The following is a 915,000-nucleotide window of genomic DNA, read 5'->3' on the forward strand; positions in this document are numbered from 1 at the left end:
AGCAGCACCGGCGGCAAGCGGGCGGAAGAACGCGCGGCCGCGGCCGCCGAGGGACGGGCCGCGGTGAACACACCGCGCTGGACCTTCGCCATGGTCACCCACTCGGGCGACGGCGACACGTTCTGGGACATCGTCCAGAAGGGCGCCGAGCAGGCGGCCCTGAAGGACAACATCAACTTCCTCTACTCGCACAACGACGAGGCCAACCAGCAGGCCCAGCTCGTCCAGACCGCGATCGACAAGAAGGTCGACGGGCTGATCGTCTCGCTGGCCAAGCCGGACGCCATGAAGGCCGTGGTCGCCAAGGCCGTCAAGGCGGGCATCCCGGTCGTCACCGTGAACTCCGGCTCCGCCGAGTCCAAGGAGTTCGGGGCGCTCACCCACATCGGCCAGGACGAGACCATCGCCGGTGAGGCCGTCGGCGACGAGCTGAACGAGCGGGGCCGCAAGAAGGCGCTCTGCGTCCTGCACGAGCAGGGCAACGTGGGCCACGAGCAGCGCTGCGCCGGAGCGAAGAAGACCTTCGACGGCACGATGCAGAACCTGTACGTCGACGGCACCAACATGCCCGACGTCACCGCGTCCATCGAGGCCAAGCTCCAGTCCGACAAGAGCATCGACGCGGTCGTCACCCTCGGCGCCCCCTTCGCCGACGCCGCCGTCCAGGCCAAGCAGACGGCGGGCAGCAAGGCCGAGGTCGACACCTTCGACCTCAACGCCAAGGTCGCCAGCGGCCTGCAGACCGACAAGCTCGGCTTCGCCGTCGACCAGCAGCCCTACCTCCAGGGCTACGAGGCCGTCGACCTGCTCTGGCTCTACCGCTACAACCGCAACGTCCTCGGCGGCGGCCAGCCCGTCCTCACAGGCCCGCAGATCATCACCAAGGACGACGCCGACGCCCTGGCCGACTACACCAAGCGGGGCACCCGATGAGCGGCTCCACCGCCGCGCCGGAGACGCCGGCGAAGGTGGACGAGCGCCTCGTGCGCACCTCACCGCTGCGCAAGCTGCTCGGCCGCCCCGAACTCGGCTCGGTCGTCGGCGCGGCAGCCGTCTTCCTGTTCTTCGCGATCGTCGCCGACAGCTTCCTCCAGGCCTCCAGCTTCGGCACCGTGCTGTACGCGGCCTCGGTCCTCGGCATCATGGCCGCCCCGGTCGCGCTGCTGATGATCGGCGGCGAGTTCGACCTCTCCGCCGGGGTCCTGGTGACCAGCTCCGCGCTGATCTCCTCGATGTTCAGCTACCAGATGACGGCCAACGTCTGGGTCGGCGTCCTCGTCTCGCTGCTGGTCACCCTCGCCATCGGCGCGTTCAACGGCTTCATGCTGACCCGCACCAAGCTGCCGAGCTTCATCATCACGCTCGGCACCTTCCTGATGCTGACCGGTCTGAACCTCGGCTTCACCAAGCTGATCAGCGGCACGGTCTCCACCAAGGCGATCGGCGACATGGAGGGCTTCGAGTCCGCCCGGGCCCTGTTCGCCTCGACGCTCACCCTCGGCGGCGTCGAGTACAAGGTGACGATCCTGTGGTGGGCGGCGCTCGTCGGTATCGCCACCTGGATCCTGCTCCGTACCCGCTTCGGCAACTGGATCTTCGCGGTCGGCGGCGAGGCCGACGCCGCGCGAGCGGTCGGCGTGCCCGTGATCCGTACCAAGATCGGGCTCTACCTCGGCGTCGCCTTCGCCGCCTGGATCTCCGGCCAGCACCTGCTGTTCAGCTACGACGTCGTCCAGTCCGGCGAGGGCGTCGGCAACGAGCTGACGTACATCATCGCGGCCGTCATCGGCGGCTGCCTGATCACCGGCGGCTACGGCTCCGCGATCGGCTCGGCGGTCGGCGCCTTCATCTTCGGCATGACCAGCAAGGGCATCGTGTACGCCGAGTGGAACCCGGACTGGTTCAAATTCTTCCTGGGAGCGATGCTGCTCCTGGCCACCCTGCTCAACGCGTGGGTGCGCAAGCGCGCGGAGGCGACGTCATGACGGCCACCCCTGAAGAGACCGCGGGAACGACCGGGGAAGCGACCGCCGGACCGCTGGTCGAGCTGGACGACGTCAGCAAGTTCTACGGGAATATCAAGGCCCTGGAACATGTCTCGCTGGAGGTCCACGCGGGCGAGATCACCTGCGTCCTCGGCGACAACGGCGCCGGCAAGTCCACCCTCATCAAGATCATCGCGGGGCTGCACCGGCACGACGCCGGACGCTTCCTGATCGACGGAGAGGAGACCACCCTCGCCAATCCGCGCGACGCCCTGGACCGGGGCATCGCCACGGTCTACCAGGACCTCGCCGTCGTCCCGCTGATGCCGGTCTGGCGGAACTTCTTCCTCGGCTCCGAGCCCACGCTCGGCGCCGGCCCCTTCAAGCGCCTCGACGTCCGGAAGATGCGCGAGACGACCCGTACCGAACTGCTCCGCATGGGCATCGACCTGCGCGACGTCGACCAGCCCATCGGCACCCTGTCCGGCGGCGAGCGGCAGTGCGTGGCCATCGCCCGCGCCGTCTATTTCGGCGCCAAGGTCCTGGTCCTGGACGAGCCCACCGCCGCGCTCGGCGTCAAGCAGTCCGGCGTGGTCCTGAAGTACGTGGCGGCCGCCCGCGACGCCGGTCTCGGCGTGGTCCTCATCACGCACAACCCGCACCACGCCCACCTCGTCGGCGACCGGTTCGTCCTGCTCAAGCGGGGTGCGATGTCCGGCAGCCACACCAAGGACGACGTCACGCTGGACGAACTGACCCGGCAGATGGCGGGCGGCAGTGAGCTGGAGGAGCTCAGCCACGAGCTGGAACGCACCCCGACGCCCACCCTCCCGGGCAGCTCCGCCGCCACCGAAGAAGGCTCCTGACCGCCGACCCGCCCCGGCGCGGCCGACCCCGGCCGACGGCCGCCGGGGCCCGGCAGTGGCAGAATCGAGCGCGGCGGGCGCCGTCCGCCGCCGGCCGTGACAACGGCCCGGACCCCCAGACCCCGCAGGGACGATGAGCACGTACCGCGACTTCGCACACCGCGGCTCCGCCCGCGCCACCGTCCTCAAGACCGTCGGCACCAAGGAACGCCGCTCGCACCTCACCGCGCCCCGGGTCCCCACGGTCGGGATCGACATCGGCGGTACGAAGGTGATGGCGGGTGTCGTCGACGCCGACGGCAACATCCTGGAACAGCTGCGGACCGAGACGCCCGACAAGTCCAAGAGCCCCAAGGTCGTCGAGGACACCATCGTCGAGCTGGTCCTGGACCTCTCCGACCGGCACGACGTCCACGCGGTGGGCATCGGCGCGGCGGGCTGGGTGGACGCCGACCGCTCCAAGGTCCTGTTCGCCCCGCACCTCGCCTGGCGCGACGAGCCCCTGCGCGACGCCATCGCCTCCCGCCTCGTCGTCCCCGTCATGGTCGACAACGACGCCAACACCGCCGCCTGGGCGGAATGGCGTTTCGGCGCGGGCCGCGGCGAGGACCATCTCGTCATGATCACCCTCGGTACGGGCATCGGCGGCGCGATCCTGGAGGACGGCCAGGTCAAGCGCGGCAAGTACGGGGTGGCCGGTGAGTTCGGCCACATGCAGGTCGTGCCCTCGGGCCACCGCTGCCCGTGCGGAAACCGGGGCTGCTGGGAGCAGTACAGCTCCGGCAACGCCCTGGTCCGCGAGGCCAGGGAGCTGGCCGCCGCCGACTCCCCGGTCGCGCACTATCTGCTGGACCGGGTCAAGGGAAACATCCCCGACATCACCGGGCCGCTCATCACCGAACTGGCCCGCGAGGGCGATGCGATGTGCATCGAGCTCCTCCAGGACATCGGCCAGTGGCTCGGCGTCGGCATCGCCAATCTGGCCGCCGCGCTCGACCCCTCCTGCTTCGTCATCGGAGGCGGTGTCAGCGCCGCCGACGACCTCCTGATCAACCCCGCCCGGGACGCCTTCAAGCGCCACCTCACCGGCCGCGGCTACCGCCCCGAGGCCAAGATCGCCAAGGCACAGCTCGGCCCCGAGGCGGGTATGGTCGGCGCGGCGGACCTGGCCCGGCTGGTCGCCCGCCGATTCCGCCGGGCCAACCGGCGGCGCGTCGAGCGGTACGAGCGGTACGCCCAGATCTACGACCAGGCGGCGAGCACCATCCGCAACACGCGGTCCACCCGTACCGCCGACTGAACCGCGACCGCCCTTTCCGGCGTCCACCCTTCCGTACGTCTCGTCACGTCGCCCCAGCACCAAGGGACCACCTGATCATGATCGCAGCCGAGCACCCCGTGGTGCCGCACCAGTCGGAGTCTCCGGGCGACGGCGAGGGCAAACCGCCCGAGGGCCGCCGGCGGGTGTTCAAGCGGCGCTTCATCACCGCCACGATCATCGTGCTGCTGATCGGCATCCCGGCCGGCTACCTGCTGATCTCGGCCGGCCAGAGCCGCCGCTCGGGCAAGGACAAGGAGACCGAGGCGGCCGCCCAGGGCCTCCGCGAGGGCTGGCCCTCCAAGATGCAGCGCCGGATCTTCGAGATCCCGATCCCCGGCAACGGCCAGGGCGTCCAGTACTACGAGACGAACAACTGGAAAGCCAGCCGGATGTACGCGAAGTTCCGGACGACCTCCGCCGGCCTCGACCGCTTCCTGACCGGGGTGGGCACGGGGCGCGCGGCGCTGGAGCCGGGCGAGATCGACATCAGCCAGCGCGACATCAAGATCACCGGCTGGTCCTTCGGCCCGGGCGAGTACTGGGCCAGCACCACGCACAGCAACAAGAAGCCGCGCCCCACGCTGAACATCACGGTCAATATGACCGACCCGGCCAGCCCTGTCGTCTATGTCGTGTCGGCGGCGACCCCCTGACCCTCCGCCCGACGGAGGGTGGCCGGGGTGAGGGCCGCCGGCAGGCCGAGAATCGGCCGCGCGTTTTCTGCTCGTCTCAAAGATGTCCTGCGAAGGAGCGTCCTGGGCGACGATGATGATCGCCATGCCGGAAGTTCTGGAGATCCTCGCCCTCGCCTGTACCGGCCTGTACGCCGGATACATGGTCGCCTTCATGTCGGGCGTCATGCCCGCGCTCAAAGAAGTGGACGACGCGTCGTTCACCCTGGTCATGCGGACGGTGAACCGCAAGGTTCCCGGCCCGCTCTTCCTGCTCCTGTTCCTCGGATCGCTCGCCTTCCCCGTGGCCTCGTTCTTCGTCGCGCCGGACGGCCGGGCGGGCGGCGACACCACCCTGATGGGCATCGCCGCCGGGTGCGCCCTGGTCGGGCATCTGATCACCTCGGGCGGCAACGTCCCGCTGAACAACGCGCTGGAGTCGTCGAAGGGGCGGGGCGACGAGCGGAGCGCCCGTACGGCCTTCGAGGGCCGGTGGACCGCCCTGCACGCGCTGCGCACCCTGTTCGCGGCCGCGGCCTTCGGCCTGGTCGTCGTGGCCGTCACCGGCTGAGCGGCCACCGGTGGCCGCAGTGCCGATGTAGTACCTACGTGAAGCTTCGCCAGGATGAGACGATGAAGCATGAAACTGAGTCTGTGAGCTATTCACCGTCTGCGCACCGGAGACTTTAATGGAGTCATGAGCACTCACGGACAGAACACAGCGCCCATCCTCGTCATCGGCGGCACCGGCAAGACCGGGCGGCGCGTCGTCGAGCGTCTGGAGGCGCTCGGCCGCCCGACCCGGGTCGGCTCGCGCTCCAGCGAGACGCCCTTCGTATGGGAGGACGAGAACACCTGGCAGGCCGCTCTCGACGGAGTCTCCGCGGCCTACGTCACGTACTACCCGGACCTGGCGTTCCCCGGCGCCAAGGAAGCCATCGGACGGTTCGCCGCCGTCGCGGTGGAGCGGGGCGTCAAGCGCCTCGTGCTGCTCTCCGGCCGGGGCGAGGAAGGAGCGGTCGCGAGCGAGGACGCGCTCAAGGCGTCCGGCTGCGACTGGACCGTCGTCCGCTGCAACTGGTTCAACCAGAACTTCAGCGAGAGCTTCTTCCTCGACCCCGTCCTCGCCGGTGAGCTGGCGCTGCCGACCGGTGACGCCGTCGAGCCCTTCGTGGACGCCGACGACATCGCCGACGTCGCGGTCGCCGCGCTCACCGACGACCGCCACATCGGCAAGACGTACGAGCTGTCCGGCCCGCGGCTGCTGAGCTTCCACGACGTGGTCCGCGAGCTGTCGGCCGCCACCGGCCGGACCATCACCTACATCCCGGTCACCGTCGACGACTACCGTGCGGCGCTGCGGGAGCTGGGCGAGCCGGAGGAGTTCGCCGACCTCTTCACCCTGATCGTCGACGGCCGCAACGCCAGTGTGGTGCACGGCGTCCGCGAGGCGCTCGGGCGGGAGCCCAAGGACTTCGCGGACTACGCCAAGGAGGCGGCCGCGGGCGGCGCCTGGAACACCTGACCGCTCCCGTACGAGCAGCGGTGGTCCGCGGAACCGGGAAACCGGACCGCGGACCACCCTGCGACCGTGTGTTGCCCCATACCGACAAGTCGGGAGCCCGGCAGCGCAGCGCCGGAGCGCCCGAAGAAAAGAGGGACGCGATGGACGGGCCGGCGTGGGAGGGCAGAGGTGTGGGCGCGCTGCCCCGCCACCTCCGCGGATTCGCGCAGACGCATCTCGCGCTGCGACGTGACTCCCGCCGACTGGTCGCCGCGGTACCGCTGCTGACATCGAGCGGCCTGCCGGCGGTCGCGGAGTGGTGGCGGCAGTTCCGGGACATCGTCGACTGGCACCACCGTACCGAGGACGAGATCCTCTGGCCGGGTCTGATCGAGCACGCCCCCGAGATCGCCGCCGGATCGCACCTCATGGTCCAGGACCACGTGGCCCTCGACGACTCCATGCTCCGGGTGACCCGGGCCCTGGAGGCGGGCCGGGCCGAGGCGCTGGACGGCCCCGTCGGCATGTTCGACTCCGTCCTCCACCAGCACCTGCACGAGGAGGAGGAGCTGACGTTCCCGGTCTTCGCCAGGGTGCCGCCGGACGTCTTCACCGCTCTGGAACGCCGGGTCCTGGCCGCTGCTCCCTTCGGCGTCAAGCGGATCCTGCCGCCCTGGCTGCTGGACGGACTCCCCGACCCGGACGGGGTGATGCCGGCGCCGGTGCGGCTGATCGGCCGCACGCTGCTCACCAAGCGCTACCGCCGCTCCGTCACCGGGCTGCTGGAACCCACCTGACCCGGATCCCCCGCCGGTGCCGGCGGCCCGCACCACCCGAACGACCGGAGAGACATCATGAGCCCCACCTCCACCCGACCCGACCCCGCGCTCCTCGCGGCCACCGTCGGCACCGGTCTGATGGCCGGTCTGTATCTCGCCTTCGACGTCGGTGTGATGCCCGCGCTGGCGCGCCGAGACGACGAGGCGTTTGTGAGCGCGATGCGCCGGGTCAACGACGCCCTCGACGACAGCGCCTCCTTCGGGGCGCTCTTTCTCGGAGTGTTCGTGGCCACCGGTGTCGCGGCCCGCCGGCTCCGGCGCGCGGAGCGGGGCGCGGCCGCCCGGCGCGCCGGAGCCGCCGCGGTGCTCTACGGCCTGAGCATCGCGGTGACGATCGGCGCCAACCTGCCGCTGAACCGCCGGCTCCGCGGCGCCCCGGTGGCCGCGTCGGCGGCCGCGACGGCTGCCAGGACCGCCTACGAGCGGCCGTGGCGGACGGCGAACGCCGTCCGTACGGCCGCCTGCCTGGGGGCTCTCGTCCTGCTCGGCGACGCGGCCCGGCGGCGGGCGGTTTCCCGCGCGTGGTGACGGGAAGTGTCGAGCGGGGAGCCGGGAACCGCCGCAGGTTCCGGGCCGTTGGCAGAAGGCCCGGGGCATGACCGAGCTTCACGGACCGCTCCGTGCGGTGGTCGGCGGCCGGGTCCGCACCCACGCGCGGGACCACGATGGCGAAACGGTATGAGGTGACTGTGGTGGATGCGTTCAGCGGCCTGCTGGGAAGCCCCAAGGCACGGGGGGCCTTCCTGCTGAAATCCGTGTTCAACCCCCCGTGGGGACTGCGGGTCGAGGACCGCGCCCCGCTGTCGCTCGTCACCCTGCTGCACGGGTCGGCGTGGGTGCTCCGCGAAGGCGGCGAGCCGGTCAAGCTGGCCGCCGGCGACGTCGCGGTCCTGCGCGGCCCCGAGCCGTACACCCTCGCCGACGACCCGGCCACCCCGCCCGGCGTCACGGTCGCCGCCGAACAGCGGTGCAGCACCACCGACGGTGAGGACGTCACGGAGACGATGTCGCTGGGCGTACGGACCTGGGGCGAGCCGCACCGCTCCGGCTCCACCGTGATGCTGAGCGGCACCTACCAGGCGCCCAACGAGGTCGGCCGCCGGCTGCTCGCCAGCCTGCCGGCCCTGCTGGTGCAGCCCGCATCGGCCGCCCGGACGCCGCTGATCGGCATGCTGGCCGCCGAGATGGACCAGGAGGACATCGGCCAGGAGGTGGTCCTGGACCGGCTGCTCGACCTGCTGCTGATCAATGTGCTGCGCTCCTGGCTGGCCGAGCCCGGCACCGGTGCGCCGCTCTGGTTCCGGGCCCAGAGCGACCCCGTCGTCGGCCGGGCGCTGGTGCTGCTGCACGACCGGCCGAGCGAACCGTGGACGGTCGCCTCGCTCGCCTCCGCCGTGGAGGTGTCCCGGGCGAAGCTGGCGCGTCACTTCACCGAGCTGGTCGGCGAGCCGCCGATGTCCTACCTGACCGGATGGCGGCTCACGCTCGCCTCCGACCTGCTGCGCGACCCGGATCTCTCGGTCGCCAAGATCGCCGAACAGGTCGGCTATTCGGGGCCGTTCGCGCTGAGTGCCGCGTTCAAACGCGAGCGCGGCGTCAGCCCGCAGGAGTACCGCCGGGGCAAACGCTCGGAGCAGGTCCCGGCCACCGGTTCCGACGGCCGGACGGTGATGCTCAGACGCTGAGCCGCGCCGCCGGCCGGGAGACATCCGGCCGACGGGCGGCGAAGCCCGGCACGGCCACGGCCGTGAGCAGTAGTCCGCCCCCGACGTGCCAGCGGCCCGGATAGGGGTACGCGCCACCCACCGGCCGCGGCACCCCCCTCCCGGTCGCGGCGGGCCGCCGCCGCGCCGGGGGCGGTTGCGTACGCTCCGGACGCACCCGGGCCGTGAACAGGCCGTCGGAGGTGAACGCCACCTCGACGGCGAGCGTCCCGATCCAGCGGCCCGTGGCCGGGTGCCAGGCCTTGTAGACCGACTCCTTCGCGCTGAACAGCAGCCGGTCCCAGGGGACTTCGGGGCTGCTCCGGGACAGCTCGGCGACCATGCGCCGCTCCGGGTCCGTCGCCACCAGACCCAGCAGCCCCGTCGGCAGCGGCAGGGCCGGTTCGGCGTCCACCCCGAGCGCCGCCCACACCTCGGCGCGCGCGGCCACCGCGCCCCGGTACCCGGCGCAGTGCGTGATGCTCCCGACGACACCGGCCGGCCACGCCGGGCCGCCCTCCGTCGTACGCAGCAACGGGCCCGGTACGACGCCGAGCCGGTCCAGACAGCGGTGGGCGCAGGCCCGCGCGGCGGCGAACCGCCGGACGGTCGCCTCGGGCCGTCCGCGCAGCAACGCCAGCTCCCGGGGATCGGGCAGGCCGGGCAACGCGTCGTCGAAGGCCTCCGCCCGTGCGACTCCTTCCGGAACGACCCGCTCGATCACGGCCTGCCGCCCGCCCGGAGCACCCCGGGGCCGTGCCCGCGAGCCCGCGCACCGGGCGCGGCCTTCCGGACCCGGCCCCGGGGTGCGGAGCGCGGTGGGCCACCGGTCACCGGGAGCCCGTCCGTTTCACGGCCCCGTCGCTCCGGGACCGGCCGGCCGACGCCCCGTGGACCCGCAGCACCGCCGCGACCACCGCGTCCGGGCTCTCCAGCGGCAGGACGTGTCCGGCACCGGGCAGCAGGGTGAACGTGGCGTCCGGCAGCGCGGCGGCCAGCTCCCGCCCCAGCTCCGGCCGGATGACCTTGTCCTTCTCCCCGGCCAGGACCGCGGCCGGAACCCGCACGGAGGCCTGTGCCGCCCGCAGGTCCATGCCCCGGGAGGACCGGAAGCAGGCGCCGCGCACCGTCGGCGCGGTCCCCGCGAACACCTGGCGGTTCACCTCGCGGAGCCGGGGATCCAGCGCCGTACCCGTCATCTGGCCGAGCAGGAGCCGCCCGAGCGCGGGCCGCCGCAGCGCCCAGGAGAAGAGGGGGGCCTCCATCATGGCGGCCTCCTTCTCCGGCGTGTCCTGGTCGTGCGCGGCCGAGGCGACCAGCACCAGGCCCGCCGGGCCGTCGTCCGGCCCGGACCCGGCCGCCAGCGACAGCGCCGCGAACCCGCCCCCGGAGTGGCCGACGACGATCGGCGCGTCACCGGCGTACGAGAGGACCGTCGCCAGGTCGGCCGTCATCGCGTCCGCGCTCACCCCGGACGACCCGACGGTCGACGCGCCGTGGCCGCGCAGATCGTAGGCGACGACCGGGAAGCCGCCGCGCAGCAGGCGGTCGGTCACCAGGCTCCAGATCCGGCGGCTGCCGCCCCAGCCGTGCGCCAGCACGACCACGGGACGCTCGTCGCCTCCGCGCTCCAGCGGGCGCAGCACGGAGACCGCGATCCGCCCGCCGTCCCCGGAGGTGAGGAAGACCTCACCGGCGTCGGGCGCGGTCACCGTGTCCCTCCGGCGGCCGGAGCGGCGGACGCGGCCGAGGGGGCGGCGGTGAGCAGCAGGTTCAGCCGGCCGAACGCCGCGCGGGTGGCCCGGGTGTGCATCGCCCCGACGTCCACCAGGTTCGCCAGGAGGGCGAGTTGGCCCTGCGGGCTGGCCCGGAACGCCATCGCGAGCCGGGTTCCGCCGTCCGCCAGCGGGGTGAGCGTGAACTCCGCGGTACCGCGGAACGCCCCCTCCACGTACTCCAGCGCCAGCCGCTCCGCCCGCTGTACGGCGGTGGTGCGCGCGGTGAACCGCAGCTTCTTGCCGCCCTTGTCGACGCCCTTGGTGTGGACGGTGATCCGGGTCAGCGCGCCGACCCGGTCGGGGGAGCCGTCCACCGGCTCGAAGGTGTTGTCCGGCACCCACCACCGCGCGTCGCCCGCGAGCTCGCCCAGCAGGGCCTCCCAGACCGCGTCCGGACCGGCGGCGAGCAATGCCTCGTCGACCAGCTCGTACTTCTTCAACTGCTCCTCCTCCTGGGGGATGAACGGGAAGGGCCGCTCCCGCAGGAGCGGCCCGGGGCCGTGCTCGGTCAGCCGAAGAAGCCCTGGCCGGGGGTGAGGACGTTGCCGGGGTCGAAGCGGCGCTTCGCGTCGCACAGCGCCCCGTAGCTGCTGCCGAAGTGGCGCCGCCAGTCCGCGGCGGTCAGGTCCGGCACCGCCCCGACGAGGTAGCGCTTGGCGCCCAGCTCCACGGCCCGGTCGTACAGCCAGCGGTTCTGCTTGACCATCCGCGCGATCTCTGCGTCGCTGGTCCCCGGGTTCGGGAAGCGCAGCAGGTCGAAGAGGTATCCGGTCCGGTCCTTCGGCTGCACCGCCATCGGCACGGTGACCTTGGACGTCGGGTACGGGTAGGTGAGCAGCACCCCGGCGCCCAGGCTGTCCGTGGTGAGCTGGCTCTCCACCAGGCGCAGGAAGCGGGCGGCCTGGGAGCTCGGCAGGAAGAGGCTCAGCCACGGCTTGGCCTCGAACCAGTGCCCCGCCTCCTTGAGGAAGGCCTCGTAGCCGTCCAGCCGGAAGAGGTAGTCGCGCAGCGCGAAGTCCTCGATGTGCGCCTCGGCGCGCAGGTCCTTGAGGCCCGACAGCAGCCGCGCCCGGTCGGGGACGCGCCCGCCGGAGTACGTGGCGACCGCCTCGATCTTGTAGCGCCAGCCGGAGTCGTCCGGCTTGCGGACCATCTCACCGCCCTGCATCTGGAAGCGGCGGTCGGCGAGCAGGATCTCCGAGTCCTTCATGAAGGCCGTGACGTCGCTGTAGAACAGGCTGAAGACGGTGGCCCGTTCGGCGGCCGGCACGGTCCGCAGCGTCACGCTGACGATGACGCCGACCTGACCGCCGCCGGCCAGCGCGGCGCGGAAGAGGTCGGATCGCCGGTTCTTGGAGGTGGTGACCACCTCGCCGGTCCCGGTCACCACGGTCATCGAGGTCACGGTGTCCGCGATGAGGCCCTCGGAGCCCATGGTCAGGCCGATGCCGCCGACGCTGAGCGTTCCGCCCACCGAGAGCGGCAGGTAGTCGGGCAGCGCGGGCAGGGTGCGGCCGCGGGGCAGCAGGTGGTCGGTGATCTCCGCCCAGGTCGCCCCGGCCTCCACGGTGATGGAGTCGCCGCCGGTCGACAGGATCCGCGCCATGCCGCGGGCGTTGACCGATATGCCCCCGGGCACGGCGGCCTGGCCGTAGCAGGAGTGGGACTCCAGGTCGCCGCCGGTGCCGCTGCGGCCGTTGACCGCGAGCTTCAGCCGGTTGGACCGTGCGTAGCCGATCATCTTGGCGATGTCCTGGACCGAGCCGGGCGTCAGGACCGCCCAGGGCACGGTGCCGTTGACCAGCCGGCCGAAGTCGTGGCTGTAGGAGCCGAACTGGCTGGTGTCCGTGGTGAGCGTGCCGTCCAGCGGCGGTACGGCCACGACGCGGTCGCCGGGGCGGCGCGCCGTGTCGGCCGCGTGCGCCCAGCTGCCGGTGGTGGCGTTCCAGCCGATCACCGTGGCGGCGGCGCCGACCGTGCCGAGCACTGCTCTTCGGGAAGGGGTGTGCAGGTTCACGGGGAGGGACTCCATGTCTCGTCGGTCACGCGTACGGCGGTCAGGACGCGGCGGGCACGGTGGCCCGCAGGTCCTCGCTGGTGCTCAGCAGGTGCTCGGCCGGGTCGAACCGGCTGGTGGCCCGCCGGAAGCGCCAGGTGTAGGTCGGCCAGATGGACGGGTTGCGCCCGTGCTCGTCGAGGTACCAGCTGCGGCAGTTGCCGGCGTTCCAGACGGTGCCGTCCAGCCGCTGGTCGAGCTTGTCGTTGTAGGCGCGCTGGGCCTCGGGCAGCGGCTCCACGGCGGCCAGACCGCGCTCGTCCATCGTCTTCAGGGCGTCGAGGAGATAGGCGATCTGCGCCTCGATCATGATCACCTGCGAGGAGTGGCCCAGGGTGGTGTTCGGCCCGAGCAGCATGAACAGGTTCGGGAACCCGGCCACGCCCGTACCGCGCAGCGCGCTCATGCCCTCGTTCCAGGTGTCCTTGAGGCCGGTGCCGTCCCGGCCGAAGACACGCTCGGCGATCGGGCGGCGCACCGCCTCGAACCCGGTGCCGAGCACGATGGTGTCCACCGGGCGCTCCCGGCCGTCGGCCGTGACCACCGCGTCCGCGGTGACCTTGGCGATGCCGTCGGTGACCAGCTCCACGTTGGGCTGCTGGATCGCGGGGTAGTACGTGTTCGAGAAGAGCAGCCGCTTGCAGGCCAGCACGTAGTCCGGGGTGAGCCGGGCCCGCAGCGACTCGTCCGGCACGCTCTTCTTGAGGTGGTCGGACGCCATCTTCTGCATCTTCCCGGCGACGGCCGGACGGGCCATCACGAAGGCCAGGATCTCCCGGCCCCACATGTTGAAGTTCCGGCGGAAGCGCTGGTAGCCGGGGACGGAGGTCAGCAGCTTCGTCTGGAGGGCGCTGTTGGCCTTGTCGTTCTTCGGGCCGATCCAGGGCGGGGTGCGCTGGTAGAGGTCGAGCTGTCCGACCTCCGGCTGGATGGCGGGGACGAACTGGATCGCGGACGCGCCGGTGCCGATGACGGCGACCCGGCGGCCGGTGAGGTCCAGGTCGTGCCGCCACCGCGAGGAGTGGAACACCTCGCCCTGGAACTCGGAGAGACCGGGGATGTCGGGGACGGCCGGCTCGCTGAGGTAGCCGGTGCCGGTGACCAGGACCCGGGCGGTGTAGTCGCCGCCCGTGGTGGAGATCAGCCACCGCTTGCGCAGATCGTCCCAGCGGGCCTCGGTCAGCTCGTGCCGGAAGCGGATGCGCGAGCGCACCCCGAACCGGTCGGCACAGTCGCGCAGGTAGTCGAGGAGCTCGCGCTGCTTGCCGAAGGTGCTCTTCCAGTTCGGGTTCGGCGCGAACGAGAACGAGTACAGGTGCGACATCACGTCACAGGCGCAGCCCGGGTAGGTGTTGTCGCGCCAGGTGCCACCGACCTCGTCGGCCCGCTCGAACACGAGGAAGTCGTCGATGCCCTGCTGCATGAGCCGGATCGCGGTGCCGAGCCCGGAGAAGCCGCTGCCGATCACCGCCACCCGCAGATCGCGGGCCGGGTCCAGGGGTGCCTGAGCCATCCCGGTCACCCCTTGCGGGCGAGCGTCAGCCGGAAGTTGTTGAAGAAGCGGTCCTCCAGCGTGTACGCGAAGATGTCCAGATAGCGTTCGAAGCGGGCCACCACCTCCTCGCTCTCCAGCGCCACGGCCTCCTCGCGCCGCTCGGCGAGCAGCACCAGCCAGGCACGGCAGGCCCGGGCGAACGCCTCACGCTCGTTGACCAGTTCCACCACCTCGAACAGGCCCTCGGCGGCGGCGGCCAGCTCGTGCAGGTGCGGGATGTGCATGCCGGCGAACTCGGAGCGCTGGAGGAACTTGAGGTCCGCCAGGATCTTCCGGCCGATCGGCTGGGCCTCGGCGGTCATCGTGTGCAGGACGAACCGGCCGTCCGGCACCAGCGCCTCGTGGACCTGCTGGAAGAAGAACCGGTAGCGCTTGGTGCGCTCCTTGGGCGACAGGCTGGACGGCACGAAGTGCTCCAGCGCGTTGACGCAGAACGCCGCGTCGTACGAGCCCGGGGCGCTGTGCTCCGACCAGCTCTCCACCCGGGTGGTGAGGGCCGGGTTGTCCAGGCCCGCGATGAAGTCGGCCTGGGTACGGCTCAGCGTCAGGCCGACCGCCTCGCGTACGCCGTGCTTCCGCGTCAGCCGGTCCATCAGGGTGCCCCAGCCGCAGCCGATGTCCAGCACCCGGTCCTTGCCCGCCGCGTCGGCCAGCTCGGCGAACGCGTCGAGCTTGCGCTCCTGGGCCAGGTCCAGGGCCTCGGTGAGGCCCTCGCCCTCCTGCCAGTAGCCGCCGCTGTACATCATGCTGGGCCCCAGCAGCAGACGGTAGAACTCGTTTCCCACCTCGTAGTGGTGGCGGACTGCGTCCACCTCCGGCTCCGCGGTGTGGGAGGCAATCGTCGCCATCCTCGCCCTCTCCTCGCAGCTTGCGCCGACCGGGCGCAGAGCGCGCCCTGCGGCTGTCCGGTCCTGAACCGTGCTGAGAGGGAGCCAAGCGGACCTGTGCAATCCGTCCGCAACAGCGGCGTGTGACCGCTCTGTTGCGGTCCGATTGCGAGGAGCGGCTTGCATGCCGACACGACCGTACGTCGCGTTGAGAGAGGAACAAATCATGGCACTGCCGACTGTCGAGGTTCTCTCGGAGCAGCTCGCCGCCGTCTCCGGAGCCACCGAGGTGACGCCCGACGCGCCGATCCGGCACATCCCGGGGGTGGACTCGCTGGACCTGATGGAGTGGCTGTACAACTTCCAGAACGAGCACCCCGACATCCCCGCCGACGAGTCTCTCTTCGCGGACCTGGACGACAGCACGACCATGCGGGACGTGTACGCGAAGCTGGTCGACCTGGCGCCGCAGCCGGCCGAGGCCTGAGGCGGGCACATGAGTGGATTCGCCATCGCGGGGTGGGGCAAGGCCCTGCCCGAGCGGGTCGTCACCAGCACCGAACTGGCCGGACGCTTCGGGGTCGACGAGGACTGGATCGTCAGCCGCTGCGGCATCCATGAGCGGCGGGCCGTCGACCCGGGGCAGACCACCGCGTCCCTGGCCGTCGACGCGGGACGCGCGGCCCTGGCCAGGGCGGGGCTGACCGGCGCCGACATCGCCCATCTCATCGTGGCCACGGCCACACCCGAGCAGCCGTCTCCCGCCACCTCCGCCTTCGTCCACCATGACCTGGGCATCGGCGGCGGGGCGATGGACGTCAACTCCGAGTGCGCGGGCTTCGTCTACGGGCTGGTCGCGGCCATGGGCCTCCTGCGCATGGACCGCCGGCCGATCCTGCTGATCGGCTCGGACACGCACACCCTGACCGCCAACCCCGCCGACCGGGATCTCTCCATCCTCGTCGGTGACGGAGCGGCCGCCGTGGTGCTCGTGCCGGGCCCGGAAGATCCCGTTCTGGCCTGGAACCTGGGCGCGGACGGATCGTGTGCGGACGCGCTCAAGGTGCCGGCGGGCGGAAGTCGGATGCCCACAACCGCCGAAACGGTCGCGCAGGGGCTCCACTTCGCCCAGATCAAGGGCAACGAGATCTACCTGAACGCCGTCCGGTACACGGTGCGGACGGTGCGCGAGACGCTGGAGAGCGCGAAAATCGCTCCGGCGGAGGTTGATCACGTCATCCCGCACCAGGCGAACATCCGCATCATCAACTCCGTGGTGCAGCACTCGGGTCTGCGCCCGGAGTCCCTGATCACCAACCTGGACCGGTACGGCAACACCGCGTCGGCCTCGATCCCGCTGGCCCTCACCGAGGCCCTGGAGGCGGACCGGATCAAGGCCGGGGAACTGGTCCTGCTCGCCGGGTTCGGGGCGGGCATGACCTGGGGATCGATCCTGATGCGCTGGGGAGGCGCCACGTGAGCGGAGCGAAGCAGGCGGGCAAGCGGCCCGAGGCGCCGGTGGCCCTGGTCACCGGCGCCTCGGGCGGCCTCGGACAGGCGCTGGCGGTCGAACTGGACGCGCTGGGCTGTCGGGTGGCCGTCCACTACCGCAGCTCGGCCGACCAGGCCCGGGCGGTGAGCGGGAAACTGACGAACGACTCGGTCGTCGTCGGCGCGGACGTCGGCTCGTGGGAGGAGACCCAGCGTCTCTACCGGGAGGTCGAGGCGGCGCTCGGTCCGATCGACGTGGTGGTCAACAACGGCGCCGTCCGCAAGGACGCCCTGATGGCCATGCAGTCCCCGGACGACTGGCACGAGGTCATCCGTACCAACCTGCTGGGGTCGTTCCACACCAGCCGGGTGGCGCTGCCCTTCATGCTGCGGCAGCGCTGGGGCCGGATCGTCAACGTGGTGTCGCCGTCGGGCTTCATCGCCACGGCGGGGCAGACCGCGTACTCGGCCTCCAAGGCGGGTGTCATGGGGATGACCCGGGCGCTGGCGGCGGAGTGCGGCCGGCGCGGGGTCACGGTGAACGCTCTGTCACCCGGGTTCATGATCACGGGTATGACGGATCAGCTGCCGGAGAGCATCGTGTCGGACATGGCGCGCAAGGCGCCGGTCCCGCGGTTCGTCACGGTCGAGGAGGTAGCCCGCAGCGTCTCCCTCTTCCTCGACCAGGACTGCATGACCGGACAGGTGGTCAGCATCGACAGCGGTGTCTCCATCATGTGATCCGGTACACGGCAGTGGGGAGGGACGCGCTCTCGCGTCCCTCCCCACTGCCGTGCCGGGGATCAGCTCAGCCGGTGTGTTGACATCGTTTCCCACTCGGTCCGGAGCGAAGCCCCCGGCAGCCGGGTCCGGTCCAGCAGACCGAGGTAGGCGGCCTCGCTCTCCGGACTGGGGTCGCAGCCCAGCTCCTCGGCGAGGACGACGCGCAACTGCTGGTATATCCGCAGGGCTTCGGCCCGGTTGCCGGCCAGCCGGTGCGCGGTCATCTGGCAGCGGTAGGCGCTCTCCCGGAACGGGGCCTGGCGCACCGCCTCCGCGGCGTACCGCAGGGCGTGGTGGGTGTCGCCGAGAGCGGACGAGGAACTGCTCGCGGTCTCCAGGGCCGAGACCCGCAGATCCTTGAGGTGACGCCGGACGGACTCCACCCACTCGCCCTCGTGGGAGGCGAGGAAGGGACCCCGCAGCAAGGACACCGAGGTGGTCGCGAGCCGCTGCGCGGTGCTGTGGTCGCCCTCGCGGTGGGCGACCGCGGCGGTGAACGCGGCCTGCTCCGCGCGCTCCACGTCCACCTGGGCTTCCTCCGGCAGTCGCAGCAGATAGCGTCCGCCGTGTGCGATCACCGCGGGCTCGGCGCTCGCCCCCTCCGAGAGGGAGGCTCTGAGGCGGCTGACGACACTGCGTAATGCCGAGGCCCAGGTGCTGGGCAGGCCGTCCGGCCATATGGTGTCGGCGAGTTGCTCCCGGCCTATGCCGGAGGGACGTTCCAGGCAGAGCCGGGCCAGGGCGATCTGTGCCTGATGGCTGGCCAGTACCCGTGGGGCTTCGGATTCATGTTCGATGGAGACGAGGCCGACAAGCCTGATGAGCACGATCGATCCCCCCAAGAAGAGGTTGCGGCGACTTCCTCGGCGGCATGGATGACGGAAGTCGACTGTCTGGCGTGCGTGCGGTTCCGTGCGTGGACGTCAGCGTGTGGTCCGTGGGCCGAGTGGCGCACGTGAGGATCCCGTGGGAGGGCTGCGGTGATCCGGAAGGAGCTTGGTCAATTCTTCTCCACGGCTGAGTAAACAGCATTCTCGTTCAAAAAGAGTGTGTGTCAACTGCGCCATTAAGTTGCATCAGTTAACGCCCGATGAATCAGAGTCTCCGGCACAGGCAAATCCTCCGATGACTGTTTGATCTTGCTCCCGTGTTGCGCCTCGATTGCGAGAGGTCCGTTGAATTCGAGACGCATCAGATTCGTTGCACCTATGTGCAATGGCAGTCACCAATGAGAGGACGGCCGATGGCATCCGCAGCGTGGGGGAGAATCGCGCACAAACTGGAGGCGACGGGGCGGCGCGTGGCCTCGCTGGAGTCGGATCCCGAGCGCCGCAACAGCTTCGTCCCCTACACCGCCGAGCGCGACACCGCCTACGTCGACCTCGACGGCCGCCGCCTGCTGATGATGTCCGGCTACAGCTACCTGGGGCTGGCCGGCGACGAGCGCGTGGTCGCCGCCGCCCAGGCCGCCGCCGCCCGCTACGGCACCGGCAACCACGGAGTACGCGCCCTCGCCGGGTCCATCCCGCTCCACGAGGAGCTGGAGGCCGAGGTCGCCACCGTCGCCGAGCGGGAGTCCGCCATCGTCTTCGGCTCCGGCTACGCCGCCAACGTGGGCACGATCGGAGCCCTGGTCGGCCCCGGCGACACCGTCTTCGTCGACAAGTACGCCCACGCCAGCATCGTGGACGGCTGCCGCCTCAGCGGAGCGACCGTGGTCCGGTTCCGGCACAACGACACCGAGCACCTGGCCCGCCGCATGGAGGCCGCCGCCCCCGGCGGAGTCCGCCTGGTCATCGTCGACAGCGTCTACTCCATGGACGGCGACATCGCGCCGCTGCCCCGGCTGCGCGAGGTCTGCGACGCCCACGAGGCGCTCCTGATGGCCGACGAGGCCCACGCACTCGGCGTCATCGGCCGCACCGGACTGGGCGTGGAGGAGCACTTCGACCGGCGGGTACGGGTGGACGTCAAGCTCGGCACCCTGTCCAAGGCCATCCCCTCCATGGGCGGCTGGGTCGCGGGATCGTCCGAGCTGATCGGCCATCTCCGGTACGCCGCACGGCCGTTCCTCTTCTCCGCCGCCCTCGCGCCCGCCTCGGCCGGCGCCGCCCTGGAGGCGCTGCGCGTGCTGCGCGCCGAACCGGAGCGCGTCGCCCTCATCCAGGGGTACGGAGCCCGGTTCCGGGAGCTGGTGACCGCGGGCGGCATGCGGACCGGCGACAGCGAGACCGCCGTCGTGCCGCTCATCGCGGGCAGCGACGAGTCGGCCTACGACCTGGCCACCACCGCCCGTCGCCTGGGCGTGATCGGACTGCCCGTGGTCACCCCCGCCGTACCGCGCGACCTGGCCCGGCTGCGGATCGCCGTCACCGCACGGCACACGGACACCGACGTGGAGCTCGCCGCCGAGGCGTTCCTCAAGGCCGCCGGAGAGTGCGGCCTGCTGACGGGCTGACACCGCCCGCGCCGCCCGCGCACCCACGCGAGCGCGGCGACCTCGTCCACGGCCGACGGCCGGTCACCGGAACGGGAAGGAACCACACGGACCATGCGCACCGAAGCGGAACGCTCCGCCCGGCCGGACATCGCCATCAGCGGGATCGGCGCCGTCACCCCGGCCGGACTCACCACCGAGGAACTGTGGACCGCGGTGTCCGCGGGCCGGTCCCTCGCGGTCGACCTCACCCACTTCGACACCACCGGCCACCGCATCAAGATCGGCTGCCGGGTGCCCGAGCTCACCGGCCACGGCCTGCCCTGGCAGGAGGCGCTGGCCGGCAAGGCGGCCCGGCGGCTCGACCCCTTCGCCCGCTACGGGCTCGCCGCGGCGCTGGCCGCCCACGCCGACGCCGGGCTGCCGCAGGCGCCCGCCGCCCGCTGCGCCATCGTCGTCGGCAACGCCGTCGGCGGGCGCGCCACCAGCGACGCCGAGTCCGTCAACTTCGCGGCGAAGGGCCCCGGCGGGGTCCGCCCGCTGATGCCCCTGATGACGATGCCGAACGCGGCCGCCGCCCAGATCGCCCTCCAACTGGGCTGGCACGGACCGGCGCTCACCGTCTCCACCACCTGCGCCAGCGGGGCCGACGCCATCGGGATCGGCGCGGCCATGCTCCGCGACCACCGCGCCGACGTGGTGATCGCGGGCGGCTGCGAGGCGACCCTCACACCGATCACCCTCGCCGGGTTCGGCAACCTCAACGCCGCCTCCCTCCGCACCGAAGCGGCCACCGCGTGCCGGCCGTTCGACGAGAGCAGGGACGGCTTCGTGATGGGCGAGGGCGCCGCCTTCGTGGTCCTGGAGCGGGCAGCCGACGTGCGCGCCCGGGGCGGCCGGGCACACGGCCTGGTCGCCGGATACGCCGCCACCTCGGACGCCCACCACCTCTCGGCCCCGCACCCCGACGGGGCGTACGCCGCCGAAGCCATGACCGGCGCGCTCGCCGACGCCGGTCTCGTCCCCTCGGACATCGCCCACGTCAACGCCCACGGCACCGCCACCGTGCACAACGACCGCGCCGAAGCCACCGCCCTGGCCAAGGTGTTCGGGCCGGACGGCCCGCCGGTCACCGCCAGCAAGGGCGTGCTGGGCCACCTCATCGGAGCGGCCGGAGCCGTCGAACTCGTGGTCGCCGTGCTGTCGATGAACGCCGGTGCGGTGCCGCCCACCGCCAACCACACACGAACGGAACCCGAGATGGAGATCGACGTGGTCCACGGCACCCCGCGGCCTGTCCCCACCGGCCCCGCGCTGACCAACTCCTTCGGCTTCGGCGGCCACAACAGCAGTCTGGTGGTGGCCCCCGCATGACGACCCCGCCCGCTTCCGCGCTCGACCCGTCCGCACCGCTCCTCGACGCGGACGCCGCCCGCCGCTACCGCACCGTCACCCGCCGGGCGCTGGACCGCCCGGCACCCGTCCGGCCCGGGGCGGGGCCGCTCGCCGCCTTCGTCCTCACCCATCCGCTCGCCGAGCGCACGGTCGCCGACCTCGCCGCCGGCCACGGCCCGTACTCCCTGGTCCACCTCGCCCAGGAGATCGAGCTGCACCACCCGCCGCGCCCCGGCGCCCCGCTCGACGCGTCCGCCGCACTGGACGCCGTACGCGTCGAAGCCAAGGGCACCCGGCTCGTCCTGACCACCACGCTCACCGACCGGGCGACCGGCGCCGAACAGGCCCGGCTCACCGCCCACATCCTGCTCGCCGGCATCCGGGCCGCCGAACCGCGCGGCACGCTCGTCCCCACGGCCTCGCTGCGTCAGGAGGCGCCGGGCGACACGGTCGGCCGCGACCTCGGGATCGACCGGGAGTGGATAGCCGACTACGGGCACGCGGCCGGCGACCTCAACCCCGTCCATCTCGACCCGGAGGCCGCCCGCTCGGCCGGGTTCACCGATGTCATCGCCCACGGCATGAGCCTCGTGGCACTCGCCGTGGAGGAGGCCGCCGAGCGGTACGCGGACGGGGACGTCGACCGGATCCGGGCGATCGGCGCGCGCTTCGCCCGCCCGGTCCTGCCCGGCGAAGGGGCGACCCTCGACCTCACACCCGCCGCAACCGGGGACACCGTCGCCTTCACCGTACGGTCCGGGGGCGCCGCGGCCGTCAAGGGCGGCTGGCTCCGGCTGGGCCCCGGGACGGGAGCGGGCCGATGACCCGGACCGGCCACCACGGCGAGACCGCCGAATCCGTGCTCCGCTGGGCCGACAAGACCCCGGACGCCCCCGCCCTGTGGTGGAACGGCAGCCCCACCAGCTACCGGGAACTGGCCGACGCGACCGCCGCCGCCCGCGCCCGGCTCGCCGAACACGTCCCCGCCGGGGCCACGGTCGCCGTGCTCGACGACAAGTCGCCCGGCACCGTCGCCACCGTCCTGGCCTGCCTGGCCACGGGCCGCCCCGCGCTGCTGCCCTCGCCCACCCTGCCGCCCGACCACGTCGCGGCGGTGATGGCGGAGGCGGGCTGCCGGTACGCGCTCGCCGGTCCCGCCGTCACGGCGAGGGAGCCGGAGCGCGGCGGGGGAGCGGTGCCGCCGGGCACCGCCCTCGTCCTCACCACCTCCGGCTCCACCGGCATCCCCAAGGCGGTCCCGCTGCCGCACCGGGCCGTGGAGGCCTTCACCGGCTGGGCCGCGGACGCCTTCGGCATCGCCGAGTCCACCCCGGTGCTCAACTACGCCCCGCTCAACTTCGACCTCTGCCTGCTGGACGTCTGGACCACCCTCGCCCACGGCGGCCAGGTGGTTCTGGTGGACCCGGCGACAGCGGCCAGCGGCCGGGGGCTGCTCCGCCTGCTGCGCACCCACCGCATCGAGGTGGTCCAGGCGGTCCCGCTCTTCTACGCCCTGGTCGGCGCCCAGGCCCGCGTGGAGGGCGGCGGCCCGCTGGAGGCCGTCCGGCACGCGGCGTTCACCGGCGACGTGATGCCCGATCAGGCGCTCGCCGACCTCGTGGACCTCGCCCCCGGCGCCCGGCTGCACAACATCTACGGCTGCACCGAGACCAACGACAGCCTGATCCACGAGGTCGACCGGAGCCTCCCGCAGTCCGCCCCGATGCCGCTGGGCCGCCCGCTCCCCGGCGTACGCCTGAGGCTGCGGAACTCCGAGGGCCGGCCGCTGAGCGGACCGGGACGCGGCGAACTGGAGGTCTCCACGCCCTTCCAGAGCACCGGGTACGCCGATCCGCGCCGGGCCGCCGAGAAGTTCGTCCTGGACCCGGCGGCGGACGGCGGCCCGGGCACCCGGTGGTTCCGCACCGGCGACCTGGTCGAGAGGGACGCCGACGGCACTCTCCGGCTCGTCGGCCGACTGGACCACCAGGTCAAGATCCGGGGCGTCGCCGTCAACACCGGCGAGGTCGAACAGGTGCTGCTGGAACACCCCGAGGTGCTGGAGGCCGGGGTGACCACCGTCCCCGACCCGGTCGAGGGCCGCCGCCTGATCGCCGTCGTACGGCTGAAGGACGGCTCCACCGCCAACAGCCTCGACCTCAAGAGGCACTGCACCGCCCGGCTGGCCCGCGGCTGGGTACCGGGACTCCTCGTCCCCGTGACCGAGCCCCTGCCGCGTACCAGCACCGGAAAGGTGGACCGCCGCGCGATCGCGCGGACCGTGGCCGCACCCGCCGCCACCGCGTCCTGACCCGGCCCGACCGCCCTCCGCGGACCGCCCGGCAGCCGCCGGCCGGCCCCGCACCACCCGAGAACCCCGTACGAGCGAACCGCCAAGGAGCACTCCGTGAGCAACGCCGACCAGATCAGCGAGTACATCGTCCGGGAGTTCCTTCCCGACCTCACCCCCTCCCAACTCCCTCCCGACATGGACCTTCTGGCCGACGGCGCGCTCGACAGCCTCGGCGTCCTCAAGCTGATCGCCTGGGTCGAGCACCACTTCCGGCTGGCGGTCGGCGACACCGACCTCGACCCCGAGAACTTCCGCAGCGTCAACGCCATCGACGCCTACATCGCGCGCTCCCGGAGCACCGCCGCCACGGGAGGCTGAGCCGTGCACCCGGCCCTCGTCCCGATGGTCGACCGGCGCGCCCCGGCCGGCCCCGAGCAGTGGGACGCACTCTGGCAGGCGCTGGCCGACGGAGCGCTGGACCGCGGTGACGCGCTGGCGCTCCTCGCCTCCCTCACCGCGGCCCTGCCCGAGGAGGACAGCCTGCTCGCCCTGCTCGACGCGCTGGACCGGCGGCGTCCCGCGCGGCCCGCGACGCCCTGGCCCGGCACCGTCAACGTGGTGGGCACCGGCGGCGGTCCGCCCACCGTGAACCTGTCCACGGCCGCCGCACTGGTCGCCGCCGCCTGCGGGGTCCGGGTCGTCAAGTCCGGCTCCCGCGCCCACACCGCGCGCACCGGTTCGGTCGACCTCCTGGACCGGCTGGGCGTCCCGTTCGCCACCTCCCTCGACCAGGCGTCCGGCCATCTGGACGCCCACGGCATCGCCTTCACCGGGCCGTTCGTCTACCCCGCGCAGCTGGCCCGGCTCGCCCTGCTGGCCGTGCCGACGTCCATGCGGGTGTTCGGCCGGTTCCTCAACACCTTGGGCCCGTTCCTCGCGGCCGTCCCGGTGGCCGCCCAGGTCACCGGCGTCAGCGGGGGCCGGATCCCGCCCTCCCTGCGGGCCGTGGCGTCCCGGCCGGGCGCCCCGGCGACCTGGCTGGTCACCAACCCGCTCGGCGCCGACGAACTCCTCAGCGTCTGCGACAACACGATCCACCTCCCCGACGGAGACACGCTGACGCTCCGCGCCGGCGACCTCGTCCCCGCCGACGGGTCACCCGACGATCTCGCCCCCGTCCCCCGGGACGCCGCCGCCGAGCACTTCCGCACCGTTCTCGCCGGCCGGGCGGGCGGTCCGCTGCGCGCCACCCTCCAGCTCAACGCGGCCGCGCTCGCCCTGGCGTCCGGCCACCGCGACGACTGGGCGAAGGCGGTAGCCGAGGCGGGCGCCGCGCTCGACGACGGGGCGGCGCTCGACCTGCTGGACCGGCTGAAGGGGAAGGGGGCGGACCGTGCCGGCTGACTTCTTCGCCGAGGCCCGCGCCCGCGAGGAACTGGGCCTGGCGGTCTTCCTCAACGCGGGCGACCCGCCGCTGCCCGTCCTCAGCGACCTCGTCGCGCTGCTGGACGAGTCGGGCGTCGACTGCCTCGAACTGGCCGTCCCCTTCCCCGACTCGCCCACCGACGGGCCCGTCGTGCGCCGGTCCGCCGACCGGGCGCTGGCGCTGGGCGTCGGGCTCCGCGAGACCCTGGCCTTCGTCGCCGCCGTACGGCCGGGGCTGAAGCGGCTGCGGATCGCGGTGCTCGCCGACTGGAGCCACAGCCTGCGCACCGCCGCGCCCGCCGACTACGCCCGCGCCGTCGCGGACAGCGGCGCCGACGCCCTGCTGGCCCACGGTCTGCCGCCCCGGCTGCGGCCGGCCCACCACGAGGCGCTGCGCGCGGCGGGCCTGCCCGAGGTCACCACCTGCTACCCGGCCAGCGCACCGGCCACCGTCGCCGAGGCGGCGGCCCACGCCACCGGATACCTCTACCTGGTCGCGCGCTACGGGCGCAGCGGCGCCGGAACGCCCGACGGCGGCCACGCCGGTCTGGCGCCGTCCGTCGCCGCCCTGCGCGACCTCACCGCCTCCCCGATAGCCGTCGGCTTCGGGGTGTCCACCGCCGAGGATCTCGTCTCCGTCGCCCGCAGCGGTGCGGACGCGGCGATCGTCGGCTCCGCCGGAGTGGCCGCGCTGGAACGGAGTCTGGAGGCCGGGTCCGACCCGGTCGACGGCTACCGCTCCTTCGTCGCCGCCCTCGGCCGTCCCCACACCGCCCGTCCGAAGGAGGACCCCCGTGCTCATCCGTAACATCGAGACCGTCAAGACCGTCGACTGGGGCAACGGACTCAGCCGCAGATTCATCCTGGACGCCGACGGCCTGGGCTACAGCGTCACCGACACCACCGTGCGTGCCGGGACCAAGTCCCGCCTGGAGTACCGCAACCACCTGGAGACCTGCTACTGCATCGAGGGCTCCGGCGAGGTGGTGGAACTCGACGGCACCAGTCATCCGCTGACGCCGGGCGTCCTCTACTCGCTCGACAACAACGACCCGCACTTCCTGATCGCCTCGCCGCACGAGGACCTGCGTCTGGTCTGCGTCTTCGCCCCGGCGCTCCAGGGCGACGAAGTGCACAGCCTGGCCGAGGGCGTCTCCTCCGCCTACTAGGCAGCACAGCCGCTCACCCGACGGGCGCCTGAACCACGGGCGCCCGCCGATCCGACGACGGGACACCGCCGTCACCTCTCCGCCCGTCATCGACCGAGGCCACCCGCACGGCCCGTACGGAAGGCTCCGCCATGAGAAACCGCGACGCGGATCAGCAGGCGCTCTGCGCCGGCATGGCCCAGTGGGGCAAGATCCTGAGCGAAGGACACGTCGAGGCGGACGCCCGGTCCGCGTTCGAACCGGACCGCTGGCGGTCCCTCGCCGACAGCGGCGTCCTCGGCCTGCCGTTCCCTCAGCGGTGGGGCGGCGCGGGCCAGTCCCTCCTGACCACCCTGCACGTCCTGGAGACCCTCGGCGAGACCTGCCGGGAGTCCGGGCTGAACTTCTGCGCCACCACGTCGATGGCCAGCACCGGCGTGCCCCTCACCGCCTTCGGCAGCGACGCCCTGCGCGAGCGCTATCTGCCCGGCATCTGCTCGGGCGAACTGATCGGCGCGCACGCCATCACCGAACCCGACAGCGGATCCGACGCCATGGCGATGACCACCCGCGCCGAGCGCGACGGCACGCACTACGTCCTCACCGGCGGCAAGGCCTTCGTCAGCAACGGCCCCATCGCCGACGTCTTCGTCGTCTACGCGCGTACCCGCCCGGAGGGCGGACCGCTCGGCACCACCGCCTTCCTCGTCGACCGGGACACCCCCGGCCTCTCCGTCGGCGGGGCGACCGCCAAGATGGGCCTGCGCACCGCCCCGTTGTCCACCCTCCACCTCGACGGCTGCCGGATACCCGCCGACCGGGTGCTGGGCCGGGTCGGCGGCGGACTGCTCGTGCTGGACCACGTGATGAAGCGCGAGATCCTGTTCGGCTTCACCGTCCAGCTCGGCGAGATGCGCCACCGGCTGGAGCGCACCGTCGCCTACGCCCGCGAACGCCGGGCCTTCGGCCACCCCATCGGCGACTACCAGGCGGTCTCGCACCGCGTGGTCGACATGCAGATCCGCACCGAGACCGCCGCCAAGTGGCTCTACGACACCGCCGAGCGGCTCGCCGCGGGCGAGGACGTCACCGCCGACCTCGCCATCACCAAGATCCTCGCCAGCGAGGCCGCCCTCTCCACCAGCCTCTCGGCGGTCCGCGTCTTCGGCGGCGCGGGCTACCTCACCGAGGTCGGCCTGGAGAAGGAGGTACGGGCCGCGGTCGCGGGCACCCTCTACTCCGGGACCAACGACATCCAGTACAACCACGTCGCCTCGGCCCTGGGGCTCGGCGGATGAGCGCCCCGGCCGGACCGCCCCGGCCGCTGCTCAAGGTGTGCGGAGCCACCGCCCCCGAGGAGGCCGCCGCCGTGGCGCCACGGGCCGATCTCGTCGGCCTCTGGTACGGGGTGGAGAACGGGGCCCGCGACCTGACCGGCGCTCGACTGACCGAACTGGCCGACGCCGTCCGCACGGCGGGCCGGGCCGAGCCGGTGCTCGTCACCTTCCTGCACGACGCCGAACGGATCGCCGCGGCCGCCCGCGCCGCCCGGGTGCGCTGGATCCAGCTCCACGCCTACCAGCCGCCCGCGGCCGTGGCCGCCCTGCGCGCGGCCCTGCCCGACGCGGTGCTGGTCAAGGCCGTGCACGTGCTCGACGGGGCGTGCGTCGAGCGGCCGTTCCTCACGGCGTACGCCCGTGCCGGAGCGGACCTGTTCCTCGTCGACGCGGCGACCCGGGGCGGAGCGGTCGGCAGCACCGGCCACCGCGTCCCGGCCGAGGCGCTGGAGGCCCTGCTGCCCGTCCTGCCCCGGCCGTTCATCCTCGCGGGCGGACTCGGCGAGGCCGACGCACCGGGAGACGCCTTCGCCGCGCACCCCGGGTTCCGGGGCGTCGACATCGACCACGCCGCCCGGGGAGACGCCGGCCGGCTCGACCCGGCCCGGGTCGCCGCGCTGGACCGCGCCTGGACCGGCACGCCCGCCCCTGCGCCGTGACGTCCCCCGCCCCGCAAGAGAAGCCCGCCACTCCGTGAGGAAAGCCCGATGACGCAGTCCTTCCTCTCCGCGCTCCTCGGCGCGGAGCGCCCCGTGATCATGGAGGTGAAGTCCCGCGACGCGCACGGCGCCGACCTGTTGCGGGGCCGCACCCCCGGCGACATCGCCGCCGCCTACCAGCGGGCCGGAGCCCCGTGCGTGTCCGTCGTGACCGGCCGCTGGTTCGGCGGGTCGGCCGCCATGCTGCACGAGGTGACCGCCCGCGTGGACGTCCCGGTTCTGCTCAAGGACTTCGTGACCCGGCACGACCAGATCACCGCCGCCGCCCGCGCGGGCGTCTCGGCGGTCCTGCTGACCGCGGCGCTGCTGCCCCGGGAGTCCCTGCACGACCTGGCCCGCGCATGCCGGGCACACGGGCTGACCCCGTTCGTGGAGATCACCGACGCCGAGGAGGCGACCGGGCTGCCGAACCCCCAGGACTGCGTCGTCGCGGTCAACAACAAGGACATCACCGCACGCGAACGGGACGCCGGGGACCTGGACCGCAGCCGCGCGCTGCTGCCCGCCGTACGGGCCGCGGGCACGCTCTGCCCCGTCAGCGCCAGCGCGGTGGGCGACCCCGCCACCGCCGCCGGTCTGCTGGCCGAGGGCTACCGGGGCCTGCTCATCGGGACCGCGCTGCTGCGGGCGCCGAGCGTGGACGCCTGGCTGGCCGCGTTCGACGCACACCGAGCCGCGGGCCCCGAGGAGACCGGGCGGACCGTGGTGCCGCTGACCGTCGAAGCGCCCCCGGTCCTGCCGCACCCCGCCCCCGTGGCCGACGCGGCGGCCGCGCGGCCGGACACCTCGGCCGCTCCCGCCGGCGAGGCCGAGGACGTGCCCGCGTGAGCGCCGCGCCGACGGAGTCGGTGGCCACCGCGGACGTCACCGCGGCCGGGCACGACGTCGCCCCGAGCGGCGTGGAGCAGATCGTGCTGGGCCACGGCCGCCACCGCCTCGGCGCCTGGCGGGCCGAACCGGCCACCGGTACGCCCAGATCCGTGCTCGTCGCCGTCCACGGCCGGGCCATGTCACCCGGCTACTTCGCCGGACCGGTCGCCCCGCACACCTCCCTGCTCGCCCTCGCCACCTCGCTCGGCCACACGGTCCTCGCGGTGGAACGGCCCGGCTACGGCCTCTCCCGCGCCGCCCTCCCGCACGGTCTGCCGCTCGCCGAACAGGCCCGGCTGCTGCGCCGATCGCTCGCCGACTACGCCGAACTCCACCCGGTCGGGGCCGGGTTCTTCCTGCTCGGACACTCCGACGGCGGCAAGACCGCCCTGCACCTGGCAGGAGAGCCCTGGACCGGGGCGACCCCCGCCGACCGCCTGCTCGGGCTCGACCTCAACGGCTGCGGCTGGCACTACGCACCGGCTGCCGCCCACTTCCCGGACACCCTGGCCGGTGGGGCGGGAGAGCTCAACTGGGGTCCGCTGCGCCTCTATCCGGGCGGCACCTTCCGGGCCAGCCGCGCCCTGCTCCGCGAGGTTCCGGCCGCGGAGGAGGCGGAGACGGGGCGGTGGCCCGCCCGGTTCCCGGCGGCCGCCGCCCGGGTGCGCTGCCCGGTGCGGCTCACCTTCGGCGCGTACGAGGGCTGGTGGCGCCTGGACCGGGACGAACTGGCCGCGGTGGCCGCGAGCTTCACGGGCACGCGCCGCCCCGCCGTCGAACGCCTGCCGGAGGCCGGACACAACCTCAGCCTCGGGCTGGCCGCCCCGCTCTACCACGCACGGGCGCTGGCGTTCCTCGAGGAGTGCCTGGCGGCCTCCTCCGACAGCCGGGGGTGACGTACGCGTATGCGCGTGAGCGCGTGAGGTATGGACCTTTGGGCCCTGAACCTGCTGGGATGATCGCGCGCACCGCGTACACGCTCCGTTCTGCCGCGTGCACCGTACGCCACCGCCCGGGAGAGTCCATCCGATCGACAGGACTGCGACATGAGCCACTACCCTCCCCATGCCACCCCGTACCAGGCCGGCCCGGCCCGGCCCGGCGGGCATCCGCCCGCCGCCGACCGGATCACCGCGCCGCTTCTCGTGGCGGCCGTGCTCTGCACGGGTCTGATGGCGGGGCTGTTCTTCGCCTACGACATCTCCGTGATGCCCGGCCTGGCCGAGCTGGACGACTCCGCCTACGCGGCGGCCATGCAGCGGTTCAACGCGGCGATCGACGGCAGCGCGCTGTTCGGCCTGGTCTTCCTCGCCACGCTGGGGCTCACGGTCGCCGCCGCGATCGTGGCCTTCCGCCGCAAGCGCCGCGCGGTGGCCCTGCCGCTGGCCGCCGCGGCACTCTGCTATCTGCTGGTGCTCGTCGTCACCGTCGCGGTCAACCTTCCGCTCAACGCGGATCTCGCGGCGCTCGGCGACCCCGCGTCCGCCCGGGACGTGCATGCGGTGATCGACGACTTCAAATCGGTCTGGGTGCCGGTGAATATCGTCCGGACCCTTTTCTGTGTTCTGAGTCTCGGTGCTCTGTGTGCCGCTCTGCTCCGGTACGGGAAGCCGGAATCCCCTGCGCTCCGATAATTCTCTCGTATTTGCGTTTGCATAAGGTGAGCCCCCTTTCTGTTTCGGTCGGTGAAAGGGGGCACCTGCGCGTGCCGTGCTCCGCCTCCGTACCGCTCGACGCGGCGGAGCCCCTCTCCCGCCCCCCGCCGGTCTGCGGCCCGGAGAGATGTGGGAGCGTGGGAACGGTGAGTGACAAGCCGACGGAATCCATGCAGTACCGCTTCGACGGGCCCGAGGACGCCCCGGTCCTCGTGATCGGTCCCTCGCTCGGGACGACGTGGCACATGTGGGATCGCCAGATTCCCGAGCTGTCCCAGCACTGGCGGATCTTCCGCTACGACCTGCCCGGCCACGGCGGCGCGCCCGCCCACGCCGCCGCCTCCGTCGCCGAGCTGGGCGACCGGCTGCTCGCCACGCTGGACGGTCTCGGCGTCCAGCGCTTCGGCTACGCGGGCTGCTCGATCGGCGGCGCGATCGGCGCGGACCTGGCCCTGCGCCACCCGCACCGGGTGGCCTCGCTGGCGCTCGTCGCCTCCTCGCCCCGGTTCGGCACGGCCGACGAGTTCCGTCAGCGCGGTGTGATCGTCCGTACCAACGGCCTGGAGCCGATGGCCCGCACCGCGCCGGAGCGCTGGTTCACCCCCGGCTTCGCCGCCGCGCAGCCCGCCATCGTCGAGTGGGCCGTGCAGATGGTCCGCACCACCGACCCCGGCTGCTACATCGCCGCCTGCGAGGCGCTCGCGGCGTTCGACATCCGTGGCGCGCTGGGCCGGATCGGCGTTCCCACGCTGGTCCTGGTCGGGGCCGAGGACCAGGTCACCGGGCCCGCCGAGGCCCGCACGCTGGTCGCCGGGATACCGGACGCCCGCCTGGCGCTCGTCCCCGGCGCCTCGCACCTCGCCCCGGTCGAGCAGCCCGCCGCCGTCAGCGACCTGCTGCTGATGCACTTCTCCACCGCCTGGCAGCAGGACACCTCGGCCGCCATCCCGATGCTGCCGCTGGTCCCCGGCCCCGCGACGCCCGCGACCCCGTTCGCCCCGGTGGCCGAGATCGCCCCGGCCGCGGCCGGGGCAGAAGCCCCCGCACCGACCCCGGACGACCGGCGCGAGCAGGGCACGAAGGTACGCCGCGAGGTGCTGGGCGACGCCCATGTCGACGCGGTGAACGCCTCGGCCGACGCCTTCACCGAGGACTTCCAGGAGCTGGTCACCCGGTACGCCTGGGGCGAGGTCTGGAGCCGGGACGGCCTCGACCGCCGTACCCGCAGCGTCATCACGCTCACCGCGCTCGTCGCCTCCGGCCACCTGGAGGGCCTGGCCGCGCACACCCGGGCCGCCCTGCGCAACGGTCTGACGCCCGCCGAGATCAAGGAAGTTCTGCTCCAGGCCGCCGTCTACTGCGGCATCCCGGCCGCCGGGGCCGCCTTCGCCGTCGCGCAGAAGGTGATCCAGGAGGAAACCACGCCGCCCGCGTAGCAGGATGGGGCCATGAACGCATCGCCTCGGGCACTCACCCTGACCAAGAAGACCCACTCCTGCGTCCGGATCGAGAAGGAGGGGCGGGTCCTGGTCATCGACCCCGGAGGCTTCTCCGAGGACGACGCGGCGCTCGGCGCGGACGTCATGCTGGTGACGCACGAGCACCCGGACCACTTCAACGAGGCGCGGCTGCGGGCGGGCCTGGAGGCGAACCCGGCGGCCGAGGTGTGGACGCTGCGCAGCGTCGCCGAGCAGCTCTCGGCCGCCTTCCCGGGGCGGGTGCACACCGTGGGCGACGGGGACGCGTTCTCCGCCGCCGGATTCGACGTCACCGTGCACGGCGAGCTGCACGCGGTGATCCACCCGGACATCCCGAGGATCACCAACGTCGGCTTCCTCGTCGACGGTTCGGTCTTCCACCCCGGCGACGCGCTCACCGTGCCCGAGCGCCCCGTGGACACCCTCCTGCTGCCGGTGATGGCCCCCTGGAGCAAGATCTCCGAGGTCATCGACTACGTACGCGAGGTCGAGCCGCGCCGCGCCATCGACGTCCACGACGCCCTGCTGACCGATCTGGCGCGGCCGATCTACGACAACCAGATCGGCGCCCTGGGCGGCGCGGACCACGGCCGGCTGGCCCCGGGCGGCACCACCGAGCTGTGAGCCCGGCGGCCGCTGTCGGTGGGAGCCGCTAGGTTGGCTGCCATGCGCATCGCCACCTATAACGTCAATTCGATCACCGCCCGGCTGCCGAGGCTTCTGACCTGGCTGGAGAGCAGCGGCACCGATGTGCTGTGCATCCAGGAGACCAAGTGCACGGCGGAGCAGTTCCCCGCCGAAGCCCTGCGCGAGGCGGGCTACGAGTCCGCGGTCAACGCCACCGGCCGGTGGAACGGGGTCGCGCTGCTCTCCCGGGTCGGCCTCGCCGACGTCGTCTCCGGGCTGCCCGGCGGCCCGGAGTACGACGGGGTGCAGGAGCCCCGCGCGATCTCGGCGACCTGCGGCCCGCTGCGCCTGTGGTCGGTGTACGTGCCCAACGGCCGCGAGGTCGAGCACGAGCACTACGCGTACAAGCTGCGCTGGCTGGAGGCCCTGCGGAAGGCGGTGGCGGCGGACGCCGCGGGGAGCCTGCCGTTCGCGGTCCTGGGCGACTTCAACGTGGCCCCGACCGACGAGGACGTCTGGGACCCGGCGCTGTTCGCGGGCGCCACCCATGTGACGCCCGCCGAGCGCGCCGCCCTCGCGGCCCTGGAGGCGGAGGGCCTGAGCGAGGTCCACCCCCGCCCCCTCAAGTACGACCGCGCCTACACCTTCTGGGACTACCGCGAGCTGCGGTTCCCCAAGAACAAGGGCATGCGGATCGACCTCACCTTCGGCAACGCCCCGTTCACCGCCGCCGTCAAGGACAGTTACGTCGACCGCGAGGAGCGCAAGGGCAAGGGCGCCTCCGACCACGCCCCGGTCGTCGTCGACCTGGATCTCTGAGCGGGGCGGGAGGAGGCGGGCGCGAGGCCGCGCAGCACGTGACAACCTGAGGTTGACACTCCCTGGGTGTCAACCTACGGTTGTCACATGACGCAGCCTCTTCCCGTCACCCCTTCCGTACGCCTCGACGATCTGATCGAGGCCATCAAGAAGACCAACGACGACGCCCTGGAGCAGCTTTCGGGCGCGGTCCTCGCCGCCGACCACCTCGGGGACGTGGCCGACCATCTCATCGGCCACTTCGTGGACCAGGCCCGCCGCTCCGGCGCCTCCTGGACCGACATCGGCCGGAGCATGGGGGTCACCCGCCAGGCCGCCCAGAAGCGTTTCGTGCCCAAGAAGGGCGAAGGATCCTCGGACCTGGACCCCAACGAGGGCTTCAACCGCTTCACCCCGCGCGCCCGCAACGTGGTGGTCGCCTCCCACAACGAGGCCCAGACCGCCCGGCACGCCGAGATCGTCCCCGCCCATCTCCTTCTCGGCCTGCTCGCCGAGCCCGAGGCCATCGCCGCCCGCGTCCTCGTCGGCCAGGAGGTGACGCCCGACGCGCTGCGGGCTGCGGCGACCGCGGTACTGCCCGCGCCCGTCGACGGGGCGCCCGAGCTGATCCCGTACGACGCGGACGCCAAGAAGGTCCTGGAGCTGACCTTCCGCGAGGCCCTGCGCCTCGGCCACAACTACATCGGCACCGAGCACATCCTGCTGGCCCTGCTGGAGTTCGAGGACGGCTCCGGCGTGCTCACCGGACTCGGCCTGGAGAAGGAGGCCGTGTCCGCCGCGGTGGAGCGGGCGGTGGGCGAGGCGGCCCGGGCCGCCCGGCAGCAGAACCCCTGAGCCCCACGGCGACCCCTTGTCGCGTGGACGGCGGCCTCAGTGCACCGAGAACCCGCCGTCCACGCACACCGACTGCCCCGTGACGTACGCCGAGGAGCGCCCCGCCAGGAACACCGCGGCCCCCGCGAAGTCCTCCGCGAGACCGTTGCGGCCCACCATCGTGCGGGCGGCCAGCGACGCCACCTTCTCCGGGTCCGACTGGAGCCGCGCGTTCAGCGGGGTCAGCACGAACCCGGGCACCAGGCTGTTGACGGTCACGCCGTGCGGCGACCACGCCTCGGCCTGTGAGCGGGTCAGCGACTCCAGGCCGCCCTTGGACACCCCGTAGGCGCCGCTGCTCACGAAGGCCCGGTGCGCCTGCTGCGAGGTGACGTGGATGATCCGCCCGTACCCCCGCTCGGCCATGCCCGGCCCGAAGCGCTGCCCCAGCAGGAACGGCGCCTTCAGATTCACCGCCATCGTGGTGTCCCAGACGTCCTCGCCGAGCTCGGTCATCGGCGGGCGCAGATTGATCCCGGCACAGTTCACCAGGATGTCCGGCTCGCCGAACGGCACCACGGCCTCCTCCGCCCCCGTACGGACCCCCTCGGTGGTGCTCAGGTCCGCACTCACCCAGGCCGCCCGGCAGCCCCCGGCGGTCAGCTCGTCCACGGTCTTCCTCAGCTCCGCCTCCCGGCGGGCCACGACCACGACGCTCGCCCCGGCCCGGGCCAGGGCGCCGGTGATCGCCCGGCCGATGCCGGAGCTGCCGCCGGTGACCACCGCCACCCGGCCTTCCAGCGAGAACAGTTCCGCGACGTACGTCTGTGCACTCATGTACGTACTTTAGATATCCGCTCGGTTACCGGGCCGGGGCGGGTGGGGGAACGGTGAACGCCGCGCGCCCTGTGGTGCGGAACCTGGCCGGGATGGGACCCTAGTGGTATGAACATCCCTTTCTTGGACAACTGGCGTAAGCGTCAGGGTGGTACGCATTCAGGCACACTCGCCGCCGCCGTCGAGACGGACCCCGACGGTGTGGCCGAGCTGCTCGCCGAATGCGAACTGCTGCGCGTCCGGGCGGGGCAGCACGGACTCGAACTCGACGACACCCCCGCCTCGTTGGCCGCGCTCGACCAGCTGCCGCCCCGCTGGCGCGACGACCCCGAAGAGCTTCCCTGGCTCGGCAACGACGCCGGTCTCTATCTCGGCACGGTGATCGTGCGGACCGTCCCGGGCGCCGCGTGGGACATCTGGCCGAGCGGTCGGCCCGTGGTGCGGCTGGAGTCCGGGCGGGAGATCGACGTCGTCGCGGCCGGTCTCGACTGGGCGATGGCGGGCAGCCCGGAGCTCTCCCAGGTCTACGCGGAGTCCGCGGAGAACTGACCCGGGAGCCGGCCGGCCCCTGTCCGCCCCTGCCCTCCTCGACTAATCCAGTTAAAAAGCCTTTTGCGCCATTTACGCGTGTCGGGTGCGAAGTCCCTTTTCGCGATGGATAGTTTGCGCTGACCTCGACACAGCGACAAGTGGGTAGGGCAGCGCATGGCCGTCGATCCGTTGATCGAACTGAGGGACGTCAACAAACACTTCGGGGAGTTGCACGTACTTCAGGACATCAATCTCACCGTCGGCCGCGGGGAGGTGGTGGTGGTCATCGGCCCCTCCGGCTCCGGGAAATCCACCCTCTGCCGGGCGATCAACCGGCTGGAGACGATCGAGTCCGGCAGCATCACGATCGACGGCAGACCCCTTCCCGAGGAGGGCAAGGGGCTGGCCCAACTCCGTGCCGAAGTCGGCATGGTCTTCCAGTCGTTCAACCTCTTCGCCCACAAGACCGTGCTGGACAACGTCTCGCTGGCGCAGCTGAAGGTCCGCAAGCGCAAGAAGGACGAGGCCGACCGGCGCTCCCGCGAGCTGCTGGAGCGGGTCGGTCTGGCCGCGCACGCCGACAAGTTCCCCGCCCAGCTCTCCGGCGGCCAGCAGCAGCGCGTGGCCATCGCCCGCGCCCTGGCCATGGACCCCAAGGCGCTCCTCTTCGACGAGCCGACCTCGGCGCTCGACCCGGAGATGATCAACGAGGTGCTGGAGGTCATGCAGCAGCTCGCCCGGGACGGCATGACCATGGTCGTGGTCACCCATGAGATGGGCTTCGCCCGCTCCGCAGCCAACCGCGTCGTGTTCATGTCCGACGGCTGCGTCGTCGAGGACCGCACCCCGGAGGACTTCTTCACGAACCCCGAGAGCGACCGCGCCAAGGACTTCCTGTCCAAGATCCTCAAGCACTGAGGGGAGGCATTCCATGTTGCGCACGAGGAACACGCGTACGGGCAGGGCGGCCGCCCTCGTGGCCGGTCTCCTGCTCGCCGCACTCGCCGCGGGCTGCGGCAAGGACGGCAGCCCGCCGGTCAAGGGCCCCAAGGCCGAGGCCCTGCCGACGTACCAGGTCGACACCGGCTTCGAACTGCCCGACTCCCGCACCTGGACCAAGGCGAAGCGGCGCGGCTATCTGGTCGTCGGCGCCAAGGAGGACCAGCCGTACCTGGGGGAGAAGGACCCGGCGACCGGGATCTACTCCGGGTTCGACATCGAGATCGCCCGGATGGTGGCGGCCTCGCTCGGCTTCGAACCGAAGACGATCCGCTTCCGCACGATCGCCTCCGCCAACCGCGAGACGGCCCTGCAGAACGGCCAGATCGACTACTACGTCGGCACTTACACCATCAACGACATGCGCAAGAAGCTCGTCGGCTTCGCCGGCCCGTACTACATGGCGGGCCAGGGCCTGCTGGTGCGCACCGACGAGAACGACATCAACGGGCCGCAGGACCTGGCGGGCAAGACCGTCTGTTCGGCGGCCGGCTCCACCCCCTACCAGCGCATCGCCGCCGACTACCCCAAGGCGACGCTCGTCGCGTACGACACGTACTCGATCTGCGTCGACAACCTCCTCACCTACCAGGTCGACGCCGTCACCACCGACGACGCGATCCTGCTGGGCTTCGCGGCCAAGGCGCCCGACGAGATGAAGGTCGTCGGCAAGCCCTTCTCCCAGGAGCCGTACGGCATCGGCGTACCGCGCGGCGACAACGCCCTGCGCAACGCGATCAACGACGCGCTGGAGGCCAACGAGAGAAACGGCAACTGGAAGAAGGCGTACGAAGCGACGCTCGGCCTCTCCGGAGCGCCCGCGCCGACCCCGCCGCCCATCGACCGCTACCCGGCGAACTGAGGGGACGCGCCTCACCCATGGACGTACTGACAGAGAACTTCTCCCTCTACGGCAAGGGCTTCCTCGGGACCGTCGAGCTGACCGTCTACGCCTCCGCGCTGGCGCTCGTCCTCGGCTTCCTGATGGCGTCCTTCCGGGTCGCGCCGGTCGGCTCCTTCCGGGTGCTGGGCACGGTCTGGGTCACCGTGCTCCGCAACACCCCGCTGACGCTGCTGTTCTTCGCGGTCCTGCTCGGCCTGCCCCGCTTCGGGCTGGTCCTGCCGTTCCAGGTCTTCGCCGTCATCGCGCTCGGCTGCTACACCTCGGCCTTCATCTGCGAGGTGCTGCGCTCCGGCATCAACACCGTGCCCAAGGGCCAGGGCGAGGCGGCCCGCAGCCTCGGCATGAACTTCGGCCAGACCCTCGGCACCGTGGTGCTGCCGCAGGCGTTCCGGTCGGTGATCCCACCGGTCGGCTCGACCCTGATCGCGCTGGCGAAGAACTCCGCGATCGCCGGGGCGTTCAGCGTCACCGAACTCCTCGGCACCTACAAGACGCTCAACGAGCTCGGGTACAGCATCATCTGGTCCTTCATCTGGATCGCCGTCGGCTACCTGATCATCACCCTGACCATCAGCGCGGTGTTCAACGTGATGGAGAAGCGCTGGGGAGTGGCACGATGACCAAGACCCTCACCCGCAGGCCGTCGTTGCCCGCGGCCACCGCGCTCTACGACATCCCCGGACCGGTGACCCGCAAGCGGCACCTGATGTACGGGATCGCCTCGACGGTGCTGATCGTGGCACTGTTCGGCTGGATCGTCTATCTGCTCTTCGACACCGACCAGTTCACCGCGCAGAAGTGGACGCCCTTCGAGTACAAGGGCATTCAGGAGCTGCTGCTGCGCGGCCTCGGCAACACCCTCAAGGCGTTCGCGTACGCCGCGGTCCTCTCGCTCGCGCTCGGCGCGGTCCTCGCGGTCGGCCGGCTCTCCGAACACCGGGTGCTGCGCTGGATCTCCACCCTGCTGGTCGAGTTCTTCCGGGCCATGCCGGTGCTGGTGATGATCTTCTTCATCTTCGTGGCGCTGAAGGTCCAGCCGCTGCCCGCCCTGGTCGCCGGTCTCACGCTCTACAACGGCTCGGTCCTCGCGGAGGTGTTCCGTACCGGGATCAACTCCGTGGACCGCGGCCAGCGCGAGGCCGCGTACGCGCTCGGCATGCGCAAGACGCAGGTCACCACGTTCGTCCTGGCGCCCCAGGCCGTACGCGCGATGCTGCCGACCATCATCAGTCAGCTGGTGGTCGCGCTCAAGGACACCTCACTGGGCTATCTGATCACCTACGAGGAATTCCTCCACGCCGGAAAGCTGATCGCGTCGAATCTCGACTACGATCTTCCCTTCATCCCCGTCGTGATGGTGATCTCTCCGATCTACATCGGGATGTGCATGCTGCTCTCGTGGTTCGCCACCTGGGTGGCCCGCCGTCAACGGCGCAATCCGAAGACGGAGGCGGTGGGGGTGGCCCCGGCCGAACCGGGGACGCTGCTGCCAGGAGGGCAGTAGCCGGGCAGTGCCCGCCCGGCAGCAGTCGGTGATCACTTCTCGCGCAGCGGGACCGAGAGATGACTCGGGTCCGTGCCGGGCGAGGAGAAGGTCAGCTGCGCGCCGGTCGGGTTGTGCTCGATGTACAGCGGATCGACGGTGTCGATCACCAGGGCGAGCCGGTGACCGGCCGGGACGTCGTAGGCCGTGGAGTACAGCTCCAGGTCCACGGGGAACGGCCGGCCCGGCGTCTGCCCGTGGAAGGTGTACGGAGCATTGCTGACCAGTTTGCCGACGCCGAGCGGCCCCACGTCGTAGAGATGTGCGACGAGGGGCCGCTCGGCGGACGTCAGGCCCTGGGCCGTCGTGTCAGCAGCCGCTCACTTCAGGGCGCTCTTGGCCTGCCAGTCGGCCCACGACACGTTCCACGCGCCGTACCCGTTGCCCTCGGCGACCGGGCCCTTGGCGTCCGCGCCGGTCATCTCGAACGGGTCGCCCACCCGCACCTGCCCGTACAGCGCGGCGGCGTCGGCGTCGCTCATGCCGACACAGCCCGAACTCCGGTTGGCCCGGCCGAAATAGCCCGCGTTCCACGGGGCCGCGTGCGCGTACATCCCCGACCAGGTCAGCCGCATCGAATAGTCGACCATCTTGTCGTAGGCGTCGCCGAGGCCCACCGTCTCGGAGCGCATGTTGATCGTGCCCTCCTTCGACATCAGGACCGCCGTGCCCCGCCAGGAGGCCTTCTCGCCGCCCGGGGTGCCCGCCGACATCGGGATGTCCAGGACCTGCTTCCCGTCCCGGTGCAGGGCGAGCCGGTGCCCGTCGAGGTCGACCTTGACCACCTGGGCCGCGCCGATCGTGAACGTCGTCGTGTAGTCGCGGACGAACCAGCCGCCGTCCGCGCCCGTGTTCACGCCGTTCAGCCGTGCGTCCAGGGTGACCTTCGTGCCGGGCTTCCAGTACTCCTCGGGCCGCCAGTCGACGCGGTCCTTGCCCGAGTAGTCCTGGAGCCAGCCCCAGGAGCCCTCGGTGTCGTTGGACGTCGAGACCTTCAGGGCCTTCTCGACGGCCGCCTTGTCCTTCACCGGGTGGTCGAAGACGACGGAGAGCGGCTGTGCGATGCCCACGGTCGTGTTCTTCCCCGGCGCCAGCGACAGCTTGTTGACCTTCTCGGCCGCGGCGGTGGTGAACGCCGCCCGGTCGCTGCCGCCGTCCGTGTCCTTCGCCTCGACCGTGTACGCGGTGCCCGGTGCGGCGACCCGCTCCGATGTCCAGGTCCGGCCGTCGGCGGATATCTTCCCCGCCAGCGCACCGCCCTTGCCCGCCGTCACCGACACGGTCTTGAGCTTTCCGCGCGCCAGCGTCACCTTCACCGGACCGCCGGGCGCCGCGGCCTTGCCCGTGAGGTTCACCGAGACGCTGGTGTCGGGCGCCTTGTCGTCCCCGCCCGCCCCGGCGGAGCCCGAGGGGCCGCCCGAGCACGCGGTGAGCGCGGCGGCGAGCAGCGCCGCGGGCCCGGTCAGGGCGAGCCGGGTCCTCCGGCCGGCCGGGGCGGTACGACGGATGCGCGGGCGTGCGGAACTCAACGGAAAAACCTCCAGGGCGGCGACACTCAGCAAGGGAGAGGCATTTCCCTCATGTCGGGTTCCGTCCGCTCCCGGAAAACCCTGAGGTCGAGGCGCCTTCTCGGTCCGGAGTACGCTCCACCGTCGGCCGACACCTCGGAACACGGGAGACCATCAGTGAGCGCGACCGTCGACAGCACCACCGGGCCTTCGGCCAAGCCGGCCTCGGTGCTGCGCAGCGGGGCCGTGATGGCGGCCGGCTCCGTCGTCTCGCGCGCCACCGGCTTCGTGCGCTCGGCCGTCGTCGTCGCGGCACTCGGCACCGGCCTGACCGCGGACGGCTACACGGTCGCCAACACCGTGCCCAACATCCTCTACATCCTGCTCATCGGCGGCGCGCTCAACGCGGTCTTCGTCCCCGAGCTGGTCCGGGCCGCCAAGGAGCACGCCGACGGGGGAGCGGCGTACACCGACCGGCTGCTCACCCTGTGCACCGTCGGCCTCCTCGCGCTCACCGCGCTCGCCGTCGCGGCCGCGCCCCTCATCGTCGGGCTCTACACCGACTACGACGACCGCCAGGCCGAACTGACCGTCGCCCTCGCCCGTTACTGCCTGCCGCAGATCCTCTTCTACGGGCTCTTCACCCTGCTCGGCCAGGTCCTCAACGCCCGCGGCCGGTTCGGCGCGATGATGTGGACCCCGGTCCTCAACAACGTAGTGATCATCGGGGTGTTCGGCCTCTACATCGCCGTCGCCGCGAGCTCGGACGGCGCCCTCTCCGACACCGACGCCCACCTCCTGGGCTGGGGCACCACCGCCGGGATAGCCGTCCAGACCCTCGCTCTGATACCCGCCCTGCGCGCCGCGAAGTTCCGCTGGCGGCCCCGGTTCGACTGGCGCGGCAGCGGACTGACCCGGCCGATGCGCGCGGCCGGCTGGCTCGTGCTGCTGGTCCTCACCAACCAGCTCGCGTACTGGGTCGTCACCCGGTACTCCACCATCGCCGGTCAGGAGGCGTTCGAGCAGCAGGTGGCGGGCGGCGCGGGCTACACCGCGTACAGCTACGCCTACCAGCTCTGGGTCGTCCCGCAGGGCATCATCACCGTCTCGCTCGTCACCGCGCTGATGCCCCGGATGAGCCGGGCCGCCGCCGACGGCGACCTCGCCGGGCTGCGGCGCGACGTCGCGTACGCCCTGCGTACCAGCGCCGCCGTCGTTGTGCCTGCCGCCACCGCCCTGCTGGTGCTGGCGCCCTGGGTGATCGGCTCCGTCTTCGGGTACGGGCGCACCACCGACGCCGACATCACGGTGATGGCCGGAATCATGATGGCGTTCGCCCCCGGGCTGCTCGCCTTCTCCGGGCAGTACGTCCTCTCCCGCGGCTTCTACGCGATGAGCGACACCCGCACCCCGTTCCTTCTCAACCTGGTGATCGCCGCCGTGCAGGCGGGCCTCTCGGTCGTCGCGTATCTGCTGCTGCCGGCGCGCTGGGCGGTGACCGGGATGGCCGGGGCGAGCACGGTGGCCTTCTTCGCCGGGTTCGCCGTCACCGGATACGTCCTGTCGAGGCGGCTCTCGGGGCCCGGGACCGCCTCCCTGCTGCGGTCGCCGACCCTCGGCGCGCACGCCCGCCTGATCGCCGCCTGTCTGCCCGCCGGTGCGCTGGCGTACGGCGCGGCCCGTGCGGCGGAGGGCGTCGGGGACGTGGCCGCCGCCGCTGCCGGAACCCTCGTGCTGCTGTTCGTCGTGGTGCTGCTGGCCCGGCCGTTCGGGATCGGCGAGATCACCACGGCGGTCGCGGCCGGCCGGGCACGGCTGCGCCGCCGATAGCGGGCCCGGTCAGCTGCCCGCCCGGTGCGAGGCGGGTGTGCCGGTGGGCGCCGGGGCCTGCGCCTCGCGGGTCACATCGCCGACGAGTTCGACCACATCGGGGCCGTACGCCTGGGAGTTGACGACCTTCAGCAGCAGGCAGAACGACTTGTTGCCGTGCTTGCGGAGCAGCTTCTCGTAGTTCCGCGCCACATAACGGGTCGCCGCCTGGTTGGTGATGGCCCGCTGGCCGCAGAACAGGAAGACCGGGCGCGCCTCCTGACCGCCCGTCAGCCGGGCGAGCAGTACGTACTCGGAGGTGCCGGGCTCCAGCCGGTAGCGTTCCGATCCGACCTGGAACGCCACCCGGTCCGGGCCCGGATCCTGCTCGATGTTGATCCGCACGCCGGGCAGCAGGGTCCGCAGGTGGGCCGCCATCCGCTGATTGGACATCGGACCGCCGACGCAGAATTCCGTACGCTCCCCGAACCCCTGCTGGGCCCTGTCGTGCGTGACGATCTGCGCGTGCGCCGCGCAGTCCTTGATCAGCGCGGAGAGTTCGAGCAGCGCGAAGGCGTCGTAGCGGTGCACCGACCCGTCGGCGCCCGCGTACCGGTTCACCACCAGCAGGCATTCGGAGTTGGCCGGCAGTCCGAAGAAGACCTGCTTGCGGCGGAGTTTGCGCCGCCAGAGATAGGTCCGGGCCAGCCAGCCCAGCGAGGCGCTGATACCGGCGGCTATCACGCCCAGCACGATGTTGCGTACGTCGTCCGTCATGGGCGCGCATGGTATCGGTCATTCGGGTAACCGTTCGAGGCGGTCCTGACGATCCGGGTCCGCCGGGGCTACCCTGCGGCGGAGATCCGTTGACTGGAGGTACGTATGCGCCGTTCCGTCGGTCGGAACACGTCGCTGTTGGCCGTCCTCGCCGTGGTCGCCTCGGTCGGAGCCGCCGCCCCGGTGGCCTCCGCGGGGTCCACCGCGCCGAGGCCCGCGCCGCCCAAGTCCCCGGTGGCGGTGGGACATGGGGGAGCGGTGGCGAGCGTCGACGCGGACGCGTCGGCCGCCGGGATCGAGGTGCTGCGCAAGGGCGGCAACGCGGTGGACGCGGCCGTGGCCACCGCGGCCGCGCTCGGCGTGACGGAGCCCTATTCGGCGGGCATCGGCGGCGGAGGCTACTTCGTCCACTACGACGCGAAGACGCGCCAGGTGCGCACCATCGACGGCCGCGAGACCGCCCCGCGCAGCGCGGACGCCTCCCTCTTCCTGGAGAACGGCAAGCCGATCCCCTTCGAGGAGGGGGTGACCAGCGGCCTCGGCGTGGGCACACCCGGCACCCCGGCCACCTGGGAGCGGGCACTGGACGCATGGGGCTCCAAGTCCCTGCGTACGCTGCTGAAACCGGCCGAACGCCTGGCCCGGGACGGCTTCGTCGTGGACGACACCTTCCGCTCGCAGACCGCCGCCAACCAGGCCCGGTTCGCCGACTTCCCCGCCTCGTCGAAGCTGTTTCTGCCAGGCGGCGAACTCCCCGTCGTCGGCTCGGTGTTCAAGAACCCGGACCTGGCCCGTACGTACGAGAAGCTCGGCCGCAAGGGCGTCGGCGAGCTGTACCGGGGCGAGTTGGCCGACGACATCGTGCGTACCGTACGCAAGCCGCCCGTCGACCCGGACGCCACCCGGGTCGTCCGCCCCGGCGATCTGACCCGCAAGGACCTGGCCTCCTACCGGACCCTGCGCCAGGACCCGACCAAGGTGAACTACCGGGGCCTGGACGTCTACGGCATCGCCCCCTCCTCGTCCGGCGGCACCAGCGTCGGCGAGGCCCTCAACATCCTGGAGTCCACCGACCTCTCCCGGGCCGACCGGACCCAGTATCTGCACCGGCTCATCGAGGCGAGCCGGATCGCGTTCGCCGACCGGGGCCGCTGGGTCGGCGACCCCGCCTTCGAGGACGTACCGACCGAGGGGCTGCTGAGCCAGCGGTTCGCGGACTCCCGGGAGTGCCTGATCCGCGACGACAAGGCGCTGACCAGCCCGCTGCCGCCGGGCGACCCGCGCAACCCCGAGCGGTGCGGCAGCGGCGGCACCGCCGCGCCCACCACGTTCGAGGGCGAGAACACCACGCACCTCACCGCGGCCGACAAGTGGGGCAACGTCGTCGCCTACACCCTGACGATCGAGTCCACCGGCGGCAGCGCCATCACCGTGCCCGGGCGCGGCTTCCTGCTCAACAACGAACTGACCGACTTCTCCTTCGCCCCCGCCAACCCGGCGGTCCACGACCCGAATCTGCCGGGCCCGGGCAAGCGGCCGCGCTCGTCGATCTCGCCGACCATCGTGCTGAAGCACGGCAAGCCGGTGCTCGCGCTCGGCTCACCGGGCGGGGCCACGATCATCACCACCGTCCTCCAGTCGCTCACCGGACACCTGGACCGGGGGCTCCCGCTGGTCGACGCCATCGCCGCGCCGCGCGCCAGCCAGCGCAACGCGCCGACGACGGAGATCGAGCCGGACCTGTGGAACAGCCCGGTCCGCGCGGAGCTGGAGAAGCTCGGCCACGCCTTCAAGCAGAACCCGGAGATCGGGGCCGCCACCGGGGTGCAGCGGCTGCCCGACGGCCGCTGGCTGGCGGCGGCGGAAAAGGTGCGCCGGGGCGGCGGCTCGGCCATGGTGGTGCATCCGGGCGGCGGTCACTGAGCCGGCCGGACGAAGCAGGGGCGGCGGGGCCGGTATCACGCGACACAGCGCGCGGTACCGGCCCCGCGGCCTTGGCGCACCGCCAAGGGAACCCGTACGGGCGTCCCCAGGTCCGAGGGAAGGGTTCTTCCGCACGATGCGCACCCGCATGCTCGCCCTGACATCCGCCGCCTGCGGCGCCGCGCTCCTCGGAGCGGCGGCCCTGCCCGCGTCCGCCACCGGCCCCGGACCCGCCCCCGGCCAGGAGCCGGAAACGGCCACCGCGGCGACCGCCGCCGAACTGCTGGCCGAGGTCCGCGCCTGCGCCCGGATCTCGAAGGGCGAGTACCGCACGGACAGCGGCAGCGCGAAGGCCACGGTCCCCGTCTGCGGCACCGAGGACGCCGTCTTCTGGAAGGCGGACATGGACATCGACTGCGACGGCCGGAAGACGAAGGCCTGCAACAGGAAGACCGATCCGTACTTCCTGCCGGAGACCGCGTTCCAGAGCTCCCGCGGCGAACCGCTGGACTCGGCCGCGCTCCCCTATGTGGTGGTACCGGGCCCGAGCAAGGTGTGGGACTACCGGAAGTCGGGGCTCACCGGCGGCAGCGTGGTGGCCGTCGTGTACCGCGACCGGGTGCGCTACGGCGTGATCGGCGACACCGGCCCCACGAACATCATCGGCGAGGCGTCGTACGCCATGGCGAAGGCCCTGGGCATCGACCCCGACCCCTCGACCGGAGGCGCGGCGTCCGGTGTCACGTACATCGCGTTCAAGAACTCCCGCGTCTCCCCGATCGAGAGCCGCGCACGGGCGCAGAGCCGGGGAGCGGCACTGGCCAGGGAGTTCGTCGGACGCTCCTAGAGCGTGTCCGGCTGTACGGCGTGTTCACAGCGCGGTCAGGACGCGCGGGCCGTCGTTCGTGATCGCCACCGTGTGCTCGGCGTGCGAGGCCCGGCTGCCGTCGGTCGTGCGCAGCGTCCAGCCGTCCGTGTCGTGGCGGAACTCGTCGCCGCCGCCGGCGATGAGCATGGGCTCGATCGCCAGGACCATGCCGTGCCGCAGCGGCATACCGCGCCCGGGGCGTCCCTCGTTCGGCACGGACGGGTCCTCGTGCATGGTCCGGCCGATGCCGTGCCCGCCGTAGCCCTCCATGATCCCGTAGCCCGCCTCGCGGCAGACCGTGCCGATCGCGTGCGCGATGTCCCCGATCCGGTTGCCCACCACGGCCGCGCCGATCCCGGCCTCCAGGGCCCGGTTCGCGGCGGCGATGAGGCGGGTGTCGGCGGGGCGGGCCTCGCCCACGGTGAAGCTGATCGCCGAGTCACCGGCCCAGCCGTCGAGGAGCGCGCCCGCGTCCACGCTGACCAGGTCACCGTCGCGCAGCGGCTCGGCCGAGGGGATGCCGTGCACGATCGCGTCGTTGACCGAGACGCAGACGACGGCCGGGAAGGGGGTGGGCGCGAAGTGCGGCTTGTAGTTCAGGAAGGGCGAGGAGGCTCCGGCCTTGCTCAGCACCTCGCGGGCCGCCTCGTCCAGTTGGCGGGGGGTCACGCCGACCGCCGCCACCTCCCGCGCCCGGGTCAGGATCTGCGCGACGACCCGTCCGGCCTCGCGCATCGCTTCGAGCTGTGTGTCCGTCTTGATGTGCACCATGCCCATTACTATACCGGTCGAAGCGGTATAGTAATGACGGTATAGAAATGGCATTCCGTAGTACGATGGGCCCATGGTCCGCACCCCTCTGACACCCGAAGAGCGCCTGCGCGGCGAACGGCTCGGCGCGTTGCTCCGTGCCGCGCGCGGGGAGCGCAGCATGGCCGCCGTCGCGGCGAGCGCCGGAATCTCCGCGGAGACCCTCCGGAAGATCGAGACCGGCCGCGCCCCCACGCCCGCCTTCTTCACCGTGGCCGCCCTCGCCGGTGCGCTGGGCCTCTCCATGGACGAGATCCTCGGCCGCTGCGGGCCGGAGCCGGCCGCGGTGCCGCTGATCGCGTAACCGTACGGAGGCCCGTACGGCGGGCGGCACCGCGCGGGCGGCCCCGGGCGGCGCAACAGATCCTGCGGAGCGCTCCGCCCCGGTCCACCGTGGAGGCGTGCCCGTACGGAAACGTGTTCTCGCCGCCCTGATCGCCCCGCTGATCCTGCTGCCCGCCTGCGCCCCCGCCGCCCACGACTCCGCCGCGCCCAAGGACACCACCGGCCCCACCGCCTTCCGGCATCCCGGCGTGGTGGTCAGCGCCGACGGTCTCGCCGCCGTACGGGAGAAGGTCGCCGAGGGCCGGGAGCCCTGGAAGTCCGCGTTCGACGCGATGACGGCCAGCCGGTACGCCTCGCTCGCCTACACCCCGCACCCGGCCGAGGACGTGGCCTGCCCACCCAACTCCGGTCCGCCGGCCTGTCTGGCGGAGCGCGAGGACGCCATCGCCGCCTACACCCACGCCCTGCTCTGGCAGCTCACCGGAGAGCCCCGGCACGCCGCCGAGGCCGTACGGATCATGGACGCCTGGTCCGCCGCCCTCAAGAAGCACAGCGACGGCAACGCCGGCCTCCAGGCCGCCTGGGCGGGCTCCACCTGGGCCAGGGCCGCCGACCTCGTCCACGCCACCTACCCGGCCTGGCAGGGCCCCGCGGTCCAGCGCTTCAAGTGGATGCTGCGCAAGGCCTACCTCCCCGACGTCACCGCGCCGGTGCCCGACTACAACGGCAACTGGGAACTGACGATGACCGACGCCGCCATCGGCATCGCCGTCTTCCTGGAGGACCACACCGTCTTCGCCGACGCGCTGCGCCGCTACCGCGACCGGGTGCCCGCCTACTTCTACCTGACCTCCGACGGGCCGCTGCCCGAGCCGCCGCCCGGCAGCACCATCGACACCCCGGAGGAGATCCGCGCGTACTGGTTCGGGCAGCGCAGGTACGTGGACGGGCTCGGCCAGGAGACCTGCCGCAACCTCATGCACATCGGCTACGCGCTCGCCGCCACCGCGCACATCGCCGAGACCGCCTGGCACCAGGGCGTCGACCTCTACGCCGAACAGGCCCAGCGGCTGCGCTCCGCCCTGGAGTTCCACGCCCGCTACCAGCTCGGCGCGAAACCGCCGAAGTGGCTCTGCGGCGGCACGGTGGTGCGGACCATGGGCCCGGACGTCGAGATCGCCCTGAACCATCTGAGCCGCCGTCTGCACCTGGCGCTCCCGGAGACCGAGAAGCTGGCCGCCGCCACACGTCCCGCCGGCACGGACGATCTGTTCGTCGCCTGGGAGACCCTCACCCATGCGGACGGCCCCGACCGGCAGGACGCCCACCGGGGCGCGTAGGGTCGCGCCGTGACTCTCCAGGACTTCGCGCGCAGCGAATACGTCAGTCTGACCACGTACCGGAAGAACGGCACAGCCGTCGCCACGCCCGTCTGGGCCGCCGCCGAGGGCGATGTGCTGTACATCTGGACCCGCTCCGACTCGTGGAAGGTCAAGCGGCTGCGCAACAACGGCAAGGTCGTCGTGACCGTCTGCGACGTGCGCGGCAGGATCGCCGACGGAGCCCCCAGCGCGGAGGGCACGGCGACGCTCCTCGACGAGGACGGCACCCGCGCGGCGCGCAAACTGCTGGCCCGCAAGTACACCTGGAAGTTCTGGCTCGTCGACTGGCCGGCGACGATCGCCCGCTTCGGCAAGCGCCCGCACACCGGGATCGCCGTCACCTTCTGAGCCCGGCCGCGCCCGCCGCCACCGGAACGGGTGGAGTGCGCCCGGGGCGCGCGGCCGGGCGCCGTGCTCCCGCCGCAGCGTGCCCGAAAGCCGCGCGTAGCCGTCCCGTAACACGTCTGCGGTCGAATGCCTCCGGACTGGAAGGCTCCAGTCGACAGTCGGCGAGGGCGACGATGACGGTGCATCAACAGGCTGACGAAGTAGGGGCGTTCGCGGAGTACCTGCGGGACCTGGTGGCCCGTCTCGACCCCGGACGCGGTTGGTACGGGGTCTTCGGCCGGCGCGATCCGGCCGGTATGCGGTCCTGCCTCGACGGAGTCGAGATCCCGCCCTGGGACGTGGTGGAGTCGCTGCTCGCGGACCTCGCCGCACTCCACGGCGCCCGGTTCGCCGAGCAGGTCTCGGTGCGGGCCGCCGCGCTCTACTCCGCGTCCGCCGCCGCCCACGACCGGCGGCCCGGCGGACGCCAGGCGCTGGTCCACCGGCTGGAGTTGATGGTCCGCGAGCAGCACCGGGCGGCGGAACGGCTGCGCGGCGCCGGACCCGGCGGCCCGGACCCGGCCGGACCGGAGGCGCTGGCCTGGGCCCGCGACGACCATGAACGGGCCACCGCGCGGTGCGCGGAACTGCGCAAGCGGCTGGCGGCGGTGACGGTGCCCGAGGGCTGGTTCCGGGCGGAGCACCCCGAGGAACCGCCCGCCGGGACGGCCGCGACGGGCCGGATTCCGCAGCCGCGCGCCGAGGTCCGGGACCCGGCGGCCGGACACCCGGGCGCCCGGTGGCCCGCGAGCGACGACGGAACCGGGGCCGGGGCCCCGGACGCCCCCGCCCAGGGCGCGCCCGCTCCCGGCCTGTCGACCGAACCCGCCGCTCAAGCCGCCCCGGCCGCCCCGGCGCCCCGGCGGAAGAAGCCGCGGGGCGCCCGGTTCGCCGGACTGGAGGTCGACGAGGAGGAGACCGGCTACGCCCCGATGCCGCTGCCCGGTCCGCCCGCCCCCGCACGCTCGGGCGCGCCCGCCCCGCGCGGCGCCCGCTTCGGCGGCGCGGGGGAGGAGAGCCGGGAGGGGCACGGGGGCCGGGGCGGGGCCGGGCGGGACCGGGCGCCGGACGCCCTGCCGGATCCGGCCGCCGGGCAGGCCGTCGCCGGAGCCGTGGCCCAGCTGGTCCGGCTGCGCGCCGAGGGCCGCAGCGGTGAGGCGCACGTGGTGCTCTGCGAGGTCGCGGCCTGGCCCGCGCCCCGGCTGCCGGTGCTCGCGGTCGCCCTGTACCGCGCCGGGCTGTCCGCCGACTGGACGACCCTGCTCTGGGAGGTGTCCTCGCTGCCGCCCGCCGGGTTCGCCGCGGCCGCCGGGGCGCTGGCCGCCGCCGGGCGCGAGGCGGACTGCGGGCTGCTGCTGCGCCAGGGCGTGGCCCGGCCCGCCGCCGAAGTCGCCGCGTCCGTGCTCGCCCTGGACGACGCGGGCCGGGAACGGGAGGCGCGGGACCTGCTCGGGGCCTTCGTCCGCGTACGCACACCGCAGGAGTCCGCCGCACTGGCCGGAACCGGCCCCCGGCTGCTGCCGCTGCTGCTGGCGGCGGCCCGGGAGGTCTCCGTCGAGCAGGAGTGGGACCTGGTGCACGCGCTGCGGGTGGCGGGCGTGCCGGGGGTCTGAGCTCCCGCGTGCGGCGCCGCCGGATCGTTACGGTGTCCGATGTGGACCGCTCGGGTGCGAAACATGATCGACTCAGCCGGTTCACGGCGATGGTCTTGCCCCGCCGGACGGAGGGGCTTACGTTCTCCATCCATGCACCGATCTACGTGCGTAGAGAACGCGTGCAGGCTCTCTGACGCCGCGTCGAAGGAGCAGCTCATGTCCCACGTCGTACGCGCCGCACTCGTCCAGGCGACCTGGACCGGCGACACCGAATCCATGATTGCCAAGCACGAGGAACACGCGCGCGAGGCCGCCCGGCAGGGGGCAAAGATCATCGGCTTCCAGGAGGTGTTCAACGCCCCCTACTTCTGCCAGGTCCAGGAGCCCGAGCACTACCGCTGGGCCGAGCCGGTCCCCGACGGGCCGACCGTGCAGCGGATGCAGGACCTGGCCCGCGAGACCGGCATGGTGATCGTCGTCCCGGTCTTCGAGATCGAGCAGTCCGGGTTCTACTACAACACCGCGGCCGTGATCGACGCCGACGGCTCGTACCTCGGCAAGTACCGCAAGCACCACATCCCGCAGGTCAAGGGGTTCTGGGAGAAGTACTACTTCAAGCCCGGCAACGCCGGCTGGCCGGTCTTCGACACCGCCGTCGGCAAGGTCGGCGTGTACATCTGCTACGACCGGCACTTCCCCGAGGGCTGGCGCCAACTCGGTCTGGGCGGCGCCCAGTTGGTGTACAACCCGTCGGCCACCTCCCGTGGGCTCTCCAGCCACCTCTGGCAGCTGGAACAGCCGGCCTCCGCCGTCGCCAACGAGTACTTCGTCGCCGCGATCAACCGGGTCGGCCGCGAGGAGTACGGCGACAACGACTTCTACGGCACCAGCTACTTCGTCGACCCGCGCGGCCAGTTCGTCGGGGAGGTCGCCAGCGACAAGGAGGAGGAACTCGTCGTCCGGGACCTGGACTTCGACCTGATCGAAGAGGTCCGGCAGCAGTGGGCGTTCTACCGGGACCGACGGCCCGACGCGTACGACGGGCTGGTGGAGCCGTGACCGGACTGTACGAGCGCCATCTCGCCGTCAGCCCCGAGTGGCTGGCCCTCTACTACCGCCACCCCATCGAACTCACCCACGGCGAGGGCCGGCATGTCTGGGACGCGGACGGCAACCGCTACCTGGACTTCTTCGGCGGCATCCTCACCACGATGACCGCCCACGCGCTGCCCGAGGTCACCAAGGCGGTCGCCGAACAGGCCGGGCGGATCATCCACTCCTCCACGCTCTACCTCAACCGCCCCATGGTGGAGATGGCCGAGCGGATCGCCACCCTCTCCGGCATCCCGGACGCCCGGGTCTTCTTCACCACCTCCGGCACCGAGGCCAACGACACCGCGCTGCTGCTCGCCACCGCGTACCGCAGGTCCAACCAGATCCTCGCGATGCGCAACAGCTACCACGGCCGGTCCTTCTCGACGGTCTCGATCACCGGCAACCAGGCCTGGTCGCCCACGAGTCTGTCGCCGCTCCAGACCCTGTACGTCCATGGCGGCGTCCGCACCCGGGGCCCGTACGCCGAGCTGAGCGACGAGGCGTTCATCCGGGCATGCGTCGCCGACCTGGAGGACCTCCTCGGACACACGCGCAACCCCGCCGCCCTGATCGCCGAACCCATCCAGGGCGTCGGCGGCTTCACCTCCCCGCCCGACGGGCTGTTCGCCGCGTTCCGGGAGGTCCTGGACCGGCACGGGGTGCTGTGGATCTCGGACGAGGTGCAGACCGGCTGGGGCCGTACCGGCGAGCACTTCTGGGGCTGGCAGGCGCACGCCGGGAACGGGCCGCCGGACATCCTCACCTTCGCCAAGGGCATCGGCAACGGCATGTCGGTCGGCGGGGTGGTGGCCCGCGCCGAGGTGATGAACTGCCTCGACGCCAACTCCATCTCCACGTTCGGCGGTTCGCCGATCACCATGGCCGCGTCGCTCGCCAACCTCTCCTACGTCCTGGAGCACGATCTCCAGGGCAACGCGCGGCGCGTCGGCGGGCTCCTCATCGAACGGCTGCGCTCCGTCGCCGCCGGTTCGCCCGCCGTGCGCGAGGTGCGCGGCCGGGGCCTGATGATCGGCATCGAGCTGGTGAAACCCGGCACCGACGAGGCCGACCCGGACGCCGCCGCGGCCGTCCTCGAAGCGGCCCGCGCCGGCGGGCTGCTCATCGGCAAGGGCGGCGGCCACAACACCAGCGTGCTCCGCATCGCCCCGCCGCTGACCCTGACCGTCGCCGAGGCCGAGGAGGGCGCGGCGATCCTCGCGGACGCCCTGCACGCGGCGGGCTGACCCCGCGCCGGGCGGACCCCGTACGTATACGAACCGCACGGGGCCGCCCCGGCCGTACGCCCAAGGGCCGGTGAGCCGCCCCGAGTTGAGGAGGTACCCATGAGCCGTACCGTCATCCACGGTGGTCTGGTCATCACCGCGTCCGACGAGATCCACGCCGATGTGCTCGTCGAGGGCGGCCGGATCGTCGCCCTCGCCGCCCACGGAACCGACGCCGCCGAGAGCTGGAACGCCGACCGGAGGATCGACGCGACGGGCAAGTACGTCATCCCGGGCGGGGTCGACGGGCACACCCACATGGAGATGCCGTTCGGCGGGACGTACGCCGCCGACACCTTCGAGACCGGCACCCGGGCCGCCGCCTGGGGCGGCACCACCACCATCGTCGACTTCGCCATCCAGAGCGTGGGCAAGTCCCTGCGCGAAGGGCTCGACGCCTGGTACGCCAAGGCCGACGGCAACTGCGCGATCGACTACGCCTTCCACATGATCCTCGCGGACGTGAACCCCTCCTCGCTCAAGGAGATGGACCACCTCGTCTCCGAGGGCGTCACCTCCTTCAAGCTGTTCATGGCCTACCCCGGCGTCTTCTACAGCGACGACGGCCAGATCCTGCGCGCCATGCAGAAGGCCGCCGGCAACGGCGGGCTGATCATGATGCACGCCGAGAACGGCATCGCCATCGACGTCCTGGTCGAACAGGCGCTCGCTGCCGGGCACACCGACCCCCGCTACCACGGGGACGTCCGCAAGGTCGCCCTGGAGGCCGAGGCCACCCACCGCGCCGTCCAGCTCGCCCGGGTCGCCGGATCCCCCCTCTACGTCGTCCACGTCTCCGCCGACGAGGCCGTGGCGGAGATCGCCGCCGCCCGCCACAAGGGCCTCCCGGTCTTCGGCGAGACCTGCCCGCAGTACCTCTTCCTCTCCACCGACAACCTCGCCGAGCCCGACTTCGAGGGCGCGAAATACGTCTGCTCCACCCCGCTGCGGCCCAAGGAGCACCAGGAAGCCCTGTGGCGGGGCCTGCGGAACAACGAACTCCAGGTCGTCTCCACCGACCACTGCCCCTTCTGCTTCTCGGGCCAGAAGGAGATGGGCCGCGGCGACTTCTCCAAGATCCCCAACGGCATGCCGGGCGTCGAGCACCGCATGGACCTGCTGCACCAGGCCGTCGTGGACGGCCACATCACCCGCCGCCGCTGGATCGAGATCGCCTGCGCCTCCCCGGCCCGGATGTTCGGCCTCTACCCGAAGAAGGGCACCATCGCCCCGGGCGCCGACGCCGACATCGTCATCTACGACCCGGCCGCCGAACAGACCCTCTCCGCCGAGACCCACCACATGAACGTCGACTACTCGGCGTACGAGGGCAAACGCATCACCGGCCAGGTCGAGTCCGTGCTCTCGCGCGGCGAACTCGTCATCGACGGACGGAAGTTCACCGGCCGCGCCGGACACGGCATGTACACCCCCCGCGCCACCTGTCAGTACCTGGACTAGGAGATCCCGCCATGGACTTCGGACTCGTCCTCCAGACCGACCCGCCCGCATCCGCCGTCGTCGGCCTGATGCGGCGCGCCGAACGCAACGGCTTCCGCTACGGCTGGACCTTCGACTCGGCGGTGCTCTGGCAGGAACCGTTCGTCATCTACAGCCGCATCCTGGAGCACACGGAGAAGCTGACCGTGGGCCCGATGGTCACCAACCCGGGCACCCGCACCTGGGAGGTCACCGCCTCCACCTTCGCCACCCTCAACGACATGTACGGCAACCGCACCGTCTGCGGCATCGGACGCGGCGACTCCGCGATGCGCGTCGCGGGCCGCAAGCCCAACACCCTGGCCCGGCTCGGCGAGGCCATCGACGTCATCCGGGACCTCGCCGAGGGCCGGGAGGCGACGGTCGACGGGCAGCCGCTGCAGCTCCCCTGGGTGAAGGACGGGCGGCTGCCGGTGTGGATGGCGGCGTACGGGCCCAAGGCCCTGGCGCTGGCCGGGCAGAAGGCCGACGGCTTCATCCTCCAGCTCGCCGACCCCTTCCTCACCGAGTGGATGATCAAGGCGGTACGGGACGCGGCGTCCGACGCCGGGCGGGACCCGGACTCCGTCACCATCTGCGTCGCGGCCCCCGCCTACGTCGGCGACGACCTCGACCACGCCCGGGAGCAGTGCCGCTGGTTCGGCGGGATGGTCGGCAACCACGTCGCGGACCTGGTCGCCCGCTACGGAGAGCACTCCGGCCTGGTCCCCGAGGCGCTGACCGCGTACATCGCCGGCCGCTCCGGCTACGACTACAGCCACCACGGCCGCACCGGCAACCCGGACACCGCCTTCGTCCCGGACGAGATCGTCGACCGGTTCTGCCTGCTGGGCCCCGCCGAGGCGCACATCGAGAAGCTCCAGGCGCTGCGGGACATGGGTGTCGACCAGTTCGCGCTGTACAACATGCACGACGCCCGCGAGCAGACCATCGACGCGTACGGGGCCGAGATCATCCCGGCCCTGACCGCCTGACCGCCTGGCCTCGCCCGACCTCCCCCTCCCGCTGTTCGCACCCGCACCGCCCGCACGGCCCGCACCGCCCCGCACGGCACCGCTCCCGAGCGAAGGGCCCCACCGTCATGACCGCCACCGTCCCGCCCACCCCACCGCCCCCGGACGCGATACCCGCGCCCGCCGCCTCCGACCGGGTCGAACTCGCCCAGGGCTACGTCCCCGACGACCCCCGCTTCGCCAACGAGGACCTGCTGCCCGTTCCCGTGGAGCGGCGCACCTGGACGACGTACAACTTCGCGGCCCTGTGGATCGGCATGGCCCACAACATCCCGTCCTGGCTGCTCGCCTCCGGTCTGGTGGCGCTCGGCATGGACTGGAAACAGGCCGTGTTCACCATCGCGCTCGCCAATGTGATCGTGCTGGCCCCGATGCTGCTCACCGGGCACGCCGGGCCCAAGTACGGCATTCCCTTCCCCGTTCTGGCCCGCGCCTCCTTCGGGCTGCGCGGCGCCAATCTGCCCGCCCTGATCCGGGCCGCCGTCGCCTGCGCGTGGTTCGGCATCCAGACCTGGATCGGCGGCGTCGGCATCTTCACGCTGCTCGGCAAGATCTTCGGCGGCTGGGCCGGCGCGGCGGAGATCGGCGGGCAGCCCTGGACGCTGTGGCTCTGCTTCGCCCTCTTCTGGGTGCTCGAACTGGCCATCATCTACCGGGGGATGGACACCCTGCGCCGCTTCGAGAACTGGGCGGCGCCCTTCGTCCTGGTCGGGGCGGTCGTGCTGCTCGTCTGGGTGGCGGTCAAGGCGGGCGGCTTCGGGCCGCTGCTGGACCAGCCGTCCGCGCTCGGCTGGGGCGCCGATTTCTGGCCGGTCTTCTTCCCGTCCCTGATGGGCATGATCGCCTTCTGGTCGACGCTCTCCCTCAACATCCCCGACTTCACCCGCTTCGGCGCCGGCCAACGCGCCCAGATCCGGGGGCAGTCGCTAGGTCTTCCGACCACGATGACCTTCTTCGCCCTGCTCTCGGTCTTCGTCACCTCCGGCTCGCAGGCGGTGTACGGGGTGGCCATCTGGGACCCGGTCCAGCTCGTGGCCCGTACCGACAACGTCTTCGGGCTGGTCTTCGGTCTGGTCACGGTGCTGATCGCGACGGTCTCGGTGAACATCGCGGCGAACGTGGTCTCACCGGCGTACGACCTGGCGAACCTCGCGCCGAAGTTGATCAGCTTCCGCACCGGGGCGCTGATCACGGGCGTGATCGGGGTGGTGATCATGCCGTGGAAGCTCACCGAGACCCCGGAGCTGTACATCTTCACCTGGCTGGGGCTGGTGGGCGGGCTGCTCGGCACCGTCGCGGGCATCCTGATCGCCGACTACTGGATCGTCCGCCGCACGGTCCTCGACCTGGCCGACCTCTACCGGCCCGGCGGCCGCTACTGGTACCGGAGCGGCTGGAACTGGCGGGCGGTGGCGGCCTTCGTGGTCGGCGGTGTTCTCGCGGTGGGCGGTTCGCACTCGGCTCCCGGCAAGGGGCCCTTCCCCGCCGACGGTCTGATCCCGTTCCTGAAGCCGCTCGCCGACTACGGCTGGGCGGTCGGGCTCGCCTCCTCGCTGGTGCTGTACGTGGCGCTGACCCGCCGGGGGAGCGGGGCGGCGACGGGCTGAGCGGACGTCGCACCGGTGCCGAGCCACTTCAGCCCGTCCAGGAGGAAGGTGTTCTGGGTGGCGGAGTCGAAGGTCGACGACAGCGGCGTATCGGTGGCGTAGTCCATCGCGTTGTGGCCGAAGTTGGCGTACAGCATGCGGTAGTCGTGGTTGGTCCATACGATCGGGTAGTCGCCGCTGTACCAGCTCTGGTCGGGGTCCGTGCCCAGCGGGAAGCTCACCGGGTCGACCGAGGCCAGTACGTCGATGGCGGGGTCGGTGCGCAGATCGCGGCTCCAGCTGTACCACTCGCTCACCGACGAGGTGAACGTGCCCGGCAGATGCTCCGTCGACGGGTGGGTGCGGTGGTCGGTGTGCAGCGTCGCGGTGGTGGGGCCCCAGGTGTTGGTGGCGAAGTCTCCGCTGCCCAGGAACTGCTCGTAGTACCAGGGCCAGCTACCGGCGTCGGTGGTGAACGCCGCGACATGGAAGCCCATCCAGGCCCCGCCACCGCGCATGTACGCCTCGAATCCCGCGCGTTGGGCGGCCGACTGCGGGGCGTCGTCGAGGAACAGCACCACCTGGTACTGCTCCAGCGCCGCGCTGTCGGCGAGCAGGTTCCAGTTGTTCGTCGCGGTGTAGGTGAAGCCGTGCTCCGCGCCCTGCCTCGGGAACCACTCGTTGGCCTCCCGGACGAAGCTGATGTGGGCCGCGTCCCAGGTGCCGTTGTAGAACGCGACGACCTTGAACGGCGCTGCGGCGGAGGACAATCGAGGAGCCGCGCCGGTCGGTGACACGAGAAGGCCGAGCAGCAGGGCGAGGAGGGCGAGGAGCGACAGGGCGGCGCGCGGGCGGCCGTGGGGGGCCTGAGGCATGGGTGGGGTCCTTTGTTCGTCCATGTGACGACCGTTCCACCATGTGATTAAGAAGTGAACGGAACAACGTGTCAAGAGGTTGGTCCGGACCAGCGTGGAACTGCTTGATTTTCGTCGACACGCGCCGTCGTGGCGGGATTTGATGCCGATCATGACCGGTGCCGGTGGATTCACCTTCCGTACGCGCAGTCTTGACGTGTCCACGGAACGGGCCTAACTTCACGGCCTGAAGTAAGCCCCCCCCCGCGCCCGCAGGAGACACATATGAGAATGTCGGTCACCCCCACGGCCCGCGGCTCGCGCCGCGGCGGACACAGACCCCGGCGCCGCTCCGTGCCGCTGCTGGCCCTCGGCGGGCTGGTGGCCTCCCTGCTCACCGTCGTCGCCGGAGCCCCCGCCGCCGGTGCCGCCGAACTCCCCACCGGCTGGGTCACCGTGACGGCAGGTCACAGCGGCAAGTGCGTGGACGCGGCCGCCGCCGGAACCGCCGACGGCACCGCGGTGCAGCAGTACACCTGCAACGGATCGGCCGCACAGCAGTGGCAGTTCCGGTCCGTCGGCGGGGGGTACGTCCGGGTCGACAACCGCAACGACGCGACGAAGAGCTGGGACGTGACCGACGTGTCCACGGCCGACGCGGCACCCGTGCAGCTCTGGTCGTACTCCGGCGGCGGCAACCAGCAGTGGCTGCCCGTGGAGGAGCCCGGCGGCGGCTTCCATTTCGTGAACCGCAACAGCGGCAAGTGCCTGGACGTCCCGTCCGCCTCCACCGCCGACAGCGCCCGCATCCAGCAGTACACCTGCAACGGATCGGCCGCGCAGTCCTTCACCGTGGGCGCCACCGACGTACCGAACCCGCCCGGCACCCCCGACTTCGGCCCCAACGTCACCGTCTTCGACCCCACCACACCCCGGGCCACCATCCAGAACAAGCTGAACCAGGTCTTCGCCCAGCAGGAGACCAACCAGTTCGGCTCCCAGCGCCAGGCCCTCCTCTTCAAGCCCGGCAGCTACGACGTGGACGCCAACGTGGGCTTCTACACCCAGGTCGCCGGTCTCGGCCTGTCGCCCGACGACGTCACCATCAACGGCGGCGTGCACGCCGAGGCCGACTGGTTCCAGGGCAACGCCACCCACAACTTCTGGCGCTCCGCCGAGAGCCTCTCGGTCAACCCGCCCTCCGGCACCGACCGCTGGGCCGTGTCGCAGGCCGCCCCGTACCGCCGCATGCATGTGCGCGGCAACCTCCAGCTGGACGACGGCGGCTGGTCCAGCGGCGGCTTCATGGCCGACTCCAGGATCGACGGCCAGGTCCGCTCCGGCACCCAGCAGCAGTGGCTCTCCCGCAACAGCCAGTGGAACAGCTGGACCGGCTCCAACTGGAACATGGTCTTCGTCGGCGACGTCAACGCCCCCGCCAACAGCTTCCCCAACCCGCCCTACACCACGGTCGCCCAGACCCCCGTGAGCCGTGAGAAGCCCTTCCTGTACGTGGACGGGGCCGGCGCCTACCGGGTCTTCGTCCCGGCCCTGCGCACCAACTCCCAAGGCACCACCTGGGGTTCGGGAACACCCGCCGGACAGTCCCTGCCCATCAGCCAGTTCTTCATCGTGAAGCCCGGCGCCACCGCGACCCAGATCAACGCGGCGCTCGCGGAGGGCAAGAACCTGCTCTTCACCCCGGGCGTCCACCGCCTCGACCGGACGATCGACGTCACCCGCGCCGACACCGTCGTCCTCGGCCTGGGGCTCGCCACCGTCATCCCCGAGAACGGCGTCACCGCCCTCAGCGTCGCCGACGTCGACGGCGTCAAGATCGCCGGACTGCTGATCGACGCGGGCACCGTCAACTCCCCGACCCTGATGCAGGTCGGACAGCCCGGAGCCACCGCCCGGCACACCGCCAACCCCACCTCGCTGCACGACGTCTTCTTCCGCATCGGCGGAGCAGCCGTCGGCAAGGCCACCCAGAGCCTGGTCGTCAACAGCTCCGACGTCATCGGCGACCACCTGTGGCTCTGGCGCGGCGACCACGGCAGCGGCATCGGGTGGAACACCAACACCGCGGCCACCGGACTCGTCGTCAACGGCACGGACGTCACGATGTACGGGCTGTTCGTCGAGCACTACCAGCAGCACCAGGTCATCTGGAACGGCAACGGCGGACGCACCTACTTCTTCCAGAACGAGATGCCGTACGACCCGCCCAACCAGGCCGCCTGGATGAACGGTTCCACGCGCGGCTACGACGCCTACAAGGTGTCCCCGTCCGTCACCCGCCACGAGGCGTGGGGCCTGGGAAGCTACTGCTTCTTCAACGCCAACCCGTCCGTGGTGGCCGAGCGCGCCTTCGAGGCCCCGAACACGGCCGGGGTGCGGTTCCACAACATGGTCACCGTCTCGCTCGGCGGGACCGGCACGATCAACCACGTCATCAACAACACCGGAGGACCGTCCGACTCCGGCAGCAACGTGGCCAACCTGGTGGCCTATCCGTAGCGGTACGTGAGCTGTGGGCGGGCTACACGGGTTTGATGCTGCGGCCCAGCAGGGCCGTCACGTCCACCGTCTCGTCCGCCGAGGGAGTGGCCGTGGGCACCGGCCGGTCGAAGCCGGAGAAGTCCACGGTCCCTTCCTCGTCGGCGTCGCGCACGGTGATCCGCACCGGGTACGGCGTGCCCTCGGCGGCCACATGGGCCGTCAGCCGCTCGCCGCCCGAGGCGAAGGTCACCGGAACGGCGGGCGCGCCGTTCACCTCGGTCTTCGCGCCCTTCGTCAGGTCGCCCCGGCCGGCGGTGACGTCGTTGTCCGTGATCAGCTCGCGGAAGGTGTCGAGGTCGCAGACCTCGGTGACACTGAGCAGCCGGGGGTCGTCGGCCTTCGCCTTCATGTACCGGCCGTCGAGGATCGCGTCGAAGGTGGAGCCGCCGATCGGCACATGGGTGTTCCAGAAGGCGGCGTCCGGCTTCAGCCAGACGTCGTCGCCGCGCTTCACGATCTCCACCGAACCGTCGTCGCCCATGTCGACCCCGCCGGCGCAGTTCCCCTCGCGGTCCAGGGTGAGGTCCAGGCTCTGGTCCGAGCCGGCTCCGTCGATGCTGCCGCGCGCGCTCAGGTGCAGGGACTTCACATCGAGCAGGGCGTCGCGCGAGCGTTCGACGATCTCCTCGGCGCTCAGTGAGTCGATGTCGTCATCGGCCTGCGCGACCACACCACTCGTCAGGGTGAGGGCTACGGCCGCGGCCCCGGTCGCCGCACGCGCGGCCCAACGGTGTCCGCTCACGTCGCCTCCTCGAAAACGCCCCGGTCAGGGGGTGCGCTCCATGAGAACCGGCACTTTCGAGCGTACGCCGGGAGCGGGGGAGCCGCCCGGCGCGCACACGGAGCGTCAGGAGTGAAGGCGTTTCTCGTTACGGAGGGTGGGCAGAGCTGCGGTGATCCCGCCCGGGATCACCGCGGACACGCACCACGAAGGAGAACCATGAAGCTGTTCACGGGGAAGAGCCCGGCCACGCGGGGCGAGCGGTTCCGGTCGGTTCGGCGGACCGTCGCCGCCACCGCCATGGCGGCCGCGCTGACGGTCCCGGTCACCGCCGTGACCGCGACCGCCGCCCCGGCCGCGATTCCGCCCGGCCTCTCCTGCGACACCGGCAAGCACGCCATCGACGAGTACACGGGCTTCGCGCTCTGTCGTAACAACGGGAGTCAGACGCAGACCTTCTGGGTCCATCTGGTCTGCGGCTGGGCCCCGGACGTCGACGGCAACCACGTCACCCTGAGGCCCGGCGAGTCCGGCCAGTCCACCGCCCACTGCGGGAAGATCGGCACCGGAATCGGCGAGATCCACGTACGCCCGTGACACCGGGGCCGTAGCGCCGTAGCGGCCCACGGCCGCCGCAGCCCGAACGGCCGGAACGGCCGCACCGGTTGAGCGTGCCGCCTCCTCTCGTTACCCTCCAGTAAGTAGCCGTGGGCGCAGCCGGGACGACCGGCCGGCCCCGCGACACGAGGGAGGCGGCACGCCCATGTCCTCAGCGGAGCCCACCGAGCAGACCGGCCCGGCCGTACGGGAAACCGGTCGCGCACCCCGCACGGCCGCCCCCGCCGGGCCGCCGCTGCCCGGGCTCGCGGAGAGCGTCCGCCGGCTCGCCGACGCCACCACCACCTCCACCGCGCTCGTCGCCGACGCCCTCGCCCGCATCGAGGCCACCCGGCCCACCCTCAACGCCTTCCGCCACCTGCGGACCGAAGCCGCCCTCGCCGAGGCGGCGGAGGCCGACCGCAGGCTCGCGGCGGGGGAGCGGCTGCCCCTGCTCGGCGTGCCGGTCGCCGTCAAGGACGACACCGATGTGGCGGGCCTGCCCACCCACTTCGGCTGCGACGGCGAACTGCCCCCGGCCGTGTCGGACAGCGAGGCGGTCCGTCGGCTGCGCGCCGCCGGAGCCGTCGTCGTCGGCAAGACCAACTCCTGCGAACTGGGCCAGTGGCCCTTCACCGAAGGACCCGCCTTCGGCGCCACCCGCAACCCGTGGAACACCGCGCACACCCCGGGCGGCTCCTCCGGCGGCTCCGCCGCGGCCGTCGCCGCCGGACTCGTCCCCGCCGCCCTCGGCTCGGACGGCGCCGGATCCGTGCGCATCCCCGCCGCCTGGACGCACCTCGTCGGCATCAAACCGCAGCGTGGCCGGATCTCCGTCCACCCGCACAGCGACGCCTTCCAGGGGCTCACCGTGAACGGCCCCCTCGCCCGTACGGTCGCCGACGCGGCCCTGCTGCTGGACGCCGTCGCCGGAGCCCATCCCGAGGACTTCCACCGCCCGCCCGCCGTACGCGCCGCCGACGCCGCCCGCCGCGACCCGGGCCGCCTCCGCATCGCCCTGGCCTGGCGTCCCCCGCTCACCCTCACCGGCGCCGGCCCGGACCCCGAGGTGCGCCGGGCCGTCGCCGCGCTCGCCGAGACCCTCGCCCGGCTCGGCCACCACGTCGAGGAGGCCCGCCCCCGGTACGGGCTGATCGGCCTCGCCTTCGTGCCCCGCGCCACCGTCGGCATCGCCGAATTCGCCGCCCGCCACCCCGAACCGGCCCTCCTCGACCCGCGCACCCGCAGCGCACTGCGGACCGGGACGCGGCTGGGCGGGCGGGTGGTCCGGGCGGCCAGGGCCCGCGAAGTGCGCCAGCACCGCAGGATCGGCGCCCTCTTCGACTCGTACGACGTCCTCCTCACCCCGACCACCGCCGCGCCGCCGCCCCGGATCGGCACCTTCGACCGCCTCGGCGCCTGGCGCACCGACGTCACGATGGCGGCCGCCTGCCCGTACGCCTGGCCGTGGAACGTCCTCGGCTGGCCCGGCGTGAACGTCCCGGCCGGCTTCACCCGCTCCGGCCTCCCGGTCGGCGCCCAGCTGCTCGGCCCCTCCCGCAGCGAGGAGCGGCTGATCGCACTCGCCGCCCAGCTGGAGGACGACCTGCGCTGGTACGAGCACCGGCCGCCGGTCTGACGGACGGGCGTCCACCCCCTTGGGGGCGCTCAGACCTGGTAGCGCGTCGGCGCGAAGAGGTGCAGATGGTCCGCCACCCAGGCCGAGGTCCGCTCCAGGCCCTCCTCCAGGCCGACTTCGGGCTCCCAGCCCGCCCAGGTGCGGGCGCGGGTGTTGTCGGAGAGCAGGCGGTGCACCTCGCTGCCGGAGGGCCGCAGCCGCGCCGGGTCCACGACGATCTCGGCGTCCCGGCCGGAGGCGGCGATGAGGGCCTTCGCGAGGTCACCGACCGAAATCTCCCGGCCGGTACCGAGGTTGACGCTCTCTCCCAGCGCCCGGTCGCAGTCCGCCAGGGCCAGGAACCCGGCGGCGGTGTCGGTGACATAGGTGAAGTCGCGGGTCGGGGTCAGCGAGCCGAGGCGGATCTCCCGTGCTCCGGAGTGCAGTTGGGCGAGGATCGCGGGGATCACCGCCCGGGCCGACTGGCGGGGCCCATAGGTGTTGAACGGCCGCACGACCGTCACCGGCAGCTCGAAGGCGTGCCAGTGGGACAGGGCCATCATGTCCGCGCCGATCTTCGACGCGGAGTACGGCGACTGCGGCTGGAGGGGGTGGTCCTCGCCGATCGGGGCCGTCAGCGCGGTCCCGTACACCTCACTGGTCGAAGTGTGCAGGAGGCGGCGCACGGAGTGGCGGCGGCAGGCCTCGGCGATGTTCTCCGTACCGACGACGTTGGTCCGGACGTACGCGCCGGGGGAGTCGTAGCTGTAGGGGATGCCGATGAGCGCGGCGAGGTGGAAGACGGTGTCGCAGCCCGCCACCGCGTCCATCACGCGGCCCGCGTCGCCGACGTCCCCGGCGATGAACTCGACCGGGCCGTGCGGGTCGTCGAGGTAGCGGGCGAGGTGGCCCTTGTCGGCGTACGGCTTGTAGTGGACGAACGCCCGGACGCGCGCGCCGCGTTCGACGAGCAGGTCCACGAGGGTGGAGCCGATGAAGCCCTCGGCCCCGGTGACGAGGACGGTACGGCCGGTCCAGTCGACGGCGGTGCTGTTCATGAGGTGAACTCCCTTGTGGTGGTGGGGTGTCCGGCGAGGCGGATGACGGTTTCGGCGAGCAGGTCGGCGGCGCGGGCGTGGTGGCCCGGGTCGGCGGCGCGTCCCATCACGGCGAGCCGCGCGGGGTCGGCGAGCAGGGGGTCGATGAGTCCGGCGAGGCGGTCGGGGGTGGTCTCGGCGTCGGGGACGAGGTGGGCCGCGCCCGCGTCGGAGAGGACCCGCGCGTTGTGGGTCTGGTGGTCGCCGGGGGCGTGCGGGTACGGCACGAGGACGGCCGGCACCCCGGTCGTGGCGAGCTCGGCGATCGTGGCCGAGCCCGCCCGGCAGACCACCAGGTCGGCGACCGCGTAGGCGAGGTCCATCCGGTCGAGGTAGGGCACCGCCCGGGCGACGGGCCCCGCCCCCGCGTCGATGAGCTTGTGCCGGGTCTCCGCGAGTGCGGCCGGGCCCGTCTTGATCAGGAGGTGGACGTCCCCGCGGTCCCGCCACCGGGCCGCGAGGCCCACCGCGGCGGCGGTGAGCCGGGCCGCGCCGAGGCTGCCCCCGTTGAAGAGGACGACCCGCGCCCCCTCGGGTATGCCGAAGGAGCGCCGCGCCTCCTCCCGCAGGGCGGGCCGGTCCAGGGCGGCCAGGGACGCGGCGATCGGCATGCCGACGGTCCGCGCCCGCTCGCCGCCCGACAGATGGGCGCGGCTGCCGTCGAAGGCGACGGTGAGGTGCTCGGTGAGCCGGGCGGCGAACTGGTTGGCCCGGCCCGGCACCGCGTTGGACTCGTGGATCACGCTGGGCAGCCCGGCCAGCTTCGCCCCGACGATGGCCGGGGCGCTCGGGTAGCCGCCCATGCCGACGACGACCTGCGCCTTCTGGGTGCGCAGGACCGAGCGGGCCTGGGCCCCGGAGCGCAGGAGCGCGGCCGGGAGGAGGAAGCGTTTCGCGCCGAGCGCGGGGTCGAAGGGGATCATGTCGACGGTGTGCAGCCGGTATCCGGCCGCCGGGATCAGGGTCGTCTCCAGCCCGCGTTCGGTGCCGATGAAGGAGATGACCGCGTCCGGGTCGGCGCGGCGCAGGGCCTCGGCGAGGGCGAGACCGGGGTAGATATGGCCGCCGGTGCCGCCCGCACCGATCACGACGGAGAGTGGTGTGCGCATGGCCGCCACTCTGGGCGGGAGGCTTAAGAGGGTTCTAAGAGTCCGGTTTGGCAGGCTTCGAGGTATGAGCGGTAGAAGCGGTGTGAGTGGCGTGAGCGGCCCGCGGAGTACGGGCAGGATCCTGGTGGCCGAGGACGAGCCGGACGTGCGGGCCGCCGTCGAGGACGGGCTGAGCGTCGAGGGGTACGAGGTCCGGGGCGTCGGCGACGGCCTGGCGGCGCTGTCGGCGGTGGCCGCCTGGGAGCCGGACGCCCTGGTCCTGGACGTGATGATGCCGGTGCTCGACGGACTCGCGGTGTGCCGGAGGCTGCGGGCGATGGAGGACCGGACGCCGGTGCTGGTGCTGACCGCGCTGTCGTCGGTGAGCGAGCGGGTGGACGGTCTTGAGGCGGGGGCCGACGACTATCTGGTGAAACCGTTCGCGCTGGACGAACTGGTCGCACGCGTACGGGCGTTGCTGCGGCGGGCGGCGCCGACCGCCCCGGACGGGGAGCTGGCCTTCGCGGATCTGACGCTGGACCCGGTGACGCGGACCGGACGGCGCGGCGGCCGCCCGGTGGAGTTCTCCCGCACCGAGGCCGCGCTGCTGGAGCTGCTGCTGCGCCACCCGGGGCAGGCGCTGCCGCGCGAGGTGATCCTGGAGCGGGTCTGGGGCCAGGACTTCGGGCCCGACTCCAATTCGCTGGCGGTGTACGTGGGTTATCTGCGGCGGAAGCTGGAGGCGGGCGGCGAGCCGCGCCTCGTCCACACCGTGCACGGGCTCGGCTACCGGCTGGACGTGGCGTGAGCGGGGTGCGGCGGCTGGGCGCCCGCTGGCGGCGCAGGCGGCCGCTGCGGACCCGGCTCGCGGTGGCGGCCTCGGCGGCGGTGGCGCTGGTCGCGGTCGGCGTGTGCGCGGCGGCCTTCTTCGTCATCCGCTACGAGCTGCTGCACCAGCTCGACCTGTCCCTCACCCAGTCCGCGACCCGGGTGATCCAGGAGAACCGGGGCGAGGGTCCGCAGACCGTGGCGGGCGAGTGCCGCTACCTCTCCGCGCCCGCCTGCGCCCAGATCGTCCCGGCCGACCCGGCGGCGGACCCGGACACGGCCCGTCCGCTGCCCGTCTCCACCCCCGTACGGGAGGTCGCGGCCGGGAAGCGGGCCCCGTACTACAGCAACGTCAGCCGCTTCGGGCAGCCGCTGCGGATGCTGACGACCCCCTTCGGGGACGGCCGGGCGCTCCAGGTGGCGCTGCGGGCGGACCCGGTGGAGAAGGGCGTGCGGCAGGCGGCCGTGCTGCTCGCGGCGGTCGGCGGGGCGGGGGTGCTGCTGGCGGGGCTGCTCGGATACGCCGTCTCGCGCACGGGCCTGGCCCCGGTGGCCCGGCTGACCTCGACCGCCGAGCGGATCGCGGCGACCCGGGACCCGCGCCACCGCATCGAGCTGCCGCCGGGCCCGCCGGGCCGCCAGGACGAGGTGACCCGGCTGGCGGCCAGCTTCAACACGATGCTCGGGGAGCTGGAGCAGTCGGTGAGCTCCCAGCGCCGGCTGGTCGCGGACGCCTCCCACGAGCTGCGGACCCCGCTGACCGCGCTGCGCACCAACGCGGAGCTGCTGGCCCGCGGCGACCGGCTGACGCCCGAGCAGCGCGAACGGGCGTCGGGGGCGCTGGGGCGGGGGATCCGGGAGGTGACCGGGCTGGTGAACGACCTGATCGAGCTGGCCCGGGACGAGGAGCCGCTGCCGCTCCTGGAAGAGGTGCGGATCGCGGGGGTGGCGGAGCACACGGTGGCCACCGCCCGCACGCACTGGCCGCGGACCCCGTTCCTGCTGGAGGTGGGGGCGGGTGCGGCGCAGGCGGTCCGACCCGGGGTCCCGGCACGGCTGGCCCGGCTGCTGACGAACCTGCTGGACAACGCGGCCAAGTTCGGCCCGCCGGGCACCCCGGTGGAAGTGGCGCTGAGCGCGTACGGGAGCGGGGGCGAGGGCGGCGACGGGCCCGGGAGCGGCGGCGGGCTGGAGCTGACGGTCCGGGACCACGGTCCGGGGATCCCGGCCGCGGACCTCCCGTACGTCTTCGACCGCTTCTACCGGGCCGAGACGGCGCGCGCCCTGCCCGGCTCGGGCCTCGGCCTGGCGATGGCCCGGCAGATCGCCCGCGCGCACGGGGCGGAGCTGACGGCGGGGGCTGCGCCGGGCGGCGGGGCGCTGTTCACGCTGACATTCGGCCCCGAGGGCCCACCGGGCGGCTCTCACTCGCCGTGAGCGCACAGTCACGGCCCGCTCGCCCGCCCGGCGGCCCGGCCACGAAGCCGTGCGGGGCCCTTGTGGAGCCCGGCACGGCGAAGAGATATCTTGATGTCAAGCAATGTTGCAGACGTGGAGCGGAGCACCCGGTGACTGACTCGACCATCATCTATACGCACACCGACGAGGCCCCTGCCCTGGCGACCTACTCGTTCCTGCCCGTCGTCGAGGCCTACGCCTCGACCGCAGGCGTCACGGTCGAGCGCCGTGACATCTCCCTCGCGGGCCGGATCATCGCCAGTTTCCCGGAGCACCTCAAGGCCGAGCAGCGTATCGATGACGCGCTCGCCGAGCTCGGCGAGCTGGCCAGGACGCCCGGCGCGAACATCATCAAGCTGCCGAACATCTCGGCGTCGATCCCGCAGCTCAAGGCCGCCATCGCCGAGCTCCAGGAGCAGGGCTACGCGCTTCCGGACTACCCGGACGACCCGCAGACCGACGCCGACAAGGACGTCCGCGCCCGGTACGACAAGATCAAGGGCAGCGCCGTGAACCCGGTCCTGCGCGAGGGCAACTCCGACCGCCGCGCCCCCGCCTCCGTCAAGAACTACGCCAAGGCCCACCCGCACCGCATGGGCGCCTGGTCGGCCGACTCGAAGACGAACGTCGCCACCATGGGTGTCGACGACTTCCGCTCCACCGAGAAGTCCGCGGTCATCGCCGAGGACGGCTCGCTCCGCATCGAGCTGCACGGCGACGACGGCACCACCACCGTGCTCCGCGAGTCCGTACCCGTCCTCAAGGGCGAGGTCGTCGACGCGGCCGTCCTGCGCGTCGCCGCGCTGCGCGAGTTCTTCACCGCGCAGGTCGCCCGCGCCAAGGCCGAGGGCGTGCTGTTCTCCGTGCACCTCAAGGCCACCATGATGAAGGTCTCCGACCCGATCATCTTCGGCCACGCGGTCCGCGCCTTCTTCCCGAACACCTTCGCCAAGTACGGCGAGCAGCTCGCCGCCGCCGGCCTCACCCCGAACGACGGTCTGGGCGGCATCCTCAAGGGCCTGAACTCGCTGCCGGACGTCGGCGCCGAGATCCAGGCGTCCTTCGAGGCCGAGCTCGCCGAGGGCCCCGCCCTCGCGATGGTCGACTCCGACAAGGGCATCACCAACCTGCACGTCCCCAGCGACGTCATCGTCGACGCCTCGATGCCCGCCATGATCCGCACCTCGGGTCACATGTGGGGCCCCGACGGCAACGAGGCCGACACCATCGCCGTCCTCCCGGACAGCAGCTACGCCGGTGTCTACCAGGTCGTCATCGACGACTGCCGCGCCAACGGCGCCTTCGACCCGGCCACCATGGGCTCGGTGCCCAACGTCGGTCTGATGGCGCAGAAGGCCGAGGAGTACGGCAGCCACGACAAGACCTTCGAGATCCCCGCCACCGGCACCGTGCGCGTCGTCGACACGAACGGCGCCGTCGTGCTGGAGCAGGCCGTGGGAGCCGGCGACATCTTCCGGATGTGCCAGACCAAGGACGCCCCGATCCAGGACTGGGTCAAGCTCGCCGTCACCCGCGCCCGCGCCACCGGCAACCCGGCCGTGTTCTGGCTGGACGAGGGCCGCGCGCACGACGCCAACCTGATCGCCAAGGTCACCACGTACCTCGCCGACCACGACACCGACGGCCTGGACATCTCGATCAAGACCCCGGAGGAGGCCACCGCCTTCTCCCTGGAGCGCATCCGCCGCGGCGAGGACACCATCTCCGTCACCGGCAACGTGCTCCGTGACTACCTCACCGACCTCTTCCCGATCCTGGAGCTCGGCACCAGCGCCAAGATGCTCTCCGTCGTTCCGCTGATGAACGGCGGCGGTCTGTTCGAGACGGGCGCGGGCGGCTCGGCCCCCAAGCACGTCCAGCAGCTCGTCAAGGAGAACTACCTGCGCTGGGACAGCCTGGGCGAGTTCCTGGCCCTCGCGGTCAGCTTCGAGCACCTGGCCACCACCACGGACAACGCGCGGGCCCAGGTCCTCGCCGACACCCTGGACCGGGCGACGGGCACCTTCCTCAACGAGGACAAGTCCCCGAGCCGTCGCCTCGGCGGCATCGACAACCGCGGCAGCCACTTCTACCTGGCCCTCTACTGGGCCCAGGAGCTGGCGCAGCAGACCGACGACGCCAAGCTCGCCGAGGCGTTCGCGCCGCTCGCCAAGACGCTGGCCGAGCAGGAGGAGACCATCGTCGCCGAGCTGATCGCGGTGCAGGGCTCCCCGGCCGAGATCGGCGGCTACTTCCAGCCCGACCCGGCCAAGGCCGAGGCGGTCATGCGTCCGTCCGCCACGTTCAACCAGGCCATCGCGACCCTCGGCTGACCTGATGGGGGCGGACCCGTCCGCCCCACCGTTCCGCCCCGGCGGGCCCCGTGCCCGCCGGGGCGGTCCGCGTTCACGGGGCCGTACGGGTGAAGGACCAATCCGCCGCTCCCACGGCTCCGAATGACGACCGTGAGGATCACCCGGACAGCACTGACCCGCGGCACGCTCGCCGCCCTGAGCGGACTGCTCGCGGGATTCGCCTCGCTGGCCTTCGCCGAGCTCGTATCGGCGGCCGTCAGGCCCGAGGCGAGTCCCGTGACAGCGGTCGGCGGAGCGGCCATCGACCGGACGCCCGCCGGTGTGAAGGACTGGGCGATCCGGACCTTCGGCGAGGACGACAAGCTCGTCCTGCAACTCGGCATCGTCGCCACACTCGCCCTTCTCGCCCTGGCCGTCGGCCTGTTGGCGCTGCGGCACCGGCGGACCGGCGCCGCCGCCGTCCTGCTCTTCGGCGTGGTCGGCACGGCGGCCGCCGTCAGCAGGCCGGACTCCACCGGCCTCGTGGACGGGCTGCCGTCGCTGCTGGGCGCGGTCGTCGGGGCCGTCCTGCTGTACGTCATCATCGGCCGCCTCAACGTCCCGCACCGCGACGCCGGTCAGGAGCCCGGGCAGGACAACGAGCAGGCGGACGAGGCCGGTTGGGACCGGCGCGGCTTCCTGGTCGCCGCCACCGCCGCGGCCGCCGCGTCCACGGCGGCGGGCGCGATCGGCCGGACGCTGAACGGCCGCAGCAGCCGCGACGCCGTCGCCTCCCGTGAGTCCGTGAAGCTGCCCGCCGCCGCCTCGCCCGCGAAGCCGACCCCGGCCGGCGCACGGCTGCGGATCCCCGGCATCAGCGCGTTCACCACCCCGAACGACACGTTCTACCGGGTGGACACCGCCCTGGTGGTCCCGAAGGTCGACGCGAACGCCTGGCGGCTCCGCATCCACGGCAAGGGCGTACGGCGCGACCTGGAACTCAGCTACCAGGACCTGCTGAACCGCCCGCTGATCGAACGGGAGATCACCCTCACCTGCGTCTCCAACGAGGTCGGCGGCCCCTACATCGGCCACGCCCGGTGGATCGGGGTCCGGCTCGCCGACCTGCTCAAGGAGGCCGGGGTGAAGCCGCCGTCCCGGGGCGGACCGGCCGACCAGATCATCGCCCGGTCCGTCGACGGGATGACGCTCGGCACCCCCGTCGAGGACGTCATGGACGGCCGGGACGCGATGCTCGCGGTCGGGATGAACGGCGAACCGCTGCCCTTCGTCCACGGATTCCCGGTGCGCATGCTCGTCCCCGGCCTGTACGGATACGTCTCGGCCTGCAAGTGGATCGAGGACATCGAACTCACCACGTTCGACGCCTACGACCCGTACTGGGTGAAGCGCAAGTGGGCCCGCAAGGCCCCGATCAAGACCCAGTCCCGGATCGACACCCCCAAGCCCTTCGGACGCCCCGAGGCCGGCACGGTCATGGTGGCCGGAGTGGCCTGGGCCCAGCACCGGGGCATCGAGAAGGTCGAGATCCGGGTGGACGAGGGCCCCTGGCGGCCGGCGCAGCTCGCCGAACAGGACACCGTCGACACCTGGCGCCAGTGGTCCTACCCCTGGCGGGCGACCCCCGGCGGCCACACCCTGACCGTCCGCGCCACCGACCGCACCGGCGAGGTCCAGACCGAGCAGCGCACCAAGACCGTTCCCGACGGGGCCAGCGGCTGGCACTCGGTCGTGGTGACCGTCGACTGAACCGGCCGGTCCGTCCGACGGGATCCTCGCCGAACGCCTCGGCGTACGGCACCCGGGGCGGAGGCCCGGCTACGGCACCCGGGCCGTCCACTCCCGGGTGCCGAACTTGGTGCGTACGAGCTCCTCGGCGCGCGCCAGCTCCGCCTCCGTCACGCTTCCCGGGGTGAGGCCGTGGCGCTTGCGGAAGGAGTCGATCATCCGCTCGATGACGATCTGCCGGGGCAGCCCCGTCTGCCGGCGCAGCGGGTCGACGCGCTTCTTCGCGGACCGGGTGCCCTTGTCGGACATCTTCTCCTTCCCGATCCGCAGGACCTCCAGCATCTTGTCGGCGTCGATGTCGTACGCCATCGTCACGTGGTGCAGCACGGCGCCCGGACCGCCGTCCGGCCCGACCATCCGCTTCTGCGCGGCCCCGGCGATCTTGCCGACCTCGGTGGCGATGTCGTTGAGCGGCTGGTACCACGCCTTGATGCCCATGTCGGCGAGGGCTTCGAGGACCCAGTCGTCCAGATAGGCGTAACTGTCGGCGAAGGAGAGGCCCGACACCAGCGACTGCGGAACGGCCAGCGAGTAGGTGATGGTGGAGCTCGGCTCGGCGAACATCGCGCCGCCGCCGGAGATCCGGCGTACGACGTTCACGCCGTGCCGTTCGACGCCCGCCGGGTCGACCTCGTTGCGCAGCGACTGGAAGCTGCCGATGATCACGGCGGGGGCGTCCCACTCCCAGACCCGCAGCGTCGGCGGCCGGAGCCCCGCCGCGACCTCGGCGGTGATCACCTCGTCCAGCGCCATGTGCAGCGCGGGCGACTGCGGGGCCTCGTGGATCAGCTGCCAGTCGTAGTCGCTCCACTCCGTGGCCTGCGCGAGCGCCCGGCGTACGGCGACGGCGACGCCCTCCGCACTCAGCCCCAGCATCACCGTGGAGTCGGGCAGCGCCGCCTCGATCCGGGCCGCGAGCCCGGCCGTGTCGGTGTGGGCCGGGGCGCCCTCCAGCGCCGCGTCGATCGCCAGGATCGCCTCGTCCGGTTCGAGGAAGAAGTCCCCGGCGACCCGGACGTTCCGCAACGCCCCGCCCGCCACCTCCAGGTCCACCACGACCAGCTTGCCGCCGGGAACCTTGTACTCACCGTGCACAGCGCCGCCTCCAGCTCCAGTTCCGTGGCCCGGTTCGACGATGAGCCGGACACACCTGGAGGTAACGCGCGTCAGGGGGCGGATCATCCCCGCCGCGCGGCGCCCGTCCTCCCGGGCCAGCGGTGGTGATGCCGGTCGATGACGTAGTGGTGGCGGTGCTGCCAGCCGTGCGGGCCGCGGAGCGCCTCGGCGAGGTGCGGGTGCCCGGCCGGCAGGTCCCGGTGGACGTGGTCGAGCCGGGTGGGGTCGTGGACGGGCCAGCTCGTGGTGGCGGCCGCCGCCGCGGCCAGGGCGACGGAGCCGAGGACCACGGCGGTGACCGGGAGCCCGGCCCCGGCGGCGAGCAGTCCGGCGAGCGGGTAGGTCAGCAGCCAGCAGCCGTGCGAGAGGGAGAACTGCGCGGCGAAGGCGGCCGGCAGGTCCGCGTCGGTGGCGGAGCGCCGGATGACCCGGCCGGCCGGGGTGAGGACGGCGGAGGAGGCCGCGCCGACAGCGGCCCAGGCCGCCAGCGTCGCGGCCCAGGACCCGGTACTCGGAGCGCGGGCGGTCAGCGCGGCGACCGCGGCCAGGACCAGCGGGAGGGCGAAGGCCGCGGGGAGCATGACGGTGCGGTCGTCGAAGCGGCGCAGCAGGCGCGGCAGGAGCAGTGCGCTCAGCACGGATCCCGCGCCGTACGCGGCCAGCGCGAGGGAGACGGCTCCGGCGGGGCGGTCGAAGTGGTCGCGGACCACGACGACGGTGTTGACGAAGACGATCGCCCCGGCGGAGGCGACCGCGAGATCGAGGGCCAGCAGCGCCCGCAGCCGGGGGGTGACCCAGAACAGCCGGGTGCCGAAGAGCGCCTTGGCGTGGACGCCGCCGGTGCGTTCCACGGGGACGGGCCGGGGGAGGACCACGGACAGGACGAGGGCGGCGGAGGCCAGGAAGCCGACGGTGGTTCCGGCGAACAGCCAGGTGTAGGAGACCAGGGTGAGCAGGCCCGCGGCCAGAGCCGGGCTGAACAGGCTCTCCAGGTCGTAGGCGAGCCGGGAGAGCGACAGCGCCCGGGTGTAGTCGCGCTCGGCGGGCAGGACCTCGGGGACGGTGGCCTGGAAGGTGGGTGTGAAGGCCGCCGAGGCCGCCTGGAGCAGGAAGATCAGTACGTAGATCTGCCAGACCTCGGTGACGAACGGCAGCGCCAGGGCGACCCCCGCGCGCACGAGGTCCATCGAGATCAGCAGCGCCCGGCGGGGTACGCGGTCCGCGACCGCGCCGATCACCGGGGCGATGCCGACATAGGCGGTCATCTTGATCGCCAGCGCCGTGCCCAGGACCGTCGACGCGCCCGCGCCGGCGAGGTCGTACGCGAGCAGACTCAGCGCCACGGTGGCGAGCCCGGTCCCCGTCAGGGCGACGACCTGGGCGGTGAACAGACGTCGGTAGGTGCGGTTGCGCAGTACGGACAGCATCGGTCCCGTCCCGGCCGGCGGCATGGTGCGACCGAACCATCGTAGACAACGCGTGCGTACCTATGCACATGTTTTCGTCACTCCGCTGCGCTCGGCGGGAGGGCGGGGATCAGTCGTGCGGGGGCAGCGCGCCGATCTGGTGGTCGGCGACGTTCAGCGCCTCTTCCACCAGTCGGCGCAGATGCCCGTGGCGCAGGCTGTACACGACCCGGCGGCCGTCCTTGCGGGTGGTCACCAGGCCGGCCAGGCGGAGCTTGGCCAGATGCTGGCTGACCGAGGGCCGCGCCGCGCCGCACGCCTGGGTGAGGGTGCTGACGTCGGCCTCCCCGCGCCCGAGCTGCTCCAGCAGCGCCAGCCGGGTGCCGTCCGCGAGCAGGGTGAGGACCGAGACGGCCGTCGCCAGCCGCTCGGCCCGCTCCTGCGCACCATGTGCACCTGCTTGATGCGTGCTTGCGCTCATGCCGCACATCGTAGGCCGCCGATGGCCGGATACGTGCGTACGTGCGCTCACACGCAAGCACGGGGGCCGCGCCCCGGACGTCGGCACGTCACGGGCCGCGTTCCCGGCGCCCCGGATATCAGCGGTGCGTGAACTCCGCGGGCCGCTTCTCGGTGAACGCCTTCATGCCCTCCTTCTGGTCGGCCGTCGCGAACACCGCGTGGAACAGGCGGCGTTCGAAGCGGACGCCCTCGGCGAGGGTCGTCTCGAAGGCCCGGTTCACCGCCTCCTTCGCCATCATCGCCACGGGCGCCGACATTCCGGAGACCGTGTCCGCGACCGCCAGCGCCTCCGTCAGCAGATCCGCGTCCGGGACGATCCGGGAGACGAGACCGGCCCGCTCCGCCTCCTCGGCGCCCATGTTCCGGCCGGTCAGACACAGGTCCATCGCCTTGGCCTTGCCGATCGCCCGGGTCAGCCGCTGGGAGCCGCCGATGCCCGGGATCACCCCGAGCCGGATCTCCGGCTGCCCGAAGACCGCCGACTCCGCGGCGATGACCAGGTCGCACATCATGGCCAGCTCGCAGCCGCCGCCCAGGGCGTAGCCCCGTACGGCGGCGACCGTGGGCGTGCGGAGCTGCCCGAGCCGGTCCCAGGCGGTGAACCAGTCGCTGAGATACATGTCCGTGTAGCTCTGCGGCTGCATCTCCTTGATGTCCGCCCCGGCCGCGAACGCCTTCGTCCCGCTGCCGGTGACGACGATGCAGCCGACCTCCGGATCCCGGTCCAGCGCCTCGGCCGCCTCGACCGTCTCCCGCATGACCTCCAGGCTGAGCGCGTTGAGGGCCTTGGGGCGGTTCAGGGTGAGCAGGGCGGTACGGCCCCGGCGCTCGACCAGGATGGTGCCGTGCGGGCCCGGGGTGGGCGCGGTCTCGCTGTGCTCGCTCACGTGGTGCTGCCCTTCAGTGCGTCGGTGGTGTTCGACGAGGCGGCCCGGATGGCCCGGACGATCCCGGAGAAGTCCTGGTCGGCCCCCGGCCCTTCGGCGAACCGTGCGTACAACTCGGCCGCCCGCAGGCCCAGTTCGGCGTCGATGCCGCCCGCGCGCAGGGCATTGGCGGCCAGCTGGAGGTCCTTCGCCATGAGCGGCGCGGCGAACCCGGGGCGGTAGTCGCGGTTGGCCGGGCTGGCCGGGACCGGGCCGGGGACCGGGCAGTTGACGGTGAGCGCCCAGCACTGGCCGGAGGCCGCCGACGCCACGTCGTACAGCGCCTGATCGGAGAGACCGAGGCTCTCGGCGAGCACGAACGCCTCGCTGACCGCGATCATCGAGACGCCGAGGATCATGTTGTTGCAGATCTTCGCCGCCTGCCCGGCGCCCGCGTCGCCGCAGTGCACCGCCTTCTTGCCCATCACCGCCAGCAGCGGCTCGGCTTGTGCGAACGCGCTCTCCTCGCCGCCGGCCATGAAGGTGAGCGTGCCCGCCTCGGCCCCCACCACGCCGCCGGAGACCGGCGCGTCCAGCGACCGGTGACCGGCCGCCTCCGCCGCCGCGTGGGCGGCCCGGGAGTCCGCCACGTCGATGGTCGAGCAGTCGACGAACAGGGTGCCGGGGCGGGCGGCGGCGAGCAGGCCCTCCGGCCCGTACAGGGAGAGGACATGGCGTCCGGCGGGCAGCATGGTGATCACCACGTCCGCGACGGCCGCCGCCTCGGCGGCCGACCGGGCCGCCTCGATCCCGGCCGCCACGGCGGCCGACAGACAGGACTCGACGAGATCGTGACCGAGCACCCGGTACCCGGCACTGACGAGGTTGGCGGCCATCGGGCCGCCCATGTGGCCGAGGCCGATGAACGCGACGGTGGTGGTCACCAGGGCACCTCCTGCGGTGAGTCGGACGCGGCGAGGGAGAGTTCCTCGCCGCCGGTCGGAGCGAAGTACCGGGCCACGTCCGCGTCCGTGACCTCCACGAGCGTGCCGGGCGACCAGCGCGGGTTCCGGTCCTTGTCGATCACCTGGGCCCGGATGCCCTCCACCAGGTCGGGGGAGGCGAGGGCCGCGCAGGAGACGCGGTACTCCTGCTCCAGCACCCGTTCCAGCGGCCCGAGTTCGCGCGCCCGGCGCAACGCGGCCAGGGTCACCTTCAGCGCGGTCGGCGACCGGCCGAGGATCGTGGCGGCCGCCTCGCCGGCCGCCGGGGCGTCGGAGGCGAGCAGCCGCTCCACGATCTCCTCGACCGTGTCGGCGGCGTAACAGCGGTCGATCCAGGCCCGGTCGGCGTCCAGCACACCGTCGGGCGCGTCCCGGACATGGCGGGGGAGCACCTGGGCCGGGGCCCCGGTCCGCAGCTCGGCGAGGAACGCGGGCAGGCCCTCCTGCGGTACGAAGTGGTCCGCGAGCCCGCACAGCAGGGCGTCCCGGGCCCCCACCACCGCACCGGTCAGGGCGAGATGGGTGCCCAGCTCGCCGGGGGCCAGCGCCAGCAGATAGGTGCCGCCGACGTCCGGCACGAAGCCGATCCCGGTCTCCGGCATGGCCACCTTGGACCGCTCGGTGACGATCCGGACGTTGCCGTGCGCCGAGACGCCGACCCCGCCGCCCATCACGATGCCGTCCATGACCGCCACATACGGCTTCGGGTAGCGGGCGATACGGGCGTTGAGCCGGTACTCGTCGCGCCAGAACGCGGCCGAGGCCCTGCCGCCCACCCGGGCGTCCTCGTGGATGGACCGGATGTCGCCGCCCGCGCACAGGCCGCGCTCCCCGGCCCCGGTGATGACGACCGCCCCCACCTCGGGGTCGTGTTCCCACCGGTCCAGGGCCGCCGCGATCGTCTCCACCATCGCGTGGGTGAGGGCGTTGAGCGCCTTCGGCCGGTTCAGCGTCAGCACCCCGGTACGCCCCTCGGTGCGGGCGAGCACGAGTTCCTCGGTCATCGCAGGGCTCCCGTCAGGCTCCGGGCCACCATGACGCGCATGATCTCGTTGGTCCCTTCCAGGATCTGGTGGACCCGCAGGTCCCGGACGATCTTCTCGATGCCGTACTCGGCCAGATAGCCGTAGCCGCCGTGCAGTTGGAGCGCCCGGTCGGCCACCGAGTAGCCGGTGTCGGTCGCGAAGTGCTTGGCCATCGCGCACAGTTGCGGAGCACCGGCCACATTTCGGTCGAGCGCCTCGGCCGCCTGCCGTACCAGGGCGCGGGCCGCCGCCAGCTCGGTCGCCATGTCGGCCAGCCGGAACTGCAGCGCCTGCGAGTCCAGCAGCCGGGCGCCGAACGCCTCCCGGTCCGCGAGATGGGCGAGGCTCCGGTCCAGCGCGCTCTGCGCACCGCCCAACGAGCAGGCGGCGATGCCCAGTCGGCCGCCGTTCAGGCCGTTCATCGCGATACGGAAGCCGCCGCCCTCCTCGCCGAGCAGCCGGTCGGCCGGGATCCGCACCTCGTCCAGCAGGACCTGCCGGGTCGGCTGGGCGTTCCAGCCCATCTTCTTCTCGTTGACCCCGAACGACAGCCCGGGATCGTCGCGTTCGACGAGGAACGCGGAGATGCCCCGGGGCCCGTCGTCGCCGGTGCGGGCCAGCACGATGTAGATATGCGAGGCGCCTGCCCCGGAGATGAACTGCTTCGTCCCCGTCAGCACCCAGTGGCCGCCGTCGCGGACCGCGCGGGTGCGCAGCGCGGCGGCGTCGGACCCGGCGCCCGGCTCGGTCAGGCAGTAGCTGCCGAGCTGCTCCATGGTGCAGAGCGCGGGCAGATAGCGGCCGCGCTGGGCCTCGCCGCCGTACCGGTCGATCATCCAGCCGACCATGTTGTGGATGGAGAGATAGCCCGCGATGGACGGGCAGCCGGTGGCCAGGGCCTCGAAGACCAGGACCCCGTCGGAGCGGGAGAGCCCGGAGCCGCCGAGTTCGTCGCGTACGTAGACGCCGCCGAGGCCGAGTTCCGCCGCCTTGCGCAGGACGTCGACGGGGAAGTGCTTGTCCTGGTCCCAGGCGACGGCGTGCGGGGCCAGGTGTTCCTGGGCGAAGTCCAGGGTCGTCTCGACGACCGCGAGCTGGTCGTCGGTGAGGAGCGTGGTCACGGCACTCATCCCATGGTCGGAATCGTGAAGCTCGCGCCGTCCCGGATTCCCGAGGCGGGCCAGCGCGAAGTGACGGTCTTCGTACGGGTGTAGAAGCGGATGGCGTCCGGACCGTGCTGGTTCAGATCGCCGAAGCCGGACCGCTTCCAGCCGCCGAACGTGTGGTACGCGACCGGCACCGGGATCGGCACGTTGACGCCGACCATGCCGGTGTCGACGCGGCGGGTGAAGTCGCGCGCGGTGTCGCCGTCGCGGGTGAAGAGCGCCACGCCGTTGCCGTACGGGTGCTCCGAGGGCAGCCGCAGCGCCTCCTCGTAGTCGGCCGCGCGGACCACGGACACCACCGGGCCGAAGATCTCCTCCTGGTAGATCCGCATGTCCGGAGTGACCCGGTCGAAGAGCGAGGCGCCCGCGAAGAAGCCGTCCTCGTGACCCTCCAGGGTGAAGTCACGGCCGTCGACGACCAGTTCGGCGCCTTCCTCGACGCCGAGATCGACATAGCCGCGGACCCGCTCCACCGCGTCGCGGCCCACCAGCGGCCCGAAGTCGGCGTCCGGGTCGTCCGAGCGGCCGATCCGCAGCTCGGCGATCCGCTCGGTGAGCCTGGCGACCAGCGCGTCGGCGGTGGCCTCGCCCACGGGCACCGCCACCGAGATCGCCATGCACCGCTCGCCCGCCGATCCGTAACCCGCCCCGATCAGCGCGTCCACCGCCTGGTCCAGGTCGGCGTCCGGCATCACGATCATGTGGTTCTTCGCCCCGCCGAAGCACTGCGCGCGCTTGCCGTGGGCGGCGGCGGTGGCGTAGATGTGCGCGGCGATCGGGGTCGAGCCGACGAAGCCGAGCGCCTTGACGCGCGGGTCCTCCAGCAGGGTGTCGACCGTCTCCTTGCCGCCGTTGACGACGTTGAGCACCCCGGGCGGCAGCCCCGCCTCCAGGAACAGTTCGGCCAGGCGCAACGGCACCGACGGGTCCCGCTCGGAGGGCTTCAGGATGAAGGCGTTTCCGCAGGCCAGAGCGGGGGCCGCCTTCCACAGCGGAATCATCGCGGGGAAGTTGAACGGGGTGATGCCCGCGACGACGCCGAGCGGCCGGCGCAGCGAGTGGACGTCGATGCCGGACCCGGCGTTGTCGCTGAACTCGCCCTTCACCAGGTGCGGGACACCGGCGGCGAACTCCACCACGTCCAGTCCGCGCGCGATGTCGCCGTGCGCGTCCGCCACGGTCTTGCCGTGCTCGGAGGAGAGCAGCCGGGCCAGCGCGTCCTTCTCCTGCTCGACGAGCTGGAGGAAGCGCAGCAGCACCCGGGCGCGGCGCTGCGGGTTCCACTCGCCCCACTCGTGCTGGGCCTCGGCCGCGTCGGCGATGGCCGCCTCGGTCTCGGCGCGGTCGGCCAGCGGTACCCGGGCCTGGACCCGGCCGGTGTTGGGGTCGTACACATCGCCGTAGGCGCCCGAGGTGCCGGGCGTCTGCTTGCCGCCGATGAAATGGGTGAGTTCGCGGACCATGGAAAGCCTGCTCTCGTCGGTGAGATCGTCAGGTGAGATCCGGGGATGGCACGCGGCGGCTCCGGCGCACGGCGCACCGTCGGTGCGCGGGCGCGAAGGGGCCTGCCGTGGGTGGGACGCGAAGGGCGTGGGCCGTCAGGGGGCGGGAAGAACCGCTCGCCGGGACGGGCCTGCGGGGCCGGGCATGCGGACCGGTGCCATGCGTGTCTGCTCCATCCTCGTGGAAACACGGAACATCCCGCGGCCGGTATCCTGACTCCCGGATCGACGCCCGTCCTCATGCCTTCCCGACGGCGGCTTCGCCGTCAGTGGCGTGTCCTGCGAGGACGAACTCCCCGGTCACAGTGGCGGGACCGCGCCGGATTCGCACCGGCTTCCCTGACACCACGGGCCTTGAGGGCGTCCGGCTGCGCACCGGCCACCCCGCTGCCCCGAAGATATAGTTGGACGTCCTAGTAAGTCCACCCCGGCTCGCCCCTGGCATGATCGGCCGACATGAGCTACGCACCGCGCCACGTCCTCGTCATCGGCATGGGCGCCGGAGACCCCGACCATCTGACCCTCGCCGCGGTGAAGGCCATGCGCCGGGCCGACGTCTTCTTCGTGCTCGGCAAGGGCAAGGAGAAGGAGTCCCTGACCCGGCTGCGGCGGGACATCCTGGACGAACACCTCACCGGCCCCTACCGCGTCGTGGAGGCCGAGGACCCGTGGCGGGACCGCACCCAGCAGGACGGCGGGCGCTACGCCTCGGCGGTGCACGACTGGCGGCAGCGCCGCGCCGACATCTGCGAACGCCTGATCATCGAGGAGCTCGCGCCGGGGCAGTGCGGAGCCTTCCTGGTGTGGGGCGACCCCTCGCTGTACGACAGCACCCTCGCGATCCTCGACGACATCCGGGGCCGTGGCACGGTGGAATTCGGCCATGAGGTGATCCCCGGCATCAGCAGCGTCTCCGCCCTCGCCGCCCGGCACCGCGTCACCCTGAACGGGGTCGGCCGCCCCATCCACATCACCCCCGGCCGGCGGCTGGCCCAGGGCTTTCCCGGGGACGACGTCGACATCGTCGTGATGCTCGACGGCCATGAGACCTTCACCCATCTGACGGGCAGGGGGCTGTGGATCCACTGGGGCGCGTACATCGGCACCCCGGACGAGATCCTCGTCTCCGGCCCGCTCGACGAGGTGGCCGAACGGATCAGCCGGCTGCGCGCGGAGGCCCGCGAGCGGCACGGCTGGATCATGGACACCTATCTGCTGCGCCCGGCGCCGGACGCCACGGACGCCTGAGGCCACGGACGGGCGACGGGTCCACGTCGAGGCGCGGGCGGCAGCGGCCTCCGCACCTCGTCGTCGGACCGGCGGGGTGTCAGCGCCGGGTCTCGTGCGCCCGGATCACGCCGAGCCCGTGTCCCAGGCTCGGGCACTCGGCGGTCAGGTCGTCGCCCCGCACCAGATAGTTGTGCACCCGGCCGTCCGTCGGCCGCTCGATCGCGCGATACAGCGTGCCGTTCACCGTGATCGTCCAGTCGTCGCCGTCCTGGGCCCATCCGACGGTCTTCTTCATAGGGCGTTTTCCTTTCCTCTGGTCGAACGTCGCCGGGGTCCGGCGGCCGTGTAGTGGGAAGAAGAACGGCTTGTGACGCTCCGTGGTTCCGCGTTCTCTACGCCATTCGGTTACATCTGGGTCACTGCCTCCGCACAGTCGAGGTCCACGACCTGACCGGTGGTCAGGGAGCGCGTGACGAACGGCGGAACGGATGCGGAACGCCCGTGGCGCTCCCCGCCCATCGAGTAGACACTGTCTACTCGATGGTGCTAGAAGTTCTTCATGGAAGACGAAATCCCGCTGCGGGAACGACTGGTGGACATCGGCGTCGAGATGGTGGCGGCCGAGGGGATCGCGGCGCTGGGGCTGCGGGAGATCGCCCGTCGTGCCGGTGTCTCGCACGGCGCGCCGCGCCGCCACTTCCCGACCCACCGCTCGCTGCTCTCCGCCATCGCGGGGCGCGGATTCGACGCCCTGAAGGACCGGCTCGACACCTCGCTCCGGCCGGACGGCGACCCGCGCGCCCAGCTGTGCCTCCTGGTCGAGGGCTATGTCGGATTCGCCGTCGAGCAGCGCCCGATGTTCGAGCTGATGTTCCGCCACGACCTGCTGGACGGCGGCGACGAGGCCGACGGGCGGCCCAGGCTGCGCGAGAAGACCCTCCCGCTGTTCGCCTCGCTCGTCGCCCTGGTCGCCCGGCACCGGCAGGACCCCGCCCGGCCGTCGTCCGCCGGGCCCGAGCCCGCCCCGGACGTCGTGGCCGCCGCCCTCTGGGCGAACGTCCACGGCATCGCCCAACTGTGGAGCTGGGGAAGCCTCTCCCTCACCCTCGACGCCCCCTCACCGGGCGACCCGCGCGCCCGCGAGAGCCTCGCGCCGCTGATCGCCCGGACCGTCGACGCCCACCTCGGACCGGCGAAACCGTGACCGTACCCGCGCCCCCGCCCGTACCCCCGTCGACCGGCCCCGCGACCGCCCCCGCCCGGCCCCGCCTCGCCCTCGCGGGCAGTGTCGCCGGGGCGATGATCGTCGCGCTCGACGGCTCCGTCCTCTTCGTGGCCCAGCCCAGCCTTCAGCGCGACCTCTCCGCGCCCCTCGCCCAGGTGCAGTGGACGAGTACGGCGTACCTCCTCGCGGTGGCGAGTCTTCTCGTCCTCGCCGGACGGCTGGGGGACCGGTACGGCCACACCCGACTGCTCCTGACCGGATCGCTCGGCTTCGGGGCCGCGTCCATGGGCATCGCCGTGGCGCCCTCGGTCGGCTGGGTCATCGCGCTGCGCGCCGTACAAGGAGTGTTCGGAGCCCTGCTGCAGCCGGCGACGCTGGCCCTGCTGCGCCAGGTCTACCCGCCGGACCGGCTCGGCCTGCCGGTCGCCCTGCGGACCAGCGCCATCGGAGTGGCGGCCGCCGCGGGTCCGCTGCTCGGCGGCTTCCTGGTGGCGCGGTTCGGCTGGCGGTCCGTCTTCGTCGTCAACGTGCCCATCGCGCTCCTGATCGGCCTGTTCTGCCTGGCGGCCCGCGTCCCGAAGGACACCGCCGTACGGACATCGGGCCGCCGCCCGGAGATCGGCGGAGGCCTCCTGCTCGCGGCCGCGCTCGCCCTCCTGGTGAACGCCCTCGCCGAAGTGGAACTCCACGGCTGGGCCGACCGCCGCACGGTGGCGGGACTGCTCTGCTCGGCCGCCGTCGCGGCGGTCCTCGTCCGCCACGAACGCCGCAGCCGCGATCCGCTGGTACCGGCGGCGGTCGCACGGTCCGTACCGGTCACCGCCTCCATGGCGATGTTGCTGTTCACCGCGAGCGGCCTGTTCGGCGCCCTGTTCGTCAGCACGTACTTCCTGCAGTACGCGCTGGGCCTCGCCCCGCTCGACAGCGCCCTGCGCGCCCTGCCCATGACGGCCCTGATGATCGTCGGCGCGCCGGTCGCCGGGCGGCTGCTGCGCGTACTCGGCGCGCGGACCACCGCGCTCGGCGGCACCCTGCTGGTCGTCCTCGGCATCGGCTGGCTGGCCGGCACCGACAGCACCACCGGACCCGTGGCGACGGGCGCGGCCTTCGCCGTGCTGGGCGCCGGGTACGCCACGGTGATGGTCACCGCCACCGGCACGGTGGTGGGCGACGCGCCGCCCGGGTACGCCGGAGTGGTGGGCGGCCTCAAACAGACCGCCGTGAACATCGGACCCGTCCTCGGCATCGCCGTCGCCGCCGGTCTGCTGCCCGCCGCCGGGGCCGGACAGGCGGAACGGTGGGAGGGGGCGATGGGCACGGCGCTCCTGGTGCTCGCCGCGACGGCCGCGCTCGCGCTGGTCCCCGCGGCGCTGCTGCCGGGCACGCGCCGGCGCACCGGACCGCCCCCGGGCGACGCGGACCGTGGACGGCCGGAAACCGCCGCCCCGTGTCTCACATCACCGTCCGAAGTGTGAACAACGGTGTGCGCCCGGCGGTCGCCCCCTTAGGGTGACCGGTGCAGCTGGTTCGCCCTGTCCGCCAGATGGGGTGTCGTAAGAGGGAACCCGGTGGGAATCCGGGACTGCCCCGCAGCGGTGAGTGGGAACGACCGCCGTCATACGCACTGGGCCCGGCCGGGTCTGGGAAGCGACGGCCATTAGGTGTCTGCCTCCGGCAGACGTGCCCGCGAGTCCGAAGACCTGCCCGCTGCCCGCACGCGACCGTTCGCGTGCGGAGATCTCGGTGACCTCGTGGGCGGGTCGGCGTAACCATCAGGTGGACGGACACGGTTCCAGGTGTCCCGGCGTCCGCCCGATGCGTCATCCCTTCGTGTTCGCGTCCCGTCCCGGGATCTGCACAGCAGACACGCTCGCGAAGGAGAGTCACGTGACAGCGAAGCCCGCAGCCGCGGCAGCACGGGCCACCGTGTACGGCTACCCCCGCCAGGGTCAGAACCGTGAACTGAAGAAGGCCATCGAGGGCTACTGGAAGGGCCGCGTCACCGCGGACACCCTCCGGCAGACCGCCGCCGAACTGCGCCGGGGAACCTGGCAGCAGCTCGCCGAGGCCGGCGTCCACGAAGTGCCGACCGGTGATTTCTCGTACTACGACCATGTCCTGGACACCAGCGTCATGGTCGGCGCTGTCCCCGAGCGGCACCGCGAAGCGGTCCGCGCCGACGCCCTCGACGGCTACTTCGCCATGGCCCGCGGCACGCAGGATGTCGCGCCGCTGGAGATGACGAAGTGGTTCGACACCAACTACCACTACCTGGTGCCCGAGTTGGGCCCGGACACGGTGTTCGCCGCCGACTCCGCCAAGCAGGTCGCGGAGTTCAAGGAGGCCCTCGCGCTCGGCCACACCCCGCGCCCGGTGCTCGTCGGCCCCGTCACCTACCTCCTGCTCGCCAAGGCGGCCCCCGGTGTGGCCGCGGACTTCGAGCCGCTGACCCTGCTGGACCGGCTGCTCCCCGTGTACGCCGAGGTCCTCGCCGACCTCCGGGCGGCCGGCGCGGAATGGGTGCAGCTCGACGAGCCCGCCCTCGTCCAGGACCGCACCCCGGCCGAGCTGAACGCCGCGGCCCGCGCCTACCGCGAGCTCGGCGGACTCGCCGACCGGCCGAAGCTGCTGGTCGCCTCCTACTTCGGGCGGCTCGGCGAGGCGCTGCCGGTCCTGGCCAAGGCCCCCGTCGACGGTCTCGCGCTCGACTTCACCGAGTCCGGCGCCGGAAACCTCGACGACCTCGCGGCGGCGGGCGGACTGCCCGGCAAGCGCCTGGTCGCCGGAGTCGTCAACGGCCGCAACATCTGGATCAACGACTACGAGAAGTCGCTCGCCACCCTCGGCACGCTCCTCGGCCTCGCGGACCACGTCGACGTCTCCGCCTCCAGCTCCCTCCTCCACGTCCCGCTGGACGCCGGGGCGGAGAGCGACATCGACCCGCAGATCGCCCGCTGGCTCGCCTTCGCCAAGCAGAAGACCCAGGAGATCGTGGTCCTGGCGCGCGGTCTGTCCGACGGCACCGAGGCCATCGCCGCCGAACTCGCCGCCAACCGGGCCGACCTGGCCTCCCGCGCCGACGCCGCCATCACCCGCGACCCGGCCGTCCGGGCGCGTACGGCGGCCATCACCGACGCCGACGGCCGCCGCTCGCAGCCGTACGCCGAACGCACCGCAGCCCAGCGCGCCCACCTCGGGCTGCCGCTGCTGCCGACCACCACCATCGGCTCCTTCCCGCAGACCACCGAACTGCGCACCGCGCGGGCCGACCTGCGGGCCGGCCGTATCGACGAGGCCGGTTACGAGGACCGGATCAAGGACGAGATCCGCGAGGTCCTCTCCTTCCAGGAGAAGGCCGGACTCGACGTCCTGGTGCACGGCGAGCCCGAACGCAACGACATGGTGCAGTACTTCGCCGAGCAGCTCACCGGCTACCTCGCCACCCAGCACGGCTGGGTGCAGTCCTACGGCACCCGCTACGTCCGCCCGCCGGTCCTCGCGGGCGACATCTCGCGCCCCGAGCCGATGACCGTGCGCTGGACCACGTACGCGCAGTCGCTCACCGAGCGCCCCGTCAAGGGCATGCTCACCGGCCCGGTCACCATGCTCGCCTGGTCCTTCGTCCGGGACGACCAGCCGCTCGGCGACACCGCCCGCCAGGTGGCCCTCGCCCTGCGCGACGAGGTCAACGACCTGGAGGCGAGCGGCACTTCGGTCATCCAGGTCGACGAGCCCGCACTGCGCGAGACGCTTCCGCTGCGGACCGCCGAGCACGCCGCGTACCTGGAGTGGGCGACCGAGTCCTTCCGGCTCGCCACCGCCGGGGTGCGGCCGGACACCCAGATCCACACCCACATGTGCTACGCGGAGTTCGGCGACATCGTCCAGGCCATCGACGACCTCGACGCCGACGTCATCAGCCTGGAGGCGGCCCGCTCCCACATGCAGGTCGCCCGCGAACTGGCCGCCCACGGCTACCCCCGTGAGGCCGGACCCGGCGTCTACGACATCCACTCCCCGCGCATCCCGAGCGCCGAAGAGGCGGCGGCCCTGCTCCGCAAGGGACTTGAGGCCATTCCGGCCGGGCGCCTGTGGGTGAACCCCGACTGCGGCCTGAAGACCCGTGGCTGGCCCGAGACCCGGGCCTCCCTGGAGAACCTGGTCGCCGCCGCGCGGGAGATCCGCGCGGAGCTGCCCACCGAAGCGGCGTGATCGCGGCCCGGTGCGGGAGCGGCCACCGCCGCTCCCGCACCGGGCCGTACCCGTCGGGCCCGGGCCATGTCCGAGCCCGCTGATAGCGTGCCGCTTCCGGATCGAAGATCACGAAAGGGCGGGGTGCGTGCGGGAAGTGACGTGTCATGAGGTGGACGCCCGGCGGCTGGACGAGGCGTCGGAAGGCATCGTCGGGCGCACCGCGGGCCGGTGGCACGGAATGCGCTACGACGACCCGGCCCCGCGGCGCATGCGCGAACTGGCCGGGGAACTGCTCGACCATGTCGCCGCCCGCACCGGGCGGGGGGCCGCACTCGACGATGTGGCACGCGCCGCGCTGCGCACGGCGGCGGAGTGCCACCTGGGGGAGATGAGCGTCGGCTGCTTCCCCGAGGGCGGACAGGAGATCCTCTTCCCGCTGATCGGCGAGGAACTCAGCACCAAGGACATGCCCTACAGATCCTTCAGCGCCGCCGTCACCTCCGACGGAGCGCCGGCCCCTTCCGCCCGCACCTGGATGGACACGTTCGCCGTCGCCCTGGTCAGCGGGCTGGTATGGGACTGGCAGCGGGTCATCGGACTGGAGCTGCTCCACGACTACGCGCCCGAGATCCACGAAGGCGTTCCGCACTCCTGGTTCGACTCGGTGTCGGACCCGGCGGACCTCGCCGCGATGGACGCCCTGTGCCTGTACCTGGCCGAGGCGGAGGGACCCCAGCCCCGCCACCGGCCCACCGTGACGCTGCGCAAGCCCGATGCGGCCGAGCGGGCACAGGCCGCCGCCGCGCTCGACGCGGTGGGCGAACCGACCCCCGATCAGCGACTGTTGCGCATCCTCCTCGACGACGAACAGCACGCGTTCGAAGCGGCGTTGGCGGACCGGCTCGACACCTACCGGGAGAACCAGGGGCCCGCTCCCGCGCCCCGCAGCCTGCTGCCGCTCGACGCCCTCGCCCTGGCCGCGCTCGCGGTGCAGGTGCACGGATGGGAACTCGGCGTCCGCTCCCGCTACCTGCCGCCCGAACTGCTGGGAACCACCGACGCGTTGCGCCGGGCGGCGTAGGTGGGACCCGGCAACCCGGGCCCCTGGTAAGCGAAGTAGCCTCCATGGCCCGGCGGGCCGCCGTCCTGCGCACCCTCGAAGTTAGGTTAGCCTAACCAGCGGATATCCGGTGGTGGATCTTCTTTCCCGCCCCCGGTACCGCCCTGCGTGCGGACACCGCTCCCGCCCGACCCCGCCGCGCACTTTGACCGAAGGGCTTCGCCATGCCACCTGCTCACCTCCCGCCGTCCGGTGAACCGCCCCTGGAGCGTGGGGTGTGAGCGCCGGTACGCCGTCGGCGCCCGGCGCACAGGGCGTACGGGCGGGCCTCCTCGCGGGCGGTGCGGACGGGCCCGGGCGGCTGCGGGACCTCACCGCGATCGTCCTGGACGCACTGGAGGACGCACCCCGGGCCCGGGGCGGCCCGCTGCCCGCCGGAGGGCCCGGGGCGGTGGCCCTGAGCACCCGCGCCCTCTGCTCCCCGGTGCTGCCGGAGGAGGGCGTCGGCCCCGAGGTGGCGCTCGCGGACGTGGTCCGGGCGGTCGCGGAAGGGGCCGCCGATCCGGCCGACCCCGCCTGCGTCGCCCATCTGCACTGCCCGCCGCTCGCCGTGGCCGTCGCGGCGGACCTGGCGGGGGCGGCACTCAACCCCTCGATGGACTCCTGGGACCAGGCACCCGCGGCCGGGGTGATCGAGGAGCTGACCACGGCCGCCCTCGCCCGGCTCGTCCACCCGACGGCCCCCGCCCCCGACGCGCTCATCACCAGCGGCGGCACCGAGTCCAACCTCGTCGCCCTGCTCCTCGCCCGGGAACGGGCGACGCCCGGTCCGCTGCGGGTGGTGACCGGCGCCAACGCCCACCACAGCGTCCACCGCGCCGCCTGGATGCTCGGACTGCCCGCCCCCACGGTCGTGGCCTGCCGCGACGGCGTGATCGACCTGGACGCCCTCGACCGTGCCCTGACCGGCCTCGCCGGAACGCCGCTCCTGGTCGTCGCCACCGCGGGGACCACCGACGAGGGGCGCATCGACCCGCTCCCGGAGATCGCCCGGATCGCCGAACGGCACACGGCCCAGCTCCATGTCGACGCCGCGTACGGGGGTCCGCTGCTGTTCAGCGAGCGGCTGGCCCCACTGCTCGCGGGCCTGGAGCACGCCGCCTCCGTAACGTTCGACCTGCACAAACTCGGCTGGCAGCCGGTCGCCGCCGGGGTGCTGGCCGTCGCGGACGCCGGGATGCTCACGCCGCTGTCCCTGCGCGCCGACTACCTCAACGCCGACGACGACACCGAGGCCGGACTCCCGGACCTGCTGGGCCGCTCGATCCGCACCACCCGACGCCCCGACGCCCTGAAGATGGCGGTCACCTTCCGGGCGCTCGGCCGCCGGGGACTCGGCGATCTGGTGGAGCACTGCGTGCGGACGGCCCATGAGTTCGGCGAAGCCGTCGACGCGCGACCCGCACTGCGCCGTCGGCCCGGCGGGATCGGCATCAGCACCGTGCTGTTCCGGCCGACGGTGGCCGACACGCTGCCCGAGGAGGCGGGCGACGCCGTGGTCGCCGCCGTCCGGCGGATCCTGCTCGCCGAGGGACGCGCCGTGCTCGGCCGGGCGGTGGCGGAGGACGGCGACGGCCGGCGTCGCCTGTGGCTGAAGGCCACCCTGCTGCACCCGAACGCCGCGACGGCCGACCTGCTTCCGCTGCTCGACCTGGTCGCAGCGGCGGCGGACCGTGCCGTGAGCGAAGCCCCGGCGGCCGAAGGTACCCAAGCCCCCGGGGCGGAAAGGCTGTCGCCATGATGTCGACGATGCGCACGACTCGCCCGGGACGACCCACCGCCGCCCCCGTGACCCCCGCCGGAGGAACCCGATGACGCCCGGACCGCGCACGCCGCCCCTCGATCTTCTGGGAGTGGGGGCGGGGCCCTTCAACCTCTCGCTCGCCGCGCTCGCCGACGGTGTACCGGGCCTGCGCACCGTCTTCCACGAACAGCGCGCCGCCTTCCACTGGCACCCCGGGCTGCTCATCGAGGGAGCGACCCTCCAAGTACCGTTCCTGGCCGACCTGGTGAGCCTGGTCGAGCCCACCAGCCCCTGGTCCTACCTCAACTACATCAAGATCCGCCGCAGGCTCTTCCCCTTCTACTTCGCCGAGCGCTTCCACATCCACCGCTCCGAGTTCGACAGCTATCTGCGCTGGGTGAGCACCGAACTCCCCGCCACCCGCTTCGGCCACCGCGTCGACACGGTGGCCTGGGACCCCGGACAGGGCGCGTTCGCCGTGGAGTTCACCCGGCTGGACCCGGACGGGAAGCCCCTGTCGACCGGGCTCACCCACGCCCGCAACCTCGCCCTGGGCGTCGGCACGGCACCGCATGTACCGGAGCCACTGCGGGAGTTGGTCCAGGATCCGGCTGCCGTCGTGCTGCACTCCGCGGACTACCTCGCCCAGCGGGACCGGCTGCTGGCCGCCCGTCACATCACCGTCGTCGGCTCGGGCCAGTCGGGCGCCGAAGTCCTGCTGGACCTGCTGCGGGCCCGGCCCGAGGGGGCGGAGGGGCTGACCTGGCTGGCCCGTACGCCCGCGTTCGCGCCCATGGAGTACAGCAAGATCGGCCTGGAGCAGTTCACCCCCGACTACACCCGCTACTTCCACGGACTTCCGCAGGCCACCCGGGACCGGCTCCTGCCCCGGCAGTGGCAGCTGTACAAGGGCGTCAGCGGGGACACGCTCGGAGACATCCACGACGAGCTGTACCGGCGCAGCCTCGGCGGCGGCTGGCCCGACGTCACACTGACCCCCGGCATCGAGGTCACCGGCGCGGCCACCACCGGGGAGGGGCGCATCGAACTGAGCGTGGAGCACGGCCAGCAGGAGACGCGGGGCCGGCTCGTCACCGACGCCGTCGTCCTCGCCACCGGCTACCGGGAGCGCCCCGTCGACACCCTGCTCGCCGCTCTCGACCCGTACATCGTCCGCGACGGGGCCGGGCGTCCGCAGGTCGACGCGGCCCAACGGCTCGTCCTCGCACCGGAGATCGCCGGTTCCGTCTTCGTGCAGAACGCCGAACGGCACACGCACGGCGTCGGCGCACCGGACCTGGGCCTGGCCGCCTGGCGCTCCGCCGTGATCGTCAACGCGCTGACGGGCAAGGAGTTCTATCCGCTGCCCGAGCGCACGGCCTTCACCACGTTCGGCCTCGGAGCCCAGGACCGCGAGGACGTCGACACGGCGTCATGTGCGACCGAAGAAGAACGACGCTGAGAACGCGGACGGGCCGCACGGTGGGTTCACCGTGCGGCCCGGAGCGGTTCTGTTCGCCGAAGGTCAGCCCTTGCGGGTGTTGATCTCTTCGGTGAGCTGGGGAACGACGGCGAAGAGGTCGCCGACGACGCCGTAGTCGACGAGTTCGAAGATCGGCGCCTCGGCGTCCTTGTTGATCGCGACGATCGTCTTCGAGGTCTGCATACCCGCCCGGTGCTGGATCGCCCCCGAGATACCCGAAGCGATGTACAGCTGCGGCGAGACCGACTTACCCGTCTGCCCGACCTGCGAGGTGTGCGGATACCAGCCCGCGTCCACCGCCGCACGCGACGCACCCACCGCGGCACCCAGGGAGTCCGCGAGCGCCTCGATCACGGGGAAGTTCTCCGCCCCGTTGACCCCACGCCCACCCGAGACCACGATCGCCGCCTCGGTCAGCTCAGGGCGCCCCGTCGACTCACGCGGCGTGCGCGCGGTCACCTTCGTGCCCGTCGCCCCCTCACCGAACGACACCGACAAGGTCTCGACGGTACCGGCGGCAGCGGCGGGCTCCACGGGGGCGGAGTTCGGCTTGACGGTGATCACCGGTACACCCTTGGAGACCCGGGACTTCGTGGTGTACGAAGCGGCGAACGCGGCCTGCGTCGCCACGACACCCTCCCCACCGGCCTCCAGATCGGTGGCGTCGGTGATGATCCCCGACCCGACCCGCAGCGCGAGACGCGCGGCGATCTCCTTGCCCTCCGCGGAGGACACCACCAAAACCGCCACCGGCGAGACCGCCTCGAACGCGGCCTGCAGCGCATCGACCTTCGGAACCACCAGATAGTCCGCGAACTCCGACGCCTCCGAGACCAGCACCTTCACCGCACCGTGCTCACCCAGCACACCAGCGGTCGCCTGAGCACCCGCACCCAGCGCCACCGCGACCGGGTCACCGATCCGACGCGCCAGCGTCAGCAACTCCAGCGTGGGCTTACGGACCGCACCGTCCACATGATCGACCAGAACAAGAACTTCAGCCATGACAACGCACTCCAGACGAGAAGAACACACAGAGAGGAACAGCAGGAAGGAACATGCGGGCTAGATGAACTTCTGGCCCGCGAGGAACTCGGCGAGCTGCTTGCCGCCCTCACCCTCGTCCTTCACGATCGTGCCCGCCGTACGCGCCGGACGCTCCGTGGCGGAGTCGACCGCGGTCCACGCACCCGCCAGACCCACCTCGTCCGCCTCCAGACCCAGATCCTCCAGATCCAGCGACTCGACCGGCTTCTTCTTCGCCGCCATGATCCCCTTGAACGACGGGTAGCGCGCCTCACCCGACTGGTCGGTCACCGACACCACCGCGGGCAACGACGCTTCCAGCTGCTCCGAGGCGGTGTCACCGTCACGACGCCCCGTCACCACACCCTCCGCGACCGCAACCTCGGAGAGCAGCGTCACCTGCGGCACACCCAGACGCTCCGCCAGGAGGGCGGGGAGCACACCCATCACACCGTCCGTGGAGGCCATACCGCAGATCACCAGGTCATAGCCGGTCTTCTCCACAGCCTTCGCCAGCACCAGCGACGTGCCGATCACGTCCGTGCCGTGCAGATCGTCGTCCTCGACGTGAACCGCCTTGTCCGCACCCATCGACAACGCCTTGCGCAACGCGTCCTTGGCATCCTCCGGACCCACCGTCACCACGGTGATCTCCGCATCATCAGCCTCGTCAGCGATCTGCAACGCCTGCTCGACCGCGTACTCGTCCAGCTCCGACAACAGACCGTCGACATCCTCACGGTCCAGCGTCAGGTCATCGGCGAAATGCCGGTCACCGGTCGCGTCGGGCACGTACTTCACACAGACAACGATCCTCAAGCTCACGCCGGCTCTCCTGCCTACCTGGGTGTGGTCCCACCTGGGTGTCGTTCGTAGTGGTGACGACAATATGGCACTCAGTACCCTCTGTAAAGGTACCCAGTGCCAAAAGTGCCGTTCCGGTGCTACGTTTCGCCGCATGAGCGAGGCGCGAGGACCCGAGAAGAAGGCACCCATGCGGGAGGTGCTCGCCCAGGCGGCCTTCCAGCTGTTCCTGGAGCGGGGCTTCGAGCGGACGACCGTGGACGACATCGTGGCCCGGGCGGGGGTGGGGCGGCGCTCGTTCTTCCGCTACTTCCCGTCGAAGGAGGACGCGGTCTTCCCGGACCACGAGCGCTGCCTCGCCGAGATGACCGAGTTCCTGGCGGCCGTCGACGACAGCGACCCGGTCGGCGCGGTGTGCGACGCCGCGCGCATCGTGCTGCGGATGTACGCGGCCAACCCCGAGTTCTCCGTGCAGCGCTACCGCCTCACCCGGGAGGTGCCGGGGCTGCGGACGTACGAGCTGTCCGTGGTGCGCCGTTACGAGCAGACCCTCGCCGGGCATCTGCGGGGCCGGTTCGGCGAGGGCGGCGACGGGGAGCTGCGGGCCGAGGTGATCGCCGCGTCCGTGGTCGCCGCGCACAACAACGGGCTGCGGCTGTGGCTGCGTTCGGGTGGCGAGGGCGACCCCGAGGAGGCCGTCGACCATGCGCTCGACCTGGTGCGCGAGGTGTGGGCGCGACCCGTCGACGAGGTGGTCCCGGTCTCGGCGCGGCCGGAGCGGGAGGCGGTGGAGGCGGCCGGGGCGGCCGCTTCGCTGCCCGTCTCCGCCGACGGTGAGGTGGTCGTGATGGTGGCGCGGAAAGGGACTCCGATGTGGCGCGTCGTGCAGCAGATCGAGGCCGCCGTCGGCGAGAACTGAGCGCCGCGGCGGCGAGAACCGTGTACCAATGGGCACTCAGTGCCTTTACTGTCCGGCACTGAGTGCCATATGGTGCGGACGCGCCGGCAGTGCAGGTGCGGCGCGTCCGAGTCGAGCGCAGGGGGTCGAGCCGTGTCCCAGACAGGAATGGGCACCGTCCAGAAGGCGCACGAGGAGTGCGGCCTCTCCTACCACCGCTGCCGTTGGTGCGGCACCGCCTCGTTCCGGCGGTTGCTGTGCCCGGTGTGCGCGTCGAGCGAACTGGAGCCTGAACGCACCACCGGCCACGGCGTGGTCGTCCGCACCGCCGTGGTCCACCGCTACACCGAGGCCGCGCGCAACGAGTCGCTGGTGCGGTTCTCCGAAGGGTTCGTCTTCCGCTGTCAGATCGTGGGGGCGGCACCGCATCTGGTGACGGTCGGAGCGCGCGTGCGGCCCGTCTCCGGGGATGAGCCGGAGACGGGCGCGGTCGTGCTGGAACTCTGCGAGCCGCCCGCACGGCGGGACTGGGTCTGAACGGGCGGGGCCTGCAGCCTCGCGGCTTCCGTCAGCCGAGCCGGTTGAGCAGTTCGGCGGCCAACGGGGCGGAGGAGGCCGGGTTCTGACCGGTGATCAGGTTCCGGTCGGTGATGATGAACGGGGCCCAGGGCTCGCCCTCCTGGAAGTCCGCGCCCAGCTCCACCAGCCGGTCCTGGAGCAGCCACTTGGCCTTCTCCGCGAGGCCCGCCTGGGTCTCCTCGGTGTTGGTGAAGCCGGTCAGCCGGTACCCGGCGAACGCGTTCGCGCCGTCGGGGCCGGTCGCGGCCAGCAGGGCCGCCGGACCGTGGCAGACCACGCCGAGCGGCTTGCCCGAGGCCAGCGTGTCGGCGAGCAGCCGGCCGGAGGCCTCGTTCACCGCGAGGTCCTCCATCGGGCCGTGGCCGCCGGGGTAGAAGACCGCGTCGTACGCGTCCAGGTCCACGTCCTCCAGTGCGACGGGCCGCCGCAGCTCCTCGAACCCGTCCAGTGCGGCGGCGACCCGGTCGGCCCCTTCCCGGCCGCCGTTGAACTCGGGAGCCAGGCTGCCTCGGTCCACGGTCGGGACGACGCCGCCCGGGGTGGCGACGACCACCTCGTGACCGGCCGCCGTGAGGGTCTCGTACGGGGTCACGGCCTCCTCGGCCCAGAAACCCGTGGGGTGTTTCGTGCCGTCCGCCAGGGTCCAGTGGTCCGCGCCGGTCACCACGAAAAGGATCTTTGCCATGTCGTACGTCTCCGTAGGTCGAGAGAAGTGTGTGCGGGATCGAGCGTGTGCGGGGGAGTCCCGGTGAGGGCTGACTCATGCGACCGTAGGACGGATCACCCATAGGTTTCCAATAGGCTGGCAGCTATGAGAAATAAGGATCCTGATGGGTTCGCCGGGCTGGGCCGTCCGGCGGACGCTCCGCCGGGTCCGGCCGATCTGAATCTGCTGCGCACCTTCCTCGCCGTGCACCGGTCGGGGTCCTTCACCGCCGCCGCCCGGCTGCTCGGCCTGTCCCAGCCCACGGTCACCGCCCAGATGCGCGCCCTGGAGCGGCAGGTGGGCCGGGAGCTGTTCGAGCGGCTGCCGCGCGGGGTCGCCCCGTCGCCGTACGCGGACGAGCTGGCGGCCCGGATCGTCGCCCCGCTGGACGCCCTCGCCGAGGTCACGGGCGATACGGTCCCGGCCGGTGAGCGCCCGGCCGCCCCCGTCCATCTGGCGGGCCCCGCCGAGCTGATGTGCCTGCGGGTGCTGCCCGCGCTGGCCCCGCTGGTCGCGGACGGGCTGCTGCTGCGCGCCGCGACCGGGCTCACCGATCCGCTCCTGGACGAGCTGCGCGCGGGCCGCCACGACCTGGTCATCGCGACCACCCGGCCGCGCGGCCGGACGCTGTCCGCGGTGCCGCTGATGGACGAGGAGTTCGTTCTGACGGCCGCCCCGCACTGGGCCGCCCGGACCGGAGGACCGGAGCGCATCGCGGCCGAGGGCCCGGGCGCGCTGCACGGCCTGCCGCTGGTGACGTACGCCGAGGATCTGCCCATCGCCCGCCGCTACTGGCGCCACGTCTTCGGCCGCCGCCTCGACTGCCGGGCCGCCGTCACCGTCCCCGACCTGCGCGGGGTGCTCGCCGCCGTGGTGGCGGGGGCCGGCTTCACGGTGCTGCCGCGCTACCTCTGCGCGGACGAACTCGCCTCGGGCGCCCTCGTCGAGCTGTACGCCCCCGAGGACCCGCCGATCAACACCGCGTACCTGGTGCAGCGCCCCGGCTCCGCCGTCAACCCCCAGGTGGCGCGGGTGCGGGATCTGCTGACCGGGGCCGCCCGCGCCTGGTGAGGGGACCGCCACCGGTTCTTCTTGCCGAACGTCCCCCGGAATCAGGGCTGTTCGGCCCCCGGTGCGGGACCTCGGGCTCTCCGCCCACGCCCTCCATCGCCGCCACGGTGGTTGCCGTACACGCAACGGCGTGACGGAGCTGAGGGGTTGAGGGCGATGGCACTGCACCACGAGACGCCGGAACGAACGGGCGTGACGACCGGCGAGAGCGGTGGCGCCGGGGGGACCCGCGCGGCCGGGGGAGACGGTACGGCGTTCGGGCGAGCCACCGCCGTGCTGCGCTTCCTGACCGCGTTCACCTTCCTGTGGGCCTTCTTCGACAAGGCCTTCGGCTGGGGGTACGCCACTCCGGCGGAGCGGGCCTGGGTCGAGGGCGGATCGCCCACCCAGGGCTTCCTGAGCGGAGTGGCGGTCGGCCCGCTGGAGTCCACGTTCCATGCCTGGGCGGGTCAGACCTGGGCCGACTGGGCCTTCATGCTCGGGCTGCTCGGCATCGGCCTCGCACTGGCGGCGGGCGTCGCCCTGCGCCCCACGGCCGTCGCGGGCACCGTGATGATGGCCCTGATGTGGGCCGCGGAATGGCCGCCCGCCCGGCACCTGTCCGACGGCACCCCCAGCATGTCGACGAATCCGCTCATCGACTATCACGTGCTCTACGCCGCTGTCCTCGTCCTGCTGGCCGTCGCGTCGGCGGGCCGCACCTGGGGGCTGGGCCGGACCTGGGAGCGCCTGCCCCTCGTCCGCGGACGGCGCTGGCTCCTCTGACCGCCCCGCCGTGCCCAACGGGCCCTGGTGCAGGGCCGAACGGCCCTGCACCAGGGCGGTGATCCCCCGAGAAGCTGACATCAGCGGCCGGCCGAAGCGCCGGACCGCACCCACACACACGGAGGTAGACCATGATCCGGCCCGTAGTCGCAGGAGTGGACGGTTCGCCGGAGAGCCTGGCGGCGGCCGACTGGGCGGCGCGCGAGGCGACGCTGCGAGGGCTTCCGCTGCGCATCGTGCACGCCTGGCTCTGGCAGCCGCTGGACGTCCCGCTCGTGCAGGACCGGGACGCGGAGGAGCAGGCGGCCCGTGCGGTTCTGCACGCGGCCGAGGAGCACGTGACCAGCAGGTATCCGCAGCTCACCGTCACCACGAAGGTGCTGCCCGAGACGCCCGTCGTGGCGCTGACGGCCGAGGCCGAACGCGCCGCCGTCCTGTGCCTGGGAACCCGGGGCCACGGCGCGCTGCTCGGCTTCCTGCTCGGCTCCTACGGTCAGCAGGTGCTCGGCTCCGCCAAGGGGCCGGTCGTCTCCGTACGGGCCGACGAGGGCGAGGGCACGCCCCGGGAGAGCGGTGAGGTGGTCGTCGGCCAGCAGGGGTCCCCGGAGGACAGCGCGGACGTACTCGGCTTCGCCTTCGAGGCCGCGGCGCTGCGCGGGGCGCCGCTGCGGGCCGTACGGGCCTGGAGCCTGCCGCCCGTCTACACCTGGAGCGCCTCGCTGGCCCTCGCCGACGCCTCGGGCGGGCTGGAGCCCTTCGAGCGTGAGGCGCTGCGCGCGGCCCTGGCCCCCTGGCGGGAGCGGTACCCCGATGTGAAGGTCCTGGAGGACGTCCAGTTGGGCAGCGCGGGACAGGTACTGGTCGAGGCGTCCCCGCAGGCGCGGCTGATGGTGGTCGGCCGGCGGGCCCGGCGGTCGCCGATCGGCACCCGTATCGGTTCGGCCGCCCACGCGGTGCTGCACCACGCGCGCTGCCCCGTCGCCGTCGTCCCGCACGCCTGACGGCCCGCCGCCGATGCCCGCCCCCGACACCGGGGGCGGGCATCGGCGCGTGGTGGGGCGTTCGAGGCGCTTCGGCGCCGCAGTGGTCAACCCGTCGACGGACCGAGCCTGTTGAGCACCCCCGTGACTCCGTCGACACGCCAGAGGCGGGCGACGAGAGCGGGCAGCCGCGCCGGGTCCGCCGAACCGGTGAGTGTGACCAGGCCGTCGCGTACCGACACGCACACCCCGCCGGGGCCCGGCCCGGGGAGCGCGGCACGCACCGTCCCGATGACGTCGGTCCGCACCTCCTCGTCCGTACGGAGGAAGACCCGCAGGAGATCGCGGCGGGTGGTGATGCCGATCAGCCGGTCCTCCGGGTCCACCACGGGGAGCCGGTCGACGCGCCGCCGCTCCATCACCCGTGCCGCGTCCTTCACCCGCTGCTCCGGGTGGATCGTGATCGCGGGAGTCGTCATCAGGTGCCGGGCGGCGACCACGCCCCCCGGCCCGTCGGCGGCCGCACCCCCGGGGCCGCCCGTCACGTCCCCGCGGGAGACCACGCCCACGACCCGGTCCTCCGCGTCCAGCACGGGCACCGCGCCGATCCGGTGGCGGTCGAGGAGCCGGGCCACCTGCCGGGCCGGGGTGCCGGGGCCGACCGTGACGACCGTACGGGTCATCACCTCGCCCACTGTGTGCTCGCGCATGTCCTGCCCCCGGGGTCGGTCCGCCTGGTCGGTCCCAGCCTCGCGCCGTCCCCGCCGCCGCGCGAGGCCCGGCCGGGTCCCGGCCCGGGGACTGAACGTCCCTGCCCGCCCCTCCCGGCGGTACGGGTCCGGTCCTTCGCGCCGGGTCCGGTCCTTCCCGGCCCCGGGGCGACGGGCGGGGCACCCTCTAGAGTTGCGCCAGGAAGGCGCCGGGGCGTCGGGGGGAAGCGGAGGGGAATGCGCTGTGGGAGTGGAGCCGCCGCTGTCGCGGATGCCGCAGATGCGACTGGACGAACTGCTGGAGGAGCTCCAGGCGAGGATCCACACGGCCAGGGGAACCAGGGACCGGGTGCACAGCCTGCTGGAGGCCGTCGTCTCCGTGGGCCGGGAGCTCGACCTGTCCCAGGTGCTGCGCCGTATCGTCGAGGCCGGGGCGCAGCTGGTCGACGCGGAGTACGGCGCGCTGGGCGTGGTCGGTCCGGACGGGCGGAGCCTGTCGCAGTTCCTCACCTCGGGTCTGACGGAGGAACAGCGGGCGCGGATCGGCCCGCTGCCGTCCGGCCACGGGCTGCTGGGCGAACTGATCCGGCACCCGGAGCCGCTGCGCCTGAGCGAACTGGGCTCGCACCGGGCGTCGTTCGGGTTCCCTGAGCATCACCCGCCGATGCGCACGTTCCTCGGCGTGCCCATCCGGGTGCGGGACGAGGTGTTCGGGAACCTCTACCTCACGGACAAACGCGGTGGGCTGGACTTCGACGAGGAGGACGAGTCCGTCATCACCACCCTGGCGGTGGCCGCGGGCGTGGCGATCGACAACGCCCGCCTGTACGAGAGTTCGCAGCGCCAGCAGCACTGGCTGCGGGCCGGGGCCGAGGTCACCCACCGGCTCTTCCAGGGCGACGTCCCGCAGGACGTGACGGAGCTGATCGCCCGGCGCGCGGGCGAGATCACCGGGGCCTGCCTCGTGACCGTGACCGTGTCCGTCGAGGGCACGGGCGACCTGGTCGTGGAGCTGTCCGCGGGCGACGAGGCCCTCCAGGGGCTGGTCATTCCGGCCGAGGGGACGCTGCCCGGCGCGGTCGCGGCATCCGGGAAGCCCGAGGTGTCCGTCTGCCTGGGCAAGGACCCCCGTTTCCGCGACGACCCGCATCGCGCCGCCGGTCCGGGGCCGGCGGTCGCCGTGCCGCTGGGGACGGCCGGTGCGGGGGTCCTGCTGCTGGCCCGCGCAGCCGGCGAACCCGTCTTCTCGGAGGCCGAGCTGGAGCCGCTGCTCGCTTTCGCGGGGCAGGCGGCGCTCGCCCTGGAACTGGGCGAACGGCGGCGGGACGCCGAGGAGGTGGCCCTCCTGGAGGACCGCGACCGGATCGCCCGCGACCTCCACGACCTGGCGATCCAGCGGCTGTTCGCGACCGGCATGACGCTCCAGAGCGCGGCCCGGCTGATCGAGCACACCGGGGCCGCCGAGCGGGTGAGCCGGGCCGTCGACGACCTGGACGAGACCATCAAGATCATCAGGTCCACCATCTTCGGCCTGCGGGCCCGGGACGCGGGCCCCGCGACCAGCCTGCGGGCCCGCGCCTCCCGCGCCGTGGGGGACGCGGTGACCTCGCTGGGCTTTCCGCCCCGGCTGAGCATGGAGGGCCTGCTCGACACCGACGTACCGCTCGACACGGCGGAACACGTGGTGGCGGCGCTCGGGGAACTCCTCAGCAACGCGGCCCGGCACGCCCACGCCACCCGGGTCGAGGTCAGCCTGAAGGCCACCGCGGACGACGTGTGTCTGACGGTCACCGACAACGGGCGGGGCATCCCGGAGCAGGGCCGCCGCAGCGGGCTGGACAACCTGGCCGAACGCGCCCGCCGGGCCGGCGGCTCCCTGGAGATCTCCACTCCGGACGGCGGAGGCAGCCGGCTCCTCTGGCGCGCCCCGCTCGACGGACCCGCTCCCCGTTGAGCGGACCCGCGGAATATGCGGTCTCGATGAGGGCCGACCGGCCCTGTTCGAGCGGTCCGCCGGTACGGCACCATCGGGGGCATCCGCCGCGGCGGATGCCCTTCACCGATGACGGAGCGTGAGATGACCGACAACGCAGCGGATCCGGCCGGGAAGACGCCGGTGACGGTGTTCCTCCTCGACGACCACGAAGTGGTGCGCCGCGGCGTGCACGATCTGCTGGACGCCGAGCCGGACCTGACCGTCGTCGGCGAGGCGGGCACCGTGGAACAGGCGCTCGCGCGCATCCCCGCCCTGCGGCCCCAGGTCGCCGTGCTGGACGTGCGGCTGCCCGACGGGGACGGCGTCAGCGTCTGCCGCGAACTGCGCTCCCGGATGCCCGGCCTCGCCTGTCTGATGCTCACCTCCTTCGACGACGAGGAGGCGCTGCTCGACGCCATCGTGGCGGGCGCGTCCGGCTATGTGCTGAAGCAGATCACGGGCACGGACCTGGTCCAGGCCGTACGCACGGTCGCCTCGGGCCGATCGATGCTCGACCCCGGGGCCACCGCCCGCGTGATGGCCCGGCTCCGGGACGGCGCGGCCCAGGAGGAACGCCCCTCGGGCGTCGGGGCGCTGACGCCCCGGGAGCAGGAGATCCTCGTGCTCATCGGCGAGGGACTCACCAACCGGGAGATCGGACTGAGGCTCTACCTCGCGGAGAAGACGGTCAAGAACAACATCTCCCGGATCCTGGCGAAGCTCGGCGTCGAGCGCCGCGTCCAGGCCGCCGTCATCGCCGCCCAGCCCCGCAGGACCGGCTGACGCCAGGACCGGGCGCCGGCCCCGGCCCCCGGTCCGCCGTACGGCCCGCGTCAGCTGTCCCCGGCCTCCGGCGCCGCCGTCACACCGGAGGCCGTCCCCGTCGGGGAGCCGGTGGTGGCGCGCGGCCGGTCGGCGACGGCGAAGAGGGCGTGCAGCAGGACGGCCGCCAGTGTTCCCGCGACGACCCCGGACCCCAGGAGCGTACGGATCCAGCCGGGGAAGCCGTCGTAGAGGTGCGGGGCGACGATCGGCAGCAGCCCCACGGCCAGGGCGAGCGCCGCGATCATCGAGTGGCTCCGCTCGGCCAGTTCGGACCGGGCGAGCATCTGGACGCCCATCACGGCGATGACCGCGTACACGACGAGCGCGGAACCCCCGACCACGGCGGGCGGCAGTCCGGCGACCGCACGGGAGAGCGGGGAGAGGAGCCCCACGGCGACGAGGAGACCGCCGGCCGCCGCCGTCACGAAGCGGCTGCGGACCCCGGTCAGCCGGCTGATGCCGATGTTCTCGGAGCTGGTCACCATCAGCGACGCGCCCAGCGTTCCGGCGAAGAGCGACATCAGCGCGTCGGCGCGGGCGACCCTCGGCACATCACGGCCGGGATCCGGTTTCCGCCCCGAGGTCTCGCTGTTGAGGACGGTCTGGCCGGTGATCTCGGCGAGCGTACTGAGGCTGAAGACGAGGAGCGGCAGCGCGGCGAGGACGTCGAACCGCGGTGTCCCGTACGGGAAGAGCGCCGGGAGCGAGAAGCCGCTGCCCGGGGCCGGGCTGAACGTGCCGAGCCCGCTGACCACCGCGATGGCGGTGCCCGCCGCCATGCCGATGAGCACCGCGCTCTGCCGCCACACACCGCGCAGGAAGAGGTACGCCGTCAGCGTGACCGCCACCGTGACGCCCGCCAGGACGACCGCGCCGCGCGCCGCCTCCCCGGTCGGTCCGGTGATCAGCTGCGCGGCCACCCGCACCATGGCGATCCCGATCAGCAGCACTGTCACGCCCATCACCAGCGGCGGGAAGAGCCGCACGATCCGGCCGTACAGCGGAACCACGGCCAGCAGCAGGACGGCCGCGAGGAGCACCGAGCCGCTGGCCACGGCCGGGCCGTGATCGGCGGAGATCTGGATGAACAGCGCGGTGGCGGCCCCGCCCGGCAGCATGATGAACGGCAGCCGGGCCCCGACGTTCCCGACGCCGAGCGACTGGAGCAGCGATCCGGCCCCGCACAGGACGAGGACCGCGCTGAGCACCGAAGCCGTCTCCGCCGGGCTCAGCCGCAGGGCGGTGGCCGTGAGGAAGACGGTCGACACGGGAGCGGCGGCCATCGCCAGCACGTGCTGGAGGGCGAGCGGAACCAGCCGCCCGACAGGGACCCGTTCGTCGGCGGGTGCGATCGTCGCCGTCACCGTCCGGCCTCCAGCCAGGGCAGTTCGTCGGCCGCGTAACGGTAGGACCGGAAGACCGCGTTCGGCTCGGCCGGGAACAGACCGCGCACCTCGGCCTCCTCGTAGCCGCCGAAGTACGGGACGACGTACTCCCACACCACCAGCCCTTCGGCGGTGACCTCGAACAGCCGGCCCGCCGGGGAGTCGGTCACCAGGGTGTTCCCGTTCGGGAGGCGTTGGGCCGATCCCATGAACGGTGCGAAGAAGGACTCGCGGGCGGGGTCGTGGTACTCCCACGCGATCTCTCCGGTGCGGTCGATCTCGATCACCCGCGAGTACGGCACGTCGTGCCCCGGGCGGAAGACGCCGTTGTCGAAGACGAGGACGTTGCCGCCTGGCAGTTCGGTGGGATGGTGCTGCTGCGAGACGGTGCCGGGCGCGGTGCGCCACAGGATCTCCCCGGTCGCGCGGCTGATCACGACGACCGCCGACACGCTGCGCAGGCTCGCCAGGATGTTGCCGTCCGCCAGCGGTGTGACCGAGTTGACGAGCGGCCAGTGCTCGCGCGCGTAGTCCGGATGCAGGGCGAACGTCTCCCGGTCGAGATGCTCGCGGGCGCTCCACGACCACACCTCCCGCCCCTCGGCGTCCACCTGCTTGATGGTGTCCGCCCACACGACGCCGCCCGCCGCCTCCGAGCCGGGCACCCCGCCGCGCACCCCGTCGGCCTCCGCGCCGGTGAGGGGTTCGAGCGCGGTGTAGAGGATTCCGCCGTCGTCCAGGTGGTGCGCGTCGTGGTGCTGGAGCGGATCGCGGTACTCGCGCAGGGGCGTACCGTCGGGGGCGTACACGCCGAGGACGCCGCCCCGGTACTTGTGCCACATCGGGAAGAGCGCCTTCTCGCCGGGCAGCACGCCGTTGTACGCGAGATTCCCGCCGGGCAGGATCCGGGCGTGCCGGCCGGGCCGGTACGGCAGCCGCCAGGTGTGCGCGTCCTCGCCGCGCAGATCGATCAGATGCACCGCGCCGCCGCCGGTGAGCGGGGCGAAGAGCGTATAGCCATCGAAGGCCTTCTCGGCGTCGAGAGCGATGAGACCGGTGCCGCGGCGGCGGCGCTGATTCTGGTCGACGGTGGACACAACAACCTCGCTTCAGAGGATCAAAGTTTCTTTGATGGAGTCGAACTCCTTTGAAGCTAGGGGCGGAGTGTGTCAGCGGTGTGACGGGCGTACGAAACCTCCCGCGCCCCTGCGTAAGGTGGCTGCCCCCGGGGAGGAGACAAGATCATGAGCGATACGCGGCCGGACGGCGGCGGGCGGACGGCGCCCGGTGAGCCGGGCGCCGGACTCGGCAACGCCGTGCGCCAGCGTCGAAGGGCCCTCGATCTGACGCTGGCCGTGGTCGCCGAGCGCAGCGGCCTCTCGGTCCCCTTCCTCAGCCAGATCGAGAACGAGCGCGCGCGGCCCAGCATGCGGTCCCTGCAGCGCATCGCCGACGGACTGCGGACCACCGCCGTCGAACTCCTGGCCGCCTCCAGCGCCACGGACCGGTCCGTCGACGTCGTCCGCGCCAAGGACGACTCGGGCCTCGCCGCCGATACGGGGGTGCGCCCGCTGGTCCGCGGCAACCACCAGATGCACGCCCTGGAGTTCACCGGCGCCCAGCATGCCGACCGTGAATTCCTGCACGGCAACGACGAGTTGATGTACGTGGCCGACGGCACGGCCGAGGTCGAGGCGGACGGCCGCAGCTACCGGCTGGAGCGCGGTGACACGCTCTACCTCACCGGCGGAGTGCGGCACCGCTGGCGCGCGACCAGTCCCGGCACCCGCGTCCTGCTGGTCTCGGTCTCCGGCCACGGCCCCGGAAGCTGAGGACCGGGCCCTTTCAGCCCGTCCGGCGTTTGAGGACGGAACCTTTACGGGGGTGTTCGGCGCGCTCGTAGGGGTCCTGTGCCTCGGGGCCCTGCCGACTGCGGGCCCGCCCACCCCAGGCTTCCGTCCTCAAACGCCGGACGGGCTGGAATGCCGGACTGGCTGGGTGGGTGGTCGCCCCGCCGGCCGATCGTGATTGGGTGGGGCCATGATCGATGACTTCCTGTACGGGACCGCCGGGCACACCGGGCCGCCGGCCGACGTCGAGGCGGCCGTACGCGCCGCCGCCGCGGCCGAGATCATGCCCCGCCACCGGAAGCTCGCCGCCCACGAGATCATCGAGAAGAGCGGCCCGCACGACCTGGTCACCGCCGCCGACCGGCTGGCCGAGGAGCACCTCACCGCCGCCCTCACCAAGCTGCTGCCCGGCTCGGTCGTCGTCGGCGAGGAGGCCGTCCACGCCGACCCGGCCGTCTACGACGCGCTCGGCGGCGACGCCCCGGTCTGGATCGTCGACCCGGTCGACGGCACCCGCCAGTTCGTCCGCGGCGAGTCCGGCTTCTGCACCCTGGTCGCCCTCGCCCTGCACGGCGAGGTCCACGCCTCCTGGACGTACGCACCCGTCCTCGGCGAGATGGCCGTCGCCCTACGCGGCCGGGGCGCCACGCTCAACGGCGTGCCGATACGCTCCGGGTCGCCCGCCCCCGGCGCCGTGCTCGACGTGGCGACCTCGCACCCCGACTACACCACCGAGGCGCAGAAGCGGGCCCTGCTCGGCCTGCGCACCGAGGGCATCGCCCCCCGCCCCTGCGGCTCGGCCGGGCTCGAATACCTCGCCGTCGCCCGCGGCGCGCAGGACGCCGTCGCCTTCAACTGGGAGCTGGCCTGGGACCACGCCGCGGGCCTGCTCCTGGTCACCGAGGCGGGCGGCGTCCAGTCCACCCTGTCCGGCGCCCCGTTCCGGATCGCGGGCGGCAACGACCTGCCGTTCACCGCGGCCCGCGACGAGGCCACCGCCCAGCGCGTCCTGGCCGCGCTGCGGTCCGGCGGCTGACCCGCCGAGCCGGCCCCGGGGTACCCGCGTCCGCGCTGTCGGTGCGCCCGAATATCCTGGGTCTCCGCCCGCCGGCCGACGAAGGAGTCCCCAGGTGCCCTCGATGCTCGATGCGGTCGTCGTGGGGGCCGGGCCCAACGGGCTGACCGCCGCCGCCGAACTGGCCCGCAGGGGCTTCGCCGTGGAGGTCCACGAGGCGCACGACACCGTCGGCGGTGGCGCCCGCACCGAGGAGCTGACGCTGCCGGGGTTCCGGCACGACCCCTGCTCCGCCGTGCACCCCCTCGGGATCGGCTCGCCCGCCTTCCGGGCGATGCCGCTGGCCCGGCACGGACTGGAGTGGCTGCACCCCGAGGTCGACCTCGCCCACCCCTTCCCGGACGGCACCGCCGCCGCGCTCACCCGCTCCGTCGGCGAGAGCGCGATGTCGCTGGGGCCCGTCGACGCCGGGGCCTACCGCCGCCTCCTGGCCCCCTTCCTCGGCCGCTGGGACACCCTGGCCGCCGACTTCCTGCGCACCCCCTGGGACGGCCTGCCCCGCGACCCGTACCGGCTGGCCCGCTTCGGTCTGCTCGGCCTCCAGCCCGCCACCTGGGTCTCGCGCCGCTTCCGGGGCGAGAAGGCACGCGGCCTCTTCGCCGGGCTCGCCGCCCACGCCATAGCTCCCACCAGTGGCTTCGCCACCTCCGCCATCGCCCTCGTCTTCGCGCTCGCCGCCCACGAGAACGGCTGGCCGGTGCCGCGCGGCGGCTCCCAGGCGATCTCGGACGCCCTCGCCTCCTACCTCCGCGAGCAGGGCGGCACCATCCGCACCGGCAGCGAGGTCAAGCGGCTGGACGAACTCCCGCCCGCCCGCGCCTACATCTTCGACACCTCGCCCTCCGCGCTCGCCCGGATCGCGGGCCTCGGCTCCGCCTACAGCCACTACCGCTACGGCGCCGCCGCCTTCAAGATCGACTACGCGCTGTCCGGCCCCGTCCCCTGGACCGCCGAGGAGGCGCGCCGCGCCGGCACCGTCCACATCGGCCCCACCGCCGGAGCCATCGACACCGCGCTGCGGGCCGCCGTCGAGGGCCGCGACCCCGACGTCCCCTTCCTCATCACCGCCCAGCCGAGCCTCACCGACCCCTCCCGGGCCCCCGAAGGACGCCAGGTCTTCTGGGTGTACGGACATGTCCCGGCCGACTGGGAGGGCGACGCCACCGACGTCATCGAACGCCAACTGGAGCGCTTCGCCCCCGGGTTCCGCGATCTGGTGCTCGCCCGCGCGATCTCCGGCCCGCCGCAGCTCGCCGAGCGCAACGCCAACTACATCGGCGGCGACATCGCGTGCGGAGCCTTCTCGGGCCTGCAGACCCTCATCCGCCCCAAGCTCGCCCGCGTCCCGTACGCGACCGCGCACCCGGCGGTCTTCCTCTGCTCCTCGGCCACCCCGCCGGGACCCGGCGTCCACGGCATGTCCGGCCACCACGCCGCCAAGGCCGTATGGCGACGGCTGCGCGCCTCCTGAACGCCTCCGGCCGGTGCGGCGCCCGACGCCGTCACGGTTCGCGCCGCCCGGTCCGCCGGACCGGGCGGCGAAGGCCCCCGGCGCGCGGCATGATGTCCGCATGAGCACCTCTGTCTCTCCCGCCGTACGTCTGGTTCGCGGCGACATCACCGACCAGTCCGTGGACGTCATCGTCAACGCGGCGAACTCCTCGCTCCTCGGCGGCGGCGGAGTCGACGGCGCCATCCACCGGCGCGGCGGACCCGACATCCTCGCCGCCTGCCGTGAACTGCGCGCCTCGCACTACGGAAAGGGCCTGCCCACCGGGCAGGCCGTCGCCACGACCGCCGGACGCCTCGACGCGCAGTGGATCGTGCACACGGTCGGCCCGGTCTTCTCCGGCGCCCAGGACCGCTCCGCCCTGCTCGCCTCCTGTTACCGCGAATCCCTGCGCCTGGCGGCGGAGTTGGGGGCCAAGTCCATCGCGTTCCCGGCGATCTCCACCGGCATCTACGGCTGGCCGATGGACGACGGGGCCCGGATCGCGGTACGCACCGTCCTGGCGGAGACCCTGGAGCCCGTCGAGGAGGTGCGCTTCGTGCTCTTCGACGCGCACGCGTACGTGGAGTTCGAGGAAGTCCTCGCGATGCGCGGCTGAGCAGGCTCCCGGGGCGGCTCCGGCGCCGCGAGGCCCATGTCGGATTTCCGCCAGCCAGGCCGCTGACCGGTGCACCATCCTGGAACCATGCACACCGACACCGAGCGCTGCGTGCGGGCCGTCCAGTCCAAGGACGCCCGCTTCGACGGCTGGTTCTTCACCGCGGTCCTGACCACCCGGATCTACTGCCGGCCCAGCTGCCCCGTCGTGCCGCCCAAGGTCGCCAACATGACCTTCTACCCGAGCGCCGCCGCCTGCCAGCAGGCGGGCTTCCGGGCCTGCAAGCGGTGCCGCCCCGACACCAGCCCCGGTTCCCCCGAGTGGAACGCCCGCGCCGACTCGGTGGCCCGCGCCATGCGCCTGATCCGGGACGGGGTCGTCGACCGCGAGGGCGTGCCCGGGCTCGCCTCCCGGCTCGGCTACTCCGCCCGCCAGATCGAACGCCAGCTGCTGGCCGAGCTGGGCGCGGGCCCGCTGGCCCTGGCCCGCGCCCAGCGCGCGCAGACGGCCCGCCTCCTCATCGAGACGACCGAACTGCCCATGGCCCAGGTGGCGTTCGCCGCAGGCTTCTCCTCGATCCGCACCTTCAACGAGACGGTCCGCGAGGTCTTCGGCCTGGCCCCCGGCGAGCTGCGCACCAGAGCCGCCCGGGGCCCGCGGGCCACCGCCGTACCGGGCGTCATCGCCCTCCGCCTGCCGTACCGGGCCCCGCTCAACCCCAGCAACCTCTTCGGTCACCTCGCCGCGACCGCGGTCCCCGGCGTGGAGGAGTGGCGCGACGGCGCGTACCGCCGCACCCTCACCCTCCCGTACGGACACGGCGTCGTCGCCCTCACCCCGGCCCCCGACCACATCGCCTGCCGGCTCTCCCTCACCGACCCGCGCGACCTCACCCGGGCCATCAGCCGGTGCCGCTGGCTCCTCGACCTGGACGCGGACCCGGTCGCTGTGGACGCCCAGCTGCGCACCGACCCGCTGCTCGCCCCGCTGGTCGACGCGGGCCCGGGCCGCCGGGTGCCCCGCACGGTGGACGGCGCGGAGTTCGCCGTACGCGCGGTGCTCGGCCAGCAGGTCTCCACCGCCGCCGCCCGCACCCACGCGGCCCGCCTGGTCACCGCCCACGGCGTCCCGGTCGAGGACCCCGAGGGCGGCCTGACCCACCTCTTCCCGACGCCGGAGGCGCTGGCGGGCCTGGACCCGGAGGCCCTGGCCCTGCCGCGCACCCGCCGCACCACCCTCACCACGCTCGTCGCCGCCCTCGCGGAGGACCGGCTGCGGCTCGACACCGACTCCGACTGGGAGCGGGCCCGCGCCGAGCTGGCCGCACTGCCCGGCTTCGGCCCCTGGACGGTCGAGTCCATCGCCATGCGGGCCCTCGGCGACCCCGACGCCTTCCTCCCCACCGACCTGGGCATCCGCCGGGCCGCCGAGCGCCTCGGGCTACCGGCCACCCCCGCCGCCCTCACCGCACGGGCCGCCGACTGGCGCCCCTGGCGGGCGTACGCCGTGCAGTACCTCTGGACGGTGGACGACCACCCCATCAACCACCTGCCCGCCTGAAGGAGACCCCGTGACACCCATGGCCCCCGCGCCCCTCACCAAGCAGCACACGGTTCTCGACAGCCCCTACGGCCCGCTGACGCTCGTCGCCACCGACGGCGTCCTCTGCGCCCTCTACATGACCGACCAGCGCCACCGCCCGCCCGAGGAGACCTTCGGCGTACCGGACCCGGAGCCCTTCGGCGAGGTGATCCGGCAGCTCAGGGAGTACTTCGCCGGAGACCGCACCGCCTTCGACCTCCCGCTGGATCTGCACGGCACCCCGTTCCAGCGGAGCGTCTGGGCGGAGCTGCTGAAGATCCCGTACGGCGAGACCCGTACGTACGGCGAACTCGCCGAGGAACTCGGCAAACCGGGCGCCTCACGAGCCGTCGGCCTGGCCAACGGCAAGAACCCGGTCGGGATCATCGTGCCGTGCCACCGGGTGATCGGCGCCTCCGGAAGCCTCACCGGATACGGCGGCGGCCTGGACCGCAAGCAGCGGCTGCTCGCGTTCGAGAGCGGCGGTACGGGGGAGGAGGCGCAGGCTCTGTTCTGAGCGAGCGCGGGCGGGGGAGCGGCCCGGGGCGCGGGCGGGGGCGTACCGACACCGGAACGCCCCGCCCCGCCGCGCGCCACGCACCGGCCTCAGCCGGTGAAGATCTCCACGGCCGTCCAGATGGCGAGGCCCAGCATGCAGAGCCCGCCGATGCGCTGCACGGTCTTCAGCGGTACGCGCTTGGCGATGAACTTCCCCGCGAGCAGCGCCAGCGCCGAGACGGACATCAGGGCGGCGGCCGAGCCCAGCGCCGTGGACCAGGCGCCGTTGCTCGCCGCGAGGTTGGCGGTGGTGATCTGGGTCAGATCGCCCCACTCGCTGATGAAGACCGCCATGAACGCGGTCGAGTAGACCGGCCAGAAGCCGGTCACGGTCTTCACCTCGGTCTCCTCGTCGTCGTCCCCGCCGCTGCCGCGCAGCAGGAGGAACGCGCCGAGCGCGAAGAGCGAGGCCGAGACCAGCTTGACGATCCAGTCGGGCAGCAGGCCGATGAGTCCGCCCGCACCCACGGCGATGGCGACATGGACGATGAACGCGGACGACGTGCCGAACCACACATAGAGCGGCCGCATCCGCGTGCCCATGGCCAGCGACGCGAACATCGTCTTGTCGGGGAGCTCCGCGAGGAAGATCAGCCCGAAGGCGGTGATGATCGCCAGAGGGTCGAGGTGCATTCCGGGTGGCTTTCTGTTCGAGCCGGGCCCCGGATCTTCGCGAAGCGCCGCTCGGGCTTTTTCGGAGGACCACTCGGCCCGGCATGACGGCAGCGCCCACAGGACGTGGACGTGTCATACAGGACCGAAGGTCTCGCCCGCCCGTGGAGATCCCTTCGACAGGACTCACGAGCCCGGCCACCGGGAACCCGAAGGCTCCAGTATGTCGACGACCGGTTTGCGGGGCTACTCCCCTTCGCAGCCGTCAACGATACCCCACCCGGCCGGACGAGGGCGCCGGTGTCCGGGCCGCGGGCGCCTCGGTAGAGTCGTGATGATCACCCGTGCCACCGGTGGTCCCCTCCACATCACCCACCGCGACGGGAAGTGCCCCCATGAGCCGCCGCTCCCGCAAGGACGTGCCCGCCCAGAGCGTCCCCCGGCCCACCGTCAGCGTCTGCCGGGGCTGCTGCTGCGGCACCGAGAAGATCCCCGGCGTCGACCACGCGGCCCAGCTGGCCCGGCTCCGCTCCGGCCTGGAGGGCGCCGCCACCGTACGGGCGGTCGAGTGCCTGGACGCCTGCGAGCAGGGCAACGTGATCGTCGTGCAGCCCTCCGCCGACGGCCGCCGTGCCGGGGGCCGGCCGGTCTGGCTGGGCCTGGTCAACGACGAGCACGCCGAGCAGGACATCGTGACCTGGGCGGCGGCGGGCGGGCCGGGCCTCGCGGACGCCCCGGACATCCTCGACCTGTACGTCTTCAAGCCCTCGCGCCGGGTCTCGGCGGGCCTGGACGGCTGAGAGCCCTCCCGGCCGGAGGGACGCGGCCCCTCACAGGCCCTGGGTCAGCCGGTGGAGGCGCAGGGCCAGCTGGATCTCCAGCGTGCGGGCAGGCGTGTTCCAGTCCTGGCCGAGCAGCCGGCCGATGCGCTCCAGCCGCTGCACCACCGTGTTCACATGGACATGGAGCAGGGCCCTGGTCCGGGTGAGGCTCGCGCCCTCGGCGAAATAGGCGTCCAGCGTGGTGACCAGATCGGTGCCGCGCCGGCTGTCGTAGTCGAGCACGGGCCCCAGCGTCCGCCGGACATAGCCTCCCAGGTCCGCCTGGTCGCCCAGGAGCACGCCGATGAACCCGAGATCCGCGACGGCCCCGCCGCTCCCGGTGTGACCGAGGGCGCGCAGCGCGGAGAGGCAGCGGTCGGCCTCGTTGTGCGCGTGCGGCAGGTCGGCCGGACCGGTGGCGGGCCCCGCCGCGCCGACCGTGACGGGGCAGCCGACCGCCTGGCCCAGCTCGGCGGCGAGCGCCTGCGCGGCCGGTCCCGGCTCCTCGGACGGCGCCACCAGGACGACATGGTCGTGGTGCAGCCCGGCCAGACCGTTACGGGCCTGCGCGCTCCGGGCGGTCGCGGCCAGCAGCCGGTGCCGGGGGGCCACCTCGCTGTGCGCGACGAACACACTGTGCCGACGGGTCAGGTTGACGCCGAGGCGCCGGGCGCGGGCCGCCAGGGTGCCCGGGTCGCCGGTGCGCGAGAGCAGATCGCCCAACAGCTCGCCCCGTACCCGGTCCTCCGTCTCGGCGACCGAGCGGCGCAGCAGCATGAGCAGAGCGGTGACGACGCTGGCCCGTTCGAACAGCAGCCGGTCCGCGTCCGCGAGCCCCGCCCGGCCGGTCAGCGCGATCGAGCCGAGGAGTTCGGGCCCGGCCAGGACGGCGCAGACCCAGGTGCCGCCCAGGGGAACGGCCCGGCCCCTGGCCCGGGAGGCGGACACCGCCGGGATCGGCTGCGGCAGCGGCTCGGTGCGGGCCCGGGCCAGTTCGGCGCCGTCCGCGTCATGGATGAGGATCCCGCCGTCCAGGATGTCGGCGAGGGCCGCCGCCACGTCGTCGGCGCCGCCGCCCTGGAGCACGAGATCGGTGAGCTGGTCGTGGGCCTCCTCGGCGCGGCGCATCGCCTCGCTGTGCGTCCGGATGGTCTCCGACGCGGCGTTGAGGTCGACCAGCGCGGCCCGGGTCTCCTCCAGCAGCCGGGCCCCGTCGATGGCGATGGCGGCGTGGTCGGCCAGCGAGGAGAGCAGCGCCACCTCGCCCGCGGTGAACTCGCGGGGGGCCCGGTCGGCCGCGTACAGCACGCCGATGATGTGCGAGCCCAGCCGCAGCGGCACACCGAGGATCGCCCGCAGCCCCTCGTCCAGGACCGCGCTGTCGATGGTGGTGGTGTGGTGGAACCGGGTGTCGGCCTGGTAGTCGCCGGTCGCGTACGGGCGGGCGGTCTGGGCGACCAGTCCGCCCAGGCCCTCGCCCATGCCGAGCCGCACCCGCTGGAACGCCTCGGCCACCGACCCGTCGGTGACCCGCATATAGGTGTCGCCCGCGGTGTCGTCGTTGAGCGACAGATAGGTGACGTCGGTGCCGAGCAGCAGCTTCGCCCGGTGGACGATGGCCCGCAGCACGGCGTCCAGGTCACGCAGGGCCGCCAGGTCGCTGGCGGTGTCGAACAGGGCGGTGAGCTGCGCCTCGCGCACCCGGTGCTGGCTGAGCGTGCGCCGGATGCGCAGCGCCACGGCGGCGGCCTCCGCGATCTCGGCCAGCTCGGCCGCAGAGGCTCCCGCCTGCCGGGCGGCGGTGGCGGGCCGGTCGAACTCCTCGGCCGCCGCGCCCTGCGCCAACAGGTCGAGGAGCCCGCGCAGGGCTGCCGCGGAGTGCTGGGGGCCGGGGGCTGTCACGCCGGTGAGCATACGGTGGTCGCCTCCCGGGAGGGGCCGAGCGGGCAGCGGGGGTGGGCGCGTCTCCCGCGCGCCGTGAGAGCGGTGCGGCGCGCGGGAGGGCGTGGGGTCAGCGGCCGAGCGGGACCGAGTCCTCGCGGGTGGCGGCCGGCGCGGCCGGGACCGAGGAGTCCAGGCCGTCCTTGGCCAGATCGCGGCCCCGGGTCTCCTTCGCGATCCACACCGTCACAGCGGTGACCAGGGAGGCGAAGCAGAGGTAGAGGGAGATCGGGACGGACGAGCGGTAGTCCTTGAGCAGCTCGACCGCGATCAGCGGGGCGAGCGCCCCACCGATGATCGAGGCGAGCTGGGAGCCCATCGAGGCGCCGGAGTAGCGGACCTTCGTGTCGAACATCTCGGAGATGAAGGCCGCCTGCGGCCCGTACATCGCCCCGTGCAGCAGCAGCCCGACGGTGACCGACAGGACGATCACCGGGAAGGACCTGGTGTCCAGGAGCGCGAAGAAGCCGAACGCCCAGACGGCCATGCCGAGCGCGCCGATCAGGGTGACGGGCCGGCGGCCGAGCCGGTCCGAGAGGGCGCCCCACAGCGGGATGGTGACGAAGTGGACCGCCGAGCCGATCAGTACGGCGTTGAGCGCGTCGCTCTTGGACAGCTCCAGGTGCACGGTCACGTAGACCAGGAGGAACGCGGTGAGGATGTAGTACGAGATGTTCTCGCCGAAGCGGGTGCCGATGGCGAGGAGCACCTCGCGCCAGCTCCTGCGGAACACCTCGACGACCGGCGGCTGTTCCTTGACGCCCGCGGCGGCCTGCTCCCGCGCCTTCTTCTGCGCCTCCAGGAAGACCGGGGACTCCTCCACGGAGATCCGGATCCACAGGCCGAGCATCACGAGGACGCCGGAGAGCAGGAACGGGATGCGCCAGCCCCAGGCGAGGAAGGCCTCGTCGGACTGGACGGCGGCCAGCAGCGCCAGGACACCGGTCGCGAGCAGGTTGCCGCCGGGGGCTCCGGCCTGCGGCCAGGAGGCCCAGAAGCCGCGCCGCTCGTCGCCGCCGTGTTCGGAGACGAGGAGGACCGCGCCGCCCCACTCGCCGCCGAGCGCGAAGCCCTGGACCAGCCGCAGCACCGTCAGCAGGATCGGCGCCCAGACGCCGATGCTGGCGTGGGTGGGCAGCAGCCCCATCGCGAAGGTGGCGCCGCCCATCATCAGCAGGCTGATCACGAGGAGCTTCTTGCGGCCGATCTTGTCGCCGTAGTGGCCGAAGACGACGCCGCCGAGCGGACGGGCGGCGAAGCCGACCGCGTACGTCAGGAAGGCCAGCAGGGTGCCGACGAGCGGGTCGCTGCTGGGGAAGAACAGCGTGTTGAACACGAGCGCGGCGGCCGAGCCGTAGAGGAAGAAGTCGTACCACTCGATGGTGGTGCCGACGAGGCTGGCCGCGACGATCCGGCCGATCCGGCCGTTGCCGGGCGGGGCGGAGCTGGGGGAACCCATGGTGAGTCACCGCGTTTCGTTGGCAGGTGGGTCAGGGACGGGGGTGCGGGTGGTGCGCCCGGCTCCGGTGGGGACCGGAGGCGGGTGTGGGGTCAGTGGGCGCCCCAGCCCCCGTCGACGGGGAGCGAGGCGCCGGTGATGTACGAGGTGTGGGGGCCGCAGAGCCAGAGACAGACGGCGGCGACCTCTTCGGGTTCGATCAGCCGCTTGATCGCGGAGCGGTCCAGCAGGATGCCGGCGACGACCTCCTCCGGGGCGATCCCGTGCGCGGCGGCCTGGCCCGCGATCTGGCCCTCGACCAGGGGCGTACGTACGTAACCGGGGTTGACGCAGTTGCTGGTCACCCCGTGCGGGGCGCCCTCCAGCGCGGCCACCTTGCTCAGCCCCTCCAGGCCGTGCTTGGCGGCGACATAGGCGGACTTGAAGGCGCTGGCCCGCAGCCCGTGCATGCTGGAGACGTTGACGATCCGGCCCCACCCTCCGGCGTACATGTGCGGAAGGCAGTGCCGCATCAGCAGGAACGGGGCGCTCACCATCACCTTCTGGATCAGCTCGAAGCGGTCCGGCGGGAAGTCCTCGATGGCGGCCACGTGCTGCAGCCCCGCGTTGTTGACCAGGACGTCCACACCGGCCGGCAGCGTCCTGATCGCCTCGGGGTCGGCCAGGTCCACGACATGGGCCACGCCGCCGATCGCGGCGGCGACGGACTTGGCGCTCCCGGCCTCGCGGTCGACCACATGGACCAGGGCCCCGGCCCCGGCGAGCGCCTCGGCGGTGGCCCGTCCGATGCCGCTGCCGCCGCCGGTGACGAGGGCGGTACGCCCCCTGAGGTCCACGGCCCCGGCATCCGGCGCCGGGGGACCGGGCGCTGCGTGAAATTGGCTCGTCATGGCCGGAAACGCTAGAGACACTCCGCCGGGCAGCCCATGGCGTGGATCTCCACAGTGGGCGGGCGGGAAGTGGCGGACATCGCCACCCGTCGAACCCTGTGTGACGCACGGGGCACCAGGGGCCACGGGACGGACACCACGACGGAACCGGCGAAACGCACGGGACGGGGCCCTCCGGAGTGGAGGGCCCCGTCAGGGGCGGGCCGGAGCCGGCTGCCGGCCGCTACCCGTCCAGGCGGCACCGGGCGAGCAGCTCGGCGGGGGAGGCCCCCTCCGGCAGCTTCAGGGTCCGGCTCGACGGGGGCCGCCGGCCCTCGTCCAGCCAGCGTTCCAGCGCGGCGGCCGCCGAACGGTGGCACGGCACGAGCGGCCGCAGCCGGTCGGGGAAGGCGTCGACGAGCGAGTCCACATGGGTGCCGCCCTCGACCCGGTAGTAGCGGTGGAGCGCGCCACGGCCCTCCCGCCGCACCATCGAGGCGTACGTGTCCGAGGACGCGGAGATCGGCAGCAGGACGTCCAGGGTGCCGTGGAAGCTGATCAGCGGCTTCCCGATCCGGCCCGTCAGGGCGATCTTCGCGACGGCGTCGCGGACCTCGGCCGGCCGTTCGGCGTAGACGTAGTCGGCGTCGCAGGCGGGCGTTCCCGGCGCGCAGAACGGCGTGCCTGCCTCGGTCGCGCCGTCGAACTCCGGGTCCAGCTCCTCCCGGTAGATCCGCTGGGTCAGATCCCAGTAGTACTGGTGGTGGTACGGCCAGAGGAACTCCGAACCCGCCGGGTATCCGGCGGCGGTCATGGCCCGGTGGGCGTCCTCGGCGTCGGCGCCCCCGGCCGCGTACCGCGGATAGGCGCGGAGGGCGGGCGGCAGGAAGGTGAGGAGGTTCGGCCCCCCGGCGGTCCAGAGCGTGCCTTCCCAGTCCACTCCGCCGTCGTACAGCCCGGGGTGGTTCTCCAGCTGCCAGCGCACCAGATAGCCGCCGTTGGACATGCCCATCGCCAACGTGCGGGAAGGGGGCCGCAGATAGCGCTGGGCGACCACCAGCCGGGCCGCGCGGGTGAGCTGGGTGAAGCGGGTGTTCCACTCGGCGATGGCGTCACCGGGGGCGGTGCCGTCCCGGTGGAAGGCGGCCGAGGTGTTGCCCTTGTCGGTGGCGGCGAACGCGTAGCCCCGGGCGAGCGCCCAGTCGCCGAAGGCCCGGTCGTTGGCGTACTGCTCGCGCACCCCCGGCGATCCGGCGACGACGAGGCCGCCGTTCCAGCGGTCGGGGAGCCGGATGACGAACTGGGAGTCGTGGTTCCAGCCGTGGTTGGTGTTGCCGGTCGAGGTGTCGGGGAAGTAGCCGTCGATCTGGATGCCCGGTACGCCGCTGGGGGTGGCCAGGCCCTCCGGTGTGAGCCCCGCCCAGTCGGCCGGGTCGGTGTGCCCGGAGGCCACTGTGCCCGCCGTCGTCAACTCCCGCAGGCATGCGGCCTGTTGGTGGGCGGCTCCGGGCACCCTGATCAGGTCGGGGCGCGAGCAGCGACCGGCTCCGGCGGTGTCCGGCGACAGCGGGGCGGCGGCGGACGGGGTCGCCGTCCACGCCGTCAGCAGGGCCGCGGCGACGGCCGCCCCGCGCAGCCACCGGCCGCGGGCCGGACCACGCGGACGGTCGTGTCGTGATCCGGTGCGCCGGACTGCCGGTGGGGCGACTGGCATGGGCTGGGCCTCCGTCGATGAGCGGGTGAGCGGGTGCGTCGGTGCGTTGGAGAGACGTAGGTGTGTTGGAGAGAAGAGGTGTCAGGGGCAGGCGCCGTCGGCCCGTACGTAGTGGCCCGGCGGTGACTCCTTGAGGGTGTGGGTCACGAAGGTGTTGTAGAGCCCCAGGTCCTGGCCGGAGCCCTTCGCGTACACCAGGCCGCCGGTGGTGGTGGCCCGCCCGGCACGTACGTGCTCGTAGTTGCTGGCCGTCCAGCAGGCGGCGGGCTCGGTGGGCGGGTCCACGGGCGGCTCGGGGATGGTGGTGCCGTCGAGACCGAAGAACCGGACGATCCAGGAGGAGGAGCAGATCGAGTCGATGAAGTGCTGGGTACCGGTGGCGCCGCACTGCTCCGCGCCACTGCCCGGATCGACCGGAGTGCCGTGCCCGATGCCGGGCACCCGGTTGACCTCGACGACGCTCGCGCCGCCGGCCGCCAGATACTCGCTCCTGCGGGTGCTGTTGGGGCCGATGGTGGAGGTCCGGTCCGGGGTCTGGCCGAGGCCGTGCACCGCGGTCCACTGGTCCCGCAGCTCATCGGCGTTCTTCGGGGCGACGGTCGTGTCGCCGTCCCCGTGCCAGATCGCCACCCGGGGCCAGGGGCCCGCGAAACCGGGGTGGGCGTCCCGGACGGCCTGCGCCCACGCCGCCGGGGTCCGGTCCGCACCGGGGCTCATACAGCCGAACGCCGACACCACGTCGACCCCGCAGCCGTACGGGATGCCCGCGACGACCGCGCCCGCGGCGAACACGTCCGGGTAGGCGGCCAGCATGACCGACGTCATCGCCCCGCCCGCCGACAGACCCGTCACCTGGACCCGGCCGGTGTCCACCCCGTAGGCGGTCGCGGCGTGGGCGACCATCTGCCGGATCGACGCGGCCTCGCCCTGGCCCCGCCGGGTGTCGCTCGGCTGGAACCAGTTGAAGCACTTGTTGGCGTTGTTGGCGGTGGTGGTCTCGGCGTAGACGACCAGGAAGCCGTGCCGGTCGGCGAAGGTGTTCAGCCCGGAGTTGTCGGAGTAGATCTGCGCGCTCTGGGTGCAGCCGTGCAGGGCGACGACCACGGGCGCGTCCGCGGGCAGGGCCGCGGGCCGGTACACGTACATGTTCAGGCCGCCGGGGTTGGCCCCGAAGGAGGTCACGCGCTCCAGCGAGGCGGCCGCCCGGGCCTCGGCGGCCACCGATCCCGCCGGTGCCGCCCCGGCGGGTCCCGGTCCTGCCAGTGCCGCCCCGGTGGCCAGGGCGACGACGGCGGCGAACCGGCGCACGGCACGGCTCCACCGCCCGCCGCGCCGTGCCCCGGGAGGCGGGGCGGGCGGCGGAGCCCCGAACGGAGCCGGGTGCGACGGCATGACGTACGACATGGTGACCTCCCGTGGGACGGTGCACGGGATCGCCCGTGATCCCGTGACCCCGGCCGGGGCGCGCCGCACGGCGGCGGTACGGCCGAGGTGCGGTCACCGTAGGAAGCGGGCGGGAGGGCGGGTAATGGCGATGCCCTCCACAACCGGCCCGGGAGCCGGGGGCCACGACCTGTTGCCGGGAGTGCGCCCGGCTGCTACGCGCGTACCGACACCGGCTCGTGCGCCACGGTCAGCTCCGCCCCGGTCGCGGCCCGCACCTGATCGACCGTCACCCCGTCGGCCACCTCCCGCAGCAGAAAGCCCTCGGGGGTGACGTCGAGGACCGCGAGATCGGTGATGATCCGGTGCACCACGCCCCGGCCGGTGAGCGGCAGGGTGCAGGTGTCGAGCAGCTTGGGGGAGCCGTCGCGTGCCGTGTGTTCCGTCAACACGATGACGCGCCGGGCCCCGTGGACGAGATCCATGGCGCCGCCCATGCCCTTGATCATCCTGCCGGGAATCACCCAGTTCGCCAGATCGCCGGAGGCGGACACCTGCATCGCCCCCAGCACCGCGACGTCGATGTGCCCGCCCCGGATCATCGCGAAGGAGAGCGCGGAGTCGACGCAGGACGCCCCGGACAGCAGCGTCACCGTCTCCTTGCCCGCGTTGATCAGATCGGGCCTGACCTCGGACGCGTCGGGGTAGGGGCCGACGCCGAGCAGGCCGTTCTCCGACTGGAACACCACCTCGACCCCGTCCGGCAGGTGGTCCGGGATGAGCGTCGGCAGACCGATGCCGAGGTTGACGTAGGAGCCGTCGGCCAGCTCCTCGGCGGCGCGGGCCGCCATCTGCGTACGCGTCAGCGGCATCTCAGGTGGTCCCTTCGTGGGCAGCGGCAGCGGCGGCGAGGGCGGGGGCGGGGGCGGTGCGGACGGTACGGCGCTCGACGCGCTTCTCGGCGCGCGGGTCGTCGGGGCCGATGGGGACGACCCGCTGGACGAAGACGCCGGGCAGATGGATGTCGTCGGGGGCGAGTTCGCCGGGCTCGACGAGTTCCTCCACCTCCGCCACGGTGATGCGCCCGGCCATCGCGGCGAGCGGGTTGAAGTTGCGGGCGGAGGAGTCGAAGCGGAGATTTCCGTGCCGGTCGCCCACGGCGGCGCGCACCAGCGCGAAGTCGGTGGTGATGCCCTCCTCCAGCAGATGCTCCCGCCCGCCGAAGACCCGGGTCTCCCTGGGCGGCGAGGCGACCGCGACGGAGCCGTCCGCGCCGTACCGCCAGGCCAGACCGCCCTCGGCGATCACCGTGCCCGCACCGGCCGGGGTGTAGAACGCCGGGATGCCCGAGCCGCCGGCCCGCAACCGTTCCGCCAGGGTGCCCTGGGGGACGAGCTCCACCTCCAGCTCGCCCTGGAGGTACTGGCGCGCGAACTCCTTGTTCTCGCCCACGTAGGAGCTGGTCATCCGCGCGATCAGCCCCGCCCGCAGCAGGAGGCCCAGGCCCCAGTCGTCCACGCCGCAGTTGTTGGACACCACCCTCAGCTCACCGGCGCCCCGCTCCAGCAGCGCGTGGATCAGCACCCCGGGTATGCCGCACAGCCCGAAACCGCCCACCGCCAGCGACGCCCCGCGCGCCACGTCCGCGACCGCGTCCGCCGCGTCGGCGACCACCTTGTCCCTGCTCATCCGCACACCTCTCGTCGCATCGGCTGCGACGAGACTAGGAACCCGCGGCGGCCCACGACGATGGCGTCCGGCCACACATCGGGGCCGGGCCGGATGGTGGTCCCGCCCGTGCGGGCGCTGCCCTTCGGGGAAAGCGGCGCGTGTGCGGAACGGGCCGGGGTAGGGTCCGCGCATGGCCAAGGTGACCGTCAGTCTGGATGCCGAACTCGTCGTCGAAGTCATGGTGCTCGCGGGGGTCGGGAATCCCCAGGACGCCGTCGAACTCGTGGTGCGCGACTACATCGCGCGCGGCCACCGCACCGAGGCCGTGGTCGCCGAGCGCGAGGGCGCGGCGCGCGAGGTGGAGATCAAACCCGAGGCGCAGCAGGGCTGACCGCCGTCGGGCGCGCTGGGCAGGCCCTTCTACGCGGACGCGACCGGCTCGCCGTCCTCCAGCTCCGCCGGTCCGCCGCCGGAGGCCAGGACCGCCAGCGCCGCCCGTACCCGGTGGCGGAGCGCGCCCAGCAGAAAGCCGTCCAGATCGGCGGGCGCCACCAGCCGCCAGGACAGCAGCTCATCCTCCTGGAGCCGGATCGCCGCCAGCTGGGCGGCGGTCAGCACCCCGCCGTCGTACACGTACGCCACGATCGGCGGCCGGCCCACGCCCCGCACCCAGTCCACGGCGAGCAGCCGTCCCGGGGCCACGTCGAGCCCGATCTCCTCCGCCGTCTCGCGCCGGGCGCCCTGCCGGGGACCCTCGCCCGTCTCCGACTCGACGGTCCCGCCGGGCAGCGCCCAGCCCTCGCGGTAGTTCGGCTCGACGAGCAGGACCCGCCCGTCCACGTCACGGAAGAGCGCGGCGGCACCGGCCAGAACCCGGGGGAGCCCGGCGATGTACGCGGCGTAGTCGGCATCGGGAGTCGTCACGGCCGACAGCGTAGTGGCACGGGTCCGGACCGTACGGCCGTGGACGGCCATGGGCAGATCAGGGGTCGTGCGGATAGGGTCGGGGCGGCGCGACTGCCTGTTCGAAAGCAAGGGATGCAAGGTGACGGACGGAGCAGATGTGGAGACCGCGCGCGTGCTCGTCGCGGCGGACAAGTTCAAGGGCTCGCTCACGGCCGTACAGGTCGCGGAGCGGGTGACGGCCGGGCTGCGGCGCGTCGTGCCCGGCGTGCGGGTGGAGACCCTGCCGGTCGCGGACGGCGGCGACGGTACGGTCGCGGCGGCCGTGGCCGCCGGATTCGAGCGCCGTGAGGCGCGGGTGACCGGCCCCCTCGGGGAGCCGGTGACGGCGGCGTACGCGCTGCGCGGGTCCACCGCCGTGGTGGAGATGGCCGAGGCCTCGGGCCTCCAGCTCCTGCCCGACGGGGTGTTCGCCCCGCTCACGGCCACCACGTACGGCTCGGGCGAACTGCTGCGGGCCGCCCTGGAGGCGGGGGCCACGACGATCGTGTTCGGGGTCGGCGGCAGCGCCACCACGGACGGCGGCGCGGGCATGCTCGCCGCCCTCGGCGCCCGCTTCCTGGACGCGGACGGCAAGCCCGTCGGCCCCGGCGGCGGACCGCTCGCCGAGCTGGCCGAGGCCGACCTGTCCGGGCTCGACCCGCGGCTGGCGGACGTCGACCTGGTCCTGGCCAGCGATGTGGACAACCCGCTGACCGGGCCCAAGGGCGCCCCCGAGGTGTACGGGCGGCAGAAGGGCGCGAGCGAGGAGGACATCGCGGTCCTCGACGCGGCCCTGACGCACTTCGCCTCGGTCCTGGGCCCGGAGACGGCCGCCCTGCCCGGCGCGGGCGCGGCCGGAGGCATCGGTTACGGGGCGCTCGTCGCCCTCGGCGCCCGCTTCCGGCCCGGCATCGAGGTCATGCTCGACGTGCTGGGCTTCGCCCCGGCGCTCGCCCGGGCCACGCTGGTCATCACGGGCGAGGGTTCGCTCGACGAGCAGACGCTGCACGGCAAGGCCCCGGCCGGGGTCGCCGCCGCCGCCCGCGCGGCCGGGATCGAGGTCGTCGCGGTCTGCGGCCGCCTCGCCCTGCCCCCGGAGGCCCTGGAGAAGGCGGGCATCCGCCGCGCCTACGCCCTGGCCGAGCTGGAACCGGACCCGGCGGTGTCCATGGCCCAGGCCGGGCCGCTGCTGGAACGGGCGGCGGAGTCGATCGCCCGGGACTTCCTGGCGGGCTGACGTCGATACGTCCCCGAGGGGGAGCCGGCCCGGGCCGGCTCCCCCTCACCCCCCGCCCCCGGGGCCCGCCGGGGCGGACGACAGCCGCAGCACGTCCAGCGCCAGCACCAGGTCGACCAGTTCGCGCGGCCGGGACAGCGAGCGCGCGGTCAGGCGCTCCAGCCGCCGCAGCCGGTTGAACACCGTGTTGCGATGACACCCCAGCCGGGCCGCCGCCCGCCCCACCGAACCCCCGCACTCCAGCCACGCCTCCAGCGTCTCCACCAGCAGTGACCGCTCCGCCGGTACGAGGGTCAGCAGCGGGCCGAACACCTCCGCCAGCAACCGGGTGGACAGCTCCGGGCGGCTCACCAGCAGGGCCGCCGGAAGCCGCTCGTCCAGCCGGATGATCTCCCGGCTGCCCGGCTCGCACGTCAGCAGCGCCGTACCCGCCAGCCGGTGCGCGGCGGCCACCTCCGACGGCGAGCCCACCACCGGGCTCACACCCCCCGGCCCGGCGCCCAGCTCCCTGAGCCGCGCCACCACCCGGTCCGGGCCCGCCGGGCCCAGCAGCACCACCGCGACCTCCCGGACCTCCTCACGGCCCTCCCCCCGGCCCTCCGCCCCGCCCGGAGAACCGTCGGCCCCGCCCCACCACCAGCGCGCGCCGTCCACGTCCGGGCCCTCGACCACCGCACCCTCCGGCACGGGCGCGCCCAGCACCACCACCGCGTAACGCCCCCGTTCCGGCAGCCCGAGTCCGCGCGCCGCGCGCTCCACCAGGTCCGGCCGCGCCCCGCCCGCCAGCAGCGGGCCGAGCAGCGCCCCGTACCGCGTTCCACGCCGCATCCGCCGCTCCGTCCCCGGGTCCGGGCGCACCTGATGACCGATGAGGATGCCACCGGCCGGACGGGCGGGCGGCCGCCCGTCACCGCGTCTGTGCGCGTGCACAACGAGGCCCCGCCTTCGCTGGTCGCCCGCATCGAGTCGGTCCCGCCCCGTGGACGCACGTCCCGCCCGGTGCTGGTCTGTGGCACCACCCCCACGGACCAGCACGACACACGACACACGACACACGACAAGGCGGAAGGAGGAGGACGCATGGCAACGCTAGAGATCCGCGGGCTGTCCGTCGGCTACGGCCCGGTCCGGGCGCTGCGCGACATCTCCGTCGATGTGCCGGACGGCGGGATCACCGCCGTGCTCGGCGGCAACGGCGCGGGCAAGACCACGCTGCTGCGGGCCGTGTCGCGGACCCTCGGCTTCCACCGCGGGACGGGCACCGGAACCATCCGGTTCGACGGCCGCCCCCTGGAAGGGCTGCGGCCCGCCCAGGTGGTGGCCGCCGGAGTGGTCCAGGTACCGGAGGGCCGGCAGGTCTTCGCCCGGATGACGGTGGCCGACAACCTGCGGGCGGGCGCCCTCGGGGCGCGCGGCGGACGCAAGGAGACGAGTGCCGCACTGGCCCGTGTCCACGAGCTGTTCCCGGTGCTCGCCGACCGCGCGCACCAGCGGGCCGGACTGCTCTCCGGCGGCGAGCAGCAGATGCTGGCGATGGGCCGCGCCCTGATGGCGGGGCCCCGGCTGCTCCTGCTGGACGAGCCCTCGCTCGGCCTCGCCCCGCTGATGGCGGCCAGGATCGCCGAGACCGTGCAGGAGATCAACGCGAGCGGCACCTCCGTCATGCTCGTCGAGCAGAACGCGGCGATCGCGCTGCGGCTCGCCTCCACGGCGTACGTTCTCGACGTCGGCGAGGTCGCCCTGTCCGGGCCCGCCGACGAACTCGCCGCCTCCGACGAGGTGCGCCGCCGCTATCTGGGCGTCGTGGACGAGGACGCGGCGGCGGACGCCGACCCGGCCGCCCGGACCCGGCGCACCCTGAGCAGGTGGTCCGCGTGACCACCACCGCCACGGCCTCCGCGCACAGCACCACGGCCGCCCTCGCCGTCGAGGACGTCACCGTCCGCTTCTCCGGGCTCACCGCCCTGGACGGCGTCTCCTTCACCGTCGAACCCGGCAGCGTGCACGCCGTCATCGGACCCAACGGCGCGGGCAAGTCCACCTGCTTCAACGTCCTGTCCGGCGTCTACCGCGCCACCTCCGGACACGTCCGCCTCGGCGACACCGAACTCACCGGACTCCCGCCGCACGCCATCGCGGACCTCGGGGTCGCCCGCACCTTCCAGAACCTGGCGCTGCCCCCGCACGCGACCGTCGCCGACAGCCTCCTCCTCGGCCGCCACCGGCTGACCCGCTCCGGGTTCCTCGCCACCGGCCTGCGACTGCCCTCGGCCGCCCGGGAGGAACGACGCCACCGCGACCGGGTCCGCGAGATCGCCGAATTCATCGGACTGGCCGGGGAGTTGGAGCGGCCCGCCGGATCGCTCCCGTACGGACAGCAGAAGCTCGTCGAGCTCGGCCGGGCCCTGTGCATGGAGCCGAAGGTCCTGCTGCTGGACGAGCCGATCGCCGGGATGACCGCGGACGAGCGCCGCCGCACCGCCGCCGTCGTGGCCGATGTACGCGACAGCCTCGGCATCTCCATCGTGCTGGTCGAGCACGACATGGGGGTGGTGATGCGGCTCGCGGACGCGGTGACCGTACTCGACTTCGGACGCAGGATCGCGGGCGGCACCCCCGCCGAGGTCCAGAACGACCCGGCGGTCGTCCAGGCCTACTTGGGGGCACCTCAATGACCACATTCGTCGAACTCCTCCTCGGCGGCCTGTCGATCGGCTCGGTGTACGCACTCATCGCGCTCGGGTTCGTCGTCATCTTCAAGGCGACCGAGGTGGTCAACTTCGCCCACGCGTCCCTGCTGTTGGCGGGCGGCTATGTCACCGCCGTGCTCCACGACGACATCGGGTTCTGGCCCGCGCTGCTCGTCGGGATCGCCGGGGCCGCGACCGTCGGGGCGGCCATCGAGTTCCTCGTGATGCGCCGCTACCGGGGCAGCGACCACAGCGTCCTGGCCATCGTCACCATCGGCGTCGACATCCTCCTGATCACCGAACTCACCCGCCGGATGGGCACGGACGTCCTCGCCCTCGGCGACCCCTGGGGCAACGAGGTCGTCCACATCGGCTCCATCACCCTCGCCCAGACCAGGATCGCCGCGTTCCTCGCCGCCGGGCTGCTGATCACCGTGTTCCTGCTCGCCTTCCGCTACACCTCGTGGGGGGTGTCGATGCGGGCCGCCGCCGAGAACCCGCAGACGGCGGCGCTCATGGGCATCAAGCTGGGGCGGGTCTCGCTCGCCGCCTGGGCGGTCGCCGGAGCCCTCGCCGCCGTCGCCGCGCTCTTCCTCACCGTGTTCCCGACCCCGGGCCTGGAGCGCGCCACCTCGCTCGCCGCGCTCAAGGCGTTCCCCGCCGCGATCCTCGGCGGACTCGACTCCACCACCGGGGCGCTGGCCGGCGGACTCATCGTCGGCGTCACCGAGTCGCTCGCCACCGGCTACCAGAGCGACCTGTCCTTCCTCGGCCGGGGCATCGGCGATCTGGCGCCCTACCTGGTGATGGTGGCCGTCCTGCTGATCCGGCCCGCGGGACTCTTCGGCACGAAGGAGCTGGCCCGTGTCTGACGCCACCGCCGAAGCCCCCGCCGTGGCCGCTCCCGTACGTGGTGGAACGGCGGGCGTCACCGACCGGCTGCGCAGCCCCCGTACGTACGCCGTCCTCATCGGCTCCCTGCTGCTCCTCGTCCTGCCGTTCTACCTGGACCGCTTCTGGCTCCAGGCCGGACTGTTCGCGATGGCGGCGGCGATCGGCGCCATCGGGCTCAACATGCTCACCGGCGCCACCGGCCAACTCTCCATGGGCCATGCGTTCTTCCTCGCCGTCGGCGCGTACGGCTACTGCGTCCTGGCGGGGGAGAGCAGCACCGAGAACGGGCACACGCTGACCGGACTCGGGCTGCCCACCTGGCTGGCCGCGATCCTCGCCGTGCTGCTCGCCGGAGCGGCGGGCGGGCTCTTCAGCCCCATCGCCGGCCGGCTGCGCGGCGCGTACCTCGGCATCGCGACGCTCGCGCTGATCTTCATCGGGCAGCACGTCCTGTTCAACGCGGGCTCGCTGACCGGTGGTTACAACGGCCGGGCCGTACCGCCGCTGTCGCTCTTCGGCTTCACCTTCGACGACAGCGAACTCATCGTCGCCGCCGTGCCGTTCGGCTCCTCGGAGAAGCTCTGGTACGCGGGTCTGGCCGCGCTCCTGCTGAGCGCGCTGTTCGCCCGGGGGGTGCTGCGCGGCCGGCCCGGACGGGCCATGAACGCCATCCGCGACCACCGGATCGCCGCCGGGGTGATGGGCGTGCCGGTGGCCCGCTACCGGGCCGGCGTCTTCGTCCTGTCCTCGATGTACGCGGGCCTCGCGGGCGTTCTGCTCGCCCTGGTCTTCCAGCGGACCGTGCCCGAGTACTTCGGCATGATCCTGTCCCTCGAATGCCTCGCCATGATCGTCATCGGCGGGCTCGGCAGCGTCGCGGGCGCCGTGATCGGCGCCGCCTTCGTCTCGCTGCTCCCGCAGGTGTTCACGCACTACAGCGACTCCCTGCCGCTGGTCTCCGCCCCCGGTACGGGCGGTCTGGCACCCGGTGAGGCGTCCCGCTATCTGTACGGCGCCGCGGTGGTCGCGGTGGTCCTGTTCCTGCCCGGCGGCCTCGCCCGCCTCGGCCTCGCCCGTACGAAGAAGCCGAAGGCTCCGAAGAATCCAGGGGAGAAGTCATGAAACTGAGAGTGCTCACGGCCGTGGTCGCGACCCTCGCCGTCACCCTCGTCGGGTGCAGCGGGAAGGCGACCGACTCCAAGGCGAACGAGGAGGGCGAGGGCGGCGTCAAGACCGGCCCCGGGGTCTCCTCCTCGACGATCTCCCTCGGTGTGCTGACCGACATGACCGGCGTCTACGCCTCGCTCGGCAAGAGCGTCACCCAGGCGCAGCAGCTGTGGGTCAAGCAGACCAACGACGCGGGCGGCATCTGCGACCGGAAGATCGAACTGACCGTTCGCGACCACGGATACGACCCGCAGAAGGCGATCGCCGCGTACACCGAACTGGAACCGAAGGTGCTCGGCTTCGCCCAGTTCATCGGCTCCCCGTTCGTCGCCGCCGTCGAGCAGCGCATCGACGGCCAGGACAAGGGCCTGGTGCTGCCGCAGGCCTGGTCGGCGAATCTGCTGGGCTCCCCGTACATCCGGGTCATCGGCGCCACCTACGACGTCGAGACGATCAACCTGATCGACTACCTCCTCGCCGAGAAGCGCATCGCGAAGGGCGACAAGATCGGTCACGTCTACTTCGAGGGCGACTACGGCGAGAACGCGCTCGTCGGCTCGAAGCACGCGGCGAAGGAGGCCGGTCTCACGGTCGTCGAGCAGAAGATCAAGCCGACCGACAACGACATGACGGCCCAGGTCGCCGCCCTCAAGCAGGCCGGGGTCAAGGCCGTGATCGTCAGCGCGGGGCCGCGCCAGGCGGCCTCGCTGGTCGGCGTCGCGGCGGCCACCGGCTTCGATGTCCCGGTCGTCGGCAACAACTCGGCCTTCGCGCCACAGCTGTTGAAGACCCAGGCGGGCCCCGCCCTGCTCAAGGACTACTACGTCGCCGCCTCCACCCTGCCCATCGGCGACCCGGGCGACGGCCCCGCCAAGCTCGCCAAGGAGTACGCCGCCCAGTACCCGAAGGACGTCCTCGACAACGGCGTCGTCGCCGGTTACACGGCGGCCTCCCTGTTCGGCGAGGCGCTGTCGAAGGCGTGCGACGACAAGGACCTCACCCGCGAGGGCATCGACAAGGCGCTGCTCACGATCAAGGGGTACGGGAGCGAGTTCGGGGTGACGCACGACTTCTCGGACCCGAAGGCGCCGTCCACCCGCGAGAGCGTCATCATGAAGCCCGACGCGGGCGCCTCCGGCGGTCTGAAGGTGGTCCGGCCGGCCGAGGTCGCCGCGGCGGCCGAGTCCTTCACCGTCGGTTCCTGAGCCCGGACGTGCCTGACGGAGGTCTGACCGGGGCAGCCCGGTCAGACCTCCGTGCCGTCCATCCCGATGTACCGGAAGCGCCCCCGCTCCACGCGATAGATGAAGACCCCGGTCCCGGTGTACATCCCGTTGGCCGACTCGAAGGCGTAGCTCTTGGACACGCCCTTGTACGAGGTCGTCCGCAGCGCGGGCAGCAGATCCTGGCGGCTGACCGTCTCCCGGCCCAGCCCCTCGGCGCAGGCGGCGATCAGCCCGACCGCGTCGTACGCCTCCGCGGCGAACAGCGGCGGAGCGCCGTCGAAACGCCCCCGGTAGGCGGCGGCGAACGGGTGCACCGAGGGTACGGAAGCGGGGTCCGCGGCCGTCGAGACGACCAGCCAGCCCGCCGCGGCCTCGCCCGCCTCCGCCAGGAACCGCGGGTCGTGCACGGCCTGGGTGCCGATCTTCGGGCCCAGGAACCCGGCCCTGGTCAGCGCCTTCGCGAACCGTCCGGCGTCCCGCCAGCCGCCCCCGTACACCACCGCCCCCGGCCGCTTCGCGGCGATCCGCTCGGCCTCGGCGTCCAGGTCGCGGGTGCCTTCCCGTACGGTCTCCGCCAACACGGTGCGGCCGTTGCCGCGCAGCCCCGTGTCCAGGAATCGGGTGGTCTGCCGGCCGTACTCGGTGCCGTCGTCGACCAGCGCGACCCGGTCGATCTCGTACGCCCCGAGGAACTGGGCCACCGGCAGCATCTGCATGTCGTTGCGCGGCCGCGCGCACAGGAAGATCCGGTTCAGGTGCCGGATGTCGCCGTCGACCACGCTGAGTAGCGGCAGCGCCGCCTCGTCGTACGCCACCAGCGCCTCCCGGGCCGCGTCCGTGCCGGTCGCGCCGATCGCGGCCACCAGGAGCGGGTCCTCGGCGAACCGGCGCACCGCCGCCTTCGCCCGCTCCTCGTCGCCCCCGTCGTCGACCGTGGTCAGCCGCAGCGTGAACGGCGCGTTCCCCCGGGCGTTGTGCTCCGCCACCGCGAGCCGCGCCGCCCGGTCCTGCCCCTTGCCCACGGCCGCCGACGGGCCGCTGAGGTCGGCCTGGAGCCCGATGTGCAGCTCCGGGCGGGCCGCCTTCCCGTCGTCCCCCTCGCCCTTCCCGCCCGGGTCCTTGTCGTCGCCCGAGGAGACCAGCCACGCGGCGGTGCCGCCCGTCGCCGCGAGGGCCGCGCCCCCGGTGACGTACGCGAGGAAGCGGCGACGGCCGACCGGGGCCGGCACGGCGGTCGTGTCCCGCCCACCGGGCCCCGTACCGGTGCCCGTGTCCGGGCCGCCGTCCGGGCCGCCGGCGGATCCGGCGTCCAGGCTCGTCGCGTCGATGTCGGGCAGCGCGAGCATCCGCGCCGAACGCTCGGCGATCAGATGGGTGACCGGACCGGGCAGCCAGCTGCCGCCCGACAGATCCTCGGCGAACGCCCGCCGGATGTCCGCCGTCGTCGGGCGGTCCTCGGGGGCCTTGGCCAGGCACGCCTCGACGACCGGACGCAGCCCGGGCGGCAGCGCGCCCAGCTCCGCCGGGTCGTGCACCGTACGGAACAGCATCGCCTCCACCGGACCGGTGCCGAACGGCCGCCCGCCGGTGGCCGCGTACACCAGGACGCAGCCCAGCGAGAAGACATCGCTCGCCGGGCCGATCCGCCGGCCCTGCGCCTGCTCGGGCGAGAGGAAGCCGGGGGAGCCGACGATCACGTCCGTCGCCGTGAGGACGGTGTCGTCCAGGGCCCGCGCGATCCCGAAGTCGATCAGCCGGGGCCCGTCCAGCCCCAGCAGCACATTGCCGGGCTTGACGTCCCGGTGCACGAGCCCCGCCGCGTGGACGGCCTCCAGCGCCTCCGCGAGCATCGAGCCCAGCGCCCGCACCCCGCGTTCCGGCAGCGGCCCACCGCCGCCGACCGCCTCGCTCAGGGCGGGTCCCGGCACGAACTCGGTGGCCAGCCACGGGGCCGGCGCCTCGGTGTCGGCGTCGACCACCGGCACCGCCCACCGGTTGCGCACCTGCCGGGCGATCGCCACCTCCCGCCGGAAGCGGGCCCGGAAGCCGGGGTCGTCGGCGTACTCCGCGCGGATCAGCTTGATCGCCACCAGCGCGCCGCCGGGCGACCGGCCGAGCAGCACCACACCCATGCCGCCGGCGCCGAGCCGGCCCAGGATGCGGTATCCGGCGATCCGTGCCGGGTCGGCGGAACGGAGCGGTTCCATCAGGGGTCAGTGCCTTTCGTCCGGGCCCGCGGTCACTTCAGTTCCAGCTCGACGCGGTAGAGCACCTTGGCGCCGCCCTCGGCGGCGATCCGCAGCAGGTCGCTGTTCTGGTAGCCCTTCGCGCCCTTGACCGACACGGCCGTCGTCACCGGGCCGATCCGGGACTTGGTCCACACATAGTCCTGGGTCCCGCCGGAGCCGGGCCCGGTGTACTTCCCGGCCTCGAAGAGCGAGGCGTCCGCGTTGCGCACGTCCTTCTGGTCGAACTGGAGCGACATCAGGCCGCTCAGCCGCTGCCCGCCGCCCAGCTCCTGCTGCGGGCAGCGGAAGCTCTCCTGCACGGTGTCCTTGATCTCCTTGTCGGCGCCCGCCTCGCTCCGGTGCACGGTCACGGTCACCGCCCCCTGGACCCGGCCCTTGCCGTCCTGCGCCGGGATGTCGAGCCGCCGCGTGAAGCTGTCCAGCACGCCGGAGGGCAGCGCGGAGCGGGTCCAGACGCAGGATTCCGGGAGCACGGTCCAGCTGCCGGCGCTCTCGTACGGTGTGTGCCGGACCATCCCGGCCGTCCAGTCGGCCTCACCGAGCGCGGCGTTCCGCGTCAGCTTCCGGGCCTGGGCCGCGGTCTTCGGCACCCGCTCCGGGTCCGGCGTGAAGTCGTAGGCGCTGGGCAGCGCCCCCGGCAGCGTGGACTGCTCCGGGTCCGGCTTCCCGGTCGCCCCGGTCTTCTCGCCGTCGGTCGCCGGTCCGCCCTGCTTCGCCGATCCGCTCGGCTTCGGGTCGGGCCGGTTCTCGCCCTTCGACCCCGACCCACCACATCCGGCCAGCAACACCCCCGCCGCCGCGACCGCCACCACGCGTGTCCCCACCAGCATCAGCTTCATCTCGGACCCCCCTGGTCCCCCGGACCGCACCCTGGCCGAAAGGGCCCGGGCGTCGGTTGCGAGGTGATTCTAAGAGCGGATCGCGCCACGGTGACGGGAACCCGGTACTCACCTCGCTGCCGAAACTTCTCAGCCATCGGGAGGGCTTCGCCTCTGGCGGCCCACGGCGCGCGGTGGTATGCGGCGCCGAGCGGGCCCGGCGGGCTCGGTACCGGGAACGCACGAGGGCCCGGATGCCGGGGAGCATCCGGGCCCTCGCCCTGGTCCACACACGTACCGCTACGGCAGCTGTGCCGCCCGCGCCTCGCGCCGGTTGTCACGGAACGTGTTCACCCGTCGCGCCGTGGCGAACAGCGGGATCACCGCGCCGAGCACCACCTGGAGCGCGCAGCCCGTCTGGAGCAGCAGCTGACCGCCGGGCGCGTCGAACGCCCATGCGGCGAGCAGCCCCATCGCGGCCACGATCCAGCCGAGCATCGCCACCGCGAGGATGCCCCGCGGCTTGGGGTACTCCACCCGGCTCACCATCAGCCAGGCGACGCCGACGATCGCGAGCAGCGTCGGGATGAAGGGCAGCTCCAGGAGCACGATCGAGACGACCGTCAGCGCTCCGAAGGGGCTCGGCATGCCCTGGAACATGCCGTCCTTCAACGTCACACAGGAGAATCTGGCAAGCCTGAGCACCACCGCCAGCAACACGACGATCGCCGCCAGCGCCGACACCCGCTGATGGGCGTCGTCGGCGACCATGCCGTACACGAGCACGAAGTAGGCCGGCGCGAGCCCGAAGCTGATGAGGTCCGAGAGGTTGTCCAGCTCGGCGCCCATCGGCGAGGAGCGCAGCTTGCGCGCCACGAGTCCGTCGAACAGGTCGAAGATCGCGGCCATCAGCATCAGGATCACCGCGGTGGCGGCCGAGTGCCGGGCCATGCCCGTCTCGTCGCTGCCCGTGAGGTGCGGGATCAGAATGCCCGTGGTGGTGAAGTACACCGCCATGAACCCGCACGTCGCGTTACCGAGCGTGAGCGTGTCCGCTATCGACAGCCGCATCGACAGCGGCATGTCCTCCGCGCCGTCGGCGTCGTTCGCCTCGTCCGCCTCCGGCACCCAGCCAGCCTTGGTATCAGGATCAATCACGGTCAATTCGAGTCACCCCCGCGGTGGTGGCCTGACCGACCTCGACCGCGACATCGATACCCTCCGGGAGGTAGATGTCCACGCGCGAGCCGAAGCGGATCAGGCCGATGCGCTCGCCCTGCTCCACCTTCGTGCCCTGGGGGAGGTACGGCACGATCCGACGGGCGACCGCTCCCGCGATCTGCACCATCTCGATGTCGCCGAGCTCGGTGTCGAAGTGCCAGACAACGCGCTCGTTGTTCTCGCTCTCCTTGTTGAAAGCCGGAACGAACCCGCCCGGGATGTGCTCGACCGACGTCACGGTGCCCGCCAGCGGCGCGCGGTTGACGTGGACGTTGAGCGGGCTCATGAAGATCGCGACGCGGGTGCGCCCGTCCTTCCACGGCATGATGCTCTGCACCACACCGTCGGCCGGGGAGATGACCCGGCCGTCAGTGATCTCGCGCTCGGGGTCACGGAAGAACCACAGCATGCCCGCCGCGAGCGCGGTGGTGGGCACAGCCGCTGCTGCCCAGCGCCCCGACTTGCGGGCGCGGACCAGGCTGAGGGCTGCGGTGGCGACGGTCGGCAGGAGCCACGGCGATGCTCCGCGGGCGATGCGGACCCCGCCGCGGGGTGCGGAGGAAGTGCTGTCGGGCATGGATGACCTTCGTAGCGGATGATGCCGCGCTGGCAACGGGGGACGGCGGCTTTCCGAAGATGCTATCGGTTGCCGGGCGCAACTGGGCAAGCCAGCAGCCGAGTCGGACGGCGGAAAGGCACCCGCCGAGGCTGACCTGGTGTGATGTTCTTCGCCACCAAATCACCTCGAAAGGGACATTCAGCCCTGGAATCGGTACTCCTCCAAGAGGCGCCGGCCAATGATCATTTTCTGGATCTCGGCGGTACCTTCACCGATCAGCAGCATCGGCGCCTCGCGGTAGAGGCGCTCGATCTCGTACTCCTTGGAGAAGCCGTAACCGCCGTGGATACGGAAGGCGTCCTCGACGACTTCCTTGCAGTACTCGGAGGCGAGGTACTTCGCCATCCCTGCCTCCAGGTCGTTTCGTTCCCCGGAGTCCTTTTTGCGTGCCGCATTCACCATCATCGCATGAGCGGCTTCGACCTTGGTGGCCATTTCGGCCAGTTTGAACTGGATCGCCTGGTGCTGGGCGATCGGTTTGCCGAAGGTGTGGCGCTGCTGGGCGTACGAAACGCCCAGCTCGAATGCACGCTGCGCGACTCCGCAGCCACGCGCGGCGACATTCACCCGCCCGACCTCGACGCCGTCCATCATTTGGTAAAACCCTCGGCCGGTCGTGCCGCCGAGGACGCGATTGGCCGGAATGCGCAGGTCGTCCATGATGAGCTCGGTCGTGTCGACGCCCTTGTAGCCCATCTTGTCGATCTTCCCGGGGATGGTCAGGCCGGGCCGGACCTCTCCGAATCCGGGCTCCTTCTCCACCAGGAAGGTCGTCATCGACTTGTGCGGCGCGGTCCCCTCGGGGTGGCCTTCGTCACTTCGGCAGAGAACGGCCACCAAAGTGGACGTTCCGCCGTTCGTCAGCCACATCTTCTGGCCGTTGAGAACGTACTCCTCGCCGTCCTTCACGCCCTTCGACGAAATCGCCGAGACGTCCGAGCCGAGCGCCGGCTCCGACATCGAGAACGCGCCCCGCACCTCGCCGAGCGCCATCCGCGGCAGGAACGTGTCCTTCTGCTCCTGGGTGCCGTGCTGCTTGAGCATGTAGGCCACGATGAAATGCGTGTTGATGATGCCCGACACGCTCATCCAGCCGCGCGCGATCTCCTCCACGCACAGCGCGTAGGTGAGCAGCGACTCACCCAGACCCCCGTACTCCTCGGGGATCATCAGCCCGAACAGGCCGAGTTCCTTGAGCCCCTCGACGATTTCCGTGGGGTACTCGTCGCGGTGCTCCAGCTGGGTCGCGACCGGAATGATCTCCTTGTCGACGAAATCCCGGACCGTGGAAAGGATTTCCCGCTGGATGTCGTTCAGACCGGCGGTCTGGGCGAGTCGCGTCATGGCTGCTTCTCCTGTGGCTTCACGCGGATGGCCTTAAGGCTTCACACAGTTACTTGGCGGGCGTCGGGCGGCCGGGCTGCTCCCCGCCGCGCTCCTTGATGTACGTCTCGGTGGGGACCATCACCTTGCGCCGGAACACGCAGACCACGGTGCCGTCCTGCTTGTAGCCCTTGGTCTCCACGTACACGATCCCGCGGTCGTTCTTGGACTTCGACGGGGTCTTGTCCAGCACGGTCGTCTCGCCGTAGATCGTGTCGCCGTGGAAGGTCGGCGCGATGTGCTTGAGCGATTCGACCTCCAGATTGGCGATGGCCTTTCCGGAGACGTCCGGCACCGACATGCCGAGCAGCAGCGAGTAGATGTAGTTGCCGACGACCACGTTCTTGCCGAAGTCGGTCGTCTTCTCCGCGTAATTGCTGTCCATGTGCAGCGGGTGGTGATTCATGGTCAGCAGGCAGAAGAGGTGGTCGTCGTACTCCGTGACCGTCTTTCCGGGCCAGTGCTTGTAGACGGCACCGACCTCGAACTCCTCAAAGGTGCGTCCGAACTGCATGATCAGGCCTCCGGGGCTTCGAACTTGGAGGTGCGCTGCATTCCGGCGGCCCGGCCCTTGCCCGCGATGACCAGGGCCATCTTGCGGCTGGCCTCGTCGATCATCTCGTCGCCGAGCATCGCCGAGCCCTTCTTGCCGCCCTCCTCGGAGGTGCACCAGTCATAGGCGTCGAGGATCAGCTCGGCGTGGTCGTAGTCCTCCTGCGAGGGCGAGAACACCTCGTTGGCCGCGTCGACCTGACCCGGGTGCAGCACCCACTTGCCGTCGAAGCCGAGGGCGGCGGCACGGCCGGCCACCTCGCGGTAGGCGTCCACGTCACGGATCTGGAGGAACGGGCCGTCGATCGCCTGGAGGTCGTGCGTACGGGCCGCCATCAGGATGCGCATCAGGATGTAGTGGTAGGCGTCGGCCGGGTAGCCGGGCGGCTGCTGGCCGACGACCAGGGTCTTCATGTTGATCGAGGCCATGAAGTCGGCCGGGCCGAAGATCAGCGTCTCCAGCCGGGGCGAGGCGGCGGCGATCTCGTCGATGTTCACCAGGCCCTTGGCGTTCTCGATCTGCGCCTCGATGCCGATCTTCCCGACCTCGAAGCCCATCGTCTTCTCGATCTGGGTCAGCAGCAGGTCCAGCGCCACGACCTGCTGGGCGTCCTGGACCTTCGGCAGCATGATGCAGTCGAGGTTCGGCCCCGCGCCCTCGACGACCGCGATGACGTCCCGGTACGTCCAGTGCGTCGTCCAGTCGTTGACCCGCACGACCCGGGTCTTGCCGCTCCAGTCACCGTTGTTGAGCGCGTCCACGATGTGGTGGCGGGCGCCCTCCTTGGCGAGCGGCGCGACGGCGTCCTCCAGGTCCAGGAAGACCTGGTCGGCCGGGAGGCCCTGGGCCTTCTCCAGGAAGCGCGGGTTCGAGCCCGGCACGGCCAGACACGAACGGCGCGGGCGCAGACGGTTGACCGAGGGGGTGGGCGTGGTCATGCGGGGACCTCCAGAGGGTCGAGCTTGTTCGCTTTCCGGATCTCGTCGACGATACGGCCGATGATCTCGGTGATGCCGAAGTCCTTCGGGGTGAAGACGGCGGCCACTCCGGCTTCGATGAGCGCCGCTGCGTCGGCCGGCGGGATGATGCCGCCCGCGATCACCGGGATGTCCGGCGCCCCGGCCTCGCGCAGCCGGTGCAGCACGTCGGGCACCAGCTCCGCGTGCGAGCCGGAGAGGATGGACAGCCCCACGCAGTGCACGTCCTCGGCGATCGCCGCGTCGGTGATCTGCTCGGGGGTCAGCCGGATGCCCTGGTAGACCACCTCGAACCCGGCGTCCCTGGCCCGTACGGCGATCTGCTCGGCGCCGTTGGAGTGTCCGTCCAGGCCCGGCTTGCCGACCAGCAGGCGCAGCCGTCCCACGCCCAGGTCGGCGGCGGTCCGGGTGACCTTCTCGCGGACCAGGGCGAGCGTGCTGCCCGGCTCGGCGGTGACCGCGACCGGGGCCGAGGAGACCCCGGTGGGCGCGCGGAACTCGCCGAAGACGTCCCGCAGCGCCCAGGACCACTCGCCGGTGGTGACGCCCGCGCGGGCGCACTCGACGGTGGCCTCCATCATGTTCTCGGTGCCCGCCGCGGCCTTCTTCAGCGCGGCCAGCGCCTCGGACGCCCGTGCCTCGTCGCGGTTGTCGCGCCACTCGTGCAGGGCCGCGACGACCCGGGCCTCGTTCTCCGGGTCGACGGTCATGATCGCGCCGTCGAGGTCGGAGGTGAGCGGGTTGGGCTCGGTCGTCTCGTAGATGTTGACGCCGACGATCTTCTCCTCGCCGCCCTCGATCCGGGCCCGGCGTGCCGCGTGCGAGGAGACCAGCTCGGACTTGAGGTAACCGGACTCGACGGCCGCCATCGCGCCGCCCATCTGCTGGATCCGGTCGATCTCCGCCAGCGACTCCTCGACCAGCGAGTCCACCTTGGCCTCGATGACATGGGAACCGGCGAAGATGTCCTCGTACTCCAGCAGATCGCTCTCGTGCGCCAGCACCTGCTGGATCCGCAGCGACCACTGCTGGTCCCAGGGCCGGGGCAGCCCCAGCGCCTCGTTCCAGGCCGGCAGCTGTACGGCGCGGGCGCGGGCGTCCTTGGAGAGGGTGACGGCCAGCATCTCCAGGACGATGCGCTGGACGTTGTTCTCCGGCTGCGCCTCGGTCAGCCCGAGGGAGTTGACCTGGACGCCGTAGCGGAAGCGGCGCTGCTTGGCGTCGGCGATGCCGTACCGCTCGCGGGTGACGCGGTCCCAGATGCGGCCGAAGGCGCGCATCTTGCACATCTCCTCGATGAAGCGGACGCCCGCGTTCACGAAGAACGAGATCCGGGCGACCACGTCACCGAACTTCTCCTCGGGCACCTGGCCCGAGTCGCGGACCGCGTCGAGCACCGCGATGGCGGTCGACATGGCGTACGCGATCTCCTGGACCGGGGTGGCCCCCGCCTCCTGGAGGTGGTAGCTGCAGATGTTGATCGGGTTCCACTTGGGGATGCGGTTGACCGTGTACGTGATCATGTCCGTGGTCAGCCGCAGCGAGGGCACCGGCGGGAAGACGTGCGTCCCGCGCGAGAGGTACTCCTTCACGATGTCGTTCTGCGTGGTGCCCTGGAGCTTGGTGGGGTCGGCCCCCTGCTCCTCCGCGACCACCTGGTAGAGCGCCAGCAGCCACATGGCGGTCGCGTTGATCGTCATCGAGGTGTTCATCTGCTCCAGGGGGATGTCCTGGAACAGCCGCCGCATGTCACCGAGGTGCGAGACGGGAACACCGACACGGCCCACCTCGCCGCGGGCGAGAATGTGGTCCGGGTCGTATCCGGTCTGCGTCGGCAGATCGAAGGCGACCGAGAGACCCGTCTGGCCCTTGGCGAGGTTGCGGCGGTACAGCTCGTTGGACGCCTCGGCGGTCGAGTGACCGGCGTACGTCCGCATGAGCCAGGGCCGGTCCTTCTGACGTTCGTTCATCGGAGAACCTCAGACGTTGCGGAAGCGGTTGATGGCGTCGATGTGCTGCTCGCGCATTTCCTGGTCGCGCACGCCCAGACCCTCGCGGGGGGCCAGGGCGAGGACGCCGACCTTGCCCTGGTGCAGGTTGCGGTGGACGTCGTAGGCGGCCTGCCCGGTGTCCTCCAGGGAGTACGTCCTGGAGAGCGTCGGGTGGATTTTGCCCTTGGCGATGAGGCGGTTGGCCTCCCACGCCTCGCGGTAGTTGGCGAAGTGCGAGCCGATGATGCGCTTGAGGGACATCCACAGGTAGCGGTTGTCGTACTCGTGCATGTAGCCCGAGGTGGAGGCGCAGGTGGTGATCGTGCCGCCCTTGCGGGTGACGTAGACCGAGGCGCCGAAGGTCTCGCGGCCCGGGTGCTCGAAGACGATGTCGATGTCCTCGCCGCCGGTGTGCTCGCGGATGCGCTTGCCGAAGCGCTTCCACTCCTTCGGGTCCTGGGTGTGCTCGTCCTTCCAGAACCTGTAGCCCTCGGCGTTGCGGTCGATGACCGCCTCGGCGCCCATGGCGCGGCAGATGTCGGCCTTCTCCGGGCTGGAGACGACACAGATCGGGTTGGCGCCGCCGGCCAGCGCGAACTGGGTGGCGTAGGAGCCGAGCCCGCCGCTGGCGCCCCAGATCAGCACGTTGTCGCCCTGCTTCATGCCCGCGCCGTTGCGCGAGACGAGCTGGCGGTACGCGGTCGAGTTGACCAGGCCCGGGGACGCGGCCTCCTCCCAGCTGAGGTGCTGGGGCTTGGGCATCAGCTGGTTGGACTTGACGAGCGCGATCTCGGCGAGCCCGCCGAAGTTCGTCTCGAAGCCCCAGATCCGCTGCTCGGGGTCGAGCATCGTGTCGTTGTGGCCGTCGGAGGACTCCAGTTCGACCGACAGGCAGTGCGCGACGACCTCGTCGCCCGGGTTCCAGGCGTTCACGCCGGGCCCGGTGCGCAGGACGACGCCCGCCAGGTCGGAGCCGATGACGTGGTACGGCAGGTCGTGGCGCTTGGAGAGCTCGCTGAGCTTCCCGTAGCGCTCCAGGAAGTTGAACGTCGACACCGGCTCGAAGATCGACGTCCAGACGGAGTTGTAGTTCACCGAACTGGCCATCACGGCGACGAGGGCCTCGCCGGGGCCGAGTTCGGGGACCGGGACGTCGTCGAGGTGGATCGACTTGCGGGGGTCCTTGTCACGGGTTTCGAGGCCCGCGAACATCTCCGCCTCGTCCTTGTGCACGGTGATCGCGCGGTAGGACTCGGGGAGGGACAGGGCCGCGAAGTCCGCGGCCGTGCTGTCCTGCGACTGAATCGCGTCCAGGATTTCCTTCACGGTGTTGCCTCCGGTGATGCGGCGTCGAGGGAACGCTTGAGGGGCCCTGCTGGCAGGGGGAGCGGTGCGGTGTGGAGGTGTTGCCGTCGGTTCGGCAGGTGGAGCTCGGCTTTGCTCGGTGGAGCAGAAGGGTGCCTGTGACGCAGGCGTCCGGGCGCGCAGCACGGTGGTTGCGGGGACAGCCGGCGTACGTGTGAGGTCTCAGCACGCCGGCCGCCCGGACACCTTCAACGTATGGCACTCCGTGACACCTGACAAGGCACCCAGTGCCAACAATTTCTCTCACTTGTCATCCCGTGGGCACGCATGAGCAACACGATGGGTGTTACGGGACGTTCTGTCCTGCTGGCAGGCGGTTATCCGGCCGCGCGGTACACATACGGCGTCGTCGTGCCGAGCGCCGTGAAGCCGAGCCGGGCCAGGATCGGGGCCGACATGTCGCTCGCGTCGACCTGCAGATAGCGGTAGCCGCGCTCGGCGGCGATCCGTGCCCGGTACGCGACCAGCGCCCGGTAGACGCCCCTGCCCCGCCACTCCGCGACCGTGCCGCCGCCCCAGAGCCCCGCGAAGCCCGTGCCCGGGTACAGCTCCATCCGGGCCGAGCTGACCGGCTCCCCTTCGGCCAGCGCCATGACCGCCACGAAGTCGTCGGGGGCCTCCGCCAGCCGCTTCACGACCTGGTGCAGGAGGCGGGTCCCGTCCGTGCCGAACGCCCGCTCATGGGCCCGCGCCATCTGCTCCGCGCCCGCCGCGTCCGTCACCGGGCGCAGCGTGACGCCGTCGGGCAGGACGACCGGCCCGGTCAGCAGCTCCGTGGGCGCCACCAGCAGGGTTTCCGGCGGCTCCGGTATGAATCCGGCCGCGCGCAGCCGCTCGCCCAGGTCGGCCGGCCGGTCGGGGGAGTGGAGCTTCCACTCGAACTCCTCGTGGCCGAGTGCGGCCCAGTGCTCGATCTGGGCCCTGATCGCCGCGTCGGCCCCGGCGGCGTCCAGCTCCGGGTCCGACCAGACGACGCCGTTCCAGTCGTCCGGCCCGCCCACCTGGCGTACCACGGGCCCGGCGCGCTCGACCCGCACGCCCGGCCCGTCGGGGCGGGCGTGCTCGCGCATCATGCGGTCGTACAGGTCGCGTACCTCTTCGGTTCTCATGGGCGAACCGAACCACGGGCCCCGGACCGCCGCGAACGGGTTTACGGCGCGGCTCGCAGGGCCCTCAGCGCTCCTTGAGCGCCTGCTGGATCGTCCGCATGACCTCGTCCAGCGGGGCGTCGGTACGCGCCACCGCGACAAGCACCTCGCCCTCCTTCGCGACCGTCGCCGCCGGGGCCCGCTCGGGCTCGGCGGCCGCGGTCCGGCCGGCTCCGATGCCGGTGCCGAAGGTGTCCCGCACGATCGCGAAGGCGCGGTCGAGCTGGGCCTCCACATCGCCCTGGCCGCCCGCCCGCAGCCAGCGGCGCAGCACATGGTTGTGCGCGGTGACCACGGCGGACGCGGCGACCTCCGCGAGCAGCGGGTCGTCGTTGCCCACATGGTGGTCGCGCTCGTCGAAGTGGCCCAGGAGATAGCGGGTGAACAGCCGCTCGTAGCGGGCCACCGACGCGATCTCGGCCTCCCGGAGGGTCGGTACCTCACGGGTCAGTTTGTAGCGGGCCACGGAGACGGCGGGCTTGGCCGCGTACATCTTCATGACTTCCTTGATGCCGCGGCAGACGGTGTCGAGCGGATGCTCGTGCGCGGGGGCGGCGTTCAGGACGGCCTCGGCCCTGACGAGAGTGTCGTCGTGGTCCGGGAAGATGGCCTCTTCCTTGGAGCGGAAGTGGCGGAAGAACGTCCGCCGGGCCACTCCCGCGGCGCCCGCGATCTCGTCGACGGTGGTCGCCTCGTAGCCCTTCGTGGCGAAGAGCTCCATCGCGGCGGCGGCCAGTTCGCGGCGCATCTTGAGCCGTTGGGCGGCCGCGCGCGTCCCCGCGGTGGTCTCCGGGGCGTCGGTCGCGGCGGTGGCACGGGGTGACTTGGCGGGCTGGGACATGGCATGAACGTAACGCATCGGTGCAGGAGAGCGCGCCTGCGGGGGCGGGCCGCCGGAGGGTCCCAGCAGCCCGCCCCACCCGGCTCCCGGGTCAGCGACGGGCATATTCGCGGAAGCCGCGCCCCGTCTTGCGGCCGAGGCAGCCCGCGGCGACCAGGTGCTCCAGCAGCGGCGCGGGCGCCAGGCCCGGGTCGCGGAACTCCTTGTGCAGCACCTTCTCGATGGCCAGCGAGACGTCCAGGCCGACCACGTCGAGCAGTTCGAACGGGCCCATCGGGTAGCCGCCGCCCAGCTTCATCGCCGCGTCGATGTCGTCCAGCGAGGCGTAGTGCTCCTCGACCATCTTGATCGCGTTGTTGAGGTACGGGAACAGCAGCGCGTTCACGATGAACCCGGCCCGGTCCCCGCAGTCCACCGGGTGCTTGCGGATCCTCGCGCAGACGGCGCGGACCGTGGCGTGCACATCGTCGGCGGTCAGGACCGTGCGGACCACCTCGACCAGCTTCATCGCGGGCGCCGGGTTGAAGAAGTGCATCCCGATGACGTCCTCGGGGCGGGCGGTCGCCCGGGCGATGGCGACGACCGGCAGCGAGGAGGTGGTGGTGGCGAGCACCGAGCCCGGCCGGCAGACCTTGTCCAGCGTGGCGAACAGCTGCCGCTTGATCTCCAGGTCCTCGGCGACCGCCTCGACGGCGAGGTCGACCTCGGCGAACGCGTCCAGCGAACCGGCCGCCGTGATCCGGGCCAGCGTCTCGTCCCGGGCCTCGGCGGTCAGCCGCCCCTTGGTCACCGAGCGCTCCAGCGACTTCGCGATCCGGCCCTTGGCGACATCGGCCTTCTCCTGGGTCCTGGCCGCCAGCACCACGGCGTAACCGGCCTTCGCGAAGACCTCCGCGATCCCGGACGCCATCGTCCCGGAGCCCGCGACGCCCACCGACGCCACCTCCCGGCTCGCACCGGCCTCGGCGCCGGCCGCCGGGGTCAGCGCGTCGGGCACCACGGTCTGGCCGCCCGGGGCGTCGTACGTGTAGAAGCCGCGCCCGGCCTTGCGACCGGTGAGGCCCGCGCTGCTGAGCTGCCCGAGGACGGGGGCCGGGGCGTGCAGCCGGTCGTGGGACTCGGCGTACATGGCCTCCAGGACCGTGCGCGCGGTGTCGATGCCGATCAGGTCCAGCAGGGCGAGCGGGCCCATCGGCAGCCCGCAGCCCAGCTTCATCGCGGCGTCGATGTCCTCGCGGGACGCGTAGTTCGCCTCGTACATCGCGGCGGCCTGGTTGAGATACCCGAAGAGCAGCCCGTCCGCGACGAACCCGGGCCGGTCGCCGACCGCGACGGGCTCCTTGCCCAGGTCCCGGGCCAGCTGGGTGACGGCCTCGACGGCGGGCGGCGCGGTCAGCACCGAGGAGACCACCTCGACCAGCTTCATCGCGGGCGCCGGGTTGAAGAAGTGCAGGCCGAGCACGCGCTCGGGGTGCTGGGACTCGGCGGCCAGCCGGGTCACCGACAGGGCGTTGGTGCCGGTCGCCAGGATCGCGGTCGGGGAGACGATCGCGTCGAGCTCCCGGAACACCTGCTGCTTGATCTCGTACGTCTCCGGCACCACCTCGACGACCAGCTCGGCCTCGGCGGCGGTGCGCAGATCGTCGGAGGTACGGAACCGGGCGAGGGCGTCGCTCCGCTCCTGCTCGGTGATCCGTCCACGGCCCACGGCCCGTGCGGTGGACGCTTCGAGGGAGGCGACGGCCGCCAGGGCGGCCGTCTCGCTGATGTCGATGCCGATGACCTCGCGGCCCGCCAGGGCCAGGACCTCGGCGATGCCGGTGCCCATGGTGCCGAGGCCGACGACGGCGATGGTGGAGAGAGGGGTGTCCATCACGGGACTCCAGGGTGAGTGACGACTGTGGGAGCACGGCGCGCGCGGCGATGAGGGAGCGGCGCGTGGCGTACGGAAGCTGCGTGTCGTGGAGCGCGGGGCCGAGGCGCGAAGAGCGCGCGCCCGGCCGTGAGGGGTGACGGACTCTGTCCCGGAGTCACGTCGCACGGAAAGCCGAACCGACAAGCACTCCGGATGGCTGCGTCACCAGGCCACCGGAGCCTGCGGGGAGTGTGCCCCGCTCAGATGAGACTAACCGGCGAGTAACGAGCGCGCCACCCCTGGATCCTTGTGCCCTGGGCCACAGGAACTCCTCGATGCCCGCCCGTACGGAGCGTGTCCGTCGATACGCTGAGCGTCATGGATGACGTCATGGACGAGGAGTTCCGTTCACTCGTGGACCGGCTGGAACCCGAGGCGGCCGGATCGCCGCAGTACGCCCGGCTCGTCGCCGTCGAGGACCCCGAGGAGCTGGCCCGCGTCCTCGTGGAGCCGCACCGCCCGCTGTGGGCCCGCGAGCTGGCCGCCTTCCGGCTCGGCTGCGCGGGCGACCGGCGGGCCTTCGAGGCGCTGGTGCTCCTGCTCAACCACCGCGACCCCGAACGCTGCGTCTCCGCCGCCCACGCCCTGGCCCGCCTGAACGACCCCCGAACGCCCCGGGCCGCCGCCGCCCTCGCCACCAACGCGCTGCGCACCGCCTATGCCCTGCACCCGGTGCGCCTGCTGACCGACCTGCGGGCCCCCGAGTCGGTCCCCGCCCTGGTCGCCACCCTCCAACGCCTGCTGGCCCCCGGCGAACCGCACTGGCGCGTCGCCCTGGCCTGCGTCGAGGGCCTCGGCCGCCTCGCCGACGACCGCGCCCGGCCGGTCCTCACGGCGGCCCTGCCGCACCCGCGCCTGGGCACGGCGGCGGCGGACGCGCTCAGCCGGCTGCCGGGGGAGTGAGCGGGCGGACGTAGCGCACCTCGGTCACCAGGGCCCCGCCCGCCGTGAACGTGTCCTCGGCCCCGTCCGGCCGGAACCCGGCCCGCTCGTAGAACCGGCGCGCCGGACCGTTGTCGCGGAGCACCCACAGCGCCATGTCCGGGTGGCCCGCGGCGGCGGCCCGGGCCGTCAGCTCGGCCAGCAGGGCGCGCCCGGTGCCGGTCCCGATGTGCTCGGGCAGGACGTAGATCGCGTACAGCTCGCAGCCGGGGCGCCCGTGGTCCTCGGCGCGGTGCGGGCCGACGCAGGCCCAGCCGGTGACGGTCCCGTCGGGCAGTTCGGCGACCACGTTCACGGTCTCGCCGCGTTCCTCGAAGTACCTGCGCCGCAGCCCGGTCTCCTCGGCGATGTCCATCCGGTCCAGATACGGCTGCGGCAGCAGGCCCCGGTAGGCGTGCTGCCAGCCGCGCACCCGGACCGTGGCGACCGCCTCGCAGTCGTCGATCCGCATGTCGCGGACGGTGGTGCCGGGCGGGTGCGGGGGAGTGGCGGAGTGGCTCATGCCGGGCCATCCTCGTCCACTCTCCCGCGCCCCGCCCGTGATTTTCCGCGTGCCGTCAACCGGCCCGCCGGAGGCGGCTCAGCGGCGGAAGCCCAGCAGACCGTGCAGCCGGCTGCCCTTGCTGTTGTCCACCGACTGGGCCGCCGCCTTCTCGGCGGGCAGCGGCTTCGGGTCCGGCAGGGCGGCACAGACCGCGTCCGCCTCGCCCCGGCCGCGCGGCACCGTGCCGTCGGTCAGATAGGCCGTCAGATGCTCGTCCAGGCAGTCGTTGCCGCTCAGCGTGATGCCGTGGTTGCCGCCGCCCTCCTCCACGACGAGGCTGGAGCCCTTGAGCTTGCGGTGCATGCTGACCGCGCCGCCGTACGGGGTCGCCGCGTCGTCCGTGGCCTGGAGGATGAGCGCCGGGGGCAGCTGGTGGTTGTTCACCCGGATCGGCTGCAGCGGCGCCACCGGCCAGTTCGCGCACGGCGCGTTGTACCAGGTGTTGTTCCAGGTCATGAACGGCGCCTTCTTGTGGATCCGGCGGCTGTCGTTGCGCCAGGTGCTCCAGTGCTCCGGCCAGCCGGCGTCGCGGCACTGGACGGCCGTGTAGACCGAGTAGCCGTTGTCGCCGCTCGCGTCGACCGCGCCGAAGTTCTCGTACACCTCGACCAGCGCCTCGGCGTCGCGGTTCTTCACGTACGCGGCGAACGCCTCGGCGAGATAGGGCCAGTAGCCGTTGTAGTACCCGCCGGGCAGGAAGGTGTCCTCCAGCTCGCTCGCGCCGACCGTGCCGCCCGCCGGCTCCCGCGCCACGTCCGCCCGCATCCGGTACCAGGCGGCCTCGACCGCCGCCGGGTCGGTGCCCAGGCCGTACGCCGCGTCGTGCTTCGCGACCCAGGCGGCGAAGGCCTTGTGGCGGTCGTCGAAGGCGTAGTCCTGGCCGAGGTTGCCCTCGTACCAGACGTCGTCCGGGTCGACGACCGAGTCCAGGACCAGCCGGCGTACGCGCTCCGGGTGGAGCTTGGCGTAGACCGCGCCGAGATAGGTGCCGTAGGAGTAGCCGAAGTAGTTGATCTGCCGGGAGCCCAGCGCCCGGCGGATCACGTCCAGATCCTTGGCCGCGCTGACCGTGTCCATGTACGGCAGCACATCGCCGTGCTTCTCGCCGCAGGCCCGGGCGAAGGACTCCGCCCGGTCGCGGTTGATCCGCTCCGCGCGGTAGGACGTCGGCACCGAGTCCGGGCGCACCGGATCGAAGTGCCCGGGCAGGCAGTTCAGGGCCGGGGTGCTCTTGCCGACGCCGCGCGGGTCGAAGCCGATCACGTCGTACTGCGCGGCGACCTTCTTCGGCAGCGAGGACGCCACGAACCCGGCCATCGACAGACCGCTGCCGCCCGGACCGCCCGGGTTGACCAGCAGCGGGCCCTGGAACTTCTTCGCGGTGTGCGGGACGCGGGACAGCGCGAGCGTGACCTGACGGCCCGACGGGCGGCGGTGGTCCAGCGGGGCACGGACCTTCGCGCACTGGAGCGTCGGATAGCTCTCGGTCGGACAGTCGGTCCACTTCAGCTTCGGGGCGGGCGGCGTGCTCGCCGAGGTGGCGGCGGCCGGGCCGGGCGCGGCGGTCAGCAGACCGGCCACGGTCGCACCGACGGCGACCAGAATTCCTGCACGTTTCGTCATGGGGCCTCCCGGAGTGGCGGGACGCGGCGCCGGATCACCGGTCCCCGCCGCATGCTCCCCGAATTCCCCGGCGGAAGGGCCCGTTCCGCGCGGACCGGGCCCGTACGGTCACGCCATCGGCCCCACCGGAGGCCCCCCGGTCCTCACAGCAGGGTCAGCTGGGTCGGGCCGGGCTCCGGTGCGGCGGCGGGCGCCGGGGCGATCCGCCGGGGCGCGCCCCGGTGAGCCGGGCCGATCCCGAACTCGTCCGCCAGCTCGTGCACCTGACGGGTGATCCGGCGCTGGTACCAGGTGGGGGCGTACGCCCCGTCCGCGTACATCCGCTCGTAGCGCTCCACCAGATGCGGATGGTGCTGCCCCAGCCAGTGCATGTACCACTCGCGCGCGCCGGGGCGCAGATGCAGCACCAGCGGGGTCACCGAGGCCGCGCCCGCGTCCGCGACGGCGGCGACGGTGGCGCGCAACTGCTCGGGGCGGTCGCCGAGGAACGGGATGACCGGGGCCATCAGGACCGAGCAGCCGATCCCGGCGTCGGTGAGCGCCCGCACCACGTCCAGCCGGCGTTCGGGCGAGGGCGTGCCCGGCTCGACCGTCCGCCACAGCTCCCGGTCGGTGAAGCCCACGGAGACCGAGACACCGATCTCGGCGACCTCCGCGGCCTGCCGCAGCAGCTCCAGGTCCCGCAGGATCAGCGTGCCCTTGGTCAGGATGGAGAAGGGGTTGGCCCGGTCGCGCAGGGCGGTGATGATGCCCGGCATGAGCCGGTAGCGGCCCTCCGCCCGCTGGTAGCAGTCGACGTTGGTGCCCATCGCGATGTGCTCGCCTCGCCAGTGCCGGGAGGCCAGTTCGCGCTGGAGCAGCTCGGCGGCGTTGATCTTGACGACGATCTGCGAGTCGAAGCCGATCCCGGTGTCCAGGTCCAGATAGCTGTGGGTCTTGCGGGCGAAGCAGTACACGCAGGCGTGTGTGCAGCCCCGGTACGGATTCACCGTCCATTCGAACGGCATCCGTGAGGCTCCGGGCACCCGGTTCAGGATCGAACGGGCCCGGATCTCGTGGAAGGTGATTCCCCGGAATTCAGGTGTGTCGAACGTGCGCGTGGTCACCGCGTCCGCGGCGAAGAGCGCGCTGTTCCCGGTCGTCGAGCTGTTCTCGACCAGATTGTCCCAGCGCATGGACTCCTCCTCGGTAGCACTGACCGCAGAATAGAACACTTGTTCCCTTGATCGTGCGAGGCGGACCCCGCGACTACCGTGTGGCCCCTGGAGGAACCGCTACGTGACCGGGAGGTCCCGACCATGGCCAGCAAGTTCACCGAGCTCGCGATCGACTGCGCCGACCCCGCCGGCCTCGCCCGCTTCTGGTGCGCGGTCCTCGGCTACGAGGTGCAGGACGTGGACGAGGACGAGGGCGTCGTCATGATCGGCTCGCCCGAGGTGCCCGAGGGCAAGAGCCGCCCGGGGCCGGTGCCCCCGGCGCTGACCTTCGCGCGGGTCCCCGAGGGCAAGACCGTCAAGAACCGGCTCCACATCGACGTGAACCCCACCGACCGCGAGCAGGGCGAGGAGGTCGAGCGGCTGCTCGCGCTCGGCGCCCGCCGCGCCGACGTCGGTCAGGGCGACGCGCACTGGGTCGTTCTCACCGACCCGGAGGGCAACGAGTTCTGCGTCCTCGGGACCCGCTGCCCCTGACCCCGTACGGCCCCGATTTTGAGCGGCCGCACCCCAGGTGGTTGGCTCAGCCCACCCCCCGATTCACCGATTGCTGGAGGAACAGCCATGGCGCAGGTCGAGGCCACCACGGAGCGGATCATCGCGGCGGACGCAGAGGCGGTGTTCGACGCGCTGGCCGACTACAAGGACGTCCGCGGCAAGGTGCTGACCGGGCACTTCAGCGAGTACGAGGTCCGGGAGGGCGGCGACGGCGAGGGCACCCTCGTGCACTGGAAGCTCCAGGCGACCAGCAAGCGCGTCCGCGACTGCCTGCTGGAGGTCAGCGAGCCGACCGACGGGCAGCTCGTCGAGAAGGACCGCAACTCCTCCATGGTCACCACCTGGACCGTCACCCCGGCCGGTGAGGGCAGGTCCAAGGCCGTCGTGACCACGGTCTGGGACGGCGCGGGCGGCATCGGCGGATTCTTCGAGCGGACCTTCGCGCCCAAGGGCCTCGGCCGGATCTACGACGAGCTCCTCCAGAACCTCGCCACCGAGGTCGAGAAGTAGGAGCGCACGCAGCACCGGCCTCACCGGAACGGGTGGTTTTCCGGGGCGGCCGGTTGTGCGCCGTAGTGGCTCCCACCGGCGCATAAGCCCTCTGTGCGCGCCGTGCACGCCCCTCGTCACGTTTGCCCCGCCTTGCCGCGCGATGCGACAAATGGGCGGCGCAGGTGCGACGAGGGGAGCGTTACGTGGTGGGCGGTATCACGCTGGTGAAGGACGAGCCGGACGGCACGGGACCGGGCGGCCCGGATCCGGACGGCACGGTGGCGACCGTCGAAACCGCCGCACCGCCGCCGCCCCCGGCGGCCGGACCCGGCCCGGACACCGCGGAGATCAGCCCCCGCACGGTCCGCATGGTCTTCCTCGGGCTGATGCTCACCCTGCTGCTCGCGGCGCTCGACCAGATGATCGTCGCCACCGCCCTGCCGAAGATCGTCGGTGAGCTGCACGGCCTGGAGAAGATGTCCTGGGCGGTCACCGCCTACCTCCTCGCCTCCACCATCGTCCTGCCGCTCTACGGCAAGCTCGGCGACCTCTTCGGCCGCAAGGGCGTCTTCCAGTTCGCCATCGTGGTCTTCATCATCGGCTCCGCACTGGCGGGCTGGTCGCGCACCATGGACGAGCTGATCGCCTTCCGCGCCCTCCAGGGCGTCGGCGGCGGCGGCCTCATGATCGGCGTCCAGGCGATCATCGCGGACATCGTCCCGGCCCGGGAGCGCGGCCGCTACATGGGCCTCATCGGCGCGGTCTTCGGCCTCGCCTCGGTCGCCGGACCGCTGCTCGGCGGGTTCTTCACCGACCACGCCTCCTGGCGCTGGTGCTTCTACATCAACGTCCCCTTCGGCCTGGTCACCCTGGCCGTCATCGCGGTCGTCCTCAAGCTGCCCCGGCCCGCCGTCCGGCCCCGCCTCGACGTCCTGGGCGCGGTGCTCCTCGCGGTCGCCTCCACCTGCCTGGTGCTGGTCACCAGCTGGGGCGGCACCGAGTACGCCTGGGGCTCGCGCACCATCCTGGCCCTCTCGGCGGGCGCGGTTCTCACGACGGCGCTCTTCGTCCTCGCCGAACGCCGGGCCGCAGAACCGATCATTCCGCTGCGGCTGTTCCGCGACTCCGTCTTCAACGTCACCGGCCTGGTCGGCGCGGTCGTCGGCGTCGCGCTCTTCGGGGCCGCCAGCTACCTTCCCACCTACCTCCAGATGGTCGACGGGGTCAGCGCCACCGAGTCCGGGCTGCTGATGCTCCCGATGATGATGGGCATCGTCGGCGGCTCCGTCGTCTCCGGCCAGCTCATCACCCGCACCGGCCGCTACCGGATCTACCCGATCGTCGGCAGCGCCGTCTCGGTGGTCGGCATGGGGCTGCTGTCGCTGCTGGAGGCGGACACCTCCCCGCTGGCGTACAGCTTCTACCAGGCCGTTCTCGGCATCGGCATCGGACTGGTCATGTCCGTCCTGGTGCTCGCCGTGCAGAACTCCGTACGCCCGTCCGACCTCGGCACCGCCACCAGCGCCAACAACTACTTCCGGCAGATCGGCGGCAGCGTCGGCGCGGCGATCTTCGGCACGCTGTTCGCCGGGCGGCTCTCCGACGCCCTCGGCGTACGCCTGCCCACCGGCGCGGAGCTGCCCGACCCCGAGTCGATCACCCCGCAGATCGTCCACGCGATGGAACCCGCGCTGCGCGACGCCTACATCCAGGCGTACGTCGACGCGATGCCGCGCATCTTCCTCTACCTCGTGCCGGTGCTCGTGCTCGGCCTGATCCTCGCCTTCTTCCTCAAGGAGAAACCGCTGGTGTCCCACCACAGCCCCGAAGCCGCCGCCGAGCCCACGACCACCCAGATCCCCGCCGCCCGCGCCGACTCCGGCCGCCCGGCCGCCGGTTACCTCTCCGGCGTCCCGGTCCACGGCAGCGTCCAGCACCCCGACGGCACCACCGTCTCCCGGGCCGCCCTCACCCTCATCGACGTCCAGGGGCAGCAGGTCGGGCGCGGGGCCAGCGGCGAGGACGGGCGGTACGCGCTGAGCGTGCCCGGCGCCGGCTCGTACGTCCTGATCGCGGCGGCGGGCGGACACCAGCCGCAGGCCGTCAGCGTCACCGTGGGCGAGCGTCCCGTCGAACTGGACGTAGTGCTCGGCGGCGCCGGACGCCTCGCCGGATCCGTCCTCACCCCCGACGGCGCCCCCGTGCCCGACGCGGCCGTCACCCTCACCGACGTACGCGGCGAGGTCGTCGCCTCCACCCGCACCGGGCGCGAGGGCGGCTATGTCATCGGCGAGCTGATCGCGGGCGAGTACACGCTCGCCGCCAGCGCCCCCGCCTTCCGCCCCGCCGCCCTCCCGGTCAGCGTGCAGGCCGCCCGCGAGACCCGGCAGGACATCGAGCTGGCGGGCGGAGCGGTCCTGCGCGGCGTCGTCCGGGCCACCGGCGGACGCCCCGTCGAGGACGCCCGGGTCACCCTGCTCGACGCGGCGGGCAATGTGGTGGACACGCTCACCACCGGGTCCGACGGCTCGTTCCGGTTCGTCGATCTGTCGTCCGGTGAGTACACGGTGATCGCGGCCGGCTACCCGCCGGTCGCCACCGTCCTCCAGGTCGCGGGCGGCGGCCGCACCGAACGCGACCTCCAGCTCGGCCACGAGGACTGAGGGGTACGGCACGGAGGCGTACGGGGGCGGGCCGGGCGCCCGGGGCCGGTGAGGCTCCGGGTTCAGCCCGCCGCCGGCTCCCGTACGGCCTCGCCGGCCGACTCCCGCACCGGGTCCTCCGCCACCAGCCGCATCAGCGCCCGCGCCCCCGGGCTCAGACTCCGCGCCGCCGGCAGCACCGCCACGCTCTCGTACACCGGCCGGTGCGCGCCCGCCAGCTCCACCGTGACCAGCCGGGCCGCCTCCGGCTTCCGGGAGAAGTGGTGCGGCACCACCGCGATCCCCAGCCCCTCCTGCACCAGCTCCAGCAGACTGTGCACATCGTTGACCTCGAGCCCCACGGTCCGCCGCACCCCGGCCGCCGCGAACGCCTCGTCGGCGGCCCGGCGCGGCCCCCAGTCCGGGTGGAAGTCGATGAACGACGCCCCCGTCAGCTCCGCCCACCCCACCTCCGGCCGCCCGGCGAACCGGTGCCCCGCCGCACACAGCAGCACCATCGGCTCCCGGGCCAGCGGCACCAGCTCCCCGCGCCACTCCGCCGGGCCGACCGTCGCCGCGAACGCCAGGTCGAGGCGGCCGCCCGCCACCCCGTCCAGCAGACTGCTGGTGCCCTCCTGCCGCAGCCTCAGCTCCATCTGCGGATGCTCCCGGTGGAACGCCGCCAGCAGCCGCGCCGGGCTCACCCCCGCCACGCACTGCTCGACCCCCACCGTCAGCGTCCCGCGCAGCAGCCCCCGTACGGCATCGACCGCGTCCCGCGCCGCCCGCGCGCCCGCCAGCGTGCGCTCCGCCTCCACCAGCAGCGCCCGCCCGGCCTCGGTGAGCCGGACCGTGCGCGTGGTGCGGCTGAACAACGGGGTCCGCAGCTCCTGCTCCAGCGCCCGTACGGAGGCGGAGAGCCCGGACTGCGAGACGGCGAGGCGCTCGGCGGCGCGGGTGAAGTGCTGCTCCTCCGCCACGGCGACGAAGTGCTCCAGCTGACGCAATTCCATGATTGAGCAATGTAGGCGATGAATCCGAGCGGAATCTCCTGTTGGACTGCTGGATCGATCTGCGGAAGCCTGGAGCCGTCCCCCCAAGGGATGCCTTGTACGCCCCGGATCTCTCCAGCGGAGCCTGCCCATGTACCTGCCGTCCGCCGACCGCTACTCCGCCATGCCCTACCGGCGCACCGGCCGCAGCGGTCTGAAGCTGCCCGCGCTCTCGCTCGGCCTCTGGCACAACTTCGGGGGAGACCGGACGCCCGAGACGCAGGGCGCGATCCTGCGCCGCGCCTTCGACCTCGGCATCACCCACTTCGACCTGGCCAACAACTACGGCCCGCCGCCCGGCTCCGCCGAAGAGACCCTGGGCCGCGCCCTGGCCACCGACTTCGCCCGGCTTCGCGACGAACTCGTCATCTCCACCAAGGCGGGCTACCACATGTGGGAAGGGCCGTACGGGGAGTGGGGCTCGCGGAAGTACCTGCGCTCCTCGCTCGACCAGAGCCTCAAGCGCCTGGGCGTGGAGTACGTCGACATCTTCTACTCCCACCGCCCCGACCCGGACACGCCCCTCGAAGAGACGATGGGCGCGCTCGACTCCGCCGTACGGCAGGGCAAGGCCCTCTACGTCGGCCTCTCCAACTACTCCGCCGCGCAGACCCGCGAGGCCGCCGCGATCCTCAAGGACCTCGGCACCCCGCTCCTCATCCACCAGCCCCGCTACTCGATGCTCGACCGCCGCATCGAGGACGACGGGCTGCCGGACGTCCTGGACGAGCTGGGCGCCGGGTCCATCGCCTACTCGCCGCTGGAGCAGGGCATCCTCACCGACCGCTATCTGAACGGCATTCCGGCCGGGTCCCGGGCGGCGGGCGCGAGCCCCTTCCTGTCCGCCGACGCCGTCACCCCGCAGCTGGTGGAGCGGCTGCGCGCGCTGGACGCACTGGCGAAGGAGCGCGGCCAGTCGCTCGCGCAGCTGGCCCTGGCATGGGTGCTGCGCGGCGGCCGGCTCACCTCCGCCGTCGTCGGCGCGAGCAGCGTGGCCCAGCTGGAGAACAGCGTCGAGGCCGCCCGGAACCTGGACTTCACCGAGGACGAGCTGTCCCGGATCGAGGAACTGCTGCGGGACGCGAAGGCCGCCTGACGCAGGTCAGGTACGGGAGAGCGGTACGGGCGGGGCGGCCGGCAGCACATGGTCGCCCGCCTTGTCCGTGCTCAGGCACAGCGAGCAGACCATGGCCCCGTGCGCGGCGCAGGCGGCCAGGTCCGGGCGTTCGAAGGACTGCCCGCAGACATGGCAGTCGTACGCGTCCGCGCTCGGGTTGCCCTCGGCGTCCAGCAGCGGCACCGGCATGCCGTCGTCGCTCCGGCGCAGGTAGTACCGGCCCCGGGTGACGATCGCCATGACCGGGGTGAGGACGAAGGCGATCACCACGGCGGCGACCGGGGAGTACGGCTGGACCGTGTCGCCGAAGGCGTGGAAGTACATCGCGATGGACAGCCCGGAGGCGGCGGTGAACGCGGTCACACCGACCGGGTTGACCGCGTAGAGCATGCCGCGGCGGAACTCCGGGGCGTGCGGGGACAGCTTCAGCAGGTACTTGTTGACCCCGATGTCGGTGGCGACGGTCACCACCCAGGCGATGGCGCAGTTGGAGTAGAAGCCCAGGATGCTGTTGAGGAAGCTGAACATGTCGGCCTCCATCAGGATCAGCGCGAAGGCCAGATTGACCAGGACGAAGATCATGCGGCCCGGGTAGTGCTTGGTGACGCGAGTGAAGGAGTTCGTCCACGCCAGCGAGCCGGAGTAGGCGTTCGTCACATTGATCTTGATCTGGCTGATCACCACCAGGACCACGGCCAGCGGGACCACCAGCCAGGACGGCATCATCGCGTCGAACGCCCCGCGGAACTGCTGGATCGGCTCGGTCGCCGCGGCCGGTCCCACCTCGGAGAGGATATAGACGGCGAGGAAGACACCGATGGCCTGCTTGATCGCGCCGAGCACCACCCAGCCGGGACCGGCCATGACCATCGCCGTCCACCAACCGCGCCGGTTCGCCGCGGTCTTCGGCGGCATGAACCGCAGGTAGTCGATCTGCTCACCGATCTGCGCGATGAGCGAGAGGCAGACGCCCGCGCCGAGCAGCACGGACGCCGTGTTCAGACCGCCCTCGCCGTCGGTGCCCGCGTAGGCGAGGAAGGTGTCGACCGTGCCGGGGTCGGTGGCGACCAGATAGACCAGCGGGCCGACCATCAGCAGGAGCCAGACCGGGGTGGTCCACACCTGGAGCTTGCTGAGCGCCTTCATCCCGTAGATGACGAGCGGGATGACCATGAGCGTGGAGACGGCGTAGCCCAGCCACAGCGGCAGCCCGAAGCCGAGCTTCAGGCCCTGAGCCATGATCGCGCCTTCCAGGGCGAAGAAGATCACGGTGAAGCTGGCGAAGATGACGGCGGTGAGGACCGAGCCGTAGTAGCCGAAGCCGGAGCCCCGGGTGATCAGGTCCAGGTCGATGTTGTAGCGGGCCGCGTAGTAGGCGAGCGGGAAGCCGGTGATGAAGATGAGAGCCGCCGCGACCGTGATCGCGACCAGGGCGTTGCCGGTGCCGTGGGCCATGGCGATCCCGGCGCCGATGGAGAAGTCGGCCATGTACGCGATACCGCCCAGCGCGGTGGTCGCCACGACCATCGGGGTCCAGCGCCGGTAACTGCGCGGCGCGAAACGGAGCGTGTAGTCCTCCAGCGTCTCCCGCACCGCCTGGGGTTCGTCCGGGGCGGCGGGCGGTGCGGGGTCCGGTGGGGCCGGTTCGGCGAGCTGTGTGCGGGTGTCCATGGCGGGCGACGCTAGGCAGTCGCCATTACCCTCGCGTACGGCCGGTGTGAAGGCGGAGTTTCGACCGGCTCACGGTGTGCCGACGGGGCGTCAGGGAGCGATGCCCACCCCGTCGATCCGGCCCCAGATCCGCTCCTGGGCCGCGGTCATGGCGGGCCAGCCGAGCCCGCCCGGCCGGGGCAGCACCCGGGAGGCGTACGAGGACGGGCGGAACGCCGGATCGTAGAAGCAGCCCGTGCCGTACGTCCGGTCGAAGGCGGCGCACGAATCGGCCAGCGAGCGCGCGGTGGGCTTGCGGCCGGTGCGGGCCCAACGGTCCAGCGCGGTGATGGAGTTGGCGTACTCCGCGCTGCTCAGCCCGGAGTGCTCGCTCTCCCGGGTGAAGCTCTGCACAAGACGCTGCTCCCGGCCCGCGCCGCGCAGCGTGGCCCGGTAGGCGGACTCGTGCTCGACGAACGCGGTGGGGTCGTCGATCGCGTGCAGGGTGAGGACGGGCAGCGACACCCGCCCGGTCAGGTAGCTGTCCCACGAGAGGTCGCGGCGCGCGGCGGGGTCCGCCGAGAAACGCTCCACGCCCGCGTTCAGCGCCCGGTCGTCGTGCGAACCGGCGTACCGCACACCCCGGTTGGAGAAGGGGTTACGGCCCTCCAGCCGGGTCGAGACGATGTCGCGGAAGGTGAACGTCGCGAACCGCAGATGCGACTCCAGCGACCGCTCCGGAACCCCGGTGACCGCCAGGATGTCGTCGAGGTTGCGCTGCTGGAGCGCGGTCCGGGCGGCCGGGTCGGCGTCGAAGCCGGTGCACTCGCGCAGCCGGGCGCGCAGTCCGGTGGCCGTCATCGTGGAGTCCGGGCGCAGCCCCTGCCACAGCGGGTACCGCGGCTCGGTGGGGCGGGGGTGGTTGCCGCAGTAGTACTGGTAGACCACGCGCAGGTCCACGCGGTAGTCGTAGCCGCGCGAACCGCCGCCCAGCACGCCGTTGGTCAGCAGCACCCCGTCGTACGCCCCCGGCTTCGTGCCGTACGTCTCCGCCACCTTGGCGGCCACGTTCCCGCCCCAGGACTGGCCGTGCACAAAGGTCCGCTCCGGCTTCCCGAACCGGTCGAGGAACACCCGGCGCACGCTCTCGGTGTCGGCCGCCGCCATCCGGGTCCCGTAGCCGCCGCGCCGGTAGGAGGAGCCGGCCCAGGCGTACCCCTCCTCGACCATGACCGCCCAGCGCTCCAGGTCCTCGGTGGAGCGTGCCGGGTCCGAGGCGTCGCCCAGGTCGGGCCCGCCGTGCGCGTGCACCACCAGCGAGCCGTTCCAGCGGGTGGGCACGGCGAGCGCGTAGTGCGCCCCGTTCCCGTCCTGCCCCGTGTAACACCGTGCCTTTCCGGCCAGCGCCGCCGGGCAGTCGGCGGCGACCGGGGCCCCGGCGGGGCCGCCCGCCGGGTCGGACGCGGCCGGAGCCTTGCCTGCGGTGCCGAGGAGCAGAGCCGTGATCGTGGCGGCCAGCGCGGCGGAGCGGAACCGGTGGCGGCGGTACATCGGCCGGACACGGGCGGGCGGGTGGGGGGAGTTCACGGGCGCGGCTCCTGGCTGTCTGCCCGGCGCGGAGTGCGCGGGGATTGCCGGGATGCTAGGAAGCGCCGAGGCCGGGGGAGAACCCCCGCGCACATTGCGTTCATAGTGTTCGCCCGGAGGCCCCCGGGAGGACGAAGGCAGGGCCACCGGAGGGACCTTCCGCGGACTGGACCACTGGCGGACCGCCCCTCCCTGGCCCGCGCCGCTCACGGCGCGTACGGTGTGGCGGCATGAAGATCCTCATCAGCGCGGACATGGAAGGCGCCACCGGAGTGACCTGGCCGGCCGACGTGCTGCCGGGGACTCCGCAGTGGGAGCGCTGCCGGTCGATGTTCACCTCGGACGTGAACGCGGCGGTGCTCGGCTTCTACGACGGCGGCGCGGATGAGGTGCTGGTCAACGAGGCCCACTGGTCGATGCGCAATCTGCTGCTGGAACACATGGACGAACGCGTCCAGATGCTGACCGGCAAGCACAAGTCGCTGTCCATGGTGGAGGGCATCCAGCACGGCGACGTGGACGCGGTGGCCTTCGTCGGCTACCACACCGGGGCCGGCACGGAGGGCGTCCTCGCCCACACCTACCTCGCCAACTCCATCACCGGCGTCTGGCTCAACGGCGTCCGTGCCAGCGAGGGCCTGCTCAACGCGCATGTCGCCGCCGAGTACGGCGTGCCCGTCGTCCTCGTCACCGGCGACGACCTGACCTGCGTGGACGCCGAGGGGTACGCCCCCGACGCCCGGAAGGTCGCCGTCAAGGACTACGTCTCCCGTTACGCGGCGGTCTGCCGCACCCCCGCCCGTACCGCCGCCGACATCAGGGCGGCGGCGCAGGCGGCCACCGTGCTCGCGGGCCGGCGGGAGCCCGTCACCGGCACCGCGTTCACCGTGGAGCTGGAGTTCGACGCCGAGCATCTGGCGGCCGCGGCGACCGTCGTCCCCGGCGTGGCGCCGAGCGGTGAGAGGCGTGTCGCGTACACCAGCGCGACGATGTACGAAGGAATTCGCACGTTCAAGGCGGTGACGACGATCGTGTCGGCCGCCGTGGAGGAACAGTATGGCTGACGCCCCCGACCTGCTCGGACCCGTCGACCGGCAGGCGCTCGACGAAGTGGTGACGTTCACCTCCGAACTCATCCGCATCGACACCACCAACCGGGGCGGCGGCGACTGCCGGGAGCGCCCGGCCGCCGAGTACGTCGCCCAGCGGCTCGCCGACGCCGGAATCGAACCGACGCTGCTGGAGCGGACCCCCGGCCGGACCAATGTGGTCGCCCGGATCCCCGGCACCGACCCGTCGGCCGACGCGCTGCTCGTCCACGGCCACCTCGACGTGGTGCCCGCCGAGCCCGCCGACTGGACCGTGCACCCCTTCTCCGGCGAGGTCAGCGACGGAGTCGTGTGGGGGAGGGGCGCCGTCGACATGAAGAACATGGACGCGATGGTCCTCTCCGTCGTACGGGGCTGGGCCCGCGAGGGCTTCCGGCCCCGGCGCGACATCGTCATCGCCTACACCGCCGACGAGGAGGACAGCGCCGCCGACGGTTCCGGCTTCCTCGCCGAGCAGCACGCCGGCCTGTTCGAGGGCTGTACGGAGGGCATCAGCGAGTCCGGGGCCTTCACCTTCCACGCGGGCGACGGCCTCTCGCTGTACCCGATCGCGGCGGGCGAGCGCGGCACCGGCTGGCTGAAGCTGACCGCCGAGGGCCGGGCCGGTCACGGCTCCAAGGTCAACCGGGAGAACGCGGTCAGCGCGCTGGCCGCCGCCGTCGCCCGGATCGGCGAGCACGAGTGGCCCATCCGTCTCACCCCGACCGTCCGGGCCGCGATCACCGAGATCGCCGCCCTGCACGGCATCACCGCCGACCTCGACGACCCCGGCTTCGACATCGCCCAGCTCCTCGGCAAGCTCGGCCCGGCCGCCTCACTGGTCGAGAACACCGTCCGCAACAGCAGCAACCCGACGATGCTGGACGCCGGTTACAAGGTCAACGTCATCCCCGGGCACGCCGCCGCCTTCATCGACGGGCGCACGGTCCCCGGCGGCGACGACGAGTTCCACGAAACCCTCGACCGGCTCACCGGCCCTTCCGTCTCCTGGGAGTTCTACCACCGCGAGACGGCCCTGACGGCCCCCGTCGACTCACCGACGTACGCCAAGCTGCGCGCCGCCGTCGAGCGGTTCGACCCGGACGCGCACACCGTCCCGTACTGCATGTCGGGCGGCACCGACGCCAAGCAGTTCTCCCGCCTCGGCATCACCGGCTACGGCTTCACCCCGCTGAAGCTGCCCGTCGGCTTCGACTACCAGCGGCTCTTCCACGGCGTCGACGAGCGCGTCCCCGTCGACGCCCTCCACTTCGGCGTCCGCGTCCTCGACCACTACCTGCGCACCGCCTGACCGCCTGACCGCCCGTCCGACCATCTGCCCGTCCGACCTCTGCCGACCGATCCGCGCCCCGGGGGGACCGACCCACGTGAACACCGTGCCAGCAGCGCCGTACGGAAGTTGGCCGTCGCCGATCGACGCGGCGCTCGCCGCCTCGCACGACGGCCGACCCGACCACCTCGGCACCGTCGGGGACGAGGTGTGGTGGACCGAGCCGCGCCCCGCCGAGGGCGGCCGGCGCGCCCTGATGCGCCGCCGCGCCGACGGCACCACCGCCCCGGTGCTGCCCGCCCCCTGGAACGCCCGCAGCCGGGTGATCGAGTACGGCGGACAGCCCTGGGCCGGCACGGTGCGCGCGGACGGCGAACTCCTCGTGGTGTTCGTCCACTTCACCGATCAGCGGCTGTACGCGTACACCCCCGACGGGCCGGGCGAGCCGTGGCCGCTCACCCCTGTGTCGGACCTCGGCGGCGGGCTGCGCTGGGTGGACCCGCAGATGCGCCCGGAGCATGGTGCGGCGGGCGAAGTGTGGTGCGTGCTGGAGGAGTTCACCGGGCCCGCGCCCACCGACGTACGGCGGGTCGTCGCCGCCGTACCGCTGGACGGCTCGGCCGCCGACGACCGTTCGGCGATCCGTGAACTCTCCGACGACCGGCACCGGTTCGTCACCGGACCCAAGGTCTCCCACGACGGGCGGCGGGCGGCCTGGATCGCCTGGGACCACCCCCGGATGCCGTGGGACGGCACGGTGGTCATGCTGGCCGACATCACCGACTCGGGCGCGTTCACCGGCGTACGGCCCCTCGTCGGCGACCTCGACGAATCGGTCTGCCAGGTGGAGTGGGACCGCGACGGCAGCCTGCTGTTCGTGTCCGACCTCGCCGACTGGTGGGAGCTGCAGCGCATCCGGCCCGACGCGGTCGCCGGCGGCGTGGTCCCCAGCAGCCGCCTGCTGCCGCCCCGGGGCGAGGAGTTCGGCGGGCCCCTGTGGAAGCTCGGGCTGCGCTGGTTCCACCCGCTGGACAACGGACTGATCGCCGTGCTGCACGGCAAGGGCGGCAAACGGCTCGGCATCCTCGACCCGGAGACCGGTGAACTCGCCGACGCCCCGGGCCCCTGGACCTCCTGGTCCGACACGCTCGCCGTGCACGGCAGCCGGGTCGTCGGCGTCGCCGCGAGCCCCCGCGGCGGCCCCGAGGTCGTCGAGCTGGACACCACGACCGGGCGCACCCGCACCATCGGCGCACCCCACCACGACGCGGTCGACCCCGCCTACTACCCGGTGCCCGAGGAGCGCGCCTTCACCGGTCCCGACGGCCGTGAGATCCACGCCCACATCTACCCGCCGCACAGCCCCGACCGCACCGGCCCCGAGGGCGAGAAGCCGCCGTACGTCGTCCGGGCGCACGGCGGTCCCACCGGCCACGCGCCGCTCGTCCTCGACCTGGAGATCGCCTACTTCACCTCGCGCGGCATCGGCGTGGCCGAGGTCAACTACGGCGGCTCCACCGGTTACGGGCGCGGCTACCGCGAACGGCTGCGCGGCCAGTGGGGCGTGGTCGACGTGGCCGACTGCGCGGCCGTGGCCTCGGCCCTGGTCGAGGAGGGCTCCGCCGACCCGGACCGGCTCGCGATCCGGGGCGGCAGCGCGGGCGGCTGGACCACGGCCGCCTCGCTGACCTCCACCGACCTGTACGCCTGCGGCACGATCCTCTACCCGATCCTGGACCTCGAAGGGTGGGCCACCGACGAGACCCACGACTTCGAGTCGCGGTATCTGGAGTCCCTCGTCGGCCCGTTCGCCGAGGTGCCCGAACGCTACCGGGAACGCTCCCCGATGAACCGCACCGACCGGCTGAACACCCCGTTCCTGCTGCTCCAGGGCCTGGACGACGTGATCTGCCCGCCCGCGCAGAGTGAGCGGTTCCTGACCGCCGTCTCCGGCCGGGGCGTCGCCCACGCCTATATCGCCTTCGCGGGGGAGAGCCACGGATTCCGGCGCGCGGAGACCCTGGTCCGCGCACTGGAGGCCGAACTCTCCCTCTACGCGCAGACGTTCGGTATCGACCGGCCCGACGTGGAGCCCCTGGAGCTGACCACATGACCGGTGCGGACCGGGCACCCGCGGCCGGAGGCCACGGCCCGGCCGCGCCGCTCGCCCGGCCCACCCGGCTGCGCCCCGGCTCCCGGGTCGCCGTCGTCGCGCCCAGCGGCCCCGTGCCCGCCGACCGGCTGGAGGAAGGTCTCGCCGTGCTGCGCGGCTGGGGCCTCGAACCCGTCGTCGGCGCCCATGTCCGCGACATCCACCCGGAGTTGGACTACCTCGCCGGGTCGGACGCGGACCGTGCGGAGGACCTCCGGCAGGCGTGGTGCGACCCGTCCGTGGACGCCGTCCTGTGCGCCCGGGGCGGCTACGGCGCGCACCGGATGGTCGACCTCGTCGACTGGGCGGCGATCCGGGCCGCCGGGCCCAAGGCGTTCGTCGGCTACAGCGACATCACCGTGCTGCACGAGGCGTTCGCCCTGCGGGCCGGGTTCTCGACCCTGCACGGGCCGATGGTCGCCACCGAGACGTTCCTCAAGGACGCGCCGACCCGCGAGCACCTGCGCGCCACACTCTTCGAGCCGGAGACCGTCCGCACCTTGGGCCTGGAATCGGCCGGTGCCCTGGTCCCCGGCCGGGCGCGGGGCGTCCTGTACGGCGGTTGTGTCAGCCTGCTCGCCGCCGACCACGGCACCCCGGGAGGCCGGACGAACGGCCGGGGCGGGCTGCTGGTGATCGAGGACACCGGGGAGGAGCCCTACCGGCTCGACGGCATCCTCACCCGGCTGCTGCGCTCCGGGGCCCTGGACGCGGTCGCCGGAGTGGCCTGCGGCTCCTGGCAGGAGTGCGGACCGTACGAGAAGATCCGCGCCGTCCTCGCCGACCGGCTGGGCCCGCTGGGCATACCCGTGGTCGAGGAGCTGGGCTTCGGCCACGGCCCGACCGCCCTGACGATCCCGCTGGGCGTGTCCGCGGTGCTCGACGCGCCGGCGGACGGCGGGCGTTGCACCCTCACCGTCGAAACCCCCGCCCTGCGCTGAGCCTCTCCTCGGATCTCCCGCCCGAAGATGTGTGCATGGGTGCGCGGAACGTGAACGTCCGTCAAGAACCGCTGACCGATGCGTTGACACGGCTATGAGCTGTGTCACAGCATGAGCGCGGCCCAATACTTACCGGCCGGTAAGGTGTCCTCGGTGTGGAGGTCTTCGTGTCAGGTGCTGTTTCCAGAGTGCGCGGCCCGCTCGTGGCGGTCGCCGGGGCGGCCCTCGTCGCCCCCCTCGTCCTCGCCGGCCCGGCCCATGCCGAGGCCGACCCGTACACCGTCACCCCGCTGACGTTCACCGTCGAGGCGGGCGACCGCACCTGCACGGTGGACGCCGATCTCTACCGGCCCGCCGGAGTCGACGCGGACCGCCCCGCCCCCGCCGTCCTCGCCACCAACGGCTTCGGCGGCAGCAAGTCCGACGGCTCCACCGACGCCATCGGCAAGGCCTTCGCCGAACGCGGCTACGTCGGGCTCGTCTACTCCGGCCTCGGCTTCGGCAAGTCCGGCTGTCTGATCACCCTCGACGACCCCGGGATCGACGGCCAGGCCGCGACCGAACTCCTCGACTTCCTCGGGGGAGTCCGCGCGGCCAACGACGGGACCAGGGCCGACTACGTCACCCAGGACGCCGACGGCGACCCGCGCGTCGGCATGATCGGCGGCTCCTACGGCGGCGCGATCCAGCTGGCCACCGCCGCCGTCGACCCCCGCGTCGACGCCCTCGTCCCGCTGATCACCTGGAACGACCTCGGCTACGCGCTCGCCCCCAACAACACCGGGGCGCGCACCGGCGTCACCTCCGACACCCCGGGCGTCTTCAAGTGGCAGTGGACCAACGGCTTCTACCTGATCGGCGAAGGCCAGCCGCTCCTCAACCCGAGCCTGGACCCGTCCCGCATCAACCGGCTGGACTGCCTGCACTTCGCCACCCGCGCCTGCGAGACCATCCGGCTGCTCAACTCCGGCCGCTACCCCGCCGACCAGGCCGAGGACATGCTCGCCTACGCGCGCAGCGTCTCGCCCGTCTCCTACCTCGACCGGGTCAAGGCCCCCACCCTCATCGTCCAGGGCCAGGCCGACAGCCTGTTCAACCTCAACGAGGCCACGGCGACCTACCGGACGCTCAAGGCGCAGGGCACCGAGACGAAGATGATCTGGCAGTCCTGGGGGCACAGCGGCGGCCAGGTGCCCGGCGAACTCGACCTGAGCCAGGGCAATCTGGAGACCAGCCACGTCGGCCAGCGGGTCCTGGCCTGGTTCGACCGCTACCTCCAGAAGAAGGCGGACACCGACACCGGACCCGCCTTCTCCTACTACCGCGACTGGCAGAGCGGTTACGGCTCGGCGGCCGACGTCCCCGCCCTCTCGCAGTCCCTCTACCTCTCCGGCGACGGCAAACTCGTCGACAACCGGTCCAAGGTGGCACGCGGCAGCCGCCAGTACACCAACTGGCTCGTGCCCACCAGCCACTCCGAGAGCTCCATCGCCCCGCTGATCGGACTGCCCGACCCGAAGCCGTACGACATCAAGGGCACCTACCTCGGCTGGCGCAGCGAACCGCTCACCGCGCCCCTCGACGTCGTCGGCGCGCCGAAGGCCACCCTGAAGGTCCTCTCCCCGAAGACGGAACGGGTCCAGAACAGCGGCGACGCCGCCGACAAGCTGGTCCTCTTCGCCAAGGTGTACGACGTCGCGCCCGACGGCACCCGGACACTGGTGAACCGGCTCGTCTCGCCCGTCCGGGTCCCCGACGTCACCCGGCCCTTCACCGTCGAGCTACCCGGCATCGTCCACCGGTACGAGAAGGGGCACCGTCTGGAGTTCGCGATCGCCGCCAGCGACACCGCGTACTTCGGCAACCGGGGCGTCAAGCCCGTCACCGTCGTCCACGCCCCCGAGGACACCGGCGTCCTGGAGCTCCCGGTGGTCCCCGCCGGCTGACACCCGCCACCCTCACGTTCACCCGAACGGCGCAACATCACCGCCCCCCGGACCCGGCATCCGCCCATGCTGGGAACCCGGGGGGCGGTCGCGTGCACGACGGCGGGCCGACGGGCCAGGAACGAGCGAAAGGGCCGGACCATGAGCCCCAAGGACGTATCGAGCGACAGCGGGCGCGCCCAGGGGTGGCTCACTCCGGGGCGTATCGCGGTCTGTGTGGTGGTCGTGCTCGTCATCGTGTTCATCTGCGTGAACACGAACGACGTCACCATCCGGGTGCTGATCCCCGAGGTGACGATGCCACTGTGGTCCGCGCTGGCCGCCATGTTCCTCATCGGGCTCGGCTGCGGCGGCTACCTCTTCCGCCGCCGGAAGAAGTGACGGCCGGCCCCGGACCGGTCCGGACGGGACCGCGCACGCTGTCGGCGAAACCGCTTGAGGGCTGTGCGCCGCCGCGGCGAGGATGATCCGCATGCGTACGATCGTGGTCCTCGACGCCCCGTCCAACCTCGGGCTGCGGCCCCCGGCGCCCGGCACCGTCCCGGGCTGCTACAAGCTCGCCGGAGCGCTGCGCGAGCAACGCGTCGTGGCCCGCCTCGGCGCACTCGAAGGCGGCGTCGTCGTCCCGCCGCGCTACGACCTCGGCGACTGGCAGGAGGGCGACGGGGTGTTCAACGCCGCCGCCATCGCCCGGTACACCCGCACCCTCGCCGACCGCATCGAAGGACACGTACGGGCCGGGGAGTTCGCCCTCGTCCTAGGCGGCGACTGCTCCATCCAGCTCGGCGCCGCCCTCGCCCTCCGCCGTATCGGCCGGTACGGTCTCGCCGCCGTCGACGGTTCCGCCGACTTCCGGCACACCGGCAACAGCGACCGGATCGGTGCGGCCGGTGGCGAGGAACTGGCCATCGCCACCGGCCGGGGGCAGGCCGACCTCAGCGACCTCGAAGGGCTCCGCCCCTACCTCAAGGACGAGGACGTCCGCCTCTTCGGCATGCGGGACGAGGACGAGGACCAGGCGGAGCTGACCGCCCTGAAGATCCCCCACGCGACCGTCGGCCAGATCCGCGAGTGGGGCCCGGACGTCCTCGCGCGGGCCACCGTGGAGAGCCTGGAGACCCCCGCTCTCGACGGCTACTGGGTCCATCTGGACGCCGACGTCCTCGACCCGGGCGTCATGCCCGCCGTCGACAGCCCCGACGACGGCGGCCTCCTCCCGCACGAACTCGCCCCGCTGCTGCGCACACTCCTCTCCTCGCCGCGCTGTGTCGGGCTCAACGTCACCATCTACGACCCCGATCTCGACCCGGACGGCACCGCGGGCGCACTGCTCGCCGACCTCGTCGTCGGCGCGCTCACGGACCGCTGACGGGCGGTCCGCGGCCGTACGGGGTTCCCGCCGGGCCCGGGCGCGCGAAATCCGGCCGACGGGGCTCTGGCCCCCGCGGCCACCTGCGTGTTCCATGGTCACCGGGGGCGCCCGGACCTGCGGCGGCCCGCCGCGAGGGAACGAGGGTGCCTTGGCCACGACCGTACGACGTGCCGTACTGAACCTGCCCGCAGCGCCGCTCGGACCGGAGAACCCGCTCCCACCGCTGCGCACGCCCGCCGCGCCGCCCACCCTCGACCCCGCGAACGGGCGGGCCTGCCCCGCGACATGGCCCGGCAACTGGGCCACCGGCCGCTGCGCACCGTCCTGCCCACCCGGCTGCTCGACGGCTACGGGCGCGAGCGCACCCCCACCGACCTCGACGCCGTGGTCATCGAGAACGACCGGCTGCGGGTCACCGTGCTGCCCGGACTCGGCGGCCGGATCCACTCCCTGCACCACAAGCCCACCGGCCGTGAACTGCTCCACCGCAACCCGGTCCTCCAGCCCGCCGCCTTCGCCCTCAACGGGGCCTGGTTCTCCGGCGGGATCGAGTGGAACATCGGCGCCACCGGCCACACCACCCTGTCCTGCGCACCCCTGCACGCCGCGCTCGTGCCCGCACCCGACGGGGGCACGATGGTCCGGCTCTGGGAGTGGGAGCGGCTGCGCGACCTGCCCTTCCAGGTGGACCTCTGGCTCCCCGGCGACTCCGACTTCCTGCACGTCGGCGTACGGATACGCAACCCGCACGAGCAGCCCGCACCGGTCTACTGGTGGTCCAACATCGCCGTCCCCCAGACCCCGGACACCCGGGTGCTGGTCCCGGCCGATGAGGCCTGGCACTTCGGCTACGACCACACCCTCACCCGGGTCGGCGTCCCGGAGACGGATGGCCTCGACCACACCTACCCGCTGCGTTCCGAGTACCCCGCCGACCACTTCTACGAGCTGCCCGAGGACGCCCGCCGGTGGATCGCCGCGCTCGACGCGGACGGCCACGGACTCGCCCAGACCTCCACCGACCTGCTGCGCGGCCGCAAACTGTTCCGCTGGGGCCACGGCAAGGGCGGCCGCCGCTGGCAGGAGTGGCTGAACGGCCCCGAGGGCGGCGGCTACGCGGAGATCCAGGCCGGTCTCGCCCGCACCCAGCTGGAGCACGTCCCCCTGGACGCCGGCGCGGCGTTCAGCTGGCTGGAGTCCTACGGCCCGCTGTCCGCCGACCCGGCCACCGTGCACGGCGGCGACTGGGCAGCCGCCACCGAGGAGACCGGCGCGCGGCTGGCGGAGGCGCTCCCGCGCGGCACGGTGGAGGAGGCTTACGCGGCCTGGCTGCCGTACGCGGACGCCGAACCGGGCGAGGTCCTCGCCACCGGATCCGGCTGGGGCGCGCTGGAGGTGCTGCGGGGCGGCCACCGGCTGCCCGGCACGCCGTTCCGGCTCTCCACCATCGGTACACCGCAGGCCCCTTGGCGTGAGCTGCTGGAGCACGGCACCCTGCCGCAGCCGGGCCCGGACGGCATACCGGGGCCGACACCGGTCGCGCCGCCCTGGCGCGACATGCTGGAGACCGCCGACGCCGACCCGCACACCGAATACCACCTGGGCATCGCGCAGTGGCACGCCGACGACCGGGCCCAGGCCGTCCGCAGCTGGGAACGCGGCCTGGAGTGCGATCCGGCGCCCCGCTGGCCGCTGCTGCGCTGCCTCGCCGTCGCCGCCGAGGAGAGCGGCAGGCCGGACCACGCCGCCGAGCCGTACGCCGAGGCCTTCGCGGACCTCGGCGCTCCGGGAACGGGCGACCTCACCACATCGCCGGAGGGTGGCGCGCTGCTCGCCGCCCTGGCCCGCGAGACCATCGAGGCACAGCTGTCCGCCGGCCGGTCCGGCGCGGCCCGGACGCTGCTCACCGGACTGCCGGGCGCGATCCGCGAGCGCGGACGCTTCCGGCTGCTCGACGCCCGGATCCTGGTCGCCGAGGGCGACACCGCGGCCGCCCGTGCGATCTTCGACGCCGGATTCGAGGTCGCCGACCTGCGCGAAGGGGCCGGAATTGTCGGTGAGTTGTGGGCATCCGTCAGCGACGAGCCGCTGCCGGACGCCTACGACTTCCGGATGCGCCCGCCCCAGGAGTGATCGACGCGCCCCGGGCGGCCGGTCAGACGGTGACGTTGCGGTCCACGTACTCGAAGACCGAGCCGTCCGGGTGCAGCGCGATGAGGTTGCGGCCGGCCGGGGTCGGCACCGGCCCCGCGATGACCCGCGCGCCCGCCCGGGTCAGCGCCTCGTTCGCCTCGTCGACGTCCTTGACGGCGATGGTGGCGCCCACCTTGCGCAGCACCTCCAGCTCCGACTCCGGCCCGCTCATCAACAGGAAGCAGCCGATCGCGGCCACCGACACCCCACCGCGCTCGAAGCGCAGAGCCGGGGTGCCCGTCAGCCCCTCGTAGAAGGCCACCGCGGCCTCCAGGTCGTCGACGCAGATACGCAGCGTGGTTCCGAGGATCTCCATGCGTACGAGGGTAGTTGGCGGCCGCCACCGGTGTGATCGATTCCGGTCGGGCCGGGCCTCCGCTTCCACTCCGACGCGCCCCTTCGCGTCACCTCACGCCCGGCACAGCAACTCGCCGTGCGGGACCAGGAACCAGCCGTCGCCCTCCTCGCCCCAGGAGCGCCACGCCCCGGCGATGGCCGTGAGCTGCTCGGTGCTCGCATGGCCACCGCGTACGGCCAGTTCGGCGTAGACCGAGTCCGTCGTACGGTCCGCCCACAGGCCGCTCCACCAGGCACGGGTCTCCGGGGTGGCGAAACACCAGGCACCCGCGGTCGGAGTGATGTCGGTGAACCCGGCCCGCCGCGCCCACGACAGGAGTCTGCGGCCGGCGTCGGGCTCGCCGCCGTTGCCGCGGGCCACCCGGCCGTACACGTCCAGCCACTCGTCGAGCCCGGGGGTCTCCGGATACCAGGTCATCGCCGCGTAGTCGCTGTCGCGCACCGCGACCGCACCGCCGGGGCGGCAGACCCGCCGCATCTCGCGCAGCGCCTGGACCGGGTCGCCCACGTGCTGGAGCACCTGATGGGCGTGGACCACGTCGAACGAGTCGTCCGGGAAGTCCAGCGCATGGACGTCGGCCACCGCGAACTCGACGTTGTCCAGACCTCGTTCGGCCGCCACCGCGGCCGCCTGGCCGAGGATGTCGGTGCTGGTGTCCACCGCGGTGACCCGGCCGGGCGCGACCAGCGCGGCCAGATCGGCGGTGATGGTCCCGGGACCGCAGCCGACGTCCAGCACCGTCAGGCCGGGCCCGAGTTCACCGAGGAGATACGCCGCCGAATTGGCGGCGGTCCGCCAGCGGTGCGAGCGCAGGACCGACTCGTGGTGGCCGTGCGTGTACACGGCGGTCTCCTTCGGCATGGCGTTACGTCCTCTCCCGAAACCTCGCGCCGACGGGCACGGCGACAGGGACCACCGTACGTCGCCATGTCGGATGATGAGATAGGCGTCTTGCCATGCGGACCGGTGGTGCGGTGCGTCAGACCGGCATCGGGCAGTAGACGGTCAGCGCCTCCGGCAGCTTGTCGATCAGCAACTCCGTTCCGGAGTGCGCCACTTCGCCGTCGTACGCGTACGGCGTCCCCGGCGCGAGGCCGCCGATCCGCACCCGGCGCCGCCGCACCGCCGCATGGGCGGGGGAGCGGGTCAGCGGTCCCGCAACCGCCGCCGCCAGCAGCCGCAGCGCGGGCCCCCGGCCGCCGTGCACCACCCGGACGTCCAGCAGCCCGTCCGCCAGATTGTGGCGGCGGCCCGGAGCGGGGCCCACCCGCTGGAAGAGCCCGTTCCCGACGAACAGTAGCCACAACGGACGCCTGCGGCCCTGCAGTTCGGCCTCCAGCGGCCGCTCGCCGCGCAGCACGTGGAACGCCGCGAGCACCCCCGCGGGCCAGCCGCCGATCCGGGGCGACCAGTGCTCCCGGGTGCGCACGAGCTCCGGATAGACGCCCAGCGAGAAGGCGTTGAGGAAATAGCCGTCCGCCCCGTCCGCGCCCTTGGGGCCCGGCCGGAAGCGGCCGAGGTCCACCCGGATCGCATCGCCCGCGGTGAGGGCGGCGGCGGTGTCGTGGACGGTCTCGATGCCCAGGTCGTAGGCGAAGTGGTTGAGCGTGCCGCCGGGGAAGACCGCCAGCGGCATCCCGTGCGTCGCGGCGACGGACGCCGCCAGGTTCACCGTGCCGTCGCCGCCGCACACGCCCAGCGCCCGCCCCTGGCCCGCCGCCTTCTCCAGCGCGGCCGACAGCTCCTGGGGCGGCACCTCCACGACCTGCGCCGCGGGCAGCGCCTCGCGCACCAGCGACGCGGTCGCGGTGGCCGTGCCCGACTCCTGGTTCACCACCACGACGAGGTCCTTCCCGGCGGGCAGCGCCGGGGCCTCACCGGGCGGCCGGCCGGGCGCGGGCAGCTGGCCCCGGGTGGGCACCACCCCGCGCAGGGCGAACGCGGCGCCCACACCGAGCGCCGCACCCGCCAGCACATCGCTCGGATAGTGGACGCCGGTGTAGACCCGGGAGGCGGCCACGGCCACCGCGACCGGGGCCACGACCGCGCCCCAGCCCCTGGACTCCAGCGCCACCCCGGTGGCGAAGGCGGCGGCCGACGCGGCGTGGCCGGAGGGGAAGGAGGTGGTGACCGGCTGCCGCTTGAGCTGCCGCACCACCGGCACCAGGTCGACTATCGGCCGCTCGCGGCGCACCGCGCCCTTACCGACCGTGTTGATCGCCGCCGAGGCCACGGCGAGGGACGCCACCCCGCGCAGGGCGGCCCGCCGGGAGCGCGCACTGCTGCCGAGGGCCGCGATCCCGGCCGCCGCCCCGAACCAGAGCAGCCCGTGGTTGGCGCTCCGGCTCAGCCTGGGCAGCAGCGGATCGGCGCCCGGCCAGTGCCGGTCCGCGACGCTCCGGAAGACGGCCAGGTCCCGCCCTTGCAGCCAGCCGCGCAACCGGGCGGCGGCGGGGGCGGCGGATGAGGTTCTCGGTGTGGACATGGCTCAGCGAATACCCGGCCGGGCCGGCCTGAACCAGCAGGCGCGCTGAGACCCTGGCCACGTGGAGCCACCGGCCGGCGGAACAGCCCACGCGGTGACGGCCCCGGCGCCGGGTGCGCGACGTGAGCGGGCGGGCCGCCCGGAACCTCCGTATAAAGAAGCCAGAGGCCGTCATGGAGAAGCCGCGGACGCCATCGGCCCGGACCGGAGCCGGATGCGGCCCCGGGCCCGGTGGCCGGGCGGGCGGCCGGGGGCGCGGACACGGAGCGACGAGCGGCGGAGGAGGCCCGGATGCACGGGACCGAGGACACCGGCGGGCCCGGCAACCGGGCCCCGGCGCAGGACCCGGCTCCCGGGCAGGACTCGGTCCGTCGGCCGGGCGAGGAGGCCGCCCACGCGCAGGACCCGGCTCACGGGCGGGACCGGGCCCGTCGGCCGGGTGAGGAGGCCGCCCACGCGCAGGATCCGGCCCGTCGGCCGGGTGACCGGGTCGGCCACCCGCACGAGGACCACGGGCCCGTCCGCTACGGGCCGCCCGCGCCCGACCCCGGTCTCCCGGTCGTCCCCGAGCTGGCCGCCGTTCTCGCCGCCGCCTCCGCCCGGACCCGCCCCGAACCTCCCGGCGGCGGCCCGGTCCTGCGGGAGGCGGCCCGCGGGTACTGGGACCGGCGCGGGCTGCACGGTACGGCGGGCAGCATCGCCGCCGCCCCCGGCGCCCAGCCGCTCCTCCTGGCGCTGATCGGCGCGCACGGCGGCGACGTCCTCATGCCGCGGCCCTGCCCGGCCACCTGGATGCCGCAGGCCCGGCTGCTGGGGCGGCCCGCCTACCATGTGCCGACCCCGGCCGAGTGCGGCGGTGTGCCCGACCCGTACGCCCTGCTGGAGACCGTCCGCCGGGTCCGTGCCGAGGGAGGCAGGCCGAAACTGCTGCTGCTGTCCGTCGTGGACGACCCCACCGCCACCGTCGCCCCGCCCGAGCTGGTCCGTGAGGCCTGCGAGGCGGCGGTCGGCGAAGGGCTGCACATCATCAGCGACGAGACCTGGCGCGACACCGTGCACCGGCCCCGCGACACCGTCCTGCTCAGCCCCGCCGAGATGTGCCCGGACGATGTCACGGTCATCGCCGACCTGGCCGGAGCCCTCGCGCCCGCCGCCTGGCCGGTCGCCGTCGCCCGCTTCCCGGACACCGCCCGGGCCGCCGTCCGGCACGCCCGCACCCTGGACATCCTCACCGCGCTCGGCGCGCTCGTCGCCGGTCCGATCGCCCACGCGGCCGCCCACGCGCTGGCGGAACCGGATTCCGTACGCGACCGGATCCGGCGGGCCGCGGCGCTCCAGAGCGAGGTCGCCGCCGCCGCCCACCGCACGGTCCTCGGCTCCGGCGCGCTGGCCCGCCCACCGCAGGCGGGCCGCCACCTCTACGCCGACCTCGGCCCGCTGCGCTCCCGGCTGGCCGGCCTGGGCGTCACGGACTCCATGGAGCTGGAGGAGTACCTCACCGACCGGCTCGGCGCACCGGCCCCGGGCGGCCACCGCTTCGGGGACGAGCTCGGCGCCCTGCGCGTACGCCTGGGCACGGGTCCGCTGCTGGGCGCCACACCGCAGCAGCAGACGGAGTCCCTCACCGCCGCGAAACCCCTGGAGCTCCCGCACGTGGCGCAGGCGCTGGACGCCTTCGCTGCGGTCTTCGCCGCACTGCGCCGATGACGGCCAGGACCGCGCGCGGTCACGAGGACGCCGGGCCGAACCGCGACCGCAGCCTGCGCCACACCGCCGGAGCCCCGCTGATTAGCAGCGTCAGGGCCACCGCCGCGACCACCCCCTGCCACGGCTCCGGGAACAGCGAACCGCCCAGGATCCCGATCAGCTGATACGTCGCCGCCCAGGCCAGACACGCCGGAACGTCGCCCCGGGCGAACCGGCGCAACGGCATCCGGCCCAGCAGACAGGCCAGCATCACCGGGATCCGCCCGGCCGGCACCAGCCGGGACAGCACCAGCACCGTTCCGCCGCGCTCGTCCAGCTTCGCCTGCGCCTGGGCCAGCCGCTCCGGCGCGGCCCGGCGGGTGATCGCCTCCAGCCACTTCGAGCCGTTCTTCGACCGCACCCCGCGCTGCCCCAGCCAGTACAGACAGACGTCGCCGAGGAACGCGGCGGCCGACGCCACCACGAACACGAAGAGCAGGGCGAACGGCGACGTCTGGTGAAACGCCACCACCGCCGCCGTACTCACTAGCGCCCCCGTCGGCACCACGGGCACCAAGGACCCCAGCGCCACCAGGGCGAACAGCGTCGGGTACCCGACCGCCTGCTGGGTCGACTCGGTGGGCAGCTCCCGCACCACCTGCTGGATCTCCTGGATCACCGGCCCACCTCCGGACCCACCCGTTCGCCGTGCCCCAGCAGGTGCACCGTCACCTCGGGCGCGCGCTTCGCCGCGTGCCGGACGAACTCGTCGCCCGGCGCGTGGAACTCGTGCGGACGCACCCCGTCCAGACCGATCGGCCAGTACGTGCCGTAGTGCACCGGCACCGCGGAGCGCGGCGCGAGCCGGGTCAGGGCCTCGGCGGCACGGGCCGGGTCGAGATGGCCGTGCCCCAGATAGGGCCCCCAGCCGCCCACGGGCAGCAGCGCCACGTCCACCGGCCCCACCGCGTCCGCCATGTCGTCGAAGAGCCCGGTGTCCCCGGCGAAGTACGTCCGGGCCTCGCCCTCGACCACGTAACCGAGCGCGGGCGCGCGGTGCGGCCCGACCGGCAGCCGTCGCCCGTCGTGCAGCGCGAACACCGCCCGCACCCGCACCTCGCCGACCCGGACCGTGTCGCCCGGCCTCACCTCGGTGATCTGCAGCTGCCGCCTCCGCCGGAGCATCCGCAGCCCCGGCACGGCCGCCACCGCGCCGCTCGGCACGATCAGCCGGCTGCCGGGAGCCAGCCGGGCCAGCGACGGCAGATGCAGATGGTCGGAGTGGAGATGGGAGACCAGCACCACCTCCGCGACCGCGGCCTGCGGCGGCGGCACCTCGCCCCGGCGGCGGCGCAGATGCGCGAAGCGCCGTACGAACAGGGGGTCGGTCAGCACCCGCACCCCCGAGTCCTCGATCGTGCAGGTGGCATGACCCCACCAGGTGACCTCCACCGGCACGTCCGCCTCCTCGCTCGACCCCGTGACCCCGTGTCCCGGCGCGGCCCGCGCCACCCGTGCCCGGGTGCGCTGCCGCTACGAGCCTATGCGCCCCCCGTACCGTCCCGCCGCCCCCCGGCCGGTCCGCCCGGAGCCGCTGACCGGGACCGACGCTGTGAAAAGCTGAAGAGCGGGACCCGGACGAGCGGGGCCGGGGGCGGAGAGGGCGTGAGGTGGACCGGCGTGGGTGACGGGAAGTGGCGTACGGCGGGCAGAGCCCTGATGCGGGTGACCGCGGTCTGGGCGGTGTCCACCCTCACCATGCTCGCGCTCGCCGGCATCCTGCCCGACTTCCAGCTCCAGTCCGACGACGGCGACACCATCACCAAGACGGCCTTCACCGCCGCCTGGGGCGCGGGCGCCTTCGGTCTGCTCTCCGCCCTGGTCTGGCCCGTCCTCGTACGGTCCCTGCTCATCGTGCCGGCGCTCGTCCTCGGCGCGCTGGTCTTCTTCCTCAACGGTTCGCTGCTGCTGATAGCGCTGCGCCTCATCCCGGACGGACGCGGCGACGCCGCGCCGGAGACCGCCGTCGTCGTGGCCGCCGTGATGTCCGCCGTCGCCTCCGCCACCTCCACCGCCCTCGCCGTCCGCGACGACGAGGCCTACCGCCGCCGGCTGTCCCGGCTCGCCGACCGGCGCCGCAGACGCGGCCGCTCCCCGCGCCCGCCGGAGCCCGGCCGCGAAGGACCGCCCGGCACCGTCTTCCTCCAGCTCGACGGCGTAGGCCACGACGTCCTGGTGAAGGCCGCCGCCGACGGGCTGATGCCGACCGTCGCCGGCTGGCTCGCCGACTCCTCCGGACACCGGCTCACCCCCTGGCGCACCGACTGGTCCAGCCAGACCGGCGCCAGCCAGCTCGGCATCCTGCACGGCAGCAACCACGACGTGCCCGCGTTCCGCTGGTACGAGAAGGAGACCCGCACGCTCATGGTCTCCAGCCGGCCCGCGAGCGCCCTCGAAATGCAGCGCCGGGCCATCGCGCACACCCACGACGGAGGGCTGCTCACCGTCGACGGCGCGAGCCGCGGCAACCTCTTCAGCGGCGGCGCCGGACAGCTCGCCCTGGTCCTCTCCATGGCCGCCCGGCGCGGCAAGGGCCGCCGCTCCCGCGCCGGATACTTCGCCTACTTCTCCGACCCCGCCAACGCGACCCGCACCGCGCTGTCCTTCGTCGCCGAGGTCTTCCGCGAGATCGGCCAGTCGACCCGCGCCCGCGCCCGGAAGGTCACCCCCCGGATCAAGCGCGGCGGTCTCTACCCCTTCATCCGCGCCTTCGCCACCGTCGTGGAGCGCGACGTGGTCGCCGCCGCCGTCCTCGGCGACATGTTCGCCGGACGCACCGCCGTCTACGCCGACCTGGTCGCCTACGACGAGGTCGCCCACCACTCCGGCCCGCACAGCCGCGACGCGGAGAAGGTCCTCGTACGCCTCGACCGCTCGCTCGCCCTGATCGCCAAGATCGCCGACCACACCCCGCGCGCCTACCGGATCGTCCTCCTGTCCGACCACGGCCAGAGCCCCGGCGAGACCTTCGCGGGGAAGTACGGGCTCACGCTCAAGGACCTCGTCCGGGCGGGCTGCGGGCTGCCCGTGCCGCGCCGCGCCCAGCGCACCCGCAGCGCCTCCGAGGCCCGCGACGCGGTGCGGATCGCCCTGCACCGCCCGGTCGAGGACCAGGAGGCCGAGCACCCGGCCAAGCTCTCCGACCCGATCGTGCTGGCCTCCGGCAACCTCGGGCTCATCTCCTTCCCCGACATCGAGGGCCGCGCCTCCCGCGAACAGATCGAGCGCCGCCATCCGGCGCTGCTCTCCACGCTCGCCAACCACCCGGGGATCGGCTTCCTCCTCGTACGCAGCGAGGCACACGGCTCCGTGGTGCTCGGGCCCGGCGGGGCCGAGGTCCCCGTCGCCGCACTGGCGGACGGCGAGGGCCCGCTCGCGGACTTCGGCGTCGGGGCGGCCGCCGCCGTACGGCGCACCGACACCTTCCCGCACGTCGCCGACGTCATGGTCAACTCCATGTACGACCCCGCCACCGGTACCGTGCACGCCTTCGAGGAGCAGATCGGTTCGCACGGCGGCCTCGGCGGCGAACAGTCCCGGCCGTTCCTGCTCTGGCCGCGCGGACTGACGGATCCGCTCGACATCGTGGCCGCCGAGACCGCGGAGGGCGCGCCCGTGCCGCCGGGCGGCGGGCTGGTGGGCGCCGAGGCCGTGCACCGGGTGCTGACCCGCTGGCTCCAGGAGTCCTCAGGCCCTCAGGTGCCGGTCCGGGCCGAGGGCTTCGCCGGGGCCGACCTGGCGGACGAGCCGTTCCCGGCCGCGGCTCCGGTGCCGAAGACTCCCGTTCCGGAGGCCCCTGTTCCGGGCGTGTCGGAGCCGGAGGCCTGACTCAGGCCGACTGACGCCGTACGAGCGTCGGCGGGAAGAGCACGGAGGGCGAGGGGCCGCTCGGCTCACCGATCTGCTTCAGCAGCAGCCGGGCCATCTCCGCGGCCATCTCCTCCACCGGCTGCCGGACCGTGGTCAGCGGCGGGTCGCAGGCGGCCGCCGCGCTGCTGTCGTCGAAACCGACCACCGCCACATCGGACGGCACATCGCGCCCGGCCCGGAGCAGCACCGGCAGCGCGCCCAGCGCCATCAGGTCGGAGGCGATGAACACCCCGTCCAGGTTGGGGCGGTCCGCCAGCAGCCTGCGCATGGCCGCGGCCCCGCCCAGATGCGTGAAGTCCCCCTCGGCGCAGGCCACGTCCTCGATGCCGTGCGCGGCGACGGCCTCCAGGAAACCGGTCAGCCGGACCTGCCCGGCGGGCATGTCCTGCGGCCCCGAGACGGTGCCGATGCGCCGCCGCCCCAGCGCGGCCAGATGGTCGGCCGCCAGCCGCGCCCCGGCGTGCTGGTCGACCTCCACATAGGCCAGCGGCGACGGCTTGTGCGGACGGCCCGCGAGGACGGCGGGCATCCGGGTCTCCTGGAGCAGCCCGGGAAGCGGATCGTCGGCGTGCGTGGTGATCAGCACAACCCCGTCGACATGGCCGTGGCGCAGATAGGAGAGCAGCTGGGTCCGGGAGGCCTCGTCGTCGGCCAGCATCACGACCATCTGGATACCGGCTGGGCGCAACACCTCCAGCAGCCCGCTGACGACCCGGCCGAAGTACGGGTCGGAGAACATCCGGCCGACGAACGGCTCGGACATCGGCCGCCGTTCCCGCTCGGAGACCACCAGGGCCACCGAGTCGGTCCGCCGGGTCACCAGCGAGCGCGCCGCCCGGTTCGGCACATAGCCGGTGGTCGCCACCGCCTCCTCGACCACGGTGCGCAGGGCGGGGTCCACCGTGGTCGCCCCGTTGATCACCCGGGACACCGTCGCCCGTGACACACCGGCCACGGCCGCCACGTCCTCCAAGGTCGTGGGGCGTACGGGCGGCGGCACTTCGGCTGTCATGCAGCCCTTTATACCCGCAGGCAGGCCGCCCCGTTCAGCCGAGGGCCCGCTCCGCGCCCGGCAGTCGTGCCAGCTCGGCGAGGAAGGTCTCGCGCGCCGTGACAAGGGCGCGGGCCAGCTCGCGGGCGTCCGCCCGGCCGCCCGCGGTGATCTCGGAACGCGACACCTGCGCGGACTGGCGCAGATGGTCCCGGATCCCGGCGAGGACGAGCCGGTCGAACGCGGGCCCCTCGGCGGCGCGGGCCGCCGTCAGGTCCCGCTCGGTCACCATGCCGGGCATGTCGTGCCCCGCGTGCACATCGGTCAGGGGCAGCCCCATCCGGGTCAACAGAGGCCGCAGACGGTCGAGTTCGGCCTCCTGGCCGGCCCGCAGCCGGACCGCGAAGGCGCGGAGCCGCGGTTCGTCCGCACGCTCGGCGGCGAGCGTCAGCAGCTTCACCGCCTGCTGGTTCATCGGGGTCATCAGCTGGACCCAGCCGACGTCGGTGGCGGAGGCGGATTTGGCGGCGGACGGCGGGGTGGACGTCCGTGCCTCTGCGGCACGGGGCGCGGAGTCCGCCGCCGTACGGGGTCCGGAGTCCGCCGCCGACGAGCAGCCGGCCGCGCCGGTGAGGACCAGCACGCCCAGCAGGCCGAGGACGGCGGCCCGGTGGGGGAGCGGCGGGAGGTTCATGCGGTTCATGAGGTGTCCTCGTACGGTGGGGGAGGGCGCCCGCTCCGGAGCCGGGGCCCCGGAGCGGACGCGGTGCGCACGGAGTTGACGGACGATCAGGGCTTGCCGTCGAAACCGCACTTGACGATCGCGTTGATGCAGTCGCGGACGCGCTGCGCCATCTCCTCCTCCGGCCATACGTTGAAGAAGTCGCCGTGCATGGTGTAGCCGGGCCCGGACGCCAGCCGGAAGCGGGCCGGGTCGCCGTTCACCGGATAGCGCAGCACCTGCCGGAGCTTGGGCACCGGCACCGGGTGGGTGGCCGGGCAGCCCCCGGCCACCGGGTAGGCCATGTGGCTCTTGTGGTCGGCGGAGTCGAGATCCGTGCCGTTCCAGCACTGCGGGAAGTCCAGGTAGGACTCCATCATCGTGCCGGGCGGACAGTTCACGAAGTCCGTCGAGGGGTTGACCTCACCGGCGTGCAGGCACGACCAGCGGGCGATCGTGTTGTCCTGCGGGCCGGTCGCCTTCGCGTTGCCGGCCACGATGCGCAGGCCCCGGGGGAAGGGCTGGATCTGCCGGATGACATCGTCGCTGACCCCTTCGCCGAGGTAGTAGAAGGTGGTGCCGGTGGGCTCCACCTCCTGGTCGCCGTCGTAGAGGGTGGGCACCCAGTACGACGACAGGTCGGTGTCGGGGGAGCACGAGGTGCGGCCCTGCTCCAGCGAAGCCAGGTCGGAGCCGGCGTGCGTGGTGTCGTTGCCGAAGAAGCTGTGCATGTGGGAGGCGCCCGGCAGCCCGGGGAAGACGATCGGGTCGTCGGGGGCCCGGTGGGTGTACGGGCATTCCGCGAGGAACTCGGCCACCCGCACCACATCCGCGGCGGCCTTCGGAGCGGTGTCCGCTGCGGCCCGGTCGGCCGCCGCGTTGCCCACGTTGGCCTGGAGGAAGGAGAGGGCGAGGGCCGCCGTGGCGAGCCCGGCGATTCTGTACCGCCAGGGCGGCAGAGAACGTTGGCGGCGGTGGTCCGGATTGCGTCGATGACGAAAGAGCACGGCACTCCTGTTCGGGACGTGGGGGGATGGGGGGATTCCTTGATCATGAGAGAGAGCGCTCTCTCGGAGGAACGTAGGATTGCCTTCTGCGCATGTCAAGAGAGTGCGCAGACCCAAGAAATAAGCCTGATCGAAGACGAGTTGCGGATGTGCGTGTTGGAGAGCGCTCTCTCAAGATCGGGGTGGAGGAGGGTTCAGCGGCGTTGTCAGTGGTGGGCGGAAGAATGGTGGCCATGACGAACTCAGCTGCTGTGCTCGCCGATGCCGCCGCCTACGCCGCCGCGGTCGAAGAGGCCTCGCTCGCCGCCGCCGCGTACTACGCCACGGGCGAGAGCGCGCTGGACGACGACGCCTACGACCGGCTGGCGCGCGGGATAGCCGCGTACGAGGCGGACCACCCGGACGAGGTGCTCGCCGCCTCGCCGACGGGCAAGGTCGCGGGCGGGGCCGCCGTCGGCGACGTGCCGCACACGGTGCCCATGCTGTCGCTGGACAACGTGTTCTCGGCCGAGCAGTTCGCGACCTGGACCGCGTCGCTGGAGCGCCGGATCGGCAGGCCGGTGACGGCGTGGAGCGTCGAGCCGAAGCTGGACGGCCTGGCGGTCGCCGCGCGCTATCGGAACGGCCGGTTCGAGCGTCTCATCACCCGGGGCGACGGCACGGCGGGCGAGGACGTCTCGCACGCGGCCGGTGCGGTCGTCGGGCTGCCGGAGCGGCTGGCCGAACCGGTCACCATCGAGGTGCGCGGCGAGATCCTCATGACCAACGAGCAGTTCGAGCAGGGCAACGCGATCCGTACGGAGCACGGCGGCGCCCCCTTCGCCAATCCGCGCAACGGGGCGGCGGGCACCCTGCGCGCCAAGGACCGGGCCTACCGCGTGGAGACGACCTTCTTCGCCTACGGCGCACTGCCGCTGCACGACTCCGGGGAGCTCGCCGAGACCCTCCCCGAACTGCCCCACAGCGAGGTCCTGGCGTACGTCGCCGGCCTCGGCGTGCACACCGCCGCGGGCACCGACGTGGCGCCGGTCCGGGTCGCCACGGTCGAGGAGGTCCAGGCACGGGTGGCCGAGACGGCCTCCCTGCGCGCCTCGCTGCCGTTCGGCATCGACGGGATCGTGATCAAGGCCGATCTGGCGGCCGACCAGCGCGAGGCCGGCTCCGGCACCCGCGCGCCCCGCTGGGCCATCGCCCACAAGCTGCCCGCCGTGGAGAAGATCACCCGCCTGCTGTCCGTCGAGTGGAACGTCGGGCGCACAGGCATCATCGCGCCGCGCGCCGTCCTGGAGCCCGTGGAGATCGACGGCTCCACCGTCGGTTACGCCACCCTGCACAACCCGGCCGACATCACCCGCCGCGACCTGCGGCTGGGGGACCAGGTGATGGTCTACAAGGCCGGCGACATCATCCCGCGCATCGAGGCCCCCGTGGTGCACCTGCGCACCGGCGACGAGACGCCCATCGCCTTCCCCGAGAGCTGCCCGCAGTGCGGTTCCGCCATCGACACGAGCGAGCAGCGCTGGCGCTGCACCCGGGGCCGCGACTGCCGCCTGGTCGCCTCCGTCTCGTACGCGGCGGGCCGCGATCAGCTCGACATCGAGGGCCTCGGCTCCACCCGGGTCGTCCAGCTCGTCGACGCGGGCCTCGTCGCCGACTTCGCGGATCTGTTCACCCTGGAGCGCGAGCAGCTGCTCTCCCTCGACCGGATGGGCGAGACCTCCACGGACAACCTCCTGGCGGCCATCGACACCGCCCGCGCCCGGCCGCTCTCCCGGGTCTTCTGCGCCCTGGGGGTGCGCGGCACGGGGCGTTCCATGTCGCGCCGCATCGCGCGGTATTTCGCCACGATGGACCGGATCGTCGCCGCCGACGTGGAGATCCTCCAGCGGGTCGACGGCATCGGCAAGGAGAAGGCGGCCGCGGTCGTCGCCGAGCTGGCGGAGCTGGCCCCGCTGATCGGCAAGCTCGTCGCGGCCGGGGTGAACATGACGGAGCCGGGCGCCACCCCGCCCCCGGAGCCCGGGACGGAGGAGCCGGCCGGCACGGACGCGCGGACGGATGGCGGAGAGGCCGGGGCGGAGGCCGATGGCGACGGCGGAACCGGCTCCGCGCTGCCCCTGTCGGGGATGACCGTGGTGGTCACGGGCGCCATGTCCGGAGTGCTGGAGAAGCTGACGCGCAACGAGATGAACGAGCTGATCGAGCGGGCCGGCGGCAAGTCGTCCTCCAGCGTCTCCAAGCGCACGAGCCTGCTGGTCGCCGGGGAGAAGGCCGGATCCAAGCGCACCAAGGCGGAGGACCTGGGCGTCCGGATCGCGGTGCCGGAGGAGTTCGCGGAGCTGGTCGGCGCCTTCCTCGCGGCGGGGGAGGAGAGCTGACCTGATGACGCCCGCTGTGCGAAGGCGAGGTTCAGGCCTGTGAATCTGCGGGGAAGTGGCGTTCCACCACCCCGTATTGCATAGTGAGGGATCGGTCGCGCCTCGCTATCAGCGGGCCGACGGGGTGCGTGAACGGCTGCGACGGGCGGCCGGGGGTGAGGGACGATGCGTTCTGTGCACAACGGACAGCGACCGGGTCGCGCCGTCCCCCCGTCGTCGGGCCCCGCCCCGGCCACCGTCCTTCCGACCACACCGCCACCGGCTGTCCGTGTCCCGATCGCTTCCGCGCCCGGCGAGTGGCGAGGGCCGCTCCGCCCGGGTGCGGACCCATGGGGGAAGGGCCCCGGACCGCTTCGTGACGGAAGCGGTGCCGGGGCGTTCGGGACGGGTCGTTCCCACGCGGGCCTCCGGACGTACCACCGGCACGAGGGCGCGCCGGGCGCACCGGGTGCCACCCCGGCCGCCCGGGGGCTGGCCCTGGATCTCGGCAGCTCCCGTACCCGGGCCTGGGTGCCCGGCCGGGGCCTGGTTCTCGACCCGTACCCCGCCTCCGGCCCCCACGGGGCTGCCGAACGGCCGGTCCGGCGCGGGCGCATCGTCGACCCCGAGTCCTGCGGCCGGCTGCTCGGCCGGATCGCCGACGCCGCCCTGGGCCCCGACCGCAGCGACAGCGTGATCGTCCTCAGCCACCCGGTGCTCGCCGGGGCCGAACACCGCACCGCCGCGCGGGCGTTGCTCGCCGGGCTCGGGACGACGCGTGTCGTGGTCCTCAGCAGCGCCCGGGCCGCCGCCGCGTACGCCGGGCCGAGGGAGGCGGGCCCCCTGCTCGTCGTCGACATGGGGGCCGAGCTGACCGAGGTCACGCTTCTGGTGGGCGGCCTGGTCGCCGACGCCCGGCAGGCCGAGAGCGGACTCGACGATCTCGACGGCCTCGATCCGGCGGCGCTGCCCGCCGTCCTCGTCCGCACGGTGCTCGACATGATCACCTCCATGTGGCGGCACGACCGGCACGGCGCGATCCGCGGAGCCCTGCGCAAGGGCCCGGTGCTCGCGGGCGGCGGCGCGCTGCGGGCGGATGTCACCGATCGCATCGCCCGCTGCCTCGGCACCCGGGTGCGGCTGGCCGACGACCCGTCGACCACGGTGGTCCGGGGCGCCGGACAGATCCTCAGCTCCGTGCTCCGCCATCGGACGGCGCCGCCCGAGCATTCCGGCCGACCGAGGTGACGCCGTACCCGGGACGGCCCCGGGCGAACGCGTTCCGGGTGCGGTCCGTGCTGACCACACTGCTTCTCACCGTCCTCACCCTGGTCGGCGGCGCCGCCACGGCGAGCGGCGCGGTACCCGCCCTGACCGCCCTGAGCACGGCGCCCGCCGTGACGGTCGCCGCCCCCGCTGCCACCAGCACCGCCCCCGCTGCCACCGCCGTGACCTCGGTGTCCGCCGCACCGACGACCCACCGGACCGGGACCGGCCAGGGGACCGGCCACGCGCGGACCGATGACACGGAGACCCACCACACCGGTGCGGTGGCGCGGGCCGGGCACGAGCATCCCCGGGCGGCGGCCGACCCGGCGCAGGCCCCGCGGGCGGGCAGCGGCCGGCCGTATCTGCTCCTCCACGCCCCGCCGCCCCCGCACGACGCGCTGACGCCCGCTCCGCCGGGGCTCGCCGAGCCGCGCGCCGGAGTACGGCGGACCGCCACGGAAGCCTTCGACGCGCCCGGCAGCCGCAGGGGCGCGCTCCCCGGCGTCCGGGGGCCTCCGGGCAGGACGACCACCGGTCCCACGACCGGTCATCCGTCCTGTTCCGCGTCTGCCGCATCGGCGTCGCGTCCTCACTGAGGTGAGGGCGCCCGACGCCCCACCGGAGGATTTCCATGACTCGCGCCACCGTGGTGCGAGCGGTTCTGGCTGCCGCCGTTCTGCTCGTCTCCGTCTTCATCACCTTGACCATGTCGCCCAGACTCGGCCTCGATCTCCAGGGCGGCACCCGTATCGTGCTCCAGGCCCGGGACACCGCCACCGTCCAGGCGGACCGGGAGACCACCGACCGCACCTTGGAGGTGCTGCGCCAGCGGATCGACTCGCTGGGCGTCTCCGAACCGAATCTGACCCGTTCCGGCGAGGACCGGATCATCGTCGAACTGCCCGATGTCCAGGATCCGCGCCAGGCCACCGAGGTGATCGGCCGGACGGCCCAGCTCAGCTTCCACGCGGTCGAGGGCCCGGCGGCCGAGGAGCCGGACGGGAAGACCCCGGAATCCGACCCGGCCGACCCCGAGCGGCTGACCCTCCCCGACGAGCAGGGCCGCCCCCTCACGCTCGGCCCCAGCCGGCTCTCCGGCGCGGGCGTCGAGGACGCCACCGCCGGGTTCGACGCGCAGGGCGGAGCGGGCTGGAGCGTCTCGCTCGAATTCCGCAAGGACGCGGGCCAGGACTGGAAGCGGCTGACCGGCGAGGCCGCCTGCCATCCGGCCGGGGACGACCGGCGCCGGGTCGCCATCGTCCTCGACGAGAAGATCATCTCCTCACCGCAGGTCGACCCCTCGGTCGGCTGCCGGGCCGGACTGCCGTCCGGGGCCACCCAGATCACCGGTTCGTTCGGCGCGGACGAGGCGCGTGACCTGGCGCTGCTCATCAAGGGCGGGGCCCTGCCCGTACCCGTCGAGATCGTCGAGCAGCGGACCGTCGGCCCGACGCTCGGCGCGGCGGCCATCGACGCGAGCATGCAGGCGGCCCTCATCGGAGCCGCCGCCACCGCACTCTTCATCACCGTCGTCTACCGCCTCTTCGGCGCGCTGGCCGCCGTGGCGCTGGGCGCGTACGGGGTGATCTCCTACGCCGCGCTCGTCGCCCTCGGCGTCACACTGACCCTCCCCGGCCTCGCCGGTTTCGTCCTCGCCATCGGCATGGCGGTCGACGCGAACGTCCTGGTCTTCGAACGGGCCAGGGAGGAGTGCGCGGAGCGGCCGAAACGCTCGCTGCGCTCCGCGCTGACCACCGGGTTCCAACAGGCGTGGAGCGCGATCGCCGACTCCAACGTCACCACCCTGATCGCCGCCGGACTGCTCTTCTTCCTGGGCTCGGGCCCGGTCAAGGGCTTCGGCGTCACCCTCGCCATCGGCGTCATCGCCTCGATGTTCTCCGCGCTGGTCATCGCCCGCGCGCTCACCGAGATCGCCGCGAACACCCGCTTCGTCAGCGACTACCGCGGGGTCAACGGCATCGGACGCCCCGGCGCCGTACGGACCTGGCTGGTCCGCAGGGATCCGAAGCTCTTCCGGAAGCCGGTCCGCTGGCTCGTCGTCTCGGCGGCGCTGGTCGTCGTCGCGGTGGCCGGGATCGTGGTGCGCGGGATCGATCTGGGCGTCGAGTTCACCGGGGGCCGGCTGGTCGAGTACTCCACCAGCAGGCCGGTCGACGTCGAGACGGCCCGGGACGCGCTCACCGCCGCCGGGTTCGGCGACGCCGAGGTCACCACGGCCGGCGACGGCGATCTGTCCGTACGCACCGGGAAGCTCGACAACGACGGCGAACACGCCCTGCGGGCCGCCCTCGCCGAGGAGGGCGGCGAGACGACGAAGGTACGTGACGAGCTGATCGGCCCGAGCCTCGGCGACGAACTGCGGCGCAACGCGCTGATCGCCCTGGCGGTCGCGGTGGTCGTGCAACTGGCCTATCTGGCGGTCCGGTTCCGCTGGACGTTCGCCGTGGCCTCCGTCGGGGCCATGGTGCACGACGTGATTCTCGTGGTGGGCGCCTTCGCCTGGCTGGGGCGGCCGGTGGACGGCATCTTCCTGGCCGCCCTGCTCACCGTCATCGGCTACTCGGTCAACGACTCGGTGGTGGTCTTCGACCGGGTCCGCGAGCTGTGGGGGACCAACCGGAAGACCCCGCTGGACACCATCGCCCGCCGGGCCGTGCTGCAGACCGTTCCGCGCACCGTGAACACCGGGATGGGGGCCCTGTTCATCCTGGCCGCCCTCGCGGTGCTGGGCGGCGACTCGCTCGCCGACTTCGCGCTCGCCCTGCTCATCGGCATCGTCGTCGGCACCTGGTCCTCGGTGTTCACCGCCGTACCGGGCGCGCTCGTCCTGGAACGGACCGCCAAGGCTCCGCCGCCCGTACCGGGCAAGGGGAAGGGCACGGCGCGAGGCAAGGCCCGTGCGAAACGCCGCGACCCGCTCGACAACGGAGCCCGCGTCTGAGGCGACGGGCCCGCGTCCGAGGCGATGGGCCCGCGTCCGAGGCGACAAGCCCGTGTCCGAGGTGACGGGCCCGCGTCCGAGGTGACAGGAAGGGGCCGGGTCAGGACGGCACATGGGCGTGCAGATAGGCGGCGGTCTCGCGGTCCGCGGGAAGGAACGTCTCGATGGCCAGCTCGGCCACCGTCACGTCCATGGGCGTGTTGAACGTCGCGATCGACGACACGAACGACAGGACCCGGCCCCCGTGTTCGAGCCGCATCGGCAGCGCGAACGCGGCGGGCCGCTCCTGCTCCCGCCCCCGCTCAGGCTCGGGGCCGTTCGTGGCGTCCGCCCGTGCGGGTACGGGATAGGCGGCGACCTCGTCGTACAGCGCGCGCAGCTCCGGCGAGCGTACGAGGGCGATCTGCCGGTCCATCTGCGCCAGCAGGTCCGCCCGCCACTCGGGGAGGTTCACGATGCGCGGGGCGAGCCCGTCCGGGTGGAGGGTGAGCCGCATGGCGTTCACCGGCGGGGCCAGCAGCTTCTCCGACACCCCTTCCAGCAGCAGCGCGATGCCCCGGTTGGCCGCCACCACGCCGTAGACGCCGTCCACCACGAGCGCCGGATACGGCTCGTACGCCGCCAGCAGCCGGTCGAGACCCTCGCGCAGGGCGGCCATCGCGGGGTCGTCGAGCGGCGTCTGCGTGTAGCGGGGCGCGTAACCGGCCACCACGAGCAGCGCGTTGCGCTCCCGGACCGGGATGTCCAGCTGCTCGGCCAGCCGCAGGACCATCTCCTCGCTGGGCCGGGAGCGGCCCGTCTCGATGAAGGAGATGTGGCGGGCCGAGGAGTCCGCGCGCAGCGCCAGCTCCAACTGGCTGATGCGCCGCTGCTCCCGCCAGTCGCGCAGCAGCGGCCCCACTCCCGTGTCGGGCAGGACAGTCGTCATGCCAAGACCGTAACGTCACCGGCGGGCCGCGGCGGGTACGGGCCGCTGTGACGTACACGCCGACCCACCGAGACGTAAGCAACCGAGACCCACGGGAGCCGTTCCATGAGCGCCGAACCGCTGTCCCCGACCGAGATCGACCGCCGGCTGGAGAACCTGCCCGGCTGGGCGCTGGAGGGGGACCGGATCACCCGGACCTTCCGGCTGCCCTCCCACTTCGCCGCCGCCGCGCTGACGGTCCACATCGCGCGGATCCAGGACGAGCTGAACCACCACTCCGACCTGACGCTCGGATACAACACGGTGGCCCTCTCCGTCCACACGCACGACGCGGGAGGCGCGGTCACCGAGAAGGACCTCGCGCTCGCCGCCCGGGTGGCGTCCGCCGCCCCGGCCCACGGAGCCGAATAGCCCGGCGCGCCAGGAGGCCGCTCCGGCTCAGGCCACCGTGCCGAACCGTGGGTTCGCGCCGAGCCACTGCGCGTAGACCGGGCTGCGCGACACCGCCTCCGCGTACGCCGCGCGGGTCGCCCCGGCCACCGTCCCCGCCGCGGCGTCCGCGGCGGGGGAGTGCGGGTGCCAGCCCACCAGATGGCGCCAGCTGAGCGGCGCACCGGCGAGCGGTCTGGTCACCACCCCGGGCGTCGGCGGGAACGTCGCCCGGCACAGCCCGATCGCCCGCCCCACCTGCACCAGATGGACGACGGAGGAGGTGTCCGTCTCGTACACCGACACCGGGGTGAAGCCCGACCGCGCACAGGCCGCGGTGAAACAGTCGGCGAAGCAGCCGTCGCCCGGCACATCCGCCCAGCACTCGTCCGCGAGCGCGGCCAGATCCAGTTCCGCTTCGCCGGCCAGGGCGTGATCCTCCGGCAGCATCACGAAGACCGGATCCACCCCGACGACCTCCCAGACCAGCCGGTCCGCCAGCGGCGGCGGACTCTCGCCGCAGGTGCCGATCAGCGCGAAGTCCAGCCGCCCGTCGATCACCAGCGAGGCGATCTCGGCCACCGACCACGAGGTGTACGTCGACACCGGCACCGCCGGGTACGCGGTGGCCATCCGGTCCACCAGACCGCCGAGCAGCGGACCGTGCGTGCCGCCCAGCCGGAACCGGTCCAGCGCCCCCGTGGCATTGGCGAACCGCACGGCCTCCGCCTGCAGTTCGCTGACCGCGGGCAGGACCACCCGGGCCCGCTCCAGCACCAGTTCGCCGAGCGGGGTGGCACGCGCTCCGGTGTGGTCGCGGTCGAAGAGAGTGCCGCCCAGGGCCTTCTCGATCCGCCGCAGCTGAGCACTGAGAGCGGGCTGGGCAAGCCCCAGCGTGGCGGCGGCCTTGGTGAGGCTGCCGGTGTCGGCTATGGCACGGACCGTTCGCAGATGGCGCAACTCCAGCTCCATAAGGGCAAGTTATGGGCCCGACGTCACCCCGGCAATATGTGTGCTCCGCCTACCGTTCGGTCGGTGTACAGGTGGTGTATTCCGCCGGGCCGGCCGGCGGCGAACGACGTTCCGGTTCGACCGTGCCGGGCGTCGTCCTCGACGGTGGCCCCGATTTGCCGGACCGGCAAAGAAGCTTGCCGCGTGCGTCCCGTCCGGGGAGGCTGACCCCATGAGCAGCCACGCCGGTCACGGCCACCACGAAGCGCACCCCGCCGACATCGACTGGGACGTCCTGGGTCCCCTGCTGGAGCGGGAGGCCGAACTCAACGGTACGCAGTACGAGGAGGCGGCCCGCTGGATCGCCGCCCTGCCCACCGCGCCGGAGGTCCGCCGGGTCCTGGACGTCGGCAGCGGCCCCGGTGTCGTCTCCTGTCTGCTGGCCGAGGTCTTCCCGGAGGCCGAGGTGGTGGCCGTGGACGCCACACCCGCCCTGCTGGAACGCGCGAAGAACCGTGCCCGACGCCTCGGCGTGATCGACCGCTTCCGGACCCTGGAGGCCGAACTCCCCGGCGACCTCGACCGGTTGGGCGAGGCCGATCTGATCTGGGCGGGCAACTCCCTGCACCACCTGGGCGATCAGCGCGCCGCTCTGGCCGGATTCGCCGCGCTCCTGCGGCCCGGCGGCACGGTCGCGCTCGTCGAGGGCGGCCTGCCCGCCCGGCGGCTGCCCCGCGACATCGGCATCGGGCAGCCCGGTCTGGAGGCGCGGATGACCGCGGCCGCCGCCACGCGCTTCGAGCGCATGCGGTCCGAACTCCCCGGCGCCAAGCGGGAGACCGAGGACTGGCGCGCTCTCTTCACCGCGGTCGGCCTCGTCCCGCAGGGCACCCGCAGCTTCCTCCTCGACCTGCCCGCCCCGCTCTCCCGGGCCGCCCGCGACCATGTCGTCGCGAGTATCACCCGCGAGCGCGAGGTGCTCGGCGACCTGCTGACGGCCGAGGACAGCGCCGTACTGGACCGGCTGCTGGACCCCGAGGACCCCGAAGGCCTGCACCACCGCCCCGACGTCCACCTGCTCGTCGCCCGCACGGTGCACCTGGGCCGCCGCGGCGACTGAAGCGGCGGCCCCGGTGCGCTACCTCACCGGCTCCAACCGCCACCACTGGAAGGGGGAGTCGGTGTCCTCCCACTGCTGAATCGTGCCGCCGTCCTCGGTGGAACGGTCCGCGACCTCCATGACGAGCCCGCTGATGAAGCTCACCAGCGTCACCGTTCCGGGGGCTTCCGGATGCTGCTCGATCAGCCACTCCTGGGCGCCGAAGTTGTTGGCCTTCCACTGCTGGACGCGGGTGCCGTTCGACGTATCGGCGTTGGCGACGTCCAGCCGCTTCCCGCTGTGCTCGTTGACCAGGTGGAAGAGGGCCGCGCCCTCGTGCACCGGGGACAGCCGCCACACCTGCGCGGCCGTCCCGTCGTCCTCACCCTGCTGGACCCGGGCCCCGCTGCCTTTGGCAGCGCCGTACACCTCCAGCAGCAGCCGGCTGCCGACGTTGCGCAGGCGGTACGGACCCGCCTCGACGACGGGCGCGAGTTCGCCGCTCATGTTTTCTGTCTCCCCGATCGACGCCGGCCGTCGGCTCAGGCGCCGACCTTGAACTCCGCCGGGTCGGGGCCGAGCCGCCTGCCCTCGTCCAGGGCCGCGAAGGCGGCGAGGTCGTCGGCGTCCAGCTCGAAGCCGAACACATCGAGGTTCTCCTTGATCCGCGACGGGGTCACGGACTTCGGGATCACGATGTTGCCGGTCTGCAGGTGCCAGCGCAGCACCGCCTGGGCGGGGGTGCGGCCGTGCTTCTGGGCGATGGCGACGACCGTCGGCACCTCCAGCAGGCCCTTGCCCTGGCCCAGCGGCGACCACGCCTCGGTGGCGATGCCGTGGTTGGCGTGGAAGGCGCGGGACTCGGCCTGCTGGAACTGCGGGTGCAGCTCGATCTGGTTGACGGCCGGGACCACGGAGGTCTCGGCGAGCAGCCGCTTCAGGTGCTCGGGGTAGAAGTTCGACACGCCGATGGCCTTCGCGCGGCCGTCGGCGAGGATCTTCTCGAACGCCTTGTACGTGTCGGTGTAGGCGTCCTTCGCCGGGACCGGCCAGTGGATCAGATACAGGTCGACGTAGTCCAGGCCGAGCTTGTCCAGCGAGGCGTCGAAGGCGCGCAGCGTGCTGTCGTGGCCCTGCTCGCTGTTCCACAGCTTCGTGGTGACGAAGAGCTCGTCGCGGGCGACGCCGGAGGCGGCGATGGCCTTGCCGGTGCCCGTCTCGTTCGCGTAGATCGCGGCGGTGTCGATGCTCCGGTACCCGGTCTCGATGGCCGTGGCGACCGCCTTCTCCGCCTCGTCGTCCGGCACCTGCCAGACGCCGAAACCGAGCTGCGGCATGTCGAGGCCGTTGTTGAGGGTGATGGAGGGGACCTGGCTCACGAGCGATCGATCCTAACGTCGTCGGTTGGTGACTCCCCACGACAACGACCGGGCGGGTCCAGGCATTCCCGTGGCCGCCGGTCAGTGGTAGAGCGCGTCGACCTCGACCGCGTACGCCGTCTCGATCGCCTTGCGCTTCAGCTTCAGCGAGGGCGTCAGCAGCCCCAGCTCCTCGGTGAACGGATGGGCCAGGATCCGGAACGTACGGATCGACTCGGCCTGCGACACCGCCGTGTTGGCGGCCACCACCGCCCGCCGGACCTCCATCTCCAGATCCGGGTCGCGCACCAGGTCGGCCGGGCCCAGCGGGGTGCGGCCCTGCATCGACAGCCAGTGCTCCACGGACTCCTGGTCGACGGTGACCAGCGCCGCGATGTACGGGCGGTCGTTGCCGACGACGATGCACTGCGCCACCAGCGGATGCGCCCGTACGCGTTCCTCCAGGCCGGCCGGCGAGACGCTCTTGCCGCCGGACGTCACCAGGATCTCCTTCTTCCGCCCGGTGATCGTCAGATAGCCGTCCTCGTCCAGCGCACCGAGGTCCCCGGTCGCCAGCCAGCCGTCCTGCAGCACCGCCCGGGTGGCCGCCGGGTTGCCCAGATAGCCGGAGAACACGTTCGGCCCGTGCACCCACACCTCGCCGTCGTCCGCGATGTGCACCGAGGTGCCGGGGATGGGCTGGCCGACCGTGCCGTACCGGGTCCGCTCGGGCGGGTTCGCCGTCGCCGCGGCGGTCGACTCCGTGAGCCCGTACCCCTCGAAGACCGTCACCCCGGCGCCCGCGAAGAACAGCCCGAGCCGACGGTCCATGCCCGAACCGCCCGACATCGCGTGCCGCACCCGGCCGCCCATCGCGTCCCGGACCTTCTTGTAGACGACCTTGTCGAAGAACTGGTGCTGCATCCGCAGCCCGGCCGAAGGGCCGGGACCGTCCCCGAACGCCTTCTGCTCCAGGGCCTCCGCGTACTTCACCGCGATGTCGACGGCCTTGTCGAACGGCCCGGACCGGCCCTCCGCCTCGGCCTTGCGCCGGGCCCCGTTGAACACCTTCTCGAAGATGTACGGCACCGCCAGGATGAACGTCGGCCGGAACGTCATCAGGTCCGGCATCAGCGCGTTCGCCGACAGCTCCGGCTGATGGCCGAGCTTGACCCTGCCGCGGACCGCGGCGATCTCCACCATCCGCCCGAAGACATGGGCCAGCGGCAGGAAGAGAAGCGTGGCCGCCTCGTCGCCGGGCCTGGAATGGAACACCGGCTCCCAGCGCGTGACCATCGTGTCGCTCTCGAACATGAAGCTCGCGTGCGTGATCACGCACCCCTTGGGGCGGCCCGTCGTCCCCGAGGTGTAGATGACGGTCGCCACGGAATCGGGCGTCACCGCGCGCCGGTGCCGCTGCACCACCTCGTCGTCGATGCCCGCGCCCGCCCCGACCAGCTCGTCCACCGCTCCGGCGTCCAACTGCCACAGCCGCTTCAGATGAGGCAGCTGGTCGATCACCGAACCGACGGTCATCGCGTGGTCCTCGTGCTCGACCATCACCGCCACCACCTCGGCGTCGTGCAGCATCCACAGGACCTGCTCGGCGGAGGAGGTCGGGTAGATCGGCACCGACTGGGCCCCGACGGTCCAGAGCGCGAAGTCGAAGAGCGTCCACTCGTAGCGCGTACGGGACATCAGCGCGACCCGGTCGCCGAACCGCACCCCGTGCGCGATCAGCCCTTTGGCCAGGGCCAGCACGGAATCGCGGAACTCCCCGGAGGTCACATCACGCCACTGGCCCCCGGCGTCCTTGCGGCCGAGCGCGACGCGGTGCGGATCGTCCTCCGCGTAGTCGAAGACCACATCGGCCAGACCGCCGACTTGAGGCGCCGCCGCCATGGGTGGGACAGTGAAATCGCGCAATGACATGCTCCTAATGGCGCTCCGCACAGCGCCGCGACGCTACCCCAAGGCGGGGCCCGGCGGGAGGGGCCCGGAGCCTCCGCACACCGAGTCGTCCGCACAGGTCAACCGTCGAAATCCGGCCAGATGGGCAAGGCTCGGGCGTCCGCCCGGTCCAGTTCTGACGGAGGGGTAAGCGGCTCGCGCCGGAATCTCCACCGAATCCGCCCGCCGTTGCCACGGCCGGCCCGCGCCGGAGGCGGAGAGCGTGGTGTCGCCGCTAGCCGCCCGCCCCGCGGTGCAGCCGGTCGCCGCCCGCCAGGATCGCGGAGGCCAGCGCGTCGGCCGCCTCCTGGGACGCGCCCCGGCGGCTCCCGTGCAGCAGGACGAAGTCGACGGTGCCGAGCTCCGGCAGCCCCGTCCTGGCCGGAACCGGCACCAGGCCCGGCGGGACCATTCCGCGCGAGTGCGCCATCACCCCCAGGCCCGCCCGCGCCGCCGCGACCAGACCGCTCAGACTCGTACTCGTACAGGCGATCCGCCAGGCCCGCCCGTGCTCCTCCAGCACCTCCAGGGCCCGGGCCCGGGTGATGGCCGGCGGCGGGAAGACGACCAGCGGCACGGGGCGCTCCGGATCGACGCGCAGCTGTGGGGCGCCGATCCAGTCCAGCGCGTCCTGCCACATCAGTTCGCCGTGGGTGTCACCGGTACGCCGCTTGGCCAGCACCAGATCCAGCCGGCCCGCTTCGAGCTGCCGGTGCAGCGTCCCGGACAGCTCCACGGTGAGCTGGAGCTCGACCTCCGGATGGTCGCGGCGGAAGGACTCCAGGATCTCGGGGAGCCGGGTCAGCACGAAGTCCTCGGAGGCCCCGAACCGCAGCCGGCCGCGCAGCCGGGTGCCCGCGAAGAACGCCGCGGCCCGCTCGTGCGCCGACAGGATCGTCCCCGCGAAGCCGAGCATCGCCTCGCCGTCCTCGGTGAGATCGACGCGATGGGTGTCCCGGGCGAACAGCTGCCGCCCGGTCGCCTCCTCCAGCCGCCGCACATGCTGGCTGACCGTGGACTGGCGGACCCCGAGCCGGCGCGCGGCCTGGGTGAAGCTGAGCGTCTGGGCCACGGCGAGGAACGTACGCAGCTGGGCGGGGTCGTACGTGGCGTCCATGAGGGCACGTTATCGGGTTCCGTGATGACAGTCAGAGTGGAATACCGGATTCCCGATGGCCCAGTACGGGAGCAGGATGGACGCCGGAACCGAACGCCTACCGCCGGAGCGCCCGAGCACATGACCCGCCGCTTTCCACGACCGCCGTCCTGGCTGCCGGTCGACGCCTACATCCTGGCGCTGGCCGCGACCGTGGCCCTCGCGGCGCTGCTGCCCGCCCGGGGTACCGCCGCCGATGTGGCGGGCGGGGCCTCCACCGGCGCGGTCGCCCTGTTGTTCTTCCTCTACGGGGCGCGGCTCTCCACGGCCGAGGCGCTCGACGGGCTCAAGCACTGGCGCCTCCACCTCACCGTTCTGGTCTGCACCTTCGTCGCCTTCCCGCTGCTGGGGCTGGCGAGCCACGGCCTGGTGCCGTACGTCCTGACGCCCGAGATCCAGGCGGGCTTCCTCTTCCTGTGCCTGGTCCCCTCGACGATCCAGTCGTCCATCGCCTTCACCTCGATCGCCCGGGGCAATGTGCCCGCCGCGATCTGCGCCGGGTCCTTCTCCAGCCTCGCCGGGATCTTCGTGACCCCACTGCTCGCCGCCCTGCTCCTCGGCTCGACCGGGGGCGGCTTCTCGGCCGACTCGCTGCTGCGGATCGTGCTCCAGCTGCTCGTCCCGTTCCTCGCCGGACAGCTGCTGCGCCGCTGGGTCGGCGGCTTCCTCACCCGGCACAGGAAGGTGCTCGGACTGGTCGACCGGGGGTCGATCCTCCTCGTCGTCTACACCGCGTTCAGCCAGGGAATGGTCGCCGGGGTCTGGCACCAGGTCACCCCGGCCCGGCTCGGCGGGCTGCTCGCCGCCGAGGTGGTCCTGCTGGCGCTGATGCTCGCCCTGAGCTGGTACGGGGCACGGCGGCTGGGGTTCGACCGGGCGGACCGGATCGCCATCCAGTTCGCCGGTTCGAAGAAGAGCCTGGCGGCCGGGCTGCCGATGGCTAGCGTCATCTTCGGGGCGCACGCGAGCCTGGCCGTGCTGCCGCTGATGCTCTTCCACCAGATGCAGCTGATGGTCTGCGCGGTGATCGCCAAACGCCGCTCCCGCGACCCGGAACAGCAGCAGGACCCGGCCGTTTCCGAGCGGTCCAGGGGCTCCGATCACGCCGAGGGCTCGATGCCGGAAGCGCCGGAAGCGCCGAATGCCACCGACGCCGCACCGGCCACGATGCCCCGCTAGCTCCCGGCCGCCCCCGGCCTCACCCCCGGGGCACCGCCGCCTCCAGCGCGATCCGGTGCTCACCGGCGTACACGTTCATCGACGGGCCGCGCAGGAAGCCGACCAGCGTCAGTCCGCTCTCCGCCGCCAGGTCCACGGCCAGCGAGGACGGGGCCGAGACCGCCGCGAGCACCGGGATCCCCGCCATCACGGCCTTCTGCGCCAGCTCGAACGAGGCCCGCCCCGACACCAGCAGCACGGCCCGCGACAGGGGCAGCCGATGGTCCGTGAGCGCGCGGCCCACCAGCTTGTCGACCGCGTTGTGCCGGCCGACGTCCTCGCGGATGTCCAGCAGCTCACCCTCCTCGGAGAACAGCGCGGCGGCGTGCAGACCGCCCGTCCGGTCGAACACCTGCTGCTCGGCCCGCAACCGGTCCGGGAGGGTGGACAGCAGTTCCGGAGTGACCCGCACCGGGGGAGCTTCGGCCACCGGGTGCCGGGTCGTCGTGCGTACCGCGTCCAGGCTGGCCTTGCCGCACAGGCCGCACGAGGAGGTGGTGTAGACGTTCCGCTCCAGCGTGATGTCGGGGACCCGGACCCCGGGCGCGAGCTTCACGTCCACCACGTTGTAGGTGTTCACGCCGTCCGCCGTGGCCCCGGCGCAGTAGACGATCGACTGGACCTCGTCCCCTTCGGCGATCACCCCCTCGCTGACCAGGAAGCCCGCCGCCAGCGCGAAGTCGTCGCCCGGCGTCCGCATGGTGATGGCCAGCGGCCGGCCGTTCAGCCGGATCTCCAGTGGTTCCTCCGCCACCAGGGTGTCCGCGCGGGAGGAGACGGCACCGTCCCGGATACGGAGGGTGCGTCGGCGTTCGGTGACCCGTCCCATGGATGTGAACCCGATTCTGTCCGTGTGCGGCGGCTTCCGTGTCCGTGGTCGGAAGCCGAAACCTGACTCCGTCATTGTCCGGCACTCGCACCGGCGTGTCGCAGCCGCCGGTTCAGCACGCTGACCAGGCTGTTGTCAATGCTCCAACGTGTGGGCCGGATATCTGTGGGATCACGTGCCCCCGTACCCGGCGGTAGCGACCAAGACTGGATGTTTCCTGCCCTACCTGACGATGGGAACCCGTATGACCGGCTCACGTGTCGTGGCGCTCGGCCACTACCAGCCCGCCAAGGTGCTCACCAACGACGACCTGGCGGCCATGGTCGACACGAGCGACGAGTGGATCACCAGCCGGGTCGGCATCAAGACCCGCCATGTGGGTGGCCCCGACGAGCCGGTGGACGAGATGGCCGCGCACGCGGGAGCCAAGGCGCTGGCCACGGCCGGTCTGCAGGCCTCGGACATCGATCTGGTGCTCGTCGCCACCTCCACCGCGATCGACCGGTCCCCGAGCATGTCGGCGCGGGTCGCGGCCCGGCTCGGCATGGGTTCGCCCGCCGTGATGGACATCAATGTGGTCTGCTCCGGCTTCACACACGCGCTGGCCACCGCCGACCACGCGATCCGGGCCGGTGCGGCCACCCGGGCGCTGGTCATCGGCGCCGACAAGATGGCCGACATCGCGGACTGGACCGACCGCTCCACCTGCGTCCTGCTCGGTGACGGCGCGGGCGCCGCGGTCGTCACCGCCGACCCGGCCGCCGACGACGCCCCGGGCGGGCCCGGCATCGGACCGGTGCTGTGGGGCTCGGTGCCGGAGATGGGCAACGCGGTCCGGATCGAGGGGACGCCGCCGCGCTTCGCGCAGGAGGGCCAGTCCGTCTACCGCTGGGCCACCACCCAGCTCCCCCCGATCGCCCGGCAGGTCTGCGAGAAGGCGGGCATCGCCCCGGAGGACCTGGGCGCGGTCGTCCTGCACCAGGCCAATCTGCGGATCATCGAGCCGGTCGCCCGCAAGATCGGCGCGGTCAACGCCGTCATCGCCCGGGACGTCGTGGACTCCGGAAACACCTCGGCCGCCTCCATCCCGATGGCCCTGTCCAAGCTGGTCGAGCGCGGTGAGGTCGCCTCCGGAGCGCCCGTCCTGCTCTTCGGATTCGGCGGGAACCTCTCGTACGCGGGCCAGGTCATCCGCTGCCCCTGACCGGCTCCGCGGATCTCCGTGACCCCTCCCCGCCGACCTCCGCGACCTCCCCCCGTCGATCTCCGTGACCCCTCCCCGCCGACCTTTGTCCTGAGTGTGGAAAAAGTTGGGGCCGATTCCTGCGCAACTTCTTCCCACTCCGGGAAAGCGCTGCTACGTTCCCCTCGAAAGCCCGACGGACTGGCCGATGTGGCGGGGAGGGACGCGTGAGACGTATGACGGCACGACCCGCGAACGCGCATCAGGCGCGGCTGCTCCGACTGCTGCGCGACGGGGGCCCCAACTCCCGTGCGCAACTGGGTGATCAGGTCGATCTCTCCCGCTCGAAGCTCGCCGTCGAGGTGGACCGGCTGCTGGAGACCGGCCTGGTGGTGGCCGACGGACTCGCCGCATCGCGCGGCGGGCGCCGCTCGCACAACATCCGGCTCGCTCCCGAACTGCGTTTCCTCGGGGTCGACATCGGCGCCACCTCGATAGATGTGGCCGTCACCAACGCGGAGTTGGAGGTACTGGGACACCTCAACCACCCGATGGACGTGCGCGAAGGCCCCGTCGCCGTCTTCGAGCAGGTCCTGTCGCTGGCCGCCAAACTGCGGGCCTCCGGGCTCGCCGAGGGCTTCGACGGCGCGGGCATCGGGGTTCCCGGCCCCGTCCGCTTCCCCGAGGGCGTGCCGGTCGCGCCGCCGATCATGCCCGGCTGGGACGGCTTCCCGGTCCGCGAGGCGCTCAGCCAGGAGCTGGGCTGCCCCGTCATGGTCGACAACGACGTGAACCTCATGGCCATGGGGGAGCAGCACGCGGGCGTGGCCCGCTCCGTGGGCGACTTCCTCTGCGTCAAGATCGGTACGGGTATCGGCTGCGGCATCGTCGTCGGCGGCGAGGTCTACCGCGGTACGACCGGCAGCGCCGGCGACATCGGGCACATCCAGGTGGACCCGGACGGCCGGCCCTGCGCCTGCGGCAACAAGGGCTGCCTGGAAGCCCACTTCAGCGGCGCCGCGCTCGCCCGCGACGCGGAGGACGCGGCCCGGGAGGGCCGCTCGCCCGAGCTCGCCGCCCGGCTGGAGACGGCGGGCCGCCTCACCGCCGCCGATGTGGCGGCCGCCGCCGCTGCCGGCGACGCCGCCGCCCTCGACCTCATCCGTGAGGGCGGCAACCGACTCGGCCAGGTCATCGCGAGCCTGGTCAGCTTCTTCAATCCCGGTCTGGTGGTGATCGGCGGCGGGGTCACCGGCCTCGGTCACAACCTCCTCGCCAGTGTCCGCACCCAGGTCTACAAGCAGTCCCTGCCCCTGGCCACCGGCAACCTCCCCATCGTGCTGGGCGAGTTGGGGCCCATCGCCGGAGTGATCGGCGCGGCCCGGCTCATCAGCGACCACCTCTTCTCACCGGCCTGACCCCAGGCCGTACGACGCACCACGGAACCACCCCGTCAGCAGCCGTACGCACCACGCACCACCGAACCACCTCCTTGTCAGCAGCCGTTCGCGGTGCCGCCGGCTCCACGGCACCTCCAGCCCTGCGCCCTGTCCGCTCACCGGCCCTCCCCGGCCCCTCGGCACCGCCCGAGCAGGGGAGACCCCATTCGCCGAGGGGATTCGTCATGGCACCAGAACCACCCCTGCTCACCATGTCAGGCATCACCAAGCTCTTCCCGGGCGTGCGCGCCCTGGACGGCGTCGACCTGGAAGTCCAGGCCGGCGAGGTCCACTGCCTCCTCGGCCAGAACGGTGCGGGCAAGTCCACCCTCATCAAGGTGCTCGCCGGAGCCCACCAGCCCAACGACGGCGAGATCACCTGGCGCGGCGAAACCGTCCAGCTCAAGTCGCCGATCGCCGCCATGCGCCTGGGCATCGCCACCATCTACCAGGAACTCGACCTGGTGGAGGGCCTGTCGGTCGCCGAGAACGTCTTCCTCGGCCACGAGCCGACCAGCGCGGGCTTCATCGTCCGTACGGGAGAAGGCCGTTCGGCGGCGAAAGCGCTGCTGGCCCGCCTCGGTCATCCCGAGATCGACCCGGCCCGGCACGTCGGCGACCTCTCCGCCGCCCAGCAGCAGATCGTCTCCATGGCACGGGCGCTCTCCCACGACGTCCGGCTCATCGTGATGGACGAACCCTCCGCCGCCCTCGACCCCGACGAGGTCGACAACCTCTTCCGGATCGTCGACGGCCTCACCGCCGACGGGGTGGCGGTCGTCTACATCTCGCACCGTCTTGAGGAGATCCGCCGCATCGGCGACCGGGTCACCGTCATCAAGGACGGCCGGACCGTCGCCGTCGGACTGCCCGCGGCCGACACCCCCACCCGCGACATCGTTGCCATGATGACCGGCCGCGACGTCGCCTATGTCTTCCCGCCGCGCCCCGAAGAGCCGGCCTCCGCCACCGCCGAACCCGTGCTCCGGGTCCAAGGCCTGTCCCGCAAGGGCGAGTTCGCACCCGTCGACCTCGAACTGCGGCCCGGCGAGATCGTCGGCCTGGCCGGACTCGTCGGCTCGGGCCGCTCGGAGATCCTGGAGACGATCTACGGCGCCCGCAAGGCGAGCACCGGAACCGTCACCGTGGCGGGCCAGCAGCTCCGGCCCGGCAGCGTCCGCGCCGCCGTCGCCGCGGGCATCGGCCTCGCCCCCGAGGAACGCAAGGCCCAGGCCCTGCTGATGACCGAGTCGGTCACCCGTAACGTCTCCGTCTCCTCCCTCTCCCGCTTCGCCCGGATCGGCTGGATCGACCGGGGCGGCGAGCGGAAGGCCGCACGGAGCGCCACCCGCGAACTGCAGATGCGGCCCGACAACCCGGACGCCGCCGTCCGCACCCTCTCCGGCGGCAACCAGCAGAAAGCCGTCCTCGCCCGCTGGCTGCTGCGCGGCTGCCGGGTCCTGCTGCTGGACGAACCCACCCGTGGCGTCGACGTCGGCGCGCGCGCCGAGCTCTACGCCGTGATCCGCCGGCTGGCCGACGAAGGCCTCGCCGTACTGCTCGTCTCCAGCGAAGTGCCCGAAGTCCTGGGCCTCGCCGACCGGGTGCTGGTCCTCCGCGAGGGCGAAGTGGTCCACACGGCCCCCGCCCAGGAGCTCGACGAGCACCGCGTACTCGACCTCGTGATGGAAGGGAGCCCGACGCCATGACACAGCCCGCCCCGTCGGCGCAGCACAACGGGCCGGACAAGGGGGCTCCCACCGGCCCCTCCGACGCACCGCCCGCGAAGCCGGGCGGCGGCAGGCCGGCCCTCGGACTGCGGCTCGACGTCCGGATCCTGTCCCTGCTCGGCGTCCTCGCCGCCCTGATCCTGGTCGGCGGCATCACCGAACCGGACGCCTTCCTGGACACCGGCAACCTCCAGCTGATCCTGACCCAGGCCTCCGTCATCGGTGTCGTCACCGTCGGCATGACCTTCGTCATCATCAGCGGCGGCATCGACCTCTCCGTCGGAGCGATGGTCGCCCTCGCCTCGGTGTGGGCGACCACCCTGGCCACCCAGGAGTACGGCTTCGCGGGCATCGCGTTCACCGCGGTGATCGTCGGCCTCGCCGCCGGACTCGTGAACGGCGTCCTCATCGCGTACGGGGGAATGGTCCCGTTCATCGCGACGCTGGCCATGCTCGCCTCGGCCCGCGGACTCGCCCTCCAGATCACCGACGGCAAGACCCAGATCGTCACCGTCGACTCGGTCCTCGACCTCGGCCTGCCCGACTCCTACATCCTCGGGATCCCGCCGCTGGTCATCATGTTCGCGGTGGTCACCGTCGTCGGCTGGCTGATCCTCAACCGGACCACCTTCGGCCGCCGCACGGTCGCCGTCGGCGGCAACGCGGAGGCCGCCCGGCTCGCCGGCATCGACGTCCGCCGTCAGCGCCTGTACCTCTACCTGCTATCCGGGCTGTGCTGCGGCATCGCCGCCTTCATGCTGATCGTGCTGGCCGGCTCCGGCCAGAACACCAACGGCAACCTGTACGAGCTCGACGCCATCGCCGCCGCGATCATCGGCGGGACACTGCTCAGCGGCGGCCGCGGCACCATCGTCGGCTCCGTACTCGGCGTCCTGATCTTCACCACGATCACCAACATCTTCGCGCTCAACAACCTCCAGAGCGACGTCCAGCAGATCGCCAAGGGCGCCATCATCGTCGCCGCCGTTCTGGTCCAGCGCCGCACCATGCGCGGCAGGGAGACCTGACCGCGCGCAACCGCACCCGAGCGCCCCACAACGCACCCCCCCGCACCCGCACCTCGTAGCACCCACCGGATGAAGGGTCAGACCGTCATGCCAGAAACCAGCCGCAGAGGGCTGCTGTTCGGAACCGCCGCCGTCTCCGCGGGCGCGCTCCTCACCGCCTGTACCAGCAACGAGCCCAAGAAGACGGAGCCCGCCGGCAACAGCGCTCCCGCCGACGACAAGCCGGGCAAGGCGGTCACCATCGGCTTCGCCGGACCGCAGGCCGACCACGGCTGGCTCAACGCGATCAACGTGAACGCCAAGTCCCGGGCGGAGACGTACTCCGACGTCACCCTGGAGATCACCGAGGGCTCCAACGACACCGCCGCCCAGATCGGCCAGGTCAAGACCCTCATCAACAAGAAGGTCGACGTCCTCGTCGTCCTCCCCGCCGACGGCAAGGCGCTCACCCAGGTCGGCCTGGAAGCGATGCGGGCGGGCATCCCGGTCGTCAACCTGGACCGCATCTTCGCCTCCCCGCAGGCCTACCGCTGCTGGGTCGGCGGCGACAACTACGGCATGGGCCTCAACGCCGGGCACTACATCGGCGAGCAGCTCAAGGACAAGCCGAACGCCAAGGTCGTCGAACTCGCCGGGATCGACAACCTGGAGCTGACCAAGCAGCGCAGCCAGGGCTTCGCCGACGCCCTCAAGAACTACTCCAACATCAAGCTGGTGGCCCGTCAGGCGGCCGACTTCACCGTCGAGTCGGGGCAGGCCAAGATGGCCCAGCTCCTCCAGGCGCAGAAGCAGTTCGACGCCCTGTGGAACCACGACGACGACCAGGGCGTGGGAGCGCTGCGCGCCATCGAGCAGGCGGGCCGCGACGAGTTCATCATGGTCGGCGGCGCCGGCGCCAAGTCCGCGATGGACGCCATCAAGGCCGACGACTCGGTCATCAAGGCGACCGTCCTCTACCCGCCGACGATGGCCGCGTCCGCGATCGACCTGGCGCGGGCGCTCGGCCAGGGCAAGGGCGTCAGCGGCCTCTCCGAGATGGAGATCCCCACCTCCCTGACCCTGTACTCCGCGGTCGTGACGAAGGACAACATCGACCAGTACCTGCCGACGGGCTTCAACTGACCGGGACTCCGGGGGATGCGGAGAGCGCATCCCCCGGCCCGTTACCGCACACCGACGAGGAGGAAGTCCGCATGGCCCGTAGTCAAGAGACGGAAACGCAAGCCCCAGCGACCCCGCCGCGGCAGGCGCCGGGAACGCTCGGGGTCGGCATGGTCGGATACGCGTTCATGGGCGCCGCCCACTCCCAGGGGTGGCGCACCGCCGGACACGTCTTCGACCTGCCCCTGCGGCCCGCTCTCGCCGCGATCTGCGGACGCGACCGGGCGGCGGTCGAAGCCGCCGCCGCCCGGCACGGCTGGGCCGCGGCGGAGACCGACTGGCGGGCCCTGATCGCCCGGGACGACGTCCAGCTGATCGACATCTGCACCCCGGGCGACAGCCACGCGGAGATCGCCATCGCCGCCCTGGAGGCGGGCAAGCACGTGCTGTGCGAGAAGCCGCTCGCCAACAACGTCGACGAGGCGGAGGCGATGGTCCGCGCCGCCGAAGCGGCCGCCGCACGCGGCCAGATGGCCATCGTGGGCTTCAACTACCGCAAGGTGCCCGCGATCTCCTACGCCCGCCGGCTCATCGCGGACGGCCGGCTCGGCCCGCTGCGCCATGTGCGGGCCACCTACCTCCAGGACTGGCTGGTGGACCCCGCCTCCCCGCTCACCTGGCGGCTCAAGCGCGAACACGCCGGGTCCGGCGCGCTCGGCGACCTCGGCGCGCACATCGTCGACCTCGCCCAGTTCCTGTCGGGCGAGCTGATCACCGGGGTGTCGGCCGTCTCCGAGACCTTCGTACGGGAGAGGCCCCTGCTCTCCGGGGCCTCGGCCGGGCTCTCCGGCAGCGCCGACACGGTGGAGCGCGGCGAGGTCACCGTGGACGACGCGGCGATCTTCACCGGCCGCCTGGCCTCCGGCGCACTGGCCTCCTTCGAGGCCACCCGGATGGCGGCGGGGCGCAAGAACGCCCTGCGCCTGGAGATCAACGGGGAGCTGGGCTCGCTCGCCTTCGACCTGGAGCGGCTCAACGAACTGTCCTTCCACGACCACACCGAACCCGCCGTCACCGCGGGCTTCCGGCGCATCCTCGTCACCGAACCCGAGCACCCCTACCTGGAGGCCTGGTGGCCTCCGGGCCACGCCCTCGGCTACGAGCACACCTTCGTCCACCAGGCCCGCGACGTGATCCACACGATCGCCGAAGGCGCCGCGCCCCGGCCCTCGTTCGCGGACGGGCTCCAGGTGCAGCGGGTGCTCGCCGCAGTCGAGGAGAGCGCCGCGAAGAACTCCGTCCACACTCCGGTCCCCGCCTAGGAGGTCGCCGCCCATGCCCCGCCCCTTCACCCTCTTCACCGGCCAGTGGGCCGACCTCCCGCTGGAGGAGGTCTGCCGGCACGCCCGCGACTTCGGCTACGACGGACTGGAACTCGCCTGCTGGGGAGACCACTTCGAGGTCGACAAGGCACTCGCCGACCCCGGATACCTGGACAGCAGGCACCAACTGCTCGACAAGTACGGGCTGAAGTGCTTCGCGATCTCCAACCACCTGGTCGGCCAGGCCGTCTGCGACCACCCGATCGACGAACGCCACCAGGGCATCGTGCCCGCCCGCATCTGGGGCGACGGCGAGCCCGAGGGCGTACGGCAGCGGGCCGCCGCGGAGATCGCGGACACCGCCCGGGCCGCCGCCGCCTTCGGCGTCGACACGGTCATCGGCTTCACCGGCTCCTCGATCTGGCACCTGGTCGCGATGTTCCCGCCCGTTCCGCCGCACATGATCGAGCGGGGCTACGAGGACTTCGCCGAGCGCTGGAACCCGATCCTGGACGTCTTCGACGCCGAGGGGGTGCGCTTCGCCCACGAGGTGCACCCGAGCGAGATCGCCTACGACTACTGGACCACCAAGCGCGCCCTCGAAGCGGTGGACCACCGGCCCGCGTTCGGGCTGAACTTCGACCCGAGCCACTTCGTCTGGCAGGACCTCGACCCGGTCGGCTTCCTCTACGACTTCCGTGACCGGATCTACCACGTGGACTGCAAGGAGGCCCGCAAGCGCCTCGACGGACGCAACGGCCGCCTCGGCTCGCACCTGCCCTGGGGCGACCCCCGGCGCGGCTGGGACTTCGTCTCCGCCGGCCACGGCGACGTGCCCTGGGAGGACGTCTTCCGGATGCTCCGGTCCATCGGCTACGAGGGCCCCGTCTCGGTGGAGTGGGAGGACGCCGGCATGGACCGGCTGCACGGCGCTCCGGAAGCGCTCGCCAGCCTCAAGCGGTTCGACTTCGACCCGCCGTCGGCCTCCTTCGACGCGGCCTTCGGCGGCGGCGAGTAGCACGGTCCGACAGGCCCCGGGGGCATGATCCGCGCATCGGGCCCCAGCCCCCGGGGCGGCCTCGCCCTGCCCGGAATTCGCTTTGTCCTGACGGAAGCAGAAGTTCGACTTACCTGTTGCACAAGGGCTTTCCGTCGAGGACGAACAGGTCTACCGTCCACCACGTGTACACGACATGACTCGCGTCACCGGGGTCGCTCCTGACCCCGGAGACGCACGCGCGGCAGTCCCCGCGCGGCACGGCACGGCTACACCCGCCCGTACAACCGGCACTCTCCGGAGGACCAACGTGCACAGAACACGAAAGCGGCTCCTGGCCCGGACCCGCGTCCGAAAGACCCTCGCGCTGTTCACCGGCGGCCTGCTCGCCGCCGCGACCCTGACCCTCGGCTCCGCTCCCGGCGCCACCGCCCACCCGGGTCACCCGGGCCACGACGAGCCCGTGGCGGAGGACTTCCAGCAAGTCACCCTGGCCAAGGGCGCGGAGGAGACCGGCGAGCCCATGTCGCTCGCGGTCCTCCCCGACCGCAGCGTGCTGCACACCTCGCGCAGCGGCGAGCTGCGGATCACCGACAGCGCCGGCAACACCAGGATCTCCGGCACCCTCCCCGTGTACACGCACGACGAGGAAGGCCTCCAAGGCGTCGGCGTCGACCCGGACTTCGCCGAGAACCGGGCGATCTACCTCTTCTACGCGCCCCCGCTGGACACCCCCGCGGGCGACGCCCCGGAGACCGGCACCGCCGCCGACTTCGCGAAGTTCGAGGGCGTCAACCGGCTCTCCCGCTTCGTCCTCAACGAGGACGGCACCCTCGACACCGCCAGCGAGAAGAAGGTCCTGGACGTCGCCACCTCGCGCGGCACCTGCTGCCACGTCGGCGGTGACATCGACTTCGACGCCGAGGGCAACCTCTACCTCTCCACCGGCGACGACACCAACCCCTTCGCCTCCGACGGCTTCACCCCGATCGACGAACGCCCCGACCGCAACCCGGCGTTCGACGCCCGGCGCACCTCGGGCAACACCAACGACCTGCGCGGCAAGATCCTGCGCATCAAGGTCGCCGACGACGGCTCGTACACCGTCCCCGAAGGCAATCTCTTCGAGCCGGGCACGGACAAGACCCGCCCCGAGATCTACGCGATGGGTTTCCGCAACCCCTTCCGCTTCTCCGTCGACCAGGCCACCGGCACCGTGTACGTCGGCGACTACGGCCCCGACGCGGGCGCGGCCGACCCCAAGCGCGGACCGGCCGGCAAGGTCGAGTTCGCCCGGGTGACGAAGGCCGCCAACTTCGGCTGGCCCTTCTGCGTCGGTGACAACGAGCCGTACATCGACTACGACTTCGCCACCAAGACCTCCGGCGCCGCCTTCGACTGCGCCGCCCCGAAGAACGAGTCGCCGCACAACACCGGACTCGTCGACCTGCCGCCGGCCGAGGCCGCGTGGATTCCGTACGACGGCGGCTCGGTGCCCGAGTTCGGCACCGGCTCCGAGTCCCCGATGGGCGGACCCGTCTACCGCTACGACGCGGACCTCGACTCCCCGGTGAAGTTCCCCGAGGCCTACGACGGCGACTTCTTCGCCGGTGAGTTCGGCCGCCAGTGGATCAAGCGCATCGAGCAGGACGCCGACGGCGGCGTCCAGTCCATCAACGACGTGCCGTGGTCCGGCACCCAGGTCATGGACATGGCCTTCGGCCCGGACGGGGCGCTGTACGTCCTCGACTACGGCCTCGCCTGGTTCGGCGGCGACGAGAACTCCGCGCTCTACCGCATCGAGAACGCCACCGGAGGCCGCTCGCCCATCGCCGAGGCCTCGGCGAACAAGACCTCGGGCACCGCGCCGCTGAAGGTGAAGTTCTCCTCGGCCGGCACGGCGGACGGCGACGACGACCCGCTGACCTACTCCTGGGACTTCGGTGACGGCGGCACCTCCACCGCCGCCAACCCCACGTACACGTACAAGAAGAACGGCACCTACACCGCCACCCTCACCGCCGAGGACCCGACCGGCCGCACCGGCTCCGCCAGCGTCCACGTCACCGTTGGCAACACCGCCCCGACCGTGGAGCTGGTGCTCCCCGAGGACGGGCAGCTCTTCGAGTTCGGTGACTCCGTGCCGTTCAAGGTGAACGTCAGCGACCCGGAGGACGGCACCATCGACTGCACCAAGGTCGAGGTCAAGTTCACCCTGGGCCATGACAGCCACGGCCACGACATCACCACCGAGCACGGCTGCGAGGGCACCATCAAGACCGCCATGGAAGGCGGACACGACCCCAACGCCAACATCTACGGCGGCATTTCGGCCTCGTACACCGACAACGGCGGTGGCGGCCAGGCCAAGCTGACCGGCAAGGACACCTCCCGGCTCCAGCCCAGGCACCGCCAGGCCGAGCACTTCGACGACTCCTCCGGCGTCACCACGCCGAGCAAGTCCAGTGCGCACGGCGGCAAGACGGTCGGCGACATCCACAACGACGACTGGATCTCCTTCAAGACCTACGTCCTCGGCAACACCACCAAGCTCACCGCCCGGATCTCCTCGGCCGGCGCCGGCGGCTTCCTCGAAGTGCGCACCGGATCGCCCACCGGCAAGATCCTCGGCTCCGGCCCGGTGCCGGTGACCGGCAGCTGGGACACCTTCCAGGACATCGACATCCCGCTGCGCGGAGCGCCCAAGAAGCAGACCGAGCTCTTCCTCGTCTTCAAGGGCGGCGACGGAGCCCTCTACGACATCGACGACTTCGAGCTGTCCAACACCCCGGTCGACAAGACCGCCAAGCGCGTCCTGGTCTTCTCCAAGACCGCCGGTTTCCGCCACGACTCCATCCCGGACGGCATCGCCGCCCTGAAGGAGATCGGCAAGGACACCAACATCACGGTCGACTCCACCGAGTCCGCCGCCCAGTTCACCACCAGCAACCTGGCCCGCTACGACGCCGTCGCGTTCCTCTCCACCACCGGTGACGTCCTCAACGCCGAGCAGCAGAAGGCGTTCGAGAACTACGTGGCCACCGGCGGCGGTTACGTCGGCATCCACGCGGCCGCCGACACCGAGTACGACTGGGAGTTCTACGGCGGCCTCGTCGGCGCCTACTTCGACTCCCACCCGCAGATCCAGCCCGCCACCGTCCGCGTCGAGGACCACGACCATCCGGCCACCGCGCACCTGGACGAGGAGTGGGAGCGCACCGACGAGTGGTACAACTACCGCACCAACCCCCGGGACAAGGCCAAGGTGCTGGCCACCCTCGACGAGACCACCTACACCGGCGGCAACATGAAGGGCGATCACCCGATCTCCTGGTGCCAGACCTACGAGGGCGGCCGCTCCTTCTACACCGGCCTCGGCCACACCAAGGAGTCCTACGCCGAACCGGCCTTCCGCAGCCACGTCCTGGGCGGCCTGCGCTATGCCACCGGCCAGGTCAAGGCCGACTGCAAGCCGATGAAGGACTACCGGCCCATCTTCAACGGCAAGACGCTGGAGGGATGGAAGCAGGCGGGCCCGGGGAAGTTCTCCATCAGTGACGGCGCCCTGCACTCCGAGGGCGGCATGGGCCTGCTCACCTACCAGGCCAAGGAACTGAAGGCGTACTCGCTCAAGCTCGACTGGAAGATGGCCGGCGACGACAACTCCGGTGTCTTCGTGGGCTTCCCGGAGTCCGACGACCCCTGGTCGGCGGTCAACAACGGGTACGAGATCCAGATCGACGCCACCGACGCCGCCGACCGCACCACCGGCGCCGTCTACACCTTCAAGTCCGCCAACATCAAGGCCCGCGACCGCGTCCTGCGGCCGCCGGGACAGTGGAACAGCTACGAGATCAAGGTCCAGGGTGAACGTCTGCAGGTCTTCCTCAACGGAGCGAAGATCAACGACTTCACCAACACCGACCCGGCCCGCAGCCTGAAGGACGGCTACATCGGCCTCCAGAACCACGGAGCCGACGACCAGGTGTCCTTCCGCAACATCCAACTGAAGGAGCTGCCCTCGAAGTAGGGCGGCCGCCTCTGCCGACGACGGGCGGGGGAAGCACGCACCTTCCCCCGCCCGTCGTCCACCACCCCGACATCCCCCCAGGGAGGCAGCCCGTGACCGCACACGCCGATCGTGAAGGCCGAACCGACGCCCCAGGCCGAACCGACACCCCGAGCCCTTCGGAGGCTTCCGGCCTCGCGGAGGCCATGGGCCTCGCCGGTGCCGCGGACCGTGCGGAGGTCGCGGGCCGAACCGGCGTCTGGTTCATCGGAGCGCGCGGCTCGGTGGCGACCACCGCCACCGCGGGCTGCGCCGCCATCGCCGCGGGCCTGCACCCGCCGACCGGCATGGTCACCGAGACGCCCCCCTTCGCCGACGCCGGTCTGCCCGCCCTGACCGACCTGGTCTTCGGCGGCCACGACACCCTCGACTGCCCGCTGTCCAAGCGGGCCGAGGCGCTGGCCGACGGCGGTGTGCTGCCGCACGGACTGCCCTCCGCCGTACGCGCCGAACTCGACGCCGCCGACGCCGAGATCCGCCCCGGCGGACCGCTCCCCGGCGACACCCGCAGCGACCAGGAACTCATCGCCGCGTTCGCCGCCGACCTCACCGACTTCGCCCACCGCCACGACCTGGCCCGCGTCGTCGTCGTCAACGTCGCCTCCACCGAACCCGCGCCCGGCCCCGACGACACCCGGCTGCCCGCCAGCTCGCTCTACGCGGCCGCCGCCCTGCGCGCCGGCTGCGCCTACGCCAACTTCACCCCCTCCACCGGACTGCGCACCCCCGCGCTCACCGACACCGTCGCCTCCAGCGGACTTCCCCACGCGGGACGCGACGGCAAGACCGGCCAGACGCTGCTCCGTTCCGTGCTCGCCCCGATGTTCCTCCAGCGGGCCCTCGCCGTACGGGCGTGGTCCGGGTCGAACCTGCTGGGCGGCGGGGACGGGGCGGCGCTGGCCGATCCGGCGGCCGCCGCCGCGAAGAACGCCGGGAAGGAACGCGTCCTGGCCGACACCTTCGGCACCGCGCCCGAGGGCGAGGTGCACATCGACGACGTGCCCGCGATGGGGGACTGGAAGACCGCCTGGGACCACATCGCCTTCGACGGCTTCCTCGGCTCCCGCATGATCCTCCAGACCATCTGGCAGGGCTGCGACTCGGCCCTCGCGGCCCCGCTGGTCCTGGACCTGGCCCGGCTGCTCGCCCGCGCCCACGAGGCCGGGATCAGTGGCCCGCTGCCGGAGCTGGGCTTCTACTTCAAGGACCCGGACGGCGGCACCTCGGCGGCGCTCGCCGAGCAGTACGCCACCCTGCTCTCCTTCGCCGAGCGGCTGCGGGCCCAGGCGTGAGGCGGCGAGGGCGAGCCGTTCCGGCCGCGCTGGTGGCGGCCCTGTCGCTGCTCCCGGCCGGGCGGCGGAACGGTTTTGCACACGGCGGCCCGTCGGCTGCCGTGACCGATGACCGCCTGTCCGGTGCGGGTGGGACTGCGCCCGCACCGGACAGGCCCGGACCGCCCCCCACGGGCCGGACCGGAGAACAGGGCGAGGACACCGGCGAGAGCCGGCCCCACGCGGCCCCCGACCGGGGCAGCGGCCGGGGCACGCCCCGGGAACGCCTGCGGGCCTGGGCGGAACTCCTCCGCGTCTCCGCCCTGTTCTCCGTGCCCGGGGACGCGCTGGCGGGCGCGGCGGCGGTGGGCCGCCGCCCCGGCCGGGGCACCGCCCTGGCCATGGGCGCGTCGCTCTGCCTGTACGAGGCCGGGATGGCCCTCAACGACTGGGCCGACCGCGACGAGGACGCCGTCGACCGCCCGCACCGCCCGATCCCCTCGGGCCGTATCAGCCCGGCGGCGGCCCTGGGCGCGGCCGGGGTCCTGACCGCGACGGGCCTCGCCCTGGCGGCCCGGGCCGGCCGCCCCGCGCTGACCGTGGCCACGGCCCTGGCCGCCACGGTCTGGGCCTACGACCTGCACCTGAAGCACACGAAGGCGGGCCCGGCGGCCATGGCGGCGGCCCGCTCGCTGGACCTCCTGCTGGGCGCGACGGCCACGGCCACGGCGCCGGGGGCCGGTACGCCGGGTGGCGGAGGGCCGTCCGACAACGTTGCCGGGGCGACGGCGGCCGCGACAGCGGCAGTGGCGCCGGCGCCGGCGCCGGGCACGCTGACGGCAGCCCTGCCCGCGCTGCCCGCCGCCTTGGTGCTCGGGGCCCACACCTACGGCGTCACCGCCGTATCGCGCCACGAGGCGCAGGGCGGTTCCACGGGCGTCCCGCTCGCGGTGCTGGCGACCACGACGGCACTCGCGGCAGCGGTGCTGGGAGGCGGAGAGCGTTCCAACCGGGCCACCGCCCGCGGTGCGGGCCCACAGCCCGGCGACACCCCAGGGCAAGACCTCTTCGGGCAAGACCTGTTCGGGCGGGGCATCCCCGGGCGGGGCATCCCCGGCTGGGCCACCGACCCCCTCCGGCTCCTCGTCATCGCGCTCACCGGCGCCTACCTCCGTACCGCCGGGCCACCCCTCCTGCACGCCGCGCTGAACCCGTCCCCGCCGCTCACCCAGCGGGCGGTCGGCGGGGGCATCCGGGCCATGATCCCGCTCCAGGCCGCGCTCGCCGCCCGCGCCGGCGCGCCCGTCACCGGACTCGCCGTCATGGGGCTCGTCCCCCTCGCCCGCAGCCTCGCCCGGAAGGTGAGCCTCACATGACCCTCCACCTCGGATACGGCACCAACGGGCTCACCGACCTCCGCCTCGACGACGCCCTCGGCCTGCTCGCCGACCTCGGCTACGAGGGCGTCGGCCTGACCCTCGACCACATGCACCTGGACCCCATGGCCCCGGACCTCGCCGAACGCACCCGCCAGGTCCGCCGCAGACTCACCTCCCTCGGGCTCCGGGTCACCGTGGAGACCGGCGCCCGCTATGTCCTCGACCCGCGCCGCAAGCACGGCCCCTCCCTCCTCGACCCGGACCCCGACGCCCGCGCCGCCCGCACCGCGCTGCTCGTCCGGGCCGTCGACGTGGCCGCCGAACTCGGTGCGCACGCCGTCCACTGCTTCAGCGGCATCACCCCGCCCGGCGCCTCGACGGACACCGCGTGGAAACGGCTCACCGAAGCGCTCGCGCCCGTCCTCGAAGCCGCGGACCGGTCCGGCGTTCCCGTCGCCATCGAGCCCGAACCCGGTCACCTCCTCGCCACCCTCGCCGACTTCCACCATCTGCGCGGCCTGCTCGGCGACCCGGGTCCGCTCGGCCTCACTCTCGACATCGGCCACTGCCAGTGCCTGGAGGAGGCCTCGCCGGCGGAGTGCATCAAGGACTCCGCACCCTGGCTCCGGCACGTCCAGATCGAGGACATGCGGCGCGGAGTCCACGAACACCTCCCGTTCGGCGACGGGGAGATCGACTTCCCGCCCGTGCTCGCCGCCCTGGCCGCCTCGGACTACCGGGGCCTCACCGTCGTCGAACTGCCCCGCCACTCCCACGCGGGCCCCGAACTGGCCCGCGCGTCCATCGACTTCCTGCACGACGCCATGACACGCGGTACCGCGACCAAGGGAGCCGCCCCGTGCTGAAGTCCCGCAAGGAACTGGACGCCGAACTCGGCGGGGCCGCCCGCGCCTGGCTGGACGAGGCCCTCGCCGAGGCAGCCCACGACGCGGCGGCCCGTACCGAAGCCACGCCCGACGCCCCCGGCCCGGAGACGAGCCCCTACGCCTCCCCGCCGTGGGAGCTGCGCTACGCCGCCGCGGGCCGGCACTGCGGCCTCGATCACGCCGACTCCGTACGCTCCCTCCTGCTCGTCGAGGCCCGCGCCGCACTGCCCTCCGTCACCCGGCTCTACCAACAGGGCACCGCCGCCGAACGCCGCGCCGTCCTCCTCACCCTGCACCTCCTCGACCTCGGCGACACCGCTCTCCCGCTCGTCGAGGACGCCCTGCGCACCAACGACACCCGGCTGGTCGCCGCCGCCGTCGGCCCCTACGCCGCCGAGCACCTCGACACACACGCCTGGCGGCACGCCGTACTGAAGTGCCTGTTCACCGAAGTGCCGGTCGCGGCCGTCGCCCGGATCGCCGACCGGGCCCGCGGCGACGCCGAACTCGCCCGCATGCTCGGCGACTTCGCCGCCGAACGCACCGCCGCCGGCCGCACCGTACCCGAAGACCTGCGCACGGTCCTCGCCCTCACCGCCCCGGCCGACGAGAAAGGCCACCCGGCCCCGCCGACCGCAGCTCCCGCAGCCCCCGCCCCCACGGAGGAGTCCTGATGCGCATCTTCGACCCCCACATCCACATGACCTCCCGCACCACCGACGACTATCAGGCGATGTACGACGCGGGCGTCCGCGCGCTCGTCGAGCCCTCCTTCTGGCTCGGCCAGCCCCGCACCTCGCCCGCCAGCTTCTTCGACTACTTCGACGCACTCCTCGGCTGGGAGCCCTTCCGCGCCTCGCAGTACGGCATCGCCCACCACTGCACGCTCGCCCTCAACCCCAAGGAGGCGAACGACCCCCGCTGCACCCCCGTCCTGGACGCGCTGCCCCGCTATCTCGTCAAGGACTCCGTCGTCGCCGTCGGCGAGATCGGCTACGACTCCATGACCCCGGCCGAGGACCACGCGCTGGCCGCCCAGCTCCAGCTCGCCGCCGACCACGGCCTGCCCGCCCTCGTCCACACCCCGCACCGCGACAAGCTCGCCGGTCTCCACCGCACCATCGACGTCATCCGCGAATCGAACCTCCCCCCGGAGTTCGTCCTGCTCGACCACCTCAACGAGACGACCGTGAAGGCCGCCACCGACAGCGGCTGCTGGGCCGGGTTCTCCATCTACCCGGACACCAAGATGGACGAGGACCGCATGGTCACCATCCTCCAGAACCACGGCACCGAGAAGATCCTCGTCAACTCGGCCGCCGACTGGGGAAAGAGCGATCCCCTCAAGACCCGCAAGGTCGCCGACGCCATGCTGAAGGCCGGCTTCACCGAGGACGACGTCGACCAGGTCCTGTGGCGCAACCCCGTCGCCTTCTACGGCCAGAGCGGCCGCCTCCAGCTGGACGTCCCGGCCCCCGATCCACTCCACGAGGGCAACTCCATCCTGCGCGGCGGGGAGTGAGGCGGCCATGCGCTTCCGCCACCCGGACGGCTCCACCGTCCACCTCGCCTACTGCACCAACGTCCACCCCGCCGAAACCCTGGACGGCGTCCGCGCCCAGCTCCGCGACCACTGCGAACCCGTCCGCCGCCGACTCGGCCGGGACCGCCTCGGCATCGGCCTCTGGCTGGCCCGGGACGCCGCCCGCGCCCTGATCAACGACCCCGCCGAACTCCGCGCCCTGCGCGCCGAACTCGACAGCCGCGGCCTCGAAGTGGTCACCCTCAACGGCTTCCCGTACGAAGGTTTCGGCGCCGACGAGGTCAAATACCGGGTCTACCGGCCGGACTGGACCGAACCCGACCGGCTCGCCCACACCACCGACCTCGCCCGCCTCCTGGCCACCCTGCTCCCGGACGACGTCACCGAGGGCACCATCTCCACCCTGCCGCTCGCCTGGCGCACCCCCTACGACGGCGACCCCGAGGCCGCCCGCACCGCACGAGCCGCCCTCACCACGCTCGCCCAGCGCCTCGACGCCCTGGCCGAGATGACGGGCAAGTCCATCCGTATCGGCCTCGAACCGGAACCGGGCTGCACGGTGGAGACCACCGCCGACGCCATCGCCCCGCTCACCGACGTCGGGCACGACCGCATCGGCATCTGCGTCGACACCTGCCACCTCGCCACCTCCTTCGAGGACCCCGGGACCGCGCTCGGCGCCCTGGCCGCCGCCGGCGTACGCGTCGTGAAGTCGCAGCTCTCCGCCGCCCTGCACGCCGACCACCCCCACCTGCCCGAGGTCCGCTCCGCACTCGCCGCGTTCGCCGAACCACGCTTCCTGCACCAGACCCGCACCAGCACCGCCGCCGGGCTGCGCGGCACCGACGACCTCGACGAGGCCGTCACCGGCCGGGCACTCCCCGACTCCACCCCCTGGCGCGCCCACTTCCACGTACCGCTGCACGCGCCCCCCGCGCCCCCGCTGACCTCGACCCTGCCCGTGCTCCGCGACACGCTCGCGCGGCTCGTCGGCGGACCCGCGCCGCTGACCCGGCACCTGGAGGTCGAGACGTACACCTGGCAGGCGCTGCCGGCCGAACTGCGGCCCCGCACCCGCACCCAGCTCGCCGACGGCATCGCCGCTGAACTCACCCTCGCCCGCGACCTCCTGGTCGACCTCGGCCTCAAGGAACTGCCATGAGCGCGCCCGAACCCGGCACGGAAACCGCACAGGAGTCCGGCGGCCCCACCCCGCTCCTCGTCCTCGACGTCGTCGGCCTCACCCCCCAGCTCCTGGCCCATATGCCGAACCTCCGGGCCCTGGGCGAGCAGGGCGCACAGGCGCCGCTCTCCACCGTGCTGCCCGCCGTCACCTGCGCCGCCCAGTCGACCTTCCTCACCGGCGCCACGCCCGCCGAACACGGCATCGTCGCCAACGGCTGGTACTTCCGCGAACTCGGCGACGTCCTGCTCTGGCGCCAGCACAACGGGCTCGTCGAGGGCGACAAACTCTGGGACGCGGCCCGCCGCGCCCACCCCGGCTACACCGTCGCCAACATCTGCTGGTGGTACGCGATGGGCGCCGACACCGACTGGACCGTCACCCCGCGCCCCGTCTACTACGCCGACGGCCGAAAGGAACCCGACTGCTACACCCGGCCCCCCGCCCTGCACGACGAACTGACCGACAAACTCGGCACGTTCCCCCTCTTCCACTTCTGGGGCCCCGGCGCCGACCTCGTCTCCTCCCAGTGGATCATCGACGCCACCCGGCACATCATCGCCACCCGCACCCCCGACCTCGCCCTCTGCTACCTGCCCCACCTCGACTACGACCTCCAGCGCTACGGCCCCGACGACCCCCGCTCCCACCGGGCCGCCACCGACCTCGACCGGGCCATGGCCCCGCTGCTGGCCGACGCCCGGGCCGAGGGGCGTACCGTCGTCGCCCTCTCCGAATACGGCATCACCCGCGTCGACCGCCCCATCGACATCAACCGCGCCCTGCGTCGGGCGGGCCTGCTGGAGGTCCACACCCAGGACGGCATGGAATACCTGGACCCGATGGCCTCACGCGCCTTCGCCGTCGCCGACCACCAGCTCGCCCACATCTACGTACGCCGCCCCGAGGACCTGGCAGCGACCCGGGCGGCCCTCGCGGACCTGCCGGGCATCGAGCAGCTGCTCGACGACGAGGGCAAGAAGGCGCACCACCTGGACCACCCCCGCTCCGGCGAACTGGTCGCCGTCGCGGAGAAGGACGCCTGGTTCACGTACTACTACTGGCTCGACGACGCCCGCGCCCCCGACTTCGCCCAGCTCGTCGAGATCCACCGCAAGCCCGGCTACGACCCCGTCGAGCTCTTCATGGACCCCCAGGACCCCTACGTCCGGGTCAAGGCCGTCTCGGCGGTCGCCCGCAAGAAGCTCGGCCTGCGCTACCGCATGGCGGTCGTCCCCCTGGACCCCTCACCAATTCGCGGCAGCCACGGCCGCCTCCCCGAGAGCGACGACGAAGGTCCGCTCATCCTCTGCTCCACCCCCCACGCGTTCACCGACCGGGTCAGGGCCACCGAGGTGAAGTCCCTGCTCCTCCAGCTTGCCGGACTGCACTGACAACGCCCCGGCACTGCACTGCTCACCCCACGTCACCCATGTCACCCAAGGGAGTCACGCGAACATGAGCCGCACCTCCAAGGACACCGAACTCGCCCGCAGACTGAGCCGCCGCAACATCCTCGGTGTCGCCGCCGGAGCCACCGCCGCCACGATCATCGGCACGGCGAGCGCCCAGGCCGACAGCCGCGACCGCGGCCAGGGACACGGCAAGGGCCACGGCCACGGACATGACCACGGGCACGGGCACGGGCACGGCAAGGGCAAGCCCGTCCTGCCGCCCGGCCGCCTCGGCATCCAGCTCTACAGCCTCCGCGACCAGGTCTCCACCCTCGGCTTCGCCCCCGTCTTCGCCGAACTGGAGAAGTACGGCTACGACGAGATCGAGTTCGCCGGCTACACCCAGGGCTCGGCCGGCGCCATCACGCTCGCCCAGCTCAAGCGGCTGGCCCGCGACCACGGCCTCAACCCGATCGGCAGCCACGTCGGCTACTACGACGACAACAACCCCGGCGCCTACACCTTCGCCCAGAACCTGGAGAAGGTCCTGGACGACGCCCAGGCGCTCGGCCTCAAGCACATCGGCACGGCCTCGGGCCCGTTCCGCTACGGCGACACGGTCGACGGCTGGAAGCGGGCGGCCGAGGACTTCAACACGTACGGGGCGGCCGCCCGTAAGCGCGGCATGAAGTTCTACCAGCACAACCACGCCGAGGAGTTCTCCTTCGCGACCGACAAGCCGCGCGTCCGCCTCTACGACGTGCTGCTCGAAGAGACCGACCCGGACCTCGTCTACCTGGAGATGGACATCTACTGGGCGTTCTGCGCCCAGTTCCGCTTCAGCAAGCGCGCGGACGGCAGTCCGGCCCCCCTCGACCCGCTGAAGTACGTCCTGAAGCACCCGAACCGCTACCCGCTGTTCCACGTCAAGGACGGCGTCCGCGACGAGACGACGCGCGACGGCTACCGCATGTCGGACGTCGGAGACGGGGACATCGACTACAAGACGTTCCTGTCCAAGGTCACGCACCGGACCCACCAGGGCCGGACCTACCACCACTGGCAGACCGAGCACGACAACCCGGTCGAGTCGCTCGCCTTCGCCCGCAAGTCGAGCGAGCACCTGCACTCCCTGCGCGAGGGCCGCTGCGGCGACTGACGCGAGGGTCGCCGCGGCGACCGGGGTACGCGGCCGGGCCCGCCGGAGACGCTCCGGCGGGCCCGGCCGCCGCCCTGCTCACCGCGCCGCTGCCGCTACCCGATGCCCTGCCGGTCCGGAAGCAGGGCGAACTCCCGGTCGGCGGCCACCGGTACGTTCCGCTCCACGGTCTGCACGAGCAGCTCACGATGCCTGACCAGTGACTGCTTCCGGTCCTCCGGGGCGAGCAGCAGCAGGTCGTCGAGGCCGGCCATGAGCCGGCGCGTCACCTGGGGGCTCCCGGCGACACACCAGCGGATCTCCTCGAAGGCGAGGTCGACCAGGTCGTCCCACCCCGGACCGTCCTGCACGAGACGCACCCGCCCGGCCCGGTCCCGGTGGTGGACGGTACCGAGCGGCAGACGCGCCACCGCCGCGAGGAACTGCACGATCCGGTCCAGGCACTGCACGGCGGTGGTCGGATCGTTCACGGACGTCGACAGGGCCCGCAGCGCGATGTCCGTGAGCTGCCGCAGCCCGAACGCCAGATCCTGGTGCAGGGTGCGCTCCACCGAGACGGACACCGAGTACCGGAGCCGGTGCCGGGGCGGCACGGACCCGCCGTGGACGGCGAGGACCGGCGTCCCCGGCACCACGAAGTCGCCGATCCGCGGGATGAGCCGCAGCACGACGTCCTGCCGCCGCGCGGCCCGGACCAGCCGGGCGGTGTTCACATCCCGCAGCACCCCGGCCCGCCCCTCGTGCGTCACCCGAGCGGTCTCCGGCCCCGGATCGTCCTCGCCGCGCGGGCCTCTCGGCATTCTGCCCAGCACCCGGAACGAGTCCCGCGCGATCTTGTCGACGACCGGCCCCACCTGCATCAGCCGCAGCGTCGCGCTCACATAGACGACGAAGAGCAGCAGACTCAGCCCGAGCAGCACCAGGATGAGCAGGCTCTGCACCAGCGGGACCGAGACCACCAGGCGCGGGTCGGTCTCGCTCTCGTACGAGGAGAGGACGAGCAGCGAGAAGAGGAACGTCGCCAGGAACACCGTCAGCGTGAGCTTGCTGATCCGGCTCCTGACGAAGATCCGCACCACCCGGGGCGTCAGCTGGCCGCTGGCCATCTGCACCGCGACCAGCGAGATGCTGAACACGACACCGATGAAGGTCATCATCGCGGAGCTGATCGTGGTGACGATCGTCTTCGCGTCCTGGGAGAACGCGATGAGCTGACTGAGCTCGTCGTACGCCTCCTCCCGCCGGAACAGCCCGACGATCGCGTCGTCCAGCTCGGTGGCGATCAACCACAGCACGAACACGCAGACGAACCCCATGGTCGGGGCGAACCAGAACGTGTCACGCAGATGCTCACGCAGAGGGGACAGCGGACGGGGCCGGCGGTAGCCGCGATCACTCATGGACGCGAAGGTAGCCCCGGGAGCTCCACGGACCGGGGAGGCCGAGGTCGCATCGGCACGCCGCACCGCACTGACCACCAGATATGCGCCGGATACGCAGGTGAAACGCACTCCGAACCCCTGGTATTGTTTTCCATGTCGCCGCGGGGAACACACCGCGAACGACAGACACCTTGTCCGGGTGGCGGAATGGCAGACGCGCTAGCTTGAGGTGCTAGTGCCCTTTATCGGGCGTGGGGGTTCAAGTCCCCCCTCGGACACCAGCAAGACCCCACTTCACGTGGGGTCTTTTGCTTTGCCCGGTCCGGCGGCGTGGGCCGGGGCCGGGCGCGCGGCGGAATCGGTCACCCGAAGGAGAACCACACGCCCGTCGCCAGGACCAGGGGGACCGGGCAGGCCAGCGCTCCCAGCAGGAGGCTGCGTCCGTCACCGGACATGCGCCGCACCGCCGGTGCCCGGCAGACCGCGACGAACATGCCCGCGCCACCGCACAGGACCGCCGAGCTGCACAGCAGCAAGCCGCCGACCGGCACGCCCGCCGCCGCGCTCCACAGCGCTGTCATCCCGACCAGGAAGCACAGCCAGGAGGCCGACACCGCGGTGAGCAGCCACAGCACCGCGGAGAGCAGCACCACGCCGAGGTGTCGGGGCGGAGGCGCGATCCGGGCCGGCCGGTAGAGGGCGTCATATGCGCGGGGGTCCATGCCTCGATCCTCACCGGTGACCCGTCGCCGGGACTGAGGCGGATGACTCAGCCGGGCGCGACCCCGTACTCACTTCACCGACGATGCCGTCCGCGAGCCGCTGACAACCGGCGAGCGGGCCGGCCCGCGCGAGGTGCCGGTGCCGGTCATTCGCCGTCCGGTGGCCAGGTCGCCCGGTCACGAAGGTGGTCGAATTCCGCCAGTTCAGCGGCGAGGACGTCGAAATGGGGGAGGGGGGCCCACAAGCCGCGCTCCCCGACGACGTAGAGGCGGCGCTTGGCGCGGCTCGCGGCGACGTTGAGCAGATGCGGTGTGCCGGCCGCCCACTCGCGGGCCCCGGGGCGTCCTCCGCCGAGCACGAGGATGACCACGTCGGCTTCCTTGCCCTGCGCTCGGTGGACGGTGGCGCAGCGTTCCTCCAGAAGGTCCGCCGTCCAGCCCGTACGGCCGCGGCAGATCTTCTTGCACTCGGCGACGAGGGCCCGGAAGGGGGCGATGACGCGGATGCGCTCGACGCCGACGCCGTGTCGGTCCAGGAGATCGAGGACGAACGCGAAGGCACGGCCATCGCGTTCGCCCCACGGGGCGTCGGCCGGGCGGGTGGGGTCGTCGGTGTTGAGCCAGCGGCTGGGCAGCAGTCCATCGTGTTCCCTGTCGGGGAACGCCTGTGATGCGGTGCCGTAGACCATGAGGCCGTCGTACGCGACGTCATTGCTGACGGTGAACATCGGCTCCTCGCAGCGGCGGTGGACGCGCAGTGGTGACCCGACCCAGACCTGCTCGTCGCCGTCCGGGGCCGGCAGGTAGGTGCCGTAGCGGTTGGTCCGGTCGGCCACGGCCTGGGCGGACGTGGCCGAGGGCAGCCACCGTTCGTCGACGCCGTAGGCGCGCAGCAGCCGGCGCTGCAGAGCCGCCGGCATGGTGACGACAGGTTCCAGCTGGAGGGGGTCGCCGACCAGAACGGCTCGGCGGGCACGCCACAGTGCCCCGACCGCGGCCTGCGGGGTCGCCTGCCCGGCCTCGTCGACGAGCAGCCAGCCGATCGACTCCCGCCCGAGGCGCGCGAACATGCTGCCGACGGAGGAGAACGTGGTGGATATGACGGGCACCAGGAGGAAAAGGGTCTGCCAGGCGTGCTCGACCTCTTCGTCGGGGAGGGGCCCGTTGGTGCCCGCCATCAGCTCCATCAGGACCTGGAGATTTCCGTGGACCTTCTTGGCGGCCCCGGCGACGAACGCGCGGTGCAGGTCGAGGGCGCGCAGGAACAGGTCGCTGCGCGCGGTGGACCAGGTCTCGTCGGACCAGGGGGAGCCGATTTCCTGAACTGCTTCGTCGAGGTGCTGCCAGCCGAGCGGCAGTGAGGGCAGGGACCGGGCCGCCTGCCGCAGCGCCCGGTGTTGTCCGTCGAGCTCGTCGATGGCGGCCCGCACGTCGTGACGCGCCGTTTCGGCGGCCCGCCGGGCCCGCCGCACGGCGGTGTCCGCCGCGGTCTGCCGGGCTCGCGTGGCTTCTTGGCGTGCGCGGGCGGCGGTGAGGCCAGCGGCGGCTTCGTCGGCGGCGCTGACGGCCTGGGTGTTCCGGTGCTCGGCAAGGGCCTCGGCGCGAACGGCCGAGGCGACCTCTGCCACGGAGACGTCGAGGGCGGTGCGCTGCTGGACGAGCAAGTGCGCGATCTCGGCCCGGGTGCGTTCCTGCTGCCACTGGGCGGCCTGCCGGTCGGCCGAGCTCTGGAGCAGGCGCCGCAGCCCGCCGAGCAGGCCCCTCTCGACGACGGGCGGAGCGTCCTGGCGGGCAGTGAGCGCGGTGACGTCATCGCGGTGATGCGCGGCCAGTTCACGGGCGGCGGAGAGGTCGGCACGGGCAGCGGCCAGCTCCTGGCGGGCCCGTGGCACGTGCGCGGTGGCCGCCCGGTGCTGGGCCTCGGCCTCCGCGGCGGCGCTCCGGGCTCCGTCGGCGGCGGCGACGGCCTGTTCGAGGACGGTCGTAGCGGCGGTGACCTTCTGGTCCGCGCGCCGCACGGCGGATTCCAGGTCCGCGATCCTCTGTCCGGACGACGGGGACTCGACGGCCGCCAGCGCCGAGGCCAGCCGGGCGCGCTCGGTGCGCAGGCGCTCGACCTCGGCCTGGGCGGCGCGGAACGCGGCGACAGCGGCAGCCCACGACGGTACGGGCTCGGCGGGCCCGGCCGGCCCGGTCCGATCCGCAGAGGCCGGGGCCGAGGCCGGGGCGCGCCGTCCGCCGTGCGGAGTCCTCGGCGGGATCCAGTCGCTCAGGACAGCCCGCATCCCGCGCAGCGGTGGCCGGCCGGCCACCGACCGGGCTTGGGCCTCCTTCTCCGGCAGTCGGCCCCACCAGAAGCGGTCGCTGAACTCCTTGCGGTTGGTCTTGTTCCCGAGGACCGCTGCCACCAGCCCCCACGCGCGGCCGCCGAGGAGGGCGGAGGCGAGGTCGGAGAAGTGACCGGGGCCGTCGCGCCAGTGCTCACCGAGCGCGTCGATGCCGGGCAGTTCGGCCGTGATGTTCTCGACCGCGCCGTTGTTGGAGGAGGCGACCACGATCTCGAAGCCGGTCAGCCGGGGGTCGAGCCGCGCGACGAACCGTGCGTGTTTGCCCTGTCGGTCCTTCCCCCGCCATGCCGGACCGGTGAAGGCCTGTCCGGGCCGGTCGAACGTGGCCAGCACCGCCGCCCGCTCGACCACCAGAGCAGCGACCAGGTCGCGCAGCATCGTCGTCTTGCCCGTGCCGGGCGGGCCGTTCACGGAGAACATCCCGCCTTCGGAGCCCGCCCGGTCGGCCAGCATCCGGTCGACCGCGAACTGCTGGCTCAGGGCGAGCGGGTACTGCGCGGGTGAGGGCCACCGCCCCGACGGAACCAACTCCGGATCGACCCCGGCCAGCACGGCTCCGCGCTCCCGGCGCACATCCGTCCGCTTGCGGACGGGAACAGCGTCGTGCTCGGTCAGATACGCCTCCAGAGCAGGTCCGATCCCCTTCCCGGCGGCCTCGGCCACCCGGGCGAGATCAGGAGGGAGCAGGCTGTTCAGGAAGGGCGCCGCGGCGGCGGCCTTCGTCTGCGGGTCCTTGGGCCGGTGGACCAGTCTGCTCCGTACCCGGATCACCCGGGGGCGCAGATGCTGCTGCACCCCGCACAGGTCGGCGATCTGCGCGGTCAGCGCGACCAGATCGGCGAACTCGAGCGGGCGGGGACCGGCGCCGCCCCCGTACGCCTCCGATGTCTCCGCGGAGCCGGCCGGCCCCCGTTCGGGCACACCGCTGTCATCCTCCGGATCCCCAGGGTCCCCTTGGTTCCCGACCGGCTGCCGGGACGCTGCCCAGTCGGCGGCGCGGCGCACCAGGGGTTCGGCCGCCCCCTGCAGCGCGGCTCCGACGACTCCGCCGAACAGGGCCTCGACCGCACCGACGGCCGCGCCGCCCAGGATCTCGCCGAGCAGCCGCTGCCAGCTCGCGCGGTCGGCTCCGGCCCCGCTCGCAGCCCTCGGACCGGGCGCGGAGCCGGGGCGCTGTCCGCCCGTCATATCCGGGCGAGGGGCGGTGGGGTCGTAGCGAATCGTGGCGGCGGTCAGCTCGTCGATCGCCGTGGCGAACGCGTTGTCGAGGTCCTCGAAGCCGTCCAGCCAGCCCGGTGCGGAGGGTCCCGGATCGAAGAGCCGCCCGGTCGCCCAGGCGCAGGCGGAGATCACCGACGTGTCCTCGACCGGTCGCCCCTTGTCGTCCAGGACCAGGGCGAACATCGCGCTCTGGCCCTGCAGCGTCAGCTCGGACTGCGGCACGCCGGGGTCCGGATCGGTCCCCGCGGGCAGCACCGAGATCATCGCTTGACGGAGCAGCTCCAGATCGAAGACCCCGCAGTAGACCTCGTGCCGCCACATCCGGCCGTGCGTCGCCCGGCCGGCGCCGGTCTCCGGATGCCGGTCGTCCCACGGCAAGCGCGGCGGCGACTGTCCCGGCAGCGGTGTCAGGTCGACGATGTACTCGTCCTTCGGCCCGGACCGTGCGGCGGAGCGCCTTCGGGGCAACGCCGGGATGCTCGGCGGGCCGAACAGCTCGATGGCGCGCCAGCACTCCAGCAGTGCTTCCCGGTGGTGCCCCCGACCCCGACCCCGGCCCCGACCCCGTCCGCTGCTCACCCCGCCCCGCCCCCCTGTCACCCCGCGGCACCCGTCCGCTTCCGCTACTGATCAGTGCCCGCTGAATCTACCGGTCCCAACAGGTCGAGCAGCGGCGGAACCGGTGACCTGCGAACCGGAGGCTGACCACCCCCTCCCGTCACGATCCGGTCTCGGCCACGGGAGAGGGTCTTGATTTCAGCCATGTAATCGATTCCAATCATCCGTGTAATCGATTCCACGGGCGTCGTGCCGCCGGTTCTCACCGGTTCATCGCCAATCGTCCCCAGGTTTCGAGGTGTACGGAAACCACAAGGAGGTGGTCCGGACATGGCGGGCATCAAGGATGTCGCGGCCGAGGCGGGAGTGTCCGTCGCGACGGTCTCGCGCGTGCTGAACAGCCATCCGTCCGTCAGCGAGGAGGCGCGAGGGCGCGTCCTCGCCGCCGTCGAGGCCCTCGGCTACCGGCCCAACGCGGTGGCCCGCTCGCTGCGCACGGCCCAGACCCGCACCCTCGGGCTGGTCATCAGCGATGTGCTCAACCCGTACTTCACCGAGCTGGCCCGCTTCGTCGAGGAGGAGGCCCGCGCGCTCGGCTACAGCGTCATCATCGGCAACGCCGACGAACGGCCCGAGCTCCAGGACCACCACATCCGCACGCTCATCGACCGCAGGATCGACGGGCTTCTCGTATCGCCCGCCGACGGTGGCTCCCCGGTGCTGCGCGAGGTCGCGCCGAGCGGTACGCCGATGGTCTTCGTGGACCGTTGGATCCCCGGCATCGACGTTCCCGTCGTCCGGGCCGACGGTACGGGCGCGGTCAGGGATCTCGTCGCGCATCTGCACGGACTCGGTCACCGCAGGCTCGCCATCATCGCCGGGCCCGCGGCCACCACCACCGGCAACGAGCGCGTCGAGGCCTTCCGGGACGCGATGCGGGAGTTCGGGCTCGCCCTGCCCGACGCCCATATCGGGCAGGGCGACTTCCAGGCGGCCAGCGGGCGCCGGGCCACCGAGGGGTTCCTCGCCCTGCCCGACCCGCCCGAGGTCGTGTTCGCGGCCGACAACCTGATGGCGCTCGGCGCGCTGGACGCCATCAGGGCCCACGGCCTGCGCGTCCCCGACGACATCGCGCTCGCCGCCTTCGACGACATCCCGTGGTTCGTCCACACCGATCCGCCGATCACCGCCATCGCCCAGCCGACCGCCGAGTTGGCACGGGCCGCCGTGCGCGCGCTGGCCGATCTGATCGAAGGGCGGACCCCGCAGTCCGTCACCCTGCCCGCCCGCCTCGTCGTACGCCGCTCGTGCGGCGGGGCCGCAACGAACCAGAGGAGCGACCGGTGACCCCACTGGAGGAGCAACCGGCCACCGCGCCGGACGAGTTGCTGCGCATCGAAGGTCTGCGCAAGACCTTCCCCGGCGTGGTGGCGCTCGACAACGTCGACTTCGACCTCCGCAGAGGCGAGGTCCATGTCCTGCTCGGCGAGAACGGCGCGGGCAAGAGCACCCTCATCAAGATGCTCTCCGGCGCCTACCGCCCCGACCGCGGCCGCATCCTGGCCGAGGGCCGCGAGGTCCGCATCGAGGGCGCCCAGGACGCCGAACGGCTCGGGATCGCCACCATATACCAGGAGTTCAACCTCGTACCCGACCTCACGGTCGCCGAGAACATCTTCCTGGGCCGCCAGCCGCGCCGCTTCGGGCTCGTCGACCACCGGCGGATGCGCCAGGACGCGGAGAAGCTGCTGCACCGGGTCGGCGTCGACGTACGCCCCGACGCCAAGGTCCGCGAACTGGGCATCGCCCGGCTCCAGATGGTGGAGATCGCCAAGGCGCTCAGCCTGGAGGCACGCGTCCTGATCATGGACGAGCCGACCGCCGTGCTCACCTCCGAGGAGGTCGACAAGCTCTTCGCGATCGTGCGCCAACTCCGCGAGGACGGCGTCGGGATCGTCTTCATCACCCACCACCTGGAAGAGATCGCCGCACTCGGCGACCGCGTCACCGTCCTCCGCGACGGCCGCAGCATCGACCAGGTCCCGGCCTCCACCCCCGAGGACGAACTCGTCCAGCTCATGGTCGGCCGCAGCATCGAGCAGCAGTACCCGCGCGAACGCCCCGACGCGGGCGCGGCGTTGCTCTCGGTACGCGGACTCACCCGCGACGGCGTCTTCCACGACATCAGCTTCGACGTGCACGCCGGTGAGGTCGTCGGCCTCGCCGGACTCGTCGGCGCCGGGCGTACGGAGGTGGCGCGCGCGGTCTTCGGCGCCGACCCGTACGACGCCGGCACCGTCGACGTACGCGGCGAACGCCTCGCCCGGCACGACGTCCCGGCCGCCATGGGCGCCGGAATAGGCCTTGTGCCGGAGGACCGCAAGGGCCAGGGCCTGGTCCTCGACGCCTCCGTGCAGGAGAACCTGGGCCTGGTCACCCTGCGTTCCGCGACCCGCTCCGGGCTCGTGGACCTCAAGGGCCAGCGCACGGCCGCCGCCCGCATCGCGAAGCAGCTCGGCGTCCGCATGTCCGGCCTCGGCCAGCATGTCCGCACCCTCTCCGGCGGCAACCAGCAGAAGGTCGTCATCGGCAAGTGGCTGCTGGCCGACACCCGGGTGCTCATCCTCGACGAACCCACCCGGGGCATCGACGTCGGCGCCAAGGTCGAGATCTACCAGCTCATCAACGAGCTGACCGCCTCCGGCCACGCCGTCCTGATGATCTCCAGCGATCTGCCGGAGGTCCTCGGCATGAGCGACCGGGTGCTGGTCATGGCCCAGGGCCGGATCGCCGGGGAACTCCCCGCGGACGAAGCGACCCAGGACGCCGTCATGGCCCTCGCCGTCGGCACCCAGGGCCCCGCCGACACGCCCACCGACGCACCCGCGCCCACCGAACACCCCGCACCGAAGAAGGAAGAGGAGGGCCCCCGTGGCCACTGAGACACTCAAGAGTGACACGGGCACAGGGGGCACCTCCGTGATACGCCGCGTCCTGCTCGACAACGGCGCGCTCAGCGCCCTGGTCGTCCTGGTGGTGGCGATGTCGCTGCTCTCCGGCGACTTCCTCACCACCCAGAACCTGCTGAACGTCGGCGTCCAGGCCGCCGTCACCGCCATCCTCGCGTTCGGCGTCACCTTCGTCATCGTCTCGGCGGGCATCGACCTGTCCGTCGGCTCGGTGGCCGCGCTCTCCGCGACGGTCCTCGCCTGGTCGGCGACATCGGCGGGCGTGCCGGTCGTCCTCGCGGTCGTCCTCGCGATCGCCACCGGCATCGCCTGCGGCTTCGTGAACGGCGCGCTCATCTCGTACGGCAAACTCCCGCCGTTCATCGCGACGTTGGCGATGCTCTCCATCGCCCGCGGCCTCTCGCTGGTCATCTCGCAGGGCAGCCCGATCGCCTTCCCCGAGTCCGTCTCGCGGCTCGGCGACACGCTCGGCGGCTGGCTCCCCGTACCGGTCCTCGTGATGATCGCCATGGGCCTGATCACCGCGCTCGTCCTGGGCCGTACGTTCATCGGCCGCTCGATGTACGCGATCGGCGGCAACGAGGAGGCGGCCCGGCTCTCCGGGCTCCGCGTCAAGCGCCAGAAGATCGTCATCTACGCCCTGTCCGGCCTCTTCGCCGCCGTCGCGGGCATCGTCCTGGCCTCACGCCTCGTCTCCGCGCAACCGCAGGCCGCCCAGGGGTACGAACTCGACGCCATCGCCGCCGTCGTCATCGGCGGCGCCAGCCTGGCCGGCGGCGTCGGCAAGGCCTCCGGCACCCTGATCGGCGCGCTCATCCTCGCCGTCCTCCGCAACGGCCTCAACCTCCTGTCCGTGTCGGCGTTCTGGCAGCAGGTCGTCATCGGCGTCGTCATCGCGCTCGCCGTCCTGCTGGACACGCTGCGCCGCAAGGCCGGTTCGGGAGCGGCCTCCTCGGCGGGCGCCGCGCCCGGAGCACCCGGGTCCGGTCGCAGGAACGCGCTCAAACTCGGCGGCGCGGCACTCTGCGTGGCGATCGTCGTCGGAGCGGTCTCCTTCTTCAACTCCGGTTCCTCCGGCGGCACGACGAAGGTCGGCATGTCGCTCTCCACGCTCAACAACCCCTTCTTCGTACAGATGAAGGAAGGCGCGCAGGCCGAGGCCGAGAAGGCGGGCATCGACCTCACCGTCACCGACGCCCAGAACGACGCCTCCCAGCAGGCCAACCAGCTCCAGAACTTCACCAGTTCCGGAGTCTCGTCCATCATCGTCAACCCGGTGGACTCCGACGCCGTAGGCCCGGGTGTCCGCAGCGCCAACAAGGCGGACATCCCCGTGATCGCCGCCGACCGGGGCGTCAACAAGGCGGACACCGCGACGCTCGTCGCCTCGGACAACGTGGCGGGCGGCAAGCTCGCCGCCGACGCGCTGGCCGACAAGCTCGGCGGCAAGGGCAGCATCGTCATCCTCCAGGGCACGGCGGGCACCTCCGCCAGCCGCGAGCGCGGAGCCGGCTTCGCCGAGGGGCTGAAGGCGTACCCGGACATCAAGGTGGTCGCCAAGCAGCCCGCGGACTTCGACCGCACCAAGGGCCTGGACGTCATGACGAACCTCATCCAGTCGCACCCGGGCGTCACCGGAGTCTTCGCCGAGAACGACGAGATGGCGCTCGGCGCGGTCAAGGCGCTCGGCAACAAGGCCGGAAAGTCCGTCTCGGTCGTCGGCTTCGACGGAACCCCGGACGGCCTGAAGGCGGTCGAGGCCGGCACGCTCTACGCGTCGGTGGCCCAACAGCCCGCCGAACTGGGCAAGATCGCGGTACAGAACGCCGTGAGGGCGGTGAAGGACGAGAAGGTGAAAAGCACGGTGAAGGTGCCGGTCAAGGTGGTCACCCGCGAGAACGTCGCCGACTTCTCCTGAACCCGGCCCGCGTACCGGTTCTCCTGAACCGGTCCCGCGAACCGGCCTGTTGATTCCGGTGATCCCGGACCGACGAAAGCAGGAAGCACGCACATGCACGACAACGACCCCGACGACCGGTACGACCTGCTGGTCGTCGGGTCGGCCAACGCCGACCTGGTGATCGGCGTCGAGCGCCGCCCCGCGCCCGGCGAGACGGTCCTCGGCTCCGACCTGGCCGTCCACCCCGGCGGCAAGGGCGCCAACCAGTCGCTGGCCGCCGCCCGCCTCGGCGCCAGGACGGCTCTGCTCGCCCGGGTCGGCGACGACGACCACGGACGGCTGCTGCTGGAGACCCAGCGCGCGGCCGGCGTGGACACGGACGGCGTCCTGGTGGGCGGGGCACCCACAGGCGTCGCGCTGATCACCGTCGACCCCTCGGGCGACAACAGCATCGTGGTCTCGCCCGGCGCCAACGGACGCCTCACGCCCGAAGACGTCCGGGCGGCGGCCCCGCTGCTGGCGGCCGCCCGGGTCATCTCCGTACAGCTGGAGATCCCGCCGGCCACGGTGGCCGAGACGGTACGCGGCCGGGGGCCGGAAACCCGCTTCGTCCTCAACCCGTCGCCGCCCGCCCCGCTCCCCGAGGAGGTGCTGGCCGCCTGCGATCCGCTGGTGGTCAACGAGCACGAGGCGCGGTACATCCTGGGCGAGGACGCGGGGGAGACGCCGCACGAGTGGGCCCCGGCGCTCCTCGCGCTGGGACCGCGCTCGGTCGTGATCACCCTGGGCGCGGCCGGCGCCCTGGTGGCCGACAGCCGAACGGACTCCCTGGACCACCTCGTCAGCCCGAAGGTGGAGGCCGTCGACACGACCGGCGCCGGGGACGCGTTCACGGCGGCCCTCGCCTGGCGGCTGGGCCGGGGCGACGACCTGCGGGAGGCGGCGGCCTTCGCGGTGCGGGTGGGCGCGGCGGCGGTCACGGCACGGGGGGCGCAGGAGTCCTTCCCGACGCTGGAGGAGGTCGACGCGCTGTGAAGAAGTCGGGCATCCTCAACCGCCATCTGGCGGGAGCCATCGCCGAACTCGGCCACGGCGACACCGTCCTGATCTGCGACGCCGGTATGCCGATCCCACCCGGCCCCCGCGTCGTCGACCTGGCCTTCCGCGCCGGCACCCCGTCGTTCGCCGAGGTCCTGGACGGCCTGCTGGACGAGCTGGTCGTGGAGGGCGCGACGGCCGCCGAGGAGATCCGCGACGCCAACCCGGCGGCCGCGGCGCTCCTCGACACCCACTTCCCCTGGCTGGAACTGGTCCCGCACGACGACTTCAAGGCGCTGACGGCGACGGCCCGCCTGGTGGTCCGCACGGGGGAGGCCCGGCCGTACGCGAACGTGATGCTGCGGTGCGGGGTCTTCTTCTGAGCGACTGACCGGACGCCGGTACGACGGTACGAGGACGGGCCGCCCCCTGCGCGGGGCGCGGCCCGTCCTCGGCTGTCCCGGCTCCGACGGACTGCCGCCCGCGGCGAACGCGTCCTGATGGTCGAGGGCCACGGCCACCGAGGGGTGAGCCGGTCCGCAGGAGGTGAAGTGCACGGCAGGGTGGGGAAATTCGGGCCGCGAGAATATTCCTGGCGCATCCCGTCGGGGCGAGCTACGCTGCCCGCGATGACTCACTCCATGAACAGATTGGGGGACCCGTCCGCGCAAGGTGAGTGCTGATGCTCACTTCGACCGCGGATCGGGATTTCCACCCGTCTCTCCCGTCTTTCCCCTTCTTCCCGTCGTTCTGGCCGCGTGTACGCGAGTTCGCCGTGCCGGCCTCGATGATCGAGACTGCGACCGCCCGCCGTGAGGCCGGGGACTGGGCAGGAGCGTGTGCCGCGGCAGGCGTCGACATCGATTTCCGGCTCCGTTCCGTGGCGCTCGGCCACGGCCGGGAACTCGCCGCCCGGATCCGGGCCGACCTTCGCCATCTGGCTCCTGACCTGCTGCGCTGGCACCTGCCGAGAATCGCCCCGAATGGGCTGCTGCGCCCGGGGCTGACGATCGCGCTGGCCCGCTACGACCCACCCGGGCGCGACGGGCCGAGCCCCTTGCACCTGGTCGTCCGGACCCCGCCCGCCTGGGCGGACGCCGGGCAGCGGATCAGCCTCGCCCTGTGGGACGGGTCGCACGCCGAACCGGGCGCCCGCCGTCACCCTCACCCGCATCCGAACCGGCGCTACCGTCTCGATCTGCACCGGCATCTGTGGGATGCGCGCAGGGTTGACGAGTTGCGGATGCGTTCCGGTGCTGATGAAACGTCAACCGCTTTTGTCTCCACGGAAGTTGAGCCGGATCTGTGGCGCGCCGTGCCGTCGGACCGTCGCTGCGCCGTCGACCGCTGGGCGGCGGAGGCCGCGATCCTGCTCCGGGCCGAGGGGCTGGGGCCGGGCGGAACGGTGGGCGTGCGGCTGGGCGGTCGGCGGCGGCTTCTCCTGCGTGTGGAGGCCGGGGAGGGGGGTGGGGGTGGCACGGCTGTCGCGCGGATCGCGGCCGTGACCCCGGACCCGGGTGCGTCCACCGTGCCGGTGCTGCCGGACGCGGCCACCTGGGTGCTGCCCGATCTCGGCCTGCTCCGTACCGGGGTGATCGAGGCCGGCCGGCTGCACCCGCTGGTCGCGCGGGCCCTCGTGCCGGATCTGCCGCCGCCCGATCCGGCGGCGACCCGTTCCCGTAACGGCGAACCGGCCGGAGCGCCGCGCCTCGTGGAATGCCGTGGGGCCCAGCACCGGATCGGCCTGGTCGAAGGGGTGCTCGTTCCCCTGGACCACGACCCGGCCGAGATCCGCCGCGAGGAGCTGCTGGTCGCCCTGACCGGCACTCCGCTGCCCTGCCTCCAGGCCATCGACGAGGCGCACCGGCGGCCGGACTGTCTCACCGGGGTCCGTGAACGTCTCGACCACGGCGACATCGCCGGCGCCCTGGCCGTCGTCGAGGGGCTGCTCGGGCCTGGAGCGGTGCTGAGGAGCGGTCCACTGCGGGACGAACTGGAGGCCGCCGCGCAACGGCGGATCACCTACGGACTGTTCCGGGCCGACCTGCTCGGGCCCGGTCCCATCCGCCACCGCTCCGACGCGCGCCGCATCGTCGCCCCCCGTCCGCGCCGGGCACGGCGCTCGCGCCACACAGCCGTCCGCTGACCCTGGGTCCCGGGCCCGCCGACTCCCGCTCCCTGACCACACGTACCCGCACCCACACCCGTACGAACCCACACCCGTACGCACCCGTGCTCATTCGCCCTCTCGCATACCCTCAGGTGATCACCCATGTCTTTGAACAGCCCGTCCACTCCCGTGCTCACGGACTCCGCACCCGTCTCCCAACTCGCCGTCGCCGACGCGCTGATGAGCCTGCTCCGCGACACCACGACCGAGCCGCGCCCCGACATCCAGCTGGAGGCGCTGACCCTGGCGGTCTCCGCCGACCTGCCCGTGCTGCTCTGGGGTGAGCCGGGGATCGGCAAGACCGCCGCCCTCACCCAGCTCGCCGCCTCCCTGGACCTGCCGCTCACCACGGTCATCGCCAGCGTGCACGAGCCGTCCGACTTCTCCGGGCTGCCCATCGTCGGCGACGACCCCGCCGAACAGGGGGTCCCGATGGCCCCGCCGGACTGGGCCGTCCGCCTCGTACGGGCCGGAAAGGGCCTGCTGTTCCTCGACGAGTTGTCCACCGCACCGCCCGCTGTACAGGCCGCGCTCCTCCGCCTCGTACTGGAGCGGCGCATCGGTGCCCTCCAACTCCCGCCCGGCGTACGCATCGTGGCCGCCGCCAACCCGCGCTCCTCGGCTGCCGACGGCTGGGAGCTGAGCCCGCCGCTCGCCAACCGGTTCGTCCACCTCCAGTGGACCCACGACCACGAGGTCGTCGTACGCGGACTCGCCGGTACCTGGCCCCGCGCGACGCTGCCCCGCCTCGACCCCGAGAGGCTGCCCGAAGCCGTGGACTTCGCCCGGCGCGCGGTGTGCGGGCTGCTCTCCGCCCGTCCCACGCTCGTCCACCGGCTGCCCAGTACGGAGACACGCCGGGGCGGCCCGTGGCCCTCCCCGCGCAGCTGGGACATGACCCTGGGCCTGATCGCCTTCGCGACCGCCGCCGGATCCTCCAGGGAGGTGCTGTCCTTGCTGGTCAGGGGCACGGTGGGGGACGGTCCGGGGCTGGAGCTGCTGGCGAGCCTGGACCGGATGGACCTTCCCGACCCCGAGGACCTCCTCGCCGACCCGGCGGGGGCGGTTCTGCCCGAGCGCGGCGATCTCCGCCAGGCCGCGCTGGACGGGGTCGTCGCGGTGGTGCGTACCCGACCGGACCGGGCCCGTTGGGACGCGGCATGGGCGCTGCTCGTCCGGGCGATGGAGACCGGCGCCCCGGACCTGGTGGTCGTCCCCGCGACGACACTCGCCGCGCTGCGCCAGGAGGACTGGGACGTACCGGCGGCCATCGAGCAGCTCGCGGGCGTCGTGTCTTTGTCCGGACGCGCGGACCGCGCGGCGGCCCGGGTCGCGGCGAAGGCGAAGTCCCCGGCGACGGTGGGCCGGTGAGGATGACGATGACGACGACGGGAGCGTTGGGTGCGCCGGGCGCGCTCGACCTGGAAAAGCTCTTCGCCGCCCGACTGCAGGCCGCCCGCGCCCGCCCCTATCTGGCGACCGCGCTGTTCGCCCTGCACACCGTGGAGTCACGGCAGGTCCCGACCATGGCCGTCGACCGGTACTGGCGGTGCTACGTCTCGCCGTCCTTCGTGGCCCGGACCCCGGTGGAGGAGCTGGCAGGTGTCTGGGTCCACGAGGTGTCGCACCTGCTGCGCGACCACCACGGCCGCAGCGACCGGGTCGCCAGGCAGCGCGGGCTGACCGGGCCGGGCGACCGGCTGCGGATGAACATCGCCGCCGACTGCGAGATCAACGACGACGTGTACGGCGACGGCCTGGCCCGGCCGAAGGGCGCTGTCTACCCGTCGACGCTGCACCTGCAACCCGGCGAGCTGATGGAGGACTACCTGTACCAGTTCCGCCTCGGCTCGCGCACCCAGGACCTCGCCTGGCTGGACTGCGGAAGTGGCGCGGACGGGCTGGAGAGGGAATGGGAGCTGGGGCCCGACGGCGCCCACGGGCTCAGCCCGCACGAGCAGGACGCGGTCCGTTTCCGGGTGGCGCAGGGCATCACGGGCCGGCCGGGAAACGCCTCGAAGGGGTGGAAGCGGTGGGCGGAGGAGGCGTTCCATCCTCCGCAGCCCTGGCGGGAGTTGCTGGGCGCGGCCGTACGCTCGGCCGCCTCGGGGCCGGGAGCGGGGGAGGACTACACCTACGGCCGCCCCTCGCGTCGCTCCACCGGGCTGCCCGGTGTGGTCCTGCCGAGCCTGCGCCGCAGACCGCCCCGGGTCTCCGTCGTCATCGACACCTCCGGCTCGGTCAGCGACGCCGAACTGGGCAGCGCCCTCCTCGAAGTCGCCGCCATCTCCCGCGCGGTGGGCGGCCGCCGCGACCTCGTCACCGTCCTCGCCTGCGACGCGGCGACCCGGGTCGTCCACCCGCTCTGCCAGGCCGAGGGCATCCCGCTGGTGGGCGGAGGCGGAACGGATCTGCGTACGGGCTTCGCCCGGGCGCTGCGGGCACAGCCGCGGCCCGACGCGATCGTCGTCCTCACCGACGGCCAGACACCGTGGCCGTCGGCGCAACCGGCGTGCCGGACGGTCGTCGGACTGTTTCCCCGTGAGCGCAGGAGGCGTTCCTACGACGAGGAGAACCCCGACTACGTGCCGCCCGGTCCGCCGCAGTGGGCGCGGGTGGTGGAGATCGGCTGAGGGCGCACCGCATCAGGGGCCTTCGCGCGCTGTCACTCCGGATCGTTCCGGATGCCGTGGCACGGGGGACGGTGAATACATTGCGTACCAGCGGAACCTTCGGCATCGGGCGTTGGTTCGACCACGGGAAGGAAGCGTGCGTAGACGTGCGCAGTACGCGAAAAGTCTTTGCGGGCGGGGCTGTTGCCCTCGCCGCCCTCGTGTCCCTCGTTCAGGCTCCCGCCGCCCTGGCAGCCGGCGTCCCGTCCGCGTCCTCGTCGGCCGGCGCCGTGGCCCTTGCCAACCCGGGCGACGCCCAGTCCTTCCGGAACCAGGCCACGAATCGCTGCATCGACGACACCGACAACGGCTTCCGCACCTGGAGTTGCAACGGCAGCACCGCGCAGAAGTGGAACATCATCTCCTGGAACGACGGCACGCGCCAACTGCGGAGCGTCAACACGGCCCGCTGCATGGAGGACACCGACAACGGCTTCCGCACCGTGCAGACCTGCAACTCCAGCCCGGAGCAGAGCTGGTGGGTCAAGGTCTGGAACGACGGCTCGGTCCGGTTCCAGAACCAGGCCACCGGCCGGTGCATCGACGACAGCAGCCTGGGCTTCCGCACCTGGGCGTGCAATGACACCGCGTTTCAGAGCTGGTTCTGATACCGGCTCGACGAGCTGACCGACCCGCACCATGAACCCTCGCGACAGGAGATCACGTTGAACGACAAGCAGCCGCCCACCCGCAGGAACGTCCTCCGGGCCGTCGGAGGAGTCTCCGCGGCGATGGCCCTCGGTGGCGCGGGCGTCCTCGCGTCGGCGTCATCGGCGACCGCGGCCGCCCGGGGGGCCGCGGCCGGCGACGGCTTCGGACTGCACATCGTCGACCGCATGGAGCACGACCCCCGCATGTGGTACTACCGCTTCGAGACCGCCGCGATCGGCTGGGCGCCCGCCGTCAACGTCCTGCTCCCCGACGGCTACCACGGAAGCGGGCGCACCTACCCGGTCCTCTATCTGCTCCACGGCGGCGAGGAGGACTTCATCTCCTGGGACCGCAGGGAGATCCGTGCGATCACCGCGGGCAAGCCGATCATCGTGGTGATGCCCGACGGCGGACGCGCGGGCTGGTACTCCAACCCGGTCAGCACCAACGTCGGCCCCCGCAACTGGGAGCACTTCCACATCGAGCAGCTGATCCCGTGGATCGACGCCAACTTCCGTACGTACGCCGAATTCGACGGCCGCGCCGTCTCCGGCTTCTCGATGGGCGGCTTCGGCGCCCTGAAGTACGCGGCCAAGTACTGGGGCCACTTCGCCTCGGTGAGCTCCCACTCCGGCCCGGCCAGCCTGCGCGGCCCGGTCGCGGGAGTCAACGGCGCGGTCACCCACTGGGCCAATGCCTCGTCCGCCGCGGTCGAACTGGGCGGCGGCACCATCTACGGCGCGCCGTTCTGGGACCAGGCGAGGGTCACCGCGGACAACCCGATCGAGCGGCTGGAGAGCTATCGGGGCAAGCGGATCTTCCTCGCCGCCGGCACCAGCCCCGACCCGGTCAACTGGTTCGATACGTTCAACGAGGTCGGCGTACTCGAAACCCAGCGGGAGTTCCGCGGCTTCCTCGACCGCGCGGGCATCCACCACGAGTGGCGCGAGCGGGGCGGCGGCCACTACGTCGACCGCCGCATCTTCGAGGACGACCTCAACGGCATCATCGGCCGGCTTCGCAAGGCGTAGCGGCGGCCGGAACGGTCACATCGGCCCGACGAGCCCCACCAGCTCCGCCAGTGCCCCGGCCAGCATGTCGAGCCCCGGCCCCGCGGGGCCGCCCGGCTCGCTCATGTACGTGTCGCGGCGGATCTCGATCATCAGCGCGCCGACCCGGCGGTCCGTTCCGTAATGCCGGAGCGGAACGTACGTACCGGCGAACGGTGTGTCGTGTCCGATGCCGCCGCGACCGACGCGACCGCCGAACGCCTTCTCCGCCGCTGCGAGGAGCCCGGGCGGGGTGTGGAACGGGTCGGTGCCCAGGCAGACGGGTGGGCGGGGGCCCGTGCCGTGGAGTTCGTAGGGGAGGGGCGCGGTCGGGTACGAGTGGACGTCGATGATCACCGCACGGCCCGCGGCGGCGAGTCGCGCCTCGACCGCCGCCGTCATCGCCTCGGCGTACGGGTGGAAGTACGCCTCCAGCAGCGGGCCCGGGTCCGTCTCCGGCGGGCGGAGCGGCTCGCGGTGGGTGGTGCGGGTGTAGACGGCGCCCATGCCCACGGCGAGCATCTCCTCCCGCTCGTCCGGGAAGCGTTCGGGGTCGACGACCAGCCGGGAGAGGTTGTTGACGAAGCGCCACGGGGTGACCGGGGCGATCTGCGCCGCTGTCGCGGCCAGTTCGGCGGTGTGGGCGTCGGTGATGTGGTCGAGCTCGCGTTCCAGGGCGTCGTCGTCCAACGTGATCCCCTCGCGTACGTCGTGGGGGATGCGGCGGGAGCCGTGCGGTACGTGGAGGAGGACCGGGGAGTCGGCGGCGCCCGGGGTGAGGGTGAAGGGCTGCGGAGGCGGATTCACGGGTACTCCTTGAGTGTGGTTCGTCCGTCTGACAGCATCCACGCCGACTCGGGCGGGGAAGAGCGGCGGTCCATTCTGCTAGGGGGAGGCGTCATATTGGATCCCATTTCGATGGCCGCGATCATGGCGGTGCTCGGCGCCATCGGTTCGGGCGTGGCGAGTGAAGCAGGGAAGGCGGCCTGGGACTCGGCAGGCGTGCTGGTGCGGCGACTGATCAGGTGGGAGGTCGTCGCGCCGGTCGACCTGGAGGAACGGGAAGCCTTGGCGAGACTCATCTACGACAGTGTCCGGAGCGATCCGGAGGCCGCCCGGTTGTGGAGGGCATTCGTCCTGAGCGTACAGATGACGCCGCCGACGATCGGGCGCCCCAGGCTGCCCGCCTCCGTGCACTTCTTCACCGACCGTGAAGGGGCGATGAAGCTGCTCGATCGCGAGGCGGCCCGCAAGGCGGACGGACGTCCCCGGGTTGCCCTCGTGCACGGTGACGATGCCATGGGTACCAGCACCCTCGCCGTGCATTGGGGCTGGCGGGCGGAGCGTCGCTTCCCGGACGGGCAGCTCTACGTGGACCTGAGACGACGGAGTGCGGGAGGGACACACACGGTAGCGACAGCCTTACGTTATCTCCTGCGCCAACTCGGCCTGGAGGACGAGCAGATACCGCCAGTCGAAGCGGATCGCATCGAAACCTTCCGCCGTGTCGTGGCGGACCGCGAGCTGCTCCTCGTGCTCGATCACGCCCGGTCCGCCGACCAGATCGCCCCGCTGCTCACATCCGCCCCTTCCGTGCTCACGCTGGTTGTCGCCCAGCGTCCGCTCCCCGGGCTGGACGCGCTCCCCGTGCCGGTCGGACCGCTCAGCGACCGGGATGCGGCTCGACTGCTCACCAAGATCGTGGGCAAGCAGGTCATGCGCTCGGCCCGTGCGGTGCTTCCTGCCTTGTTGCAGCGTTGCGGTGGATCACCCTGCGCGCTGCGTGCTTCCGTACCCCAACTCCTCGCCCCCGGCGCGCACACGCTGACCGGTCCGCCCTTCTCGCCAGTTCAGCGCTCGTCGACCGCAGGCCTCGCGGCGAACGACGGAAACCCCATGCGGACGGCCGCAGCGGAGGCCTACCGGCTGCTGGCACCGGAAGCTGCCCGGCTGTACCGGCTCATGGCCCTGCGGGACTGGCCCGCCTTCGACGCCGAGGCGGCGGCGCATGTCGCGAGCTTCGACGTCCGGACGACCGAGGTGCTGCTCGAAGGGCTGGCGGAGGTGCTCCTGCTGGAACATGCGGGTGACGGACGCTACCGGTACCGGTCGGCCGTTCGCGCCCACGCGGAACAGGTCGCGTACCACCAGGAAGGCATTGCCGGCTGTTGGGCGGCCATGACCCGTGCGATGGAGTACTACCTGCGCTTGTCGGTGACGGCAGCGAGGGCCGCGCTCCCGGAGAGCTGGCGGGTGCCGGATGCGCCGGAAGGCGGTGCGGCCCGGAACTACAGTGGGCGTGGCCAAGCTCTGGGACAGCTCGCCGTGGAACTCCCCAACCTTGTCGAAGCCATAGCCACCGCCGAGGAGTGCGAGCAGTGGAACACGGTGCTGACACTCTGCCGTGCCCTGTGGCCGCTCCAGCTCAAGGCCGGTCACCACGATGTGGTGCTCCCGGTGCTGCGCATCGGGGCGAGGGTTGCGGACACCCGAGCTCCGGGCAGCCGGGCCGCAGGAGCTCTCCATGCGCAGCTCTCCCATACCTTGAGAGAGTTGCAGCTCCATGATGAGGCCGGTGCGCAGGCGGCGGCAGCCGTGCGTGATGAGCGAGCTGCGGGGCACATGCTCGGACTGGCGTCCGCCATAGAATTCCTGGGGCTGGTACGTCTCCACCAGTGGCGCCACCAGCATGCGTACGACTGTTTCGACGAGGCGCACGCCGTTCTTTCCGGCATTGGCTCCGACGACGATGGCGTGGCGCACGTATCCCGCGCGCGGGCCCTGCTGGACCGTCACCTGGGGCGGGCTCTCCTGGGTCTTGTGCGGCTGGACGAAGCCCAGAGCCACGTGGAGCGTGCGCTGGAGGCCTTCCGGGCGGAAGGCGAGGCGTACAACACCGCACGGGCCCTTACGGACCTTGCCGAAATACTGCTGGTCCGCGATGAGCGTGCGTCCGCGCTGCCGCTGATCGATGAGGCGATCAGGGTCTTGACCGAGGAGAACGCCGACCAGCACGTGGACTATCTCCGCCGTTTGCGTGCAGGTGGTGCCGGGCTGCCGGGGTAGCCCTGCGGCGTTTCTCGGTTCCGTCGGCCACTGGTTCCTCTGCTTCCGCCGCGACCAGCACATGGTGTGCGGTGCTGCCCGTGTGGACGGTCAGACCGTCCACGATCAGGGAGGTGTGGGTGCCGCCCGCCGCGAGCCAGGCGTGCACCGCCGATGCGTACACCGCCGGGTCCGCGTCGGCCTCCGCTCCCGCGGTGAGCCGGAGCAGGGCTCCGTCGCGGGTCCGGACGACGCAGGACGAGGGCCCCGTGACGTACGCCGCGAGCGCGCAGTGCGGGTGCCGGGCCAGCACCTCGGCGCCCCACCGACCGGGTGGGCCGAACCGCTGGTCGTCCGGGGAGCCGTCGCGGAAGACGACGTCGGCCAGGCCGAGTTGGCCCGGATCGCGAGTGTCCTCATGAACGGCAAGGTGGGCGTCCCCGGTCCCGGCCGGCTCCCGGGTGGGACCGGCGTACCGGGTCACGGCGACCTCCGGGCCCGCGAGGAAACGCGTCAGCACCCACAGGGGAGCCGTACGGGGAGCGGGCTCCGGGGCCGGCAGCGGCAGCGGTTCGAGCAGGGCGGGGCCCGACGGCTCGGGGGCGGCCATCAGCTCGTAGAACGCGCGCCGCAGCCGTACGGCCGCCTCGCCGGGCACGGAGGAGGTGAAGCGCATCGGGCCCGGCTGCGGGACGTGGCTTTCGATCATCGCGTCGACCTGGCTGCGCAGGGCCGCCCGGGCGTTCAGCCCGGGCGCGGTCCGGATGAAGTCGGCGATGGGGGCGTCGGGGTCGAGGCTGTCCAGGGGCGCGGCCCCGAGCAGCACGGGGGTGCCGAGCGCGGCGGCGTAATAGGTGACGGAGCCGTGGTCCCCGATGACCAGGTCGGCTGCGAGAAGCGCCTGCCGCCAGTCCTTCAACGGGTCGATCAGGGTCAGGCCACTCCGCCTGGCCCGGTCCAGCCAGGCTCTGACCTGACCGGGGCCGTGGCCGTGCCAGACATTGGGATGGAGTACGGCGGCGATGCGGTACTCGTCGGCGGGGAACTCGGAGGTGAGCTGCGGAAGCAGTGCCGGCACAACGTCGTCGCCGGCATCCTCTCCGCTGCCCAGCAGCGACTGCGGACCCCAGGTCGAGCTGAGCAGCACGAGGCGCTGCCCGCGCCGCACGCCGAACGCCCTGCGGAACCGCTCACGGTACGGGCGTGCCGCCAGCATCCGGTCGAAGCAGGGGTCGCCCGCGAGAACGGCGGTGGGCAGTGCTTCGGGGCAGGCGTCGGCCAGCCGGTCGAACTGTTCCGGGTGGGAGAGGACGAGGGCGTCGGCAAGGGGAGTTCCCTCCGAGAGCAGCCAGTCGGGCGAGAGCCCGAAGACGGGCGGAGGGCCGCTGTGGGCGTCACCGCCCCCGCCACCTGCGAACCGCTGTTCGGCGATCGGTGCTGCCAGCCTCTTGGTATAGCCAATACCGTGCGAAAGTACGACCAACGGCCCCTGGATCGCGTGGAGTTCACCGCCGAAGCTGGCCGAGATCGCCAGGTCCACCGGCGTCGCGAGGGCCTGTTCCCACGGCAGTACGGGCACCCCCGTGTCCGCGAGGAGGTCGGCGATGCCCGAGCGGAACGCCGAGGACCCCGTGCAGGTGGCGAGGAGCTGGACCCCGAGGTCGTCGTGGAACAGCGGCAGGACGTCGAGCAGACGGGTCGCCGAGGTGACGTTGTGGACGACGAGCAGCACGCGACGGCAGCGCACCCGCGTGGCCCAGCGTGCCGCGTCGTCGCCGACCGGCACCCGTATCCACTGGTCCCGACCCTCGTCCATACCGGCCCTCTCGCGCTCCCGGACACAAGCGCTGGCCACGATATATCGGCAGGAGCCGGGCGATGTCGCCGTCCCCTCCGGCGCGGGGCGGAAGGGGACGGCAGCGTCAAGGTGTGGCTACTGGCCGGAACCGATCACCGGGTAGTGGTCGGAGAGGTTCGTGTACGTGTAGCTCGTGCCCCAGCTGGACACCGTCCAGGGGGCGCTCTCCTCCTTGATCACATCGTTCTTCCAGCCCGACGGCTTGGCGTGGCCCGCGCGGTGCAGGACATGGTCCAGGTCCTCGCGCGGGTCGTCGGGGTAGCGCTCGGAGGCGATGGAGTTGTCGCGGGTGTCGAAGGAGTACGGGTGGCCCGTCCGCGCGTCCGGTGCGGTGAGGCCGGCGTCGGAGAGGAACGAGGCGTACTCCGCCGAGTGCCCGTCGACGTTGAAGTCGCCCGCCACGACGACCTGTTCCGAGGCCGGTATGTTCTTCGCGTCCAGGAACGCGTCCATCGCCTTGAACTGCCGGCTGCGCATCTGGGCGGCCTCGCCCGCCGAGCAGCCGGGGTCGGTGGACTGGGCGTGGGTGCCGACGACGTGGACGCGGGCGCCGTTGACGTTCAGCACCGTGTACGCGAAGCCCTTGTTCGACCACCAGTCGGCGCCGCACGCGTCCTTGTAGACGTACTGCTCCTTGCGCACGATCGGCCACTTGCTCAGGATGGTGACGCCACCGTCCTCCGGCGTCGCCGCCGCGTACGAACCGCCCGTCGCGTCCCAGCCGCTCTTGCTCCGGCCGACCACCGGGGTCTGGTACGGGTACTGGGCGGCGGCGTTGCGCAGCAGCGCGTCGGAGGAGCTGTTGTCGAAGGCCTCCTGGATCACCACGACGTCGTTGCCCTGGAAGAACGAGGTCTTCGGGATCTCGGCCGCTCGGTGGTCCTGACCCCAGTTGGGGTAGAGGTTCTTGCTGAAGAGGAACGCGTTGTACGAGAGCACCCGCAGTGCGGGGGTCTCGGCGGCCGACGCCTGCGGTGTGCTCACGGCCAGGGTGACGGACGCGAGAGTGGCGGACAGGGCCACGCCGGTCAGACGGCGGAACGCGGTGTTCGGCACGGAATCTCCTGCGGGTTGGTGGGGGGCGTACCGGGTGCCACCCATCAAAGCAGCGGCAGTTACCCACGGGTAGACATCGGATGGCACGAGTCTGTCCGGACGGCCGCCATCCGGATTCCCGCACCGAACACGCCGTCTATCGGTCGAGGGCGCCGTACACGATGAGGTTGTCGACCGGATGGCCCTCCGCGTCGAACTCCCCGTCGCACGTGATGAGCCGCAGCGTGCTGTCCTTCGTCGGGCCGTAGACCTTCTCGGTGGGGAACGCCTTCTTGCTGACCGCTTCCTTGCCCGTGACCGTGAAGCGCAGAGTTTTCCCCGTCCCGTCGCGGACCAGTACCTCGGCGCCCTCGCGGATCTTCTTGAGGTCGTGGAAGACGGCCCGGCCGAAGCGGGTGTCGTTGTGGCCGATCAGTACGGCGGGCCCCGGTGCGCCGGGCGTGGATCCGCCGCTGTACCAGCCCGCCGTCATGCCCTGCTCCGCGGGCGGGACCTCGACCGTGCCGTCCGCGTTGAGACCCAGCTCCATGAGGGTGCTCCGTACGCCGATCGAGGGGATGGAGACCTCGGTGGGAGCCTTCCGCTCCGGCTCATCGGTCCGGGGCGGCGTGTCCGACCCCGAGCCCGCCTCGTCCCGCGCCGACGCGGAGGGGGCGGCGGTGGTGCCGGTGGCTGCGGAGGGCTCGGCGGACGAGCAGCCGGCCAGGGCGACACAGGCCGCGACGGCCGTCAGCAGGGCGGCGGTCCGCCGGAAGCGGTGGGGCGTACGGGACGGCGACGGGGACGGCGACGGGGACGGCACAGAGGGCTCCGGAATCGGGGTGGGGTGGGAGGGGGAAGGGGCGTGCGTGGGTGTGGCGCCGCCCCGGTGCGGGGCGGCGCCACGGTCAGCGGTGGTGCGCGGTGCGGGTCAGCCGTTGTGGCCCGCCGCCGAGCGGCGGCGCAGCACGATCGTGCCCGCGCCCGCGAGCAGCGCGGCCCCGGCCACCGAACCGGCCAGCACCGCGGTGCTGTTGTCACCGCTGCCCGCGGGACGTTCACCGGCGGCGACACCGCCGCGCGGCGTGACCGACGGTGCGGCCTCCGCCGGAGCGGCCTCCTTCGGCGCGGGCGCCGGGCGGTCGCCCGCCGCCACGCCGCCGCGCGGGACGGCCGACGGGGCGGCGTCCCTCGGGGCTTCCGCGGCGGCCTCGCTCCGCTCCGGGGACGGCGTGGCCACGGCGGGCTCCGACGGCTTCGGGGAGGCGTCGGCGAAGGCGGCGGCGGACGGGACCAGCACCGCACCGGCCGCGACAGCGGCGAGGACGGCCGCACGCAGGGTGGGGCGAGAGATCAAAGCGGTCATACGGATGGCTCCATTCCATACTCGGCCCCATGACGGTCCCGGATGCGGGTGCGCACCGGGGACGGGGCATGCGGCCAGGCTGGCGTGGAGATATGAAGAAGCTGTCAGAACGCTGTGGTCATCCCATCAGCGACGTCTCATCAGGGACGTCTCATCCGGGGGGATCTCATCAGGAGCCTCTCACCGGGGTCATCCCGTCAGGGGACGGACGGCTCCGGTCCGGCGTGCAGCCGGAGAGCGAATGTCGACCCCTCGCCCTCGGTGCTCGTCGCCTCCACCGTGCCGCCGTGCGCCTCGACCAGTTTGCGGACGATGGCCAGGCCCAGTCCGCTGCCGCCCGTGCGACGGCTGCGGGACTTCTCGGCGCGCCAGAACCGGTCGAAGACGTGCGGCAGATCCTCGGCGGGGATGCCGGAGCCGGTGTCCCGCACCTCGATCACCACCGTGCCGTCGCACGCCTTCCCCCCGTCGTCGCCCTCATCCCCGCCCGCGTAGGCATCGGAGGCATCGGAGGCGTACGCGCTCAGCGTCACCCGACCGCCCTCCGGTGTGTGCCGTACGGCGTTGGACACCAGGTTGCCCACCGCCTGCCGGAGTCTGACCGGGTCCGCGCGCAGGGCCGGTTCCGGGCCGGTGGCCGCGACCGCGACGGTGAGCGCGACGCCCGCGTTCTCCGCCCGGGCCTGATGGGCGGCGGCGACCTGGCTCAGCAGCTCCCGGACTCCGACGGGTTCGGGATGTAGCCGCAGCACCCCGGCGTCGGCCGCGGCCAGGTCCTGGAGGTCGTCGATGATGTGCTGGAGCTGCACGGCCTCCTCCAGCAACGAGGAGACGAACGCCGGGTCGGGGTCGGCGAGTCCGTCCTGGGCGGCCTCCAGCCAGCCCCGGATGTTGCTCAGCGGGGTGCGCAGCTCATGGGCGACGTCGCTCACCATGGCCTTGCGCTGTTCCTCCAGCCGCGCCCGGTGCGCGGACATGTCGTTGAACGCGGCGGCCAGCCGCCCGACCTCGTCGTCCCCCGACACGGGCACCGACGCCGGCTGTTCCCCGTCCCGCATCCGCTGCGCCGCTCCGGTCAGCGCGTGCAGCGGGCGCACCAGCCGGGTGCCCGCGAACACCGACGCGCCCACGGTGAGGGCCAGCACGAGCGCCGCGGCTCCGGCGATCTTGGCCGTGTTCGCGGGGGAGAGGTCGAAGCCGGGCAGGGTCGCGCCGCCCTCGTCGCCGATGAAGAGGAGGGCGGGGGAGGCCACGTACGAACTGAGCTGTTCGCTGCGGGCCGTGCCCACACAGGACGCGATGGCCCGGTCGTTCTCCCCGGTGCGCTCCTGCGGCACGGCGGACGGCGCGGGCTCCGCGGCGGGGGCGTCGCGCGGCGCCGGCTCCGGCACCGGCCGTGGCGACAGCGGCCCGGCTTCGCCCGGTACTTCCACGGCGGCCGGATCGCCCCAGGACAGATCGTTGTTCAGCCGCACGCCCTCGCGGCCCTGGCGCTTCAGACAGGCGTCGGCCAGTGCGGTGAGCGCGTCGAGCGCCTTCTGCTCCGAACGGGTCGGCGTGTCCAGCGCGGCGAGATCGCAACGGGTGCCCAGAGCGCGTTCGGGATCGTTGCCCACGATCTGCACCCGGGGCCGGCCGCTCGCGCCGACCACCACATCGGAGGCGATCCCCGCCCGGTTCAGACACGCCACCTTGGCGTCGGCGGTCCGCCGCAACGCCGTGCTGTCGGCCGTCGACAACCGGAACGGGCCCACCGCCCGCGGATCGATCCGGTCGGCCGCCGTGCGCTGCCCGTCGGTGCCGCGCGCCGCCAGGACGGTGTCCACGGACAACGGGTCGACCACGGCGGACGCCTGCGGCGGGAGCGCCGGGGCGGTCGCCGCGGTGGCGGAGTCGGCGAGCGGCTGCCGGCTCTGCGTCGTCAGGGCGACCCGGCGGCCCGACTCCCGGGCCAGCTCCCGCACGGTCGCGCCGACTCCGTCCCAGGTCGGGTTGCGGGCGGCGTACTCCAGCAGGGTGTCGTAGATCCGGGCGTCCGCGGTGAGGTTCTGCCCCTGCTCCTGCTTGATCGCGCCCGAGGTGGTCTGCACGGCGATCCAGGCGGTGGCCGCCACCGAACACGCGGCCACCAGCGCCGAAACGGCGAGCAGCCGCCCCAGCAGGCTCCGGCGCAGCGGCAGCCGTGCCCGGCCGCCACGTCCCTTTGCGGCCTCCACCCCAGCGCCCCCGCCGCGCGTCCTACGCACGCCGGGCGGCCTTCGCCGGGTCGGTGAGTTTGTAACCGACGCCGAAGACCGTGAGCAGCCGCTCCGGCCGGCGCGGGGCCCGTTCGATCTTCTTGCGCAGGTTCATGACGTGTACGTCGACGGTCCGGGCGCTGATGTAGCGGTCGAAGCCGTGGAGTTCCTCCAGCAGCCGCTGACGGCTGAACACCCGGTCCGGCTCCGCCGCCAGGGCCGCCAGGATCCGGAACTCGCCCGGGGTGCACTCCACCGTCGCGCCGCCCACCGACACCTCGTGCCGCTCCGGGTCGACCACGAGGGCGCCGACGCGCAGGACGGGGTCCTCGGCCACCGGCTCCGGGGCGAGCGGCCGCCGGGTCCGCCGCAGCAGCGTACGGACGCGGGCCATCAGCTCGCGCGGACTGTAGGGCTTGGTCATGTAGTCGTCGGCGCCGAGGTCGAGACCGAGCAGGAGATCGTCCTCGGTCGATCGGGCGGTCAGCATCAGCACCGGCAGTCCGCGGTCCTCGGCCCGCAGCACCCGCACCACGTCCAGGCCGTCGGCCCGGGGCATCATCACATCGAGGACGAGCAGGTCGGGCTCCTGGTGCCGGACGGCGTCGAGCGCGGCGAGGCCGTCGCCCACGATCCGTACGGCGTGTCCTTCCCGTTCCAGATAGCGGCGTACGAGTTCGGCCTGCTTCTCGTCGTCCTCGGCAACTATGACGTCTGCGCACACGCCTCCGATCGTAGAGCGGCGGGACTACAGTGCGAGGCCGGGGCGGGTTCCGGTCCACGGAAGCCGGGAAGGGAACCGGCGCGTTCACCTGCGCGAGGTGGTCGCACCGGCGGAAGGAGACGGGTTGAACAGCTTCGGTACCGACGGCGGCGGGGCCGCGTCCCACGCGGCGTACAACACGGTGTCGGGGGACGCCGTCATCGTCGGGCCCGTCCTGATGGCGCAGCAGATCGAGGGCATCCAGCTGCCCACGCCCCCGCCGGACGTCCCGCCGAGCCAGGGGCCCATGCCCAGCCGGGTGTTCGTCAACCGGACGAAGGAGCTGGCCGATCTGCGGGACGCGGCCCTGTCCCTGGCCGCCGGACCGGAGCCGGGCGTCGTGCTGGTGGTCGGGGTCGGCGGGGTCGGCAAGACGCAGCTCGTCGCCCAGGCCGTCCGGCGCGAGCTGCACCATCTCTATCCCGACGGCCAGCTCTACGTCGACCTGGCGGACCACCGCCGGGACGGAGCGGTCGACCTCGCCGCGGTGCTCGGGGAGTTCCTGCGCGCCCTCAAGGTCCACAAGGACTACGTGCCCGGCGGACTCGCCGAACGGACGGCGCTCTTCCGCAGCGTCGCCGCCACGCTCCGCCTCCTGGTGAAGGTGGACGACGTCCAGCACGCCCCGGAGACGAGGGCCCTGGTGCCGCCGCAGGGGCTGCTCGTGGCGACCGGGCGCCGGGTCCTGCCGTCGCTGCTGATGGACGGGGCCGTGCTCATCGATGTCGCCCCGCTGGACGAGACCGCGGGGACGGAGCTCGTACGCCGTTGGCACGCCGACGCGGACGAGGGCACGGCCGCCGATGTCGTACGGCTCTGCGCGGGGCACCCGTTGGCGCTGCGGGCGGCGCTGGAGTGGCTGGCCGCCCGGCCGCAGCTGACCCTCGACGACGTGGTGCGGGATCTGACGGCCGGGCGACACGGAACGGGCGACCACGGCGTACGGGAGGCGATGGCGGTGACCATGGGTGCGGGCGGAGAGACCGAGGAGGGCGGTGTGGGCGAGGCCGTCGACGCGGTGCTGGACTCGGTGGTGGCGGGGGTGGCCGGACACACCCGCCACCTCTACGACCTCCTGGGCGTCCTGCCCGGCACGACGGCCACGGCCGATCTGCTGGCGGCCGCCGGCGCCACCCGGGTCGACGAGGGCCTCGGTGAGCTGCTGTCCTGCCGGCTCGCGGTCCTGGTGGAGTCGTCGGACCGGCCCCGTCGCTACCGGCTGCACGACGTGGTGCGGGCCCATGCCCGGCTGCGCGCACGGGCGTTGCCCCAGGAGCGGCGGCGGGCCGTCCTGCGGCTCGTCGTGGACTTCTACGCCGACGCGGCGGCCCATGGCGACGCGCTCGTGCTGGGCGACCGGTTCCGGATCCAGCCGCCGCCGGGCCGCCCGCTCTCCGAACTCGCCGTGCGGGGCACGCTGTTCACCGGCCGGGCCGAGGCCCTGGAGTGGCTCGACGCGGAACGCGTCAACCTCCGGGCCGCCGTCCGGGTCGCCGTCGACGAAGGCTGGTACGAGGAGGCGTGGCGGCTCTGCGAATCGCTGTGGGCGCTCTACCACAGCCGTAAACATCTCGCGGACTGCGTCGAGTCGGGCCTCCTCGGTATCGAGGCGGCCCAGCACGAGGCTCGCCCCGACGTCGAGGTCCGGATGCGGAACCAGGTCGCCCGGGCCGCCTACGAGCTGGGCGACCTCGACCGCGCGGAGTCCCAGCTCGACGCCGCGGTCGACCTGCTGGGGCTGGCCGGCGACCCGCGGCTGAGCGGGGTCGTCCAGGAGAGCCGCGGGCTCATCGCCCTGGCGCGCGGCCGGTCGGAGGAGTCGCCCGGGGCGGCACGCGGGCGGGCTGAGGAGGCGCGGCAGCTCTTCGAACGCGCGTTGGCGGCCAACCGCGCCGTCCCCGACCCGCACGGCATCGTCGTGCAGAGCTACAACGTGGCCCAGGCGCTGGTGGCGGGGGAGCGGTGGGCCGACGCCCTCGACGTGCTGGACGAGGCGGCCGAGACCGCCCGGACCACCGGCGACGAACCCATGCTGCCCCGGATCGACCTCGTACGGGCGCACGCCTTCGCCGGGCTCGGCTCGCTGGACCGGGCGGTGGCCGCCGCGGGCGCCGCGGCCGACGCGGCGGCCGGGCTCAAACAGTTCGCCAAGCTCGACCAGGCGCTCGAACTGCTCACCGCACTGGCCGACCGGGCCGAGGACCGGCCGCTGCGGGCCGCCTGCGAGGAGAAGCTCGCCACGCTGCGAGCGACCATGGGGCTGAGGCCACCGGCCGCGCCGACGGCCTGAGCCTCCGCCTACCCTTCTCCCTGTCCCCTTACCTCCCCCGGAGCCACGCGTTGTCCTCGGTGTCATCACTGCTGAGCCGCCCGTCCGGCTGGTTCCGTCGTTCGGGCCGGTCGGACCCGTCCCGCTGGAACACCTGGGATCCGCCCAGGGCCGAGGTGCTCGGAGTGGCCCGGACGCTCACGTCCGCCACCCGGGTGGCGGACGTGATGCATCTGCTGCGCAGCGAGGACGGCATCGAGAAGTACTACACGGTCAACCCGGGTTCGGCGTTCGCGGACGGGCTCGACACCTATCTGTCCGGCCTCGGGGTCCATGTGCTGAGCTGGGAGGAGGCGACCCGGCGCTCCTTCGACCTGGCCGTGAGCTGTTCGGTGCATCCGACGATGCGCCGGCTCGACGCCCCGCTGATGGTGCTGCCGCACGGCGCCGGGTACAACCGCCTCGTCACCGAGTCGACGGGCGACGCCCTCGCCCCCGCCGGGCTGTCGCGTCGTGAGCTGATGTGGCGGGGCAAGGTGGTCCCGAAGGCGATCGGCGTCTCCCACCAGGGGCAGATCGACCGGCTCGCCGAGACCTGCCCCGAGGCCGCTCCGTACGCCCTGGCCGTCGGCGACTGGTGCTTCCAGCGCATCACCGCGAGCATGTCCCACCGGGACCGGTACCGCTCGCGGCTCGGTGCGGTCGACGGGCGGCGGCTGGTCGTCGTGCACTCCACCTGGAGCGAGCACTCGCTGCTCGGGCTCCATCCGGACCTGCCGCTGCGGCTGGTCACCTCGCTCCCGGCCGACGAGTTCGCCGTCGCGGCCGTCTTCCACCCCAATGTGTGGGCCCGGCACACCCACGCCGGTGTGCTGGAGCGGCTCGGAGCCGCGATGGACGCCGGGCTGATGGTCATTCCGCCCCAGGAGGGCTGGCGCGCCGCGGTGGTGGCCAGTGACTGGGTGGTCGGCGATCACGGCAGTACGTCGTTCTACTCGGCCGCCGCGGACCGCGTCACGCTCCTCGCGGCCACCGGCCTCGACGAGCTGGACCCGCTCTCGCCCGCCGCCGCGTTCGCCCGGGGCGCGCCGCGCCTGGACCCCGACGGGGACGTTCTCGCGCAACTGCTGGACGCGGCGCGCCGGCACGACCCGGCGGCGCTGAGACCGGTGGTCGACGGGCAGCTCGCGTCGGTCGACACCTCCGGTGAGGTGACGCGGGCCCGGATGTACGAGTTCCTCGCCGGGTGCGGGGTCCGCGCTCCCCGGGAAGCGCCGCGGCCCGTTCCCGTACCGGCGCCCGAACCGGTCCGCAAAGCGCAGGTGACGGCGTACGACGTGACCGGGACGCACGACGCGTGGGGCGTGGCCGAGGTCCGGCGGCGGCCCCTGGTCGCCGGGCACCACACGGAGGCGCTCGGCTTCTACGCCGTCACCACCGAGGAGAACCACCCGCACTGGCCGAACGCCGCGGAGGTGCTGGCCCGTACGGTCGAGGACGCGGAGGTGGCCGCGCTCGACTGGATCGCGGACGCGGCCCGGCGCCACGAGAACCTCAACGTCCTGGTCGCCCGGCTGGACGAGACCCGCTGCCTTGTCCAGCTGCGCGGAGGGCGGCAGTTGGAGGCGCGCACCGAACGTGCCTGGGGCGCCAGGCGGCCCGCGCTCGACCCGGTGCTCCTGGGCTCGGCCGTCAACCTGTGGCTGACCGACCTGGAGCGGTCGAAGGACCTGACGGACGGTCTGACACTGCGCACCGGAGAGTGGACCGTACAGGTGGCCTTCACCCCGGGGAAGAGGGGAGAGTAAGTCCGAACCGTTCCATGTCCGGTCGAAAATGATCGCTCAAGCCCTCCAAGGGTTCACGAAACCTCCTTATAGTGGTGCCGCGTTGATCGTATGGTCACAACGCGCGAAGCCGTCGCCACTGGAGTCCGTACGATGACGAACCCCTCGTCCGCCATGCCCGCGTCCACGACCGGCGTCGGCGGAGGCTGCCCGATGGGCGCCGGTACGGGCGCCGTCCAGCTCGGCGGACCCGGCTTCACCGCCGAACCGCAGGCGCTCTACCGGTCCATGCGGCGCGAACACGGGCCCGTCGTCCCGGTCGAACTGCCCGGCGGCTTCCCCGCCTGGCTGGTGATCGGCTACCGGGAACTCCACCAGGTCACCAGCGACGGGGAGTTGTACCCCAGGGACGTATCGCTGTGGAACCAGTGGGAGAACATCCCCGCCGACTGGCCGCTGCTGCCCATGGTGGGCACCCCCATGCCCTCGATCTACTTCACCGCCGGGGCCGAACACCGCCGGCACGTCGAGATGGTCGTGCCGGCCCTCGAAGGGGCCGACCCCTTCGAGATCCGGCAGCACTGCGAGCAGTTGGCCGACCGGCTCATCGACGCGGTGTGCAGCCGGGGCACCGCCGACCTCGTCGCCGAGTTCGCCGAGCCGCTGCCCGTCCTGGTGCTCGCCCGCCTCGTCGGCTTTCCCGACGACGAGGGCGCCGACATCGCGCGGGTGCTCAAGGACCTCGCCGACGGCGGGCCCGACGCACAGAAGGCGCACCGGCGCTTCGGCGAGCACATGCACCGGCTCGTCGCGGCCAAGCGGGCGCACCCCGGCGACGACGTGACCTCGCGGATGCTCGCCCACCCCGAACCGTTCACCGACGAGGAGTACGCGCTCGACCTGATGGCCATCACGGCGGCCGGGCATCTGACCACCGCCGACTGGATCGGCAACTCCACCCGGCTGATGCTCACCGAGGACCAGTTCGCCGACGCCCTGTCCGGCGGCCGGCACAGTGTCGCCGAGGCCATGAACGAAGTGCTCTGGGAGGACGGGCCCACCCAGATCCTGGCCGGCCGCTGGGCCGCCCGCGACAGCCGGCTCGGCGGCCGGAACATCGCCCGCGGCGACATGCTGCTCCTCGGCCTCGGCGCCGCCAACGCCGACCCGCACATCCGGCAGCAGGTCACCGCCTCCGCCGTACGCTCCGGGCAGGGCGGCAACAGCGCGCACCTGGCGTTCAGTCACGGCGAGTACCGCTGCCCCTTCCCCGCCCAGGAGATCGCCGAGATCATCGCCCGTACCGGCATCGAGGTGCTGCTGGACCGGCTGCCCGACCTCAAACTGGCCGTACCCGCCACCGAACTGGTCCGCCGGCCGTCCGCGTTCCTGCGCGGGACGACCGCGCTGCCCGTCCGCTTCACCCCCGTACGCACGACAGGAGACGCATTGTGAACTGCCCGCACGCCGAAGCCGCACAAGCCGACCGGAGCGCCGGGGTCATCACCATCGACCCCATGGTCCAGGACCTGGACGGCGAGACCGCGCGGCTGCGCGACGCCGGGGTCCTCGCCCGGATCGACCTGCTCGGCGTGCCGGCCTGGACGGTCACCCGGCACGCCGAGGCACGCCAACTCCTCGTGGACCCCCGGCTGGTGAAGGACATCGACGCCTGGGGCCTGTGGCAGAGCGGAGTGGTGACACGTGCATGGCCGCTGATCGGCATGATCGACGCCGGCCGCTCCATGTTCACCGTCGACGGGTCCGAACACCGGCGGCTGCGCACCAAGACCTCCCAGGCGCTGACCCCTCGCCGCCTGGAGGCGATCCGCCCGGACATCGAGAAGTTCACCGAGGAACTGCTGGACGCCCTCGACGCCGCGCAGGGCGAGGACGGCGCCGTCGACCTGAAGGCGGTGTTCGCCCAGCCGCTGCCGATGAAGGTCGTCGGCATGCTCATGGGCGTCGACGAGTCCCAGCACGCCATGCTCACCCGGCAGTACAAGGCGTTCTTCTCCATGCTCACCCCGCAGGACGAACGCCTGGCTCTGCTGGCCGAGTTGGACGTCTTCTACACCGACCTCGTCCGGGAGAAGACCGCCCGGCCCACCGACGACCTCACCAGTGCGCTGATCCTGGCCGAGGAGGGCGGCGACCCGCTCACCGAGGAAGAGGTCGTGGGCAACCTCAAGGCCATGGTCGCCGCCGGGCACGAGACCACCATCGGCCTCGTTCTCAACGCCGTGCGGGCCCTGCTCTCCCACCCGGACCAGCTCCGCGCGGTGCTCGCCGGAGAGATCGGCTGGGACGCGGTGGTCGAGGAGACGCTGCGCTGGGACACCCCCACCACCCACCTGCTGATGCGGTTCGCCACCGAGGACATAGCCGTCGGCGACGAGGTGATCCGCAAGGGCGAGGGAGTCGTCATCTCCTACCGGGCCATCGGGCGCGACACCGAGCAGCACGGTCCCGACGCCGACGCGTTCGACATCACCCGGCCCACCCGCAACCGCCACATGACCTTCGGCCACGGCCCGCACATCTGCCCCGGCGCGGCCCTGTCGCGCGTCGAGGCGGGCATCGCGCTGCCCGCCCTGTTCGGCCGCTTCCCCGGCCTCCGCCTCGCCGTCCCGGACGAGGAGATCACCAAGCTTCCGGTGATGACGCAGAACGACATGGCCGCCTTCCCCGTCCTCCTGGGCTGACGGCGGCCGACCCGGACGCCCGGGCCGCGAACGGGACCGGGCGTCCCTGCGGGCCCGTCCCACCGGGGCCGTTCCCCGGGCCCGGGGCGGTGTTCGAAAGGGGCGCGGCGGGGCCGGACAAGATCCTGGTTGCCGAAGATTCAATCGTGGTAACTTCGCCGCTAGCCATGTGAGTTGGACCGACTCGGCGGGGGATGGTCGGCTGTGAACGCTGTCCCGCACGGGCGCCCGGGACCGGATCTGGTGCAGACGCTGGTCGATGCGCTGACCCTGCTCGACTGCGTCAAGGACCGGGGCCAGCGGTACGAGTTCGTGGACACGGTGGCCTACCGGCTCGACATCGAGCTGACCTACCCGGACAGCACGCCCCGCATCGACATGATGCATCTGGTCCGCAAGGTGATCCACCGGCCCGGCGGCCCCGAGGCGATCCTCTACGCGGTCCGCGTCGTCTCCGGCAAGGACGACGCCGAGCGGATCGCCGCCGAGGCGGGCATCCGGGCCGACGGCGACCGGCCGGGCCCCTGGCCCGCACCCGTCTTCGCCGAGAGCGTCGCCCGGCAGGCGCGCCGGCTGCTCGACGAGGCGACGGACATCGACGGCGCACGGCTGCGCGCCCTCCTCGCCGAGGAGCTGCCCGGCGAACTGCCCGACAGCGGAACCCCGGCCGAACTCTTCGACCAGGCCCAGGACATGACCGCGCGCGCCGACGGCCTCCCGGCCGCCGTCGTGCTGGTCGAGGCGGCCGCCACCCTGTCGGCCGAGCGCGGCGCACCGCTGCGCCGGTGGTCGGACCGCTGGGCGACGGGCGACCCCACGGCGGCGGCCGACGACGCCCGCGCCGGGGTTCCCGGGGCGTCGGACGCGCTCACCGTCTGCCGGCAGCGCCTGGAGCGGCCCGCCGCCCCCGACCCGACCGTGCCCCGGTGCCTGGTCGTGATGGTCGACCCGGCCCGGGACGGTTCACCGGACGTCTTCGTCCGGCACTGGATCAACAAGGTCCCCGGCTACTGGCGACCGGAGCCGGGCCAGGTGCAGACCGTCACCCTGGACACCCTGGCCGGAGCGGTCGAATCCGCCGTCGAGCAGGGCGAGGCACTGTGGGCCGACCGGCCCGCGACCGGCGAACAGGGGCCGGTCCACGTCGAGTTCCTGCTCCCCTTCGATCTGCTCAACCACGACATGGCCCGCCTGGAACTGGGTACCGGAGCCCCGAGGCCCTGGCCGATCGGCCTGCGCTACCGGGTCCATCTGCGCAGCCTGGACCGGATGCGCGGCGACGCCGGACAACTGCGCCGCTGGCAGGCCCGCTGGGACCGGCTGCGGACCGCGCCCGCCCCGGCCCCGCACCGCTGGAAGGCGGCGGACCGGGACGGCTTCGAGCGCTGGCGCGCCCATCTCGCCGGTGACGAGTCGCTGACCGCGGTCATCCTCGACGCGCCCGCCGTCCAGGGGCACGGTCTGGAGGCGCTGCAGACCGCCGTCGTCGAGGGCATCGGTCTGGCCGCCTGGGACCGCAGGCTGGAGAGCACCTCGCACTCCAGCGAGCTGCTGACCCTGCTCCTGGGGCACGCCTACGCCCAACTGCCGGACACCGTGAACAGGTTGAGGATGGGAGCGGAGGTCGACGAGGACGGCCCGCTGTGGGTGGGCCGGCACATCGCGTTCTTCTGGGACGACCCGTACCGACTGGTCGATCGTGAGGAGTTGTTGTCGGCATGACCGGACCGACCTCCGCCGCCCCGCCGCCCCCGTGGTGGGTCTTCCACGCGACCGGCAAGGCGCCCGCGGGCGAGCCGCCGGAGCTGCCCGCGCCGCCGCCCTGGCGGACGTTCCCCGGCGAACCGCTCCAGCCGCCACCGCCCGAGGACGACCGGGCCGCCGATCGCCGCCTCGGCCGGATCCAGGAGGGGCCGCAGCTCCGCCGCGAGGAGATCGACGCGGTCAACGCCGCCCTGCTGCTGCGCCGCCCGCTGCTCATCACCGGACCGCCGGGCGTCGGCAAGTCCACCCTGGCCTATCTGCTCGCCCGTGAGCTGGGGCTCGGCCGGGTGCTGCCCTGGAGCGTCGTCAGCCGCAGCACGCTCAGGGGCGGTCTGTACGCGTACGACGCGATCGGCCGCGCCCAGGCCATCGCCGCCTGGCGGGCGGCCGACGCCGGGAACACCCACGGCCCCGCACTGGACGACGCCGGCGCGGGCGAACAGGAAGCGACCGGTGAAGGGCCGCCCGCGCTCGGCGACTTCGTCACCCTGGGCCCGCTCGGCACCGCCCTGCTCGCCTACCGGCGACCCCGGGTACTGCTCGTCGACGAGCTGGACAAGAGCGACATCGATCTGCCCAACGACCTTCTTCACGTCCTGGAGAACGGCAGCTACGAGATCCCCGAACTCGTGCGCAGCAACGAGGAGTCGGCGACCGTGTTCACCGACGACCCGCGCGGCACGGCGAGGATCGAGGGCGGCCGGGTGGAATGCGCGCAGTTCCCCGTCGTCGTCATCACCAGCAACGGCGAACGGGAGTTCCCCGCCGCGTTCCGCCGCCGCTGTCTGCCGCTGGAGATGGAACCGCCCGGCCGCGAGCAGCTGATCGGCATCGTCGTCAGCCATCTGCGCCAACGCCCGGAAGGCGTCGAGGCGCTGGTGGACGAGTTCGTCAACCGCCAGCGCGGCGGCGGCACCCAGTCGATCGACCAGTTGCTCAACGCCGTCCAGCTGACGACCGCGGGCGGTTTTCAACCCGACGCCGACGGGCGTAAGCTCGTCGAGATGCTCCTCCGAGACCTCTCGAAGGGCCGCTGATGAACGGCTTGCCCAGGGAGCGCGCTCCGGACCCCGCGTCCGCGCCGGCCGCCTCCCCCGATCGCGCCACCGGCGACCGAACCGAGGACGGCAGCCCGTACGACCCGGGCGCGGGCGCCGACTGGACGGAGCTCGCCGACGCCGCCTGGCTCGCCGCCGCCCGGCTCGACGCCCAGCGCACCACCGGGCCCGCCCCGGACCACCCTCCCCACGCCGAACCGCGCCACGACGCGCCCCGCCCCGCCCGCCCGTCACCCCTCGGGCCACCGCCCGCAAGCGGGCCCGAACCCCCGCCCGACCCGTTCCCCGGCCCACCACCGCACCCCGCGCCCGACACCGTGCCCGGGGTCTCCGGGCTGCCGGGGCCCGCGGCGTACGAACGCGAGATCCTGACCGCCCGGGAGCACACGCGCACCGGCCCCGACCGGCTGCCGGGCTCCGGACGCGACCGGGCCGTGCGGACGGCCCCGTTACGGCTGGCCAGGTCGCTGCGCGGGCTGGGCCGCAGGGTGCCCACCGGCGGCCGCGGCGCGCTGGACGAGGAGAGCACCGCCGAGCACGGGCTCACCGACGGCCTCTGGGTCCCCTACTTCCTCCCCGACCGTGAGCGCGCCTTCGACCTGGTGCTCCTCGTCGACCGGGCCCCCACCATGCCGCCCTGGCACGGCACCGTCCGGCAGATCGCCGACGAGGCCACCCGCAGCGGGGCCTTCCGCGATGTCCGCACCGTCGGGGTGACCCTGCCCGCCGACGGCGAACCCGCCCTGCGCTGGCCCGGCGGACGCGACGGCGACCCCGCCGAACTGCTCGACGGCCGAAGCTCACGGCTCTTCCTCGTCGTCACGGACGGGCTCGCCCACGGCTGGGCGGGCCCCGGCGCCGACCGGTTACTGGAACGGCTCACCTCGGGCGGGCCCACCGCGCTCGTCCACCTCCTGCCGCCCTATCTGCGCCACCGCTCCTCGCTGTTCCCCTTCCGCGCCCAACTGGACGCGGGCGGCTTCGGCGCGCCGAACCGCCGCTTCCACTGCCGCCCGCCGCACGGCGCCCACGACCCCGTACGGCCGCTGCCCGAACCGGACGACGACACCGTGCCCGTACCGGTGCTCAGCGTCCGCGCCGGGTCCTTCCGCGCCTGGGCCGACCTGGTCACCGGCGAGCGCGGGGTGCGACGGACCCTGCCGGTCGTGCTGGCGGGCGCGATGGCCAAGGGAGCCTCCGCCCCCGGGCTGCGCACCCCGGCCGTCGACGGCCCCCGGGCGGCGGCCGCCGCCGTACGCAGGTTCCGCTCGCTCGCCAGCCCCCTGGCCCGGCAGCTCGCCGTGCTCCTGGCCCTCGCCCCGATGGACTTCGCCGTCATCCAGGAGCTGCGCGAGGCGGCCCTGCCGGACGCCGGGCCCGAGCACCTCGCCGAGGTCATGATGGGCGGCCTGATCGACTGGGACACCGACGCCGAGGGCGGTCCGGACTTCGCCGACGACGTACGCGAAGCGCTGCTCGCCACCAGCACCAGGACCCAACTCGCCCGCACCGTCGGCCTGCTGGCGGAACTGCGTACGGGCAAGGGGCACGGCGCCCGGCTCCGCGCGGCCCTCCACGACCCGGTGCGCACCGCCCTGCCCGGCACGGAACCCGGCGCCCGCCCCTGGCTCCGGATCGAACTCGCGGTCCTGCGGGCGCTGGCCGGCCCGTACGCGGGCCGGGCCGCCCGGGTGGCGGCCCGCCTGGTGCGCCCGCCGGGCGGCCCCCCTGCCCGGCCGGGTGAGATCGGTGCGAAAGAGATGAAAGACGCCCCGAATTGGGCAAAGCTGCCACCGGACAGCGTCGTTTCACCAGGAGGACCCGTGCCGCCCACGACACCCCCAGCAGCTGACACCTCGGCACCAGCTGACAACACCGCCCGGAGGGCCCACAAGGAGATGGAAGTCAAAACGCCGGAAGCACGCTTCGTCGTACGGGCCAGCCGAAGATCATGGGCAATGTGCCGCCCAAGAACCCCAACTTCACGGGCCGCGAGTCGCTTCTCGCCGCCGTGGAGCGGCAGCTGACCGAGGACGAGACGACGGCGGTCCTCCCGCACGCCCTGCACGGCCTCGGCGGCGTGGGCAAATCGCAGATCGCGGTGGAGTACGTCTACCGCCACAGCGGCGACTACAACGTCATCTGGTGGATCCCCGCCGAGCAGGAGAGCCTGATCCTGGCCGCGCTCGCCGAGCTGGCGGCCAGCCTCGGCCTGCAGGTCGGCCCGCAGGCCAACACCGCCGTGCCCGCTGTCCGCGAGGCACTGCGCACCGGAAAGCCCTTCGACAACTGGCTGCTGGTCTTCGACAACGCCGAGGACATCGAGGCGGTGCGCTCGTACTTCCCCAACGGCGGCCCCGGAAAGATCATCGTCACCTCGCGCAACCGGGAGTGGGAGCGGATCGCCACGCCCCTGAGCGTCGACGTCTTCGACCGCGAGGAGAGCATCGCCCTGCTCCAGCGCCGGGCCCGGGGACTGAGCACCCACGACGCGGGCCGGCTCGCCGAGGCGCTCGGCGATCTGCCGCTCGCCGTCGAGCAGGCCGGCGCCTGGCACGCGGCCACCGGCATGCCGGTCGACGAGTACCTCCAGCTGCTGGACGAGCGCCGCCCCGAAATCCTCGAACTGGCCCCGTCCCCGGACTACCCGCTGCCCGTCGCCGCGGTGTGGGACATCTCGCTCGGCAGGCTCACCGCCGAGAACCCGGCCGCCCGCCAACTCCTCCAGATCTGCGCCTGCATGGCACCCGAACCCATCCCGCTGAACATGCTCCGCGGCGGCCGCAACGTCCAGATCACCCCCGAGCTGGACCCCGTGCTCCGCGACCCGCTGCTGCTCGCCCGCGCCACCCGCGATCTGAGCAAGCTCTCGCTGGTCCGCCTCGACCACAAGGCCGGCACGCTCCAGATGCACCGGCTCATGCAGAACGTGATCGTCGCCCGGCTGGACCCGGAGGAGCGGGAGCGGATGCGCAACGCCGCCCATCTGCTCCTGACCACCGCCAAGCCGGGCCTGCCCGCCTCACCGGAACAGTGGTCGACCTACCTCGGACTGCTGCCCCACATGATCGCCTCCGGCGCGGTCAACAGCTCGGACGCCTGGGTGCGCGACCTGGTCTTCGACATGGTCACCTTCCTCTACTACTGGGGCGCCCACGACGCGGGCGCGGACCTGACCCGGCAGGCGTGGGAGGCCTGGAGCGAGCAGTCCGCCGAGGAGGACCTGCACGTCATCCGGATCACCAAGATGCTCGGCTTCTACCTCCACCACCTCGGCCGGATCGCGGAGGCCGCGGCCCTGAGCGAACAGGCCATGGAGGTCTCGCGCACTGCGCCGATCCCCGAGGAGGAGGTGATCGACTCCATGCTCCAGCAGGCCGGCTCGCTGCGGTACCGGGGCGACTTCGAGGCCGCCCGCGAGCTGAGCGCCGAGGCCTACGAGCGGGCGAGCGACCTCTACGGCCCGGAGGACCCGACGACGCTGAGCGCGGCCCACAGCTACGGCCTCTCGCTGCGGGTGAACGGCGACTTCCGGCAGGCGCGGGCGATCGACGGGGAGTCCGCCAGGCAGCGGGAGCTGCTCTACGGCCCGACCAGCGGGCTCACCGTCAACACCCTGAGCGCCCTGGCGGTGGACACCCGCGAGGCGGGCGACTTCCTGGAGGCCAGGGCCCTTCAGGAGTCGACCTACCAGACCTACCGCACCCACTTCGGCCCCACCAACGCGGCGACCATCCGGGCCGCGCTGAACCTCGCGATCTGCCGGCGCCGGGCCGGATTCCTGGAGGGGGCGGCGGAGCTGGTCGAGGAAATCCTGGAGCGCTTCACCAGCAGGTACGGCGCGGCGTACCCGGAAACCCTGGGGGCGGCCCTGGCGGCGGTCGTCGACCGCCGGATCGCGGGCAGGCTGGAGGACTCCCGCCGCCTCGGCCGGCAGACCCTCGACGGCTACCGGGACATCTTCGGCGAGCACCACCCGTACACCCTGTGCGCCATGATCAACGTGGCCGCCACCCTGCGGGCCCTGGGCGAGGTGGAGGAGGCCGAGCGGCTGGACACGGTCGCGGGGGAGCGGCTCCGGGCGGACCTGGGGGAGCGGCACGTCTACTCTCTGGCCGCCGCGTTCGGCCGGGCCAACGACCACTACGCCAGGCTGGACTTCGCCGGCGCCCTGGAGGTCGACAGCGCCACGCTGCCCCTGCTCACCGAGGAGGCGGGCGAGGACCACCCCTTCACCCTGGTCTGCGTCGCGAACCTCTCGCTGGACCATCGCGGACTGGGCCACTCGGCGGAGGCGGACCGGCTCAACGCCCAGGCGGTGGAGGGCCTGACGCGTGTTCTGGGGGAGGAGCACCCGTGGCGGACCTCGGCCCGGCTGCACCAGCGCATCGAGTACGACCCGACGGTGATCCCGTTGTGAGGTGACGGATCGGTACGGGAACGGGGACGGGGCCGGGAGGTCGCGGACGCCCGATGTGTGACGGGGTGGGGTCGGCGGGAACACCACTGACGGGGGGCGATGCATGACCACGGTCATATTCATCCACGGTACGGGCGTGCGGCCGCCGCACAGCGAGGCCCTGAACGCGAAGGTCACGGCCTCACTCGCCGGGGCCGCCCCGGGGGTGCGGGTCGTGCCGCTCGACTGGGGCGAGCGGTACGGCGCCCGGCTCGCGGCGGGCGGGGCCAGCATTCCGCCGGACGGGGCCGGGGCCACCGAACGGGACGTGGCGGGCGAGGACGACGGGGAGGACGCGGAGACCGCCGCCTGGGAGCGCCTCTACGGCGACCCGGAGGCGGAGTTGGTCCTCGCCGCCACACGCGGCCCCTCGGGAGCGATACCCCCGGGCGCGGCCTTCCCGGACGAGGAGTTCCGGGACCGGCTGGCCCGGCTGGCGGCCCGCGGCGAGAGCGTCGCCCCGGAGCTGGGGCCCGGCCTCGGAGCACGGGCCGCCGGCCTCGCCCGCAGCCCGCTGCTCGCCCCGGCCGCCGAAGCCCTGGACCCCGAAGACCTGGCGCCGCTGCTGGCCCGCGCGCTGGCCGCCGCCGTGATCGGCGCGGCCCTCGCCGAGGACGCGCCGGTGATCCCCGACGGCCCCACCCGCGACGCCGCCGTGGACCGGATCGCCCGGGAGCTCGGCGCCACCGCGTCCGGCTCCACCAGGGGTCCGGTGGGCCGGCTGATCGGCCGGCCCGTGCTGCGGCTCGGCTCCCGTTACGCGGTGCGCCGCCGCCGCGCCCTGACCGGGGCCGCCCATCCGGCCGCGGGCGATGTGCTCAAGTTCCTCGTACGGGGCGGCCCCCTGCGCGCCGCCCTGCGCGAGCTGGCCGCCGCCGTGGAGCCGCCCGTCGTCCTCCTCGGCCACAGCCTCGGCGGGATCATCGCCCTCGACACCCTGATCGAGGCCCCGCTGCCCGGCGTCCGGCTGCTGGTCACGGTGGGCTCGCAGGCGCCGTTCCTGTACGAGACGGGGGCGCTGCCCCACCTCGACCACCCGGAGCCCCTGCCCGACCATGTCCCCGGCTGGCTCAACCTCCACGACCGCCGCGATCTGCTCGGCTTCGCCGCCGCACCGGTGTTCCCCGGCCGGGCCGAGGACATCGCGACGGACAACCGGCAGCCGTTCCCCGCCGCCCACAGCGCCTACTGGAGCGACCCGGCCGTCTACCGCGCCATCGCGGAGCGGCTGCCGTGAGCGCGGGCCCGGCTCACTCGGCCGGCCTGAGCGCACCCACCGTTGACCCCGCCCGGGTGGTGGCGCTCGTCGTCGGCGTCGAGGCCTATGCGGCGGGGCCCCGCTGGACCCTGCCGGGCCCGGCCCGCGACGCCCTGCGTTTCCGGGACTGGCTGCGGTCCACGGGCGTGCCGGACGCCAACATCCTGCTCCACCTCGCCCCGGCACAGGGCCCGGACGCGGTCACCGGCCACCGCGGCGCCGACCACGAGACCCTGCGACGGGCCCTGGTGCACGAACTGCCCGCCCGCCAGGGGGACATGCTCTGGATCTGGTGGGGCGGGCACGGCGTCCTGGACCGGGACGAACACCTGCGGCTCTACTGCGCCGACGCCACGGAGGCGGACCGCCGCAACATCGACCTGGAGTCCGCCCGCCGCCGGCTGAGCAGCGATGTCCTGCCCGGGTTCGAGAGGCAGAACTGGGTCGTCGACGCCTGCCAGACCTTCGAGGAGCGCCACCGCCCCGCCGTCACGATCCCGGACGGAAGCCTCCCCGCCGGGCAGCGCCTGCGGATCCACCGGCAGAGCGTGCTGCTGGCCGCCGACCGGGGACAGCGCGCGGCCAACGACCCCGTACGCGGTCAGGGTGTCTTCTCGGACATCCTCCTGCGCGAACTGGCCACCCTGCCCGGCGGCCCGGCCCCCGACCCGGAAGCGCTCTTCGCGGCCGTCCGGGGCCACTTCGACCGGCTGCGCGCCGAGGGAGGCCCCACCCAGCTCCCCACGATCCAGCTGCACCGCCCCGGACACACGGAACATCTGCCCGCCCCGCCCCCACCACGGAACGGAGAGGCCCCCGGGCGGGACCGGGCGGGCGGCGGGCTGGTCCGGGTGGTCGAAGCGCTGCTCGCCTATCCGCTGATGAGCGACCGGGACGAACGCCAGACGATGGTCGCGGAGCTGGACCCCGTCCTGGTGGCCCGGATGTCGCGGCACGCGGTGCCCCGCACGGACATCCTGGGCATCCTGCGGACGCTGCGGCGGCGTCCGGAAGGCCCCTGGGAGCTCTACCGGGTCGTCACGCTGCTCGACGACGACCCGGACCGGGCCGCCGAACTGGAGCAAGCCCTGCGGGAGTTCCTGGACGAGGACCGACCGGGCCCGTGATCGTACGGCGTGATCGCACGGGTTTCCGGAAGGCAACCTATTCGTCATGATGGGGAAGGACGGGTGGCATCGTGTGCCGCCGGACCGACAAGGGGGAACAGGCCTTGCAGCAGACGGCATCGGCCGGTGATCCGGCCGACTACCTGGAGTCCGATGTCGCGGACCTCGCGGAGGTGGGCGTCGCCGCCGTGCGCGCCCTCGCTCCCGCTCCCGGACGGCGTCTGCTGGAGGAGATCCGAAGAGCGCGCACCAGCACGCTGTCCGAACCCCCCACCGCTCGCGCCGACTGAGCGCTGTGCGGCCCGCCCCGGAAGAGACCCCACAGGGTCGCGTCGGGACCACGACAGAGGAGAGCGGGTGCACGGACCGATACGGATGCCCGGCCGCTGGTTCGACGAACTGGCCACGGGCGGAGGGTCGGTGGCGGCGGTCGGCTTCCTCGCGCGGGCCGAGCGGTCCCGACGCCTCCTTCTGGTCGGCGAGTTGCTGAGCCGGCTGGAGGAGCGGCCCACCCTGCTCGGCCCCGTCGACCTCGGCGCCTGCTGGCGGACCGTGGAGGAGGCCGAGGCGCGGAGGCCGGGCTGCGCTGAGGAGTTGCTGCTCAGCCCGCAGGTGGGCAGCTGGCTCGCCCATACGCTGCGCCGCCTGCACGGTACCGCCGTCGGCCCGCCGCTCTGGGTGGACACCGGGCACCTGGCCGCCGTCGCCCTGGTGGCCGCGCTCCGCGCCGGAACGGCTGCCGACCTCGTCGTACCCGCGCGAGAAGGCGCGGTGTCGCTGCCGACGCTGGGACTCGCCCGGCTGCCGGGCACCCCGCTGCTGGGCTTCCAGCCGGTCCGCGCGCGCGTGCGCGAGGGAGAGCTGCACCTCGCCCCGACCGTACGGGGCACGGGGGCGACCGCGCTGACCGTGCGCCCGCTCACCGCACCGCAGAGCGCCGTGTGGTGGCCGACGCACCGGCTGCCGGTCGGACCGGGCGGGCCCGAGGTCGCCCTCGACGACACCGACCCCTACCGCGACCTCGACCGCCCGATCCCGCCCCGTCGGCTCACACCACGCGAACTCGACGCCTGGCAGCGGCTGTTCGCCGAAGCGGTGGCGCTGCTCGATGCCGACCCGGCCCCGGCCGCCGCGTCAGGCTCCGACGCCAGGCCCGCCTCCGGCCCCGATCCCGCCACCGGATCCGGCTCCACCCGCCCCGGCACGCTGCGCCCCGAGGAGATCAGCCGCATCGTGCCCTGGCCCGGGCGGCTGCCGAACGGTCCCGTCGAGGGGCTCAGCGCCTCCACGGCGGACGCGTTCGGCTCCATGGTGGTGGCGGAGCCGCCGAACGGCGCCGCGCTCGCCGAGACGATGGTCCACGAGTTCCAGCACAGCAAGCTCGGGGCGCTGCTCCACCTCTTCGCGATGCTCGACGACGACCGCACCGAGGAGCACTACGCCCCCTGGCGTCCGGACCCGCGCCATCTGCCGGGGCTGATCCACGGCGCGTACGCCTTCGTCGGCGTCGCCGGATTCTGGCGGGACCGGATCGGGGACCGGGCGGCCGATCCGCTGGACCTGGCGCCCTTCCGCTTCGCGCTCCGCCGTATCCAGACCCGTACGGTCCTGCGGACCCTGGCGACCCGCGCCGCGCTCACCGGCCCCGGCCGCCGGCTGGTCGCCGGGCTCACCCGCACCGTCGACGGCTGGCTGCGCGAACCGGTGGACGGGCGGGCCGTGGCGCGGGCCCGGGCGGCGGCGGCCGGCCACCGGGCCGAGTGGCGGCTGCGCCATCTGCGGTGCGCGGACGAGGAGCGCGCCGGGCTGGCGGCGGCGCTGCGCTCCGGGACGCCGCTCCCGCCGGCCCGGCCGCCCCGGCTCGTCCCGGCGGAGGAGCGCACCCACTGGCAGGACGTACGGGGCGCGCTCTACCTCCGCCCGGACACCGCACCGGACCTCGCACCGGACCTCGGGCCGGACCTCGGGCCGGGCACCGCACCGGACCTCACACCGGACACCGCACCGCCCCAGGCCGATGTGCTGCTGGTCCGGGGAGAGGCCGCGGCCGCACGGGAGGCGTACCGGGAGCGCTGGTCCGACGCGCCGGGGGATCCGTACCTCCTGGCGGGCTGGCTGCTGGCGCACACCGCGCTGCACCCCGGACACCGGCGGCTCCTCGCCCGCCCGGAGCGGTTCGCCGCCGCCGTCACGGGGGAGGGGCCCGAGGTGTGGGAGCGGGCCGCCCATCTGCTGGCAGGTCCGGAACCACCCGCCTGACCAGCACCGGGCCGCCCCGCACGGAGCCCCGCGAGGCACCCCGAAGAGACCGTCACGCGTGAGGCGCATCACTCTGCGTGAAATTCTCGGCATACATTCCGCCGGACCGGGGAGGGGTCCAGGCCGCTGGTGTGCCGTACCCCGGTCCACCGCGCAGCGTGCCCCGGGCCGAACCGGAGGGGGCATTTCAGGCACGGAAGGCGAAAAACGACATGTCGGCGCTCACTACCATCCACATCGACGGCACCTGGCGGGCCGCCGGATCAGGCGCGACGCGCGAGATCCTCGACCCCGCCGACGCCACGGTCCTGGCCGTCGTCGCGGAGGGCGGGGCCGAGGACGCCGATGCGGCGATCGCGGCGGCGCGGCGCGCCTTCGACGACGGCCCCTGGCCGCACAAGCCCGTCGCCGAGCGGGCCGGGCTGCTGCGCCGGGTCGCCGAGCTGCTCCAGCGGGACCGCGAGGAGATCGCGATCACCGAGAGCCGCGACACCGGCAAGACCCTCGAAGAGGGCCGGGTCGACGTCGACGACGTGACCAACGCCTTCCGCTACTTCGCCGACCTCGTGATGAACGAGAGCGGCGGCCGGGTCGTCGACGCGGGCGACCCCGACGTCCACAGCATCGTCGTCCACGAGCCCGTCGGCGTCTGCGCCCTGATCGCCCCCTGGAACTACCCCCTCCTCCAGGCCAGCTGGAAGATCGCCCCGGCCCTCGCCGCGGGCAACACCTTCGTGCTCAAGCCCAGCGAGGTCACCCCGCTCTCCACCGTCCACCTGATCCGGCTGCTCTCCGAGGCCGGACTGCCCGACGGCGCCGCCAACCTGGTCACCGGCGCGGGCGACCCGGTGGGCGCCCGGTTCTCCGAGCACCCGGACGTCGACCTGGTCTCCTTCACCGGCGGCCTCGCCAGCGGTACGAAGGTGGCCCAGGCGGCCGCGCCGACCGTGAAGAAGGTCGCCCTGGAGCTCGGCGGCAAGAACCCCAACGTGGTCTTCGCCGACGCCTGCGCCACCGGCGAGGGCTTCGACACCGCCGTCGACCAGGCGCTGAACGCCGCGTTCTTCCACAGCGGCCAGGTCTGCTCCGCCGGCGCCCGCCTGATCATCGAGGAGAGCATCCGCGACCGGTTCGTCACCGAGCTGGCCCGCCGCGCCGACGCCATCCGCCTCGGCCGGGGCACCCTCGACGGCGTCGAGTGCGGCCCCCTCGTCTCCGCCCAGCAGCTCTCCAAGGTCGAGATGTACGTCGCCTCCGCCCGTGAGGAGGGCGCGATCGTCCGGGCCGGCGGCGAGCGCCCGAAGCCGAACGACGTACGCCCCGAGGGCGGCTACTTCTACCGGCCGACCGTCCTCGACGGCTGCCACCGCGGGATGAAGGTGGTCCGCGAGGAGACCTTCGGCCCGATTCTCACCGTCGAGACCTTCCGTACCGAGGAAGAGGCCATCACGCTGGCCAACGACACCGACTACGGTCTCGCCGGCGCGGTCTGGACGACCGACGCGGGCCGGGCCCGCCGGGTCGCCGGACGGCTGCGCCACGGCACCGTCTGGATCAACGACTACCACCCCTACCTCCCGCAGGCCGAGTGGGGCGGCTTCGGGAAGTCCGGCACGGGCCGTGAGCTGGGCCCGACGGGGCTCGCCGAGTACCGCGAGTCCAAGCACATCTACCAGAACCTGAACCCGCGCCCCCAGCGCTGGTTCGCCGGCTGACGCCTGCGGGGGCCGGACGGAACACCCGCCGTCCGGTCCCGCCCGGCTGTTCGCAGCACCACGTACACGCACGAACCTTGCAGAAGGAGCAGTGACCGATGCCCTCCACCCCCCGCAGCACCGCAGTCCCCGACGGCCCCGTGGCCGACTACGTGATCGTCGGCGGCGGCACCGCCGGATCGGTCATCGCCTCCCGGCTCACCGAGGACCCGGACGTCACCGTCACGGTCATCGAGGGCGGCCCCACCGACATCGACCGCGACGACGTGCTGACCCTGCGCCGCTGGCTCGGTCTCCTCGGCGGCGACCTCGACTACGACTACCCCACCACCGAGCAGCCGCGCGGCAACAGCCACATCCGGCACAGCCGCGCCCGGGTCCTCGGCGGCTGCTCCTCGCACAACACCCTCATCAGCTTCAAGCCGCTGCCCGGCGACTGGGACGAGTGGGCCGAGGCGGGCGCCGAGGGGTGGGACGCGGCCGCGATGGACCCGTACTTCGCCAAGCTGCGGAACAACATCGTCCCGGTCGACGAGAAGGACCGCAACGCCATCGCCCGCGACTTCGTCGACGCCGCCCAGGAGGCGGCCGGAGTGCCGCGCGTGGACAGCTTCAACAGCAAGCCGTTCCACGAGGGCGTCGGCTTCTTCGACCTCGCCTACCACCCCGAGAACAACAAGCGCTCCTCCGCCTCGGTCGCCTATCTCCACCCGCACATCGAGGCCGGTGACCGCCCGAACCTCAAGATCCTGCTGGAGACCTGGGCGTACCGGCTGGAGTTCGACGGCACCCGCGCCACCGGCGTACACGTCCGGACGAAGGACGGCGAGGAGATCTTCCTGCGCGCCGCCCGCGAGGTCATCGTCTGCGCGGGCGCGGTGGACACCCCGCGCCTGCTGCTGCACTCCGGGATCGGTCCGCGCGAGGACCTGGCCGCGCTGGGCATCGAGGTGCGCCACGACCTTCCGGGCGTCGGCGAGAACCTGCTCGACCACCCCGAGTCCGTCATCGTCTGGGAGACCGACGGGCCCATCCCGGAGAACTCCGCGATGGACTCCGACGCGGGACTCTTCGTCCGCCGCGACCCCGGATCCCGGGGCCCGGACCTGATGTTCCACTTCTACCAGATCCCGTTCACCGACAACCCGGAGCGGCTCGGCTACGAGAAGCCCGAGCACGGGGTGTCGATGACGCCGAACATCCCCAAGCCGCGCAGCCGGGGCCGCCTCTACCTCACGAGCGCCGACCCCGAGGTCAAGCCGGCCCTGGACTTCCGCTACTTCACCGACGAGGACGACCACGACGGCCGCACGCTGGTCGACGGCATCAAGCTCGCCCGGGAGATCGCCCGCACCGAACCGCTCGCCCACTGGCTCAAGCGCGAGGTCTGCCCCGGACCCGAGGTCACCTCGGACGAGGACATCAGCGAGTACGCCCGTAAGGTCGCCCACACCGTCTACCACCCGGCGGGCACCTGCAGGATGGGCGCGACCGACGACCACGAGGCCGTCGTGGACCCGCAGTTGCGCGTCCGTGGCCTTCAGGGCATCCGGATCGCCGACGCGTCCGTCTTCCCGACCATGCCCGCCGTCAACCCGATGATCGGGGTCCTCATGGTCGGCGAGAAGTGCGCCGAACTCCTCGCGGACCGGACGCGTGACACCGCGCCGGCCGCCGGAACCAGCACCAGCACCGGAGGCGATGCCCGATGACCGGAACCCAGACCATCGAGGCCACCGAGCCCGCCGGGAACGCGGCGGCCACCGCGACCGACGAGAACGCCGTGTTCTCCGTACGCAACCTCTGGAAGGTCTTCGGCCCCAAGGCCGACCGGATCCCCGGCAGCGAGCACGCCGCGCTGCCGCCCGCCGAACTGCGCGAGGCCACCGGCTGCACCGCCGCCGTCCGCGACGTCTCCTTCGACGTCCGCAAGGGCGAGGTCTTCGTCGTCATGGGCCTGTCGGGCTCCGGCAAGTCGACCCTCGTACGCTGTCTGACCCGGCTCATCGAGCCGACCAGCGGCACCCTCGCCATCGACGGCGAGGACGTCCTCGCGATGGACCGGGCCCGGCTGCGCGAACTGCGCCGCCACCGCGCCGCGATGGTCTTCCAGCACTTCGGACTGCTGCCGCACCGCACGGTGTTGGACAACGTCGCCTACGGCCTGGAGATCCAGGGCCTGGGCAAGGCCGAACGCCGGTCGAAGGCAGCCGAGTTGGTGGCGAAGGTCGGTCTCGCCGGTCTGGAGGACCGGCGCCCCTCGCAGCTCTCCGGCGGCCAGCAGCAGCGCGTCGGGCTCGCCCGCGCGCTCGCCGTCGACCCCTCCGTCCTCCTCTTCGACGAGCCGTTCAGCGCGCTGGACCCGCTGATCCGCCGCGAGATGCAGGACGAGGTGGTCCGGCTGCACCGCGAGGAGGGCCGCACCATGGTCTTCATCACCCACGACCTCAGCGAGGCGCTGCGCCTGGGCACCCGGATCGCGCTCATGCGCGACGGCGGCATCGTCCAGCTCGGCACCCCCGAGGAGATCGTCGGCTCGCCCGCGAACGACTACGTCCGCGAGTTCGTCCGTGACGTGCCGCGCGAGCAGGTCCTCACCGTCGCCACCGCCATGCGTCCCGCGCTCGCCGGGGAGAGCGAGCGCGGCCCGGCCGTACGCCCCGACGCCACCGTCTCCGAGGCCATCGAAGCGGTCTCCCGCTCCGGCGACCCCGCCGCCCGGGTGATGGACGGCGGCCGGCTCGTCGGCGTCGTCGACCACGCCTGCCTGCTCGACGTCGTCGCCGGAACATCCGGCCCCGGCGAGGAGGCGACCACCACGGTCACCGCCCCGGACGCCTCCACCGCCACCGATGCCCCTGACGCCCCCGCCGCGCCCGACGCACCGGACGGCTCCCGCGAGGTGACCCTCTGATGGCCACCGCACAGGCCACCGGGGCCCGCGCCGTGCCGGCGGGCGCGCGCCGGGGACCGGTGGCCGCACTCCGCGACCGCCCGGCCGCCGCCAAGCTCCTGCTGCTCGCGCTCGTCGCCGCGGTCGTCGTCCCCGTCGTGCACAGCCGCTGGGGCGGGGGCATCTGGCCCGACGCGCTGACGGCCGACCTCTCCGCGCCGCTCGGCGACGTGACGGACTGGATCGTCTCCAACCGCGACAGCCACCCGCTGTTCCTCTACTTCTTCGGCCACATCAGCAACGCCGTCGTGCTCTCCGTACGCGGTGTCTATCTGGTCCTGCTGGCCCTCGGCTGGGCCGGTGTCACGGTGTTCGCCGCCGCCGTCGCCTGGCGCGTCGCCGGTCTCCGGCTCGCCCTCACCGCGGCCGTCTCGTTCCTGGTCTGCGGACTGCTCGGCATGTGGGTGCCGACCATGCAGACGCTCGCGTTGATGGTCGTCGCGGTCCTCGCCTCCGTCGTGCTCGGTCTGTTCCTCGGCCTCGCCGCCGGTCTGTCCGACCGCGTGTTCCGCATTTTGCGCCCGGTCCTGGACACCATGCAGGTGCTGCCCGCCTTCGCGTATCTGCTGCCCGTGGTGCTGGTCTTCGGCATCGGCGTGCCCGGAGCGGTCCTCGCCACCGTGGTGTACGCGGCTCCGCCGATGGCCCGGCTCACCGCGCTCGGACTGCGCGGCGCGGACAGCGGGGTCATGGAGGCCGTCGCCTCGCTCGGCGCGACCGGCAGGCAGCGCCTGCTGAGCGCCCGGCTGCCGCTGGCCCGCAAGGAACTGCTCCTCGGCCTGAACCAGACCATCATGATGGCGCTGTCGATGGCCGTCATCGCGTCCGTGATCGGTGCGGGCGGCCTCGGCGACCGTGTCTACCAGGCGCTCTCCTCCGTGGACGTCGGCGCCGCCCTCGCCGCAGGCATCCCGATCGTGCTGCTGGCCGTCGTGCTGGACCGTACGACGGAGGCGGCCGGACGCCGCATCGGCGCCGAGCCCACCGGACCGGCCTTCCTCCGGGGACGGCGCGGCTGGACCCTGGCCGCCGTGGTCACCGCGGCCGTCGCCGTCGTCGGACGGGCCACCGACGGCCGGGTCTGGCCCGAGGACGTGACCGTGGCCATCGCCGGACCGGTCAACACCGCCAAGGACTGGATGGTCGACCACCTCTACACCGGGGTGCCCGTCGTCGGCGGCACCGCCGACCTCGCCTCCCACTTCACCAGCGGCGTCCTCAACCCGCTGCGCAGCGGGCTCACCGGACTGCCCTGGTGGTCGGTGCTCCTCATCGTCGCCGCCCTCGCCTGGACCATCGGCACCTGGCGCACCGCCGCCACCGCCGTCCTCGCCATGGCCGCGATCGGCGTACTCGGCGTGTGGGAACCCTCCATGGACACCCTCAGCCAGGTGCTCGCCGCCGTCGCGGTCACCCTGGTCATCGGCTTCGGCGTCGCCGTCGGCGCGGCCCGCAGCGAACGGCTGGAGAGGCTGCTGCGACCGGTGCTGGACGTCTTCCAGACCATGCCGCAGTTCGTCTACCTGATCCCCGTCGTCGCCCTGTTCGGCGTCGGCCGCGCCCCCGCCGCCGCAGCCGCGGTCGTGTACGCGCTGCCCGCCGTCATCCGCATCACCACCCAGGGCCTGCGCGGTGTCGACCCGGCGGCGATGGAGTGCTCCCGCTCGCTCGGCGCGACCCCCGGCCAGCAACTGCGCCAGGTCCAGATCCCGCTGGCCAGGCCCTCCCTGCTGCTCGCCGTCAACCAGGCGGTCGTGCTGGTCCTCGCCGTCGTCATCATCGGCGGACTCGTCGGCTCCGGCGCCCTCGGTTACGAGGTCGTCCTCGGCCTCGCCCAGGGCGACCTGGCCACCGGCCTCGTCGCCGGAGCGGCCATCGTCTGCCTGGGCCTGATGCTCGACCGGGTCACCCAGCCCACCACCCGCCGCCAGCGACAGGAGAGCTGAGATGAACCGCTCCCGTACGCGCCTGATCACGGCGCTGTCGTCGGCCGCCGCGCTGCTCGCCACGGCGGGCTGCGGCGCCGCCGACATGACCAAGCAGGCCTCGCCGTTCGCGGCCCCCGCCGGGGTCAAGACGGTCACGCTCTCCGTCCAGTCCTGGGTCGGCGCCCAGGCCAACGTCGCCGTGGCCGAGCAACTCCTCAAGGAGGAGCTCGGCTACCGCGTCGACCTCGTCCAGACCGACGAGGTGCCCGCCTGGGACGCCCTCAGCCAGGGCCGCGTCGACGCGATCCTGGAGGACTGGGGCCACCCGGACCAGGAGAAGCTGTACGTCGACGAGAAGAAGACCATTATCCGCGGCGGCGACCTCGGCGTCACCGGTCACATCGGCTGGTACGTCCCGAAGTACTGGGCCGACGAGCACCCGGACGTCACGGACTGGAAGAACCTCGACAAGTACGCGGACGAGCTGAAGACCGCCGAGAGCGGCGGCAAGGGCCAGCTGATGGACGGCTCGCCGTCCTACGTCACCAACGACGTTGCCCTGGTGAAGAACCTGGACCTGGACTACAAGGTGGTCTTCGCCGGCTCCGAGGCGGCCCAGATCACCCAGATCCAGCAGTTCGCCAAGGAGAAGAAGCCCTTCCTCAGCTACTGGTACCAGCCGCAGTGGCTGTTCAACGAGGTGCCGATGGTCGAGGTGAAGCTCCCCGAGTACACGGACGCGTGCGCGGCCAAGGACCCGGCGGACATCGACTGCGCGTACCCGACGACACCGCTGCAGAAGTTCCTCAACGCCGACTTCGCCGAGCGCGGCGGTGACGCTTCGGCGTTCCTGAAGAAGTTCCACTGGTCGGAGAAGGACCAGAACGAGGTCTCCGAGATGATCGCCTCGCAGAAGCTCACACCCCAGGAGGCGGCGGAGCGCTGGATCGAGCGCCACCCGGACGTCTGGAAGAAGTGGCTTCCGCAGGACTGACGCGACCGGCGTCACGGCGCCCGGCCCCTCGCACGAGGAGCCGGGCGCCGACCGCTTTTCCGGCCCGTCCGGCTACCGCGCCCGGACCGTCGCCAGCACATCCCGGTCCGGCTGGAGCGTCAGGCCCGTCACCGGCCCGATCTCGCCCGGGTCGACGTCCAGGGTGAAACGGCGGGCCAGCACGGCCAGCAGGAGCACCGCCTCCACCATCGCGAAGCGCGTACCGATGCAGACCCGGGGACCGCCGCCGAACGGGAACCACGCGTACTCCGCGATCTCGTCGCCGCTCGTGGCGTCCCAGCGCTCGGGCCGGAACTCCTCCGGCTCGGGGAACCACCGCGCGTCGCGGTGCGTGGCCCACTGGCTGCTCCACACCCGGGTGCCCTCCTCGATCGGCAGGCCCCCGATCGTCGCCCCTTCCTTCGCGACCCCGGTGATCAGCCAGACCGCCGGGTACAGCCGCAGGGTCTCCTTCACCACGGCCTGCGCGTACGTCAGTCGGGCGTAGTCCTCGAAGCCCGGCTCCCGGTCGCCCAGCACCCGGTCCAGCTCCTCGGCGAGCGCGTCGCGGACGCGGGGGTTGCGGGCGAGCAGATACCACGCCCACACCAGCGTCGTGCTCGTCGTCTCGTGGCCGCCGATGTACAGCGTGACCGCCTCGTCGCGGATCTCCTCGTCGCTGAGGTGCGTTCCGCTCTCGTCGACCGCGGTGAGCAACCGGCTGAGCAGATCGGGGCGTTCCTCCTCGCCCTCCCGGTGCCGGGCGACCACCCGGCCCACCTCGGCGTCGATGACGGCGGCCGCCTTCTTGATGCGCGCCCGGCCCGGCGTCGGCACCCAGTCGGGGAGCAGCGCGCCGATCCCGGCGAACTCCTTGCCGATCTCCTGCTGGGCGACGTCCATCGCCCGGCCCATCGCCTCGGAGTCCGCAGGGGTGTCCACCCCGAAGATGGTGCGCACCGCGATCTTCTGCGTCAGCTCGGCCATCTCCCGCTTGATGTCGACGCGTTGGCCGTCCGACCAGCGGTCCGCCAGCTCCACGGCGCAGTCGGCCATCGTGGCCGCGTACGACTTCACCTGTTTGGGCCGCACCGAGGGCTGCACCAGCGAGCGTTTGCGCCGCCACTCGCGTCCGCGCGACACGAGCATTCCGTTGCCCAGCACCGTACGGAACGCGATGCCGAGCTTCGGCTGGTCGAAGGTGCGTTCCGTCTCGGTGAGCAACTCGCCTATGCAGTCGGGGTCGGTGAGGAAGACGCACCGGTTGCGGCCGAAGCGCCAGCGCACCATGTCCCCGTGCTCGCGGAGGAGTTCGAAGAACGCGAGCGGGTTCTTCCCGAACTGCGGCAGATTCCCCACGAGCGGCAGCCCCTTGGGGCCCGGGGCGAACGCATGGCCGCGAGGCTGGGTGTCGAGCGCCGGGCCGGTCTGCGTGGACATCGAGGAACTCCGCTCCCTGGGGCGCGCCACCGCCGGCGCGCGCACGTTCGAACCCCATCGAACAGGACGGGGGCGGCGCTCCACCAGGGCGCCGACAGGGCGTGGCCGGAAACCGTCACCAGCCCTATGGAGTAGGCGAGTTGTCGAGCGTTTCCGGAGCGTCCCGCGCGTTCGAACAGGAGGTGCGGTGAGAGTTGCGCCGCCGTGCGAGAATCCCGCCATGCCGACCGACCCGCTGGTGTCCCGTGCCCGTGCGCTGTGGCAGGAGCTGTGCGCCGAACCGGCCGCCGCCTTCGGAACTCCCGGCCGCCCGGCGGTGTTCGTCGCACCGGAGTCGTCACTGGCCCCGCCGTCCTGGGTGGGCGTGGTGGCCGTCGGGGATGCCGCGCTGATCACCGCGCCGACCGACCGGGCCGCCGATTCCGTACGGTCCGCGCTGAACGGCCTGACCACCGACGAGCTCACCGACCCCGCCACCGTCGCCGGACTGCTGCCGGTGGCCGACACGCTCGGCCCCGCCGTCCTCGGCTATCTGGCCCCGGACGGCCTCCGCCCCGCCACGACGGAGGCGGCCGGCCCGGTCGGGAGCCTGGCCCCCGGGCACCCCGCCCTGCGCGCGCTGCTGGCGGCGGCGGGGCAGGCGGACGCGGGCGAGAGCGGTCTCGCGGACGTCAGCTCACCGGTGTTCGTCGTACGGAAGGGCCCGGAGGTGCTCGCCGCCGCCGGTTACGAGCGCTGGCCGCGCGACACCGCCCACCTCTGCGTGCTGACCGCGCCGGACGCGCGGGGCAGGGGCCTCGCCCGACAGGTGGCGCACACGGCGACCGCGCACGCCCTCACCGCCGGGCTGCTGCCGCAGTGGCGGGCCCGGCCGCCCGCCTCCCGCCGGGTCGCACAGGCGCTGGGCTACCGGGAAGCGGGCCGTCAGCTGAGCGTACGGCTGCCCTGAGCGCGCCCCGCCGCATCCGCCTCGGCGTCCGTTCCTGCCCCGTGCCCGCCGCCGGTCCGGGGCACCACCACGATCTGGACATCGTCCTCGTACACGACCCGGCCGGGATCCGCCGACTCCAGCCGCTCGCACGGCACCCCGTGCGCGGCCAGCAGCGCGAGATAGTCCGGGATCCGGTCCAGCAGATGGGTCGCCGACGTCTTGAACCAGGCGACGGCACCGGGGTTCACCGCCGGGTCGTAGACCGTCGGATCGACGCGCGAGGGATCGGCGTAGGCGGCGTCGTACCAGTCGTTGCCCGCCCGCCAGACGCGGTGCTGCTCCTCGGTCAGACGGCCCTCCCGGGCCAGGCCGTTGGCCAGCGCGAAGATGCCCGGGAAGTGACCCCGGGGGCTCCGCCCGGTGCTCTGGAACCGTACGTACGTCGTCGTCCCGCTCAACCCCGTCGCCCTTCGCCGCTGCCGCCGGTGGAGCGGCCAGCCTAGGGCCCGGGGCCCGCACGGTCAGAGGCCGACGATCAGCTGGATGCAGACGATCTTGACCAGGATGGCGAGCGCGAACAGCGTCGAGTAGCCGTTGTTGATCCGGCTGTCGCTCGCCCGGCTGTTGGCGTACGCCACGATCGCCGGGTTGCCGACATAGCCCGACAGCAGCCCCATCGTCCGCTCCCTGCTCTGCCCCAGCGCCTTCGCGACCAGGACCATCAGCGTGTAGCTGACGACCGCGCCGATCGCCAGCACCGCCACCAGCTTCAGCCCGAACAGCGAGAAGGCGTTCTCCCGGAACGAGTAGCCCGAGGTGAGCCCCACGACGGCGAGGAAGAGCAGCAGACCGATCTGGCGCAGGGTCAGGTTGGCCCGGGTCGGCAGGGTCCAGACGAGGGGGCCGGTGCGCCGGAGCCGGCCGAGGAGCATGCCCATCACCAGCGGGCCTGCCCCGGTGCCCAGGGCGAGCGTGGTGGAGCCCAGGGTGAGGGAGGGGATGCCGATGAGGAAGCCCAGGGTGAGCCCGAGGCCCAGACTGACCGCGCTCACCTCGCTGACCTTCGCCTCGGTGTCCCCGAGGTACGTGGTGACCTCGCCCGTCCGCTCGCGCGGCATCACCACCCGCACCCGGTCGTCGAGCTGGAGCAGCAGGTCGTCGTGGGCGAGCATGTCGAAGTCGCCGCGCCGCACCCGGCTGACCAGGGCCCCGTACTTCTCGCCGAGCCCGAGCTCGGCGACGGTGTGCCCGGCCAGCTCCGGATTGGTGAGCAGGACCCGCCGGTAGTCCACCGTGCCGCGGTCGTCCAGCAGATGGCGCGGGGCGAGGGCGCCGAGCGCGTCGGTCGCCGCCCGTACGTCGTCCTCGCCGCCGACCAGGACGACCAGGTCGCCGGGGGAGAGGCGGTCCAGTCCCCGGGCGACCCGGGTGGCGCCGCCGGCCGGGCGGTACTCACTGGCCAGCACCCGGTGTGCGGCGACGCCCGGCACGTCCGCCCAGCGCATGCCCCGCGCCGCCTCGACCGTACGGGTGACGAGCGTGGACGGGAGGCCCGAGTCGGGGTCGCGGCGGGCGGTCCAGCGGCGGCGGGCCGCGATCGCCGAGATGAACATGATCGTGATGACGACGGCGAGCGGATAGCCGATGGCGTACCCCACGGCGGGCTGCGTCGGGTCCTCGGAGGCGTCCTGGGCGGCGGCGAGGCCCGGGGTGGTGGTCCCGATGCCCGCGTAGCCGCCCGCGAGGAACGGACCGTCGATGCCGAACCCGCCGTGTCCCACGAGGCCGACCACCGCCGCGGTGACGGCCAGGGCCACCACGGCACCGGCCATCACCGGGAGCTGGCCGCGCAGTTCACGGAAGAACGCGGGGCCCGACTCCAGGCCGACCGTGTACACGTACAGCGCCAGGCCCAGCGCCGAGACCCCGGCCGGCACGGCGGCGGCGATGTCCTCGTCCAGCGCCCCGACGAACAGGCCGGCGAAGAGGACCCCGGCCGCGCCGAGCCGGACCGGTCCGAAGCGCGCCAGGCCGAGCAGCGAGCCGACTGTGATCACGGCGAACACCGCGACCCACGGGTTGTCCGCGAAGAACTGCCACACCGGCCGTGCCTCCCCGACCTCGAAGATCCCGCCCCCTGCCGGGGGTCAGGATCTTCGAGGTCCGGGGCGGCCGCCACCCGGGGGAGCGGCCGGTGGGGCCGTCAGACGCCCTGCGGTACCCGGGCCGGCCTGCCCCGGCCCCGCGTCAGCGAGTAGCCGAACACGGCCGCCAGCGCGGCGAGCACGCCGCCGCCCACGGTCCACAGCCAGCGGTCGGTCCACCAGCCCGAGGCCCAGCCGTCCTCCGGCTCACCGGCGGACGGCACCCGCGGTGCGGTCGAAGCGCCCGCGTCACCGGTGTCGCCCGCGGAGGCGGCCGAGACGCCCGGCACCAGCGGCTCGGAGAGCGCGCCGTCCACGTCGTGGGCCCCGCCCTGCTCCTTGACGGTCGCCTTCACCTCGGCGCCGACCGGCAGTCCGAGCTCGTCGGCGGGCAGGTCCACCACCGTGAGGCGGACGTAGTAGCTGCCGGGCAGCGGGTCGTTCGCCCACGGCTCGGACCAGGCCCGCACGGGCCGCAGGACGCAGGACAGCTCGACGGTGGCCGCGTCGGCCGCCGCCTTCCTGGTCTGGTGCCCGTACATGCAGGCCTGGCGGCGGCGCAGCCCGTCGTACACATCGATCTGCCAGGTGGACGTGGAGCGCCGGGCCGCGTTCTCGGGCAGCTTCACCGTGGCCTCGACGGTGGGCCGCTGACCGGCGTCGGCCGGGAACACCCAGTACAGGTAGTCGCCCGTCGAGGCCTGGGCGGTGCCGGTCTGGTCCGGCTTCAGCGCGGTGGCCGTTCGGAAGGTGGTGCCGGCCTCCGTCGGGCCCGCCTCGTCCCCGGCGGGGCTCGCGCTCGCCGACGGGTCGTCCGCCACCGCCGCGCCGGCCGAGGTGAGCAGGGTCAGTCCTGCGAGCAGCGCTCCGGTGAGCGCGCGCCGTACGCCGTGGGTGCGGCGAGTTGTCGTACGCATCAGTTGGTCCTCCATACGGCGACGCGCCAGCGCGAGATCCAGCCGGTCAGCAGGCCCGCGACCAGTCCGGTCAGGACCAGCACGCCGAGCAGCCACCAGCCGCGGCCGAGCCCGAAGGCCGCCACGTCGGATGCGGTGTCCGGGCCGTCCACCAGATCCACGGTCAGTTCGACCGGCAGGCCGGGGGACTTCTTCACCGAGGCGGGCGCGGAGAAGGAGTGGGCGAGCTGGAGGCAGACGGTCTCGGCGGCGGGCTTGCCGTCACCGTCGTCGCCGTCCTCCACCTCGGGCTTCGGATAGCGCAGCCCGGACGAGATCACGTCGGTGCGGCCGGTCCCGGCCTCGGAACCCCGGACGATCTCGCGTCCGTGCACGGTCACCGCGCGCAGCAGGACCCCGTAGTCGTCGTCCACGGCACGGTCGGCGGCCACGCTCGCGGAGGCGCGCAGCTCCTGGCCGGGCAGCACATCCACGCGGTACCAGCGGTGCTGGCCGATCTCCGAGCGGTCGGTGAAGAGACCCGGCTTCAGCTCGGGCGCGGCGGCACAGCTCTTGGCGCCCTCGGTGGCCACCGGAGTGACGACGGGCTCGGCGGCCCGGTCCACCAACTGCTTGACGCGGCCGGACAGTTCTTCCTTGTGCTGGACGGCGGTGTAGGTGCCGCCGGTGGCCTCCGCGATACAGGTCAGCTGCTGGCGGATCTTGGCGTTGGGCACCAGTCCGAGGGTGTCCACGACCAGGTGGGTGCCGCGCGCGGCGATCTCCCGGGCCACCTCGCACGGGTCGAGCGGCCCGCAGGTGTCCTCGCCGTCCGTGATGAGCACGATCCGCCGCGAACCCTCCCCGCCCTCCAGGTCGTCGGCCGCGCCGAGCAGGGCCGGGCCGATCGGGGTGAAGCCGGTCGGGGCGAGGGTGGCGACCGCGGTCTTGGCCTCGGTACGGTCCAGCGGGCCGACCGGGTAGAGCTGCCGGGTGTCCTTGCAGCCGACCTTGCGGTCCTCGCCGGGATAGTCCGCGCCGAGCGTCCGGATGCCGAGCTGCACCTGCTCGGGCACCGCGTCCAGCACATCGTTGAACGCCTGCTTCGCGGCGGCCATCCGGGACTGGCCGTCGATGTCACGGGTGCGCATGGAGCCGCTGACGTCGAGCACCAGCTCGACCTTGGGGGAGGGGGCGGCGGGGGGTTCGTCGGCGGCGGCGGGGATCGCGGTGCCGAGCCCGGCGGCCAGGGTGGCGAGCGCTATGCCCACCCCGGTCGTCAGCCGTTTTCTAGTGATCATCGCCGGATCTTATGGAAAATCAGTTCGTATTCCCAACCGGGGGTCTTGGAGCTCCCAGAGGGCGCCCGGATACTCCGATTGCGGCCTGCTGATCCTGCCTATGCTGCGGCCATGGGGATGGATCTGACGCTGTTCATGGCGGACTGGGGGTGGCTGGGCGCGGTCCCCGCCGAGAACCGGATCGAGCTGCTGGAGGATGCGGCCTGGCCGTCGGAGACCGATGTCCCGTACGAGGCCGGGCACCGGCGCGGCGACGGCTGGAGCCGGCCGCCGGGACCGGGGTCGCAGTGGTGCGCCGTGTACGGCTTCGCCACCACCACCGGCGCCCACGCGCCGCATGCCCGCGCGGGCGCGGCATGGGCGGACCTGCGGTTGCTCGTCGACGCTTCCGTACGTGAGCCGATGGACACCTTTCTCGACGGTCTGCTGCGGAACGTGGACCGCACCTCCGCCGACCGATGGCACCGGCAGGTCCTGCTGGTCTGCCCGCCGGAGGTGCTGCCGGGCAAGGCGCGGGCCTGGAAGCGGCTGGAGCCGCGGCTCGAGGAGTTGAGAGCGCCGTTCGCCGCCGAGTGCGAGGGCTGGGCGGGCCGTCCGGACACCTTCGAGGACTTCGTCGCGCTGCTGCGCGAATGGGGCGACGTGACCACGACGGCCGCCCGCCGGGGCTGGGGCCTGGTGGGGCTGCCCTAGGGGGTGTCCGACAACTCCTGGGCAGGCCCGGCGGAGCCCTTTCGTTCAGCCGCCCAGCAGCGGTTGCGAGGCCCGCTCCAGGACCGAGGTGACCCGCTGCCAGGTCTCCACGTCCCGTTCCACCGGCTCCAGTCGACGGTCCGTGCCGGACTTCTGCCAGGCCGTCGCCAACGCCACCGGATCGCCGCCGCCCGCCGCCGACGCGGCGAGCGCCGCCGCGCCGAGGGCCACCAGCTCCCCGCTGCCCGGGATGACGAGCGGGCGGCCCGAGAGCCGGCGCACCGTCTCCACCCACATCCGCCCCTGCGCCCCGCCGCCGATCAGCCGCAGCGGGCGGCCGGCGACCTCGGGCGCGTCCGGGTCGAGGCCGCAGGCCGCCAGGAGTTCGTCCATGGCCCGCAGCACGGTGACGGCCGCGCCCTCGTAGGCGGCGCCCAGCAGCTGCTGCCGGGTCGTGTCGTGGCGCAGCCCGGTCAGCAGCCCGGAGGCGGTCGGCAGGTCGGGGGTCCGCTCGCCGTCGAGGTACGGGAGGAGCACCGCCTCGCCGCCGGGTACCGCGTCCTCGCGGTCCAGGCCGAGCAGGGCGGCCACCTTGTCCACGGCGAGCGTGCAGTTGAGGGTGCAGGCCAGCGGCAGGTACGTACCGTCGGCGGCGGCGAAGCCGTTCAGCGCGGTGGACGTGGGCCGGGTGCGGGAGGCGGCGAACACCGTGCCGGAGGTGCCGAGGCTGAGCGCCGGGTGGTCCAGCAGACCCTCGCCGCCCAGCCCGAGGCCCACGGCGGCGCTCATGTTGTCGCCGGTGCCGGCCGCCACCGCGATGCCCGCGGGCAGCCCGAGCGCGCTCGCCGCCGCCTCGGTGAGCGAGCCGATCCGGGCCGCCCCGGTGGGCGCGACCTCCGGGAGCAGGGCCGCGTCGAGGCCGAGGAGGTCCAGCAGCTCGGGGTCGTACGCGCCGGTGGCGGTGGAGTACCAGCCGCTGCCCGACGCGTCCCCCGGATCGGTGGCGGCGACGCCCGCGAGACGCTCGGTCAGGAAGTCGTGGGGCAGCCGGACCGCCGCCGCGTTCGCGGCGCTCGCCGGGTCGTTCTCGCGCAGCCACTGCCACTTGGTGGCGGTGATGGACGCCACCGGCACGGACCCGGTCCGCTCGGTCCAGGCCCCGGGCCCGCCGAGCGCCTCGGTGAGGGCGGCGGCCTGCGGCGCGGAGCGGGTGTCGTTCCACAGCAGCGCGGAGCGCAGCGGCCGGCCGTCCGCGTCCAGCACGACGAGCCCGTGCTGCTGCCCGGCGACCGCGATACCGGTGACCGCGCGGGCCGGAAGCCCCGACTCCTTCAGCCCGGCGGCCACCGCCTCGCACAGCGCCCGCCACCAGATCTCCGGATCGCTCGTCCGGGCCCCGGCCTCGCCGGTGACCACGTGCGGGGCGCGCCCCACGGCGAGCTGCTCGCCGGTCACGGCGTCGATGAAGGCGGCCTTGGTGGACTGGGTCGAGCTGTCCACGCCGATGACGACGGCGGGTGACGGCATGCGGGCCTCTTTCGCGCTGCGGGTACGTGCGGGTGCCGGTGCACGGGAGCTGATCATTCGGCTGCGGCACGAACAAATTACGGGATGCGCGGCGCTCTGCACAGGGGGTCGGGAGCGGTCCGTACGGCAGAGGGCTTCCGCGCCGGGGCGCGGTGTGCTTGATTAGTCATGACACTGAACAAATAGGGGTGCCGGGCCTGTCGCCGGGCGTCCCGACGGCAGGCGAAGGCGGTCGGACGACGATGACGGAACGCTTCACCCCCACCCCCGAGGACAAGTTCAGCTTCGGTCTGTGGACCGTGGGCTGGCAGGGCCGGGACCCCTTCGGCGACGCGACCCGTGCGGCCATCGACCCCGTCGAGTCGGTCCAGCGGCTCGCGGAGCTGGGCGCCTGGGGCGTCACCTTCCACGACGACGACCTGATCCCCTTCGGCGCACCGGAGACGGAGCGCGAGGCGATCGTCAAGCGCTTCCGGCAGGCGGTCGACAGCAGCGGACTCGTCGTGCCCATGGTGACGACGAACCTCTTCACGCACCCGGTCTTCAAGGACGGCGGGTTCACCGCCAACGACCGTGACGTACGCCGGTACGCGCTCCGCAAGACCCTGCGCAACATCGACCTCGCCGTCGAACTGGGCGCGACCACCTTCGTGGCGTGGGGCGGCCGCGAGGGCGCCGAGTCCGGCGGGGCGAAGGACGTCCGCCTCGCGCTGCACCGGATGAAGGAGGCCTTCGACCTGCTGGGCGAGTACGTCACCGAGCAGGGTTACGACCTCCGCTTCGCCATCGAGCCCAAGCCGAACGAGCCGCGCGGCGACATCCTGCTGCCCACCATCGGCCACGCCCTCGCCTTCATCGAGCGCCTGGAGCGCCCCGAACTGGTCGGCGTCAACCCGGAGACCGGGCACGAGCAGATGGCCGGGCTCAACTTCCCGCACGGCATCGCCCAGGCGATGTGGGCGGACAAGCTCTTCCACATCGACCTCAACGGCCAGTCCGGCATCAAGTACGACCAGGACCTGCGCTTCGGCGCGGGCGACCTGCGCCAGGCGTTCTGGCTCGTCGACCTGCTGGAGAGCGGCTACGAAGGCCCCCGCCACTTCGACTTCAAGCCCCCGCGCACCGAGGACTACGAGGGCGTCTGGGCCTCGGCCGCGGGCTGCATGCGCAACTACCTCATCCTCAAGGAGCGGGCCGCCGCCTTCCGCGCCGACCCCGAGGTGAGGGCGGCCCTGCGCGCCTCCCGCCTGGACGAACTGGCACGCCCCACCGCGGGCGAGGGCCTGGCGAACCTCCTCGCCGACCGCAGCGCGTACGAGGACTTCGACGTGGACGCCGCAGCCGCACGCGGCATGGCCTTCGAGGCGCTGGACCAGCTCGCGATGGACCACCTGCTCGACGTGCGCTGACGTACGGGCGCCGATACGCCGGGGCCGTGGGCCGGGGCACAGGCCCCGCCCACGGCCCCGGCTCACCCGCCGGACGGTTCCGCGTACGCCACCGGATCGTCCAGCACGTCCTGCACCACGAGCGCCGCCGCGCCCCGCGCCGCGTCGCCCGCCACCGACGACGCGCGGAGCCGGCCGCTGCCCGGGGACCAGAGCCCCGACACCACGCGGCCGGTCAGCTCCTCGTCGGCGGGCGGCGCCAGCCACGGCATCAGGCCCCGGTAGATCCCGCCGAGCACCACCGCGTCCGGGTCGATCAGATTGACCGCCCCCGACAGCACCCGGCCCAGCATCCGGCCCGCCTCGGCGACCGCCGCCACCGCACGCGGGTCACCGGCCTCCGCGCGCCGCTCCAGCTCCAGCACCCCGGAGGCGCCGCCGAGACCGTCGACGCCGGCCGCCCGCAGCAGCGCCGCCTGTCCGGCGTACTGCTCCAGGCACCCGCGCGAACCGCACCGGCACTCCGGCCCCGCCGGGTCCACCACCACATGGCCGATCTCCCCGGCGAAACCGTGCGCCCCGCGCAGCAGTTCGCCGTTGAGGACCAGCGCCCCGCCGACCCCGATCTCGCCGGTCAGATAGAGGAAGCTGCGTACGTCGTCGAGCCCGCCGAACCACAGCTCGGCCAGCGCCGCGAGATTGGCCTCGTTCTCCGAGGCGACCGGCAGCACCGGGCGGCCCGGGCGCAGGGCGGCGAGGGCGTCGGCGAACAGTTTCTGCGCCGGGACCTCGTTCCAGCCGAGGTTGGGCGCCTGCCGCACCGAGCCGGCGGAGACCAGACCGGGCAGCGCCAGCGCCGCGCCCACCGGACGCAACTCCTGCTCGTACGCCGATTCCAGGGTCCGCGCGGCGATCCGGGCCGCCCGCTCCAGGGCCTCCTCGGCGGACGCGCCCCGGTTGTCGAGGTGCTCGGTCTGCCGGACCCGGCCGGTGCCGGCCAGATCCACCACGCACACCGACACGTAATCGATGTTGATCTCCACGCCCAGCCCGGCCGGGCCGGTGCGGGCCACCTTGAGCGCGGTGCCGGGGCGGCCCGCGTGCCCGCTGAACGTCTTGCCCGACTCGGTGAGGAACCCGCTGTCCATCAGCTGCTCGACGAGCGAGGACACCGCGGCCCGGGTCAGCCCGACCCGGGCGGCCACTCCGGCCCGGGTCGCCTCGCCGCGCTCGCCCTCGTCCCGCACGGCGCGCAGTACCAGGCTGAGATTGTGCCGTCGCACGGTGTCCTTGTCGGCCTTGGGCCCCAGCGGAGTGAGGATGCTCTTCATATCGTCGCCGAGCCTATGTGATGGCGGGCTCCCGGCGGGGGTACGGGAAGGGGGCGGCCCCGGCCGCCCGGCCGGAACCGCCCCCTCCTGGCTCAGGGCTTGGCGCCCCGGGCCTTCAGCATGTCCGCCATCAGGCCGATCTCCGACTGCTGGCCGCGGACCATGCCCGCCGCCAGGTCGCGGATGGCGTCCGTCTTCGCCGCACCGGCGGCCGCCCGCGCCATGTCCGCGCCCGCGCGGTGGTGCACGGTCATCAGCCGCAGGAACAGCACCTCGGCCGCCCTGCCCTCGGCGGCCCCCAGCTCCTCCAGCTCCGCGTCGGTGGCCATGCCCGGCATCAGCGAACCGTCGTCGGTCGGCGTGACGGTGTGCCCCATCCACTCCATCGGCGGCCCGGCCGCGCTCTTCGGCAGGCCCCACATCTCCAGCCAGCCCAGCATCATGCCGCGCTGGTTGGCCTGGGTGTTGATGATGTCGTACGCGAGCCGCCGCACGTCCTCGTCGTCGGTGCGGTCCCGCACGATGAACGACATCTCGACCGCCTGCTGGTGGTGGATCGCCATGTCCCGGGCGAAGCCCGCGTCCACGGAGTCCTCCGCCGGAGCGGACCGCGCCGCCGAGGACGCCCCGGACGGGGAGGCCGCGGAGGGACGCTGGATCATCAGCGCCACCAGGCCCAGCGCCAGGAGCAGGACACCGGCTCCCGCGAGGACCATCCGGCGGGTGGAGGCGGAAGGCGTCGAAACGGTCACTTGTCCAGCCCGCCGGTGCAGGCGGCCCCCGGCTCGGGGGTCTGCGGGCCCTGCACGTACTTGGTGAAGAACTGCGCGACCCGGTCGTCCGAGGCGCTCTTGACCGTGACCTGCTTGCCCCACGCGCTGAGCATCAGCGGGTCCTTCTGGTCCTTGACCGGGCTCATCAGGGAGTACGGGGTCGACTTGACCTTCTCGGTGAGCGCCTCGACGTCGGCGTCCGAGGCCTTGTCGTTGTACGTGACCCAGACCGCGCCGTGCTCCAGCGAGTGCACGGCGTTCTCCTTCGGTATCTCGTCGGTGTAGACGTCCGCGTTGCAGTTCATCCAGACCTGGTTGTGGTCGCCGCCGACGGGCGGGTTCATCGGGTAGTCGACCTTGTTCGCCACGTGCTCCTGCGTCAGCTTGTCCCAGCTGCGCTCGCCGGTGACGGGCGAGGTCTTGGCCTGCTCCTCCTTCTTGTCCTTCTCGTTCGCCTGCGCCATCAGGTAGCCGCCTCCGGCGACCAGGGCGCCGACCACGGCCACCGACGCGCTGATGGTGATGATGCGGACCCGGCGCTCGCGGGCGCGCTCCTTGCGGCGCGCCTCCTCCAGCTTGGCGCGACGTGCTGAGGCCGGGTTGTTCTGGTTCTTGGCGGAAGCCATGGGAAGTCCTCGTCGTTCAACCGATGCATACGGGGCGATGCATGAGGGGGAAAGGGATGCGGTGCATACGGAAAGCCACTCCCGGTGAACCGGCGCCAGGGCGCGGCGGGAGAGCGGATCCGGCCTCTAGATCCGTTGGATCTGCAGGCGCAGTTGATCGACGGAACGCACACCGTCGTGCGCGGGACCCCGGATGGCCGCCGCACCGGTGAGCGGTGAGGCGGGCACCTGGGCCACGGGGGAGGGAACGGCCACGGGGGCGGACGACGCCGGAAGCACGACGGCCGCCGTGTGCGTCGAGCCGCCGTGGCACGAGGTCCCGAGTCCGCGGTCCGCCGCGGTGGCCATGACGACCGGTTCGAAGGCCGCGTCGGGTGTCGGGGTGAACGCCCGGACGGCGCCCGCGCCGGCCGGGCCCGCCGCGACCGGCACGGCGGCGGACGAGGTGGTGACCGAGCAGCAGAAGACCATGGCGAGCAGGAAGAACACCCAGCCCAGGGCGAGAGGCGCACGGGAGCGGTACCGCTGCCGGTCGGTCCGCGTGCTCACCCTGGTCATCGCCCGTCATCGTAGTGGGTGTATGAAGATTCAAAGAATATGGGTCCCGCTGTCCGCGGGATAGTGTGCCCGAGTGACCACGCAATCGAACATAGCCGCGGGCTGGTTCCCTGATCCCCATGGCGCCCCGCAGCTGCTGCGCTACTGGGACGGGACCCGGTGGACCGAGCACACGCACCCGGCCGACGGACAGCAGGCTGCCGCCGCCGCCCCCGCCCAGCAGACGCCGAACGCCGGAGGATTCCCGGCCCAGCAGCAGGCCGTGTCCGCCGGCTCGCTCTTCGACCAGCCGGTCCTGGTGGTGAACCAGAAGGCCAAGCTGATCGAGGTGACGAACGAGTACCGCGTGTTCGACCAGCACGGGGCGACCGTCGGCTCGGTCGTCCAGGTCGGCCAGAGCGCGCTGCGCAAGGTGCTCCGGTTCGTCTCCAGCATCGACCAGTACCTGACGCACCGCCTGGAGATCCGCGACGCGCACGGCCGGCCGCAGCTGCTGCTGACCCGCCCCGCGAAGTTCATCAAGTCGCGCGTCATCGTCCAGCGCCCCGACGGGCAGCCGGTCGGCGAGATCGTCCAGCAGAACGCCATCGGCAAGATCAATTTCGCGATGACGGCCGGCGGTGCGCAGGTCGGCGCGATCAAGGCGGAGAACTGGCGCGCCTGGAACTTCGCCATCGTCGACCACAACGGCACCGAGATCGCCCGGATCACCAAGACCTGGGAAGGCCTCGCGAAGACCATGTTCACGACGGCCGACAACTATGTGCTCCAGATCCACCAGCGGCTGCCCGAGCCGCTGCTCAGCCTCGTCGTCGCCACGGCGCTGACGGTGGACACCGCCCTCAAGCAGGACGCCCGGGGTCTGGGCTGACCGACGGCCTTCTCCGTCACCCCCCAGGACGCCGCCGCCCCGAACCGGGCGGCGGCGTCCTGCTGCGTACCGGGGAGGGGCAGGGCGGTAAATCGTTTACGGGTGTAACACCTGTTAACGTGTAGGGGTGAGTGATACATCCGTACGGCCTCGGCGGCCCTCCGTCCGAAGCCTTCCGCTGACCTCGGCCCTCCGGCTCTCGCGGCCCTCGGACACCTGGTTCAAGCCCGCCCTCAGCGTGGTCGTCGCCTCCGCCGTACCCCATCTGACGCTCCTGGCCCTCGGCCGGCTCGACCTCGTGATGTACACGATGGCCGGTTCGCTCTGTGCGCTCTACGGCCACGGCCTGCCGTACGCCCGACGGGTCGGGTCCGTCGCGGGCGTGGTGCTCGGCATGACGGCCGGGCTCGGGCTCGCCCTGCTCACCGCCTCCCTCACCGGATCGACCGCCGTACTCATCGCCGTCGGGGCGCTGCTCGCCGCCGCCCAGAAGGTGCTGTGCGACGCCACCCGGATCGGACCGCCCGGCCATGTGATCTTCACCTTCGTCAGCTCCGCCGCCCTCTTCGCCCCGCAGCACCCGGCGCAGATCCCCGGCCATCTCGCGCTGACCCTCGGCGCCGGCGCGGTCGCCTGGCTGGTCGCCGTCGCACCCGCCCTGGTCCGCCGGGAGGGCCCCGAACGCCGGGCCGTCGCCCGCGCCCTGGAGGCCGCGGCCGCGTGCGCCGCCGACCCCGGCCCCCGTACCCGCAACGCCGCGGCCGCCGCCGTGCACGCCGCCTGGCAGTGCCTGCTCGCCTCCGGCCGCCCCACCCCCGTACGCCGGTCGCTGGAACGCCTGGTGGTGCACGCCGAAGCCGCCTTCGCGGCCCCGCACCCCGGAGGCGGAGCGGCGGATCCGGACCGGCTGCGCGGCTGGGCCGCCCTGACCCGGGCCCGGGGTCCGGTGCCCGCGCCGCCACCGGCCCCCGGCACCGCCGACGAGCTGTACGGGATCGACGCCGAACGCGCCGCCCTGCGGACCCCCGACGGCCGCCGCGCCACCCGCCGCACCCTGCTGCGCCGCCTCGGCCCCGGATCGCCGCTGCTGCCCGTCGCCGTCCGCACCCTCGCCGGCTGCGCGCTCGCCGGGTACCTCTGCGCCGCGCTCGGCGTCGGCCGCCCCTACTGGGCGATCGTCACCGCCGCCTCCCTCTACCAGGCCAACATCACCCTCTCCTGGAACCGGGCCCTCCAGCGCACCCTCGGCAACCTCCTGGGCGTACTCGTCTTCGCCGCCGTCCTGCCGGTGTCCCGCATCAGCCCGCTCGCCCTCGTCTGCTGCTGCCTCTTCTTCAGCTTCGCCGCCGAGGCCCTCATCACCCGCAACTACTGGCTCGGCTCCGTCGCGGTGACCCCGATGGCCCTGCTGGTCCTGGAGTTCGGCGGCGCCCACCCGGCCGGCGAGCTGATCGGCGACCGGGTCCTGGACACCGTCCTCGGCGCGGTCGCCGGCTTCCTGGCCGCGACGCTCGTCACCAACCGGCGGGCGGCCGGGCGGGTGGAGCGGGCCCTCGACGCCACCCGCCGGGCCCGCGCCGACGCGGAGCGGACCGGCGCCGACCCCGCGGCCGCCCCCGCCGAACGGGACCGGGCGCGCCGGACGCTCACCGCGAGCCTCGTCGAACTGCGCGAGGCGGGTGACACCGCGGCGGGCGAATGGTGGCAGCGCGCCCTGCCCGAGCAGCGTCTTCTCGCGGCCGAGCAGGCCGGACACCGTACGCTCGCCGCGACAGCACAACGGCGGGGACCCACGGTCCGCGCCCCTTCGATCGGAGCGGAGTGACCGACGACATCGTTGCCTCGGTGGTCCGGCAGTGGCAGGCCGTCAACCCGGAGCTCGACACCGGACCGATGGAGATCATCGGCCGGATCAACCGCTGCGCCGCCCTCCTCCAGCAGGCGGAGGACGCCCCGCTGCGCTCCGCCGGACTGACCCGCGCCGAATTCGACCTCCTCGGCGCCGTACGCCGGACGGACCGGGAGCTGACCCCCGGCGAGCTGGCCCGCGAGACCTTCTCCTCCGGGGCCGCCGTCACCAAGCGGCTGCGCACCCTCCAGGACCGCGCCCTGGTCGACCGCCGCGGCGACGACCGCGACCGACGGGTCGCCCATGTCCGCCTCACCGACGAGGGCCGCGCCCTGGTCGACCGGCTGCTGCCCGAGCAGCTCGCCTACGAACGCGCGGTGCTCGCCGGTCTCGACGAGGGGAGCCGCGACGAACTCAGCTCCCGCCTGGGCGAGTTGCTCGTACAGCTGGAGGGCCGGCTCGGCGGCGCCCGGCGCTGAGGAGGGTCGGACCGGGCTCGGCGCAACACCTGCGTGCCGGGCCTCCGTATACGCGTCAGCACGGCGTATTTTCCCATCACCCGCCCGTCGGCGAGGAATCTGCTCCTTTCGATCCGGTTCGATCACCTGTGCCTTTGGCTTGTTTCCTGGGGTGTGAGCCGTTGATGACGCGTCACTTCGCCAGCGAATGCACCAATTTAGCCATTCGTTCCCCTTCCTTTTCGGTGTGAGTCGCCCTGGTCGGCGGCGACTTTCGGCCTCGATCACTCACCGCGCACGCTCCAGAGCGCAGAGTAGAAAAACTGGCGAGTGTATTCCTCTCGGCGGGCTTCCGCAGGGGGTTGGGTGAATATGCCGAAGCACTGTTCTGATCTGGCTAAGCTCACGCGCAGTGAAGTCGAGTTGAGATGAATTCGAGCACTTGTTCCCGAGTCTCCGCTCACGTGCGCATACATCCCGGAATCAACCGCCAGAGGGTTTTAGATGGTCCGTGTTGAATCACCGCCGACCGACAGAGAAATTCCCGTCGTTCGCGTAGTCCTGCTGCCCGTGGTCCTGCTCCTCGGCGCAACCGCCGCCGGATCGGTCCTGGTCGCACCGGCCGCGCGGATACCAGTCGCCGTGTGCGGCGCGATCGCCACGCTCGTGGTCGCCGTACTCACCGTGGCGCTGCACCGCCGCCGACGCGCCCTGCGCGTCCAGCGCGCCGAGTACGAGCAGCGCATCGCCTACCTGGAACACCGCATCCAATCGCACGACGCCGAGACGGTCCGGCTCACCAAGGACGTCATGCCTGCCGCCATCCGGCGGCTGCGGGTGGGCAATTCGCCCGAAGAAGTGATGCGCGACATCGTCGACGCGGACGTGGCCAACCGCCATCTGCCCAAGGCGCTGCGCGAGCAGATCTACCAGGTCCTCGAAGTCATCGACAACGAGGAGGCGCGGCGTGACTCCGCTCAGCGCGCCTTCGTCAGCGTCGCCCGCCGCGTCCAGGCGATCGTGCACCGCCAGGCCAGTGAACTGCGGGAGATGGAGAACCACTACGGGCGCAACCCCGAGGTCTTCGACGACCTCCTGCGCATCGACCACGGCACCGCGCTGATCGGCCGCCTCGCCGACTCCATCGCCGTGCTCGGCGGCGCGCGTCCCAGCCGCCAGTGGCCCAAGCCCGTACCGCTGTTCAGCGTGTTGCGCGGCGCCATGTCCCGCATCCTGGAGTACCAGCGCGTCGATCTGCACTCGATCGCCAAGGTCGCCATCGTCGGCACCTCGGTCGAGCCGCTCATCCACGCCTGCGCCGAACTCCTCGACAACGCGACCCGCTACTCCCCGCCCCAGACCCGGGTGCACGTCACCGCGGTCGAGGTGCAGACCGGCATCGCCATCGAGATCGAGGACGGCGGCGTCAGCCTCAGCGAGGAGGCCCGCGCCCGGGCCGAGAACATGCTCGCCCAGGCCCAGGCCGGCATCAACATGAACGACCTCGGCGAGTCCCCGCGCCTCGGCATGGCCGTCGTCGGCCGGCTCTCGCGGATGTACCAGCTCCAGGTGTCGCTGCGTCAGTCGGCGTACGGCGGCGTCCGCGCCGTCCTCATCGTGCCGCGCGACATGATCACCACCGGGCCCGCCCCGGGCATCGCCCACGGCATCGGCGCCACCTCGCGGCCCACCAGCTCGCTGGACATGTCGCAGCTCCAGCACGTGGTGCCGCCGCCCGGCAAGCGCAAGCCCAAGCCCGCCGCCACCGGCCCCGTGCCGTCCGTGGCCGCACCGGTCGCCACCGGAGCCCCCGCGGCCACCTCGCGCCCGGCCGTGCCCCCGGCGGCCATGGAGGACGACGTTCCCGTGGTCACCGAGTGGACCGAGAACGGGCTGCCGCAGCGCCGCAGCCGGGGCCGCGCCCCGCTCGGCTCGCACAACCTCCCGCAGCAGCCCCCGCCGCCCGCCGCCCCCGCCAACGGGTTCCAGCCCGGCCGGGACGAGGACACGGACGGCGGACGCGGCGAGGAGAAGCCCCCCGGCCTGTGGCTGGAGGCCTTCACCAAGGCCGTCAACGGCGTACCGCAGGAACGAAAGCACGGCGAAGACTCCGATGACGCGTGGGACAAGGGAGACCTGAAGTGATCCAGCAGCGGGGAAACATGGACTGGATGCTCAAGGAGCTGGCCGACGACGTTCCGAGCATCCACCAGATCGTGGTGCTCTCCTCGGACGGCCTGCGCATCGCGATGCACGGCGGCGACCCCGACGTCGCCGACCGGCTCGCCGCGGCCTGTGCCGGACTGCAGAGCCTGGCCGCCGCGGTGGCCACCGAGATCCCGTACAGCGACGGCCTCATGAAGCTCGTCGTCATCGAGGTGACGGGCGGGTTCTTCTACCTGATGGCGGCCGGCGCCGGCGCCTATCTCGCGGTCCTGGCCGGCGAGACCGTCGACGCCGGACTCGTCGGCGCCCGGATGCGGGACATGGTCGTGCGGATCGGAGCCCACCTGACCAGTCCGCCCCGCCACGGCGGGCAGTCCGGATGAGTGGACCTCGACGAGAACGCCGCAAGGCCGACCCGGAATTTCTCGATCCGGAACGGCTGTACGTGATCACCGGCGATCTCGACGACAGCGAACGGGCCGCGCTCGACCTGGTCACGATGGTCGTCGCGCAGGCGGAGCCCTCGCCGACCTTCCAGCCCGAGCAGGCGGCCATCCTGCGGCTCTGCCAGGCCCCGTTGTCCGTCGCCGAGATCTCGGCCTATCTCAGCCTGCCGTTCAGCGTGGTCACCTCGCTCCTGAGCGATCTCCTCGCGACCGAACTCATCGAGTCGCGCGCGCCGATCGTCCGCGCCACCCTCCCCGACAGGTCCCTTCTCGAAGCGGTGATGCATGGACTTCAGAAGCTCTGACACGATCACCGGACCACGCACCGAGGACGTCCTTCCCACCACGGCCACCGCCGCGGTGAAGGTCGTGATCGTCGGCGGGTTCGGCGTCGGCAAGACGACCATGGTCGGCTCGGTCAGCGAGATCCGGCCCCTGACGACCGAAGAGACCATGACCCAGGCCGGCGTCGGCGTGGACGACAACGCCGGGGTGGAGACGAAGACCGCCACCACCGTCGCCATGGACTTCGGCCGGATCAGCCTCAGCGAGGAACTGATCCTCTATCTGTTCGGCACCCCCGGCCAGGAGCGCTTCTGGTTCCTGTGGAACGGCCTCTTCGAGGGCGCACTCGGCGCGGTCGTCCTCATCGACACGAGACGGCTCGAAGTCAGCTTCGACGTCATCGGCCGGCTGGAGGAGCGCGGAGTGCCCTTCGTGGTGGCCGTGAACACCTTCCCCGACGCGCCGCACCACCCGGTCGAGGCCCTGCGCAGGGCCCTCGACCTGCCGGACGAGGTCCCGATGATCGACTGCGACGCCCGGCTGCGGGCCTCCAGCCGCGATGTGCTGATGACCCTGATGCGCTATCTGCACAGCCTGGCCGTCCCGCTCGCCTGACGCCCCCGCACCCCGGGGCCCGGCGACGGGACCGCCCCGGGGGCGCGCGCCAACCCCCGGCGTACGCCCCCGGCCCGGTCCGCGCCCGAACGCCCCGTCGCACCCGCCCGCTTGTGCACCAGCCCTGGAATCCTGATCCCTGGAGCCCCTGTGACAACCCCCTTCCACCACGAACCCGGCGCCGTGCCGCCGCCCCAGTGCCCGGCCCACAACCTCGACATCGGCCCCGGCGGACTGCGCCGGCTCTACGGCCCCGAGGCGGAGAACAACCCGGCCGGGCTCTACGACAAACTCCGCGCCGAACACGGCACCGTCGCCCCGGTCCTGCTCCACGGCGACGTCCCCGCCTGGCTGGTGCTCGGCCACAGCGAGAACCTCCACCTGACCCGTACGCCCTCCCAGTTCTCCCGGGACTCGCGGCGCTGGCGGGCCCTCCAGGACGGCAGCGTCGCCCCGGACCACCCGCTGGCCCCGATCTTCACCTGGCAGCCGGTCTGTGTGTTCGCCGACGGCGCCAAGCACGAGCGGCAGCGCGGCGCGGTCACCGACAGCATGGAGCGCATCGACACCCGCGGCGTGCGCCGTCACATCAACCGCTTCAGTAACCGCCTCGTCAACGACTTCTGCGAGAAGGGCACCGCCGACCTGGTCGGCCAGTTCGCGGAGCATCTGCCGATGATGGTGATGTGCGCGATCTTCGGCATGCCCGAGGAGTACGACGAGCGCCTCGTCCAGGCGGCCCGGGACATGACCCGCGGCACCGAGACCGCCGTCGCCAGCAACGCCCACATCGTGGGCGTGCTGACGCGCCTGGTCGAGCGGCGTCGCGCCGACCCCGCGCCGGACTTCGCCAGCTGGCTCGTCGAGCACCCCGCCACGATGACCGACATCGAGGTCGTCGAACATCTGCGGCTCATCCTCATCGCCGCCTACGAGTCCACCGCCAACCTCATCGCCAACGTGCTGCGCATGGTCCTGATCGACCCGCGCTTCCGCGCCCGGCTCAGCGGCGGGCACATGACCGTGCCCGAGGCGGTGGAGCAGACGCTGTGGGACGAGCCGCCGTTCACCGCCGTGTTCGGCCGCTGGGCGGTCGGCGACACCGAGCTGGGCGGCCAGCAGATCAAGGCGGGCGACGCCCTGCTCGTCGGGATCGCCCCGGCCAACACCGACCCCACCGTCCGCCCGGACCTGAGCGCCGACATGGGCGGCAACCGCGCCCACCTCGCCTTCAGCGGCGGCCCCCACGAGTGCCCGGGCCAGGACATCGGCCGCGCCATCGCCGACGTCGGCGTCGACGCCCTCCTGATGCGCCTGCCCGACCTGGAGCTCGGCGTCGGCGAGAGCGAACTGCGCTGGGTCGGCAACATCATGTCCCGCCACCTGGTCGAGCTGCCGGTGAAGTTCGCCCCCAGCCCGCAGCAGAAGTTGGACGCCGACCCGCTCGCCGTGATGAGCCGCACCGCCCGCCCGGCCGACGCCTGGGAGATCTCCTCCCCGGCCAGGACCGTCCCCGAGCCCCGGCACGAGGCGGCCGGCGCGCAGCCCGCCCACGCCCCGGGCGCGGCCCCCGGGACCGCCCCGGCCGCACCGCCCGCCGCCGAACCGTCCCCCGCCTCCCGGCCCGCTCCGGTGGCCACGATCCCGCGGCAGCGCCGCCCGGCCGCCCCGGCCCGGCTCTGGCAGGCGGTCGCCCGCTGGTGGAGCGGCTACTGACAGCTCGTCGCCCCGCCCGGACGCGGCGGCCCCGGATCACGCCCACGGGCCCGGGGCCGCCGCGTCCTGCGCGCCGGGGCCGGGCGCGGCCCCCACCGGACGGCCCCGGCCTGCCCGTACCATCGAGCAGCGTGAAGCTGACAATTCTTGGCGGTGGCGGATTCCGGGTGCCTCTCGTGTACGGGGCCCTCCTCGGCGATCACGCCGAGGGCCGCGTCACCCGGGTCACGTTGTACGACACCGACGCCGACCGGCTGACCGCCGTCGCCCGCGTCCTCGCGGAACAGGGGCGGGACAGCGCGGACGCCCCCGCCGTCGTCGCCACCACCGAGCTCGACGAGGCGTTGCGCGGCGCCGACTTCGTCTTCTCCGCCATCCGCGTCGGCGGCCTGGCCGGACGCGCCGCCGACGAACGGGTGGCCCTCGACGAAGGCGTCCTCGGCCAGGAGACCGTCGGCGCCGGAGGCATCGCGTACGGTCTGCGCACCGTCCCCGTGGCCCTCGACCTGGCCCGGCGCATCGCCCGGCTGGCCCCGCACGCCTGGGTCATCAACTTCACCAATCCGGCGGGCCTGGTCACCGAGGCCATGTCCCGGCATCTGGGCGACCGGGTCATCGGCATCTGCGACTCGCCGGTCGGTCTCGGGCGGCGCATCGCCCGTGTCCTGGGCGCCGACCCGGACCGGGCCTGGATCGACTACGCGGGGCTCAACCACCTCGGGTGGGTGCGGGGGCTGTACGTGGACGGGCGCGACGAACTGCCCCGGCTGCTCGCCGACCCGAAGCTGCTCGACTCCTTCGAGGAGGGCCGCCTCTTCGGCGCGGAACTGCTCCGTTCGCTGGGCGCGATCCCCAACGAATACCTGCACTACTACTACTTCAACCGGGAAGCCGTACGCGCCTACCAGGAGGCCGAACAGACCCGGGGCGCCTTCCTCCGGGACCAGCAGGAGGGCTTCTACGCCCGGATGCGGGAGCCCGGCACCCCCGCCCTGGCCACCTGGGACCGCACCCGCGCCGAACGGGAGGCGACGTACATGGCGGAGAACCGCGAGGTCGCCGGGGCGGGGGAGCGGGCGGAGAGCGACCTGGAGTCGGGCGGCTACGAACAGGTCGCGCTCGCCCTGATGCGGGCCGTCGCCCGCAACGAACGCACCTCGCTGATCCTCAACGTCCGCAACCGCACCGCGCTTCCGGTCCTGGACGCGGACGCCGTCGTCGAGCTGCCCTGCCTCGTGGACGCCAACGGGGCGCATCCGGTGGCCGTCTCGCCCCTCCCGTACCACGCGGTCGGTCTCGTCACCGCGGTGAAGGCCGTGGAGCGGTCGGTGCTGGCGGCGGCGGAGAGCGGATCCCGCGCGGCGGCCGTACAGGCGTTCGCGCTGCACCCGCTGGTCGACTCGGTGGCGGTGGCCCGGCGGCTGCTCGACCGGTACACCGAGGTACACCCGGGGCTCGCCTACCTCGACCGGCCCTGAGCACCAGGGGCGCACGACGAAACAGTACGGGCCCGACCTGACCGGGCCCGGCTCGCTCCGCCGTGCGCCCCGCCACCGGGCCGCCGACGGATCAGGGCGCGGACACGACGCTCGGCGCGCCGGCGGCCGCCCAGCTCGGCGCCACCCCGGTCACCTGGCAGACCATCAGGAAGAGCGGAATGGGCGGGGTGTACGGAGTGAGACCGTCCGGTGAGTGGATCAACCGGGGCCGGGCGCCGGGCACATCCGCGTCCCGTGCGTACGTCACCTGCTCGGGCCAGTCGAGATCCAGGTCGGAGCCGGCCGGGACGATCCACCACCAGCGGTCCGCGTCCGCGAAGACGCATCCGGTGCGCGGCAGGTGGGACATGAGGCGGAAGCCGTGCCGGGCGGGCACTCCGACCGCGTCGCAGCCCAGGCTGGCCGACATCGAGGCGGGCAGCGCCAGCCGCACCCGGCCGCCGCGGGTCTGCTCGGGCGTCCGGGCCCGGTGCGCCGCGCGGAGCCGGGACAGCGCGTTCTTCAGCATGGCTGCTCCGTGCCGGACGGCTGCTCGGCGTCGTGCGGCAGCTCCGCCCAGACGATGCGCCCGGAGGCGTACCCCGCGTCGTGCGAACCCCAGGCGCTGCTCATCGCGTCGACGAGGAGCAGACCACGGCCGTGCTCGTCGTCGGAGGACCGGCGCAGCCGCGGGCCGCCGGGCTGGTGCCCCTGGTCCTGCACGGCTATCCGCAGTCGTCTGCCGAGGCGGCTCAGCTCGCACACCACCCGGGTGCTCGCCGTGTGCACGACCGCGTTGGTCACCAGCTCCGAGACGATGAGGACGGCGGCGTCGCAGGCGTCGCGGCCCAGCTTCCAGGCGTCCAGCCTGGCTCGCGTCAGCTCGCGGGCACCGGCCACCGACTCGGGGTGCGCCGGCAGCGCGAAGCAGTAACGGAGGGCCTCCGTCCCGGGGCTGAGGTCCATGAGCCGGGGGATGAGCGCACTGCCAGGTGCCACGACCGATTCCTCACAGTGGGGGCTGCGTCACGCTTCGTTCCCCGGACGGCCGGGGGCGGGCATGACTGAGCGAACTGGTTCGGGAGTCAACTCTCCCCCTGACGATGACACTTGGCAAGGGGCACTCTGAAATTTCCAGAGTGACTGTGTCGTTGGGGGCGCACGCATGGCACACTGCTCGCAAAACAGCGCATGGGGAGGTCTGAAGTGAGCGAACCGCGGTCCGCCCCGACCGTGGGCCAGGTCGTTCTCGGCAAGCGCCTGCAGGATCTGCGTGAGCGTGTCGGCCTGACCCGTGACCAGGCGGCGAAGGTGCTCAGGGTCGCCCCGGCGACGATACGCAGAATGGAGACGGCCGAGGTCGGGCTGAAGATCCCCTACGTCCAGTCGCTGCTGAAGGCGTACGGCGTCGCCGAACAGGAGGCCGACGCCTTCGTCGAGCTGGCGGAGGAGGCGAACAAGCCGGGCTGGTGGCAGCGTTTCCACGACGTCCTGCCCGACTGGTTCAGCATGTACGTCAGCCTGGAGGGCGCGGCGAGCCTGCTGCGTATGTACGAGCCGCACTTCGTGCCCGGACTGCTCCAGACCGAGGACTACGCACGCTCCGTGATGCGCACCGGAGCGGTCGGCCAGACCCGCCCCGAGGACATCGAGCGCCATGTGGCGCTGCGGATGGAACGCCAGTCCCTGCTGGCCAAGGACGACGCCCCCAGACTGTGGGCGATCATGGACGAGACCGTGCTGCGGCGGCCCGTCGGCAGCCCGCAGGTGATGCGCGGGCAGATCGACAAGCTGCTGGAGGCCACGGAGCTTCCCCACGTCACGCTTCAGATCGCGGAGTTCGCCACCGGCCACCACCCGGGAACCTACGGACCGTTCGTCCTCTTCCGGTTCGCCGTCCCCGAACTCCCCGACATGGTCTACAGCGAGTACCTGACCGGTGCCGTCTACTTCGACGCCCGCCCCGAGGTGGCCTCCTACCTCGAAGTCATGGACCGCATGGCGGCTCAGGCCGCAACTGCACAACGCACGAAGGAAATCCTCCGGGACTTCCGCAAGGAGCTGTGATGAACCACATATACAACGGCATGCCCGCCGGTGACCTCGGCTCCGAAGGCTGGTACAAGCCGTGGAGCGGTGGGAACGGCGGCAACTGCATCGAGGCCATGAAGCTCGCCGACGGGCGGGTCGCCGTACGCCAGTCGGCCGACCCGGACGGCCCCGCCCTCATCTACTCCAACGGCGAGATCGCCGCGTTCATCCAGGGCGCCAAGGCAGGCCAGGCGGACTTCCTTCTCACCTGACATCGCACCCCTCCTCCGTACGGATCCTCCGTGCGGACCCTCGACCACGGAGCGCGCCATGACCGGGAACGAACCCCATTCCATCGAGATCGACACCAGCACGCCGCATCCGGCCCGGATGTACGACTGGTTCCTCGGCGGCAAGGACAACTACCCGGTCGACGAACAGATGGCGCGCCAGCTGCTCACCCTCGACGCACGGGGCCGTGACATGGCGCGGGTCAACCGGGCGTTCATGCACCGGGCCACCCGCTGGCTCGCCGAGAGCGGCGTACGCCAGTTCCTGGACATCGGCACCGGCATACCCACCGAGCCGAACCTCCACCAGATCGCCCAGCAGGCCGCCCCCGACGCGCGCGTCGTCTACTGCGACAACGACCCGATCGTGCTGGCCCACGCGGCGGCCCTGCTCCGCTCGACGCCCGAGGGGGCCACCGAGTACATCCAGGCGGACGCCCGCAAACCGGAGACGATCCTGGCCGAGGCCGGCAAGGTGCTGGACTTCGAGCAGCCGATAGCCCTCTCCCTGCTGGCCCTGCTGCACTTCATCGACGACGAGGACGGCGCGGCCGAGCTGGTCGACAAGCTGGTCGGGCAGCTTCCCTCCGGCAGCTATCTGGTGCTCTCGCACACCACCGGCGACTTCAACCCGGAGGGCGCCGCGCAGGCGCGGGCCATGTACAAGGCGCGCGGGATGACGCTGCGGCCCCGCAGTCGTGCCGAACTCACCGCGTTCTTCGACGGCCTCGAACTGGTCGAGCCGGGCGTCACGCTCTCCGCCGAGTGGCATCCGGAGCTCGGCGAGGCCATCGACGTCGCGGGCGACGAACCGATCCCCGGATACGCGGGCGTCGCTCGCAAGCCCTGACCGGATCAGCGCTCAGGTGCCGAGCGCGTGGCCCGTGGTGACGTCCACATGCCCGGGCACCACGTCGTGCGCGTCGCCCACCGTCGACGTACCCGACGGCTCGAAGAGCAGGATCGAGGCACCGCTGCTCGAACGCGGCAGGTGCCAGACGCCGCGCGGGACGACGAAGACCGCGCCCCGTTCCAGGGTCACGGACCGTTCGTCACCGTCCCCGTCGCCGCCCCTGTCCCCGTCGCGCAGAGCGATGTCCAGCGTGCCGTCCAGGACGAGGAAGAACTCGTCCGTGTCCTCGTGCACATGCCAGACGTGCTCGCCGGCCACCTTGGCCACGCGTACGTCGTAGTCGTTGACCCGGGCCACGATGCGCGGGCTCCACAGCGCGTCGAACGAGGCCAGGGCGGCGGTCAGCGACAGGGGTTCGGTAGCGGCCGGCGCCGCGTTCTCGTTGCTCATGGGCACCATCCTGTGCGCTGGACGCCGCTGCCCGTGAGTGCTACGAATCGCACATGGCGAAAGAATCCTCGCACCGGGTGGTGATGATCGTCTCGGCCGGTTCCAACCCGTTCGAGATGGGTGTCGCGACCGAGCTCTTCGGCCTGCGCCGCCCCGAGCTGCCCGTCGACTGGTACGACTTCACCCTCTGCTCGCCGACCCCCACGGTCCGCATGCACTCCGGCTTCTTCCAGCTCTCCGAGGTCCCCGGGCTGACCGCCGTGGACCGCGCGGACACCGTCATCGTGCCCAACCGGCCCGACCCGCTGGAGGAGCCCGACCCGGACGTCCTGGCGGCGATCCGGCGCGCCCATGCCCGCGGCGCACGCCTCGTCAGCTTCTGCACCGGCGCCTTCACCCTCGCCGCCGCCGGGGTGCTGGACGGCCGGCGGGCCACCACGCACTGGCGGTGGGCGGACTCCTTCACCGCCCGGTACCCGCGGGTCGATCTCGACCCGGACGTCCTCTTCGTCGAGGACGGGCAGGTGATCACGGCGGCCGGCAGCGCCGCGGCCCTGGACACCGGCCTGCACCTCATCCGCGCCGACCACGGTGCCGAGAACGCGGCGGCCGTCAGCAGACGGCTCGTCCACCCGGCCCACCGGGACGGCGGCCAGCGCCAGTTCGTCGAGCACCCGGTGCCCGGCACTGCCGACGCCTCGCTCGCACCGCTCCTCGACTGGGCCACCGAGCACCTGGCCGACGGCCTGGACGTGACGGCGCTCGCCGCCCACGCGGCCGTCAGCCCCGCCACCCTCCACCGCCGTTTCCGCGCCCAGCTCGGCACCACCCCGCTGGCCTGGCTCACCGAGCAGCGCGTCACCCTCGCCCGCCGCCTCATGGAGCGCGGCGAGGAACGCCTCGACGTGATCGCCCGCGCCAGCGGACTCGGTACGGCGACGAGCCTGCGGACCCAGCTCCGCCGTCGTACCGGACTGACGCCCACCGAATACCGCCGCCGCTTCGCCCCGGCCCCCTGAGCGCGGACCCACGCGTCACAATGGACCCATGGAACGACGCACCTCCCGGCCCCGGCGCTCCGCCGCCCCGCGCATCACCGCGGCCTCCCCGTGCCCCTGCGGCCTGCCCGCCGCCTATGGGGACTGCTGCGGCCGCTTCCACTCCGGCAGCGCCGCCGCGCCGACCTGCGAGGCCCTGATGCGCTCCCGGTACGCGGCCTTCGTCGTCCAGGACGCGGCGTACCTGCTGCGCACCTGGCACCCCGAGACCCGGCCGCCCGGCGTCGACTTCGACCCGTCGATGCGCTGGGTCCGCCTGGAGATCCTGGAGACCACCGAGGGCAGCGCCTTCCACTCCACCGGAACGGTCACCTTCCGCGCCCACTACACCGACGACGGGCGCCCCGACTCCCTCCACGAGAAGAGCCGGTTCGTCCGCGTCGAAGGAGCCTGGGTCTACACGACGGCCGTCTTCGTCGACTGAGCCGGCCGGCCACGGAAATCCGTTTCCCGGCCGGCCGCGCGCGACCATACGATCCGCGCATGGACGAGGACGAGGCAGCGACGCCGTACGCCGGGCGGGAACGGTTCTGGCGGGGCCGTGAGGTCGTCTTCACCCCGGTCGAGCCGGACGACGCCGAACTGCTCCACCACTGGCGCGCCGACCCGGTGGCCACCCATGAGATCGGCGTCTGGCCCGGCTCCCTGCACGAACTCCGCGAACGCGTCGAGGCCAACGTCGAGAACCGCGACCGCGACGACTTCCTCGTCCTCCTGGACGACAGCACTCCGGTCGGTCACATCGCCCTCATCGAAGAGGACTTCGCCGACGGCACCGCCGAGGCCTACCTCCTCCTCGCCCCCGAACACCGCCGCCGGGGTCTCGGTGCCGACGCGCTCGCCGCCCTCACCGACCTGGCCTTCGGCGAGCTGCCCCTGCACCGGATCGAGGCCGTCACCCACACGAGCAACGCCGCGGCCCTCGCCACCCTGAGCGGCGCCGGCTTCGTGCAGGAGGGCGTACGCCGCTCCTCGTGCCTGCACCGCGGCCGCCGCTACGACAACGCGATCCTCGGCCTGCTCCGCGAGGAGTGGGAGGCGCTGACCCGCCCCCGGTCCTGGGAACACTGAGGAAGGCGCTCCGCCCGTACGGGACCGGGGCCCGGGGATGCTCAGGCCGGAGCCCCCACCCGCGTCGAGCCGCCCGGTCCGGCCGAGGGTGACAGCTCCTGCGCCAGGTCCTCCGCCAGCAGCCGCTTGGCGATCATGTCCACGGTGGCCCGGAGCTGGCGGTCGTCGGGGCGGGCGCCGTCCTCGGCCAGGCGGTCGTTGAGCCAGCGGCCCCAGGCGTCGGAGATCACCGCCGCCTCGCGCCGGCCCGCCGCCGTGTGGGAGAAGATCCGGCCGTCGCCCGTCAGATAGCCCTCCTCGATCATCCGGTCGAAGACCGGCACCAGCACTTCCGGCGGAATGCGGTGCCGGGCGGCGATCAGACCGAGGCCCGCGTGGCCGACCATCCTGGTGAACAGGTCCACCTGCATCACCGCCCAGGCGCCCGCCATGTCGAGCCGGGTGTCGCACTCGGAGGTGATCCGGCGGGCGGTGTCCGGGCCCGCGCCGTGCAGGATCGTGGCCACCGAGTACTCGAGCAGCTTCGCCGAGTCCCCGCTGCCCGGCTGCGCGAAGCCCTCGCCCATGTCCGTCGACCCGAGCCGGGCGGAGTCCCGCAGCTTCACCTCCTTCAGGAACAGCGCGACGACGAAGCCGATCAGCGCGACGGGCACCGTCCACAGGAACACGGTGTGCAGCGTGTCCGCGTAGGCCAGCGCCAGCGGTTCCGACTGGGCGGCGGGCAGCGCGTGCAGAGCCTGCGGGCTCTGCGAGGCATTGGCCAGGACCGCCGGGTCGCCGCCCGCGGCCACCGCCTGCGCGACCCCGTCGGTGAGGTTCGGCTTGAGCGCGTTGGCGTAGATGGTGCCGAACACGGCCGTGCCGAAGGCGCTGCCCAGCGTACGGAAGAACGTCACGCCCGAGGTGGCCGTGCCCAGGTCCTCGTAGTCGACGGTGTTCTGCACGGCGATGGTCAGCACCTGCATGGCCAGGCCGATGCCGAGCCCCAGCACCACCATGTAGAGCGACTCCAGCCAGACACCGGTACCGGGCCCCATCCTGGACAGCAGGAACAGCCCGGCCGCCATCACCAGCGTCCCCACGATCGGGAACACCCGGTAGCGGCCCGTCTTGCTCACCACGTTGCCGCTGAAGATCGAGGCGGCCAGCAGACCGACGACCAGCGGCAGCGTCCGCACCCCCGAGAGCGTCGCCGAGTCCCCGTCCACGTACTGCAGATAGGTCGGCAGGAAGATCATCGAGCCGAGCATCGCGAAGCCCACGATGAAGCTGAGGATCGAGCAGACGGTGAACACCGGGTTCCGGAACAGCCGCATCGGCAGCATCGGTTCCTTCGCCCGCGTCTCCACCCGGCAGAACAGCGCCAGGGCGATCAGCCCGGCGACGAACAGCCCGATGATCATGCCCGAACCCCAGGCGTACTCGTTCCCGCCCCAGCTCGTCGCCAGGATCAGCGCGCTCGCCCCGACGGTGACCAGCGCGATTCCGGCGTAGTCGATGACCGGCCGGCCCGCGGCCTTCACCGACGGGATGTTCCGGGCGGCGGCGATGACCACCACGATGGCGATCGGCACATTGACGTAGAACGCCCAGCGCCAGGTCAGATGGTCGGTGAACAGCCCGCCGAGCAGCGGCCCGATCACGGTCGAGATGCCGAAGACCGCCCCGATCGCGCCCTGGTACTTGCCCCGTTCGCGCAGCGGGATCACATCCGCGATCAGCGCCATCGACGTGACCATGAGGCCGCCCGCGCCGATGCCCTGCATACCGCGCCAGATGATCAGCAGCAGCATGTCCGAGGCGAGGCCGCACAGGAAGGATCCGGTGATGAAGACGATCGCCGAGACCTGGAAGACCAGCTTCCGCCCGAACAGGTCGCCGAACTTGCCGACCAGGACGGTGGCCACCGTCTCGGCCAGCAGATAGGCGGTGACCACCCACGACATGTGCGCGGCACCGCCCAGGTCCGAGACGATCGTCGGCAGGGCCGTGCCCACGATCGTCTGGTCCAGTGCGGCGAGCAGCATGCCGAGCACGATCGTGGCGAAGACGATGTTGCGCCGCCGCCGGTCGAGAACGGGCGGCGGCGCGGCGGCACTCTGCGCGGCGGGGGCTTGCTCGCTGGCAGTGGTCACCTTTGCACCCTCACACCGGCCCCCGGCCCGCGCATGCGGGGGCGGGCCGGACGGGGGTCAGCGGGGCAGCGAGGCCAGTGACCTCTTCAGCCGCGCGACGAAGGCCTCCCGGACCTCCTCGCCGACCCGGTCGAGCGACAGATACGGATTGAGGTCCTCCAGCTCCACGAGCAGCAGCCCGCCCCGGGCCGTACGGCAGGCGTCGACCCGCTGGATCCCGTGCGTGAGGGAGTTCCAGGCGATGAAGCGCCGGGTGAACGCCAGATCCTCCGCGCTCGCCGCGTACGGCTCCAGCACCCAGCGCCGCTCCGGGTCCGGGGCGTACAGCGCGTACTGGAAGTCGTGGTCGACGAAGTAGAAGGACACCTCGTGGCGGAAGTCGATCCGCGGCTGTACGAGGAGGGAGCCCCCGGCCGCCCGCTCCAGCTCGGCCCGGGCCTCCGCCGCCGTGACGAACCGCAGCCCGACCGAGTCCGCCCCCAGCTTCGGCTTGACCACGTACTGGGGGACGTCGGGCAGCTTGGGCAGGTCCGCCGCCCGGTCCACGGTGGGGATGACCGGGAGACCGGCCCGGCTCATCTCGACGAGATACTCCTTGCCCGCCATGTCGCCGCGCCCGCCGAGCGGGTTGTAGACCGGCGTCCCCAGCTCCCGGGCCCGCGCGCAGAACGCGTCGTACGCCTCCCGGTAGTGCAGCACGGGCCCGCTGTTGCGTACGAGGGCGAGGTCGAAGCGGTCCAGCAGCGCGGCCGCGTCCCGCGGATGGCACAGCGCCACGTCGAATGTCTCACGCAGCCGGGAGCCGAGGTGGATGTCCTCGTCGCAGTAGCGGCGGCCGCGCGCCTCGTACGCCAGATCGGTGACGAGCAGGAGGGACGGGCGGCGGGCGCCGGCGGGTGACGCGGCGGTCATTGGTTCTCCCGGGGTGAGGACGCGGACGGACGCTCACTATCGCCGACACCCCGGCCGGGCCACGCGGAGGGGGTGGCTCCCATTGCGCCGGGGCCGTCACCCGCTCCCGGCGCGTCCGCCGCCGTACCCGTACGTCAGACGGCTTCGGTGGATCCGCCCCGCACGGCCGCCACCCACTCGACGAGAAGCCGCTCGTACTCCCGGCGGCCCTCCGGCGACACCACACCGCCGTCGGCGACCAGCGCGCGGATCTCCGCGTTCAGTTCAACCATCGGGCGGGCAGGCATCGGCTCGGTCGAAGTGGAGGTCATGTGAAGAGGCTAGTGGCACGGAGCCGGTCCGGGTGCCGATAAAGCGTGTGGAACCCGCCACGCGCACCGTGCGACCCGGCCCGGCGCCCGCGTCGGCGCGCCGCTCTCCCGCGCCGCGGGCGTCTCCACATCGTCGTCACGCATCGCCATGACCGGGCGCCCCGAACCCTGTTGCCGCACGTCGACGGGGTGTGACGGGCTGTCGGCACTGTCGCGTGCGCTTCCCGACGCGCTCGGTGACGACCCCTGCCGCCGGGGCCGGAGGCCGAAGTCCGGGCTTCGGTTCCGGTGCCGTCGGACGAGTCAGGGCGACGAGAATCACATATGCCGACGTCCTGCTCCCCCCTATTCGCAGCCCACTCCATCGCCGTCACGGTCCAGATGCCGCCCGTACCCGGGCTGCCCGGACCGGATGGGCGCGACACCGGCGGCGCCGGAGGCGTCGTCCCGGGCGACGGGCTTCTTCGCGGGCTCCGGCTCCGGGGGAGCGGCGGTGACCGTGACCCGCACCTTCTTGACCTTCGTGACGGTCGGGGCCGGTTCCGGAGTCGCGGTCACTGTGACCTTCGCCGTCTCCGTGACCGTGACGGTCGGACCGGGTTTCGTCTTCGCCGCGACGGTGCGCACTTCTTGCGGCTGTTCACCGGTGGCGCCGATCCCGACACCGAGCACGAACAACGCACCGGCCGCCGGGAGTACGACACGCGCGCGCGACCCGACCCGACCGGAAGAGAAGGCCTGGCCGCGGCCGATCAGCAGGCGATCCGGCCTGCTACTCCGACGGTGACCACGGAGCGGAGAGCATGTGCGCAACGCTGTGCCGGTCACGGCCTTCCGCTGGCCCACCGGCCGCCTTCCCCACCGCGACCATGGAGACGATCGCCCAGCCCGGGTTCGGGTCCAGCTCCGTGGTGAGCTTTTCCAGGTCGAAGGCCCGGAATTGGTGTGCGGCCAGTCCCATGGCCTGGGCCTGAACAGTCATATGGGCGACGGCCTGACCGAGGTCGTAGTCCGCGAACTCGGAGTGGAGCAGCTGCGTGTCATCGATGTGCCGGCGTGTCAGCGTGACGACGAGCAGGCCCGCGTCCGTCGCCCAGCGGGCCGAGCTCGGCGCCAGGTGAGGGAGTATCCGGTCGTACTCCGGCTCACCGGGCCTGCCCGGGAAGAAGCCCCAGGGCTGGGAGTTCCCCGCCGACGGCGCCCACCGTGCGGCTTCCAGCAGCAGCCCGAGGGCCTGGTCGTCGACAACCGCCGACGGATCGAACCGGTAGGGGCTGAAGCGTTCGGCGAGCAGCGGGTGGATGCCGCTGGGCGGCCCCTGGGGATGGGTCATGTGTCGCTGCAACCGGCCGCCGCGCGTGCCTATTCCGGCCGGTGCGAGCGCAGGCGCCCGTCAGGCCGGGCGATCCGACCTCTGCGGGAGGGATGCCGCGTCCGACCCGCTCGCCCTGGTCGGGGAGGCCGTCGCGGCGCGGCACGACCCCCTCCCCTCCTCCTCAGCGGATGTGCCGCCCCGAGATCGCCCGCGCGATCACCAGCCGCTGGATCTCGCTCGTCCCCTCGAAGATGGTGTAGATCTTCGCGTCGCGGTACATCCGCTCCACCGGATGCTCCCGGCTGTAGCCCGCGCCGCCGAGGATCTGGACCGCCTTCTCCGTTGCCGCGACCGCGAGTTCGCCGGCCCGCAGCTTCGACATGGAGCCCTGGCCCGCGTCGAAGGTGCGGTCGTTGCGGGCCATCCAGGCGGCCTGCCAGATCAGCAGGCGTACGGCTTCGATCTCGGTACGGATGTCGGCCAGGGCGAAGGCGATCGACTGGTTCTCGATGATCGGCCTGCCGAACGCCTCGCGTTCACCGGCGTATTCCAGGGCGTATTCGTAGGCGGCCCGCGCGATGCCGAGTGCCTGCGCGGCGACGGTCGGGCGGCTGACCTCGAACGTCGCCATGGCCGCCTGGCCCTTGGCGGTGGTGCCCTCGCGGGCCCTGGCGAGGCGGGCGTCCAGCTTCTCCTTGCCGCCGAGCAGGCAGTGGCCCGGCACGGTGACCTCGTCGAGGAAGAGGTCCGCCGTGTGCGAGGCGCGCAGGCCGAGCTTCTTGACCGTGCGGCCCGCCGTCAGGCCCTTCGTGCCGGGCGGCACGATGAACGCGGCCTGTCCGCGGGAGCCGAGCGACGGGTCGACCGAGGCGACCACGACATGGACCTCGGCGATGCCGCCGTTGGTGATCCACGCCTTCTGACCGGAGATCACCCACTCGTCGCTCGCCTCGACGTAGCGCGCCTTCGTCGTCATCGCGGAGACGTCGGATCCGGCGCCCGGTTCGGAGACGCAGAAGGCGGCGACCTTCGGATCGTCCTCGTCGCCGTAGCACTGCGGCACCCACTCGGCGAGCTGGTCCGGGGTGCCGGAGGCGAAGATTCCGGCGACCGCGAGCGAGGTGCCGAACAGGGCCATGCCGATGCCCGCGTCGCCCCAGAACAGCTCCTCGTTGGCGATCTGGAGGGACAGCCCGGTCGGGTCCCCGTACAGGTCGGCGAGCGACTCGAAACCGTACAGACCGATCCGCGCGGCCTCCTGGATCACCGGCCAGGGGGTCTCCTCGCGGGCGTCCCACTCGGCGGCGGCCGGGCGGACCACCTGGGCGGCGAAGCCGTGCACCCAGTTACGGAGGTCCTGCTGCTCCTCGGTCAGGGCGAGGGAGAAGAAGCTCATGCCCTCACGCCTTCGGGATGTCGAAGTAGCGGGTCAGGCCGGAGGCGAGGCCGACATCACCGGCGACCTTCAGCTTGCGCGTCATGAACATCGTGACCGGATTGCCGTTGCCGGAGACCAGTTTGAGGAACTCGGCGTCGCCCATCACCAGTGTGGTGCGGGGTTCGGCGTCGGAGCGTCCGGAGGTGACCCGGCAGGCGCCGTCGGCTATCGCCGTCTCGTAGACCACGTCGTCCTCGCCGGTGATCTTCCAGCGGATCAGTGCGGTGAGGCCGCCGGCCGCGTCGGGCCGGAACTGCTGCCGCATCCGGCCGAAGACCTCGCCGAGTATCCGGGTGCGCAGCTCGCCCCGCATGACCTCGGCGAGCTGCTTGGCGGACAGCCCCTTGACGATCCGTGCGAACTCCTCGGGCCTGACCGCCGCGAAGTCGAGCCCGGCCAGACCGTCGGTGAGGTTGCCGCTGCTGGTTCCGTCCACGCCAATTCCTTACTCCGGAGTAAACTTACTTTGGAGTAAGGTAAGGGGAGCGGCGGCGGGTCGCAAGGCCGGTCCGCCGTCGAGGCGCTCGACGGGGACGCGGGTTCAGAAGGGTGAGCCGGGCAGGACCGCCAGTCGCGGATGGTGCGCGGCCAGCACCTTGTTGGCGCGGGCCAGGTCGGACAGGGCCTGCTCCCGGTCGGCCTGGTCCTCGACGCCGAGCCGGGGGCCGCGGAACCTGCGGACCTCGCGGGCCGCGCAGTCGGCGTCGAACTCCGCCTGGAGGATGTGCGGCGGAATGCACGAACCGATCAGCGCGGCGACCCGGTCCGGGATCGGCACGGGGACGAGGAGGTGCGAGGCGGTCATGGGGTGTTCCCTCTCGGATGGTTGGCCAGGAGGCGGTGCACGGGGCCTGTCGCCTGATGGGCGGCAGGTTCCTTCCTGTGTACGGGACGCGGTTCCGGGTTTCTCGTCGGATACGTCTCCGTGTCGCAACCGTTTGGGACTGACCGTCTATTTCGCCTTACGCGCCGGTAAGTTGACCCGACGCGCCGAACGTGATCCGGATCAGGGGGATGTGCCGGTGGCGCGGGACCGCAGGCGCAGTGCCCGTAACACCGCCTCGGTGGCGAAACGGCTCTCGGGATCGACGAGTTGGTCACCGAAGATGGTCTCCAGGCTCCGCATGCGGTAACGCACGGTCTGCGGGTGGACATCCAGCAGCGCGCCCATCTGCGCCGCCGTGCCCCGGGTGTCGAGCCAGATCCGCAGCGTCTCGACCAGCCGGTCCCGGCGGGTGGCGCTGATCCCCGCGACGGCGGCCAGCTCCCGCTGGGCGAGCTGGTCCAGCAGGGCGGGGTCGGACAGCAGCCACAGGGTGATGAGGTGGTCCTCGCAGCGGATCAGCGGGGCGTCGTCGATCACGCCGGAGTCGACGAGCTCCAGGACCCGGCGGGCCCAGCGGATCGACTCGCAGGCCAGCGCGGTCGGCACGGTCAGGCCGATCGCCGCACGGCCGGCCGGCAGGGCCTGTTCCAGCATGGATCTTCGCGCGTCGTCCAGCGCTCCCGGGACGAGCAGGTGCGGCTGCGGGGCGCTCAGGTCGACGAGCAGGTCACGGTCCGCGCTGAGCCGGTCCAGCTCCGCCGGGGCGCGCACGGCGATCAGCGTGACCTCCTCCGGCAGCGGCCAGCCGACCTGCTCGCACAGATCGGCGATGGCGCTGCCCGGGGCCGGGCGCCCGGCGAGGATCAGGTGGAGCAGACGGCGGCGCAGCGCCTCGCTGTGCTCGCCCGACTGGGACTGCACCTCCAGGAATCCTTCGCGGGAAAGCGATTCCAGTTCGTCGACGTAGGCGAAGAGCGCGTCGGCGAAACTCAGCATCAGCGTGGGGGAGAGGTGATAGCTCTGCCCGACCTTCTTCGCCCGCCGCAACGCCACCCGCGCGCCCAGCCGGTAGGCCCCCTGGAGGGTGTCCATGCTCCGGCCCTCGTACGCCTCGAACCGCCCGAAGCGCCGGCACATGTCGTCCCGGAGCGTGGTGGAGGAGGAGGGCTCGGCCACCAGATCGACGAAGGAGGCGAGGCTCTGCTCCACGCCCACCCGGATGGCCTGCCCGTTCGGCCCGTCGAGCAGTCGGGCGTATTCCGGATACGCCCGGGTGACCTCGACGCCGATTTCCTTGATGAGGCTGGGCAGTTCGGGCCGCATGATCGCCGCGAATTCCTGGGGAAGCGGCCCCAGCGGGTCCTCGGTGTCCAGCGGCTGTATGAGATGTGCCATGACATGTCCCCTTGCTCTCGGCGCCCGGTGGGGGTGAGGCGGTGGGGGGAAAGCGCTCCCACGAACCGACAGGTGCGTACCAAGTTCGCGACGAAGATAGACCAAGGAACTGGCACTGCACACCACTTGGACAAGATCGAAGTGCAAGGGGCACACATCCTGGCCGCACTGTGCGACTTCCGTGCAGGTCGGGCCGTACTGCGCGCTTTCGGACAATGAATTTCGGCCGCCTGCTCCGGTGATGACAACAAAGCCGTTCCGTGACGGCCGAGTTGTTCCCGACCCCGGTGTACGCGGGGCCGGTCGGCGCCCGAGATGGCCGCGCGCACGGGCGTCTCACCACGGCGAACGCGGGTGAACAGTCCCTCCCGGGCGGGTATTTCCGGCCGTATGGCCGAATCTCGGACCGTCCGTGAGCGAACGGAGGCGGGACTTCCGCAGTCCCTCGTTCCGCGCACCCCGGATGCGCACGACGCGCGGGGTTCCGGTCGCCACCGGGTAATTCCACGCCGCCGCGTACGCATTCCTTGACAAGGGCACGGCACTCCGATGCTCATTTCCGGATCAAAAAGAGTGCTGCACAAAGAATCTTAGACGGACGGATTGTGTCGCCCTGTTTCCCGCGAGTAACATCACGCCTCGATCAATTCGGTCACGAAATCTGCCCGAAATTTTATGCTCCGATCCTCCGCCCCCGGGCCCACCCGAGGCTCCATCACCGTCGACGTCCGTCGCGGTGCGGGCATGCGTTGCAGAACCGGTCAACTTCGTGCACGAGGCCGCGCCACGGCGGCCGACAGAGGGGACGACATGAGATCCGTTTCCAATCGAACCCGCGTAGGTCTGCTCGCGGCATTCACGGCGTTCAGCGCTCTGCTCTCCACCGGATCGGCCACCGCCGCCACCCAGCTCAACGGCGACTGGGCGCCCTTCGACCGCTGCCCGGTGGACGCACCCGCCATGCTGGCAGCGGACGGCATCAACACCATCGCCACCTGCATAGCGTCGAGTTCGGCCACCGGATCCATCACGCTGGGCAAGACGGAGGTGGCCACCGGAAAGACCGATCTGCAGCTCGGAGTCGTCCAGCGCGCCGACGGCACCGCCGCACTGGTGGCCCCGCCCGAGGGGGCGCTGACCGCCGACCCGGCGGAGATCCCGGGCGGGCTGCTCGGGCTGATGTGCCCCAGCGGAATTCCCCTCGTATCAGGAATCTGCCGTCAGCTCACCGACAACAATCTCAACCGGGTGACAGCCACCATCGAACCGGCCGGAGCGCCGCGCGACTTCAATATGAGCGCCGCCTTCTCCACCGGTGAGCCCATTCTCACCATCCCGGTCCGCATCCACCTCAAGAATCCGTTCCTGGGTGACAAGTGCTACATCGGGACCACCGCGAATCCGGTGCTCCTGAAGCCGCAGAACGTGACGGCGCCGACCCTCTCGCTCCAGCGGTTCTCGGCCGACGGAACCCCGAACGACGACCAGGGTGAGATGGGGCGCTACACCTTCGACGGCGCCGACCAGGGCGACGCGGCCTTCGCGGTGCCGGGTGCCAGCGGCTGCGGCGCCGGGCTCCTGGACTGGGCGGTGAACCTCAAGACCGGTCTGCCGTCCGCCGCCGGGAAGAACAGCGTCACCCTCGACGCCACCACGACCTACTTCGGCAGCCCCTACGACCCCGCCGGCCTCGCACCGGACGAGGGCCGGAAGCTGTCGGAATTCTGGCACTCCGCGAAGCGGTAGGCCTCACCCCCGGTGCGAGGAGGTGATGCGAGAGCCGCCCTCACGTCCAGCCCTGTGGACCCCGCCGCATGTGCCGCACCGTCCGGCACGGCGGACAACAGCGCACGAACCTCTCCAGTCACGTTCAGCCGAATCCCCAACGGGACGAGAAAAGGGAGTACCCCCATGTTCAAGCGAACCGGTTTCCTGACCGCGATCGGTGCCGCCGCGGCATCCGTGGTCCTGGCCGCCCCCTCGGCCGTCGCCGCGCCGTCCAGCTGGACGATCAGCCCGACCGGTGACTTCAACGGCACCGCCGGAGTGACCGTCCTGACCGACAACAACGGCAACAAGATCCAGTGTGCGACCTCGGCCGCCTCGGGCAACGCGCCGACCTCCCCGGTCGCCGGCAGCCCGGCCAAGCTCGCGTCCATCTCGGCGATCTCGTTCAACTCGCCGTGCACCGGGCCGTTCAGCTCCACCTGGACGGTGGCCACCACCCCGCCGTGGGAGATCTGGGGCCTGGACTACGCGGCGGGCGCCGGCACCAACTCCACGGGCCAGACGACCGGTGAGATCAGGGCGATCAAGGCGAAGGTGACCGGGAGCAGCATCCTCGGCCCCTGCACCTTCGACGTGACCGGCAAGGTCGCCGCCAAGTACAACAACCCGAGCGCGGGCGGCAGCAACGGCACCTTGAACACCACGGGCGGCGGGCTCACCCTGTCCATCGCCAACAAGGTCGGCGGCGGCTGCGGCATCGTCGGCACCACCGCCAGCTTCGAGGGTCTGTACACCATCGTGAACGCGGCATCGGGCCAGTCCCCGGTGATCAGCGGATGACCCACCGCCGCTGACGTCCCGTACCCGAGCGTCGTGCCCGGCCGTGCGCACCCGACGGCCGGGCACGACCGCGGCCGGGCGCGGCTGTGTCCGGGCACGACCGCGGCCGGGTGGCGCCCGGCCTGGCGCGACGCTCTTTTCGCGCACCCGCCGACAAGGGCGCGACTGCGGATTTGTCACCGTCTGCCAAACTCCGCGGGCCGGTGATCCGATCGGGAACCCGGCCCTTCCCAGGCGTCGTCGGCGTGCGTACCGTACCCGTCGGTAGGGGGATCCGAAGCCCGGCCGGGCCCCGGCCGGCGTACGGCGGAACCCGCCCGACGTACGGCCGCACCCGCCCGAGCCACAGCCGAACCGAACCCCGCCCGACGTCCGTTCGCGGTCCGCCCGGCCATCGCCGCGAGGCCGTCGCCGGGAAGCGGACCCGCTGTCCGCAGCCACCCCCTCCTCTGGGCCCACGCGCGCCGGAAGGACACACCCGTATGACCGTCGATGCACGCGCCGCAGCGAGACGACCGATCCACTGGGCCGTGGGCGGGGCGCTCGTCGTCGCCACCGCGCTCGTCCCCAGCGCCGAATCGGCCGCCGCGGAACAGAAGTCGGAGGTCGCCCTCCGCTACGCCTGCCCGTTCCCCTCCGGGCCCGAGGAGGTGGAGGTCACCGTCTCGGCGGTGCTGCCCACCTCGGTCCGTACGGGCGAGGAGATCCGCCCCGACCAGGTCTCGGTGGACGTCACCCTGCCGCCCACGGCGCTCGCCCGGTTCCGTGACCTCGACGCCGGGACCCTGTCGGCCGTCGCACGGCTCACCGTCCGCAACACCGTCGGCGACCGGTCCGCCGACGCCTCCTGGCAGGAGCTGACCGCTCCGCCCGTGCCGCTGCCCGACGAGGGCGAACTGGAGCTCACCGCCACCGGGGACGTGCCGACGGTCGCCTTCGGCAGCCCCGGACGCGCGACACTCGCCCCCGACGCACTCGCCCTCTCGCTCTCCTCCCGTACGGCCGACGGCGAGCCGACCGAGCCGCCGGGGCTCGACGTCGCCTGCGCACCGGTCCCTGGCCAGGAGCCCGAACTGGCCGCGATCACGGTCCGCGGCGACACCGACCCCACGGCCCCCGCCCCCCGCCCCGGGGAGAGCGACCCCGCACCGGAGCCCGAGCCCGGCCGGCCCGACGAGGGGCTGCCGCCCACCGCACGGGAGAAGATCGACGCCCTCACCGAGAAGCGGCGCGAAGCCCTCGCCGACGAGGACCCGGGCAGCTGCCCGATCGAGATCCCGCCCGAGTGGGTGATGACCACCGCCGAGACCTACGCGGCCGGTTACGCCAACGCCGCCAAGCTGGACGGCGCGGCGGCGCTGGGTCCCGCCTTCATGAAGGTGGTGCTCAACAAGCGCTACATCAACGACTCCTGCGCCTCCACCGTCGACGTCTCCTCGGAGGTGAACTTCGACTACGAGGGCCGCCGCCAACTCCCGCCGACGAAGGCCACGTTCCTCAGTTACGGATTCATGCCGACGACCGCGACCATGACGCTGGAGCAGGTCGGCCCCCCGGCCGCGATCCACACCCACACGGTCACCAACACGCCGACCTACCCGGAGGAGACGACGGTCACGGCCCAGCTCGTCATGCGGCTCTCCGATGTGAAGGTGAACGGGGTGCCCCTGGACGTGGGCCCCGACTGCCGCACGGAACGCCCCTTCGAGCAGGTGCTGCGGGGGTACGGGCAGAGCTATCCGCCGGCCGGCTATCTCGTGGCGTTCGGCGGCACCCTGACCGGCTACGCCCATATCCCGCCGTTCGAGGGCTGCGGTGTGGGCGAGGACCTCGACCCGATCTTCACCTCGGCCATCTCCAGCCCGGGCAAGAAGGCCGACAACTACACCAAGATGACGCAGGCGCCCCTGTGCGTGGCGACGAACCCGGAAGGGCCGGACTGCCCGCCGAGGGTGCCCGACCCCGAGCGGTGACCCGAATAGCCTCCGAGCCCTTCCGGTTCCACGGGACCGGAAGGGCTCTTTTCATGCCCGCCGGGCCGGTCCGCCGGGCCGGTCCGGCGGGCATGCGTTTCCTCATCATCCGACAGGTTTGACGGGCGGATTGCTCACCCGGCAACAATCCTTCGCTCCACATGAATTCTCGCCGAGGAAAATCTGTACCCAGTATTGCGAAGTCAGGTTACCGGCCCGTAGCGTCCCAGACGTGCCGATCGGGAACGCCCGGGTGCTTGCGCAGATTTCGACAAGGTCGGGGACCGGCTTTGTCACCGAATGACAAGTGATCCATTCTCAGCACCGCGTTCGTCGATCTCCGCTGTTCAACGGCTTGCCCTGGCGGTTTCGGCGGACATAACGTGCGCCCCCGGTGCATGTGTGACGAGCCGCCATCGCTTTTCTCAGAGCCGGAGCGCTTAACGATGAACACGTTCACCGCCACCTGGAGGGAGGGCCGATGGGAATCGAAGTAGTCGTCGAGGGCCTGACGAAGTCCTTCGGCAAGCAGAACATCTGGCAGGACGTCAGCCTCACCCTGCCCGCCGGTGAAGTGAGTGTCATGCTCGGTCCTTCCGGAACCGGAAAGACCGTTTTTCTGAAATCCATCATCGGGCTTCTGAAGCCCGAACAGGGACGCGTCCTCATCAACGGCGTCGACATGGTGAACAGCTCCGAGCGCGACATCATGGAGACCCGGAAGCTCTTCGGCCTCATGTTCCAGGACGGGGCTCTTTTCGGCTCGATGTCGCTCTTCGACAACATCGCCTTCCCGCTGCGCGAGCACACCCGCAAGAAGGAATCCGAGATCCGCCGCATCGTCATGGAGCGGATCGACATCGTCGGGCTCCTCGGCGCCGAGGGTAAACTGCCGGGCGAGATATCCGGCGGTATGCGCAAGCGGGCCGGCCTCGCCCGCGCCCTGGTCCTGGACCCGCAGATCATCCTCTGCGACGAGCCGGACTCCGGCCTCGACCCGGTCCGCACCGCCTATCTCTCGCAGCTCCTCATCGACCTCAACGCGCAGATCGACGCGACGATGCTCATCGTCACCCACAACCTCGACATCGCGGCCACCGTCCCCGACAACATGGGCATGCTGTTCTGCCGCAACCTCGTCACCTTCGGACCGCGCGAGGTGCTGCTCACCAGCGACACCCCGGTGGTCTCGCAGTTCCTCGCCGGACGCCGCGAAGGACCCATCGGCATGTCCGAGGAGAAGGACGCCGCCACGCTCGCCGCCGAGCAGCTGGGCGATACCGCACCGCTGCCCACCGGGCCCCGCACCGTCGTCCCCCAGCTGGAGCCCTCGCCCGGGATGCCCGTACGCCAGGGTGCGCTGCGCCGCCGCGAGCGGGTCATGTCGATGATGGGCCAGCTGCCGGAGGCCGCCCGTACGGCCATCCTCAACAGCTACACCCCGGCCGCGGGAGGTGCGCGCGCGTGACCGCCCCGATGCCGGTGCGGCCGCCCGAGCCGCCCGAGAAACCCCCGCCCGCCGCCTCCGGGAACGCCTCCGGGAAGACCCCCGGGAAGGCCCCTGAGCAGCGCCGGCCCTCCCGGCTGCTCGCGCCGCTCCGCGAGACCGGGAAGCTGTTCGCGCTCGCCGTCGCGGTGGCCCGGGCCATCTTCCGCCGACCGTTCCAGGTACGGGAGTTCATCGAGCAGTTCTGGTTCGTCGCGAGCGTCACCATCCTGCCCGCCGCCCTCGTCTCCATCCCGTTCGGCGCGGTCATCGCCCTCCAGGTCGGCTCGCTCACCCAGCAGCTCGGCGCCCAGTCCTTCACCGGCGGCGCCAGCGTCCTCGCGGTCATCCAGCAGGCGAGCCCGATCATCGTGGCGCTGCTGATCTCCGGCGCCGCCGGATCCGCGATCTGCGCCGACCTCGGTTCGCGCAAGATCCGCGAGGAGCTGGACGCGATGGAGGTCATGGGCGTCTCGCCCATCCAACGCCTCGTCGTCCCCCGGGTGTTGGCCACCATGCTCGTCGCCGTCCTGCTCAACGGGCTGATCTCGGTGGTCGGCACGCTCGGCGGTTACTTCTTCAACGTGATCATGCAGGACGGCACCCCGGGCGCGTACCTCGCGAGCTTCTCCGCCCTCGCCCAGCTGCCCGACCTCTACATCAGCGAGTTCAAGGCGCTCATCTTCGGCTTCATCGCGGGCATCGTCGCCGCCTACCGCGGCCTCAACCCGCGCGGCGGCCCCAAGGGCGTCGGCGACGCGGTCAACCAGTCCGTCGTCATCACCTTCATGCTGCTGTTCTTCGTGAACATGGTCCTCACGGCGATCTACCTCCAGATCGTCCCCGCGAAGGGGAGCTGACCGATGGCGATGCTCAGCTGGCTCGACCGATCGGGCGACCAACTCACCTTCTACGTCAAGGCGCTCGTCTGGATCCCGCGCACCCTGCGCCGCTATCTGCGGGAAGTGCAGCGGCTGTTGGCCGAGGTCGCCTTCGGCAGCGGCGGACTCGGCGTCATCGGCGGCACCATCGGCGTGATGGTCGCCATGACCCTGTTCACCGGCACGGTCGTCGGACTCCAGGGGTACGCGGCCCTCAACCAGATCGGCACCTCGGCGTTCACCGGATTCATCTCCGCCTACTTCAACACCCGGGAGATCGCCCCGCTGGTCGCCGGCCTCGCCCTCTCCGCCACCGTCGGCGCGGGCTTCACCGCGCAGCTCGGCGCGATGCGGATCAACGAGGAGGTCGACGCCCTGGAGGCGATGGGCGTGCGGTCCATGCCCTATCTCGTCACCACCCGGATCATCGCCGGAGTCGTCGCGATCATCCCGCTGTACGCGATCGGGCTGCTCTCCTCCTACGTCGCCTCCCGCTACATCACCATCTTCTTCAACGGGCAGTCGGCGGGCACCTACGACCACTACTTCAATCTCTTCCTCTCCCCGCAGGACGTCCTGCTGTCGGTGCTCAAGGTGCTGATCTTCAGCGTGCTGGTGATCCTCGCCCACTGCTACTACGGCTTCCACGCCACCGGCGGACCCGCCGGCGTGGGTGTGGCGGTCGGCCGGTCGGTGCGCAACGCCATCGTCCTCATCAGCGTCACCGACTTCTTCCTCTCGCTCGCCATCTGGGGCGCCACGACGACGGTGAAGGTGGCCGGCTGATGCGTACCTCCAGCACCCGCACGGTCCGCCGACGCCTGGCCGGAGTCACCTTCCTGCTGGTGCCCGCCGTCCTGGTGTGGGTCTCGGTCTCCGTGTACGAGAAGGACTTCACCGACGACGCCACCGTCACCGTCCGCACCGGATCGGTCGGCAACGAGATGCACGACAACGCCGACGTGAAACTGCGCGGCGTCGTCATCGGGCAGGTCCGCTCCATCGCCACCGACGGCGAGGGCGCCCGCCTCACCCTGGCCATCGACCGCGACAAGCTCGGGCAGATACCCGCCGACGTCACCGCCCAGATGCTGCCCACCACCCTCTTCGGCGCACGGTTCGTCGCGCTCGTCCCGCCCCGTATCCCCACGGGCTCCACACTGCGGGCCGGGGCCGTCATCCCGCAGGACCGCTCCTCCAACGCCATCGAGCTGGAACAGGTCCTGGACAACGTCCTGCCGCTGCTGACCGCCGTGAAGCCCGAGAAGCTCTCCGCCACCCTCAACGCCGTCTCCCAGGCACTGGAGGGGCGCGGTGAACGCCTCGGCGAGACGCTGACCACGCTGGACGGCCACCTGAAGAAGTTCAACCCCCAACTCCCCACCCTCAACGCCGACATCAAGGAACTCGTCAAGGTGAGCACGCTGTACGCGGACGCCGCCCCCGACGTCCTCGACGCACTGACCGACGCCACGGTCACCAGCTCCACCCTCGCCGACCAGGAGGCACGGCTCGCCGGCCTCTACGGCACCACCACGGCCGCCGCGCAGGACGTCACCTCCTTCCTGCGGGAGAACAAGGACAACCTCATCCGGCTCTCCGCATCGAGCCGCCCCTCCCTCGAACTCCTCGCCGAATACGCCGAGTCGTTCCCCTGCACCCTGCGCACCATGGCCGGCTTCGTGCCCGCCATGGACAAGGCCCTGGGCAAGGGAACCGACCGGCCGGGACTGCATGTGTCGGTCAAGGCCGTTGCGTCCAAGGGCAAGTACGTCCCCGGCAGGGACACCCCGGTCTACGACGCCACCGGCGGACCGCACTGCTACTCGGTGCCGTACGTCGGCAAGCACGCCCCGACCGCCGACACCCGCCGGGCCACCGACGTCACCGCACCGCCGGACACCCCCGACGGCGGCGACGGCACGGACACCGCGCTCGGACTGCCCAACTCGCCCCAGGAGTCCCGGCTCGTCAACGAACTGGTCGCGCCCTCGCTGAAGGTCCGGCCGGGAGACCTCGCCGACTGGAGCAGCGTGCTCATCGGCCCGGCCTTCCGCGGTGCGGAGGTGAAGCTCAAGTGAAACGCCGCTCGCTCGCCGGACCGATCACCAAGTCCCTCGTCTTCATCGTCGTCACCGTGCTGGCCACCACCGTCCTCGGACTCTCCATCGCCAATACGGGCGTCGGCGACACCACCACGTACAAGGCGCGGTTCACCGACGCCACCGGCCTCATTCCCGGCGACAGCGTCCGGATCGCCGGGGTGAAGGTCGGCCAGGTCGAATCCGTGAAGGTCGCCGACCGGCGGGTCGCCGAAGTCGCCTTCGCCGTACGGAGAGGACGCACCCTCCCCGCCTCGGTGACGGCGTCCATCAAATACCTCAACATGGTCGGCCAGCGGTACGTCGACCTCGACCAGGGAACAGGACCCGTCGGCCGGACCTTCGCGCCCGGGGACACCATCCCGCTCTCCCGCACCACCCCGGCGCTCGACCTCACCCAGCTCTTCAACGGCTTCCAGCCCCTGTTCGAAGGGCTCTCGCCGCCCGACGTCAACCAGCTCGCCGGCTCCATCGTCCAGGTCCTCCAGGGCGAGGGCGGCACCGTCGACAGCATCCTGCGGCACGTCGGATCGCTCACCACCACCGTCGCCGCCAAGGACAAGGTGATCGGCGAGGTGATCAAGAACCTCAACACGGTGCTCAAGACGGTCAACGACCGGGAGGCGGGCTTCGACGACCTCGTCGTCACCCTCCAGAAGCTCGTCACCGGCTTCTCCGGCGACCGCAAACCGCTCGGCGAGGCCATCACCGCGATGGGCGCGCTCACCACCGTCACCGCCGACCTCTTCCAGGACGGCAGAAAGCCGCTCAAGGACGACATCCGGCAACTCGGACGGCTCAGCGGCCAGTTGGAGAAGGGCACCCCGCAGATCGAGAACTTCCTCCAGAAGACCCCGGCCAAGATGGCGGCCATCACCCGGCTGACGTCCTACGGATCGTGGCTCAACCTCTACCTCTGCGAAGCGAAGGTCAGCGGCGTCACCCACGACGACGGCAGCACGCCGCCCACCGGCATCGCGATCACCCAACCGAGGTGCCTGGCATGAGAATCACCCCCATCCGGGAACGCAACCCGGTCGCCGTCGCCGTCGTCGGGCTCCTCGTCCTGGCGCTGGTCGGCCTCGCCGCCTGGCGCGCCGACTCGCTGCCCTTCCTCGACAGCGGCACCTCCTACAGCGCAGACTTCAGCGAATCCGCCGGACTCGCCGACGGCGACGAGGTACGGATCGCCGGAGTGAAGGTCGGCGAGGTCACCGGCGTCTCCCTCGACGGTGCGAAGGTCCGCGTCGACTTCCGGGTGAAGAACGCCTGGATCGGCGACTCCTCCACCGTGGGCATCGCCATCAAGACCCTGCTCGGCGAGAAGTACCTCGCCGTCGACCCCCTCGGCGACGCCCCGCAGGACCCCGGCTCCCGCATCACCGCGAGCCGCACCACCTCCCCGTACGACGTCACCCAGGCGTTCAACGGGCTCGGGGACACCATCGGCGAGATCGACACCGAACAGCTCGCCAAGAGCTTCGAGGCGATCTCCGCCACCTTCAAGGACTCCCCGCCCCACGTCCGCAGCGCCGCCGACGGGCTCTCCGCCCTCTCCCGTACGGTCTCCGAACGCGACGCCCAGCTCGCCACCCTGCTCCGCAGCAGCAAACAGCTCACCAAGACCCTCGCCGGAAAGAAGAGCAGCTTCGAAACGCTCCTGGAGGACGGCAACCTGCTGCTCGGCGAGATCCGGGCCCGCCGCGACTCCATCCACCTCCTGCTCACCGGCACCCGCGACCTCGGCACCCAGCTCGCCGGACTCGTCAAGGACAACGACAAACAGCTCGGGCCGACCCTGGACTCCCTCGGCCGGGTCACCGCCGTCCTGGTGAAGAACCGCAAGAGCCTGGACAAGGTCCTCGCCGCCACCGGCTCCTACAGCCGGCTCGTCGGCAACACCCTCGGCAGCGGGCGCTGGTTCGACAACTACGTCTGCGGCGTCGTGCCCAAGAACTACCTCCCCGCCGGCACACCCCCGGCGACCGGATGCATGCCACCCCGGCAGCAAGGGGGCCGCTGACATGAGACGCACCCGCATCATCGGCATCGGAGCCGGACTCGCCCTCGTCGCCGTCGCGGCCGCCACCGGCGTCAGCGCCCTGGAGGAGGACGGGAAGACCACCGTCACCGCCTACTTCGACCGGGCCACCGGCGTCTACGCCGGATCCGACCTGCGGATCCTCGGCGTCAAGGTCGGTACCGTCGACTCCGTCGAACCGCGCGGCAAGGAGGTGAAGGTCGTGCTGCGCCTCGACCGGGGCATCGACGTCCCCGAGGACGCCCACGCCGTCGTCGTCGCGCCCAGCCTCGTCGCCGACCGCTACATCCAGCTCGCCCCCGCCTACGACGGCGGCCCCCGCCTCGCCGACGACGCGGTCCTGCCCGCAGCCCGCAACGCCACCCCCGTCGAGGTCGACGAGCTGTACGCCTCCATCACCGAACTCTCCACCGCGCTCGGCCCCAACGGAGCCAACGCCGACGGGGCGCTCGCCCGGCTCCTGGACACCGGGGCGAAGAACCTCGACGGCAACGGCAAGGCCATCGGGGACTCCATCGAGCAGTTCGGCAAGGCCACCAAGACGCTCGACAAGAGCAGCGGCGACCTGTTCGACACCCTGGCCCACCTGCAGACGTTCACCACCATGCTCAAGGAGAACGACGGCAACGTCCGCAGTGCCGAACAGCAGCTGAACACGGTCACCTCCTTCCTCGCCGACGACAAGAAGAACCTCAGCGCCGCCCTCAAGGAACTCGGCACCGCCCTCGGCCAGGTCAAGGCGTTCATCGCGAAGAACCGCGGCGCGCTCAAGAAGAACGTCGAGGCCCTGGTGCCCGTCACCCAGGCCCTCGTCGACCAGCGCGCCTCGCTCGCCGAGGCGATGGACACCCTGCCGCTCGCCGCCGGAAACGTGCTCAACGCCTACGACCCGGCCAACCGCACCCTCAACGGGCGCACCAACCTCAACGAACTGTCCATGGGCGGACCGCTCGTCGACCCCGGGGCCGCCGAAGCGGCCGGCCGGCTCACCGGCCTCGCCCCCGTCGACGCGACCCGCCGCAAGGCCCTGCCCGTCCTGCCGCTGCCCGAGGTCGGCACGGTCTACGGCACCCCCGAGAAGCAGCCCGGCCAGCAGAAGGGGGCACGACGATGAACGACGACGCCCGGCGCAGACCCGTCGTACGGGCCGCCGTCTCAGCCGTGGCCCTGCTCGCCACCGGCGCCCTGATCGCCCTGGTCGTGGTCCGCCCCGACACCCCCTCCTTCACCGGCATCGAACAGATCCCGCTGCCCGGCGGCGCGGACCTCGGCGACCGCCCGTACGAGGTCACCGCCGAGTTCGGCGATGTCCTCAGCCTCGCCCCGCAGTCCTCGGTCAAGGTCAACGACGTGTCCGTCGGGCGCGTCACGAAGATCGCCCTCGCCCCGGACGGCTGGCGGGCCCGGGTCACCATGCGGGTCAACGGGAAGATCGAACTGCCCGCCAACGCGTACGCCCGGCTGGAGCAGTCCAGCCTGCTCGGCGAGAAGTTCATCCAGCTCGCCCCGCCCCCCGAGGGCACCGCACAGGGCTCGCTCGCCGCCGGCGGCCGCATCCCGCTCTCCCGCACCAACCGGAACCCGGAGGTCGAAGAGGTCTTCGGAGCCCTGTCCCTGCTCCTCAACGGCGGCGGCGTCAACCAGCTCAAGACCATCACCACCGAGCTGAACAAGGCGCTCGCCGGACAGGAACCGCAGATCCGCTCCATGCTCAAGCGGGTCGACACCCTCGTCACCAACCTGGACGAGAACAAGGGCGACATCACCAAGGCCCTCGACGGCGTCAACCGGCTCGCCGCCACCCTCGCCACCCGCAAGCAGGACGTCGGCACGGTCCTGACCGGGCTCAGCCCCGGACTCAAGGTCCTGGAGAAGCAGCGCGGCTCCCTGCTGACCATGCTGCGCTCCCTCGACACCCTCTCCACCGTGGCCGTCGACACGATCAACCGGAGCAAAGCCGACATGATCGCCGACCTCAAGGCGCTCGCCCCGACCCTCAAGGCGCTCGCCGACTCCGGCCAGGACCTTCCCGACTCCCTCCAGGTGCTGCTGACCTACCCCTTCACGGACGAGGTGCTGCGCGGCGTCAAGGGCGACTACCTCAACGTCTACCTGGACGTGACGGCCCTGCCCGGTACGCAGATCATCCCGCCGCTCACCCCGGACGAGCCCGGCATCCCGCTGCCCCCGGCCGAGGGCGAGGGCGCGGCGGCAGCGGCCCGCAGCACGCTCCCGCTGCCGCTCCCGGCCGTATCGGGCACACCGAGGACCACCGCTCCGGGCGCGCCGAAGACCGAGACACCGAAGACCACACCGGGCACGCCGAAGACCGAGAAGGAGGCGACACCGTGATCACCCTCGCCATCCGGCTGAAGAACCTCGCCTTCCTCGTCATCGCCGTCCTGGTCCTCGGCTATCTCGGTGTGCGGTACGCCGATCTCGGCCACTACGTCGGACTCCGCAGCTACTACACCGTCACGGTCCAACTCCCGCAGACGGGCGGCCTGTACACCCACTCCAACGTCACCTACCGGGGCGTCTCCGTGGGTCGCGTCGGCCCGATCGAGCTGACCGACGAGGGCGTCGAGGCGGAGCTGCGGATCGAGAAGGACGCCCCGCCGATCCCGGACAGCCTCACCGCCGTCGTCGCGAACCTCTCGGCGGTCGGCGAGCAGTACGTCGACCTGCGGCCCACCCGCGCGGACGGGCCCTACCTGGGCAACGGCTCGGTCATCGACGAGGCCGACACCACCATCCCCGCACCCCCGACCGACGTCCTCACCAGCGTCGACGACCTGGCGAGCTCGGTGGACCTGGAAAGCCTGCGGACCGTCGTCGAGGAGTTCGGAGCCGCCTTCGAAGGGCGCGGCGACGACCTCCAGGTCCTGCTGGACACCGGCGGCGACTTCATCGAGTCCGCCGACAAGGCCCTGCCGGTCACCACCCGGCTGATGGCCGACGGCGAGCGCGTCCTGCGGACCCAGGCCGAACAGGGGCAGGCCCTCAAGGGCTTCGCCTCGGGAGCCAAGGAACTGGCCGCCGAACTGAAGGGCTCCGACACCGATCTGCGCCGCCTGATCGCGACCACCCCGGACGCCGCCGTCCAGATCAGCGGACTGCTCCGCGACCTGGACCCGGCCTTCGGCGTCGTCGTCGCCAACCTCCTCACCACCTCGGAGGTCGCCGTCACCCGACAGCGCGGCCTGGAGGAACTCCTGGTGAAGCTGCCCGCCGTCGCCGCCGCCGGAGCGAGCGCGGTCGACGACGACGGGGCCCGGTTCGGCATGTCGGTCACCTTCTTCGAACCGCTGCCCTGCACCGCCGGCTACGGCGGCACGGTCTACCGCAACGGCCTCGACACCTCGGCCGGGCCCGCCGTGAACACCGCCGCCCGCTGCACCTCCTCGCCCGGCACCGGCATCAACGTCCGGGGCAGCGCCAACGCCCCCAAGGGCGGCCCGGTGCCGAAACCCGCCGTACCGGGCTCGATGAAGCTGCCCGGAACGGAGGCCGGCGCAGCCACAGCCGCGCAGCCGCCGACCGAAGGCATGGCCGGACTGCTCGGCCTGGGAGGCGGCTCATGACCCCCCGCACCCGAAGCCGGGCCGGCTGGGCCGTCCTGCTGGTCGCCGCGCTGCTCTGCGGCCTGGGGGCCTGGTCGTACGGGCAGGCCCGCGGCGACCGCTCTCTGGCCTACGCGAAGGCCCGCGACACCGCCCTGACCGAGGGCAAGCGGCATCTCGCCACGCTGAACAGCCTGGACGGCGAGAACGCGAAACGGGTCGACGAAGGGCTGCGGGCCTGGCTGGACTCCTCCACGGGCCCGCTCCACGACCAGCTGGAGCGGACCCGGAAGGCCGACGCGAAGTCCCTGACGACAGCGGGCGACACGGCCCGCGGCAAGGTCACATCGGCGGCGCTGACCGCACTGGACGAGCGCACGGGCACGGCGGAGCTGATCGCCACCGTGGACGTCCGGGTCACCCCGCGCACCGGCGCGGCCGGCACCCAGCGCAAGCGGTTCACGGCGACCCTCGCCCGTACGGCCGACGGCTGGAAGGTCAAGGCGCTCACGGCGATCGGAACGGGCGGCGGCCGATGAGGCCGCGGGGAGGAACGCCGACGATGAACAGCACGACGACGGACACGGACCTGGAGGCGGAGCACGCCGACGTCCCCGGCAACCGGGAGACCGAAACGGCTGATACGGCTGGACCGGTTGCGAAAGAAGAAGGCGACGCGCCCCGCCGCCGGTGGCCACGCGTCCTCGGCGTCCTGCTGACCGTCGCCCTGATCGCCACGGGCGCCGCCCTGTACGCCGAGGGCAGCCGGCTGCGCGACACACCGGCCACCGCGAACCTCGCCCTCACCGACGCGGAGGCCACCGCCCGCGTCACCGGCGACGTCAGCAGCGCGCTCGGGAAGATCTTCTCGTACGGTCCCGGGGCCACCGCCGTCACCAGGGCGGCGGCGAAAGAGGTCCTGGCGGGCAAGGCGCTCCAGCAGTACGCGGCGCTGTTCGGCCAGGTCGAGCGGCAGTCCACCGACCAGAAGCTGACGCTCACCACCGAGGTCGTCCGGGCCGGGGTGACCCGGCTGACCGGCAGCAGCGCCCACCTCCTGGTCTTCCTCGACCAGGTCTACGAGCGCCGGGGCCGCGCCCCCACGACCGCCTCCGCGCAGCTCACGGTGACGGCCGAACTGCGCGAGGGGCGCTGGTGGATCGTCGAGATCGGCTCCACATGACGGCGGCCCGGAGACGTTGGCGCACCGGTCCGGTTCGGCAGGCAGGGGAGAGGCAGCACATGGCACGGCAGCGGAAAGCAGAGCAGGACACGGCGGACGCGCAGGCCGGGGAGGTACGGGCGAGGGCCGGGAATCCGCTGGTGATCGTCGCGCTGGCGCTCGCCGTGTGCGCGGCCGGAGCGGCGGGCTGGGGCGGCTGGTCGCGCTACGAGGCCGCGCACGACGACGCGGCGTCCTTCGCACAGGCACGGGACGACGCGCTGGCGGCGGGCGAACAGGCGGTGCAGAACATGAACACGCTGGACCACCGCTCGCTGGAGAAGGGGCTCGACAGCTGGGAGCAGTCCACCACCGGCGATCTGCACCGCCAACTCATCGACGGGCGCGACGCGTTCGCAAAGCAGATCACCGAGGCGAAGACGGTGAGCACGGCCAAGGTCCTCTCCGGTGCGGTGACCGAACTGGACCAACGGGCGGGCCGGGCGGGGGTGATGGTGGCGATCCGGGTGACCGTGACCGCGCCGAAGGGCGAACCGGCGGTGAAGGAGAGCCGGTTGCTCGGGAGCCTCACCCGGACCGCCGACGGGTGGAAGCTCAGCGCGCTGGGTCAGGCACCCGTCGGCTCCACGGCCGGCTGACCTCCGCCTCCTCGTATCCGCCCGCCCCGCACCGCCCCGCACGCCCCGGAGAGGACCCCGCCCATGTCGACGACCCGTCACCTCGTCAACCGCCGCCGCCGGCTGGCCACGGCACCACCGCGTACGGCGGAGACCGGGACGGCACCCGTGACCGGGCCGACCGCCGGCCCGGTCAGCACGACCGAGCCCGATCCACCGGCCGCCCCGGACACCGACGCCGAAGCGAGCACCGACACCGACACCGATACCGGCTCCGAAGCGAGCACCGGTACCGACACCGATGCCGACACCGGCTCCGAAGCCACGGCGGACACCCCCCGCACCAGGTCGCCCCGCCTCCGTGTCACGCTGCCCGTCCTGCTGTGCGCCCTCACCGTGCTCCTGGGGGCCTTCGCCGCCTGGGCGTTCGCCTCGGCGAGCGGTCTTCGTGACGAGCCGGCCCGGCAGAACACCGCGCTCACCGACATCGGCCGGACCAGTGAGGTGAAGGGCCGGATCAGCGAGGCGGTCGGCGCGGTGTTCAGTTACGACTACGCCTCGCCCGCCCGCTCCGACCGTGCGGCGAACACCTATCTGACCGGCCGGGCCGTGCAGCAGCACAAGGACATGCTCGCCGACGTACGGGAGCAGGCCCCGAAGCAGAAGCTCGTCCTGACCACCACCGTCACCGAGAGCGGGGTCGAGTTCCTCGACGGTGACCGGGCCCGGCTGCTGGTCTTCGCCGACCAGAGCAACACCCGTACGGGCAAGGACGAGGAGACGACGTACGCGGCGGCCATGTTCGCCGTGGACGCCGTCCGCCGCGGGGACGGCTGGCTGATCGCCGCCATCGACACGTTCACTCGCTGAGAACCGGAGAGGGGAGCCCCCATGAGGTTCGACCGCACCGTGCGCCGCCGGCTGAGCACCACGGCCACCGCCGTCGCCGCGATGACCGCGCTCACCGCGTCCCAGGCCCCGGGGTTCGCCCTGCCCGAGCCACGGCAGGAGAAGGCGGCGGCCTCCGACGACGTCGTGTGGACCGACGTGCCGGGCGACGACGTCTACCACACCGAGTTGCCGCCGCTACGGTCCCCGAAGCCGCCGAAGCCCCTGAAGCCCGGCGCGAAACCCGACCCCGTGGTGGTCCGCGCCTGGTCCGATGCGGGCATTCCGGCCACCGTCCTGGCCGCCTACCGCAAGGCCGAGAGTGCGGTGGGCCGCAGCGACCCGGGCTGCGGACTGCCGTGGCAGCTGCTCGCGGCGATCGGCAAGGTCGAGTCCGGCCAGGCCTCCGGCGGGCGGGTCGACGCCCGCGGGACGACGCTCAGCCCGATCCTCGGCCCGGCGCTCGACGGCAACGGCTTCGCGCTGATCCGGGACACCGACAAGGGGGCGTACGACGGCGACCGCGCCTTCGACCGGGCCGTCGGGCCCATGCAGTTCATCCCGTCCACCTGGGCGTCCTGGGGCGCGGACGGCAACGGCGACGGCCGCAAGGACCCGAACAACATCTACGACGCGGCGCTCGCCGCCGGGCACTACCTCTGCGCCGGGCCCCGCGATCTGAATCGGCGGGCCGACCTGGACCGGGCCATCCTCAGCTACAACCGCTCCGACACCTATCTGCGGACGGTGCTGTCCTGGCTGGAGTTCTACCGCAAGGGCAGCCACCCGGTCGCCGACGGCGAGGGCGTCCTCCCGGTCAGCCCGGGGCCCGGCGGAAAGACCCGGCCCAAGGCCCCGGTCGGCGGCCCCGGCGCGCCGGAACGTCCCGGCAAGGGCGACGGCGGTGTCGTCGTCGGCCCGCAGCCCACGCGGCCGCCGAGCCCGACGCCCACACCGCGCCCCACGGGTCCCGGCTCGCCGAGCCCCAGCCCGGACCCGACGGACCCGGGCCCCACCGAACCGGGCCCGAGCCCCAGCCCGGACCCGACCGACCCGGGCCCCACCGAGCCCGGCCCGAGCCCCAGCCCCGACCCGACCGGGCCCACCACACCGCCCGACCCCGGCGGGACCGACCCGGGCTGCCCCGGCGACACCCCGTCGCCGTCCCCGTCCGACGACGCCGGCACACCTGACCCGGGCGGGTCGGACGAGCCCTGCGCCACGCCGACCGGTGCCCCGGAGTCAGCCGCCTGACAGCACCTCGGACAGGTCGTAGGAGACGACCTCCTCCAGCTGCGCGTACGTACAGCCGGCAGGGGACCGGTCCGGCCGCCACCGACGGAACTGGGTGGTGTGCCGGAACCGGTCGCCCTCCATGTGGTCGTAGGCCACCTCGCACACCCGCTCCGGGCGCAGCGGCACCCAGGACTGGTCCTTCTTGCCCGTCCACCGGTTCTGCGTGCCCGGCAGCCGGGACTGCTCGTGCGCCGCCGCGTCCGCCCACGCGCCCCACGGATGCTCGGCGAACGCGCAGCGCAGCGGGGCGAGTTCCTCGGCCAGCTCGGCACGCCGCTTCATCGGGAAGGCCGCGCAGACCCCGACGTGCTGGAGCACGCCGTCGGTGTCGTACAGGCCGAGCAGCAGCGAGCCGACGACCGGGCCGCTCTTGTGCTCGCGGTAGCCCGCCACCACGACATCGGCGGTCCGCTCGTGCTTGATCTTGTACATGGCCCGGGTGTCGGGCCGGTAGGGCAGGTCGAGCGGCTTCGCCACGACCCCGTCGAGCCCGGCGCCCTCGTACCGGTCGAACCACTCCCGGGCGATCTCGATGTCCGTGGTGGACGGGGCGAGGAGGACGGGCGCGGACGCGCCGGAGAGCGCCGCCTTCAGCACCTCCCGCCGGTCCGCCTGCCGGGTGGAGAGAAGAGAGGTGTCGTCGACCGCGAGGACGTCGAAGGCGATGAAGCTCGCCGGGGTCTGCTCGGCGAGCATCCGCACCCGGGAGTCCGCCGGATGGATGCGCTCGCTGAGCCGCTCGAAGTCGAGCCGCCCCTCGTGGGCGATGACGATCTCCCCGTCGATCACACAGCGCGGCGGAAGGTTGTCCCGTACGGCGTCGACCAGGTCGGGGAAGTAGCGGGTCAGCGGCTTGCCCGTACGGCTGCCGATCTCGACCTCGTCGCCGTCCCGGTAGACGATCGCCCGGAAGCCGTCCCACTTCGCCTCGTAGGCCATGCCCGGCGGGATCTTGGCCACCGACTTGGCGAGCATCGGCTTCACGGGCGGCATCACCGGCAGGTCCATGGCCCGATTCTGGACCGCGCACCCACCCATGTCGCCCGATGTGCGGCATATGTGCGACCGGCCTACGGTGGCCGTCATGGGAGCTGCGGTGGAGCTGGACGCGGGCGGACGGGCCGTGAGGCTGTCCAACCCGGACAAGGTGTACTTCCCGGAGAAGGGCTACACCAAGAGGGACGTGGCCGAGTACTTCCTGGCGGTCGGCCCCGGCATCACGCGTGCCCTGAACCACCGGCCGACCACGCTCCAGCGCTTCGTGGACGGGGTCGAGGGCGACTTCTTCTACCAGAAGCGCGCCCCGAAGAACCTCCCCGACTGGATCCCCACCGCGCGGATCGCCTTCCCCAGCGGGCGTCCCGCCGACGAGATCTGCCCGACCGAGCTCGCCGCCGTGATCTGGGCCGCCAACCTCGGCACCCTCACCTTCCACCCCTGGCCGGTGCGGGCCGGGGACACCGACCACCCGGACGAGCTCCGTATCGACCTGGACCCGCAGCCCGGCACCGACTACGCCGACGCGGTCACCGCCGCCCACGAACTGCGCTCGGTCCTGGAGGACCACGGTGTACGCGGCTGGCCCAAGACCTCCGGCGGGCGCGGGATGCATGTCTTCGTGCCCATCGAGCCCGCCTGGACCTTCGTCGAGGTGCGGCGCGCCGCCATCGCCGCCGGGCGCGAGCTGGAGCGGCGGATGCCCGAGCGGGTGACGACCGCCTGGTGGAAGGAGGAGCGCGGGGAGCGGATCTTCGTCGACTTCAACCAGACCGCCCGCGACCGCACCATCGCCTCCGCCTACTCCGTACGCCCCTTTCCGCACGCCCCGGTCTCCGCGCCGCTGCGCTGGGAGGAGATCGACGACGCCGAACCTCGCGACTTCGACCTCCGCACGATGCCGGGGCGGTACGCCGAACTCGGCGACGTCCACGCGGACATGGACCAGGAGGCGTTCCGGCTGGACGGGCTGCTGGAGCTGGCCGACCGGGACGAGAAGGAGCGCGGGCTCGGCGACATGCCCTACCCGCCGGAGTACCCGAAGATGCCCGGCGAGCCCAAGCGCGTCCAGCCCAGCCGCGCCCGCCACGACGACGACGGCGAGATGGCGTGAGCGGGAGCGGGAGCGGCGGGACGGGGGGCGAGAACGGCGGGCCGGGCGGGAGCGGCGAGCGGCACGGTGCGCACGGGCGGCCGCTCACGCTCCGCGAGCGCTGGGAGGCGTACAAGAACAGCCCGTTCCTGCCCGCGACCGTCCTCGTCCTGATCGTCGCCGCCGCGGCCGGACTCTTCGCCGGCTCCTACACGTACGCCATGGCCAACCCCACTCCGCACCGCATCCCGGCGGCCCTGGTCACCGAGCCGCAGGTGGAGCGCGGCGAGGCGTTCGTCGCCGGGATGGAGAAGGCGCTCGACGCCTCGCTGGAGCTGCGCGACTATCCGGACGTCGCCGACGCCCGCCGCGCCCTGGACGAACAGAAGGTCTTCGCCATCGTGCGCGCGGCCGACGGCGGGGTGGCGCTCGACGTGGCCGGAGCCTCCGGCGCGTCCGTGGCCGAACTGCTCGGCAAGGCGGGTCTCGAGGTGGGGGACGCCACCGGTGTCGAGGTCACCGTCCGGGACGTCAAGCCGCTCCAGCGGGGCGATCCGCGCGGGCTCGCCCTGTTCTACATCTCGCTGGCCGCCGTGATCATGGGCTTCCTCGGTGCGATCCAGCTCAGCGTGCACGCCCACGGGCTCAACCCGGCCGAGCGCATCGCCTTCACCGCCGCCTACGCCCTGCTCGGCGGCTTCGCCATCGCGGCGGCCGTGGACTGGTGGCTGGGTGCGGTGGACCTGCCGTTCGTCCAGTCCTGGCTGATCCTGGCGTTCACGATGTTCACCTCCGGCATGGTCTTCACCATGTTCAACACCCTGATGGGCCGCTGGGCGATGATCCCGACCTGGGGCGTCATGGTGCTGCTCGGCAACCCGTCCTCCGGCGGGGCGGTGTCCTGGCCGCTGCTGCCCTCGGCGCTCGGCCACATCGGCCGCTGGCTGCCGCCGGGCGCGTCCGTCAACGCCCAGCACACCGCCGTGTACTACCAGGGCCACCAGTTCGTCTTCCCGTATCTGGTCCTCGCCGCCTGGGCGCTGGTCTCCTGCACGGTCTTCTGGGTGTGGCGGCACCGACACCCAGGTGGCCGCGCCCGCACGCCGGAGCATGCGGCCGCGGCCACCTGAGACTCTTCCCCGCGGGTTACAGCTCCTTGATGCGGATGTCGCGGTACGAGATGACGTCGGTGACGCCGTGCACCTGGAGCCCGATGTAACCGGAGGCGAACCGCCGGCCGTCGGTGCCCGGGTCGTCGCCGCGCGGCGGCTCGAAGAGCTGACCGCCGGTGTTGTCGAACTCGTTGATCAGGACACCGTTGCGGTAGATCTCGTAGTGCTGGTCCACCACCTTGATCTCGTAGTCGTTCCAGGTGCCCTTGGGCGTGACCCCGGCGCCCCCGAGACCCACCCGGTCGAAGCCGTACACCGAACCGGTCTTGTACATGTCGCCGTCCGGCCGGTCGTTGATCTGGATCTCATGGCCGTACTTGATGGCGACCCACTCCGGACGCGACTCCTCCGGGTGGTCGTGGACCTTCGGGAAGCGGACGAAGACCCCGCCGTTGGCGTTGCCCGAGCCCGGGGCGTCGTCCCGCCACTGGAGCTTGAGCGAGTAGTCGCCGTAGGCCCGGTTCGGCAGCCACAGCATGCCCATCCCGTCCACCGTGGTGGAGCTGGTGATCGAGCCCTCCTCCTCGTTCAGCTCGAACTTGCCGCCGCCCACCTGCTCCCACTTGGCGAGCGAGGCCGCGGTGCCGTCGAAGAGCTTGGTGTAGCCCTCGGACTGCCCCGGCTTGCCGATGCCCGACTGCTTGGCGGCCTGGTTGATCGCCTTGCGCTCGCGCTGGTCGATGACGCCGTCGGTCTTCAGCTTGTCCAGCACCGACTTCACGTGCTTGAGGAACAGGGCGTTGGAGGACCAGTCCTTCTCGTCCTCGATCAGCTCGTTGATCGTGCAGCGGTTACGGGTGATCCGGTTCGGGACGCCCGTGTCGATCGTGCCGACGAAGACCGTGTGCCGCTCGTCGAACTCCGCGCAGTTCGGCGCGGGAACCCCGCCGCCCTGGGCGATGGTGAACGACACCTTCTTCGCCTCGGAGGTGTTGCCCGCCTTGTCCGTCGCCCGGTGGGCGATCGAGTGGTGGCCGACCCGGTCGACGATCACCGGGGCGGTGTAGGCGAGGTACGGTCCGCCGTCGAGGCTGTACTCGACCTTGTCCACGCCCGAGTCGTCGTCGGTCGCGGAGATGGTGGCCTTGGCGCTGGTGATGAACGCGCCGTCGCTGTTCTTGTCGCCCTCGACCTTCACCGAGGTCTCCGGAGCCGTCTGGTCCTGCGACGGCGGCTCGACCACGGTGAAGTCGACGGACTTCTCGTCCGCGACATTGCCCGACCGGTCGGTGGCCCGGTAGCGGACGGTGTGCTCGCCCACCTCGTGGACCATCACCGGTGCGGTGTACGGCTGCCAGTCGCCGTCCGCGCCGAGCGCGTACTCGATGGTGTTGACGCCGGACCCGGTGTCGGACGCGGTCACGGTGACCGTGGCCATGCCCAGGTACGCGCCCGCGTCGTCCTTCTCGCCGGTGACGGTCGCCGAGGTCTCCGGCGGGGTCTCGTCGTCGGTCGGCGGGGCGGCCACCGCGAAGTCGACGGACTTCTCCTCGGCCGCGTTGCCCGCCTTGTCGGTGGCCCGGTAGCGGACCGTGTGGTCGCCGACCTCGTTCACCACGACGGGCGCGGTGTACGGCTGCCAGTCGCCGTCCGCGCCGAGCGCGTACTCGACCGTGTCGACGCCGGAACCCTCGTCGGTGGCCTCGACGGTGACCGTGGCCTGGCCGATGTACGCGCCGTCGCCGTTCTGGTCGCCGTCGACCTTCGCCGAGGTCGCGGGGGCCTCGGTGTCCTCGCCGCTGCCCTCGGTGACGGTCAGGATGCCCTGCATCTGGCCGTGTCCGGGGATCGTGCAGTGGTAGAAGTACCGGCCGGGCGACAGCGTGACCTCCACACTGTGCTTGCCGCCCTCGGAGTCACCGGGGTTGGCCAGGATGTTCAGCTGGACGTCGTTGTTGAACTCCGGGTCCGACACGCTGAACGTCAGCGTGTGCGGCATGCTCGTGGTGTTCCCGGTCGCCGTGCTGTTCTCGAAGACGATCGTCGCCTTGCCGGCCACCGCCGTCTTCGGCGCGGTCAGATAGTGGTCGATCGGATCGCCGGCCGTCCAGGTCAGCACCTGGTCGGCGGCCTTGGCCCCGGGACCGTCGCCGCCCTTGCCGTACGCGGCCGTGGAGGTCAGCCCGAGGACCATCAGGAGGGAGGCCAGCAGGGCCACCCAGAAGCTCGGCGGACGGTGCCGCCTGCGTGCGAGGTAGGGGAGATGTCTCACTTCGCCGCCGCCTTTCCGACGAGATCCGCGGCGGCCGGCGTCGCGCCGCCGCCCTTGTACGACACGCGCCACAGCGCGGACTTGGAGTCGGAGGTGAAGAAGCCGCGCCCGTAGTCCAGGACGTACAGCGAACCGTCCGGCGCGAACTTCCAGTCCATCAGATTGCGGATGCCGTCCGCCCCGACCGGGATGATCTTCTTCAACGACTCGGCGTGCGTGGGCAGTCCGCCCTTGCCGACGGTCTTCGGGTCGGTGAGCACGGCGTGCCGGGGCTGGGTGTCGTCGTAGAAGTCGCCCACGAACCACTTGCCGTCCCAGTAGGCGGGCCACTTGGCGGTGGACTCGCTCTGCGCGTCGTAGCGGTAGACCGGGCCGTTCATCGTGGCCTGCCCGCCGCCCTTGAGCCAGGGCAGCAGCTCCTTGCCCTCCTCCGCCTTGTAACTCGGTACGCCGTTCTCGTCGCGCGGGTAGTCGACCCCGCCGCCCTGCGGCGAGTACCAGATGGTGTTCGGGGTGACCGGCGGCAGCTTGACCAGCCCGTCGTTGTTCGGCGACTCGTTCTTCGGGGCGTCGCAGTCGTACCAGCCCAGCGGCTTGGTCGGATCCGGCAGATTACGGTCCCGGTAGGGCTGGTTGTTGCCCATGCAGAACGGCCAGCCGTGGTTGCCCGCCTTGGTGATCGCGGCGAACGTGTCGTACTTGGCCGGGCCCCAGGTGGTGGAAGGCGCGCCCGCGTCGGGGCCGACCCAGCCCGCGTACAGCGTGTCCGTCGACGGGTCGATCGAGATCCGGGCCGGGTTGCGCACGCCCATCACATAGATCTCGCCGCGCGTCTTGCCGCCGCCCTCGTCCGGCTCCTCGCCGGTGAAGAGGTTGCCGGAGGGCAGGGTGTACGTGCCGTCGTCCTCCGGGTGGATCCGCAGGATCTTCCCGTTGAGGTTGTTGGTGTTGCCGGCCGTGCGCCGCGCGTCGGCGAAGGAGACGCCCTTGTAGTTCGGCTGCGGGTTGTTGCCGGAGTAACCATCGCTGAAACCGGAGGAGTTGTTGTCACCGGTCGCGATGTACAGGTTGTCCTTCGAGTCCCACGCCATGCCGCCGCCCGCGTGGCAGCAGCTGTTGATCTGCACCGGCCAGTCGAGCAGCACCTTCTCCGAGGCCAGGTCCAGCTTGTTGCTCGCGGAGTCGAAGGTGAAGCGGGAGACCTGCCGGGTCGCCATGCGCTTGTCGCGGTCGATCTTCGCGTGCGGGGTGTAGTGGAGGTACACCCACCCGTTGGAAGCGAAGTCCGGGTCCAGCTCGATCCCGAGCAACCCCTCCTCGACCTTGACCAGTTCGTCGCCGCCGCCCTTGTTGCCGAAGACGTCCAGCGCACCGGCCAGGGTGACCTTCCCGGTCTTCGGGTCGTAGACGTGGATCTCGCCCTTGCCCTTGCCGATGTTCGGGTCGTTCCAGTCGATGACGACCGGCTGGGAGCTGTCGGCCCCGCCGCGCCCGATGTAGAAGACCCGGCCGTCCGGGGCGGTCACCAGACCGTGCGGCTCGCCGATCTGGTCGTTCTGGCCCGGCTGGTTGGGCTCGGTGACTCGCTCGGCGGTGTAGTTGGAGGTGATCGTCGCCTTGCAGTCGGCCTGCGAGGTCCGGTTCGTCCAGGAGAGCGCGCCGCGCAGATGGTCGCGGAAGTCGGTCTCGGCGAAGCTGTCCGCCGTACCGCCCATGGCCGTGTAGAAGGAGCGGCCGCCGTCGTAGTCGCGGCACCAGGAGACCGGGTGGTCCCAGCCGTTGGCACTCGCGCCCGGCTTGTACGTCAACTCCCGTACGCGCGCCACGGTGTGGACGTCACCGGACGGGTTCTTCGTCCAGTTCAGCCACTTGTCGGGCCGCTTCCACTCCAACGGCAGGCTCTTGGTGGCCGGGTGGACCCGGTCGCCGATCTCGACCGTCGCGCGCTGCACGGTGGCCGGGCTGTTCGCCGCCGGGCGGGCCCCGACCAGTCCGGTGAACCAGTCCGAGTAGGGCTCGGTGCGCGCCGCGTCATGGACGCCGAGGAAGCCGCCGCCGGCCTCCATGTACGCCTCCAGGCCCGCTTCCTGCTCCGGGTCGAGGACGTCGCCGCCGCCGGTGAGGAAGACGACGGCGTGGAAGGAGCCGAGCCGCTTGCCGTTGGTGAACACCTTCGGGTCGGCGGTGGCCACGGTGGTGAACCGCTGGGCCTCCGGACCGGTCAGCCCGATCTTCTCGATCGCCGCGATCCCGGCGTCCGTGTACGGGGCCTCGTCACCCGCCGACGCGTGGAACACCAGCACCTTCACCTGGTTCTTCGCGCCCGGCGGAGAGGGCAGCGACAACGTTGTCGCCATCTTCTCCACCAGGGCCCGGTCCGGCGATGTGTCGGCGCTGGCCGGGCCGCCGCTGCCCAGCATGGACACGGTCAGTGCGCCGGCCGCCACGGCCGCCGCGAGGCCGCGTCGTGATCTGGACCGGTGATGTGATGCGCGCTGCATGTGGTCACCCACCCCTCTGTGGTCACTGCACCTCTCGGTGACTGTGGCTTGCTCACTCTTCGTCAGGAGCTGTCGACCTACTGGCTCGTGGTTCGCCGGCTCTTGATTCATTGCGACAGCGCACGAAGCTAGACCTCTTTTCGCGGTCCGCCAATAGCTACGGCAGCAATCGCACGAACTTTGTCCTGAGTGTGGATAAACGGAGATGCCCCGGCTACGGTGTGGCCCGTTCCGGGGATCCCGTGAGCGCCGTTCCGTACCGGCGGCTTCGCCAGTTTCCTTATCGCAGTGGGGAGTTCGACATGGACCGAAGGACCTTCAGCCGGCGGATGCTGGTCGGCGGCGCGGCGGCCGCCGCGACCGGGGTGACATCGTTGTCGCTCGGGGCGGTGGAGGCAAGCTCGGCCGAGAACCCGCCGCGTACGGCCCCGGCGGGCGGCGTCACCCGCCGACTGAAGATGTACGCCGAGAAGCTGCCGAACGGCGAGCTGGGCTACGGCTTCGAGAAGGGCAAGGCCTCGATTCCCGGACCCCTCATCGAGCTGAACGAGGGCGACACCCTGCACATCGAGTTCGAGAACCTCACCGACGTCGACGCCAGCCTCCATGTGCACGGTGTGGACTACGACATCGCCAACGACGGCACCCGGATGAACAAGAGCCACGTGGAGCCCGGCGGCACCCGGACGTACACCTGGCGCACCCACAAGCCGGGCAACCGCAAGGACGGCACCTACGAGCCGGGCAGCGCGGGCTACTGGCACTACCACGACCATGTCGTCGGCACGGACCACGGCACCGGCGGCATCCGCAAGGGCCTCTACGGGCCGGTCATCGTGCGCCGCAAGGGCGACATCCTGCCGGACCAGACGTGCACGGTCGTCTTCAACGACATGACGATCAACAACAAGGCGGAGCACAACAGCGTCAACTTCGAGGCCACGGTGGGCGACCGGCTCGAATTCGTGATGATCACGCACGGCGAGTACTACCACACCTTCCATATCCACGGTCATCGCTGGGCCGACAACCGCACCGGTCTGCTGACCGGCCCCGACGACCCCAGCCGGGTCATCGACAACAAGATCTGCGGACCCGCGGACTCCTTCGGCCTCCAGATCATCGCGGGCGAACGCGTCGGCGCGGGTGCGTGGATGTACCACTGCCACGTCCAGAGCCACTCCGACATGGGGATGGCGGGGCTCCTGCTGATCAAGAAGCCCGACGGCACGATCCCGGGCTACGAGCCCCACCACCACACGGCCGGGGCCACGGAGAAGAAGGCCGGGGAGAAGACGGGCGAGAAGACCGAGAAGGCCGAGAAGAAGAGCGCCGGCACGGGTGCGGCGGAGCACCAGCACTGACCCCGGCCGTCGCGGGGCCCGCGGAGGGGGCGGGCCCGGTCACGGCCGGCGGGAGTCGTCCACGAGCCGCCGCTGCTCCTCCTCGACGATGCGCCGGGCCAGCTCGGCGTCGGAGACGTCCACCGCGTCCGGGGTGGTCTCCGCGAGGTCGCTGCGCCGCGCGTACGCGTCGAAGAGCCGGTCCTTGCGGGCCAGCAGCTCCACCAGGCGCTGGTCCACACTGTCCGTGGCCAGCAGCCGGTGCACCTGGACCGTGCGCACCTGGCCCATCCGGTGGGCACGGGCGACGGCCTGGTGCTCCAGGGTGGGCTTGATCTGCGGCTCGCACAGGACGACCACGGAGGCGGCCTGCATGTTCAGCCCGGTGCCGCCGGCCTGGATCTGGCTCAGCAGCACCGCGTGCCCGTCCACGGAGGAGAACGCGTCCACCAGCTCCTGCCGCCGGGCGGGCGGGACGCTTCCGGAGAGCGGTCCGAAGGCGTCCGGGCCCAGGGCGTCGCCGACCGTCGCGAGGACCTCGCGGAAGTAGGAGAAGACGACCACCTTCAGGCCGTTGTCCCGTGCCTCGTCGACCAGTTCGCGCAGCCGCTCCAGCTTGGCGGAGGTCCCGGGCACGGCATAGGCGGCCCGGCGCATCCGCATGAACCGCCCCGAGGCGACCGCTTCGCGGTAGGCCTCCCGGTCCTCGGCCCCGAACTCCTCCCACTCGTCCACCTGGACCAGCGCCGGGAGTTCGGCCAGCACGTCCACCTGGTTGCGGCGCAGATAGGCGGGGGCGACGGCCCGGCGGAAGGCCCGCGAACCGGCCGCGCCGTGCGTGGAGCTGACCGACGGCGCGAGTTCGGGCCGCAGTTGGCGCACCAGGCTGCGGAACTCCTCCACCCGGTTCTCCATCGGGGTGCCCGTGAGGAACAGCACCCGCTCCACCTGCTCCGCCCAGCCCGCGACCGCCCGGGACCGGCGGGCCTCGGGGTTCTTCACGAAGTGGGCCTCGTCCACCACCAGCATCCCGGGCCGCACCTCGGCCGCCGCCCCCTCGGGCAGCAGATGCAGCGCGTCGAAGGTGGTCACCGCGACCCCGCCGCCTTCCCGCCAGTCCGCGAACGCCTCGGTCCGCTCCGCGCCGTGCACCGGAACGGCACGCAGGGTGGAGCGGGCCCGGATCTCCCGGGTCCAGTTGATCAGCACGCTCGCCGGGCACACCACGAGGAAGTGCCGCTCGCCGTGGGCGGCGAGGTGCGCGAGCGCGGCGATGGCCTGCACCGTCTTGCCGAGCCCCATCTCGTCGCCGATGATCACCCGCTTCTGCGTCAGCGCGAAGCGCGCCCCGAACGCCTGATAGCCCCGCAGGGACACCCGTAGACGCGTGTCGTCGAGGCGCAGCGCACGCACCCGGTCGGCGATTCCGGCGGGCAGGAAGCCCTCGGCGGCATCGCGGTCGGGACCGCTGCCGGACAGCTCGGCGAGCAGGCTGTAGTACTCGGCGGACCGCAGCTCGAAGTCCACCCAGGCCTCGGCGGGCGACGCCGGTGAGCGCAGCAGATCGGCCGACGCCTGCGCGAACAGCACCGGCAGCTCCCGCTCCACCGCGTCCGCCACGGCCGACCGCACCGCGTCGAGGGCCTGACGCACCCGCGTCCGCTTCTCCCGCCCGCTGAACAGCATCCGCAGCCGGCTCCCGGCCGGTGCGGCCGCCGCCACCGGAGGGCCGAGCCGTTCGCCGAGCCGGCGGGCCGCGTCCACCGCCCGCCGCGCCTCCGTACCGGCCTCGACCAGCCGGTGCAGGGCGATCACCAGGGCGGTGCTCGTGTCGTCCGGGGCGTCCACGTCGATCCGCACCGAGACGGTGTCCCGTACGGCGTGGGCGATCTGTCCGGCGGCGGCCAGCGCCTGGTCGGCGGTGTGCGCACCGACCCCGGGGAGCTGCCGCAGCTCGTAGCGACCGGTGCCGTGGACCTGCCCGACCGTGCCGAACCCGGCCTGCTCCAGCGCCACCAGACGCAGCCGTCCCTCCGTGACGTCCTTGAGCCGGCCGACGGGGATGTGGGCCAGCTCCTGGTCCACCAGGGCGTCGAGCAGCGGATCGAGGACCGACCGTACGGTGTCCACGGCGGCCGCCCGGTCCGCCGGCACGGCCCGGGCGCTCTCCAGGAGCCGCTCCGCCCGTGCGAGCAGCTCACGGGCCGCGCCGCCGGTGGGCACCTGACCCCCGGCGGCCCCCCGCGCGAGCGTCCCGCCCGCCGCCCCGCTCTGCTTCATCTGCGTCCTTCTGTTCCCGAGGAGGCGTCGCGCAGCCCCGGGACCCGCTCCTGTGGCCTCCCCGCCATCGTGCCACGCCCCGCCGACACTCCCGGCCCCCTCGCGACGGCCGGTCGACGGGGAGGCGGGCGGGCGACGCGCCGGTCCAACGCTTGGCCCCGGCGGGTGCGCGATGCCTACCCTGGGCCGTACGGCGGGGGCGAGCGCCCGCCGGTGGAACGCCCCGGTCGGCCCCGCGCGGACTGCGGTCGTCCGTGCCCGGTGCAAGACTCGGAACGAGAGGAACCACCCCGGCGGTACCGACGAGCGGGACCACCCGGACCGGACGAGCGGATCCACCGGATCGACTGAGGAGCACGCCATGATCAGCCCCACCTTCCTCGACGGAGCGCCCAGTTGGGTCGATCTCGGCACGCCCGATCTCGACGGGGCCGTCGCGTTCTACCGTGGCCTGTTCGGCTGGGACCTGATCCCCGGCGGTCCCGAGGTCGGCGGCTACGGCATGCTCACCCTGGACGGCCGGTACGTCGGCGGGGTGATGACGGTGTCCGAGGAGGAGTCGCCGAGCGCCTGGTCGGTCTCCTTCCAGTCACCCGACGTCGCCGCCACCGCGGCGGCGGTGGAGCGGGCGGGCGGCAGCGCCGCGTTCGAGCCGATGGACGTCCTGGACTTCGGCAGCATGGGCGGCTTCACGGACCCGGCCGGAGCGTATTTCGGTGTCTGGCAGCCGAAGGAACACCCCGGCTTCGGCGTCGTCCAGGAGCCCGGCTCGTTCCTCTGGGCCGAGCTGTACACCCCCGACGTCCCGGCGGCGGCCGCCTTCTTCGGAAGCGTCCTCGGCTGGCGGACCGACGCGCTGAAGGTGGAGGGCACCGACTACACCTACACCACGGTCCACCCGGCCGGCGCCGGCCCGGAGGCGTCGTTCGGCGGCCTGGTCCGGATGGGCGACGTCCCGACCGAGGCCGCCCGCGGCCCCCACTGGCTGCCCTATTTCGACGTCGCCGACGTGGACGCCACGGTGGCCGAGGCCGAGCGGCTCGGCGGCACGGAGACCCTGGCCGCCATGGAGGTGCCCGGCGTCGGCAAGATGGCCAACATCGCCGATCCGTACGGGGCCGTCTTCGCGGTCATGAGGCCCGAGCCGAGGCAGTAGCAGCGGGACCGGCGCGGCGGATTGATGAATCGTTGATCAGTTGTTTATCGCCACCGGGCACCGTGGTCACCATGCTGATCAACACCGTGACCGACGACGCACTCGCCTGGCAGGAGACCGCGTTGTGCGCGCAGGCCGGGCCCGAGTTCTTCTTCCCCGCCCCGGGCAGCTCGACCCGCGAGGCCAAGCAGCTGTGCAACGCCTGCGAAGGGCGTCTGGCCTGCCTGGAGTACGCACTCGCCAACGACGAGCGGTTCGGGGTCTGGGGCGGGATGTCCGAGAAGGAGCGCGAGCGGATGCGCAGAGAAGGTCGCGACCGGAGCTGAACCGTCCAGCGGGTCGATGCACCCCGGTCGCACCCGCGCACCGTAAACCCCTGGGGTGATCGTGCGGGGCCCGGCACAATCGGGCCATGACCGACGCCCCGCCGCTCGTCCTCGCCGCCGCCCTTCTCGACGCGCTCGAACCGCTGTCCCATGCGAAGCGCATGAGCGAACTGGCGGTGCGGGCAGGCCGGCTGGCCGCCGAGGGATCGCTGCGCGCCGTCCTCGACGAGCTGGAGGACGGCGACCCGTACGAGCGCGGGATCGCCGTGATCGCCGCCTCGGCCGGCCGGGACGCCGAGTGGATCGCCGCGCACCTCGCCGACGAGGACGCCGTCGTACGCGGGCACGCCCTGCGCGCGGCACGGACGCTCGGAGTGCCGGACACGGCGTACGAGAAGGCTTTCGCGGACGCGCCCGCCGCCGTGCGCCGCCACCTCGTGCGGGCGGTCATCGCCGACCGCCGCACCGCGCTCGCCGACCGGCTGATCACCGTCCTGCGCGCCACCTGGGGCGACACCGAGGCGGCCCGTCTGCTGCCCGGCTGCTCGGCAACCACGGTCGAGGCGCTGCTGCCGGAACTGCTGCGCTCGACGGCCTGTTGGTCCTCGCTCGGCCACCACCACCCCGGACCGGTCCTGGACTCCGCCGAGGACGAACTGACCCGCCTGCCCGCGGCCGGGCGGGACGCCTGGTGGCAGGGGTACGGCCACCCCCGGGGCATCGCCGCCGCCACGGCGGCCCTCCCGCACCGGGTGCTCGACCTCCTCGAACGCTTCGGCCCCAGCCGGCTCCCGGCCGAGCTGCACCGCCGCCTGGGACGGCTCATCGCCGCCGACCCCGCCCGTGTCGCCCGACTCGCCATCAGGCCCGACGTCTGCGCGCACCTGCACCGCGCGCTCAGCGGAACCGAACTGCGCCGCCTCGTCCGGGCGTTGCCCGAACCCCTCCTCGTCGAACTGGGCCGCGGCGCACCGGACTTCGACGGGCTGCCCCGGCTCCTGCGCGCCCTGCCGCCCGGCCGTCGCACCGCGCTCCACGAAGCGGTCACCGAGATCCGGGGCGAGGGCGCGTCGGGGAGCACCACCGACACCCGGCTGCTGGACGCGCTGCCCCGTAACGGCGTGGTGGCCGTCGCCCGGCGAGCGGCGGAGCGGGCCACGGCGCGCGGAGACGCCGCAGCCGTCCTCACCGCCACGTCCTACCTCCCCTTCGACGAGGCACGCGAACCGCTCCTGGCAGCCACCCGGGGGCCCGCCGCCGACGACCGCGCCAAGGGCTGGTCGCTGCTCGTCGGCGGCGCGGGCCGCTCCGGCGATCCGGCCCGCGTCGCCACCGTGCTGGAGGACCTGCTGCGCCTGCGCAACGAACAGGACCCCGTCCGCTCCGCCGCCCTCACCGCCCTGTCCGGGGTGGACCCCGCCCTCTTCACCGACGCGGTGGAACCGCTGCTCGACCGGGTCGCCGCCGACGCCGTGGAGGCCCGCGACTCCTCCGCCGCCACCCGTTCCGCCCTCGGCTCCCTGGCCGTCGGCGTGCTGCGGGAGCACGCGGTGACCGGACAGCGCGAGCTGCTCAACTGGGCGCTGCGCACCCTGGTCCGGATCACCGGCACCAGCGGCAGCGCCGACCTGGGCCGGCTGGACCGGTCGCTGCGCCGGGGCCAGGAGCACACGGTGTTCGACGCGCTGCGGCCCTGGCTGGAAGCGGGCGCGGAACGCTCCGACTACGGCCTGGTGCTGGCGCTCGCCCGCGCCGTGGGCCGTCGTGCCGACGCCATGCCCGGCCTCCAGGACCTGCTGTGGCAGGCCGTGAACTACGGCGAGCCGTCCGCCGCCCGGAGCGCCGCCGCCCTCTGGCTCCGGGCCCCGGCCGGCCGGGACGAGCGGGTGGAGCGGCTGCTCGCCCGGCACCCCTCCGCCATCGCGCTCCCGGAGGTCCGGCACACGGTGACCGCCCGGCGGACGGACCTGCTGGAGGCGTACCTCGACGGGACACCGCCCCGGGGCCGGTTCCTCGCGCCCGGCACGGGCTGGACCCTCGGCGTCGCCGGAGCCGAGCGCTGGACGCCCCGTCAGCAGCGGGCCGCACTGCGCGCGGTGGAACGCACGGTGGCGGACGAGAAGCTGCCGCTGTACGCGCGCACCGCCGCCCTGGGGCAGCTCGCCCGGATACCCGGGCGGGGAGCCGACGCCGTACGCGCCTGGACCGAGGACCGGGACGTGGTGATCGCCGAGGCCGCGCTCGCCGCCCTCGCGCACACCGACCGGCCCGCCGACGCCCTGCCCGACCTGCTCGCCCACACGGGCGACGACCGGGCCCGGGTCGCGGTGTACGCGGCGCGCCGGGCCGCCGCACGCACCCGGCCCTCCGCGCTGGCCCCGCTGCTCGCCGCCCGTACGGCTCCGGGCACCGGCAAGGTGACGAGCCGCAAGGAGATGGTCCGGCTCGCCGCCGATCTGCTGCCGCGCGCGGAGGCGGCCGGCCTCCTCGCCGACGCCTACGCACAGCCCGGCCAGCACCTCGACGTACGGGCCGCCTGCGTGGCCGCCGGTACGCCGCTGCTCGGCGACGTACGCATGTGGGAGGTGACCGAGGACGCTGCGGGTGGCGAACGCGCGCTGCGGGTGGCGGTGTTGCGGGCGCACCCGACGGAGCTGGACCCGGCCCTGCGGCCGCGCTACGCCCGGCTGATCCAGGACCTGTGCCGCACCGACGACGACACGCTGGCCGTCCTCGCCCACACCGAGCTGGTCCCCTGGCTGCCCTGGGCCCCGCACGCGGCCGAGGTCCTGGTCGAGACGGTCACCGATCTCGACCGGCGGGGGAGGTGGCGCTCGGCCGCCGAAGCGCTCGTGGACGCCGCCCGGACCGTCCCGGACACGAACCGGTCCCTGATCCGCGCCCTGTCCCTGCTGGCCACGGGGGAGACGGCGGACGACGCGGGGGCGGAGCGGGACCGGCCCGCCCGCCGGAGGATCGGCCATCTGGCCAGAACGCTGTCGCTGCGGACCGGCCCGAACAACCGGCAGGCCGCGGGGGTGCTCGCGGAGGCGGGCCGGACCCTGGCGGCCCATCGCGACCTCGTGCCGGACGCCGTGGCCCTGCTCGCACGCTCCCTGGACCTGGCGGGAGACCCGGACACGCTGCACACCGGGCTGGTCGGGCTCGCCGCCCTGCACGGCGGCCGCCCGGCGCTCGCGGCCAGGACCGCGCAGACCGTCGGAAGGCGGGTCGTCGGACACCCGGGGACGGAGGCCGGCGACCCGGACACCCTGCTGCTCGTCGTCGCACGGCTGGCGGCGACGGGGGATCCGGCCGAGGGGCTGCTCGCCGCCGAGCTGACGGTGGCGTGCGGTCTGCGCACCGGGTGGACCGGTCCGTGGCGCACCCAGCTGCGGATGCTCCGCCAGCACCCCTCGGACGATGTCCGCGACGTGGCGTACGCCGCGGCCACCGCCGAGGAGTGAGGTCGCCGAAGGCTCAGGCGCGTCCGCGCGCCGCCATCCGGGCCTTGCGGGCGGCGAGCTTCTCGTCGAACTTCGACGCCTCGCTGTCCAGCCCGCCCATGTACAGACCGAGCTCCTCCTGGGCCTTCGCACCCTCCGGGCCGAGCCCGTCGATGTTCATGACCTTCAGGAAGCGCAGCACGGGCTGGATCACGTCGTCGTGGTGGATGCGCATGTTGTAGATCTCGCCGATCGCCATCTGCGCGGCGGCCCGCTCGAAGCCGGGCATGCCGTGCCCGGGCATCCGGAAGTTGACGACGACATCGCGCACGGCCTGCATGGTCAGGTCCGGGGCCAGCTCGAAGGCGGCGCCCAGGAGGTTCCGGTAGAAGACCATGTGGAGGTTCTCGTCGGTCGCGATCCGGGCCAGCATCCGGTCACAGACCGGGTCGCCGGACTGGTGGCCGGTGTTGCGGTGCGAGACGCGGGTGGCCAGCTCCTGGAAGGCGACATACGCGACGGAGTGCAGCATCGAGTGCCGGTTGTCCGACTCGAAGCCCTCCGCCATGTGCGCCATGCGGAACTGCTCCAGCTTGTCCGGGTCCACGGCGCGCGAGGTGAGCAGGTAGTCGCGCATCACGATGCCGTGGCGGCCCTCCTCGGCGGTCCAGCGGTGCACCCAGGTGCCCCACGCGCCGTCGCGGCCGAACAGGGAGGCGATCTCGTGGTGGTAGCTGGGGAGGTTGTCCTCGGTGAGGAGGTTCACCACGAGAGCGATCTTGCCGATGTCGGTGACCTTGGACTGGTCCGCCGCCCACGCCTCGCCGTCCTCGAAGATGCCGGGGAAATTCCGGCCGTCGGAGAACGGAACGTACTCGTGCGGCATCCAGTCCTTGGCGACCTTGAGATGGCGGTTGAGCTCCTTCTCCACCACCTCTTCCAGCGCGTACAGCAGCTGGGCGTCGGTCCACGCCTTCGAACTGCCGAGGTGGGGAGAGGTGATCGTCACGGGGAGCTCCTGGGGACGGGAGAATTACCTACGGCTTCGTAGGTTACGAGACCGTAGGTTAAGGCGGCCGTAAGGTCAAAGCCAAGCCTGCTCCCGCCAGTGATCGACCACGTACGGTCATCGGCCCAGGTGAATCGCCCTGTGACGGCCCTCCCGGAGCCCCTCCGGAGCCCTTCCGGGCCCCGTTTCACCGTTCCGGAACGGCTTGCTCCACCCCCGGATCGCGGCGCAGATACCGGCCGGTGACGGACGTCGGATGTGCGAGGAGAGCGGCGGGCGTCCCCTCGAAGACCAGCTGCCCGCCGCCCTTGCCGCCGTCCGGCCCCAGATCGATCACCCAGTCCGCCCGCTTGACCACATCCAGGTTGTGCTCCACGCAGATCACCGTGTTCCCGGCGTCGACCAGCCGGTCCAGCAGATCCACCAGCGCGCCCGTGTCCGCCAGGTGCAGTCCGGTCGTCGGCTCGTCCAGCACGTACACGCTGGAGGTGCGGTGCAACTGCGTGGCGAGCTTGATCCGCTGCCGCTCGCCGCCCGACAGCGAGGAGAGCGGCTGTCCCAGCGCGAGATAGGTGAGACCCACCGCGTCGAGGGTGCGCAGCTTCCGCGACAGCACCGGATCCTCGAACAGCCCGGCCGCCTGCGCCGCCGTCATGTCCAGGACGTCCACGATCGACCGGCCCCCGACCCGGTGCTTCAGCACGTCGTCGTGGAACCGGCGGCCCTCGCACTCCGGGCAGGTCGTGGTGACCGGATCCATGAACGCCAGATCCGTCGAGATCTCCCCGCGCCCCGAGCAACCCGCGCACGCCCCGGTGGAGTTGAAGCTGAACAGGCCGGCGTCCACACCGTTCTCCCGGGCGAACACCTTGCGGATGGCGTCCAGCGCGCCGATGTACGAGGCGGGGGTGGAGCGCGACGAAGCGGTGATCGCGCTCTGGTCGATCACCACCGCCTCCGGGTACGCCGCCGTGAACACCCGCGACACCAGCGTCGACTTCCCGGACCCCGCCACCCCCGTCACCGCGGTCAGCACCCCGGTGGGGAACGACACGTCCAGGCCCTTGAGGTTGTGCAGATCGGCCCCGTGCACGGGCAGCCGGCCGGTGGGGGAGCGGACGGTCTCCTTCAGCGGGATGCGGCGGCGCAGCGACCGGCCGGTGAGCGTGTCGGCCTCGCGCAGCCGCTCGAAGGGCCCCTCGAAGACGATGTGCCCGCCGTCCGCCCCGGCCCGTGGCCCCATGTCGACGACATGGTCGGCGACGGCCATCACATCAGGGTCGTGCTCGACGACCAGCACCGTGTTGCCCTTGTCGCGCAGCCGCACCAGCAGATCGCCCAGCCGCCCGACGTCACGCGGGTGCAGGCCGACGCTGGGCTCGTCGAAGACGAACGTCAGCCCGGTGAGCGAACTGCCCAGATGGCGCACCATCTTGAGCCGCTGCCCCTCGCCTCCCGACAGCGTCGTGGTCTCCCGGTCCAGGCTCAGATACCCGAGCCCGATGCCGGCCAGCCGCTCCAGCCGTTCACGGGCGGCGGCGGCGATGGGCCCGCCCACCGGATCGTCGATCTGCTCCAGTACGCCGACGAGTTCGGCGACCTCCATCCGCCCGTAGTCGGCGGGTGAGAGCCCGTCGATCCGGGTGGCGAGCGCCGCCGCGTTCAGCCGCGCCCCGCCGCAGGCCCCGCACACCCGCTCCACGGTGAACCGGGCGGCGGCCTCGCGCCGCTTCTCGGAGAGGGCGGCGGTGTCGCGCTTGAGATACAGGCGCTCGAAGCGGGTCACGACCCCCTCGAACTTCATGTCCGCCGACCCGGTCCGCAAGTCGAGGCGGACGGTGAATCCCGAACCGTGCAAGAGCAGTTGGCGCTCCGCCTCGCCGAACTCGGCCAGCGGCAGATCATTGTCGAACCGCCCCGAGCCCCCGTACAGATTCCACTCCCAGCTGCCCACCGACAGACCGGGCAGCAGCAGCGCCCCCTCGTTGAGCGACTTCGACCAGTCGATCGCCCGGTCGAGATCCAGCTGGACCGTCCGCCCCACCCCGTCGCACTCCGGGCACATCCCGGCGGGGTCGTTGAAGGAGTACGCGGTCGCCCCGCCCGCGCTCGGGGTCCCGCACCGGGAGAACAGCACCCGGATCACCGACCAGATGTCGGTGGCCGTGCCCACGGTGGAGCGGACATTGCCGCCCAGCGGCTTCTGGTCGATGACGATGGCCACCGACAGGTCCTCGACGGACTCGACGTGCGGCCGCTCGTACTTCGGCAGCCGGTTGCGCAGGAACGAGGTGAAGGTCTCGTTCAGCTGCCGCTGCGACTCCACGGCGATCGTGTCGAAGACGACCGACGACTTGCCCGAACCGGAGACACCGGTGAAGACGGTGATCCGGCCCTTGGGGATCCGGAGGGAGACGTCGCGCAGATTGTTCTCGCGCGCGCCGGTGATGACGATGTCGCGGTGGGCGGCGCCGGGGGTGTACGGCTCCGCGTCGCGGTCGGAAGAGCGATCCATGAGCGCGACGCTAGGCGGGATACCGGACAGCTTCTGTCTGCTTTTTCCGGGAGATTCGCGGGCGGCATCGGTGCGAGGCGGGCGACATTCGTACAAGACCGGGGAGCGGCGGCTCGGCCATCCTCACCCGCATGGGCATCGATGACAGCACATACGTGCACGGAATACACGTGGTCCACGACGGCCCGCGGGAGGCGCCGCCGCTCGTGCTCATCCACGGATCGGGCGCCTCGGGCAGCTCCTGGGGCCCGGTGGTGCCGGCGCTGGCCCGCCGGCACCACGCCGTCCGGGTCGACCTGCCGGGCCACGGACAGTCCCCGCCCGCGGCGTCGTACGACGTGCCCGGGCAGGCGGCGGGACTGGCCGCGGCGCTCGACGAACTCGCCCTGAGGTCCGTGACCGTGGCCGGGCACTCCAGCGGCGGATACATCGCCACCGCCCTCGCCGAGCAGCGCCCGGACATGGTGGGAGCCCTCGCGCTGATCAGCAGCGGCCCGGGCCCCGACGCGCTCCTTCCGCAGCCCGCTGTCCTCCGGGCGCTCATCGCCCCGCCGCTCGGTCCGCTGATGTGGCGCGTCCGGTCCGACGCGATGCTCCGCCGGGGGGTGACCGCGGTGTGCCGCCGCCCGGTGAGCGTCCCGGACGAGGTGGTCGACGACGCACGGGGCATCAGCTACCGCACCTTCAGGACGGTGCTGCGCCGCAACACCGAGTACATCGCCGAGCGGAGCGTCCCCACGCGTCTCGGCGCACTCGACGTCCCGGCTCTCGTGATCTTCGGCACCGCCGACCCCCGCTGGGACCCGGATGCGGTACGCCTCTACGACGCGACACCGAACACGCGGGTCGAACGACTGACCAAGGTCGGGCACATCCCCATGCTCGAAGCACCCGGCGAAACAGCTGAGTTGTTGATGCACTTCGTGGCAACGGCAGGCCCTAGCCTTGCTCCGTGAGGCTCACCGGATCACCCCCCGACTGGTCGGCGGTGGACGTCGCGGTGCCCCGGCGCCCGGGCCTGCTCCCGGGGGCCGTCATGGCCGGCTTCCGCCAACTCGCCCCGGTCCACATGGATATCGCCATGGTCGCGCACCCCTCGGTCACCCTGTTCGTGGACCTGAGCGAGGGGCGCGGGATCGTCCACGACTTCGACGGCGGTCGCGCACGCGGCAGCACGGTCGCGGGGCTGGTACCGGGAGGCCTGCGGCTCGGCGGCCGGGCGGCCGGCGGGATCGAGTGCCTGCAGATCCGGCTGTCGCCGCCCCTGGCGGTCGCGGTGCTCGGCGCGTCGGCCGACCTCAGCGGGACGGTCGTCCCCCTGGAGGACATCTGGGGCCGGGACGCCGAGCGGACCGAGGACAGGCTGCGGGCGGCCGGGACGTGGGACGAGCGGTTCGCGATCGCGGCGGACGCCCTCGGCCGGCGGCTGGACGTCCGCCGATCGCCGGACCCGGAGGTGGCCGCCGCCTGGAAGCTGATCCTCACCGGCCGGGGCCGGGTGGGCGTCGACAGCCTGGCGAACGAGGTGGGCTGGAGCCGCAAGCGTCTCTGGTCACGCTTCCGGTCCCAGATCGGCCTCGCCCCGAAACACGCCTCCCGGCTGGTCCGGTTCGACCACGCGGCCCATCTCCTCGCGGCCGGCCACCCCGCCGCCCGGGCGGCGGCGTTGAGCGGCCACGCCGATCAGGCCCATCTCCACCGCGAGGTCAAGGCGTTCACCGGGGTGACGCCCACGGCCGTGGCCGCCGCCCCGTGGCTCGCCATCGACGGCGTCGCATGGCCGACCCCGCCGGCGGACCCACCCCTGCCGGTGGCCTAGGACCCGTCGTCAAACCGCCGTCTGCCGGGCCCGTACCGTCGTCAGGGGTACCGCCTCAGCGCCCCGCGCGCACCGCCTCCGCCGTCGTGTCCCGCAGCTCGCCGTCGAGCCGGAGCCAGCGGGTGATCCCGATCGACTCCAGGAACGGCACATCGTGACTCGCCACGATCAGCGCCCCCTCGTACGCCTCCAGCGCCTCGGTCAGCCGCCGTACGCTCGCCAGATCGAGGCTGTTCGTCGGCTCGTCGAGCAGCAGCAGCCGGGGCGCCGGGTCGGCCAGCAGCAGCGTCGCCAGCGTCGCCCGGAACCTCTCCCCGCCCGACAGGGTCCCCGCCGGGCGGTCCGCCGCCGCCCCCTTGAACAGGAAGCGGGCCAGGCGCGCCCGGACGGCGTTGTCCGTGCTGCCGGGCGCCGACCGGCCCACGTTCCGCACCACCGACGACGCGTCGTCCAGCACATCCAGCCGCTGCGGCAGGAACCCCGTCGCGACCAAGGGGCTCGCCTCCCCCGAGAGCGGCGTCAGATCACCCGCGATCGTCCGCAGCAACGCCGTCTTGCCCGCTCCGTTGCGCCCGGTCAGCGCGATCCGCTCCGGGCCCCGAACCATCAACTCGCCCCGCAGCGGCGGACCGTAGGGCGGCACCGGATCGCGCAGCAGCAGCACCTCGCCGCCCGGGTGGACCCGGGTGCCCGGCAGCTCGATCCGGATCTCCTCGTCCTCCCGCACCGCCGACTCCGCCTCGTCCAGGCGCTCTTCGGCCGCCGCCAGCCGCTCGGTATGCAGGATGCGGTGCTTGCCGGCGGACACCTGGGCGGCGCGTTTGCGCTGCCCCATCACGACCTTGGGCTCCCGCTTGGTGTCCCACATCTTCTGCCCGTACCGCTTGCGACGGGTCAACGTGACGTGTGCGGCCGACAGTTCGCGCTTCTGCCGCTGTACGTCGGACTCGGCGGCCCGCACCATGCGCTGCGCCGCCTCCTGCTCGACGGCGAGCGCCTCCTCGTACGCCGACAGATTCCCGCCGTACCAGGTGACCGAGCCCTCACGCAGATCGGCGATCCGGGCGACCCGCTCCAGCAGCTCCCGGTCGTGACTGACGACGAGCAGCGCCCCGGTCCAGGCGTCGACCGCGTCGTACAGCCGCCGACGGGCGTACGCGTCCAGGTTGTTCGTCGGCTCGTCCAGCAGCAGCACCCCGGGCCGGTCCAGCAGCAGCGCGGCCAGCCGGAGCAGTACGCACTCGCCGCCGGACATCTCCCCGATGGTGCGGTCGAGCCCGATGTGGCCGAGGCCGAGCCCGTCCAGCGTGGCGAGCGACCGTTCCTCGATGTCCCAGTCGTCGCCGATCACCTCGAAGTGCTCCGCGCGTACGTCGCCGGACTCGACCGCGTCGAGCGCCGCGCGCCGGTCCGCGATGCCGAGCACCTCGTCGACCCGCAGCGCGGTGTCCAGGACCAGGGTCTGCGGCAGGTGACCGAGTCCGCCCCGGACGGTGATCACCCCTTCCTGCGGGGCGAGTTCACCGGCGATCAGGCGCAACAGGGTCGACTTGCCGCAGCCGTTGAGGCCGATGAGCCCGGTGCGGCCCGGGCCCACGGTCAGATCGAAACCGGTGAAGACCTCGCTGCCGTCGGGCCAGGAGAAGGCGAGGGAGGTACAGCTGATGTGGGCGTCGGAAGCAGACATACGGATCTCCCGTGAGCGTCGGGGAACGACAAGGACGGCTGAAGAAGACTGAGATCGCACACGGGCGCTCCGGCCGCGGTAGGCGCGGCGGGCGCTGCACGGTGTGCACAGGACCTCAGATCAGCAACGTCCCACTCCGATCGACGACAACAGGAACCATCACGAAGGTAGGCCGGGGGAACGGGCGGGGCAACCGGATTTACGGCCGGGGAGAAGGGCCCGGGGCCGGGGTCAGCGGGGGCCGCCGTCGAGCAGGTCGGTCAGACCCCGGTCCAGGTCCAGGTACCGGTGCTCGTCGCCGACCGGAACCAGCTCCTGCGCCCGCTGGAGGAAGCGCCGCAGCTCCTCGGTGCGCACATGGACCATGGCGATGCCCTCGGGGGCGTGGAACTCCAGCACGGTCCGCTCGTACCCGAACGGCCGCACCCGCACGTCTCCCTGCCCGGTGGGCGAGTCCACCCCGGTGGTCAGCAGCTCGCGCGAGAACTCCCAGGACACCTCGGTGCCCTCCAGCGTCGCCGGAGCCGGGAACGCCATACGTACGGCGAAGGGGTACTGGCGGTCGTAACTCAGGGTGGCGGGCAGGGTCTCCATCCGCGGTGCGGACGCGACCATGCGGGCCTGCACGGACTGCTCGATGACGCTGGACAAGACCTGCTCCCTCTCCCTGCCGGGTGAACGGTTCCCGGCACTGGAGTAGACGACGGAACTCCTCGTTTCGTGCACCGGCGTGCGGCGTGAGCTGCGTCACCGGTCGCGGGCGGCCCCGTCCGGACCTCCACGTCCCCCCGCACTCCTGCCCGGTCGGCGGCAACGCACCCTGGACGGGCCGGAACCCGTGGGCTAGCTTCCAGCGCCATGAGGACCACGGGGAACACGAGACGGCTGATGGCACTGGTGACCGGCGGTGCGGCCCTGGCCGCCGTACTGGTCGCACCGGGCGCGTACGCGGCACCGGACACGGCGGGAAGGACGGCCTCCCAGCAGGCCGCCACCCGCGGCCTCCTGCCCGGCTGGAAGCTCACCGACACCGGCACCGACGCCCGCTTCCGGGGGCTCGCCGCCGTCAGCCGCACCACCGCCTGGGCCGCCGGGTCGAAGGGTACGGTCCTGCGCACCGGCGACGGCGGCCGCACCTGGCGCGATGTGTCACCGCCGGGCGCCGCCGACCTCGAACTGCGGGACATCGAGGCGTTCGACGGCCGCCGCGCCGTCGCCCTGGCCATCGGCGAGGGCGAGGCCTCCCGGGTCCTGCGCACCGACGACGGCGGAGCCACCTGGACCGAGTCCTTCCGCAACACCGATCCGCGGGCCTTCTTCAACTGCCTGACGTTCTTCGACAGCCGGCACGGTCTCGCGGCGGGCGACCCGGTGGACGGGAAGTTCCGGATCCTGTCCACGGCGGACGGCGGCCGTTCCTGGCGGGTCCTGCCCGACGCCGGAATGCCCGCCGCCCTGCCGGGCGAGGCGGGGTTCGCGGCGAGCGGCCAGTGCCTGGTCAGCTCCGGCGCCAAGGACGTCTGGCTGACCACCGGGGGAGCGGAGACCGCCCGCGTCCTGCACTCCGAGGACCGGGGCCTGACCTGGACGGCGAGCGCGTCGACCCTCCCGGCGGGCGACCCGGCCCGCGGGGTCTTCGCCGTCGCCTTCCGCGACCGGGGCCACGGCATCGCGGTCGGCGGCGACTACCGCCCCGACCAGGCATCCCCGCAGGCCGCCGCCGTCACCGGGGACGGCGGCCGCACCTGGCGGCAGTCCGCCACCCCGCCGCCCGCCTACCGCTCCGGCGTCACCTGGCTCCCGTACAGCCGCACCGCCGCCCTGGCCGTCGGCCCCACCGGCACCGACCTGACGCTGAACGGCGGGCGCACCTGGCACACGGTGGACTCCGGCTCGTACGACACCGTCGACTGCACGCCCGACCTGGGCTGCTGGGCGGCGGGCGAGAAGGGGCGGGTGGCCCGGCTGGGGTTCTGACGCCCGGGCGGCCTCAGGAGGCGTCCAGCACCTCCCGCAGCCGCACCGCGAACTCATCGGGCTTCCCGGGGTAGCCGAACTCCCCGTCGAGGAAACCGCCGTGATGGCTCGGGAAGACGGTCACCCGCTGCCCGAGCAGTCCGGCGGCCGCGTGGGACGTCCGCCCGGTCTGCACCGCCCGGGACTCCTCGCCCACGGCGATCACCACGCGGGTGGGGGCGGCGGCGATGGCGTCGGCGTCCGGCCGGTGGTCGCTGACCGCCCAGGACCGGTCGGACAGCAGCGGGTCGTCACGTGAGCCGTCGTCCTCGGCGGGCATACCGAACGCGGCGGGATCGGGCGCGGGCTGTGCGAAGTACGCGTCGGTGAACTCGCCCTCCCACGAGGTCATGGCCACGAACGCGGCCATCCCGGCGCCCCACCCCCGCTTCTCGTACGCGTCCCGGACCCCGGCCCGCGCCCGGACGGCCGCCGGGCCGTCCGGGGTGATCGTGATGAGCGGCGGCTCGTGCGCGACGAGGGTGGTCACGTCGTCGGGGTGGCGCGCCACGAGGGCGAGCGCGGCGACCGCCCCGCCGCTGCTGGCGAACATCTCGACCGGCCCGGCCCCGAGCGCCGCGACGACCGCGTGCACGTCGTCGGCCAGGATCCCGGGCGTCCAGTCGACCCGTCCGTCCCCGCGGGTGGAGCGGCCGAGCCCCCGGGAGTCGTAGGTGACGACGGTCCGGTCGGGGAAGCGGGCGGCGAGCGCGGCGAACCCGCTCGCGTCCATGGGATGGCCGATCAGGAACAGGGGCGGGCGGCCGTCGGCGGTGGGCAGCGGTCCTCGGACGTCGTACACGAGGTCGGCGCCGGCTGTGGTGAGTGTGAAGGTCTCCATACCCGTACAGACGGGCCCCGCCCCGGAAACTCATCGCCGCTGGCGGCGGCCATCGTGGAGGTGTCCGCCCGCTACGGCAACCGCTGCTGGTACGGGGCGAGTCCGGGCGCCGTCTTGGTGGCGATGAACTCGGTGATCCGGTACGCGCACACCTGGTGCTCGGCGAAGGGGTCGGCCGCCGCGATCTTCTCGATCGCCGCCCGGTCGTCCCCGACGGCCAGGATCACCCCGCCGTCCCGGGGGTTCTTGCGCCCCGAGGCGATGAAGACACCGGCCGCGTACTGCTCGTCGAGCCAGGCGATGTGCTCCCGCATGAGCGCGTCGACGCGCTCGACGGGGGCCGTGTAGGTCAATTCGAGTACGAACATGATCGTCAGGCTACGGGATGCCGGCCTTCCGCTTCGAGGTGTCGTGGCGGGCGGCCTCCGGCACTCCGCGTACCGGCGGAGCCCTGGCCTGCGCATAAGCTTCCGGACATGACGACCTCCCCCATTCCCGCCCACGAGACCCCCGCCGACGAAGCCGAGGGCCGGGCGATCCAGGACCGGCTGCGCGGCCGGGTGATCCTGGACGAGGCGGGGCCGGAGCCCGGAACCGGGCTGGTCACCGGGGTGGACGTGGCCTACGACGACGAGAAGGACGTCGTCGTCGCGGCGGCCGTGGTGCTGGACGCCGTCACGCTGGAGACGGTCGACGAGGCCACCGCCGTCGGCACGATCGCCTTCCCGTACGTCCCCGGGCTGCTGGCCTTCCGGGAGCTCCCCGCCGTGCTGGAGGCCCTGGGAGAGCTGAGCGTCGACCCCGGTCTCGTCGTCTGCGACGGCTACGGTCTCGCGCACCCGCGCCGTTTCGGCCTCGCCAGCCACCTGGGCGTGCTCACCGGGCTGCCGGTGATCGGCGTCGGCAAGAACCCGTTCACCTTCACCTACGAGGCCCCCGGCCCCCGGCGCGGCGACTCCTCCCCGCTGCTGGACGGCGAAGAGGTGGTCGGCCGGGCGCTGCGCACCCGGGAGAACACCAGCCCGGTGTTCGTCTCGGTGGGCCACCGCATCAGCCTCGACAACGCCTGCGCCCACACACTCCGCCTCGCCGGCCGCTACCGCCAGCCGGAGAGCACCCGCCGGGCGGACGCGCTGTGCCGGCAGACCCTGAAGGAAGCGACCGCCTGACGCGAGCGGCCGTGCTGCGGGCGGGCGGCACAGCTCTGGGCCGGCGGCCGCCTCGATGTGCGGGGCCGCACCCCGATAGCGTGCTTCGTCATGACGCGCGTATGGGTGCTGCCGGTCCTGTTGCTGCTCAGCGGTGCGGTCGCCGCGACGGGGCCGGCCCTCGGCGGCGACCCCGTCATGGCGGTCGCACTCCTGCTGCTGTTCGTCCTGTTCGCCGGCCTGACCTCGCCCCTGATCTTCCCGAGGCCGCTCTCCGCCGCCGAGGCGCGGCGCCGCAGCGCGTCCGACGGCCGCCCGGTCGTCTACTGGCGGCCCGGCTGCACCTACTGCCTGCGGCTCCGCCTCCGGCTGGGCCGCGATGCCTCCCGGCTGCACTGGGTCGACATCTGGCGCGATCCGGCGGGAGCGGCCGTGGTGCGGGCGGCCAACGGCGGCGACGAGACCGTGCCGACCGTCGTGGTGGCGGACCGTGCGCACACCAACCCGGACCCGGCATGGGTACGCGAACAGCTGCCGCCGCGCACGTGACGGTCCCGGGCGTGGAACAGTCCTGCAACTGAGTACCCGTACGGATGGCGTAGATCCGTACGGCTGGGCAAGCTGACACGTATGAACGCAACTCGCACAGCCGTCCGCCCCGCGCCCGTCGACCCTGCTCAGCGCCGTATGGCCCTCGGCATGCTCCTCGGGAGCGCCGTCGGGCTCGTCTGGCTGGGTGCGATGCTCTACACACTGGCCGGCTGGGTGTTCTAGCGGTCCGTGGGGGAGGGCGCTGTGCCGGGACCAGGGGATGTGAGCATGTTCGAACGGGTGGTTCCGCCGCGTGTGGTCGCGGCGGCAGAGGTCGCCGCCGGGGTGGGGTTCACCAAGAGCTGCACCCCCGAAGTGGGCCGACTGCTCAGCTTCGCCGCCGCCGCCAAACCGGGCGGAGTCGTGGCGGAGAGCGGCACCGGATCCGGAGTGGGCACGGCCTGGCTGCACAGCGGCCTCGGCGCCGGTGCGCGCCTGGTCACCGTGGAGCGTGACGAGGGGCTGGCTCGCCGGGCGGCCGATGTCTTCGCGGACGACGAACGCGTCAGCGTTCTCACGGGGGACTGGCGGCTGCTCGAACAGCATGCCCCGTTCGACGTCTTCTTCTGCGACGGCGGCGGCAAGCGGGACGACCCCTGGCGGGTGGTCGAGCTGCTCGCCCCCGGCGGGCTGCTCCTGCTGGACGACTTCACTCCGTCGCCCGACTGGCCGCCCCGGTTCGGCGGCGAGGTCGATGAACTCCGCCTGTTCTACCTCACCCACCCGGATCTGGACGCCACGGAAGTGCTCACCACCCCCACCGGCTCGGTGATCGTCGCCGCCCGCCGATAGCCGCGCCCCGGCAGCCGGTACGGCCTACCGCACCGCCGCCACCCGGAACCGCAGCCCCGCCGCCGTGAGCCGGTCCAGGAGCGCGTCGCCCATGGCCACCGCCGTGGTCACCTGCCCGGAGGTCTCCGGCAGTTCGTCCAGGGCCAGGCACACCGCCGACTCGGCGAGGATCTTCGCCGTCTCGCCGTAGCCCGGGTCGCCGCCCGACACCTCGGTGAAGACGCGCCGTCCGCCGCCCTCGCCGACGAAGCGGATGGTGAACCAGCTGCGCTCGCGGCGCTCCTCGTCCGGTCCCTGGCCCGGCTCGTAACGCCCCATCAGCCACTCCCGTACGCCCTCCACCTGTGCGGCGGCCACCAGCGCACCGATCGCCACCGGGGCGCCGAGAGTCATCGGCAGGGTCTTGACCGAGGCGAAGTGCCGGTAGCGGAAGTCGGGGCCGTAGCGCTCCAGGGCCCGTGCGGAGCGGCCCACGATCGTCGGGTCCACCGTCGGCAGCGGCAGTGCCCAGGTGCCGACGGACCCGTTGAAGTGCGGGGAGCCCGCCGGGGTGCGGACGCGGCGGCCGACCAGGCGGGGCTCGTGCAGCCGGCGTTCCCGGGCGGCGGCCAGCATCTGCGGGCCCCGGCCCATCGCGGTCAGCGCCGAGGCGAACGTACCGCCGGAGAACACCGCGTTGGTGCGGACGAAGCCGTCGACGGCCAGGGGGACGTCCTCGGGCAGCTGCTTGACGGTGAAGTACGCCCCGAGGTCGTGCGGTACGGAGTCGAAGCCGCAGGCGTGCACGATGCGCGCCCCCGTCTCGCGGGCCCGCGCGTCGTGCTCCAGATACGTCCGGTCGATGAACTCCGCCTCGCCCGTGAGGTCGGCGTAGTCCGTCCCGGCCTCCGCGCAGGCGGCGACGAGCTTCTCGCCGTAACGGATGTACGGGCCCACCGTCGAGGCCACCACCCGGGTGGAGGCGGCCAGTTCGGCCAGCGCCTCCGCGTCGTCCGCGTCGGCGTCCAGCAGCGGCAGCTCCGCGCAGCCCGGGGCGATCGCGGTGAGCCGTTCGCGCAGCGCCGCCAGCTTGGTCCGGCTGCGTCCCGCCAGTGCCCAGCGGAGGCCCGCGGGGGCGTGGGCCGCCAGGTATTCGGCGGTGAGCGTCCCCACGAAGCCGGTGGCACCGAAGAGGACGACGTCCAAGGGGCGTGTCGTGTCGTTCTGCCTGTTCACGAGTACCTCCGCTGCGAGCCTGGTGCCGACGTGGCAGGCAGAGGGTAGCGGAGAGCGACGTGGCGGCGTGCGGCCGGGCGGGGCGGATGCGAGAGGATCGGGAGAAGGAGCTAAGCGCTTGCTCGGCCCGAGGGGTTGTGCGGAGCCGGGCACGTTCTTAGCATCACAGGTGTTACATCGGTTGTGTCACACCCCTGGGGGCTCACAGATGGCGAAAGGCCCAAGGCCCGAACACGGTCCGCTGACCGGTGTCCGGGTCGTCGAGCTGGCCGGCATCGGCCCCGGACCGTTCGCCGCGATGCTGCTGGCGGACCTCGGGGCCGATGTCGTACGCGTCGACCGGCCCGGCGGCGCGGGGCTCGGCATCGATCCCGCGTACGACCTCACCAACCGCAACAAGCGCTCCGTCCTCCTGGACCTCAAGAGCGACGAAGGGCCGGCCCGCGTCCTGGACCTGGCCGAACGCGCCGACATCCTGATCGAGGGCTACCGCCCCGGTGTCGCGGAGCGGCTCGGCGTCGGCCCCGAACCCTGTCTCGCCCGGAACCCGCAACTGGTCTACGGGCGGATGACCGGCTGGGGCCAGGACGGGCCGCTCGCCGAGCGCGCCGGGCACGACATCGCCTACCTCGCGCTCACCGGCACCCTGTCCATGATCGGCAGGCCGGACGAACCGCCCACCGTCCCCGCCAACCTGGTCGGCGACTACGCGGGCGGCTCGCTCTACCTCGTCGTCGGCGTCCTCGCCGCCCTCCAGCACGCCCGCGCCCACGGCGAGGGGCAGGTCGTCGACGCCGCCATCGTGGACGGCGCCGCCCATCTCGCCTCGATGATCCACGGCATGCTGGCCGCCGGGAGCTGGCAGGACCGGCGCGGCGCCAACCTCCTGGACGGCGGCTGCCCGTTCTACGGCACCTACGCCACCTCCGACGGCGGCCATATGGCGGTCGGCCCGCTGGAGGGGCGGTTCTACGCCGAGTTCGCCGGCCTCCTCGGCATCGCGGACGACTTCCCCGACCGGTGGGACCTCGCCCGCTGGGACGAGCTGCGCGCCGCCGTCACCGAGCGGTTCCAGACCCGTACGCGCGCCGAGTGGACCGAGGTCTTCGCCGGCACCGACGCCTGCGTCGCCCCCGTCCTCTCGCTCACCGAAGCGCCGCACCACCCGCACCTCGCCGCCCGCTCCACCTTCGTCGAGCACAGCGGCATCACCCAGCCCGCCCCCGCCCCGCGCTTCTCGGCCACCCCGGTCTCCGTCCGCGGCGGGCCCGCGCGGCCCGGCGCCGACACGGCCGCCGTCGCCGCCGACTGGGACGTACCGGGGCTCGGCCCCACCTCTCACGACTAGGAGACCCCGTGCAACGGCAGATCTTCACCGAGGAGCACGACGCGTTCCGCGAGACCGTCCGGGCCTTCTTGGCCAAGGAGGTCCTCCCGTACTACGAGCAGTGGGAGCAGGACGGCATCGTCTCGCGCGAGGCCTGGCTCGCCGCCGGGCGCGCGGGACTGCTGGGCCTCGCCGTCCCGGAGGAGTACGGGGGCGGCGGCAGCGACGACTTCCGCTACAGCGCCGTCCTCGCCGAGGAGTTCACCCGCGCCGGGGCCGCCGGACTCGCGATCGGCCTGCACAACGACATCATCGGCCCCTACCTCACGGGCCTCGCCACCGAAGAGCAGAAGCGCCGCTGGCTCCCGGGCTTCTGCTCCGGCGAGACCATCACCGCGATCGCCATGACCGAGCCGGGCGCGGGATCCGACCTCCAGGGCATCCGCACCACCGCCGAGGACAAGGGCGACCACTGGCTGCTCAACGGCTCCAAGACCTTCATCTCCAACGGCATCCTCGCCGACCTGGTCGTCGTGGTCGCGAAGACCACCCCGGAGGGCGGGGCCAAGGGCCTCTCGCTGATCGTCGTCGAGCGCGGCGCGGAAGGCTTCGAGCGGGGCCGCAACCTCGACAAGATCGGCCAGAAGTCCCAGGACACCGCCGAGTTGTTCTTCAACGACGTCCGCGTCCCCAAGGAGAACCTCCTCGGTGAGCTCGACGGCGCGTTCATCCACCTGATGACCAACCTGGCCCAGGAGCGCATGGGCATAGCGGTCGCCGGGATCGCCGCCGCCGAACACCTCCTGGAGATCACCACCCAGTACGTCAAGGAGCGCGAGGCCTTCGGACGTCCGCTCTCCAAGCTCCAGCACATCCGCTTCGAGATCGCCGAGATGGCCACCGAGTGCGCCGTCACCCGGACCTTCCTCGACCGGTGCATCGTCGACCACTCCGACGGCGTCCTGGACGCCGTCCACGCCTCCATGGCCAAGTGGTGGGCCACCGAACTCCAGAAGCGCGTCGCCGACCGCTGCCTCCAACTCCACGGCGGCTACGGCTACATGAGCGAGTACAAGGTCGCCAAGGCGTTCACCGACGGCCGCATCCAGACCATCTACGGCGGTACGACCGAGATCATGAAGGAGATCATCGGCCGCTCGCTGCTCGCCTGACGCACCCTCACCGCGCCGACAACCACCCTCGAAAGGCAGCTGTCTTGAGTACCGAAGCATTCGTCTACGACGCGATCCGCACCCCCCGCGGCCGCGGCAAGGCCAACGGAGCCCTGCACGGCACCAAGCCGATCGACCTGGTCGTCGGCCTCATCCACGAGATCCGGGGCCGCTTCCCCGACCTCGACCCGGCCGCCATCGACGACATCGTCCTCGGCGTGGTCAGCCCGCTCGGCGACCAGGGCTCCGACATCGCCCGCATCGCCGCCATCGCGGCCGGGCTGCCCGACTCCGTCGCCGGGGTCCAGGAGAACCGCTTCTGTGCCTCCGGCCTGGAAGCGGTCAACCTGGCCGCCGCCAAGGTCCGTTCGGGCTGGGAGGACCTCGTCCTGGCCGGTGGCGTCGAGTCGATGTCCCGGGTCCCGATGGGCTCCGACGGCGGGGCCTGGGCCATGGACCCGATGACCAGCTTCGAGACCGGCTTCGCCCCGCAGGGCATCGGCGCCGACCTCATCGCCACCATCGAGGGCTTCAGCCGCCGCGACGTCGACGAGTACGCCGCCCTCTCGCAGGAACGCGCCGCGGCGGCCTGGAAGGACGGCCGCTTCGCCCGCTCCGTCGTCCCCGTCAAGGACCGCAACGGCCTGATCGTCCTCGACCGCGACGAGCACCTGCGCCCCGGCACCACCGCCGACTCCCTCGCCGGTCTCAAGCCGTCCTTCGCGGGCATCGGCGAGATGGGCGGCTTCGACGCGGTGGCGCTCCAGAAGTACCACTGGGTCGAGAAGATCGACCACGTCCACCACGCGGGCAACTCCTCCGGCATCGTGGACGGCGCGGCCCTCGTCGCCATCGGCTCGAAGGAGGTCGGCGAGCGCTACGGCCTCACCCCGCGCGCCCGCATCGTCTCCGCCGCCGTCTCCGGCTCCGAGCCCACGATCATGCTCACCGGCCCCGCGCCCGCCACCCGCAAGGCGCTCGCCAAGGCCGGGCTGACCATCGACGACATCGACCTCGTCGAGATCAACGAAGCCTTCGCCGGAGTCGTCCTGCGCTTCGTCAAGGACATGGGCCTGAGCCTGGACAAGGTCAACGTCAACGGCGGCGCCATCGCGCTCGGCCACCCCCTCGGCGCGACCGGCGCGATGATCCTCGGCACCGTCATCGACGAACTGGAGCGCCGCGACCAGCGGTTCGGCCTGGTCACCCTCTGCGTCGGCGGCGGTATGGGTGTCGCCACGATCGTCGAACGCATCTGACCTGTTCCCGGCCCCACCTGCTTACGGAGAAAACACCGACATGACGACCGAGAGCACCACCATCCGCTGGGAACAGGACGAGACCGGCGTCGTCACCCTCGTCCTCGACGACCCCAACCAGTCGGCCAACACGATGAACCAGGCCTTCAAGGACTCCATCGCGGCCATCGCCGACCGCGCCGAGGCCGAGAAGGACTCCATCCGCGGCATCATCTACACCTCCGCCAAGAAGACCTTCTTCGCCGGCGGCGACCTCAAGGACATGATCAAGGTCGGCCCGGAGAACGCCCAGGCCGCCTTCGACACCGGCACCGAGATCAAGAACTCGCTGCGCCGCATCGAGACCCTCGGCAAGCCCGTCGTCGCCGCCATCAACGGCGCGGCCCTCGGCGGCGGTTACGAGATCGCGCTCGCCTCCCACCACCGCGTCGCCCTCGACGCCCCCGGCTCCCGCATCGGCCTGCCCGAGGTCACCCTCGGCCTGCTCCCGGCCGGTGGCGGCGTCACCCGGACCGTACGCCTCATGGGCATCGCCGACGCCCTGCTCAAGGTGCTCCTGCAGGGCACCCAGTACACCCCGCGGCGGGCCCTGGAGAACGGCCTCGTCCACGAAGTCGCCGCCACTCGCGAGGAGATGATCGAGAAGGCCCGCGCCTTCATCGACGCGAACCCCGAGTCGCAGCAGCCCTGGGACGTCAAGGGCTACAAGATCCCCGGCGGCACCCCGTCCAACCCGCGCTTCGCCGCCAACCTGCCCGCGTTCCCGGCCAACCTCAAGAAGCAGCTCGCGGGCGCGCCCATGCCCGCGCCGCGCAACATCCTGGCGGCGGCCGTCGAGGGCTCCCAGGTCGACTTCGAGACCGCCCTGACCATCGAGGCCCGGTACTTCACCGAGCTGGTCACCGGCCAGGTCTTCAAGAACATGATCCAGGCGTTCTTCTTCGACCTCCAGGCCGTCAACTCCGGTGCGAACCGCCCCAAGGACATCCCCGAGCGCCCCGTCCGCAAGGTCGCCGTCCTCGGCGCCGGAATGATGGGCGCGGGCATCGCCTACTCCTGCGCCAAGGCCGGGATCGAGGTCGTCCTCAAGGACGTCTCCACCGAGGCCGCAGCCAAGGGCAAGGCGTACAGCGAGAAGCTGCTCGCCAAGGCCCTCTCCCGGGGCCGTACGACCGAGGCCAAGCGCGACGAACTGCTGGCCCGGATCACCCCGACCGGTGACGCGGCCGACCTCGCGGGCTGCGACGCGGTGATCGAGGCCGTCTTCGAGGACACCGCCCTCAAGCACAAGGTGTTCCAGGAGATCCAGGACGTCATCGAGCCGGACGCGCTGCTCTGCTCCAACACCTCCACCCTCCCGATCACCGTCCTCGCCGAGGGCGTCTCGCGCCCCGTCGACTTCATCGGGCTGCACTTCTTCTCGCCCGTCGACAAGATGCCGCTCGTCGAGATCATCAAGGGCGAGCGCACCGGCGACGAGGCGCTGGCCCGCGCCTTCGACCTGGTCCGCCGGATCAAGAAGACGCCGATCGTCGTCAACGACTCGCGCGGCTTCTTCACCTCACGCGTCATCGGCCAGTTCATCAACGAGGGCGTGGCGATGGTCGGCGAGGGCGTCGAGCCCGCCTCGATCGAGCAGGCCGCCGCCCAGTCCGGCTACCCGGCCAAGGTGCTCTCCCTGATGGACGAGCTGACCCTGACCCTGCCCCGCAAGATCCGCAACGAGGCCAGGCGCGCGGTGGAGGAGGCCGGCGGCACCTGGCCCGGCCACCCCTCCGACGAGGTCATCGACCGCATGGTCGACGAGTTCGGCCGCCCGGGACGCAGCGGGGGAGCGGGCTTCTACGACTACGACGAGGACGGCAAGCGGGCCGGCCTCTGGCCCGGCCTGCGCGAGCACTTCACCAAGCCGGACGCCGACGTGCCCTTCGAGGACATGAAGGAGCGGATGCTCTTCTCCGAGGCCCTGGACAGCGTCCGCTGCCTGGAGGAGAACGTCCTCATCTCCGTCGCCGACGCCAACATCGGCTCCATCATGGGCATCGGCTTCCCGCCGTGGACCGGCGGCGTACTCCAGTACATCAACGGCTACGAGGGCGGCCTGCCCGGCTTCGTGGCCCGCGCCCGGGAACTCGCCGAACGCTACGGCGACCGCTTCCTGCCGCCCGCGCTGCTGGTGGAGAAGGCGGAGAAGGGCGAGACCTTCCACGACTGAGGCCGTGACCGAGCCCGTCAACAGGGCATGGCGCGGGCCGCATTCACCGTCACTCGGCGGTGAACGCGGCCCGCAGCTCCTCCTTCAGCGACCGCTGAAACGCCGTCACCAGCGCCTGCATCACGATCGGTTGCATATCGGCGGACAGCGACTTCATCGCCGCCACATGCTCCGGGTCGCCCTCGCGCTCCCGGTAGGGGTTCCACACCTCGTCCCGGAACAGCCGGGTCATCTCCTGGGCGGCCGAGCGGGTGTGCTCCAGCAGCACGGTCCGTGCCGCCAGGATCGTCTCGTGCGCGATCGGCACGTCCAGCAGCTCCACCCCGAGCCGCAGCAGACCCAGATCCACCCGGTACGCCCCGCCGTCCTCCTGCGGACGCACCAGCACCCCCATCGCCGCCAGCCGCTCCACATCCGGCTCCGACAGCGCCCGCCCGGCCCGCCGCTCCAGCTCGGCCCGGGAGAAGTCCTCGGTCTTGTCCGGCGCCCAGGACGCCACCAGCGCCCGGTGGATCGCCAGATCATGGGCGCTGAGGTCGGGCGGCAGCTGTTCCAGATAGCGTTCGATCGCGGCCAGCGTCATGCCCTGCTGCTGGAGCTCCTCGATCAGCGCGAGCCGCGAGAGATGGTCAGGACCGTAGTGCCCGACCCGGCGGGGCCCGATGACCGGCGGCGGCAACAGGCCCCGGGTGCTGTAGAACCGCACGGTGCGTACGGTGACTCCGGCGCGCGCCGCCAGCTCGTCCACCGTGAGCGTCGGCTCGTCGGTCCCCGTCGCCATCTCTGCTCCCCGCAGTCGAACCTCGTATCGGACAGTTCCGCTGTCTCACCACTACTGCGAAAGTCTCCGGCACCGGCGCTCCGCCGTCCACCCCGGCCCCGTGGTCGGTCCCGGCCCGTTGTCAGTGGTGGCCCGTACGGTGAGGTCATGTCGGAGATCACCTACGTACGGGGGGACGCCACCGCGCCGCAGGGCAAGGGCGTCAAGCTGATCGTCCACGTCTGCAACGACCTGGGCGGCTGGGGCAAGGGCTTCGTGCTGGCCCTCTCGCGCCGCTGGCCGGAGCCCGAGGCCGCCTACCGGCGCTGGCACCGCGAGCGCGCGGACAACGACTTCGCTCTCGGCGCGGCACAGTTCGTGCAGGTCGGGCCCTATCTCTGGGTGGCCAACATGATCGGCCAGCGGGGCATGCGCACCGGCAGCAAGGGGGTGCCCGTGCGGTACGAGGCGATCGACGCGGCGCTCGGCGCGGTGGCTGCCAGGGCGGGCGAGCTCGGGGCCTCGGTCCATATGCCGCGGATCGGCTGCGGGCTCGCGGGCGGCAAGTGGTCCAGGATCGAGCCGCTGATCGAGCGGCGCCTGATATCCGCCGGTCTGCCGGTGACGGTGTACGACCACGACTGACCGAGCCGTGGACCGCCCCGGACCCCGCCACCGCGGTCCTCCCGCACCCGAGGGATCATGGAGAGGAAGGGGACGGGCAGCGCACGGCAGGCCCGCCGGGACCGCGGGAGCACCGGATGAGCAGCGCGACCGACGCCAGGACCGCCGAGCCGCCGCCCGGTGGTGCGAAGGACCCCGAGCCGCCTCCGCCCGGCGGGGTGCTCTGGAGCATGTCCGGCGACATCCGCTCCCTGCTGATGCTGCCCGCCGCCCTCACGCTCCAGGTCGCCCACCCGGCGGTCGGCGCCGGGGTCGACGAGCACTCCGTCTTCCGCACGGATCCGTGGGGGCGCGGCGAACGCTCGCTGCGCTCGCTCCAGCTCTGGGTCTACGGCGGCGCGGAGGCCGCCGAGGAGGGCCGCAGACTGCGCCGGCTGCACGGCACGATCCGGGGCACCGACACCCGGGGGCGTCCGTACCACGCCCTGACGCCCGCCAACTACGCCTGGGTGCACTCCACCGGCTTCCCCGTCTACCAGCACGCCGCCCGCTATCTGATCCGGCCCATGACCCCCGCCCAGGAGCGCGCGCTGTACGCGGAGTGGCTCCGGGTCGGCCGGATCCTCGGCATCCACGACCGGGACATGCCGCAGACCATCGAGGAGTTCTGGCCGTACTGGGAGAAGATGCTCGCCGGCGGGATCGAGGCGACCACCGTCGTGCGGGAGCTGGTCGACGTCGACCAGCCCGTACCGCCGCCGGACCGGGGCCCGTGGATGCTGCGGATGGTCCTACGGGCCCTGTGGCCGGTGCTGCTGCCGCCGCTGGCCCGCTTCCGGCGGTTCGTCACCATCGGGTTCATGCCGCCCGACGCCCGCGCCACCATCGGTCTGCCGTGGACCGACGACCAGGAGAAGCGGCTGCGCCGGATGTGCGCGGTCCTACGGGTCGTCGTCCCCGCCCTACCGGAACGGCTGCGCTATCTGCCCCGGGCCCGGGCGGCCCGCGCCGCCCGGCGTACGGCCCGGTCCGACGGCTGAGCCCCCGGAACGGCCGAAGGGCCGTCGGAGCAGCTGGACTTCGCCGCTCCGACGGCCCCGGTGTTCGTGCGTACGGCCGTCAGCGGTGCTCGTGACCGCCCTCGGACCGGTGCGCGGAAGCCGCGTGGTCACCGTGGTCGTGCACGGTGTTCGTCGCCGCGATCTTCTTCCAGGACGCGGGCCGCTCGACCCGCGCCGCCGAACGTGCCGACAGCGCCGCCTCGGCGAGACCCGCGTCGGCCGCCGCCGGGGCCGCCGGTCGCGCCGGCCGGTAGAGCCAGGTGTCGAAGAGCTCGGCCAGCGGCTTGCCGGAGACCCGCTCCGCGTACCGGACGAAGTCGCCCACGTTCGCGTTGCCGTACGCGTGCTCGGCCGGCCAGCCCTTCAGCAGCTCGAAGAAGGTGTCGTCGCCGACCTCGTTGCGCAGCGCCTGGAGCGCCAGCGCGCCCCGGTCGTACACGGCGATGTCGAACTGGTTGTCCGGGCCCGGGTCACCCGGCTTCACCTGCCAGAACGGGTCGTCGGCCGGGTGCTGGGCGTACGTGTAGTCCGCCAGCTCCTGCGCGGTGCCCTCGCCCTCCTTCTCCGACCAGAGCCACTGGCTGTAGCGGGCGAAGCCCTCGTTGATCCAGATGTCCTTCCAGCCGTCGACCGAGACGCTGTCGCCGTACCACTGGTGGGCCAGCTCGTGGACGACGACCGACACGTTGGCGCCGTTCGCGAACTGCCGCGGGCTGTAGAAGGGCCGCGTCTGGGTCTCCAGGGCGAAACCGCTCGTCACATTGGGCACGTAACCGCCCAGCGCGTTGAACGGATACGGGCCGAACACCTCGGTCAGCCACTCGGCGACCTCGGTGGTCCGCTCGATGCTCGCGCGGGCCGCACCGGCGTTGGCGCCCAGGTCCTTGCTGTAGGCGTTCAGGACCGGCAGACCGTCCGCCGTACTGTCGGTCGTGATGTCGAACTTGCCGATGGCGAGCGTCGTCAGATAGGTCGCCTGCGGCTTGTCGGAGCGCCAGTTGAAGCGGGTCCAGCCGAGCTTCGAACTCTGCGACTGGAGCGCGCCGTTGCTGATCGCCTGGGTGCCGTCCGGCACCGAGACCGACACGTCGTAGGTGGCCTTGTCCAGCGGGTGGTCGTTGCTCGGGTACCACCACACGGCCGACTCCGGCTCCTGCGCGGCGACACCGCCGTCCGGGGTCCTGGCCCAGGCGGTCCAGCCGTTGATCTTCAGCTCGGAGGGCTTTCCGGCGTACCGGACCACCACCGAGACGTCCTTGCCCTTCGCCAGCGGGCCGGCCGGGGTGACCTCCAGCTCATGGTCGCCGCTCGTGGCGAAGCGGGCCTTCTTGCCGTTCACCCGGACCTCGGAGACATCGAGCCCGAAGTCGAGGTTGAAGCGGGACAGCTCCTGCGTCGTGGTGGCGAGGATCGTCGCCGTGCCCTCCAGCAGGTCGGTCTCCGGCTGGTACTTCAGCCGCAGGTCGTAGTGGGAGACGTCGTAGCCACCGTTTCCGCTGGCCGGGTAATAGGGGTCGCCGATACCCGGGGCGCCCACGGTGCCCGGTGCGGCCGCTGCCGGGATCGCCAGCAGAAGGGTGGCCGCCAGCGCGCTGGGGACGATGAATCTGCGGTGCACAACAAGCTCCAATGAGTCGGGACGGATGATCTTCCGACCGGTCGTCACGAGGCTATGCACCCGCCGGAGCGGGACGGCCCATTCCGGGCACACCTGTCACACGATCGCCATTCCGTCGTCACGGGCGGCAGCACCCCATGGCAGTGATCGCCCCCTGTTGCACAGGAGTTGACCGGTGTAACGTCCGCACATCGCCGCGGGGCCGACGGTCGTCACGGTCTCCGCCCCACAGGCCCGTGCCCGTCCAACATGCCGGGAGGCAGCCGCCGATGACCCATCGCGTCGCTCGTGCACTCCGCATGCTCAGCCCGCACCCGTGGCTCGCGCCGGTCACCGGACCCGACCGGCCGGAGTCCGGGCCGCCGCGCCGGGGTGCCAGGGCGATGCGCCGGACGGCCGTGGCGGCGACGCTCGCCGCGCTGGCCCTGCCGTTCGCCATCGCACCCGCCGAGGCCGCGCACCGCCCGCCGCGCACCGGGTTCGAGACGAGCGACGGGGCGCGCTGGACCGGCGAGGCGGAGGAGCGGTCCTTCCTCGCCGCGGTGGACCGGGAGAGCGACCGGGTCTCCGTGGACCGGATCGGCACGACGGAACAGGGCCGCCCGCTCCGCCTCGTACGCGTCGGCCAGGAGCGTTCCGACGCCACCACGGTCCTGCTGATCTGCAGCCAGCACGGCGACGAGCCCGCCGGGCGCGAGGCCTGTCTGACCACGGTCCGCGACCTGGCGTTCGCCGAGGACCGGGCGACCCGCGCCTTCCTGGCCCGTACGACCCTGCTGGTGCTGCCCACGGCCAACCCCGACGGGCGCGCCGCCGACACCCGCGGCAACGCGGACGGCGTCGACATCAACCGCGACCACATCGCCCTGGAGACCGCCGAGGCACGGGCGATCGCCGCCGTCGTACGCGACGAACGACCGCAGGTGATCTACGACTTGCACGAGTACGGCGCCACCCCGCCGTACTACGACAAGGACCTGTTCGCCCTGTGGCCGCGCAACCTCAACGTCGACGACCGGGTCCACGACGCCTCGCGCACCCTCTCCGAGCGCTATGTCCGCCCCGCCGCGACGGCGGGCGGCTACAGCAGCGGCCACTACGGCATCTGGACCGACCCGGCCACCGGGGATCCGATCAAGCAGGTCGCGGGCGACGGCCAGGAACGCATCCTGCGCAACACCTCCGGCCTCAAGCACGCGGTCGGCCTGCTCATCGAATCCCGGGTCGACGCGCTGAGCGACGCGGAGAAGGACGATCCGGCGCTCAACCACCGGCGCAGGGTCCACTCCCAGCGGACCGCGCTCGGCGGCCTCTTCGCCTTCACCGACGAGCAGCGCGCCCGGCTCCGGACCGCCACTGCCCTCTCGCGCCTGACCGGCCTGGCCGACCGGGGGCCCGTCTACCTCGGCGGCGCCGACAACGACCCGGCCGAGCCCGCCGAGATCCTCGCCGACCCGCCGTGCGGCTACCGGCTGGACGCGGCCCAGTACGCGGAGGTGAAGGACGAGCTGGCCCTGCACGGCGTCAGGGCCCGGCCGGACGAAGATGGCGCGTTCGTGCCCCTGCGTCAGTCGGCCCGAAGCCTGATTCCGTTGCTTCTCGATCATCGGGCGACATATCACCTCACAAACGGTCAAGCCAGAACTGCTTGTTGATCCTTCGAGATCCGGGGCAGGTGTGGTACTGCCTACGGAGAGCGTTTTTCAGACTCGGTGAAAGGTGCCATTTGTGTCCCAGGACGACCAGACCGCGGACGGGCGGGAGGGGCTGTCGGTCACGGCGGACCTTCCCCCCGAGCCGGTCAGTACCAGGACTCCGACCACCGACCGGGTGGTGTTCGGCGTCACGGCGGTCCTCACCCTCGCCTTCGTCGTGTGGGGAGCGACCGCCACCGACTCCCTGGAGAGCGTTTCCAGCAAGCTGCTCGACGGGCTGATCCACAACGGCGGCTGGGCCTTCATGCTGGCCGCCTCCGGGTTCGTCGTCTTCGCGCTGTGGCTGGCCATCAGCCGGTACGGCAAGATCTGCCTCGGTCAGGAGGGGGAGGAGCCGGAGTTCCGGACCATCTCCTGGGTCGCCATGATGTTCAGCGCCGGTATGGGCATCGGGCTGATGTTCTACGGCGTGAGCGAACCGCTCGCCCACTTCCGTACCCCGCCGCCGGGCACCGACCCCGCGGACGCGGCCAACGCCATGGAGACGGCGATGGCCACGACCCTCTTCCACTGGACGCTGCACCCCTGGGCCATCTACGCCGTGGTCGGGCTCGCCATCGCGTACAGCGCCTACCGGCGGCGCAGGCGGCAGACGATCAGCGCGGTCTTCGAGCCGCTGATCGGCAAGCGGCACGCCTACGGCGGCTTCGGCCGCTTCATCGACATCCTGGCCATCTTCGCCACCCTGTTCGGTTCCGCCGCCTCGCTCGGCCTCGGCGCGCTCCAGATCGGCAGCGGTTTCCAGGAGCTGGACTGGATGGAGAAGACCGGAACCGGTCTCCTCGTCGCGATCATCGCCGTGCTGACCGTCTGCTTCGTCCTCTCCGCGGTCTCCGGCGTCGAGAAGGGCATCCAGTGGCTGTCCAACACCAACATGGTGCTGGCGCTGCTCCTGGTGGCGTTCGTCTTCATCGCCGGTCCCACGATCATCGTGCTCGACCTGCTGCCCACCTCCATCGGCGCCTACCTCAGCGACCTCGGGCAGCTCGCCGGGCGCACCGAGGCGTCCGGTGGCGAGGACGTCGCCTCGTGGCTCGGCAGCTGGACGGTCTTCTACTGGGCCTGGTGGATCTCCTGGACGCCCTTCGTCGGCATGTTCATCGCCCGCATCAGCCGCGGCCGGACGATCCGTCAGTTCGTCGGCGGCGTCATCCTGGTGCCCAGCACCGTCAGCCTGATCTGGTTCGCCGTCTTCGGCGGCTCGTCGATGAAGCTGGACGAGGCCGGAAAGCTCCAGGGTGCCGACACCCCGGAGGCGCAGTTGTTCGGTGTCCTCCAGGAGTTCCCGATCGCCACGGTCACCTCCATCCTCGTGATGATCCTGGTCGGCATCTTCTTCGTCTCCGGAGCCGACGCCGCGTCGATCGTCATGGGCACCCTTTCGCAGAAGGGCGTCCTCGAACCCGGCAAGTGGGTCGTCATCTTCTGGGGAGTCGTGACCGGGGCCGTGGCCGCGATCATGCTGCTGATCGGTGAGGGCAAGGACAACGCCCTCCAAGGGCTGCAGAACCTCACCATCCTGGTGGCGGCGCCCTTCACCATCGTGATGATCGGTATGTGCGTGGCCCTGATGCGGGACCTGCGCAGGGACCCGCAGATCGTCCGCCAGGAGTTCGGTGTGGAGGCGGTCGAGTCCGCGGTGATCGAGGGGCACGCCAAATACGACGGCGACTTCGAGATCCGGATCGGCCCCGGGACGACTCCGGTCACGGACGAGCGCCACCAGCACGAGTCCGGCGGATCGGGGTCGACGAGCACGTCCACCGCCACCTCCACCGAGAAGCGGCCCTCCGACTGACCGGGTGACCGCACAGCCGTACCGCTGCACCATCGCGGAGCAGCACAACCGCACAACAGCTCCGGAGCCCGCGACCACCGACCGGTCGCGGGCTCCGGCCCTGTGCTCAGGGCGCTCCGGGCTTCAGGGGCGGGCGCCCGGCCGTGGACGGGCGGGACCCAGGGGCGGGGCGCCCGGCGGTGCGGAGGCGGGTCCGCCGCATTCCGGTCGCGGTCAGCCCACCAGCGCCGCCGCCGTCCGCGCACACCCCCACGCCACGGTGACGCCCGCGCCGCCGTGCCCGTAGTTGTGCACCAGCAGTCCGCCGCCCGGCAGCGCCTCCGCCTCGATCCGCACCCCGGCCTCCCGCGCCGGCCGCAGCCCCACCCGGTGCCCGAGCACCCGGGCATCGGCGATCTCCGGCCGGATCCGGGCGCACCGCGCCACGATCTCCCGGGCCGTCTCCGGGTCGGGCTCGGTGCGCGGATCGTCCGCCTCGGCCGTACCGCCCAGCACCAGCCGGCCCGGCTGCGGGAAGAAGTACGTCGTCGCGGCCGACGCCGGATCCGCCTCGGTGTACCACTCCTCGATCCCCGGGTTCTCCACCGCGACCAGCTGCCCCCGCACCGGCCGCACCCCCGCGTCGGGCACCAGCTCGCGCGCCCCGAGCCCCGTGCAGTTCACCACCACCGGGCTGAGCTCCGCCGCCTCGCCGAACCCCGTCACCGTCCGCCGTTCCACCGCACCGCCCGCCGCCACGAGCCTCTGCTCCAGCCAGGCCAGATGGACCGGCATGTCCAGCAGCGGCAGCGTCACCCGCAGCCCCTCGGGCACCTCCACCGCGTCCTTCAGCCCCGCCGCCCAGTCGCCCAGCGCCGCGAACCGCTCACCGGCGTGCAGCCCCGCCACCCGCCGTACCCCGGTCTCCTCCGGCGCGCCCGACAACTCCTCGTAGACCGCCAGCGTCTCCAGCGACCAGTCGCCCACCCGCTCCGCCGGCTCGATCCGGTACGGCCACCACAGGGCCCCCGCCACCGCCGACGTCGTCGCCCCGGCCGGATCGCGCGACCAGACCCGCACCCGCAGCCCGCGCTCCGCCAGCGTCACGGCGGTGGTGAGACCGACGACCCCGCCGCCCACCACGATCACATCCGCCACCACGGTCACTCCTCTTCCCTCGGCCCCGCCCGTCGCTGCCCGGACGCTAACCGAAAGCGGAATCCCGGGGCCAGCGGAACCGGAAGCCCGGGGCACACGGGAGCAGGTCGGCACGGCGCGGGATGCTCGGCGGGTTCGACAAGTTGAGACAGGTTCGTTGACAGAGGTCGCCCACCGCAGGATTCTGAGAGCGCTCTCAGGCTCGCAGGTGATGTGCCCCCGTTCCACCCACGCATCCGCCCGATGAGGAGAACGAGCATGCCCGCTTTACGGAGAAGTCCCGGCTCACGAAGAAGTCCCGGCTCACGGAGAGGTCTCGGCGCGCTGACCGCGGCCCTTGCCCTCGCCCTGGGTCTGACCACCGGCGTCGGCCAGCCGCCGGCCGAGGCGGCGGTACCCGCCACCATCCCGCTGACCATCACGAACGACTCGGGACGCGCCGATCAGATCTACGTCTACAACCTCGGAACAGAGCTCTCCACCGGCCGTCAGGGCTGGGCGGACGCGAACGGTACGTTCCACCCCTGGCCGGCCGGAGGCAACCCGCCCACCCCGGCCCCGGACGCCTCGATCGCCGGTCCGGGGAACGGTCGGTCGGTGACGATCCGGATGCCGAAGTTCTCCGGCCGCGTCTACTTCTCGTACGGACAGAAGCTCGTCTTCAAGGTCACCACCGGCGGTCTCGTCCAGCCCGCGGTGCAGAACCCGAGCGACCCGAACAGGAACATCCTGTTCAACTGGACCGAGTACACGCTCAACGACGCGGGTCTGTGGATCAACAGCACCCAGGTCGACATGTTCTCCGCCCCCTATTCCGTCGGCGTCAAGGCGCCGGGCGGGGCCGTCAAGAGCACCGGCAAGCTCAAGCCGGGCGGCTACAACGCCGTGTTCGACAACCTCAGGAACCAGTCCGGCGGCTGGTCCGGCCTCATCCAGACCCGGTCCGACGGAACGGTGCTGCGCGCCCTGTCCCCGGGGCACGGCGTCGGGAGCGGCACCCTCCCGTCCGGGATCATGAACGACTACATCGACCGGGTCTGGAGCCGCTACAGCGGCTCCGTGCTGACGGTGACGCCGTTCGCGCACGAGCCGAACACCAAGTACTACGGCCGGGTCTCCGGCAACGTCATGAACTTCACCAACGGCTCCGGCGCCGTCGTGACCTCGTTCCAGAAGCCGGACTCGGACAGCGTCTTCGGCTGCTACAAGTACCTGGACGCGCCGAACGACCAGGTGCGCGGCCCGATCTCCCGCACCCTGTGCGCGGGCTTCAACCGCTCCACCCTGCTGACCAGCGCGAACCAGCCCGACAACAACGCGGCGAACTTCTACAAGGACTCCGTGACCAACCACTACTCCCGCCTCATCCACGCGCAGATGGTGGACGGCAAGGCGTACGGCTTCGCCTTCGACGACGTGGGCGCCCATGAGTCGCTCGTCCACGACGGCAACCCGCAGGAGGCGCTGATCACGCTCGACCGCTTCAGCTGACCGCCCCGCCTTCCGGCCCGGCGGGCCGCGCTCCGCATCCTCCCGCCGGTCCGGTGCCCGTCCGTGCACCCCTCCGCACTCTTCTGTTTCGCTCTGCTCCGTTCTCACTCGTCCAAGAGATGGTCAAGGTCCGGCCAAGGGTTGTCCGGCGTCAACTTCCCGCCTGGGCAGGGGGGTTAGCGTCCGCGCGTGAGAATCACCCGAACCCCCCGCACGGCGCCGACCACGCGCCGCACCCTGCTCCGCGCCTCCGCCGCCACCGCGGCGGCGGGCGTGCTCGCCGCGGGCTCCTCGCCCGTGGGCGCCGCCCCGCGCACCCGGACCGCGGCGAGGCCCGAGACCCCGGCCGCGGCGCTGAAAGCACTCGCCGCCGGGAACCGCCGCTGGCGCACACTCCACCAACGGCATCCCCACGAGGCCGCCGGGGTGCGCACCACCCTGGTGTCCGGCCAGTCACCGTTCGCGCTGATACTCGGCTGCATCGACTCCCGCGTCCCACCCGAGCTGGTCTTCGACCAGGGACTCGGCGACCTGATGACCGTCCGCTCGGCCGGCGAGGTGCTGGACGAGGCGGTGCTCGGCAGCATCGCCTACGGCGTCCTCGAACTGGGCATCCCACTGGTCGTGGTCCTGGGACACCAGTCGTGCGGCGCGGTCGCCGCCGCGGTCCACGCGGAGGAGACCGGGGAGCGCCTGCCCGCGCACATCCAGTACGTGGCCGACCAGATCAGGCCCGCGATCGTGCACGGGCAGCACGGCGACGCCCGGGTGGACGCCACGGTCAGCGCCCAGGTCCGGCTGGTCCGGTCACGGCTGGCGCGCGAGGCCGATCTCGCGGCGAAGGTGGCCGCCGGGGAGCTGGCGATCGTGGGGGCGCGGTACGAACTGAGCACCCAGCTGGTCCACCGGGTCGGCTGACGCCCGGGCCTCGGGGCCGGGGGCCGGCCGGGTCCCCGCGCCCTCGGGGCCGGGCAGGCCGGGGCATCGGGCACCGGCGACTAGGATCGGCACCCTGATGACTGCCACTCTCGTCGCCAAGGACCTCGCCGCCGGACACGGTGACCGCACGCTCTTCGCCGGGCTCGACCTCGTCGTCGCCCCCGGTGACGTGATCGGTCTCGTCGGAGTCAACGGCGCCGGAAAATCCTCCCTGCTCCGCCTCCTCGCCGGGCTCGACCGCCCGGAGGAGGGCGAGCTGCGCCTCTCGCCGCCCACCGCCACCGTCGGCCACCTCCCGCAGGAGCCCGAGCGCCGCGCCGGTGAGACCGTGGCCGCCTTCCTGGCCCGCCGCACCGGTGTCGCCGACGCCCAGCGCATCATGGACGAGGCGACGGAGGCCCTGGTCGCCGGAGCCCCGGGCGCGGACGACGCGTACTCCGACGCCCTGGAGCGCTGGCTCGCCCTCGGCGGCGCGGACCTGGACGAGCGGGCCGAGCAGGTCGCCGCCGAGCTGGGGCTGACCGTGGGCCTCGACCGGCCCATGACCGCGCTCTCCGGCGGACAGGCGGCCCGCGCCGGACTCGCGTCGCTCCTTCTCTCCCGCTACGACGTCTTCCTGCTCGACGAGCCCACCAACGACCTCGACCTGGACGGTCTGGAGCGCCTGGAGCGCTTCGTGTCCGGCCTGCGCGCGGGCACGGTCGTCATCAGCCACGACCGCGAGTTCCTGATGCGCACGGTCACCAAGGTGCTGGAGCTGGACCTCGCCCAGCAGCAGATCAATCTCTACGGCGGTGGCTACGCGGCCTATCTGGAGGAGCGGGAGACCGCCCGCCGGCACGCCCGCGAGGGCTATGAGGAGTACGCCGACAAGAAGGCGTCCCTCGAAGCGCGCGGCCATATGCAGCGCTCCTGGATGGACAAGGGCGTCAAGAACGCCCGCCGCAAGGCCACCGACGGCGACAAGCTCGGCCGTAACGCCCGCAGCGAGGCCAGCGAGAAGCAGGCCGCGAAGGCCCGGCAGACCCAGCGCATGATCGAGCGTCTCGACGTCGTCGAGGAGCCGCGCAAGGAGTGGGAGCTGCGGATGGAGATCGCCTCCGCCCCGCGCTCCGGATCCGTCGTCGCCACCCTGCGCGAGGCCCGGGTGGCGCGCGGCGACTTCACCTTCGGCCCCGCCTCGCTCCAGATCGACTGGGCGGACCGGGTCGCCATCACCGGGGCCAACGGTGCGGGCAAGTCCACTCTGCTGGCGGCCCTGTTGGAGCGGCTGCCGCTGGACTCCGGCGACGCCACGCTCGGTTCGGGCGTCGTCGTCGGCGAGGTGGACCAGGCCCGCAAGCTGTTCCTCGGTGCGCAGTCGCTGCTGGACGCGTTCTGCGCGGCCGTGCCGGACACCGAGCCGGCCGAAGTCCGCACGCTGCTCGCCAAGTTCGGCCTGCGCGCCGACCATGTGATGCGCCCGGCCACCAGCCTCTCCCCGGGCGAGCGCACCCGTGCGGCCCTCGCCCTGCTCCAGGGGCGGGGCGTCAACCTCCTGGTGCTCGACGAGCCGACGAACCACCTCGACCTGCCCGCCATCGAGCAGTTGGAGGCGGCCCTGGAGACGTACACGGGCACCCTGCTGCTGGTCACGCACGACCGGCGGATGCTGGAGGCGGTCCGGACGACCCGCCGCATCGAAGTGGCGGACGGTCAGGTCAAGGAAGTCTGAGCACGGTTACGGGGGTTCGGGGGCGGGCGGGCCGCACTCGACCCCCGTAACCGTGCGGGGCGGTGAGGGGCGGGCCGCACCCGGCGACCCGCCCCTCACCTCTCGCCTCGTTCAGCGACCCCGGCCGCCGCCCGGCTTCGGGTCGGCCAGCCCGGCCCGCCGCAGCGCATCGGCCATCGCGCTGTTCGCCGGAGCCGGAGCGCCCTGGCCGCCCTGCCGCGAGCCACCGCCACCGCCGCGCCGGTCCCGGCCGCCGCCCTGCCGGCCCTGACCGCCACCGGACGGCTGGCCCTGACCCTGGCGCTGCTTCGGGGGCCGGCCGCCCCGCTCGCCGCGGCCCTGCTGCCCGCCGCCGGAACCGCCGCCCGCGCCGGGCTCGTCGTCGAGGCGCAGCGTCAGCGAGATCCGCTTGCGCGGCACATCGACGTCCATGACCTTGACCTTCACGATGTCCCCGGGCTTCACCACGTCCCGCGGGTCCTTCACGAACGTCCTCGACAGCGCCGAGACATGCACCAGACCGTCCTGGTGGACGCCGATGTCGACGAACGCGCCGAACGCGGCCACGTTCGTCACGACGCCCTCCAGCACCATGCCCGGCTCCAGGTCGCCGAGCTTCTCGACGCCCTCCTTGAAGGTCGCCGTGCGGAAAGCGGGCCGCGGGTCGCGCCCCGGCTTCTCCAGCTCCTTGAGGATGTCCGTCACGGTCGGCAGCCCGAACATGTCGTCCACGAAGTCCGCCGCGCGCAGCGCCCGCAGGGCGTCCGCGTTGCCGATCAGCGAGGCCACCTCGCCACCCGCGCTCTTGCCCATCCGGCGCACCACCGGGTAGGCCTCCGGGTGCACGCTGGAGCCGTCCAGCGGGTCGTCGCCGCCCCGGATCCGCAGGAAGCCCGCGCACTGCTCGTACGCCTTCGGGCCGAGCCGCGCCACGTCCTTCAGCGCCTTGCGGGACCGGAAGGGGCCGTTGGTGTCGCGGTGCGCGACGATGTTCTCGGCGAGCCCCGAGCTGATCCCCGAGACCCGTGAAAGCAGCGGTGCGGACGCGGTGTTGACGTCCACGCCGACGCCGTTCACGCAGTCCTCGACGACCGCGTCCAGCGAACGGGACAGCTTCACCTCGGACAGGTCGTGCTGGTACTGACCGACGCCGATCGACTTCGGGTCGATCTTCACCAGCTCCGCCAGCGGGTCCTGGAGCCGCCGCGCGATGGAGACGGCGCCGCGCAACGACACGTCCATGTCGGGCAGTTCCTGCGAGGCGAACGCGGAGGCGGAGTACACCGAGGCGCCCGCCTCCGAGACCATCACCTTGGTGAGCTTCAACTCCGGGTGCTTGTCGATCAGTTCACCGGCGAGCTTGTCCGTCTCGCGGGACGCCGTGCCGTTGCCGATCGCGATCAGGTCGACCGCGTGCTCCTTCGCGAGGTGCGCGAGCTTCGCCAGCGCCTGGTCCCACTTGTTCGCGGGCACATGCGGGTGGATCACATCGGTGGCCACCACCTTGCCGGTCGCGTCGACGACCGCCACCTTCACCCCCGTACGGAAACCGGGGTCGAGACCGAGCGTGGCGCGGGTGCCGGCCGGGGCGGCGAGCAGCAGATCGCGCAGGTTCGAGGCGAAGACGCGTACCGCCTCGTCCTCCGCCGCCGTGCGCAGCCGCAGCCGGAGATCGATGCCCAGGTGCACCTGGATCCGGGTCCGCCACGCCCAACGCACGGTGTCGCCCAGCCACTTGTCGCCCGGGCGGCCCCGGTCGGCGATCTCGAAGCGGCGGGCGATCATGTTCTCGTACGAGGAGGGGCCGGGCTTCTCGGCCGCCTCCGGCTCCTCCGGCTCCAGGACCAGATCGAGCACGTTCTCCTTCTCGCCGCGCAGCATCGCGAGCACCCGGTGCGAGGGCAGCGCGGTGAACGGCTCCGCGAAGTCGAAGTAGTCGGCGAACTTCGCGCCCGCCTCCTCCTGGCCCTCACGCACCTTCGCCGCCAGCCGGCCGCGCGTCCACATGCGCTCGCGCAGCTCGCCGGTCAGGTCGGCGTCCTCGGAGAACCGCTCGGTGAGGATCGAGCGGGCGCCGTCCAGAGCGGCGGCCGCGTCCGCGACACCTTTGTCGCCGTCCACGAACGCGGCGGCCGCAGCGAGCGGGTCGACCGACGGGTCGCCGAGCAGTCCGTCCGCCAGCGGTTCGAGCCCCGCCTCCCGGGCGATCTGCGCCTTGGTGCGCCGCTTCGGCTTGAACGGCAGATAGATGTCCTCCAGGCGCGCCTTGGTCTCCGCGGCCCGGATGCTCGCCTCCAGCGCCGCGTCGAGCTTGCCCTGTTCGCGTACGGATTCGAGGATCGCGGTGCGCCGCTCCTCCAGCTCCCGCAGATAGCGCAGCCGTTCCTCCAGCGTGCGCAGCTGCGCATCGTCGAGGGATTCGGTCGCCTCCTTGCGGTAGCGCGCGATGAACGGCACGGTCGATCCGCCGTCGAGCAGCTCGACGGCGGCCCTGACCTGTCGCTCACGTACGCCGAGCTCCTCGGCGATCCTGCCTTCGATGGACGTCGTCACGGTTTTCCCGACTCGCCTTCTCGTACTGGCTGTGCTGGCCGTGCTCGTGTCGTGATGAGCACGTTCTTGCTTGCCGGGGGCATCCCCCAGGCCTGCATTGTGCCGGGTGGCCGGGGGCCGTGTCGCGTGACCTCGGGCAACACGCCCGGGAGCCCCGACGCGGTGCGCGGGGGTCCCGGGCCGTGCCGGGGCCCGTCCCGGGTCAGCCCCGGCCGGTCGCCGAGGCCGGGAACGCACCCGCCGCGGCGGCCGTGAACAGGAAGCCGCGCCCCAGCTCGGTGAGCCGCTCCACGCCTTCCGCGCCCAGGTGTTCGTACGGTGCCGAGTCCATGCGGTCCGTCGCCTGCTCGACCTCCGCGCGCAGCGCCGTACCGGCCTCGGTGAGCGCCAACTCCTCGCCGCCCGCCAGCAGCCCGCGCTCGCGCAGCCGCTCGGACGCCGCCTCCCAGTCGGTGCGGCGCCAGCCCCGGGAGGACAGGATCCAGCGGATCGCCATGCCCTTGCCGGTCGCGGTGTGGCTGACCAGCGACTCCAGCGGGTCGAGACCGGCGGCGAGCAGGGCGGCCAGATGCGCGTCGCCCCGGTGCTCGCGCAGCAGGGTCGCCGCGTGCCAGAACGCCAGGTGCGGCTCCTCGGGCACCACCAGCTCCGCGTGCGCCGCGTACAGCGGACGGGCGTGCGGGGTGCAGGCCTCGGTGGCGCGCAGCGCGAGCCGGGCCGCCTCCGCCATCTCGGCGGAGGCGATGACTTCCTCGCCGAGCAGCCGCCGCAGCGTCGAGTCCGCCGCCCGCAGCCGGGCTCCGAGGACCACCTCGGGGGAGGCGGTCTCCCAGACGGCGGGCACATGGCGGGCCACCAGCGCGGGGTTGAAGTTGTAGAAGGTGGCGCTGACGGTCCCCGCGCCCACCGCGCCGAGCGCGGCGGCCCGGGTCGCGAAGTAGGCGGCGCTGGGGTCCTCGATGCCGATCTTCGCCATCTCCGCGCCCAGGTCGGGGGAGAAGAAGAGGCACGAGTGCAGCGGGTTGACGGCGTTGTGGCAGCGGCGCTCCGCGCGGGCCGGGAGAGTACTCATACGGGCACGTTACCGACTGGTCGGTACGGAGGGGAACCCCGGGGGAGGGGTGGCCGTGCCACGGAAGTCCGGTGGCAGGAAAGGTGGGGTACTCGTCATTGCGGCCATCGTCGCCCGTCGCCCAGGATGACGGACGTGAAGCAGCGAACCGTGCTCGTCGTCCTCTTCGACGGTGTCCAGAGCCTCGACGTGAGCGGCCCGATGGAGGTCTTCTCCGGCGCCTCCCGGTCGCCCGGCGTCTCCTACGACCTGCGGACCGCCTCGCTCGACGGCGGCCCGGTCCGTTCCACCAGCGGTCTGACCCTGGTGCCCGACAGCAGCCTGGCCGACGCGCCCGCCCCGCACACGCTGCTGGTGCCCGGCGGGCAGGGCACCCGGGGCTCGCAGCCCGCGCTGACCGGCTGGCTGCGGGAGCACGCGCCACGCGCGGAGCGGCTGGTCTCCGTGTGCACCGGGGCGCTGCTGCTGGCCGAGGCGGGCCTGCTGGACGGGCACCGGGTCACCACCCACTGGAACTACTGCGAGCGGCTCGCCCGCGACTACCCGGCCGTCCGGGTCGATCCGGAGCCGATCTTCGTACGGGACGGAAGGCTGGCCACCTCGGCGGGCGTCACCGCGGGCATCGATCTGGCCCTCGCGCTCGTCGAGGAGGACCACGGGCGCGACCTCGCGCTGACCATCGCCCGGCACCTCGTGGTGTTCCTGCGCCGCCCCGGCAACCAGGCCCAGTTCAGCGCCCAGCTCAGCGCCCAGACCGCACAGCGCGAACCGCTGCGCGAGGTCCAGCACTGGATCGCCCAGCACCCGGACGCCGACCTCGGGGTCGACGCCCTCGCGGCCCGCGCCCGGCTCTCGCCCCGGCACTTCGCCCGCGCGTTCCGGGCGGAGACCGGCACGACCCCGGGGCGGTACGTCGAACGCGTCCGTCTGGAGCACGCCCGCCGACTCCTGGAGGACACCGGCGACGGCGTCGAGCGGATCGCCCGCGCCAGCGGCTACGGCACCCCGGAGGCCATGCGCCGGGCCTTCGTGAAGACCCTCGCGACGGCACCGGCCGAATACCGCCGCCGCTTCCGCACGCCCGCAGCCGGCACCTGACACCCGACACCTGACACCCGAAACGCCCCACCGGCCGGCCCGACCATCCGGTCCGTCCGTCCGTTCGCCTGTCCGTCCGTCCGACCGAACCGAGAGGCAGTTCCCGTGCAGATCGCCATCCTGCTCTTTGACCGTTTCACCGCCCTGGACGCGGTGGGCCCCTACGAGATCCTCAGCCGCGCCCCCGGCGCCGAGACCGTCTTCGTCGCCGAACGGACCGGACCCGTCCGCAACGACAGCGGAAGCCTCGCGCTCGTCGCGGAGAAGACGCTCGCCGAGGTGCCGTCGCCCGATCTGGTCATCGTGCCCGGCGGCCCCGGCCAGAGCGACCAGATGGAGAACGACACCCTGCTCGGCTGGTTGCGCGCGGTCGACGCCACCACCACCTGGACCACCTCGGTCTGCACCGGATCGCTGCTGCTGGCGGCGGCCGGACTTCTGAAGGGGCGTCGGGCCACCTCGCACTGGCTGGCGCTGGAGGTGCTGAAGGAGTTCGGCGTCGAGCCCACCGGGGAGCGGGTCGTGCTCGACGGCAAGTACGTCACCGCCGCCGGGGTCTCCTCCGGCATCGACATGGGGCTGACCCTGCTCGGCCGGATCGCCGGCGACGACGTGGCGCGCTCGGTGCAGCTGCTCACGGAGTACGACCCGCAGCCGCCCTACGACTCCGGCTCGCCGCACAAGGCTCCGGCCGCCCTCGTCGAGGAGTGGCGGTCCAGGAGCCGTCACATCACCCGATAGGGCCCGTGGCGTCGGCTCACCCGGTGGTGTAGGTGAAGCGGGGCGTGCGCCGCTCCAGGAACGCGGCGACGCCCTCCGCCGTGTCCGCGCTGCTCCGCGCCTCATCGGCCCAGTACGCGTCCCGGTCCGTCCGGCCCGCGGCGAACTCCTTCGCCGCGGCCTGGGTCAGCTGGGACCGGGACGCCAGGACCCGTACGTACTCCTCGACCCGCTTGTCCAGGCCGCCCACGGGCAGCACCTCGTCGGCCAGGCCGGTGCGCAGCGCCCGTTCGGTGTCGATCAGCTCGCCGGAGAACAGCAGATGCTTCGCTGTGCCCGGGCCGACGAGGGCGACCAGTCGCCGGGTCGAGGAAGCCGGATAGACGATGCCGAGCTTCGCCGGGGTGACCCCGAAGGAGGCGCCCTCCTCCGCGAACCGCAGATCGCAGGCGGCGGCCAGCTGGCTGCCGCCGCCCACGCAGTAGCCGCGCACTGCGGCCAGCGTCGGCCGGGGGAACGCGGCGAGCGCCTCCTCGGCCGCCACCGCCAGGCCCTGGGCGGTGTCCGCGCTCTCCCGCAGCGTCGAGATGTCGGCCCCGGCGCAGAAGGTGTCCCCGGCCCCGGTCAGCACCAGGACCCGGACCGCCGGGTCGGCCGCCAGCCGCTCCAGCAGCTCCGGCAGGCGCCGCCACATCGCGGCGGTCATCGCGTTGCGCTTGGCGGGGTTCGTGATCACGACGGTGGCGACGCCGCGCTCGACGGACGGGATCAGGCTCGGTTCCGTACGGTCCATGGGCCGGATGCTATCCGGGTGGTTCGAACCTATGATCAAGAAGGGGTCGTGAGCCGGGCACGCACCGTGAGGAGCTGTCGATGAACGAACCCACAGCCGAGGGCAGGAAGCTCAGCCGCAGTTTCGGCTGGCTCGCGCTGCTCGGCGCGCTGCTGGTGATCGCGGGCATCATCGGCCTCGTCTACACCGGCGTCGCCACCCTCACCTCGATGCTGCTCTTCGGCTGGCTGCTGCTCGTCGGCGGTCTCGTCGGACTGCTGCACGCGATCGAGTCGCGCGGCACCAACTACTTCTGGCTGGGTGTGGTCGTCGCGGCCCTCAACATCGCCGCGGGCGTCGTCGTCATCAAGCACCCCGAGGGCACGGCCGAGGCGCTCACCATGTTCGCCGCCCTGCTCTTCCTGACCGGCGGGGTCTTCCGGCTGGTCGGCAGCGTCGTGGTGCGCGGCCCGCAGATGGGGTGGACGCTGCTCCAGGGCGCCTTCGGGCTGCTGCTGGGGCTGCTGGTGCTCTTCGACTGGCCGCACAGCAGCCTGTACGTCCTGGGCTGCTTCTTCTCGCTGGCCCTGTTGTTCGACGGGCTCGGCCTGATCGCCATCGGCATCGGCGGCCGCCGCATCGTCAGCATGGTCTCGGAGCGGCTCGATGAAACTGCCCCGACCTCGGACGAGCCGATCAAGTCACCAGAAGAAGAGCAGAAGTAGTCCCTGGGCTTGCAAAGGTGTGCTCGTCCGGTCGAATAGCGCCGATACCTGGCTACTTCCGATCAGTGGCACGGTCCGGACCAAGCCATTCCCAACACTCTTTACTCGACGGTCAGTGCAGTGCGAGTGAGAGCTGGTGCCGGACGATGGAGAGCCTCGGGAGTGCCCCCGCCGACCCCGTGTCGTACGAGGGGGTGTGGCGCTTCACCGCCCCCGCCGTGGACGCGTCCGTGCCCAGTGCCCGGCACGCCGTACGCGATCTGCTTGGACGGCAGGGCGTGCCCATCGAGGACGACATCCTCCAGGGGCTCCTGCTGATCGTCTCGGAGCTGGTCACCAACGCCGTCAAGCACGCGGCGCTCCTCTCGCCCGAGCTGGCCGTCGAGGTGGCCATCGCCGCCGACTGGGTCCGCGTCTCGGTCGAGGACAACCACCCCTACCGCCCCACCGCCCTGGAGACGGACTACGCCCAGACCGGCGGCCGGGGCCTGCTGCTGGTCAAGGTCGTCACCGCGGAGGCGGGCGGCACCTGCGACGTCGAGCACACCGCGAGCGGCGGGAAGATCATCTGGGCGGCGCTGCCGTTGAAGACGCAGCTCTGACCGCCCCGTACGGAGACGAGCGAGGGCTCACCAGCCGGCGGAGGGCCCCGTCAGCTCACGGATCGCCGGCCGTGCCGCGTCCAGCACCGTCATGAACCACGCCGAGAACGGCGCCCGCGCGTGCCGCTCCGCCAGCTCCGCCGCCGTCACGAAGGCCGTCTCCCCGACCTCCTCGGGGTCCGGTTTCAGGGCCTCCTGCGCCATTCCCACGAACAGGTGGTTGAACTCCTGCTCCACCAGACCCGACGCGGGGTCCGGGTGGTTGTAGCGGACCGTGCCCGCCTCGGCCAGCAGCGAGGGCGAGAGCCCCAGCTCCTCGTACGTACGCCGGGCGGCGGCCGCGAACGGCGCCTCGCCCGGATAGGGGTGTCCGCAGCAGGTGTTCGACCAGACACCGGGGGAGTGGTACTTGCCGAGTGCCCGGCGCTGGAGCAGCAGCCGCCCCTGCTCGTCGAAGAGGAACACCGAGAACGCGCGGTGCAGCTGCCCGGGGGCCTGGTGGGCCGCCAGCTTCTCCGCGGTGCCGATCGTGGTGCCGTTCTCGTCGACCAGTTCGAGCATGATCGCTTCTGCGGTGCCGTTCGACGAGCTGTGCGTCGCGGTGGCTGGTGTGGTCGGCATACCCATCCTTCGCTTTGGTCCCCGGCCTCGTGCGCCGGGCCCCTGGAGTCCGGTCAAGTCTGCCGTACAAAAGCCGCTTGTCCGCACTTCGGGTCCGGGCATGTCCGCCCCGCCGCGCCCTGCGAGCGCGGCGGGACGGACGGGCCGTCAGACCCCGAAGGCCGCCGGATAGCGGATCATGCCCGCCGGAACCGGGACGGAATCGTCCAGCACCAGGGCCGTCATCGCCTCGTCCGGAACCTCGAAACCTGGCCGGATCCCGTAGCGCGAGGCCGGCACGAAACCGAAGCGCGGGTAGTACTCGGGATGACCGAGCACCAGCACCAGCGCCTCACCGCGCACCCGGGCGGCGTCCAGCACCGCCCGCACCACGGCCTGCCCCGCACCCTGCCGCTGGTGGGCGGGGGAGGTGGCCACCGGGGCCAGCGCGAGCGCCGGGGCGTCGCCGACCCGGCAGCGGGTCAGCAGCGCGTACGCCGCGATCGACCCGTCCGGGGCCTCGGCGACGTAACCGAGATCCGGCAGCCAGGCCTCGGGGTCGGCCCGCAGGGCGTCCACGAGGTCGGCCTCGTCCCGGGTCGGGAACGCGGCCGTGTTGACCGCGTGCACGGCCGTACGGTCCGCCGGTGTCTCCGGCCGGGTGGCCCACCGGGGATCGGCCGGGCGCAGCACATACGCGGCGTAGCCGTACTCCGTGCCGTGCTCCCGCCGTACCGCCAGCTCCTCGCGGGTGGCCGCGAGCGCCCACTCCATACCGGGAGCGCCCGGGTCGGTGTCCGCGACCCGCTCGGCGAGCGGTACGTAGTACGCGTCCCAGTCGCTCTCGGGCTGGACCAGCACGGCGCGGACCGTGCAGCCCGCGGCGACGGCCGCCGCGGTGGTCTCCGGCAGGGTGCGCAGGGAGCCGTTGCGGTCCCAGAAGCCGCGCGCCCCGGCGGACGGCGCGTCCGTGGTCCAGACGCACTCGGAGATCATCATCGCGCCGCCCGGGGCCAGCAGCCGCTGCCAGTCGCGGACGGCGGTGTCGAACCCGATGCAGTACGCCGAACCCTCGGCCCAGATCAGGTCGAAGGACCCCTCGGGGAACGCGGGGCCGGTGAGGTCGCCCATGTCGGCCCGGACCGTACGGATCCGGTCGCCGAGGCCACGGGCCCCGGCCGCCTCACGCAGCTCGTCCAGGAACGGCTGGTGCAGGTCGACCGCGGTCACCTCGGCGCCCGCCTCGGCGGCGAGCAGCAGAGCGGCACGGCCCGGACCGCAGCCCAGGTCGAGGACGCGCGGACGGTCGGGCAGCGGACCGGCGAGATCCAGCAGCCGGCGCGTGGTCGCGTCGGAGCCGGGGCTCTGCCGGGGAAGACGGTGATGCAGGGTGAAGAACGCCTCGGTGCGCGAGGCGTCGTCGGTGTGGTCGGTCAACGTGGGAACCCTTGTGTGTGAGGGCTCCGACCCGATCCGGGAAGAAGGTGGACCTAGCCGGAAACCCTGGAGATGAGGAAGGACCGATTGCTGCGCCGGGAAGGCGTCGTCGCGACCGTCATCAACCTCAGCTCCTCTCGAAAGGTCCCGGTGACACCGGGTTCCGCTCCACCGCGAGACTCGAACGTCTCAGCGAAACAACCTTAACACCGACCCCTCGCGTGCCTCAGTGGCAGAGGTGCGCCTCGTGCTCGGCGTGGCCGCTCGGCTCCAGCTGGAAGGTGCAGTGCTCCACGTCGAAGTGGTCGCCGAGGCAGCCCTGCAGCTCGTGCAGCACCTTCTCGTGCCCTATCGAGTCCAGCATCTCCTGGCGCACCACCACATGGGCGGAGAGCACCGGCATGCCCGAGGTGATCGTCCAGGCGTGCAGGTCGTGGACGTCCAGGACCCCGGGCAGCGCCGTGATGTGGGCCCGTACCTCCGCCATGTCCACGCCCTTGGGCGCCGCCTCCAGCAGCACGTTCAGGGTCTCCCGCAGCAGCTTCACCGTCCGGGGGACGATCATCAGGCCGATCACCAGCGAGGCGATCGGGTCGGCGGGCTGCCAGCCGGTCGCCATGATGATGCCCGCCGAGACGATCACGGCGATCGAGCCCAGGGTGTCGGCCATCACCTCCAGATAGGCGCCCCGCACGTTCAGGCTCTCCTTCTGCCCCCGCATCAGCAGGGACAGCGAGACGATGTTGGCCACCAGACCGACCGCGGCGAACGCGATGGCCAGGCCGCCCTTCGTCTCGGCCGGGGTGATGAACCGCTCGACCGCCTCGAAGACCAGATAACCGCCGACGCCCAGCAGCAGCACACAGTTGGCGAGCGCCGCCAGGATCTCCGCACGGGCGAAGCCGAAGGTGCGGTTCGGGCCGGCCGGACGGTTGGCGAAGTGGATGGCGAGCAGCGCCATCCCGAGCCCCAGGGCGTCGGTGGCCATGTGGGCGGCGTCCGCGATCAGGGCCAGCGAGTCGGAGAGGACGCCGCCGACGATCTCCATCACCATCACGCTCAGCGTGATCGCGAGGGCCACCCGGAGCCTGCCCCGGTACGCGGCGGCCGCCGTGCCGGTCGGAGGCGGCCCGCCGTGCGTATGTCCGTGATCGTGGCCAGCCCCCATGCGAAACGCCTCCAGGTCCCTAGGACGCGCCGGGGCGGAACCGCCCCGACCAGGCCAGTGAACTACGGGTGGGGGGTATGGGGCAACACGGGACTGAACACCGTTGTCATGTGCTCTGACCTGCGGAAACGTTCCGCAGGTCAGAGCGTTGACACGATCACCGGTGCCACCGGGAACCGATCACGCACGGGCCTCGGGATGGCGCAGCTGCCAGCCCTCCCAGGCCGACTCGACCATCTCGCGCACACTCCGCCGTGCCGTCCAGCCCAGCTCCTCGGTGATCCGCGCGGCCGACGCCACCGCCTTCGGCGCGTCACCGGCCCGGCGCGGCTCCACCACCGGCTTGAGGTCGTGCCCCGTCACCTCGCCGATCACCTCGGCCAGCTCCCGCACCGAGACGCCCTCGCCCCGGCCGACGTTCAGCGTCAGGTCGACGGGGTCCGCCCCGTCCAGCCGCCGCGCGACGGCGAGATGCGCCTCCGCCAGGTCGGCGACATGGATGTAGTCGCGGATGCAGGTGCCGTCCGGCGTCGGATAGTCGTCACCGAAGATCCGCGGGGCCTCGCCGCGCGTCAGCCGCTCGAACATCATCGGCACGATGTTGAAGACCCCGGTGTCCGCGAGCTCCGGCGCGGCGGAGCCCGCCACGTTGAAGTACCGCAGGCAGGCGGTCGAGATCCCGTGGGCCTTCCCGGTGGCCCGCACCAGCCACTCCCCGGCGAGCTTGGTCTCGCCGTACGGGTTGATCGGCAGGCAGGGCGTCTCCTCCGTGATGAGGTCCACGTCCGGTACGCCGTAGACGGCCGCCGACGACGAGAACAGGAAGCGCCGCACACCCGCCGCGACCACGGCCTCCAGCAGCACACCCAGCCCGGTGACGTTCTCCCGGTAGTACAGCAGCGGCTTCTCCACGGACTCGCCGACCTGCTTCTTCGCCGCGAGATGCACCACACCGCTCACCGCGTGCTCGGCCAGCACCCGGTCCAGCAGGGCTCGGTCGGAGGCCGAGCCCTCCACCAGGGTCACGTCCTCGGGCAGCCGGTCCACGATGCCGCTGGAGCGGTCGTCGAGCACCACGACCCGCTCGCCCGCCGCCACCATGGCCCGCGCCACGTGTGCCCCGATATAACCCGCCCCGCCTGTGATCAGCCATGTCATGACCGTCAGCCTAAGGGCCCGTCGTCCGCGGCCCGCCCCGCGGGTTTGTGGGCCGGGCCCCCGATCGATGATGATGATCGCGAACGGCGACCGCGCTTGCGGATCCACCCGAACAGCGCACAAACGGGTGGTGAACTCAGCCTTCCGTTCATCGGATAGCCTCAGCCGACACGCCGCCGGCCCGTCTCGTGGCCGTGCGGCCGTGTGTCGTCCCCGTCAGTGCCAAGGAGTGAGTTCGTCTGTCGACCGCCATCCTCACCGGTACGCCGGTACCCGGGTCGTCGCTCGCGGACGATCTGCGGTCCCTGGGCTTCGATGTGCAGACCGCCGTCGACGCCGGTGACGCCGCAGCCCTGCTCGCCGCCGTTCCGGCCGGCCGCCGGGTCGCCCTCGTCGACCCGCGTTTCGTGGGCCACGTCCACGCGCTGCGGCTCGGACTGACCGACCCGCGCTTCGCCGCCGCCACCGTCCCCGGCGCACTCACCGCCCAGCCCGAGGCGCGCGGCGCCCTGCTGCGTGCGCTCCGGCGCACCACGGCCGCCGTCGGCGCGGGCGCCCCGGTCGTCGAGCCGGACACCGACCCCGCGCCCGAGGACCGCACCGTCCCCGGCCGGATCGCCGTGGCACTGGAGTCCGACGGCACCGCCGTACAGCGCCCCGCCCTCGGCTCGCTCGTCGCGGCCGTCCCCACGGACCCGGAGCAGCGGGCCGCCGCCGAGGCGGACCTCGCCTCGGTCGACGACGAGGCCGTACGGCTGCGCAGCGCGGTGAAGGCCCACGACGGCTTCTTCACCACCTTCTGCATCAGCCCCTACTCCCGCTACATCGCCCGCTGGTGCGCCCGCCGCAACCTCACCCCGAACCAGGTCACCACCGCCTCGCTGATCACCGCGCTGATCGCGGCGGGCGCGGCGGCCACCGGCACCCGGGGCGGCTATGTCGCCGCCGGGATCCTGCTGCTGGTCTCCTTCGTGCTGGACTGCACCGACGGGCAGCTCGCCCGCTACTCGCTGCAGTACTCCACGATGGGCGCCTGGCTCGACGCCACCTTCGACCGCGCCAAGGAGTACGCGTACTACGCGGGCCTCGCCATCGGCGCCGTACGCGGCGGCGACGACGTATGGGTGCTGGCGCTCGGCGCGATGGTCCTCCAGGCCTGCCGCCATGTCGTGGACTTCTCGTTCAACGAGGCCAACCACGACGCGGTCGCCAACACCAGCCCCACCGCCGCCCTCTCCGACAAGCTCGACAACGTCGGCTGGACGGTCTGGGCGCGCCGGATGATCGTGCTGCCGATCGGCGAGCGCTGGGCCATGATCGCGGTGCTCACCGCGCTCACCACCCCCCGCATCGTCTTCTACGCCCTGCTCGTCGGCTGCGCCCTGGCCGCCTGCTACACCACCGCGGGCCGGCTGCTGCGCTCGCTGACCCGCAAGGCACGCCGCACCGACCGCGCCGCGCAGGCCCTGGCGGACCTCGCCGACTCCGGCCCGCTCGCCCAGGGCGTCGCGGCGGTCGCCCCCGGACTCCGGGGCGCGTTCACGGCCCCGGCCGTCGCCCTGCTCGGCACGCTCGTGATGATCGGCGGCGCCCTCTTCCTCCCGTACGGCAGCTGGCTCACCGTCGCCGCCGCCGCGGTGTACGTGGTCCTCTCCGGCCTCGCCGTCGCCCGCCCGCTCAAGGGCGCGCTCGACTGGCTGGTGCCGCCGCTCTTCCGGGCCGCGGAGTACGTCACGATCCTGGTGCTGGCGGCCCGCAGCGACGTCCCGCACGCCGTTCCGGCGGCCTTCGGGCTGGTCTCGGCCGTCGCCTACCATCACTACGACACGGTGTACCGCATTCGCGGAGGCACCGGCGCGCCGCCCCAGTGGCTGGTGCGGACGATCGGTGGACACGAGGGCCGTACCGCGCTGGTGGCCGTCCTCGCCGCCGTACTCACCCAAGCCTCAGGTTTCACCACGGCCCTGACCGCACTCGCGGTCGCCGTGGCTCTGGTGGTGCTCGTGGAGTCCATCCGCTTCTGGGTGTCCTCCTCGGCGCCCGCCGTACACGACGAAGGAGAACTCGCATGATCGGCCTCGTACTGGCAGCCGGTGCAGGACGACGTCTGCGCCCCTACACGGACACGCTGCCCAAGGCGCTCGTCCCTGTCGACGGCGACAAGACGGTCCTCGACCTCACGCTCGCCAACTTCGCCGAGGTCGGACTCACCGAGGTCGCGATCGTCGTCGGCTACCGCAAGGAGGCCGTCTACGCCCGCAAGGCCGAGCTGGAGGCGGCCTACGGCCTCACCCTCACGCTGATCGACAACGACAAGGCCGAGGAGTGGAACAACGCCTACTCCCTCTGGTGCGCCCGTGACGTCATCAAGCGCGGCGTGATCCTCGCCAACGGCGACACCGTGCACCCGGTCTCCGTCGAGAAGACCCTCCTGGACGCCCGCGGCAAGGGCCAGAAGATCATCCTCGCCCTGGACACCGAGAAGGTCCTCGCCGACGAGGAGATGAAGGTCATCACCGCGGAGGACAAGGGAGTTCAGCGCATCACCAAGCTGATGGACCCGGCCACCGCGACCGGTGAGTACATCGGCGTCACCCTCATCGAGGCCGAGGCCGCCGAGGAGCTGGCGGACGCGCTGAAGACCACCTTCGAGCGCGACCCCGACCTCTACTACGAGGACGGCTACCAGGAGCTGGTCAACCGCGGCTTCACCGTGGACGTGGCCCCCATCGGCACCGTGACCTGGGTCGAGATCGACAACCACGACGACCTCAAGAAGGGCCGTGAGATCGCGTGCCAGTACTGACCCGGCTCATTCCGTCCCCGGTCGTCGTCGACATCCGGCGCGGCGCCATGGACGATCTGGCGGGTCTCCTGGCCGATCAGCGGATCTCCACCTCGGGCAAGCTCGCCATCGCGATCAGCGACGGCTCCGGGCGCGCCCTGCGGGAGAGGCTCGCTCCGGTCCTGCCGGGTGCCGACTGGTATCCGGTCTCCGACGGCACGATCGACTCCGCGGTGAAGCTCGCCGACGGCATCAAGGGCAACCGGTACGACGCCGTCGTCGGCCTCGGCGGCGGCAAGATCATCGACGTGGCGAAGTACGCCGCGGCGCGGGTCGGCCTGCCCCTGGTCGCCGTCGCGACGAACCTCTCGCACGACGGCCTGTGCTCGCCGGTCGCCACGCTCGACAACGACAACGGGCGCGGCTCCTACGGGGTGCCCACCCCGATTGCCGTGGTCATCGACCTCGACGTGATCCGTGAGGCGCCCGCCCGTTACGTCCGTTCCGGCATCGGCGACGCGATCTCGAACATCTCCTGCGTCGCCGACTGGGAGCTGGCCCACGAGGTCAACGGCGAGGAGATCGACGGTCTGGCCGCCGCGATGGCCCGCCAGGCCGGCGAGGCCGTGCTGCGCCACCCCGGCGGGGTCGGCGACGACGCCTTCCTCAAGGTGCTGGCCGAAGGGCTCGTGCTCACCGGCATCTCGATGTCGGTCGCGGGCGACTCACGTCCCGCGTCCGGCGCCTGCCACGAGATCAACCACGCCTTCGACCTGCTCTACCCCCAGCGCGCGGCCAGCCACGGCGAGCAGGTCGGCCTCGGCGCCTGCTTCGCCATGCATCTGCGCGGTGCCCGCCAGGAGTCGCTCCTGATGGCATCGATACTGCGCCGCCACGGTCTGCCGGTCCTGCCGGAGGAGATCGGGTTCAGCGTCGACGAGTTCGTCAAGGCCGTCGACTACGCGCCGCAGACGCGTCCGGGACGCTTCACGGTCCTGGAGCACCTCAACCTGTCCACCGACCAGATCAGGGACGCGTACGCCGACTATGCGACGACCATCAGTAGCTGAACTCCGTCCGGTCGTTCACCCCCCGGGGGTCAAGGACCGGCGCAGCGGCGAGCACTGGGCCGGGCGCATGTACATGCGCGAGGTCTCGCTGCGCGTGGACCGCTACCTGGTCAACACCCGCGTCACGCCGAACCAGGTCACGTACGTGATGACGCTGGCCGGTGCGCTGGCCGCCCCGGCGCTGCTGGTGCCGGGCGTCTGGGGCGCCGTGCTCGGTGTGGTGATGGTCCAGCTCTATCTGCTCTTCGACTGCGTGGACGGCGAACTGGCCCGCTGGAAGAAGCAGTACTCGCTCAGCGGGGTCTACCTGGACCGGGTCGCCGCCTATCTGTGCGACGCGGCGGTGCTCGTCGGCCTCGGCCTGCGCGCCGCCGACATCTGGGGCGAGGGCCGGATCGACTGGCTCTGGGCCTTCCTCGGCACGCTCGCCGCGCTCGGCGCGATCCTGATCAAGGCCGAGACGGACCTGGTCGGGGTGGCCCGCCACCAGGGCGGGCTGCCGCCGGTCAAGGAGGCGGCCTCCGAGCCGCGCTCCTCCGGCGTGGCGCTGGCCCGCAAGGCCGCCGCCGCGCTCAAGTTCCACCGGCTGATCCTCGGCATCGAGGCATCCCTGGTGATCCTCGTGGTGGCCGTCGTGGACGCGATCGCGGGCGACCTCTTCTACACCCGCCTGACCGTGGCGGTCATGGCCGGCATCGCGCTGCTGCAGACCCTGCTGCACCTGGTGTCGGTCCTGGCGTCCAGCAGGCTGAAGTGACCTCACCCATGAAACTGGGCGCGGTGATCATCACCATGGGCAACCGCCCGGACGAGCTCCGCGCCCTCCTCGATTCGGTCACCGCCCAGCACGGTGACCGGATCGAGGTCGTGGTGGTCGGCAACGGCGCCCCGGTGCCCGAGGTGCCCGCCGGGGTGCGCACGGTGGAACTGCCCGAGAACCTGGGCATCCCCGGCGGCCGCAATGTCGGCATCGAGGCGTTCGGCCCCTGCGGCGCGGACGTGGACGCCCTGCTCTTCCTGGACGACGACGGGCTGCTGCCGAACCGGGACACCGCCGAGCTGTGCCGGCAGGCGTTCGAGGCGGACCCGAAGCTGGGGATCGTCACCTTCCGGATCGCGGACCCGGAGACCGGCGCCACCCAGCGGCGGCACGTGCCCCGGCTGCGGGCCGCCGACCCGATGCGCTCCTCGCGGGTGACGACGTTCCTGGGCGGCGCCAACGCCGTACGCACCCGGGTCCTGGCCGAGGTGGGCCCGCTGCCGGAGGACTTCTTCTACGCCCACGAGGAGACGGACCTGGCCTGGCGGGCGCTGGACGCGGGGTGGATGATCGACTACCGCGCGGACATGGTGCTGAACCACCCCACCACCGCCCCGTCCCGGCACGCGGTCTACCACCGCATGGTCGCCCGCAACCGGGTCTGGCTCGCCCGCCGGAACCTGCCCGCCCCGCTGGTCCCCCTCTACCTCGGGGTCTGGCTGCTGCTGACCCTGGTGAGGCGTCCGTCACCGCCCGCGCTGAAGGCATGGTTCGGAGGTTTCCGGGAAGGCTGGTCGACGCCCTGCGGGCCTCGGCGTCCGATGAAGTGGCGTACGGTGTGGCGGCTGACGAGGCTGGGCCGACCTCCGGTCATCTGAGAGGCTTTCCTCTGAGAGCATGAGGCGTATTTTCTTTCCGGAACCTGTCCGCCTGAGCCGCGCCCGCGACTGGCTGCGCGTGAAGACGAGAGTTTCAACTTGTGAGTGACACGACCCACGACGGTGGGGTAGCCCTCGGGACCCCGCCGTCCGCCGACGAGGGCCTCGGCGCGGCCCAGCTGGCCGCCAAGTACGGCCTGACCGTGAGCGGCGCCCGGCCGGGGCTGTTCGCGTACATGCGACAGCTCTGGGGCCGACGCCACTTCATCCTGGCCTTCTCCCGGGCGAAGCTGACCGCTCAGTACAGCCAGGCCAAGCTCGGCCAGCTGTGGCAAGTGGTCACGCCCTTGCTGAACGCCTGTGTCTATTACCTGATCTTCGGGCTGATCCTGGGGACCAGGGAGGGGATTCCCGACGACGTCTTCGTGCCGTTCCTGGTCACCGGCGTCTTCGTCTTCACCTTCACCCAGAGCTCGGTCATGGCCGGTGTCCGGGCGATCTCCGGCAACCTCGGCCTGGTCCGGGCCCTCCACTTCCCCCGGGCCTCGCTGCCCATCTCCTTCTCGCTCCAGCAGCTCCAGCAGCTGCTGTTCTCGATGATCGTGCTGGTCGCGGTCGCCGTCATCTTCGGCAGCTACCCCTCGCTGTCGTGGCTCCTGGTGATCCCCGCCCTGATTCTCCAGTTCTTCTTCAACACCGGCCTGGCCCTCGTCATGGCGCGGCTCGGCTCCAAGACCCCCGACCTCGCGCAGCTGATGCCGTTCGTCATGCGGACCTGGATGTACGCCTCGGGCGTCATGTTCTCCATCCCGGTGATGCTCAAGGACAAGCCGGCCTGGATCGCCGACGTACTGCAGTACAACCCGGCGGCGGTCTACATGGACCTGGTCCGCTTCGCGCTGATCGACGGCTACGGTTCCGAGAACCTGCCGGACCACGTCTGGGCCGTCGGCCTGGGCTGGGCCGTGCTGCTGGGCGTCGTGGGATTCGTGTACTTCTGGAAGGCAGAGGAACGGTACGGCCGTGGCTGACGACAACGCACAGGGACGCATCCCCACGGTGATCGCCGACGACGTGCACATCGTGTACCGCGTCAACGGCACGGGCGGCGGCCGGGGCAGCGCCACCGCCGCGCTGAGCCGCATGATGCGGCGGGGCAAGGGCGAGCCGCGCGGCGTCCGGAAGGTGCACGCGGTGCGCGGGGTCTCCTTCACCGCCTACCGCGGCGAGGCCATCGGCCTCATCGGCACCAACGGCTCCGGCAAGTCGACGCTGCTGCGCGCCATCGCCGGTCTGCTGCCGACCGAATCCGGCCACGTGTACACGGACGGTCAGCCCTCGCTGCTCGGCGTGAACGCGGCGCTGATGAGCGATCTGACCGGTGAGCGCAACGTCGTGCTCGGCGGCCTCGCGATGGGCATGAGCCGGGACGAGGTCCGCGAGCGCTACCAGGAGATCGTGGAGTTCTCCGGCATCAACGAGAAGGGCGACTTCATCACCCTGCCGATGCGGACGTACTCCTCCGGCATGGCCGCGCGACTGCGCTTCTCGATCGCCGCCGCCAAGAACCACGACGTCCTCATGATCGACGAGGCGCTGGCCACCGGCGACCGCAAGTTCCGGGTCCGCTCCGAGGAGCGGATCCGCGAGCTGCGCAAGGAGGCGGGCACGGTCTTCCTGGTCAGCCACAACAACAAGTCGATCAGGGACACCTGCGACCGTGCGCTCTGGCTGGAGAAGGGCGAGCTCCTGATGGACGGCCCCACCGAGGAAGTCCTCAAGGCGTACGAACGCGAAACGGGCAAGTAGCCCCCAGCTCTCCCCGTGGCCCCCGCCGGACCGTTCCGGCGGGGGCCGTGCGGTGCCCGGCAGACCGTCCGCAGTAGGCCCCCAGGGGCGATCTCCTCCCGGCGGATGACGTCAATCCCGCCGTGCGCGGGGAAGGTTGACGGGCACGGCCGGGAAGCGGCGGTGGGCGCTCCACCCCGCCGGTCCGTTGTGAGCTGTACAACGTAAGCTGTAGCGGTGCTGATTCATGGCAAGTAGGGCGATACGCCCCGGCACCGCCCGCTCTGCCGCAGTGCACTCGGAAGAATGAACGGCGTGTCCGAAAAGGGTTGTTTTGGATCAGCAGTGTAGAACGGGAGATGTGACGGCAATGACGGAAGATCTCCAGCTCCGACGTGGTTTCGCCGTCCCCGCGCCGGGCGGTCCGCAGTGACCTCGATCCCCGAAGCGCGCATCGGCGACGCCACCCTCGGCAAGGCCGCGGACGAGAACTTCCCCGTGGCGCCCTTCTTCCTGCCCCGCGCCTGGCGCGACGACCTGATGGCGGTCTACGGATTCGCCAGGCTCGTCGACGACATCGGCGACGGCGACCTCGCCCCCGGCGGCGCGGACGCCCGCCGCCTCGGCCTGGAGCCGGAGCAGAGCGACGACCGCCTCGCCATGCTCGACGCCCTGGAGACCGACCTCCACCGGGTCTTCGCCACCACCGGCGAGGAGCCGCACCACCCGCTGCTGCGCAACCTGCGCCCCACCGTGCGGCGCCGCGCGCTCACCCCCGAGCCCTTCCTCGGCCTGATCGAGGCCAACCGCCAGGACCAGAAGATCCGCCGCTACGGCACCTACGCCGAGCTCGCCGCCTACTGCGAGCTCTCGGCGAACCCGGTCGGCCGCCTGGTCCTCGCCCTCACCGGCACCGCGAGCCCGGAACGCGTCCGCCGCTCCGACGCGGTCTGCACCGCGCTCCAGATCGTCGAGCACCTGCAGGACGTGGCCGAGGACCTGGCCCGCGACCGGATCTATCTGCCCGCCGAGGACATGGAACGCTTCCGGGTCACCGAGACCGACCTGGCCGCGCCCACCGCCGGAGCCTCCGTGCGCGCCCTGATCGCCTACGAGGCCCAGCGTGCGAGCGACCTGCTGAACGAAGGCCCCCCACTGGTGGGCAGCGTCGACGGCAGGCTCAAGCTGCTCCTCGCCGGATTCGTCGGGGGCGGGCGCAGCGCGCTCACGGCGATCTCGGCCGCCGGGTTCGACGTACTGCCCGGACCGCCCAAGCCCACCAAGCCCAGCCTGCTGCGCGAAGTGGGAATCGTCTTGCGAAGAGCGCGTGGAGAGAGGTGAGCCGGACCGTGGAGGGACAGACGACGTACATGTCGCCGCCGGTGCAGGCCGCATACAGTTACTGCGAGGCCGTCACCGGACAGCAGGCCCGTAACTTCGCCTACGGCATCAGACTGCTGCCGTACGAGAAGCGGCAGGCCATGTCGGCGCTGTACGCCTTCTCCCGTCGGGTCGACGACATCGGCGACGGGGAGCTGGACCCGGAGACCAAGCGGACCCGGCTGGAGAGCACCCGCGAGCTGCTGGAGCGGATCCGCAAGGACGCGGTCGACGAGGACGACACCGACCCGGTGGCCGTCGCGCTCGCGGACGCCGCCCGCCGCTTCCCGCTCCCGCTCGGCGGACTCGACGAGCTGATCGACGGCGTCCTGATGGACGTCCGGGGCGCGACCTACGAGACCTGGGACGACCTCAAGTCCTACTGCCGGTGCGTCGCCGGAGCCATCGGACGCCTCAGCCTCGGCGTCTTCGGCACCGCGCCGGGCGCCCGCGGGGCCGAGCGCGCCGCGGAGTACGCCGACACCCTCGGCCTCGCCCTCCAGCTCACCAACATCCTGCGCGACGTCCGCGAGGACGCCGGCAACGGACGCACCTATCTGCCCGCCGACGACCTGGCCAAATTCGGCTGCTCGGCAGGGTTCCACCGCACCACCCCGCCCCCCGGCTCCGACTTCGCCGGCCTCATCCACTTCGAGGTCCGCCGCGCCCGCGCCCTGTTCGCCGAGGGCTACCGGCTGCTGCCGATGCTCGACCGCCGCAGCGGCGCCTGCGTCGCGGCGATGGCCGGAATCTATCGCCGCCTCCTCGACCGGATCGAGCGCGACCCCGAGGCCGTCCTGCGCGGACGGGTCTCGCTGCCCGGCCACGAGAAGGCCTACGTCGCGGTGCGCGGCCTGTCCGGACTGGACGCCCGCCACATCTCGCGGCTCACCGCCAGGGGGCGATCCTGATGGACGCCGGCACCTCCGGCCGCCGGGCAACCCTCCGGTGGCCCGACGCGTCACAGACTGCGACGATCTCCAGGGTGAGGACCCGGCAGACGGCCACGACCCGACGGGAGGGGCACGCATGAGCGACGAGACCCCGCGCCCCGTCGCCGTCGTCGTCGGCGGCGGCCTCGCCGGCGTCACGGCGGCGCTCCGCCTCGCCGACGCCGGACTGGACGTGACGCTCCTGGAAGGGCGGCCCCGCCTCGGCGGCCTCGCCTTCTCCTTCCAGCGCGGCGACCTCACCGTCGACAACGGCCAGCACGTCTACCTGCGCTGCTGCACCGGCTACCGCTGGTTCCTCGACCGGATCGACGCCGCCCACCTGGCCCCGCTCCAGGACCGCCTCGACGTGCCCGTGCTGGACGTCGGCCGGGCCGCCGGACCGCGCCTGGGGCGGATCCGCCGCACCGGACTGCCCGTACCGCTGCACCTCGCCGGCGGGCTCGCCGCCTATCCTCACCTCTCGCTCGCCGAGAAGGCGAGCGTCGGCCGTGCCGCCCTCGCGCTCGGCCGCCTGGACCCCGCCGACCCCGAGCTGGACCGCGTCGACTTCGCCACCTGGCTGCGGCGGCACGGCCAGTCGGAGCGCACCATCGAGGCTCTCTGGGACCTCGTCGGAGTCGCCACCCTGAACGCCACCGCCCCGAACGCCTCCATGGCGCTCGCCGCGAAGGTCTTCAAGACCGGCCTGCTCTCCGAGCCCGGCGCCGCAGACATCGGCTGGGCCACCGTGCCGCTCGGCGAGCTGCACGACACCCTCGCCCGCAAGGCCCTGGACACCGCGGGCGTCCGCACCGAACTGCGCGCCAAGGCCGGCTTCCTCACCCGCACCGAGGACGGCCGCTGGAGCGTGGAGACGGCGGGGGAGCGGATCACCGCCGACACCGTCGTGCTGGCCGTGCCGCAGACCGAGACCCACGACCTGCTGCCCGCGGGCGCGCTGGACGAGCCGGAGCTGCTGCTCGACATCGACAACGCGCCCATCCTCAACGTGCACGTCATCTACGACCGCAAGGTGCTGCGCAGGCCGTTCTTCGCCGCGATCGGCTCCCCGGTCCAGTGGGTCTTCGACCGCACCCACTCCTCGGGGCTCAAGGGCCCCGGGCAGTATCTGGCCGTCTCGCAGTCGGCCGCCCAGGACGAGATCGACCTGCCCGTCGCCGAACTGCGCTCCCGCTATCTGCCCGAGCTGGAGCGGCTGCTGCCCGCCGCCCGCGGCGCCGGCATCCGCGACTTCTTCGTCACCCGGGAGCGCACCGCCACCTTCGCGCCCGCCCCGGGCGTCGGACGGCTGCGCCCCGGCCCCCGCACCCGGCTGCCCGGTCTTCAGCTGGCGGGGGCCTGGACCGCCACCGGCTGGCCCGCGACGATGGAGGGTGCCGTGCGCAGCGGCGCCGGAGCCGCCGACGCGGCCCTCCACGACCTCGGCCGCCCCCTTGGACATCCGCTGCAGGAGGCGGCATGAGCAGTACCACCGGAACAAGAGGAGAGTCTGTGACCCCGGCGAATCCGGCTTTCGACACCGTGGCGGACACCGCGGACGTCACCGCGCTTCTGGAGCGCGGACGAGCCCTGTCAGCGCCGGTCCTGCGGGCTGCCGTGGACCGGCTCGCGCCGCCCATGGACACCGTCGCCGCCTACCACTTCGGCTGGATCGACGCCGAGGGACGGCCCTCGGACGGCGACGGCGGCAAGGCTGTGCGCCCCGCGCTCGCCCTGCTGTCCGCCGAAGCGGCGGGCGCCCCCGCCGAGGCCGGCATCCCCGGCGCGGTGGCCGTCGAACTCGTGCACAACTTCTCGCTGCTGCACGACGACCTGATGGACGGCGACGAGCAGCGCCGCCACCGCGACACCGTCTGGAAGGTGCACGGTCCCGCCCAGGCGATCCTGGTCGGCGACGCGCTCTTCGCCCTCGCCTACGATCTGCTGCTGGAGCTCGGCACGGTCGAGGCGGGCCGCGCGGCCCGCCGGCTGACCACCGCCACCCGCAAGCTCATCGACGGGCAGGCCCAGGACATCTCCTACGAGCACCGTGAGCGGGTCACCGTCGAGGAGTGCCTGGAGATGGAGGGCAACAAGACCGGCGCGCTGCTGGCCTGCGCCGTCTCCATCGGCGCGGTGCTCGGCGGCGCCGACGACCGCACCGCCGACACCCTGGAGGCGTACGGCTACCACCTCGGCCTCGCCTTCCAGGCCGTCGACGACCTGCTCGGCATCTGGGGCGACCCGGAGTCCACCGGCAAGCAGACCTGGAGCGACCTGCGCCAGCGCAAGAAGTCCCTCCCCGTCGTCGCGGCGCTCGCCGCGGGCGGCGAGGCGTCCGAGCGGCTGGGCGAACTCCTCGCCGCCGACGCCAAGAGCAACGACTTCGACAGCTTCTCCGAAGAGGAGTTCGCCGCCCGCGCGGCACTCATCGAGGAGGCGGGCGGCCGCGAGTGGACCGCCCAGGAAGCCCGTCGTCAGCACGCGGTCGCCATCGAGGCGCTGCACGCCGTCGACATGCCCCACCGGGTGAGGGAGCAGCTCACCGAGCTCGCCGACTTCGTGGTGGTACGAAAGAGATGATCACTTTCCGCATATGACTCGCAGTCGCCGGCCGGCGCCCCTCACCGGGCGCCGGCCGACGGAGACCCCAGCACAGCAGAGAACCGACTGCACGTAAGGGGAAGCTCATGACAGCGACGACCGACGGATCGACCGGGGCCGCGAACCTCTCCGGGGCCCCGGCCGACGATCCGACCGACACGACAACCGCCGCGGACGACGTGACCGCCGCCGCGCGACGGGCCGCGGAACGCTCCGTGGAGCACCTCCTCGGCAGACAGGACGAGCAGGGCTGGTGGAAGGGCGACCTCGCCACCAACGTCACGATGGACGCCGAGGACCTGCTCCTGCGTCAGTTCCTCGGTATCCAGGACGCAGAGACGACCCGGGCGGCCGCCCTCTTCATCCGCGGCGAACAGCTCGGCGACGGCACCTGGAACACCTTCTACGGCGGACCGGGCGACCTCTCCGCCACGATCGAGGCGTACGTCGCCCTGCGGCTGGCCGGGGACCGCCCCGACGAACCGCACATGGCCCGCGCCTCCGGCTGGATCAGGGAACAGGGCGGCATCGCGGCCGCCCGCGTCTTCACCCGTATCTGGCTGGCCCTGTTCGGCTGGTGGAAATGGGACGACCTCCCCGAACTGCCGCCCGAGCTGATGTTCTTCCCCAAGTGGGTCCCGCTCAACATCTACGACTTCGGCTGCTGGGCCCGGCAGACCATCGTGCCGCTCACCATCGTCTCCGCGAAGCGCCCCGTACGCCCCGCGCCCTTCGCCCTGGACGAGCTGCACACCGACCCGGACCACCCCAACCCGGCCAGGAAGCTTGCCCCGCCCACCAGTTGGGACGGACTCTTCCAACGCCTCGACAAAGGGCTGCACCTCTACCACAAGGTCGCCCCGCGCCCGCTGCGCCGTATCGCGATGAACGCGGCCGCCCGGTGGATCATCGAGCGCCAGGAGAACGACGGCTGCTGGGGCGGGATCCAGCCGCCCGCCGTCTACTCGGTCATCGCGCTGCATCTGCTCGGCTACGACCTCGACCACCCGGTGATGAAGGCCGGTCTGGCCTCGCTCGACCGGTTCGCCGTCCGGCGCGAGGACGGCGCCCGGATGGTCGAGGCCTGCCAGTCGCCGGTCTGGGACACCTGCCTGGCCACCATCGCGCTGGCCGACGCCGGACTGAGACCCGACCACCCCGCGCTGGTGAAGGCCGCCGACTGGATGCTGGCCGAGGAGATCACCAGACCCGGTGACTGGTCGGTGCGAAAACCCGAACTGGCCCCCGGCGGCTGGGCGTTCGAGTTCCACAACGACAACTACCCGGACATCGACGACACGGCCGAAGTCGTCCTGGCGCTGCGCCGGGTGCGCCACCCCGACCCCGCCCGGATGCAGGCGGCCATCGACCGCGGGGTCCGCTGGAACCTCGGGATGCAGTCCCGCAACGGGGCCTGGGGCGCGTTCGACGCCGACAACACCAGCCCCTTCCCCAACCGGCTGCCCTTCTGCGACTTCGGCGAGGTCATCGACCCGCCGTCGGCCGACGTCACCGGCCATGTCGTGGAGATGCTCGCCGTCGAGGGCCTCGCGAACCACCCCCGTACCCGCGAGGGCATCGAGTGGCTGCTCGCCGAACAGGAGGCGTGCGGCGCCTGGTTCGGTCGCTGGGGCGTCAACTACGTCTACGGCACCGGGTCCGTGGTGCCCGCCCTGATCGCCGCCGGACTGCCCGCCGGGCACCCCGCGATCCGCCGGGCCGTCGGCTGGCTGGAGTCCGTCCAGAACGACGACGGCGGCTGGGGCGAGGACCTGCGCTCCTACCAGGAGGAGAAGTGGATCGGACACGGTGAGTCCACCGCGTCCCAGACCGCCTGGGCGCTGCTCGCGCTCCTCGCCGCGGGCCGCCGCGACACCCGCTCGGTCGCCCGCGGCGTCACCTGGCTGACCGAGGCGCAGCAGGCCGACGGCTCCTGGGACGAGCCGTATTTCACGGGCACCGGCTTCCCCTGGGACTTCTCCATCAACTACCACCTCTACCGCCAGGTCTTCCCGCTCACCGCACTCGGGCGTTATGTGTACGGCGACCCGTTCGCCGACCGCGCGGACGCCGCCGAGGGGGCCTGATGGGCGATCCGAGAGGGTCCGGGAGCCCTGTGCCGCCGCTGCTGGTCGCCTGTGCCCTCGGCATCGAGCAGGTGGCCCTGCGCAGCGGCAGGGGCGCCCCGGGCCCGGTCCGGGTCCTGCGCACCGGAATGGGTCCCCGGGCGGCGGAGACGGCCGTGGCGCGCCTCCTGGGCCCCGAGGGTGTTCCGGACGCCGCCGTGATCGCCTCCGGGTTCTGCGCCGGCCTCGTACCGGGGATGCACCCCGGCGACCTGGTCGTCGCCGAGGAGACCCGGGACGTGGACGGCACCACCCCCTGCACCGGCACCGGCGTCCTGGTCGCCGCACTCGCCAGGGCCGTCCCCGGCCGCACCGTCCACACCGGCCCGCTGACCGGCTCCGACCACGTCGTACGGGGCTCCGAGCGGGCCGCGCTGCGGGCGGGCGGGGCCATCGCGGTGGACATGGAGTCCGCCGCGACACTGCGTACCGCCCTGTGTCACGGACCGCGCCCGGTTGCGGCCGTCCGGGTGGTCGTGGACGCTCCAGAGCATGAGCTCGTCCGCATCGGCACCGTACGCGGTGGAATATCGGCGTTCCGCGTTCTTCGTGCCGTCCTTCCGGCTTTCTACGAATGGCACCGATCTTTACTGCTCCCCAGGAGGTGAGCTAGATGGCCATGCCGCTCCGCCAGACCATCAAGGTTGCGACGTATCTCTTCGAACAGAAGCTCCGCAAGCGTGAGAAGTTCCCGCTGATCGTCGAGCTGGAGCCGTTGTTCGCCTGCAACCTCGCCTGCGAGGGATGCGGCAAGATCCAGCACCCGGCCGGTGTCCTGAAGCAGCGCATGCCGGTCGCCCAGGCGGTGGGCGCGGTCCTCGAATCCGGCGCCCCCATGGTGTCCATCGCCGGTGGCGAACCGCTGATGCATCCGCAGATCGACGAGATCGTGCGCCAGCTCGTAGCGAAGAAGAAGTACGTCTTCCTCTGCACCAACGCCATGCTGATGCGCAAGAAGCTCGACAAGTTCAACCCGTCCCCGTACTTCGCCTTCGCCGTGCACATCGACGGGCTGCGCGAACGGCACGACGAGTCGGTCGCCAAGGAAGGCGTCTTCGACGAGGCCGTCGCCGCGATGAAGGAGGCCAAGCGGCGCGGTTTCCGCGTCACCACCAACTCCACCTTCTTCAACACCGACACCCCGCAGACCATCATCGAGGTCCTCAACTACCTCAACGACGACCTGCACGTCGACGAGATGATGATCTCGCCCGCCTACGCCTACGAGAAGGCTCCCGACCAGGAGCACTTCCTGGGCGTCGAGCAGACCCGCGAGCTGTTCAAGAAGGCCTTCGCGGGCGGCAACCGGGCCCGCTGGCGGCTCAACCACTCGCCGCTCTTCCTGGACTTCCTGGAGGGCAAGGCGGACTTCCCGTGCACCGCGTGGGCGATCCCGAACTACTCGCTCTTCGGCTGGCAGCGTCCCTGCTACCTGATGAGCGACGGCTACGTACCGACGTACCGTCAGCTCATCGAGGAGACCGACTGGGAGAAGTACGGCCGGGGCAAGGACCCGCGCTGCGCCAACTGCATGGCGCACTGCGGCTACGAACCCACGGCGGTGCTCGCCACCATGGGGTCCCTCAAGGAATCCCTGCGCGCGGCCCGGGAGACCATCACCAGCAACCGGTGAGCCGGTGACCGACGAGGTACGGCCGGCCGTCACGGGTTCCCCGGGGCGGCCGGCCGCACGACGCAGCACATCCGAAGGAGAAGAGCGCGCGATGACGGACGGCGGATCCCAGGGCTTCGATCTGACGCGGCTCCTCGCCGAGCGCGGATCCGAGCGGTACGAGCTGCACGCGCGCCACCTCAACCACCAGCTGCCGCGCATGCTGCACACCATCGGCTTCGACAAGGTCTACGAGCGGGCCGAGGGCGCGTACTTCTGGGACGCGGAGGGCAACGACTACCTCGACATGCTCGCCGGCTTCGGCGTCATGGGCCTGGGCCGCCACCATCCCGTCGTCCGGCAGGCCCTGCACGACGTCCTGGACGCCCAGCTCGCCGACCTCACCCGCTTCGACTGCCAGCCGCTGCCCGGACTGCTCGCCGAGAAGCTGCTGGCCCACAGCCCGCACCTGGACCGCGTCTTCTTCGGGAACAGCGGCACGGAAGCGGTCGAGACGGCGCTGAAATTCGCCCGGTACGCCACCGGGAAGCCCCGGATCCTCTACTGCGACCACGCCTTCCACGGGCTCACCACCGGATCCCTGTCGGTCAACGGGGAGAGCGGCTTCCGCGACGGGTTCGCCCCGCTGCTGCCCGACACGGCCGTGCCGCTCGGCGACCTGGACGCGCTGCGCCGCGAGCTGAAGCGGGGCGATGTCGCGGCCCTGGTCGTCGAGCCGATCCAGGGCAAGGGCGTGCTCGCCGCGCCGCCCGGCTATCTGCGGCAGGCGCAGGAGCTGCTGCACCGGCACAAGGCGCTCCTGATCGCCGACGAGGTGCAGACGGGCCTGGGCCGGACCGGCGACTTCTACGCCTACCAGCACGAGGAGGGCGTGGAGCCCGATCTGGTCTGTGTGGCCAAGGCGCTCTCCGGCGGCTATGTGCCCGTCGGCGCGACCCTCGGCAAGGACTGGATCTTCCGCAAGGTCTACTCCTCGATGGACCGGGTCCTCGTCCACTCCGCGAGCTTCGGCTCCAACGCGCAGGCGATGGCGGCCGGGCTCGCCGTCCTGACGGTGATGGAGGACGAGGAGACCGTCGCGAACGCCCGGCGCACCGGCGATCTGCTCCGCGAGCGGCTGGCGGCCCTGGTGGACCGCTACGAGCTGCTGCACGAGGTCCGCGGGCGCGGGCTGATGATCGGCATCGAGTTCGGACGGCCGTCGTCGCTGAAGCTCCGCAGCCGCTGGACCATGCTCCAGGCGGCCCGCAAGGGGCTCTTCGCCCAGATGGTCGTGGTGCCGCTGCTCCAGAAGCACCGGATCCTCACCCAGGTCTCCGGCGACCACCTGGAAGTGATCAAGCTGATTCCGCCGCTGGTCATCGGGGACGCGGAGGTGGACCGCTTCGTGGCGGCGTTCACGTCCGTCATGGACGACGCGCACAGCGGCGGCGGACTGATGTGGGACTTCGGCCGCACCCTGGTCAAGCAGGCCGTGGCCAACCGCTGACGGGTGCCGCTTTGCCTCCGGGGCAAGTTATTTGCCCCGGAGGAAAGATCCTGGCCCAATGGATCCATGAACCCTCCGGACGAAGGGGTGCCGGACGAGCTCCCCGGCGTCGCACCCCGACTGCGTGACCTGCGCCGAAGCCGTGGTCTGACCCTGGAGACCGCCGCCCGGCGGGCCGGGCTCTCCCCGGCCCATCTCTCCCGGCTGGAGACCGGCCGCCGACAGCCCTCGCTGCCGATGCTGCTGGGGCTGGCCCGTATCTACGGTACGACGGTCTCCGAGCTCCTCGGCGAGCAGCCGCCCGAACGGGACGCGATCGTCCGCGGCGGCGGCTTCGAGGGGGCGGAGGCGGACGGCTGGATGTACCGGCAGGCGGGCGGCTCCGGCCGCGCGATGCAGGCCCTGCGGGTACGTGTTCCGTACGGGGCCCAGGGCGACCTGGTCCGGGTCCATCCCGGCGAGGAGTGGCTGTACGTGATGGAGGGGCGGCTGCGGGTCGGGCTCGGCGACACCGTGCACGACCTCGAACCCGGCGACAGTGCCCACTTCGACTCGCTCACCCCGCACCGGATCGCGGCCGTCGACCGCGGCGGTGCGGAGCTGCTCTTCGTCCACACCCTGCTGCAGAGTCCCGCCGCCGAGCTCTGCCTCGGCAACGCCCTCCACGCGCGCTGACCGGCCGTCCCCGCCGGCTCCATCCTTCGCTCCACCGGCCGTGAGGCCGACAGAGAGGACCGTCATGTCCGATTCCGAACACTACGACCCGCTGGGCCCCGGACGCCGCAAGGACGAGGACCCGCAGGAGAAGCGGATGCCGCGCGGCGTCATCATCCGGCTCTTCGCCTATCTGGTGGCGGGCCATGTCATCGCGGCCTTCCTCTACCTGCTCTTCGTGGTGGCCGGGAGCAAGTGACGGCCCGCGGCCGGCCGGGTCAGTCCTGGTCGAGCAGGCGCTCGCGCAGTCGCTCCCGGGTCCCGGAGGAGATCTTCAGCCCCTCGGTGAGGTAGCGGTCGGTCGTGCCCCAGTTCTCCTCGATGGTCGCGAAGGCCGCCGCGAGGTAGGCCGGCCGCGCCCCGAAGAGCGGGTCGAGCAGCTCCAGCACCTCGGGCGACATGCCGGCCGCGGAGGCGTCGGAGCGCTTCACGTTGTAGCGGCGGTGGAGGTCGTTGGACTTGAGGTAGTCCTCCTCGATCGCCTCCACCTCCACGCCGACCGCCAGCAGGGCGACCGCGATCGAGAGGCCGGCCCGGTCCTTGCCCGCCGCGCAGTGCATCAGGGCCGGGACGCTGTCCTCGGCCAGCGCGTGCAGCACCCGGCTGTGCTCGGCGGTGCGGTCCTCGATCGTCGCGCGGTACATCCGGATCATGCGGTCGACGCCCTTGCCGTCCGCGAGGACCGAGCGCAGCTGCTCGATGTTCCCGTCGCTCACCAGCCGCCAGAACTCCGCGCCGTCGGCCGGGTCGGAGAGCGGAATGCTGACATTGCGGACACCGGGCAGCTCGATGTCGTAACCGTCGAGGCGGTGGTCGGCGGAGTGCCGGAAGTCGAAGACCGTGTGCAGTCCGAGCCCGCCGAGGAAGGCCGCGTCCTCGTCGGTGGCGTGCGCCAGGTGGCCGCTGCGGTAGAGCCGTCCGAAGGCGGTGCGCCGCCCGTCCGTGGTGGGGAGCCCGCCCACGTCGCGGAAGTTGCGGACTCCGGTCAGCACGGTCTCTGTCGGCGGGACCTGCGGCACCTGCTGCGTCACGGTGGCTCCTGGGATCTCTGGCGTCGGCGCGGCTCGCCGGCGAGGGCGCTCCCGTGACGATACGACATCGATTCGACAGAAAATCATCACGGTCGCCACCCCGTCGCGGGGTGCCGTCGAGGCCGGGCTGACCCGGCGTCAGGAGCGCTCTCGGCGGCATGTCCGTATTGGTGTATTTCGCAGAACATGCCCCGCTAATGGGGGAGATGGGATTCCGGAGGTGAGCGGGATCATATCCGTGACGGACCGTGGCGAGGGCGCCCGGGGGTATTCCCGTTGCCCGTACGGAAATCCAAGATCCGTAATCCACGGAGTGTGACGGGAAATCCGGGGCGATATCGAATCGATGATTCCGGCGCGCAACCGATGGCTTGTTCCGCTCGTCCTGACCGGTTTACGGTCGCCGCAATCCGGACGGACCGCCTAATCCTGCCGCCGCCCGGAATTCGCACCCACCCACTCACGTGTGGCAGGAGCGGGGGAACCAGGTAAGCCGCCGATCCGGAGCGATCCGGACCGGCTCGGGGTGAAGTCGCCGCAACGCGACCGGGCATCTCCAGCCCGAACCCGACAGCTCACCTCGCAGGCGCCGGAGAGGAAATTCCCCATGCCCGCAAAGGGTAAGCACCGTCGTCCGAAGTCCGGCCCGATCTCCCGCGGCGTCCTCGTCGCGGGCACCGGCGGCGCCGCACTCGCCCTCCCGCTCATCGGCGCCACCGTCGCGAGCGCCGCCGACCAGGCCGCTCCCGCCGCGAAGCCCGCCGCCGCCTCGGTCGCCGCCGCGCACACCGCCCCGTCGGCCGCCCCCGCCGCGTCGAAGGCCGCCCCGAAGACGTACTCCGTCGTCTCCGGCGACTACCTGTCGAAGATCGCGGCCGAGCACCGGCTCAAGGGCGGGTGGGAGAAGCTGTACCAGGACAACCGCTCCACCGTCGGCGACAACCCCAGCCTGATCCACCCGGGCATGAAGCTGACCCTCGGCGCCAAGGGCTCCGCCCCGGCCGCGAAGTCCGCCGCTCCCGAGGCCGCCCCGAAGAAGGCCGCTCCGGCCCCGAAGGACGCGCCGAAGGAAGCCCCGAAGGGCGACACCATCTCCGCCGACGACTCCGAGGGCTCCGGCGACTCCGCGCAGACCGGCTCCTCCGAGGCCACCGGCTCCGGCTGGTCCGCCCCGCTGGCCAACCCCAACGTCACCACCCAGTACCGCGCTTCCGGCGCCAGCTGGTCCAGCGGCTACCACACCGGCTCGGACTTCCAGGCCGCCTCCGGCACCCCCGTCCTCGCCATCGGACCGGGCACCGTGGTCTCGGCCGGCAACAGCGGCTCCTACGGCAACGAGGTCGTCATCCAGCACGAGGACGGCATGTACTCGCAGTACGCCCACCAGTCCTCGCTGAACGTCTCCGTCGGCCAGACCGTCACCGGCGGCCAGCAGATCGGCCTCTCCGGCTCCACCGGCAACTCCACCGGCCCGCACCTGCACTTCGAGGTCCGCACCGGCCCGAGCTACGGCTCGGACGTCGACCCGATCGCGTACCTGCGTCAGCACGGCGTCTCCGTCTGACCGGACGCGGCCAGAAGTATCCGAGGGGCGGTGCGCGGCGGCGCACCGCCCCTCTCTTTATTCCGGCTTTACCAAAACCTGACCGGGTGGTCTATCTCACCACCCGTCAACCCCGTATTACGGTCGCGTAGGTCACATCGGACGATGCAGGATAAGTCCTTGTGGCAGACGATTCGAGAAACAACCAGCAGCACATCATCGGGTCGTACGCGGCGATTGGCGACAGTTTCACCGAGGGCGTCGGCGACCCCGGCCCCGACGGGACCTATCTCGGCTGGGCGGACCGTTTCGCGGTCCTCCTCGCCGACCGGCTCCCGGCCCCCGACACGGAGGCCGGCCCCGAGGACTCCTCGCACGGGGACTTCCGCTACGCCAATCTCGCCGTACGAGGACGTCTCCTCGACCAGATCGTCGAGGAGCAGATCCCCCGTGCCAAGGAACTGGCCCCCGACCTGGTCAGCTTCTGCGCGGGCGGCAACGACATCATCCGGCCCGGCACCGACCCCGACGACCTCGCCGAGCGCTTCGAGCGGGCGGTCGCCGACCTGAGCAACGCGGTCGGCACGGTCATGGTCACCACCGGCTTCGACACCCGCGGCGTTCCGGTGCTGCGCCACATGCGCGGCAAGATCGCCACGTACAACGTCCATCTGCGGGCCATCGCCGACCGCTACCAGTGCCCCGTGCTGGACCTGTGGTCGCTGCGCTCGGTCCAGGACCGGCGCGCGTGGGACGCCGACCGGCTGCACCTCTCGCCCGAGGGCCACACCCGCGTCGCCCTGCGCGCCGCCCAGGTCCTCGGCCACGACGTGCCCGCCGACCCCGACCAGCCGTGGCCGCCGCAGGCCCAGCGCAGCCCCTTCGACGAGCGGCGCGACAACATCCAGTGGGCCCGCGAATACCTGGTGCCGTGGATCGGGCGACGGCTGCGCGGCGAGTCCTCCGGCGACCACGTCGAGGCGAAGCGCCCCGACCTGCTGCCGCTGTAGCGGCCGGGTCGCTCAGGGCTCCAGCAGAGGCAGCGCGCGCCGGGACGGGTTCGGCACCACGAGCCCGTCCGGCGGCGTGCCTCCGCCCGGCGGGCGCCCCGCCGGTATCCGCTCCAGGACGCCGCCCGCGAACACGTCGTACAGCGGCAGCGACTCCAGATGCACATAGCCGATGTGGCAGTCGCACACGGCGAGCGGACAGGCCCGGGGGCCGAGCGCCCGGCGGTAGCTGCCGTCGTAGAGATTGCCCAGCTCCGCCTTGACGAAGTGACAGCGCCGCACCGTGCCGTCGCCGTCCACCGAGATCACCGACTCGCCCGTCCGGCAGGGCAGCCCCGCCGAACGGTGCGGATCACGGCTGTAGGGGAACAACGGATCCAGCTCCGTCCAGCGCGCCGCCTCCTCGTCGGTGTACGTGTGGCCCTCGGCGGCGTTCACCCAGAGGTAGACCTCCTCGGGCAGCGCCGCCCGCAGTCGCCGGGCCTCCTCCAGATGCTCGTCGAACCCCACCACGCCCACGCTGTAGCGGATTCCCTTCGCCGACAGATCCCGGCATCTACCCAGAAACCGGTCGTACGGGGTCTGCCCCGGGTGGTACGTGCACCACAGCGCGATCCGCTCCGGATCGGCGTCCGCCAGCCAGTCGGTGCGGCCGCTCAGGTTCGTCTGGATCGCGACCCGGCCGATGTGCGGCAGCCGCGACAGCTCCGTCAGCGCCCGCCGGTACCAGGAACGCACCAGGCCCTCGCCCCACGGGGTGAACAGCACGGACAGCCGGTCACCCGTCTGCGCCGCCGCCCAGCCCGTGAACCGCTCCAACGCCTCCCGGTCCGCCGTGAGCTGCGCGCGACTGTCCCGCCGCTTGGCGAACGGGCAGTACGGACAGTCGTAGTCGCAGGAGGCGAGCGGGCCCCGGTAGAGAATCGTCAGGTCCATGTCCGGCTCACTTCCGCTCGTACGCGGCCATCGCCGCCCGCACCCCGGGCGAGAACAGCGCCGGACCCAGCGCGTCGGAGTGGGCCAGACCCGACGGGGACAGCCGCAGCAGCCCCTCCGGGGCCGAGGCGTCCAGCCAGCCCCGGGCCGCGAACTCCGCCAGCTCGGCCGGGAAGTCCGCGCCCGGATCCGTACCGAACCGCGCCCGGTACTCCGCCACCGGCAGCCCCGCCGCCTGGAGCAGCGACTGCAGCAGATGCCGCCTGCGCGCCTCGCCGGAGTCGACATACCGGCCGACCTCGGCCCGGGAGAAGTCCTCGGTGGCGGTGAAACGGTCGATGATCGACCGGATCTCCCGCATGTCCACCGCGTAGTCGAAGGAGTAGTGCAGGGCCGCCGTGTACGAACGGGCCCCGCAGCCCAGGCCGATCATGCCGTCGGTCTGGCAGGCGTAGTCCTCGGGACCCTCCTGCTCCCGAGGGGCGTCGGTCCGCCGGAACATCCGCATCGACACCTGCTCGTAGCCGTGCGCCAGCAGATGGTCCCGCCCCACCGCGTACAACCGCAGCCGCTGCTCGTCCCGGGCGGCGTCCTCCAGGGCCTGAGCCTCGGCGCCGGCCGCCGCGCCCAGGCGGTGCAGACCGGTGAGCGGGCGGACGTACAGCGGATACAGATACAGCTCCTCCGGCCGCCAGGCCAGTGCCGCGTCCAGCGAGGCGAGCCAGCTGCGCTCGGTCTGCCCGTCGATGCCGTAGATCAGATCGATGTTCAGCACCGGGATCCGGGCCTCGCGGATCCGGCCGAGCGCCGCCTCCACATCGGCCCGGCGCTGCGGGCGGACCGCGGCCCGCGCCTCCTCGTCCACGAAACTCTGCACACCGATGCTGATCCTGGTCGTGCCCCGGTCGGCCAGCACCGCCAGCCGGTCGGCGGTGGCGGTGGCGGGCGAGGTCTCCACGGACAGCGGGACCGCGCTCAGGTCGGCGCCCATCCGCTGCTCCGCCACGTCGCAGAGCCGCTCCAGCTCCCCGGCGGTCAGGAAGGTCGGCGTGCCGCCGCCGAACGCCGCCGCCGCGAACCGCACCGGCTCCTCGTCGCCCAGGGCCTCCCGCACGGCCACGGCCTGCCGCTCCAACGCGTCCAGATAGCGCGTCGTCAGCTCCTCGGGCGCGCCGATCCGGGTGAAGAGGTTGCAGAAGCCGCAGCGGACCTCGCAGAACGGTATGTGGAGATAGAGGGAGAGCGCGTCCTTGGGCTCCGCCGCCCACAGCGACCGCAGCGACGGGCGGTCCGCGAGCGGCCGGTAGGCCGTCTTGTGCGGATAGGCGTAGACGTAACTCTCGTACGGCCGGACGGCGGGCGGCGCGGGAGTGCTGGTGGTGAGCGTCATCGGTCGGCCCCCCGGTTCTGGCGGTGCGGGTTCGAGCGGTGCGGGTGGTTCGAGGAAGAAGTGGGCGTACGGGACGGTCCAGACGGCCGGGTGGCCGAGCCGGTGACCGGTGTAGCCGTCGTCGCCGTAGGCCGTGCCGTGGTCGGAACAGACGATCGCGAAGCAGCGGCGGCGGCTGCTCGCCGCGGCGAAGAGCCGGCCGATGTGCCGGTCCACGTACTCCAGGGCCGCCGCGTGCGTGGCGCGTGAGTCGCCCGCCGCGCGGGTCGCGCCGGGCAGATGGAACCAGTTCGGCTGGTGCAGGGCTGACACATTGACGAAGAGGAACAGCCGCTCGTCCCGGGGGAGCGCCGCGACGACCTTCTCCGCCCTGGCCACCTGCTCCTGGAACGAGGTGGGCGAGGCGACGCCGAAACCGGGCTCCCAGTGGCTCTCCTGGAACATGCCGGGCAGCACCGAACCGAGCGGCCCCTGACGGTTGAAGAAGCCGACCCCGCCGATACACACCGTGCGATAGCCCTCGGCGGCCAGCCCCGACACCAGATCCGGCGTGTCGAACACGAACGTGCCGTCCGCCGTCGTCTCACTGCCCGCGAACCGCGCCGCGAACAGCCGCGGATGCGGCCCGGGGGAGGCGGGCGTCGGCAGGAACCCGGCGAACATCGCCTGGTGCGAGGCGTAGGTGAAGCTGCCCGGAGCGTGCCGCTCCTCCCAGCCGCCCCCGGGCAGATGCCGGGCGAGGTTCGGGATGCGCCCGGCGGCCGCCAGCTCGACGGCCACGTCGTGGCGCAGGGTGTCCAGGGTGACCAGCAGCAGATCGTGGCTGCCCACGACCTCGGCCATGTCGGGCCGCCCGGAGCCGCCGGGCTCGTGGGGCGCGGGGGGATCAGGAAGCGGTGACGGCACGGTGGTTCCTTGCTCGGTCCAGTACGGCGGCGACCTGCGCCGCATAGGTGTCCAGGCCCTCGGCGCCGCTGCCCGGCAGACCGGTCAGTCCGGGCAGCAGATCGCCGAAGGCGTTGACCTCGCCGACGGCGAAGCGCCGCCAGCCGGCCGTGGGCAGCAGATCGACGCCCACACAGAGCGTCCCGGGGAAGCAGGCCGCGGCCCGCTCGCACAACGCCAGCGCCTCGCGCCAGGAGCCGCCCGCCGCCGCCACGGCGGCCCGGACCTCGCCCAGGTCACCGCGCGCGCCGCCGAGATGCAGATTGGTCATGGGGCTCGTGCTCGTCCGCACCACGGCGTGCGTCGCCCGGCCGCCGGTCACCACGATCCGCAGATCCGCGGCCCGCCCCCGCTGGGACGCCTTCGGCAGCCAGCGCTCGATGTGCAGCCCGTCCGGGGCCAGCGCGTCCACGATCGCGCCGACCTCCCGCTCCGAGGTGTAGCGCCGCACCCGCAGCGAGTTGAACAGCCGCCCCGACGCGTCCCTTTCCACCGAGGTGGTGGCCCGGACCCGGCCGGGGCCCGCCGTCTCCACCGCCAGCACCCCGGAGGCGGAGGAGCCGTGCGCGAGCTTCACGAACGCCCGGGGCATCCGGTGCTCGCGCAGCGCCTCCCGTACGTCGGACCAGCCGCGCACCGGCGCCGCCCCGGAACCGGAGGTCGGCGAGGCGGGCACGGAGATCCCCGCCCGGTCCAGCAGCCCGTGGCACAGCCGCTTGTCGAAGAGCACGGCGATGTCACCGGGGGAGCCCAGCACCTCGGCGCCCGCGGCCGTGGCCGCGCCCGCCACCGCCTCCACCGCGGCGGTGAACCGTGCGTACCACCGGGCCGAACCCTCCACCCGGGTCGGGTCATCGACCCCGCGGAGCAGCCGCTCCACCTCGGCGTCCTCACCGGGCGAATCGATCCGCACGCTCTCGCCGGGAGCGAACACCGGCTCGCCGCGGAGCACCTGGAGCCAGGACACGACCCGGGCCGCCGGGAGGCCGGCGGTGCGCACGGACTCCTCGAAGAAGGCCACGCGGCGGTTGCCCGGATTGCCGACGACCGCGAAACGCGGCTCCGGGCCGCCCCCGCCGCTACTCGCTGACCGCGACATAGCGTTCCGGTTCGTCGTCCTCGTCGTCCGGGTCGGCGTAGTCGTCCTCGGCCTCGCCGGCCTCGACGGCTGCGGGTGCGCACGCGGTCCTGATGCGGTCGACCATCGGGCCGGTGAGGTAGTGATGGCGGAGGTCGAGCAGGGAGAGGTGGCTCAAAGGCTGACCGTTGAGCAGTGCCTCGCCACCGGTGTCGCTCAGGGTGCCCATCGACAGCGCCAGGGTCTCCAGCTGGGCGACGACCGGAGCCGATCCCACGGCGGCGGCGATCTCGTCCTGGAACTCGCTGTTCTGCAGACCCAGGTGGCGCAGTCGCGGAAACAGGCCGCCCGCCAGGACCGGCCGGACATCGTCGATGGTCGCGTCGCCGCCGTACCACGTACTGCCGAACCACAGGTCCAGCCGCTCCAGCGCGGGCAGTTCGCTCGCGGCGACCGCCCGCACCAGCTCGCCGGGCAGACCACCGGACTCGAAGCGCAGCGACTTCAACGCCGTATGGCGCAGCGGCCGCAGCGCGAGTCCCTCCTGGCCGCAGCCGCGCACACCGAACTCCTCCAGTGACGGCAGCGCTTCGAGCACCGGAGTGATGTCGCACATCTTCAGCCAGGACACCTCGCACTCCTCGCCCACCACATCGGCGAGGAAGAGCGCGCGCAGGGCCGGGAAGCGTTCGGCGTGGGCGACGATCAGCTCCACCACCGGATCGAACGGCGTGTATTCGTCGTTCCACCAGGGGCCGATGACGAGGGCTCGGACCCGGGTCGTGTCCACCGTCTCCAGGAACTGCTCCCACAGAGCGGCGAAGCCGGCGTCCTCGTCGTAGTCGCACACCAGCCGCCAGGCCACCGCATCGGCGGCGGGCAGGGCGCCGGACGACGGCTCCGGAGTGTGGACCGGCAGGCCGTGGAAGTGCTCCAGATGCTCAATGCCGAGGTACGTCATGACGCTCTGCCCCTACTCCGAGACGGCGGTGTAGCGGCCCTCGACGCCCCGGTCGCCCCACGGCTCGCACTTCTCCGAGAGGTCGACCCGGACCCCGTGCGGCTCCAGGGCGGAACGGACCCGCTCCTCCATGGCATCGCTGAGGAAGTGGTGGTGGAGATCGAGGGCTTCCAGATGGGTCAGCGGCTGCCCTTCCAGCAGAGCGGCCGCCCCCTCGTCGCCCAGCGTGCCGTTCGAGAGGTCGAGCACCCGCAGCTGGGCGACGACCGGAGCGGAGGCGATGGCCGCGGCGATCTCGTTCTGGATCTCGCTGTTGCGCAGGCCCAGGTGGTTCAGCCGGGGAAAACGGGTGCCGGAGAGCAGCGGCGCGAGGTCGGCGACATTGGTGTTGCCCTCGTAGGCCGACACCCCGAGCCAGAGGTCCAGCCGCTCCAGCGCGGGCAGTTCGCTGTCCAGCACACCGCGCACCACCTCGACGGGCAGCCCGCCCGCCTGGATCGTCAGCGCCCGCAGCCGCTCGTGCTTCGTCGGCGGGAACAGCAGCTCGGAGCCGCCGCGCACCCCGAGCTCCGTCAGCGCGGGGAAGGCCGCCAGCAGCGCCGTCACATCCGACTGCTGGATCCAGGTGATCTCGGCCTCCTCCGCCTCCAGATCCCCGATGAACACCGCCTCCAGCGAGGTCAGCCGGTCGGCGGCGGCGATCAGCAGACCGATCGGCACGGAGGAGTTCTCCTCGTAGGCCTCGCCCCACTGACCGATGATCAGGGCCCGCACCCCGGCCGGGTCGACCGAGTCCAGGAAGTCGGCGAACTCCTCCTCCCAGGGCCGGTCCCGGTCCTCGTCGCCTCCGTACGGATCGACGTAGACGCGCCAGGCCACGGCATCCGCGGCGGGCCGGGAGCCCCCGTCGGTCGCGCGCTGGAAGTCGACGGCCGGAAGGCCGCCGAACTCGTGCAGATGCTGTGCACCGTACATGGCCCTGAGCTCCTGATCCTGGGGACGGCTGATGTCCGCAAGGTTTATCAAGCCGCACTGACAACGCCGCCGCCGGGACCCGATCCAGGCGTCGGCGGGGACTCGATCCGGGCGTCGGCGGGGCCCGTTGTCAGACCCTGCCCGTAGCGTTTTTCGCAGGGTCGGCACAGCGGGTGCCGCGACGAGGGGAGACGTCTGTGTACCGGCAGGGCGATGTACTGATCATGGAGCTGGACGAGTCGGCGGTGCCCGCCCCCTTCCTGGAGGCCCCGGGCGAACTGCGCGACGGGCGTGGGCGGCTGGTGCTCGCGCTGGGCGAGGTCACCGGGCACGCGCACGCCGTGCAGGGCCCCGGCCGGCTGATCCGGGAGGCGGGGCCGTTCGGCCCGATGCTGCTCCATCTCCCCGAGGGCGGACGGGTGGTGCACGAGGAACACGCGGTGATCCCGCTTCCCAAGGGCTGGTTCCGCGTCGTGCGGCAGCGGGAGTACGCACCGGGCGCGATCCGCATCGTGGCGGACTGACCGTTCCGCCGTGCCGGAGCACGCACGGACAGCCAGAGCGAACAGAGCCTTCCAGAACAGATCGAGCACAGCAGGGGACGGGACAACGATGCAGAACGTGACTTCCTGGCGGAGCGTGGCGGCGGCGACCGGCCGGGCGGACCGGGCGGCGGCCGAGGCCGGTGTGCGCCGCGCCTACCGCACCGCCGGCCTGGCCGAGCCGGAGCGGATCATCTGGGCCGCGTCGCCCCGGGCCGCCGTCGGGATCGTGGAGAAGCTGACCGACGCCGGACGGTCGGTGCGCGAGGAGGTCCGCACCCGCCCGTGGGCCGAGGAACGCCGCCGGATGTACGACGAGCTGGGCCCGGCCGGCTGGTCGGCGCTCTGGTCCGCCACCGGCGCCCAGCTGTGGGAGACCACGGCCGCGCTCGCCGACCGGATACGGACCGGTGTCGTCGCCGACCTGGCGCCCCGGCCGGAGGACGAGAGCGCCGTGCGGCTGGTGCTCCTGGACGCCGTGCTCGGCCAGCACGACGCCGCCTGGCTCGCCGCGTTCGACGGGCGCGGCGACCGGCTGACGGGCCTCGCGGAGGTGGCCCGCAACGCCGGCTGGTGGTGGCCCTACGAGAACGCCGTGGTCATCAGCGAGCGGCCCGACGTCCTCCACCGCGACGAGGCGGGCCGGCTCGACCACGGCGAGGGACCGGCCCTCGCGTACGGGGACGGATTCGCCCTGCACGCCTGGCGCGGCATGCCCGTTCCGGCCGCGTTCCTCGCCGAGCTGTCCTCGCTCACGCCCGAGCGGATCCGGGCCGAGGAGAACGCGGAGCTGCGCCGCGTGATGCTGGAGTACTACGGCTACGACCGCTATCTCGCCGAGTCGGGCGCCGAGCCCGTCCACCGCGACGAGACGGGCATCCTCTGGCGCATCGCCCTCGACGGCGACGAGGACGTGGTGATGGTCGAGGTGGTCAACTCCACCCCCGAGCCGGACGGCACGCACCGCACGTACTGGCTGCGCGTGCCGCCCGCCACCCGGACCGCGAAGGACGGGGTCGCCTGGACGTTCGGCCTGGAGGGGGCGGTCTACGCACCGGTGCGCCAGACCTGATCCGGAGGCCGGTCAGCCGTCGGCCGACGCGTCCGCGATCGGCGACCCGGTCAGCTCCGCGAGGTCGATGCCCAGCTCGCGGGCGAGCGCCTCGTCGGTCCACCGCAGCATCGTGGCCCGGGAGAGCGGACCGGAGTACGAGGTCGTCTGCACCGCCATCCCGTCCAGCAGGGCGGTCAGCCGCCAGGCCGCCGACCGGGGATCCTCGCACCGGAACTCTCCGGCGGCGGCGCCCTCCTCGATGACCTGGGCCAGCGCCGCTTTCCACCGCTGGTCGAGGTCGCCCGCGACCTCGCGGAGGGCGGGGTCGCGCAGGGAGGCCGCCCAGCCCTCGATCCACAGCCGCCAGCCCTTGGCCTGTCCCGTCGGCGCGTACCACCGCACGGCCGCCCGCAGCCGTCGTACGGCGGTGGTGCGCCGGGCCAGCAGCTTGCGGAGGTGGGCCAGGTCGCCCTCGGCCGCGTACGCGAACGCCGCCGCGACCAGCTTCTCCTTGGTCGAGAAGTGGTAGAGGACGAGTGCGTTGCTCACACCCAGCACCGAGGCGACGTCGGCGATCCGTACGGACGAGACCCCGCGGACCTCGATCTGCTCGACCGCGGCGCGCAGCAGCTCCTCACGCCGCTCCGCCACGTTCAACCGGACTCTAGCCACCGGGCCACCCTAACCAATACGCCAGGTCAGCGATGGTGGGACGGCATCCGGAGGAACCGGCGCGGCGGCCGAGGAGGGCCCGGCGCACCGGAATCCTCCGACCGGCCCGGACGTTGGACCCTGCATGACGCGAATCGAACCGGCACAGGAAGCACTGCTCCGTCTCTTCGGCGAGCACGACGGCGGTGTACTGGTCACGCTGAAGCAGGACGGACACCCTCAGCTGTCCAACGTCAATCACGCCTACTACCCCGAGGAGCAGGTGCTCCGCGTCTCGATCACCGAGGGCCGGGCCAAGACCCGCAATCTGCGGCGCGACCCCCGGGCGAGCTACCACGTCACCAGCGACGACCGCTGGGCCTGGACCGTCGCCGACGCGACCGCCGAGCTGACCCCGCCCGCCGCGGCACCGGACGATGCCACGGTGGAGGCCCTGATCACGCTCTACCGGGACGTCAAGGGCGAGCACCCCGACTGGGACGACTACCGGCGGGCCATGGTCGAGGACCGCAGGGTGCTGCTCACCCTGCACATCGACCATGTCTACGGGCAGCAGCGTGGCTGATACCGCCACCGGCCGGAGCGGCTGCCCCGTTCAGCATCTTCTGCTCGCCCTGTCGTACAGGCCGACCATAATGAGACGACACCGACTCCCTCAGGAGATGTTGTGACCGGCGCTGACTACTTGCTTCCGCTCCGCACGAAACTGCGCTCGATGCGCACCGAGTCCTTCGGGGCCGACCCGGCCGGAGCGCGGATGGAGCGCATCCGCCGCTCGCCCCATTTCGTCGACGGATCGTTCCAGAACCCGGTGGGGGCCCGGATCAGGCCCTCCGGGTCCACCCTCGAATTCGCCAAGATCTACTTCCACAAGGAGCAGCGGGCCCGCCGGATGCCGACGGGCACCGTGCCGGTCCACGCCACGACCCTCGCCGATCTGGCCGCACCGCCCGCCTCCGGGCTCCGGCTGACCTGGATGGGCCATTCCAGCGTGCTGGCCGAGATCGACGGCCGGCGGATCCTGTTCGACCCGGTCTGGGGCGAGCGCTGTTCGCCGTTCCCGTTCGCCGGGCCCAAGCGCCTGCACCCCACCCCTGTGCCGCTGGGCGCGCTCGGCCCCGTCGATGTCGTCGTGATCTCCCACGACCACTACGACCACCTCGACCTGCCGACGATCCGCGCCCTGGCCGGCACCGACACGGTCTTCGCCGTGCCGCTCGGCGTCGGAGCCCATCTGGAGCGCTGGGGTGTGCCCGCGGCCCGGATGCACGAGCTCGACTGGAACGAGACCGCGACGGTCGCCGGGATCAGCCTCACCGCCACCCCCGCACGCCATTTCTGTGGTCGCGGGCTGCGCAACGGGCAGCACACCCTCTGGGCGTCCTGGGTCGTCGCGGGCCCGGAACACCGGATCTACCACAGCGGGGACACCGGCTATTTCCCCGGCTTCCGGGACATCGGGGCCGAGCACGGGCCCTTCGACGCCACCATGATCCAGATCGGTGCGTACTCGGAGTACTGGCCGGACATCCACATGACCCCGGCCGAAGGCATGCGCGCCCATCTGGACCTCCAGGGCGGCAGCCCGCACGGCGTGCTGCTGCCGATCCACTGGGGCACCTTCAACCTGGCCCCGCACGCCTGGGCGGAGCCGGGCGAGTGGACGAAGGACGCCGGCGAGGACGCCGGACAGGCGGTGGCGTTCCCCCGGCCGGGCGAACCGTTCGAACCGGCCGGAACGCTTCCCGTGGAGCCGTGGTGGCGACCGCTGTCCGCGACGCTCGCCCACCCGTGGCGCCGCACCGAGGAGCAGGCGGGACCCGGCCCGGGCCCCGGCCCCGAGGCGGCGGCCCGGGGCGATCTGGACCTCGCCGGGGAGCGCTGACCGCTCCTCCGGCCCATGGCCCGGGGCCGCCGCCGGTCCGTCCGGCGGCGGCCCTTCGGCGGCTCAGCCCAGCCGGGACTCCGCGTAGACCTCGATCGCGTCCCGCTGGTACTCCGCCAGACCCGGGGCGATGGCCTCGTACGCGGCGCGCCACTGCTCGTTGTCCACGCAGGAGCGCCCGATCGCGCGGTACTCGTCGGCGGACACGGGGTGCAGTGCCATGAGCGCCCGGTACTGCGCCCCGATCTCGGCTTGCACGGGCTCCGCGTCGGCCGGCGCGCCCGCGGCCATGTGCTCGGCCAGCCGGATCATCAGCGCCGTGCGCTCGCGCTGCCCCGCCTCGGCCTCGGCCGGTGTGGTGGTGGCGGCCAGCTGTCCGGCCTTCTCGTAGAGGCCGGGGAAGTCGCGCAGATTCGCCTCGTACAGCGAGGGATCAATGCCCTCGAACAGGTTCTCCGGTCGGTTGATGGCGGTCATGGGCGTGCCGTCCCTTCTGGACTGTTCCAGTTCGGCGATCGTGCGGGAGACGGTCGCGGTCAGGGTGTCCAGCCGGTCCCGCTCGGCGAGCAGCCGCAGATGGTGTCCGCGCAGGGCCTCCACCGTGTCGACCTGGTCGGCGAGGACCCTGGCGATCTCCGGCAGACCGACGTCCAGCGCGCGCAGTACGAGGATCTGCTGCAGCAGCAGAAGCTGGTGTTCCTCGTAGTGGCGGCGACCGTTGGAGCCGATCCGGGCCGGCGGCAGCAGACCGATCTCGTCGTAGTGCCGCAGCGTGCGGGCGGTCACCCCCGACATCCGCGCGACCTCGGAGATCGGCCAGTCCATCGCCACTCCTCCACTCCCCTCACGAGCACTCCCTCACGAGCGCCTCACCGGGCCGGTTCCTCCGGCCCTGGTCACGACCGTAGAAGCTGCCGCAGCGGCAACTTCAAGCCCGGATCCGCCCCGGATCGACGCCGGCCGGGCTCAGCACCCGCCCTCCTCGACGGCGATGGAGAGGCTGACCTCGACACTCGTCATTCCCGGCTCCGGCTCCGGCGGCGACACGCTCAGACAGAACGTGGCGTCGACGTCCTTCGCCCTGACCTCGAACAGGTCGACGGAGGGGTTCGCGTCCTCGTCGTAGGGATCGTTCGCTTCCTCCACGTACACCACGCCGCCGGTCGAGGGGCCTTCCCCGCTCTCCTCCAGCGCGTCGCGGATCATGCTCTTGTATCCGCCGGTCCACGAGCCCAGGGTCTGCGGCGTTGCCTCCAGCTCCCGGACGGCCACGTCCACGGCGTCGCGCAACTCGCCCTCGCTCCAGGAGGAACTCGCCCGGAGGTAGTACATGGCCCCGGCGGCGAACAGCAGGGAGCCGATGATCAGGCCCATCCCGACCGGATTTCTCGGGTTGTAGACATAGCGACTTGTTCCCCAGTTCGAGCGGATGAATATCGGCTCGTCGTCATGGTCCTTGCCCATGCCCGGGAGCCTAGTTGCGACCGAACGCGCAACGATCGCCGCCCCGTACGCGTCTGATCGAGCATGAACGATCTTCCCGAGGGTCCCTACGGCTCCGACGACTCCGACGAATCCGAGGACGCGCACGTGCGGCCCGGCCCCCTCTGGCGCCATGCGGTGTGGGTCGCGGCCGTCACCGCCGCCGGTGTGGCGCTGGGATGGGTGGGCGCGCTCTTCCGCATCGGGCCGGAGGAGTTCGGTCTGCCGCCCGCCGCTCCGGGAGCGCTCTGGCCCTATCTGCTCGCCTGGACCGCGATCGGTCTGGCCCTGGCCGCCGTCCTGCGCTTCGTCGCCGCCAAGGTGCCTGTATACGAACCGGAGACGGCCGCCATCGGCGTCGTCATGATCGGTACGCGGTTGTCCCTCGGCTGGCGGCCGGAGCCGCTCGAAGTCGCCGGTCTCGCGGCCGCCGGACTGCTGCTCGTGGCCGTCTGGTGTGCTGTCGCCCTGCGCGGGGCGACAGCCGTACGGCGGAGCGAGGAGATCTCCGGAGCCCGGGATCCCGCGTAGGACACGCCGACGGCGGGGACCGGGGGACAGACCCGGCGCGCGGGGCACACTGGTGCAGCCCCGAATCCCCCGTACGAAGGAGCGCGCAGTGGCACTCACCCGTGAAGAGCGCGAACAGTTCCTCGCCGAACCCCATGTCGCCGCACTCGCCGTCGCGTCGGGGGCCGGTGACCGGGCCCCGCTCAGCGTGCCGATCTGGTACGAGTACGAAGCGGGCGGCGACGTCCGGATCCTCACCGGCCGCACCTCGCGCAAGGCCGAACTGATCGCCGCCGCAGGCCGGTTCACGCTGCTCGTCGACCGGCTCGAGCCGACCATCCGGTACGTCTCCGTCGAGGGACCCGTCGTCGACACCCGCCCCGCCACCCGCGCCGATCTGGAGCAGGTGTCGGCCCGCTACCTCCCGGCCGGGAAGGTCGCCGGGTACGTGGACTTCGCCTGGGAGAACCACGGCGAGCAGGTCGTGATCACCCTGCGCCCCGAACGCTGGGTCAGCTCGGACCTCGGCCAGGTCTGAGCCCGGCGATGCGCGGCGGGGCTCTGCACGTGTGGCGACGCCGACACGGGGGAGGCGTGCCCCATGCACTCCTGGACTCTTGACGACATGCCCGACCTCGGCGGGACCACCGCCGTGGTCACCGGTGCCAACAGCGGCATCGGCGCGGTGACCGCCCTCGTCCTGGCCCGCTCGGGCGCCCGTACGCTGCTCGCGTGCCGCGATCCGGAGCGCGGCCGGCGCGCCGTGGACGCCGTCCGCCGGGCCGCCCCCGGCTCGGACGCCCGGCTCGTCCGCCTCGACCTGGCCGATCTGAGCAGTGTGGCCGAGGCCGCGGAGAGCATCGCGAAGGAGGTCGACGGACGGCTCGACCTCCTGGTGAACAACGCCGGGGTGATGGCCCTGCCGCCACTGCGCACGGCGGACGGCTTCGAGATGCAGTTCGGCACCAACCACCTGGGCCACTTCGCCCTGACTCACCGGCTGTTGCCCGTCCTCGGCACCCGGGGCCCGGCGCGGGTGGTGACCCTCTCCTCGCTCGGCCACCGCATCGGTCACATCGATCTCGACGACCTCAACGCCGAGCGTTCGTACGGCAAGTGGCGGGCCTACGGCCAGTCCAAGCTCGCCAACCTGCTGTTCACCGACGAGCTGGACCGGCGGGCCCGCGCCGCCGGCCGGGACCTGATCGCACTCGCGGCCCATCCGGGCCTGTCGGCAACGGAGTTGGGGCAGGCCGGACCGCGCCTGGCCGGGCGGAACTGGGCCGCGAAGCTGGAGCGGACCTCGCGCCTCTACACCCAGCCGGCCTCGGCGGGCGCCCTGCCCGTCCTGTACGCGGCGACGCTGCCGGACGCCCCGGGCGGCTCCTACTACGGACCCGCCCGCCTCGGCGAGACCCGGGGAGCGCCCGCGCCCGCCCGGAAGTCGAAGCGCGCCCAGGACGCGGTCATGGCACGGGCGTTGTGGGAGGAGTCGGCCCGGCTGACCGGACTGGACCCCGACGCCGTATGACGCGTTCCGGGCCACCGAAACCCCTCGTGCTACCGCGGGACACGTTGATAGGAAGGGGCGATGGACACCGATGCGCTGAATCCCCCGGAACTGCCGGGCCCTCTGGACCGTCTGATCGCCGAGCGCGCCTGCGAACGGCTGGTCGTCGAGTTCGTCCGCACCCTCGATCTGGGTGAACCCGGCGATGTGGCCGAGCTGTTCACCCCCGACGGGGTCTGGGAATGGGCCGAGGGGGACCGGCGGATCGAGGGTCGGGACGCCCTGCGCGCCTATTTCGGCGGCCGCCCCGCCGACCGGCTCTCGCGCCGGCTGTGCACCAACATCCTGGTGACCCTGACATCCGCCTCGACGGCGACCGCGAGCACGTACTTCACGACGTACCGCGTGGACGGCCACTCCGGCGGCATGCTGCCGCCGCGCCTTCCCGTGCAGGTCGGGCACTACGAGGACACGTTCCGGGTGGTCGACGGCCGATGGCTCCTCGCCGAGCGGGAGCTCTTCCTCGACTTCGGCGGGCCGACCGAACGGCTGGCCCCGGCCGGCGCGGGTGAGGCGGACGCCCGGCGCCGGGAGTGAGCCGGGAGATACGCCGGTGCCCGGCAGGAGGCCTGCCGGGCACCGGGCGACGTACCGAACGAGCGTGCCGGGGTCAGACCGCCGGGGCCGGGTAGGTCGGGTACTCCACGCCGGAGACGTGCTGGACGACCCGGATGACCTGGCACGAGTAGCCGAACTCGTTGTCGTACCAGAGGTAGAGGATCGCGTTGTCGCCGTCGACCTTGGTGGCGCCGGCGTCGACGATCGAGGCGTGGCGCGAGCCGATGAAGTCGCTGGAGACCGCGTCGGGCGCGCTGATGAAGTCGATCTGGCGCTTGAGCGGCGAGGCCAGCGAGACGTTGCGGAGGTAGTCGAGGACCTCCTCGCGGGTGGTCTCGCGCTCCAGCCGCAGGCTGAGGATCGCGATCGAGACGTCCGGCACCGGGACCCGGATCGAGCTGCCGGTGATCGGCGCGTCGAGGTCGGGCAGCGCCTTCGCGACGGCCGAGGCGGCCCCGGTCTCGGTGATGACCATGTTGAGCGCCGCTGAACGGCCACGACGGTCCGAACCGTGGTAATTGTCCAGCAGGTTCTGGTCGTTGGTGTACGAGTGGACCGTCTCGACATGCCCGCGCAGCACACCGTACTCGTCCGCCATCGCCTTCAGCGGCGGCACGATCGCGTTGGTCGTGCAGGACGCGCAGGACAGGATCCGCTCGTCCGGCTTGACCGTGTCGTGGTTGACGCCGTGCACGATGTTCGGGACGTCGCCCTTGCCCGGCGCGGTGAGCACGACCTTGGCGATGCCCGGCTGGAGGTGCTTGGAGAGGCCCTCGCGGTCGCGCCACCGGCCGGTGTTGTCGATCAGGATGGCGTCCTTGATGCCGTACGCCGTGTAGTCGACCGTTGTCGGGTCGTCGGAGTAGATCACCTTGATCTCGTTGCCGTTGGCGATGATCTTGCTGTTCGCCTCGTCGACGGTGATCGTGCCCTGGAACTGGCCGTGGATCGAGTCGCGCCGCAGCAGCGAGGCGCGCTTGACGATGTCCTGGCCGGAGCCCTTGCGGACGACGATGGCCCGCAGGCGCAGGCCGTTGCCCGAGCCGGCCTTCTCGATGAGCAGGCGGGCCAGCAGACGGCCGATGCGGCCGAATCCGTAGAGCACCACGTCGCGCGACGCACGGCGCTCGATCTTGTTCTCGCCCGTCGCCCCGGCGACGGCCTCGGCGGTGAACTCCTCGACGGAGAGCCCGCGCCCGTCGGCCCGGTACGTCGCGGCCAGCATGCCTATGTCGATCTGGGATGGACCGAGGTCGAGCGTCGTCAGCGCCCGCAGGAACGGCATCGTCTCGGTGACCGAGAGTTCCTCACCGGCGATCTGCCGGGCGAAGCGGTGGGTCTTGAGGATGCTGACCACCGACTTGTTCACCAGGGAGCGGCTGTGCAGCAGGACATTGACGTCCTGCTCGCGGTGCAGCTTCCCGATGATCGGGATCATCGACTCCGCGATCTCCTCGCGGTGCATCCAGTTGGTGAACGAGTCGTCATTGACAGTCACAAGTTTATCTTTCGAGCTAGGCGGCGCTCATATGGTAACCGGCCCGCCCTCCGCCCCTTCGGGCGGTGCCCCACCTGCGGGTGAACCCGGATTCGGCGCCCCTCGCGCGGCCTCGCCGCATGCGATGTGTCCAGCATGTGGGCAGCCGTCGGCGGTGCGGGGCGATTCGGGGTCAACGCGGCGCAATCGGGCGCGCGTGCGAGCTGTCATACCAGAGTGGGACGGATGGCGGGCAAGTTCGACAACTGCCCGTCGCGCATACGTCATTGACGACTACCGTGTGTGCCCGGTGATCAACGGTGGGCTCATAACGTTCGGGCCTGCCCGACCGATGACCCGAGCCTGACCGACCACCGTAGGGGCCACCTGATGGACGCCGGCACGACCGCCGATCCCCGGTGCCCCCTGTACCGAGGACGCTGATGTCTCAACTTCGCGCACCCGACGCGCGACCGGACCGCCGTGAGGGCGGGCGGCACGGCCGCCCCGGCACGCGCGCCCACTCGGCCACGAGCAGGCCGCGCGCCGCAGGGCCTTCCCCCGACGCCCGCATACGTCCCCAGCTGCTGCGGACCGCGCTGCTCCCGGCCATCGCCGCGGTGCTCAGCGGAGCCGCCGCGGTCATCTTCACCGTCCGCGCCGGAGCCGTCGCCTCCTCGCCCAGCCTCTGGGCGGCGCTCGGCGGATCGGCCGCCCTGGCCGTCGCCGCCGTCGCGGCCGCCTACCTCGGCGCCAACCGGGTGGCCGGCCAGGTGCTCGACCGGGCCCTCGCGCTCCGCCGGGCCAGCGCCCAGGGCCAGGCCGAGCTGCAACGGGTGATGGAACAGCTCCGCAACGGCGAGACCGTCGCCGCCCGGCGGCCCCCGGAACCGGCCGCGCCCGGGGCCGACGCCTTCGACCTGCTCGGACAGGAGATGGCGCGGGCCCAGGACGCCGCCGTCGCCGCCGTCGTCCAGGCCTCCCAGCTCTTCAGCAGCGCCGGCAACGAACAGAAGGTCGAGGTCTTCGTCAACCTCGCGCGACGGCTGCAATCCCTCGTCCACCGCGAGATCCAGATCCTCGACGAGCTGGAACACGAGGTCGAGGACCCCGACCTCCTCAAGGGCCTCTTCCACGTCGACCATCTCGCCACCCGGATCCGCCGCCACGCGGAGAACCTCGCCGTGCTCGGCGGGGCCGTCTCCCGACGGCAGTGGAGCAACCCGGTCACCATGACCGAGGTGCTCCGCTCGGCCATCGCCGAGGTCGAGCAGTACCCCCGGGTCAAGCTGGTCCCGCCGATGGACGGCACCCTGCGCGGCCACGCCGTCGCCGACGTGATCCACCTGCTGGCCGAACTGGTCGAGAACGCCACGGTCTTCTCCGCCCCGCACACCCAGGTGCTGCTGCGCGTCCAGCACGTCACCGCCGGACTGGCCCTGGAGGTGGAGGACCGCGGCCTCGGGATGCCGGACCACGAGCAGAAGCGGATGAACGCCCTGCTCTCCGACCCCGACCAGGTCAACGTCGCCCACCTGCTCCAGGACGGCCGGATCGGTCTGTTCGTCGTCTCGGCCCTGGCCCGCCGCCACGGCATCGCCGTCCGCCTCCAGAGCAACATCTACGGCGGTACGCAGGCGGTGCTGGTCCTCCCGCAGTCGCTGCTCGGCAACGACCCGGACGCCCCGCCGTCGCCCGACGCCGTGCCCGTACCGCCGCCCGGCGCCGTGCACCGGCCGCCCGTCGAGGCCGGGAACGGAAGCGGAAGCGGGATGGGAACGCCCCGGCCGACGGCCCCGGCACCCGCCGGCGGCCCGCCCCAGGCGCCCGCCGCCGGGCAGAACGGCCGCCCGCGACCGCCCGCGGGCGAGGCCCCGCCCCTCCCGCTGCGCGCCGAGCGCATCGACCGCCCCGCCCCGCCCGCCTCCCCGCCCGAGCGCGACCACCGGCCCGAACCGGCGGCCGTCCACGAGCGCGACGACCGCCCGGCTCCGTCGCCGGCCCGGCCCGAGCTGCCCAAGCGGACGAACCAGGAAAGCCTCGTACCGCAGCTGCGCGAGGCGCCCGCCCCGCGCGTCGAGGACGAGCACGCCCTGCACGACCCGGGTCTCATGGCCGCCTTCCGGCGCGGCGTGGACCTCGCCGAGGCCCAGACCGCCGAGGAGGAGGGCCCCGACGGCGGCTACGGAAACCAGGGCGGCACGGGCACCGGGGGCCAGACCGCGCTCGACGCCCCCCTGGAGTCGCTCTCGCCCCTCCCCGTACGGGGAGCCACCGCACCGCCCGACCGCCCCGGTCCGGCCCGCACGGACCACGCGCTGCCCGCGGCCGGCCTGCCCGTACCGGACAGCTATCCGCCCGACGCGTACCCGCACGACACCTCGGCGTACCGGCCCGGCAGCCAGGCCGAGGGCGCCCACGGCCGCGCGGCGGGCGAGCCCGGAGCGTTCACGGCCGAGTCCTTCCTGCCGGGCCGGGCCGTCCCGGAACCCCGTAAAGACACCACCTTCAAGGAGTAGACACCATGACGAGCGATATGCCGTCCGGCCAGGTCTCGGACCTGGACTGGCTGCTGAGCGGGCTGGTCCAACGCGTGCCCTACACCCGCAGCGCGGTCCTGCTCTCCGCCGACGGGCTGGTGAAATCCGTGCATGGCATGGACCCCGACAGCGCCGACCACATGGCGGCCCTCGCTGCCGGTCTGTACTCCCTGGGCCGCAGCGCCGGGGCCCGCTTCGGCGACAACGGGGACGTCCGGCAGGTGGTCGTCGAGCTGGATTCCACGCTGTTGTTCGTCTCCACCGCCGGATCCGGCACCTGCCTCGCCGTCCTCTCCGGGCGCGAGGCGGACGCCGCGGTGCTCGGGTACGAGATGGCGATGCTGGTCAAGAGTGTCCGTCCCTATCTGACGACCCCGCTCCGGCAGCCGGCCGGGGCGCCGTTCACCCCGGGGATCTGAGGATGCCGGCCCCGCAGGACGGGCCCCTGCTCGACGACGCGGCCGGCCGGCTGATCCGCCCGTACACGATCAGCAACGGCCGCACCCGGCCGTCCACCGCGTTCGACCTGCTGTCCCTGATCATGGCCACGGGCATCGAGCCGGACATTCCGCTCGGCCCCGAGCACACCGTGGCCCTCGGCCTGTGCGAAGGGCCGATGTCCGTCGCCGAGATCGCCGCACACCTCCGGCTGCCCGCCGTCGTCGCCAAGGTCATCCTCTCCGACCTGGTCGCCTGTGGCGCCGTCACCGCGCACGCTCCCGCTTTCCATGACATGCCCACCGACCGATCCCTGCTGGAGGCAGTGCTCGATGGTTTACGACGACAGCTCTGACCGCACCGGAACCTCCGAGTTCTTTCCCGTCGCCCTCAAGGTCCTGGTCGCCGGCGGATTCGGCGTCGGCAAGACGACGTTCGTGGGAGCGGTCAGCGAGATCGCCCCGCTGTCCACCGAGGAACTGCTCACCCAGGTCAGTGTGGGGACCGACAATCTGGACGGCGTGGAGTCCAAGACGGCCACCACCGTCGCCATGGACTTCGGCCGCATCACCCTCTCCGAGCAGCATGTGCTCTATCTGTTCGGCACACCGGGCCAGGAGCGCTTCTGGTTCATGTGGGACGAGCTCTCCCAGGGCGCGCTCGGAGCCGTGGTGCTGGCCGACACCCGACGCCTCGCCGAATGCTTCGCCGCGGTGGACTTCTTCGAACGGCGCGGCATCGGATTCATCGTCGCCGTCAACGAGTTCGACGGCGCCTACCGCTACGAACCGGACGAGGTCCGCGCCGCGCTCGACCTCGGGCCCGAAGTGCCCGTCGTCCTGTGCGACGCCCGGATCGCCAGCTCCGGCACGGGCGCCCTCGTCACCCTCGTACAACACCTCATCAACGCCACCACGGCCCCCGCACCGCTGCAGACCTTCGGAGCCCACCCGTGACATCCTTCGCCACCGGCCGGATGCTGCTGACGCCCACCGACCGGCACGGCCCGGCCCGCGCACAGCGGCTGCGCAAGCTGGATCTCGGGGAGCGCCCCGACGCCTCCTACGACAACTTCGACGCCTTCGCCGACAAGGTGGCCGAAGTGACCGCCACGCCCTTCTCGATGGTCAACTTCATCGACGAGAACCGGCAGTTCTTCGCCGGACTGCACACCCCGGCGGGCAACCGCGGCGGTCAGGACCTCGGTTCGGCCGCGGCGGGCAGCAGCCGCAGCAGCCGGTACATGGCCCGCGACCACGGCTACTGCCCGCACGTCCTCGTCCGGCGCAAGGCCCTCGTCCTGGACGACGTCTGCGACTACCCGCGGTTCGCGGGCAATCCGGTGGTGGACGACATAGGCATCCGCTCCTATCTCGGGGCGCCGCTGATCGACCGCACCGGCATCGCGCTGGGCACCGTCTGTGCCGTCGACACCGTGCCGCGCCCCTGGGGGCGGGCCGGGCTCGACACCATCAAGTCGCTCGCCCATGAACTCGTCCGCCAGATCGACGACCGGGAGGGCCACCACCCGCTCTGACTCCGACCGCTCCCCGCAGCCGGCAGGGGCCGCTCAACTCCCGGGCGGCGCACCAGTGCTGCCCCGCAGGACCACATTCCCCTCGATCCGCAGCACCCGGGAGCGCCCCGCTCCCGACGGTGTCCGCAACGCGAGGGCGATCACCTGCTCGCCCATCTCGGTGAGCGGCAGCGCCACCGTGGTCAGCGGCGGCGACACCTCCCGTACGACGGGGATGTCGTCGAAGCCCGCGAGCGACATGTCCTCGGGCACGCGTATGCCGGCCTCCCGCAGCGCGGCGAGCGCACCGACCGCCATCACATCGGTCACCGCGAACAGACAGGTCGGCCGCCGACCCCCGGCGGCCAGCAACTGCCGCGCCGCCGCGTGCCCGCCCTCCCGGGTGAACGCGCCCCGCACCACCCGCTCCAGGGTGATGCCCGCCCCGGCGAGCCCCTCCCGGAACCCGGTCAACCGGTCGGCCACCGTGGTCAGTTCGGGCGGACCGCTCAGCACCGCGAACTCCCGGTGCCCCAGCGCCACCAGCGAGGCCGCGAGCGCCGCCGCCCCGGCCCGGTTCTCCGGCTGCACGGTGTCCACCCGCATCGACCGGTGCCGGCTGACCACCGCGACCCTGCCGCCGGCCCGGACGTACGGTTCCAGCTCCGCGTCCATCGCCCGCTCCCAGGCCCGGTCCTGGAAGCCGGAGCCGATCAGCAGGATGGCCCGCGCGCGCTGGGCCCGCAGCATCGAGACGTACGCGATCTCGCGGGCGGGTTCACGGAAGGTGGAGGCGAGCATCACCAGCAGATCCTGTTCGGCGGCCGCGCGCATCACCCCGCCGGCGATGCCCGCGAAGTAGGGGTCGCCGACGTCGTGGCAGATCAGCCCGACCGTACGGTTGCCCTCGGCGCTCGCCAGGGCCTGGGCGTGGGCGTTGGGGATGTAGCCGAGCAGATCGGCCGCCGCGCGGACCCGGCCGCGCAGATCGTCGCGGACCCGGGTGGTGCCGTTCAGCGCCCGGGAGGCGGTGGCCAGCGAGACGCCCGCCTCGCGCGCCACCGCGTCGAGCGTCACATGGGCGGCGGGGGCCCGGCGGCGCGTATCGGGGTGGACCGGTGTTTCCCGTTCACTCAACTCGACCCCCAGGGGTGCGGTGGTGGCAGGGCCCCGAAACTTCGGGACGACCTATTGACCGTGCGAGGGAGCAGTCATTAGCGTGGCGGCACCTTACCAGAAAGCGCTTTCTGAAAGCGCCTTCACGGTAAGGTCCGCAGCATCGCACCCTTGCACAGCTCTCCACAACTGCCCCCGAAGTCCAGGGAGTTCACCGTGAGTCAGAGCGCGCTGACCAAGCGCCCCGCCGATGTGGCGGGGGTCGCCCGCAGGGCCGGTCCCACGACCGGTGAGCGGCTCGTCCGCGTGGCGGAGCAGAGCTGGCGGCCTCTCGCCCTGCTGCTGGCCGCGCTGGTGGTCTGGTGGGCGATCGCGGCCGCCGAGCTGATCGAGCCCTATCTCGTGCCGTCGCCCGGTGCGACCCTCGACGTCCTGACCTCGAAGGCCGGTTACCTCTGGGAGCACACCTGGGTGACGACGTACGAGACGCTCCTCGGCTTCGTCATCGCGGTCGCCGTCGGCGTGCTCGCCGCGGTGGTGATGGTGTACTCCTCGACGGTGGAGCGCACGCTCTACCCGATCCTGCTCTTCGCCCAGGTCGTGCCGAAGATCGCCATCGCCCCGCTGTTCGTGGTGTGGCTCGGCTTCGGCATCGCCCCCAAGATCCTGATCGCCGTGCTCATCGCCTTCTTCCCGGTGGTGATCTCGATGGTCACCGGGCTCAAGGCGGTGGACCCGGAGATGCTCCAACTGTCCGCCACCATGGGGGCGAAGCCCTGGCAGACCTTTGTGAAGATCCGCTTCCCGGCGTCCCTGCCGCATCTGTTCTCCGGCCTCAAGGTGGCCGTCACCCTCGCGGTGACCGGCGCGGTCGTCGGCGAGTTCGTCGGGGCGAACGAGGGGCTCGGCTACGTCATCCTCCAGGCCAACGGCAACCTCGACACCCCGATGCTCTTCGCGGGGCTGCTGGTGATGTCGCTGATCGGCGTCGTGCTCTTCGTCGTCGTCGAGATCGCCGAGAAGCTGCTCCTGCCGTGGCACGCCAGCCGCCGGGACACCTCGGCCACCACCACGTACTGAAACACGCACCGACCTCCTCGTGAGAAGGGCCAGCCCATGCATGCGCGCAGACTCCTGATCGGTGTCGTACCCCTCGTCCTGGTGGCCACCGCCTGCGGCGGCGAGGACGCCTCGACCAGCACCAGTGACTCCGGCAAGAAGCTGGACAAGGTCACGCTGACACTCAACTGGTATCCGTACGGCGAACACGCGCCGTTCTACTACGGCAAGCAGCAGAAGATCTTCGAGAAGCACGGCATCGACCTGGACATCCGGGCGGGCCAGGGCTCCCAGAAGACCGTCCAGGCGACGGCCGCCGGGCAGACCGACTTCGGCTGGGCCGACACCCCGGCCCTGCTCGCGGGCGTCGACCAGGGCGTCAAGGTGAAGAGCCTCGGCGTCTTCCTCCAGACCACCCCGGCCTCCGTGCAGTTCTTCGACGCCAAGGGCATCAAGGCGCCCGCCGACCTCAAGGGACGGACGATCGCCGGGACGGCCGGGGACGCGCTGTCGAAGACCTTCCCGATCTTCCTGAAGAAGAACGGCATCGGGGAATCGGACGTCACCGTCCAGAACACCGACCCGGCGGGCAAGATCGCCGCGGTGATCTCGGGGAAGACCGACGGGCTGCTCGGCTACGCCAGCGACCAGGGCCCGACCATGCAGGACAAGGCCAAGAAGCCGGTCTCCTACCTCCGCTTCTCCGAGCACGGGCTGAACTTCTACTCCAACGGCCTGCTCGCCGGTCAGAAGATCCTCAGCTCCAAGCCGGAGGTGGCGGAACGCATGGTGAAGGCGGTCAGCGAGGCCTGGACGGCCGCCTCGAAGGCGCCCGAACCGGCCGTGGCGGCGATGGAGGGGGCCTCCGAGCAACTGCCGCCGAAGACCGTGCTGTCCGAGCAGTTCACGACGACGCTGACCCTGCTCCACACGGCGGCGACCGAGGGCAAGGCGCCCGGCGTCAACACCGAGGAGGACTGGCAGCAGACCATCGACGTGTTCGCCGAGGCGGGCATGGTCACGAAGCCGAAGGCCGTGGGGGAGTACTGGGACGCGAAGACGGCGCTGAAGGGATGACGATGCCGAAGCAGCAGACGACCCCGCGCACCCCGTCCCCCGCCGGGTCGGGCCCGGCGGCGGGGGTCCGGCTCACGGACGTGGCGGTCCGGTTCCGCAGCAAGAAGCGCGACGTCACGGCGCTCAGCGAGGTGTCGCTGGATGTGGCGCCGGGCGAGTTCGTCGCCATCGTCGGACCCTCGGGGTGCGGCAAGTCCACCCTCCTCAAGCTGGTGGCCGGCCTGCTCACCGCCTCCTCGGGCGACGTCCTCCTCGGCGGCGAGCGCGTCACCGGGCCCCGGCACGACATCGGTTATGTCTTCCAGCGCGCGGCCCTGCTGGAGTGGCGCTCGGCGCTGCGCAACATCCTGCTCCAGGCCGAGATCCGCCACATGGAACCCGCCCAGGCGCGTGGGCGGGCCGACGAGCTGATCCGGATGACCGGACTGACCGGCTTCGAGGACGCCTATCCGCACGAACTCTCCGGCGGCATGCAGCAACGCGTCGCGCTCTGCCGGGCGTTGCTGCACGAACCGCCGGTCCTGCTGATGGACGAGCCGTTCGGCGCGCTCGACGCCCTGACCCGCGAGCAGATGAACACCGAGCTGAACCGGATCTGGCGGACCACCGGCACCACGGTCCTGCTGGTCACCCACTCCATCTCGGAGGCCGTCTACCTGGCCGACCGGGTGGTGGTGATGAGCCCGCGCCCCGGCACCGTCACGGAGATCATCGAGGTGGGACTGCCCGCGGAGCGCGACTACAGCGAAACGCTGGGCCGCCCGGAGTTCCGGGCGGCGGCGGCGCACATCCGCGACCTGCTGGGGGCGGTGTCGGCGCACGACTGAGGCGGCCCGAGGGGGCGACAGGAAGAGCGGTACGTGCCGGGCGGGCCTCCTGCCCGGCACGACTGCGTTACGGGGCGCGGTGCGCCGTCGTGACGTCCCGGTCAGGAGCTGCCGGACGTGCCCGGAGCCCGCACCGCTTCGGCGGCGATGCCGACCGCGCGCAATCTCCGCGCCAGCAGCTCGATCTCGGGCCCGGTGCCGTGATGGCCACCGCCGAGGATCTGCTGCAGGAGTGCCCGCGCCTCGGGGAGCGTCCGCTCGCCGTTGTTCCGTAGAACGCGGAGGATCGGCAGCCGCCGGGCAGGGAGGTCCGACAGGACCAGTCGGGCCGCGCCGCAGGCATCGCAAGCGGCCGACCAGTGGATCGTTGCGAAGTCCACCGTGACAGGGCCCTCTCCGTAGACGGGCTGATTTCTGTTAAGGATTCTAACGGAAGCTATTGCGAGGTGTCGTAGCTGTGGTTACAGTCTCTAACAGAAGTGAACGCATCGAAGGGACATCTCATGGCCACCGCCCACCCCCTCCACACCGTCCTCGGCTCCGGACCCGCCGGTACCGCCCTCGCCCGTGAACTCGTCCGCCGGGGCCACCCCGTCCGGCTGGTCGACCGGTCAGGGAGCGGGCCCGCGCTTGAAGGCGTCGAGCGGTTCGCCGCCGATGTCGCCACCGCCGAAGGCGCTCGCGCCGCCGTGGCCGGGGCCGCGGTCGTGTACCACTGCGTCAATGTCGGCTATCACCTCCAGGTGGAGGTCATGCCGAAGATCCAGGAGGCCGTCCTCGGGGCGGCCGAGGCGGCGGGCGCGCGGCTGGTCGTGCTCGACACCGTCTATCCGTACGGGGAGACGCACGGCGCGGTGATGACCGAGGGCAGCCCGTGGAACGCCACCACCCGCAAGGGCCGGATGCGCGCCGAGCTCGACGCCCGCTACCTCGCCGCGCACCGCGAGGGCCGGCTCTCCGTCGTCCTCGGGCGGTCCGCCGACTTCGTCGGGCCCGAGGTCCTCAACTCCACGCTCGGGGGCGCCGTCTTCCCCGCCGCGCTCACCGGGCAGCCCGTGCCGGCGCTCGGCGACATCGACCTGCCGCACAGCTACACCTACATCGAGGACGTCGCCGCCGGCCTCGCCACGCTCGGCGAACACCCGGACGCCGACGGCCGGGTGTGGCACCTGCCCACCGCACCGGCCCGCACCACCCGTGAGATCCTCGCGCTCGTCGAGCGACGCACCGGCCGGCCCATCGACCTCACCGTCGTCGCCGAGCCCCGCCCCTTCGGCCCGTTCGACGAGACCTTCATGGCGGAGTACGCCGAGATGTTCTACCAGCACACCGAACCGCAGATCCTGGACTCCTCCGCCATCGAGAAGGCCTACGGACTCGCCCCCACTCCGCTGGAGACCGCGCTGGACGCCACCCTCGCCTGGTACGGGGAGTTCCTCGCCGCCCACCGCTGAAACGCGGCCCGGCCCCGGGCGCCGTACCGCACACCCGGGGCCGGACCGCGGAAGCCGTCGCTCAGTAGCGCAGCCGGGACAGATACCGGTAGCTGGCGCGCGCCGAGGCGAACGGATCGGCCGGGGCGTCATGCTCCACCAGCCACTGCTTCACCCCGCCCTGCCGCGCGGTGTCGAACATCGCCGGGAAGTCCAGGATCCCCGACCCGACATCCGCGAAGTCCCCGTTGGGCGCCATGTCCTTCACATGGAGCGCGGGGAACCGGCCCCGGTGCCGGACGAACAGTTCGCCCGGGTCGGAGGAGCCGCCGTCGGCCGCCCAGTACAGGTCCAGCTCGAAGCCGACCAGCTCCGGGTCGGTCTCGTCGAGCAGGATGTCGTACAGGCTGACGCCGTCCACCACTTGATGGTCGCTGCCGTGATTGTGGTAGAGCAGCTTCAGCCCGGACTCCCGGGCCGCCAGCCCGGCGCGGTTGAACTGCCGTGCCACCTCACGGTATCCGTCCGGCGAATGCAGCGAACCCGGCAGGCTCGGCACCACGATCCACTGACCGCCGAGGGTGTGGACGTCCTCCAGCGCCTGCGGCAGACCGGGGCCGGTCACGATGTCGTAGCCGACGTGCTCCAGCACCGCCTTGAGCCGCGTCCGGTCCAGCATCTGCCGTATCGCGGCGGGTGAGTTGCCGTGCCGGCCGCTGACGCCGACCGTCGCGTACCCGATCTCCGCCAGCCGCTCCAGCGTGCCCGCGAAGTCCTCCGCGAGCGGCGTCCGCATGGTGTACAGGTGCATCCCGATCCCCGACGGCGGGATCCGCCGGCAACCCCGCCGACCGGCCGCGACGGCCGGGGCGGCGCCCAGTCCGACGGCGGCCACCGCCCCCAACGCCGTACCGAGAAAGGCTCTTCGGGCTCCGTTCACGTGCTTCGTTGCCACGGGACTCCTCACTTCACATCGATGCGGACGGCGCCGGTGCTCGTGTCGCCCTTGTCGTCGGTGACCGTCAGATGCGCGGTGTACGTGCCCTTGCGGTCGTAGGTGTGCGTCGCCGTCGCGCCCTCGGGCCCGGACGGCTTCACGTTGTCGCCGAAGTCCCAGTGGTACGAGGCGATCGTGCGGCCCTCCGCGAGCTCGACCGTGCTGCTCAGCGACACGGCGAGCGGTGCGGTGCCGGACGCCGGTTCGGCCTTCACCGCCACCTTCGTCCCGGCCTCCTTCTCCACCCCCGGACCGTTGAAGTGCAGCCAGTCGACGGACAGCAGATCGGCCTTGTCCGGACTCCAGTCGGGGTTGGTGAAGACCGCGTACAACGTGGTCGTGGAGCCCGGGTCCTTGAGCTCCGTCGTCGGCGAGATCAGCTTGTCGTAGCCACCGGTGTTCGGGACCTCCACCGAGCCCAGCAGCTCGCCGGTGGGGGAGCCCGCGCGGAACTCCACGGTGCCGCCGAGCCCGCCGGAGGACGCGCCGACCGTCACCGAGTCGACGTTTTCGAGGTTCACCGGATCGAAGCTGACCCAGTCGCCGTCCTCGATCTCGATCAGCCGCTTCCCGCCGGAGGCGTCGGCCCGACTTCCGATGTCCGCACCGCCGTTGGCGCCGCCCGTCGCCGTACGGTGCTCGGCCTCGCGGAACGAGGTGCGCAGGGTCAGCGAGGTGGAGCCGGTCAGCGCGGGCGCGTCCGGTGCGCCCTTGTCCTCGTACTGGGCGGTGATCCCGTAGTAGAGGTTCTGCCCCGGACCGTGGCTGTCCCCGGCGTCCGTGACGATCTCACCGGTGCAGCCGGTGTAGTTGTCCAGCGGATGCAGATGGGTGTCATGGCCGAGCTGTGACTGCACCACGACCCGCGAGCAGTCGATCGGACCGCTCGCGTCGTCCTCCGCGTCGGTCACCTCCACGGTGAAGGGGATCGTGTCGCCGAAGCTGAACATCCCGCCGTCCGGCGGCTGTTGGATCGTCACCTCGGGCCGGGTATTGCCCACTGTGATGTCCTGCACCGCGAGCGCCGTCAGTTCGTCGGGGCCGGTCACGGTGAGCCGTGCGGTGTGCAGCCCCTTGGCGGTGTACGTGTGCGAGGGGGCGGCCTCGGTCGAGTCCGTGGTGCCGTCACCGTCGAAGTCCCAGGCGTAGCTGACCGGTTGGTCGCCGGGCAGGCCCGATCCCTCGCTGGAGAACGTCACGGTCAGCGGGTCCGGTCCGCTGTCCCGGTCGACGGTGATCTTGGCGTCGGGCAGCCGGCCGTCGCCGACGTAGTCGATCCGGTAGATGCCCGCGCCCTCGTTGCTGCCGCCGCGGCCCGTGCCGCTGCCGAGGCCGAAGTCGATGACGTACAGCGCCCCGTCAGGACCGAAGTCCGCGTCGAAGGGCTGGTTCCACTCCATGTCCTCGAAGATGCCGTTGATCGACTGGAGGTCCCCCGCCTTCACCGGGTCGAACCGGGGATCGGTGAAGGTCTGGTCCTCGCTCTGGAATGAGAACGTCTTGAACCAGCCCCTGGTCAGCTCGTAGTTGAACGCCTTCCCCGCGAAATACTCCGGGAACTTGGTGCGGTAGGTGTTGTCCGGGTCGTAGGCGTAGACCGGGCCGCCCATCGGACCGCCGCCACCGGTGCCCACCTCCGGGAACTCGGCCGAGGCGGAGTAGGCGTACCAGACCGTCGCGGGCTGGGCCGGCGGCAGCTCCCGCAGCCCGGTGTTGTTCGGCGAGTCGTTCACCAGCGCCGAGCAGTCGAACTTCGGGCCGGACGTCTTCGTCGCGAAGTCGTAGTCGTTGAACGGGGTGTTGTTCCCGATGCAGTACGGCCAGCCGAAGTTGCCCGCCTCCGTGATCCGGGTGTACTCGACCGTGCCCTCCGGACCCCGGTCCGCCACCGCCTCGCGGGCGTCGGGGCCGTAGTCCGCGACCATCAGCGCCCCGCTGACCGGATCGGTGGTGATCCGGAACGGGTTGCGCATGCCCATCGCGTAGATCTCGGACCGCGTCTTCTCCGCGCCCGGCGTGAAGAGGTTGCCCTCCGGAACGGAGTACGTGCCGTCGTCCTCGGGCGTGATCCGCAGGATCTTGCCCCGCAGGTCGTTGGTGTTGCCCGCGGTGCCCTGTGCGTCCCAGGCGCGCCGGCCCTCGCCCTCGTCGATCGGCGTGAAGCCGTCCGAGGCGAACGGGTCGGTGTTGTCGCCGGTCGCCGCGTACAGATTGCCGTCCTTGTCGAAGGCGAGCGAACCGGCCATGTGCGAGTTGGCCCGGCCCTCGCCGCGCAGCGTCGGCACGGTCAGCAGCCGCTTCTCGGAGGCCGGGTCGACGGTGTTGCCGTCCACGGTGAAACGGGACAGGTTCAGCCGCTTCTCGACCTTGTCCGAGTAGAGCAGGTACAGCCAGTTGTTCTCCGCGAACCCGGGGTCGAGCGTCAGCCCCAGCAGCCCGTCCGACTGGCTGGTCATCTCCGGGGTGTACGCGAAGTCCAGCGCGGTGGAGACCTTCATCGTCTCCTGGTCGATGACCTTCAGCTTGCCCGTCCGCTGGGCGAAGAACACCCGGCGGTCGGGGGCGACGGCGAGCTCGAACGGGTCGGCCAGATCGCTCGTGGCGAGCGGGGTCCGCTGGAACGAACCGGTGCGCGTGGCGGTGCAGTCGCCCTCCGCCGCGCCGGCCGCCCACTGGATGCCGCCGAGCAAATGCTGGACGAACGCCTCCTCCTCGAAGGCCGCCTTGTCGTGCCCGCCCGCCGTGAACCAGGAGCGGCCGCCGTCGTAGTTCTGGCACCAGGAGAACGGATGGTCCACGCCCTCGTCGAGCCCGTCGATGCCGTCGCGCACCTTGATCTGGGCGAGGGTGTGCACCTTGGACGTGGGGTTGGTGCGCCAGTTGTACCACTCCTCCTGGCGCTCCCAGAGGTCGGGAAGGTGCTGGGTCGAGGGGTGCGCGTGGTCGAGGACCTTGATCCGGCCGGTCTGGGGTACGGGGTGCTTGTCGAAGATCGCGCCGACCAGGCCCTCGTACCACTCCCAGTCCCGCTCGCTGGCGGACGCGGAGTGCAGCCCGACCCAGCCGCCGCCCGCCCGGATGTACCGCTGGAGGGCGGCCCGTTCCTCGGCGTCGAGCAGATCACCCGTCTCGGGCGTGGAGTTGGTGTTGTTGAAGACGACCGCCTGGAAGCGGCCCAGGTCCGCGTCGTTGAAGACCGCGGAGTCGGCGGTGGCCTCCACCTCGAAGCCGTGCTCGGCTCCGAGCTTCTTCACCGCCTCGATGCCGGCCGGGATCGAGGGGTGGTCGGAGTTGGTGACCTCGGAGTAGACGAGCACCCGGTACGGGGCGGCCGCCTGCGCGCCGGCCGGCGAGGCCACCAGCAGGGCGAGGACCAGCGCCAGGAGCGAGGTGACGGCGATGAGGGGGGACGGGCCGCCGGGGGATCGGCCGACGCGGCCGGCCCGGCGTAACGAACGGCGTCTCATGGGGCGCTCCCTGTGCGGTAGAAGCCGACTGTGGGGTGTATAGAAAGCGCTTTCTGAAGTACGCCGTTCAGAGTAGGTTCAGCCCTCCGGCGGGGTCAATGGGTCTGCAGCGCCCACTGGGCCGGCCCGGCGCGGGGCCCGGTCGCGGGTGGATGTCGGTGCCGGGCGTTACGGTCGGATCGAACCCGGCCACAGCCGCCGGTGCCGTCGAAACGGAGATACGGGATGACCGCCGACCCCACGATCACCGCCGCCGACGTCCGCTCGGCCGCGCTGTCCCTGCCCGACACCACCGAGAAGCTCGCCTGGGGGCAGCCCACCTTCCGGGTGGCCGGCAAGATCTTCGCCTCGCTCGGCGACGACGAGACGACGATGGGCGTGAAGTGTCCCCGGGAGGACCGCGCCGAGCTGATCGCCACCGAGCCGGAGAAGTTCTTCATCCGCGAGGGGCACGACGACCATTACGCCTGGATGCGCGTCCGGCTGTCCGCGCTGGAGGCCGCGGACGAGCTGGCCGCCATCCTCGCCGACTCCTGGCGGCAGGTCGCCCCGCGCCGACTGGCGGCGGCACATCCGGAGCCGGCGGTCCCGGGGGAGGACCGGCCGGGGGAGGGGCACGACTGAGCGTGGCGGCCGGTCATCAGGGTGCCCCTGGACAGGCGCCGGTCAGGGGCGCAGGAAGCCCGTGATCCGCGCCCGCAGGCCCTGCGGGTCCAGGCCGTGGGCCGCGAGGTGCTCCTCCATCTGCCCGTAGCGGCGCAGCTCGGCGCGGCCCACGCCCAGGCCGAGCACCCGGTGGGGCAGGTCCATGAGCGCCTCGCCCGTCGCGGCGGCGGAGGTGCCCGCGAGATACGGCTCGACGATCACCACGTCCGCGGTCGAGGCGGCGCCGGCGGCCCGGCGCACCCCCGCCGCGTCGAACGGTCGCACGGTCGTCGCGTACAGCACGGTCACATCGAGCCCCTCGGTGGCGGCGAGCACGTTGTCGAGCATGGGCCCGACCGCGACCACGGTCCCGCGCCGCCCTTCGCGCACCACGGTGAACCCGCCCGCGCCGCCCACCGGCCGCGCCTCCCGGTTCGCCTGGAGGGAGAGACGTACGTACACCCGGTCGTCGCCCGCGACCGACTCCCGCAGCAGGGTCTCGGCCTCGTCCGGATGGCCCGGCACGTGCACGGTCCAGCCGTCGAGCGTGTCCAGGAGCGCGACGTCACCGGGGGCCATATGGGTGAAGCCGCCGGCCGGCCAGTCGTACGAGCCGCCCGCGCTCACCAGGATCCCGCCGACCCCCTGGTGCCCGAAGTCCAGCTTGACCTGCTCGAACGGGCGCTCCACCAGGAAGCTGGCGAAGGTGTGCACGATCGGCCGCAGGCCCGTCAGCGCCATCCCCGCCCCGGCCCCGACCAGCAGCTGTTCCCGGATGCCGACGTTGACGACCCGGTCCGGGTGGGCGCGCCGGGCCGGGGCGAAACCGTCGGCGCTGATGTCGGCGAGCACCACGGCCAGCCGGGGCTCCTCGTCCAGAAGCTGCGAGGCGGTGCTGATGAATCGGTCACGCATGGTGTCCATGAAGGGTCCCTCCCGGGGTTCTCGGTCTGCTGCGGTCAGTTCTTGGGGTCGACGCGGGCGACGACGGCCAGCGGTTTGCCCGGGTGGGGCGCGGTGAACGCCGTGTACAGGGCTTCGTGGTCGCGGCCGTCCACGGTCACCGCCGCCCATCCGGCGGAGGCGAAGCGGGAGGCGATGCCGCCGGGCCAGCCATGGGTGGCGGAGGCGTTGTCGATCACCAGCGTGTGCAGCTGTTCGAGCCCGGCCGGGCCCGCGTGGGCGATGGCCTCGTGGTTGCTGCCCTCGTCCAGCTCGGCATCGCCGATCAGGACCCACACCCGGGGATCGGTGCGGCCCTGGGCCCGCAGGCCCAGCACGGTCCCGACGGCGATCGGCAGCCCGTGCCCCAGCGACCCGCTGCCGATCTCCGCCCCCGGCACCAGCAGCCGGTCCGGGTGATGCCCGAGCGGTGAGTCGTACGCCCCGAAACCGGGCAGCAGCTCCTCGCCGAAGAAGCCGTGGGCGGCGAGGACCGCGTAGTACGCCATCGGCCCGTGCCCCTTGGACAGCAGGAAGCGGTCCCGCCCGGGGTCGTCGACCGAGTCCGGTGTGACCCGGAGCACCCTGTTGTAGAGCACCCACAGGGCGTCGAGCGTGGAATGGGCGGCGGGCGCGTGCTTCTCGTCCCCGGTCATCAGGGCGATCAGACGCGGCAGATCCCGGAGGTCGGGGGCGGATGCGGCCCGGTGGCCGGAGGCCGGTGCGGCGGTTGTGTTCGTCATGGCACCGAGCGTTCAACGTCAACCATGGTTGAGGTCAAGCGCGGAATGGTGTCAATGGTGTTGGTGACCACCTCCCGGAGTGCGGTATTGTTCTCATGCGCGTTCAGCCAGGGGAAACCCCAGGTCAGACGCCAGCGGGACGTGGCGCAGCTTGGTAGCGCACTTGACTGGGGGTCAAGGGGTCGCAGGTTCAAATCCTGTCGTCCCGACTGGAGACAGTCGCAGATCAGGGCCGGTTTCGGAGTAATCCGAAACCGGCCCTGCATCATTTCCGGGGTCTTGTCGGGGACCAGCTGGAGATCCGGCGTCCACTGCGGGAAGGCATCGCCTCCTGCGGGTTGGAAGGGCTGAGCCGGTGGGGGAGCGCTAGCCGACGAGGCCCTTGGCCTGTTCGATCAGCTCACGGGCGGTGCCCTCCACGGCGTCGTAGCGGTCCGGGTAGGCCGAGACCTGTACGGACTGGGCCACCTGACCCGCCGTGTAGTCGGGGTGGGCCGCGGCGGCGTCGATGGCGCGGGTGAAGAAGGAGTTCGAGGCGTACGCCACGTCCATGATCTGCTCCGGAGTCCCCCAGCCCTGCGAGGGGCGCTGCTGGAAGACGCCGAGCGAGTCCCGGTCACCGCAGGGCAGGTTGTTCATGTTGGACTCGACCACGCCCGCCTCGAATCCGGCGAGCAGCACCCGGTCGTCCACACCGAGTTCGACGGCCTTCTGGTAGACGGCCTTGAGCACCTCGGGGTCGGGGTCGCTCGGCACCGAGCAGCCGCCGTCATCGTCGCCGCCGCCCGTGCCGACCAGATGCTGCCAGGTCTGCGGGCCGATCACACCGTCCGCGTCCAGCCCCTGCTTGCTCTGGAAATCCTTCACCGCGGAGGCGGTGGCCGGGCCGAACTGCCCGTCCACGCCGAGGCCGTAGCCGTGCTTGTTCAGCGCGGTCTGCGCGGCCGAGACCGCGTCGCCGCTCTCGCCCTCCCGGACCGTGACCACCAGTCCGGGCCAGGTTTCGGCGCCGATCACCCCGTCCGCGGCGTATCCCTTGGATTCCTGGAAGGCGAGGACCGTGTTCTCGGTTCCCGGGCCGAAGTCGCTGTCCACCGAGATGTCGTAACCGTGGCCGCGCAGCAGGTACTGGGCGGTGGTGACATTGGCCCCGGTGGCGCCGTTGCTGAGGGCGGGCCAGGCGGGCGCCGCGGAGGCCCCCTGCGCGAGACCGAGCGAGACGGCGAGGGCCGCGCACACCGCCGCCAGGGCCACGACCATGCGTCGTACGGTGGCCGATCCGGTGGGCGGAGCTCCTGTTTCGGTAGTCAAGACTGCTCCAGATGATGAGAAGGAAGTACGAGCCCGGCTACGGGCCCGACCGGGCCAAGCACAAGGGCCCTTGGCGGGAGTCGAACAGTTCCCCGCCAAGGGCCCGAGCGTCTTGCTATTCGATGCAGCCACTGGTCGGGAGGTCACCCACCCCGGGCGGGTTGCTTCCGTCGTAGATGGCCTGCAGGTAGGGCTGCGGGCAGCGGTTCGCGCCGCCCGCGACGATCTCGATGTGCAGGTGCGGACCGGTGGAGTTGCCGGTGTTGCCGGACAGGCCGAGCTGGGTGCCCGGTCCGACGCGGGTGCCGGATCCGACTCCGTGTGCGGAGAAGTGGCAGAAGTAGTAGGTGGCGCCGTTGTCGGCGGCCACCTCGTACCCCAGACCGCACCGGTCGTTGTTGATCTGGTTGGCCACGCCGGAGTCCACCGCGTACACCGGGGTTCCGGTGCCCACCGGCAGGTCGAGCGCCGGATAGTCGTGGTGCGGGGCCCCGTAGTGGTCACGGGACAGGGCGTCGCGGGCGATGGGCAGCGAGTGGTCGCCCCCGCCGCTGCCGCCCTGGCCGAGCAGGTGCTGCCAGGTCTGCGGGCCGACGATGCCGTCCGCCTCCAGACCCTGCTCGCTCTGGAAGGACCTGGCGGCGGAAGCCGTTCCGGGGCCGAACTGCCCGTCCACGGCGAGGCCGTAGCCGTGCTTGTTCAACACGGTCTGGGCGGCGGCCACCGCGTCACCGCTGTTGCCTTCCCGGACGGTGACCACCAGTCCGGGCCAGGTCTCGGCGCCGATCACCCCGTCCGCCGCGTACCCCTTGGACTCCTGGAAGGCCCGGGTGGCGTTCTCGGTCCCGGGACCGAAGGCACCGTCGGCGGCGATGTCGTGGCCGTGGCTGCGCAGCAGGTACTGCGCGGCACCGACGTCCGGGCCCGAGGACCCGTTGCTCATGACCGGCCAGGCGGGAGCGGCGGTGGCCTGCGGGGCGAACCCGAAGGACATCATCAGGGCCGCGCACAGCGCGGCCATCGCCGCCCAGGCACGACCGGATCTCGTTCTCATTCTCAATCCGCCTCCTGGCGTCGAGGAACATGGGCGCCGAAGCTAACAGGCAACTGCCCTGTCCTACATCGCGTGTTCGACCTACTGACCGGAGTGCACGCGCTGCCGGAGTGCGGCACCATGCCGTCGTACCGCTTCGATATAGTCCGCGGTCGTCGGTACCGGCCCACGGGGAGGGCCGGGTCCAATCAGGGAGGTCGGTGGTCCGGTGCCCGCGCCGACGCCTCGCGAGCCCGGCCCGGCGGCCGCGGCTCCGCCACCCGGTGTCGAGTCCCTCTTCCTGGCCTCCGCCCGCCGGCTGGCCGGTCCGGTGCGGGGCGTCGCGGTCCTGGTCATCAGCGTCTTCGGTCTTCTCGCGGTGCCGGCGGACTCCCTGCCCCTGGGCTACGGGCTGTTCGCGCTGATGCTCGCCGGTTCGGCGGTGGACTTCTGGTCGGGTCTCACCGGAAGGGCGCCCGCGCTCTCGCTGGCCTTCGCGGTGGTACGGGTCCTCGCCGTCTGCGCGACCCAGGAGTGGACCGGCGGGCCGCCGAACCTCTGGGCGCTCAACCTGCTGACCACCACGGCGATCACGCTCCAGTGGGAGTGGTCCCCCGCGGTGTCCGTGCCCGTCACAGCTGGGCTGCTCGCCGTGGACCTGGCCGTGGTCGGGGGCGAGGGGCTGGGCACCCTGCTGCCGCGGTTGCTCTTCGAATGCCTCCTCGCCCGGCTGGGCTTCGTCCTGCTGCGCCGCTCGGGACAGCGGCTCGACGAGTTGCGGGCCCGCCGCTCGGCGCTCGCGCGTACGGAAGCGGTGTCCCTGGCGCGGCACCGGCAGGAACGGGAGTACCTCGCGCTGTTGCACGACACGGCCGCCTCGACCTTCCTCATGGTGGCGGTGCGCGAGGACGCGCATCCGGCCCGGGTCGCCGCATACGCCCGGCGCGACCTCGCCGTGCTTACCGGAACCGCGGGCGGGGCCACCGCCCAGGACAGCCCGGTGAACCTGACGGCATCGCTGCGCACCGCCCTCGGCCGCAGCCGATTGCGCCTCGACGTTCGGGCCGAGCCCGATGCCCCGGTGCCCGCCTCGGTGGCGCTGGCCTTCGTGCGCGCGGTGCGCGAGGTCCTGGTGAACGTGGAACGGCACGCGGGCGTCGGAACCGCCGCGCTGAGCCTGCGCCGGGAGGGAGGCCGGCTCACCGTCCTGGTGTGCGACGAGGGCGTGGGCTTCGACCCCGCCGAGGTGCCGCCCTCCCGCCGGGGCATCCGCAGCTCGGTCGTCGAGCGCCTGGCAGCCGTGGGCGGTGAGGCCACCGTTCGCTCACGGCCCGGCGAGGGGACCCGCGTACGGATGGTGTGGCCCCGTGCATGACCAGCGGGCGGCGGCCGAGCACGTCCACGCGACCATGCGCATCGTCCTGCTCTGCGCCACCGGTGTGCTGCAGTTCGGCCTGTCCCTGCGCACGGTCCTCGAAGACCACTCCGAGGGGCGGGGGTCTGCCCTGCTCGTCTTCCTCACCATGGCCTGTGTCCCGGCCGCCTGCGCCTGGTGGGTGCTCCGGCGCAGGCCCCTGCCCACCCCGCTCGTCGCCGCGGGTACCCTGCTCGTGCTCGCCGCCTCCCTCTGCGCCAGGGCGGCGCTCGCCCCCGACCTCCGTCTCCAGGCGCCGGACTGGTCCTTCGGCCTGGTGGGCTGGCATTTTCTGCTGCTGTTGCTGGACCGGGTTCGGGCCCTGGTCATGGTGCTCGCCGTACATCTGGCTGCGAGCACGGCGCTGTTGCTCGCCACGGGACTGCCGGACCGGGCGACTCTGGGCGCGGCCGGGGCCGCCGCCTTCGGAGCGACTACGGTCCAGCTCGCGGTCCTGGTGATCACCGGGGCGCTGTGCCGCCGCAGTCAGGAGGCGATGGCGGTGGCCGAGGAACGGGATCTGCTGGCCACCAGGGTGCTCACCGCACAGCAGTGGCGGAACGATCAACGTAATGTGTTCGCAGGGCAGTTGGGGGCTACCCTGCCGCTGCTCGCGGATCTCGCCGACGGAATCCTGGACCCGGGGGACAGCGACACCCGGCGCCGGTGCGCGCTGGCCGCCACCCAGCTGCGGCGGCTCTTCGCCGAGAACGACGAAGTGCCCGACCCCCTGGTGCACGAGGTCACCGCGTGCGTGGACGTGGCCGAACGCCGCGGCATGGACGTCTCCTTCGCGATCAGCGGGGCGGCCGTGGCGGTGCCGGCACAGGTCCGGCAGGAGCTGACCGGGCCCCTGATGACGGCGTTGTCGGCCGCGCACAGTCGTGCGAGGGTGAGTCTGCTGCGCACCGAGGAGGAGGTACGCGTCGCCGTGATCGCCGACGCCCGTGCCGAGGTGGCCGCCGCGTCCACGGGGCGTGTCGAGGTCGAGTACGGCCGGTACGGGGACTTCCTGCGCTTGGAGGCGCGATGGCGCAAGAGACAGAGCTGAGCACGGTCATCGTGGACGACCATCCCGCGGTTAGGGCCGGGGTCACCCACTGGCTGACGACCGGTACCCCGCCGATCCGGGTCGCCGCCTCGGGCGAGGACGTCCGGGTCGCCTGGACCGGCGAGGGCGCCTCCGCCGATGTGGTCATCCTCGATCTGCACCTGGGCGGACCGGCCCCGGCGATGAGCGAGCTGCGCAAGCTGACCGAGGCGGGGCGGCGGGTGGTCGTCTACTCGATGCGTGTGGACGACGAAACCGTCCTGCAATGCCTGGAGTTGGGCGCGCTGAGTTATCTGACCAAGGCCGAGGGCGAGGGGCATCTCCGCGAGGCCACCCTCACCGCGGGCGAGGGCCGCGCGTACACCCCGCCCTCCCTGGCGGGCGCCATGGCGGGGGACCGCTCCGCCAGCCGACCGACCCTTTCGGCCCGGGAGCGGGAGGTACTGATCGAGTGGTTCCAGTCCGAGTCCAAGGTCTTCGTGGGCCGCCGCCTTGGCATCTCCCCGCACACGGTCAACACCCATCTCGAACACATCAGGCTCAAGTACGCGATGAGCGGCAGACAGGCTCCCACCAAGGCCGCACTCCTCGCCCGGGCGATCCAGGACGGGCTGGTCGAGCTCGACGATCTGTGAGGGAAGTCAAAGACCGGAGTCATGGCACGTCCTTCCTCCCGTCCCTCCGAGCTGCGCAAGGCGCCCGGGCACGCACTACGTGTGGGGCGACGGCCGCGGCTCGTACGGCCGAGAGGCCGTATGTCAGCATCCGACCCGAGGAGGCGGGACAACTGCCCGCAGTAGTACTCGTTCACGGCCTGTACCACCGCCCCGAGCACTTCGACGTGGTGGCGGAACGCCTGCGGGCCGGGGGAGTCGAGGTCGTCGTACCCGAGCTCCACCGAGGCTCGTTGCCTGCTGACACCGCGGCGGTCCAGGCGGTTGTCGACTCGCTGACGGAGCCTGCGCTCCTGCTCGGTCACTCCTACGGCGGCTCGGTGATCACCGGCGTGCGCGGCGCGGGACATCTGGTCTATCTGACGGCCTTCGTGCCGGACACCGGCGAGAGCGCCGCCACGCTGGGCGGCGCGTCCCCGCGCCTTCAGGACGCGATCGTTCCCGAGCCCGACGGATCGACGCGTCTGCGCCCCGACCGGGCCGCCGACGTCCTGTACCACGACTGTTCCGAGCTTCTCGCCGCCCGGGCCGTCGCCCTGCTCCGCCCGCAGGCCCCCGGCTGCGGGCGAGGAGTCCCGACGCACCACAGCTGGAAGGACACCCCCTCCACCTACGTCGTCTGCGGCCGGGACCGGGTCATCGCCCCTGCTCTGCAACGGAGGATGGCCGCGCGCTGCACGGAGGTACGTGAATGGCGCACCGGGCACTCCCCGTTCGTGGGGCGGCCCGACCTCCTCGTGGACCTGCTGCGCGAGCTGCGCGAACCCGTGCTCCAGCCGTAGCCCGCGCGATGACCCCACCAGGCAGGGCGGGTTCACCCCATGGGGCAGAGCGGGCCCCACGGCCGGCTACGAGACGATGCCGTTCCACCTGGAGACCGAGCGCCTGATACTCCGGCCCTGGGCCGGGCCCGCCGCGCGCCCCACGACCCGGGGCGCTCAGTTGCGGCCGCCGCGCTGCCAGCGCTGGGCGGTGAGCGGCACGGGCCCACCGCCGAGCCGGTCCGCCAGTGGCCGCACCAGGCCCCGCGCCTCGTCCGGGCGCGCCCGCACGGCCGCGACCAATCCCGTCGTACGGTCCTGGTCGTCGTCGACCAACGCTGCCACGAAGGCCGGCCGCTCGTCCGCGTCCACGGCCGACAGCCACGGTTCGGCCTCGCCCGGCGTGCGGGTGCGCGGCGACCAGCGGGCGGTGACGAGTGTGTACAGGGCGTCCGCCACCGGTTCGCGGTGCAGCAGCACCATCACCGGGTCCGCCGTGTACTCCTGGTAGAGACCGGCCTTCCAGAACGGCTCCTCGGTCGCGAACCGCTCCGCCGCCGCCCGGTCGGCCAGGTCGACCACATGGACGCTGCCCGTGTGCTCCTCCCCGTCGTCGGACAGGGTGGGCCCGCGGAATATCAGCCCGTCCGCGAACCGGTCCATATAGGACCAGTGCTCCTCGCAGCGTTCGGCCAGCTGGTCCGCGACATCCGGCTTGTCCTGTGCGTGTACGTAGAACGGCATGCCGGAACCGTACCCGGGCGCCCCGGAGCGGACGGCGCGCTTCGTGCGTACGGCCGGCGTTAACCGTTGCGTCACGACCTCTTCCGTTCTGTTCGGTTCTCTTGGAACATCCTGTTCGCTTCTGTTCCCCACACTTCAAGAGGCCCCTCACTCATGGCTGATATGAATCGGCGCCGCTTTTTCCAGATAGCCGGTGCCACGGCGGGGTTCGCCGCGCTGTCGGGCAGCATCGACCGCGCCGCCGCGATTCCCGCCCACCGTGCTTCCGGGACGATCGAGGATGTCGAGCACATCGTCGTCCTGATGCAGGAGAACCGTTCCTTCGACCACTACTTCGGTGCGTTGAAAGGGGTACGGGGGTTCGGCGACCCGCGGCCCGTGACCCTGCCGAGCGGGAAGTCCGTCTGGCACCAGGCCGATGCGGCGGGCAAGGAGACCCTGCCGTTCCACCCGACCGCGGACGACCTGGGCATGCAGTTCCTCCAGGGCCTCAACCACGACTGGGCGGGCGGCCACCAGGCGTACAACGACGGGCGTTACGACCGCTGGATCCCGGCGAAGACGCCGACGACCATGGCGTACCTGACCCGGGACGACATTCCGTTCCACTACGCGCTCGCCGACCGCTTCACCGTGTGCGACGCCTACCACTGCTCGTTCATCGGGGCCACCGACCCCAACCGCTACTACCTCTGGTCGGGGCACACCGGCAACGACGGCACCGGCGGCGGGCCCGTCCTCGGCAACGAGGAGCGGGGCTACGGCTGGACGACGTACCCCGAACGGCTGGAGGAGGCCGGGATCTCCTGGAAGATCTACCAGGACATCGGCGACGGTCTGGACGGCCCCGGCGGCTGGGGCTGGATCGACGACGCCTACCGGGGCAACTACGGCGACAACTCGCTGCTCTACTTCGACAGGTACCGCGACGCCCGGCCCGGCGACCCGCTGTACGACAAGGCGCGCACCGGTACGAACGTGGCCGACGGCGACGACTACTTCGACGGGATCGCCGCCGACGTCCGCAACGGGAAGCTGCCGCAGATCTCCTGGGTCGCCGCCCCGGAGGCCTTCACCGAGCACTCCAACTTCCCCTCGAACTACGGCGCCTGGTACATCGCGCGGCTGCTCGACGCGCTGACGTCCGACCCCGAGGTGTGGAGCCGCACCGCCCTGTTCATCACCTACGACGAGAACGACGGCTTCTTCGACCACGTCGTACCGCCCCACCCGCCGACCTCCGCCGACCGGGGCCTGTCCACGGCCGACACCTCGACCGAGGTGTACGCGGGCGGCTCCTCGTACGGCCCCGGTGTCTACGGACTCGGGCCGCGCGTCCCGATGCTGGTCGTCTCGCCCTGGAGCACCGGCGGCTACGTGTGCTCCGAGACCTTCGACCACACCTCGGTGCTCCGGTTCATGGAGCAGCGCTTCGGGGTGCGCGAGCCGAACATCTCGCCGTGGCGGCGCGCCGTCTGCGGCGACCTGACCTCCGCCTTCGACTTCGCCCGGCCCGAGCCCGCCCCCGGCGACCTGCCGGACACCGACGCCTACGAGCCGCCGGACCGGGAGCGGCACCCGGACTACCGGCCCACCCCGCCCGCCGTCGGCTCGATGCCGAAGCAGGAGCCGGGCGGCCGCCCCGCCCGGCCGCTCCCGTACGCCCCGTACGTCGATGCCGTCGTCGACACCGGCACCGGGAAGATCGCGCTCACCTTCAGCCCGGGGACGGCGGCCGGTGCGCAGTTCTACGTCACCTCCGCGAACCGGACCGACGTCCCGTGGACGTACACCGCCGAGGCGGGCAGGACCGTGGCGGACGCCTGGAACTCCGCCTACTCCGGCGGCACCCACGACCTCACCGTCCACGGCCCCAACGGCTTCCTGCGTACGTTCAGGAGCCCGGGTTCCACCGCCGGCCCCGAGGTCACCGCCCGCCACAACGACGGGAGCGGCAACCTCGACCTGACGCTCACCAACCCCGGCGACACCGAGGTCCGCCTCACCCTCGCCAACGCCGAGGCGTACGGGGGAGCGGAGCAGACCGTCACCGTGCGGCCCGGCGCCACGGTGTCGCGCACCATGGACCTGCGGGCGGGCAAGCGCTGGTACGACGTGTCCGTCACGGCCGAGGGCGACCCGGTCTTCCTGCGCCGCTTCGCCGGTCATGTCGAGACGGGGGCCGTCGGGGTCAGCGACCCGGCGACGGCCACGGACTGAGCACGGCGGGTCTGCGGCAACGGACGACGGACGACGGACAACGGCGGGCCCGGACCGAGGAAGGTCGGGGCCCGCCGTTCCGTGCGGTGCGGGCCCACCGGTTCCGTGCGGTGCGGGCCGATGGTGTGCGGTGTGTCAGACCGCCCCGCCGGTGCTTCCACCGGCACCGGACGCGGCCTTGATCCCGCCGGTGATCTCGTCGAGGACCGACAGCTTCGGCGCGTCCTTGTTGATGTCGAACCCGGACCGGACCACGACGAGCATGTCCTTGGAGGTGGGGGAGGGGAACACGAGCGATTCCACGTATCCGTCGTCGCCCTTCTCCGTCACCACCTTCCACCGCACGACATAGCCCTTGCCGCCCGCCACCGTGACGGCCTCGGACTTCAGCTCCTCGTGCGAGCCGATCTTCCCGTAGCTCTTTCCGCCGTAGGACTCCTCGGCGTTGGCGGCGATGTCCTTCTTGGCCGCCTCCTCCGGCGTCCCGGCGGTGAGCTTCATGGCGGCCGCCGGGGCGGAGAACACTCCGCCGCGTACGCAGGTCTCGGCGGTGTCGCCGGGGCAGGGGTGCTCACCCGTCGTCACTCCGGCGCCGACCGCCCCGGACCTTCCCTTCCACCCCTCGGGCACCGGGAGGCTGATCCCGGCGGCGAGGTCGGTGGCGAAGCCCGGCTCGCTCGGCGGAAGCTCCCCGCCGGGCCCCTGGCCTTCGCCGTTCTCCCCGCCGTCACCCTCGCCGCCCGTTCCGCCGTCCTTCCGGTCGCCGTCCGGCGGGCCAGGCAGGTCGGGGGCGGCGGACGGCGACGAGGCCGCGGTGTCCGGCCGGTCGTTGCCGTCCTCGCCCAGCAGATACACGCCGCCCCCGATGGCGGCGAGCACCACGACGGCGACCGTCACGCCGACGCCGATGCGGATCCCACGACGGCGCGCCGCGCCGGGCGACGCGCGGACATGGCCGGTCCACTGCGCTCCGTCCCACCAGCGTTCCTGAGCGGGGCCTTTGCCTGAGTGCCCGGGGTCTGGATGCCAGCCGGGCGGGGTCATCTGGGTCACGGGGGCACCCTATGCGGACCGGGTGAGAATCACATGAACTGCCCGCCCCCGCTCGGCCGGGGCCCCGCGCACCCGCCGTTCGGGTCAGGGTTCGATCAGCCCGGCGCGGATCGCGTAGCGGGTCAGCTCCAGACGGTCGCGCAGCCCGAGCTTCTGGAGCAGGTTGGCGCGGTGCCGCTCCACGGTCTTGACGCTGATGACGAGCAGCTCGGCGATCTCCTTCGAGGAGTGGCCCTCGGCGACCAGCTTGAGGATCTCCTCCTCGCGCTCCGTGATGGCCCGCGCCGGCAGGTCCTCGCCGTCCTTGGCCCGGTCCAGGAAGTTGCGGATGAGCGCGGTCACCGCGCCCGGGTAGAGGAACGGCTCGTCGCGCATCGCCGCCCGGCAGGCCTCCACCAGGTCCCGGTCCGCGACCGACTTGAGGACGTACCCGGCCGCCCCGGCCTTCAACGCCTCGAAGAAGTACTGCTCGTTGTCGTACATCGTGAGCATCAGGATGCGCAGCCCGGGCATGACCCGGGACAGTTCGCGCGCCGCCTGGAGGCCCGTCAGACGGGGCATCGCGATGTCCAGAATGACCAGATCGGGCTGCTCGCTGCGGGCCATCTCTATGGCCTCGGCACCGTCGCCGGCCTCGGCGACGACCGTCAGGTCCGGTTCGCCGTCGAGGATCAGCCGGACGCCGCGACGCACCAGGGCGTGGTCGTCCGCCAGCAGGATGCGGGTCGGAGCGGCGGCGCCCCGGGCGGGCGTGGCGATGGACGGTGAGGTGGGCATGGTCATTTGCTTCCGTTCGGGACGGGCACATCGAGACGTACTTCGGTGCCGCCCTGCGGGCCGGGGCCGAGGAAGACCTCGGCCCCGATCAGCAGGGCGCGCTCGCGCATGCCGCGCAGGCCGGCCCCCTCGGGCGCGTCCCCGAGGCCGCGGCCGTCGTCGCGGATGCGCAGCTCCACCCCGCAGGCGCTGCGCCGCAGAGAGAGTTCGAGCCGGGTGGCGCGGGCGTGCCGGACCGTGTTGGTGAGGGCTTCCTGCGCGATCCGGTAGACGACCAGTTCGGCCTCGGCGCCCAGCTCCGGCAGATCCTTCTCCATCTGGCGGCGGATCGTCAGCCCGTCCGGCGTCGGCGTCTCGGTGATCAGCGCCGTCAACGCGCTGACCAGGCCCAGCTCCTCCAGCACCCCGGGCCGCAGCCGGCGGGCGATCCGGCGGATCTCGTCGAGCGACCCCCGGGTGATCTCCTGGACCTGCCGCAGCTCCCCGCGCAGCGGCTCCGGGGCGTGGTCGGCGACCCGCTTCAGCTCCAGCAGAACCGCGGTCAGCGTCTGCCCGACCTCGTCGTGCAGCTCCTGCGCCACGCGCCGGCGCTCGGCCTCCTGGGCGGAGAGCGCGCGGGCACTGCTGGTGGCGCGCTCGGCCTCCAGCCGGTCCAGCATCGTGTTGAACGTCTCGATCAGCGCGGCGATCTCACCGTGCCCCGCGACCTCGGGGCGCGGGCTCGGACGCAGCAGATCGGTGGTCGTCATCGCCCGGGTGACCCGCTGGAGCGGGAAGAGGCCGAGCCGGAGCAGGGCCGCGTTGGCCGCGAGCATGAAGGCGATACCACCGGTCAGGATCATGGCCTCGGTCAGCAGGACCGGGGTGGAGATCGTGATCGGCCCGAGCAGCAGCAGGGCGCCGGCCGCGACCAGCACGGCGGCGTTGAGCAGGAAGATCCGCCAGAACAGGGACAAGGTCGAACGGCTCCTTCGGAGGTCGGGTCGTGCGGGCGCGCTGACAGCCTCCACTATCGCCGCTGCGCGGGGCGAAGCGTGCCGCCGCCCGGGCGTGCGGCCCGGACACGCCGCCCCGGCGGCCGCTGCCCCCGGCCACTCTCCGGAGTGCCGCGTGCGCGCCCCGTCTGCATGGTGCGCACCCCCGGATATGGGTGCTGCCCCCGATGGTCCCCGCGGGCCCCTCCGGACGACCATGAGGTCCAGGGCCCCGGGGGGCCCTGCCCCGTGCCGCGGTACGGGGAGCCGGGGCTTCAGGAGCCGAGAGGGTTTCCGTACCGGGAGGGAGACACCATGCCCACGTACGACGAGCGGCTGCGTGAACTCGAGGAGCAGCTGCGTCACGACGATCCCGGGTTCGCCGAGGCGATGTCCGACGGGACGCCGCGCACCCCGCGCGAGTACCGCCGCCGCAACGCCTGGCTGTGGCTCGCCGTCGGGCTCGCCGCACTGGGCATCGGCATCGCCGTGGGTCACGGCCTCCTGATCGCCGCGGGGCTCGTCGTGTCCGGCGCGGCGGCCAACCTCTTCGACCCGCAGCGCGGACGTCAGCACGGGCGGGACATCCCCACCACCCGCTGACCCGCGCACCGTTTCCCGGCGGTGCCCGCATGCACCGCCCCACCGGCCCCTTCCGGCCGGCGTCAAGGCCTCGTCCGGACTCCGGACGGGGCCTTCACGCGTTGGCCGTCGTCAGTACGCGGTACGCATGCACCGCTGCACGCATGTACGGTCCGATGTGAGGTCCGACCACATGCCCGGTGTGACATAGGCTGCATGTCCGGATCCGGCCGAGGCAGGGAGATACGGATGCCCGTCGAATGGCAGCCCGTGCAGCAGTCCCGCACCCATGAGCTCGTGCTCCGCAGCATCGAGGAACGGGTCGTCGCCGGAGAGCTCCGGGCCGGCGACCGGCTGCCGCCCGAACGGGAGCTGGCCCCGGTGCTCGGCGTCAGCCGCTCCGCCCTGCGCGAGGCGCTGCGCGTGCTGGAGACCATCGGCGTCCTGGTGGCCCAGCCCGGCCGGGGGCCCGACGCCGGGGCCCGGATCGTCCGCAACCCGGACGACGCCCTGGGCCGCCTGCTCCGCCTGCACTTCGCCCTCGGCAGCTACAGCCTCCAGGACGTCCTGGAGGCCCGGGTGATCCTGGAGCGGTCCAGCTTCGAGGCCGCCGCCTGCCACGCACCGGACGAAGACCTCGACGCGGCGGAGGAACTGGTGGCGGGCATGGCGGAGCCGGGAATCGGGGTCAGCGGCTTCAACGATCTGGACACCCGCTTCCATGTGCTCATCGCCCGCAGCTCCGGCAACGCCCTGACGTCCACGCTCACCTCCGCCGTACGCGAGTCCGTGCGACCGCTGATCCTGCGCGCCCTGGAAGCCGTCGAGGACTGGCCGGCCACGGCCCGCGCCCTCAACGCCGAGCACGAGGCCCTTCTCGCGCTGGTACGGGAAGGGAAGGGCGGGGAGGCCGCGGACCTGGTGGAACGGCATATCCGGGGGCTGCACGGGACCCTGGTGGACGAGCCCACCGCACCGTAGGAGCCCGAGAGGGCGATCCGGCCGCCGGGCGACGCCGCGTACCGCGGACACGCGGCGTCACAGACGCATGGACGTTCCCTTCCGCGGCCCGTGCCTAGTATGGTCCGACCATAGAAACATCGATCCCAAGTAAACCCGACCGGGGAGGCTCCATGCGCATCGGACTCTTCGCCACCTGTCTGGGAGACACGCTCTTCCCCGACGCGGTGCGGGCCACCGCGATCCTGCTCACGCGCCTGGGGCACGAAGTGGTGTTCCCGCCGGGGCAGACCTGCTGCGGGCAGATGCACATCAACACCGGCTACCAGCGAGAACCCGTGCCGTTGGTGCGCAACTTCGCGGACGGGTTCGGCGACGCCTCGATCGAGGCGGTCGTGATGCCGTCGGGCTCGTGCGCCGGTTCCGTACGGCACCAGCACCGGATCGTCGCCGACCGCTACGGGGACGCCGCGCTCCGCGCCGGAGTGGAGACCGTCGCCGCGAAGACGTACGAGCTCTCCGAACTCCTCGTGGACGTCCTCGGCGTCACCCGGGTCGGCGCGTACTTCCCGCACCGGGTGACGTACCACCCCACCTGCCACTCGTTGCGGATGCTCCGCGTCGGTGACAAACCGCTCCAGCTCCTGCGCGCGGTCGAGGGCATCGACCTCGTCGAGCTGCCCGGCGCCGACTCCTGCTGCGGCTTCGGCGGCACCTTCGCGCTGAAGAACGCCGAGACGTCCACCGCGATGCTCCACGACAAGACGGACAGCATCACGGCCACCGGGGCTGAGGTGTGCACCGCCGGGGACTCCTCCTGCCTGATGCACATCGGCGGCGGGCTCTCCCGGATCCGGTCCGGCACCCGCACCCTGCACCTCGCCCGGATCCTCGCCGCGACCCGCACCACGCCCGACGTCCTGACGGAGGCCTCCGTATGAGCACGTTCCTCGGCATGCCCGCCCCGCCGCCCCGCTCGCCGTACGGCACCGGAAACCTCCGCGGCGACCGGGCCTTCCCTCGCGCCGCCCACGACGAACTGGGCAACGACCAGCTCCGCCGCAACCTCGGCCGTGCCACCGGCACCATCCGCGCCAAACGGCTGAACGTCACCGGCGAACTGCCCGACTGGGAAGCCCTGCGGGACGCGGGCTCCGCCATCAAGACCGACGCCATGAACCGGCTGCCCGAACTGCTCGAAGAGCTGGAGCGTAAGGTCACCGAGCGCGGCGGCACCGTCCACTGGGCCCGCGACGCCGCCGAGGCCAACGAGATCGTCGCCCGGCTGGTGAGGGCCACCGGCAGCGACGAGGTCATCAAGGTCAAGTCCATGGCCACCCAGGAGATCGGACTCAACGAGCACCTGGAGTCGGTCGGGATCACCCCGTACGAGACCGACCTCGCCGAACTCATCGTGCAGCTCGCCCACGACAAGCCCTCGCACATCCTGGTGCCCGCGATCCACCGCAACCGGGACGAGATCCGGCAGATCTTCCTCGACCACATCCCCGGCGTCGACCCGGCACTGGACAACGTCCCCGCCCACCTCGCCGCCGCCGCGCGCGGCTACCTCCGAGAGAAGTTCCTGACCACGAAGGTCGCCGTCTCCGGCGCCAACTTCGGCATCGCCGAGACCGGCACGCTGGCCGTCGTCGAGTCCGAGGGCAACGGCCGCATGTGCCTGACCCTGCCCGAGACCCTCATCACCGTCATGGGCATCGAGAAGGTCATCCCGCGCTACCAGGACCTGGAGGTCTTCCTCCAGCTCCTGCCCCGCTCCTCCACGGGGGAGCGGATGAACCCCTACACCTCGCTGTGGACCGGCGCGACGCCCGGCGACGGACCGCGCGACTTCCATCTGGTCCTCCTCGACAACGGGCGCACCGCCGCCCTCGCCGACGCCATCGGACGCGCGGCCCTCAACTGCATCCGCTGCTCCGCCTGCCTCAACGTCTGCCCGGTGTACGAGCGGACCGGCGGCCACGCCTACGGATCGACCTACCCCGGACCGATCGGCGCGGTCCTCACCCCGCAACTGGCCGGGATGCACGCGGCGAAGGACGACCCGAACAGCTCCCTGCCGTACGCCTCCAGCCTCTGCGGAGCCTGCTTCGACGCCTGCCCGGTGAAGATCGACATTCCGTCGCTGCTGGTGGAGTTGCGCCACCAGCACACCGAACAGACCGGCGTCACACCGGAGAAGCTGGCGATGAAGGCGGCCGCCGCAGTGATGCGCCGCCCGGGTCTCTACACCACCGCGCAGAAGGCGTCCGGCCTCGGGCGTGTCATCGCGGGGCGCGACGGAACGATCGCGCGGCTGCCTCCGCCGCTGAGCGGCTGGAGCGACAGCCGCGACACCGCGGCCCCGCCCCGGCAGACCTTCCGCGCCTGGTTCGCCTCCGACGAGGGCACGGCCGCCCTGCGCGCCGCGGCCGCCGAACACGACGCCACGGCTACCGGCGGATCCGACGCCACGGCCCCCGGCGAACACGACACCGCGGCCTCCGGCGGCGGGCACGACGAGGAGGACGCGACATGAACAGCGCCGCCGGCAGCGCCCGCGACACCGTGCTGGGCCGGATCCGCGACGCCCTCGCGCTGGCCCCGACGCCCGCCGTCGTCGTCCCGCGCGCCTACCGCACCGGCCGCGCCCTGCCCGACGACGAACGCCTCGCCCTGTTCACCGACCGGCTCCTCGACTACAAGGCACGGGTCCACCCCTGTACCGCCGACCGCACCGCCGAGGTCGTCGGCGAGGTCCTGCGGGAGCACGCCGTCCGCCGCATCGGCGTGCCGGCCGGGCTCGACGCGCGCTGGCTCGCCGGGTACGACGGCGAGGTGCGGCAGGACGACGCCGACGTCACGCCCGCACAACTCGACGCCCTGGACGCCGTGGTGACGGCGTCGGCCGCCGGCTGCGCCGAGACCGGCACGATCTTCCTGGACGGTTCGCCCGGCCAGGGCCGCCGGGCGCTGTCCCTCGTCCCCGATCTGCACGTGTGCGTCGTCGACCTCTCCACGGTCGAGGTGGGCGTGCCCGAGGCGGTGGCCCGGCTGGTGCCCGAACGGCCGACGACGCTGATCAGCGGGCCGTCCGCCACCTCCGACATCGAGCTGGAGCGGGTGGAGGGCGTCCACGGGCCCCGGACGCTGATGGTGGTGATCCGTACGGACGCGTAGCCGTCGGGGCGCCGACGCTCGGCGGCGGTCAGGGGCAGCGGCGGTCAGGGAACGTCCGGCCGCCCGTGCACCACGGTCACCACCGGCACGGCCGACACAGCCGGCACCGCCGCACCGCCGAACGTGATCCGCGTCCGCGCCCCGTCCCCGGCCCAGTGCACCTCGACCGTGTCACCGGCCACCTCCACCCGGTCCACCACCCCGTCCAGCGGGTCGGTTTCCGGTGCGGCGTCCGGTGCGGCGTCCGGAGCGGCTTCCGGTTCGGCGGTGAGGGACGCCAGCGCCGCCAGGACCACCGTGCCGGTCACCTCGGCGGCGAGCCGGGGCACGGTCGCCCAGGGCGCGAACGCCGTTCCCTGCGGGGCCCGTACGTCCTCGGGCGCCTCCCAGCCCTGCAGCCCCCGCAACCGCGAGCGCACCGGGCCGCCGGGGTCGGTCGCCCAGCCCGTCAGCTCCGCCCGCGCCCCGTCCGGCGCGCCCAGCACCCGGTGCACCCGCAGCTCGTGGCGGCCCCGCGCCACGGTCACGCTCTCCACCCGCAGCCCGGGAACGGTGGACGGGCCCGCCGGGAACACCGGCAGGTGCCAGGAGGCCGCCCAGCCCCAGCCGTCGCCGTGCCCGGCCCCGAGCGGACGGATGCGCCGCCGAGCGCTGCGCGCCCCGCCGACCGTCAGCGACAGATGGTTGTCCGCCGGGTTCGCCGCGGAGGTCGGCCCGGTCACGGTGGAGTACGCGAGCCGCGCGTAGTGCGGGTCCTCGTCGGCCGCCGACTCGCCCTCGTCCGGGCGGACATGGTCGCTGCCGTGGTTGTGCAGCCGCACCACACCGTCCGCCCGCGTCGACTGCAGCAGAAGGCCCGCCGCCGGTACGGACAGCACCCGGTCGGGGCCCTCGCTCGGAGCCTCCTCCTCCGGCGACGCCCACAAAGGATGCTCGGCCGGGGCCAGCAGAGCCACGAACGCCTTCGACGCCCAATAAGGGGACGCGGGACCGGAATAGGTCTGCAGCGTCGCCGCGTGCGGGCCGTGCCAGCCAAGGCTCAGCAGCCCGTCGTTCCCGACCGCGCCGCGCTCCAGGAAGTACCGCAGCGACCCGCTGACCACCCGTCGCGACACCCCCGGGGCGAGCGGCGTGTGCCCGGTCACCGCGCCCAGCCCCACACCCGCGCTCGCCGCGAACCGGTAGGTCAGCGAACGCCCGAAGTGCAGTGGGGCCCCGTCGCCGCCGAACATCAGCGAGAAGCTCTCCAGATGCTCGCGCAGCCGCGCCCCGTGGAGCGCCGACTCCCGTGCGTCGCCCGCGAGATGGGCGTCCAGCAGCGGATACAGGTGCAGCGCCCAGCCGTTGTAGTGGTCGAAGGCGCGCCCGTCGCCGTCGGCGTACCAGCCGTCGCCCCGGTACCAGCCCGCCAGCAGCTCCAGCGCCCGCTCCCGGGCCCGTGCCGTCTCCGCGTCGCCCCGGCCCACCGACTCCAGGAACCCGGCGACGGTGTACGGGAAGAGGTACCAGTTGTTGCCCGCCGGAACGTGCCGCAGCGCGCCCCGCAGCCAGTGCTCCGCCCGGTCCCGTACGTCGGACGACAGCCGGTCCCAGAGCCAGGGCCGGGTGAGCCGCAGCCCGAGGGCCACCGACGCGGACTCCACCATGGGCTGGCCCTGCACATCGTGGTCCAGGATCAGCGGCCAGGACTCCGCGTCGTCCCGGCCCGGTGTCCGCGTACCGGCGTCGAGTCCGTCCGCGTACCGCTCCAGCAGACCGTTCGGATCCTTCCCGCCCGCCCCCGCGACCCGGAAGCCCGCCGCCAGGAACGTACGCGCGTACCCCTCCAGGCCGTCGGAGCGGACACCCGAGTGCGACGGGGGCCCGGGCAGGTCGAGCCGGGCGCCGCCCGGCGTGGCCCACTTCCAGGCGGCGTCCAGCATCCCGTCGGCAGCCGCCTCCCAGTGGGCTCGGGTGTATCCGGTGTACGGGCTCGACGCACGGTCTTCCGGGGGCAGTCCGAAGAGGGCGGCAGCGGAGGTGGTCATCCGGGAATCCTGATCGACTGATCGAAGAGGGTCAAGAGATCGATCACATGCAGGCTCAATCGATCAAACGCTCATCGAGGGGGGCGGGAGCCGGAGTGAGAGCCTCCGGGCGTCGGCCGAAACCGTTGTGCTTACCATCTTTCCCGACATGGACACCATCAGCCTCTGGCAACTGGCCGTACTCGCGGCGGCATCCACCCTCGTCGGCTTCTCCAAGACAGCCGTCAGCGGTGCCAATACGATCAGCCTCGCGGTCTTCGCGGCCGTACTCCCGGCCCGTGAATCGACCGGAGTGCTGCTCCCGATCCTGATCGCCGGCGATCTCCTCGCCGTACGCGTCTACCGCCGTCACGCCCACTGGCCCACCCTGCTCCGGCTGTTCCCCGCCGTCGCCGTGGGCGTCGTGGCGGGCACCCTGTTCATGCTGTGGGCCGACGACGCGGCGGTCCGCACCTCCATCGGCGCGATCCTGCTGTTCATGACGGGCGTCACCCTGTGGCGTCGCCGGATCGCGGAGCAGGAGGCGGGGGAGCGGAAGACGGAGAAGGAAGCCGAGACCGAGTCCGGGGCCGGGGCCGACAGCGGTGGCGAGGGCGGGGCCGGGGGCGGCACCGGTCGGACCGCCGCGCGCGGTTACGGCGTTCTCGGCGGGTTCACCACGATGGTCGCCAACGCCGGCGGCCCGGTGATGTCGCTCTATCTGCTCTCGGCCGGCTTCCGCAAGCTCGGCTTCCTCGGCACCTCGGCCTGGTTCTTCCTGATCGTGAACGTGTCCAAGGTGCCGTTCAGCGTGGGCCTCGGCCTGATCGACGCACGCTCCCTGCTGCTCGACGCGTGTCTGCTGCTGTTCGTCCTGCCCGGCGCGTACCTGGGCCGCGTGTGCGTCGACCGGATCAACCAGAAGGTCTTCGACCGGATCGTCATCGGTGCGACGGTGGCCGGCGGACTCCAACTCCTGCTGATCTGAGGCAGGCCGGCCGCACGACCGCCCGGCGGCCGCTTCAGGGAAGCAGCAGCCAGTCCGCGCCCACGGCGGCCAGCAGCCCCGCCCCCAGCAGCCAGCTGGCCAGCCGGGTACGGCCGTTCCTGCTCAGCTCGATCATCACGCCGCACAGGATGAGCGCGAGTCCGTAGACGCCGACGACCAGTACCGACGAGCGGCTCGCGATCCGCAGCCCGAGCACGACGGCCATCGCGGCCATGCCCACCGAGGAGAGGACGATCCGCAGATGCCGGGCCTGGCGCGGAGTGAGTCTCTTCCCGTCCTGACCATCCTGACCATCCTGGCTGCTCTGGCCGCCCTGACCGTCCGGGACATCGTCGAGCTCGGCCCCCTCCGCCCCCGTCTCCACGGCGGTGTCGGCTATCGGGGCGTCGGCGCCCCGGTCCTGGTCGGACTGTTCGTCGTTCGGTCCGTCCTCGCGGCCGGTCTCGCGCTCGTCCCGGCGCTGGTCCCGGTGCTGGTCCTGGTCAGAAGTGCTCATGGAGCCGGATCGTAGTAGCTGCGCGGACCTCCGGTTCCCGGACCCGGATCTTCCGCTCCCGGCCCGGCCCTCCGCTCCCGGCCCGGCCCGGCCTTCCGCCCTCGGGCCCGGCCCCGGCGCCGCCCGCCGGACTACCCCAGCAGGCGGGGCGCCTCGGCCGCCGCGTCCACCGGTGGGCCCGACTCCACCCGGACCGCCAATTCCCGTGCCCAGTCGGACAGTCCGGCGACCGCGATCCCGTGCGGCCCGGAAGCGGCGAACGGGGCGAGCGCTCCCGCGCCCCGGCGGAGCAGCCGGGCCCCGCCCTCGGTGTTGCCCCGGGCGGAATGGGTCAGCCCCACCGCGAGCTGGGCCAGCCCGCGCCAGAGCTCGCGCTCGTCCTCCGGCCCCGATTTCCAGGCGTCCTCGAAGACCTCGTGCGCATGGAACGGCATCCCCGCGTCCAGCAGCCGCTGCGCCTCCCGGAGCGTCTCCGCGGGCGTGCGGACGACCCCCTCCGGCTGTCGTTCGACGCCGGGTGTTCCGTACGGGAGGGGGCGTCCCAGTCCGTCACGGGGGCGCGCGTTGCGCGCCCGGCCCTCGGCATCACGGTCTCTGCGCGTCTCGTTCACTACTCGATTGTGCCCCGCACCTGCAAGGAATCGTGCGAACCCTGTCGGCGAGCACCCGCGCACGACTAGGCTCGACCGTCGAAGAAGACTGCCTCTTTGGGAAGGGTGGGCATGAAGCCGTCCCGTCCGTTGTACGAGCGTGAACCGGAACTCGCCGCCGCTGCCGAGGCGGTGGATGCCCTGTGCGGTGCGCAGGCCGTCGGCGGGCTTCTGGTCTTCAGCGGAGAGGCGGGGATCGGCAAGACCGCGCTGCTCGCCGAGATCCAGGCGATGGCCGCCGACCGCTGCACCGTCTGGTCCGCCCGTGGCGGCGAGACCGTCACCTCCGTACCGTTCCACGTCGTACGGCAGTTGCTGCAGCCCGCGCTCGACCAGTTCCCGCCCGACGAGACCCGGGCGCTGTTCGGCGACTGGTACGAGACCACCGCGCCGGCCCTGGGACTCGCCGAGCCGAGCGGCCCGCAGCCCGACCCGCAAGGTGTGCGCGACGGGCTGGACTTCGTCGTCGGCCGGCTCGCGTCCCGGCTCAGCCACCGGCCGCTGCTGCTCATCGTGGACGACGCGCACTGGGCCGACGGCGAATCCCTCGCCTGGCTGGCCTCGTTCACCGCTCGCCTCGGCGAACTCCCGGTCCTGGTCGTCCAGGCGCACCGCCCGCAGGAACTGGCCGAACGCGACGCCAACTACATCGCCGACCGCGAGGCCGAGCGCGGCTCCGGCGGCCAGGGCACGGTGACCCGGGTCGCCCTGCGGGCCCTGACGCCCGACGCCACCGCCGTACTGGTCCGCGCGGGCCTCGGCGACCACGCCGACGACCCGTTCTGCCGCGAGGTATGGGCGGTCACCGGAGGCAATCCGTACGAGGCGGTCGAGCTGGTCGCCAAGGTCCAGGACCGCGAACTGCCGCCCGTGGAGGAATCGGCCGGCGAACTGCGCGAGCTGGGCGCGTCCGCGCGGGGCAGCGGGCTCGTCGCCCGGCTGGAGCGGCTCGGCACGAACGCCAACCGGTTCGCCTGGGCCGCCGCGGTGCTCGGCACCGACATCTCCCAGGAGCTGGCCGCCACCCTCGCCGGAATGAGTTCGGCGGAGGCCGCCGACTGCACGGCCCGGCTGCGCGACGCCCGTATCGTCAGCGGCTTCGACCCGCTGGAGTTCGTCCACCCGCTGATCGCGACCGCCGTCTACCGCTCGATCCCGCCGGCCACCCGCACCGCCATGCACGGGCGCGCCGCCTGGGCGATCACCCGGGCCGGTCTCGGCGCCGCCGCGGCCTCCCGGCACCTGCTGGAGGTCCACCCGGACGACGACCAGGAACTGGTCGCGCAGCTGCGCGAAGCCGCCGGCCAGCACCTCGCCGTCGGCGCGCCCGAAGCGGCCCGGCGCTGTCTTGAGCGGGCCCTGGAGGAGCCGCCGCGCCCCAAGGACCGTGCCGTCCTCCTCTACGAGCTGGGCTGCGCGACGCTGCTCAGCTCCCCGCCCACCACGGTCCAGCACCTGCGCGCCGCCCTGGACATGCCGGGGCTCGACGACGGACTGCGGATCGACGCCACCTTCCGGCTCGCCGCCGCGCTCGCCCACAACAACCAGCTCAAGGACGCGGCGCTGTCGCTGGCCGCCGAGGCCGCGCGCACCGCGCCCGGCCCCGGGCTGATGCGGCTGCAGGCGGCGCACTTCATGTGGGAGGGCATGCAGGCCGCCGAGGACGACGGGCCGGCCCGCTCCCGCCGGCTCACCCGCAACGCCGACCACCTGAAGGGCCGCGACAACGGGGAGCGCGCGCTGCTCACCCTGCGGGCCTTCGACGCCATGCTGCGCGGTGAGAACGCCCAGCTCATCGTCGACCTCTGCGAACGCGCCCTGGTCGACGGCAGCCCCGCCCGGGGTCTCGGCTGGACCGACTCCGAGTGGGGCTTCGAACTGCCCACCATGGTCGGCATCACCTACACCTTCGTCGACCAGCTGGACCGCGCCGAGAGCCTCTTCGGCGAAGCGGTCCGGGCCTTCGAGATCTCCGGCTGGAGCGGCGCCCACCTGGCGTTCGCCCACACCCTGCTCGGCATGGTCCACCGCCGTCGCGGCCGCCTCGCCGAGGCCGAGGGCTTCCTGCGCGAAGGGCTCCGCCTCGCCGACCGTGTCGGCTCCGGACTGCCCGTGCACTGGGACGCGGCCTGCCTGCTCATCGACACCCTGCTGGCCCGAGGCCGCACCGACGAGGCCCGCAAGATCGCCGACCGGTACCACTTCGGCCCGCCCTACCCCAGCGCCATGGTGCTGCCGGACGGACCGTGCGTGCGGGGCCGCCTGCTGCTGGCCGAGGGCCGCAAGGAGGAGGCCATCGCCGAGCTCGAAGCGGCGGGCGCCGCACTGGAGCCGCGCGAACGCCACAACGGCATCTGGGCTCCCTGGGCCGGTGACCTGGCCCGCGCCCTGGCCGAGGACGACCCGGCCCGCGCGGCGCATCTCGCCGCCCGCAACCGGGTGCACGCCGAACGGCTCGGCACCCCCACCGCCCTGGGCGAGGCCCTGCGCTGCGTCGCCCTCTTCGCGCCCCCGGAGCGCTCCGCGCAACTGCTCGCCGAGGCGGTGGGCCACCTGGAGAAGTCCTCCTCCGCCTATGAGCACGCCCTCGCCCGGGTCGACTACGGGATCGCGATCGGATCGCACCGGGAGCTGGCCCGTGCCCAGAAGCAGGCGATGACCTGCGGAGCCGAGGGGCTGGCCGCCCGCGCCCAACAGGCACGCGCGTCGATACGGTCCTCGGAGTGAGGTAATGTTTGTCCTGCGCGGCCGCCCGGGACAACCGGGGGGAAACGCGGCGGGACGTGGCGCAGCTTGGTAGCGCACTTGACTGGGGGTCAAGGGGTCGCAGGTTCAAATCCTGTCGTCCCGACTGGAGACAGTCGCAGATCAGGGCCGGTTTCGGAGCAATCCGAGACCGGCCCTTGATCGTTGTCGGGGACCAGTTGGGGACCAACTGGAGGACCGATGGAGGACCGACGTCCTTGACCGTGTCAACGGGTCATGATGACGGGGCCCGGTGGCGAGCGCGGTGTGCCGGAGGCCGTGGAGGCGCGGATGTTCGTAGCCGAGCTTGGTGACCACGGTGTCCCAGTGGGTGGCGTCGCGCAGGGCGGCGGTGGAGATGCGTCCGCCGCGTGAGCCTGTGGACCGGCGGGCGTTCGGACTGGAGTCGGCGGACATGATGCGCTGCGCGACGAGGGGGCTGACGGCGTACGGTCCAGATTCACTGGGTGGTGTCGATGTCTCGCGGCAGCCTGAGATCTCCCCGAATTCGGCGCGACGAGTGTTTCCCTGTCAGGCGGGGCCAGCGCGCGTGGGTCGAGGAGCTCGTCCGCGTGCGCTGCCTGGAGCAGCGGCCTTCTGGTCTGTCCACCTGCTCGCGGCGGGAGACACGTCGGGCGGACTCGGGGTGGACGCGCCGGCCACGGCGTGCGGGGGAGGGTGGTCGGCCCGGCGCCTCGACGCCCGTAAGTGAGGAGGCACGATCGGCGAGGCACTCGCGCTAGCTGTCCGCGACAGTATTTCGGCCTGCCTATCGCCCTGTTGTGGCGGATTGGGGCGGGTTGATCATGCGGCCGATGGCGGGGAGCGGTCCGCGGAACTCGGTGTGGTTGGGCCGCACTCCCCGGTCCGCGTAGAGGAACGCGTTGGCGTACTCGGCCATGATTGCGCTCGTTCCTTCGACGATGTCGAATCGGCCGCCCACCCCGGCTTCCTCATGATCGACATCCCGCCCGGGAGGCGGTAGTCGCGGATGTGATCGTCATCGACGACGAGACCACTACAGATGAAGGCAGCCCGAACAGCCAGGCTGAGCCAGCAGGCGCCGACGCAGACGAAAGCTTGACGTGGGGACGTCCAGGACCGGGGGCGGCGCCAGGCGCGCTCTCAACGGGCAGGATGCGGCGGACGCGTGAACGGCTCACTGCGGCGCCTTCGGCCACGCTGCCGGAGCCAGGCAAATGCGGGGCCCACCCGGGCGGTTCGAAAGTCCCACAGCTCTCCTGTCGGTTCTCACCGCGGTCTCGTCCCGGCGGCATTCTCTTGACCCGGGCCGGCCGTGCCGCTTCGTACCCAACGTTGCGGTGATGGATACGTTCATCCCGCTCTGACAGAGCGACTTGGTCCGCCAGGTGGCGGCCGAAGGGATTTCTTCCAGGTCGTGGTGGCGCCCTGCGCCTTCGAGTGGGCCAGGACGAGGATTCCGTCGATCTCCACGATCACCTGCCCGCCCGCGTCCAGTGCTGCTCGGCCCGGCTCAGCGGTCGGGCCCGCAGCCCGCGCGCGGGGCATCAAGGACTCCGGCGTGGTGGCATTACGGTACGTCTCCGAATGGAGCCCTGTCCGTGGGGTCCAAGAACCGGAGCACGGCCCAGCCGTGGTCGGCACTCTTCTCGAACCCGGTTGTCCGGGCACCGCGATGGTCGGCGTTGATGAAAGGCCGCTGCGATAATCTGCGCAACCCTTTCCTCCAGTTTTCGCAGCGACATGAACGGAAGGCTGACGCCATGCCCCGCGCCGCTTCTCTCGCGGACGTCGCCGCAGCCGCCGGTGTGTCGGCCGCGACGGCATCGAAAGCGCTCAATGACCGCCCGCGCGTCAGCCCCGGCACCCGGGCACGTGTCGTGGCGGCAGCGGAGCGCCTTGGCTACGTTCCCCGGCACGGTGTCCGCCGCTTCAAGCTCGGTGGCACGGTCGGCATCATCGCGAGCGACCTCGCCGGAAGGTTCGCTCTGCCGATCATGATGGGAGCGGAGGACGCCTTCGGACTCGGCGCGGTCTCGATCGTGATGTGCGACGCGCGGGGCGATTCCCTTCGGGAGCGTCACCACCTGCGGGCCTTGGTCGACCGGCATGTCGACGGAATCATCGTGCTGGGCAGCGTCTCCTCGGAGCGGGCCAGCCTCGGGAGCATGTTCGATGTTCCGCTGGTCTACGCGTATGCGCCTTCCAGCGCGCCCGAGGACACCTCCGTGGACGCCGGTCACGAGCAGGCCGGCGCCCTGGCCGCTGAGCATCTTGTGCACGCAGGGGCCACCAAGGTCGGGATCATCGCGGGTGACCCCCGTGTCCGCGCGACGGCACAGCGGTCGAACGCCGCCCGCAGGCACCTTGCCGCGGCGGGCGTGGAGATCGTCGGCGGGATCGTCCACACCGGCACGTACTCCGAAACGTGGGGCCGCACCGCTGCGCGGGCGATGACCGAGCGCGCGCCCGACGTCGACGGCTTCCTCTGCGGGAACGACCAGATCGCGCGTGGAGTACTCGACGTACTGCGCGACCTCAAGTGGGACGTGCCCGGACGGGCCCGCGTGATCGGGCACGACAACTGGCTCGCCATGGCCGAGTCGACGCGGCCGACGCTCACGTCGGTCGACATGCACCTCGAACAGCTCGGCAGGCTCTCCGCGGGACTGCTGCTCCGGGCCATCGACGGCGACCCGCAGCCAGGCGTGCACCGGGTCGAGCCGAGCCTCGTGGTACGCGGCTCCACCATGCGTACAGACTGAGTTTTCCACGCCGCCTGCGAAAGAACACGCGAAATTTCGCCGGTGCGCGCTACGCGCCGGATCGGGTTCGTACGCTCTCGACCGTAAGCCGCCGGCCGGGCCGCACAGGCACGGTGACCGGCGGATACCCGGGTGACGACGTCCGCGCCGCGCAGCTGCTGACGCTGCCCGCACAGTGCCTCCAGGCACGCGTACGGCACCGCCCGCAGCGTGCCGCCGCGACACGCACCCACCGACGAGAGGTACCGACTCATGCGCCCCAACCCCATCCGGGACAAGTTCTCCGCCGGATCACCGACCATCGCGACCCGTGTGTTCCTGCCGGACCCGGCGGTCACCGAAGCGGTCGGGCAGACCGGAGTGTTCGACTACGTCGAGTTCCTGGCCGAGTACAACGCCTTCACCCTCCACGACCTCGACAACATCGGCCGCGCCGCAGAGCTGTACGGGCTGGGCACGATGATCAAACTCGACTACGAGCATGCCCACTACCTGGCCCAGCGCGCCGTCGGGTCGGGCTTCGGAGGCATCCTGTTCGCGGACATGCGAACCCGGCAGGACGTGGAGAGGGCGGTCGCGTCCGTCCGCCCGGACACCCCGGAACATGGTGGTACGTACGGTGCCGCGGCCCGCCGCAACGCCCGCCCCGACTACGGCGGCGGCCAGGAGTACATCGCGAGCGTGGCCGGGACCGTCGTCGGCGTCATGGTCGAGAAGCGGGAAAGCTTCGAGGACCTCGACTCCCTGCTGTCGGTCCCGGGCGTCGACTTCGTGCAGTGGGGGCCGACGGACTTCCGGATGAGCTCCGGCGGTACCACTTCCGAGATCGACCGGGCCCGCGACGAACTGTTCGACGCCTGCGACCGTACCGGCGTGCCGGCCAGGATCGAACTCGCCGAACTCGGCGACTTCAGCGACCTGTGCGCGCGGGGCTTTCGCCACTTCTCCCTGGGCATCGACATCGAGATGCTGTACGGCGCGTGGAAGCAGCTCGGCACCGAGGCCCGCACCATCCTGCGGGCGCCGTCGGTGGTGGTCTCATGACGTTCCGGGTCGCCTCCACCGTCGCGTTGCCCTCCGCTTCCGTGACCGGGCTCAAGGACCTGGGCGTCGACCTCGTCCCCGTCGAGAGCGTGTCCGGCATGACCGCACTGACCGGTATCGACGCGGTCATCGTCACCATCACCGACCCCGTCGGCGCCGAAGCCCTGGCCGCGCTGCGCGAAGCCGGAACGCGGCTCGTCGCGAACGTCGGCGTCGGATACAACAACATCGACGTCGCCGCGGCGACCGCGGCCGGTATCACGGTGACGAATACCCCGGACGTCCTCACCGACGCCACGGCCGACATCACCATGGCGCTCCTCCTCGACACCACCCGCAGGGTGACCGAGGGCGACCGGCTGATCCGCGGTGGAGAACCGTGGTCGTGGGCCTTCGACTTCATGTGGGGTACCTCGCTCGCCGGGAAACGCCTGGGCATCGTCGGCTACGGACGCATCGGCGAGGCAGTCGCTCACCGCGCCCGAGCCTTCGGGATGACCATCGTGTCCACCTCCCGCCGCCCGCGCACCGACCCAGCCGTCGAGTGGACCAGTCTGGACCGGCTGTTCGCCGAATCCGACGTCATCTCCCTGCACTGCCCGCTCACCGAAGACACTCGGCATCTGGTCGACGCAGCCCGCCTGAGGTCGATGAAGAGAACCGCGGTGCTCATCAACACATCGCGCGGCCCCGTCGTCGACGAGGCGGCACTCGTCGACGCACTGCGCGCCGGCACCATCGCCGCCGCGGGACTGGACGTCTACGAGCACGAGCCGCTGCTCGCCCCGGGACTCGCAGAGCTGGAGAACGTCACCCTCGCACCACACCTCGGCTCCGCGACACAGGAGACACGCGAGGCCATGGCCGACCTCGCCGTCCGCAACGTCGTCGCCCTGCGTCTGGGCACCGGCCTCCTCACCCCCGTCAACGTCTGACCGGTCGGCCGGCAGGCCGGCGGAACCGACCACCCACACAGTGAAGTGCGGAGTCATCATGACCCAACCCTCTTCGTCCGCAGTGCCCTGGTACCGGGAAGTCTCCCGCCGCCAGTGGAAGATGTTCGGCGCCTCGTGGCTGGGCTACATGCTCGACGGCTTCGATTTCGTGCTCATCACCCTCGTACTCACGGACATCTCGGAGGAGTTCGGACTCACCGGTGTCCAAGCGGCGAGCCTCGTCTCCGCCGCGTTCGTCAGCCGGTGGTTCGGCGGCCTCGCCATCGGTGCGATCGGCGACCGGTTCGGCCGCAAAGCCGCGATGATCACGAGCATCCTGTTGTTCTCGCTCGGCTCCCTCGCCTGCGCCGTCGCCCCCTCCTACGGAACCCTGTTCGCCGCCCGGCTCGTCATCGGCCTCGGCATGGCAGGCGAGTACGGCGCGAGCTCCACCTACGTCATCGAGGCGTGGCCGCAACGCCTCAAGAACAAGGCGAGCGGCTTCCTCATCTCAGGCGCCGCCATCGGCACCGTGCTCGCCGGCCAGGTCTTCCGGTTCGTCGTGCCGGAGTACGGCTGGCGCGCGCTGTTCCTCATCGGGCTCGCCCCGATCGCCCTCACCCTGTGGCTGCGCCGGAGCCTGCCCGAGCCCGAGGACTGGGAGCAGGCTCGGCGCCGCAGCTCGGCGCCGGACGCCGACGCCGCGCCGAACGTCTTCGCCGTACTGTTCAAGGGGAGGCTCCGGGCCGTCAACACGGCCACGGCGACCGTCGTGATGGTGCTGCTCACGCTCATCTTCACCGGCCGGATGAACGGCCCCGCTGTGGTCGGCTCCGCGATCCTCATCGCTGCGGTGTTCATCTCTTACATGGTGCAGTTCGGCGGGCGCCGGTGGCCGCTCATCCTCGCGGTGACGATGACCGTCCTGGCAGCCTTCCTCTACTCATGGCCCATCCAGGCCCTGCTGCCGACCTACGCGGCATCCGAACTGAACTACGACCCCGCCCAGATCTCAGGAGTGGTCTCCTTCGCCGGGTTCGGCGCGGCCGTCGGCTGCTGCGTTGCTGGATTCACCGGCGACAGGTTCGGCACCCGCCGGGCGTACGTGGGCAGCCTCATCCTGTCGCAGTTCCTCATCTTCCCCGTGTTCGCGATCGGCGGAACCCAACTCGCCGTCCTCGGAGCGCTGCTGTTCCTCCAGCAGTTGTTCGGGCAGGGCATCTCCGGTCTCCTCCCCAAGTGGATCGGCGGGTTCTTCCCGACCGAGCAGCGCGCCGCCGGCCTGGGCTTCACCTACAACGTCGGGGCCCTCGGCGGTGCGATCGCTCCCGTGCTCGGTGCCGCCATCGCCGAGAATTTCTCGCTCGGTGTGGCTCTGTCCACGCTCTCGTTCTCGCTGACCTTCGTCGTCATCCTGCTCATCGGATTCAACGTTCCCGCACGGGTGCAACGACTGATCCACCCCAACGCGTCGCTACCGACGGACTTCACCGACGAGGGACTCCTCGGCACCGACACCGCTCGCGCCGGCCGGACAACGAAAACAGCACCGTAAGCGACGAGCTCCGCTCCTCCGAAGCCGCCGACAGGCCGATCTACGGTGCGCCTCGGCTGTCACGGTCATCGGGGCCGGTGACGGCGGCGAAGGTACCAAGCACCAGCCCCAGGCTCTCACCGGGCTGAAGAACCACTGCGTGCACGATGCCCTCACCGTCGCGTTCCAGTTCGGTGCGCTGACCTTGCTGCTCGGCTGTCCGGTGTGGCGCCTCGGGGCTATTGCCCGTGGTGTCAGCGTGCGAACTTCTCGATGGCCGCCGGGGTGACGGGGGTGAAGAAGTTGACGAGGTTGCCGTCGGGGTCGCGGAACAGCAGCGACCGATTGCCCCAGGGCATCGTGGTGGGCCCGGCGACGAAGTCGGTGACGAGGCCGGTCAGGCTCCGGTGAACGCGGTCCACGTCGTCGACGAGGAACTCGGTGATCACGCTGTGGTTGTCAGCCGGACGGGCGGAGCCCGGGGCGAACAGCGGCACCGTGCGGGTGCCGCCGATCGCGAGGGTGGCGCTGTGAGTCCTGAGTTCGGCGAAGTCCTCGTTGGCCCACATCGCCTGCACTCCTGTGGCGCGCTCGTAGAACGCGACGAGGCGCGCTACGTCGCTGGTGATGATACGGATCGAGACGAAGTCCATGGGAATCTCCTTGGGCTGTGCCGGGGGCGTGCACAGCCCAAGCTAGAGGGAATAGTGGACAGAATCGGTCCTGTATCCGCGATAGGTTGTGGACATGTCTCGACCCACCGGCCGCGTGCTGACACTCCTGGAGCTGCTGCAGTCGGGCGGCATCAGGACCGTGGCCGAACTCGCCGACCGGCTCGGCGTCGAAGGGCGCACCGTGCGACGGTATGTGGACCAGCTGATCGACCTCGACATGCCCGTGGAATCGGTCCGCGGCCGCTACGGCGGGTACCGGTTGGCTCCCGGATACCGCCTGCCTCCGCTCATGTTCAGCGACGACGAGGCGCTGGCCGTGCTGCTCGGTCTGGTCGCGGGCCGGCGGGCAGGTCTGACGACGACGGAGCGCACGGCAAGCGAGACGGCATCGGCGAAGATCCGGCGGGTGCTGCCCAAGCACATCGCCCGCCGGCTCGACACCCTCCTGGAAGCTCTCGCCTTCACGGAGCAGCCCGGCGAGTTCGACACCCCGGACGCCGGGATCCTGCTCACCACCGCTGATGCGGTGCGCCACCGCCACCCTGTCTCGATCCGCTACACCGACCGTGACGGGCGGCGCAGCGAACGCACACTGCACGCGTACGGAATCGTCGCCCATGCGGGCCGGTGGTACGTCACGGGAAAGGACCCCGAGATCGGCGAGGACCGAACCTTTCGGCTCGATCGCATCACGGACGCGCGGACCCTGCCCGGCTCGTTCGAGGCACCCGTGGGACCCAGTCCGGAGCAGCGCGTGTTGTCAGGGTTCGCCACGGCCGAGTACCGGCACGAGGTGACCTTGCGGATCCACGGCACAGCCGAGCAGATCCGCACCCACCTGCCCCCCAGCGTCGCGAGCCTGGAGGAGTACGCGCCCACGGGAGGCGAGGAGCGGGCGGCCGAGCGCTGGCTGCGGGTCGAACTGCGGGCGGAGCGACTCGATTGGCTGCCTCCCGTACTCGCCTCACTCGACCGGCCGTTCGTCATCGAGCGCCCCGAGGAACTGCGCGACCTCGTCACCGCGCTGGCCGAGCGCCTCGGCTCCTACGCCCGTCACGCTTGAGTGCAGGAAACGGACGTCGCGGTCGTGCGCGCGGGTCCGGCGTCCGGACCCGCGCGCACGACCGGAGCTGCCGCGTGGTCAGCCGGTCAGCGCCCCGGTGTTGTGGACAACTCCTCCGCCGATCACTGTCGCTCCGACCGAGAGCGTGTTGATGCGGTCCGGGGCCACGGTGAGCAGATCGTCCGAGAGGACGGTGAAGTCCGCGAGCATGCCACGGGAGAGTCGGCCCTTCCGGTGTTCGGCGTGTTCGGCGTAGGCCGATCCCACCGTGTAGGCGTACAGGGCCTGTTCGGCGGTGATGGCCTCGGCGGGAGCCAGGGGCACGCCGTCGGCGGTGCGCCGGTTGACCATGTCGTGGATGCCGAGCAGCGGGCTGCCATGTGCCACTGGGGCGTCGCTGCTGCCGGGCAGGACCGCGTCGGCGTCGAGGAGGCTGCGCATGCGGTAGCAGCGTTCGGCGCGCTCGGGTCCCAGGGCGGTGATCATGCCGTCACCGATCTCGGAGATGAATCGACCCTGCGGTACGGGAATGACGCCGAGAGCCGCCAGCCGGCGGACCTGCCGGTCGGAGGCGACGGCGAAGTGCTCGATGCGGTGGCGCGCGTCCGCACGGGGATGGGCTTTCTGGGCTGCCTCGAATGCGTCCAGGACGACGCCGATGGCTGCGTCCCCGATGGCGTGCGCGGCGACCTGCCAGCTGCACCGGTGTGCCTCGGCGATCGAGTGGTGCAGCCACTCCTCGTCGAACTGGAGAAAACCGGAGTTGTCGGGGTCGTCCTCGTAGCCGCAGCACATGTGGGCGGAGCGTCCGATGAGCGAGCCGTCCGTGGCTATCTTTGTGGCCCCGATCTTCAGACGGTCGTCGCCGAATCCGGTGCGCAGACCGGTGTCGAGTCCGAACCAGGTCTCGCCGCCGCCGGCCGGTCCCGCGTCGTGCAGAGCGGTCAGGTAGGGCATCACCGTGGTGCGGATGGCCAAGGCGCCCTCCTCCACCGCGCGGTGGAAGGCGTGCAGGTCGGCGGGGCCGTGGCCGACGTGCTCGGGTGCTCCGATGCCGGGCTCGGTGAGACTGGTGATGCCTTCCGTGATCCCCTGGGCGTTCCCGGCCCGGATGGCCTCGACGATCGAGTCGATGGGAGCGGGACGGAAGGCGCGCGTCACCAGGTGCTGTGCCGTTTCCTTGAGGAGGCCGGTGGCCCGGCCATCGGCGTCGCGTTCGACGTGGCCGCCGTCGAGGTCGGGGACGCCCCTCCGGCCGCTGAACCCGGCGCGAACGAAGGCCGCTGTGCTGGCCACGCCCATGTGGCAGGAGACGTGCTCCAGCCACACGGGGCGCCCGTCGGCAGCTCTGTCCAGGGCCTCGGCCGTCGGATGGGCGCCGATCTTGTTCTGGTCGTACCCGGCTCCGAAGAGCCACTCATCGGGTCCGAGGCGGGCCGCCCGTTCGCGTACGGCGGTGTACAAGGCATCGAGGGTTGGGGCGGCCCGGGCATGCAGGTCGAGCTGGAGCAGTCGGCGGCCGCGCATGCTCAGGTGGTGGTGGGCGTCGTTGAAGCCGGGAACGGCAGGCGCACCGTGCAGGTCGTGGACACGCTCGGAGGTGCATCCGGCGAGGTCGTCGTCGAGGCCGGCCACTCGGCCGTCGATGACTCCCAGGGTGTGGGCGGTGGGCCGGTCCTGATCCAGTGTGGTGAAGCGGCCGTTGATGAACAGTGCGTCCAGGTGCATGAGGGTCCTCGTGGAGGCGGGGTGGTGCGGCGGGGTCAGGCGACGGTCGGTCGTTCCTCGGCCGCACGCTCCTCGGTCGTGGGCGAGTCATCGTGTGCGGTCCGGTGGCGGGCCAGCGCCACCACACAGACCGTGGTGAGCAGCAGAAGCGTGATGTAGTAGCCGACCACCGGCCAGTGCCCCCCTCCGCGGGTGAGGAGCCACTGAGCGATCAGCGGGGTGGAGCCGCCGATGATGGTGCTGCAGAGCTGGTAGGCGAGCGATACGCCGGTGTAGCGCACCCGGACGGGGAAAGCCTGGGCCAGGAAGCCGGCGAGCAGGGCGTAGTAGCTACAGCCGGTCAGCACGCCGAGGGCGAGCCCGATACCGATCAGGGTGCTGTTACGGGTGGCGATCAGCAGGAACATCGGCACGGCGACCACGATGTTGGCGATCAGCGCCCCCGCCATGAGCCGGACGGTGCCCACCCGCTGGGCGAGTAGGGCGGCCAGCGGCTGCCACAGGAACTGCAGGACGGCGAGGACCAGCAGGATGTCGAGCATGGTCTGCCGGTGTACGCCGAGGTCGCTGGTGGCCCAGGACAGGACGAAGGTGTTGGTGAAGTAGGCGGAGGAGATGCCCATCGCGCTGGCGCCGACGCCGAGGAGGACCAGCGGCCATGACGTGCGGAACAGTTCGACCACGGGGATTTTCGCCGTGGCGCCCTGTCGCTCCTTGGCGGCCTCGAATTCGGGGGATTCGGTGACCCGTAGACGGATGACGAGTCCGATGGCGACCAGGAGGGCGGAGAGCAGAAAGGGGACGCGCCAGCCCCACGACATGAAGGCGGCGTCGGGCAGGTTCCCCACGGCGATGAAGACGAGGGTGGCCAGGATGGAGCCGGCCGGTGATCCCTGTTGCACCCACATGCCGGCGAGCCCGCGGCGCCCCTTTTCCGTGTTCTCGGTGGCCATCAGCACGGCACCGCCCCACTCGCCGCCGACTGCGATGCCCTGGAGGGCACGGAGCAGCACCAGCAGGATGGGTGCGGCGACGCCGATGGCGGCGTAGGTGGGCAGCAGTCCGATGAGTGTGGTGGCGGTGCCCATCAGCATCAAGGTGGCCACCAGGACGTTCTTGCGTCCCACCCGGTCGCCGATGTGACCGAAGATCAGGCCGCCGAGGGGACGGGCGAGGAAGCCGACCCAGAAGGTGGCGAAGGCGGCCAGGGTGCCGGCGGCGGGGCTGACTCCGGGGAAGAAGACCTTGCCGAACACCAGGGCGGTTGCGGTGCCGTAGATGTAGAAGTCGTACCACTCCACGGCGGTCCCGATGAAGGAGGCGGTGGTCGCCCGTCTGGCCTGACGGCGGCCCGGGGAAGGCATGGTCTGGTGCATGGTGAACTCCGGAGGATGAGCGGCGGTACCGGCGGATGTCGGCCTGTGCGCGGCGGTGGTAGTGGCGGGTCAGTCCGCCTCCGACCGCGACGCTGCGGGTGCCGTTCGAACGACGTTGTCCGGTCCGTCACAGTCTCGTGGTGCTCTCGCCATACAGTCCAGTTCCTTCTAAGCTGCACTGCCATACGTTCGAGGCATGACGGAGTCGCCATGGAACTACGCGTACTGCGCTACTTTCTCGCTGTGGTCGACACCGGTTCGATGACGGCAGCGGCCGCGCGGGTACGGGTGGCGCAGCCATCCGTCTCCCGGCAGCTGCGAGCCCTGGAGCGGGAGCTGGGAGCGGAGCTGCTGAGGCGAACCACCTCAGGGGTGCAGCTCACAGCGGCCGGTCGGCGTTTCGTCCCCGTCGCACGCGATCTCACGCTCCGCGCGGCCCGGGGCACCGAACTCCTGCGCACGGTCTCCGGGCAGAGTTCCCAGCCGTTCCGTGTGGCCTGCCCCGCCTCCACCATCACCCACGTCGTGGCACCGTTCGTCGCCGAACTCGGCGGCCCTTTCTCCGACGCCCGAGGATGTGAACCGGATCAGGTCTGGGACCGCCTACGGGCCGGTGAGGTCGACATCGGCATCTCCACCAGCCCGCCGCCGGGCAGCATGACAGCCCGGCGGCTCGGCGAGGGACGTCGGCTCACCGTACAGATGCCTCCGGCGCATCCCCTGGCCGGAGCGGCAGGACCGGAGGCGGACAGCGGCACCGGCCTGGAACTGGAGGCCCTGCTGAACCACCCGGTGATCGTCAGCAGCCGGACCAGTGCCGTACGTCGCGCCCTCGACACGGCGCTGTACGAACAGGGAATCCCTCTGAGCCCGGCCTTCGAAGCACACTCTGAGGCGATGGCACAGGCCCTGGCCGCCGCAGGCCGCGGCGTCTGCGTCGTCGTCGACCACCCGCAGTTCGACCTGTACGACCGCCCCCTGGCCGCCGAGGGCCGCCCGCTGACCATCTCCCTCTACGCGGGGTGGGACCCCGACCACTACGCCCGCGCCGAGATCAAGGCCGCCATGTCCGAACTCTCCGACTGGCTCACGGCCAACGACGGCGGAAGGAAACCGGGCAGCCGCCCAGAACCACCACCGGTAGAAGGCAACTGACACGAAGCGCCTCACCCGGCCCAGCGCATTCTTCGCACGCCGGTCCCTGCTGCGCACTGCCATCCGCAAGCGCAGGGCCGACCGGCCCCAGCGGATCGCGGCCCGCATCGCTGGCTCGCTGTGACGGAGCAAAGGGGGGAGGGGAAGGGCCGCATTCCGACACCGTCGCCCCCGGAGGCAAGGCCATGGTCGTCAAGCTGCTGCATGCGAAGGGCCTGTAGACCGACCGCGCCCGCACGGCGGCGTTCGTCTCGATCGGTCCGTCCGCCATGCGGTGGTACGGGTCGCTCAAGGGCGAGCCCGCCGGTACGGCGCGGGCCGACCGGTGGGGCAGCATCGTGGGCGAATGGGCGCCGACCTTCTGCGCGCCCGGCCTGGCCCTGGCGAACTGCGGACGCGACCACGTCTGACGGCCGACGCGGTGGAGACCCGTCCGCTGCCCTCGTGGCCCTGGCAGGATCGCCGGCCTTTCGGCAACGCGCAAGGTCACGCAGGGGATTTCGAGGCCCGGGACCGGTGGCTCATGGTGAGGATCGCGTCCACCAGCCGGCTCGGGAGGTGTCGTGTGAGGGGGACGATGAAGGCGGCGTCCGTACCGAGGGTGTAGCGAGCGCGCGGGCGGGGCGTGGTCGCCATCCTGGCGATCTTGGCTCCCGCCTCCGCCGCCGGCAGAGCGTGTTGGAGAAAGGCTGTGTTGGACGCCACGGTCGCGTTGACGAGGTGGCTGTAGAGACGCTGGTGTTCGGTGCTCATCGCGGCGGCCAGTTCGAGAGACAGGTCGCCGCTGCGGGCGGCCATATCGGTCCGGACGCCGCCGGGCTGGACGACGACCACCTGCACTCCCTGCGCCGAGACCTCACGGCGCAGGGAGTCGCTGGCGGCTTCGAGGGCGAACTTGGTTCCCGCGTACGCCCCGAAGACGGGCAGTGCGGCCACCCCGCCCACGGAGCTGATGTTGACGATCCTGCCCCGGCTCCGCCGCAGGAAGGGCAGGAGCTTCTGGATGACGGCGATGTGGCCGAAGAGGTTCACCTCGAACTGCTCGCGCCACAGAGCAAGAGGGAGCACCTCGACGGGGGCGTTGATCTCGATCCCCGCGTTGTTGACCAGGACGCGCAGGACGCGCCGTTCGGGGTCGTCGGAGATCCGCCGGGCCAGGGCGTCGAGGTGTTCCGGGACGGTGATGTCCAAGGTGACCGGTTCGATGCCGTCGGCCCGGACGACGTCGGCCTCGCTGTCGGTGCGTACCCCGGCGAGGACGTGGTAGCCCATCGCGGCGAGAGCCTGCGCCGTCGCGGCTCCGATGCCCGACGAGGCACCGGATACGACGGCGAGTTCGTCCCGATTCCGGGGGTTCTTCCGCTGGCTTTTCCGCGCGTTTTTCGATGGGCGGAGCACGGAGACGGGTCCTTTCACGAGGCCGGGGGCGTGGATGCGCCCAGGGGGAAGCGCGAGCCGGTCAGTTTCGCCGGTCCCTCCCACAGCCGTAGTGCCACCGGGCTGCCGTGCGGCGTGCAGGGTGGGCAGGGCACCCTCGACGGCGAACAGGAGGTTGGTCGAACGGGAATGCGACAGGCCCCGTTGGGCCGGTAGGGCCTTCGTTCCCACCGGAGGTCGGAGAAGGCCGGGGATCCGATCCGGTGCCCGAGCGAGGCCACCGTGACGCCCCGCTCCCTGATGTGCGGGAGGAGCAGGTTCGTCAGGTGGAAGTGGTCCGGGCGGGCGGTCCGGAACCGCGATGCGAATCCGTCCGCGGTCCGGGAGAGCGGCCGCAGAAAGAGACCTGCGTTGTTGACCAGCACGTCGAAGGGGCCGGGGAGACCGTGGGTGGAGGTCCGTACGGAGGAGAGGTCGGCGAGAGGGAATCTGGAACATGCCGCGAGAGTAGGCATTGGCAACATTGTTGTCAATGGAAACATCGGGTTGGGTAGGCTGCTCCCATGCCTGACACCACCGGGCGGCGGCCCTACCATCACGGGAATCTCCGCACGGACCTGCTCGACGCGGCGGAGCGCAGCCTGAGGGCGCACGGGGTCGAGCAGCTCTCCCTGCGGGACCTGGCACGAGACGTCGGCGTGAGTCACGCGGCGCCCCGACGCCACTTCGCGGACCGGCGCGCGCTGCTCGACGCCCTCGCCGAGTCGGGCTTCAAGCGCCTGGGCTCGAAGCTGCGGGCCGCGGTGAACGGGATCGACGACGGTGACGACCTGTCCGCCCGCCTGCACGCGTTCGCGTCTGCCTACGTCCGGTTCGCGACCGAGAACGCGGCGCTGACCGGGCTGATGAACTCCAGCAAGCACCGCCCGGGGGCGGCGGCGGTCACCGAGGCGGCCGCCGCGGCGTTCGGCCAGATCGGCGACCTGATCGCTGAGGGCCAGGAGCGCGGCGAGTTGGAAGGGGATGACCCGGAAGACATCGGACTCATCATCTACGCGACCGTCCTGGGGATCACGTCCATGCTCAACAGCGGCATGATCGAGCCCGCACGGCTCGAAGGACTGGTGGGCACCGCGGTGACACAGTTCCTGCGAGGCGCCCGCCCGACGGAGCCGCGCTGACCGATCCGGAAGATTGCACCCAGCTTCTGCGCCCCGGTCGATGGTGCTCCCCGCGGCGGACGGGGCGGGAAGGCATCCGGCAGGGCGGGAAGGCATCCGGCAGGGCGTGAGCCGGGTGGGGCCTACGGGAGCGGTACGGACGGGGTGGGGGCGCCTGCATACGGCGGGCGATCAACGGATCGCGTCGGGGTGCGGGTGAGGACCGGCCCGATCTGCGATGCCGGTCGTCTCCTTCGCCGGCTTCCCCAGCGCTGTCCTGAGCACGATGATCGCGGCGATGGGGGCGATGGCTGCTGCGGCGAAGCCGAGGTTTCCGTACGCGTGGTAGAGCGGCAGCCAGAGGGGGGCCGCCGCCGCGCCGCCGAAGAACTGGGCGGACAGCGCCAGGGACGCGGCGCCTCCCCGGTTGTCGGGTGCGCTGGTGACGGCCAGTGTGTTGGTGACGGAGCGGAGTCCGGTCACCGTCGAGCCGACAAGGGCCACTCCCGCCAGGAGGGCCCACAGCGTGGACGCGAACGCGACGGTGAGCAGGCCGCCGGCCAGCAGGACGTTGGATGCCGTCCCGAAGGCCCGGGGGCCCTTCCGCCCGAGCAGACGTCCCGTGACCGGCGCCGCGCAGATGCCGGCGATCCCGAAGGCCGAGCTCAGCAGGCCGATCTCCATGGGGCCCAGGGCGAACCTCTCCCGGGCGCGCAGGACGACCATCACGGTCAACCCGACCGACGCCAGGTAGCAGAGGAACGATATGGCGCAGGCCACTGCCAGTCGTCGGTTGGCGAGCGACCGCCAGGAGACGGGACGGGGGGAGGTGCGTCGCGTGGCCGACGAGGACGGCGGAAGGCACCACAGCAGTAGCCCGCACAGGCCGGGTACGACGAAGGCCAGGCGCCAGTGGACGGACGCGCTCACCCCGCTGAAGAGCGGGCTCATGCCCTGCCCGGCGGCTTGAGCGGCGGCGAACCAGCTGAGCGAGCGGGCCAGCCTCGGCCCGGTGACGAGGTCGGAGATGGCGGCCATCAGCAGGGGGGTGGTGAAGGCGTTGGCCGCGCCCTGCAAGGCGCGGGCGGTGAGGAACAGTTCGATCGTCGGCGCCGCCGCGCACAGGGCCGTGGCCACCACGAGCCCTGCTGTTCCCGCCCGGAGGACGCGGCCGCGGCCCCAGCGTTCCGCGAGGGTGCCGCTGAACAGCATCAGTGCTGCGAACGGGAGCATGTACGCGGTGACGGCTCCGGCGGTGACCTGCGGTGTACTGCTCAGGCCGGCGGAGACCTCGTGGACGATCGGCGTCACCATGGTGCTGCCGTAGGGGCCGAGGAACCCGCCCACGTACAGGGGCCACACCCGGGACTCACGCACAGTCGGACCTCTGTCGGCAGACGGGGCAGAAAAGGGGACGGCATACTGTGCCGCGTGCGGGGCGTACGGCGGTTCCGGCGCCGTACGCCCCGCACGCGGCGAGTGGCTCAGGCCGACAGGAGGTTGTCGACGAGAGAGTTGTAGGAGGACCCGTCCTCCTTGATCAGGTTCCAGCCGCGCATCCAGTCGAAGGTCCGCTGGAACTGCCCCTGCGGGTACGGTGCAGGCTCGACGAACCGCAGGCGCCACCGCGCGAAGTCCTCCGGCTTGAGGTCCGGATCGATCTCCGCGGGCACTTCGCCGATGAGGTGGTGCAGGTAGGGGTAGGGGTCTTCGTTCAGCTTGTGCACGGCCTTCACCACGGCGCGGTTGAGCGCCTCGTAGGTGTCCGCGTCGAGATCGGGCGAGGCGATCTCCGAGCCGACGTAGAAGGCCTCCGTCAGCAACTGGTAGCCCTGCTTCTGCGCCACGGTGATCCACGGCTCCATCAGTGCCGCCGCCGGAACCAGCCCGTCACGCAGTGCCTCGAACCGCTGCTGTGGTCCGCCGACGTGGACCACCTTGATCTCCTCCCTCGGCAGGAATCCCTCCAGTGCCTGGAGGGCGAGGTAGTGGGAGCCGTGGTGGAAGTTGACCGCGACAGCCTCGCCCGCCAAATCCTGCGGGTGGACGGCGGAGGAGTCGGGCCGCACGAAGATGGCCTGGCTGCCGACGGCGGCGCGCTTGCCGACGACCCGGCCCCCGACCTCGGTGTCGTGGGAGCGGCGGATCTGTCCCCATTCGCAGGCCCGGTACAGCGAGGCGTCGCCGCTCTCGAAGTTCGAGCGCACGGTACCGAACGAGCTGACCAGTTCGTGGTCGTCGAGGAAGGTGATGGAGGCTTCGTAACCCTTGGGTACGAAGTCGACGTCGAGTCCTTCCTCCTCGTAGTAGCCCTCCTCCTTCGCGACCAGTTGGGGGAGTGAGAAGACCAGGGAGAGCGTCTCCATGGTGATCTTCTTGCTGGATGTCATGGTCGGTGCCTTTCATCTGTGAGGGCGGGCCATGGGGCCCGCGAAGGGACCGCGCGGGTGTTCCGCGCAGTGGTGCGGGGGCGGGAGGGGACCGGGCGATCAGCCGAGACCGGCGAGGATGCGGCTGTGCAGGGCGAAGACTGCGGGGTCCTCCGGCAGGCGGGGACGCGGCAGGTCGACGGTGAACTCCTCGCGGATCACGGCCGGCCGGCCGTCGAGGACGATCACCCGGTCGGCCAGGAACGCGGCCTCCAGCGGGTTGTGCGTGACCAGCAGCCCGGTCCGGGGCTTCGCGGTCCACAGGTCCTGGAGCAGCAGCCGCAGCCGCCTGGCCGTCAGCTGGTCCAGGGCGCTGAACGGCTCGTCCAGCAGCACGAGGTCCGGTTCCACCGCGAACGCGCGGGCCACCGACGCACGTTGGCGCTGCCCGCCGGAGAGCACCGAGGGGTAGCGGTCCGCGTAGTCGGCCAGGCCGACGTCCGCGAGGGCCGGGAGTGCGGCCGCCGGGTCGAGCCCCGCGCTGAGCAAGGCCAGTTCGACGTTGCGGCGTACGGTGACCCAGTCCAGCAGCCGGGGCTGCTGAAAGACGACGCCGAGCCGCCCCCGTCCTGCCCCGCCCGTGTCCACACGTCCGTGATCGGGTCGTTCGAGCCCGGCCACCAGGTGCAGGAGCGTGGTCTTGCCGGTACCGGACGCACCGACGACCGCGACGAGTTCCCCCTCCTCGACCCGCAGTCCGAAGCCGCGGAAGACGGACTCCCGCTGCCCGATCCGGCCGGTGGTGAAGCTCTTGGACACATCGTCCAGGACGATGCGCGCGCTCTTCGTGGTCATACGGCCGCCACCTTCCGCCAGCGGTTCAACCGGCTTTCGAGTCCTTGCAGAAGGCCGTACTCCAGTACGGCCATGACCGCCGCGAACAACAGGGTCCAGCTGAGGACGGAGGCGACGTCCTGAGCGGCGAACTGGTTGTTGAGCTGGTATCCGATGCCGCTGGACATGCCGAACATCTCCACCAGGACGATCACTTTCCAGGACAGCGACAGGCCCAGTCTGGCTCCCGCGAAGAGGGCGGGGCGCAGTGCGGGAAGCCACAGGAACCGGAGCTTGTACCGGGTCGGGAAGCGGTAGACGTACGCCATCTCGCGCAGGTCGCCGTCCATGGCGCGGGTCCCCTGATAGATGTTCAGCGTCAGCGCGGGCGCCGCCGAGAGAGCCACGGCCACCACCGGGTTGGTCAGCGAGATGCCGAACCACATGACGCACAGCAGCGCCCAGACGAGCCCCGGGACGGTCAGGCCGATCAGCACGGCGGGCTCGAAGAACCGCCGTACGAACTCCACCCGGCCCATCGAGATGCCCACGACCACTGCGACGGCGAAGGCCAGGAGGAAGCCGAGGGAAACCCGGAGCACCGTGACGCCGAGCGACTCGTAGAAGAGCGGGTCGCCCGCCGCGGACACCAGCGCGTCCCGGACAGCGGGCACCCCGGGCATCAAGGGGCTGTCCACGCGCAGGGCAAGGAGCTGCCACCCTCCGATGAGCACGGCGAAGAAGGCGACGACGGGCAGCACGGACCGGGCCGACCGGCCCGCCCACGAAAGGCCCGGCCGACCGGTGGCCTTCGTGGCGTCCCCGCTGTCGGTGCGGCCGGCCGGGGCGGCCGGTGTGTCCGGCCGCGGGGTCTTCAACAGGTGCGATGTCACGTGCGGTTCACCCCAGTGAGCGGTAGACGGCCTGGTCCGGGACGGACGTGATGAGTCCCGTGCGCGCGGCGACCTTCAGCTGCTCGCGCAGGTTGGCGAACGACGATTCGTCCCACTCCTGGGGGTAGATTCCGGCGAGTCGTTCGGGGAGCAGGGAGATGGCCCGCTTCTCGGCGGCCGGGATGCCGTAGGCCTCGTGGAGTTCGGCGAGTACCTCGGGGCGATCGGCGATGTGGTGGTGCGCGCCGAGCCGCAGGGCGGCCAGGGCCGTGGCCGTTTTCGTGTTCTTCTCCACCCACTTCCGCTGCGCGCCCTGGCCGTTCAGCAGGAGGGGGGCGTCCGATCCCGTCCCCTTGCGCCACAGCTCCGTGATGGTGGAGAGCTGCCTGGCGCCTTTGGCGACGAGCCGGGTGGCGTTGGGTTCGATCGTGATGATGCCGTCGACGTCCCCGCGTTCGAAGAGCGCCAGACCGGCCAGGACCGCCCCGGGGTGGGCCCGGTACTCGGCTTCGAAGTCGATTCCGTTGACGGCGGCGGACAACTGGGTCGAGCGGTAGGCATCGCTGTTCTTGGGCGGAGTGGCGACCTTCTTGCCACGCAGGTCCTCGATCGTCCGGTAGGGGCTGTTCTCGGGCACCAGCCAGCGGACGTGGTTGGCCAGGCTGGCGGAGAAGATCACGACGTCCGCCCCGGCCTCCAACGCGACGGCCGCGCCGATGGGGCCCATGGACGCGACATCCAGTGCTCCTGAGAGCAGCTTGTTCTGCACGTCTCCCGGGCCGGTTCCGGCGACGTAGGAGAGGTTCAGCCCGCCGAGCAGCTTCTCCTTCTCGCTGATGGGCCGGATGACCGCGCCCGCGGTGCCCGCCTGGGTGTCCTCGACCTTGGCGGACAGACGGCCGCCACCGGTGGCGGGGTCGTCCCCGCAGGCGGTGAGGAGTGGTCCGAGAGCGGCGGCTGTCAGACCGAGACCGCCGGCGCGCAGCAGGCGCCGACGGCTCAGAGGCTGGGAAAAGGGGTGCACGGAGGGCATGGAGGATCTCCTGAAGGGCACGGCGTACGGGAACGGCGGGCCGGGCCGACGGCGGTGCGGCGGATCGGGGAAGGCGGCGTCGGCCCTCCCGCGTACAAGGGAAGGCGCCGGGCAGAACGATGGGGCCCGCCATGGGCATGGTGGCGTGGGGCCTGACGGCGAGCAGAGCTCGGTCGGCCGGGTGGGCAGCGCGGTCCGCGAAGGGTCAGCGGGCGGTGCGGGTACGGGAAGAGGTACCGGATGCGGCCGGACAGAGCCCGCCGGCGAGGTGGCAGAGGTCCAGGTGGTAGCGGCGCGTCAGGCGGGGAGCGCGCGCGTGCTCAGCCGGCATGGGCGTTCCTTCCCTCACGCAGTGCGAGAAGGGTGTCGTAGCCGCTGCGGCCGTCGGTGAGCTGCCAGGACCTCATCCAGGCGTAGCTCTCCGTGAACCGCTTCTCGGTGTAGGGCTCCGCGTGGGTGAAGCGGTGGTACTCGCTGCGGAGCCGTTCGGCAGGGAGCTCCCCGCCCGTCTCCTCGACGATACGGTCGGAGAAGGAGGACCGGTCGGCGTTGATGAGGTCGACAGCCGTGTTGACCGCCGTCATGAAGTCGCGGATCCGCTCCGGGGGCAGCCCCGGGGCGACCACCTGGGCTCCCCGGTAGAAGTAGCAGCCGAGCAGATGGGCGCCGCGCTCCAGCGCGAGGCTGAGGAAGGGCTCCATCAGCATGACGGCGGGCAGCTCACGGCGGGCGGCGGCCTCCAGCCGGGCGGCGGGCGGGCCCGCGTGCTCCAGCTTGATCTGCTCGCGCGGCACGGTGCCTTCCAGCAGGTGCAGGGCGGTGTAGTGCGAGCCGGTGAACTCGTTGACGCCGACGGGCACGTTGTTCATGTCGTGCGGCTCGTTGAGCGCGGGGTCGAAGCTCACCAGGGCCTGGGCGACTACGGCAGGGCGGAGGTAACCGATGTACCCGCCGCGGGTGTTGCGTTCCAGACGGTCGATTCCGCCCCATTCGCAGAGGTTGTACAGGTCGGCCCGCTCGGCCTCGAAGAGGGCTTCCTTGCGGCGGGCGATCGGATCCCTCGACTCGCTGCGCCGATGGGTGTCGCCGTCGGCGAACCGGACGTCGAGACCGGCTCGGGCGAAGAGGCCGCGCTCCACGGCGACGATCTCCGGAAGGTCGAAGACGGGATGGTTGCGGGAGATGACCAGCGGGTCGCCGTGGACCGTAGCCATGTCCCGCCTCCTCGTCTCCATGCTGGCTGGTTCTCGTCGTCGTGGCCGAAGCGCGTTGGGTTTGACTGTAGAGGGAGCGAACACGCAGCGTCAACCGTCAATTTCATGATGCGCGAACGGCTTCCGCTACGCGCAAAGCGCGGAGGTTGAGGTGGATCCGCCGCAGGGGCGCAACATCGGAAGCTTGATGGCGGCGGAGGCTCAGAGTTGCCCGAGGGCCAGCGCGACGGGCAGCCCTCGCAGACTCTCCGCAGCGGCCGTCACCGCGGCTCCCAACTGAGGGAGCCGGTCGTCCGTCATACGGCTCGCGGGCCCCTGGACGTCCACCGCCAGCCGGACGTACGCCGACCCGCTCTGCACGGGTGCGGCCACCCCCCGCAGACCGCTGCCGTCCGATTCCTCGAAGACGGTGTAGCCCCTGAACCGAGCGGCCAGCAGATCCACCTCCAGCGACCACGTGGCCCGCGCCGCAGCCTGTGCGTCTTCGGCGTCCGGCGGCGTACCGGGGGGCTGCCCGAGTGGTGAGGCGGGGTCGAAGGCCGTGATGGCCAGCCCCATGGCAGAGGCTCCCAGCGGTACGGCGCGGCCTGGCTCGCCCAGGTATCGCAGCGGCTGCTCGCACTGCACGCTCATGAGTGTGTGGACACTTTCGCCCCGCCGCATGCCGACGCTGGCCGTCTCCCCGGTGAGGTCGGCAAGTTCCTTGAGTACGGCGGTGACATCGGGCAGGCCGCTGGAGGAGAGGGAACGCCGGCCCAGCCGCAGCAGTACCGGGCCGGGAAGGAAGCGCTCGCTCTCCGAAGACCGGCAGATCAGGCCCTCTGCGGTCAGGGTGCTCAGGAGGCGGTGCACCGTGCTCACGTTGAGCCCGGTGGTCTTCGCCAACTCGGTCAAAGTCGCCCCCGCCGGGCTGTCCACGACGGCGCTGAGCAGACGGGCCGCTCGGGCCACGGACTGGACTCCGCCGCTGCGGCCAGATGGGGCCGGTTCGGGTGCGACGGAGGCGGCGAAGGTCTCGGAACTCATCCGCTGACGTTAACCCGGTGCCTCACCGGCTGTCCTCCCTCCCGTGGGTGCCGGGGAGGGCCGCTACTCGGAGCGCTCGGCCCCTCGCGGCTCGGGGGCGGCTTCCGGGGTGATGGACGCCTGGAGGCGGGCGCTCGCCATGCGCATGTGCTCGGCCATGGCGCGATCCGCGGCCTCCGGGTCGCGCTCGCGGATCGCCCGGAGCACCGCGTCGTGCTCGCACAGGGTGCCGCTGACGGTGCCTTCGATGTCGCTGACGCGTTCCATCCACACCTGGAGCAGCGCCCGGATGCTGTGGAGGATGTCGCTGAGGACGCTGTTCTGCGCGATGCGCGCGCACTCCAGATGGAAGGCGATGTCCGCGTCGATGAAAGCCGTGACGTCACCGGCGTCGCGCATATGGCCGAGGTGTGCTTCCAGCCGTGCCACGTCGTCGTCGTCGGCGCGTTCCGCGGCCAGCCGTGCCGAGACGGCCTCCAGGTAGGTGCGCACCTCCACGAGGTCCTGGGTGCGCCGCTGGCCGAGCATCAGGCCCCAGTTGATGGCCCGGGGCAGGAACTCCGAGGTGCCCGCCCTGACGTAGGACCCCGAGCCCGGCCTGATCTCGATGATGCCGAGCACGTCGAGCGCGGAGAGCGCCCCGCGCACGCTGGAACGGGCGACTCCGAGCGCCTCGGCCAGCTGACGTTCCGCGGGAAGCCGGGTCCCCGGCCTGATGTCCCCGGCCGACAGATGGTCGAGAAGACGCTTGGCCACCTCGCTGACGGACGACTCGCGTACCACCGGGCGCAGGAGCTGCGCGAGGTCGGGGGCGGCGACGGGGTCATGGCCGGGCTGACTGGTCACGGTCACCAGTCAACCAGATGATCTCCGCGACCTGCCCACCACACCTTTCCCCAAGGAAGCTTCGGTCGCTGTCAAGATCACGGCAGGAGGTAATTCTGTTACTTTCGCCACTCTGGTAAATTGGTGACCAATTTGAAACGGGGACTTAGCGTGAGGGAAATCCAGCCAGTGCCCCGTCGGGACGGAGCACCGGTCTGATCCACCCCGGACGGAGCTGTCCGGGCGAGCCGAGGAGTCGCCATGGGCGCCGCCGCGCATCCCACGGCAGTCGAGAGAACTGCCATCAAGAAGGTCTCGGTCCGTCTTGTGCCGTTCGTGGCACTGATGTTCTTCGTGAACTACCTGGACCGCACCGCGGTCTCCTTCGCGGAGCCGAACGGGATGGGCGACGATCTCGCCCTCACCGCCGCACAGTTCGGATTCGCCTCCGGGATCTTCTTCCTCGGATACATCGTGCTGGAGATTCCCAGCAACATGGCGTTGCACCGCTTCGGAGCACGCCGTTGGCTGGCCCGGATCATGGTGACCTGGGGCGTGGTGTCGCTGCTGTTCACCTGGGTGCAGAACTCCGACCAGCTGTACGTGCTGCGGTTCCTGCTGGGCGTCGCCGAGGCCGGCTTCTTTCCCGGGGCCATCCTCTTCCTGAGCCAGTGGGTGCCCTCACGGCACCGCACCAAGATCCTCGGCCTCTTCTACCTGGCCCAGCCGCTCACCACGGTCCTCGGCGCTCCGCTGGCCGGATGGCTCATCGGCCGCCACGGTCTGTTCGGCCTGGAGGGCTGGCGGGTGATGTTCCTCTTCGTCTCGCTGCCCGCGATCCTGCTCGGCGTCATCGCCTGGTTCTACCTGATCGACCGGCCGGCCGACGCCAAGTGGCTGACGCCCGCCGAGCGCGACTGGCTGGAAAGTGAACTGGCCGCCGAGAACGCGCACAAGACCGGCCACGAGGGCCGGCACGCCAAGGGCGACCTCAGGGCGGCCCTGTCCAACGGCCGGGTCTGGGTCCTCGCCCTGGTCTACTTCGGCTTCGTGTACGGCCTCTACGCCCTGGCGTTCTTCCTGCCGACCATTATCAACGGCTTCCAGGAGCAGTACGGCACCACGTTCAGCGTGATGGACAAGGCGTGGATCACCGCCATCCCCTATCTCCCCGCGGCGGTCGTCCTCTACTTCTGGACGCGGCACGCCACGCGGCACGGCACGCGCACCTGGCATGTGGCCGGACCGGCCGTCGTCGGCGGTCTCTCCATCCCGGTGGCCCTCTTCATGGGCTCCCCGACCGCGACGGTCGCGGTCATCACCGTCACCGCCTGCTCGATCTTCGCGGCCCTGCCGGTCTTCTGGTCCGTGCCGTCGCGCTTCCTGACCGGTGCGGCCGCGGCCGTCGGCATCGCCCTGATCAACACGGCGGGCAACATCGCAGGCTTCGCGTCCAGCTACATCACCGGCTGGCTGAAGGACTGGACCGGCGCCTACTACGTACCGCTCTACCTGGTCGGCTTCTTCATGCTGCTGTCCGCCGCCCTGATGGTCTGGATCTCCGCCCGCCACCGTGACGACGAACCCCCCGGTGCCACCCCCCTCCCCGCAAAGGCCGCACGATGACCCGCCTGTACAACGACCCCGCAGACTTCGCCGACGAGGCGCTGGAAGGCTTCGCCGCCGCCCACCACCGCTGGGTCCGCCCCGTGAGCGGCGGCGTCGTCCGCGCCGGGGGTACGCCCGACGGCCAGGTCGCCGTCGTCATCGGCGGCGGCTCCGGCCACTATCCGGCGTTCTCCGGGCTGGTGGGCCAGGGCCTGGCCCACGGCGCGGCGGTCGGCAACGTCTTCGCCTCCCCCTCGGCCCGGCAGATCCGGTCCGTGGCGCGGAGCGCGCACGGCGGTGCCGGGGTGCTCCTGATGTACGGCAACTACGCCGGAGACGTCCTGCACTTCGGGCAGGCCGCCGAGCACCTGAACGCGGAGGGCGTGGAGGCCCGCACCCTCGCGGTCACCGACGACATAGCCAGCGCGGGACCGGACGAGCGCGCCAAACGCCGCGGCATCGCGGGCGACCTGCCGGTGTTCAAGGCAGCGTCAGCCGCGGCCGAGGAAGGGCTGCCGCTGACCGAGGTGGTCCACGTCGCCGAGCACGCCAACGCCCGCACCCGCTCCTTCGGCATCGCCTTCTCCGGCTGCACCCTGCCCGGCGGCGACGCTCCGCTGTTCACCGTGGCCGACGCGCGCATGGCCGTCGGTCTGGGGATCCACGGTGAACCGGGCATCGGCGAGGAACCCCTGCCGAGAGCGGACGACGCCGCCCGGCTGCTGGTCGCCCGTCTCCTGGAGGAGATACCCGAAGACGTGCCCGGCCCCCGCGGGCAGCGGGCCGCCGTCATCCTCAACGGCCTCGGCTCGGTCAAGTACGAGGAACTCTTCGTCGTCTACCGCACGGTGGCCGACCTGCTCGGCCGGGCCGGCGTCGAGATCGTCGACCCCGAGGTCGGCGAACTCGTCACGAGCTTCGACATGGCGGGCGTCTCCCTCACCCTGACCTGGCTCGACGAACGCCTGGAACGGTACTGGCGAGCCCCCGTCGACACCCCGGCCCACCGCAAGGGATCTCCGTCTCCCTCACCCCGGACCTCCGAGACCCTCGCCGTGCGCCTCGACGCGGACGACGCCCACGGCACCGACCCCGTGCCGGTCTCCTCCGAAGCCTCCCGCGCCGCCACCGCCACGGTCCTCGCCGCACTGGACGCGCTCGCCTCGACCGTGGAGGAACACGCGGCGGAACTCGGCCGGATCGACGCGGTGGCGGGCGACGGCGATCACGGCATCGGGATGAGCCGCGGCTCCTCGGCGGCCCGCCGCGCCGCGGCCGAGGCCCACGGCCGCGGCGCGGGCGCGGGCACCGTACTCGAACGGGCCGCGGAGGCGTGGGCCGACCGGGCCGGCGGCACCTCCGGAGCCCTGTGGGGCGCGATGCTGCGGTCGCTGTCCACCGCGCTCGGCGACCAGGAGGCGCCGACGGCCCTCCGCGTCGCCGAAGGCGTCGTCGGGGCCTCCGCGGAAGTACGCCGCCTCGGCGGTGCCGAGGTGGGCGACAAGACCATGGTCGATGTCCTCGTACCGTTCGCGGACACGCTCGCCGAGGCCGTCGCGGGCGGCGCTCCGCTGCCCGACGCCTGGGGCCGGGCCGCAGCCGCGGCCGAAGCCGCCGCCGAGGCCACCGCGCGCCTGCTGCCCCTCAAGGGCCGGGCCCGCCCGCACGCCGCGAAGTCGCTCGGCACACCTGACGCGGGCGCGCACTCCCTTGCTCTCATCACCCGCGCCGTCCACGGCGTTCTGCGCCACCACCACTGAGGAAGAGTCATATGACCGACCAGCTCAGCCCGTTGCGTATCGTCATCGGATCCGACGACGCCGGCCACGACTACAAGCAGGCACTCAAGCGCGACCTGGAGGCCAGTCCGCTGGTCGCCGAGGTCATCGACGTCGGTGTGGACGCCGACGGGCACACCGCCTATCCGACGGTCGCCATCGCCGCCGCCGAAAGGGTCGCCCGGGGCGAGGCCGACCGGGCGCTGCTCGTCTGCGGTACCGGCCTGGGCGTCGCCATCGCCGCGAACAAGGTCAGGGGCATCAGGGCGGTGACCGCGCACGACTCCTTCTCCGTGGAGCGGGCCGTCCTCTCCAACAACGCCCAGGTGCTCACCTTCGGCCAGCGCGTCGTCGGCCTGGAACTGGCTCGCCGCCTCGCCGCGGAATGGCTCACCTACCGTTTCGACGACACCTCGCCGTCCGCCGCGAAGGTGCGGCTGATGACCGCGTACGAAACCGCGGAGGAGACGTCGGCCGGTTCCGGTGAGGAGCTCCCGGAAGCGGACCGGGCCCCGCGCGCCTCCGCCGCCACCCGCCCCCGGAGTGCCGCCTGATGCCCGGACCCGCCGCTCCACCGACCGTTCTCGGGGTGAGCCTGAAGATGTACTTCGGACACCACGAGACCCTCAACTGGTGCCGCCGCATCGCGGACACCGCCGGACGGCACCCCGCCCTCGCCTCCGGAAAGGCGCGCCTCTTCGTCCTGCCGGCCTTCCCGGCCATCGTGCCGGCCGCGGGCATCCTCACGCCGTACGGCATCGCCGTGGGCGCGCAGGACATCGCGACCGAGGACTCCGGCGCCTTCACCGGCGAGGTCGGCGGCCCGTCGCTCCGGGAGATCGGCTGCCGCTACGCCGAGGTCGGCCACGCCGAACGCCGACGCCTCTACGGGGAAGGAGACACGTTCGTCGCCGCCAAGGCCGCCGCCGCCCTGCGCAACGGGCTCACCCCGGTCCTCTGCGTCGGCGAACGCGACCGTACGGACCCGGACGAAGCCGCCGCACGCACCGTCGCCGAGGCCGGACGGCTGCTGACCGGCCTCACCGGCGCCGTGATCCTCGCCTACGAACCGCAGTGGGCCATCGGCACGCCACGCCCCGCTTCCACCGAGCACATCGCCACCGTCTGCACGGCCCTGCGCGACTGGCTCGCCGGCCGGCCCGAACACGCCGGATCGCACGTCATCTACGGCGGGAGCGCGGGCCCGGGGCTGCTCAGCGGTCTCGACGGCGCCGCCGACGGACTCTTCCTGGGCCGCTTCGCCCACGACCCGGCCCAGGTCGAGACCATCCTCGACGAGGTCCAGCAGCAGCGGACGGCGGTGGCCTGATGGCCTACGGCATCAGCACCTACGCCTACTTCTGGCGGATCTCCGACCGCGCGCCGCGCCCCCTGTCCCTCCTCGACATGCTGAAGGACACCGCGCAGCAGGGCGGGCAGGTCTTCCAGATCTGCGACTACCCGCAGGTCGCATCCTGGGGCCGCGCACAGCTCGCCGACATCCGCGCCGCCGCGCGGGATCTGGGCCTGCGTCTGGAGCTGGGCACTCGGGGCGTACGGACGGCGCACCTGCTCGACTACCTCGATCTGGCGACCGAGCTGGACGCCGGCCTCGTACGCTCCATGCTGCACACGCCCGACCACCGGCCGGGCGCCGAGGAAGCCGCGGATCTGATCCGCCCGGCCATCGCACAGTACGCGGAACGCGGCGTGACGCTCGGCCTGGAGACCTACGAGCAGGTCGCCACGGACGACCTGCTCGACGTCGTCCGCGCGGTCGACAGCCGGAACCTCGGCGTCGTACTGGACCCCGGCAACAGCGTCGCGCGGCTGGAGCGCCCTGGTGACGTCGTGAGGGCCACAGCCCCGTACGTCGTCAACATCCACGTGAAGGACTTCGCCTTCACCCGGCGCGACGGCTGGGTCGGCTTCACGTACGCCGGCTGCCCCCTCGGCGAGGGCCTCCTCGACTACGACGGCATGATCGCCGCCGTCCGCCGGGCCCGGCCCGACGCCGACCGCATCAACCAGATCGTGGAGCACTGGCTCCCCTGGCAGAGCGAGGGTTTCGCGACCACCGCCCGCCTGGAGGAGCAGTGGACCCGCACCAGTATCAGCACACTCCTGAGGAGCACGTCATGACCACCGAGAACGACACCATGCCCGACACCGTGACCGTCGCCGTCATCGGGGCCGCGGGCAAGATGGGCCGCAGGGTCTCCGACAACCTGGTGAAGAGCGACTTCCAGGTCCTGTTCAGCGAGGCATCGCCCCAGGGGCAGCAGCTGGTCCGCGAACTCGGCCGCACCCTCACCGAGTCCACGGACGCGGCCGCCCACGCCGACGTCGTGATCCTCGCGGTTCCCGACATCGTCCTCGGCGCTGTCTCCGAGCAGCTCGTCCCGCTGATGAGGCCCGGAACGGTCGTCCTGACGCTCGACCCGGCCGCCGCGTACGCCGGACTGCTCCTGGAGCGCGAGGACATCCACTACGCCTGCGCCCACCCCTGCCACCCGTCGGTCTTCCTGGAGCGCACGACCAAGGAGGAGTGGCAGGACACCTTCGGAGGCATCGCCGCGCCGCAGGAAGTCGTCGCCGCGTACGAGGGCGGGGACCAGGCCAAGCAGGACCTGGCCGAGTCCGTGATCCGGCAGATGTACGCGCCGGTCATCGACGTGCACTGGGTCACCGTCAAGCAGCTCGCCGTCCTGGAACCGACCCTGGTGGAAACCATCGCCTGCATGGTCGGCGCGCTGCTCACCGAAGCCCTCCACGAGACCGTCCACACCGTCGGCGTACCGGAGAAGGCCGCCCGCGCCATGCTGCTCGGCCACACCCAGGTCGCGCTGGCCAACACCCTCAAGGGCTCGAACCCGTTCTCGGACGCCTGTCTGATCGCCATGGACTACGGACGCGAGTCGATCGTCCGCGACGACTGGAAGAAGGTCTTCGACGACGAAGAGCTGGACCGGGTCATCACGCGCATGCTGAAGATCAAGGAGATCCGCCGCTGACCCGCGAACCTTCCACCTCGCATTCGCTTCGTCAACAAGCGTCAGAGCGGGGCGAGTTGTGGGAAGCGAAGGGGTTTGCGCGTGCTGTGTGCGGCAAGAGGCAGGAGTGGCGTATTCGACAGCGGAAGTGAGGCCACGTATGACGAGACGAGCAGTGAGTGTTCCGGGCACGCTGATCACAGCGCTGGTGCTGGCGACCACAGCGGCCATCCCCTCCGCGGAGGCCACCCCCGCGGATGCCTCCACCAGTCACGCGAAGCACTGCGTGCTGGACATGGGCAGCGGGGAGCAGAGGTGCTACCGGACCTTCACCGGGGCGATCGAGGCCGCCTCCGGGGGTGAGATCGCCGATGCTCCGGCCTCCGCGAGCGCTGCGGTCGGCGACGGCGCCTTCCGTGCGGACCTCCGGTCCCTGAAGGCCGACGACGTCATCCAGGGCACGTTCTTCGAGGACGAACAGTACCGGGGCTCGTCCCTGACCATCTGGGGCTCCGGGCCGTGCGAGAAGGACGGATGGGTCGACTACCAGTACGACCTGCCGGACGAGTGGAAGAACCGGATCTCCTCCGTTCAGCCCTGGGCCGAGTGCTGGCTCTGGCTCTATCCGGAGCCCGGACTCGGAGGCGACCGCGACGGCCCGTTCAAGGAGAACAGCCCGGCGATCGGATCGGTCATGAACGACCGCACCCAGTCGATCGGCTTCAGCTGACCGCCGGCCCCACCCGGCGCTCGAAGACTCAGGCAACAGCCATCCCCCCACACGCGGAGACTCGCATGAAGCCACCTGCCCGCATGTCCGTGTTCCTCGCGGCCCTGACCGTCATGGCCGGCGCGGCCCTGGCGGCGCCCGCGGCCGCACAGGCCGAGGAACAGCCCACCATCCGCGAACTGCTCGACAAGTGCGACAACGGCACCGACAGTTGCGTGTTCCACCCCGAGGGCGACCTGGAGGAGTTCACCGGCGAAAGCCATCAGGTCGGTGACAGCGCCTTCAACTGCACCCAGGACAACCAGAGTTCTTCCGTCACCTGGTCGGACACCACCAGCGAGTCGAACAGCGTCGGTGTGTCGCTGTCCGTGGACTACGGCTTCGCCGAGGTGTTCAAGGTAAGCGTCCAGACCACCTATCAGCACACCTGGGAGAGCTCGCACACCGAGTCGGAGATGACCACGGTCAGCGTGCGCCCCGGCGAGGTGGGCTGGGTGACGCGTGAGGCACGGATGCAGCGCGTGCGCGGAACGTACGAGTTGCACTTCCCGGACCGGTTCTACGGCCACTACTACTGGTACGTGCCCTTCGACGCCACGGGACCGCTGCCCGACGCGTCGAGCACCAAGACCCAGCACACCCGCGCCATGACCGACCAGGAGAAGTCCGAGCACTGCGGCTGACCCGGCCGCGATCCCGCCCGCCCGGTCCTGGACAGCCAGGGCCGGGCGGCCGGCTTTCTGCCGGGGCGCACACCGCGAGGATGCTGTCCGGTTGCTCACCGAGGAAAGCACTGTGTGCGGAAAAATGGTGCTTGAGCGGATATGGGTCATCATGTGTAGGTGATGGCGTGAGCGCCGATTTCATGGTCGAGGGCGGAGGCGGTGCGGCGGAGGAGGCGGCGGTGGACGAGGACGACCGGCTCCTCAGGCGCTATCAGGCGCTCATGGCAGCGGTGCCCCAATCGGTGTGGGCGATGTCCTCGGACGGCGTCGTCACTCTGTTGGCGGGCGGTGGATTCGCCGAGAAGCTGTGGCGCCCCGGCAGCGGCGCCTCGTGGATGGACGCTGTGCACCCGAAGGACCGGGGCTGGTTCGAGCGGGCCTGGCGCAGGGCCGTCCGGCAGCGCTCCCCCCTCGACGAGGTCGTGCGGGTGAGGCTTGAGGGCGACCCCGGCAGTTTTCGGCATATCAAGATCATTGCCGCTCCTGTTCTGCATCAGGACGAAGGAGACGAGTGGGTCGGAACCGCCACTGACGCCGAGGAGCAGTGGCGGACCCGGGTGCGGGAGAAACTGCTGGCCCGCATGGCCGCGGTGCCCGCGGCGCAGGAACTGTCAGAGGCGTTCCTGACGACGGCGTCGGCCGTCGTGCCGGAACTCGCCGATGCCGTGGCCGTCTTCCGTGTACGGGACGGGGTCGAGGCCGGGACGCGGCCCGCCGAGGGCCTGACGACCACGGCATCGCCCGAGCGGGTGGGAATCGCCCCCGGGCTGCCTCCCCTGCCTCCTCTGGAGGATGACTTCCTGCTCGGTCCCGTCGCCCAGCGGGCCATCAACAGCCAAAAGGCGCTCCTGCTGGTCTTTCCTCCGGACGGGCCGCCCGCCGACGGGATCTCGGACGCCTCGGCACGGTGGCTGCGAGAGGCCGGGGCGACCGGCGTGGCCCTGCTGCCCGTGGTGGTGGACGGCCGGGCCGTCGCGCTGGCGGCCGTCGCGACCTGCCGGGGCAACCCGCCCCCGGACGAGACCGACCTCTCCCTGCTGCGGGACGTCTTCCAGCAGATGAGCGGGCCGTTGCGCCGGACGATGGAGTTGCAGAGCATCCGTGACAGCGCCCTGGCGCTCCAGCAGTCGTTCCTGGCGGCCCCGCCCTCCGTCGACGGCCTCACCATCACCGCGCTCTACCATCCGGCGGACTCGGCCGCGGAGGTCGGCGGCGACTGGTACGACGCGGTCAGGCTCTCGGCCGACGCCCTCGCTCTGTCCATCGGCGACATCGCGGGCCACGACCTGGACGCGGCGACCGCGATGGGCCGCGTCAACAGCCTGTTGCGAGGACTCGCCTACGACAGCGGCCCCGCCGCGAGCCCGGCGGCCACCCTGAGCCGGCTCGACCACATCGTGCAGGCGCTCGACAGCCCGTCGATGATCACGGCGGTGCACGCGGTCATGCGTCGCCGGGCGCACGGCGGCTGGCACATCTCCCTGTCCAACGCCGGACACCCGCCGCCGTTGCTGATCCCGGCGGTCGGGCCGTCGCGGTACCTGCACGGCCTCACGGCCCCGGACCCGCCTCTCTGCGTCACCGACACCATCGCCCGTACCACCCTCGGCGCGGTTCTGCGGGAGGGCGACACCTTGGTGCTCTACACCGACGGGCTGGTGGAGACGCCCGACACCGACATCGAGGACAACCTCCGCCGGCTGCGCGCATGCACCGACGCGCTGGTGGGCCGGGGCATGTCGCTGCCGGCCCTGATCCGTGGCCTTCTGCCGCCCGTCCAGGACCGCCGGGACGACATCGCCGTCATCGCCCTGCGGGCCGGGCCGGAGGGTGACGGAGCACGTCGTCACCCTTGACACCGAGCCGTCGTGCCCCTGCCGCTGCCCCGCGCCGGAGCCCTACGGGCGCAGGACCGGCGCACGCCTGCCCGTGTGCAGGGGAGTCCCGGCCGCGAGTTCCTCCGGGGCCAGGTCCAGCGAAAGGGCCGCGGTGGCGCCCACATCGGCCAGGCTGTCCGCGTCGGGGAGCAGCTCGACGCCCTCCTCGCCGGGGCGGTGGATGAGCACCGGCACGTACTCCCGAGTGTGGTGGGCATGGCCGATCGTCGGGTCGTTGCCGTGGTCGCCCGTGACGATCAGGCGGTCCCCGGGGGTCGCCAGCAGCGCCACGAGTCCGGCCAGCCCGGCGTCGACCTGTTCCAGGAGCTGCCCGTACCGGGTCGCGTCCTGCTGGTGGCCTGCCAGGTCGGTCTCCTGGACGTTGGCGACGACCAGGGCGTCGCCGTCGGCGCGTACGGCTTCCAGGGTGTCCGCCAGGACGTCGGCGGTGGCCACGGCCGGGCGGTGGGCCGCGCCCTCGCACACCAGGATGTCGGCGGCCTTGCCGACGAGGGTGACCGGGATGCCGGCCCGCGCCGCCAGTTCGGGGAGCTGGCGGGTGTGGTCGAGCGGGGCGCCCAGGTGCTGGACGCGCAGTCCGCCGTTGCGGTAGAAGCCGGTGGCCGGGGTGTCCAGGCCGACCGTCCCGCCGTCGCCGGGCCGGACGAAGCGGGACAGGGGCCCGTCCGCGTGTCCGCCCACCGCGATGACCCGGGCGACCGGCGCCACCGCGCGCACGGTACGGGCGATGGCCAGGATGCCGCCGGGGCCCTCGAAGGGCAGGTCGTCGAGTGCGCCGGACGCGTTCCAGTTGATACCGGGATCGGCCTCCAGGTTGTCGTGCACCAGGACCGCTCCGTCGACGACGAGCACCGGCCCGCTGTCCAGCCGCTCCACCCGGTGCCCGGCCTCCGTGAGCGTTCCGGCCACCTCCTCCAGATGGTCGCCGAGCCGGGCGACCGCCACCCGGCTGAAGTCGGCGCCCATCATGGTCTGGTGACCGGCGAACGTGTCCGCGCCCGGATAGCCGAGGGCCGCCCGCCCCGCCGCCACCGGGAGCCCGGTGCGCCGGGCCAGGTCCGGATGCTCGTGGACCAGCCCGAGGCCCAGCGCCTCCAGCACCGGCAGGCGCAGGGGCCGGCCGAAGGCGGTGCGGGCGTGGTCGAGGACGTGCCCGCAGGTGTCGGCCGCGAGGTCGCCCGGGCGCAGCACACCCGCGTCGGGCATGGCGCCGATGCCGAATCCGTCGATGACGACGATGACGGTCCTGGCCATGAGGTGCTCCTTACAGGGCCCGGCCCTGGGCGTCGTAGAGACCGTTCAGCCGGGGGGCGCCGGAGGACAGGCCGGAGACGACGGCGACGGTCGAGCGGGTGACGAAGATCTGGGTACGGAAGGCGAGCAGCGCGGTGTCGCCGACACGGACGTCCGTGGAGGCGGAGGGCGCGTCCAGCAGGCGGTAGTAGTCGATGTTCCGGGCGGGCGCGTCCTGCACGCCGAGGCGGGCGCCGGTCCGGGGAAGGAGGGCACTGCGGATGTGGGAACGCGCGTAGAAGCCGCCGCCGAAGAGGGCGGGGCGGCCGTCGTCGAGGGTGTGGGCCACCTCCGTGACGTAGACGTAGGCGGGCTTCTCGGGCTGCGCCGGATCGAGGGCGTGCAGGGGAGTGGTGCCGGTGAGGGCATGACCCGGTTCGCCGTGGGTGGCCCCCCGTTCGGCGAGGAGCGGGAGGGAGGCGGCCGACGTGGCGCTGGGTGCGCTGAGTTCGAGACCGTGATGGCCGCGGGCGGCGAGCACCTCGCGGGCCTTGAGCGCCAGGTCGAAGGTGGGGGTTCCGGCGGGGCGGCCGGTGGCGGGATCGCACAGCACACAGGGGAAGGCGGTCACGCCCGCGATCCGGAGCGAGCCCAGGCCCTCGGCGGCCTCCGCGAAGGCATCGAGGCGCTCCAGCGGGACCCCGCCCTCCTGACCGGGGTAGACGGTGCCGTCGGCGCCCTCGATCCGGATCAGCACGTCCTGCACCCGGCCCGCCGCACGGGCGGCCTCCGCCACGGCGCGCGCGTTGGCCAGGTCGAAGACCGTGACGCGTTCGGGGCGCAGAGCGAGTATCCCGGGCAGCGCGCGCCGGGGGATCTGGCTGAGATGACCGACGTTGCCGAGGAGCGCCCCGGAGGCGTGCAGGGTCCGCGCCTCGGTGACGTCGATCGCGGCCGCGCGGGGGATGTGCCGGGCCACCGCCCGGATGAGTTCGGGGTTGCGCCCCAGTTGCTTCACGACGAACCAGAGTCCGATGCCGGAGCGGTCGGCCGCCCGGGCCAGCAGCGCCGCGTTCTCCTCGACGGCGTCGAGGTCCATGACATAGGTGTCCGGCGGGATGTGCCCCCTCTCGTGGAGGCCGGCCGCCGCTTCGGCGAGTCCGGGGTTGCGGTGGAGCACGGTGTCCAGAAACACGTCAGCGGCCCTTCGGTTCGTTCAGAGCGGCGAGCGAGCGGCGCAGGATGTCGATGACGAGATCCGCGCCGGCCCGCATCGGGTTGATGCGTACGGTCCAGTCGGCCAGTTCCGGGGCGTCGTCCAGGGAGGAGCTGGACATCCGGTAGAAGAGCGGAGCGATCTCGTAGCGGGAGTTGGAGCCGACCGGATAGGGCGCGGCGCCGAACTCCGCCGCCGCGGCCGGGAGCCGTGCGGCGACCGGCCGGTCGAGGCGGACCAGTAGACAGCGGTCCTGCGCGTTGGCGATCCGTACCTCCGCGACGCCCTCCACCTCCCCGGCGGCCAGCCGTTCGGCCACCTCGGCGCCCACCCGGGACTGCACGGCCCACATCACGGGGACGTGGGTGAGGGCGCGCAGCGCGTCCAGCGCCTGATGGCCCTGGACCTGCCCGCCGCCGGAGTAGTTGTCGTGCCGCACCCGGGCGATCAGGTCCCCGGCGCCGACGACGACGCCGACGCCCTCCGGTCCGTGCAGCTTGAACAGGGAGAAGCACGAGGCGTCCGCGCCGAGTTCGACGCCGGCCGCCGGAGTGCGCAGGACGGCGTAGTTGTCGTCGACGACCGTGCGCACCCCGGCCGCCCGGCAGGCGGTGATGACCTCGCCCGGATCGTAGGAGTCGCCCAGCCGCTGCCGGGTGTGCTGGACCACGGCCCAGCGGAACCGGCCGGAGGCGAGCGCCGTACGCAGCGCCCCGAGGTCGTTGAGGTCCACCTCCACGGTCCGTACGCCGAGACCCCGCAGGGTGACGGCGGTGGTGCGGTAGACCGGGGCCCGGTGGATCAGCAGCTCCTCGCCCGGCTCGACGGCCGCGGTGAGCGCGGCCCGGATCGCGCCGGTGCCCGCCCCCTGCACGAGGGCGGCGTCCTCGGCGCCGAAGAAGTCCGCGAGCACCGCCTCGACGCGGGCGGTGGTACGCGGCCGGCCGGGCCCGGGGACCACACCGGCGTCGGCCGTGAAGAGCTGTTCGCCCTCGAAGTGCGCCGCGGTGGCCTCCAGCAGCCGGAACTGCCGGGCGACCGCCTCCTCCAGGGGGACCGTCGCCAGCGGGAAGGTCTCGGGCAGCACGGGGGGTTCCACGTCAGTTGGTACGGGGGGTTCCACGTCAGTTCTCCTCCACGTTCGCGCCGGTGAGAAAGCGCAGGGGGTTGCGGCGGGTGAGCAGGTCGACGAGGTCGTCGTCCGCGCCCGCCGCCCGGAGCCCGGGCAGGAAGCCCTCGAAGAGATGCCCGTAACCCTGCCCTCCCTCGGCGCGCAGGTAGCCGTGGCGTGAGATGTCGCAGCTGAGCAGGGCCCGGTCCGCGTGGCCCGCCTCGATCAGCGCCGTCAGCAGCCGCAGCCGGGTGCGGTCGCTCTGGTAGGACTCCTTGCCGACGGTGTCGAAAGCGACGTACGCACCGCGTGCGGCCAGCTCCCGGTGCACCCCGGGGTCGTCCAGCAGGTCCTGGTGGCCGACGCAGATCCGCTCGGCGGCCAGCCCCTCGCCGGTGAGCAGCTCCAGCTGGGCCACCCCGCCGCGGCCCAGCTGGGCATGGGTGGCCAGCGGGAGCCCGGTCGCCACGGCGGCCCGGCCGGCGGCCCGCAGCACCTTCGTCTCGGCGGCCGTCGGTACGTCGCCGTGGCTGCCGATCTCGCCGAGGACACCGGGGCGGATGCCGGTGGCCCCGACGCCGTCCTCGATCTCGCGGACCAGGAGGGCGGTGAGCTGTTCCACGTCGGCGGTGTCGATCTCCGGGGTGTGGAACGGCTCGTAGTACCAGCCGGTCGCGGCGACGACGGGCACGCCCGTCTCCCGGCAGAAGCGCGCCAGCGCGGTGACGTCGCGGCCCATGCCCCGGCACGTCAGCTCGACGACCAGGGCGAGACCGAAGCGCCGTCGCAGCTCCCGCAGTTCGCCGGTGACGGCCGCCGCATGGCGCTCCGGGTCGAGGACGGCCGCCCCGTCCCCGGCCCGGTCGAGGTCGAGGACGAGGTGTTCGTGGGGGAGGACCGGGCCGTGCACCGCCTCGGGGGCGAGGCTGCCGGTGACCGTACGCAGGGTGCGTGGTGGGGGGTGGTTCATGACGGTTCCTTCTCCGGTACGTGCGGGTGCCGGTGGTGGTGTCAGCCCTTGACCGGGGTGAACAGGTCGAGCCAGTACAGGAGGTTGAGGAGGATCCCGCCGACGATCACCGCCGCCGGGGCCGCCGCCATCTTGACGACGGGCCGTCCCATCACCTCGTTGAAGAGGTAGAGCCCGCCCACGACGAGGATGCCGAGCCCGCCGCCCATCGCGTTCGCCGCCATCAGCGAACCGAAGAGGATCGCCAGCTGGAGGGTGTCGGTGATGGCGCTGCGCAGGTGCTCCGAGGAGTCCCGCACACTGGGCAGCTTGCCCAGCACCTTCCCGATCCAGGAGAGGGCGAGCACCTCGACCGCGAAGACGAGTGCGCCGACGACCGCCGCGAGGAAGGGGTTCGGCAGCAGGTAGCCGATCGGGTACACCAGCGTGAAACCGGCGATCCCGTACGCGCCCGAGGCCAGCGCGGTCGTGGCGATCAGCGGGATGAACCCGAAGACCCGGTAGAAGTCGACCTGGGCGGCCTCCGCGTACTGCCCCTTGGCGATCAGGAAGCTCGTGGCCTCACCGCCGCCGAAGACATGCATCTGGGCGAGGACGCAGACCCCGGCGCCGAGCACCATGAACAGCGGCAGATAGCGGCGCAGCCGGGCCGCGCTGGTACTGAACAGCGACGCCATCGGATCGTCCGCCGCCACCTCCTCGACCAGCCCCTGCGCCCGGTCCTCCCGGCGCTGCCGGAGGTCCTTGGCGACCGCGAGGCCGATGAGCATCAGCACACCGACGGCCATGGCCAGCGCCCCGGCGAACATGTTCGGCCACAGCTTCATCGTCAGGACGACGAGGGCCAGTTCGATCACGCCGGCCGTCGCACCCCACACCCGGCCGAACTGCTTGGTGATGGCGAGCACCGGGAACAGCGTGAAGAGGAAGAGGATCGGGGTGGACATCTGCTGCATCGCCGTCAGGAAGTCGACGGGCAGCTCGTGCGCGACCTTGTTGGTGCCGTTGAGACCGAAGACGACCACCGCGCCCCAGGCTCCGCCGAGGAGGGGCGCGAGCCACTTCTTCGGCGCCAGCATGCCGAGGATGTCGGTGGGCAGGAAGAGCAGCCAGGGGTTGAGCACTCCGGTGGACAGGGCCATCGGGGCGCCGAGTCCGAAGATGAACCCGGCGGAGAGGCCGAAGGAGACGGCCGTCGTCGCACTACGGGTGGTCCGCCCCTGGATGAAGTCCAGCAGGAACGGGCGTACGCCGTCGTTGAAGACGGCCAGGGCCATGTGGGCGATGAAGGCGGTCAGCGCACAGAGGGCTATGACGGTCAGCTGCTGGGCGAGCGTGAAGTCGAAGCCGCTGCCCGCGGCGAGTGTGGTGCTCACGAGTCACTCCTTGGTGCCCGGTACGGCGATCGGACGCCGGGTCAGCCGCGCGCCGCGATGGCGCGCGCCATGAGGGGGGCGATGGTGTCGATCTGGTCCATCGAGAAGCCGAAGACCTTCTTGCCCTCAGCGAGCAGGGTGTCGATCTGTGCGGCGTCCGGGACGCTGCGGCCGAAGGTGTGGCAGGCGGCGCTGCCCATGAGTCCGACCAGGACCCCGAGCGAGGCGCCGGCGCCGGTGTGGCAGGTGCCGAGGTAGTAGTCGGCCTGGCCGGCCCGGAGCTTCATCGCGGCGTCGATGTCGCTGGAAGCGGTCACGTCGAGCGCGTCGAGCCCGAGGGCGGCGATGGCCCGGGTGACCTCGACCTTGCCGACGCCGCCGGTGAGGATCTTCGTCATTGCTGTCCTGCTCTCTGTGTCGTTCGGTGCCGGGATGGCGGGGTGCGCGGTCGCTGGTGACGCTCAGGAGGCGGGCGGGCCGGACGGCTGCCGCGTCAGGACGGCCAGGTGCAGGCCGAGGAAGTTGATCTCCGACTCGGGGAGCGCGGGCCCGAGTTCCCGCTCGGCCCGTGCGGAGACCGCCCGGGCCCGGGCCAGGGCCTCCGGATGGCCGGCCAGCTCGGCGGCGACCTGGTCGTCGGTGGAGAACTCCTCGATGGGCTCGCCGCGCAGGAGGCGGCCGAGCGCCATCGTGAGATGGCTGGTGAGCATGCCTGCCGTGGCCTCGGTGACCGTGTGCCCCTCGGCTTCCAGTGCGGAGAGTTCGGCGGCCACGAAGTCGGTGACCTCGGGAGTGGCCTGGCCGCCTTCGCGGAAGAGGCGGAGCCGCAGTGCGAGCTGTTCGTCCATGACGATCCTCTCAATAAACAATAACCAGGATTCTGTATTTTCAGATCGTGCGACGTCCCGGTTCGGGAGTGTCGGGCGAGTGGCCCGTGACGGCCGGAGGCCCGTCAGTACGAGGGGGTGCGTTCGCCCATCAGCACCTCGCTCTGCATCCGGGTCACGATCGACAGGTCGAGCGCCTCGCGCACCGCGCCGAGCGCCTTCGCGCCGTCCTTGCGGCCGATCATCGCCGCGCTGGAGTTGCGCAGGGCCAGCTCGCGGGTGACCTCGTCGCCCAGCGGCAGGACGTCGACCCCGACCCCCAGCCGATCCTGAGCCTCGTCCAGGTTCCAGACGGTGGCATCCACCTCGTGGCGGGCGAAGAGGTCGTGCAGCTGCATGTATGACACCTCCCGCCACTCGATGTCCCGACGGCCGGCGAACACGCGCTCCACCAGCATGCGCAGGTCCTCCGACGTGTGGTCGACCGCCACGCGCAGCCCCGGGCTGTCAAGGTCGACGCCGTGCCGCACCAGCATGCCGTGAGCGCCGACGTAGGTGGCGGGGCCCAGGTCCGCCACCAGCTCCACCGGGTGTTCGGCGATCAGCTGGTCCGCGGCGAACCGTGAGAGCACCACCAGATCCACCTTGCCCTCCAGCAGTGCGGCGGTCCGGGCCCCGGCGCCGCGCATGAAGGTGACGGCGAACGGCGCCCCGGCCTGCTCGAAAGCTCCGCGCAGACCGGTGGCCAGCCCCTCGTAACGGCGGGAGTACGGCAGAGGCATCGCCGCGAGCAGTGTGCCGAGCCCGGACAGCCGCCACAGGACCGTGCGGTCCGAGTGGAGGAGGAAGGTGCCCAGGTGCCCCCGGGCGGCCGTGGTGATCGCCCCGGCCTCCTCCAGCAGCTGGAGCGCGGCCTGGACCGTGCCGTTGCCGCATCCCAGCTCCTCGGCGAAGTCCCGGACGCGGGGCAGTCGGGTGTCCGGCTCGTGGTTCAGGAGCAGGACGGCCAGCTGCCGGGCGGCGAGGCCGTTGCGGGTGAGGAAGCGGGAGTCGGGGTCGTCCACACCTTGAACAGTAAACAGGATTCTGGATACTGACAAGGCCCGACCGCGGCGCCGCCGCCCGCGTACAGCAGGCTGTTGCCGTATCACAGGGACGCCGGAGCCTTCGGCCCTACCGCGTATGCGAGCCCGGCCGCCGGGGTGTGTGGCGGCCGGGCTCGGGTGGTGATCGTGGCGCAGGGGCGAACTACGGGAGTTCGTGGACGTGCGGCGCCACGCTGTTGACCCAGTTGTCGCCGTTCGACGCGTCCCAGTTGGTGGACCAGGTCATCGCGCCGCGCAGCTGCGGGTAGGTCTTCTCGGGCTTGAACGTGCCGCAGTTCTCGCTCTTGGTCAGGCAGTCCAGCGCGTCGTTCACGACCGCCGGGTCGACGTGGCCGGAGCCGGCGCCGCTGGTGGAGGCGGGGGTGCCGATGCCGACCTGGTCCGCGTCGAGGCCGTTCTCCAGCTGGATGCAGGCCAGCGCGGTCAGGAAGTCGACCGTGCCCTGGGCATAGACGTTGCCGTCGCAGCCGAGCATCGAACCGCTGTTGTAGTACTGCATGTTGACGACGGTCAGAATGTCCTTCACGTCGAGCGCCAGCTTGAAGTACTCGGTGTCGGTGTTCTGCATGTCGATCGTCTGCGGCGCCATCGTGAGGACCAGGCCGTCGCCGGCCTTCTCGGACAGCGACTTCAACGCCTCGCCCATGTACTGGGCGTTGACGCCGTGCTCCAGGTCGATGTCGACGCCGTCGAAGCCGTACTCCTGCATGAGGGCGTAGGTGCTGTCGGCGAACTTCTGGGCCGACGCGGAGTCGTTGACCGTCACGTTCCCGAGTTCGCCGCCGACGGAGATGATGACGGACTTCCCGGCCGCCTGCTTGGCGGCGATGTCGGCCTTGAAGTCGTCCTCCGACGCGTAGCCGACCTCCGGGGCGAGGTTGAACTCGATCTCGCCGGCGGTGGCGGTGGAGTCGGCGAAGGCGACCGCGATGATGTCGTAGCCGTCCTGGACGTCGCCCAGCTTCTGGACGGTCGCGCCGTTGTCGAAGTTCTGCCAGTAGCCGGTGACGGCGTGTGCGGGTACCGCCGCACGGGTCTGCCGGCCCTCGGCCGCGCCCGCGCTGCCCGCCAGGGTGGTGGCCGCCATGAGTCCGCCGACGGCGAGGGCGAGGGCGACGCCGCCGCCCAGGATCTTGTTGTTGCGCTTCTTGCGATGCGTCCGGTCCACGAGGGATCTCCAAGTGCGTGTGGGGGGAGTTCGCGTTATGGGGGACATCGGTGGCCACCGACCTGGTGCGAGAGATTGGTTCATACCAATGCTCATGTCAACCCTTGTGGCAGGAACCACCCGACTTCCGGGAGACGCTGACGCCGCGTGCCGGTCCGACCACGCCCGGAGGTACGACCGGCCGACTGCCGGGGCGCGGTCCGAAGAGCTGATCGCGGGAGCGGCTCGGCGGCTCCTGCCCCATGGCATCGCCTCCCGTGACACCGCGATACTGCGACCGTTCGCATCGTCGAAAGGGTCCACGTGACGTATCAGCTCCCCACCACCACCCGGCTCGGTCTGGGCGGCCTGGCGCTCCTGCTCGCCGTCGCGGGCACCGTCCTGCCCGCCGCGGCCTCCCCGGCGGACACCGCCCGCATACCCACGGAGGCGACCGTCGAGGAGCAGCGCCTCGACCGGGCCGCCCCGCAGGAGATCCTGAAGCGCAGCGGGTTCGACGCCTTCGCCCCGCGTTTCCAGCGCGCCCTGAAAGACGCCCGGAACTACGCGCAGGCGGAGCGAACGGTGACCCGCCACGCCGCCGAGCTGTGGCGGCGCGCCGTGGACCGCGCCCAGGGCCGCGGACCCGCCACGGGCGATCTGAGCCGGGGCGACGACCGCCCGCTGTACTGGGCCCGGCTCGCGCTCAGCCGTGAACTGCGTACGTGGGAACCCCGGTTCGCGCTCGACGACGAGCAGCGCAAGGCCCTGCGCACCGCCCTGGAGACCTCCTCGCGCGGGCAAGCGGACATCCACTACCCGGGTCACCGGGTGAAGCGGGTGCTCGTCACCGGCTTCGATCCGTTCACCCTGGACAGGGACGCCCGGATCGGCAATCCCTCGGGCGCGAGCGCGCTCGCCCTGGACGGCACCCTGGTGCAGACCGCCGAGGGGCCGGCCCGGATCGAGACCGTCGTCTTCCCCGTGCGCTGGGCGGACTTCGCCGAGGGAACCGTCGAGCGGGCCCTCGCCCGGCAGTTGCCCCGCCTGGACCTGTTCACCACCGTCAGCCAGGGCCGTGAGGGCCGCTTCGACGTGGAGCGCACCAACGGCGCCTGGCGCGGCGGCTTCCCCGACAACGAGAACCTGGCGAGCACCGGGCTCGTGCCCGTCACCGACCCCGGCTCACAGCCGCAGTGGACCTCCACCACGCTCCCGTACCGACAGCTCACGGAAGCGGACACGGGCCGCTTCCCCGTGTACGACAACACCGAGGTCACCGAGATCCCGGCGGGCGGCACCGACCCGGTGACCCGGCCGGACGGACCCACCCCCGGCTCGGCGGCACGGGCCGGCGGCGGCGGTGACTACCTCTCGAACGAGATCGCCTACCGGGTCACCCTGCTCCGCGACCGGCTCGGGCTCCCGAAGCTGCCGGGCGGTCATCTGCACACCCCGGTCCTGCGGTTCGGCGCGGAGAACGCGGACCCGCAGACCGGCACGGTCACCGACCCGGAGTTCGAGCGCAACCGCACGGACATCGTGCGCCAGGTGCGGGAACTGGTGAAGACGGCGGTGGGTGCGGCCGATCGAGCGACAGAGAAGTAGCGACAGAGAAGTGCCGTGCCACCGCTTCGACCGGTCGAAGCGGTGGCACGGCAACGCGCGGTCTTCGCCGCCCGGCCTCAGGCCAGCAGCTTCGCCTTCGCGCGCTCGTACTCCTCGGCGTTGAGCGCGCCCTTGTCCTTGAGCTCCGCGAGCTTCGCCAGATCGTTCACATGGCCGTTCCCGCCGGACCCGCCCTGCGTTCCCGCCGCGTCCTGGACGTACTTCCGGAAGGCGGCCTCCGAGTCCTTGGCCAGCTTCTCGTCGCGTTCGTGCATGCTGCGTCCGCGGACGATGAGGTAGACCAGTACGCCCAGATAGGGCAGCAGAATGACGAAGACCAGCCAGCCCGCCTTGGCCCAGCCGTTCAGCGAGTGGTCCCGGAAGAGGTCGGTGATCACCTTGAACAGCAGGAAGAACCACATGACCCACAGGAACAGGTACAGCATGGTCAGGAAGAGGTTCAGCAGCGGGTAATCGTCCATGGGCCTACTCCGATCGCACGGATGGTCCCTTATTCATACAGCTGGTCCGATTGGTCCGCATCCGGCGATCCGCAGCACATGCGCGGGCGGGTGGGTGATGCCCAGCTCCGGCCGCCAGGCCGCCAGGATCTGGGCCGACGGGTCGAACAGCGGGGCCGGCAGCTCCTCGGGCGCGGTCCACCGCCACGCGCTGATCAGGTGCGGCTCGGTCACCTCCGGGACGCCGGAGGCGAGGCGTACGACGGCCGCCATGCTGATGCGGTTGATCCCGCCGATCACGTCGTGGACCATCGCGATGATCTCCACGGACGCCACGTCGACCACCAGGCCCGTCTCCTCGCGCAGCTCCCGCGCGGCCGCCTCGGCGATCGACTCGTGCGTCGCGTCGACCTTTCCGCCCGGCAGCTCCCACGTACCGCTGTGGTGCCGGCCCAGCAGAATGCGCCCCCGGCCGTCCTCGACGATCACTCCGACCCCGAGGGCGGCCTGGGCCGTGGGCGGACGGGTGTTGCGGGCGGGTTCGGTGACAGGGGCGGCTGACATGATGCCGGCGCTCCGTTCTCGGGTACGGGTACGAGTACGGGCCACCGTAGCCAAACGGCCGGGCCGGGCGTGCTCAGGTCACCAGCCGCAGCGACCTCTCCGCGATACCGAGCCGTACGCTCTGCCCCCAGGTCAGCTCCAGCGCGTCGGACTCCATCCCGTCGCCGAAGACCACGATCCGGTCCGACTCCACGGTCAGCCGCAGCCCCTGCCCGCGCCCCAGTTCGCCCGCCACCCTCGACGTACCGGTCGCCGGTGAGGGCCAGGCCTCGCGCACGAACCACAGGAGCCGCGCGTCGCACGGCGCGGGCAGCGGCACGGTGGCGCCGCGCTCCAGCCACAGCGAGCGGAGCCAGCCGGTGGCGCCCGTGCCGGTGCCGACCAGCACCCCGGAGGAGGCCTGGGCCTCGCCGGGGGCCGCCTCGCCGTCGTCGCCCAGGCGGTAGCGGGCCGTCTGATGGCCGGGCGGCCCGAGGTAGATCTCGTTGAGGGCGAGCAGGCGCTGTGTGTCGTCGGCGACGGCCTCGACCATCGTCAGCTCCTCGGCCCCGCCCCCGGCGGCGGTCGCGGCGCGCAGCAGGGCGGCCGCGTCGGCGTGGCGGTGCCGGACCAGGACGCCGGGGTTGCGCCCGGGGTCGGTGTCGATGCCCACCACCGGCTGCCCGGACAGGTACTTCGCGGTGTTGGCGACCAGACCGTCCTGGCCGACCACGACCACCACGTCCTCCGGGGCGAACAGGAACCGGTCCAGGTCCGCCCGCTCCACCCGGGTGGAGCGCCAGGTGAGCGGCACCGCCGCCGCCACCTCGCGCAGCGCCTGCCGGGTGTCCTCGTGGCGGCGGGCCACCTCGTCGATCGAGCGGCCCCGGCTGGACAGGAAGAACGCGGCCTGCCCGTGCGTCCCGTGCCGGGCGAGCAGCTCCTCGTACTCGGTCCGCCGGTGGACGAGCACCGCCCGGGGCGCCAGGCTCACGCTCCCGCCCCGCCTTCCGGACGGCCGAGCCTGGCGAGCAGCCCGGTGAGGACGTCGGGGGAGAGGGTGAGGCTCTCGATGCGCGGCAGGTTCTCCGCGAGCCGGGTCGCCGCCAGGGCGTGCAGCGTGGCCGGGTCGACCTCGCCGTGCACCCGCAGCCAGGCGGCCTGCGCCTCGGCCCGGGCCGCGCCCGTCTCCCGTGCCGCCTCGGCCTCCGCGCGGGCCAGGCGTACCTTCCGGGACGCCTCGGCCTCGGTCCGTACGCCGTCGGCCCCGGCCTTCTCCTCGGCCTCGCGACGGGCGTTGGTGCCGCGCTGGTCGACCAACTGCTCCTCGCGCCGGGCCAGTTCGATCTGGCTGGCCAGCTCGTTCTCGGCGATGGCGCGTTCGCGCTCGACGGCCACGGCCCGCCGTTCGTAGGTCGCCCGGTCCGCCTCCTGCTGGATCTGCTCGCGGGCCGGGGTGCGCAGGGCGCGCTCGACCTCGGCCTCGGGGCGGATCGCGACGACGCGCACGGCCACCACGTCGATGCCGGTGGCCGGGAGCCGGGGCTCGGCGGCGAGACCGGTGGCGACCCGTTCGCGTACCGAGGCGACACCGTCCACCAGGGCCGCCGCGAGCGGGGTGCGGGCCAGCACGTCCAGGGTGTGCTGCTGCGCGGTCTCGGTGAGCAGGGTGGCGATCTGTTCCAGCGGTGCGCCGCGCCAGCTGCCGGTGTCCGGGTCCACGGAGAAGTCGAGCCGGTTCGCCGCCTCGGCCGGATCGCTGATCCGGTAGGTGACGGTGGCCTGCACGGTGACGTCCTGGAAGTCGGCCGTACGGGCGTGGAACGCCATGGCCAGCTCCCGGTCGTCGACCGGCACTTCGGAGAGCGCCGCCGAGAGCGACCGGTACCAGAAGCTCAGCCCCTGGCCGTCGTGGGTGAGCTTCCCGCGCTTGTGGTGGCGGATGTGGGCGGTGGGCGCGGAGCGCAGGTGGCGCCAGCCGAAGCGCCGGGTGATGTCGGCCATGATGGAGACCCCCTCGATTTCGTCATGACGACGATAAGGGGAGAGGGGTATTAGAGTCAAGGTGACTATTAAGGGGGCGCGGGACGGCGGCCGGCCATGTGCCTGGCCGGGATCTCGCCGCCCCCGTGCACGGCGAGATCGGCGCCGTTGACGTACGAGGAGAGTCCGCAGGCCAGCCAGAGGCAGGCCCGCGCCACATCGTCCGGTTCTGCCAGCCGCCCCATCGGAAGGATGCCCGCCACCGTCGCCCCGTCGTCGTCGCCGTACAGCGCGGCGGCGTTCTCGGTGCGGATGAGGCCCGCCGTGATGTGGTTGACCCGGACCCTCGGCGCCCATTCGAGGGCCAGCGCCCGGGTCAGCCCGAGCAGGCCCGCCTTGGCCGCGGAGTAGGCGGCGGTGCCCGGCTGCGGGTGGTGGGCGGAGACGCTGCCGATGTTGATCACGGCCCCGCCGTCCGGCTGTTCCCGCATCACCAGGTTCGCCGCCTGGGCTGTGTAGAAGGGCGCCAGGAGGTTGAGCGCGACCACCTTCTCCACGAAGCGCGGCGAGGCCGTCGCCGCGTCGGCGTCCGGCGAGCCGCCGGCGTTGTTCACCAGCACATCGAGCCGCCCGAACCGCTGGGCGGTCGCGGCGACGAGATCGGCCGCCTCCGCCGGATCCCGCAGGTCCGCGGTCCGGAAGGCGGCTTCGCGCCCGCCCGCCGATGGCGGCGCGGCGGGTGTGCCCCGCCCGCAGACCATGACGTCCGCGCCGCTCGCGAGGAAGGCCCGCGCGATCGCGGCCCCCAGGCCCCTGGTGCCGCCGGTGACGAGCACGGCCCGCCCGGTGAAGTCCGTCGCGCGGTACTGGTCGTCCATGGTCGGCCCTCCTGTCCCGGAATCTACCAAGCGCTTGTTAGGTTCGATAGGGGGAGAGCCGGATGGGCCGTGCCGCGGTGCGGATACACGGGCGGCCGGTGACCTCCGCAGAGGTCACCGGCCGGCCGGGCGGTGCGCCGCCCCCGTCCCCACGGTGCGGCGCGGGTGGACCGTCCCCATCCGCTGGGACCGGTCCACGTCTGTCAGGACTCCGGCGCTCCCGCCGTGAGCCCGAGGCTCGGGAGAACCGCCATCTCCACGAACCTGGTCAGATACGCCGCGTCGGCGTAACGCCCCTCCAGCAGCGGCCGGGCGCGCATCACGCCGAGCAGCTGGGCCGCCACGAACTCGGCCCCCGGGAGGTCCGCCGCGATCTCGCCGCGCGCCTGGCCCCGCCGGACCATCGCGTCGATCGCCGCGATCTCCGGCAGGATCAGCGCCTCGCGCAGTGCGCACAGCAGCTCCGGGCTCTGCAGCGCGGCATGGCTGAGGGCGTGCATCAGCGGGGTGTCGCTCTCCGAGGCCTCGCCGATCGCCCGCGCGGCCGCCAGCAGGTCCCCGGCCAGCGTCCCGGTGTCGATGTTCGGCAGCCGCATCCGGCGGGTGCCGTGCAGAGCGGCCACCACCAGCTCCGGCTTGGAGCCCCACTGCCGGTACAGCGTCGACTTCCCGCAGCGCGTGCGCGAGGCGACGCCCTCCATCGTCAGCGACTCGTAACCGCTCTCCCGCAACAGCTCCAGCACCGCCGCGTAGAGCTCCTGCGCCCGCTCCGGTGTGATTTTCGACCGGCGGGACGCGAGGGCTGACTCCGGTGCGGAATCGGGGGACGGCATGGGCTCTACCTCCTGCGGCGGTGCGGCGAGGTTCTCGATACGCCAGTGTACCGATACGCACGTGTACCGATACGCCAACGTATCGGTACACTGGCGTATCGATACGGCGTGGATCTCACCGGGCCGTCCTGACACCGCTTCGCATCCAAGGGGGGCACCGGGTGACGTACGCCCGCACCGAGCCCACGGACCAGGAGCCGGACATACGTGCCCGACCGCCCCTCGTCCGCGAGTTCCTTCTCGTGGCCGGACTCTTCCTGGCCTACAAGTTCGGCCGCCAGGCCGCCAACGGTCATGTCGAGGAGGCGTTCCGCAACGCGGGGAACGTGTGGGACCTCGAACGCGCCCTGCACCTGCCCGGCGAAGGCGCGGTCCAGGAGCTGCTGCTGCACGGCCAGCCCCTGATCCACGCGGCGAACACCTACTACGCCACCGTGCACTTCCCGGCCACGGCCCTCTTCCTGGTCTGGCTCTACTGGCGCCGCCCCCGGCACTACGTCTGGGCGCGCCGCGTGCTCGCCGCGCTCACCGCCGCCGCCCTGGTGCTGCACCTGCTCTTCCCCTTGGCCCCGCCCCGGATGCTCCCGGTCGCCGGAATGATCGACACCGGGCAGGTCTACGGGCCGACGGTGTACGGACAGACGCCCGCGACGGACACGATGGCCAACCAGTTCGCCGCGATGCCCTCGCTGCACGTCGGCTGGGCCGTGATGGTCGCCGTCGGGCTGATCGCCGCCACCCGTTCCCGGTGGCGCTGGCTGTGGCTGCTGCACCCGGCGCTCACCCTGCTCGTCGTGGTGGGCACGGCCAACCACTACTGGCTCGACGCGATCGTCGTCGCGGCGCTGCTCGCCGTCGCCCTGGCCGCGTTCCGGCTGCCGTTCTCCGCGCGTAGCGCTCCGGCGCGGCTGCCCCGGCCGGAGCTGTGGGGGAGCGGCGACGGGTCTCCCGTACCGGCGTACGCGGGTGGCGCGGCGGGGCCCGTGGCCTTCGCGCAGGCCGTCGCGCCGGGAGCCTCCGGGCCGGGAGCCTCCGAGTCGGCCACCGGTGCGACGGCCGGTCCGCCCCGGTCCTTCGAACCCGGTGCTGCCGCCGCCGGATCGCGGGCGCGTGCCCGGGCCGGAGCCGTGCGATGAACGCCACCCTGCTCGCCGTCGCGCTCTCCCTCGTCTCCGCCGCCGCCTACGCGGCCGCCGCCGTGGCCCAGTCGCGGCTGGCCGGCCGCACCGACCCCTCCACCGGTGTCCTGCGGCTGCTGGGCCGGGGCGCCTGGTGGTCGGCGGTCGGCCTCAACGCCGCGGGCGCGCTGCTGCACGTCGCCGCGCTCAACTACGGCCCGCTCACCCTGGTCCAGCCGCTCGGCGCGCTCACGCTCGTCGTCGCCGTGCCGCTCGGGGCGCGTGCGGCCGGACGCCGGGTCGGCCGGGTCGAGTGGCGGGGCACCGCCCTCACCCTGCTCGGCCTCGGCGCCCTGCTCCTGACCGCGGGCGGCTCCGCCCCGCACGAGACCCTCAGCCTCCCCGAGGCGCTCGGCGTGGGCGCGGTCACCATGGCGGTCGTCGCCGGACTCGGCAGGCCCGGGGCCCGGCCGGGGCTGCGGCACGCGGCGGCCTCCGGGATCACCTCCGGGGTCGCCTCCGCGCTCACCCAGACCCTCACCGTCGCCGTCACCGACCACTCCGGCGGCCCGCTGTTCAGCTGGCGGCTGCTGACGGTGGCGCTGCTCGTCTCCGCCTTCGCGATGGGCGGCCTGCTGCTCTCCCAGACCGCCTACCGGGGCGGGCTCGGCGGACCGCTCGCGGTGGTCACCCTCGCCAACCCGGTCGCCGCCGCCGCGATCGGCCTGGCCCTGCTCGGCGAGCGCCTCCAGGGCGGGCCGGTCAGCCTGGTGCTCGCCCTCCTCGGCACGGCGGCGGCCGTGCGCGGGGTGATCCTCCTCAGCCGGGCCCAGGCGCGGAACACGGAACAGGGCGGTGTGGCCGATGAGCCGGTCGCCGCCCCGGTGGACCCGGTGCCCTCCCGGGTCGTCATCGGCAGCCCCCGCCTCGCGGTCGCCCCGGAACCGGTGGCCGTACGGGCGGGCGGCGCGCCGCACCCGTAACGCTTCCCGCGGTCAGCCGTCCAGGTCCGCGATGGCCCGGGTCAGCCAGCCGATCCAGAACGTCTCCAGGTCGATGCCGCCCCGCAGCACCAGATACCGCAGCCGGTCCTCGGCGGTCGTCGGCGCGGGGGTGAAGCTGCGCTCCTCGATCTCGCGGTACTCCGCCAGCTGGCGTTCGTGCAGCGCGAGGTGACGGCGCAGCTCCGCGCCCATGCCGTCCGCCCCGACGACCGCCGCCGCCCGCATCCGCAGCAGCAGCGGATCACGGACCGGCCGAGGGTCCTCGGGGAGCGCGACCCAGGCCGCCAGTTCCTCGCGGCCCGCGGGCAGAACCTCGTACTCCTTCTTCTGCCCCCGGGCCGGCACCGCAGTGGGCAGTGCCCTGATCCGCCCGGCCTGCTCCAGTTTTCCCAGCTCGCGATAGATCTGCTGGTGCGTCGACGACCAGAAGTAGCCGATCGACCGGTCGAACCTGCGGGTCAGTTCCAGACCCGAGGACGGCTTCTCCAGCAGAGCGGTGAGAATCGCGTGCGGCAGTGACATGGAGTGCATCCTAAGGACGGGGGCGCACAGCGGTACGGGCTCCCCGGAAGACGGGATCAGAGCGTGGCGGCCAGCTCCGTGCCCTGGCGGATGGCCCGCTTCGCGTCCAGCTCGGCCGCCACGTCCGCGCCGCCGATCAGATGGACCGGCACGGCCCCCGAGCTCAGCTCCTCGTACAGCTCGCGGCGCGGCTCCTGGCCCGCGCACAGCACCACCGTGTCCACCGGCAGCACCCGCCGCTCACCGTCGACGGTCAGGTGGAGGCCCTCGTCGTCGATGAGGTCGTACGAGGCCCCGGCGATCATCTCGACGCCCCGGTGGCGCAGTTCGGTGCGGTGGATCCAGCCGGTCGTCTTGCCGAGCCCCGCGCCGACCTTGGTCGTCCTGCGCTGGACCAGGTGGACCGTGCGCGGCGACTTGGGACGCTCGGGGGCGCGCAGCCCGCCCCGGTCCTCGTACGCCGTGTCCACGCCCCACTGCCGGAAGAACGTGTCCGCGTCCAGGCTCGCCGCGTCGCCGCCGTCGGTCAGGAACTCCGCGACGTCGAAGCCGATGCCGCCCGCGCCGACGATCGCCACCCGGTCGCCGACCGGCGCCCCGTCGCGCAGCACGTCCAGGTAGCTCACGACGTTCGGGTGGTCGGTGCCGGGGATCGCCGGGGTACGCGGCTCGACGCCGGTGGCGAGCACGATCTCGTCGTAACCGTCCAGGGTCCCGGTGCCGGCCCGGGTGGACAGCCGCACCTCGACGTCCAGCTCCGCCAGCCGGGTCCGGAAGTAGCGCAGCGTCTCGTCGAACTCCTCCTTGCCCGGCACTCGGCGCGCCACGTTCAACTGACCGCCGATCTCGTCCGCCGAGTCGAACAGGGTCACCGCGTGCCCGCGCTCGGCCGCCGTCACCGAGCACGCGAGGCCCGCCGGACCGGCGCCGACCACGGCGACGCGTTTACGGGTCCGGGTGGGCGAGAGCACCAGCTCGGTCTCGTGGCAGGCGCGCGGGTTGACCAGGCAGGAGGTGATCTTGAGGCTGAAGATGTGGTCCAGGCAGGCCTGGTTGCAGCCGATGCAGGTGTTGATGGCGTCGGCCCGGCCCGCCGCCGCCTTCGCGACGAACTCCGGGTCGGCCAGGAACGGGCGGGCCATCGAGACCATGTCCGCCCGGCCGGAGGCGAGGATCTCCTCCGCGACCTCGGGGGTGTTGATGCGGTTGCTCGTCACCAGCGGTACGGAGACCGCGCCGCGCACCTTCTCGGTCACCCAGCTGAACGCGCCGCGCGGCACGGAGGTGGCGATGGTCGGGATCCGGGCCTCGTGCCAGCCGATGCCGGTGTTGATGATCGTCGCGCCCGCCGCCTCGACCGCCTTCGCGAGCGTCACGACCTCCTCCAGCGTCGAGCCGCCCGGCACCAGGTCCAGCATGGAGAGCCGGTAGATCAGGATGAAGTCGTCGCCGACCCGCTCGCGGACCCGGCGCACGATCTCGACGGGCAGCCGCATGCGGTTCTCGTAGCCGCCGCCCCAGCGGTCGGTGCGGTGGTTGGTCGCGGAGACGATGAACTCGTTGATCAGATAGCCCTCGGAGCCCATGATCTCGACGCCGTCGTACCCGGCGAACCGGGCCAGCTCCGCCGCCCGCACGAACTCCTCGATGGTCTCCTCGACCTGCTCGTCGGTCAGGGCGTTCGGGGTGAACCCGCTGATCGGGGCCTTGAGCGCGCTCGGCGCCACCAGGTCGGGGTGGTGCGCGTACCGGCCGAAGTGCAGGATCTGCATCGCGATCCGGCCACCCGCCGCGTGCACCGCCGAGGTGATCTCCCGGTGCTGCTCCGCCTCCGCCTCGGTCGTCATCTTGGCCCCGCCGGGGAAGGAGCAGGCCCGCTCGCTGGGGGCGATACCACCGGTGACCATCAGGCCCACGCCGCCCCGGGCGCGCTCGGCGTAGAAGGCCGCCATCCGCTCGAAGCCGCGCTCGGCCTCCTCCAGACCGATGTGCATCGATCCCATGAGCACCCGGTTGGGCAGGGTGGTGAACCCGAGGTCCAGCGGGCTCAGCAGGTTCGGGTACAGGCTCAGGGGGGCGCTCATGGGGTCTCCTCCGCACAGGGTCGTCGGGTCAGTTGTAGACCAGCCCCACGTCATTGTGCAACAAGTTGCACAATGATCTGCGTCGCACCGCACCCCTTGCGGCGCCCGGCCCGTGCCCCGTACGGCGTAGTCGACCGCGCCCGTCCGGCACCCGCCGACGAGAGTGGGATCCGTACCGAAACCCCCTCACCCCGGGAGTCCCCATGGTCTGCGTCAACCGGGTCGACCGGCGTGATCTCGGCCTGCTCGCCCTGCGCGTCGGCACCGGCGCGGTGCTCGCCGCCCACGGCAGCCAGAAGCTGGCCGGCTGGTTCGGCGGCGGAGGCATCCAGGGCACCACGGCCGCCATGGAGGCGATGGGGTTCCACCCGCCCAAGCCCAGCGCCGTGGCCGCCGGGCTCGGCGAGGCGGGCGGCGGCACGCTGCTGGCGCTGGGGCTCGCCACCCCGGCGGCGGGCGCCGCTGCCGCCGCGGCGATGGCGGGTGCGGTGGCCGTGCACGTCCCGGCGGGCTTCTTCGCCGCGGGCGGCGGGTACGAATACCCGGCGCTCCTCGGCTTCACCGCCGCGGCCATCGGTCTGACCGGCCCCGGGCGCTACTCCCTGGACCACCTCACCGGGCATGTTCTCGACCGCCCGTGGATGGTCGCGCTGTCCTTCGCGGGCGCGGCGGTCGCGGCCGCCACGGTGGTCGGCAGGCGTGCGAAGGGGCAGGCCGGCCAGGCGCGGGAGGAGTCCTCATGACCGAGGACCCGGCCCGGCCCGGCGCTCCGCCGCCGTCCCGCCCCGTGGCCTCCTCCGGCCCCGACGCCGTGCCGCCGACCGGATTCGGCCAGGGGCCACGGCCCGGACCCGGCCAGGGGGACACGCCGTGGCAGCGCGGCGACGGCCCGGCCGGGCCCGCGCCGACGCCCGATCCGGACAGCCCCTGGGTGACCGGCGGTGTGCTCTTCGCCGGGGTGCTGATGCTCTGCCAGGGCGTCCTGGCGGCCCTGGAGGGCATCGCGGCCCTGGCCGACGGTGACGTCTACGGCGATGTCGGCGAGTACCTCTACCGGATCAGCCTGACCGGCTGGGGCTGGATCCATCTGGTGCTCGGCGTCTGTGTGGCCGTCACCGGGGCCGGGGTGCTCAAGGGGGCGGGCTGGGCGCGGGTGACCGGCATCGTCCTCGCCTCCCTGAACCTCTTCGCGCACTTCCTCTTCCTGCCGTACGCGCCCCTCTGGTCGGTGATCGTCATCGCCCTGGACATCTTCGTCATCTGGGCCCTGGCGGCCTACCGGGACCCGGGCTGGGCCCCGGGGGACGCACTGCGCCGGCCCTAGGACCGGAGCGGGACGACCTCAGCGCGTCTCGCGGCTCAGCGCCCCCGGCCACCACGCCTTCGGCCCGATGTCCCGTACGAGCGCCGGGACGAGGAGCGACCGCACGACCAGCGTGTCCAGCAGGACGCCGAAGGCCACGATGAACGCGATCTGGAGCAGGAACGCCAGCGGGATCACGCCGAGCGCGGCGAACGTGGCCGCCAGGACGACGCCCGCCGAGGTGATGACCCCGCCGGTCGTGGTCAGCCCGCGCAGGATGCCCTCCCTGGTGCCGTGCCGCAGCGACTCCTCCCGGACCCGGGACATCAGGAAGATGTTGTAGTCGACGCCCAGGGCGACCAGGAACACGAACCCGTACAGCGGCACCGACGAGTCCGTGCCGCTGAAGCCGAACACATGGGTGAAGACCAGCGAGGAGATGCCGAGCGTGGCCAGGAAGTTCAGCGCCACGGTCGCCACCAGCAGCACCGGCATCAGCAGGGAACGCAGCAGGAAGACCAGGATCACCAGGATGATCGCCAGCACCACCGGCACGATCAGCGTGCGGTCGTTCTCCGCCGTGCGCTGGGTGTCGTACTGCTGGGCGGTGTAGCCGCCGACCAGGGCGTCCGATCCGGGTACGGAGTGGACCTCGGTGCGCAGCGCGGCCACCGTCTCCTTGGCGCCGTCGCTGTCGGCCGCGTCCTTCAGGGTCGCGTCGATGCGGACCCGGCCGTCGACGACGAGCGGTTCGCCGCCCGGCCGTCCGCTCGCGCTCACCGGCGCGGCCGAGGCCACCCCGGCGGTACGGGTGGCGGCCTCGGTGACCTCGGTCAGCCGGTCGGCCGCCGCGATGATCACCGCAGGATTGCCGGAGCCGCCGGGGAAGTGCTCGCTCAGCGTCTCCTGGGCGGCCACGGACGGGGCGTCGTTGACGAAGATCTCGTCCAGCGGAACGCCCTTGGAGGTGAGCGTGGGGGCGAACGCGGCACAGGCGATCAGCGCCGCCAGGGTGATCGCCCACACCTTGCGGGGCGCCCGGTCGACGAGGGCCGCGACCTTGTGCCAGATGCCGCGGCCGCCGGAGGCGTCGTGGTCGTCGGCGGGCTTGGGCTTCGCCGGCCAGTAGGCCTTGCGGCCCAGCAGCACCAGGACGGCGGGCAGGAAGGTGAGCGCGCTCAGGACCGAGCAGACGATGCCGATCGCGCCCACGGGACCGAGGGCCCGGTTGTTGGTGAGGTCGCTGAGCAGCAGCGCGAGCAGCCCGGCCGCCACCGTCGCGGCGCTCGCCGTGATCGGGCCGAAGGACTCGCGCAGCGCGACCCGCATCGCGGTGAACCGGTCGCCGTGGACGGCGAGTTCCTCCCGGAACCGGGCGGTGAGCAGCAGCGCGTAGTCCGTCGCCGCGCCGATCACCAGGATCGACAGAATGCCCTGCACCTGACCGTCCACGCGCACGATGTCGTGGTCGGCGAGGACGTAGACGATCGCACAGGACAGGGCGAGGGCGAACACCGCGCCGATGATGATGAGGAAGGGCAGCAGCACGCTGCGGTAGACCAGCAGCAGGATGACGAGCACCGTGATCAGGGCGACCCCGAGCAGCAGCCCGTCGATGCCCGCGAAGGCGTCGGAGAGATCGGCCTGGCTCGCGGCCGGTCCCGCGAGCCGGACCGTCGTGCCGGACACGGACGCACCGGCCCTGTCGACCTCCTCCAGCACCTTCGGCAGCTCGTCCCCGAGGTCCGGGCTCAGCTGCACGATGCCCTGGAGCGCGAGGCCGTCCTCGGAGGGCAGCGCGGGGGAGGGGGTTCCGACGACGCCCTCGCCGCCGGCGAGCGAGGCGAGCGCGCCGGTGGCGGCCTCGCGCTGCCCGTCGTCCACCGGGGCGTCCTTCTCCGCCGAGGTCCAGACCAGGATGACCGGCAGGGTCTCGTTCTGCTGGAACGCCTTCTGGGCCTCGATGACTTGGGTCGACTCGGCGTTCTGCGGCAGGAAGGCCGCCTGGTCGTTGGTGGCGACCTCGCCGAGCTTCCCGGCGTACGGGCCGAGCCCGCCGCCGATGCAGAGCCAGGCGAGCAGCAGAACGACGGGGATCAGCCGGCGGACCGACCGAGCAGGGGTGGACATGCCTCTCCCGGGGGTGGAGATACCTTGACGATGAACAATCTCAATCGTTGAAATACATTACGCGAGTGCTCGCGAAGGCAACCGCGAGGGGTGACGATCTCAGCGACGCGCCGGGGGGACCTCGGCCAGCTCCTCGTTCATGGCGGCGAGGAAGCGCAGGGCGGTCGTCAGCTCGGCCTCGCTGAAGCGGGCCCTGGCCCGTGCCGTGGCCTCGGCGAGCGGCATGAAGTAGTCGCGCGCGGCCGTCCGGGCGCTCGCCTCGTAGTACACGTGCACCACCCGGCGGTCGGCGCTCTCCCGGGCCCGCCGGATGTGCCCGGCCCGCTCCAGCCGGTCCAGACAGGCCGTCACCGCGCCCGAGGTGAGGCCCAGATGCTCGCGCAGCGCCCCCGGTGTGAGGGGCGAGGGGGCGTCGAGGATGGCGGCGAGCGCGCTCACGTCCGTGGGGTGCAGCTGCTGGCTCGCCGCGAAACCGTGGGTCATCCGGTTGATCTCGCCGTTCATCCGGCGCAGCTCGACCGCGAACGCGTGAAGGTCCGCGAGCGGCGCCCCGGAATCCGGGGCGCCGCTGCGGGTCGGTCGGTCGTCGGCGCTGGTCACGCCCTCAGCGTATAGAACCTCCGCCCGTCGACCGTGCCCGGACCGTCACGACGACGGCGGCATCAGCACCGTGTCGACCAGGTTGACCGTGGCGTTGGCCGTCGGCACATCACCGCAGACGATCTTCGAGGTGTCGTTCACCGTGAACTCGGTGCCGGAGCCCTTCGTCGTCAGGTCGCTCCCTTCCAGCGTCTTGAAGGAGCCGTCCTCCAGCTGCTGGGTCGTGATCTTCTCGCCCACCACGTGGTACGTCAGCACCTTGGTGAGCTCGGCCTTGTCGTTGAGCAGCGCCTCCAGATCCGCCTTCGGGATCTTGTCGAAGGCATCGTTGGTCGGCGCGAACACCGTGATGTCCTTCGCGTTGTTCAGGGTGTCGACCAGACCTGCCTTCTCCACCGCGCTGACGAGGGTGGAGAGTTCGGGGTTGTTGGACGCGGCGGTGGCCACCGGGTCCTTCGCCATGCCCTCCAGGCTGCCCGCGCCCTCCGCGGGCACGGAGGAGCAGGCGGGGCCGTACGGTTCGGCGGGAGCCACGGCCTGGGCCTGCGGAGCGAAGAACGCCAGAGAGGCGGGAAAGGCGAGTGCCGCGGCGGCCGCCGCGGTGCGCTGCAGACGGTTGATCGTCATGATGTCTCCTCCGGGTGTCTCCTCCGGCGTGCGGGGGGTGGTCTTCTCCGTCACCACCACGCTGCCGCGCATCGGTCCGCTCCGCGCGTCGCGTCGTTTCTGCGTCGATCCGCCCGACGGGGGCAACCGGAATGACATGAATACCCGTTCAGTAGCAGCGCAGGGACGCGGCCGGGCCAAGCGGGCCGCGAACAGCACCGCGGTCGAGGCAGGGGCCCGTGCCGGGTTCGGGGCCCGTGGGGTGATCTACGTCCTCGTGGGCGTCCTCGCCCTGCGGATCGCGCTCACCGGCGGCGGACAACAGGCCGACCGGGGCGGCGCGATCGCGGAGATAGCCGAGAAGCCCTTCGGCAAGGTCCTGCTGTGGGCGCTCGGCATCGCCCTGGTGGGGATGGCCCTCTGGCGGCTGTCGGAGGCGCTGTTCGGCCAGGCCGGGCCCGACGGGCGCAAGCCCACCAAGCGGGCCATGGCGGCGGGCCGCTTCGTCTTCTACGGTTTCGTGGCCTACTCCGTGCTGTCCTTCGCCGCCGGGGACTCGGGCAGCGGCGGCGGGTCATCGGACCAGCAGTCGCAGGACGTCACCGCCAAGGCGCTCGGCTGGCCCGGCGGCCAGTGGATCGTCGGCATCGCGGGGGTCGCGGTGGCGTGCGCCGGTCTCTGGATCGCGGGCCGGGCGCTCCTGCGGAAGTTCCACAAGCACCTGAAGATGTCGGAGATGTCGCGGCGGACCCGCCGCGCCGTCGACTTCACCGGAGTGTTCGGCGGTACGGCGCGGGGCATCGTCTTCGCCACGGCGGGCGGCTTCGCCGTGGCCGCCGCGGTCGAGCATCAGCCGGACCGGTCCAAGGGCATGGACGACACCCTGCGCTCCTTCACCGACACCCCGGCGGGGCCGTGGCTCCTGGTGGTCATCGCCCTCGGACTGGTGGCGTTCGGCGTGTTCTCCTGGGCGAACGCCCGCTATCGCAAGGTCTGAACGCGCGGCTAGCGGGACTCGCGGGCCGCCTGCTCCGGATGGCGGTGACGCCAGTACGGGTTGTCGTGCGGCAGCCCGCCGGTCACCCGCCCGTACATCCCGAACACGAGGATCAGCAGCCCCATCACGAAGCTGAAGACCACATTCGGCATGCCGAAGTCCAGGATGTTCGCGGGCCGGTCCAGGATGAAGAGGTGGGCGAAGCCGCTCAGCAGGAAGAGCGTGCCGATCGTCATGTTCAGCGTGGACGCGACATTCCCGCCCACCGCGGCGCCGGCGATCAGCAGCACGCCGACGACCACCGAGATCAGGCTCAGCAGGCCGTTGGACGACAGCCCGGCGATACGGTCGCCGCTGGTGTCGAAGAAGCTCAGCTGCTGCGTGAAGCCGAGGATGCCGAAGGCGAGCAGGATGGTGCCGCAGAGGCCCGCGCCGATCCGGTACACCGTCGCCAGCCGGTGATCGACGGGGAGTTCGTCGCTCAGTTTCATGACCGGCCCCTCTCGTTCATGACCGTCCCCTCTCGCTGCTGTTGTTCTTCAGCGAACAGCGCCGCGATACACCGGGCAACATGCGTCGCTTTTGCGTCGTATGGTGGATTTATGGACCCAGTGATGAGCCCTGCGGCGGACCCGGCGAGCGGGGGTCTGACCACCGGTGCGGTGGCCCGACTGCTGGGCGTCGCGCCGACCACGCTGCGCTCGTGGGACCGTCGCTACGGCATCGGCCCGGCCACCCGGGAGGGCGGCAGGCACCGACGCTGGACCGGGGAGGACATCGCCGCGCTGCGGGACATGTGCCGTCTGACGAGCGCGGGCCTGCCACCGGCCGAGGCCGCCCGCACCGTCCTGGCCGGAACCTCCCGCGACGCGCCCCAGCCACGTTCCGGGCGCGCCTCCCGGGCCCCCGGGCCGCTTCCGCTCGGCAGGGCCCGTCGGGAGTGCCGCGGCCTGGCCCGGGCGGCGGTCCGGCTGGACGCGCCGGCCATGGACGAGCTGCTCACGGCGGTGCTCGACCGCTACGGACTGCCGGCCGCGTGGGACGAGGTGATGATGCCGACGCTGCACGCGGTGGGCCGCAAGTGGGAGACCGCGGGGGAGCGGTACATCGAGGTCGAGCACCTGCTGTCGTGGCATGTCTCCGGCGCGCTGCGCGCGTTCTCGGCCGCGCGGTCCCCGGTCCCGGGTGCGGGTGTCTCCCTGCTGGCCTGTGTACCCGGCGAGACCCATACGCTGGCCCTGGAGGCGCTCGCCGCCACCCTCGCCCAACAGGCCGTGCCGGTCCGGATGTTCGGCGCCGCCCTGCCCGCCGGGGCGCTGGAGGAGGCGGTGCGGCGCACCGGTCCCGCGGCGGTGGTGCTCTGGGCGCAGTCCCGCAGCACGGCCAGCCGCTCTCTCGTGGCCCGGGTGGCGGCGATCGAGTGGGGCGTACGGGGCGCGCGCAGGCGGCCCGTCGTTCTGGTGGCCGGGCCCGGCTGGGCCGGGGAGCCGCCGCCGGGAGCCCGGTATCCGGCCGGGCTGGCCGACGCGGTGGACGTACTGGCCACGCTCGGCGCGCGGTGACCGTATCCGCCGAACCCGGCGGCTCAGCCCGGTCCGGTGTGTCCGCCGTGCCGGCCCTCCGTCACCGCAGAAAGTCCGACAGCCCCGACAGAAGCCGCTCCACATCGTCCGTGTCGTTGTACGCGGACAGCCCGACGCGCAGACCGCCGCTGTCACCGAGCCCCAGGTGCCGGGAGGCTTCCAGGGCGTAGAAGGAGCCGGCGGGCGCGTGCACGCCGGTGCGGGCGAGAGCACGGTAGGCGTCCGCCGCGTCCCGGCCCTCGAAGGTGAGCAGCAGGGTGGGGGTGCGTTCGGCGGCCCGGGAGCGCACCGTCACCCCGCCCAGTCCGCGCACCGCCTTCTCGATGTACACACGCAGCGCCGTCTCGTGCGCGTCGATCGCCGCGTACGCCGACCGCAGCCGCTCACGACGCCCGGCATCGGCATCGGCACCGGAACCGGCGCCCAGGCTCGCGAGGAAGTCCACCGCCGCGCGGGTGCCCGCCATCACCTCGTAGGGCAGGGTGCCGAGTTCGAAGCGCTCCGGTACGGCGTCGGTGGACGGCGCCAGCTTGTCCGGGCGCAGGGTGTCGAGCAGTTCGGGCCGCGCGGCGAGCACCCCGTGATGGGGGCCGAAGAACTTGTACGGGGAGCAGACGAAGAAGTCCGCCCCGAGCCGCTCCACGTCCACCGTGTGGTGCGCGGTGAGATGGACCCCGTCCACGTACAGCAGCGCACCGGCCCGGTGGACGAGTCCGGCGATGGCCGGGATGTCGGGCCGGGTGCCGATGAGGTTGGACGCGCCGGTCACCGCGACCAGCCGGGTCCGTTCGGTGAGCTGCGCGCCGACGGCCTCCGGGGGCAGCTCGCCGGTCGCCGGGTCGAAGTCCGCCCACCGCACCACCGCTCCCGCCCGCTCGGCCGCCCGCACCCACGGGCGGATGTTGGCATCGTGGTCCAGCCGGCTGACCACCACCTCGTCCCCCGGGCTCCACGATCCGGCCAGGGTCCGCGAGAAGTCGTAGGTGAGCTGGGTGGCGCTGCGGCCGTACACGATGCCGCCCGGGTCCGCGCCCAGCAGATCCGCCATCGCCCGCCGGAACCCGAGGACGATCTCCTCCGCGTTCGTCTCCCCGGGCAGGGCGGCGCCCCGGATCGACAGGGGGCGGCTCATCGCCTCGCCGATCGCGGCGATGACGGAGGCCGGGGTCTGGGTGCCGCCCGGTCCGTCGAAGTGCGCCGTACCGGACCGCAGGGCGGGGAACTGTGCGCGCACCGCGCCGACGTCGTACGACAAGGAGACTCCTCGATTCGCTGATGCGCTGCCGGTTCCGCCGCCGGGCTTCGCCCCTGGGCTTCGCTGTCGGATCCGCCGTGATCATCGCAGGGCGGTGTCCTCCGGGGGAAGGCCGGGGATCGGTCGGGGGCGCTTTCGGGGTGCGGCTTCTGCGCGGGCGCACCGCTCCCCACCCGGACGCACGCCCGAGCGTGAGACTTCCGGCACCGGCGCATCGGAATGCGCCGTATTTCGGTGCAGCGATGATCCTATGAAGGAATTGCTCGCACATATGAACCCGTCTCGGTCGTGCGATCCGCCGGTGTGATCCTCTCCGTATTCCTGCCGTAGATAAATGCGCCGCGCAATTTCTGCGCTTCGGTCGTGATTAAAGCCGTGGGAACGGGAAATAGATGATCTGGGCTGATGGGGTCGGGGGCATCAGTTCACGCCACGGCCGAATTTCGCGGGCCGGGTGTCTGAAAGTCGCCAGCGCGGGGGTCATGGTCGCCACCCGGGCTTCCTGTTACTCGCCAGGCTGCTCCGGCCTGCGCTGATGCGATGCGATGAGTCTCTCTCCCCAGCACTGTCACTTGCGGAGGGTCACGGATGGACGAGCGCGAACGCTCCACCGATGGCGAAATCTATTCGGCCGACTTTTCGGTTGGCTTTCCGGCCGGTTTTCCGGTCGGGCGGAAGGGGCGGGCCGGTAATTCCCCTGCGCGGTTCCTTTGTGTCGTCGCCTACCCCCTTCTCCTCCTCTCGGTCGTCTCCGTGGGCGCGGCAGCATTGTGGCTGAAATGGGATCCGGCGTGGGTCAGCCCGCTATTCCTGGTCGGGGTCATCGCCTATCTGGCCCTCCTGGAACGGCTGATTCCTTATGACCGGAACTGGCACCCGGGAAAGGACGAGTGGCGCTGGTACGGCATCTACTTCCTGCTCACCATGGCCGGAAGCGGTCTGGCGCAACTGCTGGTGGCGCTGGCCGTCGGCCTGATCTCGCCGGAGGAGCCGGCCCGTCACCTCGGGGTCGAGATCCCGGGGGCGCTCCTGGCCGGATCGCTCGTCAGCTATCTGGTGCACCGGCTGGGCCACCGCAACGCCCTCCTCTGGCGGCTGCACGGAGTGCATCACGTGCCGGAGAAGGTCAATGTCGCCAACAACGGCGTCAACCACGTGCTCGACATCGTCCTGGCCCAGAGCCTCGTCCAGCTGACCCTGGCCCTCGTCGGATTCTCCCGTCCCGCGGTGCTGGTGGCCGGACTCTTCGTCGCCGCTCAGGGCTACTTCGTCCACGCCAACATCGATGTCCGCATCGGGCCGCTCAACCATCTGCTGGCCAGCCCCGAGCAGCACCGGCTGCACCACAGCACCGATCTGTCCGAAGCCGGCCACTACGGCTCCGACCTGTCGTGCTGGGACCACCTCTTCGGCACCTTCACCTGGCACCCCGGCCGCGAACCCACCGCCGTCGGTCTCCAGGACCCCACGTCCTTCCCCGGCACCGGCGAGATCCTCGCCGCCCTCCTGCACCCCTGGCGACGCAGACCCGCACCGGGCCCCGGCCCGGAATAGCCGCCGCCCCCTGACGCTCCACCACGACTTGAGGAGTTCGACATGGCCGACGCGAACAACCGGGCGTTACGGAACAAGGTGGCGATCATCGGGATGGGCTGCCGCCTGCCCGGCGGCGCCTCGGACCACCGCACGTACTGGCGCAATCTGATGGCGGGCAAGGACTGCATCACGCCCACCCCGCCCGACCGGTACGACGTGCGTACGCTCGGCAGCCGGTTCCGCGACAAACCCGGGCGTCTCGTCGGCGGCCGCGGCGGATACATCGACGGCTTCGACGAGTTCGACCCCGCGTTCTTCGGCATCAGCCCGCGCGAGGCCGACCACATGGACCCGCAGCAGCGCAAACTCCTCGAAGTGGCCTGGGAGGCCCTGGAGGACGGTGGCCAGCGGCCCGCCGACCTCGCCGGCGGCAACGTCGCCGTCTACGTCGGCGCGTTCACCCTGGACTACAAGATCCTGCAATTCGCCGACCTGGGCTTCACCTCGCTGGCCGCCCACACCGCGACCGGCACCATGATGACGATGGTGTCGAACCGCATCTCGTACTGCTTCGACTTCCGCGGCCCCAGCCTGTCCATCGACACCGCCTGCAGCTCCTCCCTGGTCGCCGTCCACCTGGCCTGCCAGGCGCTGAACAACGGCGAGAGCGACCTCGCACTGGCCGGCGGCACCCTGCTGCACATGGCCCCGCAGTACACCGTCGCCGAGACGAAGGGCGGATTCCTCTCGCCCGAGGGCCGCTCCCGTACGTTCGACGCCGCCGCCGACGGTTACGTACGGGCCGAGGGCGTCGGCCTGGTCGCGCTGAAACGGCTGGACGACGCCGTACGGGACGGGGACCGGATCCACGCGGTGATCGCCGGCAGCGGCGTCAACCAGGACGGCCACACCAACGGCATCACCGTGCCCAACGCCGACGCCCAGGTCGACCTCATCCGCCGGGTCTGCGCCGAGGCGGGCATCACCCCCGGAGACCTCCAGTACATGGAGGCCCACGGCACCTCGACGCCGGTCGGCGACCCGATCGAGGCGAACGCCCTGGCCCGCGCGCTGGCCATCGGACGGGCCCCGGGCGCCCGTGCCTACGTCGGCTCGGTCAAGACGAACATCGGCCACACCGAATCCGCCGCCGGGATCGCCGGGCTGATCAAGACCGTCCTGAGCATCCAGCACCGGACCATCCCGCCCCACATCAACCTGGAGAACCTCAACCCCGCCATCGACCCGGCGACCCTGCCGTACGAGATCCCCACCCGGCCCACCGCCTGGCCCGCCCACGAAGGGCCCGCCCGCGCCGGGGTCAACTCCTTCGGGTTCGGCGGCACCAACGCCCATGTCGTCCTGGAGGAGGCCCCGCCGCCTCCGCCGGAGACCGATGCCGCCCCGCCCGCCGGGCGGCCCTGGAGCATCCTGCCGCTCAGCGCCCGCAACCCGGACGCCCTGGTGGAACTGGCGACGGGCATCCGGGGCGAACTGGCGGGCGACCACGGCCCGGCCGTGGCCCTCGACGACCTCGGCCACACCCTCGCCCACCGCCGCCAGCACCTCCCCGAGCGGCTCTCCGTCGTCTACTCCTCGCGCGCCTCCCTCGACGAGGCACTCGCCGCCCACGAGCGCGGCGAGCCCCACCCCCGCGTCGTCCACGGCCGCGCCCGGGATTCGGCCGACCGGCGGCTGGTCTGGGTCTTCACCGGCATGGGCCCCCAGTGGTGGGGCATGGGCCGCCAACTCCTCGCGGAGGAACCGGTGTTCCGCGAGGCGGTCGAGGCGTGCGACCGGGCGCTGCGGGAGTTCGCCGACTGGTCGCTGATCGAGGAGCTGACCGCCGACGAGTCCGTCTCCCGGATGAGCGAGACCTGGCTCGCCCAGCCCGCCAACTTCGCCGTACAGGTCGCCCTGGCCGCCCTGTGGCGGTCGCACGGGGTGCGCCCCGACGCGGTGGTCGGCCACAGCACCGGCGAGATCGCCGCCTTCCACGCGGCGGGCGTCTACTCCCTGCGGGACGCGGCCCGGATCGTCGTCCACCGCAGCCGCCTCCAGCAGACCCTGGCCGGCACCGGCGCCATGCTCGCCGTCAGCCTGTCGGAGGACGAGGCGGAGCGCCGGGTGCGCCCCTACAGCGACCGGGTCTCCGTCGCCGCCGTCAACAGCCCCACCGCCATCACCCTGGCCGGGGACGAGGCGGCGCTGACCCTGCTGGCCGAGGAGTTGCGGGCCGAGCAGCAGTTCGCAAAGTTCCTCACCGTCGAAGTGCCCTACCACAGCGTCGGCATGGAACGGATCAAGGACGAACTGCTGGCGGAACTCGCCCCGTTGGAGCCTCGTGCCGCCCAGGTTCCGCTGTATCTCACCGGCGTCGAGGGAACCGCCCGGGGCGAGGAACTGGACGCCGCCTACTGGTGGAAGAACGTCCGCGACCGCGTCCGCTTCCGCTCAGCCGTCGACCGGATCGCCGCCGACGGCCACCGGCTGTTCCTGGAGATCGGCCCGCACCCGGTCCTCGGCCACGCGATCCGCGAATGCCTGGAGGCGGGCGGCACGACCGGGCTCACCCTGCCCTCGATCCGCCGCCGGGAGAACGAGAGCGAGCGCTTCGCCGCCTCCCTCGGCTCGCTCCACACCCTGGGCGCCTCCGTCGACTGGAACGTACTCCAGCCGGCCGGCCGGCCGGTCACCCTGCCCCGCCACCCCTTCCGGCGCGACCGCCACTGGACCGAACCCCGCCCGGTCGCCCAGGTCCGCCTGGGCCACCGCGACCACCCCCTCCTCGGCCGCCGCACCGACCGTACGGAACCCACCTGGCAGGCCCGCCTGGACACCGAGGACCTGCCCTACCTCGCCGACCACCGCATCCAGGACACCGTGGTCTTCCCCGCCGCCGGCTACCTGGAAATGGCCGCCCAGGCCGTCCTGCGGCTCACCGGCGGCACCACCGCCGTCCTCGCCGACATCGATCTGCGCAAGGCGCTCTTCCTGCCCGACGGCGAGGACCGCACCGTGGAGGTGTCGCTCTCGCTGGAGAACGCCGCCTTCACCATCGCCTCCCCGACCGGGGACGACGGGGAGCGGGCCGTGCACGCGAGCGGCGTCGTCCGCACCGGGCAGCGCCGCCGCACCGGCCCACCGCTCGACGCCCCCGCGATCCGGGCCCGGTCCCTCCGCCACCTCGAAGGCCCCGACTGCTACACCGCCCTGGCCGCCCTCGGCTACCACTACGGCCCCGCCTTCCGGGCCGTCGAGGAGGTCTGGATCGGGGCCGGCGAGGTCCTCGCCCGGATCCGCCCGCCCGAGGCGATCGGCGACGACGCCGCAGGCCATCACCTCCACCCCGTCCTCCTCGACGCCTGCTTCCAGACCCTCCTGACGCCGCTGATCCCGGCGGACCCCGAAGGACCCGCACCGGGCACCGGGATCAGGCTGCCGCTCTCCGTGGCCGAGGTCGCCCTCGAACCCATCGGCGACCAGCCGTTCTGGGCCCACGCCACCCTGCTTCCCGGCGACGCGGACACCACCCTCGGGGACATCGCCCTGTACGCCGACGACGGCACCCCGCTCGGCCGCGTCCACGGCTTCCGCGCCGCCGACGTGGAGAAGGCGGCCACCGCCGTCGCCCGGACCACGATCGATTCCTGGCTCGCCGAACCCGTCTGGACCGACTGCCCGCCGCTGCCCGCCGAGGACACCGCCCGCGACCACGACTGGCTGGTCCTCGCCGACTCCGGAGGCGTCGCGGACGCCTTCGCCGCCTTCGCCGCCGCCCGCGGCGAACGCTGCCGTCTGGTGCGCCGGGGCGCCGCCTACACCGCCTCCGACGACGGCGTCACCTTCACCGTCGACCCCGCGTCCGACGCCGATCTGCGCCGGCTCCTCACCGACCTGGACCGCGACGGCGGGCCCTTCCGCGGGGCCGTCCTGCACCTGTGGAACCTCGACGCGCCCGACCTCGCCGACTGCGACCGGACCGCCCTGCGCGACCACACCGGCGCGGGCGCGTACGGGCTGGTCGCCCTCGCCCGGCTGCTTCTCGCCCGGGGCGGCGGAGGCCGCCTGCACATCGTGACCCGTGGCGCCCAACCCGCCCTGCCCGGCGAGGCGCCCGAACCCCTCGGGGCGCCCGCCTGGGGCATCGGCCGGGTGCTGCGCCACCAGGAGCTGATCGACCACCCCGGCAAGCTCATCGACCTCGACCCCCGGCGCCGGCCGGGCCCCGACGGCGACCGGGCCGAGGCCGAAGCGCTCCTCGCCGAGGTGCTCGGCGACGACGAGGAGGAGATCGCCCTGCGCGACGGCGGCCGCCGCACCAGCCGCCTCCGCCCCGCCGAGGGCCTGACCCGGCCGCTGCCGCTGCGCCTGCGGGCCGACGGAAGCTATCTGGTCACCGGTGCGTTCGGTGCGCTCGGCCGGCTCCTGTGCCGCACCCTCGTACGCCGCGGAGCCCGCCGGATCGTCCTGGTCGGGCGCACCCCCGTGCCGGCCCGGGAGAAGTGGGCCGGCACCGACCCGGCCACCGCCGAGGGCCGGGCCGTGGCCCTGCTCCGCGAGCTGGAGGCGCTCGGTGCGCAGCCCGTCCTCGCGACCATCGACATCACCGACGAGGACGCCCTGACCGGCTGGCTCGACGCCCACCGGCAGAGCGGAGCCCCGCCCGTACGCGGGGTGTTCCACCTGGCCGGGCAGGTCCGCGACACGCTCGTCGCCGATCTGGACCGGGCCGCCTTCGACGCCGTCCACGACCCCAAGACCGTCGGCGCCCACCTCCTGCACCGGCACCTGCGGGACGAACCGCTCGAACACTTCGTGCTCTTCGCCTCGATCGCCTCCCTCCTGACCACGGCCGGTCAGACCAACTACGCCGCCGGAAACGCCTTCCTGGACGCCCTCGCCCACCACCGCCGCGCCCAGGGCCTGCCCGCCCTCAGCCTGGACTGGGGCCCCTGGGCCACCGGCATGATCGAGGAACTCGGCCTGGTCGAGCACTACATGAACAGCCGAGGCATGAGCTCGCTCTCCCCGGACGCCGGCATGGCCGTCCTGGAACGCGTCATCGGCCAGGACCACGCCCAGCTCGTCGTCGCCACCGTCGTCGACTGGCCCGTCTTCCTCGCCTGGTACCCGACACCGCCGCCGCTGGTCGCCGACCTCGCGGCAGCCGCCGCCCCGCCGGGCGACGCCGCCTCCGGCAACGGATTCCTCGACACCTTCCGCGCCGCCGACGAGGAGACCCGCCGCGCCCTGGTCGCCGACCGGTTCGCCGCGCTCTCGGCCACCGTGCTGCGCACCGGAACGGACCGCATCGACCCCGCCACCGGACTCGGCGAGCTCGGACTCGACTCGCTCCTCGCCATGGAGCTACGGGCCCGGATCCACGCCGAGCTGGGCGTCGCCCTGCCCGTGGTCGCCCTGCTCAGCGGCACCCCGGCCGGGGAGCTCGCCGCCCAGCTCCACGACGGACTCAGCGCCCTGGCCGCGGCCGACACCCCCGACGGGACGGCGGGCACGGCCGAACTCCACCGCGACGAGCGGCAGTACCCGCTGACCCAGAACCAGAAGGCGCTCTGGTTCCTCAAGCACCTCAACCCCGACGGCTACGCGTACAACATCGGCGGGGCCGTCGAGGTGAACGTCGCCCTCGAACCGGACCTCATGTTCGAGGCCGTCCGCCGCCTCATCGCCCGCCACCCCGCGCTGCGCACCAACTTCCTCCTGGTGGACGGGCAGGCCGTGCAGCGGGTCTCCGAGGACGCCGCCACCGACCTCGCCCTCTTCGACGTCCAGGGCGAGGACTGGGACTCCATCCACGCGACGATCGTCCAGGAGTACCGCAAGCCCTACGACCTCGCCCACGACCCACTGGTCCGCTTCCGCCTCTTCAAGCGGGGCCCGGACCGCTGGATCATCATGAAGGCCGTCCACCACATCGTCTCCGACGCCATCTCCACCTTCACCTTCATCGAGGAACTCCTCGCGGTGTACGAGGCGTTGCGCCGCAACCGGGAACCGCAGCTCCCGCCGGTCGAGGCCCGCTACCTCGACTTCCTCAACCAGCAGAACGCCTTCCTGGCCGGACCCGAGGCCACGGGCATGCTCGACTACTGGCGCGCCCATCTGCCGGCCGAGGTCCCGCTCCTGGACCTGCCCGTCGACAAACCCCGCCCGGCGGTCCAGACCCACAACGGGGCCTCGGAGTTCTTCGTCCTCGACGACGCCCTGAGCGCCCGCGTCCACGCGCTGGCCCGCGCCCACGGCGTCACCCCGTTCATGGTGCTGCTGAGCGCCTACTACCTCCTGCTGCACCGCTACTCCGGGCAGGACCACATCGTCGTCGGCAGCCCGGTGACCGGCCGCACCCGGCAGGACTTCGCCTCCGTCTACGGCTACTTCGTCAACCCGCTGCCCCTGCACGCCGACCTGTCCGACGACCCGACCGTCGCCGAACTGCTGCAACAGGTCCGCCGGACCGTCCTCGGCGGACTCGACAACCAGGAGTACCCCTTCGTCCTCCTCGTCGAGGAACTGGGCCTCCAGCACGACCCCAGCCGCTCCGCCGTCTTCCAGGCGATGTTCATCCTCCTCACCCACAAGGTGGCCACCGAGCAGTACGGCTACCGCCTGGAGTACATCGAACTACCGGAGGAGGAAGGGCAGTTCGACATAACGCTGTCCGCCTACGAGGACGAGGCCGAGGGCCGCTTCCACTGCGTGTTCAAGTACAACACCGACCTCTTCCTGCCGGAGACCATGCGCCGCATGGCCGCCCACTACACCCGCCTCCTCGACCGGATGACCCACGCCCCCGGCGAACAGCCCGCCTCCCGGCTGGAGATGCTCGGCGACCAGGAGCGGGAGCGGCTCGTCGGGGAGTGGAGCCGCCCGGCGCTGCCGGCCGCCGGATCCCGGGAGGAGCCGTTCGCCCCGGTCCAGACGCTGATCGCCCGCATCGCCGCCGAGCACCCCGCGGCCGTCGCCGTCACCACACCCTCCCCGCACGGCGGAGCGCACCGGCTGAGCTACGCGGAGCTGGAGCGGCAGTCCGCCGACAGCGCGGCCCGGCTGCGGACCCTCGACATCGGCGAGGACTCGGTGGTCGTGCTGTGCCTGGACAAGTCGCCGGAGCTGATCGTCGCCCTGCTCGCCGTGCTCAAGGCCGGCGCCGCCTACCTGCCGCTGCGGCCCGACCAGCCCGCCGACCGGCTCGCCCACCTCGTGACGGCCACCGGCGCGGCACTCGTCCTCGTCGCGGACGACGCCGGGCCGGAGCAGACCGGGGCCCTGGCCGTCCCCACGCTCACCCTCGGCGCGCTCGCCCGCACCGCACCGCACCCGGACGGACCGGCGGCCGGTGCGGGCCCGGAATCGCCCGCGTACATCATCACCACCTCCGGCTCCACCGGCCGCCCCAAGGCCGTCCGCGTCAGCCACCGCAACCTCGCCTCCGCCCACGCCGCGTGGCGCCAGGAGTACCGGCTGGAGACGGACGTCCGGGTGCACCTCCAGATGGCCGAACCGTCCTTCGACGTGTTCACCGGCGACCTGGTGCGCGCCCTGTGCTCGGGCGGCACCCTCGTCCTGGCCGACCGCGACCTCCTCTTCGACACCACCCGGCTCTACCGGACGATGCGTCAGGAACGGGTCGACTGCGCCGAGTTCGTGCCCGCCGTCGTCCGCGGCCTGATGGACCACTGCGCCCGCGAAGGGCTCCGGCTCGACTTCCTGAAGCTGCTGGTGGTCGGCTCGGACGCCTGGAGCGTGGGGGAGTACCGCCGGCTCGCCGAGCTGTGCGGACCCGGCACCCGCCTCGTCAACTCCTACGGCCTCACCGAGGCCACCATCGACAGCGCGTACTTCGAAGGCCCCGTCGACGACCTGGAACCCGGCGCGATGGTCCCCATCGGCCGCCCCCTCCCCAACAGCACCCTCCATGTCCTCGACACCCACGGCGAACCCGTACCGCCCGGCGTGCCCGGCGAACTCTGGATCGGCGGCGACGGCGTCGCCCTCGGCTACGCCGGAGACCCCGAGCAGACCGAGGAACGCTTCGTCACCCGTACGCTCAGCAGGTCCGCCGACGGCGACGCCCGGCCCGAGAGGCTCTACCGCACCGGCGACATCGCCCGCTGGGACGCGCACGGCCGGGTCCATCTGCTCGGCCGCACCGACGGACAGGTCAAACTGCGCGGCCACCGCATCGAGATCGGCGAGATCGAGGCCCACCTCGCCCAGTGGCCGCCGCTCGCCCGGGCCGTCGTCACCGTACGCGCCGACACCGGCGGAGAGGCGGCGCTCTGCGCCTACTGCGTCCCCGCGCCCGGTGCCACCCTGGACGGCCGGGCCCTGCGCCGCCACCTGGCCCGCTCACTGCCCTCGTACATGATCCCGTCCCACTTCGTCGAGCTGCCCGCCCTGCCGCTGACCGCCAACGGCAAGGTCGACACCGCCGCCCTGCCCGCCCCCCGGGCCGAGACCGGCGACCGGCCGCACGAGGAGCCCGTGACCCTGTACGAGATCAGCGTCGCCCGGCACTGGAAGACCCTCCTGGGCCGTGAACAGGTCGGCCTGGAGGACGACTTCTTCGAACTCGGCGGCAGCTCGATCAAGCTCATCGAACTCCTCCACCAACTGCGCACCGAGTTCGGCGTCGGCGTCCCCGTCAGCAGGCTCTACCAGGTCACCACCCTGCACGGGATGGCCGCCACCGTCGAGGACGTCCTGCACGGCACCAGCGCCGACGAACTGCCCAGCCTCACCTTCAACGCCGGACAGCACCCCGCCCTCTTCTGCTTCCCGCCCGCCGGCGGACACGGGCTCGTCTACCGGGGCCTGGCCGCCCACCTCCCCGACCACACCCTCATCGGCTTCAACTACCTCCCCGGCGACGACAAAGTCGCCCGGTACGCCGACCTGATCGAGGCCGCCCGGCCCGACGGCCCCTACCGGCTCCTCGGCTACTCCCTCGGCGGCAACCTCGCCTTCGAGACGGCCAAGGAGCTGGAGCGACGCGGCCGCCACGTCGCGCACGTCGTCATCCTCGACTCCCGCCGCATCCTCACCGCCTACGAACCGGACGCCTCCGGCATCGCCGCCTTCGAGGCCGAACTCGCCGACCACCTGCGCAAACACACCGGATCCGAGGCCGTCACCCGCGAAACCCTCGCCCACGCCGCCGAATACCTCGCCTTCTGCGGACGCACCCCCAACACCGGCACCGTCGCCGCGACCGTCAGCGTGATCACCGACGAGGAGAAGGCCGCCCTCTACGCCGCGGGCGAGCACGGCACCTGGCACGGCAGCTCCACCGGCGCCACCGCCGTACTGCGCGGCTCCGGCGTCCACGCCGACATGCTCGACGCCAAACACCTGCCCCGCAACGCCGAGCTGGTGCGCTCCGTCCTGACGGGAGACCCGGCCCATGGCGGATGACGACTCCACCGACTGGACCAGCCGGGAACGCGCCCCGGGCACCCCGCCCCGCGTCATCGTCGTCGGCGCGGGCGTGGCCGGCCTCTCCACCGGCTGCTACGCGCAGATGAGCGGCGCCAGGACCCGCATCTTCGAGAAGCATGTGCTGCCCGGCGGCTGCTGCACCGCCTGGTCGCGCGACGGATACCTCTTCGACTACTGCATCGAGTGGCTCATCGGCACCGCCCCGGGCAACGACGCCCACCGGGTGTGGAGCGAACTCGGCGCGCTCGACGGCAAGACCGTCACCAACTTCGACCTGTTCAACAAGGTCGAGGACGAGAACGGCCGGTCGGTGACGTTCTACAACGACCCCGACCGCCTGGAGGCCCACCTGCTGGAGATCTCACCCGCCGACGCCCCGCTCATCCGGGCCTTCACCCGGGACCTGCGGCGCTTCATCGACATCGAGCTGTACCCGTTCCTGACCGCGCCCGCGCTGCGCACCGTACGGGAACGGGCACGGACCCTGCGCACGGTGCTCCCCGCCTTCCGGCTGTTCTGGCGGACCGCCGCCACCCCGATGCACGTCTTCGCCGACCGGTTCCAGGACCCGCTGCTGCGCACGGCGTTCCGCAACATCTTCTTCCAGGACCCGGAGGGCTTCCCGCTGCTGCCGTACCTCTTCAACATGGCGGCCGCCCACCACGGCAACGCCGGCTTCCCGCAGGGCGGTTCGCTCGGCCTCGCCCGCTCGATCGAGGAGCGCTACCGGAGCCTGGGCGGCACGGTCGCCTACCGGGCCCGCACCGAACGGATCCTGGTCGAGAACGACCGGGCGATCGGCATCGAACTCCGCGGCGGGAAAAGGTACTTCGCCGAACACGTGGTCTCCGCCTGCGACGGCCACACCACCGTCTACGGACTCCTCGGCGGCCGGTACACCGGCCCCCGGATCGACAGGCTCTACACCGACCTCCTGCACCGCCCCGGCACCCTCTTCCCCGCCGTCGTCTCCGCCTTCGTCGGCCTGCGCGGCGACCTGGACCCCGACGAGGCGCACAGCACCACGCACCTCCTCGGCCCGGACGACGCGGCCCACCTCCCCGGCGCCCTGCAGGACAGCCTCGTCGTCCAGGCCCGCTCCCGCTACTCCGGCGGCTTCGCACCGCCGGGCCGCTCCGTCCTGCATTGCACCTACTTCAGCGACTACGCCCACTGGAAGGACCTGCGCACCCGGGACCGCAAGGAGTACCGCCGCCGCAAACGCGAAGTCGCCCACTTCGTCCGGGACTTCCTGGAACGCCGCAGCCCCGGCATCGCGGAGCGCATCGACATCGTCGAAGTCGCCACCCCCGCCACGACCCACCGCTACACCGGCAACCTGGGCGGCTCCATCCTCGCCTGGAAGGCGTTCTCGGACGCCGACGACGTCGCGGCGCGCCTGGTCGGCAAGGACCGGATGCGGCTGCCCGGACTGAGCGGCTTCTCCATGGCCGGGCAGTGGATCGGCATGGGCGGCCTGATCCGCGCCGCCTCCACCGGCCGCTTCGCCGTCCAGTACCTCTGCCGGGAACTCGGCCTGGAGTTCCGGGCCTGGGAGAGCGAGGGCGCCGAACCCTGGCACCCCGGGAAGCTGGGGCATCTGCCCCAGCTCGACCGGTGGTCCGCACGCGAGAGCGAGAGCTCATGAGCGGCAGGAGGAACCGGACCCGGCGTGACGGCGGCGCACGCCGCCCCCGGGAGACGATGATCATCATCGGGGCCGGACTCGGCGGCCTCTCCACCGGCTGCTACGCCCGGATGAACGGCTACCGCACCCACATCCTGGAGATGCACGAGATCCCCGGCGGCTGCTGCACCGCCTGGGAACGCGGCGGCTTCACCCTGGACGCCTGCGTCAGCTGGCTCCTCGGCAGCGGCCCCGGCAACGAGATGCACCAGATCTGGCTGGAGCTCGGCGCCCTCCAGGGCAAGGAGATCCGTCACTTCGACGTCTTCAACATCGTGCGCGGCACGGACGGCCGGGCCGTCCACTTCTACTCCGACCCGGACCGCCTCGAAGCCCACCTCATCGACATCTCGCCCGCCGACGCCCGCCTCGTACGGAAGTTCTGCGCCCAACTCCGCAGCTTCCGCAAGGCTTTGGCGGTCTACCCCTTCCTCAAGCCCGTCGGACTGATGGGCCGGCGGGAGCGCTGGCGGATGCTCGCCTCGTTCCTGCCGTACTTCAACGCCGTACGCACCACGATCACCGTCCTGATGACCGACTTCTCCGCGAAGTTCGCGGACCCCCTCCTGCGGCAGGCCTTCAACTTCATCCTGTACGAGAAGCACCCGGCCTTCCCCGTCCTCCCGTTCCACTTCCAGCTCGCCTCGCACGCCAACCTCTCCGCAGGCGTCCCCGAGGGCGGCTCGCTCGGGCTCGCCGAGTCGATCGAGGCCCGCTACCGCCGGCTCGGCGGCGAGATCTCGTACAACACGAAGGTCGAGACGGTGATCGTCGAGGACGACCGGGCCGTCGGCGTCCGGCTCAGCGACGGCAAGGAACTCCGCGCCGACATCGTCGTATCGGCCTGCGACGGCTACACCGCCACCATGAAGTTCCTGGAGGGCAAATACCTCGGCGAGGACTACCGCAAGCTCTACACCGAGACCATCCACGAACCCGGCATGGTCTTCCCCGGCTACTTCACCCTCTTCCTCGGCCTCTCCCGCCCCTTCCCCGAGGGCGACCCCTGCACGACGTACCTCCTCGACGAGGCCACGGCCGCGGAACTGACCGGCATCCGCCACCCCAGCATCAACGTCCAGTTCCGCAGCCGCCATTACCCCGAGCTCTCCCCGGACGGCACCACCGTCGTCTACGCCACCTACTTCTGCGACATCGCCCCCTGGCGCGCCCTGGACGAGGGCCCCGAACAGGTCACCCGCACCCGTGGCGGAACCGAGCTGCACACCCTGCCCGTACGGCACGGGCGCGGCTACTACGCGGCGAAACGGCGGGCCCGCGAAGCCCTCGTCGGCTTCCTGGAACAGCGCCACCCCGGCCTGCGGGACGCGATCGTCGTCCGCGACGTCTCCAGCCCCCTCACCCAGGTCCGCTACACCGGCAACTACGACGGCACCGTCCTCGGCTGGCAGCCCTTCGTCGAGAGCGGCGAAACCCTGGAAGAGCTGATCAAGAAGCACGGCCCCGGGCTCCCCGGGCTGCGCGACTTCTACCAGTCCGGGGTCTGGGCCACCACCGGCGGGCTCATCCGGGCCGCCGCCGCCGGACGCCACGTCATGCAGTTCGTCTGCCGCGACGACGACCGGCCCTTCACCGCCTCGCTCGACCTCACCGCACCACCACCGACCCACCGGGTCATCCCCGTGCCCGTCCGCCCCGCCGCACCGACGGAGAGGAAGCCATGAAGATCGCGAAGTGGGTGGTCCGCGAACACGTCGAGGGCGTACCCGACGTGGACCGCGTCTACGAGAAAGTCGTCGAGAACGTCGATGTGACCCTCGCCCCCGACGAGATGCTGCTGCGCACCCTGTACGTCTCCGTCGACCCCTACCTCCAGGGCATCGCCCTCGACACCCCGATCGGCCGGCACATGGGCGCCGACTCGATCATGGAGGTGGTGGAGGCGGGCCCGCGCGCCGCGCACCGCGCGGGCGACCTCGTCCAGGGCTTCGGCGGCTGGCGCACCCATGTGATCAGCACCGGCGCGGCCGAACTCTGGCAGACCGGCACGTTCCCCATGGTCTTCCCGGCGTACCGCAGGCTGGACCCCCGCTGGTACGACGACGCCCTGCCGCTGCCGACCGCCCTCAGCGTGATGGGCGGACCCGGCATGACCGCCTGGGGGACCCTCTCCAAGTACATGACGATCAGCCCCGGTGAGACCCTCGTCATCAGCGGGGCCTCCGGCGCGGTCGGCGCCCTCGTCGGCCAGCTCGCCGCGCTCGCCGGCGCCCGGGTGATCGGCACCACCTCGTCCCCGGAGAAGGCGGACTACCTCACCGGGCTCGGATTCGACGCGGTGATCGTCTACCGCCACGGGGACGGCGAGGCCACCGTCCGCGAGGCGCTCGCCCGCGCCGCCCCCGACGGCGTCGATCGGTACTTCGACAACCTCGGCGGCACCGTCACCGACGCGGTGTTCCCCATGCTCAACATCGGCAGCCAGGTGGCGGTGTGCTGGCAGTGGGCGACCCAGGTCGGCAACGAGGACACCGGCCCCCGGCTCCTGCCCTACCTGATGTTCCCGCGCGCCACCGTCCGCGGCATCTTCTCCCTGGAATGGTTCACCGACCAGAACTGGCAGGACCTCCACACCGAGCTGGGCGGCCGGGTCCGGCGCGGCGAGGTCGTCTGCGACCACACCCTGCACCACGGGTTCGACCGCATTCCCGCCGCCTACGGAAGCCTCTACGACGACCGGGCCGCCAACCGCGGCAAGGTCCTCGTCGAACTCTGAACGCGACACCCGAGCCGCCCCCGACCACCCCGCCCAGGAGGCATGGTGACCGCCACCGAACTCACGCGTCCCGCGCCGGTACCGATGCACCGCCTGCACTTCGAGAAACCCGGACCGCCCCGCCCGGCCGAGCTGCCGGGCGGCGCCCCCGCCTGGCTGGTCAGCCGGTACGAGGACGTCCGCCAGGTGCTCTCCGACCCGCGCTTCGGCCGGGCACAGCTGTACGCCGCCGACGCACCGGCCCTCTCCGACGTACCCGACCTGGTGAACGACCCCGACCTGATGTTCAACCAGGACGGCCCCGGCCATCTGCGGCTGCGCCGCACCCTGCGGCGCGCGTTCACCCCGAGGGCCGTCGCCCGCTGGCGGCCGTGGATCGCCGCGATCGTCGACGAACTCCTCGACCGGCTGGAGACCACGCCGCAACCGGCCGACGTGGTCGCGGAGTTCACCCTCCCACTGCCGGTGGCGGTGATCAGCCGGCTGATGGGCCTGGAGGAGTCCGCGTGGGACCGGATGCGGCACTGGAGCGAACACGCCTTCTCCGACGGCACCCACGAGGGCGAACAAGTGGCGTCCGTCCTACAGGAGTTCAGCGCGTTCGGCGCGGACCTCCTCGCGGAGCGGCGCCGGACGCCCGGCGAGGACCTGATCAGCGGCCTGGTCGCGGCGGCCGACGAGGAAGGGGGCGTGCCCGAGGCCCAGTTGGTGAGCCTGGTGTGCGGTCTCGTCGTCGGCGGCCACGACAGCACGATGACCATGCTCGGCAACGCGCTGCTCTACCTCCTGGGCGAACGCCGTACGGCCTGGCCCCGCCTGGGCGCCGACGAGGAGGCCGCCGGACGCGTCGCCGACCGCCTCGTCCACCTCGTACCCCTGGGCGACGACCGGGGGAGCGCCCGGCACGCCGCCACGGACGTCGAGGTCGGCGGCGTGACGATCCCGGCCGGTGCGATCGTGCTCGCCGACTGCGGCATGGCCAACCGCGACCCCGAGGTCTTCCCGCCCGCCACCCTCCACGACCTGTTCGCCCCGCTGGAGGCCCCCACCCTCTCCTTCGGCGCCGGGCCCCACTACTGCCTCGGCGCCTGGCTGGCCCGCACGGAACTCCAGCTCGCCCTGCACCGCCTGGCCGCCCGCTTCCCGGCCCTCGTCCTGGCGGAACCCATGGACTCGGTCGCCTGGCGGACGGGCACCACCTCCCGCAGTCCGCGGCGGCTCGCCGTCCGGTGGTAGGGGCCGCCCCACCGGCCGGTGGCGCGCCCGGGGCTCAGCGGCCCCGGGCGCACAGGGCCGCGTCCACCGCACCCTGGAGGTGGCGCAGACCATCGCCCTCGGCGGTCCAGGTGGTGGTGTACACGGTGACGGTGCCGCGGCCGCCCGAGGCCCGGCCGCCGCCCACCGACCCGCCCGGCAGATCACCGCCGTGACCCCAGTAGACACCGCCGCAGCTGAGCGGGACGGAGGCGACGCCGTAGCCGTACCGGCTCCCGGCCGGGTAGACGTCACGGCCGCCGATGTCGGTGGTGTCCCGGGTCATCAGCCGCACCGCCCACCCGGGCAGGAGCCGGCCGCCGAACAGCCCGTCCCAGAAAGCGTTGAGATCGCCGGGGGTGGAGACGAGCCCGCCGGACGCGCCGAACTCGTGACCGGGAAGCTCGGTCACATCCACCCGCCCGGCCGCCGGATCGGCCGGGTCGACACCGTAGTTGCGGGCGTGCGGCCCGCGCAGGGCCACCTCGCCCGGTGCGGGCCAGTAGGTGTCCGTCAGCCGCAGCGGACGGAGGATCTCGCGCTCGACGTACGTACGGAAGCCGACCCCCGACACCTGGTCGATCACCATGCCGAGCACCAGGTAGTTGGTGTTCGAGTAGCCCCAGTCCTCGCCCGGCCGGAAGACCGGCGGCTCCGCGAGGGCGAGCGCCAGATACTCCTCGGAGCTGCCGGGCCGGGTCCAGTCGACCAGCGGCGTGTACTCCGGCAGCCCGCTGGTCTGCTTGAGCAACTGGCGTACGGTGACGGGGTGTCCGGCCAGCTGCGGCACATGCTCGCCCGCCCGGTCGTCGAGCCGGATCCGTCCGTCCACGACCAGCCGCATCACGGCCGCCGCGGTGAACGCCTTGGTGTCGCTGGCCAGCCGGAACCTGCCCTCGGCCCCGACCATCGCACGGCCGGACTCCAGGTCCGCGACCCCGGCGGTACGGGTGTGCCCGCCGTCGAATGCCAGGGCCCCCGGCACCCCGTCCCGCTCCACCAGCAGATCCAGCTGCCGCTGCACGGGGTCGGGCCGGTGGGCGGAGGCCGCCGGGGCGAACGCCACGGCGAGCGTGGTCGTGCACACGAGGGCGGCGGTGAGGCGCTTGCGGTACATGGGTCCCCCTGGACGTGACTCCGGCCGGGCTGCGGGTGGCGCCCCGGCCGTGCGGATCGTTCTTCCGCCGACGACCCTGCCAGGGGGCCCGCTCGGGGGCAGGCCGTCCGGACCCCGGACTGGGGGTGTACTCAGGCCCCCTGCGCGGGGTTCCCGAGAGCCCTCCGCAACACCGCGATCTGCTCGGCGGCGGCCCTGCGCGGCAGGGTGAGACGGGGCAGCGCACCGTCGAATCCGTGGAACGCGCCCGGCCACAGATGGAATTCGGTCGACACCCCCGCGGAGACCAGCCGGAGCGCGTACCGCGCGCACTCGTCCCGGAACACCTCCAGCTCGCCGACATCGACGTACGCGGGCGGGAGCCCCGACAGATCGGTGGCGCGGGCCGGCGCCGCGTAGGCGGGCACCTCGTCGCCGCCGGCCAGCGGGCCGAGCAACGCGGCCCAGCCGTACAGGTTGTTGGCGCGCGGCCAGGTGACGGGATCGGTGAACTCCCGGCTGGACGCGGTGGTGTTGCGGTCGTCCAGCATCGGGCAGAGCAGCAACTGGAAGGCGAGGCGCGGTCCGCCGCGGTCCCGGGCCAGCAGTGCCGTGGCGGCGGCCAGCCCGCCGCCCGCGCTGATCCCGCCGACCGCCAGGCGCTCCGGGTCGACGCCGAGCGCGTCCGCCTGCTCCGCCGTCCACCGCAGTGCGCGGTAGCAGTCCTCGACGGGCACCGGGTGGGGGTGCTCGGGCGCGAGGCGGTAGTCCACGGAGACCACGACACAGCCCGCCTCCAGGACGTACGCCGAGAGCCGGGCGTCGTCCGTCTCGGGCGTACCGAGCACCATGCCTCCGCCGTGCATCCACACCAGGCACGGCAGCGGCCCGGCGGCGGCCGCACGGGGCCGGTGGACCCGTAGCCGTACGGCGCCGGGGCCGGGCAGACGGTGGTCGGTCACCCGGACGCCCTCGGCGGGCGGCGGGAACACGGCGGCCGCGCGGGCGGCGCGCAGGGCGGCCAGCTCCTCGCGGGTGAGGCCGGAGAGAACGGTGGGCGGCAACGGATCCGCGGCCAGCGCCGCGGCCATCTCCGGATCCAGACGGGGGTCGTGCGACATCGGGCGGAGCCTTCCTGAGGACTCCGCGACCGTGTCCCGGCACCGGACGGCGGGGCACGGCCGCGGAGCGCGAACCGACAGATCCGTCAGTAGTCGAGCGTGATGCTCACCTCGATCGAGCCGGTGTGCGGGATCTTGAGGATATGCATCCTGCGACTGCCGTCGCGCAGATACCTGATGGAGGCGGCGGCGAGGGAGACGGCACGGGCCGCGCCCCACCGGATCCGTACGACCCCCGGTCCCCGGTGCAGATCGAGGCCCGTGGCGGTGGCCGAGGCCGAGCCGCCCCACGGCACCGTGGTGCCGTCGCCGAACACCACCCGGTCAGAGGCCTTCAGGACCAGCGGCACCGTCTCGGTCGCGGACGAGACGGCCCGTACCGAGCGCCGCACCAGCCCGTCGCTCACCCGCACATCGGTGACGACCGAACCGCTGGGGGTGGCGAAGCGGAAGGCGTAGGGGCTGCCGCCGAGGAACTGTCCGGCCTGCGGCCCGTCGGCGTCCGGGACCTGGCCGGGCAGCACCGTGGCCCACACCCCGTGGTTGTTGTCGTTGAGGGTCTGGATCACCGTGCCGGCCACCGGGTGCCACAGGAACGACAGCCCGGTGCGCGCCATGGTGGTCGCCCGGTCGCCGAGGTACGCGCCCAGATAGACATCGGGCCGCCGGATGTAGAGGAAGTCCTGGCCCCGGTCCGTCCGGCGCTCGGTGAAGTTCTTCGAGGCGAGGTACGGCAGGGCCCGCACCGCGTCGGCCTTGGCCTGCCGGGTCGGGTACCGCTCGCCGTAGAGCGCGTGGGCGAGGATCCGCGGCGAGGTGTCCTGCTTGGTCAGGCCCGCCACCGGAGCGGCGTCGGCGGCCCAGGCGGCGCGGGCGGCCGACAGATCCTCGCGGGCGGAGGTGAACGCCCCGAGCGCCGGCACCTCCGGGACGAACTGGGCGTTGAGCGCGGTGCGTTCCGGATCCGGGCGGGTGTCGTCGTAGGCGAGCGCGCTGGTCCGCGTCGAGGGCGCGACATTGCTGAACCAGCCCGAACCGTCCGGCTCGCGCAGCAGGTTGTAGCCCAGCCAGCCGGTGTACTTCCGGGCCATGGTCACCAGGTTGGCATTGTTCGACTGGCGCCAGGCGTCGGCCAGTTCGGGGAGCATCACCTCGAAGTTGTAGTTCATGTCCGTGCCGCCCTTCTCGTAGAAGAAGCCGGCCGGGCCCTGCCCGTGCTGGGCGATCCGGGCGAAGGCGTTGTTCAGCTGCGTGCGCAGAGCCGCGTCGGGATTGGTCCGCAGCGCCAGGGCCGAACCCGCGAGCCCGGCGGCGACCTGATTGGCGAAGGAGATCGGGGTCTGCCACACGCGCCCGTTGGCCGGGTTCAGCAGCCAGGTCATCGCCGCGTGCGTCGCGCGGGCGATCTGGGTGCGCCGCGCGGGCAGCAACTGCGCGTTCTTGAGCAGTACATGGGTCTTGCTGAGATAGCCGAGCGCGAAGCCGGTGGCGGCGAGCGAGTGCTCGTCCGGGCTGTACTCCGGCCAGGAGCCGTCCGCGTGCTGCAGCCCCAGATAGTGGCCGAGCGCCGCGTCCAGGCCCGCGAGCAGTTCGGCGTTTCCCTTGTACGGGTTCCAGGAGCGGGAGTTGGTGAGGAACCAGGCGAATGTGTAGACGTGCTCCTGCACCCGCGCGTTGTACGGCTCCGAGGGCTTGCGCCACCAACCACCGCCCAGGAAACCCGGGTTCGGCGAGCCGGTCCTGATGTCCCCGACCATGCCGGCCAGGCTCACCAGATAGGGCGCGTAGAGCTGCTCGTCGGGGGCGAAGGCGCGCCGGCCGGGGGAGACCGGGGGCAGGGCCGCCAGGTTCGGCGCGGCGGTGGCGGCCAGGGCGGCGGGCGCGGGCAGAGCGGCGGCGAGGCCCGCGGCGCCGGCGGCGGTCAGCAGGGTGCGGCGTGAGAGGAACGTTCCGTACGTCACTGGGCGACTCCTGGGCAGGGAAGGGCTGCGGTGGCTGCGGTGAAGCGGCGGAGGAGGGCGGCCGGGGTGCGCCGGTCGTCGTGCGGCGCACCCCGGCCGGGGAGGTCAGCCGCGTGCGACGGCGATCGACCCGCCGAGCCGGTCGCCCGCCTCGTAGACCAGATACGGCACGCCCCGGTCCGTCCCGAAGCTGGGAGAGGCGGCGCGGCCGTTCTCCGGGGCCGCGCTGCCGGAGTCGTAGAAGACCCCGAGGTGGTTGCGGCGGGAGAAGTCGTTGCCGACCTCGGTGATCAGGATGTTCCCGCCGTTCTCCTTGCCGGTGTGGTAGACGACGTACGTGCTGCCGCCCCGGGTCAGCAGATGCGGGCCGCTGAGGTTGTTCACGCCGACGTCCGAATGGCGCACCAGCGGCTGCTGGGAGAAGGTCCAGGCCCGGCCGTCCTTCGACCAGCCCCAGCCGATGTCACGGTGGTTGGACTGGTTGTTGACCATGAAGAGCATCACGTACCGCGCGTCGCGCGCGGGCAGATCGTGCCGGAACACCCGGGCGTAGGACGTCTCGTTGGTGCCCGCGGGCAGCATGTCCTTGGTCAGCACGGTCCGGTCGTACGTGAAGGTGATGCCGTCCTTGGAACGGGCGAGCCGGGTGGTGTGGTTCTCGCCGTGGAAGTAGAGCCACAGCTCCTTGACGTCCTCGTTCCACAGGACGTGCGGCGAGGAGACATGGCTGACCTTGTAGTGCGGCTGCCAGTCGTTGGAGACCAGCGGGTTCGCCGGATACTCGGTGAACGGGCCCTCCAGCGAGTCGCCGTACGCCAGGCAGATGCCGCCCGGCGCGTCGTGCGGGGCGTAGTAGAGGTAGTAGCGGCCCAGCGGGTTCGCCAGCTTGTCGTAGACGCCCCGGATGCACGGGAAGATGATCTCGCCCGTCGGGTTGTACTTCAGCTGCGAAGGCGTCAGCAGCGGCTTCAGATGGCGGTAGTCCGGAAATCCGCCGGGGGCCGCGACGGCGCGCCCCGCCGAGGCCCCGGTGGCGATCAGCCCGGCGGTCGCCGCCGTGCCCGCCACCGCGCCGCGCAGAAAGATCCGGCGGCTCGGCCGGAACGCCCCCGATACGGAAGGGGTGGTGTCCTCGTGCTGTGTCATGTCGTTCTCCGTCCCGAAGAGTGAGCGATCACAGATAGCTGGCGGCGGTGACGCAGAACCCGCCGAGCGCCACGGCCCAGACGTACGGCAGGGTCCGCACCATCACCTGCTGCGGCGTCACCCCCGCGTACTGCGCGCTCCACACGGTCTGCGTGCTGGTGGGGTCCGACACCCCGAAGACCTGGTTGTACGAGGTGGCCAGACCCAGTACCGCGACGGCCGGGTAGATGCCGGCGGCGATGAGGACCCCGGCGATGCCCGCGCCGAGACCGAAGACGTTCAGCGGCCCCCGGTACAGGCAGAGCGGCACGAGCAGCGTGAAGACCAGCACGAACAGCACCGGGTTCTGCGGACTGACGGCCTTGACCAGCGGCTCCAGCGACTCCACCGCACCGGGCAGCTTCACCGCGGCGAGCAGGATGCCGATGGCGACGAACAGGACGATCGGAGCGGCCGCGACCTCGAACGAGCCGTACAGCGTCCGCAGCAGCCGCTTGTTCATCTCACGCGGCCGGGTCGTCGTGACCAGCGCGAACAGGACGCCCGCCAGCATGGAGGGCAGGATCGCGACCTCGAAGCCCAGGGCGAGCACCAGCGGAACGACCGGGGTGAGCAGGGCGTACCACGGGGCGTCGCCCAGCTGCTTGCGGCGCGAAACGGGCTTGGCGGACGCCGACTTGAGCGACCAGGCGTGCTCGACGCCGCGCCGCCGCGTCTCGATGAGGACGAAGAGGACGGCGGCGGCCAGCGCGAACGGGAACAGCTTGAACATGAAGCCGCGCACCGTCTCGACCGGCAGCTCCAGCGCGGTGGAGAAGAACTGCCAGATCGGCAGCTCGAACGGCATACCGGCGGCGATGCCCATCAGGATCGTCCCGGCGGCGGTGACCTTCGGAATGCCGACGGCGATCATGGCGGGGATGCCGATGATCCCGGCGAGCATCGCCGCCGGAGCCGAGCCGGTGACCGTGCCGACCAGGGTGGAGACGGCCAGGACGCCGAGGGCGACCACCACCGGCCGGTCCCCGCCGAACTCGACGATCTTGCGCACCAGGGTGCCCGCGATGCCGGTCTCGTCGAGGAGCTTGCCCAGCCAGGAGCCGAGGAGAATCGCGATCATCGTGGCGGCCAACGCCGGCGCGCCCTCCTGGACGACCGTGTCCAGCACGCTGTTCTCGCCGGTCAGCGGAGCGCCCGCGACGAACGCGATGACGACGGCGAGGATGACGAGCGCGAAGGCGGTGGGCAGCCTGCGGGTGAGCATCGCGGCGACACCGGCCGCCATGACAAGAAGGATGACGATGCCCATGGCGCTACTTCTCTCTTCCGTGCGGGTGCGGGGATCGGGTCGCGGACCCGTGCTGCGGCTCGGCCGCGGTGGCCAGGGCGGCCGTCAGCAGGAGCGGGCTGCGGCCCAGACCGCAGACCGTGCGGGCGTGGGCGTGAGCGGCGATCTCGTCGGCGCCCGCGACATGGCCGTACAGGGTGTGCCGTCCGGCGCGCAGCACCACATGGTCCAGGGCGCGCTTCAGCGACTTCTTCGCCGGGCCGTGGTGGAGCCGCTCGTGCACCGCCTCGTGCGCGATCGCCGCCGCCCGGACCGAACCGGCCGGATACCAGTGCCGCCAGCCGAGCAGGTCGATCAGTTCCTCGGCGAGCGCCAGGGTGTCGGTGAACAGCTCGACGGTGGGCACCGGCCGTGACGTGTAGCGGGCCAGCAGCCCTCGCGCCAGGCCGCCGTCGCTCTCCACGACCCGGGCCGTCGAGGCGACCGGCGGCAGCGCCGCGCCGAACGCGTCGGCGGTACGGGCCCAGTGGCGCAGCAGCTCCGGGTCGCGCCCCTCGTGCGTCGGGGTGTTCGCGAGCAGCCGTACGCCGAACTCGACGTCGTCGTCGGCCTCCAGCGCCGAGATGGCCGTGCGCGCGGCCCGGTCGAGCAGGGCGGCCGTCATGAGCGCACCTCCACGACCGCGACGACCGGTTCGTCGGCGGCCCGGGCGCGCAGCTCGCTGCGGGCCAGCGCCAGCAGCGGATCCGGGTCGATCACCCCGGACAGATCGGCGATCCGGGAGCCGAGCAGCAGCCGCAGCGCCGGGGCGCGCACCCCGCCGTCCCCGTACGACGTGGCCTCCTTCACCAGCCCCGCGAGGACCTCGGGCGCCTGCCCCACGGTGGTCGTCTCCACCCGGGCGTCCGGCGCGTGCAGCCGTACGACGCCGTCCGCGTCCACGACCCGCACCGGGTGCCGGTCCGCCCGGAACCGCCGGCGCACCTCGGTGCCGTACACCGTGTGGGCGGGCGTGCCCGCGAGAACCCGCACCGAGGCCGGATCGGTCCGCAGACTTGTCGCGGCGGCGTGCAGCCGGTCCGCCTCGTCGGCCCGGTGGGCGCGGTCCTGGGTGCGCAGCTCGGTGGCGCCGGTCGCCACGGCCCGTACGGTACTGGTCTGCGGGTCGACAGTGACCTCCACCTCCACCCCGTCGGCTGCGGCCCCCTGGGCGATGACGGCGGCCTCCGCCTCCGCGCGCACGGCGAGGATCTGCTCCTGGCCCGCCCCCGGAATGATCCGCTCGACCTGCTCCCGGATCAGTGCCAGCGCCACGCCGATCGGGCTGATCACCTCGTTGTGCTGGGCGATCCGGCCCTCCTGGCCGGTGACGGCCGCCAGGTGCGGGGTGACGGAGGCGGCGCCGCCGCCCCCGCCGACGAGCAGCGCGGTGTCCTTGTCCAGCCGGTAGTCGCGCATCATCGCCTCGACCACCGACCTCACCTGATCGGTGCCCGCGTCCAGGAGCTTCGTCGCGGCCGTGGCGACATCGGTGCCGAGCGCGGCGGCCAGCGGAGCGATCGCGGCCTTCGCCACGGCCGGGTCGCACCGGGCGAAGTCCCCCTCCGGCACCCGGCCCAGCGCGTTCGCCGCACACGTCATCGTGATCGCGAAGCGGCCCCCGGCGGCGTCCAGCACCGCGTAGTCGGCCGGGTCGTCCGCCATCGGCCGGACCGTGGTGAGCGTCGCGCCCGCAAGATCCTCCAGGCTCGCGAAACAGGCGTACGGCAGCCCCGCGATATGCGCGCTGCGCGGCCCCACGCCGACGACCTTGCCGCCGTCGACCCGGACCATCGAGCCGCCGCCGACCCCGACGGTCCGCACGTCGAGCGCCGAGAGGTACGACGTCCGGCCGAGCATCGTGGCGTGCCGGACGGCGACCTTGCCGCGCCGCACGACGCTGATGTCCGTGGACGTGCCGCCGGTCTCCAGGAACAGGCCCTCGCTGATGCGCTCCTGCATCAGCGCGCCGGCGACGCCCGCCGCCGGACCGGACAGCACCGTCAGCAGCGGTCTGCGCCGCATCTCGTCCAGCGACATCACCCCGCCGTCGCAGCGCATCACCATCAGCGGCGCGCTCACGCCCGCCTTGGTGATGGACGCGTCGACCAGATCGGCGGTGGCGAGCATGCGCGGCAGGATCGCGGCGTTCACCACGGCGGTACGGGTCCGCTTGTGGAGCCCGTACAGCGAGGTGATGTCGTGCGCGGCGGTGGTCGGCAGCCCCCGCTCCCCGGCGGCGGCCACCACCGCGTCCTCGCCCTCGGGCCGGTCGACGCTGAACGGCTGGCTTGCGACGACGACTTGGGCGCCCTCCCGGACGACCGCGTCGAGCGCGGCCCGGACGGCGGGCGCGTCGTCCGGGTCGGCCACATGCCCGTAGGCGAGCGGCAGCCGCTTGCCGGGCGTCAGCTCCAGCTTGCGGAACGCGGCCAGCCGACGGGTGAGTGCGGCGCTCGGGCCTGCACCGATGCCGATCAGACCGACGGTGGCGACGTCGCCCTCCAGCAGGGCGTTGGTAGCCTGGGTGGTGCCGTGGGCGAGGAACGTCACGTCCTCGGGCGTGTGGCCGGTCTGCTCCAGCAGACGGTCGAGAGCTTCGACGATGCCGTGGGCGACACCGTCCTCGTGATGGTGGCTGGTGGGAACCTTCACCTGCCCCAGCAGGCTCAGGGTCGTGGCGTCTACGGCCACGGCGTCGGTGAAGGTTCCGCCCACGTCGATGCCGACGCGTATGCGGTGGGTGTTCATGGCTGGGCACCTCCTTGTGCGGGTGGCAGGGCGAGGGCGGCAGGCCCGGGCATCTCGCGAGAGGTCCGGGGCCTGGGGCCGGGCGGGTACAGGTGGAGCTGCGCCCGCCCGGCGCTCCGCGCGCACCCTGGGGGCCGTGCGGTGAAGCGGGTGATGCGTTGGGTCGTCCTCCGCGCCGTCCGTCGGGCGCGGACGGGGTCAGTAGCCGCGTACGTCCGGCCAGTGGCGCTGCACGCCGTCGCGCTCCAGCAGCCGGGCGAACACCTCGAACCGCTTGTCCTCGGCCTGGACCTGATGCGGCTCGACGCTCTCGGCGACACAGTGCGCGGCCAGCGCGCCGGCGACCTCGCCGATGTTCCATTCCACCGGGTGGAGCCGGTAGCAGCCGTTGGTGATGTGCGTCGTGCCGATGTTCTTGCCGGCCGGCAGCAGATTGCGGACGCGGCGCGGGACGAGCGCGCCGAGCGGGATCTCGAACGGCACCGAACCGATGTCGATGTAGTTGTCGCCGCCGGTCGAAGGATGCAGATCGATACGGTAGTTGCCGACGCCGACCGAGTCCCGGTGGCGGGTGCCGCCGTAGGGGCCGACGATGTCGATCGAGACGTCGTGCTCGGTGACCGTGGTGACGGCCTTGATCCGCCGCGACTCGCGGACGTACGGCGCCTTCGCCAGACCGTCCGGGGTGCCCGTGACGTCCGGACGTATCCGCAGACCGGGGAAGCCCTTGCCGCCGTCCGCCCGGGGCGCCTCGGTCTGGAGCCAGTACAGGACCGACAGCGACAACTGGCGGGCCTCGGCCAGCGCGGCCGCCGAGGTCTCCTCGCCGCCGCCGATCAGCGGCTTCAACCAGTAGTCGTTCAAAGGCCAGTTGACCAGGGTGATGTCCGAGTCGAACGCACCGGGCCGGTGCAGCTTGCGGGCCAGGATCCGGCGGAAGCCGAACAGCTCCTTGTCGCCCGCGTCGGCGGACTGGTCGGCGCTGACGTCCAGCGGATCCAGCTCCGGATTGGGTACGAAGGTGCGCGGCACGGCCTCCAGGCTGCGCGGATCGGGGGCCAGGAAGCCGAGCAGCGGACCCGGCCAGAAGTCCGGCCGATAGGTGCGCCAGAAGTCGTAGTCGGCCGGGCGCTCGATGGTGTGGTCCTCGCCCTCGTGGTGCGAGAGCGCGAAACACACCGTGATGCCCTGCTGGTTGAGGGGCTGCGCCTCCTCGGGCGCGTGCGGCTCGTCGAACTCGCTCCGCGCCTCGGCGCCGATCACATGCTCCACACCGGCGAGTTCGAGCAGTTCGCCGGTCTCGGTGGCGTCGATGACGTAACGGGCGCTGATCGTACGGCGGTTGCCGCCGCGCAGGTCGGCCAGCGTCACGGACCGTACGGTGTCGTCGTCGCCCGCCTCGGCGGCCACCGGCCGGTGCTCGGTGAGCAGGGTCAGCAGACCCGCCGAGCGGTACGGCGCGATCATGGCCTCCATGACGGCGAGGGCGACGCGCGGCTCGTGGCACAGCTTGCTGACGCGCCCGGCGCCCGGGTTGAGGCTGCGCAGCGCCAGCGCCTCGGAACGCATCGGGTACCACTGGCGGTAGTAGTCCCGGATCGCGTCGCGCAGGGTGCGGTACGAGGCGGTGGTGCCGAACTCCTCGACCCACGGGTGCTCGTCCGGCGGAACCGCCTGCGAGGTGAGCTGGCCGCCGATCCAGTCCGTCTCCTCGGTGAGGACGACGGTGCGCCCCGCCCGGCAGGCGGCGAGAGCGGCGGCCACGCCGCCGAGTCCGGCGCCCACGATGAGGATGTCGGGTTCGGATGTCACGGTTCTCCTTGAAGTGCTGGGTGTACGCGGTGCGTTGGAGCGTCGGCCGGCCTCCTCCCGAGGCCGGGTCTACGGGGGTCAGAGGTGTACGGGGGCCGGGCCTGCCGTCGAGCCGGGCCGGAAGGTGCAGGCCACCAGGGGCTCCGTCGCCTCCTCCCCGGCCACCAGCGCGGCGAGCATCCGCACGGCGGCCGCGCCCAGTTGGGGCCGGGGGACGTCGAAGCCGGTGGGGACGGGCCCGTCCGCCAGATCCGGCGGGGGGCTGCCGAGCAGGGCGAGCGAGGCGTCGCGCGGGCAGTCGATGCCGACGAAGTGCGCGGCGCCGTGCAGGGCGCGCCAGGCGTCGCCGGTGTCGGTCTCCTCCGCGACGAACGCGGTCACGCCCTCGTCCAGCCAGCCGCGCAGCCGCTCGGCGGTCAGGTCGCGCTCGGGGTCGGCGGAGCGGAAGACGGCGGCGGGACCGCCGGGCAGTCCCGCCTCCTCCAGGCCCTTGAGGAAGCCGTGCTCACGGTCGGTGGAGGCGGGCGCCTCGTCGTCCTCGCGGACGAGCACGATGCGCCGGTGTCCGAGGGCGGCCAGGTGCGCGACGACCTCCTGGGCGGCGCTGATGTAGTCCGCGCCGACCCACGCCAGCCCCTCCAGCTCGTTCCGGCGGCCGAGGTGCACCACGGGGAAGCCGTCGGCGACCAGCCGCAGCAGCTCCTCGGCCGGGGCGTGGCGGCCGAGGAAGAGACAGCCGTCGGCGAGCCGCACCCGGTTGAGGGCGTTCGGTCCGGCGGCCCCCGCGCCGCCGGTGCTGGAGCCGGTGAAGAGCACCAGGTCGTAGCCCCGGGCGGCGGCCTCCTGCTCGACGCCGACGAGGAAGGGGTAGTACGAGTGCTGTACGTCGGTGGGGAAGGTGGACGTGAAGCTGAAGACCCCGAGCAGATTGTTCCGCGCGGCCGCGAGGCGGCTGGCGGCCGGATCCGGCACATAGCCCAGGGCCCGCACCGCGTCGAGCACCTTGCGCCGGGTCTCCTCGGAGATCGTGGCGCCCTGCTTGCGGGCCCCCAGCACCAGCGAGACGGTGGCCTGCGAGACCCCGGCGAGCCGGGCGACCTCGGCCTGACGCGGCCGGGACGTACGGCCTGCGGGAGCGGGCGCCCGGCCCGGCCTGGACCGCTTCCTGGGTTCTTCCACGGTGTTCCTCCGGATCACTAATGCGTATTACTAATGCGCATTAGTGAGTACTGTGAACCTCCGTTCCGCACGGGTCAAGGGATCGCGCAAGACTTCTTTCGGCCCATGTGGGTGCGGGGCCCGGCGCATGCCGGACCCCGCGGAGCTCATGGGCGAAGGGACCTCACCAGTCGTGCACCGTCCCGTCGTGGAGCCGGTTGACCGGCAGATACGCGGGCGCGTACGGGTGGGCGGCGGCCAGCTCCTCGTCGAGCTCCACCCCGATGCCGGGCGCCTCGCCCGGGTGCAGATACCCGTCCGTGAAGGTGTAGGCGTGCCGGAACACCGCTTCGGTGAGCGGGGTGTGGCCGGAGTACTCCTGGATGCCGAAGTTGTGCACGGCCAGGTCCAGGTGGACGGCGGCGGCCATCCCGACCGGGGAGATGTCCTCGGGGCCGTGGACGGCGCTCTTGATCTGGTACTGCGCGGCGAAGTCGAAGAGCTTGCGCAGCGGGGTGACGCCGCCGAAGTGGGTCACCGCCGAGCGCACATAGTCGATCAACTGCTCGGTGATCAGGGCCTGGTAGTCGTACACCGTGTTGAACACCTCGCCGACGGCCAGCGGCGTGGTGGTGGACCGGCGGACCAGACGCAGCGCCTCCTGGTTCTCGGCCGGGGTGCAGTCCTCCAGCCAGAACGGCCGGTAGGGCTCCAGGTCCTTGCCGAGCCGGGCGGCCTGGATAGGGGTGAGCCGGTGGTGGGCGTCGTGGAGCAGCGGCAGTTCGGCGCCGAACTCCGCCCGTACCGCCTCGAAGACGGCCGGCACATGGCGCAGATACGCCGCGGTGTCCCAGTCCTCCACCAGCGGGCGGGCCTGCTGGTGGAGGACCGGCGCCCCGGTGTCATCGGTGGCCGACACCCCGTACACCGCCTTGAGTCCGGGGATGCCGGACTGGATGCGGACGGCCGGATAGCCCTCGGCGAGCCGGGCCCGTACGGAGTCGAGCAGTTCGGGTATGTCCCGGCCGTTGGCATGACCGTACGTACCGATCCGCTCCCGGCTCGCGCCGCCCAGCAACTGGTACAGCGGCAGCCCGGCGGCCTTCGCCTTGATGTCCCACAGCGCCACGTCCACGGCGGCGATGGCGGCCATCGTCACCGGACCGCGCCGCCAGTACGCGCCCCGGTACAGCGACTGCCAGGTGTCCTCGACGCGATGCGGGTCGAGGCCGATCAGCAGCGGGGCGACATGGTCGGTGAGATAGCTGACGACGGCCAGCTCCCGCCCGTTCAGGGTCGCGTCGCCGAGGCCGGTGAGCCCTTCGTCGGTCGTCAGCTTCAGGGTGACGAAGTTGCGGCCGGGGCTGGTGACGACGACCTTCGCGTCGACGATTTTCATGCGTGTGCGCTCTTTCCGCAGGTGGGGGTCGGAGGTCGGGGGAGTGGGACTCTCAGCCCTTGGTGGCGCCGGACGTCAGCCCGGCCACCAGGTACTTCTGGCCGAGGACGGCGGCGAGGACGACGGGCACGGTGATGAGGGAGGCGGCGGCCATCAGACCGCCCCAGTCCGTGCTCGCGTAGGAGATGAAGTTGAACAGGGTGACCGGCACGGTCTGGGTCCGGTCGTCGGAGAAGACCAGCGCGAACATGAAGTTGTTCCAGCTGAAGACGAAGGCCAGCAGCGAGGCGGTCGCGGTGCCCGGCGCCGCGAGCGGCAGCGAGATCCGCCAGAACGCGCCGAAGGCGCTCAGTCCGTCGGTGCGGGCGGCCTCCTCCAGCTCGACCGGCAGACCGGCGAAGAAGCTGATCATGATCCACATGATCAGCGGGACCGAGACGAACATATGGCTGAGGATCAGCACCGTGTAGGAGCCGACCAGGCCCATCCGCGCGAACAGGTAGTACCAGGGCACCAGCAGCGAGATCGCCGGGACGATGCGCGCCACGAGGATCACGGAGCCGGTGCGACGCATCGAGAACCGGCCCACCGCCCAGGCCGCCGGTACGGCGATCACGGCGGAGAGCACCGTCGAAACCACTCCGACCAGCAGGGAGTTGCCCATCGAGCGCACGATCTGGCCGGCCTCGACGACGGCCCGGAAGTTGTCCAGCGTGGGCGTGAACCACAGCCCGACGGACGGATCGGTCACCTGCACATTGGTCTTGAACGCCGCGGCGAACATCCACACCACCGGCAGCGCGAAGACGAGCGTCACGACCGTGATGGCGGCCCCGCGCAGCCACGACCCGTACGGCCGGCCACGCCGGGGGCGCACGGGGGAGAGGGTGGCACTCATGCGTTCTTCCTTCCGCCCCGGCGGCGCAGCAGCACCACGACACCGATGATGAACAGCGTGAACAGGACCAGGACGGCGGCGGCCAGGCCGTACTCCTGGTAGTCGAAGGTGAGCCCGTAGGCGTAGACGTTGAGGGTCTCCACCTCGAAGTCCGAACCGCCGCCCGCGCCCTTGGTGGCGTAGAGGATGTCGAAGGTCTTCAGCGCGTCGACGGCGCGCAGCACGAGCGCGGTGGCGAGCGTCGGGCCGAGCATCGGCAGGACGACGTACCGGAAGCGCTGCCAGGCGTTCGCCCCGTCGACCAGGGCGGCCTCCTCGGGCTCCTCGGGCAGCGTGGTGAGCCCGGCGAGCAGCAGCAGCGTCATCATCGGCGTCCACTGCCAGACGTCGATGAGCATCAGCGTCGGGAGCGACTGCCCGACCGAGCCGAGGAACTCCTGCCGGGGCACGCCGACCGCTTCCAGCAGATGGTTGGCGATGCCGTTGGTGGGGTCGAGGATCAGCAGCCACAGGATGCCGATCGCGACCGGCGTGGCGAGCAGCGGAACGATGAGCACGGTACGCACCCAGCGCATCCCCGTGAACGGCCTGCGCATCAGCATCGCGAGGGCCAGCCCGAGGACCGTCTCCAGCACCACCGCGCCGACCGTGAAGACCAGGGTGCGGCGGGCGGCGGGCCAGAACCGGCGGGTGTCGCCCAGCGCGTCGGTGAAGTTGCGCAGACCGATGTGGGCGCTGTCGGCGTTGACCGCACCGAAGGCGTCGGTGAGGCTGAGATTGAGCGTGAAGACCAGCGGAAAGACGATCATCAGGCCGACGAAGAGCACGGCCGGGGCGAGCATCGCCCACTTGAGCCGCCGGTTGGCCTGCTCGAAGGTCCGCTGCCGCCGCCCGGCCCCGGGCGGCGCCGGGCGTGACGTACGGACGGCGGAGCCCCGGGCGGCTGCCGTGGTCCTGGTGGCCTCGGTGGCCTCGGTGGCGGGCATCAGGACTCCTTGTGGCGGTTGTCGCGTACGAGGAAATCGGCGAACTCCGCGTCCGCGTCGCGCACGACCGGCCGGACGGACTGGCCGAGGATGCCCGCGACCAGCGGACGGCCGACGATGTCCCGGGCCCGGCCGACCTGGAGGACCCGGGGCCGGTCGTACCCCACGCCGCGTTCCGCGTTCAGCCGCATGGCCTCGGCCAGCTCCGGCGGGAAGGCGGCCAGCGTCTTCGGGTCGGACCACACCGACGAGCGGGCGCCCGGTATCCCCTCCGACTGGAGCGCGGCCGACATCTCGGGACCGGCGGCCCACCGGATGAACTCCCAGGCGTCGTCGCGCAGTCGGGAGAAGGTGTTGATGCCGAGGCTCCAGGAGGGGATGTTGTGCGGCCTGGCCCCGGCCGGTCCGGCGGGGAAGGGGGCGAAACCGACGGTCTCGCGCACCCGGGACACCTTCGGGTCGAGGAAGCTGCTGTAGATCGCGTCGGCGTCGACGAAGAAGGCGGCCTTGCCCTGCGCGAAGATCGGCATCGCCTGTTCGAGGCTCATGTTGGTCGCCCCGGGCGGCCCGGAACCGGCCAGCAGCCGGCCGTAGTACTCGTACGCGGCGACGGCCTCGGCGCTGCCGATCCCGGACTTCCCGTCCACGACGAAGTCGCCGCCGTACGAGTAGAGGAAGCTGGACCACTGGGACACCGCGCCGCTGCGCTGGCCCCGGCCGACATACCCGTAGAACCCGTCCTTCCGCCGGGTCAGCTCCCGCGCGCCCTCCATCAGGGCCTCCAGGGTGCGCGGCGGCCCGCCCAGGTCCTCCACCAGGTCCTTGCGGTAGTAGAGCGCGGGGCGCTCGGTCACCACCGGGACGCTCAGCACCTTCCCGGCCGTGACCGACGCCTCGCGCGGCGCGTCCTGGAAGTCGCCCCAGGCGAACCGGGCGTCGTCGGCGACCCGGTCGCTCAGGTCGGCCAGCCAGCCGTTGTGCCCGAAGAGCAACTGCTCCTGGAGCGCGCGGACCATCATCACGTCCACGTCGGTGCCCGACGCGTTGAGCTTCACGTTGTAGCTGCTGGCGAGCTGGTCGGCGGTGAGCAGCGTCATGGAGACCCGCCGCCCGATCCGCTCCTCGAACTCCGCGGTGCGGCGCTTGACCGCCTGGGACCAGACGTGGTTGATCGCCATGATCCGCAACGGTGCGTCGGCCGAGGGCGTGCCGCCCCCGCCCGAACAGGCGCTCAGCGCGCCCGCCCCGGCGCCCGCCGCGACCCCTGCGGCCAGCCTGCCGAAGGCGCGCCGGCTCAGGAGCTGGCTGCTCGTGGACATCCTTGTCCTCGTTTCTGTGCGTTTCTCTGCGGCGCGTGTGCGTGCCTACGTGCGTGAGTGCGGGACTCTGGTCCTACCTGGTCCAACTGGTAGGACCAGTTGATTCGAACGTGACCGTAACAGCAGAGAAACCTCCCCGACCAGACCCTGAAGCAAAGATTCCGGTGGCCGGACGGAAGGCTGGAAGGTTGCGCCGTCGAAGGCGGCCGGACCGGGCTAGCGCCCCGGAGGCGTCCGGCGGCCCTCGGCCTGGTCGAGCAGCGTCTCGATGTGATTGCGCGCCATCGTGTCGACCTGGACGTCGAGATCGGCCCCGTACGTCCGCAGCCCCAGCATCAAGTGCTCCCGCATCCGCGCACAGGCGAGGTCCACGTCCCGCGCCTCGACCGCCTCGAAGATCTCCGGGTGGTGCGGCACACCGGGTTCGCCGATCGAGGGATCGGAGTTCGAGCGGAGCATCATCTCGAACATCATCCCGCCGATCGAGGACAGCATGATCCGCAGCACCGGATTCTTGCTGGCCACGGCGATGGCATCGTGGAAGTCCATGTCCGCCTGGGCCTTGACGACGACGTCGGTCGCCGACTCCAGGGCGTCCCGGGCGGCCCGCATCGCCGCGATGTCCTCGTCCGTGGCCCGCTCGGTCGCCAGCCGGACCATCTCGACCTCCAGCGGGATCCGCGCCTCGATCAGCTGCCGGACGGTGGGCCGGCCCGCCCGGTACAGCGCGTCGTACCCCCGGGCCTGCCCGGAGGACTGCTCGCGGACGAAGGAGCCGCGCCCCGGGGCGACTTCGATCAGATGCTGGGCCTCCAGCCGCCGCAACACCTCGCGCACGACATTCCGGCTGGCGCCGAACTGCGCGGCGAGCTCCCGCTCGGACGGGAGCTTCGTCCCGACGGCGATGGTGCCGGAGCGGATGTCGTGCTCCAGCTCACGGGCGATGCGCTCCGTCAGGAGCCCGCGCCGGGCGGGGTCCGCGACCGGACCCGGCCGCGCGGAATCCGACGGGGACGAGGGGACGGACGGCTGCATGATCGCAGCGTACAGGCCGATGAACCGTTCACCCTCGGCACGTCCGGAAGGCTCGGGGGCTCTTCCCTTCCGGTCGCGCGACATCGGATTCTGTGGGTCCTCCAGCCCTAGGCCGCCGGCCGGGCGGCTCCCGCGGTACGGGACATCGCCGGGGAGGCGTTGAAGAGTGCGTGGACGGCGGAGTCGACCTGGGCGGTGACGATCTCGGGCGTGGAGCTGTCGAGCTTGCCGTCGAGGTGCAGGAACGCGAGGCCGTGCACGAGGGCCCAGACCGTGGTCGACAGGGCGTCCGCGTCCACATCGGGGAACGTGGCGCCGACGATGGAGCGCACGTACTGCGAGATGGCCTCGGTCGCGGCGACCCGCTCCTCGCTGGTGGGGTCGCAGGGCTCGGCGAACATCGCCCGGAACAGGGCCGGGTGCTCCAGCGCGAACCGTACGTAGGCGACGGCGACCGAGGCGAGTTCGTCGGGCGTCGAGGGTGCGGGGTGGGCCTTGGTGAGGTGTTCGGCCAGCTCGCGGTACCCCTCGGCGGCCACGGCGGAGACCAGGGCCTCGCGGTCGGCGAAGTGGCGGTAGGGGGCCGTCGCCGACACCCCGGCACGCCGGGCCACCGCGCGCAGCGAGAGGCCGGCGCTGCCGTCCTCCTCCAGGAGTTCGCGTGCGGCTCGAAGGCAGGCGGCGCGCAGGTCGCCGTGGTGGTACGTGCTGGTCCGGGCCATGCGCCGTGCTCCCTTGTGTGTGCGACGTTCACATTCCCTCCCTGATGTGAACGATGCATACATCGTAGGTGATCGAAAAGGAAGAGGAAAGCGGGACGGTCCGCGAGCGGTTCTCGTCACCGCCCCCTTTCACCGCCCCCTTCGCCGCGCCCCTTCGCCGCGCCGCGACACCGTCCCCCTTCAGCGGGCGCCGACTGCCTTGAGGGCCTTGAGCGCTCCGGTCAGCAGGGCCGCCCAGCTCTCCGGGCTGATACCGGCGGGCGGGGTGAAGCCCTGGATGCGCTGGTGGGCGACCGTCTGGGGCTCGGTGTACTTGAGGATGCCCTCGGCACCGTGGCGGCGGCCGAGTCCGGAGTCGCCCATGCCACCCATCGGGGCGTCGACGCTTCCCCACGCGGCGGCGAAGGCCTCGTTGACGTTGACGGTTCCGGCGTGCACGCGGGCGGCGACGGCGCGGCCCCGGGCTCCGTCGCGGGACCAGACGCTGGCGTTGAGGCCGTAGGCGGTGGCGTTGGCCTGGGCGACGGCCTCCTCGACGTCCCGGTAGGTGTAGATCGAGACGACCGGGCCGAAGGTCTCGTGCTCGTACAGCGTCATGTCGGGGGTGACGTCGGTGAGGACGGTCGGCTCGTGGAAGAGCGGGCCGAGGTCGGGCCGCGCCCGGCCTCCGGCGAGGACGGTGGCGCCCTTGGCGACGGCGTCGTCGATGTGCGCGGTGACGGTGGCGAGCTGGGAGGGGGTGGTGAGGCTGCCGACGTCCATGCTGAAGTCGTACGCGGCGCCGATCCTGAGCTTCTTCGTCCGGGCGGTGAACGCGGCGATGAACGCGTCGCGGACGGACTCGGCGACGTACAGGCGCTCGATGGAGACGCACAGCTGACCGGCGGAGGGGAAGCAGGCGGCGACGGCGCCTTCCGCCGCCTTCTCGATGTCGGCGTCGTCGAGGACGATCATGGGGTTCTTGCCGCCGAGTTCGAGGGAGGCGCCGATGAGGCGGCGGCCCGCGTCGGCGGCGATCCGGCGGCCGGTGGCGGTGGAGCCGGTGAACATCATGTAGTCGGCGTTGTCCATCAGCGGTCCGCCGATGGAGCTTCCGCGGCCGATCACCATCTGCCACACGTCCCGGGGGAGCCCGGCCTCGTACATGAGGTCCATGGACCACAGGGCGGTGAGCGCGGTCTGGGTGTCGGGCTTCTGGACGACCGCGTTGCCGGCCATCAGAGCCGCGACGGTGTCGCCGGCGGCCATGCTCAGGGGGTAGTTCCAGGGTGAGATGACGGTGACGACGCCCTTGGGGTGGCGTAGTTCGGTGGTGTGGGTGAGCAGGGGGATCGCACCGCGACGCCGCTTGGGGGAGAGGTACTTGGCGGCGTTGCGGGCGTAGTAGCGCGAGGCGATGCCGATGTCGACGACCTCCAGGAACGCGTCGCGGCGGGTCTTGCCGTTCTCGGCCTGCATCAGGTCCAGGGCCTCGTCCTGACGGGCCAGCACGAGGTCGTGATAGCGCAGCAGGACCTTCTTGCGCTCGCCCAGGGGCGTGGCTGCCCACGCCTTCTGCGCGACCCGGGCGCGGGCGAACGCGCCCTCGACGTCTGCCGGCGTCGAGACCGGGAGGTCGGCCAGGGGGACGCCGGTGTACGGGGAGCTTGTGGTCACCCGTGCGGCGTCCGGCGCGGCGGAGACCTGCGTGGTCAGCCGCCTGAGCAGCGCCGGGGTGATGGACGCGGGCAGGGCCGGGGCGCGGGCGGTGGTGGGGCGGGTCGCTGGTTCGGTGGCCATGACGGGGCTCCTTGCGTGCTTCGTCCGGTGGGTACGTGGTCCGGCGCTTACGTGGTCCGGTGCGGGACGCTTACGTGGTCCGGTGCGGGACCGACGTGGGGACCGGCATGTGCAGGGCGAGCTGACCCTCGGTCATCACGTCGAACCGGACGGTCCGCTTCGGCCTGAGCGAGCGCAGGTCGTCCGCCATGCGCCCCTCGCCGACCTGGAGGCCGATGCCGCTCCGGCCGCGCGTCGTACCGGCGTTGAGCACGTTGGTCTGGCTGAGGGTGGAGTGCCAGGCGCCGTTGAGCGACGTGTACGAGGTGAGGGAGGAGACGCGCTTCCCGCTGGGGTACGCGGTCTGCTTCGGTGTGGCCGCCGAGAGCGCCAGGTCGACCCCGCCGGCGTCGTTGGCCACGCGGGCGGTCGTCCGGTGGTGGCTGATGTCGACGTCGAGGCCGGTGACCCACTTGGGGAAGCCGTAACCGTCGTGGCCGCGGACCTGCGCGATCTCCGTACTCACGGGCAGGGACAGCACATAGGAGTCGAGGCGCTCGTTCTTGAGGCCGGAGACGAGGTCGAAGAAGCCGAGCCCGCCGTGCCGGGCCGGTTTCACGGCGATGCCGACGGCGGCCTCGGTGTAGAAGTCGATGTCGCACACGTCGTAGCGGAAGAACATCACCGAGACCAGCCCGAGGCCGGGGGCGAGCTCCAGCGGCGCCAGCTCCTCGGGCAGCCGGGCGCGGATCGCGCGGGACGGCGCGAGCATCGTCAGCCGGGCGGTCGAGACGGTGTAGTAGAAGTTCGGGGTGAGCGTGGGCCCGATCGGGGAGTCGACCTTGGTCTTGGGCAGCTGCCGGAAGAAGTCCACGCCGCTGACGCGCGGGTCGCGGGCGATCGCGTCGAGGTCGGGGTCCATCCGGTACCGGTCGTACAGGCCGCCTCGGGGAACCGGGACCTCGTGGCCTCCCAGCTCGACCTTGACGGTGTCGTCGTCCTTCTGTGCGGAAGACACGGTGTGCGTTCCTTTCACGTCGGCGGTGCATACAAGTCGGAGGTGCGTACACGTCGGAGGTGCGTGTATGTCGGCGGTGCGTACATGTCGGAGGTGCGTGCGCGCATGTCGGCGGTGCGCGCATGGCCGAAAAGGTGCTCGATGTCTGCGCTGTCCGAGCTGTCGGTGACGGTCAACGCCGGGGCGATCCACCGCTCTTCGACAGCCAGGCGCGGTAGCGCCGCAGGGCGGTGCGCTGCTTGCGCTGCTCGGCGATCAGGGCGAGCGCCGGGTGGGTGCCGGGCCTGGGGTTGCTGCCACGGGCCAGCCGGCGCATCTGGTGGCGGACCTGGGCCATGCCGGCGGCGGACGCGAGCGCCTTGTCGGACCAGTTCACCGGACGTATACGGCGGTCGGCCTCGCCACTCCGGCGCCAGCGGTCGGACAGGTCGGGAGTGACGGCGAGCGCGGTGCCCATGCCGATGACCGCCACACCGCTGTCCAGGACCCTCTCCGCGGTCTCGCGCCGGGTGATGCCGCCGGTCAGCATCAGGGGAATCGGACTGGTGGTGACCAGGTCCCTGGCCAGGTCCAGGAAGTACGCCTCGCGGGCCTGGGTGCGGGTGTCGGTGGAGCGGCCGGTCATGGCCGGGCTCTCGTAGCTGCCGCCGGAGAGTTCGACCAGGTCGACGCCGAGGGGTTCGAGCATCTCGATGACCTGGCGGGCGTCCTCGGCGTCGAAGCCGCCGCGCTGGAAGTCGGCGGAGTTGAGCTTGACCGCGACCGCGAAGGACGGCGAGACGGCGGCCCGCACGGCGCTGACGATGTCGAGCAGCATCCGGGCACGGTTCTCCAGCGGGCCGCCCCACCGGTCGGTGCGCTTGTTGACCAGAGGGGAGAGGAACTGCGACAGCAGATAGCCGTGCGCGGCGTGGATCTCGACACCGTCGAAGCCGGCCTTCTCGGCGCGGTGCGCGGTCACCGCGTACCGGGTCACGGTCTCCTCGATCTGCCGCGCGGTCATGGCGGTGGGGCGGCCGAACCGGCTGCTGTGCTTGCCCAGACTGACGCCGATGTCGGACGGGCCCCACACGACGCCGGGCATGCCGGAGGCGACCTGGCGGCCGGGGTGGTTGATCTGCATCCAGATCGCGCCGCCGCCGGACCTGCCCGCCTCGGCCCACTCGGTGAACGGCTTCAGCGGTGCGTGCTCGTCGAGGACGACACCGGCGGGGCCGGTCAGCGCCTCGGCGTGGACCATGACATTGCCGGTGATCAGCAGCCCGGTGCCGCCTGCCGCCCACCGCCGGTACAGCGTGAACAGCTGCTCGTCGGGCAACTGGCCGTCGCCGGCCATGTTCTCCTCCATCGCGGCCTTCGCGATCCGGTTCTTCAGTACCTGTCCGGAGCGCAGATGCAGCGGCGAGAACAGCTCGCTAGTCATGTCGATTCTCTCTTCCGTCTCGATCTCCTACGATGTGTGCACCCCTCACATTAGGGCAAGGATGTAATCACTGTAAACATCGACTCTTGTGGGGTGCGCCACTGCACCACCGCGGTACTGCGCCACTGCGGCATCGCCGCCCGACGGGCTCCTGTGCGGGTTGCGGCGGACGAATGAGGCGCAAAGGATGGAATCGCCCATCCATGGAAAGGGCATTTCGTGTGCCCGTGACAGGGAGCCGACATGACTGACCTACCTCCTCCGATCACCCCCTACCTCGAACCCGCGGCGAAGGAGCTGTGCGAGGCCACGGACCCGCACCCGCGGATCTACGAGGTCCCCCCGGAGAAGGGCCGTGACATTCTGCTCGGCCTGCAGAGCGACCTGAGCGTGCCCCGTCCCGAGGTCGACGAGGAGTGGGTCGACGTGGACGCGGGCGAGTGGGGCACGGTCCGCACCCGGATCATCCGGCCCGCGGGAGCCACCGGGCAGTTGCCCGTGGTGTTCTACATCCACGGCGCCGGCTGGGTCTTCGGCGACGACAAGACCCACGACCGCCTCTTCCGCGAACTCGCCGTCGGCGCCGGTGCGGCAGGCGTCTTCCCCGTGTACGACCGCGCTCCCGAGGCCAGGTACCCCACCCAGGTCGAGCAGAACTACGCGGTCGGCCAGTGGGTTCTGGAACACGGCGCGGAACACGGCCTGGACACCTCGCGGATCGCCGTCACCGGAGAGTCGGTCGGCGGCTGCATGTCCGCCGTCTTCGCGCTGATGAACAAGGAGCGCGGCGGGATCGACCTCAAGGCGCAGGTCCTGCTGTACCCGGTGGCCGACGCCGACTTCGACACCCCGTCCTACCTCCAGTTCGCCGAGGGCTACTACCTCACCCGCGACGGCATGAAGTGGTTCTGGGACGCCTACACCAGCGACCCCGCCCAGCGCACCGAAGTGCACGCCTCACCGCTCCGGGCTTCCCTGGACCAGCTCCGGGGGCTGCCCACCACCCTCGTCATCACCGACGAGGCGGACGTCCTGCGGGACGAGGGCGAGAGTTACGCCAACAGGCTGCGCGAGGCCGGCGTGGACGTGACCTCCGTACGGGTGGCGGGCATGGTCCACGACTTCCTCCTCCTGGACAGCCTGCGCGACACCCGCGCCGCCAACGTCGCCCGTACCCTCGCCGTCGACGCGCTCAAGAAGGCCCTGCACGACGGCTGAGGGCACGACAGTTGAGTCGCCCTGTGCTCAGGCTCAGGCGCCCGCGTGGACGTGCGCGGCCCACACCGACGGCAGGTTCGGGTACGTCGTCCTGAGCCGCCTGACCGCACGGTGGACCGCCGCCGACGTGCACAAGGCCCCGGATCGATCGGCCGTCAGCTCGCCGTAGATCTGCCGGCTGAAAGCCGGAGCCACCGCGTCGTCCACGCGCCAGAGCGTCCCGACCACCTGGGAGAAGCCGGCGATCTGGAAGGCCGCCAACGGGTGGATCGCCTCGTCGGACAGGCGCGCGGTCGTACGGGCCGTGTCGCAGGCGGACAGAAACGCGAACTCCGCGTTCCGCAGGCGCAGTCGGGAAAGATCCAGCACCCGGAACGGCGCGCGGTCGTGGTCGTGCAGCGCGAGGTGGCTGTCCGAGGGATTGTTCGGGTCGCTGTACCCGTGGCAGGCGAAGTGCGCCCAGCCGCCGGCCGACAGGGCGTCGAGAACGGCGTCACGCGTCGCGTCCGCGCCGACCAGGACCGTGGCGCCGGGGACGAGGGCGGCCAGGTGGGCTGCTTCGGCTGCCGCGCCCGGCAGGTCCGGGGCGTCCGGAGTGTGCGGCATCGCGACCACCAGCAGCCGCGGCTCGGTCCGGTCGTCGCGCCGGCCCGCGCGGGCGTGGCCCAGTGCGCGGATCGTCGGTGTCATCGAGGAGACGACGCGGTCGAGGAGCGTGGGTCCGCCGTCCCGGTGGTGGCCCGCCGCATGCAGGGGGAGCAGGCTGAGCGCTCCGACCGGAGCCCACCAGATCCTCGGCCACGGACCGTCCGCCGCCGGTGGCGCCGTCAGCCCCAACTCGCCGAGCACCGGGCCCGCCACGGTGTCCCACAGCCAGCCGAGCGTGTCGTGGACCGTCTGCTCCGCGGCCATCCGTCCCTCGGCGAACGCGGTGTGCAGAGTGCGCACGCGCCGACTCACGGCCTGCTCGCTCAGCCCGTCCAGCCGGAGCGACCGGACCCCGTCCGGAGTGAGGATCAGCGCGTCGCACCGGTGCCGGCTGACGTTGACGTACACGATCGGACCCTCGTGCGCCTGCGCGGTGAGGTCGGTGAGCAGCGGCGGCCGCAGGAACCGCTCCAACCCGGGCAGCGCGCGGATGCGGTCGGTCACCGCGTCGAGCTCGTCGGCGAGGGCCACCCGGTCGCTCGTGGTGTCGGTCTCGAACTCCGCGGTGAGCGTGCGGAAGCGATCGGCCAACTCGGGATCCAGCTCGCGCAGATCGGAAAGATCGCCGCGGCTGTCGAGCGCCTGGGCGGCCAGCACGCAGCGCCCGGATTCGAGCAGGGTCACCGCGCTCGCCTCGTCACCGGCGGCCAGCGCGCACGCGGCCGCGTCGGCGGCGACCCCGGCGAACCGGCCGAGCCAGTACTGGGCGTCCTCGCGGTCCAGGCGGCGCCCGGCGATCCGGGGCAGCAGCCGGACCGCGGCGGCGTACCCCTCGGCGGCGACGTCGAACTGCCGGGCCTCGGCGGCCAGATCACCCCACCGGCCCGCCCCTTCCGCCCGGCTCCGCGCGGGCGATCCGGCGGAGGCCGCGGCTTCCCGGTAGCAGTCGAGTGCCTCGGCCAGCGCGTCGTCGTCGCCGAGGTGCCGGAAGCCGAGCGCCAGGACGTTGGCGACGCCGGTCAGCAGACGGGCCCGGGAGTAGGCGTCCTGCTCGGGCCTCAGCGCCACACTCCGGGCCAGGCCGACCGCCTCGGCGAGAACCTGCGCGTCCACCGGCTTCGGCGGCTCTTCCCGCGCGACGGCGGGCACGGAGGAGTGGGCGGCGGCGGGCGTGGCGAGGCTCGTGCACCAGTCGCCGAGCACGGCGGCCAGGCTCGCGGTGTGCCCGGGCCACTGCGGGCTGTCCTCCGGAGTCGCCGCCACGGAGGCGCGCCGCGCGGCGATCGCGTCCAGCAACGCGCTCCGGTCGCCGAACCTGTTGTACGCCATTTCCAGCACACCGCCGAGATTGGCCAGCCGCCCCGCCCGCTGCGGATCGTCGTCCGCCGTCACCTCCACGGCCGCACGGTGCGCGTCGATCGCCTCGTCGAGCACGCTCGCCCCGCCCGTCCTGGTGAACCGGTCGGACAGGATGGCGCCCAGATTGGAGAGCCGCTGGGCCTGCCCGGCGACCAGGCTCGCGCCGAGGCGGACGGACTCCCGCGCGTGGTCGACCGCCTCCGACAGCACCCGCAGCTCGCCGGTCACCCGGAACCGGTTGTGCAGCACGACGGCGAGGATCCCGAGCGAACGCGGGTGGTCACCCCGCCCGGCCGCGGCCTCGGCGGCACGGCGGGCGACGTCGATCGCGTCCACGACATGGGCCAGGTCTCCGGTCGCCTGGAACCACGCGTTCAGGTTGACGGCGAGGTTGCCGAGGAACTGGACCCGCAGCGGATGGCCGGCCGGCGTGCACGCGACCGCCTCCCGTCCGACGGCGACGGCCTCCGCGAGCGCGGCGTGGTCCCCGAACTCCTCACCGCGGGTGGCCAGCGCCGCGGCGAAGTGGTCCAGCCGCACGCTCCGGCGCGGGTGCCCGGCGGGTGTCGCCGCCGCCACCGAGCGCCCGAGCTCGATCGCCCGGTCGAGCAGGTCCGGGTCCCGGTTCCGCTCGAACTCGGCGGCGTACCGGCCGCACATGTCGGCTTCGGTGTCGGCGCGTTCCCAGCCGCCGGTCGACTCCGGGCGCTCGCCGGTGAGCGCGGCCCAGTCGCGTTCCGTGGTCGTCAGCTCGACGAGGTTCCGCGAGTGCCCCGGATCGGTGACCGGGGTGTGGTCCACCAGCGTCCGCCGGACCCGGAGCAGTTCGGCCAGATCGTCACGCGCTCCGCGCTCCCGGTAGCGGTCGTGGAGCAGGTACGCGAGGTGCCTCAGCCGTTCGCGTACGTCGGAGGATCCGGCCGGGGTGAACTCCACCGCTCGCCGCGCGGCGTCGACGGCCTCCTCCACGACACCGGTGTCCCCGGTCTCGCGGGACCAGTCGCGCAGGACGACGGCGAGGAAGTGCAGACTCCTGGCGGTGAGCGCGTCATCGGGGGAGCACTCGACGGCGGCCCGCGCGTGCTCGACGGCTTCCGCCAGCGGGGCGAGGTCCCGCGTCACGGTGAACGCCGTCCGCAGCGCGACAACGAGGTTGCCCAGGTAGAACGCCTTCTTCGCGGACGGTGCCTCGTCGATGGCGCACCGGCTCCAGTCCACCGCGTCGGCCAGGGTGTCGAGGTCCTGGTTCTGCTGGTACGCGGTGTGCAGCAGCATGCCGATGTTGTTGGCGTAGCTCGCCGAATCCTCCGGGCTTCCGTACGCCAGCAGATACGCCTCCGTGACGTTCTGAACGGCTTCCTGGAGGAACGCGAAGTCGCCTGTCTGGTGGTAGCGGGTCTGCAGCAGGCCTCCGAGATCGGACAGCACCGAGCGGCGCTCGGTCGCGTCCGCGGCGAGTTCGGACAGCACGGCACGGCCGAGCTCGATCGCCTTCTCGACCGACGTGGGGTCCGGGCTGTGCCGGGCCACGCGGAACGCCTCGTGGAACCGCGCGGCCAGGCCGTCCGCCGGTCCGTCCACGCGTCAGTCCTCGTTGCCGTTCGAGGTGCCGGCCGGTCCGCCGGGCGCCTCGTCCGGCTCGGCGACCTCGCGTTTCGGGGTGTAGCCGCGCCCCTCGTCTTTCTCCAGCAGCGCCGCCTCTTCGGGCGAGAGCTCGGGTTCGTACGCCATCACCGCTCCTCATCCGGCACCGTGGCCGGCTCTCCCGCTTCGACGAACTCCAGCACGTCGAAGTCTTCCGCCCGCAGTCGGAGGCCCGCCGTCCCGTGCACGCGCGTGCCGAACGACCCGTCGGCACCCATCACGCGCGCCGATTCGAGGTACAGCTCGGCCGGGTGGGGATAGGAGGAGGCGTACGACCGGTGGCCGTACCAGCCGCCCGCCCAGTTGCCGTCCTTGAGCCGTACGCGGACGAAGCACGGTTCGCGGTCGCGGAACGCGTGGTCCCAGGCGCTGGGCGTGCGCAGGAACCGGGCCCTGCGGCGCTGTCGGTCCAGCAGGGAGACGGCGACCGCCGCCGCGGCCGGCACGACGAGGAACAGCATCAGGGCGACGAAACCGACCATCCGCGGCCGCTCCGCGAAACCGTCCCAGCCGGTCCCGCCGCCGCTGCCGGTCCCGCGCGCCAGGCGAACCAGCGCCGGCCCCGCCGCCACGGCGTACAGGGCGTCCAGCGCGATCGACGCGACGATCGCCCGCAGCACCCGCTCACCCAGATCACGTTCACCGGGCACCGGCCCGCGACGGCGTTCCCGGATGAACTGGTAGGTGACCCCGGGCAGCACCAGAAGGACGAGCAGAGCGAGCTGCACGACGGTCGCAGGCGCCTGCACCTCACCACCCCCCCATGGCACACCGCAATCGGAAGGTCTCACCGACTCCGTTCGATCACGCTACTGGTTCGCGTGCCCCGCGACCGGCGGAACAGCTCTTTCCGCCCCTTCCACCCTTTCCGCGCCGACGGCCGCACGGGTCCGCTGCGGCGGCGCACGCCCATGTCCGAAAGGACCGTGCCGGGTACGGAAAGCACCCGTCCGGGCGTCCAGGGCGGGCGCGCGTCCATGGGCTGCGGCCACGATGGAGAGGGGTGCCCACGTACGAGGGAGAGGCATGACCGGGAACGGGTCGGACAAGAGCGCACGCGGTGGGCCCGGGGAGCGCGGTAACCCCCTGTCCGGCCTGCCCGACCTGCGGCGGTTCGGGGCGAACCCGGATTTCTGGTACCCGGTCGCCCTGTCCCGGAGCGTCCGCAAGGGGCGGGTGGTCGCGACCGCGTTCGCCGGGGAGCGCATCGCGCTCTTCCGCAGCCGAAGCGGTGCCGTCCACGGGCTGGAGGACCGGTGCGCCCACCGCCAGGTGCCGCTGAGCATGGGCGTCGTGGACGGCGAGACGCTCCGCTGCTGCTATCACGCCTGGGCCTACCGCGGCGACGGCCGCATCTCGCAGATCCCGTACCTGTCCAAGGGCGACGGCCGACCGCCGCGCGGCGTGCGCGCCTACCCGGTCCGCGAGGCGTACGGCCTGGTGTTCGTCTTCCCGGGCGACCCCGAGAAGGCGGCGACCACCGGGCTGCCCGAGCTTCCCGACTTCGCCTCACCGGCGTACCGGACCATGACCTTCTCCCGGACCGTGCGCTGCCACTACTCGTTCATGCACGAGAACCTGCTCGACATGAACCACCAGTTCCTCCACCGGGGCGTGGTCGGCAAACTCCAGCCGCAGCTGCTGGGATACGAGAGCGGCCCACGATCGGTCGAGGCGCGCTACCTCTTCACCCACACCGGGGGCAAGCGCAACCGCAGCGCCCGCATGCTCGCCGCCGAGGGCATCGGCGGCCAGGCCTCCAGCGACGTGATGACCATCCGCACCGCATACCCGTACCAGACACTGGACCTGGTCCCGGAGAAGGCCGACCGCCCGGCACTGCGCCTCTGGGCCGTGTACGTACCCGAGGACGCGGAGCAGCGCAGGTGCCACGCGTACGGCCTGCTCATGATCGAGAAGCCCAGGATCGCCGCCGCCCTGCACATGGCCTGGCCGTTCATCCGGCACTTCACCGAACGGGTCTTCGCGGAGGACCGCATGGCCGTCGAGGCCGAACAGCGAGCGTGGGACGAGCAGGGCGAGGACCGCAACCACGAGGTCTTCCCCCTGATCCTGGACGTCCGCGACGTGCTGCGCGCCAACGGCGTCCCGCTCCGCCCCCGTGCCACCGCCGCCGACACCGGCACCCCGGCGTGCGACGGCCGCGCGTGCGACGACCTGGTGCCCCGTACGGATCCCGGACCGGGCCATGTCGGCGCCAGGTGAGAAGCCCGATCGTCAAAAGCTCTTGGTTGATCACGATTGAGTCCCGAGCCGGAACTGTGGCCTCCGCCACAGCCCGCGCGATCTTGTCCTGGTGAGATCGCCGGATGCTCGGTCTCCTCTTCCGGCTCCTGCCCTTCTGGGTCCGCGAGCCCCTGTTCATCGTGGTCGGGTCGGTTTTCGGCGTACGCATCATGTATCTCGCCCTCCGCGACCATGAATGGCCGGCAGCCGGCATCGGCGTGGTGTTCCTGGTGTTCACCGCGGTGCGCGTCCACACGGTGATCCGGGCGCTCCGCGCCCGCCGGAACGCGCGGCCGACGGCATCCGCGGACCCCGCGCACTCCGCTGTCCGACCGCAGCCGCAGCCTCCAGCGGGGCGGCGACCCGCCTCGGCTGCTCCGCAGAAGGAACCCAACGCATGGGGCCAGGCCGTCGCCGCCGTGGCCCTGTTCGCGGTACTGGGAGCCGCGCTGTGGCTGGGCCCACGGCTGCTGCCCTCCGACGACGTCAGCACGCCTCGGGCCGCCTCGTGTTCGCGCGAGGAAGGCGAGGCGCTGCCGGGCGCGTACGAGAAGACACCCCGGGCTGTCACCGGCGACGAGCTCTGCACAGCGCTCAACTCGCCCGACCTGGCCCGGCTCCTCGGAACACCCGCGGAGACCGCGACCGTGGCATCCGGCACGAGCGACACCGCCCCCCTGACCGATGGAAAGGTCGCCCAACCGGAGGCCCAGGTCCAGTTCGACACCTACACCGTGAACGTCTCGGTCGCGTACAACGAGTTGTCGATCGCCCAGTACGTGAACCTGATGGAAGCCGGGAAAGAGCCGGAGGTCAGGACGGTCTCCGTCCTCGACCGGCCCGCGGTCCTCTCCTCCGGTCACACCATGGCGATCGAGATCGACCTCGGAAGCGGCGGCTCCGGCGGACCCGTCGAACAGGGCCCTCCGTCCAGAACGCTGTCCGTGGCCCTCGACAGGAAGGACCGGGGCGGCTACTGCGACATCACGGTGTGGAGCAGGTCCGGAGCCCTCCCGGACGACAGCGCGCTCCTCGCCATCGCCGAGACCGTTCTTCCGGCGATCCCCGAGCGGACCGCGTGACGGGACGCTCGGGGAACACGCCTCGTTGTAAGGTGTCGGAACAGCACTTGACCTGCAAAAACGCAGGCAGGGAGCCTAGCCCAGGAGTACCGCAGTGATGCGCACCATGTTCAAGTCCAAGATCCACCGGGCCACCGTCACCCAGGCCGACCTGCACTATGTCGGATCCGTGACGATCGACGCCGCTCTGATGGAGGCCGCCGACCTGCTGCCCGGCGAGCTGGTCCATATCGTTGACATAGACAACGGCGCCCGCCTGGAGACGTACGTCATCGAGGGCGAGCGCGGCTCCGGTGTCATCGGGATCAACGGCGCGGCCGCACACCTCGTGCACCCCGGTGACCTGGTCATCCTGATCAGCTACGCGCAGGTCGACGATGCCGAGGCCCGCGCACTCGTGCCGCGGGTCGTGCACGTGGACGCGGACAACCGGATCGTGGCACTCGGTGACGACGCCTCGGCGCCGGTTCCCGGGAGCCGTACGGAGCGGAGCCCGCAGGCCGTCGTCGCGGGCGGCTGAGGACGGCGTCCGCGCTCCCGGGACGAGCACGGTGTGCGCGGTCCACGAACGAGAGGGCAGGAGCCATGGCGGAGAACGCGGCAGTGGAGATCAGGGACGACCGGGAGCATGGCGCCCTCGTGGCGTACGAGGACGGTACGTCGGCCGGGACCATCGCGTACTTCGTCATGGACCCGGCTCCCGGCGCGCTCGTGGCCGTGCACACCGTGGTCCGGCCCGAACACGAGGGCAAGGGCATCGCGGGCGCGCTCGTGAGGGAGTTCTACGCCATGGCCGCCCGCGAGGGCGTTCCCGTCGTGCCGCTGTGCCCGTACGCGGCGAAGTGGGCGCAGCGCCACCCCGACGAGGCGCCCGAGGCGCCGGGTGAGCTGGTCCGGGAGGCGGAGCGGCAGCTCAGGCGCCATCCCGAGCTGTTCTGAGCCCTCCGTCCGCATCGCTCTCGCCGTCAGGCGCTCAGCTCCGTGGCGGACCCGCTCCGGGGCGTGAGGTCCTGGCGGATATACCACTCGGTGCCCAGCACCTCCCGCTGAACCGCCGGGGACAGAGCGGCGATCCGGCCCGGTGCCGCTCCTCGTTCCACCTCGCTGCGGTGCGCGAGGACCGCGGCCAGCTTCTGCGGGAGCCAGGGTCCGACGTCGACGGTCGTGGTGATCCACGCGTCCTCCGAGCAGTACAGCGCGTCGGCCGGGACGCCCGCCCGGGCCAGCCGTCCGCCCACCGGAACGGCCGCCGAGCGGGGATGCGTGGCGAGGTAGAGGGCGCTCGGCTGCCAGGGATCACCGGCTCGTGGACCGTAGTGGGGGAGCCCGGCGGCCCGGACCGCCAGCGCGGTGACCCGGTGGGCGTGCACATGGTCCGGGTGGCCGGTCATGCCTCCGTAGGCGTCCACCGTGATCACGACCTCCGGCCGGAGGTCCCGGATGTGGCCGACCACCGCCTCCACCGCTTCGTCCAGCGGCGCGTCGAGGAACCGGTGCCTGCCCGGGGCCGACTCCGGTACCCGGGCGTCCGCGTAGCCGAGCAGGCGCGGGGCGCCCGCGCCCAGGGCGTCCAGGGCCCGGCCCAGCTCGGCGGCCCGGTGTGTGCCCGGCGCCCAGGTCGCGGTGACCACCGCCGTGCGGGCGCCGGATGCCGCGTGCTGGGCCAGTACGCCTCCGCAGAACAAGGACTCGTCGTCCGGATGGGCGTGGACGGCGAGGACGCTCGGCAGAGACATGGGGACGCCTTTCGTGTCGACGGTGCCGGTCGTGGATCCCGGACGGAGCCCGGGGGCCCGCCGGAGTCCTGCCCACTCCGGGCGGGCCACGCACACGGCCGGGTGCATGTGTGGACTCGGCAGGCGCGGGCAGCCGCACCGGGAGACGGTGGAGGAAAGCTCCATCTGTCCTTTTCGTGCCGTTGTGGAGGATCGCGATGACCCACCCGTACCCCGACCCCGTACCGCCCTCGCCGACGCCTCCGCCCGTACCGGGCCCGCCCACTCCGGTGCCCGGTCCGCCGCCCGTGCCGCCGGGTCCCGGGCCCGTTCCGCCCGGCCCCGCGCCCGACCCGATCCCGCAGCCGCCGGGCCCCGACCCCGTACCGGATCCGGAACCCGAGCCCCAGCCCGCCGGGACGTGAGCGCGGGCCGGTACCGGAGACGGTGCCGGCCCCGGCGGCGATGACCGACCGCCGCCCGGCGCTTCTCGGCCCGCACCGGCCCGCCCCGGCCCGCCCCGGCCCGCCCCGGCCCGCCCCGGCCCGCACCGGCCCGCACCGGCCCGCACCGGCCCGCCTCGGTGAAGCCGAGGGGCGCCGGAGGGCCGGGGCGCCGGGCGGCGGTACGTTTCCCAGAAATCCGCCCCAGAAATCCGCCCCAGGAATCCGCCCCAGGAATCCGCCCCAGGAATCCGTCCCAGGAATCCGTCCCAGGAATCCGTCCCAGGAATCCGTCCCAGGAATCCGTCCCAGGAATCCGTCCCAGGAATCCGTCCCAGGAATCCGTCCCAGGAATCCGTCCCAGGAATCCGTCCCAGGAATCCGTCCCAGGAATCCGTCCCGGTCAGTCGCTCCGGTCAGTCGCTCCGCTCGACCAGCGCGTCCGCGTGCGCGAGGCCGCTCTCCGCCGCGATGGCGTCCATCGACTGCGCGTCCCGCACCGTCGCGAACGTCACCGCTGTCCTGTCGCGCCCTGCCTCCGCCGCCACCCGGAACCCGTACACCGCCGGCCGCGGGAGGCTGTTGTACGCCCACGGGGTGGAGAAGTAGTACGCCCCCGTGTCGTACAGCACCACCACATCGTCCTGGGCCAGCTCCGGCAGCTCCCTGCCGTACGCCACGACGTCGCCCGCGAAGCAGCACGGTCCCGCGATGTCCTGCGCCAGCACCGGGCCGCCCTTCGGCGTGCCGTCCGGGCCGAACGCCCCGATCCGCAACGGCCAGGCGTCGGGCATGAGGACGGTGCGGGTCGCGGTCTGCGCTCCCGCGTGGGTGAGCGCGATACGGCGGCCCCCGGCGTCCTTCGTGTACTCCACCCGGGCCCCGATGAACCCGTTCTTCGCCAGCAGCGACCGGCCGAACTCCGTGACCAGCGCATAGCGCCCGGAGAAGAGGCCGGGGGCGGCCGCCGTCAGGGCCGCCACGTAGTCCGCGTAGGTGGGGTGCACGGTCTCGTCGGCGAAGTTGACCGGGAGTCCGCCGCCGATGTCGAGACTGGTGACCTGCCGGACGCCCAGCGTCGCGTTGATCTCCTCGGCCAGTTCGTACGTCTGTGCCACCCCGGCCGCGATCAGCTCCAACGGGCAGCCCTGGGAGCCCACATGGGCATGCAGCCGGGTCAGCCACGGCCGTTCCCCGAAGGCCGCCACGATCGCCTCGCGGGCCCCCGTATCGCGCAGCGCCACCCCGAACTTGGAGGTGTCCGTCGCCGTGCTCATCGCCCCGATCGCGCCACCGCCGACCTGAGGGTTGACCCGCAGCCCGAGTACCGAGGCGGTGCCTGGGTTCCGGAGGGCGTCGATGCGGCGCAGTTCGTCGAGGCTGTCGGCGTTGACGGCCACGCCGAGGGCGAGCGCCAGCCGGATCTCCTCGCGGGTCTTGGCGGGGGAGTCCAGGACGATACGGGACGCGGGGAACCCGGCCTCCAGGGCGAGGCGCAGTTCACCGGGGCTGGCCACCTCGCACCCCATGCCGCAGTCGACGAGCAGCCGCAGCACCGGGATGAGGGAACAGGCCTTGGCCGCGAAGGTGTGCAGCACCCCGGGTGTGGCGGCGAAGGCGTCGTGCAGGGTTCCGACGGAGGCGCGCACCCCTTCCGTGTCGATGAATCCGGCGACCGGACCGCCCTCGCCCAGCAGCCCCTGCCGGACGGCCGCCTCGACGACGGCGTCGAAGCGAGCGGCGGGCGGGGCCGTGCCGTCCCCGTGGTGTGGTGCGGAAGTCGTCTGCGTCATACGGCCAGAGTCCCTGATGGCTGCCCCCAGGGTCAGGCGATCAGACCGACCACGGCCTCCGGCGTCAGCATCCGGAAGGTGAAGGCCTGCTGGAAGTAGAGGTGGACGCTGGTGGCGTCGTGGTCCGCGTAGCCGATCGACAGGTCCTGGCCCAGGCAGAGTTCGAAGTCTCCGCCCCGGGTGGAGAGCAGCACCCCGCCCTTGACCGCGGGCGCCCACAGGATCTCGTCGTCCACCAGGCGGCTCAGATGCGTCTTGACCGGATACCCGTGGTCCGAGGTCTCGGCCGCCTCGGTGAACGCGTCCGCGCCGAGCAGCAGCCGGTACGGTCCGTCGACACCGGCCAGCCGCAGCCGTGTCACGGCCTGGCTGACCGCCACCGGATAGTCCCGTGCGTCGGCGGGCAGCGGCAGCGGCTCGTGCGACGAACCGTCCCGCAGGCCGGTGATCCCGGCCGCCCCGTACCCGTCGATGATCGCCATGTCCTCGGCGAACGCACAGGTGCGCGCCGCGTCCTTGACGGGCTGCCAGTCGCTGTCGGCGGAGCCGCGCTCCACGTCGTCCACGGCCTGGCGGGTCACCGTGAACGGCACCCGCCACTCGATGACCGGCATCGATGTGCGGGCCCGCGCCACCACGTCCGGGGTGGGCGGATCGATGTCGCGCAGATGGCCGTCGCCCACGGCGGACAGCGTGGGGCCGTCCGGATCGGACACGTCGACGACACGGCGGCCGGCGACATGGCGGCGGAAGGTGCGGCGGGCCTCCTCCTCGATCTCGTCCCAGGCGGACGGGGTGACCGGTGCGAGTTCGCGGTGCAGATTGTTCATCACTGGGCACTTTCTTGCAGGCTGCCGATGCGCAGCGAACCGTGGTCGGGAACGGCCGCGACCGGTTCCTGCCGGACCGGTACGGGCACCGGTTCCGGCCGGTCCCCGGAGCGGGCCACGACGGGCAGGGGCGGCGGAGCGTCGAGGAAGTCGGCGCGGGGGGCGAAGAAGAGCGAGCCCGTGACCGCGGTGGAGAAGTCGAGGATGCGGTCGTGCGTCCCGGGCGGATCGCCGAGGAACATGTTGCGGAGCATCCGCTCGGTCACGTCGGGATCGGCGGCGTACCCGATGAAGTACGTTCCGAACTCGCCCTTGCCGAAGCTTCCGAACGGCATGTTCGCCCGCAGGATGTCGCGTTCGGTGCCGTCCGGGTCGGTGATGGTGTTGAGCGCGAGGTGGGAGTCGGCGGGCTTGTCCTCGTCGGGGAACTCCACGTCGTCGAGCTTGGTGCGGCCGATGACGCGCTCCTGCTCCTCGACGGAGAGCGCGTTCCAGGACGTCAGGTCGTGCAGATACTTCTGTACGACGACGTAGCTGCCGCCCTCGAAGTCCGGGTCGTCGTCCGCGCCGACGAGCGCCGCCGAACGGGCGTCGTCGCCGACCGGGTTCTCCGTACCGTCCACGAAGCCGAGCAGATCCCGGTGGTCGAGGTAGCGGAAGCCGTGCGTCTCGTCCACGATCCGCAGGGCCCCGCCGAGCTTGTCGAGCAACTGGGCCGCCCACGCGTAGCAGACGTCCATCCGCTCGGCCCGGATGTGCAGCAGCACGTCACCCGGGGTCGCCGGGGCGTGGTGCAGAGGTCCTCGCAGCTCCGGGAACGGGTGGAGGTGCGCGGGGCGTGGCCCCGCGAACAGCCGGTCCCAGGCGCTGGAGCCGAAGCCCGCCACACAGGCGAGGCCGGAGTCCGGGTACCGGAATCCGAGCGACCGGGCGACGGCCGCGAGATCCGGCAGCACGTCCCGCACCGCGCCCTCGCCGCCCGGCTCGATCGTGCCGACCAGGAACAGCGCCGCGCTGGTCAACGGCGCCACGACGGGCTGGACGGAGACGGGGTCAGGCACGGCGTCGGGCATGCGCGCACTCCCTTACGAACGGCGAATACGAACGGCGAACAGGACTCGCAGCCACTAAGCCACGCCCCGCGGCCGGCCGCACTCGGGGTGGACCGTGCGGGTCAGCGGCAACGGGTCGATAGCCGACGATCGGTGGGATGTGCAACCTGAACTGTTCGAGGTACCCGGGGCAGCCGTGTTCGGAAGACAGTCGGGTGTGCCCGACCGGCAGGCACCCGCGGCCGGGCGATGCCGACCCCACACCCTCCCAGGAGCTCTTCCATGGCACTCACCGCAACCCGCAGGCGCACCGCGATCGTGTTCGCCTCCCTCGTCCTGCTGGGAGGTACGGCCACCGGCGGCGTCGCCGCCGCGGCCGGGACCGGCGCCGTCGCTGCCGCGGCCTACCCGTGCGACGTGAAGATGAGCTCCGCCGGCCGGCTCTCGGCCGGCTACTACGACGGCAACACCGTCGTCCCCTCCACCTCGCAGGTGACCGCCGCCGGCAAGGAGGCCCAGTGCCTTCTCCAGTACCAGGGCCACAACCCGGGCACCATCGACGGCATCTTCGGCCGCAACTCCCAGGCCGCGGCGAAGAAGTTGCAGAAGCGCGTCAACTACGCCTGCCACACCACCCTGGCCGAGGACGGTCAGGTCGGCCGGCAGACCTGGCCCTACCTGCGCCGGCTCTACTGCTGAGCCTCCGCAGCGCATCAGCCCCTGTGCGGGTCGGGCGCAGGGGCGGACGGGTCAGCTCTCCACTTCGGTCCTGTCGCCGCCCCAGAGCGTGTGGAACGAGCCCTCCCGGTCCGTACGCCGGTAGGTGTGCGCCCCGAAGAAGTCCCGCTGGCCCTGGGTGAGCGCCGCGGGCAGCCGGTCCGCGCGCAGCCCGTCGTAGTACGAGAGCGCGGCGGCGAAGCCCGGGGTCGGCACGCCCTGGCGTACGGCCTCGGCCACCACCGCCCGCCAGTCGTCCTGCGCCGCGCCGATCTCCTGCCCGAACTCCTTGTCGGAGAGCAGGCTGACCAGGTCGGGCCGGGAGTCGTAGGCGGCGCGGATGCGGTCGAGGAACGCCGCCCGGATGATGCAGCCCGCCCGCCAGATCGCCGCCACCGAGCCGAGATCGATGTCCCAGTCGTAGGTCTCGCCGCCCGCCCTGATCTGGTGGAAACCCTGCGTGTACGAGACCACCTTGGAGGCGTACAGGGCCTGTTCCACCTGATCCGCGAACGCCGCTGCCGCCGCCCCGTCCAGCGGCTTCGGGGTGGGCCCGGGGAGATCGCGGGCCGCCTCCCGCAGATCGGCGTGGCCGGACAGCGACCGGGCGAAGACCGCCTCCGCGATGCCCGACACCGGGACCCCGAGGTCGAGCGCGATCTGTACGGTCCAGCGCCCGGTGCCCTTCTGCTCCGCCCGGTCCTGCACGATGTCGACGAACGGCTTCCCGGTCGCCGCGTCCGTATGGGCGAGGACCTCCGCCGTGATCTCGATCAGATACGAGTCCAGCCGGCCGGTGTTCCACGTACGGAAGACGTCGGCGATCTGCGCGGGGGAGTACCCGGCCACCGCGCGCAGCAGGTCGTACGCCTCGGCGATCAGCTGCATGTCCGCGTACTCGATGCCGTTGTGCACCATCTTCACGAAGTGGCCCGCGCCGTCCGGACCGATGTGCGTGGTGCACGGCGTGCCGTCCTTCGCCTGCGCGGCGATCTTCTCCAGCATCGGGCCCAGCGACGCGTAGGACTCCGCCGAGCCGCCCGGCATGATGCTCGGTCCGTTCAGCGCGCCCTCCTCGCCACCGGAGATCCCCACCCCGACGAAGTGGATCCCGCGCTCGCGCAGCTCCTTCTCACGACGGCGGGTGTCCTCGAAGTGGGCGTTCCCGCCGTCGATGATGACGTCGCCCTCCTCCAGCAGCGGCGCGAACTCCTGGATCACGGCGTCGGTGGGGTCGCCCGCCTTCACCATGATCACCAGACGTCGGGGCCGCTCCAGCGCGGCGACGAACTCCTCGGGCGTGTGCGCGGCGACGAACGTGCCCTCGTCGCCGAACTCCTCGACCAGGGCGTCCGTCCGGGACGTGGTGCGGTTGTGCAGGGCGACGGTGAAGCCGTTGCGGGCGAAGTTCCGGGCCAGGTTGCGGCCCATGACCGCGAGTCCGGTGACGCCGATCTGGGCGGTGCCGCTCATTGGTGCGCTCCTGGGGTGCGAGTACGTCGGTGCGTGCGGTGGATGCGTGCGGTACGGGGGTGCGCGGTGGCCGGTGTGCGCTTCGGTCAGGGGAGTACGGGCCCGGGGACTGCCGCGTTCAGGGGCGAGCGCTCGCCGGCGGTCCGCTCAGGACGGCGGCGGGGCTGCCGTGCCGCCGGCGGGGCCGGAACCGGGGGCGGCGGGGGGCGGGCCGGCCTCCAGGAGCGCGTCGTCGTCCCCCGGCTCGGGGATCACATGCATCGCGGCCTCCTCGGCCGACGCCGCCGCACCGTCGATGCCCACGTCACTGGCGGTGAGGGTGGCCGGGACGCGCCCGTCGGCCTGCTGGGTGAGCCGCCCGGCGCGGGCGACGCCCACCTCGTCGTCCCAGGGCTCTCCGTCGCCGTCCACCAGATCGCCCACACCGTCGCCGGCGGAACCGTCCGGCTCGGGCACTTCCCTGGTCAGCCGGGTTTCGAGGGACTCGCCGGTGTTCCGCTCGTCGGCCGTGGTGCCGAGTCCGTCGACCACCCACGGGCGGTCCGGCGGCGAATACCCCTCGTCCAAGGGGTCGCCGGTACCGGACGGATCCATGAGCGTGTCCTCGGCGCCGAGCTGTTCGCCGGGATCCGAAGCCTCGGGTTCCTGGGGCTGGTAGACGTCGTCCCCCCAGTCGGTGTCGCTCATGGCGCGTCCTTTCCTCCGGTCCTCCGGGAGTGACGGGTTCTCCTGTCCCCTGTACGCAATTCCACTCCCGTCCCGCTCCGGCCGCAAAGGGAAGATCGGTTTCCGGAGCCGGGCTCAGCCGGTGCGAACCGGTCCGTACGCAGGTCGCGGCCGCTTCGCCGCGCGGATGAGGAGCTCGTGGGAGTCCGGGCACAGGGTGTTCGAATCGTCGAACGGCCGGGCATAGGGTGGCGTCCCATGGGGAACGGACAGCAGTCGCCCGGGGGCGAACACCACCAGCAGGGTCAGCCGCAGCCGTACGGCCAGGGCCAGGGCCAGCCGTACGGCCAGGGCCAGGGGCAGCAGCCGTACGGGTGGCCGCCGCAGGAGCAGCGGGCCGGCGGGCAGCCGCCGTACGCGGGAGCCGGGACCGCCCCGTGGGACGCGCGCACGGAACCCGCCGGGCAGCCCGCGTCCGCCCCCTGGAGCGCGCAGACCGCTCCCTCCGGGCCGCCCCCGTCCGGCGGCGGCCGCCGTAGCGCGGTCATCGCCGTGGTCGCGGCCGCCGCCGTCGTACTCGCCGCCGGAATCACCGGATACCTGGTGCTCGGCGGCGAAGAGGACGACGGGAAGCCCGTCGCGGGACCCACCGGGACGGACTCCGTGTCACCCTCGGCGTCCCCGGGCGAGGCCCGGGGCGGTACCGAGAACGGGACCGCGCCCCTCGTGCCCGGCTGGAAGACCGTGGTCAACCCCAAGCGCGGCATCGCCTTCGACGTCCCCGTCCAGTGGGCGCTCAAGTCGACCGGCTGGGTGAGTTACGTCGCCGAGAACGACGACCCCGAGGAGAGGCCGCTCGTCGGGTTCTCGGCCCCGGCGATCCTCCAGGAGAAGTGGTGCCGGTCCGACGACGACGGCAACGGCACCCAGGAGGACACCCCGCTCGCCGCCGCGGGCTCCCGGGGCGAGCCGGACGCCCGAAGCACCGCCGAAGCGGCCCGGGAGAACGCCCGCCTGTGGGTCTACGGCAGCTACGCCCAGCCGTCGAAGGAAAAGGTCACCACCGGGGCGGCGAAGCCGTTCACGACCAGGTCCGGCATCACCGGGAGCGTGGCGACGGCCACCTCGACCGGTGTCGGCCGGACGGGCGGCTGCTCCTACGACGGCAAGGCGACCGCGTTCGCCTTCGAGAACCCGGCGGGCGAGAGGGTCTCCTGGACCTTCGTCGGCGTACGGGGCGTCGACGACGAGGTGCCGGAGCCGACCGTGCGGAAGATCCTCAGCACCGTCCGGCTCATCGACAGCACCCCTTGACGACGCCCGACGCCCCCTGACGGGACTGCCCGGCCGAGCCCGGCCGAGTCCGGCCGCGGTCCCGGTCCTGCCCCTGGTCCCCGTCGCCTCTCCGTGTCGCCTCTCCGTCCCGGTCCGCTCCGCTCGGGGCGGACCGGGCCCCTTCCCCTGCCCCGTACACTCGGCCCATGGGACGCAGCGCCGCACCGAGGACATGCCCGCTCAGGGCCGCCTCCGCGCTGCCCCCGGCCGCCGCCCGCGCGGCCGTGCCCCCGGCACCCGCCGACGCGGCGCCCGGAACGGGCCGTACCGCACTGCACGGCCACGGCTAGCGATCCACAGCGTTTCGTCGGCGATCCACCGATCCACCGGCGACACATCCGCATAGGCGCGGCGGTTTCCGACCGCCGTATCCGGTATCCGGCGTCGCCGACCACGGCGTCATCGCTCCCGGCCCGCCGTCTCCTCACCGGCACCACCTCTCCGGCCCGCTGAGCGCCGGGGCACACCGTCGCTCCGGCGTTCGCCGGACGCGCGCGTTCCACGATCGGCTCCACAGCACCACGCGGCCTACGGCGCACCTGCCCGGGCTGCTTCACGGCGACGGCCGCACCCTCTGGCCGGCGTCGCACTCGAAGGGATCATCGTGAAGCTGAGCGACCTCTTGTCCGGGCAGGCCCACCACGTGCTGCAAGGAACCCCCGACCGCACGGACGTCACCGCCGGTGCGACGTTCGACGCGGACCGGGTCACCCCGGGTTCCGTCTTCGCCGCGGTGCCCGGCCACGCGGCCGGCGGTCCGGACGCCGTCGCCCCGGCCGTCGCTCGCGGCGCGGTCGCCGTACTCGTCGACGAACAGGCCCCGCCGTTGCCCACGACCCTGGGCGACGCCTGCGCCGTACGCGTCCCCGACGTCCGCAAGGCCGCCGCCGTCCTCGCCTCGCGCTACTTCGGCGAACCGGGCCGGGCGATGGACCTGATCGCCATCACCGGCACCAACGGCAAGACCTCCGTGTCGTACATGACCGAGTCGGTGCTGCGGCTCGCCGAGGGCACCCGGGTCGGGGTGATCGGCACGGCGGGCAGCCGCATCGGGGACGAGCCCATCCCGATGCCGCCCTCGGTGCTCACCACCCCGGAATCGCCCGATCTCCAGTACCTGCTGGGGCACATGCGCGACCGGGCCACCGGCAGCGTCGTCCTGGAGGCCACCTCGATGGGGCTGCTGACGCACCGTCTGGACCGTACGTTCATCGACGTCGGCGTCTTCACCAACCTCACCCAGGACCACCTCGACGACCACGGCACCATGGAGAACTACCGGGACGCCAAACTCCGGCTGTTCCAGGGCCTGTGCCGCCGCGCCGTGGTCAACGCCGACGACCCGGTGGGCGCCGGGATCCGGGAGCTGATGCCCGATGCCGTGACCACGTACGCGCTGGACGGCGACGCGGACTACCGCGCGAGCGATCTCACCGTGGACGCCTCGGGCACCCGGTTCACCCTGCACCACGACGGCCGCAAGTACCCGGCGGCGATCCCTTCGCCGGGCCGGTTCTCGGTCTCCAACGCGCTGGCCGCGGTGGCCGCCTGTCACCTCCTCGGCCACGGCCTGGCAGGGCTGGTCGACGCGCTGGAGCGGATGCCGCAGATTCCCGGCCGCTTCGAACGCCTTCACACCCCCGACGGCACCTCGGTGATCGTGGACTACGCCCACTCGCCGGACTCCCTCAGCAAGGTCCTCACCACGATCCGCGGCTTCGCCCGGGGCCGGGTCATCACCGTCTTCGGCTGCGGCGGCGACCGCGACACCACCAAGCGCGCCGAGATGGGCGCCATCGCCGGAGCCCACTCCGACCTGTGCGTCCTCACCTCCGACAACCCGCGTTACGAGAACCCCGAAGCCATCCTCGACCAGATCGCCCCGGGCATCGCGTCGACCGGGACGCCGTTCGAGCGGATCACCGACCGCCGCCGGGCCATCGCCGCAGCGCTGGCGGAGGCGGGTCCGGCCGACATCGTGCTCATCGCGGGCAAGGGCAGCGAACCGCACCAGAGCGTCCGGGGCGAGCTGCTGCCGTTCAGCGACATGGCCACCGTGCGCGAGCTGATCGGCGGGTAGTGCGCGATCAATCCGTTGGTGCGGGCCGCCGCTGACCTGGAATGATGACGCGGCCGCGCCGAACGACGGACGGGCAGGAGCGGGGGGAGCGGGAGCCGTGGACGTCTTCACGACGAAGGCCGGGTCGGTACGGGGGCGGCGCGCCACCCGGGATCGCGGCATCGTCGCCGTACTCGGACTCCCGTACGCGGCCCCGCCGTTCGGCGACCTCCGGTTCCGTGCGCCGCGGCCTGCGGAGCCCTGGGACGGCGTACGCGACTGCTCCGCCTTCGGGCCGGTGGCACCCCAGTCGGCCGAACTGCCGGGCGCGCCGGTCTGGTCGCCCGGTGACGAGGACATCCTCACGCTGAACATCTGGACGCCCGCCGACGGACCGGGCGACCTCCCCGTGCTGGTCTGGATCCACGGCGGCGCGTACGTCTTCGGGTCCGCCGCCCAGCCCGACTTCGACGGCACCGCGCTGGCGGGCCGGGGCCTGGTCGTCGTCACCCTCAACAGCCGTATCGGCTTCGAGGGGTTCGGCCATGTGCCCGACGCCGAAGGCCACGACGGACCCGCCCCCGACGCCGACGGCAGCGGCACCCCTTTCCCCGACAACCGTGGCCTGCTCGACCAGATCGCCGCCCTGGAATGGGTCCGCGACAACATCTCCGCGTTCGGCGGCTCGCCCGACCGGGTCACCCTCGCCGGGCAGTCGTCGGGCGCCACCTCCGTGGCCTGCCTGACGGTGGCCGACCGGGCGCGCGGTCTGTTCCGCCGCGCCGTCCTGCACAGCGCCGTCAACGCCTTCGCCACGGTGGAGCAGGCGGCCCGCACCACGGCCGAGGTCGCCGAGGCGGCCGGCGTGCCCGCCACCCGCGCCGGGCTGCTCGCCGCCTCGCCCGAAGCCCTCGTGGCCGCCGCCGACCGGGTCTGCGAACGGTACGCACAGGACCCCGGCTCGGGGCAGCGCCACTACGACCCGGCGATCTACGGACCGGTCGCCGACGGCGTCCTGCTGACCGCCGACCCGCTGGAGGCACTGGCGGCCGGAGCCGGCGGGACGGTGGAGCTGCTGGTCTGCCACACCACGGAGGAGTACTGGCTGCTGGACGCGGTCGGCAGCAGCGCGAAGATCACGACGGAGGAGCAAATGGCCGCCTTCGCCGCCGACTTCGGGCTCCCGGCCTCGCTCGTCGAGGGCCACCGCGAACGCCTGCCCGACGCCCCGGTCCTCGACGTCTACCTGTCCCTCTACTCCGGCCTTCTGTTCGCCGAGTACAGCACCCGCCTCGCCGAGGCCCACGCCCTGGCAGGCGGCCGCGCCTTTCTCGCCCGCTTCGACCGCCGCCGGGACCACACGGGTCAACGGGTGCGCGCCTGGCACTGCGCGGACGTCCCGTTCGCCTTCGGCAACCTTCACGAGGAGAGCGTCCACTTCCTGGTCGGCGGCCCGCCCGGCGCGGCCGACCAGGAGCTCTCCCGGCGTATGACCCGCGCCTGGGCCGACTTCGCCGCGCACGGCGATCCGGGCTGGGACGCACTCGACGGGCTTGCCGGGAGCGGGGCGGCGGTACGGGTCTGGCGTACGGCGGAGGAGCGGCAGGGGACGGAGCACGGGCACGGGCTCGGCGCCGCGGACGGGTTCCGTGATCTGTGGCGTACGGCAGGCCTGCCGCTCCTGGCGCCCTGAGGGCCACCGCCCGGCAGCGGACCGCAGGCCGTCCCGCCCGCCGTCGCGCGCCGTGCGGTCCCGCGCGGTGGTCCCGTCTAGGCGAAGCCGCCCGAACGGGCCAGCCAGCGGCCCGCGTGCCGGGTCACCTCGATGGGGCGGCCGAAACAGGCGGTCATGCGCTCGTCCGTGAGCACGTCCCCGACCGCCCCTCCCGCCAGGACGCGCCCTTCCCGCAGCAGCAGGGCGTGATCGATCGCGGGGGACAGCTCCTCCAGATGGTGGGTGACGGTCACCGTCGACAACTCCGGCCGGTTCAGCGCGAGATGGCGCATGGTGTCGATGAGGTCCTCCCGCGAGGGCAGGTCGAGCGCGTTGAACGGCTCGTCGAGCAGCAGCAGGGCCGGGTCCGCCATCAGCGCCCGGGCGATGAGGATCCGGGCGCGCTGGCCGCCCGAGCAGACGCCGTACGGGCGGTCGGCGAGCTCCTTGACCTGGAGTTCGGCGAGCAACGCGTGGGCGCGCTCGCGCACATCGCCGTCGTACGCCTTCCACAGCGGCTGGACCGTGCCGCTGTGGCCGGTGAGGACCGTGGTGTGCCCGGTCAGGTCGCCCGGGACGCGCTGGGAGGTGGAGACATGGCCGATGCGGGCGCGCAGTTCCCGTACGTCGACCCGGCCGAGCCGGTGACCGAGGACGTCGACCGTGCCGGTGGTGGGGAAGGCGGTGGCGCCGACGAGACGCAGAACGCTGGTCTTGCCGGCCCCGTTGGGCCCCAGCAGCGCCCAGTGCTCGCCGGCCCGGACGGTCCAGTCGATGCCGTCGAGGATGACCTGGCCGGTCGCGTGGCGGCGCATGCTCACGTCGTCGAGGGCGGCGACGACGCGCCCGTGACCGTTGCCGGTGTTCCCGTCCATGCCGCCGTCCAGCCCCTTCGTCGCGATGTCCACGGCTCGGAGGGTAGCTGTAGACGGCAATGATCTGCGTGGGTGACTGCATCGTGGACGCGATACGGTCCCCTCGCCGTCCTCACCGCCGCGCCAGGGCCAGCACGCTCAGCCCGAACATCAGGACGCCCAGCGGGAGATGGACCGCCGGGATGTGCGCGATGCCGACCGCGACCTGGACCGAGGCCAGGGCCAGGAAGCCGGACGCGTGCAGCACCGGCCGGGGCGAGCCGCCGCCCGGCTTCCAGGCCAGCACCGCCGCGAGCACGTACAGCATCGACGCCCCGTACATCACGCGCGCTCCGACGCTGTGCAGCACCTCTCCGTAGGCCGTGGTCATCAGCAGTCCGGACGAGACCGCCTGAAGGAAGATCGTCAGGGTCTGCAGAGCGATCGCGATCCGCACGAAGGAGAAGCCGTGCGAGCCGTGCGAGCCGTGCGAGCTGCGTGAGCCGTGCCGTGTCGTCGCCCGGGTGGTCATGCCACGCTCCCGTTCTCCGCCCGTGGGCGGTTGATCGATAGGGTTTCACCAGCCCGACGACGCGGGCCCGCGAAAGGTAAGGCGAGGGGCGGTCGGAACATGGGGGCGGCACGTGCGGGCATCGAGGGCATAGCCGGTGAACGCGGCCAACTGATCAATGTGGCCTACCGGTTGCTCGGATCACTGGCCGAGTCCGAGGACGCCGTGCAGGAGGCCTACGCGCGCTGGTACGCGCTGCCGCGAAGCCGCCGGGACGAGATCGTGTCGCCCGGCGCCTGGCTGACGACGGTGACCGGCCGCATCTGCCTGGACGTGCTCGGCTCGGCGCGGGTCCGGCGCGAACGGTACGTCGGCGCGTGGCTGCCCGATCCGCTGCCCGGCCCCGGCGGACGCGGCCGGGGCTCGGACCATGCCGATCTCGCCGACCAGATCGTCCTGGACGAATCGGTGACGATGGCGTTCCTCGTCGTTCTGGAGACGATGACCCCCGCCGAGCGAGTGTCGTTCGTCCTGCACGACGTCTTCCGCTACCCCTTCGCCGAGATCGCCGGCGTCCTCGGCCGCACCCCCACCGCCTGCAAGCAGCTCGCGGCCTCCGCCCGGCGGCGGGTGCCCGACGCCCCGGCCCCGGTGCCGGCGGACGTACGGAGCGACGCCGTGCGGCGCGTGAAGGAGGCCTGGCAGAACAAGGACATCGCGGCCCTCGTCGACCTCCTCGACCCGGCCGCCGTGATGACCGCCGACGGCGGCGGCCTGGTCGGCGCGGCCCTGCGCCCGATCGAAGGGGGCACGCGCATCGCCCCGTACATGGTCGCCATCGCCGACCGCGCGCCCGGCCTCGAACTCCTGGAACGTACGGTCAACGGGGTGCCGGGCCTGGTGGCCGTGCGTGACGGTGTCGTCGTGACCGTGGCCTCGTTCGATGTCGCGGAGGGGCGGGTCGCCCGGATCTGGGTGGTCCGCAACCCGGAGAAGCTTCAGCCGTGGGCGGCTGTCCGGGAGGCCGGGGACGAGGCCCGGGACCTTCCGTGATCACCGGTCGCGCAGGTCGAGCCGCATCAGGACGCGGGGGTGACCGGCCAGCACCGAGGTGGTGTCGGCGGCGTGGGTGAACCCGGCCCGTTCGAAGTTCCTCCGGATCCCGGCGTACGCCATCGTCAGGTCGACCTTTGCGCCACCGCTGTCGATCGGGTACGCCTCGATCGCCGGCGCGCCGTGCGCACGGGCGAACTCGACCGCCCCCGCGATCAGGGTGTGCGAGATCCCCTTCTTACGATGACCGGGGCGCACGCGGACGCACCACAGCGACCAGACCGGCAGCTCGTCCACGTGCGGGATCTTCCGGCTGCGCGCGAACGAGGTGTCCGAGCGCGGTGCCACGGCGGCCCAGCCGACCGGCTCGTCGCCGTCGTAGGCGAGCACCCCCGGCGGAGGCTCCGCGCGGCACAGCTCGGCGACGTACTCACCGCGCTCCGGACCACGGAGCTCGTTGTTGAGCTTGGACGGAATTCGGTAGCTCAGGCACCAGCAGACGTTGGCCCCGGGCGACTTCGGACCGACCAGGGTACGGACATCCTCGAAGGCCGAAGCCGGGCGGACCGTGATCGTCATGACGCCACGATGCCACGAGGCGACGCTGCCAAGTCGCAGCCGGTGACACATCCGCTGTCCGAGCCGTCGGGAAGCCGCCCGCGCCGACGGGCCCCCCGGCCCCAGACAGCCTCCCGCCCGCCTAGTACGGCGGCAGCCGCAGCGCCCCCGTGCCCTCGCGTACGTCGTGCACGAGCCGGATCTTCCCCACCGGATCGCCGTGCTCGTCCGTGGTCACCAGGGCCGCGTCGTCGGGGTTCACGCACTGCCCGCGCGCCCCCGGCTCCGGGCAGAACAGGACGTAACCGGTCTGGCGGTCGACGCGGCCCGGCTCCAGCTGCCAGATCCACTGATAGGTGCTCATGACCACCCGGGGGTAGGTGGCGCGCAGTTGCTCCTTCACCGCGTTCTGCACCGTCTCGCCGAACTTCTCGCGCTCCCGGAACGGGCGGACCACCCGGGCGCGGCCCGTCGTGTCGACCCGGCCCGCCTCGATGTCGTAACTCGCGGAGAAATAGGCGTGCTTGGTGAGCGAGGCCAGCAGGTCCGACCGGGTCAGCCGCATCAGCGTGGGCCAGGAGTCCTTGCCCCGGTCGCGGCGGTCCGCGACGGACGGGGAGACCACGTTCACGTACGAGGCCTGAGCCTTCGCGAGCGCGCTGTCCGCCCCGCTCGCGGTGACCCAGCGCTGGACGCACTCCCCGATCTCGCCGAGCACCTTCGTCACGGTGGCGTTCGTCAGCTCGGCGACGACGTAGGGCGCGGCGCCGGTCGTGCCCAGGGCGACGACCTCGTAACCACAGGCGTCGAAGGCGCCCTTGAGGGTACGGAAGTCGTCGGCCTGCTGCCGCCCGCGCTTCACGGCCTCCGCCAGTACGCCGACGCAGTCCTTGCGGTCGCACAGACCCTGGTCCGCCTGGTCCGTGTCGATGCGGAGCCGGACCACGGCGTCGCGGTCGTCGGTCACCGCGAACGTGACCTCCGAGCCGCCGGTTCCCGGGAAGAGCGTGCGTGCTCCGATCGCCCTGAGCTGCCCCGGGAAGTGCTTCTCGGCCAGTTCCTCCGCCGCCCGGCGGTCGTCCTTGGTGTCCACCACGCCGCACGCGCCCACCAGTACGACCAGCGAACCCGCCAGTGTGCCGGTCAGCGCGGCTCTCCACCGCCTGCGGCGTGATCCGGTCATGATCTGCTCCTCCAGCTGGTCCCGTCCCCTGTTCCTGTGACAGTAGGACCAGTGTCGGCGGGCCGGATGAGTACGCCTACTCAACCCGGCGCACGACGTCCTCGCACATCTCTTCCCGGGTCGGCCCTGTCATTGGCATGGACCTGCCTATCGAACTCCGCTACAGTCCGGGACGGCACATCTGAGAGCGCTCTCAAGCGGCATGATCAGCGTGCGCTCCCGGACGCCTCCCGTTCCACCCCCACGTCGCTGGAACAACAGGAAGGGTCACTCCCTTGAGACACGCAACCGTGCTGCGGACCGGTCTGTCCGCACTCCTGCTCCTCGGTGCCTGGGCCGCCGCCGGCCCGTCGTCCGCCTCCGCCGCCCCCACCGACTCCGCGCAGGCACCCGCCTCCGCCGCCCTGCTCACCGCGATGCAGCGCGACCTCGGCCTCAGCGAGGGCCAGGCCCGGGCGAGGCTCGCCGACGAGAAGGCGGCCACCGCCCTGGAGCCGAAGGCCAAGCGCGCCGCGGGCTCCGCCTACGGCGGCTCCTGGTACGACGCGGGCACCGGCAAGCTGACCGTCGCGGTCACCGACGCCGCCAAGGCCGAGGTCGTCCGGGCCGCCGGAGCCGAGACCCGGCTCGTCGAGCACTCGGCCGCGCAGCTCGACGCGGCGAAGTCCCGCATCGACAAGCTGACCGCACCCGCCGGTGTGAGCAGCTGGCACGTCGACCCGGCGACCAGCAGCGTCGTCGTGAACGTCGTCGCCTCCGAGCAGCGTGACAACGATGTCCGATCCTTCGTCGCCAAGGCCCGCGAAGCCGGGCCCGTGACCGTGGAGACGACCTCCGAAGCGCCCCAGACCTTTGCCGCCGGAACGGTCGGCGGCGACCCGTACTACACGGGCAACGTCCGCTGCTCCATCGGCTTCTCCGTGCACGGCGGCTTCGTCACCGCCGGGCACTGCGGCGGCGCCGGCCAGTCCGTGCGCGGCTGGGACGGCTCGGCCATCGGCAACTTCCAGGGCTCGTCCTTCCCGGGCGACGACTACGCCTGGGTGAACGTGGCCAACGGCTGGTGGACCGTACCGGTCGTCATCGGCTGGGGCACCGTCTCCGACCAGCTCGTCCGCGGCTCGAACGAGGCCCCGATCGGCGCCTCGATCTGCCGCTCCGGCTCCACCACGCACTGGCACTGCGGCAACGTCCTGGCCAAGAACGAGACCGTCAACTACAGCCAGGGCGCCGTGCACCAGATGACCAAGACGAGCGTCTGCGCCGAGGGCGGCGACTCCGGCGGCTCCTTCATCAGCGGCGACCAGGCCCAGGGCGTCACCTCCGGCGGCTGGGGCAACTGCTCCGGCGGCGGCGAGACCTGGTACCAGCCGGTCAACGAGATCCTCAACCGGTACGGGCTGACTCTGCACACCGCGTGATCCGGGGGAGTCGTCCCGCCGTCCTCCCCGGCGGAGCGGGCCCCGGCGGTACGACGTAGGACCAGTGAGCGGCCCCGCCGGAGTGCGGGGCCGTTTCCTTGTTGCGCCAACACCCCTCGCGCAGCGCATCGTTCACAAGCTATTGACACCTTCTCAGCACCGGCGCAACACTGGCACCGCCTTGGAGAGCGCTCTCCCAGATGATCCCGCGGTCCGCCGGCCTCGTGACGCACAGGGTGGAGCCTCTTCCCGGCCGCACCGTCCAGCTCACCCTTTCCCCCCACCGTGCACCCGATGTGCAGGGATGAAGAGCGGCATGGAGGTCCCTATGGTGACAAGACTCAACAGAACGACCCTGGTGTCCGCCCTGATCGTGGCGACCGCCCTGGCGCTGGTCGCGCTCGGGCTGACCGCGATCACGAACGCCGGGGCGGCCACCGCCGAGGCGGACGGGCCCGCGTCGGACCGGCCCGCGGCGGCCTCGCACGTCATGCAGGGTCACAAGATGGCGCCGGCGAAACCCGTGGCCTTCGGCGACGACCCCGACGGCGACGGCTACATACCGGCGGACCCGCCGGTCACCGGCGTGGAGCCGTCCGACGAGATCCCGCCGCACCGCTACTTCCACGAGTTCCAGGCCAACTGCTCGGTCACCCACACCGCCCCGGACGACCCGATCGTCTACCCGGGTCAGGCCGGCGCGTCGCACGACCACACGTTCATGGGCAACGACACCACGAACGCGAACAGCACCACCGCGTCCCTGGGCGCGGGCGGGACCGCCTGCCTGGCGCCCGGCGACCTGTCCGCGTACTGGATGCCGACCCTCTACAACGGCGACGAGGAGATCCGCCCGATCGGCCCCCAGACCATCTACTACAAGGCCGGAGTCACCGACTACCGCACCGTGCGGCCCTTCCCCAAGGGGCTGCGGTTCGTCGTCGGCAGCCCCACGCAGACCGCCGAGGAGTTCCGCAACCACCCCGGCATGGTCGAGGGGTACGAGTGCGGCGAGAGCTACCACAACTACGACTTCCCGGCCGCCTGCCCGACCAGCCAGGACACCCAGCTCAACCTGCGTATGCAGGCGCCCAGTTGCTGGGACGGAAAGTACCTGGACACCCCCGACCACAAGGCCCACATGGCCTACCCGGTCGTGATGGGGGCCAACCAGGACGTCTGCCCGTCGAGCCACCCGGTCGCCCTGCCGATGATCGAGTTCAAGATGGCGTGGCCGGTCAACGGTGACATGTCGCAGGTGAGACTGGCCAGCGGCACCGGCCACTCCTTCCACTACGACTTCTTCAACGCCTGGGACGACGCCACGCTCGACGCCCTGGTCGACCACTGCATCGTCGGTGCTCTCCAGTGCAACGCCCGTGGCTACGACGAGAACAACCCGGGTGAGGGCGCGGCCCTCGACGAGAACTACGAACTGCCCAGGCCCTGACGCCTGGCCCGCCCCGTCGCGTCTCCCTCATGGGTGCACCGCGCCCATGAGGGAGAGCGCTCTCCCGTACGTGCCCGTTCCTTCGGCCGTCTCCACCCGCACTCCCGTGAGGAGCCCTTCCCCCCATGATCACGTCCCGTTTCCGACGACCGGCCCGTTCCCGGGGCCGTACCACCGCGCGTCTCGCCGTCGCCGCGCTCCTGGCCGCCGCGGCGGCCGCCCTTCCGGTGCCCACCGCCCAGGCCGCGGGCAGTGTGGTGAAGGTGACCGGCTCCCAGGGCGCCTGGCAGCTGACCGTGGACGGCGCCCCGTACACCGTGAAGGGGCTGACCTGGGGTCCGTCCGTCGCGGATGCCGGGCAGTACATGCCCGACGTGAAGTCGATGGGCGTCAACACGATCCGTACGTGGGGCACCGACGCCACCACGAAGCCGCTTCTGGACACCGCGGCATCCCACGGCATCAAGGTGATCGCCGGGTTCTGGCTGCAGCCGGGCGGCGGCCCCGGCAGCGGCGGCTGCGTCAACTACCTGACGGACACCGCCTACAAGAACGACATGCTCGCCGAGTTCCCGAAGTGGGTGGAGACCTACAAGGACCATGAGGGCGTCCTCATGTGGAACGTCGGCAACGAATCCGTGCTCGGCCTGCAGAACTGCTACAGCGGCGACGAACTGGAGCAGCAGCGCGACGCGTACACCACCTTCGTCAACGAGATCGCCAAGAAGATCCACGCGGTCGACCCGAACCACCCGGTCACTTCGACCGACGCCTGGACCGGGGCCTGGCCGTACTACAAGAAGAACGCGCCCGACCTCGACCTGTACGCCGTGAACTCCTACGACGCCGTCTGCGACATCCGCGCCACCTGGGAGAGCGGCGGCTACGACAAGCCCTACATCGTCACCGAGGGCGGGCCCGCCGGTGAGTGGGAGGTGCCGGACGACGCCAACGGCGTACCGGACGAGCCCACCGACGTGGCGAAGGCGGATGGGTACCAGAGTGCCTGGGACTGCGTCCAGGGGCACCCCGGGGTCTCGCTCGGGGCGACCCTCTTCCACTACGGCACCGAGTACGACTTCGGCGGCGTCTGGTTCAACCTGCTCCCCGCGGGCCAGAAGCGGCTCTCCTACTACGCGGTGAAGGAGGCGTACGGCGCGGACACCTCCGGCGACAACACCCCGCCGGTCATCAGTGACCTGAGCGTCGACAACGCCTCCGCCGTCGAGGCGGGCAAGCCGTTCACTCTCAGGGCGTCCGTCTCCGACCCGGACGGTGACGCGCTCACCCACCAGGTGCTGGTCAACTCCAAGTACATCGACGACAACGGCCAGTTGACGGAAGCGGACTTCACCGACCGGGGTGACGGCACCTTCGAGGTCACCGCGCCGGACCGGCTCGGCGTCTGGAAGGTCTACCTCAAGTCGACCGACGGGAAGGGCAACGTCGGGATCGAGACGAAGTCCTTCAAGGTGGTCCCGCCGCAGGTCGGCGGTGTGAACCTGGCCTCCGGCAAGCCCGCCGAGGCCTCGTCCTTCCAGCCGGACAGCGTCGGCTGCCCCTGCCCGGCGGCCAATGCCGTCGACGGATCCTTCGACACCCGCTGGGCCAGCGAATGGGCCGACCAGCAGTGGATCCAGGTCGACCTGGGGGCGACCGCCTCCTTCGACCACGTCCAGCTGGCCTGGGAGGCGGCGTACGCCAAGGCGTACACGATCCAGACCTCGGACAACGGCCAGGACTGGAACACCGTCCACACGGAGACGGCCGGCAACGGCGGCATCGATGACATCGAGGTCGCGGGCAACGCCCGCTACGTCCGTGTGAGCGCCACCGAGCGCGGCACCCCGTGGGGCTACTCGCTCTACGAGTTCGGCGTCTACCGGAGCTGATCCGGCGGGGCCGGGAAGGACTCCGCGCCGTCCCATCCCCGCTGTCGGCGCGGCGGGAGCCCGCGGCGGCCACGGACATCCGTGGCCGCCGCGGGCTCGTCACGTCGTTGACGGGAGATGCGAGGTAGCGTCCTCGTCATGGACTTTCGAACCACTGTCGAGCGCGCTGAGCGCCTCAAGCAACTGCACGCCGACCACAAGCCGCTCGTGCTGGCCACCGTCTGGGACGTCTGGTCCGCGCGGACCGCGGTCGCCGCGGGCTTCCCCGCGCTGACCATCGGCAGCCACCCCCTCGCCGACTCCCGCGGGGCCGAGGACCAGGAGGGCCAGACCTTCGAGGAGGTGCTCGCCGCCGTCAGGCCGATCATCGCGGCGGTCGACGTCCCCGTCTCCGTGGACCTGGAGTCGGGCTACGGGCAGCAGCCCGCGGATCTCGTCGCCGGTCTGATCGAGGCCGGCGGTGTCGGTCTCAACATCGAGGACACCGTCCACTCCGAGGGCGGACGTGTGCGCAGCACGCAGGAGCACGCGAGCTACGTCGCGGGTCTGCGCGCGGCGGCCGACGGCGCGGGCGTCCCGGTCTGGGTCAACGGCCGCACCGACCTCTTCGCGCACGCGGAGAAGCCCTCCGACGTCCTCGACGAGGTGATCGAGCGGCTGCGGGCCCTGGAGCAGGCGGGCGCCGACAGCGTCTACCCGGTGAAGATCCAGGACAACGACGAACTGCTCGCGGCGGTGACCGCGGCCGTCGCCGTCCCGGTGAACACCACGGCACATCCCGTGAAGCACGACCTGGAGCGTTTCCGTCGCCTCGGCATCGGCCGCATCACCTACGGTCCGCTGCTGCAGTTCGCGCTGACGGACGCGATGAAGGACATGCTGAAGCCGTGGGCGCCCTCCTCCTAGAGGCCGCCCGGCGATGCGGGAAGCCCTCCGGCCGCGGCGAGAGTGCGCCGCGGCCGGAGGGCTGCCGGGAGGAGCGGGGGAGAGGCGGGGTCAGGCGGCCGTCCGGCCGGCGCGGCGTTCCGCGTGCTCCCGGACCAGCTCCGCGTACCGGCGGCCGCTGCTCTTGACCGTACGGCGCTGGGTCGCGTAGTCCACGTGGACCAGGCCGAACCGCTTGTCGTAGCCGTACGCCCACTCGAAGTTGTCCATCAGGGACCAGGCGAAGTACCCGGCCAGCGGAGCCCCCTCGGCGACCGCGCGGGCGCAGGCGGCGAGGTGCTCCTCCAGATAGCGGACCCGCTCGGGGTCGTGCACCGAACCGTCCGCCGCGACGACGTCCTCGTACGCCGAACCGTTCTCCGTGACGTAGATCCGCTGGACGCCGTACTCCTCGGTCAGCCGCAGCAACAGCTGCTCCAGGCCCTCCGCGTGGACCTCCCAGTCCATGTGGGTGAGCCGGGCGCCGGGGACGGAGACCTGCTTGGCCCGGGGCGCGGTGCCGTCGGGGTCGGCGGTGACGATCTGGCGGAAGTAGTAGTTCAGCCCCAGCCAGTCCAGCGGGGCGGCGATCGTCTCCAAGTCGCCCGGCTGGATCGGGAGTTCGACGCCGTACTCCGCCACCATGTCCTGCGGGTAGCCGCGCCCCAGGATCGGGTCCAGCCACCAGCGGTTGATGTGGCCGTCGGCGCGCCGGGCGGCGGCGAGGTCGGCCTCGCTCCCGCTCGCCGGCTCGATCGGGCTGAGGTTGTTGACGATGCCGACCCGGGCGTCCGAGGAGGCCGCCCGGATCGCTCGCACCGCGAGACCGTGGCCCAGGTGCAGATGGTAGGAGGCGCGCACGGCGGCGGTCAGGTCGGTGAGACCCGGCGCCATCCGGCCCTCCAGATGACCGATCCACGCCGAGCACAGCGGCTCGTTGAGCGTGGCCCAGTCCTTGACCCGGTCGCCCAGGCGTTCCACCACGTGCGAGGCGTACGCCGCGAAGTGCTCCGAGGTCTCCCGTACGGTCCAGCCGCCCCGGTCCTGGAGCGCCTGCGGCAGATCCCAGTGGTACAGGGTGGCGAACGGGGTGACGCCCGCCTCCAGCAGGCCGTCCACCAGCCGGTCGTAGAAGTCCAGACCCGCCTTGTTGACCGGCCCGTCGCCGCCGGGCACGACGCGCGGCCAGGCGATGGAGAAGCGGTAGGCGTCCGCGCCGAGCTGCTTGATCAGACCGATGTCCTCGGGCACCCGGTGGTAGTGGTCGCAGGCCACGTCACCCGTGTCGCCGCCGTCGACCTTGCCGGGGGTGTGCGAGAACGTGTCCCAGATCGAGGGCGAGCGGCCGTCCTCGGCCACGGCCCCCTCGATCTGGTACGCGGCGGTGGCGACACCCCAGGTGAAGTCCGCCGGGAGTGCATGGAGGTCGGACACGAACTGCCTTTCTGTGGAGGTCACTTGACCGCTCCCGCGGTCAGGCCGGCGACCAGGTAGCGCTGGAGGAGCAGGAAGCCCGCGACGATCGGGACGCTGACGACGAGCGAGGCGGCCATGACCTGGTTCCAGTACACGTCGTTCTGCGTCGCGTAGCCCTGGAGGCCGACGGAGAGGGTCCGGGTGGCGTCGTTCGTCATGACGGACGCGAAGAGCACTTCGCCCCAAGCCGTCATGAAGGAGTAGACGGAGACCGCGACGATGCCCGGCACGGCGGCCGGCACGACGACCTGGAAGAGTGCGCGGACCGGCCCGCAGCCGTCCACCAGAGCCGCCTCGTCGAGGTCGCGGGGGATGGAGTCGAAGTAGCCGATCAGCATCCAGATCGAGAACGGCAGCGAGAACGTGAGGTACGTCAGGATGAGGCCGCCGCGCGAGCCGTACAGCGCCACGCCGGTGCTGTTGCCGATGTTGACGAAGATGAGGAACAGCGGCAGCAGGAAGAGGATCCCCGGGAACATCTGCGTGGACAGCACCGTGACGGTGAAGACCCGCTTGCCCCGGAACCGGTAGCGGCTCACCGCGTACGCCGAGAACACCGCGATCGTCACCGAGAGCACCGTCGCCGAGCCCGCCACGATCAGCGAGTTGACGAAGTACTTGGCGAGCGGAACGGTCTCCCAGATGTCGAAGTACGGCCGGATCGTCAGCGTGGACGGAATCCACTGGAACTTCCCCGACACGTCCTGCAGCGGCTTCAGCGAGCTGCTGACCATCACATAGACCGGCAGCAGGACGAAGCCGGCCAGCAGCGTCAGGACGATGCGGCGGGTCCAGAGGAAGGACTGCGGTGCGGCCATCGGCGAGCGGGCCCGCGACCGGGTGGTGCGGGTCGGCCGCGTGAGGCTAGACATCGGCGCCCTTCCTTCCGCGCGAGGTGAAGAACAGATAGACGGCCGTCACGACCAGCAGGAAGAGCAGCAGCAGGACCGACATCGCGGACCCGGTGCCGAAGTTCCAGGTGACGAACGACGACTGGTAGATGTGGATCGAGATCAGGTCCGCGCTCTCCGGCGCCGACTTCCCGAACAGGACGTACGGCGTGTTGAAGTCGTTGAACGTCCACAGGAAGAGCACGAGGACCAGGACCTGGTTGACCGGGCGCAGCGAGGGCAGGGTGATCCGGCGGATCTGCTGCCAGATGCCCGCGCCGTCGATCGAGGCGGCCTCGTACAGCTCGCGCGGGATGTTCTGGAGCCCGGCCATCAGCATGAGGAAGGCGAACGGCCAGCCCTTCCACACCGAGACGATGATCAGGGTGTAGATGCTGTTGTCGCCGATCAGCCAGAACGACGGCTCGTCGGTGATGCCGAGCTGATCGTGCAGGACGTGGTTGATCAGCCCGTTGTCCCGCTGGAACATGAACGCCCAGGTGATGACGGCCGCGTAGACCGGCAGGGCGTACGGGACGAGGAAGATCGCCCGCAGGACGCCCCGGCCCCGGAAGCTCTCCTGGAGGAGGATCGCCGCGGCGGTGCCCAGCAGCCAGGCGAACCCGACCGAGAAGAACGTGAAGACGCAGGTCACGAAGAACGAGTGGAGCAGGGCCTCGCCGATCGGCGCGTCGAAGTCGACGGCGATCCGGTAGTTGTCGAGGCCGGTCCAGGGGGCCGCACCCCAGTTGTTGATGAAGAACTGGGTGAGCTGACGGAAGCTCATCACGATCCCGATGACCATCGGGATGATGTGGATGAGCAGTTCCAGCAGGACGGCGGGCAGCAGCAGGAGATAGGGCAGTCCGCCTTGGCGGATCCGGTCGGGGATGCGCGGCAGTTTCCTGCGCGCACCCCCGGTGCCCCGGCTCGTACCCGTGCCGGTCGACTTGTCGACCTCGGGGTCCGTGGTGACGGTGGCGGTCATGGATCAGGGCCTCACTGCTGCATCGTCTGCTGGGCCTTTTCCAGGCGCGCCTTGACGGATTCGTCGGTGATGGGACGGCCGGCCGCCGCGTCCGCCCACAGCTCCTTGACCGCCGTGCCCACGGCCGTCTCGAACTGCGACTCGTTCGGGACCTGGGGGAGCGGGGCGGCGCTGGTGGCGAGGGTGTCGCGGAGGACCTTGAGGTCGGGGGCCCCGAACGCGGCGTCGGCCTGCGCGGCCTTGACCGGCGGGATCGAGCCGTAGGTCTTGTTGAGCAGCTTCTGCTCGGCGTCGCTCGTCATGAACTTCACGAACTTCTTCGCGCCGTCGATGTTCTTGGTGTTCTTGAACACCGCCATGTTGATGCCCGCGACCATGGAGTTGACCTGCTTGCCCGCGCCCGGCGCGCCCGAGGGCACCGGCACCGGGGCCGCGCCCCAGTCCTCCGGCTTCATGCCCTGGGCGGCGAAGGTGGAGGCGGCGGCCTGCCACAGCACCATGGCGGTCTTGCCCTTGGCGAAGTCGGTGAGCGACTGGTTCTGGGCGTACTCCGCGTTGCCCGGAGCGATGATCTTGTCCTTGGCCATGAAGTCGATGTACTGCTTCACCGCCGCGACCGCACCGTCCGAGGTGAAGGTCGCCTTGCCGTCCTTGTCGAAGAAGTCGGCGCCGTGCTGCTGGCCCAGGACGAAGGTCTGGTGGATGTTGTTGGAGAGGTTGCCGCCCTCGGCGCCGAGACCCCACTTGCCGTCCTTGGATATCTTCTTGCCGGTCGCGACCAGCTCGTCCCAGGTGGCCGGGGGCTTCTCGACGCCCGCCTCGGCGAACATCTTCTTGTTGTAGTAGAGGGCGTACGCCAGGGAGTACAGCGGCACGGCGGCGGGCGGCTCGCCCTCCTTGCCGGCCGAGGCGACCGCCGAGTCGACGAAGCGGTCCCGGCCGCCGATCGCCTCGAAGTTCTTGTCGTCCCACGGCAGGAGCGCGCCGGTCGCCTGGAGCGAGGCCGACCAGGTGTTGCCGATGTTCAGCACGTCCGGGCCCTGACCGGAGCTGGTGGCGGCGAGGATCCGGTTCAGCAGGTCGGCCCACGGCACGACCTCCAGCTTCACCTTGATCCCGGTCTCCTTCTCGAACTTCTTCAGCTCGGGAGTGAGGATCTCCTTGTCGGCCTCGATGCTGGGGCCCTGGTTGGACGCCCAGTAGGTGAGGGTCTTCGGCGACTCGTTGCTGCCGCCCGAGGTGGTCCCGCCGCCACAGCCGGTGGCGGCTACGGCGATGGCGAGGGCGAGGGTGACGGCGCTTGCGGCTCTGACATGACGCATGTGAGGTGGCCCCTTTCCGGGGATGGCTGCGTTCGGGAGCCGAACGGCCTCCATGACTTAATTTATGCCGTGATTTAAGAGGTGAGAGAAGGTCGCGTCAAGGCCTGGGACCGGGGTATGTTCCTGGACGGGAAGGAGCAACATGGCCGAGCGCAACAGACGGACCGTGCGTGACCTGCGGCGGGGCAACCGGGCGAGGGTATTGCAACGGTTGTATTTCGACGGCCCGCTGAGCCGTCAGGAGCTCGGACCGGTCACGGGCCTGAGTTCAGGATCCATCAGCAACGTCGTCGCGGAACTCTCCGCCGAGGGCCTGCTGGAGGAGGCCGGCATCGTCGACTCCGACGGCGGCCGCCCGCGTACGCTGCTGCGCGTCGCCCCGGACGGCGGACTGCTCGTCGGCATCGACATCGGCGAGACCCGGGTCCGGGTCGAGCTGTTCGACCTCTCCCTGACCGAACTGGCCCGCACCGAACGGCTGCTGGCCCAGCACGGTTACGACGTCGACCGCATCGTGGCCCATGTCCGCACCGGTGTCGCGGACGTGCTGCGCGACGCGGGCGCCGACCCGCGCAGGCTCCTCGGCATCGGCATCGGAGTCCCCGGCATCATCGAGCGCGACGGCCCGGAAGGGCCCGACGGCACGCGCGGCGCGGTGGTGCACGGCCAGACGATCGGCTGGCGCGCGGTCCCCTTCGAGCAGCTGCTGCGCGAGGCGGTCGACGTACCGCCCGAGGTGCCGCTCTTCATCGACAACGGCGCCAAGACGCTCGGCCAGGCCGAGATGTGGTTCGGCGGCGGCCGGGGCGCGGGCGCCGCCGCCATCGCCCTCATCGGCTCGGGCGTCGGCGCCTGCGTCGACCACGGCGACATCCTCGACGAGGACCGCACCAGCCTCGCCCTCGAATGGGGCCACACCACCGTCCAGTTGCGCGGCCGCCGGTGCCGCTGCGGCTCCATCGGCTGCCTGGAGGCGTACGCGGGCGCGGAGGCCCTGCGCGAGCGCTGGCGCGAGGCGGGCGGACCGCTGCCCGAGGACGCCGACGACGAGACCGCGCTGGCGGCCCTGCTCGCCGCCGCCTACCCGGCACGCCGGGGCGCCACCCCGGACCCGGTGGCCCTCGCGCTGCTCGACGAGACGGCCGAATGCCTCGGCGCGGCCCTCGCCGACCTGATCAACCTCTTCCTGCCCGAGCGGATCCTGATCGGCGGCTGGGCCGGCCTGCTCATCGGCCCCCGCCTGCTGCCTGAGATCCGCCGGTACGCGGACGAGTACGCCCTGCGCCACGCGGCGGCCCGCACCACCATCGAGATGGGCCGCCTCGGCCCGGACGCGGTCACCGTTGGCGCGGCCACGCTGCCGCTCGCCGACTTCCTCACCCGGGGCGGCAGCCGCCCGGCGACCGGCGTCACCGGTACGCCGCAGCGTACGGCGGCCCAGGCGGTCCGGGAACGCCACCGCACGCCGACATCGACGACCTGAGCGGGCGCGGAAGGCACCGGGAGCGGCGGGTTCCGTCGTCGGCCGCCCGTGGCCCGTGCCGCCGCCTCCGGGCTACCGCCCCGCGCCGCCCGGTGTGACCCAGCGTGGGTCCACCCGTCCCAGCCATGCGTCCTGGACGTCGGCCAGCGGGCGCTCCAGAGGAAGCGGCGCGAACCGGCAGTCGAACCGCATCCCCGCGTCGCCCCCGTCGCCGCCCACCCGGTGCTCCCACGCCGAAGGCCCGTCCGGCGGCGCGTCGAGCAGGAGGAAGGTGGTCAGTCGGGGCCGCCCGGTCTCGGGATGCGGCCGCCCGTCCACCGCGATCCGCCGGACGACGCGGGCTCCGGTCAGCCCGGTCTCCTCGGCGACCTCGCGCAGGACGGCCCGCTCCGGATCCTCGCCGGGCGCGATGCCGCCCGCGGGCACCTGGGTGCCCGCCTCCGGGAAGTCCGGATGGTCGAAGACCAGCAGGGCGGGGGAGGGGTGACGCCGAATCACATAGGCGGCGACCCGGGCGCGGGGCAGGGAAGGGGCGGCGGAGGTCATGAACGTATCCTCGTGGACGCCCGCGGTTCCCCGCAGCCCGTCAGTCCGATGACGCGCTCAGGGCCTGTCGTCAAACTGCCGTCCGCCGGGCGGTCCTTCGGGCGACGACGGCAGGTTGACGACACCCCCTAGGCCGATCCCCGTACCACCAGCTCCGGTTCGAAGATCACGGAGGTCACCGGCCCGTCCGGCCGGGCCAGCCGGTCCAGCAGCAGGCGCGTCATCTCGGCGGCCATCCCCTCCACCGGCTGCCGGACCGTGGTCAGCGGCGGGCGGCAGGCCAGGGCGGCGCTGCTGTCGTCGAAGCCCACTACCGCCACGTCCCCCGGCACCGAGCGGCCGTGCTCGCGCAGGACATGGCAGGCCCCCAGAGCCATCAGGTCGTTGGCGGCGAACACCCCGTCCAGGTCGGGGTGTTCCGCCAGCAGCCGTTCCATCGCCGCCTCGCCGCTCTCCTGGGTGAACTGCCCCTCGACGGTGGGGACGTACGGGTGCCCGTGGCGCGCCATGGTGTCCCGGAAACCGGTCAACCGGGCCTGGCCCGCCGGTACGTCCAGCGGGCCGCTGATCGTCGCGATCCGGCGGCAGCCCCGGCCCAGGAGATGCTCGGCCGCCAGCCGCGCGCCGTCCTGGTGCGCGAGGTCGACATAGCTGACCGGGACCGGCCGCGCCGGGCGCGCGTACAGGACGGCCGCCAGACCGGCGTCCGCGATCAGGGCGGGCAGCGGGTCCTCGGCGTGCGTCGAGACGACCAGGGCCCCGTCCGCACTGCCCTGCCGCAGGTACGCCACCACCTCCTCGCGCGCCCGTGAGGTCTCCGCGAACATCAGCACCGGGTGCATCCCGCGCGGACGCAGGTAGTTGACCACCCCGGTCACCACCCGGCCGAAGAACGGGTCCGCGAACACCTGCGCGGTGAACGAGCCCGCATCGCCGGTCCCGTCGCTCCCGGAGGCCCCGGCGTCGGAGTTCTCCCCGGTCGCCGCCGGCTCGACGCCCGCGCCCGACACCACCAGGGCCACGGCGTCGGCCCGGCGGGTGACCAGGGACCTGGCCGCCCGGTTCGGGGTGTAGCCCGTCACGGATACCGCGTGCCGCACGGCCTCCTGGATCACCGGGTCGACATTGCGCACCCCGTTGATGACCCGCGAGACGGTGGCGCGCGAGACGCCGGCCGCTCGCGCCACGTCCTCCAGGGTGGGTGCTCCGGCCGACCGCAGATCATCCGTCATGAGCGCCTTTATAGCACTAACGGAGAGCGCTCTCCATGGTCGGTCGCACGGCTGCACGGTGCTCAGCGCCGCCAGAACCGCCGGATCGCCGGGGATCGGAATCCGGCCACTGACCGGCCGGGGGCGGCCGAGTATCACGTTTTGCTTGTGATCAGTCACAGCGCGGACCTACGTTGCCCCTTGCGAGATGTCCCAAAGCCAGTGGGGGAGCCAAGTATGGCCGCGAACGGACGGCACCGCAGGTATCAGCCCAGCCGGATCAACCGTGCCTCGCTCACGGTGACGGCGGGCGGCGCGGGCATCGCGCTCCCGCTCATCACCGCGGCCTCGGCGGGCGCCGCACCGGTGGACACCTGGGAGAAGGTCGCCGCCTGCGAGTCCAGCGGCAATTGGGCGGTCAACACGGGCAACGGCTATTACGGCGGGCTGCAGTTCAGCGGCTCCACCTGGGCGGCCTTCGGCGGCACGCAGTACGCGCCGCGCGCCGATCTCGCCACCCGCGACCAGCAGATCGCCATCGCCGAGAAGGTGCTGGACGGCCAGGGCCCCGGCGCCTGGCCCACCTGTTCCGTACGGGCGGGGCTCACCCGGGGCGGCGACGCGCCGGGGACTGCCCCGGAGGCGGGGCCCGACACGCAGAGCGCGGGAAACCGGCCCGCCCAGGCCTCGGCGCCGCAGAGCGCGCCCGCCAGGCAGCCGCGGACCCGGCCCGCCGAGGCGACGCCCACCCACGTACCGGGCAAGCGTGACGCGTACACCGTCGCGAGCGGCGACTCCCTCTCCGGGATCGCGTCCGCCCAGCGGGTGCGCGGCGGCTGGCAGAGCCTCTACGCGGCCAACCGCGGCGTCGTCGGCAGCGACCCGGACCTGATCTTCCCCGGCCAGCGGCTGAGCCTCGACCAGAGCCGGGCGCCGAAGGCGGGGGAGGGGAAGAGCTCCGGCAAGCCCGCGCGGCAGACCGCCCCGAAGCCCTCGGCGGACCGGCCCAAGGCCGCACCGAAGCAGGAAGCCCCGAAGCAGCAGGCGCCCCAGAAGGAAGCACCCAAGAAGGAAGCCCCTAAGCAGGAAGCGCCCAAGAAGGAAGCCCCGAGGAAAGAAGCGCCCAAGAAGGAGGCGCCCGCTCCGGAGCGCGCCGTGAAGCACTCCGGTTTCAGCGCCCCGGTGGCCGCCGGCACCGGCACCCCCTACCGGCAGGCCGGCTCCTGGTCCAGCGGCTATCACACGGGCGTGGACTTCCCCGTGCCCACCGGGACATCGGTGAAGTCGGTGGCCCCGGGGCAGGTCGTCTCGGCCGGCTGGGCCGGAGCGTACGGCTACGAGGTCGTCATCCGGCACAGCGACGGCAAGTACAGCCAGTACGCCCATCTCTCCGCGCTCCATGTGCGCGCGGGCCAGTCGGTCTCCGGCGGACAGCGCATCGCCCGCTCCGGTTCCACGGGCAACAGCACGGGCCCGCACCTGCACTTCGAGGTCCGTACGGGCCCCGGCTACGGCTCGGACGTCGACCCGCTCGCCTACCTCCGGGCCGGCGGCGTCAGGGTCTGAACCGACCGCTCGGAGCGGGGGCGCCGCAGGGTGGCTCCGCCCCGCCGACGCTGCTCCGCGAGCGGGCCCGGCGCACCGAACTCCATCTGCGGAACCGCCTGTCCCGGCGGCAGGGGCGACGACGTGTGCGCCACGGGCAGCCGACCCGACGCGTGTTCCGGCACGACCGGTGACGGCGAGGGGTGTCCGCCCTCCCGCCCCTCCGCGCCGGATGCCGCGTCCTTCGAACCGGAGCCGACGGCCGGGTCCGTCGCCTCAGGCGCTGCCGCCTCGGCGTGCACCGCCGCAGGGCCCGTCGGCGTCCGAGGTTCCTGGGCGGGCTCCTTGCCCATCCGCTCCAGAGTCAGCATGATCAGCCCGCCCGCGGCCACGGCCCCGCAGAAGAGGGCCAGAGCGGTGCCCGGGACGCCGAGGCGGAAGTGCTCGCCGAACAGCGTGATGCCGATCGCGGCGGCGACCACCGGGTTGACCACCGTCACCGTCGCGAGCGGAGCCGTGAGCCCCGCGCCCCGGTAGGCGGCCTGGGACAGGAACAGGCCCGCCGCCGCGAGCCCCGCGATCACCAGCAGCGGCAGAGCGCCCGAGCGCACCGAACCGGACGTCCACTCCACGGCCACGGTCTTCGTGAACACCGAGGCCATCCCGAACGCCCCGCCCGCCCCCGTGGCCAGCACGATGCTGCGCAGGACCGGCCGGCGCAGCGTACGGGCGAGCACGACGAGGGCGCCGACGGCCCCGAACGTCACCGAGGCCAGCAGCACCTGCTCGGGACCGTTCAGGGTGTGCGGCTCGGCGTTCCCCGTGAGCGCCAGCAGTCCGCCGAGTCCCGCCGTCGCCATCAGGGCGCCGCGCCAGGCCGTCGCCCCGGCCCGCCGCCCGACGAACAGGGCCGCCATCGGCAGGGCGAAGACGATCGTCAGCGCGCCGAGCGGCTGGACCAGGCTGAGCGGTCCGTAGGCGAGCGCCACCACGTGCAGGACCGCACCGGTTCCGTTGAGCAGGACGGCGACCCACCACACGCCGTTGCGCACCAGGGCGCGCGAGGAGTTGTCACCGGTCGCGGCCACGCGCTCCTGGATGATCGCCCCGGCCGCGTACGCGACCGCGGAGATCAGTGACAGCAGCACGGACAGCGCAAGGGAGCTCATGTACACCACGATGTCCCGTCCGGGGCCCCACGTCGTCGTCCTTGAGACTGCACTTCGGCCTACTGCCCCAGTAGTACGCCCGGCGGACCGACGTCCTCCTCCCGACGGTAGTCCTGCCGCCCCCAGCCGTCAGAAGTTGTCGCGCGGCGGATACGGTGAGCCGCGAGGACGACACAGCCGGTGGCCGAACGGCCGGTGACGCACGCGGCCCGGGGGACGGACCGGGAACCGAGGGGGAGCAGGGCATGGACCTGGTGCTACAGGCGTCGGTGGGCGGATTCTTCGCGCTGCGGACCACCTCGGTGCCCGGCGGCGGACACCGGCCGCTGGAGCGGTTGTACGCGGGTGAGAACGGTCCTCTCGCCGCGCGTGTCGACAAGGTCGCGGGGCGTCTCGCGGCCCCCGAGCGCAGGGTCGCCGCCTCCATCGCCCATCTCGGTCTCGCCGCCCGGCTCTGGTCCGTCGCCCTGGGCCCGGCCGCGCTCTTCGGGCGGATCCCCGCCCTGCCGCCCGCCGCCCTCCACTGGGACCCGTCGTCCACCTCGCCGGAGGACCTGTGGCTGTCGGAGGTGACGGAGCTGCCCGGCACGGCGGCCCGGATCCGCGAAGAGGTCCAGTACGGGCATCTGGTGCCGCTGGCCGAGGCGTTCCGGCGCGACGGGAACATCTCGCCGCAGCTGCTGTGGGGCAACGCGGGGTCCGCGCTGGCCGGAGCCGTACGCGAACTCGTCGCCTTCGCACGCGCCCAGGACCGGCCGGACGTGGCGGCCCGGGCCCGGGCGCTGGCGGCCGAACTGTTCGACGACGGGGCGCTGCGCGGCACCGGCGCCCCGCACGGTCCGGCGTTCCGGCGGCGCAGCTGCTGCCTGTACTGGCGTTGCCCGGGCGGCGGGCTGTGCGGGGACTGCGTGTTCGACCGGGCGCCCGGACCCGCTCGGGTGCGGCCGTAGCGTCAGGAAGGCAGTCGGTCAGGAAGCCGGTCCCTCGGAAAGGCAGTCCGTCGAAAGGCAGTCCGTCAGGAAGGCAGGACCGCGTCGATGGCATCGTCCACGGCCGGCAGGACGGGCAGCGCGCTGTCGAGACCGATCATGCCGATCAGGCGTCGCATGAACGGGGACGGGGCGGCCAGCCGCAGCCGGTCGCCCAGCGCGGTGTGGCCCTGGAGGAGCACGTTCACCGTCGTCGAGTCCGCGAAGCCGACGCCGGAGAGATCCACGACGACCGGGCCGGAGCCGTCGTCGGCCGCCGCGGTCAGGGCGAGGCCCAGCGGTGCGACGCTGTCGATATCGAGGTCACCCGACACGGTGAGGACCAGAGCGCCCCGCTCCTGTCGGGTGGTGATTCTGACGGCTCGGTCTTCGTTGGGCGATGAAAGCACGGAAGGCACCTCGGGCGGGTCGGAAGGGAGCGGCGAGCCGTTCTGCCGGACGGGTCGGCGTCGTTCCGTCCCTGGTCGCGGCGGGGTACGGGGCAACGATAGAAGTAACAGTTGCCATTTGACAACATTCCCCATGGGGTAACAATCTGATCCGCGACGGTTGCTCGGGTGACCGTCGAAGGTCGGTCGACCGATGGATGCGGAAGCGGGAGCCGGATGAAGCTAGGCGCTGTCGGCGACATCGCCGCGGAGCGGGGTCGCGGCCGTATCCCCGCGCGGGGAAAGACGCTCCGAAGCGGCGGCGTGGAAGGCCGCGAGGCCCTCGGCGAGCGCGGCGAGCGCGGCGGGATCCATCCGCTCCAGCACGGCGTTCAGCTCGGCGGCGCGCAGGGCCCGGTACTCTTCGAGAAGGGCTCGGCCGCGCAGACTCAGCCGCAGCTCCACCTCCCGCCGGCTGGTCGGGCTTGGCGCACGCTGGAGGAGCCCCATCGCCTCCATCCGGTCGCAGAGCCTGCTGACGGAGGGGGCACTGGAGCCCAGGGCCTCGCCCAGCGCCCGCAGGTTGGTGCCCTCCTGCCGCTCGATCACGAGCAGGGCCCGAAGCTGGGAGGGCGATACGGTTCCCGAGGCGGCGGATTCCTGGCCCCGGCCCCACAGCACCTCCAGCAGCTCCGAGGCGGCGACCGCGTCGGCGGACGCCTGTTCGCGGTTGCTCGGGCGAAATCCTCGGTGGGGCATTCAGCCACTGTGTCACCCGTCAGGCCCGCTTGTCAGCCCGGGCCCGGCCCCTACGACGTCGCAGGACGAAGATTGCGCGAGAGACCGTGAACAGACGAACGGACATCGAGGCCGCCGTACGGGCCGCCGCGCCGCACGCCCTGCTGGCCACCCTGCGCACCGAGCTCTGCAGCGTCTACGGGGCGCTCGCGGTGGAGCTCCATCTCGCCGACTACGGTCTGCGGGTCCTGAAATCCCTGGACCGGCCCGAGGGCGAGAGTGAGCCGCTCTCCCTGCACAACAGCCCCGAGGGCCGGGCGTTCGGCAGCCAGGAGCCCCGCGAACAGCAGGTCCGGCACGACGACGCCGTCGACCACCACCTGCCCGTGACCGTACGTGGCGAACGGCTCGGCATCCTCACCGTCCGGCTGCCCCAGGCCCTGTCCACCCCGGAGCTGGTCGGCGAGCTGACCCACATGGCCAACCTGCTCGGCCACGAGATCCTGGTCGCCGAACGGGACACCGACCTCTACCAGCGCGCCCGGCGCACCACCCGGCTCACGCTCGCCGCCGAGATGCAGTGGCAGCTGCTGCCCGCCCGCGCGTGCACCGCCGCCGAGTTCGCGATCGGGGCCCAGCTGGAGCCCGCGTACGCCATCCACGGCGACAACTTCGACTGGGCGGCGGACGCCGACGAGCTGACCGTCGCGGTCACCAACGGCATGGGCGAGGGCATACAGGCCTCGCTCCTCACCAATCTCGCCGTCAACGCCCTGCGCAACGCCCGCCGGGCCGGCATCGGCATCGCGGACCAGGCGGCCCTGGCCGACCAGGCCCTCTACGACCAGCACCGCGGCGCCTCCCATGTCTCCACCCTGCTGCTCCGCTTCGAGCTGGCGACCGGGCGGGTCGGCGTCGTCGACGCGGGTTCGCCGCAGCTGTGGATCCAGCGCGGCCGCACGGTCCGCCGCGTGGAGCTGGAGGCGCAGCTGCCGCTCGGCATGTTCGAGGAGTCGCGGTACACGGTCCAGGAGTTCCGGGTGGAGCCCGGCGACCGGCTGCTGCTGTTCAGCGACGGCGTCTACGACGCGGTGTCCCCGCTCGGCGAGGCGTACGGCGAACGCATGCTGGCCCGCGCCATCCAGTCGACGCGGCTGCTTCCGGCCGCCACCGTCCCGCGCGCGATGCTCGGCGAACTGGCCGAGTACCGGGGCACCGAGACGCCCGACGACGCGCTGGTGCTGTGCCTGGACTGGTTCGGCCGGCAGGAGGGCTAGCCAGGGGCGTCGAAGGCGCGGCGGGAGGCTTCGATGTGCGTGATGTGCTCATGGGTCCAGTCGCACATCACATGGACCGTCCGGCGCAGGCCCTGCCCCGGCTCCGTGAGGGAGTACTCGACCCGCGGGGGCACGGTGGGGTGCACACACCGCTCGACCAGTCCGTAGCGCTCCAGCATCCGCAGGTTCTGGGTGAGCATCTTGTGGCTGATGCCCTCGACCGCGCCCCGCAGCTCGGTGAAGCGGAGCGTGCCCTCGCCCAGGGCCTCGATGATCAACAACGCCCACTTGTTGGCGACGTCGGAGAAGATCTCCCGCGCCAGCGAGTCCGCGCGCCGCAGATCCGCATCCTCGGGCGAGCCGCTGAACTGCTTGGTCACCATCAGGTTCCCCCGTCACCGAAAAGTGCGTTCTTCCATGTCAGCTCATACTCTCCTACGGTTCCTGAGTAACCACAAGTGACTGGTGAAGGACCGGTCCGGTGGACAATGGGGGCACGGCCCCCGGAACGAGGAGGCGGGCAGTATGGCCATCACCCTGGTGAACCCGAGCGGACTGCCGGAGATCGGCGCGTACAAGCAGGTGTCGGTCGCGACCGGAACGAAGCTGGTCTTCGTCGCCGGACAGGTCGCCTGGGACGCGGAGGGCGCCACCGTCGGTGTGGGCGACCTCGCCGCGCAGGTCGAGCAGTGTTACGTCAACGTCGGCACGGCCCTCGCCGCGGTCGGCGGCACCTTCGAGGACCTGGCGAAGCTGACCGTGTACGTCGTGGACTGGACGCCCGAGAAGATGCCCCGGTTCATGGAAGGCGTCGCCCGGGCCTCCGCGCGCCTGGGGTCCACCCCCGTACCGCCCGGCACGCTGGTGGGCGTCGCGGCCCTGGACATCCCGGAGCACCTGGTCGAGGTCGAGGCCACCGCCGTGCTCGACGCCTGAGGGGCGCCGTCCCGGCTCAGGTGCTGAGCTGGAACTCCGCCCGGATCCGCTTGCCCACCGGCACCCGCTCGGCGGTGAGCCGGTCGCACAGGGCCACGACGATCTCCATGCCGTGACCGCCCAGGCGGGACGGGTCGGGGGCGTACAGCACGGGCATCGCGGTGCTGCTGTCGTACACCGTGACGCTGATCTGCTGCGCGTTGCCCTCCAGCTCCAGAAGGTAGGGGCCGTGGCTGTAGCGGTCGGCGTTGGTGACCAGCTCGCTCACGGCCAGCATCAGGTCGCTGCGGGTGTGCTCGCCGATCCGGGCGAGGCACTCCACGGCGAGCCGCGTCAGAAAACGGTCGGCGAGCGCACGGGCCAGCGCGATACAGCCCGGCTCGCCGTCGAAGACCTCGGCGCTGAGCAGTACCTCGGCGGCAGCCAGCCCCTGACCCGGGTCTTCCGGTGGGGAGGTGACCTGTTCGTTCATGTGCTCCAGCCAGGGCGCCGAGTTGAGGTCGCAGACCTTTTCCGCCATTCGTCTACCCCTGGCGAAGGATCCCACTCCAGGAGATCCGGACCGATCCTACGCACGTCCGGGCAGCCGCACCACGGTCACGAAGAACTCGTCGATCTGGCGCACCGCCGCGATGAACTGATCAAGGTCCACCGGCTTGGTCACGTACGCGTTGGCGTGCAGTTTGTAGCTGCGCAGAATGTCCTCCTCGGCCGAGGAGGTGGTGAGCACGACCACCGGGATCAGGGAGAGCTCGGGGTCGCCCTTGATCTGCTCCAGCACCTGCCGGCCGTCGTACTTCGGCAGGTTCAGGTCCAGCAGCACCAGGTCGGGGCGAGGAGCCTCGGTGTACTCGCCCCGCCGGTAGAGGAAGTCCAGCGCCTCCTGTCCGTCGCGCACGACGTGCAGGGTGTTGCGGATCTTGTTGTCCTCGAAGGCCTCACGGGTCATCAGCTCGTCGCCGGGATCGTCCTCGACGAGCAGGACCTCGATGGGCTGGACAGGGGTGTTCACGAAGGATCTCCCGGCTGGCTGGTGAGCAGGGCGGGAGCGAGCAGCTCCGCCGTGGTGTGCGTGGGCGCGTCGGGCGCCACGGGCAGGGTGAAGTGGATGCGGGTGCCTTCGCCCGGTTCGGGCTCCAGCCAGATCCGGCCACCGTGGAACTCGATGATCTTGCGGCAGAGCGCCAGGCCGATGCCCGTGCCCTCGTACGCGTCACGGGCGTGCAGCCGCTGGAAGATGACGAACACCTTGTCCGCGAACTCGGGCGCGATCCCGATCCCGTTGTCCGACACGGTCAGATGCCAGTCCTCGCCCTCGCGTACGCAGTCGAGCGAGATCCGGCACGGGACGTCCTCCCGGCGGAACTTCACCGCGTTGCCGACGAGGTTCTGCCAGACCATGGTGAGCGCGGTCGCGTCCCCGAGCAGTTCGGGCAGGGACTCCGGCCGCTCGATCACCGTCCCCGACTCCTCGATCGCGAGGTTCAGATTGGCCAGCGCCCGGTCCAGGGCCTGGTCCAGATCGACCGGCTTCCAGCTCTCCTGCACCCGGCCCACCCGCGAGAACGTCAGCAGGTCGTTGATGAGGACCTGCATCCGCTTGGCGCCGTCCACCGCGAAGGCGATGTACTGCTTGCCCCGCTCGTCGAGCTCGTCGCCGTACCGCTTCTCCAGCAGCTGGCAGAAGGAGGCGACCTTGCGCAGCGGCTCCTGGAGGTCGTGCGAGGCGACGTACGCGAACTGCTCCAGCTCCGAATTGGAGCGGCGCAGCTCCTCCGTCTGCTCCGCGAGCAGGGCCTCGCGGTCCTGTGCCTCGGCCAGTTCGTCGGCCAGCCGCCGTCGCATCTCCTCCACCGCCCGGGCCACGGCCTGGACGTCGGACGGCCCCTTGATCTCGATCCGGGTGCCGAAGGCCCCGGACCTGACCCGCTCGGACGCGCCGCGCAGCCGGTTCAGCGGGACGCCCACCACCCGGTGGAACAGCAGGCTCAGCGCCACCACGGTCAGCACGAAGACGGCGACCAGCGCGATCAGCACCCGGTCGCGGGTGGTGCGCGCCGAGCCGAGATCGGCCCGTGCCTGGTCGCGGGCCTCGGCGAGATGCCCCTGCTGGTCGCCGTACGCCTGCCGCAACTGGTCGAAGTCCGCCTTGCTGCGCTGCAACTGAGCCCCGGTGGCGGCCACGCTCGGCCCCATCTCCCGGACCGTCCGGACCAGCGGCTCGGCCTTGCTCCGCCGCCACTGCTCCGCCGCCGCGGCGATGGCGTCGAGATCGTCGGCGTACCGGTTGTCCGGGCCGACCAGGCGGCGGACCTGCGCGAGGCGTTCCTGCTCGGCCTCCTTGCCCGCCTCGTAGGGTTCGAGGAAGGAGTCGTCGCCGGTCAGCGCGAACCCCCTGATCCCGGTCTCCTGGTCGAGCAGGGCGTTCTGGAGCTGGAAGGACGCCGATCTGGCGGGCTGGATACGGTCCACCAGTTCGGTCGTACGGTCGGAGATCCGCGCCATCACGAGCCCGCCGATCACCAGGCAGCCGCAGACCACCACGATGAAGCCGCCGAGCAGGAGATGGACCCAGTTCTGCACCGAGAGCCGGGCGGCGAAGCCGTCGGCCGCCGGTTCCCTCGTCGTGTCACCGCTCATCGGACTCCGCTCCCCAGCCCAGATGCAGAACGGCCACATCGTCCGCGAGACCGCCGTAGGGCGCGGCCCCCTCGGCGGCTCCCGCCACCAGGGCGTCGACGAACGCACGGGCCGGCAGATGCCCGTTGGCCCGGGCCATCGCGAGCAGCCCTTCCTCCCCGAGGCGGCTGTCCGGGCCGTCGCGCCCCTCGAAGAGCCCGTCCGTGAAGAGCACGAGACCCGCGCCGGGCGTCAGCGGGACGTCGACCGTCGGCCACCGGCCGGTCCCGGGCAGCAGCCCGAGCGCCATCCCGCCCTCGGGCTCCACCCAGGTCACGTCCGTGCCCTGACGCAGCAGCAGGCCGGGGTGACCGGCCCGCAGGATCTGGACGTGCCGCTGCCCGGTCGCGAACGCCAGCGAGGTGACGGTGGCGAACACATGCGAGTCCGAGCGCTCGGCGACCAGGATCTCCTCCAGCAGGGCTATCTGCTCGGGCTGGGACGTCCCGCACAGCACGGCCGTACGCCACGCCACCCGCAGACACACGCCGAGCGCCGCCTCGGCGGCGCCGTGCCCGGAGACATCGCCGATCACCGCGTGCACCGTGCCGTCCGCGGTCTGCACGACGTCGTAGAAGTCACCGCTCAGCAGCCCGTGGACCCGCCCCGGCTCATAGCGGGCGCGCGCCCGGAAGCGGTCGTCCCGCAGCAGGGGGACCGGCAGCAGTCCGCGTTCCAGCCGGGCGTTCTCCTGGGCGGTCAGCCGGTTGGCGCGCAGTGCGGCCGTGGCCCGTTCCACTTCCTTGCGCTGGAGGGCGTAGCGGATCGCGCGCGCCAGCACCTCGGGGTCCAGCAGGCCCTTGACCAGGTAGTCCTGGGCGCCGCCGGCGACCGCGCGGAGCCCGGTGCCGGACTCCTGCAGACCGGTGAGGACGACGATCGCGGCCTCGCTGTCGGACTCCAGTATCTGGCGCACGGCGTCCAGGCCGTGGACGTCGGGAAGGTGCAGATCGAGGAGCACGCACACCGGGGTGGTGGACGCGTCCAGGAAGGCGCGCGCCTCGGCCAGGGTCTTGCACCAGGTGAGGGCGGAGTCCAGCTCGCTGTCGGTGAGCATCTCCTCGACGAGCAGCGCATCGCCCGCGTCGTCCTCCACCAGCAGGATCGACGCGTGGAGATTCCACAGCGGAGCCTCGGCGGGTTGCGCCGTCCCGACCTGCTGGGAGGGAATTCCGGAGATGCCCACAGGACTCGGTGATGTGCCCACGGGCGACTCGGTCAACCCTCCACCCCCTCGTACGACGGCCCGGCTCGTCCGGCCTGATCGTCAGGAAGCATAGGCGAGCGACGGAGGCCGCAGGCTCACGCCTCGACGCTCATCCCCTTGCGCAGCTGCCGGACGATCCTGCTGAGCAGCCGCGACACATGCATCTGGGACACACCCAGCTCCGCGCCGATCTGCGACTGCGTCATCTCCGCCCCGAACCGCATCTGCACGATCCGGCGCTCCCGGTCGTCGAGCTGGTCCAGCAGCGGAGCCAGGGTGTGCAGGTTCTCGACGGTCTCCATGCCCGGATCCGCCTCGCCCAGGACATCGGCGTACGCCCGCTGCTCCTGGCCGGAGTCGCTGTCCGCGGAGGGGGTGTCCAGCGAACCGGCCGAGTAGCCGTTGGCCGCCACGAGCCCCTCGATGATCTCCTCCTCGGGGAGGTCGAGGTGGGCGGCCAGCTCCTTGACGGTGGGGTCGCGGTCCAGCTCGGCGGAGAGCTGCTCCTTCGCCTTGGCGAGGTCCACCCGCAGCTCCTGGAGCCGCCGCGGCACATGCACCGACCAGGTGGTGTCGCGGAAGAACCGCTTGATCTCCCCGACGATGTACGGCACGGCGAAGGTGGCGAACTCGACCTCGCGGGACAGGTCGAACCGGTCGATCGCCTTGATCAGGCCGATCGTGCCGACCTGGATGATGTCCTCGGTGTCGTCGCCGCCCCGGTTGCGGAACCGGGACGCGGCGAAGCGCACCAGCGAGAGGTTCATCTCGATCAGGGTGTTGCGGGCGTACTGGTGCTCGTGGGTGCCCTCCTCCAGGACCTGGAGCCGGTCGAAGAAGATCTTCGACAGGGCCCGTGCGTCCTGCGGGGCGATCTTTCCGGCGTCCTCGACCCAGGGCAGCTCTCCGGTGACGTCCGCTGTCCGCGCATCGGTCCGCTCGTCGCCCAGCGGCGTCGTGGTTCCGGTGGCTCGCGCTGACATCGCCGTCATGGTGTCGCCCTCCCTGCTGTCCAATGTGTCGGACGGTCGCCTGCCCGGTGCCCGCGAAGTCATGCCTGTCTTCTTCCGTTTCTTTTCCGCGGGCCTTTCCGCGCCCCCTCCGCCGGAGGCCGCTCGTACACCGCTCGAACGGAGCAGTGGCCCGCGCATGGCAAACTTGGGCGGGGTGTGTTGCGGCCTGCGGTGAACCACGATCCGCGGCGAGAAGATGACAGAGGAACGGCAATGACGGTGACAGAGGACAGCCCGGAGCTCGCTCCCGGAATCGAGGAGTTCGGTCCCGGTATCGACCCGGAGCGGCTGGCCGTCTGCCTGAGCGTGCTCGACGAGCTCGACCGGATCGAGGTGGACCACCCGGACGCCATCGCCGTCCGCCGGGCCACCGCCGGGATCTACCGCACGGTGAAGCAGCGCCGCCGCCAGGAGCGCCGCGCCGCGAAGACCGCCCACGACCGGGCCGTCACCGAGGCCACGGCGACCGGCTCGGCCGAGCGCATCGACGACGAGACGCAGGGCGTACTGCCCTCCTCCTCCGCCCAGGCCGAGATCGCGGGCATCCTCCAGCGGCCCCGCTCCTGCTACATCTGCAAGACGCGGTACGTCGAGGTCGACGCGTTCTACCACCAGCTCTGCCAGTCCTGCGCCAAGGAGAACCGCTCCCGCCGCGACGCCCGTACCGACCTGACCGGACGCCGGGCGCTGCTCACCGGCGGCCGGGCGAAGATCGGCATGTACATCGCGCTGCGGCTGCTGCGCGACGGCGCGCACACCACGATCACCACCCGCTTCCCCAACGACGCGATCCGCCGCTTCAAGGCGATGGAGGACAGCGACGAGTGGATCCACCGGCTGAAGATCGTCGGCATCGACCTCCGCGACCCGGCCCAGGTCGTCGCGCTGGCCGACTCGGTCGCGGCCGAGGGCCCGCTGGACATCCTGATCAACAACGCCGCCCAGACCGTCCGCCGCTCGCCCGGCGCGTACAGCGAACTGGTCAACGCCGAGTCGGCCCCGCTGCCCGCCGGTGAGCTTCCGGCGGCCGAGGTCATCGGCACCTTCGGCAGCGGCACGGTCGACCGGGTGGCCGCGCTGCCCGCCGCCCGCAAGGAGAACCTGAGCGCCCAGGAGGTCACGGACCTGGCCCTGGTCACCGGTTCCGCCTCGCCGGCCCGGATCGCCGCGGGCACCGCGATCGACGCGGGCGGCCTCGTCCCGGACCTGCACGACACCAACAGCTGGGTCCAGACGGTCGAGGCCGTCGAGCCGATCGAGCTCCTCGAAGTCCAGCTCTGCAACTCCACCGCGCCGTTCATCCTGATCAGCCGGCTGCGCCCGGCGATGGCCGCCACCGCGGCGAAGCACGCGTACGTCGTCAACGTCTCGGCGATGGAGGGCGTCTTCAGCCGCGGCTACAAGGGTGCGGGCCACCCGCACACCAACATGGCCAAGGCCGCGCTCAACATGCTGACGCGCACCAGCGCCCAGGAGATGTTCGAGAAGGACAACATCCTGATGACGGCCGTGGACACCGGCTGGATCACCGACGAGCGCCCGCACCCGGACAAGATGCGCCTCGCCGAGGAGGGCTTCCACGCCCCTCTCGACCTGGTCGACGGCGCGGCCCGGGTCTACGACCCGATCGTGCGCGGCGAGAGCGGCGAGGCCCTCTACGGCTGCTTCCTCAAGGACTACGCCCCCGCGAACTGGTAGCCCGAACGGCTCAACCGGACCGGCGGACTCCGCGCGGCGACCAGAAACCCGGCCCAGGATGATTCCTGGGCCGGGTTTTTGCCGTGAACAGTGGCCGAAAGTGACCTACCGCACACGTTCTATCGAGCGCGGCGGCGCTCATTTGGTTACGCTGAGGCGAACGGACGCCACCGAGGGGCCCACGAAGGTTCCTCGACCGTCCTGGGACACGGTCGGAAACCCGGCCGCTGTTCCGCCCCGAACCGGCGCCACCGCGACCGACACATATCACCATCCCTGCCCCGCACAGGGCGGTCGCGTTACGGCATCGGTGCCGGAGCGTCGGCGACGCCCTGGGTGACGCGACACAGAGGAGTGCGCGGTGACGACACCGGAACTGACCGAACGCGAAATGCGCCCTGCCGAACGGACCGCCGGACGGCCCGGCCGCCCGGAGCAGCTGCGGAACATCGAGGTCTGGGCCAGGTCCGCCCCGATCCGGCTCGCCGGATACGAGGACGACCTCGCCGAGCCGCACATCCTGCCCGGCATCGACTGACCCCCGAGGATCTCCTAGGGCCTGCGGCCCGTCCCCCCGCCCTCCCGCTCCGGCGGCAGCGGCCGGGAGACGGGCCGCAGGAATTCCCGGACGTAGGTGCGGTGCCACCAGCACCCGGTGGCCCGGAGCTCCCGGAGCCCGGTGAACCGGTAGCGGTAGACCCGGGCGCGCACCTGCCGGGGCGGCCCGTCGGGGAACGGGTTGTGACCGAGCAGCCGGAGCGTGTCCCGGTCGCCGTCCAGCAGCCGCTCGGTGAACGGCCCGAACCAGGAGCGGGCGTACGCGGGGGAGAGCGCCGCGAACCACATCATCCAGTCGAGCCGCAGATGGTACGGGGCGAACAGGCGCGGCATCCGGCGCGGATCGCCCGGCTTGCCGCGGAAGCCGTACTCCCGCCACGTCGCGCCCTCGTGCGCCACCGCATCGGCGCTGCCCTCCACCACGACCTCCAGCCGCATCCGGCTGATGGAGCCGAACGCGCCATAGGTGTTGACCAGGTGCAGCGGATCGTAGGACCGGTTCATCGCCTGCCGACGCGAGAGCAGATTGCGCGCCGGGCGGTAGCTGAGCACCAGCACCAGGGCGGTCACCGCGAAGACCACCACTTCGTACCAGAGGGGCGGGGCGACCTGGGCCGGCGGCGGACCGGCCAGCGGGGTCCAGTCGATCGCGGAGAGCGCCAGCGCGATGGTGAGCCAGTTCAGCCAGGCGAAGTTCCCCGACAGGACGAGCCAGAGCTGGGTGAGGACCATCAGTCCGGCGGCCGCGCTCGCCACCGGCTGCGGGGTGAACAGCAGGAAGGGCACCAGCAGCTGGGTGACATGGTTGGCGGCCACCTCGATCCGGTGCACGGGCCGGGGCAGATGGTGGAAGAACCAGCTCAGCGGCCCCGGCATCGGCTGGGTCTCGTGGTGGAAGTCCAGGCACGTCAGCTCGCGCCAGCACGCGTCCCCGCGCATCTTGATCAGCCCCGCGCCGAACTCCACCCGGAACAGCAGCCACCGCAGCAGCCACAGCACCAGCACCGGCGCGGCCGTGTCCCCGGAGCCGAGGAAGACCGCCAGGAACCCCGTCTCCAGCAGCAGTGACTCCCAGCCGAATCCGTACCAGACCTGCCCCACCTGGACGATCGACAGATACAGCACCCACGGCAGCGCCCAGAGCAGCATGCCGCCCCACAGCGGCAGCGCGCCGTCCAGACCGGCGATCAGCGCGACCGAGACGGCGCAGCCGCTCCAGGCGACGGCGGCGAAGAGGCGGTCCGAGTAGTGCAGCCGGAAGAGCCCCGGAGCGGCCCGCCAGGGCGTGCGCCGCAGCAGCTCGGGTACGGGCAGCATGCCGCGCTCGCCGATCAGCGCCCGGAACTGGAGCGCGGCGGAGAGGAAGGCGACCAGATAGACCACGGCCAGCGCCCGCTGGAAGATCAGCCGGCTCAGCCAGTAGCCGTCCGCGGTGAACCATTCCATCCCTGCCAGTATCGGCCAGGAGTCAGCCCGCGGCGACGATCCGGCGCAGCGTACGGCCGAGCCTGCGCGCGTACCAGAGCTGTACGGGCGGCACCAGCGGTCCGGCGAGCCGGGCGTACCAGGAGGCCGGGCGCGAGAAGGCCAGCACCGTGAACCACACCGTGCCGTCGTCCGCGAGGTCCACCACGAAACACTCCTCGCCGCGCTCCGGATGACCTGCCAGGGTGCCGTAGCCGAAGCCGGTGCGGTTGTCCTCGCCGTACGCCGTCCAGATCACCTCGCAGGGCGCCGTGAACCGCAGCGGACCGAGGCCCAGCGAGACCCGGACGCCGCCGCCGGGCTCCGCGCGCCGGGCCGGGGCCTCCACCCGTGCGCCGGACGCGCGGTGCATCCGCCATTCGGTTATCGCCGCGCCGGCGGCCGCGAAGTCCGCCTGGCCCCGGCCGACCCGGGTGCGGTGGTGGAGGTGGTGGTAGCCCCGGGGGAGCGGGCCGAGGCGGGTCGCGCCGACCTCCGGGTAGGTGAGGGTGCTCATGCGGTCCTGCCTCCGGTGCGGGTGAGTCCTGCGGTGCGGTCGGTCCGTTCGGTACGGATGCGCCGCCAGGCCAGCAGCGAGCAGAGCGCGAAGCCCAGCGCGTTGCCCAGGCCATGGGTGGCGGCCATCCAGGTCAGGGTGGGGTGGGGCAGTCCGGTCGCCTCGCCGAGCGCCCAGCTCAGCGCGAGCAGCATCGTCGCCACCAGGACGGCGGCGGAGGTGAGCAGCAGGAGCCGGGTCGTCCGGTCCCGGCCGTCGGCGCGCCCCAGGCGCCAGGTGAGCAGGCCGACCGTCCACATCCCGGCCGTGAGGACGACGGCCCCGACGAGTTCGGCCCAGTCGCCGATGAAGTAGCCGGCCAGCACGAGCAGCGTGCCGACCGGCACGCTCAGTGCGGCGAAGCGGCCCGCCGGGCCGTCCGAGACCCGGCAGACCAGACCGGCGATCAGGGCGGCGGCGAACCCGGCGTAGTGGAAGTGCGGCACGGTCAGCGCCAGGATGCCGAGGTCGAACCCGAAGAGCTCGTGCCCCGAACGCTCGGCGACCAGGGCGGTCGCGGCGACGGCCGGGGTGACCAGTGCGGTGAGCAGGGCGATCCCGGCGGGGTCGAGGTCCCGGGCGCGGACCGCCCGGCGCGGGGCGTGCAGGGCGAGCAGGACGGTGCCCAGTGCGTAGCAGCAGGCGAGCGCCGTGGCCGTGGTGGAGCGCGGCAGCCAGAGGGCGAGGGCGCCCGGTACGGCGAAGAGCGGCCAGAGCCGGCGGATCCGCTCCAGCTCCTGCCGCCCGGAGAGCCGCAGCCCCGCCGGCACGACGACGAGCATGCCCAGCATCACGATGGCGTTGACCAGTGCGGACATGACGGACCCCCCCCTTGCTTTGAACGTGTTCAAGTTCTGGATGTGAGAGTAGAGGGTTTCTTGAACGCGTTCAAGACGGGGTGGTGGCCGGTCGTTCCGCTTGCGGGTCCGTGTCCGGTGCGGCACAGATGGTGACACCCATTCGTTCCCCAGGGACAGGCAGGAGAGCTCTGTGCGCTCACCAGGACGTTTCCGGCGTACCGCGCTCGCCGCGCTGTCCGCCGGAGTGCTGCTCGCCGTGGCCGGCTGCGACAACGGCGCCGACCGGACGGCCAAGGGCACCACGGGCACCGCCGAGGCCAAGGACGTCCTCCTCCAGCCGCTCGCGTCCCCGGGCCCGGGACCGTTCACCGCCTCCACGGCGCGGGCGACGGCCTCCGCTTCCCCCACCGGCGCACCGGACGCCGAACCGACCTCCGCCACCCGGACGGTCCATCCGGTCTCCGGCGCCGTCCCCGGGCTCTACGGCGGCACCCGTTCGGTCGCCGCCTGCGACGTCGAACAGCAGACGACCCTGCTGACCGACGACAAGGACAAGGCGAGCGCCTTCGCCGAGGCGGCGGGCATCGAGGCCGTACAGATCCCCGGCTATCTGAAGTCCCTCACCCCGGTCGTCCTGCGCGCCGACGCCCAGGTCACCAACCACGGCTACAGCGCCGGCTCCGCCACCGCCTTCCAGGCCGTGCTCCAGGCGGGCACCGCCGTCCTGGTCGACAGCCGGGGAATGCCCCGCGTCCGCTGCGCCTGCGGCAACCCGCTGGGCCCGCCCGTGGTCGCCGACGGGAAGGTCGCCCATCGCGGAGAGCGCTGGCCCGGCTACGACCCCGCGCGCATCCTCGCCATCGAGCCCGGCGTCAAGGCGGCCACCAGCCTCATCATCGTGAACGCCGACGACAACAGCTGGATCGAGCGGGCCATGGGCGACAGCGGCGGCCGCGACCGCGCGCCGGACGACCCGCCGCCGTTCGAGCCCGATGCCGACCTGCTCTTCCCGTCGCCCGGCCGGCCCACCGAGTCCGCGCCCCCGGACTCGCCGCCGTCCGACCCGGCGCCCTCCGAGCCGCAGGCGCCGACGGACCCCGGCCCCGATGAGTCCTCCGACGACTTCGGCGACCCGCCGCCCGAGGAGCCGTGGGACTACGAGGAGGGCGACCCGGACGTCGCGCCCGAGCCGACCCAGGTCTTCCCCGCCGAACCGGAGGAGCCCGTGGTGCCCGACGGGCCCATCGGGCCGGACGGGTCGGACGAGCCCATGGAGGCGGGCCTCGGCGACGTGTTCGCCGGCTGACCCGAGCGCCGTAGAACCAGTCGAAGAATCAGACAAATGGTGGCAGAGTGGCCGATATGGATGATCGGGTAGCGGGTGCCCTGTCACTCCCCGACGACTGGCCCGCCCACCCGGACCTCAGCCTCGCCCTGAACCGTATGGGCAGCTTCGACTGGGATCTCGACACCGGCCTCATGCACATGGACCAGGCCGCCCTGGACGTGTTCGACCTGACCCCGGACGAGTACGACGACCGGCCGGCCTCGCTGTCGCCGCGCGTGCCCACGGACGAGGCCCAGCGGCTGGACGGGATGGTCTCGCACGCCCTGAAGAGCGGCCGCACCAACTACGGCGCGTACTTCCGGATCCTGCGGCGCGACGGCACCCTGCGCTGGACCCACACCCAGGGCTTCGTCCGTCGGGACGGGACCGGCCGCCCGCGCCGCATCATCGGGATCGTCCGTGACGCCACCCAGGAGCTGGCCGACTCCACCGCCCGGCACGAGCTGGACGAGGAGCGCCGCCAGCGCACCAGCCTGGTCGAGGGCACCACCGCCGCGCTGGCCCACGCCCGTACGGTCAAGGACGTCATCGCCGTCCTCAAGAACTCCCAGGGGCTCGCCCACCTCGGAGCCACCAGCCTCGTCATGGGCCTGCTGGAGTCCGGCCGCATCCACCTGGTGGCCGACGGCCCCGAAGGCGCGTACGTCCCCGGCACCCGGTACACCCGGGTGGACGAGCAGTACCCGATGAGCGAAGTGGTCCGCACCCTGTCCCCGCGCTTCATCGAGTCCGCCGAGGACTTCGCCGCCTCCTACCCGGTCCTGTGGCCCAACATCAGCCACCTCGGGATCACCTCCGCCGCCTATATGCCGCTGATCGCCCAGGCCCGCCCGATCGGCGCGCTCGGCCTCCTCTACCGGGACAAGGCGGGCTTCACCGCCGACGAGCGCAATCTGCTGATGGCGCTCGGCACCTCGATCGCCCAGAGCCTCCAGCGCGCCATGCTCTACGAACAGGAGCACGACCTCGCCGAGGGCCTCCAGCAGGCGATGCTGCCGCGCCGGATCCCGTCCGTGCCCGGGGCGCAGGTCGCCGTCCGCTACCGCTCGGCCCGCCTCGGCCGCGACATCGGCGGCGACTGGTACGACCTGATCCCGCTGCCCGGCGGCCGGGTCGGCGCCGTCATCGGGGACGTCCAGGGGCACGACACCCACGCCGCCGCCGTCATGGGGCAGCTCCGGATCGTCCTGCGCGCGTACGCCGCTGAGGGGCACAGCCCCGCCACGGTGATGGCGCGCGCCTCCGTCTTCCTCCATGAACTGGACACCGACCGCTTCGCCACCTGTACCTACGCCGAGGTGGACCTCACCACCGGCGTCGTCCAGGTGGTCCGCGCCGGACACGTCGACCCGCTGGTGCGGGACGTGGACGGGAGCTGCCGCAGGATGCCGTCCGACGGCGGCCTGCCGCTCGGCCTCTCGGCGGAGTTCGGCCGGCTGGAGTACCCGGTCTCCACCGTCGAGCTGGACCCCGGCCAGACGATGATCCTGTTCACCGACGGCCTGGTCGAGCTGCCGGGCTCCGACCTCGACGAAGGCATGCAGCTGCTCACCACCCTGGTCACCAACGGCCCCCACGACCTGCAGAAACTGGCCGACCAGCTCTGCGACGCCGTCGACGGGCGCGGCGGCCAGGACGATGTCGCGGTCCTGCTGCTGCGCCGCCGCGCCGCGCACGCCCCGCAGCCGGGCGGCCGGCTCCAGCAGCACGTCGCCCAGAACGACCCCGAGGCGCTGAGCTCGTCCCGGCACATGATCCGCGCCGCGGTCCGGGCCTGGGGGGCGAAGGACCGGGCCGACGAGATCGAGCTCGCGGCCGACGAACTGATCACCAACGCGCTCATGCACACCGACGGCGGCGCGGTCGTGACGATCCGGGTGCTCGCCGGGACCGAGCGACGTCTGCGCGTCGATGTCGAGGACCGCTCCAGCGCGCTGCCCCGGCGGCGCGACGCCGGGGAGTCCGGGGTGTCGGGGCGCGGCCTCATGCTGGTCGACCGGCTGGCCGATGTCTGGGGCGTGGAGTCGCGGGGCAGCGGCAAATGCGTCTGGTGCGAGTTCCTCATCCCGGCCCGCTGAACCCCGCACATCGACGTAACAGTACGTAACATGTCTGTGCTTGACCGTAACCGACCGCAAAGGATTGACTGCGGGGCACCGGCCGCACCCGGCCCTGCCGCCTTCGACGACAAGAGGCCCCCGTTGGGTACCGAGCTACTCGCCCCGCTCGATCTGGCTTTCTGGCACCTCGAATCGGATGCCCATCCGATGCACCTGGGCGCGCTCGCCGTCTTCGCCCCGGCCCCCGGCGCCGGACCGGAGAAGATCCTCGACCTGCTCGGGACCCGCGCCGCCGCGATCCCCCGGCTGCGCATGTGCGTACGGGACGTCCTGCTGCCGGTCGGCGGCAAGGCCTGGACCGTGGACAAGGGCTTCGACGTGCACCGGCACGTCGAACGCGTCGTCGTGGCCGACGGCGACTTCATGGCGGAGGCCACCCGGCTGGCCGGTGAACTGATGGAGCGACCGCTCGGCCGGGGCCTGCCGCCCTGGCGGATGTATCTCATCGGCGGGGCGGACGGCGGGCCCTTCGCCGTCCTGGTCAAGCTGCACCACGCCCTGGCCGACGGGATGCGGGCGGTCGCCATCGGGGCCGGGATCTTCGACGAGATCGCCGCCGTCACCAGCGCCCGCACCGCCGCCCGGGGCCGCCCCGCCGTCCCGCCCCGCTCCTGGCTGCCCGACCCCCGCGAAATGGCGGGCATGGCGCTCGGGCGGATCGGCGAGGTCGGCCGGGCCCTCGGCGTGGGCGCCTCCGTCGTCCGCGCCGGCCGCCTCGACCTGTGGGGCCCTTCCGCCCTCACCGCGCCCTCCAGCGGCACCCGCCGGCTGGCCACCGCCGACCTCGACGCCGGAGACCTCCAGCGGATCCGGCGGGCCGAGGGCGGCACCGCCAACGACATCCTGCTCGCCGTCGTCGCCGGGGCGCTGCGCCGCTGGATGGCCGGGCGCGGCGAGCCGCTGCCCGCCGCCGACCCGCGCGCCCTGGTCCCCGTCTCCCGGCGGCGGCCCGGCGGTACCGCCGCCTCCGGCAACCGGCTCTCCGCCTATCTGCTCGGCCTGCCGGTCACCGCGGCCGACCCGCGCGAGCGGCTCCGGGCGGTCCGGACCGCGATGGACCGCAACAAGGCGGCCGGCCCGCTCAAGGGCGCCGGAGCCGTCGCCGTACTCGCCGACCAACTGCCACCGCTGGCCCACCGGTTCGGCGCACCGCTGGCGGCCAACGCGGCCCGCATGCTGTTCGATGTGCTGGTCACCAGCGTGCCGCTGCCCCGCTCCGCGCTCTCGCTGGGCGGCTGCCCGCTGACCGCCCTCTACCCCATGGCGCCGCTGGCCCGGGGCCAGTCCCTGGCGGTCGCCCTGTCCACCTACGGCGGGCGGGTGCATGTGGGCCTGGTGGCCGACGGCAAGGCGCTGCCCGATCTGGACCGGCTCGCCGAGGCCGTCCAGGAGGAGTTCACCGAGCTGTACGCCGTCGTCACCGGCACGGACCGCACGCCGGTGTCCTGACAGGCAGCCGCCCACGGGCTGCGGCAGTCTTGAGCCATGCCCGAACTGCCGGAAGTCGAAGCCCTGCGGGTCTTCCTCGACGACCATCTGGTCGGCAAGGAGATCGCCCGCGTCCTCCCGCTGGCGATCAGCGTCCTGAAGACCTACGACCCGCCGCTCTCCGCGCTGGACGGCCGAGCCGTCACCTCGGTCGCCCGGCACGGCAAGTTCCTCGACATCGAAGCGGGCGGGCTCCACCTCTGCACCCACCTCGCCCGGGCCGGCTGGCTCCGCTGGAAGGACTCCTTCCCGGCCGCCCCGCCCCGCCCCGGGAAGGGGCCCCTCGCCCTACGGCTGGTGACCGCGGACGGCGACGGCTTCGACCTGACCGAGATGGGCACCAAGAAGCGCCTCTCGGTCCACCTCGTCCACGACCCCATGGACGTCCCCGGCATCGCCCGCCTCGGTCCGGACCCCCTCGCCGACGCCTTCGACCGCGACGCGTTCGCCGCGCTGCTCGCGGGGGAGCGCCGCCAGATCAAGGGCGCGCTGCGCGACCAGTCGCTCATCGCGGGCATCGGCAACGCCTACAGCGACGAGATCCTGCACGTCGCGAAGATGTCCCCGTTCAAACGGACCGCCGACCTCGGTGAGGACGACGTCACCCGCCTGTACACCGCGCTGCGCACCACGCTGAAGGACGCTGTGGCCCGCTCCAGCGGGGTGGAGGCCGGGAAGCTCAAGGCCGAGAAGAAGAGCGGGATGCGGGTCCACGGACGTACCGGAGAAGCCTGCCCGGTCTGCGGGGACACCATCCTGGAGGTCTCCTTCAGCGACTCCTCGCTGCAGTACTGCCCGACCTGCCAGACCGGCGGAAAGCCGCTCGCGGACCGCAGGCTCTCCAAGTTCCTGAAGTGACCGCCCAGGCCCACCGCACCCTCAGCCACACCCCCCGGCTCACCGCGTCACCGTCACCAGCCGCCGCCCGCCCGCCGTCCGCACCTCGAAGTGGTCGATGCCCTCCGGCCGCAGCGCCGCCCCGCCCGACACCTCCACCGGCCCCTCGCCCGCGCCCCCGGCCGACCAGCTGCCCACCGTCTCCTCGCTGCCGTCCCGGCCCACCGCGACCAGCGCGCACACCCCCACCACCGGAACCCGCGCCACCTCCAGCGCCACCGCCGTCCCCCACTCGCGCCCCGCGGCCGTCACCACCGCCGCCACCCCCGACGCCCCGTCGCTCCCGGACCACCGCTGCACATCCGCCCCGTCCGCCGGGCCGCCCGAGACACCGGCCACCCACGCGGGACCGCCCACCGCCAGCACGGCCGCGGCCGCCACCAGCGCGAGCCGCCGCCGCCCCGCCCTGCGCCGCGCGGCCGCCACCACCGCCGTCAGACGCTCCGCGAGACCGGGCCCCGGGGCCACCGGAGGCCCCGCCACCGCCAGACCGTCCCGCACCCCGGCGAACTCCCGAGCCCGCTCACGGCACCCGGGACAGTCCCCCAGATGCTCCTCGAACCGGAAGGTGTCGGTGCTCCCGAGCACGCCCAGGGCATAGGCCCCCACCCGGATGTGGGGTTCGGTCGTCTGCATGTACTGCGGTACGGGAACAAGCCGGGATTCACTCAAGCCATAGGGCCCCGCACCCCCTAAACTCCGGCCTCATGCTGCGCGTACTCGCCGTCGACGACGAACAACCCGCCCTGGAGGAACTTCTCTACCTCCTGCGCGCCGATCCCCGGGTCCGCAGCGCCGAGGGCGCCACCGGGGCGACCGAGGCACTGCGCCGCATCGGCGGCGCGGTGGACGCCGGCCCCGACGACCCGTCCGCCATCGACGTGGTCTTCCTCGACATCCACATGGCCGGCCTCACCGGACTCGACGTCGCCCAGCTCCTCGCCGGATTCGCCGCGCCCCCACTCATCGTCTTCGTCACCGCGCACGAGGGCTTCGCCGTCCACGCCTTCGACCTCAAGGCCGTCGACTACGTCCTCAAACCGGTCCGCCGCGAACGCCTCGCCGAGGCCGTCCGCCGGGTCGCCGAGCAGGTGGGGGACCGGTCCGCACCGGTCCACGACAGCGCGGGCGACCAGATCCCGGTCGAGCTCGGCGGCGTCATCCGCTTCATCCCGATCGACGAGATCGCGTACGCCGAGGCGCAAGGAGACTATGCCCGCCTGCACACCGCCGGCGGCAGCCATCTCGTCCGCATCCCGCTCACCACCCTGGAGGAGCGCTGGCGCTCGCGCGGCTTCGTCCGGATCCACCGCCGCCACCTCGTGGCGCTGAACCGGATCGACGAACTGCGCCTGGACGCGGGCAGCATGAGCGTGCGCATCGGCGAGGCCGAGCTCGCCGTCAGCCGCCGCCACACCCGCGCCCTGCGCGACCTCCTGATGCGCCAGGGCGGCCGCTGAACGACGGCACGGAGCCGCTGCCGCAGGACCGGGTGGGCCGCCGCTGACCTGGGGCGACCTCCCTCGATCCCTTCCCAGCACCACCCGGCGACGCCTACACTCCGAGCCCATGTCCGCAGAGCCAACGCCCCGGCGCGAAGTGGTCACGGGGGAGCCGCGGCGGGTGCGCCCGCTGCCCCGCTACCGCACCCAGTCGGAGATCGACGAGCAGACCGCCCTCGGCGGTGCCTATGTGCGCTCGCTGATGCGCGGCCAGCTGCGCGCCGGGCTCACCGTCTTCGGCGTCCTCGCCCTCGTCGCGGGCACCCTCCCGCTCCTCTTCGCCGCGCTGAACAGCTCCGCCCTGGTCTGGGCGGTCCTCGGCTTCGCCACCTACCCGCCGCTCACCCTCGCCGCCTGGTGGTACGTCCGCCGGGCCGAGCGCAACGAACGCGACTTCGCCCGGCTGGTGGAGGGCCGCCCCGCCCCGTGAGCGCCCCCGACCACATGGCGTCCTGGGTGGCCGTCGCCCTCGTCGTCCTCGCCACCGTCCTCGTCGGCGGCTTCGGCCTGCGCATCTCCCGTACGACCTCCGACTTCTACGTCGCCTCCCGCACCGTCCGCCCCCGCCTCAACGCCGCCGCGATCAGCGGCGAATACCTCTCCGCCGCCTCCTTCCTCGGCGTCGCCGGGCTCGTCCTCGTCCACGGCCCCGACATGCTCTGGTACCCGGTGGGCTACACCGCCGGATATCTGGTGCTCCTGGTCTTCGTCGCCGCGCCGCTGCGCCGCTCGGGGGCGTACACCCTGCCGGACTTCGCCGAGGGCCGGCTCGAATCACGGCAGGTCCGCCGCCTGGTCAGCGCGCTGGTCGTGGGCGCGGGCTGGCTCTACCTCGTACCGCAGCTCCAGGGCGCCGGGCTGACGTTGAAGATCCTCACCGGCGCGCCCGGCTGGCTCGGCGACGTCCTGGTCGCCACCGTCGTGACCGCCGCCGTCGCCGCCGGCGGCATGCGCTCCATCACCTTCGTCCAGGTCTTCCAGTACTGGCTGAAGCTCACCGCCCTGCTGGTGCCGGCTCTCTTCCTGGTCCTCGCCTGGCAGGGCGACGGCCGGCCCCGGGTCAGCTTCGACGACCAGCTCGCCGTCTTCCGCGCCGACCATCCGCTCTACGCGACGTACGGGCTGATCGTGGCGACCTTCCTCGGCACCATGGGCCTGCCGCATGTCGTCGTCCGCTTCTACACCAGCCCCAACGGCCGCGACGCCCGCCGTACCACCGTCGCCGTCCTCGCCCTGGTCGGTCTCTTCTATCTGCTGCCGCCGATCTACGGGGCGCTCGGCCGGCTCTACACACCCGAACTGCGGTACGGGGGAGACGCGGACGCCGCCGTTCTGCTGCTGCCCGCCGAGGTCATCGGCGGACTCGGCGGCGATCTTCTCGGCGCGCTGATCGCCGGCGGGGCCTTCGCCGCGTTCCTGTCCACCGCCTCCGGGCTCACCATGGCGGTCGCCGGGGTCATCACCCAGGACGTGCTGCCCTCGCGCGGGGTACGGCACTTCCGGCTCGCCACCGTCCTCGCCATCGCCGTGCCGCTCGCCGGTTCCCTGCTGGTGAGCCGGGTGCCGGTGGCCGACGCGGTGGGCATGGCCTTCGCCGTCTCCGCCTCCTCCTTCTGCCCGCTGCTCGTCCTCGGCATCTGGTGGCGACGGCTCACCCCGCCCGGGGCCGTCGCGGGGCTTCTGCTCGGCGGCGGGTCCGCGCTCCTCGCGGTGGCCATCACCGTCAGCGGAGCCGTACGCCCACCGGGCTGGCCGCACGCCCTGCTCGCCTGGCCCGCCGTCTGGTCCGTCCCCGTGGGGTTCCTCGCGATGATCCTCGTCTCGCTCGCCACCCCGGGGCGGATACCCCCGGGCACCAACGCCGCCATGACCCGCTTCCACCTGCCCGAGGCCCTGACGTCGGCGCGCGGCACGGTGAGGGAACGATGACCGGGGCCGCCATCGCCGTCCTCGTCGTGCTGGTCGCGCTGCTGCTCGGCACCGGGTTCTGGCTGGGCCGCCGCACCGCCCGCCCGCTGCGCCCCAGCGACGTCGGCACACCCGTCGAGCACGCCACGTTCGAGACCCTGCACACCGCGTCGCTGGCCGCCCCGCCGCTGCGGGCCGGGCTCACCGAGGAGAGCGCCCGGCGCTCCGCCCGCAGGCTGCGCTCGCTGCTCGGCACCGACGCCCTCTGCCTCACCGACCGGGAGCGGGTGCTGATCTGGGACGGGGCCGGGCACCACCACGGCAAGGACGTGATGGAGCACCTGAAGGTGCTGCTGGACAACGGCCGGGGCACCGCCTTCGACAGTGGCTGCGCCGATCTGGACTGTCCGCTGCGCTGGGCCGTCGCCGTGCCGCTCACCGTGGAGAACCGGGTCCTGGGCGCGCTCGTCGCCTACGCCCCGCGCGAGTCGGCGGTGCTGGCCCGGGCGGCGGGGGAGGTGGCGCGCTGGGTCTGCGTCCAGCTGGAACTGGCCGAGCTGGACCGCTCCCGCACCCAGCTGATCGAGGCCGAGATCAAGGCCCTGCGGGCGCAGATCTCCCCGCACTTCATCTTCAACTCGCTCGCCGCCATCGCCTCGTTCGTCCGGACCGACCCCGAGGAGGCCCGCGAACTGCTGCTGGAATTCGCCGACTTCACCCGCTACTCGTTCCGCAGGCACGGGGAGTTCACCACGCTCGCGGACGAACTGCACTCCATCGACCAGTACTTGGCCCTCGTCCGCGCCCGCTTCGGCGAACGCCTCGCCGTGACCCTCCAGGTCGCCCCCGAGGTGCTGCCGGTCGCGCTGCCGTTCCTGTGCCTCCAGCCGCTGGTGGAGAACGCCGTCAAGCACGGACTCGAAGGGGCGGTCACCCGCAGCCGGATCACCATCAGCGCCCTGGACGCGGGTTCGGAGGCCGAGGTGGTCATCGAGGACGACGGAACGGGCATGGACCCCGAGCGGCTGCGACAGATCCTGCGCGGCGAGGGCGGTACGTCCACCGGTATCGGGCTGCTCAACGTGGACGAGCGGCTGCGCCAGGTCTACGGCGACGACTACGGCCTCGTCATCGAGACCGGGGTCGGGGCGGGCATGAAGATCACGCTGCGGCTGCCCAAGTACCGTGCGGGCGTGCACGGTTCCTGAGGAGTGGTGCTCAAGCTCCGAAAGGAGGGGCCGTCAGCACAGATGGACGGCCAGATGTCCCAGCGGCAGCCCGAGCTGCCAGGCGGGCGTCCAGACCCGGACCTCGCCCTCCTCCGCCGCTTCGGCCGACGGCTCCCAGGATGCGGGGCCGATCGCGTCCAGGTCCGCCGCGAGCAGTTCGGTCTCCTCCAGCCAGCGCCAGGTCGCCCGTGCCAGCGCCAGATCGGGATCGCCGGGCGCGGCGCACCGTCCTGCCTCCGCCAGCCGCTCGCAGACCCAGCTGCGCCAGGTGCATTCGTACGCCGTGAGCATCCGCAGTTCGTCGACCCGGCGTTCGGGCAGGGCCCGGGCGGCGGAGGTGTCCCCGGGGAACGCGCACAGGAACATCGTCAGCGCGAGCGCGTCGCGGCCGGCCCGGAACTCCAGCGTCGACGGTTCCATCAGATCGCCGGTCCGTAACAGCTCGTCGGCGATGTACTCGGTGGACAGCCAGGTCATCGGCACCTGGAGCCCGTTCCCGCCGGTCCCATCCGTATCCTCGGGACGCATCCCGTCTCGCCTCTTTCCGTGCTCGGTACCGGGCTTCACGCAGCATTGAACCGGGGGCGGGCGCCCCGCGTGGGCAGAAGGGGAGGATCGCCCAGGAGATACGAGGCTGTGAATGAGTGCCGACCCCGGCGACGACCCGCATGTGCGCCTGCTGCTGGGCGCGTACGTCCTGGACGCCCTGGACGTGGAGGAGGCCTGCCGGGTCGCCCGCCATCTCCAGGGTTGCGACGCCTGCGCCCGGGTCTATGTGGAGGTGGCCGAGGCCTCCGCCCTGCTGGCGCTGCTCCGGGCCGAGGACCTGCGGGAGTAGCCGGGCAGGGTGCGGGAGAGGACCCGCAGGGCGTAGTACGAACGGGACTTGACGGTCCCGGCGGGGATGCCGAGCACCGTGGCCGTCTCGCCGACGCTCAGCCCGCGGAAGTAGATCTGCACCAGCACCGCGCGGTGCTCGGGGCTGAGGGTGCGGACCGCCTCGCGGACGTCCAGGGCGCGCACGGCACGGTCGGCGGTGTCCAGGGCGTCCGGGGTGCTCTCCAGCACCGTGTCGCTGACCTCGACCGGGCGGGCCTGGCGGGAGCGCCGCGCGTCGATGGCGAGGCGGCGGCCGACGGTGAACAGCCACGGCCGCATCGAGTCGTAGGGCGCGTCGAAGGCCTCGGGATGCTGCCAGGCGCGTACGAGGGTCTCCTGCACCAGGTCCTCGGCCCGCTGCCGGTCCCCGAAGGTCAGGCCGAGGAGGAAGTGGAACAGGGCGGGGCCGTGTTCCCGCTGCAACTCCGCGAGGGTCCGCTCGTCGGTCGTCGTCGTGGTGTTCATGAACGTCCTCTCCCGCCGAGGCCCCTGACGGCCTCGTTGCCGACTGGCGTATCCGAACGCATTCGGCGGCGCGGGAACAGGCGGTGCACCGAGGCGTGCGACGAGCGGTCGCTCAGTGCGGCGAATGGTGCGGTGAACGGTCGAAGGGCCGTCGGGGTCGGCCGGTACGACCAGTTCAGCTAGGTACGCGGCAATGCTCCTTGCTTATCCGGTATGAAGATCTGTGTAGTCGGATGGTCGTATCCATCCGAACATGGAGTCGAGCAGATGACGCAGCGCATCCGACCGGGCGCCGTGGCCGCCCTCGCCCTTCTGCTCGCCGCGGCCACCGGCTGCACCGGGCAGCAGCACCCGGCCCCCGCACCGAGCGGACCGCCCGCCGCCGCCCGGGGCGCGGGCGGCCAGGACGCCGACGGGCCGCGCCCGTTCACGCTGCTGGCCGCGGGCGACGTCCTGCCGCACTCCTCCGTCATCGACCAGGCCGCCGCCGACGCGGACGGAGCCGGTTACGACTTCGCCCCGATGCTGGCGGGCGTCGCCCCGGCCGTCTCCGGCGCGGACCTGGCGTTCTGCCATATGGAGACGGTGTACGGGAAGGAGGGCGGCCCCTACACCGGCTACCCGAGCTTCAAGTCGCCGCCCGAGGTCGCCGCCGCCCTGCGCACCACCGGGTTCGACTCCTGCTCCACCGCCTCCAACCACACGCTCGACGACGGGGCCGAGGGAGTCTCGCGCACCCTCGGAGCGCTGGACGAGGCGGGCATCCGGCACGCGGGCTCCGCCCGTACGGCCGCCGAGGCCGCCCGGCCCACGATCCTGCCCGCCGGGCCGGGCAAGGGCGCGGCCAAGGTCGCCCACCTCGCGTACACCTACGGCACCAACGACATCCCGCTGCCCGCCGGCCGGCCCTGGACGGTCAATGTCACCGACGAGCACAGAATCATCGAGGAGGCGCGGGCGGCCCGGCGCGCCGGGGCCGATGTCGTCGTCCTCTCCGCCCATTGGGGCACCGAATGGCAGGACGAGCCCGACGCACAACAGCTGGAGCTGGCCCGGCGGCTCACCGCCTCCAGCGACCGGGGCCGCCCCGACATCGACCTGATCATCGGCACCCACGCCCATGTGCCGCAGGCGTACGAGAAGGTCAACGGCACCTGGGTCGTCTACGGCATGGGCGACCAGATCGCCGGAGCGATGATCAACTACGAGGGGGCCCAGGACCCGCGCGGCAACCAGAGCTCGATGGGCCGCTTCACCTTCGCGCCGCCCGCGAAACCCGGAGAGCGCTGGACCGTGAAGAAAGCGGAGTTCGTGCCGCAGTGGTACGACACCGCCACCGGACGCGCCGTCAACCTCAACGCCTCCCTCGACTCCTCCGACGAAGGGGCCGAGCACCTCCGCGAGATCCGCGACCGCATCCGTACCGTGGTGCTCGGCCGGGGAGCGGACAAGGACGGGCTCCTCATGGGCAAGTAGCCGCACGCGCCCCTACGGCACCACGGTGACCGGCCAGCGCCCCGCCTTCACCAGGCGTACGGCGACCGAACCGATGAAGCGGTGCCCGGCCGACTCCGAGGCCCCGACCACCACCGCGTCCGCCTTCAGCTCGTCGGCCGCCGTCACCAGGCCGTTGTAGGGGTCGCCCCGGAAGGTGTGGAACTCCCAGCGCATGTCCCAGGCGTCACTGAAGCGCTCGGTCGCCGCGCGGATCTCGGCGGCCAGGTCCTCCGCGACCTCGCCCGTGGTGTCGCCCACCGGCACGCCCAGCGCGGCGCCCGCCGTCAGGACCGGCTGGACGTACACCAGGGCCAGCATGGCGTTCTGCCGCCGGGCGAGTCCGGCGGCGTAGGCCGCCGCGCGCATCGACGAATCGGAGCCGTCGAGCCCCGCGACGATCACCTTGGGGCCGTCCGTACCGCGTTCGAACTGATGAGGCTGCTGCTCTGTCACGGCTCCGAGGCTATCGGCTCGTCCGGAGGGCGCCGATCCGGGACGGCGACGGGCTCCGGGGAAGATGAACATACTGCGTCGATCGGGTACAAAACGGTCGGCGTCCGTGTCGGCCTCCGTGTCGACGGCCGGAGCGGACGTCCGGCCGTGCGAGCAGTTGGCCATGAGAAGTGATCACACCGGACCCGAGCGCCGCACCCTGCTGAGGGTCGCCCTCGGCCTCGGAGCCGCCACCGCCGTGCATCTGATCGCCGCCGATCCGGCGTCGACGCCCAGCCGCCCCGCACGCACCGCGGGCACTCCGCCCGCCGCGGCCGCGGGACCTCCCGGACAGGTCCGCGGCCGGCCCTCCCCGTACCGGCTCGACCCCATGACCGCGAACACCCCGCCCCGGTACAGACCGGCCCGGCCGCCCGTGCGCACCCGGCCCTTCGAGCACCTTCCCGAGCTCGGGCACTCGATGGTCCTCACCTTCGACGACGGCCCCGACCCGCGCTACACCCCGGGCATCCTGGCGACCCTGCGCGAACACTCGGTCCGCGCGATGTTCTTCGTCTGCGGCGAGATGGCCGAAGGCAACGCGGACCTGCTGCGCGAGATGGCCGACGACGGCCATGTGGTGGGCAACCACACCTGGAGCCACCCGCTGATCCCGAAGCTCTCGCGCTCCGCGATCCGCGACGAACTGGGACGGACCAGCGAGGTGGTGGACCGGGCGCTCGGGACCGCACCGCTGTGGTACCGCGCCCCGTACGGTGCGTGGAACCGCAACTCCTTCGAGATCGGGGCCGAGTTGGGCATGGAGCCGATGGCCTGGACCGTGGACACGCTCGACTGGAAGACACCGGGGACCGGCACGATCGTCCGCCGGGTGCTGGACGGGGCGGCGCCCGGCGTCGTCGTCCTCTCGCACGACGCGGGCGGCGACCGGTCGCAGAGCGTCGCGGCCCTGCGCCGCTATCTGCCCCGGCTGCTGGACTCCGGCTACCGCATCACGGTGCCGCACCGCGTCTGAGCCCGGGAGCGCCCGCTCGCACATGACTGTGCCCCCGGCGGTCCGCCGGGGGCACAGCCATGGGGGCGCTTCGGGTCAGCGGGTGTCGACCAGCCGGGCGAAGACCACCACATTGCCGTCGTAGCCGCCGGCCTTGGAGTAGCCGCCGCCGCAGGTGATGACCCGCAGCTCCGCGTGGCCGGTGTCGCCGTAGACCCGGGCGCCGGGGAAGTCGTTCTTGGCGAAGACCTCCACCCCGTACACCTCGAAGATCCCGACCCGGCCGTCGTAGCGGGAGACCTCGACGCGGTGGCCCTTCTGGAGCGAGCCGAGGCCGTAGAAGACCGCGGGCCCCGACATGTTGTCGACATGGCCGACGACCACGGCGGTGCCCTTCTGACCGGGGGCGATGCCGTTCTGGTACCAGCCGGCGAGGTTGGGGTCCTCGGCGGGCGGGGCGTCGATCCACCCGTTGGCGTCCAGATTGACGTCGATGACCGGGGCGTCCACGTCGATGGAGCCGATCTTCACGCGCGAGGCCGGGGCGTACGGCAGCGGCTGCACCGGCTCGCCCTCCACCGGCGGTCCCGCCGTGTCCTTGCCCAGGTCCAGCGAGGCGGCCGCGGCGGGCTGCGGCGGGCCCGCCTCCCCGAACTCCGTGCCGTTGCGCATGAGGGCGAGGCCGCTGAGCAGCACCAGGGCGATCGCACCCCATGGCACACGTCTGGTCCGCTCGGCGCCAGCGTAGTCCCGGCCCATGGTTCTCCCTTCGTCGCGACGCTGTGAACGCTAAGGGCGCCGGGTCCGGGCGGCGATCAGAGAGGGGCGAACGGGTGGCGGCCGGGGCGGGGGTCCACCGGATGACTGCCCATCGGAGTAATGAGCAGATAAAAGTTCTGACGGTCTGTGACCTGCGGATCCGTCAGGTTCGAGGGTTTTCGTACGGCGTGTCGCGTCACCGGGGTGGAGCAGTGCCGAAGTGCGAGTCGTCGGTCGGCTGGTGAGTGTTCGTCATGGGAGACGTTCTCGTCGATCCAGCCCGGGGGACAAGCCCCCGGGGGCGTTTCCCGCTGGAGGTTCACACGATGCGTGCTTCACGCGCTCTCGCGGTCACCGCGACCGCTTTCGCGGCCGTCGGGCTCGCGGCCCCCATGGCCGCGGCCACCAACGGCCCGGTCAACGTCGCCGTCAACCCTCAGTCCGTCCACCAGGGCGGCACGGTGAAGATCACCGCGCAGGGCTGCGGCCACGGCGGCAAGGTCTGGTCGAACGCGTTCCCGACGACCACCCTCTCCGCGGGTGACGGCACCAACTACGCCCATGCCCGGGTCCGGGACAACACCACGCCGGGGCAGTACCACCTCTCGGTGAAGTGCAACGACAACGACCGGATCGCGACGCACAAGTTCACCGTGCTCGCCGGCAACGGCGCGCAGGGCGGGCTCGGCGGCACGATGGGCCCGAGCTCCGTGGAGATGCAGGTCGGCGGCGGTCTGGTGGCCGCTGCGGCCGTCGGCGGCGCGGTCTTCCTCGTCCGGCGCCGGCGGACGAGCCATGCGGCGTTCTAAGGCGTCGAACCTCCCGCCCGGCCCGATACGCCCGTCGCCCCGAGTCCTGGATCAGGACCCGGGGCGACTGTCGTGCGCCGCATGCTCGCGGTCAGTGGCGGCGGTCGGCGGAGCGGCGACGCGCGAAGTAGAGGGCGCCCGAGGCCGCCCCGACCACCAGGGCCGCACCGGCGGCGACCTCCACCGTGTCGGTGGTGCCGGAGCTTCCGCCCAGGCCACCGCGTACGCCGCCCGGCACGAGGGCCGTCGAGCTGGCGGTCGGGACCGTGGTGGGGGTCGGCGTGGGGGTGGGGGTGCTCGTGGCGCCGCCGGTGATGGTCAGGTTGACGTTCCGGGAGGTGCCCGTGGAGCCGCAGGCGAACGTCACCGCGTAGACGGCGCCCCGGCGGGCGTCCGTGTCGACGGTGGCGGTGGCCGTCGTGCTGCCGCTCGGGATGGTGACGGTGTCGAAGATGCCCGAGCTGACGGTCGTCTCGCCCGTGCAGCCACCGGCGCCGAGGGTGACCCGGCCGCCCGGTGCGATGACCGACGGGCTGATCGTCGGATTGAACGTGCTGGAGGCCCCGTCCGGCGCGGCGAAGGCGGCGGACGGGGCCAGCAGCGTCAGAGCACTGGCGCCGAGCAGGGCGAGCGGTGCGACACGTATCGCGCGCATGGTGGATCCTCCGGGTTCCCCGAGGGGCAGCTGCGGAACCAATTTCCACATAGCAGGAAAAATGCACCTCGATGCCCGACACGCTAGGAGGGGTCCCCCCGGCCCGCGATCGGGGTCCGGCGAATGGGTCAGCGGTGTCCCCCGGCCGGCGCACAGCGCGCCTCACCGGCCGGGGGAGCGGGCGGTCAGCGGACGGCCCCCGGGAACATGTCGAGGAACGGTTCGGCGGTGGCCGAGATACCCCGGCCGAAGGGCGCGTCGAAGTCCCAGATCAGGAAGAGCAGAAAGGCGATCAGCGCGCTGAACAGGCCCGCCAGGAGCAGTTCGCGGAAGGTTCTGCGGATCTGGAGGGTGAAGATCAGCCCCACGGTCACCAGCGCCCCGATGATCAGCCCGAACCAGACCACCCCGGGCATCGTCGCCCCGGCGTTCTGCCCCCGTGAACTGCGCGCGTCGTCGGCCGCCGCCACCTGGTCGACCAACGGCTGGTACGCCTGTCCCTCGTGGTCGGTCTTCGGTTCGTAGTCGGTGACGTCCGCCCGCACCCTGTCCAGCAACTGCGTACCGCGCTCGGTCAGCGTGTTCCGCTCCGACATCACCTTCCACTCGTCGTGGACGACATGGCTGACATAGGCGTCGACGTCCGCCCGGATACGGTCGCGGACCTCGGCCGGGTAGACGGAGGCCCGCGCCTGCACCTCGTGCAGCGCCTGCGCCTCGATGCGTACGGACTCCTGGGCGGCGCTGCGGCCCTCCCAGACCCCGGCGATGGCGAGCCCCAGGACGATCGCGTAGACCACGCCGATCATCATCGTCATGTACTCGATGACGTCGGGCGTCTCGGACGGGTCGTCGTCATCCCCGACGCGCCGGTTGTTCAGGACGGCGATGGTGAGGACGACCGCGCAGGCGGACGCCATGGCAATGCTCAGTACGAGCCATTCGGACATGCATCTCTCCTGGTCAGCGGGTTGACCGCGGCCGCAGTACGGCGACGGCGAACACCGCCGGGGCGGTGATGAGCAGCGTCAGCGACACCAGTGACGGCCCGCTCCTCGGCTGTTTGCGGGTCGGTTTGCGGTACGTCGGCAGGGCGACGGCCCGGGGTTGCGGAGACTCGGTCCGCGCCGGGGGCTTCGGCGAGGGTGAGGGCTTCGGTGGCGGTGCGGGCGCCGGAGGTGGCGGGGGTGGCGGTGGTGGCGGAGGCGGTGGTTCCGCGACCACCGGTGGAGGCGGTGGAGGCGGGGGCGGTGGCGGTGGAGGCGGCGGGGGAGGTGGTGGTGGAGGAGGCGGCGGCGGGGGCGGTGGCTTCGGTGGGGGTGGTGGCGGAGGTGGCTCCGGCTCGGAGACCGCGACGCAGCCCCCGTCGCCCGCCACGGCGACCGAGGAGCCGCCGTCGCCCTGCCCGATCGAGGCCACCGCGCAGTTGTCGGCGGTCGCGGGCAGCGGTACGGCTGTCAGCCAGAGGAGTGCGGCGACCGTCGTGAGCCGCGCGATGCGTGATCCGTACACGATCGGGAGCATGATCCACACCGCCGCGGTACACGCGGTTCCGCCGGGTGATTCGCCTGATCGTGGGGATAATCGGCCATTCGTGTTTGCGCCCGTGTTCGCCTCCGTGTTCGCCCCGCGATCTTCGACCGCCGAAATTCTTCTCGGTCCTCCTTTGAACGCGACCCTGCCGACGCCCCGTACCTAGGGCCATGAACGGCGCGGTCCCGCGCCGTCATCGGAAGCGATACGACGAAGCACCACGGGAGTCGACATGAACACCTGGCGCAACGCCTCGCTCGCGGTCACCGCCGCGGCTCTGTTGACGCTCACGACGGCGTGCGGTCAGGAGCAGGGAGACGCATCGCCCAACGGCCAGGCGGTGGGCAACGCGGCCCCGGCCCAGCAGCCCGCCGACAGCGGTTACGGATCGGCCGGCGGGGGCTACGGCTCCGGGGCCGACACGGAGGCGGCGGAACCGAAGGAAGCCGGTCAACTCGCCGTCCAGGACAGCAAGAAGCTCGGAAAGGTCCTCACCGACAGCGAGGGCTTCACGCTCTACCGCTTCGACAAGGACACCGCCAACCCGCCGAAGTCGGCCTGCGAGGGCGAATGCGCCAAGGTCTGGCCGGTGGTCGCCGCGGGCAACGCCACCGCCGCGGCCGGCACCGACGCCGACCTGCTCGGGGAGGTCAGCCGCGCCGACGGCACCAGCCAACTCACCGTCGACGGCTGGCCGATGTACCGGTACGCGAAGGACACCGCCCCGGGCCAGGTCAACGGACAGGGCGTCGGCGGCACCTGGTTCGCCGCGGCCCCCGACGGCAAGAAGGCGGCGAAGAACGCCGACAGCGCGGGCGCGGCCGAACCGGCCGATCCCGCCGGTCTTTCGGTCCGCAAGGACCCGGAACTCGGCGACATCGTGGTGGACGGCCGAGGTATGACGGTTTACCGCTTCACCAAGGACTCCGCCTGGCCGATGAAGACCGCGTGCACGGGCGACTGCCTCAAGAAGTGGCCGGTAGTGGCCCCCATGGCCAAAAATGCGGTGGACGGTGTGACGACGAAGGGATTCGTCACCTTCGACCGCCCCGACGGCATCAAGCAGCAGACCATCGACTGCTGGCCCATCTACACCTTCGCGGGTGACGCCAAGCCCGGCGACACGAACGGACAGGGCGTCGGCGGCACCTGGTATGCCGTTTCTCCCGATTCCAAACTCGTCGGCGCTCCCAAGTAATCACGGGCCCGCCGAACAAACACCCAGGAGCCCCAAGTAGCCCCGAATCACCGGGAAACGGTGACCGGAGTGCCGGTCCGTCGCTGTCCGCATACGCGCAGCGACGGATCGGCCGTTGTTGCCACCGGAGTGTGACCAATAACGGATCGCTAATTTCCGTTTCCACTCGCTCTCTTGGCGGTCGATCAGTAGCCTCTGGTCAACACTGACCATGAACATGGCCGGATCGCCGTGGCGACTTGTTGGAGACATCGATGGAGCGTCCCGCCTGGGCACCGCAGGGCATTGACATTTCGGTGCCGAGCGTGTCTCGCATGTACGACTTCTATCTGGGCGGATCGCACAATTTCGAGGTGGACCGGGAAGCCGCGCGCAAGGCCATGGAGTTCCTCCCGGGCCTTCCCAAGATCATGCAGGCCAATCGCGCCTTTATGCGCCGCGCCGTCCGCTACGCCGTCGCATCGGGCATCGACCAGTTCCTGGACATCGGCTCCGGCATCCCGACCTTCGGCAACGTCCACGAGGTCGCCCAGGCCGCCGACCCCGCGGCCAAGGTGGCGTACGTCGACCACGACCCGGTCGCCGTCGCCCACAGCCAGGCCGTGCTGGAGGGCAACGACCGCGCGGTGATCGCCGCCGCCGACCTGCGCAACCCCAAGGAGATCCTGGCGAACCCGCAGATCACCGGACTGCTCGACCTGGACCGCCCGGTGGCCCTGCTGCTCGTCGCGGTGCTCCACTTCATCGAGGACGCCGACGACCCGCGCGCCGCGGTCGCCGAACTGCGCGAGGCGCTGGCCCCCGGCAGCCTGATCGTCCTGACCCACGCCTCGTACGAGGGCATCCCGCTGCCCAAGGAGGAGGCGGCCGGCACGGTCGGCGTCTACAAGAACATCCGCAACCCGCTGATCATGCGCTCGCACGAGGAGATCGGTCAGTTCTTCGAGGGCTACGAGATGGTCGAGCCGGGGCTCGTGTCGATGCCCGCCTGGCGGCCCGACAACCCGCAGGCGCCCGAGCAGGAAGACCCGTACGCCTTCTCGGGCTTCGCAGGGGTTGGGCGCAAGGCGTGAGCATTCCCGCCCAGGCGTCCGGGGAGCCGGACGCGGAACCAGACGGCCCGGAAGGCCGGCTCCGGAGGTTCGCCAGGATCTGGAGCCGGGCCATCTTCCCCCTGACCGCCACCTCCCTCACCCGGCCGGAGTTCGAGGAGCATCTGCTGCCCCTGGCACGGGAGCTGAACGGCATCCTGCACGCCCGCCCCTTCGACGCCTCGCCCGCCCAGCGGATCGGCGCGGCCCTGATCGACGCGCACTGCACCGACCCGGACGCCCTCAGCTCCACGCTCGGCGTCGTCGACTCCTACCTCGTGCTGTACTGCGGCGGCAACGGACCGGGACCGCTCTCCACCGAGGACGGCCGGGCCCGCTGTGCCCGGATCCAGCACACGCTGGCCGCCGGCTTCTCGGCGGCCCTGCGCGAGCGCACGCTCGCCGAGCAGGAGGCCATCGCCCGCTCGGCGCTGACCGCCCGCTCGCACGCCGAAGAGGCCCTCCACGCCACCGAGGCACGCTTCCGCGCGGTCTTCAAGGACGCGGCCATCGGCATCGGCATCGCCGACCTGGACGGCAACATCCTGGAGATCAACGACACCCTCACCAAGATGTTCGGCGGTCTTGAGCACCACGTCCGCAGCCACAAGGTGAACGAGTGGGTCCACCCCGAGGACTCGCCGCAGGTGTGGAAGTACTACGACGAGCTGGTACGCGGCGAACGCGACCACTACCGGGTCGAGAAGGCGTACTACCGCAACGACGGCACCGTCCTGTGGACCAACCTCACGGTCTCGCTGCTGCGGGACTCCGAAGGGCGCCCCGAGTACCAGCTCGCGCTGATGGAGGACACCACCGAGCGGCGGCTGCTGAATCTGCGGCTGCGCTACGAGGCCACCCACGACGCGCTCACCGGACTGCCCAACCGGACCCTGTTCTTCGAACGTCTGGAGAAGGCACTCGCCGCTCAGGAAGGCATCCGCTTCGGCCTCTGCTACCTGGACCTCGACGGTTTCAAGGCCATCAACGACAGCCTCGGCCACGCGGCCGGCGACCGGCTCCTGGTCGAGATCGCGGACCGGCTGCAGAGCTGCGCGCCCGCGCCCGGCGAGATGGTCGCCCGGCTCGGCGGCGACGAGTTCGTCGCCCTCACCACCGGACCGGACACCGCCGACCAGGTGGACGAACTGGCCGGCCGCATCCTGAACGCGCTCGCCGCCCCCATCCGCCTCGACGGCCGTGAACTGACCGTCCGCGGTTCGATCGGCGTCGTCGAGGGGCCCTCCGGGGAGCGCAGCGCCGCCGAGGTGCTGCGCAGCGCGGACATCACGATGTACCGGGCCAAGGCGGCGGGCGGCAATCGCTTCCAGCTCGCCGACGCGGAGGCCGACGCGCGTGCCATCACCCGGCACGGGCTGACCACCGCGCTCCCGGCGGCCCTGGACCGGGGCGAGTTCTTCATCGAGTACCAGCCGCTGGTGCACCTGGGCGACGGCACCGTGCACGGCGCCGAGGCGCTCGTACGGTGGTGCCATCCGCAGCACGGCGTGCTCGGCCCCGACCGGTTCATCCCGCTCGCCGAGCACACCGGGCTCATCGTGCCGCTCGGGCGCTGGGTGCTGGAGGAGTCCGTACGGCAGGCGAACTTCTGGCAGGAGCGGCACAGCGACGGAGGTCCGCTGCGGATCAACGTCAACCTCTCGCCGACCCAGCTGCACCATCCGCGCCTGGTCGCCGAGACGGTCGATGTGCTGGAACGGTCCGGTCTGGAGCCGGGAGCGCTCTGCCTGGAGGTGACCGAGTCCGCGCTGATCGGGGCCGACGACGATCTCCTCAAGCCGCTGCGGCAGCTCGCGGAGATGGGCGTCGACATCGCGCTCGACGACTTCGGCACCGGCTACTCGAACCTGGCGAACCTGCGGCGACTCCCGGTGAGCGTGCTCAAGCTGGACCGTTCCTTCACCCGGGGCATGCAGCAGCACCCGGCAGACCCGGTCGATCTGAAGATCGTCGAGGGCATCGTGTCGCTGGCCCACAGTCTGGAGCTGGCCGTCACGGTGGAGGGCGTGGAGACGGGCGCCCAGGCCGAGCAGCTGCGCCGGCTCGGCTGCGACACCGCTCAGGGCTGGTACTACGCCCGCCCCGGGGCCCCGGACCGCATCCACTCGCTGCTGCTGGCGGACGCGGTCTGACCTTCGCCGTCGCCGGGCGGGGACAGGCCGCCCGGCAGACCGCGTACAGCGGACCGCCCGCACGGTAGGCCGTCCGCCGGACCGTGCGCCCGGCAGACCGCGTACGTACCCGGCCCCCGTCGCCCGGTCAGCCGGTGTCCGGGCCGTGCTCCAGCAGCATCCGCTGGAGTTCCCGCGCGGCCCGGGGCGGGGCCACATCGCTGCGGTGCGCCAGCGCGATCGTGCGCCGCAGCCCGGCTCCGGCCAGCGGAGTCCTGCGCAGATCGGGGCCCGCGCGCCGGGCCGCCATGCTCGGCACGACGGCGATGCCGAGCCCCGCCCGTACGAAACCGAGCACCGCGTCCATCTCGCCGCCCTCGACGGTGAACGAGGGCTCGAAGCCCTCCGCGCGGCAGGCGGCGAGCGTCAGCTCCCGCAGGTTGTACCCGTGCCGGAACATCACCAGCGGCGCCCCCTCCAGATCCGCGATCCGGACCCGGCCGCCCCGCCCCGGCGCCGGCTCCGCCGCCGAGGACACCACCACCAGGTCCTCGTGCAGCAGCTCCACCGTGGTCAGCGCGGGGGAGGCGGCCGGCAGCGGCAGCACCACCAGCGCCAGGTCCAGCGTTCCGCGCGCCAGCTGACGCACGAGGTCGTGCGAGCCGCCCTCCTCCAGCAGCAGCCGCACCCCCGGATGCCGGTCGTGGAAGGCCCGCAGCACATCCGGCAGCAGCCCGGTGCACAGGCTCGGCGTCGCCCCCAGCCGCACCCGGCCGCTGCGCAGCGAGACCAGCTCCTGGACCTCCTGCCGCGCCGTCTCCGCGTCCGCGAGGATCCGGCGGGCCAGCGGCAGCAGCGCCTCGCCCGCGTCGGTGAGGGCGATGTTGCCCCGGGCCCGGCTGAACAGATCCGCGCCCAACTCCGTCTCCAGCGCCCGGATCTGCTGGGAGAGCGAGGGCTGCGAGACATGCACCGCCTCGGCGGCCCGGGTGAAGTGCCGGGCCTCGGCGACGGCCACGAAGTAGGTGAGCTGCTGGAAGTGCATGGGCCCGACGATAGCCTCTGCCGATAGCCAGTGCCTATGGAGATCAGCCGGTCCATGTCTTGGACTGATCGGACCCTTCGCCCCTACCGTCAGGTTCATGGCATTGGCAACGCGGACGGACCGACGGCCGTCGATGACGCGTACGCTCTGGGACTCGACCGTCGGCAAGAAAACGATCATGGCCGTGAGCGGTCTGATCATGCTCGGGTATCTCGTCGCCCACATGGTGGGGAACCTGAAGATCTTCTTCGGGCCCGGTGAGTTCGACGGCTACGCCCACTGGCTGCGCACCATGGGCGAACCGATCCTGCACTACGAGTGGGCGCTCTGGATCGTCCGGGTGGGGCTGGTCGCCGCCGTCGTGCTGCACGGCGTCTCCGCGTACCAGCTGAGCCGCCGCGACATCAAGGCGCGCCCGGCCAAGTACGTCCACAAGAGGCCCCGGGCCAGCTACGCCACCCGGACCATGCGCTGGGGCGGGATCATCCTCGCGCTCTTCATCGTCTGGCACATCCTCGACCTGACGACCGGCACCGTTCACACCGGCTTCGAGGCCGGACACCCGTACCAGAACGTCATCGACACCTTCTCGACCTGGTACGGCAACGTCATCTACATCGTCGCCGTGCTCGCCATGGGCCTGCACGTCCAGCACGGCTTCTGGAGCGCCGCGCAGACCCTGGGCGTCGGCAACGCGACCCGCGACCGCATCCTGAAGACCCTCGCCAACCTCCTCGCGGCAGTGCTGACCCTGGGCTTCATCTCCGTACCCGTCGCCGTCATGACCGGAGTGGTGAGCTGACATGCCCGACTACACGCAGTACCGCACGGGCGAGCCCGCCGTCGACACCAAGGCCCCCGAGGGTCCCGTCGCCGAACGCTGGGACACCCGCCGCTTCCAAGCGAAACTCGTGAACCCCGCCAACCGGCGCAAACACACCGTCATCGTCGTCGGCACCGGGCTGGCCGGCGGCGCGGCCGGCGCCACCCTCGCCGAACAGGGCTACCACGTCGTCCAGTTCTGCTTCCAGGACTCGCCCCGGCGCGCCCACTCGGTGGCCGCCCAGGGCGGTATCAACGCGGCGAAGAACTACCGCAACGACGGCGACTCCATCCACCGGCTGTTCTACGACACCGTCAAGGGCGGTGACTTCCGCGCCCGGGAGTCCAACGTCCACCGGCTGGCGCAGATCTCGGTGGAGATCATCGACCAGTGCGTCGCCCAGGGCGTGCCCTTCGCCCGCGAGTACGGCGGCCTCCTCGACAACCGCTCCTTCGGCGGTGTCCAGGTCTCGCGCACGTTCTACGCGCGCGGCCAGACCGGTCAGCAGCTCCTCCTCGGCGCCTACCAGGCGCTGTCCCGGCAGATCGCCACCGGCGGCGTCGAACTCCACGCCCGTACCGAGATGCTGGACCTGATCGTGGTGGACGGAAAGGCGCGCGGCATCGTCGCCCGCGACCTGGTCACCGGGAAGATCGACACCTACTTCGCCGACGCGGTCGTCCTGGCCACCGGCGGCTACGGCAACGTCTTCTATCTGTCGACCAACGCCATGAACTCCAACGCCACCGCGATCTGGCGGGCCCACCGGCGGGGCGCGTACTTCGCCAACCCCTGCTTCACCCAGATCCACCCCACCTGCATCCCGCGCACCGGCGACCATCAGTCCAAGCTCACCCTGATGAGCGAGTCGCTGCGCAACGACGGCCGCATCTGGGTGCCCAAGGCCGAGGGCGACACCCGCCCGGCCAACCAGATCCCCGAGGACGAGCGCGACTACTACCTGGAGCGCATCTACCCCGCCTTCGGCAACCTGGTGCCCCGCGACATCGCCTCCCGCGCCGCGAAGAACGTGTGTGACGAGGGGCGCGGCGTCGGCCCCGGCGGGCAGGGCGTCTACCTGGACTTCGCCGAAGCCATCCAGCGCATGGGCCGCAAGGCCGTCGAGGCCAAATACGGCAACCTCTTCGACATGTACCAGCGGATCACCGACGAGGACCCCTACACGGTCCCGATGCGGATCTACCCCGCCGTGCACTACACGATGGGCGGCCTCTGGGTCGACTACGACCTCTCCACCACCATTCCCGGCCTCTTCGCCATCGGCGAGGCCAACTTCTCCGACCACGGGGCCAACCGGCTCGGGGCCTCCGCCCTGATGCAGGGCCTCGCCGACGGCTACTTCGTCCTGCCCTCCACCATCAACGACTACCTCGCCCGCAATCCGCACACCGAGGACGTCGACGCCGAACACCCCGCCGTCGCCGAGGTGGTGGCGGAGACCGAGGACCGGCTGAACCTGCTGCTCTCCGTCGACGGCGACCGCACCCCCGACTCCTTCCACCGCGAGATCGGTGAACTCATGTGGGAGTACTGCGGGATGGCCCGCACCGAGGACGGCCTGCGCAAGGCGCTGGCGAAAATCCCCGAGATCCGCGAGGAGTTCTGGCGCCGCATCAAGGTCCCCGGCACCGGAGAACAGTTCAACCAGTCGCTGGAGAAGGCGAACCGCATCGTCGACTACCTGGAGCTCGCCGAGCTCATGTGCCTCGACGCCCTGCACCGCGCCGAGTCCTGCGGCGGCCACTTCCGCGAGGAGTCCCAGACCCCGGACGGCGAGGCCGAACGGCGCGACGAGGAGTTCTCCTACGCCGCCGCCTGGGAGTTCACCGTCACCGGCGGCGCCCCCGTCCTGCACAAGGAAGACCTCGTCTTCGAGTACGTCCACCCCACCCAGCGGAGCTACGCATGAAGCTCACCCTGCGCGTCTGGCGTCAGCGCAACGCCGAAGAGCCCGGCGCCATGGCCACCTACGAAGTCGACAACATCTCCGCCGACATGTCGTTCCTGGAGATGCTCGACACCCTCAACGAGGAACTCACCCTCGCCGGGGACGAGCCCGTCGCCTTCGACCACGACTGCCGCGAGGGTATCTGCGGCGCGTGCAGCCTCGTCATCAACGGCGACGCCCACGGCCCGGAGCGCACCACCACCTGCCAGCTCCACATGCGGTCCTTCGCCGACGGCGACACGATCGACATCGAGCCCTGGCGGGCCGCCGCCTTCCCGGTCATCAAGGACCTGGTCGTGGACCGCTCCTCGTTCGACCGGATCATCCAGTCCGGCGGTTACATCTCCGCCCCCACCGGCACCGCCCCGGACGCCCACGCCACCCCGGTGCCCAAGCCGGACGCCGACTTCGCCTTCGAGCACGCCGAGTGCATCGGCTGCGGAGCCTGCGTCGCCGCCTGCCCCAACGGCTCGGCGATGCTGTTCACCTCGGCGAAGGTCAACCACCTCAACGTCCTGCCGCAGGGCGCCCCCGAACGCGAGACCCGCGTCCTGGACATGGTGGCCCAGATGGACGACGAGGGCTTCGGCGGCTGCACCCTGACCGGCGAGTGCGCCACGGCCTGCCCCAAGGGCATCCCGCTGCCCTCGATCGCCGCGATGAACAAGGAGTGGCTGCGGGCGACCCGTAAAGTCCGCCGCTGACCGACGAGTTGATCCCGTACGGCTCCGAACTCCCGCGAGCCGTACGGGATCAGCGGCGTGCCACTCCGCGTGCGATCAGCTCCGCAGAGCCTCGGCCAGATACGGCGCCGTGCGGCTCGCGGCGGCACGCGCCACCTCCGCCGGAGTGCCGGTCGCCACGATCCGCCCGCCCCGGTCCCCGCCCTCGGGCCCCAGGTCGATGACATGGTCCGCGCCCGCCACCACGGCCATGTCGTGCTCCACGACCACCACGGTGCTCCCGCCGTCGACCAGTGCGTGCAACTGCCGCATCAGCACCTCCACATCGGCCGGATGCAGCCCCGTCGTCGGCTCGTCCAGCAGATACAGCGTGTGCCCGCGCCGGGTGCGCTGGAGCTCGGCCGCCAGCTTGATGCGCTGCGCCTCGCCGCCGGACAGCTCCGTGGCGGGCTGGCCGAGCCGCAGATAGCCGAGCCCGACGTCCAGCAACGTGGTCAGCGCTCGCTCGGCGGCCGGCGTCCCGGCAAAGAAGGAGGCCGCCGACTCCACGGTCAGATCCAGGACCTGAGCGATCGTCAGTCCGTCGAGGGTGACCTCCAGGGTCTCCGGGTTGTAGCGCGCGCCGTGACAGTCCGGGCAGGGCGCGTAGGTGCTCGGAAGGAACAGCAGCTCCACCGAGACGAAGCCCTCGCCCTGGCAGGTCTCGCACCGCCCGCCGCTCACATTGAACGAGAACCGCCCCGCGCCGTAGCCGCGCTCCCGCGCCTTCTCCGTCTGCGCGAAGAGCTTGCGTACCGCGTCGAACAGGCCGGTGTACGTGGCCAGATTGGACCGGGGCGTCCGGCCGATGGGCTTCTGGTCGACCTGGACGAGCCGGTCCACCGCCTCCAGGCCGGTGGCCTCCGCGCAGTACCGCTCGGCCGCTCCGGGCTCCTCGCCCGCCTGCCGGTCCGCCAGCACTCCGGCGAGCACCTGGCCGACCAGGGTCGACTTGCCCGAGCCGGACACCCCGGTCACCGCCGTGAACACCCCGAGCGGGAACGCCGCGTCGACGCCCCGCACATTGTGCCGCTCCACGCCGCTGAGCCGGAGCCACCCGGACGGCGTACGCGCCCGGCGCACCGGCCCGGCGTCCCGGCCGTCCTCCGGGAACAGGAAGCGGCGCGTCGCCGACTCCGGGACCTGGGCGAGCCCCTCCGGCGGCCCGCTGTGCAGCACCCGCCCGCCGTGCTCCCCGGCCAGCGGGCCCACGTCCACCAGCCAGTCCGCCCGCCGCACCACGTCCATCTGGTGCTCCACCACGAAGACCGAGTTCCCGGCCTCCTTCAGCCGCCCCAGCACCCCGAGCAGCGCCTCGGTGTCCGCCGGGTGCAGCCCGGCCGACGGCTCGTCCAGGACATAGACGACGCCGAACAGCCCCGACCGCAACTGCGTGGCCAGCCGCAGCCGTTGCAGCTCACCGGAGGACAGGGTCGGGGCCGTCCGGTCCAGGCTCAGATAGCCGAGCCCCAGCTCCGTCACCGTCCCGATCCGCGCCAGCAGATCACCCGTCAGCACCCGGGCCGTCTCCTCACCACCCGCCGCCCCCGCGCCGGACAGCACCTCGGCCAGCGCGGACAGCGGCAGCCCGGCCAGCTCCGCGATGGTCCGCCCGGCGAAGGTCACCGCCATCGCCTCGGGCCGCAGTCGGCTCCCATCGCACACCGGACACGGGGCACTGGTCAGGAAGCGCTCCGCCTTCGCCCGCAGGGACCGGCTCTTGGTGTCGGCGAAGGTGTGCAGCACATAGCGCCGCGCGCTCATATACGTACCCTGGTAAGGGCGTTGGATCCGGCCCGCGTCCCGTACCGGATGCACCGTCACCACCGGCTGCTCGTCGGTGAACAGGATCCACGCGCGGTCCTTCGGATCCAGCTCGCGCCACGGCCGGTCGACGTCGTACCCCAGCGCGTCCAGCACATCGCGGAGGTTCTTGCCCTGCCAGGCCCCCGGCCACGCGGCGATCGCCCCGTCCCGGATCGACAACGACGGGTCCGGGACCAGCAGCTCCTCGTCCGTCCGGTGGATCCGCCCCAACCCGTGGCACTCCGGGCACGCGCCGACGGCGGTGTTGGGCGAGAAGGAGTCGGAGTCCAGCCGCTCGGCCCCCGGCGGATAGTCCCCGGCCCGGGAGAAGAGCATCCGCAGCGAGTTGGAGAGCGTGGTGACCGTCCCGACGGACGACCGGGCCCCCGGCGCGGAGCGCCGCTGCTCCAGCGAGACGGCCGGCGGCAGCCCGGTGATCTCCCCGACGGCCGGTGCGCCCACCTGATGGATCAGCCGCCGCGCGTACGGGGCGACGGACTCGAAGTAGCGCCGCTGGGCCTCGGCGTAGAGGGTCCCGAAGGCGAGCGAGGACTTCCCCGACCCCGACACGCCCGTGAAGACGGTCAGCGTGTCGCGCGGGATGTCGACCTGTACGTCCTTGAGGTTGTGCTCGCGGGCGCCACGCACACGGACGTACGGATCGTGGGGGGAGGGCATGGGGCTCGGCTCCGTACGGGTGGGGTTCTGACGTCTCGGGACAAACAGTTCGATTCTAGGCGTCGGAGCCGACGGCGGCCGCCCGGGACCGGGCGGCGTGCCTCACCCGGTGCGGGCGATCCGGGCGAGCCGCCGCAGCGAGTCCACCAGTGCCTCACGGTCGTAGGTGCTGGTGGTGACGAGCACCTCGTCCGCCCCGGTCTCCGCGATCGCCTTCTCCAACTGCTCAGCCACCTGGTCCTCGGTGCCGTGGACATGGCCGTCGAGCCCCTGCTCGTACAGCTTCCGCTCCTTGGCCGTCATGGTGAGGGCCTCGACGCGTTCGGCCGGGGCCAGCGGCGGAAAGTCGCCGTGCGTACGGGAGTACGCCATGGCCCACGCCTCCGGTACGAGCAGCCGACGGGCCGCCTCCTCGGTGCCGGCGACGGCCACCGTGCCCGCGACGATCACCTCGGGGTGCTCGGCGCGGGCGGAGGGGCGGAAGTCGCGGCGGTAGACCTCGATGGCGCGCAGCACCTTCTCCCGGCCGCGCAGATCGCCGATGACGAGCGGGAGCCCGGCGGCCGCGGCGACGGCCGCGCCTTCCCCGATGGCCAGGACGTACGCGGGGATGTGCAGGCCCTCCGCCGGATAGGCGTGGACCCGGGGGTGGGCCTGCTGAGTGCCGTCGATCCAGCCGAGCAGCTCGGTGAGCCGTCCGGGGAAGTCCTCGGCGTCCTCCTTGCCGTGGCCGAGCGCCCGGCGTACGCCGTCGGTGAACCCCACGGAGCGGCCGAGCCCCATGTCGATCCGGCCGGGGAAGAGCGAGGCGAGCACCCCGAACTGCTCGGCGACGACCAGCGGCCGGTGGTTGGGCAGCATCACCCCGCCGGTGCCGACCCGGATGGTGGAGGTCGCGGCGGCGACGGCGGCCGCCAGCACCGTCGGCGCGGAGCCCGCGACCCCGGGCACACCGTGGTGCTCGGAGACCCAGAAACGGTGGAAACCGAGTGCCTCCGCCTCCCGGGCCAGGTCGACGGTGTCGCGCAGCGCCCGGGGCGCGTCGTGGCCCTCACGGGTGCGGGAGCGGTCCAGGACGGAGAAGCGGGTCGAGGCGATCACAGAGCTCACGCTCTGTTCAACGCGCTCGGTCCGCAGGGATTCCCGAGGTGCTTCGAACTGCTTCCTAAGCTGGGGGAGTGAACGACGACGCACGGCCGCTGGCCGTTTTCGACCTGGACGGCACCCTTGCCGACACCGCCCACCGGCAGCACTTCCTGGAGGGCGCCCAGCGCGACTGGGCCGGATTCTTCGCCGCGGCCCCGGCCGACCCGCCGCTCCCGGAGGGCGTACGGATGGTCCTCGCGAGCGCCGAGGAGTGCGACATCGTCTATCTGACCGGCCGGCCCGAGCGGTGCCGTCGGGACACCGTGCGCTGGCTGAGCCGTCAGGGGCTGCCCGAGGGCACGCTGTTCATGCGGCGCAACGACGACCGGCGCCCCGCACGCCGGACGAAGCTGGACATCCTCCGGCGGCTGGGGCGGACGGGGCAGGTGCGCATGCTCGTGGACGACGACGCGTTGGTCTGCGATGCCGCCGAAGTGGCCGGATTTACCGTGGTGCGGGCTCGCTGGGCCGACTCGTCGGAGGCGCTGAAGGACGCGCAGGAACGCGAGGGGCGTACCTGATCAGGCCGATCGGAGTGATCAGGCGTTTTCGTCGAGCCTGAAGCCCACCTTCAGGCCGACCTGATAGTGCGCGATTCGGCCATCTTCGATATGGCCACGAACTTGATTAATCTCGAACCAATCGAGATTGTGCAACGTTTCCGCCGCTCTTGCGACGCCGTTCCGGATCGCCGCGTCGATGCCCTCCTCGGAGGTTCCTACGATCTCGGTGACCCGATAGGTGTGGTTCGCCATTGTTTGTCTCCTCTCCTGTGACCACGTTGCCCCAATCCGTGATGTCCCGCGAGGGGGCGGAGGGGGCGCATCGGGACGGGCGCCCGCCTTGACCTACTGATTGGTCCATACCAAAATTCAGCCAACCACCCGTGCGAGCGCCGCCCGCAATCCCCCCACACCGGGTCCCGATTTCGTTGTGCCGTTTCGCAGAAGGTGACCACGTGAAGAACCGCATACTGGCCGGAGCCATCGCGCTTGTCTCAACCGTCGCCCTCGGCGGATGCGGTTATATATCGGGCTCGGGCAGCGGTGACCGCACGGTGACGATCTGGCTGATGAAGGACAGCGTCTCGCCCGGTTTCCTGGACAAGTTCACCCGCTCGTACGAGGAGGAGAACCCCTCGATCGAGCTGGACTTCAAGATCCAGGAGTGGAGCGGTATCGGCCCCAAGGTCATCTCCGCGCTGGAGGGCGACGACGCCCCGGACGTGATCGAGGTCGGGAACACGCAGGTCGCGCAGTACGCGGAGAGCGGCGGCCTGCGCGATCTGACCCTGGAGTCGATGCGCGACCTGGGCAGCGAGGACTGGCTGCCCGGTCTGGCCCAGCCCGGCAGCATCAACGGCGTGCAGTACGGCATCCCCTGGTACGCGGCCAACCGCGTGGTGATCTACAACAAGGAGATCTTCGAGAAGGCGGGCATCGACTCCGTCCCGAAGACGCGCGCCGAGTGGATCGCCGACTCCGAGAAGCTCAACAGCGCGGGGAACCAGGGCATTTATCTGGCCGGTCAGAACTGGTACGTGCTCGCCGGATTCATCTGGGACGAGGGCGGCGAGCTCGCCGACGAGAACGGCGGCGACTGGCAGGGCGCCCTGGACACCCCGGAGGCCCTGGCGGGCATGGAGTTCTACCAGAAACTCCAGGCGCTCGGCGACGGCCCGACGGACGCCGACGAGGAGAAGCCCCCGCAGACCGACGTATTCGCCAAGGGCGACGTCGCGCAGATCATCTCGGTACCGGGCAGCGCCGCGCTCATCGAGCAGAAGAATCCCGAACTCAAGGGAAAACTCGGCTACTTCCCCATTCCCGGTAAGACCGCGAAAGCCCCCGGCTCGGTATTCACCGGCGGCTCCGACCTCATCGTCCCGAAGAACGCCGACGAGCGCAGCGCCGGCATCGCCGTCGTCAAGGCGCTGGCGAGCGAGAAATGGCAGACGGAGCTCGCCCGGGGCATGAGCTACGTGCCCAACAAGCCGAGCCTCGCCCATGTCATCGAGGGCGACGAGGGCACCGCGGCGATGGCGGAAGGCGCCACCCGGGGCCGCGCCACCCCCAACTCGTCCCAGTGGGCCAGGGTCGAGGCGGAGAACCCGATCAAGCCTTACATGACGGCCGTGCTGGAGGGCGGCGACCCGGCCCGTGAGGCGAAGGCCGCCTCCGAGCGGATCACCGCCATGCTCACCGGCAGCGGCTGACCCCGCCGGACGGCGAGCCCGCGACGCGACGGCCCCGTCCGCCCCGCGTCCCGGGGCCGGGCGGCCCTGGGGATTCAGCCGTCGCACATCCCCGCTCCCCACAGCGGTCACGTCGAATCCAGCCGGCGACGGAAGAAGTAAGGGGCCGGGCCGTCGCACTCCCGCGACGCCCCGGCAGCGACCCTGCCGCTTCCGTCCCCGGAGACCGCCATGACCGTGCTGCCCGTCGCCCCGCTCCCCACCTCCGCCCCCGCCGCATCCGTTCCGGCCCCCGTCACCCCCGCCCGCTCCACGGCCCCCGGCCCGGCCGCCGCCCCGGAGCCGGCCTACCGGGTCTCGCTCGCGACCTGCCAGGAAGACATACGCGCGGCCCAGCGCCTGCGCCACCTGGTGTTCGCCGGGGAGCTCGGAGCCCGCCTGGAAGGGCCCGAACCCGGCCTGGACAGCGACGCGTTCGACGCGTACTGCGATCACCTGCTGGTCCGCGAGACCGCCACCGGGGAGGTCGTCGCCACCTACCGGCTGCTGCCGCCGGACCGGGCCCGGGCCGCCGGACGCCTCTACGCGGAGAGCGAGTTCGACCTCACCCGGCTCGCCCCGATCCGCGACGACCTCGTCGAGGTCGGCCGCTCCTGCGTCCACCCCGCCCACCGCGACGGCGCGGTCATCGCCCTGGTCTGGGCCGGACTCGCCCGCTACATGGAGCGCACCGGCCACACCTGGATCGCGGGCTGCTGCTCCCTCCCGCTGGCGGACGGCGGCGCCCAGGCCGCCCGCAGCTGGAACACCGTACGCGCGGGACACCTCGCGCCCCAGGAGTACTGGGTCACCCCGCACCGCCTCTGGGACTCCTCCGCGCACGGCCCGGAAGCCGGCTCCCGGGCGGACCTCCCGCCCCTGCTGCGCGGCTACCTCCGGCTCGGCGCCCAGATCTGCGGAGCCCCCGCGTACGACCCCGACTTCAACGTCGCCGACCTGTACGTCCTGCTCTCGCTGCGCCGCACGGACCCGCGCTACCTGCGCCACTTCCTCTCCCTGGCCCCACTGGCATGAGCACCTGGCTGCCCGTCGCCCCGTGCACCCCGGACGGCTGCGCCCGGCACGCCGGAGCCGTACGCGCCCCGCTGCCCGCCGCGCTCCTGCTGCTGGCCGGCTGCACCCTGGTCCTGCTGGGGGTGGCCTGCGTGCCGCTGGTCCGGCTGCTCGGGGCCGCCCGCCGGGAACGGCTGGTACGGCGCTGGGCGCGCGCGGTTCCCCGGGCCTTCGGCGTACGCGTCACGGTCCGGCGGCACGCGCCGGAACCCGCCGGCGGCGGCGAGCTGGTCGTCGCCAACCACATCTCCTGGCTCGACATCCCGCTGATCGCCTCCGTGCTGCCCGGCCGGATGCTCGCCAAGCGCGAGATCCGGCACTGGCCGCTGCTCGGCCCGCTCGCCGCGCTCGGCGGCACCCTGTTCATCGACCGCGACCGGCTGCGCGCCCTGCCCGCCGCCGTACGGACCGTCACGGCGGCCCTGCGCTCCGGCTCCCGGGTCGTGGTCTTCCCCGAGGGCAGCACCTGGTGCGGGCGGGGCGGCGGCGCGTTCCGGCCCGCCGTGTTCCAGGCGGCGATCGACGCCGGCGCGACGGTCCGGCCGGTCCGCATCGCCTACCGCACCGTCCATCCCGCCGCCGGAGCGCCGGAGCCGGCCACCGACACGTCGGGGCGGGCCGCCGGAGCCGTGGCGTTCGTCGGGGACGATCCGCTCGCCGCCTCGCTCTGGCGCGTGGTGCGCGCGGCCGGGCTCACCGCCCGGGTCGACGTCCTCGCGCCGGTCCCCGTACACGGCGAGGACGGCCGCCGCGCCCTGGCGCGCAGGGCACGAGCGGCCGTCCTCGGACCCGCGGATCCGCTCCGGCCCCGTCAGACCGCCGTGGCCAGCGACAGGGCGAACCGCCCCGCCGAGTCCGTCCACCACTGAGCCAGCCGCATACCGGCGGCGGCCAGCTCCTCGCGGACGTCCTCCTGACGGAACTTCGCCGACACCTCCGTACGCAGCTCCTCACCGGCCTCGAACGGCACCACGAGGTCCAGCTCCCGGATCTTGACGCTCAGTGCCCGACGGGCCCGCAGCCGCATCTCGATCCACCGTTCCGCCGGATTCCACACCGCGCGGTGCTCGAACTCGGCGAGCGGGAAATCGGCCCCCAGCTCACGGTTGACCACGTTCAGGACGTTCTTGTTGAAGGCCGCCGTCACCCCGGCCGCGTCGTCGTACGCGGCCACCAGCGTCTCCTCCTCCTTCACCAGATCCGTGCCCAGCAACAGCGCGTCCCCGGGCGAGAGCAGCGAGCGCACCGACCGCAGGAACGCCGCCCGCTCCTCCGGCAGCAGATTGCCGATCGTGCCGCCCAGGAACACCACGAGCCGCGGCCCCGGCGTCCCCGGCAGCGCCAGTCCGCCGGTGAAGTCGGCGATCAGCGCGTGGACCGAGAGCTCGGGGCGCTCGGCGAGCAGCGACTCGGCCGCCCCGGTCAGCGCGCTCTCGCTCACGTCCACCGGGACGTAACTGTGCAACTCCGGCAGGGCGTCCAGCAGATGGCGGGTCTTCTCGGACGACCCCGAGCCCAGCTCGATCACGGTCCGGGCCCCCGAAGCCGCCGCGATCTCCTCGGCACGCGCCTCCAGGATCTCCCGCTCCGCGCGGGTCGGGTAGTACTCCGGCAGCCGGGTGATCTCCTCGAACAGCTCGCTGCCGCGGGCGTCGTAGAACCACTTCGGCGGCAGCGTCTTGGGGTGCCGGGTCAGGCCGTTGAGGACGTCGGCGCGCAGCGCCGCGTCCGTCGCGTCGACCGGCAGGGTGCGGGTCAGCAGGAAGGGACTCACGCGGTGGGCTCCTTGAGCGGGGTGAGCAGGACGTCCGAGGCGGTCGCGACCAGCAGGGTGCGGTCGGGGACCTCGCGCCAGAGCGGGTCGTCGTCGTAGGGCTCCGAGGCGACCGCGGTGCGGCGGCCCGGAGTGGTGAGGTACCAGAGGGTGTCGCCCCAGGCGGTCGCCGTGATCGTCTCCCCGTCGGTGAGGAGCAGATTCAGCCGGGAGCCGGGCGCGGCGGCCGCGACCTCGCGGACGGTCTCCGCGACGGCGCGCGGCACATCGTCCCCGGCCTCGGTCCGGTGCCGGATCAGCGCCCAGACGAGCGCCGAGTCGTTACGGGCGGCCAGCGACAGGAGGTTTTCGGCGGGCAGGGCGGCGGCGAGCGGGCCGAGCGATCCGGGCCAGCCCTTCACCGCCCCGTTGTGGCTGAACAGCAGCCGCCCGGCGGCGTACGGCGCGGCCGCGGCCTCCCCGTCCGCACCCGCCTCGGTGGCGTCCCGTACGGCGGCCAGCAGCGCGGTGCTGCGGACCACCCGGGCCAGATCGGCGAAGGTCTCGTCGCCCCAGACGGGGCCCCGGCGGCGGTAGCGGCCGGGCAGCGGGTCGCCGTCCGCGTACCAACCGACGCCGAAACCGTCCGCGTTGACCGTGCCGTAGCGCTGACGACGCGGCTCCCAGGACTGCCGCACCAAGGAGTGCGAGGGCCGCAGCAGAAGCTCGCCGAGCGCCACCGGCTCGCCCACATAGGCGATATGACGACACATCAGGCATCCCTCGCCGTGCGGAAGCCGGAGAAGATCTGCCGCCGCACCGGAAGGTCCCAGTTGCGGAACGTGCCCCGGCAGGCGACCTGGTCCACGGCGAACGAGCCGCCGCGCAGCACCTTGTGCCCGGGCCCGAAGAAGACCTCCGAGTACTCGCGGTAGGGAAACGCCACGAACCCCGGATAGGGCAGGAAGTCGCTGGCGGTCCACTCCCACACATCGCCGATCAACTGCCCCGCCCCGGAAGGCGAACGCCCCTGCGGATACGCTCCGGCCCGCGCCGGGCGCAGATGACGCTGGCCCAGATTGGCCCGCTCCGGCGTCGGATCCCCGTCGCCCCACGGGTAGCGCCGGGAGCGGCCGGAGACCGGATCGTGCCGGGCGGCCTTCTCCCACTCGCTCTCCGTGGGCAGCCGCCGCCCCGCCCAGCGGGCGTACGCGTCCGCCTCGTACCAGCTGACGTGGAGCACCGGCTCGTCGTCCGGCACCGGCTCGGTCACCCCGAACCGCCGGCGAAGCCACTGCCCCGCGTCCCGCCGCCAGAACAGCGGTGCCTCCAGATCGTGTTCCCGGACCATGGCCCAGCCCTCGGGCGCCCACCAGCGGGCGTCCCCGTACCCACCGTCCTCGATGAAGCGGCGGTACGCGCCACAGGTGACCGGCGAGGTGTCCAGGTGGAACGCCGCCACCTCGCGCCGGTGCGCGGGCCGCTCGTTGTCCAGGGCCCACGGCTCGGCGGAGGTCCCCATGGTGAACGGGCCCCCGGGGATCAGGACTTCGTCCGGAAGCGTCCCGGCGTCGCCGGGCGCGGGCGGGGCGGGAGCGGCGAGCGCGGCCGGGCCGGACCGCAGCTGATGGGTGATCAGCATCGTCTCGTCGTGCTGCTGTTCGTGCTGGGCGATCATGCCGAAGGCGAACCCGGCCCGCTCCAGCGGGCGTCCGCCCTCGTGCAGCGGCGCGTTCTCCAGCAGGTCCAGCGCCCGCCCCCGTACGTCGGAGGCGTACGTCCGGGCCTCGGCGGGAGCCAGCAGCGGCAGGGTGGGGCGCGAGGCGCGCGAGTGCTCGAAGGCGTTGTACAGCCCGTCGATCTCCGGCCGCAGCGCCTCCCGGCCGCCGACCGCGCGCAGCAGCCACTGCTCCTCCTGGTTGCCGATGTGTGCCAGGTCCCAGACCAGCGGCGACATCAACGGGGAGTGCTGGGCGGTCAGTTCACCGTCGTCGACACTGTCGGTGAGCAGCGCGGTGCGGTCGCGCGCGGCCAGCAGCGCGTCGAGTGCACGTCGCCGCAGGGCCTCGGGGTCGATGCCGGGCGTGACGGGGAATCCGGTGGCGGCGGGGCCGGAGGCCTGCGCCGGATCGAAAGCGTCGGAAAGCTCGCGGCGCTCGATGTCTTCACGGTGCTCGGTCATGCGGAGGCCGCCTTTCCGGGATGCGGCGGGAAGCTCGGCCGGCCGGGAAGCAGGCCCTCGTGGGCGCCGGCGGTCCGCTCGGGCGGACCGGCCGCCGCGCCGGGGGTGGCCGCCGGGCTCGCGCCGACCGGTACGTCGGGGGTGGCCCCCGGGTCCGTACCGGTCAGCAGGGACCGGTCGGTCAGCAGACCGAGATCGGTGAGGGCGTCCGGATCGGGCAGGTCGTCGGCCGGACATCGGCCTCGGGCGACATAGCGGTCGGTGAAGGCGGCCACGGTGTCGCGCACCGTCTGGCTCGCGCCCATCCGCTCCAGCGCCGGAAGGGCCGCCCCGAAGCAGACGGTGGCCGCGGCCCGCAGCTCCGGATCGGCGAGGCCCTCACGGGCGGCCGCCGTCCACAGCGGATTGCGCGGGGCGGCCGGTGCGCCCGCCGTCTCGGCCAGCGGCTTCACGGTGCGGTACACGGTCTCGGCGGCCTCCGGGTCGTCGAACAGGGCCGTGGCGACGGCGAGCGGCACCAGCCACCCGTCGGGCCCGCTCTGCGCGTCGATCATGCGCAGCTCCAGATGGCCACGCGGGCGGATCGGCGGGAACAGGGTGGTGAGGTGGTAGTCGAGATCCGCCTGCACCGGAGGACGGGGCGACCCGGTGCGGATCCACTCGCGGAAGGTGAGCCCCTCCGGCACGTCCCAGGGCCCGTCCTCGCACCGGATGCACAGCACGGACGTGTCCAGCACATGCGCGGCCCAGGCCTCGCGCGGGGCGCGCCCGGAGCCGGGCGCGAGGGTCCGGCCCGGGTCGAGGTCGGCCCACAGCGACTGCCGGGTGGAGCGCCAGCCGGTCCGGCGGCCCCGCTGGAACGGCGAGTTCGCGAACGCCGCCACCAGCACCGCGCCCAGCAGATGCGCGAGCTGCCAGCGCCGTCCGTAGCCGAGCGGCCCCGGCTCCTCCTCGCCCGCGTCCAGGCACACCTGGACCGACGCGGAGGTGCACATCATCGCCCGCCCCGCCGGCCCCGCGCGGTCCAGCGCGGCCTCCATCGCGTCGTAACGGGGCTCCCGCAGCCGGCGGCGCGGCGACTGCCACGGGTCGACGCCGAGCCCGACCGGCGCCAGCCCGGCCGCGCCCAGCGAGGCACGGACCGCCGCCAGATCGGCCGCGGTCGTCTCGACGCACTCCGTCAACGAGCCGGCCGGCTGGGAACTGAGCTCCAGCTGACCGCCCGGCTCGAACGTCAGCGCGGCGCTCAGCGGCAGCGCGCGGACCGCCTCGACGGCGCTGTCGAGGCGCTCCTGGCCGACCGGAAGGTGCGGATGTTCCCGGTCCTGGATGAGCCATTCGAGTTCCACCCCGACCGTTCGGGGAGGACCCGTCTTGAAACATATGCCGCGCAGTAAATCCTCTGCCCCGCTCTCGTCGAGGGGGGCGGCGTCCGGGCGCGAGCCGGTCGCGCCGGGAATGTCCAAGCCCATGAGGGCCTCCTTCGCAGCTGCGTACCTACCAGCCAAACCCGTACCCGGAGATCGCACAAGGGTGCCCCCGGGCCAAGAAAATCCGGTTGCGCCCAGGCCGCGTTCCCCGTCAGCATGCCCCGTATGCACCACACGGGGGAGCGCCGGTGAGCGCGCGGCTGCGCGGTATCGCGCGCGATACGGAAGCGGTCGTCGAGGCCGGGCGATATCGCAACGCGGCAGGTCAGGACGTGTCCATCGAACGGGCCGTGACCGCCGCGCTGTCCGGCACCAGGCTCTACGGACCGGACCCGGTGCCCGTCGCCGCGCTCGACACCGACCGCACGCCGCACTTCGAGGTCACCGGCGAGAGCAGCCTCGCCGCGGCCCGCCGGATGACCGGCGAGGCACCCGGCCGGGTCGCCGTCCTCAGCTACGCCTCGGCCCGCAACCCCGGCGGCGGCTACCTCAACGGGGCGCAGGCCCAGGAGGAGGCGCTGTGCCGTGGATCGGCCCTCCACGCGACCCTTCTGCGCGCCCCGGAGTACTACGCGCACCACCGCGCCGAACGCAGCGCCTTCTACACCGACCGGGTGATCCACTCGCCCGGCGTGCCGGTCTTCCGCGACGACCGGGGCCGCTTCCTGGACGCCCCGTACACCGCGGGGTTCCTCACCTCGCCCGCGCCCAACGCCGGGGTGATCCAGCGGCAGACCCCCGAGGAGGCCCACTGCATCCCGGCCGCCCTGGCCTCCCGGGCCGAACGGGTGCTGGAGGTCGCGGCCGTACGCGGCTACCGCAGGCTCGTCCTCGGGGCGTGGGGCTGCGGGGTCTTCCGGAACGACCCGGCACAGGTGGCGGAGGCGTTCCGGGCGCTGCTCGGCGCGGGCGGCCGGTTCGGCGGCCACTTCGAGCAGATCGTGTTCGGCATCCTGGACCGCGACCCCGAATCCGCCGTCCGGGCCGCCTTCGCCCGGACCTTCAGTTGACCTGACCTGACCTGACCTGACCTGACCCGACCCGTCCTGACCCGACCCGACCTGATGCCGGCCGCCCCGATCGCAGCGGGTCCGCTCAGCTCCAGCCGTACCGCTCGCGCAGCCGCCCGGTGACCAGGTCGAAACGCTCCCGGTCCAGGGCGCACGCCTCCCGGCGCATCCCGTCCTCGTGGACCCGCAGCACCCGGTCCAGATCGACCCAGGACGGCCGCCCCGAGCTGTCCCACGGGCCCGCGCCCAGCGCCACCCACTCGTGGTCCCGGTCGTGCTGCTTGCTGGAGAGCTGGACGGCGAGCAGCGTGCCCGCCTCCTCACGGGCCACGACGAGCACCGGCCGGTCCTTCCCCCGCCCGTCGTTCTCCTCGAAGGGCACCCAGGTCCAGACGATCTCGCCGGGGTCGGGATCACCGTCGCGATCGGGGGCGTACGAGGTGCGCACGGACCCCACATCATCGGGATCGGCCTGCACGGTGGCGGTCGGCCCGCTGCTGCCGGGCACGTCAAAGGGGTTGTCGGATCGGTACGCGCTGTCGTGGAACGTCATCGCAACACCGTAGAACCTCCGCCGCCCGATGCCGGGAGGGGGGCGTCGCAGCGGGGCCGCGGGGCGGCGTTCCGGCCACCGTGACCGGTGCTGCGGGCCCCGGGCCGAAACCCGCTCCCACGGGTCTGGAAGACTGCCCGACGCCATGAGCCAGTTACCCAAGCAGCCCGCCGAAGTCTCCGTTCCGACCAGCGCGGATGTCGCGCGCCTCGCCGGAGTGTCCCGGGCCACCGTGTCGTACGTACTGAACAACAACGCCACCGTCCGGATCAGCGAACCCACCCGACGCCGGGTCAGGGAGGCCGCCCTCCAACTCGGTTACGTTCCGCACGCGGCCGCCCGCAGTCTGCGCGCCGGACACAGCCGCATGGTCCTGTTGCCCTCCGGACACATACCGGCGGGACCGCTGCACCAGTATTTCTTCGAGGAACTCCAGTCGGGGCTGCGCCGCCTGGACTACACCGTCGTCCAGTACGGCAGCGTCGGGCTCACCGCCGACGAGGCGGCCACGGCCTGGGCCGAACTGCGGCCCGTCGCCGTCGTCGTACCTCCCGGCATCGCCCTCACCCCGCACGGCACGGGCATCCTGACCCGCTCCGGCGCCAAGGCGGTGATCACCCTGGGCCCCGACCCGGTGGCCGGAGCGCACGGCCTGGTGATGGACCAACGCCAGGTCGGAGCCAGCGCGGTGGAACATCTGGTGGCCCGGGGCCGTCGCCACATCGGGGTCGTCATGCCCCAGGAACCGGGCCGGTCGCCCTTCTCCGAACCCCGCCTCACCGGGGCACGACGCGCCGCCGAACCGGTGGGGGCCCGGGTCTGCCCGCTCCCGCTGCGGTACGAGGAGGAGTCCGCGCACCAGCTGGCCGCCCGCTGGCCGGAACTGGGCCTGGACGCGGTGTTCGCGTACAACGACGAGTACGCCATGCTGCTGATGCGGTCCCTCCAGGACGCGGGCGTCGCGGTGCCCGCCGACACGGCGGTGATCGGCGCGGACGACCTGCTGATCGGCAGACTGCTGCGCCCGAGGCTGAGCACCGTACGGATGGAACTGGCGATGCCGCAGCCGCTGGCCGAGACGATCGACCGCATGGTCCAGCACCCGGGCGGGCCGCCGTTCCACCACGACCTGCTCCGCACCAGCGCCGTGCACCGCGAATCCAGCTGACCGCCTCCGGCGCGACGACATGCGCGGCGCCCGGCGGATGTCTAGCGTCGGAGGCATGAGCCATCCGCAGAGTTACGAGCTCCTCCTCATCCCCGACCACAGCAGAACGCGGACCGGAGCCCCCGGCCGGCCGATCCGGTCCGCGGTCGTCGCCGCCACCGGCGAGACGGGGGCCTCGGGCTACCCCCGGTACGCGGGGGAGGGCATGGAGGCGGACGTCGACCCGGCGACCCGGACGGTGGAGGCCGTGCTCATCGACGGCGAGGAACTGGACTACGGCATGTCCGTCCGCGTGGCGGGCGCCGAGGGCGAGCGCCCGGCGTCCTGAGGATCACGAGCCGCCGGTCACGGCTGCCGCACACGACTGAGGGGCCCGCCACGCGCACCGCGATGTCCACGGTGCGGGTCGTCAGGGCCCCTCGCTCGGTGCCGTGCGCCGGTCGGGCGGCTACTGGGCCTCCGGCTGCCCCTCCCCGGCCTCGGCCGCCCGCTTCTGCTCCTCGACGGACTTGCGGACCTCGTCCATGTCCAGCTTCCGGGCCTGTCCGATGACGTCCTCCAGGGCCGCCTCGGGCAGCGCACCGGGCTGCGCGAAGACCGCGACGTTGTCGCGGACGATCATCAGGGTCGGGATCGACCGGATCTCGAAGGCCGCCGCCAGCTCCTGCTGCGCCTCGGTGTCGACCTTCGCGAAGACCAGGTCGGGGTGGCGCTCGGAGGCCGCGTCGTAGACCGGCGCGAACTGTCGGCAGGGGCCGCACCAGGAAGCCCAGAAGTCGATCAGGACGAATTCGTTGTCGCTGACGACCTGATCGAAGTTTTCCTTGGTGAGCTCGACGGTGCTCATGCTTGGGGTACCTCTTCCTGTGCCCGTGGGGGTCCTGTCGGGTCCTGTCCGGCACAACGGTGACTGCACTTGCGCTATTCCGCCTGCCCATGTGGCCGGGGCGCACACCCGCGACGACACTGTTTCCATGACTGATGCCGCTTCCATGCCTGATGCAGCGATCCCCGAGGGCTCCGAGCCCTCGCCCTACGACGTGGTGGTCATCGGCGCGGGGCCGGTGGGCGAGAACGTGGCCGACCGGGCCCGCGCCGCCGGGCTCACCACCGCGGTGGTGGAGTCCGAGCTGGTCGGCGGCGAGTGCTCCTACTGGGCCTGCATGCCGAGCAAGGCGCTGCTGCGCCCCGTCGTCGCCCGCGCCGACGCCCGCCGGGTGCCGGGTCTGCGCGACGCCGTCCAGGGCCCGCTCGACGTCGCTGCCGTCCTCGCCCACCGGGACGAGGAGACGAGCCACTGGAAGGACGACGGCCAGGTCGCCTGGCTGGAGAGCGTCGGAGCGGACGTGTACCGGGGTACGGGCCGACTCACCGGCCCCCGCGAGGTCTCCGTCACGGCCCCCGACGGCACGGAACACCGGCTCACCGCCCGGCACGCCGTCGCCGTCTGCACCGGCACCGGGGCCGTCGTCCCCGCTCTCCCCGGCATCGAGGAGGTCCGCCCCTGGACCAGCCGGGACGCCACCAGCGCCAAGGAGGCGCCCGGCCGGCTCGTGGTCGTCGGCGGGGGAGTCGTGGGCGTCGAGATGGCGACCGTCTGGCAGGCGCTGGGCTCCGAGGTGACCCTGCTGATCCGCGGCAAGGGCCTGCTCCCGAAGATGGAGCCCTTCGCGGGCGAGCTGATCGCCGACGCGCTGACGGAGGCCGGGGCCCGGATCCGTACCGGCGTCTCCGTCACCGCGGTGCGGCGGCCCGCGCCGGACGGCCCGGTCACCGTCGAGCTGGACGACGGCGGGAGCATCGAGGCCGACGAGATCCTCTTCGCCACCGGCCGGTCCCCGCGCACGGACGACCTGGGCCTGGAGACGATCGGGCTGGAACCCGGCTCCTGGCTCACCGTGGACGACAGCTGCCGGGTCGAGGGCACGGACTGGCTGTACGCGGTCGGGGACGTCAACCACCGCGCCCTGCTGACCCATCAGGGCAAGTACCAGGCCCGCATCGCCGGCGCGGCGATCGCCGCCCGCGCCGAGCAGGCCGCCCCGGACACAGCCCCCTGGGGCGCCCACGCGGCCACCGCCGACCACGCGGCCGTCCCGCAGGTCGTCTTCACCGACCCGGAGGCCGCATCGGTCGGCCTCACCCTCGCCGAGGCCGAACGCGCCGGCCACCGGGTCCGCGCCGTCGACTACGACCTCGCCTCGGTCGCCGGCTCCGGCCTCTACGCCGACGGCTACCGGGGCCGCGCCCGGATGATCGTGGACCTGGACCGCGAGATCCTCCTCGGCGTCACCTTCGTCGGCCCGGGCATCGGCGAACTCCTGCACTCGGCGACGGTCGCGGTCGCGGGGGAGGTGCCCATCGCCCGCCTGTGGCACGCGGTGCCGGCGTACCCGACCATCAGCGAGGTGTGGCTGCGGCTGCTGGAGACGTACCGAGGGTAGGAACCGCCGCCGAGCACCTGCCGTCGAGCACTTGCTGTCGAGTACCCACAGCGTCGGAAACCTTGACGTGCGATGCCGGGTCGGCGGCCGCACCCGGGAGGTGTTCAGCGCGCGGAGACCGTGTACGCGGGGAGCGAGCGATTGCCGCGCGGTTCGGCGACGGCCCGGAGCACGTCGGTCTGGCTCTGGACGAGCCGCCGCAGCGGCTCGGGCAGCGCGGCCATACGCTCCTGCGTCGCGGTGAGGGCGTGGCAGGCGGCGATCTCCCAGTCGCCGTCCTGCAGGTCTTCGGTGTCGACCGGTCGACACTCGTCCGCGGTCCAGCCGGCCTCCGGCAGAAGCCGCAGCAGCGTTTCGCGGGAGAAGGGCGTGCGGACGTTGCCCTGACCGTGCGATCCCGCGGCCTCGATCTGCCCCTGGACCAGCACGGCGAGGAGGTGCGCCAGCTGGTCGTGGGACGCGGGGGTCAAGTCCCATTCGGTGAACCACAGGCGTCGCGCCCACGGCCGTACCCGGGCGAGGGTGTCGCGCAGTTGTGCGAGCGAGGCGAAGTACCAGGAGCAGTGTGCGAGCACCACATGGTCGAAGGCGTTCTCGGGGAACGCGACCGATGAGTCGAGCACGTCGGTGGTGAAGCGGAAGTCGATGCGGGGCCCGAGCGGGCCGGCCGAGAGCCGGGCCGCCGATTCGCCGAGGGTGACCGGCGCCCCGTAGGAGGGTTCGGCCACGTCGGTGGCCACCACGCGCCCGGTGGGGCCCACCGCTTCCGCGAGGACGGCGGTCATGTCGCCCTGACCGCAGCCGAGTTCGAGGACGGTCGAGCCCGGCGTGATGTCCCAGCCCGCCACGAGCGCCGCGCGGTGGCGCGTCTGGGACAGCTGGACGTCCGGGCCGTGGTCGGCGGCGGCCATGGCGGCCGCGAGCGAGGGAGCCTTGGCGCGCAGATCGGAGGGGTTCACAGAGTCCTTCGTGATGCTCGGCTGGTCGGGTCGGCGGGCAGAAGCAGATTCTCGGTGCCCCGACAGGCCGGAGCAAGCGATATCGGGCTGAGCCGTACGGCCTGGTGCCCCGTGCCCTCCGCGTTGTCACTGGTGCCGTCTAGAGTTTTTCCCACTCGTCACGGTGCGTCGCCGTCGACGGGATTCATCAGCATGCCGCCGGTGCGGCGGCTGTTCGGAACAACGGGGAGAACAGCGCATGGGGTGGGTTTCGGCGGGCGATTACGAAGTCGCTCTGGAGGCGGGCAAGGTGGTCTGCCGCAACGGGAAGGGCCGGCGGCTGAAGTCCGTCCCGGCTTCGTTGAAGGACGATCCGGCGGTGGTCGGTCTCCGGCAGCTGACCGAGTGGCTGGACCGGCACGAGCGCCGGTGCCTGAGCGACGTCGAGCAGTGGATGGTGCGTTCGCTGCCCGTCCCCACGGCCGTGCTCGCCCGGGTCTGGCCCGACCCCGCGTGGCAGGCGGCTCTGCGGGACGTGGTGGTCACCGGCGAGGACGGCGGGGTCGCCGGTTTCCTGCGCGATGTCGATCCGGAGCGCGGTCTCGGCCTCGTCGACCTGGACGGCGACACGGTCCGTATCACCCCGGACGTCGTCCGCGTGCCCCACCCCGTCCTCCTCGACGACCTCGACGACCTTCGGGAGTTCGCGGTCGAGCTGGAGGTCCGCCAGAACGTGGAGCAGCTGTTCCGCGAGGTCTGGCACCGCCCCGCGGGACTCGCCCCGGACACCACCTCCGTGGACACCTACGCAGGCGGCGTCTTCAAGGAACTGCGCTTCCTGCACGGCCGCGTCACCCAGCTCGGGTACCGGTCGCGCGGTGGATACGCGGTCTGCCCGGTCGTCGAGGACGGCTCCGGGGTCGAGGCGCGCATCTGGATCGGCGAACACGACGGATACGACGCGTACGACACCGAGACGGGCCCGCTGGGCTGGAGCGACGCGTCGGGGCGCGCGCTGACGGCGGCCGAGGTCGGCGCCGTGGCGTGGTCCGAGGGCATGCGCATGGCGGCGGCGCTCTACGCCGGTCGCGACGTGGAGGACGAGGAGCGGGCGGCATGAGCATCACGACGAACACCGAAGCGAACACGACGGCAGCGGGCTCGGCGCCCCTTCCCGCCCAGAAGCGGGGCCGAAGCACCTCCGCCCTCGCCGACGAGGCCCGCGCGGCGGCCCTGCTGGACGCGGGCGCGATCCTCCCGGCCGGCGCCACCGACCGGGACGACGCCGACACGTTGACCGCACGCACCTACACGCACACCGCCCTCGGGGACCGCCCGGTGGTCCGGCTCGTGCCCGGCACACTCGGCGAGGCCGAGGATCTGGCCCTGGAATTCCTGGGACTGGCCCGGACCGCGGACGCCCCCGTCGTGGGACAGGTCCGCCGCGAGACGCTGGGCTTCCCGGCCTGGGCCCTGGTCAACGACCCGGCCAACGGGCACCACGCCCTCGCCCTGGTCAAGGACATCGAGCGGCTGGGCCGACAGGCCAAGACCCGCGCCGGTGCGGCCAAGGAGGGCTTCGACGAGCTCGGCACCCGGCTCGGCCGGGCCGTCCCGCACTTCCTCCCCACCTACTACGAGCAGGTGGCGCGCCTCTTCCTCCAGGCCGAGAACGCCACCTACGCCGCCTCCTTCTTCGGCAAGGCCCGCGAGGCCGAACGGGTCCACGGCCTGGTCGTGGACGAGGACCGGCAGCGCGCCGTCTTCCTGGAGTTCGCCCTCGCGGGCGCGCTGACCGTCAAGGCGCTGCGGCAGTACGTGCGCGACCTGGTGGCCCGGCTCGCACCGGCGGACGCCTGGGCGCAGTTCCGCCGACTGCTGGTCGAGCGCTGCGCGGCCGGCATGCCGCCCTACGCGGCGCTCCCGCAGGACGTACGCACACTGATCAAGGCCGCCGGGCTGGACCGCGAGAGCGCCGAACGCGAGCTGGTGGCCGATCTGATCGGCTCTCCCGGAGTCGTCCGCGCCCCCGCCTCGTTCTGGACGACCTACGGTTCCGCGCTCATCGCCCTCGCCCGGGCGGACGTGTCCGTACGGGCCCGGCTGCTCGGATTCTTCCCGGAGACCTTCAGCGAGGGCGGCCGGGACTCGGACGGTGAATCCGGCTGGCTCGCGCTGCTGACCGACTCCGGCGCCGAGGAACTGCTGACCGCCCTCCCGGGAGCCGCCGACCGGACGTCCGCCGACTCCGCCGGCCCCCTTGACGCGACCGTCTCCCCGGCGGACTGGCTCGCCCGCTGGGAGGCCTACCGGCGGCGCAACCGGGCCACTTCGGGCCGCAGCCCGCGCACCCTGGACCTCGCCGCCCGGATGACGGACCGGCTGCGCGCCGACGGACGCCCCGTCGAACTGTTCCAGGGCAGCTGGCAGCGCACCGCCGACCTGGACCTTCTCGATCTCTGCCTGGCCTCCGGGGTTCCCGTCGCCGAGCCGGACGAGGAGCAGACGGGCCGTGGCCACGGGCGGTCGCACGGCTTCTCACTGGGCCAGTGGCTCGCCGACGACGCGCCCGGACGGCGGAATCTCACCGCCGTCGCCGAACACCCGGAATTCCGCGACCTCCTGCGCCGGAACGTCGGCGGACTCGGCGACGGGCGCGGTCAGCGGCTGAGCGACGCCGGTATGGCGAAGCTGGCGGCGCACCCGGTGCTCTCCGTCCTCCTGCGCGAGTGGCTGACCGGCTGCGCCGAGGAGTACACCGCCGCGCGCGGACTCCCCGGGCTGCGCATCGCCCTCAACAAGCTCTCGCCGTTCCGCGCCGTCGTCGCGGACGTCGCCCCCGAGGCCGCGCGCCTGCTCGAAGAGCACGACATCGTCCCACTGCTCGCCGCCACCCTGCGCACCGGCGTCTTCGACGAACTGGGCTGGTCCGCGCTCGACGAGACCTACGCCGAACTGGCCGCCGAGGTCGCCGCCGTATCGCGACAGGGGAACAACCGGTCGCAGAACGTCGGTGTCACCGGCGCCTGGCCCGCGCTGATCCTGAGCACGCCGGAGCGGGCCGTCGTCGTCGGTCCGGAAGGCGTTCTGCTGCGGCACACCCTGCGACTGCCTCCTTCCACCGACCAGTGGCGGACGCCCGCCTTCCGTTTCGTCGACGGCGAGTTGCTGGTGATCTGGTGGGAGGACGGCAAGCAGCGCGGCTACTGGTCGCACCGCCCCGCCGAGGTCTTCACCGTGGGCGGCGACCAGGTCCCCCGCTGGGGCCGCCCCAGCCTCACGGACGAGGTCTGCGTTCCGCTGCCCGGCGGCGGCCGCGCCACCGGCGGCAAGGCCCTGCACGCGGGCGACACCACCCTCCCGCCCCAGCGCGCCGTCCTCGCCGACGGCACCGGCCACTGGCGGGAGGGCCACCAGGGCACCCGGACGGTGTGGCTGGAGTACGACCCGGTCAGCGGCGCCCATGGCCGCGCCTCCCTCCCGGAATTCCTCCGCTCCGGGGTGCGGGACGGCACCCGGCTGCTCGCCGAGCACTGCCAGGTGCTGCCCCTCCAGCCCGGCCTGGAGACCACCCCGTTCGGCACGGACGGCACGGTGCTCGGCCGCTGGGTCCGCCGCACCGCCACCGAGCCCGGGACGGCCGCCCCCGCCGACGGGGACCGGACCGTCGCCGGCACCCCCGACGGCCACACGGTCACCCTGCCGCACCCGCTGCCCGACGGCGCCACCGTGGTGCCGCTCGGCGCCCTCACCCTGCCCGGCGGGTCGCGGCCCGTCGCGGTCCTGCGCCACCGGTCCGTCGAAGCGCACCCGGCGGACACCGACGGCACCGGCGGCGGCCTGTGGTCCGTCGGCACCGACTCCTCCGGCGGGAACGACGCTGCGGGCACCCCCTACGTGCCTCCCGCCGTCTACTGGCACGCCCTGCGCCCGAGGGACGAGCAGGGCTCCGCCGCCCTGCGGAAGCTGACGGACGCCCGGGCCGAAAAGCTGTTCGACGAGGTCGCCGCCGCGGTCGCCCGGCACCTCAAGGCATTCCGCGCGGTCGAGGAGTACACCGGCCCCTCGTCGCGGGAGATGAGCCAGGAGGCCGTCGCCCGGGTCCTGCCCGAGGTGTCCGACGTACGGCTCCTCGCGGGCGTCACCGCGCTCGTACGGAACGCGGTGGACCGGGCCGTCGCGGTCGCCCAGTACCTGGAACCGCCCGCACCCGCGCAGCCGGTCACGCCCCAATACACCGCACGCACCCAGGGCATGTTCTTCGACCACGAGCCCGAGCACGGCGACGACACGACTCTGCGGGCCGCCACCGCCTGGGGCTCCGACCAGATCCGCGGCAGCTGGTGGGGAGGGGGACACCGGTGGACGGCGATCCGGCAGATCCTCGCCGTCAACCACGTCCTCGGCGGCGAGCCGGCGTTCGGCCCGCCCACGCCGTCGAAGGTCCCCTTCACCCCCGTGGACGGCTGGCAGCGCGACGAGTACACGGTGCCCGGGGCATCCCTCACCTGGACCACCCTCCTCGACAAGCTGCCCGAACTGGCCTACCGGGCCGCCTCGGAGGCCACCTCCCCCGAGCACCGCGCCGGGCTCCTCGTGCTCCTGGAAGCGCTCGCCGCGGGCCCGCTGGCCGACCCGGCGGGCACGGTCCGGCGGGTGGACCTCGTCGAACCGCTCGACACGACGACCCTCGGCCGGACGGGACGCCCCGAGGCCGTGCACCGCATCGGCCAGGTGCTCCGCAAGGGCTCCCGCACCGTCGTGATCCTGGCCGACCACGGCCGCAACTTCCGGGACGACGCGGCCCGCTGGCTCGCCCTCGACCACGACCCGACCGGAGCCTTCGGACCCGTTCCCGGCTTCACCCTCGACCGCGATCACGTCCACCGGCAGGGCATCGCCCGCGACCGGCTCACCCGGCTGACCGCCCTGGTACGGGAGAAGGGCCCGGCGCCCTGGCGTCCGGAAGCCGCCGAGGCGTTCCACACGGCCACCGGAATCGGCCCCCTCCAGGCCACCGCGCTGCTGTCGGCCGCCGTCAAGGAGCCCGGCGCCGAGGCGCTGGCCCTCCTCGGGGCGAAGACCCGCGCCTTCGAGACGGCCCAGGACCGGCTGGATGCCCTGCCGCACGACGAGCGGCACACCGTGCTCCGGGCGCTGCTGCCCGGGAACCCGGCCGAGCTGTGGTCCACGGGCCCCGACGTCCGGGCCGCAGCCGAGGTGTGGCGGGAACGGCTGGGTTCCCTCGTCCGCGTCCCCGAGGAGCTGGACCTCGACCTCAGCGGCGCCACGGCCGCCTCCGTCGACCTGATCCTCAATGCGGGCACCCGCAGCTGGCTCGCCCACGGCACCCCCGTACCGGACGGCAGCGCCCGACCGGCCCTCCACCGGGTGAGCGCACGCGGCGCGGTCTCGAACGCCCTGACCGCCCTGCGTACCCTCGCGTACACGCTGCCGTACGGCCACCCTCTGCGGGCCCACCTGCCGGTCGGCCTCGCGGCCCTGCGCAGCCGCCTCGCCGACCCCGGACTGGTCCTGGACCTCGGTCTGGACTGGACCGATTCGGGGGTCTCCCTCGGCCCCGCGATCCGCGCGGCGCACGGGCTCCCCGAGTCCGGCGGCGCCGAGGCCGACGGACTGGTCCGGGCCGGATCGGCGCTGCTCCTCGCCCCCGGGTACGGCGACAGCGAGAAGCTGCTGATCCGCCCGGCCGCTCTCGACGGCCCCGACGACCCGGCGTTCGGCCTGGTCGAGGGCACCGTCGGCCCGCAGCGCACCGGCGACTTGCTCGCCCTGCGCGCCCTGTTGAGCCAGGAGAGCGACAGCCTGGCCGAGGCGGGCGCACCCGACGGCTCCGCGCCCCACCCGGCCCAGGACCCGACGCGCGCGGTGCCGGACCTGGTGGCCGAGGCGGCCGACACCCTAGGCCTGAGCGCCGACGCCGCAGCGCTCTATCTGATGCTGCTCGCCCTGCCCGACCCCACCGACCGCAACTGCGTCCGCTGGACCGGGTGGAAGCCCGCACGGATCAAGAAGGCCCGCACCGAACTCGCCGCCACCGACCTCGTCGTGGAGGCGAAGCGCTCCCGCGCCGGCCGCACCCTCTTCCTTCCCTGCGGCTGGCTGGAGCGCGGCGCCCCCGGGCTGCCGCTGGAGACCTGGAAGGAGAGCCTGTACCCGTCGGCGGGGTCCGCCCGGACCCTGCCGCACCTCCCCGTCCCCGCGCTGTACGCGGCCGCCTGGACCCGGGTCCGGGGCGGCGAAGCCCCCGCCTTCGAAGAACTGAACACCCGTGCCACCCGGAAGGGCCGCCGCCGATGACGAACGACACCACGACCACCACGGACAGCTCCACCACGGACAGTGTCACCGCGGAGGGCGTCCCGGGGCAGGCGACGGCGCCCGGCCGCACGCCACGGCAGATCATGCTGCCCGAGGACCGGTACGCCACCGAGCTCGCCTTCCTCGCCGCCCACGACCCGGGGCCGCGCCCGCCCGGCTGGCTGCTCACCCCCCGTGCCGTCGTCACCTTCGTGATGGGCAGCTCGACGGACGCGCTGAGCCTGCCGAAGGGGGCCCGGCCCGCGGCCGGAGTGCCGCGCCGACTGGTGATCGAGCAGAAGTTCGTCGGTGAGCGCGCCCTGGTCGAACGGTGTGTGGTCACCCTCGCCGGGGAGCGCGGGCTGCTCCTCGTCGGCGAACCCGGCACCGCCAAGTCGATGCTCTCCGAGCTGCTGTCGGTGGCCGTCTGCGGGACCAGCGCGCTCACCGTGCAGGGCACCGCGGGCACCACCGAGGATCAGCTCAAGTACGGCTGGAACTACGGCCTGCTGCTCGCCCAGGGACCCACCGAGCAGGCCCTCGTGCCCTCCCCGGTGCTCACCGCCATGACCCGGGGCGCCGTCGCCCGGGTCGAGGAGGTCACCCGCTGCCTGCCGGAGGTCCAGGACGCCCTCGTCTCCCTGCTCTCCGAGCGGCGGATCGCGGTGCCCGAGCTGGCCGGCGGCGAGGGCGCCCAGGTGCACGCGGCCCCCGGCTTCACCCTCATCGCGACCGCCAACCTCCGGGACAAGGGCGTCTCGGAGATGTCGGCAGCGCTGAAGCGGCGCTTCAACTTCGAGACCGTGGGCCCCATCGGGGACGTGGACGCCGAGACCGCGCTCGTCCGGCGCCAGTCGCGGGCCGCCGTCGAACGCGTGGGCGTCGCCTACCAGGTGGACGACGCGGTCCTCGAAGCGCTGGTCACCGCCTTCCGGGACCTGCGCGACGGCCGCTCCGTGGAGGGCTGGGAGGTCGAACGCCCCTCGACGGTGATGAGCACGGCGGAGGCGGTCTCCGTCGCGGGCGCCCTCGGCCTGGCCGCCGCCTATTTCCCGGGCGACCGGGACGTGCTCTCCCTGCTGCCCGGCCATCTGCTCGGGGTCGTCCGGAAGGATGACCCCGCCGACACGGCACGGCTGCTGGGGTACTGGGACGGGCCGGTGCGCAGGCGCGCGGAGCAGGGTTCGGCCACCTGGCGCGCCCTGTGGGATCTGCGCTCGGTGCTGGAGAACTGACAGATGAACGAGTCGACCACTCCCGGGCCGGGCGCCACCGCCGAGGCGTCGCCCGCCACCGGCGCGCGGACCGATTCCCCGGTACGGGGCGCGGAGGGCGGGCCGGCCACCCCGGAAGCCGCGGTGGCGGCCCTCGCGGCGGCCGGTCCCGGGGCGCCGTTCCTGATCGGGGTGCGTCACCACGCGCCCTCGCTGGCGGCCGCCCTGCCGGAGCTGCTGGACGCGGCGGCCCCCGACGTCCTCCTCGTCGAACTGCCTGCCGAGTTCCAGCCCTGGCTGAGCTGGCTCGCCCATGAGGAGACCGAGGCCCCGGTGGCGCTGGCCGCCGTGCCCGCCGCCGGCCCGGCGGGTGAACGGGGCCCGGCCTTCTACCCGTTCGCGGACTTCTCGCCCGAACTGGTCGCGCTGCGCTGGGCGGCGAGAAACGGCGTCTCGGCCGTGGCCTGCGATCTGCCCATGGCCGACCGGGCGTGGTCGGAGGGCGGCCCCGGAGCATCCTCGGAACCTGTGCCGGGGGAGGGTCTCGGGCTGTCCGTCGCGCTCCGCTCCCGGCTCACCGGCCGGGAAGGCGACGACCTGTGGGACCGCCTGGTGGAGGCCCAGGCGCCCGGTTCGACACCCGAGGCGCTCCGCCGCGCCGCCCTGCTCACCGGCTGGGCGCTGCGCCATGAGGCCGAGGCGCGGGGAGGGGTGCAGCGTACGGACCTGGTGCGCGAGGCGTGCATGCGAGGACATGTCGCCGAGGCCCTGGCGAACGGGCGGCGTCCCGCCGTGGTGGTGGGGGCCTTCCACACCCCGGCGCTGCTGCTGTCTGCCGCTGGGGCGGCGGGGGTGGCGGGGGTGGCGGGGACCACCGTGGCTGCGGGGAAGGCCGGGGCGCCTGGTGTGGCTGCCGTGCCGGAGCCAGAAGTGCCGGACGTGGCTGTTGTGCCGAAGCCCGGAGTGCCGGTCCTGGCCACTGTGCTGGAACCGAAAGCGGGGGATGTGGCCACCGCGCTCGAACCGGAAGCGCCGAGCCCGGCCACCGTGCTGGAACCGGAAGTGCCGGGCGTGGCCGCTGTACCGGAGCCGGGAGCGCCGGGCCCCGACGCCGCGCCGGCCCCGGCCGCCGTGCCGGAGCCGAGCCGGGTCCGGCACGCCGACGACGCTGCCGGGGCCGCCGGGTGCACGGTCTCCCTGATCCCGTACACGTACCCGCTGCTCGACTCACGGTCCGGTTACCCGGCCGGCATCCGGGACCCGGAGTGGCAGCACACCGTCCTGGAGGCCGCCGGGGATCCGGCCGCGGTGCACGAGGCGCTGGTCCGTACCGCCGTACGGCTCTGCGCCGCCCTGCGCGAACAGGGCCACCCGTACGGCCCGGCGGACGGCCGGGAGATCGTCCGGGTCGCCGGTGACCTGGCCCGACTGCGCGATCTGCCCGCGCCGGGCCGAGGTGAACTCCTGGAAGCCGTGCAGACGGTGCTGGGCCGCGGCGAGACCTACGGCACGGGCCGCGCCGTCGCGCACGCCCTCGAACGCGTCCTCATCGGATCCCGCACCGGGCGACCCGCGCCCGCGACTCCGCGCAGCGGCCTCGGCCCCGCCGTCGAGGCCGAGACCGAGGCCCTCGCACTCCCCGGGCCGCAGGACGCGCACGAGAAGGCGCCGCGCGACCTCCGGCTCGACCCGGCGCGCTCCGCCCTGGACCGCCGCCGCGAACTGCTGCTGCGCAGGCTGACGGTGTGCGGCATCCCCTACGCGCAGGAGCAGGAGGTGACCGGCGCGGCAGGCGGGGAAGGGCTGACGACGCGCTGGCGGGTCCGGTGGACCCCGGCGACGGCCGCCATGCTCACCGCGGCCGGGGCCCGCGGGGTCACCCCGGCCCAGGCGGCCGAGGGCGTCTTGCGGCAGCGTCACGCGGCCGAGCGCGCGGCAGGCGGCCCGACCGCCGCCCAGGTCGTGCGCGGACTCGCGGAGGCCGCCGGCTGTGGGCTGCCCGCCCCGGCCGACGAACGGCTGACCGAACTGGCGGCCGTGCTCCCCGCGAGCGGAACCCTTCCCGAACTCCTCGCCGGGCTCGACCTGTTGGACAGCATTGACGCGGGCCATCTGCCGGGCCTCGCCGCACCCGACAGCCCCGAAGACCCGTCGGACGCCCCCGAAGACCCCTTCCACGGCCCTGCGGCCCCGGACGCCGCCGACGCCGCAAGGGCTGCCCGCACCGCGCACGCGGCGGAGCTGCTGACCGCCGCAGCGGTACGCCAGGTCGACGGCCTGGCCGGCTCCGAGAAGCCCGAGGAGGCCCGCGCCCTGCTCGAACTGGCCCAGCGGGCCGACCGGCTGGGAGGCATCCGGCTCATCGACGCCCTCGCCCGGCTGGCCGCCGACGGCGCCCCGTTGATCGCCGCGGCCGCCGGAGCGGTCCGCGTGCTCACCGGCCACGAGGAGGCCGGGGCCTTCGGGGAGCGGGTCGCCTCCTGGGTGGACGGAGCCGTGGACAGCACCTCCCGGGCCACGCTCACCGCCCGCCTCACCGGAGTCCTGACGGTCGCGGGCCCGCTCCTGACCGTCGGGGCCGGCGCGCTCGACCCCTTGCTGGACCGGGTCGTCGAGCTGGACGACTCCGCGTTCCTGGCCCGGCTGCCCGCCCTGCGCGGTGGCTTCGACACCCTGAGTCCGGCCGCCCGGGACCGCCTGCTGGGCACCGTCGAGGAACGGCTGGGCGAACGGGTGGACCACCTCGACGCGGACGATCCGGCCGAGCTGGCCCGCCGTACGGCCGCCGACCTCGCGGCCCGCGAGCTCCTGACCGCACTCGGCCTTCCGGTCACGGCACCCGCCCACGACGACCGGCTCCCACCGCCGTCCGTCGACCGCGCCGCGCCCCGACCCACCACGGCCGTCGGGCCCGGAACCCCTGCCGAGGCCGCCCCGGTGCCCACCATCACCGCGCCCCCTGCCGGGGCGACCCCTGCCTCAGCGTCCTCCACCGGGGCGGCCACAGAGCCGACTCCTGCCCGGACCCTCGCGCCCGCCGACCGCTGGCGGCTCGTGCTCGGCCGGAGCGCCGACCGGCTGCCGCCCGGAGCCGCCCGCCTGGCGACCGCGCTCGACGAGCTCTACGGCGCGGGACACGGCGAGGGCTCCCGCGGCGGCCTCCCCGGGCAGGACGGCTCCGGAGCGGGCGGCGGCCGGGAGCCGTCGTTCCCCGGCGTCCGCGAGTGGTCCGAGGAACTGGCCGCGCTGTTCGGCCCCGGCGTCCGCGAAGAGGTCCTGGCCGCAGCGGCCGTGACCGGGCGGCAGGACGTCCTGGCCGAGCTCGACCCCGCCGCCGCGACCCCTTCGGTGGAACTGCTCCGGACGATCCTGCAGTACGCCGGCGGCCTTCCCGAAGCCCGCCTCGCGGCGCTCCGCCCACTGGTGCGCCACCTCGTCGACGAACTGACCCGACAGCTCGCCACCCGGCTGCGGCCCGCGCTGACCGGCGCGACGACGGCCCGGCCCACCCGCCGCCCCGGGGGCCGGCTCGACCTGCCGCGCACCCTGCGCGCCAATCTGGCCACCGCCCGCCGGACCGCCGACGGCACGATCCGGGTGATCCCCGAGAAGCCCGTCTTCCGCAGTCGCGCTCGCAGATCGGCCGACTGGCGCCTGATCCTGGTCACCGACGTCTCCGGATCCATGGAGGCCTCCACGATCTGGTCCGCGCTGACCGCCTCCGTCCTCGCCGGGGTGCCGACCCTGAGCACCCACTTCCTGGCGTTCTCCACGGAGGTCGTCGACCTCACCGGGCATGTGCGCGACCCCCTCTCCCTCCTGCTGGAAGTGAGCGTGGGCGGCGGCACGCACATCGCCGCCGGGCTCCGGCACGCCCGCGGGCTGATCGAGGTGCCCTCCCGGACCCTCGTCGTCGTCATCAGCGACTTCGAGGAGGGCGCGCCGCTCGCCGGACTGCTGGCCGAGGTGCGGGCCCTGGTGAACACCGGTTGCCATGTCCTCGGGTGCGCGAGCCTCGACGACGCCGGCCGGCCCCGCTACTCGACGGGCGTCGCCGGACAGCTCGTGGCCGCCGGTATGCCCGTGGCGGCCCTCAGCCCACTCGAACTGGCCCGCTGGATAGGGGAGAAGACCGCATGAACGACGACCGGCTGCCGCCCGTGGCACCGGAGGTCACGGCCACGCTCGTGGAGGACCTCTCGCCCCGGCTGCGCAAGCGGCTGGACGCGGCGGTCACCAAGCTCGCCGCCCGCCCGACGCACCGTGACGGGGACACCACGACGATCGAGGTCGACGACGAGACCGAGCTGCGCCTGCACGCCCCGGGCGGCGTGGTGGCGAAGGCGGAGGACATCACCTGCGGCTGCCTCCTCGCCCCCGCCTGCGTCCACCGCGCGGCCGCCGCCTGTGCCGCCCCCACCGCCGACCCGGCGCCGGAGCCCGCCGAACAGCCCACCCCCGAAGCCCCCGGACCGCCCTCAGCTGCGGACCTCGGCAACGCCTCCCCGCCGGAGACGGCGAGCCCGGCCCAGCGCGCCGCCGCCGATGCCCTGTGGGCGGCGGGCGCGGCCGTGCTGGAGGCCGGCGTCGACGGGGCCGGGGCCGTCACCCAGTCGGCCCTCCTCCGTGCCGCGCACACCGCCCGGCTCCGTCATCTGCCGCGGGCGGCGGGCGCCGCACTGGCGGTCGTCACGCTGCTGCGCGCGGCCCGCGCCGGGGACCCGTCCTACCGCACCGCCGACCTCGTCACGGCCCTGGCCGAACTCCTGGGCACCGCCCGCCGCGTGGGGACGGCGTCCGGAGCGGAGCTGGCTGCCGTCCGGGGCCGCGCGCGCCGCCCGTACAGTCCGGACGGCTCGCTTCGCCTGTACGGCCTGTTCACCGAACCCGTGGTCACCGACTCGGGGCACGGCGGCGTCCGCACCTGGGTCGCCGGAGCCGACGGCCGCCTCTTCACGGTCGGCGACGTGGCGCCCGGCGGCGCGGGGCGCGCCCTCGGTGTGGCCGACCGGGCGGTGCGCCTGGGGGACAGCGCGCTCACCCACCGGGAGCTGGGCCGGGCGGGCCTGGCCGTGTCGGGGGCGACGGTCTCGCCGGACGGCAGACTGGGCGCCGGAAAGGGCGTCAGGGCCGTCACCGCCCGGGGTGCGGCGTGGACGGAACCACCGCTCGCCGCCCTGTGGGAGACACCGCCGTCCGAACAGGTCGCCCGCGCCCTGCGGTCCACCTCCCGCTACGCGGACCCGGACGGCGGCGGCAGCGACCTGCTCTTCCTGGACGTCGAACTCCTCGGCGCGGTACGGGAGCCGGGCAGCACCTGCCTGCTGGCGCTGTGCGAGGGAGGCGTTCGGGTCCGGCTCGCCGTCGCCGACGACGAGCCCGCGCTGGCGCACCGCGACAACCTGGCACTGCTGGCCGCGGCGCCGGGGGCCCGGCTGAGGATCATCGGCCGCCTGGCTCCCGCCCCGCACCCCCGGCTCACCCTCCTCGCGTGCTCGCACCCCACCGGCGCGGGCACCATCGACCTCGGTCTCGACCGGCTGCGCCGCGCCGACCTCCCGGACCCGGCCGCCCCCGCGCACTTCGCCCCGCCGCAGCCCTCCGGTTCCGTCGGGCAGTCGCCCCTGTATCTCCTGGAGCGCCGGGTCGAACAGACGGTTCCGGCGGGCCGCGCCGCCCTCGGCATGCTGGGCGATGTCACCGCCGAGACCTCGCGGATCCGCCGCGCCGGCCTTCCCACGGCCGCCGGACTCCTCACCGCCCTGTGCGCCTCGGCGGCCCGGCGTGATCGCGATCTCTTCGGTCGCCTGCTCCCGGCCGACACCGACGGCTTCGCCGCCTACTGGCTGGCCGCCGCCCGCTACACGGCCGCCGTGGCCGAATCCCTGTGCTCAACTGCCTGGGATCCGACCACGTAGGACACACCGTGGGAACGCGGGTGTCAGAGCCGTTCGATCCAGATGTTGCGGAACCTCGGGTTCTCACCGGGGTCCCCGTGGTCCTGCAGTTTGATGTGGCCCGGGGCGGGGCCCTCCGGACGGCCCGCCCCGGTCGGTCCGGCGATGGCGACGTCCCTGTGCACCAGCTTGCCGTTCCACCGGAGCGTCACCCGCGCGTCCTCGACCTTCTTCCCGTCGCTGTCGAAGCGCGCCGCCCGGAACTCGATGTCGTAGCGCTGCCAGGTGCCGGACGGTGTCGCCGCGTTGATGTCGGGGGCCTTGCGCAGATAGATCGATCCGGCGTCGTTGGTGGCGGGTACGTCGACCCCGAAGGACTCCAGGATCTGGAGTTCGTACCGCTCCTGGATGTAGATCCCGCTGTTGCCCCGGGCCTGTCCGGTGACGTCCGGCGGATAGTGGGGCTGGAACCACTCGGCGTGCATCCGGAAGTCGCCGTACTTCTCCTTCGTCCGGATGTCTCCGCCGAGAGACTCCATGGAGCCGTCCGCCACCGGCCACGTCGCCGGACCGCCGTCGTTCGACTCCCAGGCGTCGAGGTCCGAGCCGTCGAAGAGAGTGGTGCGCTTCGTCGGGGTGACGGTGAGGTTGTCGAGGTTCACATGGCCGTCGTCCTCGGGCTCGTAGGCGTACGTGATCGTGTTCGCGCCCTTGCGCAGGGGCACCGATTCGATGTGGGTCGCCCACGTGTTCCAGGCGACGGTGGAGTTCAGCCAGATCTGCTTGTGGCGCTCGCCGTTGACGTACAGGGTCATCGACCGGGGCTTCGGCTCCGGGTCGGAGTTCTGCCCGTTCGCGTACCGCAGGGCGAGGTCGTGCTTCCCCTTCTTGTCGGCGCGCACCGCGAAGGTGGTGCGGGAGCCCGGCTCCCAGTTGTTGTCGATGAAGCCGGTGCCGGAGTAGCCGGAGTGGTTGTCGTTGAACTTGGTGCCGCCGGCCAGCGAGGCGGACTCCGCCTCGTACACCGGCGGCGGCTTCGACCCGTCGGGCAGCGTGTTGAGGCTGTACCAGGCCTCGGTGCTCCACAGCTCCTCGCCGCTCGCAGCCGCGAACGGGCGCGGGGACTGCACATGCACCACGTGGCCGGGGCGCAGACCGTCCATCTTCAGTGTCACGGTCCTACGGTCCGAGGAGAGCGTCGCCGAGGTGACGTCGAGGGTCTCCTCGTCGGCCTTCGGGCCGCCGTACCTCGGAGTCGCCACGTAACGCCACTGCTGCGCCTTGTACTTGGCCGTCAGATCCTCGGCGGTCTCCTCGGAGAGCGGCTGCGTGTACTCGATCTCGAAGCCGCCGTCGACCGCGCGCATGGCACGCATGTCGAAGGCGTCGTCGCCGGTGAGCGCGAGCTTCTGGAGACCGAACTTGAGCTTGCCCTCCTGGCCCCAGTTCCCGGAGTCCCCGATGCCGCCGGCGTAGATCGCCCCGTCCGGGCCGAGGCTGATCCGGTTGACCCCGGCCTCAAGCCCCTGCGTCATCCGGAACACCGCGCCCTGGTACTCGCCGCCGACCTTCTCCAGGAACGCCCGCTGAAGGCCGCCGTAGGTCACGTCACCGAACACCATCTGCCCGGCGAAGGGCCCTTCGGGCAGCAGGAGCGGGTTGCTCGGCGAGTTGGAGATCTCGCCGTGCGGCAGCCAGAGGACGGGCTCGGTCACCGGCTGGTCGTCGTAGACGCCGTCCGGGTTGGTGTGGTGGTTGTAGAAGGCGCCCTGCTTGATCCGCACCAGCTTCGACGTCGGCACGTACGCGCCCTGGTTGTCGGTGGCGAAGATGTCGCCGTCCGGGCCCCAGCCGAGGCCGTTCGGTGTGCGCAGCCCCCCGGCCACGTACGACACCTTGCCGGTCTTCTTGTTGATCTTGAGGGTGGAGCCGCGGTTGGGCACGTTCTGCGGGTCCTGGGTCGCACCGCCCGGCACCATGGCGATGCCCGTGCTGACGTAGAAGTTCCCCTTCTCGTACAGCAGCCCGAACGCGAACTCGTGGTAGTTCCCGCCGAACGGCCAGGTCGCGATCTGCCGGTACTCGTCGGTGACCTCGTCGCCGTCCTTGTCGACCAGCGCGGTCAGACCGTCCTTCTCGGAGACGTAGAGGGTGCCGTCGACGTACTTGAGGCCCATCGGCTCCAGCAGGTTCTCGGCGACCAGCTTCTTGGTCACCTTCGACGGGTCGGTGTTCCCGGTGACGTGGTCGAGCAGATACACCTGCCCGAGCTCGCTCTCCCTGCTGCCGCCCCAGGTGCTGACGGCCAGCCGGCCGTCCGGCAGCCAGTCCATGCCGGTGACCTGCGGTTCGAAACCGTCGGGGCGCAGATCGGTCAGCGTGTAGTCGGGGTGCACGCCGGCCAGCGGCAGGCCGTCGCCCGGTGACTCGTCGATGCCCTCGCACAGCTTGCGGCCCGGCGAGGTGACCCGGGTGACGTCGGCGTCGGTGCTGAGCACCGAGGTGGGGACGACGGTGTACGCGTCCGACCCGGGCGGCCGCCACTCCAGCAGGAGCCGCTGGTCGTACTCGCCGTCCCAGTGGTCGATGCGCAGGGCGTGGTGGCCCTCCGTCAGTTCGGCCGAGCCTTCCTTGGGCTGGGCGCCGTGCTTGCCTCCGTTGTCGATGATCTCCGTGCCGTCGATGAGCAGCCGGGATCCGTCGTCGCTGGTGATGCGGAAGTCGTACGTCCCGGCCGACTCGACGTTCAGGTACGCGGTGACCTCGGTGACGAACTTGCCGCTGAGCCCGAAGTCCTCGGCGGTGGTCCAGTCGATCGTCGGCTTCAACTCGTCGACGTTGGGCGTCTGCCCCGGCTTGAGCGTGCAGAAGTCTTCCAGAGCCATCTGTACGTCGAACACCCGCATGGTCACGCCCGGTTCCTGGGGCGGTATGTCGGGGGGCTGGGCGGCGGCCTGACCCTGGGTGAGGGACACGAGGAACAGGGCTGAGACGAGTACGGCCAAACGCCGCATGGGCCTTCCTCCTTGAGGGCCGAGGCAGCCGGCGGTCCGGTGGCTGACGGGCTGCCGTTCACAGTGAAGGGCAGCCCCCACGGAAAAGGCAACGGGTCGGCAAGCGCTTTCTGTCTATCGTTGGAAAGTCTATGGGTCGAAGATCGCTGAACTCGTGCCCGAGTGGCCTGCTGGGGCGTGGAAAGCGCTTGCGTCCAGACAGTGATTTTTCAGGGGTGCCGCTTACCGGAGCGACCGCCGGGGCCGCTCCGGATCCTGTCTCCTCCGGGCGGCGCCGACGTCAGGCTCCGCCCTTCCGGCGGCGTGCGCGCTCGAACTCGGCGACGTCCGACATCCAGCGGCCGTGCGGTCCGAGCGCGGCGCAGCCACCCCGGACGAAGGCGCCGACCAGCTTCCGGTACCCGCCGATCCCGTCGACCAGGCTGTACTCGACCCGGTACTCCGGATCCGCCCCGCCCACACCCGCACGCACCGTCGTGACCCGGGCGATGGAGTCCGCGTAGAAGTGGAGCTGGATCCCTTCGCCCATCGCCTCGTCCTCGATGGTGAACACCTCGTTGTCCGCGGCGGAGCGATCGCCGACGAACTCCCAGAACGCCGCGGTGGCGGTGCGGGGACCGCCCGAGAGCCACTTCTTCTCGACGCCCTTGTCGTCGGTGAACGACAAGGCCGTCTTCCTCGCACCTCCGCCGGCATCGGCGCCGCCCCCGCCGGCCTCCTCCTCGTCCTCCACGGGCGTGCTCCTGGAGCGGGCGGCGGCCTCCGAGCACATCAGGAAGCTCACGGTGCGCACCGCGTCGTCGGCGAGCGCGGGGTGCGCACGGCGCACGGCCGCCTCGACCGCCGCCGCCATCCGATTCCAGTCGCCTTTGTCCGTGGCACGCTTTCCCCGTCGCGGATCGCGGCCGATCAGCATCCCGGCGGACGCCTGCTCCGCGGTGGCGATCACCCGCAGGACCTCGGGCAGCAGCGCGGGGTCGACGGCGTCGGGCAACCGCCTCGGAACCGTGGACCCGTGCGCATACTGGCCCGTGTACCGCAGAAGCGCGGCGTCGAGCGGGCCGAGTACGGCTCCACGCTCGGCGCGACGGCGGTCCGCGCGGTACTCCTGGGCCCGTTTCGCGTCGGCCGTCTCCGTCGCCGTACGCATCGCCGCGCAGACCTCACCGTTCTCCAGCAGGCCGATGTCGGCCCCGTGCGCGACGAGCCGGCCCCTGTCCCACGGAATGCGCCGGAAGAGCGCGTCGACATCCGCGGGCGAGGAGAGGAGGATCGGGTCCAGCAGCGCGGCGGCGGCGTTCTCGTCCAGCCGGCCGCGGGTGCCCGCGGCGTCGCACAGCGGAAGAACCGCACTCCACAGCAGCAGGTGCCGGCCCAGATCCTCCCGGATCACCGCGAGATGGGCTTCTTCGACCGGGAACGTGAAGGTGCGGGGCTCATGGTTGGCGTCGGCCCCGGCGCCCAGCATCAGCTTCAGTCCACCGCCGTCGCGGACCACGTTCGGGATCCAGCCGCTCCGGCGGGTGAAAACTATGTCGTTCATGGGCCCAGTCTTCCCCACCGGAGGAGGCCGGGCCCCGGGCGGCGGTTCGGCGGCCGCGCCCCGGGACCGGTGATGCCGTCCTTCAGGGCTTCCTGGCCACCGCGCCGTACATGGCGATGTCCCGGCTGTCGACGCCGCTCTGCTCCGGACCGGGGCGCCAGGTGTGCACCTGGGTGACTCCCGGGTCCTGCAACTCCAGCCCGTCGAAGAACGAGGTGGCTGTCGGCAGGTCACGCAGGACGAAGGGCATGCCTTGCTGGCGGTACTCCTGCGCCACCCGGTTGACCTCCTCCGGTGCGAAGTCCGCGGTGCCGATGGTCATGGCCAGATAGCTGCCGGACGGCAGCGGATCCAGCAGCCGGGTGATCAGGCGCCGGTCGTCGGGCGGCAGGATGAAGTGCATGATGCCGATCACCATCAGGCCGACGGGCCGGTTCAGGTCGATCAGCTCCTGGAACTCCTGACTGCCGAGGATGGCGTCGGGGTCGTGCATGTCGGAGTCCACGTACGCGGTGGCGCCCTCGGCCGAACTCTGGAGCAGGGCCCGCGCGTGCGCGAGCACGATGGGGTCGTTGTCCACGTAGACCACATGCGACTCCGGCGCCACCTCCTGCACGATCTGGTGCAGGTTGGGAGGGGTCGGCAGTCCCGTACCGATGTCGAGGAACTGGCGGATGCCGCACTCCTCGGCGAGGAAACGGCCGGCGCGGTGCATGAACCGGCGGTTCTCCATCATGTGGACCGGCAGGGCGGGCCAGTGGCGGCTCATCGCGTCGCCTGCTTCGGCATCGACGGGGTAGTGGTCCTTCCCGCCCAGGATGTAGTCGTAGACCCGGGCGGAGTGGGCCCGGGAGGTGGCGAGTCCGCTCTGCCGGTCTTGGGGGTTGCTCATGCGAGGCCTCTTTCGGTGAGGTGCGGCTTGTTCGACGGTATAGGGCGGTGTCGGGTGCGTGCGCGGCCGGGACCACGACCGGCCGCGGCGGCCTGGGTGACGCATCCGGCTCGCTTCTCTCCCCGTCGCCGGGCTACGGGCCCGACCGGGCTTGCAGGGCGATGACGGCGATGTCGTCCCGCCGGTTCTGGGCGGCCGGCAGGAGCCTTCGGATCAGTGCCGCCAGGGGCACCCCCGCCCGTACCAGGGCTTCGGTACGCCGGCGCAGACGCCGAAGGTTGTCGCCGATGTCCGTGTCCGGTGTCTCCACCAGCCCGTCGGTGTAGAGGACCAGGGTGTCGCCTTCCCGGATGACCGTGTGGAGATCGGTACGGGGCAGGCCGTCGGTGACGCACAGCGGAGGGTCCGGGGCCGCGAGGTCGTGCAGATAGCGCGGCGGCGCGTCGCGAGGGATCAGCAGCGGCGGCGGGTGACCGGCGTTGGACAGGGTGACACGCCAGACGCGCGGGGCCAGCCGGCGGATGACCGCGTGCACCGCCGTGACCATCGACGGCCCGTCGAGCGCCTGCACGATGTGGTCGAGCCGGCTCAGGGTGGCCGCCGGGCTGGCGGCCGGCCCGCTGTCGTAGGCGAGCCCTCGCAGCAGGCTGTTGACACGGCCCATCGCGGCGGCCGCGTCCAGATCATGGCCGGCGATGTCGCCGATGGACAGGGCGAGCGCGTCCGCGGAGAGCCTGACCGCGTCGTACCAGTCCCCGCCGACTTCCGCGGCCGAGTCGGCCGGATGGTAGAGAGCGGTGATCGAGATGCCGTCGACGGCCGACGGGGGAGAGAGGAAGGACTGCTGCAGGGCGAGCGCCTTGTCGCGGATTCTCTGCAGCTCCATGGTGCGGCGCAGAGGGCCGCTCATCTGCTGGAAGACGTCCTGCAGCAGGTTCAGATCGGCCTCGTCCGGCGGCGGGTTCCCCCGGCAGGTCGTCGTGGTCGCCAGGGCGACGGCCCGGCCGTCCACCACGACGGGAAGCAGCGCGACGCTGGTCGCACCGGCTTTGCGCAGCCACCGTACGGACGCCTTCGAGAGGCCGTCCTCGGGAGGCTCGCCGGCCGGGAAGGTCAGCAGGCGGGCCTCCTGGCTCTCGATGACCTGACGTGGGGCCGCCCCCCAGAGGATGTCCCGGTCCAGCGGGTACAGGGACGGCAGTCCGGGCGCCAGCCCCACGCTCTCCGTCGACGCCGCGGACGCCACAACGTCGGCGAGCCCGTGACCGGGCCCGGGCTCGCCCTGTACGTGGAAGACGGCGACGGCGTCGGCGAGTTCGGGGACGACGGCGGCCGCGGTCGTCAGGAACGCCTCGGACAGGTCGTGCGCGGCCGGTACCGCCGCCATACGGGCCAGCAGCTTCTCCCGCATCCGATTGCGCCAGTGTTCCTCGGCGTCGGCGGCCGTGCCGACCCATTCGGTGTCACCCGCCTCGTCCAGGACGGGCACGGCGATGATCTTGATGTGGCGGAAGCGATCGGGGGTGTCCTTGAGCCGCACCCGTACGATCGTGTCGAGCGGGGACCTCTCCACGGTGGTCCTGCGCCAGGCCCGGCGGAACCAGTCCCGGTCCTTGGGGTGCACGGCGTCCATCCACGACGTTTCGCCGTCCGGGTGCCACAGCTGCTCCTTCATGCCGCTGCGCGACAGAAGCGTGACGACGCCGTCGGCGGACAGCACCCAGACCGACTGCGGCACGGCGCTCATCAGCGCCGTGTAATGCCGGAGAAGACGTTCCTGATTCACCGCCCCCGCCTTCGATGTCGCCCGACGGCCCTCCGGCGGAGGTCGTTCAGTGGTCGTCCCAGTGGTCGCCGTGCTGGGCGTGCCGATGACCGTCGTGGACGTAGTCGACGTGGTCCTCGTGCGGTACGGCGATGTGACCGCAGTCCGTTCCGTGCCGGTGCTCGTGTCCGTCGTGCACCGTGTGCGACGTGGTCACGCACTCGTCCGCATGGTCCTCGTGCACCCGGTGCAGGTGCCCGTCGTGCGCGTAGTCGATGTGGTCGCCGTGCGGGATCGCCACGTGGCCGCATCCCGGGGCGTGGGTGTGCGTGTGCGCGGGGTGGGGCTGGTGCGCCGTGGTCGTGGACATCTCGCAGACTCCTTCGCGGGTGGCGCGGGACTGTTCCGCGCAGGCACCAAGGCGGACATATCCTGCTTTTCTCGCAGTTTAAGTCCGCTGTGGAGCTGCTGCCTCCGGGCGCGCCGGACCGGGCCGGCCGCGAGGAGCGGGCGGGGAGCACTACCCCCGCAGGATTCGCGCTCCCCGCCCGGCGTCCCCGGCGTCAGTGCTGCTTGACGCCGCTCACCTCGTCCGGAGCCTTCGGCAGGTCGGCGGAGGCCAGCCGTTCGCCCGACTCGATGTCGATGGCCAGCAGCTTCTTGCCCGAGGGGTCGGAGACGTAGGCCGTGTGGTCGCGTACGAACAGCGCCGGGCGGGGCTGCTGCCAGTCCAGCGGCTCCTGCCACGGGTCGAGCACGGCGATCTTCCTGGTGACCTTGCCCGTGTCGGGGTCGATCACGTGGATGCTGCCGTCGGTGCCCAGCACGAGAGCCTCCCCGTGCGGGCCGCGCGCCAGGGAGCGGAAGGTGTAGCTCGTGCCGATGTCGACCAGGCGCATCGTGCCGGTCCGGGTGTCGATGAGGGACACCTGCTCGGGGCGCTCCAGCTCGGCGTCCTTGTCCTTCTTGTAGTCGCCGAGGACGACGGGCGACTCGTCGGAGCCGGCCTGATTGCCGATCCGGCCGTAGTCCGTCGGGCTCTTCACCTTCTTGACGGCACCGTCCTTGTAGACCAGAACGCCGTCCTCGCAGCCGATGACGACGGCCTCGCCCTGGGCGGTGGCCTCTCCGTGGACGCCGGGGCACTCCTCGCTGCGGGTGATCTCCTTGCGGTCCTTGCCGAGTACGGTGATGCCGACGCGCTTCTCCTCCGTGCCGAGGGTGGTCACCAGCGTGCCGTCGGCGAGCTGGATCGCGACACCGTGGTGCGGGGCCGCGGAGGTGTACGTCTCGGTCTTCGGCTTCGTGTCGCCGAGGTCCTTCGGATCGAGGACCGTGACGACACCGGTGCCGTCGGCGAAGAGAACGGTCCGGCCCGCGTGGCGGACGACGTGGCCCGGCTTGCTGCCTTCGAACTCGACGTCGGTGAGCTTTCCTCCCACCGCGTCGAGCACCTGGAACCCGGTGGCCGTGGAGACCATCACATGGCGCTCGCTGCCTGCGGGATTGACACGGTTGAACCCGGCCAGCGGTATGTCCTTCGCGAGCTTCAGTGTCGCTCCGTCCAGGACGTACAGGCCTCCGTCGTACGTGGTGACGATCGGGTCCTGGATCCGGGCGGCCGGTGAACCCGGCTTCTTCTCCGCGGACTCGGCCGCGGAGCCCCCGGTGTCGTTGCCGCAGGCGGTGAGCGCCAGGGATGTCACGATCAGGGCGGCGACGGCGGCCGTCGTCCTCGGGCGTGCTGCATGCTTCATCAGATGTATGTCCTTCTCCAGTTGTCGCGCGGGGTGCGCGGCAACGCGTTCATTCGGTGGTCAGTCCCGTGGTGATGGACGTGGTGTTGGCGCGCATCATCTGCAGGTAGGTGGCCGCCCCCTTCCCCTTCGCGGTGAGAGATTCGGAGAACAGCGGCACGACATCGACGGCGACGCCGCTCTCGCGTTTCAACACCTGGGCGAGGCGGTCGGGTTGGGAGGAGTCCACGAAGATCGCCCGGACGCCGGATGTCCTGATCGCGGTGGCGAGGGAGGTGAGGTCGGATGCGCTCGGCGACGCGAGCGTGGTCCCGCTCGGGATCACCGCGCCCACGATCCGGAACCCGAAGCGCTGGGCCAGGTAGCCGAAGACGTGGTGGTTGGTCACCAACTGCCGCTGCGAGGGCGGTATGCGGCTGAACTGCTCGTCCATCCACCCGGTGAGTTCGGCGATCCGTGCCCCGTAGGCGGACGCGTTCTTCTCGACCACGGATCCGTCGACCCCGTCCACGTGCTCGACGACGTGCTCCGCGATCAACCCGACGGCGCTGCGGACGCGTTCGGGATCGGTCCAGAAGTGCGGGTCGGGTTCGCGGGCGGATTCGCCGGCCGTGTAGGTGATCGGGTCGACGGCCTCCCCGACCGCCAGGGTGGCGACGCCGGAGTCCACGGCGGCCCGCACATGGCGCAGGACGTTCTCCTCCAGGCCGAGTCCGTTGTGGACGACCAGATCGGCCCGCTCGACGGCTGCCGCCTGCGGAGCCGAGACGCCGAAGGAGTGCGGGTCGGCGTCGGCCTCCATCAGTACGGTCACCTCGGCCTCGTCGCCGACGATGTTCCGGGTGATGTCCCCGAGGATGTTCGTGGTGACGACCACGGAGGCGCGGTCCTCGTCGTTCCCCGTGCATCCGCCCGCTCCCAGGAGCAGCACACCGGCCAGGGTGGCGCGGACGAGACGGGCGGGTGCCCGATGTCTGCGAGGAGCGGCGGCGCAGGTCATCGGCCCGTCTCCACCATGAACGTCGGGGCTATGCCGACCGAGAAGGTCCGGGCGACCCGAAGACGGTCGGCGTAGTCGATCTCGTGGACCTTGCGCCCCGCGGCATCGTTGACGTACGCGCGAGCGCTGTCGACCTCGATCGTCGCGGCCGGCCCGGGCTTCGTGAGGAGCCGCTTGCGGGCGACCGCCTTCTTGGTGGTGAGGTCGTACGCGGTGAGGACGCCGTCCTCGCCGAGCGCGAGCAGCGGTGAACCCTCCCCGGCGGTGTTGGCGGCGACGACCGCGCCCGTTTCGATACGTGTCCAGGTGCGGTCCGTGACGTCGAGGACCCAGACGGCGTCGTCGCCGGAGAGGGCCGCGAGCGTGGTGCTGCCCGGCCGGTGGCGGAAGTCGACGGCCCGCTCCGACTCCGGCGGCTTCGCGCCGTACGGGATCTTCTCGGCTTCGAACGTGCCCTTGTCCTCGCTGACGAGCAGCGCGCCGTCGGCGCATCCGAAGACCACGCCCCGGCGGGTGACCGCCTCGCCGCGCGCCCGGTCGCACGGCTCCTTGAGCACGGTGACGCGTGCGCCCTTGCGGTCGCGAACCTCGACGGTGCCCTCGTCGGCACCCGTCCCGGCGACCAGCAGATGCTCCTGATACGGGACGACCGCTCCGGCGCCCGCGCTGTCCAGCGTGCTGCCGCCGGGAACGCCGCCGTCCTCCAGCTTCGCGCGGTCGAACAGCCGGGCACCGTCCTGGGACGAGACCGCGGTGACGGTCCGATCGCTGTGGATGTGAGCGGCCTCCGTCGTCGTCAGCGGGCCGATGCCGCGGATCGCCGCCCGGTAGTAGTGGACGTGATCGCCGTGGTCCACCGTCCAGGCGCCGGAGTCGAGGACATGGGTGCCGGCGGTGCCGCTCAGAAAGGCGAACCGGCCGTCGGTGCGCAGGTTCCGCGGGCCGCTGACGCCCGCGAGCGGTGTCACGTCCTCGGTGGTCAGGTCCAGAACCTCGACCTTTCCCGTTCCGGCTTCCGCCAGTACGAGGCGGGACTGCTGCTCCGCCGTTTCCTCGGCTCCCTCCACATATCCGTGAGGTGGCGCCGTCTTCGACGCCGCTGGGGCGGACGTGGCGTCACCGCCGCTCCCGCAGCCGGCGAGCAGCGCCGATCCGACGAGGGCGGCGCAGGAGAGCGCCGTGGCGGTACGGGTTTTCCGGAGTCTCATGACAGGTGTCCGCTCTTCGCGTGGGGGCGGTCGGGGGTGGCGGTGGCCGGGGGAGTGGTACGGGCCCGGCTTCGGTGCAGGCCGGAGGCGGCGGTGGAGAGCAGGAACTGGACGACGGCCGTCGCCGCGATGCTCGCCCCGGCAGCCGTGTGCAAGTGCCACGAGAGCAGCAGGCCGATGAAGGTGGCGCTCGCGCCCAGTACGGCGGCGCCGGCCATGATCACCGGGATGCGCCGGGCCCACGGCAGCACGGTCGCGGGCGGTGCGATCAGCAGGCCGAAGACCAGCAGCGTCCCCACCACGTGGAACGAGGCGACGATGGCCAGCGTGAGAAGGGCCAGCAGCGCCGCGTGCGCCCACCGCGGCCGAAGCCCCAGCGTGTGCGCCTTGCGCTCGTCGAACGCCAGGGCGACGAAGGGGCGGTGGCCGAGCACGGAGACCACCAGCGCGATGATCGCGGCGCCGCCGAGGTGAAGCAGGTCGGCCGGGCGCACGGCGAGGACGTCACCGAAGAGAAAGCCGGTCAGGTCGACCGCGAACGACTGCGAGCGCGACACGATGATCACGCCCAGCGACAGCATGCCGACGAACAGCAGGCCGATGCTCGTGTCGTGCGACAGGCGGGGCGACCGCCCGACGACGCTCACGCCGAGGGCCATGACGGCCGCGCTCACGGCGGCGCCGACGAGCGGATTGCCTCCGAGGAGCGACGCGAGCGCGATGCCGGGAAGCATGCCGTGCGACATCGCGTCACCGAGGAACGCCATGCCGCGCAGGACGACCCACGTCCCGGCCAGGGCGCAGATCAGTGACACGAGCAGTCCGCCCCACAGGGCCCGTTGGACAAAGGTCACCTCGAAGGGGCCCATCAACCATTCCATGGAGCGGGACACTACAATGAAAATGATTATCATTCCAAAAACGTGACAGGGAGAGGTCCGGAGCATGCAGTGGCAGGTAAGGCTCGACGCGGTGGCGGCCGGGTATCCGGGCCGGGTGGTCATGGACCAATTCACCGCGCACGTACCGGCGTTCACCACGACGGCGGTGGTCGGCCCCAATGGCTCCGGCAAGTCCACGCTGCTCGGTGTCGTCGCCGGTGTGATCCGGGCGACAGCGGGCCGGGTGGAACACCGGACCGGCCGGCGCGTGGCCTACGTGGCCCAGCGGAGCGGGGCGTCCGATGTGCTGCCGATGACGGTGCGGGACGCGGTGGCGATGGGGAGATGGGAGCGTCAAGGGCTGTGGCGACGGCTGTCCCGCCAGGACCGGGCGGTGGTGGAGGCGAGCATGACGCGACTGGGCATCGACTCACTCGCCCATCGTCAGCTGGGGGAGCTGTCGGGCGGACAGCGCCAGCGTGCCCTGGTCGCCCAGGGGTTGGCGCAGGAGGCGGATCTGCTTCTGCTCGACGAACCGGCCACGGGCCTCGACGCGACGGCGCAGCGGCTGATCGCCGATGTGCTCGCCGAGGTGACGAAGGAAGGCGTGACGGTCGTGCAGGCCACGCACGACCTGGAAGCGGCCAGGTCGGCGGGGCACCTCCTGCTGCTCCGGGACGGGCGGCTGCTCGCGGAAGGAGACCCTGGCGCGCTGCTGACCGACGACACGGTCGCCGAGGTCTGGCAGCTGCCGCGGCGGGTGTGACGGCCGCGGCTGTGATGCCCGCCCACGGGTGAACCCCGCCGACCGGCAGTCCGGTTGGCGGGGTTCACCTGTGCAGCGGGGCCGGACCGGGCGATGCCGTGGCTGCGACCATCGCCCGGCCCGGAGATCAGAGGGGTGCGGTCACCCGTTCCTCGTGTTCGCACGCGTCATCGAGACCGTGGGTCTCCCATTCCGGGAACGGGTCGGCGGCCGTGAACCACGGCTCCTCCTCGGACAGCAGGCACCGGGCGAGGGCCTCGCGCAAGGCGTCCTCGCGCAGGTCCGTGCCGATGAAGACCAGCTCCTGGCCCTGCGTCGTGCCGGCGTCGCGTGCCCCGGAAGGCTCGAAGCGGGCGACCGATCCGGCCTGTGACCACAGCCCGGTCACCCTCGGCCTGCTGGACAGCCAGAAGAAGCCCTTGGACCGCAGGACCTGCCCGTACCGCCCGCTGTCCAGGTCCTCGGTGACGAACGCCCACAGGCGGCCGGGGTGGAAGGGGCGGTCGGCGCGGAACACCGTGCTGGAGATGCCGTACTCCTCGGTCTCCGGCGTGTGGTCGCCGTTCAGCTCCCGGACCCAGCCAGGAGCCTGTTGGGCCCGCTCCAGGTCGAAGAGGCCGGTGCCCAGGACGTCGCCCAGCTCCACGCGCCCCTGGGTGGCGGGCAGGAGGCGGGCCTCGGGGTTGAGGCGGTGGAGCGCCGCGCCGAGCCGTGTCCGCTCCCGCTCGCCCACCAGGTCCAGTTTGTTGAGCACGATGACGTCGGCGAACTCGATCTGGTCCATGAGCAGGTCACTGACCGTGCGTTCGTCGTCCTCGTACTGGTCGAGGCCCCGCTCTGCGAGCCCGTCGCCCGCTGTCAGCTCCGTGAGGAAGCCGGCCGCGTCGACCACGGTGACCATGGTGTCGAGCCGGGCGAGGTCGCCCAGCGTCGCCCCGTCGTCCCGGGGGAAGGAGAAGGTCGCCGCGACCGGCATCGGCTCGGAGATGCCGCTGGACTCGATCAGCAGGTAGTCGAAACGCCCCTCGCGGGCGAGCCGGTCCACCTCTTCGAGCAGGTCGTCGCGCAGGGTGCAGCAGATGCAGCCGTTGGTCATCTCGACCAGGCGCTCCTCGGTCCGCGAGAGCGAGGCGTCGCCCTCGCGGACCAGCGCCGCGTCGATGTTGACCTCGCTCATGTCGTTGACGATCACCGCCACGCGCAGGCCGTCACGGTTGCCGAGGACATGGTTGAGCAGGGTGGTCTTTCCGGCCCCCAGGAAACCGGACAGCACCGTTACGGGCAGGGGGTCCCGCGTCATGAAGGATCAGCCCTCGGGGCGCAGGAGGCCGCGCTCGTAGGCTTTCGCCAGCCGCTGCGGCACCCGGTACACGGAACCGTCGATCGTGACCGGCACCAACTGGGGCGTCACCGCCTTCCATTGGGCGCGGCGGTGACGGGTGTTGCTGCGGGACATCTTCCGCTTCGGGACTGCCATGGGACCACTTTCGTCGTTGGTGGGGAAACGCTATATGAAAACGATAGTCAACACCAAAAGTGGCTGCCGCGCCGGACCGACTCCGGTCCGGCGCGGCTGGATGTCCGCCGCCCGCGGCCGGGCCGTCAGCCGGTACGGGCCGTGGCCGGGCCTGCCGCGTCGAACTGGATCGCGTCCACGTCGAACGCGCCGCCCGACCCCGTCCGGAAGACCAGGTGGAGCCGGTGCGTCCCGCTGATCGGGTCCAGCGGCACGGCCGGGGTCATGCGGTAGTCGTCCCAGCCGTCGGTGGCGGGTACCGGCGTGGTGGCGATCAGCGGGCCGGTCGGCGAGTCCGCCCTCAGCTCGATCGAACCGCCGGAGCTCGGTGCGGAGTACCGGTAGCGCACGGCCTCGGTGCCGGTCAGGTTGATGCCGTCGTAGGCGAGCCAGTCGCCGTCGCTGATGTCACCGATGCGCTTGCCGTTCTCCGCTCCGGACTGCTCGACGATCCTGGTGCCGGACTGCGCGGAGAAGTACTCGGCCTGGCGGTGCCGGGGCTGCAGCACGGCACGGCCGTAGCCGGTCAGTGCGGCGCTGTCCGGTGCACCCTTGTCGACATAGCGCGCGTTGAGCACGAAGTACAGGTTCGCGCCCTCGGGGTGGCCGCCCAGGTCACCGGTCGCGACGGTGCCCTCGCAGCCGGCCTTGTCGGCGGTGGGGTGCTCGTGGTCGTCGTGGCCGAGTGCCGGGTTGAGGAAGACCTGCGAGCAGTCGATCGGGCCGTCCTCGGGGTCGGTGACGGTGATCCGGTACGGAACGGTGTCGCCGAAGTCGATGAGCTTCCCGTTCTCCGGGAGTTCGATTCTGACGGTCGGGGCGGTGTTGCCGACCGTGATCGGTACGTTCGCGAACGCGGTCTTCCCGTCCGGGTCGGTGGCCCTGAGCTGGGCGGTGAACACCCCGTTGGCGCGGTAGACGTGGGTGGGGTCCGGCTCCGTCGAGTCCGTGGTGCCGTCGCCGTCGAAGTCCCAGGCCAGCTCGACCGGCTGGCCGTCGGGGTCGGCGGTTCCGGCGCTGGAGAACTCGACGGTCAGCGGCGACTGCCCGTTGGTCGGGGTGCCGGTCGCCTTGACGACCGGGGCCCGTTGACCTTGGGAGTAGTCGACCCGGTAGAGCCCGGAGTCGTTGTTGCCGCCGCCGAACGAGGATCCCCAGTCCAGCACGTACAGCGAACCGTCCGGACCGAACGTCATGTCCATGGGCTTGGCGAACTTCACCGTGGGCGCGAAGTCGTTGATCTTCAGGAGCTTGTCCTCCGCGTCGAAGCGCATCTCCTTGATGTAGCCGCGGGCCCACTCGTAGAAGAAGCTGGCCCCCTCGTAGTACGCCGGGAACTTGGTCGGCGACGGATTGTCCGGGTCGTAGTGGTACACGGGACCGCTCATGGGCGCCGAGCCGCCCTCGCCCAGCTCGGGGAAGTCCGGGGAGGCGCCGTAGCCGTACCAGACCTCCGGCTGCTGGATCGGTGGCAGGGTGGTCAGGCCGGTGTTGTTGGGCGAGGGGTTCGTCGGCTTCGAGCAGTCGAACTTCGCCCCGACGACCCCGGTGTCCGGGTCGAAGGGCGCGTACGCCTGGTTGTCGCCGTGGCAGAACGGCCAGCCCAGGTTGGCGGCCTGCTTCACTACGTTGTACTCGACGAGTCCCTCCGGGCCGCGGTCGGTCGTCGGCAGACCGCGGTCGGGTCCGTAGTCCGACACATGCACCCAGCCGTTGGCCGGGTCGACGCGGAAGCGGAACGGATTGCGGAAGCCCATGGCGTAGATCTCGGGGCGGGTCTTCTCCGTGCCGGGGGCGAACAGGTTGCCGTCCGGGATGTCGTAGCCGCCGTCGGCCTTCGGCCTGATCTTGAGGATCTTGCCGCGGAGGTCGTTGGTGTTGCCGGCCGTCCGGGCGGCGTCCAGGTTCTCCTTGCCCGGCCGCCAGTCGAGGGGCGCGTAACCCTGCCAGTTGCTGTCCAGGTTCGGCGGGGTGTCGTCGCCGGTGGCGACGTACAGCGAGCCGTCGGGGCCGAAGTCGAGGGCGCCGCCGGTGTGTCCGGGCTCGGGGAAGGTGCGGTCGCGGTAGGCCGGGATGTCGATGATGTCCTGGGCGCTCGCGGTGTCCAGCTCGTCGCCGTTCACCGTGTACCGGGTCACCCGGTTGACGTCCGTGGGGCTCGACGCGGGGGAGTGGTAGAGGTAGATCCAGTTGTTCTCGGCGAAGCCCGGATCGAGCGCCATGCCGACCAGGCCGTCCTCGCCGCCGGTGTACACGTCGAGCTTGCCCGCCGTGACGGTGGTGCCCGTTTCGGGCAGGTGGATCTTGACCTCACCGCTGCGCTGGACGTAGAAGACCCGGCCGTCGGGGGCGACGTCGAGCTGCATCGGGTCCGCGGTGTTGTCGTCCAGCGTGACCTTCTCGAAGCTGTTCCAGACCGTGCCGCCGCAGTCGCCCGGCTCGGCGCCGGCCGCCCACCGCAGGCCTCCCACGATGTGCTCGCGCAGCTCCGGTTCGTCGAACGAGGAGCCCGTGTGCCCCATCGCGGTGGCCCACACCCGGCCGCCCTCGGCGTTGCGGCACCAGGAGATGGGGTGGTCGGCGCCCATCGCGGACCCGCCGGGGTCGTACGTCGTCTCGTCGGCGGTCACCAGGACATGGACGTTCCCGCGCGGATTGCTGTCGAAGTTGTACCACTCCTCGTCCCGCGTCCAGCGCTCGGGCAGACCCTTGGTGGAGGGGTGCACCCGGTCGGCGACCTTGGCGGTGCCGCGCAGCACACCGGGCGAGTGGGCGGGCATATGGCTGCCGCCGTTGACGAGCTCGTCCCACCACGGGAACTCCTCCTCGATGCCCATGTCGAGGGAGTTGTGGATGGCCACCACGCCCTTGCCCGACCGGACGAACCTCTGCAACGCCTCACGCTGGCCCTCGGTGTCCCAGACCATGCCCGAGTTCTGCAGCATGACCAGGGCGTCGAAGGTGGCGAGGTTCGCGTCGTCGAAGACCGCCGGGTCGTCGGACCGCACCACTTCGTAGTGGCCGCCCTCCGCCTCGTCCTCGAACATCTTGACGGCCGACGGGATCGAGTCATGGACGTACCCCACCGCCCTGGTGAACACCAGGGCGCGGAACGTCACATGGGCTTCGGCCTTCTGTGGGGGCGACAGCACCAGAACGGCGAGCGCCAGTGCCAGGACGGTGGCCAGCGGCCGGAGGAGCGCCTGTGGTCGACTTCGGTCGGAGAGCTGCATGTTTCCTCCTCAAGGGGACATGGCTGCTTGCTCGTTCACGCGGAGCCGGTGTCGCCGCCACGGGCCGTGCGGGAAGTGCCGTGCGACGGGAATCCGGCGGGTCGCGGCCTCAGGGTTCGAGCGCGGAGATCGTGCGGCGGAGGAAGCCGATGCCGTCGCGGGCGATGGCGTCCTGGGACTCGGCCAGCGGCCGCCAGATCGAGGCGGCGACGGCGATGGACGCGTTGTGCGCGGTGAACGACTCGATGCACAGCGGACCTTGGTAGCCACACTGCTGAAGGGCCGTCAGAAAGCCGTGCCAGTCCAGGTGATCGGCGCCCGGAGTGCCCCGGTCGTTGGCGCAGACCTGTACATGGGCGATCCTGCCCGCCGCCGCGCGCACCCCGGCGGCGAGGCCGCGCTCCTCGATGTTCTGGTGGTAGGTGTCCAGGCCGACGCCCACCGCGGCCACGGGAAAGGGTGCGATGGCTTCCACGGTCTGTGCGACGGTGTTGAACAGACTGGTCTCGTACCGGTTGAGGGGTTCGACGGCCAGGGTGACATCGTTCTCGCCCGCGTGTGCGGCGACGGGCGCCAGCCCGGACCGGAACTCCTCGACGAGGCGCGCACGTTCATGTTCCGTGCTGCGCCAGGTGCGTCCGACCGCCGCGTACATCGGCCCGATGACCGTCGGTGCGCCGAGCTCCGCCGCGGCGTCCACGCAGCGCCGGAGGTAGTCGGCGGTGCGGGTGACGGACACCGCCGAGGTGTTCACCAGAGCACGTCCGGGCGGCATCACGGCGCAGACGGCCGCCGGTGCCAGACCGTGGTCGGCGAGGACGGCGCGGGCCTGCGCCGGGTCCCAGTCGTCCGGTTCCTCCAGCGGCAGTTCGACCGCCTGTGCGCCCGTTTTCGCGATCACCGGGGCCAGTTGACGTAATCGGTCCAGGTCCAGCGGAGACGTCCAGATCCAGGTGTTCACACCGAGGACGAACACGGCTCCTCCTTGTCTATGAGGCGTGGGGGGGGGGCTCACGGGGCGTGCCGGCCGGGTGCGCCCGGGGCTACTCGCCGCCCCACGTGCCGGGGTAGCCGGGCAGGTTCTCGCAGCCGCACATCGCGTAGTGCAGCGGCGGCATGCCGGAGGTGAGGTAGCGGTCGCGCGTCTCGCCGGTGATCGTCGGCTGCGGGAGCTTCCACACCTTCGGCACGGGGTGGCCCTTGAGGATGTGCAGGGCCGCGATCACCGGGGTGCGCCACTGGTACGTCGGATAGGTCGGGGCGACGGCGGTGAGCTTCTTCTCCTTCCAGATCTCCAGGAACTGCTGCTGGTCCTCGCCCGTGATGGGCGGGACCTCCTTGCCCGCGTCCTCGAACGCCTCGACGGCCGCGACGGCGGTGTCCCCGGCGTCCATCCACACCCCGTCGATGTCTCCGTGCCGCTGCAGGGCGTCCGTGACGACGGCCTTGGTCTTCGCCGGGTCGCCGTCGGTGAACTTGACGTCCACGACGTCGAGTCCGGCCGCGTCCAGGACCCGCTCGCCGGCCGCCCAGCGGTTCTCCAGGACGTCGACGCCGGGCAGGATGCGCAGGGCCAGGATCTTGCCGCCCGCGTCGACGTTCTCCTCCAGGAACTTCGCCGCCGTGTGCCCGAAGGCGTAACCGCCCACCGGATTGATCATCGTCACCGGGCAGTCGGTGTCGACGCCCCGGTCGAACACGATCACCGGGATCCTGCCGCAGGCGGCCTTCACCGCCGGGGTGAGGGTCGCGGTGGTGTTGGGCGACACGATCAGCGCCGAGCACCCCTTGCCCGCGAGTTCCTGGATGTCGGAGATCTGCTTGTCGTCCTTGCCCTGGGCGTCCAGGACGGTGAACTTGCCGATCTCGGGGTGGGTGGCCGCCTCGGCCTTCATGGTCGTCAGGCCGGTCTGGCGCCAGTTGTTGGCCACGTTGGCGTTGGAGAAGCAGATCTCGTACGGTCCCGGCTTCCGGTACCGCGAGGTGTCGGCCATCTCCTGCGGATCGAGCATCTGCTCCCAGGGTTTGCCGGCCGGTCCCTTCGGCTCGGCGTCCAGGAGCGCCAACTGGCTGTCGTACTCCTCCTGTACGAAGAACGTGGCGTCGCTCCTGCCCGCGTCGCCCGGCCCGCTCGCCGAGGAGTCGCCCCCGCCGGTGGTGGTGCCGTCGGCGCCGGGCGCGTCGCTGGAGCACGAGGTCATGGCGGCGGTGAGTGCCGCCGCCAGGACGAGGGCCGCGAGGGGGAGTGCGCGCTGTTTCGGTCGGCTGTCCTTCATCGCTCTCCTCGGGGTGTTCGGTGGGTGTACGCCGCCAGTCGCCTGCGGAGAGAGGACCAGTCCAGGGCTCCGAGGGCGACGGCGGCGATGACGATGGCGCCCTGCACCGTGGTCTCCATCGCGCCGGAGACTCCGCGCAGATTCAGGAGGGTGAAAAGGGTCTGCAGCGAGAGCGCCCCGCACATGGCGGCGACCACGGACCCGGCGCCCCCGCCGAGCGCGACCCCGCCCAGGACGACGGCGGTGATCGCCTCGAACTCGTACCCCCGGCCGGCCTGCGCGGAGACCCCGGAGAAGCCGCCGACGAGGATCGCGGCCACCGCCGCGGCCACTCCGGAGAGCACGAAGGCGAGCGTCCGGACCCGCAGCACCCGCACCCCGGCGAGCCCGGCGGCCCGTGCGTTGTCCCCGGTGGCGATCAGGGTGCGGCCGAAGTCGGAACGCATCAGCACGACCACCAGCACGCCCACCGCGACGCACACCAGGACCGCCCACGGCACCGGACCGAACGCCGTCGCGCGGCCGATGGCCCGGAAACTCTCGGGCAGCACACCGCTGGGCGACCCCTGGGTCCAGTAGAAGACCGCGCCTTCGAGGATCAGGGTCATCCCCAGCGTGGCGATGAAGGACGGCACCCGGAGCACGGTCGCCGCAAGGCCGTTGACGAGCCCGACGAGCGCTCCGCCGAGCAGCAGGAACGCGACGACGACGAGCCAGTGGGCACCGGGGAAGGCGTGGTACGTCTCGGCCGTCACCACGACGCCGACGGTGACCAGCGCACCCACCGAGAGGTCGTACCCGCCCGAGACGATCACCAGATACTGACCGGCCGCCAGAACGACCAGCGGGGCGGAACGTTTCAGGAAGGCCAGGAACGGGTCGGGCTCGAAGAACGCCGGGTCCTCGAAGCCGAGGGCCACCAACAGCACGGCGAGCAGCAGATACACGGGCGCCCCGGCCCGCAGCGAGGCGAGGAACCGGGCCCGGGGCGACAGCCTCGTCACCCGTACGGACTCCGCGACGGAGCCGGCGTCCGCCCGGTCCGCGGCGGGCGTCCCGGTCAGCGGGGTGCTCTTCATGCGGAGGCCCCCTTGGCTGTCGCGCGCCGGGCGTAGAGCGCGACGGCGACGATGATGACGACGCCGCGCACCACGTTCTGGAAGAACGGGTCGACGCCGATCTGGTTGAAGACGCTGTCCAGGACGGCCAGGATGAGGACGCCGCCCAGCGTCCCGGCCACCCCGCCGCGGCCTCCGGCGAGCGCGGTGCCGCCGAGCACCACGGCCGCGATCGAGGTCAGGTCGTAACGCGCCTCGGTGCCCGCCCACGGCGAGCCGGCCCCGAGCCGGGCGGCCAGGAACAGCCCCGCCAGGCCCGCACACACCGCGCACAGCACATGCGCGGCGATGATCACCCGATGGGTGCGCACTCCGGACAGGCGGGCGGTCTGTTCGTCGCCGCCGACCGCGTACATGTGATGGCCCAGCCGGGAGCGGCGCAGCACCAGCCACACGGCCGCGCCCACCGCGAGCAGCAGGAAGGCGGAGACCGGGAGCGGTCCGATCCGGTCGTAGCCCAGGCGCTGGAAGGTCTCCGAGACCTTTCCGGCCGGGCCGGAGTAGTGGTCCTCGATCCAGCCGCGCAGCATGAACCCGACGCCGAGGGTCGCGATGAACGCGTTGACCTTGAAGGTGGTGACGACGATGCCGTTGAAGAGGCCGACCGCCGCCGACAGCGCGAGCACGGCGCCGATCGCGGGAAGGATGTTGGCGTCCTTCCCGTCCATGGTCTCCGCGGCGACCAGGGTCGTGATGCTGATCAGGTAGGCGACCGAGAGGTCGAGTGAACCGGTGAGGATCACCGCGGTCTGGCCGACGGCGACGAGCCCCAGCACCACGGAGTTCTGGAGGATGCCGACGGTGTGGTCCATGGTCAGGAACGCGCCGCCCCTGGCCTCCACGACGATCCACCCGAGCAGATAGACGCCCAGGAGGGCGAGGTAGACGACGGTGGTGGGATCGGTGAGCCGCGCGGCGGCCCCGGTCCTGACGGTGCCCGTGGACCTGCCGGACCTGCCGGGCTTCCCTGGCTTTCCGGACGGGGTGAGGAGCCCCGCGCTCATGCCACGGCCTCCGAGGGGGCGCGGCCGGCGGTGGCCAGCCGCATGATCTCTTCCTCGGTCGGGCCGGCGGGGAGTTCGCCGGCGATCCTGCCTTCGCTCATGACGAGCACGCGATCGCTCATGCCGATGACCTCGGGGAGTTCGGAGGAGATGAGCAGCACCGCCATGCCGTCCCGAGCGAGCCCGCGGATCAGGTCGTGGATGGCGGCCTTGGCCCCGACGTCGACGCCGCGCGTCGGTTCGTCCACGAGCAGGATGCCGGGCCCCACTCCGAGCCATTTGGCGATGACGACCTTCTGCTGGTTGCCCCCGGACAGATAGCGCACCTGCTGGTCCTGGCCGTGGGTCCGCAGGTCGACGCTTTCGAGGAGGGCCGGCAGATCGGAGCGCCGACGCCGGAACGGGGCGGAGAAGACGGCACGTCCGACGAGGAGGGCGTTGTCGCGGACGGACTGCCGCAGGGCGAGTCCTTCCGCCTTGCGGTCCTCGCTGACGAGTGCCAGACCGGCGCGGATCGCCTGACGCGGGCGGAGCGGCCGCAGGGCCCGGCCGTCGACGGTCATCTCACCGCCGGTGAAGGGGGTGACGCCGAACAGCGCACGGGCCAGCGAGGTGCGGCCGGACCCCTGGAGTCCGGCCACGCCGACCACTTCACCGGCGTGCAGACGGAGCGCGATACCGGAGAGCTTCGCGGTGCTCCCGCCGTCGACGGAGAGCCGCAGCGGGCCGCGCTCGGCCGGGGTGCCGCGCGGCGGGTAGTAGGCGCTGAGCTCACGGCCCACCATCAGGCGGACGATCTCGTTCTCGTCGGTGTCCGCCGTGGTGAGCGTGGCGACGCGGCGGCCGTCCTTCACGACGGTGATCCGCCGGGACAGGTCGAAGACCTCGCGCAGCCGGTGCGAGATGTAGAGGATGCCCATCCCGCGTCCGATCAGACGGTGGATCAGGGCGTACAGCCGGCCGACCTCGTGGTCCGCGAGTGCGGCGGTGGGCTCGTCCATGATCAGGATCCGGGCGTCGGTGGACAGCGCCTTGACGACCTCGACCACCTGCTGCTGCGCTACCGAGAGCCTGCGGACCGGGGTCCGCGGGCCGAACGAGGTCTCCTCCAGTTCGGCGAGCAGCCGCGCGGTCGCGGTCTCCATGGCGCGGCGGTCCACCAGCCCGCGACGCCCGGGTTCCCTGCCGAGAAAGACGTTCTCGGCGACCGTGCGGTCCGGCAGGAGCGTGAACTCCTGGTGGATGATGGCGATCCCGGCCGCCAGCGCCTGCGCGGGGTGGGAGAAGACGACGGGCTCGCCGTCGACGGCGATCGTGCCGCGGTCGGGCGGGTGGACCCCCGCCAGCGTCTTGACGAGTGTGGACTTCCCGGCCCCGTTCTCGCCGACCACGGCGTGCAGTTCCCCGGCGTCCAGATCGAGACCGACGCCGTGCAGAACCGGCACTCCCAGGAACGACTTGTCGATGCCCGCCATGGACAGGAGCGTCATCGAGGCCCTCCGCCCCGTGGAGCGGACGAGCGCGGGCCGGGACCGGTGGGTAATCGCCTGTGATGCCCGGCGAACATGCTTCTCTGCATGGGCGCACCTCCCTGGATCACATCAACTCCCTGTGTCGGCAGGGAGGTTGGCGAGGAACGTAGCAGCTTCATCCTGGGGCAGGAATAGCTGGAGCAAAGGAAAACAAACTTTGTCCACTTGCTGTACAAAGCCCCTCGACAGGCGTACTCAGGAGGGGCGGCACCGACCTCCGGGGCCGCCTGACCCACCCCACCCCACCCCACCCCGCGCCGCCCTGCCCACCGGCTCCGGCTTTCGGCACAGCGTCCTCGGTCCGCTCAACGCGAACGCCGGCGGCTGAGACCCGCCCTCCCGCCGGCATGCCTCCACACCGTCAGCGGACCAGCACGGCCTCGCCGGAGCGCGGGACGACGGCGGTCCAGCCGAGCTCGCCCGAGATGCGGTCGCGCAGGGCCGCGGCCGCCGACGGCTCGCCGTGCACCACGTACGTCGTGTGCGGAGGCGGGGCGCCGCGCAGCCAGTCCAGGATCTGACCGCCGTCGGCGTGCGCCGAGAAGTGCGGGACGTCGGCCACCTCGGCGCGGACGGGGATGTACTCACCGAACATCTTCAGGGCGGAGGCGCCGTCCACCAGGTCCCTCGCGCGAGTTCCGGCAGCGGCGAAGCCGACGACCACGACGGTGTTGCGCGGGTCGGGCAGCAGCCTGCGCAGATGGTGCAGAACCCGGCCGCCGGTGGCCATCCCGGCCGAGGAGACGATGACGCAGGGCCCGTGCGTGCTGTTGATGGCGATGGATTCCTGGACCGTCCGGGCCGCCAGGAACGGGTCGGGGCTCAGCGCTCCCGCACCCCGGTCCAGGACGTCCGGCTTCAGCTCCGGCGACCGGTCGCGCACCGCTCGCCGGTAGACGTCCAGGGCCGCGAGAGCCATCGGACTGTCGACGTACACGGGTACCGACGCGGGCAGCACACCGGCGGTGCGCAGTTCCACCAGCTCGTGCAGGACGACCTCGGTCCGGTCGATGGCGAAGGCCGGGACGACCACGGTCCCGCCCCGCGCGAGCGTACGGCCGATCGCGGAGGCGAAGGCGGCACGGCTCTCGGCCGGGGCGTGGCGGCGGTTGCCGTACGTGCTCTCCACCAGCAGCACGTCGGCGCCCGAGAACGGTTCCGCGGGAAGCAGCAGGGGATGTCCCGGACGGCCCAGATCTCCGGACACCGCCAGCGTATGACCGTCTTCGAGGACGAGGCGGGCCCAGGCGGAGCCGAGGATGTGGCCCGCGCGGTGCAGCGTGAGCCGGGTGCCCGCCATGACGTCGACCTCGCTGCCGACCGGAACGGGGTCGAAGAAGCTCAGCGTCCTCTCCACGTCGGCGTCGTCGTACAGCGGCTCGGCGGGCCGGTGCTTCGACCAGCCGTGGGTGTTCGCGTGCTGGGCGGCCTCCATCTGGAGCCGGGCGCTGTCCCGCAGGACGATCTCCGCGAGCCGGGCCGTGTCGGCGCTCATCAGGATCGGGCCGCGGAACCCCTGCCGGACGAGGCGGGGCAGATACCCGCAGTGGTCCAGATGGGCGTGGGTGACCACGACCGCGTGGATGTCGGCCGGCGGCCGGGCGAACTTCTGCCGGTTGCGGCGCCGCAGATCGGCGAAACCCTGGAAGAGCCCGCAGTCGACGAGGATGCGGGCGTGGTCGCTCTCGACCATGAACTTGCTGCCGGTCACGGTGCCCGTACCGCCGAGGAAGGTCAGCAGAGCCGCCCGGGGTGCCGCCGGAGGGAGAGGAGGTGGTGTCGACCGGGACATGAGGAACCTCCTCGCCGTGGATCGCCCGTCGCCGTGTCTGTCCGCCGTGAGATCGCCGCCCCACCACCTTCGCACCGGCGCCCTCGCAGGGCAGGGGCCCGCAAGGGCCCTCCTGGGGACCGACCGGCCCATGCGCGTCCCGGGGCCGCGGAGTCAGTCTGGAGCCGACCCCTGCGGACACCGGAGCAGGAAGCACCGGAGCAGGAAGCGCCGGACAGGGAGCACCGGACAGGAAGGAAGGCCCTGCCATGAAGGCTCTCGTCTTCCAGGGACCAGGTCGCACCGCATGGCAGGATGCGCCGGACCCGGGCATCGAGGACGCTGCCGACGCCGTGGTACGCGTCGAAGCCGTCTCCATCTGCGGCACCGACCTGCACATCGTCAAGGGCGACGTACCCGAGGTGACCCCGGGGCGCGTCCTGGGCCATGAGGCGGTCGGCACGGTGGTGGAGACCGGCAGCGGCGTCCGCACCGTACGGCCGGGGGACCGGGTGCTGGTCTCCTGCATCTCGGCCTGCGGAAGGTGCCGGTTCTGCCGGGAGGCCCGCTACGGACAGTGCCGGGGCGGAGGGGGCTGGGTGCTCGGGCACACCATCGACGGCACCCAGGCCGAATACGTCCGGGTCCCGTTCGCCGACCTCTCGGTCCATCCGCTGCCCGACTCCGTCGACAGCGTCGACGCCGTCCTCCTGGCGGACATCTTTCCGACCGCCTACGAGGTCGGCGTCCGCAACGGCGGCGTGGGCCCGGGCGACACCGTCGTCGTGGTCGGCGCCGGGCCCATCGGCCTGGCCGCCGTCGTCACCTCCCGCCTCTACTCTCCCGAGCGGGTCATCGCCGTCGACCTCGCCGACGCCCGGCTGGAGGCCGCGCGGTCACTCGGCGCGGAGGCCACCGTCCGCGGCGACGAGGAGCCCCGGCAGTTCGTCGCGGATCTGACGGACGGGCTGGGAGCCGATGTGGCCATGGAAGCGGTCGGCGTACCGGACACCTTCGAGACGTGCACCCGGATGATCCGGCCCGGCGGCCGGGTCGCCAACATCGGTGTGCACGGCCGGCCCGCCACCCTCCATCTGGAAGAACTCTGGATCAAGGACGTCACCATCACCACCGGCCTGGTGGACACCTCGTCGACCCCCCTGTTGCTGCGGATGCTGGCGAACGGCAGGCTGCCGACGGCCGAGTTGGTCACGCACCGGTTCGAGCTGGGGCAGATGGAGGAGGCGTACGACGTGTTCTCCCGGGCGGCGGAGACCGGAGCCATGAAGGTCGTACTCCATGCCTCCCGGTGATCCATCGGCTCGTCCCCGGCCCCGGGGCGTCGTCTTCGACACCGACGGCGTACTGCTCGATTCGGCATCCCTCCACGCCGCCGCCTGGAAGGTCGCGTTCGACCGCTGCGTCGAGGAGCTGAGACCCGGCGACCCGCGACAGCCGCCCTTCGACGCGTACGCGGAGTACCGGCGGCTCGTGGACGGCAGAGCACGGATCGACGGCGCCCGCGCGTTCCTGACGGACCGGGGAATCGCGCTGCCACCGGGCACACCGGACGACCCGCCCGGCTGCACCAGCGTCCAAGCGGTCGCCGCCGCCAAGGAGCAGGCCTTCACCCGCCTGCTCTCGGCCCGGCCCGTTCCCGTGTTCGACGATGTGGTCCCCGCACTGCGATCGCTGCGCGCCCGCGGGGTCCGGTGCGCCGCGGCCTCCGCGTCCCGGCATGCCGGGGCCCTGCTGGAGGCGGCCGGAATCCTCGGCCTCTTCGACACCGTGGCCGACGGCAGGCTGGCGGCCCGCCTCGGACTTCCCGGCAAGCCGGACCCCGCGCTGTTCCTGGCGGCCGTGTCCCGGCTGGGGCTGGGCCCGGCCGACGCCGCGGTGGTCGAGGACGCGGAGGCCGGAGTGGCGGCGGGCCGTCGCGGCGGATTCGGGCTCGTCGTCGGGCTGGACCGGACGGAGGACGCCGACCGATCGGCCGCGCTGTACGACAGGGGCGCGGATGCCGTGGTCCGCGACCTGACCGCACTCGTCGACGAGATGCGCCTGACCGCACTTGTCGACGAGGTACGGCGGGAAAGGCCGTGAACGAGGTACGGCGGGAAAGGCCGTGAACGAGATACGGCGGGAAAGGCCGTGAACGAGGTACAGCGGGAGAGACCGTGAACGACGACGCCTGGAGCTGGAACTACTCCGCCTACGAGCCGAGCACGGAGCGGGTGGTCGAAACGCTCTGCACCGTGGGCAACGGCAGATTCGCCACCCGGGGCAGCGCACCGGAATGCGTCGCGGACGACACGCACTATCCGGGCACCTACCTGGCCGGCTGCTACGACCGCCTCACCTCCACCGTGGCCGGGAGGACGGTCGAGAACGAGGACATGGTCAACCTCCCGAACTGGACGCTGCTGCGCTACCGCTGCCTGCCCGACGACGGACCACCCGGCGAGTGGCTCACCCCCGACTCCGCCGGACTGCGACGCTCCAGCACGCGTCTGGACCTACGAGCCGGAGTCCTCACCCGGCGTCTGCTCTATCGCGACGGTGAAGGGCGCGGCCTGCGCGTCACCCACGAGCGGTTCGTCCATATGGGAAACCCCTGGCTCGCCGCCCAGCGCAGCGCGTTCAGGGCGTACGGCTGGAAGGGCCTCGTCGAGGTCGAGTCGATTCTCGACGGCGCCGTCGTCAACGCGGGGGTGGAACGCTACGGCGACCTCGACGGCCGGCATCTCACCGGGCATCGCAGGGGAGCGGAGCCCGGGGGAGTCGCCTGGCTCACCTGCCGGACCGTCCGATCGGCGGTCCGCCTGGCTCTCGCCGTGCGCACGACCTCCGACCCGGCACGGCCCGCGGAGTACGTGCATGCCGCGCGGGCCGCCGCGCAGCGGTTCGTACTCCCGGTCTCCCCCGGCAGTTCGGTGACGGTCGCCAAGACGGTCGCCCTGCACACCTCGCTCGACCGCCCGGCCGGCGACCCGCTCGTCGCGGCCCTGGAGAGCCTCGCCCATGCCCCGGCGTTCGGCAGGCTGCTCCGTTCGCACCGGTCCGCCTGGCAACGTCTGTGGAATCAGGCCGAGTTGCACGTGCCCGGGAAGAGCGGACGCATCCTGCGCCTGCACCTCTTCCATCTGCTGCAGACCCTGTCACCGCACACGACGGAACTCGACGTCGGAGTGCCGGCCCGCGGGCTGCACGGGGAGGCGTACCGGGGCCATGTCTTCTGGGACGAACTGTTCGTACTCCCGTATCTCACGCTCCATTTCCCCGAAGTGGCCCGCGCGATGCTCATGTACCGGCACCGGCGACTGCCCGCGGCCCGGGCGGCCGCCCGGAGCACCGGGGCCCGTGGCGCCATGTACCCCTGGCAGAGCGCCGGCTCCGGGCGCGAGGAAACCCAGGCGACGCATCTCAACCCGGCTTCCGGACGCTGGCTGCCGGACCACTCCCACCTCCAGCGCCATGTGGGGTCCGCGGTGGCGCTCAACGTCTGGCGGTACGCACAGGCGGCGGGCGATCCGGGGTTCCTGCACTCGGCCGGGGCGGACATCCTGCTGGAGGTCGCCCGGTACTGGGCGAGCGCGGCCGCCTACGACCCGGGGCCGGGCCGCTACCGGCTGCGAGGGGTCGTCGGCCCCGACGAGTACCACGACGCGTATCCGGGTGCCGACCGGCCCGGCATCGACGACAACGCGTACACCAACGCGATGGCCGCATGGGTCCTGTCACGGGCTCTGGAGGTCTTCGACGCACTCCCCGGCCCCCGGCGCGAGGAGCTCGCGGAGCGACTGTCGATCGACTCGGAGGAACACGCGCGCTGGGACGACGTCTCACGCCGCCTGTACGTGCCCTTTCACCACGGCGTCCTGAGCCAGTTCGAGGGATACGGGGACCTGGCGGAGCTCGACTGGGAGAGCTATCGCCGCCGCTACCCCGACATCCGCAGACTGGACCGGATCCTGGAGGCGGAGGGCGACTCGGTCAACCGGTACCAGGTGTCCAAGCAGGCCGACGCCCTCATGCTCGGCCAGCTGTTCCGGCCCGCGGAGCTGGCGGCCCTCTTCGGCCGTCTCGGTTACCGGATCGACGACGAGATCTGGGACAGGACCGTCGCGTACTACCTTGCGCGCACCAGCCACGGTTCGACGCTCAGCAGTCTGGTGCACGGCTGGATCCTCGCCCGCGGGAAGGGCCCGGAAGCCTGGAAGTACGTGGAGGAGGCACTTTTCAGCGATGTGGCGGACATCCAGGGCGGCACGACCGGAGAGGGCATCCACCTGGGCGCCATGGCGGGAACGCTCGATCTGGTGGAGCGCGGCATCACGGGCCTGGAACCCGGTGAGGAGGGCCTGCGTATCGACCCCGTGCCGCTCGGGGAGATTCCCCGCTTCTCCTTCACCCTGTGCTTCCGGGGCCACCGCGGGGTGCGGCTCCGCATGCTCCCGGGGCGGATCGGCATCAGTGTGCCGCCCTCCCCGCACGGAGCGCTCGTGGTGCTGCTGCCGGACGGCAGAAGGGTGGCCGTACGCCCGGGAAGGGAGCACTGGTTCCGTCTGCGACCCAGGCATCAGACGATGTCCAGGACCTCCGTGACCGGTCGTCTCGGTGTGACCGGGCCGGCGGGTCCGTAGCCGAGCCGAAGGATCATCTGGACGTAGCCCATCGTGGAGTTCGGGTCACGTGCGAGGTCCCGGAGCTCGGGCCACTCCAGAGGCTGCGAGATCAAGGAGGCCGCGAGCCCGTCGGCGGTGGCCTGAAGGAGTACGCGTTCCATGGCCTGCCCCGCCCTCAGCCAGTCCGGGGACAGGTCCGTCTCCGTTCCCAGCAGGGCTATCTGCGGCCGCTCCTCGAACACGGCCGGCGCCCCGCCCCGAGAGCCGCCCGGCACGTCGAAGTCCCGCACCGGGGCGGTCGTACCGTGCTGACGGGGGCCGAAAGCGTACGAGGGAACGCCCTCGGCGGCCGGGCCCTCCCCGGCCTTGCCCGTACGCGTCCAGGTGATGATCTCGGCCCGCATGGCATCGCTGGCGGATTCGAAGAGTTCCGCGTCGTGCACCAGATCCAGCACGGCGCCGGTGTGCCAGACGCCGGGAACGGCCAGCCGCGCCCCTTCCAGCAGCGCGGCCGCGCTCAACTCGCCCAGGATCTCGGACGGAATCGGCTCGTCCGAGAATGGAAAGCGGCTGGTGTGCCGGAGCTTCACGGCAGGGTGCAGATCGGCGAGCCGACGGCCGGCGGGCCCGGACGCCTCCAGCTCCGCCACCTCGGGCCGCTGCTTCTCCTCCTGCTCCTCCAGCGTGATGTCGGCGAGGCGCCACGGGTCGCGGTGGTCGGGCAGAAGCTCGCACACGGCTCTCCACCCGCGATGCGCGGCAGCCACCCGTAGATTCAACAGCGCCGCACCGCATCCGATGTGCAGACCACGGTGGTCCGGGTCGCCGACCGGCAGCGCACGATACGGATCGCCGTACAGCGAGACTAGACGGGTTCCGGAGCGATGGACGAACCTCCAGGGCTGCGCGTTGTGCATGGACGGCGCGGCCACGGCCTCCTCGACGAGCGAAGGGATGACCGAGGTGACGCGTTGCTCGATCGTGAACATGGTCTGACCGGCTCCTTCGCGTTGGGCTTCTGCCATCACCCTCCGGCACCGCCCGCACAGGAGACAGGGGCCGAACGGTCCCGTCCGGGGGCCCGACCGGTTCAGCCCGTGCCCCGCCCCGGCGCGGGCGACCGCCGGCATGGGCCCTTTGGACCCCTACTTGCCCCTGCGGCCCCTTTCGCGAGGAGGGGCGGGTGCCAAAGCCTGGAGGAGAGCCGTCGCAGTCCGTGCGGGCCGTAGTCAGCACGGAGAGTCTCGTCCCGGGACGCTGCGGCCGCGCCCGACCGGGGAGCCGACCATCGGAGCAGGCCATGAACAGCACAGAGACCCGACAGGAGATCGTGGTGGGCGTCGACCCACGCGGTGGCTGGCACCCGGCCGTGGCCTGGGGTGCCGACGAGGCACAGCTCCGGAGACTTCAGCTCCGTCTCGTCCTCTCCGTTCCGCCCCGGGGCGACACCGAGCACGCCGACGACAGCCCGCACCACCGGCGGCTTGAGGAGGACGGCCGGCGAACGCTGACGGAGGCGATCTCGTGGGCACAGGCGCGAAGGCCCGAAGCCGTGGTGACCGGTTCGCTCCTGGACGGCTTTCCGGGGCGCCAACTGGCCCTGCTGTCCCACCGGGTACGCCTGGTCGTTCTGGGGACACGGCACCTGCGCCGGGTGGAGGAGATCCTGAGCTCCGGCTCGGTGGTCATTCCCGTCACCGCCCAGGCGGGCTGCCCGGTGGTCGTCGTGGACGATGCCGACGAGGACGGCCAGGACCCGCCGTACCTCGTGGTGGGCGTCGACGGCAGCGAGCCTTCCGGAGCCGCGCTGGCCCTCGCCTTCGAGGAAGCGGATCTCCGACGCTGCGCGCTGCACGCCATCGCCGTGTGGCAGCCGCCCGTGTTCACGCTCAGCTCGGGCGACACCCTGTTCCACGCCGAGCGCCGTCACCTGTCCGAGACGGTCGCGGGATGGCAGGAGAAGTACCCCGATGTGGAGCTGCGCCCCGAGGTGCGGATCGGCTCCCCGGTCGAAGTGCTGGCCGAAGCGGGTGAGCGGGCCCTGGGCATTGTGGTGGGCCGCCGTGGCCAGGGCGGATACACCGGTATGAGGGTCGGTTCCGTGGTGCACGGCCTCCTGCACCGGGCCCACTGCCCCGTCATCACGGTGCCCGCTCCGTGAGCCGTCAGCGCCTGCCTATGCTGTGGTGGTGACACCGCGAGCGGGGCAGGAGAAGGAGCTGAGGGCCGATGCGGCACGCAATCGCGCCCGGATTCTCCAGGTTGCCCGCGGGCGGTTGGCCGCCGGGGACAACACGCTGCAGCTGAACGCCGTTGCCCGGCTCGCCGGGGTGGGCGTCGGGACGGTCTACCGGCACTTCCCCAACCGGCACGCGCTGGTGGAGGCGCTCTCCGCGGACCGCTTTCGCGAACTGGTCGAGGAGGCGCAGGCGGCGGCCGCCGAGGAGGACCCGTTCACGGGCCTGCGCCGGCTGTTGCGCTTCGCCCTCGACCGGATGCTGGACGATCCCGACTTCGCGGCCGTACTGGAGTCCGCGGGCGACACCGACGTGCAAACGTCGCACATGAAGGCGGAGCTCGACCGGACGGTCATGGGCCTGCTGGACGGCGCCCGCCTGTCCGGAGCGGTACGAAGCTCCGTCGACGCCGAGGACGTACGCCGTCTGCTGTGCGGTGTGGGACATGCCGTGCGCTCCGGGGGCAGTGGCGTCCGGGACCTCTACCTGGACGTCCTGCTGGAAGGCCTGCGCCCGCCCCGCTGACGGGGCGGTACGCGGTACGTCTGCGACCCCACGCCGCTGCGGCTTGGCGCTGCTCACCCACTAAACGGATAGCTATCCGCATGTGCTAGCGTGCCCTCACCGAAACGGATACTCATCCGTTTGTTGTCGGTGCAGCGGCGAAGGGGTGGCTATGAGTCGGCGGGCGGTAGTGACGGCAGGTACCGGGGGCATCGGCCTGGAGACCGCGAAGGGGCTGGCGCGGCGCGGCTTCGCGGTCACGGTGGTCGGCCGTGACCCCGGGCGGGGTGCGAGCGCCGTGGAGGAGATCGCGGCGGTCTCCGGCGGAGGCGAACCACGGTTCGTGGCCGCCGACCTGGCGTCACTCGACCAGGTCCGGGCGCTGGCGGCGCACCTGGCGGCCGAAGGTCCGCTGGCGCTGCTGGTCAACAACGTCGGTGCGATGTTCGCCCGACGGCAGCAGACCGTCGATGGCATCGAGGGATCGTTCGCCGTGAATCACCTCTCGCCGTATCTGCTGACCGAGTTGCTGCTCGACCGGCTCCAGGCGGATGCGCCGAGCCGGATCGTCAATGTCTCGTCCGCCGCGATCAAGGCCGCGAAGCGCACCTTCGACGCGGTGGAACCTCCGGGCGGCTATTACGGTTTCCACTGGTACGGCCGGGCCAAGCTCGCCAACCTGGCCTACACCGTGCACCTGGCCGAACGTCTCCGCGGCACCGGGGTGACCGTGTTCGCGGCCGACCCGGGTGGTGCCGCCACGGGCATGACGGACGGCACCATGACCTCGCCGACGATCGTTTCCCCGCCGCTGCGCCTGCTGTGGCCGCTGGTCCGCCGCACCTTCGAACGATCCACCGCGGGCCCCGCGTCGGTGGCCGCCCGGCCGTCCGTCTTCGCCGCCACCGATGTCTCGCTCGACGGGCGGACCGGCCTGCTCATCGGCCCGGAGGCCCGGCCCGTCCCGCTCTTCCGCGGCGCGGCCGACCCGCGGGCCATCGAGAGCGTACTCAAACTGAGTCGACAGCTGGCACCCCTGGAGGGCGGCCACGGCCTTCAGCGCCGGTGAGCCCGGCCCCGGCAGGTGGCGTCCGGTGGGCGACCTGGAAGCCCGTGCCGGGAGGGCGTCGTCCAGAAGGCGGCCTGTGGCATGCGCCGGAGCCGTCCGAGCGCCGGAAGAACTCGTTCCCGCCCCATGCCCCTGGTCGGTGCGGCAGTCATGTAAAACGGCGAAGAAGGTATCCGGCCCAACCGCGGGAGTTCTCGACCGTCCCGAGCGGACGACCGGGAGGTGGTCGGCGTCGAGGAGATGCTCACCCAGAACTGAACCGCGCCCGACGCCCCCGGGCGGCACAGCGGCGAACACCGCCCGCCCGGGGCCGGCTCCTGGTGTCGGTGCGGTGCCACCCTGTGGGGCCGCCGACTCACTTCGCCTCGGCGAGCCGGACCGCGTCGGGGCCGGCCGGGAACCGCAGCCGGCCGGTCGTGTCGTGCACGGCCCGCCACACCGTCTCGGCGACGTCGCTCTCCTTGGTGAACAGGTCCTGGCCGGTGAAGCCGCCCATGGCCTCCTTCGCCCACGGTGCGTAGGGGGCCGGGACCAGCTCGTCCAGCGAGGCGCCGTTCGTGGCGTTGGCGGCGAAACCGGTCGTCAGGCAGGCGCCCGGCTGCACCGTCCTGGCCTGTACGCCGAAGGGCGCCAGCTCGAGTGCGAGGGACGCGGTGAATCCCTCGACGGCCATCTTGCTCGCCTTGTAGACAGCCGAGAGCGGCATATGGCCCAGGACCACGCTGGAAGTCACGTTGACCACCACGCCGGAGCCGCGTTCGCGGAACTGGGGCAGTACCGCCTGGGTCGTGGCCATCACGCCGAACGTGTTGGTCTCGAAGACTTCGCGTACCCGCTCCATGGGCATGCCCTCGAAGACGCTGATCGAGGGGATGCCCGCGTTGTTGACCAGGACGTCGACAGGCCCCGCGGCCTCGAACGCGGCGGTGATGGACTCGGGGTCGGTGACGTCGAGTTCGACGATCCGGAGCCGGTCCGACTCGGGCAGGATCCCCGCACGCGGGGTGCGCATCGTGGCGATGACGTTCCAGCCCTGTGCGTGGAAGTGCAGAGCGGTCTCGCGCCCGTATCCGGACGATGCGCCAGTGATCAGAACGGTCTTCATGCCGAGCTCCTCAGCGAGATGAAGGGATCCACGCGGTGCAGACACTTTCCTGCTCCGCGGAAGAACGATTGATCCCATTCAACCGCTGTGACCTGGGCATACGGTAGAACTATCCTCGCCCTCGCTTGCACGATCCTCTCCACTGCGCAGATCTCGTCAGGGCAGAGCGACCACCGGGCCGGGTGCGGCGCCCCGCAGACGGGCCGCGTCCCGGCTCGGCGGCAGACCGAACTGGCGGCGGTACTCGCGACTGAACTGCGACGGGTTGTCGTAGCCGACGCGGTGGCCGATCCCCGTGACATCGCCCGGGTCGGTGGTGAGCAGCAGCCGGGCCTCCTGGAGGCGGATCTGTTTCTGGAACTGGATGGGGCTCATCGCGGTCACCGCCTGGAAGTTGCGGTAGAACGCGGAGACGCTCATGCCGGACCTGCGGGCCACGTCCTCCACCCGGAACGGTTCGGCGTAGTGCTCGCGGATCCAGCGCACGGCCCGCGATACATGGCTCAGGCCGCTGTCGGCGAGTCCGAGCTGACGTACCGTCGCGCCCTGCTCTCCGGTGATCACGCGCCACAGGATCTCGCGCTTGACCAGCGGGGCCAGGACGGCGCGGTCGCGGGGTTCGTCGAGCAGCCGCAGCAGCCGGACCACGGCGTCGAGCAGCGCGGCCGGGGCGTCGCTGACGGCGATGCCCGACGGCGCGGCACCGGTACGGGGGATGTCGCCGGGGCCGGCCCGCAGCAGCAGCTCGGCGACGGCGGACGGTTCCAGCGTGAGACCGAAGCCCAGGGCCGGCTGCTCGGGCTCGGCCCGGGTGAACTGGCCGGTGACGGGGAGGTCGACGGACGCGACGAGGTACTGCCCGGCGCCGTACTCGTAGACCCGGTCGCCCAGCGCGAGGCGCTTGGCGCCCTGGGCGATCACCGCGAGCACCGTGCCGGACATCGAGGGCGCCGGCGGATCCGGACGGTCGACCTTCGAGATGAGTACGCCGTCGATGGCGGTGGTCCAGTCGGGGCGGGCATGCCGGGCCAGCAGGGTACGGAGTTCGTCGAGGCACATGCGTCCATTGCAGCACCATGACGACCCGGGTTCCCGTCACAGCGAGGATTGTGCAAGCAGCGGCGAGTATCACTCTAACGTTTCAGCAGGTCAGGAGGGTTGTATGGAATCACCGCACTCCGGATTCGCGAAAGGCGATGACCATGAACCGAGCACGCCCCTCCCTGGACCCCGAACTGCGTGAGCTGCTCGCCGACATGCCGCTGATGTCCGGGCTCAGCCGGGAAGTCCTCGCGCAACTGCGCCGACTGCCTTCGACGCCCATCGAGCCGCTGCTCGCCCATCGGCAGGCCGTCCGGCGCGAGACCACCGTGCGCGCCGAGGACGGTACGGCCGTACCTCTGTCGGTCTTCAGCCCCGTGAGCACGGACCGTACCCCCGCCGTCAGGCCCTGCGTCTACTGGATGCACGGCGGCGGGATGGTCATGGGCGACCGCTTCTCGCAGATCGACATTCCGCTGGAGTGGCTCGACGCGTTCGGCGCGGTCGTGGTCTCCGTGGACTACCGGCTGGCACCCGAGGCCACCGGCACGACCCTCGTCGACGACTGCTACCGGGGGCTGGTGTGGATCGCCGAGCACTCCGAGGAACTGGGCATCGACCCCGCCCGGATCGTCGTCGCCGGTGCCAGCGCGGGCGGCGGCCTCGCCGCCGGTGTCTCCCTGCTGGCTCGCGACCTCGGCACTCCGGCGATCGCCGCGCAGATGCTGATCTGTCCGATGCTCGACCACCGCAACATCAGCGTCTCCAGCCGCCAGTACTCCGGCGGGCCCGGGGTCTGGACCCGCGAGATGAACGAGTTCGGGTGGCGCGCCGTCCTGGGCGACCTCACCGGCGACGAGGTGTCCCCGTACATCTCGCCGGCGTCGGCCGAGGACCTGGCAGGTCTGCCGACCACCTACATCGACACCGGCTCGGCCGAGGTGTTCCGGGACGAGGACACCGACTACGCCGGCCGTATCTGGGCGGCCGGCGGTCAGGCCGAACTCCACGTCTGGGCAGGCGGCTTCCACGGGTTCGACGCCCTGTATCCGCAGGCGGACATCTCGGCCACGGCCCGCCGGACCCGCACCGACTGGCTCGCCCGGCTCCTGAAGGGGAGCAGTTCCGCGCAGCCGGCTCGAACGGGCCTTGTTCCGCAGGCGGTTCGACCGGGCTCCGCCGACGTCGGCATGTCGCCGGACGGTCCGGCTACGCGCCGCAGCAGCCGCCCGTAGGTGCGCTGACGTCGGTCACGGCCAGAGCTGCGGCCGCTGGGGCGGGGGTGTCGAAGAGTCCGGCCCCGCCGCAGACTCCGGTCTCGGGGAGGGCGAGTTCGACGCGGTCGGCGGCTTCGAGGTCGCCGGCGAGGGCGGCGGCGACGGAGCGGACCTGCTCGTATCCGGTCATGGCCAGGAAGGTCGGGGCGCGGCCGTAGGACTTCATGCCGACGAGGTGGATCCCCTGCTCCGGGTGGGAGAGCTCGCGGTGGCCGTGCGGGTAGACGGTGCCGCAGGAGTGCTGGTTGGGGTCGATCAGCGGAGCCAACCCGGCCGGAGCCTGCAGCCGCTCGTCCAGGCGGAGGCGGAGCTCGCCGAGGAAGCCCAGATCGGGACGGAGGCCGGTCAGCACGATGACTTCGTCGACCGCGTCCAGGCGGCGCCCGTCCTCGGCGACCAGTACGAGGCGGCCCTCGGTGTCGCGCTCGATCGCCTCGGTGCGGAAGCCGGTGACCGCGTCCGCGTGCCCCTCGTCGACAGCGGCCTTCGCCGCGAGCCCGAGCGCACCACGGGCGGGCAGCTGATCGGCGCTCCCGCCGCCGAAGGTGGAACCGGAGATGCCGCGGCGCACCACCCAAACCCCCTTCGTTCCTTCGCCGTTGCCACCGGATCCGGCGAGGGCGGCCAGGTGGACGAGCGCGGTGAAGGCGGAGGCCCCGGAGCCGATGACGGCGGTGCGACGCCCCGCGTAACGGGCCCGGACGGCGGGATCCCCGATGTCGGGGACGCGGTAGGTGATCCGGTCGGCGGCCGCACCCTCGCCGAGAGCGGGCAGGCCGCAGGCTCCGGCCGGGCCCGGGGTGGCCCAGGTGCCGGAGGCGTCGATGACGGCTCGCGCGAGGATCTGCTCCTCGCGGCCGTCGGCGCGGGCGATCCGTACGACGAACGGCTGCTGGTCCCGGTCCGCGTCCACGATCCGGTCGCGGCCGGCGCGTGAGACGCCGGTGACCCGGGAGTCGAGGCGTACCCGCTCACCCAGGGCATGGGCGAGCGGCTGCAGGTACCGCTCGGCCCAGTCGCCGCCGGAGGGGTACGAGGCCGGGTCGGGGTGGGTCCAGCCGGTGGGGGCCAGGAGCTTTTCGGCGGCACGGTCGACGACCTCGCCCCAGGTGGAGAACAGCCGCACATGTGCCCAACCGCGTACCGCCGCACCGGCGGTGGCACCCGCCTCCAGGACCAGGGGAGCGATGCCCCGGTCCACCAGGTGGGCGGCGGCGGCCAGGCCGATGGGCCCGGCTCCGATCACGACGACGGGCAGATCGGTGGTGGCGGGTGCGTTCACGGCGGCGACTCCCTGCGCATTGATTCGACAACTGTCGATGTTCTCTGCTGTCGAGCTTCGCACTTGTATCGGTAGGCGTCAATATTGATGGTTGTCGAAGTCATGGATGCCGGTTCGATATGTGTGAACATAGACAGATGTCGAATGCGAAGGTGCTGCCGCTGATCGACCCCGCCGAGGGCCAGGGCGTATCACCGTGCTGCCCGCCTCTGACCGAGCGCCCGATGACCGCCGAGGAGGCGCGCACGGCCGCCCCGATGTTCAAGGCGCTCGGTGACCCGGTGCGGCTGCGACTGTTCTCCGCCGTGGCCTCGCACGAGGGCGGGGAGGCGTGCGTGTGCGACATCTCCGACGTCGGCGTCTCGCAGCCCACGGTGTCCCACCATCTGAAAAAGCTGAAAGAGGCGGGCCTGCTGAGCTCCGAGCGGCGTGGCACCTGGGTCTACTACCGGGTCGAACCGTCGGTGCTCGCCGCGATGGGGAAGCTGCTGGCCCTGCCCGCCGTGCGCTGACGGATCCGGGCGGCGGAAGGGGGGGGAGGGGGGCGGAGGGCGCGGGCGGGTGAATGAGGTGGTGTCGTCGGTCCGCCGTCAACGCGACGGCGTGCGGTCTTCCTCGGCGGTGAACCTCTTGCACCAGGCGAGTGCCACGTACACGAGGCCGATCAGTACGGGGACCTCGATCAGCGGGCCGACGACGCCGGACAGCGCCTGTCCCGAGGTGACGCCGAACGTGGCGACGGCGACGGCGATGGCCAGTTCGAAGTTGTTGCCGGCGGCGGTGAACGCGAGGGTCGTGGTGCGGTCGTACGCGAGGCCGAGGCTCTTGCCGAGGAGGAACGTCCCGAAGAACATGATCGCGAAGTAGACGAGAAGCGGCAGCGCGATCCGTACGACATCGAGCGGCTGCGAGGTGATCGTCCTTCCCTGGAGGGCGAACAGGACGACGATCGTGAAGAGCAGCCCGTACAGCGCCCAAGGGCCGATCCTCGGCAGGAAGGCGGCCTCGTAGCGCTCGCGGCCCATCCTCTGCTCGCCGATGCGGCGGGTGAGGAACCCGGCCAGCAGGGGGACACCGAGGAAGATGACGACGTTCAGCGCGATGTGCCACCCGGACACGTCCAGGCCCTGGCCGTCGCCGAGGTTCAGTGCGCGCGGCAGCGGGTCGAGGTAGAACCAGCCCAGCAGGCCGAACGCGAACACCTGGAACACCGAGTTCAGGGCGACGAGGACGGCCGCGGCTTCGCGGTCGCCGCGGGCGAGGTCGTTCCAGATGATGACCATGGCGATGCAGCGGGCCAGGCCGACGATGATCAGGCCGGTGCGGTACTCGGGCAGGTCCGGCAGGAAGAGCCAGGCCAGGGCGAACATCACCGCGGGCCCGACGATCCAGTTGACGACCAGTGAGGAGACCAGCAGCCGGCGGTCGCCGGTCACGCGGTCGAGACGGTCGTAGCGGACCTTGGCCAGCACCGGGTACATCATGACCAGCAGGCCGAGCGCGATCGGCAGCGAGATCCCGCCGACCTCGATCTTCGCGAGCGCGTCGTTCATCCCGGGAACGAGACGTCCCACCCCCAGGCCGACGGCCATGGCGAGGAGGATCCACACGGCGAGATAGCGGTCGAGGGTGGAGAGCTTCCCGACGATCGAGCCGCCCCTGCCCTCGCTCCTGCACCCGCCTCTGCTCCCGCTCCCGCTTCTGCGCCCTCCGCTCCCGCCTCCGCTCCCGCCCGGGCCCCGGGTGAAGGGGGTGGTGGGTTCGGCTGAGGTCACGGGCAGGCCCTCTTGTTCCCGCCGGTGGTGCGTGCGGACTCCGCCAGGGCGGCGAACTGCTCGGACAGGCCGGCCAGAACCTCGGGCCTGAGCTTGTAGTAGGTGAACCGGCCGCACGGCTCGGTCTCCACCAGCCCCGCCTCGCGCAACACCTTGAGGTGGTTGGACAGATTGGTCTGCTTGGCCCCGGTCTCCTCGACCAGATGTGTCGTGCAGAGCGTCTCGCGGGCCAGCAGGGTCACGATCCGGAGGCGGAGCGGATCGCTCAGCGCACGGATCACATCAGGATCGACTGAAGTCAGCATGTGCTGATACTTTCACATCATCGCTGACTGATGGCAGCGTGGACCGAAGTCATCGGCGGGAGCCGCGCTCCGCCGCAACAGGAGAGAACGATCACCATGGCCGACAAGCCGTCCGTCCTGTTCGTGTGCGTCCACAACGCCGGCCGTTCCCAGATGGCCGCCGCCTGGCTGACGCATCTGGCCGGGGACCGCGTCGAGGTCCGCTCCGCGGGCTCGAACCCCGGAGACGCCGTCAACCCGGCCGCCGTCGAGGCGATGGCCGAGGTCGGCATCGACATCTCCGCCGAGACGCCGAAGGTCCTCACCGTCGACGCGGTCCGCGAGTCCGACGTCTGCATCACGATGGGCTGCGGCGACACCTGTCCCGTCTTCCCCGGCAAGCGCTACCTCGACTGGACGCTGGAGGACCCCGCAGGCCGGGGCGTGGCCGCCGTCCGCCCGATTCGCGACGCGATCAAGGCCCTGGTCGAGGACCTGATCACCGAGATCGTGCCGGAGGTCACGGCCTGAGCGCACCGCTCGATGCCGTCACCACGGCTCGATGCCGTCACCACGGCCCGGTCGGTCAGGCCGAAGCAGCGTCGGCCGGTGCGGGCACGGCGTACGGGCGAAGGACCATCAGCGAGTCCTCCGCGGTCGCGACCATCGCGAACGGGAACCGGTCCAGTTCGAGGCAGAGCGCGACGTCGTCGGGGTGGGCTCCTTGCCGTACACCCTCCGCCAGTTCGGCGGCGGCGCGGGACTCGGCCGCGCGGCGCAGGAACGGGGCCGCATCCGGTCCGGCCCCGGTGGACCTCCGCGCGATGTACTGGGCGCACGCCAGGTCCTCCTCGGCGCGCCCCTCCTCGCCGGTGACCACGAACGTCACGGCGTCGCACGCCCGTTGCCGCAGCAGCCGGGCCGTCGCCTCCGCCACCACGAAGCCGGCGCACAGCACCAGCGACGCCTCCTTGACCGCGAGGGCGCCGACCGTTCCCGCCGTGGTCTTCTGCACGACGGTCCGTCCGCCGAGGTCCACCGACCGCAGCAGGGCCGGTGAGTTGACGGCGTCGAAGCCGGGCGCCGGCGGGCCGTCCTTGAGGGTCACCCACTCCGGGTGGCGTGCTTTGAGCGCCAGGGCGTCGTCCAGCGACTCGGCGAGGACGATCTTCTCGGCCCCCTGTCCGAACGCCTGGGCGGCCACCGTGAAAGCGCGCATGACGTCGACCACGACCGCCACGGAGGGGACTTGGGTCAGTTCGGCGATGCCGAGGAAGTGAGCGTCCATCCGGTCATGATCGCGTACGTCCGGCCCGCGGCGCCCGGCCGGTGAGGCGGTTCACACCGCGGCCCCGGGCCACCGACGTAACCGCCTCGCTCCGCACTTCTCACCCCTACTCCTCCTCGATGCCCAGCAGTTCCAGGAAGGCCGTGGCCGCCGGGGTGCGGCTGTCCCGGCCCCACACCACGTACTCGACGCGGGCCGGTGCGTCCGTGACCTCGATCGTGGTCACCCCGGCCAGGCGCGCGACGTACGAGGGCGGCAGCAGGGCCACGCCCAGGCCCGCGCCGACCAGCCGGGCCAGGTAGTCGGCGTTGGTCACTTCGAAGGCCACCTCGCGGGTGAGGCCGGCGGCGGCGAAGGCGAGATCGGACTGCGCCCGGCCGGCGGTCTTCGCCGGGAGGTCCACGAACACCTCGGCGGACAGCCGGCGGAGATCGACCGAGTACGCGCCGGCGAGCGGGTGGGCCGGGGAGACCACGGCGATCAAGCGCTCCCGGGCCAGCTCCCGGGCCATGACGCCCCGAGGGCGGGCCGTGACCGGCATGCCGAGGAAGGCCACCTCCATCTCGCCCTGCCTGACCTGCTCGACCAGCTCGTCGCTGGCTCCCACGCTGAGGTTGACCCGGGCCTTCGGATGGCGCTGGTGGAAGTCCTTGAGAACGGCGGGGATGTCCACCGCGGCGACGGTGGGGATCAGGCCCACCGTGAGCCGTCCGCGCACCTCTCCGACGGCCGCCGCCACTTCGGCGGCGGCCCGCTCCGCCGCGTCCAGGCACTGGCGGGCGGCAGGCAGGAACGCCGCGCCCGCCGGGGTCAACCGGACCCGGCGGCTGGTGCGTTCGAAGAGCCTGGCGCCCAGTTCCTTCTCCAGGCGCGCGATCTGGTGGCTGAGCGCGGACTGGACCACCAGACAGCGCTCGGCGGCCCTCGTGAAGTTGTTCGTCTCGGCCACGGCGACCACGTACCGCATCTGCTGAAGCTCCATGGATCCATCGTGAATCGAGATCCATCACGTGACAAGCATGTGTTGGACTCATGAATGCCCCCGGACCGAGACTGAGACGACCGCACACGGCAGAAGCCTCCGCGGGCCGGCCACGCAGGCCGGTCACGCGTCCGGGGCCTCTCCGGCGTGCCCGAAAACGGGGATCGGTCTCCGTGATTCCCCGGCGGTTCGAGGCGAGACGAGGACGAGATGACGAACGAAGACGTGACGACGAGATGACGCGTGGACCGAATATCCGCACGGCGGCCCTGACCGGGCTCGCTCCGGCGGTCTGGGGCAGCACCTATCTGGTGACCACCGAGCTGCTGCCACCGGACCGCCCGCTCCTGGCGACCACCCTGCGGGCACTGCCCGGCGGTCTGGTGCTGCTGGCCCTCGGCCGGAAGCTGCCGGCCGGCAGCTGGTGGTGGCGCGCGCCGGTGCTGGGCGTCCTGAACATCGGCGCCTTCAACTTCCTGCTGTTCTTCGCGGCCTACCGGCTGCCGGGCGGCATCGCCGCCATGATCATGTCGGTCCAGCCCATGGTCGTCGTGGTCCTCGCCGCGCTTCTCCTCGGCGACCGGATCCGAGCCCTCCACGCCCTGGCCTGTGCCATGGGCGCCGGAGGCGTGGCGCTGCTCGTCTTGAGAGGCACGGCGTCGCTCGACTCTCTCGGCGTCCTCGCCGCGGTCGGCGGCGCGCTGTGCATGGCCTTGGGCATCACGCTGACCAAGCGGTGGGGGCGGCCGGCCGACGTCGGTCTGCTCACCTTCACCGGATGGCAACTCACGGCGGGCGGACTGGTCCTGCTGCCGTTCTGGCTGACGCTGGAGGACCTGCCCGACGGCCTCACCGGCACCAACCTCATCGGGTTCGCCCACCTCATCACCCTGGGCGCGGTCCTCAGCTACATCGTCTGGTTCCGGGGCATCGAACGCCTGCCCGCCGTCGCGGTCTCCTTCCTCGGACTGGGCAGCCCGGTCGTGGCGACCCTGCTGGGCTACCTCGTCAAGGGCGAGACGCTGTCGGCCCTCCAGCTCGTCGGCATGGCCGTCATCCTCGGGGCGGTCCTGCTCGGCCAGCGACCACCCGGACCGAGATCCGGGGAGACCTCGCGCAACGTTCCCGGTTCCCCCGCCCCTCTCGCATCTCTCGCGCCTCCAGAACCTTCCGCAGATCCAGCCCCTTCCGCACCGCCAGACCGTTCCGCACCGCCAGACTGTTCCCGGCCGCGCTCGACCGCTTCCGGAGAACCGCCAGCCTGTTCGTCTTCCTCACGACCGAACTGATGCCGATCGGCCTGCTCACTCCGATCGGTGAGAGCCTCGGCGTCTCCGTGGGCGCGAACGACATCGGCGTCATCGCCGCGATGGCGCTGTGGGGCCTTGCCTTCGGTGTCGTCCAGCTCAGCCAGATCAATCTGACGCTCGCGGCGGCCTCCTATGCCTTCGAAGCGACGATGTCGCTCAACACCATGGCCTACAACACCTGCATCGCTCTGGGCGCCCTCATCGGGGGCCTGCTCGCGGACCACGCGGGCGTCACGAGCGTCGTCCGGTTCGGCATCGTCCTGGTCGCGCTGGCCGTGATCCTCGGCGCCGTGACCGGTCGCGGCTCGGGGAAGCGGGCGAGCTGACCGTGCCCGTGACCTGCTGCCCCGTTGCCCTGGTGCCCCGTTGCCCTGGCGTCCTCGCCGTCGGCGGCCGGGTGTGAGTCGGTTCTCCCTTGATCAGCGCATTGGTCCGGTCCAGACTGGCCGCGGGCGCACTAGGGGGATGCATGCCGGACGAGGAAGAGGCCGAGGTCGGCCCGCGGGTCCAGTTGCTCCGTCGCCGCGCCGGGTTGAGCCAGGAGGCGGCCGCGTCGCGGGCCGGGGTCAGCACCAGGGCGTTGCGCGACATCGAGCGCGGCCGGGTCCGGCGGCCCCGGCCGCACACGCTCCGCAGCCTGGCCGAGGCGCTGGAGCTGAGCGGCAAGGAACTGGCGGACCTGCTGACCGCCGCCGCCCGCAACGGGCCACCGCGCGACACCGGCCGGCCGCACCTGCTGATCCTCGGCCCGCTCACCCTCCGACGCGGCCGGACACCCGTACCGGTCACCAGCCCGATGCTGCGCCGTCTGCTCGGGCTGCTCGCGCTCAAGCACCCCGAGCCCGCCACCCAGCAGGAGATCACCGATGTCCTCTGGCCGTCGGGGCCGCCGCACTCCCACCCGAGTCTGATCCACACCTACGTCAGCCAGGTCCGCCGGCTGCTGGAACCGTGCGGCCCGCGGACCGACCCACCGCCGACCGTCGTCCGGACGCCCACCGGCTACCGGCTGGAGGCGTCCCGGAGCCAGATCGACCTCGGCCACTTCGACGAGCTGCTGGCCCAGGCGGAACGCCTACGCGGCGCGTCGGATCCGGAGACCGTGTACGCGTCACTCGCGCAGGCTCTTCGGTGCTGGCGGGGCCCCGTCCTCGCGGACGCGGACCCGGTGCTGCGACGGCACCCGGCCTCGGTGGCTGCCGACGAACGGCGGGTCAGGGCCGCGCTGTTGTACGCCGACACGGCCCTGTCGCTCCGCCGCCCCGAGGAGGCCGTCCCGGTGCTGGGGGACCTGGTCGCCGCCGAGCCGCTGCACGAGGGGCTGCACGCCCGGCTGATCCTCGCGCTCGCCGCCTGCGGTGAACAGGCCGCCGCGCTCGACGTGTTCGGCCGACTGCGCGACCGGCTCGACGAGGAGCTGGGGGTCGAACCCGGTCCGGAGGTCCGCGCGGCGCACCTGCGCGTGCTGCGCCGCCAACTGCCCCGCGCCCAGCGCCTCGACGACACCGCCCGCGCCGCCCGTACGGTGGGCGTCGGCCCGGTCCCGGCCCAACTGCCCGCCATGACGGACACCTATGCGGGGCGGCGGCATGAGATGCGGGTGCTGGACGGCCTCGTCCATGCCGATCCGGCACGGCGCTCGCACCTGGCGGTGGTGGTCGGCGCGCCCGGCATCGGCAAGACCGCCCTCACCACGCACTGGGCGCACGCGCGGCGGGAACACTTCGCGGACGGACAGCTGTTCGTCGATCTGCGCGGACACTCCCGGCTCCCGGCCCTGCGCCCCGGCGATGTCCTCGCGCAGTTCCTCCGGGCCCTGGGCACCCCGCCGGACGAACTGCCGGAGGACGAGGACGAGGCGGCGGCTCTGTACCGTACGCTGCTCGCCGACCGGCGTCTGCTGATCGTGCTGGACAACGCGCGCGATGCCGAGCAGGTCAGACCGCTCATCCCGGGCGCCCGGGGCTGCGCGGTGGTGATCACCAGCCGGAGCGAACTCTCCGGGCTGGTCTCCGGCGACGGCGCGCGCCGCATCGCTCTGGACGTGCTCGACCCCGACGAGGCCTGCCGGCTGCTGGGCGGCATCGTCGGCGCGTGCAATGTCGCGGCCGAGGACGATGCGGCCCGCAGGCTCGTCGCGCTGTGCGGCGGCCTGCCGCTGGCCATCCGGATCGCCGGTGCCAACCTGGTGGCCCGCAACGCCCGTATCGCCGACCACACCGCCGAGTTGGCGGGTGAGGGCATCCTCGACCGGCTGCACATCGAAGGGGACCGACGCTCGGCCGTGCGGTCCGCCTTCGACCTCTCCTACCGTGTGCTTCCGGCCGGGGCGCGACGGATGTTCCGGCTCCTCGGCCTGATCCCCGGCAAGGAGTTCACGACGGAGGACGCCGCGGCTCTCGCGGACTCGGCACCGGCCGCCGCGGCCGGACTCCTGACGATCCTGGCGGACGCCCATCTGGTGCGGCAACGAGCGGTCGGCCGCTACGAGTTGGACGTCCTGCTGTGCTCCTACGCCCGCGAGCTCCTCCGCAGCGACGGCGAGCAGGACCATGGACAGGGGGGCCAGAGGCCGGACGTCGGGCCGGGCCACAGGTCCGGCCAAGGGCCGGACTTCGGACCGGATCGCGGGCTGGACAACTGCTCCGGCAGTTCCGTCCTTTCTGCCGGTTCCTGCGGCTAGGCCGACAGCCACCGGAACACCCGCAGGTCAACGCACGTTCCCTCGCACGCGATCGGCCTTCTGGGTGCTCCCGTTCCCTCTGGCCGGACTGGAGGAGCGCGGCCAGGCCGTGACCGTACGGTTGCCGCACCTCAGGACCACCCCCTCCGTGCCGATCGACAGGAGCGCCCGCATGAGCCGGTACGACCGACTCGCACACACCTCGTCGGTGCGCCGGGTCCAGCAGGAGATGGGCAGCGCCACGGCGGCTCGCCGTCGTCTGCGGGAGCCGGCGGAGGAGGCCGAGCCGCTCACCGGCGCCGCGGCCGACTTCATCCGGAGCCTCGACGGCTTCCTGTTCGCCAGCGTCGGTGAGACCGGCTGGCCGTACATCCAATTCCGGGGCGGGCCAACGGGGTTCGTCCACGTCCTGGACGAGCACACCCTCGGCTATCTGGATGTCCGCGGCAACCGGCAGTACATCACCACCGGCAACGTACGCGGCAACGACCGCGTCGCGCTCTTCTTCCTCGACCATGCCCGGCAGACCCGCCTCAAGCTCTTCGGCCGCGCCACCGCCGTACCGGCCGACGAGAACCCCGCACTCACCGAACGCCTGGACTCGCCGCGTACCGAGGGCAGGGTCGAACAGCTCGTCACCGTCCGGGTCGAAGCCTTCGCCTGGAACTGCCCCAACCACATCACGCCCCGCTTCACCCGGCGAGAACTCTCCGACGCCCTGGGGCCGGTCCACGACCGCATCGCTCGGCTGGAACAGGAGAACGCCGCTCTGCGAGCGCGACTCGCCACGTAGCACCCCCCCGTCGCTCCCTCGCCTGGCCGACACCGATGACCGAAGGACTGAACGACCATGGAAGAACGCCTGGCGGAACACGCCACGGTGGTCACGCCCTCGCCGACAACCGGCCGGGCCGGTGGACCCGGCGGGACCGGCAGGCCCGGCAGGACGCCGTCGCCGGGCGAGCCCGCGATCTGGTCCCGCAACTTCCGGTACTACTTCGTCGCCCGCAGCGCCGGACTGCTCAGCTGGGCCATGCTGCCGGTCGCCGTCGCCGCCGGACTGCTCATCGACGGGTACGGCCTGGACGCCGCGGGCTACGCGATGGCCTTCCTGGTCGCCCCGTTCGCGGGCCTGGTGCTGTTCGGCGGGGTGCTCGCCGACCGGTTCACCGCCCGCCGGATGATGATCGTCGCGGATCTGGCCAACCTCACCGCACACATCCTGCTCGCCCTGCTCTTCATCCACGGCATCGACCACCTCTGGCAGCTGTACGCGCTGCTGGTGGTGGCCGGGACCGCCAACGCCCTGTTCCAGCCCGGCGCTTCCTCGACCGTCCCGCTGGTTGCGCGGGACGTGCAGGGCGCCAACGGGGTGCTGCGCACCTCCGAGGCGATCACCGGGCTGGGCGGCCCCGCGCTGGCGGGCGTCCTCGTCGGGTTCGGATCGACCGGGTGGGTGATGGTGATCTCCGCCGTCGCTTACGGGACCAGCGTGCTCTGCCTGTTCGTGCTCCGGCTCGGAACGGTGCCCGCCCCGCCGCCCGGTGAGAGCCTGTGGCGCAACCTCGCGGTCGGCTGGCGGGAGTTCCGCGCCCGCAGCTGGCTCTGGGGCGTGATCGTGATCTGGATGTTCTACGCGGTGCTCTCCTGGGGGCCGCAGCTGTCGGTGGCCGCCGGTGTCATCGTGCCCGAGCACGGCGCGCGGTCCTTCGGCCTGATCAACGCCGCGCTGGGCGCCGGAACCGTGCTCGGCGGCCTGCTGGCGATCCGCTACAAACCCGAACGGCCTCTCGCCGCAGGGGCGGTGGCGATGCTGGCGTACCCGCTCTACCCACTGGGTATCGTGCTCGGCCTGCCGGTCTGGGTGCTCGCCGCGGCGCAGGTCGCGGTCGGCGCCGGGATCGGCGTCTGGGGCGTCATGTGGGCCACCAGCGTGCAGACCCAGGTGCCGGGCGAGATGCTCAACCGCATCCACGCGTACGAGGTCGCGGGCTCGGTCGGCATGTATCCGATCGGCAGCGCGCTGGCGGGCCCCGCCGTCGGCGCGTTCGGCACCGACCAGGTGCTGCTGGTCGGCGTCGTCGTCTCCTTCCTCACCGCCGCCGCCCTGCTGGCCGCCCGCCCCGTCCGCACCCTGCGCCGGGTACCGGACCGCAGCTGAGACCGGGTCACCTATATCCGGGGGCGGATACGGACGGAGCGGATGCGGGCCGAGCGGCCGACCCGGGGCATGCTGTGAGGCGGGGGTACGCAGAAGCGCGCCACGGCGACGGCAGAAGGCGGTCCGGTGCTACGCATCCACTTCACGGCGGAAGACCTCGCGCGGACCCGGGTGGCCGCGACGATCGGAGCCGCGGCGGAGACCTACTACAGCCTGGAGGTGCTGCGGGAGCGCCAGGACGTCTCCTGCTTCCGACAGTGGCGGTCGGAGGCCGCGGGCCGCATGGGCCCGGACACCCGACCGCTGACCTCCCTGGTCCCGCCGCGCGGCCCGGGGCTCGACCTGCTGGCCCTGATGGGCGATGTGCCGTCCCTGGACCACGCCGTGGACCACTGGATGTCCGCCCCCGCGGCCCGGCTGCGGCGCGAGTTCGAGGGCGTCGACTTCGCTCCCGTACACCGCTCGTGGGCCCGTCGGGTGTACGGCGGAGACCGCGAGGCGCGACGCGAGTTCGCCGACGCGGTACGTGCCTGCCACCGGGCGGCCGTGGAGCCCTACTGGAACAAGGGGCGCTCCGAACTGGTCGATGCGTCCGCCCGGTTCACGCGTCTCATGCTCGACGGAGGCGTCGACCTGCTGCTGCGTTCGCTCTGCCCACCGCTGCTGCGCTGGCGTCCGCCCGTCCTGGAGGCGCCCTACCCGCGCCCCGTCGAGGTGCGTCTCCAGGGCCGGGGCCTGGTCATCACGCCCACGGTCTTCTCGCCGATCGTCGTCAGCCTGCTCTGGGATCCGCTCGACACCACGCAGCCGCCGCGCCTGACCGTGCCGGTCCTCGGCGAACCGCTGACCGGAGCCGGAACGGCCGGAGCGGACGGTTCTCCCGCCCGGAACCTTCAGGCGCTGCTCGGCCGTACCCGGGCCGCCGCGCTGCAGGTGACGGCGGAGGGCTGTACGACGACGGAGCTGGCCCGCCGCCTCGGTGTCTCGGCACCGGCCGCCAGCCAGCACGCGACCGTGCTCCGCAACGCCGGTCTCATCACCACCAGCCGCCGGGGCGGTTCCGTGCTGCATTCCGTCACACCGCTGGGGCGCACGCTGCTGAGGACGGGGTCGTACACCCTGCACGCCGGTCCTCCTCCGCCCGACCCCCTTTGATCCGACCCCCTTTAAGCCGTGACTTAAGAGCTGGGTCGAGCGCCACCGATCCTCCACCATGTGAGCCGCACACCGGCACACGTCCTGGAGAGATGTCTTGATGTCACATCGTTGGTCGGCCGCGGTCGCCCTGGGCTCGATGCTCCTGCTCGCCGGCTGTTCGGGCGGCGACGGGGAGGACCCGGCACCGGGCGGCGACCCGGGCGGCACCCCAGCGCCGAGTGCGTCCGCCCCGGTGCACACCCCGTTCGAGAAGATCCCCGGCGACGAACTCCTCCACACCGGCATCGGCGAGCCGCTCGGCATCCGCGTGAAGGCCGTCGACGCGATGTGGACCCCCGAACTTGCCGGCGAATCGGCCGCCGCGGGGCGGCACTTCCTCGCGGTCTACTTCGCGGCGACGGGCGAACTCGCGGACCGCGCGGTGAAGAACGCCCGGCTCACCGGCCTGACGCTGCGCATCACACCCGCCTCGGGCACCTGCGCGAAGGGTCTGCGCCTCCAGGAGGGCGAGATCGACTGCGTCACCGAGTCCTATCCGCGCAGCCAGCTCGCCGAGGTTGCCGACGGCGAATGGCGAAACTTCTCCTGGACCAACATGAGGGTCATGGGCTCGACCATCCAGCGGGGTGAGACGAAGATCGGCGTCGTCGGATTCAGCCTGCCCGACACCGTGGACCCCACCGCCTTCGAACTGTGCGCACCGACCAAGGAACACCCCATCGACACCACGGCCTTCCCGTGCGTGCCGGTGAAGGCGCCCGACAACAAAAGGAGTTGAGCGGTCCCGGCCCGCTCGCGGCGCCCCTCACACCGGTGCGCCCCGGCTGTACGCCCGCCACAGTGCCGCGTACTCACCGCCGTGCGCCAGCAGTTCGTCGTGCGTGCCCTGCTCGGTGACCCGGCCGCCGGAGAGCAGCACGATACGGTCCGCGTCGCGCGCCTGGTCCAGACGGTGCGCGACGATCACACTCGTCCGGCCCCGGGTCACCCGGGCGAGCGCCGTCCGCAGCTGATCGCCGGCCGCCGCCCCGGACTCGGCGGTGGCCTCGTCGAGCACGGCCACGGGCGGGTCGGCGAGCAGGACGCGGGCCAGCGCCAGATGCTGGACCGAGCCGTCGTCGAGAGGGGTGCCGCCCGGGCCGAGGACGGTGTCGGGCCCGGACTCCAGGCCCTCCGCCCAGTCGGCGCCCACCGTGCGCAGAGCGTCGCGTAGTTCCTCGTCGGACGCGGCGGGGCGGGCCAGCCGGAGATTGTCCGCGAGGGTGCCGCCGAACCGGTGGACCTCCTGCGTGACCAGGTACCGGACGGCGGGCGCCCCGGCGGCCCCCACGGTGATGCGGCCGCCCGTGGGTTCGCCCATGCCCGCGATCAGCCGGGCCAGGGTGGACTTGCCCGAACCGCTCGCGCCGACCAGCGCGACACTGCCGCCCGCCGGCACGGTCAGCGTCACCTCGCTGAGCGCCGGGCGCACACCGTCGTACGAGAACGAGACGTCCTCCACCGTGATCTGCGGCGGCTCCGGGGCACGCGCCGGGCGCGGCACCGCCGCCGTGTCGTCCCGGGCGTCGGCGAGGTCGGTGATCCCGACCAGCCGGGCCAGGCCCACCGTGGCCCGCTGGATGTCGTCCAGACTGCCCAGGAGCGCGCCCACCGGGCCGAACAGGCGGTGGAAGTAGAGGGCGGCCGCGGTGGCCGCGCCGAGCGAGATCGCCCCCGAGCCGAGCAGCGCGTAACCGGTCGCGAGGACGGCGGCCAGGCCGAGGAACTCCGCCGCGTTCAGCCACCCCGTGAAGCGGTTGCGCAGCCGTACGCCGTCGCGCTGCCGTTCGATGGCCCGCTCACCCCGGTCGGAGACCTCGCCCAGGTGCCGGTCCTGTGTTCCGTACGCGCGAATCGTCTCGGCCCCGTGCACCGCCTCGATGACGCTCTGCCCCCGCGCGGACTCCAGCCGCCGGATGTCCCCGTACACCTGGTGGGTGCGGGTGAGGAACCGACGGGTGGCCAGGACGTGGACGGGCAGGCAGACCAGGCCGGCCAGGGCGAGGCGGGGATCGAGGACCGCGAGCCCGACCAGGCTCAGACCGATGGTGAAGGCCGCTCCGGTCACATCGGGCAGGACGTCGGACGCCGCCTCCGAGATCGCCTCCACGTCGTGCGTCACACGGGAGACCACGTCCGAACTGTCCGAGGACTCCACCATGTCGACGGGCAGCCGGACCGCGGTCGTGAACACGTCCTCGCGCAGCGCGGCCAGCACCTCCTGGACCAGGGCGACCAGCAGCCGCCCGCCCACGAGGGCGAGGGCCGCGCCGGTGGCCGCGACGAGCAGCAGGGCCACGCCGAGCGCCGTCACCCGGCCGCGGCCGGACCCCTCGGCGACCGCGTCGACGAGGCCGCCGAGGAGGGGCGGGGTGGCGAGGGTGACCGCGGTCCCGGCCAGGAGCGTCAGCAGCGCCGCGCCGAGCCGGAGGCGGTGGACGCCGAGCCGGCGCAGCAGCTCCCGCCGGGTCCGGCGGGGACCGGCGATGGGCAGGGTGGCGGGTACCGGAGTCACCGGGGGGTTCCGTTCGGTTCGTGGCGGTCGGCGGCGGAAGCGGCGTCGTGTACGGAGCCGGCGCCGGGATCGTCGTCAGCATCAGCATCGGCGTTGGTCTCGGCATCAGCGTCGGCGTCAGCATCAGCGTCGGCGTCGACGTCGGCGGAGAGGTCGACGACCCGGTCGCAGGCGGAGAGCAGGATGCCGCTGGTGGTGACCAGCAGCGTGGTCAGGGGCAGCGCGCGCAGACCTTCGGCGATGCGCTGCTCGGTCGCCGGGTCGACGGCCGTGGTGGGCTCGTCGAGGACGACGACGTCCGCCCCGGCGTGCAGCGCCCGCGCCATCAGCAGCCGCTGGCGCTGCCCGCCGGAGAGCTTGCGCCCCCGCTCGCCGACCTCGCACCCGTCGCCGCCGATGTCCTCGATCACGTCGTCGACCATCGTCGCCCGCAGCACGGCGGGGTCGGGGTCGCGGCCCTCGGGCACGAGGTTCGACCGCAGCGTCCCGGAGAACACCGCACCGTGATGGGGCGGCGCGACGACCGACTCCCGTACCCGCTCCGGCCCCAGCTCGACGGCGTCGACGCCGCCCACCAGGAGTTCACCGCGAGCGAGCGGGACGCGGTAGCCGAGCCGGTCGCCGATGTCCCGGGCGTGGGCCGGCCGGCCGGGCACGACGCCGACGAGCTCGCCGTGCCCCAGCCGTACCGGTTCGTCGCGGCCGGGCGGATGCCAGAGCAGCGCCGGGGCGGTGGCGTCGGCCGCCTCTCCGTCCCGGCCGCCCCGGGGGGCCGGGACGGCGTCGATCAGCGGCGGTTCGTTGATCAGGTCGCTGAGCCGGCGGGCCGAGGCGCGCTTGTGGATCCAGTTGGAGGCGAAGGTGCCCACATGGGCGAGCGACCCCTGGAGGAACTGGGCGAGGCCCAGGACGGTGACGAGCTGACCGATCGTGATGCTCCCGTCGAGAGCGAGATACCCGGAGGCGGTGGCGAGCGCGGCCAGGAAGAGGCCGGACAGCAGCAGGCTCACGCAGCTGTACGTCAGCACCGACCGCGCGGCGGCGACGGCGCCCCTGCGCGACGCCTGGCTCGCGACGCGGTAGCGACGGGCCGCCTCGGCCTGGGCGTTCATGCCGGTGACCACCCGCAGACCGGTGATCATGTCCGTCGCCACGTCACCCGCGCGCGCCGCCGAACTCTGCTCCGCCAGCCCCCGCGCCTCCAGCGGCATCGAGATCCGGCGCATGATCAGCAGCACCAGGACCGTACCGGCGATCACGCCCGCACCGAGCGGGAGAGAGATCAGCAGCAGGGCCGCCGACGCCGTCAGGATCGCGGTGACCGTGGACGCCTGCTGGACGACGCTCCAGGACACCCCCGCGACACGGTAGGTGTCCGAGGAGACCAGCGAGAGCGCCTCGCCCGCCCCGGGCCGCCGCCGCAGCGAGAGCGGGTCCAGCAGCCGGGCCATCGTGCGCCGACGCAAGGCCTGTTCGCCGTATCCGTACACGGTCACCATCGCCGAGGAGGCCCGCTGGTACGACAGGGACAGCAGGGTGAACACCCCGGCGAGCACGGTGAGCCACCCGAGGAGGGCCTGGCCGTCGGAGGGGGCCAGCGCCCGGTCGATGACGACCCCGATGAGGATCGGCACCAGGGCCTCGCACAGCTGGTGGACCATGAACGCGACGGCGGTCAGACCGAGCCGCAGACCACGCCCGTCCCGCACCAGCGCGGTGCGGAACAGCGCCTGTACGGAGGCGGGTTCGAGCCCGCGGTGCACTGCGGGAGGGCGTGGTCCCGGGCCCTTCGCCGGGTGTCCCGCTGCCGGGGGCCGGGCCGGCGGGGTCGTGGTGCTCACGGAAGTCTCCTCGGGAGAAGGAAGGGAGGGGGGCGGACCGTGCCGGGGGAGTGGTCCGCCGTACGGTCACGGGCACGGGCTCGCGTACGGGGTCGTACGGTCATGGGCATGGGCATGGGCATGGGCATGGGCACGGGCACGGTCGTACGGTCATCGGCACGGGCTCGCGTACCGCCGGGCGCTCATCGGCGGCGGCCCGCGTACTGGCGCGCGAGCAGCCAGGCCAGGTAGGCGCCGCCGACGCAGACCGTGACCACGCCGACCGGCAGGTCGATGCGCTGGGCGATGTAGTCCGCGCCGACCAGGACGGCCGCCCCGGTGAGGGCGGCGGGCACGATGCGCAGGGTGGTGGAACTCCGGGTCAGCCGCTGGGCGATCTGTGGTGCGGCGAGGGCGATGAAGGCGATCGGGCCCGCCGCGGCGGTCACCAGCGCGGTGAGCGCCACCCCGACGACCGTGGCGGTCAGCCGGGCGCGCTGGGCACGCACCCCGAGTGCGACGGCCGCGTCGTCCCCCATCTCCAGATGGACCAGGGGACGCACCACGAGGGCGGAGCAGACCACGAGCGGGGCGAACACGAGGGCGGTCAGGCGCAGTTGCTCGAAGCCGAGCCCGCTGAGCGACCCGGCGCCCCAGGTGGCCGCCAGCATCGCCTGCTGCGGGCTGACGGAGAGGAGCAGCATCGAGGTGATCGAGCCGAGGAACGCGCCGACGGCGATGCCGACGATGATCAGCCGGAACGGCTGGAGGCCGCCCCGGTAGGCCAGCACGTACACCAGCAGCGCCGTCAGGGCCCCACCGATCAGCGAACCCGACGCCACAGCAAGGTAGTTGGCGGTGCCGAGCAGGAGCATCACGACGCTCGCGCCCGCGTACGAACCGGAGGCGAAGCCGATGACGTCGGGCGAGCCGAGCGGATTCTTGGTGAGCGACTGGAACAGGGCGCCGCTGATCGCCAGCGCCGCCCCGCACACCGCGGCGAACAGCAGCCTCGGCAGCCGCCAGGTCACCACAACGAGCCGGGCCCGGGGATCGGCGTCCGGGTCGAGGAGGGCGGACAGCACTTGGACGGGCGTCAGGCTGATCGATCCGGTGCCCAGGGTCACGACGCCGAGCGCGGCGACCACGACGGTGAGGACGGCGCAGACGAGGACGGCCCGCCGGTCGATGCGCAGCGCCACCCCGCCGCGCCGCAGGGTCCAGGTGGCGCGGCCGAAGCCGACCTTGCCGGGTCGCCGGATCGCGCCACGGGGGCGTGCGGAGCCGGCCTGCGGCGGAGCGGCAGGGGGCGGCTGGGGCACGGTTCGGGTGCTCACAGGGTGCTCACCTTCCGCCGCCGGACGAGGGCGACGAGGACAGGGGCGCCGACGAGCGCCGTGACGAGACCGACCCGCAGCTCCCCGGAGGGCAGCACCACCCGGCCGATGATGTCGGCGATCAGCAGGAAGGCGGGGGCGACGATGACGGTCACCGGCAGGATCCAGCGCTGGTCGGGGCCCACGAACCAGCGCACGATGTGCGGCACCATGAGTCCGACGAACGAGATCGGACCGGCGACCGCGACCGCCGTTCCGGCCAGCAGGGTGACGGCGAGGATCACCACGCCCCGGGTCACCGCCAGCCGTGTCCCCAGGGAGCGGGCGATGTCGTCGCCGAGGGCGAGGGCGTTGAGCGAGCCCGCGCTGAGCAGTCCGAGCAGCAGGCCCGCGCCGATGAGCGGCACGGCGACCGGAAGGATGTCGAGCGACCGCCCGCCGATGGATCCGACGCCCCAGAACCGCATGACGTCGAAAGTGGTCGTGCTCTTGAGCGCCATGGCGCTGGTGAAACCGCCGCACACGGCGGTGAACGCGACGCCCGCCAGAGTGAGTTTGACCGGAGTGCCGCGATCCGCCCCGATCGAGCCGAGGGCGTAGACGAGCACGGTGAGCCCGAACGCCCCGCCCAGGGCGAACCAGATGAACTGGCCCGCGGCCGTGTACCCGAGCACGGCGACCGCGAACGTCACCGCGAGGCTCGCCCCCGCGTTGACGCCGAGGATGCCGGGATCGGCCAGAGGGTTACGGGTGAACGCCTGGATCAGCGCGCCGCTGAGCCCGAGCGCCGCACCGACGACCAGCCCGATCACGGTGCGTGGCACACGCAGTTCGCGCACCATGACGTGCTCGTCGGAGTCGTCGAAGTGGAGCAGCGCGTCCCACACGGTGCCGGGCGCGATGGCGCGCGCGCCGATCATCACGCTGAGGACGGCGACGACGAGGAGCAGACCGGCGGCGGTGAGCAGGATCAGCAGGCGGTGCCGGTGACGCCGGGCCGGGCCCGCGTCGTCGCGCGGGCCCGGCACAGCGCGCTCGGCGCCGGCGGTGAGGTCACCCGTGGGTGGGGCGGTGGTCATGGTTGTCCTTGGGGAGGGCGTCACCTTGGGTGGAGCGGCGGGGCGGCGGGCGGCGGTCAGGAGCCCGCGCCGGCCGTGCCCTTGCCCGCGACGGCGTCGGCGAGCATCGGGACGTAGCGGTCGATCGCCCACGGGATGGAGAGCACCGAGGGCCCGCTGGTGGCCATGCCCATGGTCTCGTCCTCGACGAAGGTGTACTTGCGGTCCTTGATCGGCTTCCAGCGGGTGAAGAGCGGGTCCTTCAGCGTGTAGTCGACCTCCTCGGCCCCGTTGGCCCAGGCGACGAAGATGTCGGCCTCGATGGTGTCGAGCTTCTCCAGGCTGATGCCGCCGTACCAGTTGGTGCCCTTGGCGGTGGAGGCGATCTTCTCCATCGACGGGGTGTTCTCGAAGCCCATCTCGGTGAGCAGGCGGACCCGGGCGTCGTAGTCGATGTAGAGGCCGACCTCCGTGGCCCCGGGGGAGAGGGCCAGCCCGTAGGCGAACGTGGTGCCCTTGAACTCCGGGTGGTCCTTCGTCACCGCGGCCAGCTGCCCCTGGACGTCGGTGACCAGGCTCTCGGCCTTCTTGGTCTCGCCCAGCGCTGTGCCGATGGTCCGGGTCATCTCCTGCCAGGTTCCGCCGTCCCACGGCTTCTTGAGGTAGGGGAGGGTGGGGGCTATCTGGGAGAGGCGCTTGTAGTCGACGTCGCTGATGCCGGAGTACAGGCCGACGATGAGGTCCGGTTCCAGCGAAAGGATCTGCTCGAAGTCGATCTCGCCCGCGTCGCCGTAGTTCAGGGTCTCGGGCAGCGGTCCGCCGAGCTTCTCGACCGTGCTGCGGAACCACGGGGTGTAGCCCTGCTTGTCGCCGCCCCACTGCTTGTCCACGCCGACGGGAACCGTGCCGAGCGCCGCGACCACGTCCAGGGACATCCAGCTGACCGCCACGACGCGCTTCGGCTTCTGCTTGATCGTCGTGCTTCCGTGGCCATGCTTGATGGTCACGGGGAACGCGGCCGACGCGGCCCCGGCCTCGGCCTTCGGCGTGCCGGAATCGGACGCGGTGCCGCCGCAGCCCGCCAGGACGACGACGGCGGCGACCGCCACCGTCAGGGCGCGGACCAGGGCGCCCGGCCCGCGTCGGGCCGGGGTGAATGTGGACATGTCTCTCCTTGGTTCTGAGGTAAGGCAACCCTCACCTGGAGAGACATTAGGAAGCTACCGGCCGCTCAGGGGTCGCGTACCGGCCAGGGTGTGTCGTGAATCGGCCACCCGGAGGGCGGGCCTCCGCCCGTGCCGTCGCGGTGGGTGGGATCAGCGGGTCGCCGGGGCGGTCTGCTCGCGCAGGTACTCCGTCGGGCTGGCGCCGGTGACCCGGCGGAAGGCGGCGCAGAACGCGCTGGTGGTGGCGTAACCGCTGCGGTGCGCGACCAGGTTGACCGGGTGCCCCTGGGCGAGCAGGGCGGTGGCGGCGGACATCCGGACCAGCGAACGCCAGCGGGTGAACGGCATGCCGACGTCGCGGCTGAACGTCCGGGTGACGGTGCGCACGCTCAACGCGTGCCGGGCCGCCCAGCCCTCCACGGAGAGGTCGCTCTCCGGGTCGCGCATGACGTCGTCGGCCAGCACCTGGATCCGCCGGTCCTCCGGCACGGGCACCTCGATCGCCGGGAGGGTGTCCTCCTCCAGCATCTCGATGATGACGCGCTGGGTCCGCAGCCGGAGGTCGTCGGGCATCGAGGTCGCGTCGAGATGGAGCAGCATCTCCTGGAGTGCCCGGCTCACGCGCATCGGTCGCGGAGTGGACCAGCCCGGCGGGGCGGCTCGTTGTGCCACGTAGGTGTAGCAGCTGATGCCGCCCGCTTCGTGGGACGCCGCGTGCGGGGTGCCGGGAGGAAGCCAGGCGCCCTGTCCGGGAAGCAGGCGGCGCACGGTGTTGCGGGTGCGCAGGGTGATCGAGCCGGTGTGCGGCCAGACCAGCAGCGCGTCGGTGTGCGTGTGGACGTCCGAGGTCACCGTGCCCGTCGGTGCGGAGTCGTCGAACACCGCGGTGGTGAGCAGATACGGCTCGGCCACCTCGGCCCCGCCGGCCGGGGGTTCGGCCCAGGCGGGCGAGGCCGTCGAGGGGGCCTCGCCGTGCGGGCGACGGGAGACGGTGATCGGCATGAACTTAGGTTACCCTAACCTCTCCCGGTGGCCGCTGGGCGGCCGGGGAGGCGGTCACGCGTGGTCGCGAGCGTGTGCCGACCCACCGACCCACCGACCGACCGACCGACCGACCGACCCACCGACCGACCGACCCATCGACTGACCGGCCGGTGGGTCCGGGCCCGGGGTTCAGGACAGCCTCGGCCAGGGTGTCGCCGGTGGGCCGTACGCCTCCGTCAACGCGTTCCGGACGGCTTGTCGCCCCGCCTGGCGGAACGCGCGGGGGTGGGTGTCCACCTCGTGCACCTTGATGGACCGCAGGACGACCGCGACGGCCACGGCGGTGCCGGGATCCAGCGCCGCCGGATCCGCCAGCTCCTCGCGTACGCCGACGCCGAAGGCCTCGTGCAGCTCGGCCACCTCGGCGGCCGACCAGCCCGGCACCGTACTCGTGTCCGCCGTCTCGAACTCCACGCCCTCCACCCAGGGCTCGAAGTCCGCCACCGCCAGGGCGAAGGAGGACGGGCAGCCGGCCTGACGGGCGTACACGGCTTTGACGCAGTGCAGGGGTCGGGGAGGGAAGGTCGTCCGGGGCTCGGTGGTCATGCGCCCACGGTAGCGACGCCCCGGCGGCCTCCCCGCGGAATTTCCGCGGGGAGGCCGTCCGTTCAGGCCTCCCGGCGCAACTCCAGGGTGCAGCACTTCACGCTGCCGCCCGCCTTGAGGAGTTCGGAGAGGTCCACGCCGATCGGGTTGAAGCCGCGCTCGCGCAACTGCCCGGCCAGGTCCGTCGCGTTCTGCGGCAGGACCACGTTGTACCCGTCCGACGTGGCGTTCAGCCCGAACACCTCGGCGTCGCCGGCCGAGGCGAGGAGAGCGTCCGGGAAGAGCCGCTCCAGGACGGCCAGGCTGCCGGGGGAGAAGGCCCCCGGGTAGTAGGCGACCGTCTTCTCGTCGAGCACGGTCAGAGCGGTGTCCAGGTGGTAGTAGTCGGGGTCGACGAGGGTCAGCCCGATCACCGGGCGGCCGAAGTATTCCTGTGCCTCGTCGTGGGAGCGCGGGTCGCTGCGGAATCCGGTGCCCGCCAGCAGCCAGTCACCGGCCAGGAGGTAGTCGCCCTCCCCCTCGTTGACGACCGCGGCCGTGCGCAGATCCGGAAAGCCGTTGTCCCGCAGCCAGTCGTGGTAGGCGGGACCCTCCGCGATGCGCTCGGCGTCGCGGAATCTGGCCACGAGGGCGCGCCCGTCGACGACGGTGGCGCCATTGGCCGCGAAGACCATGTCGGGGAGACCGGGGACGGGGTCGATCGTGTCGACGGTGTGCCCGAGGTTCAGGTAGACCTCGCGCAGTCGCTCCCACTGGGCGATGGCCAGCGGAGTGTCGACCGGCTTCGTCGGGTCCATCCACGGGTTGATGGAGTAGACCACGTCGAAGTAGGTGGGCCGGCACATGAGGTAGTGCCGGGCACGTGCGGTACGCATGGGTAGGGTCCCGATCGTCAGGGGCGGCCGGTGAGATAGCCGCCCATCGAGGTGAAGTACTCGGTCGCGGGCAGCTCGTGGCCGTCCGCGGTCCGTACGCGCGTGATCGCCAGGCCGCGGTTGCGGCCCGTGCGGGCGTCGGCTCCGGCGACGATCACGACGCCGTCGCCCTCGCGGTAGAAGATGCGCCCGGGGGTGCCGCCGTAGCGGCCCTCCGACACGACGGCGGAGACGACCTCCAGCCGCTGCCCCCGGTGGAACGTGAACGCGGCCGGATACGGCGCGGACTGGGCGCGGACCAGGCGCTCCAGGTCCTCGGCCGGCCAGTTCCAGTCGATGCGGATGTCCTCTTCGGCGCGCTTGTGGAAGAAGCTGGCCTTCGAACGGTCCTGCGGGGTGAACTCGGTCTGCCCGGAGGCGATCAGGCCGAGGGCCTCGACCGTGACCGGCGCGATCAGATCGACCGTCCGGTGGAAGAGATCGGTGGCGGTGTCCGTCGGTCCCACGGCCACCGCCCGCTGGACGACGATGTCGCCGGCGTCCAGTTCCTCGTCCATCATGTGCGCCGTGACGCCCACTTCCGGCTCGCCGTTGATGAGCGCCCAGATGAGCGGTGAGAAACCCGCGTAGGCGGGCAGCAGCGAATCGTGGATGTTGAGCGTGCCGTGCCGCGGCAGGTTGTAGATCCGCGGCGGTATCCACGTACGCCAGTTGTTCGCCACGATGATGTCCGGGGACGCCTCACGGAGCAGCTCGAAGAGCTCGTCGTCCGGCCGGTTGCGGATGATCACGGGAACCCCGTGCTTCTCCGCGAGATCGGCGACCGAATCGCTCCAGATCTTCTCGTAGGCGTGGTCGCTCCTCGGATGTGTCACCACCGTCACCACGTCGTGCTCGGAGTCCAGGAGAGCTTGCAGGGTGCGGTGCCCCCAGGTCTGGTAACCGAACATGACGACCCGCATGGAGGTGCCTCCTTGGAAGAGCGATCAACCGGCGCCTCAGTAAAGCAAGCCTTACCTAATAGCACAACGGCGCTTGATGGCCACCCAGTTGAGTGCCCGGCCGGGGTGGGTGACCATGGAACCTCCGTACCCCCGCACCTCCGACGGACGGACTGCCCATGCTCTGTACGCGGTTGACGAACGCGCGCATCCTCACGATGGACCCGCACCACCCCGTCGCCCACGACCTGGGTATCTGGCGGGGGAGGGTCGTCGGGGTGGACGAGGCCGTGACCTCGCTGCCCGCCCGCGAGGTCGTCGACCTGGGCGGCGCCACCGTGCTGCCCGGCTTCATCGACAGCCATGTCCACCTGGCCTGGGCCGGGTTGAAGGCCGGTACGCCGAGTGTCGCCCCGTGCGAGCGGATCGAGGACATCCTCGCCGTGGTGGACGCGGCGGCCCGGCGGCCCGCTCCGCCCGGCGCCTGGGTGGACGTCGCCGGGTACGACCAGCGGGCCCTGGGCCGCCATCTGACCGCCGCCGAACTGGACCGGGTCAGCCATGGCCGCAAGGTCTTCCTGATGCACGACTCCGGGCATGCCTGCGTCGTCAACACCGCCGTGCTGGAGCTGCTGCCGGACGGCACGCCGCACGAGGACGGCTTCCTCGCCGAGAGCGCCATGACCACCGCCCGCCGGCTGCGGCTGCCCTACTCCCAGGAGGAGCTGGCCGACGCGATCGAGCTCGCCGCCCGCGCCTGCCTCGACGAAGGGATAACCGCCTGCGCCGAAGCGGGCATCGGCGGCGGACTCCTCGGCCACAGCCCCGTCGAACTCGGCGCCTACCAACTGCTCCGGGACCGCGGCCGACTGCCCCTGCGCGTCCAGCTCATGGCGTCCGGCGACACCCTGCGCCCCCGCGCGGCGCACGCCGACGACGGGTTCACCCGGGCGCTGGACCTCGGCCTGCGCACCGGGTTCGGCGACGACTGGCTGTCCATGGGCGCGCTCAAGATCTACACGGACGGCGGGATGATGGCGCGTACGGCGGCGCTCACCTCCCCGTACGAGGGCACGACCGACAACATCGGCCGCTTCCAGGACGACCCCGACCGTATCGCCGGCCTCATCGTCGACGGCCACCTGGCGGGCTGGCAGCTCGCCGTCCACGCCATCGGCGACCGGGCCGCCGACCTCGCCCTGGACGCCCTGGAGCGGGCCCAGAAGCTGCTGCCCCGCCCGGACGCGCGGCACCGCATCGAGCACGCCGGGCTGATCCGCCCCGACCAGCTGCCCCGCTTCGCCGAACTCGGTGTGAGCGCGGTGGTCCAGCCCAACTTCCTGCGCTCCTTCGGCGACGACTACGCGACGGTGATGGGGGAGGGCCGGGCTGGCTGGATGTACCGGGGCCGCGGATTCCTGGACCACGGCGTCGCCCTCGTCGGCAGCTCGGACCGGCCCGTCACGGACGGTTCACCGCTGCGGGCGATCCAGTTCATGGTCGAACGCGCATCCGCGTCGGGCCGCCCCATCGGACCGGACGAGGCGGTCACCGTCGACGAGGCGCTGCGGGCCTACACGGTCGCCGGAGCCCACGCCTGCCACTGGGAGGACGCGGCGGGCGCGCTCTCGGCGGGGATGCGCGCCGACCTGGTGGTGCTGGGCGACGACCCGCACCGCGTGGACCCCTCGCGGATCGGGGACATCGAGATCGTCCGGACCTACGTGGACGGCCGGGACGCCCGCGCCGCGGGGTGAGGCTAGGCTCGACGCCATGCGCGCGAAGAAGCACGGCAGCGGTTCGAGCACCGAGTGGGTGACCGTCGTGTCGTACGAGAGCCTGCCGGGCTCCCCGCGACCCCCGGCCGCCCTCCGCGCCTGACTGCGTGACCGGGGCATCGACTGGATGCCCTTCGCCGGGCACCGGATCCACTGCGATCTCCTCTGCGGCATCGGCGCGGACGGGCACTGGCACGGCCGGTACGTCATCCGGGTCGCCGCGGACGAGCTGCGCGTCCTGGGCCTGCACCCGGACCAGCCCACCGCCGTGAGCGCCGGTCCTTCGCCGCCCCGCTGGTGGCACGCGGCCGCCGAGCGCAACGCCGACGGCCATATCGCGGGCTGACGGCCCATCCGCCCATGTCGGCCCGTAACTCGGATGATTCCGGCGGCCTTTGACGGACACCGCCCGGCCGACGCCTGCCGCCCCGCGCCCCGGTGGCAGAACAATGCATCACCCTTTTCGTGTTATTTGGGGTGAATGGGGACATCGGCCCGTAGGTTGGGGAGACACGCCACCCGGGTGGCGTCCCGCGTCCCCCGACCCACCACCGGTCGGGGACCGGGCGGCCGTCGTTCCACCGGCCGTCCGGCGCCCCGCGCCGCAGGTCATGAACGAGGAAAGGCAGGGCAGGTGAACGTGCTGGGGATCATCGCCTCCGGTGTGGCCGCGCTGTTCATCACGGTCGCACTCGCCAAGAGCGCCCGCCGCGCGGCGCTCCGCCCCCATGTCCCGGACGAACCGGGCGGGCGTGCGCCACGCGCCGGTGCGCTGCGCGGGATCGGCGGCGCGGCGGCCGTGCTCGGCGTCGGTACGGCGACCGGCGGGGCCCTGTGGCTCGGCGCGGCGGACGACGCGGCGGGCTCGGTCGCTGGGCTGCTCGCCGGGGCCGGGACCGTGGCCGCTCTCGGCCTCGTCCACGACCTGAAACCGCTGTGGGCCGCCCTCCGCCTCGCCGTGCAGACGGCCGCCGCGATCCTCGTCGTCTGCCTCGCCGGAATGTCACCGGCGGCGGGCGTCCTGGCGGTGCTCTGGATCGTCCTCGTCACCAACGCGTTCGCCCTGCTCGACCACGCCGACGGGCTGTTGACCACCGTCGGCGTGGTCACCGCCGCCGGACTGCTCGCCTGCGCCGTCATCGACGGCAGCGCCGCCCTCGCCCTGCTCCCGGCCGCGCTCGCGGCGGGCCTCGCCGGCTTCCTGCTCCACAACTGGCACCCCGCCCGCCTCCGGCTCGGCGCGTCCGGCGCGCAGTTCACCGGATTCGCGCTGGCCGCGTCCGGCGCGCTGATCCAGGCGGCCGCCCCGTCGGGCCGCGCCGCGTGGGCCGCGCTGCCCACCCTGGCGACGGTGGCCCTCGCCGACACCGCCCTGGTCCTGATCTCCCGCCGCCGCGCCGCACGTTCCCCGCTGCGCGACACGGACGACCACATCGCGCACCGCCTGCGCCGGGTCCGCGTCACCGTGCCCGGCACGGTGATCCTGCTGGCCCTCTGGGCGGCCGTGCCCGTGGCCACCGGGACGCTGGTCCACGCGGAGCTGCTGCACCCCGCGTTCCTGCTCCTGCCGCCGGCCGGATCGGCGGCCGCGGTGTTCGCGCTGCTGAGGATTCCGGCGTACGCCCCGCCCCGCGCGACCTCGACCCGCGCGACCCCGTCCCGTACCGCCGCCCGGCGTACGACGGCGCACACCACTGACCCCGCGATCCCCTCGGCATCGACCGGACCGGCGGCGCCGGGCAGCGCGGCCCCCACCTCCGGAAGGGGCGCCCCCGCACCCGGCGCGGCCGCCCCCGCACCCGGCAAGGCCACCGCCAGGACCGCCGAAGGGCACCCCACCGTGCCGTCACCGCCCGCACCCGCCGGCCGCTCCGCCGCACAGGTCGCCGCCGAGCGCAGCTGACGCCGCCCGGCCCGCGCTCACCCCCGCAGCCTGCCGAGGGTGGCGCGGGCCGCAGTGCGCGCGTACGGGGAGACCATCAGATACGGCGCCCACGGCCAGGTGTGCCGCAGGCAGTACACCCACCACTGGCGCGGCGGCAGCTCCCGCCCGGAGGTCACCCGGCGCAGCGCCTCCCGGACGCCGATCCCCGGCTCCCGCGAGCCGGGAGCGACCGGTCCGCCCACGCACTCACCGGCGTGCCCCGGGGCGACGAACGCGCTCACCCCGGCCCGTCGCGCGCGGCAGCCGTGGTCGTAGTCGCCCATCCGGTGGCGGAAGACCTTGTCGGGATCGCCGACGAGGTCGTACACGGCACGGGACACCAGGACCACCCGTCCGTCGTACGTGTCGCAGGGCTCCGGCCGGTGCTCGCCGGGCTCGACGAGCGTCAGGGACCGGCCCCGCCGCCCGGAGTACACGGTGTCCCCGTACGCGTTCCGCACCGCACCGACGACGACCGCCTCGGGCCCGGCGGCTTCCGCCGTGCGCACCAGCGTCACCAGGGCGTCCGGGAAGAGGTCGACCCCGTCGTCGAGCCACAGCTGGTGCGTCCACGGATGGCTCGGCCCGCCCGGCGCCGCGCCGAGCGGGCCGCCGCCCCCGCCCCCGCTGCGGCTGTTGCGGCTCGCGATGCGCAGCGCCTGGTTGCGGGGGACGTCCGCGCCCACCGACATGACCTCCACCGCCGGATGCCGCGTCCGGACCGCCTCCGGCGTACCGTCGGTGCTGCCGGTGTCCACGAGATGCACGCCCAGCGTCGTCCCGGCGGGGAGCCCGCGCTGCTCCTCCAGGGCGCGCAGCGCGGACAGGGTCCGCGCGCGGCGGTCGTGACTCGTCATCAGCACGGCCAGGTGGACGGAGTGCACAGCGGGCTCCTCAGCTCATGAATCTCATCATTCATGCATAAAAGCTGATATTCCGCATAGGCTGGGTGGGTGAGCGTCGAACCGACCACGAACCCGCTCCGGCCCCTCCGGGACCCCGCGTCCCCGCGCCGGTCCGGCCGTCTCGTGCCGGTGCTCGCCTTCCTCCTGGCCGTCCTGTGCGTCAGCACGGTCGCCCTGACCGCGACCATCCGGTCCACGGTCGCCTCACCCGGCTTCTACCAGGCGGTGCTGGACGAGGAGTCGGCCTACGACCGCCTCTACAGCGAGGTGCTCGTCGACCCGGAGATCTCCCCCGTCACCCGCGATCTGCTCGCGCACCTGCCCGTGCCCGAGGCGCTGGTGACGTCGAACATCAAGGTGGTACTGCCGCCCGCCACGGTCCGGGCCCTGACCGACCAGCAGATCGAGGCGGTGACCGGCTATCTGCGCGGCGACCGCGACGAGCTCCGGCTGACCGTCGACCTGGCCCCGGTGCTGGAGAACCTCGCCGACCTCGCCCAGGTCTACTTCGGCGACCTCGTGGCCAACGTCCAGGGCGGTGACCAGCCCGACTTCGAACGGTTCACCGCCGACCTCGCCACCGCGCTCGACGCCCTCAAGGACGGCCGGGCCCCCGAGCTGCCCGCGCTGCCGCTCACCGAGGAGCAGGCCGACCGCGCCGCCGACGCCCTTCTCACGGCCGTACCCGAGCCGGAACGGACGGCGCTGCGCCCCGAGATCGAGGTGGCGTTGGGGGAGGGGGACGTGTCGACCGCGCTGGCGGCCGCCGCGGCCGCCGCGCTCTCCGACAGCTCACGGAGCGCGGTGGCCGACCTGCGTACCACCCTCCAGGACGGTACGTGGGACCTCACCGACACCCTGACCGCCGCCGGGAACGACCTCACGGCCCTGGAGGAGGCCCGCGACTACGTCCGGCTGCTGACCCTGCTCCAGGTCCTCGCCGTCACCCTGGCCCTGGCCGCTCTCGTGACGCTCTGGTTCACCGGCCCCGCCGCCCCGGCCCGCCGGCTGATGCGGCTGGGACAGGCGCTCGCCTGCGCGGGTGTCCTGACCGCTGTGACCGTCCTGCTGGCCCGGCTGATCACCGGGGGACGCCTGCTCGCCGTTCCGTCCTCCTGGGCTCCGAGCGTCACCGCGCTCGTCGACGACCTCCAGCGCAACGCCGTGGACCAGATGGCGGCCACCGGTCTGGGCGCCGCCCTCGCGGCCCTCGTCGGCGGCGCGCTCCTCACGGGCGTGGGCTGGGCGCTGCTCGTACGCCCGAGCCGGATGCCGACCCCGACGGCGGTCCGTACGACGGCGGCGGGCGTGGCCTGCGCCGCACTCGCCGGCGTACTGGTCGTGCCGCCCGTGTTCGGCCCGTCCGCACCCCGCCAGTGCCTGGGCAGCAGCCGCCTGTGCGAACTGCGCTACGACGAAGCCGCCTATCTGACCTCGCACAACGCCATGTCCACCACGGCCGACCGGTTCATCGGCCCCCTCCAGGACCCCGACATCGCCACCCAGCTCAACACCGGCGTCCGGGCCCTCCAGCTCGACACGTACCGCTGGGAGAGCCCGCAGGACATCGCCGAGCGCCTCGACTCCCCGGAGTTCACCCCCGAGCAGCGCCGCCTGATCTCCGGCGCCATCGACAAGGTCAACCCGCCGCGCGAGGGCCTGTGGCTCTGCCACGGAGTCTGCCGCGCCGGGGCCATCGAACTGGTCCCGGCCCTGGAGGACATCGGCGACTGGCTGCGCGCCCACCCCACCGAGATCGTGACGCTCATCGTCCAGGACGACATCAGCCCCGAGGACACCGAGAAGGCGTTCCGCGCCGCCGGCCTGGACGACCTCCTGCACACCCCCGCGGCGGACCCGGACGCTCCGTGGCCGACGCTGGGGGAGATGATCGACAGCGGCCGCCGGCTGGTGGTGTTCGCCGAGAAGGCCGACGGACCGGCGCCCTGGTACCGCAACTTCTACCGGTACGGGATGGAGACCCCGTTCGCCTTCCGGAACCCCTCCGAGATGACCTGCGCGCCGCACCGGGGCGGCACCGGCAAGCAGCTCTTCCTCCTCAACCACTTCATCACGAACGCGGGCGGCAGCCGCCTGGACGCCGGCCGTGTCAACGCCCGGGACTGGGTCCTGGAGCGGACCCGGGCCTGCGAGGCCGAGCGCGGCAGCCCGGTCACCTTCATCGCCGTCGACTACACGACGGTCGGCGACGCGCTCGGCGCGGTGAACGAACTGAACTCCCGCCGGACGGAAGCCGACTGACGCCACGTCCTCGGCCGCGACCCCGCCCCGGGCCGACGTGCCCACCCTCCGAAACCCCGGGGGAACCGCGAGGGGAGCGTGAGAGGCTACGTACCCAGGGGCTCCCACCGTGCGGACGGAGCCGGACGACCGCCGACAGATCAGGAATCAGCTGCCCATGACTCCTCCGAGCGACTCGGCACCGCACGGTGCTCCCGCCGCCGTTCCCGCCCCCGGCGACGGACACCGACAGCAGGGCGCGGGCCGGCTGCTGGCCGTGAGCGACCTGCACGCCGCGGTCACCGACAACCGGCCCCTCGTGGAGTCCCTGCACCCGACGACCGACGCGGACTGGCTGATCGTCGCGGGCGACGTGGCGGAGCGGCCCGACGACATCCGGTGGGCGCTCGCACTGCTCGCCGAGCGCTTCGCCAAGGTGATCTGGACCCCCGGCAACCACGAGCTGTGGACCCTGAACAAGGACCCGGTCCAGCTGCGCGGCCAGGCCCGCTACGACCACCTCGTCGAGCTGTGCCGGGAGCTCGGGGTGACGACTCCGGAAGACCCCTTCCCGCTCTGGCCGGGCCCGGACGGACCGGTGGCGATCGCACCGCTCTTCCTTCTGTACGACTACACCTTCCGCGCCCCGGGAACGCACACGAAGGAGGAGTCGCTCGCCGTCGCCCACGAGTCCGGCATCGTCTGCAACGACGAGTACCTCCTCCACCCGGACCCCTATCCGACCCGGGACGACTGGTGCCGTGCCCGGGTCGCCGCGACCGAACGCCGGCTCGCGGAGCACGACTCCGAGATACCCCTCGTCCTGGCCGGGCACTGGCCGCTGGTGCGGGAACCCACGTCGGTGATGTGGTACCCGGAGTTCGCGCAGTGGTGCGGCACCGAACTGACCGCCGACTGGCACCGCCGCTTCAACGTCACCGCCGTCGTCTACGGACACCTCCACATCCCCCGGACGACCTGGTACGACGGGGTGCGCTTCGAGGAGGTCTCCATCGGCTACCCCAGGGAGTGGCGCGAGAGGGGACACCCGCGCGGTCTGCTGCGGCAGATCCTCCCGTACGAGGGCGACCCCGCCCCACCGGCCCGGACCGGCGCCGAACCGTCCGCACGACCGCACACCCCCGGAGGCGCCTCGTGATCGAGCTGCTGCTCCCCGCCGACGTCTCCTGTGCGGCGACCCGCGCGGAGAGCGTCCCGGACGGAACCCTCTTCCCGGAGGAGGAGGCGCTGATCGCCAAGAGCGTGGCCAAACGCCGGAACGACTTCGCGACGGCCCGCGCCTGCGCCCGGCGGGCCATGGCCGGACTCGGCCTGCCGCCGGTGGCCGTGCTCCACGGGCACCGGGGACGACCGCTGTGGCCCGAGGGAATCGTCGGCAGCCTCACCCACTGCGACGGGTACCGGGCCGCCGCGCTGGCCCGTGCGAAGGACGTGCTGTCGCTGGGCATCGACGCGGAACCGCACGCCCCGCTCCCCAGCGGCGTACGGGAGTTGGTGACGCTGCCCGCCGAACGCGAGCGGATCGGCCCGCCCGCGCCGGAGGGCTCGGACGAAGACGGCACGGGCGAAATCCACTGGGACCGGGTCCTGTTCAGCGCCAAGGAGAGCGTCTTCAAGACCTGGTATCCGGTCACGGGCCTCGAACTCGATTTCACCGAGGCCGACCTGACGTTCCATCGGACCGATGAACCGGGCAGCGGTGACGGTCCTCGGGGCGGTGTGGCCGCCGAGGGTTCCTTCGCCGCCCGGCTGCTGCTCACCGACCCGGCGCTGCCGACGACGCTGCACGGGCTCTGGCGGATCGAGGACGGCATCGTCGCCACGGCCGTGCTGGTCCGGCCCGACTGGCGGGACGGCAACGCGGTCTGACGTTCGCCCGGCCGGCCGGTCTGCCGGGGCTGCGACGCGGCGTGACGCTCAGTCGACCGGGGGAGCGGTCAGGGGGCGGCCCAGTCCCACGTTCCACCGGCCCGACCGGCCGCTGAGTCCGGTCAGCGTCAGCGGGGCGACGTCCAGCCGCCAGAACGCCTCCGCCGGCAGCCGCAGACCATGGACGACCGCCGCCCGGACGACGGCGGCCTCGGCCACCGCCAGGAAGCTCGTGCCGGGTGCGTCCGGTCCGCCGAGGGAGTCCAGCCATCTGCCGGTCCTCCCGACCAGGTCGTGCAGCGACTCGCCGCCGTGCGGCGCCGCCGAGGGGTCGTCGAGCCAGGCGGCCAGCTGTGCGGGCTCGGCGGCGGCCACCTCGTCGAGACGGCGGCCGGCCCAGCGCGCCAGGTCCCAGCCGGCCAGGGCCGGTTCGGTCCGCGCCCGCGCCGCCAGGCCGAGCGCGGCGGTGGTCTCGCGGCACCGCTCGGAGGGACCGCTCAGTGCGAGCCCGGCTTCCGGCACCGCGCCGGCCGCGGCCCGCGCGCGCTCCCGGCCGGACCGGTCCAGAGGAGCGTCGCCGTCGAAGCGGGCCTCCCGCAGTGCCGCGTTCATCGCCGGTGAGATCAACATCACCCGTACTGTCATGTTCCTGCCCTCACTCCTTCACCACGGGCCCCAAAGCCCTGCGGCCCCAAGGGATCCGTGCTCCGCGGCTCCGCAGATTGGACCATGGCGGCGCCTGCGTACAGGCGGTATGGTCACGTCGACCATGACGAGGGTGTGACGGAAGTCCGGTGAGAATCCGGCACGGTCGCGCCACTGTGAACCCGCATCCGTGCGGGGAAGTCAGACCCGGCACCTTCGTCCGAGGCACCACGACAGGGACGCGTGTTCCCACAGGAGGTACTGCGATGGCACAGTCCGCCGTTCCCGCAACCGGGACATCCGCGATCACTCCGATCTCGGCGAAGGCCATTGCCCCGTGGGCGGTCTTCTTCGGCATCCTCATGCTCGTCCTGCTGTACTTCGTCGGCGCCGAACAGGGCGCCACCGCGCTCATCTCGGGCGAAGGCGTCCACGAGTGGGTCCACGACGGCCGCCACCTGCTCGGCTTCCCCTGCCACTGACGCACCTGCGGCACCTGAATCAGCAGGGAATCAGCGGACACGGGAAGCAAGAGAAACCAGGAAACCATCGTGAACTCCATATCTGTCAGAGCTCTGCTCGTGCGCGGCATGCTCGCGGGCCTGATCGCGGGCGCGCTGGCGCTCGCCGTCGCCTACTTCCTCGGTGAGTCCCAGGTGGACGCGGCCATCGCCCTCGAAGAGGCCCACAGCCACGACCACGGCGGCGGTGAGGAGCTGGTCAGCCGCACCATGCAGGCGACCGGCGGACTCGCCACCGGCGTCCTGGTCTTCGGCGTCGCCGTGGGCGGGATCGCCGCCCTCGTGTTCTGTTACGCGCTGGGCCGCATCGGCAACTTCGGCCCCCGGGCCACGGCCGCGCTGATCGCGGGCGCCGCCCTGCTCACGGTCTACGTCGTGCCGTTCCTGAAGTACCCGGCCAACCCGCCCGCCGTCGGCAACCCCGACACCATCGGCAAGCGCACCACCCTGTTCTTCCTGATGGTCGCCCTCAGCGTGCTGCTGGCCGTCGCCGCCGTCATCATCGGCAAACGGCTCGCTCCCCGCCTGGGCAACTGGAACGCCACCACCGCGGCCGTCGCCGGCTTCGTTCTGCTGATCGGCCTGGCCTACGCCTTCCTGCCCTCCTTCGACGAGGTGGGCAAGGACTTCCCGGCGACTCTGTTGTGGGAGTTCCGGCTCTCGACGCTCGCGGTCCAGGCGACGCTGTGGAGCGTCTTCGGAGTGGTCTTCGGCTACCTCACCGAACGTCTTCTGACCCCCGTGGCCCGCGCTGCGACGCCCCGCACCGCGAGTGCGGTGAACTGAGCGGATCGCACCGACGCACACGACGGAACCCGCCGGGGCCTGCCCGGCGGGTTCCGTCGTGTGCGGGCCGGGCGAATGCAGGGTAGCGATGTTTATTAGCGTTGCTACGATCGTGGGGTAGCGTCGCTACTGCGATGGTGTTAGCGTTGATCTCGTCGGGTTTCACGGGACCGCCGCGACCCCAGTCGCCAGGAGCACTGCCATGACCGAACAGTCCACATCCGTATCGACGCCGACGCCGGCATCCGCGTCCTCCGCGCAGCCCGCACGCGCTGGTGACGCCCCTCGTCGGGTGGCCGTGGTCACCGGGGGTTCCCGGGGCATCGGCCGCGAGAGCGCCGAACGGCTCGCCGCCGACGGCTTCGCGGTCGTCGTCAACTACGCGGGCAACCACACCGAGGCAGAGGCCGCCGTCGCCGCGATCACCGCCGCGGGCGGTGAGGCCTTCGCCCAGCAGGCGGACGTGGCCGACGAGGTCGCCGTCGCGGCGCTCTTCGACGCCGCCGAGGAGACGTTCGGCGGCGTCGACGTGGTGGTGCACGCGGCGGGGGTCATGGCGCTCGCGCCGCTGGCCGAGCTCGAACTCGACACGCTCGACCGGATGCACCGCACCAACATCCGGGGCACGTTCGTCGTCGACCAGCAGGCCGCGCGGCGGTTGCGCGAGGGCGGGGCCATCATCAACTTCTCCAGCTCGGTGCTGTCGCTGGCGCTGCCCGGCTACACCGCCTATGCCGCGACCAAGGGCGCCGTCGAGGCCATGACCCTGATCCTCGCCCGCGAGCTGCGCGGCCGCGACATCACCGTCAACGCCGTCGCGCCGGGGCCGACCGCCACCGCCCTGTTCCTGGACGGCAAGGACGAGGAGACCGTCGCACGGATGGCCGCCCAGCCGCCGCTGGAGCGGCTGGGTACCCCGCAGGACATAGCCGAGGTGGTCTCCTTCCTCGCCGGCCCGGCCCGCTGGGTCAACGGCCAGGTGCTGAGGGCCAACGGCGGCATCGTCTGACCGCCGCCGTGCCGCTTGATAGCGTCCGTCCGGTGAGTACGAGCACCCGCACCCGCATCCTGGAAGTGGCCGCCACACTGGTCAGGGAGTCGCCCGACGGTGATATCTCCACGCGCGCCGTGTGCGAGGCGGCGAAGGTGGGCGCTCCGGCCCTCTACCGCCACTTCGGCGACAAGGAAGGCCTGCTGTCGGCCGTCGTCGACCACGGCTTCGAGAAGTACCTGGCGACGAAGAGGGAGCGCGGCGAGACGACGGACCCGGTGGAGGACCTGCGCCGGGGGTGGGACAGCCACGTCGCCTTCGCCCTCGACAACCGCAACCTCTACCGGCTGATGAACTCGCCGGCGATGCGCACACCGCCCGCCGCGGCGCTGGAGTCCCACCGGATCCTGACCGGGGACCTCGAACGGGCCGCCGCCCGGGGCCGGATACGTGTCGCGCCCGAGCTCGCCGCCCAGATGATCATGTCGGCCAATGTGGGGGTGGCGCTGATGCTGGTGTCCCGTCCCGCGACGTTCGACGACATCGAGGTGTCCAGACGGGTGCGTGACGCGCTGCACGCGACGGTGCTCACACCGGACGTCTCGCCGGAGATGTCACCGAGCGCGTCGCCCGACGTGCCGCCGGCCGCCGAAGTGCCCACGGCGGCGGCCCGGTTGAGCGCTCTGCTGCGGAAGGAGCACGGGGCGGGCCTGAGCACCGCCGAGGCGGCGCTGATGAAGGAGTGGCTCGACCGGGTGGCGAACGCCCGGCCGGACGTCTGATCCGCGGCACCGAGCCGGACCATGGAGGTCATCGCGGCGCGGGGGAGGAGGCGTCGTGATCGCGCAGGCCGTCCTCGGTGCGGCGCGCAGCGTTGCCGACGATGCGTTCCAGGTCCTTCTGTACGTCGTGTTCCGTGCTGCCGTGCGGTGCGTACGCGGACACGGTGAGCACGAGGTCGCCGTTCCACAGGAGGAGGGTGCGGCCGGGGCGGCCCTGGTCGTCCTCCGGTAACGCGTAGGCGGTGTCATGGATCTTCTCGGGTCCGCGCCCATGGGCGCGGTCGAGATCCTCCTTGACGCGGTAGGCGTGGCGGGCGGGCCCGGTGTTCTCGTACACCCGGGCCGTGGTGCTGAGCTTCCAGAACGTGCCGTCCGGGGCCTTGAGGTCCGTGAGGCAGCCGGTCCGGCGGTAGAGCGGCCGCGTACCGTTCTCGCCGATGTCCTCCCGGGCGTCGGGGGAGGCGGAGTCGGTGGAGCTGCCGAGGGTGAAGCCGTCGGCGGGCGCGGCGCCGGAGAGGAGGCCGCACGGTCTGCTGGTCCAGCTGTGGGCCCCCGGCGGGCGGGCGGTCAGCTCCGCCCCTTCGCCGTTCTTCCCGCCGCCCTCACCGTCGCTGCCGCCCGAGCAGCCGGCCGAGGCCGCCATCGCGAGCCCGATGAGCGCGGCCGACCGCGCCCGGCGTAACGCGGCACTCCTGGATCCGTACATCTCCCCCACCCCCTGGTCTTGGAGATCCCATTGTCCGATGTCCGTACCGGCGGGTAAAGGAGACCGGGCCCGCACCGAAGGGTGCGGGCCCGGCAGGCGGAACGGGGTGGCGGGCTCAGGGGCGGGTGGCTCCGGGGCCGAAGTCGCCGGTGAGGGCGGCGGCCATCCGCAGGTGCGGCGTCGCGTCGGCGCTCCGCCCCTGGCGCTCCAGCGTGCGGCCCAGCATGAGGCGCGCGTAGCTCTCCACCGGGTCGAGCTCCAGAACGGTCCGCAGCTCCTTCTCCGCCTTGCCCAGCCGGGCGGAGTGGTAGTAGGAGCGGGCCAGCAGCAGCCGCGGCGCGACCTGCTCCGGCACTTCCTCGACCAGTCCGGCCAGGATCCGCGCGGCCGTCAGGTACTCCTTGGCCTCGAAGAACATCTGCGCCCGGTCCCACCGGTCGGCGGCGGTGCCGAACTCGTAGTAGGTCTCGGTCTCGCTCACGTGTCCTCCTTCATGTGGTGCGGGCCGCCTCCGGACCGCCCCCTCGTACGTTCGCCCGTGACAACACCACACAATGGTTGAACATTCCACTAAAGTTCTGGCGTGGGACCCCGGTGCCTTACGCCCCCGCGGGAATAGGTTGAGCGCCATGAGCAATCTCGATCGCCAGGCAACGCCCTCCGTCTGCGGAGGACGCGGCTTCGTCGTCGCCGAGCCCGTCCGTGAGCTTCTCGCCCCCCGCCGTGTCCAGCTCGGCGAGAGCACCGAGGTCCGCCGGCTGCTGCCCAACCTCGGCCGGCGCATGGTCGGCGCCTGGGCCTTCGTCGACCACTACGGCCCCGACGACATCGCCGACGAGCCCGGAATGCAGGTCCCGCCCCACCCCCACATGGGCCTGCAGACCGTCAGCTGGCTGCACGACGGGGAGGTCCTCCACCGGGACAGCCTCGGCAGCCTCCAGACGGTACGCCCCCGCGAGCTGGGCCTGATGACCTCGGGCCGTGCCATCAGCCACTCCGAGGAGAGCCCGAAGGACCACGCCCGGCTGCTGCACGGAGCGCAGCTCTGGGTGGCCCTCCCCGACGCGCACCGCACCGTCGAGCCGCACTTCCAGCACCACACGGACCTGCCCGTCGTCACCGCCCCCGGCCTCGCCGCCACCGTCATCCTGGGCGAACTGGACGGAGCCGCCTCGCCCGGCACCGCGTACACCCCGATCGTCGGCGCCGACGTGACCCTGACCGCCGGCGCCCGGGCCCGCATGCCTCTGGACCCCGACTTCGAGTACGCGGTCCTGTCGATGTCGGGCGAGGCCGAGGTGGACGGCGTCCCCGTGCTGCCCGGCTCGATGCTCTACCTCGGCTGCGGCCGCACCGAACTGCCCCTGCGCGCCGTCTCCGACGCCGGTCTGATGCTCCTGGGCGGCGAGCCGTTCGAGGAGGAGCTCGTGATGTTCTGGAACTTCATCGCCCGATCCGGTGAGGAGATCGCACAGGCGCGAAAAGACTGGGAGGAGGGCTCGCGGTTCGGCGAGGTCAAGGGCTACGACGGCGCCCGCCTCCCCGCCCCGGAGCTGCCCGCTACCCCGCTGAAGCCGCGCGGGCGGGTGCGCTGACCTGGGAAAAGCAGTGGAAGGCGGCGGCCGGGCGACTGGCCGCGTGAGGGCTGGACGAGCTGTCCTGCACCACCGAGCCGGTCATCGCCCAACTCACCACCCGCTGGGGCAGCCGTTACACCCGGAGGGGGAAGACCGTCTGGACCGAACAACCCCTCACTGCCGATCTCGGCCTGCTCGACCTGTTCGCCTTGATGACGACGGCGTCGGGACGCGAATGGCCCAGCCGATTCTGCGCGTGTCGGGCCTGCCGGACGAGGACGCCCGCCAGGTGGCCACGCGCCCGGGCGGGGAGCGGAGCAGAGGCCGATGCCCGGCTGAACCTGGTCGCGATGCGGTTTTGTGCGCACTGGGTGGCCAACACCTCGCCGCCGGCGGCGGCGTCGGCTTGTCAGTGATGGATCGGCGGTCGGCGGCGGATCACCGGGTCGGTGCCGGCGGTCGTGGGCGACGCCGAGGCACTGGGGCTGCTACTTGCCGATCCGCTGGTGGGCGCAGCACCGGCGGGCGTCTCCGTATCGGTTCGAGTAGCGAGGCGAACGGTGTCGCCGCGGCTCAACCGCGTACCGGCAGAGGGAATGGTCGCTATGACGGTGCTGGCGTCGGCGTCACTGGAGCGCGGAGTGAGCGCCATGTTCAGGTTCAGCTCGGCCAGGTCTGCTCTGGCTTGTGCGAGGGTCTTCCCGACCAGGTCTCCGGGGACGGCGACGGTTGGCGCCATGGGCTCCGTCGATGCGCGCGGACTCATCGGGCCGGCGCCGCTGTTGGGACGGGTGGTGCCTTCCGGACCACTGGCGGAAGGCTCTGGTTCAGGCGAAGGGCTTGCGGAGGAGGAAGGCGAGGTCTGCGTGCCGGGACCGACGGTATGCGTTGCGTCCGGAGCCACAGCGATGACGGCAGCGGTGACTGCACCCGCGCCGAAAAGGGCCACGGTCGCACGTGCCATCCGCTGGGGACCGCGGCGCCCCTTGGAGGCCCTGAGCACCGTTGTCGCCCGTTCCTCCGGGAAGGCTGGCGCTTCCAGGGGCGCAGTGTCCTGAGGAGGCGCCAAGCCGGGACCTCGGCGGGTGACCAAAGCCCCCTGCATGGTCGTCGCGTCGGCGAATCGGGCGTCGGGGTTCTTGGCCATGGCGCGGGTGAGGACCGCCTGGATGTGCGGGGGTAGGTGCACCCCGAGGTCACTCGGGGCCGGCGGGTCTGCACACATGTGCTGGTAAGCGATGGCGAACAGGCTGTCCCCGATGAAGGGCTGGCTGCCGGTGAGGAGCTCGTAGAGCATGCACCCGGTCGAGTAGAGATCGGAGCGGGCATCGACAGGTCGTCCTTGGGCCTGCTCGGGGGACATGTACGCGGCGGTGCCGACCGAGCTGCCCGTCCCGGTCACCCCCTTGTCGGGTCCGTCGGAGATATGGGCAATCCCGAAGTCCATGACCTTGACCAGCCCGTCGGTGGTGATCATGACGTTGGCCGGCTTGATGTCCCGGTGGACCAGCCCGGCCGCGTGTGCGCAGGCGAGTGCTTCCAGCGTTCCCGCGACCCAGTCGACCGCTTCCTGCATCGAGGGCGGGGCCGACCTCAGCCGTTCGGCTGCCGTGTGTCCGGAGACGTACTCCATGACCAGGAAGGGACGTGGAGGCACTGTCGGAAGCCGGCCGGCGTCGTAAACGGCCGCGACGCAGGGGTGGTTGAGGGAGGCGGCCGCGCGGACCTCGCGCTGGAAACGGCTCTGGGCGACTTCGTCGAGGGTGAGCCGCGTGTGCAACAGCTTCACGGCGACCGCGCGGCGCAGAACCAGGTCGTCGGCCAACCAGACCTCGCCCATGCCCCCGCGGCCGATCATCCGGCGCAGCGCGTACCGGTCGTCGATCAGGCCGGCCCACGAGTCGTGGAGGGGGTGTTGCATGACAGGTACCTGCGGTCCTTCGGGTTGTCAGGCTGACGGGAGGGGAGCGGTCGGGTTCCCGGCCGAGGGCCCTGCGCGACCAGAGGTCCGCAGGGCGTCCGGCCGTCGGCGGTTCAGTCCGATGCCGGTGGTGTCTTCGGCGCCCGGAGCAGGCATCCGACGGCTGCGGCGAGAACGATGATGCTGACGGCGATGAGTGAGGCTGACAGGCCGTCCATGAAGGCGGACTTGACGTTGTCCGCCAGGGCCGCGCCCTGGGCGCCGAGCTGGTCTGCGACATGCAGACCCGCCGCGGCGGAGTCGCGTGTGGCCTCGGCGGCTTCGGCGGGAAGCCGGTCGAGGGAGTCGGGCAGGTGGGAGCGGTAGTGGCTGCCGTAGATCGAGCCCATGAGAGCGATGCCGACGGCCGAGCCGACCTCGCGTGTGGTGTCGTTCATCGCGGAGGCGACTCCCTGCTGGCCGCGGCCGAGCGAGCCGGTGATGGCGGAGGTGCCCACGGCTCCGGACAGGCCGATACCGAAGCCCGCCAGGATGAGTCCGCCGAGGAACGGCAGGTAGCCGGAGCCGACATCGAGCCGGGAGATGACGAACAGACCGGCGCTCAGCAGGAGCAGGCCCACGGTCATGGTGGCCTTCATGCCGACCCGTCGAACCAGGTGAGGGGTGGCCTGGGAGGTGGGCAGGACGACCACAGCGACGGGGATGAGGGCGGCGGCGGCCTTGAGTGGGCTGTAGCCCAGGATGAGTTGCAGATACTGCAGGCCGACGAAGAAGAACCCGAAGACGGCCATGAACTGCACGAGGACGGTGATGGCGCCGGCCCGGAAGCCGCGGATGCCGAACAGGGCGGGGTCGAGCAGGGGGTGCTCGTGCCGCAGGCCCAGCCAGGCGTACGTGGTGAAGGCCAGCACGGTCACCACGAGGGCGGCGATCACGATGGGCTCCGTCCAGCCCCGTTCGTTTCCTTCGATGATGGCGAAGACGAGGGCGCCGATGCCGACGGCCGTGGAGAGGGCACCCGACACGTCGGGCGGGGAGGGGTGTTCGTCCTTGGTGTCGGGCGCCAGGAGCAGGGCGGTGACGGCTGCCACGAGGGCGGCCGCGGCGCTGGTGATGAAGATCGACCGCCAGGAGAACCACTCCAGGAGGGCACCTGCGGCGAGCATGCCGATGATGGCTCCGGCGGCGGCGAATCCGGACCAGGTGGCCACGCCCTTGGCCCGCTGTTCGGGCGGGAAGGCGGCGGTGATCGTGGACAGGGTGCCTGGCATGATCATCGCGGCTCCCAGGCCCATGACGGCTCGCCAGGCGATGAGCGCGGTGGTGGAGTCGGCGAAGGACGCGGCCAGGGAGGCGACGCCGAAGACGACGGTGCCCGCGATGAGGACGTTGCGGCGTCCGACGCGGTCGCCGATGGCGCCGAGGGGCAGGACGAGAGCGGCCAGGGCGACGGTGTAGCCGTCGGCGATCCAGGTCAGTGCGCTGTTGGTCGCCGACAGGTCGACGGCGAGGTCGGGCAGCGCGAGGTTGAGCGCGGAGACGGAGGCGACCACGAGGATCAGGGACAGGCACATCGCGAAGAGCACGCCGTTGTGGCCGGCCCGGCCGGTCGCGACGGCGGCCTGGCGGTGTTCGGGCTGGTCGGAGGTGCGGTGGGGACTGGTGGACATGAGGAACTCGTCTCAGTCGGTGCCGGGCTGGAGCAGTTTGAAGACCAGGCGGGCGGCGGAGCGCTGCACCGCGTGGCGCAGGCGCACCGGGGCCGACAGGGCCGGGGGCGGTGTCGGGGGAGTGGCGGCCAGGCGGGGGAAGAGCGCCTCGGCGTTGGTGCGGTTGACGGCCTTGAGCGTGGCCGCGTCGACGTTGCCGTCGAGGCCGCCCGCGAAGTACTGCCCGGCAGGAGTGGGGGCGAACGGCCAGTCGCTGCCGAAGAGGACGTGTCCGGGGCGGGCGAAGGCGAGCAGGGTGGGCAGGGCGGCGGGGCTGGAGGACAGGGCGGTGTCGAAGTAGAAGGAGCGGAAGTCGTCCAGTACGTCGAGCGGGCTGCGCGCGGTGTCGTTGGCGATGGTGAGGGCCATGCGGTGTGAGGAGTAGGGGACGAAGCCGCCGGCGTGGCTGAGGATGAAGCGGATGTTCGGGTAGCGGCGCAGGATGCCGTTGCGGACCAGGAGATAGGTGGCGCGGGTGGTGTCCAGGAGGAAGTCGGCGGCGAAGGCGGGAATGCCGTCGACCGGGGGAACGGGCAGCTCGGCCGGGTGTATGAAGACCACCGCGCCGCGGTCGTTGAGTGTTCGCCACAGCGTGTCCTGGCCGTCCGCGCCGAGGTAGGTGCCCCGGCTGTTGGCGAGCAGGGTGACCCCGTCGGCGCGCAGCTCGTCCAGTGCGCGAACGGCCTCGGTGGCCGAGGCGTCGGCGTCGGGCATGGGGAGGGTGGCGAAGAAGCCGAAGCGGCCGGGATGGTCGGAGATCAGGGCCGCGGAGTGGTCGTTGAGGCGTCGGGCCAGGCCGGCGGCATCGGCGGGTGCGGTGAGGAAGCCGGTGCCGGGCGTGGAGACGGAGACGATCGACGTGGCGGTGCCGAGCAGGTCCATCAGCTCCAGGACGGACTCGGGGCTCCAGGCGGGCAGGGCGCGGCCGCCGGCGTCGGTGATGCCGGCCTTGGCGAGCTCGTCGCGGTAGAAGTCGGGCACCACGTGCTGGTGGACGTCGATGCGCTGTGCTGAAGGGGACATGAAGCGGCCTTTCGTGCGATCTGCGCAGCATGACGGGGAATGTTGCTTCTTCCGGTCATCGGCGGTGTGCCACAGACTCGCCCGACGCTCTCGGTATCGGTATCGGTGTCCGGGTGGGCCAAGAAGCCCGGTTCGGCGGTGGTGCGGGGCCGTGGGGCGACCGGAAGGAAGGAGGGGGTGGATCGCGGACGGTAGGGAATCGTCGGTGTGTTCAGCGACGTCCCGGACGGCGCGAGGGGCGGGCTGTCATCAGACGAAGGACGCCGACACGGAGCCAAGGGCTCCGAAACGTGCCTCCGCCGTCTGACCGGCGCGTATGAGGGGTGCCGTGGTCATGGCGCCGGGCAGGATGACGTGCCCGGTGTCCAGTCCTTTGCCGTAGGCGGCGAGAGCGTTGGCCAGCCAGGCGACCGCGGCGGCCGGGTGGCCCAGGACCTCCCTGCCGCGGCCGGTCGCCACAGGGTTTCCGTCGATGAGCAGGTCCACGGTCACCGCCGCGAGGTCGGGTGCGTGCGCCAACGGCGTCCAGGAGCCGCAGACCAGTCCTGCGGAGCCGGCGTTGTCCGCGACGGTGTCGGTCAGGGTGATCCGCCAGTCGCGGATGCGGCTGTCGACGATCTCCAGTGCGGGCGCGACCGCATCGGTTGCGGTCAGCACGTCACCGAGGGTCACACCGGGTCCGCGCAGCGGCCGGGCGAGGCGGAAGCAGATCTCGGGTTCGACGCGTGGGGCGCAGTACCGGGCGGCGCGCACCGTCCCGCCGTCGCGGTGGACCATCTCGTCCAGCAGGTGCCCGAAGTCCGGCTCGTACACGCCGAGGAGTTCCTGTATCGGGGCCGAGGCGAGACCGACCTTGTGGCCGATCACCGTCGATCCGGCGGCCAGGCGGCGGGTGACGTTGACCTGCTGGACGGCGTAGGCGTCGGCGAGATCGAGAGCGGGCCACGTCGTGGAGAGCGGTTCGACCGGTGTCGTGCGGCCTTCGGCCTCGCGCAGCAGCCGGGCGGCCTCCGCGCGTCGCCGCACGGCCGCCGGCCTCATGTCCGGCTCCTCGCCGCCATGCGCATCGCCGCCTCGTAGACCAGCTGGGCGTGCAGTTCGAACATCGCCACGAGGTCGACGTCGTCACCATTGATCTCCCGCTGGACGAAAAGCCCGTCGGCGCCCGCGACGGCATAGGTCGTCAGTGCGTGCACGGACTTTTCGTCGAGGTCCGGGACGAGCGCCCGGGCCATTTCGGCGATCTTCGCGCGCGCGATGTCGCGGACCTGGAGGAACACCGTCCGGCCGCGGGGTTCGGCGGGACGGTGTTCGAGCGCGAGCATCAGGCCGAGGCGGAGGAAGTCGGGGGCGTCGATCAGCGACTTGCCCACGGTCACCGCCATGGCGGTGACCCGTTCCAGCGGGGTCCCCGTCTCTTCGCTCGGAAGCTCCACGGCGGCGAGCCACGTTTCGAAGCTGCGCTCGATGACCGCGGCGATCAAGTCGTCCTTGTCCTTGAAGTGCCAGTAGATCGAGCTGGCGGGCAGCCCGCACTTGGCGCTGACGGCCGCGATCGAGGTGCCTTCGTATCCCCGCTCGCCCGCGATCTCCACGGCGGCGTCGAGGATGCGCTGCCGCGACTCCACTCCGTTCGCGCGCTTCTTGCGGGTCGTCTGCGGCTTCGTCATGGCAGGTGCCCCTCTGGTGTGCGCTTCTCGTCGGCTGCTTGACCCTCTTGGGCGTTGAGCTTACCGTAGCACTCGTTCCAATTGGAATGAACACTACGGCAAGAGTCGTGCGACACGATCGACAGTGAGGTGGCCTGATGAGTGAGCCCAGGGCCGGGACAGAGACCGAGGACAGCGCCTACGACGTGGCGGTGATCGGTTACGGGCCCACGGGCGTGACCGCGGCGAACCTGCTGGGTGCGATGGGGCTGCGCGTCGTCGTTCTGGAACGGGACGCCGAGATCTTCACGCGTGCACGGGCCATCTCCACCGACGAGGAGGTCGTCCGCATCTGGCAGCGGATCGGCCTGGCCGAGCGCCTCAAACAGGACATGCTGACGGAGCGGCCGGTGGACTTCGTCGACGCCGAGGGCCGCACGTTCCTCAGTGCGTCCCCCACCTCGCGCGGCCACGGCCACCCGCCGCAGATGTTCATCTACCAGCCGGCCCTCGAGCGGGTCCTGCGCGACGGTGTCGACCGCTACCCGAACGTGAGGATCCTGTTGCGCCACGAGTGCCTGCGCCTGCGCCAGGACGCCGACGGGGTGGAGCTGACCGTGGTCGGCACGGCCGACGACTCGGTCCACCGGCTGCGTGCCTCCTACGTGATCGCGGCCGACGGCGGCTCCAGCCTCACGCGCGCGCAGCTGAACATCGGGTACGAGGGGCGGACGTACGAGGACCGCTGGATCGTCATCGACACCAAGATGCTCAAGCCCTGGCCCGACCACGACAAGCTGCGCTTCCACTGCGACCCGGCGCGCCCGGCCGTCGACTGCCCGACCCCGCTGGACCACCATCGCTACGAGTTCCCCCTCCTGCCCGGAGACGACGAGAAGCATTTGGTCACCGAGGACGCCGTGTACGGGCTGATATCCCGGTACGGGATCGGCCGCGACAGCATCGAGGTCCTGCGCGCCACCATCTACAGCCACCATGTGCGGTTCGCCGCACGCTTCCGCGCCGGCCGGGTCTTCCTCGCCGGCGACTCCGCGCACGCCATGCCGCCGTGGATCGGCCAGGGCATGGCCGCCGGTGTGCGGGACGTGGCCAACCTCTGCTGGAAGCTGAACTCCGTCCTCCACGGGGAACTGCCCGAAAGCGTCCTCGACAGCTACGAGACCGAACGCAAGCCGCACGTCAGGGAGGTCACCAAGCGGGCGGTGTTCGTCGGTCGCATGATCACCGAACGCCGGCGCCCCGTCACCCGGGTCCGCAACGGCGCCCTGCGCGCCCTGGACCGCATACCGGGCTTCGGCGCCTGGCTGCAGGAATCGAACTGGATCCCCGTGGCCCGCTACGAGGCCGGCCTGCAGGCCGGCCCCCGCACCAAGGCGACCGGACACCAGATCCCGCAGCCCTGGGTGACCGGACCCGACGGCGAACGCGTACGGCTGGACGACGCGCTCGGCGGCCGCTGGCTCCTGCTGCACCACGGGCTGCCCACCGCGCAGCCCGCCTGGGAACGCCTCGGCGTCGAATCGCAGGCCGTTCTGCCGACGGGCTCGCGCCCGACCGAGGGCGCGATCGTCGACAGTGACGGCGTCCTGCTGCCCTGGCTGACCGAGCGCCGTGTCACCACCGTGGCCCTGCGCCCCGACGCCTACGTCTACGCCGCCGCCCCCGCCGGTGCCCCGCTCCCGCCGCCCCCGGCCGGATTCGCCCCCGTGTCACGCCCGGCCACGACCATCGCCCAGTGAGGACCACCATGACCACGCCCATCGAAGTCCCCGCGATGCACGAGCGCCTGCTCGACGTCGGCGGCAAGAAGATCTTCGTCGCCGAGGTGGGGCAGGGAGCGCCCGTCCTGTTGCTGCACGGTGGCGGCCCGGGCGCCTCCGGTGTCTCCAACTACAGCCGCAACATCGCAGAGCTGGCCGAGGAGTTCCGGGTCATCGTGCCTGACCTGCCCGGTTACGGCCGCAGCAGCAAGGGCATCGACCCCACCGACCCCTTCGGCGCCCTGGCCACCGGCATCCGCGGCGTGCTCGACCAACTGGGCCTGGAGAAGGCCCACTTCGTCGGCAACTCCTACGGCGGCGCCTGCGCCCTGCGCCTCGCGCTCGACACTCCCCAGAGGGTCGACCGCATGGTGCTCATGGGCCCCGGCGGCATCGGCACCACCCGCGCTCTGCCCACGCCGGGCCTGAACAGCCTCCTGAACTACTACGCGGGGGACGGGCCCTCGCGGCGGAAGCTGGAGGCATTCATCCGCGACTACCTGGTCTACAACGCCGCCCGGATACCCGACTCGATCATCGACGCGCGCTACCGGGACAGCATCGACCCCGAGGTCGTCGCCGCCCCGCCGCTCAGGCGCCCGAAGTCGCTGCGCACGCTGTGGAAGATGGACTTCACCCGCGACAAGCGCCTGAACCGGCTGGCCGTGCCCACCCTGGTGCTGTGGGGCGCCGCGGACAAGGTCAACCGGCCGTCGGGCGGCCGGATGCTGGCCGAGCGCATGCCCCACTGCGACCTGTACGAGGTCGCCAACACCGGCCACTGGGTGCAGTGGGAGCGCGCCGACCTGTTCAACCGGCTCTGCGCCGACTTCCTGGCGGGCCGCCGATGAACACCACGCCCTCGGTCTTCGGCTCCGTCCACCTCGGCTACGTCGTGGTCGAATCCAACCGCTTCGCCGACTGGCGCCGATTCGGCACCGACGCCATCGGCATGCACCACGACGACGTCTCCCGTGACGTGATGCGCTTCCGCCTCGACGACCACGAGTGCCGCTTCCTGATTCGGCGCGGCCCCGCCGAGGACGTGGTGGCGATCGGCTGGCACATCGACGACCACGCCTCCTTCGAACAGGTCGAGGCCCGCGTCCGGGACCACGGCGTCCCCGTAGTGCGGGGCTCCGACGAGGAGGCTGCCCTGCGCGGTGTGGAACGCCTGCTGCGTTTCCCCGGTCCCAAGGGCCTCGTGCAGGAGATCTACACCACCCCGGTCACCTCGTCCGAGCCGCTGCGGATGCTCGCCTCCGGCTGGGTCACCGGCGACTCGGGCATGGGCCATGTCGCGATCACCTCCGCCAAGCCCACTCTGATGCGCGGCTACTACAGCACGGTCTTCGACGCCCGCCTGACCGACTACATTGACGAGGCGATCAGTGGCGTCAAGCTCAAGATCCGCTTCCTGCGCGTAAACGAACGCCACCACTCCATCGCGATCGCCGCTGTCCGCGGTCTGCCGATCGACCCGATCCGCACCCGGGTCCAGCACCTCAACATCCAGGTCGACAGTCTGGACGACCTGGCCCGGAGCTATGAACGCGTGCGCGAACTCGGCTTCGACATGGCCCTGTCGGTGGGCCAGCACACCAACGACAAGGAACTCTCCTACTACGCCCGCACCCCCTCGGGCTTCGAGTGGGAGGTCGGCTGGAACCCCCTCGTCGTCGACGAGAGCACCTGGGAGCCCTCCACCCACCAGGGCATCAGCATCTGGGGCCACAGGCCCGTCGGCCAGACGATCGTCGACAAGCTCGACCAGTTCCGGCTCGGCGCCCGTTCCCTGGTGCGACCGGAGAGGACCGTCCCCGCCCTCAGCGGCGCCGGCATCCCTGACGACTGACCCGGCATGGTCACCCCGCCGCTCGGCGTGCTTCCCGTCACGGGACACCGGGAACCGTGTGCCGGGCCCCGGTGCGTGACCGTCCACCTCGCGAGAGGACCTCCTTCATGTCCGTCCCGTCCCCTCGGCCCGGCATCGGGCCTCCACCGTACGACCGGCCCCATGAGCCTGCCGCGAGTGCCCCTGGGCGGGTGCCCCGCGCACTTTCCGAAGCGCGTCGGCGGTTCCTGGCAGCCAACGGCGTCGCCCTCCAGGTCTCCGCGGCGCTGTCCGGCACGGCCGGCGAGCTGCTCGCCGGCCGTCCGGCGGGCAGGATGCCTCTGGGGATCGTGTGGGGCGCTCTGCAGATGGCCGTGCTGCTGCTGTCCTCCTGGTGGTACGACCGTACGCTCCGTCACCACGCTGATGGTCTGCTACGCGGTGCTCGGCGGCATGAGGGGGACGAGCCTCGTCCTGGGGGGGGGGGGGGGGGGGGGGGGGCACATGTCCGAGCGTCGGGAGGTCCGGTCGGCCAGATGGGCCGTCGGAGCCGTGGGCGGGCTTGGCATCTTCCTGGCGGCAATGGCCCAGGGACGGGACCTTCAGTCCCTGACCTGTCCGGCACTCGCCCTCGCAGCCTCCACGGTCCTGCCCGCCTGTCTGTACGGGCTGTTCTGGAGCCGGTACAACCGGACCGGGCTGCTGTGGACCGTGTACGGCGGTGTCCTCTGCACCACCGTCCTGTACGTCTGTTCCCTCTCCTTCTCGGGTACGCCCACTTCGCTGCTGCCGGAACACGACTTCCGCCTCATCGGGCTCCAGTCGACCGCAGTGATGGCCATTCCCACGGGTTTCCTGCTCGGGTGGGTGGGCAGCGCCGTCGGACGGCGCGCACGGCCCGCGGAAGGGTCCGGGGCGGACCTCCGATGGCGGGAACGAGTTCTCGTCGGAGCGCGGGAGGAATGACGTGTACCGCCCCCGGCAGTTCGGTGCCGGCTCAGAGCGAAGTACCACCCACCGTTCCGCCGCCCGTGCGCAGCACGCGGGACAGGCCCAGAGCGGCCGTCCTCACGGCGGGCGCCAGTTGGGCGGGGTGGAACCGGCCACGCGGCACGGCGACGGACAGGGCGGCCACCGCCGTCGCCCCGTCGAAGACGGGCGAGGCGATGCAGCTCACGCCCAGGGCGGCCTCCTGCTCCTCGTACGCGAGACCGGAGACCCGGATCTGCTCCACGGCGGTGCGCAGCCGCGCCGGGTCGGTGACCGAGTGCGGGGTGAGGCGGGGCAGGGGCCCTGCCAGCACCTCGTCCGCCAGCTCGGAGCCGGAGAAGGCCAGCAGCGCCTTGCCGACGCCCGTACAGGTCAGAGGAAGCCGCCCCCCGATGCGCGAGGGCAGCGTCAGGGCCTGGTGGCCGTGGATCCGCTCGATGTAGACCACGTCGTGCCCCTCCCGGATGCCGAGGTGCACGGTCTCGCGCGTGGCCTCGAAGAGGTCCTGGAGGAACGGCAGCGCCGCCTCCCGCAGGTCGAGCCGCCGCGGCACCAGCGAGCCCAGCTCGAAGAGTTTGCCGCCGAGCCGGTAGCTCTCGCCGTCGCGTTCGAGCAGACCGAGGCGCACCAGATCGGCGCAGAGGCGGAACGCGGTCGTCTTGGCCAGCCCCGTGCGGGCGGCGATTTCCGTGAGACGGAACGTACCGCCGTCCGGGCGGAAGCAGTCGAGGACGGAAGCCGCCTTATCGAGCATGTTTCCCTGCGCGCTGTTCCGTGTCATGGAACATATTTTGCCGCCGCTCGAACCGTACGCCTATACCTGTCGTGGATCGACGGACGGCCACCGCCGCCTCTCCGACAACCCCGCCGCTCTCCGCCGGAGGTAACCCGCATGTTCGCCCCGCACCGCCGCACCAGCCCCTGCAGGAGGCGACCGTGAGCCCGCACAAGCCCGCCGACGCCGTGACCGGGGCGGCGGCCGTCCTGGAGGAGGCCACCCGCACCGGTGTCCCCTGCGCCCCAGTGCGCTCGCTCCTGCCCGAAGGCGACGTCGAAGCCGCGTACAGCGTGCAGCGCCTGCACGTGGAACGCGGGATCGCCGCCGGGCGGCGGCTGGTGGGCCGCAAGATCGGCTTGACCTCGCCCGCCGTGCAGCGGCAACTCGGCGTGGACCAGCCGGACTTCGGCGCACTGTTCGCCGATATGGCGGTGCCCGAGGGGCGCCCGATCGCCCCTGGCCGGCTCCTCCAGCCGAAGATCGAGGCCGAGGTCGCCCTGGTCCTCGGCACGGACCTGCCGCATCACGCCCCGACCGTCGCCGACCTGCTGCGCGCCACGGCCTTCGCGCTGCCCGCGCTGGAGATCGTCGACAGCCGCATCGCCGACTGGGACATCACCATCGTCGACACCGTCGCCGACAACGCCTCCTGCGGCCTGTACGTCCTGGGCGGCACTCCCGTCCCCCTGGACCGCGTCGACCTGCGGGCCGTGACGATGACCCTCACCAAGAACGGCGAGACGGTCTCCGAGGGCACCGGGGCCGACTGCCTGGGCAGCCCGCTCACCGCCGCCCTCTGGCTCGCCTCCACCCTCGCCGGGCTCGGCGACCCGCTGCGGGCCGGCGACATCGTCCTGACGGGTGCGCTGGGCCCCATGGCCGTCGCCGCCGGGGGCGACGAGTTCACCGCGCACATCGAGGGGCTCGGCACGGTCACGGCCACGTTCGCGTCCGCCGCCACGGAAGGGGTCGCATCATGAGCACGAAGGTCGCCGTCATCGGGTCGGGCAATATCGGTACCGACCTGATGATCAAAATCCTGCGGCTCTCCGACTCCCTGGAGATCGCCGCCATGGTCGGGATCGATCCCGACTCCGACGGCCTGGCCCGCGCCCGCCGCCTGAAGGTCGCCACCACCCACGAGGGCGTCGACGGCCTGGTGAGGCTGGACGAGTTCGCGGACGTCGAGATCGTCTTCGACGCCACTTCGGCCGGCGCCCACCGCCATCACGACGAGGTACTGCGCTCGCTGGGGCGCAGGGTCGTGGACCTGACGCCCGCGGCGCTCGGCCCGTACGTCGTCCCGCCGGTCAACGGTGAGGCCCACCTCGACGCACCGAACGTCAACATGGTCACCTGCGGCGGCCAGGCCACCATCCCGATCGTGGCCGCCGTCGCCGGTGTGACCCCCGTCCACTACGGCGAGATCGTCGCCTCGATCTCCTCCCGCTCGGCCGGCCCCGGCACCCGGGCCAACATCGACGAGTTCACCGAGACGACCTCGTCGGCCATCGAGAAGGTGGGAGGCGCCGCACGGGGCAAGGCGATCATCGTCCTGAACCCGGCCGAACCTCCGCTGATCATGCGCGACACCGTGTACTGCCTGGTCGGCGCGTGCGACGACGCCGAGGTGACCGCCTCGGTGGAGGACATGGTCGCCCGGGTCCAGGCGTACGTGCCCGGATACCGCCTCAAGCAGAAGGTCCAGTTCGAACGCGTCACCGCCGACGACCCGCTGCGCTCACTGCTGCCCGCAGGCAAGCGATCCACCGACGCGGCGAAGGTCTCGGTCTTCCTGGAGGTGGAGGGCGCCGCCCACTACCTGCCCGCCTACGCCGGGAACCTCGACATCATGACCTCGGCCGCCCTGCGCACCGCCGAACGCATGGCCGCCGCGCGGCCCTTCACAGAGGTGGTCTCCCGATGACCGCGGACCAGATCCCCGCTCTGTACGTCCAGGACGTGACCCTGCGGGACGGCATGCACGCCGTACGCCACCGGTACACCGTCGACCAGGCCCGCACCATCGCCGCCGCACTCGACGAGGCCGGGGTGGCCGCCATCGAGGTCGCCCACGGCGACGGCTTGTCCGGCTCCAGCATCACGTACGGCGTCGGCGCGCACACCGACTGGGAGTGGATCGAGGCCGTCTGCGACAGCATCCACCTCGCGGTGCCCACCACGCTGCTCCTGCCCGGCATCGGCACCCTGCACGATCTGCGCCAGGCACACTCCCTCGGCATCCGCTCGGTCCGCGTCGCCACCCACTGCACCGAGGCCGACATCTCCGCCCAGCACATCGCCGCCGCCCGCGACCTGGGCATGGACGTGGCCGGGTTCCTGATGATGTCCCACATGGCCGAACCCGCCGAACTGGCCCGCCAGGCCCAGCTGATGGAGTCCTACGGAGCCGGTTGCGTCTACGTCACCGACTCCGGCGGCCGCCTGACCATGGGCGGCGTCCGTGACCGCGTCCGTGCCTACCGCGAAGTCCTCGACCCGGACACCGAGATCGGCATCCACGCCCACCACAACCTCGGCCTGGGCGTCGCCAACTCCGTCGTCGCCGTCGAGAACGGTGTCACCCGCGTCGACGCCTCCCTCGCCGGCCAGGGCGCCGGAGCCGGCAACTGCCCACTGGAGGCGTTCATCGCGGTCGCCGATCTGATGGGCTGGAAGCACGGCTGCGACCTGTTCCCCCTGATGGACGCCGCCGACGACGTCGTACGCCCTCTCCAGGACCGCGAAGTCCGCGTCGACCGCGAGACCCTCACCCTCGGCTACGCGGGCGTGTACTCCAGCTTCCTGCGCCACGCCGAGGCCGCCGCTCGACGGTACGGCCTCGACACCCGGGCGATCCTCGTCGAGGTCGGCCGGCGCAAGATGGTCGGCGGCCAGGAGGACATGATCACGGACATCGCCCTCGACCTGGCGGCGGCCGGCTCCGTCGGCCGACCGGGAAGAGGTTGAAGCCGAGGCCCCGTGGCCGTTCGGCGAGACGGCGCCTCCGACGCGGGAAGCCGGACGGCCGGACACGGCGGATGAGAGGCGAAGCCCGGTCGGCGTACTCACCGCCGGGGGCCGCATCAGGACCGCCGACGCCGTCCTCGCCCGAACACGCCCGCCACCGCCTCTGACCACGCGACCGCTCAACCGGCCCCCCGCAAAGGAAGAACCATGGAACCGCACCCCGACGACAGCTTCGGCCACCGGCCTGAGCCTGGCGACGGCTTCACGCCCGTCCGCCCGCCGCGCCGGAGCGCACGTCGTAGGACCGTCATCCTCGCCACCTGCCTGTTCGCGGTGGGGGCGACGGCCGTCACCGTCGACCGAGTCGCGGCGAGCCGTGTGGAGAGCCGTACGGCCGAGGCGTTCCAACAGGGGATGGGTACTCCAGCGCGCCCCTCGGTCGAGGTACGCGGCTTCCCCGTCCTGCCGCAGTTGAGCTCCGGCACGCTGCGACACGTGGACATCACCGCCCAGGACATACCCGCTCGCGGAACCGACCGACCGGTGCCGGTGACCAGGCTCACTGTAGGACTGGACGAGTTGCAGACCTCCGGCGACGCCGATCAGTTCCACGCACGGGCCGTGGACGCGACAGCCTTCCTGTCGTACGAGGACGTGTCGGACGCGCTCGGCCTCGCGATCGAAGGAGACGGCGAGACGGGCAGGGTCAGGGCGCGGCTCGTCCTCCCGCTCAGCGGAGAGGTCACCGTGAGCACGGCTGTCGCAGCCGTCTCCGGCAATCGCGTCGCCTTTACCGACTTCAGTGTCACGCAGGGAGAACTCCCGCCCGCGGGGAAGGCTCTCCTGGCGAAGATGCTTGCCGAACCCATCCAGCTGCGCAACGTTCCCGAGGGCCTGCTCCTACGATCTGTGACCGTCGAACCGGGCGGGCTCAACGCGCATTTCACCGGTGACACGGTGACCTTCAGGCCGGCCGCCGCTGTGTGACGCTCCAGGGCGAATCTCCTCCCTGTCATGCCGTCAGGCAAGTCGGCCCTGTCCCAGCGGGGGTGCGCAGGACCAGGAGCCGTAGGACTTGATCGAGATCTGGACGCTGCTGGAGGAGGACCAGGGCGGCTTCGGTGCCCGGCCCGCGCAGCGGCGAGCCGGCCGCAGCCCCGGTCAGGTGGTTCGTCCATCAGGAGTGTGGGGCGAGCGCGGAGTCACCGCGTCCTGTTCCGTGAGGTGGCTGTCCATGGTGGTGTTCAGGTCGGCCATGAACGTTTCGACCTGTTCCAGGAACTGCGGCGGGAAGTGCGACATCGAGGCGTCGAGGCGGTGGGCGAGAGGGCCGAAGAACTCGTCCGCCCTCTCCTGGATGTGCCCGCCGCTGTGCAGCGTGACGATGCGCCGGTCGGAGTGGTCGCGGGCACGGGTGATGTGCCCCGCCGCTTCGAGGCGGTTCAGCAGCGCGGTGGTGGCGCCCGAGGACAGGGAGATCCGCTCGCTCAACCGCGCCGGCGACAGGGGGGTGCCGCGCTCCTCGGCGGCGGCGATCTCCAGGACCGCGGTCGCGTCCGTGGAGTGCAGGCCCAGCCAGGCGGCGAAGCGCCGGCTGAGCTCGGCGTAGTGGCCGCCGTAGATCCTCAGCGACTCCATCAGTCGCTCACGCTGCTCCGCGACACCGTCGCGCACTGCTTCCTCCACGCCTTCGCCCTTCTCTTCTGCCACGTGGTCTGCACGGCCCACGCACCCCGCTTTGACAACCTACCGCCACGACTTTACCTTCATGATGGAATTACTTCACCATGGAGGTATCTGGCGTGCGTGACCCGTCCCTCACCCCTGACAGGACGACCGAGCCCTACCGGTGGCGCTGGCTGATCCTGGCGGTGATGATCGTCGCGGAGATCATGGATCTTCTGGACGCCTCGATCGTCAACGTCGCCGGGCCGGACCTGGAGAAGTCCCTCGGTGCCGGTTCCGTCGGACTGCAATGGGTGATCGGCGGCTACGCCCTCACCCTGGGCGCCGGTCTGGTGCTCGGCGGCCGGCTCGGCGACCGCTACGGCCGGCGCCGGATGTTCCTGATCGGACTCGCGGCGTTCACCGCGGCCTCGCTGCTGTGCGCGGTCGCGCCGAGCATCGAGTCGCTGATCGTCTTCCGTCTGCTGCAGGGCGTCGCCGGAGCGATGCTGCTGCCCCAGGGGCTGGGCCTGCTGCGGGAGAACTTCTCCGGCCCCGAGCTCACCAAGGTCTTCGCGATCTTCGGACCCGTTCTCGGCCTGGGCGGCATCATCGGCCCGGTCCTGGGCGGCTTCCTCATCGAGGGCGACTTCTTCGGCCTGGGCTGGCGGTCGGTGTTTCTGATCAACCTGCCCATCGGCGTCGCGGCACTGATCGTCGCCGCGAAGTTCGTGCCGAAGAAGGCGGGCGACAGGACGGTCCGGGTCGACATGACCGGCGCCGCCCTGGTCGTGGCGTCCTGCGCCCTGCTGGTGCTGCCGCTCAACCAGGGACAGGAGAACGGCTGGCCGCTGTGGACGTGGCTGTCCATGGCCGCCTCCGTGATCGGTTTCGCCCTCTTCGCCCTCCAGCAGCGCCGTACGGCCGCCGCGGGCCGCGAGCCGCTGGTCACCCCGGGCCTGCTGCGCAAGCCCGCCTTCACCGTTGGCCTCGGCGGCATCGCCCTGTTCTTCGGCGGGCTCATCGGCACCCAGCTCGTACTGACCCTGTTCCTCCAGATCGGCCACCACTTCACCGCCGGTGACGCGGGCCTCGGCAACCTGCCGCTCGCGGTGGGAACCGCGATCGGCGGCGCCATCAGCGGCGCGTTCCTCGCCGACAGGATCGGTCGCAAGGTGCTGCAGATCGGACCGCTGGTCCAGCTGGCCGGCGCGGCCGTGCTGTGGTTCGAGCTCGACGGCCTCGACCCCGCCTCGTTCTCGATCCGGGACATCGCTCCCGGCGTGGCGGTGGCGGGCATCGGCGCAGGCATGGTGATCGCCGCCCTGTTCAGCTTCATCCTGGCCGCGGTCGACGACGACGAGATCGGATCCGCCTCCGGTGTCCTGTCGGCGGTCCAGGCGATCGGCGGCTCCATCGGCGTCGCGATCTTCGGCTCGGTGTTCTTCGCCCAGGCCAGGACCAGTGACTTCACCGGCGGCTTCCACCGCGCCCTGATCGTCCAGGCATGCCTGCTGGTGGTCTTCTTCGCGATCACCTTCCTGCTGCCCAAGAAGGGCCGCCCCGAGGAAGAGCAGCACGGCGTCATCCCCGAGACGGCCGCCGACGACTCCGGTACCAAGCAGCACCTCACCATCTGAGCCCCGGCCGGCCCGAACGGACCGCACCGGGGCGCCGTCCGAGGTGGGAGAAGACGAGGATGACGGAAGGGAGCGTCATGACACACCGGAACGTGCTGATCGCGGGAGCCGGCATCGCCGGTCCGGCCCTGGCTCACTGGCTCGACCGGCACGGAATGCGGGCCACCCTTGTCGAGCGGGCTTCCGCCCTGCGGGAGGGCGGACAAGCCGTGGACCTGCGCGGTGCCGGGCGGGACGTCGCCCGCGAGATGGGCCTGCCGTTCGGCGTGCCCCGCATCGCCTCACCCCGTACCCGGGCCGGCCATGGCGGCCCGGCACCGCCCCCGCCGATCGACCCGGACCTGCCCGGCGCGGACATCCGCATCGGCTACGCCCGCTGTTCGACCCTCGGCAAGGAACTCGACTCCCAGCTCGACGCGTTCGCTGGACATGGCATCCCCCGCGACAAGATCTTCAGCGAGAAGGTCAGCACCCGCGTCCGGGTCCGGCCCCGGTTCGAGCGGCGCCGCGCGGGCGCCGAGTCCGTCGAGCAGATCCAGCCCAACCTGTTCAGCCCCGCCGGTAAGCGCAGGGGCTACGACCCCTCGGTGGCCGGCGTCTACCGAGCGCTGACCGAGCACGCCGAACGCGAGGCGCCCTCAAGGCCCGGGGACGGGTGCGCTGACCGCCTCTTCGGTGACCGCCGCGAGGAGGGTGCGCAACGGCGCTGCCTCCGCGGATGCGGTGGACTCGAAGAGCTCCAACGCCTCCTGCCAGCAAACGCGCGCGCGGTGGGGTTGACCCATCGCGCGCACAGCCTTGCCCAGCACGACGAGGACGTTGGCGCGCCGCCATGCGCCGCCGATTCCACGGAGGGCGGCCATGGCCTGTTCGGCGTGGGCAGCGGCCGAGGAGGGCCGGTCCATGAGTTCGGCCTCGGCGAGGCGGAAGTATGTGAGCCCCACCCACAGGTCCTGCTGACTGTCGCGGAAGATCCGCAGCGCATGCTCCAACTGCTCGACGGCTTCCGCCGGCCTGCCTGCCCGGGTGAGGGCCATGCCGAGCGCGTATCGGCCGTTGGCCCACCGCAGGGACGCGCCCAGCGTGTCGTACAGGTCGATGCCCCGCTGGGCGAGCTCGACCGCACTGGCCGGCCGGTCCATCGCGACATGGACCCGCGAGAGGTCGCACAGAGCGCCCGCCTCGCCGAGCGTGTTGCCGTCGGCGCGGAACTTCTCGATCGCCTCCAGCAGATGGCGCTCGCCGTCCTGGAGGCGGCCCTGGTGCAACGCGATGATCCCGAGGTCGTTCGACGCACGGCAGCCGACCAGCACGTCGCCCGACTCGCGGGCGAGGTCCATTGCCCGGCGCGCCTCGCCGTCCGCCTCGGCGAACCGTCCGGCGATCAGAAGGACGTCGGTGAGAGCCGCACGGGCACGGCCCTCGGCGCCCGGGTCGCCGGAGCTGTGCGCGGCGTCGCGCAGGGCGACGGCGGCGGACTCGTACTGGCCGGAGTGGGCGCCGGACTCGCCGAGATTCCTGGCCGCCCACACCAGGTCCACGGCCCGCGGCAGGGCCCCGGGTCGTTCGGTGGCCTGCCGGGCGCAGGCCAGGAGAGGGCCCGCCTCGCGATGGAGCCAGTCCAGGGCGGCACGCGGCTCGGCGAAATCCAGGCCGGGGTGGCTGGTTGCGGAGAGATGGGCCGGGAAGCGGTCGCCGGGACGTTCCAGGGCGTACGCGCGTGAGGCCGTGGCGAGATAGAAGTCGAGGAGGCGGTCGAGAGCCGCTTCGACTTCGCCGAGGGGCAGTTCGCCGTGTTCGGCCCGATCACGTGCGTACAGCCGGACGAGACGGTGGAAGCGGTAGCGGCCGGGCATGGCCGATTCGAGGAGAGAGCTGTCCACCAGCGACTCGAGGACATCCTCGGTGCGGGACTCGGTGAGAGCGAGCGCCGCTGCTGCGGCCGGGAGCGAGATGTCGGGACCACCGGCCAGGCCGAGGAGCTGGAACGCGCGCTGCTGGGCGGGTTCCAGCTGGCCGTAACCGAGTTCGAAGGTGGCGGTGACGGCGAGGTCGCCCACCTGGAGCTCGTCGAGTCGGCGGCGTTCGTCGGCGAACTTCGCGGCGAGGACGGAGACGGTCCAGGTGCGGCGGGCGGCCAGCCGGGACGCGGCGATCCGGATGGCGAGGGGCAGATAGCCGCAGGCGGCGACGACATCGTGCGCGGCCTGCAGTTCGGGCCTCACGCGGTCTTCCCCCACGATGCGGGTGAAGAGCTGAACGCCCTCCTCGGGGCTCATCACATCGAGGTCCACGAGGTGAGCCCCTTCGAGAGCCGTCATCCTGACCCGGCTGGTGACCAGGGCGGCGCAGCCCGCCGCACCCGGCAGCAGCGGCCGTACCTGCGCCGCGTCGCGGGCGTTGTCGAGGAGAACCAGCACGCGCCTGCCGTCGAGGAGCGAACGGTACAGCGCGGACCGCGCGGGCAGACTGTCGGGAATGTCCGAGGAGCGCATCCCCAGGCCGTGGAGGAAGTCCCCGAGGACGGCTCGCGGCTCGGCGGGTGCCGTTCCCGAACCGCTCAGGTCGGCGTAGAGCTGCCCGTCGGGGAAGTACGGGCGCGCGCTGTGCGCGACATGCACGGCCAGGGTCGTCTTGCCGACGCCGCCGGGCCCGGCGAGCGCGGAAAAGGCCATGACCTTGCTCTCGGCGCCCGGGGACAGCGTCGCGGCGAGGTCGCTGACGAATGCAGTTCGGCCTGTGAAATCCGCGATGGTGGCGGGCAGTTGAGCGGGCCGCACGGAGGCGGCGGTGACCGGCGGAGCTGGTTCGCCGGAAGGCACGAGACCGCCGTCGGCGTGCAGGATGCGCTGCTGGAGCCTGGCCAACTCGGGGCGGGGCTCTACGCCCAGCTCCTCGGCGAGCAGCCTGCGCGTGTCGGCGTAGACGGCGAGCGCCTCGGCCTGTCTGCCACTCCGGTAGAGGGCCAGCATCAAGAGCTCCCGCAGCCGTTCCCGCAGCGGGTGCGCGGCCACGAGGGAGGTCAACTCGGATACGGCCTCGGCATGGTGACCGACCTCCAGATCCAGGTCGAGGCGGCTCTCCAGCAACTGGAGTCGCCATTCGGAGAGCCTGGTCCGCTGGTTCTCGGCGAAGGGGCCGGGCACTCCGGCCAGGGGTTCGCCGTCCCACAGACCCAGCGCGCGGTTCAACAACTCCCGTGCGAGGGTGCGTTCTCCGGACGCGCGAGCCCGATCGGCGTGGTCGGCGCAATCGCGGGCCAGGTCGAGATCCAGCGCACCGGGGGACAGCCGTAGTGCGTAACCGCCGGACTCGGACACGAGGTGCTCACTCGAGAGCACCTTGCGCAGCCTGGAGGCGTACGTGCGGGTGACGGCCAAGGCCTGTGGCGGAGGCTCGTCGCCCCACATCGCGTCGATCAGTTCCCCGGCGGTCGCGGTGCGGCCGTCGCGCAGGAGGAGCGCCGAGAGCAGGGCGCGCTGCTGCGGACTGCCGGTGGGGACCGCCTCGGACCCACGCCAGGCGCGCACCGGGCCGAGCACCGAGAACCTCAGGTCCGGCGCCTCCGCTGCCATCACCTCGCCCAGCACCACCATTTCTCCGACCGTGTCCCGCATCCGTATGCAGGACGTACATCGTTCGTATATCTCCGAGGCCCACCATGGTGAATCTGACGTCCGCCACCAGACTGCCCAGTCCGGAGGACCAGCGTCGCGAGGGTACCCCGGGATGGCCTCCCGGGGTCCTTGGCGTGCTCAATTCCCCCAAGTCTATTGCGCAGATGCGACTTTGGGCTACCTTCATAGCGTCGTCACGCCGTTGAAGAGCGCCGAGGTCCCTCTAGCCAAGGGCCTGTTGACGTGTCCTTCCCGCAGCGTGCCGATCTCATCACGGACTGGGCAATCGGACGTTAGGAGAGTGCGCTGTCATGCACTTCACGGGTTCATCGACAGGATTACTGGCCGGCGTGGTCATCTCGCTGGCCTACTTCGCCCTCGTGGGCCATTTGGTGAAGGCGCTGCGGACCACGCACCGGCTTCCCACGGTCATCGCCGCCGTAGCGGGACTCATCGGCGCGCTTCCCGCGATCCTCTACGCGCTGTACGGCGCGCTGGACGTGGTCGCCTGACCGGATCGACACCCCGCTGAGCAGCGGGGCGGGGCTCCGGTGCGTTGTGCCGGGGCCCCGCCCACCGCACCGTTCGGGACGGGAGATCTCCCCACTCGATCGAGTGGATCTTGCTGCCCATGTATGCGATTCGGGCCGGGAAACAGGCCCGCCGACGCGATCATTCGGCGGTGATCTCTTCGATTCGGACGGCCCACCGTCCCAAGTCCCTGCTCCCGGCCGGGCTCGGTTTACTCGCTCTCGTCACGCTCCTCCCCGCCGTACCGGCCGCCGCGGCGCCCGCGCAGGACACGTCTCCCCGGGTCGAGGCGCAGGCGCCGGGCCGCCTCACGACCCCGGCCGAACGCAGGACCGCCGCCCGCCTCGACGCGTTGCGGGACAACCCGGCGCGGCTCAAGGCGTTCTTCGCGGCGCTGCCCAAGGGCGGCGACCTCCACAACCATCTCTCGGGCGCCGTCACCACCGAGTATCTGATCCAACTCGCGGGCGAGAACGGCCTGTGCATCGACGCCACCGACACCGCCGTGCGCCCGCCCTGCGGACCGGGCACCCGGCCGGCCGCCGACGCCCGCACGGACGCCGCGTTCCGTCAGCGGATCGTCCGCGCCTGGTCGATGCAGGACTTCCCCGCCGACCAGTCCGGCCACGACCACTTCTTCGACACCTTCGGCAAGTTCGGCGAGGCGACGCGCGACCGCGGCAAGATGCTCGCCAACGTCGCCAACACCGTGGTGGAGCAGAACCAGTTCTACCTGGAGACCCTGGTCACCCCGGCCTCGGACTCCGCGAAGAAGCTCGCCGAGTCCGTGGGCTACGACGCCGATCTCGCCGCGTTCCACCGGAAGCTGGTCGCCGGCGGCAAGCTCGACGCGGTCGTCGCCGAGGCCGTACGCGAGGCGGACGCCGCCGACGCCCAGTTCCGGGAGACCGCGCACTGCGACACCGGCCGCCCCGACCCCGGCTGCCGGCTCCCCGTCCGGTGGATCTCCCAGGTCTCCCGCGGCAGTTCGAACGAGCGCGTGTTCACACAGATGGCCGTCGGCATGCGACTCGCGGAGCGCGACCCGCGCTTCGTCGCCGTCAACCTCGTCCAGCCGGAGGACGGGGAGAGCGCCCTGCGCAACTACCGCCTCCAGATGCGGATGCTCCAGTACCTGCGCACCCAGTACCCGGACGCCCGCCTCACCCTGCACGCAGGTGAGCTGACCCCCGGCCTGGTCAAGCCCGAGGACCTGACGTTCCACATCCGCGAGGCCGTCCTCGTCGCCGGAGCCGAACGCATCGGCCACGGCGTGGACCTGGTCCACGAGGACGACTGGCAGCAGCTCGCCCGGACCATGGCCCGGCGCGATGTCGCCGTCGAGGTGCCGTTCAGCAGCAACAAGCAGATCCTGGGCGTCGCGGGCGACGACCACCCGTTCAACGCCTACCGCCGCTACGGCGTCCCGGTGGTCCTGGCCACCGACGACCCCGGCGTCTCGCGGATCGACATCAGCCACGAGTACCAGTACGCCCGCGCGACCTACGGCCTCGGCTACACCGAGCTGAAGGACCTGGCGCGCGCCTCGCTGACGTACGCCTTCCTCGACGGCGGCAGCCTGTGGGCCACCGGCGCCGAGCGCTCCGGCTACCGCCCGGTGCGCGTCTGCGCCGGATCCCGGCCGGGCATCGCGCCGCCCGTCCCGGCCTGCGCCCGCTATCTCGCGGACAACGCCAAGGCGGCCACCGAGTGGCGTCAGGAAGCGGCGTTCGCCGCATTCGAACGCCGGCAGGGCGGAGCGCGCTGACCCCGCGCCACCGCTGACCGTCCGACGACCGGGGGGCGGGACCGTGCAGGGCGGCCCAGAGCCGCGCACGGTCCCGCCCGCCCCGTAGGACGCGCGGCCCGCCCGGCCCGCCGCTACGCTCGCGGCATGGGAGAGAGCGGAGAGGACGAGACCGCCGAGCCGCCCGCGGACCCGGGCGCGCCCGACGGCGCGGACCCGGGCGTGCCCGACGGCGCGGACCCGGGCGTGCCCGACGCCGACCACGCCAAGCTCGCCGCGATCGTCGACGCCTGGGCCGCCGCGATCGTCACGAACGACGCGGCACGGATCGCGGACTTCACGGCCGACGAGTGGGTCATCGTCTCCGAGTCCGGCATCACGGACCGGGAGGCGTTCCTCGGCTACGTGAAGTCCGGCGACCTGACCCATTCGGCGATGCGGGCCGTCACCCCGCCGAGGATCCGGGTCCACGGCGACACCGCGACGATCACCGCCCGGATCACCAACACGGCCCACTACGGCGGCCGCCGCTTCGACGCCGACGAATGGACCACGGACGTCTTCGTGCGGCGTAACGGCCGCTGGCGGTGCGTACTCAGCCACATCACGCCCGCCGCCGCCCCGACGGACCCGTCGCCCGCCGCATGAGCCGGACGACCGGCCCCGCCCACCGGAGGAGGTGCCTCGGCTACCCGGCCGCCGCGGCCGTCTTCGCCATCGGCATGGCGGGCACCACGCTGCCCACCCCGCTCTACGGTCTCTACCGGGAACAGCTCGGCTTCTCCGAGCTGATGGTGACCGTGGTCTTCGCCGTCTACGCCCTCGGGGTGATCGCCACCCTGCTGCTCGCCGGGAACGTCTCCGACGAGACGGGCCGACGGCCCGTTCTGCTGGCCGCCCTGGGCTTCTCGGCGGCCAGCGCGCTCTGCTTCCTCTTCGAGGGCGGGCTCCCCGCCCTGTTCGCCGGCCGTCTCCTCTCCGGCTTCGCCGCCGGACTGCTGAGCGGCGCTGCGACGGTCACGGTCATGGAGCTTGCCCCGCCGGGGCGCGCGGCCAGGGCCGGGCTGGCCGCGACCGCCGCGAACATGGGCGGCCTGGGCTGCGGTCCGCTCCTGTCGGGACTGCTCGCCGAATACGCTCCCTGGCCGCTGCGGCTGCCCTTCGTCGTGCATCTGGCGCTGATCGCCGTGGCCGCCGCGCTGACCTGCCTCCTGCCCGAGACGGTCACCTCCCCCGTCCGCCGTTTCCGGCTGCGGCCGCAGGGGCTGGCCGTCCCGCCCGAAGTGCGCGCCGTGTTCGCCCCCTCGGCGCTGGCCGCCTTCGCCGGGTTCTCCCTGCTGGGCCTCTTCACGGCGGTCGCCCCCGCGTTCGTGGCCGAGACGCTCGACGTCCACAATCTGGCCCTGACCGGGCTCGTCGTCTTCTCCGTCTTCCTCGCCTCCACGGCCGGGCAGGCGCTCATGGGGCGGGTCGGCGAGCGCCGGGCCCTGCCGGGCGGCTGCTTCGTCCTGGTCGCCGGACTCCTGCTGGTCGGGGCCTCCTTGCTGTTCGCCTCACTGCCGCTGCTCGTCGCCGGGGCGCTCTGCGGCGGCCTCGGGCAGGGGCTGGCGTTCCGGGGCGCGGTGAAGGCGATCAGCGCGGCGGCGCCGCCCGAGCACCGGGCCGCGACCGTGTCCGCCTTCTTCGTGATCGCCTACCTGGGCATCTCCCTGCCCGTCGTCGGTGTCGGCGCGCTCACCCTGGGCATCGGACTCAGGAACGCCGGACTGACCTTCTCCGGCTGTGTGCTCGCGCTGGCCCTGGGCGTCGGCCTGCACCTGGCGCGGCGGCCTCCCGCACCCCGGTGACGTACCCGCCTCCGGCGATGAACCCGCCCTTCGCCGACGTACCCGCCTCCGGCGATGAACCCGCCCTTCGCCGACGGACGTGCCCCCGGGAGACGGACGCGCCCCCGGTGACGTACGCGCCCCGCGTCGGCGTACAGGCTCCTTCCGCCCCGCGTACGCCCGCCTCGTTCACGTATGCGAAAACCCCTGCCGCCCCCGCCGATCATGGTGCGAGACTGGCCCGGTGGACACTGCGACGCACTTTCGGCAGACGGTCATCGCCTGGGCCGCCGGTGACGAGAACCCACCGGCGCCCGACGAGGCCGCGGCCGCCCGCGAGCTGGCCGCCGGCCTGGGCCTGCACACCGTGGTGCTCGTGGAGGGCGTCAGCGACCGGGCCGCCGTCGAGGCGCTGGCCGAACGCCAGGGGCGCGACCTGACCGCCGAGGGCGCCGTGGTCGTGCCGCTCGGGGGCGCCACCAGCATCACCCGCTTCCTCCGCCTGCTGGGGCCCGACGGGCTCGACGTCCGGCCCGCCGGCCTGTGCGACGCGGCGGAGCAGCGGTTCTTCCTCCAGGGCCTGGAGCGGACCGGCTTCGGCACCGCCCGCACCCCCGACGACCTGGAGGCGCTGGGCTTCTTCACCTGCCACGCCGACCTGGAGGACGAGCTGATCCGGGCGCTCGGCACCGACGGCGTCCAGCGGGTCATCGACGACCAGGGCGATCAGCGCACCTTCCGGCTCTTCCAACGGCAGCCCGCCCAGCGCGAGCGGCCCGTCGAGGCGCAGCTGCGGCGCTTCATGGGCACCATCGGCGGCCGCAAGGAGCACTACGCCCGTGCGCTGACCGAGGCCCTCGACCTCGGGAGCCTGCCACGCCCGCTGGACGGACTCCTCGCCCACCTCTGACCGACGGCTCGCGCCTCTGGACCGACAGCTCGCGCCTCTGACCGACAGCTCGCCGTTCAGCGCGGGGCGAGGCTGGAGCGGCGCACCACCAGCTCCGGCTGGAGCACCACCCGCCGGTGCTCGTGCGGCACGTCCGCCGCCCCGGCCCCGGTCTCCTCCAGCAGCAGACCGGCCGCCAGTGCCCCCATCGTCGCCGCCGGCTGGCGTACGGACGTGAGCGGCACGGCGGCCGCCGCCGCGAACTCGATGTCGTCGTACCCCACCAGCGCCAGATCGCCGGGCACCGAGACCCCGGCGGCGAACAGCGACTGCAGCACCCCCAGGGCGAGCAGGTCGTTGGCGCAGAACACCGCGGTCGGCCGGTCGGAGAGCCCCAGCAGCCGGGCCCCCGCGTCCCGGCCCGCCGCCACGTCGAGCCGTTCCGTGGGCAGCTCCCGCAGGGCGTCCGGCCCCAGGCCCGCCTCCGCGAGCGCGGTGAGCGCACCCGTACGGCGGTCCCGGACCTGGTTGAATCCGGGCGGCCCGCTCACGTACGCGATGGAGCGGTGCCCGGCGTCCAGCAGATGCCGGACCGCCAGCGCCCCGCCCGCCACGTCGTCGACCGACACCGAGCACTCGGTGGTTCCCTCGGCGACCCGGTCGACGAGGACGAACGGGATGTCGTGGCGGCGGAAGGCCTCGATGTTGCGCCCGGTCGCGTCGGCCGGGGTGAGCAGCACGCCCCGGACCCGCTGTTCCGCGAAGAGCGCCAGATACTCCGCCTCCTCGCCGGGGCTCTGCGCGCTGTTGCAGACCATGACGCCGAGCCCCGCCTCGCGCGCGGCCCGCTCCGCCCCGCGCGCCACGTCGACGAAGAACGGGTTGCCCATGTCGAGCACCAGCAGCCCCATGATCCGGCTGCGCCCCGCCCGCAACTGCCGCGCCGACTCGCTGCGGACGTAACCGAGCCGGTCGATCGCCGACAGGACCCGGGCCCGGGTGTCGGGACCGACCGTGTCCGGGCGGTTGATGACGTTGGAGACCGTGCCCACCGATACTCCGGCGACCCGGGCCACGTCCTTGATACCCACCGACTGGGCCATCAGACGGAGACCTCCAGAGGGGCGAGGGACGCGGAACGAGCCCTCAGCCTATCCGCGCGCATCAGAAGTCGAAGTCGTCGATGTTGTCCTTGTCGAACACCGTCGGCTTGCCGAGGTCGACCACCCCGTCCTTCCCGATCGTGTACGTGCCCAGCTCGCCCGCCTCGAAGGTCTGCCCCTCCGCGCCGGTGATCTGCCCGGACGCCAGGGCGATCGAGGCGTGGCCGGCCAGCTCGCCGAGCTTCGCCGGGTCCCACAGCTCGAACGCCTCGACGGTGCCGTTCTTCACGTACGAGCGCAGATCGTTGGGGGTGCCGAGGCCGGACAGCTTCACCTTGCCCCGGTACTTCGACCCCGACAGATACTGCGCCGCCGCCTTGATGCCGACCGTGGTCGGCGACACGATCCCGGCGAGCTTCGGATACTCCTGGAGCAGCCCCTGCGTCTGCTGGAAGGACTGCTGGGCGTCGTCGTTGCCGTACGCCACCTTCACCAGCTTCACGTCCTTGTACTTCGGGTCCTTCAGCTCGTCCTTCATGTAGTCGATCCACAGGTTCTGGTTCGTCGCGGTCTGGGCGGCGGACAGGATCGCGATCTCGCCCTTGTAGCCGATCTGCTCGGCGAGCAACTGGACCTGGGTGCGGCCCAGATCCTCCGCGCCGGCCTGCGAGACGAACACATTGCGGCAGTCGGTCTTGGTGTCGGAGTCGTACGTGACGACCTTGACGCCGTTCTTCATGGCCTGCTTGAGCGCGGTGCACAGCGCGCCCGGGTCCTGCGCGGACACGGCGATGGCGTCGACCTGCTGCTGGGTGAGGGTGTTGACGTAGGAGACCTGGCCCGAGGTGTCGGTGGCGCTGGTCGGGCCGACCTCCTTGAAGGTGGACCCCCGCGCCTCGACGGCCTTCTGCCCGCCCTTGTCGGCGGTGGTGAAGTAGGGGTTGTTGACCTGCTTGGGCAGGAAGCCCACGGTCAGGCCCTTCTTGGTGGGCGCGTCCGGGTCCGCCTTTCCGGCCGAGGCGGCCGAACCGCCCTCCTTCTTCACATCGCTCTTGGTGGTGCCCCCGCAGGCGCTGACGGCGAGTGCGAGGGAGGTGACGGCCGCGAGGGCCGCACAGGTGCGGCGGATCGATGACGTACGCATGGCGGGAGTCCTTTACGGAGGGAGGCGGGTTACGGAGCGGAGCCGAGGTGGCGGTTACGGAGTCGACATGTCGGGCACGGAGCCGGGGAAGCGGTTACGGAGTCGACGTGTCGGTCACGGAGCCGGTGACGCGGTCACGGAACCGGCGCCGAGGCCGGCGGGGGAGCCGAGGCGGCCCGTCGCCCCGCCTTCGCGACGGCGATCTGCCGCCCGACGCGCGGGCCGAGCACGGAGACGACGAGCAGCACACCGGTGACGACGATCTGCGACTGCGCGGAGACGTCCCCCAGGCTCATCACGTTCTGCAGCGCCCCGAGGAGGAACACCCCCGCGATCGCGCCGCCGAGCGTGCCCTTGCCGCCGTCGAAGTCGATGCCGCCGAGCAACACGGCTGCCACGACGGACAGTTCGAGGCCGGTGGCGTTGTCGAAGCGGGCGCTGGCGTAGTGCAGCGCCCAGAACACACCGGTGAGGGAGGCCATCAGGCCGGTCACCGTGAACAGGATGAGCTTCTGCCGTTTCACCCGCACGCCCGCGAACCGGGCCGCCTCCTCGTTGGCCCCCGTCGCGAACAGCGAACGCCCGAACGGCGTCGCGTGCAGGGCCAGTACGGCGACGGCGAGCAGCGCCAGGAACGGCAACAGGGCGTACGGGACGAACGTGTCGCCGATCCGCCCCGCGGCGAAGTCGAGGTAGGGCGTGGGGAAGTCGGTGACGGCGTCCGAGCCGAGCACGATCTGCGCGATGCCCCGGTAGGCCGCCAGTGTGCCGATGGTGACCGCCAGCGACGGCAGCCCGAGCCGGGTGACGAGCAGCCCGTTGACCAGCCCGCAGACCACACCGAGCAGCAGACAGACCGGAATGATCGCCTCGATCGGCAGGCCCTGGTTCCACAGCGCCCCCATCACCGCACCGGAGAGACCGGCCGTGGACGCCACCGACAGATCGATCTCGCCGGAGACCACCAGCAGCGTCATGGGCAGGGCGATCAGGGCGATGGGCAGGGTGTTGCCGATGAGGAACGACAGGTTGAGGGCGTTGCCGAAACCGTCCACGAAGCCGAAGGACAGCAGCAGCACCACGATCAGGAGGGCGCCGACGACCGTGTCCCAGCGGACGGCGCGCGCGAGTGCGGAGTCAGCCATGGCGGGCGTTCCTCTTCTTCAGTGCGGACGCCACGCGCAGGGCGACGATCCGGTCGACCGCGATGGCGAGGATGAGCAGGAAGCCGTTGATCGCTAGCACCCACACGGAGCTGACGCCCAGCGCGGGCAGCACACTGTTGACCGAGGTCAGCAGCAGCGCCCCGAGCGCCGCGCCGTAGACCGTGCCGGAGCCTCCGGTGAAGACCACACCGCCGACCACGACCGCGCTGACGACGGTGAGTTCGTAACCGGTGCCGGTGCCCGAGTCGACGTTCCCGAAGCGCGCCAGATACAGCGCGCCCGCGAGTCCGGCCAGCGCCCCGCAGAAGGTGTACGCGAGCAGGATCCGCCGGCGTACCGGAATCCCCGCCAGCCGCGCGGCCTCCGGGTTGGAGCCGAGCGCGTACAGCTCGCGCCCGCTGCCGAAGTGCTTGAGGTAGTACGCCGTCGACACCAGCAGGGCCAGCGCGATCATCGCCAGCCAGGGCACCGCCGAGATCCCGCCGGAGCCGAAGTCCACGAATCCGTCCGGCAGATCGGCCGCCGTGATCTGCCGCGAGCCGACCCAGATCGAGTCGATGCCCCGGATGATGTAGAGCGTGCCCAGCGTCACGACCAGCGCGGGCACCTGGCCCAGGCTCACGAGCAGCCCGTTCAGCAGCCCGAAACCGACGCCCAGCAGGACGGCCAGGGCCACGGCCACCACCGGGTGCCCGCCGCCCTGGAGATACGTACCGGCGGCGAAGGCGCTGATGCCGAGCGTCGAGCCCACCGACAGGTCGACATTGCGGGTGATGACCACCAGCGACTGGCCGGTGGCGACCAGCGCCAGGATCGTGGCGTTCAGCAGCAGGTCCTTGATGCCCTGCTCGGAGAGGAACGCGCTGTTGCCGAGCTGGGTCAGCACCAGCATCACCAACAGCACGACCAGGATGGCGAGTTCGCGCATCTTGAAGACGCGGTCCACCAGCCGGGTGCTGCTGGAGGAGGGTATCGGCGCGACGGGCGCCGTTTCGGTGGTCGTCACCGTCATGCGGCGGCCCTCCCGGTGGCAGCGGCCATCACGGACTCCTCGGTGGCGTCGGAACGCGGGATCTCGGCGGTGAGGCGGCCCTCGTGCATCACCAGCACCCGGTCGGCCATGCCGAGGATCTCGGGCAGGTCGGAGGAGATCATCAGCACCGCCACCCCGTCCGCGGCCAGCGAGCTCAGCAGCCGGTGCACCTCCGCCTTGGTGCCGACGTCGATCCCGCGCGTCGGCTCGTCGACGATCAGCACGGCGGGCCCGGTGGCCAGCCACTTGGCCAGGACCACCTTCTGCTGGTTGCCGCCGGACAGGGTGGACACCGCGTCGGCGATCCGGGCGTACTTCACCTGAAGCCGGACCGCCCAGTCGAGCGACCGGCTGCGCTCGGCGCCCCGGTCCATCAGCCCCGCCCTCCTGGTGGCGCGCAGACCGGTGAGCCCGATGTTCCGCTCGATGGACATGCCCATCACCAGGCCCTGGGCCCGCCGGTCCTCCGGGACCAGGGCGAGGCCGGCGGCCATCGCGGTCGACGGGGCGCCGTTGACGAGCGCCCGCCCGGCCACCTCGACCTCACCGGCGTCCCACCGGTCGACGCCGAAGACCGCCCGCGCCACCTCCGTACGCCCGGCGCCCACCAGTCCCGCCATGCCGACGATCTCGCCGCAGCGCACATCGAAGGAGACATCGGTGAACACGCCCTCGCGGGTGAGCCGCCGGACGCTCAGGGCGACCTCGCCCGCCTCGACGTGCTGCTTCGGATAGAGCTCGTCCAGATCCCGGCCGACCATCCGGCGGACCAGGTCCTCCTCCTCCATGCCGGCCAGCGGTTCACTGGCGATCAGCGCCCCGTCCCGCAGGGTCGTGACCCGTTCGCAGATGCGGAAGATCTCCTCCAGCCGGTGCGAGATGAACAGCACGGCGGCCCCCTGCTCGCGCAGCGCGCGGACCACGCCGAACAGCCGGGCAACCTCACTGCCGGTCAGCGCGGCCGTCGGCTCGTCCATGATCAGGACGCGGGCGTCGAAGGAGAGGGCCTTGGCGATCTCGACGATCTGCTGGTCCGCGATCGACAGGCCGCGCGCCGGACGGTCGGGGTCGAGTTCGACCCCGAGCCGGTGCATCAGGGCGGCCGTGGCGGTCCGGGCGGCCCGGTGGTCGATCCGCCGGTACGCCCGCCGGGGCTGGCGGCCCATGAAGATGTTCTCGGTGATCGACAGGTCGGGGAAGAGCGTGGGCTCCTGGTAGATGACGGCGATGCCGGCGTCCCGGGCGTCGGCGGGGCCGTGGAAGGTGACCGGCTCGCCGTCCAGCAGAAGCCGGCCGGCATCGGGCCGGTGCACTCCGGCGAGCGTCTTGATCAGGGTCGACTTGCCCGCGCCGTTCTCCCCGGCGAGGGCGTGCACCTCGCCGGGGAAGAGGTCGAGCGACACATCCCGCAGGGCCCGTACGGCGCCGAAGGACTTGGAGACGTCCCTCAGGGCCAGCACGGGGGCCGGATCCTTGGCGGACCGGTGGGTCATCGGTGGCTCCTCGACGACGCGGAGGGCGTCCTCACGGCATCGTGAAAGGTTTCAAATGAGTTGCCGGGACGTTAGGCAGGTCCCTTGGGTCGCGTCAATGGGGGTGAACGGAAATTCTCGACCGGCCCTTGCGTTCGTGAGGCCCTGTCAGGTCAGGCCTGCCGGAAGGGTTGACAGCTCTCGGGGGCGCTCCTACCTTCAAGCCGCGTGAATCGTTTCAGATTCATTCGCGTTCACACCGATGTCACAGGAGCGACGAAGTGACCGAGCCCGCCACGGTGAAGGCCGCCCTCATGTCCCAGGCCATCGAGACTCCCTCCTGGGCGTACGGGAACTCCGGGACCCGCTTCAAGGTCTTCGCCCGGCCAGGCGTGCCCCGCACGCCCCAGGAGAAACTCGACGACGCGGCGAAGGTGCACGAGTTCACCGGAGCCGCACCCACCGTCGCCCTCCATATTCCCTGGGACACGGTCGACGACTATGCCGCGCTCGCCGGGTACGCCCGCGACCGGGGCCTCACCCTCGGGGCCGTCAACGCCAACACCTTCCAGGAGGACGACTACCGCCTCGGCAGCGTCTGCCACCCGGAGGCCGCCGTACGCCGCAAGGCGCTGGACCACCTCCTGGCCTGCGTCGACATCATGGACGCGACAGGATCCCGGGACCTCAAGCTGTGGTTCGCGGACGGTACGAACTACCCGGGGCAGGACGACGTCCGCGAGCGGCAGGACCGGCTCGCCGAGGCGCTGGCCGCCGTGTACGAACGGCTCGGCGACGACCAGCGGATGCTCCTGGAGTACAAGCTGTTCGAGCCCGCCTTCTACACGACCGACGTACCGGACTGGGGCACGGCCTACGCCCACTGCCTCAAGCTCGGCCCCCGGGCCCAGGTCGTCGTGGACACCGGGCACCACGCACCCGGCACCAACATCGAGTTCATCGTCGCGACCCTGCTGCGCGAGGGCCGGCTCGGCGGCTTCGACTTCAACTCCCGCTTCTACGCCGACGACGACCTGATGGTCGGGGCGGCCGACCCCTTCCAGCTCTTCCGCATCATGTACGAGGTCGTCCGGGGCGGCGGGCTCACCGCGGATGTCGCCTTCATGCTCGACCAGTGCCACAACATCGAGGAGAAGATCCCCGCGATCATCCGCTCGGTGATGAACGTGCAGGAGGCCACCGCGAAGGCGCTCCTCGTGGACCGCGAGGCGCTGGCCGCCGCCCAGCGCACCGGCGACGTCCTGGAGGCCAACGCCGTGCTCATGGACGCTTACAACACCGACGTACGTCCGCTGCTCGCCGAGGTCCGCGAGGACCAGGGCCTCGACGGCGACCCGATGGCCGCCTACCGGCGCTCCGGCTGGGCGGCGAAGACCGCCCAGGAGCGGATCGGCGGACAGCAGGCGGGCTGGGGGGCGTAAACCCTCCGGGCCCCGGCCCTCCGGGCCCCGGCCCTCCGGGCCCCGGCCCTCCGGGCCCCGGCCCTCCGGGCCCCGGCCCTCCGGGCCCCGGCCCTCCGGACCTCTCCGCGCGCCACGACCGACGGGCCGCACACCCGCCCGGTCCCACGACCGCCCCGCCACTCCGCCGCCCCTGAGCGAAGGACACCGAGGAACCCATGGCACTCCACCCCGAAGCCGCGGCGCTGCTGGCCCGCTCCCACCGGCTCGGCTCCGACCCGCGCAACACGAACTACGCAGGCGGCAACGCCTCCGCCAAGGGCGCCGCGCCCGACCCGGTCACCGGCGACGACGTCGAGCTGATGTGGGTCAAGGGCTCCGGCGGCGACCTCGGCACCCTCACCGAGGAAGGGCTCGCCGTCCTCCGCCTCGACCGGCTCCGCGCCCTGCGGACCGTCTACGCGGGTGCGGAGCGCGAGGACGAGATGGTCGCCGCGTTCGACTACTGCCTGCACGGCAAGGGCGGGGCCGCCCCCTCCATCGACACCGCCATGCACGGCCTCGTCGACGCCCCGCACGTCGACCATCTGCACCCGGACTCCGGGATCGCGCTGGCCTGCGCCGCCGACGGTGAGAAGCTGACCGCCGACTGCTTCGGCGGGACGGTCGCCTGGGTGCCCTGGCGACGCCCCGGCTTCCAGCTCGGCCTGGACATCGCCGCGGTCAAGGACGCGAACCCGGGGGCCATCGGCTGTGTCCTCGGCGGCCACGGCATCACCGCCTGGGGCGAGACGTCCGAGGAGTGCGAGGCCAACGCGCTCCACATCATCCGTACCGCCGAGGCGTTCCTCGCCGAGCGCGGCAGGCCCGAGCCGTTCGGGCCGGTCCTCGACGGGTACGAGGCGCTGCCCCGGGCCGAACGCCGTGTACGGGCCGCCGCCCTCGCCCCGTACATCCGCGCGCTCGCCTCCCAGGACCGCACCCAGGTCGGGCACTTCGACGACTCCGACGCGGTCCTGGACTTCCTCGCCCGCACCGAGCACCCGAGGCTCGCGGCGCTGGGCACCTCCTGCCCGGACCACTTCCTCCGCACCAAAGTCAGGCCGCTGGTCCTGGACCTCCCGCCAACCGCCGAACTCACCGACGCCGTAAGCCGCTTGGGCGAGCTGCACGCCGACTACCGGGAGGAGTACGCCGCCTACTACACCCGTCACGCGGAGCCCGGCTCACCCCCGATGCGGGGCGCGGACCCGGCGATCGTGCTGATCCCCGGGGTGGGCATGTTCAGCTTCGGCAAGGACAAGCAGACCGCCCGTGTGGCAGGGGAGTTCTACCTCAACGCGATCAACGTGATGCGCGGCGCGGAAGCCGTCTCCTCCTATGCGCCGATCGAGGAGTCGGAGAAGTTCCGCATCGAGTACTGGGCGCTGGAGGAGGCCAAACTCCGGCGGATGCCGAAGCCGAAGCCGCTGGCCACCCGGGTCGCCCTGGTGACCGGCGCGGGCAGCGGCATCGGCAGGGCCATCGCCCGCCGCCTCGTCGCGGAGGGCGCCTGTGTGGTCGTCGCGGACCTGGACGCCGGGAGCGGGGCCGCCGTCGCCGAGGAACTGGGCGGCCCCGACCGGGCGGTGGCCGTCACCGTCGACGTCACCAGCGAGGAACAGATCGCCGACGCCTTCGCGGCCGCGGCACTCGCCTTCGGCGGCGTCGACCTGGTGGTGAACAACGCGGGCATCTCCATCTCCAAGCCCCTGGCGGAGACCACGGCCCAGGACTGGGACCTCCAGCACGCCATCATGGCCAGGGGCTCCTTCCTCGTGGCCCGTGAGGCGGCGCGCGTCATGCGCGCCCAGGGCTTCGGCGGCGACCTCGTCTACATCGCCTCCAAGAACGCCGTCTTCGCCGGTCCGAACAACGTGGCCTACTCCGCCGCCAAGGCCGACCAGGCCCACCAAGTGCGTCTGCTCGCAGCCGAGTTGGGCGCGGACGGCATCCGTGTCAACGGAGTCAACCCGGACGGAGTCGTACGCGGCTCCGGCATCTTCGCCGGCGGCTGGGGGGCGCAGCGCGCCGCGACGTACGGCATCGAGGAGGAGAAGCTCGGCGAGTTCTACGCCCAACGCACCCTCCTCAAGCGCGAAGTGCTGCCCGAACACGTCGCGAACGCCGTGTTCGCCCTCACCGGCGGCGAGTTGACCCACACCACCGGCCTCCACATCCCCGTCGACGCCGGGGTCGCCGGGGCCTTCCTGCGATGAGCGCGCCCACGCGGACCCTCGCCGCGGCCGACCTGGGAGCCTCCAGCGGCCGGGTCATGGTCGGCCGCGTCGGCCCCGACACCCTGGAGCTCACCGAGGTCCACCGCTTCCCCAACCGGCCCGTCCACCTGCCGGAAGGCCTGCGCTGGGACATCCTCGGCCTCTACCGGGGAGTGCTCGACGGGCTGCGCGCGGCGGGCCCGGTCGACTCCCTCGGCATCGACAGCTGGGCGGTGGACCACGGCCTCCTCGACGCCGACGGGGCCCTCCTCGGCAACCCCGTCCACTACCGTGACCGCCGCACCGAAGGCGTCCCGGAGAAGGTGTGGGCCACGGTCCCGCCCGAGGAGCTGTACCGGGCGACCGGCATCCAGTACGCCCCGTTCAACACGCTCTACCAACTCGCCGCCGCCCGCGGCACACCACAATTCGCAGCCGCGCAAAGGCTGTTGCTGATACCGGACCTGTTGACGTACTGGCTCACGGGCGAACAGGGCACCGAGCTCACCAACGCCTCCACCACCCAGCTCATCGACCCGCGCACCGGCGACTGGCACCACGGCCTGGCCGGCCGCCTCGGCATCGACCTCGGGCTCTTCGCCCCGCTCCGCCGCCCCGGCGACCCCGCAGGTTCGACGCTGCCCCTGGTCCAGGAGCTGACCGGGCTGCCCGGTCCCGTACCGGTCACGACCGTCGGTTCGCACGACACCGCATCCGCCGTCGCCGCCGTCCCGGCCGCGCGGGGCGAGCGCTTCGCCTACCTCTGCACCGGCACCTGGTCCCTGGCCGGACTCGAACTGGACGCACCCGTCACCACCGAGGCGAGCCGCGAGGCGAACTTCACCAATGAGCTGGGCATCGACGGCACCGTCCGCTTCCTGCGCAACATCATGGGCATGTGGCTGCTCCAGGAGTGCATGCGCACCTGGGGCCGGGAGGATGTGACATCCCTGCTCGCCGAGGCCGCCCGTGCTCCCGCCCTGCGGTCCGTCGTGGACGCGGCCGCACCGGAGTTCCTGGCCCCCGGAGACATGCCCGAACGCATCGCGGCCGCCTGCCGGGCGACCGGCCAGCCCGAGCCCGCGACCGCGGGCGCGACCACGCGCTGCATCCTCGACTCGCTGGCCCTCGCCCACCGGCGCGCGATCCACGAGGCGCAGCGCCTGGCCGACCGCGCGGTCGACGTCGTGCACATCGTCGGCGGCGGGGCACGCAACGCGCTGCTGTGCCAACTCACCGCCGACGCCTGCGGGCTGCCGGTCGTGGCCGGCCCCGCCGAGGCGGCCGCCCTCGGCAACGTCCTCGTCCAGGCACGCGCCCACGGCCTGCCCGGCGACCTCGCCTCCAGCCGTGAACTCATCGCCCGTACCCAGCCCTTGACCCGTTACGAGCCGTCGGGAGACCCGGCGGCCTGGGAGGCGGCCGCGCGCCGCACCGAAGGCGCGCGCCGTCTGCACGCTTGACCGTTCACCCGCCCCACCACCGTCCCTTCCCTTCCCGTCCCTTCCCCTCGCCGAATCGGAGCCGAGTGTGATCAGCCGACGACGACTGCTCAGCACGACCGCCACCGCCCTGGGAACCACCCTCATCGCCGGAGCCGTCCCACCCGCACACGCCGCGGAACGCGGTGCGCAAGGAGCCAAGGGGCTCCGGGTGGGCGGCTCGACCGCCGAGTACGTGAAGAACCCGCTCGGCCTCGGCGCCGCCCGCCCGCGCCTCGGCTGGCCGCTCACCGCCACCGCGCCGGGCCGCACACAGAGCGCGTACCAGATCCGCGTCGCGCTCAGCGAACGGGCCCTGGAGCGGCCCGACGTGTGGGACAGCGGAAAGGTCGAGTCCGCCGAATCGGCCCAAGTGACGTACGCCGGTCCGGAGTTGCGCTCCCGCACCCGCTACTACTGGACCGTGCGGGTCTGGGACGACCGGGGCCAGGTCTCCGGCTGGTCCGCACCCGCCTGGTGGGAGACCGGGCTCACCGAGGCCTCGGACTGGTCCGCCGACTGGATCGGGGCGCCCGCCTCCCTCGTCGGCGCCCCCGCCCTGGACGAGGCCTCCTGGATCTGGTTCCCGGAAGGCGACCCGGCGAGCAGCGCCCCGGCCGCGACCCGGTGGTTCCGGGGCGCGTTCGACGTACCGGAGGGGGTGACCCGGGCCCGGCTGGTGCTCACCGCCGACGACGGGTACATCGCCCACCTCGACGGTACGGAAGTGGCGCGGGCCGAACCGGACGAGGTCGCCAGGGCCTGGAGCCGCCCCTCGGTCACCGACGTCACCGAACGGCTGACCCCCGGCCGCCACATCCTCGCCGTCGCCGCGACCAACGAGGTCACCGGCCCCGCCGGACTGCTCGGGGTCCTGGAGCTGACCACCGCCGACGGCGTACGCACCATCGCCACCGGCGACGGCTGGAAGGCCGCCGACGCCGAACCCGCGGGCGACTGGCAGGCGTTGGACTACGACGACGGGTCCTGGCCCGCCGCGAAGGTCCTCGCCGCATGGGGCTCCGGCCCCTGGGGGAAGGTCGCTCCCGCCTACGCGCCCGTCGCCCAGCTGCGCCACGAGTTCCGGCTGCGCCGCAAGCCCGTCGCACGGGCCCGGCTCTACTCCACGGCCCTCGGTCTGTACGAGGCCCACCTCAACGGCAAGCGCGTCGGCACGGACCGCCTCGCCCCGGGCTGGACCGACTACGCCCGGCGGATCCAGTACCAGACCCATGACGTCACCGAGCTGCTCACCTCCGGGGCCAACACCCTCGGCGTGGAGCTGGCCACGGGCTGGTATGCGGGCAACGTCGGCATGTTCGGCCCGCATCAGTACGGCGAACACCCGGCTTTCCTCGGACAGTTGGAGGTCACCTACCGGGACGGCAGCACCGAGCGGGTGCTGTCCGGCACCGACTGGCGGGCCGCCACCGGGCCGATCACCCTGGCGGACCTCCTCACCGGCGAGACCTACGACGCCCGCCTGGAGACCGGCGGCTGGCTGCGCTCCGGCTTCGACGACGCCGCCTGGGCGAAGGCCGTGCCCGCCGAGGAGGAGGTCACCGCCGAACTGGTCGCGGAGCCCGACGGCCCCTGCCGCGTCATCCAGGAGCTGAAGGCCCGGAAGATCACCGAACCCCGCCCCGGCGTCTTCGTCTTCGACCTCGGCCAGAACATGGTCGGCACCGCACGCCTGCGCGTCACCGGCCGGGCCGGCACCACCGTACGGCTGCGCCACGCCGAGGTGCTGAACCCCGACGGCACCGTCTACACCACCAACCTCCGCACCGCCGCCGCGACCGACCACTACACCCTCAAGGGCGGCGGCCGCGAGACGTACGAGCCGCGCTTCACCTTCCACGGCTTCCGCTACGTCGAAGTGACCGGCTATCCGGGCAAGCCTCCGCTGGACGCCGTCGTCGGGCGGGTGATCCACACCGACGCGCCCCTCACCATGGAGTTCGAGACGAACCTCCCGATGCTCAACCAGCTCCACAGCAACATCACCTGGGGCCTGCGCGGCAACTTCCTCTCCATCCCCACCGACACCCCCGCCCGCGACGAACGCCTCGGCTGGACCGGCGACATCAACGTCTTCGCGCCCACCGCCGCGTACGCGATGGAGTCCGCGCGGTTCCTCGGCAAATGGCTGAGCGACCTCCAGGACGACCAGACCGCCGACGGAGCCTTCACGGACGTCGCGCCGCACGTCGAGGGCCTCGGCGCGGGGTCGGCCGGCTGGGGCGACGCGGGCGTCACCGTCCCCTGGGCCCTCTACCAGGCGTACGGCGACACCCGGGTCCTGGAGGCGGCCTGGCCCTCGATGCTGAAGTGGCTCGACTACCTGGAGGCCCACAGCACCGGACGGCTGCGGCCCGCCACCGGCTACGGCGACTGGCTGAACATCGCCGACGACACCCCCAAGGACGTCATCGCCACCGCCTACTACGCCCACAGCGCCGACCTCGTGGCCCGTACCGCCCGGGTCCTGGGCAAGGACCCGGCCCCGTACACCGCGCTGTTCGCGGAGGTCCGCGAGGCCTTCCGTACCGCGTACGTCACCGACGGCGGCCGGGTGAAGGGCGACACCCAGACCGCCTACGTGCTGGCGCTCTCCATGGACCTCCTGAGCACCGAGGAACGCACCACCGCGGCCGACCGCCTGGTCGCCCTCATCGAGGCGAAGGACTGGCATCTGTCCACGGGCTTCCTCGGCACCCCCCGCCTGCTCCCCGTCCTCACCGACACCGGGCACACCGATGTGGCGTACCGCCTGCTGCTCCAGCGCACCTTCCCGAGCTGGGGCTACCAGATCGACCGCGGGGCCACGACCATGTGGGAGCGCTGGGACTCCATCAAGCCCGACGGCAGCTTCCAGGACGCCGGGATGAACTCCTTCAACCACTACGCGTACGGCTCGGTGGGGGAGTGGATGTACGCCCACATCGCGGGCATCGCCCCCGCCGCACCCGGCTTCCGCGAGGTCACCGTGCGGCCCCGGCCCGGCGGCGGCATCACCCGCGCCCGGGGCCGCTTCGCCTCCCTCCACGGGCCGGTCACCACCGACTGGAAGGCGGAGAAGGGCCGCTTCCACCTGACCGTGGGCCTCCCCGTGAACACCACCGCAGAGGTGTGGATCCCGGCGGGCCGGGCCGAGGACGTGACGCACACCGGCGCCCGGTTCCTGCGGCTGGAGGACGGCTGCGCGGTGTTCGCCGTCGGCTCGGGGAGCCACCGCTTCGCGGTCTGAGCCCGCCCGGACGAGAGACGTACGCCGTACCGGCGGTCAGGCACCGCCGGTACGGCGTACGCGCGCTCTTGGGGCCGATGCTCCTCAGCCGCGGTCGAGCGCCTCGGCCGCGTCGGCCAGCTCCCGTACCAGCAGCGAGCCGAAACCCGGCGGACCGGCGTCCTGCGGGGGCCGCACAAGCGTCCGTGCGGGGCGCGGTTGCGCGGCCAGCGCCCGGGCACGTGCGCGCAGGCGCCGACGGTCGGCGGCGGAGAGGGGCAGCGTGTGCTGCACCAGCGAAGAGACCCAGCCGCCCGCCGCGCCTTCCAGGTCCAGCGCGCCCTCCGGCAGCGGGAGACCGGCGATGGAGAACGCGGGCACTCGCTCGAAGCGTTCGACGCCCGCGCGACGGGCCGCGCCGCCGTCAGCCCTCGCGCCGTGAACGCCAGAGCAGCCAGATGAAGTAGGGCGCCCCGATCACGGCGGTGAGGAGTCCGACCGGGATCTGCGCCGGAGCGATGATCGTCCGGCCGACCGTGTCGGACACGACCACCAGCAGCGCGCCGAGCAGCGCACTCAGCGGAACGACCCGCACATGACGGCGGCCCACCAGGGCGCGTGCCGCGTGCGGGGCGACCAGGCCGACGAACCCGATCACGCCGACCGCCGCGACGGCCCCCGCCGTCAGGAGGACGGCGAGGCTCAGCAGACCCAGCCGGGTGGCCCCGATCCGTACGCCGAGCAGGGCGGGTGTCTCGTTGTCCAGCCCGATCAGGTCCAGTTCACGGCGCATCACCACGAGAACGGGCAGCGCGACGACCAGAGCCACCAGCACCGGAATCAGCTCCGGGAACGTCCGGCCGTACGTCGACCCGCCGAGCCAGGCCAGCGCCTTCGTCTCGTTGTACGGATCGGTCAGCACGATCAGCAGACTGACGAACGCGCCCGCGCCCGCCTGGACCCCGATACCGATCAGCACCAGCCGGTTCTGCTCCAGACCACGCCGCGCGGCAAGACCGAACACCAGCCCCGCCGCGGCCGCCGCACCGGCCAGCGCGGAGCCGCTGATCAACCAGAAGCTCGCCAGCGGTACGAAGGTGAGGACGGCCACCGCCCCCACCCCGGCCCCGCTGACGACGCCCAGGACGCCCGGCTCCGCGAGCGGATTGCGCGACACCGCCTGGACGACGGCGCCCGCGACGGCCAGCGCCGCACCGGCCAGCAGGGCGGCGACGACCCGGGGGACGCGCGTGTCGAGGATGTACGTGACCAACTGGCCGGAACGGCCGGTGAGCCAGTTGCCCACATCGCCCAGGAGCAGCGTCGCGTCGCCGAACAGCGTCGCCGCCACCACCGCGCCGAGCAGCGCCACGACCGTCACCGTCAGGGTGAGGACGAACGCGCGCCGGCTGCGCAGCCGGGCGAACGCCGTCGAGCCGCTGTCCGAGCCCATGTCGCGCGACCGGTAGGCCAGGACGACCAGAACGAGCGCGCCGAAACACGTCGTGACGATGCCGGTGGGCACCTCCGCCCCCGCCTGGGCGCCGAACACCGCACGCAGCAGCACATCCGCGCCGAGCACCACGAGCACACCCGCGAGCGCCGACGCGGGGATGAACGCCCGGTGCCGGACCAGGCCCGGGATCCAGGTGCTGAGCAGCCGGACCACGGCGGGCGCGCACAGGCCGACGAAGCCGACCGGCCCCGCCACCGCCACCGACACCGCCGCCAGCAGCACCGCGAGGATCACCGCGATGCTGCGCGTCAGCCGGGGGCTCACCCCCACGACCGCCGCGCCGTCGTCGCCGAGGGCGAGGATGTCGAGGCGGCGGCCCATCAGCATGAGCCCGGCGAACGCCAGGAGCGCGGCCGGGGTCAGCCGGTCGATGGACTGCATGCCGATCTGGGCGAGCGAACCGTTGCCCCACGCGAACAGTCCGGTCGTCTGCTGGGAGCGCAGGAGCAGCAGCATCCCGCTCAGCCCGGACAGGGCGAGGGTGAGCGCGGATCCCGCAAGCACCAGCCGGATCGGCCCGGCCCCCGCCCGCGACAGACCGAGGACGACCCCCGCCGCGAGGAGCCCGCCGAGGAACGCGGTGGCCCCGGCCGGCAGCGCGGGCAGCGAGATGCCGAACGCGGCGACGGTGACCACCGCGAGATACGCGCCCGCGTTCACGGCGAGCGTGTCGGGGGAGGCCAGCATGTTGCGCGACACCGACTGGAGGGCGGCGCCCGCCGCGCCGAGCGCGCAGCCGACGAGGAGCCCCGCGGCGAGCCGGGGCAGCCGGGAGTCCAGCACCACGGCGGCCGTCTGCTCGTGGGCCGTCCGGTCGGAGGACGAGCCGGTCGCGAGCTGCCAGAGCGTGTGCAGATCGACGGCGGCGGTGCCCTGGCTCACATGGGTGACCGCGAGGGCGGCCAGGGCGAGCAGCCCCGCGAGCGCCAGGAGAAGCATCCGGCCGCGACGGGCCGGTGGGCCGGCCGTCACCGGGGCGACGGCCCCGGCCGGACCGGCCGCGCCCGCCACCGTCTTCACGGGGGCGGGCGGGACGGTTGTGGTGCGTGTGCTCATCGTCAGTCGGTCAGCGCACCGACGAGGGCGTCGATGTACTCGCGCATCGACGCGGTGCCGCCGAACATCCAGACGCCGTCGGGCAGCCGGTGGACCTCGTCGTTCTTGACGAACGGGAGGGACTTCCACACCGCGTTGTCCTTGAGGCCGTCGGCGAACGGGTCGCCGCCGTCGGAGTCGTTGGCGATGTACGCGAACTGCGCGTCGCCGATCTTCGTGAGGCCCTCGACATCGGTCGCGGCCAGACCGTAGGCCTTGTCGCCCTTGAGCTTCCACGGGTCGACGAGGCCGAGTTCGGTGTTGACGTCGGAGAGCAGCGAGCCCTTGACGTACGGGCGGACCGAGACCTGGTTGCCCTCCTGCCAGCCGTCGGCGAAGGCGACCTTCTCGCCGTCGAGACCGGCGTCCGCGAGCTTCTTCTTCCCGTCCGCGACCGCCTTGCGGAAGGAGTCGACCTCCGACTTGGCCTTGTCCTCGGTGCCGGTGGCCTCGGCGATGAGGTTGACCGTGTCGATCATCTGGTCGATCTGACGGCTCGCGTCGGCGGAGCGGACCACGACGACCGGGGCGGCCTTGGACAGCTGCGCGATGGCGGAGTCGGACAGGTCGGTGGTGGCGACGATGAGGTCGGGCTTGAGCGCGGCGACGGTGGCGACGCTGGGCTCGCCCCGGGTGCCTATGTCCTTGACGCCCTTGGTGAGCGGCGCGGCCTTGTCGTACGCGGTGTAGCCCTTGACGTCGGCCACGCCGACCGGCTGGACGCCGAGGGTGACGAGCGTCTCGACGACGTTCCACTCGGTGCCGACGACGCGCTCGGCCGGTCCGTCGAGGGTGACCTTCTTGCCGCGGGAGTCGGTGACCGTCACCGCGCTGTCCCCGGCGGACTCCTTCTTCGGGGCCTCGGTGGTGCCGCAGGCCGTGAGGGCGAGCGCGGCCGCGGCGGCGAGGACGGGCCACGTCAGGTGCTGGTTCTTCATGAGGGTGTTCAGGGCCTTTCGGAACGAAGGTGGTGGCGGCCGACCGCGCGGGTGCGCGGGATGCCGGTGGAGGAGTCGGGTTCGACGTCGATGCGTATGCCGTAGGCGTCGCTGAGCCGCTCGGGGGCGTACACCTCGGCGGGCGTGCCGGCGGCGACGATCCGCCCGGACGCGAGCAGGACGACCTGGTCGGCCACGGCGGCGGCCTGGTCCAGGTCGTGCAGCACGACCCCGACGGTGACGCCGTGGGTGTCGGCCAGATCGCGGACGAGGTCGAGGATCTCCACCTGGTAGCGCAGGTCGAGATAGGTCGTCGGCTCGTCGAGAAGGAGGACGTCGGTGTCCTGGGCCAGGCAGCAGGCGAACCAGACGCGCTGCAACTGCCCGCCGGACAGGCTCTCCACCCCGCGGTCGGCGAACTCGGCGAGGTTGGTGACGGCCAGCGCGTGCTCGACCATCCGGGCCCCGTCCGGGTCGGACCCCCGGAGCCCGGCCCGGTAGGGGTGGCGGCCGAATCCGACCACGTCGCGCACGCTGAGCCCGGCCGGTGCGTTCCGGCTCTGCGCGAGCAGGGTGACGCGGCGGGCGAAGTCGGAGCGCGACAGGGCGAGCGCGTCGACGGGCGCGGCGTCCTCGGCCTGGGCCGCCACGGTCACGGTGCCGGTACGGGCCTTGTGCAGCCGGGCCACGGCCCGCAACAGGGTGGACTTCCCGCTGCCGTTCGGCCCGATGAGCGCGGTGACACGACCGCGCGGCAGCCGGAGGTCGGCCCCGTGGACGACGTCCGTACGGTCGTACGCGATCGTCAGGTCGCGGGCGTCCAGGCCGGCGTCGGGTTCGGGGTCCGCGCCGGGACCGGCAGCGGCGGTCACGGCGGGTGCACCGGCAGCGGGCGCGGAGCGCCGACGCGGCGGTGGGTCTTCTCGGTCGAGGGCAGGAGCGATCACGCAGTGAGGTTAGCCTGGCCTAAGTTCACCAGGTCAAGCGGGATCCGGAATTGTGTCCTCCGTGTGATCCGCGGGCGGTCGACCGGTCGGCGGGCGCCCGCCTCCGGTGGGGTGGCCGGAGGGGGTGATCTGCTGCGCGAACCCCCGGACGGCGGTACTTTCCGGCCGAAGCAGCGGTTTGGTGCATCGAAGCGCTTCGGAGTATCCGCAGGTCAAACGGTCGTTTCGGATTGAACCGCCGAAGTCTGTCCATATGCTGGACGGCTTGCGCGAGGCACCTGAGCTGCCCGAATGACCATTCGGTCGGTTCGAACGTGCGTCTGCGGCTGGAAGCTGGCCGTCGATGTGCGCCTACTTTCCGCATGCGTAAGACTCCTGACCGCAATCAGGCACCCGACCAAGGAGTTTTCACCAATGCGACGCAACCCTCACGCCATCTTCGCAACCGTCACGGCGAGCACCCTTCTGCTCGGCGGGTTCGCGGCCACCGCCGCACAGGCCGCACCGGTGAAGGCGGAGAGCCTCTACGCTCCCTCGGCGCTCGTCCTCACCGTCGCCCGGGGCGAGGACCCGCTGACCGCCACCGTCGAGCGGGCCGTCACGCTCACCTGCGCCCCCACCGCCGAGGGAACACACCCCACGCCCGCCGCGGCCTGCAAGGAACTGGCAGAGGTCCAGGGCAAGTTCTCCGAACTGACCGCCGGCCCGTCGAACCGGACCTGCACCCGTCAGTGGGACCCGGTCGTGGTGACCGCCCACGGCGTCTGGCAGGGCAAGCCGGTCCGGTTCAGCTCCACGTACGGCAACGCCTGCGAGATGGCGGGCAACATGAACGACAACGCCGTCTTCGCCTTCTGATCCACCGGGGCGTGCCGACGCCGGAGTGATGGAGCACGACACCGTCCTCCCCGCCCGACCGCGTCCGGCGACCCGCCCCACCCGGCGTGCCCCGCACACGCCCCCGTCCACGACGACCGGGAGCCACGCGGTCGCCCGAGCCGTTTCCGCCGCGGCCGGCAGCGACCCGCCCCGGTCGATTGGACCCCCTACGATCCGCTCGGCCGGTCGGAGGACTCCTGCGTCACCCGCGTGCCCGGATGGCGCAGCGAGATCAGGAACGCCACGGCCAGCGCGATGGCCATCCCGTAGAACACCCACTGGTTCGCCTGGGCGAAGTCCATCCGGATCGCGGCCATCGAGTCCCGTACGGTCTCGGCCACCGGCCCGGAGCCGGACGGCCCCCGGGAGTCCGCGTGACCGGTCACCGACTGCGCGACGGACTCGGCGATGTCGCGCGACTCGCCGTCCGGCAGGCCCTTGCTCCGCAGCGTCTCGTCCACCTTGGTGATCGTCGTATGGGTCAGCATGGTGCCGTAGACGGCAAGACCGATGCTGGCGGCGAAGTTGCGCACCGTCTGGGTGATGCCGGTGACCTCGCCGTACGAGGCGTCGATCGCCCGGTTCACCGCGTCCGTCGAGGCAGGCGCCAGCAGCAGTCCGATCCCCGCGCCCGCCATGGCCGCGTACAGCCATTGGTCGTGCATGGACAGGGAGGTCAACTTCCCCGCCCACAGGGCGAACCCGACCGCACCGAGCGCCGTGCCGAGCTTCATCGCCGGCCGTGCGCCGCGCTTGTCGAGGATCCGGCCGCCCCACTGGGAGGCGAGCCCGAAGCCGATGAAGAAGTAGAGGAGGTACAGCGCGGCCTGGTTCGGCGAGGCGCTCAGCGAGACCTGCGCGTACACGGAGGCGAAGAAGAACACCGGGACGAACGCCATCATGGCGAAGAACAGCACGGCGTTGTCGACGCGGAACGCCAGATCGCGGAAGACCCGCAGTTTGATCAACGGGAAGCGGGTGCGCAGCTCGTACCGGCAGAACACCGCCAGTACCAGCAGCCCGCCCGCGATACAAGCCCAGGTGGCGACGGAGTCCCAGCCCCAGGTCCCCGCCTGCTGCAGACCGAGCACCGTCAGCCCCATGCCGACGGCGACCAGCGCGGCGCCGGGCAGGTCCAGCGGCTCGCGGCGGGCCCGGTCCGGGATATGCGCCAGCAGCGCCAGTACGACGGCGATGACGGCGATCGGCACGTTGACCCAGAAGATCGCCCGCCAGGTCCACGCGGTGAGCCAGCCGCCGAGCAGCGGCCCGACCGCGGTGAGCGCCCCGGACACCCCGAAGAACAGCGCCAGCGCCCGGCCCCGCCGCTCCACCGGGAAGACGGCGATGACCACGGCGAGTGCGGCGGGGAACATCAGTGCGGCGCCGATGCCCTGGACGGCCCGGAAGCCGATCAGCCAGGCCTGCGCGAAGTCCCCGGAGGGCACAGCTCCGCACAACGCGGAGGCGATGACGAAGACCAGGGTGCCGATCAGCATCACGCGTCGGTGCCCGAAGATGTCGGACAGCCTTCCGCCCAGGGCGAAGAAGGCGGCCAGCGTCAGCAGATAGGCGTTGACGACCCACTGCATCTGCGAGGAGGTGAGCCCGAGTTCGTCGATGATGTCCGGGGCGGCGATCGCGACGATGGTCTGGTCGATGAACGTCATCGACACGGCGAACAGCATGGCCGCGAGAGCGAGTCCCTGGTTCGGCGGGCCGCCCTGCCGGGCCGCCGTTCCCGGATCCGAGGACCTCGGACCGGGGGCGCCCTTCTCCGGGATGTCTCTGCCCATGCGTCCATGGTGCTCGGACTGCCGCCGTGCTGCATCCCGAGCCGCGAACGCGCCCCCGCCGCAGGGAGAATTCCGGGGCGGGGGCGCGTTCGCGCTACTTGGCTGCCGCGGATCCCGTGTACGGGAGCAGGGCCATCTCGCGGGCGTTCTTGATGGCGGCGGCCATCTGCCGCTGCTGCCGGGCGCTGATCCGGGTGACCCGCCGGCTGCGGATCTTTCCCCGGTCGGAGATGAATCGCCGCAGCAGATCGGTGTCCTTGTAGTCGATGTACGTGATCCTGGCGGCGTCCAGGGGGTTCGGCCGGTTCTTGAGCGGCTTGCGGGGGTCCTGCTGACGGGCCATGAGTCTTCCTCGTGCTCGATGTGTTCGGGGTGTTCGGCGGGGCGGCGTACTGCGTGGTTCCGGTGTGCGGGCGATACGGGCCGGCTCAGTGGACCGGGTCGAGGAGCGCGTCGAACGCGGCGGGCAGGCTCTTCCACGCCTCCCGCCCGGAGCCGTACTCCTCGTCCGTGAGCAGGCAGGAGTCCAGCAGCCCGGTCAGACCGTCACGGTCGAGGCCGGGGGAGACGAAGACCAGGTGCTGGCAGCAGTCGCCGTGCTCGGGGTGCCAGTCCAGCGCCGCGGCGGCCCGCCGGTAGGGCGGCACCATGGACCAGGCGGCGTCCGGGAGCGAGGCGAGCCAGGGTCCGGTGTTCTCCACGCAGAGCGCGCCGCCCGCGGCATCCCAGGAGAGCAGTGTGTCGGGCCGGTCCGCGAGCCAGAACCGGCCCCGGCTGCGGGCCGCGGCGCAGCTCAGGTCCTCCAGCGCGTCGAGGAGTCGTTCGGGGTGGAAGGGCCGGTGCCGCCGCCAGACGAGCGTGCCCACCCCGGCCTCCTCCGCCTCCTGCGGAAGCAGGGCGCAGGCAGGGTGCTGCCCCGCGTCCGCCGCCTCCACGTCGAACCCGGCGAACGCGAGACGGGCCAACTCCGCCGACCCGGCAGCTGCCTGACGTGCTGTCGGATGGAGCTGCCGGATCAGCGCACGGTCCTCGTCGTCGGCCGCCGGGCTGGGCGCCACGGCGAGGACGGGGGCGTACTCCACCTGCCGGGCCCAGGTGTCGCCGATGGTCCGCCGGTCGCCGGGCGCCGCCGCTAGACCGGCCTCGGCCAGGTCGTCGCCGTTGGAGAGGCAGGCCAGGACGAGGGTGGGGTCGACCGCCGCGAACACATTGGTCACCTCGGCGGCGGTGGTGTGCGCGGCGATCACCTCGGCCATGGACTTCGGCTCGACGGAGTCCCAGAGTTCCACAACGGCGAGGCGGGTCACCCCGTCCTCCGCGAGCCGTTCGAGTTCGGGCACGAGGTCCTCGCGCAGCGCGCAGCAGGCGCATTCGTTGACCAGCGGCGTTTCGCCGGAAGTCAGCTCGCCCCCGGCGTCCCGCAGGGAGCGGCGGACCGTTCCGCCGGTGGCCGTCGCCAGATCGTGGTGGAGCGCGACGCTGTGCGGAACCTCCCGCAGCAGCCCCTCCACCACATCGCGGCGCGCCTCGGAGTGCAGACCGCAGACGATGACGACGGGCAGTTTCGTACGGTGCTCGCTCACCGGGCCTCACCGCGTCCGTAACGGCGCTCGAAGCGCTCCACGCGTCCGGCGGTGTCCAGGACGCGGGCGGTGCCGGTGTAGAAGGGGTGGCTCGCGGAGGAGATCTCCACATCGACCACCGGGTAGGTGTTGCCGTCCTCCCACACGACGGTGCGGTCGCTGGTCATGGTCGAACGGGTCAGGAACGCGAAGTCGGCGGCCCTGTCGCGGAAGACGACGGGGCCGTACGAGGGGTGGATTCCGGGCTTCATGGCGGTGTCCTAGGGGTGTGCTTCAGGGTCGGGCGTCGGGGGAGCGGGAGCTTCAGCGCTCCTCGCGGAAGTCGACATGGCGGCGGGCGACCGGGTCGTACTTGCGCAGCACCATCCGGTCGGGGTCGTTCCGCCGGTTCTTGCGGGTGACGTAGGTGTAGCCGGTCCCCGCGGTGGAGCGGAGCTTGATGACCGGGCGTACTTCGTTGCGAGCCATGGGCGCTACTATATGGCAATGGTTTCCATTTTCAATAATGGATGCGCCGAAGGAGAGGTAGGTAACTTTCATGTCCGCCCACTGCCAACTGACCGGCTCGAAGCCGGGATTCGGCAACAACATCTCCCATTCGCACCGCCGGACATCCCGCCGGTTCGACCCGAATGTCCAGCGCAAGCGGTACTGGCTGCCCGGTGAGGGGCGGTACGTGCGCCTCACGCTGAGTGCCCGGGCGATCAAGACGATCGACAGCATCGGCATCGAAGCCGCGGTCGCGCGCATCCGTGCGCGGGGGGAGAGGGTCTGATGGCGAAGAAGAGCAAGATCGCACGGAACGACAGCCGCCGGGAGACCGTCGAGCGGTACGCGGCCCGCAGGGCCGAGCTCAAGGAGATCATCCGCCGGCCCGGCACGCCGGAGCGCGAACGGGCTGCCGCGGTCGAGGAGTTGCGGCGTCAGCCGCGCGATGCCAGTGCCACGCGGGTCCGCAACCGGGACAGCGTCGACGGCAGGCCCCGGGGGTATCTGCGCAAGTTCGGCCTCTCCCGGGTCCGGATGCGCGAACAGGCCCACGCGGGATTCCTGCCAGGGGTGACCAAGTCCTCCTGGTAGCACCGGCCGCCTTCCCGGTGACGCCGGGCTGAGCGAGCGGAGGCCGGCGGGCGGTGGCGGGACGGGGTCCGCCACCGCCCGCCGCCACCCGCGACCTCGCCCTCAGCGGCCGACCGGATCGGCGTGCGCCCCGTCCCCGGGGGTGAGCAGGGCGAGGTGGCCGCCGTCGTCCAGGGGCGTCGGGACGGTCAGGGTCGTGACCTGGGCCGCCCGGTCCGCGTCGAAGATGTGGACCTCGCCGTGGCCGCCGCGGCTGACCGCGACCAGGCCGCCGCCGGGGGAGGCGGCGACGGCCCGGCGCTGCACTCCGTCCCAGGGGGTGCCGCCGGGCCGGGGCGCGCCGGACATGGCGGGCAGGGGCAGCCGAGCGCTCACCGCCGGGCGGGCTCCGGCGACCGGGGGAGCGGTGAGCAGGATGAGTTCGTCGCCGTCCGGGTGGACCCGGGTGTACGCGATGTGGCGGGCGGTCACCGCGAGCCGGAAGACCAGCCCCGGACCCAGGTCCAGCCGGCCCGTGACGCCCGTGTCGAGGTGGTGCCACCAGGCGTCGTTGGACCAGTCGGGCCACTGCCCGGGGTCACCCGAACCGCCGCGCACACAGGACCAGAGCATGCGCCGTACGGGGTCGAGCCGCAGGTAGTAGCCGCGCCCGCCGGACCGGCCGTCGGCGGACCAGGACAGGGGAGCCTCGGGCGCGAGGTCGTCCCCCTCCCGCCGCGCGCGATGCACCCCCGAGCCGGCGGCGGCGAACATCCGCCCGGTGAGCGGGTCGTGGGCATCGCCGTGTCCGTCGTCGTCGGGCAGGGCGATCCGCCGGACCGGGCCGGCCGGCGGGCAGGCGGGGGCCGAGCGCATCAGGTCGCGGTGCCGGTGGACCAGCAGTTCGCCCGGTTCCCGGTGGCGCAGCACCACGAGCGGGGACGGTCCGCCGAGGACCGTGACACCCGGCTCGCCGGTACGCCCCCGTACGCGTACGGCGACGGCGCCGTCCGGTGCGTCGAGGTCGACGGCGGTCAGCAGTCCCGTCCAGGCCTCCTCGTTACGGCCGAGGCCGGTGGTCACCACGAGCTGCCGGCCGCCCGGATCCGCCGCCAGATGCTCGGCGGGGATGGCGACCGGTATCCGCCGCCGGATCAGCGGCCGGTCCGCGCCGGGGCCGTAGGGGTCGAGGACCAGCAGCTCGCCCGCCCGGTCGTCCACGCAGGCGACCAGGTCGTCCGGCAGGGCGAGGAAGCCCGCGTGCTCGGCGAGGTGCCGATGGTTCAGCTCCGCCCGCTCGGTGCCGTCCGGAAGGTCCAACAGGCTGATCCGCCCCGCGACATGGTCGGAGACCAGGAGGCGCGGCGGCGTCTGCGGCGAGGACCGGGCGGTGCGGGGGCGGGCGTGCGGATGAGGCATGACGAACTCCTGGCATCGGCGGGAACGCGCTGACTTTATTGGAAATGATAATCATGTGTAAGGTTTCGGCTTGTGGCGGGGATGCTCCCGGGGCTCCGCCGCCACTGCCGCATCCCCGGGACCACACAGGAACGTTGAGGTACCGCCGATGCCACGAACCGCGCTGAGAGTCCGACGCTGGGCAGCGATCGCCGTACTGGGCGGCCTGCTGGCCGGCTGCGGGACGGAGAACGCCGACACCGGGAAGCCGGCCGCGGCGGCCGGTGCCGGAGCCCGTACGAGCACGGAGGTGCGGCCCATCGAGGCCACCACCCGGATCACCGACGCCAAGGGCGTCACGGTCTCCCTGCCGAAGCCGCCCGAGAAGATCGTCTGCCTGGTCGCCCTCTGCGACGACATCCTCGTCGAGCTGGGCATGACCCCGACCGCCACCAACTCCCAGGTGCTGGCGCACCCGGAGTTCCTGGGCGAGGCGGAGGCGGCGAAGGTGCCGGTCGTGCCCGGCGGCTTCCTCAGCCCCGAGGTCGAGGCGATTCTGTCCCACCGTCCCGACCTGGTGATCGGCCTGGAGGACACGCACGGCAAGCTGGCCCCCGCGCTGAAGGGCGCCACCACCTTCTGGCCGGTCCAGCCCGGATCCTGGCAGGACAGCGTCGGCTACCTGCGGGACCTCGCCGCGCTCACCGGCCGCACCGAACAGGGCGAGAAGGCCGAGAAGACCTTCCGCACCCGCCTGGCGGAGGCGGAGAAGCGGAAGAGCGACAGGACCGCGCTGATCGTCTACGGCAGCGACGAGAACTTCGGCGTGGCCACCCCGGAGACCGATGTGGCGGCCGGACTGTTCCCGAAGATCTCCCACTACCCGTGGAAGAGCCGTGGCGTGGACGGGAGTTACAGCCTGGAGGAGATCCTCGCCCGGGACGTCGACGTCCTGTTCGTGGAGACCCTGTCCTTCGGCGCCCCGGACGGCAAGCTCTCCGACAAACTGGCGAAGAACCCCCTCTGGTCACGCATCCCCGCCGTGAAGAACGGCAAGGTCATCGAGGTCGACTCCGAGGTGTGGGCCAAGGGGCGCGGCACCCGGTCGCTGGGCGTCGTCCTCGACGAGGCGACGGCCGCACTGCGGTGAGGCGTCCGCCCGTCGCGCTGCTCTGCCTGGGCGCGGTGGCCCTGGCGAGCGCGGTCTGCGCGCTCAGCCTCGGCACGCCGTACGTCCCACCCGCCAGGCTCCCGGCCGCGCTGGGGTCCGACGGGCTCGCGGGGCTCGTCGTCACCGAACTGCGGCTGCCCCGCATGGTCCTGGCCCTGCTCGCGGGCGCCTGCCTGGGCGCGGCGGGCCTCGTCCTCCAGGAGGCCCTGCGCAACCCGCTGGCCGTGCCGGAGATGCTGGGCGTCTCCTCCGGCGCCGCCCTGGGCGTCGCGGCCCCGCTGGTCCTGGCGCTGTCCGTCCCGCTCGGGCTGCAGCCGTTCCTCGCCCTGGGCGGGGCGGCGCTCGGCGGTCTGCTCACGCTGGTCGCCGCCGGATTCGGGCGGAGCCCGTCGGCCGTCCTGCTCACCGGAGCCGCCGTCGCGGCCGCGCTGCAGGCGGGACTGCTGGTGCTGATGGTCATGGCCGACCAGCTCGACCTCCAGCTCATCTACCGCTATCTGCTGGGCAGTCTGTCCGCCCGCACCTGGGACGACGTCACCGGTCTGCTGCCCTGGCTCGCCGTGGCCGTTCCGGCGCTGGTGCTGTGCGTACCGGTGCTCGGGGTGCTGCGCCTCGGCGACGACGACGCCCGTGCGCTGGGCGTACGGGTGGAGAGGGCACGGGTGGCCGCGCTGGGCATCGCCATCGTCCTCATCGCCCCCGTCGTCGCGGTCTGCGGTCCGGTGGCCTGGGTCGGCTTCCTCGCCCCGCACCTGGCCCGCCGCCTCCGCCCGGACGGCGGCGCGGCCGGGTGGCTCGTGCGGTCGGCGGTGTGCGGCGCGATCGTGGTGCTCTGCGCCGACCAGCCGGCCCGGCTGGCCCTGGCCCCGGTCGAGACGCCCGTCGGCGCGTGGACCGCCCTGGTCGGGGTGCCGGTCGGGGTGGTGCTGCTGAAACAGGGGAGGCGGCCGGCCGGGGACCCGGGGCCTGGGGCCCCGTCCGCGTCCGGGGGTTCGCCCGAACCGGGGAGTGCGGCCGTTCCGGTGGGCCTGCCGGTGCCGGGGAGTCGTTCCGCATCGGGGAGTTCACCCGGGTCGGGGATCCCGTCCGCACCGGGGGGTCCGCCGGACGTCTCCGCTCCCGTCCTGCGGAAGGCGGAACGATGACTCTCCTCGATGCCGTGCCCGGACCGGCCCGCCGCGCCCTGCGCGCACCGGCCATCCGGATGGGCGGCCTGGCGGTACTCGTCGCGGTGGTCGCCTGCGCGGATCTGTTCGCCGGCCGAGGCGTCACCCCCGAAGGCGTACGGGCCGTGCTGCTCGGGGCCGGCGGCGACCCCACCGCCGAGCACATCGTGCTCCAACTGCGGTTGCCACGGCTGCTGGTGGCGCTGGTCGCCGGGGCCTGCCTCGGAGTGGCCGGGCTCGTGCTCCAGTCGGCCCTGCGCAACCCGCTGGCCGGACCCGAGGTCACCGGCGTCACGCCCGGTGCGGTGCTCGGCGCGGTGGCCGCGACCGGCCTCGGCCTCGCGGGCTGGGAGTCCCCCACGGCCGTGGTCGTGGCGGCCTGCGTCGGCGGCTTCGCCGGAGCGGGGCTGCTGTGGCTGCTCGCCGGGCGGGACCGGGGCGACCCGGAGCAGACCGCTGTCTACGGGGTCCTGGTGTCGGCGGTGCTCGCCGGACTCACCGCCGTCGTTCTTCTGGTGGCTCCCGGTGAACTCGGCAGCGTCGTGCAGTGGTTGATCGGCTCCACCGAGGGCCGCGTGTGGCAGCACTGGAATCTGCTCTGGCCGTGGGCCGCCTTCTGGGGTGCGGCCGCCTGGCTGCTCGCCGGACCGCTGACCCTGCTGCGCTGCGGCGACGAACAGGCCGCGGCGGCGGGTCTGGCCACCGGCCGGGGCCGGGGCGCCGCGCTCGTGTGCGCGGTGGCGCTGACAGCCGGCGCGGTCTCGGCGGTGGGCGCGCTCGGCTTCGTGGGACTGCTGGTGCCGCATCTGGCGCTGGCCGTGTTCGGAGCCGACCTGCGCATCACGCTCCCGGGCGCCGCGCTGTTCGGTGCGGCGGTGGTGTGCGGGGCGGACGCCGCCGCCCAACTGCTGTCCCGGCTGCTGGCCACGGCGTTGGAAGCGGACCGGCTGACCCTTCCGGTCGGCGCACTGACCACGTTCGTGGGGGCGGGGCTGCTGATGGTCGTGGCACGGCGAAGGGCGGACGAGCGATGACGGCGGGCAGCGAGGCGCGGACACGGCAGGTCGTCATGGACACAGGGCATGAGCGTTGGCGTGGACGGAACAGAGGTACAGGGATGAGGAGGCCGGCATGCCGGAAGGCCTGACCGAACAAGTGGACACGAGCCCGGCGAAGGGGCCCGGCCCGGGTGCGGAGTCCCGCGCGACGCCCGGCCCGGATGTCGTGCGCGCGGAAGGGCTGGCCTTCGGCTACCCGGGACGCATGGTGCTGCGCGGGGTGGACCTGAGCATCCGGGCCGGCGAACTGGTCGCCCTGATCGGGCTCAACGGATGCGGCAAGAGCACCTTCCTCAAACTGGCCGCAGGACTCCTCGCCCCGAGCGGTGGCCGCGTCCTGCTCGAAGGCGACGACGTGGCCCGGCTGCCCCGCCGCACCGCGGCCCGACGCGTCGCCCTGCTCCATCAATCGGCGCCGACCGTACCGGGGTTGACCGTACGTCAGCTGGTGCGGCAAGGGCGCTATGCGGCCCGGGGTCCGCTGGGGATGCTGCGGGAGGGCGACGACGAGGTGACGTCCCGGGCGCTCGCGGACGTCGGCGTCACCGGCTGGGCCGACCGGCCGGTGGACGCGCTGTCCGGGGGCGAACGCCAACGGGTGCGGCTGGCCATGGCGCTGGCCCAGGACGCCCGCGTGCTCTTCCTCGACGAGCCGACCACGTATCTCGATCTGCGGCACCAGCTGGAGGTGCTCCAGACGGTCGTACGGCTGCGCGCGGAGCGCCGGTTGACGGTGGTGATGGTGCTGCACGACCTGAACCACGCCGCCCGGTTCGCCGACCGGATCGTTGCGCTGCGCGAGGGCCGCGTCGCCGCCGACGGGCCCCCGGCCGAGGTGGTCACCCGGCAGTTGCTGGCCGAAGTCCTGGGCGTGGACGGCCGGGTGGGGATCGACAGCGAGGGAGGCTGGCCCGTCTGTTACCCAGATCACCCTCTCGAACCGCTCCAGCTATTGCGGAATGAAAATCATATTCATTAGTGTCTGTGCTGCGGCACGCACGAACGCATCAACGCATCACCGCCGTGATCCACACCCATCCGATCCGACCGAATGGAGACTCCACCTCATGGAGAACAACAAGGTGTTCAGCCCGATCGCCGACCAGGGCCAGCTCGCCCACCTGTCCGCCACCCACTCGAACGCCCTCGTCGAGAACCCCTTCGACGACGCCGTCGAGGCCGACACCGCGGGCGAGAAGTGAGCGAAGCCTGCCGCTGACGGCAGGTTTCCCCGCGTAGCGCGGGGGCGGGCCCGCCCGGTGACTCCCCGGGCGGGCCCGCCCCGTTCACCCCCGCTGCCCCCGTTCCCTCCCCGGAACATCCCGTCCCCGCATTCCGTATCCCGTCCCGCCGCACCGGAGGATTCCGTGACCCGCAGTCGACTCGCTCCCGGCACCGGGATCGTCACCGCCCCCGGAGCGGGCCCCGTGCTCCGGACCTCCGGAGGAGAGTTCCTGCGCATCGACACCGGCGGTGTCGACGCCGAGACCCTGGTGCGCCGGCTGGTGGGAGAGAAGGCGCCGGACGAGGGTGCGCAGGCCGCTGAACTCGCCGTGCTCGTCGAGGCGTTCGAGGAGGGCGGGCACGCGGTGTCCGGCCCGCCCCCGGCCCCGCTCGCCGGTCGCACCGTCCATGTCCTGGGCGACCCCGTACTCACCGGCCCGGTGGCGCGCTGCGCCGGGGCGGAAGGGGCCGAGGTCCACGAGACCACCCCGGACCGCGTGGCGGAACTGGCCAGGGCGACCTCGGACCCGAGCGCCGAGGGGCGCGTCGCCGTGGTGTGGTGCCTCGACTCGCCCGTACCCGAAGGGCTTTGGGACGCTGCGGACCGGTTGCCCGGGCAAGGGATCGCCTGGCTGCGGTGCCACCGCGAGGGGGCTCACGTCTGGACCGAGCCGCCCGCCTCGGCCCCGGGAGACGTCACCGCCCGGCACGTCCGTCTCCGCAGACTCGCGGCCACCGCCGCCCATCGCGAGCTCGCCGCGTACTGGGCCGGACACCGCACCCCCGACACCGGACCGCACCCGACCGAGGCCTCCGCCGCCCTGATCGCCGGGCTCCTCACCGCCGATCTGATCGCGTGGGCCGAAGGCGAAGCCGGTGCCGCAATAGAACCTGGTGGCAGTGCCGGTGTCGGTGCTGGCGCCGAAACCTCATTCGGGCCGAGCGGGCCCACCGGTCTCCCGCCCCGCCGTCGGCTGCGCCGGATCGACCTGCGGGACCTCACCGTCACCGAGCACCCCGTCCTCCCCGTCCCGGACGTCGCACCCCTGCCCGCCCCCACACCGGTGACCGCCCGCGCCGAGGCCGTAACCGTGAAGGCGCGCCGGTGAACACCCGTACCGTGTACGTCCCCACACCCGACGGCATCGCGCTCGCCACCGACGTATGCCTTCCGGACGGGACTCGCCCCCGGCCCGCCGTCGTGATCAGAACCCCGTACGGGCGCGACGCCCACCGCGCCGAGCTGCGCGGCTGGGCGGCCCACGGATTCGCCGCCCTGGCCCAGGACGTACGCGGCCGCCACGGCTCACCGGGGGAGTGGCACCCGTACCGGGGCCACGAGAAGACCGACGGCGCGGCCACCGTCGCGTGGGTGCGCGCGCAGGCGTGGAGCAGCGGTGAGGTGGTCGCCGCGGGCGCTTCCTACGCGGCGCACTGCGCACTCGTCACCGCCCTGGCCACGGCCGGCGGAGCCCTTCGCGACGGAGTCCCCGATGCCGTCATCGCCGCCGTCCCCGCGCTCGGGCTCACCGAGACGGCGCGCGAGCCCGGGGGCCCGGAGAGGCTGTGGGCCCGGGCCGGCTGGTGGGCGGCCCACGGCGATCGTCGCGACTCCGACCCGGACGCGCTGGACCGCGCCCTGGCGGACGACCCCCGGCTGCTCGAACACCTCCCGATCGCCCGCCTGGCGGATCGGCTGGCCCAGGGCCTGGGACGCCAACTGCCGTCCTGGCCACGGCTCTGGGCCGGTCGGAGCCGTGGCCGGCTCGTCGCACAGGGTTCCGCCGCCCGCCTTCCGCTGCTGGCCGTCGGCGGCACCCGTGACCCCTTCGCCGAGGACACCGTGGCCCTGTGGCATGCCTGGGGCGGCCCGTCCCGGCTGCTGCTCGGTCCCTGGGGCCACCGTCTCACCGCCGACCCGGCCGCCCCGGCCCGCGCCCGCGTCAACCTCGGTGCGCTGTACGTACGGTGGGCCCGCGCCGCGCTCGCCGGCCACCTGGAGCCGACGCGGCACGGGGTCATCGCCCTCGGCGACAGCGGCCGCTGGCACAGCACGCGGGCGCGGAGCGCACCCCGGCCTCCGTCGCCGGACAGTCACCGCGACCGCGATCGCCGCACTGTCACCACCGATGCCGCGGCCCGCGCCTCGGCCGCAGCCAGCGTACGCGTCCTGCCCGCCGCACCTGCCCTGCCCCCGGACACCGCCCCGGCCCGCACCGTCGCCTGGCCCTTCGACTCGCCCACCGGCCTACGGCTGCTCCACGGAGCCGAGTTCAGCGCCGACCCGGACCGCCCCGTGCGCTCCGACGGCCTCGCCGTCCCGGCCGGCGGTGACCGCGCCGACCGCTGTCTGCTCCTCTCGCCGCCGCTGCCGCGCCCGCTCGACCTGGCGGGAGCCGCCGCCGCCCGGATCAACGTCATGGCCGACACCCCCTGTGCCGACTGGGCCGTACGCCTCACCGCACTCGACCCGTCCGGCCGCGCGGATCCGCTCGCCTTCGGCATCGTCCGGCGTACCGGCCCGCCCGGCGAAGCCGCGGACATCACCGTGCCGCTCGGCACGCTGGGCCGTCGGCTGCCCGCCGGAACCCGGTTGCGGGCCGAGATCGCCGGACACCACTTCCCCGCCCACGCCCGTAACCCGCACACCGGCGAGGACCCGGTCACGGCCACCCGGCTCGTCACCTCCCACCGCACCGTGAACCCCCGGGGCAGCGCCCTCCACCTGCCCGTCGTCGCCCGACGCCGCTACGTCGAGCCCGTACCGGAGATATGCCGTTGACCAGCGCCCTGCCCATCGAAGCCCTCGTCGATCCCGTCACCGGGATCATCCGGGACGTCGCCCCCGTCGAGCACCCCACGGGTGCGCCACCCCGCTACACCGCGATGACCGCGGACGTCGCCGACGCCCGTCGGCTGGGCGCCTGGCCCGCCGACCGGGTCTCGCTCGGCACGACGTTCGGCGACCCCCGGGGCGCGTGGATCGCCGCGGTGGCCGAGGCCGTCGAGCGTTACTGCGGCAACCGCCTCCCGCCACCGGGCCACCCGCAGGAACCCCGGCGGGCCACCGCCGCCGAACTGGCCGCCGAGGGCCACCGCCTCTACGGGCCCGGCGCTCTGCCCGCGTACGCACCCTGGCAGTACGGCCGGCAGGGATTCCCGTACGCCGAACTCACCGACGACACACCGGTGCTGTGGACCCAGGCTGTCGAGGACGGGGAGCCGTGCTGGGCGCCCGTGGCGTTGACCCACCTCAACTGGCGTCAGGGCGAGCTGCGTTCGCTGCCCCGCACCCACCACCTCAACTACGCCGGTATCGCCACCGGGCAGGGCCTGGACGACGCCGTCGAGCGCGGACTCCTCGAAGTCGTCGAACGGGACGCGCTGGAGCTGTGGTGGCACCTGGACGGACCCACCCGGGGCATCGACCCGGCGAGCGTTCCCGGACTCACCGAGGACCTGGCCGGCTGCGGTCTGGACGTGCACATCGTGGAGATGCCCTCGGAGTTCGCCCCGTGTGTGGCGGCCCTCGTGCACGATCCCGGGCGCGGCATCCACGCGGCCGGGTTCGCCTGCCGGTACGACCCGGCGGAGGCGGCCCGCAAGGCCGTCCTGGAGGCCGTGCACACGTGGGTGTTCACACAGGGCGCGGTGGACGCCGACGGCTGGGTGTACCGGGCGGTGGAAGCCGGCATGCTGGCCCGCGGCCTCTACCTCGATCACCGCGCCGACCGGCGCTATGTCGACGACTGCGGACCCCAGTTCGCCGCCGTCCGGGACCTCGGCGCCCATGTCCAGGTCTGGCTGGACGACCGGATGGCCCCGCTCGCCCGCCGGTTCACCGAACCCGCGCTCGGCGTCGTCCCCGTCACCGGGATCGCCCCCGGCAGCCGCACGGCGCTGGACGCCGCGCTCGCCGCCGGAGGGCACCGGGTGATCACCGCGGACCTCACCACGGAGGACGTCGCCGAGACCACGCTGCGCGTCGCCCGCGTCCTGGTCTCCGGCCTGATCCCCAACGCCCCGGCGGCCTTCGGCTACTTCGGCTGCCCGCGCTTCGCGGACGCGGCGCTCGCCCGGGGGTGGCGATCCCGGCCCCCGGCCGACCCCGAGGACTTCACCCTCGCCCCGCCACCGCACATGTGAAGGAGCGTGCCCCATGCCCGACACACCGGACCGAACCGCCGCGCCCGCCTCCGGGGCAGACGTCGCGCAGCCCGCCGTACCTGCCCTGGCGGCGCGTTCCGTGCTGCCGGACCCGCCTGCTTCCGGGGCGGGCGCCGAGCTGCCGGACGCGCCTGCTGCGGGGGCCGCGGGGCTCGTTCCTGGGGCGGGCGCCGAGCTGCCTGTCGTTCCCGCTGCGGGAGCGTGCGGGGTGGGGGCGGCGGGGCCCATTCCCCGGACGTTCGGTGTGTCACCTGTCGCCCCCGCTGCCGGGGCGTGCGCGGTCGGGGCGGCGGGGTCCGTTCCCGGGGCGTTCGGTGTGCCGCCTGTCGTTCCCGTGGCCGGACCGGCGCCGGTCCGGCCGACCGTCCACGCCCTCGGGGCGCGTGCCCTGCTGCCCGACATCGCCGCTCCCGGGGTGCGGGCCGCGCTGCCCGACGTGCCGGCTCCCGGGATGCCCGCCGTGCCGCCTGCCACACCCGTCGTCCGACCGGTTGCCGCGTGTCCCGCCGCATCCGCCTCCGGGGCGTCTACCGCGCCGTGCGGCCTGCCTCCCTCCGAGGTCCGACCCGCGCCACATGCCGCGCGGCCCGATGCAGGTGGCCCCGGAGCGCGCGCCGCACGGACCACCGCCCACGTTCCAGGGAAGCCCGCCGTGCCATCTGCTGCCCGTGTCACCGGCCCGACCGCCACGCCTCCCGAGGTCTCTTCCTCCGGCCGAGCCCCGGAGCCGGGTTTCGGTGGCGACCTCGTTGCCGACGCCCGGCCCGCCGCACCGGGCTTCCTGCGCCAGGCACTTGCGGACGCCCGCTCGCCGCGTGTCCCCGCCCTCTCCCCGTACGTTCCGGAGCGTCCGTTCCCGTGGAACGGCCCCGGGCTGCCCGTGGCCGGGACCGGAGCCATGGCCGAAGGCTCCATCGACCTCGACCTCGACCGCGTGCTGCGGCTGTCCCTTGCCGCGCCCGCCCGAACACCCGGCAGGCTGCGGCCCGTTCCCTCGGCGGGCGCCCTCCACCCGGTGCGCGCCCACCTGTTGCTCGGGTCGGGGTGCTCGCTGCCGCCCGGGCGTTACGCCTACGACCCGCGCACGCACCGCGCCCACCCGCGCGGCCCGGCCCCCGCCGACGTACCCCCGGGCGCGCTCGTCGTCCTCACCGTGGCCGTATCCCGTACCGTCGCCCATTACGGTCACCGGGCCTGGCCGCTGCTGCTCCTGGACACGGGCCATGCCGCCGCCGCGCTGGCGCTGGCCGCGTCTTCGGCCCTCGGCGTGCGGGTCTGCCTCGACGCGGACGCCGCTCTGCTGTCCGCCGCCGCCGGACTGCCTCGTGCCCCGGACTGGCAGGACACCTGGCCCGGCACGGAGCCGGAACTACCGCTGGCAGTAGTCCGGTTGGTGCACCGGGGCGGCCGGTCAGCGGACCCCGAAGGGGCGTTGAGCGCCTGGGCGGAGCTGCCTCAGGCCGCAGCCCCTGCGCCGCAACCCGGTGCCGACACCGCCCCGCCCCGCGAACTCGCCGCCGTACGGCACCTGCTGGATCACATCGCCCGGGCCCCCGAGCTGCCCGGCGGCACCTGGTACCCGGCCGTGCGCCCGAAGCCGGTGACCGACGATGTTCTGGAAGCGCGCCGAAGCGCCCCGCCCGCCGACCTGAACCACCCGCCCGGCAAGGATCTGGTCGCCCGGATCCTGGCCACCGCGCAGACAGCGCATCCCGCCGGACCCGCCTGGACCGCAGCGGTCGGCGGCCCCGCCCCGGCCCTTTACGCATCGGCCCCCGGCAGCCACGGTCTCGATGTCCGCGCCTCCGGCGACGCGCGTCCCACCCTCGCCCACTGGGCGGCACGCCAGCAGTGGGTCGGCAGCGCGGGCGCGGTACTCCTCGCCCACGGCTGCCCCGAGGACGCGCCACCGGCCGCGATGCGCGGCAGCCACCTCATCGCCGGATACGCGGTCGGCGCGGCCCAGGCCCACGCCACCGCACTGGGCCTGCGCTCGCGCCCCATCGGCTCCTGGCAACAGGCCGACCTGGGCGCGGCACTCGGCGACACCCCCGGACGCGACTGGATCGTGCACGGTCTGGCCCTGGGCAGTGGCGGCCCGGCCCCTGCGCGTACATCGCGGCCCGCCTCACCTCCGTAGCCCGTAGCCCGCAGCCCGTCCAGGAACCGAAACCCGACCTCCGACACCCGCCCCCGGCACACCCGACCTACGGCACACCCGACCCCGTCACCCGACGGCCCCGCCCGGCGAGGAAGAACGCCCATGATGCTCCACCCCGAACTCCTGCGCGCGGCGAACACCGCGCGCCGCCCGCTCGGCCTCGCCACCGCACTGCTCGCGGCGGTCACCGCCACCCACCTCGCCCAGGCCGTCCTGCTCGCCCTCGTGCTCTCCCGGATCGCGCAAGGACGGACCGCCGCCCTGGCCCCGCTGCTCACGGCCGTCATCGCCGTCGTCCTGGTCCGCGCCGGCCTCGGCCGCGCCCAGCGCCTGATCGCCGTCACGGCGGGAGCCACCGTACGGGTCGGGCTCCGCGACACCCTGCTGCGACGGCTCGGGGCGCTCGGCCCCACCGCGATCACCGGGGCGCGGGCCGGAGCCGTGCGCGCCACGCTGGTGGACGGCGTCGAGGGCGTCGACGCGTACATCTCGCGCTATCTGCCCCAACTCCTCATCACCTGCGCCGTTCCGCCGCTGCTGCTCGTCGCCGTCGCGCTCGTCGAGCCGTACGCCGCCCTCGCCCTCGGCCCCGCCCTGCTGCTGGCTCTCTTCGGTCCGCGCTGGTGGGACCGGCTGCTCGCCCGGCGCGGCAAGGAGCACTGGGACTCCTACGAAGCCCTCGCCGCCGACTATCTGGAGGCCCTTCAGGGGATGCCGACCCTGCGCACCGCCGGCGCCGTGGGCCGGGTACGGGAACGGCTGGAGCGGCGGTCGGCCGCCCTGCACCGGACCACCGTCGCCAAACTCCGGGTCTCGCTCGTCGACACCGGCCTCACCGACCTCGCCGTCCAGGGCGGCACGGTCGCCGCCGTCCTCGTGGCGTGCTCCTCGGCCGCCACCGGCCGTACCGCCGCCACCGGCACCTACCTCCTGCTCCTCCTCGCCTCCGAATGCTTCCGCCCCGTCCGTGACCTCTCCCGCGAGTGGCACGCGGGCTACCTCGGGGTGTCGGCGGCCGACGGCATCGCCGCCCTGCGCACCGCCGAAGCCGCCGTGCCGGACCGGGGCACGGTGGCCGCCGCCTGGAAGCACGCACCCGAAATCCGTTTCGAGGACGTGCACTTCACCCACCCGGGCAGCACCCGCCCCGCCCTCGACGGTGTCAGCTTCACCGCCGCCCCCGGGCGCACCACGGCCGTCGTCGGTCCCTCCGGGGCCGGCAAGTCGACCCTGGTGAGCCTGCTGCTGCGGCAACGGGACCCGGACCGGGGCCGCCTCACCGTCGCCGGGACGGACACCGCCGCGTACACCCTCGCCTCGCTGCGCCGGGGCATCGCCGTGGTCTCGCAGGAGACCTACCTCTTCCACGCCACGATCGCGGAGAACCTGCGCATCGCCCGCCCGGCCGCCACGGACGAACAACTGCGCGCCGCCGCCCGCACCGCCGGGATCGACCAGGAGATCGCCCGGCTGCCGGACGGTTACGCCACCCTCGTCGGCGAACGCGGCGCCACGCTCTCCGGCGGACAGCGCCAACGGCTCGCCCTCGCCCGGGCGTTGCTGGCCGACGCGCCCGTCCTGATCCTGGACGAGGCCACCAGCGCGGTCGACGAACGCGGCCAGACGCGCATCGTCCGGGAACTGACGGCGGCCGGCCGCGGCCGCACCTGCATCGTCGTCGCCCACCGGCTCGACGCCGTACGCCACGCCGACCACATCGTCGTCCTCGACGCGGGCCGTGTCGCGGCGGCGGGCGACCACACCACCCTGCTCGCGGGCGGCGGCGTCTACGCCTCACTCGTCGCCGCCGGGCGCACCGCACAGGAAGAGCGCGCCGCATGAACCCGACACCGGCTCCCACCCCACCGACCGGCGCCCTCCGCTCGCTCCTCCCGGTCCTCGGCGCGCATCGCGCCACCGTGCTGCGCACCTGCCTGGCCGCCCTCGTCGACCAGGCGGCCCTGGTCGCCCTCGTCACGCTCGCCGCGTACACCGTGGGCACCGCCGTCACCGAGCACCGCCCGCCCGCCCCCGGAACCATCGCCCTCCTGGCCGGGCTCGTCCTGCTCCGGGCCCTCGCCACCTGGCGCGAGATGGACCTCTCGCACGACCTCGCCTACCGGGTCCTCGCCGAACTGCGCGTCCGGGTCTTCGACGGGCTGGCCCGCAGCGCGCCCGCCCGGATCGCCGGCCGGCGCAGCGGCGACCTCGCGGCCACCGCGCTCGGGGACGTCGAGGCGCTGGAATTCTTCTACGCCCACGCCATCGCCCAACTCCTCGCGTCCGGCGTGGTCTTCGCGGTGTCGGCCGCCGTGCTGGCGGCCCTCGGGCCCTGGCTGCTGCTCGCCGTCGTGCCCGCCGCGCTGCTCCTGATCTGGTCGCCGCTCTTCGAGGCGCGCGGGCGGGCCGAACGCGGGGCCAGGACCCGGAGCGCGCTCGCCGAGGTCTCGTCCGAGACCGTGGAGAGCGTCGACGGGCTGCGCGAGCTCCTGATGGCGGGGGCGCTGAACCGCAGGCGGGCCCGGCTCCGGTCCGCCGGGCGTCGGCTCGCCCGCGCCCAGCGCGCCGAACAGTCCTGGGAGACCGGCGCGGGCGCGGCCCGCGATCTGCTGGTCGTCGCCGCCGTCATCGCGGTCGTGGCGGCCGCCGCCCACGCGGCCTCCGCCGGACGCCTGGACGGGGCCTGGGCCCCGGCCGCGATGGCCCTCGCCCTGGGCGCCCTGGCCCCGGTCGCCGAATCGGCCGCCGCGCTCGGCCGTGCGGGTGGCCTGCGCGCCGCCGCGGCCCGCGTCCGGGCCGCCGTGCACGCCCCCGCCGGAGCGCCCGCCCCGGCCGAGCCCCGCCCCGTACCGCCGGGACCGCTGGGCCTGCGGCTGCGCGGCCTGCGGTTCGGCTACGGGGGAGAGGCTGTCCTGGACGGCGTCGACCTCACCGTCTGGCCGGGCGAGACCGTGGCGCTCGTCGGGGCGTCCGGGGCGGGCAAGTCGACCTGCGCCCACCTCCTGGCGCGGTACTGGGATCCGGCCGAAGGCGCCGTGGAGCTGGTGCCCCCGGACCCCGCGCACCCCGTCGACCTGCGGGATCTCACCGAGGACGACCTGCGCGCCACCGTGTCCGTGGTCGGGCAGGAGGCCCCGCTCTTCCACGGCACCCTCGCCGAGAACCTCCGTCTGGGCGCTCCGGACGCCACGGCGGACGAGGTCGGCGCGGTGGCCCGGATCTGCGGCGTCGACGTCATCGCCGACGCCCTGCCCGACGGGCTGGACACCGCAGTCGGCGAGCGCGGCGCGACCCTGTCCGGAGGCCAGCGTGCCCGGGTGGCGCTGGCCCGCGGGCTGCTGAGCGGCCCGCGCGTGCTCGTCCTGGACGAGACGACGGCGCATCTGGACCACCGGGGCGACGCGGAACTGGCCCGGGCGCTCGCGGCCGACTCCGCCACCCGGACGACCCTGGTGATCGCCCACCGCCCGGCCACCGTCCGCAGGGCCGACCGGATCGCGGTCCTGGAGGGCGGACGCATCGTTGAGGAGGGCACCTGGGACGAGCTGATCCGGGCCGGCGGACCGCTGGCCCGCCTCTTCGCCCGCGAGGAAACGGCAGCTCTTTCCTGAGCGGCCGACAGGCCGACGGGCCGAGCGGCTGAGGCGCCGAGCGGCCGAGGCGCCTGGCGAGGAAGCAGCTCCGCCCCGGGGCCGGTGCTCAGGGCAGGGGCTGCTCCGCCCAGATGATCTTCCCCCGGGGCGTGTAGCGCGTGCCCCACCGATGGGCGAGCTGCGCGACGAGGAACAGCCCGCGCCCTCCCTCGTCCGTCGTCCTGGCGTGCCGCAGCCGCGGCGAGGTGTTGCTGGCGTCGGACACCTCGCAGGTCAGCGCCGACTGGAACAGCAGCCGCAGCCGTACCGGCCCCGAGGCGTACCGGATCGCGTTGGTCACCAGCTCGCTGACGATCAGCTCCGTCGTCATCGACAGCTCCGTGAGCCCCCACGTCTCCAGCTGACGGGAGACCTTGGCCCGGGTCTCGCCGACCGCCGCCGGGTCCACGGGCACCTCCCAGGAGACCAGATGCTCGGGGCTCAGGATGTGCGTCCGGGCGAGGAGCAGGGCGATGTCGTCCGGCTGCGGCACCGGCAGCAGCTCCTTGACCACCGCCGGACACAGATCCTCCAGCGGCAGCCCGCTCCGGGACACCGCCCGGCCGAGCCGGCCCATGCCGCTCTCCATGTCCTTGTCGGTCCCCTCGATGAGCCCGTCCGTGTAGAGGCCGAGGAGGCTCCCTTCGGGCAGCTCGATCTCCTGGGACTCGAAGGGCAGCCCACCGAGCCCCAGCGGCGGCCCGGAAGGCAGGTCGGGGAAGCTGACCGCCCCGTCCGGAGTGACGATCACCGGCGGCGGATGTCCGGCCCGCGCCATCGTGCAGCAGCCGCTCGCCGGATCGTAGACGGCGTACAGACAGGTGGCGCCCACCACCGTCGTACCGCCCCGCTCCACCGGCCCCGTCGCTGGCTCCTCCTCGCTGAGCCGCAGCACCAGATCGTCCAGGCGGGCCAGCAGCTCGTCCGGGGGAAGGTCCATGTCGGCCAGGGTCTGTACGGCGGTGCGCAGCCGGCCCATGGTCGCGGCGGCCCCGATGCCGTGGCCGACGACATCGCCGATGACCAGCCCGACCCGGGCGCCGGACAGCGGGATCACATCGAACCAGTCGCCGCCCACCCCGTCCTTCGCGTCCGCCGGAAGGTACGAGGACGCCACGTCCAGGGCCGTCCCGCCGCGCAGCGTGTGCGGCAGCAGACTCCGCTGGAGCACCAGCGCCGCGGTGTGCTCCCGGGTGTAGCGGCGGGCGTTGTCCACGCACACCGCGGCCCGCGCCACCAGCTCCCGGGCGGGCGCCACATCGTCCTCGTCGAACGGCACCGGATTCTGCGACCGCATGAAGGTGGTCAGCCCCAGCACGGTGTCGCGCGCCCGCATCGGTACGGAGATCAGCGAGTGCAGCCCGAATTCCCGGAGCCGGGCGGCCCGCGCGGGCTGTTCCACCGTCCACCCGTGGCTGTCCGGGTCGAGCACCGGCAGCAGCACCGGGGCGCCGTCGAGGAGGAAGTGCGCGTCGTGCGGCGGCGGCACGAAGTCGACCGCCTCCCCGACCCGTACGACCGCCTCCGGACAGCCCTCCCGCACCGAGCTCATGCCCGCCCGGCGCATGGCCGGCCGCTCGCCCTCGGCGGGCGCGGCCGCCCCCGGCCGGTCGCCGCCGAACGGGGTCTCCAGCAGGTCGACGAAGACGAAGTCCGCGAACCGGGGCACCGCGAAATCGGCCAGCTCCTGCGCCGTACGGTGTACGTCCAGAGTGCTGCCGATAGCCGCTCCGGCCTCGTTGACCAGCGCCAGCAGCCGGCGCGCGTTCCACCGGTCGGTGACGTCGAGGACCACGTAGCCGATGCCGATCCGCCGCTCCTGAGCGTCGGCCAGCGGGAAGAACGAGCTGGCGTACGCCCGGCGGCGGTGCGGATCGGCCCAGCTCCAGCCCAGGTACTCGTAGTCCGTGACCGCCTCGCCGGTCGACAGGACCTGCCGCATCAGCCGCTCGATGGGCGCCGCCAGCGCCCCGGGCAGCACCTCGCCCGGCCGGCGTCCCAGCCGCTGCTCCCGAGGGACGCCGCCGAACCGTTCCAGGGTGTCGTTGAGCCAGAGATAGCGCAGCTCGGGGTCGAGCACCGCCATCCCGACCGGCGACCGGGTGAGGAAGTCGTCGAGCACGGACCCGCTCATCGTCCAGTGCGGGGTGAGTTCCCGGCCCGACACCAGGAAGCCCTCCTGCCCGGCGATCAGGAACGAGGCGGTCGCCCGTACGTCGATGTCCAGCGACCGGCCGTCCCGGTTCCGCAGCGGGACCAGCCCGCTCCACCCGGAACCGGCCCGGCAGCGGGCGGCCACCGCGGCCGTGCGCCGGGGGTCCGGGGGGCCCGTCAGCAGCCGGGCCGCGGACCGGCCGACCACCTCGGCCGCCGGATACCCGAGCAGCGCCTCGGCCCCGCGGGTCCAGCCGATGATCGTGCCGTTCCCGGTGATCACCGCCGCAGCGTCGGCGCCCGTCAACGCCGGTCCCCGCCCGTCCCCGGAGGGCAGCGGGCCGGGCTCCGCCGGGGAGCCCTCATCGGCGGATGCCATTGCACCTCACCACCCTCTGTAGGTTTCCATGGTCGCGCGTCGCCCCGGACCGCGCCCGGCGCGCCCGACGTACGGCCCGGGTGCGGGCTGTCCCTCGTTCGGCGGCGTGACGCGGCGGGCGGTGCCCGCGTTGGTGGGGGTGACAAGCGGTTGCTTGTCCATCTGCCCCCGCGCTGGACCCGTGTGGGTGGACGGCTCCGGCCCCCGACAGGAGGGCCGGAGCCGTTTCCATGCCCGGGCTCAGTAGCGGAAGCAGATCTTGCGCTCCTTGAGCCACTGGCCCAGCCAGTCGCCGAACGGCACGGTGACGCACCACCTGCGGGTGGGCGGCGTCCCGGTCCCCGGCGGTGTGGGCACGGGCGGGGACGGCTGCACGGCCGGCGGGACCGTCGGGGACGGGTCCGGATCCGTCGGCGTCGGCGTCGGAGTGGGTGTCGGTGTGGGGGTGGGGCTCGGTACGGGGGCGGCGGGCGCGGCCATCTCGGTCATCATCGTCCGGAACACCTTCGAGGACCGCGGATTGCTCCTGCACTGCCAGACGCCGTGCGGGCAGTAGTCCGTGACCGTCTGGTAGAGCGGCTCGTGCCGGTCGATCCATTCCAGCATCCGCCGCATGTACTCGGGATTGTCGCCGTTGCGGAAGAGCCCCCACTCCGGGAACGAGATGGGCTTGCCGTGCTCCGCGGCGAAGTCGACGTGCTTCTGGAGCCCGTACGGGTCGTTGACCTGGTCGTCGAAGGTCTCGCCGGGAGGCTGGTCGTAGGAGTCCATCCCGATGATGTCGACGACGTCGTCGCCCGGGTAGCACTCGGTCCACGGCACCGCGTCCCGGCCCCGGCTCGGCGTGAAGTCGAAGCGGAACTCCTGACCGGGCACCGCGCGCATCGCCGTCACGATCCGCTCCCAGTACGCCTTCCAGGACGTGGGATCGGGGCCGCACCGGTGGGTGTACGTGGTGCCGTTCATCTCCCAGCCGAGCACGATCACGGTGTCCGGGACGCCCAGCTCCACCAGGCGCTCGGCGAGCTTCGTGAAGTGCTGGTCGTACTCCCCGGACGCGCCCGCCCGGAGCAGGGTGCGGACCTGGCCGTCCGGCACCCGCTCCTCGTTGCGCTCCAGCATCGGCACGTTCAGGACGAACATCCGGTCCTCGTCCGCCCGTCTCCAGTCCGCCCAGGCGTCCAGGAAGTCGGGGGTGCCCTCGATGTTCACCCAGAGATCGCCCGGCAGGTACGTGTGCCCCACCCGCAGCTCCGCCCCGCCGAGCCAGCGCGACAGCTCGGCCATCCTGCTGACCCCGGCGGGCCCGTAGTCCAGATACGCGCCGTGCGCCGTGCCGCTCCCGGACCCCGGTGGGCCGGGGGCGGCGCTGTCGACGGAATCGGTGCCCGGCGGCGACTGGCCCGCGATGCCGCCACCCGCCAGGAGGCTGAGAACAGCCGCCGCGATACACGAAACGATGAGACGGCGCTTGGCCGGCATTACTCCTCCTGGCTGCGGTGAATTCCGGCCGGTTCGGCCTGATGGGGAGAGAGTTTCATCTTCATGCACCGGCGGCATGTTGCAGGAGTCCATTTATCGTATTCGGCGTTGCGGTCGTGCCGTTCAGGTGAATGTGGGGCCGAATGAGAACGGCAGCGAGCCGACTCGGTTGTCGAAATTCGAATCGACCAGCTCCGGATCTCCCAGATTCCACGTGACGGGCCGTCGGTCGATCAGTTCCCGGAACAGCGCCGTCATTTCGAGACGGGCCAGATGCGCCCCCAGACAGTGGTGCGGGCCCCCGCCGCCGTATCCGAGATGAGGATTCGGCGACCGGGTGATGTCGAAGCGATCCGGATGGGTGAAAACCGCCTCGTCACGATTGGCCGACGCATAGATGAGGGCGACTTTCTCCCCCGGAAGGAACGTACGGCCGCCGAGTTCGCATGTGGCGGTGACGGTCCTGCGGAACTGGATGATCGGCGTCGAATGCCGGACGATCTCGTCGACGGCGCCGCCGATGTACCGGTCGAAGTCGGACCGCAGCAGCTCCCGCTGCTCCGGATGCCGGTCGAGCAGGAACAGCCCGTGCGCGATGGCGTTGCGGGTCGTCTCCACCCCGGCCACCAGCAGCAGCGAGAAGAAGGCCCCCAGCTGCCGCCCGGACAGCGCCTCGCCGTCGATGTCCGCACGGACGAGCGCCGAGACGAGATCGTCCTCGGGGCGCAGACGGCGCTCCCGGGCGAGCCGCCCCATGACCCACTGCATCCGGGCCAGCGACGCGAGACCCCGGCCGGGAATCCGCAGCCGGGCCCGGCCCCGGCGCTCGACGCCGACATGCTCCGACGCGTGGTCGATCTGCTCCGCGATCCGCGCCCGGTACGCCTGCGGGATGCCCATCAGGTCGCAGATCACCTCCAGCGGCAGCCGCGAGGCCGCCGACGGCATGAAGTCCCCGGGACGCTCGGCGATCAGCTCGTCGACCAGCCGCCCGGCGAGCCGGCCGACGTTCTCCTCGGCGTCCGCCAGCAGCCGCGGGGTGAACCGGCGCGAGATGATCCGGCGCAGCGCCGCGTGCTCGGCCCCGTCCATGTTGACCATCGAGTTCCCGAACAGCGCCTTCGCCCAGCCGGCCGGCTCCGGGGTGGTGACCCCCGGCGCGCTCGCGAACACCTGCGGCGTGCGGCTCGCGGTCCGCACGTCGGCATGGCGCACCAGGGCGTGGAACGGTTTGCCGGAGGTACGCGTGGTGCCGGGCCGGGGAGTGAACAGCACCGGCGCGTCCAGCTCCCGCAGCAGGGCGAACGCCCGGAGCCGGTCGGGGCGCGGCAACCGCCAGAAGGCGGGGTCGGCCAGATCGACGTCCGCCGCGCGCAGCACACGGTCCCCGGACAGCTGGTACGGAACGGTCATGTCCATCACCTCCACGGTTCGCCAGGCCATGTTCCGGTCCGCCGGCCGCACGGAGCCCTGCGACGCGGCCCGCCCCGCCCGATGGCCCCACGTCCTCACGCGTTTGACGGAACGTGACCGCCATGTGTGCGCCGTACGCCGCACGCACGAGAACTGTTTCGCGACCGCCTCGTTGTCAACATCGCCATCAGCAGCACCTCGGACGAGTTAACGAGGCGAGTCAACGAGAGGCAGGCAGTCATCCCATGAGCCCCACCCCCGCGAAACCGGGCGGAACCCGCGTCCCCTCCCGGCGGATCGTCCTGCGCGGAGCCTTCACCGCCGCAGTGGTCACGGGCACCGCAGGCGCCCTGCTCCCGCTGCTCGACCGTGAGCAGGCCGTCGCGGCCCGGCCCGCAGCGGGCCCCGAGGCGGCCGGAAGCGGCCCCGGAGCCAGGACGGCGATGGAATCCACGACGGAAGAGTTCGCCGAGATGTACCGGGGCCGGGAGATCCGGGGGACGGCGACCGTCGTCGTCCCCGCGGGCGTCCCGGACGACGACCGGGTGGCGGTCGCCGTCGAACCGGTCACCGAGATCCGCATCGACGGCAGGCCGCTGCACGTCATGAGGCGGGCGGACGGCACCTATCTGAGCGACGTCCGGCACTACGAGTCGTACCCGACGCTGCTGGAGACGGCCCGCGCCGCCGTCGACGAGCTCGGCGCCGCCAGACTCTCGCCCCCCGCCGCGCACCGCATGTGAACCAGGAGGACCAGCACCGGTGTACACCCGCAAGAACCAGCGCGACCTCACGCGCACCGAGAAGCGCCGGCTCGTCGACGCGATCCTGAAACTCAAGCGCACGGGCCGCTACGACGACTTCGTCGCCATGCACCGCGAGTACTACGTGATGGACACCGAGCGCAGGCCGCGCCCGGCGCACATGACGTCCTCGTTCTTCCCCTGGCACCGCCAGTACCTGCTGGAGTTCGAGAAGGCGCTCCAGGGCGTCGACGCGGGCGTCAGCGTCCCCTACTGGGACTGGACCCAGGACAACAAGCCGACCTCGTCGCTGTGGGCGGAGGACTTCCTCGGCGGCAACGGCAGGCCCGGCGACCGCCGGGTCACCACCGGAGCCTTCGCCTACGAGGCGGGCAACTGGAGCGTCGGAAAGGGAGTCACCGACGAGAACTACCTCACCCGCAACTTCGGCCGGCCCGGCAGCAACCCCGTCTCCCTCCCCACCAAGGACGACGTGGCGCGGGCGCTGAAGGACCCGGTCTACGACACCGAGCCCTGGAACAGCATCAGCACCGAGGGCTTCCGCAACCGCATCGAGGGGTGGGGGATCCGGGACGTGCGGCCGGTGGGCCTCCACAACCAGGTCCATCAGTGGGTCGGCGGCCCGATGGCGGGCGCGGCCTCCCCCGAGGACCCGGTGTTCTGGTTCCACCACTCCTTCGTCGACCTGCTGTGGGACCGGTGGCGCAAGGCGCACCCGAAGTCCGCCTACCTCCCGGGCCGTAAGCCCGCCTCGCCCAGCCAGGACCGCCGGTACGTCTTCGGCCTGGACGAGGCGATGCCCCCCTGGGGCGTCACCCCGAGGAAGCTCCTCGACCACGGCAAGCTCTACCGCTACGCCTGAGCCGCACAAAGGAACGGCCGGCTCCCTCCGCACGGAGGGAGCCGGCCGTTCCGGTGCTGCGGGTGATCAGCGGCCGTAGCCGTAGTCCCCGTCGCCACCGTCGTCGTGGCCCTCGGAGGCGTTGACGCAGGTGTTGCCGAAGGCCGGGTTCAGCAGGCCGATCACGTTGATCGTGTTGCCGCAGAGGTTCACCGGCACGTGCACCGGGACCTGGACGCTGTTGCCCGAACCGACGCCGGGGGAGGCGGCGGCGAGGCTCTGCGCGCCGGCGTCCGCGGACGCCATGCCGGCGCCGCCGGCGATCAGGGCGCCGGTGCCGGCCATGACAGCGGCAACCTTCGTCATGCGAGACATTGAGAACTCCTTGTAAAGAAGGGGGTGTGCTGCGGACACGAGGCCCGCACCCCCTGACAACGCGAAAGACGCCGGACGGTAACGGATCAACGCATAGGTGATATCTCCGACGCCCCTGTCCGGCGTACGCCCGGCGCGTCAGCGACCGATCACCGGCAGCCCCGTCAGCCGCTCGTGCCAGTCCCGCGCCGCCGGGAAACGGGCCTTCACCGTCTCCACCGCCCGCTCCCGCACCGCCACCTGCGACTCGCGCAGCCGCAGCAGCGGCTCCAGACCCGGACGGGCCAGCAGCAGCCGCTGGTTGACCACCGGCACCGGCCCCCAGTGGTTCTTGTAGCTCTCCGCGCCGCGCAGCAGACTCAGTACCTCGCGCCCGGCGTCCGAGGCCTGCTGGGCCACCTCGCGCAGCAGCATCGTCGACACATCGACCTTCCGTTCGCGCAGCGCCGGATCCGCGCCGTACAGATAGCCGCCCGTCAGATGCCCGGACTGCAACGACAGGTTGGACGCCACCACCTCGCCGTTCAGCCGGAACTCGGTCATCGCCGCCGTGCCGTCCGCCACCATCCGCCCCACCGACCGGACCAGATGGTCGGAGAACCGGGCCCGCAGATGCTCGGGATTGACGCCCCGGCCCTCCCACTGCCTCTCGTGCAGCCGCAGCAGCGTGCCGACCGCCGCCGGTACCCCGTCCTGCGGGATCCGGTGCGCCTCGACGCCCAGCGCCTCGACCTTGCGCAGCTTCGAGCGCAGCCGCTGCCCCCGCGAGCCCGTCAGCCGCGCCACGAGATCGCCCAGCGGCTCGGCCGGAAGCTCCATGCACGTCGAGTCCGTCAGCCGGCTCCGGGCCCCCGGCCACCGCCCGAACAGCAACTGCGCCGACGCGTCCGGCCGGACCTCCCGCAGGTCCACCACGGTGTGCCGGGCGGCCCGGTCCAGACCGCGCCCCAGCGCCCCCACCGCGTACCCGGCCTCCTCCTCGTCCAGCAGGATGTCGAAGAAGTCGGAGATCGCTCCGCCCATCGGGACGAGCAGCGGCATCGGACGGTGCACCAGCATCAGCGGCGCCGCCCCGATCAGCCGCCCCGCCCGGCGCACCAGCAGCACCCGCAGCCGGCCCTCCTGGCCGTAGGAGATCCACCACGAGTGGAGCCAGGCGTGGCTCTGGAACGGGGTGGCGGTGGCGCACCGGCGGTGCAGGGCGTCCCACTCCCCGGCGAGCGCGCCGAACTCCCGGAAGTCCCGGCACAGCGTCACGGCGAGGCCGCCCGCCCGGAGGCCCGTCATCGGACGAGCTCCCGTTCGTCCTGGGTGACGTTGCCGCCCTCGGCCGTCGGCCCCGGCACCTGCGCCGAGACGCTCCAGCCCGCCCGGCGCGGCCGGACCAGCAGCACGAGTCCGCCCAGCAGACCGCCCGCCGCCGCCCCCACGGCGGTGCCCAGCGGCATCGACGGCGAGACCGGCCGGTCCGGCGTCATCGCATGGGTGAACTTGATCAGCTTCACCCCGGTGTCCTTGGAGACATGGCCGCTGCTCACGATGACGGCCTCGATGACCGCGTTCGCGATGTCGGCCGCCTTGTGCCGGTCCTCGGAGGTGCCCGTCACCGCGATCATCGGCGAGTCGGGCGAGGTCTCCGACGTGACGTGGGACCGCAGTTCGCGCACCGGCTCGCCCGCCGCGCCCTGGGCGTACGAGAGCGTCGCGTCGCTCGTGGTCAGCCGCCCGTACGACTGGGCGTACCCCAGCGCCGCCGAGGGATCCGTCTCCCCTTCGGCGACCGCCATCGCATAGCTGGTGGCCTCGTACTGCGGTGCGGCGAACGCACCGTACGAGAGCCCGGACGCGGTGCCGATCAGCACGCAGACAGGCAGCGGCCACCAGTGCGGAAGCCGGGTGAGGGCGGTGCGCAGCCGACGGGCGACGGCGGGTCGCTGCTGCTCGGATGACTCGGTCATGAAAGGGCTCTCCGGTTCGGTGGGGCGGTGTCGAGGGCGTACGCGTACACGTCCATCAGGCGCTCGCTGCTGCGCCTGATGTCGTAATGGCCGACGGCTCGGGGCGGCGGCCGCCGGTCCGTACGGGCCTGTATCCGCTGCCGCAGCCGGGCCGTCAGCTCCTCGGGGCTCCCGGCGATCCGGGTGGCGCCCGGGGCATGGGCGGCGGGCAGGTCGTCGATGGCGGGGCAGGCGTCGTGCAGGACGGGCAGCCCGGCGGCGAGCGCCTCCACGGCGGCCAGCCCGAAGGACTCCTCGCGGGACGTGGAGACGAAGACGTCCAGGGCGCTCAGCAGCGCCGGCACCCCCGGAACCGGACCGTCCCCGTCCTCGTCGCACTCCCCGAGGAACCGGATCCGGTCCACGGCCCCCAGACGCAGGGCCAGCGCGCGCAGCGCCCCGGCCTCCGGACCGTCCCCGGCCAGCAGCAGGCGGGCCTCCGGCAGCGCGGCGACCGCGCGGATCAGCACGTCGAACCGCTTGCCCGGCACCAGCCGGCCGACCCCGCCGACGACGAACGCGTCCTCGGGGATGCCCAGTGCCGCCCGTACCGAGGTCCGCCGCTCCCCGTCGAAGCGGAACCGGTCCGCGTCGATGCCGTTGGGCACCAGCCGGATCCGGTCGGCGGGCACCCCCCAGTCCCGCAGCCGGCCGGCCACCGTGGAGGAGACGGCGACGGTCGCCGCGCCGAGCCGTTCGGTGGAGAGGTAGAGGGCGCGGATGGACCGGGTGAGCGGACGGCCCTCGATCTCGGCGCGCCCCAGGGAGTGTTCGGTCGCGACGGTGGCCCGGGTCCCGGCGAGCCGGGCCGCGATCCTGCCGTACACACAGGCCCGGTAGAGATGCGTGTGGACCAGGTCGTAGCGGCCGTCCCGGATCAGTCGGGCGAGCCTTCCGACGGCCGAGAGATCCCGGTTGCCGCGCATCCCCAGATGCGTCACCCGGATCCCGTCGGACCGCAGCTCATCGGCCACCGCCCCCGGGTTGGTGAGCGTCACGACCTCGCACTCCACCGGCAGATGACGCAGCAGCAGCCGCAACTGCCGCTCGGCGCCGCCGACCCCGAGTCCGGTGATGACGTGCAGCGCCCTCACCGCGGACCGCCCGCCCGCACCGGACCGGCGGCCCGCGAGCCGGCGGCGGGCGCGGCGACCTGCCGCAGCCCGTGCCGCAGATCCTTCGCCCACAGCCGCACCCCCCGGTCCGCCTGGCTGATGTGGGTGCGGGGCAGGGCGAACCGGCTGAGCAGCGGGCCCGGGGCCAGCGCGCACGCGTAGCCGTAACCCGCCCTGCGCGCGGCCTCGGTGACCCGGCGGTCGAGGATGCCGTACGGGTAGCAGAAGCCCTCCGGGAGCGAGCCGGTCAGCTCGCCGATCAGCTCCCGGCTGTCGGCCGTCTCCCGGCGCAGCTCCTCGTCCGAGAGCGCTGTGAGGTCCTGGTGGTACAGGCCGTGCGAGCCGATCTCCATACCCGCGGCGGCCACCCGCCGGACGTCCTCGTGGGTGAGCAGCGGCTTGCGCGGGCCCAGCGGATCCCACTCGTTGACCCCGCCCGGTCGGCCCGGCAGGACGAAGACCGTCGCCCGGCAGCCGTGCTTGCGCAGCACCGGCAGCGCCTCGCCGAGGAAGTCCGCGTACCCGTCGTCGAAGGTCAGCCCGACCAGCCCGCGCCGCCCGGACGCCCCCGCGCGCAGCAGCTCCGACACCCCCACCCCGGTCAGCCGTCGGCTGCGCAGCCAGGACAGCTGCTCGTCGAGGCGCTCGGGGGAGACGGTGATGCCGTACGGATCGTCGCTCGGGTCCGTCACCGAGTGATACGTGAGGATCCACGGCTGACGGCGGGCGTGCGGGCGGAGCCGGGACGAGGGAGCGTCGGCGCAATGTGCCGAGGGTTCAGCGGCCATCAAGGAACCTCCGTCGGGTGAGTGCCAGCAGGGAAACGACCTCGGGCGAGCGCAGGGCCAGCCCGGACAGGAAGAACACGGAGGGGACGAGGAGACACCCGGCGGCCAGGCTCAGCACCGGGTCGGGAACGAGCGGCGCGCACGCCCAGCCGGCCGCGCCCGCCGCCAGCGACGCCCCGGTGAGCCGGCCCAGCGAGAGCGCCACGGCCCGCGTCCGGATCGGCACCACCCGGGTGCCGAGGCCCATGAGGAGCAGCAGCGCCGTCGTGCTGATCCCGATCGCGTTGGCGGTCGCGATGCCGTCCACGCCGAAGCGGTACGTCAGCGCGTACCCGGCCCCCATGGTGACCAGCAGTCCGGTGCCCATCGCGAACGCCGGGAACCAGGTGGGCCGCCCGGACGAGAAGAACGGCCGGCTCAGCGCGCCGACCAGACAGTGCCCCAGCAGCCCCAGCGCGTACACCCGCATCACCTGCGCGGTGGAGTCGGTGTCGGCGACGTCGAACGCGCCGCGCTGGAAGAGCACTTCGATGATCTGGGGCGCGTAACCGAGGACCACCGCCGTGCCGAGCAGCACCACCATCCCGGCCAGCGCGAGGTCCCGCTCCACCCGCAGCCGGGCCTTCTCCCGGTCCCCGGCGGCCATGGCCTGCGCGACCACCGGGAAGGTCACCGTGCAGATCATCAGCGACAGCACCATCGGCATCTGCGCGACCTTCTGCGCGTAGTTCAGATGCGAGATCGCGCCCGCCGGGAGGGTGGAGGCCAGGAACCGTTCCACCAGCACCTGGGACTGACGGCTCACCACGAACACGACCACCGGCGCCAGCACCGCGAACCCCAGCAGCGGAGCGGTCCGCGCGGCTCGCCGACCTGGCCGCCCGAACCGCGGCAGCCGGGGCCGCGCGAGCGGCACCAGCCGCAGGAACATGGGCAGTTGGGTCAGGATCATCAGCGCGCTGCCGACCGCGACCCCCACCGCCGCGGCCCGCACCCCCCACACGGAGTGCAGGGCCAGCGTCATCCCGATGATGCCGAGGTTGTACGCGACATAGACCCCGGCGGGCGGCAGGAAGCTGCCGTGTGCGCGCAGCGCGGCGCTGAAGTAGCCGGTGATCCCGAAGGTGAGGACGGTGACCGCGGTCAGCCGGGTGCAGTCCACCGCGAGACGGGGATCGGCGAGCCCCGGGGCCAGCACCCCCACGACCCACGGCGCGCCCGCGATCAGCAGCGCCGCGCCGCCGGAGAGCAGCAGGAACAGCCGGGGGAGCGTGGCCGCCACCAGCTTGCGTACGGGGTCGGCGCCTCCCTCCGCCTCGTCGGAGGCGCGACGGGTGAGGGCCAGGCTGAACGCCGGGACGAGGAGGAGCGCCATCCCGTCCTCGATCAGCAGCGTCGCCGCCATCTCGGGCACGGTCCAGGCGATCAGGAACGCGTCGCTGGCGTCGCTCGCCCCGAAGTACCGGGCGATGGCCTGGTCCCGCACCAGACCGAGGACGGCCGCCAGCACGGTCAGCACGGCCGTGCCCGCCGCCGCGCGGGCGAGGAAGGACCCGAGCCGGGGCGCCTCGCCGCCGGCCGTCTCCGGCGAGCCGGGCCCTTCCGGGCCTGCCCCCGGGGCCGGGAGCAGCGGCGGGGCCGGGGCGGAGGCCGGGCCCGCCGCCGGGTCCGCCGGACGCGCCCCGGCCTCCGTGCCCGTACCGGTCTCGGTCATGCGGCGTTCACCCGGTCCGGCTCGGCCAGCGCCCACCAGGCCGCCAGCCCCAGCACGACCCCGCTCAGCACCGTGGTGGGCCCGCCGATGTCCGCGTACAGGAAGTTGACGCTCTGCCAGGTCATCAGCGCGACCGCCACCAGACCGCAGTCCATGGCCGCGTGTCCGCGCGAGCGGGCGAGGCGCAGCCGGCGGACCGAGCCGACCAGGATCGCCGCCCAGCTGCCGACGAGCGCGGTCAGCCCGATCAGGCCCTGTTCGCCGAGGACCAGGAGATACATGTTGTGCGGGGACAGGAGGGCCTGCCGGCGGAACTCCTGGCCCGCCCCGGCGGTGTCGCTGCCGGAGGAGAGCCCGATGGAGGCGTGTCCGTCGCGGTGGTCGGGGAAGCCCTTGAGACCGACCCCGGCGGCGGGCCGCTCGCGCCACATCGCGCCCGCCGCACTCCACATCGCGTAGCGGTCGCTGACCGAACGGTCCGGGGTGCTGGTCACCCGGGTCACGCTGGCGGCCCGGTCCGCGATCATCTCGGAGCCGATGCCGAACCCGCCGACCACCACCACCCCGGCCGCGCCCAGCACCGCCAGCGACGTCAGCGCCTGCCGCCGCCCGGCCAGCGCCAGGGCGACGAGGACCGCGGCGGCCGTGGCGATCCACACGCCCCGGCTGAACGACAGCGTCAGCGGCACGATCAGCGCGACGGCGAGGACGGCGGCGCACGGCCGCAGCCAGGACGGGGCGCCGCCGGGCGTGCGGAGGGCGCAGGCGGTGGCGGCGAGCAGCCCGTAGGCGACGACGGTCGCCATGCCCATGATGTCGCTGGGCCCGAAGGTGCCGACCGCCCGGATGTCCTCGCCCATGTAGGACGCGCCGGTCCCGGTGACGTACTGATGGACGCCCGTGACGCCCTGGACGACCGCCAGCAGCACCAGCGAACCGGCGACGACCCGGAAGCCGTACGCGTCCTCGATCAGCAGGAACACCGCGACCGGTACGAGGACGAAGACCTGGAGATAGCGGACGAGCCCCGGCAGGGCTGCCGCCGGGTCCGCCGCCGTGACCGTGGCCACCGCGAAGCCCACCACGGGCAGGCCCAGGACCAGCGCGGCGGCGGCGCTCAGCGGGCGTCGGCGCAGATACAGCAGCCGTCCCACGCACAGGAGCACGGCGATCCCCGAGGCCAGATCGGCCGGTCCGACCGCCGGGCCGCCGCCCCCGCCGGAGACCCCGTAGGGCAGGGCGGGCAGCAGAACGGTCGCGACCAGCGGCAGCAGCGGCCACCGGCTCCGCCAACCGCCCCGCCGGGGGCGGGAGACGGTACGGGGCGCCGGAGCGGGCTGGGTGAGGACAGCGGCCATGGTCAGCTGCCTCCGAGCCGGAACAGGGAACCGGCGGTCCGCGCCAGCACGCACGCGTCCTGCCACAGCGACCAGGTCTCGATGTAGCGGTTGTCGAAGCGGGCGCGCTCCTCGATCGAGGTGTCGCCCCGCAACCCGTTCACCTGGGCCAGCCCCGTGATGCCGACCGGCATCCGGTGGCGGGCCTGGTAGCCGGGGTGGGCGCGGCTGAACTGCGCCACGAAGAAGGGGCGTTCGGGGCGGGGCCCGACCATGCTCATATCGCCGCGCAGGACGTTCCACAGCTGCGGCAGCTCGTCGAGGGAGGTCCGGCGCAGCATCCGGCCGACCCGGCTCATCCGCCCGTCGGACGCGACGTTCCAGCGGGTCGCCGACTCCTGGACGTCGGCGGGCCGCAGCGTACGGAACTTCAGCAGGACGAAAGGACGACCGTGCCGGCCGACGCGCTCCTGCCGGAAGATCACGCCCGGCCCGTCGGAGAGCCGCACGGCCAGGGCGCAGGCCGCCATCACCGGGGCCGCCAGCAGCAGGCCGACCGCCGCCAGGACGGCGTCCATCGCCCGCTTCACCCCATGGCCGAGCGGACGGTCGGTCCCGTCGTGCAGGGGCTGGGCGGTGAAGCCCCACAGATGATCGGGGCGGCCTCCCGCCGGAGGACCCGCGACCGCCCCGGGGCCGGTGACCAGCCACACCCGGCAGCCGTGTCCGGTGAGCAGGGTGAAGAGCGCGGCGCCGTCCGGGGTGGCCTCGGGCGGTGCGGTGAACACCGCGTGCCGCACGCTGTTCTGCACGACCGCCCGCCCCACCTCCTGGGGCGAACCCAGCACCGGCAGCGGCACGGTGTCGGAACCCGCCGTCGGCTTCTCCTCCCCGGCCGCCGGGGAGGCGACCAGACCGACCGGCCGCAGCCCGTACGCGGGGTGGTCGAACAGGGCGGCCGTCACCTGACGGGCCGACGGGCCCTGGCCCACGACCAGCGTGGACAGCGGGCGGCGGACGGCGGCCCGCCGCCGCGCCCGGTACGCGGCCGCACGCCCCGCGCAGGTCAGCGCGGTCTGCGTACCGGCCCCGTACGCGAGCACCGCCCAGCCGATCGCCAGCTGCGGGGCCCAGACGTCCAGCACCTCCATGGTCACGTACCACTGCAGGAGGGTGAGACCGGTGAGCGCGGGCAGTTCGGAGAGGACCGAGGGGGACAGACGCATCCGGTACAGGCCGCGTTGGGCGAAGAGCAGCACCTGCGCCACCGCCTGCGCCGCCACCAGCAGCCACGGCCAGGAGACCGGGACGACCAGGGCGAACGTCACGGCCGGGGCCAGGGCGTCCGCGCACAGCAGCGGCACGGAACGGCCGTACCGGACGGCCCGGCGCTCCCCGGGCCGCACCTGTGCACCGCCGCCGCTTCTTCGCGGCGGATGAACCGTGTGAGCCTGTACGGCTGTCGCCTGGCCGGATCCGGGAACCGGTGCACTCTCCATCGTCATCGCTCGGTGCGCTTCCTCGTCGTGGGGCCGGACATGCCGACAAGTTCCTGGTAGAGACCGGCAACCGCCCCCGCGGTCCGTCGGACGTCGAAGGCCGCCCGGGTGTGGCGCAGGGCCCGGTGGGACACCGCCTCGCGCAGTTCCGGGTCGGCGAGCAGCGCGGTCAGCGCCGCGGCCAGTGCCGCCGGATCCTCCGGAGGCACCAGACAGTGGTCCTCGTGACCGGGCGGCAGGCTCTCCCGCGCCCCGTTCACGTCGGTCATCACGACGGGGCGGCCGCAGGCCATCGCCTCCAGCGGGGCCAGGGCCATGCCTTCCCAGCGGGAGGGCAGTACGAGGACGTCCGCCGCGTGGATCCACGGCCGTACGTCCGCGCAGGCTCCGGTGAACAGCACGCCCGGCGGGGCCGACTCCTCCAGGGCGCCCCGGTCGGGACCGTCGCCCACCAGGACCAGCCGGGCCCCGGCCACCGGCATCCGGCGCCAGGCCCGCAGCAGGACGTCCTGCCCCTTCTGCCGGGTCAGCCGGCCGACGCAGACCACCAGCGGGGCATCGCGGTCGACACCGTCCCATAAGGGCAGCGAGGCGCGGGCCTCCGCGCGGCCGCCGGGGCGGAAGCGGTCGAGGTCGATGCCGTTGTGGATGACCGACCAGCGGGCCGCGATGCCCGCCTCCTGGCCGGTGCGGCGCTCCGACTCACTGACGCACAGGATGTGATCGGCCCAGCGTGCCCCGAACCGCTCCCAGCCGAGGGCGAGTTCGGCGGTGCGCCCGCCGACGGCCTCGAACGACCAGGCGTGCGGCTGGAACACCGTGGGAACCCGGCCGCGCACCGCGATCCGGCCCGCCAGTCCCGCCTTGGCGCTGTGGGCGTGCACCACGTGCGGGCGGCTCGCGCGGACGATACGTCGCGCGGCGGCGACCTCACCGGCCAGCCGGGGCCCGGGGGCCCGGGTGACGGACCAGTCGTGGACCTCGGCGCCCGCCGACGCCGCCCCGAGAGCCAGCGGACTCCCGGGCGGGCAGGCCACCACGGGGCGGAGTCCCGACCCGGCCTGGGCCCTGACGAGATCGGTGACGACCCGGGCCACTCCGCCGTCCACGGGCTGAACCAAATGAAGGACCGTCAATTGTCTTTCTTCACGACGCATGTGCAGCACGCACGGCTCTCTTCGCTCAATCCGGTCAGTAAGGCCCACCGGGCCCAAAGCCGAACTGCACTTTCGCAGAGATGTGGCGAAATCGTGCGCGTGACTCGCTCATACGACCACACGAGGATGACGCGTTCCGGAGGGCCGTTCGAGTGGCCGCGGGAGAGTCCGGAGCGTGGCTGCGACCCCATTCTGGGCAGGTCGCGAAAGGGCGTGCGCGGGGCTGTCGCACGGAATTGCGGCAGTGCTCCGTACGTATGGCGCCGGTTATACCGTCACCTTTTTCCGCTTTACCGCACACCGCCGATCGGCGCATCGGATGGCATCACCATCTATCGGCCGATTACGCCGTTCTCGTGCTGCCGTCCGTCGTGCCGTCCGCGGTGTCGAAAGCGACGTCCGCGGCGCGCGCCACGATCTCCACCTCGTCGCCCAGCGCCCATTCCGCGACCCGCGAGGCCATCGCCGCCGGAACCACGTCGCTGATGTCCGGCGCGGCCGGAATGTCGTACGTGGCGTGGGCGTCGTGCGGCAGGACGACCCGGTAGTCCAGCTCCAGGGCCCGGCGGGCGGTGGCGAGCACGCACATCTCCGACATCACCCCGCAGACGGCGAGCGACCGGACGCCCGCCGCCGTCAGCTCGGCCGCCAGCGAGGTCTCCTCGAAGCCGTCGTCCTCGCTCTTGCGGATCACGGTCTCGCCCGGTCCGGTGCGCACCGGCAGATGCAGCTCCCACCCGGGCGTGCCGGGCTCGTCGGGCTCCCCGGCCGGGCCGTCGTTCTGCAGATGCACGACGAGCGCCCCGGCTCGGCGGGCCCGCCCGATCAGATCCGTCACCCGGTCCAGCAGCCGGGGCGCGTCGGGCACGGCGGCGTCACCCGCGACGAACGCCGACTGGACATCGACGACGAGCAGCGCCTGGACGGGAGCGGGGCGGGCGGTCATGCCGGGGGAGTCCTAACGTCGTCACGGCGGCTGCGCTGGCGAAGCCCGAACAGCGTCCATCGTGCCGGACGACGGCCCGTGGCCGCCCACCGATTTCCGGCGGGCGGCCACGGGCCGGGGTGGTGCGGTCCACGGGATCAGCCGGTGCGGTCCACGAGATACGGGATCAGCGTCAGCAGATCCGTGCGCGCCTCCTCGGCCAGCGGCACCCGGTCCAGACAGGCGCGGGCCGCCGCCAGATGCTCCCGCGCCTCGGCGATCGTCGCCCGTCGCCCGCCGGCCTCGTCGATCAGCTCGGCCGCACGGCGCGCCGCCCGGTCGTCGAGCGGTCCGGCGGAGGCGAGCAGCGCGTCGAGCCGTCGGGCCGCCGGATGGTCGGCGGACAGGGCCGCGAGCACCGGGTAGGTCTTCTTCAGCCGTCGCAGATCGCTGTGCACCGGCTTGCCGGTCACCTGCGGATCGCCCCAGATCCCGAGCAGATCGTCCACCGCCTGGAACGCCACCCCCACATGCCGCCCCGCCTGGTCCAGCGCCTCGGCGGTGGACGCCGGAGCGCCGGCCAGCACCGCGCCCAGGGCGGCCGCGCAGCCGAGCAGAGAACCCGTCTTGAGGGTGGCCATCGACCGGTACTCGTGCGGCAGGACCGCCCCGGGCCCGGTCCACGGCCGGGACTCGAAGAGCAGGTCCTGCGCCTGACCGCGCACCAGATCGCCCAGCGCGCCCGCCAGTTGCCGCACCGCCGCCGGACCGCCCGGACCGGGAGCCTCCGCCAGCGTGGCGACGGCCAGCGCGAACAGGGCGTCCCCCGCGAGGACCGCCGGGCCCGTGCCGTACGCCTTCCAGAGCGTCGGCCGGCGGCGACGGGTCTCGTCGCCGTCCATGATGTCGTCGTGGATCAGCGAGAAGGTGTGGATCAGCTCGACGGCGACCGCGCCGAGTACCGCGTCCGAGCCGCTGCCGCCCGCGGCCTCCGCGCCGAGCACCGCGAGCGCCTGGCGCACCCCCTTGCCCTGCGATCCGGGCACCGGCTCGCCGCCGGTGCCGCTCCAGCCCAGTGAGAACGCCGCCGTCTCCGCGTGCCAGGGGTGCAGCCGGCCGACCGACTCCACCAGGGCCGGGCGGACCAGCTCGCGGCACCGGTCCAGTATCTGCGGGGCACTCGCCCGGCGGGTCGTGGAGAGCGTCATGTGCGGTCGCCCCTCCCGTCCACCACGGGCTGTTCCACGCCGAGTTCGGCGTACGCCTTCTCCACCATCTCCCGGGCGTTCAGCAGCCCGATCCGGCTGAGCCTGCCGCGCAGTTCGTCCAGGTCGGCGGCGGTGGCGCCGCGGTCCCGGCCGAGCCTGGCCCGCGCCTTGACCAGGCCGAGCGAGGACAGCGCCTCGCCGCGCGGCTCGTCCATCGCGCGGAACTCGCCGAGCGCCTGCTCGTAGACCTCGCGGGCCTCCTCGTACCGCCCGGCCCGGAACAGCACGTTGGCCCGCATCTTGTGGTTGTACGCCAGGGCGCTGGAGAGCTTCATCTCGCGGCAGGTGACCTCGGCCTCGGAGAGCAGTTCCAGGGCCCGCCCGGTCGCCCCGTCCCGGAGGGAAACGATGTCGGCGATGCCGCGCAGCGCCCAGGCCCGGCCCCGCCGGTCGTCCGCGTCGCCAGCCAGGACCGCCGCCTCCTCGAACATCTCCAGCGCCGTGTCCAGCGAGCCGGTGTTGCGGTGGATCTGCGCGATGCCCTCCAGCGCCCAGACGGTGTGCCGGGCCTCGCCCCGGGCGCGCGCCTCGGCCAGCAGCTGTTCGTGCAGCGTCGCGACGGTGGCGTAGTCGCCCTGGATCCGCCCGGTCTCGGCGAGACCCGCCAGGGAGTAGCCGCGGGCGACCACATCGCCGCCCCGCTTGCCCAGCTCCGCGGCGAGGCCGAGCAGCCGGAACGCGAGCCGCAGCGCACCGCGCTGCCGTGCCAGCGTGCCGCCGCTCCACAGGGCCCAGGCCATCGCCCCGGTGTTCCCGGCCGCCCGCGCGGCCCGGTAGCTGGCCTTCCAGGCCCGGTCGGCCTCCGCCACGTGCCCGAGCCTGCGGTGGGCCTCGGCCACGGCGAGGCCGGAGCGGGCCACCTCCTCCTGCGATCCGGAGAGCTCGGCCTGCCTCAGATGGCGTACTCCCTCGGCCAGTACGTCGGTGAGGGAGGCGTTCACCGACATCTTGGTGAGAGCTCCCTGGTACTCGGGCGCCAGTGCCTTGGTCTGCATGGGTGCCTTCCGCGCGGTGCCGGGCCCGCACCGGGACGGCTATACCCTCTATGTATACATGGGGAGTATAGTCGGCCGGTCGTGCAGGCCCGGATCATGTGGGGGTTGGACGCCGCTCGTCACACGCGGCGAACCGTCCTGTCATTGATCAAGACGGCAGCGGGCCATGGAGGGTTGCTCGTACGGCCCAGGTCGTTCCGCTTTCGCTTCCGATCCTGTTCCCGTGCCCGAAAGTGTGCCGAAAGCTCCTGTTCGCGCGGTACCGCGAACCCCCCGAACGGCCGCCCCTGACCTGCGACGGCACCGCCGCCGCGCTCGAATGAACAGGTGATGGCGCCCCCGGACGACTGCCTCGCCCGCAATGAGTGGATCTGCGGCGCCTATCTCTCCAGCCGTCGCGAGATCCTCGTGGACGCGGTGCTGCAACACCTCCAGCTGACGTCCGCCGCCGTGGCCGTCGCCCTGGTGCTCGCCGTCCCGCTGGCCCTGGCGGCCCGCCGGTGGCGCTGGGCGGCCGGGCCGGTGCTCGGGCTGACGACGATCCTGTACACGATTCCGTCGCTGGCGATGTTCTCGCTGCTGCTGCCGCTGTACGGACTCTCCGCCGCGCTCGTCGTCGCGGGTCTTGTCCTCTACTCGCTGACGCTGCTCGTCCGCAACATCCTGGCCGGGCTCCGGGCCGTCCCGGAGGAGACCCGGCAGGCCGCGCGCGGCATGGGCTACGGGCCGCTGCGCCTGCTGCTCGCCGTGGAACTCCCGCTCGCGCTGCCCGCCGCCATGGCCGGGCTGCGCATCGCCACCGTCTCCGCGGTCTCGCTGGTCACCGTCGGGGCGATCGTCGGCCACGGCGGACTCGGCAACCTCATCTACTCCGGCATGAACACCTACTTCAAGGCCCAGGTGCTCACCGCCTCCGTCCTGTGCGTCGTCATCGCCGTCGCCGCCGACCTGCTGCTCCTGGGGGCGGGCCGACTGCTGACGCCCTGGACCCGGAGGCAGGCGTGAACACGCACCGGAACGGGAGGCGGGCGTGAACACCCTGGCGGACACCTGGTCCTGGCTCACCACCGCCGCGCACTGGTCCGGGCCCGACGGGGTCTGGAACCGGCTCGGCGAACATCTCTTCCTCACCGTCGTCTGCCTGCTCATCAGCTGCCTGATCGCCCTGCCCGTCGCCCTGGTCCTGGGCCACCTCGGCAAGGGCGGCGCGCTCGCCGTCAACCTCTCCAACATCGGCCGGGCCGTGCCCACCTTCGCCGTGCTGGTCCTGCTGCTGCTCACCCCCGTCGGCACGTACGGCCAGTGGTCGACGATCATCGCGCTGGTGCTGTTCGCCGTGCCGCCGCTCCTCACCAACGCCTACGTCGGCATGCGCGAGGTCGACCGGGACGTCGTCCGGGCCGCCCGGGGCATGGGCATGACCGGACGCCAGATGCTGCTGGGCGTGGAACTGCCGCTCGCCCTCCCGCTGATCCTCACCGGCGTACGGATCGCCGCCGTGCAGCTGGTCGCCACCGCCACCCTCGCCGCACTGGCCGGTGGCGGGGGACTGGGCCGGATCATCACCGCCGGCTTCAACCTCGCCGCCACCCCGCAGGTGGTGGCCGGAGCGATCCTCGTGGCCGTCTTCGCCCTCCTCGTCGAAGGCCTCTTCGAGGCGGGGCAGCGCCTCGCGCCCCGGCGCGGACGGGAGGCCGTGTGAACCGCGCCCGCCGGGCCCTGGCCGCGCTGGCCCTCCTCGCCGCCACCGCCTGCACCACGGGCCCCAGCCTGGAGAACCAGGGCGAGGTCACCGCACCGCCCGGCGACAGCAGTGAACTCACCGTCGGCTCGGCCGGATTCACCGAGAGCGACCTGCTCGCCCAGATGTACGCCCTGCTCCTGGAGAACGCCGGATACTCCGCCGACCTCATCTCCGTCACCAACCGGGAGATCTACGAACCCGCCCTGGAGAAAGGCCAGATCGACGTCGTCGCGGAGTACGCGGCGACCTTCGCCGACTGGCTGAACGCCAAGGCCGAAGGAGCCGACGCGGAGCCCGTCGGATCGCCCGACCTCACCGCCACCATGAAGGCACTGCGCGCCCTGGCCGCCCCGCGCGGGCTGACCGTGCTCGACCCGGGCCGGGCCGTCGACCAGAACGCCTTCGCGGTCACCGCCGCGTACGCGAGGAAGCACGGGCTCAAGACCCTCAGCGACGTCGGCGCGGCGAAGCTGCCCGTACGGCTGGCGGCGGGCGACGAATGCGTGCAGCGGCCCTACTGCGCCCCCGGGCTGCGCACGACGTACGGCATCGACGTCGTAGCCGTCGACCCGAAGGGCGTCGGCACCACCCAGGCGAAACAGGCGGTGCAGAACGGCCAGGACCAGATGGTGCTGACCACCACGACCGACGCCACCCTGGACCAGTTCGGCCTGGTCCTGCTGGAGGACGACAAGAACCTCCAGAACGCGGACTACGTGGTCCCCGTCGTCAACCGCGCCCGCGCCGGGAGCACCGGGGTGCGCGACGCCCTCGGCCGGCTCAACACCGTACTGACCACCGCCGACCTGGCTTCGATGAACGAACAGGTCGACAGTTGGCGCCGGCTGCCCGAGGACGTCGCGCGCACCTACCTGGAGTCGAAGAAGCTCCTCCCGAAGGGCTGAGCCGGCCGACGGCTCAGGAGGCGGGCGGGGCCGGGGGCCAGGGCACATCGGCCAGGAGCGGCAGGATCTGCTCCTCCTCGTAGTCGAGGTGGGCCGTCAACTCCTCAGTCATCCGGGTCAGTTCGGTACGGAAGCGGTCCGGCTCCGCGATGGCGGCACCGGCCAGCAGGGCGGCGAGCGCCGACTGGAGCTCCCCGATGCCGCGGTGCTCCTCCCGCAGCCGCTCGAAGACGTCGGCCAGGTGGGGGTGGTAGCCCTCCATGGTGGGGAACATATGGCCGTCCTCGGCCGTGTGGTGGAACTCCAGCGCCTGGCAGAACGCCAGGCAGCGCTGCCGGATCTGCAGCCCGAGACCGGGCGCGGGCGGCTCGCCCGCACCGCCGTGGGCGGCCCGCGCGGCGAAGTGCGCCTCCGTCTCCGCGTGTACGTGCAGGAGTTGGGCGCGCAGCCAGGTGTGCACCTCCATCAGCTTGTCGGCGAGCGAGGTGATCGGGCGAGGTGTGTCGTCGGGGTCCGGAAGCTCCAGGACCACGACCGGCAGCACCCGGTCGGTCGCGGCCTGGTACTCCGCGTAGCCGGGCGCTTCGGCCACCACCCGGGCGAACAGCTCGTCGCGCCGGGCCCCTTCGGCCGGTACGGCGAGGGACGGGAACTCCTCGTCCCCCAACTCCACCTGGACGGAGGGGTGGGCGAGGAGATTGCGGTACCAGTCCGGATGCAGCGGTGCGCCGAGGTTGGAGCCGATGACGAGCAGCCGGCGGCCGTCGCGTACGTATCCGAGCGGTGTGGTGTGCGGCTTCCCGGAGCGGGCGCCGGTGGTGGTGAGCAGGAGGAGGTCGGCGCCCTCGAAGGGGCCGCCGACCTTCCCCGCGTTGGCGCGGAACTCGGTGATGACGGACTGCTGGAAGGCATGGGGCATGGAGGTTCTGGGTCTCCCGTGAGAAATGCGGGCAGGCGAGGGCCCGGCGTCGCGGAGTGTCCGCGGTGAGGTGGTTCGGACGTGAAGGCGCTCGGAGCACGGTTGCTCGGAGCGCGGCTGCTCAGAGGCAGGGGGCGATGAGTGGACTCATGGCGTCATCCCTGGGAAGAAGGTGCCGGCTTGACCGTCGGCTGGCCCAGATCTCTTTGGCCGACGTCACGCTGCACGCCTCCCATCACAACCTGGCCGGTGCGGGTCTGTCAACGCGAGGGCGGGCGACGTGGGCACGGGCAACGCGAAGACGGGCAACGCGAGGAAAACGCGTTGCCCGTCCTTCGGAAGCCTGCGACGCTTCCGGCCATGCCCGCCGAACAAGAGACCCTCACGCCCCTGTCGCCGACCCCTCGCACCCACCGGGTCGAGGCGCTCTTCTCGCACGGCCGCCTGGTCGCGATCCCGCGCAAGGAGGCCCGTCGGGAGCAGCTGCTCGTACACCTCGCCGACACGCTGTTCGAGCGGGAGCGTTCGTACACCGAGCGCGAGGTGAACGAGGCGCTGCTCACCGTCCACGAGGACTGCTCCGCGCTGCGCCGCTATCTCGTCGTGGCGGGGCTGCTGGTGCGGCCCCGGGACGGCAGCAGCTACCGCCGCGGACGCTGACCCGTGAACCGGGTCAGTTGAGCGTGTCGGGGTCCGGGCCGGTGCGCATGCCCCGGTCCAGCGCGGCGACGGCGTCCATCTCCGCGTCCGACAGCTCGAAGTTGAAGACGTCGATGTTCTGCCGGATCCGCTCGGGCGTGACCGACTTGGGGATCACGATGTTGCCGAGCTGGAGGTGCCAGCGCAGCACCACCTGGGCCGGGGACTTGCCGTGCCGCTCGGCGATGGAGACCAGCGCCTCCTCCTTGAGCAGCGCGCCCTGGGCCAGCGGGCTCCACGCCTCGGTGGCGATGCCGTGCTCGGCGTGGAAGGCGCGCAGTTCGGCCTGCTGAAGGCCCGGGTGCAGTTCGACCTGGTTGACGGCGGGGACGAGCGTGCCCGTCTCCAGCAGCCGGCTCAGATGCGCGGGCTGGAAGTTGGAGACCCCGGCCGCGCGGATCCGGCCGTCGGCGACCAGCTTCTCCAGGGCGCGCCAGCTCTCCGGGTACAGGTCGTGGGCGGGCGTCGGCCAGTGGATCAGGTAGAGGTCGACGTAGTCGAGGCCGAGCTTGGCCAGGCTCGCGTCGAAGGCGGCGAGCGTCGCGTCGTAGCCCTGGTCGGCGTTCCACACCTTCGTGGTGATGAACAGCTCCTCGCGGGGGATCCCGGAGGCGGCCAGCGCCCGGCCCACGCCGACCTCGTTGCCGTAGATCGCCGCGGTGTCGATGGACCGGTAGCCGGCCTCCAGCGCGGCGGAGACGGCGGCGGTGGTCTCGTCGTCGGGCACCTGGAAGACGCCGAAGCCGAGCTGGGGGATGGTCACGCCGTTGTTGAGCGTGACGGTGGGGACGGTGGACATGTGACGGCCTTCCGGTAGAGCGGTGCAGCGGTGTGCCTCGTGCGCGCCGTACGCCGGAATCTCTGGCGTGCGACGTTTACTGGCGTCAACAATAATTGCGCACGCGGGTTATATGCAAACGCGGGCAAGGTGTGTCCGATCACCCCCGCCCCTAGGCGTCCGCCACCGAGTCGAACTCCACCTCCTCACGGCCCACCCCCTGTGCGTCGGCGTCCACCGACCGGCGCAGCGCCTCGTGCAGCTTCGCCGGGGTGAGCACGCCGAGGAACCGGGCCCCGTCCAGCACCGCCACCCATCCCGCGTCGTGCTGGAGCATCTCGCTGAACGCCTGCTTCAGCGGCGCGCCCACCGGAACCCACGCGTCCATCCGGCGGGCCAGAGAACCCACCGTCGCCCCCTCCCCGGCCGACCGCAGCGCGTCCGCCGACACCCAGCCGTGCAGCTCGCCCCCGCCGTTCAGCACCACCGCCCACCGGGCCCCCGCCGCCCCCAGCCGGGCCGCCGCCTCCCGGGCCGGCTCCGCCAGCAGGGCCACCGGCGGCTCCTCCAGGTCCTCCGGCTCGATCGCGGTGACCGACAGCCGCTTCAGCCCCCGGTCGGAGCCCACGAACCGGGCCACGTACGGCGTCGCCGGGGTGCCCAGCACGGCGGCCGGGGTGTCGAACTGCTCGATGCGCCCCTCCCCGTACACCGCGATCCGGTCGCCCATCCGCACCGCCTCCTCGATGTCGTGCGTCACCAGGAGCACCGTCTTGCGCACCCGCTGCTGGAGAGCCAGGAACTCGTTCTGCAGCCGCTCCCGCACCACCGGGTCCACCGCCCCGAACGGCTCGTCCATCAGCAGCACCGGCGGATCCGCCGCGAGCGCCCGCGCCACCCCCACCCGCTGCCGCTGGCCACCGGAGAGCTGCGCCGGATAGCGCGAGCCGTACGTCTTCGGGTCCAGGCCCACCAGGTCCAGCAGCTCCGCCGCCCGCTCCCGGGCCCGCGCCCGCTTCCAGCCGACCAGCGCCGGTACGGTCGCTGTGTTGTCCAGGACGGTCCGGTGCGGGAAGAGGCCCACCTGCTGGATCACATAGCCGATCCGCCGGCGCAGCTTCACCGGGTCGGTCCCGGCGATGTCCTCGCCGTCCACCAGGATCCGGCCCGAGGTCGGCTCGATCAGCCGGTTCACCATCATCATCGTGGTCGTCTTGCCGCAGCCGGACGGACCCACCAGGGTCACCAGCTCACCCTCCGCCACCTCGAAGGACAGCCCGTCGACCGCCGTCGTCCCGTCCGGATAGACCTTGCCGACCTCTTCGAACCGGATCATGTCTGCACGGTAGGAGCGACCCGGCCGCGACGCACACGGGCCGGGACCGTCCGGGGCACGGCCCCTTCGTCCGTGGCCGGGAGGGCATGTGCTGAACTGGCCCTTTCGCCCGGATCAGCCCGCACCCCGGATTCAGGAGTTCCCCGTGAGCAGTTACCGGCAGCCCGGTGTCGTCCTCACCGACCGGCGCTTCACCGTCCCCCTCGACCACAGCGACCCCGGCGGCGAGCAGATCGAGGTCTACGGCCGCGAAGCGGTCGCCGCCTCCCGGGCCGGCGAGGAACTGCCCTGGCTGGTCTACCTGGAGGGCGGCCCCGGCTTCGGCGCACGCCGTTTCGTCGGCACGGAGGCCTGGCTCGGCCGCGCCCTGCGCGAGTTCCGCGTGCTCCTCCTCGACCAGCGCGGCACCGGGCTGTCCACCCCGGCCAACCGGCAGACCCTCCCGCTGCGCGGCGGGCCGCGCGAACAGGCCGACTACCTCGCCCACTTCCGTTCCGACTCCATCGTCCGCGACTGCGAGCTGATCCGGCAGCGGCTCACCGGCGGGGCGCCCTGGACGGTCCTCGGTCAGTCCTTCGGCGGCTTCTGCGCGGTCCGCTATCTCTCCTCGGCGCCCGAGGGCCTCGCGGCGGTCCTTATCACCGGCGGGCTGCCCTCGCTGGACGCGCACGCGGACGATGTCTACCGGGCCGCGTACCCGCGTATCGAACGGAAGGTCGCCGCCCACTACGCCCGCTACCCGCAGGACGTCGAGCGCGCCCGCGCCATCGTCGCGTACCTCGCCGAGCACCGGCCCGAGAACGCCGGACACCGGCTCACCCCCGAGGGCTTCCAGTCGCTCGGCATCATGCTCGGCTCCGGCAGCGGCAGCCACCAGCTCCACTACCTGCTGGAGAACGCCTTCGTCCGCACCCCGGGCGCCACCGAACTCTCCGACGCCTTCCAGGAAGCGATGCGCACCGCCGCCTCCTTCGCCGGGCACCCGCTGTACGCCCTGCTGCACGAGGCCATCTACGGCCAGGGCGAGCGGGCCACGGACTGGGCGGCGGAACGCGTACGGGGTGAGTTCCCGCAGTTCGACGCGGCCACCGCGCTGGCGGGCGACGGCCCGGTCCTCTTCACCGGCGAGACCATCCACCCCTGGCACTTCGACGTCGACCCGGCGCTGCGCCCGCTCCGCGAGACCGCCGAACTCCTCGCCCGGCGCACCGACTGGCCCGTGCTGTACGACCCCGAGCGGCTCGCCGCCAACGAGGTCCCGGTCGCGGCGGCCGTCTACCACGACGACATGTACGTCGACACCGCGGACTCGCTGCGCACGGCGGCGGCGATCCGGGGGCTGCGGACCTGGGTGACGAACGAGTACGAGCACGACGGGGTGCGCGCGGGCGGGCCCCGGGTCCTGGACCGGCTGCTGGCGCTGGTGCGCGACGAGGCCTGACCGGCGGCGGCCGGTGCGCCCGCCCCGGGGCCCGGCCGGTCGCCGACCGGCCGGGCCCCGCCGGGTCAGCGCTGGAGCTGCTCCAGCGTGGCGTCCAGGTCACCGGCGGCACGCGGGGCCCGGTTGTACGGCAGCTTCGAGAGGACCACGGCCATGCCGCAGGTGTTGCTGACCGCCGAGTACACCAGGCCCGTGCCGATACCGGCGGACAGCCAGCGCGCCGCCGGGAAGCGGATGCCCGCCACCAGCCCCGCCACCACCAGCGAGCCCGCCGCGAGCCGCACCTGACGCTCCATGGGCCAGGTGGTGCGGGCGCCCTCGGGACGGTCGAGGCCGCGGCCGTCGCCCTCCCACGCCGAGGTGCCGCCGGTCAGCGTCACGGCCTCGATGTCCGCGCCCGCGAGGATCTCGCAGGCCCGCGTGGACCGGACCCCGGAAGCGCACACCACCAGCAGCGAACCGCGCGCGGAGGCGGACTTGAGGGCCGGCAGCGCGTCCGGCAGCTTGTCGAGCGGGATGTTCAGCGCACCGGGGACATGCCCGGAGGCGTACTCGCCGGGAGCCCGCACGTCGACGACGGTGAACTCCTCCAGGCGGGCTGCGGCCTGGGCGGGGGAGAGGGATGCGGGGCTGGGCACGGGCGGGTTCCTTTCGTTCGCCGGGGCGGCGGGGCGGGAGGGAGCCCTCCCACCGGTCCGGACGGGCCGGGCCGGGGTCGCGGTGGTCGCCACCGGGGTCCAGCCTCGCACGCCCGGCCCCGCCTCCGGGCCCCGGCCGGTCGAGCTTCTCGCCCGGCCCGGCACTCGGAGGGCTCCCGAGCGCCCCGCGTATCCGCGCATCGGTAGCGCACGCGCAGCGCACCCGGACGGCCTGCCGGTGCGACGTGCCGTGGGTAGCCTGCCGGTATGACGCCGCAGCGACTCGAACCGATGCCCGTCGACTGGCAGCGAGCCCTGGCCGTGGTCGCCCACCCCGACGACCTGGAGTACGGGGCGGCCGCCGCCGTGGCCGAGTGGACCGACGGCGGCCGCGAGGTCGTCTACCTCCTCGCCAGCCGCGGCGAGGCCGGGATCGACACCCTGCCGCCCGAGGAGTGCGCGCCGGTGCGCGAGCGGGAGCAGCGGGCGAGCGCCGCCGTCGTCGGCGTACGGACCGTGGAGTTCCTGGACCACCGCGACGGGGTGATCGAGTACGGCACCGGGCTGCGCCGCGACATCGCCGCGGCCATCCGCCGCCACCGCCCCGAACTGGTCGTCACCCTCAACCACCGGGACACCTGGGGCGGCGTCGCCTGGAACACCCCCGACCACCGCGCGGTCGGGCGCGCCGCGCTGGACGCGGTCGCCGACGCGGGCAACCGCTGGATCTTCCCGGAACTCGGCGAGCAGGGGCTCCAGCCGTGGGACGGGGTGCGCTGGATCGCCGTGGCGGGCAGCGACCGGCCCACCCACGCGGTCGACGCGACGGCCGGTCTCGAACGCTCGGTCCGGTCGCTGCTGGAGCACCGTACGTACATCGAGGCACTGACCCGGGAGGATCCGGAGCGGTACTGCCGGACCTTTCTGACGGGCATGGTGGAGGCCGCCGCCGAGCGGTTCGGCGGCCGGCCCGCGGTCACCTTCGAGGTCTTCGCCCACTGACCGCGGTCACCTCACCGCGGTGACGTGACCGCGATGAGGTGACTGCGGTGACCTGGCCGTATTGACAAATCGGCTTGCCGATTCTGCAATGGCGGCATGAAGGAACACGACCGGGACGACCCGGAACTGGAGGCCGTCCTCACCGGGGTCGGCCCCCGGCTGCGCCGACTGCGCAAGGACCGCGGGGTCACCCTCGCCGCGCTCTCGGCCGCGACCGGCATCTCCGTCTCCACGCTCTCCCGGCTGGAGTCCGGCGGCCGTCGCCCCAGCCTCGAACTGATGCTGCCGATCGCCCGCGCCCACGAGGTGCCGCTCGACGACCTGGTGGGCGCCACTCCGGTCGGCGACCCCCGGGTGCGGGCCAAACCGATCGTGCAGCACGGCCGCACGATGCTGCCGCTGACCGCCCGGCCCGGCGGCCTCCAGGCGTACAAGCTGATCCAGGAGCCGGGCAGCGGCGGCCCGCCGGAACAGCGCACCCACGAGGGGTACGAGTGGCTGTTCGTGCTCTCCGGGAAGCTGCGGCTGCTGCTGGCCGAACATGATCTGGTGCTGGGGCCGGGGGAGGCCGCCGAGTTCGACACCCGGCTGCCGCACTGGTTCGGCCCGGCCGAGGACGAGACGGTGGAGTTCCTGAGTCTCTTCGGCCCGCAGGGGGAGCGCATGCATGTGAGGGCGAAGCCGAAGCGGGGCTGAGGGGTCCCGCCGCCGGCCGGGCGGAGGTGTTCCCAGATCGGCAAGCGACCGCTTAGTATGCGCCGGAGCAGTGGTAATGCCGACAGTGTTGTGGAGGCCCCTCATGCAGGCATGGCGAGTGCACCGGAACGGCGAGCCGGGCGAGGTGATGAGCCTGGAGGAGACGGACCGGCCGAAGCCCGGCGACGGGCAGGTGCTCGTCGAGGTCCGCGCCGCGAACGTCAACTTCCCCGACGCCCTGCTCTGCCGGGGCCAGTACCAGGTGCGGCCGCCGTTGCCGTTCACCCCGGGCGTCGAGGTGTGCGGCACCACCGAGGACGGGCGGCGGGTGCTCGCCACCCCCGCCCTCCCGCACGGCGGCTTCGCCGAGTACGTCGTCGCGGACGAGGCGGCCCTGCTGCCCGCCCCCGAAGCGCTGGACGACGCCGAAGCGGCCGCCCTGCACATCGGCTACCAGACCGGCTGGTTCGGCCTGCACCGCCGCGTGAACCTCCGCGCGGGCGAAACCCTCCTCGTCCACGCGGCGGCCGGCGGCGTCGGCAGCGCGGCCGTCCAGCTCGGCAAGGCGGCCGGCGCGAAGGTCATCGGCGTCGTCGGCGGCCCGGAGAAGGCCGCCGTCGCCCGCGAGCTCGGCTGCGACCTGGTCATCGACCGGCGGAGCGAGGACATCGTCGCCGTCGTGAAGGAGGCCACCGGCGGGCGCGGCGCGGACGTCGTCTACGACCCGGTCGGCGGCGACGCGTACGCCAAGTCTACCAAGTGCGTCGCCTTCGAGGGCCGCATCCTCGTCGTCGGCTTCGCCAGCGGCGTCATCCCCACCCCGGCCCTCAACCACGCCCTGGTGAAGAACTACTCCGTCGTCGGACTGCACTGGGGCCTCTACAACACCAAGGACCCGGCCGCCGTCCGTGCCTGCCACGACGAGCTGACCCAGCTCGCCGCGCAGGGCGTCGTCAAACCCCTGATCAGCGAGCGTGTCGCGATGGCCGGAGCGGCCGACGCGGTCCAGCGCGTCGCCGACGGCACCAGCACCGGCCGCATCGTCGTCCTGCCCGGAGGCGCCCGATGAGCCCCGCCGTCGACGCCGCCGAGGTCCGCCGCCGCACCCGCGAACTGCTCGCCGCGCACCCGCCCGCCACCACCGACCGCACCGACTTCCTCAAGGCCCGCTTCGACGCCGGCCTCGCCTGGGTCCACTACCCGGTCGGCCTCGGCGGACTCGACGCGCCCCGCTCCCTCCAGCAGGTCGCCGACGCCGAACTCGCCGCCGCCGACGCGCCCGACAACGACCCGCGCCGCATCGGCATCGGCCTCGGCATGGCCGCCCCCACCGTCCTCGGCTTCGGCACCGACGAGCAGAAGCGGCGCTTCCTGCGCCCGCTGTGGGTCGGCGAGGAGGTCTGGTGCCAGCTCTTCAGCGAACCCGGCGCCGGGTCCGACCTCGCGGCGCTCGCCACCCGGGCCGTGAGGGACGAGACCGGTGACTGGATCGTCGACGGGCAGAAGGTCTGGACGTCCAGCGCCCATCTGGCCCGCTGGGCGATCCTCATCGCCCGCACCGACCCGGACTGCCCAAGCACCGGGGCATCAGCTACTTCATCTGCGACATGACCGACCCCGGCGTCGAGGTCCGGCCGCTGCGCCAGATCACCGGCGAGGCCGAGTTCAACGAGGTCTTCCTCACCGGCGTACGGATCCCCGACAGTCACCGCCTCGGCCCTGTCGGCGAGGGCTGGAAGGTCGCCCAGACCACCCTGATGAACGAGCGCGTCTCCATCGGCGGCTCCCGCATCCCGCGCGAGGGCGGCATGATCGGCCCGGTCTCGGCGACCTGGCGCGAACGCCCCGAACTGCGCACCCCCGACACCCACCAGCGCCTGCTGACCCTCTGGGTGGAGGCCGAGGTCGCCCGGCTCACCGGCGAGCGGCTGCGCCAGCAACTCGTGGCCGGACAGCCCGGTCCCGAGGGCTCGGGGATGAAGCTCGCCTTCGCCCGGCTCAACCAGGAGATCAGCGGCCTGGAAGTCGAACTGCTCGGCGACGAGGGCCTGTTGTACAGCGACTGGACCATGGTCCGCCCGGAGCTGGTCGACTTCACCGGACGGGACGCCGGCTATCGCTATCTGCGCTCCAAGGGCAACTCCATCGAGGGCGGCACCAGCGAGGTCCTGCTGAACATCGTGGCCGAGCGCGTCCTCGGCCTGCCCGCCGAACCCCGCAACGACAAGGACGTCGCCTGGAAGGAACTGAGCCGATGACCGCGCCCGCCCAGCCCCCCCGCCACCCCCGACCTGCTCTACTCGCAGGACGAGGAGGACCTGCGCTCCGCCGTGCGCGCCCTCCTCGCCGACCGGGCCGACGCGCCGACGGTGATCGCCGCGACCGAGTCCGACACGCCGTACGACCCGCAGCTGTGGGCGTCGCTCGCTGGCGGCATCGGCGCGGCCGGACTCCTCGTACCGGAGAAGCTCGGCGGCCAGGGCGCCTCCCACCGCGAGGCCGCCGTCGTCCTGGAGGAGCTGGGCCGGAGCGTCGCCCCCGCCCCGTACCTGACCAGCTCCGTCGTGGCCACCGAGACCCTGCTCGCGCTGGGCGCCGAGGACGGACCGGCCGCCGCGCTCCTGGGCGAGCTGGCCTCCGGCGCCCGTACGGCCGTGCTCGCCGTGCCCTTCGCGACCCCGCCCGCCGGGGCGGACGCGGCGCTCACCTCACGGGACGGGACGGTGCGCGGCGTCGCCGACGCGGCCGCCGCCGACATCCTGCTGGTGCCGACCGCCGAGGGCCTGTACGCCGTCGAGGCATCGGACCCCGGTGTCGCCGTGAGCCCGCTCGTCCCGCTGGACCTGACCCGGCCCCTGGCCGCCGTCACCCTGACCGGGGCGGCCGGAACCCTGCTCGCCGACGCGGACACGAGCGCCACCGCCGTACGGCGCGGACTGCTCGCCGGAGCCGGACTGCTCGCCTCCGAACAGCTCGGGATCGCCGAGTGGTGCCTGACCGAGACCGTGCGGTACACCCGCGAACGCCACCAGTTCAACCGGCCCGTGGGTTCGTTCCAGTCGCTCAAGCACCGGATGGCGCAGCTCTGGCTGGAGGTCGTCTCGGCCCGCGCCGCCGCCCGCAACGCCGCCGACGCGCTGGCCACTCACAGCCCCGACGCCCCGCTCGCCGTGGCGGTGGCCCAGGCGTACTGCTCGGGCGTCGCGGTCCACGCCGCCGAGGAGTGCGTCCAGTTGCACGGCGGGATCGGGATGACCTGGGAGCACCCGGCCCACCTCTACCTCAAGCGGGCCAAGGCCGACTCGATCGCGTACGGCTCGGCGGGCAGCCATCGTCAGGCCGTCGCGGAACTGGCGGAGCTGCCCGCTCCCTAAGGGGTGTCCGGCGCTCGGTCGCCTTCGGACGCGTCGGTCGGCTCGTCCATTGCGGTGGTGTGCGCGTGCGAGGCGATCCGTTCCGCCCCGGCGGGCGTTTGTCCGGGGGGCGCGAGTGCGCTCGGGCAGACGACTGACAAGGGTGTGAGGCAGACGATGACGGACCTGGATCGCAGGAGGATTCTGCAGCTGACCTCGGCGGCGACCGTCGCCGGGGGACTGGCCGTCGGGGCGGGCGGGGCCGCCCACGCGGCGAGCAGGGCGGACCGCCGGATCGTCCTGACCGGCAGGCGTACGGGGGCGAACATCCCGGACATCCTCACGGCCGGCGTCCCGTACTTCGTCCGGTACGACCTGTCGGACGCTCAGGGCGAGATCGTGGGTACCGAGAACGCGCACTGCCTGCCGGTCTCCGTGGGGCTGGACGGCTCGTTCGTCCTGGCGACGCTGGTCCTGAGCCTCGACGACGGCCTGATCACGGCTGCCACGGCCTTCCAGCGGCCGCTTCCCGCCGTCACCGAGTCCCCGGTGAACGCCCAGCCGTGGTCCCACGTCTTCGCGGTCACCGGAGGGACGGGCGCCTACACCGGCGCGGCCGGGTCGATCACGATCGACCACCGGACGCGGGACGAGGACGTGCTCACCATCGACCTGGCCGACGCTTCGCTGTAGGCGGGCGCGGCCGCCCCGAGAGTCCGTCCTCGGTCATACCGGCCCTGGTACACCCCGTCTCGCCTGTCGAGGCGGGGTGTACCAGGGCCTTTTACGTGCTGTTTAATTGCATGCTGTTCGCAACAACAGCCGATCTTCAACAGGGATGTGCAGAGTATGACGGCCCGATCGATACGGGTGGCGGTCGCCGCCACGCTGGTGACCGCCCTGTCCCTGACCGCGGCGGCCTGCTCGAACCCGGACAGCGCCAAGGGCGGATCCGGATCGGGGTCCACCTCGGCCGTCGTCGGCATCGCCTACGAGCCCGACAGCCTGAGCCCGCTGCTCGGCTACGGCAAGGACGGCAACTCCAAGATCTTCGACGGACTGCTCGCGCTCGACGCCGACATGAAGCTGAAGCCCGCCCTCGCCGCCGAACTCCCCGAGGTCAGCGCCGACGGTCTGACGTACACGTACAAGCTGCGGCAGGGCGTGAAGTTCAGCGACGGCAAGGCGTTCGGTGCCAAGGACGTCGTCTTCACCTACCGCACGATCCTCGACGAGAAGACCAACAACGCCTCGCGCACCGAGCTGGACGCCGTCAAGGACGTCACCGCGAAGGGCGAGGACACCGTCGTCTTCACGCTCAAGTACCCCTACGCGCCGTTCGCCCAGCGCACCGTGCTGCCCATCGCCCCCGAGCACATCGCGGGCAAGCAGGACGTCAACACCGGGGCCTTCACCACCAAGCCGGTCGGCACCGGGCCCTACGTCCTCACCAAGTGGTCCAAGGGCGAGAAGCTCAGCTTCGCCGCCAACCCCCACTACTGGGGCGGCGAGCCCGAGGTCAAGAAGTTCACCATGGCGATCATCAAGGACGACGACGTGCGCGCCACCCGGCTGCGCTCCGGCGACCTCGACGGCGCGATCCTGCCGCCCAACCTCGCCAAGGGCTTCGCCGACGACAAGGGCAGGAAGACCTACGCCGCGAACAGCTACGACTACCGCACGGTGACCCTCCCGACGAACAACAAGGTCGCCGGTGACACCGCCGTACGCCGTGCCCTCGACGTCGCCGTCGACCGCGACACCATGGTGAAGGCCATCCTCAACGGCGCGGGCAAGCCCGCCTACGGGCCCGTCCCCACCGACAGCGAGTGGTTCACCAAGGGCACCGAGCGGAAGCACGACCTCGCCGCCGCGAAGAAGATCCTGGACGAGGCCGGCTGGAAGCCCGGCAAGGACGGCGTCCGGGTCAAGGACGGTGTGCGCGCCGCCTTCCCGCTCTGGTACCTGACCGGCGACAAGCTCCGCCAGGAGCACGCCCTCGCCTACGCCTCCGACGCCAAGAAGGCGGGCATCGCCATCACCGCCGAGGCCGGCACCTGGGAGGTCATCGAGCCCCGGATGAAGCACGACGCGGTGCTCGCGGGCGGCGGCTCGCCCGCCGACCCCGACTTCGACCAGTACACCCTGCTGAAGTCCTCCCTCGCGGGCGACGGCTTCAACAACATGGCCTGGTACGACAACAAGGCCGTCGACGCCGCGATCGAGGCCGGCCGCAGGAGCGGCGACAAGGCCGAGCGGAAGAAGGCCTACGACACCGTCCAGCGCGAGCTGGTGAAGAACCCGGGCTACACCTTCCTCACCCACATCGACCACCTCTACGTCGTCGACGACCGCTTCGGTTCGCTCACCACCCAGATCGAGCCGCACGACCACGGGCTGGCCTCCGGCCCCTGGTGGAACGTCGAGAAGTGGTCCACCGAGGGCGCCGGGGGCTCGAAGAAGTGAGCCGCCGCCTCCCCTGGGGGCCGATGGCGCGGATGGCGGGACGGCGGGCCCTGTTCGCCGTCCCCGTCCTCGGCGCCGTCACCTTCGGCGTCTTCGCCGTCGCCGCCGCGTCCCCCTTCGACCCGGTCAAGGCCTACGCGGGCACCGCCGGGCTCACCGCGTCGCAGGAGAACCTCGACCAGCTGCGGGCCAACCTCGGCGTCGACCAGCCGCTCGTCGCCCGCTGGTGGGACTGGCTGACCTCGGCGTTCCGGGGCGACCTCGGCGACTCCAGCGTGATGCGCCAGCCGGTCGCCGACGTCATCGCCGAGCGCATGGGCTGGTCCGTCCTGCTCGCCGCCACCGCCTTCCTGGTCGCGATCCTGCTCGGCACCGGCCTCGGCGTCCTCGCCGCGCGCCGGCCCGGCGGCTGGCTCGACCGGTGCGTCAGCTCCGTCGCGTACACCCTGGAGGCCGCCCCCGCCTTCTGGCTCGGGCTGCTCGCCATCTGGTTCTTCGCCCTGAAACTGGACGTCCTCCCGGCCGGCGGGCTCACCGACGCCGCCAGCGACGTCGTCACCTTCGGCCAGGTCGCCTCGCACCTCGTGCTGCCCGCCGCCGTTCTCGGCGTCTCCCAGCTGCCGTGGTTCTTCCTGTACGTACGCCAAGGGGTCGCCGACGCCCTGGCCGAGGACCCGGTGCGCGGCGCCCGCGCCCGGGGCCTGAGCGAGCGGACCGTGCTCCTCGGCCACGCCCTGCGCTCCGGAATGCTGCCGATGCTCACCCTGATCGGCTCCCGCGTCCCCGAACTCATCACCGGCGCCCTGCTCGTCGAGACGGTCTTCAGCTGGCCCGGCATCGCCGCCGCCACGGTCGAGGCCGCCACCTCCGTGGACTTCTCGCTGCTCGCCGCGCTCACGGTGCTCGCCACCGCCGCCGTACTCCTCGGCAACCTCCTCTCCGACCTCCTCTACGGACTCGCCGACCCCCGGGTGGCCTTCGATGGCTGAGACCGCGCTCGCCCTGCCCGGCCGCACGACCCGCCGCGTCCGGATCGTCACCTCGGCCACGATCGTCATCGCCGTCGCGCTCGCCGTGCTCGTCGTGCCGCCGCTGGCCCAGCTCGACCAGCAGGCCGTCGACCTGGCCAACAAGCTCGCCCCGCCGTCCCCCGCCCACCCGTTCGGCACCGACGACGTCGGCCGCGACCTCCTGCTGCGCTGCGTCTACGGGCTCCGCGTCTCGCTGCTCGTCGGCCTCGTCGCGGCCCTCACCGCCACCGTCATCGGCACCGCGATCGGCGCGCTCGCCGGGGCGTTCGGCGGCTGGACCGACCGGGTCGTGATGCGTGTCGTCGACGCCCTGTCCTCGATCCCGCATCTGCTGCTCGGCATCTTCATCGTCGCGATGTTCCGGCCCGGCGTCTGGCCGGTGATCATCTCGGTCGCCCTGACGCACTGGATCTCCACCGCCCGGATCGTCCGCTCCGAGGTTCTCTCGCTGCGCTCGCGCCCCTTCATCGACGCGGCTATTTCCGGCGGCGCGTCGCGCACCCGGGTCATCGTGCGCCACCTGCTGCCGGGCGTGCTGCCGCAGGCCGGACTGGCGGCGGTGCTGATGGTGCCGCACGCGATGTGGCACGAGTCCGCGCTGTCCTTCCTCGGGCTCGGCCTCCCGGCCCATCAGGCGAGCCTCGGCAACCTCGTCCAGTCCGCGCGCGGTTCGCTGCTCGCGGGGGACTGGTGGCCCACCCTCTTCCCCGGCCTCTTCCTGATCATCCCGACCCTCGCGCTCGCGGGACTCGCCGGAGCCTGGCGCGACCGGATCAACCCGCGCCGGAAATCGGAGCTGATGCTGTGACCGACGCCCGCGAGAACACCGTGGTGCCCGCCCTCGACGTCCGGGACCTCTCCGTCCGCTTCCGGATGCGGGGCGGCCGGGACATCGCCGCCGTCACCGACGCCCGCTTCTCCGTCGCACCGGGGGAGTGCCTGGCCCTGGTCGGCGAGAGCGGCTGCGGCAAGTCCGTCCTGGCCTCCGCGCTGCTCGGACTGCTGCCCGCCAACGCGGCCACCACCGGCAGCGCGGTGCTCGGCGGCGACCTGGACCTGCTCACCGCCGACGAGCGGACCCTCGCCCGCACGGTACGGGGACGGCGCATCGGCCTCGTACCGCAGAGCCCCGCAGCCCATCTCACCCCCGTGCGCACCGTCCGGGCCCAGCTGGAGGAGAGCCTGCGCGAGCTGACCGGGGTGCGGGGGAGCGAGCTGCGCAAGGCGGCCGTGGCGGCGGCGGACCGCGCCTCGTTCCCCGACGGCCACCTCGACCGCTACCCGCACGAGCTCTCCGGCGGCCTCGCCCAGCGCGCCGCGACCGCCCTCGCCCTGATCGGCGACGCCCCGCTGCTGCTCGCCGACGAACCGACCACCGGACTCGACCGGGACCTCGTCGAGCGGACCGTGGACGAACTGCGCCGCCACACCGACGAGGGCCGGGCGCTGCTGATCATCACCCACGACCTGGCCGCCGCCGAACGCATCGCCGACCGGGTCGCCGTCATGTACGCCGGCCGGATCGTCGAGATCGCGGACGCCCCGCGCTTCTTCGGCGCGCCCGGCCCCCGGCACCCGTACGCCAGGGGCCTGCTGGACGCCCTGCCCGAGCGGGACTTCACCCCGATCCCCGGCATGCCGCCGGAGCTGGGGGCGCTGCCCGGGGGCTGCGCCTTCGCGGCCCGCTGCGCGTACGCCGACGCCCGCTGCACCGACGAGCAGCCGGCCTTCGACGCGGATCTGGCCTGCCACCACGCGCCGACCGGCCGGACGCATCCCCTCAAGGAGGCCGCCGATGCTTGAGCTGACCCGGATCACCGCCGGTTACGACCGCCGCGACCCGGTCGTCCGCGAGGTGTCGCTGCAGGTGGCGGCGGGCGAGGCGGTCGGGCTGCTGGGCCCCAGCGGCTGCGGCAAGTCCACCCTGGCCAAGGTCGCGGCCCTGCTGCACCGCCCGGACGCCGGAACCATGACCCTGGACGGCACGGTGATACGCGGCTGGCGGCACCGCGCCCCGCGCGCGCAGCGCACGGCCGTCGGCGTGGTCTTCCAGCAGCCCCGGCTCTCCGCCGACCCCCGGCTCAGCCTGCGCGAACTGATCGCCCAGCCGCTGCGGTCCACCGGGCGCCGCCAGGACGTTCCCGGGCGGGTGGCGGAACTGGCCCCGCTGGTCGGCCTCTCCGACGAGCTGCTGGAGCGCCGGCCGCACGCGGTGAGCGACGGCCAGCTCCAGCGGGCCTGCCTGGCCCGGGCCCTGGTGCTGGAGCCCCGGCTGCTGATCTGCGACGAGATGACGGCGATGCTCGACGCGTCCACCACGGCGGCCCTGGTCGCCGTGGTCGAGCGCTACCGCGCCGGGTCCGGGGCCGCCCTGCTGGCCGTCGGCCACGACCGGGTGCTGCTGGAGCGCTGGTGCGACCGTACGGTCCGCTGGGGCGAGCGCGACACCGAGAAGACACCGGCCGCCACCGCCGGGTGACGCTCAGGACGACAGCGAGTCGACGACCACGGAGGCCGCCTCGGCGATCAGCCGGTCGTCGGGCTCCGCGTCCTTGGTACCGCGGTGCGACAGGACGGCGATGACGATGGGAGCGGAGTCCGGGGGCCACACCACGGCGATGTCGTTGCGGGCCCCGTAGTAGCTGCCGGTTCCGGTCTTGTCGCCGACGACCCAGCCCTTGGGCACACCCGCCCTGATCACCGCGTCCCCGGTGGTGTTGGTCCGCAGCCACGTCGTCAGCTGCGCCCGCTCGGGTGCGCGCAGGGCCTTGCCCAGGACGAACGCGCGCAGATCCTCGGCCAGCGCCCGGGGCGTGGAGGTGTCCCTCTTCTCGCCCGGCACCCAACGGCTCAGCTCCGGCTCCTGTCGGTCCATCCGCGTGACGTCGTCGCCCAGCTTCTCCAGCGAGGCGTCGAGGCCCTTCGGCCCGCCGACGTGGTCGAAGAGGAGGTTGGCCGCGGTGTTGTCGCTGTAGCGCACGGAGGCGTCGCACAGTTCCTTGAGCGTCATGCCGGTGTCCACGTGCTTCTCGGTCACCGGGGAGTTGGCGACCAGGTCCTCGCGGGTGTACGTCACTCGCTTGTCGAGGCCGTCCAGGGAGTAGGTGCTGAGCACGACCGCGGCCTGGAGCGCCTTGAAGGTCGAGTTGTAGGCGAACCGGGCCCGGTCGTTGTGGGTCACCTCGCGTCCGGTGCCGGTGTCGACGGCGTACACGCCCAGCCGTGCGTCGAACTCGCGCTCCAGCTTCCTGAAGCCCTCGGCGTACGGCTTCGCGGCGGCGGCCGACGTGCTCGCGGCGGGCTTGGCGGAGGAGTCCCGGGAGGCGGCGTCGTTCTGTCCGCAGGACACCAGCGGTACGAGGGAGAGCGCGGCGACCAGACCGGCGACGGCGGTCCTGACGCGGGGGTGATGCATGGGCGAAACCTCCTGGCGCTCCGGACCGGAGCGCATCGGGTACGGGCCGCACAGCCCCGTACCGGTGCGTGATCATGCCTGCCGAAGCCACCTTCGTCCCCTCCGGTCATGCGGTCCAATACGCTCATGCGCGTTTCCATGCCGAAACCGCATAGGCTCGGGGGCGTGGATCTGGTCGGAGCGTGTCGGGCATTCGTCAGCGTCAGCGAGTACGGCGGCTTCACCGACGGGGCCGCCGCCGCGGGGATGTCCCAGTCGGTGGCGAGCCGCCGGGTGGCGGCGCTGGAGGAACGCTTCGGCGAGCAGTTGTTCGAGCGCACGTCACGGCGGGCGGTGCTCACCCCCTTCGGGCGCGACATGCTGGCCGCCGCCGGACAGCTCGTCCAGGCCGCCGACGTGCTGCTGGACGAGGCCGAGACCGTCAAGCACAAGCCCTGGCGACTGGCCGTCCCCGCCATCTGCCCGCCGTCCGCCCTGGCCCGTCTGGTCGCCGACGCGCGGGGGCACGGTGTCCGGCTCGACCTGAGGACCGCCGGGCCGGCGCGGCGCAGGGAACTCGTCCAGGCACAGCAGGTGCGTGCCGGTCTGCTCGCCGTACCCGCCGAAGGGGCGCCCTGGTCCGTGCCGCTGGGGCTGGCCGGGGCGCGGGGCGGCGGGGTGCGGCGGATCTACGTCGAGACGCTGCGGCTCGGGCGGGCTTCGCCCGGACCGGCGCGCCGGGTCTGGATCCAGCCGGAGGACGACGTACCGCACATCCGCGATCCTCTGACGCGGCTGCGGGACGCGGTGGGCCTGCGGCCCGCGCAGGTGCTCGCCGCACCGGACCTGACGGCCGCGGCGGCCGAAGTCCTCTGCTCCGACGACCTGGTGCTGTGCTCCCGCGCACAGGCGGAGGAGCTCGCCCTGGTCTGGCATCCCATCGGCGAGATGACGCCGCGCCGGGGCTACGCCCTCACGGTGGTGGCGGACGGCAACCCTCTGCCGATGGAAGCACGGCTGGGCGAGGCCATCGCCCGCTGCCTGGGCGCGGACGATCCGGCGGACGCCGGGGGAGGGAAGGCGGCATGAACACCGAGGCTCTTCTGCGGGACGTGCGCGCCCGGCTGTCCGAAGGCGGCCTGCGCGCGTGTCTGCTGGTGCGGGACCTGGACACGGGGGAGGAGCTGGGCATCGAGCCGGACACGCATCTGCCGTCGGCCTCCCTGGTGAAGGTTCCGCTCGCGCTCGCCACGCTCGAACGCATCCGGCGCGGTGAGCTGGACGGTGCGACCCCGCTGGACGTGGCGCCCGGTCGCGTCACCACGCCGGGCCCGACCGGTCTCAGCCGCTTCCGGCACCCCGTCCGGATCGCGATCGACGACCTGCTCTACCTCAGCACCTGCCTGAGCGACGGCACGGCCGCCGACGCGCTGTTCGACCTCACGCCGCCCGCCCGGGTCGCCGACCTCCTCCGGGAGTCCGAGCTGCGCGGGATCACGGTCCGGCACCGCACGGAAGAGCTGTTCGACACGCCCATGGAGCGTTTCGACGCCGACCAGGCGCACCTCGCCCACGCGCTGGCCATCGAGGCGGGCACCAGCGGCCGCGGCCACCGGGTGCCCCAACTCGACACGACCCGCGCCAACACCGGCAGCGCACGCTCCTTCGTCGACCTCCTCCAGGCCGTGTGGACCCCGTCGAAGATCCATCCGGAAGTGGCCGCACGGCTCCGCGACCTGCTGGCCCACAACGTGCTGCGCCATCGGCTGACCCCGGACTTCAGCTCCGACGCGAGCAGATGGTCCTCCAAGACGGGCACGCTGCTGAACCTCAGACATGAGATCGGCGTCGTGGAGCACGCCGACGGACAGACCTTCGCCATCGCCGTCCTGACCGAGTCGTCGGTCCCGGCGGGCGCACAGCCGGGCGTCGACGCGCTGATGGCCGAAGCCGCCCGGCGGCTGCGCGACCATCTCCGACAGCTGTAGGAATCCAGTTGTAGGAATCCAGCTGTCGAAAGGCTCCCGAGGTGGCCACGGCGTGAAACATCGCCGAACACCTGTCAGGTACCTGACGGATGCGCCCGTCGCGCCCCCATACTCGTCGCGACCCCGTCCCCCGCTCAGGGAGTCCCGATGGCCCACCTCACCCGCCGCCGCGCGCTCACCGTCGCCCTCGCCACCGCCGCCGCGGGCGTCGCCGTCCCCACCGCGACGGCGGCCGCCGCCCCGGCCCGCCCGCGCGGCCCGCGTCCGTTACGCCAGGCCCACGCGCACAACGACTATCTGCACCCCCGGCCGCTGCACGACGCGCTCGCGCACGGCTTCACCAGCGTCGAGGCGGACGTCTTCCTCGTCGACGGCGAACTGCTCGTCGCCCACGAGCCCGCCGGACTCGACCCCACCCGCACCCTCGCCTCGCTCTATCTGGACCCGCTCGCCGCCCTGGTCCGGGCCGGCCACGGCGGCGTCCACCCGCACCACCGCACCCCGCTGCAACTCCTCATCGACATCAAGGCCGACGGCGTCGCCGCCTACGCCGAGCTGGACCGGCAACTGCGCCGCCACCACCGCATCCTCACCCGCTACCGCCACGGCCGCGTCCACCCCGGCGCGGTCACCCCGGTGATCTCCGGCGACCGCGCCGCCCGCGCCCCCATGGAGGCACAGCTCACCCGGTACGCGTTCTACGACGGCCGTCTCGACGACCTCGGCACCGCGGCCCCCGCCTCCTTCGCCCCGCTCGTCAGCGCCAACTGGACCCAGAGCTTCGGCTGGCTCGGCACGGGTCCCTTCCCCCGGGCCGAACGCGACCGGCTGCACACCCTCGTCACCGCCGCCCACCGCGAGGGCCGCCGCATCCGCTTCTGGGCCACGCCCGACCTGCCGGGCCCCGCACGCGAGGCCGTCTGGTCCGAACTGCTCGCCGCCGGGGTCGACCACCTCAACACCGACGATCTGGCCGGGCTCGAACGCTTCCTCCGCGCCCGTGGGAACGGCGCTGCGACCCCGTAACGCCCATCGGCCCGGAAGTACCCGTTCGGCGGACACGCCAGTGCGCCGAACAGCCCCTCCGCTGCGCCACACTGGCGGCCGAAAGCCGCAAATCCGGCGCGGCGGAGGAGGTTGGCCATGGCCATTTCGATCTCACTGGTACTGCTTCTGACGATCCTGGCTGTGATCTTCCTCCGCAACGGAGGCCTGAAGGTCTCGCACGCGCTGGTCTGCGCCCTGCTGGGGTTCCTCATGGCCAGTACGAGCATGGCGCCGACCATCCACGACGGCATCGGCGCCACCGCCGACCTGGTCAGCAGCCTGCACCCCTGACGCCCGACCGGGCCGTCCACGCGACGCCCCGCGATCCCGCACAATGGGCAGATGTCTTTCCCGCCCCCCGGACGGCACTCGGGCGCCGCCCACCACGAGTACTGCAACACCGGCCTCTGCTGCCGGTGTCAGATGCGTACCTGGACGACCAAGGCGGGCAACGAACGGCTCTGCGGGCCGTGCGCGGCCTGCTGCCAGTCCTGCGGCCGGGCCCCCGCACCCCATCTGGACGGGCTCGACGGCGGGCTCTGCGCCGAGTGCCGCGGCCTGTGCGGCCGCTGCCACGCCCCGAAACGGCCCGACGGAACCTGTGCCTGCGACCGCTGGCGCGAGAGCGCCAAGAGCAATCCGCGCGGTTACGTCCTCCAGGCCTTGCCGCAGCAGCTCCTCCAGGCGCTCGGCGGCCGGGTCCCGAGCACCGTCCACGACCTGATCCACCAGGAGCTGGCCAACCGGAGCGCGGGTCTCCTCCGGGAGCGCATCGAACGCCGCTGGAACCTGCGCTGGGCCCACGCCCTCAACGAGAAGGACGAGGACGGCCGCCGCCGCTGGAGCGCCCAGGAGATCGCCGAGCAGCTGCTGATGCCCGGCTCCTGCTCCGACCCGCAGTGCGAGGACGGCCACCGCGTCACCACCGACACCCCGTGCACCCGCTGCCGGCAGCCGCTGCACCGCTTCGTCACCTCGGTCGCCGACCACACCGCGACCCCGGAGCACGCCCAGGCCGCGGCGGCCCGGATCCGCCGGGCGATGCTGGAGAACCGCTCGCACCGCAAGCCCCCGCCGCGCGGATAGGGCGGAGGCGCGGTGCGCGGGTAGGGCGGGCGAGGCGAGGCGCGGTGCGTCGTGGGTGTGGCCGCACATGGCGCGGTGTTGCGGCGGTGTGTCGTGCCCGCGAAACCCTTCGGCTTTCCATGGACACTTCAAGGGGTGCGTCCTAGCGTCGGGCGGCGGCGCGACCCCCGTCCGTAACCAAGGAGCCCGATGCCCCCGCCGTACTGCCGTGCGCTCGCCCGCGTCCTGGCCCTGACGCTCGCCGTCGCGACCCTCACCCTGGCCGGGCCCGTGGCCCCCGCGCTGGCCGACGACATCCCCAAGGCCCCGGGCCACCGCCTGGTCAAGGCGTACGAAGGAGCTCCCGCCACCGCATCGCCGGTCCCCGGGCCGGCGCCCGAGCAGCACCCCTTCCTCGCGCCGAACGGCCGCAGCGGCATGCACGCGGACGCGGCGGGCAGCGGCACCCACCCGTACGCCGGACCGCTCGGCCGGGCGCCCGAGGTGACCAGCGAGAAGATCGCCCCGGTCGGCGGCGAGTGCGCCACCGCGACCTTCGACGCGGCCGGCCGGCTGATCACGGTCTGTGGGACATTCACCGGCTTCCTGCTCAAGCTGCTCGACCCGCGCACGCTCGACACGCTCGCCGAGTACAAGCTGCCGCAGCGGTCCTCCACCGTCGAGGCGATCACCCGCCTCGACTTCTCCAAGATCTTCAAGGACACCTCGGGCGGCGCCTACTTCTACCTCGACGACCAGGACCGGGTCGTCCTCGCCGACTCGCGCCAGCACGTCCTGCGCATCGCCCACCGGCAGGGCGCGGACGGGCGCTGGGAGTTCGATGTCGAGGACGACTGGGACCTCACCGGGCACGTCCCGCACGACTGCGTGTCCTGGACCAACCTCTTCCCCAGCGGCACCTGCGACCCGGTGACGTCCGTGATGCCCGACTGGCAGGGCCGGATCTGGTGGGTCACCCGGCTCGGCCGGGTCGGCACGGTCGACCCGGACACCTCGGCCATCCGGTCCGTCCGGCTCGACGGCGAGGAGATCCAGAACTCGTTCTCCGTGGACCGGGACGCGGTCTCCATCGTCTCCGACCACGCCCTGTACAGCTTCACCGCCGGCCCGGACGGCACCCCGCGCATCCAGTGGCGACAGACGTACGACCGGGGCACCGGCACCAAGCCCGGCTCGGTCAACCAGGGCTCCGGCACCACGCCCGACCTGTTCGGCGCCGACCGGCAGTACGTCGCGATCACCGACAACGCGGACGACCGGATGAACGTCCTCGTCTTCCGCCGGGGCGCCGACGTCCCCGCCGACCGCCGCCTGGTCTGCTCGGTCCCGGTCTTCGGCCACGGCCGCTCCACCACCGACAACTCGCTGATCAGCTGGGGCGACAGCCTCGTCGTCGAGAACAACTACGGCTACGAGAACCCCACCTCGCTGCTGCTGGGCCGCAGCGTCGTCGGCGGCGTCACCCGTATCGACGTACGCCCCGACGGCGGCGGCTGCGACACCGTGTGGGAGAGCACCGTCCGCTCACCCTCCACCGTGCCCAAGCTGTCCACGGCCAACGGGCTGCTCTACTTCTACGAGAAGGAGCCCAACGCCCTGGGCATCGACGCCTGGTATCTGACCGCCGTCGACTTCCGCACCGGCGAACGCCGCTGGCGCACCCTCACCGGCACCGGACCCGCGTACGACAACAACTGGGCGCCCATCACCATCGGCCCCGACGGCACCGCGTACGCGGGAGTCTTCAACGGCATCGTCGCGGTGCGCGACACGCACTGACGGGCCGTGCGCCTCCTCATCCGTCCGCCAGCCGCGAGCGGATGAGGAAGCGCACCCCTTCCGGGGCCTCCAGCGAGAACCCGCTGCCACGGCCCTCCACCACGTCCACGATCAGCCGGGTGTGGGCCCACACCTCGTGCTGGCTCCGCGACATCCAGAACGGCACGGCCTCGGGCACCCCCTCGACGGCGAGCGAGGCGAGCAGCACATCGGCGGCCCCGGTGCGGAACTCACCGGCCGGGTAGCACATCGGCGCGCTGCCGTCGCAGCAGCCGCCCGACTGATGGAACATCAACGGACCGTGGTCCGCCCGCAGCCGCCGCAGCAGACCGGCCGCGGCGGGAGTCAGCTCGACGGCGGGAGATTTCGGGTCACACTCCATGGACCTGCCCCTTCTCGGCCGAGGCGACACTGCGACAACCGGACGCAAGTCAACTCGACCGGACGTTGCGACCGGGTTGCACGCCCTATGCTCGCGCCCATGGAGCAACGGGAAGTCGTGAAGCGCGTGATCGGCATCCTCACAGAGGCGCGCGAAATGCAGCGTCTGCTGGAGGCGGACCTCGAACGGGAAGATCTGGACGCGGGAGCGGGCGCCGTCACCGCCCTGCTGAACGAGACGATGCCCCACATCGCCATCCCCGACGACTTCTCCGTCGAGGAGGTGGTCACCGTCGTCGGGCGTGAGGTCGGCGGTGCGGTCGAACAGCTCGTGAGCGCGTTCACCCTCGCGTTCACGATGCTGGCCCAGGTCCACGACTCCGGGCAGACCGATGTGTCCTCGGCCGACGTCCTCCAGGACCTCGCGCTCAGGGTCGAGGGCGGTGGACCGGACGAGGACGAGGATCCGCTGCTGTAGCCCCCTGCGTTCCGCCGCGCGGGTATGCATAGTGGAGGGAGAAGCGCGTATCTCCCTCGCGGCATGGAGGCAGCTGTGGGAAAGAGCACCGAGATAGCCCGTGCCAAGGCGCGGAGGCTCAAAGGCATGATCAAGGAATCGGACGGCATCGCCCTCGAGGACGAGCGGATGAAGGCCGAGGGCAGGAAGGAACAGGCCGAGGCCCGCCGCGAGGAGGCCCTGGCGCGAGCGTCGCGGGCGGCCTCCCACCGCTGAGAGAAGCGAGGCGCCCGTGCCGTCCCGTACGGCACGGGCGCTTTCGCGGGCGTGGCCCCCGGCTGCTCACAGATCCGGCGCCGGGCTCCGGGGGTCGCCTCCGGCAGCCGGGCGTGGCGCTCATTTCCGGGCTCGGGCGGTCTCCCGGACCGTCTCGGCGATCTCCGGGTCGAGGGCCGCCCTGACCAGCGCCGCGGCGAACGCCGCCCGGTCCCGGCCGCGCGCCACCTCGGCCAGCCGCCCGGCGGAGGTGGGCAGACCGAGCCGCTCCGCTCCCCGGACGCCCTTCGCCCCGAACCAGGGACCGAACTCCGGCCAGAGGTCCTGCACCTCGCGTACGAAGATGTCGGCCCCGGCCGGACCGATCCCCTGGACCCGCCGGAGCCCCGCCCGCAACGCCTCGCCGTCACCGTCCGCCTCCGCGCGCAGCCGCCGCAGGTCGCCCTTCCAGACGTTGAGGACGAGCTCCGCGCCCTCCCCGAGCTGGGTCGAGGTCCGCTCGTCGTAGCGGCGGTAGCCGCCCTCGCCCAGCGCGTCCAAACGCTGCTGCCAGCTCGCGTCCGCCATCCGGCGCGGGGTACGCATACCGTGCGCGAACAACGCCCGCGCGGCGGCCACGGCGACCGAGGCACGGATCCGGGCGCTCAGCAGGTCGCTCAGCACCAGGAGCTGGTACAGCGGCTGCGGGGTGTCGCGCAGCCGGACACCCGCCTCCGCCGCGTACGTCCGCCCGTGCTCCTCCAGCAGCGCGTCGGTGATCCGGCGTGCCGAGGCGGAGACCTCGCGGCTCATCCGTAGCCGAAGATCCGGGCGAGGAAGAATCCGGCGACCACGAGCGCACCGATCACGATCAGGGCGGTCCAGACGCCCGGGTGCTCCCACAGCCCTCCGTCCGCGCGTTCCTCGTGCGCCTCGCTGATGGAGCCTTCGGCCGGCGGTGTCTCTCCTGGGGGATTCAGCAGAACAGCCATGCCTCCAGGGTCTCTCGGACCGCGCCTTCGCGCATGCCGTCCCGGCACCGCCCCTGGTGCCACCCGGTTCGCGCCGCCGGGGGCGGTCCGACAGGGCCGTACGGCGGAGCCCGGGCCGGGAGAGCGCTGCGGCGAGGCGATTCGGGGCACCGTCAGGGCATGCCCCGAGTCTCCGCCCCCGTCGTCAAACTCGTGCAGCGCACCACCGAACCCGCCGGGGTGCAGACGCTGCGCTCGACGGCGGCCGCCGTCATCGCCTACTCCGTGGCCGTCTGGTTCCTGCCCGAACCGGCCCCGCTGACCGCACCCCTCACCGCGCTCCTGGTCGTCCAGGTGACGCTCTACGCGACTCTCACGACCGGCATCCGCAGGGTGAACTCGGTCATCGTCGGCGTCCTCATCGCCATCGCCTTCAGCTCGCTGGTGGGCCTGAGCTGGTGGAGCCTCGGCCTCACGATCTTCACCTCGCTGCTGATCGGGCGGCTGGTCCGGGTCAACGAGTTCGTGCCCGAGGTGGCGATCAGCGCGATGCTGGTCCTCGGCGTCTCGCAGGTCGCCGACACCGCCTGGGACCGGGTGTGGGAGACGCTGATCGGCGCCGTCGTGGGGCTCCTGTTCAATCTGCTGCTCGCCCCGCCCGTCTGGGTCGGCTCGGCCGGCTCCTCCATCGAGTCGCTGGCCGCCCGGATGGGCACGATGCTGCGCAGCATGGGCGAGGAGGTGGTGGGCAACCACCCCGTGTCCCGGGCCGCCGCCCGGCTCCACGAGGCCCGCAGGCTCGACCACGACATCGTGGAGGTCGACGCCTCGCTGCGACAGGCGGAGGAAAGTCTCACCCTCAACCCCAGGGTGAGACAAGGGCTGCTCCACCGGGTCGTCCTGCGCACCGGACTCGACACGCTGGAGATCTGCGCCGTCGTCCTGCGCGTCCTGTCCCGCACTCTCACGGACCTGGCGAAGGCCCGTACCGAGGAGTCGCTGTTCCCGGCCGATGTGACGGAACTGCTCCGGGAACTCTTCGGCCGGCTCGCCGAGGCGATCGAGAGCTTCGCCGTCCTGGTCACGACCCAGCTGGCCGCCGACGCGGAGGCGGCGGAGGAACGGCTCGCCGACGCGCTCGTCCGCAGCCGCGCCACCCGCGACCAGGTGGCCGACCTGCTGCTGGAGGACGTCCAGGAGCACCCGCGCCAGTGGCAGCTGCACGGCGCTCTGCTCGCCGAGATCGACCGGGTGCTGGCCGAACTCGACATCGAGGAGCGCACCAAGCGCCTCGGCGAGGAGCTGGACCGCCGCTCGGCCGAGGCGCACGCGCGCCACCCCCGGCTGCGGGCGCTCCAGCGGCGGCTGGGCCGACAGCCGGACTGACCGCCCGCGCGGGATGCGGAGGCGGCCGGTCGCTGGTTCGCTGGTGACACGCCCTGGAGGTCTCCAGCGACCAAGGAGTGATGTGGTGATGAGCGGTTCGGACGAACCCGCCGACCTGGCTCGGCAGATGCGTGAGAAGGCCCAGCAGCTCGCCGAGGCCGCGGAGCGCGCGAGCGACCCGCACGAGCGTGAGCGGCTGGAGAAGAAGTCCCGCACGATCCGGGACCGGAGCGAGCAGCAGAGCGCCATGGCGGCCGGGGACATCTACCCCGAGAAGTAGCCCCGCCGAAAACCGCCTGACGGTCTGCCTGGCTGCCTGCTCTGTCCCCGTCTCTGTCCCCGTCTCTGTCCCTCTCCCTGTCCGCCCGCCCGTCCGTTTCCGGAGGAGCGCATCGCTTCCGGCGCGCGGGCGGGCGGGCGTGTGCGGTGCCCGGCGTCGAGGGGCGCGGGTCAGGCGGCCCACTCCAGGAGCCGTTCCGCGCTCCAGGTCGTCACCACCCGGTCCGCCGGTACCCCGCACTCCTCGGCCCGGGCGCACCCCGACCGCTGCCAGTCCAGCTGCCCCGGGGCGTGCGCGTCCGTGTCGATCGCGAAGAGCGTCCCCGCCGCCACGGCCGTACGCAGCAGCCGCAGGGGCGGGTCCTGCCGCTCCGGACGGCAGTTGATCTCCACCGCCGTGCCCGCCTCGGCGCAGGCCGCGAAGACCCGGTCCGCGTCGAACCGCGACTCCGGCCTGCCCCGCCCGGCCAGCAGCCGGCCCGTGCAGTGGCCGAGCACGTTCGCCCGTGGATGGCGCACCGCCGCCTCCAACCGCCGGGTCATCGGCGCCGGGTCCATCCGCAGCTTGGAGTGGACGGAGACCACCACCACATCGAGGCGGGCCAGCAGCTCGTCCTCCTGGTCGAGCGAACCGTCCGGGAGGATGTCGCACTCGATCCCCGTCAGCAGCCGGAACGGCGCCCACTCCTCGTTGAGCCGGGCCACCACCGCGAGCTGCTCCCGCAGCCGTTCCGGCGACAGGCCGCGTGCCACGGTCAGCCGGGGCGAGTGGTCGGTGAGGACGGCCCACGCGTGCCCCAGCTCCGCGGCGGTCCGGCCCATCTCCTCGATCGGGCTGCCCCCGTCCGACCAGTCCGAGTGCAGATGGCAGTCGCCCGTCAGCCGCCCGTAGAGCTCCTGGCCGCCCTCGGCGGGCGGCCGCGCCGCGGCTTCCTTCTCCAGCCGGTCCAGATATCCGGGCGTCCGCCCGGCCAGCGCCTCACGGATCACCTCGGCCGTGCGGGGCCCGATCCCGGCGACCCGCTCCAGGGACTTCGCGGCCACCCGCTCGGCCGCCTCACCTGGGGCCATCGCGTCCACGGCGGCGGCTGCCGTACGGAAGGCCTTCACCCGATAGGTGGCGGCCTGCGAACGTTCCAGCAGGAAGGCGATCCGCCGCAGGGCGGTGACGGGATCCATCGGCACCTCCACCGGGGCGTCCGCGGCCGGCTCCGGTCCGCCGGGCGCGCCGCCCGCCCCACCAGCATGGGCGCAACCGCCCCCGTACGCCTTTCAGGACGCGGCCTCCTCCTCGTCGGCGCCCTCCGCCGGCACCCAGCGGCCGGTGGCCGTGTCGTAGTCCAGGACGGGCAGCCCCCGCACCCCGCTCGTACGGAACGGCCGCCCGTCGTCGTCGATGCGCACCGTGCCGGACCGGCCGCCGCTGCTCCAGGTCAGCTCCCCGATCCAGGCGCAGTCGCAGCCGACCGTACGACCGGTGATCAGGAGGACCTCGGGGTCGGTGGCCGAGACGCTGTACGGGAAGGCGAGCGCCTCGATGGGCTCGCCGGAGTCGTTGCCCGCGACCGAGCGGGCGACGGGGCGGGGTACATCGAGATCGACGTCGAACATCCTCGGCGTGAGGGACCCGCCGCAGCCGGAGCTCATCCGGAAGACCCGGCCCTTCGCCGCCGCCCGGCGCTCCACGACCCGGATCCGCAGGGACTCCAGCACCACGGCCCGCTCGTCCCGGCCCTGCAGGGTGATCCGGACACCGGTCTCACCCGCGTGCACCGCGCCGAGCGCTCCCGCCCAGGACGACGCGTCGGCCTGCATCGGGGGCGGCGGTACGGCGGCGGGCGCGCGGTCTAGGAGGTAGGAGTGGTCGCAGCCGTTCTTCCAGACGTGGTCGTCACCGGTCCAGGTGAACGGCGCCCGCCCGGCCTCCGGACCCGGCGAGGGACCGGACGGTCCGGGGAGCGCCTCGCTGCGCGGCCCGACGCCGGGCGGCACGGTCGGCCGGGGGCTGCCGGACGGCGTTCCGCCCGGCGTCACGCTCGGTGTGGCCCGCGGTTTCCCGGGCGTGCGGGAGCCGGACGGAGAGGGCGCCGGAGTGTCGACCGGGGGCCCGCCCGGTTGCTGGGCCACCGACGTCCGCCGGTCCTGACCCGGGAGGCCGGTCCCGCCGAAGGCCGCGACCAGGGCGAGGACGAGGACCGCGGCGGCGAGGACGCCGACGCCCTGCCCGTACCGACGCGCCCGCCGCGACCGGAGCCCCGGCCACCGGACGACCGGCCCGCTCCCCTTCGCGGCGGCCTCCCCGGAGACGGCGGACGGCCCGGGAACCACGGACGGCCCGTGAACCACGGACGGACCAGCGGCATCGGACGGCTCTGCCTCGCCGGACGGCCCGGATGCCCCGGACCGGCTGGGCGCCACGGACGAGCCGGGGGTCGGCCCGGAAGCCCCGGACGCGGCCTCGCCGACGGGCTCCGCGCCCACCGCCACGTCCCCCACATCCACGCTCTCCACCGGCTCAGCCCCCGCCACGTCTCCCACAGGCTCAGCCCCCACCGCCCCCTGCCGGTCGAGGCGTTCCCCGTCGGCCAGGAGCCACAGCCGGTGCAGCGCCTCCCGTTCCTCGGCCGGTGCGCCGCACCAGCGGGCCAGACGCTCCACGGGGGCGAACTCCGCGGGCACCGTCCGCCCCGTGCAGTACCGGTGCAGCGTCGAGCCGCTGACCCCGATGCGGCGGGCCAGCGACGCGTACGTCCGGCCCGAGCCCTCCCGCAGCGCGTTCAGCCGCTCCGCCAACGCCGCCCGTGCGGCACCCTCGGCGTCACCCAACCCGCTCGACCTCCCCCGCCGCCGTTCCAGACGTTCCAGCCCTTCGAGAACACCCACGTCACCGGGGGTGGGACGGTTCCAGCCCGGCGGGAAGCCGTGTCGTACTTGTCCGGCTCCAGGGCGGCGGCCCAGGCTGGAGCCCGTTCCCGTACCACCGCCGTACGGCTCCTCACCGGGCCCCGTACGAAGCGGAACGACGCCGTACGGGGCCGTACGAACCAACCGACCGCACCACCCGAAACGGGGAACCCGACCATGCGCACCCTCCGTACCGCACTCCTGGCCGCCGCGGCCGCGAGCCTGGCCGTCACCGCCCTGGCCCAGCTGCCCGCCGCCGCGGCCCCGGCTCCCGCGCCGAAGTTCCTCGGCGCGGGCCAGCTGCCCGCCTCCCTCACCCCCTGGACCGCCGACCCGGTACGCCAGGGGCTGCCCGAGGATGGGTCCGTGTGCACGGCCGGGATCGCCCCGGCGGCCGGCACCCGCCACCGGGACTTCCGCACGGAGCTGGACACCAACGCCCGCCAGACCATCACGGTCGCCGCCACCACCGCCAAGGCCAAGACGCTCGCCGCCGAGCTGCGCAGCGCCCTGGAGACCTGCCTCGACCGGCTGAAGGAGCAGGACCCCGGCCTGGAGGGGGAGGCGTTCTACCAGGGCCGGATCAATGTCGAGGAGGGCGCGCACGTCTACAGCATCGACACGTCCCACCCGGAGGTCGGCTCCACCGACATCGGGCTCTACTCCGTGGGCCGCGACGGCCGCACGGTGACCGTCGTCGAGTGGGGGCAGCTGGGCGAGCTGGACGGCGCGCCGCTGGCGGGGTTCAAGAAGACGACCCGTACCGCCGTCGCCAAGCTGTACTGATCCCGCCTCCGCGACCGGCCGCCACAGGGGAGTGGCCGGTCGCCGGAGGTGCGGGGTACCCCGGATCGGGAGCATGCTGGCTGTGTGACCCGGCACGAGACGCCCCGGCATCCCCCGCCCGCCGGAAACGGGACCGCGGCCGGGGGATACGACGGTGACCGAGCGCCCGACGAGCTGTCGCTCGTCCTCGCGCAGGCCCTCGTCAGCGCCGTCGAGTCGAGCGACGGCTACGCGGGCGGCGTCTACCTGCGCAGCGGGACCTCCGGGCTGCTGCGGCTCGCGGTGCTCGCCGGACTGCCGGGCCCGCTCTTCCGCCCCTGGTGGCGGATGCACGTGAACCGCCCGTTCCCGGTGTCCGAGGCCTACCGCACCGGGCGGCCGGTGCTGCTCGGCGACGCCGAGGAGGCGATGCGCCGGTTCCCCCAGCTGATGGCCGGGCTGCCGTTCCCGTTCGGTTCGCTGTGGGTGCCGATCACCGGGCCCCGGGGGAGCCTGGGCGTGCTGGCCGTCCTGCGGGCCTCCACCCCCGGCAAGCCCGTCGCGCCCGCCGACGGCGACCGGCTGCACCGCCTCGGTCACCGGCTCGGGGACGCGCTCACCGATCTGGAGCGGCGAGGCGTCGACTGCGTATGGGAGGCGGAACCGGTTCCCGTGCAACTGCCCGCCGCCACCGCGCCCCCGGTACGGGTCGGCCGCTTCGACTGGGATCTGCACTCCGGGCGGGTCGCCGCCGACGACGACCTGTGCGGGATCCTCGGGTTCGCGCCCGTCGCCTTCCCGGGCACCGTCGACGCGCTCGCCGGACAGCTGGTACCGGAGGACGTCTACGGGCTGTGGGCCCTGGCCCGGCAGACGGTGGAGTCGGCCGAACCGGTCGTCCGCCGGATGCGGCTGCGCGGTCCCGACGGCCGGTCCCATCTGCTGGAGCTGTCCGGCCGCTGGACCCATCCGCACGGCGACGACTCCTCCAGCCATCTGACCGGCTTCCTGGTCGACCTGGGCGCGGGCCCCGTCGTGCCGGAGGCCGCCGACCGGCTGCCCCGGGGCATCCTCTCCCTGGACCGGCTGGGGCGGATCACGTACGCCAACGGCCTCGCCGAGGAGCTGCTCGGCCACTCCCGGGCGGAGCTGATCGGGCATGTGGTGTGGCGGGCCCTGCCGTGGTTCGGGCACGAGGCCTACGAGGACCACTACCGGGCCGCCCTGATCGCCGACGAGCCCGTCCACTTCCTCGCCCAGCGCCCGCCCTCACGCTGGCTGTCGGTGTCCCTGTACCCGGGCCACGACGGGGTGAGCGTCGTCCTCCAGGCGACGGACCAGCCGGCCTACACCCCCGGCTCCGTGACCTCGCCGGGGCTGGGCATCGGCTCGACCGCCGACCGTTCCTCCGCGCTGTACCGCCCGGTGGCCCTCGCCATCGCGCTGACCGAGGCGGTCACGGCCCGTCAGGTCTCCGCGGTGGTCACCGAGGAGCTGCTGCCCGCGTTCGGCGGCCGTCAGCTGGCCATCTACCTGCTGAACGAGCGTCATCTCCATCTGGCCTGGGAGACGGGGTTCCCGAAGGGGTTCCTCGACCGTTTCGACGGGGTCGGGCTCGACGTCAGCATTCCCGGCGTGGAGACCCTGACCACGGGCCGCCCGATCTTCTTCGAGTCCATGCAGCGCCTGGCCGAGGCCTATCCGGGCATCCCGATCGACGCGGACGTCGGGGCGCGGGCGTTCCTGCCCCTGATCGCCTCGGGTCGGCCCGTCGGCTCCTGCATCCTCGGCTTCGACCGGCCGCGCGGCTTCAGCCCGGAGGAGCGTACGGTCCTGACGGCACTGGCCGGTCTCATCGCCCAGGCCCTGCAACGGGCCCAGCGCTACGACAGCGAGGCGGCGCTCGCCCGCGGACTCCAGGACGCCCTGCTGCCGCACCGGCTGCCGGAGGTCGACGGCGTCGACACCCTGGGCCGCTATCTCTCCGGCACCCAGGGCATGGACGTGGGCGGCGACTGGTACGACGTCATCGAGACCGGCCGTGAACTCGCCCTGGTGATCGGCGACGTACAGGGCCACGGGGTCGCCGCCGCCGCGACGATGGGGCAACTGCGCAGTGCGGTACGGGCGTTCGCCCTCAACAACTACGACCCCCAGGAAGTGATCAGCGGTACCAACCGGCTGCTCATCGACCTGGACCCGGGGCAGTTCGCCAGCTGCTGCTACATCGCCCTCGACCCGGCGACCGGCGTGGCCCGCGCCGTACGGGCGGGGCATCCGCAGCCCGTGCTGCGGCGGCCCGACGGCCGGACGGAAGTGCTGGACCTGCCCGGCGGCATCGTGCTCGGGATCGACGGGCACGCGGCCTACCCGGTCACGGAGATGCGGCTCGACCCGGGCGCGATGCTCGCCCTCTTCACGGACGGTCTGATCGAGCGCCCCGGCACGGACATCGACGAGGGCATCGAGCGGTTGCGCGCCGGCATCGAGCACATCGGCGCGGTCTCGCTGGCCGAGACGGCCGACCGGGTCATCGGAGAGGCCCGAGCGGCCACCGACCGCCCCGACGACATCGCGCTGCTGCTCGCCGCCCGGTGGGCCGAGACTCCGACGGTGCGCGAGCCCCAGGCGGAGCGGACCTTCGGACCGGACCTGTGGCGCACGTTCCGGGGGCCGGGTCCGGGGCACTCCGCAGCCCCGGACCCGGCCCCCTAGAAGGCGTTCGGACGCGTTTGATCAGGCGTCGGCGGGGCGCTCGGCCGGCACGAAGGCCTCGGAGGCCTCCAGCATGCCCTCGCGCTCCACGACCTTGATCCGCTCACGGCCCTGGGCCGCGCCCAGCGCCTGCTCGTGGGCGTCCAGCTTGTGCCAGCCCTCCCACGTCGTGTAGCGGACGCCGCGGCCCTCCAGGAAGGCCTCGACGGCCTCCGGTGCGGGCGCGGCCGGCTCGGGCAGGCGGCCGGCGGCGCGGTCCTCCAGGACGCAGGCGACCGTCTCGTTGGCGTCGCCCTTGGTGTGCCCGATCAGACCGATCGGACCGCGCTTGATCCAGCCCGTGACGTAGACCGAGGCCATGTGCTCGTCACCGGCGATGACCCGGCCCGCCTCGTGCGGGACGGTGCCGGAGGCCACGTCGAAGGGGAGCTTGGGCAGCTCCTCGGAGTAGTAGCCGACGGCGCGGTAGACGCTCTGCATGTCCCAGTCGGTGAACTGGCCGGTGCCCCGGACATTGCCGGTGCCGTCCAGCTCGGTGCGCTCGGTGCGCAGCGCGGTGACCTTGCCGTCCTCGCCGAGGATCTCGACCGGGGACTCGAAGAAGTGCAGGAACAGCTTGTGCGGGCGGTCGCCGACGTCACGGATCGCCCAGTTCTCCAGGGTCTGCGCGACCATGTTGGCCTGCTTGTTCTCCCGGCGGGTGGCGATGGAGCCCTCGTCGTACTCGATGTCCTCGGGGTTGACGATGACCTCGATGTTGGGGGAGTGGTCCAGCTCCCGCAGCTCCATCGGGCTGAACTTGGCCTGCGCCGGGCCACGCCGCCCGAACACATGCACCTCCAGCGCCTTGTTCTGCTTGAGGCCCTGGTACACGTTGTCCGGGATCTCGGTGGGCAGCAGCTCGTCCGCCGTCTTGGCCAGGACCCGGGCCACGTCCAGGGCCACGTTCCCGACGCCGAGCACGGCGACCTTCTCCGCGGTGAGCGGCCAGGTGCGCGGGACCTCGGGGTGCCCGTCGTACCAGGAGACGAACTCGGCGGCGCCGTAGGAGCCGTCCAGCTGGATGCCGGGGATGTCGAGCGCCCGGTCGGCCTCGGCGCCGGTGGAGAAGATCACCGCGTCGTAGAAGGACCGCAGGTCGTCCAGGCCGATGTCGTGCGGGTAGCTGACGTTGCCGAAGAGCCGGATCTGGGGCTTGTCCAGCACCTGGTGCAGGGCCTTGACGATGCCCTTGATGCGCGGGTGGTCGGGGGCCACGCCATAACGGATCAGGCCGAAGGGCGCGGGCATGCGCTCGAAGAGGTCGATCGAGACCCCCGGGTCCTGGCAGACCTCGGATTTGAGCAGCGCGTCCGCAGCGTAGATACCGGCGGGGCCGGCTCCGACAATGGCGACGCGGACGGGGCGTGTCATGGCGTGGTGATCCTTCGGGGCGGGCGAACGCGGGCAGGTACAGCGTACGTCGGAGGTAAGGGTTGGCTTACTAGTCTCCACCCCACACCGTAAGCGATCGCCGCGCGGGCCCTTCGACCGCCCCCACCCAGAGTGTCCGATTGGCCCGTTTCGTTATGCCCATATGGTCGATTTGGTTCTTTTGCTCTGTCTATCCGTAAAGGGGTTTCCAGGCTTTTTGGTGCATTTGGCTGGGTCGGTTTTCGCCATTGCCGCAAGCGAGTGGTGAGCGTCACGTCCGAGGGGACGGACGCAGAAGCGGAGGCATCGGTTCCCTTCTGTGCGAAGAAAGTTGACGCCGTGACGGTGCGGCCCGATCCGGGAATTCCGCCATTCGATCTTGCGGAGAAAAGGGAATCCGGAATGCGGGGCTTGTTCTGTCCCGCGTTTCTCGCCTACGGTCACCGTCAATCCGGATGGAACGCCGAATCCTGCCGCCGTCCGGGAATCCGAAACCCACTCACGTACGGCAGGAGCGGGGGACCCAGGTAAGTCGCCGAACCGTAACCGGAACGGCTTGGGGTGAAGTCGCACGACCGTGCGGCCAGACATCTCCCGTCTGAACCCGACAGCTCACCTCGCAGGCGCCGGAGAGGAAAACCCCCATGCCCGCAAAGGGTAAGCACCGCCGTCCCCAGTCCACCTCGCTGCGTCGCGGCCTCGCCGCCGTGACCACCGGCGGAGCCGTTCTCGCGCTCCCCGTGATCGGCGCCACCAGCGCCTTCGCGGCCCCCGCCCCCACCGCCGCGCCGCAGGCCGTGGCCCCCGCCGCGGTGGCCGCCCAGGCGAATTCCGCCGTGAAGGCCGCGCCCGCCCAGCATTCCGTGGTGGCCGGCGAAACTCTTTCCAAGATCGCTCGCGAGCATTCCGTCAGCGGCGGCTGGAAGAAGCTGTACGAAGGCAACCGGAAGATCGTCGGAGAGAATCCCGATCTTATTCACCCGGGTATCAAGCTGACGCTCGGAAACAAGGCCGCCGCCCCGTCGGACACCAAGTCCTCCAAGGCTTCCACCGCCACCGCACGCGGTGCTTCGGCGGACCGCGCCGACCGTTCGGAGCGTACGAACATCGCCCCGGTGGCGAAGGTCGCTCCGGCCGCCGAGAAGGCCGTCACGTACAGCAACGACCTCGACGGCTGGATCAAGGAATCGCTCGCGGTCATGGCCCAGCACGGCATCCCCGGCACCTACGAGGGCATCCACCGCAACATCATGCGCGAGTCCTCGGGCAACCCGGCCGCGATCAACAACTGGGACTCCAACGCGGTCAAGGGCACCCCGTCCAAGGGTCTGCTCCAGGTCATCGACCCGACCTTCCAGGCCTACCACGTGCCCGGCACCTCGACCGACAGCTACGACCCGGTCGCCAACATCACGGCCGCGTGCAACTACGCCGCGGACCGCTACGGCTCGATCGACAACGTCTTCGGCGCCTACTGATCCTTCGCGCCCGACCCCGAGGAGGCCCCGGACCACACGGTCCGGGGCCTCCTCGGCATGCCGGTCCTCGTGCCGGGCGGCACCGGGAAGTTACCCCCAAGTTTCTAGTGACTTACCACGCGATCGACAGTAGAACCTGTTGCACTCTGTCGAGAGTGAGGGATGTCACATGAGTGACACTACCATGCAGGACAGCGGGGCCAAGGGCGTCTCGCGTCGAAGATTCATCACTGGAACAGGTTCTCTTCTGGGGGTCGCGGCGCTGGCCGGGACCACCGCCCCGGTGTGGGCGAGCCGGAGGGCGGCAGCGGCGCCGATCGGCTCCGGGGCCCATGTGCCGGTCCTGGTCATCGGCACCGGATACGGCGGCTCCGTCGCCGCCCTCCGGCTCGCCCAGGCCGGTACGGACGTCCACATGGTCGAGATGGGCATGGCCTGGGACACCCCGGGCGCGGACGGCAAGATCTTCGCCAACACCACCAGACCGGACGACCGCTCCTTCTGGCTGCGGACCCGGACCAAGCAGCCGCTGAGCAACTTCCTCGGCTTCCCGATCGACAAGGACGTCAACCGCTACACCGGCATCCTGGACGCCGAGGAGTTCGGCGGCATCACGGTCTATCAGGGCCGTGGCGTCGGGGGCGGGTCCCTGGTCAACGGCGGCATGGCCGTCACCCCGCGCCGGGAGAACTTCGGCGCGATCCTCCCGACGGTGAACGCCGAGGAGATGTACGGCACCTACTACCCGCGCGCCAACAGCGGGCTGGGCGTCACCACCATCGATCCCGCCTGGTTCGACACCGTCGACTGCTACCAGTACGCCCGGGTCGGCCGAAAACACGCGCAGCGCTCCGGCTTCCCGTTCCTCTTCGTGCCCGCTGTGTACGACTGGGACTACATGAAGCAGGAGGCGGCCGGAACTGTACCGAGGTCGGCCCTGGACGCGGAGATCCTCTACGGCAACAACTACGGCAAGAAGTCCCTCCAGAAGACCTACATCGACCGGATCAGGGCCACCGGCCGGGTCACCATCTCCCCGCTCCACAAGGTCACCACCGTCACCCCGGCCCCCGGCGGCGGCTACACCGTGCTCATCGACCAGCTGGACACCGGCGGCCGGACCACCGTCACCAAGACCGTGACGGCGGACAAGGTGTTCTTCGCCGCGGGCAGCGTCGGCACCAGCAAACTGCTCGTCGGCCTCAAGGCCACCGGCGCTCTGCCCCTCCTCAACAACGAGATCGGCAAGGGCTGGGGCGACAACGGCAACGTCATGTGCGGCCGGGCCAACCACCTCTGGGATCCGACGGGGAAGGTGCAGTCGTCCATCCCGACCGGCGGCATCGACAACTGGGACGCCGGCGGAGCGTTCGCCGAAGTCGCTCCGCTGCCCACCGGCATCGAGACCTGGGCCTCCTTCTACCTCTCGATCACCAAGAACCCCAACCGGGCGCAGTTCACCTGGAACGCGGCGGCGGGCAAGGCCGAACTGAACTGGCAGACGGCGTGGAAGCAGCCGTCCATCGACGCCGCGAAGACCATCTTCGACAAGATCAACCAGAAGGAGGGGACGATCTACCGCACGGACCTCTTCGGTGTGTACAAGATCTGGGGCGACCACCTCACCTACCACCCGCTGGGCGGTGCGGTCCTGGACAAGGCCACCGACAACTACGGCCGGCTGCACGGCTACCCCGGCCTGTACGTCATCGACGGCGCGCTGATCCCCGGCAACACCAGCGTGAACCCGTTCGTCACCATCACCGCGCTCGCCGAACGCAACATCGAACGGATCATCGCGACCGATCTGTAGGCGACCCACGAAAGAGCCCGGGGCCGGGAGTGCCAACCCGGCGGCCCCGGACTCCGTCAGTGACCGGGCAGGACGCACACCGCGTCGATCCCCAGCACATGGTTGAGCCGCCCGAACGCCAGCCACGAGCCGATGCTCATCGTCAGCTCCACGATCTCCGCCTGGCTGTAGTGCGCGGTCATCCGCTCCCAGAAGGCGTCGTCCAGACCGTGATGGTCGAGCGTGTACCGCTCGGCGTACTCCGCCGCGAGCCGGGTCCGCTCGTCGAAGGCGTCGGTCGTCCGCCACTCGGTCACCGCCCCGGCGAACTCCTCCTCGACCTTCGCCCCGTCCCGCTCGGTCCGCCAGTCCAGGCAGAACAGGCACCCGTTGATCTGCGCCACCCGCAGTCGCGCCGCCTCGAACTCCCGCAGCCCCAGCGTCGTGTGCTCGTAGACGGACATCGAGAACGTGGCGGCGGCCATCCCGATCCCGGGCACCATCTCCCCCCACACATAGCCGATGGGCTCCTGGCCCTCCGGAATATCGATGATCATGCCGGTCTCCTTCCCAGCCTGCCGACCGCAGGCCGCAGCGGAACGTCGAGCGCGTCGTACAGACCCGGCTTCGCGTCCACCAGCCAGTCGATCGCCGAGACGAGCCGCCCGACCGCGGTGGCGTTCCCGCCCGCCGACCGGTTCTCGCCCTCGTCGGACGCCTCGACCGTCACCTCGATACGGGGACGGCCCTCGATCACCACCCGGTGCGCGCCCACCCCGTCGGGCGGCGACGGCCAGTCCGGGGCGCACGAGGGGTGGATACGGGTGATGTGCTCGATGACGATGCGGGGCTCGCCGTCCACGATGCCCTGCACCTCGAAGCGCACCGCGCCCTGGGTGCCCGCCGCGAACGCGCCCATCGTGCGGGTGCGCACCTCCTTCTCCAGGGCCCGGCGGTCCAGGGTCTCGCGGATCTCGTCGAGCTCGACGCCCAGCGCCCGCGCCATGAGCCGTATCTGACCGCCCCACACCATTGTCGGAACGCTCTCCGCCAGCATCAGCGGCTGGTAGTCCATCGGGTGCCCCATCCCGATCAGATGGCGCACCGACTCCTCCTGCTCGTACGTGGAGTAGTCGAAGATCTCCTGGCAGCGGACGACGTCCACCTCGGTGCCGAGACCGCTGACCAGCAGGGGCAGGACGTCATTGCCCCAGCCGGGGTCGACGCCGGAGACGAAGAGGGAGCCGCCGCCCTCGGCGACGGCGGCCAGAACCGGGTCCCGCAGCTCCGGCGGGGCGTTGCGCTGGTCGTAGAGCGGATAGAGGGAGGGCGTGACGACCACCGCGCCGGCCCGGATCGCCCGGCCGATGTCGGTGAGGGCGTCGTCGGGACGGATATCGCCGGACGCCGCGTAGACCACCGCGCGGGGGCGGGCGGCCAGTACGGCGGCGATGTCGTCGGTGGCCGCGACCCCGAGCGTGCGCTCGAGACCGCCGAGCTCGCCGGCGTCGCGGCCGACCTTGGCGGGATCGTGCACGAGGACGGCGGCGAGTGTCAGTGCCGGATGGGCCGCGACGGCGCGGATCGCCGCGCGGCCGACGTTGCCGGTACCCCAGACAACCGTGGGAATCATGCGCGGAGGGTAGCTCCGGGGCCTTGTACTTCCCAGAGCCGTGACACCACCAAATCCGCCGCTCCACAAGGGTGTTCCCGGGCCGACGGGGGATCCGCCGACCCGGGAACCGTACCGGGGTCCTGCCGGGTCTAGCGCTTCGCGCGGGCGCCGCTCGGGGTGCCGGCGATGGTGAACTGCGAGCCGGGCTCGATCAGTACGTCGCCGTCGCGCGAGTCGGTGATCGTCACATCGGTGAGCGTCGCGTTGCCGCGGGCGCCGCCCATCGCGAGGATGCCGGATCCGTTGTTGGACTTGTCGATCCGGACGTTCTCGATCGTGACGTCCGGCATCAGCCCGCCGCCCGTCTTGAACTGGATGCCGTCATAGGTGGAGTCGATGATGTCCGTGTCGCGGATCGTGACCCCGGGGATCGGCAGATTCTGCGGGAAGAGGGTGATCGCGCCGAACTCCTGGTCCTCGTTCCAGAAGGCTCCGCCGGTGCGGTACAGCGCGTTGTTGGCGATCAGCGTCTGCCCGGAGAAGGGCAGCGGGTCGTGGTCGGTCGCCAGCATGATGGCCGGGTAGTTCATGGTGTCGGAGATGATGTTGTTCTCGATCTTGTTGCCGTAACCCCCGTAGATCGCGATGCCGTTGGCGCGCCACGGCAGCTGGATGGTGTTGTTGCGGAAGCTGTTGTCGTGGCCGATGTCGACGGACTGGTCCTTGACGTACTTGCTGGACCAGACGGCGAGCGCGTCGTCGCCGGTGTTGCGGAACGAGGAGTTGTAGACCGTGGAATTACGGGTGCCGTTGGCGAAGTTGATGCCGTCGGCGTAGGTGTTACGGATCCGCATGCCGGTGAACTCGACGCCGTCGCCCGGGTTCCACAGCTCCTGGATGTTGTCGAAGTCGCGGCCGGCCCAGACGCCCACGTTGGCGTGCTCGATCCAGACGTTGCTGATCTTCGTGTCCTTGCCGAACCGGCCGTTGAGCGCGACGCCGCCCTCGTGGTTGCCGTCGCCGCCGCGGATGGTGCCGGAGCCGAAGATGGCGATGTCGGAGATCTGCGTGTTCTCGTCGATGTCGAAGCCGAAGTTGCCCTCGTGCGGGTGGTTGATGCCGCCCGCCTCGTGCGGCGGGGTCAGCGTGTAGAGCTGGGAGTGCCACATGCCCGCGCCCCGGATCGTCACGTCCCGGATGCCGACCTGGTTCCACTGGCCCCGGTCGAGCGGGTCGTCGGTCAGGATCTTCTGCTCCTGGCGCCACTGGCCCGCCGGGATCCACACACAGTCGATCTCGCCGTTCTGGTTCGCCGTCACCGCGCGCTGGATCGCGTCCGTGTCGTCGATCCCGTCGTTCGCCACCGCGCCGTACGTCGTGATGGATACACAGCCCGACGGCTGCGACGACGGCGCCGCCACCTGCTCCAGGTCGATCAGGTCGATGACGTAGAAGGAGGCGTTGTCGCTCGCGTCCCGCTGGAGGCGGAACTTGGTGCCCGCCGGGTAGGTCTGGGTGAGCAGGGCGTGGGACTCGTCGAACAGCCGCCGGGCGTCGCCGCCGGGGGTGTTGGTGAGTCCCTCGGGGCTGTCGGTGTTCCCGTACAGCCAGCTGTGCTTCGAGGAGAGGTCGAGCTTGCGGACGAACTCGCCGTCGGCGTACAGGCTGATGGTCGCCTCGCGGCCGCCACCGCCCGGAGCGTCCGGGATGGAGTTGCGGACGACGACGGAGTTCGACGGGGCGGTCGAGGTGAACTCCACGAACTCACCGGTCGAGTCGAGCCGCACCGACTCGCGGCCGGAGGACTCGGTGGCGTAGTTGGTGTGCCCGAAGGTGCGCACGGCGTCGGACTGCAGCAGTGTGCCGTCGTACTCGGCGTCCTCCGCCTCCAGTTCGGTGTACGGCACGGCCGCGCCGCGTCCGACGACAATGGAGCGGGCGAAGACGTTGTTGGTCTCGCTGGTCTCCGCGACCAGGTTCGTGGCGTCCGCGGTGGCGGTCAGCGTCGCGCCGCCGCTCGCCGCCGTCCAGCTGCCGCCCAGGGTGACGTTCGCGGTGGCGCCCGCCGCGATGGCCGGGGTGGTGCCGTTGAGCGTGGTGGAGCCGACGGTCAGCCGGGTGACGGTGCCCGCGCTCACCGCGCTGGTGCCGCGGTTGTGCACCGCCACGGTGAAGGTCACCGCCGCGCCGACCGCCGGGTTGGCCGGGCTGGAGGTGATGGAGCGGACCTCCAGGTCCGGGCCCGGGCTCTGCCCGACCACCAGCGGCGAGGCGGTGGTGCGGCTGTTGTTGGCGTTGTCCGACTCCACGACCGTGTCGGTCGGGTCCACGAGCGCCGAGACGGTGTAGGAGCCCTCCGGCCGCTTGCCGACCTCGACCGAGATCCCGGCCGATGCTCCCGCGGCGAGCGGGCCGACCGGGGCGCTGCCCACGACCACGCCGCCCAGGCTCACATTGACGGTCGTCGCGGGGGAGGCGGCCGAACCGATGTTGCGTACGGTCCCCTCGACCGTGATGTCATCCGTCTCGGACGGGGCGGACGGGCTCCAGGAAAGCGCGCTCACGGTGAGGTCGGGGTTGGGCGCGGCCGTCCCCAGGACCTGGATCTCGGCCACCTGGGCGCCCGGCGCCCCGGTGTTGGAGAAGAACCTGAGCTGGAGGTCGGCGACCCGTCCGTCGACCGGGATGGTCACCGTGTTCTGGTTGCCGCTCGGGTCGAACGCATAGCCGGCGCGGGCCCGCAGCGAGGTGAACGCGGTGCCGTCCTGGGTCCGGCCGAGCACCTGGATGTCCTGCGTCCGGCTCGCCCAGATCGGATCCGGGTTGAGCTTGACCACCACGGACTCCAGGTCCGCGTCGGCCCCGAGCTTCACCGTGAGGTCGGCGGGGAGCCCGTTCGACTCCCAGTAGCTGTCGACCTTGCCGTCGTTGGCGTTGGCGGCGGGGAATTCGCCGTGCGATCCGCTGGCGGTGACGGTCTTGCCGCGGGCCAGATCGGTGGCCTCAGCCGCGCTCGCGGTGACGGGCAGGAGTCCGACGGAGACCATTCCGGCTATCAGAAGCCCGGTGATCGACCGTCCGGTGAGTCGTTTCCATCTCATGGTGTCCTCTGCTTCCACAATATTTGAGGTGGCAAGTCAATCTTTTGCGGCCGGAGGTTCATAGATTTCTGCGCTGTTTCGGATTTGTCAACGGTCCTCGCATGGGCATGTCATTCGGGTGCGCGAAGTGACGTACCGTCAGATACGAGCTTGGGCAAGCCCGTTCAGGACCCGGCCGCGCCCCGGGCCAGCAGCAGCGCCAGATTCACCACCGCCACGGCCACCGCTCCGGCCAGCGCGGCCTTGCGCCACCGGTGGCCGAGCGCCGGGCCCACGAGCGCCGCCGCTCCGGCGAGGACCAGCGCCGCCGCACCTTGGGCGTCCACCGGTCCGGGCGGCCCGAGCGCCAGCACCGCCGTGGCGCCGAGGAGCGGCAGCGGCAGCAGCAGCCGGGTCCCCGCGTCGCCCAGCCGGTGCGGCAGCCCCCGGATTCCGGCCGCCCGGTCCGCCGCGATGTCCGGGAGCGTGTCGGCCAGATGCGCCGCGAACCCGAGCAGGGCCCCGGCCGCCACCGTCCACCACCGGGGCCACGGTCCGTCCGGCCGGGAGAGGGCGACCGCGGCGGGCAGGGCGCCGAATCCGGCGACGTACGGCAGCCAGGACAGGGCGGTCGCCTTGAGCCGCAGGTTGTAGAGCCAGGCGGCCGCGACCGCGGCGAGGTGCACCGTACCGGCGAGGATCCCGCAGGCCAGTGAGAGCGGTACGCACAGGGCGAGCGCGCCGCCCGCCGCCGCCCAGACCATGCCCGGTGTCACCGTGCCGTCGGCCGCGGGCTTCCCCCGGCGGCCCGCCCGGGCGTCACGCCGCGCGTCGTACGCGTCGTTGCACCAGCCCACCGAGAGCTGACCGGTCAGCACCGCCACCGTGACCAGCGCGGAGCGCGGTCCGCCGAGACCGGAGCCGAGGGCTAGGGCGCAGGCGAGCGCGGTCACCGCGAGCGCCGGCCCCGGGTGACACGCGAGCGCGAGCCCTGCGACCGGGCCCCGCCGCACCGAGCCGACCGGAACCGCGCCCACCGGAATCGCGCGGCCCGGAGCGGCGTCCGCCGGATCCGCGCCCGCCGGATCCGCTCCGGCCGTAACCGCGTCCGCCGGGCTCACCCCGTCCGTGGCGTCCATCGGGCGATCGTAGGGGCCTGTCACCCCGTCAATGCGGCGACCGGGCGGGTCCTTTGCCACGATTCATCACGTTCTGTGGGCAGGATGGGGTCATGACGCCACCGAAGCAGGAGGCAGGATGACCCGCATCGCCGCGGTGCACGGGGCCCTGCCGCCCCACCGCCACACCCAGCGCGAGGTCACCGACATGGTGGCCCGGACCTGTCTGCCGCCCGGCGCCGACCGCCGGGTCCTGGACCGGCTCCACGAGAACGCTCGCGTCCGCACCCGGCACACCGCGCTGCCGCTGGACGCCTACCGCGACCTCGACGGCTTCGGCGCTTCCAACGACGTGTTCATCCGGTCCGCCGTCGACCTCGGCGCCCAGGCCGTACGCGGTGCGCTGCGGGCGGCGGGGCTGCGGCCCACCGATGTGGACCTGCTGATGTTCACCTCCGTCACCGGCATCGCCGCCCCCTCCGTGGACGCCCGGCTGGTGGCCCGCCTCGGGATGCGGCCGGACGTCAAACGGCTGCCCGTCTTCGGCCTCGGCTGCGTCGCCGGGGCCGCCGGGACGGCCCGGCTGCACGACTACCTCCTCGGCCACCCCGACCAGGTGGCGGTGCTCCTGTCGGTCGAGCTGTGCTCCCTCACCTTCCAGCGCCACGACGCCTCGCCCGCCAACCTGGTGGCGACCGCGCTGTTCGGCGACGGAGCCGCCGCCCTGGTCGCCCTCGGCGGCCGCCGGGCCGTCGCCGGACCCGAGATCGTGGCCACCCGCAGCCGGATGTACCCGGACACCGAGCACGTCATGGGCTGGAACATCGGCTCCACCGGCTTCACCGTGGTCCTCGACCCCGCGGTGCCCGATGTCGTCCGCCGCTATCTCGCCGACGACGTACGGGAGTTCCTCGACGAACACGGCCTCAAACCGAAGGACGTCGCCCACTGGGTGAGCCACCCGGGCGGCCCCAAGGTGCTGGAGACCGTCACCGAGGTCCTCGATCTGCCCGACGGCGCGCTCGACGTCACCTGGCGCTCGCTGGCCGACGTCGGCAACCTGTCCTCCTCCTCGGTCCTGCACGTCCTGCGGGACACCATCGAGCAGCGCCGCCCGGAACCGGGCACGCCCGGGCTGCTGCTGGCCATGGGCCCGGGGTTCTGCTGCGAACTGGTGCTCCTGCGCTGGTAGGACGGAGAGACCCGATGGCCCGCCACCCGCGCCCGCCCGTGAACGGGAGCCCCGTATGACCTGGTACACCCTCCTGGTGCTGGCGGTCGCCGCCGAGCGCCTCGCCGAACTCGTCGTGGCCCGCCGCAACACCGCCTGGAGCCTCGCCCGCGGCGGCACCGAATCGGGCCGCGGGCACTATCCGGCCATGGTCGCCCTGCACACCGCCCTGCTGGCCGGCTGTCTGGCGGAGGTCCGGCTCACCGACCGTCCCTTCCCGCCCGTCCTCGGCTGGACCATGGTCGCCGTCGTCGTGGCCGCGCAGGCGCTGCGCTGGTGGTGCATCCGTACGCTCGGCCCCCGCTGGAACACCCGCGTCATCGTCGTCCCCGGCCTGCCCCGGGTCACCGGTGGCCCCTACCGGTGGCTGAGTCACCCCAACTACGTCGCCGTCGCCGCCGAAGGCCTCGCACTGCCCCTGGTCCACGGGGCGTGGGCGACCGCCCTGGTGTTCACCGCTCTCAACGCCGCGCTCATGGCCGTGCGGATCCGGTGCGAGGACCGGGCGCTGGCCCGCCTCCCGGCCATGGACGCACCGGCGTGATCGACATCCTGGTGGCCGGCGGCGGACCGGCCGGACTGGCCGCCGCGATCCGGGCCGCGCAGGCGGGCCTGGAGGCGGTGGTCGTCGAACCGCGCACCGCCCCCGTGGACAAGGCGTGCGGCGAGGGCATCATGCCCGGCGGCGTCGCAGCCCTGCGCGACCTCGGCGTCCGGGTGACGGGCCATGAGCTGCGCGGCATCCGCTACACCGACGGCCGGCGCAGCGCGGAGGCGGACTTCCGGGGCGGCCCCGGCGCGGGCGTCCGCCGCACCGAACTCCACACCTCCCTGCACGAGCGCGCCGCCGCCCTCGGCGTACGTGTCGTCGCCGGAAAGGCGGGGGAGATCCGGCAGGACGAGCGCACCGTCACCGCCGCCGGACTCACCGCGCGCTGGCTCATCGCCGCCGACGGCCTCCACTCGCCGCTGCGCCGCAGCCTGGGCCTCGACCGGCCGGTCCCCGGGCCCGGACGTTACGGGCTGCGCCGCCACTATCCGCTCGCCCCGTGGACCGACCACGTCGAGGTGCACTGGTCGCGGCACGGCGAGGCGTACGTGACCCCGGTCGGCGAACGCCTGGTGGGGGTGGCCGTCCTGAGCCGCGACCGCCGCCCCTACGACCAGCACCTGGCCGCCTTCCCCGCCCTCGCGGCCCGGCTCGCGGACGGCCCCGGGGCCACCCCCGTACGCGGGGCCGGTCCGCTGCGGCAGCGGGCGCTGGACCCGCGGGCCGGGCGCGTCCTGCTGGTCGGCGACGCGGCGGGCTATGTGGACGCCCTGACCGGGGAGGGCATCGCCCTCGCGGTGGCCACCGCCACGGCCGCGGTCGACTGCCTGACCGCCGGGCGGCCCGAGGACTACCCCCGCCGCTGGGCCCGGGCCACCCGACGCTACCGCCTGCTCACCGCGGCCCTGCTGGGCGCCGCCGGCCACCCGTCCTCGGGGCGGCTGATCGTCGCCGCTGCCCACCGGGCGCCCGCCGTCTTCCGCGCCGCGGTCCACGCCCTGCAGTGAGCCGAGAGGCCCGCGCGGACCCGCCGAGGGCTCGATTGGCGAGGCCCCGGGTTCCGTCATAACGTCGGTCGGGCGAACGTCCGCGTTCACCAGAGCGACGCGGAGACCGGCCGCTCCCACGGGGCGCACCGCCCTCGGCACGAGAGACGAACCGCACTATGACGGGATCCCACGCGACCCCCGCAGACACGGCAAAGACCTCTGACCGACACCGGGGCGGACTGGCGCTGCTGGTCATCGCCTCGTGTCAGCTGATGGTGGTGCTCGACGTCACCATCGTCAACATCGCGCTGCCGCACATGCAGAAGGACCTGGGGTTCTCCACCGAGAACCTCTCCTGGGTGGTCAACGCCTACACCCTGACCTTCGGCGGACTGCTGCTGCTCGGCGGACGCCTCGGCGACATCCTCGGCCGCCGCCGGGTCTTCATCTTCGGCGTGCTCCTCTTCGTCTTCGCCTCGCTGCTCGGCGGACTGTCCCAGGAGGGCTGGCAGTTGCTGGCCGCCCGCTCCCTCCAGGGGGTCGGCGGCGCCATCGCCTCGCCGACAGCCCTGTCGCTGATCACCACCACCTTCCGCGAGGGCCCCGAACGCAACCGCGCGTTCGGGGTGTTCGCCGCCGTCTCGGCGGGCGGCAGTGCGATCGGACTGCTCGCGGGCGGGCTGCTGGTGGAGTGGCTGGACTGGCGCTGGGTGCTGTTCGTGAACGTCCCCATCGGCCTGCTGATCGCCTTCGCGACCCCGCGCTTCATCCCCGAGTCCGAACGCCGTCCGGGCCACTTCGACATCACCGGCGCGCTCACGTCGACGGTCGGCATGGTGCTGCTCGTCTACGGCTTCATCCGCGCCTCCGAGGACGGCTGGACCGACCCGCTCACCCTCGGCTCGTTCGCGGCCGCCGTGGTGCTCCTCGCGGTCTTCATCATGGTCGAACGCGGCTCGAAACAGCCCATCACGCCGCTGTGGATGTTCCGTGACCGCAACCGCGCCGGGTCCTACGCGATGATGCTCAGCCTCGCCGCGGCGATGTTCGGGATGTTCTTCTTCCTCACCCTGTTCGTCCAGAACGTCCTCGACTTCAGCCCGCTGCGGGCCGGCCTCGCCTTCCTGCCGGTGAGCGCCGTCATCGCGGTCAGCGCCGGCCTGGCCTCGCAGCTGCTGCCCCGCTGGGGACCCAAACCCTTCATGGTGGTGGGCGCGCTCCTGGCCGCCGTCGGGCTCGGCTGGCTGACGCTGACCGACGTCCACAGCTCCTACCTCGGCTCTATCCTCGGCCCGATGCTGGTGTTCGGCTTCGGCATGGGCATGCAGTTCGTGTCGCTGACCCTGATGGCGGTCTCGGGCGTCGCCCCGAAGGAGGCGGGCGCAGCCTCCGGCATCCTCAACGCCACCCAGCAGGTCGGCGGCTCGCTGGGGCTGTCGATCCTGGTCACGACGTTCGGCACGGCCAGCCGCAACGAGGCGACCGACCAGGTGCCGAAATTCCTCCAGGAAGCCACGCCCGCCCAGAAACTGCAGTTCCAGAGGACCGAAGTGCTGCCGCCGCCCTGGGGCGACGAGGTCCTCACCTCGGGTGTCTCCAGCGCCTTCGTCGTCGCCGCGTGCTTCGCCGTGTTCGCCGCCCTGGTTGCCCTGTTCATCATCCAGGTCCGGCCCGCCGACCTGGCCCGCCTCCAGGGCAGCGCGACACCGCTCGCCGGGGAGACGGAAGCGGCAGCGGGGGACGGCGACGCGGACACACCACGAACCGCCCCGGACGAACCGGGGGCCGACCCGGACACCGACCGACCCGCGAAAGGGCACTGACCCATGGACTGGACCCTCGAAGTGATCGTGCTTCCCGTGACCGACGTCGACCGGGCCCGGGACTTCTACCGGGACAAGATCGGCTTCCACGTCGACATCGACGGCGAGGTGATGCCGGGCGCCCGCGTCGTCCAGCTCACGCCGCCCGGATCCGGGTGTTCGATCGCCCTCACCGAAGGACTGCCCAACCCGACCGGAGACCCGCGGCCGGGCACGTACCACGGCCTCCAGCTCTGCGTCACCGACATCGAGGCCGCGCACGCCGAGCTGGTCGGCCGGGGCGTCGAGGTATCCGAGCCGCAGCGGTACGCCCCCGACGACGGCGCGACCTTCATGTACTTCACCGACCCGGACGGCAACGGCTGGGCGGTGCAGGAGTACCGCCGCCGCGAGACCGAGCCCCTGCACAAGGTCCTCGCCGACCTGGCCGCGGGCGGTGCGGGGGACACGGTGGGGTGAACCGGATGCGGAGGTGGATCGTGCCGCGTCCGTTCCACCAGAATGCTCCCCGTATCGAGTGCAGAGATCCATCAGCGCAAGGGAGCGGCATCCAATGGCCGGCAACGCAGACATGGTGGCCTTCGTCAAGGCACGGCTCGCCGACGAGGAACAGGTCGCCCTGGCCGCCGGCGGGGACCGATGGCGGTGCCCGGCCGATGTGCCGGGCGAGGTCCACGACCGCACCGGCGGCGTGGCGTTCACGGTGCGCGGCCGGGGCTTCGACCAGCACATCGCCCTCCAGAACCCCGCGCGGACCCTGGAGCGCATCGAGACCAACCGCGTGATGCTCGGCGAATACGTCGAGGTGGCCGACCTGGACACCGACCGCCCGGCCGAGGACTTCCGCTCCGGCCGCGCGGTGGGCCTGGGCTTCGCCGTACGGCAGCTCGCCGCGGAGTACGCGAGCCACCCCGACTACCAGGCGCGCTGGCTGCCCCGGTTCATCCAGTGAATCCCGCAAGTGCCGGTGCACCGCGCCCTGTTGATCGATAGCATCTCCCCATCGGCCAACCCGGGGGAGCTGCGCGCGTGCCCGACGTCTGGGAGAACACCCGATCACGGTGGGAGAGCGTCCGGCACGCGGTGGACGGCGGCGGCCCGGGGCCCGGGCCCGGCGTGGCCACCCTGAACGGACGGCTCGGCCTCTCGGTCAACCCCATCGCCGTCACCGGCGAGGCGGGCGCCGGCAAGACCGTCCTGTACGACGCGCTGACCCAGTCGATCCGCACCGGCGACAGCGACAGCACCCGCAGCCCCGACATCGAGAAGCACGCCACGGTCCTGCGCTCCGGCAACCGCCGCACCCGGGCCGCCATCACCGTCATCCCGGGTCAGCTGTCCACCCAGCGGCAACGGGCCCTGCACGACACGATGCGGGGCGAGGCCTCCCCGCACGGCATCGTCCACGTCGTCTGCTGGGGGCACAACAAGATCTGGCAGCGCGCCTCCCAGCGCGACGTCCACGAGGCGCTCGCCGCCGACGGCGACGTCGACCAGGAAGCCGTACGGAACTGGCACCGCCGCAAGGAGGCGGCCGACTTCCGGCTGCTGGTCGACGCGATCATCGACGGACAGCTGGCCAAACGGCTGCGCTGGCTGATCGTGGCGGTGTCCAAGACCGATCTGTACTGGGACCGGCTGGACGAGGCGCGCGACCACTACATCCCCGGGCGGTCCCGCCGCGAGTCCCCGTTCGCCGCGCTCATGCGGGACCTGGAGAACGAGACGTCGCTGCGGCTGTCCGTCCTCCCGATGGCCTCCCGGCTGATCCGCCACCAGTTCCTGCCGGGGCTGCCCGTGCAGACCTCCCAGCTCGACGACGCGCAGATCGGTGCGCTGCGCACCCATTTCGGCCAGGAACTCCAGTCGTTCATCACCCAGCGGAACGGGGGCTGACATGGCCGCGATCGACGGCGGAGCGGCGTTCCTGCGGACCCTGGCGGCCGCGGAACGGCGACTGGCCGGCGTCCAGGCCCTGAGCGCCCGGCTGCGCCGGGTCCGCCGGCCCCGGATCGCCTCGGCCGCGCTCGCGGTGCTGATCCCGGTGGTGCTGGCGCTCGCCGCCGCCACCGGCGACGGGCCCGGGGGCGTGCTCGTCGTGGTCGGCCTGACCGTGGCGGCGCTCGCGCTCGCGGCCTGCGTCGCCCTCCTGCTGAGGATCGAACGGCCCCTGAACCGGCGGTTCGCCCAGGAGGAACGGGCCATGGTCGAAGAGGTCAACCGGATGCGGGAGCTGTTCACCCATGTCGCCGAGCGCGACCGGTGGGAGGAACGGCTGAAGCAGTCGGTCCGTGAACGCCTCTCCCGCTTCCCGGTGGAGAGCGGGGCGTTCCGGTGATCCGACGCCTGACCCTCTTCTTCGGCCTGGTGGCCTTCCCCGCCGCCCTGTTCACCTCGGCCGGATATGTACTGGCCACCCGAGAGCCCGGACCGTATCAACGGGCGTTCGAGGACCAGTGGGACGCCATCGCGGCCGGGTTCGCCGTCACCGTGTGCGGGGCGCTGGCCGTGGCCCACGGGATCCGGCTCTGCTTCAGCGTGCTCGGCGGCTTCCAGCCCGACAACGTACGCCGGGGAGCGCTGGCCCTGGTCGCCGGAGTGCTCGTCTGCGGTGTGGGGTTGCTGCTGCTCTGGCGGCTGCTGGCGCCCTGAGGGGTGCGGGACGCGCCGGGAACCCGTAACTTACTCCCAAGTAAGTCCCGTCGTCGAAGGAGAAGCATGTCCCGCCAGACGCGTTCCGCCGTCCTGCTCGCCGGGCTCATGGGCGGAGCGGCGGTGCTCCACTTCGCCGTCCCGAAGGCCTTCGACTCCACCGTGCCCCGGATCCTGCCCGGAAAGCCGCGCACGTGGACGTACGCCAGTGGAGTGGCCGAACTCGCCCTGGCCGCGGGCCTCGCCCACCCCCGGACCCGGGCGTCCGCCGCCCGGCTGACCGCGGGCTTCCTCGTCGGTGTGTTTCCGGCCAATGTGCAGATGGCCGTCGACTGGCGTCACCGGCCCCGGCCGCAGCGGGTCGCGGCCTGTGCCCGGCTGCCGCTCCAGGTGCCGCTGGTCCTGTGGGCGCGCGGGGTCGCCCGGGGCGCCGACAGGCCCTGAACGGACCGTAGTCGGTGTGGTACGAGCCGGTGACCGTGAAGGTGATCCACAGCAAAATGGCGTTGCTCTCTGGTGAGGAGTGATCCCGCCGTGTAGCGTCGCCGGAAGATGTCGTGGTTCGCAGTACCTGCCCGCGCCTGGCGCGGGCGTTTTGCTGTGCAGTGCCTGAGAACCAGGGCGATCACCTCCGGGTCCGCGCGGTGCGGATCCGTTTACTGCTGAGAGGTACAGGCATGGCCAGCGGAACCGTCAAGTGGTTCAACTCGGAAAAGGGCTTCGGCTTCATCGCGCAGGACGGCGGCGGCCCCGACGTCTTCGCGCACTACTCCAACATCAACTCCTCCGGCTTCCGTGAGCTCCAGGAAGGCCAGGCGGTGACCTTCGACATCACCCAGGGCCAGAAGGGCCCGCAGGCGGAGAACATCACCACCGCCTGATCCGGGTCGACCGACCCCGGAGCCCCGGAACGCGCCGCGTTCCGGGGCTCCGGGGTGTTCGGGCCTCGGGCGACAGGCCCTACCCCGTCGACTCGTCCGGGGCCGGATGCTCCTCGGGGTGCGCGCCCGCGTTGCGCGGCGCGTTCCGGCCGGCGCCCGCCTCGTCCAGCTCGGGATGTCCCTCCTGGCGGGCCACCCGGTCCGGCACCGGTATGTCGAGGGCGTCCTCGCCCTCCTGGCTCTGCTGGTCCGGCAGATCCGCCGGTACGGGGGGCGGACTGCCGGAAGCCCCGGTGTAGGCGGTGCCTTCCGGCCTGCGGTCGGTCATGAGAGCTTCCTTCCGTACGGCCCCGGGTACGACCCGGGGGACGAATGACGCGCCCTGGTGGGTACCCGCTGCCGGGCGGAGCAGTCCCCGTCCGGTGCGGCCCGGAGCACAGGGCCCGGCCTCCCGAACCACGCTACGGGAGAAGATGCGGGGCCCGCGATGCCCGGCCATATTGGGAGCCCCTGGTGGGCGCCGGAGAACCGGGTAGAAGCCGGAGCACTCAAGGACAGCAGAGCCGGAGCACTCAAGGAACGGAGCAGTCCATGTCCACCACCGCTCTCGACGACCGCCGGATTCTGGCCATCGTCACCAACTACGGGGTCGAGCAGGACGAACTCGTCGTCCCCGTGGAGCACCTGCGCGGACACGGGGCGCAGGTCAGCGTGGCCGCGGTCGACACCGACGGGATCCGCACCCTCGTCGGCGACCGCGACCCCGGCGAAACCGTGCGGCCCGACCTCACGCTGGACGACGTCGACCCCGCCGCGTACGACCTCCTGCTGGTACCCGGCGGCACGCTGAACGCCGACTCGCTGCGCCTGGAGGAGGCCACCACCCGGATCGTCAGCTCGTTCGCCGCGTCCGGCCGGCCGGTGGCCGCCATCTGCCACGGCCCGTGGGCGCTGATCGAGGGCGGCTACGTCCGGGGAAAGACGCTGACCTCGTACGCCTCGCTGCGCACCGACATCACCAACGCCGGCGGCACCTGGGTCGACAAGCCGGTGGTCCGCGACGACGCCGAGGGCTGGTCGCTGATCACCTCACGCGACCCCGGCGACCTGGACGACTTCATCGGCGAGATCGACGCCGTGCTCGCGGAGGCCTGAGCGGGGCCGCCACGGTCCGGGCAGGTGCGGACGGGCAATAGGGCCACGCCGCACTTACCTGTCGGGGCGTCCTCGGGGTACCCAGGAAACAGGCTGCTGGCCAGAGATCCTGAAGCGGGCCGACCGAGGAGGGCTCATGGACGCCCCGACCGCCACCACGGCCGATACGGACGTGCTGGACACACCTCAGGAAGACCCGACGGTTCACATTCTGTGGATCAACGCCGGGCTGAGCTGCGACGGGGACTCCGTCTCCCTGACCGCCGCCACCCAGCCGAGCATCGAGGAACTCGCCCTCGGCGCCCTGCCCGGCCTGCCCAAGGTGGCCGTCCACTGGCCGCTGATCGACTACGAGTGCGGGCCCGTCGAGGGCGCCGACAACTTCGTCGAGTGGTTCTTCAAGGCCGACCGGGGCGAGCTGGAACCCTTCGTCCTGGTGGTCGAGGGCTCCATCCCGAACGAGCGCATCAAGCCCGAGGGCTACTGGTGCGGCTTCGGCGACGACCCCGAGACCGGCCAGCCGATCACCACCAGCGAATGGCTCGACCGCCTCACCCCCAAGGCCCTCGCCGTCGTCGCCATCGGCACCTGCGCCACCTACGGCGGCATCCACGCCATGGCGGGCAACCCCACCGGGGCGATGGGCGTACCGGACTATCTGGGCTGGGAGTGGAAGTCCAAGGCGGGCATCCCGATCGTCTGCATCCCCGGCTGTCCGGTGCATCCGGACAACGCCTCCGAGACCCTGCTGTACCTGCTCTACCAGGCCGCCGGCGCCGCGCCCATGATTCCGCTGGACGAGGAGCTGCGGCCCACCTGGCTGTTCGGCGCCACCGTCCACGAGGGCTGCGACCGGGCCGGCTACTACGAACAGGGCCAGTTCGCCGAGGAGTACGGCTCCCCGCAGTGCCTGGTGAAACTCGGCTGCTGGGGCCCGGTCGTCAAGTGCAACGTGCCCAAGCGCGGCTGGATCAACGGGGTCGGCGGCTGCCCGAACGTCGGCGGGATCTGCATCGGCTGCACCATGCCGGGCTTCCCCGACAAGTTCATGCCGTTCATGGACGAACCACCCGGCGGCCATGTCTCGGCGGCGGCCAGCGGGGTGTACGGCTCCGTCATCCGGCGGCTGCGCCACTTCACCGCGAAGACGGTCGACAAGGAACCGAAGTGGCGGTCGAAGACCGAGACCATCAAGACCGGCTACCGGCCGCCCTGGTGACCGGGGCCTCCGGCACCCCCCGAAGGCCGTAGGGCCAGGGCGAGCAGCACGACCTACCAGGAAGGCGGCGCGGGACCATGGCGACTGCGACCGGCAAACCCGTCGTCGACGCTGACGGCCTCATGGAGATGTCGTGGGACCCGATCACGCGCATCGTCGGCAGCCTCGGCATCCACACCAAGATCGACTTCGCCGCGAAGCGGGTCGCGGAGTGCTACAGCACCTCGTCGATCTTCCGCGGCTACAGCGTCTTCATGAAGGGCAAGGACCCGCGCGACGCCCACTTCATCACCAGCCGTATCTGCGGCATCTGCGGCGACAACCACGCCACCTGTTCCGTCTACGCGCAGAACATGGCGTACGGGGTCGCGCCCCCGCACCTCGGCGAGTGGATCATCAACCTCGGTGAGGCCGCCGAGTACATGTTCGACCACAACATCTTCCAGGAGAACCTGGTCGGCGTGGACTACTGCGAGCGCATGGTCCGCGAGACCAACCCCGGCGTCCTCGAACTCGCCGAACGCACCGAGGCCCCGCACGCCGCCGACCACGGCTACCGCACCATCGCCGACATCATGCGCTCGCTGAACCCGCTGGAAGGCGAGTTCTACCGCGAGGCGCTCCAGGTCAGCCGCTACACCCGCGAGATGTTCTGCCTGATGGAGGGCCGCCATGTGCACCCCTCCACGCTCTACCCGGGCGGCGTCGGCACCGTGGCGACGATCCAGCTCTTCACCGACTACCTCACCCGCCTCACCCGCTACGTGGAGTTCATGAAGCGGGTCGTCCCGCTCCACGACGACCTCTTCGACTTCTTCTACGAGGCGCTGCCCGGCTACGAGGAGGTCGGCCGCCGGCGCATCCTGCTCGGCTGCTGGGGCGCCCTGAACGACCCGGAGTACTGCGACTTCAAGTACGCCACCATGGAGGACTGGGGCCGCAAGATGTTCGTGACCCCGGGCGTCATCGTGGACGGCAAGCTCGTCACCAACAGCCTCGTCGACATCAACCTCGGCATCCGCATCCTGCTCGGCTCCTCCTACTACGAGGACTGGGCGGGCATGGAGAAGTTCGTGGAGCGCGACCCGCTCGGCAACGAGCTGGACGAACGCCACCCCTGGAACCAGCACACCATCCCCGCCCCGCAGAAGCGCGACTTCGACGACAAGTACAGCTGGGTCATGTCCCCGCGCTGGTTCGACGGCACCGACCACCTCGCCCTGGACACCGGCGGCGGCCCCATCGCCCGCCTCTGGTCCACCGCCCTGTCCGGACTCGTCGACATCGGCTACATCAAGGCCACCGGCCACAGCGTGCAGATCAACCTCCCGCGCACCATGACCAAGCCGGAAATGGCGCTGGAGTGGACGATCCCGCAGTGGTCCAACGCCATCGAACGCAACCGGGCCCGCACCTACTTCCAGGCGTACGCGGCCGCCGCCGCCCTCCACTTCGCCGAACAGGCGATGGAGGAGGTCCGCGCCGGACGCACCCAGACCTGGGAGCAGTTCGACGTCCCCGACGAGTCGATCGGCTGCGGCTTCACCGAGGCCGTACGCGGCGTCCTCTCCCACCACATGGTCATCCGGGACGGGAAGATCGCCAACTACCACCCGTACCCGCCGACCCCGTGGAACGGCAGCGTCCGCGACAGCTACGGCACCCCCGGACCGTACGAGGACGCCGTCCAGAACACGCCGATCTTCGAGGAGAACCCGCCCGAGAACTTCAAGGGCATCGACATCATGCGGGCCGTCCGCAGCTTCGACCCGTGCCTGCCGTGCGGTGTGCACATGTACGTCGGCGGCGGCCGCACCGTCGAGCAGACCCATATGCCGACCGGCCTGAGCGGACTGGCGGGCGGCTGACGAGAGGGGCCCACGATGGCGGGAGCCGACCCCGGTGCACGCATCGGCGAACTGCTGGACCGACTGGGACGCGAGGCCGGACCCGGAGCCCGCGAAACCGCCGACGAACTGGTGCGCAGCGTCGTGGAGTTCTACGGCGAGGGCCTCGCCCGTACCGTACGGCTGCTGCGCTCCGCACCGGCCGGCGCCGACCCGCTGACCGTGCTCACCGCCGACGAACTCGTCGGCGACCTGCTGATCCTGCACGACCTGCACCCCGAGGACACGATGACCCGGGTCGGCCGCGCCCTCGACAAGGTCCGCCCCTACCTCGGCTCCCACTCCGGCGACGTGGACGTCGCGGGCCTGGACACCGAGGCCCCCGAAGGACCCACGCTCCACCTCCGGCTGCGCGGCAGCTGCGACGGCTGCCCGTCCTCCACCCAGACCGTCCGCTGGACCATCGAGGAGGCCGTCGCCCGCCTCGCCCCCGAGATCGCGCACATCGAGGTCGAAGGCGTCGCCGAGGCCACCCCCGCCGAACCGCCCCTCCTCCAGATCCAGCCCCGCCCGCCCGACGGCGCACCGGGCGTGCCACCCGAGCCCGTGCGGAGCGAAGCCCCCGCAGAACCGCCGCGCTGGCACACCCTGTCCGGACCGGTGCTGCCCGCGCACGACCGCACCACCCGCGTCGCCGACATCGAGGGCAACGAACTCCTCCTCGTCCGCCTCCCCGGCAACCTCTACGCCTACCGCGACCGCTGCCCCGGCTGCGGGGCCGACCTGCGCACCGCCCCGCTGGACGGCGAGTTCCTCAGCTGCGCCGGGTGCGCCGCCCGGTTCGACGTACGGCATGCGGGGCGCGGCGAACGCACCCACCTGGAACCGCTTCCGCTCCTGGAGGAGGACGGGGCCGTCCGGGTCGCGCTGCCCGAACTGCTGGGGGCCGGGTCGTGAGCGGCAGCCCGGCCGGTGTCCTGGCCCAGTTCACCCGGCGGCCCCCGCCGCCGGGGGAGCGGTGCGAACTGTGCGGGGAACCGCTGCCCGAGGAACACCGGCATCTGGTCGACACCACCCGCCGCTCCCTCAAATGCTCCTGCCCGCCCTGCCATCTGCTCTTCACCCGACCCGGCGCGGGCCAGGGCCGCTTCCGCGCCGTCCCCGACCGCTACCTCACCGACCCGGACTTCGCCCTCGACGGCGACGGCTGGAACGGGCTCCAGATCCCCGTCGGGCTCGCCTTCTTCTTCCGCAACTCCGCCCTCGGCCGGCTCGCCGCCTTCTACCCGAGCCCCGCCGGAGCCACCGAGAGCGAACTCGACCCCGCGACCTGGGACGCCGTCATCGGCTCCACCCGCCTCGCCGGGCTGCTGGAGGACGACGTCGAGGCTCTGCTGCTGCACGCCGAACGCGACCGGCCCGCCAGCTGCACCCTCGTCCCCATCGACGTCGCCTACGAACTCGTCGGCCGGATGCGGCTCCACTGGAAGGGCTTCGACGGCGGCTCCGAGGCCCGCGCGGCGCTCGCGGAGTTCTTCGACCGCGTCGCCTCCCGCGCCCGGCCGCTGCCCGCGGCGGCCGGGACCGACAGCACGAGGACTCCCGGGGGCACCCCGTGACCGACCTCGACTTCCGCTGCACCGGCGTCCGGCCCGAACCCTTCGGCGCGAGCCCCACGCTCCTGTTCGGCCTGCGCATCGAGGAACGCGACCATCTGCCCGTCCACGCCGTCGCCCTGCGCTGCCAGATCCGCATCGAACCCGCCAAGCGCACCTACGACCCCGACGAGGTCGACATGCTGGGCGACCTGTTCGGCGAACCCAGCCGCTGGAGCAGCACCCTCAAACCGCTCCAGTTCGCCCACGCCTCCCTCACCGTGCCCGCCTTCACCGGCACCACCCACATCGACCTCCCGGTGCCCTGCACCTACGACACCGAGGTCGCCTCCGCCTCCTACTTCCGGGCCCTCGCACGAGGCGAGGTGCCGCTGCTGATGCTCTTCTCCGGCACCGTCTTCACCGGCCGCAGCAGCTTCCGCGCCGAGCCGATCCCCTGGCACAAGGAGGCGTCCTGCCTGATGCCGGTGGCCGTCTGGCAGGAGCTGATCGAGGCCTACTTCCCCAACACGGGCTGGCTGCGCCTGCGCAAGGACTGCCTGGAGGACCTGCGCCGCTACCGCTCCGCGCACGCCCTGCCCTCCTGGGAGCGCGTCTTCGAGGACCTCCTCGCCACCGCCGAGGCCGCACAGCCGAAAGGGGCCGAGTGAGATGATCGCCCCGCACCCCGCCCCGGACCTCGCGGCCACCCTCGACGAGGCGCTCGACCACGCCCGCACGGTCGCCGACGCCGTCCTCTTCGAGGGGTATGTCCTCTACCCGTACCGCGCCTCCTCCGCCAAGAACCGGATGCGCTGGCAGTTCGGCGTCCTCGTGCCGCCCGCCCGCACCGCCGACGGCGGCGAACACGCCGGGCAGCGCACCGACATCCTCCTGGAACCCCGCTCCGGCGACCGGCTCCACGCCGAACTGCGCTTCCTGCACGTGCGGCGACGGACCGTCGAACGCCTCGAACCCGACGGCTCCTACACCGAGGTGCCCGAACTGGAACTGCCCGACCGGGTCCTGGTCCCCTGGGACGAGGGCCACGAGGAACGCGTCCGGCTCCACGCACCCCTCGCCGAACTCACCGGTGAGCAGGCCCACACCCGTACCGTCACCTTCGACCTGCCGCCCGGCACCGAACACGAACCGGTGCTCGACGCGGAGGGCCGCACCCTGGGCCGGCTGGTACGCCGACGCGGCCGGCTCTCCGGGGAGATCCGCCCGTACATCGAACAACTCCCCGGCCCCTACCGGCTCTCCCGCCTCACCGTCACCGTGGACAACACCGTCGACGCGCCCGCGTCCGGGCCCGGCGGCAGCCGCGACGACGTCCTCCCGCACAGCATGATCGGCGCGCATCTGCTCCTCGCGGTGGAGGGCGGCCGCTTCCTGTCGATGACCGACCCGCCCGAATGGGCCCGCCCCGCCGTCGCGGAGCTGCGCAACGAGCACAGCTGGCCCGTCCTCGCCGGACCGGCGGACCGGGAGGACGTCGTGCTCTCCTCGCCGATCATCCTGGAGGACCACCCCGCCCTCGCCGACGAGAGCCCCGGCCCCCTCTACGACGCCACCGAGATCGACGAGATCCTCTCACTGCGCACCGCCGCCCTCACCGAGCACGAGAAACGCGAGGCACGCGGCACCGACGCCCGCGCCGCCGAGGTCATCGACCTGGTCGACACCATGCCCGAAGCGGTACGGGAACGGCTGCACGGGGCGATCCGAGGGCTGCGCGAGGTCACGGGGGAGGAGCCCACCGAGGCCGCCGTGCCCGCCGCCGGACTCACCCTTCCCGAAGGCGCCGGACACCCCTGGTGGGACCCGCAGCAGGACCCCGGAGCGGCCGACGCCCCCACCACCGTCCTGGTCGACGGCGAGGCCGTGGGCGAAGGCAGCCGCGTCCTCCTCGCCCCGGGCGCCCGCCGCACGGACGCCCAGGACAGCTTCCTGCGGGGCTGCCGGGCCACCGTCGAAGCCGTGGTCGCGGACCTGGACGGAGAGGTGCACCTCGCGGTCGTCCTGGACGACGACCCGGGCAACGACATCCGCCGCCAACAGGGCCGCTTCCTCTACTTCAAGCCCGACGAGGTGGCCCCGCTGCGGGAGGAGGAGCCATGACCGGTACGGAGAGGTCCGCGCGCACGCTCGTCGCCGGGGTCGGCAACATCTTCCTCCGGGACGACGGCTTCGGCGTGGAGACGGTCCGCCGGCTCGGCCGCCTCGACCCGTCCCGCCTGCCGCCCGGCACCGAACTCATGGACGCCGGAATCCGCGGGGTCCACCTCGCGTACAAGCTGCTGGAGGGCTACCGGACGCTCGTCCTCGTCGACATCGTCGGCCGGGGAGGCCCGCCCGGCACGCTGTACACCATCGACGTCGGGCCGCGGCCGCCGGACGCCCGCACCGCACCCGGCCCGCTGGACACCCACGCCATGGACCCCGCCACCGTCCTCGGCCTGCTGCACGACCTGCACGCCGGCGCGGGCGGCACCCTCCCCGACGAGGTGTACGTCATCGGCTGCGAGCCCCTGGAGACGGAGGAGGGCATGGGGCTCAGCTCGCCCGTCGAAGCGGCGGTGGAGCCGGCGGTGGACCGGGTGCTCGACCTGCTCGCCCGCCGCGCCACCCCCGTACCGCAGAATCCCGCAACGCAGAACCCCGTACCGCAGAAGAACTGAGCCCACGACGTTGGAGGCACAGGATGCACTGGATGTGGATCGGCGTCGCCGCGGGCCTCGCGGCCCTCTACGGAGTCGTTAGGAACCTGCCCGACGCCCGGCGCTACCTGCGCATGCGCCGGATGTAGTCCCCGTGCTCGGAGTGATGACGGGAGCGGTCCGAAGGCTCGTCCCCGCCCCCGACATCCTCCAGTTGCACATAGCGCTCGAGGAAGAGATGGAGGGTGCTGTGCAGTTCTCCCAGCCGGACGAACCACAGGGCGAGATTCATGGCGCCCTGCGGAGTGATGGCGTACACCCGGCGCGCGGGGCCGGAGGCGGAGGCGCACCACCGCGAGGTGACCTCGCCGCACTTCTCCATGCCCCGCAGCAGCCGGTACACATGCGCCGACTCCGCTTCCTCCCAGCCGAACGCGCCCAGGCGCTGCACCAGCTCGTAGCCATGTCCCCGACGTTCGGCCAGGAGCAGAAGCAGGACCGGGGTGAGCAGCGCTCGCCGTTCGACCTCGTGACCAGCCATGGTCCTCTCAGGGTAGCGAGGGGATGAGCGCCGTGCATGAGCTGTCGATCGCGATGGCCGTCGTCGACCAGGTGGAGAGCGCGGTCCGCGAGCAGGACGCCGGAAACGCGCATGTCCGGTCGCTGACGCTGCGGGTCGGGGAACTGTCCGGGGTGGTGCCCGAGGCGCTCGACTTCTCCTTCGGGGTGGCGGCCGAGGGCACCTCGCTGGCGGGCGCGCGGCTGCTGATCGAGACTGTAGAGGGACGGGCCCACTGCGAGGGCTGCGGCCGGGACCCCGCGACAGGGATGCCCCCGGACCTGTGGTGCGCGCCCTGCGCACGGGCGATGAGCCTGACCGGCGGGCGCGAACTGGAGATCGCCCGGGTCGTCCTGGACGAACCGGACGGCCGACCCGGGGACGACGTACCGGAGGCGAGCCATGTGCCGCACCGTTGACCTGCATCAGGCCGTGCTGGCGAAGAACGACACCAACGCCGTGGAGCTGCGCCGCACCCTCGACGAGCGGGGCACCACGGCCGTCAACCTGATGTCGAGCCCCGGCAGCGGCAAGACGGCCCTGCTGGAAACGCTCCTCACCAGGGCCGTCGCGGGCGGCACCCCGGCCGCCGCCGTCACCGCCGACCTGGCCACCGAGAACGACGCGACCCGCCTGGCCCGCTCGGGAGCCCCCGTACGGCAGATCCTCACCGACGGGCTGTGCCACCTGGAGGCCGGGATGCTGTGGGGCACGCTGGACGGCTGGCTGCCCGAGGAGACCCGGCTGCTGTTCGTCGAGAACGTCGGCAACCTCGTCTGCCCCGCCTCCTACGACCTCGGCGAGACCCTGCGGATCGCGCTCGCCTCGGTGACCGAGGGCGAGGACAAGCCGGTGAAGTACCCGGCCGCCTTCGGCCTCGCGCAGCTGGTCGTGGTCACCAAGTCCGACCTGGCCGAGGCGGTGGAGTTCCGCCGGGACACCTTCCTCGCGGGCGTCCAGCAGGTCAACCCGGGCGTGCCCGTGATCGAGACGTCCGCCCGCACGGGCGAGGGCGTCGACGAGCTGCTCGCGCACGTCCTGCGCGCCGCCGACGGCCGGGAGACGCACACACCGGTCCTCGCCCAGCAGCACGAGAAGCACCTGCACCACCGTCACGACGAGGACGACCCGGCGCAGGACGACCCGGAGCACGAGCACCGGCACGGGCCTGCGCACCCGCAGGACCGGGCGGCCGCGCACCTACCGGCGGGAAGCCCGCGATGACCCCCCGGAAGCCCCCGCCCGGCACGCCCCCGCAACGGGTCCGCCGCCACCTCACCGTGCGCGGAGCGGTCCAGGGCGTGGGCTTCCGCCCGTTCGTCTACACCCTCGCCGAGGAACACGGCCTCACCGGCTGGGTCACCAACGACGCCGGCGGCGTCCGCACCGAGGTCGAGGGCCCGGCGGCCGACGTGGACGCCTTCACCGACGCCATCGGGACCCGCGCACCGCCGCTCGCCCTCGTCGAGTCCGTCGAGGCGCGACCGGTCGCCGTCACCGACGACGGCGGCGGCTTCACCATCCGCCCCTCCGCCGCCGGACCCGGCCGCACCCTGATCCCGCCGGACACCGCCACCTGCGACGCCTGCCTGGCCGAACTCGCCGACCCGGCCGACCGGCGGCACCGCCACCCGTTCATCACCTGCACCCACTGCGGCCCCCGGTTCACCGTGGTCACCGGCCTGCCCTACGACCGCCCGCTGACCACCATGGCCGGTTTTCCGATGTGCGCGGAGTGCGCCCGGGAGTACGCCGATCCGGCCGACCGCCGCTTCCACGCCCAGCCGATCGCCTGCCCGCACTGCGGCCCCCGCCTCACGCTCTGCCGCGGCCCCGACGACCCCGGCGCCCTGCGCGACGCCGAGGCGCTGGCGGAGGCCCGCAGGCTGCTCGCCGACGGGGCCGTCCTCGCCGTCAAGGGGCTCGGCGGCTACCACCTGGCCTGCGACGCCGCCGACCCCACCGCCGTACGGACCCTGCGCAAGCGCAAGAACCGCGGCGACAAACCGTTCGCCGTGCTGGCCGACTCCTTGGCCACCGTCGAAGCGCTCGCCCACGTGGACGCCGCCGAACGCGCCCTCCTCACCGGCCCCCGTAAACCCGTCGTCCTGCTGCGCCGCCGCACCCGCCCCGCGCACGAACTCGCGCCCGGCGTCGCCCCCGGCAGCCCCGACCTCGGCGTGATGCTGCCGTACACCCCGCTGCACCGCCTGCTCCTCGGCCTCCCCGGCGACCCGCCGGGACCGCCCGTCCTCGTCATGACCAGCGGAAACCGCTCCGGCGAGCCGATCGTCACCGACGACACGGAAGCCCTGACCCGGCTCGACGGGCTCGCCGACGCCTGGCTCGGGCACGACCGGCCCATCCATGTGCCCTGCGACGACTCCGTGGTCAGGATCTGCGCCGGGGCCGAACTCCCGGTCCGCCGCTCGCGCGGCTACGCCCCGCTGCCGCTCGCCCTGCCGCTGCCCGTCCTCCCGGCCCTCGCGGTCGGCGGCGACCTGAAGAACACCTTCTGCGCCGCCGACGACCGCTACGCCTGGCTCTCCGCC

The 915,000-nt window shown here is 72.4% G+C and carries 803 protein-coding genes, 3 tRNA genes, 5 pseudogenes and 5 riboswitches (2 of these 816 cut by a window edge); of the genes and pseudogenes, 462 read left to right on the forward strand and 349 right to left on the reverse strand.

Going from position 1 to position 915,000, the window contains the following annotated elements:
- The 10 genes from ACSMXR_RS30880 to ACSMXR_RS30925 form a co-directional block, all read left to right on the forward strand.
- Positions 1-933, forward strand: the 3' portion of a protein-coding gene (locus ACSMXR_RS30880; protein ID WP_449657947.1) for a sugar ABC transporter substrate-binding protein. 78 nt of this gene lie to the left of the window's left edge; the window shows 933 of its 1,011 coding nt (coding positions 79-1,011); the start codon falls outside the window, past its left edge; it ends in the stop codon at positions 931-933.
- On the forward strand, positions 930-1,985 hold the full coding sequence (locus ACSMXR_RS30885; RefSeq protein WP_137234003.1) for an ABC transporter permease: 1,056 nt from the start codon (positions 930-932) through the stop codon (positions 1,983-1,985). The genes ACSMXR_RS30880 and ACSMXR_RS30885 overlap by 4 nt, the downstream gene beginning before the upstream one ends.
- Complete coding sequence (locus ACSMXR_RS30890) at positions 1,982-2,851, forward strand: ATP-binding cassette domain-containing protein (protein WP_249626262.1); 870 nt, start codon at positions 1,982-1,984, stop codon at positions 2,849-2,851. The genes ACSMXR_RS30885 and ACSMXR_RS30890 overlap by 4 nt, the downstream gene beginning before the upstream one ends.
- 133 nt (positions 2,852-2,984) lie before the next feature.
- Positions 2,985-4,151 (forward strand): ROK family glucokinase, encoded by a 1,167-nt coding sequence (locus tag ACSMXR_RS30895; RefSeq protein ID WP_137234001.1) that lies wholly within the window; start codon positions 2,985-2,987, stop codon positions 4,149-4,151.
- Positions 4,152-4,228: 77 nt separating this feature from the next.
- Complete coding sequence (locus ACSMXR_RS30900; protein WP_164610354.1) at positions 4,229-4,825, forward strand: hypothetical protein; 597 nt, start codon at positions 4,229-4,231, stop codon at positions 4,823-4,825.
- Positions 4,826-4,949: 124 nt separating this feature from the next.
- Positions 4,950-5,414: an anthrone oxygenase family protein gene (locus tag ACSMXR_RS30905; RefSeq protein WP_240806012.1), complete on the forward strand. Its 465-nt coding sequence runs from the start codon at positions 4,950-4,952 to the stop codon at positions 5,412-5,414.
- A 126-nt stretch (positions 5,415-5,540) separates the two neighbouring features.
- Entirely contained in the window at positions 5,541-6,368 is an 828-nt protein-coding gene (locus tag ACSMXR_RS30910) for an NmrA family NAD(P)-binding protein (RefSeq protein ID WP_137233999.1), read from the forward strand.
- Positions 6,369-6,508: 140 nt separating this feature from the next.
- Positions 6,509-7,144: a hemerythrin domain-containing protein gene (locus ACSMXR_RS30915; protein WP_137233998.1), complete on the forward strand. Its 636-nt coding sequence runs from the start codon at positions 6,509-6,511 to the stop codon at positions 7,142-7,144.
- Positions 7,145-7,201: 57 nt separating this feature from the next.
- Positions 7,202-7,714 (forward strand): anthrone oxygenase family protein, encoded by a 513-nt coding sequence (locus ACSMXR_RS30920; protein WP_364882772.1) that lies wholly within the window; start codon positions 7,202-7,204, stop codon positions 7,712-7,714.
- Between the two features lie 164 nt (positions 7,715-7,878).
- Positions 7,879-8,871 (forward strand): AraC family transcriptional regulator, encoded by a 993-nt coding sequence (locus ACSMXR_RS30925; protein WP_364882775.1) that lies wholly within the window; start codon positions 7,879-7,881, stop codon positions 8,869-8,871.
- Here ACSMXR_RS30925 and ACSMXR_RS30930 read toward each other — a convergent pair.
- From ACSMXR_RS30930 to ACSMXR_RS30955, 6 genes are all read right to left on the reverse strand, one after another.
- Entirely contained in the window at positions 8,861-9,613 is a 753-nt protein-coding gene (locus tag ACSMXR_RS30930; RefSeq protein WP_473170380.1) for a 4'-phosphopantetheinyl transferase family protein, read from the reverse strand. The two genes, ACSMXR_RS30925 and ACSMXR_RS30930, sit on opposite strands and share 11 nt — an antisense overlap.
- 106 nt (positions 9,614-9,719) lie before the next feature.
- Positions 9,720-10,601 carry an alpha/beta fold hydrolase gene (locus ACSMXR_RS30935; RefSeq protein WP_473170381.1) on the reverse strand — a complete coding sequence of 294 codons (882 nt, stop codon included), beginning with the start codon at positions 10,599-10,601 and terminating at the stop codon, positions 9,720-9,722.
- On the reverse strand, positions 10,598-11,107 hold the full coding sequence (locus tag ACSMXR_RS30940) for an SRPBCC family protein (protein ID WP_473170382.1): 510 nt from the start codon (positions 11,105-11,107) through the stop codon (positions 10,598-10,600). The genes ACSMXR_RS30935 and ACSMXR_RS30940 overlap by 4 nt, the downstream gene beginning before the upstream one ends.
- A 68-nt stretch (positions 11,108-11,175) precedes the next feature.
- Positions 11,176-12,684 (reverse strand): FAD-binding protein, encoded by a 1,509-nt coding sequence (locus ACSMXR_RS30945; RefSeq protein ID WP_473170383.1) that lies wholly within the window; start codon positions 12,682-12,684, stop codon positions 11,176-11,178.
- Between the two features lie 40 nt (positions 12,685-12,724).
- A complete protein-coding gene (locus tag ACSMXR_RS30950) occupies positions 12,725-14,236 on the reverse strand; it encodes a flavin-containing monooxygenase (protein ID WP_137233992.1) in 1,512 nt (503 codons plus the stop codon).
- A gap of 5 nt (positions 14,237-14,241) precedes the next feature.
- A complete protein-coding gene (locus ACSMXR_RS30955; protein ID WP_030084110.1) occupies positions 14,242-15,126 on the reverse strand; it encodes a class I SAM-dependent methyltransferase in 885 nt (294 codons plus the stop codon).
- Between the two features lie 205 nt (positions 15,127-15,331).
- On the opposite strand from ACSMXR_RS30955, the gene ACSMXR_RS30960 reads away from it, so the two are divergent.
- Genes ACSMXR_RS30960 through ACSMXR_RS30970 form a run of 3 tightly spaced genes read left to right on the forward strand, consistent with a single transcriptional unit; the run spans position 15,332 to position 17,337 of the window.
- Positions 15,332-15,592, forward strand: a complete 261-nt coding sequence (locus ACSMXR_RS30960; protein ID WP_030084112.1) for an acyl carrier protein — start codon at positions 15,332-15,334, stop codon at positions 15,590-15,592.
- A 9-nt stretch (positions 15,593-15,601) separates the two neighbouring features.
- A complete protein-coding gene (locus ACSMXR_RS30965) occupies positions 15,602-16,585 on the forward strand; it encodes a 3-oxoacyl-ACP synthase III family protein (protein ID WP_137233991.1) in 984 nt (327 codons plus the stop codon).
- Positions 16,582-17,337, forward strand: coding sequence for an SDR family NAD(P)-dependent oxidoreductase (locus ACSMXR_RS30970; protein ID WP_137233990.1), 756 nt, complete (start codon positions 16,582-16,584; stop codon positions 17,335-17,337). Before ACSMXR_RS30965 ends, ACSMXR_RS30970 begins: the two co-directional genes overlap by 4 nt.
- A gap of 62 nt (positions 17,338-17,399) precedes the next feature.
- Here the strand turns inward: ACSMXR_RS30970 and ACSMXR_RS30975 are convergent, their stop codons facing one another.
- Positions 17,400-18,206, reverse strand: a complete 807-nt coding sequence (locus ACSMXR_RS30975) for an AfsR/SARP family transcriptional regulator (protein WP_137233989.1) — start codon at positions 18,204-18,206, stop codon at positions 17,400-17,402.
- 416 nt (positions 18,207-18,622) lie between these two features.
- On the opposite strand from ACSMXR_RS30975, the gene ACSMXR_RS30980 reads away from it, so the two are divergent.
- From ACSMXR_RS30980 to ACSMXR_RS31060, 17 genes are all read left to right on the forward strand, one after another.
- Entirely contained in the window at positions 18,623-19,837 is a 1,215-nt protein-coding gene (locus tag ACSMXR_RS30980) for an aminotransferase class I/II-fold pyridoxal phosphate-dependent enzyme (RefSeq protein ID WP_218524208.1), read from the forward strand.
- Positions 19,838-19,930: 93 nt separating this feature from the next.
- Positions 19,931-21,190 carry a beta-ketoacyl-[acyl-carrier-protein] synthase family protein gene (locus ACSMXR_RS30985; RefSeq protein ID WP_218524207.1) on the forward strand — a complete coding sequence of 420 codons (1,260 nt, stop codon included), beginning with the start codon at positions 19,931-19,933 and terminating at the stop codon, positions 21,188-21,190.
- The gene (locus ACSMXR_RS30990) at positions 21,187-22,035 is read left to right on the forward strand and encodes a MaoC/PaaZ C-terminal domain-containing protein (protein WP_473170384.1); all 849 of its coding nucleotides are present in this window, start codon (positions 21,187-21,189) and stop codon (positions 22,033-22,035) included. The genes ACSMXR_RS30985 and ACSMXR_RS30990 overlap by 4 nt, the downstream gene beginning before the upstream one ends.
- A complete protein-coding gene (locus tag ACSMXR_RS30995) occupies positions 22,032-23,522 on the forward strand; it encodes an AMP-binding protein (RefSeq protein WP_364882790.1) in 1,491 nt (496 codons plus the stop codon). Before ACSMXR_RS30990 ends, ACSMXR_RS30995 begins: the two co-directional genes overlap by 4 nt.
- 96 nt (positions 23,523-23,618) lie before the next feature.
- Positions 23,619-23,882: an acyl carrier protein gene (locus tag ACSMXR_RS31000; protein WP_103507664.1), complete on the forward strand. Its 264-nt coding sequence runs from the start codon at positions 23,619-23,621 to the stop codon at positions 23,880-23,882.
- A 3-nt stretch (positions 23,883-23,885) separates the two neighbouring features.
- Positions 23,886-24,908, forward strand: a complete 1,023-nt coding sequence (locus ACSMXR_RS31005) for a hypothetical protein (protein ID WP_473170385.1) — start codon at positions 23,886-23,888, stop codon at positions 24,906-24,908.
- Positions 24,898-25,737: a tryptophan synthase subunit alpha gene (gene trpA, locus ACSMXR_RS31010; RefSeq protein ID WP_381793416.1), complete on the forward strand. Its 840-nt coding sequence runs from the start codon at positions 24,898-24,900 to the stop codon at positions 25,735-25,737. Before ACSMXR_RS31005 ends, trpA begins: the two co-directional genes overlap by 11 nt.
- Positions 25,724-26,098 (forward strand): ectoine synthase, encoded by a 375-nt coding sequence (locus ACSMXR_RS31015; RefSeq protein ID WP_030625146.1) that lies wholly within the window; start codon positions 25,724-25,726, stop codon positions 26,096-26,098. The genes trpA and ACSMXR_RS31015 overlap by 14 nt, the downstream gene beginning before the upstream one ends.
- A 131-nt stretch (positions 26,099-26,229) precedes the next feature.
- A complete protein-coding gene (locus ACSMXR_RS31020; protein ID WP_137233982.1) occupies positions 26,230-27,375 on the forward strand; it encodes an acyl-CoA dehydrogenase family protein in 1,146 nt (381 codons plus the stop codon).
- Positions 27,372-28,073, forward strand: coding sequence for a phosphoribosylanthranilate isomerase (gene trpF, locus ACSMXR_RS31025; protein ID WP_473170386.1), 702 nt, complete (start codon positions 27,372-27,374; stop codon positions 28,071-28,073). Before ACSMXR_RS31020 ends, trpF begins: the two co-directional genes overlap by 4 nt.
- 48 nt (positions 28,074-28,121) lie before the next feature.
- Entirely contained in the window at positions 28,122-28,961 is an 840-nt protein-coding gene (locus ACSMXR_RS31030) for a beta/alpha barrel domain-containing protein (protein WP_256341859.1), read from the forward strand.
- Entirely contained in the window at positions 28,958-29,899 is a 942-nt protein-coding gene (locus ACSMXR_RS31035) for an alpha/beta hydrolase (protein ID WP_381847458.1), read from the forward strand. The genes ACSMXR_RS31030 and ACSMXR_RS31035 overlap by 4 nt, the downstream gene beginning before the upstream one ends.
- A 150-nt stretch (positions 29,900-30,049) precedes the next feature.
- The gene (locus ACSMXR_RS31040) at positions 30,050-30,637 is read left to right on the forward strand and encodes an anthrone oxygenase family protein (protein WP_473170387.1); all 588 of its coding nucleotides are present in this window, start codon (positions 30,050-30,052) and stop codon (positions 30,635-30,637) included.
- A 191-nt stretch (positions 30,638-30,828) separates the two neighbouring features.
- Positions 30,829-32,094 (forward strand): bifunctional 3-oxoadipate enol-lactonase/4-carboxymuconolactone decarboxylase PcaDC, encoded by a 1,266-nt coding sequence (gene pcaDC, locus ACSMXR_RS31045; RefSeq protein ID WP_473172466.1) that lies wholly within the window; start codon positions 30,829-30,831, stop codon positions 32,092-32,094.
- Between the two features lie 12 nt (positions 32,095-32,106).
- Complete coding sequence (locus ACSMXR_RS31050; protein WP_137233979.1) at positions 32,107-32,760, forward strand: MBL fold metallo-hydrolase; 654 nt, start codon at positions 32,107-32,109, stop codon at positions 32,758-32,760.
- Positions 32,761-32,802: 42 nt separating this feature from the next.
- Positions 32,803-33,582: an exodeoxyribonuclease III gene (locus ACSMXR_RS31055; RefSeq protein WP_473170388.1), complete on the forward strand. Its 780-nt coding sequence runs from the start codon at positions 32,803-32,805 to the stop codon at positions 33,580-33,582.
- Between the two features lie 87 nt (positions 33,583-33,669).
- A complete protein-coding gene (locus ACSMXR_RS31060) occupies positions 33,670-34,416 on the forward strand; it encodes a Clp protease N-terminal domain-containing protein (RefSeq protein WP_137233977.1) in 747 nt (248 codons plus the stop codon).
- A 36-nt stretch (positions 34,417-34,452) separates the two neighbouring features.
- Here ACSMXR_RS31060 and ACSMXR_RS31065 read toward each other — a convergent pair whose 3' ends face one another.
- Complete coding sequence (locus tag ACSMXR_RS31065) at positions 34,453-35,232, reverse strand: SDR family NAD(P)-dependent oxidoreductase (protein WP_473170389.1); 780 nt, start codon at positions 35,230-35,232, stop codon at positions 34,453-34,455.
- A gap of 108 nt (positions 35,233-35,340) precedes the next feature.
- Between ACSMXR_RS31065 and ACSMXR_RS31070 the strand changes: the two genes are divergently transcribed.
- The 5 genes from ACSMXR_RS31070 (at position 35,341) to ACSMXR_RS31090 (ending at position 39,170) form a co-directional block, all read left to right on the forward strand.
- The gene (locus ACSMXR_RS31070) at positions 35,341-35,781 is read left to right on the forward strand and encodes a DUF6278 family protein (RefSeq protein WP_137233975.1); all 441 of its coding nucleotides are present in this window, start codon (positions 35,341-35,343) and stop codon (positions 35,779-35,781) included.
- Between the two features lie 156 nt (positions 35,782-35,937).
- Positions 35,938-36,681 (forward strand): amino acid ABC transporter ATP-binding protein, encoded by a 744-nt coding sequence (locus ACSMXR_RS31075; RefSeq protein ID WP_030084156.1) that lies wholly within the window; start codon positions 35,938-35,940, stop codon positions 36,679-36,681.
- Between the two features lie 13 nt (positions 36,682-36,694).
- Complete coding sequence (locus ACSMXR_RS31080; protein ID WP_103508205.1) at positions 36,695-37,624, forward strand: glutamate ABC transporter substrate-binding protein; 930 nt, start codon at positions 36,695-36,697, stop codon at positions 37,622-37,624.
- A gap of 17 nt (positions 37,625-37,641) precedes the next feature.
- Positions 37,642-38,286 carry an amino acid ABC transporter permease gene (locus tag ACSMXR_RS31085; RefSeq protein ID WP_030084160.1) on the forward strand — a complete coding sequence of 215 codons (645 nt, stop codon included), beginning with the start codon at positions 37,642-37,644 and terminating at the stop codon, positions 38,284-38,286.
- Positions 38,283-39,170 carry an amino acid ABC transporter permease gene (locus ACSMXR_RS31090; RefSeq protein WP_137233972.1) on the forward strand — a complete coding sequence of 296 codons (888 nt, stop codon included), beginning with the start codon at positions 38,283-38,285 and terminating at the stop codon, positions 39,168-39,170. The genes ACSMXR_RS31085 and ACSMXR_RS31090 overlap by 4 nt, the downstream gene beginning before the upstream one ends.
- Before the next feature lie 32 nt (positions 39,171-39,202).
- Here ACSMXR_RS31090 and ACSMXR_RS31095 read toward each other — a convergent pair.
- A pseudogene (locus ACSMXR_RS31095) lies at positions 39,203-39,484 on the reverse strand (CocE/NonD family hydrolase C-terminal non-catalytic domain-containing protein); the annotation flags it as partial.
- A 45-nt stretch (positions 39,485-39,529) separates the two neighbouring features.
- A complete protein-coding gene (locus tag ACSMXR_RS31100; RefSeq protein WP_473170390.1) occupies positions 39,530-40,738 on the reverse strand; it encodes a L,D-transpeptidase in 1,209 nt (402 codons plus the stop codon).
- A 156-nt stretch (positions 40,739-40,894) separates the two neighbouring features.
- Here ACSMXR_RS31100 and murJ (ACSMXR_RS31105) point away from each other — a divergent pair, with 156 nt between their 5' ends.
- Positions 40,895-42,547: a murein biosynthesis integral membrane protein MurJ gene (gene murJ, locus ACSMXR_RS31105; RefSeq protein ID WP_473170391.1), complete on the forward strand. Its 1,653-nt coding sequence runs from the start codon at positions 40,895-40,897 to the stop codon at positions 42,545-42,547.
- 9 nt (positions 42,548-42,556) lie between these two features.
- Here the strand turns inward: murJ (ACSMXR_RS31105) and ACSMXR_RS31110 are convergent, their stop codons facing one another.
- Entirely contained in the window at positions 42,557-43,303 is a 747-nt protein-coding gene (locus tag ACSMXR_RS31110; protein WP_473170392.1) for a hypothetical protein, read from the reverse strand.
- A 105-nt stretch (positions 43,304-43,408) separates the two neighbouring features.
- On the opposite strand from ACSMXR_RS31110, the gene ggt reads away from it, so the two are divergent.
- Both ggt and ACSMXR_RS31120 read left to right on the forward strand, forming a co-directional pair.
- The gene (gene ggt / locus ACSMXR_RS31115; protein ID WP_473170393.1) at positions 43,409-45,226 is read left to right on the forward strand and encodes a gamma-glutamyltransferase; all 1,818 of its coding nucleotides are present in this window, start codon (positions 43,409-43,411) and stop codon (positions 45,224-45,226) included.
- Positions 45,227-45,362: 136 nt separating this feature from the next.
- Complete coding sequence (locus tag ACSMXR_RS31120; protein WP_218524192.1) at positions 45,363-46,073, forward strand: glycoside hydrolase family 75 protein; 711 nt, start codon at positions 45,363-45,365, stop codon at positions 46,071-46,073.
- Positions 46,074-46,097: 24 nt separating this feature from the next.
- Here the strand turns inward: ACSMXR_RS31120 and map are convergent, their stop codons facing one another.
- On the reverse strand, positions 46,098-46,865 hold the full coding sequence (gene map / locus ACSMXR_RS31125) for a type I methionyl aminopeptidase (protein ID WP_218524191.1): 768 nt from the start codon (positions 46,863-46,865) through the stop codon (positions 46,098-46,100).
- Between the two features lie 73 nt (positions 46,866-46,938).
- Here map and ACSMXR_RS31130 point away from each other — a divergent pair, with 73 nt between their 5' ends.
- The 9 genes from ACSMXR_RS31130 to ACSMXR_RS31170 all read left to right on the forward strand — a co-directional run bounded on the left by ACSMXR_RS31130 (position 46,939) and on the right by ACSMXR_RS31170 (position 57,051).
- Entirely contained in the window at positions 46,939-47,208 is a 270-nt protein-coding gene (locus ACSMXR_RS31130) for a helix-turn-helix domain-containing protein (RefSeq protein ID WP_137233965.1), read from the forward strand.
- A gap of 97 nt (positions 47,209-47,305) precedes the next feature.
- A complete protein-coding gene (locus ACSMXR_RS31135) occupies positions 47,306-48,529 on the forward strand; it encodes an alginate lyase family protein (RefSeq protein ID WP_381847447.1) in 1,224 nt (407 codons plus the stop codon).
- 9 nt (positions 48,530-48,538) lie between these two features.
- A complete protein-coding gene (locus ACSMXR_RS31140; RefSeq protein ID WP_137233963.1) occupies positions 48,539-48,919 on the forward strand; it encodes a PPOX class F420-dependent oxidoreductase in 381 nt (126 codons plus the stop codon).
- 173 nt (positions 48,920-49,092) lie between these two features.
- Positions 49,093-50,571, forward strand: coding sequence for a hypothetical protein (locus tag ACSMXR_RS31145; RefSeq protein WP_381847445.1), 1,479 nt, complete (start codon positions 49,093-49,095; stop codon positions 50,569-50,571).
- 198 nt (positions 50,572-50,769) lie between these two features.
- Positions 50,770-51,612: a nitrilase-related carbon-nitrogen hydrolase gene (locus ACSMXR_RS31150; RefSeq protein ID WP_137233961.1), complete on the forward strand. Its 843-nt coding sequence runs from the start codon at positions 50,770-50,772 to the stop codon at positions 51,610-51,612.
- Entirely contained in the window at positions 51,609-52,892 is a 1,284-nt protein-coding gene (locus ACSMXR_RS31155; protein ID WP_137233960.1) for an aspartate aminotransferase family protein, read from the forward strand. Before ACSMXR_RS31150 ends, ACSMXR_RS31155 begins: the two co-directional genes overlap by 4 nt.
- 99 nt (positions 52,893-52,991) lie before the next feature.
- Positions 52,992-54,392 (forward strand): dihydropyrimidinase, encoded by a 1,401-nt coding sequence (gene hydA, locus ACSMXR_RS31160; RefSeq protein ID WP_473170394.1) that lies wholly within the window; start codon positions 52,992-52,994, stop codon positions 54,390-54,392.
- A gap of 11 nt (positions 54,393-54,403) precedes the next feature.
- Positions 54,404-55,405 (forward strand): TIGR03842 family LLM class F420-dependent oxidoreductase, encoded by a 1,002-nt coding sequence (locus ACSMXR_RS31165; RefSeq protein WP_376187078.1) that lies wholly within the window; start codon positions 54,404-54,406, stop codon positions 55,403-55,405.
- Positions 55,406-55,512: 107 nt separating this feature from the next.
- A complete protein-coding gene (locus ACSMXR_RS31170) occupies positions 55,513-57,051 on the forward strand; it encodes an NCS1 family nucleobase:cation symporter-1 (protein ID WP_473170395.1) in 1,539 nt (512 codons plus the stop codon).
- Here ACSMXR_RS31170 and ACSMXR_RS31175 read toward each other — a convergent pair.
- Positions 57,039-57,905, reverse strand: a pseudogene (locus tag ACSMXR_RS31175) (ThuA domain-containing protein); the annotation flags it as partial. The gene ACSMXR_RS31170 and the pseudogene ACSMXR_RS31175 sit on opposite strands and share 13 nt — an antisense overlap.
- A gap of 270 nt (positions 57,906-58,175) precedes the next feature.
- Between ACSMXR_RS31175 and ACSMXR_RS31180 the strand changes: the two are divergent.
- Entirely contained in the window at positions 58,176-60,404 is a 2,229-nt protein-coding gene (locus ACSMXR_RS31180) for an RICIN domain-containing protein (RefSeq protein WP_473172467.1), read from the forward strand.
- Between the two features lie 22 nt (positions 60,405-60,426).
- Here the strand turns inward: ACSMXR_RS31180 and ACSMXR_RS31185 are convergent, their stop codons facing one another.
- Positions 60,427-61,188: a hypothetical protein gene (locus ACSMXR_RS31185; protein ID WP_376187080.1), complete on the reverse strand. Its 762-nt coding sequence runs from the start codon at positions 61,186-61,188 to the stop codon at positions 60,427-60,429.
- Positions 61,189-61,386: 198 nt separating this feature from the next.
- Here ACSMXR_RS31185 and ACSMXR_RS31190 point away from each other — a divergent pair, with 198 nt between their 5' ends.
- Positions 61,387-61,764: a hypothetical protein gene (locus tag ACSMXR_RS31190; RefSeq protein WP_376187081.1), complete on the forward strand. Its 378-nt coding sequence runs from the start codon at positions 61,387-61,389 to the stop codon at positions 61,762-61,764.
- 166 nt (positions 61,765-61,930) lie between these two features.
- Entirely contained in the window at positions 61,931-63,403 is a 1,473-nt protein-coding gene (locus ACSMXR_RS31195) for an amidase (RefSeq protein WP_473170396.1), read from the forward strand.
- 29 nt (positions 63,404-63,432) lie between these two features.
- On the opposite strand, the gene ACSMXR_RS31200 is transcribed toward ACSMXR_RS31195, so the two are convergent.
- Together ACSMXR_RS31200 and murG are read right to left on the reverse strand one after the other, a co-directional pair.
- Positions 63,433-64,440 (reverse strand): GDP-mannose 4,6-dehydratase, encoded by a 1,008-nt coding sequence (locus tag ACSMXR_RS31200; RefSeq protein WP_381909371.1) that lies wholly within the window; start codon positions 64,438-64,440, stop codon positions 63,433-63,435.
- On the reverse strand, positions 64,437-65,588 hold the full coding sequence (murG, locus tag ACSMXR_RS31205; RefSeq protein ID WP_473170397.1) for an undecaprenyldiphospho-muramoylpentapeptide beta-N-acetylglucosaminyltransferase: 1,152 nt from the start codon (positions 65,586-65,588) through the stop codon (positions 64,437-64,439). The genes ACSMXR_RS31200 and murG overlap by 4 nt, the downstream gene beginning before the upstream one ends.
- Positions 65,589-65,652: 64 nt before the next feature.
- Between murG and ACSMXR_RS31210 the strand changes: the two genes are divergently transcribed.
- The 4 genes from ACSMXR_RS31210 (at position 65,653) to ACSMXR_RS31225 (ending at position 71,917) form a co-directional block, all read left to right on the forward strand.
- Entirely contained in the window at positions 65,653-66,375 is a 723-nt protein-coding gene (locus tag ACSMXR_RS31210) for a response regulator transcription factor (RefSeq protein WP_170994644.1), read from the forward strand.
- A complete protein-coding gene (locus ACSMXR_RS31215; RefSeq protein ID WP_473170398.1) occupies positions 66,372-67,832 on the forward strand; it encodes a sensor histidine kinase in 1,461 nt (486 codons plus the stop codon). Before ACSMXR_RS31210 ends, ACSMXR_RS31215 begins: the two co-directional genes overlap by 4 nt.
- Positions 67,833-67,963: 131 nt before the next feature.
- Positions 67,964-70,186, forward strand: coding sequence for an NADP-dependent isocitrate dehydrogenase (locus tag ACSMXR_RS31220; protein ID WP_137233949.1), 2,223 nt, complete (start codon positions 67,964-67,966; stop codon positions 70,184-70,186).
- 123 nt (positions 70,187-70,309) lie between these two features.
- On the forward strand, positions 70,310-71,917 hold the full coding sequence (locus tag ACSMXR_RS31225) for a molybdopterin-dependent oxidoreductase (protein WP_473170399.1): 1,608 nt from the start codon (positions 70,310-70,312) through the stop codon (positions 71,915-71,917).
- Positions 71,918-71,986: 69 nt separating this feature from the next.
- Here the strand turns inward: ACSMXR_RS31225 and ACSMXR_RS31230 are convergent, their stop codons facing one another.
- From ACSMXR_RS31230 to ACSMXR_RS31265, 8 genes are all read right to left on the reverse strand, one after another.
- Entirely contained in the window at positions 71,987-73,051 is a 1,065-nt protein-coding gene (locus ACSMXR_RS31230) for a lipoate--protein ligase family protein (protein ID WP_137233947.1), read from the reverse strand.
- Between the two features lie 83 nt (positions 73,052-73,134).
- Complete coding sequence (locus ACSMXR_RS31235) at positions 73,135-74,499, reverse strand: MFS transporter (protein ID WP_364882860.1); 1,365 nt, start codon at positions 74,497-74,499, stop codon at positions 73,135-73,137.
- Between the two features lie 109 nt (positions 74,500-74,608).
- Positions 74,609-74,959: an ArsR/SmtB family transcription factor gene (locus ACSMXR_RS31240; protein WP_473170400.1), complete on the reverse strand. Its 351-nt coding sequence runs from the start codon at positions 74,957-74,959 to the stop codon at positions 74,609-74,611.
- A 118-nt stretch (positions 74,960-75,077) separates the two neighbouring features.
- Positions 75,078-75,887, reverse strand: a complete 810-nt coding sequence (locus ACSMXR_RS31245; protein WP_473170401.1) for an enoyl-CoA hydratase — start codon at positions 75,885-75,887, stop codon at positions 75,078-75,080.
- Positions 75,884-76,810 carry a 3-hydroxyisobutyrate dehydrogenase gene (mmsB, locus tag ACSMXR_RS31250; protein ID WP_473170402.1) on the reverse strand — a complete coding sequence of 309 codons (927 nt, stop codon included), beginning with the start codon at positions 76,808-76,810 and terminating at the stop codon, positions 75,884-75,886. The genes ACSMXR_RS31245 and mmsB overlap by 4 nt, the downstream gene beginning before the upstream one ends.
- Entirely contained in the window at positions 76,807-77,874 is a 1,068-nt protein-coding gene (locus ACSMXR_RS31255; protein ID WP_473170403.1) for an enoyl-CoA hydratase/isomerase family protein, read from the reverse strand. Before ACSMXR_RS31255 ends, mmsB begins: the two co-directional genes overlap by 4 nt.
- Entirely contained in the window at positions 77,871-79,025 is a 1,155-nt protein-coding gene (locus ACSMXR_RS31260; protein ID WP_473170404.1) for an acyl-CoA dehydrogenase family protein, read from the reverse strand. Before ACSMXR_RS31260 ends, ACSMXR_RS31255 begins: the two co-directional genes overlap by 4 nt.
- Positions 79,022-80,524, reverse strand: coding sequence for a CoA-acylating methylmalonate-semialdehyde dehydrogenase (locus ACSMXR_RS31265; RefSeq protein ID WP_364882874.1), 1,503 nt, complete (start codon positions 80,522-80,524; stop codon positions 79,022-79,024). The genes ACSMXR_RS31260 and ACSMXR_RS31265 overlap by 4 nt, the downstream gene beginning before the upstream one ends.
- Before the next feature lie 225 nt (positions 80,525-80,749).
- A riboswitch (cobalamin riboswitch) is annotated at positions 80,750-80,928 on the reverse strand.
- Positions 80,929-81,019: 91 nt separating this feature from the next.
- Here ACSMXR_RS31265 and cobF point away from each other — a divergent pair.
- Positions 81,020-81,811, forward strand: coding sequence for a precorrin-6A synthase (deacetylating) (cobF, locus tag ACSMXR_RS31270; RefSeq protein WP_137233939.1), 792 nt, complete (start codon positions 81,020-81,022; stop codon positions 81,809-81,811).
- A 79-nt stretch (positions 81,812-81,890) separates the two neighbouring features.
- Here cobF and ACSMXR_RS31275 read toward each other — a convergent pair whose 3' ends face one another.
- Positions 81,891-82,088: a hypothetical protein gene (locus ACSMXR_RS31275; RefSeq protein ID WP_030084228.1), complete on the reverse strand. Its 198-nt coding sequence runs from the start codon at positions 82,086-82,088 to the stop codon at positions 81,891-81,893.
- Between the two features lie 264 nt (positions 82,089-82,352).
- On the opposite strand from ACSMXR_RS31275, the gene ACSMXR_RS31280 reads away from it, so the two are divergent.
- The 6 genes from ACSMXR_RS31280 to ACSMXR_RS31305 all read left to right on the forward strand — a co-directional run bounded on the left by ACSMXR_RS31280 (position 82,353) and on the right by ACSMXR_RS31305 (position 91,538).
- Positions 82,353-82,997, forward strand: a complete 645-nt coding sequence (locus ACSMXR_RS31280; RefSeq protein ID WP_218524168.1) for a TetR/AcrR family transcriptional regulator — start codon at positions 82,353-82,355, stop codon at positions 82,995-82,997.
- Between the two features lie 95 nt (positions 82,998-83,092).
- Positions 83,093-84,493, forward strand: a complete 1,401-nt coding sequence (locus ACSMXR_RS31285) for an MFS transporter (RefSeq protein ID WP_473172468.1) — start codon at positions 83,093-83,095, stop codon at positions 84,491-84,493.
- 31 nt (positions 84,494-84,524) lie between these two features.
- Positions 84,525-84,740: riboswitch (cobalamin riboswitch) on the forward strand.
- A 165-nt stretch (positions 84,741-84,905) separates the two neighbouring features.
- The gene (gene metE / locus ACSMXR_RS31290; protein ID WP_137233936.1) at positions 84,906-87,230 is read left to right on the forward strand and encodes a 5-methyltetrahydropteroyltriglutamate--homocysteine S-methyltransferase; all 2,325 of its coding nucleotides are present in this window, start codon (positions 84,906-84,908) and stop codon (positions 87,228-87,230) included.
- A gap of 127 nt (positions 87,231-87,357) precedes the next feature.
- Complete coding sequence (locus ACSMXR_RS31295) at positions 87,358-88,293, forward strand: Imm49 family immunity protein (RefSeq protein WP_473170405.1); 936 nt, start codon at positions 87,358-87,360, stop codon at positions 88,291-88,293.
- Between the two features lie 256 nt (positions 88,294-88,549).
- Positions 88,550-90,073, forward strand: a complete 1,524-nt coding sequence (locus ACSMXR_RS31300; RefSeq protein WP_473170406.1) for a pyridoxal phosphate-dependent decarboxylase family protein — start codon at positions 88,550-88,552, stop codon at positions 90,071-90,073.
- Positions 90,074-90,143: 70 nt separating this feature from the next.
- Positions 90,144-91,538, forward strand: coding sequence for a lysine N(6)-hydroxylase/L-ornithine N(5)-oxygenase family protein (locus tag ACSMXR_RS31305; protein ID WP_473170407.1), 1,395 nt, complete (start codon positions 90,144-90,146; stop codon positions 91,536-91,538).
- A 63-nt stretch (positions 91,539-91,601) separates the two neighbouring features.
- Here the strand turns inward: ACSMXR_RS31305 and ACSMXR_RS31310 are convergent, their stop codons facing one another.
- Positions 91,602-92,564, reverse strand: coding sequence for an electron transfer flavoprotein subunit alpha/FixB family protein (locus ACSMXR_RS31310; protein WP_381847409.1), 963 nt, complete (start codon positions 92,562-92,564; stop codon positions 91,602-91,604).
- 60 nt (positions 92,565-92,624) lie between these two features.
- The gene (locus tag ACSMXR_RS31315) at positions 92,625-93,410 is read right to left on the reverse strand and encodes an electron transfer flavoprotein subunit beta/FixA family protein (protein ID WP_218527037.1); all 786 of its coding nucleotides are present in this window, start codon (positions 93,408-93,410) and stop codon (positions 92,625-92,627) included.
- Between the two features lie 169 nt (positions 93,411-93,579).
- Here ACSMXR_RS31315 and ACSMXR_RS31320 point away from each other — a divergent pair, with 169 nt between their 5' ends.
- Positions 93,580-94,308, forward strand: a complete 729-nt coding sequence (locus ACSMXR_RS31320; RefSeq protein ID WP_473172469.1) for a TetR family transcriptional regulator — start codon at positions 93,580-93,582, stop codon at positions 94,306-94,308.
- A 147-nt stretch (positions 94,309-94,455) separates the two neighbouring features.
- On the forward strand, positions 94,456-94,824 hold the full coding sequence (locus ACSMXR_RS31325) for a Zn-ribbon domain-containing OB-fold protein (RefSeq protein ID WP_097915682.1): 369 nt from the start codon (positions 94,456-94,458) through the stop codon (positions 94,822-94,824).
- A gap of 31 nt (positions 94,825-94,855) precedes the next feature.
- Here ACSMXR_RS31325 and ACSMXR_RS31330 read toward each other — a convergent pair whose 3' ends face one another.
- A complete protein-coding gene (locus ACSMXR_RS31330; RefSeq protein ID WP_473170408.1) occupies positions 94,856-95,551 on the reverse strand; it encodes a type 1 glutamine amidotransferase domain-containing protein in 696 nt (231 codons plus the stop codon).
- Positions 95,552-95,677: 126 nt separating this feature from the next.
- Here ACSMXR_RS31330 and ACSMXR_RS31335 point away from each other — a divergent pair, with 126 nt between their 5' ends.
- The 3 genes from ACSMXR_RS31335 (at position 95,678) to ACSMXR_RS31345 (ending at position 98,409) form a co-directional block, all read left to right on the forward strand.
- Entirely contained in the window at positions 95,678-96,643 is a 966-nt protein-coding gene (locus ACSMXR_RS31335; RefSeq protein ID WP_137229021.1) for a LysR family transcriptional regulator, read from the forward strand.
- Between the two features lie 156 nt (positions 96,644-96,799).
- Complete coding sequence (locus tag ACSMXR_RS31340; protein ID WP_473170409.1) at positions 96,800-97,408, forward strand: hypothetical protein; 609 nt, start codon at positions 96,800-96,802, stop codon at positions 97,406-97,408.
- Positions 97,409-97,539: 131 nt separating this feature from the next.
- Positions 97,540-98,409 (forward strand): universal stress protein, encoded by an 870-nt coding sequence (locus ACSMXR_RS31345; RefSeq protein WP_376186156.1) that lies wholly within the window; start codon positions 97,540-97,542, stop codon positions 98,407-98,409.
- An 86-nt stretch (positions 98,410-98,495) separates the two neighbouring features.
- Here the strand turns inward: ACSMXR_RS31345 and ACSMXR_RS31350 are convergent, their stop codons facing one another.
- Complete coding sequence (locus ACSMXR_RS31350; protein WP_170994398.1) at positions 98,496-99,098, reverse strand: CBS domain-containing protein; 603 nt, start codon at positions 99,096-99,098, stop codon at positions 98,496-98,498.
- A 271-nt stretch (positions 99,099-99,369) separates the two neighbouring features.
- On the opposite strand from ACSMXR_RS31350, the gene ACSMXR_RS31355 reads away from it, so the two are divergent.
- Together ACSMXR_RS31355 and ACSMXR_RS31360 are read left to right on the forward strand one after the other, a co-directional pair.
- Positions 99,370-101,052, forward strand: a complete 1,683-nt coding sequence (locus ACSMXR_RS31355) for a sensor histidine kinase (protein WP_473170410.1) — start codon at positions 99,370-99,372, stop codon at positions 101,050-101,052.
- A gap of 123 nt (positions 101,053-101,175) precedes the next feature.
- Positions 101,176-101,856 carry a response regulator gene (locus ACSMXR_RS31360; RefSeq protein WP_170994397.1) on the forward strand — a complete coding sequence of 227 codons (681 nt, stop codon included), beginning with the start codon at positions 101,176-101,178 and terminating at the stop codon, positions 101,854-101,856.
- A 50-nt stretch (positions 101,857-101,906) separates the two neighbouring features.
- Here ACSMXR_RS31360 and ACSMXR_RS31365 read toward each other — a convergent pair whose 3' ends face one another.
- Together ACSMXR_RS31365 and ACSMXR_RS31370 are read right to left on the reverse strand one after the other, a co-directional pair.
- Positions 101,907-103,262, reverse strand: coding sequence for a uracil-xanthine permease family protein (locus tag ACSMXR_RS31365; protein WP_473170411.1), 1,356 nt, complete (start codon positions 103,260-103,262; stop codon positions 101,907-101,909).
- A complete protein-coding gene (locus ACSMXR_RS31370; RefSeq protein ID WP_137229011.1) occupies positions 103,259-104,380 on the reverse strand; it encodes an arylsulfotransferase family protein in 1,122 nt (373 codons plus the stop codon). Before ACSMXR_RS31370 ends, ACSMXR_RS31365 begins: the two co-directional genes overlap by 4 nt.
- Positions 104,381-104,527: 147 nt before the next feature.
- Between ACSMXR_RS31370 and ACSMXR_RS31375 the strand changes: the two genes are divergently transcribed.
- The 6 genes from ACSMXR_RS31375 (at position 104,528) to ACSMXR_RS31400 (ending at position 110,414) form a co-directional block, all read left to right on the forward strand.
- Positions 104,528-105,115, forward strand: coding sequence for a helix-turn-helix domain-containing protein (locus ACSMXR_RS31375; protein WP_137229009.1), 588 nt, complete (start codon positions 104,528-104,530; stop codon positions 105,113-105,115).
- Positions 105,116-105,323: 208 nt separating this feature from the next.
- Positions 105,324-106,169, forward strand: coding sequence for an inositol monophosphatase family protein (locus ACSMXR_RS31380; protein WP_473170412.1), 846 nt, complete (start codon positions 105,324-105,326; stop codon positions 106,167-106,169).
- 94 nt (positions 106,170-106,263) lie between these two features.
- Entirely contained in the window at positions 106,264-107,679 is a 1,416-nt protein-coding gene (locus tag ACSMXR_RS31385) for a phytoene desaturase family protein (RefSeq protein ID WP_473170413.1), read from the forward strand.
- Between the two features lie 100 nt (positions 107,680-107,779).
- Positions 107,780-108,316, forward strand: a complete 537-nt coding sequence (locus tag ACSMXR_RS31390; RefSeq protein ID WP_218524156.1) for an O-acetyl-ADP-ribose deacetylase — start codon at positions 107,780-107,782, stop codon at positions 108,314-108,316.
- Between the two features lie 87 nt (positions 108,317-108,403).
- On the forward strand, positions 108,404-109,876 hold the full coding sequence (locus tag ACSMXR_RS31395) for an AlkA N-terminal domain-containing protein (RefSeq protein WP_218524155.1): 1,473 nt from the start codon (positions 108,404-108,406) through the stop codon (positions 109,874-109,876).
- A gap of 19 nt (positions 109,877-109,895) precedes the next feature.
- On the forward strand, positions 109,896-110,414 hold the full coding sequence (locus ACSMXR_RS31400) for a methylated-DNA--[protein]-cysteine S-methyltransferase (RefSeq protein WP_376186165.1): 519 nt from the start codon (positions 109,896-109,898) through the stop codon (positions 110,412-110,414).
- 89 nt (positions 110,415-110,503) lie between these two features.
- On the opposite strand, the gene ACSMXR_RS31405 is transcribed toward ACSMXR_RS31400, so the two are convergent.
- Positions 110,504-111,088: a TMEM165/GDT1 family protein gene (locus ACSMXR_RS31405; RefSeq protein ID WP_137228999.1), complete on the reverse strand. Its 585-nt coding sequence runs from the start codon at positions 111,086-111,088 to the stop codon at positions 110,504-110,506.
- A 374-nt stretch (positions 111,089-111,462) separates the two neighbouring features.
- Here ACSMXR_RS31405 and ACSMXR_RS31410 point away from each other — a divergent pair, with 374 nt between their 5' ends.
- Positions 111,463-111,867 (forward strand): (2Fe-2S) ferredoxin domain-containing protein, encoded by a 405-nt coding sequence (locus tag ACSMXR_RS31410; protein ID WP_218524154.1) that lies wholly within the window; start codon positions 111,463-111,465, stop codon positions 111,865-111,867.
- 30 nt (positions 111,868-111,897) lie between these two features.
- Here ACSMXR_RS31410 and ACSMXR_RS31415 read toward each other — a convergent pair whose 3' ends face one another.
- From ACSMXR_RS31415 to ACSMXR_RS31445, 7 genes are all read right to left on the reverse strand, one after another.
- On the reverse strand, positions 111,898-113,802 hold the full coding sequence (locus ACSMXR_RS31415) for a helix-turn-helix domain-containing protein (RefSeq protein ID WP_473170414.1): 1,905 nt from the start codon (positions 113,800-113,802) through the stop codon (positions 111,898-111,900).
- 97 nt (positions 113,803-113,899) lie between these two features.
- The gene (locus ACSMXR_RS31420; RefSeq protein ID WP_473170415.1) at positions 113,900-115,288 is read right to left on the reverse strand and encodes an MFS transporter; all 1,389 of its coding nucleotides are present in this window, start codon (positions 115,286-115,288) and stop codon (positions 113,900-113,902) included.
- Positions 115,289-115,380: 92 nt separating this feature from the next.
- On the reverse strand, positions 115,381-116,178 hold the full coding sequence (locus ACSMXR_RS31425) for a 3-hydroxybutyrate dehydrogenase (protein WP_473170416.1): 798 nt from the start codon (positions 116,176-116,178) through the stop codon (positions 115,381-115,383).
- 223 nt (positions 116,179-116,401) lie between these two features.
- Positions 116,402-117,871, reverse strand: coding sequence for a 3-hydroxybutyrate oligomer hydrolase family protein (locus tag ACSMXR_RS31430; protein WP_473170417.1), 1,470 nt, complete (start codon positions 117,869-117,871; stop codon positions 116,402-116,404).
- An 81-nt stretch (positions 117,872-117,952) separates the two neighbouring features.
- Positions 117,953-119,275, reverse strand: coding sequence for an extracellular catalytic domain type 1 short-chain-length polyhydroxyalkanoate depolymerase (locus ACSMXR_RS31435; RefSeq protein WP_473170418.1), 1,323 nt, complete (start codon positions 119,273-119,275; stop codon positions 117,953-117,955).
- Positions 119,276-119,469: 194 nt separating this feature from the next.
- A complete protein-coding gene (locus ACSMXR_RS31440; protein WP_473170419.1) occupies positions 119,470-120,126 on the reverse strand; it encodes a 3-oxoacid CoA-transferase subunit B in 657 nt (218 codons plus the stop codon).
- 1 nt (position 120,127) lies between these two features.
- Positions 120,128-120,943: a CoA transferase subunit A gene (locus tag ACSMXR_RS31445; RefSeq protein ID WP_473170420.1), complete on the reverse strand. Its 816-nt coding sequence runs from the start codon at positions 120,941-120,943 to the stop codon at positions 120,128-120,130.
- A 172-nt stretch (positions 120,944-121,115) separates the two neighbouring features.
- On the opposite strand from ACSMXR_RS31445, the gene ACSMXR_RS31450 reads away from it, so the two are divergent.
- Entirely contained in the window at positions 121,116-121,316 is a 201-nt protein-coding gene (locus ACSMXR_RS31450) for a type II toxin-antitoxin system VapB family antitoxin (RefSeq protein WP_065476793.1), read from the forward strand.
- Positions 121,317-121,345: 29 nt separating this feature from the next.
- On the opposite strand, the gene ACSMXR_RS31455 is transcribed toward ACSMXR_RS31450, so the two are convergent.
- Positions 121,346-121,849, reverse strand: a complete 504-nt coding sequence (locus tag ACSMXR_RS31455; RefSeq protein ID WP_473170421.1) for an NUDIX domain-containing protein — start codon at positions 121,847-121,849, stop codon at positions 121,346-121,348.
- A gap of 139 nt (positions 121,850-121,988) precedes the next feature.
- On the opposite strand from ACSMXR_RS31455, the gene ACSMXR_RS31460 reads away from it, so the two are divergent.
- A complete protein-coding gene (locus tag ACSMXR_RS31460) occupies positions 121,989-123,107 on the forward strand; it encodes a glycerate kinase (RefSeq protein ID WP_137229115.1) in 1,119 nt (372 codons plus the stop codon).
- Between the two features lie 45 nt (positions 123,108-123,152).
- Here ACSMXR_RS31460 and ACSMXR_RS31465 read toward each other — a convergent pair whose 3' ends face one another.
- Positions 123,153-123,935 (reverse strand): PucR family transcriptional regulator, encoded by a 783-nt coding sequence (locus tag ACSMXR_RS31465; protein ID WP_473170422.1) that lies wholly within the window; start codon positions 123,933-123,935, stop codon positions 123,153-123,155.
- Positions 123,936-124,187: 252 nt separating this feature from the next.
- Between ACSMXR_RS31465 and ACSMXR_RS31470 the strand changes: the two genes are divergently transcribed.
- Genes ACSMXR_RS31470 through ACSMXR_RS31490 form a run of 5 tightly spaced genes read left to right on the forward strand, consistent with a single transcriptional unit; the run spans position 124,188 to position 129,063 of the window.
- A complete protein-coding gene (locus ACSMXR_RS31470; protein WP_218524146.1) occupies positions 124,188-124,985 on the forward strand; it encodes an ABC transporter ATP-binding protein in 798 nt (265 codons plus the stop codon).
- Complete coding sequence (locus ACSMXR_RS31475; RefSeq protein ID WP_218524145.1) at positions 124,982-125,782, forward strand: ABC transporter ATP-binding protein; 801 nt, start codon at positions 124,982-124,984, stop codon at positions 125,780-125,782. Before ACSMXR_RS31470 ends, ACSMXR_RS31475 begins: the two co-directional genes overlap by 4 nt.
- A complete protein-coding gene (locus tag ACSMXR_RS31480; protein WP_030623674.1) occupies positions 125,779-126,669 on the forward strand; it encodes a branched-chain amino acid ABC transporter permease in 891 nt (296 codons plus the stop codon). Before ACSMXR_RS31475 ends, ACSMXR_RS31480 begins: the two co-directional genes overlap by 4 nt.
- Positions 126,662-127,813 carry a branched-chain amino acid ABC transporter permease gene (locus ACSMXR_RS31485; protein ID WP_473170423.1) on the forward strand — a complete coding sequence of 384 codons (1,152 nt, stop codon included), beginning with the start codon at positions 126,662-126,664 and terminating at the stop codon, positions 127,811-127,813. The genes ACSMXR_RS31480 and ACSMXR_RS31485 overlap by 8 nt, the downstream gene beginning before the upstream one ends.
- Positions 127,810-129,063, forward strand: coding sequence for an ABC transporter substrate-binding protein (locus tag ACSMXR_RS31490; RefSeq protein WP_218524144.1), 1,254 nt, complete (start codon positions 127,810-127,812; stop codon positions 129,061-129,063). Before ACSMXR_RS31485 ends, ACSMXR_RS31490 begins: the two co-directional genes overlap by 4 nt.
- A gap of 41 nt (positions 129,064-129,104) precedes the next feature.
- Here the strand turns inward: ACSMXR_RS31490 and ACSMXR_RS31495 are convergent, their stop codons facing one another.
- The 12 genes from ACSMXR_RS31495 to ACSMXR_RS31550 all read right to left on the reverse strand — a co-directional run bounded on the left by ACSMXR_RS31495 (position 129,105) and on the right by ACSMXR_RS31550 (position 144,122).
- Positions 129,105-131,291, reverse strand: coding sequence for a bifunctional serine/threonine-protein kinase/ABC transporter substrate-binding protein (locus ACSMXR_RS31495; RefSeq protein ID WP_473170424.1), 2,187 nt, complete (start codon positions 131,289-131,291; stop codon positions 129,105-129,107).
- A gap of 32 nt (positions 131,292-131,323) precedes the next feature.
- Positions 131,324-132,172, reverse strand: coding sequence for a hypothetical protein (locus tag ACSMXR_RS31500; RefSeq protein ID WP_473170425.1), 849 nt, complete (start codon positions 132,170-132,172; stop codon positions 131,324-131,326).
- A gap of 279 nt (positions 132,173-132,451) precedes the next feature.
- Complete coding sequence (pssA, locus tag ACSMXR_RS31505; RefSeq protein ID WP_170994412.1) at positions 132,452-133,279, reverse strand: CDP-diacylglycerol--serine O-phosphatidyltransferase; 828 nt, start codon at positions 133,277-133,279, stop codon at positions 132,452-132,454.
- Positions 133,280-133,301: 22 nt separating this feature from the next.
- On the reverse strand, positions 133,302-133,949 hold the full coding sequence (locus ACSMXR_RS31510) for a phosphatidylserine decarboxylase (RefSeq protein ID WP_137228967.1): 648 nt from the start codon (positions 133,947-133,949) through the stop codon (positions 133,302-133,304).
- A gap of 180 nt (positions 133,950-134,129) precedes the next feature.
- Complete coding sequence (locus ACSMXR_RS31515) at positions 134,130-135,335, reverse strand: acyl-CoA dehydrogenase family protein (RefSeq protein WP_003965075.1); 1,206 nt, start codon at positions 135,333-135,335, stop codon at positions 134,130-134,132.
- 49 nt (positions 135,336-135,384) lie between these two features.
- A complete protein-coding gene (locus ACSMXR_RS31520; protein WP_010058362.1) occupies positions 135,385-135,888 on the reverse strand; it encodes a MaoC family dehydratase in 504 nt (167 codons plus the stop codon).
- Positions 135,889-135,890: 2 nt separating this feature from the next.
- Positions 135,891-136,865: an HpcH/HpaI aldolase/citrate lyase family protein gene (locus tag ACSMXR_RS31525; RefSeq protein WP_137228965.1), complete on the reverse strand. Its 975-nt coding sequence runs from the start codon at positions 136,863-136,865 to the stop codon at positions 135,891-135,893.
- Positions 136,862-138,874 (reverse strand): protein meaA, encoded by a 2,013-nt coding sequence (locus ACSMXR_RS31530; RefSeq protein WP_137228963.1) that lies wholly within the window; start codon positions 138,872-138,874, stop codon positions 136,862-136,864. Before ACSMXR_RS31530 ends, ACSMXR_RS31525 begins: the two co-directional genes overlap by 4 nt.
- Before the next feature lie 9 nt (positions 138,875-138,883).
- Positions 138,884-140,221 carry a crotonyl-CoA carboxylase/reductase gene (ccrA, locus tag ACSMXR_RS31535; RefSeq protein WP_137228961.1) on the reverse strand — a complete coding sequence of 446 codons (1,338 nt, stop codon included), beginning with the start codon at positions 140,219-140,221 and terminating at the stop codon, positions 138,884-138,886.
- Positions 140,222-140,577: 356 nt separating this feature from the next.
- Positions 140,578-141,369 (reverse strand): GNAT family N-acetyltransferase, encoded by a 792-nt coding sequence (locus ACSMXR_RS31540; protein WP_473170426.1) that lies wholly within the window; start codon positions 141,367-141,369, stop codon positions 140,578-140,580.
- 64 nt (positions 141,370-141,433) lie between these two features.
- A complete protein-coding gene (locus ACSMXR_RS31545; RefSeq protein WP_473170427.1) occupies positions 141,434-142,249 on the reverse strand; it encodes a TetR family transcriptional regulator in 816 nt (271 codons plus the stop codon).
- 91 nt (positions 142,250-142,340) lie between these two features.
- Positions 142,341-144,122 carry a 3-hydroxyacyl-CoA dehydrogenase family protein gene (locus ACSMXR_RS31550; RefSeq protein ID WP_473172470.1) on the reverse strand — a complete coding sequence of 594 codons (1,782 nt, stop codon included), beginning with the start codon at positions 144,120-144,122 and terminating at the stop codon, positions 142,341-142,343.
- Positions 144,123-144,482: 360 nt separating this feature from the next.
- Between ACSMXR_RS31550 and ACSMXR_RS31555 the strand changes: the two genes are divergently transcribed.
- On the forward strand, positions 144,483-145,067 hold the full coding sequence (locus ACSMXR_RS31555) for an adenylosuccinate lyase (RefSeq protein ID WP_256341852.1): 585 nt from the start codon (positions 144,483-144,485) through the stop codon (positions 145,065-145,067).
- On the opposite strand, the gene ACSMXR_RS31560 is transcribed toward ACSMXR_RS31555, so the two are convergent.
- From ACSMXR_RS31560 to ACSMXR_RS31570, 3 genes are all read right to left on the reverse strand, one after another.
- Positions 145,045-145,608, reverse strand: coding sequence for a GNAT family N-acetyltransferase (locus ACSMXR_RS31560; RefSeq protein ID WP_137228956.1), 564 nt, complete (start codon positions 145,606-145,608; stop codon positions 145,045-145,047). The two genes, ACSMXR_RS31555 and ACSMXR_RS31560, sit on opposite strands and share 23 nt — an antisense overlap.
- 78 nt (positions 145,609-145,686) lie before the next feature.
- Positions 145,687-147,273, reverse strand: coding sequence for an alpha/beta hydrolase (locus ACSMXR_RS31565; RefSeq protein WP_137228954.1), 1,587 nt, complete (start codon positions 147,271-147,273; stop codon positions 145,687-145,689).
- Between the two features lie 143 nt (positions 147,274-147,416).
- Complete coding sequence (locus tag ACSMXR_RS31570; protein WP_473170428.1) at positions 147,417-148,448, reverse strand: Rv2578c family radical SAM protein; 1,032 nt, start codon at positions 148,446-148,448, stop codon at positions 147,417-147,419.
- A 123-nt stretch (positions 148,449-148,571) separates the two neighbouring features.
- Between ACSMXR_RS31570 and ACSMXR_RS31575 the strand changes: the two genes are divergently transcribed.
- The 3 genes from ACSMXR_RS31575 (at position 148,572) to ACSMXR_RS31585 (ending at position 152,140) form a co-directional block, all read left to right on the forward strand.
- Positions 148,572-148,964 (forward strand): VOC family protein, encoded by a 393-nt coding sequence (locus ACSMXR_RS31575; RefSeq protein WP_137228950.1) that lies wholly within the window; start codon positions 148,572-148,574, stop codon positions 148,962-148,964.
- An 87-nt stretch (positions 148,965-149,051) separates the two neighbouring features.
- Positions 149,052-149,495 (forward strand): SRPBCC family protein, encoded by a 444-nt coding sequence (locus ACSMXR_RS31580; RefSeq protein WP_103507621.1) that lies wholly within the window; start codon positions 149,052-149,054, stop codon positions 149,493-149,495.
- Positions 149,496-149,680: 185 nt separating this feature from the next.
- Positions 149,681-152,140 (forward strand): MFS transporter, encoded by a 2,460-nt coding sequence (locus ACSMXR_RS31585; protein WP_381793300.1) that lies wholly within the window; start codon positions 149,681-149,683, stop codon positions 152,138-152,140.
- A 62-nt stretch (positions 152,141-152,202) separates the two neighbouring features.
- Here ACSMXR_RS31585 and ACSMXR_RS31590 read toward each other — a convergent pair whose 3' ends face one another.
- A complete protein-coding gene (locus tag ACSMXR_RS31590) occupies positions 152,203-153,132 on the reverse strand; it encodes a LysR family transcriptional regulator (protein WP_473170429.1) in 930 nt (309 codons plus the stop codon).
- A gap of 130 nt (positions 153,133-153,262) precedes the next feature.
- Here ACSMXR_RS31590 and ACSMXR_RS31595 point away from each other — a divergent pair, with 130 nt between their 5' ends.
- The gene (locus ACSMXR_RS31595; protein WP_137228942.1) at positions 153,263-154,267 is read left to right on the forward strand and encodes an aldo/keto reductase; all 1,005 of its coding nucleotides are present in this window, start codon (positions 153,263-153,265) and stop codon (positions 154,265-154,267) included.
- A gap of 6 nt (positions 154,268-154,273) precedes the next feature.
- Here the strand turns inward: ACSMXR_RS31595 and ACSMXR_RS31600 are convergent, their stop codons facing one another.
- On the reverse strand, positions 154,274-155,959 hold the full coding sequence (locus ACSMXR_RS31600) for a purine-cytosine permease family protein (RefSeq protein ID WP_473170430.1): 1,686 nt from the start codon (positions 155,957-155,959) through the stop codon (positions 154,274-154,276).
- A gap of 90 nt (positions 155,960-156,049) precedes the next feature.
- Positions 156,050-157,489, reverse strand: coding sequence for an alpha/beta hydrolase (locus ACSMXR_RS31605; RefSeq protein ID WP_473172471.1), 1,440 nt, complete (start codon positions 157,487-157,489; stop codon positions 156,050-156,052).
- 266 nt (positions 157,490-157,755) lie between these two features.
- Between ACSMXR_RS31605 and ACSMXR_RS31610 the strand changes: the two genes are divergently transcribed.
- From ACSMXR_RS31610 to ACSMXR_RS31645, 8 genes and pseudogenes are all read left to right on the forward strand, one after another.
- A complete protein-coding gene (locus tag ACSMXR_RS31610; RefSeq protein ID WP_473170431.1) occupies positions 157,756-158,589 on the forward strand; it encodes a M55 family metallopeptidase in 834 nt (277 codons plus the stop codon).
- Complete coding sequence (locus ACSMXR_RS31615) at positions 158,582-159,925, forward strand: M20/M25/M40 family metallo-hydrolase (RefSeq protein WP_218524132.1); 1,344 nt, start codon at positions 158,582-158,584, stop codon at positions 159,923-159,925. The genes ACSMXR_RS31610 and ACSMXR_RS31615 overlap by 8 nt, the downstream gene beginning before the upstream one ends.
- A gap of 76 nt (positions 159,926-160,001) precedes the next feature.
- Entirely contained in the window at positions 160,002-162,017 is a 2,016-nt protein-coding gene (locus tag ACSMXR_RS31620; RefSeq protein WP_473170432.1) for a S9 family peptidase, read from the forward strand.
- On the forward strand, positions 162,014-162,997 hold the full coding sequence (locus ACSMXR_RS31625; protein WP_473170433.1) for a S66 peptidase family protein: 984 nt from the start codon (positions 162,014-162,016) through the stop codon (positions 162,995-162,997). Before ACSMXR_RS31620 ends, ACSMXR_RS31625 begins: the two co-directional genes overlap by 4 nt.
- A 188-nt stretch (positions 162,998-163,185) precedes the next feature.
- The gene (locus ACSMXR_RS31630; protein ID WP_473170434.1) at positions 163,186-164,943 is read left to right on the forward strand and encodes a CocE/NonD family hydrolase; all 1,758 of its coding nucleotides are present in this window, start codon (positions 163,186-163,188) and stop codon (positions 164,941-164,943) included.
- Positions 164,944-165,084: 141 nt separating this feature from the next.
- Complete coding sequence (locus ACSMXR_RS31635) at positions 165,085-165,324, forward strand: LapA family protein (protein WP_137228929.1); 240 nt, start codon at positions 165,085-165,087, stop codon at positions 165,322-165,324.
- A 91-nt stretch (positions 165,325-165,415) separates the two neighbouring features.
- Positions 165,416-166,312 carry an arginase family protein gene (locus ACSMXR_RS31640; RefSeq protein WP_364887611.1) on the forward strand — a complete coding sequence of 299 codons (897 nt, stop codon included), beginning with the start codon at positions 165,416-165,418 and terminating at the stop codon, positions 166,310-166,312.
- Positions 166,313-166,463: 151 nt separating this feature from the next.
- Positions 166,464-168,448, forward strand: a pseudogene (locus ACSMXR_RS31645) (DUF5107 domain-containing protein).
- A 22-nt stretch (positions 168,449-168,470) separates the two neighbouring features.
- Here ACSMXR_RS31645 and ACSMXR_RS31650 read toward each other — a convergent pair.
- The 3 genes from ACSMXR_RS31650 to ACSMXR_RS31660 all read right to left on the reverse strand — a co-directional run bounded on the left by ACSMXR_RS31650 (position 168,471) and on the right by ACSMXR_RS31660 (position 171,351).
- A complete protein-coding gene (locus ACSMXR_RS31650; RefSeq protein WP_103507221.1) occupies positions 168,471-168,824 on the reverse strand; it encodes a VOC family protein in 354 nt (117 codons plus the stop codon).
- Between the two features lie 93 nt (positions 168,825-168,917).
- Positions 168,918-169,727, reverse strand: coding sequence for a methyltransferase domain-containing protein (locus ACSMXR_RS31655; RefSeq protein ID WP_381793286.1), 810 nt, complete (start codon positions 169,725-169,727; stop codon positions 168,918-168,920).
- 118 nt (positions 169,728-169,845) lie between these two features.
- Complete coding sequence (locus ACSMXR_RS31660) at positions 169,846-171,351, reverse strand: bifunctional phosphatase PAP2/diacylglycerol kinase family protein (RefSeq protein WP_137228921.1); 1,506 nt, start codon at positions 171,349-171,351, stop codon at positions 169,846-169,848.
- A 291-nt stretch (positions 171,352-171,642) separates the two neighbouring features.
- On the opposite strand from ACSMXR_RS31660, the gene ACSMXR_RS31665 reads away from it, so the two are divergent.
- Positions 171,643-173,058: an aminotransferase class I/II-fold pyridoxal phosphate-dependent enzyme gene (locus tag ACSMXR_RS31665; RefSeq protein ID WP_473170435.1), complete on the forward strand. Its 1,416-nt coding sequence runs from the start codon at positions 171,643-171,645 to the stop codon at positions 173,056-173,058.
- Between the two features lie 19 nt (positions 173,059-173,077).
- Here the strand turns inward: ACSMXR_RS31665 and ACSMXR_RS31670 are convergent, their stop codons facing one another.
- Both ACSMXR_RS31670 and ACSMXR_RS31675 read right to left on the reverse strand, forming a co-directional pair.
- Complete coding sequence (locus ACSMXR_RS31670; protein ID WP_473170436.1) at positions 173,078-173,716, reverse strand: DedA family protein; 639 nt, start codon at positions 173,714-173,716, stop codon at positions 173,078-173,080.
- Positions 173,713-174,495, reverse strand: coding sequence for an MBL fold metallo-hydrolase (locus ACSMXR_RS31675; protein ID WP_170994396.1), 783 nt, complete (start codon positions 174,493-174,495; stop codon positions 173,713-173,715). Before ACSMXR_RS31675 ends, ACSMXR_RS31670 begins: the two co-directional genes overlap by 4 nt.
- Positions 174,496-174,717: 222 nt before the next feature.
- Between ACSMXR_RS31675 and ACSMXR_RS31680 the strand changes: the two genes are divergently transcribed.
- On the forward strand, positions 174,718-176,925 hold the full coding sequence (locus ACSMXR_RS31680; RefSeq protein WP_473170437.1) for a phage holin family protein: 2,208 nt from the start codon (positions 174,718-174,720) through the stop codon (positions 176,923-176,925).
- A gap of 1 nt (position 176,926) precedes the next feature.
- Here ACSMXR_RS31680 and ACSMXR_RS31685 read toward each other — a convergent pair whose 3' ends face one another.
- The 3 genes from ACSMXR_RS31685 to ACSMXR_RS31695 form a co-directional block, all read right to left on the reverse strand.
- On the reverse strand, positions 176,927-177,979 hold the full coding sequence (locus ACSMXR_RS31685) for a LacI family DNA-binding transcriptional regulator (protein WP_473170438.1): 1,053 nt from the start codon (positions 177,977-177,979) through the stop codon (positions 176,927-176,929).
- Positions 177,980-178,013: 34 nt separating this feature from the next.
- Positions 178,014-178,661 (reverse strand): DUF305 domain-containing protein, encoded by a 648-nt coding sequence (locus tag ACSMXR_RS31690; protein ID WP_473170439.1) that lies wholly within the window; start codon positions 178,659-178,661, stop codon positions 178,014-178,016.
- Positions 178,662-178,747: 86 nt separating this feature from the next.
- Positions 178,748-179,686, reverse strand: a complete 939-nt coding sequence (locus ACSMXR_RS31695; RefSeq protein ID WP_473170440.1) for a DUF1996 domain-containing protein — start codon at positions 179,684-179,686, stop codon at positions 178,748-178,750.
- Between the two features lie 233 nt (positions 179,687-179,919).
- On the opposite strand from ACSMXR_RS31695, the gene ligA reads away from it, so the two are divergent.
- The 4 genes from ligA to secD all read left to right on the forward strand — a co-directional run bounded on the left by ligA (position 179,920) and on the right by secD (position 186,274).
- Positions 179,920-182,064 (forward strand): NAD-dependent DNA ligase LigA, encoded by a 2,145-nt coding sequence (ligA, locus tag ACSMXR_RS31700; RefSeq protein ID WP_473170441.1) that lies wholly within the window; start codon positions 179,920-179,922, stop codon positions 182,062-182,064.
- Positions 182,065-182,574: 510 nt separating this feature from the next.
- Entirely contained in the window at positions 182,575-183,291 is a 717-nt protein-coding gene (locus ACSMXR_RS31705) for a rod shape-determining protein (protein WP_137228913.1), read from the forward strand.
- 47 nt (positions 183,292-183,338) lie between these two features.
- Positions 183,339-183,908, forward strand: a complete 570-nt coding sequence (locus tag ACSMXR_RS31710) for a hypothetical protein (RefSeq protein WP_473170442.1) — start codon at positions 183,339-183,341, stop codon at positions 183,906-183,908.
- 35 nt (positions 183,909-183,943) lie between these two features.
- Complete coding sequence (secD, locus tag ACSMXR_RS31715; protein WP_381793273.1) at positions 183,944-186,274, forward strand: protein translocase subunit SecD; 2,331 nt, start codon at positions 183,944-183,946, stop codon at positions 186,272-186,274.
- A 100-nt stretch (positions 186,275-186,374) separates the two neighbouring features.
- On the opposite strand, the gene ACSMXR_RS31720 is transcribed toward secD, so the two are convergent.
- Positions 186,375-187,202: a helix-turn-helix domain-containing protein gene (locus tag ACSMXR_RS31720; protein WP_473170443.1), complete on the reverse strand. Its 828-nt coding sequence runs from the start codon at positions 187,200-187,202 to the stop codon at positions 186,375-186,377.
- A gap of 105 nt (positions 187,203-187,307) precedes the next feature.
- Between ACSMXR_RS31720 and ACSMXR_RS31725 the strand changes: the two genes are divergently transcribed.
- Positions 187,308-187,613 carry a 4a-hydroxytetrahydrobiopterin dehydratase gene (locus tag ACSMXR_RS31725; RefSeq protein ID WP_400912786.1) on the forward strand — a complete coding sequence of 102 codons (306 nt, stop codon included), beginning with the start codon at positions 187,308-187,310 and terminating at the stop codon, positions 187,611-187,613.
- 27 nt (positions 187,614-187,640) lie between these two features.
- Here the strand turns inward: ACSMXR_RS31725 and ACSMXR_RS31730 are convergent, their stop codons facing one another.
- Entirely contained in the window at positions 187,641-188,603 is a 963-nt protein-coding gene (locus tag ACSMXR_RS31730) for a LysR family transcriptional regulator (protein WP_218524115.1), read from the reverse strand.
- Between the two features lie 211 nt (positions 188,604-188,814).
- Between ACSMXR_RS31730 and ACSMXR_RS31735 the strand changes: the two genes are divergently transcribed.
- Positions 188,815-189,702: a class I SAM-dependent methyltransferase gene (locus tag ACSMXR_RS31735; RefSeq protein ID WP_473170444.1), complete on the forward strand. Its 888-nt coding sequence runs from the start codon at positions 188,815-188,817 to the stop codon at positions 189,700-189,702.
- An 18-nt stretch (positions 189,703-189,720) separates the two neighbouring features.
- Here the strand turns inward: ACSMXR_RS31735 and ACSMXR_RS31740 are convergent, their stop codons facing one another.
- The 4 genes from ACSMXR_RS31740 to ACSMXR_RS31755 all read right to left on the reverse strand — a co-directional run bounded on the left by ACSMXR_RS31740 (position 189,721) and on the right by ACSMXR_RS31755 (position 194,106).
- Entirely contained in the window at positions 189,721-190,188 is a 468-nt protein-coding gene (locus tag ACSMXR_RS31740; protein ID WP_137228899.1) for an RICIN domain-containing protein, read from the reverse strand.
- Between the two features lie 35 nt (positions 190,189-190,223).
- Positions 190,224-191,060 (reverse strand): aldo/keto reductase, encoded by an 837-nt coding sequence (locus ACSMXR_RS31745; protein WP_473170445.1) that lies wholly within the window; start codon positions 191,058-191,060, stop codon positions 190,224-190,226.
- Positions 191,061-191,141: 81 nt separating this feature from the next.
- A complete protein-coding gene (locus ACSMXR_RS31750; RefSeq protein WP_381793267.1) occupies positions 191,142-192,941 on the reverse strand; it encodes an AMP-dependent synthetase/ligase in 1,800 nt (599 codons plus the stop codon).
- A gap of 283 nt (positions 192,942-193,224) precedes the next feature.
- Positions 193,225-194,106, reverse strand: coding sequence for a LysR substrate-binding domain-containing protein (locus tag ACSMXR_RS31755; RefSeq protein ID WP_376186106.1), 882 nt, complete (start codon positions 194,104-194,106; stop codon positions 193,225-193,227).
- Between the two features lie 120 nt (positions 194,107-194,226).
- Here ACSMXR_RS31755 and ACSMXR_RS31760 point away from each other — a divergent pair, with 120 nt between their 5' ends.
- Positions 194,227-195,324, forward strand: a complete 1,098-nt coding sequence (locus ACSMXR_RS31760; protein ID WP_473170446.1) for a bile acid:sodium symporter family protein — start codon at positions 194,227-194,229, stop codon at positions 195,322-195,324.
- Between the two features lie 19 nt (positions 195,325-195,343).
- On the opposite strand, the gene fdhD is transcribed toward ACSMXR_RS31760, so the two are convergent.
- Entirely contained in the window at positions 195,344-196,192 is an 849-nt protein-coding gene (gene fdhD, locus ACSMXR_RS31765) for a formate dehydrogenase accessory sulfurtransferase FdhD (protein ID WP_473170447.1), read from the reverse strand.
- 244 nt (positions 196,193-196,436) lie between these two features.
- Here fdhD and ACSMXR_RS31770 point away from each other — a divergent pair, with 244 nt between their 5' ends.
- The 16 genes from ACSMXR_RS31770 to ACSMXR_RS31845 all read left to right on the forward strand — a co-directional run bounded on the left by ACSMXR_RS31770 (position 196,437) and on the right by ACSMXR_RS31845 (position 217,877).
- Positions 196,437-197,396, forward strand: a complete 960-nt coding sequence (locus ACSMXR_RS31770) for a beta-ketoacyl-ACP synthase III (protein ID WP_137228889.1) — start codon at positions 196,437-196,439, stop codon at positions 197,394-197,396.
- A 215-nt stretch (positions 197,397-197,611) separates the two neighbouring features.
- Complete coding sequence (locus tag ACSMXR_RS31775; RefSeq protein ID WP_473170448.1) at positions 197,612-198,793, forward strand: ROK family transcriptional regulator; 1,182 nt, start codon at positions 197,612-197,614, stop codon at positions 198,791-198,793.
- Between the two features lie 206 nt (positions 198,794-198,999).
- Complete coding sequence (locus ACSMXR_RS31780) at positions 199,000-200,523, forward strand: sugar ABC transporter ATP-binding protein (RefSeq protein WP_381847319.1); 1,524 nt, start codon at positions 199,000-199,002, stop codon at positions 200,521-200,523.
- A complete protein-coding gene (locus ACSMXR_RS31785; RefSeq protein ID WP_137228887.1) occupies positions 200,520-201,572 on the forward strand; it encodes an ABC transporter permease in 1,053 nt (350 codons plus the stop codon). The genes ACSMXR_RS31780 and ACSMXR_RS31785 overlap by 4 nt, the downstream gene beginning before the upstream one ends.
- An 87-nt stretch (positions 201,573-201,659) precedes the next feature.
- The gene (locus ACSMXR_RS31790; protein WP_137228885.1) at positions 201,660-202,694 is read left to right on the forward strand and encodes a substrate-binding domain-containing protein; all 1,035 of its coding nucleotides are present in this window, start codon (positions 201,660-201,662) and stop codon (positions 202,692-202,694) included.
- 71 nt (positions 202,695-202,765) lie between these two features.
- On the forward strand, positions 202,766-203,995 hold the full coding sequence (locus tag ACSMXR_RS31795) for a Gfo/Idh/MocA family protein (RefSeq protein WP_376186098.1): 1,230 nt from the start codon (positions 202,766-202,768) through the stop codon (positions 203,993-203,995).
- A gap of 13 nt (positions 203,996-204,008) precedes the next feature.
- Positions 204,009-205,013 (forward strand): sugar phosphate isomerase/epimerase family protein, encoded by a 1,005-nt coding sequence (locus tag ACSMXR_RS31800; protein WP_030076081.1) that lies wholly within the window; start codon positions 204,009-204,011, stop codon positions 205,011-205,013.
- 289 nt (positions 205,014-205,302) lie between these two features.
- On the forward strand, positions 205,303-209,022 hold the full coding sequence (locus tag ACSMXR_RS31805) for a ThuA domain-containing protein (protein ID WP_473170449.1): 3,720 nt from the start codon (positions 205,303-205,305) through the stop codon (positions 209,020-209,022).
- Between the two features lie 185 nt (positions 209,023-209,207).
- Complete coding sequence (locus ACSMXR_RS31810) at positions 209,208-210,353, forward strand: inositol-3-phosphate synthase (protein ID WP_137228879.1); 1,146 nt, start codon at positions 209,208-209,210, stop codon at positions 210,351-210,353.
- Positions 210,350-211,708 (forward strand): SCO3242 family prenyltransferase, encoded by a 1,359-nt coding sequence (locus tag ACSMXR_RS31815; protein ID WP_473170450.1) that lies wholly within the window; start codon positions 210,350-210,352, stop codon positions 211,706-211,708. Before ACSMXR_RS31810 ends, ACSMXR_RS31815 begins: the two co-directional genes overlap by 4 nt.
- Positions 211,705-212,577, forward strand: coding sequence for a sugar phosphate isomerase/epimerase family protein (locus ACSMXR_RS31820; RefSeq protein ID WP_473170451.1), 873 nt, complete (start codon positions 211,705-211,707; stop codon positions 212,575-212,577). Before ACSMXR_RS31815 ends, ACSMXR_RS31820 begins: the two co-directional genes overlap by 4 nt.
- Positions 212,571-213,272, forward strand: coding sequence for an EboA domain-containing protein (locus tag ACSMXR_RS31825; protein ID WP_473170452.1), 702 nt, complete (start codon positions 212,571-212,573; stop codon positions 213,270-213,272). Before ACSMXR_RS31820 ends, ACSMXR_RS31825 begins: the two co-directional genes overlap by 7 nt.
- A complete protein-coding gene (locus ACSMXR_RS31830) occupies positions 213,272-214,120 on the forward strand; it encodes a TatD family hydrolase (protein ID WP_137228871.1) in 849 nt (282 codons plus the stop codon). Before ACSMXR_RS31825 ends, ACSMXR_RS31830 begins: the two co-directional genes overlap by 1 nt.
- A gap of 7 nt (positions 214,121-214,127) precedes the next feature.
- A complete protein-coding gene (gene eboE / locus ACSMXR_RS31835; protein ID WP_364887679.1) occupies positions 214,128-215,303 on the forward strand; it encodes a metabolite traffic protein EboE in 1,176 nt (391 codons plus the stop codon).
- The gene (locus ACSMXR_RS31840) at positions 215,300-216,718 is read left to right on the forward strand and encodes an alkaline phosphatase family protein (RefSeq protein WP_473170453.1); all 1,419 of its coding nucleotides are present in this window, start codon (positions 215,300-215,302) and stop codon (positions 216,716-216,718) included. Before eboE ends, ACSMXR_RS31840 begins: the two co-directional genes overlap by 4 nt.
- A 64-nt stretch (positions 216,719-216,782) precedes the next feature.
- On the forward strand, positions 216,783-217,877 hold the full coding sequence (locus ACSMXR_RS31845; RefSeq protein ID WP_030076100.1) for a sugar phosphate isomerase/epimerase family protein: 1,095 nt from the start codon (positions 216,783-216,785) through the stop codon (positions 217,875-217,877).
- A gap of 95 nt (positions 217,878-217,972) precedes the next feature.
- On the opposite strand, the gene ACSMXR_RS31850 is transcribed toward ACSMXR_RS31845, so the two are convergent.
- Positions 217,973-219,277: a DUF2254 domain-containing protein gene (locus ACSMXR_RS31850; protein ID WP_376188968.1), complete on the reverse strand. Its 1,305-nt coding sequence runs from the start codon at positions 219,275-219,277 to the stop codon at positions 217,973-217,975.
- Positions 219,278-219,452: 175 nt separating this feature from the next.
- Here ACSMXR_RS31850 and ACSMXR_RS31855 point away from each other — a divergent pair.
- Positions 219,453-219,540, forward strand: a tRNA-Leu gene (locus tag ACSMXR_RS31855).
- Between the two features lie 81 nt (positions 219,541-219,621).
- Here ACSMXR_RS31855 and ACSMXR_RS31860 read toward each other — a convergent pair.
- Entirely contained in the window at positions 219,622-219,981 is a 360-nt protein-coding gene (locus ACSMXR_RS31860) for a hypothetical protein (protein WP_137228863.1), read from the reverse strand.
- 146 nt (positions 219,982-220,127) lie between these two features.
- On the reverse strand, positions 220,128-224,018 hold the full coding sequence (locus tag ACSMXR_RS31865) for a DEAD/DEAH box helicase (protein ID WP_473170454.1): 3,891 nt from the start codon (positions 224,016-224,018) through the stop codon (positions 220,128-220,130).
- 420 nt (positions 224,019-224,438) lie between these two features.
- Here ACSMXR_RS31865 and ACSMXR_RS31870 point away from each other — a divergent pair, with 420 nt between their 5' ends.
- The 10 genes from ACSMXR_RS31870 (at position 224,439) to ACSMXR_RS31915 (ending at position 236,539) form a co-directional block, all read left to right on the forward strand.
- Positions 224,439-225,455 carry a LacI family DNA-binding transcriptional regulator gene (locus ACSMXR_RS31870; protein WP_137228859.1) on the forward strand — a complete coding sequence of 339 codons (1,017 nt, stop codon included), beginning with the start codon at positions 224,439-224,441 and terminating at the stop codon, positions 225,453-225,455.
- Complete coding sequence (locus tag ACSMXR_RS31875; RefSeq protein ID WP_473170455.1) at positions 225,452-227,050, forward strand: sugar ABC transporter ATP-binding protein; 1,599 nt, start codon at positions 225,452-225,454, stop codon at positions 227,048-227,050. The genes ACSMXR_RS31870 and ACSMXR_RS31875 overlap by 4 nt, the downstream gene beginning before the upstream one ends.
- A complete protein-coding gene (locus tag ACSMXR_RS31880) occupies positions 227,040-228,995 on the forward strand; it encodes an ABC transporter permease/substrate-binding protein (protein ID WP_473170456.1) in 1,956 nt (651 codons plus the stop codon). The genes ACSMXR_RS31875 and ACSMXR_RS31880 overlap by 11 nt, the downstream gene beginning before the upstream one ends.
- Before the next feature lie 93 nt (positions 228,996-229,088).
- Entirely contained in the window at positions 229,089-230,012 is a 924-nt protein-coding gene (locus ACSMXR_RS31885; RefSeq protein ID WP_473170457.1) for a ribokinase, read from the forward strand.
- On the forward strand, positions 230,009-230,398 hold the full coding sequence (gene rbsD, locus ACSMXR_RS31890) for a D-ribose pyranase (RefSeq protein WP_473170458.1): 390 nt from the start codon (positions 230,009-230,011) through the stop codon (positions 230,396-230,398). Before ACSMXR_RS31885 ends, rbsD begins: the two co-directional genes overlap by 4 nt.
- 299 nt (positions 230,399-230,697) lie before the next feature.
- Complete coding sequence (locus tag ACSMXR_RS31895; protein WP_473170459.1) at positions 230,698-232,161, forward strand: hypothetical protein; 1,464 nt, start codon at positions 230,698-230,700, stop codon at positions 232,159-232,161.
- Between the two features lie 126 nt (positions 232,162-232,287).
- Positions 232,288-233,556, forward strand: a complete 1,269-nt coding sequence (locus ACSMXR_RS31900) for an AAA family ATPase (RefSeq protein ID WP_381855164.1) — start codon at positions 232,288-232,290, stop codon at positions 233,554-233,556.
- 8 nt (positions 233,557-233,564) lie between these two features.
- Entirely contained in the window at positions 233,565-234,818 is a 1,254-nt protein-coding gene (locus tag ACSMXR_RS31905; RefSeq protein WP_473170460.1) for a vWA domain-containing protein, read from the forward strand.
- 200 nt (positions 234,819-235,018) lie between these two features.
- The gene (locus ACSMXR_RS31910) at positions 235,019-235,465 is read left to right on the forward strand and encodes an RICIN domain-containing protein (protein ID WP_473170461.1); all 447 of its coding nucleotides are present in this window, start codon (positions 235,019-235,021) and stop codon (positions 235,463-235,465) included.
- Between the two features lie 57 nt (positions 235,466-235,522).
- Positions 235,523-236,539: an alpha/beta hydrolase gene (locus ACSMXR_RS31915; protein WP_240805780.1), complete on the forward strand. Its 1,017-nt coding sequence runs from the start codon at positions 235,523-235,525 to the stop codon at positions 236,537-236,539.
- 15 nt (positions 236,540-236,554) lie between these two features.
- Here ACSMXR_RS31915 and ACSMXR_RS31920 read toward each other — a convergent pair whose 3' ends face one another.
- The gene (locus ACSMXR_RS31920; RefSeq protein ID WP_473170462.1) at positions 236,555-237,364 is read right to left on the reverse strand and encodes an N-formylglutamate amidohydrolase; all 810 of its coding nucleotides are present in this window, start codon (positions 237,362-237,364) and stop codon (positions 236,555-236,557) included.
- 111 nt (positions 237,365-237,475) lie between these two features.
- Between ACSMXR_RS31920 and ACSMXR_RS31925 the strand changes: the two genes are divergently transcribed.
- The gene (locus tag ACSMXR_RS31925; RefSeq protein ID WP_473170463.1) at positions 237,476-239,623 is read left to right on the forward strand and encodes a tetratricopeptide repeat protein; all 2,148 of its coding nucleotides are present in this window, start codon (positions 237,476-237,478) and stop codon (positions 239,621-239,623) included.
- On the opposite strand, the gene ACSMXR_RS31930 is transcribed toward ACSMXR_RS31925, so the two are convergent.
- From ACSMXR_RS31930 to ACSMXR_RS31955, 6 genes are all read right to left on the reverse strand, one after another.
- Positions 239,538-241,418: a hypothetical protein gene (locus ACSMXR_RS31930; protein ID WP_473170464.1), complete on the reverse strand. Its 1,881-nt coding sequence runs from the start codon at positions 241,416-241,418 to the stop codon at positions 239,538-239,540. The genes ACSMXR_RS31925 and ACSMXR_RS31930 overlap by 86 nt on opposite strands.
- Positions 241,419-241,535: 117 nt before the next feature.
- Positions 241,536-242,516, reverse strand: a complete 981-nt coding sequence (gene sph, locus ACSMXR_RS31935; RefSeq protein WP_364887729.1) for a sphingomyelin phosphodiesterase — start codon at positions 242,514-242,516, stop codon at positions 241,536-241,538.
- 136 nt (positions 242,517-242,652) lie between these two features.
- Positions 242,653-243,318 (reverse strand): class F sortase, encoded by a 666-nt coding sequence (locus ACSMXR_RS31940; protein WP_473170465.1) that lies wholly within the window; start codon positions 243,316-243,318, stop codon positions 242,653-242,655.
- Between the two features lie 108 nt (positions 243,319-243,426).
- Positions 243,427-243,861 carry a hypothetical protein gene (locus ACSMXR_RS31945; RefSeq protein ID WP_381793231.1) on the reverse strand — a complete coding sequence of 145 codons (435 nt, stop codon included), beginning with the start codon at positions 243,859-243,861 and terminating at the stop codon, positions 243,427-243,429.
- Between the two features lie 197 nt (positions 243,862-244,058).
- Positions 244,059-246,077, reverse strand: coding sequence for an ATP-binding protein (locus ACSMXR_RS31950; protein WP_473170466.1), 2,019 nt, complete (start codon positions 246,075-246,077; stop codon positions 244,059-244,061).
- Positions 246,078-246,099: 22 nt separating this feature from the next.
- Positions 246,100-246,822 carry a response regulator transcription factor gene (locus ACSMXR_RS31955; RefSeq protein WP_473170467.1) on the reverse strand — a complete coding sequence of 241 codons (723 nt, stop codon included), beginning with the start codon at positions 246,820-246,822 and terminating at the stop codon, positions 246,100-246,102.
- 124 nt (positions 246,823-246,946) lie between these two features.
- On the opposite strand from ACSMXR_RS31955, the gene ACSMXR_RS31960 reads away from it, so the two are divergent.
- The 17 genes from ACSMXR_RS31960 to ACSMXR_RS32040 all read left to right on the forward strand — a co-directional run bounded on the left by ACSMXR_RS31960 (position 246,947) and on the right by ACSMXR_RS32040 (position 273,137).
- Positions 246,947-249,151 carry a regulator gene (locus ACSMXR_RS31960; protein ID WP_473170468.1) on the forward strand — a complete coding sequence of 735 codons (2,205 nt, stop codon included), beginning with the start codon at positions 246,947-246,949 and terminating at the stop codon, positions 249,149-249,151.
- Positions 249,152-249,201: 50 nt separating this feature from the next.
- On the forward strand, positions 249,202-250,938 hold the full coding sequence (locus tag ACSMXR_RS31965; protein ID WP_473170469.1) for a hypothetical protein: 1,737 nt from the start codon (positions 249,202-249,204) through the stop codon (positions 250,936-250,938).
- A 132-nt stretch (positions 250,939-251,070) separates the two neighbouring features.
- The gene (locus ACSMXR_RS31970; RefSeq protein WP_473170470.1) at positions 251,071-252,372 is read left to right on the forward strand and encodes a cytochrome P450; all 1,302 of its coding nucleotides are present in this window, start codon (positions 251,071-251,073) and stop codon (positions 252,370-252,372) included.
- Positions 252,369-253,622, forward strand: coding sequence for a cytochrome P450 family protein (locus tag ACSMXR_RS31975; protein ID WP_473170471.1), 1,254 nt, complete (start codon positions 252,369-252,371; stop codon positions 253,620-253,622). Before ACSMXR_RS31970 ends, ACSMXR_RS31975 begins: the two co-directional genes overlap by 4 nt.
- A 204-nt stretch (positions 253,623-253,826) precedes the next feature.
- Positions 253,827-255,344 carry a VMAP-C domain-containing protein gene (locus ACSMXR_RS31980; RefSeq protein WP_473170472.1) on the forward strand — a complete coding sequence of 506 codons (1,518 nt, stop codon included), beginning with the start codon at positions 253,827-253,829 and terminating at the stop codon, positions 255,342-255,344.
- A complete protein-coding gene (locus ACSMXR_RS31985) occupies positions 255,341-256,423 on the forward strand; it encodes an AAA family ATPase (protein WP_473170473.1) in 1,083 nt (360 codons plus the stop codon). Before ACSMXR_RS31980 ends, ACSMXR_RS31985 begins: the two co-directional genes overlap by 4 nt.
- The gene (locus tag ACSMXR_RS31990) at positions 256,423-258,471 is read left to right on the forward strand and encodes an SAV_2336 N-terminal domain-related protein (protein WP_473170474.1); all 2,049 of its coding nucleotides are present in this window, start codon (positions 256,423-256,425) and stop codon (positions 258,469-258,471) included. Before ACSMXR_RS31985 ends, ACSMXR_RS31990 begins: the two co-directional genes overlap by 1 nt.
- Positions 258,405-260,864, forward strand: a complete 2,460-nt coding sequence (fxsT, locus tag ACSMXR_RS31995) for an FxSxx-COOH system tetratricopeptide repeat protein (protein ID WP_473170475.1) — start codon at positions 258,405-258,407, stop codon at positions 260,862-260,864. The genes ACSMXR_RS31990 and fxsT overlap by 67 nt, the downstream gene beginning before the upstream one ends.
- Before the next feature lie 103 nt (positions 260,865-260,967).
- On the forward strand, positions 260,968-262,140 hold the full coding sequence (locus tag ACSMXR_RS32000) for a hypothetical protein (RefSeq protein ID WP_473170476.1): 1,173 nt from the start codon (positions 260,968-260,970) through the stop codon (positions 262,138-262,140).
- Positions 262,137-263,288, forward strand: coding sequence for an effector-associated domain 2-containing protein (locus tag ACSMXR_RS32005; RefSeq protein WP_473170477.1), 1,152 nt, complete (start codon positions 262,137-262,139; stop codon positions 263,286-263,288). Before ACSMXR_RS32000 ends, ACSMXR_RS32005 begins: the two co-directional genes overlap by 4 nt.
- 104 nt (positions 263,289-263,392) lie before the next feature.
- Entirely contained in the window at positions 263,393-263,578 is a 186-nt protein-coding gene (locus ACSMXR_RS32010) for a hypothetical protein (RefSeq protein WP_240805778.1), read from the forward strand.
- Positions 263,579-263,645: 67 nt separating this feature from the next.
- The gene (locus ACSMXR_RS32015) at positions 263,646-265,547 is read left to right on the forward strand and encodes an HEXXH motif domain-containing protein (RefSeq protein WP_473170478.1); all 1,902 of its coding nucleotides are present in this window, start codon (positions 263,646-263,648) and stop codon (positions 265,545-265,547) included.
- A 212-nt stretch (positions 265,548-265,759) separates the two neighbouring features.
- Positions 265,760-267,262, forward strand: a complete 1,503-nt coding sequence (locus tag ACSMXR_RS32020; protein ID WP_473170479.1) for an aldehyde dehydrogenase family protein — start codon at positions 265,760-265,762, stop codon at positions 267,260-267,262.
- Positions 267,263-267,360: 98 nt separating this feature from the next.
- Positions 267,361-268,974: a GMC family oxidoreductase gene (locus ACSMXR_RS32025; RefSeq protein WP_473170480.1), complete on the forward strand. Its 1,614-nt coding sequence runs from the start codon at positions 267,361-267,363 to the stop codon at positions 268,972-268,974.
- Positions 268,971-270,176, forward strand: coding sequence for a quaternary amine ABC transporter ATP-binding protein (locus tag ACSMXR_RS32030; protein WP_473170481.1), 1,206 nt, complete (start codon positions 268,971-268,973; stop codon positions 270,174-270,176). The genes ACSMXR_RS32025 and ACSMXR_RS32030 overlap by 4 nt, the downstream gene beginning before the upstream one ends.
- Entirely contained in the window at positions 270,176-272,161 is a 1,986-nt protein-coding gene (locus ACSMXR_RS32035) for an ABC transporter permease (RefSeq protein WP_473170482.1), read from the forward strand. Before ACSMXR_RS32030 ends, ACSMXR_RS32035 begins: the two co-directional genes overlap by 1 nt.
- A 1-nt stretch (position 272,162) precedes the next feature.
- Positions 272,163-273,137, forward strand: coding sequence for an ABC transporter substrate-binding protein (locus ACSMXR_RS32040; protein WP_473170483.1), 975 nt, complete (start codon positions 272,163-272,165; stop codon positions 273,135-273,137).
- 72 nt (positions 273,138-273,209) lie between these two features.
- Here ACSMXR_RS32040 and ACSMXR_RS32045 read toward each other — a convergent pair whose 3' ends face one another.
- On the reverse strand, positions 273,210-274,577 hold the full coding sequence (locus ACSMXR_RS32045; protein WP_473170484.1) for a cytochrome P450: 1,368 nt from the start codon (positions 274,575-274,577) through the stop codon (positions 273,210-273,212).
- A 220-nt stretch (positions 274,578-274,797) separates the two neighbouring features.
- On the opposite strand from ACSMXR_RS32045, the gene ACSMXR_RS32050 reads away from it, so the two are divergent.
- Complete coding sequence (locus ACSMXR_RS32050; protein WP_473170485.1) at positions 274,798-275,526, forward strand: GNAT family N-acetyltransferase; 729 nt, start codon at positions 274,798-274,800, stop codon at positions 275,524-275,526.
- On the opposite strand, the gene ACSMXR_RS32055 is transcribed toward ACSMXR_RS32050, so the two are convergent.
- From ACSMXR_RS32055 to ACSMXR_RS32070, 4 genes are all read right to left on the reverse strand, one after another.
- Positions 275,502-275,966: a hypothetical protein gene (locus tag ACSMXR_RS32055; protein WP_381909042.1), complete on the reverse strand. Its 465-nt coding sequence runs from the start codon at positions 275,964-275,966 to the stop codon at positions 275,502-275,504. The two genes, ACSMXR_RS32050 and ACSMXR_RS32055, sit on opposite strands and share 25 nt — an antisense overlap.
- A 63-nt stretch (positions 275,967-276,029) precedes the next feature.
- The gene (locus tag ACSMXR_RS32060; protein ID WP_381855221.1) at positions 276,030-277,610 is read right to left on the reverse strand and encodes an aspartate:alanine exchanger family transporter; all 1,581 of its coding nucleotides are present in this window, start codon (positions 277,608-277,610) and stop codon (positions 276,030-276,032) included.
- Between the two features lie 101 nt (positions 277,611-277,711).
- Positions 277,712-278,569, reverse strand: a complete 858-nt coding sequence (locus tag ACSMXR_RS32065; protein ID WP_473170486.1) for a hypothetical protein — start codon at positions 278,567-278,569, stop codon at positions 277,712-277,714.
- Entirely contained in the window at positions 278,569-279,849 is a 1,281-nt protein-coding gene (locus ACSMXR_RS32070; RefSeq protein ID WP_137228766.1) for a VWA domain-containing protein, read from the reverse strand. Before ACSMXR_RS32070 ends, ACSMXR_RS32065 begins: the two co-directional genes overlap by 1 nt.
- Before the next feature lie 111 nt (positions 279,850-279,960).
- Between ACSMXR_RS32070 and ACSMXR_RS32075 the strand changes: the two genes are divergently transcribed.
- Positions 279,961-280,542, forward strand: coding sequence for a hypothetical protein (locus tag ACSMXR_RS32075; protein ID WP_473170487.1), 582 nt, complete (start codon positions 279,961-279,963; stop codon positions 280,540-280,542).
- 45 nt (positions 280,543-280,587) lie between these two features.
- Here the strand turns inward: ACSMXR_RS32075 and xylB are convergent, their stop codons facing one another.
- On the reverse strand, positions 280,588-282,069 hold the full coding sequence (xylB, locus tag ACSMXR_RS32080) for a xylulokinase (RefSeq protein ID WP_473170488.1): 1,482 nt from the start codon (positions 282,067-282,069) through the stop codon (positions 280,588-280,590).
- Between the two features lie 242 nt (positions 282,070-282,311).
- Between xylB and xylA the strand changes: the two genes are divergently transcribed.
- Positions 282,312-283,478, forward strand: a complete 1,167-nt coding sequence (gene xylA, locus ACSMXR_RS32085) for a xylose isomerase (protein WP_381855233.1) — start codon at positions 282,312-282,314, stop codon at positions 283,476-283,478.
- 62 nt (positions 283,479-283,540) lie between these two features.
- Here xylA and ACSMXR_RS32090 read toward each other — a convergent pair whose 3' ends face one another.
- The 4 genes from ACSMXR_RS32090 to ACSMXR_RS32105 all read right to left on the reverse strand — a co-directional run bounded on the left by ACSMXR_RS32090 (position 283,541) and on the right by ACSMXR_RS32105 (position 286,745).
- Complete coding sequence (locus tag ACSMXR_RS32090; RefSeq protein WP_137228758.1) at positions 283,541-284,788, reverse strand: ROK family protein; 1,248 nt, start codon at positions 284,786-284,788, stop codon at positions 283,541-283,543.
- Positions 284,789-284,880: 92 nt separating this feature from the next.
- Positions 284,881-285,504: a DUF305 domain-containing protein gene (locus ACSMXR_RS32095; protein WP_137229095.1), complete on the reverse strand. Its 624-nt coding sequence runs from the start codon at positions 285,502-285,504 to the stop codon at positions 284,881-284,883.
- Between the two features lie 32 nt (positions 285,505-285,536).
- Positions 285,537-286,187, reverse strand: a complete 651-nt coding sequence (locus ACSMXR_RS32100; RefSeq protein ID WP_473170489.1) for a DUF3105 domain-containing protein — start codon at positions 286,185-286,187, stop codon at positions 285,537-285,539.
- Between the two features lie 126 nt (positions 286,188-286,313).
- Positions 286,314-286,745, reverse strand: coding sequence for a hypothetical protein (locus tag ACSMXR_RS32105; protein WP_473170490.1), 432 nt, complete (start codon positions 286,743-286,745; stop codon positions 286,314-286,316).
- 73 nt (positions 286,746-286,818) lie between these two features.
- Here ACSMXR_RS32105 and ACSMXR_RS32110 point away from each other — a divergent pair, with 73 nt between their 5' ends.
- The 9 genes from ACSMXR_RS32110 to ACSMXR_RS32150 all read left to right on the forward strand — a co-directional run bounded on the left by ACSMXR_RS32110 (position 286,819) and on the right by ACSMXR_RS32150 (position 296,629).
- The gene (locus ACSMXR_RS32110; RefSeq protein WP_381855240.1) at positions 286,819-287,616 is read left to right on the forward strand and encodes an LURP-one-related family protein; all 798 of its coding nucleotides are present in this window, start codon (positions 286,819-286,821) and stop codon (positions 287,614-287,616) included.
- Between the two features lie 127 nt (positions 287,617-287,743).
- Positions 287,744-289,441 carry an FUSC family protein gene (locus ACSMXR_RS32115; protein WP_473170491.1) on the forward strand — a complete coding sequence of 566 codons (1,698 nt, stop codon included), beginning with the start codon at positions 287,744-287,746 and terminating at the stop codon, positions 289,439-289,441.
- Entirely contained in the window at positions 289,438-289,944 is a 507-nt protein-coding gene (locus ACSMXR_RS32120) for a MarR family winged helix-turn-helix transcriptional regulator (protein ID WP_137228743.1), read from the forward strand. Before ACSMXR_RS32115 ends, ACSMXR_RS32120 begins: the two co-directional genes overlap by 4 nt.
- A 483-nt stretch (positions 289,945-290,427) precedes the next feature.
- The gene (locus ACSMXR_RS32125; protein ID WP_364886849.1) at positions 290,428-292,068 is read left to right on the forward strand and encodes a sensor histidine kinase; all 1,641 of its coding nucleotides are present in this window, start codon (positions 290,428-290,430) and stop codon (positions 292,066-292,068) included.
- On the forward strand, positions 292,065-292,472 hold the full coding sequence (locus tag ACSMXR_RS32130) for a roadblock/LC7 domain-containing protein (RefSeq protein WP_007454741.1): 408 nt from the start codon (positions 292,065-292,067) through the stop codon (positions 292,470-292,472). Before ACSMXR_RS32125 ends, ACSMXR_RS32130 begins: the two co-directional genes overlap by 4 nt.
- Positions 292,469-292,840 (forward strand): DUF742 domain-containing protein, encoded by a 372-nt coding sequence (locus tag ACSMXR_RS32135; RefSeq protein WP_030076210.1) that lies wholly within the window; start codon positions 292,469-292,471, stop codon positions 292,838-292,840. The genes ACSMXR_RS32130 and ACSMXR_RS32135 overlap by 4 nt, the downstream gene beginning before the upstream one ends.
- Positions 292,821-293,435 (forward strand): GTP-binding protein, encoded by a 615-nt coding sequence (locus ACSMXR_RS32140; protein WP_010058144.1) that lies wholly within the window; start codon positions 292,821-292,823, stop codon positions 293,433-293,435. The genes ACSMXR_RS32135 and ACSMXR_RS32140 overlap by 20 nt, the downstream gene beginning before the upstream one ends.
- A 150-nt stretch (positions 293,436-293,585) precedes the next feature.
- Positions 293,586-295,151, forward strand: a complete 1,566-nt coding sequence (locus tag ACSMXR_RS32145; RefSeq protein ID WP_137228737.1) for a cytochrome P450 — start codon at positions 293,586-293,588, stop codon at positions 295,149-295,151.
- Between the two features lie 131 nt (positions 295,152-295,282).
- Positions 295,283-296,629: a 6-phospho-beta-glucosidase gene (locus ACSMXR_RS32150; protein ID WP_473170492.1), complete on the forward strand. Its 1,347-nt coding sequence runs from the start codon at positions 295,283-295,285 to the stop codon at positions 296,627-296,629.
- A 91-nt stretch (positions 296,630-296,720) separates the two neighbouring features.
- Here the strand turns inward: ACSMXR_RS32150 and ACSMXR_RS32155 are convergent, their stop codons facing one another.
- Both ACSMXR_RS32155 and ACSMXR_RS32160 read right to left on the reverse strand, forming a co-directional pair.
- Complete coding sequence (locus tag ACSMXR_RS32155) at positions 296,721-297,158, reverse strand: hypothetical protein (RefSeq protein WP_137228731.1); 438 nt, start codon at positions 297,156-297,158, stop codon at positions 296,721-296,723.
- Positions 297,152-297,628, reverse strand: a complete 477-nt coding sequence (locus tag ACSMXR_RS32160) for an ATP-binding protein (RefSeq protein ID WP_137228728.1) — start codon at positions 297,626-297,628, stop codon at positions 297,152-297,154. The genes ACSMXR_RS32155 and ACSMXR_RS32160 overlap by 7 nt, the downstream gene beginning before the upstream one ends.
- A 207-nt stretch (positions 297,629-297,835) precedes the next feature.
- Between ACSMXR_RS32160 and ACSMXR_RS32165 the strand changes: the two genes are divergently transcribed.
- From ACSMXR_RS32165 to ACSMXR_RS32175, 3 genes are read left to right on the forward strand one after another with little or no spacing between them, the layout of a single operon-like run.
- A complete protein-coding gene (locus ACSMXR_RS32165; protein ID WP_103507037.1) occupies positions 297,836-298,696 on the forward strand; it encodes a helix-turn-helix domain-containing protein in 861 nt (286 codons plus the stop codon).
- Positions 298,696-298,932, forward strand: a complete 237-nt coding sequence (locus ACSMXR_RS32170; protein ID WP_010058136.1) for a DUF397 domain-containing protein — start codon at positions 298,696-298,698, stop codon at positions 298,930-298,932. The genes ACSMXR_RS32165 and ACSMXR_RS32170 overlap by 1 nt, the downstream gene beginning before the upstream one ends.
- Positions 298,933-298,990: 58 nt before the next feature.
- Positions 298,991-299,800, forward strand: coding sequence for an SAM-dependent methyltransferase (locus ACSMXR_RS32175; RefSeq protein ID WP_137228726.1), 810 nt, complete (start codon positions 298,991-298,993; stop codon positions 299,798-299,800).
- A 12-nt stretch (positions 299,801-299,812) separates the two neighbouring features.
- Here the strand turns inward: ACSMXR_RS32175 and ACSMXR_RS32180 are convergent, their stop codons facing one another.
- Complete coding sequence (locus ACSMXR_RS32180) at positions 299,813-300,253, reverse strand: cupin domain-containing protein (RefSeq protein ID WP_473170493.1); 441 nt, start codon at positions 300,251-300,253, stop codon at positions 299,813-299,815.
- 53 nt (positions 300,254-300,306) lie between these two features.
- On the opposite strand from ACSMXR_RS32180, the gene ACSMXR_RS32185 reads away from it, so the two are divergent.
- From ACSMXR_RS32185 to ACSMXR_RS32195, 3 genes are read left to right on the forward strand one after another with little or no spacing between them, the layout of a single operon-like run.
- The gene (locus ACSMXR_RS32185; RefSeq protein ID WP_473170494.1) at positions 300,307-301,272 is read left to right on the forward strand and encodes a GlxA family transcriptional regulator; all 966 of its coding nucleotides are present in this window, start codon (positions 300,307-300,309) and stop codon (positions 301,270-301,272) included.
- A 28-nt stretch (positions 301,273-301,300) separates the two neighbouring features.
- A complete protein-coding gene (locus ACSMXR_RS32190; protein WP_473170495.1) occupies positions 301,301-301,735 on the forward strand; it encodes a YchJ family protein in 435 nt (144 codons plus the stop codon).
- A gap of 59 nt (positions 301,736-301,794) precedes the next feature.
- Positions 301,795-302,382 carry a GNAT family N-acetyltransferase gene (locus tag ACSMXR_RS32195; protein WP_473170496.1) on the forward strand — a complete coding sequence of 196 codons (588 nt, stop codon included), beginning with the start codon at positions 301,795-301,797 and terminating at the stop codon, positions 302,380-302,382.
- A 41-nt stretch (positions 302,383-302,423) separates the two neighbouring features.
- Here the strand turns inward: ACSMXR_RS32195 and ACSMXR_RS32200 are convergent, their stop codons facing one another.
- The 9 genes from ACSMXR_RS32200 to ACSMXR_RS32240 form a co-directional block, all read right to left on the reverse strand.
- Positions 302,424-304,517: an MDR family MFS transporter gene (locus ACSMXR_RS32200; RefSeq protein ID WP_364886869.1), complete on the reverse strand. Its 2,094-nt coding sequence runs from the start codon at positions 304,515-304,517 to the stop codon at positions 302,424-302,426.
- A 57-nt stretch (positions 304,518-304,574) separates the two neighbouring features.
- The gene (locus ACSMXR_RS32205) at positions 304,575-305,429 is read right to left on the reverse strand and encodes an ATP-grasp domain-containing protein (RefSeq protein WP_473170497.1); all 855 of its coding nucleotides are present in this window, start codon (positions 305,427-305,429) and stop codon (positions 304,575-304,577) included.
- Positions 305,430-305,563: 134 nt separating this feature from the next.
- Positions 305,564-305,740, reverse strand: a complete 177-nt coding sequence (locus ACSMXR_RS32210; protein WP_170994368.1) for a hypothetical protein — start codon at positions 305,738-305,740, stop codon at positions 305,564-305,566.
- Positions 305,741-306,085: 345 nt separating this feature from the next.
- Positions 306,086-306,412 (reverse strand): excalibur calcium-binding domain-containing protein, encoded by a 327-nt coding sequence (locus tag ACSMXR_RS32215; RefSeq protein ID WP_473170498.1) that lies wholly within the window; start codon positions 306,410-306,412, stop codon positions 306,086-306,088.
- Positions 306,413-306,512: 100 nt separating this feature from the next.
- The gene (locus tag ACSMXR_RS32220) at positions 306,513-307,073 is read right to left on the reverse strand and encodes a nitroreductase family protein (protein WP_137228705.1); all 561 of its coding nucleotides are present in this window, start codon (positions 307,071-307,073) and stop codon (positions 306,513-306,515) included.
- A gap of 163 nt (positions 307,074-307,236) precedes the next feature.
- Positions 307,237-308,451: an acyl-CoA dehydrogenase family protein gene (locus ACSMXR_RS32225; protein WP_137228703.1), complete on the reverse strand. Its 1,215-nt coding sequence runs from the start codon at positions 308,449-308,451 to the stop codon at positions 307,237-307,239.
- Positions 308,452-308,455: 4 nt separating this feature from the next.
- On the reverse strand, positions 308,456-308,929 hold the full coding sequence (locus ACSMXR_RS32230) for an SCP2 sterol-binding domain-containing protein (protein WP_473170499.1): 474 nt from the start codon (positions 308,927-308,929) through the stop codon (positions 308,456-308,458).
- A gap of 105 nt (positions 308,930-309,034) precedes the next feature.
- The gene (locus tag ACSMXR_RS32235) at positions 309,035-309,298 is read right to left on the reverse strand and encodes a hypothetical protein (protein ID WP_030076261.1); all 264 of its coding nucleotides are present in this window, start codon (positions 309,296-309,298) and stop codon (positions 309,035-309,037) included.
- A 201-nt stretch (positions 309,299-309,499) separates the two neighbouring features.
- Positions 309,500-310,714, reverse strand: a complete 1,215-nt coding sequence (locus tag ACSMXR_RS32240; protein ID WP_030076262.1) for a PucR-like N-terminal domain-containing protein — start codon at positions 310,712-310,714, stop codon at positions 309,500-309,502.
- 810 nt (positions 310,715-311,524) lie between these two features.
- On the opposite strand from ACSMXR_RS32240, the gene ACSMXR_RS32245 reads away from it, so the two are divergent.
- From ACSMXR_RS32245 to ACSMXR_RS32325, 17 genes are all read left to right on the forward strand, one after another.
- Positions 311,525-312,460 (forward strand): hypothetical protein, encoded by a 936-nt coding sequence (locus ACSMXR_RS32245; RefSeq protein ID WP_218524038.1) that lies wholly within the window; start codon positions 311,525-311,527, stop codon positions 312,458-312,460.
- A gap of 165 nt (positions 312,461-312,625) precedes the next feature.
- On the forward strand, positions 312,626-313,282 hold the full coding sequence (locus ACSMXR_RS32250) for a hypothetical protein (protein WP_137228698.1): 657 nt from the start codon (positions 312,626-312,628) through the stop codon (positions 313,280-313,282).
- Between the two features lie 482 nt (positions 313,283-313,764).
- On the forward strand, positions 313,765-315,255 hold the full coding sequence (locus ACSMXR_RS32255; protein WP_473170500.1) for a DUF6801 domain-containing protein: 1,491 nt from the start codon (positions 313,765-313,767) through the stop codon (positions 315,253-315,255).
- A gap of 481 nt (positions 315,256-315,736) precedes the next feature.
- Positions 315,737-316,723 (forward strand): ABC transporter ATP-binding protein, encoded by a 987-nt coding sequence (locus ACSMXR_RS32260; RefSeq protein ID WP_364886888.1) that lies wholly within the window; start codon positions 315,737-315,739, stop codon positions 316,721-316,723.
- Positions 316,720-317,601: an MlaE family ABC transporter permease gene (locus tag ACSMXR_RS32265; RefSeq protein ID WP_381793149.1), complete on the forward strand. Its 882-nt coding sequence runs from the start codon at positions 316,720-316,722 to the stop codon at positions 317,599-317,601. Before ACSMXR_RS32260 ends, ACSMXR_RS32265 begins: the two co-directional genes overlap by 4 nt.
- A 3-nt stretch (positions 317,602-317,604) precedes the next feature.
- A complete protein-coding gene (locus ACSMXR_RS32270) occupies positions 317,605-318,408 on the forward strand; it encodes an MlaE family ABC transporter permease (protein ID WP_097867568.1) in 804 nt (267 codons plus the stop codon).
- Positions 318,408-319,703: an MCE family protein gene (locus ACSMXR_RS32275; protein WP_381909028.1), complete on the forward strand. Its 1,296-nt coding sequence runs from the start codon at positions 318,408-318,410 to the stop codon at positions 319,701-319,703. The genes ACSMXR_RS32270 and ACSMXR_RS32275 overlap by 1 nt, the downstream gene beginning before the upstream one ends.
- A complete protein-coding gene (locus tag ACSMXR_RS32280; RefSeq protein WP_364886898.1) occupies positions 319,700-320,731 on the forward strand; it encodes an MCE family protein in 1,032 nt (343 codons plus the stop codon). Before ACSMXR_RS32275 ends, ACSMXR_RS32280 begins: the two co-directional genes overlap by 4 nt.
- Positions 320,728-321,747 (forward strand): MCE family protein, encoded by a 1,020-nt coding sequence (locus tag ACSMXR_RS32285; RefSeq protein ID WP_218524033.1) that lies wholly within the window; start codon positions 320,728-320,730, stop codon positions 321,745-321,747. Before ACSMXR_RS32280 ends, ACSMXR_RS32285 begins: the two co-directional genes overlap by 4 nt.
- 1 nt (position 321,748) lies before the next feature.
- Complete coding sequence (locus ACSMXR_RS32290; RefSeq protein ID WP_473170501.1) at positions 321,749-322,879, forward strand: MCE family protein; 1,131 nt, start codon at positions 321,749-321,751, stop codon at positions 322,877-322,879.
- Complete coding sequence (locus ACSMXR_RS32295; RefSeq protein ID WP_473170502.1) at positions 322,876-324,117, forward strand: MCE family protein; 1,242 nt, start codon at positions 322,876-322,878, stop codon at positions 324,115-324,117. Before ACSMXR_RS32290 ends, ACSMXR_RS32295 begins: the two co-directional genes overlap by 4 nt.
- Positions 324,114-325,349 (forward strand): MCE family protein, encoded by a 1,236-nt coding sequence (locus ACSMXR_RS32300; RefSeq protein ID WP_137228674.1) that lies wholly within the window; start codon positions 324,114-324,116, stop codon positions 325,347-325,349. Before ACSMXR_RS32295 ends, ACSMXR_RS32300 begins: the two co-directional genes overlap by 4 nt.
- Positions 325,346-325,867, forward strand: coding sequence for a hypothetical protein (locus ACSMXR_RS32305; RefSeq protein ID WP_381855301.1), 522 nt, complete (start codon positions 325,346-325,348; stop codon positions 325,865-325,867). The genes ACSMXR_RS32300 and ACSMXR_RS32305 overlap by 4 nt, the downstream gene beginning before the upstream one ends.
- A 23-nt stretch (positions 325,868-325,890) precedes the next feature.
- Entirely contained in the window at positions 325,891-326,511 is a 621-nt protein-coding gene (locus ACSMXR_RS32310; protein ID WP_240805777.1) for a hypothetical protein, read from the forward strand.
- A 59-nt stretch (positions 326,512-326,570) separates the two neighbouring features.
- Entirely contained in the window at positions 326,571-327,149 is a 579-nt protein-coding gene (locus ACSMXR_RS32315) for a nuclear transport factor 2 family protein (protein WP_473170503.1), read from the forward strand.
- Between the two features lie 63 nt (positions 327,150-327,212).
- The gene (locus tag ACSMXR_RS32320; protein ID WP_364886912.1) at positions 327,213-327,998 is read left to right on the forward strand and encodes a hypothetical protein; all 786 of its coding nucleotides are present in this window, start codon (positions 327,213-327,215) and stop codon (positions 327,996-327,998) included.
- Between the two features lie 21 nt (positions 327,999-328,019).
- On the forward strand, positions 328,020-329,270 hold the full coding sequence (locus ACSMXR_RS32325) for a lytic transglycosylase domain-containing protein (RefSeq protein WP_473170504.1): 1,251 nt from the start codon (positions 328,020-328,022) through the stop codon (positions 329,268-329,270).
- On the opposite strand, the gene ACSMXR_RS32330 is transcribed toward ACSMXR_RS32325, so the two are convergent.
- Positions 329,259-330,320: an ATP-dependent DNA ligase gene (locus ACSMXR_RS32330; RefSeq protein ID WP_473170505.1), complete on the reverse strand. Its 1,062-nt coding sequence runs from the start codon at positions 330,318-330,320 to the stop codon at positions 329,259-329,261. The genes ACSMXR_RS32325 and ACSMXR_RS32330 overlap by 12 nt on opposite strands.
- Positions 330,321-330,396: 76 nt before the next feature.
- On the opposite strand from ACSMXR_RS32330, the gene ligD reads away from it, so the two are divergent.
- Positions 330,397-331,422, forward strand: coding sequence for a non-homologous end-joining DNA ligase (gene ligD, locus ACSMXR_RS32335; RefSeq protein WP_240805776.1), 1,026 nt, complete (start codon positions 330,397-330,399; stop codon positions 331,420-331,422).
- The gene (locus ACSMXR_RS32340) at positions 331,419-332,531 is read left to right on the forward strand and encodes an ABC-2 transporter permease (protein ID WP_473170506.1); all 1,113 of its coding nucleotides are present in this window, start codon (positions 331,419-331,421) and stop codon (positions 332,529-332,531) included. The genes ligD and ACSMXR_RS32340 overlap by 4 nt, the downstream gene beginning before the upstream one ends.
- A gap of 16 nt (positions 332,532-332,547) precedes the next feature.
- Here ACSMXR_RS32340 and ACSMXR_RS32345 read toward each other — a convergent pair whose 3' ends face one another.
- Entirely contained in the window at positions 332,548-334,785 is a 2,238-nt protein-coding gene (locus tag ACSMXR_RS32345) for an OmpL47-type beta-barrel domain-containing protein (protein ID WP_473170507.1), read from the reverse strand.
- Positions 334,782-337,286 (reverse strand): ThuA domain-containing protein, encoded by a 2,505-nt coding sequence (locus tag ACSMXR_RS32350; RefSeq protein WP_364886924.1) that lies wholly within the window; start codon positions 337,284-337,286, stop codon positions 334,782-334,784. The genes ACSMXR_RS32345 and ACSMXR_RS32350 overlap by 4 nt, the downstream gene beginning before the upstream one ends.
- A gap of 302 nt (positions 337,287-337,588) precedes the next feature.
- On the opposite strand from ACSMXR_RS32350, the gene ACSMXR_RS32355 reads away from it, so the two are divergent.
- Complete coding sequence (locus tag ACSMXR_RS32355) at positions 337,589-338,650, forward strand: multicopper oxidase domain-containing protein (protein ID WP_137228651.1); 1,062 nt, start codon at positions 337,589-337,591, stop codon at positions 338,648-338,650.
- A gap of 39 nt (positions 338,651-338,689) precedes the next feature.
- On the opposite strand, the gene ACSMXR_RS32360 is transcribed toward ACSMXR_RS32355, so the two are convergent.
- Positions 338,690-340,909 carry a DEAD/DEAH box helicase gene (locus ACSMXR_RS32360; RefSeq protein ID WP_473170508.1) on the reverse strand — a complete coding sequence of 740 codons (2,220 nt, stop codon included), beginning with the start codon at positions 340,907-340,909 and terminating at the stop codon, positions 338,690-338,692.
- A gap of 361 nt (positions 340,910-341,270) precedes the next feature.
- Here ACSMXR_RS32360 and ACSMXR_RS32365 point away from each other — a divergent pair, with 361 nt between their 5' ends.
- From ACSMXR_RS32365 to ACSMXR_RS32375, 3 genes are all read left to right on the forward strand, one after another.
- Positions 341,271-342,065 (forward strand): VOC family protein, encoded by a 795-nt coding sequence (locus tag ACSMXR_RS32365; RefSeq protein ID WP_137228645.1) that lies wholly within the window; start codon positions 341,271-341,273, stop codon positions 342,063-342,065.
- Positions 342,066-342,136: 71 nt separating this feature from the next.
- Positions 342,137-342,391 (forward strand): WhiB family transcriptional regulator, encoded by a 255-nt coding sequence (locus ACSMXR_RS32370; RefSeq protein ID WP_137228643.1) that lies wholly within the window; start codon positions 342,137-342,139, stop codon positions 342,389-342,391.
- 86 nt (positions 342,392-342,477) lie between these two features.
- Complete coding sequence (locus tag ACSMXR_RS32375) at positions 342,478-345,858, forward strand: hypothetical protein (protein ID WP_473170509.1); 3,381 nt, start codon at positions 342,478-342,480, stop codon at positions 345,856-345,858.
- A gap of 13 nt (positions 345,859-345,871) precedes the next feature.
- On the opposite strand, the gene ACSMXR_RS32380 is transcribed toward ACSMXR_RS32375, so the two are convergent.
- Together ACSMXR_RS32380 and ACSMXR_RS32385 are read right to left on the reverse strand one after the other, a co-directional pair.
- Positions 345,872-346,846, reverse strand: a complete 975-nt coding sequence (locus tag ACSMXR_RS32380; protein ID WP_473170510.1) for an acyl-ACP desaturase — start codon at positions 346,844-346,846, stop codon at positions 345,872-345,874.
- A gap of 187 nt (positions 346,847-347,033) precedes the next feature.
- Positions 347,034-349,361 carry an ATP-binding cassette domain-containing protein gene (locus ACSMXR_RS32385; protein ID WP_473170511.1) on the reverse strand — a complete coding sequence of 776 codons (2,328 nt, stop codon included), beginning with the start codon at positions 349,359-349,361 and terminating at the stop codon, positions 347,034-347,036.
- Positions 349,362-349,492: 131 nt separating this feature from the next.
- Between ACSMXR_RS32385 and ACSMXR_RS32390 the strand changes: the two genes are divergently transcribed.
- On the forward strand, positions 349,493-350,317 hold the full coding sequence (locus ACSMXR_RS32390; protein ID WP_473170512.1) for an alpha/beta fold hydrolase: 825 nt from the start codon (positions 349,493-349,495) through the stop codon (positions 350,315-350,317).
- Positions 350,318-350,397: 80 nt separating this feature from the next.
- Positions 350,398-351,180, forward strand: a complete 783-nt coding sequence (locus ACSMXR_RS32395) for a helix-turn-helix domain-containing protein (protein WP_473172472.1) — start codon at positions 350,398-350,400, stop codon at positions 351,178-351,180.
- Positions 351,181-351,235: 55 nt separating this feature from the next.
- Here ACSMXR_RS32395 and ACSMXR_RS32400 read toward each other — a convergent pair whose 3' ends face one another.
- Positions 351,236-352,867, reverse strand: coding sequence for an ABC-F family ATP-binding cassette domain-containing protein (locus ACSMXR_RS32400; RefSeq protein WP_473170513.1), 1,632 nt, complete (start codon positions 352,865-352,867; stop codon positions 351,236-351,238).
- A 231-nt stretch (positions 352,868-353,098) separates the two neighbouring features.
- Entirely contained in the window at positions 353,099-353,518 is a 420-nt protein-coding gene (ssgD, locus tag ACSMXR_RS32405; RefSeq protein ID WP_137228625.1) for a spore wall synthesis regulator SsgD, read from the reverse strand.
- Between the two features lie 207 nt (positions 353,519-353,725).
- Here ssgD and ACSMXR_RS32410 point away from each other — a divergent pair, with 207 nt between their 5' ends.
- Positions 353,726-354,844, forward strand: a complete 1,119-nt coding sequence (locus tag ACSMXR_RS32410; RefSeq protein ID WP_473170514.1) for a WD40/YVTN/BNR-like repeat-containing protein — start codon at positions 353,726-353,728, stop codon at positions 354,842-354,844.
- 13 nt (positions 354,845-354,857) lie between these two features.
- Here the strand turns inward: ACSMXR_RS32410 and ACSMXR_RS32415 are convergent, their stop codons facing one another.
- Positions 354,858-355,724, reverse strand: coding sequence for an alpha/beta fold hydrolase (locus ACSMXR_RS32415; RefSeq protein ID WP_473170515.1), 867 nt, complete (start codon positions 355,722-355,724; stop codon positions 354,858-354,860).
- A gap of 71 nt (positions 355,725-355,795) precedes the next feature.
- Positions 355,796-356,092, reverse strand: coding sequence for a YciI family protein (locus tag ACSMXR_RS32420; protein ID WP_137228617.1), 297 nt, complete (start codon positions 356,090-356,092; stop codon positions 355,796-355,798).
- Positions 356,093-356,200: 108 nt separating this feature from the next.
- Here ACSMXR_RS32420 and ACSMXR_RS32425 point away from each other — a divergent pair, with 108 nt between their 5' ends.
- From ACSMXR_RS32425 to ACSMXR_RS32440, 4 genes are all read left to right on the forward strand, one after another.
- Entirely contained in the window at positions 356,201-356,893 is a 693-nt protein-coding gene (locus ACSMXR_RS32425) for an endonuclease V (protein WP_137228614.1), read from the forward strand.
- Between the two features lie 90 nt (positions 356,894-356,983).
- Positions 356,984-357,421, forward strand: a complete 438-nt coding sequence (locus ACSMXR_RS32430) for a glutaredoxin domain-containing protein (protein WP_473170516.1) — start codon at positions 356,984-356,986, stop codon at positions 357,419-357,421.
- Between the two features lie 81 nt (positions 357,422-357,502).
- Entirely contained in the window at positions 357,503-357,646 is a 144-nt protein-coding gene (gene mmpA / locus ACSMXR_RS32435) for a morphogenic membrane protein MmpA (RefSeq protein WP_167396344.1), read from the forward strand.
- A 45-nt stretch (positions 357,647-357,691) separates the two neighbouring features.
- A complete protein-coding gene (locus ACSMXR_RS32440; protein ID WP_473170517.1) occupies positions 357,692-358,255 on the forward strand; it encodes an O-methyltransferase in 564 nt (187 codons plus the stop codon).
- Between the two features lie 24 nt (positions 358,256-358,279).
- On the opposite strand, the gene ACSMXR_RS32445 is transcribed toward ACSMXR_RS32440, so the two are convergent.
- Complete coding sequence (locus ACSMXR_RS32445) at positions 358,280-359,470, reverse strand: saccharopine dehydrogenase family protein (RefSeq protein ID WP_473170518.1); 1,191 nt, start codon at positions 359,468-359,470, stop codon at positions 358,280-358,282.
- A gap of 208 nt (positions 359,471-359,678) precedes the next feature.
- On the opposite strand from ACSMXR_RS32445, the gene ACSMXR_RS32450 reads away from it, so the two are divergent.
- Genes ACSMXR_RS32450 through ACSMXR_RS32465 form a run of 4 tightly spaced genes read left to right on the forward strand, consistent with a single transcriptional unit; the run spans position 359,679 to position 365,443 of the window.
- Positions 359,679-360,818: a CaiB/BaiF CoA transferase family protein gene (locus tag ACSMXR_RS32450; protein WP_473170519.1), complete on the forward strand. Its 1,140-nt coding sequence runs from the start codon at positions 359,679-359,681 to the stop codon at positions 360,816-360,818.
- Positions 360,819-360,826: 8 nt separating this feature from the next.
- A complete protein-coding gene (locus ACSMXR_RS32455) occupies positions 360,827-361,969 on the forward strand; it encodes an acyl-CoA dehydrogenase family protein (RefSeq protein WP_473170520.1) in 1,143 nt (380 codons plus the stop codon).
- 44 nt (positions 361,970-362,013) lie between these two features.
- Positions 362,014-363,228 (forward strand): acetyl-CoA C-acetyltransferase, encoded by a 1,215-nt coding sequence (locus ACSMXR_RS32460; protein ID WP_364886958.1) that lies wholly within the window; start codon positions 362,014-362,016, stop codon positions 363,226-363,228.
- A 40-nt stretch (positions 363,229-363,268) separates the two neighbouring features.
- Positions 363,269-365,443: a 3-hydroxyacyl-CoA dehydrogenase NAD-binding domain-containing protein gene (locus ACSMXR_RS32465; RefSeq protein WP_473170521.1), complete on the forward strand. Its 2,175-nt coding sequence runs from the start codon at positions 363,269-363,271 to the stop codon at positions 365,441-365,443.
- Positions 365,444-365,492: 49 nt separating this feature from the next.
- On the opposite strand, the gene ACSMXR_RS32470 is transcribed toward ACSMXR_RS32465, so the two are convergent.
- Positions 365,493-366,224: a MerR family transcriptional regulator gene (locus ACSMXR_RS32470; protein ID WP_473170522.1), complete on the reverse strand. Its 732-nt coding sequence runs from the start codon at positions 366,222-366,224 to the stop codon at positions 365,493-365,495.
- A 147-nt stretch (positions 366,225-366,371) separates the two neighbouring features.
- On the opposite strand from ACSMXR_RS32470, the gene ACSMXR_RS32475 reads away from it, so the two are divergent.
- Both ACSMXR_RS32475 and ACSMXR_RS32480 read left to right on the forward strand, forming a co-directional pair.
- Entirely contained in the window at positions 366,372-366,848 is a 477-nt protein-coding gene (locus tag ACSMXR_RS32475; RefSeq protein WP_381855350.1) for a macro domain-containing protein, read from the forward strand.
- A 116-nt stretch (positions 366,849-366,964) separates the two neighbouring features.
- Positions 366,965-367,867 carry an oxygenase MpaB family protein gene (locus tag ACSMXR_RS32480; protein WP_473170523.1) on the forward strand — a complete coding sequence of 301 codons (903 nt, stop codon included), beginning with the start codon at positions 366,965-366,967 and terminating at the stop codon, positions 367,865-367,867.
- 79 nt (positions 367,868-367,946) lie between these two features.
- Here ACSMXR_RS32480 and ACSMXR_RS32485 read toward each other — a convergent pair whose 3' ends face one another.
- On the reverse strand, positions 367,947-369,506 hold the full coding sequence (locus ACSMXR_RS32485) for a M1 family metallopeptidase (protein ID WP_473170524.1): 1,560 nt from the start codon (positions 369,504-369,506) through the stop codon (positions 367,947-367,949).
- 269 nt (positions 369,507-369,775) lie between these two features.
- Here ACSMXR_RS32485 and ACSMXR_RS32490 point away from each other — a divergent pair, with 269 nt between their 5' ends.
- Both ACSMXR_RS32490 and ACSMXR_RS32495 read left to right on the forward strand, forming a co-directional pair.
- Positions 369,776-371,161: a M14 family metallopeptidase gene (locus ACSMXR_RS32490; protein ID WP_473170525.1), complete on the forward strand. Its 1,386-nt coding sequence runs from the start codon at positions 369,776-369,778 to the stop codon at positions 371,159-371,161.
- Between the two features lie 73 nt (positions 371,162-371,234).
- Complete coding sequence (locus ACSMXR_RS32495) at positions 371,235-373,019, forward strand: BCCT family transporter (protein WP_137228579.1); 1,785 nt, start codon at positions 371,235-371,237, stop codon at positions 373,017-373,019.
- 213 nt (positions 373,020-373,232) lie between these two features.
- On the opposite strand, the gene ACSMXR_RS32500 is transcribed toward ACSMXR_RS32495, so the two are convergent.
- On the reverse strand, positions 373,233-374,165 hold the full coding sequence (locus ACSMXR_RS32500) for an FAD-dependent oxidoreductase (protein ID WP_473170526.1): 933 nt from the start codon (positions 374,163-374,165) through the stop codon (positions 373,233-373,235).
- 249 nt (positions 374,166-374,414) lie between these two features.
- Here ACSMXR_RS32500 and ACSMXR_RS32505 point away from each other — a divergent pair, with 249 nt between their 5' ends.
- From ACSMXR_RS32505 to ACSMXR_RS32515, 3 genes are all read left to right on the forward strand, one after another.
- Positions 374,415-375,647 (forward strand): glycoside hydrolase family 64 protein, encoded by a 1,233-nt coding sequence (locus ACSMXR_RS32505; RefSeq protein WP_473170527.1) that lies wholly within the window; start codon positions 374,415-374,417, stop codon positions 375,645-375,647.
- 189 nt (positions 375,648-375,836) lie between these two features.
- A complete protein-coding gene (locus ACSMXR_RS32510; RefSeq protein WP_473170528.1) occupies positions 375,837-376,565 on the forward strand; it encodes a carbonic anhydrase in 729 nt (242 codons plus the stop codon).
- Positions 376,566-376,662: 97 nt separating this feature from the next.
- Entirely contained in the window at positions 376,663-378,300 is a 1,638-nt protein-coding gene (locus tag ACSMXR_RS32515) for an ABC-F family ATP-binding cassette domain-containing protein (RefSeq protein WP_473170529.1), read from the forward strand.
- A gap of 111 nt (positions 378,301-378,411) precedes the next feature.
- Here the strand turns inward: ACSMXR_RS32515 and ACSMXR_RS32520 are convergent, their stop codons facing one another.
- Positions 378,412-380,853 (reverse strand): Tex family protein, encoded by a 2,442-nt coding sequence (locus tag ACSMXR_RS32520; RefSeq protein WP_473170530.1) that lies wholly within the window; start codon positions 380,851-380,853, stop codon positions 378,412-378,414.
- A 202-nt stretch (positions 380,854-381,055) separates the two neighbouring features.
- Positions 381,056-381,925: an SCO6745 family protein gene (locus ACSMXR_RS32525; RefSeq protein ID WP_473170531.1), complete on the reverse strand. Its 870-nt coding sequence runs from the start codon at positions 381,923-381,925 to the stop codon at positions 381,056-381,058.
- A gap of 135 nt (positions 381,926-382,060) precedes the next feature.
- On the opposite strand from ACSMXR_RS32525, the gene ACSMXR_RS32530 reads away from it, so the two are divergent.
- Together ACSMXR_RS32530 and ACSMXR_RS32535 are read left to right on the forward strand one after the other, a co-directional pair.
- Complete coding sequence (locus ACSMXR_RS32530; RefSeq protein WP_455711503.1) at positions 382,061-383,023, forward strand: GlxA family transcriptional regulator; 963 nt, start codon at positions 382,061-382,063, stop codon at positions 383,021-383,023.
- Positions 383,024-383,128: 105 nt separating this feature from the next.
- Positions 383,129-383,764: a DJ-1/PfpI family protein gene (locus ACSMXR_RS32535; RefSeq protein ID WP_137228557.1), complete on the forward strand. Its 636-nt coding sequence runs from the start codon at positions 383,129-383,131 to the stop codon at positions 383,762-383,764.
- A 16-nt stretch (positions 383,765-383,780) separates the two neighbouring features.
- Here the strand turns inward: ACSMXR_RS32535 and ACSMXR_RS32540 are convergent, their stop codons facing one another.
- Positions 383,781-384,536, reverse strand: a complete 756-nt coding sequence (locus ACSMXR_RS32540) for an enoyl-CoA hydratase/isomerase family protein (RefSeq protein WP_473170532.1) — start codon at positions 384,534-384,536, stop codon at positions 383,781-383,783.
- 80 nt (positions 384,537-384,616) lie between these two features.
- On the opposite strand from ACSMXR_RS32540, the gene ACSMXR_RS32545 reads away from it, so the two are divergent.
- Positions 384,617-385,240: an HdeD family acid-resistance protein gene (locus ACSMXR_RS32545; protein ID WP_030076392.1), complete on the forward strand. Its 624-nt coding sequence runs from the start codon at positions 384,617-384,619 to the stop codon at positions 385,238-385,240.
- A 146-nt stretch (positions 385,241-385,386) separates the two neighbouring features.
- The gene (locus ACSMXR_RS32550; protein WP_030076393.1) at positions 385,387-385,842 is read left to right on the forward strand and encodes an ATP-binding protein; all 456 of its coding nucleotides are present in this window, start codon (positions 385,387-385,389) and stop codon (positions 385,840-385,842) included.
- 27 nt (positions 385,843-385,869) lie between these two features.
- On the opposite strand, the gene idi is transcribed toward ACSMXR_RS32550, so the two are convergent.
- The 4 genes from idi to galE form a co-directional block, all read right to left on the reverse strand.
- Positions 385,870-386,463: an isopentenyl-diphosphate Delta-isomerase gene (gene idi / locus ACSMXR_RS32555; protein ID WP_030076395.1), complete on the reverse strand. Its 594-nt coding sequence runs from the start codon at positions 386,461-386,463 to the stop codon at positions 385,870-385,872.
- Between the two features lie 147 nt (positions 386,464-386,610).
- Positions 386,611-387,879, reverse strand: coding sequence for a GNAT family N-acetyltransferase (locus tag ACSMXR_RS32560; RefSeq protein WP_381855381.1), 1,269 nt, complete (start codon positions 387,877-387,879; stop codon positions 386,611-386,613).
- Positions 387,880-388,105: 226 nt separating this feature from the next.
- A complete protein-coding gene (locus tag ACSMXR_RS32565) occupies positions 388,106-389,047 on the reverse strand; it encodes a cation diffusion facilitator family transporter (RefSeq protein WP_137228550.1) in 942 nt (313 codons plus the stop codon).
- A gap of 180 nt (positions 389,048-389,227) precedes the next feature.
- Positions 389,228-390,205: a UDP-glucose 4-epimerase GalE gene (gene galE, locus ACSMXR_RS32570; RefSeq protein WP_473170533.1), complete on the reverse strand. Its 978-nt coding sequence runs from the start codon at positions 390,203-390,205 to the stop codon at positions 389,228-389,230.
- Between the two features lie 317 nt (positions 390,206-390,522).
- Here galE and ACSMXR_RS32575 point away from each other — a divergent pair, with 317 nt between their 5' ends.
- The 17 genes from ACSMXR_RS32575 (at position 390,523) to ACSMXR_RS32655 (ending at position 408,563) form a co-directional block, all read left to right on the forward strand.
- Complete coding sequence (locus ACSMXR_RS32575; protein ID WP_473170534.1) at positions 390,523-392,277, forward strand: DUF5941 domain-containing protein; 1,755 nt, start codon at positions 390,523-390,525, stop codon at positions 392,275-392,277.
- Positions 392,274-393,011: a phosphocholine cytidylyltransferase family protein gene (locus ACSMXR_RS32580; protein ID WP_473170535.1), complete on the forward strand. Its 738-nt coding sequence runs from the start codon at positions 392,274-392,276 to the stop codon at positions 393,009-393,011. The genes ACSMXR_RS32575 and ACSMXR_RS32580 overlap by 4 nt, the downstream gene beginning before the upstream one ends.
- Positions 392,999-394,060, forward strand: a complete 1,062-nt coding sequence (locus tag ACSMXR_RS32585) for an iron-containing alcohol dehydrogenase family protein (protein WP_137228539.1) — start codon at positions 392,999-393,001, stop codon at positions 394,058-394,060. Before ACSMXR_RS32580 ends, ACSMXR_RS32585 begins: the two co-directional genes overlap by 13 nt.
- Positions 394,038-394,817 (forward strand): CDP-alcohol phosphatidyltransferase family protein, encoded by a 780-nt coding sequence (locus ACSMXR_RS32590; RefSeq protein WP_218523995.1) that lies wholly within the window; start codon positions 394,038-394,040, stop codon positions 394,815-394,817. Before ACSMXR_RS32585 ends, ACSMXR_RS32590 begins: the two co-directional genes overlap by 23 nt.
- An 8-nt stretch (positions 394,818-394,825) precedes the next feature.
- Positions 394,826-395,698 (forward strand): glycosyltransferase family 2 protein, encoded by an 873-nt coding sequence (locus ACSMXR_RS32595; protein ID WP_218526370.1) that lies wholly within the window; start codon positions 394,826-394,828, stop codon positions 395,696-395,698.
- Between the two features lie 101 nt (positions 395,699-395,799).
- Entirely contained in the window at positions 395,800-396,729 is a 930-nt protein-coding gene (locus tag ACSMXR_RS32600) for an ABC transporter permease (RefSeq protein WP_137228534.1), read from the forward strand.
- Positions 396,722-397,507 (forward strand): ABC transporter ATP-binding protein, encoded by a 786-nt coding sequence (locus ACSMXR_RS32605; protein WP_103508712.1) that lies wholly within the window; start codon positions 396,722-396,724, stop codon positions 397,505-397,507. The genes ACSMXR_RS32600 and ACSMXR_RS32605 overlap by 8 nt, the downstream gene beginning before the upstream one ends.
- A gap of 408 nt (positions 397,508-397,915) precedes the next feature.
- Entirely contained in the window at positions 397,916-398,827 is a 912-nt protein-coding gene (gene hpnC, locus ACSMXR_RS32610) for a squalene synthase HpnC (RefSeq protein ID WP_473170536.1), read from the forward strand.
- A 29-nt stretch (positions 398,828-398,856) separates the two neighbouring features.
- Positions 398,857-399,777, forward strand: a complete 921-nt coding sequence (hpnD, locus tag ACSMXR_RS32615) for a presqualene diphosphate synthase HpnD (protein ID WP_170994406.1) — start codon at positions 398,857-398,859, stop codon at positions 399,775-399,777.
- Between the two features lie 118 nt (positions 399,778-399,895).
- The gene (gene hpnE / locus ACSMXR_RS32620; RefSeq protein ID WP_473170537.1) at positions 399,896-401,281 is read left to right on the forward strand and encodes a hydroxysqualene dehydroxylase HpnE; all 1,386 of its coding nucleotides are present in this window, start codon (positions 399,896-399,898) and stop codon (positions 401,279-401,281) included.
- Positions 401,278-402,381: a polyprenyl synthetase family protein gene (locus tag ACSMXR_RS32625; protein WP_030623252.1), complete on the forward strand. Its 1,104-nt coding sequence runs from the start codon at positions 401,278-401,280 to the stop codon at positions 402,379-402,381. Before hpnE ends, ACSMXR_RS32625 begins: the two co-directional genes overlap by 4 nt.
- 107 nt (positions 402,382-402,488) lie before the next feature.
- Positions 402,489-404,489 (forward strand): squalene--hopene cyclase, encoded by a 2,001-nt coding sequence (shc, locus tag ACSMXR_RS32630; RefSeq protein WP_473170538.1) that lies wholly within the window; start codon positions 402,489-402,491, stop codon positions 404,487-404,489.
- Positions 404,489-405,136: a phosphorylase family protein gene (locus ACSMXR_RS32635; RefSeq protein ID WP_376188356.1), complete on the forward strand. Its 648-nt coding sequence runs from the start codon at positions 404,489-404,491 to the stop codon at positions 405,134-405,136. The genes shc and ACSMXR_RS32635 overlap by 1 nt, the downstream gene beginning before the upstream one ends.
- 5 nt (positions 405,137-405,141) lie before the next feature.
- The gene (hpnH, locus tag ACSMXR_RS32640) at positions 405,142-406,161 is read left to right on the forward strand and encodes an adenosyl-hopene transferase HpnH (RefSeq protein WP_473170539.1); all 1,020 of its coding nucleotides are present in this window, start codon (positions 405,142-405,144) and stop codon (positions 406,159-406,161) included.
- 91 nt (positions 406,162-406,252) lie between these two features.
- The gene (locus ACSMXR_RS32645; RefSeq protein WP_473170540.1) at positions 406,253-407,650 is read left to right on the forward strand and encodes an aspartate aminotransferase family protein; all 1,398 of its coding nucleotides are present in this window, start codon (positions 406,253-406,255) and stop codon (positions 407,648-407,650) included.
- A 66-nt stretch (positions 407,651-407,716) separates the two neighbouring features.
- A complete protein-coding gene (locus ACSMXR_RS32650; RefSeq protein ID WP_030623236.1) occupies positions 407,717-408,325 on the forward strand; it encodes a helix-turn-helix domain-containing protein in 609 nt (202 codons plus the stop codon).
- Between the two features lie 64 nt (positions 408,326-408,389).
- Complete coding sequence (locus tag ACSMXR_RS32655; protein WP_170994386.1) at positions 408,390-408,563, forward strand: DUF6126 family protein; 174 nt, start codon at positions 408,390-408,392, stop codon at positions 408,561-408,563.
- Between the two features lie 19 nt (positions 408,564-408,582).
- On the opposite strand, the gene ACSMXR_RS32660 is transcribed toward ACSMXR_RS32655, so the two are convergent.
- The gene (locus ACSMXR_RS32660; RefSeq protein WP_381908994.1) at positions 408,583-409,395 is read right to left on the reverse strand and encodes a tyrosine-protein phosphatase; all 813 of its coding nucleotides are present in this window, start codon (positions 409,393-409,395) and stop codon (positions 408,583-408,585) included.
- Positions 409,396-409,838: 443 nt separating this feature from the next.
- A riboswitch (cyclic di-AMP (ydaO/yuaA leader) is annotated at positions 409,839-409,999 on the forward strand.
- A 3-nt stretch (positions 410,000-410,002) separates the two neighbouring features.
- Here ACSMXR_RS32660 and ACSMXR_RS32665 point away from each other — a divergent pair.
- Positions 410,003-410,959 (forward strand): M23 family metallopeptidase, encoded by a 957-nt coding sequence (locus ACSMXR_RS32665; protein ID WP_473170541.1) that lies wholly within the window; start codon positions 410,003-410,005, stop codon positions 410,957-410,959.
- A 161-nt stretch (positions 410,960-411,120) separates the two neighbouring features.
- Positions 411,121-411,948, forward strand: a complete 828-nt coding sequence (locus ACSMXR_RS32670) for an SGNH/GDSL hydrolase family protein (protein ID WP_103508703.1) — start codon at positions 411,121-411,123, stop codon at positions 411,946-411,948.
- 12 nt (positions 411,949-411,960) lie between these two features.
- On the opposite strand, the gene ACSMXR_RS32675 is transcribed toward ACSMXR_RS32670, so the two are convergent.
- The 6 genes and pseudogenes from ACSMXR_RS32675 to ACSMXR_RS32700 form a co-directional block, all read right to left on the reverse strand.
- Entirely contained in the window at positions 411,961-412,884 is a 924-nt protein-coding gene (locus tag ACSMXR_RS32675; protein ID WP_218523988.1) for an STM4011 family radical SAM protein, read from the reverse strand.
- A gap of 7 nt (positions 412,885-412,891) precedes the next feature.
- A complete protein-coding gene (locus ACSMXR_RS32680) occupies positions 412,892-414,274 on the reverse strand; it encodes an STM4012 family radical SAM protein (protein ID WP_473172473.1) in 1,383 nt (460 codons plus the stop codon).
- 27 nt (positions 414,275-414,301) lie between these two features.
- Positions 414,302-415,117 (reverse strand): annotated as a pseudogene (locus ACSMXR_RS32685) (STM4013/SEN3800 family hydrolase); the annotation flags it as partial.
- Positions 415,118-415,160: 43 nt separating this feature from the next.
- Positions 415,161-416,318 carry an STM4014 family protein gene (locus ACSMXR_RS32690; protein WP_473170542.1) on the reverse strand — a complete coding sequence of 386 codons (1,158 nt, stop codon included), beginning with the start codon at positions 416,316-416,318 and terminating at the stop codon, positions 415,161-415,163.
- A complete protein-coding gene (locus tag ACSMXR_RS32695) occupies positions 416,299-417,258 on the reverse strand; it encodes an STM4015 family protein (RefSeq protein WP_137228501.1) in 960 nt (319 codons plus the stop codon). Before ACSMXR_RS32695 ends, ACSMXR_RS32690 begins: the two co-directional genes overlap by 20 nt.
- Positions 417,259-417,270: 12 nt before the next feature.
- On the reverse strand, positions 417,271-418,233 hold the full coding sequence (locus ACSMXR_RS32700) for an STM4015 family protein (RefSeq protein ID WP_137228498.1): 963 nt from the start codon (positions 418,231-418,233) through the stop codon (positions 417,271-417,273).
- 197 nt (positions 418,234-418,430) lie between these two features.
- Here ACSMXR_RS32700 and ACSMXR_RS32705 point away from each other — a divergent pair, with 197 nt between their 5' ends.
- Both ACSMXR_RS32705 and ACSMXR_RS32710 read left to right on the forward strand, forming a co-directional pair.
- Entirely contained in the window at positions 418,431-418,757 is a 327-nt protein-coding gene (locus tag ACSMXR_RS32705) for a hypothetical protein (protein WP_137228495.1), read from the forward strand.
- 88 nt (positions 418,758-418,845) lie between these two features.
- A complete protein-coding gene (locus tag ACSMXR_RS32710) occupies positions 418,846-419,847 on the forward strand; it encodes a DUF6745 domain-containing protein (RefSeq protein WP_376188347.1) in 1,002 nt (333 codons plus the stop codon).
- Positions 419,848-419,859: 12 nt separating this feature from the next.
- On the opposite strand, the gene ACSMXR_RS32715 is transcribed toward ACSMXR_RS32710, so the two are convergent.
- Positions 419,860-420,501: a TetR/AcrR family transcriptional regulator gene (locus ACSMXR_RS32715; RefSeq protein ID WP_381793058.1), complete on the reverse strand. Its 642-nt coding sequence runs from the start codon at positions 420,499-420,501 to the stop codon at positions 419,860-419,862.
- A gap of 124 nt (positions 420,502-420,625) precedes the next feature.
- Here ACSMXR_RS32715 and ACSMXR_RS32720 point away from each other — a divergent pair, with 124 nt between their 5' ends.
- Together ACSMXR_RS32720 and ACSMXR_RS32725 are read left to right on the forward strand one after the other, a co-directional pair.
- The gene (locus ACSMXR_RS32720) at positions 420,626-421,066 is read left to right on the forward strand and encodes a PPOX class F420-dependent oxidoreductase (protein ID WP_473170543.1); all 441 of its coding nucleotides are present in this window, start codon (positions 420,626-420,628) and stop codon (positions 421,064-421,066) included.
- A gap of 102 nt (positions 421,067-421,168) precedes the next feature.
- Positions 421,169-422,386 carry an MBL fold metallo-hydrolase gene (locus ACSMXR_RS32725; protein ID WP_473170544.1) on the forward strand — a complete coding sequence of 406 codons (1,218 nt, stop codon included), beginning with the start codon at positions 421,169-421,171 and terminating at the stop codon, positions 422,384-422,386.
- A gap of 63 nt (positions 422,387-422,449) precedes the next feature.
- Here the strand turns inward: ACSMXR_RS32725 and ACSMXR_RS32730 are convergent, their stop codons facing one another.
- Complete coding sequence (locus ACSMXR_RS32730) at positions 422,450-423,211, reverse strand: MerR family transcriptional regulator (protein ID WP_473170545.1); 762 nt, start codon at positions 423,209-423,211, stop codon at positions 422,450-422,452.
- A gap of 141 nt (positions 423,212-423,352) precedes the next feature.
- Positions 423,353-423,850 carry a hypothetical protein gene (locus ACSMXR_RS32735; RefSeq protein ID WP_473170546.1) on the reverse strand — a complete coding sequence of 166 codons (498 nt, stop codon included), beginning with the start codon at positions 423,848-423,850 and terminating at the stop codon, positions 423,353-423,355.
- A gap of 63 nt (positions 423,851-423,913) precedes the next feature.
- On the opposite strand from ACSMXR_RS32735, the gene ACSMXR_RS32740 reads away from it, so the two are divergent.
- The 4 genes from ACSMXR_RS32740 to ACSMXR_RS32755 all read left to right on the forward strand — a co-directional run bounded on the left by ACSMXR_RS32740 (position 423,914) and on the right by ACSMXR_RS32755 (position 426,485).
- A complete protein-coding gene (locus ACSMXR_RS32740; protein ID WP_473170547.1) occupies positions 423,914-424,399 on the forward strand; it encodes a hypothetical protein in 486 nt (161 codons plus the stop codon).
- 88 nt (positions 424,400-424,487) lie between these two features.
- Complete coding sequence (locus ACSMXR_RS32745; protein ID WP_218523977.1) at positions 424,488-424,916, forward strand: pyridoxamine 5'-phosphate oxidase family protein; 429 nt, start codon at positions 424,488-424,490, stop codon at positions 424,914-424,916.
- Between the two features lie 63 nt (positions 424,917-424,979).
- Positions 424,980-425,909 carry an oxidoreductase gene (locus tag ACSMXR_RS32750; RefSeq protein WP_473170548.1) on the forward strand — a complete coding sequence of 310 codons (930 nt, stop codon included), beginning with the start codon at positions 424,980-424,982 and terminating at the stop codon, positions 425,907-425,909.
- A 60-nt stretch (positions 425,910-425,969) separates the two neighbouring features.
- Positions 425,970-426,485 carry a nuclear transport factor 2 family protein gene (locus ACSMXR_RS32755; protein ID WP_218523975.1) on the forward strand — a complete coding sequence of 172 codons (516 nt, stop codon included), beginning with the start codon at positions 425,970-425,972 and terminating at the stop codon, positions 426,483-426,485.
- A gap of 73 nt (positions 426,486-426,558) precedes the next feature.
- Here the strand turns inward: ACSMXR_RS32755 and ACSMXR_RS32760 are convergent, their stop codons facing one another.
- Positions 426,559-428,004: a glyceraldehyde-3-phosphate dehydrogenase gene (locus ACSMXR_RS32760; protein ID WP_137228475.1), complete on the reverse strand. Its 1,446-nt coding sequence runs from the start codon at positions 428,002-428,004 to the stop codon at positions 426,559-426,561.
- Positions 428,005-428,426: 422 nt separating this feature from the next.
- Between ACSMXR_RS32760 and ACSMXR_RS32765 the strand changes: the two genes are divergently transcribed.
- The 5 genes from ACSMXR_RS32765 to ACSMXR_RS32785 are packed head-to-tail and all read left to right on the forward strand — an operon-like array spanning position 428,427 to position 432,498.
- Entirely contained in the window at positions 428,427-430,502 is a 2,076-nt protein-coding gene (locus tag ACSMXR_RS32765) for a sensor histidine kinase (protein WP_473170549.1), read from the forward strand.
- Between the two features lie 5 nt (positions 430,503-430,507).
- Positions 430,508-430,942 (forward strand): roadblock/LC7 domain-containing protein, encoded by a 435-nt coding sequence (locus ACSMXR_RS32770; RefSeq protein ID WP_030582309.1) that lies wholly within the window; start codon positions 430,508-430,510, stop codon positions 430,940-430,942.
- Positions 430,943-430,944: 2 nt separating this feature from the next.
- A complete protein-coding gene (locus ACSMXR_RS32775) occupies positions 430,945-431,316 on the forward strand; it encodes a DUF742 domain-containing protein (RefSeq protein ID WP_030076475.1) in 372 nt (123 codons plus the stop codon).
- On the forward strand, positions 431,294-431,917 hold the full coding sequence (locus tag ACSMXR_RS32780) for a GTP-binding protein (protein WP_030623183.1): 624 nt from the start codon (positions 431,294-431,296) through the stop codon (positions 431,915-431,917). Before ACSMXR_RS32775 ends, ACSMXR_RS32780 begins: the two co-directional genes overlap by 23 nt.
- On the forward strand, positions 431,914-432,498 hold the full coding sequence (locus ACSMXR_RS32785) for a GAF domain-containing protein (protein WP_030076479.1): 585 nt from the start codon (positions 431,914-431,916) through the stop codon (positions 432,496-432,498). Before ACSMXR_RS32780 ends, ACSMXR_RS32785 begins: the two co-directional genes overlap by 4 nt.
- Positions 432,499-432,531: 33 nt before the next feature.
- Here ACSMXR_RS32785 and ACSMXR_RS32790 read toward each other — a convergent pair whose 3' ends face one another.
- The gene (locus ACSMXR_RS32790) at positions 432,532-433,554 is read right to left on the reverse strand and encodes a LacI family DNA-binding transcriptional regulator (protein ID WP_137229081.1); all 1,023 of its coding nucleotides are present in this window, start codon (positions 433,552-433,554) and stop codon (positions 432,532-432,534) included.
- 255 nt (positions 433,555-433,809) lie between these two features.
- Here ACSMXR_RS32790 and ACSMXR_RS32795 point away from each other — a divergent pair, with 255 nt between their 5' ends.
- From ACSMXR_RS32795 to ACSMXR_RS32805, 3 genes are read left to right on the forward strand one after another with little or no spacing between them, the layout of a single operon-like run.
- Complete coding sequence (locus tag ACSMXR_RS32795) at positions 433,810-434,673, forward strand: ABC transporter permease (protein ID WP_473170550.1); 864 nt, start codon at positions 433,810-433,812, stop codon at positions 434,671-434,673.
- Between the two features lie 36 nt (positions 434,674-434,709).
- Positions 434,710-435,729: an ABC transporter substrate-binding protein gene (locus ACSMXR_RS32800; protein ID WP_376188338.1), complete on the forward strand. Its 1,020-nt coding sequence runs from the start codon at positions 434,710-434,712 to the stop codon at positions 435,727-435,729.
- The gene (locus ACSMXR_RS32805; protein WP_473170551.1) at positions 435,726-436,556 is read left to right on the forward strand and encodes an ABC transporter ATP-binding protein; all 831 of its coding nucleotides are present in this window, start codon (positions 435,726-435,728) and stop codon (positions 436,554-436,556) included. Before ACSMXR_RS32800 ends, ACSMXR_RS32805 begins: the two co-directional genes overlap by 4 nt.
- A gap of 101 nt (positions 436,557-436,657) precedes the next feature.
- Here the strand turns inward: ACSMXR_RS32805 and ACSMXR_RS32810 are convergent, their stop codons facing one another.
- Complete coding sequence (locus ACSMXR_RS32810; RefSeq protein ID WP_473170552.1) at positions 436,658-436,936, reverse strand: hypothetical protein; 279 nt, start codon at positions 436,934-436,936, stop codon at positions 436,658-436,660.
- Positions 436,937-437,059: 123 nt separating this feature from the next.
- On the opposite strand from ACSMXR_RS32810, the gene ACSMXR_RS32815 reads away from it, so the two are divergent.
- Complete coding sequence (locus ACSMXR_RS32815; protein ID WP_473170553.1) at positions 437,060-438,010, forward strand: NAD-dependent epimerase/dehydratase family protein; 951 nt, start codon at positions 437,060-437,062, stop codon at positions 438,008-438,010.
- 61 nt (positions 438,011-438,071) lie between these two features.
- Here the strand turns inward: ACSMXR_RS32815 and ACSMXR_RS32820 are convergent, their stop codons facing one another.
- Positions 438,072-438,800: a sugar phosphate isomerase/epimerase family protein gene (locus tag ACSMXR_RS32820; RefSeq protein ID WP_364887177.1), complete on the reverse strand. Its 729-nt coding sequence runs from the start codon at positions 438,798-438,800 to the stop codon at positions 438,072-438,074.
- A gap of 152 nt (positions 438,801-438,952) precedes the next feature.
- Positions 438,953-442,453 carry a ThuA domain-containing protein gene (locus tag ACSMXR_RS32825; RefSeq protein ID WP_473170554.1) on the reverse strand — a complete coding sequence of 1,167 codons (3,501 nt, stop codon included), beginning with the start codon at positions 442,451-442,453 and terminating at the stop codon, positions 438,953-438,955.
- A 225-nt stretch (positions 442,454-442,678) separates the two neighbouring features.
- On the opposite strand from ACSMXR_RS32825, the gene ACSMXR_RS32830 reads away from it, so the two are divergent.
- Positions 442,679-443,077, forward strand: a complete 399-nt coding sequence (locus tag ACSMXR_RS32830; protein WP_473170555.1) for an MmcQ/YjbR family DNA-binding protein — start codon at positions 442,679-442,681, stop codon at positions 443,075-443,077.
- Positions 443,078-443,119: 42 nt separating this feature from the next.
- On the opposite strand, the gene ACSMXR_RS32835 is transcribed toward ACSMXR_RS32830, so the two are convergent.
- Positions 443,120-444,022, reverse strand: a complete 903-nt coding sequence (locus ACSMXR_RS32835) for a transketolase family protein (RefSeq protein ID WP_473170556.1) — start codon at positions 444,020-444,022, stop codon at positions 443,120-443,122.
- A gap of 35 nt (positions 444,023-444,057) precedes the next feature.
- Complete coding sequence (locus ACSMXR_RS32840; RefSeq protein WP_473170557.1) at positions 444,058-444,783, reverse strand: transketolase; 726 nt, start codon at positions 444,781-444,783, stop codon at positions 444,058-444,060.
- Positions 444,784-444,918: 135 nt separating this feature from the next.
- On the opposite strand from ACSMXR_RS32840, the gene ACSMXR_RS32845 reads away from it, so the two are divergent.
- Positions 444,919-444,992, forward strand: a tRNA-Pro gene (locus ACSMXR_RS32845).
- Positions 444,993-445,149: 157 nt separating this feature from the next.
- On the opposite strand, the gene ACSMXR_RS32850 is transcribed toward ACSMXR_RS32845, so the two are convergent.
- Together ACSMXR_RS32850 and ACSMXR_RS32855 are read right to left on the reverse strand one after the other, a co-directional pair.
- Positions 445,150-446,094 carry a peptidoglycan-binding domain-containing protein gene (locus tag ACSMXR_RS32850; protein ID WP_305619974.1) on the reverse strand — a complete coding sequence of 315 codons (945 nt, stop codon included), beginning with the start codon at positions 446,092-446,094 and terminating at the stop codon, positions 445,150-445,152.
- Between the two features lie 115 nt (positions 446,095-446,209).
- A complete protein-coding gene (locus ACSMXR_RS32855; RefSeq protein WP_137228453.1) occupies positions 446,210-447,148 on the reverse strand; it encodes a peptidoglycan-binding protein in 939 nt (312 codons plus the stop codon).
- 208 nt (positions 447,149-447,356) lie between these two features.
- Here ACSMXR_RS32855 and ACSMXR_RS32860 point away from each other — a divergent pair, with 208 nt between their 5' ends.
- From ACSMXR_RS32860 to ACSMXR_RS32875, 4 genes are all read left to right on the forward strand, one after another.
- A complete protein-coding gene (locus ACSMXR_RS32860; RefSeq protein ID WP_473170558.1) occupies positions 447,357-448,502 on the forward strand; it encodes a sensor histidine kinase in 1,146 nt (381 codons plus the stop codon).
- Complete coding sequence (locus tag ACSMXR_RS32865; RefSeq protein ID WP_473170559.1) at positions 448,495-449,592, forward strand: hypothetical protein; 1,098 nt, start codon at positions 448,495-448,497, stop codon at positions 449,590-449,592. Before ACSMXR_RS32860 ends, ACSMXR_RS32865 begins: the two co-directional genes overlap by 8 nt.
- Positions 449,571-450,227, forward strand: coding sequence for a response regulator (locus ACSMXR_RS32870; protein ID WP_376188327.1), 657 nt, complete (start codon positions 449,571-449,573; stop codon positions 450,225-450,227). Before ACSMXR_RS32865 ends, ACSMXR_RS32870 begins: the two co-directional genes overlap by 22 nt.
- Before the next feature lie 152 nt (positions 450,228-450,379).
- On the forward strand, positions 450,380-451,048 hold the full coding sequence (locus ACSMXR_RS32875) for an alpha/beta hydrolase (protein ID WP_473172474.1): 669 nt from the start codon (positions 450,380-450,382) through the stop codon (positions 451,046-451,048).
- Between the two features lie 156 nt (positions 451,049-451,204).
- On the opposite strand, the gene ACSMXR_RS32880 is transcribed toward ACSMXR_RS32875, so the two are convergent.
- Positions 451,205-451,771 carry a YciI family protein gene (locus ACSMXR_RS32880; RefSeq protein ID WP_473170560.1) on the reverse strand — a complete coding sequence of 189 codons (567 nt, stop codon included), beginning with the start codon at positions 451,769-451,771 and terminating at the stop codon, positions 451,205-451,207.
- Between the two features lie 153 nt (positions 451,772-451,924).
- On the opposite strand from ACSMXR_RS32880, the gene ACSMXR_RS32885 reads away from it, so the two are divergent.
- Complete coding sequence (locus tag ACSMXR_RS32885; RefSeq protein WP_473170561.1) at positions 451,925-453,991, forward strand: phosphocholine-specific phospholipase C; 2,067 nt, start codon at positions 451,925-451,927, stop codon at positions 453,989-453,991.
- A gap of 135 nt (positions 453,992-454,126) precedes the next feature.
- Here ACSMXR_RS32885 and ACSMXR_RS32890 read toward each other — a convergent pair whose 3' ends face one another.
- The 3 genes from ACSMXR_RS32890 to ACSMXR_RS32900 form a co-directional block, all read right to left on the reverse strand.
- Positions 454,127-455,035, reverse strand: a complete 909-nt coding sequence (locus tag ACSMXR_RS32890; protein WP_137229071.1) for a DUF2510 domain-containing protein — start codon at positions 455,033-455,035, stop codon at positions 454,127-454,129.
- A gap of 93 nt (positions 455,036-455,128) precedes the next feature.
- Entirely contained in the window at positions 455,129-455,827 is a 699-nt protein-coding gene (locus tag ACSMXR_RS32895) for a response regulator (protein ID WP_473170562.1), read from the reverse strand.
- Positions 455,824-456,777, reverse strand: a complete 954-nt coding sequence (locus tag ACSMXR_RS32900; protein ID WP_137228444.1) for a HAMP domain-containing sensor histidine kinase — start codon at positions 456,775-456,777, stop codon at positions 455,824-455,826. The genes ACSMXR_RS32895 and ACSMXR_RS32900 overlap by 4 nt, the downstream gene beginning before the upstream one ends.
- A 333-nt stretch (positions 456,778-457,110) precedes the next feature.
- On the opposite strand from ACSMXR_RS32900, the gene ACSMXR_RS32905 reads away from it, so the two are divergent.
- From ACSMXR_RS32905 to ACSMXR_RS32925, 5 genes are all read left to right on the forward strand, one after another.
- Complete coding sequence (locus ACSMXR_RS32905; RefSeq protein ID WP_137228443.1) at positions 457,111-457,398, forward strand: DUF3040 domain-containing protein; 288 nt, start codon at positions 457,111-457,113, stop codon at positions 457,396-457,398.
- A gap of 228 nt (positions 457,399-457,626) precedes the next feature.
- Entirely contained in the window at positions 457,627-458,358 is a 732-nt protein-coding gene (locus ACSMXR_RS32910; protein WP_137228441.1) for a FadR/GntR family transcriptional regulator, read from the forward strand.
- A 152-nt stretch (positions 458,359-458,510) separates the two neighbouring features.
- A complete protein-coding gene (locus ACSMXR_RS32915; protein WP_381793005.1) occupies positions 458,511-459,278 on the forward strand; it encodes a (Fe-S)-binding protein in 768 nt (255 codons plus the stop codon).
- A complete protein-coding gene (locus tag ACSMXR_RS32920) occupies positions 459,275-460,876 on the forward strand; it encodes a lactate utilization protein B (protein ID WP_473170563.1) in 1,602 nt (533 codons plus the stop codon). Before ACSMXR_RS32915 ends, ACSMXR_RS32920 begins: the two co-directional genes overlap by 4 nt.
- Positions 460,873-461,517, forward strand: coding sequence for a LutC/YkgG family protein (locus tag ACSMXR_RS32925; RefSeq protein WP_473170564.1), 645 nt, complete (start codon positions 460,873-460,875; stop codon positions 461,515-461,517). The genes ACSMXR_RS32920 and ACSMXR_RS32925 overlap by 4 nt, the downstream gene beginning before the upstream one ends.
- Before the next feature lie 44 nt (positions 461,518-461,561).
- On the opposite strand, the gene ACSMXR_RS32930 is transcribed toward ACSMXR_RS32925, so the two are convergent.
- Positions 461,562-463,544, reverse strand: a complete 1,983-nt coding sequence (locus ACSMXR_RS32930; RefSeq protein ID WP_473170565.1) for a DUF2264 domain-containing protein — start codon at positions 463,542-463,544, stop codon at positions 461,562-461,564.
- A 148-nt stretch (positions 463,545-463,692) separates the two neighbouring features.
- Here ACSMXR_RS32930 and ACSMXR_RS32935 point away from each other — a divergent pair, with 148 nt between their 5' ends.
- Complete coding sequence (locus ACSMXR_RS32935) at positions 463,693-464,511, forward strand: sulfite exporter TauE/SafE family protein (RefSeq protein WP_473170566.1); 819 nt, start codon at positions 463,693-463,695, stop codon at positions 464,509-464,511.
- Between the two features lie 34 nt (positions 464,512-464,545).
- Here the strand turns inward: ACSMXR_RS32935 and ACSMXR_RS32940 are convergent, their stop codons facing one another.
- Together ACSMXR_RS32940 and ACSMXR_RS32945 are read right to left on the reverse strand one after the other, a co-directional pair.
- Positions 464,546-465,028, reverse strand: coding sequence for a hypothetical protein (locus ACSMXR_RS32940; protein ID WP_473170567.1), 483 nt, complete (start codon positions 465,026-465,028; stop codon positions 464,546-464,548).
- Positions 465,029-465,159: 131 nt separating this feature from the next.
- Positions 465,160-465,639 carry a DUF309 domain-containing protein gene (locus ACSMXR_RS32945; RefSeq protein WP_137228429.1) on the reverse strand — a complete coding sequence of 160 codons (480 nt, stop codon included), beginning with the start codon at positions 465,637-465,639 and terminating at the stop codon, positions 465,160-465,162.
- Positions 465,640-465,750: 111 nt separating this feature from the next.
- Here ACSMXR_RS32945 and ACSMXR_RS32950 point away from each other — a divergent pair, with 111 nt between their 5' ends.
- The 6 genes from ACSMXR_RS32950 to ACSMXR_RS32975 all read left to right on the forward strand — a co-directional run bounded on the left by ACSMXR_RS32950 (position 465,751) and on the right by ACSMXR_RS32975 (position 474,704).
- Positions 465,751-468,405, forward strand: a complete 2,655-nt coding sequence (locus tag ACSMXR_RS32950; RefSeq protein ID WP_381908961.1) for an ATP-binding protein — start codon at positions 465,751-465,753, stop codon at positions 468,403-468,405.
- Positions 468,406-468,455: 50 nt separating this feature from the next.
- Positions 468,456-468,529, forward strand: a tRNA-Pro gene (locus ACSMXR_RS32955).
- 1,477 nt (positions 468,530-470,006) lie between these two features.
- Positions 470,007-471,170: a LacI family DNA-binding transcriptional regulator gene (locus ACSMXR_RS32960; RefSeq protein WP_473170568.1), complete on the forward strand. Its 1,164-nt coding sequence runs from the start codon at positions 470,007-470,009 to the stop codon at positions 471,168-471,170.
- A 252-nt stretch (positions 471,171-471,422) separates the two neighbouring features.
- Complete coding sequence (locus ACSMXR_RS32965; RefSeq protein ID WP_381848275.1) at positions 471,423-472,214, forward strand: aldolase/citrate lyase family protein; 792 nt, start codon at positions 471,423-471,425, stop codon at positions 472,212-472,214.
- A complete protein-coding gene (locus ACSMXR_RS32970) occupies positions 472,211-473,149 on the forward strand; it encodes a 2-hydroxyacid dehydrogenase (protein WP_137228419.1) in 939 nt (312 codons plus the stop codon). The genes ACSMXR_RS32965 and ACSMXR_RS32970 overlap by 4 nt, the downstream gene beginning before the upstream one ends.
- A 58-nt stretch (positions 473,150-473,207) precedes the next feature.
- Positions 473,208-474,704, forward strand: a complete 1,497-nt coding sequence (locus tag ACSMXR_RS32975) for a sialate:H+ symport family MFS transporter (protein ID WP_473170569.1) — start codon at positions 473,208-473,210, stop codon at positions 474,702-474,704.
- 233 nt (positions 474,705-474,937) lie between these two features.
- On the opposite strand, the gene ACSMXR_RS32980 is transcribed toward ACSMXR_RS32975, so the two are convergent.
- Positions 474,938-475,336 carry a VOC family protein gene (locus ACSMXR_RS32980; protein WP_137228415.1) on the reverse strand — a complete coding sequence of 133 codons (399 nt, stop codon included), beginning with the start codon at positions 475,334-475,336 and terminating at the stop codon, positions 474,938-474,940.
- A gap of 94 nt (positions 475,337-475,430) precedes the next feature.
- Here ACSMXR_RS32980 and ACSMXR_RS32985 point away from each other — a divergent pair, with 94 nt between their 5' ends.
- Positions 475,431-476,420 (forward strand): helix-turn-helix transcriptional regulator, encoded by a 990-nt coding sequence (locus tag ACSMXR_RS32985; protein WP_137228413.1) that lies wholly within the window; start codon positions 475,431-475,433, stop codon positions 476,418-476,420.
- Between the two features lie 78 nt (positions 476,421-476,498).
- On the opposite strand, the gene ACSMXR_RS32990 is transcribed toward ACSMXR_RS32985, so the two are convergent.
- Both ACSMXR_RS32990 and ACSMXR_RS32995 read right to left on the reverse strand, forming a co-directional pair.
- Complete coding sequence (locus ACSMXR_RS32990) at positions 476,499-478,148, reverse strand: amidohydrolase (RefSeq protein ID WP_403303590.1); 1,650 nt, start codon at positions 478,146-478,148, stop codon at positions 476,499-476,501.
- A 35-nt stretch (positions 478,149-478,183) separates the two neighbouring features.
- Complete coding sequence (locus tag ACSMXR_RS32995; RefSeq protein WP_381848263.1) at positions 478,184-479,524, reverse strand: MFS transporter; 1,341 nt, start codon at positions 479,522-479,524, stop codon at positions 478,184-478,186.
- Between the two features lie 210 nt (positions 479,525-479,734).
- On the opposite strand from ACSMXR_RS32995, the gene ACSMXR_RS33000 reads away from it, so the two are divergent.
- Entirely contained in the window at positions 479,735-480,679 is a 945-nt protein-coding gene (locus ACSMXR_RS33000) for a LysR family transcriptional regulator (protein ID WP_170994385.1), read from the forward strand.
- A gap of 269 nt (positions 480,680-480,948) precedes the next feature.
- Positions 480,949-481,089 (forward strand): hypothetical protein, encoded by a 141-nt coding sequence (locus ACSMXR_RS33005; protein WP_240805770.1) that lies wholly within the window; start codon positions 480,949-480,951, stop codon positions 481,087-481,089.
- Positions 481,090-481,165: 76 nt separating this feature from the next.
- Here the strand turns inward: ACSMXR_RS33005 and ACSMXR_RS33010 are convergent, their stop codons facing one another.
- Complete coding sequence (locus tag ACSMXR_RS33010; RefSeq protein WP_473170570.1) at positions 481,166-482,077, reverse strand: SDR family NAD(P)-dependent oxidoreductase; 912 nt, start codon at positions 482,075-482,077, stop codon at positions 481,166-481,168.
- A gap of 542 nt (positions 482,078-482,619) precedes the next feature.
- Between ACSMXR_RS33010 and ACSMXR_RS33015 the strand changes: the two genes are divergently transcribed.
- Positions 482,620-483,237: a TetR/AcrR family transcriptional regulator gene (locus tag ACSMXR_RS33015; protein ID WP_137228406.1), complete on the forward strand. Its 618-nt coding sequence runs from the start codon at positions 482,620-482,622 to the stop codon at positions 483,235-483,237.
- 171 nt (positions 483,238-483,408) lie between these two features.
- Here the strand turns inward: ACSMXR_RS33015 and ACSMXR_RS33020 are convergent, their stop codons facing one another.
- The 9 genes from ACSMXR_RS33020 to ACSMXR_RS33060 all read right to left on the reverse strand — a co-directional run bounded on the left by ACSMXR_RS33020 (position 483,409) and on the right by ACSMXR_RS33060 (position 491,437).
- Positions 483,409-484,593: an MFS transporter gene (locus ACSMXR_RS33020; RefSeq protein WP_364887120.1), complete on the reverse strand. Its 1,185-nt coding sequence runs from the start codon at positions 484,591-484,593 to the stop codon at positions 483,409-483,411.
- A 107-nt stretch (positions 484,594-484,700) separates the two neighbouring features.
- Entirely contained in the window at positions 484,701-485,606 is a 906-nt protein-coding gene (locus ACSMXR_RS33025; protein ID WP_473170571.1) for an ABC transporter substrate-binding protein, read from the reverse strand.
- A gap of 99 nt (positions 485,607-485,705) precedes the next feature.
- A complete protein-coding gene (locus tag ACSMXR_RS33030; protein WP_218523946.1) occupies positions 485,706-486,440 on the reverse strand; it encodes an ABC transporter ATP-binding protein in 735 nt (244 codons plus the stop codon).
- Positions 486,437-487,312, reverse strand: coding sequence for an ABC transporter permease (locus ACSMXR_RS33035; protein ID WP_240805769.1), 876 nt, complete (start codon positions 487,310-487,312; stop codon positions 486,437-486,439). Before ACSMXR_RS33035 ends, ACSMXR_RS33030 begins: the two co-directional genes overlap by 4 nt.
- Positions 487,313-487,319: 7 nt before the next feature.
- Positions 487,320-488,345, reverse strand: coding sequence for an ABC transporter substrate-binding protein (locus ACSMXR_RS33040; protein WP_137228398.1), 1,026 nt, complete (start codon positions 488,343-488,345; stop codon positions 487,320-487,322).
- Between the two features lie 205 nt (positions 488,346-488,550).
- Positions 488,551-488,676: a hypothetical protein gene (locus ACSMXR_RS33045; protein ID WP_276609127.1), complete on the reverse strand. Its 126-nt coding sequence runs from the start codon at positions 488,674-488,676 to the stop codon at positions 488,551-488,553.
- Positions 488,666-489,559 carry a substrate-binding domain-containing protein gene (locus tag ACSMXR_RS33050; protein ID WP_137228396.1) on the reverse strand — a complete coding sequence of 298 codons (894 nt, stop codon included), beginning with the start codon at positions 489,557-489,559 and terminating at the stop codon, positions 488,666-488,668. The genes ACSMXR_RS33045 and ACSMXR_RS33050 overlap by 11 nt, the downstream gene beginning before the upstream one ends.
- A gap of 201 nt (positions 489,560-489,760) precedes the next feature.
- On the reverse strand, positions 489,761-490,585 hold the full coding sequence (locus ACSMXR_RS33055) for an IclR family transcriptional regulator (protein ID WP_473170572.1): 825 nt from the start codon (positions 490,583-490,585) through the stop codon (positions 489,761-489,763).
- A gap of 63 nt (positions 490,586-490,648) precedes the next feature.
- On the reverse strand, positions 490,649-491,437 hold the full coding sequence (locus tag ACSMXR_RS33060) for a FadR/GntR family transcriptional regulator (protein WP_473170573.1): 789 nt from the start codon (positions 491,435-491,437) through the stop codon (positions 490,649-490,651).
- Between the two features lie 234 nt (positions 491,438-491,671).
- Between ACSMXR_RS33060 and ACSMXR_RS33065 the strand changes: the two genes are divergently transcribed.
- The 9 genes from ACSMXR_RS33065 (at position 491,672) to ACSMXR_RS33105 (ending at position 501,100) form a co-directional block, all read left to right on the forward strand.
- On the forward strand, positions 491,672-493,036 hold the full coding sequence (locus ACSMXR_RS33065; protein ID WP_381792991.1) for an MFS transporter: 1,365 nt from the start codon (positions 491,672-491,674) through the stop codon (positions 493,034-493,036).
- Positions 493,033-494,778 carry a dihydroxyacetone kinase family protein gene (locus tag ACSMXR_RS33070; RefSeq protein WP_473170574.1) on the forward strand — a complete coding sequence of 582 codons (1,746 nt, stop codon included), beginning with the start codon at positions 493,033-493,035 and terminating at the stop codon, positions 494,776-494,778. Before ACSMXR_RS33065 ends, ACSMXR_RS33070 begins: the two co-directional genes overlap by 4 nt.
- An 11-nt stretch (positions 494,779-494,789) precedes the next feature.
- On the forward strand, positions 494,790-495,350 hold the full coding sequence (locus tag ACSMXR_RS33075) for a ribose-5-phosphate isomerase (RefSeq protein ID WP_473170575.1): 561 nt from the start codon (positions 494,790-494,792) through the stop codon (positions 495,348-495,350).
- A complete protein-coding gene (locus tag ACSMXR_RS33080) occupies positions 495,350-496,126 on the forward strand; it encodes a triose-phosphate isomerase (protein WP_473170576.1) in 777 nt (258 codons plus the stop codon). The genes ACSMXR_RS33075 and ACSMXR_RS33080 overlap by 1 nt, the downstream gene beginning before the upstream one ends.
- Positions 496,126-496,938 (forward strand): sugar phosphate isomerase/epimerase family protein, encoded by an 813-nt coding sequence (locus tag ACSMXR_RS33085; protein WP_473170577.1) that lies wholly within the window; start codon positions 496,126-496,128, stop codon positions 496,936-496,938. The genes ACSMXR_RS33080 and ACSMXR_RS33085 overlap by 1 nt, the downstream gene beginning before the upstream one ends.
- Positions 496,935-497,810 (forward strand): phosphogluconate dehydrogenase C-terminal domain-containing protein, encoded by an 876-nt coding sequence (locus tag ACSMXR_RS33090; protein WP_473170578.1) that lies wholly within the window; start codon positions 496,935-496,937, stop codon positions 497,808-497,810. The genes ACSMXR_RS33085 and ACSMXR_RS33090 overlap by 4 nt, the downstream gene beginning before the upstream one ends.
- Before the next feature lie 139 nt (positions 497,811-497,949).
- Positions 497,950-498,519 carry a hypothetical protein gene (locus ACSMXR_RS33095; RefSeq protein ID WP_473170579.1) on the forward strand — a complete coding sequence of 190 codons (570 nt, stop codon included), beginning with the start codon at positions 497,950-497,952 and terminating at the stop codon, positions 498,517-498,519.
- 65 nt (positions 498,520-498,584) lie between these two features.
- Positions 498,585-499,202 carry a hypothetical protein gene (locus ACSMXR_RS33100; RefSeq protein ID WP_240805767.1) on the forward strand — a complete coding sequence of 206 codons (618 nt, stop codon included), beginning with the start codon at positions 498,585-498,587 and terminating at the stop codon, positions 499,200-499,202.
- A gap of 182 nt (positions 499,203-499,384) precedes the next feature.
- Positions 499,385-501,100, forward strand: coding sequence for a SpoIIE family protein phosphatase (locus ACSMXR_RS33105; RefSeq protein WP_473172475.1), 1,716 nt, complete (start codon positions 499,385-499,387; stop codon positions 501,098-501,100).
- 42 nt (positions 501,101-501,142) lie between these two features.
- Here the strand turns inward: ACSMXR_RS33105 and ACSMXR_RS33110 are convergent, their stop codons facing one another.
- The 9 genes from ACSMXR_RS33110 to ACSMXR_RS33150 form a co-directional block, all read right to left on the reverse strand.
- Positions 501,143-502,396: a phosphopentomutase gene (locus ACSMXR_RS33110; protein ID WP_376188668.1), complete on the reverse strand. Its 1,254-nt coding sequence runs from the start codon at positions 502,394-502,396 to the stop codon at positions 501,143-501,145.
- A 10-nt stretch (positions 502,397-502,406) separates the two neighbouring features.
- The gene (locus ACSMXR_RS33115) at positions 502,407-503,570 is read right to left on the reverse strand and encodes an alanine racemase (protein ID WP_137228378.1); all 1,164 of its coding nucleotides are present in this window, start codon (positions 503,568-503,570) and stop codon (positions 502,407-502,409) included.
- A 1-nt stretch (position 503,571) separates the two neighbouring features.
- Positions 503,572-504,690, reverse strand: coding sequence for an aminotransferase class V-fold PLP-dependent enzyme (locus ACSMXR_RS33120; RefSeq protein ID WP_473172476.1), 1,119 nt, complete (start codon positions 504,688-504,690; stop codon positions 503,572-503,574).
- A 25-nt stretch (positions 504,691-504,715) separates the two neighbouring features.
- The gene (locus ACSMXR_RS33125; RefSeq protein ID WP_473170580.1) at positions 504,716-505,672 is read right to left on the reverse strand and encodes a phosphotriesterase family protein; all 957 of its coding nucleotides are present in this window, start codon (positions 505,670-505,672) and stop codon (positions 504,716-504,718) included.
- 41 nt (positions 505,673-505,713) lie between these two features.
- Positions 505,714-507,048 carry a YhfT family protein gene (locus ACSMXR_RS33130; RefSeq protein ID WP_218523920.1) on the reverse strand — a complete coding sequence of 445 codons (1,335 nt, stop codon included), beginning with the start codon at positions 507,046-507,048 and terminating at the stop codon, positions 505,714-505,716.
- A gap of 41 nt (positions 507,049-507,089) precedes the next feature.
- Positions 507,090-507,446 (reverse strand): DUF2620 domain-containing protein, encoded by a 357-nt coding sequence (locus ACSMXR_RS33135; protein WP_137228372.1) that lies wholly within the window; start codon positions 507,444-507,446, stop codon positions 507,090-507,092.
- A gap of 63 nt (positions 507,447-507,509) precedes the next feature.
- Positions 507,510-507,896 carry a transcriptional antiterminator gene (locus tag ACSMXR_RS33140; RefSeq protein ID WP_473170581.1) on the reverse strand — a complete coding sequence of 129 codons (387 nt, stop codon included), beginning with the start codon at positions 507,894-507,896 and terminating at the stop codon, positions 507,510-507,512.
- A 104-nt stretch (positions 507,897-508,000) separates the two neighbouring features.
- The gene (yhfZ, locus tag ACSMXR_RS33145; RefSeq protein ID WP_473170582.1) at positions 508,001-508,939 is read right to left on the reverse strand and encodes a GntR family transcriptional regulator YhfZ; all 939 of its coding nucleotides are present in this window, start codon (positions 508,937-508,939) and stop codon (positions 508,001-508,003) included.
- A gap of 184 nt (positions 508,940-509,123) precedes the next feature.
- Positions 509,124-510,149: a chitinase gene (locus ACSMXR_RS33150; protein ID WP_473170583.1), complete on the reverse strand. Its 1,026-nt coding sequence runs from the start codon at positions 510,147-510,149 to the stop codon at positions 509,124-509,126.
- A gap of 303 nt (positions 510,150-510,452) precedes the next feature.
- Here ACSMXR_RS33150 and ACSMXR_RS33155 point away from each other — a divergent pair, with 303 nt between their 5' ends.
- Complete coding sequence (locus tag ACSMXR_RS33155) at positions 510,453-511,736, forward strand: pyroglutamyl-peptidase I (protein ID WP_473170584.1); 1,284 nt, start codon at positions 510,453-510,455, stop codon at positions 511,734-511,736.
- A gap of 77 nt (positions 511,737-511,813) precedes the next feature.
- On the opposite strand, the gene ACSMXR_RS33160 is transcribed toward ACSMXR_RS33155, so the two are convergent.
- From ACSMXR_RS33160 to ACSMXR_RS33185, 6 genes are all read right to left on the reverse strand, one after another.
- Complete coding sequence (locus ACSMXR_RS33160; protein WP_218523914.1) at positions 511,814-512,218, reverse strand: SHOCT domain-containing protein; 405 nt, start codon at positions 512,216-512,218, stop codon at positions 511,814-511,816.
- Between the two features lie 33 nt (positions 512,219-512,251).
- The gene (locus tag ACSMXR_RS33165) at positions 512,252-512,761 is read right to left on the reverse strand and encodes a nucleotide triphosphate diphosphatase NUDT15 (protein ID WP_473170585.1); all 510 of its coding nucleotides are present in this window, start codon (positions 512,759-512,761) and stop codon (positions 512,252-512,254) included.
- A gap of 73 nt (positions 512,762-512,834) precedes the next feature.
- Complete coding sequence (locus ACSMXR_RS33170; RefSeq protein WP_103510782.1) at positions 512,835-513,734, reverse strand: hypothetical protein; 900 nt, start codon at positions 513,732-513,734, stop codon at positions 512,835-512,837.
- Entirely contained in the window at positions 513,731-514,744 is a 1,014-nt protein-coding gene (locus tag ACSMXR_RS33175) for an SPFH domain-containing protein (RefSeq protein WP_364887167.1), read from the reverse strand. The genes ACSMXR_RS33170 and ACSMXR_RS33175 overlap by 4 nt, the downstream gene beginning before the upstream one ends.
- Positions 514,745-514,812: 68 nt before the next feature.
- Positions 514,813-515,601 (reverse strand): SDR family oxidoreductase, encoded by a 789-nt coding sequence (locus tag ACSMXR_RS33180; protein ID WP_473170586.1) that lies wholly within the window; start codon positions 515,599-515,601, stop codon positions 514,813-514,815.
- Between the two features lie 203 nt (positions 515,602-515,804).
- Positions 515,805-516,434 carry a TetR/AcrR family transcriptional regulator gene (locus ACSMXR_RS33185; protein ID WP_030076599.1) on the reverse strand — a complete coding sequence of 210 codons (630 nt, stop codon included), beginning with the start codon at positions 516,432-516,434 and terminating at the stop codon, positions 515,805-515,807.
- 161 nt (positions 516,435-516,595) lie between these two features.
- Here ACSMXR_RS33185 and ACSMXR_RS33190 point away from each other — a divergent pair, with 161 nt between their 5' ends.
- Both ACSMXR_RS33190 and ACSMXR_RS33195 read left to right on the forward strand, forming a co-directional pair.
- Positions 516,596-517,570 (forward strand): phosphatase PAP2 family protein, encoded by a 975-nt coding sequence (locus ACSMXR_RS33190; RefSeq protein ID WP_473170587.1) that lies wholly within the window; start codon positions 516,596-516,598, stop codon positions 517,568-517,570.
- Entirely contained in the window at positions 517,567-518,535 is a 969-nt protein-coding gene (locus ACSMXR_RS33195) for a DMT family protein (RefSeq protein ID WP_473170588.1), read from the forward strand. Before ACSMXR_RS33190 ends, ACSMXR_RS33195 begins: the two co-directional genes overlap by 4 nt.
- Before the next feature lie 12 nt (positions 518,536-518,547).
- On the opposite strand, the gene ACSMXR_RS33200 is transcribed toward ACSMXR_RS33195, so the two are convergent.
- Positions 518,548-519,078 carry a PadR family transcriptional regulator gene (locus tag ACSMXR_RS33200; protein WP_103507129.1) on the reverse strand — a complete coding sequence of 177 codons (531 nt, stop codon included), beginning with the start codon at positions 519,076-519,078 and terminating at the stop codon, positions 518,548-518,550.
- 56 nt (positions 519,079-519,134) lie between these two features.
- Positions 519,135-521,150 (reverse strand): oxidoreductase, encoded by a 2,016-nt coding sequence (locus ACSMXR_RS33205; RefSeq protein ID WP_473172477.1) that lies wholly within the window; start codon positions 521,148-521,150, stop codon positions 519,135-519,137.
- A 215-nt stretch (positions 521,151-521,365) separates the two neighbouring features.
- Between ACSMXR_RS33205 and ACSMXR_RS33210 the strand changes: the two genes are divergently transcribed.
- Positions 521,366-521,905 carry a DoxX family protein gene (locus tag ACSMXR_RS33210; RefSeq protein WP_137228348.1) on the forward strand — a complete coding sequence of 180 codons (540 nt, stop codon included), beginning with the start codon at positions 521,366-521,368 and terminating at the stop codon, positions 521,903-521,905.
- Entirely contained in the window at positions 521,902-522,486 is a 585-nt protein-coding gene (locus ACSMXR_RS33215) for a DUF7144 family membrane protein (protein ID WP_170994383.1), read from the forward strand. Before ACSMXR_RS33210 ends, ACSMXR_RS33215 begins: the two co-directional genes overlap by 4 nt.
- An 18-nt stretch (positions 522,487-522,504) precedes the next feature.
- Here ACSMXR_RS33215 and ACSMXR_RS33220 read toward each other — a convergent pair whose 3' ends face one another.
- The 3 genes from ACSMXR_RS33220 to ACSMXR_RS33230 all read right to left on the reverse strand — a co-directional run bounded on the left by ACSMXR_RS33220 (position 522,505) and on the right by ACSMXR_RS33230 (position 525,822).
- A complete protein-coding gene (locus ACSMXR_RS33220) occupies positions 522,505-524,595 on the reverse strand; it encodes an MMPL family transporter (RefSeq protein ID WP_473170589.1) in 2,091 nt (696 codons plus the stop codon).
- A gap of 99 nt (positions 524,596-524,694) precedes the next feature.
- Entirely contained in the window at positions 524,695-525,195 is a 501-nt protein-coding gene (locus tag ACSMXR_RS33225; protein ID WP_364883759.1) for a MarR family winged helix-turn-helix transcriptional regulator, read from the reverse strand.
- 45 nt (positions 525,196-525,240) lie between these two features.
- Positions 525,241-525,822: a fasciclin domain-containing protein gene (locus ACSMXR_RS33230; RefSeq protein WP_137228342.1), complete on the reverse strand. Its 582-nt coding sequence runs from the start codon at positions 525,820-525,822 to the stop codon at positions 525,241-525,243.
- A gap of 136 nt (positions 525,823-525,958) precedes the next feature.
- On the opposite strand from ACSMXR_RS33230, the gene ACSMXR_RS33235 reads away from it, so the two are divergent.
- The gene (locus tag ACSMXR_RS33235; protein WP_137228340.1) at positions 525,959-526,798 is read left to right on the forward strand and encodes a DUF1206 domain-containing protein; all 840 of its coding nucleotides are present in this window, start codon (positions 525,959-525,961) and stop codon (positions 526,796-526,798) included.
- Positions 526,799-526,806: 8 nt separating this feature from the next.
- On the opposite strand, the gene ACSMXR_RS33240 is transcribed toward ACSMXR_RS33235, so the two are convergent.
- Positions 526,807-527,289, reverse strand: coding sequence for a DUF4383 domain-containing protein (locus ACSMXR_RS33240; protein WP_137228338.1), 483 nt, complete (start codon positions 527,287-527,289; stop codon positions 526,807-526,809).
- Between the two features lie 111 nt (positions 527,290-527,400).
- On the opposite strand from ACSMXR_RS33240, the gene ACSMXR_RS33245 reads away from it, so the two are divergent.
- Positions 527,401-528,360, forward strand: coding sequence for a MerR family transcriptional regulator (locus ACSMXR_RS33245; protein ID WP_473170590.1), 960 nt, complete (start codon positions 527,401-527,403; stop codon positions 528,358-528,360).
- A 61-nt stretch (positions 528,361-528,421) separates the two neighbouring features.
- Here the strand turns inward: ACSMXR_RS33245 and ACSMXR_RS33250 are convergent, their stop codons facing one another.
- Positions 528,422-529,636 carry a cysteine desulfurase-like protein gene (locus tag ACSMXR_RS33250; RefSeq protein WP_473170591.1) on the reverse strand — a complete coding sequence of 405 codons (1,215 nt, stop codon included), beginning with the start codon at positions 529,634-529,636 and terminating at the stop codon, positions 528,422-528,424.
- 588 nt (positions 529,637-530,224) lie between these two features.
- Between ACSMXR_RS33250 and ACSMXR_RS33255 the strand changes: the two genes are divergently transcribed.
- Genes ACSMXR_RS33255 through ACSMXR_RS33280 form a run of 6 tightly spaced genes read left to right on the forward strand, consistent with a single transcriptional unit; the run spans position 530,225 to position 546,294 of the window.
- Positions 530,225-531,190, forward strand: coding sequence for a sterol desaturase family protein (locus ACSMXR_RS33255; protein WP_364883747.1), 966 nt, complete (start codon positions 530,225-530,227; stop codon positions 531,188-531,190).
- 42 nt (positions 531,191-531,232) lie between these two features.
- The gene (locus ACSMXR_RS33260) at positions 531,233-540,610 is read left to right on the forward strand and encodes a non-ribosomal peptide synthetase/type I polyketide synthase (RefSeq protein WP_473170592.1); all 9,378 of its coding nucleotides are present in this window, start codon (positions 531,233-531,235) and stop codon (positions 540,608-540,610) included.
- Positions 540,600-542,282: a phytoene desaturase family protein gene (locus ACSMXR_RS33265; RefSeq protein ID WP_473170593.1), complete on the forward strand. Its 1,683-nt coding sequence runs from the start codon at positions 540,600-540,602 to the stop codon at positions 542,280-542,282. Before ACSMXR_RS33260 ends, ACSMXR_RS33265 begins: the two co-directional genes overlap by 11 nt.
- Complete coding sequence (locus ACSMXR_RS33270; RefSeq protein WP_473170594.1) at positions 542,279-544,006, forward strand: phytoene desaturase family protein; 1,728 nt, start codon at positions 542,279-542,281, stop codon at positions 544,004-544,006. The genes ACSMXR_RS33265 and ACSMXR_RS33270 overlap by 4 nt, the downstream gene beginning before the upstream one ends.
- Positions 544,003-545,058 (forward strand): MDR family NADP-dependent oxidoreductase, encoded by a 1,056-nt coding sequence (locus ACSMXR_RS33275; protein WP_137228324.1) that lies wholly within the window; start codon positions 544,003-544,005, stop codon positions 545,056-545,058. The genes ACSMXR_RS33270 and ACSMXR_RS33275 overlap by 4 nt, the downstream gene beginning before the upstream one ends.
- 42 nt (positions 545,059-545,100) lie before the next feature.
- Positions 545,101-546,294 carry a cytochrome P450 gene (locus tag ACSMXR_RS33280; RefSeq protein WP_473170595.1) on the forward strand — a complete coding sequence of 398 codons (1,194 nt, stop codon included), beginning with the start codon at positions 545,101-545,103 and terminating at the stop codon, positions 546,292-546,294.
- A gap of 34 nt (positions 546,295-546,328) precedes the next feature.
- Here the strand turns inward: ACSMXR_RS33280 and ACSMXR_RS33285 are convergent, their stop codons facing one another.
- The 18 genes from ACSMXR_RS33285 to ACSMXR_RS33370 all read right to left on the reverse strand — a co-directional run bounded on the left by ACSMXR_RS33285 (position 546,329) and on the right by ACSMXR_RS33370 (position 569,242).
- Positions 546,329-547,429 (reverse strand): serine hydrolase domain-containing protein, encoded by a 1,101-nt coding sequence (locus tag ACSMXR_RS33285; protein ID WP_473170596.1) that lies wholly within the window; start codon positions 547,427-547,429, stop codon positions 546,329-546,331.
- A gap of 131 nt (positions 547,430-547,560) precedes the next feature.
- The gene (locus ACSMXR_RS33290) at positions 547,561-548,529 is read right to left on the reverse strand and encodes an alpha/beta hydrolase (RefSeq protein WP_473170597.1); all 969 of its coding nucleotides are present in this window, start codon (positions 548,527-548,529) and stop codon (positions 547,561-547,563) included.
- A gap of 86 nt (positions 548,530-548,615) precedes the next feature.
- On the reverse strand, positions 548,616-550,490 hold the full coding sequence (locus ACSMXR_RS33295) for a hypothetical protein (RefSeq protein ID WP_473170598.1): 1,875 nt from the start codon (positions 550,488-550,490) through the stop codon (positions 548,616-548,618).
- Between the two features lie 105 nt (positions 550,491-550,595).
- Positions 550,596-551,636, reverse strand: coding sequence for a glycoside hydrolase family protein (locus ACSMXR_RS33300; RefSeq protein ID WP_364883729.1), 1,041 nt, complete (start codon positions 551,634-551,636; stop codon positions 550,596-550,598).
- A 28-nt stretch (positions 551,637-551,664) separates the two neighbouring features.
- A complete protein-coding gene (locus tag ACSMXR_RS33305) occupies positions 551,665-552,945 on the reverse strand; it encodes a TRAP transporter large permease subunit (RefSeq protein ID WP_137228315.1) in 1,281 nt (426 codons plus the stop codon).
- 4 nt (positions 552,946-552,949) lie between these two features.
- On the reverse strand, positions 552,950-553,588 hold the full coding sequence (locus tag ACSMXR_RS33310; protein WP_137228313.1) for a hypothetical protein: 639 nt from the start codon (positions 553,586-553,588) through the stop codon (positions 552,950-552,952).
- Complete coding sequence (locus ACSMXR_RS33315; protein ID WP_473170599.1) at positions 553,585-555,714, reverse strand: hydantoinase/oxoprolinase family protein; 2,130 nt, start codon at positions 555,712-555,714, stop codon at positions 553,585-553,587. Before ACSMXR_RS33315 ends, ACSMXR_RS33310 begins: the two co-directional genes overlap by 4 nt.
- Before the next feature lie 198 nt (positions 555,715-555,912).
- Positions 555,913-557,526, reverse strand: a complete 1,614-nt coding sequence (locus ACSMXR_RS33320; RefSeq protein ID WP_381850578.1) for an FAD-dependent oxidoreductase — start codon at positions 557,524-557,526, stop codon at positions 555,913-555,915.
- Between the two features lie 78 nt (positions 557,527-557,604).
- The gene (locus ACSMXR_RS33325) at positions 557,605-558,705 is read right to left on the reverse strand and encodes a LacI family DNA-binding transcriptional regulator (protein WP_473170600.1); all 1,101 of its coding nucleotides are present in this window, start codon (positions 558,703-558,705) and stop codon (positions 557,605-557,607) included.
- A 163-nt stretch (positions 558,706-558,868) separates the two neighbouring features.
- Complete coding sequence (gene manD, locus ACSMXR_RS33330; protein WP_381792926.1) at positions 558,869-560,083, reverse strand: D-mannonate dehydratase ManD; 1,215 nt, start codon at positions 560,081-560,083, stop codon at positions 558,869-558,871.
- A gap of 52 nt (positions 560,084-560,135) precedes the next feature.
- Positions 560,136-560,981 carry a carbohydrate ABC transporter permease gene (locus tag ACSMXR_RS33335; RefSeq protein ID WP_218523889.1) on the reverse strand — a complete coding sequence of 282 codons (846 nt, stop codon included), beginning with the start codon at positions 560,979-560,981 and terminating at the stop codon, positions 560,136-560,138.
- The gene (locus ACSMXR_RS33340; RefSeq protein WP_473170601.1) at positions 560,978-561,967 is read right to left on the reverse strand and encodes a carbohydrate ABC transporter permease; all 990 of its coding nucleotides are present in this window, start codon (positions 561,965-561,967) and stop codon (positions 560,978-560,980) included. The genes ACSMXR_RS33335 and ACSMXR_RS33340 overlap by 4 nt, the downstream gene beginning before the upstream one ends.
- Positions 561,967-563,286: an ABC transporter substrate-binding protein gene (locus ACSMXR_RS33345; RefSeq protein ID WP_218523887.1), complete on the reverse strand. Its 1,320-nt coding sequence runs from the start codon at positions 563,284-563,286 to the stop codon at positions 561,967-561,969. Before ACSMXR_RS33345 ends, ACSMXR_RS33340 begins: the two co-directional genes overlap by 1 nt.
- Before the next feature lie 216 nt (positions 563,287-563,502).
- Positions 563,503-564,321 carry a FadR/GntR family transcriptional regulator gene (locus ACSMXR_RS33350; RefSeq protein ID WP_381850591.1) on the reverse strand — a complete coding sequence of 273 codons (819 nt, stop codon included), beginning with the start codon at positions 564,319-564,321 and terminating at the stop codon, positions 563,503-563,505.
- A 107-nt stretch (positions 564,322-564,428) separates the two neighbouring features.
- Positions 564,429-565,043: a TetR/AcrR family transcriptional regulator gene (locus ACSMXR_RS33355; protein ID WP_376187419.1), complete on the reverse strand. Its 615-nt coding sequence runs from the start codon at positions 565,041-565,043 to the stop codon at positions 564,429-564,431.
- A gap of 180 nt (positions 565,044-565,223) precedes the next feature.
- Positions 565,224-566,822: a succinic semialdehyde dehydrogenase gene (locus ACSMXR_RS33360; protein ID WP_473170602.1), complete on the reverse strand. Its 1,599-nt coding sequence runs from the start codon at positions 566,820-566,822 to the stop codon at positions 565,224-565,226.
- A 70-nt stretch (positions 566,823-566,892) separates the two neighbouring features.
- Positions 566,893-567,819, reverse strand: coding sequence for an acetoacetate decarboxylase family protein (locus ACSMXR_RS33365; RefSeq protein ID WP_473170603.1), 927 nt, complete (start codon positions 567,817-567,819; stop codon positions 566,893-566,895).
- A gap of 172 nt (positions 567,820-567,991) precedes the next feature.
- Positions 567,992-569,242, reverse strand: coding sequence for an NADH:flavin oxidoreductase/NADH oxidase family protein (locus ACSMXR_RS33370; RefSeq protein ID WP_473170604.1), 1,251 nt, complete (start codon positions 569,240-569,242; stop codon positions 567,992-567,994).
- Positions 569,243-569,485: 243 nt separating this feature from the next.
- Here ACSMXR_RS33370 and ACSMXR_RS33375 point away from each other — a divergent pair, with 243 nt between their 5' ends.
- On the forward strand, positions 569,486-570,460 hold the full coding sequence (locus ACSMXR_RS33375) for an alpha/beta hydrolase (protein WP_473170605.1): 975 nt from the start codon (positions 569,486-569,488) through the stop codon (positions 570,458-570,460).
- A gap of 33 nt (positions 570,461-570,493) precedes the next feature.
- Here the strand turns inward: ACSMXR_RS33375 and ACSMXR_RS33380 are convergent, their stop codons facing one another.
- From ACSMXR_RS33380 to ACSMXR_RS33390, 3 genes are read right to left on the reverse strand one after another with little or no spacing between them, the layout of a single operon-like run.
- Positions 570,494-574,048 carry a CHAT domain-containing protein gene (locus ACSMXR_RS33380; protein ID WP_473170606.1) on the reverse strand — a complete coding sequence of 1,185 codons (3,555 nt, stop codon included), beginning with the start codon at positions 574,046-574,048 and terminating at the stop codon, positions 570,494-570,496.
- 3 nt (positions 574,049-574,051) lie between these two features.
- Positions 574,052-574,198: a hypothetical protein gene (locus tag ACSMXR_RS33385; protein ID WP_170994381.1), complete on the reverse strand. Its 147-nt coding sequence runs from the start codon at positions 574,196-574,198 to the stop codon at positions 574,052-574,054.
- A complete protein-coding gene (locus ACSMXR_RS33390; RefSeq protein ID WP_473170607.1) occupies positions 574,198-574,860 on the reverse strand; it encodes a DUF6338 family protein in 663 nt (220 codons plus the stop codon). Before ACSMXR_RS33390 ends, ACSMXR_RS33385 begins: the two co-directional genes overlap by 1 nt.
- 277 nt (positions 574,861-575,137) lie before the next feature.
- Here ACSMXR_RS33390 and ACSMXR_RS33395 point away from each other — a divergent pair, with 277 nt between their 5' ends.
- From ACSMXR_RS33395 to ACSMXR_RS33410, 4 genes are all read left to right on the forward strand, one after another.
- Positions 575,138-576,337, forward strand: a complete 1,200-nt coding sequence (locus tag ACSMXR_RS33395) for a Rieske 2Fe-2S domain-containing protein (protein ID WP_376187410.1) — start codon at positions 575,138-575,140, stop codon at positions 576,335-576,337.
- Between the two features lie 104 nt (positions 576,338-576,441).
- Positions 576,442-577,440 (forward strand): DUF6215 domain-containing protein, encoded by a 999-nt coding sequence (locus tag ACSMXR_RS33400; protein ID WP_473170608.1) that lies wholly within the window; start codon positions 576,442-576,444, stop codon positions 577,438-577,440.
- Between the two features lie 94 nt (positions 577,441-577,534).
- On the forward strand, positions 577,535-577,960 hold the full coding sequence (gene panD / locus ACSMXR_RS33405; RefSeq protein WP_137228276.1) for an aspartate 1-decarboxylase: 426 nt from the start codon (positions 577,535-577,537) through the stop codon (positions 577,958-577,960).
- A 65-nt stretch (positions 577,961-578,025) separates the two neighbouring features.
- On the forward strand, positions 578,026-578,379 hold the full coding sequence (locus ACSMXR_RS33410; RefSeq protein ID WP_137228274.1) for a GNAT family N-acetyltransferase: 354 nt from the start codon (positions 578,026-578,028) through the stop codon (positions 578,377-578,379).
- A gap of 26 nt (positions 578,380-578,405) precedes the next feature.
- On the opposite strand, the gene ACSMXR_RS33415 is transcribed toward ACSMXR_RS33410, so the two are convergent.
- Positions 578,406-579,176 carry a PIG-L family deacetylase gene (locus ACSMXR_RS33415; RefSeq protein WP_473170609.1) on the reverse strand — a complete coding sequence of 257 codons (771 nt, stop codon included), beginning with the start codon at positions 579,174-579,176 and terminating at the stop codon, positions 578,406-578,408.
- Between the two features lie 197 nt (positions 579,177-579,373).
- On the opposite strand from ACSMXR_RS33415, the gene ACSMXR_RS33420 reads away from it, so the two are divergent.
- Positions 579,374-579,580: a hypothetical protein gene (locus ACSMXR_RS33420; protein WP_078611318.1), complete on the forward strand. Its 207-nt coding sequence runs from the start codon at positions 579,374-579,376 to the stop codon at positions 579,578-579,580.
- A 434-nt stretch (positions 579,581-580,014) separates the two neighbouring features.
- Here the strand turns inward: ACSMXR_RS33420 and ACSMXR_RS33425 are convergent, their stop codons facing one another.
- From ACSMXR_RS33425 to ACSMXR_RS33435, 3 genes are read right to left on the reverse strand one after another with little or no spacing between them, the layout of a single operon-like run.
- Positions 580,015-581,391 (reverse strand): type III PLP-dependent enzyme domain-containing protein, encoded by a 1,377-nt coding sequence (locus ACSMXR_RS33425; protein WP_473170610.1) that lies wholly within the window; start codon positions 581,389-581,391, stop codon positions 580,015-580,017.
- Positions 581,392-581,423: 32 nt separating this feature from the next.
- A complete protein-coding gene (locus tag ACSMXR_RS33430) occupies positions 581,424-582,221 on the reverse strand; it encodes a family 1 encapsulin nanocompartment shell protein (RefSeq protein WP_137228267.1) in 798 nt (265 codons plus the stop codon).
- Entirely contained in the window at positions 582,221-583,294 is a 1,074-nt protein-coding gene (locus ACSMXR_RS33435) for a Dyp-type peroxidase (protein ID WP_473170611.1), read from the reverse strand. Before ACSMXR_RS33435 ends, ACSMXR_RS33430 begins: the two co-directional genes overlap by 1 nt.
- A 261-nt stretch (positions 583,295-583,555) precedes the next feature.
- Between ACSMXR_RS33435 and ACSMXR_RS33440 the strand changes: the two genes are divergently transcribed.
- Positions 583,556-583,972 (forward strand): peptidoglycan-binding domain-containing protein, encoded by a 417-nt coding sequence (locus ACSMXR_RS33440; protein ID WP_473170612.1) that lies wholly within the window; start codon positions 583,556-583,558, stop codon positions 583,970-583,972.
- A 51-nt stretch (positions 583,973-584,023) separates the two neighbouring features.
- Here the strand turns inward: ACSMXR_RS33440 and gndA are convergent, their stop codons facing one another.
- Together gndA and ACSMXR_RS33450 are read right to left on the reverse strand one after the other, a co-directional pair.
- Positions 584,024-585,463, reverse strand: coding sequence for an NADP-dependent phosphogluconate dehydrogenase (gndA, locus tag ACSMXR_RS33445; protein ID WP_137228261.1), 1,440 nt, complete (start codon positions 585,461-585,463; stop codon positions 584,024-584,026).
- Between the two features lie 147 nt (positions 585,464-585,610).
- Positions 585,611-586,150, reverse strand: coding sequence for a DUF5709 domain-containing protein (locus tag ACSMXR_RS33450; RefSeq protein ID WP_137228259.1), 540 nt, complete (start codon positions 586,148-586,150; stop codon positions 585,611-585,613).
- Between the two features lie 237 nt (positions 586,151-586,387).
- Between ACSMXR_RS33450 and ACSMXR_RS33455 the strand changes: the two genes are divergently transcribed.
- The 4 genes from ACSMXR_RS33455 (at position 586,388) to ACSMXR_RS33470 (ending at position 591,216) form a co-directional block, all read left to right on the forward strand.
- A complete protein-coding gene (locus ACSMXR_RS33455) occupies positions 586,388-587,443 on the forward strand; it encodes a DUF8017 domain-containing protein (protein WP_473170613.1) in 1,056 nt (351 codons plus the stop codon).
- 167 nt (positions 587,444-587,610) lie between these two features.
- A complete protein-coding gene (locus ACSMXR_RS33460; protein WP_170994379.1) occupies positions 587,611-587,754 on the forward strand; it encodes a hypothetical protein in 144 nt (47 codons plus the stop codon).
- Between the two features lie 314 nt (positions 587,755-588,068).
- Positions 588,069-589,544 carry a UDP-N-acetylmuramoyl-L-alanyl-D-glutamate--2,6-diaminopimelate ligase gene (locus tag ACSMXR_RS33465; protein ID WP_364883674.1) on the forward strand — a complete coding sequence of 492 codons (1,476 nt, stop codon included), beginning with the start codon at positions 588,069-588,071 and terminating at the stop codon, positions 589,542-589,544.
- A 97-nt stretch (positions 589,545-589,641) separates the two neighbouring features.
- On the forward strand, positions 589,642-591,216 hold the full coding sequence (locus ACSMXR_RS33470; protein WP_473170614.1) for a carboxylesterase/lipase family protein: 1,575 nt from the start codon (positions 589,642-589,644) through the stop codon (positions 591,214-591,216).
- Between the two features lie 77 nt (positions 591,217-591,293).
- On the opposite strand, the gene ACSMXR_RS33475 is transcribed toward ACSMXR_RS33470, so the two are convergent.
- Positions 591,294-592,112, reverse strand: coding sequence for an ABC transporter ATP-binding protein (locus ACSMXR_RS33475; protein WP_473172478.1), 819 nt, complete (start codon positions 592,110-592,112; stop codon positions 591,294-591,296).
- A gap of 112 nt (positions 592,113-592,224) precedes the next feature.
- Positions 592,225-592,623, reverse strand: a complete 399-nt coding sequence (locus ACSMXR_RS33480; RefSeq protein ID WP_137228251.1) for a hypothetical protein — start codon at positions 592,621-592,623, stop codon at positions 592,225-592,227.
- A 99-nt stretch (positions 592,624-592,722) separates the two neighbouring features.
- Between ACSMXR_RS33480 and sigJ the strand changes: the two genes are divergently transcribed.
- Positions 592,723-593,655, forward strand: coding sequence for an RNA polymerase sigma factor SigJ (gene sigJ, locus ACSMXR_RS33485; protein WP_473170615.1), 933 nt, complete (start codon positions 592,723-592,725; stop codon positions 593,653-593,655).
- On the opposite strand, the gene ACSMXR_RS33490 is transcribed toward sigJ, so the two are convergent.
- Both ACSMXR_RS33490 and ACSMXR_RS33495 read right to left on the reverse strand, forming a co-directional pair.
- Positions 593,656-594,234, reverse strand: a complete 579-nt coding sequence (locus tag ACSMXR_RS33490; RefSeq protein WP_473170616.1) for a GNAT family N-acetyltransferase — start codon at positions 594,232-594,234, stop codon at positions 593,656-593,658.
- 121 nt (positions 594,235-594,355) lie between these two features.
- Positions 594,356-595,396: an SCO7460 family lipoprotein gene (locus ACSMXR_RS33495; RefSeq protein WP_473170617.1), complete on the reverse strand. Its 1,041-nt coding sequence runs from the start codon at positions 595,394-595,396 to the stop codon at positions 594,356-594,358.
- Positions 595,397-595,671: 275 nt separating this feature from the next.
- Between ACSMXR_RS33495 and ACSMXR_RS33500 the strand changes: the two genes are divergently transcribed.
- The 4 genes from ACSMXR_RS33500 (at position 595,672) to ACSMXR_RS33515 (ending at position 601,065) form a co-directional block, all read left to right on the forward strand.
- Positions 595,672-596,817, forward strand: a complete 1,146-nt coding sequence (locus tag ACSMXR_RS33500) for a S1 family peptidase (RefSeq protein ID WP_218523868.1) — start codon at positions 595,672-595,674, stop codon at positions 596,815-596,817.
- A gap of 328 nt (positions 596,818-597,145) precedes the next feature.
- Entirely contained in the window at positions 597,146-598,267 is a 1,122-nt protein-coding gene (locus ACSMXR_RS33505; RefSeq protein WP_364883660.1) for a DUF1996 domain-containing protein, read from the forward strand.
- Positions 598,268-598,392: 125 nt separating this feature from the next.
- Entirely contained in the window at positions 598,393-600,159 is a 1,767-nt protein-coding gene (locus ACSMXR_RS33510) for a discoidin domain-containing protein (protein ID WP_376187398.1), read from the forward strand.
- A 138-nt stretch (positions 600,160-600,297) separates the two neighbouring features.
- Positions 600,298-601,065 (forward strand): isocitrate lyase/PEP mutase family protein, encoded by a 768-nt coding sequence (locus ACSMXR_RS33515; protein WP_473170618.1) that lies wholly within the window; start codon positions 600,298-600,300, stop codon positions 601,063-601,065.
- Positions 601,066-601,155: 90 nt separating this feature from the next.
- On the opposite strand, the gene ACSMXR_RS33520 is transcribed toward ACSMXR_RS33515, so the two are convergent.
- Genes ACSMXR_RS33520 through ACSMXR_RS33535 form a run of 4 tightly spaced genes read right to left on the reverse strand, consistent with a single transcriptional unit; the run spans position 601,156 to position 605,759 of the window.
- Entirely contained in the window at positions 601,156-602,517 is a 1,362-nt protein-coding gene (locus ACSMXR_RS33520; protein ID WP_137229046.1) for a GH1 family beta-glucosidase, read from the reverse strand.
- 20 nt (positions 602,518-602,537) lie between these two features.
- The gene (locus ACSMXR_RS33525; protein ID WP_170994377.1) at positions 602,538-603,431 is read right to left on the reverse strand and encodes a carbohydrate ABC transporter permease; all 894 of its coding nucleotides are present in this window, start codon (positions 603,429-603,431) and stop codon (positions 602,538-602,540) included.
- On the reverse strand, positions 603,424-604,437 hold the full coding sequence (locus ACSMXR_RS33530; RefSeq protein ID WP_473170619.1) for a carbohydrate ABC transporter permease: 1,014 nt from the start codon (positions 604,435-604,437) through the stop codon (positions 603,424-603,426). Before ACSMXR_RS33530 ends, ACSMXR_RS33525 begins: the two co-directional genes overlap by 8 nt.
- Positions 604,438-604,448: 11 nt before the next feature.
- A complete protein-coding gene (locus tag ACSMXR_RS33535; RefSeq protein ID WP_137228235.1) occupies positions 604,449-605,759 on the reverse strand; it encodes an ABC transporter substrate-binding protein in 1,311 nt (436 codons plus the stop codon).
- Between the two features lie 142 nt (positions 605,760-605,901).
- On the opposite strand from ACSMXR_RS33535, the gene ACSMXR_RS33540 reads away from it, so the two are divergent.
- Positions 605,902-607,242, forward strand: coding sequence for an ROK family transcriptional regulator (locus ACSMXR_RS33540; RefSeq protein WP_364883653.1), 1,341 nt, complete (start codon positions 605,902-605,904; stop codon positions 607,240-607,242).
- Positions 607,243-607,314: 72 nt separating this feature from the next.
- Here ACSMXR_RS33540 and ACSMXR_RS33545 read toward each other — a convergent pair whose 3' ends face one another.
- Together ACSMXR_RS33545 and ACSMXR_RS33550 are read right to left on the reverse strand one after the other, a co-directional pair.
- Positions 607,315-607,788: an NUDIX hydrolase gene (locus ACSMXR_RS33545; RefSeq protein ID WP_473170620.1), complete on the reverse strand. Its 474-nt coding sequence runs from the start codon at positions 607,786-607,788 to the stop codon at positions 607,315-607,317.
- A gap of 128 nt (positions 607,789-607,916) precedes the next feature.
- Entirely contained in the window at positions 607,917-609,020 is a 1,104-nt protein-coding gene (locus tag ACSMXR_RS33550) for a LacI family DNA-binding transcriptional regulator (RefSeq protein WP_381850657.1), read from the reverse strand.
- 216 nt (positions 609,021-609,236) lie between these two features.
- Here ACSMXR_RS33550 and ACSMXR_RS33555 point away from each other — a divergent pair, with 216 nt between their 5' ends.
- Positions 609,237-610,565 (forward strand): transglycosylase family protein, encoded by a 1,329-nt coding sequence (locus ACSMXR_RS33555; RefSeq protein WP_473170621.1) that lies wholly within the window; start codon positions 609,237-609,239, stop codon positions 610,563-610,565.
- Here ACSMXR_RS33555 and ACSMXR_RS33560 read toward each other — a convergent pair.
- The gene (locus ACSMXR_RS33560) at positions 610,535-611,713 is read right to left on the reverse strand and encodes a DMT family transporter (RefSeq protein ID WP_473170622.1); all 1,179 of its coding nucleotides are present in this window, start codon (positions 611,711-611,713) and stop codon (positions 610,535-610,537) included. The genes ACSMXR_RS33555 and ACSMXR_RS33560 overlap by 31 nt on opposite strands.
- 245 nt (positions 611,714-611,958) lie before the next feature.
- Between ACSMXR_RS33560 and ACSMXR_RS33565 the strand changes: the two genes are divergently transcribed.
- Positions 611,959-612,663, forward strand: coding sequence for a (2Fe-2S)-binding protein (locus tag ACSMXR_RS33565; protein ID WP_473170623.1), 705 nt, complete (start codon positions 611,959-611,961; stop codon positions 612,661-612,663).
- A 65-nt stretch (positions 612,664-612,728) separates the two neighbouring features.
- Here ACSMXR_RS33565 and ACSMXR_RS33570 read toward each other — a convergent pair whose 3' ends face one another.
- Together ACSMXR_RS33570 and ACSMXR_RS33575 are read right to left on the reverse strand one after the other, a co-directional pair.
- Positions 612,729-613,091 (reverse strand): STAS domain-containing protein, encoded by a 363-nt coding sequence (locus ACSMXR_RS33570; protein ID WP_473170624.1) that lies wholly within the window; start codon positions 613,089-613,091, stop codon positions 612,729-612,731.
- Between the two features lie 222 nt (positions 613,092-613,313).
- The gene (locus ACSMXR_RS33575) at positions 613,314-613,829 is read right to left on the reverse strand and encodes a MarR family winged helix-turn-helix transcriptional regulator (RefSeq protein ID WP_473170625.1); all 516 of its coding nucleotides are present in this window, start codon (positions 613,827-613,829) and stop codon (positions 613,314-613,316) included.
- An 86-nt stretch (positions 613,830-613,915) separates the two neighbouring features.
- Between ACSMXR_RS33575 and ACSMXR_RS33580 the strand changes: the two genes are divergently transcribed.
- Positions 613,916-615,085: a PP2C family protein-serine/threonine phosphatase gene (locus tag ACSMXR_RS33580; protein WP_473170626.1), complete on the forward strand. Its 1,170-nt coding sequence runs from the start codon at positions 613,916-613,918 to the stop codon at positions 615,083-615,085.
- On the opposite strand, the gene ACSMXR_RS33585 is transcribed toward ACSMXR_RS33580, so the two are convergent.
- The gene (locus ACSMXR_RS33585; protein WP_137228215.1) at positions 615,082-615,468 is read right to left on the reverse strand and encodes a winged helix-turn-helix transcriptional regulator; all 387 of its coding nucleotides are present in this window, start codon (positions 615,466-615,468) and stop codon (positions 615,082-615,084) included. The two genes, ACSMXR_RS33580 and ACSMXR_RS33585, sit on opposite strands and share 4 nt — an antisense overlap.
- Positions 615,469-615,610: 142 nt before the next feature.
- Here ACSMXR_RS33585 and ACSMXR_RS33590 point away from each other — a divergent pair, with 142 nt between their 5' ends.
- Positions 615,611-616,021 carry a RidA family protein gene (locus ACSMXR_RS33590; RefSeq protein ID WP_137228213.1) on the forward strand — a complete coding sequence of 137 codons (411 nt, stop codon included), beginning with the start codon at positions 615,611-615,613 and terminating at the stop codon, positions 616,019-616,021.
- Between the two features lie 16 nt (positions 616,022-616,037).
- Here the strand turns inward: ACSMXR_RS33590 and ACSMXR_RS33595 are convergent, their stop codons facing one another.
- The 5 genes from ACSMXR_RS33595 to ACSMXR_RS33615 form a co-directional block, all read right to left on the reverse strand.
- Entirely contained in the window at positions 616,038-616,493 is a 456-nt protein-coding gene (locus ACSMXR_RS33595; protein WP_103507096.1) for an ATP-binding protein, read from the reverse strand.
- Positions 616,494-616,589: 96 nt separating this feature from the next.
- On the reverse strand, positions 616,590-617,033 hold the full coding sequence (locus tag ACSMXR_RS33600) for a response regulator (protein ID WP_030089012.1): 444 nt from the start codon (positions 617,031-617,033) through the stop codon (positions 616,590-616,592).
- Positions 617,030-618,661, reverse strand: a complete 1,632-nt coding sequence (locus tag ACSMXR_RS33605) for a sensor histidine kinase (protein WP_473170627.1) — start codon at positions 618,659-618,661, stop codon at positions 617,030-617,032. Before ACSMXR_RS33605 ends, ACSMXR_RS33600 begins: the two co-directional genes overlap by 4 nt.
- Positions 618,651-619,886: a PP2C family protein-serine/threonine phosphatase gene (locus ACSMXR_RS33610; RefSeq protein WP_137228209.1), complete on the reverse strand. Its 1,236-nt coding sequence runs from the start codon at positions 619,884-619,886 to the stop codon at positions 618,651-618,653. The genes ACSMXR_RS33605 and ACSMXR_RS33610 overlap by 11 nt, the downstream gene beginning before the upstream one ends.
- Before the next feature lie 116 nt (positions 619,887-620,002).
- Complete coding sequence (locus ACSMXR_RS33615) at positions 620,003-620,899, reverse strand: RNA polymerase sigma factor SigF (protein ID WP_137228207.1); 897 nt, start codon at positions 620,897-620,899, stop codon at positions 620,003-620,005.
- 234 nt (positions 620,900-621,133) lie between these two features.
- Here ACSMXR_RS33615 and ACSMXR_RS33620 point away from each other — a divergent pair, with 234 nt between their 5' ends.
- Both ACSMXR_RS33620 and ACSMXR_RS33625 read left to right on the forward strand, forming a co-directional pair.
- On the forward strand, positions 621,134-622,618 hold the full coding sequence (locus ACSMXR_RS33620; RefSeq protein WP_218523858.1) for an SDR family NAD(P)-dependent oxidoreductase: 1,485 nt from the start codon (positions 621,134-621,136) through the stop codon (positions 622,616-622,618).
- Between the two features lie 361 nt (positions 622,619-622,979).
- Entirely contained in the window at positions 622,980-623,156 is a 177-nt protein-coding gene (locus tag ACSMXR_RS33625) for a hypothetical protein (protein WP_158101233.1), read from the forward strand.
- A gap of 14 nt (positions 623,157-623,170) precedes the next feature.
- Here the strand turns inward: ACSMXR_RS33625 and ACSMXR_RS33630 are convergent, their stop codons facing one another.
- Genes ACSMXR_RS33630 through ACSMXR_RS33640 form a run of 3 tightly spaced genes read right to left on the reverse strand, consistent with a single transcriptional unit; the run spans position 623,171 to position 626,014 of the window.
- Positions 623,171-624,622, reverse strand: coding sequence for a lipase maturation factor family protein (locus ACSMXR_RS33630; RefSeq protein WP_473170628.1), 1,452 nt, complete (start codon positions 624,620-624,622; stop codon positions 623,171-623,173).
- 22 nt (positions 624,623-624,644) lie between these two features.
- Entirely contained in the window at positions 624,645-625,157 is a 513-nt protein-coding gene (locus ACSMXR_RS33635; RefSeq protein WP_137228201.1) for a DUF1990 family protein, read from the reverse strand.
- The gene (locus ACSMXR_RS33640; protein WP_137228199.1) at positions 625,154-626,014 is read right to left on the reverse strand and encodes a YndJ family protein; all 861 of its coding nucleotides are present in this window, start codon (positions 626,012-626,014) and stop codon (positions 625,154-625,156) included. Before ACSMXR_RS33640 ends, ACSMXR_RS33635 begins: the two co-directional genes overlap by 4 nt.
- A gap of 172 nt (positions 626,015-626,186) precedes the next feature.
- Here ACSMXR_RS33640 and ACSMXR_RS33645 point away from each other — a divergent pair, with 172 nt between their 5' ends.
- The 4 genes from ACSMXR_RS33645 to ACSMXR_RS33660 all read left to right on the forward strand — a co-directional run bounded on the left by ACSMXR_RS33645 (position 626,187) and on the right by ACSMXR_RS33660 (position 631,810).
- A complete protein-coding gene (locus ACSMXR_RS33645; protein ID WP_381850679.1) occupies positions 626,187-627,302 on the forward strand; it encodes a DUF6777 domain-containing protein in 1,116 nt (371 codons plus the stop codon).
- Positions 627,303-627,358: 56 nt separating this feature from the next.
- Positions 627,359-629,422, forward strand: a complete 2,064-nt coding sequence (locus tag ACSMXR_RS33650) for a SpoIIE family protein phosphatase (protein ID WP_137228195.1) — start codon at positions 627,359-627,361, stop codon at positions 629,420-629,422.
- Positions 629,423-629,545: 123 nt separating this feature from the next.
- Complete coding sequence (locus tag ACSMXR_RS33655; protein ID WP_473170629.1) at positions 629,546-630,913, forward strand: wax ester/triacylglycerol synthase family O-acyltransferase; 1,368 nt, start codon at positions 629,546-629,548, stop codon at positions 630,911-630,913.
- A gap of 36 nt (positions 630,914-630,949) precedes the next feature.
- Positions 630,950-631,810, forward strand: coding sequence for an Fpg/Nei family DNA glycosylase (locus tag ACSMXR_RS33660; RefSeq protein ID WP_218523845.1), 861 nt, complete (start codon positions 630,950-630,952; stop codon positions 631,808-631,810).
- A 39-nt stretch (positions 631,811-631,849) separates the two neighbouring features.
- Here the strand turns inward: ACSMXR_RS33660 and ACSMXR_RS33665 are convergent, their stop codons facing one another.
- Positions 631,850-632,485, reverse strand: a complete 636-nt coding sequence (locus tag ACSMXR_RS33665) for a zf-HC2 domain-containing protein (RefSeq protein ID WP_381850685.1) — start codon at positions 632,483-632,485, stop codon at positions 631,850-631,852.
- Between the two features lie 71 nt (positions 632,486-632,556).
- On the opposite strand from ACSMXR_RS33665, the gene ACSMXR_RS33670 reads away from it, so the two are divergent.
- The 4 genes from ACSMXR_RS33670 (at position 632,557) to ACSMXR_RS33685 (ending at position 636,467) form a co-directional block, all read left to right on the forward strand.
- Entirely contained in the window at positions 632,557-633,309 is a 753-nt protein-coding gene (locus ACSMXR_RS33670; protein WP_030088986.1) for a LytR/AlgR family response regulator transcription factor, read from the forward strand.
- 109 nt (positions 633,310-633,418) lie between these two features.
- Positions 633,419-633,781, forward strand: coding sequence for a hypothetical protein (locus tag ACSMXR_RS33675; protein ID WP_030622898.1), 363 nt, complete (start codon positions 633,419-633,421; stop codon positions 633,779-633,781).
- Entirely contained in the window at positions 633,778-635,280 is a 1,503-nt protein-coding gene (locus ACSMXR_RS33680) for a sodium/solute symporter (RefSeq protein WP_137228189.1), read from the forward strand. Before ACSMXR_RS33675 ends, ACSMXR_RS33680 begins: the two co-directional genes overlap by 4 nt.
- Positions 635,277-636,467: a sensor histidine kinase gene (locus ACSMXR_RS33685; protein ID WP_137228187.1), complete on the forward strand. Its 1,191-nt coding sequence runs from the start codon at positions 635,277-635,279 to the stop codon at positions 636,465-636,467. Before ACSMXR_RS33680 ends, ACSMXR_RS33685 begins: the two co-directional genes overlap by 4 nt.
- Before the next feature lie 33 nt (positions 636,468-636,500).
- On the opposite strand, the gene ACSMXR_RS33690 is transcribed toward ACSMXR_RS33685, so the two are convergent.
- A complete protein-coding gene (locus tag ACSMXR_RS33690; RefSeq protein ID WP_218523841.1) occupies positions 636,501-637,016 on the reverse strand; it encodes a hypothetical protein in 516 nt (171 codons plus the stop codon).
- A 112-nt stretch (positions 637,017-637,128) separates the two neighbouring features.
- Here ACSMXR_RS33690 and ACSMXR_RS33695 point away from each other — a divergent pair, with 112 nt between their 5' ends.
- A complete protein-coding gene (locus tag ACSMXR_RS33695; RefSeq protein WP_376184453.1) occupies positions 637,129-637,326 on the forward strand; it encodes a zf-HC2 domain-containing protein in 198 nt (65 codons plus the stop codon).
- On the opposite strand, the gene ACSMXR_RS33700 is transcribed toward ACSMXR_RS33695, so the two are convergent.
- A complete protein-coding gene (locus ACSMXR_RS33700) occupies positions 637,260-637,832 on the reverse strand; it encodes a sigma-70 family RNA polymerase sigma factor (protein ID WP_137228181.1) in 573 nt (190 codons plus the stop codon). The genes ACSMXR_RS33695 and ACSMXR_RS33700 overlap by 67 nt on opposite strands.
- A 267-nt stretch (positions 637,833-638,099) precedes the next feature.
- Between ACSMXR_RS33700 and ACSMXR_RS33705 the strand changes: the two genes are divergently transcribed.
- Positions 638,100-639,308: a CapA family protein gene (locus tag ACSMXR_RS33705; RefSeq protein ID WP_473170630.1), complete on the forward strand. Its 1,209-nt coding sequence runs from the start codon at positions 638,100-638,102 to the stop codon at positions 639,306-639,308.
- 12 nt (positions 639,309-639,320) lie between these two features.
- Here ACSMXR_RS33705 and ACSMXR_RS33710 read toward each other — a convergent pair whose 3' ends face one another.
- Positions 639,321-639,782: a universal stress protein gene (locus ACSMXR_RS33710; RefSeq protein ID WP_103509140.1), complete on the reverse strand. Its 462-nt coding sequence runs from the start codon at positions 639,780-639,782 to the stop codon at positions 639,321-639,323.
- A gap of 163 nt (positions 639,783-639,945) precedes the next feature.
- On the opposite strand from ACSMXR_RS33710, the gene ACSMXR_RS33715 reads away from it, so the two are divergent.
- On the forward strand, positions 639,946-640,797 hold the full coding sequence (locus tag ACSMXR_RS33715; RefSeq protein WP_376184456.1) for a polysaccharide deacetylase family protein: 852 nt from the start codon (positions 639,946-639,948) through the stop codon (positions 640,795-640,797).
- Between the two features lie 75 nt (positions 640,798-640,872).
- Here ACSMXR_RS33715 and ACSMXR_RS33720 read toward each other — a convergent pair whose 3' ends face one another.
- A complete protein-coding gene (locus ACSMXR_RS33720) occupies positions 640,873-641,535 on the reverse strand; it encodes a class F sortase (protein ID WP_030088968.1) in 663 nt (220 codons plus the stop codon).
- A 326-nt stretch (positions 641,536-641,861) separates the two neighbouring features.
- On the opposite strand from ACSMXR_RS33720, the gene ACSMXR_RS33725 reads away from it, so the two are divergent.
- Positions 641,862-642,344, forward strand: coding sequence for a hypothetical protein (locus tag ACSMXR_RS33725; RefSeq protein WP_137228172.1), 483 nt, complete (start codon positions 641,862-641,864; stop codon positions 642,342-642,344).
- Positions 642,345-642,435: 91 nt separating this feature from the next.
- Here ACSMXR_RS33725 and ACSMXR_RS33730 read toward each other — a convergent pair whose 3' ends face one another.
- Positions 642,436-642,999 carry a hypothetical protein gene (locus ACSMXR_RS33730; RefSeq protein WP_473170631.1) on the reverse strand — a complete coding sequence of 188 codons (564 nt, stop codon included), beginning with the start codon at positions 642,997-642,999 and terminating at the stop codon, positions 642,436-642,438.
- 185 nt (positions 643,000-643,184) lie between these two features.
- A complete protein-coding gene (locus ACSMXR_RS33735) occupies positions 643,185-643,949 on the reverse strand; it encodes a bestrophin-like domain (RefSeq protein WP_030088965.1) in 765 nt (254 codons plus the stop codon).
- Between the two features lie 815 nt (positions 643,950-644,764).
- Here ACSMXR_RS33735 and ACSMXR_RS33740 point away from each other — a divergent pair.
- The 3 genes from ACSMXR_RS33740 to ACSMXR_RS33750 all read left to right on the forward strand — a co-directional run bounded on the left by ACSMXR_RS33740 (position 644,765) and on the right by ACSMXR_RS33750 (position 648,974).
- Entirely contained in the window at positions 644,765-645,730 is a 966-nt protein-coding gene (locus tag ACSMXR_RS33740) for an SCO0930 family lipoprotein (protein WP_137228168.1), read from the forward strand.
- Between the two features lie 254 nt (positions 645,731-645,984).
- A complete protein-coding gene (locus tag ACSMXR_RS33745; protein WP_137228165.1) occupies positions 645,985-646,803 on the forward strand; it encodes an SAM-dependent methyltransferase in 819 nt (272 codons plus the stop codon).
- Positions 646,800-648,974: a putative bifunctional diguanylate cyclase/phosphodiesterase gene (locus ACSMXR_RS33750; RefSeq protein WP_137228163.1), complete on the forward strand. Its 2,175-nt coding sequence runs from the start codon at positions 646,800-646,802 to the stop codon at positions 648,972-648,974. Before ACSMXR_RS33745 ends, ACSMXR_RS33750 begins: the two co-directional genes overlap by 4 nt.
- Positions 648,975-649,101: 127 nt before the next feature.
- On the opposite strand, the gene ACSMXR_RS33755 is transcribed toward ACSMXR_RS33750, so the two are convergent.
- On the reverse strand, positions 649,102-649,998 hold the full coding sequence (locus ACSMXR_RS33755; protein ID WP_337963717.1) for a LysR family transcriptional regulator: 897 nt from the start codon (positions 649,996-649,998) through the stop codon (positions 649,102-649,104).
- A gap of 97 nt (positions 649,999-650,095) precedes the next feature.
- Between ACSMXR_RS33755 and ACSMXR_RS33760 the strand changes: the two genes are divergently transcribed.
- The 3 genes from ACSMXR_RS33760 to ACSMXR_RS33770 are packed head-to-tail and all read left to right on the forward strand — an operon-like array spanning position 650,096 to position 653,494.
- Positions 650,096-650,800, forward strand: coding sequence for a succinate dehydrogenase (locus ACSMXR_RS33760; protein ID WP_137228159.1), 705 nt, complete (start codon positions 650,096-650,098; stop codon positions 650,798-650,800).
- Between the two features lies 1 nt (position 650,801).
- On the forward strand, positions 650,802-652,751 hold the full coding sequence (locus tag ACSMXR_RS33765) for a fumarate reductase/succinate dehydrogenase flavoprotein subunit (RefSeq protein ID WP_364883598.1): 1,950 nt from the start codon (positions 650,802-650,804) through the stop codon (positions 652,749-652,751).
- Positions 652,748-653,494 (forward strand): succinate dehydrogenase/fumarate reductase iron-sulfur subunit, encoded by a 747-nt coding sequence (locus ACSMXR_RS33770; protein ID WP_137228155.1) that lies wholly within the window; start codon positions 652,748-652,750, stop codon positions 653,492-653,494. Before ACSMXR_RS33765 ends, ACSMXR_RS33770 begins: the two co-directional genes overlap by 4 nt.
- Positions 653,495-653,569: 75 nt before the next feature.
- Here the strand turns inward: ACSMXR_RS33770 and uvrA are convergent, their stop codons facing one another.
- Both uvrA and ACSMXR_RS33780 read right to left on the reverse strand, forming a co-directional pair.
- Entirely contained in the window at positions 653,570-655,996 is a 2,427-nt protein-coding gene (gene uvrA, locus ACSMXR_RS33775) for an excinuclease ABC subunit UvrA (RefSeq protein ID WP_473170632.1), read from the reverse strand.
- A gap of 102 nt (positions 655,997-656,098) precedes the next feature.
- Entirely contained in the window at positions 656,099-657,097 is a 999-nt protein-coding gene (locus ACSMXR_RS33780) for an MsnO8 family LLM class oxidoreductase (RefSeq protein WP_473172479.1), read from the reverse strand.
- 77 nt (positions 657,098-657,174) lie between these two features.
- Here ACSMXR_RS33780 and ACSMXR_RS33785 point away from each other — a divergent pair, with 77 nt between their 5' ends.
- Positions 657,175-657,663 (forward strand): phosphatase domain-containing protein, encoded by a 489-nt coding sequence (locus ACSMXR_RS33785; protein ID WP_364883591.1) that lies wholly within the window; start codon positions 657,175-657,177, stop codon positions 657,661-657,663.
- 18 nt (positions 657,664-657,681) lie between these two features.
- Here ACSMXR_RS33785 and ACSMXR_RS33790 read toward each other — a convergent pair whose 3' ends face one another.
- Positions 657,682-657,897: a dodecin gene (locus tag ACSMXR_RS33790; RefSeq protein WP_137228147.1), complete on the reverse strand. Its 216-nt coding sequence runs from the start codon at positions 657,895-657,897 to the stop codon at positions 657,682-657,684.
- A gap of 203 nt (positions 657,898-658,100) precedes the next feature.
- Here ACSMXR_RS33790 and ACSMXR_RS33795 point away from each other — a divergent pair, with 203 nt between their 5' ends.
- From ACSMXR_RS33795 to ACSMXR_RS33805, 3 genes are all read left to right on the forward strand, one after another.
- Positions 658,101-659,357 (forward strand): extracellular solute-binding protein, encoded by a 1,257-nt coding sequence (locus ACSMXR_RS33795; protein WP_030081620.1) that lies wholly within the window; start codon positions 658,101-658,103, stop codon positions 659,355-659,357.
- 210 nt (positions 659,358-659,567) lie between these two features.
- A complete protein-coding gene (locus ACSMXR_RS33800) occupies positions 659,568-660,410 on the forward strand; it encodes a GNAT family N-acetyltransferase (protein WP_473170633.1) in 843 nt (280 codons plus the stop codon).
- Positions 660,407-661,318 carry a lysophospholipid acyltransferase family protein gene (locus ACSMXR_RS33805; RefSeq protein WP_473170634.1) on the forward strand — a complete coding sequence of 304 codons (912 nt, stop codon included), beginning with the start codon at positions 660,407-660,409 and terminating at the stop codon, positions 661,316-661,318. The genes ACSMXR_RS33800 and ACSMXR_RS33805 overlap by 4 nt, the downstream gene beginning before the upstream one ends.
- On the opposite strand, the gene egtD is transcribed toward ACSMXR_RS33805, so the two are convergent.
- Genes egtD through egtA form a run of 4 tightly spaced genes read right to left on the reverse strand, consistent with a single transcriptional unit; the run spans position 661,261 to position 665,856 of the window.
- Positions 661,261-662,223, reverse strand: a complete 963-nt coding sequence (gene egtD / locus ACSMXR_RS33810; protein WP_218523818.1) for an L-histidine N(alpha)-methyltransferase — start codon at positions 662,221-662,223, stop codon at positions 661,261-661,263. The genes ACSMXR_RS33805 and egtD overlap by 58 nt on opposite strands.
- On the reverse strand, positions 662,220-662,975 hold the full coding sequence (gene egtC / locus ACSMXR_RS33815; protein WP_473170635.1) for an ergothioneine biosynthesis protein EgtC: 756 nt from the start codon (positions 662,973-662,975) through the stop codon (positions 662,220-662,222). The genes egtD and egtC overlap by 4 nt, the downstream gene beginning before the upstream one ends.
- Positions 662,975-664,384 carry an ergothioneine biosynthesis protein EgtB gene (gene egtB / locus ACSMXR_RS33820; RefSeq protein ID WP_473170636.1) on the reverse strand — a complete coding sequence of 470 codons (1,410 nt, stop codon included), beginning with the start codon at positions 664,382-664,384 and terminating at the stop codon, positions 662,975-662,977. Before egtB ends, egtC begins: the two co-directional genes overlap by 1 nt.
- Complete coding sequence (gene egtA, locus ACSMXR_RS33825; protein WP_473170637.1) at positions 664,381-665,856, reverse strand: ergothioneine biosynthesis glutamate--cysteine ligase EgtA; 1,476 nt, start codon at positions 665,854-665,856, stop codon at positions 664,381-664,383. The genes egtB and egtA overlap by 4 nt, the downstream gene beginning before the upstream one ends.
- A 146-nt stretch (positions 665,857-666,002) precedes the next feature.
- Here egtA and ACSMXR_RS33830 point away from each other — a divergent pair, with 146 nt between their 5' ends.
- Positions 666,003-666,824 carry a TIGR02452 family protein gene (locus tag ACSMXR_RS33830; RefSeq protein ID WP_473170638.1) on the forward strand — a complete coding sequence of 274 codons (822 nt, stop codon included), beginning with the start codon at positions 666,003-666,005 and terminating at the stop codon, positions 666,822-666,824.
- A gap of 85 nt (positions 666,825-666,909) precedes the next feature.
- On the opposite strand, the gene ACSMXR_RS33835 is transcribed toward ACSMXR_RS33830, so the two are convergent.
- A complete protein-coding gene (locus tag ACSMXR_RS33835) occupies positions 666,910-667,377 on the reverse strand; it encodes a type II toxin-antitoxin system PemK/MazF family toxin (protein ID WP_030081633.1) in 468 nt (155 codons plus the stop codon).
- Between the two features lie 145 nt (positions 667,378-667,522).
- Here ACSMXR_RS33835 and ACSMXR_RS33840 point away from each other — a divergent pair, with 145 nt between their 5' ends.
- Both ACSMXR_RS33840 and ACSMXR_RS33845 read left to right on the forward strand, forming a co-directional pair.
- Entirely contained in the window at positions 667,523-668,545 is a 1,023-nt protein-coding gene (locus ACSMXR_RS33840) for a LacI family DNA-binding transcriptional regulator (protein ID WP_218523814.1), read from the forward strand.
- Positions 668,546-668,600: 55 nt separating this feature from the next.
- Positions 668,601-668,873, forward strand: a complete 273-nt coding sequence (locus ACSMXR_RS33845; protein WP_030081637.1) for a hypothetical protein — start codon at positions 668,601-668,603, stop codon at positions 668,871-668,873.
- A gap of 120 nt (positions 668,874-668,993) precedes the next feature.
- Here the strand turns inward: ACSMXR_RS33845 and trxA are convergent, their stop codons facing one another.
- Positions 668,994-669,392, reverse strand: coding sequence for a thioredoxin (trxA, locus tag ACSMXR_RS33850; protein WP_137228133.1), 399 nt, complete (start codon positions 669,390-669,392; stop codon positions 668,994-668,996).
- A 145-nt stretch (positions 669,393-669,537) separates the two neighbouring features.
- On the opposite strand from trxA, the gene ACSMXR_RS33855 reads away from it, so the two are divergent.
- Complete coding sequence (locus ACSMXR_RS33855) at positions 669,538-670,989, forward strand: dihydrolipoyl dehydrogenase family protein (RefSeq protein ID WP_381850714.1); 1,452 nt, start codon at positions 669,538-669,540, stop codon at positions 670,987-670,989.
- 104 nt (positions 670,990-671,093) lie between these two features.
- On the opposite strand, the gene ACSMXR_RS33860 is transcribed toward ACSMXR_RS33855, so the two are convergent.
- Positions 671,094-671,948 (reverse strand): methyltransferase domain-containing protein, encoded by an 855-nt coding sequence (locus ACSMXR_RS33860; protein ID WP_473170639.1) that lies wholly within the window; start codon positions 671,946-671,948, stop codon positions 671,094-671,096.
- Between the two features lie 238 nt (positions 671,949-672,186).
- Here ACSMXR_RS33860 and ACSMXR_RS33865 point away from each other — a divergent pair, with 238 nt between their 5' ends.
- Genes ACSMXR_RS33865 through ACSMXR_RS33885 form a run of 5 tightly spaced genes read left to right on the forward strand, consistent with a single transcriptional unit; the run spans position 672,187 to position 685,380 of the window.
- Entirely contained in the window at positions 672,187-673,047 is an 861-nt protein-coding gene (locus ACSMXR_RS33865) for a DUF4132 domain-containing protein (RefSeq protein ID WP_381850720.1), read from the forward strand.
- Positions 673,044-678,248: a hypothetical protein gene (locus ACSMXR_RS33870; RefSeq protein ID WP_473170640.1), complete on the forward strand. Its 5,205-nt coding sequence runs from the start codon at positions 673,044-673,046 to the stop codon at positions 678,246-678,248. Before ACSMXR_RS33865 ends, ACSMXR_RS33870 begins: the two co-directional genes overlap by 4 nt.
- Positions 678,245-679,483 (forward strand): ATP-binding protein, encoded by a 1,239-nt coding sequence (locus ACSMXR_RS33875; protein WP_473170641.1) that lies wholly within the window; start codon positions 678,245-678,247, stop codon positions 679,481-679,483. Before ACSMXR_RS33870 ends, ACSMXR_RS33875 begins: the two co-directional genes overlap by 4 nt.
- Positions 679,484-679,486: 3 nt before the next feature.
- A complete protein-coding gene (locus ACSMXR_RS33880) occupies positions 679,487-683,602 on the forward strand; it encodes a vWA domain-containing protein (RefSeq protein ID WP_473170642.1) in 4,116 nt (1,371 codons plus the stop codon).
- A complete protein-coding gene (locus ACSMXR_RS33885; RefSeq protein WP_473170643.1) occupies positions 683,599-685,380 on the forward strand; it encodes a hypothetical protein in 1,782 nt (593 codons plus the stop codon). Before ACSMXR_RS33880 ends, ACSMXR_RS33885 begins: the two co-directional genes overlap by 4 nt.
- 23 nt (positions 685,381-685,403) lie before the next feature.
- Here ACSMXR_RS33885 and ACSMXR_RS33890 read toward each other — a convergent pair whose 3' ends face one another.
- From ACSMXR_RS33890 to aztB, 9 genes are all read right to left on the reverse strand, one after another.
- Positions 685,404-688,373 (reverse strand): 3-keto-alpha-glucoside-1,2-lyase-like domain-containing protein, encoded by a 2,970-nt coding sequence (locus tag ACSMXR_RS33890; RefSeq protein ID WP_473170644.1) that lies wholly within the window; start codon positions 688,371-688,373, stop codon positions 685,404-685,406.
- 280 nt (positions 688,374-688,653) lie between these two features.
- Entirely contained in the window at positions 688,654-689,916 is a 1,263-nt protein-coding gene (locus tag ACSMXR_RS33895) for a DUF6357 family protein (RefSeq protein ID WP_473170645.1), read from the reverse strand.
- Positions 689,917-689,998: 82 nt separating this feature from the next.
- Positions 689,999-690,808 carry an SAM-dependent methyltransferase gene (locus ACSMXR_RS33900; protein WP_137228117.1) on the reverse strand — a complete coding sequence of 270 codons (810 nt, stop codon included), beginning with the start codon at positions 690,806-690,808 and terminating at the stop codon, positions 689,999-690,001.
- Between the two features lie 133 nt (positions 690,809-690,941).
- On the reverse strand, positions 690,942-692,594 hold the full coding sequence (locus ACSMXR_RS33905) for a SpoIIE family protein phosphatase (protein WP_137228115.1): 1,653 nt from the start codon (positions 692,592-692,594) through the stop codon (positions 690,942-690,944).
- Between the two features lie 46 nt (positions 692,595-692,640).
- On the reverse strand, positions 692,641-692,943 hold the full coding sequence (locus ACSMXR_RS33910; RefSeq protein WP_381908893.1) for a hypothetical protein: 303 nt from the start codon (positions 692,941-692,943) through the stop codon (positions 692,641-692,643).
- 193 nt (positions 692,944-693,136) lie between these two features.
- On the reverse strand, positions 693,137-694,330 hold the full coding sequence (aztD, locus tag ACSMXR_RS33915) for a zinc metallochaperone AztD (protein WP_137228111.1): 1,194 nt from the start codon (positions 694,328-694,330) through the stop codon (positions 693,137-693,139).
- Between the two features lie 49 nt (positions 694,331-694,379).
- Positions 694,380-695,330: a zinc ABC transporter substrate-binding protein AztC gene (aztC, locus tag ACSMXR_RS33920; RefSeq protein ID WP_473170646.1), complete on the reverse strand. Its 951-nt coding sequence runs from the start codon at positions 695,328-695,330 to the stop codon at positions 694,380-694,382.
- On the reverse strand, positions 695,327-696,538 hold the full coding sequence (locus ACSMXR_RS33925; RefSeq protein WP_473170647.1) for a hypothetical protein: 1,212 nt from the start codon (positions 696,536-696,538) through the stop codon (positions 695,327-695,329). Before ACSMXR_RS33925 ends, aztC begins: the two co-directional genes overlap by 4 nt.
- Entirely contained in the window at positions 696,535-697,419 is an 885-nt protein-coding gene (gene aztB / locus ACSMXR_RS33930) for a zinc ABC transporter permease AztB (protein ID WP_473170648.1), read from the reverse strand. The genes ACSMXR_RS33925 and aztB overlap by 4 nt, the downstream gene beginning before the upstream one ends.
- Before the next feature lie 64 nt (positions 697,420-697,483).
- Here aztB and aztA point away from each other — a divergent pair, with 64 nt between their 5' ends.
- Entirely contained in the window at positions 697,484-698,185 is a 702-nt protein-coding gene (gene aztA, locus ACSMXR_RS33935) for a zinc ABC transporter ATP-binding protein AztA (protein ID WP_473170649.1), read from the forward strand.
- A gap of 127 nt (positions 698,186-698,312) precedes the next feature.
- On the opposite strand, the gene ACSMXR_RS33940 is transcribed toward aztA, so the two are convergent.
- The 9 genes from ACSMXR_RS33940 to ACSMXR_RS33980 all read right to left on the reverse strand — a co-directional run bounded on the left by ACSMXR_RS33940 (position 698,313) and on the right by ACSMXR_RS33980 (position 710,656).
- A complete protein-coding gene (locus ACSMXR_RS33940) occupies positions 698,313-699,485 on the reverse strand; it encodes a GTP-binding protein (RefSeq protein WP_473170650.1) in 1,173 nt (390 codons plus the stop codon).
- 6 nt (positions 699,486-699,491) lie between these two features.
- On the reverse strand, positions 699,492-699,662 hold the full coding sequence (gene rpmF / locus ACSMXR_RS33945) for a 50S ribosomal protein L32 (RefSeq protein WP_030081698.1): 171 nt from the start codon (positions 699,660-699,662) through the stop codon (positions 699,492-699,494).
- 125 nt (positions 699,663-699,787) lie between these two features.
- Positions 699,788-702,934 carry a ThuA domain-containing protein gene (locus tag ACSMXR_RS33950; protein WP_473170651.1) on the reverse strand — a complete coding sequence of 1,049 codons (3,147 nt, stop codon included), beginning with the start codon at positions 702,932-702,934 and terminating at the stop codon, positions 699,788-699,790.
- A 109-nt stretch (positions 702,935-703,043) separates the two neighbouring features.
- Complete coding sequence (locus tag ACSMXR_RS33955; protein ID WP_473170652.1) at positions 703,044-703,910, reverse strand: sugar phosphate isomerase/epimerase family protein; 867 nt, start codon at positions 703,908-703,910, stop codon at positions 703,044-703,046.
- A gap of 67 nt (positions 703,911-703,977) precedes the next feature.
- Positions 703,978-705,210, reverse strand: coding sequence for a substrate-binding domain-containing protein (locus tag ACSMXR_RS33960; protein ID WP_473170653.1), 1,233 nt, complete (start codon positions 705,208-705,210; stop codon positions 703,978-703,980).
- Positions 705,207-706,289 (reverse strand): ABC transporter permease, encoded by a 1,083-nt coding sequence (locus tag ACSMXR_RS33965; RefSeq protein ID WP_473170654.1) that lies wholly within the window; start codon positions 706,287-706,289, stop codon positions 705,207-705,209. The genes ACSMXR_RS33960 and ACSMXR_RS33965 overlap by 4 nt, the downstream gene beginning before the upstream one ends.
- Positions 706,286-707,332 (reverse strand): ABC transporter permease, encoded by a 1,047-nt coding sequence (locus ACSMXR_RS33970; protein WP_218523785.1) that lies wholly within the window; start codon positions 707,330-707,332, stop codon positions 706,286-706,288. The genes ACSMXR_RS33965 and ACSMXR_RS33970 overlap by 4 nt, the downstream gene beginning before the upstream one ends.
- Positions 707,329-708,822, reverse strand: a complete 1,494-nt coding sequence (locus ACSMXR_RS33975; protein WP_137228090.1) for a sugar ABC transporter ATP-binding protein — start codon at positions 708,820-708,822, stop codon at positions 707,329-707,331. The genes ACSMXR_RS33970 and ACSMXR_RS33975 overlap by 4 nt, the downstream gene beginning before the upstream one ends.
- 403 nt (positions 708,823-709,225) lie before the next feature.
- A complete protein-coding gene (locus ACSMXR_RS33980; RefSeq protein ID WP_381850765.1) occupies positions 709,226-710,656 on the reverse strand; it encodes an MBL fold metallo-hydrolase RNA specificity domain-containing protein in 1,431 nt (476 codons plus the stop codon).
- A gap of 248 nt (positions 710,657-710,904) precedes the next feature.
- Here ACSMXR_RS33980 and ACSMXR_RS33985 point away from each other — a divergent pair, with 248 nt between their 5' ends.
- The 3 genes from ACSMXR_RS33985 (at position 710,905) to ACSMXR_RS33995 (ending at position 715,278) form a co-directional block, all read left to right on the forward strand.
- Positions 710,905-711,948, forward strand: coding sequence for a zinc-dependent alcohol dehydrogenase family protein (locus tag ACSMXR_RS33985; RefSeq protein ID WP_473170655.1), 1,044 nt, complete (start codon positions 710,905-710,907; stop codon positions 711,946-711,948).
- On the forward strand, positions 711,935-712,738 hold the full coding sequence (locus ACSMXR_RS33990; RefSeq protein WP_137228084.1) for an HAD family hydrolase: 804 nt from the start codon (positions 711,935-711,937) through the stop codon (positions 712,736-712,738). The genes ACSMXR_RS33985 and ACSMXR_RS33990 overlap by 14 nt, the downstream gene beginning before the upstream one ends.
- 74 nt (positions 712,739-712,812) lie before the next feature.
- Complete coding sequence (locus ACSMXR_RS33995) at positions 712,813-715,278, forward strand: glycoside hydrolase family 65 protein (protein ID WP_473170656.1); 2,466 nt, start codon at positions 712,813-712,815, stop codon at positions 715,276-715,278.
- Here the strand turns inward: ACSMXR_RS33995 and ACSMXR_RS34000 are convergent.
- Complete coding sequence (locus tag ACSMXR_RS34000) at positions 715,215-716,249, reverse strand: Acg family FMN-binding oxidoreductase (protein ID WP_473170657.1); 1,035 nt, start codon at positions 716,247-716,249, stop codon at positions 715,215-715,217. The two genes, ACSMXR_RS33995 and ACSMXR_RS34000, sit on opposite strands and share 64 nt — an antisense overlap.
- A gap of 311 nt (positions 716,250-716,560) precedes the next feature.
- On the opposite strand from ACSMXR_RS34000, the gene ACSMXR_RS34005 reads away from it, so the two are divergent.
- From ACSMXR_RS34005 to ACSMXR_RS34015, 3 genes are all read left to right on the forward strand, one after another.
- Positions 716,561-717,421 carry a universal stress protein gene (locus tag ACSMXR_RS34005; RefSeq protein ID WP_473170658.1) on the forward strand — a complete coding sequence of 287 codons (861 nt, stop codon included), beginning with the start codon at positions 716,561-716,563 and terminating at the stop codon, positions 717,419-717,421.
- A gap of 28 nt (positions 717,422-717,449) precedes the next feature.
- Complete coding sequence (locus ACSMXR_RS34010) at positions 717,450-718,022, forward strand: TetR/AcrR family transcriptional regulator (protein ID WP_103510902.1); 573 nt, start codon at positions 717,450-717,452, stop codon at positions 718,020-718,022.
- Between the two features lie 151 nt (positions 718,023-718,173).
- Complete coding sequence (locus ACSMXR_RS34015; protein ID WP_218523777.1) at positions 718,174-719,070, forward strand: SDR family NAD(P)-dependent oxidoreductase; 897 nt, start codon at positions 718,174-718,176, stop codon at positions 719,068-719,070.
- Between the two features lie 355 nt (positions 719,071-719,425).
- On the opposite strand, the gene ACSMXR_RS34020 is transcribed toward ACSMXR_RS34015, so the two are convergent.
- Positions 719,426-720,175: an SDR family oxidoreductase gene (locus ACSMXR_RS34020; RefSeq protein ID WP_137228071.1), complete on the reverse strand. Its 750-nt coding sequence runs from the start codon at positions 720,173-720,175 to the stop codon at positions 719,426-719,428.
- A 156-nt stretch (positions 720,176-720,331) separates the two neighbouring features.
- Complete coding sequence (locus ACSMXR_RS34025) at positions 720,332-721,234, reverse strand: AraC family transcriptional regulator (protein WP_137228070.1); 903 nt, start codon at positions 721,232-721,234, stop codon at positions 720,332-720,334.
- Between the two features lie 143 nt (positions 721,235-721,377).
- On the opposite strand from ACSMXR_RS34025, the gene ACSMXR_RS34030 reads away from it, so the two are divergent.
- The gene (locus ACSMXR_RS34030) at positions 721,378-722,451 is read left to right on the forward strand and encodes an alpha/beta hydrolase (protein ID WP_473170659.1); all 1,074 of its coding nucleotides are present in this window, start codon (positions 721,378-721,380) and stop codon (positions 722,449-722,451) included.
- On the opposite strand, the gene ACSMXR_RS34035 is transcribed toward ACSMXR_RS34030, so the two are convergent.
- On the reverse strand, positions 722,426-723,775 hold the full coding sequence (locus ACSMXR_RS34035; RefSeq protein ID WP_473170660.1) for an NAD(P)-binding domain-containing protein: 1,350 nt from the start codon (positions 723,773-723,775) through the stop codon (positions 722,426-722,428). The genes ACSMXR_RS34030 and ACSMXR_RS34035 overlap by 26 nt on opposite strands.
- Positions 723,776-723,912: 137 nt before the next feature.
- On the opposite strand from ACSMXR_RS34035, the gene ACSMXR_RS34040 reads away from it, so the two are divergent.
- Positions 723,913-724,287 (forward strand): ArsR/SmtB family transcription factor, encoded by a 375-nt coding sequence (locus ACSMXR_RS34040; RefSeq protein WP_473170661.1) that lies wholly within the window; start codon positions 723,913-723,915, stop codon positions 724,285-724,287.
- Positions 724,288-724,365: 78 nt separating this feature from the next.
- Here the strand turns inward: ACSMXR_RS34040 and arsB are convergent, their stop codons facing one another.
- On the reverse strand, positions 724,366-725,550 hold the full coding sequence (arsB, locus tag ACSMXR_RS34045) for an ACR3 family arsenite efflux transporter (RefSeq protein WP_473170662.1): 1,185 nt from the start codon (positions 725,548-725,550) through the stop codon (positions 724,366-724,368).
- Complete coding sequence (locus tag ACSMXR_RS34050; RefSeq protein ID WP_364883482.1) at positions 725,547-725,855, reverse strand: ArsR/SmtB family transcription factor; 309 nt, start codon at positions 725,853-725,855, stop codon at positions 725,547-725,549. The genes arsB and ACSMXR_RS34050 overlap by 4 nt, the downstream gene beginning before the upstream one ends.
- Before the next feature lie 96 nt (positions 725,856-725,951).
- Between ACSMXR_RS34050 and ACSMXR_RS34055 the strand changes: the two genes are divergently transcribed.
- Positions 725,952-726,365, forward strand: a complete 414-nt coding sequence (locus tag ACSMXR_RS34055) for an arsenate reductase ArsC (protein ID WP_473170663.1) — start codon at positions 725,952-725,954, stop codon at positions 726,363-726,365.
- Positions 726,366-726,420: 55 nt separating this feature from the next.
- Here ACSMXR_RS34055 and ACSMXR_RS34060 read toward each other — a convergent pair whose 3' ends face one another.
- Both ACSMXR_RS34060 and ACSMXR_RS34065 read right to left on the reverse strand, forming a co-directional pair.
- Entirely contained in the window at positions 726,421-727,122 is a 702-nt protein-coding gene (locus tag ACSMXR_RS34060) for a 2-phosphosulfolactate phosphatase (RefSeq protein WP_473170664.1), read from the reverse strand.
- Positions 727,123-727,228: 106 nt separating this feature from the next.
- Positions 727,229-728,104, reverse strand: coding sequence for a LysR family transcriptional regulator (locus tag ACSMXR_RS34065; protein WP_473170665.1), 876 nt, complete (start codon positions 728,102-728,104; stop codon positions 727,229-727,231).
- A gap of 236 nt (positions 728,105-728,340) precedes the next feature.
- On the opposite strand from ACSMXR_RS34065, the gene ACSMXR_RS34070 reads away from it, so the two are divergent.
- The 7 genes from ACSMXR_RS34070 to ACSMXR_RS34100 all read left to right on the forward strand — a co-directional run bounded on the left by ACSMXR_RS34070 (position 728,341) and on the right by ACSMXR_RS34100 (position 736,194).
- Positions 728,341-729,393, forward strand: a complete 1,053-nt coding sequence (locus ACSMXR_RS34070) for an EamA family transporter (RefSeq protein ID WP_473170666.1) — start codon at positions 728,341-728,343, stop codon at positions 729,391-729,393.
- Entirely contained in the window at positions 729,393-729,740 is a 348-nt protein-coding gene (locus tag ACSMXR_RS34075) for a hypothetical protein (protein ID WP_473170667.1), read from the forward strand. Before ACSMXR_RS34070 ends, ACSMXR_RS34075 begins: the two co-directional genes overlap by 1 nt.
- A gap of 143 nt (positions 729,741-729,883) precedes the next feature.
- Positions 729,884-732,097 (forward strand): BTAD domain-containing putative transcriptional regulator, encoded by a 2,214-nt coding sequence (locus tag ACSMXR_RS34080; RefSeq protein WP_473170668.1) that lies wholly within the window; start codon positions 729,884-729,886, stop codon positions 732,095-732,097.
- A 172-nt stretch (positions 732,098-732,269) separates the two neighbouring features.
- Positions 732,270-732,890 (forward strand): pyridoxamine 5'-phosphate oxidase family protein, encoded by a 621-nt coding sequence (locus ACSMXR_RS34085; RefSeq protein WP_381908874.1) that lies wholly within the window; start codon positions 732,270-732,272, stop codon positions 732,888-732,890.
- 57 nt (positions 732,891-732,947) lie between these two features.
- Complete coding sequence (locus tag ACSMXR_RS34090; RefSeq protein ID WP_473170669.1) at positions 732,948-734,258, forward strand: MFS transporter; 1,311 nt, start codon at positions 732,948-732,950, stop codon at positions 734,256-734,258.
- 126 nt (positions 734,259-734,384) lie between these two features.
- Entirely contained in the window at positions 734,385-735,413 is a 1,029-nt protein-coding gene (locus tag ACSMXR_RS34095) for an ArsR/SmtB family transcription factor (protein ID WP_473170670.1), read from the forward strand.
- A 100-nt stretch (positions 735,414-735,513) separates the two neighbouring features.
- On the forward strand, positions 735,514-736,194 hold the full coding sequence (locus ACSMXR_RS34100; protein WP_473170671.1) for a hypothetical protein: 681 nt from the start codon (positions 735,514-735,516) through the stop codon (positions 736,192-736,194).
- 27 nt (positions 736,195-736,221) lie between these two features.
- Here the strand turns inward: ACSMXR_RS34100 and ACSMXR_RS34105 are convergent, their stop codons facing one another.
- The 9 genes from ACSMXR_RS34105 to ACSMXR_RS34145 form a co-directional block, all read right to left on the reverse strand.
- Positions 736,222-737,970, reverse strand: coding sequence for an ABC transporter ATP-binding protein (locus ACSMXR_RS34105; protein WP_473170672.1), 1,749 nt, complete (start codon positions 737,968-737,970; stop codon positions 736,222-736,224).
- Positions 737,967-739,811 carry an ABC transporter transmembrane domain-containing protein gene (locus ACSMXR_RS34110; RefSeq protein WP_473170673.1) on the reverse strand — a complete coding sequence of 615 codons (1,845 nt, stop codon included), beginning with the start codon at positions 739,809-739,811 and terminating at the stop codon, positions 737,967-737,969. The genes ACSMXR_RS34105 and ACSMXR_RS34110 overlap by 4 nt, the downstream gene beginning before the upstream one ends.
- A gap of 182 nt (positions 739,812-739,993) precedes the next feature.
- Positions 739,994-741,127, reverse strand: coding sequence for a FecCD family ABC transporter permease (locus ACSMXR_RS34115; RefSeq protein WP_473170674.1), 1,134 nt, complete (start codon positions 741,125-741,127; stop codon positions 739,994-739,996).
- The gene (locus ACSMXR_RS34120; RefSeq protein WP_473170675.1) at positions 741,124-742,206 is read right to left on the reverse strand and encodes a FecCD family ABC transporter permease; all 1,083 of its coding nucleotides are present in this window, start codon (positions 742,204-742,206) and stop codon (positions 741,124-741,126) included. The genes ACSMXR_RS34115 and ACSMXR_RS34120 overlap by 4 nt, the downstream gene beginning before the upstream one ends.
- A 56-nt stretch (positions 742,207-742,262) precedes the next feature.
- Entirely contained in the window at positions 742,263-743,351 is a 1,089-nt protein-coding gene (locus ACSMXR_RS34125) for an iron-siderophore ABC transporter substrate-binding protein (RefSeq protein ID WP_473170676.1), read from the reverse strand.
- A 150-nt stretch (positions 743,352-743,501) separates the two neighbouring features.
- Positions 743,502-744,353, reverse strand: a complete 852-nt coding sequence (locus ACSMXR_RS34130; RefSeq protein WP_473170677.1) for a helix-turn-helix domain-containing protein — start codon at positions 744,351-744,353, stop codon at positions 743,502-743,504.
- Positions 744,354-744,524: 171 nt separating this feature from the next.
- Entirely contained in the window at positions 744,525-744,941 is a 417-nt protein-coding gene (locus ACSMXR_RS34135) for a hypothetical protein (protein WP_473170678.1), read from the reverse strand.
- A gap of 62 nt (positions 744,942-745,003) precedes the next feature.
- The gene (ddaH, locus tag ACSMXR_RS34140; RefSeq protein ID WP_137228036.1) at positions 745,004-745,816 is read right to left on the reverse strand and encodes a dimethylargininase; all 813 of its coding nucleotides are present in this window, start codon (positions 745,814-745,816) and stop codon (positions 745,004-745,006) included.
- A gap of 17 nt (positions 745,817-745,833) precedes the next feature.
- Positions 745,834-746,778, reverse strand: coding sequence for a methionyl-tRNA formyltransferase (locus ACSMXR_RS34145; RefSeq protein ID WP_218523757.1), 945 nt, complete (start codon positions 746,776-746,778; stop codon positions 745,834-745,836).
- Positions 746,779-746,936: 158 nt separating this feature from the next.
- Between ACSMXR_RS34145 and ACSMXR_RS34150 the strand changes: the two genes are divergently transcribed.
- From ACSMXR_RS34150 to ACSMXR_RS34160, 3 genes are all read left to right on the forward strand, one after another.
- Entirely contained in the window at positions 746,937-748,514 is a 1,578-nt protein-coding gene (locus ACSMXR_RS34150; RefSeq protein ID WP_473170679.1) for an amidohydrolase, read from the forward strand.
- Between the two features lie 148 nt (positions 748,515-748,662).
- A complete protein-coding gene (locus tag ACSMXR_RS34155) occupies positions 748,663-748,881 on the forward strand; it encodes a hypothetical protein (RefSeq protein ID WP_473170680.1) in 219 nt (72 codons plus the stop codon).
- Positions 748,882-749,169: 288 nt separating this feature from the next.
- Positions 749,170-750,438, forward strand: a complete 1,269-nt coding sequence (locus tag ACSMXR_RS34160) for an MraY family glycosyltransferase (protein WP_473170681.1) — start codon at positions 749,170-749,172, stop codon at positions 750,436-750,438.
- Between the two features lie 17 nt (positions 750,439-750,455).
- Here the strand turns inward: ACSMXR_RS34160 and ACSMXR_RS34165 are convergent, their stop codons facing one another.
- A complete protein-coding gene (locus ACSMXR_RS34165) occupies positions 750,456-751,343 on the reverse strand; it encodes a glycosyltransferase family 2 protein (protein WP_218523753.1) in 888 nt (295 codons plus the stop codon).
- 69 nt (positions 751,344-751,412) lie between these two features.
- Here ACSMXR_RS34165 and ACSMXR_RS34170 point away from each other — a divergent pair, with 69 nt between their 5' ends.
- From ACSMXR_RS34170 to ACSMXR_RS34180, 3 genes are all read left to right on the forward strand, one after another.
- On the forward strand, positions 751,413-753,626 hold the full coding sequence (locus ACSMXR_RS34170; RefSeq protein ID WP_473170682.1) for a phosphoinositide-specific phospholipase C-related protein: 2,214 nt from the start codon (positions 751,413-751,415) through the stop codon (positions 753,624-753,626).
- A gap of 157 nt (positions 753,627-753,783) precedes the next feature.
- Positions 753,784-754,764 carry a metallophosphoesterase family protein gene (locus ACSMXR_RS34175; protein WP_473170683.1) on the forward strand — a complete coding sequence of 327 codons (981 nt, stop codon included), beginning with the start codon at positions 753,784-753,786 and terminating at the stop codon, positions 754,762-754,764.
- Positions 754,761-755,495, forward strand: coding sequence for a 4'-phosphopantetheinyl transferase family protein (locus tag ACSMXR_RS34180; RefSeq protein WP_376184523.1), 735 nt, complete (start codon positions 754,761-754,763; stop codon positions 755,493-755,495). The genes ACSMXR_RS34175 and ACSMXR_RS34180 overlap by 4 nt, the downstream gene beginning before the upstream one ends.
- A 48-nt stretch (positions 755,496-755,543) precedes the next feature.
- Here the strand turns inward: ACSMXR_RS34180 and ACSMXR_RS34185 are convergent, their stop codons facing one another.
- The gene (locus ACSMXR_RS34185) at positions 755,544-756,140 is read right to left on the reverse strand and encodes a histidine phosphatase family protein (RefSeq protein WP_473170684.1); all 597 of its coding nucleotides are present in this window, start codon (positions 756,138-756,140) and stop codon (positions 755,544-755,546) included.
- 126 nt (positions 756,141-756,266) lie between these two features.
- Positions 756,267-756,361, forward strand: a riboswitch (adenosylcobalamin (AdoCbl) riboswitch).
- Positions 756,362-756,406: 45 nt separating this feature from the next.
- Between ACSMXR_RS34185 and ACSMXR_RS34190 the strand changes: the two genes are divergently transcribed.
- The 4 genes from ACSMXR_RS34190 (at position 756,407) to ACSMXR_RS34205 (ending at position 759,220) form a co-directional block, all read left to right on the forward strand.
- Entirely contained in the window at positions 756,407-756,622 is a 216-nt protein-coding gene (locus tag ACSMXR_RS34190) for a CbtB domain-containing protein (RefSeq protein WP_030633715.1), read from the forward strand.
- Between the two features lie 69 nt (positions 756,623-756,691).
- A complete protein-coding gene (locus ACSMXR_RS34195; RefSeq protein WP_137228016.1) occupies positions 756,692-757,447 on the forward strand; it encodes a CbtA family protein in 756 nt (251 codons plus the stop codon).
- A gap of 202 nt (positions 757,448-757,649) precedes the next feature.
- Positions 757,650-758,456: an SDR family oxidoreductase gene (locus tag ACSMXR_RS34200; protein ID WP_473170685.1), complete on the forward strand. Its 807-nt coding sequence runs from the start codon at positions 757,650-757,652 to the stop codon at positions 758,454-758,456.
- A 32-nt stretch (positions 758,457-758,488) separates the two neighbouring features.
- On the forward strand, positions 758,489-759,220 hold the full coding sequence (locus tag ACSMXR_RS34205) for a TetR/AcrR family transcriptional regulator (RefSeq protein ID WP_240805761.1): 732 nt from the start codon (positions 758,489-758,491) through the stop codon (positions 759,218-759,220).
- A 28-nt stretch (positions 759,221-759,248) separates the two neighbouring features.
- Here ACSMXR_RS34205 and ACSMXR_RS34210 read toward each other — a convergent pair whose 3' ends face one another.
- On the reverse strand, positions 759,249-759,926 hold the full coding sequence (locus tag ACSMXR_RS34210; protein ID WP_473170686.1) for a hypothetical protein: 678 nt from the start codon (positions 759,924-759,926) through the stop codon (positions 759,249-759,251).
- 115 nt (positions 759,927-760,041) lie between these two features.
- The gene (locus ACSMXR_RS34215) at positions 760,042-760,407 is read right to left on the reverse strand and encodes a tetratricopeptide repeat protein (RefSeq protein ID WP_381850853.1); all 366 of its coding nucleotides are present in this window, start codon (positions 760,405-760,407) and stop codon (positions 760,042-760,044) included.
- Positions 760,408-760,555: 148 nt separating this feature from the next.
- Between ACSMXR_RS34215 and ACSMXR_RS34220 the strand changes: the two genes are divergently transcribed.
- Entirely contained in the window at positions 760,556-761,521 is a 966-nt protein-coding gene (locus ACSMXR_RS34220) for a pirin family protein (protein ID WP_473170687.1), read from the forward strand.
- 391 nt (positions 761,522-761,912) lie between these two features.
- On the opposite strand, the gene ACSMXR_RS34225 is transcribed toward ACSMXR_RS34220, so the two are convergent.
- From ACSMXR_RS34225 to ACSMXR_RS34245, 5 genes are all read right to left on the reverse strand, one after another.
- A complete protein-coding gene (locus tag ACSMXR_RS34225; protein ID WP_473170688.1) occupies positions 761,913-763,424 on the reverse strand; it encodes a protein kinase domain-containing protein in 1,512 nt (503 codons plus the stop codon).
- 113 nt (positions 763,425-763,537) lie between these two features.
- Positions 763,538-765,094 (reverse strand): MFS transporter, encoded by a 1,557-nt coding sequence (locus ACSMXR_RS34230; RefSeq protein WP_381850861.1) that lies wholly within the window; start codon positions 765,092-765,094, stop codon positions 763,538-763,540.
- A 12-nt stretch (positions 765,095-765,106) separates the two neighbouring features.
- Entirely contained in the window at positions 765,107-766,156 is a 1,050-nt protein-coding gene (locus tag ACSMXR_RS34235) for an amidohydrolase family protein (protein ID WP_473170689.1), read from the reverse strand.
- Between the two features lie 249 nt (positions 766,157-766,405).
- The gene (locus ACSMXR_RS34240) at positions 766,406-767,197 is read right to left on the reverse strand and encodes a 2-keto-4-pentenoate hydratase (RefSeq protein WP_473170690.1); all 792 of its coding nucleotides are present in this window, start codon (positions 767,195-767,197) and stop codon (positions 766,406-766,408) included.
- Positions 767,194-767,826, reverse strand: a complete 633-nt coding sequence (locus tag ACSMXR_RS34245; RefSeq protein ID WP_137228000.1) for a TetR/AcrR family transcriptional regulator — start codon at positions 767,824-767,826, stop codon at positions 767,194-767,196. The genes ACSMXR_RS34240 and ACSMXR_RS34245 overlap by 4 nt, the downstream gene beginning before the upstream one ends.
- A 137-nt stretch (positions 767,827-767,963) precedes the next feature.
- Between ACSMXR_RS34245 and ACSMXR_RS34250 the strand changes: the two genes are divergently transcribed.
- The 4 genes from ACSMXR_RS34250 to ACSMXR_RS34265 all read left to right on the forward strand — a co-directional run bounded on the left by ACSMXR_RS34250 (position 767,964) and on the right by ACSMXR_RS34265 (position 772,386).
- Positions 767,964-769,565: a bifunctional 3-(3-hydroxy-phenyl)propionate/3-hydroxycinnamic acid hydroxylase gene (locus ACSMXR_RS34250; protein WP_473170691.1), complete on the forward strand. Its 1,602-nt coding sequence runs from the start codon at positions 767,964-767,966 to the stop codon at positions 769,563-769,565.
- 8 nt (positions 769,566-769,573) lie between these two features.
- Entirely contained in the window at positions 769,574-770,437 is an 864-nt protein-coding gene (locus tag ACSMXR_RS34255; RefSeq protein ID WP_473170692.1) for an alpha/beta fold hydrolase, read from the forward strand.
- Positions 770,434-771,441: a VOC family protein gene (locus ACSMXR_RS34260; RefSeq protein ID WP_473170693.1), complete on the forward strand. Its 1,008-nt coding sequence runs from the start codon at positions 770,434-770,436 to the stop codon at positions 771,439-771,441. The genes ACSMXR_RS34255 and ACSMXR_RS34260 overlap by 4 nt, the downstream gene beginning before the upstream one ends.
- 483 nt (positions 771,442-771,924) lie before the next feature.
- Positions 771,925-772,386, forward strand: coding sequence for a sodium:solute symporter family transporter (locus tag ACSMXR_RS34265; RefSeq protein ID WP_473170694.1), 462 nt, complete (start codon positions 771,925-771,927; stop codon positions 772,384-772,386).
- Positions 772,387-772,417: 31 nt separating this feature from the next.
- Here ACSMXR_RS34265 and ACSMXR_RS34270 read toward each other — a convergent pair whose 3' ends face one another.
- Complete coding sequence (locus ACSMXR_RS34270; RefSeq protein WP_473172480.1) at positions 772,418-773,164, reverse strand: IclR family transcriptional regulator; 747 nt, start codon at positions 773,162-773,164, stop codon at positions 772,418-772,420.
- Between the two features lie 182 nt (positions 773,165-773,346).
- Between ACSMXR_RS34270 and mhpD the strand changes: the two genes are divergently transcribed.
- From mhpD to ACSMXR_RS34290, 4 genes are all read left to right on the forward strand, one after another.
- Positions 773,347-774,168 (forward strand): 2-keto-4-pentenoate hydratase, encoded by an 822-nt coding sequence (gene mhpD, locus ACSMXR_RS34275; RefSeq protein WP_473170695.1) that lies wholly within the window; start codon positions 773,347-773,349, stop codon positions 774,166-774,168.
- Positions 774,165-775,115: an acetaldehyde dehydrogenase (acetylating) gene (locus ACSMXR_RS34280; RefSeq protein WP_473170696.1), complete on the forward strand. Its 951-nt coding sequence runs from the start codon at positions 774,165-774,167 to the stop codon at positions 775,113-775,115. Before mhpD ends, ACSMXR_RS34280 begins: the two co-directional genes overlap by 4 nt.
- Complete coding sequence (dmpG, locus tag ACSMXR_RS34285; RefSeq protein ID WP_473170697.1) at positions 775,112-776,158, forward strand: 4-hydroxy-2-oxovalerate aldolase; 1,047 nt, start codon at positions 775,112-775,114, stop codon at positions 776,156-776,158. Before ACSMXR_RS34280 ends, dmpG begins: the two co-directional genes overlap by 4 nt.
- Positions 776,159-776,365: 207 nt before the next feature.
- On the forward strand, positions 776,366-777,145 hold the full coding sequence (locus ACSMXR_RS34290; RefSeq protein ID WP_473170698.1) for an LmeA family phospholipid-binding protein: 780 nt from the start codon (positions 776,366-776,368) through the stop codon (positions 777,143-777,145).
- A 174-nt stretch (positions 777,146-777,319) separates the two neighbouring features.
- On the opposite strand, the gene ACSMXR_RS34295 is transcribed toward ACSMXR_RS34290, so the two are convergent.
- Positions 777,320-777,796, reverse strand: a complete 477-nt coding sequence (locus ACSMXR_RS34295) for a MarR family winged helix-turn-helix transcriptional regulator (RefSeq protein ID WP_170994399.1) — start codon at positions 777,794-777,796, stop codon at positions 777,320-777,322.
- 164 nt (positions 777,797-777,960) lie between these two features.
- Between ACSMXR_RS34295 and ACSMXR_RS34300 the strand changes: the two genes are divergently transcribed.
- The gene (locus tag ACSMXR_RS34300; RefSeq protein WP_473170699.1) at positions 777,961-779,463 is read left to right on the forward strand and encodes an MFS transporter; all 1,503 of its coding nucleotides are present in this window, start codon (positions 777,961-777,963) and stop codon (positions 779,461-779,463) included.
- A gap of 638 nt (positions 779,464-780,101) precedes the next feature.
- On the opposite strand, the gene afsR is transcribed toward ACSMXR_RS34300, so the two are convergent.
- Entirely contained in the window at positions 780,102-783,059 is a 2,958-nt protein-coding gene (afsR, locus tag ACSMXR_RS34305) for an SARP-family global regulator AfsR (RefSeq protein ID WP_473170700.1), read from the reverse strand.
- A gap of 371 nt (positions 783,060-783,430) precedes the next feature.
- Here afsR and ACSMXR_RS34310 point away from each other — a divergent pair, with 371 nt between their 5' ends.
- The 5 genes from ACSMXR_RS34310 (at position 783,431) to ACSMXR_RS34330 (ending at position 788,094) form a co-directional block, all read left to right on the forward strand.
- Complete coding sequence (locus tag ACSMXR_RS34310; RefSeq protein WP_240805757.1) at positions 783,431-783,592, forward strand: hypothetical protein; 162 nt, start codon at positions 783,431-783,433, stop codon at positions 783,590-783,592.
- Between the two features lie 170 nt (positions 783,593-783,762).
- On the forward strand, positions 783,763-785,379 hold the full coding sequence (locus ACSMXR_RS34315; RefSeq protein WP_473170701.1) for an adenosine deaminase family protein: 1,617 nt from the start codon (positions 783,763-783,765) through the stop codon (positions 785,377-785,379).
- A gap of 126 nt (positions 785,380-785,505) precedes the next feature.
- The gene (locus ACSMXR_RS34320; RefSeq protein ID WP_473170702.1) at positions 785,506-786,006 is read left to right on the forward strand and encodes a nuclear transport factor 2 family protein; all 501 of its coding nucleotides are present in this window, start codon (positions 785,506-785,508) and stop codon (positions 786,004-786,006) included.
- Positions 786,003-787,205 (forward strand): MFS transporter, encoded by a 1,203-nt coding sequence (locus tag ACSMXR_RS34325; RefSeq protein WP_473170703.1) that lies wholly within the window; start codon positions 786,003-786,005, stop codon positions 787,203-787,205. Before ACSMXR_RS34320 ends, ACSMXR_RS34325 begins: the two co-directional genes overlap by 4 nt.
- Before the next feature lie 223 nt (positions 787,206-787,428).
- The gene (locus ACSMXR_RS34330) at positions 787,429-788,094 is read left to right on the forward strand and encodes a TOPRIM nucleotidyl transferase/hydrolase domain-containing protein (RefSeq protein ID WP_473170704.1); all 666 of its coding nucleotides are present in this window, start codon (positions 787,429-787,431) and stop codon (positions 788,092-788,094) included.
- 56 nt (positions 788,095-788,150) lie between these two features.
- On the opposite strand, the gene ACSMXR_RS34335 is transcribed toward ACSMXR_RS34330, so the two are convergent.
- The 5 genes from ACSMXR_RS34335 to ACSMXR_RS34355 form a co-directional block, all read right to left on the reverse strand.
- Entirely contained in the window at positions 788,151-789,176 is a 1,026-nt protein-coding gene (locus ACSMXR_RS34335; protein WP_103511899.1) for a LacI family DNA-binding transcriptional regulator, read from the reverse strand.
- Positions 789,177-789,237: 61 nt separating this feature from the next.
- Positions 789,238-790,320, reverse strand: a complete 1,083-nt coding sequence (gene rhaS, locus ACSMXR_RS34340; protein ID WP_473170705.1) for a rhamnose ABC transporter substrate-binding protein — start codon at positions 790,318-790,320, stop codon at positions 789,238-789,240.
- A gap of 134 nt (positions 790,321-790,454) precedes the next feature.
- Positions 790,455-791,465 (reverse strand): ABC transporter permease, encoded by a 1,011-nt coding sequence (locus ACSMXR_RS34345; RefSeq protein WP_137227968.1) that lies wholly within the window; start codon positions 791,463-791,465, stop codon positions 790,455-790,457.
- Positions 791,458-792,498 (reverse strand): ABC transporter permease, encoded by a 1,041-nt coding sequence (locus tag ACSMXR_RS34350; protein WP_473170706.1) that lies wholly within the window; start codon positions 792,496-792,498, stop codon positions 791,458-791,460. Before ACSMXR_RS34350 ends, ACSMXR_RS34345 begins: the two co-directional genes overlap by 8 nt.
- Complete coding sequence (locus ACSMXR_RS34355) at positions 792,495-794,012, reverse strand: sugar ABC transporter ATP-binding protein (RefSeq protein WP_473170707.1); 1,518 nt, start codon at positions 794,010-794,012, stop codon at positions 792,495-792,497. Before ACSMXR_RS34355 ends, ACSMXR_RS34350 begins: the two co-directional genes overlap by 4 nt.
- Positions 794,013-794,272: 260 nt before the next feature.
- Between ACSMXR_RS34355 and rhaI the strand changes: the two genes are divergently transcribed.
- The 4 genes from rhaI (at position 794,273) to ACSMXR_RS34375 (ending at position 802,401) form a co-directional block, all read left to right on the forward strand.
- A complete protein-coding gene (gene rhaI / locus ACSMXR_RS34360; protein ID WP_473170708.1) occupies positions 794,273-795,433 on the forward strand; it encodes an L-rhamnose isomerase in 1,161 nt (386 codons plus the stop codon).
- Positions 795,434-795,630: 197 nt separating this feature from the next.
- Positions 795,631-797,670, forward strand: coding sequence for a bifunctional aldolase/short-chain dehydrogenase (locus ACSMXR_RS34365; protein ID WP_473170709.1), 2,040 nt, complete (start codon positions 795,631-795,633; stop codon positions 797,668-797,670).
- Entirely contained in the window at positions 797,667-799,133 is a 1,467-nt protein-coding gene (locus ACSMXR_RS34370) for a rhamnulokinase (RefSeq protein WP_473170710.1), read from the forward strand. The genes ACSMXR_RS34365 and ACSMXR_RS34370 overlap by 4 nt, the downstream gene beginning before the upstream one ends.
- 67 nt (positions 799,134-799,200) lie before the next feature.
- Positions 799,201-802,401 (forward strand): alpha-L-rhamnosidase, encoded by a 3,201-nt coding sequence (locus tag ACSMXR_RS34375; protein ID WP_473170711.1) that lies wholly within the window; start codon positions 799,201-799,203, stop codon positions 802,399-802,401.
- Between the two features lie 84 nt (positions 802,402-802,485).
- Here ACSMXR_RS34375 and ACSMXR_RS34380 read toward each other — a convergent pair whose 3' ends face one another.
- From ACSMXR_RS34380 to ACSMXR_RS34395, 4 genes are read right to left on the reverse strand one after another with little or no spacing between them, the layout of a single operon-like run.
- Positions 802,486-802,761 (reverse strand): hypothetical protein, encoded by a 276-nt coding sequence (locus tag ACSMXR_RS34380; RefSeq protein ID WP_473170712.1) that lies wholly within the window; start codon positions 802,759-802,761, stop codon positions 802,486-802,488.
- A gap of 43 nt (positions 802,762-802,804) precedes the next feature.
- Entirely contained in the window at positions 802,805-804,952 is a 2,148-nt protein-coding gene (locus ACSMXR_RS34385; protein ID WP_473170713.1) for an iron ABC transporter permease, read from the reverse strand.
- Between the two features lie 2 nt (positions 804,953-804,954).
- Positions 804,955-805,929, reverse strand: coding sequence for an ABC transporter substrate-binding protein (locus ACSMXR_RS34390; protein ID WP_381850924.1), 975 nt, complete (start codon positions 805,927-805,929; stop codon positions 804,955-804,957).
- An 8-nt stretch (positions 805,930-805,937) separates the two neighbouring features.
- Positions 805,938-806,876, reverse strand: coding sequence for an ABC transporter ATP-binding protein (locus ACSMXR_RS34395; protein ID WP_473170714.1), 939 nt, complete (start codon positions 806,874-806,876; stop codon positions 805,938-805,940).
- 414 nt (positions 806,877-807,290) lie between these two features.
- On the opposite strand from ACSMXR_RS34395, the gene ACSMXR_RS34400 reads away from it, so the two are divergent.
- On the forward strand, positions 807,291-807,734 hold the full coding sequence (locus ACSMXR_RS34400) for a subtilase-type protease inhibitor (RefSeq protein ID WP_473170715.1): 444 nt from the start codon (positions 807,291-807,293) through the stop codon (positions 807,732-807,734).
- 188 nt (positions 807,735-807,922) lie between these two features.
- Here ACSMXR_RS34400 and ACSMXR_RS34405 read toward each other — a convergent pair whose 3' ends face one another.
- The 5 genes from ACSMXR_RS34405 to rpmG all read right to left on the reverse strand — a co-directional run bounded on the left by ACSMXR_RS34405 (position 807,923) and on the right by rpmG (position 811,602).
- Positions 807,923-809,551, reverse strand: coding sequence for an MFS transporter (locus ACSMXR_RS34405; protein ID WP_473170716.1), 1,629 nt, complete (start codon positions 809,549-809,551; stop codon positions 807,923-807,925).
- A 94-nt stretch (positions 809,552-809,645) separates the two neighbouring features.
- Positions 809,646-809,894: a 30S ribosomal protein S18 gene (rpsR, locus tag ACSMXR_RS34410; protein ID WP_137227944.1), complete on the reverse strand. Its 249-nt coding sequence runs from the start codon at positions 809,892-809,894 to the stop codon at positions 809,646-809,648.
- Between the two features lie 85 nt (positions 809,895-809,979).
- Entirely contained in the window at positions 809,980-811,134 is a 1,155-nt protein-coding gene (locus tag ACSMXR_RS34415; protein WP_381850930.1) for a CobW family GTP-binding protein, read from the reverse strand.
- Positions 811,131-811,385 carry a type B 50S ribosomal protein L31 gene (locus ACSMXR_RS34420; RefSeq protein WP_473170717.1) on the reverse strand — a complete coding sequence of 85 codons (255 nt, stop codon included), beginning with the start codon at positions 811,383-811,385 and terminating at the stop codon, positions 811,131-811,133. The genes ACSMXR_RS34415 and ACSMXR_RS34420 overlap by 4 nt, the downstream gene beginning before the upstream one ends.
- Positions 811,386-811,437: 52 nt before the next feature.
- On the reverse strand, positions 811,438-811,602 hold the full coding sequence (gene rpmG, locus ACSMXR_RS34425) for a 50S ribosomal protein L33 (RefSeq protein WP_003964410.1): 165 nt from the start codon (positions 811,600-811,602) through the stop codon (positions 811,438-811,440).
- A 70-nt stretch (positions 811,603-811,672) separates the two neighbouring features.
- Between rpmG and rpmB the strand changes: the two genes are divergently transcribed.
- Complete coding sequence (gene rpmB / locus ACSMXR_RS34430) at positions 811,673-811,909, forward strand: 50S ribosomal protein L28 (protein WP_137227938.1); 237 nt, start codon at positions 811,673-811,675, stop codon at positions 811,907-811,909.
- Positions 811,909-812,214, forward strand: coding sequence for a 30S ribosomal protein S14 (rpsN, locus tag ACSMXR_RS34435; RefSeq protein ID WP_218523727.1), 306 nt, complete (start codon positions 811,909-811,911; stop codon positions 812,212-812,214). Before rpmB ends, rpsN begins: the two co-directional genes overlap by 1 nt.
- Positions 812,215-812,316: 102 nt before the next feature.
- Here the strand turns inward: rpsN and ACSMXR_RS34440 are convergent, their stop codons facing one another.
- Positions 812,317-813,612, reverse strand: coding sequence for a hypothetical protein (locus tag ACSMXR_RS34440; RefSeq protein WP_473170718.1), 1,296 nt, complete (start codon positions 813,610-813,612; stop codon positions 812,317-812,319).
- Positions 813,613-813,760: 148 nt separating this feature from the next.
- Here ACSMXR_RS34440 and ACSMXR_RS34445 point away from each other — a divergent pair, with 148 nt between their 5' ends.
- From ACSMXR_RS34445 to ACSMXR_RS34495, 11 genes are all read left to right on the forward strand, one after another.
- A complete protein-coding gene (locus ACSMXR_RS34445) occupies positions 813,761-814,741 on the forward strand; it encodes an ABC transporter substrate-binding protein (protein WP_218523726.1) in 981 nt (326 codons plus the stop codon).
- On the forward strand, positions 814,738-815,907 hold the full coding sequence (locus tag ACSMXR_RS34450) for a FecCD family ABC transporter permease (protein WP_473170719.1): 1,170 nt from the start codon (positions 814,738-814,740) through the stop codon (positions 815,905-815,907). The genes ACSMXR_RS34445 and ACSMXR_RS34450 overlap by 4 nt, the downstream gene beginning before the upstream one ends.
- Entirely contained in the window at positions 815,904-816,962 is a 1,059-nt protein-coding gene (locus ACSMXR_RS34455) for a FecCD family ABC transporter permease (protein WP_137227929.1), read from the forward strand. The genes ACSMXR_RS34450 and ACSMXR_RS34455 overlap by 4 nt, the downstream gene beginning before the upstream one ends.
- A gap of 97 nt (positions 816,963-817,059) precedes the next feature.
- Positions 817,060-817,965: an ABC transporter ATP-binding protein gene (locus tag ACSMXR_RS34460; RefSeq protein ID WP_473170720.1), complete on the forward strand. Its 906-nt coding sequence runs from the start codon at positions 817,060-817,062 to the stop codon at positions 817,963-817,965.
- 88 nt (positions 817,966-818,053) lie between these two features.
- A complete protein-coding gene (gene amiA / locus ACSMXR_RS34465; RefSeq protein ID WP_240805756.1) occupies positions 818,054-818,188 on the forward strand; it encodes a streptamidine family RiPP in 135 nt (44 codons plus the stop codon).
- Between the two features lie 165 nt (positions 818,189-818,353).
- A complete protein-coding gene (locus ACSMXR_RS34470; RefSeq protein WP_473170721.1) occupies positions 818,354-819,319 on the forward strand; it encodes a hypothetical protein in 966 nt (321 codons plus the stop codon).
- Positions 819,316-820,992: a CocE/NonD family hydrolase gene (locus tag ACSMXR_RS34475; protein ID WP_473170722.1), complete on the forward strand. Its 1,677-nt coding sequence runs from the start codon at positions 819,316-819,318 to the stop codon at positions 820,990-820,992. The genes ACSMXR_RS34470 and ACSMXR_RS34475 overlap by 4 nt, the downstream gene beginning before the upstream one ends.
- Positions 820,989-822,356, forward strand: a complete 1,368-nt coding sequence (locus ACSMXR_RS34480) for a YcaO-like family protein (protein ID WP_473172481.1) — start codon at positions 820,989-820,991, stop codon at positions 822,354-822,356. Before ACSMXR_RS34475 ends, ACSMXR_RS34480 begins: the two co-directional genes overlap by 4 nt.
- 673 nt (positions 822,357-823,029) lie before the next feature.
- Positions 823,030-824,517, forward strand: a complete 1,488-nt coding sequence (locus ACSMXR_RS34485; protein ID WP_473170723.1) for a nitroreductase — start codon at positions 823,030-823,032, stop codon at positions 824,515-824,517.
- A gap of 123 nt (positions 824,518-824,640) precedes the next feature.
- Positions 824,641-826,380 (forward strand): ABC transporter ATP-binding protein/permease, encoded by a 1,740-nt coding sequence (locus ACSMXR_RS34490; RefSeq protein ID WP_473170724.1) that lies wholly within the window; start codon positions 824,641-824,643, stop codon positions 826,378-826,380.
- Positions 826,377-828,149, forward strand: coding sequence for an ABC transporter ATP-binding protein (locus tag ACSMXR_RS34495; protein WP_473170725.1), 1,773 nt, complete (start codon positions 826,377-826,379; stop codon positions 828,147-828,149). Before ACSMXR_RS34490 ends, ACSMXR_RS34495 begins: the two co-directional genes overlap by 4 nt.
- An 88-nt stretch (positions 828,150-828,237) precedes the next feature.
- On the opposite strand, the gene ACSMXR_RS34500 is transcribed toward ACSMXR_RS34495, so the two are convergent.
- The 3 genes from ACSMXR_RS34500 to ACSMXR_RS34510 all read right to left on the reverse strand — a co-directional run bounded on the left by ACSMXR_RS34500 (position 828,238) and on the right by ACSMXR_RS34510 (position 833,598).
- The gene (locus tag ACSMXR_RS34500; protein WP_137235024.1) at positions 828,238-830,703 is read right to left on the reverse strand and encodes a SpoIIE family protein phosphatase; all 2,466 of its coding nucleotides are present in this window, start codon (positions 830,701-830,703) and stop codon (positions 828,238-828,240) included.
- Positions 830,704-830,943: 240 nt separating this feature from the next.
- Positions 830,944-832,185, reverse strand: a complete 1,242-nt coding sequence (locus ACSMXR_RS34505) for a glycoside hydrolase family 26 protein (RefSeq protein ID WP_381908740.1) — start codon at positions 832,183-832,185, stop codon at positions 830,944-830,946.
- A 123-nt stretch (positions 832,186-832,308) separates the two neighbouring features.
- Positions 832,309-833,598, reverse strand: a complete 1,290-nt coding sequence (locus tag ACSMXR_RS34510) for a cytochrome P450 (protein ID WP_473172482.1) — start codon at positions 833,596-833,598, stop codon at positions 832,309-832,311.
- Between the two features lie 245 nt (positions 833,599-833,843).
- Here ACSMXR_RS34510 and ACSMXR_RS34515 point away from each other — a divergent pair, with 245 nt between their 5' ends.
- Positions 833,844-834,341, forward strand: a complete 498-nt coding sequence (locus ACSMXR_RS34515; RefSeq protein ID WP_473170726.1) for a tyrosinase family oxidase copper chaperone — start codon at positions 833,844-833,846, stop codon at positions 834,339-834,341.
- Between the two features lie 19 nt (positions 834,342-834,360).
- Positions 834,361-835,224 carry a tyrosinase family protein gene (locus tag ACSMXR_RS34520; RefSeq protein ID WP_137235027.1) on the forward strand — a complete coding sequence of 288 codons (864 nt, stop codon included), beginning with the start codon at positions 834,361-834,363 and terminating at the stop codon, positions 835,222-835,224.
- Between the two features lie 66 nt (positions 835,225-835,290).
- Here the strand turns inward: ACSMXR_RS34520 and ACSMXR_RS34525 are convergent, their stop codons facing one another.
- The 12 genes from ACSMXR_RS34525 to ACSMXR_RS34580 all read right to left on the reverse strand — a co-directional run bounded on the left by ACSMXR_RS34525 (position 835,291) and on the right by ACSMXR_RS34580 (position 848,373).
- Positions 835,291-835,578, reverse strand: coding sequence for a chaplin (locus tag ACSMXR_RS34525; protein WP_137235028.1), 288 nt, complete (start codon positions 835,576-835,578; stop codon positions 835,291-835,293).
- Positions 835,579-835,716: 138 nt separating this feature from the next.
- Positions 835,717-836,865 (reverse strand): GNAT family N-acetyltransferase, encoded by a 1,149-nt coding sequence (locus ACSMXR_RS34530; protein WP_030081870.1) that lies wholly within the window; start codon positions 836,863-836,865, stop codon positions 835,717-835,719.
- Positions 836,862-837,536 (reverse strand): YveK family protein, encoded by a 675-nt coding sequence (locus ACSMXR_RS34535; RefSeq protein WP_473170727.1) that lies wholly within the window; start codon positions 837,534-837,536, stop codon positions 836,862-836,864. Before ACSMXR_RS34535 ends, ACSMXR_RS34530 begins: the two co-directional genes overlap by 4 nt.
- Positions 837,533-838,669, reverse strand: coding sequence for a glycosyltransferase (locus tag ACSMXR_RS34540; RefSeq protein WP_137235030.1), 1,137 nt, complete (start codon positions 838,667-838,669; stop codon positions 837,533-837,535). Before ACSMXR_RS34540 ends, ACSMXR_RS34535 begins: the two co-directional genes overlap by 4 nt.
- On the reverse strand, positions 838,666-839,478 hold the full coding sequence (locus ACSMXR_RS34545) for a polysaccharide deacetylase family protein (RefSeq protein WP_473170728.1): 813 nt from the start codon (positions 839,476-839,478) through the stop codon (positions 838,666-838,668). The genes ACSMXR_RS34540 and ACSMXR_RS34545 overlap by 4 nt, the downstream gene beginning before the upstream one ends.
- A complete protein-coding gene (gene murJ / locus ACSMXR_RS34550) occupies positions 839,468-841,192 on the reverse strand; it encodes a murein biosynthesis integral membrane protein MurJ (protein ID WP_473170729.1) in 1,725 nt (574 codons plus the stop codon). The genes ACSMXR_RS34545 and murJ (ACSMXR_RS34550) overlap by 11 nt, the downstream gene beginning before the upstream one ends.
- The gene (locus ACSMXR_RS34555) at positions 841,189-842,550 is read right to left on the reverse strand and encodes an O-antigen ligase family protein (protein WP_473170730.1); all 1,362 of its coding nucleotides are present in this window, start codon (positions 842,548-842,550) and stop codon (positions 841,189-841,191) included. The genes murJ (ACSMXR_RS34550) and ACSMXR_RS34555 overlap by 4 nt, the downstream gene beginning before the upstream one ends.
- A gap of 2 nt (positions 842,551-842,552) precedes the next feature.
- Entirely contained in the window at positions 842,553-844,034 is a 1,482-nt protein-coding gene (locus ACSMXR_RS34560) for a sugar transferase (RefSeq protein ID WP_473170731.1), read from the reverse strand.
- Positions 844,031-845,185, reverse strand: coding sequence for a glycosyltransferase (locus ACSMXR_RS34565; protein WP_137235035.1), 1,155 nt, complete (start codon positions 845,183-845,185; stop codon positions 844,031-844,033). Before ACSMXR_RS34565 ends, ACSMXR_RS34560 begins: the two co-directional genes overlap by 4 nt.
- A gap of 343 nt (positions 845,186-845,528) precedes the next feature.
- A complete protein-coding gene (locus ACSMXR_RS34570) occupies positions 845,529-846,131 on the reverse strand; it encodes a cysteine hydrolase family protein (protein ID WP_381908736.1) in 603 nt (200 codons plus the stop codon).
- A 137-nt stretch (positions 846,132-846,268) separates the two neighbouring features.
- The gene (locus tag ACSMXR_RS34575) at positions 846,269-847,318 is read right to left on the reverse strand and encodes a polyprenyl synthetase family protein (RefSeq protein ID WP_473170732.1); all 1,050 of its coding nucleotides are present in this window, start codon (positions 847,316-847,318) and stop codon (positions 846,269-846,271) included.
- Positions 847,315-848,373, reverse strand: coding sequence for a tetratricopeptide repeat protein (locus ACSMXR_RS34580; protein WP_137235038.1), 1,059 nt, complete (start codon positions 848,371-848,373; stop codon positions 847,315-847,317). Before ACSMXR_RS34580 ends, ACSMXR_RS34575 begins: the two co-directional genes overlap by 4 nt.
- Positions 848,374-848,700: 327 nt before the next feature.
- On the opposite strand from ACSMXR_RS34580, the gene ACSMXR_RS34585 reads away from it, so the two are divergent.
- From ACSMXR_RS34585 to ACSMXR_RS34595, 3 genes are read left to right on the forward strand one after another with little or no spacing between them, the layout of a single operon-like run.
- Positions 848,701-849,378 (forward strand): ABC transporter permease, encoded by a 678-nt coding sequence (locus tag ACSMXR_RS34585; RefSeq protein ID WP_473170733.1) that lies wholly within the window; start codon positions 848,701-848,703, stop codon positions 849,376-849,378.
- A gap of 25 nt (positions 849,379-849,403) precedes the next feature.
- A complete protein-coding gene (locus tag ACSMXR_RS34590) occupies positions 849,404-850,075 on the forward strand; it encodes an ABC transporter permease (protein ID WP_086778540.1) in 672 nt (223 codons plus the stop codon).
- Complete coding sequence (locus tag ACSMXR_RS34595; RefSeq protein ID WP_473170734.1) at positions 850,072-851,022, forward strand: ABC transporter substrate-binding protein; 951 nt, start codon at positions 850,072-850,074, stop codon at positions 851,020-851,022. The genes ACSMXR_RS34590 and ACSMXR_RS34595 overlap by 4 nt, the downstream gene beginning before the upstream one ends.
- 13 nt (positions 851,023-851,035) lie before the next feature.
- Here ACSMXR_RS34595 and ACSMXR_RS34600 read toward each other — a convergent pair whose 3' ends face one another.
- Positions 851,036-851,941, reverse strand: coding sequence for a nitroreductase/quinone reductase family protein (locus ACSMXR_RS34600; RefSeq protein WP_473170735.1), 906 nt, complete (start codon positions 851,939-851,941; stop codon positions 851,036-851,038).
- Between the two features lie 360 nt (positions 851,942-852,301).
- On the opposite strand from ACSMXR_RS34600, the gene ACSMXR_RS34605 reads away from it, so the two are divergent.
- A complete protein-coding gene (locus ACSMXR_RS34605; RefSeq protein WP_137235041.1) occupies positions 852,302-852,601 on the forward strand; it encodes a DUF2087 domain-containing protein in 300 nt (99 codons plus the stop codon).
- Between the two features lie 13 nt (positions 852,602-852,614).
- Here ACSMXR_RS34605 and ACSMXR_RS34610 read toward each other — a convergent pair whose 3' ends face one another.
- Together ACSMXR_RS34610 and ACSMXR_RS34615 are read right to left on the reverse strand one after the other, a co-directional pair.
- Positions 852,615-853,439, reverse strand: coding sequence for an aldo/keto reductase (locus ACSMXR_RS34610; RefSeq protein ID WP_473170736.1), 825 nt, complete (start codon positions 853,437-853,439; stop codon positions 852,615-852,617).
- Between the two features lie 151 nt (positions 853,440-853,590).
- Positions 853,591-854,754, reverse strand: a complete 1,164-nt coding sequence (locus tag ACSMXR_RS34615) for an ABC transporter ATP-binding protein (protein ID WP_473170737.1) — start codon at positions 854,752-854,754, stop codon at positions 853,591-853,593.
- A gap of 145 nt (positions 854,755-854,899) precedes the next feature.
- Here ACSMXR_RS34615 and ACSMXR_RS34620 point away from each other — a divergent pair, with 145 nt between their 5' ends.
- Positions 854,900-856,195, forward strand: coding sequence for an alpha/beta fold hydrolase (locus tag ACSMXR_RS34620; RefSeq protein WP_473170738.1), 1,296 nt, complete (start codon positions 854,900-854,902; stop codon positions 856,193-856,195).
- 65 nt (positions 856,196-856,260) lie between these two features.
- Here the strand turns inward: ACSMXR_RS34620 and ACSMXR_RS34625 are convergent, their stop codons facing one another.
- On the reverse strand, positions 856,261-856,833 hold the full coding sequence (locus ACSMXR_RS34625; protein ID WP_137235045.1) for a rhodanese-like domain-containing protein: 573 nt from the start codon (positions 856,831-856,833) through the stop codon (positions 856,261-856,263).
- Positions 856,834-857,100: 267 nt separating this feature from the next.
- Between ACSMXR_RS34625 and ACSMXR_RS34630 the strand changes: the two genes are divergently transcribed.
- From ACSMXR_RS34630 to ACSMXR_RS34680, 11 genes and pseudogenes are all read left to right on the forward strand, one after another.
- Positions 857,101-857,835 (forward strand): PIG-L deacetylase family protein, encoded by a 735-nt coding sequence (locus tag ACSMXR_RS34630; RefSeq protein WP_473170739.1) that lies wholly within the window; start codon positions 857,101-857,103, stop codon positions 857,833-857,835.
- A gap of 96 nt (positions 857,836-857,931) precedes the next feature.
- Positions 857,932-858,531 carry a helix-turn-helix domain-containing protein gene (locus tag ACSMXR_RS34635; protein ID WP_103510660.1) on the forward strand — a complete coding sequence of 200 codons (600 nt, stop codon included), beginning with the start codon at positions 857,932-857,934 and terminating at the stop codon, positions 858,529-858,531.
- A 103-nt stretch (positions 858,532-858,634) separates the two neighbouring features.
- Positions 858,635-859,600, forward strand: coding sequence for an NADPH:quinone oxidoreductase family protein (locus ACSMXR_RS34640; protein WP_473170740.1), 966 nt, complete (start codon positions 858,635-858,637; stop codon positions 859,598-859,600).
- Positions 859,597-860,789: pseudogene (locus ACSMXR_RS34645) on the forward strand (acyl-CoA dehydrogenase family protein). The gene ACSMXR_RS34640 and the pseudogene ACSMXR_RS34645 overlap by 4 nt, the downstream one beginning before the upstream one ends.
- 33 nt (positions 860,790-860,822) lie before the next feature.
- Positions 860,823-861,905, forward strand: a complete 1,083-nt coding sequence (locus ACSMXR_RS34650; protein ID WP_473172483.1) for an acyl-CoA dehydrogenase family protein — start codon at positions 860,823-860,825, stop codon at positions 861,903-861,905.
- Positions 861,906-862,061: 156 nt separating this feature from the next.
- Complete coding sequence (locus ACSMXR_RS34655; protein WP_473170741.1) at positions 862,062-862,577, forward strand: hypothetical protein; 516 nt, start codon at positions 862,062-862,064, stop codon at positions 862,575-862,577.
- A 156-nt stretch (positions 862,578-862,733) separates the two neighbouring features.
- On the forward strand, positions 862,734-864,350 hold the full coding sequence (locus ACSMXR_RS34660; protein ID WP_381851008.1) for an ABC transporter substrate-binding protein: 1,617 nt from the start codon (positions 862,734-862,736) through the stop codon (positions 864,348-864,350).
- A gap of 23 nt (positions 864,351-864,373) precedes the next feature.
- A complete protein-coding gene (locus ACSMXR_RS34665; protein WP_170994710.1) occupies positions 864,374-865,339 on the forward strand; it encodes an ABC transporter permease in 966 nt (321 codons plus the stop codon).
- Positions 865,332-866,189, forward strand: a complete 858-nt coding sequence (locus ACSMXR_RS34670) for an ABC transporter permease (RefSeq protein ID WP_137235054.1) — start codon at positions 865,332-865,334, stop codon at positions 866,187-866,189. The genes ACSMXR_RS34665 and ACSMXR_RS34670 overlap by 8 nt, the downstream gene beginning before the upstream one ends.
- On the forward strand, positions 866,186-867,184 hold the full coding sequence (locus ACSMXR_RS34675; RefSeq protein ID WP_376185141.1) for an ABC transporter ATP-binding protein: 999 nt from the start codon (positions 866,186-866,188) through the stop codon (positions 867,182-867,184). The genes ACSMXR_RS34670 and ACSMXR_RS34675 overlap by 4 nt, the downstream gene beginning before the upstream one ends.
- Positions 867,177-867,860, forward strand: a complete 684-nt coding sequence (locus ACSMXR_RS34680; RefSeq protein WP_473170742.1) for an ABC transporter ATP-binding protein — start codon at positions 867,177-867,179, stop codon at positions 867,858-867,860. Before ACSMXR_RS34675 ends, ACSMXR_RS34680 begins: the two co-directional genes overlap by 8 nt.
- A gap of 3 nt (positions 867,861-867,863) precedes the next feature.
- Here the strand turns inward: ACSMXR_RS34680 and bla are convergent, their stop codons facing one another.
- A complete protein-coding gene (gene bla, locus ACSMXR_RS34685; RefSeq protein ID WP_473170743.1) occupies positions 867,864-868,796 on the reverse strand; it encodes a class A beta-lactamase in 933 nt (310 codons plus the stop codon).
- Between the two features lie 165 nt (positions 868,797-868,961).
- On the opposite strand from bla, the gene ACSMXR_RS34690 reads away from it, so the two are divergent.
- The 6 genes from ACSMXR_RS34690 (at position 868,962) to ACSMXR_RS34715 (ending at position 874,675) form a co-directional block, all read left to right on the forward strand.
- A complete protein-coding gene (locus ACSMXR_RS34690) occupies positions 868,962-869,864 on the forward strand; it encodes a LysR family transcriptional regulator (protein ID WP_376185139.1) in 903 nt (300 codons plus the stop codon).
- On the forward strand, positions 869,861-870,763 hold the full coding sequence (locus tag ACSMXR_RS34695; RefSeq protein WP_473170744.1) for a serine hydrolase: 903 nt from the start codon (positions 869,861-869,863) through the stop codon (positions 870,761-870,763). Before ACSMXR_RS34690 ends, ACSMXR_RS34695 begins: the two co-directional genes overlap by 4 nt.
- A gap of 147 nt (positions 870,764-870,910) precedes the next feature.
- Positions 870,911-871,789 carry a phosphatidylinositol-specific phospholipase C/glycerophosphodiester phosphodiesterase family protein gene (locus tag ACSMXR_RS34700; RefSeq protein WP_473170745.1) on the forward strand — a complete coding sequence of 293 codons (879 nt, stop codon included), beginning with the start codon at positions 870,911-870,913 and terminating at the stop codon, positions 871,787-871,789.
- Between the two features lie 117 nt (positions 871,790-871,906).
- Entirely contained in the window at positions 871,907-872,101 is a 195-nt protein-coding gene (locus tag ACSMXR_RS34705) for a hypothetical protein (protein ID WP_137235061.1), read from the forward strand.
- A 51-nt stretch (positions 872,102-872,152) separates the two neighbouring features.
- Positions 872,153-872,896 (forward strand): hypothetical protein, encoded by a 744-nt coding sequence (locus tag ACSMXR_RS34710; protein WP_098025939.1) that lies wholly within the window; start codon positions 872,153-872,155, stop codon positions 872,894-872,896.
- Between the two features lie 189 nt (positions 872,897-873,085).
- A complete protein-coding gene (locus ACSMXR_RS34715) occupies positions 873,086-874,675 on the forward strand; it encodes a hypothetical protein (protein ID WP_473170746.1) in 1,590 nt (529 codons plus the stop codon).
- Positions 874,676-874,691: 16 nt separating this feature from the next.
- Here ACSMXR_RS34715 and ACSMXR_RS34720 read toward each other — a convergent pair whose 3' ends face one another.
- Positions 874,692-875,057 carry a DUF779 domain-containing protein gene (locus tag ACSMXR_RS34720; RefSeq protein ID WP_218523692.1) on the reverse strand — a complete coding sequence of 122 codons (366 nt, stop codon included), beginning with the start codon at positions 875,055-875,057 and terminating at the stop codon, positions 874,692-874,694.
- 87 nt (positions 875,058-875,144) lie between these two features.
- Between ACSMXR_RS34720 and ACSMXR_RS34725 the strand changes: the two genes are divergently transcribed.
- Positions 875,145-875,534, forward strand: a complete 390-nt coding sequence (locus ACSMXR_RS34725; RefSeq protein ID WP_030081948.1) for a hypothetical protein — start codon at positions 875,145-875,147, stop codon at positions 875,532-875,534.
- A gap of 75 nt (positions 875,535-875,609) precedes the next feature.
- A complete protein-coding gene (locus ACSMXR_RS34730; protein WP_137235064.1) occupies positions 875,610-875,789 on the forward strand; it encodes a hypothetical protein in 180 nt (59 codons plus the stop codon).
- A gap of 120 nt (positions 875,790-875,909) precedes the next feature.
- Here the strand turns inward: ACSMXR_RS34730 and ACSMXR_RS34735 are convergent, their stop codons facing one another.
- Positions 875,910-876,581, reverse strand: coding sequence for an endonuclease (locus ACSMXR_RS34735; RefSeq protein ID WP_473170747.1), 672 nt, complete (start codon positions 876,579-876,581; stop codon positions 875,910-875,912).
- Complete coding sequence (locus ACSMXR_RS34740) at positions 876,578-876,760, reverse strand: DUF6480 family protein (RefSeq protein ID WP_006129330.1); 183 nt, start codon at positions 876,758-876,760, stop codon at positions 876,578-876,580. Before ACSMXR_RS34740 ends, ACSMXR_RS34735 begins: the two co-directional genes overlap by 4 nt.
- 159 nt (positions 876,761-876,919) lie before the next feature.
- Here ACSMXR_RS34740 and ACSMXR_RS34745 point away from each other — a divergent pair, with 159 nt between their 5' ends.
- Both ACSMXR_RS34745 and ACSMXR_RS34750 read left to right on the forward strand, forming a co-directional pair.
- On the forward strand, positions 876,920-878,125 hold the full coding sequence (locus ACSMXR_RS34745; protein ID WP_218523690.1) for an FUSC family protein: 1,206 nt from the start codon (positions 876,920-876,922) through the stop codon (positions 878,123-878,125).
- An 88-nt stretch (positions 878,126-878,213) separates the two neighbouring features.
- Positions 878,214-878,405 carry a DUF6381 family protein gene (locus ACSMXR_RS34750; protein WP_030081958.1) on the forward strand — a complete coding sequence of 64 codons (192 nt, stop codon included), beginning with the start codon at positions 878,214-878,216 and terminating at the stop codon, positions 878,403-878,405.
- Positions 878,406-878,575: 170 nt separating this feature from the next.
- Here the strand turns inward: ACSMXR_RS34750 and ACSMXR_RS34755 are convergent, their stop codons facing one another.
- Positions 878,576-879,583, reverse strand: coding sequence for a PHP domain-containing protein (locus ACSMXR_RS34755; protein ID WP_473170748.1), 1,008 nt, complete (start codon positions 879,581-879,583; stop codon positions 878,576-878,578).
- A 93-nt stretch (positions 879,584-879,676) separates the two neighbouring features.
- Complete coding sequence (locus ACSMXR_RS34760) at positions 879,677-881,230, reverse strand: helix-turn-helix domain-containing protein (RefSeq protein WP_473170749.1); 1,554 nt, start codon at positions 881,228-881,230, stop codon at positions 879,677-879,679.
- A 255-nt stretch (positions 881,231-881,485) separates the two neighbouring features.
- On the opposite strand from ACSMXR_RS34760, the gene ACSMXR_RS34765 reads away from it, so the two are divergent.
- Entirely contained in the window at positions 881,486-882,094 is a 609-nt protein-coding gene (locus tag ACSMXR_RS34765) for a hypothetical protein (RefSeq protein ID WP_473170750.1), read from the forward strand.
- 84 nt (positions 882,095-882,178) lie between these two features.
- On the forward strand, positions 882,179-884,788 hold the full coding sequence (locus ACSMXR_RS34770) for a PP2C family protein-serine/threonine phosphatase (RefSeq protein WP_473170751.1): 2,610 nt from the start codon (positions 882,179-882,181) through the stop codon (positions 884,786-884,788).
- Positions 884,789-884,809: 21 nt separating this feature from the next.
- Here ACSMXR_RS34770 and ACSMXR_RS34775 read toward each other — a convergent pair whose 3' ends face one another.
- Positions 884,810-886,201 carry an FAD-dependent oxidoreductase gene (locus ACSMXR_RS34775; RefSeq protein ID WP_218523673.1) on the reverse strand — a complete coding sequence of 464 codons (1,392 nt, stop codon included), beginning with the start codon at positions 886,199-886,201 and terminating at the stop codon, positions 884,810-884,812.
- Between the two features lie 484 nt (positions 886,202-886,685).
- Positions 886,686-886,840, forward strand: a riboswitch (cyclic di-AMP (ydaO/yuaA leader).
- A 5-nt stretch (positions 886,841-886,845) separates the two neighbouring features.
- Between ACSMXR_RS34775 and ACSMXR_RS34780 the strand changes: the two genes are divergently transcribed.
- Both ACSMXR_RS34780 and ACSMXR_RS34785 read left to right on the forward strand, forming a co-directional pair.
- Positions 886,846-887,679, forward strand: a complete 834-nt coding sequence (locus ACSMXR_RS34780; RefSeq protein WP_473170752.1) for a transglycosylase SLT domain-containing protein — start codon at positions 886,846-886,848, stop codon at positions 887,677-887,679.
- Positions 887,680-887,848: 169 nt separating this feature from the next.
- The gene (locus ACSMXR_RS34785; RefSeq protein ID WP_473170753.1) at positions 887,849-889,492 is read left to right on the forward strand and encodes a GMC oxidoreductase; all 1,644 of its coding nucleotides are present in this window, start codon (positions 887,849-887,851) and stop codon (positions 889,490-889,492) included.
- Between the two features lie 56 nt (positions 889,493-889,548).
- Here ACSMXR_RS34785 and ACSMXR_RS34790 read toward each other — a convergent pair whose 3' ends face one another.
- The 4 genes from ACSMXR_RS34790 to ACSMXR_RS34805 form a co-directional block, all read right to left on the reverse strand.
- Positions 889,549-890,028 carry a carboxymuconolactone decarboxylase family protein gene (locus ACSMXR_RS34790; RefSeq protein WP_473170754.1) on the reverse strand — a complete coding sequence of 160 codons (480 nt, stop codon included), beginning with the start codon at positions 890,026-890,028 and terminating at the stop codon, positions 889,549-889,551.
- Positions 890,025-891,104 (reverse strand): NAD(P)H-dependent amine dehydrogenase family protein, encoded by a 1,080-nt coding sequence (locus ACSMXR_RS34795; RefSeq protein WP_473170755.1) that lies wholly within the window; start codon positions 891,102-891,104, stop codon positions 890,025-890,027. The genes ACSMXR_RS34790 and ACSMXR_RS34795 overlap by 4 nt, the downstream gene beginning before the upstream one ends.
- Before the next feature lie 131 nt (positions 891,105-891,235).
- Entirely contained in the window at positions 891,236-894,187 is a 2,952-nt protein-coding gene (locus ACSMXR_RS34800; RefSeq protein ID WP_381851049.1) for a CARDB domain-containing protein, read from the reverse strand.
- 164 nt (positions 894,188-894,351) lie between these two features.
- A complete protein-coding gene (locus tag ACSMXR_RS34805) occupies positions 894,352-895,305 on the reverse strand; it encodes a UbiA family prenyltransferase (protein ID WP_473170756.1) in 954 nt (317 codons plus the stop codon).
- 118 nt (positions 895,306-895,423) lie between these two features.
- Between ACSMXR_RS34805 and ACSMXR_RS34810 the strand changes: the two genes are divergently transcribed.
- The 11 genes from ACSMXR_RS34810 to ACSMXR_RS34860 all read left to right on the forward strand — a co-directional run bounded on the left by ACSMXR_RS34810 (position 895,424) and on the right by ACSMXR_RS34860 (position 903,410).
- On the forward strand, positions 895,424-896,476 hold the full coding sequence (locus ACSMXR_RS34810; protein ID WP_137235076.1) for a type III polyketide synthase: 1,053 nt from the start codon (positions 895,424-895,426) through the stop codon (positions 896,474-896,476).
- A gap of 55 nt (positions 896,477-896,531) precedes the next feature.
- A complete protein-coding gene (locus ACSMXR_RS34815) occupies positions 896,532-897,059 on the forward strand; it encodes an isoprenylcysteine carboxyl methyltransferase family protein (RefSeq protein WP_473170757.1) in 528 nt (175 codons plus the stop codon).
- Complete coding sequence (locus ACSMXR_RS34820) at positions 897,056-898,072, forward strand: NAD(P)/FAD-dependent oxidoreductase (protein ID WP_473170758.1); 1,017 nt, start codon at positions 897,056-897,058, stop codon at positions 898,070-898,072. Before ACSMXR_RS34815 ends, ACSMXR_RS34820 begins: the two co-directional genes overlap by 4 nt.
- A gap of 158 nt (positions 898,073-898,230) precedes the next feature.
- Positions 898,231-899,877 carry an MFS transporter gene (locus tag ACSMXR_RS34825; protein ID WP_473170759.1) on the forward strand — a complete coding sequence of 549 codons (1,647 nt, stop codon included), beginning with the start codon at positions 898,231-898,233 and terminating at the stop codon, positions 899,875-899,877.
- 3 nt (positions 899,878-899,880) lie between these two features.
- Positions 899,881-900,336, forward strand: coding sequence for a VOC family protein (locus tag ACSMXR_RS34830; protein ID WP_030084954.1), 456 nt, complete (start codon positions 899,881-899,883; stop codon positions 900,334-900,336).
- Positions 900,337-900,430: 94 nt separating this feature from the next.
- Positions 900,431-900,829: a DUF6221 family protein gene (locus tag ACSMXR_RS34835; RefSeq protein WP_137235080.1), complete on the forward strand. Its 399-nt coding sequence runs from the start codon at positions 900,431-900,433 to the stop codon at positions 900,827-900,829.
- 77 nt (positions 900,830-900,906) lie between these two features.
- A complete protein-coding gene (locus ACSMXR_RS34840) occupies positions 900,907-901,773 on the forward strand; it encodes a hypothetical protein (RefSeq protein ID WP_137235081.1) in 867 nt (288 codons plus the stop codon).
- 1 nt (position 901,774) lies between these two features.
- Positions 901,775-902,215: a hypothetical protein gene (locus ACSMXR_RS34845; RefSeq protein ID WP_137235082.1), complete on the forward strand. Its 441-nt coding sequence runs from the start codon at positions 901,775-901,777 to the stop codon at positions 902,213-902,215.
- Positions 902,212-902,529 (forward strand): hypothetical protein, encoded by a 318-nt coding sequence (locus ACSMXR_RS34850; protein ID WP_137235083.1) that lies wholly within the window; start codon positions 902,212-902,214, stop codon positions 902,527-902,529. Before ACSMXR_RS34845 ends, ACSMXR_RS34850 begins: the two co-directional genes overlap by 4 nt.
- 66 nt (positions 902,530-902,595) lie before the next feature.
- Positions 902,596-902,973 (forward strand): DoxX family protein, encoded by a 378-nt coding sequence (locus ACSMXR_RS34855; protein ID WP_137235084.1) that lies wholly within the window; start codon positions 902,596-902,598, stop codon positions 902,971-902,973.
- A 233-nt stretch (positions 902,974-903,206) separates the two neighbouring features.
- Positions 903,207-903,410, forward strand: a complete 204-nt coding sequence (locus tag ACSMXR_RS34860; protein ID WP_032791721.1) for a cold-shock protein — start codon at positions 903,207-903,209, stop codon at positions 903,408-903,410.
- 79 nt (positions 903,411-903,489) lie between these two features.
- Here the strand turns inward: ACSMXR_RS34860 and ACSMXR_RS34865 are convergent, their stop codons facing one another.
- Positions 903,490-903,738 carry a hypothetical protein gene (locus ACSMXR_RS34865; protein WP_137235085.1) on the reverse strand — a complete coding sequence of 83 codons (249 nt, stop codon included), beginning with the start codon at positions 903,736-903,738 and terminating at the stop codon, positions 903,490-903,492.
- A 263-nt stretch (positions 903,739-904,001) separates the two neighbouring features.
- Here ACSMXR_RS34865 and ACSMXR_RS34870 point away from each other — a divergent pair, with 263 nt between their 5' ends.
- The 9 genes from ACSMXR_RS34870 to ACSMXR_RS34910 all read left to right on the forward strand — a co-directional run bounded on the left by ACSMXR_RS34870 (position 904,002) and on the right by ACSMXR_RS34910 (position 912,038).
- Positions 904,002-904,565, forward strand: coding sequence for a DJ-1/PfpI/YhbO family deglycase/protease (locus ACSMXR_RS34870; protein WP_137235086.1), 564 nt, complete (start codon positions 904,002-904,004; stop codon positions 904,563-904,565).
- Positions 904,566-904,701: 136 nt separating this feature from the next.
- Positions 904,702-905,784, forward strand: coding sequence for an NADH-quinone oxidoreductase subunit B family protein (locus ACSMXR_RS34875; RefSeq protein ID WP_137235087.1), 1,083 nt, complete (start codon positions 904,702-904,704; stop codon positions 905,782-905,784).
- 77 nt (positions 905,785-905,861) lie between these two features.
- Entirely contained in the window at positions 905,862-907,652 is a 1,791-nt protein-coding gene (locus tag ACSMXR_RS34880) for a nickel-dependent hydrogenase large subunit (protein WP_473170760.1), read from the forward strand.
- 15 nt (positions 907,653-907,667) lie between these two features.
- Positions 907,668-908,588, forward strand: a complete 921-nt coding sequence (locus ACSMXR_RS34885) for a NifU family protein (protein ID WP_473170761.1) — start codon at positions 907,668-907,670, stop codon at positions 908,586-908,588.
- Positions 908,585-909,250, forward strand: a complete 666-nt coding sequence (locus ACSMXR_RS34890) for a DUF5947 family protein (protein ID WP_473170762.1) — start codon at positions 908,585-908,587, stop codon at positions 909,248-909,250. Before ACSMXR_RS34885 ends, ACSMXR_RS34890 begins: the two co-directional genes overlap by 4 nt.
- Positions 909,247-909,897 (forward strand): DUF6084 family protein, encoded by a 651-nt coding sequence (locus ACSMXR_RS34895; protein ID WP_137235091.1) that lies wholly within the window; start codon positions 909,247-909,249, stop codon positions 909,895-909,897. The genes ACSMXR_RS34890 and ACSMXR_RS34895 overlap by 4 nt, the downstream gene beginning before the upstream one ends.
- A 1-nt stretch (position 909,898) precedes the next feature.
- Positions 909,899-911,350, forward strand: a complete 1,452-nt coding sequence (locus ACSMXR_RS34900; RefSeq protein ID WP_473170763.1) for a hypothetical protein — start codon at positions 909,899-909,901, stop codon at positions 911,348-911,350.
- Positions 911,347-911,910 (forward strand): hydrogenase maturation protease, encoded by a 564-nt coding sequence (locus ACSMXR_RS34905; RefSeq protein WP_473170764.1) that lies wholly within the window; start codon positions 911,347-911,349, stop codon positions 911,908-911,910. Before ACSMXR_RS34900 ends, ACSMXR_RS34905 begins: the two co-directional genes overlap by 4 nt.
- A gap of 32 nt (positions 911,911-911,942) precedes the next feature.
- Entirely contained in the window at positions 911,943-912,038 is a 96-nt protein-coding gene (locus ACSMXR_RS34910) for a DUF6893 family small protein (RefSeq protein WP_019762688.1), read from the forward strand.
- On the opposite strand, the gene ACSMXR_RS34915 is transcribed toward ACSMXR_RS34910, so the two are convergent.
- Positions 912,014-912,430, reverse strand: a complete 417-nt coding sequence (locus tag ACSMXR_RS34915; RefSeq protein ID WP_137235094.1) for a helix-turn-helix transcriptional regulator — start codon at positions 912,428-912,430, stop codon at positions 912,014-912,016. The two genes, ACSMXR_RS34910 and ACSMXR_RS34915, sit on opposite strands and share 25 nt — an antisense overlap.
- Positions 912,431-912,453: 23 nt before the next feature.
- Between ACSMXR_RS34915 and ACSMXR_RS34920 the strand changes: the two genes are divergently transcribed.
- The 3 genes in view from ACSMXR_RS34920 to hypF are tightly spaced (each overlapping or abutting the next) and all read left to right on the forward strand, a layout consistent with a single transcriptional unit that may run on beyond the window.
- Complete coding sequence (locus tag ACSMXR_RS34920) at positions 912,454-912,867, forward strand: hydrogenase maturation nickel metallochaperone HypA/HybF (RefSeq protein ID WP_256341811.1); 414 nt, start codon at positions 912,454-912,456, stop codon at positions 912,865-912,867.
- Entirely contained in the window at positions 912,851-913,672 is an 822-nt protein-coding gene (gene hypB / locus ACSMXR_RS34925; RefSeq protein WP_473170765.1) for a hydrogenase nickel incorporation protein HypB, read from the forward strand. Before ACSMXR_RS34920 ends, hypB begins: the two co-directional genes overlap by 17 nt.
- Positions 913,669-915,000 carry the 5' portion of a carbamoyltransferase HypF gene (gene hypF, locus ACSMXR_RS34930; protein ID WP_473170766.1) on the forward strand. It continues 1,053 nt past the right edge of the window, so 1,332 of the gene's 2,385 nt are visible here — the first part of the coding sequence; the start codon lies at positions 913,669-913,671; its stop codon lies beyond the right edge, outside the window. The genes hypB and hypF overlap by 4 nt, the downstream gene beginning before the upstream one ends.

The organism is Streptomyces sp. DSM 106670, assembly GCF_055792845.1.

Coding starts and splice junctions, on each gene's coding strand:
- ACSMXR_RS30885 (WP_137234003.1), top strand. CDS start 930: ATGAGCGGCTCCACCGCCGCGCCGGAGACGCCGGCGAAGGTGGACGAG.
- ACSMXR_RS30890 (WP_249626262.1), top strand. CDS start 1,982: ATGACGGCCACCCCTGAAGAGACCGCGGGAACGACCGGGGAAGCGACC.
- ACSMXR_RS30895 (WP_137234001.1), top strand. CDS start 2,985: ATGAGCACGTACCGCGACTTCGCACACCGCGGCTCCGCCCGCGCCACC.
- ACSMXR_RS30900 (WP_164610354.1), top strand. CDS start 4,229: ATGATCGCAGCCGAGCACCCCGTGGTGCCGCACCAGTCGGAGTCTCCG.
- ACSMXR_RS30905 (WP_240806012.1), top strand. CDS start 4,950: ATGCCGGAAGTTCTGGAGATCCTCGCCCTCGCCTGTACCGGCCTGTAC.
- ACSMXR_RS30910 (WP_137233999.1), top strand. CDS start 5,541: ATGAGCACTCACGGACAGAACACAGCGCCCATCCTCGTCATCGGCGGC.
- ACSMXR_RS30915 (WP_137233998.1), top strand. CDS start 6,509: ATGGACGGGCCGGCGTGGGAGGGCAGAGGTGTGGGCGCGCTGCCCCGC.
- ACSMXR_RS30920 (WP_364882772.1), top strand. CDS start 7,202: ATGAGCCCCACCTCCACCCGACCCGACCCCGCGCTCCTCGCGGCCACC.
- ACSMXR_RS30950 (WP_137233992.1), bottom strand. CDS start 14,236: ATGGCTCAGGCACCCCTGGACCCGGCCCGCGATCTGCGGGTGGCGGTG.
- ACSMXR_RS30955 (WP_030084110.1), bottom strand. CDS start 15,126: ATGGCGACGATTGCCTCCCACACCGCGGAGCCGGAGGTGGACGCAGTC.
- ACSMXR_RS30960 (WP_030084112.1), top strand. CDS start 15,332: ATGGCACTGCCGACTGTCGAGGTTCTCTCGGAGCAGCTCGCCGCCGTC.
- ACSMXR_RS30965 (WP_137233991.1), top strand. CDS start 15,602: ATGAGTGGATTCGCCATCGCGGGGTGGGGCAAGGCCCTGCCCGAGCGG.
- ACSMXR_RS30980 (WP_218524208.1), top strand. CDS start 18,623: ATGGCATCCGCAGCGTGGGGGAGAATCGCGCACAAACTGGAGGCGACG.
- ACSMXR_RS30985 (WP_218524207.1), top strand. CDS start 19,931: ATGCGCACCGAAGCGGAACGCTCCGCCCGGCCGGACATCGCCATCAGC.
- ACSMXR_RS30990 (WP_473170384.1), top strand. CDS start 21,187: ATGACGACCCCGCCCGCTTCCGCGCTCGACCCGTCCGCACCGCTCCTC.
- ACSMXR_RS30995 (WP_364882790.1), top strand. CDS start 22,032: ATGACCCGGACCGGCCACCACGGCGAGACCGCCGAATCCGTGCTCCGC.
- ACSMXR_RS31020 (WP_137233982.1), top strand. CDS start 26,230: ATGAGAAACCGCGACGCGGATCAGCAGGCGCTCTGCGCCGGCATGGCC.
- trpF (WP_473170386.1), top strand. CDS start 27,372: ATGAGCGCCCCGGCCGGACCGCCCCGGCCGCTGCTCAAGGTGTGCGGA.
- ACSMXR_RS31030 (WP_256341859.1), top strand. CDS start 28,122: ATGACGCAGTCCTTCCTCTCCGCGCTCCTCGGCGCGGAGCGCCCCGTG.
- ACSMXR_RS31040 (WP_473170387.1), top strand. CDS start 30,050: ATGAGCCACTACCCTCCCCATGCCACCCCGTACCAGGCCGGCCCGGCC.
- pcaDC (WP_473172466.1), top strand. CDS start 30,829: ATGCAGTACCGCTTCGACGGGCCCGAGGACGCCCCGGTCCTCGTGATC.
- ACSMXR_RS31050 (WP_137233979.1), top strand. CDS start 32,107: ATGAACGCATCGCCTCGGGCACTCACCCTGACCAAGAAGACCCACTCC.
- ACSMXR_RS31055 (WP_473170388.1), top strand. CDS start 32,803: ATGCGCATCGCCACCTATAACGTCAATTCGATCACCGCCCGGCTGCCG.
- ACSMXR_RS31060 (WP_137233977.1), top strand. CDS start 33,670: ATGACGCAGCCTCTTCCCGTCACCCCTTCCGTACGCCTCGACGATCTG.
- ACSMXR_RS31065 (WP_473170389.1), bottom strand. CDS start 35,232: ATGAGTGCACAGACGTACGTCGCGGAACTGTTCTCGCTGGAAGGCCGG.
- ACSMXR_RS31070 (WP_137233975.1), top strand. CDS start 35,341: ATGAACATCCCTTTCTTGGACAACTGGCGTAAGCGTCAGGGTGGTACG.
- ACSMXR_RS31075 (WP_030084156.1), top strand. CDS start 35,938: ATGGCCGTCGATCCGTTGATCGAACTGAGGGACGTCAACAAACACTTC.
- ACSMXR_RS31080 (WP_103508205.1), top strand. CDS start 36,695: ATGTTGCGCACGAGGAACACGCGTACGGGCAGGGCGGCCGCCCTCGTG.
- ACSMXR_RS31085 (WP_030084160.1), top strand. CDS start 37,642: ATGGACGTACTGACAGAGAACTTCTCCCTCTACGGCAAGGGCTTCCTC.
- ACSMXR_RS31090 (WP_137233972.1), top strand. CDS start 38,283: ATGACCAAGACCCTCACCCGCAGGCCGTCGTTGCCCGCGGCCACCGCG.
- ACSMXR_RS31110 (WP_473170392.1), bottom strand. CDS start 43,303: ATGACGGACGACGTACGCAACATCGTGCTGGGCGTGATAGCCGCCGGT.
- ggt (WP_473170393.1), top strand. CDS start 43,409: ATGCGCCGTTCCGTCGGTCGGAACACGTCGCTGTTGGCCGTCCTCGCC.
- ACSMXR_RS31120 (WP_218524192.1), top strand. CDS start 45,363: ATGCGCACCCGCATGCTCGCCCTGACATCCGCCGCCTGCGGCGCCGCG.
- map (WP_218524191.1), bottom strand. CDS start 46,865: ATGGTGCACATCAAGACGGACACACAGCTCGAAGCGATGCGCGAGGCC.
- ACSMXR_RS31130 (WP_137233965.1), top strand. CDS start 46,939: ATGGTCCGCACCCCTCTGACACCCGAAGAGCGCCTGCGCGGCGAACGG.
- ACSMXR_RS31145 (WP_381847445.1), top strand. CDS start 49,093: ATGACGGTGCATCAACAGGCTGACGAAGTAGGGGCGTTCGCGGAGTAC.
- ACSMXR_RS31150 (WP_137233961.1), top strand. CDS start 50,770: ATGTCCCACGTCGTACGCGCCGCACTCGTCCAGGCGACCTGGACCGGC.
- hydA (WP_473170394.1), top strand. CDS start 52,992: ATGAGCCGTACCGTCATCCACGGTGGTCTGGTCATCACCGCGTCCGAC.
- ACSMXR_RS31165 (WP_376187078.1), top strand. CDS start 54,404: ATGGACTTCGGACTCGTCCTCCAGACCGACCCGCCCGCATCCGCCGTC.
- ACSMXR_RS31170 (WP_473170395.1), top strand. CDS start 55,513: ATGACCGCCACCGTCCCGCCCACCCCACCGCCCCCGGACGCGATACCC.
- ACSMXR_RS31180 (WP_473172467.1), top strand. CDS start 58,176: ATGTCGGTCACCCCCACGGCCCGCGGCTCGCGCCGCGGCGGACACAGA.
- ACSMXR_RS31190 (WP_376187081.1), top strand. CDS start 61,387: ATGAAGCTGTTCACGGGGAAGAGCCCGGCCACGCGGGGCGAGCGGTTC.
- ACSMXR_RS31195 (WP_473170396.1), top strand. CDS start 61,931: ATGTCCTCAGCGGAGCCCACCGAGCAGACCGGCCCGGCCGTACGGGAA.
- ACSMXR_RS31200 (WP_381909371.1), bottom strand. CDS start 64,440: ATGAACAGCACCGCCGTCGACTGGACCGGCCGTACCGTCCTCGTCACC.
- murG (WP_473170397.1), bottom strand. CDS start 65,588: ATGCGCACACCACTCTCCGTCGTGATCGGTGCGGGCGGCACCGGCGGC.
- ACSMXR_RS31210 (WP_170994644.1), top strand. CDS start 65,653: ATGAGCGGTAGAAGCGGTGTGAGTGGCGTGAGCGGCCCGCGGAGTACG.
- ACSMXR_RS31225 (WP_473170399.1), top strand. CDS start 70,310: ATGACGACCGTGAGGATCACCCGGACAGCACTGACCCGCGGCACGCTC.
- ACSMXR_RS31235 (WP_364882860.1), bottom strand. CDS start 74,499: ATGCTGTCCGTACTGCGCAACCGCACCTACCGACGTCTGTTCACCGCC.
- ACSMXR_RS31240 (WP_473170400.1), bottom strand. CDS start 74,959: ATGAGCGCAAGCACGCATCAAGCAGGTGCACATGGTGCGCAGGAGCGG.
- ACSMXR_RS31255 (WP_473170403.1), bottom strand. CDS start 77,874: ATGACCGAGGAACTCGTGCTCGCCCGCACCGAGGGGCGTACCGGGGTG.
- ACSMXR_RS31260 (WP_473170404.1), bottom strand. CDS start 79,025: ATGAGTGCCGTGACCACGCTCCTCACCGACGACCAGCTCGCGGTCGTC.
- ACSMXR_RS31265 (WP_364882874.1), bottom strand. CDS start 80,524: ATGGTCCGCGAACTCACCCATTTCATCGGCGGCAAGCAGACGCCCGGC.
- cobF (WP_137233939.1), top strand. CDS start 81,020: ATGAGCTACGCACCGCGCCACGTCCTCGTCATCGGCATGGGCGCCGGA.
- ACSMXR_RS31275 (WP_030084228.1), bottom strand. CDS start 82,088: ATGAAGAAGACCGTCGGATGGGCCCAGGACGGCGACGACTGGACGATC.
- ACSMXR_RS31280 (WP_218524168.1), top strand. CDS start 82,353: ATGGAAGACGAAATCCCGCTGCGGGAACGACTGGTGGACATCGGCGTC.
- ACSMXR_RS31285 (WP_473172468.1), top strand. CDS start 83,093: ATGATCGTCGCGCTCGACGGCTCCGTCCTCTTCGTGGCCCAGCCCAGC.
- ACSMXR_RS31305 (WP_473170407.1), top strand. CDS start 90,144: ATGACGCCCGGACCGCGCACGCCGCCCCTCGATCTTCTGGGAGTGGGG.
- ACSMXR_RS31310 (WP_381847409.1), bottom strand. CDS start 92,564: ATGGCTGAAGTTCTTGTTCTGGTCGATCATGTGGACGGTGCGGTCCGT.
- ACSMXR_RS31320 (WP_473172469.1), top strand. CDS start 93,580: ATGCGGGAGGTGCTCGCCCAGGCGGCCTTCCAGCTGTTCCTGGAGCGG.
- ACSMXR_RS31325 (WP_097915682.1), top strand. CDS start 94,456: ATGGGCACCGTCCAGAAGGCGCACGAGGAGTGCGGCCTCTCCTACCAC.
- ACSMXR_RS31330 (WP_473170408.1), bottom strand. CDS start 95,551: ATGGCAAAGATCCTTTTCGTGGTGACCGGCGCGGACCACTGGACCCTG.
- ACSMXR_RS31335 (WP_137229021.1), top strand. CDS start 95,678: ATGAGAAATAAGGATCCTGATGGGTTCGCCGGGCTGGGCCGTCCGGCG.
- ACSMXR_RS31340 (WP_473170409.1), top strand. CDS start 96,800: ATGGCACTGCACCACGAGACGCCGGAACGAACGGGCGTGACGACCGGC.
- ACSMXR_RS31345 (WP_376186156.1), top strand. CDS start 97,540: ATGATCCGGCCCGTAGTCGCAGGAGTGGACGGTTCGCCGGAGAGCCTG.
- ACSMXR_RS31350 (WP_170994398.1), bottom strand. CDS start 99,098: ATGCGCGAGCACACAGTGGGCGAGGTGATGACCCGTACGGTCGTCACG.
- ACSMXR_RS31355 (WP_473170410.1), top strand. CDS start 99,370: ATGCCGCAGATGCGACTGGACGAACTGCTGGAGGAGCTCCAGGCGAGG.
- ACSMXR_RS31360 (WP_170994397.1), top strand. CDS start 101,176: ATGACCGACAACGCAGCGGATCCGGCCGGGAAGACGCCGGTGACGGTG.
- ACSMXR_RS31375 (WP_137229009.1), top strand. CDS start 104,528: ATGAGCGATACGCGGCCGGACGGCGGCGGGCGGACGGCGCCCGGTGAG.
- ACSMXR_RS31380 (WP_473170412.1), top strand. CDS start 105,324: ATGATCGATGACTTCCTGTACGGGACCGCCGGGCACACCGGGCCGCCG.
- ACSMXR_RS31390 (WP_218524156.1), top strand. CDS start 107,780: ATGAGCACCTCTGTCTCTCCCGCCGTACGTCTGGTTCGCGGCGACATC.
- ACSMXR_RS31395 (WP_218524155.1), top strand. CDS start 108,404: ATGCACACCGACACCGAGCGCTGCGTGCGGGCCGTCCAGTCCAAGGAC.
- ACSMXR_RS31400 (WP_376186165.1), top strand. CDS start 109,896: ATGGCCCCCGCGCCCCTCACCAAGCAGCACACGGTTCTCGACAGCCCC.
- ACSMXR_RS31405 (WP_137228999.1), bottom strand. CDS start 111,088: ATGCACCTCGACCCTCTGGCGATCATCACCGCCTTCGGGCTGATCTTC.
- ACSMXR_RS31410 (WP_218524154.1), top strand. CDS start 111,463: ATGAGCCGCCGCTCCCGCAAGGACGTGCCCGCCCAGAGCGTCCCCCGG.
- ACSMXR_RS31415 (WP_473170414.1), bottom strand. CDS start 113,802: ATGCTCACCGGCGTGACAGCCCCCGGCCCCCAGCACTCCGCGGCAGCC.
- ACSMXR_RS31420 (WP_473170415.1), bottom strand. CDS start 115,288: ATGGGTTCCCCCAGCTCCGCCCCGCCCGGCAACGGCCGGATCGGCCGG.
- ACSMXR_RS31425 (WP_473170416.1), bottom strand. CDS start 116,178: ATGACGAGCCAATTTCACGCAGCGCCCGGTCCCCCGGCGCCGGATGCC.
- ACSMXR_RS31430 (WP_473170417.1), bottom strand. CDS start 117,871: ATGCCAGTCGCCCCACCGGCAGTCCGGCGCACCGGATCACGACACGAC.
- ACSMXR_RS31435 (WP_473170418.1), bottom strand. CDS start 119,275: ATGTCGTACGTCATGCCGTCGCACCCGGCTCCGTTCGGGGCTCCGCCG.
- ACSMXR_RS31440 (WP_473170419.1), bottom strand. CDS start 120,126: ATGCCGCTGACGCGTACGCAGATGGCGGCCCGCGCCGCCGAGGAGCTG.
- ACSMXR_RS31445 (WP_473170420.1), bottom strand. CDS start 120,943: ATGAGCAGGGACAAGGTGGTCGCCGACGCGGCGGACGCGGTCGCGGAC.
- ACSMXR_RS31450 (WP_065476793.1), top strand. CDS start 121,116: ATGGCCAAGGTGACCGTCAGTCTGGATGCCGAACTCGTCGTCGAAGTC.
- ACSMXR_RS31465 (WP_473170422.1), bottom strand. CDS start 123,935: ATGCGGCGTGGAACGCGGTACGGGGCGCTGCTCGGCCCGCTGCTGGCG.
- ACSMXR_RS31470 (WP_218524146.1), top strand. CDS start 124,188: ATGGCAACGCTAGAGATCCGCGGGCTGTCCGTCGGCTACGGCCCGGTC.
- ACSMXR_RS31480 (WP_030623674.1), top strand. CDS start 125,779: ATGACCACATTCGTCGAACTCCTCCTCGGCGGCCTGTCGATCGGCTCG.
- ACSMXR_RS31490 (WP_218524144.1), top strand. CDS start 127,810: ATGAAACTGAGAGTGCTCACGGCCGTGGTCGCGACCCTCGCCGTCACC.
- ACSMXR_RS31495 (WP_473170424.1), bottom strand. CDS start 131,291: ATGGAACCGCTCCGTTCCGCCGACCCGGCACGGATCGCCGGATACCGC.
- ACSMXR_RS31500 (WP_473170425.1), bottom strand. CDS start 132,172: ATGAAGCTGATGCTGGTGGGGACACGCGTGGTGGCGGTCGCGGCGGCG.
- ACSMXR_RS31510 (WP_137228967.1), bottom strand. CDS start 133,949: ATGCCCGACAGCACTTCCTCCGCACCCCGCGGCGGGGTCCGCATCGCC.
- ACSMXR_RS31515 (WP_003965075.1), bottom strand. CDS start 135,335: ATGACGCGACTCGCCCAGACCGCCGGTCTGAACGACATCCAGCGGGAA.
- ACSMXR_RS31520 (WP_010058362.1), bottom strand. CDS start 135,888: ATGCAGTTCGGACGCACCTTTGAGGAGTTCGAGGTCGGTGCCGTCTAC.
- ACSMXR_RS31525 (WP_137228965.1), bottom strand. CDS start 136,865: ATGACCACGCCCACCCCCTCGGTCAACCGTCTGCGCCCGCGCCGTTCG.
- ACSMXR_RS31530 (WP_137228963.1), bottom strand. CDS start 138,874: ATGAACGAACGTCAGAAGGACCGGCCCTGGCTCATGCGGACGTACGCC.
- ACSMXR_RS31540 (WP_473170426.1), bottom strand. CDS start 141,369: ATGAGAACCGAAGAGGTACGCGACCTGTACGACCGCATGATGCGCGAG.
- ACSMXR_RS31545 (WP_473170427.1), bottom strand. CDS start 142,249: ATGTCCCAGCCCGCCAAGTCACCCCGTGCCACCGCCGCGACCGACGCC.
- ACSMXR_RS31550 (WP_473172470.1), bottom strand. CDS start 144,122: ATGGACACCCCTCTCTCCACCATCGCCGTCGTCGGCCTCGGCACCATG.
- ACSMXR_RS31555 (WP_256341852.1), top strand. CDS start 144,483: ATGGATGACGTCATGGACGAGGAGTTCCGTTCACTCGTGGACCGGCTG.
- ACSMXR_RS31560 (WP_137228956.1), bottom strand. CDS start 145,608: ATGAGCCACTCCGCCACTCCCCCGCACCCGCCCGGCACCACCGTCCGC.
- ACSMXR_RS31565 (WP_137228954.1), bottom strand. CDS start 147,273: ATGACGAAACGTGCAGGAATTCTGGTCGCCGTCGGTGCGACCGTGGCC.
- ACSMXR_RS31570 (WP_473170428.1), bottom strand. CDS start 148,448: ATGCGCTGGGACAATCTGGTCGAGAACAGCTCGACGACCGGGAACAGC.
- ACSMXR_RS31575 (WP_137228950.1), top strand. CDS start 148,572: ATGGCCAGCAAGTTCACCGAGCTCGCGATCGACTGCGCCGACCCCGCC.
- ACSMXR_RS31580 (WP_103507621.1), top strand. CDS start 149,052: ATGGCGCAGGTCGAGGCCACCACGGAGCGGATCATCGCGGCGGACGCA.
- ACSMXR_RS31590 (WP_473170429.1), bottom strand. CDS start 153,132: ATGGAATTGCGTCAGCTGGAGCACTTCGTCGCCGTGGCGGAGGAGCAG.
- ACSMXR_RS31595 (WP_137228942.1), top strand. CDS start 153,263: ATGTACCTGCCGTCCGCCGACCGCTACTCCGCCATGCCCTACCGGCGC.
- ACSMXR_RS31600 (WP_473170430.1), bottom strand. CDS start 155,959: ATGGACACCCGCACACAGCTCGCCGAACCGGCCCCACCGGACCCCGCA.
- ACSMXR_RS31605 (WP_473172471.1), bottom strand. CDS start 157,489: ATGTACCGCCGCCACCGGTTCCGCTCCGCCGCGCTGGCCGCCACGATC.
- ACSMXR_RS31610 (WP_473170431.1), top strand. CDS start 157,756: ATGAAGATCCTCATCAGCGCGGACATGGAAGGCGCCACCGGAGTGACC.
- ACSMXR_RS31615 (WP_218524132.1), top strand. CDS start 158,582: ATGGCTGACGCCCCCGACCTGCTCGGACCCGTCGACCGGCAGGCGCTC.
- ACSMXR_RS31625 (WP_473170433.1), top strand. CDS start 162,014: ATGACCGGTGCGGACCGGGCACCCGCGGCCGGAGGCCACGGCCCGGCC.
- ACSMXR_RS31635 (WP_137228929.1), top strand. CDS start 165,085: ATGAGCCCCAAGGACGTATCGAGCGACAGCGGGCGCGCCCAGGGGTGG.
- ACSMXR_RS31640 (WP_364887611.1), top strand. CDS start 165,416: ATGCGTACGATCGTGGTCCTCGACGCCCCGTCCAACCTCGGGCTGCGG.
- ACSMXR_RS31650 (WP_103507221.1), bottom strand. CDS start 168,824: ATGGAGATCCTCGGAACCACGCTGCGTATCTGCGTCGACGACCTGGAG.
- ACSMXR_RS31655 (WP_381793286.1), bottom strand. CDS start 169,727: ATGCCGAAGGAGACCGCCGTGTACACGCACGGCCACCACGAGTCGGTC.
- ACSMXR_RS31660 (WP_137228921.1), bottom strand. CDS start 171,351: ATGTCCACACCGAGAACCTCATCCGCCGCCCCCGCCGCCGCCCGGTTG.
- ACSMXR_RS31665 (WP_473170435.1), top strand. CDS start 171,643: ATGCACGGGACCGAGGACACCGGCGGGCCCGGCAACCGGGCCCCGGCG.
- ACSMXR_RS31685 (WP_473170438.1), bottom strand. CDS start 177,979: ATGACAGCCGAAGTGCCGCCGCCCGTACGCCCCACGACCTTGGAGGAC.
- ACSMXR_RS31690 (WP_473170439.1), bottom strand. CDS start 178,661: ATGAACCGCATGAACCTCCCGCCGCTCCCCCACCGGGCCGCCGTCCTC.
- ligA (WP_473170441.1), top strand. CDS start 179,920: ATGACGAACTCAGCTGCTGTGCTCGCCGATGCCGCCGCCTACGCCGCC.
- secD (WP_381793273.1), top strand. CDS start 183,944: ATGACTCGCGCCACCGTGGTGCGAGCGGTTCTGGCTGCCGCCGTTCTG.
- ACSMXR_RS31720 (WP_473170443.1), bottom strand. CDS start 187,202: ATGACGACTGTCCTGCCCGACACGGGAGTGGGGCCGCTGCTGCGCGAC.
- ACSMXR_RS31725 (WP_400912786.1), top strand. CDS start 187,308: ATGAGCGCCGAACCGCTGTCCCCGACCGAGATCGACCGCCGGCTGGAG.
- ACSMXR_RS31730 (WP_218524115.1), bottom strand. CDS start 188,603: ATGGAGCTGGAGTTGCGCCATCTGCGAACGGTCCGTGCCATAGCCGAC.
- ACSMXR_RS31735 (WP_473170444.1), top strand. CDS start 188,815: ATGAGCAGCCACGCCGGTCACGGCCACCACGAAGCGCACCCCGCCGAC.
- ACSMXR_RS31740 (WP_137228899.1), bottom strand. CDS start 190,188: ATGAGCGGCGAACTCGCGCCCGTCGTCGAGGCGGGTCCGTACCGCCTG.
- ACSMXR_RS31750 (WP_381793267.1), bottom strand. CDS start 192,941: ATGGCGGCGGCGCCTCAAGTCGGCGGTCTGGCCGATGTGGTCTTCGAC.
- ACSMXR_RS31755 (WP_376186106.1), bottom strand. CDS start 194,106: ATGGACGCCACGTACGACCCCGCCCAGCTGCGTACGTTCCTCGCCGTG.
- ACSMXR_RS31760 (WP_473170446.1), top strand. CDS start 194,227: ATGACCCGCCGCTTTCCACGACCGCCGTCCTGGCTGCCGGTCGACGCC.
- fdhD (WP_473170447.1), bottom strand. CDS start 196,192: ATGGGACGGGTCACCGAACGCCGACGCACCCTCCGTATCCGGGACGGT.
- ACSMXR_RS31770 (WP_137228889.1), top strand. CDS start 196,437: ATGACCGGCTCACGTGTCGTGGCGCTCGGCCACTACCAGCCCGCCAAG.
- ACSMXR_RS31775 (WP_473170448.1), top strand. CDS start 197,612: ATGACGGCACGACCCGCGAACGCGCATCAGGCGCGGCTGCTCCGACTG.
- ACSMXR_RS31780 (WP_381847319.1), top strand. CDS start 199,000: ATGGCACCAGAACCACCCCTGCTCACCATGTCAGGCATCACCAAGCTC.
- ACSMXR_RS31785 (WP_137228887.1), top strand. CDS start 200,520: ATGACACAGCCCGCCCCGTCGGCGCAGCACAACGGGCCGGACAAGGGG.
- ACSMXR_RS31790 (WP_137228885.1), top strand. CDS start 201,660: ATGCCAGAAACCAGCCGCAGAGGGCTGCTGTTCGGAACCGCCGCCGTC.
- ACSMXR_RS31795 (WP_376186098.1), top strand. CDS start 202,766: ATGGCCCGTAGTCAAGAGACGGAAACGCAAGCCCCAGCGACCCCGCCG.
- ACSMXR_RS31800 (WP_030076081.1), top strand. CDS start 204,009: ATGCCCCGCCCCTTCACCCTCTTCACCGGCCAGTGGGCCGACCTCCCG.
- ACSMXR_RS31810 (WP_137228879.1), top strand. CDS start 209,208: ATGGGCCTCGCCGGTGCCGCGGACCGTGCGGAGGTCGCGGGCCGAACC.
- ACSMXR_RS31820 (WP_473170451.1), top strand. CDS start 211,705: ATGACCCTCCACCTCGGATACGGCACCAACGGGCTCACCGACCTCCGC.
- ACSMXR_RS31830 (WP_137228871.1), top strand. CDS start 213,272: ATGCGCATCTTCGACCCCCACATCCACATGACCTCCCGCACCACCGAC.
- eboE (WP_364887679.1), top strand. CDS start 214,128: ATGCGCTTCCGCCACCCGGACGGCTCCACCGTCCACCTCGCCTACTGC.
- ACSMXR_RS31840 (WP_473170453.1), top strand. CDS start 215,300: ATGAGCGCGCCCGAACCCGGCACGGAAACCGCACAGGAGTCCGGCGGC.
- ACSMXR_RS31845 (WP_030076100.1), top strand. CDS start 216,783: ATGAGCCGCACCTCCAAGGACACCGAACTCGCCCGCAGACTGAGCCGC.
- ACSMXR_RS31850 (WP_376188968.1), bottom strand. CDS start 219,277: ATGAGTGATCGCGGCTACCGCCGGCCCCGTCCGCTGTCCCCTCTGCGT.
- ACSMXR_RS31860 (WP_137228863.1), bottom strand. CDS start 219,981: ATGGACCCCCGCGCATATGACGCCCTCTACCGGCCGGCCCGGATCGCG.
- ACSMXR_RS31870 (WP_137228859.1), top strand. CDS start 224,439: ATGGCGGGCATCAAGGATGTCGCGGCCGAGGCGGGAGTGTCCGTCGCG.
- ACSMXR_RS31885 (WP_473170457.1), top strand. CDS start 229,089: ATGCACGACAACGACCCCGACGACCGGTACGACCTGCTGGTCGTCGGG.
- ACSMXR_RS31895 (WP_473170459.1), top strand. CDS start 230,698: ATGCTCACTTCGACCGCGGATCGGGATTTCCACCCGTCTCTCCCGTCT.
- ACSMXR_RS31900 (WP_381855164.1), top strand. CDS start 232,288: ATGTCTTTGAACAGCCCGTCCACTCCCGTGCTCACGGACTCCGCACCC.
- ACSMXR_RS31905 (WP_473170460.1), top strand. CDS start 233,565: ATGACGACGACGGGAGCGTTGGGTGCGCCGGGCGCGCTCGACCTGGAA.
- ACSMXR_RS31925 (WP_473170463.1), top strand. CDS start 237,476: ATGGCCGCGATCATGGCGGTGCTCGGCGCCATCGGTTCGGGCGTGGCG.
- ACSMXR_RS31930 (WP_473170464.1), bottom strand. CDS start 241,418: ATGGACGAGGGTCGGGACCAGTGGATACGGGTGCCGGTCGGCGACGAC.
- ACSMXR_RS31945 (WP_381793231.1), bottom strand. CDS start 243,861: ATGACCGCTTTGATCTCTCGCCCCACCCTGCGTGCGGCCGTCCTCGCC.
- ACSMXR_RS31970 (WP_473170470.1), top strand. CDS start 251,071: ATGACGAACCCCTCGTCCGCCATGCCCGCGTCCACGACCGGCGTCGGC.
- ACSMXR_RS31985 (WP_473170473.1), top strand. CDS start 255,341: ATGACCGGACCGACCTCCGCCGCCCCGCCGCCCCCGTGGTGGGTCTTC.
- ACSMXR_RS31990 (WP_473170474.1), top strand. CDS start 256,423: ATGAACGGCTTGCCCAGGGAGCGCGCTCCGGACCCCGCGTCCGCGCCG.
- ACSMXR_RS32000 (WP_473170476.1), top strand. CDS start 260,968: ATGACCACGGTCATATTCATCCACGGTACGGGCGTGCGGCCGCCGCAC.
- ACSMXR_RS32020 (WP_473170479.1), top strand. CDS start 265,760: ATGTCGGCGCTCACTACCATCCACATCGACGGCACCTGGCGGGCCGCC.
- ACSMXR_RS32025 (WP_473170480.1), top strand. CDS start 267,361: ATGCCCTCCACCCCCCGCAGCACCGCAGTCCCCGACGGCCCCGTGGCC.
- ACSMXR_RS32030 (WP_473170481.1), top strand. CDS start 268,971: ATGACCGGAACCCAGACCATCGAGGCCACCGAGCCCGCCGGGAACGCG.
- ACSMXR_RS32035 (WP_473170482.1), top strand. CDS start 270,176: ATGGCCACCGCACAGGCCACCGGGGCCCGCGCCGTGCCGGCGGGCGCG.
- ACSMXR_RS32040 (WP_473170483.1), top strand. CDS start 272,163: ATGAACCGCTCCCGTACGCGCCTGATCACGGCGCTGTCGTCGGCCGCC.
- ACSMXR_RS32045 (WP_473170484.1), bottom strand. CDS start 274,577: ATGTCCACGCAGACCGGCCCGGCGCTCGACACCCAGCCTCGCGGCCAT.
- ACSMXR_RS32050 (WP_473170485.1), top strand. CDS start 274,798: ATGCCGACCGACCCGCTGGTGTCCCGTGCCCGTGCGCTGTGGCAGGAG.
- ACSMXR_RS32065 (WP_473170486.1), bottom strand. CDS start 278,569: ATGCGTACGACAACTCGCCGCACCCACGGCGTACGGCGCGCGCTCACC.
- ACSMXR_RS32070 (WP_137228766.1), bottom strand. CDS start 279,849: ATGATCACTAGAAAACGGCTGACGACCGGGGTGGGCATAGCGCTCGCC.
- ACSMXR_RS32075 (WP_473170487.1), top strand. CDS start 279,961: ATGGGGATGGATCTGACGCTGTTCATGGCGGACTGGGGGTGGCTGGGC.
- xylB (WP_473170488.1), bottom strand. CDS start 282,069: ATGCCGTCACCCGCCGTCGTCATCGGCGTGGACAGCTCGACCCAGTCC.
- xylA (WP_381855233.1), top strand. CDS start 282,312: ATGACGGAACGCTTCACCCCCACCCCCGAGGACAAGTTCAGCTTCGGT.
- ACSMXR_RS32090 (WP_137228758.1), bottom strand. CDS start 284,788: ATGAAGAGCATCCTCACTCCGCTGGGGCCCAAGGCCGACAAGGACACC.
- ACSMXR_RS32095 (WP_137229095.1), bottom strand. CDS start 285,504: ATGGTCCTCGCGGGAGCCGGTGTCCTGCTCCTGGCGCTGGGCCTGGTG.
- ACSMXR_RS32100 (WP_473170489.1), bottom strand. CDS start 286,187: ATGGCTTCCGCCAAGAACCAGAACAACCCGGCCTCAGCACGTCGCGCC.
- ACSMXR_RS32105 (WP_473170490.1), bottom strand. CDS start 286,745: ATGACCAGGGTGAGCACGCGGACCGACCGGCAGCGGTACCGCTCCCGT.
- ACSMXR_RS32125 (WP_364886849.1), top strand. CDS start 290,428: ATGGTCCGTGTTGAATCACCGCCGACCGACAGAGAAATTCCCGTCGTT.
- ACSMXR_RS32135 (WP_030076210.1), top strand. CDS start 292,469: ATGAGTGGACCTCGACGAGAACGCCGCAAGGCCGACCCGGAATTTCTC.
- ACSMXR_RS32140 (WP_010058144.1), top strand. CDS start 292,821: ATGGACTTCAGAAGCTCTGACACGATCACCGGACCACGCACCGAGGAC.
- ACSMXR_RS32155 (WP_137228731.1), bottom strand. CDS start 297,158: ATGCTGAAGAACGCGCTGTCCCGGCTCCGCGCGGCGCACCGGGCCCGG.
- ACSMXR_RS32170 (WP_010058136.1), top strand. CDS start 298,696: ATGAACCACATATACAACGGCATGCCCGCCGGTGACCTCGGCTCCGAA.
- ACSMXR_RS32175 (WP_137228726.1), top strand. CDS start 298,991: ATGACCGGGAACGAACCCCATTCCATCGAGATCGACACCAGCACGCCG.
- ACSMXR_RS32180 (WP_473170493.1), bottom strand. CDS start 300,253: ATGAGCAACGAGAACGCGGCGCCGGCCGCTACCGAACCCCTGTCGCTG.
- ACSMXR_RS32185 (WP_473170494.1), top strand. CDS start 300,307: ATGGCGAAAGAATCCTCGCACCGGGTGGTGATGATCGTCTCGGCCGGT.
- ACSMXR_RS32190 (WP_473170495.1), top strand. CDS start 301,301: ATGGAACGACGCACCTCCCGGCCCCGGCGCTCCGCCGCCCCGCGCATC.
- ACSMXR_RS32195 (WP_473170496.1), top strand. CDS start 301,795: ATGGACGAGGACGAGGCAGCGACGCCGTACGCCGGGCGGGAACGGTTC.
- ACSMXR_RS32205 (WP_473170497.1), bottom strand. CDS start 305,429: ATGACCGCCGCGTCACCCGCCGGCGCCCGCCGCCCGTCCCTCCTGCTC.
- ACSMXR_RS32210 (WP_170994368.1), bottom strand. CDS start 305,740: ATGACCTCCACTTCGACCGAGCCGATGCCTGCCCGCCCGATGGTTGAA.
- ACSMXR_RS32220 (WP_137228705.1), bottom strand. CDS start 307,073: ATGACCCATCCCCAGGGGCCGCCCAGCGGCATCCACCCGCTGCTCGCC.
- ACSMXR_RS32225 (WP_137228703.1), bottom strand. CDS start 308,451: ATGAGCTTCTTCTCCCTCGCCCTGACCGAGGAGCAGCAGGACCTCCGT.
- ACSMXR_RS32235 (WP_030076261.1), bottom strand. CDS start 309,298: ATGACCGCCTCGCACCTCCTCGTCCCCGTGCCGATCCCGGACCGGGTC.
- ACSMXR_RS32240 (WP_030076262.1), bottom strand. CDS start 310,714: ATGGCACATCTCATACAGCCGCTGGACACCGAGGACCCGCTGGGGCCG.
- ACSMXR_RS32245 (WP_218524038.1), top strand. CDS start 311,525: ATGAGATCCGTTTCCAATCGAACCCGCGTAGGTCTGCTCGCGGCATTC.
- ACSMXR_RS32250 (WP_137228698.1), top strand. CDS start 312,626: ATGTTCAAGCGAACCGGTTTCCTGACCGCGATCGGTGCCGCCGCGGCA.
- ACSMXR_RS32255 (WP_473170500.1), top strand. CDS start 313,765: ATGACCGTCGATGCACGCGCCGCAGCGAGACGACCGATCCACTGGGCC.
- ACSMXR_RS32260 (WP_364886888.1), top strand. CDS start 315,737: ATGGGAATCGAAGTAGTCGTCGAGGGCCTGACGAAGTCCTTCGGCAAG.
- ACSMXR_RS32270 (WP_097867568.1), top strand. CDS start 317,605: ATGGCGATGCTCAGCTGGCTCGACCGATCGGGCGACCAACTCACCTTC.
- ACSMXR_RS32275 (WP_381909028.1), top strand. CDS start 318,408: ATGCGTACCTCCAGCACCCGCACGGTCCGCCGACGCCTGGCCGGAGTC.
- ACSMXR_RS32285 (WP_218524033.1), top strand. CDS start 320,728: ATGAGAATCACCCCCATCCGGGAACGCAACCCGGTCGCCGTCGCCGTC.
- ACSMXR_RS32290 (WP_473170501.1), top strand. CDS start 321,749: ATGAGACGCACCCGCATCATCGGCATCGGAGCCGGACTCGCCCTCGTC.
- ACSMXR_RS32295 (WP_473170502.1), top strand. CDS start 322,876: ATGAACGACGACGCCCGGCGCAGACCCGTCGTACGGGCCGCCGTCTCA.
- ACSMXR_RS32305 (WP_381855301.1), top strand. CDS start 325,346: ATGACCCCCCGCACCCGAAGCCGGGCCGGCTGGGCCGTCCTGCTGGTC.
- ACSMXR_RS32310 (WP_240805777.1), top strand. CDS start 325,891: ATGAACAGCACGACGACGGACACGGACCTGGAGGCGGAGCACGCCGAC.
- ACSMXR_RS32315 (WP_473170503.1), top strand. CDS start 326,571: ATGGCACGGCAGCGGAAAGCAGAGCAGGACACGGCGGACGCGCAGGCC.
- ACSMXR_RS32320 (WP_364886912.1), top strand. CDS start 327,213: ATGTCGACGACCCGTCACCTCGTCAACCGCCGCCGCCGGCTGGCCACG.
- ACSMXR_RS32325 (WP_473170504.1), top strand. CDS start 328,020: ATGAGGTTCGACCGCACCGTGCGCCGCCGGCTGAGCACCACGGCCACC.
- ACSMXR_RS32330 (WP_473170505.1), bottom strand. CDS start 330,320: ATGGACCTGCCGGTGATGCCGCCCGTGAAGCCGATGCTCGCCAAGTCG.
- ligD (WP_240805776.1), top strand. CDS start 330,397: ATGGGAGCTGCGGTGGAGCTGGACGCGGGCGGACGGGCCGTGAGGCTG.
- ACSMXR_RS32350 (WP_364886924.1), bottom strand. CDS start 337,286: ATGCAGCGCGCATCACATCACCGGTCCAGATCACGACGCGGCCTCGCG.
- ACSMXR_RS32355 (WP_137228651.1), top strand. CDS start 337,589: ATGGACCGAAGGACCTTCAGCCGGCGGATGCTGGTCGGCGGCGCGGCG.
- ACSMXR_RS32360 (WP_473170508.1), bottom strand. CDS start 340,909: ATGAAGCAGAGCGGGGCGGCGGGCGGGACGCTCGCGCGGGGGGCCGCC.
- ACSMXR_RS32365 (WP_137228645.1), top strand. CDS start 341,271: ATGATCAGCCCCACCTTCCTCGACGGAGCGCCCAGTTGGGTCGATCTC.
- ACSMXR_RS32370 (WP_137228643.1), top strand. CDS start 342,137: ATGCTGATCAACACCGTGACCGACGACGCACTCGCCTGGCAGGAGACC.
- ACSMXR_RS32375 (WP_473170509.1), top strand. CDS start 342,478: ATGACCGACGCCCCGCCGCTCGTCCTCGCCGCCGCCCTTCTCGACGCG.
- ACSMXR_RS32385 (WP_473170511.1), bottom strand. CDS start 349,361: ATGGATCGCTCTTCCGACCGCGACGCGGAGCCGTACACCCCCGGCGCC.
- ACSMXR_RS32390 (WP_473170512.1), top strand. CDS start 349,493: ATGGGCATCGATGACAGCACATACGTGCACGGAATACACGTGGTCCAC.
- ACSMXR_RS32395 (WP_473172472.1), top strand. CDS start 350,398: ATGGCCGGCTTCCGCCAACTCGCCCCGGTCCACATGGATATCGCCATG.
- ACSMXR_RS32400 (WP_473170513.1), bottom strand. CDS start 352,867: ATGTCTGCTTCCGACGCCCACATCAGCTGTACCTCCCTCGCCTTCTCC.
- ACSMXR_RS32410 (WP_473170514.1), top strand. CDS start 353,726: ATGAGGACCACGGGGAACACGAGACGGCTGATGGCACTGGTGACCGGC.
- ACSMXR_RS32415 (WP_473170515.1), bottom strand. CDS start 355,724: ATGGAGACCTTCACACTCACCACAGCCGGCGCCGACCTCGTGTACGAC.
- ACSMXR_RS32420 (WP_137228617.1), bottom strand. CDS start 356,092: ATGTTCGTACTCGAATTGACCTACACGGCCCCCGTCGAGCGCGTCGAC.
- ACSMXR_RS32425 (WP_137228614.1), top strand. CDS start 356,201: ATGACGACCTCCCCCATTCCCGCCCACGAGACCCCCGCCGACGAAGCC.
- ACSMXR_RS32430 (WP_473170516.1), top strand. CDS start 356,984: ATGACGCGCGTATGGGTGCTGCCGGTCCTGTTGCTGCTCAGCGGTGCG.
- mmpA (WP_167396344.1), top strand. CDS start 357,503: ATGAACGCAACTCGCACAGCCGTCCGCCCCGCGCCCGTCGACCCTGCT.
- ACSMXR_RS32440 (WP_473170517.1), top strand. CDS start 357,692: ATGTTCGAACGGGTGGTTCCGCCGCGTGTGGTCGCGGCGGCAGAGGTC.
- ACSMXR_RS32450 (WP_473170519.1), top strand. CDS start 359,679: ATGGCGAAAGGCCCAAGGCCCGAACACGGTCCGCTGACCGGTGTCCGG.
- ACSMXR_RS32465 (WP_473170521.1), top strand. CDS start 363,269: ATGACGACCGAGAGCACCACCATCCGCTGGGAACAGGACGAGACCGGC.
- ACSMXR_RS32470 (WP_473170522.1), bottom strand. CDS start 366,224: ATGGCGACGGGGACCGACGAGCCGACGCTCACGGTGGACGAGCTGGCG.
- ACSMXR_RS32475 (WP_381855350.1), top strand. CDS start 366,372: ATGTCGGAGATCACCTACGTACGGGGGGACGCCACCGCGCCGCAGGGC.
- ACSMXR_RS32480 (WP_473170523.1), top strand. CDS start 366,965: ATGAGCAGCGCGACCGACGCCAGGACCGCCGAGCCGCCGCCCGGTGGT.
- ACSMXR_RS32490 (WP_473170525.1), top strand. CDS start 369,776: ATGACCCATCGCGTCGCTCGTGCACTCCGCATGCTCAGCCCGCACCCG.
- ACSMXR_RS32505 (WP_473170527.1), top strand. CDS start 374,415: ATGCCCGCTTTACGGAGAAGTCCCGGCTCACGAAGAAGTCCCGGCTCA.
- ACSMXR_RS32515 (WP_473170529.1), top strand. CDS start 376,663: ATGACTGCCACTCTCGTCGCCAAGGACCTCGCCGCCGGACACGGTGAC.
- ACSMXR_RS32525 (WP_473170531.1), bottom strand. CDS start 381,925: ATGAGTACTCTCCCGGCCCGCGCGGAGCGCCGCTGCCACAACGCCGTC.
- ACSMXR_RS32540 (WP_473170532.1), bottom strand. CDS start 384,536: ATGGACCGTACGGAACCGAGCCTGATCCCGTCCGTCGAGCGCGGCGTC.
- ACSMXR_RS32545 (WP_030076392.1), top strand. CDS start 384,617: ATGAACGAACCCACAGCCGAGGGCAGGAAGCTCAGCCGCAGTTTCGGC.
- ACSMXR_RS32550 (WP_030076393.1), top strand. CDS start 385,387: ATGGAGAGCCTCGGGAGTGCCCCCGCCGACCCCGTGTCGTACGAGGGG.
- idi (WP_030076395.1), bottom strand. CDS start 386,463: ATGCCGACCACACCAGCCACCGCGACGCACAGCTCGTCGAACGGCACC.
- ACSMXR_RS32565 (WP_137228550.1), bottom strand. CDS start 389,047: ATGGGGGCTGGCCACGATCACGGACATACGCACGGCGGGCCGCCTCCG.
- galE (WP_473170533.1), bottom strand. CDS start 390,205: ATGACATGGCTGATCACAGGCGGGGCGGGTTATATCGGGGCACACGTG.
- ACSMXR_RS32580 (WP_473170535.1), top strand. CDS start 392,274: ATGATCGGCCTCGTACTGGCAGCCGGTGCAGGACGACGTCTGCGCCCC.
- ACSMXR_RS32590 (WP_218523995.1), top strand. CDS start 394,038: ATGCGACGACCATCAGTAGCTGAACTCCGTCCGGTCGTTCACCCCCCG.
- ACSMXR_RS32595 (WP_218526370.1), top strand. CDS start 394,826: ATGAAACTGGGCGCGGTGATCATCACCATGGGCAACCGCCCGGACGAG.
- hpnD (WP_170994406.1), top strand. CDS start 398,857: ATGTCGCCGCCGGTGCAGGCCGCATACAGTTACTGCGAGGCCGTCACC.
- hpnE (WP_473170537.1), top strand. CDS start 399,896: ATGAGCGACGAGACCCCGCGCCCCGTCGCCGTCGTCGTCGGCGGCGGC.
- ACSMXR_RS32625 (WP_030623252.1), top strand. CDS start 401,278: ATGAGCAGTACCACCGGAACAAGAGGAGAGTCTGTGACCCCGGCGAAT.
- shc (WP_473170538.1), top strand. CDS start 402,489: ATGACAGCGACGACCGACGGATCGACCGGGGCCGCGAACCTCTCCGGG.
- ACSMXR_RS32635 (WP_376188356.1), top strand. CDS start 404,489: ATGGGCGATCCGAGAGGGTCCGGGAGCCCTGTGCCGCCGCTGCTGGTC.
- hpnH (WP_473170539.1), top strand. CDS start 405,142: ATGGCCATGCCGCTCCGCCAGACCATCAAGGTTGCGACGTATCTCTTC.
- ACSMXR_RS32645 (WP_473170540.1), top strand. CDS start 406,253: ATGACGGACGGCGGATCCCAGGGCTTCGATCTGACGCGGCTCCTCGCC.
- ACSMXR_RS32650 (WP_030623236.1), top strand. CDS start 407,717: ATGAACCCTCCGGACGAAGGGGTGCCGGACGAGCTCCCCGGCGTCGCA.
- ACSMXR_RS32655 (WP_170994386.1), top strand. CDS start 408,390: ATGTCCGATTCCGAACACTACGACCCGCTGGGCCCCGGACGCCGCAAG.
- ACSMXR_RS32665 (WP_473170541.1), top strand. CDS start 410,003: ATGCCCGCAAAGGGTAAGCACCGTCGTCCGAAGTCCGGCCCGATCTCC.
- ACSMXR_RS32675 (WP_218523988.1), bottom strand. CDS start 412,884: ATGGACCTGACGATTCTCTACCGGGGCCCGCTCGCCTCCTGCGACTAC.
- ACSMXR_RS32680 (WP_473172473.1), bottom strand. CDS start 414,274: ATGACGCTCACCACCAGCACTCCCGCGCCGCCCGCCGTCCGGCCGTAC.
- ACSMXR_RS32690 (WP_473170542.1), bottom strand. CDS start 416,318: ATGTCGCGGTCAGCGAGTAGCGGCGGGGGCGGCCCGGAGCCGCGTTTC.
- ACSMXR_RS32695 (WP_137228501.1), bottom strand. CDS start 417,258: ATGACGTACCTCGGCATTGAGCATCTGGAGCACTTCCACGGCCTGCCG.
- ACSMXR_RS32700 (WP_137228498.1), bottom strand. CDS start 418,233: ATGTACGGTGCACAGCATCTGCACGAGTTCGGCGGCCTTCCGGCCGTC.
- ACSMXR_RS32710 (WP_376188347.1), top strand. CDS start 418,846: ATGCAGAACGTGACTTCCTGGCGGAGCGTGGCGGCGGCGACCGGCCGG.
- ACSMXR_RS32720 (WP_473170543.1), top strand. CDS start 420,626: ATGACGCGAATCGAACCGGCACAGGAAGCACTGCTCCGTCTCTTCGGC.
- ACSMXR_RS32730 (WP_473170545.1), bottom strand. CDS start 423,211: ATGGACTGGCCGATCTCCGAGGTCGCGCGGATGTCGGGGGTGACCGCC.
- ACSMXR_RS32735 (WP_473170546.1), bottom strand. CDS start 423,850: ATGGGCAAGGACCATGACGACGAGCCGATATTCATCCGCTCGAACTGG.
- ACSMXR_RS32740 (WP_473170547.1), top strand. CDS start 423,914: ATGAACGATCTTCCCGAGGGTCCCTACGGCTCCGACGACTCCGACGAA.
- ACSMXR_RS32750 (WP_473170548.1), top strand. CDS start 424,980: ATGCACTCCTGGACTCTTGACGACATGCCCGACCTCGGCGGGACCACC.
- ACSMXR_RS32755 (WP_218523975.1), top strand. CDS start 425,970: ATGGACACCGATGCGCTGAATCCCCCGGAACTGCCGGGCCCTCTGGAC.
- ACSMXR_RS32765 (WP_473170549.1), top strand. CDS start 428,427: ATGTCTCAACTTCGCGCACCCGACGCGCGACCGGACCGCCGTGAGGGC.
- ACSMXR_RS32770 (WP_030582309.1), top strand. CDS start 430,508: ATGACGAGCGATATGCCGTCCGGCCAGGTCTCGGACCTGGACTGGCTG.
- ACSMXR_RS32775 (WP_030076475.1), top strand. CDS start 430,945: ATGCCGGCCCCGCAGGACGGGCCCCTGCTCGACGACGCGGCCGGCCGG.
- ACSMXR_RS32780 (WP_030623183.1), top strand. CDS start 431,294: ATGGTTTACGACGACAGCTCTGACCGCACCGGAACCTCCGAGTTCTTT.
- ACSMXR_RS32800 (WP_376188338.1), top strand. CDS start 434,710: ATGCATGCGCGCAGACTCCTGATCGGTGTCGTACCCCTCGTCCTGGTG.
- ACSMXR_RS32805 (WP_473170551.1), top strand. CDS start 435,726: ATGACGATGCCGAAGCAGCAGACGACCCCGCGCACCCCGTCCCCCGCC.
- ACSMXR_RS32815 (WP_473170553.1), top strand. CDS start 437,060: ATGGCCACCGCCCACCCCCTCCACACCGTCCTCGGCTCCGGACCCGCC.
- ACSMXR_RS32820 (WP_364887177.1), bottom strand. CDS start 438,800: ATGCACCTGTACACCATGCGGACGCCGCTCGCGGAGGACTTCGCGGGC.
- ACSMXR_RS32825 (WP_473170554.1), bottom strand. CDS start 442,453: ATGAGACGCCGTTCGTTACGCCGGGCCGGCCGCGTCGGCCGATCCCCC.
- ACSMXR_RS32830 (WP_473170555.1), top strand. CDS start 442,679: ATGACCGCCGACCCCACGATCACCGCCGCCGACGTCCGCTCGGCCGCG.
- ACSMXR_RS32835 (WP_473170556.1), bottom strand. CDS start 444,022: ATGGACACCATGCGTGACCGATTCATCAGCACCGCCTCGCAGCTTCTG.
- ACSMXR_RS32840 (WP_473170557.1), bottom strand. CDS start 444,783: ATGACGAACACAACCGCCGCACCGGCCTCCGGCCACCGGGCCGCATCC.
- ACSMXR_RS32855 (WP_137228453.1), bottom strand. CDS start 447,148: ATGAGAACGAGATCCGGTCGTGCCTGGGCGGCGATGGCCGCGCTGTGC.
- ACSMXR_RS32870 (WP_376188327.1), top strand. CDS start 449,571: ATGGCGCAAGAGACAGAGCTGAGCACGGTCATCGTGGACGACCATCCC.
- ACSMXR_RS32880 (WP_473170560.1), bottom strand. CDS start 451,771: ATGCCGTTCTACGTACACGCACAGGACAAGCCGGATGTCGCGGACCAG.
- ACSMXR_RS32885 (WP_473170561.1), top strand. CDS start 451,925: ATGGCTGATATGAATCGGCGCCGCTTTTTCCAGATAGCCGGTGCCACG.
- ACSMXR_RS32890 (WP_137229071.1), bottom strand. CDS start 455,035: ATGACCCCGCCCGGCTGGCATCCAGACCCCGGGCACTCAGGCAAAGGC.
- ACSMXR_RS32895 (WP_473170562.1), bottom strand. CDS start 455,827: ATGACCATGCCCACCTCACCGTCCATCGCCACGCCCGCCCGGGGCGCC.
- ACSMXR_RS32905 (WP_137228443.1), top strand. CDS start 457,111: ATGCCCACGTACGACGAGCGGCTGCGTGAACTCGAGGAGCAGCTGCGT.
- ACSMXR_RS32910 (WP_137228441.1), top strand. CDS start 457,627: ATGCCCGTCGAATGGCAGCCCGTGCAGCAGTCCCGCACCCATGAGCTC.
- ACSMXR_RS32915 (WP_381793005.1), top strand. CDS start 458,511: ATGCGCATCGGACTCTTCGCCACCTGTCTGGGAGACACGCTCTTCCCC.
- ACSMXR_RS32920 (WP_473170563.1), top strand. CDS start 459,275: ATGAGCACGTTCCTCGGCATGCCCGCCCCGCCGCCCCGCTCGCCGTAC.
- ACSMXR_RS32925 (WP_473170564.1), top strand. CDS start 460,873: ATGAACAGCGCCGCCGGCAGCGCCCGCGACACCGTGCTGGGCCGGATC.
- ACSMXR_RS32930 (WP_473170565.1), bottom strand. CDS start 463,544: ATGACCACCTCCGCTGCCGCCCTCTTCGGACTGCCCCCGGAAGACCGT.
- ACSMXR_RS32935 (WP_473170566.1), top strand. CDS start 463,693: ATGGACACCATCAGCCTCTGGCAACTGGCCGTACTCGCGGCGGCATCC.
- ACSMXR_RS32940 (WP_473170567.1), bottom strand. CDS start 465,028: ATGAGCACTTCTGACCAGGACCAGCACCGGGACCAGCGCCGGGACGAG.
- ACSMXR_RS32950 (WP_381908961.1), top strand. CDS start 465,751: ATGAAGCCGTCCCGTCCGTTGTACGAGCGTGAACCGGAACTCGCCGCC.
- ACSMXR_RS32965 (WP_381848275.1), top strand. CDS start 471,423: ATGCGCCCCAACCCCATCCGGGACAAGTTCTCCGCCGGATCACCGACC.
- ACSMXR_RS32970 (WP_137228419.1), top strand. CDS start 472,211: ATGACGTTCCGGGTCGCCTCCACCGTCGCGTTGCCCTCCGCTTCCGTG.
- ACSMXR_RS32975 (WP_473170569.1), top strand. CDS start 473,208: ATGACCCAACCCTCTTCGTCCGCAGTGCCCTGGTACCGGGAAGTCTCC.
- ACSMXR_RS32980 (WP_137228415.1), bottom strand. CDS start 475,336: ATGGACTTCGTCTCGATCCGTATCATCACCAGCGACGTAGCGCGCCTC.
- ACSMXR_RS32985 (WP_137228413.1), top strand. CDS start 475,431: ATGTCTCGACCCACCGGCCGCGTGCTGACACTCCTGGAGCTGCTGCAG.
- ACSMXR_RS32990 (WP_403303590.1), bottom strand. CDS start 478,148: ATGCACCTGGACGCACTGTTCATCAACGGCCGCTTCACCACACTGGAT.
- ACSMXR_RS32995 (WP_381848263.1), bottom strand. CDS start 479,524: ATGCACCAGACCATGCCTTCCCCGGGCCGCCGTCAGGCCAGACGGGCG.
- ACSMXR_RS33000 (WP_170994385.1), top strand. CDS start 479,735: ATGGAACTACGCGTACTGCGCTACTTTCTCGCTGTGGTCGACACCGGT.
- ACSMXR_RS33005 (WP_240805770.1), top strand. CDS start 480,949: ATGCGGTGGTACGGGTCGCTCAAGGGCGAGCCCGCCGGTACGGCGCGG.
- ACSMXR_RS33015 (WP_137228406.1), top strand. CDS start 482,620: ATGCCTGACACCACCGGGCGGCGGCCCTACCATCACGGGAATCTCCGC.
- ACSMXR_RS33025 (WP_473170571.1), bottom strand. CDS start 485,606: ATGACATCCAGCAAGAAGATCACCATGGAGACGCTCTCCCTGGTCTTC.
- ACSMXR_RS33030 (WP_218523946.1), bottom strand. CDS start 486,440: ATGACCACGAAGAGCGCGCGCATCGTCCTGGACGATGTGTCCAAGAGC.
- ACSMXR_RS33040 (WP_137228398.1), bottom strand. CDS start 488,345: ATGCCCTCCGTGCACCCCTTTTCCCAGCCTCTGAGCCGTCGGCGCCTG.
- ACSMXR_RS33045 (WP_276609127.1), bottom strand. CDS start 488,676: ATGCCGGCTGAGCACGCGCGCGCTCCCCGCCTGACGCGCCGCTACCAC.
- ACSMXR_RS33050 (WP_137228396.1), bottom strand. CDS start 489,559: ATGGCTACGGTCCACGGCGACCCGCTGGTCATCTCCCGCAACCATCCC.
- ACSMXR_RS33055 (WP_473170572.1), bottom strand. CDS start 490,585: ATGAGTTCCGAGACCTTCGCCGCCTCCGTCGCACCCGAACCGGCCCCA.
- ACSMXR_RS33065 (WP_381792991.1), top strand. CDS start 491,672: ATGGGCGCCGCCGCGCATCCCACGGCAGTCGAGAGAACTGCCATCAAG.
- ACSMXR_RS33070 (WP_473170574.1), top strand. CDS start 493,033: ATGACCCGCCTGTACAACGACCCCGCAGACTTCGCCGACGAGGCGCTG.
- ACSMXR_RS33075 (WP_473170575.1), top strand. CDS start 494,790: ATGACCGACCAGCTCAGCCCGTTGCGTATCGTCATCGGATCCGACGAC.
- ACSMXR_RS33080 (WP_473170576.1), top strand. CDS start 495,350: ATGCCCGGACCCGCCGCTCCACCGACCGTTCTCGGGGTGAGCCTGAAG.
- ACSMXR_RS33085 (WP_473170577.1), top strand. CDS start 496,126: ATGGCCTACGGCATCAGCACCTACGCCTACTTCTGGCGGATCTCCGAC.
- ACSMXR_RS33090 (WP_473170578.1), top strand. CDS start 496,935: ATGACCACCGAGAACGACACCATGCCCGACACCGTGACCGTCGCCGTC.
- ACSMXR_RS33095 (WP_473170579.1), top strand. CDS start 497,950: ATGACGAGACGAGCAGTGAGTGTTCCGGGCACGCTGATCACAGCGCTG.
- ACSMXR_RS33100 (WP_240805767.1), top strand. CDS start 498,585: ATGAAGCCACCTGCCCGCATGTCCGTGTTCCTCGCGGCCCTGACCGTC.
- ACSMXR_RS33105 (WP_473172475.1), top strand. CDS start 499,385: ATGGTCGAGGGCGGAGGCGGTGCGGCGGAGGAGGCGGCGGTGGACGAG.
- ACSMXR_RS33110 (WP_376188668.1), bottom strand. CDS start 502,396: ATGGCCAGGACCGTCATCGTCGTCATCGACGGATTCGGCATCGGCGCC.
- ACSMXR_RS33125 (WP_473170580.1), bottom strand. CDS start 505,672: ATGAACCACCCCCCACCACGCACCCTGCGTACGGTCACCGGCAGCCTC.
- ACSMXR_RS33135 (WP_137228372.1), bottom strand. CDS start 507,446: ATGACGAAGATCCTCACCGGCGGCGTCGGCAAGGTCGAGGTCACCCGG.
- ACSMXR_RS33140 (WP_473170581.1), bottom strand. CDS start 507,896: ATGGACGAACAGCTCGCACTGCGGCTCCGCCTCTTCCGCGAAGGCGGC.
- ACSMXR_RS33160 (WP_218523914.1), bottom strand. CDS start 512,218: ATGGACGATTACCCGCTGCTGAACCTCTTCCTGACCATGCTGTACCTG.
- ACSMXR_RS33165 (WP_473170585.1), bottom strand. CDS start 512,761: ATGTCAGCCGCCCCTGTCACCGAACCCGCCCGCAACACCCGTCCGCCC.
- ACSMXR_RS33175 (WP_364887167.1), bottom strand. CDS start 514,744: ATGGCCGACATCACCCGGCGCTTCGGCTGGCGCCACCTGCGCTCCGCG.
- ACSMXR_RS33180 (WP_473170586.1), bottom strand. CDS start 515,601: ATGGACGACCAGTACCGCGCGACGGACTTCACCGGGCGGGCCGTGCTC.
- ACSMXR_RS33185 (WP_030076599.1), bottom strand. CDS start 516,434: ATGCCGTCCCCCGATTCCGCACCGGAGTCAGCCCTCGCGTCCCGCCGG.
- ACSMXR_RS33195 (WP_473170588.1), top strand. CDS start 517,567: ATGAACGCCACCCTGCTCGCCGTCGCGCTCTCCCTCGTCTCCGCCGCC.
- ACSMXR_RS33200 (WP_103507129.1), bottom strand. CDS start 519,078: ATGTCACTGCCGCACGCGATTCTCACCGCTCTGCTGGAGAAGCCGTCC.
- ACSMXR_RS33210 (WP_137228348.1), top strand. CDS start 521,366: ATGGTCTGCGTCAACCGGGTCGACCGGCGTGATCTCGGCCTGCTCGCC.
- ACSMXR_RS33215 (WP_170994383.1), top strand. CDS start 521,902: ATGACCGAGGACCCGGCCCGGCCCGGCGCTCCGCCGCCGTCCCGCCCC.
- ACSMXR_RS33220 (WP_473170589.1), bottom strand. CDS start 524,595: ATGTCCACCCCTGCTCGGTCGGTCCGCCGGCTGATCCCCGTCGTTCTG.
- ACSMXR_RS33230 (WP_137228342.1), bottom strand. CDS start 525,822: ATGACGATCAACCGTCTGCAGCGCACCGCGGCGGCCGCCGCGGCACTC.
- ACSMXR_RS33235 (WP_137228340.1), top strand. CDS start 525,959: ATGAATACCCGTTCAGTAGCAGCGCAGGGACGCGGCCGGGCCAAGCGG.
- ACSMXR_RS33240 (WP_137228338.1), bottom strand. CDS start 527,289: ATGAAACTGAGCGACGAACTCCCCGTCGATCACCGGCTGGCGACGGTG.
- ACSMXR_RS33245 (WP_473170590.1), top strand. CDS start 527,401: ATGGACCCAGTGATGAGCCCTGCGGCGGACCCGGCGAGCGGGGGTCTG.
- ACSMXR_RS33255 (WP_364883747.1), top strand. CDS start 530,225: ATGGACGAGCGCGAACGCTCCACCGATGGCGAAATCTATTCGGCCGAC.
- ACSMXR_RS33260 (WP_473170592.1), top strand. CDS start 531,233: ATGGCCGACGCGAACAACCGGGCGTTACGGAACAAGGTGGCGATCATC.
- ACSMXR_RS33265 (WP_473170593.1), top strand. CDS start 540,600: ATGGCGGATGACGACTCCACCGACTGGACCAGCCGGGAACGCGCCCCG.
- ACSMXR_RS33270 (WP_473170594.1), top strand. CDS start 542,279: ATGAGCGGCAGGAGGAACCGGACCCGGCGTGACGGCGGCGCACGCCGC.
- ACSMXR_RS33275 (WP_137228324.1), top strand. CDS start 544,003: ATGAAGATCGCGAAGTGGGTGGTCCGCGAACACGTCGAGGGCGTACCC.
- ACSMXR_RS33280 (WP_473170595.1), top strand. CDS start 545,101: ATGGTGACCGCCACCGAACTCACGCGTCCCGCGCCGGTACCGATGCAC.
- ACSMXR_RS33285 (WP_473170596.1), bottom strand. CDS start 547,429: ATGTACCGCAAGCGCCTCACCGCCGCCCTCGTGTGCACGACCACGCTC.
- ACSMXR_RS33290 (WP_473170597.1), bottom strand. CDS start 548,529: ATGTCGCACGACCCCCGTCTGGATCCGGAGATGGCCGCGGCGCTGGCC.
- ACSMXR_RS33300 (WP_364883729.1), bottom strand. CDS start 551,636: ATGACACAGCACGAGGACACCACCCCTTCCGTATCGGGGGCGTTCCGG.
- ACSMXR_RS33305 (WP_137228315.1), bottom strand. CDS start 552,945: ATGGGCATCGTCATCCTTCTTGTCATGGCGGCCGGTGTCGCCGCGATG.
- ACSMXR_RS33310 (WP_137228313.1), bottom strand. CDS start 553,588: ATGACGGCCGCCCTGCTCGACCGGGCCGCGCGCACGGCCATCTCGGCG.
- ACSMXR_RS33315 (WP_473170599.1), bottom strand. CDS start 555,714: ATGAACACCCACCGCATACGCGTCGGCATCGACGTGGGCGGAACCTTC.
- manD (WP_381792926.1), bottom strand. CDS start 560,083: ATGAAAATCGTCGACGCGAAGGTCGTCGTCACCAGCCCCGGCCGCAAC.
- ACSMXR_RS33335 (WP_218523889.1), bottom strand. CDS start 560,981: ATGAGTGCCACCCTCTCCCCCGTGCGCCCCCGGCGTGGCCGGCCGTAC.
- ACSMXR_RS33340 (WP_473170601.1), bottom strand. CDS start 561,967: ATGCCCGCCACCGAGGCCACCGAGGCCACCAGGACCACGGCAGCCGCC.
- ACSMXR_RS33345 (WP_218523887.1), bottom strand. CDS start 563,286: ATGTCCACGAGCAGCCAGCTCCTGAGCCGGCGCGCCTTCGGCAGGCTG.
- ACSMXR_RS33350 (WP_381850591.1), bottom strand. CDS start 564,321: ATGCAGCCGTCCGTCCCCTCGTCCCCGTCGGATTCCGCGCGGCCGGGT.
- ACSMXR_RS33355 (WP_376187419.1), bottom strand. CDS start 565,043: ATGGCCCGGACCAGCACGTACCACCACGGCGACCTGCGCGCCGCCTGC.
- ACSMXR_RS33360 (WP_473170602.1), bottom strand. CDS start 566,822: ATGGCCACCGAACCAGCGACCCGCCCCACCACCGCCCGCGCCCCGGCC.
- ACSMXR_RS33370 (WP_473170604.1), bottom strand. CDS start 569,242: ATGACTAGCGAGCTGTTCTCGCCGCTGCATCTGCGCTCCGGACAGGTA.
- ACSMXR_RS33375 (WP_473170605.1), top strand. CDS start 569,486: ATGACTGACCTACCTCCTCCGATCACCCCCTACCTCGAACCCGCGGCG.
- ACSMXR_RS33385 (WP_170994381.1), bottom strand. CDS start 574,198: ATGGCGTACGAACCCGAGCTCTCGCCCGAAGAGGCGGCGCTGCTGGAG.
- ACSMXR_RS33395 (WP_376187410.1), top strand. CDS start 575,138: ATGACCGGGAACGGGTCGGACAAGAGCGCACGCGGTGGGCCCGGGGAG.
- ACSMXR_RS33400 (WP_473170608.1), top strand. CDS start 576,442: ATGCTCGGTCTCCTCTTCCGGCTCCTGCCCTTCTGGGTCCGCGAGCCC.
- ACSMXR_RS33410 (WP_137228274.1), top strand. CDS start 578,026: ATGGCGGAGAACGCGGCAGTGGAGATCAGGGACGACCGGGAGCATGGC.
- ACSMXR_RS33415 (WP_473170609.1), bottom strand. CDS start 579,176: ATGTCTCTGCCGAGCGTCCTCGCCGTCCACGCCCATCCGGACGACGAG.
- ACSMXR_RS33420 (WP_078611318.1), top strand. CDS start 579,374: ATGACCCACCCGTACCCCGACCCCGTACCGCCCTCGCCGACGCCTCCG.
- ACSMXR_RS33425 (WP_473170610.1), bottom strand. CDS start 581,391: ATGACGCAGACGACTTCCGCACCACACCACGGGGACGGCACGGCCCCG.
- ACSMXR_RS33430 (WP_137228267.1), bottom strand. CDS start 582,221: ATGAACAATCTGCACCGCGAACTCGCACCGGTCACCCCGTCCGCCTGG.
- ACSMXR_RS33435 (WP_473170611.1), bottom strand. CDS start 583,294: ATGCCCGACGCCGTGCCTGACCCCGTCTCCGTCCAGCCCGTCGTGGCG.
- ACSMXR_RS33440 (WP_473170612.1), top strand. CDS start 583,556: ATGGCACTCACCGCAACCCGCAGGCGCACCGCGATCGTGTTCGCCTCC.
- gndA (WP_137228261.1), bottom strand. CDS start 585,463: ATGAGCGGCACCGCCCAGATCGGCGTCACCGGACTCGCGGTCATGGGC.
- ACSMXR_RS33450 (WP_137228259.1), bottom strand. CDS start 586,150: ATGAGCGACACCGACTGGGGGGACGACGTCTACCAGCCCCAGGAACCC.
- ACSMXR_RS33455 (WP_473170613.1), top strand. CDS start 586,388: ATGGGGAACGGACAGCAGTCGCCCGGGGGCGAACACCACCAGCAGGGT.
- ACSMXR_RS33460 (WP_170994379.1), top strand. CDS start 587,611: ATGGGACGCAGCGCCGCACCGAGGACATGCCCGCTCAGGGCCGCCTCC.
- ACSMXR_RS33475 (WP_473172478.1), bottom strand. CDS start 592,112: ATGGACGGGAACACCGGCAACGGTCACGGGCGCGTCGTCGCCGCCCTC.
- ACSMXR_RS33480 (WP_137228251.1), bottom strand. CDS start 592,623: ATGACCACCCGGGCGACGACACGGCACGGCTCACGCAGCTCGCACGGC.
- sigJ (WP_473170615.1), top strand. CDS start 592,723: ATGGGGGCGGCACGTGCGGGCATCGAGGGCATAGCCGGTGAACGCGGC.
- ACSMXR_RS33490 (WP_473170616.1), bottom strand. CDS start 594,234: ATGACGATCACGGTCCGCCCGGCTTCGGCCTTCGAGGATGTCCGTACC.
- ACSMXR_RS33495 (WP_473170617.1), bottom strand. CDS start 595,396: ATGACCGGATCACGCCGCAGGCGGTGGAGAGCCGCGCTGACCGGCACA.
- ACSMXR_RS33505 (WP_364883660.1), top strand. CDS start 597,146: ATGGTGACAAGACTCAACAGAACGACCCTGGTGTCCGCCCTGATCGTG.
- ACSMXR_RS33510 (WP_376187398.1), top strand. CDS start 598,393: ATGATCACGTCCCGTTTCCGACGACCGGCCCGTTCCCGGGGCCGTACC.
- ACSMXR_RS33515 (WP_473170618.1), top strand. CDS start 600,298: ATGGACTTTCGAACCACTGTCGAGCGCGCTGAGCGCCTCAAGCAACTG.
- ACSMXR_RS33525 (WP_170994377.1), bottom strand. CDS start 603,431: ATGTCTAGCCTCACGCGGCCGACCCGCACCACCCGGTCGCGGGCCCGC.
- ACSMXR_RS33530 (WP_473170619.1), bottom strand. CDS start 604,437: ATGACCGCCACCGTCACCACGGACCCCGAGGTCGACAAGTCGACCGGC.
- ACSMXR_RS33535 (WP_137228235.1), bottom strand. CDS start 605,759: ATGCGTCATGTCAGAGCCGCAAGCGCCGTCACCCTCGCCCTCGCCATC.
- ACSMXR_RS33540 (WP_364883653.1), top strand. CDS start 605,902: ATGGCCGAGCGCAACAGACGGACCGTGCGTGACCTGCGGCGGGGCAAC.
- ACSMXR_RS33545 (WP_473170620.1), bottom strand. CDS start 607,788: ATGACCTCCGCCGCCCCTTCCCTGCCCCGCGCCCGGGTCGCCGCCTAT.
- ACSMXR_RS33550 (WP_381850657.1), bottom strand. CDS start 609,020: ATGACGGATGATCTGCGGTCGGCCGGAGCACCCACCCTGGAGGACGTG.
- ACSMXR_RS33555 (WP_473170621.1), top strand. CDS start 609,237: ATGGCCGCGAACGGACGGCACCGCAGGTATCAGCCCAGCCGGATCAAC.
- ACSMXR_RS33560 (WP_473170622.1), bottom strand. CDS start 611,713: ATGAGCTCCCTTGCGCTGTCCGTGCTGCTGTCACTGATCTCCGCGGTC.
- ACSMXR_RS33565 (WP_473170623.1), top strand. CDS start 611,959: ATGGACCTGGTGCTACAGGCGTCGGTGGGCGGATTCTTCGCGCTGCGG.
- ACSMXR_RS33575 (WP_473170625.1), bottom strand. CDS start 613,829: ATGCCCCACCGAGGATTTCGCCCGAGCAACCGCGAACAGGCGTCCGCC.
- ACSMXR_RS33585 (WP_137228215.1), bottom strand. CDS start 615,468: ATGGTGACCAAGCAGTTCAGCGGCTCGCCCGAGGATGCGGATCTGCGG.
- ACSMXR_RS33590 (WP_137228213.1), top strand. CDS start 615,611: ATGGCCATCACCCTGGTGAACCCGAGCGGACTGCCGGAGATCGGCGCG.
- ACSMXR_RS33595 (WP_103507096.1), bottom strand. CDS start 616,493: ATGAACGAACAGGTCACCTCCCCACCGGAAGACCCGGGTCAGGGGCTG.
- ACSMXR_RS33605 (WP_473170627.1), bottom strand. CDS start 618,661: ATGAGCGGTGACACGACGAGGGAACCGGCGGCCGACGGCTTCGCCGCC.
- ACSMXR_RS33615 (WP_137228207.1), bottom strand. CDS start 620,899: ATGACGGCGATGTCAGCGCGAGCCACCGGAACCACGACGCCGCTGGGC.
- ACSMXR_RS33620 (WP_218523858.1), top strand. CDS start 621,134: ATGACGGTGACAGAGGACAGCCCGGAGCTCGCTCCCGGAATCGAGGAG.
- ACSMXR_RS33630 (WP_473170628.1), bottom strand. CDS start 624,622: ATGGAATGGTTCACCGCGGACGGCTACTGGCTGAGCCGGCTGATCTTC.
- ACSMXR_RS33635 (WP_137228201.1), bottom strand. CDS start 625,157: ATGAGCACCCTCACCTACCCGGAGGTCGGCGCGACCCGCCTCGGCCCG.
- ACSMXR_RS33640 (WP_137228199.1), bottom strand. CDS start 626,014: ATGTCCGCACTGGTCAACGCCATCGTGATGCTGGGCATGCTCGTCGTC.
- ACSMXR_RS33650 (WP_137228195.1), top strand. CDS start 627,359: ATGGATGATCGGGTAGCGGGTGCCCTGTCACTCCCCGACGACTGGCCC.
- ACSMXR_RS33660 (WP_218523845.1), top strand. CDS start 630,950: ATGCCCGAACTGCCGGAAGTCGAAGCCCTGCGGGTCTTCCTCGACGAC.
- ACSMXR_RS33665 (WP_381850685.1), bottom strand. CDS start 632,485: ATGCAGACGACCGAACCCCACATCCGGGTGGGGGCCTATGCCCTGGGC.
- ACSMXR_RS33670 (WP_030088986.1), top strand. CDS start 632,557: ATGCTGCGCGTACTCGCCGTCGACGACGAACAACCCGCCCTGGAGGAA.
- ACSMXR_RS33675 (WP_030622898.1), top strand. CDS start 633,419: ATGTCCGCAGAGCCAACGCCCCGGCGCGAAGTGGTCACGGGGGAGCCG.
- ACSMXR_RS33685 (WP_137228187.1), top strand. CDS start 635,277: ATGACCGGGGCCGCCATCGCCGTCCTCGTCGTGCTGGTCGCGCTGCTG.
- ACSMXR_RS33690 (WP_218523841.1), bottom strand. CDS start 637,016: ATGCGTCCCGAGGATACGGATGGGACCGGCGGGAACGGGCTCCAGGTG.
- ACSMXR_RS33695 (WP_376184453.1), top strand. CDS start 637,129: ATGAGTGCCGACCCCGGCGACGACCCGCATGTGCGCCTGCTGCTGGGC.
- ACSMXR_RS33700 (WP_137228181.1), bottom strand. CDS start 637,832: ATGAACACCACGACGACGACCGACGAGCGGACCCTCGCGGAGTTGCAG.
- ACSMXR_RS33705 (WP_473170630.1), top strand. CDS start 638,100: ATGACGCAGCGCATCCGACCGGGCGCCGTGGCCGCCCTCGCCCTTCTG.
- ACSMXR_RS33715 (WP_376184456.1), top strand. CDS start 639,946: ATGAGAAGTGATCACACCGGACCCGAGCGCCGCACCCTGCTGAGGGTC.
- ACSMXR_RS33720 (WP_030088968.1), bottom strand. CDS start 641,535: ATGGGCCGGGACTACGCTGGCGCCGAGCGGACCAGACGTGTGCCATGG.
- ACSMXR_RS33725 (WP_137228172.1), top strand. CDS start 641,862: ATGCGTGCTTCACGCGCTCTCGCGGTCACCGCGACCGCTTTCGCGGCC.
- ACSMXR_RS33730 (WP_473170631.1), bottom strand. CDS start 642,999: ATGCGCGCGATACGTGTCGCACCGCTCGCCCTGCTCGGCGCCAGTGCT.
- ACSMXR_RS33735 (WP_030088965.1), bottom strand. CDS start 643,949: ATGTCCGAATGGCTCGTACTGAGCATTGCCATGGCGTCCGCCTGCGCG.
- ACSMXR_RS33740 (WP_137228168.1), top strand. CDS start 644,765: ATGAACACCTGGCGCAACGCCTCGCTCGCGGTCACCGCCGCGGCTCTG.
- ACSMXR_RS33745 (WP_137228165.1), top strand. CDS start 645,985: ATGGAGCGTCCCGCCTGGGCACCGCAGGGCATTGACATTTCGGTGCCG.
- ACSMXR_RS33755 (WP_337963717.1), bottom strand. CDS start 649,998: ATGCACTTCCAGCAGCTCACCTACTTCGTGGCCGTCGCCGAGGCCCGG.
- ACSMXR_RS33760 (WP_137228159.1), top strand. CDS start 650,096: ATGGCATTGGCAACGCGGACGGACCGACGGCCGTCGATGACGCGTACG.
- ACSMXR_RS33765 (WP_364883598.1), top strand. CDS start 650,802: ATGCCCGACTACACGCAGTACCGCACGGGCGAGCCCGCCGTCGACACC.
- ACSMXR_RS33770 (WP_137228155.1), top strand. CDS start 652,748: ATGAAGCTCACCCTGCGCGTCTGGCGTCAGCGCAACGCCGAAGAGCCC.
- uvrA (WP_473170632.1), bottom strand. CDS start 655,996: ATGCCCTCCCCCCACGATCCGTACGTCCGTGTGCGTGGCGCCCGCGAG.
- ACSMXR_RS33790 (WP_137228147.1), bottom strand. CDS start 657,897: ATGGCGAACCACACCTATCGGGTCACCGAGATCGTAGGAACCTCCGAG.
- ACSMXR_RS33800 (WP_473170633.1), top strand. CDS start 659,568: ATGACCGTGCTGCCCGTCGCCCCGCTCCCCACCTCCGCCCCCGCCGCA.
- ACSMXR_RS33805 (WP_473170634.1), top strand. CDS start 660,407: ATGAGCACCTGGCTGCCCGTCGCCCCGTGCACCCCGGACGGCTGCGCC.
- egtC (WP_473170635.1), bottom strand. CDS start 662,975: ATGTGTCGTCATATCGCCTATGTGGGCGAGCCGGTGGCGCTCGGCGAG.
- egtB (WP_473170636.1), bottom strand. CDS start 664,384: ATGACCGAGCACCGTGAAGACATCGAGCGCCGCGAGCTTTCCGACGCT.
- egtA (WP_473170637.1), bottom strand. CDS start 665,856: ATGGGCTTGGACATTCCCGGCGCGACCGGCTCGCGCCCGGACGCCGCC.
- ACSMXR_RS33835 (WP_030081633.1), bottom strand. CDS start 667,377: ATGACGTTCCACGACAGCGCGTACCGATCCGACAACCCCTTTGACGTG.
- ACSMXR_RS33840 (WP_218523814.1), top strand. CDS start 667,523: ATGAGCCAGTTACCCAAGCAGCCCGCCGAAGTCTCCGTTCCGACCAGC.
- ACSMXR_RS33845 (WP_030081637.1), top strand. CDS start 668,601: ATGAGCCATCCGCAGAGTTACGAGCTCCTCCTCATCCCCGACCACAGC.
- trxA (WP_137228133.1), bottom strand. CDS start 669,392: ATGAGCACCGTCGAGCTCACCAAGGAAAACTTCGATCAGGTCGTCAGC.
- ACSMXR_RS33855 (WP_381850714.1), top strand. CDS start 669,538: ATGCCTGATGCAGCGATCCCCGAGGGCTCCGAGCCCTCGCCCTACGAC.
- ACSMXR_RS33865 (WP_381850720.1), top strand. CDS start 672,187: ATGGGGTGGGTTTCGGCGGGCGATTACGAAGTCGCTCTGGAGGCGGGC.
- ACSMXR_RS33870 (WP_473170640.1), top strand. CDS start 673,044: ATGAGCATCACGACGAACACCGAAGCGAACACGACGGCAGCGGGCTCG.
- ACSMXR_RS33875 (WP_473170641.1), top strand. CDS start 678,245: ATGACGAACGACACCACGACCACCACGGACAGCTCCACCACGGACAGT.
- ACSMXR_RS33880 (WP_473170642.1), top strand. CDS start 679,487: ATGAACGAGTCGACCACTCCCGGGCCGGGCGCCACCGCCGAGGCGTCG.
- ACSMXR_RS33885 (WP_473170643.1), top strand. CDS start 683,599: ATGAACGACGACCGGCTGCCGCCCGTGGCACCGGAGGTCACGGCCACG.
- ACSMXR_RS33890 (WP_473170644.1), bottom strand. CDS start 688,373: ATGCGGCGTTTGGCCGTACTCGTCTCAGCCCTGTTCCTCGTGTCCCTC.
- ACSMXR_RS33895 (WP_473170645.1), bottom strand. CDS start 689,916: ATGAACGACATAGTTTTCACCCGCCGGAGCGGCTGGATCCCGAACGTG.
- ACSMXR_RS33900 (WP_137228117.1), bottom strand. CDS start 690,808: ATGAGCAACCCCCAAGACCGGCAGAGCGGACTCGCCACCTCCCGGGCC.
- ACSMXR_RS33910 (WP_381908893.1), bottom strand. CDS start 692,943: ATGTCCACGACCACGGCGCACCAGCCCCACCCCGCGCACACGCACACC.
- aztD (WP_137228111.1), bottom strand. CDS start 694,330: ATGAAGCATGCAGCACGCCCGAGGACGACGGCCGCCGTCGCCGCCCTG.
- aztC (WP_473170646.1), bottom strand. CDS start 695,330: ATGACCTGCGCCGCCGCTCCTCGCAGACATCGGGCACCCGCCCGTCTC.
- ACSMXR_RS33925 (WP_473170647.1), bottom strand. CDS start 696,538: ATGAGACTCCGGAAAACCCGTACCGCCACGGCGCTCTCCTGCGCCGCC.
- aztB (WP_473170648.1), bottom strand. CDS start 697,419: ATGGAATGGTTGATGGGCCCCTTCGAGGTGACCTTTGTCCAACGGGCC.
- aztA (WP_473170649.1), top strand. CDS start 697,484: ATGCAGTGGCAGGTAAGGCTCGACGCGGTGGCGGCCGGGTATCCGGGC.
- ACSMXR_RS33940 (WP_473170650.1), bottom strand. CDS start 699,485: ATGACGCGGGACCCCCTGCCCGTAACGGTGCTGTCCGGTTTCCTGGGG.
- rpmF (WP_030081698.1), bottom strand. CDS start 699,662: ATGGCAGTCCCGAAGCGGAAGATGTCCCGCAGCAACACCCGTCACCGC.
- ACSMXR_RS33950 (WP_473170651.1), bottom strand. CDS start 702,934: ATGCAGCTCTCCGACCGAAGTCGACCACAGGCGCTCCTCCGGCCGCTG.
- ACSMXR_RS33960 (WP_473170653.1), bottom strand. CDS start 705,210: ATGAAGGACAGCCGACCGAAACAGCGCGCACTCCCCCTCGCGGCCCTC.
- ACSMXR_RS33965 (WP_473170654.1), bottom strand. CDS start 706,289: ATGAAGAGCACCCCGCTGACCGGGACGCCCGCCGCGGACCGGGCGGAC.
- ACSMXR_RS33970 (WP_218523785.1), bottom strand. CDS start 707,332: ATGAGCGCGGGGCTCCTCACCCCGTCCGGAAAGCCAGGGAAGCCCGGC.
- ACSMXR_RS33975 (WP_137228090.1), bottom strand. CDS start 708,822: ATGACGCTCCTGTCCATGGCGGGCATCGACAAGTCGTTCCTGGGAGTG.
- ACSMXR_RS33980 (WP_381850765.1), bottom strand. CDS start 710,656: ATGTCCCGGTCGACACCACCTCCTCTCCCTCCGGCGGCACCCCGGGCG.
- ACSMXR_RS33985 (WP_473170655.1), top strand. CDS start 710,905: ATGAAGGCTCTCGTCTTCCAGGGACCAGGTCGCACCGCATGGCAGGAT.
- ACSMXR_RS33990 (WP_137228084.1), top strand. CDS start 711,935: ATGCCTCCCGGTGATCCATCGGCTCGTCCCCGGCCCCGGGGCGTCGTC.
- ACSMXR_RS34000 (WP_473170657.1), bottom strand. CDS start 716,249: ATGTTCACGATCGAGCAACGCGTCACCTCGGTCATCCCTTCGCTCGTC.
- ACSMXR_RS34005 (WP_473170658.1), top strand. CDS start 716,561: ATGAACAGCACAGAGACCCGACAGGAGATCGTGGTGGGCGTCGACCCA.
- ACSMXR_RS34015 (WP_218523777.1), top strand. CDS start 718,174: ATGAGTCGGCGGGCGGTAGTGACGGCAGGTACCGGGGGCATCGGCCTG.
- ACSMXR_RS34020 (WP_137228071.1), bottom strand. CDS start 720,175: ATGAAGACCGTTCTGATCACTGGCGCATCGTCCGGATACGGGCGCGAG.
- ACSMXR_RS34025 (WP_137228070.1), bottom strand. CDS start 721,234: ATGTGCCTCGACGAACTCCGTACCCTGCTGGCCCGGCATGCCCGCCCC.
- ACSMXR_RS34030 (WP_473170659.1), top strand. CDS start 721,378: ATGAACCGAGCACGCCCCTCCCTGGACCCCGAACTGCGTGAGCTGCTC.
- ACSMXR_RS34040 (WP_473170661.1), top strand. CDS start 723,913: ATGTCGAATGCGAAGGTGCTGCCGCTGATCGACCCCGCCGAGGGCCAG.
- ACSMXR_RS34050 (WP_364883482.1), bottom strand. CDS start 725,855: ATGCTGACTTCAGTCGATCCTGATGTGATCCGTGCGCTGAGCGATCCG.
- ACSMXR_RS34055 (WP_473170663.1), top strand. CDS start 725,952: ATGGCCGACAAGCCGTCCGTCCTGTTCGTGTGCGTCCACAACGCCGGC.
- ACSMXR_RS34060 (WP_473170664.1), bottom strand. CDS start 727,122: ATGGACGCTCACTTCCTCGGCATCGCCGAACTGACCCAAGTCCCCTCC.
- ACSMXR_RS34065 (WP_473170665.1), bottom strand. CDS start 728,104: ATGGAGCTTCAGCAGATGCGGTACGTGGTCGCCGTGGCCGAGACGAAC.
- ACSMXR_RS34070 (WP_473170666.1), top strand. CDS start 728,341: ATGACGCGTGGACCGAATATCCGCACGGCGGCCCTGACCGGGCTCGCT.
- ACSMXR_RS34075 (WP_473170667.1), top strand. CDS start 729,393: ATGCCGATCGGCCTGCTCACTCCGATCGGTGAGAGCCTCGGCGTCTCC.
- ACSMXR_RS34080 (WP_473170668.1), top strand. CDS start 729,884: ATGCCGGACGAGGAAGAGGCCGAGGTCGGCCCGCGGGTCCAGTTGCTC.
- ACSMXR_RS34085 (WP_381908874.1), top strand. CDS start 732,270: ATGAGCCGGTACGACCGACTCGCACACACCTCGTCGGTGCGCCGGGTC.
- ACSMXR_RS34090 (WP_473170669.1), top strand. CDS start 732,948: ATGGAAGAACGCCTGGCGGAACACGCCACGGTGGTCACGCCCTCGCCG.
- ACSMXR_RS34100 (WP_473170671.1), top strand. CDS start 735,514: ATGTCACATCGTTGGTCGGCCGCGGTCGCCCTGGGCTCGATGCTCCTG.
- ACSMXR_RS34120 (WP_473170675.1), bottom strand. CDS start 742,206: ATGACCACCGCCCCACCCACGGGTGACCTCACCGCCGGCGCCGAGCGC.
- ACSMXR_RS34125 (WP_473170676.1), bottom strand. CDS start 743,351: ATGTCCACATTCACCCCGGCCCGACGCGGGCCGGGCGCCCTGGTCCGC.
- ACSMXR_RS34130 (WP_473170677.1), bottom strand. CDS start 744,353: ATGCCGATCACCGTCTCCCGTCGCCCGCACGGCGAGGCCCCCTCGACG.
- ACSMXR_RS34135 (WP_473170678.1), bottom strand. CDS start 744,941: ATGACCACCGAGCCCCGGACGACCTTCCCTCCCCGACCCCTGCACTGC.
- ddaH (WP_137228036.1), bottom strand. CDS start 745,816: ATGCGTACCGCACGTGCCCGGCACTACCTCATGTGCCGGCCCACCTAC.
- ACSMXR_RS34145 (WP_218523757.1), bottom strand. CDS start 746,778: ATGCGGGTCGTCATGTTCGGTTACCAGACCTGGGGGCACCGCACCCTG.
- ACSMXR_RS34150 (WP_473170679.1), top strand. CDS start 746,937: ATGCTCTGTACGCGGTTGACGAACGCGCGCATCCTCACGATGGACCCG.
- ACSMXR_RS34155 (WP_473170680.1), top strand. CDS start 748,663: ATGCCCTTCGCCGGGCACCGGATCCACTGCGATCTCCTCTGCGGCATC.
- ACSMXR_RS34175 (WP_473170683.1), top strand. CDS start 753,784: ATGACTCCTCCGAGCGACTCGGCACCGCACGGTGCTCCCGCCGCCGTT.
- ACSMXR_RS34185 (WP_473170684.1), bottom strand. CDS start 756,140: ATGACAGTACGGGTGATGTTGATCTCACCGGCGATGAACGCGGCACTG.
- ACSMXR_RS34190 (WP_030633715.1), top strand. CDS start 756,407: ATGGCACAGTCCGCCGTTCCCGCAACCGGGACATCCGCGATCACTCCG.
- ACSMXR_RS34200 (WP_473170685.1), top strand. CDS start 757,650: ATGACCGAACAGTCCACATCCGTATCGACGCCGACGCCGGCATCCGCG.
- ACSMXR_RS34210 (WP_473170686.1), bottom strand. CDS start 759,926: ATGTACGGATCCAGGAGTGCCGCGTTACGCCGGGCGCGGTCGGCCGCG.
- ACSMXR_RS34220 (WP_473170687.1), top strand. CDS start 760,556: ATGAGCAATCTCGATCGCCAGGCAACGCCCTCCGTCTGCGGAGGACGC.
- ACSMXR_RS34225 (WP_473170688.1), bottom strand. CDS start 763,424: ATGCAACACCCCCTCCACGACTCGTGGGCCGGCCTGATCGACGACCGG.
- ACSMXR_RS34230 (WP_381850861.1), bottom strand. CDS start 765,094: ATGTCCACCAGTCCCCACCGCACCTCCGACCAGCCCGAACACCGCCAG.
- ACSMXR_RS34235 (WP_473170689.1), bottom strand. CDS start 766,156: ATGTCCCCTTCAGCACAGCGCATCGACGTCCACCAGCACGTGGTGCCC.
- ACSMXR_RS34240 (WP_473170690.1), bottom strand. CDS start 767,197: ATGAGGCCGGCGGCCGTGCGGCGACGCGCGGAGGCCGCCCGGCTGCTG.
- ACSMXR_RS34245 (WP_137228000.1), bottom strand. CDS start 767,826: ATGACGAAGCCGCAGACGACCCGCAAGAAGCGCGCGAACGGAGTGGAG.
- ACSMXR_RS34250 (WP_473170691.1), top strand. CDS start 767,964: ATGAGTGAGCCCAGGGCCGGGACAGAGACCGAGGACAGCGCCTACGAC.
- ACSMXR_RS34255 (WP_473170692.1), top strand. CDS start 769,574: ATGACCACGCCCATCGAAGTCCCCGCGATGCACGAGCGCCTGCTCGAC.
- ACSMXR_RS34260 (WP_473170693.1), top strand. CDS start 770,434: ATGAACACCACGCCCTCGGTCTTCGGCTCCGTCCACCTCGGCTACGTC.
- ACSMXR_RS34265 (WP_473170694.1), top strand. CDS start 771,925: ATGTCCGAGCGTCGGGAGGTCCGGTCGGCCAGATGGGCCGTCGGAGCC.
- ACSMXR_RS34270 (WP_473172480.1), bottom strand. CDS start 773,164: ATGCTCGATAAGGCGGCTTCCGTCCTCGACTGCTTCCGCCCGGACGGC.
- ACSMXR_RS34280 (WP_473170696.1), top strand. CDS start 774,165: ATGAGCACGAAGGTCGCCGTCATCGGGTCGGGCAATATCGGTACCGAC.
- dmpG (WP_473170697.1), top strand. CDS start 775,112: ATGACCGCGGACCAGATCCCCGCTCTGTACGTCCAGGACGTGACCCTG.
- ACSMXR_RS34290 (WP_473170698.1), top strand. CDS start 776,366: ATGGAACCGCACCCCGACGACAGCTTCGGCCACCGGCCTGAGCCTGGC.
- ACSMXR_RS34295 (WP_170994399.1), bottom strand. CDS start 777,796: ATGGAGTCGCTGAGGATCTACGGCGGCCACTACGCCGAGCTCAGCCGG.
- afsR (WP_473170700.1), bottom strand. CDS start 783,059: ATGGTGGTGCTGGGCGAGGTGATGGCAGCGGAGGCGCCGGACCTGAGG.
- ACSMXR_RS34320 (WP_473170702.1), top strand. CDS start 785,506: ATGGGAGAGAGCGGAGAGGACGAGACCGCCGAGCCGCCCGCGGACCCG.
- ACSMXR_RS34325 (WP_473170703.1), top strand. CDS start 786,003: ATGAGCCGGACGACCGGCCCCGCCCACCGGAGGAGGTGCCTCGGCTAC.
- ACSMXR_RS34335 (WP_103511899.1), bottom strand. CDS start 789,176: ATGGCCCAGTCGGTGGGTATCAAGGACGTGGCCCGGGTCGCCGGAGTA.
- rhaS (WP_473170705.1), bottom strand. CDS start 790,320: ATGCGTACGTCATCGATCCGCCGCACCTGTGCGGCCCTCGCGGCCGTC.
- ACSMXR_RS34345 (WP_137227968.1), bottom strand. CDS start 791,465: ATGGCTGACTCCGCACTCGCGCGCGCCGTCCGCTGGGACACGGTCGTC.
- ACSMXR_RS34350 (WP_473170706.1), bottom strand. CDS start 792,498: ATGACGGTGACGACCACCGAAACGGCGCCCGTCGCGCCGATACCCTCC.
- ACSMXR_RS34355 (WP_473170707.1), bottom strand. CDS start 794,012: ATGACCCACCGGTCCGCCAAGGATCCGGCCCCCGTGCTGGCCCTGAGG.
- ACSMXR_RS34365 (WP_473170709.1), top strand. CDS start 795,631: ATGGCACTCCACCCCGAAGCCGCGGCGCTGCTGGCCCGCTCCCACCGG.
- ACSMXR_RS34370 (WP_473170710.1), top strand. CDS start 797,667: ATGAGCGCGCCCACGCGGACCCTCGCCGCGGCCGACCTGGGAGCCTCC.
- ACSMXR_RS34385 (WP_473170713.1), bottom strand. CDS start 804,952: ATGAGCACACGCACCACAACCGTCCCGCCCGCCCCCGTGAAGACGGTG.
- ACSMXR_RS34390 (WP_381850924.1), bottom strand. CDS start 805,929: ATGAAGAACCAGCACCTGACGTGGCCCGTCCTCGCCGCCGCGGCCGCG.
- ACSMXR_RS34400 (WP_473170715.1), top strand. CDS start 807,291: ATGCGACGCAACCCTCACGCCATCTTCGCAACCGTCACGGCGAGCACC.
- ACSMXR_RS34405 (WP_473170716.1), bottom strand. CDS start 809,551: ATGGGCAGAGACATCCCGGAGAAGGGCGCCCCCGGTCCGAGGTCCTCG.
- rpsR (WP_137227944.1), bottom strand. CDS start 809,894: ATGGCCCGTCAGCAGGACCCCCGCAAGCCGCTCAAGAACCGGCCGAAC.
- ACSMXR_RS34420 (WP_473170717.1), bottom strand. CDS start 811,385: ATGAAGCCCGGAATCCACCCCTCGTACGGCCCCGTCGTCTTCCGCGAC.
- rpmG (WP_003964410.1), bottom strand. CDS start 811,602: ATGGCTCGCAACGAAGTACGCCCGGTCATCAAGCTCCGCTCCACCGCG.
- rpmB (WP_137227938.1), top strand. CDS start 811,673: ATGTCCGCCCACTGCCAACTGACCGGCTCGAAGCCGGGATTCGGCAAC.
- rpsN (WP_218523727.1), top strand. CDS start 811,909: ATGGCGAAGAAGAGCAAGATCGCACGGAACGACAGCCGCCGGGAGACC.
- ACSMXR_RS34440 (WP_473170718.1), bottom strand. CDS start 813,612: ATGCCTCATCCGCACGCCCGCCCCCGCACCGCCCGGTCCTCGCCGCAG.
- ACSMXR_RS34445 (WP_218523726.1), top strand. CDS start 813,761: ATGCCACGAACCGCGCTGAGAGTCCGACGCTGGGCAGCGATCGCCGTA.
- ACSMXR_RS34455 (WP_137227929.1), top strand. CDS start 815,904: ATGACTCTCCTCGATGCCGTGCCCGGACCGGCCCGCCGCGCCCTGCGC.
- ACSMXR_RS34460 (WP_473170720.1), top strand. CDS start 817,060: ATGCCGGAAGGCCTGACCGAACAAGTGGACACGAGCCCGGCGAAGGGG.
- amiA (WP_240805756.1), top strand. CDS start 818,054: ATGGAGAACAACAAGGTGTTCAGCCCGATCGCCGACCAGGGCCAGCTC.
- ACSMXR_RS34490 (WP_473170724.1), top strand. CDS start 824,641: ATGATGCTCCACCCCGAACTCCTGCGCGCGGCGAACACCGCGCGCCGC.
- ACSMXR_RS34495 (WP_473170725.1), top strand. CDS start 826,377: ATGAACCCGACACCGGCTCCCACCCCACCGACCGGCGCCCTCCGCTCG.
- ACSMXR_RS34500 (WP_137235024.1), bottom strand. CDS start 830,703: ATGGCATCCGCCGATGAGGGCTCCCCGGCGGAGCCCGGCCCGCTGCCC.
- ACSMXR_RS34505 (WP_381908740.1), bottom strand. CDS start 832,185: ATGCCGGCCAAGCGCCGTCTCATCGTTTCGTGTATCGCGGCGGCTGTT.
- ACSMXR_RS34510 (WP_473172482.1), bottom strand. CDS start 833,598: ATGACCGTTCCGTACCAGCTGTCCGGGGACCGTGTGCTGCGCGCGGCG.
- ACSMXR_RS34515 (WP_473170726.1), top strand. CDS start 833,844: ATGAGCCCCACCCCCGCGAAACCGGGCGGAACCCGCGTCCCCTCCCGG.
- ACSMXR_RS34525 (WP_137235028.1), bottom strand. CDS start 835,578: ATGTCTCGCATGACGAAGGTTGCCGCTGTCATGGCCGGCACCGGCGCC.
- ACSMXR_RS34530 (WP_030081870.1), bottom strand. CDS start 836,865: ATGACGGGCCTCCGGGCGGGCGGCCTCGCCGTGACGCTGTGCCGGGAC.
- ACSMXR_RS34535 (WP_473170727.1), bottom strand. CDS start 837,536: ATGACCGAGTCATCCGAGCAGCAGCGACCCGCCGTCGCCCGTCGGCTG.
- ACSMXR_RS34545 (WP_473170728.1), bottom strand. CDS start 839,478: ATGGCCGCTGAACCCTCGGCACATTGCGCCGACGCTCCCTCGTCCCGG.
- murJ (WP_473170729.1), bottom strand. CDS start 841,192: ATGACCGAGACCGGTACGGGCACGGAGGCCGGGGCGCGTCCGGCGGAC.
- ACSMXR_RS34555 (WP_473170730.1), bottom strand. CDS start 842,550: ATGGCCGCTGTCCTCACCCAGCCCGCTCCGGCGCCCCGTACCGTCTCC.
- ACSMXR_RS34560 (WP_473170731.1), bottom strand. CDS start 844,034: ATGACGATGGAGAGTGCACCGGTTCCCGGATCCGGCCAGGCGACAGCC.
- ACSMXR_RS34565 (WP_137235035.1), bottom strand. CDS start 845,185: ATGCGTCGTGAAGAAAGACAATTGACGGTCCTTCATTTGGTTCAGCCC.
- ACSMXR_RS34570 (WP_381908736.1), bottom strand. CDS start 846,131: ATGACCGCCCGCCCCGCTCCCGTCCAGGCGCTGCTCGTCGTCGATGTC.
- ACSMXR_RS34575 (WP_473170732.1), bottom strand. CDS start 847,318: ATGACGCTCTCCACGACCCGCCGGGCGAGTGCCCCGCAGATACTGGAC.
- ACSMXR_RS34580 (WP_137235038.1), bottom strand. CDS start 848,373: ATGCAGACCAAGGCACTGGCGCCCGAGTACCAGGGAGCTCTCACCAAG.
- ACSMXR_RS34600 (WP_473170735.1), bottom strand. CDS start 851,941: ATGCCCCATGCCTTCCAGCAGTCCGTCATCACCGAGTTCCGCGCCAAC.
- ACSMXR_RS34605 (WP_137235041.1), top strand. CDS start 852,302: ATGCCCGCCGAACAAGAGACCCTCACGCCCCTGTCGCCGACCCCTCGC.
- ACSMXR_RS34610 (WP_473170736.1), bottom strand. CDS start 853,439: ATGTCCACCGTCCCCACCGTCACGCTCAACAACGGCGTGACCATCCCC.
- ACSMXR_RS34615 (WP_473170737.1), bottom strand. CDS start 854,754: ATGATCCGGTTCGAAGAGGTCGGCAAGGTCTATCCGGACGGGACGACG.
- ACSMXR_RS34630 (WP_473170739.1), top strand. CDS start 857,101: ATGACGCCGCAGCGACTCGAACCGATGCCCGTCGACTGGCAGCGAGCC.
- ACSMXR_RS34635 (WP_103510660.1), top strand. CDS start 857,932: ATGAAGGAACACGACCGGGACGACCCGGAACTGGAGGCCGTCCTCACC.
- ACSMXR_RS34640 (WP_473170740.1), top strand. CDS start 858,635: ATGCAGGCATGGCGAGTGCACCGGAACGGCGAGCCGGGCGAGGTGATG.
- ACSMXR_RS34655 (WP_473170741.1), top strand. CDS start 862,062: ATGACGGACCTGGATCGCAGGAGGATTCTGCAGCTGACCTCGGCGGCG.
- ACSMXR_RS34660 (WP_381851008.1), top strand. CDS start 862,734: ATGACGGCCCGATCGATACGGGTGGCGGTCGCCGCCACGCTGGTGACC.
- ACSMXR_RS34665 (WP_170994710.1), top strand. CDS start 864,374: ATGGCGCGGATGGCGGGACGGCGGGCCCTGTTCGCCGTCCCCGTCCTC.
- ACSMXR_RS34670 (WP_137235054.1), top strand. CDS start 865,332: ATGGCTGAGACCGCGCTCGCCCTGCCCGGCCGCACGACCCGCCGCGTC.
- ACSMXR_RS34680 (WP_473170742.1), top strand. CDS start 867,177: ATGCTTGAGCTGACCCGGATCACCGCCGGTTACGACCGCCGCGACCCG.
- bla (WP_473170743.1), bottom strand. CDS start 868,796: ATGCATCACCCCCGCGTCAGGACCGCCGTCGCCGGTCTGGTCGCCGCG.
- ACSMXR_RS34695 (WP_473170744.1), top strand. CDS start 869,861: ATGAACACCGAGGCTCTTCTGCGGGACGTGCGCGCCCGGCTGTCCGAA.
- ACSMXR_RS34700 (WP_473170745.1), top strand. CDS start 870,911: ATGGCCCACCTCACCCGCCGCCGCGCGCTCACCGTCGCCCTCGCCACC.
- ACSMXR_RS34705 (WP_137235061.1), top strand. CDS start 871,907: ATGGCCATTTCGATCTCACTGGTACTGCTTCTGACGATCCTGGCTGTG.
- ACSMXR_RS34710 (WP_098025939.1), top strand. CDS start 872,153: ATGTCTTTCCCGCCCCCCGGACGGCACTCGGGCGCCGCCCACCACGAG.
- ACSMXR_RS34715 (WP_473170746.1), top strand. CDS start 873,086: ATGCCCCCGCCGTACTGCCGTGCGCTCGCCCGCGTCCTGGCCCTGACG.
- ACSMXR_RS34720 (WP_218523692.1), bottom strand. CDS start 875,057: ATGGAGTGTGACCCGAAATCTCCCGCCGTCGAGCTGACTCCCGCCGCG.
- ACSMXR_RS34725 (WP_030081948.1), top strand. CDS start 875,145: ATGCTCGCGCCCATGGAGCAACGGGAAGTCGTGAAGCGCGTGATCGGC.
- ACSMXR_RS34735 (WP_473170747.1), bottom strand. CDS start 876,581: ATGAGCCGCGAGGTCTCCGCCTCGGCACGCCGGATCACCGACGCGCTG.
- ACSMXR_RS34740 (WP_006129330.1), bottom strand. CDS start 876,760: ATGGCTGTTCTGCTGAATCCCCCAGGAGAGACACCGCCGGCCGAAGGC.
- ACSMXR_RS34745 (WP_218523690.1), top strand. CDS start 876,920: ATGCCCCGAGTCTCCGCCCCCGTCGTCAAACTCGTGCAGCGCACCACC.
- ACSMXR_RS34750 (WP_030081958.1), top strand. CDS start 878,214: ATGAGCGGTTCGGACGAACCCGCCGACCTGGCTCGGCAGATGCGTGAG.
- ACSMXR_RS34755 (WP_473170748.1), bottom strand. CDS start 879,583: ATGGATCCCGTCACCGCCCTGCGGCGGATCGCCTTCCTGCTGGAACGT.
- ACSMXR_RS34765 (WP_473170750.1), top strand. CDS start 881,486: ATGCGCACCCTCCGTACCGCACTCCTGGCCGCCGCGGCCGCGAGCCTG.
- ACSMXR_RS34775 (WP_218523673.1), bottom strand. CDS start 886,201: ATGACACGCCCCGTCCGCGTCGCCATTGTCGGAGCCGGCCCCGCCGGT.
- ACSMXR_RS34780 (WP_473170752.1), top strand. CDS start 886,846: ATGCCCGCAAAGGGTAAGCACCGCCGTCCCCAGTCCACCTCGCTGCGT.
- ACSMXR_RS34785 (WP_473170753.1), top strand. CDS start 887,849: ATGAGTGACACTACCATGCAGGACAGCGGGGCCAAGGGCGTCTCGCGT.
- ACSMXR_RS34790 (WP_473170754.1), bottom strand. CDS start 890,028: ATGATCATCGATATTCCGGAGGGCCAGGAGCCCATCGGCTATGTGTGG.
- ACSMXR_RS34795 (WP_473170755.1), bottom strand. CDS start 891,104: ATGATTCCCACGGTTGTCTGGGGTACCGGCAACGTCGGCCGCGCGGCG.
- ACSMXR_RS34800 (WP_381851049.1), bottom strand. CDS start 894,187: ATGAGATGGAAACGACTCACCGGACGGTCGATCACCGGGCTTCTGATA.
- ACSMXR_RS34805 (WP_473170756.1), bottom strand. CDS start 895,305: ATGGACGCCACGGACGGGGTGAGCCCGGCGGACGCGGTTACGGCCGGA.
- ACSMXR_RS34810 (WP_137235076.1), top strand. CDS start 895,424: ATGACCCGCATCGCCGCGGTGCACGGGGCCCTGCCGCCCCACCGCCAC.
- ACSMXR_RS34815 (WP_473170757.1), top strand. CDS start 896,532: ATGACCTGGTACACCCTCCTGGTGCTGGCGGTCGCCGCCGAGCGCCTC.
- ACSMXR_RS34825 (WP_473170759.1), top strand. CDS start 898,231: ATGACGGGATCCCACGCGACCCCCGCAGACACGGCAAAGACCTCTGAC.
- ACSMXR_RS34830 (WP_030084954.1), top strand. CDS start 899,881: ATGGACTGGACCCTCGAAGTGATCGTGCTTCCCGTGACCGACGTCGAC.
- ACSMXR_RS34835 (WP_137235080.1), top strand. CDS start 900,431: ATGGCCGGCAACGCAGACATGGTGGCCTTCGTCAAGGCACGGCTCGCC.
- ACSMXR_RS34845 (WP_137235082.1), top strand. CDS start 901,775: ATGGCCGCGATCGACGGCGGAGCGGCGTTCCTGCGGACCCTGGCGGCC.
- ACSMXR_RS34855 (WP_137235084.1), top strand. CDS start 902,596: ATGTCCCGCCAGACGCGTTCCGCCGTCCTGCTCGCCGGGCTCATGGGC.
- ACSMXR_RS34860 (WP_032791721.1), top strand. CDS start 903,207: ATGGCCAGCGGAACCGTCAAGTGGTTCAACTCGGAAAAGGGCTTCGGC.
- ACSMXR_RS34865 (WP_137235085.1), bottom strand. CDS start 903,738: ATGACCGACCGCAGGCCGGAAGGCACCGCCTACACCGGGGCTTCCGGC.
- ACSMXR_RS34870 (WP_137235086.1), top strand. CDS start 904,002: ATGTCCACCACCGCTCTCGACGACCGCCGGATTCTGGCCATCGTCACC.
- ACSMXR_RS34875 (WP_137235087.1), top strand. CDS start 904,702: ATGGACGCCCCGACCGCCACCACGGCCGATACGGACGTGCTGGACACA.
- ACSMXR_RS34880 (WP_473170760.1), top strand. CDS start 905,862: ATGGCGACTGCGACCGGCAAACCCGTCGTCGACGCTGACGGCCTCATG.
- ACSMXR_RS34885 (WP_473170761.1), top strand. CDS start 907,668: ATGGCGGGAGCCGACCCCGGTGCACGCATCGGCGAACTGCTGGACCGA.
- ACSMXR_RS34900 (WP_473170763.1), top strand. CDS start 909,899: ATGATCGCCCCGCACCCCGCCCCGGACCTCGCGGCCACCCTCGACGAG.
- ACSMXR_RS34905 (WP_473170764.1), top strand. CDS start 911,347: ATGACCGGTACGGAGAGGTCCGCGCGCACGCTCGTCGCCGGGGTCGGC.
- ACSMXR_RS34910 (WP_019762688.1), top strand. CDS start 911,943: ATGTGGATCGGCGTCGCCGCGGGCCTCGCGGCCCTCTACGGAGTCGTT.
- ACSMXR_RS34915 (WP_137235094.1), bottom strand. CDS start 912,430: ATGGCTGGTCACGAGGTCGAACGGCGAGCGCTGCTCACCCCGGTCCTG.
- ACSMXR_RS34920 (WP_256341811.1), top strand. CDS start 912,454: ATGAGCGCCGTGCATGAGCTGTCGATCGCGATGGCCGTCGTCGACCAG.
- hypB (WP_473170765.1), top strand. CDS start 912,851: ATGTGCCGCACCGTTGACCTGCATCAGGCCGTGCTGGCGAAGAACGAC.